The 913695-nt window shown below is 67.6% G+C and carries 819 protein-coding genes, 22 tRNA genes, 2 other RNA genes, 22 pseudogenes and 1 riboswitch (1 of these 866 only partly in view); of the genes and pseudogenes, 357 read left to right on the top strand and 508 right to left on the bottom strand.

The annotated features are described in order from the left end of the window. Positions 1-949 carry the 5' portion of a sigma 54-interacting transcriptional regulator gene (locus tag WT60_RS10090; protein WP_060355623.1) on the bottom strand. It extends 407 nt beyond the left edge of the window, so 949 of the gene's 1356 nt are visible here — the first part of the coding sequence; the start codon lies at positions 947-949; its stop codon lies off the left edge, out of view. Positions 950-1208: 259 nt separating this feature from the next. On the opposite strand from WT60_RS10090, the gene WT60_RS10085 reads away from it, so the two are divergent. From WT60_RS10085 to WT60_RS10075, 3 genes are read left to right on the top strand one after another with little or no spacing between them, the layout of a single operon-like run. Continuing rightward, positions 1209-2102, top strand: a complete 894-nt coding sequence (locus WT60_RS10085) for an MBL fold metallo-hydrolase (protein ID WP_038754029.1) — start codon at positions 1209-1211, stop codon at positions 2100-2102. Between the two features lie 49 nt (positions 2103-2151). Next, positions 2152-3822 (top strand): bifunctional protein tyrosine phosphatase family protein/NAD(P)/FAD-dependent oxidoreductase, encoded by a 1671-nt coding sequence (locus tag WT60_RS10080; protein WP_060355624.1) that lies wholly within the window; start codon positions 2152-2154, stop codon positions 3820-3822. Positions 3823-3861: 39 nt separating this feature from the next. Continuing rightward, positions 3862-4668 carry a sulfite exporter TauE/SafE family protein gene (locus WT60_RS10075; RefSeq protein WP_059647651.1) on the top strand — a complete coding sequence of 269 codons (807 nt, stop codon included), beginning with the start codon at positions 3862-3864 and terminating at the stop codon, positions 4666-4668. Positions 4669-4911: 243 nt separating this feature from the next. Here WT60_RS10075 and WT60_RS10070 read toward each other — a convergent pair whose 3' ends face one another. The 4 genes from WT60_RS10070 to WT60_RS10055 form a co-directional block, all read right to left on the bottom strand. Then, positions 4912-5730 carry an ABC transporter permease subunit gene (locus WT60_RS10070; protein ID WP_038754020.1) on the bottom strand — a complete coding sequence of 273 codons (819 nt, stop codon included), beginning with the start codon at positions 5728-5730 and terminating at the stop codon, positions 4912-4914. Beyond that, a complete protein-coding gene (locus tag WT60_RS10065) occupies positions 5727-6656 on the bottom strand; it encodes an ABC transporter permease subunit (RefSeq protein WP_038754017.1) in 930 nt (309 codons plus the stop codon). The genes WT60_RS10070 and WT60_RS10065 overlap by 4 nt, the downstream gene beginning before the upstream one ends. Continuing rightward, positions 6653-7813: a polyamine ABC transporter ATP-binding protein gene (potA, locus tag WT60_RS10060; protein WP_038754014.1), complete on the bottom strand. Its 1161-nt coding sequence runs from the start codon at positions 7811-7813 to the stop codon at positions 6653-6655. Before potA ends, WT60_RS10065 begins: the two co-directional genes overlap by 4 nt. 90 nt (positions 7814-7903) lie before the next feature. Then, positions 7904-8998, bottom strand: coding sequence for a polyamine ABC transporter substrate-binding protein (locus tag WT60_RS10055; RefSeq protein WP_059647647.1), 1095 nt, complete (start codon positions 8996-8998; stop codon positions 7904-7906). 386 nt (positions 8999-9384) lie between these two features. Here WT60_RS10055 and WT60_RS10050 point away from each other — a divergent pair, with 386 nt between their 5' ends. Next, positions 9385-10689, top strand: coding sequence for an Nramp family divalent metal transporter (locus WT60_RS10050; RefSeq protein WP_060355625.1), 1305 nt, complete (start codon positions 9385-9387; stop codon positions 10687-10689). Between the two features lie 238 nt (positions 10690-10927). Further along, on the top strand, positions 10928-11131 hold the full coding sequence (locus WT60_RS10045) for a DUF1289 domain-containing protein (protein WP_038754004.1): 204 nt from the start codon (positions 10928-10930) through the stop codon (positions 11129-11131). A gap of 128 nt (positions 11132-11259) precedes the next feature. Here WT60_RS10045 and WT60_RS10040 read toward each other — a convergent pair whose 3' ends face one another. From WT60_RS10040 to WT60_RS10030, 3 genes are all read right to left on the bottom strand, one after another. Beyond that, positions 11260-11904 carry an OmpW family outer membrane protein gene (locus WT60_RS10040; protein WP_038754002.1) on the bottom strand — a complete coding sequence of 215 codons (645 nt, stop codon included), beginning with the start codon at positions 11902-11904 and terminating at the stop codon, positions 11260-11262. 72 nt (positions 11905-11976) lie between these two features. After that, positions 11977-13167 carry a nitronate monooxygenase family protein gene (locus WT60_RS10035; RefSeq protein ID WP_060355631.1) on the bottom strand — a complete coding sequence of 397 codons (1191 nt, stop codon included), beginning with the start codon at positions 13165-13167 and terminating at the stop codon, positions 11977-11979. A 151-nt stretch (positions 13168-13318) separates the two neighbouring features. Beyond that, positions 13319-14755: an aldehyde dehydrogenase family protein gene (locus WT60_RS10030; protein ID WP_038753999.1), complete on the bottom strand. Its 1437-nt coding sequence runs from the start codon at positions 14753-14755 to the stop codon at positions 13319-13321. Positions 14756-14840: 85 nt separating this feature from the next. On the opposite strand from WT60_RS10030, the pseudogene WT60_RS10025 reads away from it, so the two are divergent. Next, positions 14841-15802: pseudogene (locus WT60_RS10025) on the top strand (porin); the annotation flags it as partial. Between the two features lie 108 nt (positions 15803-15910). Here the strand turns inward: WT60_RS10025 and WT60_RS10020 are convergent. The 3 genes from WT60_RS10020 to WT60_RS10015 form a co-directional block, all read right to left on the bottom strand. Then, a complete protein-coding gene (locus tag WT60_RS10020; protein WP_060355626.1) occupies positions 15911-17479 on the bottom strand; it encodes an ABC-F family ATPase in 1569 nt (522 codons plus the stop codon). A gap of 361 nt (positions 17480-17840) precedes the next feature. After that, the gene (locus WT60_RS34395; RefSeq protein WP_186448578.1) at positions 17841-17978 is read right to left on the bottom strand and encodes a hypothetical protein; all 138 of its coding nucleotides are present in this window, start codon (positions 17976-17978) and stop codon (positions 17841-17843) included. Beyond that, positions 17975-20485, bottom strand: a complete 2511-nt coding sequence (locus WT60_RS10015; protein ID WP_060355627.1) for an AsmA family protein — start codon at positions 20483-20485, stop codon at positions 17975-17977. Before WT60_RS10015 ends, WT60_RS34395 begins: the two co-directional genes overlap by 4 nt. A gap of 133 nt (positions 20486-20618) precedes the next feature. Here WT60_RS10015 and WT60_RS10010 point away from each other — a divergent pair, with 133 nt between their 5' ends. Next, positions 20619-21314 (top strand): ATP-binding cassette domain-containing protein, encoded by a 696-nt coding sequence (locus WT60_RS10010; protein WP_060355628.1) that lies wholly within the window; start codon positions 20619-20621, stop codon positions 21312-21314. Beyond that, the gene (gene fetB, locus WT60_RS10005) at positions 21311-22129 is read left to right on the top strand and encodes an iron export ABC transporter permease subunit FetB (RefSeq protein WP_060355629.1); all 819 of its coding nucleotides are present in this window, start codon (positions 21311-21313) and stop codon (positions 22127-22129) included. The genes WT60_RS10010 and fetB overlap by 4 nt, the downstream gene beginning before the upstream one ends. A gap of 413 nt (positions 22130-22542) precedes the next feature. On the opposite strand, the gene WT60_RS09995 is transcribed toward fetB, so the two are convergent. Further along, a complete protein-coding gene (locus WT60_RS09995; protein ID WP_038744270.1) occupies positions 22543-23088 on the bottom strand; it encodes a DUF6013 family protein in 546 nt (181 codons plus the stop codon). A gap of 880 nt (positions 23089-23968) precedes the next feature. Between WT60_RS09995 and serB the strand changes: the two genes are divergently transcribed. Further along, positions 23969-24814, top strand: coding sequence for a phosphoserine phosphatase SerB (serB, locus tag WT60_RS09990; RefSeq protein ID WP_059580884.1), 846 nt, complete (start codon positions 23969-23971; stop codon positions 24812-24814). Positions 24815-25110: 296 nt separating this feature from the next. Here serB and WT60_RS09985 read toward each other — a convergent pair whose 3' ends face one another. The 12 genes from WT60_RS09985 to WT60_RS09925 form a co-directional block, all read right to left on the bottom strand. Then, complete coding sequence (locus WT60_RS09985) at positions 25111-26295, bottom strand: cystathionine beta-lyase (RefSeq protein ID WP_038749248.1); 1185 nt, start codon at positions 26293-26295, stop codon at positions 25111-25113. Positions 26296-26560: 265 nt separating this feature from the next. After that, entirely contained in the window at positions 26561-27163 is a 603-nt protein-coding gene (locus WT60_RS09980) for a hypothetical protein (protein ID WP_038749245.1), read from the bottom strand. Between the two features lie 16 nt (positions 27164-27179). Continuing rightward, positions 27180-28364, bottom strand: coding sequence for a beta-ketothiolase BktB (bktB, locus tag WT60_RS09975; protein WP_038749243.1), 1185 nt, complete (start codon positions 28362-28364; stop codon positions 27180-27182). Between the two features lie 148 nt (positions 28365-28512). Continuing rightward, positions 28513-29439 (bottom strand): sugar kinase, encoded by a 927-nt coding sequence (locus WT60_RS09970; protein ID WP_038749240.1) that lies wholly within the window; start codon positions 29437-29439, stop codon positions 28513-28515. 2 nt (positions 29440-29441) lie between these two features. Then, positions 29442-30833: a 30S ribosomal protein S12 methylthiotransferase RimO gene (gene rimO, locus WT60_RS09965; protein ID WP_081989637.1), complete on the bottom strand. Its 1392-nt coding sequence runs from the start codon at positions 30831-30833 to the stop codon at positions 29442-29444. Further along, a complete protein-coding gene (locus tag WT60_RS09960; protein WP_236860878.1) occupies positions 30818-31297 on the bottom strand; it encodes a multidrug efflux SMR transporter in 480 nt (159 codons plus the stop codon). Before WT60_RS09960 ends, rimO begins: the two co-directional genes overlap by 16 nt. A 408-nt stretch (positions 31298-31705) precedes the next feature. Beyond that, complete coding sequence (gene phaR, locus WT60_RS09955) at positions 31706-32278, bottom strand: polyhydroxyalkanoate synthesis repressor PhaR (RefSeq protein WP_038749232.1); 573 nt, start codon at positions 32276-32278, stop codon at positions 31706-31708. A gap of 136 nt (positions 32279-32414) precedes the next feature. Then, the gene (locus tag WT60_RS09950; protein WP_038749229.1) at positions 32415-33155 is read right to left on the bottom strand and encodes a 3-ketoacyl-ACP reductase; all 741 of its coding nucleotides are present in this window, start codon (positions 33153-33155) and stop codon (positions 32415-32417) included. 125 nt (positions 33156-33280) lie between these two features. Next, complete coding sequence (locus WT60_RS09945; RefSeq protein WP_059580869.1) at positions 33281-34462, bottom strand: acetyl-CoA C-acetyltransferase; 1182 nt, start codon at positions 34460-34462, stop codon at positions 33281-33283. A 96-nt stretch (positions 34463-34558) separates the two neighbouring features. After that, on the bottom strand, positions 34559-36442 hold the full coding sequence (gene phaC, locus WT60_RS09940; protein ID WP_082759362.1) for a class I poly(R)-hydroxyalkanoic acid synthase: 1884 nt from the start codon (positions 36440-36442) through the stop codon (positions 34559-34561). A gap of 420 nt (positions 36443-36862) precedes the next feature. After that, entirely contained in the window at positions 36863-37720 is an 858-nt protein-coding gene (gene pgeF / locus WT60_RS09930) for a peptidoglycan editing factor PgeF (RefSeq protein ID WP_038749218.1), read from the bottom strand. A 6-nt stretch (positions 37721-37726) separates the two neighbouring features. Continuing rightward, a complete protein-coding gene (locus tag WT60_RS09925; RefSeq protein WP_038749215.1) occupies positions 37727-38914 on the bottom strand; it encodes an RluA family pseudouridine synthase in 1188 nt (395 codons plus the stop codon). Between the two features lie 53 nt (positions 38915-38967). On the opposite strand from WT60_RS09925, the gene WT60_RS09920 reads away from it, so the two are divergent. Next, a complete protein-coding gene (locus WT60_RS09920) occupies positions 38968-39792 on the top strand; it encodes an outer membrane protein assembly factor BamD (protein WP_038749213.1) in 825 nt (274 codons plus the stop codon). Positions 39793-39994: 202 nt separating this feature from the next. On the opposite strand, the gene WT60_RS09915 is transcribed toward WT60_RS09920, so the two are convergent. The 3 genes from WT60_RS09915 to WT60_RS09905 all read right to left on the bottom strand — a co-directional run bounded on the left by WT60_RS09915 (position 39995) and on the right by WT60_RS09905 (position 43384). Beyond that, positions 39995-42250 carry an ATP-dependent DNA helicase gene (locus WT60_RS09915; RefSeq protein ID WP_060355843.1) on the bottom strand — a complete coding sequence of 752 codons (2256 nt, stop codon included), beginning with the start codon at positions 42248-42250 and terminating at the stop codon, positions 39995-39997. 59 nt (positions 42251-42309) lie between these two features. Next, positions 42310-42525, bottom strand: a complete 216-nt coding sequence (locus tag WT60_RS09910; RefSeq protein ID WP_038749262.1) for a YdcH family protein — start codon at positions 42523-42525, stop codon at positions 42310-42312. 109 nt (positions 42526-42634) lie between these two features. Continuing rightward, positions 42635-43384, bottom strand: coding sequence for a hypothetical protein (locus WT60_RS09905; RefSeq protein ID WP_038749207.1), 750 nt, complete (start codon positions 43382-43384; stop codon positions 42635-42637). A gap of 140 nt (positions 43385-43524) precedes the next feature. Between WT60_RS09905 and WT60_RS09900 the strand changes: the two genes are divergently transcribed. Beyond that, complete coding sequence (locus WT60_RS09900; protein ID WP_059580850.1) at positions 43525-45858, top strand: Tex family protein; 2334 nt, start codon at positions 43525-43527, stop codon at positions 45856-45858. 336 nt (positions 45859-46194) lie between these two features. Here WT60_RS09900 and WT60_RS09895 read toward each other — a convergent pair whose 3' ends face one another. Continuing rightward, complete coding sequence (locus tag WT60_RS09895; protein WP_059580846.1) at positions 46195-48087, bottom strand: potassium transporter Kup; 1893 nt, start codon at positions 48085-48087, stop codon at positions 46195-46197. Here WT60_RS09895 and WT60_RS09890 point away from each other — a divergent pair. Further along, positions 48052-48246 (top strand): hypothetical protein, encoded by a 195-nt coding sequence (locus WT60_RS09890; RefSeq protein WP_081989631.1) that lies wholly within the window; start codon positions 48052-48054, stop codon positions 48244-48246. The two genes, WT60_RS09895 and WT60_RS09890, sit on opposite strands and share 36 nt — an antisense overlap. A gap of 127 nt (positions 48247-48373) precedes the next feature. Here WT60_RS09890 and WT60_RS09885 read toward each other — a convergent pair whose 3' ends face one another. The 16 genes from WT60_RS09885 to ndk all read right to left on the bottom strand — a co-directional run bounded on the left by WT60_RS09885 (position 48374) and on the right by ndk (position 64935). Further along, the gene (locus tag WT60_RS09885) at positions 48374-48967 is read right to left on the bottom strand and encodes a phosphoribosyltransferase (RefSeq protein WP_038749199.1); all 594 of its coding nucleotides are present in this window, start codon (positions 48965-48967) and stop codon (positions 48374-48376) included. Positions 48968-48973: 6 nt separating this feature from the next. After that, positions 48974-50320 (bottom strand): adenylosuccinate synthase, encoded by a 1347-nt coding sequence (locus tag WT60_RS09880; protein WP_038749196.1) that lies wholly within the window; start codon positions 50318-50320, stop codon positions 48974-48976. A 124-nt stretch (positions 50321-50444) separates the two neighbouring features. Beyond that, on the bottom strand, positions 50445-51593 hold the full coding sequence (locus WT60_RS09875; RefSeq protein ID WP_038749194.1) for an ATP phosphoribosyltransferase regulatory subunit: 1149 nt from the start codon (positions 51591-51593) through the stop codon (positions 50445-50447). Between the two features lie 122 nt (positions 51594-51715). Further along, complete coding sequence (locus tag WT60_RS09870) at positions 51716-51907, bottom strand: DUF2065 domain-containing protein (RefSeq protein WP_059580839.1); 192 nt, start codon at positions 51905-51907, stop codon at positions 51716-51718. A 24-nt stretch (positions 51908-51931) separates the two neighbouring features. Beyond that, positions 51932-52831: a protease modulator HflC gene (locus WT60_RS09865; protein WP_038749188.1), complete on the bottom strand. Its 900-nt coding sequence runs from the start codon at positions 52829-52831 to the stop codon at positions 51932-51934. A gap of 15 nt (positions 52832-52846) precedes the next feature. Next, positions 52847-54178, bottom strand: coding sequence for an FtsH protease activity modulator HflK (hflK, locus tag WT60_RS09860; RefSeq protein WP_059580832.1), 1332 nt, complete (start codon positions 54176-54178; stop codon positions 52847-52849). An 81-nt stretch (positions 54179-54259) separates the two neighbouring features. Then, positions 54260-55423, bottom strand: coding sequence for a GTPase HflX (gene hflX, locus WT60_RS09855; RefSeq protein ID WP_186448584.1), 1164 nt, complete (start codon positions 55421-55423; stop codon positions 54260-54262). Positions 55424-55494: 71 nt separating this feature from the next. Beyond that, on the bottom strand, positions 55495-55734 hold the full coding sequence (gene hfq / locus WT60_RS09850; RefSeq protein ID WP_004192796.1) for an RNA chaperone Hfq: 240 nt from the start codon (positions 55732-55734) through the stop codon (positions 55495-55497). Positions 55735-55867: 133 nt separating this feature from the next. Next, positions 55868-57205, bottom strand: a complete 1338-nt coding sequence (gene der / locus WT60_RS09845; RefSeq protein WP_038749180.1) for a ribosome biogenesis GTPase Der — start codon at positions 57203-57205, stop codon at positions 55868-55870. Positions 57206-57481: 276 nt separating this feature from the next. Continuing rightward, positions 57482-58627, bottom strand: coding sequence for an outer membrane protein assembly factor BamB (gene bamB, locus WT60_RS09835; RefSeq protein WP_060355844.1), 1146 nt, complete (start codon positions 58625-58627; stop codon positions 57482-57484). A gap of 44 nt (positions 58628-58671) precedes the next feature. Next, on the bottom strand, positions 58672-59301 hold the full coding sequence (locus tag WT60_RS09830) for a tetratricopeptide repeat protein (protein WP_038749172.1): 630 nt from the start codon (positions 59299-59301) through the stop codon (positions 58672-58674). Between the two features lie 53 nt (positions 59302-59354). Beyond that, positions 59355-60695, bottom strand: coding sequence for a histidine--tRNA ligase (gene hisS, locus WT60_RS09825; protein ID WP_059580828.1), 1341 nt, complete (start codon positions 60693-60695; stop codon positions 59355-59357). 19 nt (positions 60696-60714) lie between these two features. Beyond that, the gene (gene ispG / locus WT60_RS09820) at positions 60715-62019 is read right to left on the bottom strand and encodes a flavodoxin-dependent (E)-4-hydroxy-3-methylbut-2-enyl-diphosphate synthase (protein ID WP_038749260.1); all 1305 of its coding nucleotides are present in this window, start codon (positions 62017-62019) and stop codon (positions 60715-60717) included. Between the two features lie 90 nt (positions 62020-62109). Beyond that, entirely contained in the window at positions 62110-63183 is a 1074-nt protein-coding gene (locus WT60_RS09815) for a RodZ domain-containing protein (protein ID WP_060355845.1), read from the bottom strand. Between the two features lie 147 nt (positions 63184-63330). After that, a complete protein-coding gene (rlmN, locus tag WT60_RS09810; protein WP_060355846.1) occupies positions 63331-64467 on the bottom strand; it encodes a 23S rRNA (adenine(2503)-C(2))-methyltransferase RlmN in 1137 nt (378 codons plus the stop codon). 42 nt (positions 64468-64509) lie between these two features. Further along, the gene (gene ndk / locus WT60_RS09805; RefSeq protein WP_038749160.1) at positions 64510-64935 is read right to left on the bottom strand and encodes a nucleoside-diphosphate kinase; all 426 of its coding nucleotides are present in this window, start codon (positions 64933-64935) and stop codon (positions 64510-64512) included. A gap of 248 nt (positions 64936-65183) precedes the next feature. On the opposite strand from ndk, the gene WT60_RS09800 reads away from it, so the two are divergent. Next, complete coding sequence (locus WT60_RS09800) at positions 65184-65882, top strand: Bax inhibitor-1/YccA family protein (RefSeq protein ID WP_038749157.1); 699 nt, start codon at positions 65184-65186, stop codon at positions 65880-65882. A 97-nt stretch (positions 65883-65979) separates the two neighbouring features. Here the strand turns inward: WT60_RS09800 and rlmD are convergent, their stop codons facing one another. Further along, a complete protein-coding gene (rlmD, locus tag WT60_RS09795) occupies positions 65980-67377 on the bottom strand; it encodes a 23S rRNA (uracil(1939)-C(5))-methyltransferase RlmD (RefSeq protein ID WP_038749154.1) in 1398 nt (465 codons plus the stop codon). 76 nt (positions 67378-67453) lie between these two features. Here rlmD and WT60_RS09790 point away from each other — a divergent pair, with 76 nt between their 5' ends. Further along, entirely contained in the window at positions 67454-68314 is an 861-nt protein-coding gene (locus tag WT60_RS09790; RefSeq protein WP_059580817.1) for an endonuclease/exonuclease/phosphatase family protein, read from the top strand. A gap of 90 nt (positions 68315-68404) precedes the next feature. Here the strand turns inward: WT60_RS09790 and WT60_RS09785 are convergent, their stop codons facing one another. The 10 genes from WT60_RS09785 to ffs all read right to left on the bottom strand — a co-directional run bounded on the left by WT60_RS09785 (position 68405) and on the right by ffs (position 77962). After that, entirely contained in the window at positions 68405-69181 is a 777-nt protein-coding gene (locus tag WT60_RS09785) for a 3'-5' exonuclease (protein ID WP_059669906.1), read from the bottom strand. A gap of 7 nt (positions 69182-69188) precedes the next feature. Further along, a complete protein-coding gene (rpoS, locus tag WT60_RS09780) occupies positions 69189-70277 on the bottom strand; it encodes an RNA polymerase sigma factor RpoS (RefSeq protein WP_038749147.1) in 1089 nt (362 codons plus the stop codon). Between the two features lie 11 nt (positions 70278-70288). After that, positions 70289-71161 carry a peptidoglycan DD-metalloendopeptidase family protein gene (locus WT60_RS09775; protein WP_038749144.1) on the bottom strand — a complete coding sequence of 291 codons (873 nt, stop codon included), beginning with the start codon at positions 71159-71161 and terminating at the stop codon, positions 70289-70291. 11 nt (positions 71162-71172) lie between these two features. After that, the gene (locus tag WT60_RS09770; RefSeq protein ID WP_060355873.1) at positions 71173-72153 is read right to left on the bottom strand and encodes a protein-L-isoaspartate(D-aspartate) O-methyltransferase; all 981 of its coding nucleotides are present in this window, start codon (positions 72151-72153) and stop codon (positions 71173-71175) included. Continuing rightward, positions 72150-72911, bottom strand: coding sequence for a 5'/3'-nucleotidase SurE (gene surE, locus WT60_RS09765; protein ID WP_059642947.1), 762 nt, complete (start codon positions 72909-72911; stop codon positions 72150-72152). The genes WT60_RS09770 and surE overlap by 4 nt, the downstream gene beginning before the upstream one ends. A gap of 105 nt (positions 72912-73016) precedes the next feature. After that, complete coding sequence (locus WT60_RS09760; RefSeq protein ID WP_038749138.1) at positions 73017-74222, bottom strand: CaiB/BaiF CoA-transferase family protein; 1206 nt, start codon at positions 74220-74222, stop codon at positions 73017-73019. 55 nt (positions 74223-74277) lie between these two features. After that, positions 74278-74880, bottom strand: coding sequence for a recombination mediator RecR (recR, locus tag WT60_RS09755; protein WP_081989624.1), 603 nt, complete (start codon positions 74878-74880; stop codon positions 74278-74280). Positions 74881-74911: 31 nt separating this feature from the next. Next, positions 74912-75238 (bottom strand): YbaB/EbfC family nucleoid-associated protein, encoded by a 327-nt coding sequence (locus tag WT60_RS09750; RefSeq protein WP_006026979.1) that lies wholly within the window; start codon positions 75236-75238, stop codon positions 74912-74914. 92 nt (positions 75239-75330) lie between these two features. Beyond that, positions 75331-77709 carry a DNA polymerase III subunit gamma/tau gene (gene dnaX / locus WT60_RS09745; RefSeq protein ID WP_060355847.1) on the bottom strand — a complete coding sequence of 793 codons (2379 nt, stop codon included), beginning with the start codon at positions 77707-77709 and terminating at the stop codon, positions 75331-75333. A gap of 154 nt (positions 77710-77863) precedes the next feature. Beyond that, positions 77864-77962, bottom strand: an RNA gene (ffs, locus tag WT60_RS09740) — signal recognition particle sRNA small type. A 409-nt stretch (positions 77963-78371) separates the two neighbouring features. On the opposite strand from ffs, the gene trxA reads away from it, so the two are divergent. From trxA to WT60_RS09690, 8 genes are all read left to right on the top strand, one after another. Next, complete coding sequence (trxA, locus tag WT60_RS09735; protein ID WP_009890789.1) at positions 78372-78698, top strand: thioredoxin TrxA; 327 nt, start codon at positions 78372-78374, stop codon at positions 78696-78698. A gap of 194 nt (positions 78699-78892) precedes the next feature. Next, positions 78893-80155, top strand: a complete 1263-nt coding sequence (gene rho / locus WT60_RS09725; RefSeq protein ID WP_038749133.1) for a transcription termination factor Rho — start codon at positions 78893-78895, stop codon at positions 80153-80155. Between the two features lie 130 nt (positions 80156-80285). Continuing rightward, the gene (locus WT60_RS09720) at positions 80286-80801 is read left to right on the top strand and encodes a MerR family transcriptional regulator (RefSeq protein ID WP_060355848.1); all 516 of its coding nucleotides are present in this window, start codon (positions 80286-80288) and stop codon (positions 80799-80801) included. Further along, positions 80798-82354, top strand: a complete 1557-nt coding sequence (locus WT60_RS09715; protein ID WP_060355849.1) for an MFS transporter — start codon at positions 80798-80800, stop codon at positions 82352-82354. Before WT60_RS09720 ends, WT60_RS09715 begins: the two co-directional genes overlap by 4 nt. 41 nt (positions 82355-82395) lie before the next feature. Next, positions 82396-83241, top strand: a complete 846-nt coding sequence (locus WT60_RS09710) for a M90 family metallopeptidase (protein WP_038749123.1) — start codon at positions 82396-82398, stop codon at positions 83239-83241. Between the two features lie 211 nt (positions 83242-83452). Next, positions 83453-83716 (top strand): type B 50S ribosomal protein L31, encoded by a 264-nt coding sequence (locus WT60_RS09705; RefSeq protein ID WP_010103191.1) that lies wholly within the window; start codon positions 83453-83455, stop codon positions 83714-83716. Positions 83717-83941: 225 nt separating this feature from the next. After that, on the top strand, positions 83942-85690 hold the full coding sequence (locus WT60_RS09695; RefSeq protein WP_038749253.1) for a UDP phosphate-alpha-4-amino-4-deoxy-L-arabinose arabinosyl transferase: 1749 nt from the start codon (positions 83942-83944) through the stop codon (positions 85688-85690). Positions 85691-85693: 3 nt separating this feature from the next. Next, positions 85694-87046, top strand: coding sequence for an MATE family efflux transporter (locus WT60_RS09690; protein WP_059580807.1), 1353 nt, complete (start codon positions 85694-85696; stop codon positions 87044-87046). Positions 87047-87605: 559 nt separating this feature from the next. Here WT60_RS09690 and WT60_RS09685 read toward each other — a convergent pair. Together WT60_RS09685 and WT60_RS09680 are read right to left on the bottom strand one after the other, a co-directional pair. Further along, positions 87606-88010 (bottom strand): carboxymuconolactone decarboxylase family protein, encoded by a 405-nt coding sequence (locus WT60_RS09685; RefSeq protein ID WP_038749115.1) that lies wholly within the window; start codon positions 88008-88010, stop codon positions 87606-87608. Then, positions 87959-88444, bottom strand: a complete 486-nt coding sequence (locus tag WT60_RS09680) for a MerR family transcriptional regulator (protein ID WP_038749112.1) — start codon at positions 88442-88444, stop codon at positions 87959-87961. The genes WT60_RS09685 and WT60_RS09680 overlap by 52 nt, the downstream gene beginning before the upstream one ends. A gap of 528 nt (positions 88445-88972) precedes the next feature. Here WT60_RS09680 and WT60_RS09660 point away from each other — a divergent pair. Then, a complete protein-coding gene (locus WT60_RS09660) occupies positions 88973-89581 on the top strand; it encodes a helix-hairpin-helix domain-containing protein (RefSeq protein WP_060355850.1) in 609 nt (202 codons plus the stop codon). A 77-nt stretch (positions 89582-89658) separates the two neighbouring features. Next, a complete protein-coding gene (locus WT60_RS09655; RefSeq protein WP_038744537.1) occupies positions 89659-90081 on the top strand; it encodes a YidB family protein in 423 nt (140 codons plus the stop codon). Between the two features lie 187 nt (positions 90082-90268). On the opposite strand, the gene clpB is transcribed toward WT60_RS09655, so the two are convergent. Together clpB and WT60_RS09645 are read right to left on the bottom strand one after the other, a co-directional pair. Further along, positions 90269-92866, bottom strand: a complete 2598-nt coding sequence (gene clpB, locus WT60_RS09650) for an ATP-dependent chaperone ClpB (RefSeq protein WP_038744539.1) — start codon at positions 92864-92866, stop codon at positions 90269-90271. Between the two features lie 207 nt (positions 92867-93073). Then, entirely contained in the window at positions 93074-93571 is a 498-nt protein-coding gene (locus WT60_RS09645; protein ID WP_038744541.1) for an Rrf2 family transcriptional regulator, read from the bottom strand. 183 nt (positions 93572-93754) lie between these two features. On the opposite strand from WT60_RS09645, the gene WT60_RS09640 reads away from it, so the two are divergent. Further along, complete coding sequence (locus WT60_RS09640) at positions 93755-94306, top strand: group III truncated hemoglobin (protein WP_038744683.1); 552 nt, start codon at positions 93755-93757, stop codon at positions 94304-94306. A 291-nt stretch (positions 94307-94597) separates the two neighbouring features. Here WT60_RS09640 and moaE read toward each other — a convergent pair whose 3' ends face one another. From moaE to WT60_RS09605, 6 genes are all read right to left on the bottom strand, one after another. Then, positions 94598-95080 (bottom strand): molybdopterin synthase catalytic subunit MoaE, encoded by a 483-nt coding sequence (moaE, locus tag WT60_RS09635; RefSeq protein WP_059580802.1) that lies wholly within the window; start codon positions 95078-95080, stop codon positions 94598-94600. A gap of 10 nt (positions 95081-95090) precedes the next feature. Beyond that, positions 95091-95348 carry a molybdopterin converting factor subunit 1 gene (moaD, locus tag WT60_RS09630; RefSeq protein ID WP_038744685.1) on the bottom strand — a complete coding sequence of 86 codons (258 nt, stop codon included), beginning with the start codon at positions 95346-95348 and terminating at the stop codon, positions 95091-95093. Positions 95349-95368: 20 nt separating this feature from the next. Continuing rightward, a complete protein-coding gene (locus tag WT60_RS09625) occupies positions 95369-96655 on the bottom strand; it encodes a molybdopterin molybdotransferase MoeA (RefSeq protein ID WP_060355874.1) in 1287 nt (428 codons plus the stop codon). A 730-nt stretch (positions 96656-97385) separates the two neighbouring features. Further along, positions 97386-98837 carry a threonine synthase gene (gene thrC, locus WT60_RS09615; protein WP_038744545.1) on the bottom strand — a complete coding sequence of 484 codons (1452 nt, stop codon included), beginning with the start codon at positions 98835-98837 and terminating at the stop codon, positions 97386-97388. Positions 98838-98844: 7 nt separating this feature from the next. Next, positions 98845-100173 carry a homoserine dehydrogenase gene (locus tag WT60_RS09610; protein ID WP_060355852.1) on the bottom strand — a complete coding sequence of 443 codons (1329 nt, stop codon included), beginning with the start codon at positions 100171-100173 and terminating at the stop codon, positions 98845-98847. A 42-nt stretch (positions 100174-100215) separates the two neighbouring features. Continuing rightward, entirely contained in the window at positions 100216-101454 is a 1239-nt protein-coding gene (locus WT60_RS09605) for a pyridoxal phosphate-dependent aminotransferase (protein ID WP_038744687.1), read from the bottom strand. Between the two features lie 339 nt (positions 101455-101793). On the opposite strand from WT60_RS09605, the gene WT60_RS09600 reads away from it, so the two are divergent. The 9 genes from WT60_RS09600 to WT60_RS09560 all read left to right on the top strand — a co-directional run bounded on the left by WT60_RS09600 (position 101794) and on the right by WT60_RS09560 (position 110167). Next, entirely contained in the window at positions 101794-102168 is a 375-nt protein-coding gene (locus WT60_RS09600) for an Mth938-like domain-containing protein (RefSeq protein WP_038744548.1), read from the top strand. A 141-nt stretch (positions 102169-102309) separates the two neighbouring features. Beyond that, on the top strand, positions 102310-104016 hold the full coding sequence (locus WT60_RS09595) for a glycosyltransferase family 39 protein (RefSeq protein ID WP_060355853.1): 1707 nt from the start codon (positions 102310-102312) through the stop codon (positions 104014-104016). 18 nt (positions 104017-104034) lie between these two features. Further along, complete coding sequence (locus WT60_RS09590; protein WP_038744551.1) at positions 104035-104406, top strand: SMR family transporter; 372 nt, start codon at positions 104035-104037, stop codon at positions 104404-104406. Positions 104407-104545: 139 nt separating this feature from the next. Next, entirely contained in the window at positions 104546-105697 is a 1152-nt protein-coding gene (locus tag WT60_RS09585; protein WP_038744552.1) for a DegT/DnrJ/EryC1/StrS aminotransferase family protein, read from the top strand. A gap of 6 nt (positions 105698-105703) precedes the next feature. Next, positions 105704-106711 carry a glycosyltransferase gene (locus WT60_RS09580; RefSeq protein ID WP_038744553.1) on the top strand — a complete coding sequence of 336 codons (1008 nt, stop codon included), beginning with the start codon at positions 105704-105706 and terminating at the stop codon, positions 106709-106711. Then, positions 106708-107655, top strand: coding sequence for a formyltransferase (locus tag WT60_RS09575; protein ID WP_060355854.1), 948 nt, complete (start codon positions 106708-106710; stop codon positions 107653-107655). Before WT60_RS09580 ends, WT60_RS09575 begins: the two co-directional genes overlap by 4 nt. Continuing rightward, on the top strand, positions 107652-108707 hold the full coding sequence (locus WT60_RS09570; protein WP_052145008.1) for a bifunctional UDP-4-keto-pentose/UDP-xylose synthase: 1056 nt from the start codon (positions 107652-107654) through the stop codon (positions 108705-108707). The genes WT60_RS09575 and WT60_RS09570 overlap by 4 nt, the downstream gene beginning before the upstream one ends. A 16-nt stretch (positions 108708-108723) precedes the next feature. Beyond that, entirely contained in the window at positions 108724-109620 is an 897-nt protein-coding gene (locus WT60_RS09565) for a polysaccharide deacetylase family protein (protein ID WP_038744556.1), read from the top strand. An 85-nt stretch (positions 109621-109705) separates the two neighbouring features. Further along, a complete protein-coding gene (locus tag WT60_RS09560; RefSeq protein WP_038744558.1) occupies positions 109706-110167 on the top strand; it encodes a peroxiredoxin in 462 nt (153 codons plus the stop codon). 193 nt (positions 110168-110360) lie between these two features. Here WT60_RS09560 and WT60_RS09555 read toward each other — a convergent pair whose 3' ends face one another. Next, positions 110361-110615, bottom strand: coding sequence for a hypothetical protein (locus WT60_RS09555; protein WP_100185270.1), 255 nt, complete (start codon positions 110613-110615; stop codon positions 110361-110363). Between WT60_RS09555 and WT60_RS09550 the strand changes: the two genes are divergently transcribed. Both WT60_RS09550 and WT60_RS09545 read left to right on the top strand, forming a co-directional pair. Next, a complete protein-coding gene (locus WT60_RS09550) occupies positions 110499-112295 on the top strand; it encodes a PhoH family protein (RefSeq protein ID WP_038744560.1) in 1797 nt (598 codons plus the stop codon). The genes WT60_RS09555 and WT60_RS09550 overlap by 117 nt on opposite strands. A 241-nt stretch (positions 112296-112536) precedes the next feature. Next, a complete protein-coding gene (locus tag WT60_RS09545) occupies positions 112537-113775 on the top strand; it encodes a C40 family peptidase (protein WP_059669895.1) in 1239 nt (412 codons plus the stop codon). Between the two features lie 48 nt (positions 113776-113823). Here the strand turns inward: WT60_RS09545 and WT60_RS09540 are convergent. Next, positions 113824-114143, bottom strand: a pseudogene (locus tag WT60_RS09540) (IclR family transcriptional regulator C-terminal domain-containing protein); the annotation flags it as partial. Positions 114144-114164: 21 nt separating this feature from the next. Between WT60_RS09540 and WT60_RS09535 the strand changes: the two are divergent. Further along, positions 114165-114257: pseudogene (locus WT60_RS09535) on the top strand (FAD-dependent oxidoreductase); the annotation flags it as partial. A 182-nt stretch (positions 114258-114439) separates the two neighbouring features. Here the strand turns inward: WT60_RS09535 and WT60_RS09530 are convergent. The 10 genes and pseudogenes from WT60_RS09530 to WT60_RS09485 form a co-directional block, all read right to left on the bottom strand. After that, on the bottom strand, positions 114440-115450 hold the full coding sequence (locus WT60_RS09530; RefSeq protein WP_038744565.1) for an inorganic phosphate transporter: 1011 nt from the start codon (positions 115448-115450) through the stop codon (positions 114440-114442). Positions 115451-115460: 10 nt separating this feature from the next. Then, positions 115461-116087, bottom strand: a complete 627-nt coding sequence (locus tag WT60_RS09525) for a DUF47 domain-containing protein (protein ID WP_038744567.1) — start codon at positions 116085-116087, stop codon at positions 115461-115463. A 138-nt stretch (positions 116088-116225) separates the two neighbouring features. Further along, positions 116226-117608: a replicative DNA helicase gene (locus WT60_RS09520; protein ID WP_038744568.1), complete on the bottom strand. Its 1383-nt coding sequence runs from the start codon at positions 117606-117608 to the stop codon at positions 116226-116228. A 9-nt stretch (positions 117609-117617) separates the two neighbouring features. Next, a pseudogene (locus WT60_RS35685) lies at positions 117618-117760 on the bottom strand (DNA helicase). Between the two features lie 7 nt (positions 117761-117767). Further along, positions 117768-118220, bottom strand: coding sequence for a 50S ribosomal protein L9 (gene rplI / locus WT60_RS09510; protein WP_038744570.1), 453 nt, complete (start codon positions 118218-118220; stop codon positions 117768-117770). Positions 118221-118247: 27 nt separating this feature from the next. Further along, positions 118248-118523 (bottom strand): 30S ribosomal protein S18, encoded by a 276-nt coding sequence (rpsR, locus tag WT60_RS09505; protein ID WP_004193360.1) that lies wholly within the window; start codon positions 118521-118523, stop codon positions 118248-118250. Between the two features lie 2 nt (positions 118524-118525). Next, positions 118526-118825, bottom strand: a complete 300-nt coding sequence (gene priB, locus WT60_RS09500; protein ID WP_038744571.1) for a primosomal replication protein N — start codon at positions 118823-118825, stop codon at positions 118526-118528. A gap of 37 nt (positions 118826-118862) precedes the next feature. Further along, positions 118863-119237 (bottom strand): 30S ribosomal protein S6, encoded by a 375-nt coding sequence (gene rpsF / locus WT60_RS09495; protein ID WP_006402295.1) that lies wholly within the window; start codon positions 119235-119237, stop codon positions 118863-118865. A gap of 246 nt (positions 119238-119483) precedes the next feature. After that, positions 119484-120386: a zf-HC2 domain-containing protein gene (locus WT60_RS09490; RefSeq protein ID WP_060355856.1), complete on the bottom strand. Its 903-nt coding sequence runs from the start codon at positions 120384-120386 to the stop codon at positions 119484-119486. Beyond that, a complete protein-coding gene (locus tag WT60_RS09485; RefSeq protein WP_100185269.1) occupies positions 120376-121092 on the bottom strand; it encodes an RNA polymerase sigma factor in 717 nt (238 codons plus the stop codon). The genes WT60_RS09490 and WT60_RS09485 overlap by 11 nt, the downstream gene beginning before the upstream one ends. 233 nt (positions 121093-121325) lie before the next feature. Here WT60_RS09485 and WT60_RS09480 point away from each other — a divergent pair, with 233 nt between their 5' ends. Both WT60_RS09480 and WT60_RS09475 read left to right on the top strand, forming a co-directional pair. Beyond that, the gene (locus WT60_RS09480) at positions 121326-122246 is read left to right on the top strand and encodes a metallophosphoesterase (protein ID WP_038744575.1); all 921 of its coding nucleotides are present in this window, start codon (positions 121326-121328) and stop codon (positions 122244-122246) included. 10 nt (positions 122247-122256) lie between these two features. Further along, complete coding sequence (locus WT60_RS09475) at positions 122257-122682, top strand: cupredoxin domain-containing protein (protein WP_038744576.1); 426 nt, start codon at positions 122257-122259, stop codon at positions 122680-122682. A 153-nt stretch (positions 122683-122835) separates the two neighbouring features. Here WT60_RS09475 and WT60_RS09470 read toward each other — a convergent pair whose 3' ends face one another. Continuing rightward, positions 122836-123747, bottom strand: coding sequence for a LysR family transcriptional regulator (locus tag WT60_RS09470; RefSeq protein ID WP_060355858.1), 912 nt, complete (start codon positions 123745-123747; stop codon positions 122836-122838). 164 nt (positions 123748-123911) lie between these two features. Here WT60_RS09470 and gcl point away from each other — a divergent pair, with 164 nt between their 5' ends. The 4 genes from gcl to lysM all read left to right on the top strand — a co-directional run bounded on the left by gcl (position 123912) and on the right by lysM (position 128746). Further along, entirely contained in the window at positions 123912-125687 is a 1776-nt protein-coding gene (gcl, locus tag WT60_RS09465) for a glyoxylate carboligase (protein WP_059580770.1), read from the top strand. 119 nt (positions 125688-125806) lie between these two features. Then, entirely contained in the window at positions 125807-126616 is an 810-nt protein-coding gene (hyi, locus tag WT60_RS09460) for a hydroxypyruvate isomerase (RefSeq protein WP_038744580.1), read from the top strand. A gap of 91 nt (positions 126617-126707) precedes the next feature. Further along, positions 126708-127613, top strand: coding sequence for a 2-hydroxy-3-oxopropionate reductase (locus WT60_RS09455; protein ID WP_038744581.1), 906 nt, complete (start codon positions 126708-126710; stop codon positions 127611-127613). A gap of 662 nt (positions 127614-128275) precedes the next feature. Further along, the gene (gene lysM / locus WT60_RS09440; RefSeq protein WP_038744583.1) at positions 128276-128746 is read left to right on the top strand and encodes a peptidoglycan-binding protein LysM; all 471 of its coding nucleotides are present in this window, start codon (positions 128276-128278) and stop codon (positions 128744-128746) included. A 215-nt stretch (positions 128747-128961) separates the two neighbouring features. On the opposite strand, the gene WT60_RS09435 is transcribed toward lysM, so the two are convergent. Continuing rightward, positions 128962-130005 carry an asparaginase gene (locus WT60_RS09435; protein WP_038744584.1) on the bottom strand — a complete coding sequence of 348 codons (1044 nt, stop codon included), beginning with the start codon at positions 130003-130005 and terminating at the stop codon, positions 128962-128964. 497 nt (positions 130006-130502) lie between these two features. Between WT60_RS09435 and WT60_RS09425 the strand changes: the two genes are divergently transcribed. The 3 genes from WT60_RS09425 (at position 130503) to WT60_RS09415 (ending at position 132245) form a co-directional block, all read left to right on the top strand. Then, complete coding sequence (locus tag WT60_RS09425) at positions 130503-130793, top strand: PsiF family protein (protein WP_038744586.1); 291 nt, start codon at positions 130503-130505, stop codon at positions 130791-130793. A gap of 208 nt (positions 130794-131001) precedes the next feature. Beyond that, on the top strand, positions 131002-131445 hold the full coding sequence (locus tag WT60_RS09420; protein ID WP_059642990.1) for a hypothetical protein: 444 nt from the start codon (positions 131002-131004) through the stop codon (positions 131443-131445). A 212-nt stretch (positions 131446-131657) separates the two neighbouring features. Continuing rightward, a complete protein-coding gene (locus WT60_RS09415; RefSeq protein ID WP_038744590.1) occupies positions 131658-132245 on the top strand; it encodes a YSC84-related protein in 588 nt (195 codons plus the stop codon). Positions 132246-132423: 178 nt separating this feature from the next. On the opposite strand, the gene WT60_RS09410 is transcribed toward WT60_RS09415, so the two are convergent. The 10 genes from WT60_RS09410 to mltG all read right to left on the bottom strand — a co-directional run bounded on the left by WT60_RS09410 (position 132424) and on the right by mltG (position 141746). Next, entirely contained in the window at positions 132424-133488 is a 1065-nt protein-coding gene (locus WT60_RS09410; RefSeq protein ID WP_038744591.1) for a glycosyltransferase family 4 protein, read from the bottom strand. Positions 133489-133770: 282 nt separating this feature from the next. Further along, positions 133771-134949 carry an AAA family ATPase gene (locus tag WT60_RS09405; RefSeq protein ID WP_060355875.1) on the bottom strand — a complete coding sequence of 393 codons (1179 nt, stop codon included), beginning with the start codon at positions 134947-134949 and terminating at the stop codon, positions 133771-133773. 264 nt (positions 134950-135213) lie between these two features. Then, positions 135214-136401, bottom strand: a complete 1188-nt coding sequence (locus WT60_RS09400; RefSeq protein WP_060355859.1) for a mechanosensitive ion channel domain-containing protein — start codon at positions 136399-136401, stop codon at positions 135214-135216. 66 nt (positions 136402-136467) lie between these two features. Further along, positions 136468-136821, bottom strand: coding sequence for a Rap1a/Tai family immunity protein (locus WT60_RS09395; protein WP_038744594.1), 354 nt, complete (start codon positions 136819-136821; stop codon positions 136468-136470). A 73-nt stretch (positions 136822-136894) separates the two neighbouring features. Continuing rightward, positions 136895-137617 carry an ankyrin repeat domain-containing protein gene (locus WT60_RS09390; RefSeq protein ID WP_038744596.1) on the bottom strand — a complete coding sequence of 241 codons (723 nt, stop codon included), beginning with the start codon at positions 137615-137617 and terminating at the stop codon, positions 136895-136897. A gap of 12 nt (positions 137618-137629) precedes the next feature. Next, positions 137630-138439, bottom strand: coding sequence for a TatD family hydrolase (locus WT60_RS09385; protein WP_038744597.1), 810 nt, complete (start codon positions 138437-138439; stop codon positions 137630-137632). Between the two features lie 77 nt (positions 138440-138516). Further along, the gene (locus WT60_RS09380) at positions 138517-139023 is read right to left on the bottom strand and encodes a GNAT family N-acetyltransferase (RefSeq protein ID WP_038744599.1); all 507 of its coding nucleotides are present in this window, start codon (positions 139021-139023) and stop codon (positions 138517-138519) included. A gap of 34 nt (positions 139024-139057) precedes the next feature. Continuing rightward, positions 139058-140086, bottom strand: coding sequence for a DNA polymerase III subunit delta' (locus WT60_RS09375; RefSeq protein WP_060355860.1), 1029 nt, complete (start codon positions 140084-140086; stop codon positions 139058-139060). Positions 140087-140105: 19 nt separating this feature from the next. Beyond that, the gene (tmk, locus tag WT60_RS09370; protein WP_038744601.1) at positions 140106-140726 is read right to left on the bottom strand and encodes a dTMP kinase; all 621 of its coding nucleotides are present in this window, start codon (positions 140724-140726) and stop codon (positions 140106-140108) included. After that, positions 140727-141746 carry an endolytic transglycosylase MltG gene (gene mltG / locus WT60_RS09365; RefSeq protein ID WP_038744603.1) on the bottom strand — a complete coding sequence of 340 codons (1020 nt, stop codon included), beginning with the start codon at positions 141744-141746 and terminating at the stop codon, positions 140727-140729. Between the two features lie 78 nt (positions 141747-141824). Between mltG and WT60_RS09360 the strand changes: the two genes are divergently transcribed. Together WT60_RS09360 and WT60_RS09355 are read left to right on the top strand one after the other, a co-directional pair. Continuing rightward, positions 141825-142871 carry a folate-binding protein YgfZ gene (locus tag WT60_RS09360; protein ID WP_060355861.1) on the top strand — a complete coding sequence of 349 codons (1047 nt, stop codon included), beginning with the start codon at positions 141825-141827 and terminating at the stop codon, positions 142869-142871. A gap of 70 nt (positions 142872-142941) precedes the next feature. Then, positions 142942-143793 (top strand): NRDE family protein, encoded by an 852-nt coding sequence (locus tag WT60_RS09355; RefSeq protein WP_059643002.1) that lies wholly within the window; start codon positions 142942-142944, stop codon positions 143791-143793. A 396-nt stretch (positions 143794-144189) separates the two neighbouring features. On the opposite strand, the gene WT60_RS09350 is transcribed toward WT60_RS09355, so the two are convergent. The 3 genes and pseudogenes from WT60_RS09350 to WT60_RS09340 all read right to left on the bottom strand — a co-directional run bounded on the left by WT60_RS09350 (position 144190) and on the right by WT60_RS09340 (position 146699). Next, positions 144190-144630, bottom strand: a complete 441-nt coding sequence (locus tag WT60_RS09350; protein WP_038744606.1) for a GNAT family N-acetyltransferase — start codon at positions 144628-144630, stop codon at positions 144190-144192. 333 nt (positions 144631-144963) lie between these two features. Then, the gene (locus WT60_RS09345) at positions 144964-145923 is read right to left on the bottom strand and encodes an alpha/beta hydrolase (RefSeq protein ID WP_060355862.1); all 960 of its coding nucleotides are present in this window, start codon (positions 145921-145923) and stop codon (positions 144964-144966) included. Between the two features lie 81 nt (positions 145924-146004). Then, positions 146005-146699, bottom strand: a pseudogene (locus WT60_RS09340) (zinc-binding dehydrogenase). Between the two features lie 105 nt (positions 146700-146804). Between WT60_RS09340 and WT60_RS09335 the strand changes: the two are divergent. The 3 genes from WT60_RS09335 to WT60_RS09325 are packed head-to-tail and all read left to right on the top strand — an operon-like array spanning position 146805 to position 148874. Beyond that, a complete protein-coding gene (locus WT60_RS09335) occupies positions 146805-147035 on the top strand; it encodes a hypothetical protein (protein ID WP_038744608.1) in 231 nt (76 codons plus the stop codon). A 14-nt stretch (positions 147036-147049) separates the two neighbouring features. Then, entirely contained in the window at positions 147050-147718 is a 669-nt protein-coding gene (locus tag WT60_RS09330) for an HAD-IA family hydrolase (RefSeq protein ID WP_060355863.1), read from the top strand. A 10-nt stretch (positions 147719-147728) separates the two neighbouring features. Beyond that, complete coding sequence (locus tag WT60_RS09325) at positions 147729-148874, top strand: MFS transporter (protein WP_060355864.1); 1146 nt, start codon at positions 147729-147731, stop codon at positions 148872-148874. Between the two features lie 213 nt (positions 148875-149087). Here WT60_RS09325 and WT60_RS09320 read toward each other — a convergent pair whose 3' ends face one another. Both WT60_RS09320 and WT60_RS09315 read right to left on the bottom strand, forming a co-directional pair. After that, entirely contained in the window at positions 149088-149570 is a 483-nt protein-coding gene (locus WT60_RS09320; RefSeq protein ID WP_038744612.1) for a PaaI family thioesterase, read from the bottom strand. After that, complete coding sequence (locus tag WT60_RS09315; RefSeq protein WP_059580732.1) at positions 149567-149881, bottom strand: Dabb family protein; 315 nt, start codon at positions 149879-149881, stop codon at positions 149567-149569. Before WT60_RS09315 ends, WT60_RS09320 begins: the two co-directional genes overlap by 4 nt. Before the next feature lie 620 nt (positions 149882-150501). Here WT60_RS09315 and WT60_RS09305 point away from each other — a divergent pair. After that, entirely contained in the window at positions 150502-150966 is a 465-nt protein-coding gene (locus WT60_RS09305) for a hypothetical protein (protein WP_038744615.1), read from the top strand. A gap of 471 nt (positions 150967-151437) precedes the next feature. Here WT60_RS09305 and WT60_RS09300 read toward each other — a convergent pair whose 3' ends face one another. The 4 genes from WT60_RS09300 to WT60_RS09285 all read right to left on the bottom strand — a co-directional run bounded on the left by WT60_RS09300 (position 151438) and on the right by WT60_RS09285 (position 157294). Continuing rightward, positions 151438-152616: an acetyl-CoA C-acyltransferase gene (locus tag WT60_RS09300; RefSeq protein WP_038744617.1), complete on the bottom strand. Its 1179-nt coding sequence runs from the start codon at positions 152614-152616 to the stop codon at positions 151438-151440. A gap of 73 nt (positions 152617-152689) precedes the next feature. Beyond that, positions 152690-153316: a bifunctional nicotinamidase/pyrazinamidase gene (gene pncA / locus WT60_RS09295; RefSeq protein WP_038744618.1), complete on the bottom strand. Its 627-nt coding sequence runs from the start codon at positions 153314-153316 to the stop codon at positions 152690-152692. Positions 153317-153351: 35 nt separating this feature from the next. After that, entirely contained in the window at positions 153352-155436 is a 2085-nt protein-coding gene (locus WT60_RS09290) for a 3-hydroxyacyl-CoA dehydrogenase NAD-binding domain-containing protein (RefSeq protein ID WP_060355865.1), read from the bottom strand. Positions 155437-155653: 217 nt separating this feature from the next. Continuing rightward, complete coding sequence (locus WT60_RS09285) at positions 155654-157294, bottom strand: 3-(methylthio)propionyl-CoA ligase (protein ID WP_038744621.1); 1641 nt, start codon at positions 157292-157294, stop codon at positions 155654-155656. Between the two features lie 127 nt (positions 157295-157421). Between WT60_RS09285 and WT60_RS09280 the strand changes: the two genes are divergently transcribed. The 5 genes from WT60_RS09280 to WT60_RS09260 all read left to right on the top strand — a co-directional run bounded on the left by WT60_RS09280 (position 157422) and on the right by WT60_RS09260 (position 161252). Further along, positions 157422-158987 (top strand): protein adenylyltransferase SelO, encoded by a 1566-nt coding sequence (locus tag WT60_RS09280; protein WP_038744622.1) that lies wholly within the window; start codon positions 157422-157424, stop codon positions 158985-158987. Between the two features lie 85 nt (positions 158988-159072). Then, positions 159073-159504 (top strand): peptide-methionine (R)-S-oxide reductase MsrB, encoded by a 432-nt coding sequence (msrB, locus tag WT60_RS09275; RefSeq protein ID WP_038744624.1) that lies wholly within the window; start codon positions 159073-159075, stop codon positions 159502-159504. Between the two features lie 96 nt (positions 159505-159600). Continuing rightward, on the top strand, positions 159601-160131 hold the full coding sequence (locus WT60_RS09270) for a septation protein A (protein ID WP_038744625.1): 531 nt from the start codon (positions 159601-159603) through the stop codon (positions 160129-160131). Further along, complete coding sequence (locus WT60_RS09265) at positions 160128-160448, top strand: BolA family protein (RefSeq protein WP_081989352.1); 321 nt, start codon at positions 160128-160130, stop codon at positions 160446-160448. The genes WT60_RS09270 and WT60_RS09265 overlap by 4 nt, the downstream gene beginning before the upstream one ends. A gap of 24 nt (positions 160449-160472) precedes the next feature. After that, positions 160473-161252 carry a peptidylprolyl isomerase gene (locus tag WT60_RS09260; protein WP_038744626.1) on the top strand — a complete coding sequence of 260 codons (780 nt, stop codon included), beginning with the start codon at positions 160473-160475 and terminating at the stop codon, positions 161250-161252. A 132-nt stretch (positions 161253-161384) separates the two neighbouring features. Here WT60_RS09260 and WT60_RS09255 read toward each other — a convergent pair. Together WT60_RS09255 and purL are read right to left on the bottom strand one after the other, a co-directional pair. After that, positions 161385-161888: pseudogene (locus WT60_RS09255) on the bottom strand (N-acetyltransferase); the annotation flags it as partial. 39 nt (positions 161889-161927) lie between these two features. Next, positions 161928-165998 (bottom strand): phosphoribosylformylglycinamidine synthase, encoded by a 4071-nt coding sequence (purL, locus tag WT60_RS09250; protein WP_038744628.1) that lies wholly within the window; start codon positions 165996-165998, stop codon positions 161928-161930. Positions 165999-166252: 254 nt separating this feature from the next. Here purL and WT60_RS09240 point away from each other — a divergent pair, with 254 nt between their 5' ends. From WT60_RS09240 to pgi, 3 genes are all read left to right on the top strand, one after another. Continuing rightward, positions 166253-167557 carry an FAD-dependent oxidoreductase gene (locus WT60_RS09240; RefSeq protein ID WP_060355876.1) on the top strand — a complete coding sequence of 435 codons (1305 nt, stop codon included), beginning with the start codon at positions 166253-166255 and terminating at the stop codon, positions 167555-167557. Between the two features lie 46 nt (positions 167558-167603). Then, a complete protein-coding gene (locus WT60_RS09235) occupies positions 167604-169199 on the top strand; it encodes an NAD(P)H-hydrate dehydratase (protein ID WP_060355866.1) in 1596 nt (531 codons plus the stop codon). Positions 169200-169299: 100 nt separating this feature from the next. Next, positions 169300-170922: a glucose-6-phosphate isomerase gene (gene pgi, locus WT60_RS09230; RefSeq protein WP_060355867.1), complete on the top strand. Its 1623-nt coding sequence runs from the start codon at positions 169300-169302 to the stop codon at positions 170920-170922. Positions 170923-170983: 61 nt separating this feature from the next. On the opposite strand, the gene WT60_RS09225 is transcribed toward pgi, so the two are convergent. Further along, a complete protein-coding gene (locus tag WT60_RS09225; RefSeq protein ID WP_059643017.1) occupies positions 170984-171700 on the bottom strand; it encodes an ATP-binding cassette domain-containing protein in 717 nt (238 codons plus the stop codon). On the opposite strand from WT60_RS09225, the gene WT60_RS09220 reads away from it, so the two are divergent. Then, positions 171699-172373: an arylesterase gene (locus WT60_RS09220; RefSeq protein ID WP_038744632.1), complete on the top strand. Its 675-nt coding sequence runs from the start codon at positions 171699-171701 to the stop codon at positions 172371-172373. The genes WT60_RS09225 and WT60_RS09220 overlap by 2 nt on opposite strands. Positions 172374-172602: 229 nt before the next feature. Here the strand turns inward: WT60_RS09220 and WT60_RS09215 are convergent, their stop codons facing one another. The 4 genes from WT60_RS09215 to WT60_RS09200 all read right to left on the bottom strand — a co-directional run bounded on the left by WT60_RS09215 (position 172603) and on the right by WT60_RS09200 (position 175928). Further along, positions 172603-174537, bottom strand: coding sequence for a SurA N-terminal domain-containing protein (locus WT60_RS09215; protein ID WP_060355868.1), 1935 nt, complete (start codon positions 174535-174537; stop codon positions 172603-172605). Between the two features lie 86 nt (positions 174538-174623). Then, a tRNA-Asp gene (locus tag WT60_RS09210) sits at positions 174624-174700 on the bottom strand. A 265-nt stretch (positions 174701-174965) separates the two neighbouring features. Then, positions 174966-175175 carry a hypothetical protein gene (locus WT60_RS09205; protein WP_038744634.1) on the bottom strand — a complete coding sequence of 70 codons (210 nt, stop codon included), beginning with the start codon at positions 175173-175175 and terminating at the stop codon, positions 174966-174968. Positions 175176-175433: 258 nt separating this feature from the next. After that, positions 175434-175928 (bottom strand): BCAM0308 family protein, encoded by a 495-nt coding sequence (locus WT60_RS09200; RefSeq protein WP_038744636.1) that lies wholly within the window; start codon positions 175926-175928, stop codon positions 175434-175436. Between the two features lie 409 nt (positions 175929-176337). Here WT60_RS09200 and WT60_RS09195 point away from each other — a divergent pair, with 409 nt between their 5' ends. Beyond that, positions 176338-176667 (top strand): HPF/RaiA family ribosome-associated protein, encoded by a 330-nt coding sequence (locus tag WT60_RS09195; protein ID WP_060355869.1) that lies wholly within the window; start codon positions 176338-176340, stop codon positions 176665-176667. 336 nt (positions 176668-177003) lie between these two features. Here WT60_RS09195 and WT60_RS09185 read toward each other — a convergent pair. From WT60_RS09185 to tig, 5 genes are all read right to left on the bottom strand, one after another. Beyond that, positions 177004-177079: transfer RNA gene (locus WT60_RS09185), tRNA-Val, on the bottom strand. A gap of 543 nt (positions 177080-177622) precedes the next feature. After that, the gene (gene lon / locus WT60_RS09180; protein ID WP_060355870.1) at positions 177623-180043 is read right to left on the bottom strand and encodes an endopeptidase La; all 2421 of its coding nucleotides are present in this window, start codon (positions 180041-180043) and stop codon (positions 177623-177625) included. A gap of 195 nt (positions 180044-180238) precedes the next feature. Then, positions 180239-181510: an ATP-dependent Clp protease ATP-binding subunit ClpX gene (gene clpX, locus WT60_RS09175; RefSeq protein WP_038744641.1), complete on the bottom strand. Its 1272-nt coding sequence runs from the start codon at positions 181508-181510 to the stop codon at positions 180239-180241. 160 nt (positions 181511-181670) lie between these two features. Beyond that, positions 181671-182324: an ATP-dependent Clp endopeptidase proteolytic subunit ClpP gene (gene clpP / locus WT60_RS09170; protein WP_038744642.1), complete on the bottom strand. Its 654-nt coding sequence runs from the start codon at positions 182322-182324 to the stop codon at positions 181671-181673. A 136-nt stretch (positions 182325-182460) separates the two neighbouring features. Continuing rightward, entirely contained in the window at positions 182461-183807 is a 1347-nt protein-coding gene (gene tig / locus WT60_RS09165; protein ID WP_038744644.1) for a trigger factor, read from the bottom strand. Between the two features lie 450 nt (positions 183808-184257). Here tig and WT60_RS09150 point away from each other — a divergent pair, with 450 nt between their 5' ends. Together WT60_RS09150 and WT60_RS09145 are read left to right on the top strand one after the other, a co-directional pair. Beyond that, positions 184258-185421: a glycerate kinase gene (locus WT60_RS09150; RefSeq protein ID WP_100185339.1), complete on the top strand. Its 1164-nt coding sequence runs from the start codon at positions 184258-184260 to the stop codon at positions 185419-185421. A 93-nt stretch (positions 185422-185514) separates the two neighbouring features. Then, positions 185515-185964, top strand: coding sequence for a MarR family transcriptional regulator (locus tag WT60_RS09145; protein WP_060355871.1), 450 nt, complete (start codon positions 185515-185517; stop codon positions 185962-185964). 410 nt (positions 185965-186374) lie between these two features. Here WT60_RS09145 and WT60_RS09140 read toward each other — a convergent pair whose 3' ends face one another. Next, complete coding sequence (locus tag WT60_RS09140; RefSeq protein WP_060355872.1) at positions 186375-187364, bottom strand: 2-dehydropantoate 2-reductase; 990 nt, start codon at positions 187362-187364, stop codon at positions 186375-186377. Positions 187365-187458: 94 nt separating this feature from the next. Continuing rightward, positions 187459-188604, bottom strand: coding sequence for a LuxR C-terminal-related transcriptional regulator (locus WT60_RS09135; protein WP_038744650.1), 1146 nt, complete (start codon positions 188602-188604; stop codon positions 187459-187461). 335 nt (positions 188605-188939) lie between these two features. Here WT60_RS09135 and WT60_RS09125 point away from each other — a divergent pair, with 335 nt between their 5' ends. The 4 genes from WT60_RS09125 (at position 188940) to WT60_RS09110 (ending at position 193183) form a co-directional block, all read left to right on the top strand. Beyond that, the gene (locus WT60_RS09125; RefSeq protein ID WP_038744653.1) at positions 188940-189995 is read left to right on the top strand and encodes a porin; all 1056 of its coding nucleotides are present in this window, start codon (positions 188940-188942) and stop codon (positions 189993-189995) included. Between the two features lie 30 nt (positions 189996-190025). Beyond that, positions 190026-191213: an MFS transporter gene (locus tag WT60_RS09120; protein ID WP_059580686.1), complete on the top strand. Its 1188-nt coding sequence runs from the start codon at positions 190026-190028 to the stop codon at positions 191211-191213. Positions 191214-191259: 46 nt separating this feature from the next. Then, complete coding sequence (locus WT60_RS09115; RefSeq protein WP_038744656.1) at positions 191260-192369, top strand: class II histone deacetylase; 1110 nt, start codon at positions 191260-191262, stop codon at positions 192367-192369. A 190-nt stretch (positions 192370-192559) separates the two neighbouring features. Next, on the top strand, positions 192560-193183 hold the full coding sequence (locus tag WT60_RS09110) for a phospholipase D family protein (RefSeq protein ID WP_038744658.1): 624 nt from the start codon (positions 192560-192562) through the stop codon (positions 193181-193183). 279 nt (positions 193184-193462) lie between these two features. Here WT60_RS09110 and WT60_RS09105 read toward each other — a convergent pair whose 3' ends face one another. Then, the gene (locus WT60_RS09105; RefSeq protein ID WP_236860871.1) at positions 193463-194113 is read right to left on the bottom strand and encodes an MEKHLA domain-containing protein; all 651 of its coding nucleotides are present in this window, start codon (positions 194111-194113) and stop codon (positions 193463-193465) included. A 49-nt stretch (positions 194114-194162) separates the two neighbouring features. On the opposite strand from WT60_RS09105, the gene WT60_RS33540 reads away from it, so the two are divergent. After that, a complete protein-coding gene (locus WT60_RS33540; RefSeq protein ID WP_145986762.1) occupies positions 194163-194354 on the top strand; it encodes a hypothetical protein in 192 nt (63 codons plus the stop codon). A 512-nt stretch (positions 194355-194866) separates the two neighbouring features. Further along, positions 194867-195154 (top strand): hypothetical protein, encoded by a 288-nt coding sequence (locus WT60_RS33535; RefSeq protein WP_145986761.1) that lies wholly within the window; start codon positions 194867-194869, stop codon positions 195152-195154. A gap of 517 nt (positions 195155-195671) precedes the next feature. Here WT60_RS33535 and WT60_RS33530 read toward each other — a convergent pair. From WT60_RS33530 to WT60_RS09095, 3 genes and pseudogenes are all read right to left on the bottom strand, one after another. Beyond that, positions 195672-197018 (bottom strand): AAA family ATPase, encoded by a 1347-nt coding sequence (locus WT60_RS33530; protein ID WP_145986760.1) that lies wholly within the window; start codon positions 197016-197018, stop codon positions 195672-195674. A 2-nt stretch (positions 197019-197020) separates the two neighbouring features. Beyond that, positions 197021-198007: a reverse transcriptase family protein gene (locus tag WT60_RS09100; RefSeq protein WP_145986759.1), complete on the bottom strand. Its 987-nt coding sequence runs from the start codon at positions 198005-198007 to the stop codon at positions 197021-197023. Between the two features lie 514 nt (positions 198008-198521). Beyond that, positions 198522-198866, bottom strand: a pseudogene (locus WT60_RS09095) (DUF159 family protein); the annotation flags it as partial. A gap of 79 nt (positions 198867-198945) precedes the next feature. Between WT60_RS09095 and WT60_RS09090 the strand changes: the two are divergent. From WT60_RS09090 to WT60_RS33525, 7 genes are read left to right on the top strand one after another with little or no spacing between them, the layout of a single operon-like run. Further along, positions 198946-199413, top strand: a complete 468-nt coding sequence (locus WT60_RS09090; protein ID WP_059580888.1) for a hypothetical protein — start codon at positions 198946-198948, stop codon at positions 199411-199413. Next, positions 199410-199691, top strand: a complete 282-nt coding sequence (locus WT60_RS09085) for a hypothetical protein (RefSeq protein WP_082745164.1) — start codon at positions 199410-199412, stop codon at positions 199689-199691. Before WT60_RS09090 ends, WT60_RS09085 begins: the two co-directional genes overlap by 4 nt. 59 nt (positions 199692-199750) lie before the next feature. Then, positions 199751-200176 (top strand): PAAR domain-containing protein, encoded by a 426-nt coding sequence (locus tag WT60_RS09080; RefSeq protein WP_100185267.1) that lies wholly within the window; start codon positions 199751-199753, stop codon positions 200174-200176. Continuing rightward, entirely contained in the window at positions 200173-200682 is a 510-nt protein-coding gene (locus WT60_RS09075) for a DUF4123 domain-containing protein (protein ID WP_100185266.1), read from the top strand. Before WT60_RS09080 ends, WT60_RS09075 begins: the two co-directional genes overlap by 4 nt. Then, a complete protein-coding gene (locus WT60_RS09070) occupies positions 200675-201148 on the top strand; it encodes a hypothetical protein (protein WP_236860870.1) in 474 nt (157 codons plus the stop codon). The genes WT60_RS09075 and WT60_RS09070 overlap by 8 nt, the downstream gene beginning before the upstream one ends. After that, positions 201033-201623, top strand: a complete 591-nt coding sequence (locus tag WT60_RS09065) for a restriction endonuclease fold toxin 5 domain-containing protein (protein ID WP_236860877.1) — start codon at positions 201033-201035, stop codon at positions 201621-201623. Before WT60_RS09070 ends, WT60_RS09065 begins: the two co-directional genes overlap by 116 nt. After that, entirely contained in the window at positions 201620-202363 is a 744-nt protein-coding gene (locus tag WT60_RS33525) for an immunity 52 family protein (protein WP_060355265.1), read from the top strand. The genes WT60_RS09065 and WT60_RS33525 overlap by 4 nt, the downstream gene beginning before the upstream one ends. Positions 202364-202398: 35 nt before the next feature. Here WT60_RS33525 and WT60_RS09055 read toward each other — a convergent pair whose 3' ends face one another. The 27 genes and pseudogenes from WT60_RS09055 to WT60_RS08930 form a co-directional block, all read right to left on the bottom strand. Beyond that, positions 202399-203187, bottom strand: a complete 789-nt coding sequence (locus tag WT60_RS09055) for a DNA adenine methylase (RefSeq protein ID WP_060355266.1) — start codon at positions 203185-203187, stop codon at positions 202399-202401. 143 nt (positions 203188-203330) lie between these two features. Beyond that, positions 203331-203876: a lysis system i-spanin subunit Rz gene (locus WT60_RS09050; RefSeq protein WP_060355267.1), complete on the bottom strand. Its 546-nt coding sequence runs from the start codon at positions 203874-203876 to the stop codon at positions 203331-203333. Continuing rightward, the gene (locus WT60_RS09045) at positions 203876-204373 is read right to left on the bottom strand and encodes a lysozyme (RefSeq protein ID WP_060355268.1); all 498 of its coding nucleotides are present in this window, start codon (positions 204371-204373) and stop codon (positions 203876-203878) included. The genes WT60_RS09050 and WT60_RS09045 overlap by 1 nt, the downstream gene beginning before the upstream one ends. Continuing rightward, positions 204366-204560 carry a hypothetical protein gene (locus WT60_RS09040; RefSeq protein ID WP_004533694.1) on the bottom strand — a complete coding sequence of 65 codons (195 nt, stop codon included), beginning with the start codon at positions 204558-204560 and terminating at the stop codon, positions 204366-204368. The genes WT60_RS09045 and WT60_RS09040 overlap by 8 nt, the downstream gene beginning before the upstream one ends. Before the next feature lie 75 nt (positions 204561-204635). Next, complete coding sequence (locus WT60_RS09035; RefSeq protein ID WP_060355269.1) at positions 204636-205688, bottom strand: contractile injection system protein, VgrG/Pvc8 family; 1053 nt, start codon at positions 205686-205688, stop codon at positions 204636-204638. A 9-nt stretch (positions 205689-205697) separates the two neighbouring features. Next, positions 205698-205904 (bottom strand): tail protein X, encoded by a 207-nt coding sequence (locus WT60_RS09030; protein ID WP_024430935.1) that lies wholly within the window; start codon positions 205902-205904, stop codon positions 205698-205700. Continuing rightward, positions 205879-206760, bottom strand: a complete 882-nt coding sequence (locus WT60_RS09025; RefSeq protein WP_060355270.1) for a phage tail protein — start codon at positions 206758-206760, stop codon at positions 205879-205881. Before WT60_RS09025 ends, WT60_RS09030 begins: the two co-directional genes overlap by 26 nt. Before the next feature lie 8 nt (positions 206761-206768). Next, positions 206769-209168: a phage tail tape measure protein gene (locus WT60_RS09020; RefSeq protein ID WP_060355271.1), complete on the bottom strand. Its 2400-nt coding sequence runs from the start codon at positions 209166-209168 to the stop codon at positions 206769-206771. An 87-nt stretch (positions 209169-209255) separates the two neighbouring features. Next, positions 209256-209558 carry a phage tail assembly protein gene (locus WT60_RS09015; protein WP_038777205.1) on the bottom strand — a complete coding sequence of 101 codons (303 nt, stop codon included), beginning with the start codon at positions 209556-209558 and terminating at the stop codon, positions 209256-209258. A gap of 243 nt (positions 209559-209801) precedes the next feature. Beyond that, a complete protein-coding gene (locus tag WT60_RS33520) occupies positions 209802-211061 on the bottom strand; it encodes a hypothetical protein (RefSeq protein WP_145986758.1) in 1260 nt (419 codons plus the stop codon). A 348-nt stretch (positions 211062-211409) separates the two neighbouring features. Continuing rightward, on the bottom strand, positions 211410-211913 hold the full coding sequence (locus WT60_RS09005) for a phage major tail tube protein (protein ID WP_060355273.1): 504 nt from the start codon (positions 211911-211913) through the stop codon (positions 211410-211412). A 10-nt stretch (positions 211914-211923) separates the two neighbouring features. Next, complete coding sequence (locus WT60_RS09000) at positions 211924-213093, bottom strand: phage tail sheath family protein (protein ID WP_060355274.1); 1170 nt, start codon at positions 213091-213093, stop codon at positions 211924-211926. A gap of 63 nt (positions 213094-213156) precedes the next feature. After that, positions 213157-213843, bottom strand: a complete 687-nt coding sequence (locus tag WT60_RS08995) for a tail fiber assembly protein (RefSeq protein ID WP_060355275.1) — start codon at positions 213841-213843, stop codon at positions 213157-213159. Between the two features lie 12 nt (positions 213844-213855). Beyond that, on the bottom strand, positions 213856-215661 hold the full coding sequence (locus tag WT60_RS08990; RefSeq protein ID WP_060355276.1) for a phage tail protein: 1806 nt from the start codon (positions 215659-215661) through the stop codon (positions 213856-213858). Continuing rightward, a complete protein-coding gene (locus WT60_RS08985) occupies positions 215649-216224 on the bottom strand; it encodes a phage tail protein I (RefSeq protein WP_059643775.1) in 576 nt (191 codons plus the stop codon). Before WT60_RS08985 ends, WT60_RS08990 begins: the two co-directional genes overlap by 13 nt. Then, the gene (locus WT60_RS08980; protein WP_060355277.1) at positions 216217-217110 is read right to left on the bottom strand and encodes a baseplate J/gp47 family protein; all 894 of its coding nucleotides are present in this window, start codon (positions 217108-217110) and stop codon (positions 216217-216219) included. Before WT60_RS08980 ends, WT60_RS08985 begins: the two co-directional genes overlap by 8 nt. After that, positions 217107-217451 carry a GPW/gp25 family protein gene (locus WT60_RS08975; RefSeq protein WP_060355278.1) on the bottom strand — a complete coding sequence of 115 codons (345 nt, stop codon included), beginning with the start codon at positions 217449-217451 and terminating at the stop codon, positions 217107-217109. Before WT60_RS08975 ends, WT60_RS08980 begins: the two co-directional genes overlap by 4 nt. Continuing rightward, the gene (locus WT60_RS08970; protein WP_059643767.1) at positions 217448-217645 is read right to left on the bottom strand and encodes a hypothetical protein; all 198 of its coding nucleotides are present in this window, start codon (positions 217643-217645) and stop codon (positions 217448-217450) included. Before WT60_RS08970 ends, WT60_RS08975 begins: the two co-directional genes overlap by 4 nt. 61 nt (positions 217646-217706) lie before the next feature. After that, positions 217707-218510 carry a hypothetical protein gene (locus tag WT60_RS33515; protein WP_145986757.1) on the bottom strand — a complete coding sequence of 268 codons (804 nt, stop codon included), beginning with the start codon at positions 218508-218510 and terminating at the stop codon, positions 217707-217709. Between the two features lie 115 nt (positions 218511-218625). Beyond that, positions 218626-219306, bottom strand: coding sequence for a phage baseplate assembly protein V (locus WT60_RS08965; RefSeq protein ID WP_060355279.1), 681 nt, complete (start codon positions 219304-219306; stop codon positions 218626-218628). 2 nt (positions 219307-219308) lie between these two features. Then, on the bottom strand, positions 219309-219842 hold the full coding sequence (locus WT60_RS08960; protein WP_060355280.1) for a hypothetical protein: 534 nt from the start codon (positions 219840-219842) through the stop codon (positions 219309-219311). Continuing rightward, a complete protein-coding gene (locus tag WT60_RS08955; protein ID WP_060355281.1) occupies positions 219832-220362 on the bottom strand; it encodes a phage tail protein in 531 nt (176 codons plus the stop codon). Before WT60_RS08955 ends, WT60_RS08960 begins: the two co-directional genes overlap by 11 nt. 1 nt (position 220363) lies before the next feature. Next, the gene (locus WT60_RS08950; protein WP_060355282.1) at positions 220364-220654 is read right to left on the bottom strand and encodes a hypothetical protein; all 291 of its coding nucleotides are present in this window, start codon (positions 220652-220654) and stop codon (positions 220364-220366) included. A 3-nt stretch (positions 220655-220657) separates the two neighbouring features. Then, positions 220658-221683 (bottom strand): major capsid protein, encoded by a 1026-nt coding sequence (locus tag WT60_RS08945; protein WP_082717483.1) that lies wholly within the window; start codon positions 221681-221683, stop codon positions 220658-220660. Positions 221684-221716: 33 nt separating this feature from the next. Then, complete coding sequence (locus tag WT60_RS08940; RefSeq protein WP_059584705.1) at positions 221717-222061, bottom strand: head decoration protein; 345 nt, start codon at positions 222059-222061, stop codon at positions 221717-221719. Positions 222062-222087: 26 nt separating this feature from the next. Next, positions 222088-223167 carry a head maturation protease, ClpP-related gene (locus WT60_RS08935; protein ID WP_060355283.1) on the bottom strand — a complete coding sequence of 360 codons (1080 nt, stop codon included), beginning with the start codon at positions 223165-223167 and terminating at the stop codon, positions 222088-222090. Beyond that, positions 223164-223406 (bottom strand): annotated as a pseudogene (locus WT60_RS08930) (phage portal protein); the annotation flags it as partial. The pseudogene WT60_RS08930 and the gene WT60_RS08935, both read right to left, overlap by 4 nt. Positions 223407-223454: 48 nt before the next feature. Here WT60_RS08930 and WT60_RS08925 point away from each other — a divergent pair. The 4 genes from WT60_RS08925 to WT60_RS08910 are packed head-to-tail and all read left to right on the top strand — an operon-like array spanning position 223455 to position 225269. Further along, positions 223455-223973 (top strand): hypothetical protein, encoded by a 519-nt coding sequence (locus WT60_RS08925; RefSeq protein WP_236860869.1) that lies wholly within the window; start codon positions 223455-223457, stop codon positions 223971-223973. Continuing rightward, positions 223970-224416, top strand: a complete 447-nt coding sequence (locus tag WT60_RS08920) for a hypothetical protein (RefSeq protein WP_236860868.1) — start codon at positions 223970-223972, stop codon at positions 224414-224416. Before WT60_RS08925 ends, WT60_RS08920 begins: the two co-directional genes overlap by 4 nt. An 8-nt stretch (positions 224417-224424) precedes the next feature. After that, the gene (locus tag WT60_RS08915; RefSeq protein ID WP_236860867.1) at positions 224425-224970 is read left to right on the top strand and encodes a hypothetical protein; all 546 of its coding nucleotides are present in this window, start codon (positions 224425-224427) and stop codon (positions 224968-224970) included. Continuing rightward, a complete protein-coding gene (locus WT60_RS08910; RefSeq protein ID WP_060355304.1) occupies positions 224967-225269 on the top strand; it encodes a hypothetical protein in 303 nt (100 codons plus the stop codon). The genes WT60_RS08915 and WT60_RS08910 overlap by 4 nt, the downstream gene beginning before the upstream one ends. Here WT60_RS08910 and WT60_RS08905 read toward each other — a convergent pair. Continuing rightward, positions 225266-226288, bottom strand: a complete 1023-nt coding sequence (locus WT60_RS08905; protein WP_060355286.1) for an integrase — start codon at positions 226286-226288, stop codon at positions 225266-225268. The genes WT60_RS08910 and WT60_RS08905 overlap by 4 nt on opposite strands. A gap of 152 nt (positions 226289-226440) precedes the next feature. Next, positions 226441-226527 (bottom strand) — tRNA-Leu (locus WT60_RS08900). Between the two features lie 225 nt (positions 226528-226752). Between WT60_RS08900 and hpnD the strand changes: the two genes are divergently transcribed. Beyond that, entirely contained in the window at positions 226753-227589 is an 837-nt protein-coding gene (gene hpnD, locus WT60_RS08895; protein WP_059671475.1) for a presqualene diphosphate synthase HpnD, read from the top strand. Between the two features lie 16 nt (positions 227590-227605). On the opposite strand, the gene WT60_RS08890 is transcribed toward hpnD, so the two are convergent. The 4 genes from WT60_RS08890 to WT60_RS08875 all read right to left on the bottom strand — a co-directional run bounded on the left by WT60_RS08890 (position 227606) and on the right by WT60_RS08875 (position 231026). Continuing rightward, positions 227606-228853 carry a DUF1501 domain-containing protein gene (locus tag WT60_RS08890; RefSeq protein WP_059574593.1) on the bottom strand — a complete coding sequence of 416 codons (1248 nt, stop codon included), beginning with the start codon at positions 228851-228853 and terminating at the stop codon, positions 227606-227608. A gap of 82 nt (positions 228854-228935) precedes the next feature. Then, the gene (locus WT60_RS08885; protein ID WP_060355305.1) at positions 228936-230348 is read right to left on the bottom strand and encodes a DUF1800 domain-containing protein; all 1413 of its coding nucleotides are present in this window, start codon (positions 230346-230348) and stop codon (positions 228936-228938) included. A 199-nt stretch (positions 230349-230547) separates the two neighbouring features. Beyond that, positions 230548-230844 (bottom strand): hypothetical protein, encoded by a 297-nt coding sequence (locus WT60_RS08880; protein WP_038744664.1) that lies wholly within the window; start codon positions 230842-230844, stop codon positions 230548-230550. Further along, positions 230844-231026 (bottom strand): hypothetical protein, encoded by a 183-nt coding sequence (locus tag WT60_RS08875; protein ID WP_009904927.1) that lies wholly within the window; start codon positions 231024-231026, stop codon positions 230844-230846. The genes WT60_RS08880 and WT60_RS08875 overlap by 1 nt, the downstream gene beginning before the upstream one ends. Positions 231027-231113: 87 nt before the next feature. On the opposite strand from WT60_RS08875, the gene ompR reads away from it, so the two are divergent. From ompR to WT60_RS08855, 4 genes are all read left to right on the top strand, one after another. Then, positions 231114-231839 carry a two-component system response regulator OmpR gene (ompR, locus tag WT60_RS08870; RefSeq protein WP_004199523.1) on the top strand — a complete coding sequence of 242 codons (726 nt, stop codon included), beginning with the start codon at positions 231114-231116 and terminating at the stop codon, positions 231837-231839. A 67-nt stretch (positions 231840-231906) separates the two neighbouring features. After that, positions 231907-233265 carry an ATP-binding protein gene (locus WT60_RS08865; protein ID WP_038744665.1) on the top strand — a complete coding sequence of 453 codons (1359 nt, stop codon included), beginning with the start codon at positions 231907-231909 and terminating at the stop codon, positions 233263-233265. A 198-nt stretch (positions 233266-233463) separates the two neighbouring features. Continuing rightward, positions 233464-234012: a peroxiredoxin gene (locus tag WT60_RS08860; protein WP_038744667.1), complete on the top strand. Its 549-nt coding sequence runs from the start codon at positions 233464-233466 to the stop codon at positions 234010-234012. Between the two features lie 77 nt (positions 234013-234089). Further along, positions 234090-234617, top strand: coding sequence for a carboxymuconolactone decarboxylase family protein (locus WT60_RS08855; RefSeq protein ID WP_038744668.1), 528 nt, complete (start codon positions 234090-234092; stop codon positions 234615-234617). A gap of 514 nt (positions 234618-235131) precedes the next feature. On the opposite strand, the gene ispF is transcribed toward WT60_RS08855, so the two are convergent. Together ispF and ispD are read right to left on the bottom strand one after the other, a co-directional pair. Next, complete coding sequence (gene ispF / locus WT60_RS08850; protein WP_038744671.1) at positions 235132-235620, bottom strand: 2-C-methyl-D-erythritol 2,4-cyclodiphosphate synthase; 489 nt, start codon at positions 235618-235620, stop codon at positions 235132-235134. A 40-nt stretch (positions 235621-235660) separates the two neighbouring features. Next, positions 235661-236371, bottom strand: coding sequence for a 2-C-methyl-D-erythritol 4-phosphate cytidylyltransferase (gene ispD / locus WT60_RS08845; protein WP_038744672.1), 711 nt, complete (start codon positions 236369-236371; stop codon positions 235661-235663). A gap of 20 nt (positions 236372-236391) precedes the next feature. On the opposite strand from ispD, the gene mfd reads away from it, so the two are divergent. Then, positions 236392-239961, top strand: coding sequence for a transcription-repair coupling factor (gene mfd / locus WT60_RS08840; RefSeq protein WP_186448577.1), 3570 nt, complete (start codon positions 236392-236394; stop codon positions 239959-239961). A 436-nt stretch (positions 239962-240397) separates the two neighbouring features. Here mfd and WT60_RS08830 read toward each other — a convergent pair whose 3' ends face one another. After that, positions 240398-241354 (bottom strand): enoyl-CoA hydratase/isomerase family protein, encoded by a 957-nt coding sequence (locus WT60_RS08830; protein WP_038744674.1) that lies wholly within the window; start codon positions 241352-241354, stop codon positions 240398-240400. On the opposite strand from WT60_RS08830, the gene WT60_RS33505 reads away from it, so the two are divergent. From WT60_RS33505 to WT60_RS08805, 4 genes are all read left to right on the top strand, one after another. Next, positions 241299-242018, top strand: coding sequence for a hypothetical protein (locus WT60_RS33505; protein ID WP_145986755.1), 720 nt, complete (start codon positions 241299-241301; stop codon positions 242016-242018). The genes WT60_RS08830 and WT60_RS33505 overlap by 56 nt on opposite strands. Positions 242019-242061: 43 nt before the next feature. Beyond that, positions 242062-243279 carry an acetylornithine deacetylase gene (argE, locus tag WT60_RS08820; RefSeq protein WP_038744677.1) on the top strand — a complete coding sequence of 406 codons (1218 nt, stop codon included), beginning with the start codon at positions 242062-242064 and terminating at the stop codon, positions 243277-243279. Positions 243280-243346: 67 nt separating this feature from the next. Further along, entirely contained in the window at positions 243347-244378 is a 1032-nt protein-coding gene (locus tag WT60_RS08815; protein WP_038744679.1) for a threonine/serine dehydratase, read from the top strand. A 519-nt stretch (positions 244379-244897) separates the two neighbouring features. Next, positions 244898-245353, top strand: coding sequence for a DUF3574 domain-containing protein (locus tag WT60_RS08805; RefSeq protein ID WP_038744680.1), 456 nt, complete (start codon positions 244898-244900; stop codon positions 245351-245353). Positions 245354-245801: 448 nt separating this feature from the next. Here the strand turns inward: WT60_RS08805 and WT60_RS08795 are convergent, their stop codons facing one another. Both WT60_RS08795 and WT60_RS34390 read right to left on the bottom strand, forming a co-directional pair. Further along, positions 245802-248321, bottom strand: a complete 2520-nt coding sequence (locus WT60_RS08795; RefSeq protein ID WP_038745101.1) for a penicillin-binding protein 1A — start codon at positions 248319-248321, stop codon at positions 245802-245804. A gap of 150 nt (positions 248322-248471) precedes the next feature. Then, complete coding sequence (locus WT60_RS34390; protein WP_059608726.1) at positions 248472-248717, bottom strand: hypothetical protein; 246 nt, start codon at positions 248715-248717, stop codon at positions 248472-248474. A gap of 126 nt (positions 248718-248843) precedes the next feature. Between WT60_RS34390 and WT60_RS08780 the strand changes: the two genes are divergently transcribed. The 4 genes from WT60_RS08780 (at position 248844) to WT60_RS08765 (ending at position 252264) form a co-directional block, all read left to right on the top strand. Beyond that, positions 248844-249524: a PspA/IM30 family protein gene (locus WT60_RS08780; protein WP_038745099.1), complete on the top strand. Its 681-nt coding sequence runs from the start codon at positions 248844-248846 to the stop codon at positions 249522-249524. Positions 249525-249637: 113 nt separating this feature from the next. Further along, complete coding sequence (locus WT60_RS08775; RefSeq protein ID WP_060355287.1) at positions 249638-250834, top strand: tetratricopeptide repeat protein; 1197 nt, start codon at positions 249638-249640, stop codon at positions 250832-250834. 184 nt (positions 250835-251018) lie between these two features. After that, complete coding sequence (gene mscL, locus WT60_RS08770; RefSeq protein ID WP_038745095.1) at positions 251019-251450, top strand: large conductance mechanosensitive channel protein MscL; 432 nt, start codon at positions 251019-251021, stop codon at positions 251448-251450. Between the two features lie 370 nt (positions 251451-251820). Beyond that, on the top strand, positions 251821-252264 hold the full coding sequence (locus tag WT60_RS08765; protein ID WP_059574562.1) for a hypothetical protein: 444 nt from the start codon (positions 251821-251823) through the stop codon (positions 252262-252264). A 139-nt stretch (positions 252265-252403) separates the two neighbouring features. On the opposite strand, the gene WT60_RS08760 is transcribed toward WT60_RS08765, so the two are convergent. Beyond that, entirely contained in the window at positions 252404-253342 is a 939-nt protein-coding gene (locus WT60_RS08760; RefSeq protein WP_060820695.1) for an NAD(P)-dependent oxidoreductase, read from the bottom strand. 91 nt (positions 253343-253433) lie between these two features. Between WT60_RS08760 and WT60_RS08755 the strand changes: the two genes are divergently transcribed. Then, a complete protein-coding gene (locus WT60_RS08755; RefSeq protein WP_038745088.1) occupies positions 253434-253643 on the top strand; it encodes a dodecin in 210 nt (69 codons plus the stop codon). 387 nt (positions 253644-254030) lie between these two features. Here WT60_RS08755 and WT60_RS34385 read toward each other — a convergent pair whose 3' ends face one another. Beyond that, positions 254031-254366, bottom strand: a complete 336-nt coding sequence (locus WT60_RS34385; RefSeq protein WP_186448576.1) for a hypothetical protein — start codon at positions 254364-254366, stop codon at positions 254031-254033. Between the two features lie 48 nt (positions 254367-254414). Between WT60_RS34385 and WT60_RS08740 the strand changes: the two genes are divergently transcribed. Then, positions 254415-255344, top strand: coding sequence for a LysR substrate-binding domain-containing protein (locus tag WT60_RS08740; RefSeq protein WP_010104452.1), 930 nt, complete (start codon positions 254415-254417; stop codon positions 255342-255344). On the opposite strand, the gene WT60_RS08735 is transcribed toward WT60_RS08740, so the two are convergent. Further along, positions 255275-255613, bottom strand: a complete 339-nt coding sequence (locus WT60_RS08735) for a hypothetical protein (RefSeq protein WP_100185262.1) — start codon at positions 255611-255613, stop codon at positions 255275-255277. The genes WT60_RS08740 and WT60_RS08735 overlap by 70 nt on opposite strands. 54 nt (positions 255614-255667) lie before the next feature. Further along, positions 255668-257080: an 8-oxoguanine deaminase gene (locus WT60_RS08730; protein ID WP_060355289.1), complete on the bottom strand. Its 1413-nt coding sequence runs from the start codon at positions 257078-257080 to the stop codon at positions 255668-255670. A 547-nt stretch (positions 257081-257627) separates the two neighbouring features. Here WT60_RS08730 and uraH point away from each other — a divergent pair. After that, a complete protein-coding gene (uraH, locus tag WT60_RS08720) occupies positions 257628-257981 on the top strand; it encodes a hydroxyisourate hydrolase (RefSeq protein ID WP_038745079.1) in 354 nt (117 codons plus the stop codon). A 49-nt stretch (positions 257982-258030) separates the two neighbouring features. Then, the gene (locus WT60_RS08715) at positions 258031-259224 is read left to right on the top strand and encodes a urate hydroxylase PuuD (RefSeq protein WP_038745077.1); all 1194 of its coding nucleotides are present in this window, start codon (positions 258031-258033) and stop codon (positions 259222-259224) included. A gap of 744 nt (positions 259225-259968) precedes the next feature. On the opposite strand, the gene WT60_RS08705 is transcribed toward WT60_RS08715, so the two are convergent. The 11 genes from WT60_RS08705 to WT60_RS08650 form a co-directional block, all read right to left on the bottom strand. After that, on the bottom strand, positions 259969-260481 hold the full coding sequence (locus WT60_RS08705) for an ureidoglycolate lyase (RefSeq protein ID WP_038745075.1): 513 nt from the start codon (positions 260479-260481) through the stop codon (positions 259969-259971). Continuing rightward, the gene (gene alc, locus WT60_RS08700; RefSeq protein WP_060355306.1) at positions 260478-261491 is read right to left on the bottom strand and encodes an allantoicase; all 1014 of its coding nucleotides are present in this window, start codon (positions 261489-261491) and stop codon (positions 260478-260480) included. Before alc ends, WT60_RS08705 begins: the two co-directional genes overlap by 4 nt. Before the next feature lie 255 nt (positions 261492-261746). Beyond that, complete coding sequence (uraD, locus tag WT60_RS08695) at positions 261747-262268, bottom strand: 2-oxo-4-hydroxy-4-carboxy-5-ureidoimidazoline decarboxylase (RefSeq protein WP_038745137.1); 522 nt, start codon at positions 262266-262268, stop codon at positions 261747-261749. Next, positions 262268-263218 carry an allantoinase PuuE gene (gene puuE / locus WT60_RS08690; protein WP_038745073.1) on the bottom strand — a complete coding sequence of 317 codons (951 nt, stop codon included), beginning with the start codon at positions 263216-263218 and terminating at the stop codon, positions 262268-262270. The genes uraD and puuE overlap by 1 nt, the downstream gene beginning before the upstream one ends. 145 nt (positions 263219-263363) lie before the next feature. Beyond that, a complete protein-coding gene (locus tag WT60_RS08685) occupies positions 263364-264284 on the bottom strand; it encodes an aspartate/glutamate racemase family protein (protein WP_060355290.1) in 921 nt (306 codons plus the stop codon). A 10-nt stretch (positions 264285-264294) separates the two neighbouring features. After that, positions 264295-265788, bottom strand: a complete 1494-nt coding sequence (locus WT60_RS08680; RefSeq protein ID WP_197419406.1) for an NCS1 family nucleobase:cation symporter-1 — start codon at positions 265786-265788, stop codon at positions 264295-264297. A gap of 154 nt (positions 265789-265942) precedes the next feature. After that, positions 265943-266638 (bottom strand): GntR family transcriptional regulator, encoded by a 696-nt coding sequence (locus tag WT60_RS08675; RefSeq protein WP_038745067.1) that lies wholly within the window; start codon positions 266636-266638, stop codon positions 265943-265945. Between the two features lie 335 nt (positions 266639-266973). Beyond that, positions 266974-267915: a muramoyltetrapeptide carboxypeptidase gene (gene ldcA / locus WT60_RS08670; protein ID WP_059574558.1), complete on the bottom strand. Its 942-nt coding sequence runs from the start codon at positions 267913-267915 to the stop codon at positions 266974-266976. A 56-nt stretch (positions 267916-267971) separates the two neighbouring features. Further along, the gene (gene tadA / locus WT60_RS08665) at positions 267972-268553 is read right to left on the bottom strand and encodes a tRNA adenosine(34) deaminase TadA (protein ID WP_038745062.1); all 582 of its coding nucleotides are present in this window, start codon (positions 268551-268553) and stop codon (positions 267972-267974) included. Next, a complete protein-coding gene (locus WT60_RS08660) occupies positions 268550-268951 on the bottom strand; it encodes a DnaJ family domain-containing protein (RefSeq protein ID WP_038745060.1) in 402 nt (133 codons plus the stop codon). The genes tadA and WT60_RS08660 overlap by 4 nt, the downstream gene beginning before the upstream one ends. A gap of 831 nt (positions 268952-269782) precedes the next feature. After that, a complete protein-coding gene (locus WT60_RS08650; protein ID WP_038745055.1) occupies positions 269783-270289 on the bottom strand; it encodes a DUF1993 domain-containing protein in 507 nt (168 codons plus the stop codon). Between the two features lie 343 nt (positions 270290-270632). Between WT60_RS08650 and WT60_RS08645 the strand changes: the two genes are divergently transcribed. From WT60_RS08645 to WT60_RS08630, 4 genes are all read left to right on the top strand, one after another. Beyond that, positions 270633-271907: an MFS transporter gene (locus WT60_RS08645; protein ID WP_082759163.1), complete on the top strand. Its 1275-nt coding sequence runs from the start codon at positions 270633-270635 to the stop codon at positions 271905-271907. Positions 271908-271969: 62 nt separating this feature from the next. Beyond that, positions 271970-272962, top strand: coding sequence for a helix-turn-helix domain-containing protein (locus WT60_RS08640; protein ID WP_060355292.1), 993 nt, complete (start codon positions 271970-271972; stop codon positions 272960-272962). 16 nt (positions 272963-272978) lie between these two features. Then, positions 272979-273671, top strand: a complete 693-nt coding sequence (locus tag WT60_RS08635) for a Tautomerase enzyme (RefSeq protein ID WP_231751978.1) — start codon at positions 272979-272981, stop codon at positions 273669-273671. Between the two features lie 232 nt (positions 273672-273903). Further along, complete coding sequence (locus tag WT60_RS08630; protein WP_059574551.1) at positions 273904-274674, top strand: MBL fold metallo-hydrolase; 771 nt, start codon at positions 273904-273906, stop codon at positions 274672-274674. Between the two features lie 463 nt (positions 274675-275137). On the opposite strand, the gene guaA is transcribed toward WT60_RS08630, so the two are convergent. The 5 genes from guaA to WT60_RS08605 all read right to left on the bottom strand — a co-directional run bounded on the left by guaA (position 275138) and on the right by WT60_RS08605 (position 281218). Then, on the bottom strand, positions 275138-276757 hold the full coding sequence (gene guaA / locus WT60_RS08625; protein ID WP_059574549.1) for a glutamine-hydrolyzing GMP synthase: 1620 nt from the start codon (positions 276755-276757) through the stop codon (positions 275138-275140). A 127-nt stretch (positions 276758-276884) separates the two neighbouring features. Further along, positions 276885-277541: a hypothetical protein gene (locus WT60_RS08620; RefSeq protein ID WP_038745131.1), complete on the bottom strand. Its 657-nt coding sequence runs from the start codon at positions 277539-277541 to the stop codon at positions 276885-276887. A 6-nt stretch (positions 277542-277547) separates the two neighbouring features. After that, complete coding sequence (gene guaB, locus WT60_RS08615) at positions 277548-279008, bottom strand: IMP dehydrogenase (RefSeq protein WP_038745044.1); 1461 nt, start codon at positions 279006-279008, stop codon at positions 277548-277550. 589 nt (positions 279009-279597) lie between these two features. After that, positions 279598-280476 carry a DUF2182 domain-containing protein gene (locus WT60_RS08610; RefSeq protein WP_236860866.1) on the bottom strand — a complete coding sequence of 293 codons (879 nt, stop codon included), beginning with the start codon at positions 280474-280476 and terminating at the stop codon, positions 279598-279600. Beyond that, on the bottom strand, positions 280454-281218 hold the full coding sequence (locus tag WT60_RS08605) for a DUF899 domain-containing protein (protein ID WP_038745042.1): 765 nt from the start codon (positions 281216-281218) through the stop codon (positions 280454-280456). The genes WT60_RS08610 and WT60_RS08605 overlap by 23 nt, the downstream gene beginning before the upstream one ends. Before the next feature lie 131 nt (positions 281219-281349). Here WT60_RS08605 and WT60_RS08600 point away from each other — a divergent pair, with 131 nt between their 5' ends. The 3 genes from WT60_RS08600 to WT60_RS08590 all read left to right on the top strand — a co-directional run bounded on the left by WT60_RS08600 (position 281350) and on the right by WT60_RS08590 (position 284541). Next, positions 281350-282570, top strand: a complete 1221-nt coding sequence (locus WT60_RS08600) for a hypothetical protein (protein WP_060355293.1) — start codon at positions 281350-281352, stop codon at positions 282568-282570. 33 nt (positions 282571-282603) lie between these two features. Further along, complete coding sequence (locus tag WT60_RS08595; protein ID WP_038745037.1) at positions 282604-283290, top strand: PQQ-binding-like beta-propeller repeat protein; 687 nt, start codon at positions 282604-282606, stop codon at positions 283288-283290. A 279-nt stretch (positions 283291-283569) separates the two neighbouring features. Then, the gene (locus tag WT60_RS08590; protein ID WP_059574584.1) at positions 283570-284541 is read left to right on the top strand and encodes a DMT family transporter; all 972 of its coding nucleotides are present in this window, start codon (positions 283570-283572) and stop codon (positions 284539-284541) included. Positions 284542-284695: 154 nt separating this feature from the next. Here WT60_RS08590 and WT60_RS08585 read toward each other — a convergent pair whose 3' ends face one another. Together WT60_RS08585 and WT60_RS08580 are read right to left on the bottom strand one after the other, a co-directional pair. Further along, positions 284696-285019, bottom strand: coding sequence for an RnfH family protein (locus WT60_RS08585; RefSeq protein ID WP_038745123.1), 324 nt, complete (start codon positions 285017-285019; stop codon positions 284696-284698). Positions 285020-285024: 5 nt separating this feature from the next. Further along, positions 285025-285462 carry a type II toxin-antitoxin system RatA family toxin gene (locus tag WT60_RS08580; protein ID WP_038745034.1) on the bottom strand — a complete coding sequence of 146 codons (438 nt, stop codon included), beginning with the start codon at positions 285460-285462 and terminating at the stop codon, positions 285025-285027. A gap of 97 nt (positions 285463-285559) precedes the next feature. Between WT60_RS08580 and smpB the strand changes: the two genes are divergently transcribed. After that, positions 285560-286006 carry an SsrA-binding protein SmpB gene (smpB, locus tag WT60_RS08575; RefSeq protein WP_038745032.1) on the top strand — a complete coding sequence of 149 codons (447 nt, stop codon included), beginning with the start codon at positions 285560-285562 and terminating at the stop codon, positions 286004-286006. Between the two features lie 136 nt (positions 286007-286142). Here smpB and WT60_RS08570 read toward each other — a convergent pair whose 3' ends face one another. The 3 genes from WT60_RS08570 to ppsA all read right to left on the bottom strand — a co-directional run bounded on the left by WT60_RS08570 (position 286143) and on the right by ppsA (position 290110). Further along, on the bottom strand, positions 286143-287090 hold the full coding sequence (locus tag WT60_RS08570) for an SPFH domain-containing protein (RefSeq protein WP_038745031.1): 948 nt from the start codon (positions 287088-287090) through the stop codon (positions 286143-286145). A 55-nt stretch (positions 287091-287145) separates the two neighbouring features. Next, positions 287146-287580: an NfeD family protein gene (locus tag WT60_RS08565; protein WP_060355294.1), complete on the bottom strand. Its 435-nt coding sequence runs from the start codon at positions 287578-287580 to the stop codon at positions 287146-287148. Between the two features lie 130 nt (positions 287581-287710). After that, entirely contained in the window at positions 287711-290110 is a 2400-nt protein-coding gene (gene ppsA / locus WT60_RS08560; protein WP_038745025.1) for a phosphoenolpyruvate synthase, read from the bottom strand. 14 nt (positions 290111-290124) lie between these two features. Between ppsA and WT60_RS34380 the strand changes: the two genes are divergently transcribed. Continuing rightward, complete coding sequence (locus WT60_RS34380; RefSeq protein WP_156440113.1) at positions 290125-290307, top strand: hypothetical protein; 183 nt, start codon at positions 290125-290127, stop codon at positions 290305-290307. A gap of 460 nt (positions 290308-290767) precedes the next feature. On the opposite strand, the pseudogene WT60_RS08550 reads toward WT60_RS34380, so the two are convergent. From WT60_RS08550 to WT60_RS33495, 3 genes and pseudogenes are all read right to left on the bottom strand, one after another. Beyond that, positions 290768-291570, bottom strand: a pseudogene (locus WT60_RS08550) (phytochelatin synthase family protein); the annotation flags it as partial. A 99-nt stretch (positions 291571-291669) separates the two neighbouring features. After that, the gene (locus tag WT60_RS08545) at positions 291670-293562 is read right to left on the bottom strand and encodes a S53 family peptidase (protein WP_038745023.1); all 1893 of its coding nucleotides are present in this window, start codon (positions 293560-293562) and stop codon (positions 291670-291672) included. Further along, positions 293559-293819 carry a hypothetical protein gene (locus tag WT60_RS33495; RefSeq protein WP_145986752.1) on the bottom strand — a complete coding sequence of 87 codons (261 nt, stop codon included), beginning with the start codon at positions 293817-293819 and terminating at the stop codon, positions 293559-293561. The genes WT60_RS08545 and WT60_RS33495 overlap by 4 nt, the downstream gene beginning before the upstream one ends. Before the next feature lie 248 nt (positions 293820-294067). Between WT60_RS33495 and WT60_RS08540 the strand changes: the two genes are divergently transcribed. Continuing rightward, the gene (locus WT60_RS08540; RefSeq protein ID WP_038745021.1) at positions 294068-294886 is read left to right on the top strand and encodes a pyruvate, water dikinase regulatory protein; all 819 of its coding nucleotides are present in this window, start codon (positions 294068-294070) and stop codon (positions 294884-294886) included. A gap of 241 nt (positions 294887-295127) precedes the next feature. Here the strand turns inward: WT60_RS08540 and WT60_RS08535 are convergent, their stop codons facing one another. The 16 genes from WT60_RS08535 to rpsB form a co-directional block, all read right to left on the bottom strand. Next, a complete protein-coding gene (locus WT60_RS08535; RefSeq protein ID WP_060355295.1) occupies positions 295128-295916 on the bottom strand; it encodes an RNA methyltransferase in 789 nt (262 codons plus the stop codon). Then, entirely contained in the window at positions 295913-296548 is a 636-nt protein-coding gene (rnhB, locus tag WT60_RS08530) for a ribonuclease HII (protein WP_038745016.1), read from the bottom strand. The genes WT60_RS08535 and rnhB overlap by 4 nt, the downstream gene beginning before the upstream one ends. Next, on the bottom strand, positions 296548-297714 hold the full coding sequence (gene lpxB, locus WT60_RS08525) for a lipid-A-disaccharide synthase (RefSeq protein WP_038745014.1): 1167 nt from the start codon (positions 297712-297714) through the stop codon (positions 296548-296550). The genes rnhB and lpxB overlap by 1 nt, the downstream gene beginning before the upstream one ends. 3 nt (positions 297715-297717) lie before the next feature. Next, the gene (lpxA, locus tag WT60_RS08520; protein WP_060355296.1) at positions 297718-298506 is read right to left on the bottom strand and encodes an acyl-ACP--UDP-N-acetylglucosamine O-acyltransferase; all 789 of its coding nucleotides are present in this window, start codon (positions 298504-298506) and stop codon (positions 297718-297720) included. Positions 298507-298561: 55 nt separating this feature from the next. Continuing rightward, positions 298562-299029 (bottom strand): 3-hydroxyacyl-ACP dehydratase FabZ, encoded by a 468-nt coding sequence (gene fabZ, locus WT60_RS08515; RefSeq protein WP_038745009.1) that lies wholly within the window; start codon positions 299027-299029, stop codon positions 298562-298564. Positions 299030-299180: 151 nt separating this feature from the next. Beyond that, positions 299181-300266: a UDP-3-O-(3-hydroxymyristoyl)glucosamine N-acyltransferase gene (gene lpxD, locus WT60_RS08510; protein WP_059574530.1), complete on the bottom strand. Its 1086-nt coding sequence runs from the start codon at positions 300264-300266 to the stop codon at positions 299181-299183. A gap of 16 nt (positions 300267-300282) precedes the next feature. Further along, positions 300283-300786 carry an OmpH family outer membrane protein gene (locus WT60_RS08505; protein ID WP_038745004.1) on the bottom strand — a complete coding sequence of 168 codons (504 nt, stop codon included), beginning with the start codon at positions 300784-300786 and terminating at the stop codon, positions 300283-300285. A gap of 67 nt (positions 300787-300853) precedes the next feature. Further along, positions 300854-303163, bottom strand: a complete 2310-nt coding sequence (gene bamA / locus WT60_RS08500) for an outer membrane protein assembly factor BamA (RefSeq protein ID WP_060355297.1) — start codon at positions 303161-303163, stop codon at positions 300854-300856. A gap of 64 nt (positions 303164-303227) precedes the next feature. Next, positions 303228-304619 (bottom strand): RIP metalloprotease RseP, encoded by a 1392-nt coding sequence (gene rseP / locus WT60_RS08495; RefSeq protein ID WP_038745002.1) that lies wholly within the window; start codon positions 304617-304619, stop codon positions 303228-303230. A gap of 17 nt (positions 304620-304636) precedes the next feature. Next, complete coding sequence (locus tag WT60_RS08490) at positions 304637-305833, bottom strand: 1-deoxy-D-xylulose-5-phosphate reductoisomerase (RefSeq protein WP_038744999.1); 1197 nt, start codon at positions 305831-305833, stop codon at positions 304637-304639. Between the two features lie 14 nt (positions 305834-305847). Beyond that, positions 305848-306669 carry a phosphatidate cytidylyltransferase gene (locus tag WT60_RS08485; protein ID WP_038744998.1) on the bottom strand — a complete coding sequence of 274 codons (822 nt, stop codon included), beginning with the start codon at positions 306667-306669 and terminating at the stop codon, positions 305848-305850. Next, on the bottom strand, positions 306663-307445 hold the full coding sequence (locus WT60_RS08480; protein ID WP_038744996.1) for an isoprenyl transferase: 783 nt from the start codon (positions 307443-307445) through the stop codon (positions 306663-306665). The genes WT60_RS08485 and WT60_RS08480 overlap by 7 nt, the downstream gene beginning before the upstream one ends. 47 nt (positions 307446-307492) lie before the next feature. Further along, positions 307493-308053 carry a ribosome recycling factor gene (gene frr, locus WT60_RS08475; protein WP_038744994.1) on the bottom strand — a complete coding sequence of 187 codons (561 nt, stop codon included), beginning with the start codon at positions 308051-308053 and terminating at the stop codon, positions 307493-307495. A 90-nt stretch (positions 308054-308143) separates the two neighbouring features. Next, positions 308144-308857 carry a UMP kinase gene (pyrH, locus tag WT60_RS08470; protein WP_004193606.1) on the bottom strand — a complete coding sequence of 238 codons (714 nt, stop codon included), beginning with the start codon at positions 308855-308857 and terminating at the stop codon, positions 308144-308146. A gap of 179 nt (positions 308858-309036) precedes the next feature. Further along, a complete protein-coding gene (gene tsf, locus WT60_RS08465; protein ID WP_038744992.1) occupies positions 309037-309918 on the bottom strand; it encodes a translation elongation factor Ts in 882 nt (293 codons plus the stop codon). Positions 309919-310100: 182 nt separating this feature from the next. Beyond that, entirely contained in the window at positions 310101-310844 is a 744-nt protein-coding gene (gene rpsB, locus WT60_RS08460; RefSeq protein WP_038744989.1) for a 30S ribosomal protein S2, read from the bottom strand. 456 nt (positions 310845-311300) lie between these two features. On the opposite strand from rpsB, the gene map (WT60_RS08455) reads away from it, so the two are divergent. From map (WT60_RS08455) to WT60_RS33490, 3 genes are all read left to right on the top strand, one after another. Further along, positions 311301-312116 (top strand): type I methionyl aminopeptidase, encoded by an 816-nt coding sequence (gene map / locus WT60_RS08455; RefSeq protein WP_059574522.1) that lies wholly within the window; start codon positions 311301-311303, stop codon positions 312114-312116. A gap of 140 nt (positions 312117-312256) precedes the next feature. After that, the gene (locus WT60_RS08450) at positions 312257-314833 is read left to right on the top strand and encodes a [protein-PII] uridylyltransferase (protein WP_038744984.1); all 2577 of its coding nucleotides are present in this window, start codon (positions 312257-312259) and stop codon (positions 314831-314833) included. Between the two features lie 14 nt (positions 314834-314847). Then, a complete protein-coding gene (locus tag WT60_RS33490) occupies positions 314848-316521 on the top strand; it encodes a pseudouridine synthase (protein ID WP_145986751.1) in 1674 nt (557 codons plus the stop codon). A gap of 172 nt (positions 316522-316693) precedes the next feature. Here the strand turns inward: WT60_RS33490 and def are convergent, their stop codons facing one another. The 5 genes from def to WT60_RS08420 form a co-directional block, all read right to left on the bottom strand. Further along, entirely contained in the window at positions 316694-317227 is a 534-nt protein-coding gene (def, locus tag WT60_RS08440) for a peptide deformylase (protein ID WP_038744976.1), read from the bottom strand. Then, positions 317224-319299 (bottom strand): NAD-dependent DNA ligase LigA, encoded by a 2076-nt coding sequence (gene ligA / locus WT60_RS08435; RefSeq protein ID WP_060355298.1) that lies wholly within the window; start codon positions 319297-319299, stop codon positions 317224-317226. The genes def and ligA overlap by 4 nt, the downstream gene beginning before the upstream one ends. Positions 319300-319843: 544 nt before the next feature. Beyond that, positions 319844-321103, bottom strand: a complete 1260-nt coding sequence (locus WT60_RS08430; RefSeq protein WP_059574520.1) for a cell division protein ZipA C-terminal FtsZ-binding domain-containing protein — start codon at positions 321101-321103, stop codon at positions 319844-319846. 81 nt (positions 321104-321184) lie between these two features. After that, positions 321185-324697 carry a chromosome segregation protein SMC gene (gene smc / locus WT60_RS08425; protein WP_059574517.1) on the bottom strand — a complete coding sequence of 1171 codons (3513 nt, stop codon included), beginning with the start codon at positions 324695-324697 and terminating at the stop codon, positions 321185-321187. Positions 324698-324843: 146 nt separating this feature from the next. After that, positions 324844-325791, bottom strand: a complete 948-nt coding sequence (locus WT60_RS08420) for a DMT family transporter (protein ID WP_059643237.1) — start codon at positions 325789-325791, stop codon at positions 324844-324846. 249 nt (positions 325792-326040) lie between these two features. Between WT60_RS08420 and dapC the strand changes: the two genes are divergently transcribed. The 7 genes from dapC (at position 326041) to WT60_RS08380 (ending at position 332654) form a co-directional block, all read left to right on the top strand. Further along, entirely contained in the window at positions 326041-327258 is a 1218-nt protein-coding gene (dapC, locus tag WT60_RS08415; protein WP_161788642.1) for a succinyldiaminopimelate transaminase, read from the top strand. A gap of 56 nt (positions 327259-327314) precedes the next feature. Next, positions 327315-328154 carry a 2,3,4,5-tetrahydropyridine-2,6-dicarboxylate N-succinyltransferase gene (gene dapD, locus WT60_RS08410; protein ID WP_038744963.1) on the top strand — a complete coding sequence of 280 codons (840 nt, stop codon included), beginning with the start codon at positions 327315-327317 and terminating at the stop codon, positions 328152-328154. Beyond that, on the top strand, positions 328154-328537 hold the full coding sequence (locus WT60_RS08405) for an ArsC family reductase (RefSeq protein ID WP_052145022.1): 384 nt from the start codon (positions 328154-328156) through the stop codon (positions 328535-328537). The genes dapD and WT60_RS08405 overlap by 1 nt, the downstream gene beginning before the upstream one ends. Positions 328538-328610: 73 nt before the next feature. Then, complete coding sequence (dapE, locus tag WT60_RS08400) at positions 328611-329750, top strand: succinyl-diaminopimelate desuccinylase (RefSeq protein ID WP_038744961.1); 1140 nt, start codon at positions 328611-328613, stop codon at positions 329748-329750. 13 nt (positions 329751-329763) lie between these two features. Beyond that, positions 329764-330687 carry a 50S ribosomal protein L3 N(5)-glutamine methyltransferase gene (gene prmB, locus WT60_RS08395; RefSeq protein ID WP_038744960.1) on the top strand — a complete coding sequence of 308 codons (924 nt, stop codon included), beginning with the start codon at positions 329764-329766 and terminating at the stop codon, positions 330685-330687. A gap of 139 nt (positions 330688-330826) precedes the next feature. Then, positions 330827-332266, top strand: a complete 1440-nt coding sequence (gene cls / locus WT60_RS08385) for a cardiolipin synthase (protein WP_038744958.1) — start codon at positions 330827-330829, stop codon at positions 332264-332266. 121 nt (positions 332267-332387) lie between these two features. Further along, positions 332388-332654 (top strand): YciI family protein, encoded by a 267-nt coding sequence (locus WT60_RS08380; protein ID WP_060355309.1) that lies wholly within the window; start codon positions 332388-332390, stop codon positions 332652-332654. Between the two features lie 403 nt (positions 332655-333057). On the opposite strand, the gene WT60_RS08375 is transcribed toward WT60_RS08380, so the two are convergent. Further along, positions 333058-333537 (bottom strand): glutathione peroxidase, encoded by a 480-nt coding sequence (locus WT60_RS08375; RefSeq protein WP_060355299.1) that lies wholly within the window; start codon positions 333535-333537, stop codon positions 333058-333060. A gap of 146 nt (positions 333538-333683) precedes the next feature. Here WT60_RS08375 and WT60_RS08370 point away from each other — a divergent pair, with 146 nt between their 5' ends. Further along, positions 333684-335624, top strand: a complete 1941-nt coding sequence (locus tag WT60_RS08370) for an ATP-binding cassette domain-containing protein (protein WP_038744956.1) — start codon at positions 333684-333686, stop codon at positions 335622-335624. A gap of 53 nt (positions 335625-335677) precedes the next feature. Here the strand turns inward: WT60_RS08370 and WT60_RS08365 are convergent, their stop codons facing one another. From WT60_RS08365 to alr, 3 genes are all read right to left on the bottom strand, one after another. Beyond that, positions 335678-335944 carry a DUF2866 domain-containing protein gene (locus WT60_RS08365; RefSeq protein ID WP_038744955.1) on the bottom strand — a complete coding sequence of 89 codons (267 nt, stop codon included), beginning with the start codon at positions 335942-335944 and terminating at the stop codon, positions 335678-335680. Positions 335945-336118: 174 nt separating this feature from the next. Next, positions 336119-337495, bottom strand: a complete 1377-nt coding sequence (gene radA, locus WT60_RS08360; protein WP_038744954.1) for a DNA repair protein RadA — start codon at positions 337493-337495, stop codon at positions 336119-336121. A gap of 13 nt (positions 337496-337508) precedes the next feature. Further along, positions 337509-338579: an alanine racemase gene (alr, locus tag WT60_RS08355; protein WP_038744953.1), complete on the bottom strand. Its 1071-nt coding sequence runs from the start codon at positions 338577-338579 to the stop codon at positions 337509-337511. A 211-nt stretch (positions 338580-338790) separates the two neighbouring features. Here alr and lplT point away from each other — a divergent pair, with 211 nt between their 5' ends. Further along, positions 338791-340098 carry a lysophospholipid transporter LplT gene (gene lplT, locus WT60_RS08345; protein ID WP_038744952.1) on the top strand — a complete coding sequence of 436 codons (1308 nt, stop codon included), beginning with the start codon at positions 338791-338793 and terminating at the stop codon, positions 340096-340098. Between the two features lie 73 nt (positions 340099-340171). Then, positions 340172-340981, top strand: coding sequence for a bifunctional hydroxymethylpyrimidine kinase/phosphomethylpyrimidine kinase (gene thiD, locus WT60_RS08340; protein ID WP_038744951.1), 810 nt, complete (start codon positions 340172-340174; stop codon positions 340979-340981). Positions 340982-341005: 24 nt separating this feature from the next. Here thiD and WT60_RS08335 read toward each other — a convergent pair whose 3' ends face one another. The 4 genes from WT60_RS08335 to tsaB are packed head-to-tail and all read right to left on the bottom strand — an operon-like array spanning position 341006 to position 344553. Beyond that, positions 341006-341980: a DUF1853 family protein gene (locus tag WT60_RS08335; RefSeq protein ID WP_060355300.1), complete on the bottom strand. Its 975-nt coding sequence runs from the start codon at positions 341978-341980 to the stop codon at positions 341006-341008. Further along, a complete protein-coding gene (locus WT60_RS33485) occupies positions 341977-343311 on the bottom strand; it encodes a uracil-DNA glycosylase family protein (RefSeq protein ID WP_060355301.1) in 1335 nt (444 codons plus the stop codon). The genes WT60_RS08335 and WT60_RS33485 overlap by 4 nt, the downstream gene beginning before the upstream one ends. Beyond that, complete coding sequence (rimI, locus tag WT60_RS08325) at positions 343298-343795, bottom strand: ribosomal protein S18-alanine N-acetyltransferase (RefSeq protein ID WP_038744948.1); 498 nt, start codon at positions 343793-343795, stop codon at positions 343298-343300. The genes WT60_RS33485 and rimI overlap by 14 nt, the downstream gene beginning before the upstream one ends. Next, positions 343792-344553 carry a tRNA (adenosine(37)-N6)-threonylcarbamoyltransferase complex dimerization subunit type 1 TsaB gene (tsaB, locus tag WT60_RS08320; protein ID WP_226383108.1) on the bottom strand — a complete coding sequence of 254 codons (762 nt, stop codon included), beginning with the start codon at positions 344551-344553 and terminating at the stop codon, positions 343792-343794. Before tsaB ends, rimI begins: the two co-directional genes overlap by 4 nt. 168 nt (positions 344554-344721) lie before the next feature. Here tsaB and WT60_RS08315 point away from each other — a divergent pair, with 168 nt between their 5' ends. The 3 genes from WT60_RS08315 to aceA all read left to right on the top strand — a co-directional run bounded on the left by WT60_RS08315 (position 344722) and on the right by aceA (position 348665). Next, positions 344722-344991: an acyl-CoA-binding protein gene (locus tag WT60_RS08315; RefSeq protein ID WP_038744946.1), complete on the top strand. Its 270-nt coding sequence runs from the start codon at positions 344722-344724 to the stop codon at positions 344989-344991. Between the two features lie 434 nt (positions 344992-345425). Continuing rightward, positions 345426-346958: a DEAD/DEAH box helicase gene (locus tag WT60_RS08305; RefSeq protein ID WP_060355302.1), complete on the top strand. Its 1533-nt coding sequence runs from the start codon at positions 345426-345428 to the stop codon at positions 346956-346958. Positions 346959-347357: 399 nt separating this feature from the next. Continuing rightward, the gene (gene aceA, locus WT60_RS08300; protein WP_038744944.1) at positions 347358-348665 is read left to right on the top strand and encodes an isocitrate lyase; all 1308 of its coding nucleotides are present in this window, start codon (positions 347358-347360) and stop codon (positions 348663-348665) included. A gap of 239 nt (positions 348666-348904) precedes the next feature. Here aceA and WT60_RS08295 read toward each other — a convergent pair whose 3' ends face one another. Then, positions 348905-349339 carry a universal stress protein gene (locus WT60_RS08295; protein ID WP_038745109.1) on the bottom strand — a complete coding sequence of 145 codons (435 nt, stop codon included), beginning with the start codon at positions 349337-349339 and terminating at the stop codon, positions 348905-348907. Positions 349340-349594: 255 nt separating this feature from the next. After that, a complete protein-coding gene (locus WT60_RS08290; protein WP_059669866.1) occupies positions 349595-350497 on the bottom strand; it encodes a LysR family transcriptional regulator in 903 nt (300 codons plus the stop codon). A gap of 138 nt (positions 350498-350635) precedes the next feature. Between WT60_RS08290 and WT60_RS08285 the strand changes: the two genes are divergently transcribed. Further along, a complete protein-coding gene (locus WT60_RS08285; RefSeq protein ID WP_186448582.1) occupies positions 350636-351415 on the top strand; it encodes a haloacid dehalogenase type II in 780 nt (259 codons plus the stop codon). Between the two features lie 66 nt (positions 351416-351481). After that, positions 351482-353074 carry a malate synthase A gene (gene aceB, locus WT60_RS08280; RefSeq protein WP_038744942.1) on the top strand — a complete coding sequence of 531 codons (1593 nt, stop codon included), beginning with the start codon at positions 351482-351484 and terminating at the stop codon, positions 353072-353074. Positions 353075-353516: 442 nt separating this feature from the next. Here the strand turns inward: aceB and WT60_RS08270 are convergent, their stop codons facing one another. Together WT60_RS08270 and rraA are read right to left on the bottom strand one after the other, a co-directional pair. Next, positions 353517-353924, bottom strand: a complete 408-nt coding sequence (locus WT60_RS08270; RefSeq protein WP_038753487.1) for a gamma-glutamylcyclotransferase family protein — start codon at positions 353922-353924, stop codon at positions 353517-353519. A 52-nt stretch (positions 353925-353976) separates the two neighbouring features. Next, on the bottom strand, positions 353977-354474 hold the full coding sequence (gene rraA / locus WT60_RS08265; RefSeq protein ID WP_038753490.1) for a ribonuclease E activity regulator RraA: 498 nt from the start codon (positions 354472-354474) through the stop codon (positions 353977-353979). 129 nt (positions 354475-354603) lie between these two features. On the opposite strand from rraA, the gene WT60_RS08260 reads away from it, so the two are divergent. After that, positions 354604-355467: a helix-turn-helix transcriptional regulator gene (locus WT60_RS08260; protein WP_038753493.1), complete on the top strand. Its 864-nt coding sequence runs from the start codon at positions 354604-354606 to the stop codon at positions 355465-355467. A gap of 405 nt (positions 355468-355872) precedes the next feature. Here the strand turns inward: WT60_RS08260 and WT60_RS08255 are convergent, their stop codons facing one another. The 7 genes from WT60_RS08255 to gltX form a co-directional block, all read right to left on the bottom strand. Next, positions 355873-356343, bottom strand: coding sequence for a GNAT family N-acetyltransferase (locus WT60_RS08255; RefSeq protein WP_038753496.1), 471 nt, complete (start codon positions 356341-356343; stop codon positions 355873-355875). A 159-nt stretch (positions 356344-356502) separates the two neighbouring features. Beyond that, a tRNA-Asp gene (locus WT60_RS08250) sits at positions 356503-356579 on the bottom strand. 81 nt (positions 356580-356660) lie between these two features. Then, positions 356661-356736, bottom strand: a tRNA-Glu gene (locus WT60_RS08245). Between the two features lie 64 nt (positions 356737-356800). Then, positions 356801-356877, bottom strand: a tRNA-Asp gene (locus tag WT60_RS08240). Positions 356878-356956: 79 nt separating this feature from the next. Further along, positions 356957-357032, bottom strand: a tRNA-Glu gene (locus WT60_RS08235). 150 nt (positions 357033-357182) lie between these two features. After that, positions 357183-357258, bottom strand: a tRNA-Ala gene (locus tag WT60_RS08230). A gap of 155 nt (positions 357259-357413) precedes the next feature. Next, positions 357414-358823, bottom strand: a complete 1410-nt coding sequence (gltX, locus tag WT60_RS08225) for a glutamate--tRNA ligase (RefSeq protein ID WP_038753498.1) — start codon at positions 358821-358823, stop codon at positions 357414-357416. 436 nt (positions 358824-359259) lie between these two features. Here gltX and WT60_RS08220 point away from each other — a divergent pair, with 436 nt between their 5' ends. Beyond that, positions 359260-360312: a patatin-like phospholipase family protein gene (locus WT60_RS08220; RefSeq protein WP_038753542.1), complete on the top strand. Its 1053-nt coding sequence runs from the start codon at positions 359260-359262 to the stop codon at positions 360310-360312. Between the two features lie 160 nt (positions 360313-360472). Here the strand turns inward: WT60_RS08220 and WT60_RS08215 are convergent, their stop codons facing one another. The 5 genes from WT60_RS08215 to WT60_RS08190 form a co-directional block, all read right to left on the bottom strand. Then, positions 360473-361180 carry a C40 family peptidase gene (locus WT60_RS08215; RefSeq protein WP_060355417.1) on the bottom strand — a complete coding sequence of 236 codons (708 nt, stop codon included), beginning with the start codon at positions 361178-361180 and terminating at the stop codon, positions 360473-360475. Between the two features lie 135 nt (positions 361181-361315). Continuing rightward, positions 361316-362950: a dipeptide ABC transporter ATP-binding protein gene (locus WT60_RS08205; protein WP_059643152.1), complete on the bottom strand. Its 1635-nt coding sequence runs from the start codon at positions 362948-362950 to the stop codon at positions 361316-361318. Beyond that, positions 362947-364044, bottom strand: coding sequence for an ABC transporter permease (locus tag WT60_RS08200; protein ID WP_038753507.1), 1098 nt, complete (start codon positions 364042-364044; stop codon positions 362947-362949). The genes WT60_RS08205 and WT60_RS08200 overlap by 4 nt, the downstream gene beginning before the upstream one ends. A 1-nt stretch (position 364045) precedes the next feature. Further along, a complete protein-coding gene (locus tag WT60_RS08195; protein WP_038753509.1) occupies positions 364046-365086 on the bottom strand; it encodes an ABC transporter permease subunit in 1041 nt (346 codons plus the stop codon). A gap of 112 nt (positions 365087-365198) precedes the next feature. Then, complete coding sequence (locus WT60_RS08190; protein WP_060355416.1) at positions 365199-367172, bottom strand: extracellular solute-binding protein; 1974 nt, start codon at positions 367170-367172, stop codon at positions 365199-365201. Between the two features lie 119 nt (positions 367173-367291). Between WT60_RS08190 and fabI the strand changes: the two genes are divergently transcribed. After that, entirely contained in the window at positions 367292-368083 is a 792-nt protein-coding gene (fabI, locus tag WT60_RS08185; protein WP_038753514.1) for an enoyl-ACP reductase FabI, read from the top strand. A 209-nt stretch (positions 368084-368292) separates the two neighbouring features. On the opposite strand, the gene WT60_RS08180 is transcribed toward fabI, so the two are convergent. From WT60_RS08180 to fdxA (WT60_RS08150), 6 genes are all read right to left on the bottom strand, one after another. Then, the gene (locus tag WT60_RS08180) at positions 368293-368643 is read right to left on the bottom strand and encodes a hypothetical protein (protein WP_038753516.1); all 351 of its coding nucleotides are present in this window, start codon (positions 368641-368643) and stop codon (positions 368293-368295) included. Positions 368644-369267: 624 nt separating this feature from the next. After that, complete coding sequence (locus WT60_RS08175) at positions 369268-371682, bottom strand: molybdopterin oxidoreductase family protein (RefSeq protein ID WP_060355415.1); 2415 nt, start codon at positions 371680-371682, stop codon at positions 369268-369270. Beyond that, the gene (locus WT60_RS08170; RefSeq protein WP_145986750.1) at positions 371679-371885 is read right to left on the bottom strand and encodes a hypothetical protein; all 207 of its coding nucleotides are present in this window, start codon (positions 371883-371885) and stop codon (positions 371679-371681) included. The genes WT60_RS08175 and WT60_RS08170 overlap by 4 nt, the downstream gene beginning before the upstream one ends. A gap of 458 nt (positions 371886-372343) precedes the next feature. Continuing rightward, positions 372344-373117, bottom strand: a complete 774-nt coding sequence (locus tag WT60_RS08160) for a ferredoxin--NADP reductase (RefSeq protein WP_059574483.1) — start codon at positions 373115-373117, stop codon at positions 372344-372346. A 7-nt stretch (positions 373118-373124) separates the two neighbouring features. Beyond that, complete coding sequence (moaA, locus tag WT60_RS08155; RefSeq protein WP_059574574.1) at positions 373125-374117, bottom strand: GTP 3',8-cyclase MoaA; 993 nt, start codon at positions 374115-374117, stop codon at positions 373125-373127. A gap of 99 nt (positions 374118-374216) precedes the next feature. After that, positions 374217-374555 carry a ferredoxin FdxA gene (gene fdxA, locus WT60_RS08150; protein WP_038753524.1) on the bottom strand — a complete coding sequence of 113 codons (339 nt, stop codon included), beginning with the start codon at positions 374553-374555 and terminating at the stop codon, positions 374217-374219. Between the two features lie 967 nt (positions 374556-375522). Here fdxA (WT60_RS08150) and WT60_RS08140 point away from each other — a divergent pair. Next, entirely contained in the window at positions 375523-376086 is a 564-nt protein-coding gene (locus WT60_RS08140) for a TetR/AcrR family transcriptional regulator (protein WP_059574478.1), read from the top strand. A gap of 84 nt (positions 376087-376170) precedes the next feature. On the opposite strand, the gene WT60_RS08135 is transcribed toward WT60_RS08140, so the two are convergent. The 7 genes from WT60_RS08135 to WT60_RS08105 form a co-directional block, all read right to left on the bottom strand. Continuing rightward, positions 376171-376620: a hypothetical protein gene (locus tag WT60_RS08135; RefSeq protein ID WP_052145184.1), complete on the bottom strand. Its 450-nt coding sequence runs from the start codon at positions 376618-376620 to the stop codon at positions 376171-376173. 474 nt (positions 376621-377094) lie between these two features. Next, positions 377095-377922 (bottom strand): type I methionyl aminopeptidase, encoded by an 828-nt coding sequence (map, locus tag WT60_RS08130; protein WP_038753533.1) that lies wholly within the window; start codon positions 377920-377922, stop codon positions 377095-377097. Then, the gene (locus tag WT60_RS08125) at positions 377922-378149 is read right to left on the bottom strand and encodes a ParD-like family protein (protein WP_038753536.1); all 228 of its coding nucleotides are present in this window, start codon (positions 378147-378149) and stop codon (positions 377922-377924) included. The genes map (WT60_RS08130) and WT60_RS08125 overlap by 1 nt, the downstream gene beginning before the upstream one ends. An 81-nt stretch (positions 378150-378230) precedes the next feature. Beyond that, the gene (locus WT60_RS33480) at positions 378231-378473 is read right to left on the bottom strand and encodes a hypothetical protein (protein ID WP_145986749.1); all 243 of its coding nucleotides are present in this window, start codon (positions 378471-378473) and stop codon (positions 378231-378233) included. Between the two features lie 49 nt (positions 378474-378522). Then, positions 378523-379374: a hypothetical protein gene (locus WT60_RS33475; protein ID WP_145986748.1), complete on the bottom strand. Its 852-nt coding sequence runs from the start codon at positions 379372-379374 to the stop codon at positions 378523-378525. Between the two features lie 198 nt (positions 379375-379572). Beyond that, positions 379573-379666, bottom strand: a tRNA-Ser gene (locus tag WT60_RS08110). A gap of 113 nt (positions 379667-379779) precedes the next feature. Further along, complete coding sequence (locus WT60_RS08105) at positions 379780-381030, bottom strand: aspartate kinase (protein WP_038750380.1); 1251 nt, start codon at positions 381028-381030, stop codon at positions 379780-379782. Between WT60_RS08105 and WT60_RS08100 the strand changes: the two genes are divergently transcribed. Next, complete coding sequence (locus WT60_RS08100) at positions 381013-381255, top strand: hypothetical protein (RefSeq protein WP_081989770.1); 243 nt, start codon at positions 381013-381015, stop codon at positions 381253-381255. The two genes, WT60_RS08105 and WT60_RS08100, sit on opposite strands and share 18 nt — an antisense overlap. A 116-nt stretch (positions 381256-381371) precedes the next feature. On the opposite strand, the gene tilS is transcribed toward WT60_RS08100, so the two are convergent. The 4 genes from tilS to cysS all read right to left on the bottom strand — a co-directional run bounded on the left by tilS (position 381372) and on the right by cysS (position 386346). Beyond that, complete coding sequence (tilS, locus tag WT60_RS08095) at positions 381372-382841, bottom strand: tRNA lysidine(34) synthetase TilS (RefSeq protein ID WP_060355412.1); 1470 nt, start codon at positions 382839-382841, stop codon at positions 381372-381374. A gap of 43 nt (positions 382842-382884) precedes the next feature. Further along, a complete protein-coding gene (locus tag WT60_RS08090) occupies positions 382885-383856 on the bottom strand; it encodes an acetyl-CoA carboxylase carboxyltransferase subunit alpha (RefSeq protein WP_038750386.1) in 972 nt (323 codons plus the stop codon). 103 nt (positions 383857-383959) lie between these two features. Continuing rightward, positions 383960-384901, bottom strand: coding sequence for a DNA-3-methyladenine glycosylase (locus tag WT60_RS08085; RefSeq protein WP_038750389.1), 942 nt, complete (start codon positions 384899-384901; stop codon positions 383960-383962). 47 nt (positions 384902-384948) lie between these two features. After that, positions 384949-386346, bottom strand: coding sequence for a cysteine--tRNA ligase (gene cysS / locus WT60_RS08080; protein WP_038750392.1), 1398 nt, complete (start codon positions 386344-386346; stop codon positions 384949-384951). Between the two features lie 233 nt (positions 386347-386579). Between cysS and WT60_RS08075 the strand changes: the two genes are divergently transcribed. The 4 genes from WT60_RS08075 to WT60_RS08060 all read left to right on the top strand — a co-directional run bounded on the left by WT60_RS08075 (position 386580) and on the right by WT60_RS08060 (position 389318). Beyond that, positions 386580-387302, top strand: coding sequence for a tetratricopeptide repeat protein (locus WT60_RS08075; protein WP_038750395.1), 723 nt, complete (start codon positions 386580-386582; stop codon positions 387300-387302). A gap of 44 nt (positions 387303-387346) precedes the next feature. Continuing rightward, positions 387347-387922 (top strand): peptidylprolyl isomerase, encoded by a 576-nt coding sequence (locus WT60_RS08070; RefSeq protein ID WP_038750397.1) that lies wholly within the window; start codon positions 387347-387349, stop codon positions 387920-387922. A gap of 80 nt (positions 387923-388002) precedes the next feature. Further along, positions 388003-388494 carry a peptidylprolyl isomerase gene (locus WT60_RS08065; RefSeq protein WP_038750400.1) on the top strand — a complete coding sequence of 164 codons (492 nt, stop codon included), beginning with the start codon at positions 388003-388005 and terminating at the stop codon, positions 388492-388494. A gap of 23 nt (positions 388495-388517) precedes the next feature. Next, on the top strand, positions 388518-389318 hold the full coding sequence (locus WT60_RS08060) for a UDP-2,3-diacylglucosamine diphosphatase (protein WP_038750403.1): 801 nt from the start codon (positions 388518-388520) through the stop codon (positions 389316-389318). 300 nt (positions 389319-389618) lie between these two features. Here WT60_RS08060 and cysE read toward each other — a convergent pair whose 3' ends face one another. Continuing rightward, positions 389619-390401, bottom strand: a complete 783-nt coding sequence (gene cysE / locus WT60_RS08055) for a serine O-acetyltransferase (protein ID WP_060355411.1) — start codon at positions 390399-390401, stop codon at positions 389619-389621. Positions 390402-390585: 184 nt separating this feature from the next. Then, complete coding sequence (locus tag WT60_RS08050) at positions 390586-391503, bottom strand: RNA methyltransferase (RefSeq protein WP_060355410.1); 918 nt, start codon at positions 391501-391503, stop codon at positions 390586-390588. Positions 391504-391801: 298 nt separating this feature from the next. On the opposite strand from WT60_RS08050, the gene WT60_RS08040 reads away from it, so the two are divergent. Then, positions 391802-392605: an inositol monophosphatase family protein gene (locus tag WT60_RS08040; protein WP_060355409.1), complete on the top strand. Its 804-nt coding sequence runs from the start codon at positions 391802-391804 to the stop codon at positions 392603-392605. A gap of 266 nt (positions 392606-392871) precedes the next feature. Here WT60_RS08040 and WT60_RS08035 read toward each other — a convergent pair whose 3' ends face one another. Beyond that, the gene (locus WT60_RS08035; RefSeq protein ID WP_038750414.1) at positions 392872-393144 is read right to left on the bottom strand and encodes a hypothetical protein; all 273 of its coding nucleotides are present in this window, start codon (positions 393142-393144) and stop codon (positions 392872-392874) included. A 1419-nt stretch (positions 393145-394563) separates the two neighbouring features. Between WT60_RS08035 and mutS the strand changes: the two genes are divergently transcribed. Next, positions 394564-397233 carry a DNA mismatch repair protein MutS gene (gene mutS / locus WT60_RS08030; protein ID WP_060355421.1) on the top strand — a complete coding sequence of 890 codons (2670 nt, stop codon included), beginning with the start codon at positions 394564-394566 and terminating at the stop codon, positions 397231-397233. After that, the gene (locus WT60_RS08025; RefSeq protein ID WP_060355420.1) at positions 397220-398506 is read left to right on the top strand and encodes a hypothetical protein; all 1287 of its coding nucleotides are present in this window, start codon (positions 397220-397222) and stop codon (positions 398504-398506) included. The genes mutS and WT60_RS08025 overlap by 14 nt, the downstream gene beginning before the upstream one ends. Here the strand turns inward: WT60_RS08025 and WT60_RS08020 are convergent. Then, on the bottom strand, positions 398486-399037 hold the full coding sequence (locus WT60_RS08020; protein WP_059577221.1) for a peptidylprolyl isomerase: 552 nt from the start codon (positions 399035-399037) through the stop codon (positions 398486-398488). The genes WT60_RS08025 and WT60_RS08020 overlap by 21 nt on opposite strands. Positions 399038-399105: 68 nt before the next feature. Here WT60_RS08020 and WT60_RS08015 point away from each other — a divergent pair, with 68 nt between their 5' ends. The 3 genes from WT60_RS08015 (at position 399106) to WT60_RS34375 (ending at position 400960) form a co-directional block, all read left to right on the top strand. Continuing rightward, the gene (locus WT60_RS08015; RefSeq protein ID WP_060355408.1) at positions 399106-400293 is read left to right on the top strand and encodes a cupin domain-containing protein; all 1188 of its coding nucleotides are present in this window, start codon (positions 399106-399108) and stop codon (positions 400291-400293) included. Between the two features lie 56 nt (positions 400294-400349). Continuing rightward, complete coding sequence (locus tag WT60_RS35680) at positions 400350-400619, top strand: hypothetical protein (RefSeq protein WP_081989774.1); 270 nt, start codon at positions 400350-400352, stop codon at positions 400617-400619. Between the two features lie 89 nt (positions 400620-400708). After that, positions 400709-400960, top strand: coding sequence for a hypothetical protein (locus tag WT60_RS34375; RefSeq protein ID WP_186448600.1), 252 nt, complete (start codon positions 400709-400711; stop codon positions 400958-400960). Here WT60_RS34375 and WT60_RS08000 read toward each other — a convergent pair. From WT60_RS08000 to WT60_RS07950, 10 genes are all read right to left on the bottom strand, one after another. Next, a complete protein-coding gene (locus WT60_RS08000; protein WP_038750423.1) occupies positions 400947-401723 on the bottom strand; it encodes an MBL fold metallo-hydrolase in 777 nt (258 codons plus the stop codon). The two genes, WT60_RS34375 and WT60_RS08000, sit on opposite strands and share 14 nt — an antisense overlap. Before the next feature lie 4 nt (positions 401724-401727). Next, entirely contained in the window at positions 401728-402873 is a 1146-nt protein-coding gene (gene bamC / locus WT60_RS07995; protein WP_059577215.1) for an outer membrane protein assembly factor BamC, read from the bottom strand. Between the two features lie 109 nt (positions 402874-402982). Further along, positions 402983-403885, bottom strand: coding sequence for a 4-hydroxy-tetrahydrodipicolinate synthase (dapA, locus tag WT60_RS07990; RefSeq protein ID WP_060355407.1), 903 nt, complete (start codon positions 403883-403885; stop codon positions 402983-402985). Positions 403886-403929: 44 nt separating this feature from the next. After that, positions 403930-404547, bottom strand: a complete 618-nt coding sequence (locus WT60_RS07985; RefSeq protein WP_060355406.1) for a class I SAM-dependent methyltransferase — start codon at positions 404545-404547, stop codon at positions 403930-403932. Continuing rightward, positions 404544-405746, bottom strand: coding sequence for a tryptophan--tRNA ligase (locus tag WT60_RS07980; RefSeq protein WP_038750434.1), 1203 nt, complete (start codon positions 405744-405746; stop codon positions 404544-404546). Before WT60_RS07980 ends, WT60_RS07985 begins: the two co-directional genes overlap by 4 nt. A gap of 8 nt (positions 405747-405754) precedes the next feature. After that, positions 405755-406420, bottom strand: a complete 666-nt coding sequence (locus WT60_RS07975) for a site-2 protease family protein (RefSeq protein WP_038750436.1) — start codon at positions 406418-406420, stop codon at positions 405755-405757. Positions 406421-406518: 98 nt separating this feature from the next. Further along, positions 406519-407148: an L-threonylcarbamoyladenylate synthase gene (locus WT60_RS07970; RefSeq protein ID WP_038750439.1), complete on the bottom strand. Its 630-nt coding sequence runs from the start codon at positions 407146-407148 to the stop codon at positions 406519-406521. Between the two features lie 66 nt (positions 407149-407214). Next, entirely contained in the window at positions 407215-408045 is an 831-nt protein-coding gene (locus WT60_RS07965; RefSeq protein WP_060355419.1) for a 3',5'-nucleoside bisphosphate phosphatase, read from the bottom strand. Positions 408046-408258: 213 nt separating this feature from the next. Further along, the gene (locus tag WT60_RS07960) at positions 408259-409149 is read right to left on the bottom strand and encodes an alpha/beta hydrolase (protein ID WP_038750442.1); all 891 of its coding nucleotides are present in this window, start codon (positions 409147-409149) and stop codon (positions 408259-408261) included. Positions 409150-409650: 501 nt separating this feature from the next. Beyond that, a complete protein-coding gene (locus WT60_RS07950; RefSeq protein ID WP_060355405.1) occupies positions 409651-410469 on the bottom strand; it encodes a ferritin-like domain-containing protein in 819 nt (272 codons plus the stop codon). A 176-nt stretch (positions 410470-410645) separates the two neighbouring features. Here WT60_RS07950 and WT60_RS07945 point away from each other — a divergent pair, with 176 nt between their 5' ends. The 3 genes from WT60_RS07945 (at position 410646) to WT60_RS07935 (ending at position 412581) form a co-directional block, all read left to right on the top strand. Continuing rightward, a complete protein-coding gene (locus WT60_RS07945; RefSeq protein ID WP_038750448.1) occupies positions 410646-411170 on the top strand; it encodes a gamma carbonic anhydrase family protein in 525 nt (174 codons plus the stop codon). Positions 411171-411209: 39 nt separating this feature from the next. Continuing rightward, a complete protein-coding gene (hslO, locus tag WT60_RS07940; protein WP_038750451.1) occupies positions 411210-412160 on the top strand; it encodes an Hsp33 family molecular chaperone HslO in 951 nt (316 codons plus the stop codon). A 76-nt stretch (positions 412161-412236) separates the two neighbouring features. Next, the gene (locus WT60_RS07935) at positions 412237-412581 is read left to right on the top strand and encodes a hypothetical protein (protein WP_038750452.1); all 345 of its coding nucleotides are present in this window, start codon (positions 412237-412239) and stop codon (positions 412579-412581) included. A 195-nt stretch (positions 412582-412776) separates the two neighbouring features. Here the strand turns inward: WT60_RS07935 and ftsB are convergent, their stop codons facing one another. The 10 genes from ftsB to WT60_RS07880 form a co-directional block, all read right to left on the bottom strand. Continuing rightward, on the bottom strand, positions 412777-413208 hold the full coding sequence (gene ftsB / locus WT60_RS07930) for a cell division protein FtsB (protein ID WP_038750455.1): 432 nt from the start codon (positions 413206-413208) through the stop codon (positions 412777-412779). Between the two features lie 94 nt (positions 413209-413302). Next, positions 413303-414586, bottom strand: a complete 1284-nt coding sequence (gene eno / locus WT60_RS07925) for a phosphopyruvate hydratase (protein ID WP_006478406.1) — start codon at positions 414584-414586, stop codon at positions 413303-413305. A gap of 104 nt (positions 414587-414690) precedes the next feature. After that, positions 414691-415545 carry a 3-deoxy-8-phosphooctulonate synthase gene (gene kdsA / locus WT60_RS07920; protein WP_038750459.1) on the bottom strand — a complete coding sequence of 285 codons (855 nt, stop codon included), beginning with the start codon at positions 415543-415545 and terminating at the stop codon, positions 414691-414693. Then, positions 415542-417203, bottom strand: coding sequence for a CTP synthase (locus WT60_RS07915; protein ID WP_038750462.1), 1662 nt, complete (start codon positions 417201-417203; stop codon positions 415542-415544). Before WT60_RS07915 ends, kdsA begins: the two co-directional genes overlap by 4 nt. Before the next feature lie 277 nt (positions 417204-417480). Further along, positions 417481-418311 carry an alpha/beta hydrolase gene (locus tag WT60_RS07905; RefSeq protein ID WP_059577194.1) on the bottom strand — a complete coding sequence of 277 codons (831 nt, stop codon included), beginning with the start codon at positions 418309-418311 and terminating at the stop codon, positions 417481-417483. Between the two features lie 36 nt (positions 418312-418347). Then, positions 418348-420879 (bottom strand): DNA internalization-related competence protein ComEC/Rec2, encoded by a 2532-nt coding sequence (locus tag WT60_RS07900; RefSeq protein ID WP_060355418.1) that lies wholly within the window; start codon positions 420877-420879, stop codon positions 418348-418350. A 52-nt stretch (positions 420880-420931) separates the two neighbouring features. After that, positions 420932-421720 carry a TatD family hydrolase gene (locus tag WT60_RS07895; RefSeq protein WP_038750467.1) on the bottom strand — a complete coding sequence of 263 codons (789 nt, stop codon included), beginning with the start codon at positions 421718-421720 and terminating at the stop codon, positions 420932-420934. Between the two features lie 4 nt (positions 421721-421724). Next, positions 421725-422474, bottom strand: coding sequence for a lipoprotein-releasing ABC transporter ATP-binding protein LolD (gene lolD, locus WT60_RS07890; RefSeq protein ID WP_052145120.1), 750 nt, complete (start codon positions 422472-422474; stop codon positions 421725-421727). Beyond that, entirely contained in the window at positions 422467-423720 is a 1254-nt protein-coding gene (locus WT60_RS07885; protein ID WP_038750474.1) for a lipoprotein-releasing ABC transporter permease subunit, read from the bottom strand. The genes lolD and WT60_RS07885 overlap by 8 nt, the downstream gene beginning before the upstream one ends. Positions 423721-423947: 227 nt before the next feature. Continuing rightward, a complete protein-coding gene (locus WT60_RS07880) occupies positions 423948-424325 on the bottom strand; it encodes a hypothetical protein (RefSeq protein WP_186448575.1) in 378 nt (125 codons plus the stop codon). On the opposite strand from WT60_RS07880, the gene WT60_RS07875 reads away from it, so the two are divergent. The 5 genes from WT60_RS07875 (at position 424324) to WT60_RS07840 (ending at position 431789) form a co-directional block, all read left to right on the top strand. Then, positions 424324-425400, top strand: coding sequence for a regulator (locus tag WT60_RS07875; protein WP_081989785.1), 1077 nt, complete (start codon positions 424324-424326; stop codon positions 425398-425400). The two genes, WT60_RS07880 and WT60_RS07875, sit on opposite strands and share 2 nt — an antisense overlap. 15 nt (positions 425401-425415) lie before the next feature. Further along, a complete protein-coding gene (recJ, locus tag WT60_RS07870) occupies positions 425416-427110 on the top strand; it encodes a single-stranded-DNA-specific exonuclease RecJ (RefSeq protein WP_060355403.1) in 1695 nt (564 codons plus the stop codon). A gap of 585 nt (positions 427111-427695) precedes the next feature. Beyond that, a protein-coding gene (gene prfB, locus WT60_RS07855; RefSeq protein WP_156440110.1) for a peptide chain release factor 2 occupies positions 427696-428800 on the top strand; the annotation gives its coding sequence in 2 pieces (ribosomal slippage) (positions 427696-427776 and positions 427778-428800; 1104 coding nt in all). A 91-nt stretch (positions 428801-428891) separates the two neighbouring features. Then, positions 428892-430418 carry a lysine--tRNA ligase gene (gene lysS / locus WT60_RS07850; protein ID WP_038750493.1) on the top strand — a complete coding sequence of 509 codons (1527 nt, stop codon included), beginning with the start codon at positions 428892-428894 and terminating at the stop codon, positions 430416-430418. A 657-nt stretch (positions 430419-431075) separates the two neighbouring features. After that, positions 431076-431789, top strand: coding sequence for a glycine zipper 2TM domain-containing protein (locus tag WT60_RS07840; protein ID WP_038748838.1), 714 nt, complete (start codon positions 431076-431078; stop codon positions 431787-431789). Positions 431790-432212: 423 nt separating this feature from the next. On the opposite strand, the gene iscX is transcribed toward WT60_RS07840, so the two are convergent. From iscX to WT60_RS07780, 12 genes are all read right to left on the bottom strand, one after another. Then, the gene (gene iscX / locus WT60_RS07835; protein WP_038748836.1) at positions 432213-432422 is read right to left on the bottom strand and encodes a Fe-S cluster assembly protein IscX; all 210 of its coding nucleotides are present in this window, start codon (positions 432420-432422) and stop codon (positions 432213-432215) included. A gap of 17 nt (positions 432423-432439) precedes the next feature. Further along, positions 432440-432781 (bottom strand): ISC system 2Fe-2S type ferredoxin, encoded by a 342-nt coding sequence (fdx, locus tag WT60_RS07830; protein ID WP_038748834.1) that lies wholly within the window; start codon positions 432779-432781, stop codon positions 432440-432442. Between the two features lie 92 nt (positions 432782-432873). Continuing rightward, on the bottom strand, positions 432874-434742 hold the full coding sequence (gene hscA, locus WT60_RS07825; protein ID WP_038748833.1) for a Fe-S protein assembly chaperone HscA: 1869 nt from the start codon (positions 434740-434742) through the stop codon (positions 432874-432876). A gap of 56 nt (positions 434743-434798) precedes the next feature. Then, complete coding sequence (hscB, locus tag WT60_RS07820; RefSeq protein WP_038748831.1) at positions 434799-435326, bottom strand: Fe-S protein assembly co-chaperone HscB; 528 nt, start codon at positions 435324-435326, stop codon at positions 434799-434801. A gap of 114 nt (positions 435327-435440) precedes the next feature. Then, the gene (gene iscA, locus WT60_RS07815) at positions 435441-435764 is read right to left on the bottom strand and encodes an iron-sulfur cluster assembly protein IscA (RefSeq protein WP_038748829.1); all 324 of its coding nucleotides are present in this window, start codon (positions 435762-435764) and stop codon (positions 435441-435443) included. Positions 435765-435851: 87 nt separating this feature from the next. Further along, the gene (iscU, locus tag WT60_RS07810) at positions 435852-436265 is read right to left on the bottom strand and encodes a Fe-S cluster assembly scaffold IscU (protein ID WP_038748826.1); all 414 of its coding nucleotides are present in this window, start codon (positions 436263-436265) and stop codon (positions 435852-435854) included. 65 nt (positions 436266-436330) lie between these two features. Continuing rightward, positions 436331-437554, bottom strand: a complete 1224-nt coding sequence (locus WT60_RS07805; RefSeq protein WP_038748825.1) for an IscS subfamily cysteine desulfurase — start codon at positions 437552-437554, stop codon at positions 436331-436333. A gap of 66 nt (positions 437555-437620) precedes the next feature. Further along, the gene (gene iscR / locus WT60_RS07800; protein ID WP_038748823.1) at positions 437621-438160 is read right to left on the bottom strand and encodes a Fe-S cluster assembly transcriptional regulator IscR; all 540 of its coding nucleotides are present in this window, start codon (positions 438158-438160) and stop codon (positions 437621-437623) included. A gap of 104 nt (positions 438161-438264) precedes the next feature. After that, positions 438265-438744: a low molecular weight protein-tyrosine-phosphatase gene (locus tag WT60_RS07795; protein ID WP_059648329.1), complete on the bottom strand. Its 480-nt coding sequence runs from the start codon at positions 438742-438744 to the stop codon at positions 438265-438267. Positions 438745-438845: 101 nt separating this feature from the next. Beyond that, positions 438846-439055, bottom strand: a complete 210-nt coding sequence (locus tag WT60_RS07790; protein ID WP_161788668.1) for a hypothetical protein — start codon at positions 439053-439055, stop codon at positions 438846-438848. Positions 439056-439251: 196 nt separating this feature from the next. Further along, positions 439252-440694 (bottom strand): lactate utilization protein B, encoded by a 1443-nt coding sequence (locus WT60_RS07785; RefSeq protein ID WP_038748818.1) that lies wholly within the window; start codon positions 440692-440694, stop codon positions 439252-439254. A gap of 56 nt (positions 440695-440750) precedes the next feature. Beyond that, positions 440751-441473, bottom strand: a complete 723-nt coding sequence (locus tag WT60_RS07780; RefSeq protein WP_060355401.1) for a (Fe-S)-binding protein — start codon at positions 441471-441473, stop codon at positions 440751-440753. Between the two features lie 180 nt (positions 441474-441653). On the opposite strand from WT60_RS07780, the gene WT60_RS07770 reads away from it, so the two are divergent. Then, complete coding sequence (locus WT60_RS07770; protein ID WP_038748816.1) at positions 441654-442466, top strand: IclR family transcriptional regulator; 813 nt, start codon at positions 441654-441656, stop codon at positions 442464-442466. Positions 442467-442587: 121 nt separating this feature from the next. Here the strand turns inward: WT60_RS07770 and pbpG are convergent, their stop codons facing one another. Then, the gene (gene pbpG / locus WT60_RS07765) at positions 442588-443709 is read right to left on the bottom strand and encodes a D-alanyl-D-alanine endopeptidase (protein ID WP_038748814.1); all 1122 of its coding nucleotides are present in this window, start codon (positions 443707-443709) and stop codon (positions 442588-442590) included. A gap of 662 nt (positions 443710-444371) precedes the next feature. On the opposite strand from pbpG, the gene WT60_RS07755 reads away from it, so the two are divergent. After that, positions 444372-444950: a phasin family protein gene (locus WT60_RS07755; RefSeq protein ID WP_038748848.1), complete on the top strand. Its 579-nt coding sequence runs from the start codon at positions 444372-444374 to the stop codon at positions 444948-444950. A 178-nt stretch (positions 444951-445128) separates the two neighbouring features. On the opposite strand, the gene lpdA is transcribed toward WT60_RS07755, so the two are convergent. From lpdA to WT60_RS35675, 4 genes are all read right to left on the bottom strand, one after another. Continuing rightward, positions 445129-446883 (bottom strand): dihydrolipoyl dehydrogenase, encoded by a 1755-nt coding sequence (gene lpdA, locus WT60_RS07750; RefSeq protein ID WP_059577161.1) that lies wholly within the window; start codon positions 446881-446883, stop codon positions 445129-445131. 279 nt (positions 446884-447162) lie between these two features. Then, positions 447163-448806: a dihydrolipoyllysine-residue acetyltransferase gene (gene aceF, locus WT60_RS07745; RefSeq protein WP_038748810.1), complete on the bottom strand. Its 1644-nt coding sequence runs from the start codon at positions 448804-448806 to the stop codon at positions 447163-447165. Between the two features lie 136 nt (positions 448807-448942). Beyond that, positions 448943-451639 carry a pyruvate dehydrogenase (acetyl-transferring), homodimeric type gene (aceE, locus tag WT60_RS07740; RefSeq protein WP_038748808.1) on the bottom strand — a complete coding sequence of 899 codons (2697 nt, stop codon included), beginning with the start codon at positions 451637-451639 and terminating at the stop codon, positions 448943-448945. Positions 451640-451771: 132 nt separating this feature from the next. Further along, a complete protein-coding gene (locus WT60_RS35675) occupies positions 451772-451993 on the bottom strand; it encodes a hypothetical protein (protein WP_082754616.1) in 222 nt (73 codons plus the stop codon). On the opposite strand from WT60_RS35675, the gene fixL reads away from it, so the two are divergent. The 4 genes from fixL (at position 451913) to WT60_RS07715 (ending at position 459017) form a co-directional block, all read left to right on the top strand. Continuing rightward, positions 451913-454423, top strand: a complete 2511-nt coding sequence (gene fixL, locus WT60_RS07730) for an oxygen sensor histidine kinase FixL (RefSeq protein WP_038748806.1) — start codon at positions 451913-451915, stop codon at positions 454421-454423. The genes WT60_RS35675 and fixL overlap by 81 nt on opposite strands. After that, complete coding sequence (gene fixJ / locus WT60_RS07725; protein WP_038748804.1) at positions 454420-455058, top strand: oxygen response regulator transcription factor FixJ; 639 nt, start codon at positions 454420-454422, stop codon at positions 455056-455058. The genes fixL and fixJ overlap by 4 nt, the downstream gene beginning before the upstream one ends. Positions 455059-455334: 276 nt before the next feature. Beyond that, positions 455335-456192 carry a bifunctional methylenetetrahydrofolate dehydrogenase/methenyltetrahydrofolate cyclohydrolase FolD gene (folD, locus tag WT60_RS07720; RefSeq protein ID WP_059648322.1) on the top strand — a complete coding sequence of 286 codons (858 nt, stop codon included), beginning with the start codon at positions 455335-455337 and terminating at the stop codon, positions 456190-456192. A gap of 722 nt (positions 456193-456914) precedes the next feature. Continuing rightward, positions 456915-459017 (top strand): M3 family metallopeptidase, encoded by a 2103-nt coding sequence (locus WT60_RS07715; RefSeq protein WP_059577155.1) that lies wholly within the window; start codon positions 456915-456917, stop codon positions 459015-459017. A 180-nt stretch (positions 459018-459197) separates the two neighbouring features. Here WT60_RS07715 and dinB read toward each other — a convergent pair whose 3' ends face one another. Next, positions 459198-460358, bottom strand: a complete 1161-nt coding sequence (dinB, locus tag WT60_RS07710; protein WP_081989593.1) for a DNA polymerase IV — start codon at positions 460356-460358, stop codon at positions 459198-459200. A gap of 375 nt (positions 460359-460733) precedes the next feature. Beyond that, positions 460734-460810, bottom strand: a tRNA-Met gene (locus WT60_RS07705). A 203-nt stretch (positions 460811-461013) separates the two neighbouring features. On the opposite strand from WT60_RS07705, the gene WT60_RS07700 reads away from it, so the two are divergent. The 9 genes from WT60_RS07700 to xth all read left to right on the top strand — a co-directional run bounded on the left by WT60_RS07700 (position 461014) and on the right by xth (position 474429). After that, a complete protein-coding gene (locus tag WT60_RS07700; protein WP_038748797.1) occupies positions 461014-462294 on the top strand; it encodes a nitrate/nitrite transporter in 1281 nt (426 codons plus the stop codon). 41 nt (positions 462295-462335) lie between these two features. After that, on the top strand, positions 462336-463721 hold the full coding sequence (locus WT60_RS07695) for a NarK family nitrate/nitrite MFS transporter (RefSeq protein WP_038748795.1): 1386 nt from the start codon (positions 462336-462338) through the stop codon (positions 463719-463721). Positions 463722-463963: 242 nt separating this feature from the next. After that, on the top strand, positions 463964-467689 hold the full coding sequence (locus WT60_RS07690; RefSeq protein WP_059669605.1) for a nitrate reductase subunit alpha: 3726 nt from the start codon (positions 463964-463966) through the stop codon (positions 467687-467689). Then, on the top strand, positions 467686-469239 hold the full coding sequence (gene narH, locus WT60_RS07685) for a nitrate reductase subunit beta (protein ID WP_060355400.1): 1554 nt from the start codon (positions 467686-467688) through the stop codon (positions 469237-469239). The genes WT60_RS07690 and narH overlap by 4 nt, the downstream gene beginning before the upstream one ends. Further along, positions 469236-469949 (top strand): nitrate reductase molybdenum cofactor assembly chaperone, encoded by a 714-nt coding sequence (gene narJ, locus WT60_RS07680; protein WP_060355399.1) that lies wholly within the window; start codon positions 469236-469238, stop codon positions 469947-469949. The genes narH and narJ overlap by 4 nt, the downstream gene beginning before the upstream one ends. A 36-nt stretch (positions 469950-469985) precedes the next feature. Next, the gene (narI, locus tag WT60_RS07675; protein WP_038748789.1) at positions 469986-470672 is read left to right on the top strand and encodes a respiratory nitrate reductase subunit gamma; all 687 of its coding nucleotides are present in this window, start codon (positions 469986-469988) and stop codon (positions 470670-470672) included. A 141-nt stretch (positions 470673-470813) separates the two neighbouring features. Further along, positions 470814-472748, top strand: a complete 1935-nt coding sequence (locus WT60_RS07670) for a type IV pili methyl-accepting chemotaxis transducer N-terminal domain-containing protein (RefSeq protein ID WP_060355398.1) — start codon at positions 470814-470816, stop codon at positions 472746-472748. 23 nt (positions 472749-472771) lie between these two features. After that, positions 472772-473470, top strand: a complete 699-nt coding sequence (locus WT60_RS07665; protein WP_038748785.1) for a response regulator — start codon at positions 472772-472774, stop codon at positions 473468-473470. Positions 473471-473652: 182 nt separating this feature from the next. Next, positions 473653-474429, top strand: a complete 777-nt coding sequence (xth, locus tag WT60_RS07660; RefSeq protein WP_060355397.1) for an exodeoxyribonuclease III — start codon at positions 473653-473655, stop codon at positions 474427-474429. Positions 474430-474683: 254 nt separating this feature from the next. Here the strand turns inward: xth and ntrC are convergent, their stop codons facing one another. The 3 genes from ntrC to glnA form a co-directional block, all read right to left on the bottom strand. Further along, positions 474684-476213 carry a nitrogen regulation protein NR(I) gene (gene ntrC / locus WT60_RS07650; protein ID WP_059577140.1) on the bottom strand — a complete coding sequence of 510 codons (1530 nt, stop codon included), beginning with the start codon at positions 476211-476213 and terminating at the stop codon, positions 474684-474686. A gap of 37 nt (positions 476214-476250) precedes the next feature. Next, positions 476251-477393 carry a nitrogen regulation protein NR(II) gene (gene glnL, locus WT60_RS07645; RefSeq protein WP_038748779.1) on the bottom strand — a complete coding sequence of 381 codons (1143 nt, stop codon included), beginning with the start codon at positions 477391-477393 and terminating at the stop codon, positions 476251-476253. Positions 477394-477559: 166 nt separating this feature from the next. Further along, a complete protein-coding gene (glnA, locus tag WT60_RS07640; protein WP_038748777.1) occupies positions 477560-478975 on the bottom strand; it encodes a type I glutamate--ammonia ligase in 1416 nt (471 codons plus the stop codon). A 409-nt stretch (positions 478976-479384) separates the two neighbouring features. Between glnA and WT60_RS07630 the strand changes: the two genes are divergently transcribed. Continuing rightward, positions 479385-479849: a rhodanese-like domain-containing protein gene (locus WT60_RS07630; protein ID WP_038748775.1), complete on the top strand. Its 465-nt coding sequence runs from the start codon at positions 479385-479387 to the stop codon at positions 479847-479849. 398 nt (positions 479850-480247) lie between these two features. Here WT60_RS07630 and WT60_RS07620 read toward each other — a convergent pair whose 3' ends face one another. The 5 genes from WT60_RS07620 to hrpA form a co-directional block, all read right to left on the bottom strand. Continuing rightward, positions 480248-481057: a molybdopterin-binding protein gene (locus WT60_RS07620; protein WP_038748774.1), complete on the bottom strand. Its 810-nt coding sequence runs from the start codon at positions 481055-481057 to the stop codon at positions 480248-480250. After that, on the bottom strand, positions 481054-481887 hold the full coding sequence (locus tag WT60_RS07615; RefSeq protein WP_038748772.1) for an EI24 domain-containing protein: 834 nt from the start codon (positions 481885-481887) through the stop codon (positions 481054-481056). The genes WT60_RS07620 and WT60_RS07615 overlap by 4 nt, the downstream gene beginning before the upstream one ends. A 697-nt stretch (positions 481888-482584) precedes the next feature. Next, complete coding sequence (locus tag WT60_RS07605) at positions 482585-483574, bottom strand: sterol desaturase family protein (protein WP_060355396.1); 990 nt, start codon at positions 483572-483574, stop codon at positions 482585-482587. Positions 483575-483593: 19 nt separating this feature from the next. Next, on the bottom strand, positions 483594-484586 hold the full coding sequence (locus tag WT60_RS07600; protein WP_059577130.1) for a beta-propeller fold lactonase family protein: 993 nt from the start codon (positions 484584-484586) through the stop codon (positions 483594-483596). A gap of 101 nt (positions 484587-484687) precedes the next feature. After that, positions 484688-488863 carry an ATP-dependent RNA helicase HrpA gene (gene hrpA, locus WT60_RS07595; RefSeq protein WP_060355395.1) on the bottom strand — a complete coding sequence of 1392 codons (4176 nt, stop codon included), beginning with the start codon at positions 488861-488863 and terminating at the stop codon, positions 484688-484690. 23 nt (positions 488864-488886) lie between these two features. Between hrpA and argA the strand changes: the two genes are divergently transcribed. Next, positions 488887-490263: an amino-acid N-acetyltransferase gene (argA, locus tag WT60_RS07590; protein WP_038748765.1), complete on the top strand. Its 1377-nt coding sequence runs from the start codon at positions 488887-488889 to the stop codon at positions 490261-490263. Between the two features lie 51 nt (positions 490264-490314). Beyond that, positions 490315-490590 (top strand): oxidative damage protection protein, encoded by a 276-nt coding sequence (locus WT60_RS07585; protein ID WP_038748763.1) that lies wholly within the window; start codon positions 490315-490317, stop codon positions 490588-490590. A 141-nt stretch (positions 490591-490731) separates the two neighbouring features. Here the strand turns inward: WT60_RS07585 and WT60_RS07580 are convergent, their stop codons facing one another. The 3 genes from WT60_RS07580 to WT60_RS07565 form a co-directional block, all read right to left on the bottom strand. Next, a complete protein-coding gene (locus WT60_RS07580) occupies positions 490732-492063 on the bottom strand; it encodes an MFS transporter (protein WP_038748844.1) in 1332 nt (443 codons plus the stop codon). 212 nt (positions 492064-492275) lie between these two features. After that, entirely contained in the window at positions 492276-493904 is a 1629-nt protein-coding gene (locus WT60_RS07570; RefSeq protein WP_060355394.1) for a CoA transferase, read from the bottom strand. Beyond that, the gene (locus tag WT60_RS07565; protein WP_082758219.1) at positions 493901-495676 is read right to left on the bottom strand and encodes an acyl-CoA dehydrogenase family protein; all 1776 of its coding nucleotides are present in this window, start codon (positions 495674-495676) and stop codon (positions 493901-493903) included. The genes WT60_RS07570 and WT60_RS07565 overlap by 4 nt, the downstream gene beginning before the upstream one ends. Positions 495677-495799: 123 nt before the next feature. Between WT60_RS07565 and WT60_RS07560 the strand changes: the two genes are divergently transcribed. Further along, positions 495800-496702 carry a LysR family transcriptional regulator gene (locus tag WT60_RS07560; protein WP_059670632.1) on the top strand — a complete coding sequence of 301 codons (903 nt, stop codon included), beginning with the start codon at positions 495800-495802 and terminating at the stop codon, positions 496700-496702. Positions 496703-496861: 159 nt separating this feature from the next. Next, a tRNA-Val gene (locus WT60_RS07555) sits at positions 496862-496936 on the top strand. A gap of 151 nt (positions 496937-497087) precedes the next feature. On the opposite strand, the gene WT60_RS07550 is transcribed toward WT60_RS07555, so the two are convergent. From WT60_RS07550 to WT60_RS35105, 8 genes are all read right to left on the bottom strand, one after another. Beyond that, positions 497088-497369 (bottom strand): HNH endonuclease domain-containing protein, encoded by a 282-nt coding sequence (locus tag WT60_RS07550; protein ID WP_082759199.1) that lies wholly within the window; start codon positions 497367-497369, stop codon positions 497088-497090. Between the two features lie 658 nt (positions 497370-498027). Beyond that, positions 498028-498279, bottom strand: coding sequence for a type II toxin-antitoxin system RelE/ParE family toxin (locus WT60_RS07545; protein WP_060355393.1), 252 nt, complete (start codon positions 498277-498279; stop codon positions 498028-498030). 10 nt (positions 498280-498289) lie between these two features. Next, positions 498290-498748, bottom strand: coding sequence for a hypothetical protein (locus tag WT60_RS07540; RefSeq protein ID WP_060355392.1), 459 nt, complete (start codon positions 498746-498748; stop codon positions 498290-498292). Positions 498749-499727: 979 nt separating this feature from the next. After that, the gene (locus tag WT60_RS07535; RefSeq protein ID WP_145986746.1) at positions 499728-500159 is read right to left on the bottom strand and encodes a hypothetical protein; all 432 of its coding nucleotides are present in this window, start codon (positions 500157-500159) and stop codon (positions 499728-499730) included. A gap of 25 nt (positions 500160-500184) precedes the next feature. After that, positions 500185-504636, bottom strand: coding sequence for an RHS repeat-associated core domain-containing protein (locus WT60_RS07530; RefSeq protein WP_236860865.1), 4452 nt, complete (start codon positions 504634-504636; stop codon positions 500185-500187). A gap of 84 nt (positions 504637-504720) precedes the next feature. Continuing rightward, the gene (locus WT60_RS07525) at positions 504721-505152 is read right to left on the bottom strand and encodes a DcrB-related protein (RefSeq protein WP_060355391.1); all 432 of its coding nucleotides are present in this window, start codon (positions 505150-505152) and stop codon (positions 504721-504723) included. 60 nt (positions 505153-505212) lie between these two features. Continuing rightward, positions 505213-507141 (bottom strand): type VI secretion system tip protein VgrG, encoded by a 1929-nt coding sequence (locus tag WT60_RS07520; RefSeq protein WP_060355390.1) that lies wholly within the window; start codon positions 507139-507141, stop codon positions 505213-505215. A 176-nt stretch (positions 507142-507317) separates the two neighbouring features. Continuing rightward, on the bottom strand, positions 507318-507665 hold the full coding sequence (locus tag WT60_RS35105; RefSeq protein WP_236860886.1) for a hypothetical protein: 348 nt from the start codon (positions 507663-507665) through the stop codon (positions 507318-507320). On the opposite strand from WT60_RS35105, the gene WT60_RS07515 reads away from it, so the two are divergent. Both WT60_RS07515 and WT60_RS07510 read left to right on the top strand, forming a co-directional pair. Continuing rightward, positions 507565-508662, top strand: a complete 1098-nt coding sequence (locus WT60_RS07515; protein WP_236860876.1) for a hypothetical protein — start codon at positions 507565-507567, stop codon at positions 508660-508662. The two genes, WT60_RS35105 and WT60_RS07515, sit on opposite strands and share 101 nt — an antisense overlap. A gap of 110 nt (positions 508663-508772) precedes the next feature. Continuing rightward, positions 508773-509189 carry a hypothetical protein gene (locus WT60_RS07510; RefSeq protein ID WP_082759208.1) on the top strand — a complete coding sequence of 139 codons (417 nt, stop codon included), beginning with the start codon at positions 508773-508775 and terminating at the stop codon, positions 509187-509189. Between the two features lie 108 nt (positions 509190-509297). Here the strand turns inward: WT60_RS07510 and WT60_RS07505 are convergent, their stop codons facing one another. The 17 genes from WT60_RS07505 to WT60_RS07415 all read right to left on the bottom strand — a co-directional run bounded on the left by WT60_RS07505 (position 509298) and on the right by WT60_RS07415 (position 529756). Beyond that, entirely contained in the window at positions 509298-510719 is a 1422-nt protein-coding gene (locus tag WT60_RS07505; protein WP_100185256.1) for an aspartate aminotransferase family protein, read from the bottom strand. 34 nt (positions 510720-510753) lie between these two features. Then, complete coding sequence (locus tag WT60_RS07500) at positions 510754-512088, bottom strand: glutamine synthetase family protein (protein ID WP_059584194.1); 1335 nt, start codon at positions 512086-512088, stop codon at positions 510754-510756. Between the two features lie 32 nt (positions 512089-512120). After that, a complete protein-coding gene (locus WT60_RS07495; RefSeq protein ID WP_059584135.1) occupies positions 512121-512915 on the bottom strand; it encodes a gamma-glutamyl-gamma-aminobutyrate hydrolase family protein in 795 nt (264 codons plus the stop codon). Positions 512916-513217: 302 nt separating this feature from the next. Beyond that, positions 513218-513421 carry a hypothetical protein gene (locus WT60_RS34925; protein ID WP_038750655.1) on the bottom strand — a complete coding sequence of 68 codons (204 nt, stop codon included), beginning with the start codon at positions 513419-513421 and terminating at the stop codon, positions 513218-513220. 507 nt (positions 513422-513928) lie between these two features. Then, complete coding sequence (hutG, locus tag WT60_RS07475) at positions 513929-514732, bottom strand: N-formylglutamate deformylase (RefSeq protein WP_038750658.1); 804 nt, start codon at positions 514730-514732, stop codon at positions 513929-513931. Between the two features lie 289 nt (positions 514733-515021). Then, a complete protein-coding gene (locus tag WT60_RS07465) occupies positions 515022-516404 on the bottom strand; it encodes a formimidoylglutamate deiminase (RefSeq protein ID WP_082759467.1) in 1383 nt (460 codons plus the stop codon). A 12-nt stretch (positions 516405-516416) separates the two neighbouring features. Continuing rightward, positions 516417-517640 carry an imidazolonepropionase gene (gene hutI, locus WT60_RS07460; protein ID WP_060356494.1) on the bottom strand — a complete coding sequence of 408 codons (1224 nt, stop codon included), beginning with the start codon at positions 517638-517640 and terminating at the stop codon, positions 516417-516419. Between the two features lie 4 nt (positions 517641-517644). Further along, positions 517645-518277, bottom strand: coding sequence for a HutD family protein (locus WT60_RS07455; RefSeq protein ID WP_059647747.1), 633 nt, complete (start codon positions 518275-518277; stop codon positions 517645-517647). Next, on the bottom strand, positions 518277-519965 hold the full coding sequence (gene hutU, locus WT60_RS07450) for a urocanate hydratase (RefSeq protein WP_059647749.1): 1689 nt from the start codon (positions 519963-519965) through the stop codon (positions 518277-518279). Before hutU ends, WT60_RS07455 begins: the two co-directional genes overlap by 1 nt. Positions 519966-520006: 41 nt before the next feature. Next, entirely contained in the window at positions 520007-520702 is a 696-nt protein-coding gene (gene hutC / locus WT60_RS07445; RefSeq protein ID WP_038750671.1) for a histidine utilization repressor, read from the bottom strand. 4 nt (positions 520703-520706) lie between these two features. Then, positions 520707-522230 (bottom strand): histidine ammonia-lyase, encoded by a 1524-nt coding sequence (gene hutH, locus WT60_RS07440; protein ID WP_038750674.1) that lies wholly within the window; start codon positions 522228-522230, stop codon positions 520707-520709. A 732-nt stretch (positions 522231-522962) separates the two neighbouring features. Further along, positions 522963-523784, bottom strand: a complete 822-nt coding sequence (locus WT60_RS07435) for a 4'-phosphopantetheinyl transferase superfamily protein (protein ID WP_060356495.1) — start codon at positions 523782-523784, stop codon at positions 522963-522965. 95 nt (positions 523785-523879) lie between these two features. Continuing rightward, entirely contained in the window at positions 523880-524947 is a 1068-nt protein-coding gene (locus tag WT60_RS07430) for an alpha/beta hydrolase (RefSeq protein WP_236860875.1), read from the bottom strand. A gap of 1026 nt (positions 524948-525973) precedes the next feature. Beyond that, positions 525974-526687, bottom strand: a complete 714-nt coding sequence (locus WT60_RS07425; protein ID WP_038750681.1) for an autoinducer binding domain-containing protein — start codon at positions 526685-526687, stop codon at positions 525974-525976. A gap of 299 nt (positions 526688-526986) precedes the next feature. Then, positions 526987-527484, bottom strand: a complete 498-nt coding sequence (locus tag WT60_RS34370) for a hypothetical protein (protein WP_060356496.1) — start codon at positions 527482-527484, stop codon at positions 526987-526989. Between the two features lie 30 nt (positions 527485-527514). Then, a complete protein-coding gene (cysC, locus tag WT60_RS07420) occupies positions 527515-528165 on the bottom strand; it encodes an adenylyl-sulfate kinase (protein WP_060356497.1) in 651 nt (216 codons plus the stop codon). Positions 528166-528295: 130 nt separating this feature from the next. Next, the gene (locus WT60_RS07415) at positions 528296-529756 is read right to left on the bottom strand and encodes a deoxyribodipyrimidine photo-lyase (protein WP_060356498.1); all 1461 of its coding nucleotides are present in this window, start codon (positions 529754-529756) and stop codon (positions 528296-528298) included. A gap of 420 nt (positions 529757-530176) precedes the next feature. On the opposite strand from WT60_RS07415, the gene WT60_RS07410 reads away from it, so the two are divergent. The 8 genes from WT60_RS07410 (at position 530177) to WT60_RS07375 (ending at position 540594) form a co-directional block, all read left to right on the top strand. After that, positions 530177-531340, top strand: a complete 1164-nt coding sequence (locus WT60_RS07410; RefSeq protein WP_038750689.1) for an alkane 1-monooxygenase — start codon at positions 530177-530179, stop codon at positions 531338-531340. 701 nt (positions 531341-532041) lie between these two features. Then, positions 532042-534330: a nitric-oxide reductase large subunit gene (locus WT60_RS07405; RefSeq protein WP_060356499.1), complete on the top strand. Its 2289-nt coding sequence runs from the start codon at positions 532042-532044 to the stop codon at positions 534328-534330. Between the two features lie 75 nt (positions 534331-534405). Beyond that, a complete protein-coding gene (locus WT60_RS07400; RefSeq protein WP_060356500.1) occupies positions 534406-534744 on the top strand; it encodes a metal-sulfur cluster assembly factor in 339 nt (112 codons plus the stop codon). A 33-nt stretch (positions 534745-534777) separates the two neighbouring features. Further along, the gene (locus tag WT60_RS07395) at positions 534778-535917 is read left to right on the top strand and encodes a hypothetical protein (protein WP_060356501.1); all 1140 of its coding nucleotides are present in this window, start codon (positions 534778-534780) and stop codon (positions 535915-535917) included. A gap of 144 nt (positions 535918-536061) precedes the next feature. Continuing rightward, entirely contained in the window at positions 536062-537285 is a 1224-nt protein-coding gene (locus tag WT60_RS07390) for an NnrS family protein (protein ID WP_060356502.1), read from the top strand. Positions 537286-537891: 606 nt separating this feature from the next. Then, entirely contained in the window at positions 537892-539643 is a 1752-nt protein-coding gene (locus WT60_RS07385) for a ribonucleoside triphosphate reductase (RefSeq protein WP_038750769.1), read from the top strand. 2 nt (positions 539644-539645) lie between these two features. Next, a complete protein-coding gene (gene nrdD / locus WT60_RS35540) occupies positions 539646-539858 on the top strand; it encodes an anaerobic ribonucleoside-triphosphate reductase (protein ID WP_081989811.1) in 213 nt (70 codons plus the stop codon). 16 nt (positions 539859-539874) lie between these two features. Then, positions 539875-540594, top strand: a complete 720-nt coding sequence (locus tag WT60_RS07375) for an anaerobic ribonucleoside-triphosphate reductase activating protein (protein WP_060356503.1) — start codon at positions 539875-539877, stop codon at positions 540592-540594. Between the two features lie 201 nt (positions 540595-540795). On the opposite strand, the gene WT60_RS07370 is transcribed toward WT60_RS07375, so the two are convergent. The 5 genes from WT60_RS07370 to WT60_RS07345 form a co-directional block, all read right to left on the bottom strand. After that, positions 540796-541245, bottom strand: a complete 450-nt coding sequence (locus WT60_RS07370; RefSeq protein WP_060356504.1) for a putative zinc-binding protein — start codon at positions 541243-541245, stop codon at positions 540796-540798. 40 nt (positions 541246-541285) lie between these two features. Continuing rightward, positions 541286-541765, bottom strand: a complete 480-nt coding sequence (locus WT60_RS07365; protein ID WP_060356505.1) for an SCP2 sterol-binding domain-containing protein — start codon at positions 541763-541765, stop codon at positions 541286-541288. 55 nt (positions 541766-541820) lie between these two features. Further along, a complete protein-coding gene (locus tag WT60_RS07360) occupies positions 541821-542708 on the bottom strand; it encodes a U32 family peptidase (RefSeq protein WP_038750712.1) in 888 nt (295 codons plus the stop codon). 40 nt (positions 542709-542748) lie between these two features. After that, entirely contained in the window at positions 542749-543783 is a 1035-nt protein-coding gene (locus WT60_RS07355; RefSeq protein WP_038750715.1) for a peptidase U32 family protein, read from the bottom strand. An 88-nt stretch (positions 543784-543871) separates the two neighbouring features. Beyond that, complete coding sequence (locus tag WT60_RS07345) at positions 543872-545083, bottom strand: nitronate monooxygenase family protein (protein ID WP_038750718.1); 1212 nt, start codon at positions 545081-545083, stop codon at positions 543872-543874. A 234-nt stretch (positions 545084-545317) separates the two neighbouring features. Between WT60_RS07345 and WT60_RS07340 the strand changes: the two genes are divergently transcribed. After that, complete coding sequence (locus WT60_RS07340; RefSeq protein ID WP_059584172.1) at positions 545318-546637, top strand: hypothetical protein; 1320 nt, start codon at positions 545318-545320, stop codon at positions 546635-546637. Here WT60_RS07340 and WT60_RS07335 read toward each other — a convergent pair. The 3 genes from WT60_RS07335 to WT60_RS07325 all read right to left on the bottom strand — a co-directional run bounded on the left by WT60_RS07335 (position 546614) and on the right by WT60_RS07325 (position 550849). Continuing rightward, positions 546614-547303: a Crp/Fnr family transcriptional regulator gene (locus tag WT60_RS07335; protein WP_060356506.1), complete on the bottom strand. Its 690-nt coding sequence runs from the start codon at positions 547301-547303 to the stop codon at positions 546614-546616. The genes WT60_RS07340 and WT60_RS07335 overlap by 24 nt on opposite strands. 11 nt (positions 547304-547314) lie before the next feature. Further along, positions 547315-548766, bottom strand: a complete 1452-nt coding sequence (gene hemN / locus WT60_RS07330) for an oxygen-independent coproporphyrinogen III oxidase (RefSeq protein ID WP_060356507.1) — start codon at positions 548764-548766, stop codon at positions 547315-547317. A gap of 148 nt (positions 548767-548914) precedes the next feature. After that, positions 548915-550849 carry a methyl-accepting chemotaxis protein gene (locus tag WT60_RS07325; RefSeq protein ID WP_060356508.1) on the bottom strand — a complete coding sequence of 645 codons (1935 nt, stop codon included), beginning with the start codon at positions 550847-550849 and terminating at the stop codon, positions 548915-548917. On the opposite strand from WT60_RS07325, the gene WT60_RS34365 reads away from it, so the two are divergent. From WT60_RS34365 to sufT, 8 genes are all read left to right on the top strand, one after another. Next, entirely contained in the window at positions 550803-551063 is a 261-nt protein-coding gene (locus tag WT60_RS34365; protein WP_186448599.1) for a hypothetical protein, read from the top strand. The genes WT60_RS07325 and WT60_RS34365 overlap by 47 nt on opposite strands. A gap of 352 nt (positions 551064-551415) precedes the next feature. After that, positions 551416-552603 carry an NnrS family protein gene (locus WT60_RS07315; RefSeq protein WP_060356509.1) on the top strand — a complete coding sequence of 396 codons (1188 nt, stop codon included), beginning with the start codon at positions 551416-551418 and terminating at the stop codon, positions 552601-552603. Positions 552604-553071: 468 nt separating this feature from the next. Continuing rightward, positions 553072-554526 (top strand): Fe-S cluster assembly protein SufB, encoded by a 1455-nt coding sequence (gene sufB, locus WT60_RS07310; RefSeq protein ID WP_060356515.1) that lies wholly within the window; start codon positions 553072-553074, stop codon positions 554524-554526. A 29-nt stretch (positions 554527-554555) separates the two neighbouring features. Continuing rightward, on the top strand, positions 554556-555326 hold the full coding sequence (gene sufC, locus WT60_RS07305; protein ID WP_060356510.1) for a Fe-S cluster assembly ATPase SufC: 771 nt from the start codon (positions 554556-554558) through the stop codon (positions 555324-555326). Between the two features lie 4 nt (positions 555327-555330). After that, the gene (locus WT60_RS07300) at positions 555331-556584 is read left to right on the top strand and encodes a SufD family Fe-S cluster assembly protein (RefSeq protein WP_060356511.1); all 1254 of its coding nucleotides are present in this window, start codon (positions 555331-555333) and stop codon (positions 556582-556584) included. Next, positions 556577-557815, top strand: coding sequence for an aminotransferase class V-fold PLP-dependent enzyme (locus tag WT60_RS07295; RefSeq protein ID WP_060356512.1), 1239 nt, complete (start codon positions 556577-556579; stop codon positions 557813-557815). Before WT60_RS07300 ends, WT60_RS07295 begins: the two co-directional genes overlap by 8 nt. Next, the gene (gene sufU, locus WT60_RS07290) at positions 557812-558303 is read left to right on the top strand and encodes a Fe-S cluster assembly sulfur transfer protein SufU (RefSeq protein WP_060356513.1); all 492 of its coding nucleotides are present in this window, start codon (positions 557812-557814) and stop codon (positions 558301-558303) included. The genes WT60_RS07295 and sufU overlap by 4 nt, the downstream gene beginning before the upstream one ends. Beyond that, complete coding sequence (sufT, locus tag WT60_RS07285) at positions 558300-558848, top strand: putative Fe-S cluster assembly protein SufT (protein WP_038750747.1); 549 nt, start codon at positions 558300-558302, stop codon at positions 558846-558848. The genes sufU and sufT overlap by 4 nt, the downstream gene beginning before the upstream one ends. Before the next feature lie 281 nt (positions 558849-559129). Here the strand turns inward: sufT and WT60_RS07280 are convergent, their stop codons facing one another. After that, a complete protein-coding gene (locus WT60_RS07280; protein ID WP_059671504.1) occupies positions 559130-559426 on the bottom strand; it encodes a DUF2249 domain-containing protein in 297 nt (98 codons plus the stop codon). A 191-nt stretch (positions 559427-559617) separates the two neighbouring features. Here WT60_RS07280 and WT60_RS07275 point away from each other — a divergent pair, with 191 nt between their 5' ends. Next, positions 559618-560103, top strand: a complete 486-nt coding sequence (locus WT60_RS07275) for an Rrf2 family transcriptional regulator (protein WP_059647785.1) — start codon at positions 559618-559620, stop codon at positions 560101-560103. 151 nt (positions 560104-560254) lie between these two features. Here WT60_RS07275 and WT60_RS07270 read toward each other — a convergent pair whose 3' ends face one another. Beyond that, positions 560255-560680 carry a bacteriohemerythrin gene (locus WT60_RS07270; RefSeq protein ID WP_038750756.1) on the bottom strand — a complete coding sequence of 142 codons (426 nt, stop codon included), beginning with the start codon at positions 560678-560680 and terminating at the stop codon, positions 560255-560257. A gap of 399 nt (positions 560681-561079) precedes the next feature. Between WT60_RS07270 and cyoA the strand changes: the two genes are divergently transcribed. The 5 genes from cyoA (at position 561080) to WT60_RS07240 (ending at position 566533) form a co-directional block, all read left to right on the top strand. Then, complete coding sequence (gene cyoA, locus WT60_RS07260; protein ID WP_085740680.1) at positions 561080-561970, top strand: ubiquinol oxidase subunit II; 891 nt, start codon at positions 561080-561082, stop codon at positions 561968-561970. Positions 561971-561973: 3 nt separating this feature from the next. Beyond that, entirely contained in the window at positions 561974-563986 is a 2013-nt protein-coding gene (gene cyoB, locus WT60_RS07255) for a cytochrome o ubiquinol oxidase subunit I (RefSeq protein WP_100185253.1), read from the top strand. Beyond that, a complete protein-coding gene (cyoC, locus tag WT60_RS07250) occupies positions 563986-564591 on the top strand; it encodes a cytochrome o ubiquinol oxidase subunit III (protein ID WP_038755315.1) in 606 nt (201 codons plus the stop codon). The genes cyoB and cyoC overlap by 1 nt, the downstream gene beginning before the upstream one ends. After that, positions 564592-564924 carry a cytochrome o ubiquinol oxidase subunit IV gene (gene cyoD / locus WT60_RS07245; protein ID WP_038755318.1) on the top strand — a complete coding sequence of 111 codons (333 nt, stop codon included), beginning with the start codon at positions 564592-564594 and terminating at the stop codon, positions 564922-564924. Between the two features lie 427 nt (positions 564925-565351). Further along, positions 565352-566533 carry a fatty acid desaturase gene (locus tag WT60_RS07240; protein WP_226377211.1) on the top strand — a complete coding sequence of 394 codons (1182 nt, stop codon included), beginning with the start codon at positions 565352-565354 and terminating at the stop codon, positions 566531-566533. A gap of 172 nt (positions 566534-566705) precedes the next feature. On the opposite strand, the gene WT60_RS07230 is transcribed toward WT60_RS07240, so the two are convergent. Then, positions 566706-567500, bottom strand: coding sequence for an ABC transporter substrate-binding protein (locus tag WT60_RS07230; RefSeq protein ID WP_038755339.1), 795 nt, complete (start codon positions 567498-567500; stop codon positions 566706-566708). Between the two features lie 670 nt (positions 567501-568170). Here WT60_RS07230 and gstA point away from each other — a divergent pair. Then, entirely contained in the window at positions 568171-568785 is a 615-nt protein-coding gene (gene gstA, locus WT60_RS07220; RefSeq protein WP_060355703.1) for a glutathione transferase GstA, read from the top strand. Between the two features lie 76 nt (positions 568786-568861). Here gstA and astE read toward each other — a convergent pair whose 3' ends face one another. From astE to hpnI, 16 genes and pseudogenes are all read right to left on the bottom strand, one after another. Continuing rightward, the gene (gene astE, locus WT60_RS07215; protein WP_059647993.1) at positions 568862-569914 is read right to left on the bottom strand and encodes a succinylglutamate desuccinylase; all 1053 of its coding nucleotides are present in this window, start codon (positions 569912-569914) and stop codon (positions 568862-568864) included. Then, positions 569898-571238, bottom strand: coding sequence for an N-succinylarginine dihydrolase (gene astB, locus WT60_RS07210; RefSeq protein ID WP_060355697.1), 1341 nt, complete (start codon positions 571236-571238; stop codon positions 569898-569900). The genes astE and astB overlap by 17 nt, the downstream gene beginning before the upstream one ends. Before the next feature lie 13 nt (positions 571239-571251). Then, complete coding sequence (gene astD, locus WT60_RS07205) at positions 571252-572715, bottom strand: succinylglutamate-semialdehyde dehydrogenase (RefSeq protein WP_060355696.1); 1464 nt, start codon at positions 572713-572715, stop codon at positions 571252-571254. Between the two features lie 5 nt (positions 572716-572720). Next, positions 572721-573779: an arginine N-succinyltransferase gene (gene astA / locus WT60_RS07200; protein ID WP_060355695.1), complete on the bottom strand. Its 1059-nt coding sequence runs from the start codon at positions 573777-573779 to the stop codon at positions 572721-572723. Beyond that, the gene (gene aruF, locus WT60_RS07195; protein WP_060355694.1) at positions 573776-574834 is read right to left on the bottom strand and encodes an arginine/ornithine succinyltransferase subunit alpha; all 1059 of its coding nucleotides are present in this window, start codon (positions 574832-574834) and stop codon (positions 573776-573778) included. The genes astA and aruF overlap by 4 nt, the downstream gene beginning before the upstream one ends. Before the next feature lie 81 nt (positions 574835-574915). Then, positions 574916-576151, bottom strand: coding sequence for an aspartate aminotransferase family protein (locus WT60_RS07190; protein ID WP_059584787.1), 1236 nt, complete (start codon positions 576149-576151; stop codon positions 574916-574918). A gap of 574 nt (positions 576152-576725) precedes the next feature. After that, positions 576726-576815 (bottom strand): annotated as a pseudogene (locus tag WT60_RS35670) (ion transporter); the annotation flags it as partial. An 89-nt stretch (positions 576816-576904) separates the two neighbouring features. After that, positions 576905-577948, bottom strand: coding sequence for a GlxA family transcriptional regulator (locus tag WT60_RS07175; protein ID WP_038755384.1), 1044 nt, complete (start codon positions 577946-577948; stop codon positions 576905-576907). A gap of 27 nt (positions 577949-577975) precedes the next feature. Continuing rightward, a complete protein-coding gene (locus tag WT60_RS07170) occupies positions 577976-578770 on the bottom strand; it encodes an ABC transporter ATP-binding protein (protein ID WP_059584789.1) in 795 nt (264 codons plus the stop codon). 21 nt (positions 578771-578791) lie between these two features. Further along, positions 578792-579505, bottom strand: coding sequence for an ABC transporter permease (locus WT60_RS07165; RefSeq protein ID WP_038751077.1), 714 nt, complete (start codon positions 579503-579505; stop codon positions 578792-578794). Further along, the gene (hisQ, locus tag WT60_RS07160; protein WP_060355693.1) at positions 579502-580191 is read right to left on the bottom strand and encodes a histidine ABC transporter permease HisQ; all 690 of its coding nucleotides are present in this window, start codon (positions 580189-580191) and stop codon (positions 579502-579504) included. The genes WT60_RS07165 and hisQ overlap by 4 nt, the downstream gene beginning before the upstream one ends. A gap of 849 nt (positions 580192-581040) precedes the next feature. Continuing rightward, entirely contained in the window at positions 581041-581601 is a 561-nt protein-coding gene (locus WT60_RS07150) for a lipoprotein (RefSeq protein WP_038751139.1), read from the bottom strand. Between the two features lie 536 nt (positions 581602-582137). Next, positions 582138-583184 (bottom strand): lysylphosphatidylglycerol synthase domain-containing protein, encoded by a 1047-nt coding sequence (locus tag WT60_RS07145; protein WP_060355692.1) that lies wholly within the window; start codon positions 583182-583184, stop codon positions 582138-582140. After that, a complete protein-coding gene (gene hpnK, locus WT60_RS07140; protein ID WP_060355691.1) occupies positions 583181-584068 on the bottom strand; it encodes a hopanoid biosynthesis-associated protein HpnK in 888 nt (295 codons plus the stop codon). Before hpnK ends, WT60_RS07145 begins: the two co-directional genes overlap by 4 nt. A gap of 3 nt (positions 584069-584071) precedes the next feature. Beyond that, positions 584072-585493 (bottom strand): hopanoid biosynthesis associated radical SAM protein HpnJ, encoded by a 1422-nt coding sequence (gene hpnJ, locus WT60_RS07135; RefSeq protein ID WP_038751085.1) that lies wholly within the window; start codon positions 585491-585493, stop codon positions 584072-584074. A 122-nt stretch (positions 585494-585615) separates the two neighbouring features. Further along, on the bottom strand, positions 585616-586794 hold the full coding sequence (hpnI, locus tag WT60_RS07130) for a bacteriohopanetetrol glucosamine biosynthesis glycosyltransferase HpnI (protein WP_038751087.1): 1179 nt from the start codon (positions 586792-586794) through the stop codon (positions 585616-585618). Positions 586795-587467: 673 nt separating this feature from the next. Between hpnI and WT60_RS07125 the strand changes: the two genes are divergently transcribed. Then, the gene (locus WT60_RS07125; protein WP_038751089.1) at positions 587468-588478 is read left to right on the top strand and encodes an LLM class flavin-dependent oxidoreductase; all 1011 of its coding nucleotides are present in this window, start codon (positions 587468-587470) and stop codon (positions 588476-588478) included. A gap of 465 nt (positions 588479-588943) precedes the next feature. Here WT60_RS07125 and WT60_RS07115 read toward each other — a convergent pair whose 3' ends face one another. Beyond that, a complete protein-coding gene (locus WT60_RS07115; protein ID WP_236860874.1) occupies positions 588944-590200 on the bottom strand; it encodes an alpha/beta hydrolase in 1257 nt (418 codons plus the stop codon). 185 nt (positions 590201-590385) lie between these two features. Here WT60_RS07115 and pdxY point away from each other — a divergent pair, with 185 nt between their 5' ends. The 4 genes from pdxY (at position 590386) to WT60_RS07080 (ending at position 597371) form a co-directional block, all read left to right on the top strand. Then, positions 590386-591249 (top strand): pyridoxal kinase PdxY, encoded by an 864-nt coding sequence (gene pdxY, locus WT60_RS07110; RefSeq protein ID WP_038751093.1) that lies wholly within the window; start codon positions 590386-590388, stop codon positions 591247-591249. Between the two features lie 657 nt (positions 591250-591906). Then, the gene (locus WT60_RS07100) at positions 591907-594009 is read left to right on the top strand and encodes a phospholipase C, phosphocholine-specific (protein ID WP_059584796.1); all 2103 of its coding nucleotides are present in this window, start codon (positions 591907-591909) and stop codon (positions 594007-594009) included. Between the two features lie 942 nt (positions 594010-594951). Next, complete coding sequence (locus WT60_RS07085; protein WP_038751099.1) at positions 594952-596100, top strand: branched-chain amino acid ABC transporter substrate-binding protein; 1149 nt, start codon at positions 594952-594954, stop codon at positions 596098-596100. A 98-nt stretch (positions 596101-596198) separates the two neighbouring features. Beyond that, positions 596199-597371 (top strand): FAD-binding oxidoreductase, encoded by a 1173-nt coding sequence (locus WT60_RS07080; RefSeq protein ID WP_038751101.1) that lies wholly within the window; start codon positions 596199-596201, stop codon positions 597369-597371. Between the two features lie 144 nt (positions 597372-597515). Here WT60_RS07080 and WT60_RS07075 read toward each other — a convergent pair whose 3' ends face one another. From WT60_RS07075 to WT60_RS07065, 3 genes are all read right to left on the bottom strand, one after another. Then, positions 597516-597977 (bottom strand): DUF2214 family protein, encoded by a 462-nt coding sequence (locus tag WT60_RS07075; RefSeq protein ID WP_082759333.1) that lies wholly within the window; start codon positions 597975-597977, stop codon positions 597516-597518. A gap of 55 nt (positions 597978-598032) precedes the next feature. Further along, positions 598033-598998 carry a hypothetical protein gene (locus WT60_RS07070; RefSeq protein WP_059584801.1) on the bottom strand — a complete coding sequence of 322 codons (966 nt, stop codon included), beginning with the start codon at positions 598996-598998 and terminating at the stop codon, positions 598033-598035. A gap of 299 nt (positions 598999-599297) precedes the next feature. After that, positions 599298-600362 carry a glycosyltransferase family 4 protein gene (locus WT60_RS07065; RefSeq protein ID WP_038751104.1) on the bottom strand — a complete coding sequence of 355 codons (1065 nt, stop codon included), beginning with the start codon at positions 600360-600362 and terminating at the stop codon, positions 599298-599300. A 561-nt stretch (positions 600363-600923) separates the two neighbouring features. On the opposite strand from WT60_RS07065, the gene WT60_RS07060 reads away from it, so the two are divergent. Continuing rightward, complete coding sequence (locus WT60_RS07060; RefSeq protein WP_038751106.1) at positions 600924-602792, top strand: ABC transporter ATP-binding protein; 1869 nt, start codon at positions 600924-600926, stop codon at positions 602790-602792. Between the two features lie 415 nt (positions 602793-603207). On the opposite strand, the gene otsA is transcribed toward WT60_RS07060, so the two are convergent. Both otsA and otsB read right to left on the bottom strand, forming a co-directional pair. Next, positions 603208-604584: an alpha,alpha-trehalose-phosphate synthase (UDP-forming) gene (otsA, locus tag WT60_RS07050; RefSeq protein WP_060355688.1), complete on the bottom strand. Its 1377-nt coding sequence runs from the start codon at positions 604582-604584 to the stop codon at positions 603208-603210. After that, positions 604581-605390 carry a trehalose-phosphatase gene (otsB, locus tag WT60_RS07045; RefSeq protein ID WP_082759337.1) on the bottom strand — a complete coding sequence of 270 codons (810 nt, stop codon included), beginning with the start codon at positions 605388-605390 and terminating at the stop codon, positions 604581-604583. Before otsB ends, otsA begins: the two co-directional genes overlap by 4 nt. A gap of 416 nt (positions 605391-605806) precedes the next feature. Between otsB and WT60_RS07035 the strand changes: the two genes are divergently transcribed. From WT60_RS07035 to WT60_RS07025, 3 genes are read left to right on the top strand one after another with little or no spacing between them, the layout of a single operon-like run. Further along, positions 605807-606463, top strand: coding sequence for an SCO family protein (locus WT60_RS07035; protein ID WP_038751110.1), 657 nt, complete (start codon positions 605807-605809; stop codon positions 606461-606463). 26 nt (positions 606464-606489) lie between these two features. Beyond that, entirely contained in the window at positions 606490-606933 is a 444-nt protein-coding gene (locus WT60_RS07030; protein WP_038751112.1) for a copper chaperone PCu(A)C, read from the top strand. A 10-nt stretch (positions 606934-606943) separates the two neighbouring features. Then, entirely contained in the window at positions 606944-607816 is an 873-nt protein-coding gene (locus WT60_RS07025; protein WP_059584807.1) for a cytochrome c oxidase assembly protein, read from the top strand. A gap of 144 nt (positions 607817-607960) precedes the next feature. On the opposite strand, the gene WT60_RS07020 is transcribed toward WT60_RS07025, so the two are convergent. Both WT60_RS07020 and WT60_RS07010 read right to left on the bottom strand, forming a co-directional pair. Next, positions 607961-608464 (bottom strand): GNAT family N-acetyltransferase, encoded by a 504-nt coding sequence (locus WT60_RS07020; protein WP_060355700.1) that lies wholly within the window; start codon positions 608462-608464, stop codon positions 607961-607963. A gap of 227 nt (positions 608465-608691) precedes the next feature. Continuing rightward, complete coding sequence (locus tag WT60_RS07010; RefSeq protein ID WP_060355687.1) at positions 608692-609558, bottom strand: pirin family protein; 867 nt, start codon at positions 609556-609558, stop codon at positions 608692-608694. A gap of 126 nt (positions 609559-609684) precedes the next feature. Between WT60_RS07010 and WT60_RS07005 the strand changes: the two genes are divergently transcribed. Next, the gene (locus WT60_RS07005; protein WP_059584812.1) at positions 609685-610590 is read left to right on the top strand and encodes a LysR family transcriptional regulator; all 906 of its coding nucleotides are present in this window, start codon (positions 609685-609687) and stop codon (positions 610588-610590) included. Positions 610591-610778: 188 nt separating this feature from the next. Further along, positions 610779-611291 carry a GAF domain-containing protein gene (locus tag WT60_RS07000; protein WP_060355686.1) on the top strand — a complete coding sequence of 171 codons (513 nt, stop codon included), beginning with the start codon at positions 610779-610781 and terminating at the stop codon, positions 611289-611291. Between the two features lie 547 nt (positions 611292-611838). On the opposite strand, the gene WT60_RS06995 is transcribed toward WT60_RS07000, so the two are convergent. Then, positions 611839-612837, bottom strand: a complete 999-nt coding sequence (locus WT60_RS06995; RefSeq protein WP_038751124.1) for a CPBP family intramembrane glutamic endopeptidase — start codon at positions 612835-612837, stop codon at positions 611839-611841. Positions 612838-613631: 794 nt separating this feature from the next. On the opposite strand from WT60_RS06995, the gene WT60_RS06990 reads away from it, so the two are divergent. The 13 genes from WT60_RS06990 (at position 613632) to WT60_RS06925 (ending at position 626002) form a co-directional block, all read left to right on the top strand. Then, positions 613632-613961, top strand: coding sequence for a hypothetical protein (locus tag WT60_RS06990; RefSeq protein WP_231752100.1), 330 nt, complete (start codon positions 613632-613634; stop codon positions 613959-613961). An 814-nt stretch (positions 613962-614775) separates the two neighbouring features. Then, positions 614776-615099: a DUF2946 domain-containing protein gene (locus WT60_RS06985; RefSeq protein WP_231752101.1), complete on the top strand. Its 324-nt coding sequence runs from the start codon at positions 614776-614778 to the stop codon at positions 615097-615099. A gap of 107 nt (positions 615100-615206) precedes the next feature. After that, positions 615207-616139, top strand: coding sequence for a hypothetical protein (locus WT60_RS06980; protein ID WP_186448574.1), 933 nt, complete (start codon positions 615207-615209; stop codon positions 616137-616139). Further along, entirely contained in the window at positions 616136-616516 is a 381-nt protein-coding gene (locus tag WT60_RS06975; protein ID WP_060355684.1) for a copper resistance protein CopC, read from the top strand. Before WT60_RS06980 ends, WT60_RS06975 begins: the two co-directional genes overlap by 4 nt. Positions 616517-617121: 605 nt before the next feature. Beyond that, positions 617122-619251, top strand: coding sequence for a polysaccharide deacetylase family protein (locus WT60_RS06970; protein WP_038751131.1), 2130 nt, complete (start codon positions 617122-617124; stop codon positions 619249-619251). A 96-nt stretch (positions 619252-619347) separates the two neighbouring features. After that, positions 619348-620589 carry a S53 family peptidase gene (locus WT60_RS06965; RefSeq protein ID WP_060355683.1) on the top strand — a complete coding sequence of 414 codons (1242 nt, stop codon included), beginning with the start codon at positions 619348-619350 and terminating at the stop codon, positions 620587-620589. A gap of 97 nt (positions 620590-620686) precedes the next feature. Next, positions 620687-622354 carry a c-type cytochrome gene (locus WT60_RS06960; RefSeq protein WP_145986745.1) on the top strand — a complete coding sequence of 556 codons (1668 nt, stop codon included), beginning with the start codon at positions 620687-620689 and terminating at the stop codon, positions 622352-622354. A gap of 108 nt (positions 622355-622462) precedes the next feature. Then, positions 622463-623089, top strand: a complete 627-nt coding sequence (locus tag WT60_RS06955) for an SCO family protein (RefSeq protein ID WP_060355682.1) — start codon at positions 622463-622465, stop codon at positions 623087-623089. Between the two features lie 315 nt (positions 623090-623404). Beyond that, positions 623405-623830: a PAAR domain-containing protein gene (locus WT60_RS06945; RefSeq protein WP_100185250.1), complete on the top strand. Its 426-nt coding sequence runs from the start codon at positions 623405-623407 to the stop codon at positions 623828-623830. 2 nt (positions 623831-623832) lie between these two features. Further along, positions 623833-624336: a DUF4123 domain-containing protein gene (locus WT60_RS06940; protein WP_186448573.1), complete on the top strand. Its 504-nt coding sequence runs from the start codon at positions 623833-623835 to the stop codon at positions 624334-624336. After that, on the top strand, positions 624329-624802 hold the full coding sequence (locus WT60_RS06935) for a hypothetical protein (RefSeq protein WP_060820619.1): 474 nt from the start codon (positions 624329-624331) through the stop codon (positions 624800-624802). The genes WT60_RS06940 and WT60_RS06935 overlap by 8 nt, the downstream gene beginning before the upstream one ends. Next, positions 624687-625280, top strand: a complete 594-nt coding sequence (locus WT60_RS06930) for a restriction endonuclease fold toxin 5 domain-containing protein (RefSeq protein WP_231753759.1) — start codon at positions 624687-624689, stop codon at positions 625278-625280. The genes WT60_RS06935 and WT60_RS06930 overlap by 116 nt, the downstream gene beginning before the upstream one ends. Positions 625281-625288: 8 nt before the next feature. Then, a complete protein-coding gene (locus tag WT60_RS06925) occupies positions 625289-626002 on the top strand; it encodes an immunity 52 family protein (protein WP_038750363.1) in 714 nt (237 codons plus the stop codon). Positions 626003-626070: 68 nt separating this feature from the next. Here the strand turns inward: WT60_RS06925 and WT60_RS06920 are convergent. The 6 genes and pseudogenes from WT60_RS06920 to uvrC form a co-directional block, all read right to left on the bottom strand. After that, positions 626071-626598, bottom strand: a pseudogene (locus WT60_RS06920) (DNA adenine methylase); the annotation flags it as partial. Positions 626599-626663: 65 nt separating this feature from the next. Then, positions 626664-626737, bottom strand: a tRNA-Cys gene (locus WT60_RS06915). A gap of 115 nt (positions 626738-626852) precedes the next feature. Further along, positions 626853-626928: transfer RNA gene (locus tag WT60_RS06910), tRNA-Gly, on the bottom strand. A gap of 60 nt (positions 626929-626988) precedes the next feature. After that, positions 626989-627064, bottom strand: a tRNA-Gly gene (locus tag WT60_RS06905). Between the two features lie 156 nt (positions 627065-627220). Next, positions 627221-627814: a CDP-diacylglycerol--glycerol-3-phosphate 3-phosphatidyltransferase gene (pgsA, locus tag WT60_RS06900; protein ID WP_038750360.1), complete on the bottom strand. Its 594-nt coding sequence runs from the start codon at positions 627812-627814 to the stop codon at positions 627221-627223. A gap of 113 nt (positions 627815-627927) precedes the next feature. Continuing rightward, the gene (uvrC, locus tag WT60_RS06895) at positions 627928-630246 is read right to left on the bottom strand and encodes an excinuclease ABC subunit UvrC (RefSeq protein WP_060356890.1); all 2319 of its coding nucleotides are present in this window, start codon (positions 630244-630246) and stop codon (positions 627928-627930) included. Between the two features lie 225 nt (positions 630247-630471). On the opposite strand from uvrC, the gene earP reads away from it, so the two are divergent. The 3 genes from earP to WT60_RS06875 all read left to right on the top strand — a co-directional run bounded on the left by earP (position 630472) and on the right by WT60_RS06875 (position 634102). Next, on the top strand, positions 630472-631692 hold the full coding sequence (gene earP, locus WT60_RS06885; RefSeq protein ID WP_038750356.1) for an elongation factor P maturation arginine rhamnosyltransferase EarP: 1221 nt from the start codon (positions 630472-630474) through the stop codon (positions 631690-631692). Between the two features lie 184 nt (positions 631693-631876). Continuing rightward, positions 631877-632434, top strand: a complete 558-nt coding sequence (gene efp / locus WT60_RS06880) for an elongation factor P (RefSeq protein ID WP_038750354.1) — start codon at positions 631877-631879, stop codon at positions 632432-632434. 270 nt (positions 632435-632704) lie between these two features. Continuing rightward, the gene (locus WT60_RS06875) at positions 632705-634102 is read left to right on the top strand and encodes a sigma-54 dependent transcriptional regulator (protein WP_038750351.1); all 1398 of its coding nucleotides are present in this window, start codon (positions 632705-632707) and stop codon (positions 634100-634102) included. Between the two features lie 55 nt (positions 634103-634157). Here WT60_RS06875 and nagZ read toward each other — a convergent pair whose 3' ends face one another. From nagZ to WT60_RS06765, 22 genes are all read right to left on the bottom strand, one after another. Continuing rightward, on the bottom strand, positions 634158-635186 hold the full coding sequence (gene nagZ, locus WT60_RS06870; RefSeq protein ID WP_038750349.1) for a beta-N-acetylhexosaminidase: 1029 nt from the start codon (positions 635184-635186) through the stop codon (positions 634158-634160). Between the two features lie 25 nt (positions 635187-635211). Further along, positions 635212-635643 carry a holo-ACP synthase gene (gene acpS / locus WT60_RS06865; protein WP_059584622.1) on the bottom strand — a complete coding sequence of 144 codons (432 nt, stop codon included), beginning with the start codon at positions 635641-635643 and terminating at the stop codon, positions 635212-635214. Positions 635644-635648: 5 nt separating this feature from the next. Continuing rightward, complete coding sequence (pdxJ, locus tag WT60_RS06860) at positions 635649-636422, bottom strand: pyridoxine 5'-phosphate synthase (RefSeq protein ID WP_038750344.1); 774 nt, start codon at positions 636420-636422, stop codon at positions 635649-635651. Then, positions 636419-637246: a DNA repair protein RecO gene (recO, locus tag WT60_RS06855; protein WP_186448572.1), complete on the bottom strand. Its 828-nt coding sequence runs from the start codon at positions 637244-637246 to the stop codon at positions 636419-636421. The genes pdxJ and recO overlap by 4 nt, the downstream gene beginning before the upstream one ends. A 19-nt stretch (positions 637247-637265) precedes the next feature. Then, entirely contained in the window at positions 637266-638165 is a 900-nt protein-coding gene (gene era, locus WT60_RS06850; protein WP_038750341.1) for a GTPase Era, read from the bottom strand. A gap of 69 nt (positions 638166-638234) precedes the next feature. Next, positions 638235-639716 (bottom strand): ribonuclease III, encoded by a 1482-nt coding sequence (gene rnc / locus WT60_RS06845; RefSeq protein WP_038750338.1) that lies wholly within the window; start codon positions 639714-639716, stop codon positions 638235-638237. Between the two features lie 151 nt (positions 639717-639867). Next, entirely contained in the window at positions 639868-640761 is an 894-nt protein-coding gene (gene lepB, locus WT60_RS06840) for a signal peptidase I (protein WP_038750336.1), read from the bottom strand. 16 nt (positions 640762-640777) lie between these two features. Further along, positions 640778-642571: a translation elongation factor 4 gene (gene lepA / locus WT60_RS06835; protein ID WP_038750333.1), complete on the bottom strand. Its 1794-nt coding sequence runs from the start codon at positions 642569-642571 to the stop codon at positions 640778-640780. Positions 642572-642832: 261 nt separating this feature from the next. Then, a complete protein-coding gene (locus tag WT60_RS06830; protein WP_038750331.1) occupies positions 642833-643087 on the bottom strand; it encodes a glutaredoxin family protein in 255 nt (84 codons plus the stop codon). Next, entirely contained in the window at positions 643084-644592 is a 1509-nt protein-coding gene (locus WT60_RS06825; RefSeq protein ID WP_038750329.1) for a DegQ family serine endoprotease, read from the bottom strand. Before WT60_RS06825 ends, WT60_RS06830 begins: the two co-directional genes overlap by 4 nt. Before the next feature lie 16 nt (positions 644593-644608). Further along, entirely contained in the window at positions 644609-645664 is a 1056-nt protein-coding gene (locus WT60_RS06820) for a MucB/RseB C-terminal domain-containing protein (RefSeq protein ID WP_038750327.1), read from the bottom strand. A 5-nt stretch (positions 645665-645669) separates the two neighbouring features. Then, positions 645670-646269 (bottom strand): sigma-E factor negative regulatory protein, encoded by a 600-nt coding sequence (locus tag WT60_RS06815; protein WP_060356888.1) that lies wholly within the window; start codon positions 646267-646269, stop codon positions 645670-645672. A gap of 81 nt (positions 646270-646350) precedes the next feature. Continuing rightward, positions 646351-646950, bottom strand: coding sequence for an RNA polymerase sigma factor RpoE (gene rpoE / locus WT60_RS06810; RefSeq protein ID WP_038750323.1), 600 nt, complete (start codon positions 646948-646950; stop codon positions 646351-646353). Positions 646951-647052: 102 nt separating this feature from the next. Next, positions 647053-647526 (bottom strand): hypothetical protein, encoded by a 474-nt coding sequence (locus WT60_RS06805; RefSeq protein ID WP_038750322.1) that lies wholly within the window; start codon positions 647524-647526, stop codon positions 647053-647055. A gap of 11 nt (positions 647527-647537) precedes the next feature. After that, positions 647538-648776, bottom strand: coding sequence for a beta-ketoacyl-ACP synthase II (fabF, locus tag WT60_RS06800; protein WP_060356887.1), 1239 nt, complete (start codon positions 648774-648776; stop codon positions 647538-647540). Positions 648777-648932: 156 nt separating this feature from the next. Beyond that, the gene (gene acpP, locus WT60_RS06795; protein ID WP_004197638.1) at positions 648933-649172 is read right to left on the bottom strand and encodes an acyl carrier protein; all 240 of its coding nucleotides are present in this window, start codon (positions 649170-649172) and stop codon (positions 648933-648935) included. 144 nt (positions 649173-649316) lie between these two features. Further along, positions 649317-650066, bottom strand: coding sequence for a 3-oxoacyl-ACP reductase FabG (gene fabG / locus WT60_RS06790; protein ID WP_038750318.1), 750 nt, complete (start codon positions 650064-650066; stop codon positions 649317-649319). A 53-nt stretch (positions 650067-650119) separates the two neighbouring features. Then, a complete protein-coding gene (fabD, locus tag WT60_RS06785) occupies positions 650120-651052 on the bottom strand; it encodes an ACP S-malonyltransferase (protein WP_038750315.1) in 933 nt (310 codons plus the stop codon). A 71-nt stretch (positions 651053-651123) separates the two neighbouring features. Continuing rightward, positions 651124-652113 carry a beta-ketoacyl-ACP synthase III gene (locus WT60_RS06780; protein ID WP_038750313.1) on the bottom strand — a complete coding sequence of 330 codons (990 nt, stop codon included), beginning with the start codon at positions 652111-652113 and terminating at the stop codon, positions 651124-651126. Beyond that, complete coding sequence (gene plsX, locus WT60_RS06775; RefSeq protein ID WP_059584616.1) at positions 652113-653219, bottom strand: phosphate acyltransferase PlsX; 1107 nt, start codon at positions 653217-653219, stop codon at positions 652113-652115. Before plsX ends, WT60_RS06780 begins: the two co-directional genes overlap by 1 nt. Positions 653220-653358: 139 nt before the next feature. After that, positions 653359-653538, bottom strand: coding sequence for a 50S ribosomal protein L32 (gene rpmF / locus WT60_RS06770; RefSeq protein ID WP_004192741.1), 180 nt, complete (start codon positions 653536-653538; stop codon positions 653359-653361). 96 nt (positions 653539-653634) lie between these two features. Next, the gene (locus WT60_RS06765) at positions 653635-654267 is read right to left on the bottom strand and encodes a DUF177 domain-containing protein (protein WP_038750309.1); all 633 of its coding nucleotides are present in this window, start codon (positions 654265-654267) and stop codon (positions 653635-653637) included. 311 nt (positions 654268-654578) lie between these two features. On the opposite strand from WT60_RS06765, the gene WT60_RS06760 reads away from it, so the two are divergent. Next, positions 654579-655226: a Maf-like protein gene (locus WT60_RS06760; protein ID WP_038750307.1), complete on the top strand. Its 648-nt coding sequence runs from the start codon at positions 654579-654581 to the stop codon at positions 655224-655226. After that, a complete protein-coding gene (locus WT60_RS06755; RefSeq protein WP_060356886.1) occupies positions 655223-655945 on the top strand; it encodes an SAM-dependent methyltransferase in 723 nt (240 codons plus the stop codon). The genes WT60_RS06760 and WT60_RS06755 overlap by 4 nt, the downstream gene beginning before the upstream one ends. Before the next feature lie 18 nt (positions 655946-655963). On the opposite strand, the gene WT60_RS06750 is transcribed toward WT60_RS06755, so the two are convergent. Genes WT60_RS06750 through WT60_RS06735 form a run of 4 tightly spaced genes read right to left on the bottom strand, consistent with a single transcriptional unit; the run spans position 655964 to position 659039 of the window. Beyond that, positions 655964-656965, bottom strand: a complete 1002-nt coding sequence (locus tag WT60_RS06750; RefSeq protein ID WP_060356885.1) for a S49 family peptidase — start codon at positions 656963-656965, stop codon at positions 655964-655966. 9 nt (positions 656966-656974) lie between these two features. Then, positions 656975-657370: a Rieske 2Fe-2S domain-containing protein gene (locus WT60_RS06745; RefSeq protein ID WP_038750301.1), complete on the bottom strand. Its 396-nt coding sequence runs from the start codon at positions 657368-657370 to the stop codon at positions 656975-656977. After that, a complete protein-coding gene (locus WT60_RS06740) occupies positions 657367-658026 on the bottom strand; it encodes an HAD-IA family hydrolase (protein ID WP_038750300.1) in 660 nt (219 codons plus the stop codon). The genes WT60_RS06745 and WT60_RS06740 overlap by 4 nt, the downstream gene beginning before the upstream one ends. Before the next feature lie 5 nt (positions 658027-658031). Next, complete coding sequence (locus WT60_RS06735) at positions 658032-659039, bottom strand: RluA family pseudouridine synthase (protein ID WP_038750298.1); 1008 nt, start codon at positions 659037-659039, stop codon at positions 658032-658034. 723 nt (positions 659040-659762) lie between these two features. Here WT60_RS06735 and WT60_RS06725 point away from each other — a divergent pair. From WT60_RS06725 to WT60_RS06700, 6 genes are all read left to right on the top strand, one after another. Beyond that, the gene (locus WT60_RS06725) at positions 659763-662930 is read left to right on the top strand and encodes an Rne/Rng family ribonuclease (protein ID WP_060356884.1); all 3168 of its coding nucleotides are present in this window, start codon (positions 659763-659765) and stop codon (positions 662928-662930) included. A gap of 139 nt (positions 662931-663069) precedes the next feature. Beyond that, positions 663070-664182 carry a GTP 3',8-cyclase MoaA gene (gene moaA, locus WT60_RS06720; RefSeq protein WP_038750293.1) on the top strand — a complete coding sequence of 371 codons (1113 nt, stop codon included), beginning with the start codon at positions 663070-663072 and terminating at the stop codon, positions 664180-664182. A gap of 36 nt (positions 664183-664218) precedes the next feature. Then, positions 664219-664842 (top strand): molybdenum cofactor guanylyltransferase MobA, encoded by a 624-nt coding sequence (mobA, locus tag WT60_RS06715; protein WP_038750291.1) that lies wholly within the window; start codon positions 664219-664221, stop codon positions 664840-664842. Between the two features lie 109 nt (positions 664843-664951). After that, positions 664952-666250, top strand: a complete 1299-nt coding sequence (glp, locus tag WT60_RS06710; RefSeq protein WP_060356883.1) for a gephyrin-like molybdotransferase Glp — start codon at positions 664952-664954, stop codon at positions 666248-666250. Positions 666251-666286: 36 nt separating this feature from the next. Then, the gene (locus WT60_RS06705) at positions 666287-666574 is read left to right on the top strand and encodes a hypothetical protein (RefSeq protein ID WP_038750288.1); all 288 of its coding nucleotides are present in this window, start codon (positions 666287-666289) and stop codon (positions 666572-666574) included. Continuing rightward, positions 666571-667074: a GNAT family N-acetyltransferase gene (locus tag WT60_RS06700; protein ID WP_060356882.1), complete on the top strand. Its 504-nt coding sequence runs from the start codon at positions 666571-666573 to the stop codon at positions 667072-667074. The genes WT60_RS06705 and WT60_RS06700 overlap by 4 nt, the downstream gene beginning before the upstream one ends. Positions 667075-667333: 259 nt before the next feature. Here WT60_RS06700 and rmuC read toward each other — a convergent pair whose 3' ends face one another. The 5 genes from rmuC to pncB all read right to left on the bottom strand — a co-directional run bounded on the left by rmuC (position 667334) and on the right by pncB (position 673395). Then, positions 667334-668809, bottom strand: coding sequence for a DNA recombination protein RmuC (gene rmuC, locus WT60_RS06695; RefSeq protein ID WP_038750285.1), 1476 nt, complete (start codon positions 668807-668809; stop codon positions 667334-667336). Further along, positions 668806-669795: a D-glycerate dehydrogenase gene (locus WT60_RS06690; protein ID WP_038750283.1), complete on the bottom strand. Its 990-nt coding sequence runs from the start codon at positions 669793-669795 to the stop codon at positions 668806-668808. Before WT60_RS06690 ends, rmuC begins: the two co-directional genes overlap by 4 nt. Before the next feature lie 82 nt (positions 669796-669877). Continuing rightward, positions 669878-671308 (bottom strand): sodium:proton antiporter, encoded by a 1431-nt coding sequence (locus WT60_RS06685; protein ID WP_059647850.1) that lies wholly within the window; start codon positions 671306-671308, stop codon positions 669878-669880. Between the two features lie 68 nt (positions 671309-671376). Beyond that, positions 671377-672039 carry a lactate utilization protein C gene (locus tag WT60_RS06680; protein ID WP_038750279.1) on the bottom strand — a complete coding sequence of 221 codons (663 nt, stop codon included), beginning with the start codon at positions 672037-672039 and terminating at the stop codon, positions 671377-671379. A gap of 156 nt (positions 672040-672195) precedes the next feature. Then, complete coding sequence (pncB, locus tag WT60_RS06675) at positions 672196-673395, bottom strand: nicotinate phosphoribosyltransferase (RefSeq protein WP_038750278.1); 1200 nt, start codon at positions 673393-673395, stop codon at positions 672196-672198. A 93-nt stretch (positions 673396-673488) separates the two neighbouring features. On the opposite strand from pncB, the pseudogene WT60_RS35665 reads away from it, so the two are divergent. From WT60_RS35665 to WT60_RS06650, 6 genes and pseudogenes are all read left to right on the top strand, one after another. Further along, positions 673489-673743: pseudogene (locus tag WT60_RS35665) on the top strand (hypothetical protein). Next, positions 673688-673984: a ferredoxin FdxA gene (gene fdxA, locus WT60_RS06670; RefSeq protein WP_326929491.1), complete on the top strand. Its 297-nt coding sequence runs from the start codon at positions 673688-673690 to the stop codon at positions 673982-673984. Before WT60_RS35665 ends, fdxA (WT60_RS06670) begins: the two are co-directional and overlap by 56 nt. 108 nt (positions 673985-674092) lie before the next feature. Next, positions 674093-674168: transfer RNA gene (locus tag WT60_RS06665), tRNA-Asn, on the top strand. 80 nt (positions 674169-674248) lie between these two features. Then, positions 674249-674324, top strand: a tRNA-Asn gene (locus WT60_RS06660). A 139-nt stretch (positions 674325-674463) separates the two neighbouring features. Beyond that, on the top strand, positions 674464-674946 hold the full coding sequence (locus WT60_RS06655; protein WP_038750273.1) for a CreA family protein: 483 nt from the start codon (positions 674464-674466) through the stop codon (positions 674944-674946). Positions 674947-674986: 40 nt separating this feature from the next. Beyond that, entirely contained in the window at positions 674987-676030 is a 1044-nt protein-coding gene (locus tag WT60_RS06650) for an AraC family transcriptional regulator (RefSeq protein ID WP_060356881.1), read from the top strand. On the opposite strand, the gene WT60_RS06645 is transcribed toward WT60_RS06650, so the two are convergent. Beyond that, positions 675961-676329: a hypothetical protein gene (locus WT60_RS06645; RefSeq protein ID WP_100185248.1), complete on the bottom strand. Its 369-nt coding sequence runs from the start codon at positions 676327-676329 to the stop codon at positions 675961-675963. The two genes, WT60_RS06650 and WT60_RS06645, sit on opposite strands and share 70 nt — an antisense overlap. Before the next feature lie 79 nt (positions 676330-676408). Between WT60_RS06645 and WT60_RS06640 the strand changes: the two genes are divergently transcribed. The 3 genes from WT60_RS06640 (at position 676409) to WT60_RS06625 (ending at position 678469) form a co-directional block, all read left to right on the top strand. Beyond that, the gene (locus WT60_RS06640; protein WP_226383123.1) at positions 676409-677101 is read left to right on the top strand and encodes an AzlC family ABC transporter permease; all 693 of its coding nucleotides are present in this window, start codon (positions 676409-676411) and stop codon (positions 677099-677101) included. Continuing rightward, a complete protein-coding gene (locus WT60_RS06635; RefSeq protein ID WP_038744493.1) occupies positions 677098-677439 on the top strand; it encodes an AzlD domain-containing protein in 342 nt (113 codons plus the stop codon). Before WT60_RS06640 ends, WT60_RS06635 begins: the two co-directional genes overlap by 4 nt. Positions 677440-677683: 244 nt before the next feature. After that, complete coding sequence (locus WT60_RS06625; RefSeq protein ID WP_038744494.1) at positions 677684-678469, top strand: DUF4088 family protein; 786 nt, start codon at positions 677684-677686, stop codon at positions 678467-678469. Positions 678470-678727: 258 nt separating this feature from the next. On the opposite strand, the gene WT60_RS06620 is transcribed toward WT60_RS06625, so the two are convergent. Beyond that, positions 678728-679213 carry a hypothetical protein gene (locus tag WT60_RS06620; RefSeq protein ID WP_060356879.1) on the bottom strand — a complete coding sequence of 162 codons (486 nt, stop codon included), beginning with the start codon at positions 679211-679213 and terminating at the stop codon, positions 678728-678730. Between the two features lie 306 nt (positions 679214-679519). On the opposite strand from WT60_RS06620, the gene WT60_RS06615 reads away from it, so the two are divergent. Both WT60_RS06615 and WT60_RS06610 read left to right on the top strand, forming a co-directional pair. Further along, positions 679520-679741, top strand: a complete 222-nt coding sequence (locus tag WT60_RS06615; protein WP_038744499.1) for an RNA-binding S4 domain-containing protein — start codon at positions 679520-679522, stop codon at positions 679739-679741. Positions 679742-679865: 124 nt separating this feature from the next. Beyond that, positions 679866-681260 (top strand): MATE family efflux transporter, encoded by a 1395-nt coding sequence (locus WT60_RS06610; protein WP_059647842.1) that lies wholly within the window; start codon positions 679866-679868, stop codon positions 681258-681260. A gap of 462 nt (positions 681261-681722) precedes the next feature. Here the strand turns inward: WT60_RS06610 and WT60_RS35100 are convergent. After that, a pseudogene (locus WT60_RS35100) lies at positions 681723-681831 on the bottom strand (fumarate hydratase); the annotation flags it as partial. Between the two features lie 14 nt (positions 681832-681845). On the opposite strand from WT60_RS35100, the gene fumC reads away from it, so the two are divergent. Next, positions 681846-683240 (top strand): class II fumarate hydratase, encoded by a 1395-nt coding sequence (gene fumC, locus WT60_RS06600; RefSeq protein WP_038745522.1) that lies wholly within the window; start codon positions 681846-681848, stop codon positions 683238-683240. Between the two features lie 592 nt (positions 683241-683832). Here fumC and WT60_RS06590 read toward each other — a convergent pair. Both WT60_RS06590 and WT60_RS33460 read right to left on the bottom strand, forming a co-directional pair. Further along, positions 683833-684339, bottom strand: a complete 507-nt coding sequence (locus WT60_RS06590) for an acyl-CoA thioesterase (protein ID WP_038745524.1) — start codon at positions 684337-684339, stop codon at positions 683833-683835. A gap of 136 nt (positions 684340-684475) precedes the next feature. Then, positions 684476-684628: a hypothetical protein gene (locus tag WT60_RS33460; RefSeq protein WP_186448598.1), complete on the bottom strand. Its 153-nt coding sequence runs from the start codon at positions 684626-684628 to the stop codon at positions 684476-684478. 382 nt (positions 684629-685010) lie between these two features. Between WT60_RS33460 and WT60_RS06585 the strand changes: the two genes are divergently transcribed. Continuing rightward, positions 685011-685721: a helix-turn-helix transcriptional regulator gene (locus WT60_RS06585; protein WP_038745526.1), complete on the top strand. Its 711-nt coding sequence runs from the start codon at positions 685011-685013 to the stop codon at positions 685719-685721. Positions 685722-685876: 155 nt separating this feature from the next. Further along, positions 685877-688408, top strand: a complete 2532-nt coding sequence (locus WT60_RS06580; RefSeq protein ID WP_038745654.1) for a DUF6600 domain-containing protein — start codon at positions 685877-685879, stop codon at positions 688406-688408. Between the two features lie 79 nt (positions 688409-688487). Here the strand turns inward: WT60_RS06580 and WT60_RS06575 are convergent, their stop codons facing one another. After that, positions 688488-689459, bottom strand: coding sequence for a thymidylate synthase (locus tag WT60_RS06575; RefSeq protein WP_059584590.1), 972 nt, complete (start codon positions 689457-689459; stop codon positions 688488-688490). A 56-nt stretch (positions 689460-689515) separates the two neighbouring features. Then, the gene (locus tag WT60_RS06570; RefSeq protein ID WP_060356877.1) at positions 689516-690901 is read right to left on the bottom strand and encodes a sigma-54 dependent transcriptional regulator; all 1386 of its coding nucleotides are present in this window, start codon (positions 690899-690901) and stop codon (positions 689516-689518) included. Between the two features lie 362 nt (positions 690902-691263). On the opposite strand from WT60_RS06570, the gene WT60_RS35095 reads away from it, so the two are divergent. Beyond that, positions 691264-691797: a hypothetical protein gene (locus WT60_RS35095; protein ID WP_236860864.1), complete on the top strand. Its 534-nt coding sequence runs from the start codon at positions 691264-691266 to the stop codon at positions 691795-691797. Between the two features lie 63 nt (positions 691798-691860). Beyond that, positions 691861-692562, top strand: a complete 702-nt coding sequence (locus WT60_RS34360; RefSeq protein WP_157131146.1) for a hypothetical protein — start codon at positions 691861-691863, stop codon at positions 692560-692562. 439 nt (positions 692563-693001) lie between these two features. Here WT60_RS34360 and WT60_RS35090 read toward each other — a convergent pair. Continuing rightward, a pseudogene (locus WT60_RS35090) lies at positions 693002-693273 on the bottom strand (hypothetical protein); the annotation flags it as partial. Between the two features lie 180 nt (positions 693274-693453). Here WT60_RS35090 and WT60_RS06540 point away from each other — a divergent pair. After that, positions 693454-695074 (top strand): annotated as a pseudogene (locus tag WT60_RS06540) (sigma-54 dependent transcriptional regulator); the annotation flags it as partial. 220 nt (positions 695075-695294) lie between these two features. Further along, positions 695295-695798: a dihydrofolate reductase gene (locus WT60_RS06530; RefSeq protein WP_038745536.1), complete on the top strand. Its 504-nt coding sequence runs from the start codon at positions 695295-695297 to the stop codon at positions 695796-695798. Positions 695799-695921: 123 nt separating this feature from the next. Here WT60_RS06530 and pmbA read toward each other — a convergent pair whose 3' ends face one another. Beyond that, positions 695922-697292: a metalloprotease PmbA gene (gene pmbA / locus WT60_RS06525; RefSeq protein WP_060356875.1), complete on the bottom strand. Its 1371-nt coding sequence runs from the start codon at positions 697290-697292 to the stop codon at positions 695922-695924. Between the two features lie 157 nt (positions 697293-697449). On the opposite strand from pmbA, the gene yjgA reads away from it, so the two are divergent. Together yjgA and mog are read left to right on the top strand one after the other, a co-directional pair. Beyond that, positions 697450-698061, top strand: a complete 612-nt coding sequence (yjgA, locus tag WT60_RS06515) for a ribosome biogenesis factor YjgA (RefSeq protein WP_272482581.1) — start codon at positions 697450-697452, stop codon at positions 698059-698061. Then, positions 698039-698662 (top strand): molybdopterin adenylyltransferase, encoded by a 624-nt coding sequence (mog, locus tag WT60_RS06510; protein WP_082759536.1) that lies wholly within the window; start codon positions 698039-698041, stop codon positions 698660-698662. Before yjgA ends, mog begins: the two co-directional genes overlap by 23 nt. A 326-nt stretch (positions 698663-698988) precedes the next feature. Here the strand turns inward: mog and orn are convergent, their stop codons facing one another. After that, positions 698989-699594 (bottom strand): oligoribonuclease, encoded by a 606-nt coding sequence (orn, locus tag WT60_RS06505; RefSeq protein ID WP_038745542.1) that lies wholly within the window; start codon positions 699592-699594, stop codon positions 698989-698991. Between the two features lie 117 nt (positions 699595-699711). Here orn and WT60_RS06500 point away from each other — a divergent pair, with 117 nt between their 5' ends. The 3 genes from WT60_RS06500 to WT60_RS06490 all read left to right on the top strand — a co-directional run bounded on the left by WT60_RS06500 (position 699712) and on the right by WT60_RS06490 (position 702291). Then, a complete protein-coding gene (locus WT60_RS06500) occupies positions 699712-700971 on the top strand; it encodes a M48 family metallopeptidase (protein WP_060356873.1) in 1260 nt (419 codons plus the stop codon). Beyond that, the gene (rsgA, locus tag WT60_RS06495) at positions 700968-701912 is read left to right on the top strand and encodes a ribosome small subunit-dependent GTPase A (RefSeq protein WP_038745546.1); all 945 of its coding nucleotides are present in this window, start codon (positions 700968-700970) and stop codon (positions 701910-701912) included. Before WT60_RS06500 ends, rsgA begins: the two co-directional genes overlap by 4 nt. A gap of 61 nt (positions 701913-701973) precedes the next feature. Continuing rightward, positions 701974-702291, top strand: a complete 318-nt coding sequence (locus WT60_RS06490) for a DUF2007 domain-containing protein (RefSeq protein WP_038745548.1) — start codon at positions 701974-701976, stop codon at positions 702289-702291. Between the two features lie 157 nt (positions 702292-702448). Here WT60_RS06490 and WT60_RS06485 read toward each other — a convergent pair whose 3' ends face one another. Together WT60_RS06485 and WT60_RS06480 are read right to left on the bottom strand one after the other, a co-directional pair. After that, positions 702449-703387, bottom strand: a complete 939-nt coding sequence (locus tag WT60_RS06485) for a CobD/CbiB family protein (protein WP_038745550.1) — start codon at positions 703385-703387, stop codon at positions 702449-702451. Between the two features lie 100 nt (positions 703388-703487). Continuing rightward, positions 703488-704171 carry a CoA pyrophosphatase gene (locus WT60_RS06480; protein WP_060356872.1) on the bottom strand — a complete coding sequence of 228 codons (684 nt, stop codon included), beginning with the start codon at positions 704169-704171 and terminating at the stop codon, positions 703488-703490. A gap of 567 nt (positions 704172-704738) precedes the next feature. On the opposite strand from WT60_RS06480, the gene WT60_RS06475 reads away from it, so the two are divergent. Then, the gene (locus WT60_RS06475; protein ID WP_038745554.1) at positions 704739-705332 is read left to right on the top strand and encodes a GNAT family N-acetyltransferase; all 594 of its coding nucleotides are present in this window, start codon (positions 704739-704741) and stop codon (positions 705330-705332) included. A gap of 280 nt (positions 705333-705612) precedes the next feature. Here WT60_RS06475 and rplS read toward each other — a convergent pair whose 3' ends face one another. From rplS to rpsP, 4 genes are all read right to left on the bottom strand, one after another. Beyond that, on the bottom strand, positions 705613-706002 hold the full coding sequence (gene rplS, locus WT60_RS06465; protein WP_038745556.1) for a 50S ribosomal protein L19: 390 nt from the start codon (positions 706000-706002) through the stop codon (positions 705613-705615). A 138-nt stretch (positions 706003-706140) separates the two neighbouring features. Continuing rightward, positions 706141-706935 carry a tRNA (guanosine(37)-N1)-methyltransferase TrmD gene (gene trmD / locus WT60_RS06460; protein WP_059584570.1) on the bottom strand — a complete coding sequence of 265 codons (795 nt, stop codon included), beginning with the start codon at positions 706933-706935 and terminating at the stop codon, positions 706141-706143. 1 nt (position 706936) lies between these two features. After that, on the bottom strand, positions 706937-707626 hold the full coding sequence (gene rimM / locus WT60_RS06455) for a ribosome maturation factor RimM (RefSeq protein ID WP_038745560.1): 690 nt from the start codon (positions 707624-707626) through the stop codon (positions 706937-706939). A 42-nt stretch (positions 707627-707668) separates the two neighbouring features. Next, positions 707669-707923: a 30S ribosomal protein S16 gene (rpsP, locus tag WT60_RS06450; RefSeq protein ID WP_004189402.1), complete on the bottom strand. Its 255-nt coding sequence runs from the start codon at positions 707921-707923 to the stop codon at positions 707669-707671. A 165-nt stretch (positions 707924-708088) separates the two neighbouring features. On the opposite strand from rpsP, the gene WT60_RS06445 reads away from it, so the two are divergent. Together WT60_RS06445 and WT60_RS06440 are read left to right on the top strand one after the other, a co-directional pair. Continuing rightward, positions 708089-709258, top strand: a complete 1170-nt coding sequence (locus WT60_RS06445) for a sorbosone dehydrogenase family protein (protein WP_059584568.1) — start codon at positions 708089-708091, stop codon at positions 709256-709258. Positions 709259-709366: 108 nt separating this feature from the next. Next, positions 709367-709834 (top strand): TM2 domain-containing protein, encoded by a 468-nt coding sequence (locus WT60_RS06440; RefSeq protein WP_038745564.1) that lies wholly within the window; start codon positions 709367-709369, stop codon positions 709832-709834. Positions 709835-709888: 54 nt separating this feature from the next. On the opposite strand, the gene WT60_RS06435 is transcribed toward WT60_RS06440, so the two are convergent. Together WT60_RS06435 and WT60_RS06430 are read right to left on the bottom strand one after the other, a co-directional pair. Continuing rightward, on the bottom strand, positions 709889-711049 hold the full coding sequence (locus WT60_RS06435) for a PA0069 family radical SAM protein (RefSeq protein ID WP_038745566.1): 1161 nt from the start codon (positions 711047-711049) through the stop codon (positions 709889-709891). A gap of 123 nt (positions 711050-711172) precedes the next feature. Further along, positions 711173-711661 carry an Lrp/AsnC ligand binding domain-containing protein gene (locus WT60_RS06430; RefSeq protein WP_038745568.1) on the bottom strand — a complete coding sequence of 163 codons (489 nt, stop codon included), beginning with the start codon at positions 711659-711661 and terminating at the stop codon, positions 711173-711175. 147 nt (positions 711662-711808) lie between these two features. Between WT60_RS06430 and WT60_RS06425 the strand changes: the two genes are divergently transcribed. Continuing rightward, the gene (locus WT60_RS06425; RefSeq protein WP_038745570.1) at positions 711809-713095 is read left to right on the top strand and encodes a D-amino acid dehydrogenase; all 1287 of its coding nucleotides are present in this window, start codon (positions 711809-711811) and stop codon (positions 713093-713095) included. Positions 713096-713215: 120 nt separating this feature from the next. Here WT60_RS06425 and WT60_RS06420 read toward each other — a convergent pair whose 3' ends face one another. The 6 genes from WT60_RS06420 to WT60_RS06395 form a co-directional block, all read right to left on the bottom strand. Further along, positions 713216-715006, bottom strand: coding sequence for an acyl-CoA dehydrogenase (locus WT60_RS06420; protein WP_038745571.1), 1791 nt, complete (start codon positions 715004-715006; stop codon positions 713216-713218). A 106-nt stretch (positions 715007-715112) separates the two neighbouring features. Next, positions 715113-716048: an FAD-binding protein gene (locus WT60_RS06415; protein WP_038745573.1), complete on the bottom strand. Its 936-nt coding sequence runs from the start codon at positions 716046-716048 to the stop codon at positions 715113-715115. Between the two features lie 15 nt (positions 716049-716063). After that, positions 716064-716813, bottom strand: coding sequence for an electron transfer flavoprotein subunit beta/FixA family protein (locus tag WT60_RS06410; protein ID WP_038745575.1), 750 nt, complete (start codon positions 716811-716813; stop codon positions 716064-716066). Between the two features lie 223 nt (positions 716814-717036). Next, on the bottom strand, positions 717037-717831 hold the full coding sequence (locus tag WT60_RS06405) for a MetQ/NlpA family ABC transporter substrate-binding protein (protein WP_081989426.1): 795 nt from the start codon (positions 717829-717831) through the stop codon (positions 717037-717039). 85 nt (positions 717832-717916) lie between these two features. Beyond that, entirely contained in the window at positions 717917-718570 is a 654-nt protein-coding gene (locus WT60_RS06400; protein ID WP_038745579.1) for a methionine ABC transporter permease, read from the bottom strand. Further along, on the bottom strand, positions 718560-719594 hold the full coding sequence (locus WT60_RS06395) for a methionine ABC transporter ATP-binding protein (RefSeq protein WP_038745581.1): 1035 nt from the start codon (positions 719592-719594) through the stop codon (positions 718560-718562). The genes WT60_RS06400 and WT60_RS06395 overlap by 11 nt, the downstream gene beginning before the upstream one ends. A gap of 308 nt (positions 719595-719902) precedes the next feature. Here WT60_RS06395 and WT60_RS06390 point away from each other — a divergent pair, with 308 nt between their 5' ends. Then, entirely contained in the window at positions 719903-720742 is an 840-nt protein-coding gene (locus WT60_RS06390; protein ID WP_082759541.1) for an alpha/beta hydrolase, read from the top strand. Between the two features lie 305 nt (positions 720743-721047). Here the strand turns inward: WT60_RS06390 and WT60_RS06385 are convergent, their stop codons facing one another. Further along, positions 721048-721971: a histone deacetylase family protein gene (locus WT60_RS06385; protein ID WP_059584558.1), complete on the bottom strand. Its 924-nt coding sequence runs from the start codon at positions 721969-721971 to the stop codon at positions 721048-721050. 178 nt (positions 721972-722149) lie between these two features. Between WT60_RS06385 and mltB the strand changes: the two genes are divergently transcribed. Next, positions 722150-723442 carry a lytic murein transglycosylase B gene (mltB, locus tag WT60_RS06380; RefSeq protein ID WP_060356870.1) on the top strand — a complete coding sequence of 431 codons (1293 nt, stop codon included), beginning with the start codon at positions 722150-722152 and terminating at the stop codon, positions 723440-723442. Positions 723443-723531: 89 nt separating this feature from the next. On the opposite strand, the gene cysM is transcribed toward mltB, so the two are convergent. The 16 genes and pseudogenes from cysM to gyrA form a co-directional block, all read right to left on the bottom strand. After that, complete coding sequence (gene cysM / locus WT60_RS06375; RefSeq protein WP_038745590.1) at positions 723532-724434, bottom strand: cysteine synthase CysM; 903 nt, start codon at positions 724432-724434, stop codon at positions 723532-723534. A 268-nt stretch (positions 724435-724702) separates the two neighbouring features. Beyond that, positions 724703-725020: a helix-hairpin-helix domain-containing protein gene (locus WT60_RS06365; RefSeq protein ID WP_038745592.1), complete on the bottom strand. Its 318-nt coding sequence runs from the start codon at positions 725018-725020 to the stop codon at positions 724703-724705. Between the two features lie 71 nt (positions 725021-725091). After that, positions 725092-726084: an ADP-glyceromanno-heptose 6-epimerase gene (gene rfaD / locus WT60_RS06360; protein ID WP_038745594.1), complete on the bottom strand. Its 993-nt coding sequence runs from the start codon at positions 726082-726084 to the stop codon at positions 725092-725094. Positions 726085-726142: 58 nt separating this feature from the next. After that, positions 726143-727132, bottom strand: a complete 990-nt coding sequence (gene rfaE1 / locus WT60_RS06355; protein WP_059584553.1) for a D-glycero-beta-D-manno-heptose-7-phosphate kinase — start codon at positions 727130-727132, stop codon at positions 726143-726145. Then, positions 727098-728501, bottom strand: coding sequence for a UDP-glucose/GDP-mannose dehydrogenase family protein (locus WT60_RS06350; protein ID WP_059584551.1), 1404 nt, complete (start codon positions 728499-728501; stop codon positions 727098-727100). The genes rfaE1 and WT60_RS06350 overlap by 35 nt, the downstream gene beginning before the upstream one ends. Positions 728502-728602: 101 nt before the next feature. After that, on the bottom strand, positions 728603-729772 hold the full coding sequence (gene lapB, locus WT60_RS06345; protein WP_038745598.1) for a lipopolysaccharide assembly protein LapB: 1170 nt from the start codon (positions 729770-729772) through the stop codon (positions 728603-728605). Between the two features lie 52 nt (positions 729773-729824). Further along, the gene (locus tag WT60_RS06340) at positions 729825-730118 is read right to left on the bottom strand and encodes a LapA family protein (protein WP_004195986.1); all 294 of its coding nucleotides are present in this window, start codon (positions 730116-730118) and stop codon (positions 729825-729827) included. Positions 730119-730340: 222 nt separating this feature from the next. Continuing rightward, positions 730341-730664, bottom strand: a complete 324-nt coding sequence (locus WT60_RS06335; RefSeq protein WP_038745600.1) for an integration host factor subunit beta — start codon at positions 730662-730664, stop codon at positions 730341-730343. A gap of 22 nt (positions 730665-730686) precedes the next feature. After that, complete coding sequence (gene rpsA / locus WT60_RS06330; protein WP_038745601.1) at positions 730687-732399, bottom strand: 30S ribosomal protein S1; 1713 nt, start codon at positions 732397-732399, stop codon at positions 730687-730689. Between the two features lie 142 nt (positions 732400-732541). Then, entirely contained in the window at positions 732542-733228 is a 687-nt protein-coding gene (gene cmK / locus WT60_RS06325; protein WP_060356869.1) for a cytidylate kinase CmK, read from the bottom strand. Positions 733229-733244: 16 nt separating this feature from the next. Beyond that, positions 733245-734549: a 3-phosphoshikimate 1-carboxyvinyltransferase gene (gene aroA, locus WT60_RS35660; RefSeq protein WP_060356896.1), complete on the bottom strand. Its 1305-nt coding sequence runs from the start codon at positions 734547-734549 to the stop codon at positions 733245-733247. 153 nt (positions 734550-734702) lie between these two features. Beyond that, a pseudogene (locus WT60_RS35655) lies at positions 734703-735581 on the bottom strand (prephenate dehydrogenase/arogenate dehydrogenase family protein); the annotation flags it as partial. Between the two features lie 132 nt (positions 735582-735713). Then, positions 735714-736796, bottom strand: coding sequence for a prephenate dehydratase (gene pheA / locus WT60_RS06310; RefSeq protein WP_038745605.1), 1083 nt, complete (start codon positions 736794-736796; stop codon positions 735714-735716). Positions 736797-736829: 33 nt separating this feature from the next. Then, positions 736830-737912, bottom strand: coding sequence for a 3-phosphoserine/phosphohydroxythreonine transaminase (serC, locus tag WT60_RS06305; RefSeq protein ID WP_038745607.1), 1083 nt, complete (start codon positions 737910-737912; stop codon positions 736830-736832). A gap of 168 nt (positions 737913-738080) precedes the next feature. Continuing rightward, the gene (locus WT60_RS06300; RefSeq protein WP_038745665.1) at positions 738081-738677 is read right to left on the bottom strand and encodes a DUF2059 domain-containing protein; all 597 of its coding nucleotides are present in this window, start codon (positions 738675-738677) and stop codon (positions 738081-738083) included. Positions 738678-738776: 99 nt separating this feature from the next. Beyond that, a complete protein-coding gene (gyrA, locus tag WT60_RS06295; protein ID WP_038745609.1) occupies positions 738777-741380 on the bottom strand; it encodes a DNA gyrase subunit A in 2604 nt (867 codons plus the stop codon). Between the two features lie 510 nt (positions 741381-741890). Between gyrA and ompA the strand changes: the two genes are divergently transcribed. The 6 genes and pseudogenes from ompA to WT60_RS06255 all read left to right on the top strand — a co-directional run bounded on the left by ompA (position 741891) and on the right by WT60_RS06255 (position 746192). Beyond that, positions 741891-742565: an outer membrane protein OmpA gene (gene ompA, locus WT60_RS06285; RefSeq protein WP_006025709.1), complete on the top strand. Its 675-nt coding sequence runs from the start codon at positions 741891-741893 to the stop codon at positions 742563-742565. A 169-nt stretch (positions 742566-742734) separates the two neighbouring features. Beyond that, entirely contained in the window at positions 742735-743433 is a 699-nt protein-coding gene (gene ubiG, locus WT60_RS06280) for a bifunctional 2-polyprenyl-6-hydroxyphenol methylase/3-demethylubiquinol 3-O-methyltransferase UbiG (protein ID WP_060356868.1), read from the top strand. Positions 743434-743458: 25 nt separating this feature from the next. Next, a complete protein-coding gene (gph, locus tag WT60_RS06275) occupies positions 743459-744184 on the top strand; it encodes a phosphoglycolate phosphatase (RefSeq protein WP_038745613.1) in 726 nt (241 codons plus the stop codon). Between the two features lie 6 nt (positions 744185-744190). After that, positions 744191-744560: a transfer-messenger RNA gene (gene ssrA / locus WT60_RS06270) on the top strand. A 198-nt stretch (positions 744561-744758) separates the two neighbouring features. After that, a pseudogene (locus WT60_RS06265) lies at positions 744759-745217 on the top strand (Arm DNA-binding domain-containing protein); the annotation flags it as partial. Between the two features lie 330 nt (positions 745218-745547). After that, a complete protein-coding gene (locus WT60_RS06255; protein ID WP_038745617.1) occupies positions 745548-746192 on the top strand; it encodes a methyltransferase domain-containing protein in 645 nt (214 codons plus the stop codon). A gap of 185 nt (positions 746193-746377) precedes the next feature. On the opposite strand, the gene WT60_RS06250 is transcribed toward WT60_RS06255, so the two are convergent. Both WT60_RS06250 and WT60_RS06245 read right to left on the bottom strand, forming a co-directional pair. Further along, the gene (locus WT60_RS06250; RefSeq protein WP_038745619.1) at positions 746378-746641 is read right to left on the bottom strand and encodes a hypothetical protein; all 264 of its coding nucleotides are present in this window, start codon (positions 746639-746641) and stop codon (positions 746378-746380) included. Between the two features lie 102 nt (positions 746642-746743). Beyond that, entirely contained in the window at positions 746744-747850 is a 1107-nt protein-coding gene (locus WT60_RS06245; RefSeq protein ID WP_059584535.1) for a substrate-binding domain-containing protein, read from the bottom strand. A 130-nt stretch (positions 747851-747980) separates the two neighbouring features. Between WT60_RS06245 and WT60_RS06240 the strand changes: the two genes are divergently transcribed. From WT60_RS06240 to WT60_RS06225, 4 genes are read left to right on the top strand one after another with little or no spacing between them, the layout of a single operon-like run. Continuing rightward, entirely contained in the window at positions 747981-748454 is a 474-nt protein-coding gene (locus WT60_RS06240; protein WP_038745622.1) for an NAD(P)H-dependent oxidoreductase subunit E, read from the top strand. Beyond that, positions 748451-750019 (top strand): formate dehydrogenase beta subunit, encoded by a 1569-nt coding sequence (locus WT60_RS06235; protein ID WP_060356867.1) that lies wholly within the window; start codon positions 748451-748453, stop codon positions 750017-750019. The genes WT60_RS06240 and WT60_RS06235 overlap by 4 nt, the downstream gene beginning before the upstream one ends. 14 nt (positions 750020-750033) lie before the next feature. Further along, positions 750034-753006, top strand: a complete 2973-nt coding sequence (gene fdhF / locus WT60_RS06230) for a formate dehydrogenase subunit alpha (protein ID WP_060356866.1) — start codon at positions 750034-750036, stop codon at positions 753004-753006. Between the two features lie 7 nt (positions 753007-753013). Then, positions 753014-753280, top strand: coding sequence for a formate dehydrogenase subunit delta (locus WT60_RS06225; RefSeq protein ID WP_038745628.1), 267 nt, complete (start codon positions 753014-753016; stop codon positions 753278-753280). A 287-nt stretch (positions 753281-753567) separates the two neighbouring features. On the opposite strand, the gene WT60_RS06220 is transcribed toward WT60_RS06225, so the two are convergent. Further along, entirely contained in the window at positions 753568-755214 is a 1647-nt protein-coding gene (locus WT60_RS06220; protein ID WP_060356865.1) for an FAD-dependent monooxygenase, read from the bottom strand. A 134-nt stretch (positions 755215-755348) separates the two neighbouring features. On the opposite strand from WT60_RS06220, the gene WT60_RS06215 reads away from it, so the two are divergent. Next, positions 755349-757193, top strand: coding sequence for a tetratricopeptide repeat protein (locus WT60_RS06215; RefSeq protein WP_060356864.1), 1845 nt, complete (start codon positions 755349-755351; stop codon positions 757191-757193). A gap of 504 nt (positions 757194-757697) precedes the next feature. Here WT60_RS06215 and WT60_RS06205 read toward each other — a convergent pair. Together WT60_RS06205 and WT60_RS06200 are read right to left on the bottom strand one after the other, a co-directional pair. Beyond that, a complete protein-coding gene (locus WT60_RS06205) occupies positions 757698-758993 on the bottom strand; it encodes an MFS transporter (RefSeq protein WP_038745634.1) in 1296 nt (431 codons plus the stop codon). A gap of 401 nt (positions 758994-759394) precedes the next feature. Then, entirely contained in the window at positions 759395-760705 is a 1311-nt protein-coding gene (locus tag WT60_RS06200) for a type 1 glutamine amidotransferase (protein WP_060356863.1), read from the bottom strand. On the opposite strand from WT60_RS06200, the gene WT60_RS34355 reads away from it, so the two are divergent. The 9 genes from WT60_RS34355 (at position 760599) to WT60_RS06145 (ending at position 770313) form a co-directional block, all read left to right on the top strand. Further along, positions 760599-760907 (top strand): hypothetical protein, encoded by a 309-nt coding sequence (locus tag WT60_RS34355; protein ID WP_082759533.1) that lies wholly within the window; start codon positions 760599-760601, stop codon positions 760905-760907. The two genes, WT60_RS06200 and WT60_RS34355, sit on opposite strands and share 107 nt — an antisense overlap. A 448-nt stretch (positions 760908-761355) precedes the next feature. After that, positions 761356-762732 (top strand): amidase, encoded by a 1377-nt coding sequence (locus tag WT60_RS06185; RefSeq protein WP_060356895.1) that lies wholly within the window; start codon positions 761356-761358, stop codon positions 762730-762732. Between the two features lie 82 nt (positions 762733-762814). Next, positions 762815-763324 carry a disulfide bond formation protein B gene (locus WT60_RS06180; protein ID WP_038745639.1) on the top strand — a complete coding sequence of 170 codons (510 nt, stop codon included), beginning with the start codon at positions 762815-762817 and terminating at the stop codon, positions 763322-763324. A gap of 349 nt (positions 763325-763673) precedes the next feature. Beyond that, on the top strand, positions 763674-764138 hold the full coding sequence (locus WT60_RS33455; RefSeq protein WP_145986744.1) for a hypothetical protein: 465 nt from the start codon (positions 763674-763676) through the stop codon (positions 764136-764138). Positions 764139-764161: 23 nt separating this feature from the next. Further along, a complete protein-coding gene (xdhC, locus tag WT60_RS06170; protein WP_060356894.1) occupies positions 764162-765193 on the top strand; it encodes a xanthine dehydrogenase accessory protein XdhC in 1032 nt (343 codons plus the stop codon). 41 nt (positions 765194-765234) lie between these two features. Further along, on the top strand, positions 765235-766260 hold the full coding sequence (locus tag WT60_RS06165) for an adenosine deaminase (RefSeq protein WP_038745641.1): 1026 nt from the start codon (positions 765235-765237) through the stop codon (positions 766258-766260). Positions 766261-766356: 96 nt separating this feature from the next. After that, complete coding sequence (locus tag WT60_RS06160; RefSeq protein ID WP_060356861.1) at positions 766357-767733, top strand: NCS2 family permease; 1377 nt, start codon at positions 766357-766359, stop codon at positions 767731-767733. 25 nt (positions 767734-767758) lie between these two features. Next, entirely contained in the window at positions 767759-769069 is a 1311-nt protein-coding gene (guaD, locus tag WT60_RS06155) for a guanine deaminase (protein WP_059671201.1), read from the top strand. A 458-nt stretch (positions 769070-769527) separates the two neighbouring features. Continuing rightward, a riboswitch (yybP-ykoY riboswitch) is annotated at positions 769528-769664 on the top strand. Positions 769665-769740: 76 nt separating this feature from the next. After that, a complete protein-coding gene (locus WT60_RS06145; RefSeq protein ID WP_038745647.1) occupies positions 769741-770313 on the top strand; it encodes a TMEM165/GDT1 family protein in 573 nt (190 codons plus the stop codon). 213 nt (positions 770314-770526) lie between these two features. Here WT60_RS06145 and WT60_RS06140 read toward each other — a convergent pair whose 3' ends face one another. Next, positions 770527-771231 carry a DUF4136 domain-containing protein gene (locus tag WT60_RS06140; RefSeq protein ID WP_038745649.1) on the bottom strand — a complete coding sequence of 235 codons (705 nt, stop codon included), beginning with the start codon at positions 771229-771231 and terminating at the stop codon, positions 770527-770529. 218 nt (positions 771232-771449) lie between these two features. On the opposite strand from WT60_RS06140, the gene pepN reads away from it, so the two are divergent. Continuing rightward, positions 771450-774152, top strand: coding sequence for an aminopeptidase N (gene pepN, locus WT60_RS06135; RefSeq protein WP_038745651.1), 2703 nt, complete (start codon positions 771450-771452; stop codon positions 774150-774152). 274 nt (positions 774153-774426) lie between these two features. On the opposite strand, the gene metE is transcribed toward pepN, so the two are convergent. Next, positions 774427-776721 carry a 5-methyltetrahydropteroyltriglutamate--homocysteine S-methyltransferase gene (gene metE, locus WT60_RS06125; RefSeq protein WP_038750937.1) on the bottom strand — a complete coding sequence of 765 codons (2295 nt, stop codon included), beginning with the start codon at positions 776719-776721 and terminating at the stop codon, positions 774427-774429. Between the two features lie 116 nt (positions 776722-776837). On the opposite strand from metE, the gene WT60_RS06120 reads away from it, so the two are divergent. The 4 genes from WT60_RS06120 to WT60_RS34350 all read left to right on the top strand — a co-directional run bounded on the left by WT60_RS06120 (position 776838) and on the right by WT60_RS34350 (position 779815). Beyond that, positions 776838-777770, top strand: coding sequence for a LysR family transcriptional regulator (locus WT60_RS06120; RefSeq protein WP_038750938.1), 933 nt, complete (start codon positions 776838-776840; stop codon positions 777768-777770). Positions 777771-777895: 125 nt separating this feature from the next. Continuing rightward, positions 777896-778912 (top strand): class 1 fructose-bisphosphatase, encoded by a 1017-nt coding sequence (locus WT60_RS06115; RefSeq protein WP_038750939.1) that lies wholly within the window; start codon positions 777896-777898, stop codon positions 778910-778912. A gap of 315 nt (positions 778913-779227) precedes the next feature. Next, positions 779228-779303, top strand: a tRNA-Thr gene (locus WT60_RS06110). Between the two features lie 311 nt (positions 779304-779614). Then, on the top strand, positions 779615-779815 hold the full coding sequence (locus tag WT60_RS34350; RefSeq protein ID WP_186448570.1) for a LysR family transcriptional regulator: 201 nt from the start codon (positions 779615-779617) through the stop codon (positions 779813-779815). On the opposite strand, the gene WT60_RS06100 is transcribed toward WT60_RS34350, so the two are convergent. Beyond that, positions 779812-780357, bottom strand: a complete 546-nt coding sequence (locus WT60_RS06100; protein ID WP_236860863.1) for a hypothetical protein — start codon at positions 780355-780357, stop codon at positions 779812-779814. The two genes, WT60_RS34350 and WT60_RS06100, sit on opposite strands and share 4 nt — an antisense overlap. A 22-nt stretch (positions 780358-780379) precedes the next feature. Beyond that, positions 780380-780643 carry a hypothetical protein gene (locus WT60_RS35085; RefSeq protein WP_236860862.1) on the bottom strand — a complete coding sequence of 88 codons (264 nt, stop codon included), beginning with the start codon at positions 780641-780643 and terminating at the stop codon, positions 780380-780382. A gap of 4 nt (positions 780644-780647) precedes the next feature. Here WT60_RS35085 and WT60_RS35080 point away from each other — a divergent pair, with 4 nt between their 5' ends. Together WT60_RS35080 and WT60_RS06080 are read left to right on the top strand one after the other, a co-directional pair. After that, a complete protein-coding gene (locus WT60_RS35080; protein ID WP_231752086.1) occupies positions 780648-780941 on the top strand; it encodes a hypothetical protein in 294 nt (97 codons plus the stop codon). Positions 780942-781438: 497 nt separating this feature from the next. Further along, positions 781439-781690 carry a GlsB/YeaQ/YmgE family stress response membrane protein gene (locus tag WT60_RS06080; protein WP_025990481.1) on the top strand — a complete coding sequence of 84 codons (252 nt, stop codon included), beginning with the start codon at positions 781439-781441 and terminating at the stop codon, positions 781688-781690. 252 nt (positions 781691-781942) lie between these two features. Here the strand turns inward: WT60_RS06080 and WT60_RS06075 are convergent, their stop codons facing one another. From WT60_RS06075 to WT60_RS06060, 4 genes are all read right to left on the bottom strand, one after another. Next, a complete protein-coding gene (locus tag WT60_RS06075; RefSeq protein WP_060356858.1) occupies positions 781943-782458 on the bottom strand; it encodes a TlpA disulfide reductase family protein in 516 nt (171 codons plus the stop codon). After that, on the bottom strand, positions 782455-783726 hold the full coding sequence (locus WT60_RS06070; protein WP_060356857.1) for a sialidase family protein: 1272 nt from the start codon (positions 783724-783726) through the stop codon (positions 782455-782457). Before WT60_RS06070 ends, WT60_RS06075 begins: the two co-directional genes overlap by 4 nt. Next, positions 783714-786047, bottom strand: coding sequence for a TonB-dependent receptor (locus WT60_RS06065; protein WP_060356856.1), 2334 nt, complete (start codon positions 786045-786047; stop codon positions 783714-783716). Before WT60_RS06065 ends, WT60_RS06070 begins: the two co-directional genes overlap by 13 nt. Before the next feature lie 148 nt (positions 786048-786195). Beyond that, on the bottom strand, positions 786196-786579 hold the full coding sequence (locus tag WT60_RS06060) for a DUF2946 domain-containing protein (RefSeq protein WP_060356855.1): 384 nt from the start codon (positions 786577-786579) through the stop codon (positions 786196-786198). A 206-nt stretch (positions 786580-786785) separates the two neighbouring features. On the opposite strand from WT60_RS06060, the gene WT60_RS34340 reads away from it, so the two are divergent. Together WT60_RS34340 and WT60_RS06055 are read left to right on the top strand one after the other, a co-directional pair. Beyond that, complete coding sequence (locus WT60_RS34340; RefSeq protein WP_038750945.1) at positions 786786-786932, top strand: hypothetical protein; 147 nt, start codon at positions 786786-786788, stop codon at positions 786930-786932. A 245-nt stretch (positions 786933-787177) separates the two neighbouring features. Continuing rightward, the gene (locus WT60_RS06055) at positions 787178-787771 is read left to right on the top strand and encodes a chorismate mutase (RefSeq protein WP_038750947.1); all 594 of its coding nucleotides are present in this window, start codon (positions 787178-787180) and stop codon (positions 787769-787771) included. Here WT60_RS06055 and WT60_RS06050 read toward each other — a convergent pair. Together WT60_RS06050 and WT60_RS06045 are read right to left on the bottom strand one after the other, a co-directional pair. Continuing rightward, positions 787768-788907 carry an exonuclease domain-containing protein gene (locus WT60_RS06050; protein ID WP_059671196.1) on the bottom strand — a complete coding sequence of 380 codons (1140 nt, stop codon included), beginning with the start codon at positions 788905-788907 and terminating at the stop codon, positions 787768-787770. The two genes, WT60_RS06055 and WT60_RS06050, sit on opposite strands and share 4 nt — an antisense overlap. Positions 788908-789051: 144 nt before the next feature. Next, positions 789052-789255 (bottom strand): cold-shock protein, encoded by a 204-nt coding sequence (locus WT60_RS06045; protein ID WP_004522324.1) that lies wholly within the window; start codon positions 789253-789255, stop codon positions 789052-789054. A 402-nt stretch (positions 789256-789657) separates the two neighbouring features. Between WT60_RS06045 and WT60_RS06040 the strand changes: the two genes are divergently transcribed. Continuing rightward, the gene (locus WT60_RS06040; RefSeq protein ID WP_038750952.1) at positions 789658-789927 is read left to right on the top strand and encodes a hypothetical protein; all 270 of its coding nucleotides are present in this window, start codon (positions 789658-789660) and stop codon (positions 789925-789927) included. A gap of 517 nt (positions 789928-790444) precedes the next feature. Continuing rightward, the gene (locus WT60_RS06035) at positions 790445-791584 is read left to right on the top strand and encodes a porin (protein ID WP_038750954.1); all 1140 of its coding nucleotides are present in this window, start codon (positions 790445-790447) and stop codon (positions 791582-791584) included. Positions 791585-791770: 186 nt separating this feature from the next. Here WT60_RS06035 and greB read toward each other — a convergent pair whose 3' ends face one another. Beyond that, the gene (greB, locus tag WT60_RS06030; protein WP_038750955.1) at positions 791771-792334 is read right to left on the bottom strand and encodes a transcription elongation factor GreB; all 564 of its coding nucleotides are present in this window, start codon (positions 792332-792334) and stop codon (positions 791771-791773) included. A gap of 115 nt (positions 792335-792449) precedes the next feature. On the opposite strand from greB, the gene WT60_RS06025 reads away from it, so the two are divergent. Both WT60_RS06025 and WT60_RS06020 read left to right on the top strand, forming a co-directional pair. Next, positions 792450-792526 (top strand) — tRNA-Arg (locus WT60_RS06025). Between the two features lie 60 nt (positions 792527-792586). Beyond that, positions 792587-792663: transfer RNA gene (locus WT60_RS06020), tRNA-Arg, on the top strand. A 207-nt stretch (positions 792664-792870) separates the two neighbouring features. Here WT60_RS06020 and WT60_RS06015 read toward each other — a convergent pair. The 4 genes from WT60_RS06015 to WT60_RS06000 all read right to left on the bottom strand — a co-directional run bounded on the left by WT60_RS06015 (position 792871) and on the right by WT60_RS06000 (position 797183). Further along, positions 792871-795240, bottom strand: coding sequence for a bifunctional (p)ppGpp synthetase/guanosine-3',5'-bis(diphosphate) 3'-pyrophosphohydrolase (locus tag WT60_RS06015; protein WP_038750956.1), 2370 nt, complete (start codon positions 795238-795240; stop codon positions 792871-792873). 65 nt (positions 795241-795305) lie between these two features. Further along, on the bottom strand, positions 795306-795509 hold the full coding sequence (rpoZ, locus tag WT60_RS06010) for a DNA-directed RNA polymerase subunit omega (RefSeq protein WP_006025620.1): 204 nt from the start codon (positions 795507-795509) through the stop codon (positions 795306-795308). Positions 795510-795569: 60 nt separating this feature from the next. Beyond that, on the bottom strand, positions 795570-796253 hold the full coding sequence (gene gmk, locus WT60_RS06005) for a guanylate kinase (protein ID WP_038750958.1): 684 nt from the start codon (positions 796251-796253) through the stop codon (positions 795570-795572). Between the two features lie 6 nt (positions 796254-796259). Next, positions 796260-797183: a YicC/YloC family endoribonuclease gene (locus WT60_RS06000; protein WP_060356854.1), complete on the bottom strand. Its 924-nt coding sequence runs from the start codon at positions 797181-797183 to the stop codon at positions 796260-796262. Positions 797184-797354: 171 nt separating this feature from the next. Between WT60_RS06000 and rph the strand changes: the two genes are divergently transcribed. The 4 genes from rph to WT60_RS05980 all read left to right on the top strand — a co-directional run bounded on the left by rph (position 797355) and on the right by WT60_RS05980 (position 800144). After that, a complete protein-coding gene (gene rph, locus WT60_RS05995; RefSeq protein ID WP_038750960.1) occupies positions 797355-798086 on the top strand; it encodes a ribonuclease PH in 732 nt (243 codons plus the stop codon). Position 798087: 1 nt separating this feature from the next. After that, positions 798088-798714 carry an RdgB/HAM1 family non-canonical purine NTP pyrophosphatase gene (rdgB, locus tag WT60_RS05990; RefSeq protein WP_038750962.1) on the top strand — a complete coding sequence of 209 codons (627 nt, stop codon included), beginning with the start codon at positions 798088-798090 and terminating at the stop codon, positions 798712-798714. Next, on the top strand, positions 798711-799928 hold the full coding sequence (hemW, locus tag WT60_RS05985; RefSeq protein ID WP_038750963.1) for a radical SAM family heme chaperone HemW: 1218 nt from the start codon (positions 798711-798713) through the stop codon (positions 799926-799928). Before rdgB ends, hemW begins: the two co-directional genes overlap by 4 nt. A gap of 128 nt (positions 799929-800056) precedes the next feature. Continuing rightward, positions 800057-800144: transfer RNA gene (locus WT60_RS05980), tRNA-Ser, on the top strand. 410 nt (positions 800145-800554) lie between these two features. On the opposite strand, the gene bcsG is transcribed toward WT60_RS05980, so the two are convergent. The 15 genes from bcsG to WT60_RS34920 form a co-directional block, all read right to left on the bottom strand. Then, positions 800555-802105: a cellulose biosynthesis protein BcsG gene (gene bcsG / locus WT60_RS05970; RefSeq protein ID WP_060356853.1), complete on the bottom strand. Its 1551-nt coding sequence runs from the start codon at positions 802103-802105 to the stop codon at positions 800555-800557. Positions 802106-802135: 30 nt separating this feature from the next. Continuing rightward, positions 802136-804667, bottom strand: coding sequence for a UDP-forming cellulose synthase catalytic subunit (gene bcsA, locus WT60_RS05965; RefSeq protein ID WP_060356852.1), 2532 nt, complete (start codon positions 804665-804667; stop codon positions 802136-802138). After that, a complete protein-coding gene (gene bcsQ, locus WT60_RS05960) occupies positions 804664-805449 on the bottom strand; it encodes a cellulose biosynthesis protein BcsQ (protein ID WP_060356851.1) in 786 nt (261 codons plus the stop codon). Before bcsQ ends, bcsA begins: the two co-directional genes overlap by 4 nt. Further along, a complete protein-coding gene (locus tag WT60_RS05955; protein WP_038750974.1) occupies positions 805446-805658 on the bottom strand; it encodes a hypothetical protein in 213 nt (70 codons plus the stop codon). Before WT60_RS05955 ends, bcsQ begins: the two co-directional genes overlap by 4 nt. Beyond that, positions 805655-807646: a cellulose biosynthesis protein BcsE gene (gene bcsE / locus WT60_RS05950; protein ID WP_082717734.1), complete on the bottom strand. Its 1992-nt coding sequence runs from the start codon at positions 807644-807646 to the stop codon at positions 805655-805657. Before bcsE ends, WT60_RS05955 begins: the two co-directional genes overlap by 4 nt. Then, on the bottom strand, positions 807576-811457 hold the full coding sequence (locus WT60_RS05945) for a cellulose synthase subunit BcsC-related outer membrane protein (protein WP_082759531.1): 3882 nt from the start codon (positions 811455-811457) through the stop codon (positions 807576-807578). Before WT60_RS05945 ends, bcsE begins: the two co-directional genes overlap by 71 nt. Then, positions 811427-812662, bottom strand: a complete 1236-nt coding sequence (gene bcsZ / locus WT60_RS05940; RefSeq protein ID WP_081989848.1) for a cellulose synthase complex periplasmic endoglucanase BcsZ — start codon at positions 812660-812662, stop codon at positions 811427-811429. Before bcsZ ends, WT60_RS05945 begins: the two co-directional genes overlap by 31 nt. A gap of 3 nt (positions 812663-812665) precedes the next feature. Beyond that, entirely contained in the window at positions 812666-814921 is a 2256-nt protein-coding gene (gene bcsB, locus WT60_RS05935) for a cellulose biosynthesis cyclic di-GMP-binding regulatory protein BcsB (protein ID WP_060356892.1), read from the bottom strand. A gap of 267 nt (positions 814922-815188) precedes the next feature. Beyond that, complete coding sequence (locus tag WT60_RS33445) at positions 815189-815626, bottom strand: hypothetical protein (protein ID WP_145986740.1); 438 nt, start codon at positions 815624-815626, stop codon at positions 815189-815191. 86 nt (positions 815627-815712) lie between these two features. Then, entirely contained in the window at positions 815713-816411 is a 699-nt protein-coding gene (locus WT60_RS05930; RefSeq protein WP_060356850.1) for a response regulator, read from the bottom strand. Between the two features lie 272 nt (positions 816412-816683). Then, complete coding sequence (gene kdpC, locus WT60_RS05925) at positions 816684-817265, bottom strand: potassium-transporting ATPase subunit KdpC (RefSeq protein WP_060356849.1); 582 nt, start codon at positions 817263-817265, stop codon at positions 816684-816686. Between the two features lie 15 nt (positions 817266-817280). Further along, entirely contained in the window at positions 817281-819365 is a 2085-nt protein-coding gene (kdpB, locus tag WT60_RS05920; protein WP_060820960.1) for a potassium-transporting ATPase subunit KdpB, read from the bottom strand. 94 nt (positions 819366-819459) lie between these two features. After that, positions 819460-821268, bottom strand: a complete 1809-nt coding sequence (gene kdpA / locus WT60_RS05915; protein ID WP_059584455.1) for a potassium-transporting ATPase subunit KdpA — start codon at positions 821266-821268, stop codon at positions 819460-819462. Continuing rightward, on the bottom strand, positions 821265-821360 hold the full coding sequence (gene kdpF / locus WT60_RS05910; RefSeq protein WP_038745678.1) for a K(+)-transporting ATPase subunit F: 96 nt from the start codon (positions 821358-821360) through the stop codon (positions 821265-821267). Before kdpF ends, kdpA begins: the two co-directional genes overlap by 4 nt. Beyond that, on the bottom strand, positions 821357-821461 hold the full coding sequence (locus WT60_RS34920; protein ID WP_197419483.1) for a potassium ABC transporter ATPase: 105 nt from the start codon (positions 821459-821461) through the stop codon (positions 821357-821359). The genes kdpF and WT60_RS34920 overlap by 4 nt, the downstream gene beginning before the upstream one ends. Before the next feature lie 1424 nt (positions 821462-822885). Between WT60_RS34920 and WT60_RS05905 the strand changes: the two genes are divergently transcribed. After that, entirely contained in the window at positions 822886-823161 is a 276-nt protein-coding gene (locus WT60_RS05905; protein WP_060355563.1) for a hypothetical protein, read from the top strand. Positions 823162-823296: 135 nt separating this feature from the next. Continuing rightward, positions 823297-823671 (top strand): hypothetical protein, encoded by a 375-nt coding sequence (locus WT60_RS05900; RefSeq protein ID WP_038745680.1) that lies wholly within the window; start codon positions 823297-823299, stop codon positions 823669-823671. Between the two features lie 511 nt (positions 823672-824182). Here WT60_RS05900 and WT60_RS05895 read toward each other — a convergent pair. Then, on the bottom strand, positions 824183-824605 hold the full coding sequence (locus WT60_RS05895) for a GFA family protein (RefSeq protein WP_197422278.1): 423 nt from the start codon (positions 824603-824605) through the stop codon (positions 824183-824185). Positions 824606-825326: 721 nt separating this feature from the next. Between WT60_RS05895 and WT60_RS05885 the strand changes: the two genes are divergently transcribed. From WT60_RS05885 to WT60_RS05875, 3 genes are all read left to right on the top strand, one after another. Further along, positions 825327-825821: a TonB family protein gene (locus WT60_RS05885; RefSeq protein WP_038745686.1), complete on the top strand. Its 495-nt coding sequence runs from the start codon at positions 825327-825329 to the stop codon at positions 825819-825821. A 353-nt stretch (positions 825822-826174) separates the two neighbouring features. Continuing rightward, a complete protein-coding gene (locus tag WT60_RS05880; protein ID WP_038745824.1) occupies positions 826175-827488 on the top strand; it encodes an MFS transporter in 1314 nt (437 codons plus the stop codon). 178 nt (positions 827489-827666) lie between these two features. Next, complete coding sequence (locus WT60_RS05875; RefSeq protein WP_038745688.1) at positions 827667-827849, top strand: hypothetical protein; 183 nt, start codon at positions 827667-827669, stop codon at positions 827847-827849. Positions 827850-827892: 43 nt separating this feature from the next. On the opposite strand, the gene waaC (WT60_RS05870) is transcribed toward WT60_RS05875, so the two are convergent. Next, a complete protein-coding gene (waaC, locus tag WT60_RS05870; RefSeq protein ID WP_060355557.1) occupies positions 827893-828915 on the bottom strand; it encodes a lipopolysaccharide heptosyltransferase I in 1023 nt (340 codons plus the stop codon). Positions 828916-829066: 151 nt separating this feature from the next. Between waaC (WT60_RS05870) and WT60_RS05865 the strand changes: the two genes are divergently transcribed. Continuing rightward, complete coding sequence (locus WT60_RS05865; protein ID WP_060355556.1) at positions 829067-830728, top strand: chloride channel protein; 1662 nt, start codon at positions 829067-829069, stop codon at positions 830726-830728. Positions 830729-830845: 117 nt separating this feature from the next. Here the strand turns inward: WT60_RS05865 and WT60_RS05860 are convergent, their stop codons facing one another. From WT60_RS05860 to WT60_RS05840, 5 genes are all read right to left on the bottom strand, one after another. After that, positions 830846-831220, bottom strand: a complete 375-nt coding sequence (locus WT60_RS05860) for a YXWGXW repeat-containing protein (protein ID WP_060355555.1) — start codon at positions 831218-831220, stop codon at positions 830846-830848. Between the two features lie 167 nt (positions 831221-831387). Continuing rightward, positions 831388-831642 carry a cell division topological specificity factor MinE gene (minE, locus tag WT60_RS05855; RefSeq protein ID WP_004186076.1) on the bottom strand — a complete coding sequence of 85 codons (255 nt, stop codon included), beginning with the start codon at positions 831640-831642 and terminating at the stop codon, positions 831388-831390. Between the two features lie 12 nt (positions 831643-831654). After that, positions 831655-832470 carry a septum site-determining protein MinD gene (minD, locus tag WT60_RS05850; RefSeq protein ID WP_038745698.1) on the bottom strand — a complete coding sequence of 272 codons (816 nt, stop codon included), beginning with the start codon at positions 832468-832470 and terminating at the stop codon, positions 831655-831657. 58 nt (positions 832471-832528) lie between these two features. Then, positions 832529-833341, bottom strand: coding sequence for a septum site-determining protein MinC (gene minC, locus WT60_RS05845; RefSeq protein ID WP_038745700.1), 813 nt, complete (start codon positions 833339-833341; stop codon positions 832529-832531). A 153-nt stretch (positions 833342-833494) separates the two neighbouring features. Next, on the bottom strand, positions 833495-834031 hold the full coding sequence (locus WT60_RS05840) for a GNAT family N-acetyltransferase (RefSeq protein WP_317135469.1): 537 nt from the start codon (positions 834029-834031) through the stop codon (positions 833495-833497). Here WT60_RS05840 and WT60_RS35075 point away from each other — a divergent pair. Continuing rightward, positions 833963-834157 (top strand): annotated as a pseudogene (locus WT60_RS35075) (hypothetical protein); the annotation flags it as partial. The gene WT60_RS05840 and the pseudogene WT60_RS35075 sit on opposite strands and share 69 nt — an antisense overlap. A gap of 436 nt (positions 834158-834593) precedes the next feature. Here WT60_RS35075 and WT60_RS05835 read toward each other — a convergent pair. Beyond that, positions 834594-834956: a hypothetical protein gene (locus WT60_RS05835; protein ID WP_038745704.1), complete on the bottom strand. Its 363-nt coding sequence runs from the start codon at positions 834954-834956 to the stop codon at positions 834594-834596. A 540-nt stretch (positions 834957-835496) separates the two neighbouring features. Here WT60_RS05835 and WT60_RS33440 point away from each other — a divergent pair. Next, positions 835497-835829 (top strand): hypothetical protein, encoded by a 333-nt coding sequence (locus WT60_RS33440; RefSeq protein WP_145986739.1) that lies wholly within the window; start codon positions 835497-835499, stop codon positions 835827-835829. A gap of 29 nt (positions 835830-835858) precedes the next feature. On the opposite strand, the gene WT60_RS33435 is transcribed toward WT60_RS33440, so the two are convergent. The 3 genes from WT60_RS33435 to serS all read right to left on the bottom strand — a co-directional run bounded on the left by WT60_RS33435 (position 835859) and on the right by serS (position 837611). Next, entirely contained in the window at positions 835859-836062 is a 204-nt protein-coding gene (locus WT60_RS33435; protein ID WP_145986738.1) for a hypothetical protein, read from the bottom strand. Positions 836063-836108: 46 nt separating this feature from the next. Beyond that, positions 836109-836199: transfer RNA gene (locus WT60_RS05830), tRNA-Ser, on the bottom strand. A gap of 110 nt (positions 836200-836309) precedes the next feature. Further along, a complete protein-coding gene (gene serS / locus WT60_RS05825; protein ID WP_038745706.1) occupies positions 836310-837611 on the bottom strand; it encodes a serine--tRNA ligase in 1302 nt (433 codons plus the stop codon). 373 nt (positions 837612-837984) lie between these two features. Here serS and WT60_RS05820 point away from each other — a divergent pair, with 373 nt between their 5' ends. Continuing rightward, the gene (locus WT60_RS05820) at positions 837985-838251 is read left to right on the top strand and encodes a DUF2164 domain-containing protein (protein ID WP_038745708.1); all 267 of its coding nucleotides are present in this window, start codon (positions 837985-837987) and stop codon (positions 838249-838251) included. Positions 838252-838275: 24 nt separating this feature from the next. Here WT60_RS05820 and WT60_RS05815 read toward each other — a convergent pair whose 3' ends face one another. The 3 genes from WT60_RS05815 to WT60_RS05800 form a co-directional block, all read right to left on the bottom strand. Further along, positions 838276-839586, bottom strand: a complete 1311-nt coding sequence (locus WT60_RS05815; protein ID WP_060355554.1) for a replication-associated recombination protein A — start codon at positions 839584-839586, stop codon at positions 838276-838278. A 210-nt stretch (positions 839587-839796) separates the two neighbouring features. Beyond that, positions 839797-840507: an outer membrane lipoprotein chaperone LolA gene (lolA, locus tag WT60_RS05805; RefSeq protein WP_038745826.1), complete on the bottom strand. Its 711-nt coding sequence runs from the start codon at positions 840505-840507 to the stop codon at positions 839797-839799. Between the two features lie 58 nt (positions 840508-840565). Then, on the bottom strand, positions 840566-842872 hold the full coding sequence (locus WT60_RS05800; protein ID WP_038745711.1) for a DNA translocase FtsK: 2307 nt from the start codon (positions 842870-842872) through the stop codon (positions 840566-840568). Positions 842873-843190: 318 nt separating this feature from the next. Here WT60_RS05800 and trxB point away from each other — a divergent pair, with 318 nt between their 5' ends. From trxB to WT60_RS05785, 3 genes are all read left to right on the top strand, one after another. After that, positions 843191-844153, top strand: a complete 963-nt coding sequence (trxB, locus tag WT60_RS05795) for a thioredoxin-disulfide reductase (protein WP_038745713.1) — start codon at positions 843191-843193, stop codon at positions 844151-844153. 160 nt (positions 844154-844313) lie between these two features. Next, on the top strand, positions 844314-845057 hold the full coding sequence (locus WT60_RS05790; RefSeq protein ID WP_038745715.1) for a Smr/MutS family protein: 744 nt from the start codon (positions 844314-844316) through the stop codon (positions 845055-845057). A gap of 25 nt (positions 845058-845082) precedes the next feature. Beyond that, positions 845083-845703: a trimeric intracellular cation channel family protein gene (locus WT60_RS05785; RefSeq protein ID WP_038745717.1), complete on the top strand. Its 621-nt coding sequence runs from the start codon at positions 845083-845085 to the stop codon at positions 845701-845703. Between the two features lie 197 nt (positions 845704-845900). On the opposite strand, the gene ugpC is transcribed toward WT60_RS05785, so the two are convergent. From ugpC to WT60_RS05765, 4 genes are all read right to left on the bottom strand, one after another. Then, positions 845901-847019 (bottom strand): sn-glycerol-3-phosphate ABC transporter ATP-binding protein UgpC, encoded by a 1119-nt coding sequence (ugpC, locus tag WT60_RS05780; protein WP_038745718.1) that lies wholly within the window; start codon positions 847017-847019, stop codon positions 845901-845903. Positions 847020-847131: 112 nt separating this feature from the next. Further along, complete coding sequence (locus WT60_RS05775; protein WP_038745720.1) at positions 847132-847989, bottom strand: carbohydrate ABC transporter permease; 858 nt, start codon at positions 847987-847989, stop codon at positions 847132-847134. Beyond that, a complete protein-coding gene (locus WT60_RS05770) occupies positions 847979-848917 on the bottom strand; it encodes a sugar ABC transporter permease (protein ID WP_038745722.1) in 939 nt (312 codons plus the stop codon). Before WT60_RS05770 ends, WT60_RS05775 begins: the two co-directional genes overlap by 11 nt. A 154-nt stretch (positions 848918-849071) precedes the next feature. Then, complete coding sequence (locus WT60_RS05765) at positions 849072-850319, bottom strand: ABC transporter substrate-binding protein (protein ID WP_059584439.1); 1248 nt, start codon at positions 850317-850319, stop codon at positions 849072-849074. Positions 850320-850780: 461 nt separating this feature from the next. On the opposite strand from WT60_RS05765, the gene zwf reads away from it, so the two are divergent. The 7 genes from zwf to WT60_RS05730 all read left to right on the top strand — a co-directional run bounded on the left by zwf (position 850781) and on the right by WT60_RS05730 (position 858709). Next, the gene (gene zwf, locus WT60_RS05760; protein WP_038745725.1) at positions 850781-852250 is read left to right on the top strand and encodes a glucose-6-phosphate dehydrogenase; all 1470 of its coding nucleotides are present in this window, start codon (positions 850781-850783) and stop codon (positions 852248-852250) included. A gap of 92 nt (positions 852251-852342) precedes the next feature. Continuing rightward, positions 852343-853023, top strand: a complete 681-nt coding sequence (gene pgl / locus WT60_RS05755; RefSeq protein WP_038745727.1) for a 6-phosphogluconolactonase — start codon at positions 852343-852345, stop codon at positions 853021-853023. Beyond that, positions 853001-854926, top strand: coding sequence for a bifunctional transcriptional regulator/glucokinase (locus tag WT60_RS05750; RefSeq protein ID WP_038745729.1), 1926 nt, complete (start codon positions 853001-853003; stop codon positions 854924-854926). Before pgl ends, WT60_RS05750 begins: the two co-directional genes overlap by 23 nt. 383 nt (positions 854927-855309) lie before the next feature. After that, a complete protein-coding gene (locus WT60_RS05745; protein ID WP_059584634.1) occupies positions 855310-856110 on the top strand; it encodes a transporter substrate-binding domain-containing protein in 801 nt (266 codons plus the stop codon). A gap of 72 nt (positions 856111-856182) precedes the next feature. Beyond that, the gene (locus tag WT60_RS05740) at positions 856183-856842 is read left to right on the top strand and encodes an amino acid ABC transporter permease (protein ID WP_059584437.1); all 660 of its coding nucleotides are present in this window, start codon (positions 856183-856185) and stop codon (positions 856840-856842) included. Positions 856843-856906: 64 nt separating this feature from the next. Further along, complete coding sequence (locus tag WT60_RS05735) at positions 856907-857632, top strand: amino acid ABC transporter ATP-binding protein (RefSeq protein ID WP_038745733.1); 726 nt, start codon at positions 856907-856909, stop codon at positions 857630-857632. A gap of 57 nt (positions 857633-857689) precedes the next feature. Further along, positions 857690-858709, top strand: coding sequence for a D-cysteine desulfhydrase (locus WT60_RS05730; protein ID WP_060355553.1), 1020 nt, complete (start codon positions 857690-857692; stop codon positions 858707-858709). 211 nt (positions 858710-858920) lie between these two features. On the opposite strand, the gene WT60_RS05725 is transcribed toward WT60_RS05730, so the two are convergent. After that, positions 858921-860156, bottom strand: a complete 1236-nt coding sequence (locus WT60_RS05725; RefSeq protein ID WP_059584434.1) for a Bcr/CflA family multidrug efflux MFS transporter — start codon at positions 860154-860156, stop codon at positions 858921-858923. 517 nt (positions 860157-860673) lie between these two features. Between WT60_RS05725 and WT60_RS05710 the strand changes: the two genes are divergently transcribed. From WT60_RS05710 to WT60_RS05670, 8 genes and pseudogenes are all read left to right on the top strand, one after another. Beyond that, positions 860674-861132, top strand: coding sequence for a hypothetical protein (locus WT60_RS05710; RefSeq protein ID WP_038745739.1), 459 nt, complete (start codon positions 860674-860676; stop codon positions 861130-861132). 315 nt (positions 861133-861447) lie between these two features. Beyond that, a pseudogene (hemL, locus tag WT60_RS05700) lies at positions 861448-862869 on the top strand (glutamate-1-semialdehyde 2,1-aminomutase); the annotation flags it as partial. 28 nt (positions 862870-862897) lie between these two features. Continuing rightward, positions 862898-864031: a bifunctional diaminohydroxyphosphoribosylaminopyrimidine deaminase/5-amino-6-(5-phosphoribosylamino)uracil reductase RibD gene (gene ribD, locus WT60_RS05695; RefSeq protein WP_038745745.1), complete on the top strand. Its 1134-nt coding sequence runs from the start codon at positions 862898-862900 to the stop codon at positions 864029-864031. Positions 864032-864048: 17 nt separating this feature from the next. After that, on the top strand, positions 864049-864663 hold the full coding sequence (locus WT60_RS05690; protein ID WP_038745747.1) for a riboflavin synthase: 615 nt from the start codon (positions 864049-864051) through the stop codon (positions 864661-864663). Between the two features lie 328 nt (positions 864664-864991). Beyond that, complete coding sequence (gene ribBA / locus WT60_RS05685) at positions 864992-866128, top strand: bifunctional 3,4-dihydroxy-2-butanone-4-phosphate synthase/GTP cyclohydrolase II (RefSeq protein WP_059584417.1); 1137 nt, start codon at positions 864992-864994, stop codon at positions 866126-866128. An 80-nt stretch (positions 866129-866208) separates the two neighbouring features. After that, positions 866209-866727, top strand: a complete 519-nt coding sequence (ribH, locus tag WT60_RS05680) for a 6,7-dimethyl-8-ribityllumazine synthase (RefSeq protein WP_060355552.1) — start codon at positions 866209-866211, stop codon at positions 866725-866727. Then, positions 866724-867161 carry a transcription antitermination factor NusB gene (nusB, locus tag WT60_RS05675; RefSeq protein WP_038745753.1) on the top strand — a complete coding sequence of 146 codons (438 nt, stop codon included), beginning with the start codon at positions 866724-866726 and terminating at the stop codon, positions 867159-867161. Before ribH ends, nusB begins: the two co-directional genes overlap by 4 nt. Positions 867162-867225: 64 nt before the next feature. After that, positions 867226-868419, top strand: a complete 1194-nt coding sequence (locus WT60_RS05670) for a pyridoxal phosphate-dependent aminotransferase (protein ID WP_038745755.1) — start codon at positions 867226-867228, stop codon at positions 868417-868419. A 486-nt stretch (positions 868420-868905) separates the two neighbouring features. Here the strand turns inward: WT60_RS05670 and WT60_RS05665 are convergent, their stop codons facing one another. Further along, positions 868906-870009, bottom strand: a complete 1104-nt coding sequence (locus tag WT60_RS05665) for a lytic transglycosylase domain-containing protein (protein WP_038745757.1) — start codon at positions 870007-870009, stop codon at positions 868906-868908. Positions 870010-870418: 409 nt separating this feature from the next. After that, complete coding sequence (locus WT60_RS34915) at positions 870419-870619, bottom strand: hypothetical protein (protein WP_156432537.1); 201 nt, start codon at positions 870617-870619, stop codon at positions 870419-870421. Here WT60_RS34915 and WT60_RS05655 point away from each other — a divergent pair. Further along, a complete protein-coding gene (locus tag WT60_RS05655; RefSeq protein ID WP_038745759.1) occupies positions 870591-872150 on the top strand; it encodes a UbiD family decarboxylase in 1560 nt (519 codons plus the stop codon). The two genes, WT60_RS34915 and WT60_RS05655, sit on opposite strands and share 29 nt — an antisense overlap. Before the next feature lie 37 nt (positions 872151-872187). After that, positions 872188-872868: a LysE family transporter gene (locus tag WT60_RS05650; protein WP_186448569.1), complete on the top strand. Its 681-nt coding sequence runs from the start codon at positions 872188-872190 to the stop codon at positions 872866-872868. A gap of 401 nt (positions 872869-873269) precedes the next feature. On the opposite strand, the gene WT60_RS05645 is transcribed toward WT60_RS05650, so the two are convergent. Beyond that, positions 873270-874253 (bottom strand): threo-3-hydroxy-L-aspartate ammonia-lyase, encoded by a 984-nt coding sequence (locus WT60_RS05645; protein ID WP_038745761.1) that lies wholly within the window; start codon positions 874251-874253, stop codon positions 873270-873272. Positions 874254-874420: 167 nt separating this feature from the next. Continuing rightward, positions 874421-874717 (bottom strand): hypothetical protein, encoded by a 297-nt coding sequence (locus tag WT60_RS05640; RefSeq protein ID WP_059580363.1) that lies wholly within the window; start codon positions 874715-874717, stop codon positions 874421-874423. 422 nt (positions 874718-875139) lie between these two features. Here WT60_RS05640 and WT60_RS05630 point away from each other — a divergent pair, with 422 nt between their 5' ends. After that, positions 875140-876159, top strand: coding sequence for a DUF2520 domain-containing protein (locus tag WT60_RS05630; protein ID WP_038745763.1), 1020 nt, complete (start codon positions 875140-875142; stop codon positions 876157-876159). A gap of 82 nt (positions 876160-876241) precedes the next feature. Next, positions 876242-876805, top strand: coding sequence for a YggT family protein (locus WT60_RS05625; RefSeq protein ID WP_059580349.1), 564 nt, complete (start codon positions 876242-876244; stop codon positions 876803-876805). Between the two features lie 4 nt (positions 876806-876809). Here WT60_RS05625 and WT60_RS05620 read toward each other — a convergent pair whose 3' ends face one another. Both WT60_RS05620 and crcB read right to left on the bottom strand, forming a co-directional pair. Next, positions 876810-877169 (bottom strand): DUF190 domain-containing protein, encoded by a 360-nt coding sequence (locus WT60_RS05620; protein ID WP_038745767.1) that lies wholly within the window; start codon positions 877167-877169, stop codon positions 876810-876812. 21 nt (positions 877170-877190) lie between these two features. Beyond that, complete coding sequence (crcB, locus tag WT60_RS05615; protein WP_038745834.1) at positions 877191-877577, bottom strand: fluoride efflux transporter CrcB; 387 nt, start codon at positions 877575-877577, stop codon at positions 877191-877193. An 11-nt stretch (positions 877578-877588) separates the two neighbouring features. Between crcB and WT60_RS33430 the strand changes: the two genes are divergently transcribed. After that, entirely contained in the window at positions 877589-877912 is a 324-nt protein-coding gene (locus WT60_RS33430) for a hypothetical protein (protein WP_145986737.1), read from the top strand. Positions 877913-878183: 271 nt separating this feature from the next. Next, the gene (locus WT60_RS05610; RefSeq protein ID WP_060355551.1) at positions 878184-879404 is read left to right on the top strand and encodes a S53 family peptidase; all 1221 of its coding nucleotides are present in this window, start codon (positions 878184-878186) and stop codon (positions 879402-879404) included. 30 nt (positions 879405-879434) lie between these two features. On the opposite strand, the pseudogene WT60_RS05605 reads toward WT60_RS05610, so the two are convergent. After that, a pseudogene (locus WT60_RS05605) lies at positions 879435-880028 on the bottom strand (Sir2 family NAD-dependent protein deacetylase); the annotation flags it as partial. A gap of 20 nt (positions 880029-880048) precedes the next feature. On the opposite strand from WT60_RS05605, the pseudogene WT60_RS05600 reads away from it, so the two are divergent. Both WT60_RS05600 and WT60_RS05595 read left to right on the top strand, forming a co-directional pair. Then, a pseudogene (locus WT60_RS05600) lies at positions 880049-880191 on the top strand (IS3 family transposase); the annotation flags it as partial. 87 nt (positions 880192-880278) lie between these two features. Continuing rightward, a pseudogene (locus WT60_RS05595) lies at positions 880279-881401 on the top strand (IS3 family transposase). Here the strand turns inward: WT60_RS05595 and WT60_RS34335 are convergent. Then, positions 881344-881631 carry a hypothetical protein gene (locus tag WT60_RS34335; protein ID WP_186448568.1) on the bottom strand — a complete coding sequence of 96 codons (288 nt, stop codon included), beginning with the start codon at positions 881629-881631 and terminating at the stop codon, positions 881344-881346. The pseudogene WT60_RS05595 and the gene WT60_RS34335 sit on opposite strands and share 58 nt — an antisense overlap. Before the next feature lie 89 nt (positions 881632-881720). Between WT60_RS34335 and WT60_RS33425 the strand changes: the two genes are divergently transcribed. The 4 genes from WT60_RS33425 to trmB all read left to right on the top strand — a co-directional run bounded on the left by WT60_RS33425 (position 881721) and on the right by trmB (position 884379). Continuing rightward, a complete protein-coding gene (locus tag WT60_RS33425) occupies positions 881721-882299 on the top strand; it encodes a hypothetical protein (protein ID WP_145986736.1) in 579 nt (192 codons plus the stop codon). A 64-nt stretch (positions 882300-882363) separates the two neighbouring features. Then, a complete protein-coding gene (locus WT60_RS05580) occupies positions 882364-883011 on the top strand; it encodes a hypothetical protein (protein ID WP_082759268.1) in 648 nt (215 codons plus the stop codon). Positions 883012-883351: 340 nt separating this feature from the next. Further along, positions 883352-883426 (top strand) — tRNA-Gly (locus tag WT60_RS05575). A gap of 158 nt (positions 883427-883584) precedes the next feature. Then, positions 883585-884379 carry a tRNA (guanosine(46)-N7)-methyltransferase TrmB gene (trmB, locus tag WT60_RS05570; protein WP_060355547.1) on the top strand — a complete coding sequence of 265 codons (795 nt, stop codon included), beginning with the start codon at positions 883585-883587 and terminating at the stop codon, positions 884377-884379. Between the two features lie 178 nt (positions 884380-884557). Here trmB and WT60_RS05565 read toward each other — a convergent pair whose 3' ends face one another. The 3 genes from WT60_RS05565 to WT60_RS05555 form a co-directional block, all read right to left on the bottom strand. Beyond that, positions 884558-885388: an undecaprenyl-diphosphate phosphatase gene (locus WT60_RS05565; RefSeq protein ID WP_038745774.1), complete on the bottom strand. Its 831-nt coding sequence runs from the start codon at positions 885386-885388 to the stop codon at positions 884558-884560. Between the two features lie 76 nt (positions 885389-885464). Then, complete coding sequence (locus WT60_RS05560; protein WP_059583624.1) at positions 885465-886046, bottom strand: DUF1439 domain-containing protein; 582 nt, start codon at positions 886044-886046, stop codon at positions 885465-885467. Beyond that, complete coding sequence (locus tag WT60_RS05555; RefSeq protein ID WP_038745838.1) at positions 886043-886372, bottom strand: YkgJ family cysteine cluster protein; 330 nt, start codon at positions 886370-886372, stop codon at positions 886043-886045. Before WT60_RS05555 ends, WT60_RS05560 begins: the two co-directional genes overlap by 4 nt. 172 nt (positions 886373-886544) lie before the next feature. Here WT60_RS05555 and hemN (WT60_RS05550) point away from each other — a divergent pair, with 172 nt between their 5' ends. From hemN (WT60_RS05550) to WT60_RS05535, 4 genes are all read left to right on the top strand, one after another. Next, complete coding sequence (hemN, locus tag WT60_RS05550; protein WP_060355546.1) at positions 886545-887939, top strand: oxygen-independent coproporphyrinogen III oxidase; 1395 nt, start codon at positions 886545-886547, stop codon at positions 887937-887939. A 68-nt stretch (positions 887940-888007) separates the two neighbouring features. Continuing rightward, positions 888008-888265, top strand: coding sequence for a hypothetical protein (locus WT60_RS05545; protein WP_038745780.1), 258 nt, complete (start codon positions 888008-888010; stop codon positions 888263-888265). Positions 888266-888372: 107 nt separating this feature from the next. Further along, positions 888373-889026 carry a protein-L-isoaspartate O-methyltransferase gene (locus tag WT60_RS05540; RefSeq protein WP_038745782.1) on the top strand — a complete coding sequence of 218 codons (654 nt, stop codon included), beginning with the start codon at positions 888373-888375 and terminating at the stop codon, positions 889024-889026. A 14-nt stretch (positions 889027-889040) separates the two neighbouring features. Then, positions 889041-889364 carry a rhodanese-like domain-containing protein gene (locus WT60_RS05535; RefSeq protein ID WP_038745784.1) on the top strand — a complete coding sequence of 108 codons (324 nt, stop codon included), beginning with the start codon at positions 889041-889043 and terminating at the stop codon, positions 889362-889364. Between the two features lie 69 nt (positions 889365-889433). On the opposite strand, the gene WT60_RS05530 is transcribed toward WT60_RS05535, so the two are convergent. Beyond that, positions 889434-890762, bottom strand: coding sequence for an aspartate aminotransferase family protein (locus WT60_RS05530; protein WP_060355545.1), 1329 nt, complete (start codon positions 890760-890762; stop codon positions 889434-889436). Positions 890763-891104: 342 nt separating this feature from the next. Here WT60_RS05530 and urtA point away from each other — a divergent pair, with 342 nt between their 5' ends. From urtA to ureG, 12 genes are all read left to right on the top strand, one after another. Next, positions 891105-892409: an urea ABC transporter substrate-binding protein gene (urtA, locus tag WT60_RS05525; protein ID WP_060355544.1), complete on the top strand. Its 1305-nt coding sequence runs from the start codon at positions 891105-891107 to the stop codon at positions 892407-892409. Between the two features lie 88 nt (positions 892410-892497). Continuing rightward, the gene (urtB, locus tag WT60_RS05520; RefSeq protein ID WP_060355543.1) at positions 892498-894126 is read left to right on the top strand and encodes an urea ABC transporter permease subunit UrtB; all 1629 of its coding nucleotides are present in this window, start codon (positions 892498-892500) and stop codon (positions 894124-894126) included. Between the two features lies 1 nt (position 894127). Beyond that, complete coding sequence (gene urtC, locus WT60_RS05515) at positions 894128-895312, top strand: urea ABC transporter permease subunit UrtC (protein ID WP_059583617.1); 1185 nt, start codon at positions 894128-894130, stop codon at positions 895310-895312. Continuing rightward, positions 895309-896172 carry an urea ABC transporter ATP-binding protein UrtD gene (gene urtD, locus WT60_RS05510; protein ID WP_038745794.1) on the top strand — a complete coding sequence of 288 codons (864 nt, stop codon included), beginning with the start codon at positions 895309-895311 and terminating at the stop codon, positions 896170-896172. Before urtC ends, urtD begins: the two co-directional genes overlap by 4 nt. Before the next feature lie 4 nt (positions 896173-896176). Beyond that, complete coding sequence (gene urtE, locus WT60_RS05505) at positions 896177-896869, top strand: urea ABC transporter ATP-binding subunit UrtE (RefSeq protein ID WP_038745796.1); 693 nt, start codon at positions 896177-896179, stop codon at positions 896867-896869. A gap of 195 nt (positions 896870-897064) precedes the next feature. Beyond that, positions 897065-897940: an urease accessory protein UreD gene (locus WT60_RS05500; protein WP_038745798.1), complete on the top strand. Its 876-nt coding sequence runs from the start codon at positions 897065-897067 to the stop codon at positions 897938-897940. A 221-nt stretch (positions 897941-898161) separates the two neighbouring features. Continuing rightward, positions 898162-898464 carry an urease subunit gamma gene (gene ureA / locus WT60_RS05495; protein ID WP_009889615.1) on the top strand — a complete coding sequence of 101 codons (303 nt, stop codon included), beginning with the start codon at positions 898162-898164 and terminating at the stop codon, positions 898462-898464. An 89-nt stretch (positions 898465-898553) separates the two neighbouring features. Further along, positions 898554-898859 (top strand): urease subunit beta, encoded by a 306-nt coding sequence (locus WT60_RS05490; RefSeq protein WP_038745800.1) that lies wholly within the window; start codon positions 898554-898556, stop codon positions 898857-898859. 60 nt (positions 898860-898919) lie between these two features. Next, positions 898920-900626: an urease subunit alpha gene (gene ureC, locus WT60_RS05485; protein ID WP_059583612.1), complete on the top strand. Its 1707-nt coding sequence runs from the start codon at positions 898920-898922 to the stop codon at positions 900624-900626. 17 nt (positions 900627-900643) lie between these two features. Further along, positions 900644-901273, top strand: coding sequence for an urease accessory protein UreE (ureE, locus tag WT60_RS05480; RefSeq protein ID WP_060355542.1), 630 nt, complete (start codon positions 900644-900646; stop codon positions 901271-901273). Continuing rightward, entirely contained in the window at positions 901260-901940 is a 681-nt protein-coding gene (locus tag WT60_RS05475) for an urease accessory UreF family protein (protein ID WP_038745806.1), read from the top strand. The genes ureE and WT60_RS05475 overlap by 14 nt, the downstream gene beginning before the upstream one ends. A 30-nt stretch (positions 901941-901970) precedes the next feature. Then, the gene (gene ureG, locus WT60_RS05470) at positions 901971-902621 is read left to right on the top strand and encodes an urease accessory protein UreG (RefSeq protein WP_038745808.1); all 651 of its coding nucleotides are present in this window, start codon (positions 901971-901973) and stop codon (positions 902619-902621) included. Between the two features lie 142 nt (positions 902622-902763). Here the strand turns inward: ureG and waaA are convergent, their stop codons facing one another. The 5 genes from waaA to WT60_RS05445 all read right to left on the bottom strand — a co-directional run bounded on the left by waaA (position 902764) and on the right by WT60_RS05445 (position 907886). Further along, complete coding sequence (waaA, locus tag WT60_RS05465; RefSeq protein ID WP_038745810.1) at positions 902764-904149, bottom strand: lipid IV(A) 3-deoxy-D-manno-octulosonic acid transferase; 1386 nt, start codon at positions 904147-904149, stop codon at positions 902764-902766. Positions 904150-904186: 37 nt separating this feature from the next. Next, entirely contained in the window at positions 904187-905071 is an 885-nt protein-coding gene (locus tag WT60_RS05460; protein WP_059645031.1) for a Kdo hydroxylase family protein, read from the bottom strand. Positions 905072-905086: 15 nt separating this feature from the next. Next, positions 905087-906154, bottom strand: coding sequence for a lipopolysaccharide heptosyltransferase I (gene waaC, locus WT60_RS05455; protein WP_059583604.1), 1068 nt, complete (start codon positions 906152-906154; stop codon positions 905087-905089). Between the two features lie 108 nt (positions 906155-906262). Continuing rightward, entirely contained in the window at positions 906263-907681 is a 1419-nt protein-coding gene (locus tag WT60_RS05450; RefSeq protein ID WP_082754463.1) for a phosphomannomutase/phosphoglucomutase, read from the bottom strand. Between the two features lie 16 nt (positions 907682-907697). After that, entirely contained in the window at positions 907698-907886 is a 189-nt protein-coding gene (locus WT60_RS05445) for a hypothetical protein (RefSeq protein ID WP_156432535.1), read from the bottom strand. Between WT60_RS05445 and WT60_RS05440 the strand changes: the two genes are divergently transcribed. The 5 genes from WT60_RS05440 to WT60_RS05420 all read left to right on the top strand — a co-directional run bounded on the left by WT60_RS05440 (position 907839) and on the right by WT60_RS05420 (position 913381). Then, positions 907839-909173, top strand: a complete 1335-nt coding sequence (locus WT60_RS05440) for an oligosaccharide flippase family protein (RefSeq protein WP_186448567.1) — start codon at positions 907839-907841, stop codon at positions 909171-909173. The two genes, WT60_RS05445 and WT60_RS05440, sit on opposite strands and share 48 nt — an antisense overlap. Next, positions 909170-910006, top strand: a complete 837-nt coding sequence (locus tag WT60_RS05435) for a glycosyltransferase (protein WP_060355541.1) — start codon at positions 909170-909172, stop codon at positions 910004-910006. Before WT60_RS05440 ends, WT60_RS05435 begins: the two co-directional genes overlap by 4 nt. A 67-nt stretch (positions 910007-910073) precedes the next feature. Continuing rightward, positions 910074-911210 carry a glycosyltransferase family 4 protein gene (locus WT60_RS05430; protein WP_038745816.1) on the top strand — a complete coding sequence of 379 codons (1137 nt, stop codon included), beginning with the start codon at positions 910074-910076 and terminating at the stop codon, positions 911208-911210. A gap of 14 nt (positions 911211-911224) precedes the next feature. Continuing rightward, entirely contained in the window at positions 911225-912247 is a 1023-nt protein-coding gene (gene galE, locus WT60_RS05425; RefSeq protein WP_038745818.1) for a UDP-glucose 4-epimerase GalE, read from the top strand. Between the two features lie 27 nt (positions 912248-912274). Next, entirely contained in the window at positions 912275-913381 is a 1107-nt protein-coding gene (locus tag WT60_RS05420; protein WP_038745820.1) for a glycosyltransferase, read from the top strand. Positions 913382-913695: the final 314 nt, after the last annotated feature.

Below are 913695 nucleotides of genomic sequence, written 5' to 3'. Positions count from 1 at the left end.
CGCGCACGGCGGGCAGCGGAATCGGATACGCGCTGATCCGGTAGTACAGGTCCTGCCGGAACCGGCCGTCGCCGATCATCTCCTTGAGCGGCTTGTGAGTCGCGGCGACGAGCCGGAAATCCGCGCGCAGCACCTCGACGCCGCCCACCCGCCGGAACGTCCCCGATTCGATGAGGCGCAGCAGCTTCACCTGCATCGGCGGCGGCACGTCTCCGATCTCGTCGAGAAACAGCGTGCCGCCCTGCGCGGTTTCGACGAGGCCGGGCTTGCGCGCGGTCGCGCCGGTGAACGCGCCCTTCTCATAGCCGAACAGCTCGCTTTCGAACAGCGTCTCGGCGATCCCCGAGCAATCGACGACGACGAACGGCCCCGTCGGGCGCGCGCTCGCTTCGTGCAGCGCGCGCGCGAACAGCTCCTTGCCGGTGCCCGATTCGCCGAGAAACAGCACCGGCAGCATCGACGGCGCGACGCGCTGCAGCGCGGACAGCGCCGCGTTGAACGCCTCCGAGCCGCCGACGAGCCCCTCGCCGCTCGGCTTGGCCGACGCGCTGCGCACGGTCGTCAGGCGCTCGACGTATGCGATCACCGCGCCCTGCGCGTCGAAGATCGGCCGCAGCTCGACGTCGACGTGCTCGGGCCCGCGCGGCGTGTGATGGATGTGCAGCACGCGGTTCAGGCCGCGCGATTCGCTCGCCTGCTTCATCGGGCAGTGCTCGCCCGCCTGGTCGCACGGCACGTCGTAGTGATGCGAGACCTGGTAGCAGCGGCGCCCGACGTGCGCCTCGCCGGCAACGCCGAATTGCCGCTGATACGCGGTATTCGCGGCGAGTATCCGGTATGACGGATCGAGCACGATCATCGGCTGCGGGTCCTGCTCGAGGTAAGAGACGAGCGCGCCCACGTCGGGCGGCGCAGCGGGAACGATCGGGATGACGTCGTGCTGATCCATGCATTGGGCTCCGGCAGCGCGGCCAACGGCCGCGTCGACTGCCAATTCTGCCATCAGACTGCCAACCATGGCAGCGAACCGCGACGAACGCCGCTTCGGCGGCGGCGCGCCTTGCTGGGCGTCTGCGCAAAACACGATTTGAATCAAGTACCTGCGCGCGGCGATCGGCAATGCTATCTGCTTGGCACGGTTCTTGTTCAAATGATCGCCAACTCGATGATTCGGCTCCAGGAGAAACCTCGTGACAACAGCGTCCATGATGACCGTCGAAGGCTTTTTCGATCCGGCGACGTGCACCATCAGCTACCTGCTGCTCGATCCCGGCAGCGGCGAATGCGCGCTGATCGACAGCGTGCTCGACTACGATCCGAAATCCGGCCGCACGCGCACGGCGAACGCGGACCAGCTGATCGCGCGCGTGCAGGCGCTCGGCGCGCGCGTGCGCTGGCTGCTCGAGACGCACGTGCACGCCGACCATCTGTCGGCCGCGCCGTACCTGAAAGCGCACGTCGGCGGCGAGATCGCGATCGGCCGTCACGTGACGCGCGTGCAGCACGTGTTCGGCAAGCTGTTCAACGCGGGAGCCGCGTTCGCGCACGACGGCAGCCAGTTCGACCGCCTGCTCGACGACGGCGACGCGCTCGCGCTCGGCGCGCTCACGATCCGCGCGATGCACACGCCGGGCCACACGCCCGCGTGCATGACCTACGTCGTGACCGACGCGCGCGCGGCGCACGAGGCAAACGGCGCGCACGAGGCGGCCGCCTTCGTCGGCGACACGCTGTTCATGCCCGACTACGGCACCGCGCGCTGCGACTTCCCCGGCGGCGACGCACGCACGCTCTACCGGTCGATCCGCAAGGTGCTGAGCCTGCCGCCCGGCACGCGCCTCTACATGTGCCACGACTACCAGCCGAACGGCCGCGCGATGCAGTACGTGAGCACCGTCGCCGACGAGCTGAGCGAGAACGTCCACATCCGCGAAGGCGTCACCGAAGACGACTTCGTCGCGATGCGCACCGCGCGCGACGCGACGCTCGACATGCCGGTGCTGATGCTGCCTTCGGTGCAGGTCAACATGCGCGCGGGACGCCTGCCGGAGCCCGAGGACAACGGCGTGCGCTACCTGAAGATCCCGCTCGACGCGATCTGAGCCTGCCCGCCTTCCCCAACGACGACACGACACACACGACACGCCAACCATGGACATCCGCAAGCTGACCGACACGCTGTCGGTCTCCCCCCAGCTCGTCGCCGGCGATCTGCCCGCGATCGCGCAAGCCGGTTTTCGCACGATCATCTGCAACCGGCCCGACGGCGAAGGCCCGGACCAGCCGACCGTCGCCGAGATCGAGGCCGCCGCGAGGCCGTTCGGCATCGCGGTCCGCTATCTGCCCGTCGATTCGGGCAAGGTCACCGATTCGCAGGGCGAACAGTTCGGCGCGCTCCTCGGCACGCTCGGCGCGCCCGTGCTCGCGTACTGCCGCACCGGGATGCGCTCGGCGACGCTCTGGGGGCTGTCGCAGGCCGGCCTGCGGCCGCTGAACGACATCGTCGCCGCGGGCCGCGCGGCCGGCTACGACCTCGCCGCGCTCGGCCGCCGGATCATGCAGCGCAGCCAGGGCGCGATCATGCAGACGGTCGAGGCGAGCCACGACATCGTGATCGTCGGCGCGGGCGCGGCGGGGCTCGCGGTCGCGTCGAGCCTGCTCGCGCGCGAGCCCTCGCTCGACGTCGCCGTCATCGATCCGGCCGACACGCACTACTACCAGCCCGGCTGGACGATGGTCGGCGCGGGCGTGTTCCAGCCGCAGACGACCGCCCGCGACATGGCGGCCGTGCTGCCGCGCGGCGTGCACTGGATCAAGGCCGCCGTCGCCGCGTTCGAGCCCGATGCGCATACGGTCGTGCTCGACGGCTGCAGGCGCGTGCGCTACCGGCAGCTCGTCGTCTGCCCGGGGCTGAAGCTCGACTGGCACGGCATCGACGGCCTGCCCGAGACGCTCGGCAAGAACGGCGTCACGTCGAACTACCGCTACGACCTCGCGCCGTACACGTGGCAGCTCGTGCGCGAATTCGCCGGCCGCCGCGCGCTCTTCACGCAGCCGCCGATGCCGATCAAGTGCGCGGGCGCGCCGCAAAAGGCGATGTACCTGTCGGCCGACCATTGGCGGCGCACGCATCGCCTCGAGCGCATCGACATCGAGTTCTTCAACGCGGGCGCGGCGCTCTTCGGCGTCGCCGATTACGTGCCCGCGCTGATGGAATACGTGAAGCGCTACGATATCGCGCTGAACTTCGGCCACAACCTGACGGCGATCGACGGCGTACGCAAGCTCGCGACGTTCGCGCGCACGCTGCCGGAAGGCGGCGCCGAGGCCGTCACGCGCGAATTCGACATGATCCACGTCGTGCCGCCGCAAAAAGCGCCCGACTTCGTCCGCGCGAGCCCGCTCGCCGACGCGGCCGGCTGGGTCGACGTCGATCCGGCGACGCTGCGGCACAAGCGCCACGCCGACGTATTCGCGCTCGGCGACGTGACGAACACGACCAACGCGAAAACCGCGGCCGCCGCGCGCAAGCAGGCGCCCGTCGTCGCGCACAACGTGCTCGCCGCGCTCGGCAAGGCCCAAGGCGACGCCGCCTACGACGGCTACGGCTCGTGCCCGCTCACGGTCGAGCGCGGCAAGATCGTGCTCGCCGAGTTCCTGTACGGCGGCAAGCTCGCGCCGACCTTCCCCGCGTGGCTCATCGACGGCAAGCGCCCGTCGCGGCTCGCGTGGCTGCTCAAGGAGCGGCTGCTGCCGCCCCTCTACTGGCAGGCGATGCTCAAGGGCCGCGAATGGCTCGCCAAGCCCGAGATCGTCGGCTGACGGCCGCGCTTCGATGACCATCGACCGGAACGACGCAGCATGTTGATTTCTCTGGTGCTCGGCAGCATCGTCGGCGCGGTGCTGGGGCTGACGGGCGCGGGCGGCGGCATTCTCGCCGTGCCGGCGCTCGTCGTCGGAATGGGCTGGCCGATGCAGCAGGCGACGCCCGTCGCGCTCGTCGCGGTCGCGGGCAGCGCCGCGCTCGGCGCGTTCGAGGGCTTTCGGCGCGGCCTCGTCCGCTATCGCGCGGCGCTCCTGATGGCGGCGGCCGGCGTGCCGCTGACGACGCTCGGCGTGCGGCTCGCGCACGCGCTGCCGCAGCGCGTGCTGCTCGCGCTGTTCGCGCTCGTGATGCTGGCCGTCGCGGTGCGCCTGCTGCGCCACGCGCTCGCGCATGCGGCGGGGGCGCAGAGCCGCTCGCCGCTCTGCGTCGGCCGCATCGATCCCGACACGGGGCGCCTCGTCTGGTCGTGGCCCGCCGGCATCGCGCTCGCGTCGACAGGCGCACTGACGGGACTGATGACGGGCCTTCTCGGCGTCGGCGGCGGCTTCGTGATCGTGCCGATGCTGCGCAAGTTCACGAACGTGACGATGCACGGCATCGTCGCGACGTCGCTGATGGTGATCGCGCTCGTCGGCACGGGCGGCGTGATCGCGACGATCGCAAGCGGCACGCCCGCGCCGCTCGACGTCACGCTGTGGTTCACCGTGACGACCGCGCTCGGCATGGCGGCCGGCCGCTGGGTGTCGCGCCTCGTGTCCGCCCGGCACGTGCAGATGGGGTTCGCCGTCGCGCTCATGTGCGTCGCGGCCGGGCTCTTCGCGAAAGCGGCGCTCGGCGTCTGACGCGCGCGACCTAATCACGCGGCGCGGGACGTTCGCGGCGCACGCCCGCGACGATCGACGAAGGAGCGGCCACGCCGGCTCGCGCCGCAGACAAAAAAGCCCGTGCGGCATTCACCGCACGGGCACTTTCTCAGGACCTTTCCGCAGGCATCTTCCCGGACCGCCGTCAGGCCGACGCCACCGGCATCGGGCAGCGCGCGGCACGCCGACACGCCGCATCCGCGCAGCGGGCGCGCCGGCGCGTCAGGCGGCCTCGGCCATCCGCTTGCGTTCCTGGCGCAGCATCACGTAGTTCGCGGCCACGACGCCGATCGTCACCGCGACGATGAAGAGCGTCGCGAGCGCGTTCATCTCGGGGTTGAGGCCGAGGCGCACGCGCGAGAACACGACGAGCGGCAGCGTCGTCGAGCCGGGGCCCGACAGGAACGCGGACAGCACCAGGTCGTCGATCGACAGCGTGAACGACAGCAGCCAGCCGGACACGAGCGCCTGCGAGATCAGCGGCAGCGTGATCGAGAAGAACACCCTGAACGGCGTCGCGCCGAGATCGAGCGCGGCCTCCTCGAGCGACGGGTTCAGCTCGCGCACGCGCGACTGCACGATGATCGCGACATACGAGATGCACAGCATCACGTGGCCGAGCCAGATCGTGAACATCCCGCGGCCGGCGGGCCACCCGAACCACTTGCCGAGCTCGATGAACAACAGCAGCAGCGAGATGCCCTGGATCACCTCGGGAATCACGAGCGGCGCGTTGATCATCCCGCTGTACAGCGCGAAGCCGCGAAAGCGGCCCATCCGCGCGAGCACGAAGCCCGCCCACGTGCCGATGAACACCGAAGCGAACGCGGTCATCGCCGCGATCTTCAGCGACAGCCACGCGGCCGCGATGAGCTCGTCGTCCTCGAGGAGCGCCGTGTACCAGCGCGTCGAGAAGCCTGACCAGACGGTGACGAGCTTCGACTCGTTGAACGAATAGACGACGAGGCTCGCGATCGGGATGTACAGGAAGCCGAAACCGATGGCAAGCATCAGCACCTGCAAATAGCGATTCGGCTTCATCGGCGGCGGCCCTCCTGCTCCTTCGCCTGGAAGTACTGGAACATCGCCATCGGCACGAGCAGCAGCAGCACCATCGCGCACGTCACGGCCGACGCCATCGGCCAGTCCGCGTTGTTGAAAAACTCGTTCCACATCACGCGACCGATCATCAGCGTGTTCGCGCCGCCGAGCAGCTCCGGAATCACGTATTCGCCGACGGCGGGAATGAACACGAGCAGGCAGCCCGCGATGATCCCGTTCCTCGACAGCGGCAGCGTGATCTGCACGAACGCCTTCCACGGCTTCGCGCCGAGATCGTACGCGGCTTCGAGCAGGCGCAAGTCCATCTTCACGAGGTGCGCGTAGAGCGGCATCACGAGGAACGGCAGGTACGAATAAACCATCCCGATGTAGACGCCGACGTTCGTGCGGTACAGCTCGATCGGCGTGCTGATGAGGCCCGTCCACATCAGAAAGTTGTTGAGCAGCCCGTTGTTCTTCAGGATGCCGATCCATGCGTACACGCGGATCAGGAACGACGTCCAGAACGGCAGCATCACCGCCATCATCAGGATGTTGCGCGTGCCCGGATTCGAGCGCGCGATGTAGTACGCCATCGGATAGCCGATCAGCAGGCACAGCAGCGTCGTGACCGCCGCGACGACGACCGAATTCACGTAGGTCGCGAAATACAGGCTGTCGCTGAAGAGGAACGCGTAGTGCTGCAGGTTCAGCTTGATGCCGAGCACGCCGTCCGCGAGCGACGTCAGCTCCGTGTACGGCGGAATGCCGAGCCGCAGCTCCGCGAAGCTGATCTTCACGACGAGGATGAACGGCACGAGGAAAAACAGCACGAGCCAGAAGAACGGGCCCGCGATCACGGCCGTTCTGCCCGTCAGGCCGAACTTCCTGACCGGCCACGCAAGCAGGGACGAAAGCGCGTTCATGACGTCAGCACCACGCCGGCGGCGGCGCTCCAGCGCACGTAGATTTCGTCGCCGTACGCGGGCGAATCGAGATCGGCGATCGCGAGGCTCGACACGTTTGCGATCACCGTCTTCCCGGAATCGAGCTTCACGTGATACAGCGAATAGCCGCCCATGTACGCGACGTTCGTGACGACGCCGTGGCCCCAGTTGTACGCGCCGTCGGCGGGCTTGCGCGTGAGCGCGATCCGCTCCGGGCGCACCGACACCGTGACGGGCATCCCGAGCGGGCCCGTGATCCCGTGGTTCACGTACAGCCGGCACGGCAGATCCGGCGATTCGATGAACACGTGATCGGGCTCGTCCTCGACGGTCACGCCCTCGAACAGGTTCGTCGAGCCGATGAACTCGGCGGAGAAGCGGCAGTTCGGATACTCGTAGACTTCGTGCGGCGTGCCGATCTGCACGATCTGGCCTTCGCTCATCACGGCTAGGCGGCTCGCCATCGTCATCGCCTCTTCCTGGTCGTGCGTGACCATGATGCAGGTGACGCCGACCTTCTCGAGAATGTTGACGAGCTCGATCTGCGTGCGCTGACGGATCTGCTTGTCGAGCGCCGACATCGGCTCGTCGAGCAGGAGCAGCTTCGGCCGCTTGACGAGCGAGCGCGCGAGCGCGGCCCGCTGCTGCTGGCCGCCCGAGAGCTGGTGCGGCTTGCGGCTCGCGTAGCGGGCCATCTGCACGAGCTCGAGAGCGTCGCGCACGCGCTCCTTCAGCTCGGCCTTCGGCACGCCTTCCTGCTTGAGGCCGAACGCGACGTTCGCCTCGACCGTCATGTGCGGGAACAGCGCGTACGACTGGAACATCATGTTCACGGGCCGCTTGTACGGCGGCATCTGCGCGAGGTCCTCGCCGTCGATCAGGATCTTGCCCGACGTGATCGTCTCGAGGCCGGCGAGCATCCGCAGCAGCGTGGACTTGCCGCACCCGGAGCTGCCGAGGAGCGCGAACAGCTCGCCCTTTCGCACGGTCAGCTCGACGTTGCGCACCGCGAAGGTCTCGCCGAACTTCTTGACGACGTCGATGATCTGGACAAAGTTTTCGGCGCGCTCGTCGGCGCCCGTCTGCGGCCCATAGGACGGCGCGCCCGCCACCGCCGCGCCCGACTGACTATTCATGATGTGCTGCTGTGCTCCTACGTTTGACGAACAAAGCCCCCGGGGGTACCAGGGGCTTCTCAAGGGTTGCTGCGATACGGCGCGTTCGCGTCAACGTCCCGATTTCAGCTCGGTCCACAGACGCGTTTGCAGGCGCTGGATCTCAGGCGGCAGCGGCTTGAGCAGGAACAGCGTCTTCACGACGTCCGGATGCGGGTAGACGGCCGGATCGTTCGCGACGTCCGCACGCACGTACTTGCGCGCTTCCGCGTTCGCGCTCGGGTAGTAGACCGCGTTCGTGATCGCCGCGTGAACCTTCGGATCTTCGATGTAGTTGATCCATTGCAGCGCGGCGTCCTTGTTCTTCGCGTCCTTCGGGATCGCCATCACGTCGAACCACACGGGCGCGCCGCCCTTCGGCACGTAGTACTCGACCTTGTACGGCTTCTTCGCCTCGAGCGCTCGGTGCTTCGCGATCACGACGTCGCCCGACCAGCCGAACGCGAAGCAGATGTCGCCGCCGACCATGTCGTTGATGTAGCCCGACGAATTGAATTGCGTGATGTACGGGCGGATCCTCTTGAGCACCTGCATCGCGGCCTGGTAGTCGGCCGGGTTCGTGCTCATCGGATCTTTGCCGATGTAGTGGAGCGTCGCCGCGAACATCTGGTCGGGCGCGTCGAGCACCGACACGCCGCACGCCTTCAGCTTCGAGAGGTTCTCCGGCTTGAACAGGATGTCCCAGTTGTCGAGCGGCACCTTGCCGAGGATCTTCTGCGCCTTGTCGACGTTGTAGCCGAGGCCCGTCGTGCCGTACGCCCAGGGCACCACGTACTTGTTGCCCGGATCGGCGCCCGCGACGAGCGCCATCAGTTGCGGATCAAGATACTTGAGGTTCGGCAGCTTCGATTTGTCGAGCGGCGCGAAGATGCCGGCCTGGATCTGCTTGCCCGCGTAGTTGCTCGTCGGCACGACGATGTCGTAGCCCGAGTTGCCGGTCAGGAGCTTCGCCTGCAGCGTGTCGTCGCTGTCGTAGTTGTCATAGCGGACCTTGACGCCCGTCTGCTTCTCGAAGTTCGGGATCGTGTCCTTCGCAATGTAGTCCGACCAGTTATAGACGTTGAGCTGCGCATCCTTCGCCGCCGCCACCGATGCGCCCGCGCAGAGCGCAAGTGCCGTCAACCGGCCCGCCACCTTTGCCTTCATCCCGTATCTCCCTGATCGAACCGATTCGATCGCCGTCAGCCTCGCCGTCGCGGCGCGCCGTTTCGCGCCGCCCCTTGAAAACCCCGAAAGCTACCACTAATCCGCCCCTGCCACAAAAGTTTCCCGCCCTTGTCGTACAAACGGAACACATTTGCACTTTTCGATTGCACGGCGGGGCACCGCGACGCAGCAGGTGGGCGCAATTTTATCGGGTTATCGGCGCGTGTCCATCCTGAAAAATGGCCCGCGCGCGCCGAACGGATCACCTACCCTAAATTCAGGCGGCGCCCGTTCGTCGTTCCGAATAGAAGGACGGGCCGCCCGCCCGTTCGAACGCCGCGCCCGCGCTAAGCCGCACGCGGCGAACCGTTCGTCGGACCGCCAACATGAACAGTCATCCGCTCGCCGCCCGCCGCACGTCGTCGCGCCGTCCCTCCGCCGGCGGGCCGGGCGGCGGCCGCCGCTGGGCCACGTTCGTCGGCGCGGGCGTGCTCGTCGCCGTCGGCTACATGGACCCCGGCAACTGGGCGACCGCGCTCGCGGGCGGCGCGGGGTACGGCTACGCGCTTCTCGGCGTCGTTGTCGCCGCGAGCCTGATGGCGATGCTGCTGCAATGGCTCGCCGCCCGGATCGGCGTCGTGTCCGGACGCGATCTCGCGCAGCTCTGCCGCGAGCGCTTCGATCCGCGCGTGACCGTGCTGCTGTGGATCGCCGCCGAAATCGCGATCATCGCGTGCGACGTCGCCGAGGTCGTCGGCGCGGCGGTCGCGCTGCAGATGCTCTTCGGCGTGTCGCTGACCGCGGGCGTGCTGATGTCGGCGGTCGGCACGCTCGCGATGCTCGCGCTCGAGCGGCGCGGCCGGCGCTCGCTCGAGGCGGCGATCGCGTCGCTCATCCTCTTCGTCGGCCTCTGCTTCGTGATCGAGGTCGCGCTCGCGCGGCCCGACTGGCGAGCGGCGCTCGCGGGTACCGCGCCGTCGCCGCGGCTGCTGCGCGACGCCGGCATGCTGTGGCTCGCGGCGGGCATCCTCGGCGCGACCGTGATGCCGCACAACCTCTATCTGCACTCGATGCTCGTCAAGCACCACGCGACCGAGCGCGACGAGCAGTCGATCCGGCGCGCGCTGTTCGGCGTCAATCTCGACACGTTCGTGTCGCTCGGTTTCGCGTTCGTGATCAATGCGGCGCTTCTCATCGTCGCGGCGGCCGTGTTCCACGCAAGCGGCCACGGCGACGTCACCGATCTCGCCGACGCGCACCGGCTCATCGAGCCGCTCGTCGGCAACCGCTGGGCGGGCCTGTTGTTCGCCGCCGCGTTGCTCGCGTGCGGCCTGTCGGCGACGGTGACGGGCACGCTCGCCGGCCAGGCGGTCATGGAAGGCTTCCTGAAGCTCACGCTGCCGCGCTGGCAACGCGCGCTCCTCACCCGCGCGCTCGCGATCGGGCCCGCGCTCGCCGCGGTCGGCCTCTTCGGGCAGCACGGATCGAATCAGTTGCTCGTCGCGAGCCAGGTGGTGCTGAGCCTGCAGTTGCCGCTCGCGATGGTTCCGCTCATCGTGTTCGCATCGAGCCGCGAGCTGATGGGCGGCTGGCGGGTCCGCGGCCTGCCGCTCGCGGCCGCATGGGCGTGCGCCGCCGTGATCCTGTTGCTGAACGGCGCGCTCGTCTGGCAGATCGTCGCGGCGGCGTGAGCGGGCGAAATCGGCTCGACTCGCACCGCTCGGACTCGGCCCGATTCGCATGCCGCCGGCGGCACTTCTTCGATGGGGCGTTCGGTTGCTCGATTCGAAAGTCGCGGCGAAATCGGCTGGACGTTTCGGTCTGGCCGCGGGCCTGCCCCGCCCGGATCGGCTTCGGCGGACGTTTCGCGCACATGCTTTAACATAGCGGCTTGCCGCTCGCGCGGCGATCACCGAATTCAACGCTCCGATGGCCTCGAATCTTCACGACAAACCCGACAGCCCCTGCATCGGCGTCTGCTCGACGCTCTTCGACGAAGTCTGCAAAGGCTGCGGACGCACGGCGCTCGAAGTCTCGAACTGGGTGTTCATGACCGAAGCCGAGAAACAGGCGGTCTGGGAGCGCATCACGCGCGAAGGCACCGCCATGCGCTTCCAGTACGACAAGCTATAGGCACACGCCGCGCCGCACATGCGGCGCACACATATTCGATCAGCATACCGAAACGAATCGGCACAAAAAAAGGACGGCACGCAAGAAGCCGTGCCGCCAACCCCAACACTTTTCGATTCTTTCGATACTTAGAACTTCATGCCGACGCCGACGCCCACGACGAGCGGATCGATGTTCAGCCGGCCGAGCGGCTGGCCGCCGAGCGTCGCGTCGGTGTGCATCCAGATCTTCTTCACGTCGACGTTGACGAACACCTTCTTCGTCACCTGAACGTCGACGCCGAACTGCAGCGCGGGACCGAAGCTGTGATTGTTGATCCCGATTCCCTCGCCGCCCGCATGCAGCCCGTTGTTGTAGAACAGCGTGTAGTTGATGCCCGCGCCGACATACGGACGCACCTTGCCGGCGTGGTTGAAGTGGTACTGCAGCAAGAGCGTCGGCGGCAGCACGCCGACGCCGCCGAGATCGCCGAGCGACGACGTGAGCTGATGCCGCGACGTGCCGAGAATCAGCTCGACGCCCAGGTAATCGCGAATCATGTAAGTGAAGTCGAGTTCGGGGACGATCGCATTGTTCACGCCCACGTTCAGCGCCGACAACGTATTGCTCGTGCGCTCGTCCGGCATGATGCTGATCCCGCGAACGCGCGCGATGATATCGCCTTGATTGATGCCCTCCCCGGGCGAAGCCGCATGCGACAGCGACGGAATCATCGCAAGGCCGGCTGCGCAGGCGATGGCGGTAGTGCAAGTACGAAGTGTTTGACGACGCATGATAAGGACCCCCTAAGAACAGGCCTCATTCTCAGGGGATGGTTCCCCACTTATATTGACCGACATCAAGTGTCACGCCAGCGAGAAAGTGGGGCGGTTTGTCGCAGGTTCCGGCGCAGTGCCCGTGAGCAGCAACTCGAGCAGGTCGCGCACGCTGCGAATCGCCTGCCCGAACGGCAGCGACTCGCGACCGCGGAAGAAGAGCCCATTCGCGACGTCGCCGCGCAATGCGGCGGCAAGACGCGTATCGATGCAGAAGTGGCCGAAGCGCTCGATGCCGTCGCGCAATCCGCACACGCTCAGGCATTCGAGCGCGGAAGGGCAGCGCTGCCTGAGCGCACCGATCTTCGCGCGGATGCGCGCCTCGTGCCGCAGATAGCGCTCGAGCCACGGCGTCTTCACCGCCCGCGCGGGCAGGCCTGTCACGCTCACGAATTCGACGATGTCCTCCGGCGTCGCATTCGCGAGCACGCGCTTGAAGTTCGGATGTGCGTCGCCCTCCTCCGTGACCGCGAACGGTGTGCCCACCTGCACGCCGTTCGCGCCTTCCGCGAGCGCCGCGCGCACTGCCTCGTGGCTGTTGATGCCGCCCGCGACAATGAGCGCAATGCGCTCGCGCTCGAGGCCGAGCGACGCGAACGTCTGCCGCGTTTCGTCGATGACGCGCGCGAACTCGAAGCGCGGATCGCTCATGTCATCGAGGCTCGTCACGCCGAGATGGCCGCCCGCATGCGCCGGATGCTCGATCACGATCGCATCGGGCAGGCGCCCCTTCTTCATCCACTTCTTCAGCACGAGCGCGATCCCGCGGCTGTCCGACAGAATCGGAATCAGCGCGATGTCGTGCCCCTGCGTCATGTCCGGCAGATCGAGCGGCAGCCCGGCGCCCATCACGATCGCGTCCGCGCCGAATTCGCACGCGATGCGCACGTAGTCCGCATGCGAGCGCACCGCCTTCATCACGTTGACCGCGATCATGCCGCGCCCTTCGCTCCACGTCTTTGCGCGCTGGATCTCGCGCGCGAGCGCTTCGAGATTGGCGGCCTCCATCGTCTCGCGATCAGGATGCAGCCGGCAGCGCTCGATCAGATCGGTATGGTGATGGCGCAAGTCGATGCTCGCGATCGTGCCGAGCGCGCCTTCGCGCGCGACGCTTCCGGCGAGCCGATGGGCGGAAATGCCGACGCCCATCCCGCCCTGCACGATGGGCAACAGCGAACGGCCGCGAATCCTGAGCGGCGGAAAAGGAATGGGATCGGTCATCGCAACCTCTCGATACGGCAGAAAGAGTTCGATGATCGGCGATTGCCGACGAAGCGCCTTGACCGTCGTCAAGAAAAACGGCATGCGTCCGCGCGGACGCATGCCGTGTCGCCACAAAAAGAGGTGCGCTCGATGCGTGCTTATGCGTCCGTCACGCGTTCTTATTCGGACGCAGCTGCATCGATTTGTATTCGAGATATTCCTCGAGCCCGTACACGCCGTTCTCGCGGCCGATCCCCGACTGTTTGAAACCGCCGAACGGCGCGGCCATGTTCCATGCGCCGCCGTTGATGTCGATCTGGCCCGTGCGAATGCGGCGCGCGACGCGCAACGCGCGCTCGTCGCTGCCCGACCACACCGCGCCGCCGAGGCCGTACGGCGAATCGTTCGCGATCCGCACCGCGTCGTCGTCGTCGCGATAGGTGATGATCGACAGCACGGGGCCGAAGATCTCTTCCTGCGCGATCGTCGCATCGGGCTTCACGCGGCCGAACACGGTCGGCTTCACGAAGAAGCCGCGCGCGATTCCCTCCGGCAGGCCGAGGCCGCCCGTGACAAGCTCCGCGCCTTCGTCGATGCCGCGCCGGATGTAATCCTGCACGCGCTCTTGCTGAACCGCCGACGCGAGCGCGCCGAGGCGCGTCGCGTCGGCGCGCGGATCGCCCGCCACGTAGGTTTCCGCGGCGGCCTTCGCGAGATCGCGCGCCTCCTCGTAACGCGATTCCGGCACGAGCATTCGCGTGTGCGCGGAGCACGTCTGGCCCGCGTTCAGATAGCACGCGGACACCGTGCCCTTCACCGCGGCCGCGAAATCGGCGTCGTCGAGAATCACCGACGCCGACTTGCCGCCCAGCTCGAGCGCGACGCGCTTCACGCCGGCCGCGGCGAGCTCGGCGACGCGCTTGCCCGCGCGCGTCGAGCCGGTGAACGACACCATGTCTACGCCGGCGTCGCTCGCGAGCGCTTCGCCGACGACGGGACCGTAGCCGCACACGAGGTTGAACACGCCGGCGGGCAGCCCGGCGTCGTGAATCGCTTCGGCGAGGATGAACGCATTGAGCGGCGCGACTTCCGACGGCTTGAGCGCAACCGTGCAGCCCGCCGCGAGCGCGGCCGCGACCTTCAGCGTGATCTGGTTGAGCGGGTAATTCCACGGCGTGATCGCCGCGACGACGCCGACGGGCTCCCGCACGACAAGCGAATTGCCGACCTGCTCCTCGAACGCGAACGTCTCGGCGAGCTTCGCATACGCGCCCCAGTTGTAGACCGGGCCGCCGACCTGGATCGCTCGCGACAGCTTGATCGGCATGCCGACTTCGCCCGTGATCGACTGCGCGAGCTCCTCGCTGCGCGCCTTCAGGTTGTCGGCGATCTTGTGCAGATAGCGGGCGCGCTCGGCGGGCGGCGTCGCGGCCCAGCCGTCGAACGCGGCGCGCGCGGCGGCGACGGCCGCCTTCGCGTCCTCCGCCGTGCCCTCGGGAATGCGGCCGATCACGGCCTCCGTGCCGGAGTCGATCACGTCGATCGCGCCCTTGCCCGCGCTCGGGCGCCACGTGCCGCCGATGTAGAACTGCTCGTAGGTTTTCATCGTGGTGTTCCTGTCTCCGTGGAATGCGGACATTCTACCCGTCGACGACGCGATCGACGCCCTCGCTCATGACGCGCGGATGACGGGCGCGGAGGATCTCGGCGGCAGCCTGAAGGCGATCTTCACGATCGAAAACGGCTTCAATCCGAACACCGGCGCGCTCGGACAAAACGGGCGCATGTTCGGACGCCAATCGTTCGTCGGATTCGCGAGCGCGCGATTCGGCACGATCACGATCGGCCGCCAGTACGACGCGCTCGTCGACGTCGCATGGCCCATCACCGCCAGCTATTCGTTCGGCAGTGTCTACGCGACGCCCGGCGACGTCGACAACTACGATACGTCGTCGCGCACGAGCAATGCGATCAAATACACGTCGCCCACGCTCGCGGGCTTCACGTTCGTCGGCATGTGTGCGCTCGGCGGCGTCGCCGGCGAGGCGGGCGCGGGTCAAACCTGGTCGGCCGGCCTGTCGTACGGCAACGGGCCGCTCAGCGTCGCGGGCGGCTATTTCCATGCGCAGAGCGCGTCAGCGCCGGGCAGGACGCGCGACGCATGGGCCGGCACGTCGGACGGCACGTTCGACGGCTCGCTCGTCAACGGCGCGTACGCGTCGGCCAAATCGATCGACATCGCGCGCGCCGCCGTGCAATACGCTTCGGGCCGTTCACGGCCGGCGTCGATTACAGCAATGCACGCTACAAGCCCGATGCGCTCTCGACGTTCCGCACGACCCAACGTTACGACACCGGGCGCGGATTCGCGAACTATCAGGCGACGCAGGCGCTGCTCGTCGGCATCGGATACCGCTACACGAAGGCGCGCGGCGATGCGAGCGCGGCCTATCACCCGGTGTCGGCGGGCGCCGATTACGTCCTGCCCAAGCGAACCGATCTGTATCTCGTCTGCGCGTGGCAACGCGCGACGGGCACGCAACGCACCCTCGACGGCGGCACGCAGCGCGCGCAGGCGTCGATCGGCTCGTACGGACACGGCGGCACCGACACGCAAAGCATCGTCAATCTCGGCATGCGGCATCGGTTCTGACGGGCGTCGGTTCTGACCGGCATCGGCGACGGCCGGCAACGCCGGTCGCGCAAAGAAAAAAGCCCGCTTCCAAGGAAGCGGGCTTGTCGCTCCGGCATGCGGACGCTATTACTGCACACCCTTGCTCCCGAGGAAATCCTCGTAATTCCCGCCGAAGTCGACGAGCTTGCCGTCCGTCGTCACTTCGATGATCCGGTTCGCGAGGCCGCTCACGAATTCGCGGTCGTGCGACACGAAGATCAGCGTGCCTTCGAACTTCTCGAGCGCGATCTGCAGCGACTCGATCGACTCCATGTCCATGTGGTTCGTCGGCTCGTCCATCAAGAGCACGTTGTGGCGGCCGAGCATCAGCTTGCCCCAGATCATGCGGCCCTTCTCGCCGCCCGACAGCACCTTCACCGATTTCTTGATGTCGTCCGCCGAGAACAGCAGGCGGCCGAGCGTGCCGCGCACCATCGTCTCGTCGTCGCCGTCCTTGCGGTACTGGTCGATCCAGTCCATCAGCGTGACGTCGTTCGGGAACTCCTCGTAGGTGTCCTGCGGCATGTAGCCGACGTTCGCGTTCTCGGCCCACTTCACCGTGCCGTGATCGAGCGCGAGATTGCCGACGAGCGCGCGCAGCAGCGTCGTCTTGCCCGCGCCGTTCTCGCCGATGATCGCGATGCGCTCGCCCGGCTGCACCGACAGGTTGAAGTTCTCGAAGATCGTACGCTCGTACCGCTTCGTGATCGAATCCGCGACCACCGCGATGTTGTGCAGCTTCTTCTCGAATTCGAAACGGATGAATGGGTTCTGCCGCGAAGAAGGCTTGAATTCCTCGATCTTGATCTTGTCGATCTGCTTCGCGCGGCTCGTCGCCTGGCGGGCCTTCGACTTGTTCGCCGAGAAGCGGCGCACGAAGTCCTGCAGCTCGGCCACGCGCTCCTTCGCGCGCGCGTTCGCGGCGGCCTGGCGCTCGCGCGCCTGCGCGGACGCGAGCATGTAGTCGTCGTAGTTGCCCGGCCACACCTTCAGCGTGCCGTAGTCCATGTCGGCCATGTGCGTGCACACCGAGTTCAGGAAGTGACGATCATGCGAGATGATGATCATCGTCGAATCGTAGTTGTTGAGCGTGTCTTCGAGCCAGCGGATCGAGTTGATGTCGAGGTTGTTGGTCGGCTCGTCGAGCAGCAGCACGTCCGGATTCGAGAACAGCGCCTGCGCGAGCAGCACGCGCAGCTTCCAGCCCGGCGCGACGTCGCGCATCGGACCGCTGTGGAATTTCTCCTCGATGCCGATGCCGAGCAGCAGCGCGCCCGCGCGCGCCTCGGCGTCGTAGCCGCCGTACTCGGCGAACTTCGCCTCGAGCTCGGCCGCGTGCATGTAGTCGTCGTCGGTCGCCTCGGGGTTCGCGTAGATCGCATCGCGCTCGGTCATCGCGGCCCACATCTCCGTGTGGCCCATCATCACGACGTCGAGCACGCGCACGTCCTCGTACGCGAACTGGTCCTGGCGCAGCTTGCCGAGACGAACGTTCGGCTCCAGCGCGACGTTGCCCGCGGACGGCTCGAGATCGCCGCCCAGGATCTTCATGAAGGTCGACTTGCCGCAGCCGTTCGCCCCGATGAGGCCGTAGCGGTTGCCCTCCCCGAACTTGACCGAGATGTTCTCGAACAGGGGCTTGGGCCCGAATTGCATCGTGATGTTGGCGGTAGAAAGCACGGCAGATCCCGTTAAGAGATAGATCGACGGAAAACCGGGCATTTTAACAGGAGTCGGTGAATCGCAGGGCCGCGTGTCCTTCTTGCCCCGAAAACGGGCGTGCGATACGCCCGCTTTTCCTTCGGCGGCCGACATGAAAATTGGCGTCGAATCGCCGGCCCGCCGCGCTCGCGGCACGGCCATGTCCTCCGGGGAGAAAGCCTCGTGACGCAAAGCCAGTTGGATTGCGCGTCATGCCGGCCCAGCGAGCCCCGTCCGGCCTGCCGGGCCGCCACGACCGCCACCCCGGCGGCAGCGGAGCCCCTTCACCCGCGGCTTATCGAGCGCGCGAGATCCGTCATGCGGGCGTTCGCGCCACGCCGCTGCGTCGACAGCGATGAAGCGCCCGCGCGCCGATCTCATCGATCTCATCGATCTCATCGATCTCGTCGATCGCGTCGATCGCGTCGATCCGGCCCGCACGCGCCGCCGTCACTTGCCGGCGCTCGCCGCCTTTTGCGGCGCCTTCAATTGCGCAAACAGCTCCGAGCACGGCACGTCCCTGTTGTTGCTCGGCGCGATCAGCGGGATCAGCGCCGCGAGCGGATTCAGCAGCCCGAGGCCGACCATCGCGCCCGCGCGCAGCGCAAGCGCGCCCGCATCGACGCCGACGTCCGGATTCTTGAACGTCCCCTTCACGTACAGCGGCGAGCGCAGCGAAAACACGCGGAACCCCTTCGTATGCGGGTGGACCTTCAGGTTCATCGACTCGTTGCGCAAGTCGATCGGGCCGTCGATGTTGATCAGCGCGTCGTCGGTGTCGAACGCAAACAGCCTCGTGTCGAGCAAGCCGTTGGTCGCCACGAAATCAATGGCCGCGCAATTGATCTTCACGTCGTGGCCGCCGAACATCTTCTCGTAGAGGACGTTGGCGACGTTCAGGCCCGCGGCTTCCATCAGCAGCCTGCTGATCGCGCCGTTGGTCATGATCATCTTCACTTCGCCGTTCGACGTCGCCGCGAGCGCGGCGGGCGAGTTGCCGGTCGCGGACAGCGCCGCATCGCCGTTGATCTCGCCGAGCGCGGACTGCATGACCTTCTGCGTCGGGAACAGCTGCCTGAGTTTCAGATGTCGCGCGGCGACCGCAAAGCGGCCCTTGAGCGGCGCGGCGCTGCCGTCGAGACGCGCGGTGGTCGCGAGCGAGCCGCCCGCGACGCCGAACTTCAGCGGCTCGAGCGACAGCACCCCGTCCGTCATCACGATGTGCGTGTACAGATCGGTGATCGGCAGCGCAGCGCCCTTGATCAGCTTGCGGCCCGTGAACTTGACGTCGGCGTCGAGCGCGCGCCAGCGGTCGGTGCGGAACGTCTCGACGGGCAGCACGCGGCCGGGCGGCTGCTTCGTCGTGTCGCCGCGCTGCGCCTTGCTCGCGGCCGTGTCGGCGCCGACGATCGGCGCGAGGTCGGAGAACTGCAGCAGGTTCGACACGAGCTCGCCCGACAGCAGCGGCCGCGGCTCGCGCTGCTGGTACGCAAGCGTGCCGCGCAGATCGCTGCCGCCGACGCGGCCGTTGAAGTTCTCGTAGCGGAACGTGCTCGCGCGCCGCTTGAAATTGCCGAGAAGCCGCCCTTCGGTCGCGTACGGCGGCGTGTCGGGCAAGGTCACGCCCGTGAGCGCATACAGATGCGACATGCTCGAGCCTTGCAGCCACAGGCGCAGGTCGACCGCCGCGAGATGGACGGGATCGGTGAGCGTGCCGACGATCGCGAGCCGCGTGTCGCCCGCCTTCACGTCGGCCTGCAACGGGAACGGCCGCGACGCGTCCTGAAGCGCGAGCACGCCGCCCATCTTGCCCGTACCGTCGATCGGCACGCCCTTGTAGCGGCCCTTGACGGTCAGGCCGAACGCGTAGGTCGGGCCGGCCGGCTTCGCCGCGGCCGCGGCGGATGCCGCGCTCGCGTGGCTTGCGCCGCCGCTTGCCGCATCGTTTGCCCCCGAAGCGGCCGCGCTCGCCGCGACGGCCGACGCGGACGAGCCAGCCGACGTCGACGATGCGCCCGCGCCCGGCGCGGACGTCCGGCCCGCGGCGCTCGAGCCGGACGATGCGGCGGCCTTCGACGAACCGGATGCGGCCGTCGGAACGCGCTTGCCCGCCGCGTTGGCCTGCTCCGCCCCCTGCGCCGACCGTCCGACGGCGGCAGCGCTACCGCCCGACGCCGCGGCATTCGCGCCCGACGCGCCGCTCGCCGCGGCCGCGCCGCCTGCTCCGGACGCCGCCGCGACCGATGCCGCCGATGCAGCCGAAGCCTCGGACGCGATCTCGGCCTTCGCCTTCGCGGTCAGCTGCGCCGCGCCCTTCTTGCCGACTCGCTGCGCGGACGCCGCCCGCGACGTCTGCTCCTGCTGCGCGAGCACGTCGCCGAGCGGGATCGGCTGGCCGAGCGTGTCGATCGCGACGGTCAGATCGGCTTTCGTGATCGCGTCGCGATACGCGACCGTGCCCTTCGCGAAGCCGAAGTCGCGCAATTGCACCTTCCACGGCGACGGGCCGGAAGACTTCTTGAATTCGAACGTCCAGTTATTGCGGCCGTCGGCGAGGCGCTCGACGTCGAGCGCCGGATTGACGAGCTCGATCGACGGAATCACGACTTCGTGTGCGAGGAGCGGCAGCACCGCGAGCTCGAAGCGCGCTTCGTCGAGCGTCGCGAAATTGGGGGCCTTCGCCCAGGCCGGATTGCCGATGACGACCTGGCTCGCCGAGAACACCGGCCACGGCACCCACGCGCGCCAGCCGGCCTCGCCGTCCGGGCGCCGCCAGCCAACCTTGATGTCGCCGCGAATCTCGAACGGGCGGCCGATCGACGCGCTCGCCTGCTCGTTGATCCAAGGTTTCGCACGATTCCAGTCGAACGTGAAAACGAACACGCCGAGCGCCGCGGTGAGCACCGCGAAGATGCCGACGATCCACGCCGCGGTTTTGACGAGGGTACGGGTGAGCGTCATGCCAGATTCCGTCGTTGTTCTTCCTGAACCGGCAACGCCGCGCAGCGTGCGCGACGCTGCCACTCACGGTTATTATGGCGCACGATATCGCGCCACCGTCCCCAATTTACCGTTTTTTGCGTTTTTTGCATTTATGACAGCCGATGTCCTGATCGAAGCCCGGCGGATCGCCCGCCGCGACGCGGCGAGCGGCAAAACGCTCCTGGCCCCGACCGATTTCGCGCTCGCGCCGGGCGAGCGGATCGCGCTCACCGGCCCGTCGGGCTCGGGCAAGAGCGTGTTCCTGCGCGCGCTGGCCCTCCTCGATCCGCTCGACGGCGGCGAGCTGCTCTGGTGCGGCAAGCGCGTCGCGCGGGCGGCGATTCCGCGCTACCGGCGCAGCGTCGCGTACGTTCGGCAACGCCCGGCGACGGCCGACGGCACCGTCGAGGATCTGCTGCGCTACCCTTACTCGCTCGCCGTCTACCGCGATGCGCGCTTCGATCGCGCCCGCGTCGCGCGCCTCGCCGCGCAGGCCGGCCGAGGCGACGACTTTCTACGCAAGGCCGCAAGCGAATTGTCGGGCGGCGAGGCGCAGATCGCCGCGCTGCTGCGCGTCTTGCAGCTCGATCCGGACATGCTGCTGCTCGACGAGCCGACTTCCGCACTCGACCCCGATTCGACCCGCGCAATCGAGGCGCTCGTGTCCGCGTGGTTCGACGCGGCGCCGCATGCGCGCTCGTCGCTGTGGATCTCGCACGATCCGGCGCAGGCGGCGCGCGTCGGCAGGCGGTGCCTGACGATGCACGCCGGCGTGCTCGGCGCCGCCGCGACGGAGGGTGCCCGATGAACGCGCCGCTGCAGGATCTGAGCCTCGTCGACGTCGGGATCGCGGCCGCGCTCGTCGCGATCAACGGCGCGGTCTCGGCCGCGCTGTCGCTCGGCCTCGGCCGCAAGCTCGCATGGGCCGCCGCGCGCACCGTCGTCCAACTGCTCGCGATCGGCTACGTACTCGGCTGGGTGTTCGGCCATCCGCGCTGGAACGTCGTGCTGCCGCTCGTCGCGCTGATGACGCTGATCGCGGGCTTCGCGGGCGCCGCGCGCGGCAAGCGGACCTACGCGGGGCAGCGCGCCGACAGCGTCCTGTCGATCTGGGCGAGCAGCTGGTTCGTCGCGGCGATCGGACTGTTCGTCGTGATCCGCATCCATCCGTGGTACGAGCCGCAATATGCGATCCCGATTCTCGGGATGATTCTCGGCAATACGCTGACGGGCGTGTCGCTCGGCATCGAGCGGATGATGGAGGAATTGACCGCGCGGCGCGACCGCGTCGAGACGGCGCTCGCGCTCGGCGCGACGCGCTGGGAGGCCGCGCAGGACGCCGCGCGGCAGGCGGTGCGCGCCGGCATGCTGCCGACGCTGAACCAGATGGCCGTCGTCGGCGTCGTGAGCCTGCCGGGAATGATGACGGGCCAGGTGCTCGCCGGGCAGTCGCCGCTGCAAGCGGTCCGCTATCAGATCGTCATCATGTTCCTGATCGCGGCGGCGTCCGCGCTCGGCACCGTCGGCGCGGTGCTGTGCACGTACCGGCGGCTCTTCTCCGCCGAGCACCGGTTTCTCGCCTCGCGGCTCCTCGAGCGGGGGACGGCCAGGAACGGCGGGTAACGCGCGGGCGTTCGCGTTGGGGATGTCGATGCGCGGGGCGGTCGCTCGATCACTCGTCGCGTCGGTCGGCTGGGGATGGTCGGCGAGTTGATTGACGGTTGGCGGTTGGCGGTCGGCGGTCGGCGGTCGGCGGTCGGCGGTCGGCGGTCGGCGGTCGGCGGTAGTGATTGTCGCCGGTTCGAACGGCCGTGGAACACGACGTCGCTTGGCGGCCAATGGACTGCCCGGACATCGACGCGTGAATCGACGCTCGAATCGCCGAGCCCGTCGCCAATGCCGCTCGGCAGCGCCGCGCAAACGATGCGAATGCACCGCCCGTGCATCGCGCACGCTCCGACCTCCGGCACGTGCCGCGCAGCCCTCCGTGCCGCACATGCGTCATCCGCCGTCCGGAAGGCACCGCGCCACCGCGCTCACCGCTTGATCGACACCGTGATCTTCGTGCCGTCGCGCATCGAGATCGACTTCGAGCCGCCTGTCGAGATCGACAGCCACTTGACCTGGCTCACCGTCACGACATTCGGACACTGCAGCGTCTTGCCGCCCGCCGCCACTTTCTTCGTGCCGTTCGGCGCGCTCGCCTGGAAGCTCAGCTGCACGTTCGCGACGCCCTTGCTGTCGACGGACGGCGCAAGCCGCACCTGCGCCTGCCGGACCATCGCGCCGTTCGCGTCGCGCGGCAGCGTGTCGGCGCTCGGGCACGCGTCGGACATCGGCACGGCGCCCGACGGCGGCACCGACTTCCAGTTGAAATCGTCGGTTTCGCCGGAGCGGATCTTGCGCGTCTCCTGCATCGTGCCGAACTGCTTCGAGTCGACCTTGACCGTGTATTGAAGCTGGCCGTCGTTGCCGCCGAGCACGCTCGCCTTGATGGGCGGCGCCGCGTGCGCCGCATACGCCGAGAGCAGCGCTGCGACGGCGCACGACGCAACGAGCGGCGACAGAATGCGTTGACTCATGCTGACCTCTCCTTTTATGGCGACGAACTGCGCGAATCGCCGGGTTATCGATGCATGACGCAATGCCAGTCTAACGCGAAGCGGCACGCCTGGCGCCTGCCGCGCATCGGGTGTTACCCCTGCTTGCACGATCTGCGTCAAGCGTGCGTGGCGCGCGATCGACGTTCGAGGTTCGCTCGAAGAGGGCCATGCACACGCGATCGACGCGCCCAGAACTGTGCACGCGAGACGGCCGCATCACCGCCGCTCGCCAGCCGCGGCGCCTGCTTCGCCCTCTTGTTTCGCCCTTTGTCGTGTGCGATGAAGCACGGCTATGCCTTGATCGCTTTCCCGCCGTCGGCATGCACGTGTGGGTTGCGGGTGGCGCGCGTGCGCGCCGTCGTCGCGATACTCGTCGATCCAACGCACGCTGGCGCACGCTGCTGCGCCGAATCGCTTGCGCGACCGCATCGAGCCCGCCGTGAACCTCTCGCATTGAACGCTGTCCCGCGAGAACCGAGAACCGAGAACCGAGAACCGAGAACCGAGAACCGAGAACCGAGAACCGAGAACCGAGAACCGAGAACCGAGAACCGAGAACCGAGAACCGAGAACCGAGAACCGAGAACCGAGAACCGAGAACCGAGAACCGAGAACCGAGAACCGAGAACCGAGAACCGAGAACCGAGAACCGAGAACCGAGAACCGAGAACCGAGAACCGAGAACGCCCCGCATTCGGCGAGCGTCGCCCCCGCCGTCGCATTCGCGGCGGCGCGGCCCGGAGCGCCCGAGCCCGCCTTCCGCCGTTCGTCCGCGGCCGGCCCTCCGCAAGCGGCTACAATAACGGGTTCGCCGAATCGATGTCGTCGGCCCCGTGATCCGCTCCACCGTGACACTTCCATGACCACGAATCTCGTCATTCAAAGCACCGCGCCGCTTTCCGACGCGCATCACAAGCCGCTCACCGCGCTCGCGCGCGGCACGCGCGCCGTTCCGCTCGACGCGCAGGCGATCCGCATCGAGGGCGCCGATCCCGCGCAGCGCGCCGACATCGACGCGTACTGCGGCGCGCACGCGCTCGACTACGCATTCGTCGACGCGACCCGCAAGCTCGCCGACTTCGGCCTCGTCGCGATGGACATGGATTCGACGCTGATCACGATCGAGTGCATCGACGAGATCGCCGACTTCTGCGGCCTGAAAGCCGAAGTCTCGGCGATCACCGAGGCGGCGATGCGCGGCGAGATCAAGGATTTCAACGAGAGCCTGACGCGCCGCGTCGCGCTGCTGGCGGGCCTCGACGCGAGCGCGCTCGAGCGCGTCTACGACGAGCGGCTGCGGCTGTCGCCGGGCGCCGAGGCAATGCTCGCGGGCGTGAAGGCGGCGGGCCTGAAGACGCTGCTCGTGTCGGGCGGCTTCACGTTCTTCACCGAACGCCTGAAGGCGCGGCTCGGCCTCGACTACGCGCGATCGAACACGCTCGAGATCGTCGACGGCAAGCTCACGGGCAAGGTTGTCGGCGAGATCGTCAACGCGGACGTGAAGGCGCGCGCGGTGCGCGAGACGTGCGCCGCGCTCGACATCGCGCCCGCGCGCGCGATCGTTCTCGGCGACGGGTCGAACGACCTGAAGATGATGGCGACAGGCGGCTTCTCGATCGCGTTTCGCGCGAAGCCCGTCGTGCGCGGCGCGGCGAGCGCGGCGTTCGATCACGTCGGGCTCGACGGGCTGCTGCGGCTCTTCTGAAGCCCGCGGCCCGTTCGAGCCGCAACGCCGAGCGTACGTCGTCGCCTCGCGCCCCACCAGTCGCACGCTCCGTCAACGAAAAACGGCGCTGAGGGCCTTTGCCCCAGCGCCGTTTTCGTTCGACTCATTGTCGACATCCATGCCGGCTTCGATACCGACCGCAATGCCGACAACCACGCGGCCGCACACGGAACTCCGCGGCTGACGCCGCACGACCCTCGCGCGTGCGCGTCGGCCTCCGCTGCTCCGCCGTCCGATTCCGCCCGCCTCGGCCCGTCTCTGCCCGTCTCCGCCCGTTACGCGAGCGCCGCGGCGAATGCGCGCTCGATGTCCGCGCGCAGATCGGCTTCGTCCTCGAGACCGACGTAGAAGCGCACCAGCGTGCCGCGATGCGGCCACGCCGTCGTGCGCATCGATTGCACGTCGTACGGCATCGCAAGGCTGCACGCGCCGCCCCAGCTCCAGCCGATCGCGAACAGCTCGAGCGCCTCGACGAAGCGGTCCACCTGCGCGGCGCCGTAGCGTTCGTCGAGCACGACCGAGAACAGTCCGCCCGCGCCCGTGAAGTCGCGCATGAACGCATCGTGCCCCGGGCAATCGGGCAGTTGCGGATGCAGCACCGTCGCGATCTCCGGGCGCGTCTTCAGCCAGCGCGCGAGCGACAGCGCGCTGCGGCTGTGCGCGTCGAAGCGCGCCTGCATGCTCGGCAGGCCGCGCAGCACGAGCGAACAGTCGTCGGCCGACACGCCGATCCCGAGCCGCATCCGCGCGAGCTTGAGCTTTGCGTTCAGCTCGTCGTCGGCGGTGATCGTCGCGCCCATCAGCACGTCGCTGCCGCCGGATTGATATTTCGTCAGCGCCTGCACCGAGATGTCGACGCCGTGCTCGAACGGCTTGAACGCGAGGCCCGCCGAATACGTGTTGTCGATTGCCGTGACGATGCCGCGCGTGCGCGCGGCCGCCGTGATCGCACGCACGTCGGGCACTTCCATCGTCACCGAGCCGGGCGCCTCGATCCAGATAAGGCGCGTGTTCGGCAGGATCAGATCGGCGATTCCCGCGCCGATCATCGGATCATAAAAACGCGCGGTGATGCCGAAATCCTTCGCGAACCATTTGCCGAAATCGCCGTTCGGGCCGTACGCGTTGTCCGGAATCAGCACGTCGTCGCCTTCCTTGACGAGGCCGAAGTACACGTTCGTGATCGCCGAAAGCCCCGACGGCTGCAGCAGCGCGTGCGCGCCGCCTTCGATCTGCGCGAGCCGCTGCGCGAGCGCGAGCGACGTCGGCGTCGCATGCAGGCCGTAGCGCCATTGGCCGTCCTTGCGCCAGTCGAGGTTGCGCATCGTCGCGAGATCGGGGAACACGACCGTCGACGCCCGCGCGACCGGCACGACGAACGATTCGAAACCGGCGGGAATGCGGTCGTCCGGCTGGACGACGCGAGTCTGCAGCGCGCGCTTGGGAGTGAATGCGGTCATGACTGGGAAAGCTCGATGCAAAACGAGCCTGAAATGATTGGAATCCGGCTAGCTTAGCCGGATTCCGTGCGTTTGGCCCGGTACAGTCGGCGCGGCCGCGACCGTGCCGGCGAAGGCTCCGGGCCGGCCGCAGCCGAACGATCCCACGCGAAGCAGCGCGGCCGGGAGGTCGAGTGAAGGCAAAACCGGGGCCGGGAGCCCTCGCGTCAATCGGCGGACGGCCGGATTCGGCTGCCACGCTTTATCCAGCCGCGGTCGTCGTTCGTTACTCCGCGGTCCGCACGTTGCTCACGCCGCCGACCGACTGCCCATGGGCGCCCGCCTGCGGCGCGGCGGCGCCGGCCGACGCGGGCTGCGCGGCCGCCGCATGTTGCGGCGCCGACGCGCCGCCCGACGGATGCAGCACGACGGGCAGCGGGTCCGACTGGTCCGCGTTCATCCGGTCGGCCGACAAGCCGCCCGACGGATCGAAGCGGCCGATCCATACGCCCGTGATGTTCGTGCCGTCGTCCGACTCCTCGATTTCGAGCGTGTCGCCGTCTCGGTCGCCCGCGAGCAGGACGACCGCGCCCGTATCGAGATACTGACACTCGCCATGCACGCCCGGCTCGTCCGTCTTCGGCCCGAGGCGCACGACGATCGGCCGGCCGCCGAGCGTCCCTTCGTAGCGCGGCAGCCGCGCATACGCCGGATTCGGCTTGAGCGGCGCGGCGGGCGGCGGCGCGTCCGCCGACGCCGCGACGGGCGCATCGGACGCGCCCGCGGAAGCCGCCGCAGGCTGAGGTTGAGACTGCGCGAACGCGAGCCCCGCCGCCGTCGCGAACGCGGCGGCGAGCGCCGCGCCGCGGATTCCGGTGATCAGCTTCAACTGCGCGGCCCTCTCGTTACAGACGCTCGAACACCGCGGCGATGCCCTGGCCGCCGCCGATGCACATCGTCACGAGCGCGTAGCGCCCGCCGATGCGTTGCAGCTCGTACAGCGCTTTCACCGTGATGAGCGCGCCCGTCGCGCCGATCGGGTGGCCGAGCGAGATGCCCGAGCCGTTCGGGTTGACCTTCGCCGGATCGAGGCCGAGCTCGTTCGACACCGCGCACGCCTGCGCGGCGAACGCCTCGTTCGCCTCGATCACGTCGAGATCGGCGACCGTGATCCCCGCGCGCTCGAGCGCCTTTCGCGTCGCAGGCACGGGGCCGATGCCCATGTACGCCGGATCGACGCCCGCATGCGCATACGAGACGAGGCGCGCGAGCGGCTTCGCGCCGCGCCGCTCGGCCGCGCCGCGCTCCATCAGCACGACGGCCGCGGCCGCATCGTTGATGCCCGATGCATTGCCCGCCGTCACCGTGCCGTTTTCCTTCGCGAACACGGGCTTGAGCTTCGAGAAATCGTCGAGCGACGCATCGTGGCGCACGTGCTCGTCGGCGTCGAACACGACGGTGCCCTTGCGCGACGCAATCTCGATCGGCAGGATCTGATCCTTGAAGTAGCCGGATTTCGTCGCGTGCGACGCGCGCCGGTGCGACTCGAGCGCGAGCGCGTCCTGCGCGTCGCGCGTGATCCCGTACTTCGCCGCGACGTTCTCGGCCGTCACGCCCATGTGGACCGACTGGAACGGATCGTTGAGCGCGCCGATCATCATGTCGACGAGCTTCGCGTCGCCCATGCGCTGGCCGAAGCGCGCGGCCGGCACCGAGTACGGCGCGCGGCTCATGTTCTCCGCGCCGCCCGCGACCGCGATGTCCGCGTCACCGAGCAGCACGCTCTGCGCGGCCGACACGATCGCCTGCAGGCCCGAGCCGCACAGCCGGTTGACGGTCAGCGCGGGCGCGTGCTGCGCGACGCCGCCGTTGATCGCCGCGACGCGCGCGATATACATGTCCTTCGGTTCCGTGTGCACGACATTGCCGAACACGACGTGCCCGACCTCGTCGCCCGACACTTGCGCGCGCGACAGCACTTCGCGCACGACCCGCGCGCCGAGCTCGGTCGGCGAGAAATCCTTCAGGCTGCCGCCGAAATCGCCGATCGCGGTGCGTACGCCGCTCACCACCACTACTTCGCGTTGCATCGTTGCCTCCCTTTCTTCTCTTGATGAAAACCGATGGAGCGCGCGGCCCGCGCCGCACGCGTCACGTATTCGAATCGTGCATTCGCATCACGCATCTTCGCGTCACGCACCGGATACACGCATCCTTCGCGCGCCCTTCATGCACCCTTCACGCACCCAATAGCCGCTCGACCGCATCGCGCGACGGAATCGGCGCGACCGCGCCGAAGCCCAGCGTCGACAGCGCGGCCGCCGCGTTCGCGTAGCGCGCGGCCGAGAACGGATCGTCGCCCGCGACGAGCCGCGCGACGAACGCGCCGCCGAAGCAGTCGCCGGCTCCCGTCGCGTCGGCCGCGTCCACGACGAAGCCCGGCACGACGCGCCGCTCGTCGGGCGTCGCGACATACGCGCCTTCGCGGCCGAGCTTCAGCGCGACGACGCTCGGCCCGAAGCCGAGCAGCGCATCGATGATCGCGTCGCGCTCGTCGAGCCCCGTGAGCGCCGTCACGTCGTCCCAGCTCGGCAGACAGACGTCCGTGTGACGCAGCGCCTCGCGCATCACCGCGCGCGCGCGCGGCAGCGGCCAGAGCTTCAGGCGCAGGTTTGTGTCGAAGCTCACGCGCGCGCCGTTCGCACGCGCATGCTCGATCGCGGCGAACGCCGCGTCGCACGCGCTCGCGCTGATCGCGAGACTCACGCCCGACAGATGGACGACGCGCGCAGCCGCGAGCGCGTCGAGCGGCAGATCGCGAACCGCGTAGCGGCTTGCGGCCGAGCCCGCTCGCAGATAGTCGAACGCGTGGCCGTGCTCGCCGTGCGACACGAAATAGACGCCCGTCGGCGCGCCGCCGTCGATCCGCACATGCGACGTATCGACGTGCTCGCGGCGCCACAGATCGAGCAGCAGCCGGCCGAAATGATCGTCGCCGACCGCGGACACGAAGCCCGCTCGCGCGCCCTGCCGCGCGGCGGCGATGCAGAAGTTCGACGTATCGCCGCCGAAGCCCTGCAGGTAGTTCGGCTCGCCCGGCCGCGCCTGATTGAATTCGACCATCGCCTCGCCGAGCGCGAGCACGTCGGGAAACGTCGCCGGCATCGTCAGACCTCGCCCCACAGATCGTGGCCGTCCGCGCCCGTGATCTTCACCGACACGAAATCGCCGACCTTGTAGCGCTTGGACGCCTTCGTCGCCGGCTCCACGTAGACGACGCCGTCGATCTCCGGCGCGTCGGCCGCGGTGCGCCCGATGCCGCCTTCGTCGTTGACCTCGTCGATCAGCACCTTGAGCGTCTTGCCGACCTTGCGCTCGATGCGCGCGGCCGACACCGCCTCGGCGACTTCCATGAAGCGCGCGCGGCGCTCCTCGCGCACGTCGTCGGGCAGCGCGCCGTCGAGCTCGTTCGCGCTCGCGCCCTCGACCGGAGAATACGCGAAGCAGCCGACGCGATCGAGCTCCGCCTCGCGAATGAAGTCGAGGAGCGTCTCGAATTGCGCTTCGGTCTCGCCGGGAAAGCCCGCGATGAACGTGCTGCGAATCGTCAGATCCGGGCAGATCTCGCGCCACTTCTGCACACGCTCGAGCACCTTCTCCGCGTTCGCGGGGCGCTTCATCCGCTTCAGCACGTCCGGATGCGCGTGCTGGAACGGCACGTCGAGATACGGCAGCACATGGCCCTTGAACGGGCCTTGCGCCATCATCGGAATGATCTCGTCGACGTGCGGATACGGATAGACGTAGTGCAGACGCACCCACGCGCCGTACTGCGCGGCGAGCTCGCCGAGCGCGCCGACGAGCTCGGTCATCCGCGTCTTGATCGGCCGGCCGTTCCAGAAGCCCGTGCGGTACTTGACGTCGACGCCGTACGCGCTCGTGTCCTGCGAGATCACGAGCAGCTCCTTCACGCCGGACTTGAAGAGATTCTCGGCTTCGAGCATCACTTCGGCGACGGGCCGCGACACGAGATCGCCGCGCATCGACGGGATGATGCAGAACGTGCAGCGATGATTGCAGCCTTCGGAGATCTTCAGATATGCGTAGTGGCGCGGCGTGAGCTTGATGCCCGCGGGCGGCACGAGATCGACGAACGGATCGTGCGGCTTCGGCAAATGGCTGTGCACGACCTGCATCACCTCGCCGACCGCATGCGGGCCCGTGACGGCGAGCACCTTCGGATGCACTTCCTCGATGAGACCGGAGCCGCTCGCGCTCTTCTTCGCGCCGAGACAGCCGGTGACGATCACCTTGCCGTTCTCGGCGAGCGCTTCGCCGATCGCGTCGAGGCTTTCCTGTACCGCTTCGTCGATGAAGCCGCAGGTGTTGACGACGACGAGATCCGCGCCGTCGTAGGTGCCGGAGATCTCGTAGCCTTCCGCGCGCAGTTGCGTGATGATCTGCTCGGAGTCGACAAGGGCTTTCGGGCAGCCGAGCGAAACCATACCTACCTTGGGCGCGGCATGCGGCTTACCGCTTGATTTCAATGAATTTTCCAACTATCGCTTCCATGCGTGAGGGGACGGCGTGCGCCGGCGGCGCGCCTTGGGTTTGCCCGCATTTTACCCTCCGCGCGGCAACGTTCCTTCACGGACGCGCACCCGGCGCCCGGCGCGCCGCATCTCGCGCTCCGATCGGCCGTTTCCGCGCTCGCGGCCGCCCGGCGCGCCGCTTCGAGGCGGCGTCGCGACGGCACTTTCTGACTCAAATTCAGAAGCACCACGCCGGCCACGATGAAAGTCATGCCGGACCATTTCGCGAGCGACGCCCCCTCGTCGACAATCGCGATGCCGACCAACGCCGTCCCCGCGCCGGCCCAGACCGCATACGCGATGCCGATCTCGAGCTGCTTGGTGGCGAGCCCCATCAGCCAGATCGCCGCCGCGTAGCATGCGCCCATCGCCATCGTAAACGGCAGACGCGCGAGGCCCGCCGACAGCTTCAGGAAAATGGTGCCGCACACTTCGGACAAGATGGACAGAACCAGCAGGTGCCACGGGCTCGCGAGCGTTCACCGGCAATCAGGACGAGTCCCTGCGAAGAGAAACCAACAGGCTTCGCGCAGCGACGCACACGGCCCGGCACCCGGCGCCAATGCCGCCGCCCGTGACGCCGATGCATACGTCCCCAAAAAGAAACGACGCCTCGCAGGCGCCATTTCTTTTTTACGCGATCGCGATGTCCGTTCGGTGACGCGCGCCAAGCCGCAAGCTCGGCGGCCACGCGCGCCCGACGCACGCCCTGGACGCACTCAGCCGACCTTGCGCCGACGCCCCCCAAGCCGCTCCGCGGCCGACGACGCGCCGATCGCCGCGACCGAGCCGTGCGCCCCCGCCGCAATCGCGTTCGATCGCTGCGACAAACGCCGCGCTTACTTCTTCTCGGGCTCGCTGCCCGGCGGCGTCGCCGGCTTGAACGGGAACGAGCTGAACATCGTCTTCGCCTGGTTCTGCATCTGCTCCTGCATTTGCACGAACATGTTCTTCGACTGCTCGATGTAGCTCGTCATCATTCCTTGCATCATCGGCGCCTGCATGTTCATGAACTGCGACCAGACCTCGGGATTCATCGCATTGTTCTCGTACAGGCTCTTCGACTGATCGGCGAGCTTGCTCTGGATGTCGATGAACGCCTGGATGTTCTTCTCCAGGTACGTGCCCATCATCCCCTGCATCGCATGTCCGTAGAACCGGATGATCTGCGACAGCATCGACGACGAGAACATCGGCACGCCGCCGCTTTCCTCTTCGAGGATGATCTGCAGCAGGATGCTGCGGGTCAGGTCTTCGTTGCTCTTCGCATCGATGACCTTGAAATCCTCCTGGCCGAGCACGAGCTGCTTCACGTCGGTCAACGTAATGTACGTGCTCGTCTCCGTATCGTACAAACGGCGGTTCGGATACTTCTTGATCAGCCGTTCGCCAGTTTTCTTTGTAGTAGTCATGTAACGCCTTTGAGCGCCTGATGCGCGCAGTGACGGCGCCCGGCGCCGCACGCGGGCGCGGCCGCGCGCGGAACCGGGCGTTCCCGGAACATCCGACCCATGGGCCCGGACGGCACATGCCGCCCGGCTCCATGGCTCAGCCCATATGCAAGCCGCCGTTCAGCGAGAAATCGGCGCCCGTCGCGAAACCGGACTCCTCCGACGCGAGCCACGCGACGATCGAGCCGATCTCGTCGGGCGAGCCGAGACGGCGCACCGGAATCGTCGCGACGATCTTCTCGAGCACGTCCGGGCGGATCGCCTTCACCATGTCCGTGCCGATATAGCCCGGCGACACCGTGTTGACCGTCACGCCCTTCGTCGCGACTTCCTGCGCGAGCGACATCGTGAAGCCGTGAATGCCCGCCTTCGCGGTCGAGTAGTTCGTCTGGCCGAACTGCCCTTTCTGGCCGTTCACCGACGAGATGTTGATGATGCGCCCCCAGCCGCGCTCGACCATCCCGTCGATCACCTGCTTCGTGACGTTGAAGAGGCTCGTCAGGTTCGTGTCGATCACGGCCGTCCAGTCTTCGCGCGTCATCTTGCGGAACACGACGTCGCGCGTGATGCCCGCGTTGTTGACGAGCACGTCGACCTCGCCGATCTCGGCCTTCACCTTGTCGAACGCCAGCTTCGTCGAATCCCAGTCGCCGACGTTGCCTTCGGACGCATAGAAATCGAAGCCGAGCGCCTTCTGGTCCTCGAGCCACTTCACGCGGCGCGGCGAATTCGGGCCGCAGCCCGCGGCCACCTTGAAGCCGTCCTTGTGCAGACGCTGGCAGATGCTCGTGCCGATGCCGCCCATTCCGCCCGTTACGTAAGCAATTCGCTGAGACATAACCTTTACTCCATTATCGTTTTGAGAAGCGCCGAGCGGCAACTTCTCCGTCGCCCGCCTGCCGATCCGCCTGTTCTCCGAGCCGCACCTGTCGGCGCGGCCCGGCCGATTGCCTCTGATTCGCGTTACGGACGCTCGAGCGCGAGCGCGACGCCCATCCCGCCGCCGATGCAAAGCGACGCGAGGCCGCGTTTCGCATCGCGCTTTTGCATTTCGTGCAGCAACGTGACGAGAATCCGGCAGCCCGACGCGCCGATCGGATGGCCGATCGCGATCGCGCCGCCGTTCACGTTGACCTTCGACGTGTCCCAGCCCATCTGCTTATGGACCGCGAGCGCCTGCGCGGCGAACGCCTCGTTGATCTCCAGCAGATCGAGGTCGCCGACCGACCAGCCCGCGCGCTCGAGACAGCGGCGCGACGCCGGCACGGGGCCCATGCCCATCACGCTCGGATCGACGCCCGCGTTCGCGTACGCCTTGATCCGCGCGAGCGGCGCAAGGCCCAGCGACTCCGCCTTCTTCGCCGACATCACGAGCACCGCGGCCGCGCCGTCGTTGATGCCGGACGCGTTCGCGGCCGTCACCGTGCCGTCCTTCGTGAACGCGGGCTTGAGCGTCGCGAGCGACTCGGCCGTCACGCCGTGGCGCACGAATTCGTCGGTCGCGAAGCGAAGCGGCTCGCCCTTTCTCTGCGGAATCTCGATCGGCACGATCTCGTCGTCGAAACGGCCCGCCTTCTGCGCGGCTTCCGCCTTGTTCTGCGACAGCGCGGCGAACTGGTCCTGCTGCTCGCGCGTGATGCCGTGCTCCTTCGCGACGTTCTCCGCCGTGACGCCCATGTGGTACTTGTTGTAGACGTCCCACAGGCCATCGACGATCATGCTGTCGACGAGCTTCGCGTCGCCCATCCGGAAGCCGTCGCGCGAGCCCGGCAGCACGTGCGGCGCGGCGCTCATGTTCTCCTGGCCGCCCGCGACGACGATCTCCGCGTCGCCCGCGACGATCGCGTTCGCGGCAAGCATCACGGCCTTCAGGCCCGAGCCGCACACCTTGTTGATCGTCATGCCGGGCACCGCGGTCGGCAGGCCCGCCGCGATCAGCGCCTGGCGCGCCGGATTCTGGCCCGAGCCCGCCGTCAGCACCTGGCCCAGGATCACTTCGCCGACCTGCTCGGGCTTCACGCCCGCGCGCTCGAGCACCGCGCGGATCACGGTCGCGCCGAGCTCCGGCGCGGCGATCTTCGCGAGCGAGCCGCCGAACTTGCCGACCGCGGTGCGCGCGGCCGATACGATCACTACGTCAGTCATTTCACTATCCTCCGAGCGAACGCGGCACGGCGCGCCGCGTGTCGCCCTGTTAAAAGTCGGTAGCGACGGAAAGCGTGCTCCGCCTTCCGCCGTTCGTCAATCGCGTTGCATCACATAGCGGCCGGGCGCGGGCTCGATCACAGGGAAGTGCGCGGAGCCGAGCTGCGCGCGCGGCTTCACCTTGCGGCCGCCGTACTGATCGAGCCACTCGATCCACACGGGCCACCAGCTGCCCGGATGTTCGGTCGCCGCGTCGAGCCAGTCGTTCGCCGATTCCGGCAGCGCCTTCGCGCTTGCGTCGTAGCTCCAGTAGCTGCGCTTCTTTTTCGCGGGCGGGTTGATCACGCCCGCGATGTGGCCCGACGCGCCGAGCACGAACTTGAGCGGGCCCGTGAGCAGCGACGTCGATTCGTACGCGGTCTGCCACGGCACGATGTGATCCTCGCGCGAGCCGTAGATGAACGTCGGCACGTCGATCCTCGACAGATCGACGGGCTCGCCGCACACGACGAGCGCATCCGGCTCGCGCAGCTTGTTCTCGAGATAGGTGTTTCGCAGGTACCACGCGTACATCGGGCCCGGCAGGCTCGTCGAATCGCTGTTCCAGTAGAGCAGATCGAACGGCGCCGGCGTGCGTCCCTTCAGGTAGTTGTCGACGACGTAGTTCCAGACGAGATCGTTCGGCCGCAGGAACGAGAACGTGTTCGCGAACTCGACGCCGCGCATGAGCCCCGGCGGCGTGCCGTTCTTGCCGCCGATCGTTTGCTCGCGCATTTGCACGTGCGCTTCGTCGACGAACACGTCGAGGATGCCCGTGTCGGAGAAGTCGAGCATCGCGGTGAGGAGCGTCATCGACGCGGCCGGATGCTCGCCGCGCGAGGCGAGCACCGCGAGCGCCGTCGCCAGCATCGTGCCGCCGACGCAGAAGCCGAGCGTGTTGATCTGCTCGCGCCCGCTCACCTGCTGGACGGCGTCGATCGCGGCGAGGAGCCCCTCGTCCATGTAGTCGTCCCAGTTCTTGCGCGCGACCGATGCGTCCGCGTTGCGCCACGACACCAGGAAAACCTGATGGCCGCACGACAGCGCATGCGCGACGAGCGAATTCTCAGGCTGCAGATCGAGGATGTAGAACTTGTTGATGCAAGGCGGCACGATGAGAAGCGGCCGCTCGAAGACGGTCGCCGTCGTCGGCTTGTACTGGATCAGCTGGATCAGATCGTTCTCGTAGACGACCGCGCCTTCCGTCACCGCGAGATTCTTGCCGACGACGAACTGAGTTTCGTCCGTCTGCGAGATCTTGCCTCGCTGCATGTCGGCGAGCAGGTTCTTCATCCCGAGCCGCAGGCTCTCGCCTTGCGTCTCGACGAGATTCTTCTGCGCTTCAGGATTGAGCGCGAGGAAGTTGCTCGGCGCCGCGGCGGCCGTCCATTGCTGGACCGCGAAGCGGATTCGCTCGCGCGTCTTCGGATCGGTCTCGAGCGCGTCGGCGAGCTCTTGCAGATAGCGCGCGTTCAGCAGATACCATGCGGCTGCGAACGCATGCGCGGGCGACGCCTTCCACGCGTCCGAGCTGAAACGCCGGTCCTTGAGATCGGGAACGGTCGGCGTCGCGGCCGTCGCCTGCTGGATCAGCGCGAGACTATCGCGCGAATAGTCGGCCTGAAGCGTCTGCAGCCGCGCGGGCGGCACCGACGCGACGGGCGCGAGCCCCGCGAAAGATGCGGACGCGCCCGACCAGTCCGGCATCGGCGGCATCTGCGGCATGGCCGGCATCGCGAACGGGAACGGCTGGAACGCCGCGAACGGCGGCTGTGCGGGCGCGCCGCCGGCGGCCGCGCGGGCCGGGTCCGCGAAGCTGCGCCACGCGCCGATCCAGGACTCGAACATCTGTTGCATGGGCTGGGTCGCCGATCCGGCTGTCTCGCGACCCTGGGAAGTATCCGTATGAGAGGACGTCGACGATTTTTTCGATGCTGTCATACCTGCCTTAACGGTGGTTCCTCGGTGTTTCCTCGGTATTGCCTGCGGGGACCCTGGAAATCCTGCTCGAGCCGCATGAAGTCGACCACCCACTGCGCCCCGTCCGGCCGGGCGTCGCGTTCCGGAGCGTTCCTCCAGATTCTGCCGCAGTGCAGTAGTTTTATCATTATCGTTTTCCCCATGTGATCCGTCACCTCCGACAACACATGCTTCACCGACCGGAATAATTGTTGCGAAACGCGCGATGCGATGCGCGGCGCGGCGCGGATGCCAGGCCGAATCGGCCGGCGAGAGTCTAAGCGATTTCGATGACAGCAATCGCACGAAGCAGCGCAGCAATCGGCGCCCGGCGGCACGGCGAAAATATCGCTCCCGCTCGTTCCCGATCGTCAACAAAGGGCCGCGCGCAACCGGCGGCCGTCAATCGGCGAGCCAGATCATCGCGGCCATTCGTCCCGTCACGCGATCGCGTCGATACGAATAGAAGCGCTCACGCTCGGTCGCCGTGCACGCGGTGCCGCCGCTCACGCGCGTGACGCCCGCGCGCGCGAGGCGCAGACGCGCGAGCGCGTAGAGATCCGCCAGATATTTGCCGGGCGCGTCCGCGCGCGGCGCGAATGCGCGCTCGGTCGCCGCGTAATCGGCGAGCGGCGCCGCGTCGAGAAAGGCCGAGCGCACGTCGGCGCCGACTTCGAAAGCGCTCGGGCCGATCGCCGGGCCGAGATACGCGTGCAGGCCGTCGAGGCCGCCGCCCGCCAGTGCCGCAACGCGCTCGGCCGTCTTCTCGACGATCCCCCCGACGAGTCCGCGCCAGCCCGCATGCGCGGCGCCGACCGCCCGGCCCGCGTCGTCGCACAGCAGCACCGGCAAGCAATCGGCGACCATCACGACGCAAACGGCGCCCGGCGCCGTCGCAACGCTCGCGTCCGCGCGCACGACGCGCTCGGCTTCGCCCTCGCCCGCGCCGCCCGCGCTCGCGGCGAGCACGTCCTCGGCGCGCACGACGTCCGTGCCGTGGACCTGCTCGAGCCACGCGGCGCGCGACCGGCCGGTCAGCGCGAGCAGCCGCGCGCGGTTCATCTCGACATGCGCGGGATCGTCGCCCGTGTGCCGGCCGAGATTCATCCCGCCCGCGACCTCGCCGCCGCCGCCCCAACCACCATAAGGCGGCTCGCTCACGCCGCCGTTGCGCGTCGAGACGAGCGCTCGCACGCGCGGGGGCGCGTGCCAGTCGGGTTGCACGCAATCGGCGAGCGTCAGGGGTCGCAACATCGTCATCGGGAATCAATCCTCATCGTCGCCGGCATGCGGGATGCCGTCATCGTAACCTTCGTCATAGACCGCGTCGTCGTCGCCGAATTCCGCGTCGTCCGCGCCGAAGCCGAGCGCGTCGACGAGCGCCGCGAGATCGGCCGGCAGCGGCGCGCGCCATTGCATCGTCCGGCCGCTCGCGGGATGCACGAGGCCGAGCCGCCAAGCGTGCAGCGCCTGCCGCGCGAAGCCGCCCGGCAGCGGCGCGACCGAGCGCTTGCCGCGCGCGCGGCCGTACACGGGATCGCCGAGGAGCGGATGCCCGACGTGCGCGCAATGCACGCGAATCTGGTGCGTGCGCCCGGTCTCGAGATCGCAATGGATCGCCGACACCGGCTGGCGCTCCCACATCGTCGTGTCGACCGTACGGAAATGCGTGCGCGCCGGCTTGCCCGCCGCCCCCGTGACGACCGCCATCCGCGTGCGTTCGCGCGGGTCGCGGCCGATCGGCGCGTCGATCGTGCCCTCGTCGGGCATCTGCCCCCACGCGAGCGCGAAATAGCGGCGCTTCACCGTGCGCGCCTGCAATTGGCGGATCAGGTCGGTCTGCGCGGCGAGCGTGCGCGCGACGACCATCAGGCCCGACGTTTCCTTGTCGAGCCGGTGCACGATGCCCGCGCGCGGCAGGCCCGCCGCATCGGCATAGCGGTGCAGCAGGCCGTTGAGCAGCGTGCCGCTCCAGTTGCCGGCGGCCGGATGCACGACGAGGCCGGCCGGCTTGTCTACGACGACGAGCGTGTCGTCCTCGTAGACGATCGAAAGCGGCACCGGCTCCGGCGCGAACGCGAGTTGCTCGGGCAGCAGGTCGGGCAAGAGCTCGATCGTCGCGCCGAGCGGCACGGGCTGCCGGATCTTCGCGTGCGCGCCGTCGACGCGCACGCGCTCCGATTCGATCCACTGCTGCAGGCGGCTGCGCGAAAACTCGGGGAAGAGCTGCGCGAGCGCCTTGTCGAGGCGCTCGCCCGCGAGCGCGGGCGGCACCTCGATCACGCGCGGCGCATCGGCGCCGGAATCGGCGCTCGCGGGCGCGACGAGCGCGTCGCTCGTCAGATCATCGTCGAGCGAATCGCCGGCAGAAGCATCGGTGGGGCTGACGCTTGGGCTATAATCGTCGCGGTTTGACTTGCCCGCACGGGCATTCAACGAACTTGAACGGGTCATTTAGACTGGGTCACTTGAGACTTGAAGCTAGGACAATGCGAGCCCTATTCACCATGATGCATTCGACCAAACGCGTCGCGAAACCTGCGGCCGCCTGGGCCGCGCTGGCCGCTGCGGCGGCGCTCGTCGCGGGCTGCCACGGCTTGCCGCAGAAGACCGACGAGACGGCGACCTGGTCGAACAACAAATTATACTCAGAGGCTCAGGATGCATTGACGGGCGGCGACTGGGGCAAGTGCGCGAAATACTTCGAAGCGCTGCAGGGCCGCGATCCGTTCGGCCATTTCGCGCAGCAGGCGCAGATCAACGTCGCGTACTGCAACTGGAAGGACAACGAAGCAGCCGCGGCCGACCAGGCAATCGACCGCTTCATCCAGCTGCACCCGGATCACCCGGATATCGCGTACGCGTACTATCTGAAGGGGATGATCCACTTCAACGACGACCTCGGTCTCTTCGGCCGCTTCTCCGGCCAGGACATGAGCGAGCGCGATCCGCAGGCGCTGCGCGAATCGTATGACGCATTCAAGCTCGTCGTCGACCGCTATCCGAAGAGCAAGTATGCGCCGGACGCGGCCGCGCGGATGCGCTACATCGTCAACGCGCTCGCATCGCACGAAGTGCACGCGGCCGATTACTACTACCGGCGCGGCGCTTACGTCGCGGCGATCAACCGCGCGCAACTCGCGATCAGGGAATACAAGAACGCGCCCGCGATCGAGGATGCGCTGCACATCATGATGCTGTCGTACGCGAAGCTGAACCAGACGCAGCTCGCCGACGACACGAAGCGCGTGCTCGCGTCGACGTTCCCGGACAGCCCGTACGTGACCGGTCATGCTCGGCCGGGCGCGAAGAAATCGTGGTGGCAGTTCTGAGCTGAGCGTCGCGCATTACGCAGTTGACCGCAGTTGACGGACGCTGCCAAAAGAAAACCCGGCCTGTCGAGCCGGGTTTTCTTTTTTTGAGGCGTTCTCGCGCGTTTAGCACACGCCGCGAGCAGCGCGGCGCGGCCGCACTGCTCGCCGATCGCCCCGCACATCCCGTGCCGCCGCCGCAAACGGCGCGCGTGCGGCGCGCTCAAGCCTGCTCGGGCTCGCACCGCTCGGCGAAGAACTCGCGGACGACGTCGATCTCGCGCGTGCGCTTGAAGGGCGGCAGGCTCTGCCAGATGCGCCGGCCGTACGGCTTGTCGACGAGGCGCGTGTCGCAGATCATCAGCACGCCGCGATCCGTCTCCGCACGAATCAAGCGGCCCGCGCCCTGCTTCAGCGTGATGACGGCCTGCGGCAGTTGGTGGGCGGCGAACGGGCTCAATCCCTTTTTCGTCAGCGCGTCGAGCCGCGCGGCGAGCACCGGATCGTCGGGCGGCGCGAACGGCAGCTTGTCGATCACGACGAGCGACAGCGCGTCGCCGCGCACGTCGACGCCTTCCCAGAAGCTCTGGCTGCCGACGAGAATCGCATTGCCGTACGCGCGGAACCGGTCGAGCAGCTCGGTGCGGCTTGCGTCGCCCTGCACGAGGAGCGGCGTGCCCCAGCCGCGCGCGTCGATCGTATCGCGCAGCTTCGTCGCGATCCGGTCGACCGCGCGCAGCGTCGTGCACAGCACGAACACACCGCCGCCCGACGCCTCGATCGCCGGCAGCGCGGCGTCGAACACCGCGTCGGTGAACGCGGGCGACGACGGCTGCGGCAAGTTCCGCGGCACGTACAGGAGCCCTTGCGTTTGATAGTCGAACGGGCTCGGCAGCGTCATCGAGCGGCGCGCGTTGAGGCCCATCTGCGCCGCGTAATGCGTGAAATCGCCACGCACCGACAGCGTCGCCGACGTGAAGATCCACGCGCGCGGCACGCCCGCGCGCTGTTTCGCGAAGATCGGCGCGACGGACAGCGGCGTTTCGTGCAACTGGACCGTGTGCGCGAATACCTCGACCCAGCGCACCTTCTCGTTCGGATCGCCGTGCTCGCCCGCCTGAGCTCCGGCTTGCGCATCGGCTGCGTCCTCCTTCGCGCCGGGCGCGACCCAGCCCGCGAGCAGATCCTGCAGCTCGCGCGCGCGGCGCTCGCATGCGGCGATCGACTCGGCGCGCTCCGCTTGTCCCGCGAGCGCGGTCGACAGCGCGCCGAGCGCCGCGTCGAGCGCGTCGAGCGCGCCAAAGAGCGGATGGCCGTCGCCCAGCTGCGCGAGCGACATCCGCACGATGCCGTCGTCGGCGAACGCAAGCCGCAAGTCGCGCGCCGCACGCTCGAGCGCGCCGCCGAGCTTCACCCATTCCACCGCGTCACGCGCATGCGCAAGACCTTCGACCACCGAGTCGCGCGCGAGCTCGAGCAGCTGCGTCGTCGACAGCGTCTCGCCGAAAAAGAGCGTCGCGGTCTCGGGCAGTTGATGCGCCTCGTCGAAGATGATCGTGTTCGCGCTCGGCAGCAACTCGGCCATCCCGGTGTCGCGCAGCATGATGTCCGCGAAGAACAGGTGGTGATTGACGACGACGACGTCCGCCTGCTGCGCCTCGCGGCGCGCCTGCATCACGAAGCAATCCTTGTAATGCGGGCATTCCTGGCCGAGGCAGTTGTCGCGCGTCGACGTGACCATCGACCACACGGGCGACGTCTCCGGCACGCTCGCGAGCTCGGCCTTGTCGCCGCTCTTCGTGATCTTCGCGAAGCGGATGATGTCCTGCAGGTAGGCGGTGTCCTGCCGCGACGGCAGGCGGCCGTTGTCGGCCGTGCGCTGCAGGTAGTAATGGCACAGATAGTTTGCGCGCCCCTTGAGCATCGCGACCGTCACGGGCACCGCGAGCGCATCGCGCACCGTCGGGATGTCGCGCAGGAACAGCTGATCCTGCAAGTGCTTCGTGCCCGTCGACACGATGACCTTGCCGCCCCAGAGCATCGCCGGGACGAGGTATGCATAGGTCTTGCCGGTGCCCGTGCCCGCCTCGACGATCAGCGTGTTGTCGCCGTTGTCGGCACCTTCGCCGTCGGGCAATGCGGCGGGCGCGTCGTCGCGGCCGGCGGAAGCGCCCTCCTGCAGGCGTCGCGCGGGACGCTTGCGCGTCTCGAAGATCTCGGGCTCCGGCATCAGCTTACCCGACGCCTCCATCGCGGCCGCGACGGCGCGCGCCATGTCGATCTGCGACGCGCGCGGACGATAGCTGTCGAGCGCGCGCGCGAAGAGGCCGCCGTCGCCGAAGATCGCGTCGAGCTCGTCGATACGCTTCACGCTCGGCGTATACGCGCCCGTCGCCGCCACGGCGCCGGACGTGCGGGCGCGCGCGGCGGACGATTCGTCGCGCCGCGCGTCGGGATTGACATCAAGCGGTGAATTCAAGGCAAGCGGTTCCTAGTATCCGGCGCTTGCCGCGGCGCCGGCGCTTGCCAGGCCGCGCGTCAAGCGCGCTTATCCGGTTCGAGCTGCGACTGCAGCATGATGATCTTGTCTTTGGCGAGCAGCTTTTCCTTCTTCAGCCGGTGCAGCGCCAGGTCGTCGATGTCGGACCGGCCCTCCTTCTGCTCGATCTCGCGGGCAAGCTGCCTGTGCAGCTCCTGCAACGACGTCAGTCGGTTGTACAGTTCCTGTTGAGTTTCCGCCGAACGGGTTTGCATACTCGCCTCCTCACTGAATCGGCATGCCGGCCGAGCCGCCCGCATGCCCGAGATTGCCTTGCGAAACCACCACCCAACGCTACCGCGTCACTTCCCCTGCTGCTAACCGTTACTGCTGCTGTTGTTGCTTCTGCTTCGCCTTCTCGGCGGCTTGTCGCTGGCGCTCCTCGACGTCCGCCTTGTGCTGCGCCGCGTCACGCTGCTTCTGTTCGTAGCGCTCGGCGTTCCCCGCACGCTGCTGCGCATCCTTCGCCGCCTGCGCGTGCGCCGCGTCGAGCTTGCGCTGAAACTCGGCCTGCTTCGCGTCGTAGGCCTTCTGGTTCGCCGCGCGCTGCGGCGCCTGCGCGTCGCGCTCCGCGCGCTTCAGCGCGTTTTGCTGCTGCTTGCCTTCATAAGCCGCCGCATTCGCCGCTTCGTCGGCCGCGCGCCGCGGCGCTTGCGCCTGCCGCTGCGCATCCTTCAGCGCCAGTTGCCGGTCGCGCTCCTGCGCGCGCACCGCACGCTGTTCGTCGTCGAGCGCGAGCTGCTCCTGGCTGATGCTCGCGCGCTCCGCGCGCACCGTCTCGCGCGCCTTGTTCAAGCAGCGATTGACGAAAAACGCGCTGTAGCAATCGTGCTGGGCCACCGCATAACGATAATCGTTTTCCGTCGTGCGTTGATTGAGCACTTTTTGACGCGCGTCGAAATTCGCTTGCGCGGCGAACGTATCCGCATCGGACGCAGCGGCGGCCGGCGCCGCAGCGGACGTCTGCGCGACGCCGGCGACGGGCGCGCAGGACAGCGTCGCCGCAAGCGCCACGGCGAACGCGACAATGGAAAATCGGGAAGTAGGCAACGTCGTAGGAAAGCTGCGGATCATGGGCCAAATTCTAACACCCGCGGCTAGACCCTTTCGCATTTATGGCAAAATGCCCCGCTCCATTCACCCGCCAGGGCCGGCCCGAGGGCGCAGTCGGCCGGACCGGGCGATTTCAGCAGGCAGTAGACGCACATCACGACATGACGGAAACCGTAGCACTCAAGATCGTACAGCGCATCGCCGACGAACTGGCGGTTCAGCCCAGGCAGGTCGCCGCAGCGGTGCAACTCCTCGACGAAGGCTCCACCGTTCCGTTCATCGCCCGCTACCGGAAGGAGGTCACGGGCAACCTGGACGACACGCAACTGCGCCAGCTCGAAGAGCGCCTCCTGTATCTGCGCGAGCTCGAAGAGCGGCGCGCGACGATCGTCGCGAGCATCGACGAGCAAGGCAAGCTGACCGACGAGCTGCGCGCGGCGATCGAGGCGGCCGACAGCAAGCAAACGCTCGAGGATCTGTACCTGCCGTACAAGCCGAAGCGCCGCACGCGCGCGCAGATCGCCCGCGAAGCCGGGCTCGAGCCGCTCGCGCAGGCGCTCCTCGCGAATCCTCTGCTCGATCCGCAAACGGAAGCCGCCGCGTACGTGAACGCGGACAACGGCGTCGCCGACGTGAAGGCGGCGCTCGACGGCGCGCGCGACATCCTGTCCGAGCAATTCGGCGAGACGGCGGAACTGCTCGGCAAGCTGCGCGACTACCTGTTCGAGCGCGGCGTCGTGTCGTCGGCCGTCGTCGACGGCAAGGAAGGCGAGGAAGGCGAGAAATTCCGCGACTACTACGACTACTCGGAAACCATCAAGACCGTGCCGTCGCACCGTGCGCTCGCGCTGTTCCGCGGCCGCAACGCCGGCGTGCTGACCGTCAAGCTCGGCCTCGGCGACGAGCTCGACGCGCAGGTGCCGCACCCCGGCGAGGCGATGATCGCGCGCCATTTCGGCATCGCGAACCAGAACCGGCCGGCCGACAAGTGGCTGTCCGACGTGTGCCGCTGGTGCTGGCGCGTGAAGGTGCAGCCGCACATCGAGACCGAGCTGCTCACGCAACTGCGCGAGAACGCCGAGCATGAAGCGATCCGCGTGTTCGCACGCAACCTGAAGGATCTGCTGCTCGCCGCGCCCGCGGGCCCGAAGGCCGTGATCGGTCTCGACCCGGGTCTGCGCACGGGCGTGAAGGTCGCGGTCGTCGATCGCACGGGCAAGCTGCTCGCGACCGACACGATCTACCCGCACGAGCCGCGCCGCGACTGGGACGGCTCGATCGCGAAGCTCGCGCGCATCGCCGCGCACACGCAGGCCGAGCTCGTCAGCATCGGCAACGGCACCGCGTCGCGCGAGACCGACAAGCTCGCGAGCGAGCTGATCGCACGGCATCCGGAGCTCAAGCTGCAGAAGATCGTCGTGTCCGAGGCGGGCGCGTCCGTCTACTCGGCATCGGAGCTGGCCGCGAAGGAATTCCCCGAGCTCGACGTGTCGCTGCGCGGCGCCGTGTCGATCGCGCGCCGGCTGCAGGACCCGCTCGCCGAGCTCGTGAAGATCGAGCCGAAGGCGATCGGCGTCGGCCAATACCAGCACGACGTGAACCAGCGCGAGCTCGCGCGTTCGCTCGACGCGGTCGTCGAGGACTGCGTGAACGCGGTCGGCGTCGATGCGAACACCGCGTCGGCCGCGCTGCTTGCGCGCGTGTCGGGCCTCAATGCGACGCTTGCGCGCAACATCGTCGACTACCGCGACGCGAACGGCCCGTTCCCGTCGCGCGAGCACCTGCGCCGCGTGCCGCGCCTCGGCGACAAGACATTCGAGCAGGCCGCCGGCTTCCTGCGGATCAACGGCGGCGAGAATCCGCTCGACCGCTCGTCGGTGCACCCGGAAGCGTACCCCGTCGTCGAGCGGATGCTCGCGAAGATCAGCAAGCGCATCGACGACGTGCTCGGCAGCCGCGAAGCGCTCGCGGGCCTGTCGCCCGCCGAATTCGTCGACGACCGTTTCGGGCTGCCGACCGTGCGCGACATTCTGTCCGAACTCGAGAAGCCGGGCCGCGATCCGCGCCCCGAATTCAAGACCGCGACGTTCCGCGAAGGCGTCGAGAAGGTGTCGGATCTCGCGCCGGGCATGGTGCTCGAAGGCGTCGTGACGAACGTCGCGGCGTTCGGCGCGTTCGTCGACGTCGGCGTGCATCAGGACGGCCTCGTCCACGTGTCCGCGATGTCGACGAAATTCGTCAAGGACCCTCACGAAGTCGTGAAGGCGGGCCAGGTCGTCAAGGTGAAGGTGCTCGATGTCGACGTGAAGCGGCAGCGGATTTCGCTCACGATGCGCCTCGACGACGACGCGGCGCCTAGCGCCGCCGGCAGCCGCGGCGGCGCGGAGCGCGGCGGAATGCGCAGTGGCGGCGGCGCCCGCCCGCAGCGCACGCGCGAGCCGGAACCGGCGGGCGCGATGGCCGCCGCGTTCGCAAAACTCAAGCAGCAGCGTTGAGCGCGACGCGCCGGCAACGAAAAAGCCCGCAGCGATGCGGGCTTTTTTTACGCCCGCGGCGTCGCGCGGCCCCCGCGACCATTCACGGCAGCCGGCTCGCGCGACCGACGTCCGCTCGCGGGTTTCGGCTTCCGAAAAGCGAACGCAATCCGGTTTCCGGCGGCGACTCTCGTTCGCCGCCTCGTTCGCACCAGGGTCGGTTGTCGATCATTCGAAAGTCGACGGCACGATACGCAGCAAATCTGGAGCAGACCGGCGCACACGCCGCACAGCGATGCACATAGCCTGCGGGCCGCGCCGTTGCCGAAGAACGACGGACGCGGCCCGCGTCGTCGCTCAGATCTCGATCTTCGTGCCGAGCTCGACGACGCGGTTCGCCGGAATCGAGAAGAAATCGGTGGGCTTCGCGGCGTTCTGATGCATCCATGCGAACACGCGTTCGCGCCAGATCGACATGCCCGGCAGATGGGTCGGCACGACCGTTTCGCGCGCGAGGAAGAACGACGTGTCCATCAACTCGAACGTGATGCCGCGCTGACGCGCCACTTCCTCGAGCGTCGCCTTCACGTCCGGCGTTTCGTTGAAGCCGTACTCCGCCTTGACGATGTAGAGCCCTTCGCCCGCGTCGTGGATCGTCACTCGTTCGTCATCCCTCACGTACGGAATGTCGCGCGTGACGAACGTGAGGAAAATGGTTCGCTCGTGCAGCACCTTGTTGTGCTTCAGGTTGTGCAGGAGGCTCACCGGCACGAGCGTGTCGTTGCCCGTCAGATAGATCGCGGTGCCCGACACGCGGTGCGGCGGATGCGCGAGCAGGCCCTGCAGGAACGGCGCGAGCGGAATGCCGTCGGCTGCCGTGCGCTCCTTGACGAGGTGACGCCCCTTGTACCAGGTCGTCAGCAGGAAGAACAGCAGCGCGCCGATGCCGAGCGGCAGCCAGCCGCCCTGCTCGACCTTCAGCAGGTTCGCGCCGAAGAAGCCGAGATCGACGACGAGAAACACGCCGATGATCGCCGCGACGAGCAGCTTGTTCCAGTTCCAGACCTTCACCATCACGACGGCGGCGAGGATCGTCGTGATCACCATCGTCGCCGTCACCGCGATGCCGTACGCGGCCGCAAGGTTGTCGGAGCTCTTGAAGCCGATCACGATGCAGAGGATCACGAACAACAGCAGCCAGTTGACGACGGGCACGTAGATCTGGCCGATCGCGAGCTCCGACGTGTGCAGGATCTTCATCCGCGGCACGTAGCCGAGCTGGATCGCCTGGCTCGTCAGCGAGTACGCGCCCGAGATCACCGCCTGCGACGCGATGACGGTGGCGACCGTCGACAGCACGACGAGCGGCAGCGCCGCCCATTGCGGCGCGAGCAGGAAAAACGGATTCTCGATCGCCTTCGGATCGAGGAGCAGCAGCGCGCCCTGGCCGAAGTAATTGAGCACGAGCGACGGCATCACGAGCACGTATGCGGCGAGCCGGATCGGCTTCGCGCCGAAGTGGCCCATGTCCGCATAAAGCGCCTCCGCCCCCGTCAGCACGAGCACGACGGAGCCGAGCACCACGTACGCGAGCAGCACGTGCTCGGACATGAACGAGAACGCGTAGTACGGGTTGATCGCCGAGACGATCATCGGCGCGCGCGCGATATGGTAGACGCCGAGCACGGCGATCGTGACGAACCAGAGCACCATGATCGGGCCGAACAGCTTGCCGACCGTCGCGGTGCCATGCCGCTGTATCCAGAACAGCGCGATCAGGATCACGATCGTGATCGGCAGCACGAGGTGCGTCAGTTGCGGCGCCGCGACCTCGAGGCCCTCGACCGCCGACATCACCGAGATCGCCGGCGTGATCACCGCGTCGCCGTAGAACATGCATGCGCCGAATATGCCGAGCGCCATCATCAGGCCGGTGACGCGCGACTTCGGATTCAGCGGCCGCAGCGACAGCGCCATCAGCGCGAGCACGCCGCCTTCGCCGTTGTTGTCGGCGCGCATCACGAACAGCACGTACTTGATGCCGACGACGAGGATGATCGCCCAGAACAGGAGCGAGATCACTCCGAGGATCGAACTTTGCGTGAGAGGAATGCCGTGGGCAGGACTGAACGCTTCCTTGAGCGAGTACAGCGGGCTCGTGCCGATGTCGCCGAAAACCACGCCGATTGCTGCGATTGCGAGCGATTGCAGCGAATGCTGGCGCATGGACGAGTGATTCGTGTCGGTCATAAAAGCGATATAAATCCGTGCTGGGATCGGAAAAACGAGCGCTATTCTAACTGGGCACGCAAAAATGCCGCCCACTGGTGTTGTCAGCACACCACTTGCTGCGGCGCGCCAAGTGTAGCATGGGGTCGTGACGCATCCTGCCGCGACGGGGCGTCATGATAGCCGGGCGAAGACGGCGCGCCTACCCTCGCCGCGCGATTCTTCGGATACCGTAAAGAGGATGTAAAAAGACGGAACAAAAAACGGCGCCGTCGAGGCGCCGTTTTCGATGCTGCGCCGGACGCGCTTACGCGTCGGACGCTTCGTCGCGCTGCATGTTGCCGCGCTTGATCCATGCCGCGAGATTGTGCGGACGCACCGTATCCCATTCCTCGAACGGCTGGTGAATCCACGGATTCGTCGGCAGGTACTGAACGTGGTAATCGGGCTTCACCTTCGAGCAGCCCTTGTACCAGAGCACGGCCGAACGCACGGCCGTCACGGCCGGATAGCGCTCCTTCAGATGCTGCTGAACGCGCGCGAGCGTCACGCCCGAGTCGACGAGATCGTCGACGAGCAGCACGTTGCCCGACAGATCGCCGCGCGTCATCGTGATGTACTGCGCGATGTCGAGATCGCCCTGCTGCGTGCCCGCCGCCTCGCGGTACGAACTCGTCGCGAGGATCGCGAGCGGCAGATCGTAGATGCGCGAAAGCTGATCGCCGACGCGCAGGCCGCCGCGCGCGAGGCAGAGGATCTTGTCGAACTTCCAGCCCGATTCGTGGACGGCGAGCGCGAGCATCTCGATCAGCCGGTGGTATTCGTCCCAGCCGACCCAGAGGTTCTTGTCGTCGTTGCGCGGATCGGACATCGTCAGCGCATGCATGAGATTCTGCGTCATCTACGCTTACACCTTGAACGGATGGCGCAGCAGGATCGTCTCGTCGCGATCCGGGCCCGTGGACACCATGTCGATCGGCACGCCGGCCACTTCCTGCACGCGCGTGAGGTACGCACGCGCGCTCGCGGGCAGCGCATCCCACGAGTTGATGCCGACCGTGCTCTCCTTCCAGCCGCCGAACGTCTCGTAGACGGGCTCGCAGCGCGCGACTTCGGCCGCGCCGCGCGGCAGCAGGTCGACGTCTTCGCCATCGATCTTGTAGCCGACGCACAGCTTCACTTCTTCGAGGCCGTCGAGCACGTCGAGCTTCGTCATGCAAAGGCCCGACACGCCGTTGATCTGGATCGAGCGGCGCAGCGCGGCCGCGTCGAGCCAGCCGGTGCGGCGCGGACGGCCCGTGACGGAGCCGAATTCCTTGCCGACGTTCGCGAGCGTGATGCCGATCTGATCCTGGCGGCTCGGATTATCCGCGTCGTACAGTTCGCTCGGGAACGGGCCCGAACCGACGCGCGTGCAATACGCCTTCGTGATGCCGAGGATGTAGTTGAGCTTCTGCGGGCCGACGCCCGCGCCCGCCGCCGCCGCGCCCGCGACGCAGTTGCTCGACGTGACGAACGGATAGGTGCCGTGATCGATGTCGAGCAGCGTGCCCTGCGCGCCTTCGAACAGCAGGTTGCGGCCCGCGTGGTTCTCTTCGTACAGGCGGCGCGACACGTCCGCGACCATCGGCTTCAGACGATCCGCGTAGCCGAGCATCGTGTCGAGCGTCGCCTGGAAATCGACGGCCGCGCCGCCGAGATACTGGGTCAGCACGAAGTTGTGGAAATCGAGATTCTCGCGCAGGCGATCGGCGAACGTTCTCGCATCGAACAGATCCTGCACGCGCAGCGCACGGCGGCCGACCTTGTCTTCGTATGCGGGGCCGATGCCGCGGCCCGTCGTGCCGATCTTGCCCGCGCCGCGCCGCGCCTCACGCGCCTGGTCGATCGCGACGTGGTACGGCAGGATCAGCGTCGTCGCCTCGGAGATGAAGAGCCGCTCGCGAACGGACAGGCCCGCCTCTTCCAGCTCGCCGATCTCCTTGAAGAGCGCCTCGGGCGACAACACGACGCCGTTGCCGATGTAGCAGGCGACGCCTTCACGCATGATGCCCGACGGAATGAGGCGCAAGATGGTCTTCTTGCCGCCGATGATGAGGGTGTGGCCTGCGTTGTGGCCGCCCTGGAAACGCACGACGCCCTGAGCGTGGTCCGTCAGCCAGTCGACGATCTTGCCTTTGCCTTCATCACCCCATTGAGTCCCCACGACGACGACGTTGCGCCCGGGGGTCACGTTCACTGCGCTGGCAGACATGTTGATTCGATAGCTGGTTAAAAACGTATTCTACCTAGGTTCGCCGCCGGTTCCGAATTTTTCCGTTTCGCTTCAACGACATTGCACTCTAGAAACGCGCCGGAAGCCCGGCGGCGCGGCGCGTTCAGCGTGGCTCGACCACCCACGCGCCGCCTCGCTCGACGAGCGCGCGATCGCACGCGAACTCGTCGAGCACGTGATCGTGCCCCGGCAGCGCCTGGATCACGACCTCGCCCGCGTCGCGCAGCGCGCCGACTGCCGCGCGCAGCGCGTCATCGTGCTTCCACGGCGCGAGAATCGCGGCGCCGCGCGCCTCGATCGGCGAAATCCGCGCGATTTCGCGCAAGTCGAGCGAAAAGCCCGTCGCCGGACGCGCGCGGCCGTACGCCTGGCCGACGTGGTCGTAGCGGCCCCCGTGCGCGACCGCGTTCGGCACGCCGTCGACGTATGCGGCGAACATCGCGCCGCTGTGGTACGCGTAGCCGCGCAAATCGGCGAGATCGATCGCGACCTCGGCGTCCTTCACCTGCGCGGCGAGGCGCGCGAGATCGTCGAGCGCGCGCGCGATCTCGGGCAGCGCCGGCAACCGACGGCGCGCCTCGTCGAGCACCGACGCGTCGCCGTACAGGCGCGGCAGCGCGCGCAGTGCGGCGCGCGTATCGGCGCCGAGATCGTCGGTCAGCTCGTTCAGGCGCGGCACGTCCTTGCCGGCGAGCGCGTCGTAAAGCGCCTCGCCGCGCTCGGCCGCGACCGCGTCGCGCGCGAAGAGCGCGGCCAGCACGCCCGCATGGCAGAGGTCGAGCCGGATTTTCTTCAGACCAGTCAGATGCAGCGCATCGAGCATCAACTGCTGGATCTCCTCGTCGGCCTCGAGGCCCGCGTGCCCGTAGATTTCAGCGCCGATCTGCAATTGCTCGCGGCTCGCGTGCAGCCCGCGCGGACGCGTGTGCAGCACGGGGCCCGCATAGCAGAGGCGCGTCACGCCCTGGCGGTTCAGCAAGTGCGCGTCGATGCGCGCAACCTGCGGCGTCATGTCCGCGCGCAGACCGAGCGTGCGGCCCGACACCTGATCGACGAGCTTGAACGTGCGCAGGCGCAGCTCGTTGCCGCCGCTCGTCAGCAGCGACTCCAGATACTCGAGGAGCGGCGGCATGACCATTTCGTAGCCGTACGAACGAAAGCGGTCGAGCAGCCTGCGGCGCAGCTCCTCGATCTTGCGCGCCTCCGACGGCAGCACGTCGGCAATATTCTCGGGAAGTAACCAGGTCGACATCGTTGCGGTCCTACGACAGGAAACACGGCGCGCACTGAACGCGCGCCTCGGATTGAAATCGGGTCGGCGCCCGGCGTCCCGGCGCATGGCCGGGAAACGCCGAAGGGGCGCGCGCGGCCGGCTCAGGTGACGAGCAGAAGCAGCGCAAGCCCGAGCGCCATCACGATGAACCCGCCGATCCGGATATGGTGCGCGGGCCGCTCCGCTATTCTACGAAACGTGTCGCGCCACGCGCTCGGAAACACGAACGGAAAGGCGCCCTCGATGATGAGCATCAGCGCGAGAGCAAGCAGTAACGAACCAGCGAAATCCATGCGGACGACGACGCCCCTTGCACATCAACGGTTGCGGGGAGCGGCAGCGGGTGCCGCGGCGCCGCCCGTCGGGCTGCGCATGAAGCGGAAGAACTCGCTGTCCGGATCGACGACGATCACGTCGTTCGGCTTGAAGCTGTTCCGATAAGCCTGCAGGCTCGCGTAGAACTGGTAGAACTGCGGATCGCGCCCGAACGCATCGGCGGCAATCGACGCGGCCTTCGCGTCGCCCTCGCCCTTGATCGACTGCGCCGACTTGTAACCTTCCGCGAGGATCGTTTGCTGCTGACGCGCCGCGTCCGCCTTGATCTCCTCCGCCTGCGCCGCGCCTTCCGCGCGCTCCCGCTCGGCCTCGCGCTGCAGCTCGGCCGTCATCCGCTGATACGCGCCGTCCGCCTGCGCGGCGGGCAAGTCGACGCGCGTGAGCTGCACGTCGACGATGTCGATGCCGAGCGGCGCCGCGTCGGCCTGCAGCGAGCGCCTCGCCTCGTCGGCGATCGCGCGCTGGCTGCCGAGCGCATCGTCGAGCTCGCGCTTCGCGAACGCGGCGCCGAGCGCGCCCCTGACGGCCGTCGACAGGCGTTCGGCCTCGCTGCGCGGCGCACCGCCCGTCGCCTTGTAGTACTTGAGCGCGTCGGCGATCCGGTATTTGACGACGGGGCTCACGAGCACGTCGCTTTTGTCCTTCGTCGTCAGCGTTTGCGGATCGGCCGAGTCGAGCGTCTGCACGCGGACATCGACGAGCGTCGCCGTCTGCAGCGGCTGCGGCAGCTTGAAATGGAGGCCGGGGCCGGCGAGCGTCAGCGCGCCGCCGTCGCGCGACGACAGCACGGCCGCGTGGCGCGGATCGACGACGAGCACCGTCGACGCAGCCACCAGCGCGACGACGACGATCGCTACGACGAGCGCAATGATTCGGTTCATATGATGCGCTCCTCGTTACTGCAGATCGTCGGTGCGCGAACGGCTGCGAAACGCCTCGCGCGAGCGCAGCGAATCGCTGCCGGACGCCGGATTCGCGGCGGCGGGCGCCGATGCGTGCGACGCGCTGGCGGCGGCCGCAGCCGACGCCGGCGCGGAAAATGCGGGGGCGAACGCCTGGGCGCCGCTCGCGGGTGCCGCGGCGGCGGCGCTCGCCGCCTCTGCCGCGCGCTGGCGGCCCGCCTCGACGATCTTGTCGAGCGGCAGATAAAGCACGCTGTTGCCCGCCTTGTTGCCGACGTACACCTTTGTCGTGTTCGAATAGATCTCCTGCATCGTCTCGAGGTACATCCGCTCGCGAATCACCGCGGGCGCCTTCGAGTACTGCGCGTAGACCTGCTTGAAGCGCTCCGCGTCGCCCTCCGCCTGCGCGACGACGCGCTCGGCGTACGACTTCGCGTCGTCGACCATCTTCGCCGCGTCGCCCTGCGCGCGCGGCAGCAACTCGCTTGCGTACGCCTGCGCGGCGTTCTTCGCGGCCTCGCCGTCCTGACGCGCCTTCGCGATGTCGTCGACGGCCGCCTGCACCTGCTCGGGCGGCGAGACGCTCTGCACGGTCACGCCCGTCACGACGAGGCCCGTGCGATAGCCGTCGAGATCGCGCTGGATTGCTTTCGCGAGCGCATCGCGCAGTGCGTCGCGATCCAGCGCGAGCACGTCGTCCGCGCTCTTCGCGCCGACGATCTCGCGCACCGCCGCCTGCGCCGCCTGCGACACGCTGCGCTCGGGATCGGCGGCGCGAAACAGGTAGTCGGTCGCGGAGCCGACTCGATATTGAACGGCAAAGCGCACGTCGACGATGCCCCCGTCGCGCGTGAGCATCGATGCGTCCTTCACGTTCGCGAGCCGCACGACGTTGTTGCGGCCGATCTCGATCGAGCGCACCTGCGCGGTGTCGACGATCTCGTGCGATTCGAACGGATACGGCAGGCGCCAGTGCACGCCGTCGCCGACCGTGCCCTTGTATTCGCCGAAGCGCAGCACGACGCCCGTCTGGCCGTCCTGGACGATGAAGATGCCGCTGCCGAGATAGATCGCGATCAAGACGCCCGCGACGATGCCGACGCCGACGCGCGCGGCGCGCCCGTTGTCCGGGCGAAGGCCATTGTTGCCGCCGCCCTTGCCGCCGAGCCAGCCGTTCAGGCGGCGGTTGAAATTCCGCCACATCTCGTCGAGATCCGGGGGGCCGTCGTCGCGCCCGTTCGGGCGCTTCGATTCGTTCGCGCGCGGCTTGTCGCCGTTGCCGCCGCGTCCCCAGCGGGGATCGTTGATCGACAGCAAGGCGCGCATACGCCGCCAGGTACTCCGCTCGTTGTAGTCGTTCACCTGTGTTTGTTCACCAGATTGGAGCAACTAGACCGGCCGCAGCCGTCAGCGCCCGTGTTCGGAAACCGGGTGGTCTTCGTGTGGTAGCGCCGGCGCGCCGTCGAGCGGCACGGCGCCGACAAGATGTTCCGCGGTGGCGATCTCGGCAATGGCGGCACGCAGCGAGTCCAGACCCTGGCCCGTGCGCGCGCTCAAAAAGACGCGCGAGATATTACCATATTCGTCCCGCTCGACCGCGCCCCCGCGGGCCGCGAGCTCGGGCACCGCGTCGATCTTGTTGAACACGAGAATCTGACGGATAGAATCCGCCCCGATTTCGTGCAGCACCTCGTTGACCTGCTCGATCTGCTCGAGCCGCACCGCGCTCGACGCATCGACGACGTGCAGCAGCAGATCCGCGTGGATCGTTTCCTCGAGCGTCGCGCGAAACGCCGCGACGAGCTGGTGCGGCAGCTCGCGAATGAAGCCGACGGTGTCGGACACGACGATCTGCCCGACCTCGTCGCCGAGATACACGCGCCGCGACGTCGTGTCGAGCGTCGCGAACAGCTGATCCGCCGCGTATGCCTGCGCTTTCGTGAGCGCATTGAAGAGCGTCGACTTGCCCGCGTTCGTGTAGCCGACGAGCGACACCGACATCGTGCCGCTACGCACCCGCTGCCGGCGCTGCGTGTGATGCTGACGGCGCAGCTTGTCGAGCCGCGACTTCAGCATCTTGATGCGCTCGCCGATCAGGCGGCGGTCGGTTTCGAGCTGCGTTTCGCCGGGACCGCGCAGGCCGATCCCCCCCTTTTGCCGCTCGAGGTGGGTCCAGGCCCGAATCAGTCGGGTCGCAAGATATTGCAGCTGCGCGAGCTCCACCTGCAGCTTGCCTTCGTGGCTGCGCGCGCGCTGGGCGAAAATATCGAGAATGAGGCTCGTGCGATCGACAACGCGCCGATTAAGCATCCGTTCCAGGTTGCGTTGCTGCGCGGGAGCGAGCGCGTGATTGAAGATGACGATTTCGACGTCGTTCGCTTCGCAGGCAAGCCGCAGTTCCTCGGCTTTGCCGCTGCCGACGAACATGGCGGCGTCGGGGCTCGCACGGCGGCCCGTCAGCGTGACGGCGGGATGGGCGCCCGCGCTGGAGGCGAGCAGGCTGAGTTCTTCGAGACTGGCTTCGAAATCGGTCTTGCCGAAATCGATGCCTACTAACGCTGCGTTGATCAAATTATCGGAAGTCAAGATTGGGCGGCTGGCATCGGATGCCGACGGCGACGCGAGCCAGCCGCGGCAATGGGTTAGGACGCTGCTTCCGCATCCGGGTGGAAGTTCACCGGACGCGCCGGCACGACCGTCGAAATGGCGTGCTTGTAAACCATTTGAGTAACCGTGTTCCTGAGCAACACGACGTACTGGTCGAACGATTCGATGTTCCCTTGGAGCTTGATGCCGTTGACGAGATAAATCGAAACCGGTACATGCTCTTTACGCAGTGCGTTCAAAAACGGGTCTTGTAACAATTGCCCTTTGTTGCTCATGGCGTACTCCATCTTTTTTGCAGGTTGATCTAAATTGGGGCGAAGAAAAAGAGATCCGCCGCCAATCGCTACACTATAGCCGATTTTGTCCGCCCCGCCCGGCTCTGCCGTCCGGCCGACGCGGCTGCCTCGCTCAGCCCTTGTCGGCGTAAGGATTGGTCGACGAGCGGAACTCTATGCGCAATGGAGTGCCCGTCAGCGAGAAAGTTTCTCGGAAACGATTCTCGAGATAGCGCTTGTACGTCTCGGTCACGGCGTCGAGCGCATTGCCGTGGATCACGATGATGGGCGGGTTCTGTCCGCCCTGGTGCGCATAGCGCAGCTTCGGCCGCACCGGGCCGCGGCGGCGCGGCTGCTGGAACTCGACCGCCTCGATCAGCGCGCGCGTGAGCTTCGGTGTCGGCAGCTTCTTCATCGCGGCCGCGTATGCGTCGTCGACCGAGCGCATCAGCGCTCCGATGCCCGTCTTCTCCGCAGCCGAAATGAAATGGAACTTCGCGAATTCGAGGAATTTCAGCTTGCGCGTGAGATCGGCCTTCGTGCGCTCGCGCACGTGCGAATCGAGCCCGTCCCACTTGTTCACGCCGACGACGAGCGCGCGCCCCTGCTCGACGACGAAGCCCGCGATGTGCGCGTCCTGATCGGAAATGTCCTGCTGCGCATCGAGCAGAAGAATCACGACGTTCGCGTCGGAGATCGACTGCAGCGTCTTCACGACCGAGAACTTCTCGATCGCCTCGAACACCTTGCCGCGGCGGCGCAGGCCCGCCGTGTCGATCAGCGTGTACTGCTTGCCGTTGCGCTCGAAATCGACATAGATCGAATCGCGCGTCGTGCCCGGCATGTCGAACGCGATCACGCGATCTTCGCCGATCAGCGTGTTGACGAGCGTCGACTTGCCGACGTTCGGCCGGCCGACGATCGCGATCTTGACGCCGCGCGCGGCCGCGTCCTCTTCGCTCTCTTCCGGCTGGCCCGCGTACGCGACCTCGAGCGCCTCGTTGATCATGTCGGTCACGCCGTCGCCGTGCGCGGCCGAAATCGCGCGCGGGTCGCCCAGGCCGAGCTCGTAGAAATCCGACGCGACCGCCGTGTATTTCATCCCCTCGGCCTTGTTGACGACGAGGAAGATCGGCCGTCCGGTCTTGCGCAGGTAGTCGGCGATCGACTTGTCCTGCGGCGCGAGGCCGTTGCGGCCGTCGACGATGAACACGACGACGTCCGCCTCCTCGACCGCCTGGCGCGTCTGCCGCGCCATCTCGTGCAGGATGCCGTCCTTCGCGACGGGCTCGAAGCCGCCCGTGTCGACGACGAGATACGGCCGCGCGCCGACCCGCCCCTCGCCGTAGTGGCGATCGCGCGTCAAGCCGGGCAGATCGGCGACCAGCGCATCGCGCGAACGCGTGAGCCGGTTGAACAGCGTGGATTTCCCCACATTGGGGCGCCCAACGAGGGCAATGACCGGTTTCATCTGATTGATGTCGTCTACGTGAAACGCAGCGGCGATGAGCCCGCATTCGGCAGGCGGCTGCGCTTGATGGAAATTAGCACGAATTCGCGCCGACTCGGCGCGCAGGCGGCGGCATACGTGTCGCGCCGCTCATTTTTTTCGATTCGCTCCCGGCCCCGCGGACCGCGCGATGCCGCGCCGCCGGGCCGCGTGCGCCCGGCTACGGCCGCACGCACGCGTCAAAAAATACGAAGCGCGGCCGGCGAAACGCGCGGCCGCGCGAAAAACGCCGCGCGCTTAGCGCGGACGGAAACCGTACACGCCGCCGTCCTGCGTCTGGATGACGAGCGTGTTGCCGGCGAGCACGGGCGCCGCGGCGATCGCGCTGCCGTCCGTCTTCATCCGGGCGACGAACGTGCCGTCGTCGCGCGACAGGAAGTGCACGAAGCCCTTGTAGTCGCCGAACACGACCGCGCGGCCGAGCAGGTACGGCACGCCGACGTCGCGGCTCTTCAGCTTGTCGTTGCGCCAGAGCTCCTTGCCCGTCGCGACGTCGTAAGCCGACACGACCGACCAGTCGTCGCCGCCCGCGACCACCGTATCGTCCTGCGCGACGCCGCTGCGGCTCGAAAACGATTTTTCCCACAGCGGACGGCCCGAGTTCGCGTCGAAGCAGCCGAGCTGGCCCTGGAACGTCACCGCGCAGGTCTCGGCGCCGACGAGAGTCGGCGCGCCCGTCACGTCGTTGATCCGCTCGACCTCCGTCACGCCCTTCGGGAACGACACGGGCGTCTGCCAGAACGGCTCGCCCGTCTGCAGGTTCAGCGCGACGAGGCCGCCGCCCGGAAAGCCCGCGAGCACCGCGGCGTCGCCCGCGAACGTCATGCCGGCCGACACGCGCAGATTGAGCGGCACCGCGCGATTGCGGTACGTCCACTTCTGCTCGCCCGTCTGCCCGTTGAACGCGATCACCTGGCCGTCGATCGTGCGCACGATCACGAGGCCGTTGCCGACGAGCGGCGGCGAGAAGACCTCGCCCTGCACGCTCGTCTTCCACAGCAGCTTGCCGTCCGGGCCGAGCACGAACACGCCGCCCTTCAGCGCGCCGACCGCGGTCAGGTTGCCGTCGCTGCCGACGCCCGCCGACAGGTCGGAGCCGACCTTCGCGCGCCAGACTTCCTGGCCCGTCTTCGCGTCGATCTTCTCGACCGAACCGTTCGCGCCGGCGACGTACACCGCATCGCCCACCGCGACGGGCGAGAACGAGTAGCGGCCGCCCTTGCTGACGCTCGCCTTCCACACTTGCTGCACGTCGAGCACGGGTTTGAACTCGGTAAGCGGCGTCGGCACGCGGCGCGCGTCCTTCGTTGACGAACAGGCCGCGAGAACCAGGACGGCCGCCGCGCAGGCAACGGGTGCAGCGTAACGTTTCAGCAGATTCATCGATAGCGAAGCAAAGTTAAGTTGTAAAACGAAAGCGCACGCGCTCAACCGCCGAGCGCGTCCAGCTTGAACTGCACGAGTTGGCGGGCGGAGGCGTCATCCTTCGGCAGCGAATCGAGCGCGAGCTTGTACGCGGCGCGCGCGTCGTCGCTCTTGCCCTGCGCGGCGAGCAGATCGCCGCGACCATTCGCGACGGCGCCCTTGAACGCCTCGGGCGGCGTGCCCGACAGCAGCGCGAGGCCTGCGTCGTACGCCTTCTCGTCGAGCAGCAGCGACGCAAGACGCAGTGTCGCGATCTGCTTGTACTCGCCGTCCTTCGCATGATCGGCGGCCCACTGCAACTGCGCCTTCGCACCCGCCGTATCACCCGCGCCGTACAGCGCCTTCGCCGCCTCGAGCGCCGTCATCTGCGCATAGGCGGTGCCGCCGAACTTGTCCTCCATGTCCGACGCGACGCGCGACACTTTCGCCTTGTCGTTCGACTGGACGGCCTGCTGCACCTGCTCGTAGAGCACGGCCGCTTGCGCGGCCTGGCGGCGCTGCCAGTAGTTCCAGCCGTTCCAGGCGGCCGCGGCGGCGAGGACGGCGATCGCGATCCAGGTCGTCAGATTGCCCCACCGGGCCCACCACGCCTTCAGGCTTTCAATCGATTCTTGTTCGTCGTGATAACTCATCGCCTAGCGATTCCTTCCTGTACACGCTTCTTTGTCGAGCGGATGCGCCGCGATCAGTCGTCGCCGTCTTCGGCGGTTGCAACCATCGCATTGATTAGAAAATCGGTCAAGCTTTCGACCGGCACGGACTGCTGAACGTTCTTTTCGCCGTCGTCGCCCGCGCCGCGCAGCGGCTTCACGCTCGCCGTGCCGTTTGCCATCTCGTCGTCGCCGAAGATCACCGCGAACGCCGCGCCGCTCGCGTCGGCACGCTTCATCTGCGACTTGAAGCTCGCGCCCGCGCCGTCCGCGCTGCAGTGGAAAATCACGTCGAGGCCCGTGTCGCGCAGACGCTCCGCGACGACGAACGCTTGCTCGCGCGCCGCGTCGCCCTGATGGACGACGTACACGTCGACGCCTTCCTGCTCCGGCACGAGGTTCTCTTCCTTCAGCAGCTCGAGAATGCGCTCGACGCCCATCGCCCAGCCGCACGCGGCGGTCGGCTTGCCGCCCAGTTGCTCGATCAGCGGATCGTAGCGGCCGCCCGCGGCGACCGTGCCTTGCGCGCCGAGCTTGTCGGTCACCCACTCGAATACGGTCAGATTGTAGTAATCGAGCCCGCGCACGAGCCGCGGGTTGATCGTAAACGGCAGGTTGTTCGCCTTCAGCAGGCGCTGCAGGCCTTCGAAGTGCGCACGCGACGCGTCGCCGAGGAAGTCGATCAGCTTCGGCGCATTCTGCACGATCTCCTGCAGCGCGGGATTCTTCGTGTCGAGCACGCGCAGCGGATTCGTGTACAGGCGACGCTGGGCGTCGTCATCGAGCTTCTCGACGTGCTGCTCGAGATACTTGACGAGTTCGACGCGGTGCGCCGCGCGCTCCTGCGCAAGGCCGAGCGAGTTGATCTCGAGCTTGATGCCGGTGAGGCCGAGATCGTCCCACAGGCGCTGGCACATCATGATGATTTCCGCGTCGGCGTCCGGCCCCGCGAAGCCGAGCGCCTCGACGCCGACCTGGTGGAACTGGCGATAGCGGCCGCGCTGCGGACGCTCGTGGCGGAACATCGGGCCGACGTACCACAGGCGCTTCGGCCCGTCGTACAGCATGTTGTGCTCGATGGCCGCGCGCACGACGGCCGCGGTGTTCTCGGGGCGCAGCGTCAGGTTCTCGCCGTTGAGCGCGTCGACGAAGCTGTACATCTCCTTCTCGACGATATCGGTCACTTCGCCGATGCCGCGCGTGAAGAGCTGCGTATGCTCGACGATCGGCGTACGGATGTTCTGATAGCCGTACGCGCGCAACAGCGACTTCACGGTCGCCTCGAAGAATTCCCACAAGCCGGCATCCTGCGGGAGGATGTCGTTCATGCCCTTCACGCCCGCGAGCTTCTCGAGCTTTCGCTTTTGTTCTGTCATCTGAAATACGGTGGACGAATTAATTCTGGACCGCAACGCGGCCGTAGGTGCGCGCGACGTAATCGCTCACGATCTGCTGGAATTCCTCCGCGATGCGCTCACCGCGCAGCGTCTTCACTTTCTGGCCGTCGACGAACACGGGCGCGGCCGGGTTCTCGCCCGAGCCCGGCAGGCTGATGCCGATGTTCGCGTGCTTCGACTCGCCCGGGCCGTTGACGATGCAGCCCATCACCGCGACGTTCATCTTCTCGACGCCCGGATATTCCTTGCGCCACGCGGGCATCTGCTCGCGCAGATAGGTCTGGATCTGCAGCGCGAGCTCCTGGAACAGCGTGCTCGTCGTGCGGCCGCAGCCCGGGCACGCGACGACCATCGGCGCGAACGAGCGCAGCCCCATCGTCTGCAGGATTTCCTGGCCGACGATCACTTCGCCCGTGCGCGACGCGCCGGGTTCCGGCGTGAGCGAGATGCGGATCGTGTCGCCGATCCCTTCCTGCAGCAGCAAGCCGATCGCGGCCGTCGACGCGACGATGCCCTTCGAGCCCATGCCCGCCTCGGTGAGACCGAGATGCAACGCGAAGCCGCAGCGGCGCGCGAGTTCACGATACACGGCGATCAGATCCTGCACGCCGCTCACCTTGCACGACAGCACGATCTTCTCGCGGCCGAGGCCGAGCTCCACCGCGCGCTCGGCCGAGCCGACCGCCGACTGGATCAGCGCCTCGTACATCACGCTCTGCGCTTCCCACGGCTCGGCGCGCGCGCCGTTCTCGTCCATCATCCGCGCGAGCAGGTCCTGGTCGAGGCTGCCCCAGTTCACGCCGATGCGCACCGGCTTGTCGTACTTGATCGCGGCCTCGATCATCTGCGCGAACTGCGAATCGCGCTTCGCGCCCTGGCCGACGTTGCCAGGGTTGATCCGGTACTTCGACAGCGCTTCCGCGCACTCGGGATAGTCGCGCAGCAGCAGATGCCCGTTGTAATGGAAATCGCCCACGAGCGGCACGGATACGCCCATCCGGTCGAGCTGCTCGCGGATCGCCGGCACGGCGGCGGCGGCCTCGGGCGTGTTCACCGTGATGCGCACGAGCTCCGAGCCCGCGTTCGCGAGCTCCTTCACCTGGATCGCGGTGCCGATCGCATCGGCCGTGTCGGTGTTCGTCATCGACTGCACGCGCACGGGCGCCGCGCCGCCGATCGTCACGAGCGTCCCGCCCCAGCGGACGTCGACCGCATGCGACACGCGCCGCGGCGCATGCCCGCCGAACACCGGCTCGGTTGAACAAATCTGACTGCTGCGTGGGGATTGAGCTTCGGATTGCATCGATAGATCCAATTTACGCCAAACGCGCCGCCCGCTTGGCGACGCGCGAAAGAGAACAGCGCCGTGCCCGGCCGGCCACGGCGCTTGCCGTCAGGGCAATGCGAAACGCGCGACGTTGCCCCGAGCCGTCGAGTATTTTGCCGGATCGACGGGCTTGCCGTCGAAAGCGATCGATTCGAGCCCGGCCTTGTTGCCGATCGTGACCTTGAGCGGCGCATCGCCTGCAACCTGCTTCGTCTCGCCGGCGCGCACGAGCGACGAGAACAACTCCTTGCCGTTCTTGTCGCGCACGCTGAACCAGCAGTCCTGCGCGACCTTCAGCGCGACCACCGACTGACCGGGCGCGGCCGTTACGACGGCGCTCGCGCCATCGGCCCCCAGTGCCGCCGATTGTTGCATCGATTGCGCCGCGGCGACCGGCGTCGAAGCGGGCGGCACGGCCACCGCGCTCGCGACGGCAGGCGCGGAACCCGCGGCCGGCACGCTCGCCACCACCGCATCGCCCGCCGACGCGCCGCCGCCCGACTGCGTCGCGCTCGCCGCGACGGCGCTCGCCTGCGTCACCGTGCCGGACACCGCCGCGCTCGCCGGCAGATCGGACGCGGCGCCCTCCGGCCGCGCACGCGCGCCCGACGCGGCTTCGCCGGCCCCGCTCGATTTGAAGCGCGCGAGCCAGTTCGACGATTCGCCGCCCGTACGCCACATCGCCGCGGCGATCAACGCGACGACGACCGCCGCGACCGCCCACAGCCACGGCCGGCCGCGCGACGAGCCGCCGAGCGGAATCGACACCCGGCCGCGCGGCAGATCGGTGCCGGCCGACGCGGGCATCGACAGATCGACCTCGGGCACACCCTTCTCGCGACGCAGCGCCTGCGCGAACGGTTCCGGATCGACGCCGAGCATCTTCGCGTAACTGCGCACGAGGCCAAGCGCGAAAGTCGTCCCCGGAAGCTGACTCGTATCGCCCGCCTCGAGCGCCTGCAACTTCGACGCCGCGACCTTGAGCCGCGCGGACACGTCGTCGACCGACCATCCCTTCGCCTCGCGCAACTCCGCGAGCCGCGCGCCCACTGCCGCGACCGACGCAATGCCGCCGCCGGCCGCCGCCGGTTTCTCGCCTGCGTTCGTCTCTGGGCTCTTTGACGGCTGCGGTTCGCTCATCCTCATCCTCGCGTCGATTCTTCTTGCCTGCACGCCCGCACCGGCTCCGGCCAGGCTCGCAACACCACCGTTGTCACACACTGCGCGGCGCCGCGCGCCGCCCCCGATCGCTTTACGCGTATTTCACTGCCGGCCCGGGCATCCCCGTCAAACCGCCCGGACCTCGATAATCTTTGCCGCGCCCGTTCGCTCGGCAAGCCGCGTGCGGTCCTTGACCGCGCCCGCCAGTTGGCCGCAGGCGGCGTCGATGTCGTCGCCGCGCGTCTTGCGGATCGTCGTCACGATGCCGGCGTCGATCAGGATCTGCGCGAAGCGCTTGATCTGTTCCGCCTTCGAGCGCACGAGCCCCGATTCCGGGAACGGATTGAACGGAATCAGATTGAACTTGCACGGCACGTCGCGCGTCAGCGCGAGCAGCTCGCGCGCATGCGCGTCGGTGTCGTTGACGCCGTCGAGCATGCAGTATTCGAACGTGATGAAATCGCGCGGCGCGACTTTCAGATAACGCTGGCACGCGGCCATCAGCTCGCGCAGCGGATGCTTCTTGTTGAGCGGCACGAGCATGTCGCGCAGCGCGTCGTTCGACGCGTGCAGCGACACCGCGAGCGCGACGGGCAGCTCGGCGCCGAGCTTGTCCATCATCGGCACGACGCCCGAGGTCGACAGCGTCACGCGCCGGCGCGACAAGCCGTACGCGTTGTCGTCGAGCATGAGGCGCATCGCGGGCACGACCGCCGAATAATTGAGAAGCGGCTCGCCCATGCCCATCATCACGACGTTCGTGATGACGCGCTCGGCCTTGCCGTTCGGGCCGGGCGCGCGCCCGAGCGACGCGCGCAGCGCGAATTCCGCCATCCGCAGTTGCCCGACGATCTCGCCCGTCGACAGATTGCGGGAAAAACCTTGCTTGCCGGTCGAGCAGAAGCGGCAATTGACCGCGCATCCCGCCTGCGACGACACGCACAGCGTGCCGCGTGTTTCCTCGGGGATGAACACCGTCTCGACCGCGTTGCCGTTGCCGACGTCGATGAGCCACTTGCGCGTGCCGTCGGCCGACACGTGATCGCTCAGAATGTCGAGCGTGCCGATCACGGCGCGCCCTTTCAGCTTTTCGCGCAGCGACTTCGCGAGATCGGTCATCCCGTCGAAATCGGCTGCGTTGTATTGATGGATCCAGCGCTGCAGTTGCTTAGCGCGAAACGCCTTCTCGCCGAGGCTGCCGCAGTACGCGACGAGACCCTCGGCGTCGAGGTCGAGTAGATTGACGATGGTTTCGCTCGCCATGATGCCCTGCCTTGCCGCCAGACGCGCCGGACCCCGACCCGCTCAGCGCGAGTAGACGTTCATTTCCGGGAAGAAGAACGCGACTTCGCCGCGCGCCGTTTCCGGTGCGTCCGAGCCGTGCACGGCGTTCGCGTCGATGCTGTCCGCGAAGTCGGCGCGGATCGTGCCCTTTTCCGCCTTCTTCGGGTCCGTCGCGCCCATCAGGTCGCGATTCTTCAGGATCGCGTCCTCGCCTTCGAGAACCTGGATCATCACCGGGCCCGAGATCATGAATTCGACGAGATCCTTGAAGAACGGACGCTCGGCGTGCACGGCGTAGAATTTCTCCGCATCGGCGCGCGACAGGTGCGCCATGCGCGCCGCCACGATCTTCAGGCCGGCGTTTTCGAAACGGCTGTAGATCTGGCCGATCACGTTCTTCGCCACCGCATCCGGCTTGATGATCGACAGGGTGCGCTCGAGTGCCATAAAAACTCCAAGAAATTAAGAGGTTACAGTTTCAAATGAATCCGCTATTGTAACACGTTCCCGTGTATCATTGCGATTGAACCCTTACACGACAGAAAGGTTCTAACACTTCGCGTTTCGCGGGCACCGAGACGTTGAAACCTCCGCCCTCGAAACCTATCTTAGGGGTAGCGGCCTGACGGCTTATTGCGGCGCAACAAGCGCGCCGCCGGCCGGCGGCGCCGCCACGTTCCATGTTAGGAGAAACCATGAACGACTATCCGTACAACTTCGGCCGCGGCGGCGCGATCAGCACGGCCGAGACTCGCAACCGCGTGCTGCGCAACACCTACTGGCTTCTTGCGCTGTCGATGGTGCCGACCGTGCTCGGCGCCTGGGTCGGCGTCGCGACGGGTTTCTCGCTGTTCGCCGCGACGAGCCCGATGATGAGCCTTCTCGCGTTCTTCGCGATCGCGTTCGGCTTCATGTTCGCGATCGAGCGCACGAAGAACAGCTCGGCCGGCGTGTTCGTGCTGCTCGGCTTCACGTTCTTCATGGGCCTGATGCTGTCGCGCCTCCTGAGCTTCATCCTCGGCTTTTCGAACGGCCCGTCGCTCATCATGCTCGCATTCGGCGGCACCGGCGTGATCTTCGCCGCGATGGCGACGGTCGCGACCGTCAGCAAGCGCGATTTCTCCGGCCTCGGCAAGTGGCTCTTCGTCGGCGTGATCGTGCTGCTGCTCGCAATGGTCGCGAACGTGTTCCTGCAGTTGCCGGCGCTGATGCTCACGGTGTCGGTGCTCGCGATCGTGATCTTCTCGGCGTACATGCTGTTCGACGTCCAGCGCGTCGTGAACGGCGGCGAGACCAACTACATCAGCGCGACACTCGCGATCTACCTCGATCTGTACAACGTGTTCACGAACCTGCTCGCGCTGCTCGGCATCTTCGGCGGCAACCGCAACTGAAGCCCGGCGGCACTTCGTCGCGCATCACGAAAAACCGGCCCCGAGGGCCGGTTTTTTCATGCCCGCGCACGGCGCACGCCGCCGCGAAAGCAACGCGTCACGCGCGCTCGAAGAGCGCGATCGATTCGACGTGCGACGTATGCGGAAACATGTTGACGACGCCCGCGCCCTTCAGCCGGTAGCCCGCCTCGTGCACGAGGAGCCCCGCGTCCCGCGCGAGCGTCGACGGGTTGCACGACACGTAGACGATCCGCGCGGGCAGCGGCCCGACGCCGCTCTGCGCGATGTCCGCAAGCGCCTTCGACACCGCGAGCGCGCCTTCGCGCGGCGGATCGATCAGGAATTTGTCGAACGCGCCGAGCGCGCGCAGATCGTCGGCCGTCACCTCGAACAGGTTGCGGCACGCGAACGACGTGTGGCCGTCGACGCCGTTTTCCTTCGCGTTCGCGAGCGCGCGCACGCTCAGCGTCTCGCTGCCCTCGATCCCGACCACCTCGCGCGCGAGCCGCGCGAGCGGCAGCGTGAAGTTACCGATTCCGCAGAACAGATCGAGCACGCGATCGTCGCGCGAGGGCGCGAGCAGCCGCAACGCGCGCCCGACGAGCACCCGGTTGATCTGGTGATTGACCTGCGTGAAGTCGGTCGGCTTGAACGGCATCCGGATGCCGAATTCGGGCAGCGTGTAGTCGAGCTGCACGTCGAGCGGATAGAACGGCGCGACCGTATCCGGCCCCTTCGGCTGCAGCCAGAACTGCACGCGGTGCGTGTCGGCGAATTCGCGCAGCAGCGCCTCGTCGGCCGCGTTGATCGGCTCGAGCACGCGCAGCACGAGCGCTGTCACTTGCGAGCCGACCGCGAGCTCGATCTGCGGCATGCGATCGCGGATCGACAACTGCTCGACGAGCCTGCGCAGCGGCACGAGCATCGCCGACACGTGCGGCGGCAACACCTCGCAGCTCGTCATGTCGGCCACATAGCTGCTCTTCTTCTCGTGGAAGCCGACGAGCACGCCGCCCTTCTTCGCGACGTGGCGCACGGTGAGGCGCGCGCGATACCGGTAGCCCCAAGATGGGCCGTGTATCGGCGCGAACATCGCTTCGGCGCGCAGCTTCGCGAGATGCCACAGGTTGTCCTCGAGCACGCGCTGCTTGATCGCGACCTGCGCGCGCATATCGAGATGCTGCATCGAGCAGCCGCCGCAGGTGCCGAAAAACGCGCATTTCGGCTGCGTGCGCATCACGCTCGGGCGCAAAATATCGACGACTTGCGCCTGCTCGTAGGTCGGCTTCCGGCGGAAGCTCGAATACGTGACGCGCTCGCCGGGCAGCGCGCCCTCGACGAAAATCACCTTGCCGGGCTCGCCGTTTTCGTCGACGACGCGGCCGACGCCGCGCGCTTCCATGTCGAGCGAATCGATATCGAGAACCGGGGCGCGATCGGGCGCGGCGCTCGCATGCGACGCGCGGCGCGTGGAGAGAGGGACGGCTTCTGACACCAGCTTTTCCTGACGAACGATTGTGGGGAAAGGCGAGATTGTAGACGAACGGCCGTCACGCAACGGAGATTCGACGATGCGACTCATCAGTTGGAACATCCAATGGGGACGGGACGCCGACGGCACGGTCGATCTGGCGCGCACGATCGACGCCGCCCGCCGGCTCGGCGATTTCGACGTGCTGTGCGCGCAGGAACTCACGCGCGGCTTTCGCGCGCTGCCGGGCGGCCCTTCCGACGATCAGTATGCCGAACTGGCGACGCTGTTGCCAGAGTATGCGGTATTCGACGCGATCGGCGTCGATCTGCCGCCGACCGAGCCGGGCGCGCCGCGCCGGCAGTTCGGCAACGCGCTCGCGACGCGGCTGCCGGTCGAGCGCGCGATGCGCCACGCGCTGCCGTGGCCCGCGAGCGCCGCCGCGCCGTCGATGCCGCGCTGCGCGCTCGAAGTCACGCTGCGCGCACCGTTCGGGCCGCTGCGCGTCGTCGTCACGCACTTGGAGTATTACTCGGCGAAGCAGCGGCTCGCGCAAGTCGACGCGTTGCGGCGCCTGCACCGCGAGGCGGCCGCGCACACGCGCGCGAGTGCGCCGCCTGAGACGCCGACAGGTCCGTTCGCGCCGTCCGCGCGCGCGGCCGACGCGATCGTCTGCGGCGATTTCAACAGCGCGTATCGCAGCGGCGCTTACCGGCGCTTTCTCGCGCCGTTTCCCGACGCGCCGTGCTTCGTCGACGCGTGGCTCGCGCGCCATCCGGGCGAGACGCCGCCGATGACCGCAGGCGTCTACGACACCGAGCAGTGGAAGGAGGGGCCGATGACCTGCGATTTCGTGTTCGTCACCGACACGCTCGTTCGCCGCCTGACGCGCTGCGAGATCGACGGCGCGGTGCGCGCGTCCGATCATCAGCCGATCGTGCTCGAACTGAGCGATGCGTGAGCGCCGGCGAGCCGGCGAGAAAAGAGACGCGTTTCGGTTTCGCGGCGTCGAGAGAGAGCAGCGTCCGCCCTACGGGGGACGCCGGACGGTTCACGCGTCGAACGCGGCGAGGTATTCGGCCCAGTGCGGCGCCGGCTCCTGCACGAGCGAATTCTTCACGAGCGCGATCTCTTCGGTGTACTCGGCGGGCGACAGACCACCGCGCATCTGCTGGAACCGACAGTACAGCAAGTAGGTGTTCACGACGTCGGTCTCGCAGTAGTTGCGGATCTCCTCGATCCGCCCTTCCTGAAACGCCTTCCACACCTGGCTGCCGTCCATCCCGAGCTTGCCCGGAAAGCCGCACAGCTTCGCGAGCGCGTCGAGCGGCGCGCTCGCGCGCGGCTGATAGAGCGCGAGCAGATCCATCAGGTCGAGATGCCGCGTGTGGTAGCGCGACAGGTAGTTGTTCCACTTGAAGTCGCGATCGTCCTCGCCCATGTCCCAGTAGCGCGGCGCCGCGACGCCGTGCACGAGCCCGCGGTAATGCAGCACCGGCAGATCGAAGCCGCCGCCGTTCCACGACACGAGTTGCGGCGTGTACTTCTCGATCACGCGGTAGAACGACTGGATCAACGTCGCCTCCGGGTCGCCCGGTGCACCGAGCGAGCGCACGCGAAAGCCGGTGTTGTCGCGGAACACGCACGAAATTGCCGCGACCCGTTGCAGATGAAGCGGCAGGAAATCGCTGCCCGTCTTCTCGCGGCGCGCGGCGAACGCGTGCTCGGCCACTTCGGCGTCGGTGAGGTCGGCGGGCAGATCTTCAAGACGGCGAATGCCGTCGACATCGGGAATCGTCTCGATGTCAAAAACCAGAATCGGTGTCATCGATGAATTACAGAACGGCGTCCTTGCGCACGCCGTTGGATGCGAAAAACCGCTTGAGCCGCACGAGCGCTTCCTGCTGGATCTGGCGAACCCGCTCGCGGGTCAGCCCCATCTCGTCTGCAAGCTCCTCGAGCGTCGCGGGTTCAATGTGATTGAGGCCGAAGCGCCGCTCGATCACGTGGCGGTGCTTGTCGGACAGGCGCGACAACCATGCGCGCGTTAGCGTTTCCAGTTCGCGGTGCTGAACCTCCGCATCGGGCGACTGGCTCTGGTCGTCGGGCAGCAGATCGAGCAGGCTGCTCGCCGGATCGAGATCGAGCGGCGCATCGAGCGATGCGGTGTGCTCGTTGAGCGCGAGGATGTCGGTGACTTCCTCGGCCGTCTTGCCCGTCAGATACGCGATGTCGTCGATGCTCGCCTCGCGGCGCTCGGCCGCCGCGCCCGTCGACAGCGAGTTCTTTTCCAGATGGCGCTTCGCGCGCAGCACCTGGTTCAGCTCGCGGATCACGTGCACCGGCAGCCGCACCGTGCGCGCCTGATTCATGATCGCGCGCTCGATGCTTTGCCGTATCCACCAGGTCGCGTACGTCGAAAAGCGAAAGCCGCGCGTCGGATCGAACTTCTCGATCGCGTGCATGAGCCCGAGGTTGCCTTCCTCGATCAGATCGAGCAGCGGCACGCCGCGATTCAGATAGCCTTTCGCGATGCTGACGACGAGCCGCAGATTCCGCTCGATCATCACCTGCCGCGCGTCGAATTCGCCCGCCTTCGCGAGCCGCGAATAGCGCTGCTCTTCCTCCACCGTCAAGAGCGGCTTCACGCTGATGCGGTTCAGGTAGTGCTGGATCGTGTCGGCAGTGAGCTCCGCCTGCAGAAGCGCCCGGAAATCGTCCAGATCGGGTGACGCGTCGGCTGCATCGCCGCGCCCTTCGCGCGAGTCGTCCGAATCCGCTTCGCGCGGCTCGTAGTCGCGTTCGTTGTCGGCGGCGTCTTCATCCTCGTCCGTCGAAGCGCCAGCTCGCTCCACCGATGCTTGCGTGGCTCGACTGATCTTCTCAGACTCGGCTTGCGGCTCGTGGCGCTTCGATTTCGGCATGGTCGTCTCGTTTATTGAGGCGGCAAATACTTCAGCGGATCGACAGGTTTACCCTGCCGGCGAACCTCGAAATGCAGCATCACGCGGTCGGAATCGCTATTGCCCATCTCTGCGATCTTCTGGCCTTTCGTCACCGCGTCCCCCTCTTTTACCATCAAAGCGCGATTGTGTGCATACGCCGTGAGATAAGTTGCGTCGTGCTTGATGATAATGAGATTGCCGTAGCCGCGCAGACCGTTGCCCGCATACACCACGCGGCCATCAGCGGCGGCCTTCACGGCCTCGCCGGCCGGGCCGCCGATGTTGATCCCCTTGTTCTTCGAATCGTCGAACGTGTTCAACAGCGCACCGCGCACCGGCCACGCGAACGACAGGTTGCTGCTCGCCGCAGGCGCAGTCGTTTCACTCGGCGCGGGCGCGGCAGACGGCGCGGCGCTCGCGGTGGAACCGGAGCCATAGATCGGCGGCACCGCAGCCGGGCCGCTCGACAGCGGTGGCGTCGCCGCGCCGCCCGCGACCGGTGCGGCCGGCGTCGCGCCGCCGGCTGTCGGCGAGACGCGCAGCAGTTGATCGACTTCGATCTGATTCGGGTTCGTGAGGTTGTTCCACGCTGCGATGTCGCGATAGTTCTGGCCGTTCTCGAGCGCGATCCGATAAAGCGTGTCGCCCGGCTTCACCCGGTAGTAACCCGGGGGCGCAGGCGGCAGCGGCGCGGGCGGCTGCGCGGCAGCCGTCGTGCCGAGCGAGCCGGAACGATCGACGACGGGCGCCTGGTCGAGCCGCGTCGCGCACGCGGCGAGCAGCGTGAAAGCCGCCATGCAAATCGCGCGCTGAGCGAGCGAGAGCGGTAACTTCAAACGATTGTTTTGCATCGCGCGCAGCATACTCATCGGTATCAAATCACTCCGGATTTTAAAGGGACAAAGAAAACGCGATCAAGCCGCGACTCGCGCCACTGCGCGGGTGCGACGCGCTCCACGAGCGTCAACACCTGCTCGCCCGCCTGCTCTCCGACAGGCGCGACGAGCCTGCCGCCGATCGCCAATTGTTCCAGCAGCGCCCGCGGCACGTCGAGCCCCGCCGCCGCGATCACGATCGCGTCGAACGGCGCCGCGGCGGGCAGGCCCACGCGTCCGTCGCCGTAATGCAAGCGGATGTTCGGCACGCGCAGCGGCCGCAAATTCAGTTTTGCGCGCTCGTAGAGCGGCTTCACGCGTTCGATCGAATACACGTCGCGCGCGACGCGGCTCAGCACCGCGGCCTGATAACCGCAGCCCGTGCCGATTTCGAGCACGCGCTCGAGCACGCGGCCGGCCGCCGCGAGTTCGATCATCCGCGCGACGACCGACGGCTTCGAGATCGTCTGCTGATGCCCGATCGGCAGCGCCGCGTCTTCATACGCCTGAGCCGCGAGCCCCGGATCGACGAACATGTGGCGCGGCACGGCCGCCATCGCGGCCAGCACGCGCGGATCGGCCACGCCGTTTGCCCGCAGCCTTTCGACCATGCGCTCGCGCACCCGTTCCGAAGTCAGCGCGAGCGCGCCGCTCAACGCGACATTCGGCGCGGCGCCCTTGTCGCCGCTTTTCGCGGCGGCGGACGGCGCGCCCTTCGCGACGCCGGGCAGGCCCGACGCGGATTTCTTCGCGTGCGCGGACTTCGGTGCGGACACGCGGCCGCCCGTCGTGGCGGCTGCGCGCTGCGGCGCGCGCCGGTCGGGCACGAGGGTCGATGTGGCGGCGGGCGCGGCGGCAAGGCGCTGGCGGGCGGCGTCGCCCGCCGCCTGGCGCTCGGCCGCGCGCCCTTCGGGCTTGCGCGGCTCGCGCTTCAGGTCCTCGAGCGCGAGCGGAAACCGCTTCGCGCGCTCGCCGCTCATGAAGCGCCGCTCCCGGCACGCGCCCATTCGCGCGTGGCTGCCAGCATTTGCGTGTGCGTGAGATCGAGCTGCAGCGGCGTGATCGACACGTAGCCCGCCGCGGTCGCATGGAAATCGGTGCCCTCGCTCGCGTCGCGCGCGTCGCCCGCCGCTCCGATCCAGTAGATCGGCTCGCCGCGCGGATTCGTTTGGCGAATCACCGGCTGCGACGGATGGCGCTTGCCGAGCCGCGTCACGCGCCAGCCCTTCAGCTCGTCGTACGGCAGGTTCGGAATATTGACGTTCAGCAGCGGCCGGCCGGGCAGCGGATTGTCGAGATAGCGGCGCACGATCTCGGCCGCGACGCGCGCGGCGTCGCCGAGGTGCGCCCACTCTTTGTGAACGAGCGAGAACGCGATCGCCGGCACGCCGAACATGATGCCTTCCGTCGCGGCCGCGACCGTGCCGGAATACAGCGTGTCCTCACCCATGTTCTGGCCGTTGTTGATCCCCGACACGACGAGGTCCGGCTTCGCGTCGAGCATGCCCGTCAGCGCGACGTGCACCGAATCGGTCGGCGTGCCGTTCACGTAGTAGAAACCCGTGCTCGCCGAACGCGACACCGAAAGCGGACGCGACAGCGTAAGCGAGTTCGACGCGCCGCTGCAATTCTGCTCGGGCGCCATCACCATGACCTCGGCCAGCGGGCACAGCGCTTCGTACAGCGCGGCGATGCCGGGCGCAAGGTATCCGTCGTCGTTGCTGAGTAATATTCGCATCCGCCGATTGTAACCGAGGAAAGATTGCGCGAGAGCGACAGCCCCGGCCGCCTCGCGTGCAGCGTGCGACGGCGCAAGAAGCGCGTACCGCGCGGCCCTCGGCGCTCAGATCACGCGCTTCTCGCGCAGCACGGCGATCGCCTGCGCGTCGTAGCCGAGCGCGCCCAGCACCTCGTCCGTATGCTCGCCGAGCTCGGGGCCGAGCCAGCGCGTTTCGCCGGGCGTGCCGGACAGCTTCGGCGTCACGTTCGGCAGCGGGATCTCCGCGCCGCCCGCGAGTTTGAAACGCTGGATCATCTGGCGCGCGGCGAACTGCGGATCGGTGAACATGTCGGCTACGCTGTAGATTCGCGACGCGGGCACGTCCGCGGCGTTCAGCACCGCGAGCGCGTCGTCGATCGTGCGCTCGGCGAGCCACGCGCCGATCGCCGCATCGATTTCCTGCGTGCGCGGCACGCGGCCGTCGTTGTGCGCGAGCGCGGGATCGCCCGCGAGATCGTCGCGGCCGATCGCGTTCATCAGGCGCTTGAAGATCGGATCGCTGTTGCCGCCGATCACGATGCTGCCGTCGCGGCACGGATACGTGTTCGACGGCACGATGCCCGGCAGCGACGCGCCCGTGCGCTCGCGCACGAGCCCGTAGACGCCGTACTCGGGCACGACGCTCTCCATCATGTTGAAGACGGCCTCATAGAGCGCGACGTCGACGACCTGCCCCGCGCCGCCGTTCGCGTTGCGGTGATGCAGCGCCATCAGCGCGCCGATCACGCCGTGCAGCGCCGCGATCGAATCGCCGATCGAGATGCCGATGCGCGGCGGCGGCAGCTCCGGATAGCCCGTGATGTGGCGCAGCCCGCCCATCGATTCGGCGATCGCGCCGAAGCCGGGACGGTCGCGATACGGGCCCGTCTGCCCGTAGCCGGACAGGCGCACCATCACGAGGCCCGGATTGTCGGCGGACAGCACGTCGTAGCCGAGACCGAGCTTCTCGAGCAGCCCCGGGCGGAAGTTCTCGACGACGATGTCGGCTTCACGCGCGAGGCGGCGCACGATCTCCTTGCCCTCGTCGGACTTCAGGTTGATCGTCACCGATTTCTTGTTGCGCGCCTGCACCGACCACCACAGCGACGTGCCGCCCGCCTCCGGATACAGCTTGCGCCACTTGCGCAGCGGATCGCCGCCGTTCGGATCTTCGATCTTGATGACGTCCGCGCCGAACTCGGCGAGCAGGCGCGCGGCGAACGGGCCCGCGATCAGCGTGCCGAGTTCGAGCACCTTGACGCCCGAAAGCGGGCCGGGAGTTGCGCTCATGTCGCTTCCTTGGATCGTTGAACGGTACGCGCGGCGCGAGGCCGCGCGGCGCCGGCTAGAGGGTGCGCCTGTCGAGCATCGCGCGGGCGATCGTGCCGGCGTCGACGTATTCGAGCTCGCCGCCCACCGGCACGCCCCGCGCGAGCCGCGTGACGGCCAGGCCGCGCGCCTTCAGCGTCTGGCCGAGATAGTGCGCGGTCGCCTCGCCTTCGTTCGTGAAGTTCGTCGCGAGCACGACCTCCTTCACGACGCCGTCCGATGCGCGGCGCACGAGGCGGTCGAAATGGATCTCCTTCGGCCCGATGCCGTCGAGCGGACTCAAGCGCCCCATCAGCACGAAATACAGCCCGCGATAGGTCATCGTCTGCTCGAGCATGATCTGGTCGGCGGGCGTCTCGACGACGCACAGCAGCGTCGGGTCGCGCTCCGGATCGCTGCAGACCTCGCAGATCTGCGCCTCCGTGAACGTGTTGCACTTCTCACAGTGACGCAGATGCTCGGTCGCGAACAACAGCGAGCGCCCGAGCCGCTCCGCACCCTCCCGATCGTGCTGCATCAGGTGATATGCGATGCGCTGCGCGGATTTCGGTCCGACGCCCGGCAGCGCGCGCAGCGCTTCGACGAGCCCGGACAGCGCGGAAGGCGGCTTGATGCTCATGCGCTCACGACGTCGGCCGAACGGTTCATCGTCAGAACGGCAGCTTGAAGCCGGGCGGCAGCGGCAGGCCCGCCGTCATGCCGCTCATCTTCTCCTGCGACGTCGCCTCGGCCTTGCGCACCGCGTCGTTGAACGCCGCGGCGACGAGATCCTCGAGCATGTCCTTGTCGTCGGCGAGCAGGCTCGGATCGATCGACACGCGGCGCACTTCGTTGCGGCAGGTCATCGTCACCTTGACGAGCCCCGCGCCCGACTGGCCTTCCACTTCGATGAGAGCCAGTTGCTCCTGCATCTTCTTCATGTTTTCCTGCATCTGCTGGGCCTGCTTCATCAACCCGGCGAGTTGGCCTTTCATCATGGACTTGCTCCTTCTAATCGATTGCGAACGGGCGCGATCTTAGCGCCCGCTCATGAATATGGGAATCGGATGCGGAATGCGACCGATTCGCGTCAATGCAGCGTCGGCGCCGCGCCGTCCGACTCCGGACCGACGGGCCGAATCGAGCCCTCGACGATGCTCGCGCCGAATTCGCGCAGCAACTGCTGGACGAACGGATCGGCGCTCATCTCGTGCTCGGCGTCGCGCTGCCGCTTCGCGCGCTCGGCGGCGGCGAGCGCGGCCGCGGTGCGGCGCGCCGGGCCGACCTCGACCGCGACGTCGACCGGCTTGCCGAGCGCGTCCGCGAGCGCGGCCTTCAGCTTCGCGACCTGCGCGGCATCCGCGTATTGCGGCACCGGCACCGACAGCTTGAGCGCGCCGCCGTCGACTGACGTCAGTTCGCTGCTGAACGCGAGCTGGTAAGCGACGCCCTTGAGCGGCAGGCTCGCCGCGAGCGTCGGCCATTCGCCGTCGAAGCCGATCGCGTCGAGCGGAATCGGCTCCGGCAGCGGCCGCGTGTCGACGGGTGGCGCGGGCGCCGGCTTCGGCGCGACCCGAACATCGTCGGGGCCGCTGTCGAACACCGGGACGAAACCGTCGTCGGGCGGAATGAAGCCGTCGTCGATCGACAACGGCACGTAATCGTCGGGCGGGATGTCCTCCCACGGCGGCGGCGCGTTGCGCGCCCCGGATCTCGCGTCGGCGCGCGCGGCACCATTCGGCGAAGCGCCGCCCTGCACCGGGCGCGTGCGTGGCGTCGGAACGGGCATCTGCACGCGCGGCGCGGATTTCGCGGCGGGGGCGGCGGGCGCAGCCGCGCGCGCTGCGCCCGCGCCGGCGCCTCGGCCGCGATCGGACGACACGCGCATGCCCGCGTTACGCAGCACGTCGAGTGCGGCGGCCGCGCCGGTGGCGCGCGACGCCGAAGCGGCGGCGGCAGGAGCGGCGGGCGCCTCGGCCGGCGCTTGCGGCACGGGTGCGGTGGAGGCCGGCACATCGGCCGCTTCAGCCTCCGATGCCGCGCAATCCTGCGCGGCCGCGTCGAACTCCGTGGCGGCCGTCGATTCGGGCGATGCGGCCGAACTCGGTGCTGATTCGGATGCGGCGCCCGGCTGAGCGTTCGGCGACGCGTCGGAATCAAGGCCCGAATCGAGGCCTTGATCGAGGCCTGGATCGGCGTCCGGCGTGGCGGCGCGCGACGGCGCGCCGCGCTCGTCCGAGCGGACGTCCGTCGTAACACGCGCGCTCGCGGCGGCCGCGGACGCCGCCGGTGCGCCGAGCACCGCAGCCGCTCGCGCGTTCGACTTCGGCGCGGCGCCGGCCGCCTGCGCGGGCAACCCGCCGCCCGGCGCGCCGCCGCCTGTCGGCGCCGGCTCGAACGCAAGCATCCGCAGCAGCGTCATCGTGAAGCCCGCGTATTCGTCGGGGGCAAGGCCGAGCTCGCCGCGCCCGACCGTCGCGATCTGATAATAGAGTTGCACCTGCTCCGGGCTCAGGAACTCGGCAAAGCGGCGCAGGTCGGCCGCTTCGGGCCATTCGTCGAGCACCGACGCCGGCGCGAACTGCGCCCACGCGATCCGATGCAGCAGGCTCGCGAGATCCTGGAGCGCGGCCGAGAACGACAGGCTGCGCAGCGCCATTTCGTCGGCGACGGCGAGAATCTGCGGACCGTCGGCCGCGGCGAGCGCGTCGAGGAGCCGCACCATGTAAGTCTGGTCGAGCGTGCCGAGCATGCCGGACACCGCGGCTTCCGTCACTTCGTTCGCCGAATACGCGATCGCCTGATCCGCCAGCGACAGCGCATCGCGCATGCTGCCTTGCGCGGCGCGCGCGAGCAGACGCAGCGCCTGCGGCTCGAACGCGATCCGCTCTTCGCCGAGAATCCGCTCGAGATGCGACACGATGTGGCCGGCCGGCATCTGCTTCAGATTGAACTGCAGGCAGCGCGACAGCACGGTGACGGGAATTTTCTGAGGATCGGTGGTCGCGAGGATGAACTTGACGTGCGGCGGCGGCTCCTCGAGCGTCTTCAGCATCGCGTTGAACGCGTGGTTCGTCAGCATGTGCACTTCGTCGATCATGTAGACCTTGAAGCGCGCATCGACGGGCGCGTACACCGCGCGCTCAAGGAGCGCGGCCATTTCGTCGACGCCGCGATTGCTCGCCGCGTCCATCTCGACATAGTCGACGAAGCGGCCTTCATCGATTTCGCGGCACGCGCGGCACACGCCGCACGGCTGCGACGTGACGCCCGTCTCGCAATTGAGCGCCTTGGCGAAGATGCGCGACAGCGTCGTCTTGCCGACGCCGCGCGTGCCCGTGAATAGATAGGCGTGATGCAAACGCCCGCCGTCGAGCGCGTGCGTGAGCGCCCTGACGACGTGCTCCTGGCCGACGAGCGAAGCGAAATCCTTCGGACGCCACTTGCGTGCGAGAACTTGATAGGTCATCGGGAAATTGTATCAGCAACGCTGCGCCGCGCCGACAGGTTGAACGCCGCGAAACGCATGCATGCCGACGCCGATCGGGAAGCGAAACGAAAGGAGGAAAAACGGAAGCGCGCGCGGGAAAGACGGAAAGACAAGCACGAAAAGACAAGCGGAAGGTGACGAGCCCGACCCTCGGCACTGGCGGAAAACGGCTGTGGCTGCTTCGTTCCCGACCTGACCAGGTTGACCGCCCCACCATGCGAGGAGGCCCGTCACGGCGCATTCTAACATCGCTTCGCGCACGACGCGACCGTTATTCGCATACGAGACGACAAATCGCGAGAGCCCGACCGCCGCCGATTCGCGCGCCCCCGACGCCGCGTTCTCGCACACCCGACGCCGCGCGCAGCCCGCCTCTTGCAATTCGCCGCGCCGGGCCCATTTAAGGCGCACGCGGGCGACACGCCTGAAATGCTACGCATCCCTGTTCGCGTGACGACTACTATCGCCGTCAACAGCGGATAGCAATTTAGGCTAATATGACGCCCGAATGACCCGCGAGCCGCGGCATGCAGCGCTCACGCCCTTCTTTTCGCAAGAGCGGAGCTTCCTGCCCCGGCGACCGGCAAAGCCCGTGGGCAGCCGGCGCAGGCAGTCCCCGAACCGAAAGAGGTATTGACCCAATGAGCGAACAGATCAAACACATCAGCGACGCATCGTTCGAGCAGGACGTCGTCAAGTCCGACAAGCCGGTCCTGCTGGACTTCTGGGCCGAGTGGTGCGGTCCGTGCAAGATGATCGCCCCGATCCTCGACGAAGTCGCGAAGGACTACGGCGACAAGCTGCAGATCGCGAAGATCAACGTCGACGACAACCAGGCGACGCCCGCGAAGTTCGGCGTGCGCGGCATCCCGACGCTGATCCTCTTCAAGAACGGCGCGGTCGCCGCGCAGAAGGTCGGCGCGCTGTCGAAGTCGCAACTCACCGCGTTCCTGGACAGCCATCTCTAAATCGATGCGCCGTCGCGCACGTGTTGTCAGCCGGCAACACGTGCGCCGCTAAATCCGCCGATCGGTCGCTCAAGCCTGAATCGGCCTATGCTAGAATCAAAAACGTCGATAAGACGCATATAAGTCTCTGAGCGCTTCCGCTCGCCCTCCTCCCTATATCTTTCGTCGCATCTCCTCCCTGGCGGGATCTCCGTATGCATTTATCCGAGCTCAAGTCTCTGCACGTCTCCGAATTGATCGAAATGGCCAACGGCCTGGAGATCGAAAACGCGAACCGCCTGCGCAAGCAGGAGCTGATGTTCGCCATTCTCAAAAAGCGCGCCAAGACGGGAGAAACGATCTTCGGCGACGGCACGCTCGAAGTGCTGCCGGACGGCTTCGGCTTCCTGCGCTCGCCGGAAATGTCGTACCTCGCGAGCACCGACGACATCTACATCAGCCCGTCGCAGATCCGCCGCTTCAACCTGCACACCGGCGACACGATCGAAGGCGAAGTTCGCACGCCGAAGGACGGCGAGCGCTACTTCGCGCTGGTGAAGGTCGACAAAGTCAACGGGCAGCCGCCCGAGGCCTCGAAACACAAGATCATGTTCGAGAACCTCACGCCGCTGCACCCGAACAAGCCGCTGTGGCTCGAGCGCGAAATGCGCGGCGAGGAAAACGTCACGGGCCGCATCATCGACATGATCGCGCCGATCGGCAAGGGCCAGCGCGGCCTGCTCGTCGCGTCGCCGAAGTCGGGCAAGACCGTGATGCTCCAGCACATCGCGCATGCGATCAAGCAGAACCACCCGGACGTGATCCTGTTCGTGCTGCTGATCGACGAGCGCCCCGAGGAAGTGACGGAAATGCAGCGCTCGGTCGCGGGCGAAGTGATCGCATCGACGTTCGACGAACCGGCCACGCGCCACGTGCAGGTCGCCGAAATGGTGATCGAGAAGGCCAAGCGCCTCGTCGAGATGAAGCACGACGTCGTGATCCTGCTCGACTCGATCACGCGTCTCGCGCGTGCGTACAACACCGTGATCCCCGCATCGGGCAAGGTGCTGACGGGCGGTGTCGACGCGAACGCGCTGCAGCGTCCGAAGCGCTTCTTCGGCGCGGCGCGCAACATCGAGGAAGGCGGGTCGCTCACGATCATCGGCACCGCGCTGATCGAAACCGGCAGCCGCATGGACGACGTGATCTACGAAGAGTTCAAGGGCACCGGCAACATGGAAGTGCACCTCGAGCGCCGTCTCGCGGAAAAGCGCGTGTATCCGTCGATCAACCTGAACAAGTCGGGCACGCGCCGCGAGGAAATGCTGATCAAGCCCGAGATCCTGCAGAAGATCTGGGTGCTGCGCAAATTCATCCACGACATGGACGAAGTCGAGGCGATGGAATTCCTGCTCGACAAGATCCGCCAGACGAAGAGCAACTCCGAGTTCTTCGACCTGATGCGCCGCGGCGGCTGACGCACGCACGCCGCCACGAAAAACCGCCCGCTCGCCGGGCGGTTTTTTTATCGCCAAACTTGTACGTGAACGTACACGTTGATCTATAATCGCGGACATCGATCCTTCGCCATCCGGAGAGTTCCGCGCCATGAGCGACGCCCCATCCACCCTGCTGCTGACCGTACGCGACGCCGCCGAGCGGCTCGGCGTCACGCCGCGCACGCTCAAGTACTACGAGGAGCGCGGGCTCGTCACGCCGTCGCGCAGCGAAGGCCGCTATCGGCTGTACGACGCGGCGGATCTCGAGCGCTTCGAGCGCATCCTGCGGCTGCGCGCGCTCGGATTCTCGCTGCACGGCATCACCGAGATGCTGAAGCGCCCGCTCGAGCCGACGGGCGACGGACGGCGGCGCTATTCGGACGCGTCGCTGCGCGACATCCACGCGGATCTGTCGCAGCAGATCGCGACGCTCGATGCGCGCATCGCCGCCGCGCAGCGCGAATTGAAGGAAGTGCGCGCGCTGAAGAAGGAACTGCAGCACGACATCCACTACGTCGAGCGCCGGCTCGCCGGCGAAAACCCCGACGAGCTGATCGCCCAACGCCGCGCCGCCGCGCGCGGCCGCACGCCGGGCCCGCGCAAAACGGGCGGGCCCGGCGCATGAACCCGGCGCGGGGCCGGCCGCCGCTCTGGAGCGTCGCGAACCTGCGCGGCGATTTCTTTCCATGGGTGCTCGCGATCGTCACCGGCCTCGACTACTTCGACAACGCGGCGTTCTCGTTCTTCGCGAGCTACATCGCGGGCGGGATCAACGCTTCGCCGGACGAACTCGTGTGGGCGTCGAGCGCGTACGCGGTGACGGCCGTGCTCGGCATCCTGCAACAGCAATGGTGGGTCGACCGCCTCGGGCACCGCCGCTACGTCGCCGGCTGCATGCTGATGTTCTCGCTCGGCGCGGCGGCCGCGGCGCTTGCGGACACATCGCTGCAACTCGCCTTCGCGCGCGGCTTCCAAGGCTATTTCATCGGCCCGATGATGGGCGCGTGCCGAATCCTGATCCAGGTCAGCTTCTCGCCGAAGGACCGCCCGCCCGCGACGCGCGCGTTCCTCATCATGCTGCTGCTCGGCAGCGCGCTCGCGCCGATCGCGGGCGGCCTCCTCGTCGCGCATTTCACGTGGCGCGCCCTTTTCGCGAGCACGGTGCCGACGGGCATCCTGTTCGCCGCGCTCGCGTTCGTCGCGCTGCCCGATTCGGGCCACACGCCGCCCGAGGAGCGCGGCAGCGCCCACTTCTGGCCGTACGTGATCTTCGCGCTCGCGCAGGGCGCGCTGCAAATCGTGATGCAGCAGGTACGCTTCGAGCTCTTCGCGGGCTCGCCGCAGCTCGTGCTGCTCACCGTCGGCGGCCTCGCGGCGCTCGCGTGGTTCGGCCATCACCAGTGGCATCATCCGGCGCCGCTCGTGCGGCTGCACGCGTTTCGCGAGCGCACGTTCCAGGTCGGCCTCCTGCTCTACATGTTCTATTACTACGAGACGACGGGCTACAGCTATCTGATCTCGCGCTTTCTCGAAACCGGGCTCGGCTATCCGGTCGAGAACGCGGGGCGGCTCGTCGGCACGATGTCGCTCATCTCGGCGAGCGCGCTCTTCGTCTATCTGCGCTACGCGAAGCTTCTCACGCACAAGAAGTGGATCATCGTGCCCGGCTTCGCGATGGCCGCGTTCGCCGCGCTGTGGATGACGCGGATGGCGCCCGACGTCGGCGAAGCGGCACTCGTCGTGCCGCTCCTGATGCGCGGGCTGCTGCTCCTTTTCATCGTGCTGCCCGTCGCGAACCTGACGTTCCGCGTGTTCGCGATCGAAGAGTACTCGCACGGCTACCGGCTGAAGAACATCGTGCGGCAACTGACGATCTCGTTCGCGACCGCGTCGGTCATCATCGTCGAGCAGCATCGGCTCGCCGTGCACCAGACGCGGCTCGTCGAGCAGGCGAACGTCTACAACCCGCTGTTCCAGCAGACCGTCGACACGCTCGCGCGCGGCTTCGCGGCCGCGGGCCACGCGCTCTCCGAGGCGCACGCGCTCGCGCTCGTCACCGTGAGCCGGACGATCTCGCAACAGGCGTCGTTCCTGGCGTCGCTCGACGGCTTCTATTTCCTCGCGGGCGTCGCGATCTGCGGCGGCATCTTCGCCGCCTGGCAAAAAGAGATCGATTGAGGTACGTTTAGCGCCTGTCGCTTCACGCCCTCTTCTCCCCGATGCTCGCCAAACTCACCCAGTGGCTCGACGCGCGCCGCCGCGACCGCGCACTGCGCTCGCACCCGATTCCCGACGCGCTGTGGCGCGAGACGCTCGAGCGCCTGCCGTTCCTGTCTTACCTGTCCGGCGAAGACCTGGCGCGGCTGCGCGAAACGGCGAGCCTCTTTCTCGCGCAAAAGTCGTTTTCGACCGCGCACGGGCTCGAGCTCACCGACGCGATCGTCGCCGGCGTCGCCGTGCAGGCGTGCGTGCCCGTGCTGAACCTCGGGCTCGACCTGTATCGCGGCTGGGTCGGCATCGTCGTCTATCCGGGCGAATTCGTGATCCGCAAGACGGTCGAGGACGAGGACGGCGTCGTACACGAAGTCGAGCACGACGCGAGCGGCGAAGCGTGGGAAGGCGGGCCGGTGATCCTGTCGTGGGAGGACGTGCAGATGTCGGACGGCTCGGACGCGTACAACGTCGTGATCCACGAATTCGCGCACAAGATCGACATGATGAGCGGCCCGGCCGACGGCCACCCCCCCCTTTTTCGCCGCTGGCACGCGCCGGACCTCGACGCCGAACGCTGGGCCGACGTGTTCGACCACGCGTACGACCAGTTCTGCGATCGCGTCGACGCGGTGCCGGAGCGCGCGTGGGCGCGTTTCGAGCGCGATTCGCTGATCGATCCCTATGCGGCCGATCACCCGTCGGAATTCTTCGCGGTCTGCAGCGAGGCGCTCTTCGTCAAGCCGCGCGCGTTCGAGTCCGAATTTCCGGAGCTGTACCGGCTGCTCGCCCGCTATTACCGCCAGGACCCCGCGAAAACGGGCTGCCTCGCGCAGCCCGCCGCGCACGCCTGACGAAAAATTCGCCAAGCTTCTGATTTTCTGGCATAATCGCGAGCTTTCGACCTTAGGCAAGTGGCTCGCGCCGGGCTTTCGCACCGCGCAGCGCCGACCGGCGTCGATTCACGGCGCGCCCTGCACGCATGCCCGGCTGTCCGGACACGAAGCGAGGCGCGCCGCGATGCGCAAGCGGCGGGCTGGCTACCGCTCTTACACAGGAAAAACCATGAAACAAGGCATTCACCCGGATTACCGCGAAGTCGTCTTCCAAGACATGTCGAACGGCTTCAAGTTCATCACGCGCTCGACGATCCAGACGCGCGAAACCGTCGAGCTCGACGGCAAGACCTACCCGCTCGCGAAGATCGAAGTGTCGTCGGAATCGCACTCGTTCTACACCGGCCAGCAGAAGATCATGGATACGGCGGGCCGCGTCGAGAAGTTCAAGAACAAGTTCGGCGCACGCGCCAGCGGCAAGGCTGCGAAGTAAGTCTCGCGCCCCGATCGGCACCGGCCTCGCGCCGGTCCGGTTCCGCAAAAAAGGCAGCCCAGGCTGCCTTTTTTTGTCCCCGCTCATCCCGCGCCGACGCCGAGCGCCGCGCGGGCCGTCCGGTTCGCTGACGCGCGCCGTCCAGCGCGTCTACAATGCCGGATGCTCGAAATGGCCCGCCGCTCGCGCGTCGGGCATGCCGCCCATCCTCTGCCGCCCATCTGCATGAAGCCTGTCGTTCGCCTTACCGCTTCCGCCACCCGCGCGCTGCCGCGCTGGCTGCTGCTCACGCTCTGCATCGTCTATGCGGCGTTCGGGCTGTTCGGCCGCGATCCGTGGAAGAACGAAGACGCGGCGGGCTTCGGCGTGATGTGGACGATGGCGCAAGGCGGCCTGCATGACTGGCTGCTGCCGAACCTCGTCGGCAAGTTCATCACGTCGGACGGGCCCCTCGGCTATTGGCTCGGCAGCCTCGCGATCCGCGCGCTGCCGTGGGTCGACGCGAGCAACGCGTCGCGGGTCTACGCGGGCGTGCTGTTCTGCGTCGCGTCCGCGTTCGTCTGGTACGCCGCATACCTGCTCGGCCGGCGCGCCGAAATCCAGCCGTTCAAGTACGCGTTCGGCGGCGAGCCCGAGCCGCGCGACTACGGGCGCACGCTCGCCGACGGCGCGCTCCTCGTCCTGCTCGCGTGCTTCGGCCTCGCCGAGCGCGGCCACGAAACGACGCCGCAGCTCGCGCAATTCGCGTGGATCGCAATGCTCGTCTACGGGCTCGTGCGCGCGATCGACAAGCCGGTGCAAGGCGCGCTCTGGTGGGGCCTCGCGCTCGGTCTCGTCGCGCTGTCGGGCAATCCGGTGCTCGTCGCCGCGCTCGCGGTCGGCACGCTCGCGCTCTATCTCGTCACGCCCGAAATCCGCTGCGCGCAGTTGCCCGCGATCGGGCTGCCGCTCGCCGTCGCCGTGTTCGCGATCTGGCCGCTCGCCGCGCACGTCGCGCTCCCCGACGACGCGGCCTGGTTCTTCAACCAATGGCTGCACGGCAGCCTGATGCGCTTCTCCGGCCCGCCGACGACGGTGCTCGCGTACGCGGCCAAGAACCTGCCGCTCTTCACGTGGCCCGCGTGGCCGCTCGCGATCTGGGCGTGGGTCAGCTGGGCGGGCCTGCGCCGCCGGCCGCACATCGCGATTCCGCTGTCGGTCGTCGCGCCGCTCGTCGCGCTCGTGATCCTGCAGAGCCAGCAGACGAACCGGATGTACATGCTGCTGCTGCCGCCGCTCGCCGTCGTCGCGACGTTCGCGCTGCCGACGCTCAAGCGCGGCGCGATCAACGCGATCGACTGGTTCGCGGTGCTGAGCTTCACGATCCTCGGCACGTTCGTGTGGCTCGTGTGGCTCGCGTCGCTGACGGGCTTCCCGCATCCGCTCGCGCGCAACCTCGGCCGCCTCGTGCCGGGCTACGAGCCGCACTTCAAGGTGCTGTCGTTCGTCTGCGCGGTCGCCGCGACCGCATGCTGGCTGATGCTCGTGCGCTGGCGCATCTCGCGTCAGCCGAAGGTGCTGTGGCGCAGCGTCGTGCTGTCGAGCGCCGGCACGACGCTGATGTGGGTGCTGCTGATGACGCTGTGGCTGCCGATCGTCAACTACAGCCGGACCTATCGCGACGTCGCGCAGCAGATCGCCGCGCACCTGCCGCCCGACTACGAATGCATCTCGCCCGTGCGCCTTGGCGACGCGCAGATCGCGACGTTCGCCTACTTCGGCGACATGCACTTCTCGTTCACCGACGACTGCGACGTGATCCTGCGGCAGGACCGCGCGGACTTCGGCGAGCCGAGCTCGATGTCGCAGTACGTGTGGCGCCTCGTGTGGGAAGGCCGCCGCGCCGCCGACCGCGACGAGCGCTTCCGACTGTACGAACGGATCGAGCGCCCGAAGACGCCCGTCAAGCGCCGCCCGCCGCCCAAGGCCCGCTGACCGATGTTCGGCGACGTTCGCAAAATCGCCGGCCTCGCGTGGCCGGTGCTCGTCGGCCAGCTCGCGATCGTCGCGTTCGGCGTGATCGACACCGCGATGGTCGGCCGATTCTCCGCGCTCGATCTCGCCGCGCTTGGGCTCGGCATGTCGATCTATCTGTCCGTGTTCATCGCGCTGACGGGCATCCTGTCCGCGCTGCAGCCGATCGCCGGGCAGTTGTACGGCGCGCGGCGCTACGCGGAGATCGGCGAAGAAGTGCGTCAGGCGATATGGCTCGCGGTGCTGCTCGCGATCCCCGGCTTCCTGCTGCTGCATTTCCCGCATCCGCTGCTGCGGATCGCGCACGCGCCCGCCGAACTCACCGAGCGCACGGTCGCGTATCTGCGCATCCTGTCGTTCGGGCTGCCCGCGAGCCTGCTCTTTCGGATCTACAGCGCGCTGACGAACGCGGCGGGCAAGCCGCGGCTCGCGATGATCCTGCAGCTCGGCGCGCTCGCAATCAAAGTGCCGCTCAACATCTGGTTCATTTTCGGCGGCCTCGGCGTGCCCGCGCTCGGCGGCCCCGGCTGCGGGCTCGCGAGCACGCTGATCAACTGGGCGCTCGCGATCGTCGGCTTCACGCTGCTCGCGAGGCTCGACGTGTTCGAGCCGCTCGCGATCTTCGCGCGCTTCACGCGGCCCGTCTGGCGGCGGCAGAAAGCGCTCCTCACACTCGGCGTGCCGATGGGGCTCTCGTATCTGATCGAGGTCACGTCGTACACGTTCATGGCGCTCTTCATCGCGCAGTTCGGCACGACGACGCTCGCCGGCCATCAGATCGCCGGCAACATCGGCGCCGTGCTCTACATGACGCCGCTGTCGATCGGCGTCGCTTCGTCGACGCTCGTCGCGCGCGCGCTCGGCGCGAAGCGGCTCGACGAAGCGCGCTCGCTCGGCCGGCACGGGATCGCGCTCGCCTGCGCGGTTGCATGCGTGTACGGGATCGTCGTGTTCGCGCTGCGGCCGCTCATCGTGTCGGGCTACACGCCGAATCCGGCCGTCGCCGCGGCGGCGATGCCGCTCGTCGCGATCGTCACGTTCTATCACTTCTTCGACGCGCTGCAGATCACGACCGCGTTCGTGCTGCGCGCGCACAAAGTCGCCGTCGCGCCGACCGCGATCTACGCGATCGCGCTGTGGGGCGTCGGGCTCGGCGGCGGCTATCTGCTCGGCTTCGACGTCGGCGGCGTCGTGCCCGCGTCGCTCACCGGCGCGCGCGGCTTCTGGATCGCCAACACCGCGAGTCTGATCCTCGCGGGCGGCGGGCTCGCGCTCTATCTGAGGCGGATCGGGCAACGGGAGGCAAGCGGTGCGTAGCGGGGAGCGGTCGATGTCGACTGCGTCGTGTTTTATGCCTTTTTCGCTCGGGTTGCCGCTTTCCGCGCGTTCGGCGTCGCGCGTGCCGACACGCGTGCGCCAATGCTCACGCGTGGCGCCACGGCAGCGCGGGCGTTCCCGTCACTCGGCCAAGCCGGGCGCAAACCCGCCCGCGTGATGAACGTGCCCGCCGCCGCGTAGCTTCGCATTGCAGACGGAATGGCGACGGCGCGGCACCTTGATCGATCACGCGCGCGTCGACGCCGTACGCACGCCGATTGCGCAACCGCCGCATCGCGCGGCTCGCCGTCGCCGTCGCCGTCGCCGTCACGCTCGCCGAGCCCGACCATCCGAGCCGACGTCGTCACGAACGGCGACCGCCCGCGCCCGCCGCCGCGAGCAGCTCGCGCCAGGCGCGAGAATCGGTCCGAAATCGGCCCGAAATCGGCCCAATCGCGCGCTTGCGGCATCTCGCGCGCGACGCCCTACCCCGCACATTGCGAAGCGCCGCGTCGGCGCGCCGCATCACATGTCGGCGCGCCGACCGCCGACGCCGCGCTCACGCATGCGCGTGCGCGGCATCGCGCCGCTCGAACACCTCGCGCGCGGCGAACAGCGCGTTGAGCGCGGCGGGAAAGCCCGCGTACACGGCCATCTGCATGAACACTTCGACGATCTCCTCGCGCGTGCACCCGACGTTCAGCGCCGCCTCGACATGCACCTTCAACTGCGGCTGCGCGTGGCCGAGCGTGGCGAGCGAGGCGATCGTCGCGATTTCGCGCGACTTCAGATCGAGCTGCGGCCGGCTGTAGATGTCGCCGAAGCCGAACTCGACGAGCAGCCGCCCGAAGTCGGGCGCGATCGGCGCGAGCGACGCGACCACGCGCTCGCCGACTTCGCCGTCGATTTCCTTCAGCTTGTTCCAGCCGCGCGTATAGCGGTCTTCCGCGATTCGAGATTCCATCGTTCGTCCTTATCCGGTTGAGATTGATTCGCCTGTCGATTCGCGTCGCGCTCGGCCCGCTCGTAATACGCGATCTTGTCGACGATCGCGTCAAGGTTCGTCTGCAGCGCGTCGATCTGCGCGCGCACCGCGTCGCGATGCGCGACGAGAAGCGCGCGCCGCTCGCCGATCGTCGCATCGCCTTGCGCGCGCAACTCGGCGAACGCCTGCATTCCGGCGATCGGCATTCCGGTCGCCTTCAGGCGCATCACGAAGCGCAGCCAGTCGAGGTCGGCGGGCGCGTACAGCCGGTGTCCCGACTGCGTGCGCGAAATCGACCGCAGCAGGCCCGCCTGCTCGTAATAGCGCAGCGTGTGCGTCGACACGCCGACGAGCGCGGCCACCTGGCCGATCGTCAACGCGCGCGGGGACGTTTGCTTCGGTGCGTTCGACATGACGTTCTCGAGGTTAGGACTTAGAGTGCACTCTAAGTCAAGCGCCGCGCGATGGCCAGCGGCCGCGCGGCCGATGCCAACTCGGTGGCTTGGTGGATCGGTGGATCGGTGGCTTGGCGGCTTGGTGGCTTGGTGGCTTGGTGGCTTGGCGATTCGGCGATTCGGCGATTCGGCGGTTCGGCGGTTCGGCGGTTCGGCGGTTCGGCGGTTCGGCGGTTCGGCAGCTCGGCAGCTCGGCAGCTCGGCAGCTCGGCAGCTCGGCGGTTCGGCAGCTCGAAAACGTGGTCACTCATCGCCCCTTCGTCCCGCCCCTCGCCTTGCGCCCCGATTTCCGTCAAAGATGGTCAAAACCCGCCCGCATGCGCGGCCGCAGCCTTTACAGTGTCGCCGGCGATGCGCAACATTGCGCCGCTGCCTTAAAAAGGGCACGCATTTGTCCTATGCTTGAACGCGACGCCCGGTCCGTGCCGCACGCCGACGTTCGTTCCGACAGCCATTCATCCGTTCCATCAAAAGGGAGCCCCCGTCATGCTGAAGAAGCTGCTGATGCTGGTCGTCGCACTGTCGCTTTCGCTGACCGCCGCGTTCGCCGCCGCGGTCGAAGTCAACACCGCCGATCAGGCGGCGCTCGAATCGGTGAAGGGCCTCGGCCCGGTGAAGTCGAAGGCGATCATCGACGAGCGCGCGAAGAACGGCCCGTTCAAGAGCGCCGACGATCTCGCGAACCGCGTGAAGGGCCTCGGCGCGAAGTCGGTCGCCAACCTCGAGGCGGCGGGCCTGACGATCGGCGGCTCGTCGACGCCGCCGACGGGCGCGAAGGCGAAGACGAGCACGGCGAAGCCGGCCGCAGCCGCGACGAGCGCCGCGCCGGCTCCGTCCACGACGACGAGCGCCGCGCCCGCGCCGGCCGCGACGACGCCCGCCCCCGCCGCGACCACGCCGTCGACGGCAGCGAGCGCGCCGGCCGCGAAGAAGACGCGCGCGTCGAAGAAGAAGGACAAGGCCGCTGCCGCGGCGAGCGATGCGACGGCGGGCGCGAGCGCGCCGGCCGCCGCGTCGTCGACGAAGGCGAAGGGCTCGAAGAAGAGCAAGAAGAACAAGGCGGCGACGCCGGCGTCCGCGGCATCGGGCGCATAAGTCGGCGCCGCGCGTCGCGCGGCGTCTTCGTTCCACCGGCGCCGTTCGCGGCGCCGCCTCAACCTAGCAGGTGAATCATGGGTCTACTCGACATCGTTGGCGGTCTGATCGGCGGCCAAGGCGGCAATCAGAACGCACTCGTCAGCGCCGCGCTGGAGTTCATCAACAACCAGCCGGGCGGCCTGAACGGCCTCATCGAAAAGTTCAACGCGGGCGGCGCGGGCAACATCATCGGCTCGTGGATCGGCAACGGCGAAAACCAGCCGATCTCGCCCGAGACGCTGCAGAACGTGCTCGGCTCGGATGCGGTCGGCGCGATCGCGCAGAAGGTCGGCATCGATCCGCAGCAAGCGTCCGGCATCCTCGCGCAGGTGCTGCCGCACGTCGTCAACGGCGCGACGCCGAACGGCGAAGTGCCGGCGAACGGCCAGCTCGACACGTCGAACGTGCTCGGCACGCTGTCGCAGCTCGCGGGCCTGTTCGGCAACAAGCAGGCGTAAGCGCCGACGCACCGCATCGCGCGCGCGGCGGACCGCCCGCGCGATGCATTCGGCCGAGGCGGCCGCCGGAAACCGGCACGAACGCCGCCGATAAAAAAACACCCCGCTTGCGCGGGGTGTTTTTTTGAGCGAGCCGAACAGCGGCGAGCCGATCCAAGCGCCGAGCCGCCAGGCCAAGACGCGGCGATCAATGCACGACGCGCTCGAACACGAACTTGCCGTCGTGCACGTCGACCGGAATCACGTCCTTCGGACCGAAACGGCCCGCGAGGATGAGCTTCGCGACCGGGTTCTCGATCTCCTGCTGGATCGCGCGCTTGAGCGGCCGCGCGCCGAACAGCGGATCGTAGCCGACCTTGCCGATCTGCTCGAGCGCCGCATCCGACACGTCGAGCGCCATGTCGAGCTTCGCGAGCCGGTCGTGCAGCCGCGCGAGCTGGATCTTCGCGATCGACTGGATATTGCTGCGGTCGAGCGCATGGAACACGACGACGTCGTCGATCCGGTTCAGGAACTCGGGGCGGAAATGCTGCTTGACCTCGCTCCACACCGCGTCCTTGATCTCTTCCTGCGACGAGCCCGACATCGACTGGATCAGCTGCGAGCCGAGGTTCGACGTCATCACGATCACCGTGTTCTTGAAGTCGACGGTGCGCCCCTGCCCGTCCGTCATCCGGCCGTCGTCGAGCACCTGCAGCAGCACGTTGAACACGTCCGGATGCGCCTTCTCGATCTCGTCGAGCAGGATCACGCTGTACGGCTTGCGGCGCACCGCCTCGGTCAGATAGCCGCCTTCCTCGTAACCGACGTAGCCGGGCGGCGCGCCGATCAGCCGAGCGACGCTGTGCTTCTCCATGAACTCGCTCATGTCGATGCGGATCAGATGCTCCTCGGTATCGAACAGGAAGCCGGCGAGCGCCTTGCACAGCTCGGTCTTGCCGACGCCCGTCGGGCCGAGGAACAGGAACGAGCCGTACGGACGGTTCGGATCGGCGAGGCCCGCGCGCGAGCGCCGGATCGCGTCGGCAACCGCGTCGATCGCCTCGTTCTGGCCGACCACGCGCTCGTGCAGCTTCTCCTCGATGTGCAAGAGCTTCTCGCGCTCGCCCTGCATCATCCGCGACACGGGAATGCCCGTCGCGCGCGACACGACTTCGGCGATTTCCTCCGCGCCGACCTGCGTGCGCAACAGGCGCGGGCGTGTCGGATTGTGCTGCTCGGTTTCCTCCGCCTGCGTGACCTGCTTGAGGCGCGCCTCGAGCTGCGGCAGCTTGCCGTACTGGAGCTCGGCGACCTTCTCGAGCTTGCCATCGCGCTGCAGCCGAGTGATGTCGGCGCGCACCTTGTCGATCTCTTCCTTCAACTGCGCGCTGCCCTGCACGGCGGCTTTCTCGGCCGTCCAGATCTCCTCGAGATCCGCGTACTCGCGCCCGAGCCGCTCGATCTCCTCTTCGATCAGCTGCAAACGCTTCTGCGACGCTTCGTCCTGCTCCTTCTTCACCGCTTCGCGCTCGATCTTCAGCTGGATCAGACGACGGTCGAGCTTGTCCATTTCTTCGGGCTTCGAATCGATTTCCATCTTGATCTTCGACGCGGCCTCGTCGATCAGGTCGATCGCCTTGTCGGGCAAGAAGCGGTCGGTGATGTAGCGATGCGACAGCTCCGCCGCCGCGACGATCGCAGGATCGGTGATCTCGACGCCGTGGTGCAGCTCGTACTTCTCCTGCAGGCCGCGCAGGATCGCGATCGTCGCCTCGACGCTCGGCTCGTCGACGAGCACCTTCTGGAAGCGGCGCTCGAGCGCGGCGTCCTTCTCGATGTACTTGCGATATTCGTCGAGCGTCGTCGCGCCGATGCAGTGCAGCTCGCCGCGCGACAGCGCCGGCTTCAGCATGTTGCCCGCGTCCATCGCGCCTTCGGCCTTGCCCGCGCCGACCATCGTGTGGATCTCGTCGATGAACACGATCGTGCGGCCCTCGTCCTTCGCGATGTCGTTGAGCACGGCCTTCAGGCGCTCCTCGAACTCGCCGCGGTACTTCGCGCCGGCGAGCAGCGCCGCCATGTCGAGCGACAGCACGCGCTTGTTCTTCAGCGTCTCGGGCACCTCGCCGTTGACGATGCGCTGCGCGAGCCCCTCGACGATCGCGGTCTTGCCGACGCCCGGCTCGCCGATCAGCACCGGGTTGTTCTTCGTGCGGCGCTGCAGGATCTGGATCGAGCGGCGAATCTCGTCGTCGCGGCCGATCACGGGATCGAGCTTGCCCGAACGCGCGCGCTCGGTCAGGTCGACCGTGTATTTCTTCAGCGCCTCGCGCTGGCTTTCCGCGTCCGCGCTGTGCACTTGCGAGCCGCCGCGCACCCCGGCGATCGCGGATTCGAGCGCGCGGCGCGTGAGCCCATGCTGGCGCGCGAGACGGCCCGCGTCGCCCTTGTCGTCGGCGACGGCGAGCAGGAACATCTCGCTCGCGATGAACGTGTCGTTGAGCTTCTGCGCTTCCTTGTCCGCCTGGTTCAACAGGCCCGCGAGCTCGCGCCCGACCTGGATGTCGCCGCCCGTGCCCGTCACTTGCGGCAGGCGCGAGATCGCTTCGCTGAGCGCGCCTTGCAGCGCCTGGATGTGCACGCCCGCGCGCGACAGCAGCGAGCGTGCGGAGCCGTCCTGCTGCGCGATCAGCGCGGCGAGCACGTGAACGGGTTCGATGTATTGGTTGTCACGCCCGGCGGCAAGACTTTGCGCGTCCGCGAGCGCCTCTTGGAATTTGGTGGTGAGCTTGTCGATTCTCATGAATGAGACCTCCAATATGCGAATGGCAACCAGATGAGGATGGTTATCCGCCTTTCAAGCCGGCTTTTCATTGAGGCACAGCAAAGGCTCGCGTCACGCATGCGCGTGGCGGCACTGGAGGACGGGCGCGGCGAATGGAGCAGCCGCGCACGCGAAAGAAGCGTCGGGAAAGCGCCCCTGCAGGGGGGCGTCGTGCGGGGGCCGCCGTCAGCCGACGGCGGTCGCGCTCGCGCGAGCCTCGGCCGCGGGCACGATCCGCACCGGCGTCAGGCCGAGCAGCATCGCGAGCTGCGACGCCGGCTGCGACAGCTCGCCGATCGTGTGCTTGTCGAGCTCCGCGAAGAATGCGTCGCGGGCGGCCACGAACACGCCCTTCAGTCGGCACGCCGACTGGATCACGCAGCTGCGGTGCGATTCGGACTCGTCCGCGAAGCAGCCGACGAGCGCGAAATCGTTTTCGGTCTTGCGCACGACCTCGCCGACCGTGAGCGCGGCGGACTGGGCGTTCAAGCGCAAGCCGCCGTTGCGGCCGCGTACCGTTTCGATCCAACCGAGCTCGCCGAGCTGCTGCACCACTTTCATCAAATGGTTCTTGGAGATGCCGTAGGCATCCGAGATCTCTTGGATCGTCGACAAGCCCTCGCCTCGGACTGCGAGGAACAACATGACGCGCAAAGAGTAGTCGGTGTAATCGGTTAGTCTCATTACGAAATGGATGTTGTGTCAGTGCGACCGGCGCTCGCGCAGGCATCGCGCGTCTGCCATTGCCGATCAGACGGCCGCGTCATAAGATGCGTTCCGTCAGCACTTTTATTGAGAGGGTGGCCGTTTATTATTGTGCGACAAAATCGCACCCGCGTGCTGCCGTATTGCCCGGCCCTTTTTTTGATGACCCAAGCTTCCACCGCCTCGCCCGCCGCCGCGACGCCCGTTCGCGACGCCGAACCGACCCCGGAAAACATCCGCGCGCTCGTCGACGCGTTCTACGAGCGCGTGCGCGACGACGCGCTCCTCGGCCCCGTGTTCGAGAGCAGGCTCGCCGGCCGCTGGGACGAGCACCTGCCGAAAATGGGCGAATTCTGGTCGAGCCTCGTGATCGGCACGAAAAGCTACCGCGGCAACGTGCAAGCCGCGCACCAGCCGCTCGACGGCCTCGAACCCGCTCATTTCAGCCGCTGGCTCGCGCTTTTCCTGAAGACCGTCGAGGCGCGCTACGAGCCCGCCGCGGCCGTGCGCTTCATGGAGCCCGCGCTGCGGATCGCGCAGAGCCTGCAATTGAGCCGCTTCGGCTGGGATTACCGGATTCCTGCCGAGCAGCAGGCGATTCTCGACCTGATCGCGCCGAAGCGGCCGGGCAACGACGACGCGCATGCGCAGCGGCCGCGCGGCGAGCCGTTTCCGGCGAAGATCATCGGCCGAACGACGCGCGACGACGCGTGAGCGCGTGCCGGCGGCACGGCCCCGGCCGCGCCTGAAAGCGCCGCGCGGCACGCCGAACAACAACCGTGAAAATTCGTCGAGTGCGGACGTTTGGATATCGAAATCGACGCAATCGCGAATAGTCTGTTTTAAACGCCCGTGACGTAGGGCATCTCGCCGATGAAAATTGGCGATCGACCATTCTCGTTCGCCGAGCCGCCCCGAACCGGGCGCTGGAAAACGCGCGCTCCGGATCGCCGCGCCCGACATCGCGTGCGGCTGCCGCCGAAGTCGCTCCCGACGACGCCGCGCCTACGTCGACCGCTTCGCGTTCCCCGATTCGACGCCCCAGCGCGCGAGCGCCGCATCGTCGGCGCTGCGCGCGTCGACCCAGCGCTCGCCCGCGGGCGTCGCCTCCTTCTTCCAGAACGGCGCCTGCGTCTTCAGGTAGTCCATCACGAACTCGCACGACTGGAACGCGTCGCCGCGATGCGCACAGGCGGTCGCGACGAATACGATCTGATCGAGCGGTTGAAGCCTGCCGACCCGGTGGACGATCGCGACGTCGATGCCGGGCCAGCGCGCGATCGCGTCGTCGGCGATCGCCGCGAGCGCCTTCTCGGTCATCCCCGGATAGTGCTCGAGCTCGAGCGTGTCGACCGGATCGCCGTCGTTCAGGTCGCGCACCGTGCCGACGAAGCACGCGACCGCGCCCACCTTCGGATTACGCGCGCGCAGCGCCGCGATTTCCGCGCTGACGTCGAAGTCGTCCGTCTGCACCCGTACCGTCGCCATCGCCGCCTCCTCAGCCGCCCGTGACGGGCGGAAAGAACGCGACCTCGCAGCCGTCGGTGATCCGTGTGCCGGCATCCGTCATCGTGTGGTTGCACGCCATGCGCAGCGCGCGGCCCTCGGCGAGCGTCTGCGCCCATGCGCCGCCGCGCGTGCGTAGCCAGGCGCGCACGTCGCCCACCGTCGCGACGCCGTCAGGCACCGTCACCGTCTCGCTCGCAACGCCGAGCGCTTCGCGCACGCTCGCAAAAAATTTCAGTTCGATCTTCATCGTCACTACGCCGCCCGGCTTCAGCCGAGCATTTCGGAAAAAGGAATGAAACGCACCGTCTCGCCCGCGCTGATCGCGTGATTCGGCGGATTGTCGATCAGGCCGTCGCCCCACACCGTCGACGTCAGCACGGCCGAGCTCTGGTTCGGGAACAGGTCGAGGCCGCCCGCCGCGTTCACGCGCGCGCGCAGGAATTCGTTGCGGCGGTCGGCCTTGTTCTGCGTGAAATCGGCGCGCAGCGACACCGCGCGCGGCGCGACCTGCGCCGCGCCCGCGACGCGCAGCAGGAACGGCCGCACGAACAGCAGGAACGTGACGAAGCTCGACACCGGGTTGCCAGGCAAGCCGATGAAATACGCTTCGTCGCCGCTCGCGCCGCTTGCATCGATTGCTCCGCTCGCGTCGTTCGCGTCGTTCGTGCCGCTCGCCGCCGCGCCGCCGCCGGCGCGATGTCGCCGGATCGCGCCGAACGCGAGCGGCTTGCCCGGCTTCATCGCGATCTGCCACAGCGCGAGCCGCCCCTCCGCCTCGACCGCGGGCTTCACGTGATCCTCGTCGCCCACGGACACGCCGCCGCTCGTCACGATCACGTCGTGCCCGCGCGCCGCTTCGCGCAGCGCCGCGCGCGTCGCGTCGAGCCGGTCCGGCACGATGCCGTAGTCGGTCACGTCGCAGCCGAGCCGCTCGAGGAGCCCGCGCAGCGTGAAGCGGTTCGAGTTGTAGATCGCGCCCGGCTTGAGCGGCTCGCCCGGCATCGTCAGCTCGTCGCCCGTGAAGAACACCGCGACCTTCACGCGGCGCGTGACCGCGAGCGACGCGCAACCGACCGACGCGGCAAGCCCCATCGCCTGCGGCGTCATCCGCGCGCCGGCGGGCAGGATCACCGAGCCGCGACGGATGTCCGCGCCCCGCGCGGTGACCCATTCGCCCGCAGTCGGCGTGTGCAGGATGTCGACCTGATCGCCCGCGGCCTCCGTCTGCTCCTGCATCACGACCGCGTCGGCGCCCGCCGGCACGGACGCGCCCGTGAAAATGCGCGCCGCCGTGCCCGGCGCGAGCGGCTCGGCCGGATGGCCCGCGGGGATGCGCTGCGACACGGCGAGCCGCCGCTCGCCGCGCGTCAAATCGGCGATGCGCACCGCGTAGCCGTCCATCGCGCTCGTGTTCATCGGCGGCACGTCGAGCGGCGACACGACGTCGGCCGCGAGCACGCGGTTGAGCGCATCGAGCGTCGCGACGGTCTCGGTTCCGGCGAGCGGACGCGCGGCCGCGAGAAGCGTCGCGAGCGCGTCGGCCGTGGACAGCATCGGCGCGCGCGGCGTCTGGGTGTTGGGCTGGGACATCGTCGATTGAAATATTGACCGGATGGCGACATTGTAGCGACGCCTCCGCGTGAATGTGGGCGCGCGATCGCAGCGATTCGATCGCGCGCAGCGAATCGCGCGCGGCTCGCCGGCCAGATCTTCGGAAACGGCGGGCGCGTGGAGTGGATAGCGCGGCGATCCGGTTGTCGCGCGATCACCGGGCAATGGCCGGTGCAATGGCCGGTGCGATCGCCCGTACGATCTTGCCGGCGCGAACGGCGAGGTCCGTCGCTCGTCGCCATCGCCCCTCCGCCTAATCGGCACGCCGTGCGGTGCGCGCCAGCGATGAGCGCCCGAAAAGGAAACAGCCCGACCGGGGTAATCCGGTCGGGCTGTTTCGGTCAGGCTGATCATGTCGCCCAAGCCGCGACGCAATGTCATCCGACATTGATCCGACGAATGTTGATCCGACGAATGCGTGTCGCGGTCTTGACTGCATGCGCCCAATGCCGATCGACCGGCTTCCGGCAAATGCCGTGCAGCGCAGCGTCGCGCGTCACGGCGTCGCGCCCGCAACCGTGGCGACGCGCATCCGGCTCGCCGCGCGCGCGCCGCCCGCATCGCGGCATCGCGGCCGGGCCGACGTGCGGCACCGCACCTCGCCCGGCGAGCGACGCCGGCATCGCACGAGCCGCGCGCCGCCGTGCCCGCAACCGCTAACGTTGCCCGAACGTCACGCGCCCGTGTGCGCGGCGATGAAGTCCTTCACCTGCTGCGCGTTCGCATCGACGACCTCGAAGCGCTGCGGCAGCGCCTCGAGCCCGTCGAACGCGGCCGGGCGCGACGGCTCCTGCCCGAGCGCCTCGCGAATCGTCTCGCCGAACTTGATCGGCTGCGCGGTTTCGAGCACGACCATCGGCACGCCCGGCTGCAGGTGCTCGCGCGCGACCTTCAGGCCGTCGGCCGTGTGCGTGTCGATCGTCGTGCCGTAGCGCTCGAACACGTCGCGGATCGTCGCGATCCGGTCCGCGTGCGTGCTGCGGCCCGACACGAAGCCGAACTCCGCGACGCGCGCGAAATCGCCGCTCGCGACAAGATCGAAGCCGCCCTTTTGCTCGACGTCGCGAAACAGCTGAACGACGCGCGCCGGATCGCGGCCGAGCAGGTCGAACACGAAGCGCTCGAAGTTCGACGCCTTCGAGATGTCCATGCTCGGGCTGCTCGTGTGATACGTGTCCTGAGCGCTGCGCACGCGGTACGCGCCGGTGCGGAAGAACTCGTCGAGCACGTCGTTCTCGTTGGTCGCGACGACGAGCTTCTCGATCGGCAGCCCCATCATCCGCGCGATATGGCCCGCGCAGACGTTGCCGAAGTTGCCGGACGGCACCGTGAACGACACGCGCTCGTCGTTGGACTTCGTCGCCGCGAAGTAGCCCTTGAAGTAGTAGACGACCTGCGCGACGACGCGCGCCCAGTTGATCGAATTGACCGTGCCGATCTTGTGCCGCGCCTTGAACGCGTGATCGTTCGACACGGCCTTCACGATGTCCTGGCAGTCGTCGAACACGCCCTTCACCGCGAGGTTGAGGATGTTCGGGTCCTGCAGGCTGTACATCTGCGCGGTCTGGAACGCGCTCATCTTCCGGTGCGGCGACAGCATGAACACGCGCACGCCCGCTTTGCCGCGCATCGCGTATTCGGCCGCGCTGCCCGTGTCGCCCGACGTCGCGCCGAGGATATTGAGCGTCTCGCCGTGCCTGGCGAGCGTGTACTCGAACAGGTTGCCGAGCAACTGCATCGCCATGTCCTTGAACGCGAGCGTCGGGCCGTTCGACAGCTCGAGCAGCGCGAGCGGCGCGCCGTTCTCGGTGCCGAGCGTCGTGAGCGGCGTGATGTCGGCTGCGTTCTCGCCGTGGCGCGTGTGGCGGTAGACGTCGGCCGTGTACGTGCGGCGCGCGAGCGCGCGCAGATCGTCGGCGGGGATGTCGTCGCAGAATTTCGACAGGATCTCGAACGCGAGATCCGCATACGGCAGCGCGCGCCAGCGCGCGAGCTCGTCCGCGCTCACCCGCGGGTATTCGCTCGGCAGATAGAGCCCGCCGTCCTTCGCGAGGCCGCCGAGCAGGATGTCGGAGAACGTGTGGCGCTCGCCGATCCCGGCGCCGCGCGTGGAGATGTAATTCATGTCGTCCTCAGTTGAGCGCTTCCATGCGCAGCTTCGTCACCTTCGAGACGACCGTCGCGAGCGATTCGATGCGGGCGATCGCCGCGTTGACGTTCTTCTCGATCGTCTCGTGCGTGATCAGGATGATGTCGGTTTCGCCGTTCGCGTCGTCGACCTGCTCCGACTCCTTCTGCAAGAGCGCATCGATCGAGATACCCGAATCGGCGAGGATGCGCGTGATGTCCGCGAGCACGCCCATCTGGTCGGCGACGCGCAGGCGCAGGTAGTAGCCGCTCGTCACTTCCTCGATCGGCAGGACCGGCGTGTTCGACAGGCTGTCCGGCTGGAACGCGAGATGCGGCACGCGATGCTCGGGGTCGGCCGTGTGCAGGCGGGTGACGTCGACGAGATCGGCGACGACGGCCGACGCCGTCGGCTCCGCGCCCGCGCCCTTGCCGTAGTAGAGCGTCGTGCCGACCGCGTCGCCGTGCACGACGACCGCGTTCATCGCGCCCTCGACGTTCGCGAGCAGGCGCTTCTCGGGAATCAGCGTCGGGTGCACGCGCAGCTCGATGCCGCGCTCGGTGCGGCGCGTGATGCCGAGCAGCTTGATCCGGTAGCCGAGCTCCTCGGCGTACTTGATATCGGTCGCGGCGAGCTTGCTGATCCCTTCGACGTACGCGCGGTCGAACTGCACCGGCACGCCGAACGCGATCGCGCTCATGATCGTCGCCTTGTGCGCGGCGTCGACGCCTTCGATGTCGAAGGTCGGATCGGCCTCCGCGTAGCCGAGCTCCTGCGCGGCCTTCAGCGCGGTCGCGAAATCGAGGCCGCGGTCGCGCATCTCCGACAGGATGTAGTTCGTCGTGCCGTTGATGATGCCGGCGATGTACTGGATGCGGTTCGCGGTCAGGCCCTCGCGCAGCGCCTTGATGATCGGGATGCCGCCCGCGACGGCCGCCTCGAACGCGACCATCACGCCCTTCTCGCGCGCGGCCTCGAAGATTTCGGTGCCGTGCACCGCGAGAAGCGCCTTGTTGGCCGTCACGACGTGCTTGCCGTTCGCGATCGCGCGCAGCACGAGCTCGCGCGCGAGGCCCGTGCCGCCGATCATCTCGGCGACGATCGCGATCGACGGATCGTCGACGACCGCGTTGAAATCATCGCCGATCGACACGCCGTTCGCGTCGCCGTCGAGCGCAGCGAGCGCCTTCGCGGGATTGCGCACCGCGACGCGCGCGATCTCGATGCCGCGCCCGGCGCGCCGCTTGATTTCCTCCTGGTTGCGGCGCAGCACCTTGAAGGTGCCGCCGCCCACCGTGCCGAAGCCCAACAGGCCTACTTTGATCGGTTCCATGCTGCGTGTGATCTATTGAGTGAAAAGGGGGAGAGCGCCCGGTCAGACCGAGTGGCGCTTCCGATAACCATCGAGGAAGCGCGCGATCCGCTCGATCGAATCGGTCAGATCGTCGATGTTCGGCAGGAACACGACGCGGAAGTGATCCGGCGTCGGCCAGTTGAAGCCCGTGCCCTGCACGAGCAGCACGCGTTCCTTCAGCAGCAGCTCGAGGATGAACTGCTGGTCGTTGTCGATCGGATAGAGCTTCGGATCGAGGCGCGGAAACATGTAGAGCGCCGCCTCCGGCTTCACGCACGACACGCCCGGGATCGACGTCAGCATGTCGTACGCGAGCTCGCGCTGCTTGTAGAGGCGCCCGCTCGGCACGATCAGCTCGTTGATGCTCTGATAGCCGCCGAGCGCGGTCTGGATCGCGTACTGGCCGGGCACGTTCGCGCACAGGCGCATCGACGACAGGATGCCGAGCCCTTCGAGATAGTCGTTCGCGCGGCGGCGGTTCTCGGCCGTGAGGCCCGCGACCGACATCCAGCCCGCGCGATAGCCGCACGACCGGTAGCTCTTCGAGAGGCTGTTGAACGTGACCGTGATCACGTCCTCGGCGAGCGACGCGAGCGCCGTGTGCGACTTACCGTCGTAGACGATCTTGTCGTAGACCTCGTCGGCGAAGATGATGAGCCCGTGCTCGCGCGCGATCGCGATCAGCTCGAGCAGCAACTCGTCCGAATAGAGCGCGCCCGTCGGGTTGTTCGGGTTGATCACGACGAGCGCCTTCGTGTTCGGCGTGATCTTGCGGCGAATGTCGTCGGGATCGGGCATCCAGCGGTTCGACTCGTCGCAGACGTAGTGCACGGGCGTGCCGCCCGACAAGCTCACGGCGGCCGTCCACAGCGGATAATCGGGCGCGGGCAGCAGCACCTCGTCGCCGTCGTTCAGGAGCGCCTGCGTCGCCATCACGATCAGCTCGGACGCGCCGTTGCCGATGTAGATGTCGTCGAGCCCGACGCCCTTCACGCCCTTTTGCTGCGTGTAGTGCATGACCGCCTTGCGCGCGGCGAACACGCCCTTCGAGTCCGAATAGCCGGACGACGTCGGCAGGTTGCGGATCATGTCCTGGATGATCTCGTCCGGCGCGTCGAAGCCGAACGGGGCCAGATTGCCGATGTTCAGCTTGATGATGCGATGCCCCTCGTCCTCGAGGCGCTTCGCGTGCTCGAGGACGGGGCCGCGGATGTCGTAGCAGACGTTGAGCAGCTTGTTCGACTTTTGAATCGGTTTCACGGCGGACACGTTCCTGGGTAATGCCTGCGGGCCTGGGGGGCGGGGATCAAAACTGGAGAGCGGCCGGTAGCGCGCTGTCTAGGAATGGCTTGATGCGGCTGCCGGGCGCGGCTTGTGGCGGCGCGCGACATAATCGCCGCCCGGCGGCGGCTAAAAAGTTATAATTTAGCGGATTTTGGCCGACTTTCGCAATGCACCAACCCGGCCGCGGCCCCCGCGCGACAACGTCCGCCACGGCGGCCGCGCGCATCGCGGCAGACGGCCCGCCCCGTTCGGGGCCGGATCGCAGCGTCCGCGCAGCGTTTGTTCCGGCCCTTTTCGACACCGCGGAAGACCGATTTGAAATTACACCAGGACCCGAGCAACGCGCTCAACACCGTCACCGGCTATGGCCCCGATTACGTCGACATCAATCTGCAGCGCCACGAAACGAGCGTGATCGTGCTGCCGGGCGCGCCCGTCATCGAATGGCCCGTCGCGTCGTTCGACGCGCTCACGCCGGAGCTGTTCGCGGTGCTGCTCGAGCCGCAGCCCGAAGTCGTGATCTTCGGCAGCGGCGCGAAGCTGCGCTTCCCGCACCCGCGCCTGACCGCGCAGCTCACCGCGCAGCGGATCGGGGTCGAAACGATGGATTTCCAGGCCGCCTGCCGCACGTACAACATCCTGATGGCCGAAGGCCGGAAGGTTGCCGCGGCGCTGCTGATCGAACGTTAAGCGAGCGTTAAGCCGCATCGCGCTAAAACTTCCGGCGGCGCTTGGCCCCCCGCTCGCATCCGGTTTCGCGCCGCGCCCCGCCCGCCGTGGACGCTCAGCCGCAGTCCGCCCGATCGAATCTTACACACTCAATACGAAACCATGAACGATATGCCGACGAGGCTACCGCTCAATCGCGCCGCGCCCATGACGCTCAACCGCGCCGCGCTCCTCCTTCTCGTCGCGGCGCTCGCCGTGATCTGGTTCGCGCCGCTCGGCCTGCGCCATCTGATTCCGAGCGACGAAGGCCGCTATGCGGAAATGGCCCGCGAGATGTTCGCCACGGGCGACTGGATCACGCCGCGCTACAACGGCTACAAGTACTTCGAGAAGCCCCCGCTGCAAACGTGGCTCAACGCGCTCACGTTCGTGTGGTTCGGCGTCGGCGAATGGCAGGCGCGCTTCTACACGGCGCTCGCGAGCTTCGCCGGCGTGCTTTTCGTCGGCTTCACCGGCGCGCGCGTGTTCAACCCGCGCGCGGGCTTGTTCGCCGCGCTCGTGCTCGCGAGCTCGCCGTACTGGAACCTGATGGGCCACTTCAACGCGCTCGACATGGGGCTGTCGCTGTGGATGACGGTCACGCTGTGCTCGCTCCTCCTCGCGCAGCGGCCCGGCATCGGCAAGCGCGCCGAGCGCGGCTGGATGTGGCTCTGCTGGGCGTCGATGGCGCTCGCCGTGCTGTCGAAGGGCTTGATCGGCCTGATCCTGCCGGGCGCCGCGCTCGTCCTCTATACGCTCGCCTCGCGCGACTGGGCGCTCTGGAAGCGCCTCTACATCGTGAGCGGCCTCGTCATCTTCTTCGCGGTCGCGACGCCGTGGTTCGTGCTCGTGCAGTCGCGCAACCCGGAATTCCTCAACTTCTTCTTCATCGTCCAGCAGTTCCGCCGCTACCTGACGCCCGAGCAGAACCGCCCCGGCCCGCTCTACTACTTCGTGCCGGTGCTCATCGTCGGCTTCCTGCCGTGGCTGTCCGTCAGCGTGCAGAGCGTGCGCCACGCGCTGCGCATCCCGCGCCAGCCGAACGGCTTCGCGCCGATGCTCGTGCTCTGCGTCTGGAGCGCGTTCATCTTTCTGTTCTTCAGCGCGTCGCATTCGAAGCTGATCTCGTACGTGCTGCCTGTGGCGCCCGCGCTCGCGCTGATGATCGGCACGTATCTGCCGCTCGTGTCGGGCGAGCGGTTCCGCCGCCATCTGTTCGGATATCTGGTGTTCCTCGTCGCCGCCGCGTTCGGCGCGCTCTTCCTCGCGCGTCTCGGCGACGCGCGCACGCCGAACGCGCAATACCTCGAGTTCCAGAAATGGGTGTACGCGGCGCTCGGCGTCGCGTTCACGCTCACGCTCGTCGCCGTGTGGCTGAACCGCCGCAGCCGTGCGGGCATCGCCGCGGCGGCCGTCGCGTTCGGCGCCGGCTGGCTGCTCCTCGGCACGATCGGCGGCACGGGCCACGACGCGTTCGGCCGCTACAGCTCGGGCGCGCTCCTCGCGCCCGCGATCCGCGCGGAGCTCGCGAAGCTGCCGCCCGACACGCCGTTCTATTCGGTCGAGGCGCTCGACCACACGCTGCCGTTCTACGTCGGCCACACGACGATCATGGTCGAGCGCAAGGACGAGCTCGCGTTCGGCATCTCGGTCGAACCGAACAAGTGGGTGCCGACCGTCGGCGAATGGGAGCAGCGTTGGCGCGCCGATCGCTACGCGCTCGCGCTGATGTCGCCCGATCGCTACAGGCAACTGTCGGAGGCGGGCCTGCCGATGCGCGTCGTCGCGCGCGACAACCGGCGCGTCGTCGTCGAAAAGCCGCAACCCTGATCTCGAGGACGCGAATCGATGAATCCCGTTTCCCTCTTTTGCATCGTCACGGGCGTGATGCTGAACGCCTGCGCGCAGCTGCTGCTGAAGGCCGGCGTGCGCGCCGTTGGACACTTCGAATTCACCCGTGCGAACATTGTGCCGATCGGCTTCAAGATCGCGACCCAATTGCCGATCGTCGGCGGCCTCGGCTGCTACGTGCTCTCCGTGGTGGTGTGGATCGTCGGGCTGTCGCGGGTCGACGTGTCGGTCGCGTATCCGATGCTCTCGCTCGGCTACGTCGTCAACGCGTTCGCCGCGTGGTATCTGTTCGGCGAGGTGCTGTCGGTGCAGCGCCTCGTGGGCATCGGCATCATCCTGATCGGCGTGTTCGTGCTCGCGCGCAGCTGACTCGCCCGCACGCGGCCGATGCGCATGATGCACATCGGGCGCACCGACAAAAAGTGACGCACCCGTTTCGCCAGCCGGTGTTAAATGCGCGTGTCGGGCGGCGCCCGAATCCTTTCACACGACAACGAGCGAAGCTTACATGAGCCAGACTTCCGTTCCTTTCCTGCCGTTCGTCAAACCCGAGATCGACGAGGAAACCATCCAGGGCGTTTCCGACGTGCTGCGCTCCGGCTGGATCACGACCGGCCCGCAGTGCCAGCGCTTCGAGGCCGCGCTGTCCGAATTCTGCGGCGGGCGCCCGGTGCGTGTGTTCAACTCGGGCACGGCGACGCTCGAGATCGGCCTGCGGATCGCGGGCGTAGGCCCCGGCGACGAAGTGATCACGACGCCCGCGTCATGGGTCGCGACGAGCAACGTGATCCTCGAGACGGGCGCGACGCCCGTGTTCGTCGACATCGATCCCGCGACGCGCAACCTCGATCTCGACCTCGTCGAAAAGGCGATCACGCCGCGCACGAAGGCGATCATCCCGGTGTATCTCGCGGGCCTGCCCGTCGACATGGACCGCCTCTACGCGATCGCGCGCGCGCACGCGCTGCGCGTGATCGAGGACGCCGCGCAGGCGCTCGGCTCGACCTGGCGCGGCCAGCGCATCGGCGCGATCGGCGACATCGTGTCGTTCAGCTTCCATCCGAACAAGAACATCACGTCGATCGAAGGCGGCGCGCTCGTGCTCAACGACGAAGCCGAGGCGACGCTCGCGCAGAAGTACCGGCTGCAGGGGATCACGCGCACGGGCCTGGACGGCATGGACTGCGACGTGCTCGGCGGCAAGTACAATCTGACCGACGTCGCCGCGCGCGTCGGCTGGGGCCAGCTCGCGCACCTCGAACGCTTCAACGCGACGCGGCGCACGCTCGCGCGCCGCTACTTCGACGCGTTCGCGGGGGGCGCTGCGCTCGCGCTCGGCGTCGGGCTGCCCGTCGCGGACTTCGAGAACGGCAACTGGCACATGTTCCAGATCACGCTGCCGCTCGAGAAGCTGTCGATCTCGCGCGGCGAGTTCATGGAGCAGTTGAAGCAGCGCGGCATCGGCTCGGGCGTCCACTACCCGGCCATTCATCTTTTCACGCTGTACCGCGCGCGCGGCTTTACGGAGGGCATGTTCCCCCACGCGGAGCGCTTCGGCGCGTCGACCGTCACGCTGCCGCTCTTCACGCAGATGAGCGCAGAGGACGTGCAACGGGTCGTCGACGCCGTCAACCAGATTTGCGAACAATACGGAAAATAAGCGGACATGAGTCACCCTGAAACACGCGCGACGAATCCTGAAGTTTCGATCGTCATCCCCGTGTACAACGAGGAAGCCGGGCTCGCTGCGCTCTTCGCGCGGCTCTACCCGGCGCTCGACGCGCTCGGCACGTCGTACGAAGTGATCCTCGTCAACGACGGCAGCCGCGACCGCTCGGCTGCCCTCCTCGCCGACCAGTTCCGCGTGCGTCCGGACACGACGCGCGTCGTGCTCCTGAACGGCAACTACGGCCAGCACATGGCGATCCTCGCCGGCTTCGAGCAGTCGCGCGGCGACATCGTCATCACGCTCGACGCCGACTTGCAGAACCCGCCCGAGGAAATCGGCAAGCTGATCGCGAAGATGCGCGAGGGCTACGACTACGTCGGCTCGATCCGGCTGCAGCGCCAGGACAGCCTGTTCCGCCGCAAGGCGTCGGCCGCGATGAACCGGCTGCGCGAGCGCATCACGCGCATCAAGATGACCGACCAGGGCTGCATGCTGCGCGCATACGGCCGCCACATCATCGACACGATCAACCGCTGCGGCGAGGTGAACACGTTCATCCCCGCGCTCGCGTACACGTTCGCGCAGAACCCGACCGAGATCGAGGTCGCGCATGAAGAGCGCTTCGCGGGCGAATCGAAATACTCGCTGTACAGCCTCATCCGCCTGAACTTCGATCTCGTGACGGGCTTCTCCGTCGTGCCGCTGCAATGGCTGTCGTTCATCGGCGTGATCCTGTCGCTCGGCTCGGCCGGGCTCTTCGTGCTGCTCGTCGTGCGGCGCTTCATCGTCGGCGCGGAAGTGCAAGGCGTGTTCACGCTCTTCGCGATTACGTTCTTCCTGCTCGGCGTGATCATTTTCGCGCTCGGCCTGCTCGGCGAATACATCGGACGAATCTATCAGCAGGTCCGCGCGCGGCCGCGCTACCTGATCCACACCGTGCTCGAGGCGCGCGACGGCAAGCCCGGCGTCACGCTCGCCGCCGAGCGCCGCGAGGCCGCGCGATGAAACCGCGCGCCGTCGTCTTCGCGTATCACAACGTCGGCGTGCGCTGCCTGCAGGTGCTGCTCGCGCGCGGCGTCGACGTCGCGCTCGTCGTCACGCACGAAGACAATCCGACCGAGAACATCTGGTTCGGCAGCGTCGCGTCGGTCGCGGCCGAGCACGGCATCGCGTGCATCACGCCCGCCGATCCGACGAGCGCCGACGTGCGCGCGGCGGTTGCGAGCGCGAAGCCCGAGTTCATCTTCTCGTTCTATTACCGGCACATGCTGCCCGTCGATCTGCTCGCGCTCGCCGCGCGCGGCGCGTACAACATGCACGGGTCGCTGCTGCCGAAGTACCGCGGCCGCGTGCCGACGAACTGGGCGGTGCTCAACGGCGAGACCGAAACCGGCGCGACGCTGCACGAGATGGCCGCGAAACCCGACGCGGGCGCGATCGTCGGCCAGACCGCCGTGCCGATCCTGCCCGACGACACCGCCGCGCAAGTGTTCGACAAGGTCACGGTCGCGGCCGAGCAGACGCTCTGGCGCGTGCTGCCCGCGCTGATCGCGGGCGAAGCGCCGCACCTGCCGAACGATCTGTCGCAAGGCAGCTACTACGGCGGACGCAAGCCCGAGGACGGCCGCATCGATTGGTCGCAGCCGGCCGCGAACGTGTACAACCTGATCCGCGCGGTCGCGCCGCCGTATCCGGGCGCGTTCACCGATCTCGACGGCGCGCGCTTCGTGATCGCGCGCGCGCGGCGCGCGGCGCCCGGCTCGGCCGCCGCGCGCGCGGCCGTCGATTTGCCGCCGGGCCTGCACGTAAGCGATAATGCGCTGTTCGGCGTTTGCGGCGACAGCCGCGCTGTCTCCATTCTCGAACTGCGCCGGCAGCACGACGGCGGCGAGACCGCGGTTTCCCCGGCGGAATTCGCGCAGTTCACTCATTCTTCCCGTCATTCATGAAAGCTAAAAAAGTCCTGATCCTGGGTGTAAACGGCTTCATCGGCCATCACCTGTCGAAGCGCATTCTTGAAACCACCGATTGGGAAGTGTTCGGCATGGACATGCAGACCGATCGGCTCGGCGATCTCGTCAAGCACGAGCGGATGCATTTCTTCGAAGGCGACATCACGATCAACAAGGAGTGGGTCGAGTATCACGTGAAGAAGTGCGACGTGATCCTGCCGCTCGTCGCGATCGCGACGCCCGCCACCTACGTGAAGCAGCCGCTGCGCGTGTTCGAGCTCGACTTCGAGGCGAACCTGCCGATCGTGCGTTCGGCCGTGAAGTACGGCAAGCACCTCGTGTTTCCGTCGACCTCCGAGGTGTACGGCATGTGCGCGGACGAGCAGTTCGACCCGGACGCGTCCGCCCTCACCTACGGCCCGATCAACAAGCCGCGCTGGATCTACGCATGCTCGAAGCAGCTGATGGACCGCGTGATCTGGGGCTACGGGATGGAAGGCCTGAACTTCACGCTGTTCCGCCCGTTCAACTGGATCGGCCCGGGCCTCGACTCGATCTACACGCCGAAGGAAGGCAGCTCGCGCGTCGTCACGCAGTTCCTCGGCCATATCGTGCGCGGCGAGAACATCAGCCTCGTCGACGGCGGCTCGCAGAAGCGCGCGTTCACGTATGTCGACGACGGCATCAGCGCGCTGATGAAGATCATCGAGAATCCGAACGGCGTCGCCACGGGCAAGATCTACAACATCGGGAATCCGAACAATAACTTCTCGGTGCGCGAACTGGCGAACAAGATGCTCGAGCTCGCGGCGGAATTCCCCGAGTACGCGGATTCGGCCAAGCGCGTGAAGCTCGTCGAGACGACGTCGGGCGCGTACTACGGCAACGGTTATCAAGATGTGCAGAATCGCGTGCCGAAGATCGAGAACACGATGCAGGAACTCGGCTGGGCGCCGCAGTTCACGTTCGACGACGCGCTGCGCCACATCTTCGAGGCGTACCGCGGCCACGTCGCCGACGCGCGCGCGCTCGTCGAGCAGCAGGGCTGAAGAGGGGCACCGCCGCTTGGCTCGCATCGTCCTCAAGATCGACGTCGACACGCTGCGCGGCACGCGCGAAGGCGTGCCGAATCTCGCGCGCATCTTCGATCGCTTCGCCGCGCGCGCGACGTTCCTCTTCAGTCTCGGCCCCGACCACACCGGCTGGGCGATGCGCCGCGTGCTGCGGCCGGGCTTTCTGAAGAAGGTGTCGCGCACGTCGGTCGTCGAGCATTACGGCGTCAAGCAGTTGCTGTACGGCGTGCTGCTGCCCGGCCCCGACATCGGCCGCCGCGCGACGGCCGACATGCGCGCGATCCACGAAGCCGGCTTCGAATGCGGAATCCACACGTGGGATCACGTGTACTGGCAGGACAACGTTCGCCAGCGTCCGCGCGACTGGACCGTACGCGAGATGAACAAGAGCCGCGAGCGCTTCGTCGAGATCTTCGGCGCGCCGCCCGTCACGCACGGCGCGGCGGGCTGGCAAATGAACGACGCGGCGTTCGAGCAGATCGACGCGTGGGGCATGCGCTACGCGTCGGACGGGCGCGGCCACTCGCCGTATCTGCCCGTCGTCGAAGGCAGGACGCTCGCGCACGTGCAGCTGCCGACGACGCTGCCGACGCTCGACGAGATCCTCGGCGTCGACGGCATCGACACCGGCAACGTCGCCGCGCACCTGCTCAAGCACACCGAGCGCAATCCGCACGACCAGGTATTCACGCTGCACGCGGAGCTCGAAGGGCAGAAGCTCGCGCCCGTGTTCGAGCAACTGCTCGCGGGCTGGCGCGCGCAAGGCCACACGTTCGCGACGATGGGCGATTACTACGCGACGCTGGACCGCGCCGCGCTGCCATCGTACCCTGTCGCGTGGGGCGAAATTCCCGGCCGCTCCGGCGAACTGATCGTCCAGCCCGACTGAACGAGACGCCGCTCGCCGGCTTCTCGTCTCGCCTCATCACGCGCGGCCCGCCGTCCGCGCTCGTTCATAACAACAGGAGAAACACGTGTCCGTCGAAGTCGACCGTCAAGTTCCCGATTTCACAGCGCCTGCCACGGGCGGCGAGTTTTCGCTGTCGGGCGTCAAGGGCAAGAAGCTCGTGCTGTACTTCTATCCGAAGGACAACACCCCCGGCTGCACCACCGAGGGCCTGCAGTTCCGCGACCTGTATCCGAAGTTCAAGAAGGCCGGTGCGGAAATCGTCGGCGTGTCGCGCGACAGCCTGCGCTCGCACGAGAACTTCAAGGCGAAGCTCGAACTGCCGTTCCCGCTGATTTCGGACCCCGACGAAACGCTCTGCACGCTGTTCGGCGTCATGAAATTGAAGAAAATGTATGGCAAGGAAGTACGTGGAATCGAGCGCTCGACGTTCGTCATCGACGGCGAAGGCGTGCTGCGTCACGCATGGCGCGGCGTGAAGGTGCCGGGCCACGTCGACGAGGTGCTGAGTGCTGTACAAGCGCTTTGAGGCGCGCTATATTGGGCCGCAATGAATGCCTGTCCGACCCATTTTTCTCGTAGCTGCGCCGGTGGTCGAAACGATGCGTCCACGCATCTGACGCGCAGCACGACGGTTAGAGCCGAGCCGCTTGCCCCTGTTCGGGGGAGCGGCTTTTTTTATGGTTTTCGGGTCGGCCGATCCGCGCCGGCCGTCCAACGCGTCAAGGAGACGATCGAAATCTAGGCGAACCGGCGATTCGAACCCCATGTGCGCCACTGCGCGCAAACTGCACGCGCGAAGCGTCGCAGGATGCGAACGGCGGCGCACGCCTGCGACACGATTCCTCCCGAGGGACACCATGCCTTTGCCTACTCCCCCCAGCAAGCTCGGCAGCCTGCTGCCGCCCGACGAATACAAGGCGAAAGCGCGGCCTGCGAAAGCCGCGAAGCAATCCGCCTCCGGGGGCCCCGCTCACGCGGTAGCGGCCGAATACGGCCCGGCGAACGTAGCCGATCCGATGGTCGTTGCCGCCAACACCGCTGCGCCGCTGCGCGCGGTCGCGCCGGCCGAAGCCGCGAGCGCCGCCGCGCCGCGCGCGCGCAAGACGAAGCAGACGGCCGCGCTGCTGCAGCCGGTGCCCGCGGCCCCCGCCGCGCCGGCGGCACGCTCGCCGAAGGCCGACGCGGCGAGGCCCGCGGCGACCGCGGCCGCCGCGCCGAGCGCGACGGCGAAAGCGCGCGGACGCAAGGCCGCCGAAACCGAGATGCAAAAGCTCTTCGTGCTCGACACGAACGTGCTGATGCACGATCCGAGCAGCCTCTTCCGCTTCGAGGAGCACGACGTCTATCTGCCGATGATGACGCTCGAGGAACTCGACAATCACAAGAAGGGCATGTCGGAAGTCGCGCGCAACGCACGCCAGGTGAGCCGCACGCTCGACGCGCTCGTCGCCGACGCGGGCCCGATCTCGGCCGGCATTGCGCTCGCGCGCCTCGGCAGCCGCGAGGCGCTCGGGCGCCTCTACTTCCAGACGACGCTCACGAGCATCGAGCCCGTCGAGGGCCTGCCGCAAGGCAAGGCCGACAACCAGATCCTCGGCGTCGTGCGAGCGCTGCAGCGCGAGCGGCCGGATCGTCAGGTCGTGCTGGTGTCGAAAGACATCAACATGCGCATCAAGGCGCACGCGCTCGGCCTGCCCGCCGAAGACTACTTCAACGACCAAGTCCTCGAAGACAAGGATCTCCTCTACACCGGCGTGCGCGAACTGGCGCAAGACTTCTGGACGAAGCACGCGAAGGGCATGGAGAGCTGGCAGGATACGAAGACGGGCACCACGTATTACCGCGTGACGGGCCCGCTCGTCGCGTCGATGCTCGTCAACGAGTTCGTCTATCTCGAGCCGCAGAACGGCGAGCCCGCGTTTCACGCGCTCGTGCGCGAGCTGAACGGCAAGACGGCGCTCTTGCAGACGCTGCGCGACTACAGCCACCACAAGAACAACGTGTGGGGCATCACCGCGCGCAACCGCGAGCAGAATTTCGCGCTGAACCTGCTGATGAACCCCGAGATCGACTTCGTCACGCTGCTCGGCCAGGCCGGCACCGGCAAGACGCTCGTCGCGCTCGCGGCGGGCTTGGCGCAGGTGCTCGACGACAAGCGCTACAACGAGATCATCGTCACGCGCGCGACCGTGCCCGTCGGCGAGGACATCGGCTTTCTGCCCGGCACCGAGGAAGAGAAGATGCAGCCGTGGATGGGCGCATTCGACGACAACCTCGAGGTGCTGCAGAAGACCGACGACGCGGCCGGCGAATGGGGCCGCGCGGCGACGCAGGAGCTGATCCGTTCGCGCCTGAAGGTGAAGAGCATGAACTTCATGCGCGGCCGCACGTTCGTCGACAAGTACGTGATCATCGACGAGGCGCAGAACCTGACGCCGAAGCAGATGAAGACGCTCGTCACCCGCGCGGGCCCGGGCACGAAGATCATCTGCCTCGGCAACATCGCGCAGATCGACACGCCATACCTGACGGAAGGCAGCTCGGGCCTTACGTACGTCGTCGACCGCTTCAAGGGCTGGGGGCACAGCGGCCACGTGACGCTCGCGCGCGGCGAGCGCTCGCGGCTTGCCGACTACGCGTCCGACATCCTGTAACCGCACGCCGACCACTGCGCCGAGCGGCGCTCGGCACGAAGCGGCGCCTGATTCGTCAGGCGCCGCTTTTTCATTTCGGGGGTCGAATCATCTGCGAGCGAACGTCCGTCTCGAACAACATTTACACGCGCAACTTCAAGTGATTTCTCAAGAATTCTTGCGAAAGCCCCGCTGGACGCACTACTATCGCGATTAACCGTTGTCATACGATTGGCGAGCGCAGCGCGCTCGCCCGCCTCTCATGTTGCGTCTTTCGCTGTCCGTTCTCGTGATCTCGCTGCTCGCGGCCTGCTCGAGCGCGCCGCAAAAATCGGCGCGCTCGTCGTCCGGCATGGCGATCACCACACCGCGCGCGTACGCGCCGCCGCGCGGCTTCCCGAATTTCGTCGACCACAGCGTCGGCCGCGAGGAAATCTCGATCCAGGCGATGAGCCTCGTCGGCGTCCCGTACCGCTGGGGCGGCAACACGCCCGACAGCGGCTTCGACTGCAGCGGCCTCGTGCGCTACGTCGTCGACCGCGCGGCGAGCGTCAACCTGCCCCGCACGACGGCCGACATGAGCTCGGCCGGCGAATCGATCGAGCCGGACGGCATCGCGCCCGGCGATCTGATCTTCTTCAACACGTCGGGCCGGCCGCATTCGCACGTCGGCATCTACGTCGGCAAGCTGCGCTTCGTGAACGCGCCGTCGACGGGCGGCACCGTGCGGCTCGATTACTTGACGAATCCGTATTGGGCGAAACGCTTCGACGGCATCCGGCGCGTCGCCGCGCCGAAAGCCAAGCCGGCGCCGTTCGATGCGCCGACCTACCAGGCGAGCCGGCAGCCGGACGCCGCGCCGCGTGCGGCAGCGGAGGCTCAGCCGGCCTACGCGGCCGCGCAACCGGCCGCGCGGGCAGCGGCGCCGAGCGCGTCGCCCGCTTACGCGGCGAACGCGGCCGCGCAGCCCTCGGCGCGCAACGCCTCTTCCGGCGCCGCGCCCATCTATGCGGCGACGGCGAATGCATCCTCGCAGAACGCCGCGCCCGCAATCGCGCCCGCGCCCGCGCCCGCCGCATCGGGCTTCTTGCCGGCGCGCGCAGCGCCTGCCGCAACCGCATCCGCCGATCCGTACGAGCCGCCGCCGCCCGCGATATCCGCCGCGCAGCGGCAGGCGCAGGCCGCGGGCGCGACATCGCCCGCGATCGCCTCGGCCGACGCGGGCGCAGCGCCGGTATCCGCCGCGCCGCCGGTTGCGCCGCCCGCGGCCGGCGGCGCGGCGACCGTCGCCGGCACGCCGCCGCCCGATCCGATCGACGCCGCCGCGGACGCGTTCGAGCCGCCGCCGCCAACCGCGCGCGCGGCGGCCCGCCAGGCGCAGCTCGCCGCTCCCGGCAACGTGCAGATCCTGCGCGCGTCGACGGCGCCCGGTGCCGCAAGCGTCGCGCCGGCCGGCACGAGCGACGATCCGATCGCGCGCTTCGCGAACGGCGGCTACTGAGACAAGCCGCTCCTGGCCAACCGGGCGGCCGCGCCCGCCGGCCCATGCGAGCGTCCGAATCGAATTCGAAATCCCCCGCGCGCAGTCGATCACCGCGGGCGCGAGCCGCTGTTCGGCGTCGGCGAGCGTCCAGCGGCGCGACGACGTGCACCGACGCGACCGGCCGCCGCTCGCCGTCGAGCACGGGCGCCGCGATCGTCATGTCGCCGATGAACAGCTCCTCGCGATTCGACGCATAGCCGTTGCGCCGCGCGTCGCCGAGCAGCGCCTCGATCGCGCCCACGTCGGCGATCGTGTATTGCGTGCGCGCGACCGCGCGCGCTCGCCTCGAGCAGCGCATGCGCGTCGCCCTCGGGCAACGCGCTCAGCGCGCGCTGCCGTTCGCCGCGACGCCCGTCAGGCCGATTCCGCTGCATGCGCTGCAGCGCCTGTACATCAGCGCGGGCGTCGCGCGGTACGCGCTGCTCGATGCGCTGTCGTAACGGCGTCGATCGCGCGGCCCGCTCGCGAAACGCGCGCCAAAGACAATGCGCCGCAGCCTTCCGGCATGCGGCGCATTGTCGTTCTCGGCGAATCTCGGGAAATCTCGACGAAGCTCGGCGAAGCTCGGCGAATTTCGTCGACAATTTCGTCGACAATCCGCGCGGCCGGCGGGGTCAGGACGTCAGAACACGCGGTGCCCGATCCACCACCCGGCCGCCGCGATCAGCGCCGACGCGGGAATGGTCAGCACCCACGCCCATACGATGTTGCCGGCGACGCCCCAGCGCACGGCCGACAGCTTGCGCGTCGCGCCGACGCCGACGATCGCGCCCGTGATCGTGTGCGTGGTCGATACCGGAATGCCCATCCACGACGCGACGAACAGCGTCACCGCGCCGCCCGTCTCCGCGCAGAAGCCGCCGACCGGCTTGAGCTTCGTGATCTTCTGGCCCATCGTGCGGACGATCCGCCAGCCGCCGAACAGCGTGCCGAGGCCCATCGACAGGTAGCACGCGCCGATCACCCACACGGGCGGCGCATCGGCCGCGACCGATGCGTAGCCGGACGCGATCAGCAGCATCCAGATGATGCCGATCGTCTTCTGCGCGTCGTTGCCGCCGTGGCCGAGGCTGTAGAGGCTCGCGGACAACAGCTGCAGCCGCCTGAAGCGCCGGTCGACCTTGCTCGGCGCGGTCCTGAAGTACAGCCACGACACGCCGAGCATGAACAGCGAGCCGAGGAGGAAGCCCAAGAGCGGCGAGATGAAGATGAACGCGACGGTTTTCATCAGCCCGTCGACGTTGAGCGATCCCCAGCCCGACTTCGACACCGCGGCGCCGACGAGCCCGCCGATCAGCGCGTGCGACGAGCTCGACGGAATCCCGTAGTACCACGTAATGACGTTCCAGCCGATCGCGCCGAAGAGCGCGCCGAACACGACGTAGTGATCGACGATGCTCGCGTCGATCGTGCCCTTGCCGACGGTCTGCGCGACCTTCAGATGGAAGATGAAATACGCGATGACGTTGAATGCCGCCGCGAACACCACGGCCTGCTGGGGCTTGAGCACCCCGGTCGACACGACGGTCGCGATCGAGTTCGCGGCGTCGTGGAAGCCGTTCATGAAATCGAACACGAGTGCGACGAGCACGAGCGCCGCGACGGCCCACAAGGCGAGTTGTATCGAATGCATCGTGGTCCGCTCAGGCGTTTTCCAGCACGATGCCTTCGATGATGTTCGCGACATCCTCGCACTTGTCGGTGATCTCCTCGAGCAGCTCGTAGATCGCCTTCAGCTTGATGAGCGTCTTGACGTCGTCCTCCTCGCGGAAGAGCTTCGACATCGCCGCGCGCAGCACGCGGTCCGCCTCCGACTCCCAGCGGTCGATCTCCTCGCACGCCTTCAGGATCTGGTTCGATTGCTTCATGTCCGACAGCAGCGCGACGGCCGCCTGCACGTGCTGCGCCGACTGCGTGACGATGTGCGCGAGCTGGCTCGCCTCCGACGTGACCGAGCGCACGTCATACAGCGACACGGCGGTCGCGACGTCCTCCATCAGGTCGAGGATGTCGTCCATCGTGGTGATCAGCTTGTGGATTTCGTCGCGGTCGAGCGGCGTGATGAACGTCTTGTGCAGCAGATCGATCGCTTCGTGCGTCAGCTTGTCGGCCGCCTTCTCGGCCGATTGCACGTTCTGCTTGTGAATCTCGGCGTCCGCGAGATTGTCGATCAGAAGTTCGAGCTCGCGTCCGCCAGAGACGATGTAATTCGCGTGCGCGTTGAAGATTTCGAAGAACTTGCCCTCGGTGGGCATGAATCGACCGAACATGGGATTCCTGAAAAATGGTCAAACGGCGGTCACAAAAACCGGCGACATTGTACTGTTTAACAGTTGCCAGCCAAGCGCCCGAATGCGACGGCGGCGACGAGATACAACGTTTTGCGAAATAGGGGTTTACATCCGGCGCTACTCGCCGTAGAAGTTTTGCGCCCCTGCAAAATTGTCGAATTTCGTGTATTGACCCAGGAACGTGAGCCGAACAGGGCCGATCGGGCCGTTACGCTGCTTACCGATGATGATCTCGGCGGTGCCCTTGTCGGGGCTGTCCGGGTTGTACACTTCGTCGCGATAGATGAACAGGATCACGTCGGCGTCCTGCTCGATTGCGCCCGATTCCCGCAAGTCCGACATCACCGGCCGCTTGTTCGGCCGCTGCTCGAGGCCGCGATTGAGCTGCGACAGCGCGATCACCGGCACGTCGAGCTCTTTCGCGAGGCTCTTCAGCGAACGGGAGATTTCCGAGATTTCAGTCGCGCGGTTCTCGCCCTGCGACGAGCCCGTCATCAGCTGCAGGTAGTCGACGATGATGAGCCCGAGCTTGCCGCACTGGCGCGCGAGACGCCGCGCGCGCGAGCGCAGCTCCATCGGATTCAGGCCGCCCGACTCGTCGATGAAGAGCTGCGCCTCGCTCATCTTCTGCACCGCGTGCGTGAGCTTCGGCCAATCCTCGTCGGTCAGGCGCCCGGTCCGCATCCGGTGCTGGTCGAGCCGGCCGACCGAGCCGAGCATCCGCATCACGAGCTGCGTGCCCGGCATTTCCATCGAGAACACCGCGACGGGCAAACCGTACTCGACGGCGACGTATTCGCCGATGTTCATCGAAAACGCCGTCTTACCCATCGACGGGCGGCCGGCGACGATGATCAGCTCGCCGCCGTGCATGCCGGACGTCATCCGGTCCAGATCGACGAAGCCCGTCGGCGTGCCCGTCACGTCGCTCGGATTCGCCGTGTGATAAAGGGTGTCGATCCGCTCGACGACCTGCGTGAGAAGCGGCCCGATCTCGAGGAAGCCCTGCGTGCCGCGCGCGCCGTCCTCGGCGATCGAGAACACCTTCGATTCGGCCTCGTCGAGCAGCTGGCGGACTTCCTTGCCCTGCGGATTGAACGCGTCGGCCGAGATTTCGTCGGCGACCGACACGAGCCGGCGCAGCACCGCGCGATCGCGGACGATTTCGGCGTAGCGGCGGATGTTCGCGGCGCTCGGCGTGTTCTGCGCGAGCGCGTTCAGGTACGCGAGCCCGCCCACGTCCTCCGCCTTGCCCGATGTCGTGAGCGCCTCGTAGACGGTGACGACGTCGGCCGGGCGCGTCGCCGCGATGAGCCGGCCGATGTGCTCGAAGATGATGCGGTGGTCGTACCGGTAGAAATCGCCCTGCGACAGGAAGTCGGCGATCCGGTCCCAGGCGCCGTTGTCGAGCAGCAGGCCGCCCAGCACGGACTGCTCGGCCTCGATCGAGTGAGGCGGGACTTTCAGCGATTCGATTTGGGGGTCTTTCGGCGCATTCATGGCTTCGGATTATCGCGAAATGGGCGCGGCTTCGCCAGCCGGCGTCGAAGACGCCGAGAAACAGACGCCGAGAAACGAAAAAAGGCAGGAACCGGTTGCCCGGGCCCCTGCCCTTCATGTCGGGCGACGTGCGCCGCCCGCATAGACTGCATGTCGTGCTTACGCGTGGTCGCCGATCACGTTGATCGTGACGTCGACGACGACGTCGGTGTGCAGCGCAACTTGCACGCCGTGCTCGCCGATCATCTTCAGCGGGCCTTCCGGCATGCGCACTTGCGCCTTCTCGACGTCGTAGCCGGCCTTCTTCAGCAGTTCGGCGACGTCGCCGTTCGTCACCGAGCCGAACAGACGGCCGTCGACGCCCGACTTCTGCGTGATCTGGAACGACTGACCGCCCAGCTTTTCGCCGACCGCTTGCGCGGCGGCCAGCTTCTCGGCGGCGACCTTTTCGAGTTCCGCGCGGCGGACTTCGAATTCAGCGATCGCGTCCTTCGTCGCGCGGCGCGCCTTGCGGTTCGGGATCAGGAAGTTGCGAGCGTAACCGTCCTTGACCTTGACGATATCGCCGAGGTTGCCCAGATTGGCGACTTTTTCCAACAGAATGATTTGCATTCGAATTCTCCTTATTGCGTCGCCTGATTACGCCTTGTGCTGATCGGTGTACGGCAGCAGCGCGAGGAAACGCGCGCGCTTGATCGCCGTGTCGAGCTGGCGCTGATAGTGGGCCTTCGTGCCCGTCAGGCGCGCCGGCGTGATCTTGCCGTTCTCGCCGATGAAGTCCTTCAGCGTTTCCGTGTCCTTGTAGTCGATCTGCTCGACGCCGGCTGCCGTGAAGCGGCAGAACTTCTTACGCTTGAAGAGCGGGTTTTGTTGCTGACGACGCTTGTCGAATTTCTTACCAGTGGGGCGGGCCATGTTCAGTCCTTTCCAATGTCCTGCAATGCTGTGATGTGAAACACCAGGGTTCTCGCGTTGCGGCTCTTCTTCGCCAGGAAGCCGGTGAAGAGCGTCTCGACGCCCATCTCGCAGCCTTCCAGCTTGCCGCTCGCCTCGCCTGCCGCCACGGCCGGGATCGTCAATTCGACCTGCCGGGCGATGCCTGCTTCGACGACTTCGGCGCGATGCTGCAACGTGGCGCTTGCGATCGGAACGCCGGCGGGGGTGTACCGCACCGGTTCACGCTCGACGACGCTCGCCGTCAATTGCAGCCTGTTCACGAAAGCGCCGCGCTCCTTTCCCTGATGGCTTGATGCGTTAAGCCTGCGCTTCGGTCGGCTGAGCGGCAGCCGCCTTCTTGGCTTCTTCGCGCTGAACTTCCTTCATCATCGGCGACGGGCCGGTTTCGGCCTTCTTCATCTTGACGATGAGGTGGCGCAGCACGGCGTCGTTGAACTTGAACGCGTGTTCGAGTTCGTCGAGCGTCGTCTGGTCGCACTCGATGTTCATGCAGACGTAGTGAGCCTTCGCGAGTTTCTCGATCATGTAGGCCAGTTGGCGGCGGCCCCAGTCTTCGACGCGGTGGATCTGACCGCCGTGCGACGTGATCGTGGTCTTGTAACGCTCGATCATCGCGGGCACTTGCTCGCTCTGATCGGGGTGCACGATGAAGACGATTTCGTAATGACGCATACACACTCCTTGTGGATAGAAGCCACCCGGGCGTCTGAACCGGTGTGGCAAGTGAGAAGCCGGAGAGTTTAACCCGGATATGGGTCGCATGCAAGGTTCATGCATGCGCCGCCGCGCGATTCGGCCGTGTTTTCAACGACTTGAGCGGCCAAGCTGCTCGGCGCACGCGCGGCGTCGATGCGCCGACGCAACGGCCGGTGCGGGAGCAGCCGTCGCGGTGATGGGGTCGCATCTCCTCAGGCGCCGTCACTCGGTTCGCGGCGCGGCGACGCGCGCGCTCAGCGCCGTCCTGAACGCCGCGAGCGCGGACGGCTCCGCGTCGCTCACCGCCCACCACGTCATGCCGGCCGCGTTCCAGCGGTCGAGCGCGTAACCCTGCGACTCGGTCGCGTACGTCGCCGCCCCGCCCTCGCCCGACGGCCGCACGTAGACGTCGATCACGTGCTGCCGGTAGCGGTAGACGAGCACCGCGACGCGGCGCTGCCCGACATAGTCGAGCCGGCCGCCCGCGAGCGCGAAACCGCTCGCGCTCAGATCGACGACGGGCGGCGCATAGTCGAGGCGGCCGTTGAACCACGGCTTGACCGTATGGCGGTCGGTCGAGATCACGTCGATGTCCCGCGACGACAGGCCGGCCCGCACGTGGCTCGCGACGATTTCGTCGACGGTGCGCTCCGTCGCCGCGCGACGCGCGTCGAGCGCGAGGCCGGCCGCCGCGGCAAGCGCGATCGCCAATGCGACGCCCCAGCCGAGGCCGGGCAGCGTCGCGGCGCGCGGCCGCGGCCGGCCGATCGCCGGGCCGGCGGGCATGCCGTGCGGGCCCGGTCGCGCGAACCAGCGATGCGCGCCCGGGCCGCGCGGGCTGCCGCCGGGCGTCGGCAGGTCCGCGACGGGCGCCTCCGCTGCCGGCGCGCGTGCAACGGGCGCCTGCGCCATCGGCAATCCCGCGACGATGCGCTCGCGCAGCGCGTCCGACGCGCGATGATATTGCGCCTGCCGCACGATCCGGCGAAGCGCGACGAGCCGATCGCGCTCGAGACGGCACGCCCCGCAGCCGCCCACGTGCTGCTCGAGCCGCCACGCATCGGATGCGCAAAGCTCGCGATCGACGTCCGCGCCGAGCAGCGCACGCGTTTCGTTACAGTCCATCGATGGCCTCCGATGCCGTTCCGGACGTCGGCGCACCGCCCGCGCCATTACCCTCGCCATTCGCCGCGCGATCGCCCGGGCGCGCCTGCGCGCCGGCCGCGCGCGGCGCGGACGCATCGCGCGCGCCGCCGCCGAGCGTCGCCGCCAGCCGCCGCCGCGCCCGCGCGAGCCGCGACATCACGGTGCCGATCGGCACGTCCGCGATCGCCGCGATCTCGCGATAGCTCAGATCCTCCATTTCGCGCAGCACGAGCACCTCGCGATACTCGGGCGGCAGTTTCGCGAGCGCGGCGTTCACGCGGTGCGCGTCCTCGCTGCGCACGAGGAGCGCGAGCGGATCTTCGGCCGCGGGATGCCAATCGTCCGGCGAATCGGCGGCGTCGAGCCCGTCGAGCGCGGCGACTTCGTGCGCGTTCACCCGCCGCCGCCATTCGGTGTACCAGGCGTGGCGCACGATCGTCAGCAGCCACGGCCGCGCGTTGTCGCCGCGGCACGAATCGAGAAAGCGCAACGCGCGCATGCACGCCTCCTGCACGACGTCCTCCGCGTCGCTCGCGTTGCCGCACAGCCAGCGCGCGAGGTTGTACGCGGCGTCCAGATGCGGCAGCGCGAGCGCGCGAAACCGCTCGCTGCGCGCCGCCGCGTCGCCCACATCGTCCGCGTCGCCCGCGTCGCGCTTGTCGCTCGCATCGCGCTCGTCGACCATCCGGCCGAATTGACCCACGTCGCCTCCCCGGGATGCGCGGCCCGCCCGCCGGCCGCTCGCGTCCGGCGCACGCCGCCGACGACGACGGCACGCACGCGGCTCTAGCATCGTTACCGCCCACCGATCCAGTTTATTCCCGCGATTCGCGCCCGGAGACGAAAAATAATCCGGGAATATTCGTGGCGCGGCCGCGGTATCGCATGCACCACACCCTCATCTGCGAAGGAGCCGCCATGCCGAATCCCACCCTGTCCCTGAAGCGGCGCGATTTCCTGCGCCTCGCCGCCTGCGGAGGCGGCGTCGCGTTCGCGTCCGCGCTGCCCGGCTGGAGCCTCGCCGCGAACGCCGGCGCCGATTTCTTCTTCGTCCAGCTCTCCGATGCGCACTGGGGCTTCACCGGCCCCGCGATCAACCCGGACGCGCGCGGCACGCTGCCGAAGGCGATCGAAGCCGTCAACGCGCTGCCCGTCGCGCCCGACTTCGTGATGTTCACGGGCGACCTCACTCACACGACCGACGACCCAGCCGAGCGCCGCGAGCGGATGCGGCAGTTCCAAGCGATCGTCGCGCAGCTCAAGGTGAAACCGCTCCACCTGATGCCGGGCGAGCACGACGCGAGCCTCGACGGCGGCGCCGCGTACCGCGAGATCTTCGGCGACACGCATTACGCGTTCGATCACAAGGGCGTGCATTTCGTCGTCGTCGACAACGTGTCGGACCCCGCCGGCCGCGTCGGCGACGCGCAGATCGAATGGCTCGCGCAGGATCTCGCGCGGCAGCCGAAAGACGCGCGCATCGTCGTGTTCACGCACCGGCCGCTCTTCGAGCTCGCGCCGCAATGGGACTGGGCGACGCGCGACGGCGCGAAGGTCGTCGACGTGCTGATGCCCTATCCGAACGTCACCGTGTTCTACGGGCACATCCATCAGGAGCATCACGCGATGACGGGCCACATCGCGCACCACGCGGCGCGCTCGCTGATGTTCCCGCTGCCCGCGGCCGGCTCGCAGGACAAGCGCCTGCCGGTGCCGTGGGATGCCGCCGCGCCGTATCGCGGGCTCGGCTGGCGCGAAGTGCGCGTCGGCGACGCGACGCACACGCCCGTGCTGACCGAAATGCCCGTCGTCGCGCAACAACCGCAACCGACCGTCTGAGGAGACTGCGATGCGCCATTTTTTCTTCGATCCGCGTGCGCTTCGCGGCCGGGCACGGGCAACGGCGCCGGTCGCGGCGCGCCGCCGCTGGCTCGTCGCCGCGGGCGGCGCGGCGCTTGCCGCGCTCGCGGGCGTCGACGCGTCGCGCTTGCGCGCCGCCGAGCCGCGCGTGATCAAGGTTCACGCGCGGCGCTTCGTGTTCACGCCGGACCGGATCGCGCTTGCGCCGCACGAATCGGTCGTGTTCGAGCTGACCGCGCAGGACACCGTGATGGGCTTCTCGATTCCGCAATACGGCGTGCGTGCGGACGTGCCGCCGGGCGCGGTCGTGCATCTTGCCGCGCAGGCGGGCGGCCCGGGCACGGTCCAGTTCCTGTGCGACATCTTCTGCGGCTCCGGGCACGAGACGATGAACGGCGTGCTCGTCGTCGGGTAGCGCGAAGGTTGGCCGATTGATCGGCCGGCGGACTGGCGGACTGGCGGACTGGCGGACTGGCGGACTGGCGGACTGGCGGACTGGCGGACTGGCGGACTGGCGGACTGGCGGACTGGCGCCGCGCGCGAAAGAACGCGCGCGGCGCCGCGGCGCTCAGACGGCGCCTTCCCAGTACCCGGGCCGCGCATACGCGGCGCGCAGATAGTCGATGAAATAGCGGACCCGCGCCGGCACGTAGCGTTGCTGCGGATAGACGGCGAGGATGTCGTAGTCGGGCAGCGCGAATTCGTCGAGCACCGTTTCGAGCTCGCCGCGCGCGAGCTGCTGCGCGATCTCCCACGTCGAGCGCCAGCCGAGCCCGAGCCCTTCCGACACCCAGCGGTGCAGCAGCTCGCCGTCGTTGCAGTCGAGCGCGCCCGACACGCGCATCGTCACGAGCTTGCCGTTGCGCCGGAAGTACCAGCCGCGGTTCTGCCCGCCCTGCAGATTGAACGCGAGACAGTTGTGGCCCGCGAGATCGTCGAGCGTTTTCGGCCGGCCGTGCCGGCGCAGGTACTCGGGCGTCCCGCACACGACGCGCCGGTTCGACGCGAGCTTCACCGCGACGAAGTTCGGATCGACCGCGCCGCCGATCCGGATCGACAGGTCGTAGCCCTCGCGCACGAGATCGGCGACGCGATCGGTCAGATTGAACGACATCTGCAAGTCGGGCTTGTCCGCGATGAACCCGGGCGCGAGCGGCGCGACGTGCTTGCGCCCGAACGCGGCGGGCGCCGACACGATCAGGTGCCCGCTCACCGCGCGGCGCCCGGCCGCCATCTCGTTTTCCGCCTGCGCCCATTCGGTGAGGAGCCCGCGGCAACGCTCGAGGAACGCGGCGCCGTCCTCGCTGACGACGAGCCGCCGCGTCGACCGGTACATCAGCTTCACGCCGAGGCGCTTCTCGAGCGCGTCGATGCGCCGCCCGAGCACGACGGGCGACACCCCTTCCTCGAGCGCGGCCGCCGCGAGGCTGCCCGCGTCGGCGACCCGCACGAAGGTCTCGATCTGCTTGAACCGGTCCATCCGCCGTCTCCTCACCGCCCCGCGCGGCCGCCCGCGCCCGGCATTCGATACTTTTAGTTTCGAAATAAGCGACTCGAGCGAATCTTATCAAACCTTTCCGGTGTCCCTAAAGTGTCTTCGACACCAGCGATACCCGCGATTCGCATCGAACTAGGAGACATTTCATGGCCAGGATGAGAGCCGTCGACGCCGCCGTGCTCGTGCTCGAGAAGGAAGGCGTGCAGACCGCGTTCGGCGTGCCGGGCGCCGCGATCAACCCGCTGTATTCGGCGCTGCGCCGCTCGGGCGCGATCGGGCACGTGCTCGCGCGGCACGTCGAAGGCGCGTCGCACATGGCGGAAGGCTACACGCGCGCCGCCCCCGGCAACATCGGCGTGTGCATCGGCACGTCGGGCCCCGCCGGCACCGACATGATCACGGGCCTCTATTGCGCATCGGCCGATTCGATCCCGATCCTCGCGATCACCGGCCAGGCGCCGCGCGCGCGGCTCTACAAGGAAGACTTCCAGGCGGTCGACATCGAATCGATCGCGAAGCCCGTCACGAAATGGGCGGTCACGGTGCGCGAGCCGGCGCTCGTGCCGCGCGTGTTCCAGCAGGCGTTCCATCTGATGCGCTCGGGCCGCCCGGGCCCCGTGCTGATCGATCTGCCGATCGACGTGCAACTCGCCGAGATCGAGTTCGACATCGCCACCTACGAGCCCTTGCCCATCTACAAGCCGCGCGCGACGCGCGCGCAGATCGAGGCCGCGCTCGCGATGCTCGACGAAGCCGAGCGCCCGCTCATCGTGTCGGGCGGCGGCGTGATCAACGCGGCGGCCGAGCATCTGCTCGTCGAATTCGCGGAAACGCTCGGTGTGCCGGTGATCCCGACGCTGATGTCGTGGGGCGCGATCGCCGACGACCATCCGCTGATGGCGGGCATGGTCGGCCTGCAGACCTCGCACCGCTACGGCAACGCGACGCTGCTCGCGTCCGACTTCGTGCTCGGCATCGGCAACCGCTGGGCGAACCGCCACACGGGCAGCATCGACGTCTACACGAAGGGCCGCAAGTTCGTGCACGTCGACATCGAGCCGACGCAGATCGGCCGCGTGTTCGGCCCCGATCTCGGCATCGTGTCGGATGCGAAGGCGGCGCTCGAGCTGTTCGTCGACGTGGCGCGCGAATGGAAGGCCGCGGGCAAGCTGAAGGATCGCGGCGCGTGGGCCGCCGACTGCCGGCAACGCAAGCGCACGCTGCAGCGCAAGACGCATTTCGACGACGTGCCCGTGAAGCCGCAGCGCGTGTATGAAGAGATGAACAAGGCGTTCGGCCGCGACACGTGCTACGTGAGCACGATCGGGCTGTCGCAGATCGCGGCCGCGCAGTTCCTGCACGTGTACAAGGCGCGCAACTGGATCAACTGCGGCCAGGCGGGCCCGCTCGGCTGGACGATTCCCGCCGCGCTCGGCGTGCGCGCGGCCGATCCGCAGCGCCCGATCGTCGCGCTGTCGGGCGACTACGACTTCCAGTTCATGATCGAGGAGCTCGCGGTCGGCGCGCAGTTCAAGCTGCCGTACGTGCACGTCGTCGTGAACAACTCGTATCTCGGCCTGATTCGCCAGGCGCAGCGCGCGTTCGACATGGACTACTGCGTGCAGCTCGCGTTCGACAACATCAACGCGCCCGAGGTGAACGGCTATGGCGTCGATCACGTCGCCGTGGCCGAGGGGCTCGGCTGCAAGGCGCTGCGCGTGTTCAAGCCCGAGGAGATCGCGCCCGCGCTCGAGCGCGCGCGGCAGTTGACGGCCGAGTTCAGCGTGCCCGTCGTCGTCGAGGTGATGCTCGAGCGCGTGACGAACATTTCGATGGGCGCCGAGATCGACGCGATCAACGAGTTCGAGGATCTCGCGGAGAAGGCCGAGCATGCGCCGACCGCGATCTCGCTGCTCGACTGATGCGCATCGCGCTCGCCGCTTTACTTGTTTGCTTGCTCGATTGGATTGATCAGCATCGCTGATCAGTTCAGCTCGACCGATTCGATTTGCTCAACTGACCGACCAGCGAGACCACGAACATGCCGAAATTCGCAGCCAATCTGACGATGCTGTTCAACGAGGTGCCGTTTCTCGACCGTTTCGAGGCGGCGGCCGACGCGGGCTTTTCCGCCGTCGAGTTCCTGTTTCCGTATCCGTACGCAAAGGAGGAGCTTGCCGAGCGGCTCGAAGCGAACCGCCTGCGCCTCGTGCTGCACAACCTGCCCGCGGGCGACTGGGATCGGGGCGAGCGCGGAATCGCGTGCCTGCCCGATCGCATCGGCGAATTCCAGGACGGCGTCGGCCGCGCGATCGACTATGCGCGCGCGCTGAAGGTGCCGCAGCTCAATTGCCTCGTCGGCATCGCGCCGGCGAGCGCAAAGCGCGACGCGACGCTCGCGACGATCGTCGAGAACCTGCGCTTCGCCGCCACCGAACTGAAGAAGGCCGGCATGCGCCTGCTCGTCGAGCCCTGCAATTCGTACGACCTCCCGGGCTTCGCGCTCAACCGCTGCGCCGAAACGCTCGACGTGATCCGCGCGGCCGGCGCCGACAACCTCTTCCTGCAATACGACATCTATCACATGCAGCGGATGGAGGGCGAGCTCGCGGCGACGATCGAAAAGCATCTCGGATCGATCGCGCACATCCAGCTCGCGGACAACCCGGGTCGTCACGAGCCCGGCACGGGCGAAATCAACTATGCGTTTCTGTTCGATCGGCTCGACGCGCTCGGCTACGACGGCTACGTCGGCTGCGAATACAAGCCGCGCACGACGACGGCGGAGGGCCTCGGCTGGCTGCAGCAGATCGCGCGCGTCGATGCGAAGCGCGCCGGCACCGGCATGTGATCCGGCGCGCACGCGAACGCATCCGCTCATCCGCTCATTAGGCATCCACATTAGGCATCCACGATTCACAGGACTCACGGGAGACATCGCAATGGCAACGATCGGCTTCATCGGCCTCGGCATCATGGGCGCGCACATGGCGCGCAACCTGCTCAAGGGCGGCCACCGCCTCGTCGTGAACGGCGCGTATCCGGTGCCCGCCGATCTGCGCGAGCACGCGCAGGTCGCAGCGAATTCGACGGCCGTCGCGCAAGCGTCCGAGATCGTGATCTCGATGGTGCCCGACACGCCCGACGTGCGAAACGCGCTGTTCGCCGACGACGGCGTCGCGAAGGGGCTCGCGGCCGGCAAGCTCGTGATCGACATGAGCTCGATCTCGCCGCTCGACACGCGCGAGTTCGCCAAGGAGATCAACGCGCTCGGCTGCGACTATCTCGACGCGCCCGTGTCGGGCGGAGAAGTCGGCGCGCGCGACGCGACGCTCACGATCATGGTGGGCGGCCCGCAGCGCGCGTTCGAGCGCGCGAAGCCCCTCTTCGACCTGATGGGCAGGAACGTCTCGCTCATCGGCGACAACGGCGCGGGCCAGACCTGCAAGGTCGCGAATCAGATCATCGTCGCGCTGAACCTCGAGGCGGTCGCCGAGGCGCTCCTCTTCGCCGCGCGCTCGGGCGCCGATCCGGAGCGCGTGCGGCGCGCGCTGATGGGCGGTTTCGCGTCGTCGCGGATTCTCGAGCTGCACGGCGAGCGGATGACGAAGCGCACGTTCGAGCCGGGCTTCCGCATCGACCTGCATCGCAAGGACCTGAATCTCGCGCTCGACGGCGCGCGCCGGATGAACATCGCGCTGCCGCACACGGCGAGCGCGCAGCAGCTCTTCAGCGTGTGCGCGGCCAACGGCGGCGGCGCATGGGATCACTCGGCGATCGTGCGCGCGCTCGAGATCATGTCGAACTTCGAGATCGGCGAGCCGCAAAGCGACAAGAAAGTCGCGTGAACGAATGCGGCGGCGCGGCGCGGCGAATCGCGTCGGTGCGATGAAGCGGCGATGAAGCGGCGATGAAGCGGCTGCAAATCGGCGGTGCATCGGCGCATCGGCGAAGAGGATAAGCGCGGCGCCGATGCGCCGCGGCGCGAGCGCCGTAAGCGCAGATGCCCGCCGTTCGGCTCGCACGCGCGCCGCTCGAATCGGGCATCGGTCAACACACCGTTCGCGCGAGCGAACGCAGCGCCGCGATGTCGCCCGTGTCCTGCGCGACGGCGTCGCTTAACACGACAACGAGTCGTCCGCGTGACGCTCGATGCAATCGAACGCGATGCGCGCGCGGCGCATCGTCGATGGGGCGCCTCGCCGCGTGCGCGTTGCACGCGGCGAGGCAAACAAAGCCGCTTTCGGCTGAGAGCGGCAGGTGGGTCCGCAGCGGCACCCGGCGCCGACGGGGAAGCCTTGGTCGGTCAGACGTCGTCGTCGGGTGTCCGTCTGTCGGATTCGTCACAGCACGTATTACATTTCTTTACGTTCGCCGAAGCGATTTTTCATGCAATTTGCAACGCGAACGCCTACACTTTCGCGACGCCTTTCGAGAAGCGCCGCACCGCTTTCGCGCTTCTCGCGACTTCACGGCGCATCTTTTTTCAATCACCTGAAGGAGTGTTGCGATGGGTCTTCTTTCGTTCATCAAGGAAGCGGGTGAAAAGCTGCTCGGCAAGAGCGACGAGCAAGCCGCGAGCGATCCGGCCGCAGCCAATCAGACGGCCGGCGATGCGATCAAGAACTACATCTCCGCACAGGGCCTCGACACGTCGAACCTGACGGTCGCGTTCGACGGCGCGTCGCGCACCGTCACGCTGTCGGGCAGCGTCGCGGACCTCGATACGAAGGCGAAGGTCAAGGTGGCGGCGGGCAACGTGCAAGGCGTCGCGGGCGTGAACGACGACGACCTGCAACCGGACGATCCGCAAGTGCAGTACCACGACGTCGTCTCCGGCGACAATCTCTGGAAGATCGCCGAGAAGTACTACGGCGACGGCTCGAAGAACGACGCGATCTTCCAGGCGAACCGCCCGATGCTCTCGAGCCCCGACAGGATCTATCCGGGCCAGAAGCTCGTGATTCCGCCGCAGTCCTGAACGACGCGCGCAGCGGCGCATCATGTGAAAAAAGCGGACCCACGGGTCCGCTTTTCTTTTATGCGCCGACGCCGCCTGCGGCTCGATTCGACGCGATGCATTCGGACGCGAAGCGGCCCGCGCGCCGCGCCGCACGCGAGATGCGCGCCGGCCCGCCTATCCGCCTATCCGCCTATCCGCCTATCCGCCTATCCGCCTATCCGCCTATCCGCCGATCAATACGTATCGAACACCCGCTGCAATTCGCGCACGTCGGCGACGCCCGCCGCGAGCGCGAGCATCAACAGCACGCGCGCCTTGTACGGATTGAGCGAGCCCGCGCTCACGAAGCCGAGCGCGTCGTCGTTCGCCGCGCCGTTGCGCATCACGTGCCCCGAGCCGACGCGCGACGCGCGCACGATCGCAACGCCCTTCGCCGCCGCGTCGGCCAGCGCCGTCTGCAGCGTCGCGTGGATCGAGCCGTTGCCCGTGCCCGCGACGACGAGCCCACGCGCGCCCGCGGCAACGCACGCGTCGACCATCGCGCGCGACGCGCCCGCGTAGCTCGCGACGACGTCGACCTGCGGCCACGCGGCGCCGATCGCGAAGCGCGAGTCGAGCGTATGCGGGCGCGTCGCGCGCCGCGCGAATTCGATGCGGCCGTCCTGCACCCAGCCGAGCGCGCCGAGTTCCGGCGAATGGAACGCGTCGACCGCGTAGGTGCTCGTCTTCACGACGTCGCGCGCGCCGTGTATCCGGTTGTTGAACGCGACGAGCACGCCCTGCCCGCGCGCCGCCTCGCTGCCTGCGACGGCCACCGCGTTCAGCAGGTTGAGCGGGCCGTCCGACGACAGCGCGGTCGCGGGCCGCATCGCCGCTGTCATCACGACGGGCTTCGCGGTCTTCACGGTCAGATGCAGCAGGTAGGCGGTTTCTTCGAGCGTGTCGGTGCCGTGCGTGATCACGATGCCGTCGATCGCGTCGCTCGCGGCGAGCGCGTCGATCCGCTCGACGAGCGTCGTCCACAGCGCGGGCGACAGATCCTTGCTGTCGATGCTCGCGACCTGCTCGGCTGCGATCGTCGCGATCTGCGCGAGCGCGGGCACGGCGGCGAGGAGCCGGTCGACGCCGAGCGCGCCCGCCTGATAGCCGGCCGTCTGCGCGGCGTCGGGCGCGGCGCCCGCGATCGTGCCGCCCGTCGCGAGAACGGCGATGCGTGGCAGCGTGCGCGGCGTCGCGCTCGAAACGTTGGGGGGGCTGGAAGATGTCGGTGCGTTCATGGCCGCGATTGTAACGGCAGCCGGCCTCCGCCCGGCAAGCGCGGAGTTTTCCCGAGTGCGCGCACGCGCGGCGCGAACCGGACGCGCCGGCCTCGCGCCGCCCGACGCGCGCCGTTCGCACTCCCGCACGATGCGCGCCCGACGCGCGAGATCGCGCGCGCCGCGCCTTCTCGCGTTATCTCGAAATAGACAAAATCGCCGGCGCCGCCCGACTGCGCCGCCCGGAAAAAGCGCGCGGCGCACGCACGCGAAGGCCGTCCGAAACGCTTGCGGCACCGGCGTTTGCAGCCTTGCGAAAGCATTTCGGCCACGGCCGGCGAGCGCGCTGCGCGCCCGATCCGTTGCGCGGCCGTCACGCGAAAATTAACGCACCGCTCGTTTTCCCCGAGTATTTTGTCGTTTCGGCGCCAATTTGCCATAATGCAAACCGCGATCCGCGCAGCCGCGCGATTCATCGCTTATCGAACAAGATGCAACTCACCCACCGGGAGTGTCCAATGAAGATCCGATCGCTGATGGCCGCGCTGCTCGTCGGCGGCGTGCTGGCAACGCCTGCATTCGCCGCAAACAGCCAGCAGGACAAGATGAAGGCATGCAATGCGCAGGCCGCCGGCAAGACGGGCGACGAGCGCAAGGCGTTCATGAAGGACTGTCTGTCGGCGAAGCCGGCGAAGAAGATGTCGCAGCAGGAAAAGATGAAGGCCTGCAACACGCAAGCCGCCGGCAAGACGGGCGACGATCGCAAGGCGTTCATGAAGGGCTGCCTGTCGGCGAAGCCCGCCGCCTGACGCTTCCGGCGAATCGGCACGATGCCGCGCACCGTTTCGACGGGCGCGGCATTTTCTTTTGCGACGCACGCATTCGCGCGCGGCCGACTGCGGCGTTTCGCCGCGTTTTCTTCTATGATGGCTGCAGCGCGGCCCTCCCCACCAAAACGAAGCGCCATCGGGCCGCCCTCATGACAGATGCGCGCCGCGCATCAAACGGAGGCACGGGATGGCATGGAGACAAAGCCGCTGGTTTCGGCGCTGGCTGATCGTGATCGTGTTCTGGGCGGTGCCTGTCGCGATCGTCGCCGTGCGCGAGATCCGCGAGGAAATGGCGTACAACCACGCCGACCTCAAGCTGGCGCTCACGACCTGGGAGCTCACCGGCGCGCAACGCGCGGCGGGCGCGGCGGCGGTCTGCCGCGGCGAGCCGGACGAGGCGCGCGCGGCAGGCTGCCCCGCCGACGTGCTCGCGGCGAACGCGCGCCGTCAGCAGGAGGCGCGCGACGAATTCGCGGTGCGCAAGCGCACGCTCGCGGGCTATCTGTGGCATGCGTTCGTCGGTTACTGGATCGTTCCCGCCGCGTTCCTGTTTGCATGCGGCGTCGTGATCGGCCTCGTGCGCCGCGCGCTGCGGCGCCCGCCCATCAAGCCGCCCGTTTCGCATCACTGACGTTCGCGCGCCGCGCGGCATCGGCTTCGCCCGCCGAAGCAAACCTTGGCCCACGACAACCCGCGCACGCACGCGCCGCCGCACAATGAAACGCGTCGATTTGACGGTCTTTCACCTTACAGCGGTAAGGCAAAGCATTTCGCTGTGTTATAAAGTCCCGCGTGAACCCGTTCGCGGGAATCACGCTGATCTACACTTGATGGAGAAAAACGATGCAGAAACGCAATCTCGTGTTGAAAGCCGCCGCCGCGCTCGTCGTGGGCAGCCTGGCGCTCGCCGGTTGCACGACGACGCCGGACAAGCCCGCCAACGCAGCGACCAACGCGTCGAAGCGTCAAGCCATCGATGCGAGCACGGACGCCACGCTGTCGCGTCTGTACTCGACGGTGCCCGGCTCGCGTGAGCTCGTCGCGAAGTCGCGCGGCGTGCTCGTGTTCCCGGACGTGATCCAGGCCGGCCTCATCATCGGCGGCCAAACGGGCAACGGCTCGCTGCGCGTGGGCGGCGCGACGGTCGGCTACTACAACACCTCGTCGCTGTCGGTCGGCCTGCAGGCGGGCGCGCAATCGAAGGCGATCGTGTTCCTGTTCATGACGCAGGACGCGCTCGACAAATTCCGCAACTCCGACGGCTGGGCGGCCGGCGCCGACGCGTCGGTCGCGCTCGTGAAGATGGGCGCGAACGGCGCGATCGACACGACCACGGCGACCGCGCCCGTCGAAGTGATCGTGCTGACGAACGCCGGGCTGATGGGCGACGTGTCGATCAGCGGCACGAAGGTCACGAAGCTGAAGATCTGACGCCCGCGCACGCGGCCGCCGCATCGATGGCAAGCGGCGGCCGACACGAAAACGGCGATGCGCTTTTACCGCGCATCGCCGTTTTTTCATGCGTCGCCGCAACGCGCGGCGCGGCGCCGGGGCACACGGGGCGACGGCGGGCCGAGACGCACCCTGCCGCGCCGCTCGCCTCGTTCGTTCAAGACGCCGAATCGATCACCTTGAAGCGCGAGCGCTTCTGCGCGCGAATCAGCGATTGATAGACGTCGACGTATTGCTGCGCCATCCGGCGCGACGTGAAGCGCTCCTCGAAGCGCGCGCGCACCCGGTTGCGCGGCAGCGTGTACAGCCGGTTCACGGCCGCGACGGCGCTGATCTCGTCCTCGACGATGAAGCCCGACACGCCCTCGTCGATCACCTCCGGCACCGCGCCGCGGTTGAACGCGATGACGGGCGTGCCGCACGCCATCGCCTCGATCATCACGAGGCCGAACGGCTCGGGCCAGTCGATCGGAAACAGCAGCGCATGCGCGCCCGACAGGAACGCCGCCTTCTCGTGATCGGCGATCTCGCCGATGAACTCGACGTGCGGCAGCGCGAAGAGCGGCTTGATCTCGCGCTCGAAATACTCTTCGTCCGCCGCGTCGATCTTCGCCGCGATGCGAATGCGCATCCCGCAGCGCTGCGCGATCCGGATCGCCGTGTCGACGCGCTTTTCCGGCGAGATCCGGCCGAGGAACGCGAGATACGACTGCTCGACGGGCTGCGGCGTGTAGAGCGTCTCGGGCAACCCGTGATGGACCGTCGTCAGCCACTTCGCCTGCGGCATCGGCTGGCGCTGCGCGTTCGAGATCGAGATCACGGGCGCGGTGTCGAACGTATCGAACACCGGCTGCTGCTCCGGCAGATCGAGGCGGCCGTGCAGCGTCGTCACGAACGGCGTCTCCTGCCGCTTGAAGACCGAGAACGAGTAGTAATCCATGTGGAAATGGAGCACGTCGAAATCCCGCGCGCGGCGCGCGACGGTCTCCATCAGCAGCATGTGCGGCGCGATCCGGTCGCGGATCGACGAATCGAGCCGCAACGCGCGCGGCCACACCGCGTCGAGCTTCGCGCGCGTGATCGAATCGCCGCTCGCGAACAGCGTCACGTCATGCCCCAGGTCGACGAGCGCCTCGGTGATGTACGACACGACGCGCTCGGTTCCGCCGTACAGCTTCGGCGGCACCGATTCGGTCAACGGAGCGATCTGCGCAATTCTCATGGGTACGATCTCCAGTGGCGGCCGGCCCGCGAGCCGGCGTCGGGCGACGCCCGCAGACCGCCATTATTAGCGATCGGCGCGCATCCCAGCGGACCGATTGCATTTTTTGGGGCTTGTTACAGGCGAGATACATTCAGCCCAGCCGCATCTTTGCAGCCGCGGCGGACGTTGTCCAGAAACCTGGCCCTCTTTGTCCGATTCCGATGCGCCGTGCCGCCGCGGCGGCGTTCCGCGGCGCTCGCCGCCCCGCCGCCGCTGCCTGCCGCCCTCACCGCGCCGCCTTCATCGCGCCGGCCATTTCCATGCCGGCAAGTCGAGCGCGTCCGAATCGACGATCCGCGTCGCGCCCAGCGCCTTCTCGAGCACGATCGAATGGCTGCCCGGCTCGCGTTCGAGCGATGCGACGAGGCGCGCCGCATGCGACACGACGATCACCTGCGAGCGCCCCGCCGCCTGCGCGATCAGCCGGCCGAGCGCGGGCAGCAGGTCGGGATGCAGGCTCGTCTCCGGCTCGTTCAGCACGAGCAGCGCGGGCGGGCGCGGCGTGAGGAGCGCCGCGACGAGCAGCAGGTAGCGCAGCGTGCCGTCCGACAACTCGGCCGCGCGCAGCGGCCGCAGCAGCCCCGGCTGCCGCATCAGCACCTCGAAGCGGCCGCGCCTGCCCGGATTGTCGATCTCGAGCCGCGCGCCGGGAAACGCGTCGTCGAGCGCCGCGTCGAGCGCGGCGGCGTCGCCGATCTCGTAGATCGTCTGCAGCGCGGCCGCGAGATCGCCGCCGTCGTCGGACAGCACCGGCGTATGCGTGCCGACCTGCGCGAGCCGCGCGGGCGCGAGCGCGTCGGTGCGGAAATGATCGTAGAAGCGCCACGAGCGAATCCGCTCGCGCATCGCGATCATCTCGGGCGCGCCGCGCGGGTCGGCGAACTCGGTCATCATGCTGTCGAAACTCGCGACGGGCTGCGCAACGGCCCGCCAATCGCCCGCTTCATCGCGCGTGCGCAACTGCGCGCCGCGCCGATCGACGAGCAGCGTCGACGGCCGCGGCATCGGCCCGCTCCAGATGCACTCGCGCTTGATGACCGGATCGAGCCCGAACTCGGTTTCGCCGTTGAGCGGCGGCAGCCCGAGATCGATCGCGTAGCCGAAGTCTTCGCACGCGAAGCCGAGTTTCAGGCTCACCGGCTCGCTGCGCACCGTGCCCGTCACCGGCACCTCGCCCGCGAGCATGCCGCGCGAGAAGCGCTCGGGGCCCGCCCATAGCGTCGACGGCAGCCCGCCCTCGCGCGCGAGCGACGGAATCACCCGGCCCTGCGCGGTATCCGCGAGCAGGCGCAGCGCGCGATAGAGGCTCGATTTGCCGCTGCCGTTCGGCCCGGTGATCACGTTGAGCGCCGTGAGCGGCACGATGAGATCGCGCAACGACCGGTAATTGGCGATGGCGAGGGCGGTGAGCGGCGGCATCGAAAAATCGGCGGATCGCATCGGCGAATTGTTGAACCGTTGAATCGTTGATGGAGGAGGCGAACGGCGATCGATGCGCGCGGCGGCCTCATGTCGGCCTCATGTCGGCCTCATGTCTGCCTCATGTCTGCCTTATGTCGGCCCCACGTCGGCCCCACTCGGCCAGCGCGCCGCGCGGACCGCTCGCGCGATGTCCGCGTCGTGCGCCCGCGCCTCCCGCGCGGCGCATGCCCGCAACGCGGCGTGTCGCACCGCCCGGCGCGCTCAATGCGGCGCGCGCGGCACGCCGGTCTCGGCCGTCGTCGGGTCCGCCGCGGTGAACGCCGCCGTGCTCGCGGCCGGCTCCTGCACGCGCCCGCCCGGATGCGGCTCGCGCGCGCCGGCGTCGGGCGCCGTCCATTCGTTGCGCTCGCGCGGCAGGCAGTGCGGATAGTGCGCGTTGATGAACGCGATGAGCCCCTCGCGCACGCGGCAGCGCAAATCCCACGCAAGCGACGAATCGCGCGCGCTGACGAGCGCGCGCAACTGCATCGAGCGCTCGGTCGCGTCGGTCACCTGCAGCACCTGCACGCGGCCGTCCCATTCGGGCGCGGCGGCGACGATCCGCGCGAGCTCCGCGCGCAGCGGCTCGAGCGGCAGCCGATAGTCGACGTACAGGAACACCGTGCCGATCAGCTCGGCGCTGCTGCGCGTCCAGTTCTGAAAGGGATTTTCGATGAACCACTGCAGCGGCACGACGAGCCGCCGCTGATCCCACAGGCGCACCGACACATAGGTGCCCGTGATCTCCTCGATGCGCCCCCACTCGCCCTGAATGATGACGACGTCGTCGAGCCGGATCGGCTGCGACAGCGCGATCTGCAGCCCGGCGATCAGGTTGCCGAGCACCGGGCGCGCGGCGATGCCGGCGACGAGGCCCGCGACGCCCGCCGACGCGAGAAGACTCGCGCCGACCTGCCGCACGTTCGGAAACGTCATCAGCGCGGCGCCCGCGCCGACGATCACGATCAGCACCATCACGGTTCGCGCGAGCACGCGGGTCTGCGTGTGGATGCGGCGCGCCTCGAGGTTGTCGGGCGTGTCGATCGGATGCGCGCGGATGATCGCGTCGCCGACCGCGGCGGCGAGCCGCATCAGCAGCCAAGTCAGCGCCACGATCGTGCCGACCGCCGCGATCGTGCGCAGCCCGCCCGCATGCGGCAGCGATTCGTCGACCTGCAGCCACAGGAACTCGAGCGCGAGGAACGACATCAGGACGAGCGACGGCCGGTCGGCATACGACACGATCTCGCTCATGACCGGATAAGGCCGGGCGATCGGCACGACGATGCGCGCGCCGATCCGGTGAATGCCCGCGATCACGAGCACGACGAGCGCCGACACGGCCAGCGTGCCGAGCCAGCTATGAAGCGGCGCATCGGCGATGCGCCACAGGTCGTCGATCGTCAACATGCGCGCCGTGTCTCCGTCAGGTTCGCGGGGAACGCGTCCCCGCGCCGGGGCGGCGGCCGGCCCGGATCAATAGCCGCGGCAGGGAAACGCCTTGCCGAGCCCGAGCGACACCGCCGTGCTCGCGTTATAGTCGGCGAGCTTGGGGTTCTCCGCGATGTACTTGCGCACCGCGTCGGTCATCTGCTGCGACTTGATGTCGGGCGGCAGACAGAAGTACTGGCCGACGCGCGGCCCCGTGGTGCCGCCGATCGCGTCGATCGTGTTGTAGACGCCGTCCGCCGCGCCCTCGATGTACGCCGCGCACGACGCCCGCGACTTGACGTCGGTCTTCGCGCACAGCTTGTCGAGGTCGCCGGCCGTGAAGGCGGCCGCCGTCAGCGGCACGGCGAACGCGGCGGCGCAAAACATAGCCCGCAACATGAATCTTCCTTATGTCAGGAGGCGAAACCGCCGATACTTCGAAAGGCGCGGCAGCCCGCCGCGCCGAAAGTCACTATTTTGCACTCTTTTGCGCATTCGGCGCTGGCGCGTCGCCGATGCGCACCGTGCGCTTCGACAGAATCCCGGTTGCGTCCGGCGCGTTGTAGTGCTTCGCGAAGTCGAGCGCGGTGACGCCGAGCTGGTTCTTCAGCGCGGGATCGGCGCCCTGGTCGAGCAGCAGCGTGACGGTCGAGCCGTGGTTGCCGCGCGCCGCCATCATCAGCGGCGTCGTGCCGTTCGGCGACGCGGCGTCGATGTACGCGGACTTGTCGAGCAGATACTTGACGACCTCGTCGTTGCCGTTCGTCGCCGCGTAGTGCAGCGGCGACCAGCCCTTCTTGCTCACTTCGGCGCCCTTGTCGACGAGCAGCTTGACGAGCGGCAGATCGCCGTTCAGCGCGGCGAGCATCAGCGCGTTCTCGCCCGCCTTGTCTTCCTTGTCGAGCTCGACGTTCGGCGCGGCGGCGAGCGCCGCCGCGACCTGATCGGACTTCTCGCGCGCGGCGATCACGAGGAGCGGATCGCCGTTCGGCGCGATCGTGTTCGGGTCGAGGCCGTTCTTCAGCTGCTTCGAGATGTCCTTGATGTCGTCGAACTTGACGGCCTTCACGATCCCGTCGAGCGACTCCGCGTGCGCGGGCGCCGCCGCGAACACGCCGAGCCCGCCCGCGACCGCGAGCGTGCGCAGCACGGCGCTCATCGTGCGTTGTTTCGACAAGTGTTTGATCGACTTCATTTTTTTCAGCTCCTACCCCTGGTTGACTGGGCTGGCGTCGCCCGCGCGGGCGATCTTGAACAGCCGGAAAAAGTTCTGCGACGTCGCGGCGCCGAGCGCCTCGTCGGTCATCCCGCGTTGCGCCGCGATAAAGCGTCCGACATGGCTGACGTACGCAGGTTCATTCGGCTTGCCGCGATACGGCACCGGCGCAAGATACGGCGAATCGGTCTCGATCAGCAGCCGGTCGAGCGGCACGCGCCGCGCGACGTCCTGCACGTCGGTCGCGTTCTTGAACGTGACGATGCCGGAAAGCGAGATGTGGAAGTTCTGCGCGAGCGCGGCCTCGGCGACGGGCCACGGCTCGGTGAAGCAGTGCATCACGCCGCCCGGCACGCTCGCGCGCTCCTCGGCCATGACCCGCAGCGTATCCTCCGACGACGCACGCGTGTGGACGATGAGCGGCTTGCCCGTCGCGTGCGCCGCGCGGATGTGCGTGCGAAAGCGCGCGCGCTGCCACTCCATGTCGGCGATCGAGCGGCCTTCGAGGCGGTAATAGTCGAGGCCCGTCTCGCCGATCGCCACCACCTTCGGATGCGCGGCGAGCTCGACGAGCTCGGCCACCGTCGGCTCCTTCGCGTCCTCGTGGTCGGGATGCACGCCGACCGACGCGAAAACGTTGTCGTGATCGCGCGCGATCGCGAGCACGGACGGCAGCGTCTCGAGATCGACCGATACGCAAAGCGCGTGCGTGACGCCGTGCTCGCGCATGTTGTCCAGCACTTGCGGCAGACGGTCGGCGAGGCCTTCGAAATTGATGTGACAGTGTGAATCGACGAACATGTTGAATTCTTCCTTGCTGCGCGACGCGCAGCGCGCGACGGCGCCGGCGAAGCGGGCGCGCCGGCTGCGCCGCGCGCTTACGCTTCGACGAGCCGCTTGCCGACGATCACGAGATCGCGCTCGACGCCGTCGAGCACCGCGACGCGCGGCAGCGTGCCCCAGGTCGCGAAGCCGTAGCGCGCGAAGAGCCGCAGGCTCGGCTCGTTGTGGCCGAAGATGAAGCCGAGCGCCGTGTGGATGCCGAGCGCCGGCGCCTTCGCGAGCGCCGCCTCGAGCAGCCGGCTGCCGAGCCGGTTGCCGCGCGCGGCCTCGTCGAGATAGATGCTGATCTCCGCCGTATGGCCGTATGCCGGACGCCCGTAGAAATCGGAGAAACTCAGCCACGCGATCACCTGCCCCGCGCCCTCGACGACCCACAGCGGCCGCACGTGCGGATTGTGCGCGTCGAACCACGCGCGGCGGCTTTCGATCGTCACGGGCTCGGTGTCGGCCGTCACCCGGCGCGACGCGATCGTCGAATTGTAGATCGCGACGATCGCGGGCAGGTCGTCCGGCGTGGCGTCGCGATAGGCAAGCTCGGTCATGGAAGGCAATCCGATAGATGAAACGGTTGGCAGGCTACGCGAACAGCTCGCGGTAGCCGAGAAACAGCTCTTCGAACACGAGGCGCGCGCTGAGCGGATGGTTCTCCACCGCGCGCTGCCGCGTGACCGTCTTCAGGAAGCGCGCGAACGCGTTCGAATCGACGGCGGCCGCGCAGCGCGCGAGCGCCGCGCGCCGCGCGGGAAAATAGCGCGGCGCGCCCGCCGCGCGCTCGGCGAGCAAGTCGTACAGCCAGCGCTGCAGCCAGCCGAGCACGACGGGCACGGGCAGCTTCTGCAGCGTCTCGCCGCACGCGAACGGATCGCACGCGGCGCCCGCCGCGAGTTGCGCGAGCGTCCAGTCGCGCAGCGGCCGGTTCTCGTCGTTCGCGAGCGCGAGCGCGGCGAGCGGCGCGCCGCCCGCTTCGGCGAGCAGCGCGCCCGCGTCGGCGACGTCCTGCGCCGCGAGCCAGGCCGCCGCCGAGTCGAGCGCGGGCACCGCCATCGGCCACTGGCGGCAACGGCTCACGATCGTCGGCAAAAGCCGGTCGATGCGCGCGGACGCGAGCAGGAACACGACGCCCGGCGGCGGCTCCTCGAGCGTCTTCAACAGCGCGTTCGCGGCCGCGACGTTGAGCGCCTCGGCCGGATACAGCACGACGACGCGCGCGCCGCCGCGATGCGACGCGATTGCGCAAAAGTCGACGAGCGCGCGCACCTGCTCGATCTTGATTTCCTTGCTCGGCGTCTTGGTCTTCTTGCCGCCTTCGTCGGCGTCGGCGGCCTTCGGCTCGTCGGCCGCGCCCGGCAGCTCGGCTGCGAGCGCCTCCGGCACGACGATCCGGTAATCGGGGTGGTTGCCCTGCTCGAACCACGAACACGCGGCGCACGCGCCGCACGGCTCGCCGTTCTCATGCGGCGCCTCGCACAGGAAGCCCTTCGCGAGATGCCGCGTGAACGCGAGCTTGCCGATCCCCGCCTGGCCGTACAGCAAAAGCGCGTGCGGCCAATGCGCGCGCAGCGCCTGCAGGCGGTTCCAGTCGTCGGTCTGCCACGGATAGATCATCGTTCGCGTCGTCCTTTCGTCACAGCGCGGCGAGCACGCCGTCGAGCTTCTTGCGGATCTGCGGGATCGGCTCGCTCGAATCGACGATCACGAAGCGATGCGGCGCCTCCTGCGCGCGGCGCAGATACTCGGCGCGCGTGCGCGCGAAGAACGCGTCCGATTCGCTTTCGAACTTGTCCGGCATCCGCACCGCGCCGCGGCGCGCGCTCGCGACTTGCGGCGGCACGTCGAACAGCACCGTCAGATCCGGCTGGAAGCCGCCCTGCACCCAGCGCTCGAGCGCCTCGAGCTTGTCGCGCGGCAGCCCGCGCCCGCCGCCCTGATACGCGAACGTCGCGTCGGTGAAGCGGTCCGACACGACCCAGTCGCCGCGCGCGAGCGCGGGCTCGATCACGAGCGCGAGATGCTCGCGCCGGCCGGCGAACATCAGCAGCGCCTCGGTCTCGAGATCCATCGGCTGGTTCAGGAGAATCTCCCGCAGCGTCTCGCCGAGCTGCGTGCCGCCCGGCTCGCGCGTGACGACCACGTGCCGGCCGGCCGGCCCGAGCCTTTCCTGAAGCCGGTCGCAGAACCACTGCAGATGCGTGGTCTTGCCCGCGCCGTCGATCCCTTCGAACGTGATGAATTTGCCACGCGCCATTCATTGACCTCGTATGTATTTGTCCACGGCCTTGTTGTGATCCCCTAGCGTGTCCGAAAAAACGCTCGTGCCGTCGCCCTTCGCGACGAAATAGAGCGCGGACGTCGCCGCCGGGTTCACCGCGGCATAGAGCGCCGCCTCGCCCGGCAGCGCGATCGGCGTCGGGGGCAGCCCGCGGCGCGTGTAGGTATTGTACGGAGTGTCCGTCTGCAGATCGCGCTTGCGCAGCCGCCCGGCGTACGCATCGCCCATTCCGTAGATCACCGACGGATCGGTCTGCAGCGGCATCCCGGCCCGCAGGCGGTTCGCGAACACGCCCGAGACGAACGCGCGATCGGCCGCGCGCCCCGTCTCCTTCTCGACGAGCGACGCAATCGTCAGCGCTTCGTAAGGCGTCTGGAACGGCAGGCCGGGCCGGCGCGCCGTCCACGCGTCGGCCAGGCGCGTCTGCATCAGCTTGTACGCGCGGCGATAGACGTTCAGGTCGCTCGCGCCCCTGTCGAACAGGTAGGTGTCCGGAAAGAACAGGCCCTCGCCGCTGCCGCGCGCCACGGCCTCGTCGGACGCGCCGATCGCGCGCAACAGTTCCGCGTCGCTCATCCCGGCGCTCGCGTGCGCGAGCGCCGCGTTCGCGTCGAGCTCCGCGCGCATCCGCCGGAACGTCCAGCCCTCGATCACCGTGACGACGTACTCGTTGACGTCGCCGCGCGCAACCTTCTGCAGCACCTCGTAAGGGGTCACGCCCGTCTTGAATTCGTAGTTGCCCGACTTGAGCCGGCTCGACAGGAACAGCGCGCGCGTCATCGCGACGAAGAGCCTCGGCTCGACGGGCACGCCGCCGTGCGCGAGCTGCTGCGCGACGCTGCGCACGCTGCTGCGGGGATTGATCGTGACGTCGAGGGTCGGCGTGGCGAGCGCGAGCGGCCGAGTGGCCCAGTAATAGGCGCCGCCCGCGCAAGCGGCGCCCAGCAATACGACGGCGAGCGCCGCGAACGCGGCGCACTTCTTCAGTAGGGACATGCGGAACGTGAATCAGGTAAGACCCATATAATACTTGCTCGCCTCTGCCAAAGTCAGGATTGACTGTTCCCTCATTCCATGAGCACACCGATCGCCTCCCCGGCCGCGCAGGCCGCCGTCCCCGCCGCGCTGCCGGCGCCGCCCCGTCCGCGCCCCGACGATTTCGCCGCCGTGCTCGAGCGCGGCGCGTTCACGGTGCTCGAACAGTTCGGCATCGTCGATGTGACGGGCGCCGACGCCGCGACGTTCCTGCACGGCCAGCTGACCAACGACATCGAGCATCTCGATGCGGCGAGCGCGCGCCTGGCCGGCTACTGCTCGCCGAAGGGGCGCCTGCTCGCGTCGCTCCTCGCATGGCGCGCGGGTCACGACGTGCGCCTTCTCGTGTCGAAGGACGTGCAGCCCGCCGTGCAGAAGCGCCTGTCGATGTTCGTGCTGCGCGCGAAGGCGAAGCTCGCCGACGCGAGCGGCGCGCTCGTCGCGGTCGGCTTCGCGGGCGACGTGCGCGCCGCGCTGTCGGGCGTCTTCGACGCGCTGCCGGACGGCGTCCACACGAAGGTCGACGCGCCCGCCGGCGCGCTGATCCGCCTGCCCGACGCGGCCGGCCGCGCGCGCTATCTGTGGATCGCCGCGCGCGCCGAGCTCGACGCGCGCCTGCCCACGCTCGAAGCCGCGCTGCCGCGCGTGTCGGCCGCCGTCTGGGACTGGCTCGACGTACGCGCGGGCGAGCCGCGCATCACGCAGCCCGCCGCCGAGCAGTTCGTCCCGCAGATGGTCAACTTCGACGTGATCGGCGGCGTGAACTTCCGCAAGGGCTGCTATCCGGGCCAGGAAGTCGTCGCCCGCAGCCAGTATCGCGGCACGATCAAGCGCCGCACCGCGCTCGCGCACCTCGCCGTGGGCACCGACGCCGCGCATGCGGGCGTCGAGCTCTATCATTCGGACGACCTCGGCCAGCCGTGCGGGATGATCGTGAACGCGGCGGCGGCGCCCGAGGGCGGCGTCGACGCGCTCGTCGAGATCAAGCTCGCCGCGCTCGAGAGCGGCTCGGTCCACCTGGCATCCGCGAGCGGTCCGACGCTCGCGTTCCTGCCGCTTCCCTACGCGCTGCCCGCCGAAGCCTGACGGCCGCGCGCCGCCGGACGGCATGCGCCGCGGCGCGCCGCCCGGCCTCACCCAGCGAGGATATCGCCCGATGTGCCTGATCGTATTCGATTGGCAGCCCGACGCCGCGCAAGGCCCGGTGCTGACGCTCGCCGCGAACCGCGACGAATTCTTCCGCCGCACGAGCGCGCCGCTCAGCTGGTGGAGCGACGCGCCGCACGTGCTCGCGGGCCGCGATCTCGAGGGCGGCGGCACATGGCTCGGCGTCGCGCGCGACGGCCGCTTCGCCGCGCTCACCAATTACCGCGCGCCGTTCGATATCCGCGCCGGCGCGCCGACGCGCGGCAAGCTCGTGTCCGAGTTCCTGACGGGCAAGAACATGGCGCCGCTCGACTATCTCGCGAACGTCGCCGAGAAGGCCGTGTTCTACAACGGCTTCACGCTGCTCGCGGGCGACGTCAAGCGCGGCGAGCTCGCGTGGTACTGCAATCGTCCGGCCGACGCGCAGCCGGCCCCCGGCGCACCCGCGCTCGTCGCGCCCGGCGTGCACGGGCTGTCGAACGCGCGGCTCGATACGCCCTGGCCGAAGCTCGTCAACAAGCGCAGCGAGCTCGGCGCACTGCTGACCCGGGACGCGGCGGCGCCGCTCGACGCGCTGATCGAGATGATGCGCGACGCGCGCGAAGCGGCCGACGACGCGCTGCCGCACACCGGCATTCCGATCGAGCGCGAGCGCGCGCTGTCCGCCGCGTTCATCGAGACACCCGAATACGGATCGCGCGGCACGACCGCGCTGCGCGTCGGGCGCGATGTCGAGGGACGGCTGAAGTTCGACGTCAAGGAGCGCTGCGACGACGACGGCTCGCACCGGATTGTGCGGCCGGGCACGTTCGAGCGCGCGTTCACGTTCGACGCGGACGGCGGGGGCGCCGCGGCGCGGTAACGGTTTCGGCTGCGGGTCCAGGGTCCAGGTTCGGAGCCGGCATCGACGGCGGGCTGGCGGCCAGCTCCACCGTGCTCTTTTTTTCGAGCGCCGGCTTCATGCTCCGGACTCCACTTCGGGCAACGGATTTCGAGCTTCCGAGCTTCCGGCTCATAGTTCGCGAAGTCGCGCGTCCGACCACATCGAAAATTGGGAGCGCCTGCGCCGAGCGACAAAGGCCGCCGAACCGAAATCGGCGATCGCGACGGCGCCACGCCCCGTCGCGGCGCCTCCCCGCGCTCCAATCCGTTCATCCATTACAGCCGCTCAGACCGATCGCAATCGCGCTCCGCCCCTCGTTACACGCTTCGCATGCACCCGCCCGTCCGGCGCACTCGCCCGATGCCGCATCGCCGCTCACGGCTCGCGCGCCATCTCGACATGCGGCACGCCCGCCTCGACGAACGGCTCGCCGACGATCCGAAAACCGAGCCTCAAATAGAACGCGATCGCACGTTGCTGCGCATAGAGCCGCACGAGCGCGTCGCCGCGCGCCCGCGCTTCGGCGAGGAGCGCATCCAGGAGCCGCGAGCCGACGCCGCGCCCGCGCGCGTCGGCGAGCACCGACACCCGACCGATCGCGCCCGTCGGCAGCAGCCGCCCCGTCGCGACCGCGCGTCGTGCGCCCGCCGCTCGGTCGACCAGATACGCAACCGCGTGATGCGCATGCGGATCGTCGTCGTCGAGGTCGAGCTCGGCCGGAATGCGCTGCTCGCGCACGAACACCGCGTCGCGAATTCGTGATGCATCGCAGCCGAGGTGCGACCAGTCGCCGGTTTCGATCTCGATGCTGTCCATGTGCCGCATCCTCGTTAGCCCATTCGGATCGGACGCCGCATGCCGCTTGCCGCGTGCGCGCCGCGCTTGTCCGGTCGTTTCATGTCGCCCGGACCGCTCCCGAGAGCGGCCGGACCCGCATCGATATCGTCTGACGAACATGATCCCGCGGCAATCGCCCGATCAGCCGACGCCGAAGCGAAGCCGGCGACACGAGCGTCAGCAGCCGCAGCGCTGCGCCGCCGCGTCATGCATGCACGATCGGCAACGCGCGCCCCGGTTCGCGAATCCTACGCACGACCGAACCGACCGTCCCGCGCGACTTCACGTTCGCGCCCGCCTTCGCGTTCGCGCTCAGTCGCCTTCGAACGCCGCGCGCAGCGCGCTCGCCGCGTCCGCATGCGCGAGCCGCACTTCGGGCACGAAACCGCCCATCTTGAAGAACTCGTGAATCATCCCCGAGTACGCGACGAGCGTCACCCGGTTGCCCGCCGCGCGCAGCTTGTCCGCGTATGCGTCGCCCTCGTCGGACAGCGGATCGTACTCCGCCGTCGCGATCCACGCGGGCGCGACGCGCTCGAAGGAAGGCGCGCCGCGCGTGCCGTAGAGCGGCGCGAAGCGCCAGTCGTCGCGATCCGACGCGTCGCGCACGTAATGCTCGAAAAACCACTGGATCGTGTCGGCCGACAGCAGATAGCCCTTCGCGAGCCGCGCGTGCGACTCGGTCTGCTGGTGCCCCGTCGTCCCCGGATAGATCAGCAGTTGCAGCGCAAGCGCAATTCCACGATCGCGCGCGAGCACCGCGCACACGGTGGCGAGCGTGCCGCCCGCGCTGTCGCCGCCGACCGCGAGCCGCTCCCGGTCGACCCCGAGGCTCGACGCGTGCGCGTGCAGCCACACGAGCGCATCCTGCGCGTCGTCGATCGCCGTCGGGAACTTATGCTCCGGCGCGAGCCTGTAATCGACCGACAGCACCGCACAGCGCGCGTCGCGCGCGAACATCCGGCACAGCGCGTCGTGCGTGTCGACGCTGCCGACCGTGAAACCGCCGCCGTGGTAGTAGACGAGCGCGGGCAGCGGCTCGGCCAGACTCGGCTCGACGGGCAGATAGAGCCGCGCGCCGAACGCGCCGCCGTCGCGCGCCGGCAAGCGCAGGTCCTCGACCGAAAACATCGGCGCGGGCGCGACGTCGAGGATCGGCGCGCTCTTCTCGTACGCCGCGCGCGCCTGCGCGGGCGTCTGTTCGTGATAATCGGGACGTTTCGCGCGCTCGATCATGTCGAGCACCTGCGCGATCTTCGGATTCAGCGGCATCGTGAGGGCAAACGGCGAGCAGGCGGCGCAAGCGCGCCGGCGAAAAGGCTTGGAACGAGCACCGTATGATGCCATGGCCCGTCACACGGGCGCGACAAGCTGCTTGCCGACATTGCGTCCTTTGAGCAAGCCGAGCGGCGCGCCGGGCGCGCGCTCGATCCCTGCGCGATCGTCTCGCGACAATGCAGCTTCTTCTGCGCGACGAGCGATGCGAACTGCGCGAGCGCCTCCGGCCACACGTCGAAGCGCTCGGACACGATGAAACCCTGCATGAGCAGCCGCTGGCGCAGGATCAGCGCTGCGTTCGCGAGCGGCACCGACGCGCCGCCGTACACCGCGATCATCCCGCACATCGCGATGCGGCCGAACGGATTCATCAGCGCGAGCGTCGCGTCGAGCACCGCGCCGCCGACCTTCTGGAAATAGCCGTCGACGCCGTCCGGCACGACGGCCGCGAAATCGTCGGCGAGCCGGCCGGCCTTGTAGTCGACGCACACGTCGAAGCCGAGCGGGTCGACGATGTAGCGGCACTTGTCCGCGCCGCCCGCGATGCCGGGCACGCGGCAGCCGGCGAGTTGCCCCGCGAGCGGCCGCATCGCGAAATACGATTTTCCGGCATTCATCTGCTTGCGCATGCACGGACCGATCGACACGAAATGGTTGCACACGCGCACCTCGCCGTAAGCACGTGACGTTTCGACGGACGAGAAAATACCGACGTTCGCGCCGCGCCCGGCACGAGACACAAGCAGGCTCCGCCGCCTGACCTGAGACATCGCCCGGCTCCTTGTCGATGATCGGTGAGATCCAGCCTGACAGATGGCACTCGGTGCCCGGCCATCGGCCAACGTCCGGTCCACGCGATGCCTGTCTGTGTCTCAATGTCACGCCCCAAGCCCGATCCGATCGATCAAGACGGGCGGCGTACCTATCAAACGTTCCAATTTCGCGACGGCGAGATTCCGACCGCCCGTCTGGTCAGCCACGTGTTCGACTTCGCCGATTACCGGCGGGCCTTCCGCACCGTCGGATGCGACATTGCGCACCAAACGATGGCGCCGCTCGAAACGCCCAATTGCAAGGTGCTGCTTCGGCTGGCCGACATTCATTGACCGACGGACATGCGATGAGCAAATCAACTGTGATCTTTGACATCGACGGCGTGATCGTCGACAGCGAACAACTGCATTTCGACGTGCTGCGCGCGCTCGCGCCGGAGCAAACGGAACGCTTCAGCCCGCAGGAGCTCATCGGCCTGAGCCTGGAGAAAACGCTCGAGCACATCCAGGTGCCCGCCGACCGTCGAACAGAAATCTTGAGTCGAGCCGTCGACACCTACCGGTCGAAACTGAGTACGCATTACCTGCGTCCCGGTGTCTCGATGCTGACGGCGGCACTGGAAAGGCAACGCATCCGGTTCGGTTTAGTTTCGACCGCCCCACGCGACGTGTGCCTCGCCAATATCGCGCTGCTCGGCCTCGCGACGCCGATCCAGCTGATTTCCGGCGACGACGTGCCACGCACCAAACCGCACCCCGACCCCTATCTGGCGATGCTCGAGCAACTGGGGGCGCAGGCCGGCGACGCGATCGTGATCGAGGACACCGACCTCGGTATCCGCTCGGCCACGCTTGCCGGCATCGCGAAAGTGTACGCATGGCCGCACGCGCTGTCCGCGCAACAGCGTTACGACGAAGCCACCGCGGTGATCAATCGACTGAGCGACATCGCAGACTTCCAATCGCTGAGCCTGTCCGATTCGCTCCCCTCCTCGCACTCCGGCAACGCGTTTTAAGGTACCGATCGTGTCTGAATTGCATATTTCCGCACCCGCGCGCGAACCGGTATCGGCCACGCGCAAAGCCTTCTTCATCGCCGGATGCAGCCTCGCGAGCTGGGCCCCGCTGATCCCATTGACCAAGCAGCGCCTGCAGATCGAGAACGGCGCGATGGGAGCGGTACTACTCGCTTTCGGCCTGGGTTCGCTTCTGATGATGCCGATATCCGGCATGCTGGCGGCCCGCTACGGCTGCAGGCGAATTTTCGCGCTCGCGGTGCTGCTCGTATTGGCGACGCTGCCGGCGCTGGTGTCGCTAAATGCCGCACTGCCGCTCGCGGGAGTGCTGTTCCTCTTCGGCGCCGGCATTGGGGCGATGGACGTCGTCGTCAACATCCATGCAGTCGCCACGGAGAAACGCGTGCAAAGACCGATCATGTCCGGCTTTCATGCCCTCTTCAGCCTGGGCGGCATCGTTGGCGCGGGTGTCGTCAGCGCTCTGCTGGCGTTGGGTGCGACGCCGTTGTTCGTCGTCGTGCTGGAACTGCTGTTCATCGGGCTGTTGACGCTTTCCACTTGGAACGGTCTGTCCAACGAAGCAGAACGCGGCGATACCCCTTTTTTTGTCCTGCCGCTCGGCAGCGTGATCGTCTTGGGATTTCTCTGTTGCGTGGCCTACGTCATGGAAGGATCAATGCTCGATTGGAGCGGCATCCTCCTGAGCAGTCAGCGGGATCTCGACGTCAATCGAGCCGGACTAGGTTATACGCTGTTCGCCGTCACGATGACCACGGGGCGTTTTTTCGGCGACAAGGTCGTCGGCCTGTTCGGCGCGAAACGCGTGTTCATCGGCAGTGCGCTGCTCGCGACGTCCGGGTTCGTCCTGCTGGTGTCCAGCAGTTCCCTGTGGATGCTTGCTGCGGCGTTCTTGTTGATCGGCCTGGGCGTCGCCAATATCGCTCCGATGTTGTTTACGGCCTCCGGCAACCAATCCGCGATGCCGGACTCGCACGCGGTCGCGGCCGTCTCCACACTGGGTTACTCCGGCATTCTGATCGGCCCGGCCATGATCGGCGGGCTTGCGCACGCACTCTCTCTCGCCGGCGCATTCGTCTGCGTCACGCTCCTGTCCACGACGCTCTTTCTCGGCGCGCGGGCGTTCCGTCTCGATTGACCGATCTGCGCCGCGTGTCATGAGGCGCACAGCGTGTGGGCTTCAGCGAATACGCTTTCGCCTCCGTTTCGCATCGCGGCCCGCGTGAGCGGCGCCACGATCGCGCGTCGGTCGCGCCGGGGCCGCCCCGTGCATCGTCTGTCGCGTCGCGGCCGGGGCGCGCGAGCGCCCCAGACGGACGCCGGGCGCCCCCGAGCGACTGACCGCCCGTGCTCACGCGTCGCTCGGGCCGGGATGCGCGCCCGGATCGGTGCGGGTGCGCTGCCGCGCGATGTCGCGGCCGACCGCGAGCCGCTTCATGTACTTGAACGTGCCGAGCGCCTTCGCGACGAAGTTGCCCGCGCTGTCGCGAACCTCGCCCTCACAGTAGGCCATCGTCGTCGAGCGATGCAGCACGCGGCCGTACGCGCGCAGCTCGCCGCGCCCCGGCTGCATGAAGTTCACCTTCATCTCGACCGTGACGACGCCGACGCCGTCGTCGGTCAGGCTGCGCGCGGCCATCGCGAGCGCGACGTCGGCGAGCGTCATCGTGACGCCGCCGTGCGCGATGTTCCACGTGTTCATGTGCTGCTCGGCGAGCGGCAGTACGATCTCGCTCGCGCCGTCCTTCGCGCAAACGAGCTGCACGCCGAGCGCGTCGACGAACGGGCTTTCGATCGCCGGCTCGCGGCCGGTCGTGGCGGAGCCGGCGCTCATCGCGCTTCGTCGACGAGGTAGTCGATGCACTCGCGGCTCTCGCGCACCGCGCCGACGAACTTCTTCACTTCCTCGTGCACCGGATGCCCCTGGTACGCGTCGAGCGCGGCCTTGTCGGCGAAGTCGGACACGAGCACGACGTCGCAGGTCGCCTCGAGGCCGGGCGTCGCGAGCCCGACTTCGAGATGCAGCAGCCCCGGCACGATGCCGCGGCACGCTTCGAGCTTCGCCTTGAGCTTCTGCGCGTTCTGCGCGCGAGTCGCGCCTTCGGCCGATTCCTTCAGTTTCCAGCTTACGATGTGTCTGATCATGATGTCCGTGGTTCTTCGCAGTCGTTCGTCAATTCCGCCTCGCCGGCGCGCGGCCCTGCTTCCGATGCGTGCAGCCGCTCGCATGCGGCGCCCGCCGGAGCAATCGGCGCTCGCGGCGACGGCGCCCCGAAGTGCGGCGACATCCGCCGAGCCGAGACAGACAGCAAGCCTACCAAACTTATCGATTCCGATGGGTCTTGCGCGAGCCCGGCGAGGCGAAGACGCGCGGGCGGCCGCGAAACGCGCGACAGATCCGGCGCCCGTCGCCCGGCAGGCATGACGCCGCCTTGTGCGGCGCACGAAACCGCGTCCGGTTCGCCACGGCGCGCCGCCGCGCGATCGCCGCCGGCGGCTGCCGCCCGCCGTGCGGCCGACAGGACGCTGGCTAATCGCGTCGCTCGTCCTATACTGCTTTTTGCCTGACGATAGCCGCGTCGAACGCCGACTGCGCGCATCGCCGCGCGATCGGGCATCCGGATGCCGATTCCCGCGGAACGTCGAATCCTGTCGAAGACGCCGCCGCCCGACACTCGAATGACGCCCGGATACATCGGAGACGGGAGCGATGCGACGTCCGCGGTTGGTCCGCACATGCTCCACCTGAATGCAAGGAGCGCAAAGTGTTCCCCAAGGAATCGACGATCCGGATGCTCATCGAGCGCTGGGATCGCCACTACTCGACCGTTTTGGGCGTCAAGTCCGCCACCGAACGGTCCGAACGGATTGCACGCGATTTGTACCTGGTGCGAAACGCCGGCTTTGGCGGCGTTCAGGCGCCGCCGAATCTGCCCGGCAATCTTGTCGACAAGGACGACGAGATCATGGCCTGTGTCGAGCACTATTTTCTGACGCGGGATTGGGTCGCGAACGGCAAGTACCCGGCATGGGAAGCACGCACGCTTTCCGGCATCTACCATCTCGGCAAGAGGGTCGGGATCGCGCCCCGGCACAACAAGGAGAAGCCCGTCACGCCCGCGTCGCCGTTGCAGCGCGTGCTTCAGGTGGAAGGCATCAAAGACGGAACGATCGACCGCAAGCTTGCGGGCATACAGTCGCCCCTCGTGAAAAAACCGCCGAAATACTAGTGGAAAGGCCGCCGAAATCCGACTGATCGGCGCGCCGAGCCGAGCGACGGCGCATCGCGCGGGCCAACCGGCGGCCCCGTCACGCGGGCCAACCGATCGAGCGCGCCGCATGCGTCGCAGGATGAAAAAGATGACACGGCGCGCGTTCGGCTCGATGTGCAACGAACCGCCGCGCGCCCGCGTGCTCGAACGCCCGCCGGCGAGACCGGGGCCGCCATGCGCGATGCCCGCGCCGCATCGCGCGATGCAACGCCCGTCTCGGCCGCAATACGCGATCAAGCGCTCGATGCGCTCCGGTCCGGCATGCGCGCTTCGATCGCCGGACCGTGCATCGGCGGGCTCGGTTCGATGCCGAGCGCCCGCCGCTTCTTCAACGCAGCGGCGAAATGCGCGAGCGACGGCAGAAACCCGCCGCGCTCGTTCGAACCGGCGATGCCGTCGAACGGATCGCCCTCGGCCCGCGCGCCGCCGTCAGACCACTTCGAACAACCCCGCCGCGCCCTGCCCGCCGCCGATGCACATCGTCACGACGACGTACTTCGCGCCGCGCCGCTTGCCTTCGATCAGCGCATGGCCCGTGAGCCGCGCGCCCGACACGCCGTACGGATGGCCCACCGCGATCGCGCCGCCGTTCACGTTCAGGCGATCGTCGGGAATCCCGAGCGTGTCGCGGCAATAGAGCACCTGCACCGCGAACGCCTCGTTCAGCTCCCACAGATCGATGTCGGACACCTTGAGCCCCGCCTGCTTCAAGAGCTTCGGCACCGCGTAGACGGGCCCGATGCCCATCTCGTCGGGCTCGCAGCCGGCAACCGCGAAGCCGCGGAAGATGCCGAGCGGCGCGAGCCCTTCGCGCTGCGCGAGCGTCGCGTTCATCACGACGCACGCGGCCGCGCCGTCGGAGAACTGGCTCGCGTTGCCTGCGGTGATCACGCCGCCCGGCAGCGCCGGACGAATCTTCGCGACGCCCTCGAGCGTCGTATCGGCCCGGATGCCCTCGTCGGCCGCGAGCGTCACTTCCTTCGTGTAAAGGCGGCCCGTCGCCTTGTCGGCGACGCCCGCGCGCACGGTGATCGGCACGATCTCGGCGTCGAAGCGCCCCGCCGCCTGCGCGGCCGCCGCGCGAAGCTGCGAATTCACGCCGTACTCGTCCTGGCGCTCCTTCGAGATGCCGTAGCGCTTCGCGACGTTTTCGGCCGTCTGCAGCATCGTCCAGTAGATCTCCGGCTTGTGCGCGTCGAGCCAGCCTTCGCGCAGCATGTGCCGGTTCATTTCGTTCTGCACGCACGAGATCGACTCGACGCCGCCCGCGACGAACACGTCGCCCTCGCCCGCGATCACGCGCTGCGCGGCGAGCGCGATCGTCTGCAATCCCGACGAGCAGAAGCGATTGACGGTCATCCCCGGCACGCCGACGGGCAGCCCCGCGCGCAGCGCGATCTGCCGCGCGATGTTCGCGCCCGTCGCGCCTTCGGGGTTCGCGCAGCCGATCAGCACGTCCTCGACGCGCGCGGGATCGAGCTTCGCCCGCTCGACGGCGGCCGCGACCACGTGGCCGCCGAGCGTCGCGCCGTGCGTCATGTTGAACGCGCCGCGCCAGGATTTCGCGAGCCCGGTGCGGGCGGTCGATACGATTACGGCTTCGGTCATCCGAGTCTCCTGATTCTGAATGCTGAGTGTCGATGCGATGAAATGGGTCGAGGCGGCGTTCGCGAAGCGGCGCTTACGGATTGACGTCGGCCGACTGCACGCGCGCGACGCCCGCCGCGGCGAGCGAGGCCCACGCGCGCGCGAGCGAGCCGTCGAGATCGATCGCGCGGCACGCGTCCTCGATCACCGCCGCGTCGAAGCCCGCCGCGCGCGCGTCGAGCGCGGACCACGCGACGCAATAATCAGTCGCGAGTCCGCAGCACCACACGCGCTTCACGCCGAGCTCGCGCAGATAGCCGGCGAGGCCCGTCGGCGTCTTGCGATCGGCTTCGACGAACGCCGAGTAGCTGTCGACGGACGCGTCGCGCCCCTTGCGGATCACGAGCCGCGCATGCGGGATGTCGAGATCGCGATGCAGCGCCGCGCCTTGCGTGCCCTGCACGCAGTGCACGGGCCAGAGCACCTGCTCGCCGTACGGCAGCGCGATCGTCGAGAACGGCGCGACGCCCGGATGGTTCGCCGCGAACGACACGTGATCGCGCGGATGCCAGTCCTGCGTCAGCACGACCTGATCGAAGCGCGCGGCGAGGCGGTTGATCGCCGGCACGACTTCGTCGCCGCGCGCAACCGCGAGCGCGCCGCCCGGCATGAAGTCGTTCTGCACGTCGATCACGAGTAGGACATCGTCGGTGCGCTGCATCGTGGTGCTCCGTCAATGGGCGACGCCGCCGCGCGTCACGCGTTGAAACCGCGTCCGCTCGCGGCGAGCTCGGCGATCGACGGCGCGATCTGCCACGCGTCGCCGTTCGCGCGCTGCGCGTAGCCGCGCATCGCGCGCTCGACGTTGTAGAGGCCGACCGTGTCCGCGTACAGCATCGGGCCGCCGCGCCAGAGCGGGAAGCCGTAGCCCGTCAGGTAGACCATGTCGATGTCGGACGCCTTCGACGCGATCTTCTCCTCGAGAATCTTCGCGCCTTCGTTGACGAGCGCGTAGACGAGCCGCTCGACGATCTCGTCGTCGCCGATCTTGCGCCGCTCGACGCCGCGCTCCTTCGAATACGCGACGACCATCTCGTCGACGAGCTTCGACGGCTTCGCGTTGCGCTCGCCCGGCACGTAGTCGTACCAGCCCGCGCCCGTCTTCTGGCCGAAGCGGCCCTGCTCGCAGAGGCGATCGGCGATCTTCGAGTAGTGCAGATCCGGCTGCTCGGCGTAGCGGCGCTTGCGAATCGCCCAGCCGATGTCGTTGCCGGCCAGGTCGCTCATCCGGAACGGCCCCATCGCGAAACCGAACTTCTCGATCGCGCGATCGACTTGCGCGGGCAGCGCGCCTTCCTCGAGCATGAAGAGCGCCTGGCGGATGTACTGCTCGATCATCCGGTTGCCGATGAAGCCGTCGCACACGCCGGACACGACCGCCGTCTTGCGGATCTTCTTCGCGAGCTGCATCACGGTCGCGAGCACGTCCTTCGCGGTCTTCTCGCCGCGCACGACTTCGAGCAGCTTCATCACGTTCGCCGGGCTGAAGAAGTGCATGCCGACGACGTCCTGCGGGCGCTTCGTGAACGCGGCGATCTTGTTCACGTCGAGCGTCGACGTGTTCGATGCGAGGATCGCGCCCGGCTTCGCGACTGCGTCGAGCCGCGCGAACACCTGCTCCTTCACGCCGAGCTCCTCGAACACCGCCTCGATCACGAGATCGGCGTCCTTCAGATCGTCGTACGACAGGGTCGGCCTGACGAGCGCCATCCGCGCGTCGAGCTTTTCCTGCGTGAGCTTGCCCTTCTTCACCTGCGCGTCGTAGTTCTTGCGGATCGTGGCCAGCCCGCGATCGAGCGCTTCCTGCTTCGTCTCGAGCAGCGTGACGGGCAGGCCCGCGTTCAGGAAGTTCATCGTGATCCCGCCGCCCATCGTGCCCGCGCCGATCACCGCGACCGATTTGATCTCGCGCACGGGCGTGTCGGCCGGCACGTCGGGAATCTTGCTCGCCGCGCGCTCGCCGAAGAACGCATGGCGCAGCGCGCGGCTCTCGGGCGTCTGCACGAGCGCAATGAAGCAATCGCGCTCGAACGCGAGCCCCTTGTCGAAGCCTTGCAGCACGCCCGCCTCGATCGCGTCGACGCACTTGTGCGGCGCCGGATAATGCTGCGCCACCGCCTTCACGCTGTTGCGCGCGAACTGGATGAAGCCCGCCGCGTTTTCGTGAACGATCTCGCGGTCGCGCACGCGCGGGTGCGGGCCGCCTGCGGCACCCGCCTTGCGCGCGAACGCGACGGCCGCGTCGAGCAGATCGCCTTCGACGAGCGCGTCGAACAGGCCGCTCTTCGCGAGCTGCTCGGACGGCACGGGCGCGCCGGAGACGATCATGTTCAGCGCGGTCTCGAGACCGACCGCGCGCGGCAGGCGCTGCGTGCCGCCCGCGCCCGGCAGGATGCCGAGCTTCACTTCGGGCAGCGCGATCTGCGCGCCGGGCGACGCGACGCGGTAATGCGCGCCGAGCGCGAGCTCGAGGCCGCCGCCCATCGCGACGCTGTGAATCGCGACGACGACGGGCTTGCCGCTCGCCTCGACGGCGTCGATCACGGTGTGCAGCGTCGGCTCCTGCAGCGCCTTCGGCGTGTTGAATTCGGTGATGTCCGCGCCGCCCGAAAACGCGCGGCCCGCGCCCGTGAGCACGATCGCCGCAACGGACGGGTCGCGCTGCGCGCGCTCGAGCCCTGCCATGACGCCGAGCCGCGTCGACAGGCCGAGGCCGTTGACGGGCGGATTGTTGAGCGTGATGACGGCGACGCCGTCGCGAGTCGTGTAGTCCACTGCCATCTGCCTGCCTCCATGCGTATGCGCGGCCGGTGCGGCGGCGCCAGCTGTGATGCGGTCATTGTCCGCCAACGGCCGGAAGGCCGCGCGGTCGATGCGCCATTTTCTGAGTGTCGAGAAACAGAGGCAGGATACCTCAAAAAAGAACGGTCGTTCAATTTAGTGATGGCCCGCACCCCGACCGGCCGGCGCGGGCCGGCGTGCGGGTCGTCCGGCGCGCTTACGCGTCGACGGCCGTCGGCAGCACGTGGTGCCGGAACTGCTCGCGCAGCTTGAGCTTTTGCAGCTTGCCCGTCGCCGTGTGCGGCAGCGCGTCGACGAACGCGACGTCGTCCGGAATCCACCATTTCGCGACCTTGCCGACGTAGAACGCGAGCAGCTCCTCGCGCGTCACGTCCATCCCGGCGCGCCTGACGACGACGAGAAGCGGCCGCTCGGTCCACTTCGGATGCGCGCATGCGATGCACGCGGCCTCGGCGACGGCCGGATGCGCGACCGCGACGTTCTCGACGTCGATCGAGCTGATCCACTCGCCGCCCGACTTGATCACGTCCTTGCTGCGGTCGGTGATCTGCAGGAAGCCGTCGGCGTCGATCGTCGCGACGTCGCCCGTCGGAAACCAGCCGTCGACGAGCGGCGACGCGTCGCCCCCGAAATAGCGGTCGATCACCCACGGCCCGCGCACCTGAAGATCGCCGAACGCGACGCCGTCCCACGGCAGCTCGCGGCCGTCCTCGCCGACGATCCGCATGTCGATCCCGTAGATCACCCGGCCCTGTTTCTCGAGCAGCCGCCGCTGCTCGTCGGCGCCGCGCTGCGACTGCGCCCAGTTGAGCTTGGACAGCGTGCCGAGCGGCGACAGCTCGGTCATCCCCCACGCGTGGATCACCCGCACGTCGTAGTCGTCCTCGAACGCCTTCAGCATCGACGGCGGGCACGCGGAGCCGCCGATCACCGTGCGCTCGAGCGTGGAGAAGCGCACGCCCGCCTCGCGCATGTACGCGAGCAGGCCGAGCCACACCGTCGGCACGCCCGCCGAGAACGTCACGCGCTCGGCCTCCATCAGCTCGTACAGCGACTTGCCGTCGAGATCCTTGCCCGGCAGCACGAGCTTCGCGCCCGTGAGCGCCGCCGTGTACGGCAGCCCCCACGCGTTGACGTGGAACATCGGCACGACGGGCAGCGCCGCGTCGAGCGACGACAGCCCCATCGCGTCGGGCAGCGCCGCGCCGTACGCATGCAGCACCGTCGAGCGATGCGAATAGAGCGCGCCCTTCGGGTGGCCCGTCGTGCCGGACGTGTAGCAGAGCGACGACGCCTGCCGCTCGTCGAGGAGCGGCCACGCGTAATCGCCGTTCTGCGCGCCGACGAGCGTTTCGTAGCAGAGATACGGCGTCGCGCCCTTCGGCAGGTGCGCGTCGTCCGTCATCGCGATCCAGCCCTTCACGTTCGGGCATTGCGGCGCGAGCTGGTCGACGAGCGGCGCGAAGGTCAGGTCGAACAGCACGTACTGGTCGTCGGCGTGATTGACGATGTACGCGATCTGCTCGGGAAAGAGGCGCGGATTGATCGTGTGGCAGACGGCGCCCATCCCGCTGATCCCGTAATACGCCTCGACGTGCCGGTAGCCGTTCCACGCGAGCGTTCCAATCCGGTCGCCCGCACCAGCGCCCAGGCGGATCAGCGCCTGCGCGAGCCGTTTGGAACGCGCTTCGCAATCGCGATAGGTATAGCGGTGAATGTCGCCCTCGACGCGTCGCGACACGATCTCGACGTCGCCCGCATGCCGCGCCGCATGCGCGATCAGCGACGACACGAGAAGCGGCATATCCATCATCTGGCCCAGCAACGGCTTACCCATCGTTTTCCTTCTCCCTGAATTATTTTTCCGATACGGTCTGCTGCGAACGGCTCGACGGCGTGCGGGCGGCTCCGAGCGCCCCGCGCGGCGCGGACTTACAATATCGGCTAACTTACAGATCAGCAATATGTCGTTTTCCACAAGCGAAGCCGCACCGGCCGCCCCTCTCCCCGATCTCGCCGCGACGCTCGCCGCGCCGCGCCGCGACGCGTTCGCACAGCTCGGCGGCGCCTTCCTGACCCGGCTGCCCGCCGCGCCGCTGCCCGCGCCGTACGTCGTCGGCTTCTCCGACGACGCGGCGCGCACGCTCGGCCTCGATCCCGCGCTGCGCGACGCGCCCGGCTTCGCCGAGCTGTTCTGCGGCAACCCGACGCGCGACTGGGCGCAGGCGTCGCTGCCGTACGCATCGGTCTACTCGGGCCACCAGTTCGGCGTGTGGGCGGGCCAGCTCGGCGACGGGCGCGCGCTCACGATCGGCGAGCTCGAGCACGACGGCCGCCGCTACGAGCTGCAACTGAAGGGCTCGGGCCGCACGCCGTATTCGCGCATGGGCGACGGCCGCGCGGTGCTGCGCTCGTCGATTCGCGAATTCCTGTGCTCGGAGGCGATGCACCATCTCGGCATTCCGACGACGCGCGCGCTCGCCGTGATCGGCTCGGACCAGCCGGTGATCCGCGAGGAAATCGAAACGTCGGCGGTCGTCACGCGCGTCGCGGAGAGCTTCGTGCGCTTCGGCCATTTCGAGCACTTCTTCGCGAACGACCGGCCCGACCTGCTGCGCGCGCTCGCCGATCACGTGATCGAGCGCTTCTATCCGTCGTGCCGCGACGCCGACGATCCGTATCTCGCGCTGCTCGCCGAAGCGACGCGGCGCACCGCCGAGCTCGTCGCGCAATGGCAGGCGGTCGGCTTCTGCCACGGTGTGATGAACACCGACAACATGTCGATCCTCGGCGTGACGATCGACTACGGTCCGTTCGGCTTCATCGACGCGTTCGACGCGAAGCACGTCTGCAACCACTCGGACACGCACGGCCGCTACGCGTACCGGATGCAGCCGCGCATCGCGCACTGGAACTGCTTCTGCCTCGCGCAGGCGCTCTTGCCGCTCTTCGGCCTCGAGCGCGACGCGCCGAACGAAGACGCGCGCGCCGAGCGTGCGGTCGAGGACGCGCACGCGGTGCTCGGCCGCTTTCCCGACCAGTTCGGCCCCGCGCTCGAGCGCGCGATGCGCGCGAAGCTCGGCCTCGAGCGCGAGCAAGAAGGCGACGCGGCGCTCGCGAACCAGTTGCTCGAGATCATGGATGCGAGCCATGCCGATTTCACGCTGACGTTCCGCCGCCTCGCGCGCGTGTCGAAGCACGACGCGAGCGGCGACGCGCCCGTGCGCGATCTCTTCATCGATCGCGACGCGTTCGACCGCTGGGCGAACCTCTACCGCGCGCGCCTGTCGGACGAAGCGCGCGACGACGCGCATCGCGCGGCCGCGATGAATCTCGCGAATCCGAAATACGTGCTGCGCAACCATCTCGCGGAAACGGCGATACGCCGCGCGAAGGAGAAGGATTTTTCAGAAGTCGAGCGCCTTGCGGCCGTGCTGCGCCGCCCATTCGACGAGCAGCCGGAGCACGACGCGTACGCGGCGCTGCCGCCCGACTGGGCGAGCGCGCTCGAAGTGAGCTGCTCGTCGTGACGCCGCCAAGCCGTGACGCCGCGTGCCGTGCGACGCCGCACGGCCGCCGCGGACGTCGCGCATGAATCCATCAGGAGAATCGAAGATGTCAGGAGATCGAGACGACAAGCGTTATCCGTATCAAAAGGATGACGCCGAGCTACGCCGCCGCCTCACGCCGCTGCAATACGAAGTCACGCAACATGCGGCGACCGAGCGGCCGCACACGGGCGAATACACGGATACCGAGGACGCGGGGATCTACCACTGCGTCGTCTGCGGCACCGCGCTCTTCGAATCGGGCGCGAAATATCATTCGGGCTGCGGCTGGCCGAGCTACTTCAAGCCGATCGACGGCGAGGTGATCGACGAGAAAATGGACTACACGCACGGAATGACGCGCGTCGAAGTGCGCTGCAACCAGTGCGGCGCGCATCTCGGCCACGTGTTCGAGGACGGCCCGCGCGACAAAACCGGATTGCGGTACTGCATCAACTCGGCTGCGTTAAACTTCGAGGCTAAACCCGAGCGGACATGAGCCCGCGCAGGCCGACGAGCCGGCCTGCGCGCACGCCGCGACGGGCGTCCCTACAACGGTGGCGGGCCCCATGCCCGCCACGCAGCCGCGAGCACCATGAAATTTCTGTTCGATCTGTTCCCGATCATTCTGTTCTTCGCCGCCTTCAAGCTGTGGGGCATTTTCACCGCGACGGCCGTCGCGATCGCCGCGACCCTCGCGCAGGTAGCCTGGGTCGCGTTCCGCCACCGGAAAGTCGACACGATGCTGTGGGTGAGCCTCGGCGTGATCGTCGTGTTCGGCGGCGCGACGCTCGTGCTGCATGACGAGAAGTTCATCCAGTGGAAGCCGACCGTCCTCTACTGGCTCTTCGCCGCCGGCCTCTGCGCCGCGCGCTATGTGTTCGGCAAGAACCTGATCGAGAAGATGATGGGCAAGCAGCTGACGCTGCCCGAACCGGTCTGGGACAAGCTGAACCTCGCCTGGGCCGCGTTCTTCGCGGCGCTCGGCGTGACGAACCTGTACGTCGTGCGCAATTTCACCGAATCACAGTGGGTCAACTTCAAGCTGTTCGGCACGACGGGCGCGATCGTCGTCTTCGTGATCCTGCAAAGCCTCTGGCTCGCGAAATACCTGAAGGACGAATGACGATGAGCGAGACCTTCCTCTACGCGACACCTGCCGAGCGCATCGCGCTCATCGAGGCGCGTCTATCCGCCGCGCTCGCGCCCGAATCGATCGACGTGCGCGACGACAGCGCGCAGCACGCGGGCCACGCGGGCGCCGCCTCGGGCGGCCACTACACGGTCACGATCGTGTCGGCCGCGTTCGCCGGCAAGAGCCGCGTCGCGCGGCACCGGCTGGTGTATGATGCGCTCGCCGATGCGATGCAACGCGGCATCCACGCGCTTGCGATCGTTGCGTACACGCCAGAAGAATATCCAGCGCCTTCCCGTTCTCAATAAGTCCGCCTCATTAGGAACTTCCCGATGATCCTGAAATTTCCCCGCCTGTGGGCCGCGGCAGCCGCTCTCGCGGCCGCTCCGGCTTTCGCCCAGAACATCGCCGTCGTGAACGGCACGCCGATTCCGAAGTCGCGCGCCGACGCGATGATCGCGCAGCTCGTCCAGCAAGGTCAGCAGGACACGCCGCAGTTGGAGCAGGCGGTGCGCCAGGAGCTCGTCAATCGCGAGATCCTGATGCAGGAGGCGATCAAGCGCGGCATTCCGAATCGTCCTGACGTGAAGGCGCAGATCGTCGTCGCGCAGCAGACCGCCGTGCTGCGCGCGCTGATCGAAGATTTCCTGAAGAAGAACCAGCCGAGCGACGCCGAACTGAAGGCACGCTACGACGAGCTCGTGAAAAACGCGGCCGGCCGCGAATATCACCTGCACCACATTCTCGTCGAAAACGAGCAACAGGCGAAGGACCTGATCGCGAAGATCAAGGGCGGCGCGAAGTTCGAGGATCTCGCGAAGCAATACTCGAAGGACCCGGGCTCGGCGAAGAACGGCGGCGATCTCGACTGGTCCGATCCGAAGGCGTACGTGCCGGAATTCGCGGCGGCCGCGCAGCAGTTGCAGAAAGGCCAGATGACGGATACGCCGGTGAAGACGCAGTTCGGCTGGCACATCATCCGCGTCGACGACATCCGCAGCATCACGCCGCCGCCGTTCGAGCAGGTCAAGCAGCAGATCGCGCAGCAGATGGTCCAGCAGAAGCTGCAGGCGTTCGAGGAAGGCCTGCGTCAGCAGGCGAAGATCCAGTAACGCCGCATCGCGCCGGATACAAGAAAGCCGCTCCTCGGAGCGGCTTTCTTTTTGTCCGCGCGCGAGCGCCGGATTGCCGGATTGCCGGGCCGACGAGCGGCATGTGCGGCGCGCCCGCGCGCTCGCGTGCCGTTACGCGTAGAACGACGCGTGATACCGGACTTCGCCCGCCGGGCGCGGCATGGCGTCGTCGAACGACAACGCCGTCAGGTATTCGGGCGGCGCGTGCGGAAACGCGATGTCGCCCGCCGGCCCGAAGCCGAAGCGCGCGTAATAGGCGGGATCGCCCAGCACGACGCACCCGCGCGCGCCGATGCGCCGCAGCGCATCGAGGCCGGTGCGCACCAGTTTCGCGCCGATGCCCTGCCGCTGGCAGCCGGGCAGCACCGCAAGCGGCGCGAGCCCGTACCAGCCAACGCTCTTCGCGCCGATCGTCACCGGCGAAAACGCGACGTGGCCGACGATGCGACGCTCGCGCTGCGCGACGAGCGATACGCTCAGGCACCCGTCCGCGCGCAGCGCATCGACGATGCGCCGCTCGAACTGTCCGCCGTGTGGCTCGCCCGCGAATGCGGCGGCGATCACGCCGGCGATCGCCTCGACGTCGGCCGCGCGCTCGTCGCGCGGCGTGACGGCGTGGCGGCGCCGGCCGGCTGCGGGCCGATCGTCATCGCGTCAGCCGAGCCAGCGGCGCGCGTTGCGGAACACGCGCAGCCACGGGCTCGCTTCGCCCCAGCCTTCCGGATGCCAGCTCATCGTCACCGTGCGATGGACGCGCTCCATGTGCGGCATCAGCACCGTGAAGCGGCCGTCCGCCGTCGTCACCGACGTGATGCCGGCAGGCGAGCCGTTCGGGTTGAACGGATAGCGCTCGGTCGCGTTGCCGCGATGATCGACGTAGCGCATCGCAATCGCGACGCGGCTTTGATCGCCCTGCTGCGAGAAATCAGCGAAGCCTTCGCCGTGCGCGACCGCAACCGGAATCCGCGAGCCCTCCATGCCGGCGAAGAAGATCGACGGCGAGCTTTGCACTTCGACGAACGAGAAGCGCGCCTCGAACTGCTCGGACTTGTTGCGCGTGAACTTCGGCCAAGCCTGTGCGCCCGGGATCATCGACGCGAGGCTCGACATCATCTGGCAGCCGTTGCAGATGCCGAGCGCAAACGTGTCGGGACGCGCGAAGAACGCGGCGAACATGTCGGCGAGCTTGTCGTTGAAGCGGATCGTCTTCGCCCAGCCCTCGCCCGCGCCCAGCACGTCGCCGTACGAGAAGCCGCCGCAGGCGACCGCGCCCGCGAAATCGGCGAGCGTCGCGCGGCCCGCGAGCAGATCGCTCATGTGAACGTCGTGCGCGTCGAAACCCGCGCGATCGAACGCGTACGCGGTTTCGAGATGCGAGTTCACGCCCTGCTCGCGCAGGATCGCGACGCGCGGACGCGCGCCCGTCGCGATGAACGGCGCGGCGACATCCTCCGCCGGATCGAACGTCAGCACGGGCGCGAGGCCCGGATCTTCGGCGTCGAGGATCGCGTCGTATTCGGCGTCCGCGCCGGCCGGATTGTCGCGCAGCCGCGCGATCCGCCAGCTCACTTCGGCCCACGCGCGCTGCAGCTCGACGCGCGGCGCTTCGTAGATCTTCTTCGCGTCGCGGTACACCTCGATCGCGTCGGTCTCGTTGACCGCGCCGATCACGTGCGAGCACGCGGACAGGCCGTGCTCGCGCAGCGCGCCGAGCACCGCGTCGCGGTCCGCCGCGCGCACCTGGACGACCGCGCCGAGCTCTTCGGAGAAGAGCGCGCGAATCGTGCGGTCCTCGCGGCGGCCGCTCGTCTGCTTCGCCCAGTCCTTCGCGTCGCCGTAGTCGGATTCGTGCTGCGCATCGAGCGTCAGCATGTCGACGTTCAGCGACACGCCCGCGTGCCCCGCGAACGCCATTTCGCAGACGGTCGCCCACAGGCCGCCGTCCGAGCGGTCGTGGTACGCGAGCAGCAGGCCCTGCGCGTTCAGCGCCTGGATCGCCGCGAAGAAGCGCTTCAGGTCTTGCGGATCGTCGACGTCGGGCGTCGCGTCGCCGACCTGCTGCGAGACCTGCGCGAGAATGCTGCCGCCGAGACGGTTCTTGCCGCGGCCGAGATCGATCGCGATCAGCGCGCTCGCGCCGACTTCCGCGACGCGGCGCAGTTGCGGCGTCAGATGGCGGCGCACGTCGTCGACGGGCGCGAACGCCGAGATGATCAGCGACACCGGCGCGACCACTTCCTTCGCGACGCCGCTCTCGTCCCACTTCGTCTTCATCGACAGCGAATCCTTGCCGACCGGAATGCCGATGCCGAGCGCGGGGCACAGCTCCATGCCGATCGCCTTCACGGTGTCGAAGAGCTTCGCGTCCTCGCCTTCGGTGCCGCACGCGGCCATCCAGTTCGCGGACAGCTTCAGCTTGTCGAGCGACGCGATCGGCGCGGCGGCGATGTTCGTGATCGCCTCGCCGACCGCCATCCGGCCGGACGCGGGCGCGTCGATCACGGCGAGCGGCGTGCGCTCGGCCATCGTCATCGCTTCGCCGCTGAAGCCCGCGTAGTCGAGCGCGGTGATCGCGCAATCGGCGACGGGCACCTGCCACGGGCCGACCATCTGGTCGCGCACCGACGTGCCGCCGACGGTCCGGTCGCCGATCGTGATGAGGAACGACTTGCTCGCGACGGTCGGGTGCTTCAGCACGTCGCGCGCGACGTCGGCAAGCGACATGCCCGTCACGTCGACGCCCGCGCGCTCGACGGCGACGCGCGCCACGTCGCGGTGCATGCGCGGCGGCTTGCCGAGCAGCACTTCCATCGGCATGTCGACCGGATATTCGGCCGCGCCCGCCGCCTCGTCGTCGACGAGCTGAAGCTGGCGCTCGTCGGTCGCGACGCCGACCACCGAGAACGGGCAGCGCTCGCGCGCGCAGATCGCCTCGAAGCGCGGCAGGTCCGCCGGCGCGATCGCCAGCACGTAGCGCTCCTGCGCCTCGTTCGACCAGATCTCGCGCGGCGACAGGCCCGACTCCTCGAGCGCGACCTTGCGCAGCTCGAAGCGCGCGCCCTTGCCCGCGCCGTCGACGATTTCGGGAAACGCGTTCGACAGGCCGCCCGCGCCGACGTCATGAATGCTGAGGATCGGGTTTTGATCGCCGAGCTGCCAGCAGCCGTTGATCACTTCCTGCGCGCGCCGCTCGATTTCCGGGTTGCCGCGCTGCACCGAATCGAAGTCGAGCTCGGCCGTGTTCGCGCCCGTGGCCATCGAGCTCGCCGCGCCGCCGCCCATGCCGATGCGCATGCCGGGGCCGCCGATCTGGATCAGCAGGGAGCCGGCCGGCACGTCGTGCTTGTGCGTGTGCTGATCGGCGATGTTGCCGATGCCGCCCGCGATCATGATCGGCTTGTGATAGCCGCGCACCTGGCCGCCGACGTTCTGCTCGTACACGCGGAAGTAGCCGCCGAGGTTCGGGCGGCCGAATTCGTTGTTGAACGCGGCGCCGCCGAGCGGGCCGTCGATCATGATCTGCAACGGCGATGCGATGCGGTCCGGGCGGCCGTACGGCGCATGCTGCTCGCTCGCGTCGCGCTCGCCGACGGGCTGCGCGGCGTCGCGTGCGTTTTCCCACGGCTGGCGTGCGTCCGGCAGGTCGAGGTTCGACACCGTGAAGCCCGCGAGGCCCGCCTTCGGACGCGCGCCGCGGCCCGTCGCGCCCTCGTCGCGAATCTCGCCGCCCGCGCCGGTCGCCGCGCCCGGGAACGGCGAGATCGCGGTCGGGTGGTTGTGCGTCTCGACCTTCATCAGCGTGTGCGTGAGCTCGGTGTGGCGGCCGTAGCGCTCGCCGGGCTCGCCGGCCGCGTTCGCGCCGCGCGGGAACCAGCGCTCCGCCCGCGCGCCCATCATGATCGACGAATTGTCCGAATACGCGACGATCGTGCCTTGCGGGCTCAGCTTCTCGGTGTTGCGGATCATCGCGAAGAGCGACATGTCCTGTTCTTGCCCGTCGATCGTCCACTGCGCGTTGAAGATCTTGTGGCGGCAGTGCTCGCTGTTCGCCTGCGCGAACATCATCAGCTCGACGTCGGTCGGGTTGCGCTCGAGCTTGCCGAACGCGTCGACGAGGTAGTCGATCTCGTCGTCGGCGAGCGCGAGGCCGAGTTCGACGTTCGCGCGCTCGAGCGCGCCGCGGCCCTGTGCGAGCACGTCGACCGTCGCGAGCGGCTTGGCCGGCAGCTCGTCGAACAGGTGCCGCGCGTCGTCGCGCGAGCCGACGACGCTTTCCGTCATCCGGTCGTGCAGCGCGGCCGCGACGGCCGCGCGCGCGTCGGCGGCGAGCGCCTTCTTCGCGCCGACGCCGAGGATGCCCGCCTTCAGGGTCACCGTGAACTCGATCCCGCGCTCGATCCGGCGCACGCGCGCGAGGCCGCAGTGCTGCGCGATGTCGGTCGCCTTGCTCGCCCACGGCGACACGGTGCCGAAGCGCGGCAGCACGACGAAGGTCTCGGTCGCGCCCTTCTCGGCGGCCGGCTCGAACGGCGCGCCGTAGTGCATCAGCGCGTCGATGCGCGCGTTGTCGTCCGCCGCGAGCGGCTCGTGCGCGTTGACGAAATGCAGATACTGGCCGCGGATCGCGACGATGTCGCCGTCGATTTGCTTGAGCGCGTCGAGCAGGCGGGTTTGACGGAAATCGGAAAGCGCCGAAGCACCGGGAAAACACGAGAAGTGAGCCATGGGCTGGACTGACGTCGATGAGTCGCGCAAGCTGGCGACGTGGGGCGTAAGGAAGGCCGTAATTATACCCGGAAGTCGACCGCCGAACGGCCGCTCGCATGCGCCGCGCGCGCCGGCCCGACGCCGCGGCGCGCGCATCGCGCCGGCCGGCGCGCGTCATTTGGCGCTATCATGCGCGCTTCACCGGGCCGGGCACGGCCTGCCACGCAAGATCCTCCATCGGGCCGGAAGCGGCGCCCGACATCGAATCGAACATGGATGTAATCGTCATCGGCGGCGGCGTCGCCGGCATCGCCACCGCCTACCAGCTGCGCGCGGCCGGCCATCGCGTGTGCGTCGTCGAGCGCCACGCGACGGTCGCGCAGGGCGCGACCTACGGCCAGGGCGGCACGCTGCTGCCGACGCCGCTCGACGTGTGGTTCGGCCCGACCTTCATGCGCGAGCGACGCGCGCAAAAGAGCGGCGTCGTCTACAAGCCGGGCTTGAACGGCGCGCTGCGGCGCTTCGCGAGCCGCCTCGACGCGCTGCGCGAGCCCGCCGCGTTCGCCGCGCAGTACGCGAAGCTGAAGCCGCTCGTCGAGCTCTCGCGCGACGCGATCGCCGACGTCGAGACGCGCTTTGGCCTCGAATTCGAGCAGAAGAGCGGCGTGCTGCACGTCGTGCGCGACGCGGCCGAATGGGAACGCACGCAACCCGCGCTCGACCTGATGCGCGACCTCGGCCTGCCTTACGAAACGCTCACGCCCGACGCGTGCGCGGCGCTCGAGCCGTCGATGCCCGCCGAGCCCGCGTTCGCGGGCGGCGTGCTGTTCGCGCAGGAGCGCACCGCGAATTGCCCGCTGCTCGTGAAGCTCGTCAAGCAGGTGCTCGACGAGCACGACGTGCAGTTCCGGCTCGGCCGCGCGGCCGCGGCGATCCGCACCGACGCGAAGCGCGCGGCCGTCGAGCTCGCGCCCGATCCGGCCGATCCGCGCGCGGCGAAGGCGAAGGAAGTCGACGTGATCTCGGCCGACGCGATCGTCGTCACCGCGGGCACGGAGAGCCTTTCGCTCGTCGAGCCGCTCGGCGTGCGCGCGCCGCTGCATCCGGTGCGCATCCACACGCTGACGGCGCCGCTCGCGTACGAGGAGCACGCGCCGCATCTGAGCATCGTCGACTCGGTCAAGCGGATCGCGATCACGCGGCTCGGCCAGCGGCTGCGGATTGGCGGCGCCGCCGTGCTGCAAAGCGCGAAGGACACCGCGCGGCCGCTGCCCGAGCCGCTCTCCGAGACCGCGCTCGCGCTCCTCGGCCAGGCGACGCACGATTGGCTGCCCGGCATCGCGAAAATCTCCGCCGCGCGCGCGTGGCAGGGCGCGAAGCTGTTGTCGCCGGACGGCCTGCCCGTCGTCGGGCCGACCGCCGACCCGCGGGTCTTCGTCAATTTCGGCCACGGCCCGGCGGGCTGGGGCCTTGCGCTCGGGTCTGCTAAAGTGGTGGCAGATGACGTCGGCGGCGGCGCGCACCGCGTGCCCGCCGACACGCTCGCCGCGCTGCGCGCGGAGCGCTTTGCCACCTGACGCCGTTGCCGCCGCGCGCGGGGCGGCGCGTGATCGCGAGCCGCCCATGATCCTCTCTGCCGATTCCGCCCCGCCCCCTTCTCCCGAGCCGTTCGACGCGCCGCCGATTCACGCGAGCGAGCCGCTCTTGACCGTCGCCGAGCTGCGCGACGTCGAGACCGCGGCCACCGCCACGCTGCCGCCCCACACGCTGATGGACCGCGCGGGCAAATCCGCCGCGCAATGGCTCGCCGCGCGGCTCGTCAGCGACCCTCGCCCCGTCTGGTTCGCGGTCGGCCCCGGCAACAACGGCGGCGACGCGCTCGTCGCCGCGGCCGAGCTGCGCCGGCTCGGCTTCGCGGCCGACGCCTGGATGCCGATCGAAGCGAAGCCCGACGACGCGCGCTGGGCGCTCGAGCGCGCGCGCGCGGCGAACGTGCCGATCGACGAAGCGGCCCCCGAATCATTCGACGGCTACGGCTGGCTCGTCGACGGCCTGTTCGGCATCGGCCTCGCGCGGCCGCTCGACGGCGCGTACGCGGCGATCGCGCAGCGAATCGCGGCGCGCGCGCGGCACACGGGCCGCGTGCTCGCGCTCGACGTGCCGAGCGGCCTCGACAGCGACACCGGCATGCGCGTCGGCGCGGGCCCGGCCGTCGCGGCAACCGACACGCTGTCGTTCATCGCCGCGAAGCCCGGCCTCTACACGGGCGACGGGCGCGACCTGGCGGGCGAGATTCACGTCGCGCCCCTCGATCTCGACGAGGCCGTCGCGCCCGCGATCCGGCTGAACGCGCCCGATCTCTTCGACGCGCGCCTGCCCGAGCGCGCGTTCGCGTCGCACAAGGGCACGTACGGCAGCATCGCGATCGTCGGCGGCGACACGGGCATGTGCGGCGCGCCGATCCTCGCCGCGCGCGCGGCGCTCTTCGCGGGCGCGGGCAAGGTCCACGTCGGCTTCGTCGGCGCGGGCGCGCCGCCGTACGATCCGCCGTATCCGGAACTGATGCTGCATCCGGCCGACGCGTTGCCGACGGCCGCGCTCACCGCGCTCGCGATCGGCTGCGGGCTCGGCGCGAGCGAGCACGCCGCGCACACGCTCGCGGCGCTGCTGCGGCTCGACGCGCCGAAGCTCATCGACGCCGACGCGCTGAACCTGATCGCGAAAACGCCCGAGCTTGCCGACGCGCTCGCCGCGCGCGGCCGCGCGGGCGACGCCGCCGTGCTCACGCCGCACCCGCTCGAAGCAGCGCGCCTGCTGTCGACCGACGCGGCCGACGTCCAGCGCGATCGCGTCGCGGCCGCGCGCGCGCTCGCCGCGCGCTTTTCGGCGATCGTCGCGCTGAAGGGGTCCGGCACCGTGATCGCGGCGCCCGACGGCCGCGTCGCGATCAACCCGACCGGCAACGCGGCGCTCGCCACAGGCGGCACGGGCGACGTGCTGGGCGGCCTGATCGGCGCATTCCTCGCGCAGCGGATGCCGCGCTACGAAGCGGCGCTCGCGGGCGTCTACCTGCACGGGCTCGCCGCCGAGCGGCTGTGCGCGGCGGGGGCGGGCCCGACGGGCACAGCCGCGGGCGAGCTCGCGGCCGCCGTGCGCCTGCTGATCAATCGGCTGTTTTATACGCGACCCGCCACGTCGGGCCAAGCGCCGCTATACTGATCGTCCCGCCGCGCAGGCGGGCTCCTCGTCCGCCTGCATGCCGCGCGCCGGCGCGCAGGCGCGGCCCTCCCCGGTTCAAGCCGTTTCGCTCCTGATTGCCATGACGCTGAATTCGCTCCCCGTTTGGCCCGCGCTGCAAGCGCACTACGAAGAGATCCGCGACGCGCATCTGCGCGACTGGTTCGCCCCCGCCAACGATCCCGCGCCGACGCGCGCCGAACGCTTCACGTTCGAAGGCGGCGGCCTTGCGGCCGATTTCTCGAAGAACCGCATCACCGCAGCGACGCTCGCCCTGCTCGTGCAGCTCGCGCGCGAAGCGGGCGTCGAGGCGCGCCGCGACGCGATGTTCGCGGGCGAAATCGTGAACCCGACCGAAGGCCGCGCGGCGCTGCACACCGCGCTGCGCGCGAGTTCGCCCGACGCGCCGTTCCACGCGCAGGTCGCGGCCGAACGCGCGAAGATGGCGCGCTTTTCCGACGCGGTGCGCAGCGGCGCATGGACGGGCTACACCGGCAAGCGGATTCGCCACGTCGTGAACATCGGCATCGGCGGGTCGGACCTCGGGCCGAAGATGGTCGTCCACGCGCTGCATCACGTCGCGACGCCCGACATCGCGACGCACTTCGTGTCGAACGTCGACGGCGCCGATCTCGCACGCGTGCTCGAGCGGATCGATCCGGAAGAAACGCTCGCGATCATCGTGTCGAAGACCTTCACGACGCTCGAGACGATGACGAACGCGCGCTCGCTGCGCGACTGGTTCGTCGCGAAGGGCTGCCCGGAGGGCGCGCTCGCGAAGCATTTCGTCGGCGTGTCGGCGAACCCCGCCGAAGTCGTCAAGTTCGGCATCGCCGAAACCAACGTGTTCGAGATGTGGGACTGGGTCGGCGGCCGCTACTCGCTGTGGTCGGCGGTCGGCCTGTCGATCATGATCGCGATCGGGCCGGAGCGCTTCGGCGAACTGCTCGCCGGCGCGCACGACATGGACGAGCACTTCCGCACCGCGCCGCTCGAGCGCAACCTGCCGGTGCTGCAAGGCCTCGTCGGCATCTGGTATCGCAATTTCTTCGGCGCGCAGAGCTATCTCGTCGCGCCTTATTCGGAAGCGCTGCATTACCTGCCGTCGTATCTGCAACAGCTCGAGATGGAGAGCAACGGCAAGTCCGCGCGAATCGACGGTGCGTTCGTCGACTACCCGACTTCCGCCGTCACGTGGGGCGAGCCCGGCACGAACGGCCAGCACGCGTTCTTCCAGATGCTGCACCAGGGCCCGACGCTCGTGCCGATCGATTTCGTCGCCGTGCTCACGCCCGAGCATCCGCTCGCGAGCCACCACCCGAAGCTGCTCGCGAACTGCTTCGCGCAAAGCGAGGCGCTGATGCTCGGCCGCACGCTCGACGAGGCGCGCAAGATCGCGGGCCCGGAGAAGCCGGAGCTCGCGCCGCACCTGACGTTCCCCGGCAACCGGCCGACGACGACGCTCCTCGTCGACGCGCTCACGCCGCGCGCGCTCGGCGCGCTGATCGCGCTCTACGAGCACAAGGTGCTCGTGCAGGCCGCCGTGTGGAACATCAACCCGTTCGACCAGTGGGGCGTCGAGCTCGGCAAGATCCTCGGCAAGATCGTCGAGGCGGACCTGACGGCCGCGCAGCCCGATCCCGCGAAGCACGATTCGTCGACGTCGACGCTGATCGCGCGCGCGCGCAAGGCGCTCGGCAAGTAATGCACGTGCGGCGCGCGAGCGACGGCGGTCGAGCCGCTGCTGCTCCGCCGTTCGCGCCGCGTCAGCTCGCCTCTTGCCGCGCGCGGTCCGCACCGCGCAGATGCCCCGCCTCGAGCACGACCGTCGTTTCGCAGCGGCGCGCGAGCTCCGGATCGTGCGTGACGAGCACGAGCGTCGCGCCGTGCGCGCGGTTCAGCTCGAACATGAGGTCGATCACCGCATGGCCCGTCGCCGCATCGAGGCTGCCCGTGGGTTCGTCGGCGAACAGCAGCGCCGGGCGCGTGACGAACGCGCGCGCCAGCGCGACGCGCTGCTGCTCGCCGCCCGACAGGAGCTTCGGATAGTGACCGGTGCGCGCGCCGAGCCCGACCTCTTCGAGCAACGCGCGCGCGCGCTGCGCGGCCTCGCGCGCGCCGACGCCGCCTTGCAGCTCGAGCGGCAGCATCACGTTCTCCAGCGCGCTCAGATGCGGCATCAGCTGGAACGACTGGAACACGAAGCCGACCGCGCCGTTGCGCAGCGCCGCGCGCGCATCCTCGTCGAGCTGGCCGAGATCCTGCCCGAACAGGCGAACCGTGCCCTCGGTCGCGCTGTCCAAGCCGGCGAGCAGACCGAGCAGCGTCGATTTGCCCGACCCCGACGCCCCGACGATCGCGACGCTGCTGCCGGCGCGAACCGTCAGATCGATGCGGTCGAGGATCGTCAGTTCGCCGGCGGCGTCGGCGACACGCTTGCACACATTCCGCACTTCGATGATCGGATCGGTAATCTTGAGCATGAAACGCACATTTCACTGGAAGGTTGGCGCAACACTTGCCGCGATCGCGGCGCTCGCCGGCCCGGCATCCGCGGCGACGAACGCCGCGCCCTCGACCGGCGCACACGGCAGCAAGCCCGTGATCGTGGTGCTCGGCGACAGCCTGTCGGCCGAGTACGGCCTGCCGCGCGACACGGGCTGGGTCGCGCTGATGCGCACGCGTCTCGCGGCCGAGCGAATCGATTATAGCGTCGCGAACGCGAGCATCTCCGGCGACACGACGAGCGGCGGCCGCGCGCGGCTGCCCGCGGTGCTCGCGCGGCTGAAGCCCGCCGTCGTCGTCGTCGAGCTCGGCGCGAACGACGCGCTGCGCGGCGTGCCGCTCGCCGCGACCGAAAGCAACCTGCGCGAGATCGTCGCGCAGGCGCGGCAGGCGCGCGCGCAAGTGCTGCTCGTCGGCATGTACGTGCCGCCGAATTACGGCCCGGACTACACGCAGAAGTTCCACGGGATGTACGCGACGCTGTCGAAGGAGATGCGCGTGCCGCTCGTGCCGTTCTTGCTCGCCGGCATCGAGAACAAGCCCGACATGTTCCAGGCCGACCAGATCCATCCGACGCAGGCCGCGCAGCGCCAGTTGCTCGACAACGTGTGGCCGGCCCTCAAGCCGCTGCTGCGGACGTCGTCGCGCTGACGGTGGCACGCTGACGGTAACGCGCCGAAGGCCGACGTCAGCGCCGATACCGCGTGACAATCGCGACAATTCGGCGGCGCGCAAGCGCGCGCCGCACCGCTGACCATCCCGCATCGCCCGAAACGCAGCCGCGCTCCGGGGCGCACGCCGAAACGAAACAGCCCCGCTCGATGGCGGGGCTGTTTTGCATCGAGCGGGCGCGCTCGTACGCGCCGCCGGTCGCGGTCCGTCAGTTCGAACCTTGCTGCGCGTTATCGGCGCTCTGGCCGTACACCTTGACCTTCGAGCGCGCGCGCAGCGACGCGAGATACGCTTGCGTCTCGCTTTGCGCGTACACCTGCGCGAGCTGCTGCTGGGCGGCCGCGAGGCGCTGATCGTCGACGGGCGCCGCCGCCACGACCGAATTCACGCGGAAGATCGCATAGCCGTCGGCGCCGAGATCGATACCGACGTACGCGGGCAGCGTCTTCGGATCGACCTTGTAGATCGCGCTGACGGCCGCGGGCGGCAGCCCATGCGCCTGCGTGCGCGAGATCTTGTCAGGCGCGGCGAAGCCCGCCGTCGACTTCGACTTGCGCAGCTCCGCGAGCTTCGCTTCGCCGTCCTGCTTCGCAAGGCGCGCCGCCTCTTCGGCCACCACCTTCGCGCGCACCTGATCCTTGATCGCGCCGAGCGCGGGCACGGTCGACGGCTGATAATTCGTCACGCGCGCGGCGATCAGCGTGTTGTTGCCGATGTCGACCGCCTGCGTGTTGTTGCCGTTCTTCACCGAATCGGCGGCGAACACGGCCGCGAGGAACTTCGCGTTGTTGAGCGGGCTGTCGGGCGGCAGCGCCGGGTTCGGTTGCGGCGACACCGTCGCGGTCTGGATCGTCAGCTTGTACTTGTCGGCGGCCGGCTGCAGGCTCTTCGCCTTTTCGTAGACGGTCGACGAGAAGCCTTCCGCGTTGTCCGCGAACGCCTTCGCCGCGAACTGCTGCTTCAGGTCGGCCGCGATCGACTCCTTCACTTCCGCGAGCGGCTTCACGACGGCCGGCTTCACGTCGGTCGCCTTCAGGATGTGAAAGCCGAAATCGCCCTGCACGACGCCGCTCATGTCGCCCTTCTTCAATGCGAACGCTGCGTCGTCGAACGCGGCGCCGCCCGCGGTCGAGCCGCGCGTGATGAAGCCGAGGTCACCGCCCTTCGCCGCCGACGGCGCGTCCTGCGAGTTCTTCTCGGCGATCTGCGCGAACTGGTCCGGACGCGCCTTCACGTCGGCGAGCAGCTGCTCGGCCTTCGCCTTCGCGGCGGCCTTCTCGGCCGCGCTCGCATCCTTCCCCGCGGCGATGAAGATATGGCTCACGCGCACCTGCGCGTCGGTGCGGTAGCGCGCGATGTTGTCGTCGTAGTACTTCTTGATGTCGACGTCGCTCGGCTGCGCCGAGGCGGCGGCCGCCGCCTGCGAGTACACGAGATACTGGATCGTCGCCGTCTCGCGCGTCGCGAACGCCTGCTTGTGCGCGTCGTAGTAAGCGGAGATCTGCGCGTCGGTCGGCTGCACCTTCGCCGCGTAGTCGGCCGATTTCAGCACCATCGGCTGCACTTCGCGCTGCTGCTCGGCGAGCTCGGTCAGACGGCGCGCGACGCTCTTCGGCGTGAACGCGCTCGACACGATGCTCGCCGGAATCTGCTGCAACGCGAGGTTGTAGCGCACGCGCTCCTGGTATTGGTCGGCCGTCATGCCCTGCATCGCGAGCATCTGCGTGTAGCGCTCGGCGTCGAACGAGCCGTCCGGCTTCTTCAGCGACGCGATCACCGGATCGCCCAGCAGCGTCTGGCGCACGGCGCCGTCCGATGCGGTCAGATGCAGGCGCTGCGTCTCGTCGGCGAGCGCGCGCTGCTGGATCAGGCCGTCGAGCAGTTGCTGGCGACGCTCGGGCGTGTCGAACGCTTTCGCGTCGAACTGCGCGCCGAGCATCTGGCGCGCCTGGTCGACCTGCTGGCGCAGCATGCCGTCGAACTCCGCGCGCGTGATCTTGCGCCCGTTGACGGCCGCGACGTTCGCGCTTTCGTCGAAGAACCCACGGAAACCCTGAATGCCGACGATCCCAAGCCCCGGCAGCACGATCAGGAGCAGGAAAAACATCATCAGGCGCTGGTGATTGCGAAAGAAATCGAGCATGCGTGGCGGCGTGAGCTGGACAAAACGCCCGATATTACAACAGCGGGCAAGAAAAAAGGCGAACCGGAGTTCGCCTTTCGGGATGATGGCGGAGCGGACGGGACTCGAACCCGCGACCCCCGGCGTGACAGGCCGGTATTCTAACCGACTGAACTACCGCTCCTTGGTCTTGCTTGCGTGGCCGGGACGCGAAATCGGACGAGATGCCGCACGCCCATCGAAGGCATACGCTCGGCCGGTCCCGGCAGCTACCGCGAGAGCGCGGTGGCAATCCGAAATATTATCCGATATTGTCATCCGAGCGCAACGTCAATTCGCCTGTCGCCTGCGAGATAAGCCTTGCCCGCCTTCGGCGCCCAACCGACAGATCGACACGTACCGCAACACGCTTTCCCGTCACGCGACACGCGCCCGCCGCGCTTTCGCGCTCATCGAGACCATTCGTCACCGGTTGCGCCTACAACGACGCGGCGCCTCGCCCTCGCCCAGCGCTTCGCCTGCGCGATCGCGATGCGTATCGCGCTGCCTTCCGACATCCCGTCTCTCAGCAGCGCATTGGCGATCTCGATTGCCTTGTCGCGCACCCAGGGCGTCAGATTGCGCATCGACGCCGGGTAGCGTTCGGCGGTCCAGGGCATGTTGCCTCCGCGTGCAAAAGCGGGGCGATCGAACCGGCACGAACATGCAGCCACCTTCGGATCGCACGCGGTGCGTCACGCGATGCGCGCATCACCGGCGCTCCAGACGGCTCAGCAGCGCATTCGCACGCTATCGATGCCCTTACGGCGAGCGCTCGCCGATTATGCAATCAAGCACGCGGCCGACGCCCGGCGCCGCCTCGACACGCACACGCGCGCAAGAGCACGCGCCAGCACGAATGCCGCCGCGCGAGCCGCTCACCGACGCCAATACGCGCGAACGAGTTGTTCGTCCTGACTGTATTTCAGGTCGAGCGAGCCCTGATACGCGGATTTCAGCGCCGAGCCGAGATTGCGCGCCAGATGGACGTCGGTGGTGGTCACGACGGTCGCGCCGCCGTCGGTGTCGATCGCCATGATCCGCTGCATCGGATGTCCCGCGCGCGCCCGCTCCTCGTGATGGCGCAACAACTGCAGCAGTTCCGACAGATGCTCGCTCGCGAACGGTCCGTCGATATGGAGATAGCCGGCCGGCATGCGCTCGGCGGTTCGTTGACAGGCGCCGCATTGATGCTCGTGCGCGTCGTCGGGACGCGCGAGCCACTGCCAGCGCCCGGCGCTGAAAACCGCGCCGCATGTGGGACACACCGTCGGCTCGTGCAGCTTGCGACGCATCGCATAGGGATCTTGCGCGAGTCCGGGATAGACCACTTCGTGACTGCCTGCCTTGAAAGGCCGCGTGCGATGATTCATGGAGACGCTCCTTGCATGACGCCGAACGAATGCAACGACAGCCTCAGCCTAGGGCAGGCGCCCGGCTCGACGTTGACCTGAGTCAACGAAGCCATGCCGCGCTTACGGGCACGCGCAACCCGCAACGCGACGCGACTCGACGCGCAACGCTCGCGCCGCAGGCGATACGCCCCTTCCCGTTTGCACACGTTGCGCCGCCGCATCGCGCGGCGCTCGTGCCGCCGGCGCATCCCGTGCCCGCCCGCGCAACCGCCGGGCGTTGATCGACATCAAGCCGGCATTCGCGCCGCGGCGAACAATAAGGGCGTCGCGGCACGCAAGAAGCCGAACCGCACCGACCAACGGCGCGCGCCGCATGCGGCCGACGACGCATACGCACGACCAACCACGTTTTTCACCGAGTACAACAATGACATTACCGCTCGAAGTCTCGATTCAAGGAATGCCTCGCTCCAACGCGCTCGAAGAAGCCGTCGCCCGCCACGCCGCCAAGCTCGAACGCCATTGCGCCGACATCATCCGCTGCCGGGTCAGCGTGATCCTCGACGACAAGCACAAGCACCAGGGCAAGCCGTTCGACGTGCATGTCGACGTGACGATTCCGGGGCGAGAGATCGTGTCGAATCGCGAATCCGACGAGGACGTGTACGTCGCGCTGCGCGACGCGTTCAGCAATGCCGAGCGGATGCTCGACGATGCGGTGAACAAGCGCCGGGACCACACGAGGCAGTCCGCTTAGCGGCGCCACCGCACAGCGCAAGCCGCGCCGCGCATCTCGTGCACATCCCGCGCGCAGGACAAACCCCGCACGCGGCCAGACGGGCATTCCCGACGGCGCTCGCCGGCCGCTCCGCCCGAACGACGCGCGCTCGACGCTCGGGCGAATCGCAATGCGGCTCCGCGCCGCGTGGACGCCTTACGGCGGACATCGCGACGCCCCACCACGCGGAGCGCCCGCGTCGCGCGCCCGCATCGAGTTGGCGAAGCCTCAAAACAAAAAACCCGCAAAGCGAATCGCCATGCGGGTTTCGGTTGCTGCTCCTGTCTGCTTCGAACGCGTGCCGCGAAACGGAAATGGTGGGTGCTGAGAGGCTCGAACTCCCGACCTACGCCTTGTAAGGGCGCCGCTCTACCAACTGAGCTAAGCACCCGCTCCGGATTCACGCCGTTCTCGATCGGGGCATCGCACCCCTCAAGCAGCTAGCCGGTGATTTTAGCGCAACCTTCAACGCTTTGCCAAGCCTCAATTCGGACACGGCTGGCGCGCGGATGTCGATCGCCTCGCCGGCCGGCGCGGCTTGCCGCCGCCGCGCTCGCCGCCCCACCCCCGAACGCGCCGAAGCCCGCCGCGCATTATCGTGACGCGGCCACGGCCGGTTCGCCGGCCGGACAGCGCATCGGGCTCGCGCGCCGCCCATGACCTCGGCCAATCAACGTGCATTGCGCCACGGTCGATCGACTCGGTCTCGCTCGTTTCATCCGCACTCCGGGGTCGGCCGCCGCTTCACGCCGTGCATGAAGCGCGCACACGCAGCCCCGCGAACCAGAGAAAACCCACAACGAAACGCCGAGACGCGCTCGCCTCCTGGCCCGGCACGCAGGAAGCACGCTCCGTCATCACGCCGCGCAAAAACAAAGCCCACGGCCTTGCGACCGTGGGCTTGTTCAGCAGGACGCAAATCGCTTGCGCGCGCTCAGTGCTTGACGACTTCGGACGAGCCGGCGTCCTTCGCGGGTTCCGCAACGGGCGCCGCCGCTTTCGCCTCTTCTTCCGGCAGCGCGCTCGGCAAACGTTCGAGCGCAAGCTCGAGCACCTTGTCGATCCAGCGAACCGGCACGATTTCGATCGCGTTCTTCACGTTGTCCGGAATGTCCGCGAGATCCTTCACGTTCTCTTCCGGAATCAGCACGAGCTTGATGCCGCCGCGGTGCGCCGCGAGCAACTTCTCCTTCAGCCCGCCGATCGGCAGCACTTCGCCGCGCAGCGTGATCTCGCCCGTCATCGCGACGTCGGCGCGCACCGGGATGCCCGTCAGCACCGACACGAGCGCCGTCGTCATCGCGATGCCGGCGGACGGACCGTCCTTCGGCGTCGCGCCTTCGGGCACGTGGATGTGGATGTCCTGCTTCTCGAACGCCTCATCCTTGATGCCGAGCCGGCGCGAGCGCGAGCGCACGACCGAGCGCGCGGCCTCCACCGATTCCTTCATCACGTCGCCGAGCGAGCCCGTGCGGATCACGTTGCCCTTGCCGGGCATCACGGCCGCCTCGATCGTCAGCAGATCGCCGCCCACTTCGGTCCATGCAAGACCCGTGACCTGGCCGACCTGATTCTCCTTCGCGGCAAGGCCGAAATCGTACTTGCGCACGCCGAGGAACGTGTCGAGGTTCTCGCCGTCGACCTTGATCGCGCCCGTTGCCTTCTTCAGCAGCAGCATCTTCACGACCTTGCGGCAGATCTTCGAGATTTCGCGCTCGAGCGACCGCACACCGGCTTCCCGCGTGTAGTAGCGGATGATGTCGCGGATCGCCTGCTCGGCGACCTCGACCTCGCCTTCCTTCAGGCCGTTGTTCTTCTTCTGCTTCGGCAGCAGGTAGCGCTGCGCGATGCTCACCTTTTCGTCTTCCGTGTAGCCCGACAGACGGATCACTTCCATCCGGTCGAGGAGCGGCGGCGGAATGTTCAGCGAGTTCGACGTCGCGACGAACATCACGTCCGACAGATCGAAATCGACCTCGACGTAGTGGTCGGCGAACGTGTGGTTCTGTTCCGGATCGAGCACTTCGAGCAGCGCCGACGACGGATCGCCGCGGAAATCCATCCCCATCTTGTCGACTTCGTCGAGCAGGAAGAGCGGATTGCGCACGCCGACCTTCGACAGGCTCTGCAGGATCTTGCCCGGCATCGAGCCGATGTAGGTGCGGCGGTGGCCGCGGATCTCGGCTTCGTCGCGCACGCCGCCCAACGCCATCCGGACGAACTTGCGGTTCGTCGCGCGCGCGATCGACTGGCCGAGCGAGGTCTTGCCAACGCCCGGGGGCCCGACGAGGCAGAGGATCGGCGCCTTCACCTTGTCGACGCGTTGCTGCACCGCAAGATACTCGAGAATCCGCTCCTTGACCTTCTCGAGGCCGTAGTGATCCTCGTCGAGCACCTTCTCGGCGTTCGCAAGATCGTTGTTGACCTTGCTCTTCTTGCGCCACGGCAGCGCGATCAGCGTGTCGATGTAGTTGCGCACGACGGTCGCTTCCGCCGACATCGGCGACATCAGCTTGAGCTTCTTCAGCTCGGCGTCGGCCTTCTTCTTCGCTTCCTTCGGCATGCGCGCGGCGTTGATGCGCTTCTCGAGCTCCTCGAGATCCGCGCCTTCCTCGCCTTCGCCCAGTTCCTTCTGGATCGCCTTGACCTGCTCGTTCAGGTAGTACTCGCGCTGGCTCTTCTCCATCTGGCGCTTCACGCGCCCGCGGATGCGCTTTTCGACCTGCAGGATGTCGATCTCGGCCTCGAGCTGCGCGAGCAGGTGCTCGAGACGCTCGATGACCGGGAACATCTCGAGGATGTGCTGCTTCTGGTCGAGCTTGAGCGGCAGGTGCGCGGCGATCGTGTCGGCGAGCCGGCCCGCCTCGTCGATGCCCGACAGCGACGTCAGGATTTCGGGCGGGATCTTCTTGTTCAGCTTCACGTACTGGTCGAACTGCGACACGATCGCGCGGCGCAGCGCTTCCGTCTCGGCGCTGTCCGCGTGATCCGGTTCGAGCGGCATCACTTCGCACGAGAACTGCGTCTCCTGCTCTTCGATCGACAGCGCGCGCGCGCGCTGCAAGCCCTCGACCAGCACCTTCACGGTGCCGTCGGGCAGCTTCAGCATCTGCAGGATGTTCGCGATGCAGCCGACGTCATACATGTCCTTTTCGGTCGGCTCATCCTTTGCGGCCGTCTTCTGGGCGACGAGCATGATGTGCTTGCCGCCTTCCATCGCAACTTCCAGGGCCTTGATCGACTTCGGCCGGCCCACGAAGAGCGGAATCACCATGTGCGGGAAAACGACGACATCCCGCAGCGGCAGCAGCGGGAGCGTGGTGCGTTCCGGCGGGAGAAGTTGGGTGCCTGACATTTCATTTCCCCATGAGTGGAATCAATTGTTCGATAAGTAAGGCCGGCACAACGGATTGCAAGCCTTCAGCGCGTGGGAAATATTCAGTAAAAAGGTTACCGTTCGGTTCGAGTCAGAGTTACCCACAAGATAAACGAAAAAAAGCCGTTCACGATTCCATGAACGGCTTTTTTGCACATCAAACGTCAAAGCCGGTCAATTCGAACCCGCCACTTTCGGCGTGTCCTCATAAATCAATAACGGTTTGCCGTCTCCTTCGATGACATTGTCGTCGATGATCGCCTTGCTGACCCCTTTGAGGGTCGGCAACTCGTACATCACGTCGAGGAGCGCCTGCTCGATGATCGAACGCAGCCCGCGCGCGCCCGTCTTGCGACGGATCGCCTTGCGAGCGACCGCCTGCAGCGCGTCCGGCCGGATTTCGAGTTCGACCCGCTCCATCGCGAAAAGCTTCTGATACTGCTTGACGAGCGCGTTCTTCGGCTCGACGAGAATCTTCATCAGCGCGGCTTCGTCGAGCTTGCCGAGCGTCGCGACGACAGGCAGACGGCCGATCAGCTCGGGGATCAACCCGAATTTGATCAGATCCTCCGGCTCGACCTCGCGCAGCACTTCGCCCGCATCCCGCTCCTGCTTGCTCTTCACGGTCGCGCCGAAACCGATGCCCGTCTTCTCGGTGCGATCGGTGATCACTTTCTCGAGGCCGTCGAACGCGCCGCCGCAGATGAACAGGATGTTGGTCGTGTCGACCTGGATGAAATCCTGGTTCGGATGCTTGCGGCCGCCCTGCGGCGGCACCGACGCCATCGTGCCCTCGACGAGCTTGAGCAGCGCCTGCTGCACGCCCTCGCCCGATACGTCGCGAGTGATCGACGGGTTGTCCGACTTGCGGCTGATCTTGTCGATCTCGTCGATGTAGACGATTCCGCGTTGCGCCTTCTCGACCTCGTAGTTGCAGTTCTGCAGCAGCTTCTGAATGATGTTCTCGACGTCCTCGCCCACGTAGCCGGCTTCCGTCAGCGTGGTCGCGTCGGCGATCACGAACGGCACGTTCAAGAGGCGCGCGAGGGTCTGAGCGAGGAGCGTCTTGCCGGAGCCCGTCGGGCCGATCAGCAGGATATTGCTCTTCGACAACTCGACATCGTCCTTCTTGTCGAGATGCTTCAGGCGCTTGTAGTGATTGTAGACGGCGACGGCGAGGATCTTCTTCGCGCGCTCCTGCCCGATCACGTACTGATCGAGGATGTCGCGAATTTCCTGCGGGCTCGGCAGGTCGGATTTGGACAGGCTGGCTTCGACGCCCGCCGCGGCCGCTTCGTCACGAATGATCTCGTTGCACAAGTCGATGCATTCATCGCAGATGAACACAGACGGCCCCGCGATGAGTTTTTTCACCTCATGCTGGCTTTTGCCGCAAAACGAGCAATACAACAGCTTCTCGCTGTTCGAACCTTTCTTGTCCGCCATGAATGTAGAGCCTCCGGACACGTGAGTTACATGATACGCCGTTTGTCCCCGACACCATGACCTGGTAAATACTCGGGAGACGGCGGCGATGTTCTTTTGCCGCAGATGCTCGGGGCGCGTGGCGGGCGCCACCCCTATTGGGGCGGCACCCCACTAAAGCTTACGGACGCTTCGTCGACACGTGGTCGATCAGCCCGTACGCCTTCGCATCTTCGCTGGACATGAAATTATCACGGTCGGTGTCACGCGCGATGCGCTCGACGTCCTGACCGGTGTGATGAGCGAGCAGGTGATTCAGGCGGTCCTTCAGGTAGAGGATCTCGCGCGCCTGGATCTCGATGTCCGACGCCTGGCCGCGCGCGCCGCCGAGCGGCTGGTGGATCATCACGCGCGCGTTCGGCAGCGCGTAGCGCTTGCCCTTCGCGCCCGCCGCGAGCAGGAACGCGCCCATGCTGGCCGCGAGGCCCATGCAGAGCGTCGACACGTCCGGCTTCACGAACTGCATCGTGTCGTAGATCGCCATCCCGGCCGACACCGAGCCGCCCGGGCTGTTGATGTAGAGGCTGATGTCCTTGTCGGGATTCTCGCTTTCGAGGAACAGCAACTGCGCGACCACGAGATTCGCCGTCTGGTCGTTGACTTCGCCGACCATGAACACGATGCGCTCTTTCAGGAGCCGCGAGTAGATGTCGTACGAACGCTCGCCGCGGCCGCTCGTCTCGACGACGATCGGCACGAGCCCGAGCGCTTGCGCCTCGAAATCCCGCGGGGCTTGCGAAGCCAACGTGTCCAGCAATTGAGCGCGATTAATCATTCAATGAGCCTTGTCCGAGAATGAGTATTGAACGGCAGGAAACGAGCCGGAGAACGTCGCACGCGGCGCCGCCCCAATGAAAAACGGCGTGCGGGCCGTCGTCGCTCCGACAGCCGGCACGCCGCTAGAGCGACACTTAAGCTTGCGCCGTTGCGCTCGCCAGTGCCTCGAAGCTTACTTCCTTGTCCGTCACCTTCGCCTTGCCCAGCACGAAATCGACGACGTTGCTCTCAACGACGAACGCTTCCATTTCGGCAAGGCGCTGCTGATTCGAATAATACCAGCGGACCACTTCCTTCGGGTCTTCGTAGCTCTTCGCGAATTCGTCGACTTCCGCCCGGATCTGCTCCGGCTTCGCCTCGAGGCCGTTTGCCTTCACGAGCTCGGCGAGCACGAGGCCGAGCTTCACGCGGCGCTCGGCCTGCTCGGCGAACATCTCGGCCGGAATCGGCGCGTCCTTCGCGTTCGGCACGCCGCGCTGCGCGAGGTCCTGGCGGGCCATCTCGACGAGGCGCTGCTGATCCTGCTCGACGAGCGCCTTCGGCACGTCGAGCTCGGAGATCTTGAGGAGCGCGTCCATCACCTGGTTCTTCACGATCGACTGCGTGCGGCGCTTCGCCTCGCGCTCGAGGTTTTCCTTGATCTCGTTGCGCATCTTGGTCAGATCGCCGTCCTCGACGCCGAGCGACTTCGCGAAATCGGCGTCGATCGCCGGCAGGTGCGGCCACTCGACCTTCTTCATCGTGACCGTGAACTGCGCCGTCTTGCCCGCCACGTCCTTGCCGTGGTAATCGTCCGGGAACTTCAGGTCGAATTCGCGCGGCTCGCCCGCCTTCAGGCCGAGAGCGGCCGTCTCGAATTCGGGCAGCATCCGCCCTTCGCCGAGCACGAACACGAAGTCTTCGGCCGTGCCACCCTGGAACGCGACGCCGTCGATCTTGCCGACGAAATCGACCGTCACGCGATCGCCGTTCTGCGCGGCCGCGTCCGCGCCGCCGTCGCCGTGCTCGCCGCTTTCGCCGCGCGCGTGGAAGTGCACGCGCTGCTTGCGCAGGATGTCGAGCGTGCGGTCAATCTCGGCGTCGCCGATCGTCGTCGTCGAGCGCTCGACTTCAGCGCTCGCCAGATCGCCGATCTGCACTTCCGGGTACACCTCGAACGTCGCGTCGAACGCGTACGCGCCTTCGGTGATGTCCTGCTTCGGCGAGAAGCTCGGCTGGCCCGCGACGCGCAGGTTTTCCGCACGGCTGATCGTGAAGAATTCCTGACCGATCTTGTCGCTCAGCACCTCCGCCTCGACCTGGCCCGCGTACTGCTGCGCGACCATCTTGAGCGGCACCTTGCCCGGGCGGAAGCCCGGCATGCGCACGTTCTTCGCGAGTTTCTGGATGCGGGCGTCGATCTCCTTCTGCACGACTTCCTTCTGCAGGGAGATCGTCACGCGGCGTTCGAGCTTGCCGAGGTTTTCAACAACGTTAGCCATGGCTTCAATCGTCCTAAAATTATTCGAGCGAATCGGTTTTTCCTTGCCGTGCCAGCCTTGCGGCGGACGCGCTGTCGCGCACCGTCCGTTCGCTTGCGCGAGCGCATCGGGCGCAGGCCGCGCCTGGCGGCCTAGTCAGCCTCGCGCGCGTCCCGTCGGCGGCTTGATGCACGGCTTTGGCCGGAAGAATCGACTATTCTAGCAAACTATTTTCCCCTCACCGCGAGTTCGAGCCCTGGCGCGACGCAGCATCGCGCGCGGCGCGCCCCGAGCGATCCCGAACATGCGCAACGCGGTATCCCGCGCGCGCCGGGCATCCGGTAAGCTCGCTTCACGGTCCTCGCCGGCCGTCGCACGGCGCGCGTGCGCCCTCGCATTCGCCATGCCCGCCCGACTTGCCCACGCGCGATCGGCCCGTCGTCACGAACCGCCTCCGGAGACACCATGCCGCTGCACTCGCCCGCGCCCGTCGTCGTCATTGCTCCCGATTCGTTCAAGGGGTCGCTGTCGGCCGAGCAGGTCGCGAACGCGATCGCCGCCGGCGTCGCGCGGGCGCGCCCCGACGCCGTCCTGCGCCGCCGCCCGATGGCCGATGGCGGCGAAGGCACGCTCGATGCGCTCCTCGCGCACGCCGGCGCGCGTCGCACGCTGCGCGTGCCGGGCGCGTCGCTCGCGCCGCGCGACGCGGCCGTCGGCCTCATCGACGAGCGCACGGCGATCGTCGAGACGGCGGAAATCGTCGGCATCACCGATCCGGCCGGCATGCGCGTGCCCGTCGCCGCGCGCAGCACGCGGGGCCTCGGCGACGCGATCCGCGCGCTCCTCGACGAAGGCGTGCGCACCTTCTACGTCGCGCTCGGCGGCAGCAGCACGAACGACGCCGGCGCGGGCTTGCTGGCCGGCCTCGGCTTGCGCGCGTTCGATGCGCACGGCCGGGAGATCGATCCGACGCCCGAGCGGCTTGCGCAGGTCGCGAGCGTCGACGTCGCGGAGCTCGACGCACGCCTGGCCGGCACATCGTTCGTCGCGATGTCCGACGTCGACAATCCGCTCACGGGCGAACACGGCGCAACCGCCGTGTTCGGCCCGCAAAAGGGCGTGACGCGCGAGCAGGTCGCGCCGCTCGACGCCGCGCTCGGCCATTTCGCGACGCTCGTCGAGGCGGCGCTCGGCCGCCGTCCCGCGGGCACTTCCGCCGGCCGCGCCCGCGACCTGCCCGGCGCCGGCGCCGCGGGCGGCCTCGGCTTCGCGCTGCACGTGCTCGGCGCGCGCTTCGAGCCGGGCGCCGAGGTCGTCGCGCGCCAGGTCGGGCTCGACGAGGCGCTCGCGGGCGCGACCTGGATGATCACGGGCGAAGGCCGCTCGGATGCGCAGACGCTGCACGGCAAGGCCCCGTTCGTCGCATGCCGGCACGCGCGCGCGGCGGGCGTGCCGGCGACGCTGCTGTCGGGCGCGATCGACGCGGCGGCGCTGCCGCAATTGTCCGATCATTTCGACGGCTGCTTTTCGCCCGCGCCCGGGCCGATCACGCTCGACGCGGCGCTGCGCGACGCCGCGCGCCTGCTGGAAAACGAAGCCGAGCAACTGACGCGGCTGCGCTACGGCCGGGCGTGACGTGCGTCGCGCGTTCGGCGCGCGGACGGCACCGTTGACCGCGCGCCGCGATGCGGCAACAATCGGGCCCGCACCCCTCATTCAGGACACGACATGGCAGGCAGCAAAGTCGGGCTCGACCAGTTCATGACTTACCGGATGCACGTGCTGAACAAGCTCTCCGATCGCGGCATCGGCGAGCTCTATCAGACGAAGCTCGGCATATCGCTGCCCGAGGCGCGGATCATCGCGTCGGTCGGCGCGTTCGGGCCGTTCTCGATCATGGAGCTCGCGCGGCGCGCGAATCTCGACAAGAGCCAGGCGAGCCGCGCGGCCGAGGCGCTGATCCGGCGCGGGCTCGTCAGGCGCGGCCCGAGCGACGACGACGGACGCGTCGTGCTGATCGCGCTCACGCCGGCCGGCGTCGCGCTCAACCGGAAGATCATGCCGATCGCGCGCAAGTGGAACGCGACGCTGCTCGACTGTCTGAGCGAAAGCGAGAAGGCCACGTTCAGCCGTGCGCTCGACAAGATCATCGCGGGCGCGCGGGAACGGACGGATTGAGCTCGGCCGGCGGCATGCGGGAGGCTCGTGTCCGGCTCGCGCTCGACTCGGAAGCGCGGGGGTTGGAGCCGAGCGACGGGTGGTCGGCGCAGGGATGATTGGGTCGGGTTTCGCGCCGACTATTCGTTCGGTTGGGCGAAGGGTCGGCAGATCGACGAGTCCTCCGGCCGGTGGATCGGTGGATCGGTGGATCGGTGGATCGGCAACCGTAGTCGAATCGGCGACGTCCGGCACGCGTTTCGCCCGTATTTCACCCGCATTTCGCCCGTCTCCCCCGCCCGAACGACGTGCGCCGAACGACGTACGCTGAACCCGCACCCACCCCGCTTTCGCACACGCGCGCCGCGTCGCCGCATCACGCGCCGGGCGAATCGCCCGCATCGATCGGCCGTCGCCCGCCGCGCCGGACCTCACAGCCCGGAATTGAACGCGCGCTGACGCAGCAGCCCGAGCACCGCGTCGCAATACGGCGTCGGCACGCCGAGCTTGCGGCCGAGTTCCGGGAACACGCCCAGAATCGGCCCGATCTCCAGCGGCCGCCCCGCCTCCAGATCCTGCAGCATCGATGTCTTGAACGCGCCCAGCCTGCGCGTCACCACGATCCGCTCGGCGCCGCTCATCCCGGCCGACAATCCGAGCCGCGCGCCGATCGCGTCGGCCTCCTCCATCATCCGCAGCGCGAGCGCGTGCGTGTACGGGTCGTCGAGCAGGCGGTCCGCCGCCGAGCCCGTCAGCGCGCTCAGCGGATTCATGTTCATGTTGCCCCAGAGCTTCGCCCAGATGTCGGTGCGGATGTCGGCCGAGCGCTCGACGTCGAAGCCGCCCGCCTCGAGCGCGTCGGCGAAGCGCGCGGCAAGATCGAGCAGCTCGCGCCGCGGCGCGCCGACGATCAGCCGGTTGCCGCGCCCGCGCGCGACGACGCCCGGCTCGCGCGTCGCCGACGACAGATGAACCACGCAGCCGATCGCGCGCGCGGGCGGCAGCGCCGCCGCCGTCGCGCCGCCCGGATCGATCGCGTCGAGCACGGCGCCGTCGAGCGGGCCGCCGAAGCCGTCGAAGAACCACCACGGCAGGCCGTTCATCGCCGCGACGACGGTCGTTTGCGGCCCGACGAGCGGCGCGATGCGCGTCGCGAGTTCCGGCAGCGCCTGCGCCTTCAGCGCGATGACTACGTAATCCTGCACGCCGAGCGCATGCGCGTCGTCGCTCGCGCGCAGCGGAACCGCCGTTTCCTCCCCCGACTCGCCGACGATCCGCAGCCCGCGATCGCGCAACGCGCCGAGCGTCGCGCCGCGCGCGAATGCGCTCACGTCCCAGCCCGCGCGCGCGAGCGCCGCCGCGAACAGCCCGCCGATCGCGCCGATCCCGACGATCGCCGCGCGCATCGGTGCTCGATCCATATGCGTGTCTCCTCGTTCGATGAAGCGACGAGCATAGAGCCAAATGGTTGCGGTCACAACCATTTCGCGCGCTTCGCCGCGCGCGGATCATGCGTCACTCGTCGATGCCGGGCTCCGCGCCGATTCCCTGCGCCGCGCGATCGATCTCGCCGAGCACGCCGGAGATCTGGCTCTTGTCGTGCATCCCGAGCTTGCGATACGCGCAGCGCAGATAGTGCCGCACGGTCGCGGGCGCGATCTCCATGCACTGCGCGACTTCCTTGTGCGAGCGCCCTTCGCCGTAATAGCGGATCGCCGCGAGCTCGCGCGGGCTCAGGCGGTCGAGCAGCGAGCGCGGCCGCGCCTCGAGCTGGTACAGGCCCGCGACGGGCACGCAGCGCATGCACAGCGCGTCGCCCGAATACGGCTGCGACGCGTGGCGGCGCAGATGCTCGACGAACGCGGGCGGCAGCCGCGAGCCGCCCCAGTCCGGCCACTCGGTTCGCAGCACCTCGCCGAAACCCGCGTCCGCGTGATGCAGCACGCCGAAGTTGTCGCAGATCGCGCGCACCGTCGATGCGGCCGCTTCGCTGCGCAAGCGGGTCAATTGCGCGGCGCGATTGATCGTCAGCGCGGCCGCGAGGTGGGGAATCACGTCTTCGTAGCGGCGCGCGTCGTCGTCGGTGAACGGACGATTCAGGCCCTGCCGGTAGATCGACAGAAACGTCGTGAGTCCGAAACGCCGGTCGAGCGTGCACACGCACATCAACTGCGCGAGCCCGTACTTCACGCACCAGTCGCGAAAACGCCCGTCGAGGCCAGGCTCGACGACCGACAGGATCGCCGCCTGCCCGTACGCGCCGTGCAAGGTGCGGTGCGCGAGCGGATCGCAATCGCGCACGCGCTTCCAGTCGATGAAAAACTCGTGCGGCAGCCGGTACAAGTAGCTGTTGTGCATCACGGGGCCGGTCGGCGTGTGGTTCGCGACGCCCGTCCAGCCTGCGTCGAACGGCAGATAACGCGACAGCAGCTGAAAGAACCGGCATTCGAACTCGCCGATCGACGCGCGGCTCGCGACCGCGTACAGGTCGAGCAGGAACAGGCTCAACTCGCGCGACGCCGCGCCCGGCGTCTGCGTGACGCCGTCGAAGTCGCGCCGGCGCGGCGCAAGCGGCGGCCACGCGGCTTCGTCGAGCACGATCGCCGCCGGCACGTCGCGCAGCGCATCGATGTCCTGCCGAATACCCGCTCTGATCGCCACCACTGACCGCTCCCTTGCCCGCTCGTCTCGCCGGCCTTGCGCGCTTCGATCGCTCCGATGAGCGATCGATTATAGCCGCCGGTTTTTTTGAAAACCGCCGCGCCGCGAACCCGCGAATGCCCCATCCATTTGAACGGTGCCGGCGCGTTGCCGCACCGCATCATCGGCGCCGCCGCGCCGCGGCCGCACGCGCGCGCCGCGGCGCGACGGCATTCAGGATGCCTTGAGGGTTTTCCGCATCGTTCATCTGAACGGCTGTGCAGCGGCTTTGCCGCTACCGACACTGCCAACGCCCCCCGAACGACAACGATTACACGGTTTGGAGAAACGAAGCGATGAGGACGTTCAGAAACACTCGCAGACGACGCGCGCTCGCCGCAACCGCGACGCTCGCCGCACTGTCCGATCCGACGCACGCGCAGTCGACGCTCACGCTCTACGGCGTCGCCGATGCGGGCGTGCAGTATCTGTCACGCGCCGACGGCCAGAAAGCCGCATGGCGATTGCAAAATTACGGAATCCTGCCTTCCCAGATCGGCCTGAAGGGCGAAGAGGACCTCGGCGGCGGCTGGCGCGCGCTCTTCAAGCTCGAGCAAGGCATCAACCTGAACGACGGCACGGCGACCGTGCCGGGCTACGCGTTCTTTCGCGGCGCGTACGTCGGCATCGGCGGGCCGGCCGGCACCGTCACGCTCGGCCGCCAGTTCAGCACGCTGTTCGACAAGACCCTCTTCTACGATCCGCTCTGGTACGCGTCGTACAGCGGCCAGGGCGTGCTCGTGCCGCTGTCCGCGAACTTCATCGACAACTCGATCAAGATCCAGTCCGCGACGTTCGCCGGCTTCGACTTCGAGGCGCTCGCCGCCACCGGCGGCATCGCCGGCCACTCGCGCGCGGGCCGCGTGCTCGAGCTCGGCGGCCAGTTCACGAGCAACGGGCTGTCGGCGAGCGCGGTCGTGCACCAGTCGCACGGCACGATCGACGGCGGCGCCGATCGCTCCGCGCTGCGGCGCGACATCGGCACGCTCGCCGCGCGCTACGCGTTCGCGTCGCTGCCGCTCACCGTCTATGCCGGCGTCGAGCGGATGACGGGCGAGCTCGATCCCGCTCGCACGATCGTCTGGGGCGGCGCGCGCTACCAGACGAGCGGCCGCTTCGGTTTCGCGGGCGGCGTCTATCACACCGATTCGCCGACGCCGCAGATCGGCCATCCGACGCTTTTCATCGCGAGCACGACGTATTCGCTGTCGAAGCGCACCGTCGCTTACCTGAACCTCGGCTACGCGAAGAACAGCGGCCGGAGTTCGCAGACCGTCTACGAATACGACCCGACGCCGCTCGCCGGCGCGTCGCAGTTCGGCGCGATGCTCGGCATGTATCACGTCTTCTGAATCCCGATTCGAGCCTTGGAGAGCACGACCATGAGAACTCTGCTGCAAGATGCGGCGCCGCCGGGGGCGACGCCGCCCGCCGATGCGCCCGATTTCACGAGCGGCACGCTCGCCGCGCTCGTCGCGTTCGCAGCGATTACGCCGCTCCTGCTGCTGGTCGCGCCGGCCGTCGCCGGCCAGCTCGGCGCGCAGCTCGGGCTGTCGGCGTCGCAGATCGGCACGTATTTCTTCGTCGAGCTCGGCGCGTTCAGCCTCGCGACGCTGCCGTCGTATCTGTGGCTCGGCCGCGTCGACGCGAGGCGCGTCGCGTGGTGCGCGGCCGCCGTGTTCTGCGCCGGCAATCTCGCGACCGCCATGCTGATGCCGGGCTTCGTGCCGTTGCTCGCGCTGCGCGCGGCGACGGCGCTCGGCGGCGGCACGCTGATGGTGCTCTGCATGACGAGCGCCGCGGCGAGCGGCAACAGCGATCGCGTCTACGGGCTGTGGGTCGTCGGCCAATTGATCGCGGGCGCGGCGGGCCTCTTTCTGCTGCCGCATCTGTTCGACGCGGTCGGCTTGCGCGCGCTGTACGTCGTGCTCGCCGCGCTCGCCGTGTGCGCGGCGCCGCTCGCGAGCCGCTTTCCGGCCGCGCCGCGCGCGCGGCCCGCGAGCGAGCGCGGCGCGCATCGGCCGATGGCGCGCGCACCGGCCGCGCTTGCGATCGCCGGCGTGCTGACGTTCTATCTCGCGATAGGCGGCGTGTGGACGTTCGCGAACAAGGCGGCGTCCGCGGTCGGCTTCGGCGCGCAGGCAAGCGGCAACGTGCTCGCGATCGCAAGCCTGATGGGAATCGCGGGCGCCGCGCTCGCGTCGTATCTCGGCGGCCGCGCCGCGCGGCGCGCGATGCTGTTCGCGGGGTATGGAATCCTCGCCGCGTCGCTCGTCATGCTCGCGGCGATGCCGAACGCAACCGGCTACACGATCGCGATCTTCGGCTTCAAGTTCGCGTGGACGTTCGTCCTGCCGTTCATTCTCGCGAGCGTGGCGGCCATCGACGCGACGGGCCGCCTGATCGCGACGCTCAATCTCGTGATCGGCTCGGGGCTCGCTGCCGGGCCGCTCGTCGCCGGGCTGCTGCTCGACGGCGGCGGCACGCTGCGCGCGCTGTTCTCGGTCGCGGCGATCGTGTCGATCGCATCGCTCGCGGCGCTGCTGCGCGTCGAACGCGACGCGCATTGACGCCGCATGTCGTTCCCCTCCTCCTTCATCGTTTCAGCTCATCGCAATGAAAAAAACCGCTTTCTTCACCGACGAACGCACTTTCTGGCACACGGGCGGCGCGCATGCGCTGTTCTTTCCGGTCGGCGGATGGGTGCAGCCGCCGTCGAGCGCGGGCTACGCGGAATCGCCCGATTCGAAACGGCGCCTGCTGTCGCTCGTGCACGCGTCGGGGCTCGCCGCGCATCTCGACATGCTGAGCGCGCCCGCCGCGACCGGCGCCGATCTGCGGCGCATCCATCCTGCGCACTACCTCGAAGCGTTCAAGCGCGCGAGCGACGCGGGCGGCGGCGATCTCGGCGAGCTCGCGCCGTTCGGCAAGGGGAGCTACGAGATCGCGGCGCTGTCGGCGGGGCTCGCGCTCGCCGCCGTCGACGCGGTGCTCGCCGAGCGCGCGGCGAACGCGTTCTCGCTGTCGCGCCCGCCCGGCCACCATTGCCTGCGCGACAAACCGATGGGCTTTTGCCTGCTCGCGAACATTCCGATCGCGCTCGAGGCCGCACGCGCGAAGCATCGGATCGAGCGCGTCGCCGTGATCGACTGGGACGTGCATCACGGCAACGGCACGCAGGCGATCTACTACGAAGATCCGAACACGCTGACGATCTCGCTGCATCAGGACCGCTGCTTTCCGCCCGGCTACAGCGGCGCCGACGAGCGCGGCGCGGGCGCGGGCGCAGGCGCGAACCTCAACGTTCCGCTTCTCGCGGGCGCGGGCGACGACGCGTATCGCTACGCGTTCGAGCGCATCGTGCTGCCCGCGCTCGACGCGTTCAAGCCCGAGCTCGTCGTCGTCGCGAGCGGGCTCGACGCGAACGCGGTCGATCCGCTCGCGCGCATGCAGTTGCACAGCGAAAGCTACCGGTTCATGACGCACGCGCTGATGCAGGCCGCGCAGCGGCATTGCGGCGGGCGGCTCGTCGTGGTCCACGAGGGCGGTTATTCGGAGGCCTACGTACCGTTTTGCGGGCACGCGATCGTCGAGGCGCTGTCGGGCGTTCGCACCGACGTCGCCGACCCGATGCTCGAGCTCGCGATCGCGCAGCAGCCGGGCGAGCGCTTCGGCGCGTTCCAGCGGCAATTGATCGACGAGATGGCGACGAGCTTCGGTTATTGACCGCGGCGGCTCGGGCGATCCAAAGCGAAACGAAACGACATGAAACGGCGCCGCGCGGCGCCGTTCGTCGGCGGGCGTCGACAGAAACGTCCCGGCGAGGCGACGGAAAAAGCGGCGAAAAGAATCGACGAAAATCGCACCGATGCCGTTACACTCTCGTCCTCTTCAGTTTCGAACGCCCAAGAATCGCATGCAGTTGCCCAAGCGGCTCGCCGCCGCGTGTCTCGCCGCCGTTTTCCTGTCCGCCGCGCCGCCCGCCGTCAGCAAGACGGCTTCCGATTCGCTGATCGCCCGCCTCTTCGAGCTGATCGCCGACGCGCTGCCGTCGCCATCGAGGGAAGCGCCCGCGGGACAAGTCGTCGAAGCGGCGTTCTCGCCTGACGGCGGCGCCGAGACGCTCGTGCTGAAGGTGATCGGCGCGGCACGCGCGTCGATCCGTCTGGCGGGCTATTCGTTCACGTCGCCGAAGGTCGTGCGCGCCCTCCTCGACGCGCATCGCCGCGGCGTCGACGTCGCGATCGTCGTCGACAACGACGGCAATCGCTCGAAGGCGTCGAAGCAGGCGCTCAACCTGCTCGTCAACGCGAAGGTGCCGACGCGCACGATCGACCGCTATGCGATCCACCACGACAAGTACATCGTCGTCGACGGCCGCCATGTCGAGACGGGCTCGTTCAACTACAGCGCCGCGGCGGCCGCGCGCAATTCGGAGAACGTGCTCGTCGTCTGGAACAATCCGGCGCTCGCCGCGCAGTACCTGAAGCACTGGCAGAACCGGTTCGATCAAGGGGCCAACTATCGGTCGACTTATTGAGCGCGGGCCCTGGGCGGCGGCGGGCCGGCGTCAGGGCGCGCTCGCTCGCCGGTTCGCTCGCGCGAGCCGTTCGCGCAGCGCGCCGACGAGCCGACGTACATGTCGATTGCGGCGAGCGCGGCGCGAAACCGCGCGCGCCGCCATCGCCCGGCGACGCGTTCGCGGCGCGCGATCCGCTTACTACTGCCTACCGCCGCTTGCCGCCCCGCCGCTTGCCGCCGCTCACGGCGCTTCGCCGTCGCGCTCCGCGCGCGACGCTCGACGGCCGCTCGCCACGGTTCACGCATCCGTCCACCGGCGATAGGTCGCCGCCTGCCCCCGATAGGTGCCGTCGCGATCGATCAGGTTCCAGACGGTGACGTCTTCGATCCAGAAGCGCCGCCCCGACTTCGCAATGCGCAGCCCGCGATAGCCGGTTGCGAATCCGCGCGTTCGCACCGCTTCGAGCAGCCGCGCGCGCTCGTCGCGATTCGGCTCCTCGGCCGAGTACCGCGAATGCAACGCGGTCATCTCGTCCCAGCTGTATTCGAAGCAGCGCTGCACAGTCCTGTTCGCGTAGACATAGCGCGGGTCGGCGGCGGTGTCGTGGGCGAGCACGCAAAACGGGGCGTCCTCGTAGAGCCAGCGCGGGGCGTCCGCGCGGGGCAACTCGGGAGCGACGAGCGGCGTGCCGGTCAGCCGCAGATGGCTGCCGGCGAGGAGTTCGAGGAAGTCCGGGTCCAGCGCAAGTGAAGGGGACATGGCGTCGTTCTGGCAAGGGATTGAGGAAGTCGCGCGATAACGGCCGATGACGCCGCAGCGCGCGCGTCGCAACGAATCGACTGCAGATTGTGCGCCTGGTTCGAAGCCCGCGTCGACGCGGCCGGCAAGTCGCCCGATCTCCGAGTCGAGGGCGGCCGCTCGCCAGGATGCAGTGTTCGAGCGCAGCACGACTCGACGCGCCGAACCGTGAGCCGATCAAGCGCGGCTGGAGCCGTGCATGCTGAAGATGAAGACGCGCTCGGCCGCCTCGTGGAAGATGAACGGCGGAACGGATGAACAGACGAGTGGGCGAATGCCCGTGCAAACCCGCGCGCAACGCGTGAAGCCAACGAGAGAATTCGCGCTCGATCACAACGACCGCCGTCGACAAGCGGCGGCTGGAGAAATTTCGCGGAAGCGCTTCCGGTGAGAAACGCGCGACTCGGGCGCGATGGAACCGATCTCGACCGGCTCGACGGAAGCTCGGAAAGCGTGGATGGTGCGTGAGGCCGGACTCGCCTTCATCAACCCAGAGGCGCTCATATTAGGTTATGCGTAGAAAATGCGTAGATCGAAAAAAATTGCCCCTGCCCAATCAAAGAATCTCTTACTGTCGTACATAACCAGTGACGAGAATCGAGTCCACTCAGTCGCCCATGATGCAAGAGCAACTGCACCTCAATTGACATGGCTCTGATGCAAAAGCTACGTTAAAACCTATAGCCCAATTGTTCAGAAAAAAAGCAACCAAGTACAGCGGCCATTGATACAAATGCGTTGTCCTTCTGCATTCTTGACGGTCGCGCATGGACATCGCAATTATCAACACTATCGTCAACCCTATTGACTGAAACCATACTAGCTTTCTCAAGCGCGTTTACTAAGATTTATATGGTTGTGTGCCCTATAACCGTGCAACCAGCACAAACGTGGAGTGGAATCATGGCGGATGAAATACAAGGCAGTGGAATGGAACTGCCTGGTGCGGACTTAGAAAGGATTCGAAAGCTTACGGAGGTAATCGATGGACCGTTGCATGAAATTGCCAAAATTGTAAATCTGAATATTGGTAATGGCCAGAGCCAACACGCCGGTAAGCATCGCGGCGAAATCGTGACCTATATGAAAACGGGTCACGTAAAGATAGTCATCAAGGATGGGAACGGTGGGTGCGCAGGAGTTTGGGAAGATCCGCCGGGAATCTGTCGCCCCTGCCGCAAAGGCGATTGAGGATATCTTCCCACAGCTATTAATTGGCATCCAAGCAGCAAGTAAGCTATTTGGAATATGAAGAAAGCGAGAAGCCTCGAGGAATCGGGGCTTTTTTGTAGAGATGAGGCAGGTCACCGCCGCCGAGGAACCGCCACCGGTTGGGAAACCAATCTATGAACTTTGCGACTCACAGCCAAAGCAACTTTTCCCGGTCATACGAGCGCACAACACACCGGCGCAACTGCGAGCCTTACTCCAATGATGCATATGTCTTTTCGCCTTATCTGACAAGGCGAAAATCCGAAAGCTACACCACAACCTGCGCTACTGGATTTCCGGATCGGCCGCTACCGACCCTGAACTGCTCTACGAGTCCCCGTGAACGCGGCGTCTGCTCCCACAACCCATTGCGGCCATTTGCACTTTACCCTTTAAGCCGGTCAATGATGAATGTGATGCAGTCGTTGACATGTCCGAACCCGTTGTAACGCGAGCATAGCTCGGCGCCCGGACTGCTCGCATGGACGATGTATTTCTAGGCCGGCGCGAGAAATTCCTCTATTTTCACAACAAGCGGCTGAATCTCTTTTTCATATTTTTCGCACAAGTGCTCAAAAAGCTCCGTCTGACTGTATAGTCCAGATCGCTTTAATGCAATAAAAAGTCCTTTCCCATCCTTCTTACCAATATCACCCTTCCAATCATCCGGCAATTTTTTTAGCTTTCCATCTTGGTATTCGATAAAAATATCTTTCTCAACACTCAAAAAAGGAACAAATAGAATGTCGCCACGAGCGTGTACATATCGCTCCCCTGCTTGATCTCCGTCTAGAATACAAATGACAGTCGCGTCCTCAGTGAAAAATTTCCCGCTTCTGTTTCTTGTCATCAAGTCAACAGTGTTCGATCCGCCTGCGATATGAACTATCGTATACGAACTAAATATTCTTTTTATGTACCTTCGAATAATATGTTCGATGAATTCACTTAAAATCTTGTCCTCGGTCAAGATGTATCTATCCCACCCAGTGAATCCAAACAAAATACTTCTAACGTAGTTGTATGTTACTTCGTTATGTTCGACGTGGCCATTTTCGTTCGTCAGGTACAATATCTCACCGTCTTGATCTAATGAGCGAAGCATAGCTAGAGAGTGAGTTGTGAATACGATGTTGACATTGTAGTCTGCGCAAAAACGTCGCAAATTCCTTATCAAATGCACCTGAGCAGCGGCATCAAGAGATATATCTATCTCATCAATAATAATGAGCCTCTTTCGATTTCGAATTTTCCGGTACAAACTAATAACGAAGAACTCCCCTGAGCTGAAGTAATCTTCGCGAATATATCGACTATCCCTCTTGATAAGGCAAAAATATGATCTATTCCTTATTCTAATTTCACGAAGATTGTCAAATCGACGCTCCCCGTAAATATCAGAAAGAAAATCAATGAGCTCCTGCGGAACGGAGTAATTCTCCAGAACAACGTTCTGCCGTATTTCGGCATCGTTGTTACTAATTGTTTGAAAGTAATTGAATCGCTCGCCATATGGCATAGGCAGCTCAACATCAATCTCATCCTTCAATGTCCGCGGAACGGGCGTTTTGCTGTTCAGGGCGCCGATGTTCTCGTCGTACTCGAACAGGTAATCGGTGCCGTCGTAGCGATAAACAATGCGGCTTTGTGGCGAGAAAATACTGCGATCCGAAGTGAAGTTATATGTGTCCGCGACTCGAAGATTTCTCAGCGCTTTTACGATAGAAGTCTTCCCAACGCCATTTCTACCGACGATACAAAATAGCCGACTGCCATCAAACGGGACTGCGATACACGCACTAGTGATGTGCTGAACATTTTCGATTTGAACGAAAAGTTCCATCGTCACTTGCTCCTCTTCGAATCCGTATTTTTTTGCCGATGAATCAGCGTATCGACCACCGTGACACCATATCTCCGACGAAGTTTGTCCAGATATTTTTGATCGATTGTGTTGACGTAGTTTAGCAAGCCGCCAAGTACGTCGGCGCTCTCTTCCAAATCGGTGTTTGTGAAATCTATCAATGCATCATTATTACGGACGTAGAAATACAACATCGTCTCCACCCGGTTTCTAATTTTCGAATCGACGGCAAGCTGTCCATTCGGAAGAATAACCATGCCAAGTATCTTGATCTTTCGCCCGATACTGGTCAGTTTGGTTTTTTGATCGTTGAGGTGCATCTGCGGATAGCCACACTCAGCGAGAAGACGTGTAATCGTCGCATCCATTCCTAACAAGAGCTCTTTTTCTTGCGCTGAGATCGTGATATCGTCAGAATACCGGGTATAGACGAGACCCTTTTCTACACACACGCTAAATAGGGCATCATCGAATAGAAGAAGAGCTGTATTGCTTATCGCCGGAGATGTGGAAAAACCAAGGGGAAGTGTGGATTCAACTGTGACGAGGTCAATAATTCGATCTAGATACTCAGCCACATCGCTGACCGGAACTTGGTTGATTCCTCTTAGGATGGCTTTTTTAATAGAATCTGCTGATATGCTAGGGAAGAAATTTTCGATATCGACTTGATAGAAGTGGCGACCATTAACATGCTTCTTGACAGCATCGACGGCACTCGCTCCCTTTCTATACGAGAAAACTATATCCTCTCTGATTGGAAGGTGATTAAAAATGAATAGATTAAGAAACGAATGATATTTTGCTAGAATCTTATCCGCCACGTATACGGTTCGCTCTTTCATCGAATTATTGGATACCGTTTTACGAGTAACCCTCCGCTCGATGTCACAAGTAGCGAAGTCTTGGAACGACTGCTTCCCGTGATACATCGCATTGAAGAGGGTTTCCAGCGGCTTCTTGTTCATTTCGCAGAATTGCTCGATGTAGTGCCGCAAACGCGTCGCTAGGGACGTCTAGCGCGGCGAAGCTGAGTTATTTGGGAACCTGATCGGGAACGATATCACGATTCCCACGGCCGCCGAGGTGCCGCTAAGGAAATCTGCGGTGAAGGGATGACCGGGCCGGTGTCAACTCGAACCGATGGGACTTCCATACGAAATGGGCGACTCCCTGAAATCAAGGAATCGCCCACACGTAACATGGATGCAGACCCGGTAGAGGCCAGACATAAGACTGGAGAATACTCCTAGTCGCCGGCATGGTTTTATTCTACTGAGGTGCGACGACAAACGCAATCTTCGTCTAGCGATGACGAGGCGCACGGGGGCTTCTCCCACGCATGTAACTATGCATCTTTGAATGCGACCCTATAACCTAAGTACCACTTCCAAGGCAGCATCGTGACGCAAAAGCTCAGTGACGGTGGGGCGGCCGAATGCTCACGGAGAGCGGACACCTGAATGTCCTCCTCATCGAACCTTGGGCTGGAATCAGACATCGGCGACCCGCACGCCACCCCGGCCCGTATAGCGGCGACTTTTCAAGGTTGTCATCGCGCGCGTTCATTGTGCTACGCATGATCGGCGGCGCTTTGCCCTCAGCCTTCGCTTTCTCGATGTTCGCTTTCTGCAATGCGTGCGGCCAGTAGCCGAATCCGGCGAGCAGCGCTTCGACGTGCCCGTCGACCGCAGCGACGATCGGCGCGAGATAGTCCGGATAGATTTCACGCTCCCACGGCTGCCGCTCCCAGAGATCACGCAACACGGGGAGCTTCAGCTCGGCGAAGCCCTCGGGCTCTCCAGGCGCACGGTAGTTCGTACACATTCCCGCCCCCGTTTTCGATGCTTGACCAATGCATCTTACTCCGCGATATACTGGATGCCCATACAGTATTTATCGTATGATGAAACCTCGCTGGGCGTATATCTGGGAATACGGATTCTCGGGAAGCCGGGAACTGCTACGCACCCCGATCGAGTTGACGCACGAAGAATTCGAAGATTGGATTGACGAAAATCCCCGTGCCTGGCGCCTTATGCACACTGCGCCGCTAGAACACACGAAGATCGACCGCAACCGCGTGCCGCTTCGGGATGCGCATTTCAGGTACAAAGCCGCGATGCCTGAATTCGACGCGCCGAATACCGAGGAACTGCGCGCTATGTGGCGCACGCACACCGATCCGGATGTCCGTTGTCTGATTCTTGAGATCGTGATGCTCCGAAAGTCGCTCAGCGAAATCAAGACTTGGTTCGACAGGGTCGACCAAGAGGTGGTCGACAAGGGGCCGTTCGGAGGCCCGCAAGGGCATTTTCAGCGACTGCGCCATCTCCTTCGAAAGGAGATGCAGCGCGCGGGGATGATGCGATGACGATGACCTACCACGATGAACTTCGCGAGTTCGGCTGGACTGCCGTCAGCTCATACGGCTATACGCACCCGACCGGATGGTCGATCGGCGTCTATCGAGTTCGAGATCGTTGGGTTACGCTCCTTTGGGATGCGCATTCGATTTACGACGAATACAGCGATCCGCTTGCAGCCGCTAAACACCACGCCGCGTTGACGTCGGAAGATGCGAGGGGCACGCCGACGCAAGATGTCGCACAACTGACAGAACTGACAGGTGTCGTGGCTGCACAACCGTAACAACCGCGTCTGCCGCGCTCGATGGTAAATTTGCACGCAAATTGACACGAGAGGGCCAGGTGGCAAAGCGCGCGATCATCCGCGTCGGCGACACGACGACGCATGGCGGCAAGGTAATCGAAGGCTCGCCGACCTTCACGCTCGACGGGCGCGGCGTCGCCGGCGTCGGTCACAAGGTACTTTGCCCGCGCTGCAAGGGCATCTTCCCGATCCTCCCCGATCTGCTCGGCCGCCGCTATCCGCACACGATCGCCGATCGCGACACCGCCGTCGAAGGCATGCGCACGGCGTGCGGCGCGGAGCTGGTCGCGTCGCAGGGAACCGGGACGATCGATGATGTCGGCGCGGGCGAACGCGGGGACGGCGGTTCGCCCGGCGGATCGGCCGTCGCAGCGGCGGCTGCTGTCGCCCCATCCCCCACCCTTTGCCTCGAATGCCTGAAGGCGGCGGCCAAGAACGCCGCGACGATGGTCGCACGCGGATGATCATGACGCGGCCGGCCATCGAAGCGCATTTCGAGATGCGCCGCCAGCAAATCACGTTGCCCGCGCGGCTTTTCGCGGTGGTCGACGCGCTGCTCTTCGCCGAAGCGTCGGACGCCCCGCCGCTGCGCCGCGCGAACTACTCGATCGCGCTTTTCGACGGCACGCCCGACGCGTCGCTCGCCGATCACGGCCCTTGGCTGATCGATTACGCACTCGCGCCGGGGCCGATCCGGCGCGTGCTCGCCGAGCTGGCGGCCGGGTCGGTCGGCATGTCGTGGCTCGTCAGCGCGTATCCGTTCGAGCGGCTGGCCGCCGAATTGCGCGAGCGCCTCGACGTGCGGCTCCCGGACGGCCGCACGGCGCTGTTCCGCTTCTATGACGCGCGCATCCTGCCCGACATCGCGCGCGTGATGAGCGACGCGCAGCGCACGCAATTCTTCGCCGCGACGTACGACTGGCTCGTCGAGATTGACGGGCGGCTGACCGGAGTGCATCCGCATGCTTGAACTGACCACGGAACAGGTCGCCGGACTGGCGGAGATCGACGAGCGCGGCTTCGTCGAACGCGTTCGGCAGGATCTCGTGAAGGAGAATCCGGCGTTTGCCGATGACGGCGGCTTGTCGTCCCGGCTCTGGACCGCATATCGCGCCGCGCGCGCATTCGGCATCGAGCAGGACGAGAACATCGTCGCGTTCTTGAGGCTCGAGGCGTACGCGCCGAGCTTCTACGAGAAGCCCGCGACGAAGGCTTGGCTCACGCGTCCCGGCCGTTCGGCCGATGCGCGCTTTCATGACTATCTGCGCGTCATCAAATGGCGCATCGAACATCCGGACGGAGGGCTGGAACATGGCGGGATTGGTGTTTCCGGTAATAGAAGCAGCGGCGGTGGAGCTTGGTCCGATCTTGGCGCGCGTTGGCGTCGCCTTGTTGGGCGGGGCGACGGTGGCGGGAACGGCGAGCCTGTCGGGTGACACGCCGAAGGAAGACAGCAAGGCGACGCCGGATGTGCGGGCATTGCCGCGCACCGGCGAAAGCTGCAAGAAATGTCCGCCAGAGGGGGGAGTGAAAATTCGTCGCAATCACGGCGTCAACTGGCCGTCTTATCGCTATCAGGCCCGCATTACGGGATTCGCATTCGACGTAGAGTATTGCCGTTGGAGCGACGAGTGGCAGTGGCTTGGGATCGATTTCGACGGTTTCAAGCCGGACGAGTGCTTGCTGCAAGAAACCAAGGGCAACTACGATCAGTTCATCGACACCGACGGCCGACCGAAGCGCTTCTTCGCGGGTTTCTTCGATATGAGCGAGCAGATTTTGAATCAATCGATCGTCGTCAATTCGAATCCGCCGGCACGGCTAATGTGGTACTTCGCAACTCCGAAGGCACGCACATATATGCTGCCGACGCTGACCAGCGCTCGCGTGCAATCTGTCTATCAACCATGACGACGAACATGCAAATTGTCACCCTGTTTCGCGATGCCCCCGATTTTGCCGAGCCAGGCAATTTCGAGGCGCATCTTGTACGGTTGTGGTCCGTTATCGAGGCACTATCGGGCAAAGACGACCGACTCGGCCAGTGGTACTTGACGGGATCTACCGAGGAAGAGGCACTGCTCTACCCCGCCTTCGAAGCCTCGGGCGCACCTTCGACCGCGCTGTTAGCGGTACTCAAAACCAAGTATCAAGGCAAACGGAATCGCGCAAAGGTAGTCGGGTTATGGAACGGGCATAACAACCCGACCGATGGCGCGACGTTGAAGCTCTCTATCGATACCGGCCCGCTACCGTCCGAGGTAGCAATCGATCCGCCCAAGCCACGTGACGCGGAAACGGGACTGGCACCGCTCGCAGCCATTCAGGGCATCGTTTCTTTGCTGGTAGCGACCTACACCCCCGCCGTCGTCTCGGTCGCACCGATCGAGTATTTCGAAAAGAAGGTGTTCGACGACAAGCCCGGCGTCGGCTGGATGCTCTACTTGCCGAAGATCATTACGCAACAGCAGGTTCCCGAGGCCCGAGCACTGATTCCCGTACCCGCCAAAGGCAAACAGACCGGCACGATCATCGTCAGCGTCACGGACGCCCCGTTCTCGGTCGACAATCCCGAGCACGTCGCGATCGCGAACCGCATCGAGATCCGGCTCGTCGATCAAGACCTGCTCCCCGCCTACGTCGATATCTGAGCCAGCCGGCGCGATTACCGCGCCGGCCGCACGCGTCAAAACAACCCGGCCGGCTCGATTGAATCGTCCCAACTGAAAATGATCAGCTCGCGACGCTCGACGCCCTTCCCGCCGCCTATCGTGTACTGAATCGGCACGCTCTCGATATGGAAGCCGGCGAACACCCGCCGGATCTCCGGATGGTCGTTGAGGCTGACGATCGCTCGCCCCTTGATCGATCGAAGCCGCTCAGCCATCTTCTCGTATTCCTCGAAGGGGAACGGAACGCCGTACCCTTTCGTGTCGAGGTACGGCGGATCAAGGTAGAACAGGGTATGCGGCCGGTCATATCGATCGATGCAGGCAGCCCAATCGAGTCGCTCGATGTACGCATTCGCGAGCCGGATGTGCGCGGCTGAAAGCTCCTCCTCAATACGAAGCAGATTTAAGCCAGGCGGCGCTGTCGTCGCCGTTCCGAATGTATGCCCCTCGGCCGTGGCACCAAAGCAGCTTTTCTGAAGGTAGTAGAACCGTGCCGCACGCTGGATATCGGTGAGCGTTTCCGGGACCGTGTGCTTGAGCCATTCGAACACCTGCCGGCTCGTCAGCGCCCATTTGAACTGACGCACGAACTCTTCGAGATGGTGCTGAACGACGCGATACAGGTTCACCAGTTCCCCGTTGATGTCGTTGATCACCTCGACCTTGGCCGGCGGTCGAAGGAAGTAAAGCGCGGCCCCGCCCGCGAAAACCTCGACGTAACAATCGTGTTTCGGAAAGCGCGGGATGATGTGGTCCGCGAGACGACGCTTGCCGCCGATCCAAGGAATGATGGGATTTGCCATTGTGAAAGCCGTTTTTAAACTTGGTGTAGAATCCGGCCCGCCTACCGGTAGGTAGCAGGGCCTTGGCCGATTCACTGGCTCAGACAGTGGAAAGGCGACTGGCACGCGTGTTCGCGCACGCACGCCAGTCGCCCTGTTTCTCGTTACTTCTGGTCGCAGCCCGGCGTCTCAGGCCGCGCCGCGCACACGTAGCCCTGTAGGGCCGTCAGTTTGTCGATCTCGCGCTGGTCGTCCCCGGCGACTGCAAAAACGCGCTCCGCAACCGCTGCGTCGACGTCTGCATAGGCGGCGGCACCATCGCCCATGCCGGCGGCGCTGGAAGCGCCGGACATGCCGTCGCGATCGGCTGCCGCGCAGTTTCGGACGGCGACGCGCAGCCGCTCAGTGCCAGCGGCAAGAGCAGCCCGCAGGCTGCGACTCTCTGCTTCATGCTCGTTTCTCTCCTTCGTGGTTCGTTGGTCGACGGCGGCCACCGCCGACGCCGCCGCATCGTGCGCGGCGATCGCGCGCTGCTCGGCGTCGAGCGCCGCGTGCGAGATCGCGCCCAATGCTTCGGCGTGCCGTTGCGCATCGAGCGCTCGCGCGGCCTGCTCGTCGGCAAGCCGACGTGCGCCGATCAGGTGCTCGATCCCAGCGCCGGCCGCCATGCCAAGCAGTGCGGCCAACAGATACGGGGTTGCTTTCGGCATCACAGTCCCCGCTCACAGATCGCGCGCTCTTCCGCGCGCCGCTTCACCAAGCCGGGCATCTCCCGGCCCCGCGCCGTCACCCATTGCGGGCGGCCGTCGTCGGACTCGTTGATCGCGCGGCACGCGCCGCGCAGGTCGCCCGCGTTGAAGCGCTTCGCCGTCGTGCTGTTGCAGTAGGCATGCGCGCCGACGTTGTATGCAAAGCTCACGGCCGCCGCGAGCTGATACGGACGATCCTTCAGCCCCGGCGTGCAACGCAGCACGGGTTCGGCGTGCGCAATCAGTTGCGTTTCGAGTGCTGCGCGGCACTCGGCCTCGCTGTACGCCTTGCCGACGACGACGTCGCGCGTGTCGCCCATGCATTTCGTCGGGATGCCGACCGGGTCGAGATAGCCCACCAGCTTGACGCCCTCGAACTTCGGCACGACCACCGTCAGCACACCCGCCGAGATCGCGCCGACGACGCCGGCAAGCGTCTTCTTCGGCACCTTAACCATGCTTGCCACCTCGACGCCCCTTGTTCTTGATCAGGTAGTAGCACTGAAGGCAGATGTAGCCGCCCGTCAGAATCGACACGAGCAGCGACGCCCACCAGTTCGCGTCGTGCCCCGATGCCCACAGCCACAGCGACGACGCAACCGGCGGGGCGCTCTTCGCAGCGCTCGCCGCAATTTCGCTTTTCACAGTGATTGACTCCACAAAAAGAAAGAGCCGCTCCGGTTGCCCGTGAGCGGCTCTGCTGTATGCCCTGCGTCCGCGTTACGGCTGCGGCGCGGGAATGACGAGATTGATCTTCTTCGCCTGCTTCTTGCCGTGTCCGGCCTTCGCCTTGCCCTTGTTGCCGGCGTTCAGCACGACCTCTGTCTCCCAACTGCGGCCGGCGTATTCGTGCGTCACCGACTCGACGAGGAAATCGCCGTCCGCATCACGCTTGAAGCCCTTCAGCGTCACGGTTTTCTCTGCTGACACATCGGCGCGGCCGAGCATCCGCAAGCGGCTCGTGGCCGTGTGCCGGTTCAGCTTCGCCAGACGCGCGGACGCCGCGGCCTTCGCCGCCTGCGGGCTCGCGAACGCGTGCCGCTCGGTGTGGACAGCCGCCGCACCGGGCGGCGCATCCGGATTCGGGATCACGAGATCGATCTTCTTGCCCGACTTCGCGTCATGCACCTTCGTGCGCACGGCCGCGAAGCTCGCGCGATCCGGAAACGCAATCTCATAGTCGATCAGTTGCTCCGGCGCGAGCACGAGCGCCGGCAGCACCTTGCCGCTCGCGCTCTTGCCGCCGCCGATCGGCGTGACGATCAGCTTGCCGGCCTTCACGGTCGCCGTCGCCCCGTATTGCCGCGCGATCCGCGTGACGAAGTGCAGATCGCTTTCGCCGAACTGATCCGCGCGCGGCACGACCACGTCGATCGAGCACGCGGCCGCCCACTTGTTGCGGCGCGCGATGTCGCCGACGACGTCGGCGAGCTTCGCGTTCGACCAACTGCCGTAACGGTGCGTCTTCGACGTCGCCCGCAGGTTCGCCGGCCGGCCCCGGATCGCCAACGTCGCAGGCGGCCCGCGCAACACGATCTCGTCGATCGCGTACTCGCCGAGCATCGACAGCCCTTGCCCTTCCCAACCGAGCGAGATCTTCAGCGTCGCGCCCTTCGGCGGGAAGCGGATCACGCCGTCGCGGTCGTCGAGCTCGATCTCGCATTCGTCCGCCTCGAGGCCGGGCTTGTCCGTCGTCCTGATCCGCAGCACGCGATCCTGAATCGTGCGCGTGATGTCCGTGCCGTTCGCGATGATCTGGAATATCGCCTGCATCGCTCGCCCTCACGACCAAAGCTGAATCGGCTCATCGCGCGGTGCGTCGAGATCCGGCAACGTGATCAGCACGCCCGAGCGGAACGGCTGCGGTTCGCGCGCGAGGCCCGGATTCGCCTCGTAGACGGCTTCGACGGTCCCGCTCAGCGTGCCGTAGGCGGCATAGCAGAGCGTGTCGAGCACGTCGCCGTCAGATGTTCTTAAAGTCCTCGCCATAACGGCCAAACTCCAGACTGAAGGTTTGCTTGCGCGGCGCTCCGTCCGACATGAGCGCCTCCTGTTCTTCCTCGATCGATTGCAGATACCACCGCCCGAACACGTCGCCCGTGCCGCCCGTGAGCTGCACCGGCTTCATCCGCCCGCCGATCGCGCGCAACGCCTCCAGCTGGCGCGCGCCGGCCCCGAGCGCCGGAAACACGACGCCGGACAGCACGATCGTTTCGCCGCCTTGGCTCACCGCCTGCAACGCTTCCGGCCGGTTCAGGCGCTCTTGCGACGCGACCTTGTAGCGCGTCGTGCGCCGCAGCTTGTCGAACGCGGCCGTCGACAGCCCGAAGTTGAAGCGCCGTCCCTCATCGGTCGTCAGCGTCAGCAGATGAGGGGTAGCCGACGAAGCGTCGCCGCCCAACGCATCGAACGCCGCGCCGAGCCCGGTCGCCTGCAACACGGATTTCACGGCCTTCGCGTTATCGGAGCCGACGACGGCGGCGAACTGCGTTTCAGCGCCCTTCAGCGCCGTCGTCACGGATTGCGCCGCCGCGTGGATCTGCGGATGGTTCGAGGCGTTCGCGATCCGAAGCACGCTGCCGACCGCGCCGGCCGTCGCGCGAAACCCGCGCGTCACCTCACCCACCTTCGGGCTCAGATCGGTTGCGACCGATAGCGCGCTGCTCGCGCCGTTCAGCAGCTCGGCGGCCGACGTCAGGTTGCCGGTCGCGAGCTTCGTCAACGTGTCGACCGTGTTCTGGCTCGCCGCGCGATTGCGCTCGTAGACGCGGTTCACGTGCTGCGCGCGCTCGGCCGCGATACTGGCCTGCGTCGCCGCCTGCGTGATGCTCTTCACGAAATCCATCGCCTCTCCTACAGGTGCGGCGCGTCGAACAGCGCCGACCGGTTGTTGTTGTTCATTGATTGGGTCATCGCCCGCTGGATCTGCGGATTGATCCGCGCGAGCAGCCGGTCGGCCATCGCCTGATCGCTGCCGCCCTCCAATTTGATGTTGAAGACCGGCGCAAAGCTGTTTTGCTGCTCGACCTTGAACGCGCGCCGCTCGGCGACGCCGGGCTCGACAAGCGCTTTCGCGTTCGCGACCGCGCGCGCGGCTTCGGGCGTGTCGCCGCGATGCTGGAACGCCCATCGCGTGAGCGCCCCGAGCAGCTTCTGACCGGCGAAGGTGCCGATCGCCCCGCCCGCGACGCCGCCGATCGCAGCGCCAATCGGCCCGCCGAACGCGCCGATCGCCGCGCCGAGCTTCGCACCGACCACACCGCCCGCGAGACTGCCGCCGATACCCGCGAAGTTCTCGGCCTTCCGCGCGCGTGGATCGTCGCCGGCCGCGACCGCGTAAGCGTCCTTTGCAGCGAGCCCGACCTTCAGCACCGTGCCCGCGAGCGCGATCTTGCCCGCGTACGGCAACACGCGGCCCGCCATACCGCCCAGCGCCCGGCCGAGCCGCCCGAAGCGTCCGGCCCGGCCCGCCTTGCCGCTCGCCACGCCCTCGATCAGATCGCCGACGGAGCCGCCGCCGATGCCGCCGCCCGGCAGGTTGACGACGAAGACACGCTGCACGCCGCTGGCCGCCGCGCCGAGCGCATCGAGCGCCGGCCCATCGCGCCCCGGCTTCGCTCCCTTGCCGCCCTTCCCGCCGCCGCCCCGCGCCATCCGCGCGCCACGCGCGACGTCGAGCACGCCGCGACCGATCGACCACGCCGCACGCGCACCGCGATGCGCGATCGCCGCCCCCGCGACGCCGATGACGGCCGCCGCCGCGCGCGGCGACGCATCGACGATGTCGCGCACCTTCGCGCCGGCTTTCTTCGCCTGCTCGCCCGCCAGATCCGTCACCGGCCGCAACGCGTCGCCGATGCTGCGCATCGCCTCGTCCCACTGCTCGACGACCTCTTTCCAGATCTGCTTGGACGCGGCGCGGCGGTCGTTGAGATCCTTCTCAATCTCGCCGCTCGCCGATGCGGCGTTGCGTTTCAGATTCGTGTAGAGGTCGGCGTTCTGCAAGTACGCGGTAAGCGCCGCCTTGACCTGCATGTCGTTGAACAGGTCGCCGGTCTTCATCGTCTCTTCGAACGCGCGGATCTGCTTCTGACGCTTCGCCGGATCCAGCTCGGCGTTGATCGACTTCGCCGCCTCGGCCAGTTGCTTCGCCTTCGCCGGATCGACCCGCTCGATGTACGCGCGCGCGAGCACGAACGACGCTTCGAGCGTCGACCAGCCCTTGCCGATCGCCTCCTTCATCTTCGCTTCGTAGTCGACGCCGGCTTTCTCGTAGTTGCGCTTCGTCTCGCCCGAGCCGATCTTCGAGAACCAGTTTTTGAGGTTGTTCGCGGCTTCGTCGGGGTTGCCCGCCGTCTTCATCTGCACCTGAAGCATCGCGCCTAGCTGCGTCACCGAGTCCTGCCCCGTGATGCCGATCTTCTTCATTTCGGCGAGCAGCACCGGGAACCAGCGAGCCATGTCGACCGACTCGAACGAGCCTTCCTTGCCGAGATACGCGATCGCTTCCAGCGCCTTGAGCATCGCGGCCGGGTCCTTGATGTCCGCGTTCTGCTCCAGCGCCTGGATCATCTTCGCCGTCTCGACGCTCGTCGCGCCCTGGCCGACCGAGAACTTCGCCACGGCAGGCGCGAAGCCAAGCGCACGATCGAGATCCATCCCGCCCGCGACCATCTGATTGACCGCCTCGGCCAGCTCGTTGCGGCTCATCCCGTTGGCCAACGCATCGCGCCGAATCCGGTCGGACATCGCGCGCTCTTCTCCCGTGCGCGCGATGCCCGCCTTGATCGCGATGTCGCGGATGATCGCCTGATACTGCGCCGACACCATCGTCGGCACCGCGATCGCGGCGGTCAGCTTCATCGAATCGCCGACCGCGCCGCGCATCGCCTCGCGGCCGCCGCTCAGGCGCTCGTGCCCCATCGCGCGCAGTTCGAGCCCGCGCGCGGTGCGGCCGAGCCGCGCATACGCGCGATCGAGCCGATCGACCTCGATGCCGGCGTCGCGCAGCGTCCGCAGGTTCGAATCCAGCTTGCGCCGGATCGTCTCGGCCGCGCTGTCGCCCGCGCGATGCAAGCGGCGAAACTCGTCCTGTAACTTGATCGTCTCACCGATCTGGCGCTGCCACATGCCTTTTTCAGCGGCCGTCTTGCGCAGCCCGACGATCTTCGATTGCGTGTCGGAGATCGCCTTGCCGAACGTCGCGGACACCGCCCCGCCGATCACGATCCCCAACGCGATTTCGCGTGCCATCTCCGCTCCCTGTCACGTCAATCCGTCAACCACCACACCAGTTCCTCAAGCGTCAGGTCATCGATCGCTTGCGGACTGATCGAACACTCACGCAGCAGGCGCTTCGCCATCGCCTTGACGGTCTTTTCGTGCAATCGGGCGAGGGGTTCGAAAGGAGTCGTACGCGCGTTGCATCGCGACGTAATCGGCCATGTCCATCTGTTCCAGCTCGTCGGGCGCGACGTCGGCGAGCATCGCGAACAGCGTGATTTCACGCAGCTCGTCGTCGTCCTGTGCGCGCTTGGTCGCGCCGCGTACGTCGCGCACCTTCGGGCGGCGCATCGTCAGCGTGTCGCGCAGCACGCCGTCGAGCGTGATCGGGTAGTCGAGCTTGATCGTGATCGTGTCCATCGTGTTTCCTCGAAATAAAAAGGGGGCGCTAAGCGCCCCCTCTGGTTAAAAATTTGGCTGATTTACCGTGAAATGAACACCCCCGTCTGATTCATTTCCCTCGTTCAATCCGGCTCGATCTAGACAGCAATTTTTAGCAATTTCATAGACCACTTACTTTTAAAGATAGATCTATAAATTAGGGCACAACCCCATCCACATGCGCGCAAACGGCGCTGAGACACGCCCCAATTAAATTACCCCCTAACTATTTATTAGAAAATCTTTATTTTCCTCAATAAAATCCCCTACAGGACAAGATATATCCCACAGATGCTCAAACAAATCCATAGTGGGCTTCACCTTCTTTAACCCCTGAAACGCATCCAAGCTTAGCTTCGTAATATCCGTTGGTGAGGCACGAAATACAACCGCCCCACCTTGCCGATGAACGAATATACCGAAATAAAGATTCCTAACTGCATCGGCATTTGGAAGATTACAGCCATTTATAATTTCACGATCCACCAAGACAGCCTCCTTCCCCCTTAAAACTCGAGCTTGAAATTTTCCATCAGAAAACAAAGACACCTGATCTCGAATCATTTTACATACAGTGACCCAGTTCAGCATCGGCGAATTATTCGCCTCAAGCTCACACACATTAAAAAGTCGCCTTATGGAAACGCCTTTTTGGAGCGCATCCTCGGTTGCATCAATAAACATTTTCGCATCACCCCCCTCATAGAGCCGCAAATTTGTAAGAGAATGATACTCATCTCCACACTTCATGCTTCTCATCTGCGCCGCGAATATACGTTGCGCGAGCGACTTTCTATCAGGTGGTTCATAACTCCCACAATGATCCATTTGTTGCGGATTCAACGCCCTCAGAAGGTTCGCCAAATCCTTCGCACCAGAAAGCACATACTCATCCAACATCCAGTCCACGAGTGCGACATACTCAACCCCCTCTAATCCAGGACAGGATTCCTTGTCATGCGACCGCATTTCCGCCATAACCTCTACCATTCCCTTAATTCCATCTTTTATTTCTCGATATTTGACATCTGGAAGAATTGCATCCAAGTGATCAGATACGGCCAGCAGTGGATTGGCGAAGTGTTTCATCTTCTCCGCAACATCTATAAGAGCATCGATCTTCTGTTGAATTTCGAGTTCCTTTGCAGCATCCCCTACTGATTGATGCAAACCCTCAAATCCGAGTCCAGCAGCAGCTGCGACGAAGAATCCAACCCCTAAATCTCGCAAAATGTCCAAAATAACACGAACCACAAAAGGGTAATTCTCGATTGTTATATTTCCGAAATTCAATTGAGCTAGAGTTAGCCCTATGTGGTAGAAAAAAAGCAAGCACACACCAGCCAGAATTTCGTATAACGCGAAACGCCAAACCTCCTTCCTTATTCGGCGAAGCGCATCAAGGAATCTCCCCACTTGACTTTTTTCACGAGGATTTTTAATCCCTCCCCGATTGCTTAGCATATCGTCAGACAATCTCATGGCGTCCCCCGTTTATATACCACCATCCATCAGGAAAGTTGTAATGATGCGACCGACAACGGTTAAGTTTAGGATAAGAAGGACGGCATCACTAACAAGGAAATGTCAAGACCAATCTTTATATTTCAGTGAGGAAGGGTTTAATTAAAAATACCCATATTAATGCCGCCGCTTAATTAAATTCCAAATAGACATTGAGGAGGAATCGAATTCCAATCATTTCGCAGCCGACGCCTGCATGATCCTGCGATGACTCGCGTGAAAGAATTTTGACGGCCTACAAGGTAATTCGAACTTTCCCCAATAGTCCTCAATGAGCATCAAAAAGTAGCTTTAGCCCGCACCGCATCACATGCCGAGATCGCGGCGCACCTGCGCGAGCTGGTCGACGCCGTCGATCACGCGCACGAAGCCGAACACGTCGATCTCATGCATAACCGAGCCGGCGATCTCCAGCTTGTAGTAGTTCAGCGACACGGCATATTTGATTTCCGCCTTCTCGCCCGGCTTCCACGAGCCGGAATCGACCTCGGTCAGCATGCCGCGCATGTGAACCGCGACGGCCTTCGAGCCGCCCTTGATGTCGCGAAACGACCCGCGAAACGCGGCGTTGAACGCGGTGCCGTCCGCGATGCCGAAGAACTTCAGCACGTCGCGCTCCAGCGTCGACATCGCGAACGACGCTTCGAGCGCCTCCATGCCTTGATCCGTCTTGACGGCCGCGTCCATGCCGCCCGCACGAAAGTCGTCCGTCTTGATCTTCAGCTTCGGCGGCGTCACCTCGGTCGTGCGGCCGACGAAGCCGCGCCCGTCGACGTACATCGCGAGATTGAATAGGGTTTCCGGAATCACGCGTCACCTCTTACTGTTGGGTATCGAGCACTTCCGTGAGCCACTGATTCGTGATCTCGAAACGGAAGATCGGGTTTTCGGCGGGCGGGACGTCGGTGAACCGGATGTTCCAGTACACCTTGCCCTGCTCGAGCTGGCTCGCGCTGTTCAGGCGCGGATCCGCGTAGACCTCGAAATTGATAATCGCGCCCTGCGTGCGCAGGTCACGCATGAACGCTTGCAGCCCTTCGGTGACGTCCTTCACGTAGGTCGCCGTGATGCCGCGGTCGACCGCCCACTTGTGGCCCGCCTGCACCGCGTCCATCACGATGTCGAGCGTGCGCACGCGCGTGACGAACGTCCATTTCGGATCGGCCGACAGCGTGCGGTTGCCCCACAGCCTAAAACCGCCGTCGCGGATGATCGTCGTGACGAACGCGTTGTTCAGCAGGTTCGCGCGGCACGTCTCGTCGCCGTCGAGGAACTCGATCGGCCGGCTCGTGCCCGTGATGCCGACGATTTCCTTGTTCGACGGCGACGCCCAGAAGCCGATCGCCGCGTCGGTCTGGCAGAACATGCCGGCCGCGTAGGCGGAAGCCGGCGCGTCGACATCGACGTTTGTCTCGGTATCCCAATAGCGCACGCCCGGATCGACGAGATACAGCCGCTTGCTGCCGAAGTTCTTCGCGTAAGCGATCGCAGCCTCGTCGTCCGTGTTCGGGCCGTCGAGAATCGCGATCGCGCGCAGCTTGTTCGCGAGCGCGTCGGCGGCCGTCGCGACGGCCTGCTTCGACGTGTGGCCCGGCGCGATCAGCAGGCGCGGTTGCAGGTTGAACAGCGATTTGCCGTCGAGCAGCGCTTGCAGGCCGGTTCGCTTGCCGGCCGCCGAGACGCCGCCGATCACGTCCGACGCGAGCTGCGCGGCATCGCCCTTCTTTTCGATGCCGACCGCGACGATCGCCGCCTTGCTCTGCGCGAAGATCGCGCGTGCGGCTCGCGCGACGGCGCTGTGCTCGCCGAACGCCTGCGCCGCGTCGTGCTCGTTCGTGAGCCGCACCGGCACGCTCGGTTGCACGAGATCCGCGCCCGGCGCGTACGTGTCGACGAGGCCGACCACCGACGACGACGGCACCGCGATCGTGCGCGGGCCGACGTCGACGATCGTCGTCGTGACGCCGTGATAAAACGAGGTAGCACCCATTCAGGTCTCCAGAAATGAAAAAAGCCGCTCGGGTGAGCGGCTTCGATGACGAGCGAGTGGCGGTTACTGCGACGTATCGGACGGCTCGGATTCCTCAGCGGCCTGACTGGCTGCCGCCTCCTCTTCCGCCCGCCGCTTCTCCTCTTCGGCCCGCTGTTTCTCCTCGACGGCGATCCGGATCGCCGCCTCGTCCGGCTCGTCCGGCCACACGTGCGACGCCGGGAACTCGGCCGACTCGACGACACGCACGAGCGCCATCTGATACGCCGCCCACGCCTCGAAGAGCGCCCGCTCGAACGGATCGAGCTGCCCCGCCGCGAGCGCGTCAGCCTTGCCGCGATTCTTCGTGCGCGCCTTCTCCATGCGCGACGTGAAGTCGTTCATCGCCGCCTCGCGCAGCTTGCGCGCGACGATCTGCTCGTCGACGCGCCACGCGCCATCGCGCCAGACGTGCTCGTCGGACGGGCGCGGTGTCTCGGTCAGGCCGACGTCTTCCGGCTTCACGCCTGAGCGCGTGATCTCGGCCGGCGACCCGCTGTCGGTGCGGTACAGACGCACGCCGCGATAGTCGGGCAGCAGCACCCATGTGCCGTCTTTCCAGAACGGCCACGTGAGCGGCGGACGCTCGGGCAGCGGCTCGGCCGTGCAGAACGCCGGCACGAGCCAGCGCTTCGAATTGAGCGGATCGATGTCCGCCAGAAAGCTGACGACGTATTGGCCCGTCGCGTTGTCGTATTGATTGCAGAGCATGTGATCCCCTCGTTAGTAAGCGCGCAGCATCGCCATCACGGCGACGTTGCGCGGTCTGGATTCGTTACCGCCGTCAGCCGTGACGCTGACCGTGTGTCGATGACGGCCGCCGCCGCCGATGCCGACGTTATGGCCGTGACCGCCGTCCGTCGCGATCGCGTGGCTGTGCCCGCCGGCAACGCTCGTGCGGGACTCGCCCGCACTCTGCTGAACGGAATTCAGGCCCGGATAGCCCTGCCCGCTACCGGGCGCGCCCGGCGCAGTGTGGACGTGATCCCCGCTCCACTGCGTCGCCCCGCCGTGACTGTGGTTACCCTGCGCGTCGGTCCACGCCGTGTGAACGTGATCCGGTGCCTCATCCGTCGAGGCCGCGTGCGCGTGCGAGCGATTCTGGCTATCCTGTGACGTCCCGATTCTGCGATCGACATCGAATCCGCGTCCGTCGTCCCAACAGCGCATGAACTCGCCGCGCAGTTCGGGAATCCGGAACGTCGCCGCGCCGTCACCGTCCGAATAGCAGCCCCAATTGCCGGTCGACCAGTCCTTCTCGGCGACGAGTGCGCCGCTTGCCTGCGCGTACGCCCACAGCGCCGGATAATCCGCGCGCTTGAGCACCGCGCCGTTGCACTTCAGATAGCCGGCCCGCGCGCTCGTGCGCATCTCGAAGACGATCTGTCCGACGGACGCCGTTGAAATCGCATCGGCAACCCATTGCGTCGTCGCGAGACGCGTCGAACGATCCCCCGACGGCGGCGTCGGCCCCGTCACGGGTTGATCGAACACAGCAAGCGTCGGCGTGAAGCGCAACACCGAATTCGTATTGCAAGTGACGCCGAATACGCCGTCCGCGAGGTGATAGAGACCAGTATCTGGCGCTCCATCGTTGCCGAAAGCGAGCGATGGTGTGGTGACGCTGCCCTCGGCCAATACGATGCGCGTGCCCGGCTCGCACGTCAGGTCGCCCTTGAGCGTGCCGCCCGTGTTCAAGTCGAGCGGCGTGAGGTTGCCTTCGTGCCACGCGATCCGGCCATCGATGCGGAACGTGTGGTCAGCAAACATGTATTGATAAGACGATCCCGTCGACGACCACCAACCGGTGCTGAGCTGGTTCGCGTAGAGGTAGCCGTCGGCCGGACCGAGCTTGATATGCCCTTCGTTTGCGTTCCGTCCGACTTCGAGATCGTGGGCGATGTTCACGGTGCCACCGAAGACCGTGCCCGATCCGTTTCCGTCGATGATGACCTGCCCCGTCGACAGTGACCACGAGAACGGCCGATAGTCGTTGAACCCGCCGTCCGGGACGCCCTTCGGCGTCGACAGGAGATACACGCTCCATCCGTCGTTGCGGATGAACGCGCCGTAGCCGTCGCAGACTGCACGGAACTGCCCGCCGTCGCCGTGATCGAGCCCGGCACGCACGCCGTTGTCGAACGACGCCGCGACCGACGTGCGCATCTTCCGCTGACCGGTCGCGTCGAGCGACCATTCGGCAGCCGGCACCCCCTTCAAAGTCACTTGGAGCACGCCCGCCTTCGGCGAGAAGAGCCCCGTGTCGGGGTCGCCGTCAAAGCCGAATCCGGCATTGCTGCCGGCACCCGATCCGACCTTGCCGAGCAACGCGCCGGTCATCGCGTCGCCAGCCTTCGATACCTTGTCGCTGTCCTGCTGCTCGATCGCCCCCTTCAGATAGAGCGTTCGATTGGCAAGTTGTTTCGCTTGCACGTTGTCGATCCCGTCCGGACCGCCCATCACCGGGTCCGATGTCTCCAGCTGATAGACGCCCTCTTCCCATTGAGCACGTTCCTTCAGGTTTGCCATGCTGCCACCACTCCCCGTGAATATTGGCCGTTGCGGACGGCCGTACCGTTGTGGCGGATCGCGACCGCCGAGTAATCCAACTTGACCAGTTGACTGCGCGCGGGCGCGTAGCGCTCGATCGCGCGCACCAGCGCCTGCCCTTGATCGCGCGTGATCGGCCGCTTCAGCTTCACGATGTACTCGGCCCACGCGCTCGCGCGCCCGTGAACGTAGTTGCCGTCCCGCAGCGCCGAGCCGTCGCGACGCTTCGCGACCCGCCCTTCCTGTATCTCGATGTCGCCGAAGCCGAGCCGTCGAACGATTTCGCGGACGGCCCACGGCGTGCCCTTCTTTCGGTGCAGCGCCAACGATCCCTTGATCAGCGCACGCCGCGCATCGTCCGACTCGGCCAGCTCCCACCCGTCGACGGCGACGGACCACGCGAGCCACGGCAGGAACGCCGCCGGACATCGATCGACGTCCATCAGCGTGCGAAGGATCTCCGGATCGACGCTCGGCCGCAGCACGCGCGCGAGCGCGGCTTCGAGCGGCGTCTGATTCGATGGCAATAGACGCTCACTCATCGAGCACCTTCAGATTCAGGATGACCGACGTGCAATCGGCGAACTCCTGCCCGTTGCACGTGACGTCGCCCAACGGGGCTTTCAGGTCGACACGCGCGACGCTGCTGCCGCGCGGATGAAGCGCGCCCGCGATCGCCGAGCGCGCCATCCCGAGCTTGAGCCGGCGTGCGGCGTCGATCGCGGCGTCGAGATCGCGCCGACGCTCGGCCAGCACGACGGCTGGGTCCGGGCCGCGCCCCACGTAGACGTCCGCCTCGATCACGAATGCAACCGGCCGGGCCGGCACGACGAGCACCGTGTCGGTCAACGGCCGCACGTCTTCGGCGGACAATGCGGCGCGCACCTTCCCGAGCAACGCGTCGTCCGCGACACCCCCGTTCGACTGCGACATGATCGTCACGCGAACCGTGCCCGGCTCCGGACGATCGACTTGCACGTCGAGCACCTCGGGCGACACGTCGAGCGCGTGCTTACGATAGGCGTCGATCGGCCCCGCGTCGGTCGACGTCTCGATCGCCAGTTGCGTGCGCAGTCGGAACCGCTCGTCGCGTTCGTAGACCGGCGCGCGCGGCGGCGTCGCATCCGGATCGCCGGGATCGACGAGCGCTTTCTCGACGCCCATCAGCGCGGCGACATGTTCGAGATCCGCGCCGGTCGCGTACGCGAGCATGGTCGCCCGCGCAGCATCGTTGAAGCGTGCGCGCGATCGGATCTCGTCGTATGCCGCCAGCTCGATCAGCTTGACGACCGGATCGGATTCGAGCGCCGCGCTCCAGTCCGGGTAGATACGCTTGAAGTACGCGAGCTTCATCTGATACGCCGTTTCGAAATCGAGCGTCTCGACCAGATCGGGCGGATCGAGCAGCGACAAATCGATCATCGTCATGCCGTCACCTCGAAGATTTCCGCCTTGCCGTCAACCTCGCCGCGAATCTCGAACGTCACGCGCCCATCGACGATCGCAAGCGCGGCGACACGTTCAAGCTTGATTCGCGGCTCCCATCTCCCGATCGCGCGCGCGGCTTCGGCCTGCGCCGACGAGATCCACCCGCGCGTGATCGGCAGGTCGACCATCGCCGGGATGTCCGAGCCGTACTCCGGCCGCTCGCGACGCGTGCCCCGGCGCGTGCCGAGGATGTCGCCGATGCTTTGCTTCAGGTGCGCGAGACCCCGCAGCGGTGCGCCGCTCCATCGGTCCATGCCGACCAGTTCGCCCGCGACGGTCATACGCGCCCCTCAAGCCGATTGAAGTCCGGATGCGCGTCGAGATATTCGACATGCGCCGCCGTCTTCGCCACCGCCTCGCCGTTGACCACGTGCAGCACCGAGCCATCGGGAAACACGACGACACGGCTGCGAAAACGTGCATCGAGAAACGTCGCACTCGTCGGTGCGAGCGCTCGCGGAACGTCTTTTGCCATCTGATCGCTCCAAAAATAAGCCCCGCGTATGCGGGGCCAGATTACTTTGCTAATGAAGTAATCACTTCGCGGGTGACACCAGCGCCCCGCTGTCTTGCTCAAGTCCCGAATGCTCGTCCAGGTAAGGCACATCAACAGACACCTTTCTGACCATTCTCATTTCGACGCCGTCCAAAGGGAGCTGAACGGTGTTGCCCATGTAGTACAGGGCCACGCGAGTAGGTGACTGAGCGACGACGAAACCATGGGCTACCTCCTTGCCCCCCTTGATGGCCGAATAACATCTTCGAACTGAACTTTCACATCCTTTATTGAAATCTTCTTTACGCTTATGCGCCACTTCAGTACCCGCAGCCTCACCGATCCCGGATGGAATCGAAAGAAACAGCGGCGCAAATAAAGCTATGGCGATCATGTTGTAGGCGACAAATACCATAACGACCAGCATCTTCAAGTATCGCCCAATCAATGGATGACCAGAAACAAAACTACCCAGTCTATTCGCAGCCTTATTTGCCGCCAAAAACTTGATTTCGTAAATCTTATATATTCCCGCTGTCACTGCAAAGTATACAAGCAGAACCAATGCAACTTCCAACACCGGTTTCCAGTTTTGACCAATCCATTTTTTGAAGCCAAACGATGCGTTCAGCGCTCCCCAAAGAGCAAGAAGAAGATGCTTTGATCGATCAATCGGAAACCCTCCCTCGTCAATCGAGAAATTTTGGAGATACGCAACGTAATAAGCGTCGCCGAGCGAATATGACGCCCCTAACATCAAGAGGCCGACGGCGGACGCCATGACCGCCCAAGGCCAATCCAAAATACGCATTTCTCTTGATGATGACTCTTTTTCTTCATTCATTCGATAATTCCTCGCCATTGGAAGAATTCATGAGAACAGAAATTGCCATCCCAAAAATAACTTACACAACAAAGGACCAATCGATTAGCTGGCAATATTGACAGGGGCACCGCAATTAGGTCGGCGGCCCAACCAGCTCACCATCACCCTCTTCACGGTGCCTGTGCCTACTAACGGAAACATTCGCAGCGGTGACGTCCTCTGTAAAGGCTGCACCGCCCCGGACTTGAACCGCGACGCCACCGCTCGGGCTCGCCCTTCCCTGCATGCCGCCGTTGAACGTCAGGCGCTGCTCGGTCGTCGTGTTGCCCGTGAACGTCGAATCGGGAACGTCGCCGAGCAGTTTCTCGGTGCGCAACGTCACGCCGTCCGCGCGTAGCTCCAGTTCCGTCTCGCCGATGCGGAAGACGATGCGCCCGCCCGCCGGCACGTCGATCCGGTACTCATGCGATGCATGGTCGTAGACCTGTGACGCCCCATCCGGGAAGTCGAACGCCGTTTCGCTCGCGCTTCGTCGTGCTGCCCCACCGTGCTGTTCCGCGTAGTAGCCCGGCACCGCGTACGCGCTCGACAACTCACCCGACGACGAAAAGACCGACGCCTGCTCGCCTTCGGACGGCGGGCGCCAGAAGCGCACCGCGCCCGCCGCGACCGTGAACCACGGCAACCAGTCACTGACCCAATCGCCGACACGCACGCGGCATCGCGGCGGGTCGTACGACACCGCGTCGACCGTGCCTTGCTGCACGAGGCACGCGAGCCGCCGGTCGATCTCGCCGATTTCATACTCAAGCATCGTTACTCCGCGTAATCGGCCGGTACGTCCTGCGCCGGGTCCCAATAGCTGCCTTCGTTGCCCGGCCCCGTTTCCGGGTCGACACCCCATACAAGCGTGCTACCGTCCGGAATCTCCTCCAGCTCACCGCCGATTCCGAATTCGTGCGTCCATTCGACGAGCCACACGAGGTACGTATCGAGCTGGGGGCGGAACGGGTCTTCGCCAACCTGAACGACCCTGCCGGGCGCGATCGGCAAGCCCCACGTCTGCATGTGAACCGCGAGCGCGACGCGCGCGGCAATCTCGCGCACGTGCAGCTCATGCCCCGCGCCGTACGGATCGACGATGATGCGCGCTTGCATGCGACCGATCAGCGAGACGCAGCCGGTCCCGTCGTCGTGCCCCGGCTCCATTTCGGACAGTTCGACCGCAATCAACGGCGTCGGAATCTGCGCACCGATCTCCGGATACGCTTCGATTCGTTCGATCGTCGGCAGTGCTTCGCGCAGGCCCTTCACGATCGCGTCGTGCAGCAATTTGAGGTTATCGAGCACGTCCCATCACCTTTTGTAGTTCGTAGTTCACTTCCTGCCGCAGGATCGTCAACAGCCGCTGCTCGCACGCCTTCGCCGCGCGGCGAAACGCCGGATCGCCCGTCTCGTGCCAATCGACTGTCACGACGCGATACGGCAACCGTGCCTTCCCGACGCGCTCGAAGATCGGCCCGTCCGGTTGTCGCTTCGACTGCCGCCATGCGCCCTCGAACGACGTGCGGCCGGCGCGCATGCCTTTGCGCGTCTTCACGACCGAGCCGAGGCGGTGCGCCTCGATCGGGTTCAAGCCGAGCCACACCTTGCCGGTATCGGCCGAACGCAGGAAAAAGTAGAGGCGTCGACGGATCGCCTTTTGCGGAATGCGCGTCGCCGCGCTGACCTCCTTCGCCGTCTGGCTCTTGATCCACGCGGCCGTCTTGCGCAGCGTGCGTCGCCACGCGGCCTGCATCGCGGACGGCGAGATGCCCTGCAGGACGGCCGTGACCGCGCCGACATCGATTTCGACTTTCAGTGGGTTCATGTCATTGCAACATCAGGATCGTCCAGCCCGTGCCGTCCGGTTGCGCCTCGACGACGCGATAGCGCCCGCTGTGCGTGACGACGACGCTGCCGGGCCGGATGCCGACGGCGTCTTCGTCGATCACGTGCAGCATCGGCGCGACCAGATTCGTGCGTTTCGACCCGAGATCGGGGCCAAGCCAAGGCGCGTTGAACATGCCGCGCACGGGACGGCCGTCGACGACCACGCCGTCGTCGGCCAGATCTCGCAGCACGGCCGCGTCAACGTCCGCAATCAGATCGTGGAACGCCACGCGTCACGCCTTCAGACGGATGCACGCGCGCGGGCGCGTGCAGAGGTGGATCGGGTTCGACTGCGCCTCGATCTCGACGCCCTTGTTGAACGGCATGACTTCCTGCCGCGCGTAGTACGGCAGGCCGATCGTGTTGACCGCGTCGACATAATCGCCGGGCGCGAAGCGCGAGATGAACAGATCCGCCACGCCTTCCGGCACCGCATACGCTTCGTCGTCGCCGACGAACGGGATGCCGCCGACCTTGCCCCGATAGCGCTCGAACACGATGCCGTCCAGCTCGATCGCGCCACGCGGATCGCCGCGCAGCGCCGCAGCCGCCGCCGTGTTGAGGAACGTCTCTTTGACGGTCGGCAGCGTCAGCAGCTTGCGCCAGAAGTTGCGCCCGCAGAACGCGCGCACGCTCGAAAACGGCACGTTGCCGAGCGCATCCTCGATCGCTTCGAGCGTGTCTTCGTTCTTGATCCGGATCTCGGTCTTCGCGTTCGACAGCTCGTATTCGATGACCTGCTGCTCGATGCCGAAGCGATCGAGCAGGTTCGCGACGACGTGCTTGCCGTCCGCGTCGAGGATCACGCCGCGAACCGCGCCGAGGCGGTGGTATTCGTGCGTCGCGTCGATCTGACGACGCATCTTCGCGAGCCGCTTGTCGACGTAGCGCTGCACCGTCTCCAGTTCCGAATCGTCGCCGAACGCGCGCAGATTCTGGATCTCGTCCGCCTTGATGACCGCGCGTTGCGGCAGGTGGACGGTGTTGAACGGAATCAGGCTCGGCTTGCTGCCCAGCACGTTCGGCGCGGGCGAGCCGCGCACACCGGCCGCCACGAGTGCGAGCGTGTCGCCGTCGCGCTCGATCTGCACCGTCGTCGTCGTGATGCCTTCCTCGTCGAACAGGCCCGTCTCGCCGAGGCGGCCGGGCAAGTGCGGCTGCTCGTTGATGGACGCCGTCAGGGACGACAGCGAGAACGCGTCGTCGTTGAAGATTGCGATGTCTGCCATATGCACTCCAGAAATGAAAAAGCCGCGCATCGGCGCGGCTTTGGGATCAGGGATTCGCCGGGATCAGCGGATGACGATGTGATGCGCGGCCAGATCGTCGCGGGCGGGCGCGTCGAGGCCCGCGAGCAGGCGTGCATCGACTTCGGCGAGCCGCTTGATCGCGACCGCCGGGCGCGGCGTGTCGGACGCCGGCAACGGCGCGTAGAGGATCGCGACCGCGACTTCCGCGCCGGTCGCCGCCGCGTTGTCGTACGGCGCGTATTCGCCGGTCCCGATCGTGCCGAGCACGCAGCCGGACGGCAGCGCCGGGCCGGCCGCGACCGTGATCGCATCGCGCGAGATCTGGCCGGGGCCTTCCGAAATCAGAAATTCGGCGGGCAACGTGCCCAAAGTCTTGATGTTGGACATTCAGCGCTCCTTTCAGCGATGAAAAGTTACTTGGCCACGCGGCGGGCCGCGTAGATGTCGGACGTGCGCAATGCGCGGCTACGCGCTTGCGGTTGCGGTTGCTGCTGTGCCGGATCGGGCCGGCTGTTAATGCGGGTGCTCGACGCCGTGAGGCGCTCGAACAGCCGCGCGCGCACCTGATCCGGCGACAGGCCGTCCGCGACGTACTGCTCGGTCAGATCCGTCTGGTTCGCCGCGAGGCAGATCCCCGCGATGTCGGTCGCATTGCGGATCGCGCGATCGACCGTCTCGCGGTCGCGCAGGCCGGTCGCCGCAATCACGCCTTCGGCGCACGCGGCGAGGTTCGCGTCGCGCAGCGAATTGAACACGTGCGCGGCGAGTGCCGTGACGTCGGGCGTCTGGGGTTTCGGTTCCGGCTCGGGAGCCGGCGTCGGATCGGCCGGCTGTTCCGCGTCCGATTCGCCGGCCGCATCGAGCAACGCACGGACCTGCTCGGGCACGGCCGAGAAGCGCGCGAGAAGCGGCGCAGCGCCGGCCGATGCCGCCAGCTTCACCGGGGCCTCGATCACGTCGCAAAAGCCCTTCTCCTTCGCCTGCGCGGCCGTTAGCCACGTCTCCGCGTCCATCATCGCCCGCACGTCGTCTTCGGACAGACCGCTACGCTGCGCGTACGCCGCCAGAATGCCGGCGCTCGCGTTGTCGAGCAGTTCGGCGACACGGCGCAGATCTTTCGATTCGCCGGCCGCGACCGTGTGCGGATGGTGGATCATCAACAGCGCGTTCTCGGGCATCTCGATCTCGTCGCACGCCATCAGCACCAGCGACGCGGCGGACGCCGCGATGCCGTCGACGCGCCCCTTCACCTTGCCGGCGTACCGCCGCAACGCGTTGTAGATCGCGAATGCGTCGAACACGTCGCCGCCCATCGAGTTGATCGCGACCGTGATCGACGATGCGTCGGTCGCGACGGCGTCGAGCTGCGACACGAAGTTCTGCGCGTCGGTACCCCAAAATCCGATGTCGCTATAGATCCGGATCTCGGCAACCTTGCCGCCACCCGCCTGCGCCTGTGCGCGGATGTCCCACCACTTGCGGTTTCGCTTCATTCCCCATCCTCATTCAAATCACTGCCGTTTCCGTTTGCTATCGCGAGCTGCGTATCGTATCGCAGGCCGAGCCGTTGCTCGCGCGCGAGATCCGCCGCGTTCTCCGCGTCGACCTGCTCCGGATCGTCGCCGCGCGCGAGCACTGCGCCCGTGCGGCTCGCGAGGCCCGCGCGGATCTCCATGCGCTTCGCGGTGACGTCCTGCACCGGGTGGATGTACGGCCAGCCCTGCGGCACCCAGCCGCCGAGCCGCAACGGAAGATCGGCGAACAGCACGCAAAGCAACTTTTGCAAGCGCTCCAAGGCGTATTGCACGATCCGTGCTTCGGCAAGTTGTCGCCGGGAACGATCGAAGGCGTACATCGCGCGTTGACGGGTCTCGAAGACCTGCTCGATGCCGTGCCGACACGTCGTCCGAAGTATCCGATCGCCAAGGCAAACGAGCACGGCGTATACGAGCCATCTGAAATCCTGTCCGCGCCCATCTCAAAGAGCACCGGGCGCACGCCCGTCGAGATTCGGCTCGCACAAATCGCCGAGGGCGATTGGGAATTCGGTTTCTCGTACACCTTCAGCAGCGCGGGCGGATCGTCGCCATGCAAGCGCATCGAAGGCGAATCGCCCGGCCGTTACAAGACGCGCGTCAAAGCGATCCGAGCTGCGGTTCAGGTGCTCACCCGCACCCTCGAAAACAGCAGCGCCTCGAAAGCGAAGGAAATGGCAAGCGTTCGGCGGTGGCTCGACAAGCTGTTCACGACGCCGGACCCGGACTGGACGCCCGAACTGGCAAAGGAGGCAGCCAAATGACCCCGCGCCCGGCCCTTTCTACCCCACGTCCGCTGCCGCGAAAGCGGGAACGCGCGGACAAGCGCCCGGCTATCACACTGGCGAGCGTCAACGGCAATGCTGTTTCAAAGCGCATGCGCGGGCTTGCGCCCGCAAAGGCACTCCAGAAGAACGAAACGCCGCATACGCGGCGAAAAGCAATCCAGAGAAACGAAGCCCCTGCGGATGCCCGCAGGGGCATGCACGCACGCCTCGACGCGCTTTGCATCGAGATCCGCGCCCTTGTGAGCGACGTCTCGCACTCGGCCGACATCGTGCTGCTCGACCTGATGGCCGACGATGCCGGCAGCTACGCACGGCACAAAGCGGCGCAGGACGCTCGCACGTGGGCCGCAGCCGCCGGCGTCACGCTCGAAACGGGTTTGATGCAGCTCGGCCGGGCGATACCACGCGATCAGAATTGAGGATGACCATGAACGACAAACAGAACACCGCACCGAACTGGTTGCAGGAAGGCGATCTGCTCTATCGCCTCGCGATCGACACGCACCAGCAAAATCATGATGAGATCTATGTCACGCTGGCCGAAGGATCGCGTGATATGCGGGCACGAGCTGCGCGCGCGGCAGAGCTTCGCGAAGCTCTGAACGAATTCGCACCTGATCGGCCGACCTACAGCACGTCGCCCGATGCGCTCATGAGGCTTCGACGCCTCATTGCCGCCAATGAGTACGCGATCTCGTTTCAGACGATGCAGCAGTATCGGACCGCTTTACTCAAGGCCATCGACAGCGAGACGCCCACTTTCATCGATCGGACCCCGATGACGCGCGCGCAACATGAGGCTATCGAGTTTGCACTCGGTGCATGTGCGGGCCATCCAGCCGGCGAGTTGCACGTCGCCGCACTGGAATCGCTTCTCACCGATAGCGGCGAATTGTGCGCCCAGACAACGCTAACCGCAGCCGAACTCGAACACCCCGATCGTGCCGCCCCGCGAGCAGGAGAATGCCGATGAGCGAGGCAGAACTGATCGAGCGTCTCATCCAAGAACTCGACAAGCGGATCAAGCCAGCGATTCCACTGGAAATCGCATTGTGGTCGACAAAGGAGATCGGCGTATACCTTCAGCGGCCCGCGCAGGTTGTACGCGAGCGCATCGCCACCCTCCCCGGCTTCCCGGAAGCTATCCGCTTGCCGAGCTGCGATGGCGGCCGCGGCTTCCCGCGCTGGAAAGCCACAGAAGTGGTCGCATGGGTTGAGTCACATCAGGGCGGTACGCGCGCGCGCGGTGGTCGGCCGCGCAAACCGGACTAACCGATACGCGCCGCGATATCAGCGGCCGTCTCGTTGTAGTAGGTCAGCAGTTCATTCAAGTTCGTGTGCCCCGTCATGCGGGCGAGATCTAGCGGTTGCAGCTTCTTTGCCAGCCGCGTAATCGCCTCATGGCGGGTATCATGAAACGTCAGCCGACTTTCCGCCGATTGTTTCTCGAAAGCCTTATCCCGCGCCTTGCGGAATAGTGCATCCCGGCTTTTATCAGTGAGCCCAAACAACGGCGCACCATCCTCGACCTTCGGCAGCATGCCAAGCAATTCCACCGCACGCGTCGACAACGCTACGCTCCGGGCACTGCCGTTCTTCGTTAATGGCAGACGCGCAACCCGCAACTCAAGGTCGACTGTCTGACTCGTTAGCCCAATAATCTCCCCCGAGCGCATGGCGGTTTCGATTGCAAACAAGAACGCAACGGCAACGCGCTGCGATGCGAACCGTACTGGCATGCCATCCTGGAATCCAAGCGCAAGTGTCATCGCGTCAATTTCGGTCTGAGAGATAAGGCGTTCGCGGCCGGGCCCAGGCGTTGGTCGCTTGATCTCCTTCATGGGTGACGAGGCAAGCCAGCCCCATTCTTTGCGCGCAGTGTCGAGCGCATGAGACAACAGGGTCATCTCACGATTGACGCTTGCCGGCGATACTTCCTTCAAGCGCACATCACGCCATGCAGCGATGTGCGCAGGCTTCAGATCGGCGAGGCGAATTTCGGCGAAGGGCCGTCCATTGATTTTTTTTCGTCCGATCAGAGCGAGGCGAAGGCGCTCCCACCGCTCGCCACGCTTTTTAGAACTTACCTTGTCTCGGTACTCGGCAAGCACGTCACCAACCGTATGGGTCTTGCTGCCTTGCCCGGTCGCGATCGACCTCAATTCAGTCTCGCGCTTAAGCGCCCAAGCCTGCGCCTCGGCCTTGGTATCACGAACGGCCGAATCCCGTACGCCCTTGACGTAGACCTCCGCGCGCCAGCCACCGGCCGCTGTCTTCCTGAACGACGCCATGCGTAGCCCCCTGCGTAATTTATGCGTAGTGAGGCGTAGTTTAGCGTGTTTTAGAGTGACGATTGGGAAGGGAGAGATGGACCCAAAAACAACGTAAGCCATTGAAAACAAATGCCTTATGGTGCTTTATGGTGTCACATGAAAATGCTTGATGGTGCGTGAGGCCGGACTCGAACCGGCACGCCCTTGCGGGCGTCAGGACCTAAACCTGGTGCGTCTACCAATTTCGCCACTCACGCACGCGAAAAATGCTGCGCCGAACGGGGCTGCGCGTCGCTTTCGCGACCGCCCGAAAAGCGCGAGCGCGAGATTCTAACCGATCTCCCTACACTTGTCTCTAGCAGCCGGCCTCTCTTTTGCCGCGATGCTAGAATTCGCCGTTGTCCCCGCACGGCGGCCGCGACGCCCTGCCGTCGAACGTCCCCGCGCCCCCGAGCCGATCTCGCTCCACTCGTTCCTGCCCCGTGAATTTCGACGAATATTGCCAGCAGAAAGCCGCGCCGCCCGGCTCCAGCATCTACTATGCGCTGCGCCAGGCGCCGCTCGCGCGCCAGCCGCTCGTCACCGCGCTCTTCGCGCTGCGCCGCGAGCTCGAACAGACCGTGAAGGAAGTCAGCGATCCGACCATCGGCCACACGAAGCTCGCGTGGTGGCAAAAGGAACTCGCCGAGCTCGCGGCGGGCAATCCGTCGCACCCGGTCTCGCAGGCGCTCGCCGCGCACCATCCGGACATCACGCGCGAAGCGAGCGCGCTGCAGACGCTCGTCGCCGGCTACGGCATGGATCTCGAGCAGGCGCGCTATCTCGACTTCGCGAATCTGCGCCGCTATGTCGACCATACGGGCGGCACGTTCGCCGCGCTCGTCGCGCGCGCGAGCGCGAATCCGCCGGCCGAAGGCGACGCGCGCTGGGCGCATCCGCTCGGGCATGCACTGACGCTCGCGCAGTTCGTGCAGGATCTGGGGCAGGACGCGCGCCAGGGCCGCATCTACATTCCGATCGACGAGCTGCAACGCTACGGCGTGACGGCCTCCGATCTTCTCAATCGCCGCTACAGCCCCGCGTACACCGAGCTAATGCGCTTCCAGGCGTCACGCGCGCGCGACGCGCTCAACGCGGCGCTGTCCGGCATCCCCGCCGACGAGCGCCGCGCGCAGCGCACGCTGCGCGCGCTCGGCGCGCTCGCGCTCGCGGTGCTCGACGAGATCGAGCGCGACGGCTTCCAGGTGCTGCACCAGCGGCTCGCGCTCACGCCGATCCGCAAGCTGTGGATCGCGTGGCGCGCCGCGCGGCGCCGCTGATGCGCGCCGCCGCCCGTCACGCGCGCAACAGCGGCAGCGGCTCGAAACGCTGCTCGAGGACGCTCGTCGCGTCGAGCCCCCACCACGGGCCGAGCACCGTCGCATAGAGCTGGCGGAAGTCGACCGCGACAGGCAGATTGCCGTTGCCGTCGAGCCGCGCGAGCGCGGGCGGCGCGCCGTACAGGCCGCCGCGCACGCGGCCGCCCATCACGAAATGCGGCGCGGCCGTGCCGTGATCGGTTCCGTTGCTCTGGTTCTCCCGCGCGCGCCGGCCGAATTCGGCATACGTCATCACGAGCGTGTCGTTCCAGCGCCCGAGCTCGGTCAACGCCGAGCGCATCGCGACGAGCCCTTCCGCCAGTTGCTTCAGCAAGCCGGCCTGCTGGCCCGGCTGGTTCTGATGCGTGTCGAAACCGTTCAGCGTGAGGCGCAGCACCGCGACGCCCTGCCCCGGCATCGGCGTGCGCTGCGGCGCGTCGCACGCGGCGAGCACCTGCATCGCGGTCTTCACCGACGCGCCGAACGGCCCGCCCGGAAACGCGGTCGCGAGCGCGGGCGTGCCCGCGTGCGGACGCAGCCGGTCGGCCGCCTTGACGATGTCGTTCTCGACGTCGATCACGTGCGCGAGCGCGGGATTCTGCTCGCGCAGCGACACGGGCTGCACGAGCCGCGCCGCGCGAATGAACTGAGCGGGATTAACGAGCGCGATCGCGCGCGCGCCGTTCGCGAGCGGCCCCATTTCCGCGCTGCCGAGCACGACGCCGTCCGCGGCGAAGCCGGGCGGCACGCTCGCCTGCGCGAACGCGCGCGTGAGCCACCCCTCGCGCAGGTACTCGTCCGCGCGCGACGCTGTGTCCCAGATCTCGATCGAGCGGAAATGCGACAGATTCGGCTGCGGATAGCCGACGCCGTCGACGATCGCGAGCCGCCCGTCGCGCCAGATCGGCATGAGCGGCGCGAGCGCGGGATGCAGCGCGGCGCGCTCGTCGAGCTGCACGACCTGCTCGCGCTTGATGCCGATCGTCGGGCGCAGCGCGCGGTACAGCGGGTCCGCGTACGGAATCACCGTGTTGAGCCCGTCGTTGCCGCCCTTCAGCTCGACGAGGATCAGCAGGTTCGAATAGCGCGCGGCGCGCGGCGCGCCCGCCGCCCCGATCGCGCCCGAGGCCGCCGCCGCCGTGGCCGCGAACGCGTGCGGCGCGGCGAGCGATACGCCCGCCGCGCCGGCGAGACTCGCCAAGGCCAGAAAATCGCGTCGTTTCATCTTGCTTTCCTCGTTCTGCATTCGACGCGGCCCGCGCGCCGCCGAGCCGCGCGCAATCTCATCGTCATCGTTTTCATGTCCTTCACTTCAGTTGATACGCCGGGTCCATCAGCAGCGCCTGCAAATACGCGCTGCTCGTCGCGCCCGCCTCGATCGCCGCGACGGGCGAGAGCGGCAGCACCGCGTGCTGCAGCTGCAACTGCGTCGACAGACTCGGCTGCGCCTGCGGCTTCGTCCGATACGCGGCGAGCCACGCATCGAGATCGAAGCGCATTGCGCGCCGCGCCGGCGCCGGCTTGCCTGCCATGTCGCGGGAAACGGACGCCGCGCGCATGCCGGGCGCTTCCGTCGCACGCATCATCTGCTCGACGAACTGCTTGCGCGCAAGCAGCGTCGAGCTGTTGATCCAGGTCGCGCCGCCCGGCCAGCCCTTCACGTTCGGCGGATAGAACAGGTTCTGGCCGAGCGCGCGCAGCGTGTTCGCGAGCGGCGCGGCATCGCCGTAGTCGACGTCGAAAAGCCGCACGGTGCCGGCCACGAACTCCGCCGGCGACTTGACGAGCACGCCGCGATTGCGATCGTCCCAGAACGCGTCGGACGAAAGCAGCGCCGCGAGCGCCGCCTTGATGTCGTAGCCGCTCTGCCTGAATCGCGCGGCGACGCGCTCGACGACGTCGGCATCGGGCGTATCGGAGACGAACTCGCGCCACAGCTTCGCTGCGACGAAGCGCGCGGTCTCGGGGCGGGCGAGCAGGATGTCGAGCACCGCGTCGCCGTCGAGGCGGCCGGTTTCGCCGAGCACCGTCTTCACGCCGTCGTCGTGGACGTTCGGCCGCAGCACGTATGCGAGCGTATCCGGATCGAGACTCCAGCCCGTGTACGCGCGCGCGGCCTCGGACACGTCGCGCTGCGTATAGTGGCCCTCGCCGAGCGTGAAAAGTTCCATCGCCTCGCGCGCGAAGTTCTCGTTCGGGCGGCCCCGGCGATTGCTCGCGCCGTCGAGGTACTGCAGCATCGCCGGGTCCTTCGCGACGCCGTGCAGCATCGCGCCGAAATTGCCGAGCGCGTCGGCGCGCAGCAGCACGTTCTGCACTGCAATCGTTTGCGGAAACGGCACCTTGTCCTGGCCGGACGTGAAGTGGTTGTGCCAGAAGAGCGTCATCCGCTCGGTGAGCGGCGACGGCGTCGCGAGCATCTCGCGCATCCACCACGCGCGCAGCTCGTCGTAGCGGCGATTGCGCAGTTGCTGCTCCGCGCGACGCTCGTCGGGCGAGAACGCGGCGCGCGCCGCGCGCGACGGCGGCAGCTCGCGCACCCAGTCGGGCAGCGGCGTGACGCTTTGCGTGCGCGTGCCGTCGAGCAATTCGGCGAGCGCCTGCGCGCGCGTCATGCCGACGAAGCGCTCGACATCGCGCGGCGGCGGCGAAAAGCCGGTGCGCGTCAGCAGAAAGCGCGCGTCGTCCGCATCGAGAAGGGTCTGCATCGCGGCCGGCATCCGGTCCGCTTTCGCCGGGGGCCGCCCGGCCGTGCTCGAATCGCTCATCGTCGACCGCTCTCCGAAAGTGGAAAACCACGGCGGCGCGCGCCGTCGGTGATGGCGATTCAACGGCTCGCGCCGATGCGCAGTTGACGAATGAATTGATACGGAATCTTTCGGGGCGGGAAGCGCCCGGCGGCGCGCCGGATTTAACGATTCAACGCTTGTAAAGTTCGCGCACCGCGTCTTCGATATGCTGACGCAAGAGGTGACGCTCTTCGGGCGTCATGTGGCCGTCGCGGCGGCGCTGTTCGAGATCGGGCGGAACCGCGGCCGCGCGGGAGGAGGACTCGCCGCGCTCGGGCGGCGCGGAACGCCCCGCTGCGCCGTTGCCGCGCGGCACCTTGTGCGACGGTGCGGCGCCGCGATCCGAGCGCTGCGCGCAAGCGAAGTCCGAAGCGAGGAAGCCGGCGCACGCGAGCGCCAGCGCGAATGCCATCTTCGTCGGCCGCATCACTGGCCTCGCCTCTTTCGTCGTTTTGTTCCCTTCGTCACGCGGCAACCGGCTACCTTTGGCACACGAACAAACCCTGCGAGAATCGGGCGTGCAAACCATGTAAATGTTAAGTGGATGGAGTATCCACCGAATGTCGTCTTCGAGTAAAGGAGTCTGTCGTGACTGTCTTTACTCCGCACAATAGCGCGGGTAAATTTTGTAACTGACTGTAACCCGTCGAAAGCCGCAACCGCGCGGTTTTTCCTAATCGCGATAAGATGCCGCTCATGGAAACGAAAAACCCCTCGAAAATTCTCGTCGTCGACGACGACCCGCGCCTGCGCGATCTGCTTCGCCGCTATCTCGGCGAGCAGGGTTTCAACGTGTACGTCGCGGAGAACGCGACGGCGATGAACAAGCTCTGGGTGCGCGAGCGTTTCGATCTGCTCGTGCTCGACCTGATGCTGCCGGGCGAGGACGGCCTGTCGATCTGCCGGCGCCTGCGCGGCAGCAACGACCGCACGCCGATCATCATGCTCACCGCGAAGGGCGAGGATGTCGATCGCATCGTCGGCCTCGAGATGGGTGCCGACGACTACCTGCCGAAGCCGTTCAATCCGCGCGAGCTCGTCGCGCGCATTCACGCGGTGCTGCGCCGCCAGGCGCCCGCCGAGCTGCCGGGCGCGCCCTCCGAGACGACCGAGGTGTTCGAGTTCGGCGAATTCTCGCTGAACCTCGCGACGCGCACGCTCACGAAATCCGGCCAGGAGATTCCGCTCACCACGGGCGAATTCTCGGTGCTGAAGGTGTTTGCGCGCCATCCGCGCCAGCCGCTGTCGCGCGAAAAGCTGATGGAGCTCGCGCGCGGCCGCGAATACGAAGTGTTCGATCGCAGCCTCGACGTGCAGATCTCGCGCCTGCGCAAGCTGATCGAGCCCGATCCGGGCAGCCCGCGCTTCATCCAGACGGTGTGGGGTCTCGGCTACGTCTTCATCCCCGACGGTGCGGCCTGATTCCCGTTTCAACGCGGCACGCGCGTTTCGACGCCACGCCTTTGACGCCAGTTAGACGACCAGTCCTATGCGTATCGACCGGCGCCTTTTGACGCTCGTCTTCGGCGGGCTCTTCTGGCGCACCTTCCTGCTGATCGCGCTGTTGATCGCGGTCAGTCTCGCCGCGTGGTTCCAGAGCTTCCGGGTAATCGAGCGCGAGCCGCGCGCGCAGCGCGTCGCGCTGCAGCTCGTCGCGATCGTGAAGCTCACGCGCACCGCCCTTCTCTATTCCGATCCCGATCTGCGCCGCGCGCTGCTGCAGGATCTCGAGAGCAACGAAGGCGTGCGCGTCTATCCGCGCGAAAAGACTGACAAGTTCAAGCTGCAGCCCGACGAATCGCTGAACCGGCTGATCGAGCACGACATTCGCAGCCGCCTCGGCGACGACACGGTGATCGCCCAATCGGTCAACGACATCCCCGGCGTGTGGATCAGCTTCAAGATCGACGACGACGACTACTGGGTCGCGCTCGACCGCGATCAGCTCGACACCGTCACCGGCCTGCAATGGGCGGGCTGGGGCCTCTTCGCGCTCGCGCTGTCGCTGATCGGCTCGGCGTTCATCACGAGCCTCGTGAACCAGCCGTTCTCGCGGCTCGCGCTCGCCGCGAGCAAGGTCGGCTCGGGCCAGACGCCCGAGGCGCTGCCCGAGCGCGGCATGGGCGTCGCGGCCGAGACCAACCGCAGCTTCAACCAGATGGTGCGCGATCTCGAGCAGCTCGAAGCGGACCGCGCGCTGATGCTCGCGGGGATCTCGCACGACCTGCGCACGCCGCTCGCGCGGCTGCGCCTCGAAACCGAGATGAGCCCGTCCGACCAGGCGACGAAGGACGCGATGGTCGACGACATCGAGCAGATGGATCGCATCATCACCGCGTTCATCGACTACGCGCGTCCCGCGCAGCGCACGCCGGAGCCCGTCGACCTGTCGCACGTCGCGCGCGAGGTCGCGGCGCGGATCGTCAGCGAGGACGGCGTGCAGCTCGACATCCGCCTCGCGCCCGCGGCCGTCATCGAAGCGGACGAGACGGACATGCGCCGCGTGATCGGCAACCTCGTCGAGAACGCGCGCAAGTACGGGCAGAGCAAGCGGGACGGCATCGCGCGCATCCTGCTCGAAACGCGCGCGACGCACGCGCGCGTCGAGCTCGTCGTCTCCGACGAGGGCCCGGGCATTCCGGAGGATCAGCTGCCGCTCGTGATGCGCCCGTTCTATCGCGTCGACACCGCGCGCAGCAAGGCGGACGGCACCGGCCTCGGCATGGCGATCGTGCTGCGCCTCGTCAACCGCTACCGCGGCACGCTGCGGCTGCGCAACCGCACGCCCGACGCCGGCCTCGAAGTCACGCTGGAGTTTCCGAGCGCGAAAGCGCGTGCGGCCGCGTGACGCACGACGATTCCCCCATTCGGTGGTCGAACCCTATCGACGTCTTTGAATTTTTCTATGAGAGTCGTTAGTTAAAATCTATTGAAAGAATAATATAATAGCGTTATAGTTTTGCCCATGCTGTCACGGAAACGTTGCAGCGCATCGGTAGCTTGACCGCAGGTAGCATTTTTTTCCAACTCATACAGGAGCATCCGCATGAAGACCGTGGGCGATAAACTCGAAGCTTTCACCGTTGTGGCCGCGAAGCCGGGCTTCAACAACCACGAAGAAAACGGCCAGTCGGCTTTCGAGACCGTCACCGAAGCGTCGTTCCCGGGCAAGTGGAAGATCGTCTACTTCTACCCGAAGGACTTCACGTTCGTCTGCCCGACCGAAATCGTCGAATTCGCGAAGCTCACGAAGCAGTTCGAAGAGCGCGACGCCGTGCTGCTCGGCGGCAGCTCGGACAACGAATTCGTCAAGCTCGCATGGCGCCGTGAGCACAAGGATCTCGACAAGCTGAACCACTACTCGTTCGGCGACGTCAAGGGCGAACTGATCGACCAGCTCGGCGTGCGCGACAAGGAAGCGGGCGTCGCCCTGCGCGCGACGTTCATCGTCGACCCGGACAACACGATCCAGCACGTGTCGGTGAACAACCTGAACGTCGGCCGCAGCCCGGCAGAAATCCTGCGCATTCTCGACGGCCTGCAAACGGACGAGCTCTGCCCGTGCAACCGCGCGATCGGCGGCGCGACGCTGTAAGCGTTCGATGCACGAAAGCCCGCGGCGCTGTGTCTTGCCTGCGGGCTTTTTTAACGGCCCAATCATAGGAGATATCAATGGAATTCATCGATTCGATTAAGGCGCTCATTCCCGACTACGCGAAGGACATTCGCCTGAACCTCGACGGCACGATCTCGCGCTCGTCGCTCGAAGGCACGGACGCGGTGGGCGCGGCGCTCGCGGCGGCGTTCGCCGCGAAAAGCCCGGCGCTCGTCACGGCGATCCGCGAAGCCGGCGTGCTGTCTCCCGAGGAAACCAACGCGGCGCTGACGGCGGCCGCGCTGATGGGGATGAACAACACCTGGTATCCGTACGTCGAGATGGCCGACGACGCCGACCTGAAAACGCAGCGCGCCGAGCTGCGGATGGGCGCGTACGCGTCGCACGGCGGCGTCGACAAGCGCAAGTTCGAGATGTACGCGCTCGCCGCGTCGATCGTCGGCAAGTGCCACTTCTGCGTGAAGTCGCACTACGCGCTGCTGAAGAACGAACAAGGGATGACCGTCACGCAGCTGCGCGACGTCGGCCGGATCGCGTCGGTGATCAATGCCGCCGCGCAGGTGATTGCGGCCGAAGGCAAGTAAGGGCAAATAAGCGGGATACGGAGCGCCGTCGGCGCGCGCAATCGCGAATGCGCGAATGCGGCCGCCGAAACGAAAACGCCACGCGGCAATTGCGCGTGGCGTTTTCGTTTGCGCGTGTGCGGTGGAATGACCCGCGCGGCGAAGCGTGATGGCAGGCTTCCTGCGCTTCGATCTAACCGATCGGCTGCTTCGGTTGATGACGGCCGGCGCGCTTGCCTGCGTCGCACGCCGAACCGCATCGGTCGCGTGAGGCGGGCGGCCTCGAGCGCCCTCGCCAGTTCGAACGGTTGCGGCGGCTGTGTGGCTTGTGCGGCTGTGTGGCTGTTCGGCCTGTGTCGCGCGGCCTGCGCCGAGCCGATTGCCCGCGACAAGAAGCGCCGCCGCCCGCCTCGGCTCAGCCTCTCCACGGCCGGATACGCGCGCCGTCCGCGCCGCGCCGGCCGCCGATGCCACTGCGCATGCGGCTCACGCCGCCGTTCCCGCCGTTCCCGCCCGTCACGCCGATCCCGCCCGCCTACGCCGCCGCTTCGCGCACGACGAGCGCCGCCGCCTGCGCCTCGATCCCTTCGCCGCGGCCGAGGTAGCCGAGCTTCTCGTTCGTCTTCGCCTTCACGTTCACGCGATCGAGCGGCAAGCCGAGATCGGCCGCGATGTTCGCGCGCATCGCGTCGATGTGCGGCGCGAGCTTCGGCGCCTGCGCGATGATCGTGCTGTCGACGTTGCGGATCGAAAAGCCCGCCCGCGCGACGCGCGCCGCGCATTCGCGCAAGAGCGCGCGGCTGTCGGCGCCTTTGAAGTGCGGATCGGTGTCGGAAAAATGACGGCCGATGTCGCCGAGCGCAGCCGCGCCGAACAGCGCGTCGGTGATCGCGTGCAGCAGCACGTCCGCGTCCGAGTGGCCGAGGAGCCCCCGCTCGTACGGGATCGTCACGCCGCCGATGATGAGCGGGCGTCCGGGAACGAGCTGGTGCACGTCGTAGCCTTGTCCGATTCTGAAATCCATGTGATTCGATCCGAGTGTGATGCGATGGTGAAAATGCGGTTCAGCAAGCGCGTGAGGGATGCGCGAGGATCGCCTCCGCAAGGTCGAAATCCTCCGGATACGTGACCTTGAAATTGCGCAGGCTGCCCTGCACGACGCGCGGCGTATGGCCCGCCCACTCGATCGCGCTCGCTTCGTCGGTCAGGTCGCGGCCATCGAGCTGCGCGCGCTGGATCGCGTCGCGCAGCATCCCGATGCGGAACATCTGCGGCGTCTGCGCCTGCCAGAGGCCGGCGCGCGGCTCGGTGCGCTCGATCGCGTCGCCGCCCGCCGGCACGCGCTTCAACGTATCGGCGACCGGCAGCGCGACGATGCCGCCGACGGGATCGTCCTTCAGCGCGCCGATCAGCGTGCGGATCAGCGCGGGCGTGATGCCGGGCCGCGCGGCGTCGTGCACGAGCACCCAGTCGGCGTCGGTCGCGCCGAATTCGGCGAGCTGGATCAGCCCGTTCATCACCGACGCCTGGCGCGATGCGCCGCCGCAGCGCCGCACCGCGAAGCGCAGGCCGGAAAAGCGGCGGGCGTCGAAGTGGGTATCGTCGGGCGAGATCACGACGAGGGTCTGCGCGAACTCGCTGCACGCGTCGAATGCGGCGAGCGTGTAGTGCAACAGCGCGCGTCCGGCGAGCGTGCGGTATTGCTTCGGCAACGCGGAGCCGGAACGGCTGCCGGTGCCCGCGCACGGAATCAGGGCGAAAAGTCGGGAAGTCACGGAAGGAAACGCCGGGAAAGATGAAATCGAAAGACGGATTTTATAATACGTCTTTCGCCTCGATGCGCCGCGCCGAGCTCGCCCGCCATCCGGCGCCAGCCAACCAGCCGCTCGTTATGTCAGACAACGCCTCTCCTTCGCAGTCCCCCGTCGCGCTCGTCAAGGCGGGCCAACGCTTTGCGTTCGACGGTGCGCACGGCTCCGCCGACGCGCTCGTCATCGCCCGCTACCTCGCCGCGCACCGCGCGCAGGTGCCGCTTCTCGCCGTGATCTGCGCGAACGCGGTCGACGCGCAGCGGCTCGCGCACGAGCTCGGCTACTTCGCGCCCGACGCGCGCGTGCGCGTGCTGCCCGACTGGGAGACGCTGCCGTACGACACGTTCTCGCCGCACCAGGATCTCGTCTCCGAGCGGCTCGCCACGCTGCACGACCTCGGCGAAGGCCGCTGCGACATCCTGCTCGTGCCCGCGACGACGGCGCTCTACCGGATGCCGCCCGCGTCGTTCCTCGCCGCGTACACGTTCGCGTTCACGCAGGGCGAGCGGCTCGACGAGGCGAAGCTGAAGGCGCAATTGACGCTCGCCGGCTACGAGCACGTGAGCCAGGTCGTGCGCCCCGGCGAATACTGCGTGCGCGGCTCGCTGATCGACCTGTTCCCGATGGGCTCGCCGCTGCCGTACCGGATCGACCTGTTCGACGACCAGGTCGATTCGATCCGCGCGTTCGATCCGGACACGCAACGCAGCCTCTACCCGGTGCGCGACGTGCGCCTTTTGCCCGGCCGCGAGTTCCCGTTCGACGAAGCCGCGCGCACCGCGTTCCGAAGCCGCTGGCGCGAGACCTTCGAGGGCGACCCGAGCCGCGCGCCGATCTACAAGGACATCGGCAACGGCGTGCCGTCGGCCGGCATCGAATACTATCTGCCGCTCTTCTTCGACGAGACGGCGACGCTCTTTCACTACTTGCCCGACGGCGCGCATCTCGTGTTCGCGGGCGATCTCGACACGGCGATCCGGCGCTTCACGGCCGACACCAAGCAGCGCTACGCGTTCCTGTCGCACGATCGCGAGCGGCCGATCCTCGAGCCGCAGCGCCTTTTCTTGTCCGACGACGATTTCTACACGCTCGCGAAGCCGTTCGCGCGCGTCGCGCTGCCCGCGCAACCGTCGGGCGGCTGGGCGGCGCCGCTGCCGAACCTCGCGCTCGAGCGCCACTCGGACGCGCCGCTCGCCGCGCTCGCCGCGTATCTCGACACGACGAAGAACCGCGTGCTCTTCACCGTCGAATCGGCCGGCCGCCGCGAGACGATCGCGCAACTGTTCGCCGAGCACCATCTGCGGCCCGCGGGCAGCGACAGCTTCGCCGCGTGGCTCGAGAGCGACGAGCGCTTCGCGCTCGGCGTCGCGCCGCTCGCGAACGGCTTCGCGGTGCCGGGCGAAGGCTACGCGATCGTCACCGAGACCGAGCTGTACGGCGCGCTCGGCCGCCGCGCGGGACGCCGCCGCCAGGAGCAGGCGAGCAACGTCGACGCGATGGTGCGCGACCTGTCCGAGCTGAAGGTGGGCGATCCGGTCGTCCATGCGCAGCACGGGATCGGCCGCTACATGGGCCTCGTGTCGATGGATCTCGGCGAAGGCGAGACCGAGTTCCTGCATCTCGAATACGCGAGCGACAGCAAGCTGTACGTGCCCGTCGCGCAGTTGCACGTGATCTCGCGCTACAGCGGCGCCGATCCGGACAGCGCGCCGCTGCACGCGCTCGGCTCCGGCCAGTGGGAGCGCGCGAAGCGCCGCGCGGCGCAGCAGATCCGCGACACGGCGGCCGAGCTCCTGAACCTCTATGCGCGCCGCGCGGCGCGCGAGGGTCACGCGTTCGCGCTCGAACCGCGCGACTACGTGAAGTTCGCCGACAGCTTCGGCTTCGAGGAAACGCCCGACCAGGCCGCGGCGATCGCGGCCGTGATCGGCGACATGACGAGCGGCAAGCCGATGGACCGCCTCGTGTGCGGCGACGTCGGCTTCGGCAAGACCGAGGTCGCGCTGCGCGCGGCGTTCATCGCGGTGATGGGCGGCAAGCAGGTTGCGCTCCTGTCGCCGACGACGCTGCTCGCCGAGCAGCACACGCAGACCTTCATCGACCGCTTCGCCGACTGGCCCGTGAGGGTCGCCGAGCTGTCGCGCTTCAAGTCGACGAAGGAAGTGAACGCGGCGATCGCGCAGATCAACGAAGGCAGCGTCGACGTCGTGATCGGCACGCACAAGCTGCTGTCGTCGGACGTGCAGTTCAAGCGGCTCGGCCTCGTGATCATCGACGAGGAGCACCGCTTCGGCGTGCGCCAGAAGGAGGCGCTGAAGGCGCTGCGCGCGGAGGTCGACGTGCTCACGCTGACCGCGACGCCGATCCCGCGCACGCTCGGCATGGCGCTCGAAGGCTTGCGCGACTTCTCCGTGATCGCCACCGCGCCGCAGAAACGGCTCGCGATCAAGACCTTCGTGCGCCGCGAGGAAGAGAGCGTGATCCGCGAGGCGATGCTGCGCGAGCTCAAGCGCGGCGGCCAGGTGTATTTCCTGCACAACGAGGTCGAGACGATCGAGAACCGCCGCGCGATGCTCGAGGCGCTCGTGCCCGAGGCGCGCATCGTGATCGCGCACGGCCAGATGCACGAGCGCGAGCTCGAGCGCGTGATGCGCGATTTCGTCGCGCAGCGCGCGAACGTGCTGCTCTGCACGACCATCATCGAAACCGGCATCGACGTGCCGAGCGCCAACACGATCATCATGCATCGCGCCGACAAGTTCGGCCTCGCGCAACTGCATCAGTTGCGCGGGCGCGTCGGCCGCTCGCACCACCAGGCGTACGCGTACCTGCTCGTCCACGATCCGCAGGCGCTGACGAAACAGGCGCAGCGTCGCCTGGAGGCGATTCAGCAGATGGAGGAGCTCGGCTCGGGCTTCTACCTCGCGATGCACGACCTCGAGATCCGCGGCACGGGCGAAGTGCTAGGCGACAAGCAGTCGGGCGAGATTCACGAAATCGGCTTCCAGCTCTACACCGAAATGCTCAACGACGCGGTGAAGGCGCTGAAGAACGGCAAGGAGCCCGACCTCACCGCGCCGCTCGCCGCGACGACCGAGATCAACCTGCATGCGCCCGCGATCCTGCCCGCCGACTATTGCGGCGACGTGCAGGAGCGGCTGTCGCTGTACAAGCGGCTCGCGAACTGCGAGCATGGCGATGCGATCGACGGCATCCAGGAAGAGCTGATCGACCGCTTCGGCAAGCTGCCGCCGCAGGCGCACGCGCTCGTCGAGACGCACCGGCTGCGGCTTGCCGCGAAGCCGCTCGGCATCGTGAAGATCGACGCGAGCGAGGCCGCGATCGGGCTGCAGTTCGTGCCGAATCCGCCGATCGATCCGATGCGGATCATCGAGATGGTGCAGAAGCACCGGCACGTCAAGCTCGCGGGCCAGGACAAGCTGCGGATCGAGACGCGCACGCCGGACCTCGCGGTGCGCGTGTCGACGGTGAAGGAGACGCTGCGCGCGCTCGGCCAGCCGCAGCAATCGCGCGCGCAGGCGGCGGCGCGGTAGTCGGTGGTCGGTGGTCGGTGGTCGGTGGTCGGTGGTCGGTGGTCGGTGGTCGGCGGTCGGCGGTCGGCGGTCGGTAGTCGGTGGCCGGCGGTCGATGGCCGTCTTTTGCGCCCTAGTCGCCACACCGATGCGAAGCACGCCGCACGTCGCGCGCGCGGCCGCGCCGGGCTGCATGCGCACGGCGCATCGGCCGCGGCCCATTGCTGACGACATTTCGCTCGCGGCGCATGAATCGCGGTGCGAATCGCGGTGCGCAAAGGCCGGCGAAGGGCCGGCGCGACACATCGGCGCCGAATGATGCCGCGCGGATGTCGAACGCGTCCGGCGCATCGCATGGCGTCCGTTCCGCCGCCCGGCGTCATGGCGCCCCTTCGCGCGTGGCGCGACCGACAAGCCTCGCCGGCGGTCGAACAGCCGTCCGCCCGGCGCGCCGGCGCTAACGGGAAAAATCGACGGCCACCCCGTCGATCCACGTGCGCAGTTGATCGACGCTGATATCTTCCCCATCTTCGATCAACGACGACACGTGATCCGCGTACGCGGCCATCGCGTGCCGCGTGCGGCCCTGCGTCGCCGCCGACAGGAACCCGGCCTTCTCCACCGCCATCCCGTCGCGAAACGGCAGCGACGCGCCATCGTAGATCGCGCGCTTGATCGCGCGAACCGAATGGCTCGCCCGCCGCGCGAGACGCTCGGCGAGCGCCGTCGTCTCGTCGCGCAGACGCTCGCCCGGCACGACGCGATTGACGAGGCCGAGCTCGAACGCCTCGCGCGGCGACAGCAGGCGGCCGTCGAGGCACAGCTCCAACGCGCGCGCGATGCCGACCGAGCGCGCGAGCATCTGCGTGCCGCCGCCGCCCGGCAAGAGGCCGATGAAGATTTCCGGCTGCGCGAGAATCTGCCCGCCGTCGACGCTGCCGTCCGCCATCAGCCGCAGATCGCACGCGAGCGCGATCTCGCAGCCGCCGCCCATCGCACGGCCGTTGACGGCCGCGATGAACACCTTGTCCATCGCGCGCATGCGCGCGGTCACCTCGTGAAACAGATTCATTTGCGCGACGCCCGCGAGCGGCGTCCGTTCGATCAGCCTGCGCACGCCCGGCACGCGGCTGCACGCGGACTCGATGCGCATCATCGCGCCGGTGACGGCGGGCGGCACCGCGATCGACAGCCCTTGCGCGATGGCCTTGATCTCGCCGACGTCGAAATGCGTGAGGAACACGCCGGGCCGCGCGCTCGTGACGACAACCGCGCCGATGCCCGCATCGCGCGCGATGTCGTCGAGTGTGCGCTTGAACTCGCGCATCATCGCCATCGTGAGAAAGTTCAGCGGCGGATTGTCGAAACTCACCGTCAGCACGCGCCCGCTGCGCTCGATCTGCAGATGCTTCATCGTCGTCTCCTGTCCTGCTGGCCGGTCGCGCGACGCGTCCAAGGCGCGGGTGGCGTCGAGCGGCGGCGACGGCCGCCGCAACTATTACATCATCCGATGTAATCAGCCGGATACTAAGTTCTTAAATGGAACTAAGTCAAGCGTCGACGCGAGCCACGAATGTTCGTGCGCACGCCGGGACGAAGACGGGACGAAGCCGGGACAAAGCCGCGACGAAACGGCGAGGAACGAATCGCGTTCGATCCGGCTTGCGCGGCCTGCAATCGGCTGCGGGCCCGCAGCCGGGCGCGACGCGTTCGGCCGTCGATGCGGATCGTTTCGATTCGCCGCGATCGCGCAGCCTCCTGCCCGCGCAGCGTCGCGCGCGACGAGCGCATCGCGAAGAGCCGAGATCGTGGGCGACTGCGCCACCGCCGCGATTCCTCGACGCATCGGCCGCGACGCGTGTCGAAGCCACGCATCGAAACCGCGAATCGAAACCGCGAATCGAAACCGGCCATTGAAACCGATTCGCCGCTCGATGACGCCGCGCGCGGCCGAACGCATCCCGCACGTCCCGAGCGAATTCGCGCCGATTCGCCCCCGCGCGCCCCGCTCGCGCGCACGGACGCGCCGGATGCTGCGCCGCAAATCGTCGCGCGAAGACGGGCCGCATCGTTTTTGAGTATGATCTTTGCATTCGTTCGCCTCTCTGCCGGAGCCCCGCCATGCCCGTTCTCGACGCAACGGCACCGTCCGCGTCCCCATCCGCTTCGTCCGCCGAGCCGATCAGCCTGCCGTGGGTGAAACGGCTCGTGTCGATCGACACGACAAGCCGCGTGCCGAATCTCGGCCTCATCGAAATGGTTCGCGACGCGCTCGCCGAGGCCGGCGTCGCGTCGACGCTCACGCACGACGCCCGCGACGGCTGGGCGAACCTGTTCGCGACGATTCCCGCGCACGACGGCACCACCGACGGCGGCATCGTGCTGTCGGGCCATACCGACGTCGTGCCGGTCGACGGCCAGCAATGGGACAGCGATCCGTTCACGCCGCAAGTGCGCGACGGCAAGCTCTACGGCCGCGGCACCTGCGACATGAAGGGCTTCATCGGCGCGGCGCTCGCGCTGCTGCCCGAGATGCGGGCGGCGAGGCTCGCGCAGCCGATCCACTTCGCGTTGTCGTTCGACGAGGAGATCGGCTGCGTCGGCGCGCCGCTGATGCTCGCCGACCTGAAGGCGCGCGGCGTCGCGCCCGCCGGCTGCATCGTCGGCGAGCCGACCGGCATGCGCCCCGTGATCGCGCACAAGGGCATCAACCTCTATCGCTGCTGCGTGCGCGGCCACGCCGCGCATTCGTCGCTGACGCCGAAGGGCCTGAACGCGATCGAATACGCGGCGCGCCTCATTTGCCACATTCGCGATCTCGCCGACGAATTCCGCGCACAGGGCCCGTTCGACGAGCTGTACGACGTGCCGTTCACCACCGCGCAGACGAGCCTCGTCCAGGGTGGCAACGCGGTCAACACGGTGCCCGCCGAATGCCAGTTCACGTTCGAGTTCCGCAACCTGCCGGCGCTCGATCCCGACGCGATCTTCGCGCGCATCGACGCGTACGCGCGCGACACGCTGCTGCCGCGGATGCGGCGCGAGCATCCGAACGCGGCGATCGAATTCTCGAAGATCGCCGCGGCGCCCGGCCTCGACGCGGCCGAGCAGGACGCGATCACGCAGCTCGTGCGCGCGCTCACGGCCGACCAGGACAAGCGCAAGGTCGCGTACGGCACCGAGGCGGGCCTGTTCCAGCGCGCGGGCATTCCAAGCGTCATCTGCGGGCCGGGCCACATCGAGCAGGCGCACAAGCCGAACGAGTTCGTCGAGCTCGAGCAGCTCGCGTCGTGCGAACGTTTCCTGCGCAAGCTCGTGCAAGGCATGACGCTCGCGTGAGCCGGCGCGCCGCCGCGAGCCTCGTTCCGGCCGGCGACCGGCCACCGTCATCGATACGCGCACGCACATGTCGACCTCACCTCACCACCCCGCTCATCTGACGATCAACGGCGAGCCGATTCCGACGCTCGACGAAATCGCCGCGCAGCACTTCGCGCTCACGCCGTGGGTCACGCGCACGCCCGTGTTCGAGCGCGCCGATCTGCCTTCGCTCGACAACACGCACGTGAACCTCAAGTTCGAGCTCCTGCAGGCGAGCGGCAGCTTCAAGGCGCGCGGCGCGTTCACGAACCTGCTCGCGCTCGGCGAGGCCAGGAAGAGCGCGGGCGTCACCTGCGTGTCGGCGGGCAACCACGCGGCGGCCGTCGCGTACGCGGCGATGCGGCTCGGCACGAGCGCGAAGGTCGTGATGTTCGATACCGCGAGCCCGGCGCGCATCGCGCTCTGCCGCCAGTACCGCGCGGAAGTCGTGATGGCGTCGAGCCCCGCCGAGGCGTTCGAGATCGTGCGGCGAATCGAGGCGGAGGAAGGCCGCTTCTTCGTGCATCCGTTCAACGGCTATCACACGATCCTCGGCACCGCGACGCTCGGCTACGAATGGGCGACGCAGACGCCGGACCTCGACGCGGTGATCGTGCCGATCGGCGGCGGCGGCCTCGCCGCGGGCATGTCGACCGCGCTGCGGCTCGCGAATCCGCGCGTGCACGTGTACGGCGTCGAGCCGGAAGGCGCGGACGCGATGAGCCGCAGCTTCGCCGCGAATCATCCGGTCCGCATGGGCGCGATGCACACGATCGCCGATTCGCTGATGGCGCCGCACACCGAGGAATACAGCTACGAGCTGTGCCGCCGCCATGTCGACCGGATCGTCACCGTATCGGACGACGCGCTGCGCGCGGCGATGCTCTATCTGTTCACGCATCTGAAAGTGGCGGTCGAGCCCGCGTGCGCGGCCGCGACGGCCGCCCTGCTCGGGCCGCTGCGCGAATCGCTGCAAGGCAGGCGCGTCGGCGTGCTGCTGTCGGGCACCAACATCGATTCGACGGCGCTCGCCGCGCATCTCGAGCATGCGCAGCTGCATCGGACGTCGCGGCCGTGACGCCGGTTATCCCCAGTTCGTGTTGAAGAGCATGTTGAAAAGCCGCGGACAAGCGCGCTAACGCGTTGATCGCGCGACGTTTTCGGGAAGCGCCGCGAAATGCGTCGCGGGCCTGCCCGACAGGCCCGCCGCGTGGCGCGGTTATCCCCAGTTTTTGTTGAAAGGGCTGTTGATAAGCATGGGGCAGCGGTGCTAACCGCTTGATCCGATTCGGATCGCCCGCCTCGGCGCGACACGTTGCACGATCGATTCGCATCGTCCGAACGCAGAGCCGCGCGCCGCGTTTTCCACAGATCGTGTTGACAGGCTTGTTGATAAGCGGCCGGACAACTGCGTAAGTGCTTGAGCGAGCAGTGCTTTGAATCGGTGCTCACGCACGCGGCGGCGCGCTGACGCGACGTGCGCCGCAAGCGTGCGGTTGCAGTTGCGGTTGCAGTTGCGGTTGCGGTTGCAGTTGCGGTTGCGGTTGCGGTTGCGGTTGCACGGTCGATCAACCACGATAATCGACGAGGGTCAACGATGCCAGCTTTTCATTCGACATGGATCGGCGGCATCGCGCTGATCGCCGCCGTCGCCGTCGCCGCGCTGCCCGGCTGCGCGACGGCGCCGCAACCGGTCGCAAGCGACGCGCGCTGCACGCAAGCGGGCGGCACGCGCGAGTTGCAGGCGGATCTGCTGTTCGGCCGCGACATCGCCGGCCACGGCTCCGTCACCGACGCGCAGCGCGAGCGCTTCGTCGCCGACGTCGTCACGCCGCGCTTTCCCGACGGGCTCACGACGTGGGACACGCACGGCCAATGGCGCGATCGCGCAACGCTCGGCATCGTGCGCGAGGCAAGCTTCGTGATCCGTATCATCGCCGCCGACTCGCCCGCGACGCTCGACAGCCTTGCCGCGATCCGCCGCGCGTACGTCGAGCAGTTTCGTCAGCAATCGGTTGGGCTCGTGTTGACGCGGGTTTGCGCGTCGTTCTGAATGCGACGCTCGGAACGCTTCACTTTGAATACGCCGTTCTGAACGCTTCGCATCGCGCGCATCATTCCCAGCGGCTCATTCCCAGCGAGTCGTTTCGTGCGGATCGCTCGAACGCCGCCGCCAAAATCGTGTCGCACCGCTCGAAGCATTCGAAGCATTCGAAGCATTCGAAGCATTCGAAGCATTCGAAGCATTCGACTTCACACGAAGCCCCCGGTCTCGCAAACGCGCCGCATCGAGCGCGTCGCGCGCCCGCGCATCTACCGGCCCTGCCGCTCGGCGAAGCCGTCAGCGCAAACGCCGCCGCGCGCCGCCGCGAAACCGCCCACATGCGCGCCAGCCTCGCACGCGACCACGCCGCACCGCCGCGAACGAAACCGCCAGCGAATCGCATCGACAAAAAAAACGGGCGCGCCGGCGCCCGTTTCGTCATGCGATCGACCCGCGCTCAAGGCTTGTTGCCTTCGAACATGTCGATGATCTGCCGCTTCTCCTCCGGCGTCACGGGCGGCGGCGTCAGGCCCCCGGCGCCCGCCGAGCCGAGCGCGTCGTTCGCGCTCACGGTCGGGCTCGCGGCCGGGTTGAAATCGACGCTCGCGACGAAGCCCGCGCCCGGCGTGCGATCCGCGTAGTACAGCTCGCCGTCGATCGTCGTCAGCCCGTCGGGCATCGCCATCTGCTGCTCGGGCGCGCCGGAAAGCGCGGTGCGCATGTAGTTCACCCAGATCGGCAACGCGAGCTGCGCGCCGAATTCGCGGCTGCCGAGGCTCTTCGGCTGATCGAAGCCCATCCACGCGACCGCGACGAGCGATTGCTGATAGCCCGCGAACCAGCCGTCCTTCGCGTCGTTCGTCGTACCCGTCTTGCCCTGCAGGTCGCCGCGGCCGAGCGCGTTCGTGCCCGCGCCCGTGCCCGCCGTCGCGACGGTGTGCAGCAGGCTGTTCATCACGTACGCGTTGCGCGCGTCGATCGTGCGCGTCGCGTTCGCGCCGGCGGCGACAGGCTGCGCCTTCTGCAGCGCCTGGCCGCGAGCGTCGTCGACTTCGGCGATCAGATACGGATCGACCTTGTAGCCGCCGTTGGCGAACACCGCGTAGCCGGCCGCGAGCTGCAGCGGCGTGACGAGGCCCGCGCCGAGCGCCATCGGCAGATACGGCGGCGTCTTCGCGGGATCGAAGCCGAAGCGCTGCGTCACGTAGTCCTGCGCGTACGACGTGCCGATCGACGCGAGAATCCGGATCGACACGAGGTTTTTCGAGCGCTGCAGCGCGGTGCGCATCGGCATCGGGCCGTCCGGCTGGTCGTCGTCCTTCGGCTCCCACGGCTGGCCGCCCGGCACGCTCGGCGGGAAATACAGCGGCGCGTCGTTGATGATCGTCGCGGGCCCGAGGCCCTTTTCGAGCGACGCCGAATAGATGAACGGCTTGAAGCTCGAGCCCGGCTGCCGCCACGCCTGCGTCACGTGGTTGAACTTGCTCTTGTTGAAATCGAAGCCGCCGACGAGCGAGCGAATCGCGCCGTCCTGCGGCGCGATCGCGACGAGCGCGCCCTCGACCTGCGGCAGCTGCACGATCTGCCATGCGCTTCTCGCGTCCTTCATCACGCGCACGATCGAGCCCGGCTTGATCTTCAGCGCCGCCGACGCGCGCGCGCTCAACGCGCCCGCCGCGAAACGCAGCCCCGCGCCGTTGATCGTCGTCGTCGCGCCGCCGACGAACTGCACCTCGAGCGCCGTCGGCGACGCGGCGAGCACGACGGCCGATTGCAAGTCGCCGTTGTCCGGATGATCGGCGAGCGCATCGTCGATCGCCTCGTCGCGCTCGTCGCCCGCGGGCGGCAGCGCGACGAAGCCCTCCGGCCCGCGATAGCCGTGGCGGCGCTCGTAGTCCATGATCCCGCGGCGCACCGCCTGGTACGCGGCTTCCTGGTCGGCCGCGTTGATCGTCGTCGTGACCGTCAGGCCGCGCGTGTAGGTCTCGTCCTTGTACTGCGCGTACATCATCTGCCGCACCATTTCGGCGACGTACTCGCCGTGCACCGCGTACTGGTTGCCCGGCGTGCGCACGCGGATCTCCTCCTTCACCGCCTGGTCGTACTGCTGCTGCGTGATGTAGCCGATCTCGAGCATCCGCTTCAGGATGTATTCCTGACGCACCTTCGCGCGCTTCGGATTGACGATCGGGTTATACGCGGACGGCGCCTTCGGCAGCCCCGCGAGCATCGCCGCCTCGGCGAGCGTCACGTCCTTCAGGTCCTTGCCGAAGTACACGCGCGCGGCGGCCGCGAAGCCGTACGCGCGCTGGCCCAGATAGATCTGGTTCATGTACAGCTCGAGGATCTGGTCCTTCGTGAGCGCGCGCTCGATCTTGTACGCGAGCAGCATCTCGTAGATCTTGCGCGTGTAAGTCTTCTCGCTCGACAGGAAGAAGTTGCGCGCGACCTGCATCGTGATCGTGCTCGCGCCCTGCCGCGCGCCGCCGTGCAGGATGTCGGCGACGCCCGCGCGCAGAATGCCGAGAAAATCGACGCCGCCGTGCTCGTAGAAGCGGTAGTCCTCGATCGCGAGCACCGACTTCTTCATCACGTCGGGGATGTCCGCGAAGCGCACGAGGCTGCGGCGCTCCTCGCCGAACTCGCCGAGCAGCACGTGGTCCGCGCTGTACACGCGCAGCGGCACCTTCGGCTGATAGTTCGTGAGCGCGTCGAGCGACGGCAGTTGCGGCCCCATCACGACGAGCGCATAGCCGACGACCAGCGCGCCGACGGCGAGAAGCGTCGCGAACAGCCCGACGAACCACAGCGCGACGCGCGAGCCGAACGTGCGCGAGCCGCCGCTCGTGCGGCGCTGCGCGCGGTCGTCGTCTTCATCGGTGTCGTCGGTGTAATAGGCGCCGGCGGGCGAACGTCGTAGCGAATAATGGTGCTCGTTCGTGGCGCGGGAGGAAGGCGGTCGTTTGATAATAGGCATGTCGGATGGGCAGCGCACGAGGCGCGCCGCGAACGCGCGCGGGGCGCGTGCGTGGAATCGGTGGACGTAGCGTCGTGGAGCGTATCACGTCGACGGCTCCCGGCGCGCGTTGGTCCATACGGCGTCCGGTCCGCAGCGTGACAGCGCATTTTAATGAAATCGACGGGCGCTCTTCACGATTTTTTGTAAAAAATCCTCCAATTCGTTGCGCCGCGCACCGTCGCGGGCCGCGAACGCTCCTATGATGAAGACGGCATGCCGTGCGCCGCCGGCTTTCGTTTTGAAAGGCGCGCACGCGAGAAATTTGCGCGCGGCGCACTGGAAATTTTCGCCGCCCGCCCGCATTTTCGGTCGCGGCGGGCGGCATGCGCGCCGCCCGTGCGAGCCCGCGTTCATGCGGTTTTAAGCGGTGTTTAAGCGAACCGGTGGTGTAATATCCGCCGACGCCGACCGCCCGCGCCACGGCGAAGCATCGCACGCGATGCGCGGCGCGCGCATCGTTCATTACTTACGGAGGAATCCATGTCGCTTTTCGACTCTATTTCGCGCACGATCAAAGGTCTGCTGAACGACGCGGCGGACTCGGTGCAAGATCCGTCGCGCGACGCGCGGCAGATCGTGCGGGAGCTCGACGACAGCATCGGCCGCGCGGAAAACTCGCTGATCGAGATCGAGGCGCAGGTCGCCACGCAACGCAGCAAGCGCGACACGGCCGACGAGCGCGCGAAGAAATATGAAGACGGCGCGAAACGCGCGCTGCAGTCGGGCGACGAAGGCCTCGCGCGCGAAGCGCTCGCCGCGCAGGCGAACGCCGAGGCCGAGCGCGACGCGCTCGCGCGCGAGCTCGAGACGCTCGAGCCGTCGGTCGACAAGCTCAAAGGCCAGATCGCCGACATGCGCGCGCGCCGCAACGAACTGAACGCGCGCTCGAACATCCTGCAGGCGAAGCAGGAAATCGCGCAGGCGAAGGACGTCGCGGCCACCGCGCTCGGCGGGATCGGCGGCAAGAACCTGTCCGAGGATTTCCAGAAGCTCGAGGACAAGGTCACGCTGTCGAACGCGCGCTCGGACGCCCGCCTGAACTCGGCCGACACGAACAGCGGCCGCGCGCTCGACGACAAGCTCGCGGCGCTGAACAAGGGCCCGTCCGTCGAGGACCGCCTCGAAGCGCTGAAAAAGCAACTGAACACGCCGGCGCAATAACGGCGGCGCTACGCCAGCCGGCGCTTCGCGGCGCGGCGGCGGCGCACGTCGAACGCGCACGCCGCCGCGCCGCGACAATCCGCAAGGAGACGGGCCGAGCGCCCGAACCGATCATGAAAAAGCTTCTCGCAGCCGTCGGATTGTCGCTGCTTCTCGTGTCGGCCGCCGCCAACGCGGCGGTGCCGTCGCTGCAGCAAATCCAGCAATCGATCGCGCAAGGCAACTGGCAACGCGCCGACGCGCAGCTCTCGCAAGTGATCGACGCGTATCCGGACAACGCGCGCGCCCGCTATCTGTACGGCCAGGTGCTCGACCGCGAAGGCCGCCCCGCCGAGGCGCTCGAGCAGATCGAGCGCGCGAAATCGCTCGATCCGCAGTTGCGGTTCACCGATCCGTCGCGCTTCGCGCAGACGGAAGCGCGCGTGCGCGCCGACGCGCGCCGGACGGCCGCGCAGACCTCGCGCTCGGCGACGTCGGGCGGCATGCTCGTCGCGCCGCAAGCGCAGGCCCAGGCGCAATCGCAATTCGCCGCGGCGCCCGCCGCGCCCGCGCACCGCGGGCCGTCGGCCGGCATGTGGATCGGCATCGCAGTCGTGATCGGCGCGATCGCGCTCGTGCTGCGCTGGACGCTGCGCCGCGCGCGCTCGACCGACGACAAGCGCGCCGACGACGAACGCCGCGCGCAACTGAAGCGCGCGACCGACGTGCTCAACGACGTGCGCCCGCTCAAGCTCGACGCGCGGCTGTCGACGGCGCCCGGCGCCGCCGCGCTCAACGGCGAGATCGAAGCGCTCGAAGCGCAGGCGCGCGAGCTCGTCGAGACGTTGTCGAACGGCCAGCATCCGGCGCCGCCGTACCGGCTGGACGAACTCGAGAAACAATTCGCGAGCCTGAAGGCGCGCGTCGAAGGCCGCCCCGATCCGAACGCGGCCGCGGCGAGCGCGCCCGGCGGCGCGGGCTCGGTGTTCGCTCAGGAAGCCGATCGGCTGACGGGCGCGCAAGGCCAGCCGCCCTACTCGCCGTATCCGCCGCAGCCGCAACAGCAGCCGCCCGTCGTGATCCAGCAAGGCGGCGGCTTCGGCGGCGGCATGGGCGGGCTGCTCACGGGCGTGCTGCTCGGCGAGGCGATGTCGCACGGCCGCGAGCGCGTGATCGAGCGCGACGTGATCGTCGACGACGAAGCGCGGCGCCGTGCGGCCGCCGATCCGGGCATCGACTTCGGCCAGGGCGGCAGTTGGGACAGCGGCGGCTCCGACGGCGGCGGCATCGATCTCGGCAGCAATGGCGACGACTGGAGCAACAACGGTTGACGACGCACCGTTAGAACGACGAAATGGGCCGGCGACGGCCCATTTTTTTATCGGTCCCCTTTGTCAAGATTTCTCAGATGAACTATCGATAAAGGATCGGGTTCGTTATGATGACGGCCATCAACGTGCCGTAACGAATCGTTGCGCTACGCCCTATTCCATTTTCGACAGGAGCAAGCCGCCCATGAGCATCATCAAGGAATTCAAGGAATTCGCCGTCAAGGGCAACGTCATGGATCTCGCCGTCGGCGTGATCATCGGCGGAGCGTTTTCGAAGATCGTCGACTCGGTGGTGAAGGACCTCATCATGCCCGTGATCGGCGTGCTGACGGGGGGCCTGGATTTCTCGAACAAGTTCGTGCTGCTCGGCCAGATTCCGGCGTCGTTCAGGGGCAATCCGGATTCGTTCAAGGATCTGCAGGCGGCGGGCGTCGCCGCGTTCGGCTACGGCTCGTTCATCACCGTGCTGATCAACTTCGTCATCCTTGCGTTCATCATCTTCCTGATGGTCAAGTTCATCAACAAGCTGCGCAAGCCCGAAGAAGCCGCGCCCGCCGCGACGCCCGAAGACGTGCTGCTGCTGCGCGAGATCCGCGATTCGCTGAAGCAGCGCTGAGCGAGCGCGCCGCGAGCCGCAACGCAGCCCGCCTTCGCGCGGGTTTTTTTTCGTCGTCCGGACGGTCTTCGGCGGTGCGTCGCGCGCGGAGGCAGAGAATACCCGAATCATTTTTTGCGACGTTCTGACGCACGCGCGGCGCTACCGGGTCTATCATGGAGACTCAACGACAGTGCAGGCGCAAAAAGCGCTGGCTTTGGCGATCGTAGGCTCTCACCCGGTTCGGTCGACGCACGGCAAAACGCATCGGCGAACTTCGTGAAGCCGGCATTTTCGTATGCTATAAAAGATCGACATGCGGCGCACATAGCCGGGAGTGGGTCGCATGAGGATGCCGCATTTCTTGCAATTGTTTTTGAGGCGAGTGTTTATGTCCTTCCCGAAAAAACGCCGACGCGCGCAACCAGACGGCCAGGAATCGTTCCTCGCGGTGCTGCGCCATGCCAAACCGTTCGCGCAGCTCGATACGAAGATCGCGCGCGCCAGGTCGCAGGACGAGCCCGTGCTCTACGCGCACGTGCTGCCCGGCCTCGACGTCCTGCTCTGCAGCGTGCGCGGCGCGCAGCCGCCGTATCCCGCGATCGCCGAGCTGCGCAAGCGCTGCATCGAATCGATCGCCAACGCGCTCGAGCAGCCGCTCGACGGGCTCGAGAACGGCGGCTACTGGTACGAAGCGAACGGATTCGGCTTCCTCGTGTTCGCGAGCCGCGCGCGAGCGCGTATCCTGCCCGAATTCGGTGCAGGCGTGAAAGCCGGGCTGCGAAGCGGAATCGGGCAACCGAACGCCGGCGACACGACGCCTCGCTCGCTGTAACCCTCGCCAACCTAGAACGGGCCGTTTCAAACGGCCCGTTTCTTCATCCGGCCGCAACGGTTCGCGGTCCGCGCGGCGGCGTGCGTCGCATGTTCGCCGGCGCCCTTGCCGCCCGCGCGCGGCGCGCGTGTTCGCCCCGCTATTCGCCTCGTTTCGCCTGCGGCCGCACGATATCGATGAACGCCGCGAAATCGGCCTGCGCAAGCCCCATCGCCGCGCCGAGCCGCAACACTTGCTGGACCGTCGCCGCGACGGGCATCACCGCGCCCGCGTCGCGCGCCGCGTCGGCGATCGCGTCGACGTCCTTCTGGAACGTCTTCAGCGCGCCGATCGGCGGATGGCCCGCGCTCGTCATTCGCGGCACGAACGTTTGCAGCAGCACCGAATCCGCCCAGCCGCCCGCGAGCGCCTCGGCGAGGCGCGACGCGTCGATGCCGCTCGCCTGCGCGAGCCCCACCGCCTCCGCGATCGCCGTGACGGTCGCCGTCACGATCGCCTGATTGCACAGCTTCGCCGTCTGCCCCGCGCCCGCTTCGCCGAGATGGGTGACGCGCGATGCGTATGCGCCGATCAGCTCGCGCACCGCGTCGACGTCCGCCGGCTGGCCGCCCGCCATCACCGCGAGCGTGCCCGCCTGAGCGCCCGGCACGCCGCCCGACACCGGCGCGTCGATCCAGCTCGCGCCGAGCGCCGCCGCGCGCGCCGCATACGCGCGCGTCGCCGCGGGCGGAATGCTCGAATGATCCACGATGCGCCGCACGCCGCGCGCCGCGGCGTCGCCCGCGAGCACGCCGGATGCGCCGAACACGACTTCCCCGACTGCCTGCGCGTCGAGCACGCACAGCATCACCGTCTGCGCGCGCGCGGCAAGCTCGGCCGGCGTGTCGACGACCTGCGCGCCGTGCGCGGCGAGCGCGTCGGCCTTCGCGCGCGTGCGGTTCCATACGTGCACCCGATGGCCCGCCGACAGCAGATGCCGGATCATCGGCGCGCCCATCAATCCCGGTCCGCAAAATCCCACGTCCACGTCTTCCCCTTTCCTCTCGTTCGAATACCGATTGAAGTTGCCGCCCATCATACCTATCACTCAAGAAGGCATGCGCGGGAACGCCGAATGCGCGCGCCCCGCGTGCCGGGCCGCACATCGAACGACTCACGGGAGAAACGTCATGAACGACCACGTCTACAAACTGATCGAACTCACCGGCTCGTCGCGCCAATCGAGCGACGAGGCGATCCGCAACGCGATCTCGAAAGCGGCGAAGACCGTGCGCAATCTGCACTGGTTCGAAGTGACCGACATGCGCGGGCACATCGAAGGCGACCAGGTGATTCACTGGCAGGTGACGCTCAAGGTCGGGCTGCGCATCGAAGACTGATCGCGCGGGCGGGGCGCGGCGAACGGCGGCGTCAAACGTTCGTTTGGAAAGCGCGTGAGCCGCGCATCGAGCGCATCGGGCGCATCGGGCGCATCGGGCGCATCGGGCACATCGGGCGCATCGGGTGCATCGGGTGCATCGGGTGCATCGGGTGCATCGGGTGCATCGGGCATTCAGATCTTGTCGCACTCGTTTCGTTGGGCACGCGCTCGGTGAAAGCGGCTTGCGTCGGACATCGCACGTTCGGCTCGCGCGTCGATCGGGTAAAGCGCCGCCCGCGCAAAAGCGCGAGACGCATCGCGCGGATCGCTCGCTTGCCGGCTCTACATCGAGCCCGACGTCGACGAGCCGCCCCGCCGTACATTCGACGCCGCCGCTTCGCGCGTTTCACTGCATGCCGCGCAAGCGCGACGAGTTACGTGCATTGCGTGCATTGCGTGCATTGCGTGCATTGCGTGCATTGCGTGCATTGCGTGCATTGCGTGCAAAGTGTCGCACCGCGCACCCGATCGTTCGCCGTTCCTTCGGCCTCCTTGAAACGTCGCCGCCCGTCCCTTTTTGTTGCGCGCGCCAACCGCTTCCCGCATCGGCGATCTTCATCGCGTCGATGCAGTGACGCGGCAAACGAATCACCCGCGCACGCGCGCGGCCGAGCGCGCGCGGCCGAGCGAAAATCCGAACGGGCCGCTCTTGACGCTCCTTTATGTCCATATTAAAAAACATATATCCCCACCTCCAATCGATCAGCCTGGACATATAAACGGAGAGAACATGAGCCAGCAACGCGAGGCGATCGACACGTATCTGTTGCGCGTCCTGCACACCTTGCTGATGGAGCGCAGCGTGACGCGCGCGGCCGTCAAACTGAACCAGTCGCAGCCGGCGATCAGCGCCGCGCTGCGCCGCCTGCGCGACATCACGGGCGATCCGCTCCTCGTGCGCGGCAAGTCCGGCATGGTGCCGACCGAGTACGGCCTGCGCCTGCTCGAACCCGTGCAGAACGCGCTGCGCGAGATCGAGCGCATCAAGTTCCAGCAGCACAACTTCGATCCGGCCACGTCGATCCGCTGCTACCGGATCGGCTGCCCCGACTACCTGAACGTGCTGTTCGTGCCGACCGTCGTCGAGCGCTTCCGGCAGGCCGCGCCGAACGCGACGCTCGAGTTCCATTCGCTCGGCCCCGCGTTCGACTACGAGCTCGCGCTCGAGGACGGCAAGCTCGACATCGTCGTCGGCAACTGGCCGGAGCCGCCCGAGCAGCTGCATCTGTCGAACCTGTTCGTCGACGAGATCGTCTGCCTGATGAGCAACACGCATCCGTTCGCGAAGCGCGGCGGCCTCACGCTCGACCAGTACCTGAACGCGCCGCATCTCGCGCCGACGCCGTATTCGGTCGGCCAGCGCGGCGCGATCGACGTGCACCTCGCGCGCGAACGGCTGAAGCGCCATGTCGTCGTCACGCTGCCGTACTTCAATCTCGCGCCGTACGTGCTCGTGAAGTCGGATCTGATCTTCACCACGACGCGGCTCTTCGCCGATCACTACGCGAAGTTCCTGCCGCTGTCGGTCGTGCCCGCGCCGCTCGATTTTCCGCCGATGCAGTATTACCAGCTGTGGCACGAGCGCTGCCATTATTCGGACGAAGTGCGCTGGCTGCGCGGGCTCGTCGCCGAGGCGACTCGCACGCTGATCGATATGTAAGCGCGCGGCGCGGCGACGTCGGCGACGTCGGCGACGTCGGCGACGTCGGCGATGTCGGCGATGTCGAGGATGTCGAGGATGTCGAGGATGTCGAGGATGTCGGCGATGTCGGCGATGTCGGCGATGTCGGCGATGTCGGCGATGTCGGCGATGTCGGCGATGTCGGCGATGTCGGCGATGTCGGCGATGTCGGCGATGTCGGCGATGTCGGCATCAGTGTCGATCGCGGAACATCCGGCGGCAAGCCTGTCGCCGAATGTTCCGCCCAATCCGCGCAACCGGGTACCCAGCCGCGCGCGCCGCGCCGCCGCCCGACGCGCCGCTCAGCGCGCGGCTTCGTAGAGCGTTCGCGCGAGTGCGTTGTGCCGCGCGACGAGCGGCTCGATCTCGAGCGTCGTCAAGCGCCCTTCCCGCACGACGACCCGCCCGTTGACGACGCCGTACGCCGCCTGCGCCGGCGCGCAAAACACGAGCGCGGCGACGGGATCGTGCAGCGCGCCCGCGAACTGCGGCGCACGCAGGTCGAACGCGACGAAATCCGCCGCCATCCCGGGCGCGAGCGCGCCGATGTCGTCTCGGTTCAGCACCCGCGCGCCGCCGAGCGTCGCGATCTCCAGCGCATCGCGCGCCGTCATCGCATCGGGTCCGAATCCGACGCGTTGCAGCAGCAGCGCCTGGCGCACCTCGGCGACCATCTGCGCGCCGTCGTTCGACGCGGAGCCGTCGACGCCGAGCCCGACCGGCACGCCCGCGAGACGCATCCGTTGCACGGGCGCGATGCCGGACGCGAGCCGCATGTTCGAGCACGGGCAATGCGCGACCCCCGTGCCCGTGCGCGCGAACAGCGCGATGCCCGGCTCGTCGAGCTGCACGCAGTGCGCGTGCCACACGTCGCGCCCGACCCAGCCGAGATCCTCCGCGTATTCGGCGGGCGTCATCCCGAATTTCTCGCGGCTGTACGCAACGTCGTTCACGTTCTCCGCGAGGTGCGTGTGCAGCGACACGCCGTAGTCGCGCGCGAGCGCCGCCGCGTCGCGCATGAGGCCGCGGCTCACCGAGAACGGCGAGCACGGCGCGACGACGACGCGCAGCATCGCGTAGCGGCCGTCGTCGTGATAGGCCTCGATCACGCGCTGCGTGTCGCGCAGGATGTCCGCCTCGCGCTCGACGACCGCATCGGGCGGCAGCCCGCCGTCGCTCTGCCCGACGCTCATGCTGCCGCGGCTCGCGTGAAAGCGCATGCCGATGCGCCGCGCGGCCGCGATGCTGTCGTCGAGCCGGCTGCCGTTCGGATAGATGTACAGATGATCGCTCGACGTCGTGCAGCCGGACAGCAGCAGCTCGGCCATCGCGGTCAGCGTCGACACCTCGATCATCTCCGGCGTCAGGTGCGCCCAGATCCGATACAGGTTCGTGAGCCAGCCGAACAGCTCGGCGTTCTGCGCGGCGGGAATCGCGCGCGTCAGGCTCTGATACATGTGATGATGCGTGTTGACGAGCCCCGGAATCACGAGATGGCCGCGCAGATCGAGCACCTCGTCCGCGTGCGCGGGCAGCTCGGCGCTCGGCCCGACCGCGACGATCCGGTTGTCTTCGACGTAAAGGCCCGCGTCGCGCAGTTCGCGGCGCGCGCCGTCCATCGTCACGAGCATGTCGGCGTGCTTGACGACGAGCGTCTTCGGACGATTCGGGGAAAGGGGTTGCGCGCCGGCGCGCGCGCTCGGGTGTCGTTCCATCGTCGTTCGATCTCCGTATCGTTCGGCCGCCGAGGCGGCCGTCCCGCTCGAACGCGACGCGCGGCACGCACCGCGCCGCCGCGTCCGTTCGAACGCCCTGGCCCGGTTACCCGGCGTGCCCGCCGTCTTCGGGATGCACGCAGGGCCTCGGCCTCACCGGCCGATCCCGCACCCGCGCACCGGCCGAGCATCGCGCAATCCGCGGCGCGGCGCAAGCGGGCCGCGCGCATGATCGCCTTCATGCGGCCGATATGTCCGGCCGCGTCCGTCATCGGAACGACGCAAAAACCCGCCATATCCCGCGAGCGCCGCGGCCACGCGCCCATGCGCGTCCGCGCGCGTCCGTGCGCATGGACGCGCGCTCATGCGGCGCGCATTATCTTCGTTATCGCTCATCGTTTCGCGAGCGAACCTTTTTACAATGGCTGCACGGCGCTCGCTTCGATCCGCCGACGGGTATGTAGCCACTGACGTGGAGCCTCGATCCGCCGCAGCATCACCGGATCGAGCCGCCGCCGATCCTCGCAACTACACAAGGACATTGCGAATGGGCAAGCTCACTACCCACGTACTCGACACCGCGCACGGCCGCCCGGGCGGCGCGATCAAGATCGAACTCCACGCGGTCTCGGGCGACGGCGGCCGGCTGCTTAAGACGGTGCTCACCAACGACGACGGCCGCTGCGACGCGCCGCTCCTCGAGGGCGACGCGCTCGCGGCCGGCACTTACGAACTCGTGTTCCATGCGGGCGACTACTTCGCCGCGCTGGGCGTCGCGCTGCCCGAGCCGCGCTTCGTCGATCTCGTCGTGCTGCGCTTCGGCGTGGCCGACCCCGCCGCGCACTATCACGTGCCGCTTCTCGTGTCGCCGTGGTCGTACAGCACCTATCGCGGCAGCTGACCACGCATCGCTGCCCACGAACGACAACGATCGACTCAGGAGGAGTTTCATGGAAGGCTTCATCACCGACTGGCTGAATCTCGCGATCCGCTGGCTGCACGTCGTCGCCGCGATCGCGTGGATCGGCGAGTCGTTCTATTTCGTCGCGCTCGACAATAGCCTCAAGCCGCCGAAGGACGCGCGGCTGAAGGCGCGCGGCGTGTTCGGCGAGCTCTGGCACGTGCACGGCGGCGGTTTCTACAACATGCAGAAGTACCTCGTCGCGCCGCCCGAGATGCCGGAAGACCTGCACTGGTCGAAGTGGCCGTCGTACACGACGTGGATGTCCGGCTTCGGCCTCTTCCTCGTGCTCTACCTGCTCGCGCCGAACACGTACCTGATCGACAAGAACGTGCTCGACATGGGCCCCGTCGTCGCGGTCTCGTCGGCGCTCGGCTTCCTGCTCGCGGGCTGGATCGTCTACGACTGCGCGTGCCGCCTGCTCGGCAACCGCGACACGCTGCTCGGCGCGTTCGTGGGCCTCTACGTGGTCGCGGCCGCGTACCTCGCCTGCCATGTGTTCTCGGGCCGCGCCGCGTATCTGATCGTCGGCGCGATGCTCGCGACGATCATGACGGCCAACGTGTTCTTCGTGATCATCCCCGGCCAGCGCAAGATGGTCGACAAGCTGCTCAAGGGCGAGACGCCCGATCCGATCTACGGCAAGCGCGGCAAGCAGCGCTCCGTGCACAACACGTACTTCACGCTGCCCGTCGTGTTCGCGATGCTGTCGAACCACTATGCAATGACGTATGCGAACAAGTACAACTGGATCGTGCTCGTCGTCATCATGCTCGCGGGCGCGCTGATTCGTCAGTTCTTCGTGATGCGGCATCGCGGCCGGCAGCTGTGGTATCTGCCGCTCGGCGGCGTCGCGCTGATGATGCTCGCGCTCGTCGCGACGATGCCGAAGCCGATCGCGCCCGAAGCGCAGGCCGCGAACGCGCCGAAGCTCGCGATCAAGGACATCGCCCCGATCCTGCAGCAGCGCTGCGTCGCGTGCCACTCGGCGAAGCCGACGCTGATGGGCAGCGCGCCCGCCGGCGTGATGTTCGATACGCCCGACGAGATCGCGCAGAATGCGCCGCGGATCTATCAACAGGCGGTGCAGTTGAAGGCGATGCCGATCGGCAACGTCACGCACATGACGGACGGCGAGCGCACGCAGATCGCCGCTTGGTTCGGCAGCGGCGCGACGAAGTGACGAAGTGACGAAGGCCGCGCGCGTTGCCGGCGGGCCCGCTTCGGCGGGCCCGTTGCATTTGGCGCGGGCTTCGAGTCAGCGCCGCCGACGGCATGCGGCAGCGCACCGCGGACGATGCGCGCCCATCGCAATCGAGCAACCGTCACCGCGCGCCGCGTTGGCCGCGTTCGGCCATCCTGCACTGCCTCAGTGACGCGCTCTTCGCCACCCATCATGCGCGAAACGCGACGGCGCGCGAATGGTCGCGGCTGCACTCGGGATACACGACGTGCACCGCCTTCCCGTGCGCGGCCGCCTCGGCGAAGGCTCGATCCGGAATCTCGCGCTCCGGAACGGCGAAACGGCCGCGTGGCCGAACGCCGATATGCCGAGCGGCGTCACGATGCAGATCCCGCGCTGCCAGTTGACGCGCCGCGGCGCAACCGCGACGTGTCACGAGACGAGTCGCCCGCCATCGGGGGCGCGGTCGTGGTGAACTCCCGGACACGCGCCATCGCGAAACATCGGGCCTGCGTTACGCGGCTGCCGGACGCGCGCTCGTGCGTCGCGCCGTTGCAGCGCGCATACGAAGCCGAGCCCGCCGCCGTGCCGCGCGCCGCCGCATGACGGTTGCAACAGCAACGAAGTACGCCGCTACACGGCGCGGCAAGAAAAGAAAAGCCCGCGCACGAGGCGCGGGCGTTGCGTTGCGTTGCGTTGCGGCGCGTCAGCGCCGCTTCATGCTTCATGCCTGTTTTATGCGCGTCATGCGCTCACCGCCAGCAACGCATCGTCGGTCAGCCACAGCGGTTCGGACAGATCCTGTTCGTTCAGATTGAGCCCATCGCCGCCGCGATCGACGACGACGAAGTCGCTCACCTCGCCGAGCGCGATCAGCGGATGGTGCCAGACGCCCTTCGCATAGTTCACGCCCTGCCATCCGCTCGTCACGAACGCACGAATCTTCGACGGATCGAGATCGCCCGCCGGCGCGACGACGACGATGTAAGCCCGATCCGCAAGCGGAATGAACGCCTGGCTGCCGAGCGGATGCCGCTCGAGCATCGTCACCTCGAACGGCAGCGCGCGCGGCTGGCCGCGAAACAGGTTCACGAGCGGCCGCCCGCCTTCGTCGGCGACGTCGATGCGCGCGAGATCGTGAAAGCGCATCGTCGTGCCGAGGTTGATCGGGATCTGCTTCGCGCCGTTCGTCTCGATGACGTCGCCGAACGGCGCGAATGCCGCGCGCGTCAATGGTTCGATCGCGAGCGTCTTCATTGGTCGAGCGTGCCCCACAGGCGCAGCCGCGACACGCCGCCGTCCGGAACGATGTTCAGCCGCACGTGCGTGACGGGGCCGAGCGCGGCGAGCTCCGCCTCGAAATAGTGCTGATTGTCCATCTGCAGCTTCTGCTCGCCGAGCAGCACCGGCCAGAACATCGCCTGCGTGACGAGCGAGCTGTCGGTGCCGCCCGTCACGTATGCGGCCTGAATCGAGCAGCGGTCCGGATAATTGCCCTTGAAGTGCGCGGTGTCGACTTCGATCTTGCGGATCACGCCCGGCTGCGCGAGCGCGATGATCGCCCAGTCGTTGCCCGGTTCGCGGCGGCGGCGCGTCTCCCAGCCGTCGCCCATGTTCACGCCGCGGCCCGGCAGCAGCAGACTCGACGCGAGACCGAAGTGCTGGTTGTTCGCCGCGACGACGTAGCCGCCGTTCTCCATCGCCGCGAGATCGAACAGCTCGGACTTGCTCGTGCCCGCCCAATCGAGCTGCGGCTGGCCGTACACGCGCAGCCGCGCGATGCCGCCGTCCGGGTAGATGTTCACGCGCAGATGCGTATAAGCGTTCGCGTCGCGCGCTTCGACGTAGTGATGGCTGTTGCCCTGCAGCGTCGTCGACGGCATGATCTCGACCCACTTCGTCGCGTCGTTCGGCGCGCCGTCGGCCACGTGCGCGGCCTCGATCGACGCCGCGGGCGGGAAATTGCCGGTGAAATGGCTCGTGTCGATGTCGAGCCCCTTGATCACGCCGGGACGCGCGAGCTTCACGACGCACCAGTCATAGCCCGTCGTGCGCTTGCGGCGCGTCTCCCAGCCGTCCATCCATTTGCCGTGATCGTCGTATTTGCCCGGGATGAACACGGCCGGCTCGGGATTCAGCATGCGCTCCTTCGGCGCGAAGAAATCGTCGCTCGCCTCGAGCGCCTGCGCGCCGAGACGCGGATCGGCGAGATTCACGTAACGCCGCGTGAACTCGGGTGCGTTCGGATCGGAAAGCGGAAGAGCCATCGTAGTGTCCTTGTCGTGATGTGCGTGCTGCGTGATGAGTGGGAAGCCGCTGCGGCGCGCGATCGCGCGCGCATGGCGGCGGATGCGGCGCGCCGGGCGCGTCGCGGCGGTGTCGTCGCGGCGAACCTGCCGCGCCGCGCATCGCGTGATTCTTCTTCGTTTCGCCTGCAGCCGCGCCGCGACGAGCGGCAAGCGACGAGCGGCAAGCGGCGGCCGCCCGCAGACGCCGGGCCGATCGAAGCGCCCGGCCGGCGCTCACGCGCCGATCAGATCGTCGAGCCTGAAGCGCGCGATCCGGTAGATCTGCTCGAGGTTCGCGCGCAATTCCTCGTCGCGCGAATGATCGACGCGCGCCTCGAAGTTCGCGATGATCCCGTGCCGGTCGTAGCCTCGCACCGCGAAGATGAACGGAAAGCCGAATTTCTCGCGATATGCGCGGTTGAGCCGCTGCAATTTGTCGAACTCCTCCTGCGTGCAGCGATCGAGGCCCGCGCCGCTTTGCTCGCGCGTCGATTCCGCCGTCAGCTCGCCGCGCACCGCCGCCTTGCCGGCGAGCTCCGGGTGCGCGTTGATGAGCGCGAGCTGCCGCGCGTCGCCCGCGCTCTCGACCGCGTCCTTCATCGTCCGGTGCAACGCGTCGACGCCGCGAAACGGCCGTTCGAGCGCGGCCGCCTCGGCGACCCACGGCGAATGTTCGAAGATGCCGGACAGCGCCGCGACGAACGCGTCCGTCGACATCGCGTTCAATTGCTCGAGCGTGTAGTGCATCGCCTTCATCATGCGTCCCCCTCGCGTCGAGCAGGCTGATACGGGTGATGCTCGCGCCAGTGGCGCGCGATGTCGACGCGGCGCGTGACCCACACGCGATCGTGCCGCTCGACGTGATCGAGAAAGCGCTGCAGCGCGCGCAAGCGCCCAGGACGGCCGAGCAGCCGGCAATGCATGCCGATCGACATCATCTTCGGCGCTTCGTCGCCCTCCTCGTACAGCACGTCAAACGCATCGCGCAGGTAGTGGAAGAAGTGATCCGCCGTGTTGAAGCCTTGCGGCGTCGCGAAGCGCATGTCGTTCGTGTCGAGCGTGTACGGGACGATCAACTGCGGCACCGTTGCGCCGCCCGACACTTCGACGCCCATCCAGAACGGCAGATCGTCGCCGTAATAGTCGGAGTCGTACAGGAAGCCGCCGTGTTCGGCGACGAGCCGACGCGTGTTCGGGCTGTCACGGCCCGTGTACCAGCCGAGCGGACGCACGCCCGTCACGCGCTCGATCGCCTCCATCCCGAGCTTCATGTGCTCGGCCTCGCGCTCGGGCGACATGTCCTGATAATGGACCCAGCGCCAACCGTGGCACGCGATCTCGTGGCCGAGCTCGACGAACGCGCGCGCGAGCTCCGGATGCCGTTCGATCGCCATGCCGACGCCGAACACCGTGAGCGGCAACCCGCGCTTGTCGAACTCGCGCAAGATGCGCCACACGCCCGCGCGCGAGCCGTATTCGTAGATCGACTCCATGCTCATGTGGCGCGCCGGATACGCGGCCGCGCCGACGATCTCGGACAGGAACTGCTCGGAGGCGGGATCGCCGTGCAGCACGCAGTTTTCGCCGCCCTCCTCGTAGTTGAGCACGAACTGCACCGCGACGCGCGCGCGGCCCGGCCAGTTCGCCTGCACCGGATGTCGGCCGTAGCCGATCAGATCGCGTGGATAGTTGGGATCGAATGCCATGATTGGATGCGAAGTGATGCCCCGTCAGCGGTTTCGCGCCGCCCGCGCGACGCCCGGAAACGGGCGCTGCGCGGCCGATGCGACGGATGGCCCAGTGTAGCGAAAACGCCTCGGACCGCCCATACGGGGGCACGGATAGTGCGGGTCAGACGGAATGTATGTGCGGTTGCGGAAAAATGGCGGACGTCGCGGTGTCCGGCGTGGCGATGTCGGGCGGCGCCATGCCGGACGCAGCGGCGGCGCGCGCCGCACCCGCCGCATCGCGCACCGCATCGCAGGCCGCATCGCACGCCGCCGCGCCCGCGGCCGGCGCTCGCTCGAGCACCGCCGCCCCGCCCGGGCTGAAGCGTGCGAATTCGCCGTCGTAGCGCTTCGCGAGCGGCCGCGCGAAATCGCCGCGCTTCGCGGTCGCGAGCTTCAGCGCGATCAGCGCCTCCGCCCATTTGACCGCTGCCGTCACGCCCTCGACGACGGGCGCGCCGATCGCCGCCTCGATCTCGTGCGCGAATTCCGCCATCCCCGCGCAGCCGAGCACGATCGCGTCCGCGCCGTCCTCGTCGAGCGCGCGCCGGCATTCGTCGACGATCACGCGGCGCGCGGCCGAGCCCGGCCTGTCGAGGTCGAGCACGGCGACGTCGGTCGCGCGCACGTTGCGGCAAAAGCGCTTCATTCCATAGCGCTCCGCGAGGTGCCATGCCATTCCGCAGGTGCGCGCGAGCGTCGTCACGACCGAGAAGCCCGGCGCGAGCACGCTCGCCGCGTGCATCGCCGCCTCCGCGATGCCGACGACCGGCCCGCGCGCGAGCTCGCGCGCCGCGTACAGCCCCGGATCGCCGAAGCACGCGATCACGTAGCCGTCGAAACCGTCGCGCTCGCCCGCCGCGACTTCGGCGAGCAGGCCCGGCGTCGCGAGCGCCTCGTCGTAATGGCCCTCGATCGAAGGCGGCCCCATCGTCGGGCTCACGGCGACGATCGCCGTGCCCGCCGACGCGACTTCGCGCGCGCAGCGGCCCATCGCGTCGGTCATTCGCTGCGTCGTGTTCGGATTGATCAGCTTGATCTTCATACGGACTCCGTCATGCTTTCGCTTGCGCGAGCGCGCGGTAGAACGCACCGCCGAGCGCCGCGCCGATGAACCACGAGAAATTCGCGAGCCCGGACAATGCCGGCGCCATCACGCACGCGACGGCGATCGCGGCCGCGGGCAGCAGCGCCGCGATCGCACGCCGGTTCACGCCGTCGCGATACCAGTACGCGCCGTCCGTCGACATCGTGTACAGATCGTCGCGCCGCAGCGCGCCGCGCTTCACCAGATAGAAATCGACGATCAGCACGCCGTACAGCGGCCCGATGAAGCTGCCGAGCACGTCGAGCGTGTAATGGATCACGACGGGATTGTTGAAGAGATTCCACGGCATGATGAACACCGACGCGACCGCGGCGAGCATGCCGCCCGCGCGCCAGCTGATCAGGCGCGGCGCGACGTTCGAGAAGTCGAACGCGGGCGACACGAAGTTCGCGACGATGTTGATCCCGATCGTCGCGATCGTGAAGGTCAGCGCGCCGAGAATCACCGCGGTCGGATGATCGATGCGGCCGACTGTCTCGACGGGATCGGTGATCAGTTGTCCGAACACGGGCAGCGTCGCGGCCGTCGTGATCACCGTGACGAGCGAGAACGCGAGGAAGTTGACGGGCAGCCCCCAGAAATTGCCGCGCTTCACGCTGCCGTAGCGCCCGCAGTAGCGGGAGAAGTCGCCGAAATTGAGCATCGGCCCCGAGAAATACGATACGACGAGCGAGATCGCCGTCACCATCACCGGGATCACCTCGGCGCCGTGATACTTGACGCCGCCGAGATTGAGGCCGATGTTGCGCCAGCCGGCGCGCCACACCATGTAGCCCGCGAGGACGAACATCACGACGTACACCGCGGGGCCGGCGAAATCGATGAACTTCTTGATCGTCTCCATGCCGTTCCAGAAAACGAACGCCTGCAGCACCCACAGCAGCATGAAGCCCGCCCAGCCGAGCGCCGAGAGCCCTAGGAAGCCGTAGCGATGTACGTCCGCATAGGGCATCCACTGCGGAAAGAACTTGAGCACGACGATCACGAGCGCGCTCGACGCGAGATAAGTTTGGATTCCGTACCATGCGATCGCGATGAGCCCGCGGATCACGGCGGGCACGTTCGCGCCGAGCACGCCGAACGTCGCTCGGCACGCGACCGGATACGGCACGCCGAGCTGCTGGCTCGGCTTCGCAATCAGATTGCACAGCACGTTGACGATCGAAATGCCGACGATCAGCGCGACGAGCACCTGCCAGCTCGTCAGGCCGAGCGCGAACAGGCTGCCCGCGAACACATAGCCGCCGACGCTGTGCACGTCGGACATCCAGAAAGCGAAGATGTTGTATGCGCCCCAGCTCTGGTTCGCGAGCGGCGCGAGATCTTCGTTGTACAGACGATTGCTGTAACCGGGGGGCGCCGCCGCGCCGTCCGTGTCGCCCGGGCGATCTTCGTTCGGTCGATACGAGGCGCCTTGCTGCGCCACACTGAACTGAGCCATGACATCTCCTTGCCTGCCGCGGACGAGCCGCGCGATCGTCATTGAAATCGCGGCCCGAACGTGGTCGCCCGATGCCGCCCTGGCGGGCGGCCGCATACGCGACCTCCCGGCATTTCGTCAGTTCAGTGAGCGCTCGAGGCGTGCGGCCGGGCCGTCAGCCCGGATTGCCGAACACCTCGCGCAGATCGACCGCGCCCTGCGCCGGCCGATCGAGCATCCTCAGTTCGACGTGCTGAAGATGGTGCGCCATCAGTTGCGCCGCGCGCTTCGCGTCGCCGGCTTCGAGTGCCGCGAGGATCTGCGCATGGTCGTCGAACGAACACGGGCTGCGCCCGTGCGATTCGTACAGCGCCGACATCAGCGTCGAGCGCACGACGAGCCCCTCCAGGCAATCGCGCAGCACCGTGTTGCCGGTGAGCGCCGCGAGCGCGGTATGGAACTCGCCGGACAAACGCACCCACGCCGGAAAATCGCGCCGCTCGAATGCGTTGCGCTCCTTGTCGATCATCGCCGCGACGCCCTTCAGGCGCTTCGCGCCCGGTCCCGTCGCGAGCCGCTCCATCACCGCGAGCTCGACGATGCGCCGCATCTCGAACACTTCGTGCACGTCCTGCAGCGTCGGACTCGCGACGAACGCGCCGCGATTCGGCTCAAGATCGACGAGCCGATCGGTCGCGAGGAGCGCTAGCGCCTGCCGGATCGTGCCGCGCTTCACGCCGAACACTTCGCACAACTGCGCTTCCGTCAGCTTCGTGCCGGGCGCGAGCCGATGCTCGAGGATCGCCGTGCGCATCCGCTCGGCGATCGACTCGGGGCTCGCGCCCGTCGGCGCGGAATCTTTCTTCGTCATGGTTCGCATCTCGTTATGAACAGCATCGTAGATTGGACATAAATATTGTCAACAATTTTGCACATCGATTTTGCACAACATGGGTGATTGGGACGTCACCCGAACCGCATCAATTCGGTGCAGACGCTTCAATTCACTATATTTGACGGGACTCTTCACCGTTTGAGTCGTCACAATCGCCATCGGCAGCCTGTATTTTGTCGACAATTTTTCCTTCGATTGGTGCATCGCGACAGATCGAGCGAATCGCGCTCTATATCCGTTAGTTGCGAAGCAACGCGTAAAAAAAGGCGGTCGCCCGCCTTTTTCGTGCCGTGCCGGCGGCCGCCCCGCGCTCACGCCGAAAGATGCGGATAGTCCGACATCGTGAGCCGGAAGCCGTGCTCGTTCGCGACGAGCTCCGCGCGCGCGCCGAACGGCAGCGTCAGCAGGTCGGGCACGTGGCCGAATTGCAGCCCCGTGACGATCGGAATGCCGATCACGCCGCGCACCTGCTCGATCATCGTCTGCATGTCGTAGCCGTTGTCGTACTCGAACGGACGCGCACCCGTGAACTGGCCGAGCACGAGCGCCTGCTGGCGCACGAGGACGCCCGCGAGATGCAGCTGGTAGATCATCCGCTCGATCCGGAACGGCTGTTCATTGACGTCCTCGACGAACAGGATTCCGCCTTCGATCTGCGGCATGTAGGGCGTGCCGACGAGCGACGCGAGGATCGCGAGATTGCCGCCCCACAGCGTGCCCGACGCGTTGACGGCCTGCGTTTGCGGCACGTCGGAGACGATCGTCGCCGTCGGCTGCGTGAGCGTCTGCCAGAAATGCGCGAGCGTGAATTCGCTCGGCTTCTCCGCGCCGAAATCGGCGGACAGCATCGGGCCGCCGAACGTCTTCACGCGCGCCTTCGCGTAGAGCGCGAGCTGGATCGCGGTGAAATCGCTGTGACCGACGAGCGCGATCGGCTGATCGCGCAGCCGCCTTTCTAGGCCCCGATAGTCGAGCCCGTGCAGAATCCGGGCGGCGCCGTAGCCGCCGCGCACCGCGAGACCGATGTCGGGCAGCGGCAGCGACGGATCGGCGAGCCGGTTCAGATCGCCCGCGCGCTCGCCGTCGGTGCCGGCGAAGCGCTGATAGCGGCGCTGCGTCGCGTCGAGGTTCTCGATGCGATGCCGCTCGTCGCTCAGGCGTTCGAGCGCGCGATCGATCGCGGCGGGGTCGTGCGGATAACCGGAAGGGGCGAGAAGACGAATCGTGCGCGGCATGCGGGGCGTGAGAATCATGAATTCGCTGGGAAGAATCGATCAGACGTATTTAGAGGCGCCCCGCACCGCTCGGTTCAATCCTCGCGCGGCGGCGCGTCGGGCGCCTGCTGCGCGCGGCGGGCGTCGCGGATCGCCTGCCGCCGCTCCGCAAAGAACGACTTGAGCGCCGCGCCGCATTCGTCCGCGAGCACCCCGCCTTCGACCAGCGTGTGATGGTTCAGGCGCGCGTCGGCGAATGCGTCGACGATGCTGCCGCATGCGCCCGTCTTCGGGTCCGGCGCGCCGAACACGACGCGCGCAATCCGCGCGTGCATGATCGCGCCCGAGCACATCAGGCATGGCTCGAGCGTCACGTACAGCTCGCAGCCGGGCATCCGGTAGTTGCGCAGCGCGCGCGCGGCGGCGCGCAGCGCGGCCATCTCGGCGTGAGCGGACGGATCGTGGCCGCCGATCGGATGATTGAAGCCGCGGGCGATCACCTCGTCGCCTCGCACGATCACCGCGCCCACCGGCACTTCGCCCGCCGCACGCGCTTCCTCGGCGGCGGCGAGCGCCATGCGCATGTAGCGGCGGTCGCGCTCGGCGGCGGCTGACAGAAGCGGCGGTTGCGATTCGCTGGGCTCGACGCCGGACGCGGGCGCGCCAGCGGGCATCACATCGCCCCCGCTTCGCCCTGCGCTTCGCCGAGCACGCGCTCGGACAGGCGCTCGGCGATGCGGCGGCAGTATTCGCGCGGCACGACCATCGGGCCGCCGCGCAACGATTCCAGCGCCATGTCGAGGGCGAGCATCTTCGCCTGCAGGCGGCAGCGGGTCGCGCGGTCGCTGACCGCGCGCAGCTCGTCCTGCAGGTTGCGCAGCGCCCGCAGTTGCTCGACCGCGGGCGGCACGAAGCCCGCGTTCTTCAATATCCGATTCGCGACGCGCACTTCTTCCGGGACGAGCAGGTCGTCGTCCAGTTCCATCGGCGCGCCGGCGCCCGGCAAATCGTCGAACTCCCCCCGCGCGACGGCGGCGGCGATACGTTGTTCGACTAGAGCGTCAAGCAGTTTCATCGGGGTTTCATAACAATGCGGCATGCGGATTTTAGCAGGCGGCGCGCCGAGGTCCAGCCTGTCCGAGCAAATGCTCGATATCCGGGCCCGCATGCAAGAAAAGGCGCTATTCTTGCTGCGGCCTCTCCAACCGCGCGGCGCATGGCGCCTTGCGCTCGCTCAGGGCAACGAAGCAATGTCGATCGTCACTCGGCGCCACGTTCGCGCCCTCGTTTTTGCGGTGTCGCTCGTCGCAGCCGGACTCGCGTCGGGATGCGGCGTGATGTGCGGCGGCGCGGGCGGCAACGGCGGGTTTGCGGGCGGGTGCGCGACCGGCGTGAGGTTTTAGGCGTCGCGAAAAGGCCTGAGCGAAGCGGATTCAAGCACCAAACCGGCGGCCGATAGCGGCATCGCCGTCGATCGGCAAGCGTCGACGAGGCGAGGGTTTCTCGCCGCCGCGGCACGCCGCCAGGTTTCGCTAGCGCCGACTGCCCTCGCGTCGCGCATTCCGCGCCGCCTCGCCCGCCGACGCGTCGCTTCGCTCCGCGCGAATCGGCCCGGCAAGCGGCGCCTCCGCCACCTCCGCCCGACGCGACACTCGAAAAGCCACGGCGCTTCGCCCCTCTTTTCTGGCCGGACACGCCGACTGCGGCCGTTACGCCGCCGTCTCCGGCCACTCCACTGCCCGGCATTCTCCCGCCGCCGTTCCGACACGATTTCATTCGCCAGGACAGCCGGCTCCGCTCGCGGCCGATCACCGGAGGCTCGTCGTCGAATCCCAAACTCGCCGAACGGCCGGCGCGCCGGCGCGCTGTCGCCGCTACCGGCGACGGCGCGCGCGCCGGCCCCGCGTCAACGCCCGCCGAGATAGTCCATCTTGCCGAGCGGCACGCCCTTGTGCCGCAGGATGTCGTAGGCCGTCGTCGTGTGGAAATAAAAATTCGGCAGCGCAAAGCCGAGCAGATACGACTTGCCGTCGAACGTCATCACGCCGTCGCGCAGCGGCAACTCGATCGCGCGCGTTTCGCTGCCGTCGAGTTGCGCCGGCTGGATCGTCTTCAGGAAATCGATCGTCTTGCCGATGCGCGCGCGCAGCTCGGCGAACGTCGCCTCGGTATCGGCGAACGACGGCACCGCGATCCCCGCGAGCCGCGCGCCGCATCCCTTCGCGGTGTCGCTCGCCCGCTGAACCTGCGCGTCGAGCGAGTACATGTCGTCGCGAAGCCGCGCGCGAACGAACTCGGCCGGCTCGACGCCCTGCGAGCGCGCGTACGCGTCGCCCTTGTCGAGCACGGCCGACAGGTTGTTCAGGCCGCGAATGAACGCGGGAATCGAAACGTCGTACATCGAAAGAGCCATGGGTTCTCCTTGACGGGTTCGCGAATCATCCTCGGGATGGCCGACCGTCGCTGACGGCGGCTCCTTAGCATAGACCGGATCGGACAAGCATGCGCACCGTCGCCAAGCGGCAAGCATTCGACGAGGCTTTCGACAGCGCACCGCGCACGGCCCGCGCGGACGTGCCGCCGAAGAAATGCCGCTCGAAGCGAAGTTCTCCGATACGCGGCTTTCTTTTCACCGCACGCCCGGCAGGGTTTCGACAATACACCGTCGAACCTCTTGCCGATCGGTTGCAAATCAAAACCAAACGAACTATTCTTCGCATGGTTTCAATTTGCAACCATTCAAGCGAGGCATCCGCATGCAAGCTACGCCAGCAGCACCGGCCGCCCGTTCGATTCGAGCCGCCGATTCGCCTGCGGCGCCGGCGACGCTGCCGCGCAGCGCAGTCGCGCTGTTCGCCTGCGCGAGCGGCCTGAGCGTCGCCAACGTCTACTATGCGCAGCCGCTTCTCGATGCGCTCGCCGCCGATTTCGCGATCGGGCGCGCGGCGATCGGCGGCGTCGTGACCGCCACGCAGATCGGCTGCGCGCTCGCGCTGCTGCTGCTCGTTCCGCTCGGCGACCTCGTCGACCGACGGCGGCTGATGCTCGCGCAATCGCTCGCGCTCGCGGCGACCTTGACCGTCGTCGCCTTCGCGCCGACCGCCACCGTCCTGCTCGCCGGCATGCTCGGCGCCGGGCTGCTCGGCACCGCGATGACCCAGGGACTCATTTCGTACGCGGCGAGCGCGGCGGCTGCGCACGAGCGCGGACGCGTGGTCGGCGCGGCGCAAGGCGGTGTCGTCGTCGGGCTGCCGCTCGCGCGCGTGTTGGCGGGCGTCGTCAGCGACGCGGCGGGATGGCGCAGCGTCTATTTCCTTTCGGCTGCGACGATGCTCGTGCTTGCGGCGCTGCTTGCGCGCAAGCTGCCCGCCGTCGCGCCGGCGCCGTCGCGCATCGGCTATCCGCGCCTGATCGCGTCGCTCTTCACGTTGCTGCGCGACGAGCGCGTGTTGCAGATCCGCGGCACGATCGCCCTCCTGATGTTCGCCGCGTTCAACATCTTCTGGAATGCGCTCGTGCTGCCGCTGAGCGCGCCGCCGTATGCGTTTTCGCACACCGCGATCGGCGCGTTCGGGCTCGTCGGCGCGCTGGGCGCGCTCGCCGCCGCGCGCGCCGGACACTGGGCCGATCGCGGCTTCGGGCAGCCGACGAGCGCCGCGGCGCTCGCGCTGCTGCTCGCGTCATGGCTGCCGATTGCGTTCATGCCCGCGTCGCTGTGGGCGCTCGCGCTCGGCGTCGTGCTGCTCGATGTCGGCGGACAGGCGATTCACGTGACCAACCAGAGCATGATCTTTCGCGCGCGGCCCGACGCGCACAGCCGGCTCGTCGCCGTCTACATGCTGTTCTATTCGGTCGGCAGCGGCCTCGGCGCGATCGCGTCGACGGCCGTCTACGCGGCAGCCGGGTGGCGCGGCGTGTGCATGCTGGGCGCGGCCACGAGCGCCGCGGCATTCGCGTTCTGGGCCGCCACGGCGAGGCTGATGCCGAGCGAGCCCTCCCCGGAAAATACGGCGAACGGGCGACCGCAATAGCCCCGGATACCAACAAATGGCTGTGGCAGAATCGTCCTGATACATCGACAATTTTGCCAACCATGCCATTCATCCGAATATGGGCGGTCGAGCATTGTCTCGCATCGGGCATCGCCGCGCCGATCGACATGCTGACGGCCGCCAATCATCTCGCCGCGGAAGACGGGAGCGAGCGACGCGCACGCGCGTTCACATGGCGCGTCGATTCGATCGACGGCAATCCGGTGCGCACCGCTTCGGGCCAGATCGCTCAGGTCGACGGGCGAATCGACGGCAGAAGCGCAGCCGATGCGATCTGGCTGACAGGACCGTTCGTCTCCGACGTCGGGCGGCTCCTGAGCCGCCCGGCCCTGCTGGCGCCGCTTCTCGACGCATTGAGGCGCCAACACGCACGCGGCACGCTGATCGCAACGTATTGCACCGGTGCGTTCCTGCTCGCCGAAGCGGGCCTGCTCGACGGACGCGTGGCCACCACGCATTGGTCGAAAGCGACGAGCTTTCGCGCGCGCTACCCTGAAGTCGAATTGCGCGCATCGGAAGTTCTGACCGAACAAGAAGGCATCCTTTGCAGCGGCGCCGTCACGTCGTATCAGAACCTCGCGCTGCGCGTCGTTGAAAAGCTCGGGACACCGAAACTCGCCGCCGCAACCGCGAAGATCATGTTGATCGACATGAACCGCGTGTCGCAGGATTCGTTCATCGACATCGCCCACGCCGACAGCCGCGAACACGACGACGCCGTGGTCGCGCGTGCGCAACGCTGGATGGAGCGGCATCTGCGCGAGCCGTTCAGCCTGACGCGCTTGAGCCGCCATCTCGCCGTCAGCGAGCGGACCGTCAATCGGCGCTTCAAGGAGGCCGTCGGCGCGCCGCCGCTCAGGTATCTGCAGACGCTGCGCATCGAAGTGGCAAAGCGCCTGCTCGAACAAAGAAAGCTCGGCATCGACGCCGTATGCGAACGCGTCGGATACACGGACGTCAGCGGCTTCAGACAGCTGTTCAAGCGTGTGACGGGCGTGTCGCCGGGCGAATACCGGCGCCGATTCGCTCGATGAGCATCGGTGGGCGGCGATGATCGACGCCGCAGCCGATGTCCGAATTGCCCCGCCGAATGGCGATTTCGCCACTTCCGATACATCGCCTCCATTCCTAAAGTGGAACCACGTCGCCCGGCATGCGAGCCGGCCCGCCCTGAAACCACTCGAGGAATTCACGATGCCGATGATCGATGCATATATTCCGGAAGGCGCACTCGCGCCGCAAGCAGAGGCGCAATTGATGCGCGAGCTGACGGACATCTTGATCCGTCACGAGGATCTCGATCCCGACGATCCGCGGGTGCGCGACGCCGCATGGATATTCGTGCATCGGCCCACGGCAGTCTATCGGGCCGGCGCGCCCGCGGCCGCGCCGATTTTTCGAATCGTGGCGTCGGTGCCGGAAGGTCAATACACGGATGCGGCGCGAGCCAGCCTCGTGAAGGAAGTCACCGCCGCCATCGCGCGCGCGGAAGGCACGCCCGCGGACGAAATCGGAGCGCGCGCCTGGATCTTCCCGACCGAAATCGGCGACGGCGGCTGGGGAAGCCGCGGTAGCGTGCGCCGCCTGCCGGACATCATGGAGCACTTCGGCGGAGCGACGCTCAGAACGCTCGGCGAACAGCGCCTCGCAGCCAAACGCCGCGCGGATGCGACGGCTTTTGTCGAAGCGGTGCTGCTAGCGCTGACCGGCCGCGCTGCGACGCTGACGCGCACCGCAGACTGAGCGAAGTCGTGGAAGCCGCCATCGCTCGGTCGCCGCGGCAAACGGCACGCCGACATTGTTCTGATGCCGCAATCCGCAAGCCCGTTGATATTTCGCATCGAGCGACTGAACGAGTCTTTGCTGCCGCTCCTCTCGAATCTCCGCTGAACACGCGCATGCCTGGCACGCGCGCATCTTTATCCTGGTTTTGTACCGATCGGTACGCAATGAAAAACGACAAAAGGAGTGCCCCGTGAAATTCCGGCAAGTACGCAATGCGACGGTCCTGATCGAATATGCCGGCACGAGGTTTCTCGTCGATCCGATGCTTGCTTCCAAGGGCACCTACCCCGGGCTCGAGGGCACCGTGAACGGCCACCTGAAATGGCCGACCGTCGAACTGCCGATCGCCATGGACGCGATCCTCGACGTCGACGCCGTGATCGTCACCCACACGCATCCGGACCATTGGGACGAAACGGCGAAGTCCGTCGTGCCGAAGAGCCTGCCGGTCTTCGTCCAGCACGAACGCGACGCCCGCCTCGTGAAGGCGTCCGGATTCATGGACGTCCGCCTGCTGACGCATCGCACCCAATACAACGGCGTGACGCTCGTCAAGACGCCCGGGCAACACGGCACGGACGATGCGATTCACGCGATCGGCGAGCTGCTGGGCGAAGTCTGCGGCGTCGTGTTCAGGCACGCCGACGAAAAGACGCTTTACCTGGCCGGCGACACAGTCTGGAACAAGCACGTGGAACAGAACCTGAAGCGCTTCCGACCGGACGTCGTCATCGTGAATAGCGGAGACGCACAAGTCGTCGGCCTCGGTGCAATCATCATGGGCAAGGAAGACGTCTACGAAGTCCACCGCGCGGCGCCGCAGGCCACGTTGATCGCGAGTCACATGGAAGCGGTGAATCACGCCGCATTGACGCGACAAGCGCTGCGCGAATTCTCCAGGGAGAAAGGCATGACGGACCGCCTGCTCGTTCCGGAAGACGGACAGGCGTACGTTTTCTGAGACAAGCGTCGGCAAGACGAGCCGGGGCGCACGCCTTCTCCGTCAGCGATGGCGAAGACGCGGCTGCACCGAACGAACTCGCTGACAGGGAGGTTGCTGCCGGCGCTCCGGACGCCTTCGCCTCGTTGCAAAACACTCGCCTCATCAATCGGCCGGATCGATCTCGGTCGACAAGCGTTTCCGAAAAGCGCGCACAAGCGGTTTCGATCAACGACGCTCGTGCGCATGAGCCGCGCGCCGTAAGCCATGCGCACGTTGCAGCGCGTCGGCGGCGGCCAGTCGTATCGCCGCGAAACTCTCGACAGCCGCAATCGCGGCGTCTCTCGCTGCTTTCGACCGCCGAAAACCTTCCTCGACGTTGCGGCCAACGCAAGATACCGACGGGCGATGGCCGCCGACAGCCGTCGTGCGGCACGAGCCCCGGCACTTCAACGACTCACGGCCGCTTCTCGAAAGACCGGGTTCACTCCCACTCGATCGTCGCCGGCGGCTTGCCCGACACGTCGTACACGACCCGGTTGATCCCGCGCACTTCGTTGATGATCCGGTTCGACGCGCGGCCGAGCAGCGCATACGGCAGGTGCGCCCAGTGCGCGGTCATGAAATCGGTCGTCTGCACCGCGCGCAGCGCGGTCACGTAGTCGTACGTGCGGCCGTCGCCCATCACGCCGACCGACTTCACCGGCAGGAACACCGCGAACGCCTGGCTCGTCAGGTCGTACCAGCTCTTGCCGACCTGCGACGGCTCGCAAAGGCCCGCCGCCGCGTCCTGCTCGGTCGCCAACGTCCCGCGAAGCTCTTCGATGAAGATCGCGTCCGCACGGCGCAGCAGCTCCGCGTAGTCGCGCCTCACCTCGCCGAGAATCCGCACGCCGAGGCCCGGGCCCGGGAACGGATGGCGATACACCATCTCTGCCGGCAGGCCGAGCGCGACGCCGAGCTCGCGCACCTCGTCCTTGAACAGATCGCGCAGCGGCTCGAGCAGCTTCAGGCCGAGCGTCTCCGGCAGACCGCCGACATTATGGTGACTCTTGATCGTCGTCGCTTTTTTCGTCTTCGCGCCGCCCGATTCGATCACGTCCGGATAGATCGTCCCTTGCGCGAGCCACTTCGCGTTCGTCAGCTTCTTCGCCTCGGCCTGGAACACCTCGACGAACTCGCGGCCGATGATCTTGCGCTTCTGCTCCGGATCGGCGACGCCCGCGAGATGGCCGAGGAACTGCTCGGACGCGTCGACGTGCACGACCTTCGCATGCAGGCGGCCCTCGAACATGTCGAGCACCATCTTGCCTTCGTTCAGGCGCAACAGGCCGTGATCGACGAACACGCAGGTCAGCTGATCGCCGATCGCGCGGTGAATCAGCGCCGCCGCGACGCTCGAATCCACGCCGCCCGACAGGCCGAGAATCACTTCTTCGTCGCCGACCTGCTCGCGAATCAGCGCGACCGCCTCTTCGATGTGGTCGCGCATGATCCAGTCGGGCGCGGCGCCTGCGATGTCGAGCACGAAGCGCTCGAGCAGCTTGCGGCCCTGCACCGTGTGCGTGACTTCCGGATGGAACTGCACCGCGTAGTAGCCGCGCGACTCGTCGGCCATGCCGGCGATCGGGCAGCTCGGCGTCGACGCCATCAGCGCGAAGCCCGGCGGCAGCTCGGCAACCTTGTCGCCGTGGCTCATCCACACCTTCAGCATCCCGTGGCCTTCCGGGGTCGCGAAATCCTGGATGCCGTCGAGCAGTCGCGTGTGACCGTGCGCGCGCACTTCCGCATAGCCGAACTCGCGATGGTCACTCCATTCGACCTTGCCGCCCAGTTGCACGGCCATCGTCTGCATCCCGTAGCAAATGCCGAGCACGGGCACGCCGAGATCCCACACCGCCTGCGGCGCGCGCAGTTGTTGGTCCTCGTAGGTGCTCGCGTGGCTGCCGGACAGAATCACGCCTTTCGGTGCGAATTCGCGGACGAAGTCGTCGGAGACGTCGTTCGGATGGATCTCGCAGTAGACGTGCGCTTCGCGGACGCGCCGCGCGATCAGTTGGGTGACTTGCGAACCGAAGTCGAGAATCAGGATTTTGTCGTGCATGGCAGCGGACGGGAAAAAGAACAATGGAATAACAAAAGCAGCGCACGAGGCGCTGCATCGAATACGTATCCGGGCGGTCGCGCCGCGGCGATGCGCGGCGGCCTGACAGTCGGGGAGACCGGGCCGCTCACGGTTGCGACGGCGGCCGCGCCGCGTCGCCGAGATCGCTCGTCGGGGCGCCCTTGCGCTCGGCCGGCGCCGCGATCGTCTCGCCTGCGTTCGCGGCCTGCGCCGCGCTCGCGCTCGTTGCCGATGCGGCGCCCGCCGCACCGGTCGGCTCGCCTGCGCGCGACACGCTCGGCTCGATCCGCGCGGCGGCGGGCGCCGTCACGGCCGGCTCCGCAGCGCGTTTCGACGCGACGCGCGCCTCGATCGCCTGCGTCTTTTCGCGCCTGCGCACCGCGGCCGCGAGCCGCACGCCGCCCAGGCCGATCACGAGCAGCACCGCTGCCGTGACCACCGACACGAATTGACCGAACGACGACAACTGCGGCGAGCGGATCGCGAGCAGCCACACGAGCATCACGACGCCCGTCAGCCAGTTCACGTGCCCGACCGCGCGCGCGACGCCCGCGGTCAGGTCGCCGTTGAAGGCCGCGTGCACGGACAGCCACGCAAGCCCGAGAAGCGCGATGCCGAACGCCTGGCCGATCATCGCGGGATCGACCGTGACGAGTTGCAGCGCGTCGTACAGCGCCTTCCACGGAGTCAGCACGAACAGCACGCCGAAGGCGGCGAGCAAGGCGGCATCGATGAGGAGAACGGCGCGCAGCAACGGTTTCATCGGCAATCAGTCCACGTGATAGTTGGGGGCTTCCTTCGTGATCTGCACGTCGTGCACGTGCGATTCGCGCATGCCGGCCGCGGTGATCTGGACGAACTCGGCCTTGTCGTGCAGCTCCGCGATCGTCTTGCAGCCGCAGTAGCCCATGCTCGCGCGCACGCCGCCGATCAACTGGAAGATGATCGCGTTGACCGAGCCCTTGTATGCGACGCGACCTTCGATGCCTTCCGGCACGAGCTTGTCGATGTTCGCGGAATTGTCCTGGAAGTAGCGGTCCGCCGCGCCGTCCTTCATCGCGCCGACGGAGCCCATGCCGCGGTACGACTTGTACTGGCGGCCCTGATACAGGAACACGTCGCCCGGCGATTCTTCGGTGCCGGCGAACATGCTGCCCATCATCACGGCGTTCGCGCCGGCGGCGAGCGCCTTCGACACGTCGCCCGAGAAGCGGATGCCGCCGTCGGCGACGCAGGGCACGCCCGTGCCGCGCAGCGCGTCCGACACGTTCGCGATCGCGCTGATCTGCGGCACGCCGACGCCCGCGACGATCCGCGTCGTGCAGATCGAGCCCGGGCCGATGCCGACCTTCACCGCGTCCGCGCCGTATTCGACGAGCGCCTTCGCGGCGGCGGCGGTTGCGATGTTGCCGCCGATCACCTCGACCTTCGGGAAGTTCTGCTTGACCCAGCGCACGCGCTCGAGCACGCCCTTGCTGTGGCCGTGCGCCGTATCGACGACGATCACGTCGACGCCCGCCTGCACGAGCAGCTCGACGCGCTCCTCGTTGTCCGCACCGACGCCGACCGCCGCACCCACGCGCAGCTTGCCGTGCTCGTCCTTGCACGCTTCCGGGTGCTCGGTCTGCTTCGTGATGTCCTTGACCGTCATCAGGCCGCGCAGCTCGAATGCATCGTTGACGACGAGCACGCGCTCGAGGCGGTGGCTGTGCATCAGCGCCTTCGCCTCGGCGAGCGGCGTGCCTTCGGCGACGGTCACGAGGCGCTCGCGCGGCGTCATGATCGACTTGACCGGCTCCTCGAGGCGGGTTTCGAAGCGCAGGTCGCGATTCGTGACGATGCCGACGAGCTTCGGACCTTCGACGACCGGAAAGCCCGAGATGCCATGCTGGCGCGACAGCGCGATCACGTCGCGCACCTTCATGCTCGGCGGAACGGTGATCGGATCGCGCACGACGCCCGATTCGAAACGCTTGACCTTCGCGACTTCGCGGGCCTGCTCGACGGGGGTGAGGTTCTTGTGAACGATGCCGACGCCGCCTTGCTGCGCCATCGCGATCGCCAGGCGACCTTCGGTGACCGTGTCCATCGCGGCGGACACGAGCGGCATGTTCAGGGAGATGTTGCGGGTCAGTTGGGTCTTGAGGCTGGTGTCGCGCGGCAGAACGTCGGAGAACGCCGGGACGAGGAGCACGTCATCGAACGTGAGTGCTTTTTGGATCAGACGCATGGCAAATCCTATGGGCGCAAAAGCGAATTATACGCGATGCCCGGTTAATTTTCACAACACGAACAACGGCTTAGCCGTTTTCGGCCGCTTTCGGTCGTTCGGAGCCCCGAATCGTTCGGCTCCCGGTTCGAGTCGCTTTCGATCCGGTTTCGTTTTGGCCCGGCGGGCGCGGGTTCGCGCGGGGCGAAGCCGGCGTGCCACGCGCGCCGTGTGCGCCCTGTGCGACGCTTGCGGCGGCGGCGCTAGGCGACAGGACGGATAAGCGCGCGAAAAGCGGCACGCAAGTCGGGCGGGGCGGGCGACGCGCCCCTGTCGTACCCCGCCCTTGTCCGTACCCTAGTCGTGTCCTGTTGCACCCATGTCGCGCCCTCGTCCACGCCGAAGCGAACCACTGCCACGCCATCGCCCGGCCAAACGGCTCTGTCAGCCCATGGCCGTCGCAGTCCTTGCAGCTTTCGCAGACTCCGTCGCTCATACACGGCCGCTCGGGCCGGAGCACCCCGCGCGTGCCCCACATTTGCTCCGACGGCAGAGCGCGGCGCGAGCGCCTTGCCCGCCGCGCCGGATGCCGCGCGCGTCGCTTGCGGCGTCACCCGAGCCCGGCCGCTCGCGCGATCAGGATCATGCCCGCCGCGACGCCGACACACCCGACGCCCCGCGCGACACGCTCACCAGCCGGCGCGAGGCGCTCGGCCGTGATCGCGGCCGTCACGGCCGCCATCGTCGGCGGGTCCATGATCCCCAGGACGACGAGGCTCGCCGTGAGGCCCGCGCTGCAGCAACAGCAGCGAAGGCCGAAATGCACGCCGTGCCGCCAGGCCGCGCCGGCGCTCGCGGGCAACGCGCGGCAGCGGCGCGGCGCCTCACGGCAGCATGCGAGATGGCGCGCCTTCCACGCAGTGAACTGAAGCGCGCCCGCGCACGCGACGACCACGCCGCGCGCGACCGGCGCGGCGCGCGCCAGCGCCGGCACGTGCATCTCGACCGCCGCCAGCGCCGCGCCGAGCACATAGACGGCGATGCCGACCGCGATCCACACGAACCCATATCCCGCCGCGACCGACACCGCCCGCAGCCCAGCCCGCAGCCGGGCCCGAATCCCGCCCACGCAGCCGACCGAGCGCGCGCAGCGCACGAGCATCGGCGCGAACGACGGCAACATCATCGCCGCCATCATCGCGGCCCAGATGCCGACGAACGACGCCGCACCGCCCGCCCATGTCCGTCCGCACACTCGCGCGCCGATCGCCGACATCGTCCTGCCGCCCGCCATCGGCGCGTCGCCCGTCGCGGGCATCGACGCGAGCCACGCGATCGCGGCCGCCGCGACGGCGCCCCCAAGCAGCGCCGACGCGCCGCCGAGCACGCCCGGCGCCGCGCGCCCGAAGGCGGCGTGCCGCGCGACGCCGCGCCCGGTGTCGCGCAGGCGGCGACCGCGCGCGCCCTCAGCGCTCGCCGTACTCGTCATGGCGACGCCACCAGACACCCGTTTCGTTGCGTCCCTTCGGCGCGCGATCGAGCCACTGGTACATGCCCCAGAGGCCGTCCAGCCCGCGCGCGTACGTCGAATACGTGTGATAGACGACGCCGTCCTCGAGCACGAACGCGCTCATCCCGGGCCGATCGCGCGCGTACGTGCGCGCATCGGTCCCGCAGGTGGCCGCGAATTCGGCGACGGGCGCAGGCGCGGGCGTCGCGTCCATCGCATGGCCGCCGCGCCGATAGTTGTATTCGACGGTCCCGTCGCGCTGCTGCGCTTGCGTGAACGACACGTTGAAGTCGTAGTTGAAGTCGCTGTCGAGCGACGACGCCCACGGAAACGTCCATCCCATGCGCTTGCGGTACGCCTGCAGCTTCGCGAGCGGCGCGCGCGACACCGCCGACAGCGTGACGTCGTGATGCGCGAGGTGAACGACGAAGCCGTCGAAGCCGTCCGCGATCGCCGAGCACGACGGGCATCCGGCCGTGTAGTCGGGCCCGAACATGAAGTGGTAGACGAGCAGTTGCGAGCGGCCGCGAAACAGCTCCGCGAGCGACGCGCGTCCTTCGTCGGTCTCGAATCGATACGCCTTGTCGACGCGCACCCAGGGCAGCGCCCGGCGCAGCCGCGCGAGTTCGTCGCCGCGCCGCGTGTGCGCCTTTTCCGCATCGAGCAGTTCGAGCCGCGCGGCGAGCCATTCGTCGCGCGTCCCAATCGTGTGAGTCGCCATCGATCGTCCCTCCTTTTTCGTGTCGCGCGCAGCTCGCCCGATTCGCGAACCGGCGCGCGGGTTGCGTGATCGTGGTGGTAGATTAGTCGCGGGCTTCGAACGGTGGGAGTGACAAGTGTGGCGGGATTCCGATGGACTCGCTGATCACGGCCGCGGCGCGCGCGCTCGCGGCGGGTGATCCGCTCGGCGCGCTGAACCGCGTCGCGTTGCGCGACGACGCGCCCGCGCTCGCGCTGCGCGGCATCGCGATGGCCCAGCTCGGCGATTTCGCGCGGGCGAAGGCGCTCGTGCGAAGCGCGGCCCGCGCGTTCGGCGCGAAGGAAGCCGTCGCCCGCGCGCGATGCGTCGTCGCCGAAGCCGAGATCGCGCTCGCGTCGCGCGAGCTCGGTTGGCCCGAGAAGGCGCTCGAAGCCGCGCGCACGACGCTGGAGGCGCACGGCGACCGCGCGAACGCCGCGCATGCGCGCTATCTCGAAGTCCGGCGCCTGTTGCTAATCGGCCGCCTCGACGAAGCCGAGCGCACGCTCGCCGCGCTTGATCCGGCCGCCTTGCCGCCCGCCTTGCAAGCCACGCACGCGCTGATCGTCGCGGGGATCGCGCTGCGGCGGATCAGAACGAAGACCGCGCGCGCGGCGCTCGCCGACGCCGGGCGCGCCGCGCGCGAGGCCGGCATTCCCGCGCTGACGGCCGAGGTCGAGCACGCGTTGCGCGTGCTCGACGCGCCCGCGGCGCGCCTCATCGCGCGCGGCGAAGAACGCGCGCTGCGGCTCGACGACGTCGAAGCGTGGCGCGCATCGCAATCGCTCGTCGTCGACGCGTGCCGCCACGTCGTGCGCGATGCGCGCGCGACGGTCTCGCTCGCGAGACGTCCCGTGCTGTTCGCGCTGGCGCGCGCGCTCGGCGAGGCCTGGCCGGGCGACGTGCCGCGGGACGCGCTCGTCGCCCGCGCGTTCCGCGCGAAACGCACGGACGAAACGCATCGCGCGCGCCTGCGCGTCGAAATCGGACGGCTGCGCGCGATGCTCGGCGCGCTCGCCGACATTCATGCGACGAAGCGAGGATTCGCGCTGACGCCGCGCCGCGCGCGCGACGTGGCCGTGCTCGCGCGCCCGGTCGAGGACGCGCACGCGGCGGTGCTCGCCCTGCTCGCCGACGGCGAGTCGTGGTCGAGCTCGGCGCTCGCGCTCGCGCTCGGCGCGAGCCAGCGCACCGTGCAGCGCTCGCTCGACGCGCTCGCGACGGCAGGCAAGGCGCAGTCGTTCGGCCGCGGGCGCGCGCGTCGCTGGACCACCCCGCCCGCGCCCGGATTCGCGACGGCCTTGTTACTCCCGGCCGCGCTGCCGGGCGATTAGGATGGCGCCATCGATCGACCGGGAGGCGAAGACATGAAACGATCCGCAGCCGAAATCATTCGGGAATATGGCCCGTTCGCAGGCGTCGACAGCGTGCACGGGCTCACGTACGACGGCCATCGCGTATGGTTCGCGTCCGGCGACAAACTGAACGCGCTCGACCCGGCGAGCGGGGCGACGCTGCGCTCGATCGGTGTCGCCGCGCACGCGGGCACGGCGTTCGACGGCCGGCACCTGTATCAGATCGCGGAGGATCGCATCCACAAGATCGATCCGGACACGGGGCGCGTGCTGGCGACGATCCCCGCGCCCGGCGGCGGCGGCGATTCCGGGCTCGCATGGGCGGAAGGCACGCTCTGGGTCGGCCAGTACCGCGATCGCAAGATTCATCAGATCGATCCCGACACGGGCGCGATTCTTCGGACGATCGAATCGAACCGCTTCGTCACCGGCGTCACGTGGGTCGACGGCGAGCTCTGGCACGGCACGTGGGAGAACGACGAGAGCGAGCTGCGCCGCATCGATCCGCGAACGGGCGACGTGCTGGAAGCGCTCGAGATGCCGGCTGGCGTGGGCGTGTCGGGGCTCGAATCCGACGGCGGCGAGCGCTTCTTCTGCGGCGGCGGCAACAGCGGGAAAATGCGAGCCGTCCGCCGCCCCGCGCGAAACGGCGCGGCACGCGGCGGCGCGGGGCGCGCGGCCGGCTCGACCGACGAATAGCCACGGGCAGCCACGGGCGGCATGCGCCGCAACGTCCGTCCGCGCGTCACGCGCAAACACGGCGACAGGCGCGCCAAAACTTCGCTCGCCGCCGTCGAGCGATGAGGCCGCGCCGCCGACGCGGCACGCGCAATTGCCGGCGATCCGCCTCAACACCGAGCCGCCGAGCCGGCGCGCTCCACGCCCACGCCGCTCCGACCGAGTGCAGGAATGAACAAGACAGACACCGCCTCGCTTCGCTAAGATGCGCGCTCGTCAGTGAAATGGCCGGAGAATTCGATGCAGCGCGGTGTGGTGTATGGCGTGTTGGCAGGCGCCTTGTGGGGGATGGTGTTTCTCGTGCCGCGGCTTCTGACCGACTTTTCGCCGCTGCTGCTGAGCGTGGGCCGCTATGCGATGTACGGCCTCGTGTCGCTCGCGGCCGCGCTGCCCGCCGCCCGCTCGCTCGCCGCGCGCTTGACGCGCGACGATCTCGTCGCGCTCGTCAAGCTCGCGCTCGTCGGCAACGTCGCCTATTACATGTTGTTGTCGAGCGCCGTGCATCTGATCGGCATCGCGCCCAGCTCGCTGATCGTCGGCGTGCTGCCCGTCACCGTCACGCTCGCCGGCCTCGGCGACCACGGCGCGGTGCCGCTCAAGCGGCTCGCGGGCCCGCTCGCGCTCGTCGTGGCCGGCATCGCGTGCATCAACGTCGACCTGTTCACGTCCGAAGCCGCGCACGCGACGACGCTCTCGCAAAAGCTCGCCGGCATCGCGTGCGCGGCGGGCGCGCTCGCGAGCTGGACATGGTACGCGGTCGCGAACGCCCGCTACCTGCAACGCCACCATCATTTCGACGGCAACGAATGGTCGGTGCTGTGGGGCGTCGTCACCGGCCTGATCGGCGGGCTGTGCTGGATCGGCATCGTCGCGCTGCCGGCCGGCGCGCTGCAGCCCGCGCTGCCCGCATCGCGCTGGCAGTTGTTCTGGCTGCTGAATCTCGGCCTCGCGATCGGCGCGTCGTGGCTCGGCAACGGGCTGTGGAACGCGGCGTCGAAGCGGCTGCCGCTCACGCTGTCGGGCCAGTTGATCGTGTTCGAAACCGTCTTCGCGCTGCTGTACGGCTTCGTTTTCGATCATCGCCTGCCGCGCGCGCTCGAGATCGCGGCGCTCGCGCTGCTGCTCGCGGGCGTTTACGGATCGGTGCGCCGCCACGGCGACGGCAAGCGCGCGGCCGACGATCCGCTCAACGCGAACCTCGGCGCGCATTGAGCCCGGCCTCCGCCGGACGCTTCTCCGAATATTTCTTCGGATATGTCTGTTCGGATTTCTCTTCGGAAGCTTCGCCCGGCGTCGGCCCGGAAAGCGCGCGCATGGGCCGCCGCGAAATTTCGTCAGGCGAATCGCCCACGCCGCGCGCCGCCGCTCAGCGCGAATCCTTCGGCAGCCACTTGCGGCCTTCGATCGAGCCTTCGCGGCGGGTCTTGTCGACGCGGCGCTGCCGCGCGACCTTCGGATCGACGATGAGCGGCCGGTAGATCTCGACGCGGTCGCCATCGGCCACGGGCGCGTCGAGCGGCGCGAGCTTGCCGAGGATGCCCGTCTTCAGCGTCGCGAGATCGATGTCCGGATGGCGCGCGAGCACGCCGCTCGCGTCGATCGCGTCGCGCACGGTCGCGCCCGCCGGCACATCGACGGCGACGAGCGTCTGTTGCTCGGGCAGCGCGTAGCAGACCTGGACCTTCGGCATCTGCATCACCCCTTGCCGTAGCGCTGGTCGGCGCGCTTCACGAACGATTCGACGAACGTACTCGCGATGTGCGTGAACACGGGCCCGATGATCTTCTCGAGGATGATGCTCGAGAACTCGTAATGCAGCGCGAATTCGATCTTGCACGCGTCCGCGCGCAGCGGCGTGAAGCGCCAGTAGCCGGTGAACTTGCGAAACGGCCCGTCGGCGAACTCCATGTCGATCCGGGTCGGGCGCTCCTGCGTGTTGCGGGTCGCGAAATGCTGCTTGATGCCCTTGAAGTTGATGTCGATCCGCGCCTCCATGCCGGTTTCGTCGCGACGGCGAATCTCGACGCCGCCGCACCACGGCAGGAAGTTCGGGTAGTCGGCCACGTCGGTGACGAGGTCGAACATCTGTTCCGCCGAATGGCGGATCAATACGGTTTTCTGGACATCTGCCATAAATCGCGCGGCATCGCTAAGGTAAACGAGCAAGCCGGGCCAACGCCGCCCCGCTTTGCTAAAATTGTGATTTTAAACGAGTTGGCCATTTCCCTTCATGAGCATCATCGACAACAGAAAAGCGTTTTTCGATTACCACATCGAAGAGCGCTACGAAGCGGGGCTCGTGCTCGAGGGGTGGGAGGTCAAGGCGCTGCGCGCCGGGCGCGGCCAGATCAAGGAAGGCTACGTCGTCGTGAAGAACGCGGAGATCTTCCTGATCGGCACGCACATCAGCCCGCTGCCCGAGGCCTCGACCCACATCAAGCCTGACCCGGTCCGCACCCGCAAGCTGCTGCTGCATCGCGACGAGATCAAGAAACTGATCGGCAAGGTCGAGCAGCGCGGCTATACGCTCGTGCCGCTGAACTTCCACTACAAAGGCGGCCGCGTCAAATGCGAGATCGGCCTCGCCAAGGGCAAGAAACTGCACGACAAGCGCGAAACCGAAAAGAAACGCGACTGGGAACGCGAAAAAGCGCGGATCATGCGCTCGGCCGCGTAACGCGCGACGCTTTGCCGCACGCCGCGCGCCCGCCCGCGGCGCACTTCATCCGCCGCGCGATGCGCCGACATCGAAAAGGCCCGCTTCGATCGACTCGAAAAAGCGGGCCTTTTCTTCATCCCGCCGACGGCGGCGCTCAGCCCTTGCTCGCGCCCGAGCCTGCCGCGCCCGGCGCACCGCGGTTCACGATCGCGAGCGCCGACGCGATCGCCGTGCTCAGGTCCGACAGGTTCGACGGCACGATCAGCGTGTTGCCCGCCTTCGCGAGATTGCCGAACGCGCCGACGTACTGCTCGGCGACCTTCAGGTTCACCGCGTCCATCCCGCCCTGCGACTGGATCGCCTGCGCGATCTTCTGGATCGCCTGCGCGTTCGCCTCGGCCACGGCGAGAATCGCGGCCGCCTCGCCCTGCGCCTGGTTGATCGCCGCCTGCCTCTCGCCCTCCGATTTCTGGATCGCCGCCTCGCGCGCGCCCGACGCGAGGTTGATCTGCTCCTGCTTGCGCCCTTCGGACGCGGCGATCAGCGCGCGCTTCTCGCGCTCCGCGGTGATCTGCGCCTGCATCGCATGCAGGATCTCCTTCGGCGGCGTCAGATCCTTGATCTCGTAGCGCAGCACCTTCACGCCCCAATTCGACGCCGCCTCGTCGAGCGCCGACACGATGCTGTGATTGATGAAGTCGCGCTCCTCGAACGTCTTGTCGAGCTCGAGCTTGCCGATCACCGAGCGCAGCGTGGTCTGCGCGAGCTGCGTGATCGCGAGCACGAAGTTGCTCGCCCCGTACGACGCCTTCATCGGATCGGTGACCTGGAAGTACAGCACGCCGTCCACCTGCAGTTGCGTGTTGTCGCGCGTGATGCAGATCTGGCTCGGCACGTCGAGCGGGATTTCCTTCAGCACGTGCCGGTAGGCGATCCGGTCGACGAACGGCAGCACGATGTTCAGGCCCGGCGACAGCGTCGCGTGATAGCGGCCGAACCGCTCGAGCACCCACGCGTGCTGCTGCGGCACGATCTTCACCGTCTGCGACACGATCACGAAAGCGATGACGAGCAGCACCGCCCAGACGATCAACGAATCCATGAAGCTGGTCCTCCTGGTTGAAATGTGAAAGCCGAACGCGCGAGCACGCGTGCGGTCAGGCCGACGGCTTCGCGGCGACGATGAGGCAATTGCCGCGCACCGCGCGCACTTCGTACAGATGCGCGTCCTCGCGCTCGCCGGCGGCGAGCTCGACGTCCCATTGCGCGCCGCGATACTGCACGCGGGCGCGGTGATCATGCCAGTGCCTGACCGTGATCGTCGCGCCGATGTCGATGTTGATGTCGGGATTCGCGGACGCGTCGCGCTTCTGCTTGCGGCCGAGCCCCGAGCGCCGGAGCACGATCACGGCGACGATCGCGACGAGCGCGGCGGCGGCGAACTGCCACGCGACGGGCGCGCCCGCGAGATGCACGAGGCCGCCCGCGAGGAAGCCGAGCGCGATCATCAGCAGGTAGAACGTTCCCGTCAGCAGTTCCGCGATGACGAACACCCCGACGCCGATCCACCAGAAAAACTGCCCTGACACCATCGCCCCTCCCGTTGCACAAAGAAAAACACCCCGGCGTTACCGGGGTGTTTATAGCACGAACCTTTCAATTTGCCTTCATTCAAACGGCGATCCGACGACCGCCGCCCGGACGAACGATCACCGCTGCCGGTTATTGCTTGGCGGCGAGCGCCTGCCACGTGTCGATGACCGTGTCCGGGTTCAGCGAAATCGACGCGATGCCTTCGTCGGCGAGCCACTTCGCGAAATCCGGGTGATCGGACGGGCCCTGGCCGCAGATGCCGACATACTTGCCGAGCTTGCGGCAGGTGTCGATCGCGCGCTTCAACATGAACTTCACGGCCGGATCGCGCTCGTCGAAGTCGACGGCGAGCAGTTCCATGCCCGAGTCGCGGTCGAGGCCGAGCGTCAGCTGCGTCAGGTCGTTCGAGCCGATCGAGAAGCCGTCGAAGTGCTGCAGGAACTCTTCGGCGAGGATCGCGTTCGACGGCACTTCGCACATCATGATGAGGCGCAGGCCGTTGTCGCCGCGCTTCAGGCCGAACTTCTCGAGCAGGCCGACGACGCGCTCCGCCTGCTTCACGGTGCGCACGAACGGCACCATGATCTCGACGTTCGCGAGGCCCATCTCGTCGCGCACGCGCTTGAGCGCGATGCACTCCATCTCGAACGCCTGCGCGAAATCCTCGGCGATGTAGCGCGACGCGCCGCGGAAGCCGAGCATCGGGTTTTCCTCGTCCGGCTCGTAGCGCGAGCCGCCGATCAGCTTCTTGTACTCGTTCGACTTGAAGTCGGACAGGCGCACGATCACGGGCTTCGGATAGAACGCCGCCGCGATCGTCGCGATGCCTTCCGTCAGCTTGTCGACGTAGAACGCGCGCGGCGACGCGTGGCCGCGCGCGACGCTTTCGACCGCCTTCTTCAGGTCGGCGTCGACGTTCGGATACTCGAGGATCGCCTTCGGGTGCACGCCGATGTTGTTGTTGATGATGAACTCGAGGCGCGCGAGGCCGACGCCCGCGTTCGGCAGCTGCGAGAAGTCGAATGCGAGCTGCGGGTTGCCGACGTTCATCATGATCTTGACCGGCACGGGCGGCAGTTCGCCGCGCTGCACCTCGGACACTTCGGTCTCGAGCAGGCCGTCGTAGATCTTGCCTTCGTCGCCCTCCGCGCACGACACGGTGACGAGCGAGCCGTCCTTCAGCACGTCGGTCGCGTCGCCGCAGCCGACCACCGCCGGCACGCCGAGCTCGCGCGCGATGATCGCCGCGTGGCAGGTGCGGCCGCCGCGGTTCGTGACGATCGCGGACGCGCGCTTCATCACCGGCTCCCAGTTCGGGTCGGTCATGTCGGCGACGAGCACGTCGCCCGGCTGCACGCGCTCCATCTCGGACGGATCGTGGATCACGCGCACGGGGCCCGCGCCGATCTTCTGGCCGATCGCGCGGCCCGTCGCGAGCACCTGCGACTGGCCCTTCAGCTTGAAGCGCTGCTCGACCTTGCCGTGGGCCTGGCTCTTCACCGTCTCCGGGCGCGCCTGCAGGATGAAGATCTTGCCGTCGCGGCCGTCCTTGCCCCACTCGATGTCCATCGGGCGCTGGTAGTGCTTCTCGATGATGACCGCGTACTTCGCGAGCTCGATCACGTCCTCGTCGGTGATCGAGTAGCGGTTGCGCTGCTCGTGCGGCACGTCGACCGTCTTCACGCGGCCCGGCTCGCCCGGCTGCGTGAACTCCATCTTGATCAGCTTCGAGCCGATCGAGCGGCGGATGATCGGGTACTTGTCCTGCGCGAGCGTCGTCTTGAACACGTAGAACTCGTCCGGGTTCACCGCGCCCTGCACGACGGTCTCGCCGAGGCCGTAGCTCGCGGTGATGAACACGGCTTCCTTGAAGCCCGATTCGGTGTCGATCGTAAACATCACGCCGGCCGCGCCGACGTCCGAGCGGACCATGCGCTGCACGCCGGCCGACAGCGCGACTTCGGCGTGCGTGAAGCCCTTGTGCACGCGGTACGAGATCGCGCGGTCGTTGTAGAGCGACGCGAACACGTGTTTCATGCGGTCGAGCACGTCTTCGATGCCGACGACGTTCAGATACGACTCCTGCTGGCCCGCGAACGATGCGTCCGGCAGGTCTTCCGCGGTCGCGGACGAGCGCACGGCAAACGACAGCTCGCCCGGCGAGCCGTTCTTCAGGATCTCGAACTGCGCACGGATCTCCTGTTCGAGGCGCGACTGCATCGGCGCGTCGACGATCCATCGGCGGATCTCGGCGCCGGCTTCGGCGAGTGCCTTCACGTCGTCGACGTCGAGCGACTCGAGACGTTGCGCGATGCGCTCCGTGAGCTTGTTGTGCTGGAGGAAGTCGCGAAATGCGAGCGCGGTCGTTGCGAAACCGGTGGGCACGCGTACGCCTGCCTCAGCCAGTTGACTGATCATCTCGCCCAGCGACGCATTCTTGCCGCCGACGATTTCGACATCGGTCATTCGCAACTGCTCGAACGGAATTACATACGCCTGATCCTTTGCGACGTTTGCTGCGTTAGTCATACAAGCCCCTAAGTGTGAAAAAAATGCTCGATCGTGCAACGGGCTCGGAGCGCGGCCGCCTGCAAAAAGCGGGACACGCATTGCACAACCTGTCGGATAAACCTTCGCAGGGACGGGACGATTCCGGCGCACTTGCAAAAATCCCGGCAGAAAGGCGAAAAAGCAGACAAATCGCCGAACTTGCCGGGAATCCGTAGCGCATCGCGACCCGAATCGCGGCTGCGCCGCGCTTCAGCCGCAAGGGCTTATCCAACAGGTTGCCGCTATTCTACCGTGACGGCCAGCGGATGTGGCGCAACCCGCTCGCAATGGGGCTCTAGCGCGCGGTTTCGACGCGCCGGGCAGGTCGGGACGCCTTGCCGGCAGGGGCTTGGCCGGTCTGTCGCTTTTCGTCGGGGCGGTGTACGGGCGTTTGAGTGCAGGCATTGGGCATTGGGCGTTCGGGCGTTCGGGCGTTCAGGCGTTCAGGCGTTCAGGCGTTCAGGCATTTGGCGCACCGAATGCCGGGTTCCCGCTCCCCGACGCAAACGACGCACGGGCGGCGGGCCGACCGACTCGCCGCAATCTTGCGCCGGCGCCGCCCGCGTCGTGCGGCCTCGCGCCTGTCGGACGACGGGTACGCCCACCCTGCGGGCCGGCACGTCGCCGCCGCACGCATCAACGCCCCGCCGTCGCCCCGCCGATGAGCACGTAGCCGCGACTGCGGCCGCCGTTGTCCGCATCGGGCGTGTTCATCGCCGCGTACAGATCGGCCGCCCTCACCCAGACAGGCGGGTATTTGTAACGGGACACGTCGAGGATCAGAAAGCGGTCGGCCGCGGCGTCGTACGCGCCAAGCGGCGAGATGTGGCCGCCCGTTTGCTGGCCGAGGCGGCTGCGCAGGTAGTTGACGAGCACGTAGCGCCCCGGGCGGCCGAGATGCGCGACCGCGTCCGCGCGAAACGCATCGACCGACGCATCGGACGCATGGCGCACGTCGCCGCGCGCGCCGAGCGCGTTCGCGAGCGCCCCCAGTTGATCGAGCGTCATCCCGTGCTGCTCGATCTGCGCCTGCGGACGGATCTTCTCGGTCGCGTCGTTGAGCACGTTGTCCTGCGTGAAGTAGTGGAACGGCGGATATTGCGCGGCGGCGGGCGCCGGCACGCGCAGCGCGTTCAGCACCATCACGAGCGACGCGACGCCGCAATAGCTCTCGGTTTTCTGCGTGACGAAGTGACTGCCGAGCGGCACGTATGCGCTGCGCGCGCCGCTCTCGGCCAGCATGTGCTCGCCGGCGCCGCTGCCGAGGTCGATCAGGCCGTCGGGCAACGGCAGCGTTTGCGCGGCCGCGCGCCCGATCAACGCGAACGCGCACAACGCGGCCACGGCGAATCCTTTTCTTTTTGTCACGATCGATCCTTTGTCGTTCGACGAGTGGAGCGCCGCTCGCGCACGGCGCCCGCACGAGCATAGCGCGACGCCGAGCGGGGCGCGGCGATGCGAAACGGCGCGCAAAAGCCGGGCGCGGCTCCCGCCGCCCGCGCCGCCGCGGCCCGCGCGCCGAAGCGGCGCGCCGGGCCCTATCGCGCGAAATCCGCCGTCTTCTTGACGAATGCGGCGAGGTTCCCGATGTCGAAGCTGCCGAAGCCCGTCACCGGGTCCCAGCCGGTGCCCGCCTTGTAGCCGTAGCCGCCCGAGCCGTTGTTGCCGGACGTCACGTCGTGCACCAGCGTGCCGTTGGACGGAACGTAGCGATAAAGGCTCGCGAGCGGAAAGCCGAGCCGGTTGCCATTGTCGGATTGCAAGCGCGCCCAGATCCCCGTGAAGATCGGCGCGGCGAGGCTCGTGCCGCCCCACTGCTCGATCTGCCCGTTCACGTAGACGTGCGCGCCGCTGCGGCCGTCCGCCTCGAACGCGACGTCCGGCACCGCGCGCGTCCTCGCCGACGTGCCGAGCACGCTGCGCTGCCACGCCGGCACCGCTTCGTTCTTGCTGTAGCCGCCGCCCGTCGCCCACAGGCGCTGCGTCGAATCGTAACTGCCGTACGGATCGTACACGCCGATCGGCTGCAGCCCCTCGTTCCACGCGGCTTCACCGGCGTAGGCGCCCGTCGATTTGTCGGTCGACAGCGTCGTGCCGCCGACCGCGACGACGTACGGCGACGTCGCGGGCTCGCTCACCGAATAGTTCGATCGCGCCGGCACGCCCTGCCCGCCGGAAACGCGGCTCACGCTGCACTCGTACGCGCCGGCGTCGCCCGCCGCGACGGCGAAGGTCTGCCCCTGCGCGACCGCGCTCTTGAAGATCCGGTCGTCGGCCGCCTGCGTGCCGGCGGCGCGCGCATCCGCCTCGCACACGCCGAGCGACACGTTGATGACCTTCGCGACGTTGTCGATGACGGCCCGGTTATATGCTTCGGTGATGTCGGTCAGCAACATCGACGGCGCCGCGTAGAACACGATCCCCTTCACCTGCCCGCCCGCCGCGCCGACGATCGCCTGGCTGTCCATGTCCCACTCGCTCAGGCCCGAGTTGTCGCTGTAGTCGCTGCCGGGCGGCCCGGTGCGCGTGACGCTCGCGGCCACGCGCGCGAGCCCCGCTTTCGCCGCGAAGGTGCCGAGATCCCGCAGCACGGGCGCCGCGTCGCCCGCCATGATGACGCCGACCGTCGTCTGCGACGCCGTCGGCGTCGAGCCCGCGCGGTAGATTTGCGAGAATTCGAGCGGATCGTGGCCCGTCAGCACCGGCGTGCCGCTCGCGGCCGCGTTCGCGGTCGCGTCGCTCGCGCGCGCCGCAAGCGACGCCTTCGCGCCGCCGACGGCGCCCGTCACGGCCGCCCGGCGGTTGTACGTGTGCGCGAGCGTCGCGCTGTCGAGCCCGAGCACCGCGCCGACGATGCTGCCGAGCGCGGCCGGCACCTGCGCCGTGTCCTGGTTCGCGTGCACGCGCCGGCCTTCGAGCGTGAAGCTCTTCAACCGCGTGTTGAACGCCGTCTTGACCGCGGCCGCGGTGCCCGTCGCCGAGATCAGCAGCCGGTTCGGCGACACCTGGATGTCGCGAAATCCGGACCGGCGCAGATGCGCTTCGACGAGCGCGACCTGCTGTTGCGTCGGCGCGTACTGCGCGGCGAATTCGGCGGGCGTCAGATGCCGGCCGTACGCGGCGTTGCCGGGCGTATGCAGATCGCGCAGAAAGCGATCGAGCCTCGCTTCGTCGTTGAGATTGAGACTGACGACCACCCGCACCGGCTCGCCGGGCGCCGCGTCGATCGCCTTGCCGGCCGCAAACGTCGCCGCCGACGCCTGCTGCGGGAATGCCGGATACGCGCGGGTCTGCGTATCGACCCACGCCGGCGCGGCGGCGTGCGCCGTCAGCGTGGTCGCGGCGCAAAACGTCGCCGCGCAAATCGCACGCTTCGCTTGCGAAGCGCGAGGGTTGGCCCATTTTCTTGACGTCATTTCGTCGTTCCTCATTTGGTTTGAATAAAGTCGAAACTCAAACAAATCGAACCGCCGAACTGCTCGAGTACCACTGCCCCACGACTGCTGTCCGCACGCATGCGCCGCCGCTCCTCCGGCCTCGCCCGCGATGCGGCAATGAACGAATGCCGCCGCCCGTCCACGCCAAGGGCCGATCGGCAATCAGTAGGATTCCGAATCAACCAAGGCAACTCGACAAACTGATTTGCGCGGCGAAAACATTCATTCGGCGACATGATACGGCTCGCCATTGCCACCTTTCGAACAGCATTACGAAATATTACAGATCATTCCGATGAATGCACGCATCGACTATTGCTCAATACGCAAATGCTTATCGTCGAATCCGGATTGATCGTTCGTCATATCGTCGAGCGGCGCGACGCTCGGGCGCCGCCGGCGACGCTTCGCCGTCGCCCGGACCGCGCGCCCGCGCCTGCTAGAATGACCGCTTCCCGGCCGCGCGCGGCCGCCACGCACACGCTCGACGCTCCGATTCATGCTTCCAACCGTATTCATCGTCTCCGACGGCACCGGGATCACCGCCGAAACCTTCGCGCATTCGATCCTGTCCCAGTTCGACCAGAAGTTCCGGCTCGTGCGCGTGCCGTTCATCGATTCGCTCGAGAAGGCGTACGGCACCGTCCAGAAAATCAACGACACCGCGCAGCACGACGGCCGCCGGCCGATCGTGTTCACGACGCTCGTCGACGGCGAATCGAACGAGATCGTCAAGCGCTCGAACGCGCTCGTGCTCGACATGTTCCAGCGCTTCGTCGAGCCGCTCGAACAGGAGCTGCAGCTGAAGTCGAGCCATGCGATGGGCCGCGTTCACCAGAACGCGGACACCGATGAATACAAGACGCGGATCGAAGCGATCAACTTCTCGCTCGCGCACGACGACGGCCAGTCCAACCGCAATCTCGCCGACGCGGACGTGATCCTGATCGGCGTGTCGCGCAGCGGCAAGACGCCGACCAGCCTCTATCTCGCGATGCAGTACGGCGTGAAGGCGGCAAACTATCCGCTGATCCCGGAAGACTTCGAGCGCGGCAAGCTGCCGACGCCGCTCCACCCGCACCGCGACAAGCTGTTCGGATTGTCGATCGACCCGATGCGCCTCTCCGAAATCCGCAACGAGCGCCGCCCCGGCAGCAAGTACGCCGCGCCGGAGAACTGCCGCTACGAAATCAACGAGGCGGAAGCGATGATGCGGCGCGAAGGGGTCAAATGGCTGTCGTCGACGCACAAGTCGATCGAGGAGATCGCGACGACGATCCTGCAGGAAATCAAGCTCGAGGAACGGCAATCGTATTGATGCAGGCCCGCGACGGCGGCGATGCAAGCGCCGCTCGCGCGCCGCGGCGCTTGCGCCCCCCCAACGCCGCTGCATCCGGCATGCGCGGCGACGCGCGTCGCCCGCGGCATCATTGATCGGCATCGCGATGCCGGCCGCCGACATCGCGAGCATCGCGTTTCAGGCCGTGCGCCGCGCAAGCGCACTCACCGCGCCTAGCGCGCCAATCGCGTAACAGAAGAGAGAAGGAAACGCGCGTGCGTCACACGCCGCGCGCGCGTTGCTGCCGACACTGCTCAAAAAGACAAATCGCCGCCGCAGCAGCCACGTTCAACGATTCCATCCCGCCCGGCTGCGGAATCGTCACGCGATGCGTCGCCGCGTCGCGCCAGCGTGCGGATACGCCCGCCCCCTCGTTGCCGAACACCCACACGACCGGCCCGGACAAATCGCAGTCGTAGATCGCGCGCGCGCCGTGCGAATCGGTCAGCGCGACCGGGGCCGCGAGCCGCTCGATCAGCGTGTCGGCGGCGACGTCCTCGTGGATGTCGAGCAGAAAGTGCGCGCCCATCGCCGAGCGCAGCACCTTCGACGACCACGCATATGCGGTGCCCGGTGTGCAGAACGCCTGCTTCACGCCCGCCGCGGCCGCGCTGCGCAGGATCGAACCGACGTTGCCCGCGTCCTGCACGCCGTCGAGCACGACCGCCGTGTGCGCGACGCGCTCCGGCAGCGCGGGCGCCGGCCGGGCGACGAGCAGCAGCAGACCGACGCCGTTGACGACGTTCGACAGTTGACCGAAGAGCGCATCGGGCAGCGTGACGAGCCGCGCCGGCTCGACGCGCGCGACGATCTCGCGCGCCTCCGCGTGCGCGAACGCGCCGTCGGTGACGACGCACAGCTCCGGCTGCCCGGCCGCATCGAGATAGGCGCTCGCGAGATGGAGCCCCTCGAGCAGCGCCTGGCCGCCGCGGCGCTGCTGATGCGTCGAGCCCGCGAGCGCCTTCAGGCGCTTGTACAGCGGATTGTCGCGGGAAGTGATTGCTTTCATCGAATCAGATCGAACGCCGCGCGCACGGGCGCGAACGAACGGCGGTGATGCTCGCACGGGCCGTGCTCGCGCAGCGCCGCGAGGTGTTTCGGCGTGCCGTAGCCCGCATGAACGTCGAATCCGTACATCGGGAACTGCGCGTGCAGCTCGACGAGCATCCGGTCGCGCGTGACCTTCGCGAGAATCGACGCGGCCGAGATGCTCGCCACGAGCGCGTCGCCGCCGACAATCGCCTCGCTGCGGATCGCAAGCGTCGGACAGCGGTTGCCGTCGATCTTCGCGAGCGTCGGCCGCACCGCGAGCCCTTCGACGGCGCGCTTCATCGCAAGCATCGTCGCGTGCAGGATGTTGAGCGTATCGATTTCCTCGACGCTCGCCGACGCAACGCAGTACGCGAGCGAATGCGCGACGATTTCGTCGAAGAGCCGCTCGCGCTTCTTCGCGGACAGCGCCTTCGAATCGTCGAGCCCCACGATCGGCCGCGCCGGGTCGAGCACGACGGCGGCCGCGACGACGGGCCCGGCGAGCGGGCCGCGCCCGGCTTCGTCGACGCCGCAGACGATCTCGCCCGGCGCATCGAACTCGAGCGCCGGCTGGGCCGCGGCACCACGGGATTTGCGAGTCGCGGCCATCAGCGCGGCTTCCTGTCGTCGATCACGCGCGCGACGGCCTCCGCCGCGCGCTGCGCGGTGTTCTGGCGCAGCGCGAGATGCATGTCGGTAAAGATTTCGGTGAGCGCGCGACGGTTCGCGTCGTCGCGCAACTGCGTGAGCGTCGCGTCGGCGAGCGCGTCGGGCGTCGCGAAGTGTTGCAGCAGCTCGGGCACGACGAAGCGGCCCGCGAGAATGTTCGGCAGCCCGACGTACGGCAGGTAGCCCTGCCGGCGCATGATCTGCCCGGTGAGCCAGGGCACCTTGTACGAGATCACCATCGGCTTCTTGAGGAGCGCCGCCTCGAGCGTCACGGTGCCGCTCTTCACGAGGATCGCGTCGGCCGCCGTCATCGCGACTTGCGCGCGCCCCTCGGTCAACGTGACCGACAGCAACGGATGCGCGTCGACGAGCGGCTGCAGCAGCTCGCGCAGCGCGGGCGTCGCGGCCGGCACGATGAAACGCACGCCGGGCTCGCGCTGCTGCATCAGCTCCATCGCGTCGAAGAACGTCGGGCCGATCAGCTCGATCTCGGAGCGGCGGCTGCCCGGCAGCACCGCGATCACGGGGCCGCTCTCCGGCAGGCCGAGCGCGATCCGCGCGCCGTGCATGTCGGGCTCGAGCGGAATTTCGTCGGCAAGCGGATGGCCGACGAACGTCGCCGCGACGCCCGCCTTCTCGAGCAGTTCGGGCTCGAACGGGAATAGGCACAGCATGTGGTCGACGGCCTTGACGATCTTCTTGATCCGCCCCCCGCGCCACGCCCAGATCGACGGGCAGACGAAGTGGATCGTCGGGATGCCCGCGCCGCGCAGCGCCTGCTCGAGGCCGAAGTTGAAGTCGGGCGCATCGATGCCGATGAACGCGTCGGGCGGCTCGGCGAGCAGTTGACGCTTCAGCTCGCCGCGAATGCGCAGGATTTCGGGAATGTGCTTGAGCGCCTCGACGTAGCCGCGCACCGCGAGCTTTTCCATCGGCCAGTGCGCGTCGAAATCCACGGCGGTCATGCGCGGCCCGCCGATCCCGTAATAGCGGGACGATGCGGGCAGCCGAGCATGCAGCCCGCCGAGGAGCGACGCACCGAGCAGATCGCCCGACGGCTCGCCCGCGACGAGCGCGACGCGCAGCGGTGTGAGTTGGAACGCCATCGTTCAGCGAATGATGCCGCGCTGCGACGTCTCGACGAAGTCGGCTAGCGCCTTGACGGCCGCGTCGCCGTCGCCGCCCGCCTGCGCGAGCTCGCGCAGCTGGATCTTCGCCTCTTCGAGCGACAAGCCGTTCTTGTACAGTATCCGGTACGCGCTGCGCAGCGCGGAGATCGCATCGGGCGAGAAACCGCGGCGGCGCAGCCCCTCGACGTTGATTCCGTGCGGCTCGGCCTTGTTGCCCGCGGCGATGACAAAAGGCGGAATGTCCTGCACGAGCGCCGACGCGCCGCCCAGCATCGAATGCGCGCCGATCCGCACGAACTGGTGGACGCCCGACATCCCGCCGACGATCGCCCAGTCGCCGATCTCGACGTGCCCCGCCATCTGCGCGTTGCTCGACAGGATCACGTGGCTGCCGACGCGGCAGTCGTGGCCGATATGCACGTACGCCATGATCCAGTTGTCGTCGCCGAGCGTCGTGACGCCCGTGTCCTGCACGGTGCCCGTGTGAATCGTCGTGAATTCGCGGATCGTGTTGCGATCGCCGATCACGAGCTTCGTCGGCTCGTCTTTGTACTTCATGTCCTGCGGACGGCCGCCCACCGACGCGTAATGGCCGATGCGATTGTCTTCGCCGATCGTCGTATGGCCTTCGATCACGCTGTGCGAACCGATCGTGGTCCGCGCGCCGATCGTCACGTTCGGACCGACGATCGCATACGGGCCGATCTCGGCCGTCTCGTGGACCTGCGCGCCCGGCTCGATGATCGCCGTGGGGTGAATCCTGCTCATGCGCCGTTGCCTCTCAATGTCTATGTCGCGTTGCGTAGCCTTGCGCGCCGCGCGCTCAGGGCGCCGCGTCGGCCGTCTTGACCGTGCACATCAGCTCGGCTTCCGCCGCGACCTTGCCGTCCACTTCCGCGACGGCCTTGAACTTCCAGATGCCGCGAATGTAGCGCTCGAACGTCACGTTCAGGATCAACTGGTCGCCCGGCTCGACGACGCGCTTGAAGCGCGCATTATCGATGCCGACGAAGTAGTACAGCGTATTCTCCGGGTCCTTCGGCTGCGCCTCGGCAAACGTGAGGAGCGCGGCCGCCTGCGCGAGCGCCTCGATGATCAGCACGCCCGGCATCACCGGCCGCTTCGGGAAATGGCCTGTGAAGAACGGCTCGTTGACCGTCACGTTCTTCAACGCTTTGATGGACTTGTGCGGCTCGAGTTCGAGCACGCGATCGACGAGCAGAATCGGATAGCGGTGCGGCAGCAGCGTGAGGATCTTATGGATGTCGAAGTTGATTTTTTCAGAGCTCATGGTGGTTCGTCTCACGCAATGGTTGGGTTGCGCGGTGATGACTGCAAATGCTGATGCGGGCCGCGTCGGGGAAAACGGCGCTCGGTTCGGTCGGCCGGCGCGCCGGGCAGCCTGCAAGCTGCCCCGTGCGATCCCCGGCCGACGCGTGGGTTCATGCGCCGCCGGCGTCGCCTTCCCGCGCGGCCAGCGCGGTCTCGAGCGCCTTGATCCGGTCGCGCAATTTGTCCAGGTTGCGCACGAGCGCCGCGCTCTTGTTCCAGTCGCCGTGCTCGACGGCCGGAAACGCGCTCGTATAGATGCCCGCCTTCGGCAGCGACTTCGATACGCCGGACTTCGCGGTAACGATCACGCCATCGCCGAGCGTCACGTGGCCCGCGATGCCCACCGCGCCGCCGATCATGCAATGCCTGCCGATCGTCGTGCTGCCCGCGATGCCCGCGCAGCCGGCGATCACCGTGTACGCGCCGATCCGGCAGTTGTGGCCGATCTGCACGAGGTTGTCGATCTTCACGCATTCTTCGATGACGGTGTCCGCCATCGCGCCGCGGTCGATCGTCGTGTTCGCGCCGATCTCGACGTCGGGGCCGACCTTCACGCCGCCGACCTGCGGAATCTTGACCCAGGCGCCCGTGCGCGCATCGCCTTCGCCGACGAAATCCGGCGCGAAGCCGAAGCCGTCGGAGCCGATCACGGCGCCCGAATGGACGATCGCGCGCGGCCCGAGCGTGCAGCCGTGATAAATCGCGACGTTCGGATACAGGTGCGAGTCGTCGCCGATCCGCGTGCCGCGCCCGACGAACACGCTCGCATCGAGCTGCACGCGCTCGCCGATCACGGCGCCCGCCTCGACCGTCACGTGCGGGCCGATCACCGCGCTCGCGGCGACCTGCGCGGCGGGATCGATCGTCGCGCTCGGATGCACGCCGGCGGCGCGCTGCGGTGCAGCGAGATCGATGAACATCTGCGCGACGCGCGCGAAGTACGCGTACGGATTCGGCGTGACGATGAAGTTGCGGCCGTTCGCGGCCGCGCCGAGCTTCTCGAGATCGCGCGGCGCGATCAGCACCGCGGCGGCGCCCGTTGTCTCGACTTGCGCGAGATATTTCGGATTCGCGAGGAACGCGAGCTGCTGCGGGCCCGCCTGATCGAGCGGCGCGAGACCGCCGACCTCGCGCCCGCCGTCGCCGACGATCTCGCCGCCGAATCGCGCGACGAGCGCCTCAAGCGTCAATGCCATTCGACGTTCGCTCCGTTCAGTTCGACAGGCTCGAAGGCGACGAGAGCGCCTTCAGCACCTTGTCGGTGATGTCGATGCGCGGACTCACGTACACCGCTTCCTGCACGATCAGATCGTAGTTCTGCTGCTCGGCGATCTGCTTGATCACCTTGTTCGCCTTGTCGAGCACCGCCGCGAGCTCTTCGTTGCGGCGCTGGTTCAGATCCTCGCGAAACTCGCGCTGCTTGCGCTGGAAATCGGTGTCGAGCTGCGCGAGGTCGCGCTGCTTCTGCGCACGCTCGTTGGCCGACAACGTCGGACCGTTCTTGTCGAGCGCGTCGGACATCGACTTCAGGCGCGCGGCCATGTCCTGCAGATCCTTGTCGCGCTTCGCGAACTCGGCTTCGAGTTTCGTTTGCGCGGCCTTGGCGGGCGCCGACTCGCGCAGGATCCGATCCGAATTGACGGCCGCGATCCGCGCGACGTCCTGCGCGTGCGCGAGCGTCGCGCCGAGCGCGGCGGCAAGCGCCAGCGCGCACATCACTCGTTTCGAAAACTTACCGGTTAGCAAGATTACCCTCTCGATGCTGTAGTCAGTGCCTGATCGATCAGAACGCCGTTCCGATCTGGAACTGGAATTTCTGATACTGATCGCCTTCGTGCTTCTGCAGCGGGAAGCCCAAGCTCAGCTTGAGCGGCCCGATCGGCGAGATCCACGCAAGACCGATACCGTAGCCGTAGCGCAGGCCGTTCGCGCCCGTGCTCGTGCCGCCCGGCGCGTTGCCCCACACGTTGCCGCCGTCGAGGAACGTGAACACGCGCAGCGTGCGGTCGTAGCCCGTGCCCGGCAGCGGGAACGTCAGCTCGATGTTGCCGACGATCATCTTCGAGCCGCCGATCGGATCGTTCGTCTTCGTGTCCCGCGGGCCGAGCGAGCTCGGCTCGTAGCCGCGCACGGAGCCGATACCGCCCGCGTAGTAGTTCTTGAAGATCGGATACGGGTTGCCGATGCCGTTGCCGTAGCCGCCTTGCAGGTTCAGGCCCAGGATGAAGCCGCGCGCGAACGAGTAGTAGTACTGCGCCTGCACGTCCGCCTTGTAGTACTGGATCTTGCCGACCGGCACGCCGTATTCGATGTTCGCCTGCGTGAAGTAGCCGCGGCTCGGGATCAACGCGCTGTCGCGCCCGTCGCGCGACCAAGCGACCGTCAGCGGCACCGTGTTCGACACGCGGCCGAATTGCTGCACGTAGTCCTGATACGACTGCGGCGTATTCGTATCGACGTCGAGGCGGTTCTGCTCGAAGCCCGCGCCGAAATAGACCGTATCGGTTTCCGAGAACGGGATGCCGAACTTCAGGTTGCCGCCCGCCGTGATGATCCGGAAGCTCGAGTTCGTCGAGTAATAGAGCGGCTGGTACGTGCGGTAGAACACGTCGGTGATCCGCTTGATGCCGTCGACGGTGAAGTACGGATCGACCTGCGTGACGGTCAGCGTACGGTAGCTCTTCGCGGTGTTCACGTTCACCGCAAGGCTCGTGCCCGAGCCGAACACGTTGTCCTGCGAGATGCCCGCCGACAGCACGACCTTGTCCGTCGACGAGAAGCCCGCGCCCAGCGTGATCGCGCCCGTCGGCTTTTCGGCGACCTTCACGTTCACGTCGACCTGGTCGTTCGTGCCCTCGACGGGAACCGTCGTCACGTCGACGTCGGTGAAGTAGCCGAGACGGTTGACCCGGTCCTTCGACAACGCGAGGCGGCTCGAATCGAACCACGAGCTCTCGAGCTGGCGCATTTCGCGGCGCACCACTTCGTCGCGCGTGCGCGTGTTGCCGACGATGTTGATCCGCCGCACGTACACGCGGCGGCTCGGATCGACGACGAGCGTGAGGCCGACCTTGTGCGACGCCTGGTCGATCTCGGGCTGCGCGTTCACCGTCGCGAACGCATAGCCGTACTGGCCGAGCTTGTCGACGATCGCCTTCGTCGTCTGCTGCAGCTTCTCGGCCGAGAAGCGGTCGCCCGGCTTGATCTTGACCAGCTTCTCGAGCTCCGCCTGGCGATCCAGCAGATTGCCCGCGAGCTTCACGCTCGATACCGTGTACGGCTCGCCTTCGTGCAGCGTCACCGTCAGGTACATGTCCTTCTTGTCGGGCGAGATCGACACCTGGGTCGACTCGATGTTGAACTCGAGATACCCGCGGTTCAGGTAGTACGAGCGCACGTTCTCGAGGTCGCCCGTCAGCTTTTCCTTCGAGTACAGGTCGTTCTTCGTGTACCACGAGAACCAGTTCGGGGTCGACAGCTGCATCTCGTCGCGCAGCGTGCCCGTGCTGAACGTCTTGTTGCCGATGAAATTGATCTGGCGGATCTTCGCGCTCGGGCCCTCGGCGACCGAGAACAGGATCGACACGCGGTTCGCGTCGACGGGCGTGACCGTCGTCGACACTTCCGCCGCGTAGAAGCCGCGCGTCAGGTACTGGCGCTTGAGCTCCTGCTCGGCCTTGTCGACGAGCGACTTGTCGTAATAGCGGCCCTGCGACAGGCCAACCGCCTTCAGCGCCTTGTTCAGGTTGTCCTTGTCGAATTCCTTGATGCCGGTGAAATCGATCGATGCGATCGCCGGACGCTCCTGCACCTGGACGATCACGACGTTGCCCTGCGTCGCGATCCGCACGTCGTTGAAGAAGCCCGTCGCGTACAGCGCGCGAATCGCTTCGGATGCCTTGTCGTCGGTGAACGTGTCGCCCTGCTTGATCGGCAGGTACGCGAACACGGAACCCGCCTCGACGCGCTGCAAGCCTTCGATCTTGATGTCCTGCACCACGAAGGGCGCCGCTGCGTGCGCCGCGAGACCATGCGCGGCGAGCGCCGCGGCAGCAACCGTCTTAGGTACGAAGCGATGAGGTTTGAACAACATGCATCCCCAGTGTTTAAGCTTGCATCAGATCAGGCGGCCGCCCTTGCGGCTACCGCCCGACGCGTCAAAAATGGATCAACCGAGCCAGATCGTTGAACAGCGCGATCGCCGACAGCGCGACGATGCAGATCAATCCCGCTCTTTGCAGAATCAGTTGCCAGCGCTCCGATACGGCCTTGCCGGTCGCGGCTTCAACCAGATAATATAACAGATGCCCCCCGTCCAAAACGGGAATCGGCAGCAAGTTCAGCACGCCGAGGCTAATGCTGACAAGGGCGAGGAACGATAGGAACGCCGACCATCCGAGCCGCGCGCTCTTGCCCGCATAGTCCGCGATCGTCACGGGCCCGGACAGATTCTTCAGCGACGCCTCGCCCGTCAGCATCCTGCCGAACATCTTCAGCGAATAAACCGAGATGTCCCACGTGCGCCGCACGCCGAGCTCGATGCTCTCGAGCGCGCCGTAGCGCACGTCGACGGACGGCGTCTGCAGCGCGAGCGCGGCGCCGATGCGGCCCACTTCCTTGCCCGTCTCGTCGTCGCGCTGCGCCTGCGGCACGATCGACACCGTGCGCTCGACGCCCGCGCGCTCGATTCTCAACGAGAGCTTACGGCCCGCGTGCGCCTTCACGTCGTCGATGAAGCGCGTCGAGCCGCCGATGCGCGCGCCGTCGAGCGCGACGAGCTTGTCGCCCGGCCCGAGCCCCGCCTGCTGCGCCGCGCCGCCCGGCAGCACCGACGTCACCGTCAGCGACCCGCCGCCCGGCTCGAAGCCGAGACGCGTCATGAACTCGTCGTCGACGTCGCGCTCGGTGACGCCGTGCAGATCGACGCGGAAATCGTACGTCGTGCCGTCGGCGCGATTGCGCGCGCCGAGCACGACGTCCTTGCGGTCGAACGCCGCGCCAAGCAGCTTCCAGCGCAGGTCGGACCACGAGCGCACCGGCTCGGCCTCGCCGCCCCGCGCGTCGCCCGCGCGCGCGTCGCGAATCGACACGATCGTCTCGCCGCCGTCGAAGCCTGCAACCGCGGCGGGCGTGCCGGCCGCGGGCGGTGCGACGATCGCCGCGGGCTCGGTCACGCCCGTCGCGAACACGAACGAAAAGAGCGCAATCGCAAGCAGGAAATTCGCGATCGGGCCGGCCGCGACGATCGCGATGCGCTTGCCGACCGGCTGCCGGTTGAACGCGCGCGGCAATTCGTCCGCGCGGATGCCTTCGCCCGGATCGCGCTCGTCGAGCATCTTCACGTAGCCGCCGAGCGGCAGCGCGGACAGCGTCCATTCGGTGCCCGTCGTCTTGCTGACCCAGCGCGCGACGGGCGCGCCGAAGCCGATCGAGAAGCGCAGCACCTTGACGCCGCACCAGCGAGCGACGCGGTAATGCCCGTACTCATGCACGACGACCAGCACGCCGATCGCCACCGCAAACGCGATCAGTTCGACCAGCACGTTCATGAGCGTATCGACTCCATTCAGGCGGCCCGCTCGACGCCGGGCGCGGGCAGTTTGTCGATGAACGCGGCCGCCGCGCGACGCGCGTCGGCGTCGGCGCCGATCACGTCGTCGAGGCCGCTCGGCGTGCGGTTGGCAAGCCCGTTCAGCACCGCCTCGACCGTCTGCGCGATCGCGGTGAAGCGAATGCGCCGCGACAAAAACGCGTCGACCGCGATCTCGTTCGCCGCATTGAGCGCCGTGCTCGCAATGCCGCCCGCCTCGAGCGCCTGGATCGACAGCGCGAGGCACGGGAAGCGCGCGTAGTCGGGCTTCTCGAACGTGAGCGTCGCGATCTGCGCGAGATCGAGCGGCGCGACGCCCGCGTCGACGCGCTCGGGAAACGCGAGCGCGTGCGCGATCGGCGTGCGCATGTCGGGATTGCCGAGCTGCGCGAGCACCGAGCCGTCGCGATACGACACGAGCGAATGGATCACGCTCTGCGGATGGATCAGCACGTCGATCCGCTCGCTCTGCAGGCCGAACAGCCAATGCGCCTCGATCACCTCGAGGCCCTTGTTCATCATCGTCGCCGAGTCGACCGAGATCTTGCGGCCCATCACCCAGTTCGGGTGCTTGCACGCCTCGTCGGGCGTCACGTCGGCGAGCGTCGCGGGCTCGCGCGTGCGGAACGGGCCGCCCGACGCGGTCACGATGATCTTCGCGATCCCGCCGCGCTCGGCCGCGTCGCGCGGCATGCACTGGAAGATCGCGTTGTGCTCGCTGTCGACGGGCAAGAGGATCGCGCCATGGTCGCGCACCGCGTCCATGAAGATCGCGCCCGACATCACGAGCGATTCCTTGTTCGCGAGCAGCACGCGCTTGCCCGCGCGCGCGGCGGCGAGGCTCGGCGCGAGCCCCGCCGCGCCGACGATCGCCGCGACGACGGTGTCGCAGCCGTCGCTCTTCGACACGTCGACGAGCGCCTGCGGGCCGTGCGCGACCTGAGTCTTGCTGCCCGCGGCGCGCAATTGCGCGTCGACCCGCGCGGCGGTTTCGGCGTCGCCGACCACCGCGACGTCGGGCGAAAAGCGCAGGCACTGGGCGACGAGCTTGTCTCCGTTGCGGTGGGCAGTGAGCGCGTGAACCGCGAAGCGCTCCGGATGACGCGCGACGACGTCGAGCGTGCTGTCTCCGATCGAGCCCGTCGAACCGAGCAATGTCAGACGTTTATGCATAGTAGAGTCTAGTTTTAACCGAGCAGCAGCATGGCGAGCGGCAGCACGGGCAGCAGCGCGTCGACGCGGTCGAGCACGCCGCCGTGGCCCGGCAGCAGCCCGCTTGAATCCTTCACGCCCGCCTGGCGCTTCAGGAGCGACTCGAACAGGTCGCCGACGATGCTGAACGCGACGAGAACCGTCAACGCCGCGAACCCACCCGCCGCGCCGTAATGCGCGACGAACGCCGAATAAAGGGTCGGCTCGAACGCGTGCGCCGCGACGGCCGCACCGGCGACCGCCATCACCGCGAGCCACCCGCCCGCCGCGCCTTCCCAGGTCTTGCCCGGGCTCACGGACGGCGCGAGCTTGCGCTTGCCGAATCTCTTGCCGGCAAAGTATGCGCCGATATCGGCGAGCCACACCACCAGCAACAGCGACAATACGAAGGGTACGCCTTGTGCGCGCGCCGCGACGAGCGCATGCCAGCACGCGGCAAAGACGACGAGGCCCGCCGCGAGCAGAAACGGCTTCCACGCGCGCCCGGCGAGCGCCGGCTTGCGCCAGAGCGCGTACGGGCCGGCCAGCAGCCAGAACACGCCCGCCGCCTCGAAGAGCGGCCGCGCGGCCTGCGCGCCGATGCCGAGCCGCGTGCTCGCGGCGAGCGCGAGCGCCGCGACGGCCGCGTAGGCAACGGGGCCGACGCCGCCCAGCCTCAGTAGCCGCCCCCATTCCCACGCGGCGAACACGAGCACGAGCGCGATCAGCGCGCCGAACGCGGAAAGCGGCGCGAACAGCGTCACGGGCAGCAGCACTGCCAGCAGCACGACCGCCGTGATGACACGGGTCTTCAGCATGAAAGGGAGTCGGCGTCCTGAGCCTGGGGTTCGAGCTGCGCGCTCGTGCGGCCGAAGCGGCGTTCGCGGTGCGTGTACGACGCGAGCGCCTCGGTAAGCGCGTCCGCGTCGAAATCCGGCCAGAATTTGTCGGTGAAGTAGAACTCGGTGTACGCGAGCTGCCAGAGCAGGAAATTGCTGATCCGCTGCTCGCCGCCCGTGCGGATGAAGAGATCGGGCTCCGGCGCGTAGGACATCGCCAGATGGCGGGCGAACGCGTCCTCGTCGATCTCGACCGCGCGCCCTTCGCGCGCCGCCTCGTCGACGAGCTTCTGCGTCGCCTGCAGGATGTCCCAACGTCCGCCGTAGTTCGCGGCGATCGTGAGCGTGAGGCGCGTGTTGCGGGCGGTTTTCGTTTCCGCGCGGCGGATGAGCGCCTGGATGCGCGGCTCGAACTTCGTCAGGTCGCCGACGACGCGCAGCCGGATGCCGTTCGCGTGCAGCTTGCCGACCTCGCGCTCGAGCGCGGTGATGAACAGGCGCATCAGGAACGACACCTCGTCGTTCGGCCGGCGCCAGTTCTCCGAGCTGAACGCGAAGAGCGTCAGGTATTCGACGCCCATGCGCGCGCATCCCTCGACGACGGAGCGCACCGCGTCGACGCCGCGCGTGTGTCCCGCGACGCGCGGCAGGCGGCGCTCGGTCGCCCACCGGCCGTTGCCGTCCATGATGATCGCGATGTGACGCGGCACGGCGGCGACGTCAGGCACGCGAACGGTAGAGCTGGTATAAGTCATGGCCGCTGAGACTGTAGCTGCGGGAAAAAGTGCGACGCAACGTGGCGTCAGACCGTCATGATCTCCGCTTCCTTGCTTTGGACGAGCTTGTCGATCTCCGCGACGTGCTTGTCGGTCAGCTTCTGCACGTCGTCGCTCGCGCGGCGCTCGTCGTCCTCGGAGATTTCCTTGTCCTTGACGAGTTTCTTCAACTGCTCGTTCGCGTCGCGGCGCAGGTTGCGCACGGCCACCTTCGCCGTTTCGCCCTCGCTCTTGACGACCTTCGTCAGTTCGCGGCGGCGCTCTTCGGTGAGCGCCGGCATCGGCACGCGGATCAAGTCGCCCGCCGTCGCCGGGTTCAGGCCCAGATCGGCCTCGCGGATCGCCTTCTCGACCTTCGCGACCATGTTCTTTTCCCACGGCTGCACGCCGATCGTGCGCGCGTCGACGAGCGTCAGGTTCGCGACCTGCGAGATCGGCACCATCGAACCGTAGTAGTCGACCTGCACGTGATCCAGCAGACCGGTGTGCGCACGGCCCGTGCGGATCTTCGCCAGATCGTTCTTGAACGCTTCGATCGAGCGCTGCATCTTCTGCTCGACGCCCTTCTTGATATCAGCGACACTCATTTCAACCTCCGAACCTTCCGAACTTCAAAACGATGCGGGCAATGGCCATAGGCGGCGCACGGCGCCGCCGCCTCCCGCATCGGCGAGAGTTTACACGTGGACGAGCGTGCCCTCGTCCTCACCTTGCACGATACGTTTGAGCGCACCCGGCTTGTTGATCGAAAACACGCGGATCGGCAGCTTCTGGTCGCGGCAAAGCGCGAACGCCGTCGCGTCCATCACCTGCAGGTTGCGGCCGATCGCCTCGTCGAAACTGATCGACGAGTAGCGCGTGGCGGACGGGTCCTTCTTCGGATCGGCCGAATAAACGCCGTCGACCTTCGTCGCCTTCAGCACCACTTCGGCGCCGACTTCCGAGCCGCGCAGCGCGGCCGCGGTGTCCGTCGTGAAGAACGGGTTGCCCGTGCCCGCCGCGAAGATCACCACCTTGCCCTCCTCGAGCTGACGGATCGCGCGCGGGCGGATGTACGGCTCGACCACCTGGTCCATCCGCAGCGCCGACTGCACGCGCGCCTCGATGCCCGCGTGGCGCATCGCATCCTGCAACGCGAGCGCGTTCATCATCGTCGCGAGCATCCCCATGTAGTCGGCCGTCGCGCGGTCCATGCCGGCCGCGCCTCCCGCGACGCCGCGGAAGATGTTGCCGCCGCCGATCACGACCGCGAGCTGCGTGCCGAGACGCACGACTTCCGCGATGTCGGCAACCATCCGCTCGATCGTCGCGCGATTGATGCCGAAGGCATCGTCGCCCATCAGAGCTTCGCCGGAAAGTTTGAGGAGGACGCGTTTATAGGCATTGGGCATAGGGACTTCCGAGCGACGAGAGGATGACAAGCACGAACTGTAGGGGCGAAATGCTGATTCGAGCAAGCGCCGCCGGGCCGGGCTGGCTGAAAGCCCCGTCCGGCGCCGCTGCCGGCCGCGGCGGAACGGGTCGTCCGCCGCGGGTCAAGCGTACTGCTGGTTACCGCTTTTACGACTGGTTACTGCTGCTTCGCGGCGGCGACCTGCGCGGCCACTTCCGCCGCGAAGTCGTCCTGACGCTTCTCGATGCCTTCGCCGACGACGAACAGGGCGAACTTCTGCACCGCCGCGCTCGCGGCCTTGAGCATCTGTTCGATCGTCTGCTTGTCGTTCTTCACGAACGGCTGGTTCAAGAGCGACACTTCCTTCAGGAACTTCTGGACGCTGCCGTCGACCATCTTCGCGACGATTTCGGCCGGCTTGCCCGATTCCGCGGCCTTCTGCTCGGCGACGCGGCGCTCCTTCTCGATCAGGTCCGCCGGCACTTCGTCCGCCGACAGCGAGACCGGCTTCATCGCCGCGACGTGCATCGCGACGTCCTTGCCGACCTGCTCTTCGGCGCCCGTGTACTCGACGATCACGCCGATGCGGCTGCCGTGCAGGTACGTCGCGAGCTTGTTCGACGTCTCGAAACGGACGAAACGGCGGATCGAGATGTTCTCGCCGATCTTGCCGACGAGCGCGAGTCGCACTTCGTCGACCGTCTTGCCGTCGAGCGCCAGCGCCGACAGCGCGGCGACGTCGGCCGGGTTCTGCGTCGCGACGAGTTCCGCGACCTGCTTCGAGAACGCGAGGAAGTCGTCGTTCTTCGCGACGAAGTCGGTTTCGCAGTTCAGCTCGACGAGCGCGCCCGCGTTGCCGCCGACGAACGATGCGACGACACCTTCCGCCGTCACGCGCGACGCCGCCTTGCTCGCCTTGTTGCCGAGCTTCACGCGCAGCAGCTCTTCGGCCTTGGCCATGTCGCCGTCGGCTTCCGTCAGCGCCTTCTTGCACTCCATCATCGGTGCGTCGGTCTTCGCGCGCAGTTCTGCCACCATGCTTGCGGTAATTGCCGCCATCATTCGCTCCTTGAGTCTGTATTCACAACGCCGCCCGCGCTTCGACGCAAGCGGCAGGCATTCGTTTCCGGGCATCCGCGCATTTTTTGCGGTGCATCGCCCCGGATCGGCCGCCCGAAAAAAAGCGGCTTAAAAAAAGGGGGCCTGTTGAGAGCCCCCTTTTTGCGCCGGCTCGGGGCCGGTTACGCGTTTTCCTCGACGTACTCGTCGTCGCCGCCGCGCACCGCCTGGACCACTTCGTTGACCGCATTCGCACGGCCTTCCAGGATCGCGTCAGCCACGCCTTCCGCGTACAGCGCGACTGCCTTGCTCGAGTCGTCGTTGCCCGGGATCACGTAGTCCACGCCTTCCGGCGAGTGGTTCGTGTCGACCACGGCGATGACCGGCACGCCCAGCTTGTTCGCTTCGGTGACGGCGATCTTGTGGTAGCCGACGTCGACGACGAAGATCGCGTCCGGAATGCCGCCCATGTCCTTCACGCCGCCGATCGACTTCTGCAGCTTCGCGATTTCACGTTCGAACAGCAGCGCTTCCTTCTTGCTCATCTTTTCGAGCTCGCCCGCCTCGACCGCCGCCTCCATGTCCTTCAGGCGCTTGATCGACACCTTCAGCGTCTTGAAGTTGGTCATCATGCCGCCGAGCCAGCGTGCGTTCACGTACGGCATGCCGGCGCGCTGCGCTTCCTGGGCGATCGTGTCGCGCGACTGGCGCTTCGTGCCGACGAAGAGGATCGTGCCCCGATTCGCCGCCAGCTGACGCACGTACTTCTGTGCATCCGAGAACATCGGCAGCGTCTTTTCGAGGTTGATGATGTGAATCTTGTTGCGGTGACCGAAAATGAAGGGAGCCATCTTCGGGTTCCAGAAGCGCGTTTGGTGACCGAAATGGACACCCGCCTCCAGCATTTGGCGCATCGTAACTGCCATGTAAATTCTCCACGAGGGTTTGGGTCTTAAGCCGGCTGCCGTATCATGGCGCGACGGCGGACACTGCTCCGCTCCTCGCGCCGCGACACCCTGGGTGCGCCGGCTTGCGATTCGGCGCGCGCTCTTCGAAAACCCACCTTGAAAACCGTTCGAAAGCTTCGCGCCCAGCCTTCGCCGCCACCGCCGCGCCCGAACGGAAAACTCGAACGTTCCCGAGCAAGGCAAAAATAGCGATTCCAGCGTCGACTTAGCCAATAAGTATAGCACGCGAGCGCTACGGCTCTCAAGTCGCCCTCCGCTTTCGCCGCGCCGGCTTCATGCGAGCGCCTCCGCCGGACGGCCCGCGCGCGACTCGCGAACGCGCCCGGTTTCGCGCCGCGGCCGCCCGCGAAAGGCTGCGACGGCGGGAATAAGGTGCGATAATTGCGCAATTCACCGCATTTCAGGCATCGACCCATGGCCATTACGCTCAAAAACGAACACGACATCGCGCAGATGCGCATCGCCTGCCGTCTCGCGAGCGAAGTGCTCGACTACATCACGCCGTTCGTCGTCGCGGGCGTGACGACGGGCGAACTCGATCGCCTTTGCCACGAGTACATGGTCAACGTGCAGGGCACCGTGCCCGCGCCGCTCAACTACCAGCCGCCCGGCTACCCGCCGTTCCCGAAGGCGATCTGCACGTCGGTCAACGACGTGATCTGCCACGGCATTCCGGGCGACAAGACGCTCAAGAACGGCGACGCGCTCAACATCGACATCACCGTCATCAAGAACGGCTATTTCGGCGACACGAGCCGGATGTTCATCCTCGGCGAAGGCTCGATTCTCGCGAAGCGCCTCGTGCAAACCACCTACGAATGCATGTGGCTCGGCATCGACCAGGTGAAGCCCGGCGCGCATCTCGGCGACATCGGCCACGCGATCCAGAAGCACGCGGAAGCGCAGGGCTACAGCGTCGTGCGCGAATACTGCGGCCACGGCATCGGCACGGTGTTCCACGAGGACCCGCAGGTCGTCCACTACGGGCGGCCCGGCACCGGCATCGAGCTGAAGCCCGGCATGATCTTCACGATCGAGCCGATGATCAACGCCGGCAAGCGCGACATCCGCACGATGCCCGACCAGTGGACCGTCAAGACCCGCGACCGCAGCCTGTCCGCGCAGTGGGAGCACACGATCCTCGTCACGGAAACGGGCCACGAGGTGCTCACGGTATCGGCCGGCACGCCGGCGCGCCCGACGTTCGCCGCGCCGGCGACGGCGGCCTGAGCGCGTTGCCGCGCGCCTCATCCGCGTTGCCGTTCGCTTTGCCCGTTTCGCTTGTTTCGCTCGTTTGTTTGCCCGTTTAGCCAGGTAGCCGCTCGCGTCGTCGCGCGCGGCCGTTCAACCGCCCAATCCGATTGCCGCCCATGAGCGCATCCGTCGCCGCGCCGCCCTCCGCGCTGTCGCGCAAAGCCGAATTCAAGGCCGCGAAAGCCGAACTGCTCGCGCGCTTCAAGACCGCGGCCAACGTCACGCCGCTGATGCACGCGCTGTCGCGCGCGACCGACGACGCGCTGCGCCGCCTGTGGCACGAATGCGGGCTGCCCGCGACGCTCGCGCTCGTCGCGGTCGGCGGCTACGGGCGCGGCGAGCTGTCGCCGCATTCGGACGTCGACATCCTCGTCCTCTTGCCCGACTCGCACGCGAGCGAGCTCGACGAGCGGATCGAACGCTTCATCGGGATGGCATGGGATCTCGGGCTCGAGATCGGCAGCAGCGTGCGCACGGTCGGCCAATGCATCGAGGAGGCCTCGCAGGACGTCACCGTGCAGACGTCGCTGCTCGAGGCCCGCCGCATCGTCGGCAGCACGGCGCTCTTCGAGCGCTTCATGCTGCACTACCGCGAGGCGCTCGACGCGCGCGCGTTCTTCCAGGCGAAGGTGCTCGAGATGCGCCAGCGCCATGCGAAGTTCCAGGACACGCCGTACAGCCTCGAGCCGAACGTGAAGGAAAGCCCGGGCGGCCTGCGCGATCTGCAGACGATTCTCTGGATCGCGCGCGCGGCGGGCTTCGGCAGCAGCTGGCGCGAACTCGACACGCGCGGGCTCATCACCGATCGCGAGGCGCGCGAGCTGCGCCGCAACGAAAATTTCCTGAAGACGCTGCGCGCGCGGCTGCACGTGATCGCCGGGCGGCGGCAGGACATCCTCGTGTTCGATCTGCAGACGCAGGCGGCCGAGAGCTTCGGCTACGAGCCGACGCCCGCGAAGCGCGCGAGCGAGCAGTTGATGCGGCGCTACTACTGGGCCGCGAAGGCGGTCACGCAGCTCGCGACGATCCTGATCCAGAACATCGAGGCGCAGCTCTTCCCGGCGACGAGCGGCGTCACCCGCGTGCTGTCGCCGGGGCGCTTCGTCGAGAAGCAGGGGATGCTCGAGATCGCCGCGGACGACGTGTTCGAGCGCCACCCGGACGCGATCCTCGAAGCGTTCCTGCTGTACGAGGCGACGCGCGGCGTGAAGGGGCTGTCCGCGCGCACGCTGCGCGCGCTCTACAACTCGCGCGACGTGATGAACAACGCGTGGCGGCGCGATCCGCGCAACCGGCGCGCGTTCATGCAGATCCTGCAACAGCCGGAGGGCATCACGCACGCGTTCCGGCTGATGAACCAGACGAGCGTGCTCGGCCGCTATCTGCTGAACTTCCGGCGAATCGTCGGCCAGATGCAGCACGACCTGTACCACGTGTACACGGTCGACCAGCACATCCTGATGGTGCTGCGCAACATCCGCCGCTTCGCGGTCGCCGAGCACGCGCACGAATACCCGTTCTGCAGCCAGCTCATCGTCAACTTCGAGCGGCCGTGGGTGCTGTACGTCGCCGCCCTCTTCCACGACATCGCGAAGGGCCGCGGCGGCGACCACTCGACGCTCGGGATGGCCGACGCGCGGCGCTTCTGCCGCGAGCACGGCATCGAGGGCGACGACGCGGCACTCGTGGTCTGGCTCGTCCAGCATCACCTGACGATGAGCCAGGTCGCGCAAAAGCAGGACACGAGCGATCCGGAGGTGATCAAGCGCTTCGCGGATCTCGTCGGCAGCGAGAGGCGGCTCACGGCGCTCTACCTGCTCACCGTCGCCGACATCCGCGGCACGAGCCCGAAAGTGTGGAACACGTGGAAAGGCAAGCTGCTCGAGGATCTCTATCGCGCGGCGCTCGCCGTGCTGGGCGGCGCGCAGCCTGACGCGCATTCGGAGCTGAAGACGCGGCAGGAAGAGGCGCTCGCGCTGCTGCGTCTCGAGACCGTGCCGCCCGACGCGCACCGCGCGCTGTGGGATCAGCTCGACGTCGGTTACTTCCTGCGCCACGACGCGGCCGACATCGCGTGGCAGACCCGCATGCTGTACCGGCACGTCGAGGCCGACACGGCGATCGTCCGCGCGCGGCCGTCGCCCGTCGGCGACGCGCTGCAGGTGCTCGTCTACGTGAAGGACCGCTCGGACCTGTTCGCCGGCATCTGCGCGTACTTCGACCGCAACGGGCTGTCGGTGCTCGACGCGCGCGTGAACACGACGCGCCACGGCTATGCGCTCGACAACTTCATCGTCACGCAAACCGAGCGCGACGTGCAGTACCGCGACATCGCGAATCTCGTCGAGCAGCAGCTCGCCGCTCGCCTCGCCGAATCCGCGCCGCTGCCCGAGCCGTCGAAGGGGCGGCTGTCGCGGCTGTCGCGCACGTTCCCGATCACGCCGCGCGTCGACCTGCGGGCCGACGAGCGCGGTCAGTACTACATTCTGTCCGTGTCGGCCAACGACCGGCCGGGCCTTCTTTATTCGATCGCGCGCGTGCTGGCCGAGCACCGGGTCGGCGTCCACGCGGCGCGGATCAATACGCTCGGCGAACGCGTCGAGGACGTCTTCATGCTCGACGGCACCGGCTTGTCCGACAGCCGTCTGCAGATCCAAGTCGAAACCGAGTTGCTGCGCGCGATCGCAGTGTGAGTATTTCAGCGTTTATGCGCACAAAATTGACCGTCAAGAATCCGCGACCGGCGACGCCCGGCCGCGCCCCCGTCCGTTCCGGCAGCCTCACCGCGCGCAAGGTCGCGCGGCCCGACGCGAAAGCGGAGGGCGCGAAACCGGCGGCGGCGAAGCCCGCGACCAAGTCCGCCGCGGCGAAGCCGTCGGCGCCACGCGGCGCGCCGGCCGCCCCGCAAAAGCGCGCGGGCGCGCCCGCGCGCTCCGCTGCGGCGGCGTCCGAAGGCAAGCGCGTCGCGAAGCCGCGCACCGCGCATGATGCCGCCCGTCCGGGCGGCGAACGTGGCGCGGCCAAGCGCGCCGGCGCTCCCGGCGCCGCTGCCGGGGCGCGCGACCGCCGCACCGATGCGAAGCCCGAGCGCCGCACCGCCGATCGTGCCACGACGCGCGACGCGCGGGCGGCGCGCAACCCGGATGCGCGCTCGTTCGATCCTGCCGCGCGCGGCCAGGGCCGCGCGACGCGCGAAGGCGCGAAACCCGCCGGCGCACGCGGCCCGGCAGGCGCCAAGTCGAGCGGCGCATCCAGAACCGCGACGCGCCAGCCGGACGAGCGCGCACCGCGCCCGCACGGCCGCACCGCGCGCGATTCGGCGGCGGCGCCGTTCGCGGGCAAAACCACGGCGAGCGGCAAACGCGCGCCGCAGCGCACCGACGATCGCTACGGTGCATCCGCGAAACGCACGCCGTCGCGCACCGAGCGCACTGCGCGCACCGGCGAACGCGCTGCGCCCCGCGCGAACGCATCCGACAATCGCCGCCCTGCCGTCCGCGCGACGACGGGCTCGCGCCTGAAGGCCGCGCAACCGATCAAGCGCCGCATTGCCGAACCCGGCGAACGCGCCGCACACGTCGAGCGCGGCGACCGAGGCGACCGAGGTGACCGAGGTGACGAAACGGGCCTCGTGCGCCTGTCGAAGCGCATGTCGGAACTCGGCCTTTGCTCGCGCCGCGAAGCGGACGAATGGATCGAGAAAGGCTGGGTGCTCGTCGACGGCGAGCGCATCGACACGCTCGGCACGAAGGTGCGCGCCGACCAGCGCATCGAAATCGATTCGAACGCGCGCGCCGCGCAGGCCGCGCAAGTGACGATCCTGCTGCACAAGCCGGTCGGCTATGTGTCGGGCCAGGCGGAGGACGGCTACGCGCCCGCCGCAACGCTCGTCACGCGCGAAAACCACTGGAGCGGCGACCGCTCGCCGCTGCGCTTCTCCCCGCAGCAACTGCGCGCGCTCGCGCCCGCGGGCCGGCTCGACATCGATTCGACGGGCCTTCTGGTGCTGACGCAAAACGGCCGCATCGCAAAGCAGCTGATCGGCGAGCAATCCGACATCGACAAGGAATACCTCGTGCGCGTGCGATTCGGCGAGCGCCTGACCGACATCGAGCATCACTTCCCCGCCGAGTCGCTCGCGAAGCTGCGCCATGGCCTCGAGCTCGACGGCGCGCCGCTCAAGCCCGCGATGGTCAGCTGGCAGAACGGCGAGCAGTTGCGCTTCGTGCTGCGCGAAGGCAAGAAGCGCCAGATTCGCCGGATGTGCGAACTCGTCGGCCTCGAGGTGATCGGCCTGAAGCGCGTGCGGATGGGCCGCGTGATGCTGGGCGCGCTGCCTCAAGGGCAATGGCGCTATCTCGGGCCGGACGAAGCGTTCTGATCGACGCGCGGCCGCCCGCTCGGAGGCCGCAGGCCGCGCATTGACCGCCCGGCTCGCGCCGGCAGGCTTCAAATGAAAACGCCCGCGGCCGCGGGCGTTTTCGCTTTCTGTTTCGCTCCCGGCCGCGTTTGCGCAGCGCGGCAAACCGCGCCGCCGCGGCGCGCCGCGTCAGTCAGTCGTCCGATTGCGCGTCGAGCCCCGGGAACAGCACGTCGGTGAAGCCGAATTTCGAGAAATCGGTGATTCGCATCGGATAGAGCTTGCCGATCAGGTGGTCGTATTCGTGCTGGACGACCCGGGCGTGAAACCCCTCCGCGATCCGCTCGAGCTTCGCGCCGAACTGGTCGAAGCCGCTGTAGCGCACGCGCCGGTAGCGGCTCACGACGCCGCGCAACCCCGGCACCGACAGGCAGCCCTCCCAGCCCTCTTCCATGTCGGGCGGCAAATATTCGACGGTCGGATTGACGAGCACCGTCTCCGGCACGGGCGGCGCCTCCGGATAGCGCTCGCTGCTGCCGAAGCCGAAGATGATCACCTGCAGCCCGACGCCGATCTGCGGCGCGGCGAGCCCGGCGCCGTTCGCGTGATGCATCGTCTCGAACATGTCCGCCACGAGCGCGTGCAGTTCGGGCGTGTTGAATGCTTCGACCGGTCTTGCGACTTCGAGCAGACGCGGATCGCCCATCTTCAGAATCTCGCGAATCATCGCGCGTGGCCCTCCAGGAGTTTGTGCATGCCCTCTTCGTCCAGCACCGGAATGCCGAGTTCCTCGGCCTTCGCGAGCTTGCTGCCCGCGTCGGCGCCCGCGACGACGTAATCGGTCTTCTTCGACACCGAGCCCGCCACCTTCGCGCCCGCCGCCTCCAGCAATTCCTTCGCCGCATCGCGCGTGAGCGTGGGCAGCGTGCCCGTCAGCACGACGGTCTTGCCCGCAAGCACGCCTTGCGGCGCGCGCGGCGCGGGCGGCCCTTCGGGCCACGTCACCTTGCCCGGCGCGCGCAACTGCTCGATCACCGTGCGATTGTGCTCCTCGGCAAAGAACTGGTGAATCGATTCGGCGACGACCGGGCCGACATCGTTGACTTCGAGCAATGCGTCGATCGACGCGTCCATGATCGGATCGAGCGAACCGAAGTGCTTCGCCAGATCCTTCGCCGTCGATTCGCCGACATGGCGAATGCCGAGCGCATAGATGAAGCGCGCGAGCGTCGTATGCTTCGCCTTCTCGAGCGATTCGATCAGGTTCTGCGCGGACTTCTCCGCGAAGCGGTCGAGCTCGACGAGCGTCGAGAAGCCGAGATGGAACAGATCGGCGGGCGTGCGCACGATGTTCTGCTCGACGAGCTGATCGATGATCTTCTCGCCGAGGCCGTCGATGTCGAGCGCGCGGCGCTGCGCGAAATGCCACAGCGCCTGCTTGCGCTGCGCGGGGCAGAAGAGCCCGCCCGTGCAGCGCGCGATCGCCTCGTCCGGCAATCGCTCGATCCGCGATCCGCATTCGGGGCATTCGGCCGGCATCACGAACTCGCGCGCGTCGGCAGGACGCCGCTCGAGCACGGCCGACACCACCTCCGGAATCACGTCGCCCGCGCGTCGCACGACGACCGTGTCGCCGATCCGGATGTCCTTGCGGCGCACCTCGTCTTCGTTGTGCAGCGTCGCGTTCGTGACGGTCGCGCCGCCGACGAACACGGGCTCGAGCCGCGCGACCGGCGTGATCGCCCCCGTGCGCCCGACCTGCACGTCGATCGCGACGAGCTTCGTCAGCGCCTCCTGCGCGGGGAACTTGTGCGCGAGCGCGAAACGCGGCGCGCGCGACACGAAGCCGAGCCGGTCCTGCTCGTCGCGGCGGTTCACCTTGTAGACGACGCCGTCGATGTCGTACGGCAGCGACTCGCGCTTCTCGCCGACCGCGCGGAAGAAGCCGAGCAGGCCGTCGGCGCCGCGCACGACGGCGCGCTCGCGGTTCACCGGCAGCCCGAGCGTCTCGTACCAGTCGAGCAGGCCGCTGTGCGTGCCGGGCATCTCGAGCCCGTCGAGCACGCCGACCCCATACGCAAAGAACGACAGCGGGCGCGACGCGGTGATCTTCGAATCGAGCTGCCGCAGGCTCCCCGCCGCCGCGTTGCGCGGATTCGCGAATTCGCGCTGGCCCGCCGCGCGTTGACGTTCGTTCAGGCGCGCGAAATCGCGCTTGAACATCAGCACCTCGCCGCGCACGTCGAGCACGCGCGGCAGATGCTTGCCCTTCAACCTGAGCGGAATCGAGCGAACCGTGCGGATGTTCTCGGTGACGTCCTCGCCCGTCGTGCCGTCGCCGCGCGTCGACGCCTGCACGAAACGGCCGTCCTCGTAGCGCAGCGAGATCGCGAGGCCGTCGAACTTCAGCTCGCACGCGTATTCGACAGGCTCGGTCACGGTGCCGGCGAGGTCGGTCGCCTTGTCGAGGCCGTCGGCCACGCGCTTGTCGAACGCGACGACGTCGTCGTCGGCAAAGCCGTTGTTGAGCGACAGCATCGGCGTGTCGTGCACGACCGGCGTGAAGCCGCTCGCGACTTCGCCGCCGACGCGCTGGGTCGGCGAATCGGGCGTGACGAGATCAGGGTGTTCGGCCTCGATTTGCTGAAGCTCGACGAAGAGCCGATCGTACTCGGCGTCGGGCAGCTCCGGCTGGTCGAGCACGTAATAGGCGTAGTTCGCCCGCTCGAGCTCGGCGCGCAGCCACGCGGCGCGCTTCGCCGGCTGGCCGGCGGGCGGTTCAACTGGGGATCGGGCCATGCTGGCGGCACTTTCTCGTGAGAATCATCAAGCGACGATTATCTCAGTTCGAGCCCTTTTCGGCATCGGCTAAATGACCGATAGGAGGCGGGGATCGGGGATCGGGGATCGGGGATCGGGAATCGGGGAATCGGGGAATCGGGGAATCGGGGAATCGGGGGATCGGGGTTCCAATCCCTTGGTTGCGGACGAGAACGCTTCGATGCCTTATGACGAGCGGGCGAAGCAGGCGGGACGCCGTTCGATCGGCTCGACCGCGCACGATGCCGGGACGGGCCGCCGCCCCGACCTCCGCGTCGCGGCGGCGATCGAAAGCCCCGCGGCACCACTATCGCATTGCGCTGCACAAGCCGGCTCGGGCGGGCGGCGGCGCGTCAATCAACAGACTTCGCAAGAATCGACCGAATGGCGCGCGGCCGATGCGAATGGCGCAACACAACCAGCGCGACGCCACGCCCGCAAACCGCGCTCGCGAGCGCAGCAGCAGCAGCAGCGCATCGCGAGCGTGCAAGAACCGCGCCGAAACGAAACCGGCGCGCGGCGCTTACTGGCTGAACAGCCGCCGCGTGACGGGCGAGCCGGCCGGAATCCCCGCCTCTTCGAGCCGCGCGTACAGCTTCATCAGTTGCTGCTCGATCGCGAGCAGCGTCGATTCGGGCAGCGGCCGGCGCTGGTCATCGACGACGCGCGCGCCGATCCGCTCGGAGAGCGACTTCGCGTAATCGCACATCAGCCGGAACGGCAGGATGTCCTCGTCGGCGACGGGCACGTCGAGCACGAGCGTGATCAGGTTGCCGCCCTTGTACGTGAGATCGTCGCGCAGGAAGTTCGTGTCGCCGAACTGGAGCATGAAGACGGGGTTCTGCTTCGCGTCGAGCTTCACGAAGCGCGTGCCGTCGCGCGACAGCAGCAGCCCGTCCTGCGACGCGACCGCCTGCACGTAGTTCGCCGACCACGGCGCGCCGTCCGACATCACGTTGATCGACAGTTGCGCATCGCACTGCGCGGCGAAGCCGTCGAGCTCGCGCGCCATCGACACCGTTTCCATCATGTCCGGGAATTCGGGCGCGCCGTCGATCGCGTCCGCGAACTGCTGAACGCCCGTCACGAATTCGGAGAACTCGAGCTCGTTGAGCGGGCCGCTGCGGTTCGCGAGCTGCGCGGCCGCGCGCAGCTCTTCGTAGCGCACGCCGTTTTGCAGCAGTTCCCACGCGTCGCCGCCCTCCGGCTTGCCTTCGATATGCACCGGCTTGCTGCCCGCGCGGCGCAGCCGCTGCGCGGCGGGCAGGATCTTGTCGCCCGCGAGCGGGCCCGCGAGGCGGATCGGCACGATGCAGTCGATCCGGCGATCGACGACCGCAGGCGGCGCCGCGGAGATCGTCGTCGCGGCGGGCAGCACCGGCTCGACCGGCTCGTCGTGCGCGAGCGCCGACGCGGCCTCGACGGCCTCGCCGCCGCCCGTCGTCTCGACGGCGGGCTCGACCGCGCCGTTCGCGACGGTCGCCTCGGCCTGCAGGTCGGCCGGCGTGTCGGCGGGCGCCACGCCGCCGAACGTCGGCTCGACGCGCGCCGCGCCGTCGCTTTGCGCGCCCGCCGCGGCATCGCGGCGCGCCGGCTGCCGCACCGGCTCGATGAAGGGCGCGTCGTCGTCGCGCTCGTGCCGCGAGGCGGCCTCGGCCGCCTCGGACGGCATCGGGCGCGGCATCCTGCGGCGCACCTTCGCCCCCTGCCACGCGTTGTAGACCACGACGCCGCCCACCACGACGGCGCCCGCGCCGATCAACCCGAGTGTCAACTCGTCCATGCAAGCTCCATCCAATTCTTTTTCATTGGGCTCGCGGGCGGGCGCCCTTGCGCCGCGCGCCCGCGAGCCATTCGTCAAACGTCAATTCTGGGCAAAACCCGCAGCGGTTTCCATGTCCACCGCGACGATCCGCGACACGCCCTGCTCCTGCATCGTCACGCCGATCAGCTGCTGCGCCATCTCCATCGCGATCTTGTTGTGCGAGATGAAGAGGAACTGCGTCTTGCTCGACATCGCGCGCACGAGGTTCGCGAAGCGCTCGGTATTGGCGTCGTCGAGCGGCGCGTCGACCTCGTCGAGCAGACAGAACGGCGCCGGATTCAACTGGAACATCGCGAACACGAGCGCGGTCGCCGTCAGCGCCTTCTCGCCGCCCGACAGCAGGTGAATCGTCGCGTTCTTCTTGCCGGGCGGTTGCGCCATCACCTGCACGCCGGCGTCGAGGATCTCGTCGCCCGTCATGATGAGCTTCGCCTGGCCGCCGCCGAACAGGCGCGGGAACAAATCGCTGAAATGACGGTTCACTTCGTCGAAGGTCGCCTGCAGCAGCGTGCGGGTTTCCTGGTCGATCTTGCGGATCGCGTCCTCGAGCGTCTCGATCGCGTTCGTCAGGTCGGCCGATTGCGCGTCGAGGAACACCTTGCGCTCGCTCGCCGCCGCGAGCTCCTCGAGCGCCGCCATGTTGACGGGGCCGAGCGCGCTGACCGCGTTGTTGATCCGCGTGACCTCGCCCTGCAGGTACGACGGCTTCATGTCCGGCGCGAGCTTCTCCTTGAGCGCGGCCTCGTCGACCTCGGCCGCCGCGAGCTGCTCGGCGAACTGCTCGCCCGTCATCCGCGCCGCCTGCTCCTTCAGTTGCAGCTCGGTGATGCGCTCGCGCAGCGGCTGCAGCGAGCGCTCGGCGGCGAGACGCGTCTCGTCGGCCGCGCGCAGCTTCGCGGTCAGGTCATCGAGCTCCGCGCGCGCGGCGCCGAGCGCCTGCTCCTTCGCCGCGCGCACTTCGAGCGCGTCCTGCAGGCCGGTGTGCGCGGTCTGCTCGTTGATCGTCTCGAGCTCCGCGCGCGCGTCCTCGAGCGATGCGGCGACGCGCTCGCTCTGGTCGTGCGCGACCTGGATCGTGCGCTTGAGCTCGTCGATCCGGTTAGCCGACTGGCGCGCGGCGAAGCGCGCGTCGGTGGCCGCGCGCTCGAGCTCGCGCGCTTCCTGGCGTGCGTTCGTCAGCGTCTCGTCGAGCGACTCGAACGCGAGCTGGTTGTCCTCGAAGCGCGCCTGCAGCTCGGCGAGCTCGGCGTCGTGGCGCTCGAAGTTCGCCTCCGACTCCGCGCGCAGCGCGCGCTGCTCTTCGATCTGCGCGCCGATCTCCTCGAGCTCCTCGCGAATCTGCGTGCTGCGCTGCGTGTAGCGCTCGTGCGCCTGCGCGAGCTTCAGCACGTCCATCTGCAGCGCATGCACGCGCTGCGTCGCGCGCTCGGCCTGCGCGCGAACTTCGGTCAGCGCCTGCGACGCCTGCGTGTGCGCCGCTTCCGCACGGATCGCCGCCGCCTTCGCTTCGTCGGACAGGAGCGCCTGCGCACGCACCTGACGCGCCAGGTTCTCGATTTCCTGCGCGCGCGCAAGCATCCCCGCCTGCTCGGAATCGGCCGCATACAGCTGCACGCCCGAGCGCGTGACGACGTGGCCCGCCTTCACGACGAACGCGCCGCCCTGCGGCAACTGCGCGCGCGCGGCGAGCGCCTGCGTGAGATCGTCGGCGACGAACACCGCGCCGAGCCAGTCGTTGAGCACCGCGCGCAGGCCCGCATCGTCGATCCGCACGAACGACAGGAGCGGCCGCAACGCGCCCGCGGCGGCGAGCGGCTCGCCCGCGGCGGGCGGCGCGTAGAACGCGAGCTTCGCGGGCGGCGCGTCGGTCGCGAACGCCTTCACCCAGTCCAGATTCGACACCTCGAGCGCCGCGAGCCGCTCGCGCAGCACCGCCTCGAGCGCGGTTTCCCAGCCGGCCTCGACGTGCAGCTTCTTCCACAGACGCGGCAGCGCGCCGAGCTCGTGCTTGTCGAGCCAAGGTTGAATCTTGCCTTCCGTCTGCACGTTTTCCTGCAGCTGCTTGAGCGCGGCGAGCCGCGCTTCGAGCTGATGGATCTGCGCGCTTTCGGCCTGCACGCGCTCGTGCGCCGCGCGGCGCTCCGCGTCGAGGCGCGGCAGCGTCTCCTGCGCGTCGGCCAAGCGCGCCTGCGCTTCGGCAAGAATCTCCTCGTGCTCGGCGAGCTGCATGCGTAGTTCCTCGAGCTGCGCCTCGTCCGGCGCGTCGAGACCGCCCGCCTCCGCCTTCAGGCGTTCGTGGCGCTGCTGCAGCTGCTGCAGCTGCTGATCGGCGTTGCGCTGGTGTGCGGCCTCGAGCTTGAGCGCCTGCTCGGTCTGCGCGATGCGGCCGCGCTCGTCGTTCAGGCCCGTCTGCGCGTCGCGCCAGCGCGCCTCGAGCGCGGGCAGCGCGTCGTGCTTCGCGGCCGCGTCGTCCTCGGCGAGCGCCGCCTTTTCCTCGGCGATCGCGCGCGCCTCTTCCGCTTCCTCGATGTCGCCCTGCGCCTTGTCGGCCTGCGCGCGCCATTGCTCCTGCTGCGCGACGAGCGCCGCGATCTGCGCCTGCACGCGGTTGCGCGATTCGACGATGAACTTGATCTCGGCCTCGAGCCGGCTCACCTCGGCGTTCGCCTCGTAGAGCGCGCCCTGCGCGCCCTGCATCGCGTCGCTCGCCGAGTAGTGCGCGACGCGCAGCGTCTCGAGCTGCGCCTCGACTTCGCGCAGCTTCGCGGTCTGCGCGTCGAGCTCGATCTGCGCTTCGCCGATCGCGCGACGCTGCTTGTCCTGCTCGGCCGCCGCCTCGTTCTTGCGCAGCAGCCACAAGAGGCGCTGCTTCTCCTCGCCGTCGGCGACGAGTTCCTTGTACTTGGTCGCGACGACCGCCTGCGCCTCGAGCTTCTCGAGATTCGCGCCGAGCTCGCGGATGATGTCCTCGACGCGCGTCAGGTTCTCGCGCGTGTCGTGCAGCCGGTTCTCGGTCTCGCGGCGGCGCTCCTTGTACTTCGACACGCCCGCCGCCTCTTCGAGGAACACGCGCAGTTCCTCGGGCTTCGCCTCGATGATCCGCGCGATCATCCCCTGGCCGATGATCGCGTACGCGCGCGGCCCCAGGCCCGTGCCGAGGAAGATGTCCTGGATGTCGCGGCGGCGCGCGGGCAGGTTGTTGATGTAGTAGCTCGACGTGCCGTCGCGCGTGAGCACGCGCTTCACGGCGATCTCGCCGTACTGGCCCCACTGGCCGGCCGCGCGGCCGTCGGAGTTGTCGAAGATCAGCTCGACGCTCGCCCGGCTGCCGGGCTTGCGGGTGGTCGAGCCGTTGAAGATCACGTCCTGCATCGATTCGCCGCGCAGCTCGGACGCGCGCGATTCGCCGAGCACCCAGCGCACGGCGTCGATGATGTTGGATTTGCCGCACCCGTTCGGGCCCACCACGCCGACCAGTTGACCTGGGACCTGGAAGTGCGTGGGATCGACGAAAGATTTGAAGCCAGCGAGTTTGATCGAGCTCAGACGCACGGCGGTATCGGTGGTAAAGAGTGTGAAACGGTTCGGAGCCTGCGTTGCGCGTTGCGATTCGGCCTAAAGGCCCACGCGCGCCGCATGCCCAAGATTCGAAAAACGGGGCCGTGCTGTCAAGCAGTCGGCCCCGCGAATGGGGCCAATCATACCATCGCGCGCGCGCCGTCCCGCGGCTCGCGCGGTTCGTCGTCGGCCGGGCGGGCACGGTGCACGCGGCTCGACAGCAAGGTCGCGACGACGATGCAAAGGCCGCCCGCCCATTCGCGCGCGGTGGGCACTTCGTTGGCAAAAAGCCACGCCGACAGCGCGGTGACGACGATCTCGAACAGCATGATGATCGACGCGCGGTTCGCCGGCACGCGCGCGAGGCCGTGCTGAACAAGCATGTTGTTCGCCGCGACCGTCACGCCGATCCCGACGACGAGGAGCGCCGCGAAGCCGAGATCGCCGCCCGCGGGCAGCGGCGGCAGCCCCTCGACGAACGACGCGACGACGCCCATCGCCGCCGCGCCGCCGAAAAGCGTCGCCGTGCGCATCTCGGGCTTCATCCGCGGCAGCTCGCGGCTCGCCTTGACGACGAGCACGTTGCTCATCGCGAAGCTCATCCCGGCCGCGAGCCCCGCCCATTCGGCCGGATTCGCCGGCAGCGGCACGCCGAGCCGCGGCGACCACAGCATCAGCATCGCGCCCGCGAGCGACAGCGCGGCGAGCGCCGCGCCCGCCACCGTCAGGCGCTCGCGCAGGATGAAGTGCGCGTAGATCGCGGTCCACGCGGGCGTCAGATAGAAAAGCAGCATCACGCGCAGCACCTCGCCGTGGATCGTGCCCCAGACGAAGCCGAGATTCGTCACGCCCGCGGCCGCGCCGAGCGCGGGCAGCAGCCAGTGCCGGCGGAGCGTCGCGATCGACCTGCGCCGCACGACGAGCACGAACGCGCAGGCGACGACGCTCGTCGCCGCGCTCGCCGCCGTGCCCGTCACGCCGAGCGCCGCCAGCAGGCGCAGCGGATACCAGATCAGGCCCCATACCGACGCGCCGACCAGAATTGCGAGCGTCGGCCAGGCGGCGCCCCCTCGTCCATTCATTTGCAAACCGAACCTCTCGTTCCTTCCCGGGACGGCGCCGCGGCGCGCGCCGCGCGTTCCGCCGTCCGATGTCACGCTATAATCGTGCGCCGTCGCCGCGCCCAACAGGCCGGCACGCCGGCATCTCGCGCCGCGACCCGCCGCGCCCTGCTTCGCCCGCGCCCGGCGGCGCCAGCCGCGCCCCAGTTTCGCGCCCGTTTCGCTTAAACCGGCCCGTCCGATCGGCCACCTACCGGCTCCGTGAGCCCCACGCCCGTGAATCCTCGTCTCGACACGCTCCAGCCCTATCCGTTCGAAAAGCTCCGCGCGCTCTTTGCCGGCGTGACGCCGAGCGCGCATCTGCCGCCGATCAGCTTCGGCATCGGCGAGCCGAAGCACGCGACGCCCGCGCTGATCCGCGAGGCCGCCGCGGCCGCGCTCGACGGCCTCGCGTCGTATCCGGCGACGGCGGGCACCGACGCGCTGCGCGAGGCGGTCGCGCAGTGGCTCGCGCGGCGCTACGGGCTGCCCGCGATCGACGCCGCGACGCAGGTGCTCGCCGCATCGGGCTCGCGCGAGGCGCTCTTCTCGCTCGCGCAGGCGGTCATCGATCCGAGTCCGCGCCAAAACGGCGAAAGGCCGATCGTACTCTGTCCGAATCCTTTCTATCAAATCTACGAAGGCGCGACGCTTCTCGCGGGCGCCGAGCCGTACTTCGTCAACAGCGATCCGGCGCGCAACTTCGCGCCCGACTATTCGGCCGTGCCGGCCGACGTGTGGGCGCGCACGCAGCTCGTCTACGTGTGCTCGCCCGGCAATCCCACGGGCGCCGTGCTCACGCTCGACGACTGGCGCGAACTATTCGCGCTGTCGGACGAGCACGGCTTCGTGATCGCATCGGACGAATGCTATTCGGAAATCTACTTCGACGAGGCGAAGCCGCCGCTGGGCGGCCTCGAGGCGGCGCACAAGCTCGGCCGCGGGTTCGAGCGCCTCGTGATGCTGTCGAGCCTGTCGAAGCGCTCGAACGTGCCGGGCATGCGCTCGGGCTTCGTCGCGGGCGATGCGGCGATTCTCAAGCGCTTCCTGCTGTACCGCACGTACCACGGCGCGGCGCTGTCGCCCGTGTGGCAGAAGGCGAGCGTCGCCGCCTGGAGCGACGAGGCGCACGTGCGCGAGAACCGCGCGCTCTACGCGCAGAAATTCGCGACCGTCACGCCGATGCTCGCCGACGTCGTCGACGTGCGCCTGCCCGACGCCGCGTTCTACCTGTGGGCGAACGTCGCGCGAACCGGCCTGTCGGATACCGAGTTCGCCCGGCGCCTCTACGCCGACTATAATGTGACGGTCCTGCCCGGCTCGTATCTCGCCCGCGACGCGCACGGCGCGAATCCCGGCCGCGACTTCGTCCGGATCGCGCTCGTCGCCGGCACGGCCGAATGCGTCGAGGGCGCACGGCGCATCGTCGATTTCTGCCGCGGCCTCGCCCGCTGAACGCGCGCCGAGCGCCCCCGATTCATCCATCATCCACGTCCAGCATAGCCACGAACATGTCGCAACAACTTCAGCAAATCATCGATAACGCCTGGGAAAACCGCGCCGAGCTCTCGCCGAAGGCCGCGTCCGCGGAGATCCGCGAAGCCGTCGCGCACGCGATCGAGCAGCTCGACCGCGGCGCGCTGCGCGTCGCCGAGAAGATCGACGGCGAATGGACCGTGCACCAGTGGCTGAAGAAGGCCGTGCTGCTGTCGTTCCGCCTCGAGGACAACGCGCCGATGCCGGCGGGCGGCGCAGGTGCCATCTACACGCAGTTCTACGACAAGGTGCCGTCGAAGTTCGCGAACTACACGGCCGAAGACTTCGCCGCGGGCGGCTTCCGCGTCGTGCCGCCGGCGATCGCGCGCCGCGGCTCGTTCATCGCGAAGAACGTCGTGCTGATGCCGTCGTACACGAACATCGGCGCATATGTCGACGAAGGCACGATGGTCGACACGTGGGCGACGGTCGGCTCGTGCGCGCAGATCGGCAAGAACGTGCACCTGTCGGGCGGCGTCGGCATCGGCGGCGTGCTCGAGCCGCTGCAGGCGAACCCCGTCATCATCGAGGACAACTGCTTCATCGGCGCGCGCTCGGAAGTCGTCGAAGGCGTGATCGTCGAGGAGAATTCGGTGATCTCGATGGGCGTGTACCTCGGCCAAAGCACGAAGATCTACGACCGCGAAACGGGCGAAGTGACGTACGGCCGCATTCCGGCCGGCTCGGTCGTCGTCGCGGGCAACCTGCCGTCGAAGGACGGCACGCACAGCCTCTACTGCGCGGTGATCGTGAAGAAGGTCGATGCGAAGACGCGCGCGAAGGTCGGCCTGAACGAACTGCTGCGAGGCGACTGATGGCGGGCGCAAACGGCACCGCTGGCACCGCCGGCACCGTCGTCTACGGAATCCCGAACTGCGATACCGTGAAGAAGGCCCGCACGTGGCTCGAATCGCGCGGCGTCGCGTTCGCGTTCCACGATTTCAAGAAAGCGGGCGTGAGCGCGCCGCTCGTCGAGCGCTGGCTGAAGGACGTGCCGCTCGATGCGCTCGTCAACCGGCGCGGCACGACGTGGCGCGCGCTCACCGACGAGCAGAAGGCCGCGGCCGAATCGGAAGCGGGCGCGATCGCGCTGATGATCGACAAGCCTTCCGTGATCAAGCGGCCCGTCGTCGTCGTCGACGGCCGCGTGAAGGCGCTCGGTTTCTCGGCCGACGAATACGCGGAGCTGTTCGCCTGAGCCGCGCGCGCCGCCGCCCCCAACATGCTGCCGGCCTGCGCGCCGGCATTTTTTATCGAAAGTGGTCCGAATCATGTCCGCCACCCTTGCCCTCACCGAACAACTGATCGCGCGCGCGTCCGTCACGCCCGACGATCAACATTGCCAGCATCTGATGATCGAGCGCCTCGCCGCGCTCGGCTTCGAGTGCGAAACGATCGCGTCGCACGGCGTGACGAATTTCTGGGCCGTCAAGCGCGGCGCGGCCGGCCGCGAAGGCAAGCTGCTCGCGTTCGCGGGCCATACCGACGTCGTGCCGACCGGCCCGCTCGAGCAGTGGAGCTCGCCGCCCTTCGTGCCGACGCATCGCGACGGCAAGCTGTACGGCCGCGGCGCGGCCGACATGAAGACCTCGCTGGCGGGCTTCGTCGTCGCGGCGGAGGAGTTCGTCGCCGCGCATCCGCAGCATCGCGGCTCGATCGGCTTCCTGATCACGAGCGACGAGGAAGGCCCGGCGACGGACGGCACCGTGAAGGTCGTCGAAGCGCTCCAGGCGCGCGGCGAGCGGCTCGATTACTGCATCGTCGGCGAGCCGACGTCGACGGCAACGCTCGGCGACGCCGTGAAGAACGGCCGGCGCGGCTCGATGTCGGGCGAGCTCGTCGTCAAGGGCGTGCAAGGCCACATCGCGTATCCGCATCTCGCGAAGAATCCGATCCACCTGCTCGCGCCGGCGCTCGCCGAGCTCGCGGCCGAGCAATGGGACGAAGGCAACGAGTATTTCCCGCCGACCACCTGGCAGGTGTCGAACCTGCGCGCGGGCACCGGCGCGACGAACGTGATCCCGGGCCACGCGGATCTGCTGTTCAACTTCCGCTTCTCGACGGCGAGCACCGTCGAAGGCTTGCAGGCGCGCGTGCACGCGATCCTCGACAAGCACCAGCTCGACTATGCGCTGAACTGGTCCGTGAGCGGCCTGCCGTTCCTCACGCCGCGCGGCGAGCTGTCGGACGCGCTCGATGCGGCGATCCGCGCGGAGACCGGCATCTCGCCCGAGCTGTCGACGACGGGCGGCACGTCGGACGGCCGCTTCATCGCTCGCATCTGCCCGCAGGTGATCGAATTCGGGCCGCCGAACGCGAGCATCCACAAGATCGACGAGCACATCGAAGTGCGCTTCGTCGATCCGCTGAAGAACGTGTACCGCCGCGTGCTCGAACAACTGATCGCTTGACGAAGGGCGCCCGATGACGACCTCCCCCTCCCCGTTCCGGACCGTCCGCGACCTCGTGCGCTACGCGGTGTCGCGCTTTTCGAAGGCGAAGCTCGCGTTCGGCCACGGCTCGGACAACGCATACGACGAAGCCGTCTATCTCGTGCTGCACACGCTGCACCTGCCGCTCGACACGCTCGAGCCGTTCTTCGACGCGCGCCTCGCGCCCGACGAGATCGACGCGGTGCTCGCCGTGATCGAGCGCCGCGCGGCCGAGCGCGTGCCTGCCGCATACCTCACGCGCGAAGCGTGGATGCACGGCCATCGCTTCTACGTCGACGAGCGCACGATCGTGCCGCGCTCGTTCATCGGCGAGCTGCTCGACGACGGCCTGCAGCCGTACATCGAGGACCCCGAGTTCGTCGGCTCGGTGCTCGAGCTGTGCACGGGCTCCGGCTGCCTCGCGATCCTCGCCGCGCTCGCGTTTCCGAACGCGAGCGTCGACGCGGTCGACCTGTCGGCCGACGCACTCGAAGTGGCGAAGATCAATCGCGGCGACTACGGGCTCGACGAGCGGATCACGCTCTACCACGGCGATCTCTACGCGCCGCTGCCGCAGTTCAAATGGATCGATCCCGAGCAGCGCTACGACGCGATCATCACGAATCCGCCGTACGTGAACGCGGCGTCGATGTCCGAGCTGCCCGCCGAGTACCGGCACGAGCCGGAAATGGCGCTCGCGGGCGGCGCGGACGGAATGGACATCGTGCGCCGCATCATCGGCGAAGCGCGCCGCTGGCTGAAGGACGACGGCGTGCTCGTCGTCGAGATCGGCAACGAGCGCGAGAACGTCGAGGCGGCGTTCGGCGGCCTCGATCTCGTCTGGCTGCCGACGAGCGCGGGCGACGACTGCGTGTTCCTGATCCACGCGAGCGCCCTGCCCGCCGTCGCCGGCTGATCTCGCGCCCTCCCTGGCAGCCGGCCGTGCCCCGGCTCGCAAGGGAGTGGCCGTTGCCGCGCACGCTTCGGTAAGATGCGCGTAAGCGGCAGCCGGTCGCGGCGCGCCGCGTGGCCTTCCTCAGGAATCCAACGCGCTCATGACCCTCGACTGGCTTCATCTCGGCACCTTCATCGGCCTCGCGCACGTGCTCGGCGTGATCGCGGCCTGCCATGCGATCCTGAACACGCGCACGTCGCAAGGCGCGATCGCATGGGCGGTGTCGTTGACCGCGATGCCGTATCTGACGCTGATCCCGTATCTGTTCCTCGGCCGCAGCAAGTTCTCCGGCTATGTCGACGCGCGCCGCCACGAGACCGAGGCGCTGCGCACACGCGCGCATCCGGCGCCGTGGAGCGCCGAGGGCTCGACGCTCGGCGCGCCGAAGGACGCGCTCGGCCTCGCGCGCGTGCGCGCGCTCACGCGCCTCGTCGGCATGCCGTTCCTCGCCGGCAACGCAGTGCGCACGCTCGTCAACGGCGACGCGACGTTCTCCGCGATCCTCGCGGCGATCGACGCCGCGCGCAGCTACGTGATCGTCCAGTTTTTCATCGTTCGCGACGACGCGCTCGGCGCGATGCTGCGCGATACGCTGATCGCGCGCGCGCAGGCGGGCGTGCGCTGCTATCTGCTGTACGACAGCATCGGCAGCTTCGATCTGCCGTCGAGCTACGTGCACGCGCTGCGCGAGGGCGGCGTCGAGGTGCATCCTTTCGCAACCAACAAGCAGTTCGTCAACCGCTTTCAGCTCAACTTCCGCAATCATCGGAAGATCGTCGTCGTCGACGGCGAGCGCGCGTTCGTCGGCGGGCACAACGTCGGCGTCGAATATCTCGGCGGCAATCCGCGCCTGTCGCCGTGGCGCGACACGCACATCGAAGTGCGCGGCCCCGCGGTCGCGAACATCCAGTATGTGTTCGCCGAGGACTGGCACTGGGCGACGCAGTCGCTGCCGCCGCAGGCGCCGCCGCCCGCGCCCGTCGCCGACGCCGACATGCACTGCCTCGTCGTGCCGATGGGCCCCGCCGACAAGCAGGAGACGGGCTCGCTCTTCTTCGCGGAGGCGATCAACGCGGCGCGCGAGCGCGTGTGGATCACGACGCCCTACCTCGTGCCCGACGAGGCGGTGATCTCGGCGCTCAAGCTCGCGGTGATGCGCGGCGTCGACGTGCGGGTGCTGATCCCGAGCCGGCGCGATCACTATGTCGTGTTCGAGGCGTCGAAGCTCTATGCGCGCGATCTCGTCGACGCGGGCGTGCGGATCTTCCGCTACCGGCCCGGCTTCCTGCATCAGAAGGTCGTGCTGATCGACCGCGCGGCGGCGGCCGTCGGCAGCGCGAACCTCGACAACCGGTCATTCCGGCTGAATTTCGAGATCATGGTGCTGACGGTCGACGAAGGCTTTGCGGCCGAAGTCGAAACGATGCTCGAGCGCGACTTCGGCAACGCGTTCGAAGTGGATCTGAGCGAGTATCGGCGCTCGCCCGCGTGGCGGCGCGTCGCGATGCATGTCGCTCGGCTGTTCGCGCCGATCCTCTGACTGGGCGCAGGGCGCGCGGCGCGGCAAGGCAAGGCGCGCACGCGAACGCCGCGCGCCGTGGGCGCCGAAGGTGCCGAAGGCATCGAAGCGCGTCCGTTCGAACGAAGACGGAGACTTGCCGATGAAATGCGTGATGTTCTATCAGACGGCGCCGGACGGCCTCGCGAAAGCCGCCGAGCTCGGCCCCGCGCACGTCGCGCGGCTACGCGAATTCCACGCGCGCGGCGTGCTGCTGATGGCCGGGCCGTTCGCCGATCCCGCGCAAGGCGCACTCGGCATCTTCACGAGCCGCGACGCCGCCGAGGAATTCGTGAGCGGCGATCCCTTCGTGACGGGCGGCGTCGTGAGCGGCTGGACGCTTCAGGAATGGAAGGAGGCGCTGGCCTAGCCGTTCGGCGCGCGACGAATGGGTGTCGGCGCGTGTACGGCGGTTCGTTCGTATCCGCCGGCATGCGTGCGCCGGTGGCATACGGTCAGTGCGTCTGCGGCAATGCGCCTGCGTCGCGCCGCACCTGCGGCCGTTCGATCCGCAACGGCCAAACGTATGTTTCGTCGCAGGAACGTTGCCCCGCTCCGCCACATCGCGGCGGACGAATACGACACGATCGAACGCGGCGTGACGGGACGTTGCACGGTGCGCCCGACGCGGCAACGGAAAATACGCGTGTCCCGCGCGCCGCCCGAACGCCGCGCATCTCACGCCGCCGCCCGAAGAGCGCAGCCGGCCCGGAATCGCCCGCCGGATCGGCCGCGCGCGCCCGATTCGGGCACGCGCCGCAATACCGCTTCGCTCAGAGCTGCTTCTCGACGTCCTCGGCGATATCGTCGGGCTTCGTCGACGGCGCATAACGCTTCACGATTTCGCCTTCGCGATTCACGAGAAACTTCGTGAAATTCCACTTGATCGCCTTCAGGCCCAGAATGCCGGGCGCTTCCTCGGTCAGGTAGCGGTACAGCGGATGCGCGCTCGCGCCATTCACGTCGATTTTCGCGAACATCGGGAACGTGACGCCGAAATTCTTCTCGCAAAACGCGCCGATCTGCGACGCGTCGCCCGGCTCCTGCTTGCCGAACTGGTTGCACGGAAAGCCGAGCACGACAAACCCGCGCTCGCGAAAGCGGTCGTACAGCTGCTGCAGCCCCGCGTACTGCGGCGTGAATCCACATTCGCTCGCCGTGTTGACGATGAGGAGCACCTTGCCCCGGTATTGCTCGAGCGACACGTCTCCGCCCGAAAGCGCCTGCGCGCTGAATGAATAAAGTTCCGACATTGGCTCGTTCCTCCCTGTTTTGATATGGCTGTGCCGTCCGCGAAAGTCTAGGCGAATTCGGCGCCGTGCGCACACTCTGCCGTCCGGACGATCCCCCCTGCGCGGCGCGCAGTCTAGAATAGCGCTTTTCCCCAGTATTTTTCGCCGTGATCCGTTTCAATCAGTTCAGCCTCGCCCGCGGCACGAAGCCGCTCTTCGACGCGACCTCGTTCACGCTGAATCCCGGCGAGAAGGCGGGCCTCGTCGGCGCGAACGGCGCCGGCAAATCGACGCTCTTCGCGGTGCTGCGCGACGAGCTGCACGCGGATGCGGGCGACTTCGCGATGCCGCCGTCGTGGCGCATCGCGCACGTATCGCAGGAAACGCCCGCCGTCGATCGCAGCGCGCTCGACTACACGCTCGACGGCGACGCCGCGCTGCGCGCGATCGAGGCGCGCATCGCGCAGGCGTCCGCCGCGCATGACGGCGCGGCCGAAGCCGACGCGCACGCGGCGTTTGCCGACGCCGACGGCTACACCGCGCCCGCGCGCGCGCAAGCGCTGCTGCTCGGGCTGGGCTTCACGCTCGCGCAAACGCGCGAGCCCGTCGCGAGCTTCTCGGGCGGCTGGCGGATGCGCCTCAATCTCGCGCAGGCGCTGATGTGCCGCTCGGATCTGCTGCTCCTCGACGAACCGACGAACCACCTGGATCTCGACGCGATCGTCTGGCTCGAGGACTGGCTGCATCGCTATCCGGGCACGCTCGTCGTCATCTCGCACGACCGCGAGTTCCTCGATTCAGTCTGCAACGTGACGCTGCATCTGGAGAATCGCCAGGTGAAGCGCTACGGCGGCAATTATTCACAATTCGAAGTGCTGCGCGCGCAGCAGCTCGACTTGCAGCAAAGCGCCTACGAGAAGCAGCAGAAGACGATCGAACACCTGCAGAGCTTCATCAACCGCTTCAAGGCGAAGGCGACGAAAGCCAAGCAGGCGCAAAGCCGGATGAAGGCGCTCGAGAAGATGGAGCTGATCGCGCCCGCGCACGTCGCGTCGCCGTTCACGTTCGAGTTCCGCACGCCCGACTCCGCGCCGAACCCGATGCTCGTGATGGAAGGCGTGCGCTGCGGCTATCGCGCGGACGACGACGGCGAGATTCCGATCGTCGAGCGCGTCGCGCTGTCGATCCAGAACGGCCAGCGGATCGGCCTGCTCGGCGCGAACGGCCAGGGCAAGTCGACGCTCATCAAGACGCTCGCGGGCACGCTCGCGCCGCTGTCGGGCGACGTGCGCACCGGCAAGGGCCTCACGATCGGCTATTTCGCGCAGCATCAGCTCGAGACGCTGCGCCCGGACGATTCCGCGCTCGCGCATCTCGCGCGTCTCGCGCCCGACTCGCGCGAGCAGGAACTGCGCGATTTCCTCGGCGGCTTCAATTTCTCGGGCGACATGGCGACCGCTCCGATCGAGCCGTTCTCGGGCGGCGAGAAAGCCCGGCTCGCGCTCGCGCTCATCATCTGGCAAAAGCCGAACCTGCTGCTCCTCGACGAGCCGACGAACCACCTCGATCTCGAGACGCGCCACGCGCTCACGATGGCGCTCGCGCAATTCGAAGGCACGCTGATCCTCGTGTCGCACGACCGCCACCTGCTGCGCGCAACGACCGACCAGTTCATGCTCGTCGCGAAGCACCGGCTTCAGCCGTTCGACGGCGATCTCGACGATTACCGCGACTGGCTGCTGCAGCACGCGGCGGACCAGCGCGCGGCGGCGAAGGGCGAATCCGGCCCGGCGAGCGACGGCAACGGCGGCGCGTCCGCGGCAAACCGCAGGGATCAGAAACGGCAGGAAGCCGAAGCGCGCCAGCGGCTTTCGCACTTGAAGAGGCCGCTGCAAACGCGCATCGCGAAGATCGAAAAGGAAATGGAGCAGTTGCAGGCCGAGAAGTCGGCGCTCGACGCGTTCGTCGCCGATCCGGCGAGCTACGAGGCCGATCGGAAAACGCGTCTCACCGACGCGATCCGCAAGCTCGGCGACGTCAACGGTCGCCTCGACGCGCTCGAAGCCGACTGGCTCGGCGCGCATGACGAACTCGAGAAGATCGGGTAACGCGAGCGGCGGCACGCCGATATCGGATCGCGCCGCCGCCCCGCATTCTGAAATCAGCGCCGCGGCAGCGTGTCGCGCGGCATCTGCTCGTCGTCGCCCATCAGATGGCGGCGGCCTTCGAGCGGCCGGCGGATCATCGCGTAGACTTCCGCCTCGGTCACGTTGACGGCGGCGACACGGCGGGCGATCCGCCCGTCCCCGCCGATCCATTCGACGATCCGGCAACCGCCGCCCCACGGCGCGCCGATCGGCTCGGACACGCGGCAACCCCGCACGTTGTACGTGCGCTTTTGCGCACTGGTTTGATGAGATCGTTTCAACACGCTTCCCTTTTCCGCGTCATGCGGCAGACAACCCGGGCAAGCATAGAAAAAAACAGGCTGCAAAAGGGTTACATCAGCGTACCAAAACGTTACATGGTTTTACGCCCCTGATCGGCTCGCGAAAGGCGCGGCGCCGCAACGCGCGAGCGAAGCGCGAGCCGATCGTCGCGCTCATTCGAGCACGCGGATCTGATCGATCGCCTGCTCGATGCGCTCGACCGCATGCACGCGAAGCCCGTCGATCGGCTGTTTCGGCGCGTTCGCCTTCGGAATCAGCGCGGTCGTGAAGCCGAGCTTCGCTGCCTCGCGCAGGCGTTCCTGCCCGCGCGGCGACGGCCGGATCTCGCCCGCGAGCCCCACTTCGCCGAATACGATCAGACCCTTTGGCAACGGTTTGTTACGCATCGACGAATGAATCGCGAGCAGCACCGCGAGATCGGCGGCCGGCTCGGTGATCTTGACGCCGCCGACCGCGTTGAGGAACACGTCCTGGTCGAAACACCCGATGCCCGCATGCCGGTGCAGCACGGCGAGCAGCATCGCGAGCCGGTTCTGCTCGAGGCCGACCGCGAGCCGGCGCGGATTGGGCACGTTCGCGGTGTCGACGAGCGCCTGCACCTCGACGAGGAGCGGCCGCGTGCCCTCTTGCGTGACGAGCACGCACGAGCCCGGCACGACCTCCGTGTGCTGCGACAGGAACAGCGCCGACGGATTCGCGACGCCGCGCAGCCCGCGCTCGGTCATCGCGAACACGCCGAGCTCGTTGACCGCGCCGAAGCGGTTCTTGAACGCGCGCACGAGCCGGAACGACGAATGCGTGTCGCCCTCGAAGTACAGCACGGTGTCGACGATGTGCTCGAGCACGCGCGGGCCCGCGAGGTTGCCCTCCTTCGTCACGTGCCCGACCATGATGATCGCGGTGCCCGATTGTTTCGCGATGCGCGTCAATTGCGCCGCGCATTCGCGCACCTGCGCGACCGAGCCGGGCGCGGACGTGAGCGCCTCCGAATAGATCGTCTGAATCGAATCGATGACGGCCACGTCGGGCCGCTCGGCGTCGATCGTCGCCTGAATCTTCTCGAGCTGGATCTCGGCGAGCAGCTTCAGATCGGCCGCGCTCGCGCCGCCGTCGAGAAGCGCGAGCCGCTGCGCGCGCAGCGCGATCTGCGCGCCCGATTCCTCGCCGCTGATATAGAGCGCCGGCCGCTCGCTCGCGATCTGCGCGAGCGACTGCAGCAGCAGCGTCGACTTGCCGATCCCCGGATCGCCGCCGATCAGCACGACGCCGCCCGCGACGAGCCCGCCGCCCAGCACCCGGTCGAATTCGCCGATCCCGGTCGAGAAGCGCGGCACGTCGGCCGCCTCGATGTCCGCGAGCCGCTGCACCGGCGCCTGTTTCGCGAGCGACTGGAAACGGTGCGCGGACGGCGAGCTCTCGACCGATTCGACGAGCGTGTTCCACGCGTGGCACGACGGGCATTGCCCCTGCCACTTCGGCGCCTGCCCGCCGCACTCGGTGCAGACGAATACCGTTTTCTGCTTGGCCATGCGCGCGCCGCCCTTATTCGGCACGCACCGGCACGCGCGGCGCGACCGCGCACATCAGCTCGTAGCCGACCGTCCCGCATTGCGCGGCGACGTCGTCGATCGGCAGCGTCTCGCCCCAGAGCTCGACGCGCGAGCCGACGCCCGCCTGCGGCACCGGGGTGAGATCGACGGTCAGCATATCCATCGACACGCGGCCGACGATCCGCGTACGCACGCCGTCGACGACGACGGGCGTGCCCTCCGGCGCGATCCGCGGATAGCCGTCCGCATAGCCGCACGCGACGACGCCGATCCGCAGCGTGCCCTCGGCGGCGAACACGGAGCCGTAGCCGACCGTTTGCCCTTTCGCGAGCGTCTGCACGGCGATCAGCTCGGACGCGAGCGTCATCGTCGGCTTCAGGCCCTTGTCGGCGAGGTCCGCCGAGCGCCCGGACGGCGACGCGCCGTACAGCATGATGCCGGGCCGCACCCAGTCGAAGTGCGTCGACGGGTGCCAGAGCACGGCGGCCGAGTTCGCGAGGCTGCGCGTGCCGGCGATGCCTTCCGCGCCGCGCTCGAACGTAGCCACCTGGTCGGCGACGCCGCGTGCGCCGTCGGCGTCGGAAAAATGGGTCATTAACGTGATCTGGCCGATGCCGGGGCACGCGCGGGCGCGCTCCCACGCGGCGCGGAACTTCTCCGGCGTGTAGCCGAGGCGGTTCATCCCGCTGTTCATCTTCAGCTGCACGTTGACGGGCTTCGACAGCCGCGCCGTCTCGAGCATGCGCATCTGCTCGTCGTTGTGCACCGCGGTCGTCAGGCTGTAGCGGTCGATCACGTCGATGTCGGTCGATCGGAAGAAGCCCTCGAGCAACAGGATCGGGCCCGCCCAGCCGAGCTCGCGCAGCTTCACGGCCTCGTCGAGATCGAGAAGGCCGAAGCCGTCGGTGCCGCGCAGCCCGGGAAAGACCCGCGCGAGGCCGTGCCCGTACGCGTTCGCCTTGACGATCGCCCAGACCTTCGACTTGGCGGCGTGGCGACGCACGACAGTGAGATTGTTCGCCAAAGCGGCGGTGTGGATCGTGGCGGAAATCGGGCGCGGCATAGGAAATATCAGTAAAGACGCTTGCGAATCATCAGCTTATCGCGCCTTTTGGGCGCGACGCCGGGAATGCGCGGAACGATCGGGGAATCTGGCAAGTCCGAATTGACGTATTTTCGTGATATAAAGCCGTGCGCACAACCCATTTCGAACGGAATAAGTCCGATTGCACGGCCCGCGCGGCCGAGCCGCCGCGAGGAAAGCATCGCTTCAGATGAAAAAAGGTTTTTACTCCATCATGGCCGCGCAGTTTTTCTCGTCGTTGGCCGACAGCGCTCTTCTCATCGCCGCAATCGCCCTGCTGAAAGACCTCCACGCGCCGAACTGGATGATACCGCTCCTGAAGCTGTTCTTCGTCCTGTCGTACGTGGTGCTCGCCGCCTTCGTCGGCGCGTTCGCCGACTCGCGCCCGAAAGGGCACGTGATGTTCATCACCAATTCGATCAAGGTCGTCGGCTGCCTCATCATGCTGTTCGGCGCGCATCCGCTCGTCGCATACGGGATCGTCGGCTTCGGCGCGGCCGCCTATTCGCCCGCGAAGTACGGCATTCTGACCGAGCTCCTGCCGCCCGAGCGGCTCGTCGCCGCGAACGGCTGGATCGAGGGCACGACGGTCGGCTCGATCATCCTCGGCACGGTGCTGGGCGGCGCGCTCATCAGCCCGAAGATCGCGTCGCACGTGATCGCGCACACGCCCCCTTCGATCAACACGCCCGCCGAGGCGGCGATGCTCGTCATCATGGCGATCTACGTGACGGCGGCGCTCTTCAACCTGCGCATTCCCGACACGGGCGCACGCTATCCGAAGCAGCAGCACGGCCCGCTCAAGCTCGTCACCGATTTCGCCGATTGTTTCATGACGCTCTGGCACGACAAGCTCGGCCAGATCTCGCTCGCCGTCACGACGCTGTTCTGGGGCGCGGGCGCGACGCTGCAGTTCATCGTCCTCAAGTGGGCGGAGGTATCGCTCGGCATGTCGCTGTCCGAAGGCGCGATCCTGCAGGCGGTCGTCGCGCTCGGCGTCGCGGCGGGCGCGATGATCGCGGCGAGCCGGATTCCGCTGCGCAAGTCGCTGACCGTGCTGCCCGTCGGCATCGTGATGGGCATCGCGGTGATGCTGATGGCGTTCTACACGCGCGACCTGTTCCCCGCGCACTGGGCGCTGGCCATCGGGCGCATGCACTTGCCCGTCTATCTGCTCGTCGCATACGTGTTCCTGATGTTCGTCGGCGCGCTGTCGGGATTCTTCGTCGTCCCGATGAACGCGCTGCTTCAGCATCGCGGCCACGTGCTGCTGTCGGCCGGCCATTCGATCGCGGTGCAGAACTTCAACGAGAACCTGTCCGTGCTCGTGATGCTCTGCTTGTACGCGGCGCTCGTGTGGCTCGACGTGCCGGTCGGCATCGTGATCGTGCTGTTCGGCACGTTCGTGTGCCTGACGATGTGGCTCGTGATGCGGCTGCACCTCGCGAACCAGCGCCGCTTCGATTCGGTCGCCCTCATCGGCGAATCGAAACACTGAGGCGCGGCGCCGGCGCGCCCTCGTCGCGCCGCCCGCGCCATCCGCCCGCGTTTTTCATCGACGCCTCCCGCCCATGACCCGACCGATTCCCAACGCGCTCACGATCGCCGGCTCCGACTCCGGCGGCGGCGCAGGCATCCAGGCCGATCTGAAGACGTTCTCCGCGCTCGGCGCGTACGGCGCGAGCGTGATCACCGCGCTCACCGCGCAGAACACGCGCGGCGTGACGGGCGTGCATGCGCCCGACGCGAGCTTCGTCGCCGCGCAGCTCGACGCCGTGTTCGACGACATCCGCATCGACGCGGTGAAGATCGGCATGCTCGCGAACGCGTCGATCGTGCGCGCGGTCGCCGCGGCGCTCGCGCGCTACGCGCCGCGCCACGTCGTGCTCGACACGGTGATGATCTCGAAGAGTTCGCACGCGCTGCTCGCGCCCGACGCGGTCGCCGCGCTGCGCGACGAATTGCTGCCGCTCGCCGGCCTCGTCACGCCGAACCTGCCGGAGGCGGCCGAGCTGCTCGGCGTCGCGGCCGCGACGACCGAGGACGAGATGGTGCGCCAGGGCGAGGCGCTCGTCGCGCGCGGCGCGAAGGCGGTGCTGATGAAGGGCGGCCACCTCGGCGCCTTGCACGAAAGCCCGGATTGGCTGATTCACGCGGGCGGCGCGCAACGCTTCGCCGGCGAGCGGCTGCCGGTCGCGAACACGCACGGCACGGGGTGCACGCTGTCGGCGGCGATCGCCGCGCTGCTGCCGCAACGCCCGACGCTCGCGGACGCGATCGCCGACGCGAAGGTCTATCTGACGGGCGCGATCGGCGCGAGCGGGCGACTCGACGTCGGGCACGGCGTCGGGCCCGTGCATCATTTCCATCGGTGGTGGTGAGCCGGCGAAAAGCCGCGCCGCGCGTCAACTCGCGGCAAACGCCGCCGCCCGCTGCGGCCAACCGTCGGGCACGATGAAGCCGCGCGCGGTTTCGTGCCACGTCCCGTCGTCGCCGCGCGTGAGCGCAGCGACGAGCGACGGCCCCGGCTGCCCGGCAACCTCGGCGAAAACCGCATCGGCCGAAACGAGCGCGCCGGGCCCTCGCCTCGCCGCCGCATCGTCGATCGCGCGCGGCGCAAGCCACGCGAGACGCGGCAGCGCCATCCACGCGGCGCCCTGCCGCTGCGCATCGGCGAACGCCGGCCACGCATCGCGCGTGACCCAGAACCCGCGCGGATGGTCGGCGTCGACTTCAGGCGGATCGACGATCGCGCCGCCGTCGTGCCCGCCGCCTGCGCGATAGAAGAGCCACCCTTTCACGAGCATCTGCGCGAGCCACGGCCCCGCGTGGCCGAGCGACGCGAACTCGTCGCGCGCCGTCAGCCGCAATTGATGATCGACGAGCCGCGCGCGTTTCAGATCGAAGCGGTCGGCGAGATTCGGTCCGACGAACTCGGCGAGCGACGCGGCGCCCGCCTCCGCGACGCACAGATAGCACTTGACCGCGAGCTCCCAGTGCAGGCGCTCGCCACGCGCGGTTTCGATCAGGAAGTCGCACTCGCCGAGCGTGCGGCCGTTGCGGCGCAGCGGCAGATTCGCGGCGACGAGAACGAGCGACGGCGCATGCTCGACAAAAAAGCCGAGCAGGCATTCGGCATAGCGGCCGAGACGAACGGGCCGCGCGTGCGCGAGCGTGTCGTGCAGCGGCGCGGGCTGCGCGTCGAGCGCGACGAGCCACGCGGCCGTCTGCGCCGCATCCGCGACGCTCGCCCACGGCCGGGCAAGCGGCGCGCCCGCCGACGGCGCGAGCAGACTCGCGCTCGACAGCAGCCACGCGAGGTCGCGCACGGCGGCGTCGCGCAGCGCGCCGAGCGGCACGGGCGACGCCGCGGCGTTCATTGCGGATCGGCGGCGGGCGCGGCGTTCCGGTAGGTATCGTGCGCGAGACACAGATCGGACCAGGCCTTCGCCTTGTCCTGCAGGCTGCGCAGCAGATACGCCGGATGGTACGTGACGATCACGGGCACGCCTTCGTACTGGTGCACGCGCCCGCGCATCGAGGCGATGCTCGCGTCGGTCTTGAGAAGCGTCTGCGCGGCGAAGCGGCCGAGCGCGACGATCAGCCTCGGCTTCACGAGCGCGACCTGCCGCTGAAGATACGGCTCGCAGCGCGCGACCTCGTCCGGCTCCGGATTGCGGTTGCCGGGCGGGCGGCACTTGATCACGTTCGCGATGTAGACGTTCTCGCCGCGCTTGAGCTCGAGCGCGCGCAGCATGTTGTCGAGCAGCTTGCCCGCCTGGCCGACGAACGGCTCGCCCTGCTTGTCCTCGTTCTCGCCGGGCGCTTCGCCGACGAGCATCCAGTCGGCGCTCTCGTCGCCGACGCCGAACACCGTGTTCGTGCGCTTCTCGCAGAGGCGGCAGCGCTGGCAGTCGGCGACCCGCGCGCGCAGCGCGTCCCAGCCGAGCTCGGCGACCGACGTCGCCGCGACGGCGAGCCCGGCAGCGGCGACGACGGCGTCCGGCAGCGCGGGCTCGAGCACCGGCTCGAGATCGAACCACGACATGTCGTCGTCGGGTCCGGCTGCGTCGACGTCGCCACCGGTTCGAGCGGCCGGCGCGGTCGACGCGCGCGCCGGATCTGCCGCGTCGCGCGATGCGCCTGCGGCGCGCGCGAATGCCGCGGCATCCGCGGCGCCGTCGCTCTTCGCCACGCGACGCTCGCCGCCCGCGACGGGCGGCTCGGCCGACGGCGCCGCGCTCGCGATCGTCGAGCCTTGCTCGCCTTGCACGTCCCGCGCGCGCGTCCCGGACGGCGCATTCGCCGCCGGCATGCCGGATTCGGCCGCCGTCCGCCGCGCTTGCGCGCGCACATCGGCTGCTCGCGGCGCATGCGTTGCACGGCCGTGCGCAATCGCAGCGGGCTCGATCGACTCGGCGTCTTCGGCACGCTCCGTCGCATGCGCCGCCTCGTTCGCCGCCACCGCCGCCGATTCCGCTCCGCCGCGCACACCTTCGCCTTCCGTCGCGCTGACGCGCGCGATGCGACGCGCGGGCTCGCGCGCCGCATCCGGCGACACGGCCCGCGCTCCCTCCGCGGCCGCCGCGCCAGCGGTTTCCCGCGCCGCGCCCGCCACATCCTGCTGCGCGCCCTCGGCGCGCGCGATTTCGCGCCGCACCCACGCGGGCGCGAGCCCCAGCTCTTCGAGCGCCGCTTCAGCCAACGCCATGCGCGCCTCCCTCCTTCGTCAATGCAAGACGCATCACAATCGCGTCCTCCCGGCTCCGGTGCTTCGCCGGATAGTAGTTCCTGCGCCGCCCGACCGACACGAAACCGAAGCGCTCATACAGATGAATCGCGCGCGGATTCGACGGCCGCACTTCCAGCAGCACGCCGTCGAGCCGCTCGGCGCACGCGATCCGCACCGCCTCGCGCAGCAGCGCGAGGCCGGCGCCCGAGCGCTGCGCGGCGGGCGCGACGCACAGATTCAGCAGATGCATTTCGTCGACGACGGGCATCAGCACGCAATAGCCGACGAGCGCGCCCGTCACGTGCCGCATGCAGACGCCGAAATAGCCGTTGCGCAGCGAATCCTCGAAGTTGCCGCGCGACCACGGAAATTCGTACGCGGCGCGCTCGATCTCGACGACTTCGTCGAGATCCGCATCCGTCATCGGCGATAGATAGCGGTCGGTCATCAGCACGCCGCTCATCGGCCGCCTCCGTCCGCGCGCGCCGCGAGCCGCTCGGCGGTGGTCTGCGCGACCTTGTCGCGCACGTACTCGGGCGCCGCGCGATCGGCGGGCACGACACGTCCCGCGCGGTACGCGCGCAGCGCGACGTGCGCGATCGGCAGCGCGTGCGGCAGCGCATCCGGATCGATCGCCTGCGCGCGCGCGCAGGCGGGCAGACGATCGCCGAACGCCTGCGCCGCGTTGCCGGCGAGCACGAACGGCGCGTCGGGCACGCGCACGTCGGCGGGCGCCGCGAGCGTCGCCGGCGCGACTTCGCGCCAATCGCCCGCCGCGTCGTCCCACGCGTAATCGGCCCAATAGACTTCGTCCATTCGCGCGTCGAGCGCGGCGAGCACGCGCGTCACGCGGCCCGCGGCGTCGCCTGCGTTCAGGCGCGCGGCCTGCGCGCACGCGACGAGCGTGCCGACCGGCACGACGGGCAGCGCGCGGCCGAACGCGAGCCCCTGCGCGACGCCGGTGGCGGTGCGCAGCCCGGTGAACGAGCCGGGTCCCGCGCCGAACGCGATCGCGTTGCAATCGGCGAACGCGAGACCCGCTTCGTCGAGCACTTCGCGCACGGCGGGCAGCACGCGCGTGCTCGACACGGCGCCCGTGCGCTCGTGGCGAACCCAGGTTCGGATGGAAGCGGCATCGGCGGTCTGGCCGGCCGCGACGAGGAGCGCGACCGAGCAAAACTCGGTCGACGTGTCGATGGCGAGGAGCACTGTTTGCGTCATGGCCGACATTGTAATGCGGCACCCCGCCCGCACGGGCGATCCCGTCCGATTCGCACGCGCTTGCCGTGCGCGAATCGGTTTGGAAGGAACGCTCGACCCGCCGCCCGCCCTCGCTTGCTAAGATCGTCGGCCTGGAAAAGCCAGCCTGGAAACCTTACGGAGACACCCATGAGCGACATCACCGCCCAATTCGAGCAAGCGCAGATCGACGTGAAGCAGCTGACCGAGCGTCCCGGCAACCTGACGCTGCTGCGCCTCTACGCGCTCTTCAAGCAGGCGACCGACGGCGACGCGCACGGCGACAAGCCGGGCTTCACCGACATCGTCGGCAAGTACAAGTACGACGCGTGGGAAGCGCTGAAGGGCACGGCGCAGGACGATGCCAAGAAGCAGTACATCGAACTCGTCGAGTCGCTGAAGAACGGCACCGCGTCCTGAGCGCGCACGCCGCGCGGCCGGTTCGCGCCGGCCGCGCAAACCGTCATCGGCGCTGCCCGCCGCGCCCGCCCCGGGCGCAATCGACGGTGGCGCAGCGCAGCAAATCACTGTACAATGCGCACTGCGCGTCGCGACGAGCGGCTTTGCCAGCCCGATGCCAGCAGCCCTCATCGCCAGCGTTCCATAGCGTTTCGCTCCAATCCAGTTTAGAACCTGTCCCTTCCTGCGTAGCCCCTTGCGGGCTGTCAAGTCTCAGGCTGGCGGCATGCGTATCCGATACGCGCCGCACCCAAAAACAGCTTCTAACGAAATTGTTGTCCGCACGTCCACGACATGCGGACAATCGCCACGTTTCCCGATTTGCTCGATGAATCCGTCGACTTGGGTATGCGCGATTGGCGCGGCGTTCGACCCACTGTGTTTCAAGGATTGACATGACTTCGAGCAACCCCCTCAGCCCGCTCAACGCGATCGCCGATCAGGCGCTCAGCCTTCCCGCCGCCGCGCCGCAGACGGCCGACGGCGACCGCAGCGAGCCGGCTTCGGACGAACCGACGTTCGCGTCGCTCGGCCTGTCGCCGGAAATCGTCTCCGCGCTGCAGGCGGCCGGCTACGTGAAGCCGACGCCCGTGCAGCAGCGCGCGATTCCGGCCGGCATCGCAGGCCGCGACCTCCTCGTGTCGAGCCCGACTGGCTCGGGCAAGACGGCGGCGTTCATGCTGCCCGCGATCGAGCGCTTCGCGCAGTTGCAAAAGGCGCAGGCGCAGCAGCCACGCGCGCCGCGCGAAGGGCAGCCGGGCGAGCGCCGCAGCCGCCGCCCGCAGCCCGTCGCGCGCCCCGGCCTGCTCGTCCTCACGCCGACGCGCGAGCTCGCGATGCAGGTGACCACGGCCGCGTCGACGTACGGCAAGCACCTGCGCCGTCTGCGCACGGTCAGCATCCTCGGCGGCGTCGCGTACGGCCAGCAACTGATGCTGCTCGCGAAGAACCCCGAGATCCTCGTCGCGACGCCGGGGCGCCTCCTCGACCACCTCGAGCGCGGCCGCATCGATTTGTCCGAACTGAAGATGCTCGTGCTCGACGAGGCCGACCGCATGCTCGACATGGGCTTCATCGACGACATCGACACGATCGTCGCCGCAACGCCCGAGTCGCGCCAGACGATGCTGTTCTCGGCGACGCTCGACGGCAAGATCGGCTCGCTCACGAACCGCCTGCTGAAGGACCCGGAACGTATCGAGATCACGCAGAAGATCGAATCGAGCTCGAACATCGCGCAGACCGTGCACTACGTCGACGACCGCGATCACAAGGATCGCCTGCTCGACCACCTGCTGCGCGACGTCGCGCTCGACCAGGCGATCATCTTCACCGCGACGAAGATCGACGCCGACCAGCTGGCCGGCCGCCTCGCCGACGCCGGCTTCCAGTCGGCCGCGCTGCACGGCGATCTGCCGCAGGGCGCGCGCAACCGCACGATCCGCGCGCTGCGCGAGCGCCGCGTGCGCGTGCTCGTGGCGACCGACGTCGCCGCGCGCGGGATCGACATTCCCGGCATCACGCACGTGTTCAACTACGACCTGCCGAAGTTCGCCGAGGACTACGTGCACCGGATCGGCCGCACGGGCCGCGCGGGCCGCTCGGGCATCGCGGTGAGCCTCGTGCATCACGCCGAGCAAGGCGCGTTGAAGCGCATCGAGCGCTTCGTGCGCGCGCCGCTGCCGGTGAACGTGATCGAAGGCTTCGAGCCGCGCAAGGCGCCGCCGCCGCGCAACGACCGCGGTAACGGCCGCGGCCGTCCGGGCGGAACCGGCGGCCGCCGGTTCGGCGGCAAGCCGGGCCAAGGCAACGGCCGCTCGGGCTCCGGCGGCTGGAGCGGCAAGCCGGGCGGCAATCGCGACGGCTACGGCGCACGCCGCGGCGATGGCCAGCGCGGCGGCCCGCGGCGCGGCAATTCGGCGGCGTAAGCGGCTGCCTGCGGGCGCGTTCGCGACGCGAACGTGTCCGCGCCCCTCCCCCTCGAAAACCGGCGCATTCGCGCCGGTTTTTGTTTGCGCCCGAGATTTCACGATACGAAAAAATCTTTTGCGTCGTAAAAAATCATGTTGCGTGGCACAACCGAAGCCATTGCAGCATGGGAAACCGCATTCCGCAATAAGAAATTAAACAGATAAGCTACTGATTTTTATAGAATAAATTTTTTACAGCTTCGTGAAAAAGCCCCTGTTTCGACGCAGTCGATTTGCCTAGACTCTTATACAAGACTTCACGAACCGAAGCGCCGAATTCGAACCGCACCGCACCGCTCGTTTCGCGAATCGCCGATTTCTTCTCTTCAGGCAACGACCACTCAAGGAGCACGCATCATGTCGCGTCAACAACAGGCTCAGGAACTGCAAAAGCAATGGGAAACCGATCCGCGCTGGAAGGGCATCAAGCGCGCATTCACGGCTGAAGACGTCGTGCGCCTGCGCGGCTCGATCCAGCAGGAGCACACGCTCGCGAAGCGCGGCGCGGAAAAGCTCTGGACCCTCATCAACAACGAACCGTTCGTCAACGCGCTCGGCGCGCTGACGGGCAACCAGGCGATGCAGCAGGTGAAGGCCGGCCTCAAGGCGATCTACCTGTCGGGCTGGCAAGTCGCGGGCGACGCGAACGTCGCGGGCGAAATGTACCCGGACCAATCGCTGTATCCGGCGAACTCGGTGCCGCTCGTCGTCAAGCGCATCAACAATACGCTCACGCGCGCCGACCAGATCCAGTGGTCGGAAGGCAAGAACCCGGGCGACGAAGGCTACGTCGACTTCTTCGCGCCGATCGTCGCTGACGCGGAAGCCGGCTTCGGCGGCGTGCTGAACGCGTTCGAACTGATGAAGGCGATGATCGAGGCGGGCGCGTCGGGCGTTCACTTCGAAGACCAGCTCGCCTCGGTGAAGAAGTGCGGCCACATGGGCGGCAAGGTGCTCGTGCCGACCCGCGAAGCGGTCGCGAAGCTGTCGGCGGCACGTCTCGCGGCCGACGTGATGGGCACGCCGACCGTGCTGGTTGCCCGCACCGACGCCGAAGCGGCCGACCTCATCACGTCCGACGTCGACGACAACGACAAGCCGTTCCTGACGGGCGAGCGCACGGTCGAAGGCTTCTTCCGCACGAAGCCGGGCCTCGAGCAGGCGATCTCGCGCGGTCTCGCGTACGCGCCGTACGCCGATCTGATCTGGTGCGAAACGGGCAAGCCGGATCTCGAGTACGCGAAGAAGTTCGCGGAAGCGATCCACAAGCAGTTCCCGGGCAAGATGCTGTCGTACAACTGCTCGCCGTCGTTCAACTGGAAAAAGAACCTCGACGACGCGACGATCGCGAAGTTCCAGAAGGAGCTCGGCGCGATGGGCTACAAGTTCCAGTTCATCACGCTCGCCGGCTTCCACGCGCTGAACTACTCGATGTTCAACCTCGCGCACGGCTATGCCCGCACGCAGATGAGCGCGTTCGTCGAACTGCAGCAAGCCGAGTTCGCGGCGGCCGACAAGGGCTTCACCGCGGTCAAGCACCAGCGCGAAGTGGGCACCGGCTACTTCGACGCAGTGACGCAGACGGTCGAGCGCGAAGCGTCGACGACCGCGCTGCATGGCTCGACGGAAGACGAACAGTTCTTCGACGGCCAGAAAGTCGCCTGAGCTCCGACGGGCGCAGGCGCGCCGCGCGCGGCCACGAGCCGCCGCGGCGCGCATCCGGCAAGACCAAGACCATATCAGGGAGAACTCACCCGCCGCGCGCATGGTTGCGCCATGCCTGCCCGAGGGTGCGCGGCGTCTCGCGACGTCGCCGACATTGAAGCGCGCCGGTCCCTGCCCGGCGCGCGTATTTTTTTCTCGGCTGGCGCGTCGCGGCCGTTCGTCGGGCTACGCGCGACACGCTATCGATAGACGATCACGGGAATCTTCGTATGGGTCAGCACGCGCTGCGTCTCGCTGCCGATCAGCAGGCTGCCGAGCCCGCGCCTGCCGTGCGACGCCATGAAAATCACGTCGCAGCCGCCCCGCTCGGCGGCTTCGATGATGCCGAGATACGGCGACGGATGCACGCTCGTCGCCGATTCGCAAGCGACGCCCGCGCGCCGCGCGGCGGCCTCGACGTCGGCCAGATGCGCGCGCGCCTCGCGCTCGCTGCGCTCGCGGAAATCGGCGGGCGGTTCGATCACGACTTCGGAAAACGGCGAGTACGGATACTGCGGCAGGCACGCGTAGGCCGTCACCCGCGCGCCGACCGCCTGCGCGAGATCGATCGCGCCGTCGATCGCTTTCTTCGACAGATCGGACCCGTCGGTCGGAACCAGGATGTGCTTGAACATGGCGAGCTCCGTCGGCAACTGCGGCGCGTCCGGGCGCGGGCGTACCCGCGACGGCCGGCCGATGCCGGGCGGCCCGTGCGGACGCTGCGTGATTCGATTGTAGTGCGCGAAATCGCGCCGCCGCACGCGCTAGAGGGTTCGCCCTCATATCGGAAACGCGCGCAGCCGGGCGCGAATTGTGCGTGCGCAGCGCATGCCGAAGTGGCGCGCGAACGCCCCGCGCGCGCGGCGAAGGCCCGCGCCGCCGCACCGGCGTCACCCCCAGTAGCCGGGCCGCTCGTACGTGTGCTTCAGGAAATCGAGAAAGAGCCGGACCCTGAGCGGCAGATGCCGGCGCTGCGGGAACACCGCGTGAATGCCGATCGGCGGCGCGGCGAACGCGTCGAGCACGCTCACCAGCCGGCCCGCCGCGATGTCGGCGCCGACCTCCCACCACGAGCGCCACGCGAGGCCGTGCCCGTCGAGGCACCATTCGTGCAGCACCGCGCCGTCCGAGCACTCCATCGGGCCCGACACGCGGATCGACACGATCTTGCCTTCGTCGACGAACGTCCAGCCGCGCTGCTGGTTCGCGTTCGCCGCGAGCGCGAGGCAGCGGTGGCGCGCGAGATCGGCGAGCGTCGCCGGCATGCCCGCGCGCGCGAGATACGCGGGCGACGCGACGCACACGCGGCGGTTCTCGCCGAGCTTGAGCGACACGAGCGACGAATCGGGCAGCTCGCCCAGGCGTACCGCGCAATCGAAGCCCTCGTTGACGAGGTCGACCATTCGGTCGGACAGATCGAGCGTGACCGATACGTCCGGATGCGCATCGGTGAACGCCGGCACGAGCGGCGCGACGTGCCGCCGGCCGAAGCCCGCGGGCGCCGACACGCGCAGGTGCCCGCTCGCCTTCACGCCGCCCGCGGACACGCTCGCCTCGGCGTTCTGCATGTCGTTGATGATCCGCTGGCAATCCTCGAGGAACGCGGAGCCTTCGAACGTCAACGTGAGCTTGCGCGTCGTGCGTACGAGCAGCTTCACGCCGAGCCGCTCCTCGAGCGCGTCGAGCCGGCGGCCGATGATCGCGGGCGCGACCCCTTCAGCGTGCGCGGCCGCCGACAGGCTGCCCTTCGCGGCGACCGCGGCGAACGTTTCGATCTGTTTGAAGCGATCCATCCCGTGCGCGGGCGGCGCGAGCCGTCCGCTCCGTTGAACATGAAATCGCTCCAGATTAGATATCGAAAAGTAAAAGATCAAGTGATGATTACTGTCTTTTTTAGTTCAAGCCATCACTAATAGAATCGATTTCGACCTCTGATCGTGGAGCGCAACGTCATGCCCGGCATCCCGCCCGCCTTCCCGAAGGCGATCCTCTTCGACGCGTACGGCACGCTGTTCGACGTGCACGCGGTCGTCGCCGCGGCGGAACAGATGTTTCCGGGGCGCGGCGAGCCGCTGTCGCAGCTCTGGCGGCGCAAGCAGATCGAATACTCGCAGTTGCGCACGCTCGCCGATCCGGCGGGCGCGCGCTACCGGCCGTTCTGGGACCTGACGCTCGACGCGCTGCGCTTCGCCGCGCGCGCGCTCGGCCTCGCGCTGCCTGCGGCCGCCGAGAAGCGGCTGATGGACGAATATGCGTGCCTGTCGACGTATCCCGACACGGTGCCGACGCTGCGCGCGCTGCGTGCGCGCAAGACGCCGCCGAAGCTCGCGATCCTGTCGAACGGCAATCCGCAGATGCTCGACATCGCGATCAAGAGCGCCGGGATGATCGGCCTGTTCGACCGCGTGTTGTCGGTCGACACGGCGCGCGCGTACAAGCCGTCGCCCGCCGCGTACGCACTCGGCGCGACGGCGTTCGACGCGGCGCCCGCCGACATCGCGTTCGTGTCGTCGAACGGCTGGGACGTCGCGGGCGCCGGCTGGTTCGGCTACCGGACCTTCTGGCTGAACCGCACGGGCGCGCCGTTCGAGGAACTCGACTCGCCGCCCGCGGGCACGGGCGCCGGCATGGCCGACCTGCTCGCCTTTCTGGATGCGCCGCCCGCCGCCGCGAAAACGGCCGGCCGCGCGCGCCCGACGCCCGCCGCCTGACGCGTCGCGCGGCCCCATTTCATGCAATTGCACCACTGCGTAACTGACCGACCAAGGAGAAAACCGATGACCACGACGCTGAAGCTGCCGCAAGGCATGGCGATCACGGGCGAGATCAAGCCCGGTTACGAAGCGATTCTCGCGCCCGACGCGCTCGAGCTCGTCGCGAAGCTGCACCGCCAGTTCGCGCCGCGCCGCCGCGAGCTGCTGGCCGCGCGCGTCGAACGCACGAAGCGCCTCGACGCCGGCGAGCGCCCCGACTTCCTCGCCGAGACGCAAGCGATCCGCGAAGGCGACTGGAAGGTCGCGCCGCTGCCGGCGGACTTGCAGTGCCGCCGCGTCGAGATCACGGGCCCCGTCGAGCGCAAGATGATCATCAACGCGCTGAACTCGGGCGCGGATTCGTACATGACGGACTTCGAGGATTCGAACGCGCCGAGCTGGACGAACCAGATCGACGGCCAGATCAACCTGAAGGACGCGGTGCGCCGCACGATCTCGCTCGAGCAGAACGGCAAGTCGTACAAGCTCAACGACAAGATCGCGACGCTGATCGTGCGTCCGCGCGGCTGGCACCTCGACGAGAAGCACGTGACGGTCGACGGCGAGCGCGTGTCGGGCGGCATCTTCGATTTCGCCCTGTTCCTGTTCCACAACGCGAAGGAACTCATCGCGCGCGGCTCGGGCCCGTATTTCTATCTGCCGAAGATGGAAAGCCATCTCGAGGCGCGTCTCTGGAACGACATCTTCGTCGCCGCGCAGGAACAGGTCGGCATCCCGCGCGGCACGATCCGCGCGACCGTGCTGATCGAGACGATCCTCGCCGCGTTCGAGATGGACGAGATCCTGTACGAACTGCGCGAGCACAGCTCGGGCCTGAACGCCGGCCGCTGGGACTACATCTTCTCCGCGATCAAGAAGTTCAAGAACGACCGCGATTTCTGCCTCGCCGACCGCGCGAAGATCACGATGACGGTGCCGTTCATGCGCGCCTACGCGCTGCTGCTGCTGAAGACCTGCCACAAGCGCAACGCGCCGGCGATCGGCGGGATGAGCGCGCTGATCCCGATCAAGAACGATCCGGAAGCGAACGACAAGGCGATGGGCGGCGTGCGCGCTGACAAGCAGCGCGACGCGACCGACGGCTACGACGGCGGCTGGGTCGCGCACCCGGGCCTCGTGTCGCTCGCGATGGAAGAGTTCGTCAAGGTGCTCGGCGACAAGCCGAACCAGATCGGCAAGCAGCGCGACGACGTGCAGATCGAAGGCAAGAACCTGCTCGACTTCCAGCCGGAAGCGCCGATCACCGAAGCGGGCCTGCGCAACAACGTCAACGTCGGCATTCACTACCTCGGCTCGTGGCTCGCGGGCAACGGCTGCGTGCCGATCCACAACCTGATGGAAGACGCGGCGACCGCCGAGATTTCGCGCTCGCAAGTCTGGCAGTGGATTCGCTCGCCGAAGGGCGTGCTCGACGACGGCCGCAAGGTTACGGCCGAGCTCGTGCGCGAGTACGCGAAGGCCGAGCTCGAGAACGTGAAGCAAGTGGTCGGCGGCGACACGGCGCCTTACGATCGCGCCGCGGTGATCTTCGAGCAGATGTCGACGTCGGAGAACTTCACCGAGTTCCTGACGCTGCCGCTCTACGAAGAAATCTGAGCGAACGGGGGCGGCCGCGCGTCGTATGTGATGCGCCGCCGCGCCTCGCATGATTCGCGGCGCGACTCACGAACCCGGATGCTCGCGTCGCCTGAGCCGGAAATGCGAAAGGCGCCCTGTGGGCGCCTTTTGTCGTTCAGCGTTCAGCGTTCAGCGTTCAGCGTTCAGCGTTCAGCGTTGGACGTCGGTTTGGATTTTTGTTCCCGTCCTCTTGCCGCCAGAACTTTGGACTCCCGGCTCGACGGCGGCCCTTGCGTTCCCTATCGGGCGCCATAGGCGGCGTCGGCGCTCGCCGGCCGCGCTTCCTCGTTCGAAGCCGGCCGTCGTCGGCCATCGACGGTCACGCATCCGACGTCCGCGGCCAGATTTCGCACGCCGCCGCGCTCGCGCACGACGGTCGCCGCCACACGTCGCAGCCGCAGATCGCACATGCGACGCAGCGTCACGCGGCGCGCGCTCGGCGATACTGCACCCAATCGCCCGACTCGATCCGCGGCCGGTCCGCGATCGAATGCGCGACGACCGGATAGTACAGGCAATCGTACCGCCGCCCGCCGAGTTCGACCAACGCCTGCTGCTGCACGAACAGCCCCTCGATGCCCGGATAGACCGCCTCGATCTCGTCGAGCACCGGCACGAGTTGCTCGTCGATCGCGTAGACGTCGCCCCAGACGAGATCGCGGCCGCTCTCGGCGACCATCCCCGGATAATTGCCGAAATCGTACAGCCGCCCCGCCACCGCCACGGCGCCGATCAGCGTCGGCGCCGCGATGCCGTGCCGCGCGGCCGCCCGGCCGATGTCGTTGATCTCGCCCGCTCTCAGGGTCCCGTAGCAGAATACGTAGCGCATCGCATTTCCCTTCCTTGTTACAGTCGTGGCATCGAGCCGGCACGCCGCCGCGTCACTCGAGCAGCGCGCCGTCGCTGACGAGGACACCGTCGGCGTCCGCGTAAATCCAGTCGCCCGGCACGATGCGCGTGCCGCGTACGTCGACGGGCACGTCGCTCACCCCGACGCCGCGCTTGTCGCTCTTGCGCGGATGCGCGGCGAGCGCGAGCACGCCGACGCTGCATTCGGCGAGTTCGGCCGAGTCGCGCACGCAACCGTTCACGACGATCCCGGCCCAGCCGTTCTTCTGCGCGAGCGCGCCGAGGTTGCCGCCGACGAGCGCGCAGCGCAGGCTGCCGCCGCCATCGACGACGAGCACGCGCCCCGCGCCATCCTGCTCGAGCGCCGCGCGCACGAGCGTGTTGTCCTCGAACAGCTTGAGCGTCGCGGCCGGTCCCGCGAAGCGCCGCACGCCGCCGAACGAGCGGAACGCGGGCTCGAGCACGCGCAGCGTGCCGGCCGCGAGGCGGCCTTCGTTCGCGTCGCAAAGGTCGGTGGTGGCGAACATCATGTCGAAGTCTCCTGGAGGGCCGTGTGGTGTCGATCCGGCATTATCGGCGAAGAAAAATCCCGCTGCGGCAGGTAGAAGGCTCGCCCTACAATAGCCGGACGCACCACCCGCCCCTGTCTTCGATCACCGATGAGCCCGTCCGTTCCCCTTGCGGCGCAGCCGCCCGCCGCCACGATCGACGTTCCGTCCGAATTCGCGCCGACCCCATCGCACCCGATGCGCGTGCGCGCCCGCGCGACCGCCGCCGGCACGCGCGTGCCGCTGCACTCGCACGCGTGGGCGCAGCTCGCGTACGCGTCGCGCGGCGTGCTGCGGCTCGCGACGGCCGATTCGACGTGGATGGTGCCGCCGTCGCGCGCGATCTGGGTGCCGCCGCGAATTCCGCATGAAGTCGTGATCGTCGAGGACGCGTATCTGCGCACGCTATACGTCGCCGAATCGGCGGTGCCGGACGGGCTCGACGCGTGCCGCGTCGTCGAGGTGTCGGGGCTGCTGCGCGAGCTGATCGTCGCGCTCGAGGCGCGCGCGCTCAATCGGGCGCGCGAGCGGCTGCTGGCCGAGCTCGTGCTCGACGAACTCACGCGTGCCGAGCCGCTGCCGCTCGCGGTGCCGATGCCGGCCGAAAAGCGGCTGCGCGCGCTGTGCGAAGCGGTGCTCGCGCATCCGGCCCAGGGCGAATCGCTCGAGCACTGGGCGGCGTGCGTCGGCGCGAGCACGCGGACGATCGCACGGCTCTTCAAGCAGGAGCTCGGCGTGAGTTTTTCGCAATGGCGTCAGCAAGCGCTGCTCGCGCGCGCGATTCCGCTCCTGAACCAGGGGCGGCCGCTATCGCACATCGCGCACGAACTCGGCTACCAGAGCCAGAGCGCGTTCTCCGCGATGTTCCGGCGCGCGTTCGGGGCGAGCCCTCGCGCGTTCATTCAGCGCGGCGACGTGCATGCGGCGGCGGAACTCGCGCAGGCCGACGACGGGGACGCCGGACCGCTGCTGTGACGGCGGGCGGGTGCGGTCGGATCGACCGGGCCGGCGGAGCGCTCGGCCTTCGCGATGTGACCGACGACTCCGCTTGCGAGCGGCGCGTCCGGACGAACACGACGGAATCAATCGACCTCGGTCGCCGTCCCGAATCGACGCGGCGCGGCGCGGCACATTCAAGGCGAAGCCGTCGATCTCGGTCGTTCCCCCCGCGAGCCGAGGCAGGTTCGCGCGCCCGTTCGGACTGCTAGATGCTCTGCCCATCGCGGCGCGCCTCACGCAAGCCATTTATCGAATCCGCGTCGGCCAACGCTCTACGTACGCGGCGCGCACTCGATCGCGCACGCGCCGCCCCGTCGCCTCGCTCGATTCGTTCGCGCCGTTTCCCCGTTCGCCCGACGAGGCTCCGCCGCGCATGCGGCCTCACCGCGGCACGAGCCGCACCATATGGCGGATCGACCCGAACTGCGCAAGACGCGGCCCCGCGAGCCGATAGCCCATCCGCAGATAGAGCCGCGCGGCCGGGTTGTCGACGAACACGCGCAGCTGCGTCTCCCGCAAGCCGCGCGCCTTCGCGAAGCGGTGCGACATCTCGAGCAGGTACGTACCCGCGCCGCGCTGCCGATGCCCCGGCGCGATCTGCACGTCGCGGATGTGCAGCGAATCGCCCTCCTCGGTGATTCTCAACAAACCGATGGGCGAGCCGTCGAGCTCGAGAATGAAGTTCTCCGAGTCGCGCCAGCTCGCGAAAAAGAGATCCGCGCGCCATTTGAGGCCGTGGCGCTCGTAGTACGCATTCATGTTGCCGTGCGTGAGCGCTTCCGCGAATTCGAAGTCGCCCGGCTCGGCGGAGCGCAGCAGATAGACGAGAGGAGCGGCGGCGGAATCGGACATGGCGTGTTCGCAAAACCTGCGTCATCGCCACGATAGCGCAGCCGGCGCGCGTTGCAATGCCGATTTGCACGCATGCGGCCACGATGCACCGAACAATCCGGCAGGAATCGGGACGGAAAACAAAAAGCCCGTTCAGGCGTTCCTGAACGGGCTTCGATTTGGCGGAGCGGACGGGACTCGAACCCGCGACCCCCGGCGTGACAGGCCGGTATTCTAACCGACTGAACTACCGCTCCAGTCTTGCTGCTTGCCTGGCAGGCGTCGGTGCTTCCTGCCGGCGCATCGTCTCGACGTTTCGTTCGAACGACGCCTTGTGTTGGCGTCCCCTAGGGGATTCGAACCCCTGTACTCACCGTGAAAGGGTGATGTCCTAGGCCTCTAGACGAAGGGGACAACGTACTGCTTACACCTTTAACGAAAAAGCCCGTTCACATGCAGCCTGAACGGGCTCTCGATCTGGCGGAGCGGACGGGACTCGAACCCGCGACCCCCGGCGTGACAGGCCGGTATTCTAACCGACTGAACTACCGCTCCACTTCTTGCACCCTGATCGACAAGCGTCGGTTACGCTCTTGCCGACCCGCTTCGTTTCCAATGAAACGCCGCTGATGTTTGGCGTCCCCTAGGGGATTCGAACCCCTGTACTCACCGTGAAAGGGTGATGTCCTAGGCCTCTAGACGAAGGGGACAAAATCTTTTCAGATTTGTCTTACTGCTTTGTTCTTGCCGTCAATTTTCACCAACAGCAAAGAACGAAATTCTAACTTCTTTCATTCCGTTTGTGAAGCATTTTTTCTGTCACTCAATGCTTCGCAAACCTCGCTCACTCTGCGTTCAACTGGTGGAGGTAAGCGGGATCGAACCGCTGACCTCTTGCATGCCATGCAAGCGCTCTCCCAGCTGAGCTATACCCCCGTGTCTCGTTGACTGCTGAACAACAGAGAAGCGAGATTGTAGAGACGGTTTTGAGGTTTGTAAATACCCCATTTGCGATTCGAGCAAAATTCTTTGCGAAGCCGCGCACTCGGGACATCGAGCCATTCGAACCACGCGGCCTCGGCTTGCGCGCGCTATGCGAGCGCCGCTTCGAGACGCGACACGACGACGTCACGACCGAACAGCAGCAGCACTGCGTCGATCGACGGCGTGTGCGTCGTGCCCGCGACGACCAGGCGCACCGGCATCGCGAGCTGCGGCATCTTCAGCTTGTGCGCGCCGAGCGTCGCCTTCAGCGCGGCCGCGATCGCCTCCTTCGTCCAGTCGGCCGCCTTCAGCGCCGCCGCGAAATCGGCGAGCGCCGGGCGCACCGCCTCGGTGACGTGCTGCGCGAGCGCGTCGGCATCAGGCGCGGGCGCGCGATAGAACATCGCCGAGTTCTCCGCAATCTCCTTCACCGTCGACGCGCGATCCTTCATCAGCCTGATCACGCCCGCCAGGCCAGGGCCCTTCGCGATCGCGTCGGCGTCGACGCCGAGCGCCGCGAAGAACGGCTTGGCGAGCTCGGCAAGGCGCGCGTCGTCCGCTTCCTTGATGTAGTGGTTGTTCAGCCAGTTCAGCTTGTTGTGGTCGTACTGCGCGGGCGACTTGCCGAGATGCTCGAGATCGAACCAATCGACGAACTGCTCGCGCGAGAAGATCTCCGCGTCGCCGTGCGACCAGCCGAGGCGCGCGAGATAGTTGAGCACCGCTTCCGGCAAATAGCCGGCGTCGCGATAGCCCATCACGCTCATCGCGCCGTGGCGCTTGCTCATCTTCTCGCCCTGCTCGTTCAGCACGGTCGGCAGGTGCGCGTACACCGGCACCTCGCCGCCCAGCGCGCGCAGGATGTTGATCTGACGCGGCGTGTTGTTCACGTGGTCGTCGCCGCGGATCACGTGCGTGATGCCCATGTCGAGATCGTCGACGACGACGCAGAAGTTGTACGTCGGCGTGCCGTCGGGACGCGCGATGACGAGGTCGTCGAGCTCCTCGTTCGAGATCTCGACCCGGCCCTTCACCGCATCATCCCACTCGACCGCGCCCGTCAACGGATTGCGGAAGCGCAGCACGGGCTTCACGCCGGCGGGCGGCTCCGGCAGCACCTTGCCCGGCTCGGGGCGCCACGTGCCGTCGTAGCGCGGCTTGTCGCCCGCCGCGCGCTGGCGCTCGCGCAGCGCGTCGAGCTCTTCCGTCGACATGTAGCACGGATAGACGAGGCCCTGCTCCCGCATCTGCTCGAGCACTTCGCGGTAGCGGTCCATCCGCTGCATCTGGTAGAACGGGCCTTCGTCGTAATCGAGGCCGAGCCATGCCATTCCTTCGAGGATCGCGTCGACGGACGCCTCGGTCGAGCGCTCGACGTCGGTATCCTCGATCCGCAGCACGAACGTGCCCTTCATCTTGCGGGCGAAGGCCCACGGATAGAGCGCGGATCGGATGTTGCCCAGGTGGATGAAGCCCGTGGGGCTCGGCGCGAAACGGGTGCGGACAGGACGGGTCATAAACGATAGCTCGAACGCCTCAAACGGCGCATCAATTGAAACGACGCGGCGGCGCACGCCGCACGGCAATGCCGGGGTGCATGCGCGACCGGAACGCAAAGAGCACGAATTATACTCGCCGCGCGGCGCTTCCTCGTCGCGCGACGCCCGGCTCGCGCGGCTTGCGGCGGAGCCGCGCGTCGTCGCCCAACTTACGCGCCCACACGCCCCTTCAAGCGGCGCGGCGCAGCGCCGCACGCGACCGGTCCGCCTCGAGCCCCGCAGCCTTCGCATTCCGGCGCCCCGGCAGCGGCGAACGACTCTCGCGCCCGGATATCTTCTCAAACGCCGGCCGGCCTCGCCCCCTGGCCATTCGGCCAACGGCCGCCTCGCCGCCCGGCCGAAGGTTTCGCGCGCGCGCCGCCAGTTGCTTTATGATGTGCGCGCCGCGGCCGCCATGCCGGCGCCGCGCATGGCCGCGCGCAATTTTCGGCGCGGCCGCCGGAATGTCGCCGTGCGCGGCGCGCCCATCGCGGCCGCGCACGGTCCGCAGTTGGAGATCGAGCCGATGTCGTCCCCCCGTTTGTCCCGCCGCACGTTCACGCTCGCCTGCGCGTCGGCCATCCTCGCCGCCTGCACGTCGACCGGCACGAAGCCGACGACGTCGGGCGCCGTCACGCTGCCTGCGAACCCGCCGCAGCCGCGCGAAAAGCCGGTCCGGATCGGCATCGCGCTCGGCGGCGGCGCCGCGCGCGGTTTCGCGCACGTCGGCGTGCTGAAGGCGCTCGAGGCGCGCGGCATCCCGATCGAGCTCGTCGCCGGCACGAGCGCGGGCTCGGTCGTCGGCGCGCTGTACGCATCGGGAATGAACGCGCTGCAGATCAACAAGCTCGCGCTCGCGATGGACGAGGCGTCGATCAGCGACTGGGCGACGCCGTTCCGCTCGCGCGGCCTGCTGCAAGGCGTCGCGCTGCAGAACTTCATCAACAAGACGCTCGGCAACCGGCCGATCGAGAAGATGACGAAACCGCTCGGCATCGTCGCGACCGATCTGAAGAGCGGCCAGCCGATCCTGTTCCAGCGCGGCAACACGGGGCTCGCGGTGCGCGCTTCGTGCAGCGTGCCGTCGGTGTTCGAGCCGGTGCGGATCGGCGATCGCGAATACGTCGACGGCGGGCTCGTGAGCCCCGTGCCCGCGTCGTTCGCGCGCAGGATGGGCGCGGACTTCGTGATCGCGGTCGACATCTCCGCGCGCCCGGACGGCGCGACGACCGGCAATCCGATCGAAATGCTGCTGCAGACGTTCACGATCATGGGTCAGACGATCAAGACCTACGAGCTCGACAAATACGCCGACGTCGTGATCCGCCCGAACCTCGCCGCGATGGGCGGCAGCGACTTCAACCAGCGCAACGCGGCGATCCTCGCAGGCGAGGAAGCGGTCGCGCGAATCATGCCGGAGCTGCAGCGCAAGCTCGCGGCCGCGCGCTCGACGGCGGCCGCCGCCTGAGCCCGCCCGCGTCGTTGCGCGGCCGCCCCGGCGCGCCGCGCACGCGCCGCATCGCATCGCATCGCCTCGAAACCGCCGCTCGAAAGCAAAAGCCCCGCTTCCATCGGAGAGCGGGGCTTCGACGCGCCCGGCAATCGGCCGGCGCGAGCGGTGCAGCGACTCAGTTGCTGCCGTTCGCGCTCGTCGCGCTGACGTTGCCGTCGCCGATCGTCGCCTTCACGCGCTGGCGCAGATCGTCGGGCTTCGCCGAGAACTGCGTCTCGATCCGGCGCGCGCCGGTGAAGCGCTTTTCCCAGTAGCCGCTATCGAGATCGTCGACGCGGATCGTGCTGCCCGTCGACGGCGAATGCACGAACTTGTTGTCGCCGATGTAGATGCCGACGTGCGAGAACGTGCGGCGCATCGTGTTGAAGAACACGAGGTCGCCCGGCTTCAGCTCGCTCATCCGGACCTTCTCGCCGACACGGCTCATCTCTTCCGCGCGGCGCGGCAGCGACATGCCGAGCGTGTCCTGGAACACGTAGCGCACGAAGCCGCTGCAGTCGAGGCCCGAATCCGGCGTGTTGCCGCCCCAGCGATAGCGCACGCCAATCATGTTCAGCGCGCCGACGACGACGTCGCCCGCCTTGCCGGCCATGCCCGACAGGAATGACTTCGCGCCGCCCTGGCTCTTCGCGGGCGTCGCGGCACTGACCTGCTGGAGATTCTGGGAGGAGGAGGCCGATTCGGCTTGAGCCAAACCGACGGCATTCTGACTGGAACTGCTGACTTCGTCGGCGAACGCGCCGGGAGCTGCAGCGATCAGGACGCCGACGAACATCCCGGCGACGACGCGCGTGCAAGCCTGGGTCAGATATCGGTGCTGCATTGGTCGATGGATTTGCGCTGGAAACTCAGCTGATTAGCGGAAAAATTTCGGTCGATACTAGCCACGAAGTATTTGTTTGTCAAAAGGAATTGAGAATTTCAATCAAACTTCTTGCACCATTCGGATTCATCAGACTTAACGAACGGCTTTCAGCAATTTTTGCGTGTAAGGATGCACCGGATCGGTGAAGATCCGCTCGACATCGCCCGTCTCGACGATCGCCCCGCCCTGCATCACCGCGACCCGGTGCGCCATCGCGCCGATCACTTCCAGATCGTGGCTGATGAACACGTAGCCGAGGTTGTATTTGCGTTGCAGATTCGACAGCAGCTTCAACACTTGTTGCTGGATCGACACGTCGAGCGCGCTCGTCGGCTCGTCGAGCACAAGCACGCGCGGCTCCAGCACGAGCGCGCGCGCGATCGCGATCCGCTGGCGCTGGCCGCCCGAGAATTCGTGCGGATAGCGATGCAGCACGGTGCGGTCGAGGCCGACTTCGCGCAGCACGGCGATCACCTTGTCGCGGCGCGCGCCGGCCGCGAGCTGCGGGCGATGCAGCTCGAGCCCTTCGGACACGATCCGCTCGATCGTCTGCCGCGGCGAAAGCGAACTGAAGGGGTCCTGAAATACCACTTGCATGTTCGCGCGCAGCGCGGTCCGCTCGCGGCCGTGAAAGCTCGCGAGCGCGCGGCCCTCGAATTCGATGTCGCCGCGCGCGACCTTCTGCAGCCCGAGAAGCGCCATCGCGAGCGTCGACTTGCCGGAGCCCGACTCGCCGACGATCCCGAGCGTCTCGCCCTGCCGCACCGACACGCTCGCGTCCGACACAGCGGTGAAGCGCCCCGAGCGGAACCAGCCCTCGAAACCCGGCAGCTTCTGCTTGAACTGCACGGTGACGCCGCGCGCGTCGAGCACGACGGGCGCGATCGGCAGCACCGGCGACACCGCGCGCTGCGGCCGGCTGTGCAGGAGGCGCTGCGTGTACGGATGCTCGGGCGCGTCGAAGATCCGCTCGACCGGCCCGCATTCGACGAGCTTGCCCTTCTCCATCACCGCGACGCGCTCGGCGAAGCGCCGCACGAGGTTCAGATCGTGCGTGATGAGAAGCACCGCCATCCCGCGCTCGGCCGCCGCGTCGCGCTGCAGCTCGAGCAGGAGCTCGACGATCTGCGCGCGAATCGTCACGTCGAGCGCGGTCGTCGGCTCGTCGGCGAGCAGCAGGCGCGGCCGGCACGCGAGCGCCATCGCGATCATCGCGCGCTGCCGCTGGCCGCCCGACAACTGGTGCGCATAGCTGTCGACGCGCTCGCGCGGCTTGTCGATCCCGGTGCGCGCGAGCAGCGTGATCGCACGCTCGCGCGCGTCGCGCTTCGACACGCCGTCGTGCAGCTCGATCGTCTCGCCGATCTGCTCGCCCACCGTGAAGAGCGGATTGAGCGCCGTCATCGGCTCCTGGAAGATCATCGCGATATCCGCGCCGCGCAGCCCGCGCATCGCGCGCTCGCTCTTGTCGGCGAGATTCTCGCCCGCGAAGCGGATCGTGCCGCTCACGTCGGCGTCGCGCAACAGGCGCAGCACCGACAGCGCGGTCACGCTCTTGCCGGAGCCCGACTCGCCGACGAGCGCGACGCGCTCGCCGCGGCCGATCGCGAGCGACACGTCGTCGACGGCGAGCGTGTCGCCGAAGCGCACGCGCAGCCGCTCGAGCGACAGCAGCGGCTCGCGCGGCGCCGCCGCCGCGCCGTCGTCCGCATCGCGCACGGCGCTCATCGGACGCCTCCCGCCGCGCGCGTCGTGTCCGCGACGCGCGTGTCGAGCGCGTTGCGCAGCGCGTCGCCCATGAAGGTCAGCAGCAGGAGCGTCGCGACGAGCACGCAGAACGTCGCGAGCGAGATCCACCATGCGTCGAGGTTCGCCTTGCCCTGCGCGAGCAGCTCGCCCAGGCTCGGCGTCGGCGGCGGCACGCCGAGCCCGAGAAAATCGAGGCTCGTGAGCGCGAGGATCGCGCCGCTCATCCGGAACGGCAGGAACGTGATGACGGGCGTGAGGCTGTTCGGCAGCACGTGCCGCCAGATGATCTGCCAGTTCGTGAGCCCCATCGCGCGCGCGGCGCGCACGTAGTCCTGCGTGCGGTTGCGCAGGAATTCGGCGCGCACGTAGTCGGACAGCCCGATCCAGCCGAACAGCGACAGCAGCACGATCAGCAGGATGAAGCTCGGCTCGAATATGGAAGCGAAGATGATCAGCAGATAGAGCTCCGGCATCGAGCTCCAGATTTCGATGAGCCGCTGGCCGACGATGTCGATGCGTCCGCCGAAGAAGCCCTGCACCGCGCCCGCCGCAATGCCGAGCAGCGTGCCGATGAACGTCAGGACGAGCGCGAACTCGACCGACACGCGAAACCCGTAGACGAGCCGCGCGAGCAAATCGCGCCCCTGCGCGTCGGTGCCGAGCCAGTTCCCGCGCGAAGGCGGCGCCGGGTTCGGCCGCTTCGAGAAGTAGTTGAGCGTGTCGTAGTAGTAGCGGTTCGGCGGATACAGCGCGAAGTTGCCGGGCGCGTCGAGCTTGCCGCGCACGTAAGGATCGAGATAGTCGGCGGGCGTCGGGAAATCGCCGCCGAAGGTCGTTTCCGGATAGCTCTTGAAGAGCGGGAAGTAAAAGTGGCCGTCGTAGCGCACGACGATCGGCTTGTCGTTCGACCACAGCGGCGCGGCGAGGCTCGCCGCGAACGCGATCACGAAGATCACGAGGCTCCAGTAGCCGAGGCGCTGCTCCTTGAAGCGCAGCCACACGCGCCGCGCGGGCGACGGCGACACCCGCGCGCGCGCGGCGTCGATCCGGGAAGAGACGGCGAGTCGGCTCAAATCAGCGCTCCAGTTGCTCGAATTGAACGCGCGGGTCGACCCACACGTAGCAGAGATCGGACACGAGCTTCGTCGCGAGCCCGATCAACGTGAAGATGTAGAGCGTGCCGAGCACGACCGGATAGTCGCGCCGGATCACCGATTCGTACGACAGCAGGCCGAGCCCGTCGAGCGAGAACAGCGTCTCGATCAGCAGGCTGCCGGTGAAGAACGCGCCGATGAACGCGGCCGGAAAGCCGACGACGAGCGGCAGGAGCGCATTGCGGAACACGTGCTTCCACAGCACGCTGCGCTCCGAGAGCCCCTTCGCGCGCGCGGTCAGCACGTACTGCTTGCGGATCTCGTCGAGGAACGCGTTCTTCGTGAGCATCGTGATCACCGCGAAGCTGCCGACGACCGACGCGACGATCGGCAGCGCGATGTGCCACAGGTAATCGGCGATCTTGCCGGCGACGGAGAGCTGCGCGAAGTTGTCGGACGTGAGGCCGCGCAGCGGGAAGATCTGCCAGAACGAGCCGCCGCCGAACAGCACGAGCAAGAGCACGCCGAGCACGAAGCCGGGAATCGCGTAGCCGACGAGAACGACGAGGCTCGTCGCGAGATCGAACGGCGAGCCGTTCCTCACCGCCTTCGCGATGCCGAGCGGCACCGATATCAGGTAGGTGAGCAGGAAAGTCCACACGCCGATGCTGATCGACACGGGCAGCTTCGACACGACGAGCGACCAGACGCTCTGATGATGGAAATAGCTGTCGCCGAGATCGAAGCGCGCGAAGCGCTCGAGCATCAGCCAGTAGCGCTCGAGCGGCGGCTTGTCGAAGCCGTACAGCGCTTTCAGCTGCGCGAGCTGCTGCGCGTCGACGCCCGTGTACGAGCGCATCCCGAACGGCGCGCTGCCCCGCTCGGCGCCCTTGCGCAGTTCCTGCACCGCCTGCTCGACCGGGCCGCCCGGCACGAACTGGATCACGGCGAACGTGATGGTCAGGACGCCGACGAGCGTCGGGATCATCAGCAGCAGACGTTTGAGGATGTAGCTCCACATAGGCGCACTCGGCACTCAGGCGTGTTCGAACGGTTTCGTCAATCGGCGGGCGCGGCAAGCGCGCCGCGCGGCGTACGCCGGGCCCGCACGGCGCGCGCCGTGCGGGCCGCCGTCACGGCTCGGCGGACGCGCCGTGGCCAGGGCTCGCCCACCACGTCGACGCGACCCAGCCTTCCGCCGAATAGTACAGCGGCAGCGTCGACGGATAGGCGAGCGTGCGCTTGAACGCGATCCGGTGCGTCGCGCTGTACCACTGCGGCACCGCATAGTAGCCGTGCATCAGCACGCGGTCGAGCGCGTGCGTCGCATCGAGCAGTTCCTGCCGCGTCTCGGCCTGCGTGAGCGCCTTCAGGATCGCGTCGACCGCAGGCGACTTGAGCCCGGTCAGGTTGTCCGAGCCCTGCTCGTCCGCGTAGCGGCTCGCGAAGCGCGCGACCTGCTCGGCGCCCGGCACCTGGACGCCGGGGTAGCGGACCGTCGTCACGTCGTAGTCGAACGCGTCGAGGCGCTTTTGCAGCAGCGCGTAATCGGCCGTCCGATACTTCGCGACGATCCCGAGCTTCGCGAGATTGCGGATGTACGCGGTAACCACTCCCTCGAACGCCGAGCCCGAATCGTCGAGGATCTCGAATACGAACGGCTCGCCCTTCGCGTTGCGCAACGCGCCGTCGCGGTAGGTCCAGCCGGCTTGCGCAAGCAGCGCGCGCGCCGTCAGCAGATTCGCGCGCAGCGATGCGGGCGGATCGGTGACGGGCTGCACGGTCATCGGCCCGAACACCGCCGGGTCGAGCTGCGCGCGCAGCGGGTTCAGCAGCGCGAGCTCGCCCGCGCTCGGCACGCCCGTCGCCTGCAGGTCGGTATCGGCGAAGTAGCTGTTCAGGCGCGTGTAGGCGCTGTAGAACAGTTGCCGGTTCAGCCATTCGAAGTCGAACGCGAGATCGAGCGCGCGGCGCACGCGCACGTCCTGGAACAGCGGCCGCCGCAGGTTCATGAAGAAGCCCTGCATGCCCGCGCCGTTGTGCTGGCGAAACTCGCGCTTCACGAGCTCGCCGCTGTCGAAGCGCTTGCCGACGTCGCGCCGCACCCAGTTTCGCGCGATGTACTCGATGAGCACGTCGTACTCGCCTGCCTTGAACGCCTCGAGCCGCGCGACGCCGTCGCCGTACAGCTTGTAGACGATGCGCTCGAAATTGTTCGTGCCGATCCGCACGGGGAGCGCGGCGCCCCAATACGCGGGATTGCGCCGGTACGCGATCGTGCGGCCGGTGTCGTAGCGCTCGATCAGGTACGGGCCGCTGCCGATCGGCTGCTCGAACGCGAGCTGGTCGAACGGCATGCGCGAGCCGTCCGGCCGCAGGCCCCATTTGCGCGAGAACACCGGAATGCCGCCCGCGATCAGCGGCAGCTCGCGGTTTTTCCGGCGAAACTCGAAGCGAACGGTCGCCGGATCGACGATCACCGCGCGCGTGATGTCCGCGTAGTACGCCGGGTATTGCGGCGCCGCCTGCGGGCTCTTCAGCGCGTCGAACGAATGCTTGACGTCCGCCGCGGTGACGGGATCGCCGTTCGAGAAGCGCGCGCGCGGATTCAGATGGAAGGTGACCGACAGCCCGTCCGGCGCCACCGCGATGTCGTCCGCGAGGAGGCCGTACGCGGACGCGGGCTCGTCGGCGCTGCCCGTCGTCAGGCTCTCGAACAGCAGGTCGAGGCCGGGCGCCGGGTTGCCGCGCATCGTGAACGGATTGAACTTGTCGAATGTCGTGAGCCGGTTCGGATTCGCGAGCACGAGCGTGCCGCCCTTCGGCGCGTCCGGGTTCACGTAGTCGAAATGCTTGAAGCCGGGCGGATACTTCGGCTCGCCGTACTGGGCGATCGCGTAAGCCGCGTGGGCGGCCGGCATCGCGGCGAGCGCGAGCGCGACGCCCGCGGCCGTCCGGCGCACGAAATGCACGAAGCGCACGAAGCGCACGAGCGCGGCGCGCCGATCGGCCGCCCGTTGCGGCGCGGCCGGTCGCGCGGCCTGTTTGGGTGTCGCCGCGCGTCGCGGCGGTCGCGGCCGGCTGGCCCGGGGCGAACCGATCGTCATAGAAGCCTTGGCAGTCGTTCGAGGATGGCGATGTGAGAGAATTCTACCCACTCGCAACCGATTACAGCCAACCGGCGCCCGCCGATGCGCGGGCGCGGGCGCCACACATAGGAGAATTCATGGGCTTTCTCGACGGTAAACGTATTCTGCTGACGGGCCTCTTGTCGAACCGCTCGATCGCTTACGGCATCGCCAAGGCGTGCAAGCGCGAAGGTGCCGAGCTGGCGTTCACCTACGTCGGCGATCGCTTCAAGGATCGCATCACCGAGTTCGCGGCCGAGTTCGGCAGCGAGCTCGTGTTCCCGTGCGACGTCGCCGACGACGCGCAGATCGACGCCCTCTTCACGTCGCTCAAGGCTCACTGGGACACGCTAGACGGCCTCGTCCACTCGATCGGCTTCGCGCCGCGCGAGGCGATCGCGGGCGATTTCCTCGACGGCCTCACGCGCGAGAACTTCCGCATCGCGCACGACATCTCCGCGTACAGCTTCCCGGCGCTCGCGAAGGCCGCGCTGCCGATGCTGTCGAGCGACGCTTCGCTCCTCACGCTCTCCTATCTCGGCGCGGAACGGGCGATTCCGAACTACAACACGATGGGCCTCGCGAAGGCGGCGCTCGAGGCGAGCGTCCGCTATCTCGCGGTGTCGCTCGGCGCGAAGGGCGTGCGCGTGAACGCGATCTCGGCGGGCCCGATCAAGACGCTCGCGGCAAGCGGCATCAAGAGCTTCGGCAAGATTCTCGACTTCGTCGAGAGCAACTCGCCGCTCAAGCGCAACGTGACGATCGAGCAGGTCGGCAACGCGGGCGCGTTCCTGCTGTCGGACCTCGCGAGCGGGGTCACGGCCGAGGTGATGCACGTCGACTCGGGCTTCAACGCGGTGGTGGGCGGGATGGCCGGCCTCGAAGAGTAAGCGCGGCGCGGCGGCGGGCGGCCCGAGCCGCGGCGCTTCGGCGCACGGCGGCGCCCGGCGCGAAAAGGACGAACCCCGCGCTCGCGAAAGCGCGGGGTTCGTCGGATGTTCGAACCGCCCGTTCCTCGGGCGGTTTTTTCATGGGGCCGGCGGCGGCATGCGTCGCTCGACGCGCCGTATACCGGCCGGCGCACGGCCGAACGCCGGCATCAGTGACGCCAGCCGTTGTGGCGGCCGTTGTCCCGGTGGCCGCGGTCCCAATCGCGGTGATGGCGATACCATTCGTCGCGGCCCCAGTAGCGGCGGCCGTCCCAGTAACGGTCGCCGTGCCAGCCGATCACGATCGACGGCACGGGCGCATACACGGGGGCCGGTGCGTAGACGGGAGCCGGCTGATACACGACGGGCGGCGGCGGCGGCGCGTAGACCGGCGCCGGAGCGACGTAGACGGGCGCGGGCACACCGACGTTGATGCCGACGCTGACGCCTGCCAACGCGGCGCCGGATGCGAGCAACGCGGCGAGACCGGCCGCGAGCGAGGCAGCACGCAAGGTTTTCATGGACTCCCCTTCTGGTTGATTCGTTGGTTTCGACTATAGCGGGAACCATCTGCGCCGCATATTTCAACTTTGTAAGAACTGATGCGCGGCATCGCATCGCGATCGGATCGCTAACGTTTCGTTACATTCGGCCCGATGCGGCCGGCCCGCCGCTCGCGACGCGGCGAAGCGGCGGCGAAACGCGCATCCGCCGCGTCGTAAAAGACGGGGAAAAGGTTCGAGAATCGGCCGGCGTCGCCGCCCGCCTGTCAGCGCGCCGCGCCGGCGCATCGAAGAGAGGTTTTCCGCCCGCCGGGCTCGCATGCGCGAACGAGGCGGCCAATCGAGCGGGAAAGCGGGGAAGCCCGACGCGAAAGCGGCCGAATGCCGCCGAATGTCATCGAATCTCGGCCGATGCGGTGCGGCGGGTCGGTGCGGCGGGTGCGGCGGGTGCGGCGGGTGCGGCGGGGCGGCGGGGCGGCGGGTGCGGCGTAGCGGACGTTAGGCGCGCACGCATCCGTTGCGCCCGCCCGTCGCCCTGCATGCTGCGCGAGCGGCCTTCCCGACGCGCGGCGGATGCGCGCTCGCCGCGCGCCGGCTGGAGAGCCCGCCCGCGCCGCCGCACGCCCGGCGGCGCGCGCGTCGTCAAGCCGGCACGGCCTCGACGGTCGGCGTTGCGGGCACCAGCGCATCGACGACGCGCAAATGCACGGGCACGTACTTGTGATAAGGCGTGCGCGACAGCGGATCGCAGTGCGCGCCCGACGTCAGGCGATTGAGCTCGGGCCCGATCGGCGCCCCGCCCTTGTAACGCATGCCATAGCCGTGCGGCAGCGTGACCATCCCGCGCCGCACGCTGTCGTCGAGCTCGGCGACGACCTCGATGCTGCCCGTCGCCGACGCGCACACGAGCTTGCCGCCGTCTGCGACACCTAGCGCGGCCGCATCGTCAGGATGAATCCGCAGCGAGCCGTGCGGATCGACCTTGCGCCACGACGGATCGCGATAGATCTGGTTCGCGTTGTACGCGCGCCGCTCGCCCGCCATCAGCACGAACGGGTAATCGGCGCCGGGCGGCGTCTCCGTCCCGAGCGCGCGCAACTCGTCGATCATCTCCGGAATGTGCAGATGCACGCGGCCGTCCGGATGGCGGATGAAGCGCCACATTTCGTGAAACTCGTGAATGCTCATCACCGTCCCGGAGCGCCGCTCGAGAATCGCGCGAAAGAGCGCGGTGCCGAGCGTCGCCCGGTTGCCGCGAATGCCCGCGCGGCGCACGGCCGCGTAGTGCTGCTGCGCATACAGCATCGTGAGCGGCAGCAGCGGCGCAATACCCGCGGCGTCGTTCGGCAGCGCGCGTCCGAGCGTGCGATAGACGATCGACGCCGCATGACGCTGCCACTTCTTGTTCGCCGCGAGCGCGATGCCGAGCGCGCCCATGTAGACGAGGTGCTTCGACGCGCGCGGCTCGAGCCGCGCGACGCGCTCGAGGAGCGGAAACCGGCCCGGCAGTTCGCCCATCTTCTCGAGCAGCCGCGTGTAGATCTCGGGCTCCGGCAGCGATTCGCCGAGCGGCGGCAGCAGCGCATGCCGCAGATGGAACGCGTTGGCCGGGAACTCGAGATTGAAACCCGTCGCCTCCCATTTCTCGAACTGCGACGCGGCGGGCAGCACGTAATGCGCAAGGCGCGCCGTCTCCGTCATCGCGACGTCGATCACGACGAGCAGTTCCAGCTTGCCGAACGCGCGCTCGTACGCGTTCGAATCGGCATACGTGACGACCGGATTCGCGCTGTCGACGAACACCGCGCGCACGCGATTCTCGTCCGCGTGCTCGATTTCGTCGGGCAGGATGTTGGGCGGATAGATGCCGGCGATCGGAAACATCCGGTGACGCGCGGTCCGCTTGAGCGGCTTGCCGTTCTTGCGCACGCGCTCGTCGGTGTGGCCGATGACGGGCAGCAGGAACGTATGCAGGTTGTTGCCGCCGCGCTTGCCGAAGTTGCCGGTCAAGAGAAACAGCAGCTTCTCGAGATAGCCGTTGAGCGTCGTGTGCAGCGTGTGCTGGATGCCGAGATCGATGCGCAGGCACGCGGCGCGTGCGGTCGCGAACCCGCGCGCGACGCGCTCGACGTCCTCGAGCGGCACGTCCGCGCGGCGGGCGTACTCGGCGATCGGCACATCGCGCAGCGCGCGCTCGACGAACTCGAAACCCGCGCAGCGCCGCGCGATGAACTCGCGGTCGATCAGCCCGTCGCGCAGGATGATCGCGAGCATCGCGCTCATCAAATACGCGTCCGTGCCGGGGCGCACCTGCAGATGGAGATCGGCTTGCTTGGCCGTCTCCGAGCGCCGTGGATCGACGACGACGAGCGTGCGGTTCGGGTCCTTCTTCAAGTCGCGCAGCGTGTCGCGTGCGTTCGGGATGCCGTGCGCCTGATATGGATTCGCGCCGATGACGAGCACGTAGTCCGCATGCTCGATGTCCTCGGTCGTGTGGCAGTCCTGACGGCCGAACAAGCGGCCGTTGAGCCAGAAATCGCCGGTCTTTTCCTGGCCGAGCGCGTTGTACGCGTAGCGGCTTCGCATCGCCGCGAGCAGTTGCCGGCTATACGCGCCGCCGACATGATTGCCCTGCCCGCCGCCGCCGACGAACGCGAACGCGTCGCCGCCGTGCCGCTCGCGCAGCGCGACGAGACGTTGCGCGATGTCGTCGAGCGCCTCGTCCCACGTGACGCGCACGAAGCTGCCGTCGGGCTCGCGGCGCAGCGGATGCGTCAGGCGGTCGTCGTGATGCTGGTAGTACGTGAGGCGCGCGGCCTTCTGGCACAGATAGCCTTTCGAAATCGGGTGATCGTCGTCGCCGCGGATTTTCGCGAACTTGCCGTCCACGACGTCGACGACGAGACCGCAATTGCGCGAACACAGGATACAGGCGGTTTTTTCGACTGCCATCGCACGCTCCATCTGCCGGCGCACTCGCCGGAATCGGGGAATGGTGAATATCAAATAACGATCGTTATCGAAACGGACGTTATTCCACGTATTGACCGAAGTCAATCGAACAGACGCTCCAAACGCAGCGTGCATCGACGCGGCGATCGCCGAAACGCGAGCAAATGCGCCGCGCGTGCGTCGTCGACGCCGAACACCGAACACCGGACGCTGCGCGCACAAAGAGAAACGGCTTCGCGAACGCCGGCGTGGACGCGCTTGCCGCCACGGCCGGCGTGACGACGAGCGCGTGTTGCTCGCAGCTCCATTCGGAATCCGAATGACCGCACGCGATCACCGGACGCGATCACCGGACGCGATCACCGGACGCGATCACCGGACGCGATCATCGGACGCGATCATCGGACGCGAACACCAGACGCGATCGTTGCGCGCGAAACGCCGAAAGTGCCGTCGACGCGCGACAGTCGCTTGAAACAAGAAACGCTCGTCGGGCCGCGCGGGCGCCCGAGCGCCGCACACGCCGATCAGCCCGAGCGGGACTGCCCGGCGCCCTTTCCTACCGCAGAAATGTCGCGCGCGCACCCGCGCACCGCACGACGCACGCATGCCGTTCACGCACGGCGACAGCGGCGGCGACCCGACAATCGCGGACGCGGTGCGAACGACGACGACGCGTGAACGTTCCGACGCGCGACGACCGACGACCCACGCAACGACGAGCGCACGCGACGGCGACACCCGCGCGCCGCGCCGCCGCGCACCGTCATTTCTCGACGAAGGCGCGCTCGATCACGTAATCGCCCGGCGCATGGCTCGTCCCCTCGACGAAGCCGCGCCGCGCCAGGATCTCGACCAGATCGGCGAGCATGCTCGGGCTGCCGCAGATCATCGCGCGATCCACGGCGGAATCGAAAGGCGGCAGGCCGATGTCGTCGAACAGCTTGCCGGAGTCGATCAACTCGGTCAGGCGCCCCTGACGCTCGAACGTCTCGCGCGTCACGGTCGGGTAGTAGATCAGCTTGTCGCGCACCAGATCGCCGAAGTACTCGTTCTCGGGCAGTTCGGACGTGATGTGATCGAAATAGCCGAGCTCGCTCTTCCAGCGCACGCCGTGCGTGAGGACGATCTTGTCGAACGCCTCGTAGTATTCGGGATCGCGGATCACGCTGATGAAGGGCGCGAGGCCCGTGCCCGTCGACAGCAGGTACAGATGCCTGCCGGGCCGAAGGTTGTCGATGATCAGCGAGCCGGTCGGCTTACGGCCGACGAGCAGCGTGTCGCCGACCCGCAGATGCTGAAGCCGCGACGTGAGCGGGCCGTCGGGCACCTTGATGCTGTAGAACTCCAGATAATCGTCGTAGTATGCGCTGACGACGCTGTAGGCGCGCATCAGCGGCTTGCCTTCGATCTCGAGCCCGATCATCACGAACTGGCCGGTCTTGAAACGCAAGCTCGGATTGCGCGTCGTCTTGAAGCTGAACAGCGTGTCGTTCCAGTGATGAACGGACAGCACCGTTTCATGGGCGTTCGCGGACATCTCTTCCTCATCCTCCCGTCATGTTCATGAAGCGTACGACCTGCGGCGGCGCGTTCAGATCGAAGTGATGCCGCTCGGGCTTCAGCGGCATCGCGGCGACGATCGCGTCGCGCAAGCGCTCGCCGTCGCCTGGGCGAGCGCGCAGCACGTCGCGCAGCTCGACGCCGTGCTCGTTGCCGAGACACAGCAGCATGCGGCCGCTCGCCGTGACGCGCACCCGGTTGCAGTCGCCGCAAAAATTGTGGCTGTGCGGCGAGATCACGCCGATGCGAATGTCGCTGTCCGCCATCCGGAAATAGCGTGCGGGGCCGCCCGTCGATTCGGTGCTCGGAAATAGCGGATAGGCGAGCCGGATCTGCGCGAGCACCGCCTCGCTCGACACGAAGCTCGAAGCCCGGTCGTGCTCGTCGATCGCGCCGAGCGGCATCTCCTCGATGAACACCAGATCGAGCCGCTCCTCGCGGGCGAAACGCACCAGATCCAGCACCTCGTCGTCGTTGCGCCCGCGCAGGATCACGCTGTTCAGCCTGATGCGCCGGAACCCGGCGCCCTTCGCGGCGGCGATGCCGGCCAGCACCGCCTGCAGGCGGCCGGTGCGCGTCAGCGCGCCGAAGCGCTCAGCGCGCAGACTGTCGAGACTGACGTTGATGCGATCCAGGCCGGCCGCCTTCAACGGTGCGGCGAACCGCGCGAGGCGCGCGCCGTTGGTCGTCAGCGTGAGTTCGTCGAGACCCGGCAGTTTCGCCACGCGCTCGACGAGCGTCGTCAAGCCGGCGCGAACGAGCGGCTCGCCGCCCGTGAGCCGGATCTTGCGCACGCCGAGCGAGACGAACGCCTCGGCGACGGCCGCCAGTTCGTCGATCGTCAGCACGTCGCCGTGCGGCAGGAACCGCATGTCCTCCGCCATGCAATAGACGCAGCGGAAATCGCAGCGGTCCGTCACCGACAGACGCACGTAGGTGACGTCGCGGCCGAAGCGATCGGCGAGCGCGCGGCCCATGTCAGTTCGCACCGCGCGGCTTCGCGCTTTGGGATCGCCGCTCGCATGCGGCACGCCGCCGGCACGGGCGCTGATCGAATCGATGCGGCATGACGGGCATCACGCGCCGTTGCGGTCCAACTGGGCGAGCTTGCCTTTCACGTCGGTCCACGTCGCGTGATCGGAAAGCGCCGGCTTCCTGCCGGTGATCCGAGGCCAGTTCGGATGCTCGGCGAGCTCGGCGTTGAGCGCGATGAAATGCCGTTGATCGTCCGGCAAGTCGTCGGCCGCGCGTATCGCGTCGATCGGGCACTCCGGCTCGCACAGCGCGCAGTCGATGCATTCGTTCGGATCGATGACGAGAAAATTAGGCCCCTCGTGAAAACAATCGACGGGGCACACGTCCACGCAATCGGTGTGCTTGCAGCGAATGCACGCTTCCATCACGACAAAGGTCATCCGGTATCTCCCTGACGGCGGACTCGGGCCCGCGCATGTTGAATGCCGACGATGAGCGCAGGGCTTCACGGTCTTCCGTCGCGCGCCGACATCGTTTCGAGCAGATAGCAAGTTCCAATTTGGAACCTATCAAGAAGAAACAGGAATTCTAGAATGAGCCGACTACGCGATGTCCGGCCCGCCGCTCTGTGCGTCGACGTCCGGGTCGCGAGATGACGGACGTACACGGCAAGCGCGTTGGCGCACAAGCCAGCGAGCGCGAATTGCGCCGGCACGCGAGATCGCTCCGCGACGTCACGCATACGGCGCATTCACATGCGAAGCGCTGCGGCACGAATCGCGCTGCGCGCAACGCGCAGCCGAGACATTCGATGCAGGCGGAATCGCGGCTCATCGGCCGCTCGATGGATATGGCGCGCTGCGCCGAGCCGAAGCCCGGGTCGTCGATGGCCGGCCGCGCGTTGCGAGCTTGATTGCTCCGCCCCGACGATCGCCCTGCCCGCCTCCGACGGACAACGCGAATGCGGCTTGCGCGCGCTACTCGAGCCAATACCGCGCGACGCCGCCGCGCGCATCGTCCTCACGTCACGCGTGCGACGCCGCTTCGGGCTCGAGTTCGGGCTCAGGCTGGCTCGGCCGCGCCAACCGATCGCCGGAATGCCGATGGCGAGCAAAACGCGCAGCGACACGCGCCGCATTCCGGGCAGCAGGCCCGTCGAGGCCCGATGCGCTTCGCCGCCACGCACCTTTGCGCACTGCCCCGCTTCGGCCCCGACGCCGAGGCACGCCCACCCCATGGCGCGAGCGCCGCATGCACACGGTGCGCGCGGTTTTCTCGGCTGCCGCGAAACGCTCCGTCCGGCCGGCTGCGATTGAAGCTCGTTTCAATAACGATCGTTATGGTAACGGACGTTATTCTATACTTCAATCGAAGTCATTCGATCAAGGCCGCGAATACGGAAGCGACATGCGTTACACAGCGAAACACAAGGAGGCAAGCCGGGCCCGCCTCATCGAGGCAGGCGCCGCGCTCGCGAAGCAAAGCGGCTTCGCGAACACCGGCATGGACGCGCTCACCGCGGCGGCTGGCGTGACCACGGGCGCGTTTTATTCGCAATTCCGCTCGAAGCCGGAATTCCTGCACGCGATCGTCGAGCACGAGATGTCGAAGGTGCTCGCGACGGTCGAGAACCGCTCGAAGGACGACCTCGTCGCGGCGTTGCGCGGCTATCTGAGCACCGCGCACGCCGATCATCCGGAACTCGGCTGCCCCGTGCCCGCGCTCGGCGCGGAGATCGCGCGCGCCGACGTCGCGACGCGCAAGATGTTCGAGGATCTGATCAAGCGCTTTCAGACATCGATCGCGAACGCGCTGCACGACGACGAAGCGGCGTGGACGCTCGGATGCGCGGCGATCGGCGCGGTGCTCGTCGCGCGTGCGATGGCGACGCCCGAGCGCCGCGACGAAGTGCTTCGCTCGGTGCTGGCCTACACGATGCGATCGTTCGGCGGCGGCGCGCCGAAGAAATGACGGGCGCGCCGCGCGCGTCGAACACATGGCGCATCTCGCGGCAAGCGCGCGCCGCCCACGCCTCGCGCGCGGGCGCGCCGAGCGTCAGTTCGCGATTCTGAACGGCGGCGCCGGATGCGCGCGTGCGGAAATTGTCTGTTGCGGCGGCAAACCTGCATCGTCCGTCGGCGTCGCTCGCGAACGCGTGATATGCAAGTCGTCCGCGCCGTTCAGCGCTTGCCGCTCGAGCGAATCGTCGCTTGCGTCGCGATGCAGCGGAACGCGCCGTGCGTGCGGCGCATTCTCGTCGTACGCTTCGGGCACCGTGTGCAGCCGCTCGCCGCTCATGCCGGCAACTATCTGCGGGACATGCCGCGCGGCCAACAATAACCTCCATCGGTAGCGGCCCATCATCGACAGGAAGATCGGCCTCGCGGCCGATTTCGAGTGCAACCGGGCGTCGGGCACGCGCCTGCGCTTCAACGCGAAGCCGTCCCCTCGCATCGGCGTGCCGACGTGATTCGGGCTTGCGGGATTCTCGTATACGCCGCTCATCGTCGCGCCGGCTTCGAGTAGTCCGAAATGGGAGGAATCCGCGCTATGAAGCCGGGCGACACCAACCGATGCTCGACCGGCGGCCGCGACTCCGCGATCGCCCCGCCACATGGCATCCGGAACTGGACACGCATCGGCTCGTCGTGATTCTCTCGGCATGGCCGGCCGTCAAACCGGCAATCCGCACACCCAGTCCGGATGGGCCCGGTGCGCCGCGCGCGTGTCGATGACACGAACCATCGGAGTCCGAATCAGTGCAACCGACTCGCGCGATGCATCATCGCGCAGGCAAAGCTTCGCGCCGTCGCACGCGCTCAATGCCGCCGCGCGGCGGACGGGATTCCTGCGCTCGGCGGCCGGGCAGCGACAGATCGGAGGTGTCCCGAGCGGCAGACGGCTACGGCCGCGAATGCCCGAAGTGCCCCGCCGCCTGTTCCCGGCCTACGATCACGCATGCTCGACCGAGATGTCGATTCAGCTCCGCTCGATCGCGCCCGGCGTGTCCGCTCCAACCGGCGGGCACGCCGGCTCGCCGTCCGGCCACGGCGTCAGGATATCGAAGCCGCCTTCCGTGACGACCACCATGTGCTCCCACTGCGCGGACCACGAACGATCCTGCGTCACGACCGTCCAGCCGTCTGCGAGTTGCCGCGTTTCGGCGCGCCCCGCATTGAGCATCGGCTCGACCGTGAAGATCATGCCGGGCGCGAGGCGAAGCCCCGTTCCCGGCCGCCCGTAATGGAGCACCTGCGGTTCGTCGTGGTAAATGCGACCGATGCCGTGGCCGCAGTACTCGCGCACGACACTGAGGCCCTCGCGATGCGCGACGCTCTGGATCGCATGGCCGACGTCGCCGAGCGTCGCGCCCGGACGCACCGCCGCGATTCCCGCCATCATCGCTTCGAAGGTCGCATCGACGAGACGGCGCGCAGCCGCGGCCGGCTCGCCGACGAAATACATGCGGCTCGTATCGCCATACCAGCCGTCGATATCGAGCGCGACGTCGATGTTGACGATGTCGCCGTCCATCAATGCGTGATCGGATGGAATGCCGTGGCAGACCACATGGTTCACGGATGCGCAGATCGTCTTCGGATATCCGTGATAGCCGATGTTCGCGGGTCGCGCGTGCAGGACGTCGACGATGTAATCGCGGCACAGCCGGTCGAGCTCGTTCGTCGTCGCTCCGGCCTTCACGTGCGGCGCGATCATGCTCAGCACCTGCGCGGCCATCATGCCGGCGCGGCGCGCCATCGCGATCTCGGCCTTCGAGCGGATCGGAACGTGTCGTGAACGTGCCATCATGCGGTCCTCGCGGCGGCGGTGGAGGTCGTCGTCGCTTCGTCGCCCTGAATTTCCGCCTCGATCAACAGGCGGCAAATCTCCGCGTAGCTGAGCGTCGGATGCAATTCGGCGAGCATCCCGATACGCAGCCAGTGCTCCGCCTGCGCATTGATCGATCGGCTTAGCGCGGCGCTCGCATGGCGCAGCGATTCATGCATCTGATCGGATATCTTGACTATTCCCATGGCATGAATTTATACGATTTATATACGGATCGTATATTACCGGATATGCGGCGCGCCGATCAAGCGCGCCGTCGCACATGGTCACGCACAATGGGCTTCGGGAATCTCGACGCAGACATCGACGAACGCGCGGCCTTCCGCCGCCGGCAGACGGCGCCGTGAATACCGCGCATCAAGCAAAAGTGCCCCGCCGCGCCATTCGGGAACCGATTCGGCGAGACGGCCCTTGTCGATCAGTTCCCGTACGCCATCTGGCTCGACGCGCGCGATACCGGCTCCGGATGGCCGTGCGCCGAACGGAACGCCGGCATCCACGACAAGCATGCGCCCCGCGCCGTCATGCGCGGCACCCGACGTCCGGCCCCCGGCACGCTCATGCAGCGCCCGCCCCGTGATCGGGCTGCGCGTCTGGACAATAGCGTTCGGCGCGATCGGCGGGCATCGCAAGACGGCCGTGTTTCCTCACGCCCGCGAGCGCCGCGACGATCATCGCGCCAATCTTCGGCAGCTTGCACGCGACGAGCGACGACGCGAACGGCTGCCCGAAAAGGATCGCGACGTCGAGCCCATCGTCGACGAAACCGCCCCGCTGCCTTCGCTCAATCAATTCCGCCGACCACCCGGGATGGCGATCGAGGCGGCATGTCGCGAGAGGCGGCGCGAGCAGAACCTGTCGATGTTCACGCGCAAGCGGCCGCGCACCGCAGTCGATGCACAGGCCCATCGGCAACAGCGCATCGCTGATGCCAACCAGCTCAAACGCGACGGAGTCCTCACGATATTTGGGCTTTGAAGAAACGTTTCGCCGCGACGCGCTCAGACGGGCGCGCGATCGCCGCCGTAACCGGCGGTCCCGCACGCTACCGCGCCCAGTTCGACTGCATCGCGGCGAGGCAGCGAGATGCTGCATTCCGCATCGACCGAGAAAAGCGATGCACGCGATGATCGGCATAGCCGACAAAGTAGCCGGCGCGCTCGCGCAAATGCCGCTCACGGTGCCGCGCGACAAGCGTCGTTCGGCGCACAACGGAAGAGGAATACGCATTCGCGCAACCGGATGCCGAACAGCTTCGGCGAGAGCCGGATCGCGTTCGAGCGCGGCGAAGCAGAATCGACCGCGGGAGAAGCCGAACAACGCGCGGCGCTGCGCGCTCGCCACATGCGCGGGCTGAACCGAGCATGCACGCGGATTGCGACGCCGCACGCGAGAGAGCGTCAGCGACAAGCAAGGTGTGTGCGACGCGACGCGTTGCCGTCCGCACCCGCCCGCATCCATGCGCGCCCGGCCGCCAATCGATTGGCAATACGAACCAACGCGATTCCGACCGAGACGAAAGCGCCGCCGCGCATTGGCATTTCCAACACACCGGAAAAAGAAAAGCCCCGCAAGTCCGAGAACTTGCGGGGCTTGTTCCGCCATTTCTGGCGGAGACGGAGGGATTCGAACCCTCGATCCAGGTTTTGGCCCAGATGCTCCCTTAGCAGGGGAGTGCCTTCGACCTCTCGGCCACGTCTCCCAAACCTTCGCTCGCGCCAGGGAGGCAGCGCGACGAAGTCAAGATTCTATAGGGTTACGGGGCCAAGGTCAATTTCCAAGACGCATTTTCTTTCGTGCGTCATGGAAATTTCATCACGCCTGGTCGAGTTCGAATGCCTTGTGCAGCGCGCGGACCGCCAACTCCATGTATTTCTCGTCGATCAGCACCGAAATCTTGATTTCGGACGTCGAGATCATCTGGATGTTGATGCCCTCTTCCGACAGCGTACGGAACATCGTGCTCGCGACGCCGACGTGCGAACGCATCCCGACGCCGACCACCGACACCTTCGACACCTTCGGATCGCCCAGCACCTGCTCGGCGTTCACGTGGCCCTTCACCTGATTCGTGAGAATGTCCATCGCCTTCTGGTAGTCGCCGCGGCCGACGGTAAACGTGAAGTCAGTCTTCCCCTCGACGCTCTGGTTCTGGATGATCATGTCGACGTCGATGTTCGCATCGGCGACCGGGCCGAGGATCTGATACGCGATGCCCGGCTTGTCGGGCACACCCATCACCGCGATGCGCGCTTCGTCGCGCTGGAACGCAATGCCCGAAATGACTGCCTTTTCCATGGTCTCGTCTTCTTCAAAAGTGATCAGGGTGCCCGAGCGCATCTCCTCGTCGAGCGGAATTTGCGGATCGGTGAGACTCGACAGCACGCGCGTCTTCACGCGGTACTTGCCCGCGAATTCGACGGAGCGGATCTGCAGCACCTTCGAGCCGAGGCTCGCCATTTCCAGCATTTCCTCGAAGGTCACGCTATCGAGCCGGCGCGCCTCTTCGACGACGCGCGGATCGGTCGTGTACACGCCGTCGACGTCCGTGTAGATCAGGCATTCGTCGGCCTCGAGCGCGGCCGCGACCGCGACCGCCGACGTGTCCGAGCCGCCGCGGCCGAGCGTCGTGATGTGGCCGTCCGGATCGACGCCCTGAAAACCAGTGATGATGACGACCTTGCCCGCGTCGAGATCGCGGCGCACGCGCTCGTCGTCGATCGAATGAATGCGCGCCTTCGTGTACGCGCTGTCGGTCTTGATCGGCACCTGCCAGCCGGCGTAGCTCACCGCTTCGACGCCGATCTCTTGCAGCGCGATCGACAAGAGGCCGACGCTGACTTGTTCGCCCGTCGACGCGATCGCGTCGAGTTCGCGCGGGCTCGGCTGGCTCGAGATCTCTTTCGCGAGACCGAGCAAGCGGTTCGTTTCGCCGGACATCGCGGACGGCACGACCACCATCTGGTGCCCGGCCTGATGCCATTTTGCGACGCGTTTCGCGACGTTCTTGATGCGCTCGACCGAGCCCATCGAAGTGCCGCCGTATTTATGTACGATGAGTGCCATTGTCGTTCAGAACTGAAGAAGGGCCGCACGGGCGTACTGGACAGACCGCGATGCCGTTCGGTCACGCGGCTTGTGGCTGTGGACGGACGACGGGGAGAACGGCTGGGGCGCAGCACGCGGGCGTGGCGATTTGCCCGGAAAAGGCGGATCAGGCCGCGCAAACCGGGTACGTCACGCGGAAAACCTGCACAAAACGCTCGAAAATCGAGCCGAGCAAACGCTTGAGCGTACCCGATCGACGGCCGCTTGACAAGCCGCGCGGACATCGGCAGGCCGGGTCGCGACCTTTTTCCGGCGACGCGGAATTCACGGCTGCCGCGACGCGCGCCGGATACGCCGCGCTATGCGATCAGCACGTCCGGCCGCCATTCGATGCGCCGCCAGCCGCCCGGCGTGTCGACGCCGTCGTGCGCCGCGCGGTTCACGCCGACGCGCGGCACGAACAGCAGCCGGTCGCCCACGTACAGCAGCGGCACGTCGCGCTGCCATGCGGGCACGCCCCGCTCCTGGAACAGGTTCTTCAGCGTGCGCCCGGGCCCGCCCTGCCAGGTGCGCATCCGCTCGCCGCCCGCGCGCGCGCGGGCATGCAAGTCGGCCGCGGCGAGCAGCGCCTCCGGCACCGCATCGTGCTCGTGCGCGGCGGCCGGGCTGAACACGAACGTGCCGCGCCACGCGGGCAAGCGCCAGACCTCCTGCCCCCGCCATGCAAGCGCGCATTCCGGCAGCGGCGCGGCGGCAGCGGCCGCTTCGTCGCGCGCATCGGCATCGTCGTCAGGCACATGAGCGCCGACCGCTTGCACGTCCGTCGCTTCCGCGCCCTCGCCGACTTCCCATTGGACGTGGTCGCGATAAAGGCGCAAGCGCCATCCGGCGTGATCGACGCGCAGCGCGTGCGCATCGCGCGCCTCGCGCAGCTGCTTCATCATCTCGGCAAGACGCGCGGCGGACGCGCCCGGCAGCCCGAGCGAGCGCATCCAGTAGCGCAGCAGATTCGCGCCGCGCTCGTCGTCGAGCGCGACAAGCGCATCGCGCGACAGCACGCGGCCGTCTTCGCGCGCGAGCGCGCGAAGATCGATCGCGGCGAGGTCGTCGAGCAGCCGCTGCGCGGCCGCCGCGTGCTGCGCGGCGCGGCCGAGCGCGTCGCGAAAGCCCGGGAAGTGCGGCGCGAGCGCGGGAAGCACGTCGACGCGCAGCGCATTGCGCGCGTAGCGCGTGTTCGTGTTCGATTCGTCGTCGATCCAGCGCAGCGCATGCTGTTGCGCATAGCGCTCGAGCTGCGCGCGCAGCAGGTGCAGGAACGGACGCACGCGCACGACGTCGGCCGATGCCGGCCGGTATTGCGGCGCCATTGCGGCAAGCCCCGCGATGCCCGCGCCGCGCAGCAATTGCAGCAGCACCGTCTCGGCCTGATCATCCGCATGCTGCGCGAGCCACAGCGCGTGCACGCCGTGGCGCGCGCACATCGACTCGAGCGCGCGATAGCGCGCATCGCGCGCGCTCGCTTCGACACCCTGCCCGCTCGCGCGCGACACGTCGACACGCGCCGCGTCGAACTGCACGCCGAGCGCGCTCGCCGTTTCCGCGCAGTGCGCGAGCCACGCGTCGGCGTTCGCGCTCAGGCCGTGGTGGACGTGCAGCGCGATGCAACGCCCGGCGCCCGCTGCCCGCACGGCCGCGTGCAGCAACACGGTCGAATCGAGGCCGCCGCTATACGCGAGCGCGATGCGCGCATCGCCCGGCAGCGCGGACAGCGCGACGCCGATCGCATCGAGCACGACGCGATCGGCGGAAAACTCTTGTGGGGGAATCACAGCGGGAAGGCGCGTCGCGCCTCGCGAGTCGACGGCCCGGCGCTCACGCGCCCGGCGTCGTTTCCTTGAACTTGCCGTAGGCCATCAGGCGCTCGAAGCGGCGCTCGCGCAGCGCATCGATGCTCATGCCCTGGAACTGGCGCAGCGAATCCGCGAGCGCGCGGCGCAGCAGCGCGGCCATGCCCTTCGGATCGCGGTGCGCGCCGCCGAGCGGCTCGTTGATGATCTTGTCGATGAGGCCGAGCGCCTTCAGGCGATGCGCGGTCAGGCCGAGCGCCTCGGCCGCTTCCGGCGCCTTCGCGGCGCTCTTCCATAGGATCGACGCGCAGCCTTCCGGCGAGATCACCGAGTACGTCGAGAACTGCAGCATCATCACCGTGTCGGCAACCGCGATCGCGAGCGCGCCGCCCGAGCCGCCCTCGCCGATCACCGTCGCGATGATCGGCGTCTTGAGCTCGGCCATCACGTACAGATTGCGGCCGATCGCCTCCGATTGGCCGCGCTCTTCCGCGCCGATGCCCGGATAGGCGCCCGGCGTGTCGACGAACGTGAAGATCGGCAGCCCGAACTTTTCGGCGAGGCGCATCAGGCGCTCCGCCTTCCGATAGCCTTCCGGGCGCGGCATCCCGAAATTGCGCGCGGCGCGCTCCTTCGTGTCGCGGCCCTTCTGATGGCCGATCACCATGCACGCGTGGCCGTTGAAGCGGGCGAGGCCGCCGACGATCGACTGATCGTCCGCGAACGCGCGGTCGCCGTGCAGTTCGTGGAAATCGGTGAAAAGCTCGCTCACGTAGTCGAGCGTGTACGGCCGCTGCGGATGGCGCGCGATCTGCGACACCTGCCACGGCGTCAGATTCGCATACAGATCCTTCGTGAGCTGCTGACTCTTCTTCGACAGCCGCTCGATCTCTTCCGAGATGTCGACAGCCGAATCGTCCTGCACGAAACGCAGTTCCTCGATCTTCGCCTCGAGCTCGGCGATCGGCTGCTCGAAATCCAGAAATGTGGTCTTCATGTGTTTGAAATCCTTGGGTCTTGCGGCAGCGCGTATTCTAACCGCGCTCGCCTGGCGCAAGACCGGGTCGCAACTATCGATTAGCGAAAAGCAATAGCCGCGTTCAGCTATTGGCCGTCAGCGGATCGAGACTGCGCCACATATACCAGGTGGCAACCGTCCGCCACGGCTCCCAGTTCGCCGCCACCTCGCGCGCCTCGCTGCGCGTGACGGGCTCTCCGCTGAAGTAATTGACGCTGATCGCGCGAATGAGCCCCAGATCGTCGAGCGGCAGCACGTCCGGCCGCGACAGGTTGAAGATCAGGAACATCTCGGCCGTCCACCGGCCGATCCCGCGTATCTGCGTGAGCTCCGCGATCACGTCCTCGTCGTCCATCGTCGCCCATTTGTCGACGTGAAGCGCGCCCGACACGAAGTGCTGAGCCAGATCCAGAATATATTCCGACTTGCGCTTCGACAGGCCGCACGCGATCAATTTTTCCTGGCCGAGCTTGATGATCTGCGGCGGCGCGAGCTTCGGGCAGGCGGTTTCGATCTTGACCCAGACCGACTGCGCGGCCGCGACCGAGATCTGCTGCCCGACGACCGAGCGCGCGAGCGTGACGAACGAATCGCCGCGCTTGACGAGATGCGCCGGGCCGAACTTCGGAATCAGCTTCTTCAGGATTCGGTCGCGCTTGACGAGATCGGCGCACGCCTTGTCCCAATATGGCGGACGCGCGACCGCCTCGGCGTCGGTGAGCTGCACCGGCACGGCCGCCTCGGACACGCGCGCCTTGCGCGCGGCCGGCTCCGCCGATGCGACGACGACGGCCTCGCGCGGCAGCGCGTCGGCGCCCCGCTCGCCGTCGACCTTCGCGCGCGCCGGCTTCGTGGCCGCCGCGCGCAAGCTCGGCTTATGCGCGGCGCCATTGGCCGCGCCGTTCGGCGCCGCGCGCTTCGCGCTCGCCTCGTGCACCGCCGGCGCACGCGCGCCGGCCCGCTTGGCCGCAATCGGCGGCTGCGTCGCCGCACGCTTGGCCGGCGCTTTTCTGGCCGTTGCCATCTAGCCTCCTACCTGGCGAATCGATCAGTGGGACAGACGATGCGCGCTCATACGCGGCGCCACTCGGTCGACCCGCCCGGTTTGTCTTCAAGTGCGACCCCGGCCTCGAGCAGTTCCGCCCGAATCCGGTCCGCTTCGGCATAGTTCTTCGCCTGCTTCGCCGCGACGCGCGCGGCGATCTTCGCTTCGATCTCTTCCGGCTCGAGCGCGCCCGCGCGCGCCGTGCCCGACGCCTGCTGCAGGAACTCGCGCGGCTCGCGGCCGAGCAGGCCGAGCAGGCCCGCGAGCCGCTTGAGCTGGCGCGTGAGCGCCGGATCGCGCGTGCGGTTCACCTCGGTCGCGAGCTCGAACAGCACGGCGACCGCGACGGCCGTGTTGAAATCGTCGTTCATCGCGGCCGCGAAACGCTGCGCGTGCGCCTCGTTCCAGTCGAGCGGCGCCGCATCCGGCGTCGCGTCCTTCAGCGCCGTGTAAAGACGCGTGAGCGACGCGCGCGCGTCGTCGAGATGAACGTCGCTGTAGTTGAGCGGCGAACGGTAGTGCGTGCGAACGATGAAGAAGCGCACGACCTCGGCATCGTACTTCTCGAGCACCTCGCGGATCGTGAAGAAGTTGCCGAGTGATTTCGACATCTTCTCACTATCGACCTGCACGAAACCGTTGTGCATCCAATAATTGACGAAAGTTTGTCCCGTCGCACCCTCGCTTTGCGCGATCTCGTTCTCGTGGTGCGGAAACTGCAAGTCCTGACCGCCGCCGTGGATGTCGAAATGATTTCCGAGCAGCGTGCAACCCATCGCCGAGCATTCGATGTGCCAGCCCGGACGGCCCAGGCCGTATTTCGATTCCCACGACGCGCCCGCCGGCTCCTCCGGCTTCGCGCGCTTCCACAACACGAAATCGAGCGGATCTTCCTTCGCGTCGTTCGCGGCGACGCGCTCGCCCGCGCGCAGATCCTCGAGCGACTTGCCGGAAAGCTTGCCGTAGTCCGCGAACTTGCGCACCGAATAATTGACGTCGCCGTCCTTCGCTTGATACGCGTAGCCGTTCGCCTCGAGCTTCTCGATCATGCCGAGCATCTGCGCAATGAAATCGGTCGCGCGCGGCTCGATGTCCGGGCGCTCGACGCCGAGCGCGTCGAAGTCCGCGTTCATCGCGTCGGTGAAGCGGCGCGTGAGCGACTTGATCGTCTCGCCGTTCTCGACCGCGCGGCGGATGATCTTGTCGTCGATGTCGGTGACGTTGCGCACGTACGTCACGCGATAGCCGATCGCACGCAGCCAGCGCTGGACGATGTCGAACACGACGACCATCCGCGCATGACCGATATGGCAGTAGTCGTAAACGGTGATCCCGCAAACGTACATCCGCACTTCGCCGGGCTGCCGCGGCACGAAAACTTGCTTGTCACGCGCGAGCGTGTTGTAGATGCGCAGTGATTCCATAGAGACGAAAGTGAGCCGAAGGAAACCGCCTGGCGATGCTCGCCGTGCATGCGGCACCCGACAGGACTTCTGTTGGCTGGGCCGCGTGCCGTGCGCTTCCTCGGATGACATGCGGCGATCGATCCGCAAGTGAAGCGGTGACGGCCACGAGAGGCAAAGACTATCCGCGGCTCGCCGGAACGCGCGGACGTTTTGTTAGAATGGGTCGGAGTATAACATTCCGATTTGAGCCTATGAAACCTTCCCGCGGCCGTGCGCCGAGCGCTGCGACCCTTGTTGCGACCGCCGCCGTGAGCGCCGCGCTCGCGCTCTTTCCGGGCGCGGCGGCCCTTGCGCAGAAAGCGCCCGCCCCCATCGACGGCACGCCGGAAATCGACGCGTCGATCGCGAGCCGGAACTGGACGCAGGCGCTCGCGCAGCTCGACGCGCGCATCGCGTCGAACCCGCGCGACGTGCAGGCGCAGTTCAAGCGCGGCGCGGTACTCGCGCGCCTGAACCGCGACGACGAAGCGATCAAGCAGTTCGTCGAGCTGACACAGGCCTACCCGGAGCTGCCGGAACCCTACAACAACCTGGCGGCGCTCTACGCGAAGCACGGCCGCTACGACGAAGCGCGCAGCGCGCTCGTCACCGCGACGCAGGCGAACCCGAACTACGGCCTCGCCTACGAGAACCTCGGCGATCTCTACCTGCGCCTCGCGGCCGAATCGTACAAGCGCGCGCAATCGCTCGGCCGCACGAGCGGCGCGACCGCGCAGCGCCTGTCGGACCTGCAGAAGATCATCGCGCCGCCGAAGGCGAAATCGGCGGCCGCGCCGGCGTCGGCCACGCGCGACTATTCGGCGCGGGCGGCCGCGAACGTGACGACGACCACCCTGCCGCTTTCCCCGACGTTCCAGTTCGGCGGACCGAGCGGCACGCTTGCGATGCCGCCCTACGTCGCGCCGTCGCAATAACGCCGCGACGCCGCGCCTTTCCTTCACCCACCCAGAGGACCGTTATGAAACGTCTGTTGCTGGCGCTCGGCAGCGCCGCCCTCCTCGCGACCGCCCCCGCGTTCGCGCAATCGGCCGCGACGCACCCCGTCGTGCAGCTGAAGACCACGCAGGGCGACATCCGCGTCGAGCTGTACCCGGAGAAGGCGCCGAAGACCGTCGCCAACTTCCTCGATTACGTGAAGGCGGGCCAGTACAACGGCACGATCTTCCATCGCGTGATCAAGGGCTTCATGATCCAGGGCGGCGGCTACAAGACGAACTTCGACGAGAAGCCGACCCGCGCGCCGATCCCGCTCGAGAGCCAGAACGGCCTGAAGAACGCGACCGGCACGATCGCGATGGCGCGCACGAGCGATCCGAACTCGGCGACCGCGCAGTTCTTCATCAACACCGTCGACAACGCCGGCCTCGACTATCCGAACCCGGACGGCAACGGCTACGCGGTGTTCGGCAAGGTCGTGTCGGGCATGGACGTCGTGAAGAAGATCGAAGCCACGACGACGACGGTGCGCGGGCCGATGCGCGACGTGCCGGAAAAGCCGATCGTGATCGAATCGGCGACGATCGTCTCGAAATAAGCCCGCCCGACTCTTCCGCGCGGCCGCGTCGTCCCGAGCGGCCGCGCGCCGTTTAACCCCCATCCACCGAAGGAACCATCATGATCGAACTGCATACGAACCACGGCGTCATCAAGCTCGAACTCGACGAGGCGAAGGCGCCGAAGACGGTCGAGAACTTCCTCAACTACGTGAAGAAGGGCCACTACGACGGCACGGTCTTCCACCGCGTGATCAACGGCTTCATGATCCAGGGCGGCGGCTTCGAGCCGGGCCTGAAGCAAAAGCCGACCGACGCGCCGATCGCGAACGAAGCGAACAACGGCCTGAAGAACGACACGTACACGATCGCGATGGCGCGCACGAACGATCCGCACTCGGCGACCGCGCAGTTCTTCATCAACGTGAACGACAACGACTTCCTGAACCACTCGTCGCCGACGCCGCAGGGCTGGGGCTACGCGGTGTTCGGCAAGGTCGTCGAAGGCCAGGACGTCGTCGACAAGATCAAGGCCGTCAAGACGGGCAGCAAGGGCTTCCATCAGGACGTGCCGAACGACGACGTCGTGATCGAGAAGGCCGTCGTGGTCTGAACCTGGCGCGACGAGGCACCGGAATGTTGCAGGAAACGCCGCCGCGAAGCGTCTTTGCGGGCGTGCCGGGCGAACGCGGGCTCGCGCACGCGGCTCGCCCGTTCCTGTTCGTCTCCGATCTGCATCTGAGCGAAGCGATTCCGCGCACGGTCGCGGCGTTCGAGCACTTCGTGCGCGTGACGGCCGACAGCGCGGATTCGGTATTCATCCTCGGCGACTTGTTCGAATACTGGATCGGCGACGACGTCCTCGACCACGATCCGTTCGCCGCGCGAATGGCCGCGCTGCTGCGCACGTTCTCCGAGCGCGGCATCGCGCTTTACGTGATGCGCGGCAATCGCGACTTCCTGCTCGGCAAGCGTTTCATGAAAGCGGCGGGCGCGCTCTTCATTCCAGATCCGTCCGTCGTCGTCGCGTTCGGCAACCGCATCGCGCTCGCGCACGGCGATGCGCAGTGCACGGCCGACCGCGGCTATCAATGGTTTCGCCGCTTCGCGCGCAACGGCCTCGCGCAGCGGCTCTTTCTCGCGTGGCCGTTCGCGTGGCGCCGCGCGCTCGCCGAGCGGATGCGCGCGTCGAGCGAATCCGGCCGGATGCGCCCCGCATCGCCGCGCTATGACGTGACGCGCAAGGGCATCGCCGCGCTATTCAAACGCAGCGGCGCGCGCACGATCATCCACGGCCACACGCACAAGCCGGCGCGGCACGTCGAGGCGGGCGGCGTGCGCTGGGTATTGCCCGACTGGGAACTCGACCACGCGCCGCACCGCGGCGGCTACCTGTGCGTCGACGCGCAAGGGATACGCGCGCTGCCGCTCGATTGAGCATCGGGCACGTTCGAGACGGACGAGCGGGCAGCGCGGCTTCCGGCTGCCCCTCGAACTCGGTTGTGCCGCGCCGAGCGAACCCGGCGCGCCCCCATGCTCCACGCTCATTGGATTCCTGACGAGCGATGCGGCGAACCTTCGCGCCGCGCGCGACGGCAGGTTCGCGTCGCTTTGATCAGCTTTCGCGCGATGCCGCTCGGTGTCGGCTCGAATATGACGATGCATCGCAAACGGACCGCGCGCGGCGATATCCGATGCGAGGCAAGCCGCGCGCGGCGCATCCTGCGCCCGCCCGACTCAGCGCCCGGCCGTCTTCCCGTCGAGCGCCCCGCCCTCGAACGCCGCGGAAAGTCGGCGCAAATCGAGCCGCGCGCCGTCCGCGCCCTGCAATGCATCCAGATGCGCGCCCAGCCGCTCGAGCGCGGCGACGATTTCGTCGACGCGCTGCGCCTCCTTCGCCGCATGATCGATGAGGCCGTGGACCGCGAGCGACATCGGATCGTCGGCGTTCGGCGTGATCCCGTACGCGCAGAACGCCGCGCGCTCGGGCGCGCGCTTCGCGTCGGCCGGCATCACGACCCGCGCCGGGTTGCCGACCGCGGTGCCGCCCGCCGGCACCGGTTTCACGACGACCGCGTTCGAGCCGATCTTCGCGCCCGCGCCAACCGTGAAGCCGCCCAGCACCTTCGCGCCGGCTCCGACGATCACGCCGCGCTCGAGCGTCGGGTGACGCTTCGCGCCGCGCGTGAGCGACGTGCCGCCGAGCGTCACGCCCTGGTAAATCGTGCAGTCGTCGCCGACGACGGCCGTTTCGCCGATCACGACGCCCATCCCATGATCGATGAACACGCGCCGGCCCAGCGTCGCGCCCGGGTGGATCTCGATGCCGGTCAGGAAGCGGCCGACCTGCGACACGAACCGGCCGAGCCAGCGCCAGCCCGAGCACCAGCACGCGTGCGCGAGCCTGTGGAACACGAGCGCATGCAGCCCCGGATAGCACGTGAGTGTTTCCCAGGCGCTGCGGGCGGCGGGATCTCGCTCGCGGATCGTGGCGACGTCTTCGCGAAGTCTCGTGAACATGATGGTGACGATGGAAGGAGGAAACCCGGCGCGCGGCCGCCGGGCGGAGCCGTTATCGCTTTGACAGCTTTGCTTATGACGTTCGGACGATTGTAGATCGGCCGCCGCGAGTGCGCAGCAGGCGCCGCGTTCTCCCTGCCGCGATCACGGATATAGCGCGCCGGCGGCAGACCGGCGCACGCCGCTACTCGCCTCGCCCGGCGCCGATGCCGGAATCGTCCGTGTCGACCGCGTCGCCGGCCTCGCCCGCTTCGCCTTCGCCGTCGCCCGAGGCGCCCGCACCCGCTTGCGCGCCGCCCGACTTCAGCAGGATGTGCTTCGCGATCCCGCGGACGATGTTCACCTCCTCGCGTTCGAGCCCCGTGCGCGCAAAGAGCCGCCGCAGCCGCGGCATCAGCTTCTTCGGATTGCGCGGATCGAGGAAGTCGAGCGCGATCAGCGCATTTTCCAGATGCACGAACATTCGCTCGATCTCGTCGCTCTGCGCGAGCGTGCCGAGCGCGGCGTCCCGCGGCGCGGCCGATGCGTCGCCTTCGAGCAGCGCGACGCGCAACTCGTACGCGAGCACCTGCACCGCCTGCGCGAGATTGAGCGAGCTGTACGCGGGATTCGCCGGAATATGCGCGAGCGCGCTGCAGCGCTCGACCTGCTCGTTCGACAGGCCCGTGCGCTCGTTGCCGAACACGAACGCGATGTCGCCGGTATGCACGTGCCGGAGGGCACTCGCGGCGGCCGCGCGGGGCGCGAGCCGCGGCGGCCCGTATTCGCGCGACCGCGCGGTGAGCGCGATCGACCACTGCACGCCGTTCAGCGCATCGGCAAGCGTCGGCACGACATGCGCGGACGCGAGCACGTCGTCGGCGCCGCTCGCCATCGCGAGCGCTTCCGGATCGCTCTGCACGTGCGGCACGCGCGGCGCGACGAGCACGAGGCGCGAAAAACCCATTGTCTTCAGCGCGCGCGCCGCCGCGCCGACGTTGCCGGGGTGACTCGGCTCGACGAGCACGAAGCGCGTCGACGTGAATCCGCCGCGTGCGGCGCGCGCCGGACGGGATGTGGCCGCGCCGGCGGACGGCGCGGACGGTTTCTGCTGAGATTCCAAGACTTTCATTTGACTGATCGGGATGCCGGTATGGTATCGCCAACTCGCCGACAAACCCACTCGTCCGAATGGCCAGCCGAACCGTGCACGCGATCGTTTCACAAAAAACCGCCGCGAGTCGGGTAAAATTACGTCCTTGTCCGCGGCGCCCGCACTATTCGGCCCGCCGCCGCTCTTTGCCAATTCGTCTTCCGTCGGCGAAACGCCCGCCTGCCGCCACGTGCGCGCCCGGGCGCGTCTCGCTGGTTCGATCACCACTCGTGGCGGCCTTGCGCCGCCGGCTTCAGGATTCAGGCTCATGCATCCCATGCTCAACATCGCTGTCAAGGCGGCTCGCCGCGCCGGACAGATCATCAATCGCGCATCGCTCGACCTCGACCTGATCGAGATCCGCAAGAAACAGCAGAACGATTTCGTGACGGAAGTCGACAAGGCGGCGGAAGACTCGATCATCGAAACACTGAAGACCGCCTACCCCGATCACGCGATCCTCGCCGAGGAATCCGGCGAATCGGGCAACGAATCCGAATTCCAGTGGATCATCGATCCGCTCGACGGCACGACGAACTTCATTCACGGCTTTCCGTACTACTGCGTGTCGATCGCGCTCGCGCACAAGGGCGTCGTCACGCAGGCCGTGGTCTACGATCCGAACCACAACGACCTCTTCACGGCGACGCGCGGCCGCGGTGCATTCCTGAACGATCGGCGCATCCGCGTCGGCCGACGCGACCGCCTCGCCGACGCGCTGATCGGCACAGGCTTCCCGTTCCGCGAGAAAGACGGCCTCGACGCATATTCACGCCTTTTCAGCGAGATGACGCAAGCGTGCACCGGGCTACGCCGCCCGGGCGCGGCCGCGCTCGACCTCGCCAACGTCGCGGCGGGCCGCCTCGACGGGTTCTTCGAGCAGGGCATCAACGTCTGGGACGTCGCCGCGGGCAGCTTGCTCGTCACCGAGGCGGGCGGCCTCGTCGGCAACTACACGGGCGATTCGGACTTCCTGCATCGGCGCGAGATCGTTGCCGCGAACCCGAAGATCTACGCGCAGATGATCCCGATCCTGAGCCGCTACACGCACACGCGGCCGGCCGAGGAATGAGCAGCGACCGCACCGAAGGCGCGTGACGCCAAGTCGCTTCGGCGGCGAGATCGGCGGCCCGCGGCGCCTCGAGCGCCGCGGGCCGTTTCGCTTTCAGGCCGGCTCGAACGAGCCGGCTCGCATCGCGGATGACGCTTTCCGCTTTACGACGTCGCGGTGAAACGTACCGCAGCGCGCTTCATCGCGACGAAAAAGGCGGCCGGCGGGCCACATCGCGACGCGAACGACGGCCATCACACTTGCGCCGCCTGCTTCGCCGGCCTCCATTACCGAACGGCAAAGCCTCCCATCGACGTGCCCGGCTGGCAATTGCTCGCGTAGATGTAGAGTTGCTTGCCCATCACAAATGCCGACGTGATGAGCGGATACACATCCTTGTTTCCGTTCAAGTACGACAGGGTGCCGACCGTCACCTCCATGACCCCGTTCTTGTCGATGAAGAGCTTGCTGATCGTGCCCGACGTGCACAACGTATCGGCGTGCGCGTACGACGAAGCCAAAAGCATTGCGGAAACGACAGCGGCGAGAGTCTTTTTCATTTCATTCTCCTAAATAAAAAAATGACGCTTCGATTGAAACACTGACTGCATGCATACACTCTTGCACTACACACTCAACTCCACCAACACTTCAACACTCGAGCATTCGTCGCGGATCGATGCGCGACAGAGTTCGGCCTGTACGGATCGCGGGCGCTCGATCGCATCGCGTCGGCCGCAGCGCGCACCGGATACACATCCGTCGAATTCGAAATAAACGGGCGCGGCATGACATCCCACCCGATTCGGTGGACGCACCGTGAATTGCAATGGATTCAAGCGCCGAGATTCATGGCAGTGCCGAATCCGCGATCGGCACGGCCTGCATCGGCAATCGAAAAATCACGAATCCGTCATCGTCGCGCGACCGCGTGCGAAGCGCCACGCCGCGCGCACTCGTATCGAGCCCACCCGCTGCAAAGCCGACAAGATTCGACGAGACATCATGACCCCTTTTTTTTCGCGGGATATTGCCGACGCGCGCGAAATCGCCGCATCGTTCGATTAATCATTTTCCCGCTACTTCCCCGACTTCCACGATGCCGCATCGTTTCGACTCGAACGAGTCAATCGGCGGACATCGGCATTTCAATCAATGATCATCCGGCAGAGATACTCGGGTGGAGATACCCGACAACGCCGTATGCTGATTTCTTTTCGATCAACACTGTACGGCCATCGTCAATCCGGCGTGTCGACGTGCTGTTTTCGTCACTTCGTCGCACACGCCTGATACCAATCGCGCATTTCCGGATTCTTTTTATTTCTGCGCTCGACGGAGACTATTACCACTCCTCCAACAAAACCAATGGTATTAATTTATCCGCCCCTTCAATCAATAGCATTCGCCATGCATCGATAACAAAATAGACAATATAAACACCATCATACAATCATATTTTTACATCGGGAATGAATCAATAAACAATGCAGCACCGAATTCAGCACGCTCGGCATCAATTTTGCCTTTTAATTCGCGTTCCAATTATTGTTCGCGATCGCGTTCGAATACGGGCATTGAATCTCCGCGGTGTCGACGCGTCGTCCGCCTGCCGCCGCCCTACGCTCGGATGCGCGACGATCGCTCGACATCGCGGTTCGATCCGCGTCGACGCGCGGCTGAAACGGTCCCAACGGTTTCGATTGTCGATGGGTCGGCGTCGAATTCGAACGTCGACGGCGTCCGGCGAATGAACCGCGACGATGCTCGTCAAACCCGCGCATGTTCGACACCGAATTTTCTTTCGTTCGAGGCGACGGCCGGCGCGCCACGAAACGCCGCACTCGCCCGCGATCAAGCGGCACGATGCGCACGAATCGGCGCTGCCCGAACACGTTGGCCATCCGGCCGGCTTCGCGCAGCGCTCCGACAAGGTAAACTCTCACCCAATTCCGCATACGCAGACAGATATTCGCAAGATGGCCACCCAAATCGATGCCTCCCCCGACGCAGCGGCAGCGGCCGCCGCGCAGCACACGCCGATGATGCAGCAGTACTTACGCATCAAGGCAGAACATCCCGGAACACTCGTGTTCTACCGGATGGGCGACTTCTACGAGCTCTTCTTCGAGGACGCGGAGAAAGCCTCGCGCCTGCTTGATCTGACGCTCACGCAGCGCGGCGCGTCCGCCGGCACACCGATCAAGATGGCGGGCGTGCCGCATCACGCGGTCGAGCAATACCTCGCGAAGCTCGTGAAATTCGGCGAATCGGCGGCGATTTGCGAGCAGATCGGTGACCCCGCGACGTCGAAGGGGCCCGTCGAGCGCAAGGTCGTGCGCGTCGTCACGCCGGGCACGCTGACCGACGCCGCATTATTGTCCGACAAGAGCGACGTGTTCCTGCTCGCGCTTTGCGTCGGACACAACAAGCGCGGCGTAGCGTCGAACATCGGTCTCGCCTGGCTCAACCTGGCGAGCGGCGCGCTGCGGCTCGCCGAGGTCGCGCCGGATCAGATCGCCGCGGCGCTCGAGCGCATCCGGCCCGCGGAAATCCTCGCGGCCGACGGCACGATCGAATCGGTGCCGGCCGGCATGGGCGCGATCACGCGCGTGCCCGCCTGGCACTTCGACATCGCATCGGGCACACAGCGCCTTTGCGATCAGCTCGAAGTCGCGAGTCTCGACGGCTTCGGCGCGCAGTCGCTCACGAGTGCCTGTGGGGCCGCCGGCGCGCTGCTGATCTACGCGGCGTCGACTCAGGGCCAGCAGCTTCGCCACGTGCGCAGTCTCAAGGTGGAAAACGAGTCCGAATACATCGGGCTCGATCCGTCGACGCGACGCAATCTCGAACTCACCGAAACGCTGCGCGGCACCGAGTCGCCGACGCTCTATTCGCTGCTCGACACCTGCTGCACCGCAATGGGCAGCCGCCTGCTGCGCCATTGGCTGCATCATCCGCCGCGCGCGTCGGTCGCGGCGCAAGCGCGCCACCAGGCGATCGGCGCACTACTCGACGCCGCCGCGAACGCGAGCCTCGACAGCCTGCGCTCGGCGCTGCGGCAAATTGCCGACGTCGAACGGATCACCGGCCGCCTCGCGCTGCTGTCCGCGCGGCCACGCGATCTGTCCAGCCTGCGCGACACGTTCGCCGCCCTGCCCGTGCTGCGCGAGCGCGTCGCCGAAATCGCACCGAACGCGGCCGCGCTCGGCCGCCTTGAAGCCGCGCTCGAGCCGCCCGCCGGCTGCCTCGATCTCCTGACGCGCGCGATCGCGCCCGAGCCTGCTGCGATGGTCCGCGACGGCGGCGTGATCGCCCGCGGCTACGACGCGGAACTCGACGAGCTGCGCGACATCTCGGAGAACTGCGGTCAGTTCCTGATCGACCTCGAAACGCGCGAGCGCGCGCGCACGGGCATCTCGAATCTGCGCGTCGAATACAACAAGGTCCACGGCTTCTACATCGAGGTCACACGCGGCCAGACCGATAAGGTGCCCGACGACTACCGTCGCCGCCAGACGCTCAAAAACGCCGAACGCTACATCACGCCCGAGCTGAAGACGTTCGAGGACAAGGCGCTGTCCGCGCAGGAGCGCGCACTCGCCCGCGAGCGCGCGCTTTACGACAGCGTACTGCAGGCGCTGCTGCCTCACATCGAAGGATGCCAGCGCGTCGCAAGCGGCCTCGCGGAACTGGACTTGCTCGCGGCCTTCGCCGAACGGGCCCGCACGCTCGACTGGGTTGCACCGGAATTCACCGACGAGATCGGCATCGAAATCGATCAAGGCCGCCATCCGGTCGTCGAAGCGCAGGTCGAGCAGTTCATCGCGAACGACTGCTCGCTGAACACCGATCGCAAGCTGCTCCTCATCACCGGCCCGAACATGGGCGGTAAATCGACGTTCATGCGGCAAACAGCGCTCATTGCGCTGATGGCGTACGTCGGCAGCTACGTGCCGGCGAAGGCGGCCCGCTTCGGTCCGATCGACCGCATCTTCACGCGCATCGGCGCGGCGGACGATCTCGCGGGCGGCCGCTCGACGTTCATGGTCGAAATGACGGAAGCCGCCGCGATCCTGAACGACGCCACGCCGCAAAGCCTCGTGCTGATGGATGAAATCGGCCGCGGCACGTCGACGTTCGACGGCCTCGCGCTCGCGTGGGCGATCGCGCGCCACCTGCTGTCGCACAATCGCTGCTACACGCTGTTCGCGACGCACTACTTCGAGCTCACGCAACTGCCGGCCGAATTCCCGCAAGCGGCGAACGTGCATCTGTCGGCGGTCGAACATGGGCACGGCATCGTATTCCTGCACGCAGTCGAGGAAGGCCCGGCGAATCAGAGCTATGGGCTGCAGGTCGCGCAGCTTGCAGGCGTCCCCGCGCCGGTGATTCGCGCCGCCCGCAAGCATCTCGCGCACCTCGAACAGCAGTCCGCCGCGCAAGCGACGCCGCAGCTCGATCTCTTCGCCGCGCAGCCGGCCGTCGACGAACCGGAATACGACGAACCGCCGGCGGCCGTGCCGCATCCGGCTCTCGAGCGCCTGCTCGCACTCGATCCGGACGACTTGAAGCCGCGCGACGCACTCGACCTGCTCTATGAACTGCACGCGCTCGCCCGCACAGGCGCAACGGATGCGCAACGCTGACGGCATCGCGCCTCACGCGGCGCTTCGCTCGCGCGTCGCCGCTTTCGCGCTCACATGCGCGCTTGCAGGCGGCATGCTGGCCGCGCCCGCGTCGTCGCGCGCGGGCGGCGAGCCGTATACGTTCGGGGTTCTGTCCGGCGTGATCGCGTCGTCCGACGACGAGCCGCCCGCTCGGCGCCTGCTCGACGCAATCGCACGCGACCGCTCGGTGTCGTTCATCGTCTACGAAGGCAACCTGAAGGGGCCGAAGGAAGCATGCCGCGATCAGTTGTACGAGCAGCGCAACGCACTGTTCGCGACGTCCCGCGTTCCTATCGTGCTGCTGCCGGGCCAGTTCGACTGGGCCGCGTGCGGCACGCGCGACGCCGGCGCGTACGACCCCGTCGAGCGGCTCGACTTCCTGCGCCAAAGCGTCTTCACCGAGCCGGCACTGCCCGCCGCGAATCCGATGCTGCTCACGCGCGAGAGCGAAGTGCCGCGCTTTCATCCCTATCGGGAAAACGTTCGCTGGGTGCGCGACGACACGGTGTTCATCGGCCTGAACGCGCCCGCGCCGAACAACCGCTACCTGACGGCGGGCGGCCGCAACGGCGAGTTCGAGGATCGTGTCATCGCGAATGCGTTCTGGATCGATCACGCGGCCGAGTACGCGAAGCGCCGCAAGGCGCGTGCGCTTGTGATCTTTCTCGAGGGCGATCCGCAGTTCGACCGCTACGAACGTTCGGAGCGCTTCGGATGGCTGCGCTTCAACCGCCCTCGCACGCGCGACGGCTTTCGCGAATTCAAACGCGCATTGGTGAGAGCGGCCACGGTTTTTCGCGGCTCGATCGTCGTCGTCCATCCGAACGGCGAGACGCTCGCGAACGGCTTCAGGATCGACCGTCCGTTACGCGACGACAAAGGGGATCTGGTCGGCAACCTGACGCGCATCGCGATCGCGCCGCATGCGCGCCTGGCTCAATGGGTGCGAATCGGCGTCGATCCGGCGAAGCAGCCGATGTTCAACGTGAGCATGCAGACCGTGCCGAAGCATCTGCCTCAACCGCCTGCCCTGCCCGTCGTGCCGCATGACGACACGCCGCTGCCCGAAATGCCGGAAATCCCCGCGTCGCCGGCGCTGCCCGATTCGGGCGCGAGCGGCGCGCAACCGCCCGGCTATGATGATTGGCATGGCGCGCGCGACGACCCATTCGATCACCGCGCGCCGTCGAGCGCGACATCCGGCGAGACTCCGGGCGTCGCCGCGCCCCGCTCAATGCAGGGTGCGCACTGAGCTGTTGTCTTCGTTGTCGTTATCGTCGTCCTCGTCTTCGTCGACGATTTCGAGCCCTTCCGCGCCGTGCGCGTGCTCGTGCTCGATCTCGTCCTCGGTCGCTTCGCGCACGTCCTTGACGGTCAGCGAAAAGCGCAGCGCCATGCCGGCGAGCGGGTGATTGCCGTCGAGGACGACCTTGTCTTCCGCGATGTCGGTCACCGTGTAGATCAGCGAGTCGATTTCCTCGTCGCCGTCTTCCGGCGTGCCTTCGAATTGCATGCCGACTTCGAGCGGCTCGGGGAAGCGGTCGCGCGGCTCGATCTTCACGAGTTCAGGATCGTAATCGCCGAACGCATCCTGCGGCTCCAGCTGGATTTGCGCTTGATAGCCGGGTTCCTGGCCGTCGAGTTGTTCCTCGATCTTGGGGAACGTGCCATCATAGCCGCCGTGCAGATAGACCATCGGCTCATCGCTCTCCTCGATCAGATTGCCTTGCGCATCCGACAGCTTGTAAGCGACCGACACGACAGTATTTTTTGCGATTTTCATCCAATTCTCCCAAGTACAACAGTCATTATACGATGCCCAAACGGCCACTACCCGAACCGTCCGGCCGTGTGCGCGAGCGCACTCGCGCGCCGCTGTCCGAGGCGCCGACCCAGCTTCTCGGCAACCTCACGCCCGCGCATTTCATGCGCCGATATTGGCAGAAAAAGCCACTTCTGATCCGGCAGGCGATTCCCGACGTCGCGCCGCCGCTCTCGCGCGACGCGCTGTTCGAGCTCGCGGGCGACTATGACGTCGAATCGCGTCTCATCACCCATTTTCGTAACAGATGGCAACTGGAGCATGGTCCGTTCTCGCTCGAGCATCTGCCGCCCGTGAAACGGCGCGAATGGACCCTCCTCGTGCAGGGTCTCGATTTGCATGACGACAGCGCCCGCTCGTTGCTCGAACGGTTCCGGTTCGTTCCGGATGCGCGCCTCGACGATCTGATGATCTCGTACGCGACGGACGGCGGCGGCGTCGGCCCGCATTTCGACTCGTACGACGTGTTCCTGCTGCAGGTGCACGGCAAGCGTCGCTGGCGAATCGGCGCGCAGCAGGACTTGTCGCTGCAGGAAGGATTGCCGCTCAAGATCCTCGAGCATTTCGAGCCGACCGACGAATGGGTGCTCGAGCCCGGCGACATGCTGTATCTGCCCCCGCACGTCGCGCACGACGGCGTCGCGATCGGCGAATGCATGACGTGCTCGATCGGCTTCAGAGCTCCGTCCGCGGGCGAGTTGCGCACGCAGTTCCTCTATCACCTGGCCGAGCGCGGCGGCTTGCGCACGGGCGCACGCGACGACGCGCCGTATCGCGATCCCGCGCAGCCCGCGGTCGACACCCCCGCGAGGCTGCCCCCGGAGATGACCGAGCGCGTCGCCAGGACGCTCGCCGGCATCAAATGGGACGAGCACGATATTGGCGATTTTCTTGGCTGCTATTTGAGCGAGCCCAAATCGAACGTCGTTTTCGATCCTCCTGCCCGCCGGCTCGGCGAAACCGCGTTCGCGGCCCAGGCCGCGCGCCGGGGCGTCCGGCTCGACAGGAAAGCGGCGTTGTTGTATAACGCGCGCTCGTACTTCATCAACGGCGACGCGTATTCGCTCGCGACGGCGGCGAAATGGCTGCCGGAACTGGCCGATTCGCGCCGGATGGGGGCGAAACGGTTTGTAACACTCTCCCGGGACCCCGCCATGACAGGCCTGCTGCACGAGTGGTATTGTGCGGGCTGGATACGGGTGGGTGAGATGGAGTAGAGTTGCCCGGCCGTACGCCCATACGAACGCATGTTTTGTATGGGAAAGACAACGTATTGACCCCGCATTTGTCGACGGTCGATAGGAAAGTGCATATAATTTCCGCCCAAGCCGTAGGGAAGATTCACGCTCTAGAAGTGCATCTCCACCAGCGGCCCAGGTCGGTGTTGGAGCACATTACCGGTATTGTTTCGCGCTGTTGCTTACCTTTAACCATAAAAGGACGTGATCATGAAGAAATCCCTCCTCGTAGCTTCCCTGTTGGCTGCCGTTGCGCTGGCTGCGTGCAACAAGAGCTCCGAGCAAGCTGCTTCGTCGGCTGCTAGCGACGCTACCGCCGCTGCTGCTTCGGCTGCTTCGGGCGTTGCCGCTGCTGCTTCGGAAGCGGCTTCGAGCGTTGCCGCTGCTGCGAGCGATGCAGCTGCTGCTGTGGCGTCGGCTGCTTCGGCAGCGACGGCTGCTCCGGCTTCGGGCGCAAGCCAGTAAGTCGCACCAGCATCAGCTGAAAAAAAACCGGCCCGTGGGCCGGTTTTTTTACGTCCTTCGCACGGTCCCCGTGCATCTGTTCCGCGGTTTCGCGGACGCCGACGAATCGTTGCGGCGCCCGCAGGCCGCGCTCGGGCGCGTGCACGCCCGCCGACGGCGCCGACGCATCAACGCAGGCTGAGCCAGCCGAAACCCTCCTCCTGCGACGCGACGAGCACGTCGCCCGCCCCGCCCCCCAAAGCCGCCGCCAGCGCCGCCTGCGCGTGCGCCGGCGTATTGTTCTGCTGGCTCAGGTGCGCGGCCACCAGGTGCCGCAGCCGGCTGCGATCGAGCTCGGCGAGGATGGCGGCCGCCGCCTCGTTGCTCAGATGGCCGTGCGAGCCCCCAATGCGCGCCTTCAGCGACGCCGGATAGCGGCTTGCCGCAAGCATCGCGACATCGTGGTTCGCCTCCAGCACGAGGCCGTCGCAGCCGCTCAGCACGGCGCCGATGTGCGGCGTCGACATGCCGACGTCGGTCAGCACGCCAAGACGCGCCGCGCCGTCGCTGAAGACGAACTGGAGCGGCTCGCGCGCGTCGTGCGGCACCGTATAGGGCCGTACGCACACGTCGCCCAGCGCGGCCTCCTCGTCGCTCCAGAGCACGTGGAGGTCGACGTCGGCTTCGTCCGCGCCGACCGCGCGCGCGGTGCCCCAGCTCATGTACAACGGCAGCGACGCACGGCGCGCGAGCGTCAGCGCGCAGCCGACGTGGTCGCCGTGTTCGTGGGTGACGAGGATCGCGTCGAGATCGTCGACGCGCAAATCGAGGCGCGCGAGCCGGCGTTCGAGTTCTTTCGCCGAGAAACCGCAGTCGAGCAGAAGGCGCGTCGTCGTCACGCCATCCGATGCTTCGACGACGAGCGCGTTGCCTTCGCTGCCGCTTCCGAGGCTCGCGAATCGCACGAGCTTAGTTCAGCTGCGCGTGCAGCAGCGAGATGATCCGCTGCGCGTCGGACGAGTTGTCGATCTGGCCGTTCGTGTCGAGGACGGCCACTTGCGTATTCGAGTCGCCCTGCGCGCGCACGTTGACGAGGAATTCCTTGCCCGGCTTCGCGGCCGTCGGGCCACCGTAGAACAGCTTGCCGAACAGGCCGTCGCGCTTGAGCTCTTCCATCGAATTCGCGTAACGGACGTAGTAGATGCCCTTCGAGCGATCTCGATTGTCGACCGTGAAGTTCGTCCGGTCGAGCGCGAGGCCGACACGCAGCCACGCACGGTCGAACGATTCGGCCAGATCGAGCGTCGACGCGCCGCCGTTGGCGCCGACGACCGTCGCGGGCGCCGTCGCCGGACGCGCATCGGCGAGCAGTTGCTTCGCCTGCGCGTCGGTCAGGCCGAATTTTTCCATCAGCTTCGCGAGGAACACCGCTTCGAGCACCGGATTGCGCGGACGCTCTTCCCAGCGCGACGACGTGCCGCCCTGCGCGCCCGTCAGCTTCTCCTCCATCGCGCTATGCGTGATCGAGATGTCGGTGTTGCCGCCGGACGTACGCGTGACGAGCGTGCGGAACCGATCGCGCGTGCCCGACGAATAGGCGAAATCGATCACTCGGCCGATCGTGCGGCGGAACCAGTCGTCCGGGATGTTCGCGCGGTTTTCCGCCCAGTCGGTCGCCATGATGCCGGTCGAAGGCGCGTCCGTCTTCAGCACGAAGCCGTTGTCCTGCCAGAATTCCTTCAATTGCGGCCAGAGCTGCTCGGGCGTGCGGCCGTCGACGACGAGCCAGCGGCGGTCGCCGTCACGCTCGACGTGCATGCCGAACGGGTCCTGCGCGCTCGGCTGCCCTTCCGTCGCGTTGCCCGCGGCCGTCACGGCGCGCGTCGGTGCGGAGCCGAGGCCCGAGTTCGTCGGCGGCGCGACATACGACGGGCTGAGCGGCATCGCCGTCAGATCCTGCGGCACTTGCAGCGGAGGCGCCGAGCCGGTCGACTTGTAGTTGACCCGGTCGGGCGCGAGATAGTCGTTCAGCGTGTCGCAGCCGGCGAGCGCGCCCAGCGCGAGCGCCAGCACCGAAACCTGGATCGCACGGGAGGAAAAGGCGGAATGTTTCATGAAGTCCTTCGTCTTGCTAGAACGCGTGTCACGCACGACGCCGGGAGCGGCCGGGTCGGGTCGGATCGATCGGGATGCGGCGCGGCCGCACGGGCGGCCGCGTTGGGCCTCACAGGAGGCCGGCCTCGCGAAGCGCGCCGCGCACGGCTTCGTGGCAGCGCTCGTCAAGCGGCGTAAGCGGCAGGCGGATGCCGCCTGCGATCTTGCCCATCTGCTGCAGCGCCCACTTCACCGGAATCGGGTTCGCCTCGATGAACAGATTCTTGTGCAGCGACAGGAGCTTCATATGAATCTCGCGCGCCGCCTTCGCGTCGGCGGCAATCGCCGCGCGGCACAGTTCGCTCATCGCGCGCGGCGCGACGTTCGCCGTCACCGAGATGTTGCCGTGGCCGCCGAGGAGCATCAGCGCGATCGCGGTCGGATCGTCGCCGCTGTAGATCGAGAAGTTCGCGGGCGCCGCGTTGATCAGCTGCGCGGCGCGATCGATGTTGCCCGTCGCGTCCTTCACGCCGATGATGCCCGGCACCTGCGCGAGCCGCAGGATCGTCTCGTTCGACATGTCCGCGACCGTGCGCCCCGGCACGTTGTAGAGAATCACCGGCAAGTCGACCGCTTCGGCGATCGCCTTGAAGTGGCGGTACATCCCTTCCTGCGTCGGCTTGTTGTAATACGGCACCACCTGCAGCGTCGCGTCGGCGCCCACCGCCTTCGCGTGCTTCGACAGCTCGATCGCCTCGGCCGTCGAATTGCCGCCCGCGCCCGCGACGATCGGAATCCGCTTCGCCGCATGCTTGACCGCGGTTTCGATCATGAGGACGTGCTCGTCGACGGAAAGCGTCGCCGATTCGCCGCTCGTGCCGACCACGACGAGGGCATCCGTCCCCTCTTCGATATGCCAGTCGATCAGCTTGCGGAAGGCCGCCAGATCGAGGCCGCCGTCCTCGAGCATCGGGGTGACGATCGCGGGGACGCTGCCGCGGATTTGAATGCCGTCTTGAGTGCCGTTAGCCATGAAACAAACGCGATGAAAAATCGGTAAATGTCGATTGTAGCGGATTAGCCTGCCAGTCCGTAACGCGGATATCCCGCCCCTTCTTCCGCCGCGGCGCGCTCGCGCACCGCGCAGATTCGTTGGACGAATGCGTCGCGCGGCGTGGCGGCGAACCCGTCCTCGAACGCGACGACGCGCAACTGCCCGCGCACCGCGCCGAGCAACTCGCCCGGCGCGAGCAGAAACGCCGGATTGGACGGTTTGCCGACCGTTTGGTTGCCTTGCGCGAACGTCTCGTACAACAGCACGCCGCCCGGCGCGACTGCGGCGACGAGACGCGGCAGCAGCGGACGATGCAGATAATTCGTCACGACGACCGCGGCGAAGCGCGCGTCGCCGGCAAGCGGCCACGGCGCGGCTTCGAGATCGGCCGCCTGCTCGGCGACGCCCGGCAGCGCGCCGAGCGACGCGAGTGCGGCCGGCTCCCGCTCGAGCGCGCACACCGGATGGCCGCGTTCGGCGAACCAGCGCGCGTGGCGGCCGTGGCCCGCGGCGACATCGAGCACCGTGCCGCCCGCCGGCACGAGATGCGACCACTTGCGTATCCACGCGGACGCCTCGGCCGCCGCGCCGTGCGCCGCCGCGCTCGGCGCGCCGTCTACCGCGATCGTCAGCGTCTTCAACTGTACGCGAGCCCCATCGCCTCGCGCACGTCGCGCATCGTCTCGACCGCGTGCTTGCGCGCCTTGTCGCAGCCGTCCGCGACGATCGCGCGCAGCAGCGACGGATCGTCCATGTACTTCTGAGCGCGCTCGAGCATCGGCTGCTGTTCGCGCAAAATCCCTTCGACCACCGGTTGCTTGCAGTCGAGGCAGCCGATGCCCGCCGAGCGGCAGCCCTTCTGCACCCACTCGTGCGTCGCTTCGTCCGTATAGACCTGGTGCAGCTGCCACACCGGGCACTTGTCCGGATCGCCCGGATCGGTGCGGCGCACGCGCGCCGGATCGGTCGGCATCGTGCGGACTTTCTTCGTGATCGTCTCCGCGTCCTCGCGCAGGCCGATCGTGTTGCCGTACGACTTCGACATCTTCTGCCCGTCGAGGCCGGGCATCCGAGACGCCGCGGTGAGGAGCGCCTGCGGCTCGACGAGGATGATCTTGCGTGCGCCTTCGAGATAGCCGAACAGGCGCTCGCGGTCGCTCATCGACAGGCTCTGCGATTCCTGCAGCATCGCGCGCGCCTGTTCGAGCGCCTCGTCGTCGCCTTCCTGCTGATAGGCGTTGCGCAGCTCGTGATAGAGCTTCGCGCGCTTGCCGCCCAGCTTCTTCGCCGCTTCGAGCGCCTTCTCCTCGAAGCCCGGCTCGCGGCCGTACAGGTAATTGAAGCGGCGCGCGATCTCGCGCGTCATCTCGACGTGCGGCACCTGATCCTCGCCGACCGGCACGAGCGAGCCGCGATAAAGCAGGATGTCGGCCGCCATCAGCACCGGGTAGCCGAGGAAGCCGTACGTCGACAGATCCTTGTCCTTCAGCTTCTCGATCTGCTCCTTGTAGGTCGGCACGCGCTCGAGCCAGCCGAGCGGCGTGCTCATCCCGAGCAGCAGCGCGAGCTCGGCATGCTCGGGCACCTTGCTCTGGATGAAGAGCGTCGCCTGCGCCGGGTCGATGCCGGACGCGAGCCAGTCGATCAGCACGTCCCAGACGTTCTTCTCGATCACCTCGGGCGTTTCGTAGTGCGTCGTCAGCGCATGCCAATCGACGACGCAGAAGAAACACGGGTACTCGGACTGCAGCTTGACCCAGTTCTTCAGCACGCCGTGATAGTGGCCGAGGTGGAGCGACCCGGTGGGTCGCATGCCGGAAAAGATACGGTCTGGGAACATGATTGTCGTTAGAAAAGCGAGGCGAAAGGAGTCAGGATGGCCGTCACGACGGCGTAGCCGGCGCCCACCAGCGGCCTGAGCCACAATTTCGTCAGAAGGCCCGTCGCGACGAGCGCGAGCACGATGAAAAAGCCGTACGGCTCGAGCCGCGACAGCGCGATCGATTGCTTCGGCGGCAGCAGCGCCGCGAGCACGCGCCCGCCGTCGAGGGGCGGCAGCGGAAAGAGGTTCAGCACCGCGAGCACCAGATTGACGCCGACGCCCGCGCCCGCCATGCGCGTGAAGAACGGCTCGTCGATCGCGAGCGCGGCGAGGCCGATGCTCACGAAGCCCCAGATCAGCGCCTGGACGAAGTTGCAGCCCGGCCCCGCGAGCGCGACCCACAGGCTGCCCCAGCGCGGGTTGCGCAGATTGCGGAACGTGACGGGCACGGGCTTCGCGTAGCCGAACAGGAACGCCCCGCTCGTCAGGAAGTACAGCACGAGCGGAATCACGATCGTGCCGAACGGATCGATGTGGCGCATCGGGTTGAACGACACGCGGCCCATCATGTAAGCGGTGTTGTCGCCGAGCAGGCGAGCGACGTAGCCGTGGGCGGCCTCGTGCAGCGTGATCGCGAAGATCACGGGCAGCGCATAGACGGCGATTGTCTGTATCAGGGAAGAAGCATTCATAGCGCGCTATTGTAACAAGCGGGAAACGCGCGAACGACGCGCGTGCATGCGGACCGCAACGGCGGCCGCTCCGGTGCGCCGGGACGGCGCGGCTGCGCTCACGCGGCGAGGCCGAACGGCTCGAGCGGCCCGCGGCCGGCCCGCACGAGCTGCGGCGCGTCGCCCGTCAGGTCGATCACCGTCGACGGCTCGCGCGGACACGCGCCGCCGTCGATCACGAGGTCGACCTGCTTTTCGAGGCGCACGCGGATTTCTTCGGGCTCGTTGAGCGGCTCGTCGTCGGGCGGCAGGATCAGCGTCGTGCCGAGGAGCGGCTGGCCGAGCGTCTCGAGCAGCGCGAGCGTGATCGCATGCGCGGGCACGCGCAGCCCGATCGTCTTGCGCGACGGGTGCGACAGCCGCCGCGGCACTTCCTTCGTCGCCTGCAGGATGAACACGTACGGCCCCGGCGTCACCGACTTGATCAGCCGGTATTGCCGGTTGTCGACCATCGCGAACGTCGCGAGCTCGGACAGATCGCGCACGAGCAGCGACAGATGCTGCTTCTCGTCGAGCCCGCGGATGCGGCGCACGCGCTCGACCGCGTCCTTGTCGTCGAGATGGCACGCGAGCGCATAGCTCGAATCGGTCGGCAGCGCGATCACGCCGCCGCCCCGCACGATTTCGGCCGCCTGCTTGACGAGGCGCGGCTGCGGATTATCCGGATGAATCCTGAAGAATTGGGACATGGGGACAAAGAGTATGGTTCGGCGCGCACGCCGGCCCGCGGCCGGACGCGCCGCCGGCGGACGCCGCTACAGCCAGCGCTCCCAGACGGGTTTGAGATCGGACGGCAGCGGCGGCAGGCTGCCGAGCTCGGTGCGCCCTTCGCCCGGCGCGTGGAAATCGGAGCCGCGCGACGCCTCGAAGCCGAAGCGCCGCGCGACGTCGGCGTATTCGCGGTACTGGTCGAGCGTGTGGCTGCCCGTCACGACCTCGATCGCGACGCCGCCCAAATCGATGAATTCGGCGAAGAACGCGTCGAATTCGACGGGCGTATACGCATAGCGGCCCGGATGCGCGACGACCGCCTCGCCGCCCGCCTGCCGAATCCACGTGACGGCGTCGGACAGCTTCGCCCAGCGGTGCGCGACGTAGCCTGGCTTGCCGTCGCCGAGATAGCGGTCGAACACGTCGGGAATCGACGCCGCATGCCCGTTGTCGACGAGAAAGCGTGCGAAGTGGGTGCGCGAGATCAGATCGGGATTCGACGCGTATGCGAGCGCGCCTTCGTAAGCGCCTTCGATGCCGAGCGCCGCGAGCGCGTCGCCGATCGCCATTGCGCGCGCCGCGCGGCCGTTGCGCGTGCGGTAAAGGCCATCGACGAGCGTGCGGTTCTCCGGATCGATGTTCAGGCCGACGATGTGCACGGTGCGCGACGCCCACGTCACCGAAATCTCGACACCGTGCAGATAGCGCATGCCGAGCGCCTCGGCGGTTTCGCGCGCGGCGCGCTGGCCGCCGACCTCGTCGTGATCCGTCAGCGCCCACAGCGTGACGCCGCCCGCATGCGCGCGACGCGCGACGTCGGCGGGAGAAAGCTGACCGTCGGAGACGTTCGAATGGCAGTGGAGATCGGCGTTCATCGTGGGCATCGGAGACTAAGCGTTCATTCTACTGCAATGCGCAAATTCGCCGAATGCGCCCCCGATGCCAATGGACGGGGCCGCGGCCGATTCCGGGGCCTTGCCTCGGTGCTCTCTCGCGTTTCGCGTATCTCCTTTCGCCGATTGGCCGATTGGCCGATTGGCTGATTGGTCGACTTGTCGCCGAGCCGGAGCGGCGATCCCGATGTCAGCTCACGCGCAAAACGCCTCGATCAGCGCCGCGATCTGTTCCGGCTGGTCGTGATGGACCATGTGCCCCGCATCCTCGACGAGTTTTTCGCGCCAGTCGGCGAACGCCGCAAAACGCGCCTTGAATTCGGGAATCGGAATCTCGCCCGCGAGAAACGCCAGCGTCGGCGAATCGACCGCCTCGACGTGCAGCACCTTCGCGCGCACCTTCGACCAGATCGCCATCACCTCGTCGAGCCGGTACAGCAGCGGGCCGCGCAGCTTGTGCGCGGGATCGGCGAGCAGCTGGTATTGACCGTGCGCATCGCGCATCGACCAATGCTCGGCAAGAAACGCCGCGCGGCGCGGCTCGAGGCGCGGATTGGTCTTGACGAGGCGCGCGGCGACGTCCTCGAGCGACGCGTAGCGCTTGAGCGTCGGCGGCGTGCGTAGCTCGTCGAGCCATTGCCCGACGCGCCGCGGCGCCTGCTCGACGCGCGCGGGCGCGAGCCCGAATCCCTCCAGATCGACGACCCGCCGCACCCGCTGCGGCCGCGCGCCCGCGTACAGGCAAACGACGTTCGCCCCCATGCTGTGGCCGATTAGATTGACTTCGCCGTCGGGCGTGTAGTGGTCGATCAGCGCATCGAGGTCCGCCAGGTATTCGTGGAACCAGTAATGGCCGCCGCCCTGCGCGGCGACCGGCCAATCGGACAGCCCGAAGCCGCGCGCATCGGGGGCGATCACCTGCCAGTCGCCCGCGAGCGCGTCGACGACGAACTGAAACGACGCCGCGACGTCCATCCAGCCGTGCAACATGTAGAGCGTCGGCGCATCGGGCCGCCCCCAGCGGCGCACATGCAGTTTCACGCCGCGAACCGTGACGAAATCGGAGACAGATTGAGTGGAATGCATCGCAGCCGCCAAAAAAGAATGACCGTTCGATTATATCGATCCGGCTCACCTGGCGTCGGCCGGGGGTCAAGTCGGCGTGCGTGTCGAGGCACTTCTCTAGGTAAGCCGAGCGGCTGCAGCGGGCGCTCAATTGAGGGGCAGATCCAGAGGAACCGCGCAAACCGCCACGAATCGGCCCGAATCGGCACCAATCGTCGAAAACCGTCGCGATTCACCGCGATTCGCCGCAATTCGAATTCGTCGCGACTCGCCGGGTTGAGCAACGGCGGCATCTCCGACCGCCAACGTTGATCGGCGGATACCGATCGTGGCGCGCTCACGCCCCGGTTTGGCGAGCGAGGCGCACAGATCGCACGACAGCTTCGACGCGCCGATCACCGCGTCACCGCGTCACCCGGCGACCGCCCCTCCCGATCCGCCCGCCGGTCCTGTCGACCTGCCGTCCCGCTCACGGCGCACGCGCGGCCGCCGGACCACGGCCGCACACGCAGCGCGAGCCCGTCATGCCTTCGGCTCGATGTCCTGCGCGACGAGCGCGTTCAATTCGTCGTCGTCGAATCCCGCGGCGCGGCGGGCATCGAAATTGAACGGGCCGCGCAACCGCGGCGCACGGTACTGCGCAGCGAGCCGTTCGTAGGCCGCACGCGGATCGAGCCCCGCCTCGTCGCACAGATGGCGAAACCACCGATTGCCGATCCACACGTGGCCGATCTCGTCGCGCAGGATCACGTCGAGAATCGCCGCAGACGCATCGTCGCCCGCTTGCTGAAGCCGTGCGCGGATCGGCGGCGACGCATCGAGCCCGCGCGCCTCGAGCGTGCGCGGCACGAGCGCCATCCGCGCGAGCACGTCGCCTGCCGTGCGCTCGCACATCTCCCACAGGCCGTCGTGCGCGGGAAAATCGCCGTACGCATGGCCGAATTCGGCAAGGCGCGCGGCGAGCAGCGAATAGTGATGCGCCTCCTCGGCCGCGACCTTCAGCCAGTCCGCATAGAACGCCGCGGGCATCTGCGCGAAGCGCCACACTGCGTCAAGCGCGAGATTGATCGCGTTGAACTCGATATGCGCGAGCGCGTGCAACAGCACCGCGCGCCCTTGCGGCGAACGCATGCTGCGCCGCTCGAGCCGGCGCGGCTCGACGAGCGCCGGGCGCGCGGGCCGCCCGGGCAGGCCGCCCCCGGGCGCGCTCAGCTCGCGCTCGGGCCAGGCCGCCGCGCGGCCGTCGGCGAGCGCCGCGCGCAACTCGGCGACGAGCGCGGCCTTGCGCACGGGATCGGGCTCGCAAAGCGCGGTAAGCGCGTCGCTGCGCGCGCAGCGCAAGGGTTCGGGCGACGAAATCGGCACGTGTGGCATGAGAAGGCGACGCGCCCGCGCGGCACGCGCGCGAACGGCCGGGACAACCGTTTACAATAAAGGATTCGATCGCGCCGCATCCAAGCGCGACACAACCGCGCGCCATTGTACCGGCCGCCCAGACAAGCCCCAAGGGAGACATCGTGACCATCTACAAGCTCGGCGACAACGCCCCGTCCATCCACGAAAGCGTGTTCGTCGCGGACAGCGCGTCGATCGTCGGCAAGGTCGTGCTCGAAGAGAACGCGAGCGTGTGGTTCGGCGCGACGATCCGCGGCGACAACGAGCCGATCACGGTCGGCGCGGGCAGCAACGTGCAGGAAGGCGCGGTGCTGCACACCGACCCGGGATGCCCGCTCACGATCGCGCCGAACGTGACGGTCGGCCATCAGGCGATGCTGCACGGCTGCACGATCGGCGAAGGCTCGCTGATCGGCATCCAGGCGGTGATCTTGAATCGCGCGGTGATCGGCCGCAACTGTCTCGTCGGCGCCGGCGCGGTGATCACCGAGGGCAAGACGTTTCCGGACAATTCGCTGATTCTCGGCGCGCCGGCGAAGGTCGTGCGTACGCTGTCCGACGAGGACATCGCGCGGATGCACATGAACACGAAGAGCTACGCGATGCGGCGCGCGTATTTCAAGGAGCAGCTCGTGCGGATCGGCTGATCCGCCGCGCGCGAGCCGTTTGATCGTCAAGGGAAAAAAGTGAGCGACCAGTTACAGAAATTCATGTTCAACGCGGCCCCGGTGCGCGGCGAGATCGTCTCGCTGCGCAACACGTGGCAGGAGGTGCTCACGCGCCGCGATTATCCGATGCCCGTGCGCAACGTGCTCGGCGAAATGATGGCGGCGTGCGCGCTGCTGTCGGCGAACCTGAAGTTCGACGGCACGCTCATCATGCAGATCTTCGGCGACGGCCCGGTGAAGATGCTCGTCGTGCAGTGCAGCTCGGATCTCGCGATGCGCGCGACCGCGAAGTTCTCGGGCAACGCCGCGCAGAGCGTCGGCGACGGCACTTCGTTCGCCGAGCTGATCAACGCGAGCGGCCACGGCCGCTGCGTGATCACGCTCGATCCGGCCGACAAGCGGCCGGGCCAGCAGCCGTATCAGGGCATCGTGCCGCTGAACGGCGAGGACGGCCCGCTCGCGTCGATCGCCGACGTGCTCGAGCATTACATGCGGCACTCCGAGCAGCTCGACACGCGCCTCTGGCTCGCGGCCGATCACGATCGCGCGGTCGGCGTGCTGCTGCAGAAGCTGCCGGGCGACGGCGGCATCGTGCCGCGCGTGGAGGAAACCGACGAGGACACGTGGGAGCGCGTCTGCACGCTCGGCGGCACGCTGTCGCCGAAAGAACTGCTCGAAGTGGAACCCGCGACCGTGTTTCGGCGTCTGTTCTGGCAGGAGAATGTGCAGCACTTCGAACCGACCGCCACGCGCTTCCAGTGCACGTGCTCGCGCGAGAAGGTCGGCGGGATGCTGCGCATGCTCGGGCGCGTCGAAATCGACGGCGTGATCGAGGAGCGCGGCCACGTCGAAATTCACTGCGAATTCTGCAACCAGCGTTACGAATTTGATCCGGTCGATGTCACGCAGCTATTCTCGACATCCGAACTCGGTGCGGGCGTCGCGCCCGCCGCTGCGCAGAAGCACTGAGGCGCCCGCGCACGGGCAACGCGCCGCGCGCACCGTGCGGCGGGCACGGCGCCGGCACAAGCCAGGAGGCAGTAGCATGAAACCGATACTCGTTCGCGCCGCGCCGCTCGCGGCGCTCGTTGCGGCCGCGTCGCTGAGCGGATGCGTCGCGCCGCCGTCGATGACCGTCTTGAGCCGTCTGCCCGAGCAAGCGGGCACGACGATGCACACGCTCACGCCCGACGAGCGCAAGCGCTACGACGAGATCGACCGGCAAGTGCTGCGCGAGCAGAACGCGGCGATCGCGGCCGACGAAGCGGCGCGCGCGTGGTCGTACTACTATCCGCCGCCCATCACCTATTACGGCGGCTACTACGGCGGCGGCTGGGGACACGGCTGGGGCACGGGCTTCAGCTACGGCTACCCGGGCTGGTGGTGGTGAAACGCCGAATTCCGGCAGTTCCGGCGAATTAAGAACCCACGAGAAACAAAAAAGCGCGGCCGCAAGACCGCGCTTTTTTACTAGGCTTTCCGAAGCATCTCGATTGCGTGAAAACCGTACCGCTCCGCACCTCCGAGCCGGCATCGCCCGCACCGCGATCCGGCGCGCTCGGCGTGCAGCCCGACGGCGCGCCCGTCAGCCGTGCGCGGGCTTGTGGGCCTTGTCGCCGCCGTGCCGCTTTTCAGGCTTCGCGCGCGACACGGGATTCGGCACGACGCGCACCGGCGCGGCCGACACCTCGCCGCGCGTCGACGCCGCCGGCTGCGCGTTGCCCTGCGCCGTCGGCGCCGGCGAATTCGGCGACACGAACTGCACGAACACCTCGCTGTCCTTCACCATGCCCATCTCGTAGCGCGCGCGTTCCTCGATCGCCGACGTGCCGTTCTGCAAATCCTGCACTTCGCCCGCGATCCGCTCGTTGCGCAGCTTCGCGTCGGCGTTCTTCTGCAACTGGTCGTTCAACTGCTGCCGCAGTTCATGCACCCGCAGCCAGCCGCCATGCCCCCACCACAACGGGTACTGAATCACGACCAGCAAAGCGATCAGAACGACGGTAACGAGCCGCATGAATAAGCCGCAGATATAAGAAGCGCCGCTTCACGATATCGCGAAGCGGCGTCATCATCGATGAACAAGAGCGATAGTAACGCGTCAGCGCACGTCAGCGCAGGTTGTAGAACGCCGATTTGCCCGGGTAGCTCGCGATGTCGCCCAGATCCTCTTCGATGCGAAGCAGCTGGTTGTACTTCGAAATGCGATCGCTGCGCGACAGCGAGCCCGTCTTGATCTGGCCGGCGTTCAGGCCGACCGCGATGTCGGCGATCGTCGAATCTTCCGTTTCGCCCGAGCGGTGCGAGATCACGGCCGTGTAGCCGGCGCGCTTCGCCATCTCGATGGCCGCGAACGTTTCGGTGAGCGTGCCGATCTGGTTGATCTTGATGAGGATCGAGTTCGCGATGCCCTTCTCGATGCCTTCCTTCAGGATGCGCGTGTTCGTGACGAACAGGTCGTCACCGACCAGCTGCACCTTCTTGCCGAGACGGTCGGTCAGCAGCTTCCAGCCGTCCCAGTCGCTTTCGTGCATGCCGTCCTCGATCGACACGATCGGGAACTTGTCGGCGAGCGTCGCGAGGTAGTCGGTGAATTCGGCCGACGACAGCTGCAGGCCTTCGCCCGCGAGCTGGTACTTGCCGTCGTGGTAGAACTCGGAGGCCGCGCAGTCGAGCGCGAGCAGCACGTCTTCGCCCGCGCGGTAGCCGGCCTTCTCGATCGCCTGCAGGATCGTCGACAGGCATTCGTCGTTGCTGCCGAAGTTCGGCGCGAAGCCGCCTTCGTCGCCGACTGCCGTGCTCATGCCGCGGTCGCTGAGAATCTTCTTCAGCGCGTGGAACACTTCGGCGCCGCAACGCAGGGCTTCACGGAACGTCGGCTGGCTGACCGGGACGATCATGAATTCCTGGATGTCGAGGCTGTTGTTCGCGTGCGCGCCGCCGTTGACGATGTTCATCATCGGCACCGGCAGCTGCATCGCGCCCGAGCCGCCGAAGTAGCGGTACAGCGGCAGGCCGGCTTCCTCGGCGGCCGCCTTCGCGACGGCCATCGACACGGCCAGCATCGCGTTCGCGCCGAGGCGCGACTTGTTGTCGGTGCCGTCGAGCTCGAGCAGCGTCTTGTCGAGGAACGCCTGCTCGGACGCATCGAGGCCCATGATCGCTTCGGAGATCTCGGTGTTGATGTGCTCGACCGCCTTCAGCACGCCCTTGCCGTTGTAGCGGCCGGCTTCGCCGTCGCGCAGCTCGATCGCCTCGCGCGAGCCGGTCGATGCGCCCGACGGCACCGCCGCGCGGCCCATCGTGCCCGATTCGAGCAGCACGTCGCATTCGACGGTAGGGTTGCCGCGCGAATCCAGAATTTCGCGGCCGATGATGTCTACGATTGCACTCATGGTTTCCTCTGAAAATAACGACGGATTCTGTCTTCAGCGACGGCTGCCGATGCGTGCGCGGCAGCCGCTCCTGCTACTGACGCGCGCCGCGGCCGCCGAGTTCATCAATTGAAATCGTTTTCCAGGAACGGCGCGCGCTTCACCGCCTGATCGAGCGTGACGAGCGTCTCCAGCAGCGCGGCCATCCTGCCGAGCGGCACCGCGTTCGGGCCGTCCGACTTCGCCTCGGCCGGGTTCGGATGCGTCTCCATGAACAGGCCCGCGACGCCCGTCGCCACCGCCGCGCGCGCGAGCACCGGCACGAACTCGCGCTGGCCGCCCGAGCTCGTGCCCTGCCCGCCCGGCAACTGCACCGAGTGGGTCGCGTCGAACACGACGGGCGCGCCCGTCTCGCGCATGATCGCGAGCGAACGCATGTCCGACACCAGGTTGTTGTAGCCGAACGACACGCCCCGCTCGCACGCCATGAAGCGGTCGTCCGACAGCCCCGCCTCGCGGGCGGCGTCGCGCGCCTTGTCGATCACGTTCTTCATGTCGTGCGGCGCGAGAAACTGGCCCTTCTTGATGTTCACGGGCTTGCCCGATTGCGCGCACGCGCGGATGAAGTCGGTCTGGCGGCACAGGAACGCGGGCGTCTGAAGAACATCGACTGCGGCCGCCACCTGCGCGATCTCGTCGATCTCGTGCACGTCGGTCAGCACCGGCACGTTCAGCTGCCGCTTCACCTCGGCGAGAATCCGCAGGCCCTCGTCCATCCCGAGCCCGCGAAACGACTTGCCCGAGCTGCGATTGGCTTTGTCGTACGACGACTTGTAGATGAACGGCACGCCGAGCTTCGCGCAGATTTCCTTCAGCCGGCCCGCCGTGTCGATCGTCATCTGCTCCGATTCCACGACGCACGTGCCGGCGATCAGGAAGAACGGCTTGTCGAGCCCGACTTCGAACCCTGCGAGATTCATGCTTTCGCTCCGGCGCGCGACTGCTGATACGCGAGCGCGGCTTGGACGAACGACTTGAAGAGCGGATGGCCGTCACGCGGCGTCGACGTGAATTCCGGGTGGAACTGGACGCCGACGAACCAAGGGTGCATCGTGCGCGGCAGCTCCATCATTTCCGGCAGATCCTCGCTCGGCGTGCGCGCGCTGATCACGAGGCCGCCCGCCTCGAGCTGCGGCACGAAGCGATTGTTGACCTCGTAGCGGTGGCGGTGGCGCTCGTTCACGTCCTTGCCGTAGATCTCCTCGGCGAGCGTGCCCACCTTGATCGGGCAGCGCTGCGAGCCGAGCCGCATCGTGCCACCGAGATCCGAATCCTCGGTGCGCTTCTCGACCTTGCCTTCGCGGTCGTACCACTCGGTGATCAGCGCGACGACGCGCTCCGGCGTGTTCTGATCGAACTCGGTGCTGTTCGCCCGCGCGAGGCCGACGACGTCGCGCGCGAATTCGATGACGGCGAGCTGCATCCCGAGGCAGATGCCGAGATACGGCACCTTCGCCTCGCGCGCATGGCGGATCGCGGCGATCTTGCCTTCGGTGCCGCGCCGGCCGAAGCCGCCCGGCACGAGCACGGCGTCCAGATGCGCGAGGCTCGCGGCGCCGTTCGTCTCGAGCTCTTCCGAATCGATGTACTCGATGTTGACCTTGGTCGACGTGTGGATCGACGCATGGCGCAGCGCCTCGATCAGCGACTTGTACGACTCCGTCAGGTCGACGTACTTGCCGACCATTCCGATCGTCACCTCGTGCTTCGGGTTCTGAAGCTTATCGACGAGCTCCGACCACATGCTCAGGTCGGCCGGCTTCGGATCGAGCTTGAGCTCTTCGCAGATGATCTTGTCGAGGCCTTGGTCGTGCAGCATCTGCGGGATCTTGTAGATGCTGTCGACGTCCCACACCGAGATCACCGCGTCTTCCGGCACGTTCGAGAAGAGCGAGATCTTCTTCGATTCGTCGTCGGGGATCGGGCGATCGGCGCGGCAAAGCAGCACGTGCGGCGAAATGCCGATCTCGCGCAGCTTCTGCACGCTGTGCTGGGTCGGTTTCGTCTTCAGCTCGCCCGCCGTCGCGATGAACGGCACGAGCGTCAGGTGAACGAAACATGCGCTGTTGCGCCCGAGGCGCAGGCTCATCTGGCGCGCCGCCTCGAGGAACGGCAGCGACTCGATGTCGCCCACCGTGCCGCCGATCTCGACGATCGCGACGTCCGGCTCGCCGCACGTGGCCGACGCGGCGCCGCGCTCGATGAACGCCTGGATCTCGTTCGTGATGTGCGGGATCACCTGCACGGTCTTGCCGAGGTAATCGCCGCGACGCTCCTTGCGGATCACCGATTCGTAGATCTGACCGGTCGTGAAATTGTTGGCCTTGCGCATCTTCGTGCTGATGAAGCGCTCATAGTGGCCGAGGTCCAGATCGGTTTCCGCGCCGTCTTCCGTCACGAACACTTCGCCGTGCTGAAACGGGCTCATCGTGCCGGGGTCGACGTTGATGTAGGGATCGAGTTTGAGGAGGGTGACTTTGAGGCCGCGCGATTCGAGGATCGCGGCGAGAGAAGCGGCGGCAATGCCCTTGCCGAGGGAAGAAACTACGCCGCCGGTGACGAAAACATATTTGGTCATCGCTGGATGCTCGCGGGAAAAACGGATTATACCGTAAAGGCCGCGCGCCACTCAGCAATCGACGCTCGATCGCACCCTTTCCTTCTCCTTTCCGAGCTCGCCGGCAGCCGCCCGGCCGTCGTGCGGGGCGCGCACGCCGCATGCCGCGTATCACCGCGCGTCGCACCGCGCGCCACGCGAATCCGGTGCGCCGCCCCAGCGGCTCATCCGGCGTCGCAATCGACCGTCGGTGCGCGCCGCGGCATATGCGACATATGCGTGCCGCGCGCCGCCGCGATCACCCGCGCCGCGCGTCGGCGCCGCCGCCCTCCGCGGCACGCAGCATGTTGAGCATGCGCTGCAGCGCTCGCGCGGTCTCGAGCGGGCGCTCCATCGGGAAGAGGTGGCTGCCCTCGAGCCATTCGATCCGGCCGTGCGCCGCGCGCTGCGTCGCCGCGAGCCCGATCTGGCGGATCTCGCGCGAGCGCGTGCCGGCGAGAAAGCCGACCGGCACGGGCGCGCCGCGCGCGAGGCGCGGGCCGAGCGTGTGCGGCAGTGTCCGGTAGATCATGTATTCGATCTGCCGATCGAACGCGAGCGCGCGCTCGCCCGCCGCACTCGTCTGCGGAATGCCGTAGTCGATGTAATCGGACAGCATCCGCTCGTCCCAGCGCGCGAACGACGGCTTCGCGCGGAAGTGGCGCCACGCGTCGTCGCGGCTCGCCCAATGGACGCGGCGGTTGCGCGTCGCGGCGGCGGGCGACAGGCGCTCGTCGAGCCCCGTCCATTGGCTCACGCGCAGCGCGCTGCTGCGCCAGCCTGCAATCACCGGCGAATCGAGCATCACGACGCCGCGCACCCATTGCGGGCGCTTGAGCGCCGCCATCAGCGACAGGTAACCGCCGAGCGAATGGCCGACGAGCCATACGGGCCGCTCGTACGCGCGGCCGATGTCGTCGAGCAGTTGCTCGACGAGGTGCGGCCAATCGCGCGTCACCGGAAAGCGCCGGTCGTGGCCGATCCGCTCGATGTAGCGCCACTCGTAGTCGTCCGCGAGCTCGGCGAAGATCGTCCGGTAAGTGGAAGCCGGAAAGCCGTTCGCATGCGAAAAATGGATGATGTCCTTCAAACGCCGCTGTCTCCCTGTCGTAGCCTCCGCGTCACGTCACCGGTCCATCCAGTAGCGCCGCTGCGCGTCCCGGTATCGTATCGGAGCGGGAACCGCGCCGCTCGACGCCACGTCGATGCGCACCGCGCCGTCGCGATCCGTGCGCGGCAGTTCGATGCCGCGCACGGCATAGCGCGCCCAGACGGTCGGATGCGGATGCTGAAACCTGTTGGCGTAGCCTACCTGAAATATGGCAATGCGCGGTTCGACCGAATCGAGGAAAGGTTCGGTCGACGACGTGCGGCTGCCGTGATGCGGGACGACGAGCACCCGCGCGGCGAGCGCATCGCGCGATCCGGCGACGAGCGCACGCTCCGAGCGCGCGTCGACGTCGCCTGTCAGAAGCGCCGAGCCCTCGCCCGCCGACACGCGCAGCACGCACGACTGCGCGTTCGTCGCGCCGCCCGCGCGCGGGCCGCCGTCGGGCCAAAGCGTCGCGAACTCGACGCCGTCCCAGCGCCAGCGCTGGCCCGCCGCGCACGGTAGCGCATCCGTCACGCCGGCCGCGCGCGCGGCGCGCCACAAGCGGTTCGACGGCGGCAGCCCGCCTGTCATCTGCGCGACCGCGACCGAATCGAGCACGGCGGGCGCGCCGCCCGCGTGGTCCGAATCCGCGTGGCTCACGACGAGCGCGTCGAGCACGCGCACGCCCCGTGCGCGCAGGAACGGCACGACGATCCGCTCGCCCGCGTTCGACGCCTCCGGCCCCGGCCCCGCGTCGAACAGCAGCGCGTGCCGCGCGGTTTCGATCAGCACCGCGGAGCCCTGCCCGACATCGAGCGCCGTCAGCCGGAACGCGCCTTCGGGCGGCGCGAGCGGCGCGGGAACAACGAGCGGGAGCCACGCGAGCGGCGCGGCGCGGCGCAGCGGCCAGCCGCGCGGCGTCAGCGCCCAGACGACACCCGCCGCCGCCGTCGCGAGCGCGAAACCGTCCGGCGTCGGCAGCATCCAGACCGTGCGCCCCGCGCCGGCCGTCGCCTCGAGTAGCCGCATCAGCATCGCGACGAGCGCATGCGCGAGCGTATAGGCGAATGCATCGAGCGGCGCGGGCAGCACGACGCCCGCAAGCACGATCGGCGTGACGAGCGAGCCGACCCAGGGAATCGCGAACGCGTTCGCGAGCGGCCCGGCGAGCGGGATCTGCGCGAACCACAGCACGGTGAGCGGCGCAAGCGCGATCGTCACCGCGTACTGCGCTCGCGCGGCGTCGCTCGAGCGCCGAAAGAGCCGCCTCATCGACCGCGCCGACCACGCGCACGCGGCGCGCAGCCGCGACGCGCGCGACGGCGACACTCCCTCGCCCACCGCGCCGTCGATCACGCCCGGCACGCCGCGCGCGTCGTCGGTCTCGCGTGCGTCGCGCGCCGCGCTTCGCCCCGACGACACGAACAGGATCGCCGCCACCGCGCCGAACGACAGCCAGAAGCCGGGCGACGTCACCGCCCACGGATCGGCGAGCAGCACGCAACCGAGCGCCGCCGCGAGCACCGACGACGGCGCGAGCGAACGCCCGCTCAGATACGCGACGCCCGCGGCGGCGAGCATCCACCACGCGCGCTGCGCGGGCACGTTGAAGCCCGCGAGCGCCGCATAGCCTGCACTGCCCGCGATCGCGGCGAGCGCCGCGATCTTCTGCGCGGGCACGACGAGCGGCCAGTTCCGCCCGACGTAGCCCGAGCGCCGCCAGAACCCGCCCGCAAGCCACGCGCACAGGCCGCCGACCATCCCGACGTGCAGCCCGGAGATCGCGACGAGATGGCTCGTGCCGGTATCGCGCAGGATGCGCCGGTCGCCGTCGTCGATGCCGTCCTGCGCGCCGATCGCGAGCGCGACCACGATCCCGCGATGCGCGGCGTCGCCGAGCGCGTCGGCGATTCGCCCGCGCAGGCGCGCGCGCAGCCGGTCGACCGTGGCGACGATGCCGGGCGCCCTGCCGGCCAGCCGCCGCGCATCGTGCGTCGCGGACACGTAGCCGAGCGCACGGATGCCGCGCGCGAGCCACGCCGCCTCCGCGTCGCGCACGCCGAAGTTCGCGTTGCCGTGCGGGCGCTTGAGACGCACGCGCAGCCGCCACCGGTCGCCCGGCGCGAATTCGGGCGGCGGCGTGGCCGCGCGGCCGAACGCGTACCACGCAAGCGACAGCGTCGCGGGAAATCGGGCGATGCCCGCATCGTTGGCGTCGACGTCGAACAGGAAACGCACGCCTTTCGCGTCGCGCGACGGCAGCCCGCGCACCGCGCCCGTCACGACGATGTCGCGCCCCTCCCATTGCTTGGGCAGCGCATCGGCGAGCCGCCACTGCGCGCGCGCCGCCGCGTAGCCGAAGCCCGCGAGCGCCGCCGCGCAACAGCATGCGCACAACCCGGCCCGTCGCGCGCTCGCGCGCGCATCGCCGCGCAGCGTGACCGCGAGCCACGCGCACCAGCCGAGCGCGAGCGCGCCGCCCGCCCATTCCGCCGCACCCGGCAGCGCCGCCTGCTGCTGCAGCGCGACGATGCCGAGCGCGAACGCACCGCACATCGCCCGCATCGCGCCTCCGTCTTTCGCGCCGCGAGAGCGACGCACGTCCGTCACGAATCGATTATGCGGACGAAAGCGCGAGACGCGGCAGCGCGGCGAGCGCGTTGGCCGAAGTGGATAGCGAAAGCGCGTCGGCGTCGATGCCACGCAGCGCGGCGATCGCCGCGCCGATGAGCGGCACCTGGTCGGGCGTATTGCGCTGCTTGTAGCGCCATTCGGGGGGAATGTCGGGCGCGTCGGTCTCGACGACGAGCGCGTCGAGCGGCAGTTGCGCGGCGAGCCGCCGGATCTGCAGCGCGCGGCCGAATGTCACGTTGCCGCCGAAGCCGAGCTTGAGCCCTTGCGCGAGATACGCGTCGGCCTGCTGGAAGCTGCCGTTGAACGCGTGCGCGATGCCGCGCCGCACGCCCGCGCGCCGCAGCCCGGCCAGCACGCGATCCTGCGACTTGCGCACGTGGCACACGACGGGCAGATCGAAGTCGCGCGCGAGCCGCAATTGCGCGTCGTAGATGAATTGCTGCCGGTTGTCGTCGAGACCCGGCACGAAGTAGTCGAGGCCGATCTCGCCGATGCCGACGAAGCGCGGATCGTCGAGGCTCGCGTCGACCTCCATCCGCAGCCGATCGAGATCCTCGTCGCGCGCCTGCGGCGTGTACATCGGATGAATGCCGAGCGCGTACACCGCGCCTTGCGTCGCATGCGCGAGCTCGCGCACCGTCGCGAAATTCATTCGCCCGACGCTCGGGATCACGATGCGCGACACGCCCGCCGCCCGCGCCGCGCCAGCGACGATCTCGCGGTCGGCGTCGAACTCCGGCGCGTCGAGATGGCAGTGCGTGTCGATCCACATCGCGTCACACCGGCACGGCCGGCTCCTCGTGCAGCACACCGTCGCGCAGCCGCAGGATACGGTCGCAGCGCGCGGCGAGATCGGGATCGTGCGTGACGATCACGAAGCTCGTGTCGAGCGTGCGCGACAAATCGAGCATCAGATGGAACACGTGATCGGCAGTCGAGCCGTCGAGGTTGCCGGTCGGCTCGTCGGCGAGCACGCACGCGGGCTTCGTGACGAGCGCGCGCGCGATCGCGACGCGCTGCCGCTCGCCGCCCGACAGCTCGCCCGGCCGGTGCTTCGCGCGCGCGCCGAGCCCCACCTGTTCGAGCATCTCGCGCGCGTGGTGGCGCGCCTCCTCGGTCGACATCCGGCGAATCCTGAGCGGCATCGCGACGTTGTCGAGCGCGGTGAACTCGGGCAGCAGATGGTGGAACTGATAGACGAAGCCGAGCGCGCGATTGCGCAAGTCGTTGCGCTCGCGCTCGGCGAGCTGCGTAAACGGCTTGCCGAGCAGCGACACCTGCCCCGCGCTCGGCTCGTCGAGGCCGCCCAGCACGTGCAGCAGCGTGCTCTTGCCCGAACCCGACGCGCCGACGATCGCGAGCTTCTCGCCGCGCCGCACCGACACCTCGGCGTTGTCGAGCACCTGTACGTTGAAGCCGCCCTGCACGAACGTCTTCGTGACGCCGCGCGCCTCGAGCACGTATTCGCGCGCGGCGCCACCTTGATGGTTCTGATTCATCGTCTGTTCGAAGACCCGGTCATTCATAGCGCAGCGCCTCCGCGGGGCGCACCTTCGCGCCGCGCCAGCTCGGATAGAGCGTCGCGAGCGCGGACAGCGCGAACGCGATCACGCCGATCCGGATCACGTCGCTCGCGACGAGCTCGGACGGCAGCTCGCTGATGAAGTACACCGACGGCGGCAGGAACTGCACGCCGAACGCGTGCTCGATCATCGGGATGAGCCACGGAATGCTCCACGCGATCAGGCAGCCGAGCGCGACGCCCGTCGCGGTGCCGACGAAGCCGATCGTCACGCCCTGCACGACGAAGATCTTCATGATCGAGCTCGGCTGCGCGCCGAGCGTGCGCAGGATCGCGATGTCCGCCTGCTTGTTCGTCACGGTCATCACGAGCGACGACACGAGGTTGAACGCCGCAACCGCGATGATGAGCGTGAGGATGATGAACATCATCCGCTTCTCGATCTGCACCGCCGAGAACCACGTCTTGTTCTGCTGCGTCCAGTCGCGGATGTACAGGTCGCCCGACAGCGTGTGCGCGAGCTCGCGGGCGACCTGCGGCGCCTTCTGCATGTCGACGAGGCGCAGCCGCACGCCCGTCGGCGCGGGCAGCCTGAAGAGCGCCTGCGCGTCCTGGATGTCGATCATCGCGAGCGTGCTGTCGTATTCGTAATGGCCCGATTCGAAGATGCCGACCACCGTGAACTGCTTCAGGCGCGGCATCATCCCGGCCGGCGTGATCGTGCCTTCCGGCGCGACGAGCGTGACCTTGTCGCCCACGCCCACGCCGAGGTTGCCCGCGAGCGCGTCGCCGAGCACGATCCCGAACTGGCCGGGCGCGAGCGCCGTGAGCGAGCCCGCCTTCATGTCCTTGCCGATATCGGACACCTGCGGCTCGAGCGACGGCTCGACGCCGCGCAGCATCACGCCGCTCACCGCGTCCTGCCGCGTGAGCAGCGCCTGCGCGTCGACGTACGGCGCCGCGCCGGTCACGGACTTGTTCAGGCGCGCTTCCTTCGCGCTCAGTTGCCAGTCGGGCATCGAGCCCGTCGGCGAGAAGACCTCGACGTGCGCGAGCACCGACAGCATCCGGTCGCGAACCTCTTTCTGGAAGCCGTTCATCACGGACAGCACGACGATGAGCGCCGCGACGCCGAGCGCGATCCCGAGCATCGACACGAGCGCGATGAACGAAATGAAGCCGTTGCCGGTCGTGCGTTTGCCGGCGCGGGTATAGCGCCAGCCGATCTGCCATTCGTACGGAAGTTTCAAGCCTATCCTTTCTGCTGGTTGGAACGCCGCGCGCTGCGCGAATTCGCGCGCAGGAACCGGGCGGACCCGGTTACGCGCGCAGTGTGCCACACAATGCTTAATCGCCCCTGAAAACGTTCCGGATCGGGCGGCCCACGTCAGGGCGGCCCACGTCAGGGCGGCACACGTCAGGGCGGCACACGCCGTGACAGCCCGCGCCGGGGCGGCCGGCGATCGAGCGATCCGCGCTACAGCGGCCCGGCGGCCGGCCAGTCGGACAGCGGCGACGCGGCCGATCCGAACGATCCGAACGATCCGAACGATTCGAACGGGTAGATCGGATCAATCGGATCAATCGGGTCAGTCGGGTCGATCGGGTCGGTCGGGCCGGTCGATTCGGCCGCATCCTGCCATCCGGCGCCTCCACCGAATCCGGCACGACCGATTCGGCCCCGATCGAGCCGCGAATGCGGCCGCGCCACCGGCGCGCGAGCGCGCGGCAGGCCCGAAGCGCACGGCGCGCCGATCCGCAATTTTACCAACTCGGCCGCGCGCGCCGCACATGCGACGCGCGGCGCGACACCGGCGACCGGCTTTGCCGTTTGGCCTACAATGCGCACCATCATGCGTGCCCAACGTCTTCATTTCCTCGTGCCCTTCGCGCTGCCGTCGGCCGCCGACGCCGCGTCTTCCCTCCACACGCTCGACAGCCCCGCGCTCGCCCGGCTTCTCGCTCGCGCGCGCCTCGTCGAACACACGGTCGGCGAAGACTTCCAGCGCACGCTGCCGCACGAGCGCTGGCTCGCGCGCCGCTTCGGCGCGATTCCCGAGGATGCCGACGATGCGCCGCTCGCGCCGTACATGCTCGTCGCCGACGGCGGCACGCCCGGCGACGACACGTGGGCGTGCGTCGAACCCGTGCACGTGCAGATCGCGACCGATCACCTCGTGCTGATCGATCCCGCGTCGCTCGAGATCGGCGACGATGAAGCCGCCGCGCTGCTCGACACCGCGCGCCCGCTAATAGAGGAACTCGGCGTGAAGGTGCAGGCGCCGCGCGCCGCGCGCTGGTACCTGTCGAGCCCGCAGCTCGCCGGACTCGCGGGCGCCGCGCCGCTGCGCGCGAGCGGCCGCAACATCGAGATCTGGCTGCCGCACGAGACGCAGACGGGCGAACGCTCGCGCACATGGATGAAGCTGCAGAACGAGGTGCAGATGGCGTGGTTCCGGCATCCCGTGAACGAGGCGCGCGAAGCGCGCGGCTACCCGGCCGTCAATTCGATCTGGTTTCATGCGCAAGGCGCGCTGAAGCCCGTGACGAGCCCGTTCGCGCGCGTGCTGTCGCGCTCGCCCGGCGCGCGCGGGCTCGCGCTCGTCGCGGGCGCGGCCGCGGGCGAGCCGCCCGCCACGTTCGACGCGCTCGCCGCCGGCGCCGCGCCGCAGCCCGACGGCGCGACGCTCGTCGAGCTCGACACGCTGACGACGCCGTTCCTCGAGCACGACTGGGCGCGCTGGCACGACGCGCTCGCCGCGCTCGAGCGCGACTGGTTCGCGCCCGCTCTCGACGCGCTCGCGCAAGGCCGCATCGGCGAGCTCGCGCTCACGCTGTGCGGCGACACGAGCGCCGCGACGCTCGCCGCGACGCGCGGCGACCTGCGCAAGTTCTGGCGCCGCCGCGCGCTCGCCTCCCTGTTCGAATAACGACAACCATTTCGCATGACCCGCATCGTCACCCGCATAGCCGCCCCCGCCGCGCTCGACGCGCTCGCCCGCCACGGAATGCATCCCGTGCTCGCCCGCCTGTACGCGGCGCGCGGGATCACGTCGCCTGCCGACGTCGAAACCGCGCTCTCGCGCCTCGTGCCGCCCGCCCAGTTGAAAGGCTGCGCCGCCGCCGCCGCGCTGCTCGCCGACGCGCTCGAGACCGGCCGCAAGATGCTCGTCGTCGCCGATTACGACTGCGACGGCGCGACCGCATGCGCGGTGGCCGTGCGCGGCCTGCGGATGTTCGGCGCGAAGATCGACTACCTGGTGCCGAACCGCTTCGAATACGGCTACGGATTGACGCCCGAGATCGTCGAGCTCGCCGCCGCGCGCGAGCCCGATCTGCTCATCACCGTCGACAACGGGATCGCGAGCGTCGACGGCGTCGCGGCCGCGAACGCGCGCGGCATCGACGTGCTCGTCACCGATCACCACCTGCCGGGCGGCACGCTCCCCGCCGCGCGCGCGATCGTCAACCCGAACCAGCCGGGCTGCACGTTTCCGAGCAAGCACGTCGCGGGCGTCGGCGTGATGTTCTACGTGCTGCTCGCGCTGCGCGCCGAGCTGCGCGCACGCGGCGCGTTCGGCGACGACCGCCCCGAGCCGCGTCTCGACGGCCTGCTCGACCTCGTCGCGCTCGGCACCGTCGCCGACGTCGTGCGCCTCGACGGCAACAACCGCGTGCTCGTCGCGCAGGGCCTGCAGCGAATCCGCAACGGCCGGATGCAGCCCGGCATCGCCGCGCTCTTTCGGGCGGCGGCGCGCGATGCGCGCAGCGCGTCCGGCTTCGATCTCGGCTTCGGCCTCGGCCCGCGCCTGAACGCGGCGGGCCGCCTGTCGGACATGTCGCTCGGCATCGAATGCCTGACGACCGACGACGTCGGCCGCGCGTGGGAGCTCGCGCAGCAACTCGACGCGATGAACCGCGAGCGGCGCGAAATCGAGGCGGGCATGCAGCAGCAGGCGCTCGCCGATCTCGCGTCGGTCGACCCGGCCGACGCGGCGACGATCACGCTCTTCAACCCGCAATGGCACCAGGGCGTGATCGGGATCGTCGCCGGGCGGCTGAAGGAGCGCTTCCACCGGCCGTCGTTCACGTTCGCGCACGCGGACGACAGCGGCGCGCGCGTGAAAGGCTCGGGCCGCTCGATCCCGGGCTTCCATCTGCGCGACGCGATCGACCTGATCTCGAAGCGCGAGCCCGATCTGATCGTCACGTTCGGCGGCCACGCGATGGCGGCGGGCGTCACGCTCGATACCGGAAACGTGCCGCGCTTCGCCGCCGCGTTCGAGGCGGTCGCGCGCGAATGGCTGTCCGACGACGCGCTCGCGCGCGTGATCGAGACGGACGGCGATCTCGAGGATGCGTACTTCACGCCGCAGATCGTCGAGCTGCTCGATTCGGCCGTCTGGGGCCAGGGCTTTCCGGCGCCGCTCTTCTCGGGCGAATTCGACGTGGCATCGCAGGCGCTCGTCAAGGACAAGCACCTGAAGCTGCAATTGATGCGCGGCCGCCAGCGCTTCAACGCGATCTGGTTCAACCACGCGCAGCCGCTGCCCGCGCGCGCGACGGTCGCGTTCCGGCTCGCGAGCGACACGTGGAACGGCATGACGCGCGTGCAGCTGATCGTCGAGCACGCGGCGTAACGCACGCGCGTTTCCGATCGACGGGCGGCGGCAACGCGCGCCGCGATACGCAACCGGCCGAACGAAATTCGGCGCAACGACAGGCGACGCATGGAACGCATGCCGAGCGTACACGGCGTCGCGAGGCATTGCGCGGCATCACGCGAGGTCACGCGAGGTCACGCGACATCGTGCCGCGTTCGCCGCGCATGCGAACGCCTCGCTCGGCGGTTGCACCGGCCCGCCCGCCGCTCCATCGCGCTTCGCTCGCGCCGCGGTCGCACGCTCGAACGCCCGCGCGCCGATCCGTCGCGGCTGCCTCGCGAATCGATTCCGCGCGTCCCGGACCGCCGGCGCCGCTCGGACGATCCGCGCAGCCCGCAGTCCGCGCGTCCGCACGCCATCGCGGCGCCCGAGCACGACGCCGAATCCCGCGGCGCCCGCCGCCGCCCGGCGCCCCCCGCCACGCCCCGCCCGATCGGCGCCTCCCGCGCCCCTCGCCGCGCCCCTCGCCGCGCGCGGCCGTGCGGGCGGCGCGGTACCGGCCGAGGCCCTCGATCGGCTATAATTTCCCCTTTTCACGAAGCGTCAAAAGCGAACAAGATCATGGAAGCGGAACGTCTGAACGCGATCGAAAGCTCCCTCGCGGACCTGCGCCGGCGCGCGGGCGAGCTACGGGGGTATCTTTGACTACGACGTCAAGTCCGAACGTCTAGCCGAAGTCAACAAGCAACTCGAAGATCCGAACGTCTGGAGCGACTCGAAGAACGCCCAGGCGCTCGGCCGCGAGAAGAAATCGCTCGAGAGCGTCGTGATGACGCTCACCGGGCTCGATAACGACCTGCGCGACGCGCAGGACCTGTTCGATCTCGCCCGCGAGGAAGGCGACGAGGACACGCTCGTCGCGACCGAAGGCGATGCGGCGAAGCTCGAGGCGCGCGTCGCCGACATCGAATTCCGCCGGATGTTCTCGAACCCGGCCGATCCGAACAATTGCTTCATCGACATCCAGGCGGGCGCGGGCGGCACCGAGGCGTGCGATTGGGCGTCGATGCTGCTGCGCCAGTACCTGCGCTACTGCGAGCGCAAGGGCTTCAAGGCGGAAGTGCTCGAAGAGTCCGACGGCGACGTCGCCGGCATCAAGAACGCGACGATCAAGGTCTCGGGCGAATACGCATACGGCTATCTGCGCACCGAAACGGGCATTCACCGCCTCGTGCGCAAGTCGCCGTTCGATTCGTCGGGCGGCCGCCACACGTCGTTCTCGTCGGTGTTCGTGTATCCCGAGATCGACGACTCGATCGAAGTGGAGATCAACCCGGCCGACCTGCGCATCGACACGTACCGCGCTTCGGGCGCGGGCGGTCAGCACATCAACAAGACCGACTCGGCCGTGCGGATCACGCACATGCCGACGGGCATCGTCGTCCAGTGCCAGAACGACCGCTCGCAGCACCGCAACCGCGCGGAAGCGATGGCGATGCTGAAGTCGCGCCTGTACGAAGCCGAGCTGCGCAAGCGCCAGGCCGAGCAGGACAAGCTCGAATCGAGCAAGACGGACGTGGGCTGGGGCCACCAGATCCGCTCGTACGTGCTCGACCAGAGCCGCGTGAAGGATCTGCGCACGAGCGTCGAAATGAGCAACACGAAGGCCGTCCTCGACGGCGACCTCGACGACTTCATCAGCGCGAGCCTCAAACAGGGCGTGTAAGCGCCCCCGCGCGGGCGCGGTCCGGCCGGCCCGCGCGCCGGCCGCGTCGGCGCCGCGCCCCGCTGCCGCATTACCATCGAACCCGACCACCATGACCGAATCGACCCAACCGCAGGCCGCTGTCGCAGCGGACGAAAACCAGATCATCGCGGAGCGCCGCGACAAGCTGCGCACGCTGCGCGACCAAGGCATCGCCTATCCGAACGACTTCCAGCCGGCCCACCATGCGGCCGATCTGCAGACCGAATTCGCGGACGCCGACAAGGAAGCGCTCGAGGCGAAGCCGCTCGAAGTGTCGGTCGCCGGCCGGATGATGCTCAAGCGCGTGATGGGCAAGGCGAGCTTCGCGACGGTGCAGGACGGCTCGGGTCAGATCCAGTTCTTCGTGACGCCCGCCGACGTCGGCGCCGAGACCTACGACGCGTTCAAGAAGTGGGACCTGGGCGACATCGTCGCCGCGCGCGGCGTGCTGTTCCGCACGAACAAGGGCGAGCTGTCGGTGAAGTGCACGGAGCTGCGGCTGCTCGCGAAGGCGCTGCGCCCGCTGCCCGACAAGTTCCACGGCCTCGCCGACCAGGAAACGCGCTATCGCCAGCGCTACGTCGACCTCATCGTGACGCCCGAGACGCGCGCGACGTTCCGCGCGCGCACCAAGGCGATCGCGTCGATCCGCAAGTTCATGAGCGACGCCGACTTCATGGAAGTCGAGACGCCGATGCTGCACCCGATCCCGGGCGGCGCGGCCGCGAAACCGTTCGTCACGCACCACAACGCGCTCGACATGCAGATGTTCCTGCGCATCGCGCCGGAGCTGTACCTGAAGCGGCTCATCGTCGGCGGTTTCGAGCGCGTGTTCGAGATCAACCGGAATTTCCGCAACGAGGGCGTGTCGCCGCGCCACAACCCGGAATTCACGATGATGGAGTTCTACGCCGCGTACACCGACTACCGCTGGCTGATGGACTTCACCGAGCAGTTGATCCGCCAGGCGGCCGTCGACGCGCTCGGCACCGCGACGATCCAGTATCAGGGCCGCGAGCTCGATCTCGCGAAGCCGTTCCATCGTCTGACGATCACGCAGGCCATCCAGAAGTATGCGCCGCAGTACACCGACGGCCAGTTGTCGGACGACGCCTACCTGCGCAGCGAACTGAAGCGCCTCGGCGTCGACGTCGCGCAGCCGGCGTTCCTGAACGCCGGCATCGGCGCGCTGCAGCTCGCGCTGTTCGAGGAAACCGCGGAAGCGCAACTGTGGGAGCCGACCTTCATCATCGACTACCCGATCGAAGTGTCGCCGCTCGCGCGCGAATCGGACACGGTGGCCGGCATCACCGAGCGCTTCGAGCTCTTCGTCACCGGCCGCGAGATCGCGAACGGCTTCTCGGAGCTGAACGATCCGGAGGATCAGGCCGCGCGCTTCAGGAAGCAGGTCGAGCAAAAGGACGCGGGCGACGAGGAAGCGATGTTCTTCGACGCCGACTACATCCGCGCGCTCGAATACGGGATGCCTCCGACAGGCGGCTGCGGAATCGGCATCGACCGTCTCGTGATGCTGCTCACCGACAGCCCGACGATCCGCGACGTGCTGCTGTTCCCGCATCTGCGCCGCGAGGACTGAGCGCCTCGCGAGCCGCCCGCCGCCCGTTTTCCCGCCCGATTCCCCGGGGCAAAACGCGGCGGCGGGCGGCGGCAGGCCCGCCTGCTTTGTAACCGCCAGTAAATCCCGGCCGCCGCGCCGCCGTCCTCTTCCGTCCCCTTCTTCACGCTGCCTTTGCGCCGCTTGCGCGAGCGGGCGTTTGACAGTGTTTGACATGCAAGTTTGCGCAGCGAATCGTTACAACTTGAAACGGCGTACCCGCGGAGTTTGATCGACACTTCGCTTCGGAAAATGACGCACCACCGTGTGCGGCTCGCTTTGCATGAGATCGGGGTGACCGCTGAAGCACCAACCTCGATCGACATACTTTGCATGAGATCGGAGTGACTGCTGAAGCACTAACTCCGATCGACGTACTTTGCATCGGATCGGAGTAACCGCTGAAGCACTAACTCCGATCGACGTACTTTGCATCGGATCGGAGTAACCGCTGAAGCACTAACTCCGATCGACGTACTTTGCATCGGATCGGAGTAACCGCTGAAGCACTAACTCCGATCGACGTGCTTTGCATGGGATCGGAGTAAGTGCTGAAGCACTAACTCCGATCGACGTGCTTTGCATGGGATCGGAGTAAGTGCTGAAGCACTAACTCCGATCGACACCGGAGAGTCGAAAATGGATAACCAGAACACCACCACGCAACAACGCCAGCGCATCCATCCGCTCGTCGCGACAGCCGCGGGCGCCGTCATCATCGCGAGCCTCGCCGCAACGGCCGCCGTCACCGGGCTGTTCCCGAAGGCGAGCAGCACCGATGCGCAGAACCCGCAGACGCAAGCCGCGCTGATCGCGTCGCAGCCGGCCGTCGACACGGCCGCCGCCGCGAGCGCCGCCCTCGCCGCGCAAGCAGCGCAGCAGCAGGCGGCGCAACGTCAGGCGGTCGCGCAAGCGGCGCCGAAGCCCGCGCCGCGTCCGGCGCGCCATCACCACACGGCGGCCGCGCCGCAACCGCCGCAATATGCGCAGCAATCGTCGCAGCAGCCGCAATCGTCGTACTGCGCGACTTGCGGCACCGTCGCCTCGATCGTGCCGGTGCGCACGGCGGGCACGAGCTCGGGGATCGGCGCGATCGGCGGCGCTGCCGCGGGCGGCCTGGTCGGCAACCAGTTCGGCCACGGCAACGGCCGCACCGCGATGACGATCATCGGCGCGCTCGGCGGCGGCCTCGCGGGCAATGCGGTCGAAAAGCAGGTGCGCAGCGAAACCGATTATCAGGTCCAGGTGCAGATGCAGGACGGCTCGACGCGCACGTTCACGTACCACAATCCGCCGCCGTTCGGCCAAGGCCAGCGCGTGCGGGTCGAGAACGGCACGCTCGTCGGCGCGTGACGCGAGCCGCGCGGCGCGAGCGGCTGCGCGCCGCATGCGCGTGCAGCCGAGCGATTCGGCGTCGCGGCCGCGCTGTCGGCCCGCCATGAAAAAACGGCTCGTGATTGCGTCACGAGCCGTTTTTCCTTGAATCCTTGCCGGAAATTTCGCGACCGCCGCGTCGCCCACGTGGCCGCGAGCCGTCATCCGATCCGCTATCCCGATTCATACGCCGCCGGGCTGGCGATCGCGCGACGCCGATCGAGCGGGCCGAGACGCACGCCGTCACGTCATCTCGCCATCTCGCGCTCCGCCTCGAGCGCGGCTGCCCCGCGCACCGGGCGCGACGGCGCCGCATCACACCGCATCGCGCCGCTTCGCCTGGCCTTTCGCCCAGCCCCAGCGTCGACCCGGCCCACGCTTGCGCCAGTCCCCCGCGCCGCGTCAGTCTTCGTCGTCGAAGTCCGATTCGTCGATCCAGTGCGCCTGGATCGCCTCGAGAATCTTCTCGCCCGAATGACTCGGATCGTCGTCGAAGCCGTCCAGCGCCAGCACCCATTGCCGCAGATCGACGAAATTGATCCGCTGCGGATCGACATCCGGATGCTTGTCCGCGAGCGCGATCGCGATCTCGCGGGAATCGGTCCATTTCATCGCCGAATCTCCTCGCCTCAGTGATTTTCCTTCGCGTGGTTGATCGAGTACTTCGGAATCTCGACGACCAGATCCACGCCCTCCTTCACGACCGCCTGGCACGACAGGCGCGACGTCGGCTCGAGGCCCCATGCCTTGTCGAGCAGGTCGTCCTCGTCCTCTTCGGACGGCTCGAGCTCGTTGAAGCCTTCGCGGATGATCACATGGCACGTCGTGCATGCGCACGATTTCTCGCACGCGTGCTCGATCTCGACGCCGTTGTCGAGCAGGTTGTCGCAGATGCTCTTGCCGGGCACGGCGTCGATCACCGCGCCGTCCGGGCACAATTCGACGTGCGGCAGTACTACGAGTTGAGGCATGTTCGTTCCGTTCGTTCAGCCAGTGCGCGGCTTGCCGCCGCGCCGTCCATCGCCGCGCCGGCGGCCGGTCGGCCGCGCGGCTCGGTTCGTATTCAGATCTCGTCGAGCTTGCGGCCGGCGAGCGCCCGCTTGATGCTCTTGTCCATCCGGCGCGCGGCGAATTCGTCGGTGCCCTCGGCGAGCGCCTTCGTTGCCGCGTCGATCGCGTTCGCGTCGTCGCCCGTCGCGACCGCGCGCAGCGACGCGACGAGACCGTCGACCATCGCGCGCTCGTGCGCGTCGAGCAAATCGCCGTCGGCGGCGAGCGCCACGTCCGTCGCGTCGACGAGGCGCTGCGCCTCGACTTGCGCCTCGCGCAGCGCGCGCGCTCGCATGTCGACTTCGGCCGTCTTGAAACTGTCTTCGAGCATGCGCGCGATGTCGTCGTCGCCCAAGCCGTACGACGGCTTCACGACGACCGACGCCTCGACGCCGGAGTGCTGCTCGCGCGCGAACACCGACAGGAGGCCGTCCGCGTCGACCTGATAGGTCACGCGAATTCGCGCGGCGCCCGCCGCCATCGGCGGAATGCCGCGCAGCTCGAAGCGCGCGAGCGACCGGCAGTCGGCGACGAGCTCGCGCTCGCCCTGCACGACGTGGATCGCCATCGCGGTCTGGCCGTCCTTGAAGGTCGTGAATTCCTGCGCGCGCGCAACGGGAATCGTCGAATTGCGCGGAATGATCTTCTCGACGAGGCCGCCCATCGTCTCCACGCCGAGCGACAGCGGAATCACGTCGAGCAGCAGCCAGTCGTCGCCGCCGCTGCGGTTGCCCGCGAGCAGATCCGCCTGGATCGCCGCGCCGAGCGCGACCACCTGGTCCGGGTCGAGGTTGACGAGCGGCGGCTGGCCGAAATGCTTCGCGACCGCGTCGCGGATCACGGGCATCCGCGTCGCGCCGCCGACGAGCACGACGCCCTTGATGTCGGCCGCGCTCACCTGCGCGTCGCGCAGCGCCTTGCGCGTCGGCGTCAGCGTGCGCTGCACGAGCGGCTCGACGAGCGCGGCGAACGCGTCGCGCGTAATCGTCTGCGCGAGCTTTTCGCCCGTCGACAGCTTCACGTCGACATGCGCGTCCCGCGCGAACGACAGCGCCTCCTTCGCGCCGCGCACGCGGTCGAGCAGCAGGCGCACGTCCTCGGGCGCGAGCGCCGCCGCCTCGATGCCCGCTTGCGCGAGCACGTGCGCGAACAGCGCGTGATCGAAATCGTCGCCGCCGAGCGCCGAATCGCCGCCCGCCGCGAGCACTTCGAACACACCCTTCGTGAGCTTCAGGATCGACAGGTCGAACGTGCCGCCGCCGAGGTCATAGACCGCGTAGAGGCCTTCCGCGCCGTTGTCGAGCCCGTACGCGATCGCGGCCGCGGTCGGCTCGTTCAGCAGGCGCAGCACGTTCAGGCCCGCGAGCCGCGCGGCGTCCTTCGTCGCCTGGCGCTGCGCGTCGTCGAAATACGCGGGCACCGTGATCACCGCGCCGACGAGCTCGTCGCCGAGCGTGTCTTCGGCGCGCTGGCGCAGCGTCGCGAGAATTTCCGCCGACACCTCGACCGGGCTCTTTACGCCGTCGACCGTACGGATCTGCACCATGCCGGGCGCATCGACGAATTCGTACGGCGCGTTCGCCGCGCCTTCGACCTCCGCCTTGCCGCGCCCCATGAAGCGCTTGACCGACACGATCGTGTTGCGCGGATCGATCGCCGCCTCTTCCTTCGCGGTGTGGCCGATGCGGCGGCCGCCCTTCTCGAGATAGCGGACGACGGACGGCAGCAGCACGCGCCCGTCGTCATCGGGCAGCGCCTCCGGAATGCTGTTGCGCACCGCGGCGACGAGCGAATTCGTCGTGCCGAGGTCGATGCCGACGGCGAGGCGCCGCTGATGCGGCGCGGGCGCCATGCCGGGTTCGGAAATTTGCAGTAAAGCCATCTGTATGTTCGATGGGGGCCGAAGCCCCGCTTGCATCGCGTGCGTAATGCGCGCGGTTAGTGTTCGAGGCGCTCGATCTGAGCGCCGATCTCGGCCGACACGCGCTCGACGAACATCAGTTGCCGCACGGCCTCGGCCGCGCCCTGATCCGAGCCGCTGTCGAGCAGCGCGCCCAGCTTCGCGAGGCGCGCGCGCCGCTCGTCGCGCAATTCGGCGAGCAGCGCATCGAGCTCGCCGACGTTCTTCGCGGCCGCCGCATCCTCGATGCGCTCGCGCCACTCCATCTGCTGCATCAGGAACGCCGGCTCCATCGCCGTGTTGTTCTCGGCGCCGACGTCGACGCCGCGCAAGTGCAGCAGGTACGTCGCCCGCTTGAGCGGATCGCGCAGTGTCTGGTACGCCTCGTTCGCACGCGTCGCCCATTGCATCGCGATGCGCTTTTGCGCGTCGCCCGCCGCGGCGAAACGGTCCGGGTGCACCTGCGACTGCACGGTGCGGTACGCGGCGTCGAGCGTAGGCTCGTCGAGCGCGAATTGCACCGGCAGGTGAAAGAGATCGAAATGGCTGTCTTTCAGCGAAACCATCGCGTAATAGCTGTAGCGCTCAACTCGTTGTCGACTGCGGCACGACGTCGACCGATGTGCCGCCCATTAAAAAGGCGGCCCGCGCCGCCTCTCGTCCGCCTCGCGCGGATGCCGTCACACGCGGAACGATTCGCCGCAGCCGCACTCGTCCTTCACGTTCGGGTTGTTGAACTTGAAGCCCTCGTTCAATCCCTCGCGCGCGAAGTCGAGCTCCGTGCCGTCGATGTACGCGAGGCTCTTCGGATCGACGAAGACCTTCACGCCATGGCTTTCGAACACCTGATCCTCGGAGGCGAACTCGTCGACATACTCGAGCTTGTACGCGAGGCCCGAACAGCCGGTCGTGCGCACGCCGAGCCGCAGGCCCAGCCCCTTGCCGCGCCGCGTCAGATACTTCTGCACGTGCTGCGCAGCCTTTTCGGTCAGTGTGATAGCCATAGTGTCCTTCGTCGCACGAAGCGAGCCTCGTGCGTCATGCGTCTAAACCCAAAACCGGTCGACCCTGCGTCGAACCCGCGGCGCCGCTTACGCGGCGGCCTTGCCGTCTTCAGCGCCTTCGTGGTCGTGGCGCTTCTTGTAGTCGGCAACGGCCGCCTTGATCGCGTCTTCCGCGAGGATCGAACAGTGGATCTTCACGGGCGGCAGCGCGAGCTCTTCGGCGATCTGCGTGTTCTTGATCGCGAGCGCCTCGTCGAGCGTCTTGCCCTTCACCCATTCGGTGACGAGCGAGCTCGACGCGATCGCCGAACCGCAACCGTAGGTCTTGAACTTCGCGTCCTCGATCACGCCGTTCTCGCCAACGCGGATCTGCAGCTTCATCACGTCGCCGCACGCGGGCGCGCCAACCATGCCGGTGCCGACCGCGTCGTCGTCCTTCGCGAACGAGCCGACGTTACGCGGGTTTTCGTAGTGATCCAGAACCTTGTTGCTGTAAGACATGATTCAAACTCCTTGCTTCGTTTCGTCTGCGCGGCACTCAATCGCCCGCGGAAATATCGTTGCGCTCAGTGCGCCGCCCATTCGATCGTCGACAGATCGACGCCGTCCTGATGCATTTCCCAAAGCGGCGACAGGTCGCGCAGCTTGGCGATCTTGCTCTTCAGCAGATCGATCACGTAGTCGACTTCCTGCTCCGTCGTGAAACGGCCGACCGTGAAGCGGATCGAGCTGTGCGCGAGCTCGTCGTTGCGGCCGAGCGCGCGCAGCACGTACGACGGCTCGAGCGAAGCCGACGTGCACGCGGAACCCGACGACACCGCGACGTCCTTGATCGCCATGATCAACGACTCGCCTTCGACGAAATTGAAGCTGATATTCAGGTTGTGCGGGATACGATGCTCGAGGTCGCCGTTCACGTAGGTCTCCTCGATTTGCGACAGGCCGCGCAGCAGCTTGTCGCGCAGCATCCGGATGCGCTCGTTCTCGGTCGCCATTTCCTCCTTGGCGATGCGAAACGCCTCGCCCATGCCGACGATCTGGTGCGTCGGCAGCGTGCCCGAGCGCATGCCGCGCTCGTGGCCGCCGCCGTGCATCTGCGCCTCGATGCGCACGCGCGGCTTGCGGCGCACGTACAGCGCGCCGATGCCCTTCGGGCCGTAGGTCTTGTGCGCGGAGAACGACATCAGGTCGACCTTCAGCTTCGCCAGGTCGATCTCGACCTTGCCCGTCGCCTGCGCGGCGTCGACGTGGAAGATGATGCCCTTCTCGCGGCAGATCTCGCCGATCGCCTCGATGTCCTGGATCACGCCGATCTCGTTATTCACGTGCATCACCGACACGAGGATCGTGTCCGGGCGCAGCGCGGCCTTCAGCGCGTCGAGCTCCAGCAGGCCGTCGTCCTTCACGTCGAGATAGGTCACCTCGAAGCCTTCGCGCTCGAGCTCGCGGCACGTATCGAGCACCGCCTTGTGCTCGGTCTTCACCGTGACGATGTGCTTGCCCTTGCCCTGATAGAAGTGCGCGGCGCCCTTGATCGCGAGGTTGTCGGATTCGGTCGCGCCGGAGGTCCAGATGATTTCTCGCGGATCGGCGTTGACGAGCGCGGCCACCTGCTCGCGCGCCTCTTCGACCGCGCGCTCCGCGTCCCAGCCGTATGCGTGGCTGCGGGACGCCGGATTGCCGAACTGCTCGCGCAGATACGGCACCATCTTGTCGACGACGCGCGGATCGACGGGCGTCGTCGCGCTGTAGTCCATGTAGATGGGCAGGTGGGGGATCTCGTTATTCATCTATCGCTCCGGGTATGCGTTCGTGCGGGGACTGTTCGTTGTGCTGCCGCGTTCAATGCGCGGCAATCATGAGCTTGCGATGTTGAAGACCGAATTCGGGCCGAGCGGAATCGAGCGCACGGGCTCGACGCTCGCCGCAACGGGCTCCGGCTTGCGCTTGTCGCGCAGCACGGCGGGCGTGCCTTCGCGGGCGCGCTGCTGATCGACGAGATCCTGCAGCGATACCGAATCGAGGTATTCGACCATCTTCTGGTTCAGCGTCGACCAGAGCTCGTGCGTCATGCAATGGCCGTCGGGCTGCTTCGTGCCTTCGCACGCGCCCTTGCCGCCGCATTGGGTCGCATCGAGCGGCTCGTCGACCGCAATGATGATGTCGGCGACCGTCACGTCCTGCGCGCGGCGCGCGAGGTTGTAGCCGCCGCCCGGTCCGCGGACCGATTCGACGATTTCATGCCGGCGCAACTTGCCGAACAACTGCTCGAGGTAGGAGAGCGAAATCCGCTGGCGCTGGCTGATGCCTGCAAGCGTCACCGGGCCTTGCTCCTGGCGCAGCGCCAAGTCGATCATCGCCGTGACGGCGAAACGGCCTTTGGTGGTGAGTCTCATGGTATTGAATGGGCAGCAATCTTGACGATTTTGGTCAAGTATAAATATTTGACAAATTTAGTCAAGTATCCCTGCCGCTAAAAGGGGGTTGTATGTGCGGCGCTTCAGCGCGCCGTTTCGCGCAAGCGCTCGAGGAGCCCGCGGCACGCATCCTCGCACTGATCGAGCACCCGCTCGAAGCCGCGCGCGCCGCCGAAGTACGGATCGGCGATTTCGCGCGCCGATGCGTCGCTTGCATATTCCATCAGCAGCCGGATCTTGCCCTGATGCTGCGGCGGGCAGCGCTTGCGCAGCTCGGCGAAGTTGGCGGAATCCATTGCGAGCACGAGATCGAAGCGCTCGAAATCGGCCGCGCCGATCTGCCGCGCGCGCAGCGCCGACAGATCGTAGCCCCGTGTGCGCGCCGCTTGCTGCGCGCGCGCATCGGGCGCCTCGCCGACGTGCCAGTCGCCCGTGCCGGCCGAATCGATCGCGATCGCCTCGTCGAGCCCCGCTGCCGCCACCTGGTGCCGCATCACCCCTTCGGCGGTGGGCGAGCGGCAAATGTTGCCGAGGCAGACGAAACAGATCGCGACGCTTTTCATCACGCAACCAGACAATCGCGGCGAACCGCACGGATGGACAGCGCGCCATTATACAAAGGCGCACCGATTCCCGCTTGCGCCAGATTCGGCTTCACGGCAGCTTACAAAGCCTTTGCGCCGGCGAGCGGCGCGACGGGCGACGCGGCGGGCAGCGCCTGCGACGCGTCGTCGACGAGCCCGTACGACACCGTGCGCGCGAGCTCGGCCGACGCATCGCGCGCGACCGCCTGCCCGCGCTGCGGCGCGGCCCCGGACAGGTACAGGTAAGCGGCGGCGGCGAGCGGCACGACGATCGCAAGCGGCCAGTACATCGATATTGTCTTTCTCATGATGCGACCTCTCTCGGCTGGCGCATTGGGACGCTCCCCAATGCTGACATGTCGAGATTCTATAGATCGCACCTATCGAGATAAATATGCGAATAGCGAACGCAGTGTTGTCGCTCGATGAACAGTCGCGGCGCAACGCGTTCCCCGTCCACGCGCGCCACGCTTGCGCACGGTCAAGTCAGCGTGTCGACGACGACGGATCGAGATGCGTGCGCGACGCCGCGTACAGCTCGCGGAACGTCCTGCCGGCTGGTGCCGGGATGTCGCGCGTCGCGGTCCAGCCGCGCGCGAACGGGAACCGCCCGAGCGTGCCAGCGACGCCGCCCGACGTGCCGCCCGCCCGCTCGAGCACGCGCACGACGAGCTTCGTCGCGAACGCGTACAGCGTGGGCCGCCGCGCGAAAAAGCCCCACGCGGCGAGCGCCGCGCGCTCGCGCCACGGCCGCAGGTGACGCTCGACCTGCTTCTCGCGCAGCTTGCGCAGCAGGCCCGAAATCGGGATGCCGACCGGACAGACGCTGTCGCACTCGCCGCAGAGCGTCGCGGCCTGCGGCAAATCGAGCGCCTTGTCGAGCCCGACGTAGCTCGGCGTCAGCACCGAGCCCATCGGCCCCGGATACACCCAGCCGTATGCGTGCCCGCCGACCTTCTGATAAACCGGGCAGTGGTTCATGCACGCGCCGCAGCGAATGCAGCGGAGCATCTCCTGGAACTCGCCGCCGATGAGCCCGCTGCGGCCGCCGTCGACGAGCACGACATACGAATGCTCGGGCCCGTCCTCGTCGCCCTCTCCCCGCACGCCCGTGAGCAGCGAAAAGTAGTTCGACGTCTTCTGCCCGGTGGCCGAGCGCGGCAGGAGGCGCATCGCGGTCGCGAGATCCTCGAGCGTCGGCAACACCTTTTCGATTCCCGTCACCGCGACGTGCACGCGCGGCAGCACCGTGCACATGCCTTCGTTGCCCTCGTTCGTCACGAGCACGACGGAGCCCGTCTCTGCGATCACGAAGTTGCCGCCCGTCACGCCCATGTCGGCCGACAGGAAATGGGGGCGCAGCACCTCGCGCGCCTCGCGGGTCATCTCCGGAATCTCGGTCAGGCGCGGCCGTCCGTGCGTCCTCGCGAACAGCTCGGCCACCTCTTCCTTGTCCCGGTGCAACACGGGCGCGATGATGTGGCTCGGCGGCTCGTTGTCGTTGATCTGCAGGATGTACTCGCCGAGGTCGGTCTCGATCGACTGCACGCCCAGCCGGCCGAGCACAGCGTTCAGATTCGCCTCCTCGGTCACCATCGACTTCGTCTTGATGACCTTCTTCACATCGTGCCGCCGCGCGATGTCCGCGACGAGCGCCGCCGCGTCGGCCGTCGTCTCCGCGTACAGCACGGTCGTCCCGCGCCGCGCCGCCTCGCGCTCGAACATCTCGAGCCACACGTCGAGCCGCTCGAGCGCACGGTTGCGGCGCGCCTTCAGCTCCGCGCGCGTCGCGACGAAGTCGATCTGCGTGACGGCCTGCGCGCGTCCCGACACGAATTTCGTCGACAGCCTCTTGAGATTTTCCTGCAGGCGCGCATCGGCGAGCTTTTCGCCCGCGCGCGCCTTGAAATGCATCGATTGGACTTGCATGGCGGCTCGTGAGGTTCGTGGTTCTCGTCGCGATCGTTCGTTCGGCGGGGCGGCGCTCAGACGTCGCCCGCGAGCACCTGCGCGATGTGCAGCACGCGCGTGTCGCGGTCGCCCGTGCGGCGCAGGCGCCCTTCGATGTTCAGCATGCAGCCGAGATCGCCGAGCACGACCGCGGGCGCGCCCGTCGCGCGCACGTTCGCGCATTTCTCGTCGACGATCGCGCTCGAGATGTCGCCGTACTTCACCGCGAACGTACCGCCGAAGCCGCAGCAGTGCTCGCAGTCCTTCATCTCGTCGACGGCCACGCCGCGCTGCGCGAGCAGCGCGCGCGGCTGCGCCTTCACGCCGAGCTCGCGCAGGCCCGAACAGGAATCGTGGTACGTGACGGGCCCCTTGAACTCGCCCGGCTCGAGCTTCACCCGCGCGACGTTGGCGAGGAAGTCGGTCAGTTCGTAGACTTTCGCGCGCAGGCGCCCGTAGCGCGCCATCAGCTCGGGATCGTCGCGAAAGAGGTCGCCGTAATGGACGCGGATCATCCCGCCGCACGAGCCCGACGGCACGACGACGTAGTCGAACTGCTCGAACTCGGCGAGCGCCTTTTCCGCCAGATCGCGAGCGATCGCGCGCTCGCCCGAGTTGTACGCGGGCTGGCCGCAGCAGGTCTGCGAAGGCGGCACGACGACTTCGCAGCCAGCCTCTTTCAGCAGCTTGAGCGCCGAAAAACCGATCTCGGGCCGCATCAGGTCGACAAGACACGTGACGAACAAACCGACTCGCATAGGCGCTCCTTCGAGAAAACGGCGCTCATTATCCGCCGTTTGCGCGGCAAGACCAACGTTGCGCCGCAATCGCGCAATGCCCGGCGCCGAGCGAGGACTTCCTCGAACACCGTTCGCTTTTTTCACTATACGAGATACAATCGCCGCATTGGTACTTGATGCGGCAATCGATTCCTCACGATGAGCAACCCGAACCCGGATTCCAAGACATCGATCCAGGTGATCGAACGGATGATGCGGCTCCTCGATGCGCTCGCCGCGCACAGCGATCCGGTCAGCCTGAAGGAACTCGCGCAGCGCACCGAACTGCACCCTTCCACCGCGCACCGGATCTTGAACGACATGGTGACCTGCCGTCTCGTCGATCGCTCCGACCCCGGTACATACCGGCTCGGCATGCGCCTGCTCGAGCTCGGCAATCTCGTGAAGGCGCGCCTGTCGGTGCGCGACGCCGCGCTGATGCCGATGCGCGAGTTGCACCGGCTGACGGGCCAGACCGTGAACCTGTCGGTGCGCCAGGGCGACGAGATCGTCTACATCGAGCGGGCGTATTCGGAGCGCTCGGGAATGCAGGTCGTCCGCGCGATCGGCGGCCGCGCGCCGCTGCACCTCACGTCGGTCGGCAAGCTGTTCCTCGCGGCGGACGAGACGTCGCGGGTGCGCGCGTACGCAACGCGCACGGGCCTCGCCGGCCATACGCAAAACAGCATCACCGATCTGCCGAAGCTCGAGCGCGAGCTCACGCTCGTGCGCCAACAGGCGTGCGCGCGCGATAACGAAGAGCTCGAGCTCGGCGTGCGCTGCATCGCGGCCGGCATCTACGACGATTCCGGCAAGCTCGTCGCCGGGTTGTCGCTGTCCGCGCCCGCCGACCGGCTCCAGGACGCGTGGCTCGGCCAGTTGAGCCGCACGGCGCTCACGATCTCGGAATCGCTCGGCTATCGCCCGGAAACCGCGAGGGAAGCGGACGCGCTGGCGCAAAAGCAGGCGTAGGCGCGCGCGCATCGCGCTCCAGCGCTCGGCCGCCCCGCGCCTCCGGTGGCCGGCGCACAAAAAAAGCCCCGCATTCGCGGGGCTTTTTGCTGGGCGATGCGACGCTCGGCCGCGTCCGCGATCAGGTCCCGCCCGCCGGCGTGTTCGCCGCCGTCAGGCGCTCGCCGCCGCCGTTGTCGAGCCAGTTGCGCACGCGCGACGCATCGGCGAAGCGCGAGTACTTGCCGAACGAATCGAGCAGCACCATCACGATCGGACGGCTGTGAATCGTCGTCTGCATCACGAGGCACTCGCCCGCTTCGTTGATGAAACCAGTCTTCTGCAGGCCGATGTCCCACGAAGGATTGCGCACGAGCGCATTCGTGCTGTTGTACGCGAGCGTCCGCTTGCCGGTGTTCACCTCGTAGCTGCGGTCGGTCGAGAACTTGCGGATGAGTGGGTACTGATACGCCGCGTTCACCATCTTCACGAGATCGCGCGCGCTCGACACGTTCTGGCTCGACAGCCCAGTCGAGTTCTCGAAATGCGTGTCGGACATGCCGAGCGCCTTCGCCTTCGCGTTCATCGCGGCGATGAACGCCGGACGGCCGCCCTGGTAGTAGCGCGACAGCGCGGCCGCCGCGCGGTTCTCCGACGCCATCAGCGCGATGTGCAGCATGTCCTCGCGCGACAGCACCGAGCCCACCGACAGGCGCGAACCCGTGCCCTTCTCGTAATCGCGATCCTCGTCGGTCACTTCGACCTCGTCGGTGAGCTGCGACTTCGAATCGAGGACGACCATCGCGGTCATCAGCTTCGTGATCGACGCGATCGGCACGACCGCGTGCGAATTTTTGTCGAAGAGCGGCTCGGACGTGTTCTGGTCGACGACGTAGGCGACGCTCGAGCGCAGCGCGAGCGAATCGGGCGTGTCGTGCAGGCCGAACGCCTGGCCGACCGACGGCGGCCGCGGCTGGAACGCGACGCGGCGCACGCCGCTGTGGTGACGGCCGTTCGACACGTAGGTCACGCGCTTGCGCGCGCCTTTCGCGCGCGGTTCGGCGCTCGACGACGCGGCGCGCAGTGACTTCTTCGCCGCGCTCTTCTTGCCTTTCGCGCTCTGCGCGGTCTTGGCGGTGGCGGCGAACGCGTCCGCGGGCGCGACGGCGGCCGTCGCCACCATCAGCGAGACGGCGACCGAAACGGCGGTGCCGAGCGCCACGCTCTGCATCATCCTGAGCGGTGCAAACAGTTGGGCTTTCATTGGGGTCCGAACAAAACGGCGGGAGGTTTCCGCAAGTGTAGTAAAAGCTGAAAAAATAAGCAATATTAGGCACTTACCGATCTTCGTTAAACCGAAATGTAAGAATCGATCGTACCAGACCAATCGGCCCCGTCTCTTCCATCGAAAAATACGATGAAGAAAACGAAGCTCCCGACGCGCGCGACACACAAATCACCCACCGGTTGACCAGAATATCGGCGGCGCGACGGACAAGCTGAAGCAGGGGAAACCACGAATTCGACAGGCGAAGCGGGCCGGACGACCCGCCGATAGGCACGGCGGCGGGCGTTGACGCCCGCCGCCGTGCCGAAAACAGCGACCGCTTCGACATGCCAGAATGTTAAACGTTCCGTCACTCCGATCGGTTTACTCGCGTCGCGATGGTGCACTCTCGTGCGTGCGGCGGGCCTCCGACCCGGCTCGGGACACACGCTGAAACCGATCCCACCGAGACATTGCAAACTATTGTTTTGTCTAGAAATTGTCAGGTTTGTGCAATGCACCAAAAGTACTTGACATTCAATTCTGGCGCCCTAAAATAGAATCCATTGTTGCGTTGCACAAAGCAGTTTCAGGTATCTGTTCCCCAAAGTTGTGCCCTTTTCCTTCACGATCCCCGATCGAACTTCAGGAGCATGAACATGTCTTTGCTGACCCCCGAGCAAATCGCCGCTGCCCAGAAAGCCAACATCGAAAGCCTCTTCGGCCTCACGACGAAGGCGTTCGAAGGCGTCGAAAAGCTGATCGAACTCAATCTGCAAGTGGTGAAGTCGACGCTCGCTGAAAGTCAGGAAAACGTGCAGCGCGCGCTGTCCGTGAAGGACGCGCAGGAACTGCTCGCGCTGCAGGCGAGCCTCACGCAGCCGATCGCCGAGAAGGTGCTCGCGTACGGCCGCCACGTGTACGAAATCGCGTCGGCCACGCAAGCCGAATTCGCGAAGGTCGCTGAGGCGCAGTACGAAGAACAGAACCGCAAGGTGCAAGCGCTCGTCGACAACGTCGCGAAGAACGCGCCGGCCGGCTCGGAAACCGCCGTCGCCGCGCTGAAGTCGGCGATCAACGCCGCGAACACGACGTACGAAACGGTGCAGAAGGCCGCGAAGCAAGCGGTCGAAATCGCCGAAACGAACTTCAACGCCGCCGCTGCCGTCGCCACGAAGGCGGCGAATACCGCGGCCGCCGCGTCGCGCCGCAGCACCACCGGCGGCAAGACCGCGTAAGCGCCGGCGGCATCATCTGCTCGTTTGGGGAAAGCCGCGCATCTGCGCGGCTTTTTTCTCGGCCGAGAATGTCCGCCGCGCCGGGCGTCTTGTGCGCCCCCGCAAAATGAAACGGCGCCTCCCCTTGCTGGGGGAGGCGCCGTTTCTTCGTGCGGCCGCTGCGTGACGGCCGCGCCGCTTACTTCTTGCGCTGCGGCGGCAAGTCCGTGCAGACGCCTTCGTACAGCTCGGCCGCCATGCCGACCGATTCGCCGAGCGTCGGGTGCGGATGGATCGTCTTGCCGATGTCTTCCGCGTCCGCGCCCATCTCCACCGCGAGACACACTTCGCTGATGAGGTCGCCCGCGTTCAGGCCGACGATGCCGCCGCCGATCACGCGGTGGGTTTCCTCATCGAAGATCAGCTTCGTGAAGCCCTCGTCGCGGCCGTTCGCGATCGCGCGGCCCGACGCGGCCCACGGGAACACGGCCTTGCCGTACTTGATGCCTTCGGCCTTGCACTGATCTTCCGTCTTGCCCGCCCACGCGACTTCCGGATCGGTATAGGCCACCGACGGAATCTGCAGCGCGTCGAAGTACGCCTTCTCGCCGTGCGCGGCTTCCGCCGCCACGTGGCCTTCATGCACCGCCTTGTGCGCGAGCATCGGCTGGCCGACGATGTCGCCGATCGCGAAGATGTGCGGGACGTTCGTGCGCATCTGCGTGTCGACGTCGATGAAGCCCCGATCCGTCACCGCAACGCCTGCCTTGTCGGCGCCGATCTTCTTGCCGTTCGGGCTGCGGCCGACCGCGACCAGCACGAGGTCGTAGCGCTGCGGCTCCGCCGGCGCCTTCTCGCCCTCGAACGTCACGTAGATGCCGTCGTCCTTCGCTTGCGCGCCGACCGTCTTGGTCTTCAGCATCACGTTGCCGAAGCGCTTCGCGTTGTACTTCTCCCAGACTTTCACGAGATCGCGGTCCGCGCCCATCATCAGGCCGTCCATCATTTCGACGACGTCGATCTCGGCGCCGAGCGTCGAATACACCGTCGCCATTTCGAGGCCGATGATGCCGCCGCCGATCACGAGCATGCGCTTCGGCAACTGGCGCAGTTCGAGCGCGCCCGTCGAATCGACGACGCGCGGGTCCTCCGGCATGAACGGCAGCTTCACGGCCTGCGAGCCCGCCGCGATGATCGCCTGCTTGAACTTGACGATCTTCTTGCCGCCGTCCGTCTGCACTTCGATGTGGTGCGGATCGACGAACGCGCCGACGCCCGTCACCACGTCGACCTTGCGCGCCTTCGCCATGCCGGCGAGACCCGTCGTCAGCTTCTTGACCACGCCGCCCTTGAAGTCGCGCAGCTTGTCGAGATCGACTTGCGGCTTGCCGAACGAAATGCCGTGCGCGGCGAGCGCCTGCGCCTCCTCGACGACGAGCGCGGTGTGCAGCAGCGCCTTCGACGGAATGCAGCCGACGTTCAGACACACGCCGCCGAGCGTCGAATAGCGCTCGACGAGCACCGTCTTCATGCCGAGATCGGCCGAGCGGAACGCGGCCGAATAGCCGCCGGGGCCGGCGCCGAGCACGAGCATGTCGCACTCGACGTCGGCGGCGCCGCCGAAGCTGCCGGCTTGCGGCGCGGGCGCGCTCGCCGGTGCGGCTGCGGCTGCTGCCGGCTTCGCCGGTTCGGCGGGCTTGGCCGGCGCGGCCTCGGCCGACGCCTCGACGAGCGCGATCACCGTGCCTCGCGAGACTTTGTCGCCCGGCTTGATCTTGATTTCCTTCACGGTGCCGGCGACGTCGCTCGGCACTTCCATGGACGCCTTGTCCGATTCGAGCGTGAGGAGCGTCTGCTCCTTTTCGATCACGTCGCCGGGCTGGACGTTGACTTCGATGACGTCGACGCCGGTGAAATCGCCGATATCCGGAACCTTGACTTCGATGAGACTCATGTACCGTCCCCTTCTTGATTAACTGCTGACAGACGGAGGGAAAACTCGCGAATTGAACCTGAACTACGGCCTGACTGGAGAACGGGAGCATGGGCAGGACCACCTTTGCCGTCCGCCCAAGGACGCGCCTTTCTTTTGGTTACTTTTCCTTGGAAGACAAAGAAAAGTAACCGCCGCCCCGCGCAGGAGCGACGCCAGCAGACCGTTAGGAAAGCAAGTTCAACGATGAAACGTGGATAACCGACAAAAAACCCACGCCCCCGCGAGCCTCCCCGCTCATCAAAGAATCACGCGACGGAAGTCGCCGAGAATCGCGCCGAGATACGCATTGAACCGCGCGGCTTCCGCGCCGTCGATCACGCGATGGTCGTACGACAGCGACATCGGCAGCGTGAGGCGCGGCACGAACTGCTTGCCGTCCCACACGGGCTTCGTTGCGCTGCGCGACAGGCCGAGGATCGCCACCTCCGGCGCGTTGATGATCGGCGTGAAATGCGTGCCGCCGATGCCGCCCAGCGACGAGATCGAGAAGCAGCCGCCCTGCATCTGGTCCGGCTTCAGCTTGCCCTCGCGCGCCGCCTTCGACAGTTCGCTCATTTCCTTCGCAATGTCGACGAGGCCCTTCTTGTCCGCGTCGCGAATCACCGGCACGACGAGGCCATTCGGCGTGTCGGCGGCGAAACCGACGTGGTAGTACTGCTTGAAGACGAGGTTGTCGCCGTCGAGGCTCGCATTGAACGTCGGGAACTTCTTCAGCGCCGAGACGACCGCCTTGATCACGAACGCAAGCATCGTGAACTTCACGCCCGCCTTCTCGTGCTCCTTGTTCAGTTGCACGCGCAGCGCCTCGAGCTCGGTGATGTCCGCTTCGTCGTTGTTCGTGACGTGCGGGATCATCACCCAGTTGCGATGCAGGTTCGCGCCCGAGATCTTCTTGATGCGCGACAGCGGCTTCGCCTCGATCGGGCCGAACTTCGTGAAATCGACCTTCGGCCACGGCAGCAGGTTCAGCTCGCCGCCGCCCGCCGGCGCGGCTGCCGCTGCGGGCGCCGCGCGTTGGCCCGTCATCACGCCCTTCACGAACGCGGTGACGTCTTCCTTCGTGATGCGGGCCTTCGGGCCCGTGCCCTGCACGCGCGACACGTCGACGCCGAGCTCGCGCGCGAACTTGCGCACCGACGGCGACGCGTGGCTCGCGCGATACTCGCCGCTCGCGGCAGGCGCGAGCGCGGCGGCGGGCGCCGCTCGCGGCGCGGGTGCGGCGGCGGGTGCAGGCGCGGAAGCCGCCTGAGCAGGCGCCGGCGCCGCCTGAGCGTGCGCCGCCTGCGGCGCGGCCGCGCCGCCCGCCGCTTCGAGCACGACGATCAGCGAGCCCTTCGACACCGCATCGCCCACCTTCACCTTGATGGCCTTGACGACGCCCGCGGTCGGGCTCGGCACGTCCATCGTCGCCTTGTCCGATTCGAGCGTGACGAGCGACTGCTCGGCCTCGACCGTATCGCCGACCTTCACCGATATCTCGATGACGGGCACGTCCTTGTAGTCGCCGATGTCCGGCACTTTCACGTCGACCGTGCCGCCGCCGCCGGCGGCCGGCGCGGGCGCCGCCGCGGCAGCGGCGGGCGCCGGCTGCGGGATGGGCGCCGCGGCGCCGTTCGCCTGCGCGGGCTTCGCGGCCGCTTGCGCGCCGTCGAGCAGCACGATCAGCGAGCCCTGCGACACCGCGTCGCCGACCTTGACCTTCACTTCCTTGACCGTGCCGCCGACGGGGCTCGGCACGTCCATCGTCGCCTTGTCGGACTCGAGCGTGACGAGCGACTGCTCGGCCTCGACCGCATCGCCCGGCTTCACGAGCACTTCGATGACGGGCACGTCCTTGTAATCGCCGATATCCGGCACCTTGACTTCGATCGCTTGACTCATCTGTTTCAGTCTCCTGTCGATCAGCGTCGCCGCGCGGGCGGCCGACTCTGATCCCATGCAAGGCGGAGCCGCGCCGCCCGCCCCGCCCTCGTCGACGAAAGCGGAAACGGGCGCGCGGCGTCACGCGGCGCGTGCGTTAAACCGTCATCGGGTTGGGTTTGGCCGGGTCGAGCTCGTACTTCGCAATGGCGTCCGCCACGACCTTGCGGTCGATCGCGCCTTCGTCGGCGAGCGCGTTGAGCGCCGCGACCGTGACCCAGTAGCGGTCCACTTCGAAGAAATGGCGCAGCGCCTTGCGCGTGTCCGAGCGGCCGAAGCCGTCGGTGCCGAGCACGACGTAGCGGCGATCGACCTGGCCGCGAATCTGGTCGGCGAGCGCGCGCACGTAGTCGGTCGACGCGATCACCGGGCCCTGCGCGTCCTTCAGGCACTTCTGCACGTGCGACAGGCGGCGCTCCTCGGCCGGATGCAGCAGGTTCCAGCGCTCGACTTCGTGGCCTTCACGGGCGAGCTCGGTGAAGCTCGGCACGCTCCACAGATCGGCCGCGACGCCCCAGTCGTTCTTCAGCAGATCCGCGGCGGCGATCACTTCGTTGAAGATCGTGCCCGCGCCGAGCAGTTGAACGCGCGGCGCCTTCTGATCGGCGTCGGCTTTCTTGAACGAGTACATGCCCTTGATGATGTCGGCCGCCACGTGCTCGCCCTGCGGAATCGCCGGGTGCTCGTAGTTCTCGTTCATCACGGTGACGTAGTAGTAGACGTCCTCCTGCTCCTGCACCATCCGGCGCAGGCCGTCCTGCATGATGACGGCGAGCTCGTAGCCGAACGTCGGATCGTAGCTCACGCAGTTCGGCACCGATGCGGCCCACAGCAGCGAATGGCCGTCCTCGTGCTGCAGGCCTTCGCCGTTGAGCGTCGTGCGGCCCGCCGTGCCGCCGAGCAGGAAGCCGCGCGAGCGCATGTCGCCCGCCGCCCATGCCAGATCGCCGATCCGCTGGAAGCCGAACATCGAATAGAAGATGTAGAACGGCACCATGATCTCGCCGTGCGTCGAGTACGACGTCGCCGCCGCGATCCAGTCGCACATGCCGCCCGCTTCGTTGATGCCTTCCTGCAGGATCTGGCCGGTTTCCGATTCCTTGTAGAACATCAGCTGGTCGGAATCCTCCGGCACGTACTTCTGGCCTTCCTGGTTCCAGATGCCGATCTGGCGGAACAGGCCCTCCATGCCGAACGTGCGCGACTCGTCCGGCACGATCGGCACGACGCGCTTGCCGAGCGTCTTGTCCTTCAACAGGATGTTCAAGATCCGCACGAACGCCATCGTCGTCGAGATCTCGCGGCCTTCGCCCGTGCCCTTCAGGAGCGGCTCGAACGCTTCGAGCGCCGGCACCGGCAGCGACTGCGCCTTCTCGCGGCGCTGCGGCAGGTAGCCGCCGAGGTCCATGCGCTGCTTGCGCATGTATTCGAGCTCCTTCGAGCCTTCCTCGAATTTCACGTACGGCACGTCGGCGATCTGCTCGTCGGTGATCGGCAGGCGGAACTGGTCGCGGAACTTCTTCAGTTGCTCGACGGGCAGCTTCTTCTGCTGGTGCGTGATGTTCATCGCCTGGCCCGACTCGCCCATCCCGTAGCCCTTGATGGTCTTCGCGAGGATCACGGTCGGCGCGCCCTTCGAGTTGCTCGCCTCGTGGAACGCCGCGTAGATCTTGTGCGGATCGTGGCCGCCGCGGTTCAGGTTCCAGATGTCGTCGTCGGACCAGTCGGCGACGAGCGCCTTGAGCTCCGGCGTGTTGAAGAAGTGCTCGCGCACGTACGCGCCCGACTCCGACTTGTACGTCTGATACTCGCCGTCGACGACTTCCATCATGCGGCGCATCAGCGCGCCCGTCTTGTCGCGCGCGAACAGCGCATCCCAGCGGCTGCCCCAGATCACCTTGATCACGTTCCAGCCCGCGCCGCGGAATTCCGATTCCAGCTCCTGGATGATCTTGCCGTTGCCGCGCACCGGGCCGTCGAGACGCTGCAGGTTGCAGTTGATCACGAACACGAGGTTGTCGAGCTTCTCGCGGCTCGCCATGCCGATCGCGCCGAGCGATTCCGGCTCGTCCGTCTCGCCGTCGCCGAGGAACGCCCACACCTTGCGGCCCTGCGTCTTCGCGATGCCGCGCGCTTCGATGTATTTCATGAAGCGCGCCTGATAGATCGCCATGATCGGGCCGAGGCCCATCGACACGGTCGGGAACTGCCAGAAGTCCGGCATCAGCCACGGGTGCGGATACGACGAGATGCCGTTGCCGCCCACTTCCTGGCGGAAGTTGTCGAGCTGGTTCTCGGTCAGGCGGCCGAGCAGGAACGCGCGCGAGTACACGCCGGGCGACGAGTGGCCCTGCACGAACACGAGATCGCCGCCGTGCTCGGCGGACGGCGCGTGCCAGAAGTGGTTGTAGCCGACGTCGTAGAGCGTGGCGGCCGACGCGAACGACGCGATGTGGCCGCCGACGTTCGTGTCCTTGCCCGCGCGCAGCACCATCGCGATCGCGTTCCAGCGCGTGTACGAGCGAATCCGGTGCTCGATGTCCTGGTCGCCCGGAATCTTCGCCTGGGCTTCGACGGGAATCGTGTTGATGTACGGGGTGTTCGCGGAGAAGGGCAGGTGCTCGCCGTGCATCCGCGCGAATTCGATCTGCTTTTCGATCAGGTAGTGCGCGCGGCCGGGGCCGACGGAGGAAATCACGCCGTCGAGCGCTTCGAGCCATTCGACGGTTTCCTGCGCGTCGTCGTCGCGTTCGGCCGCAACGTACTTCATCACTTCATTAGGTACAGCGGACATTCTCGTCTCCTGGGTGTCCTGGAATATGAAGATGGCCTTCGCGCGACGACGCATGCCGCCGGCTGCAACAAGCTCCCGCGGATTGTAAAGAGCGTCACACGCAGCGCGCAACAAAATTTTCGAATTATGAGATCATTTCCCGCAATACGAAATATTGCTGCGCCGCACCCATCCGATCGGCGTGTGCGGTTGATCATGCATCGATGATTCCGCTTTCGGTTCAACCTCTCTTGTACGCCTTTTGCGCATGGCGCGCTGAGCTACAATCCTGCCATGTTGACCGATCGGCTTTTCGCACGCTCGGCGCGACCGTCGGGCTCGCCGGCGGAGTCGCAGCCGTCCCGCTGGCACCACGGACCGTGGTGGTCCAACTCTTACCTGCTGACCCCCCTCCTGTCGATCCTGGTCTTTCTCGTGGTGATGAGCCTCATTCTGTGGAGCCTCAACCGCCGCGAGGAGCAGCAGCAGGAAGACACGCTGTTTCGCAACGTCGCGTGGGCCCAGCAGCAGATCCGGCTGTCGATGACGGGCGCGCAGGAGCAGCTTCAGGCGTTCGCGCGCGACATCGCCGCGGGCCGCGTCGACGAGCACGCGTTCCAGTCCACGGTCGGCGACGTGATGCAGGCGCATCCCGAGATCCTCTATCTGAACTGGTACACGGCGCCCGGCACGAAACGATGGCCGACGATGCAACTGCCGGTACTCGGCCAGCGGCTCGCGAAGCCGAACGACGCGCAGATGGACGAAGTCGTGCGCGGCGCGTACGGCGAGGCGCGCAGCACGCGCCGGCAATCGTATTCGCCGCTCGTCTACGACGACTTCGGCAACGGCTATCTGACGCTGCAGACGCCCGTGATCCGCGAGCGCGAATACCTCGGCTCGATCGCCGCGGTGTTCTCCGTCGAAGGGATACTGAAGCACGACATCCCGCCCGAGCTGTCCGCGAAGTACAAGATCTCGATCACCGACGCGAACAACCGCGAGCTCGCGTCGACGTCGTCGCGCCCGCGGCTGCCGCGCGACGCGCACTACGACCTGCCGCTCGATCCGCCCGGCCAGGGCCTCACGGTGCGCGTCTACGCGTACCCGCAGACGACGAACCTGACCAACAACACGCTCGTGTGGCTCGTCGCCGGCCTGTCGTGCTTCGTGCTGTGGAGCCTCTGGAGCCTGTGGAAGCACACGCGCCAGCGCTTCGAGGCGCAGCAGGCGCTGTACGCGGAGGCGTTCTTCCGCCGCGCGATGGAGAATTCCGTGCTGATCGGCATGCGCGTGCTCGACATGCACGGCCGCATCACTCACGTGAACCCGGCGTTCTGCCGGATGACGGGCTGGGACGAGAGCGACCTCGTCGGCAAGACCGCGCCGTTCCCTTACTGGCCGCGTGACGCGTATCCGGAAATGCAGCGCCAGCTCGACATGACGCTGCGCGGCAAGGCGCCGAGCTCCGGCTTCGAGCTGCGCGTGCGGCGCAAGGACGGATCGCTGTTCCACGCGCGCCTCTACGTGTCGCCGCTCATCGACAGTTCCGGCCGCCAGACGGGCTGGATGTCGTCGATGACCGACATCACCGAGCCGAAACGCGCGCGCGAGGAGCTCGCCGCCGCGCACGAGCGCTTCACGACGGTGCTCGAGAGCCTCGACGCGGCCGTGTCCGTGCTCGCCGCGGACGAAGCGGAGCTCCTGTTCGCGAACCGCTATTACCGCCATCTGTTCGGCATCCGTCCGGACGGCCATCTCGAGCTGTCGGGCGGCGGCTTCGACAGCGCGCAGGCGTCGTCGGACTCGATCGACATGGTCGACGCGTACGCGGGCCTGCCCGCCGCCGCGCTCACCGAGAGCACGGCGGACGCGCAAGAGGTGTACGTCGAGAGCATCCAGAAGTGGTTCGAAGTGCGCCGCCAGTACATCCAGTGGGTCGACGGCCACCTCGCGCAGATGCAGATCGCGACCGACATCACCACGCGCAAGAAGGCGCAGGAGCTCGCGCACCAGCAGGAGGAGAAGCTGCAGTTCACGAGCCGGCTGATGACGATGGGCGAGATGGCGTCGTCGATCGCGCACGAGCTGAACCAGCCGCTCGCCGCGATCAACAACTACTGCTCGGGCACGCTCGCGCTCGTGAAGAGCGGCCGCGCGTCGCCTGAAACGCTGTCGCCCGCGCTCGAGAAAACCGCGCAGCAGGCGCTGCGGGCCGGGATGATCGTCAAGCGAATCCGCGAGTTCGTCAAGCGCAGCGAGCCGAAGCGGCAGCCGTCGCGGGTCGCCGACATCGTCGCCGACGCGGTCGGCCTCGCCGAAATCGAGGCGAGAAAGCGCCGGATTCGGATCGTCACCGAAATCCGCGCAAGAATGCCTATTATTTATGTCGACCCCGTGTTGATCGAGCAGGTGCTCGTGAACCTGATGAAGAACGCGGCCGAGGCGATGCAGGAGGCGCGGCCGCAGGCGGAAAACGGCGTGATCCGCGTCGTCGCCGACCTCGAATCGGGCTTCGTCGACATCCGCGTGATCGACCAGGGTCCGGGCGTCGACGAGGCGACGGCCGAACGCCTGTTCGAACCGTTCTACAGCACCAAATCGGACGGGATGGGCATGGGGCTCAATATCTGCCGCTCGATCATCGAATCGCATCGCGGGCGTCTGTGGGTGGTCAACAACGTCGAGCCGGACGGCTTCGTGTCGGGCGCGACGTTCCACTGCAGCCTGCCCATTGGGGAACCGGAGGATCTCGGTCACCGATCCGAGACATCGCCATCACAAACCGTAACGGGAGAGATATGAATAGCCCTGTCACCACCTCTCAGGAAACCGTCTTTGTCGTCGACGACGACGAGGCCGTGCGCGATTCGCTGCGCTGGCTGCTGGAGGCAAACGGCTATCGCGTGCAATGCTTCTCGAGCGCCGAGCAGTTCCTCGATGCCTACCAGCCCGCGCAGCAGGCGGGACAGATCGCGTGCCTGATCCTCGACGTGCGGATGTCCGGGATGAGCGGCCTCGAGTTGCAGGAACGTCTGATCGCCGAGAACGCGGCGCTCCCCATCATCTTCGTGACCGGCCACGGCGACGTGCCGATGGCCGTGTCGACGATGAAGAAAGGCGCGATGGACTTCATCGAAAAGCCGTTCGACGAAGCCGAGCTGCGCAAGCTCGTCGAGCGCATGCTCGACAAGGCGAGAAGCGAAATCAAGAGCGTCCAGGAGCAGCGCGCGGCGAGCGAGCGCCTGTCGAAGCTGACCGCGCGCGAGCAGCAGGTGCTCGAGCGGATCATCGCCGGCCGCCTGAACAAGCAGATCGCCGACGATCTCGGCATCAGCATCAAGACGGTCGAGGCGCACCGCGCGAACATCATGGAAAAGCTCAACGTCAACACGGTCGCCGATCTGCTGCGGCTCGCGCTGTCGAAGAAGCAGGCGTAAGCGCTTCTCTCCCCCTCCGCCGCCCGGCGCGCGCCGGGCGAGCGCGTTCTTTTGCGGCGCGGCATTCCGCCCGCCCCAACCGGTTTGCGCTCCCGCTCCCCCCATCCTCCGTTGCGCCGCGCCCCGTTTTCCATTCGTCTCGCGCGCCGCGCGCGGCGCGATTCGACTCAATCGATGTCGGGTGACGGCAGGCGGGCGGTATAATTCGATGCTTCGCTGCAGCGCAACCTGGCGCCGCACGCCCGCATCTCCAACCTTGTCAAGCAGATTCCCACCATGACAGCCACCCTGATCGACGGCAACGCCCTTTCGAAGACCCTGCGCGCGCAAGCGGCCGAGCGCGCCGCCGCGCTCGCCGCGCGCGGCCACCGGCCGGGCCTCGCGGTGATCCTCGTCGGCGACAGCCCGGCGAGCGAAGTCTACGTGCGCAACAAGATCAAGGCGTGCGAGGACAACGGCTTCTTCTCGCTGAAGGACCGCTATCCGGCGACGCTCTCCGAGCCCGAGCTCCTCGCGCGCATCGACGAGCTGAACCGCGATCCGAAGATCCACGGCATTCTCGTGCAATTGCCGCTGCCCGCGCACATCGACAGCCACAAGGTGATCGAGGCGATCGCGCCCGAGAAGGACGTCGACGGCTTTCACGTCGCGAACGCGGGCGCGCTGATGACGGGCAAGCCGCTCTTCCGCCCGTGCACGCCGTACGGCGTGATGAAGATGTTCGACGCGTACAAGATCCCGCTGCAAGGCGCGAACGCGGTCGTGATCGGCCGCTCGAACATCGTCGGCAAGCCGATGGCGCTGCTGCTGCTCGAAGCGGGCGCGACCGTCACGATCTGCCACAGCAAGACGCGCGACCTCGCCGCGCATACGCGCGCGGCGGACGTCGTCGTCGCGGCGGTCGGCAAGCGCAACGTGCTGACGGCCGACATGGTGAAGCCGGGCGCGACCGTGATCGACGTCGGGATGAACCGCAACGACGAAGGCAAGCTGTGCGGCGACGTCGACTTCGCGGGCGTCTCGCAAGTCGCGGGCCACATCACGCCCGTGCCGGGCGGTGTCGGCCCGATGACGATCACGATGCTGCTCATCAATACGATCGAAGCCGCCGAGCGCGCCGCCGCGGCGGCCTGACGGCGAACGGCGCCGGGAACCTCGCGGCGCACGCGCCGAGCCGCTTCGATCGGCGATTCCCGTGCGCGGACGGCTCGCCGGCACCCGCCCGTGGCCCGTGCCGGGCGATGCGGCGGCGCAGTAGCGATCGGCGGGCGATGGCGAGCGATGACTGCCGTTGGCCCACGGTGCGCCCGCTGGTAGCCAATGGCCGCCGCGCGACGCCGGTCGCGCCATGCACCAGCGCCGGAACGCCGTCGGCGCCCGCAACCTGCCATCGCCTCTGAGCCCCGCCAAGCGTTCGCCGCCGCGCGGTACGCCATGGCCGCGCCCCCAGTGCCGCCACGCATGCGGCGGCCCTCGTCTCGCGGGGCACCCCGAGCAAGGCGCGCCGCGCGGGCGACCGACGGCCCGAAGAAGAGGCGCAATGGCGGATCTCGCGCGCCACCCCCTCCGCCCTCGCCGCCCTCACCGCACGCATGCCGCACCCGCGCCGCCTGCGCGAATCGAACGGCCTTGCGCACGCCCGCTTCGACGCGCCGCCCGCGTGCGCCGTCCGGCTTTCCCCGCTGCGTACGCTCGGTCACCCATCGGCGCCCGGCGTTCCCGCCCCAATCGCTTCGTTAGAAACTATCGATTGGAAAGCGCGCGATGCGCCCCAATAATGTCGACATGAAGCGACGATCGGTGCCGTGCGCCGCCGTCATTCGCCTAACCCGAAACCGAAACCGCCAGGGAGCACTATGTCCGTCAGCGCAAACGCCAACCCGCTTCTCGATTTCTCAGGCCTCCCCCGCTTCGGCGAAATTCGCCCCGAGCACGCGACGCCCGCGCTCGACACGCTGCTCGCGAACGCGAACGACGCCGTCGAGCGCGCCGCGCGGCCCGACACGCCCGCGACCTGGGCGGCCGTCGTCGAGATCATCGAGCATGCGACCGAGCCGCTCGGCCGCGCGTGGGGTGTCGTCGGCCACCTGAACGCGGTCGCCGACACGCCCGAGCTGCGCGCCGTCTACGGCGAGAACCTGCCGCGCGTGACCGAATTCTGGTCGAGCGTCGGCCAGAATCTCGCGCTCTACGAGAAGTACAAGGCGATCGCCGCGAGCGCCGAATATCCGACGCTGTCCGTCGAGCGCAAGAAGATCCTCGACAACGCGCTGCGCGACTTCCGCCTGTCGGGCGCCGAACTGCCCGAGGACCAGAAGCCGCGCTTCGCGGAGCTGCAGGAGCAGCAGGCGGCGCTGTCGAAATCGTTCTCCGATCACGTGCTCGACGCGACGAACGGCTACGCATACTTCGCGCAGGGCGAGGACGAGCTCGCCGGCCTGCCCGCCGATGCGATCGCGGCCGCACGCGAGGCCGCGCAGAAGGAAGAGAAGGCCGGCTGGAAATTCACGCTGCACTTCCCGTCGTATTTCCCGGTGCTGCAATACGCTCGGAACCGCGCGATGCGCGAGGCGATGTACCGCGCCTACGTGACGCGCGCGTCCGAGCTCGGCCCGCAATACGGCGACGGCAAGGCCGACTGGGACAACACGACGATCGTCGCCGACCAGCTCGCGCTGCGCCGCGAGGAAGCGCAGATGCTCGGCTATCACGACTTCGCCGAGGTGTCGCTCGCGCCGAAAATGGCGGAATCGCCGCAACAGGTGATCGCGTTCCTCGAGGATCTCGCGAAGCGCGCGCGCCCGTTCGCCGAGAAGGACTGGGACGAGCTGCGCGCGTTCGCGTCGAGCGAGCTCGGCCTCGCGGCGCTCGAGCCGTGGGACGTCGCGTACGCGGCCGAGAAGCTGCGCGAGCAGCGCTACGCGTTCTCCGAGAACGAGGTGAAGCAGTATTTCCCCGAGCCCGCGGTGCTGAAGGGCCTCTTCACCGTCGCCGAGACGCTGTTCGGCGTGAAGATCGCGCGCGACGAAGCGCCCGTCTGGCATGAGGACGTGCGCTTTTTCCGCGTCGAGAATCGCGACGGCTCGCTCGTCGCGCAGTTCTATCTCGACCTCTACGCGCGCGAGGGCAAGCGCGGCGGCGCGTGGATGGACGACGCGCGCTCGCGCGCGAAGCGCGGCGACGGCAGCGTGCAGACGCCCGTCGCCTATCTGACGTGCAACTTTTCGGCGCCGATCGGCGGCAAGCCCGCGTGCTTCACGCACGACGAAGTGATCACGCTGTTCCACGAGTTCGGCCACGGGCTGCATCACATGCTCACGCGCGTCGACGAGATCGGCGTATCGGGCATCAACGGCGTCGAATGGGATGCGGTCGAGCTGCCGTCGCAGTTCATGGAGAACTTCTGCTGGGAGTGGGACGTGCTGTCGTCGATGTCGTCGCACGTCGACACCGGCGAGCCGCTGCCGCGCGCGCTGTTCGACAAGATGCTCGCCGCGAAGAACTTCCAGAGCGGCCTCGGCACGCTGCGCCAGATCGTGTTCTCGATGTTCGACATGCTGCTGCACGTCGACTTCGATCCCACGGCGGACAATGCGAGCGTCAACGATTTCGCGCGCGAGATCAACGAGCGCTTCCACGTGATCCCGCAAGCGCCGTTCTCGCGCTGGCCGAACACGTTCAGCCACATCTTCGCGGGCGGCTATGCGGCCGGCTACTACAGCTACAAGTGGGCCGAAGTGCTGTCCGCCGACGCGTATGCGGCGTTCGAGGAAGCGGCCGGCTCGGCGGGCAGCGTGCTCGACGCGACGACGGGCGCGCGCTACCGGCGCGAGATCCTCGAAGTCGGCGGCAGCCGCGCGGCGATGGATTCGTTCAAGGCGTTCCGCGGCCGCGAGCCGAACATCGACGCGCTGCTGCGCCACAGCGGCATGGCGGACGCCGCGCCGGCGCGCGCGTAACGCAACGCACGCGCCGGCGCGGCGCGCTCGAGCCCGACGATCGGCCGAGCACGCGACGCCCCACCGCTGCTCCGTCGATCCGCGATCCGCGATCCGCGATCCGCAAAAAGACGGCAACCCGCTGGCATGGGTTGCCGTTTTTTTTATCGCCCGTCGACACGGCAAGCGCCGGCCGCTCGATCACGCTTCGGGCGACGCGTCGTCGTCGAGACTTTCGTCCTCGTCGTCGAACAGCGCGATCTGCCCGTGCCGCTCGGCGGTATCCTCGTCGATCCGCACGCCGACGCCCAACAGCCGCACCGCCTGCTTGCGGCGCGCGAGCCCTTTCGCGAGCAGCGCGACGGCGGTCTCGGCATCGGTCGCATCGGCGACGCATTCGACCGTCGTGCGCTGGAAATCCGCGAAGCGGATCTTCACGTACAGCTTTCTGATCGAGCGCGCGGCGCCCGCCCGCTCGATCCGCGCATCGAGCAGCACCGTCAACCGCCGGATCTCGGCCGCGCATTGGTCGAGCGTGGCGAGATCCTGGACGTAGGTCGTCTCGACGCTCACCGACTTGCGCTCCTGGTCCGCGCGCACCGGCCGCTCGTCGATGCCGCGCGCGAGCTCGTAGAGCCGCCGGCCGAACGCGCCGAACTCGTGATGCAGATCGAACAGCGACCAGCCGCGCAGCTCGTCGCAGGTGCGGATGCCGAGCTTGTCGAGCCGCGCCGCCGTCACCTTGCCGACGCCGTGCAGCTTGCGCACGGGCAGCGCGGCGACGAACGCGTCGACTTCGTGCGGCCGCACGACGAAAAGCCCGTCGGGCTTGTTCCAGTCGGACGCGATTTTCGCGATGAACTTGTTCGGCGCGACGCCCGCCGACACCGTGACGCCCACCGTGTCGCGCACGCGCTCGCGGATCTCGCGCGCGATCAGCGTGCCGCTGCCGTGACAGCGCGTCGCGCGGCTCACGTCGAGATACGCCTCGTCGAGCGACAGCGGCTCGACGTCGGGCGTGTAGTCGCGATAGATCGCCATGATGAGCCGCGACGCCGCGCGGTACTTGTCCATCGCGGACGGCAGAATCAGGAGATCCGGACACTTGCGCATCGCAAGCGCCGACGACATCGCCGAATGCACGCCGAAGCGGCGGGCCTCGTAGTTGCAGGTCGCGATCACGCCGCGCTGATCGGGGCGGCCGCCGACCGCGAGCGGGCGGCCGCGCAGCGACGGATCGTCGCGCATCTCGACCGACGCGTAGAAGCAGTCGCAGTCGCAATGAATGATCTTGCGCGCGAACGGGGCCGCGTCGCCCGAAGGCGGCGAAGACGTGTCGGAGGAAGGCGTCGGCTTGTCCAAGGTGCCGATACTGTACAAAAACACAGTGCGTGTTTCAACTGTGCGGCGGGGCGTGACGCCAAGCGCCCGAAAAGAAACAGGAACGCCGGCTGCAGCGGTTCGAACACACGGCAAGCGCCGCGCCGCGATCGCGACGACGGTCGCTCGATGCATATGCATCGAGCGAGAAGAAACAGGCATGCCAAGCATCGCGCGCACGCGTCGCTCGCGCAACCGTCAAGACCGGACGAGACGAGCACGCCGCCCGATCGAAGTCGAATGAAGCCGAAAACGGGAGAAAACCGGACGCGGAAAAACAAAAACCCGGCTCGAGAGCCGGGTTTTTGTCTTGGCGATTCGCGCATCGGTCACTTGCGCGTGGGACATCGCCGAATTTGGTTGCGGGGGTAGGATTTGAACCTACGACCTTCGGGTTATGAGCCCGACGAGCTGCCAGACTGCTCCACCCCGCGTCAGAGAAATAAAAGTATATGGGTTTTAAGCAGGTACGTCAAACTTTATTTCAAACAATCGTCACACACGCCGCCGCGCACCCGCCGATCGAACTAGTCCGGTCGACCCATCGGCACGCACGCGCCCGTTCTCCCGGCGAATAGGCAAGCGCGCCGCCCGTCCCTACTCTTGAGACGCTCCTCCTCGTCCCGAGAGAATCGTCATGGCTTCAATCTCCGCTCCTCCCGCATCGCTCGACAAGCGCGCGATGCCCGTGCTCGCGTCGAGCACGATTGCGTTCACGCTGTGCTTCGCCGTCTGGATGATGTTCGCGATCCTCGGCATTCCGCTCAAGAAAACGCTCGGCCTGAACGACACCGAATTCGGCCTCATCGCCGCGATGCCCGTGCTCACCGGCTCGCTGATCCGCGTGCCGCTCGGCATCTGGACCGACCGCTACGGCGGGCGCATCGTGTTCTTCATCCTGATGCTCGTCACCGTCGCGCCGATCTGGCTGATCGCGTACGCGACCGAGCTCTGGCAGTTCCTCGTGCTCGGCCTCTTCGTCGGGCTCGCGGGCGGCTCGTTCTCGGTCGGCACGCCGTACGTCGCGCGCTGGTTCCCGAAGGCGCGCCAGGGCCTCGCGATGGGCGTGTTCGGCGCCGGCAACTCGGGCGCGGCCGTCAACAAGTTCGTCGCGCCCGCGCTCATCGCCGCGGCCGGCACGTGGACCATCGTGCCGCGCGTCTATTCGATCGCGATGCTCGCGATGGCGCTCATCTTCTGGGTGTTCTCCGCGACCGATCCCGCGCACCGCTCGACAAACGCGACGTCGCTGCGCGCGCAGCTGCGCGTGCTGAAGGACCCGCGCGTGTGGCGCTACTCGCAGTACTACTCGGTCGTGTTCGGCGGCTATGTGGGGCTGTCGCTGTGGCTCACGCAGTACTACGTCGGCGAATACGGCTTCGGCATCCAGTCGGCCGCGTTCCTCGCCGCGTGCTTCTCGCTGCCGGGCGGCGTGCTGCGCGCGATCGGCGGCTGGCTGTCCGACCGCTACGGCGCGTATCGCACCACCTGGTGGGTGATGTGGGTGTGCTGGGTGATGTTCTTCCTGCTCAGCTATCCGCCGACCGACTTCACGATCCGCGCCGCGCACGGCCCGCTCGGCTTCCATCTGTCGCTCACGCCCGTCATGTTCACCGTGCTGCTGTTCGCGGTCGGCATCGCGATGGCGGTCGGCAAGGCGTCGGTCTTCAAGTTCATCGCCGACGAGTTCTCGGACGACATCGGCGCGGTGTCGGGCATCGTCGGTCTCGCGGGCGGCCTCGCCGGCTTCGCGCTGCCGATCCTGTTCGGCGCACTCGTCGATCTGACGGGCGTGCGCTCGACCTGCTTCATGCTGCTCTACGGCGCCGTCAGCGTGAGCCTCGTCTGGATGTACTTCAGCTTCCGCGCCGAGCGCGCGGCGCACGACCAGCGCGTGCTCGCCGCCCGCTCCGCGTGAGCAGTTCCTTCGTCATCTTCGTTCACTCAACGGATTCGATCATGTCCACTTCTCTACTCGTGCGCTGGGACCCCGAAAACCCGGCCTTCTGGCAAGCCAAGGGGCGCCCCGTCGCGTGGCGCAATCTCGCGATCTCGATTCCCGCGCTGATGCTCGCGTTCGTCGTCTGGTCGCTCTGGAGCGTCGTCGTCGTCAATCTCGATCGCGCCGGCTTTCACTTCAGCAAGAACCAGCTGTTCTGGCTCACCGCGCTGCCCGCGCTCTCGGGCGCGACGCTGCGCATCTTCTATTCGTTCCTCGTGCCGATCTTCGGCGGCCGCCGCTTCACCGCGATCTCGACCGCGACGCTCCTGATCCCCGCGCTCGGGATGGGCTTCGCGCTGCGCGATCCGGGCACGGGCTATCCGACGCTCCTCATCCTCGCGCTCCTCTGCGGCTTCGGCGGCGCGAACTTCAGCTCGTCGATGGCGAACATCAGCTTCTTCTTCCCGAAGGCGAAGAAAGGGCTCGCCACGGGGCTCAATGCGGGGATCGGCAATTTGGGGGTGTCCGTCGTGCAGTTCGTCACGCCGCTCGTGATCTCGGCCGGCCTCTTCGGCGCACTCGCGGGCGATCCGCAGACCGTCTCCGCGCACGGCACGACGACGAGCCTGTGGCTGCAGAACGCGGGCTTCGTGTGGGTGCCGTTCATCGTCGTCGCGACGCTCGCCGCGTGGTTCGGGATGAACGACATCGCCGACGCGAAGGCGTCGTTCGCCGAGCAGGCAGTGATCTTCCGCCGGCTGCACAACTGGCTGATGTGCTGGCTGTACGTCGGCACCTTCGGCTCGTTCATCGGTTTCTCCGCGGGCTTCGCGCTCCTCACGAAGGCGCTCTTCCCGAGCGTGAATCCGACCGCGTACGCGTTCATCGGCCCGCTCGCGGGCGCGCTGATGCGGCCCGTCGGCGGCTGGGTGTCCGACCGGATCGGCGGCGCGCGCGTGACCTTCTGGACCTTCGCCGCGATGATCGCGGCGGTCGCGGGCGTGATCGCGTTCCTGCCGTCGGGCAGCGACGCGGGCAATTTCGCGGGCTTCCTCGCGATGTTCATCGTGCTGTTCGCGCTGACGGGCGTCGGCAACGGCTCGACGTTCCGGATGATTCCCGTGATCTTCCTCACCGAGCGGCAGCGTGCGGCGCAGGGCCAGGACGAAGCCGCGCAGAAGCAGGCGGTGCTCGACGCCGGCAAGGAATCGGCCGCGGTGCTCGGCTTTTCGGGCGCGATCGGCGCGTACGGCGGCTTCTTCATTCCGAAGAGCTTCGGCACGTCGCTCGACATCACGGGCTCGGCCGTGCCGGCGCTCGCGTGCTTCATCGCGTTCTACGTGTCGTGCGTCGCGATCACCTGGTGGTTCTACGCGCGCCGCAACGCGTCGATGCCGTGCTGAACGCGCGCTGACGCAGCCCCTTTCCGGACGCGGCGCGCTGCGACACGCCGCCGCACCGGACATGCATTCCGCCAGGGCGCGCCGCGCCCTCTAGTTCTTTCGAACTAGTTCTTCTCCCTCCCCTGTCCCGCTCCATCGGCGAATGGGCGCGCGAGCGCACGCGCCGTAATCTCGGAGTGTCCCCTGACACAAGCATTCGCAGCACCCGAGGGCGACCGCGGATGCCCTTGGAGAAACACACGATGAGTCACTTTCTGGATCGGCTGAAGTTCATGTCGCGCGTGAAATCCACGTTCTCCGACGGCCACGGCGCCGTCGTCGACGAGGACCGGCGCTGGGAAAACGGCTACCGCAGCCGCTGGCAGCACGACAAGATCGTCCGCTCGACGCACGGCGTGAACTGCACCGGCTCCTGCTCGTGGAAGGTCTACGTGAAGAACGGCCTCATCACGTGGGAAACCCAGCAGACCGACTATCCGCGCACCCGCGCCGATCTGCCGAACCACGAGCCGCGCGGCTGCCCGCGCGGCGCGTCCTACAGCTGGTACGTCTACTCCGCGCAGCGCGTCAAGTACCCGATGATCCGCGGCCGCCTGATGGAAATGTGGCGCGAGGCGCGCAAGACGATGGACCCGATCGCCGCGTGGGAATCGATCAGCCAGAATCCGGAGAAGGCGCGCCGCTACAAGAGCGTGCGCGGACTGGGCGGCTTCGTGCGCGCCGACTGGAACACCGCGACCGAGCTCATCGCCGCCGCGAACGCGTACACGATCAAGCGCTACGGCCCGGACCGCGTGGTCGGCTTCTCGCCGATTCCGGCGATGTCGATGGTGTCGTACGCGGCGGGCGCGCGCTACCTGAGCCTGATCGGCGGCGCATGCCTGTCGTTCTACGACTGGTACTGCGACCTGCCGCCCGCGAGCCCGCAGGTGTGGGGCGAGCAGACCGACGTGCCCGAATCGGCCGACTGGTACAACTCGAGCTACCTGCTCGTCTGGGGCTCGAACGTGCCGCAGACGCGCACGCCCGACGCGCACTTCTACACCGAGGTCCGCTACAAGGGGACGAAGACGGTCGCGATCTCGTCCGACTACGGCGAGATGGTCAAGTTCGGCGACATCTGGCTCGCGCCGAAGCAAGGCACCGACGCCGCGCTCGCGATGGCGATGGGCCACGTCGTGCTGAAGGAATTCCACGCGGCGAACAAATCCGCGTACTTCCGCGACTACGTGAAGCAATACACCGACATGCCGATGCTCGTGCTGCTGCGCGAGCGCGACGGCGTGCTCGTGCCCGACCACTTCCTGCGCGCGTCGCACCTCGCCGATTCGCTGAACGAAGCGAACCATCCGGAATGGAAGACGCTCGCGATCGACGCCTCGACGGGCGACATCGTCGCGCCGAACGGCTCGATCGGCTTTCGTTGGGGCGAGGCCGCGCACAACGGCGGCGAGAAGGTCGGCCACTGGAATCTCGAAATGAAGGACGGCGGCAGCGGCCGCGCGATCGATCCGAAGCTTTCGCTCGTCGATGCGCACGACGAAATCGTCGACGTCGGCTTCCCGTACTTCGGCGGCGAGCACGAATCGCTGCTCGCGCGCCGCGTGGCCGCGAAGCGCGTCGCGCTCGCCGACGGCACAAGCGCGCTCGTCGCGACCGTGTACGACCTGCAGATGGCGAACTACGGCGTCGACCAGGGCCTCGGCGGCCCGAACGTCGCGGCGAGCTTCGACGACGACGTGCCCTACACGCCCGCGTGGCAGGAAAAGCACACGGGCGTCGCGCGCCACCTCGTGATCCAGGTCGCGCGCGAGTTCGCCGACAACGCGGACCGCACGCGCGGCAAGAGCATGGTGATCGTCGGCGCGGCGCTCAACCACTGGTATCACAACGACATGATCTACCGCGGCATCATCAACCTGCTGATGATGTGCGGCTGCATCGGCCAGAGCGGCGGCGGCTGGGCGCACTACGTCGGCCAGGAGAAGCTGCGTCCGCAGTTCGGCTGGGCGCCGCTCGCGTTCGCGCTCGACTGGTCGCGCCCGCCGCGCCAGATGAACGGCACGTCGTTCTTCTACAACCACACGAGCCAGTGGCGTCACGAAAAGCTCGCGGTGGACGAGATCCTCGGGCCGACCGCCGATCGTTCGAAGTACGAAGGCATGACGCTGCTCGACCTGAACGCGAAGTCCGAGCGGATGGGCTGGCTGCCGTCCGCGCCGCAGCTCGGCAAGAATCCGCTCGACGTCGTCGACGAAGCCGAGCGCGCGGGCAAGGAGCCCGTCGCGTACGCAATCGAGATGCTCAAGAGCGGCAAGCTCGCGTTCGCGTGCGACGATCCCGACAACCCCGCGAACTTCCCGCGCAACATGTTCGTGTGGCGCTCGAACATTCTGGGCAGCTCGGGCAAGGGCCACGAGTATTTCCTCAAATACCTGCTCGGCACGCAGAACGCGCTCTTCAGCGACGAGGCGGATGCGCTCAAGCCGTCCGAGGTGCACGTGCGCGACGCCGCCGAAGGCAAGCTCGACCTGCTCACGGTGCTCGACTTCCGGATGAGCACCACGTGCCTGTACGGCGACATCGTGCTGCCGACCGCGACCTGGTACGAGAAGGACGACCTCAACACGTCGGACATGCACCCGTTCATCCATCCGCTGTCCGAAGCCGTGCAGCCGCTGTGGGAAAGCAAGACCGACTGGGAGATCTACAAGGCGATCGCGAAGAAGTTCAGCGAGATCGCGGGGCCGTACCTCGGCACGCGGCGCGACCTCGTTTGCACGCCGCTCATGCACGACACGCCCGGCGAGCTCGGCCAGCCGTTCGAGCCGAAGGACTGGCGCCGCGGCGAATGCGACCTGATCCCCGGCAAGACCGCGCCGTCGATGACCGTCGTCGAGCGCAACTACGGCGACATCCACAAGAAGTTCACGTCGATCGGGCCGCTCCTCGACAAGCTCGGCAACGGCGGCAAGGGCATCACGTGGAACACCGAGCATGAGGTGAAGGAGATCGGCGCGCTGTCGGACACGGTCGCCGAGCCCGGCGTGAGCCGCGGCCGCCCTCGCCTCGACACCGCGATCGACGCGGCCGAGATGATCCTCACGTTCGCGCCGGAGACGAACGGCCACGTCGCGGTGAAGGCATGGGACGCGCTCTCGAAGATCACGGGCCGCGATCACACGCACCTCGCGATCGGCCGCGAGCACGACAAGATTCGCTTTCGCGACGTGCAGGCGCAGCCGCGCAAGATCATCTCCGCGCCGACGTGGTCGGGCCTCGAATCGGAGGAAGTGAGCTACAACGCCGGCTACACGAACGTTCACGAGCTGATTCCGTGGCGCACGCTCACGGGCCGCCAGCAGTTCTATCAGGATCACCGCTGGATGCTCGACTTCGGCGAAGGCTCGTGCGCGTACCGGCCGGCGATCGACACGAAGACCGTCGCGCCGCTGCACAAGCGGATGTCGAACGGCCAGCCCGAGCTCGTGCTGAACTGGATCACGCCGCACCAGAAATGGGGCATCCACTCGACCTACTCGGACAACCTGCGGATGCTGACGCTCTCGCGCGGCGGCCCGCACGTGTGGATCTCGGAGGCCGAGGCGCAGCAGGCCGGCATCCGCGACAACGACTGGGTCGAGGTGTTCAACGTGAACGGCACGCTGACCGCGCGCGCGGTCGTGTCGCAGCGCGTGCCGGCCGGCATGTGCCTCATGTATCACGCGCAGGAAAAGATCGTGAACGTGCCCGGCGCGGAGACGAGCGGCAAGCGCGGCGGCATTCACAACTCGGTCACGCGCACCGTGACGAAGCCGACGCACATGATCGGCGGCTACGCGCAGCTCGCGTACGGCTTCAACTACTACGGCACCGTCGGCAGCAACCGCGACGAATACGTGATCGTGCGCAAGATGAACCGGGTGGACTGGCTCGAAGAGCCGCTTAACGAAGGAGCAGAACAATGAAGATCCGCGCACAAGTGGCGATGGTGCTCAATCTCGACAAATGCATCGGTTGCCACACCTGCTCCGTCACCTGCAAGAACGTGTGGACCTCGCGCGACGGCGTCGAGTATGCGTGGTTCAACAACGTCGAGACGAAGCCGGGCGTCGGCTACCCGCGCGAGTGGGAGAACCAGGACAAGTGGCAAGGCGGCTGGAAGCGCAACGACGCCGGCAAGCTCGAGCCGCGCCAGGGCGGCAAGCTGAAGATCCTCGCGAACATCTTCGCGAATCCGAACCTGCCCGCGATCGACGATTACTACGAGCCGTTCACGTACGACTACGCGCATCTGCAGAACGCGCCGCTCTCGCAGACGCCGCCGACCGCGCGCCCGGTCTCCGCGATCACCGGCCAGAAGATGGAGAAGATCGAATGGGGGCCGAACTGGGAAGACGATCTCGGCGGCGAGTTCAAGTCGCGCAGCCGCGACAAGCTGTTCGAGGCCGTGCAGAAGGAGATGTACTCGACGTTCGAGAACACCTTCATGATGTACCTGCCGCGCCTTTGCGAGCATTGCCTGAACCCGACCTGCGTCGCGTCGTGCCCGTCCGGCTCCGTCTACAAGCGCGAGGACGACGGCATCGTGCTCGTCGACCAGGACAAGTGCCGCGGCTGGCGCATGTGCATCTCCGGGTGCCCGTACAAGAAGATCTACTTCAACTGGCAGACGGGCAAGGCCGAGAAGTGCGTGTTCTGCTTCCCGCGCATCGAGGCCGGCCAGCCGACCGTGTGCTCGGAAACCTGTGTCGGCCGCATCCGCTATCTCGGCGTGATGCTCTATGACGCGGACCGCATCGAGCAGGCCGCATCCGTCGCCGATCCGCAACAGCTCTACGAAGAGCAGCTCGCGGTGTTCGTCGATCCGCACGATCCGGCGATCGAGCGCCAGGCGCTCGCCGACGGCGTCCCGCAAAGCTGGATCGACGCGGCGAAACGCTCGCCCGTGTACCGGATGGCGTGCGAATGGAAGGTCGCGTTCCCGCTGCATCCGGAATACCGGACGCTGCCGATGGTCTGGTATGTGCCGCCGCTCTCGCCGATCCAGGGCGCCGCGCAGTCGGGGCACATGGGGATGAACGGCGTGATTCCCGACGTGCGCAGCCTGCGGATTCCGCTGCGCTATCTCGCGAACCTCTTGACGGCCGGCGACGAAGCGCCGATCGCCGCCGCGCTCGACCGGATGCTCGCGATGCGCGCGTACAAGCGCGCGCAGACCGTGCACGGCGAGCACGACGCGCAGGTGCTCGAACAGGTCGGGCTCACCGCCGAGCAGGTCGAGGACATGTATCAGCTGATGGCGATCGCGAACTACGAGGACCGCTTCGTGATTCCGTCGTCGCACAAGGAAATGGCCGAGGACAGCTTCGACGAGAAAGGCAGTTGCGGCTTCTCGTTCGGCAACGGCTGCTCCGGCGGCACGTCGGACGGCACGCTGTTCGGCCGCAAGAAGGAAACGGCGGTGTCGTACGCGGCGCTGCCGAGCGTCACGCGCAAGAAAGCGAGCGCCGCATGAGCGCATCGCACGAGGAAAACGTCATGTCGATCTATCCGATTCTGTCCGCCCTCCTGACCTATCCCGAGCCGGAGCTGCTCGACGCGCTGCCCGACGTCGAGCGCGCGCTCGACGCGTTCCCCGACGCGCGCGCGACGCTCGCGCCGCTCGTCGAATCGCTGCGCGCCGCGCCGCTCATCGAGCTGCAGGAGCGTTACGTCGCGACGTTCGACCGCACGCCGTCGCACTCGCTGCATCTGTTCGAGCACGTGCACGGCGAGAGCCGCGACCGCGGCCAGGCGATGGTCGATCTGCTCGACGAATACCGCCGCCGCGGCTTCGAGCCCGTCGGCAGCGAGCTGCCCGACTACGTGCCGCTCTTCGTCGAGTTCCTCGGCGCGATCGAGGACGACGGCGACGCCGATCACGCGGCGCGGCTTCTCGGCGACGCGATCGACGTGCTCGCCGCGCTCGGCGAGCGCCTCGCGCGCGCGCAGAGCCCGTATGCGGCCGCGTTCGCGGCGCTGCGCGCGCGCTCGCCCGTCGAGCCGCGGCCCGTCGCCGAGCCGCCGCCGCGCACGATGGACGAAGCGCTCGAGCGCTTCGGCCCCGGCCACGACGGCGTCGAGCCGCTCCTCGCGCCCGCGGCGAACGCGTCGAACGCGTCGAACGCGCAGCCGATCCGCTTTCATCCGCCGCGCCGCGCGGCGACGCCCGCTCCCCGCGCGTGACGCGGGGGCGTCGCGAACCCGTTTCGAGGTCACGTCATGGATTATCTGAATACGTTCGTCTACGGCATCTATCCGTATATCGCCGCCGCCATCTTCCTGTTCGGCAGCCTCGCGCGCTTCGAGCGCGAGCAGTACACGTGGAAGTCCGACAGCTCGCAGCTCTTGCATCGCGGCGCGCTGCGCACGGGCAACATCCTCTTTCACGTCGGCGTGCTCGGGCTCTTCTTCGGGCACCTCGTCGGGCTGCTCACGCCCGTGGCGGTGTGGGACGCGCTCGGCGTCACGCATCACTTCAAGCAGCTCGTCGCGATGACGGCGGGCGGCGTGATGGGCTCGCTCGCGCTCGCGGGCCTCGCGATCCTGCTGCACCGGCGCCTGACGAACGCCCGCATCGCGGCCGTCACGCGCCGCGGCGACAAGGTGCTGCTCGCGTGGCTCCTCGTCACGCTGGTGCTCGGCCTGTCGACGATCTTCGAATCGGCGAGCCACACCGACGGCCATCTGATGGTGCAACTGATGACCTGGGCGCAGCACATCGTCACGTTCCGCGGCGACGCGGCGAGCTACGTCGCCGACGCGCCGTTGCTCTTCAAGGCGCACCTGTTCATGGGCATCTCGCTTTTCGCGATCTTCCCGTTCACGCGGCTCGTTCATGTGTGGAGCGGCTTCGCGTCGGTCACGTACGTCGGCCGCGCGTGGCAGCTCGTGCGCACACGCCGCTAGGCGCGGTTCGAGCGGGGTCGGAGCAAACGCATCGCGGCGCGCCGGGCGGGTGCGCCGCGATGCCTCACGCGCCGGAATGTCGCATCGGGGGCGCAACATTCGGCAGGACAATTGTCATGTTCAAAAAAATCATGACGTGCTATGACCCCCGCCCTCCCCGACTCCCCCGCCCCGTGGCGGCACCGCCTGTCGACGCGGATCGTCGCGCTCTCGGCGATCGCGTGGGCGCTCGTCCTCGCGATGGTGGGCGGCACGCTGTGGCTGTCGTGGCAGCTCGAAGGCGCGGGCGCGGCGATCAACGACGCCGGCAGCCTGCGGATGCGCGCGACGCGCACGTACGTCGAGATGACGGGCGCGGGCGTCGAGCCGCGCCGCCAGCTCGCGGCCGAGGTCGACACGATCGACGGCACGCTCGCGCGGCTGCGCCGCGGCGATCCGTCGCGCCCCCTCTTCCTGCCGAACACGTCCGTCATCCGGCATCAGCTCGACATCGTCACCGACCGCTGGAGCGGCACGCTGCGCCCGCTCGCCGCCGCGGCGCTGCCGGGCGCGCCTCAGCCTGACGCGGCCGCCGCCTATCTCGTCGCGCTGCCGGGCTTCGTCGACGAAGCCGATCTGCTCGTGCGCGAGATCGAATCGGACAACGCGCGCAAGACGACGTGGCTGCGCCTGTCGCAGATCGTGCTCGGCCTGCTCGCCTGCTCGGGCACGGTCGCCGTCATCTATCTGCTGTTCCTGTGGATCATCCTGCCCGTGATGCAGCTGCGCGACGGCCTGAAGCGGATGGCCGCGCGCGAATTCGCGGTGCGGCTGCCCGTGCAGACGCGCGACGAGTTCGGCGATCTCGCGCGCGGCTTCAACCGGATGGCGAGCGAGCTGCAGGAGGTCTACGCGGGGCTCGAGGAACGCGTGCAGCAGAAAACCGCGCAGCTCGCCGCGCAGAACCGCGAGTTGAGCGCGCTCTACGAGATCACCGCGTTCCTGAACCGCCCGCAGGCCGTCGACGAGATGTGCGCGGGCTTCCTGTCGCGCACGATCGCGCAATTCGACGCCGACGCGGGCAGCATCCGCGTCACCGATCCGACGGGCGAGAAGCTGCACCTCGTGATCGCCGAGGGGCTGTCGGCCGAGCTCACCGATCTCGAGCGCTGCATGCCCGTCGACGACTGCTTCTGCGGCACCGCGACGCGCGCCGAGACGGCCGTGCTGCACGACCTGCGCGGCGGCGCCGCGCACTCGCCGACGCCGTGCTCGCGCGAAGGCTTCGCGGCCGTCGCGGTGTTCAGGGTGATGACGCAGGACGCGGTGCTCGGCTCGTTCTCGCTGCATTATCGCGATGCGTCGCGGCTGCCCGCCGACGAGCGGCGCGTGCTCGAGACGCTCGGCCGCCATCTCGGGATCGCGCTCGATCACGTGCGGCTGTCGGCGAGCGCCCGGCAGCTCGCGGTCGCCGAAGAGCGCAATCTCGTCGCGCAGGGGCTGCACGACAGCATCGCGCAGAGCCTGAATTTCGTGAACCTGCAGACGCAGATGCTCGGCGACGCGATCGCGCACGACAATCTCGCCGATGCGCGCGACATCGTGCCGATGCTCAAGCATGGCGTCGAGCAAAGCTACGCGGACGTGCGCGAGCTGCTGCTGAACTTCCGCACGCGCCTCGCGCAAGGCGAGCTGAAGGCGGCGATCGAGGAAACGATCGCGCGCTTCGAGAAGCAGACGCGCATCGCGTGCGCGCTCGACTATCGCGAGACAAGCGGCGCGCCGCTGCCGCCCGACGAGCAGTTGCAGGTGCTGTTCATCCTGCAGGAAGCGTTGTCGAACGTGCGCAAGCACGCGCACGCACGGCACGTCGCCGTCGAAGTCGACAACGGCGCCGCGTTCCGGCTGTCCGTCGCCGACGACGGCTGCGGCTACGATCCGGCCGCGCTCGCCGCGCGCGCGGACACGCACGTCGGACTCACGATCATGCGCGAGCGCGCCGCCCGCCTGCGCGCGACGCTCACGTTGACAGGCGCGCCGCAACGCGGCGCGCGCGTCGAGCTGGTGCTGCCCGCCGACGCGCGACAGGCGGCATAGGAACAAGAACGAGGACCAGCATCATGACCATACGCGTACTGTTGATCGACGACCACACGCTCTTTCGCAGCGGCGTCAAGCTGCTGCTGCAACGCCAGCCGGATTTCGAAGTCGTCGACGAAGCGTCCGACGGCGTGGAGGGCGTGAAGCGCGCGAAGCGGCATCAGCCCGACGTGATCCTGCTCGATCTGAACATGCCGGGGCTGTCGGGGCTCGAAACGCTGCAACTGCTCGTGCAGGACGTGCCGTCCGCGCACGTCGTGATCCTCACGGTGTCGGAGGACGCCGAAGAGCTGACGACCGCGCTGCGCGACGGCGCATGCGGCTTTCTCGTGAAGAACATCGACGCGGAGACGCTCGTCGCGGGCATCCGCAAGGCGGCCGCGGGCGAGCCGGTGATCGCCGAGAGCATGACGGCGAAGTGGATCGCGAGCCTGCGCGCGCCGCAGCCCGCCGCACGGCCCGCGCCGGCCGCCGCGCCCGCCGCCGCGCACGCGTCGGTCGATCCCGACCAGTTGACGCCGCGCGAGCACGACATCGTGCGCGCGCTCGCGCGCGGCACGAGCAACAAGGAGATCGCGCGCGAGTTCGACGTCGCCGAGAGCACGGTGAAGATCCACGTGCAGAACATCCTGAAGAAGCTGAACCTGACGAGCCGCGTGCAGATCGCGGTGTATGCGGTCGAGCGCGGATTGACCGCGCAGCATCCGGCCGAGGTGTGACGCGGCGGCGGCGATCGGGGCACGCCACCGTACGCCGGCGCGCATCGCGCGATTCGTGATATCCGCGGCCGCTGCGGCGCCGAGCGTTCCGCGCTCCGGCGGTCCGGCCTCGCCCCGGCGTTGTCATGGATGTCCATGGCTCGCGGTAAGATGACGGCCTCACGCATCCTGCCGATCCTCCCATGAAAATCGCCACCTGGAACGTCAACTCCCTGAACGTGCGCAAGCAGCACGTGCTCGACTGGCTCGCACAGAGCGGCGCCGACGTGCTGTGCCTGCAGGAGCTCAAGATCCCCGACGAGAAATTCCCGAGCGACGAGCTCGAAGCCGCCGGCTACCGCAGCTGGTTCGCGGGCCAGAAGACCTACAACGGCGTCGCGATCCTCGCGCGCGCGAGCCTGCCGTTCGACGAAACGGACGTCGTGCGCAACATCCCCGGCTTCGAAGATGCACAGCAGCGCCTCATCGCCGCGACGGTCGGCGGCGTGCGGATCGTGTCCGCGTATTTCCCGAACGGCCAGGCGCTCGACTCCGACAAGTTCGTCTACAAGATGCAATGGCTCGACGCGCTGCAGGCGTGGCTGAAGGACGAGTTGCGGCGCTACCCGAAGCTCGCGCTGCTCGGCGACTACAACATCGCGCCCGAGGATCGCGACGTGCACGATCCCGCGAAATGGGAAGGCCAGAACCTCGTGTCGCCGCAGGAGCGCGCGCACTTCGCGCAACTGATCGGGCTCGGTTTCGCCGATGCGTTCCGCCGCTTCGATCAGCCCGAGAAGACTTTCACGTGGTGGGACTACCGGATGCTCGCGTTCCGCCGCAACGCGGGGCTGCGGATCGATCACATCCTGCTGTCGCCCGCGCTCGCCGAGACCTGCACGAGCTGCACGGTCGATCGCGTGCCGCGCACGTGGGAGCAGCCGTCCGATCACACGCCCGTCGTCGCGCAGATCGGCTGAGCCCGCTGCGCGCGGCCCCCGCCGCCGCCGCTCGGCGACGCGCGGCGTTCGCCGCAAGCGAGGCGGCGGCGCGCCGCGGCGGACGCCACGCCGATGCCGAACGTCGCGCCGAACGCGACGCAAGCGCCGCGCCGCGCGCATCTGCGAACGCATCGCCACGCCGCCCGATGCAAACGGGGCGCTCGAAGCGCCCCGTTTGCGTCAGCCTACCGATGCGGGCGCCATCCGCGCAGCCCGCATCGCCTCGCGCCGGATCACGATTCGAGATGCAGTTCCTGAATCTTGCGCGTGATCGTGTTGCGGCCGATGCCGAGCCGCTCCGCCGCCTCGACCTTGCGGCCGCGCGTGAAGTCGAGCGCCTCGCGAATCACCGCGGCCTCGAAGCGGCGCGCGAGCGCGTCCATCACGTCCGCCGAATTCTCGCGCAGCAGGCGCGCGACCTCGGTCCGCAGCCCGTGCTCCCACAGCGGATGCCCGGCTATCGTGCCCACGGCCGCGTGCGCGCTCGCGACGACGGGTGCGGCGAGCACCGCGCTCGCCGCGTGCGGCTCCGCCGCGCCGTTGCCGGCGACCGATGCGTCCGCATTCGCCGCCGCCTCCACCGGCGCGGCGCTGCCCGACGCCGTCTGCGTCGCGACGAGATCAGGCGGCAGATCCTTGATCTCGACCGTCTGCGCGGGCGCCATCACCGTCAGCCAGTTCGCGAGGTTCTCGAGCTGCCGGACGTTGCCCGGAAACGGCAGCGACGTGAGGTACGCGAGCGCCTCGTCCGACACGCGCTTCGGCTCGACGCCGAGATCGCGCGCGCTCTTCTGCAGGAAATGCCGCGTGAGGAGCGCGATGTCCTCGCTGCGTTCGCGCAGCGGCGGCAGCCTCAGCCGGATCACGTTGAGCCGGTGATACAGATCTTCCCGGAAGAGCCCCTGCCGCACGCGCGCCTCGAGGTTCTGGTGGGTCGCCGCGATCACGCGCACGTTCGCGCGCAGCGGGCTGTGGCCGCCGACGCGATAGAACTGCCCGTCCGACAGCACGCGCAACAGGCGCGTTTGCAGGTCGAACGGCATGTCGCCGATTTCGTCGAGGAACAGCGTGCCGTTCTCGGCCTGCTCGAAGCGGCCCTGGCGCGTCGTCTGCGCGCCCGTGAACGCGCCGCGCTCGTGGCCGAACAGCTCGGATTCGAGCAGATCCTTCGGGATCGCCGCCGTGTTCAGCGCGATGAACGGGCCGTTCGCGCGCGGGCTGTGCCGATGCAGCGCGCGCGCGACGAGCTCCTTGCCCGTGCCCGATTCGCCCGTGATCAGCACGGTCGCGGCCGAATGCGACAGCCGCCCGATCGCGCGAAACATGTCCTGCATCGCGGGCGCCTGGCCGAGCATCTCGGGCGCTTCGGCGAGCTTGTCGTCCTCGGGCACGCCGCCGCGCAGGCTCTCTTCGACCGCGCGCCGGATCAGCTCGACCGCCTTGTCGACGTCGAACGGCTTGGCGAGATACTCGAACGCGCCGCCCTGAAACGCCGCGACCGCGCTGTCCAGATCCGAGAACGCCGTCATGATGATGACGGGCAGCCCCGGCAGCCGGTCGTGCATCGCCTGCAGCAGTTCGAGCCCCGAGCCGCCCGGCATCCGGATGTCGGATACGAGCACCTGCGGCGTTTCCTGGTCGAGCGCGGCGAGCGCGTCGCGTACGTTCGCGAAGCTCCTCGTCGCGAAGCTCTCGCGTGCGAGCGCCTTCTCGAGCACCCAGCGGATCGATTGGTCGTCGTCTACTATCCAGATCGGCTTCATAGTCGGTCAGAGGTATGGAGAATCGCTGCGCCGCCGCTCAATGATCGAGCGGCAGCAGAATCTGAAATTCGGTTCGGCCCGGCCGGCTGTCCACTTCGATCATCCCGTCGTGCTGCTGGATGAACGTCTGCGCGAGCGTGAGCCCGAGCCCGCTGCCGTCGTCGCGGCCCGACACGAGCGGATAGAAGATCCGGTCGCGGATGTCGTCCGGAATGCCGGGGCCGTTGTCGATCACGTGCAAGTCCAGTGCCAGCTTGTACAGGCGCTTGGCGATCGTCACCTTGCGCGCGATGCGCGTGCGCAACTCGATCTTCGCGTCGCCCTGCGCGATCCGCTCGCGCAGCGCCTGCGCCGCGTTGCGCACGATGTTCAGGAGCGCCTGGATCAGCTGCTCCTTGTCGCCGCGCAGATCGGGCACGCTCACGTCGTAATCGCGCTCGATCGTCAAGCCGCGCGGAAATTCCGCGAGCATCACCGCGCGCACCCGTTCGCACACTTCGTGGATGTTCACGTCGCCGACGATGTGCGGATGGCGATGCGGCTCGAGCAGCCGGTCGACGAGCGTCTGCAGCCGGTCCGATTCCTTGATGATCACCTGCGTGTATTCGCGCAGCTCGCCGCGCTCGCGCTCGCCGAGCTCGAACTCGAGCAACTGCGCGGCGCCTCGAATCCCGCCGAGCGGGTTCTTGATCTCGTGCGCGAGATTGCGGATCAGCTGCTTGTTGACGGCCGTGAGGTCGTGGATGCGCTCCTCGCGGTCGGTGCGCGACTGCCGCTCGTTCTCGAACAGCTCGACGAGCACGAAATCCTGCGCGCCCTCGAGAAAGCCGACGATCGCGTGCACGTGCAGCGGCTCGCGGCCCGGGCGGTCGAGCACGGTGTCGAGATGCGTCGCATGAAAGCGCTCCTCGCCGATCGCGGTGATCGTCGTCGCGAGCTCGCTCGCGTTCGGGAAGATCTCGCCCCACGGCATCTGCGACAGCTGCCGGCGCGAGATGTCGAGCATCGCCTCCGCCGACGGATTGGCGAACGCGATCGTGAGCGTGCGCCGGTCGAGCACGAGCACGACCGTCGGCAACGCTTCCAGCCCCGTGAGGAGCCCCGAGCGCACGAGCCGGTCGTCGTCCGACAAGCGCTCCGGGTGGCCGGCCCTGGCCTTGATCAGATTCTTCAGAACCATCTTGCGTGGATGCCGTGTCAAAAACCGCCGTCGCGGGCGGAGCAAAAAGGGGACGGCGTCCCGCCGTCCCCTTTCAAGGCCCGATGCCTTCGCGCGCAGTTGCCGCGCGAAGGCCGGTGGGCGCCGCGGCGCTTCGTCCGCCGACGAGACGAAGCGCCATCGCCGCTTACAGCGAGTAGTACATCTCGAACTCGATCGGGTGCGTCGTCATGCGGAACTTCGCGAGCTCCTGCTCCTTGAGGCCGAGGTACGCATCGATCATCGCGTCCGTAAACACGCCGCCGCGCGTCAAGAACTCGCGGTCGTTGTCGAGTGCTTCGAGCGCCTGGTCGAGGCCCGCGCACACGGTCGGGATCTTTGCATCCTCTTCCGGCGGCAGGTCGTACAGGTTCTTGTCCGCGGCCTCGCCCGGATGGATCTTGTTCTGGATGCCGTCGAGACCCGCCATCATCAGCGCGGTGAAGCACAGGTACGGGTTCGCCATCGGGTCCGGGAAGCGCGTTTCGATGCGGCGGCCCTTCGGGTTCGACACGTGCGGAATGCGGATCGACGCCGAGCGGTTGCGCGCCGAGTACGCGAGCTTCACGGGCGCTTCGAAGTGCGGCACGAGACGCTTGTAGGAGTTCGTCGTCGGGTTCGTGATCGCGTTCAGCGCGCGCGCGTGCTTGATGATGCCGCCGATGTAGAAGAGCGCCGTTTCGGACAGGCCCGCGTAGCCGTTGCCCGCGAACAGGTTCTGGCCGTCCTTCCAGATCGACTGGTGAACGTGCATGCCCGAGCCGTTGTCGCCGACGACGGGCTTCGGCATGAACGTCGCCGTCTTGCCGTACGAGTGCGCGACGTTATGGATGATGTACTTCGCCCATTGCGTCCAGTCCGCGCGCTCGACGAGCGTCGAGAACTTCGTGCCGATTTCGTTCTGGCCCTGGCCCGCCACTTCGTGGTGGTGCACTTCCACCGGAATGCCGATCTGCTCGAGCAGCAGGCACATTTCCGAGCGCATGTCCTGGAACTGGTCAACCGGCGCGACCGGGAAGTAGCCGCCCTTCACGCCCGGGCGGTGGCCCGTGTTGCCGCCTTCGAATTCCTTGCCCGACGACCACGGCGCTTCTTCCGAGTTGATCTTCACGAAGCAGCCCGACATGTCGGTGTTCCATTGCACCGAGTCGAAGATGAAGAATTCCGGCTCCGGACCGAAGTACGCGGTGTCGCCGATGCCCGTGCTCTTCAGGTACGCTTCGGCGCGCTTCGCGAGCGAGCGCGGATCGCGCTCGTAGCCCTTGCCGTCCGCGGGCTCGACGACGTCGCAGGTCAGAACGAGGGTCGACTCTTCGTAGAACGGGTCGATGAAGGCGGCGTTCGGGTCCGGCATGAGCAGCATGTCCGACGCCTCGATGCCCTTCCAGCCCGCGATCGACGAGCCGTCGAACGCGTGGCCGCTTTCGAACTTGTCCTCGCCGAAGGCCGACACCGGCACCGACACGTGTTGCTCCTTGCCGCGCGTGTCCGTGAAGCGGAAATCGACAAACTTGACGTCCTCGTCCTTCACGAGCTGCATGACGTCGGCGACGGTTTTACTCATAACCTCTTCTCCTGATTGAACAAATCCGGCGGACTGGGACCGCCTCGTTAAGCGAGCTGCTGAGCGCAGCGTTCTTTGCCGCGTACAACCGATTCGAACGGGATCTTTGTAGCAGCTTCCATGCCATGCATGCGCCAGATCGGCGCGAAACGCGCGAGGGCGCGCCCCGTCAGGGCCGGGGCGCGCCCTTTCGGGGCTTCGATGCGCCCGGACGCCGCCCAGCGCGCACCTCGGTTGTGCAATGTATGGTTCCGCACACACGAAAATCCCTATTTTGGTGCCGATCGAGCATTTTGCACCTTTTCGGTGACAACCGCACATCGAAGCGATCGCCTGCCGGAAATCGCCGGCCGTCGCCGCGCACCCGGCGCGCTAGAATGCTTTTTTGATCCGCAGGAGACCTCCCGCCATGAGTACGCTTGAACAGCTTTACGCGCAAGCCGACACGCGCCGCACGCAAGGCAACCTGAACTACGCGGGCGCGCTCTCGCCCGCCGAGGCCTTCGAACTGCTGCAACTCGATCCGACCGCGCGCCTCGTCGACGTGCGCACCCGCGCGGAGCTCGACTGGGTCGGCCGCCCGCTCGTCGGCGACGGCCAGTACGCGCACATCGAATGGACCCGCTATCCGGGCGGCGTGCCGAACGCGGAATTCATCGATCAGCTGCGCATGGCCGCGCAGCCCGATCAGCCGATTCTGTTCCTGTGCCGCAGCGCCGCGCGCTCGAAGCTTGCCGCGGTGGCCGCCGCGCAGGCCGGCTTCACGAAGGCGTTCGATCTGCTTGAAGGGTTCGAAGGCGCAAAGGACGCGCAAGGACACCGCAAGACCGTCGAAGGCTGGTGCCATCGCGGCCTGCCCTGGATCGGCGCGTAACGCGCACTGCCGCCCGCCATCGTCGGGCCGGCCGATGACACGGCGATGACGTGACGCGCCACGGCGGCGCGGGGGCGCCGGCGTCGGGCGGCCCGGTGTGGGGCGAGGCAGTCGGTCGGTCGGGTCGGGTCGGGTCGGGTCGGGTCGGTCGGGTCGGTCGGGTCGGTCGGTCGTCGGTCGGGTCGGTCGGGTCGGTCGGGTCGGTCGGGTCGGTCGGGTCGGTCGGGTCGGTCGGGTCGGTCGGGTCGGTCGGGTCGGTCGGGTCGGTCACGCAAGATGCGACGCCCGTCGGCGTCGACGGGCATGCGGCCCGGGCGCGATCAAGCGCCCTTCCTCTTTTCTTCTATCGCCTGGCAATCTTGCATCGGCGCGGCGATGGCCTGCGCCGCCCGCCCGGCTCAGCCGCGTTGCGGCTCGACGATATCGCCGCCGAGCAGATGCACGCCTTCGCGCAGCTTCACGAACGCGGCCGCGACCGCTTCCGGCTCGCCCTTCACGCCGAGATCGATGTGCCGGCGCGCATAGATCCCGCCCTTTTCCGCATCGCCCACGCTCGGCAGGCTGAACACCCGCACGCCCGGAAAGTCGCGCTCGATCTTCTCCATCAGCGGCGTCAGCGTCGATTCGGGCAGCTCGAACACATAAAGCGAACGCTCCGCGTGCGGCGTCGCGTGGTGCAGGTGCGCGTACTTCGTGTCGAGCACCCATTCGATCATCGGCCACGCCATGACCGGAAAACCCGGCACGAAGTGGTGGTCGGCGCACGAAAAACCCGGAATCCGGTTGTAGCCGTTCGGAATGATCGTCGCGCCGCGCGGAAACACGCCCATGTTGAGGCGATGGCGGTTCTCGGGCGAATCGAGATCGACGGGCGTCGCCGGGTCCGTGTGCGTCTCGCGAATCCGCTCCTCGATCAGCGCCTTCGCCTGCGGGTGCAGCTCGAGCGGCACGCCGAGCGCGGCGGCCGCGCACTGGCGCGTGTGGTCGTCGGGCGTCGCGCCGATGCCGCCCGTCGAGAACACGATGTCGCCCGACGCGAACGTGCGCGCGAGCGTCGCCGTGATCCGCGCGGGATCGTCGCCGACGTACTCGGCCCAGCCTAGCGCGAGCCCCCGCGCGCTCAGGAGCTCGATCACCTTTGCGAGGTGCTTGTCTTCGCGGCGGCCGGACAGGATCTCGTCGCCGATGATGATGATGCCGATGGTCATGCTTGCCTCGTCAAATCCGTGGAAGTCGCGCTCGCCGCCGCCGCGCGTTGATCCTGCAGCGCGCGCAGGCAATAGAAGCCGAACCACAGCGCCGAAAACACCAGGATGAACGCGTAGACCCAGATCATCGCGGCGGCGACGAACGGAAACAGCACCATCATCCAGATCGACGACACCCAGATGAAAGTCGGCACGGTGCCGAGCAGCCCGCTCGCGACGCCGATCCCGAAGAGCGGCCAGCGATGCTTGCGGACGAGCATGCGGCGCTCGTCCGCGCTCGCGTGCAGCGCGAGCGCGTCGTAGGTCATCACGCGGTACGTGAGCCAGCCCCAGATCACGGGCGGCAGCAGCGCGAAGAACGGCGGAATCAGCCACAGCGGCACCGTGACGATCAGCAGCACGATGCTCGCGAGCGCGGCCCACAGCGAATTGAACACGCTGCCGAACCAGTTGCCGCCGCGCTTCATCTCGAGCGATGCGAACTGCCGCTTCGACAGATGGGTGACGACGGCCGGCATCGACAGCGTCGCGATCAGCAGCAGCACGGTCAGCACGATGAGCGGGATCGTGAGCGACACGACGACGAACGGCGCGACGACCGCATGCAACTGCGACGCGCCGATCGCGTTGAAAAACTTATAGAGGAGCGCCGTCAGCGCGAAGCCGTCGAGCGCGGCGCGCGCGGCGTCGACGAGCGGCTGCCACGCGAACCACAGCACGACGCCCCAGACCACCGCGGCGACGATAAACGGCATGAAGGTGAGCCAGAGCATCCGCGGGTGCAGCGCACTCGCGAGCGCCCGGCCGAAGGAGCGCAGCAGATCGTTCATGCGGGACGGATCATCGATCGAGAATTGGGAAAGGCTCGGAAAGGATAAACCACGCGGCATGCGCGCGGCAAAACGGGGCGGCAGCACGGCGTCGGATGGCGAACGCGAGAATCGCGTGCATGCGCCGCGGGCGATGGCCGGCGAGCGTCGGGCGATGCGCGATGGGCAACGGAAACGAGAGCGGGCGTGACAGGCAACGGGTGACGAACAAAGGGCAGCGGGCGGTTGGGCGGTTGGGCGGTTGGGCGGTTGGGCAGCGATCGCGGCGTCGCGCGACCAATATGGCAATGGCCGGCCGCCGAAATACGGTATCAACGGCGAATGAAACCCGAAGCGAAAAGCCGCCCGGCATCGCCCGGGAAACCGCCGCCGCGCTCGCATGCCGTCCGCCGGGCGTCGGGCGTCGGCAAAAGTCCGGACGCGGCCCGAAAACGCGTGAAAACACAGATGGGCAGCGACGGAAATCGCCCGGAAACGAACACAAAGCGCCGCTGAAAGCGCCGCTCGACGCGACGCCGAGAAAGAAGCGACAGACTCGCCGGGAACGACGGCCCCGGGCGGCCCATTCGAAAGACCCGCTTCGCGGACGAAACGCACGGCGCGGCGCGCGCGATTTCCAGCCGGCGCCGCACGCCGCCGCGCCCCCCCGCCCGAGCCGGCCCGAAACGCCGCTCGCCCCGCCCCCGCCGCGCCCCGCTTACGCCGAAGCAGCGCCGCGCGCCTTCTTCGGCGCGAGCCGCCGTGCGATCCGCACGAACGCGAGCCAGTGCTGCGCCCAGAAGCCGTCGCCATACGACACCCCTTCGTACTGCTCGCGGATTCCCGTCGGCTCCGGCGCGCGGTTCCACGACGCGGTGCGAAACAGCATGTCCCACCACGGGAACAGCACGCCGAAGTTGCAGCCGTATTTCGTGCCCTCGTGGCCATAGCCGACCGCATGATGGCGGCGGTGGAACGTCGGGCTGACGAACAGGCGTTCGCCGAGCCAGCCGAACGGCAGCCGAGCGTTCGTATGCTGGACACTCTGCACGAAGTTCGTGAGCGCGGTCAGCACGACGAATTGCGACGGCGACACGCCGATCACGAGCGCGATCGCCGCGAAGAAGCACGCCTGGATCACGTCGTCGAGCAGGTGATTGCGGTCGTCGCACCAGAGCGACATCTGGCGCTGGCTGTGATGCACCGCGTGCAGCTCCCACCACACGCCGATCCGGTGCTGCCAGCGGTGATACCAGTAGCCGGCGAAATCGAGCACGATCAGGTAGATCGCGAACGCGACGACCGGCTTCGACGTGACGCCCGGCCACAGGTAGTCGAGATTGAAGTTCGAGACGCCGTGGAGGCGCAGCCGCGCCTGGAAGTTGTCGAAAAGCGGCTGCAACGCGAAAAAGAAGAACAGGTTGAAGATCCCGAGCTTCGCGATCAGCGTGTAGATCACGTCGACCCGCGCCTCCTTGCGGTTCGCCCATTGCTCGACCGGGCGCAGCGCCTCGAGCGGGCGCAGCAGCACGTACATCGCGACGACTTGCAGCGCGCCGACGATCACCCAGTAGAGCGCGTCGTACGTGTCCTCGTCGTAATCCATCAGGCCGACCTTGAACATCACCGGCTGCACGACATCGACGTACAGCCAGGTCTGCAGATCGGACACGAAGCCGTCGAGCGCGGCGACGATCATATGCAGCATGAACCGCTCCCCCGCCTCGTCACGCGCCGTTCGGCGCCGTCCACGGTGCCCGGTCGTAGAAATAGATCCCGTGCGGCGAGCGGCCGACCGAAATCGTCTGGATCAGCTTGCGGCTCGGCAGGTCGATCACGCCGACCTTCTTCGCGAAGCGGAACGTCACCCACAGCGTCTTCTTGTCGGCGGACAGCTCCATGTCGTCCGGGCCGGGCAAAAGGCCCGTGATGTCGCCGACGTTCACGAGCGCGTTCTCGTCGATGATGCTGATCGTGTTCGCGACCCGGTTCGTCACGGCGACGTGCGTGCCGTCCGCGAGCGAGCGGAAGTTGTGCGCGCCCTTGCCGGTCGGAATCGTTTTCACGATCTTCTGGTTGCGCCAGTCGACGACGGCGACGTAATCGGCGCCCGTCATCCCGATCAGCACGTACTTGTCGCCGGGCGTGAGCCAGAGGCCCGCCGGCACCTTGCCGACCTTCATCTTCCACTTGACCGTCTGCGTCGCCAGATCGATCGCGGCGAGCTCGCCCGACACCTGCAGCGACACGAGCACCGTCTTGCTGTCCTTCGTGAACGCGAGGTGGCTCGGCATCACCTCGAGCGGCACGCGCTTGGCGAGCTTCAGATCGCGGCCGTCATAGCTGTAGATGTCGACGCGGTCGAGCCGCAGGCCCGCCGCGACGAACCACTTGCGGTCGGGCGAGAAGCCGAGCTGGTACGGATCGTCGATTCCTTCGAGCGTGCGCTGCGGCTTGCCCGTCTTCGGATCGAGGAACATCAGGCTGTTGGACACCGAGTTCGCGACGATCAGCGACGAATTGTCGGGCGTCGCCATCAGGTGGTGCGGCTCCTTGCCGGTCGGATACTGACCGACGACCTGGCGGGAGCCCTCGTCGATCAGGGAAAGCGTCGCTTCGGCCGAATTCAGCACGATCACGTTGTTCGCGAAGGCGGCGACGGGCGCCAGCACGGCGGCGGCAAGCGCGAGCGTGCGGCCGAGGGAGAGGAAATTGCGCATGAAGACTCACGTCGTGGGACTGGCGTGATTGTAAAACGCGCGAGAGCGCCGCCGGTTGACGTCCCGCGCCCGTGTGTGAACCCGCATACTCTGAACCGCGTTCAGCGCTGCATCGACTCCCACACTTTGTAGAGCCGCTTGACCGACACCGGCATCGGCGTGCGCAACTCCTGTGCGAAAAGCGAGATCCGCAGCTCCTCGAGGAGCCACCGGAACTCGGCGAGCCGCGCGTCCGCCACGCCGCCGCGCTGCGCGACCGAGCGCTGATAGTGCTGCGCGAGCGGCTGCAGCTCGGCGAACTGGCGCGCGTCGCGGGCGGGATCGGCCTTCAGCTTGTCGATCCGCAGCGCGACTCCCTTCAGGTAGCGCGGGAAGTGCGCAAGCTGCGCGTAAGGCGTGTCGACGACGAAGCGCTTGCCGACGAGCGCCGCGAGCTGGCCCTGCATGTCCGCGTGCGCGGCCGGGAACGGCTTCGCCTGCGCGAGCTTCTTCGCGAGCCCCGCGTATTCGGCGAGGATCTGCCCGACGAGCCGCGCGATCTCCTGCGCGAGCAGGTTCAGGCGGCTCCGGCCCTCGTCGCGGTGCGCGTGGAAGCTCGCGTCGTCGGCGGGCAGCGGCTCCTGCAGGCACGCGCGATCGAGCGCCGTCGCGATCAGCTGGTCGCGCAGCTCGTCCTGCGTGCCGAGCGACATGTACTGCATCGCCATCTCGCGCAGCCCCGGCAGGTTCTTCTCCAGATACTTGATCGGCTCCTTGAGCTGCAGCGCGAACAGGCGTCTGAGGCCCGCGCGGTGAATCCGCGCCGCCTCCTCGGGCGAATCGAACACCTCGACGTCGCAATGCGTGCCGCGATCGACGAGCGCCGGATAGCCGAACAGCGTCTCGCCGCGCCGGCGGATCTCGAGCAGCTCCGGCAGCTTGCCGAAGTTCCACGTCGTGAGGTTCTCGTAGAGCGCCGTCGCGCCGGCGTCGGCCGCGCCCGCTTGCGCCGCCGACGGCGCCGCGGCCTGCGGCGACGCGCCGGCGCGCGCACCGGTGCCAGCACCTGCACCGGCGCGGGCGGCGGGCCGCGCGCCGCCCGCCGCAATCGCGGCGGCGGCCGTGCCCGCGCCGTCGCCCGCCGGCGCGAGCGTGGCCGCGGCGGCGATCTTCTGGAAGTGCTGCTGCGCCTGCGCGCCCAGCTCCGCGCGCAACTGCGCGAGATTGCGGCCCATCGCGAGCTGCCGGCCGTGCTCGTCGATCACCTTGAAGTTCATGAACAGGTGCGCGGGCAGCGTCTCGAGCTTGAAGTCGGACGTCTTCGTCGCGACCTGCGTCTCTGCGCGGATGTCGGCGATCAGCGCCTCGACGAGGCCGCCCACGCCTACGCCGGCCGCGCCGAAGCGCTCGGCGCCGGCGCGCTCGACGAAGCCCGCCGCGTACTCGGGCAGCGGCACGCAATGGCGGCGCAGCTTCTGCGGCAGCGACTTCAGCAGCAGTTGCACCTTCTCCTTCAGCATCCCCGGCACGAGCCACTCGGCGCGGCGCGCGTCGACCTGGTTCAGCGCGAACAGCGGCACCGCGAGCGTCACGCCGTCGCGCGGCGCGCCGGGCTCGAAGTGATACGAGAGCGCCATCTCGACGCCCGCCATCGTCGCGCGCTTCGGGAACAGGTCGGTCGTCACGCCGGCGGCCTCGTGGCGCATCAGGTCGTCGCGCGACAGATACAGCAGGCGCAGCTTGTCCTCCGGCTGCCCGCTCTTCCTCACCTCGTCGCGATACCAGCGCTCGAACGCGGCGCCCGTATGGACGCCCTGCGCAATCGCCTGATCGTAGAACGCGTGGATCAGTGCGTCGTCGACGAGCACGTCCTGCCGGCGCGACTTGTGCTCGAGCTGCTCGATGTCGGCGAGCAGCTTGCGGTTGTGCGCGAAGAACGCGAGCTTCGTGTCGAATTCGCCGTCGACGAGCGCGCCGCGAATGAAGAGCTCGCGCGCGCGCGCCGGGTCCTGCCGGCCGAACGCGACGCGCCGCCGGTGATAGACGGTGAGCCCGTACAGCGTCGCGCGCTCGTACGCGCTGACCTGCGCCGGGCGCTTCTCCCAGTGCGGCTCCGACAGCGATTTCTTCAGCAGGTGCGCGCCGATCCGCTCGATCCATTCGGGCTCGATCTTCGCGATGCAGCGCGCGTACAGGCGGCTCGTCTCGACGAGTTCGGCCGCCATCACCCAGCGCCCCGCCTTCTTCACGAGCGCGGAACCGGGCCACAGATGGAACTTGATCCCGCGCGCGCCGAGATAGTGCGGCTCGTCGTCGGCCTTGAAGCCGATGTTGCCGAGCAGGCCCGTCAGCAGCGACAGGTGGATCTGCTCGAACGTCGCTTCGGCCTCGTTCAGCCGCCAGCCGTGCTCGCGCACGACGGTCAAGAGCTGCGAGTGGACGTCGCGCCACTCGCGCAGCCGCAGGTGCGACAGGAAATTCTGCCGGCATGCGTCGACGAGCTGCCGGTTGGACTTCTTGTGCGCGACGGCCTCCTCGAACCACGCCCAGATCCTGAGCCACTGGACGAATTCGGAGCGCTCGTCGGCGAAGCGCCGGTGCGCCTGGTCGGCCTGCTCCTGCGCGTCGAGCGGGCGGTCGCGCGGGTCCTGCACCGACAGCGCGCTCGCGATCACGAGCACTTCCCGCAGAGCCTGCTGGTCGCGCGCGGCGAGGATCATCCGCCCGACCCGCGGATCGAGCGGCAGGCGCGCGAGCTCGCGGCCGAGCGGCGTGAGCGCGTTGTCGTCGTCGACCGCGCCGAGCTCGTTGAGCAACTGATAGCCGTCCGCGATCGCTCGGCCGGGCGGCGGCTCGATGAACGGGAACGATTCGATCGCCGACAGATGCAGCGATTTCATCCGCAGAATCACCGAGGCGAGCGACGAGCGCAGGATTTCCGGATCGGTGAAGCGCGCGCGGCCGGCGAAATCGCTCTCTTCGTAGAGGCGGATGCAGATGCCGTCGGCGACGCGGCCGCAGCGGCCCGCGCGCTGGTTCGCGGCCGCCTGCGAAACCGACTCGATCTGCAACTGCTCGACCTTGTTCCGGTACGAATAGCGCTTCACGCGCGCGAGGCCCGTATCGACGACGTAGCGGATGCCCGGCACCGTGAGCGACGTCTCGGCGACGTTCGTCGCGAGCACGATCCGGCGCGCGTTCGACGGCTTGAACACGCGCTCCTGCTCGGCCGCCGACAGCCGCGCGAAGAGCGGCAGGATCTCGGTGTGCGGCGGATGGTGCTTGCGCAGCGCCTCGGCCGCGTCGCGGATCTCGCGCTCGCCGGCGAGGAACACGAGCACGTCGCCCGGGCCTTCGCGGCACAGCTCGTCGACCGCGTCGACGATGCCGTCCATCAGGTCGCGCTCCGCCTCGCGCGCGGTCTTCGCGCGGTCGCGGCCCGAGCCCGCGCCCTCCGCGTGGCGCACGGCGGCCGGCCGGTCGTCGGCGATCGGCCGGTAGCGCAGTTCGACCGGATACAGCCGCCCGCTCACCTCGATCACCGGCGCGGGCCGCTCGTCGCTGCCGAAATGGCGCGCGAAGCGGTCCGCGTCGATCGTCGCCGACGTGACGATCAGCTTCAATTCCGGCCGCTTCGGCAGGATCTGCTTCAGGTAGCCGAGCAGGAAATCGATGTTCAGGCTGCGCTCGTGCGCCTCGTCGATGATGAGCGTGTCGTACGCCTTCAGCAGCGGATCGGTCTGCGTCTCGGCAAGCAGGATGCCGTCCGTCATCAGCTTGACGGACGCGCCCGGCGCGAGATTGTCGGTGAAGCGCACCTTGTAGCCGACCACCTCGCCGAACGGCGTGCCGAGCTCCTCCGCGATCCGCCGGCCCGTCGACGACGCCGCGAGCCGGCGCGGCTGCGTGTGGCCGATCAGGCCCGAGCCGCCCGCGCCGAGGCCGCGACCGAGCGCGAGGCAGATCTTCGGCAACTGGGTCGTCTTGCCCGAGCCCGTCTCGCCGCAGACGATCACGACCTGGTGAGCGGCGATCGCGCGCGCGATCTCGTCGCGCTTGCCCGACACGGGCAGGCTCTCGGGAAACGTGATCGGCGGAACAGGATTCGGCGCGATGCGCGCGCGCGGCGGCCGGGCGGCGCGAGGGCCGCAATCGCGGCGCTCGGCGCTCGGCGCGCGATCCGGCTCGGGGGCCGTCTGCCGGGGGCGCGGCGGCCGTTGCGCCGACGCGCCGGCGGGGCGCGGCTCGCCCGGCGTGCCCGCGCTTTTTTGAGCGGGACTTTTAGGTACATTCGACATGGGGGCGCATTATAATCCCGCCCATGAATTCCCAAACCGACCTTCCCGCCGCCCAATCGGGCGTCGCGCCCCAGCAATCCGCCGACGAAGCCGTCCATCACGCGCAGTTCGTCGACTGGATGCGCTCCGTCGCGCCCTATATCCACAAGTTCCGCAACAGCACGTTCGTCGTCGGCTTCGGCGGCGAGGTCGTGCAGCGCGGGCTGCTGAGCGCGCTCGTGTCCGACATCGCGCTGCTGCAGGCGATGGGCATCCAGATCGTGCTCGTGCACGGCTCGCGGCCGCAGGTCGAGGAGCAGTTGAGCCTGCACGGCGTCGAATCGGCGTTCTCGCACGGCCTGCGGATCACCGACGCGCGCGCGCTCGAATCGGCGAAGGAGGCGGCGGGCGAAGTGCGCCTCGACATCGAGGCGGCGATCAGCCAGGGCTTGCCGAACACGCCGATGGCGCACGCGCACATCAGCGTCGTGTCGGGCAACTTCGTCACCGCGCGGCCGGTCGGGATTCTCGACGGCGTCGACTTCGCGCACACGGGCGTCGTGCGCAAGATCGACGCCGAATCGATCCGCCATTCGCTCGCGAGCCGCAAGCTCGTGCTGCTCTCGCCGCTCGGCTTCTCGCCGACGGGCGAGGCGTTCAACCTGTCGATGGAAGACGTCGCGTCGGCGGCCGCGATCGCGCTGCGCGCGGACAAGATCATCTTCCTCACCGAGTCGCCCGGCATCGTCGACGAAGCGGGCGAACTCGTGCGCGAGATGTCGCTCGACGTCGCGGCCGAGCTGCTCGACTCGGGCGACCTGCAAGGCGACGACGCGTTCTACCTGAAGCACGCGATCCGCGCATGCCGCGGCGGCGTCGCGCGCGCGCACCTGATTCCGCAGTCGCTCGACGGCAGCGTGCTGCTCGAGCTGTTCCTGCACGACGGCGTCGGCACGATGATCTCGTACGAGAACCTCGAGAGCCTGCGCGAGGCGACGCCGGACGACGTCGGCGGCATCCTGACCCTCATCGAGCCGCTCGAGACGGACGGCACGCTCGTGCGGCGCGGCCGCCACCAGATCGAACGCGACATCGATCATTTCTCGGTCATCGAGCACGACGGCGTGCTGTTCGGCTGCGCGGCGCTCTATCCGTACTCGACGGAGAAGATCGGCGAGATGGCGTGCCTGACGGTCGCGCCCGAAGCGCAAGGCTCCGGCGACGGCGAGCGGCTCCTCAAGCGGGTCGAGCAGCGCGCCCGCGCGCGCGGCCTCACGCGGATCTTCGTGCTCACGACCCGCACCGAGCACTGGTTCCTGAAGCGCGGCTTCGTGAAGGCGAGCGTCGACGACCTGCCCGAAGACCGCCGCAAGCTCTATAACTGGCAGCGCAAGTCGCTCGTGCTGATGAAGCAGCTCTGAGCGGCGCGGCGCGCCCTTCCCCCCAGATTACGATTACAGGAGAGGTACACGATGGCCCGGATGATTCACTGCGCGAAGCTCGGCAAGGAAGCCGAGGGACTCGACTTCCCGCCGCTGCCCGGCGAGCTCGGCAAGCGGTTGTACGAGAGCGTGTCGAAGGAAGCATGGCAAGGCTGGCTCAAGCAGCAGACGATGCTCATCAACGAGAACCGGCTGAACATGGCCGATCCGCGCGCGCGGCAGTATCTGATGAAACAGACCGAGAAGTATTTCTTCGGCGAAGGCGCGGACCAGGCGTCCGGCTACGTGCCGCCGACGCAGGGCTGACGCGCGCGGCCGCTTCCGCGCTCCACGTTCCACGTTCCACGCATCGGATGAAAACCTCGGGCAGCTATCGCTGCCCGAGGTTTTTTTACGGGCATGTTCCGTGCGCCGAGCGATCGCGCGCCGGCCCGCCGCGCCACGCCGTCACGGCTTCGCGAGCGCCGCGCGCGCCGCCCCGACGTCGGCGCGCCTGCCGCGCTCGAGCGTCGCGATGCACACGAGCGACACCGCCGCGAGCGCGCTGTAGAACGCGGCGAGCGGCCACCACTGGCCGGCGAAACGGTGCGCGAGCAGCGTGCCCGCGAGCGGCGTGAGCCCGCCCGCGAGCGCCGCGCACAGCTGATACGACAGCGAGATCGCCGAGTAGCGCACGCGCACGTCGAATGCGGTGGACATGAAGCCCGCCATCACCGCGTACGAGCTCGACATGCACATCACCGCGATCGCGATGCCGGCGACGATCGCGACGGGCCGCCCCGTCGACACGAGCGCGAACATCGGATACGGCGAAGCGATCGCGAGCGCGGCGGCCGTCTTCAGGAAGCGCCCCGTGCCGATGCGCTGCGCGAACCAGCCGGACGCGAGCTGCGTGCCGAGCTGGATGAACGCGACGACGAACAGGCAATCGAGGATCATCGCGCGATCGAGCCCGAGCGTTTGCGTCGTGTAGTTCAGCATGAACGTATTCACGAACCACGCGCCGGCGACGCCGATCACGTTCGCGCCGAGACAGAGCAGCACCGTGCGCCACGCGTTGCGCACCACTTCTGCGACGGGCAGCGCCGACGTGAGCCGCTGCGCCTTCACGCGCGCGAACTCCGGCGATTCGGCGACGCCCGCGCGAATCGCGAGCCCGACGACGAGAAGCGCCGCGCTCGCGAGAAACGGCAGCCGCCAGCCCCACGACAGGAACGCGTCGCGCTCCATCCCGGCCGCGAGACGAAACGCGAGGAGCGCGAGAATCAAGCCGGCCGGGCTGCCGAGCTGCGCGAACGACGCGAAGAACGTGCGCCTGTCCGCGCCCGCGTGCTCGCTCGCCATCAGCACCGCGCCGCCCCATTCGCCGCCGATCGCGATGCCCTGCGCGATCCGCAGCACGACGAGCGCGAGCGGCGCGACGACGCCCGCCTGCGCATACGCGGGCAAGAGCCCGATGCCGACCGTGCCGAGCGCCATGATCACGAGCGTCGCGACGAGCGCCTTCTTACGGCCGATCCGATCGCCGAGATGGCCGAACAAGAGGCCGCCGAACGGCCGCGCGAAAAAGCCGACCGCGAACGTGCCGAACGACGCGAGCGTGCTGAAGAACGGCTCGCTCGACGGAAAGAACAGCTTGCCGAAGATGAGCGCGGACGCGGTCGCGTAGATGTAAAAGTCGTACCACTCGATCGTCGTGCCGACGAACGCCGCGAGCGCGGCGCGCGCGGGCTGGCCGACCGGCGCGCGGTCGGCGCGGTCATCGTGCAGGGATGTCATCGTTGTCTCCATGTCTTTCATCGGTGGCGCGACTCGCGCGCGCCTTCACCGTTCGGGCCGGATCGCTCCGGGTTCGGCCGTGCGAAGCGGGCGTCGCGGGCGGTTCGGCCGACGGGCGCATCGATCGCCCTCGGACGCCCGGCCGCGCGCTCGCCCCGCGCCGACCATCGAGCCGCGGTCGCCGCGTCAAGCCGGCGGCCGCGTCCATTCGCTCACGTCGCCTCCTTCAGCACGCCCGCCTCGGCGAGCCGCGCCTGCGTCGCCGCGTCGATGCCGAGCGCATCGAGCACCGCGCGCGTGTCGCGGCCGAGCGACGGCGGCGCGGTGCGGTACGTCGCGGGCGTGCGCGACAGCTTGATCGGCGACGCCGCCCCGCGATAGCGGCCCATCTCGACGACGAGCGCGCGATGCAGCGTGTGCGGATCGCGCGCGACGGCGTCGACCGTGCGCACCGGCCCGCACGGCACGCCCTCGCCCATCAGCTCGCGCGCGAGCGTCTCGCAGTCGTGCTCGGCGAGCCGCGCTTCGAGGCGCGCCTTCAGCTCGGCGCGGTGCGCGCAGCGGCTGCGGTTGTCGACGAAACGCGGATCGCTCGCGAGCGACGGCACGCCGAGATGCGCGCATAGCCGCGCGAACTGACGGTCGTTGCCGACCGCGAGAAAAATCGGCGCGCTCGCGGTGCGATAGCTGTCGTACGGCGCGATGTTCGGATGCGCGTTGCCGCTGCGCGCGGGCGTGCGCCCCGAGCCGAACCAGTTCGGCAGATGCGGATGCAGGAGCGACACGCCGCAGTCGTACAGCGCGATGTCGATCGACTGGCCGGCGCCGCTCTTCTCGCGCTCGGCGAGCGCGAGCAGGACGCCGGCGAGCGCGTTCAGGCCCGTCACCATGTCGACGATCGGCAGGCCGATGCGCGTCGCTTCGCCGTCGGCGTCGCCGTTGACGCTCATCAGGCCCGCCATCGCCTGAATCACCGCGTCGTAGCCCGGCAGCCCGCCGAGCGGGCCGTCGGCGCCGAAACCGGTGATCGCGCAGTGAATCAGGCGCGGAAAGCGCGCGCGCAGGTCGCGTTCGTAATCCATCCCCCAGCGCGCGAGCGTGCCGGGTTTGAAGTTCTCGACGAGCACGTCCGCGTCCTCGAGCAGACGCCAGAGAATCGCGCGGCCTTCGTCGCGCGACAGGTCGAGCGCGATGCCCTCCTTGTTGCGGTTCACGCCGATGAAGTACCACGCGTCGTCGTCGAAGAACGGCGGGCCCCAGCCGCGCGTTTCGTCGCCCGTCGGCGGCTCGATCTTGATCACGCGCGCGCCGTGGTCCGCGAGCGCCTGCGTGCAATACGGGCCGCCGAGGACGCGGCTCAGGTCGATCACCTTGAGGCCGGCGAGCGCACTGGGTGGCGCGGTCGTAGTCGTCGTCGCGTTTTTTGGGATGGTTGGGTTCGGTGTGTTCGCGGTGTTTGCGGTGTTTGCGGTGTTTGCGGTGTTTGCGGTGTTTGCGGTGTTCGCGGTGTTCTCGGTGTTCTCGGTGTTCGCGGTGTTCGCGGTGTTCGCGGTGTTCGCGGTGTTCGCGGTGTTCTCGGTGTTCTCGGTGTTCGCGGTGTTCGCGGTGTTCGCGGTGTTCGCGGTGTTCGCGGTGTTCGCGATGGATACGATTCTCATCCCCGGCTCGCTAGACGGCACGAGCGATTCGCGCGGCGCGAACGCCGAACACGATGCGTGCGCTGCATGCCCCGCCGCGCCGGCGCCACCGGATGCCTGCGCCGAACCGATCGCCCGCGCAGCCGCCGCATCGACCACAAGCCCGCTCGACGGCGGGAACCGCTTCGAGACATCGCCGCTCATGCCGCCTCTCCCGACTCATCGCCGAGCAGCCGCAGCGCATCGCCGAGCGCGATCGGCCGATCGTTCAGCAGCGCCGCGAGCACGCCGGCGTGCGCATCGGCGCGCGGCAACGCGAGCGGATCGACGGGCGAAAGCCTGTAGCGCAACACGAGATGCGCGAGCGCGAGCCGCCGGTGATCGGGCGCAAGCCGCATCCCTTCGCTCGCGAGCAGGATCGCGGTCGTCGCGTGATAGAGCGAGGACGCCGCCTGCCGCACGAGCGCGTCTTCCCCCGTCCGCGCGACATGCTCGATCGCGTCGCTCGCGCGATCGAGCGCGCGGCGCAAACGCGTCGCACTCGCGTCGGGCAGCCGCGCCGCGTCGAGCGTGGCGCACAGGAACGCGCGCAGCGGCGCGAGCGCGCCTTCGCGCTTGACCGCCCGCGCGACGTCGAGCGCGACGATGTTGCTCGTGCCCTCCCAGATCGAGCCGAGATGCGCGTCGCGCAGCACGCGCGCGTCGCTCCACTCCTCGATGTAGCCGGTGCCGCCGCGCACCTCCATCGCGTCGCCGGCGACGCGCCGCGCATCGCGGCACGCGCGGAACTTGATGAGCGGCGTGAGGAGCCGCACGCAGCCGGCCGCCTGCGCATCGCCCGCGTCCGCCTTCGTGAGCAGCAGCGCGATCTGCATGAAGAGCGACCGCGCCTGCTCGGTCGGCACGAGCATCTTGACGAGCTGCCGCTGCATCAGCGGCATGTCGATCAGCTTGCGGCCGAACGCCTCGCGATGGCGCGCGACGTGCAGCGCCTCCGTCGCCGCGCGGCGCATCAGCCCCGCCGCGCGCACGCCGTTCGACAGCCTCGACATGTTGATCATGTCCGCCATCTGATGAAAGCCGCGCCCGATCTCGCCGATCAGATACGCTTGCGCGCCCTCGAGCGTGATCTCGCCGCTCGCCATCGAGCGGCTGCCGAGCTTGTCCTTCAGCCGCACGATCCGATAGCGGTTGCGCGAACCGTCGGCGAGCGTCTTCGGCAACAGGAACAACGCGAGCCCCTTGACGCCCTCGGGCGCGCCCTCGGGCCGCGCGAGCACCATCGCGAGATCGGCGTCCGCGTTCGAGCAGAACCATTTGTCGCCGTACAGACGCCAGGCCGTCGAGCCGTCGGCGGCCGTCTCGCGCACCGCGCGCGTCGCGATCCGGCCGACGTCGGAACCCGCCGCCTGCTCGGTCATGAACATCGCGCCTTGATACAGCACGTCGAAATCGCGCGACGCGAGCCGCGGCAGGAAGCGCTCGACGAGCTCGCGCGAACCGTAACGGCGCAGCGTGCGCGTCAGCGAATCGGTCATGCTGACGGGACAGCAGAGACCGAACTCGGCCTGGACGAACAGGAACGTCAGCGCGTACTTGACGAGCGGCGGCGGCGCATCGGCGCGATGGCTCATCGCCGCCAGCCCGAGCTCCGCATACGCGACGCGCTCGAGCGCGACGTAGTCCGGATGCTTGTCGATCGATTCGAGGGGCTCGCCGCGGCGCGTGCGCGGATGAAGCGCGGGCGGATTCTTGTCGGCGCGCGACGCGAGACGGTCGAGCTCGTCCGACGCGCGCAGCCCGAGCGCGCGCAGCTCGGGCTCGAGCCCGCGATAGCGCGCGTCGCCGAGATGCAGCCGCAACAGCGCCGCGCAATCGGGGTCGCTCGTGAAGAAGTTGATGCCCCGCGAGTCGGGGATGTTGGCGGCGCCCGCCGCGGGCGCGCTCGCGTCGACGATTTCCTTCATCATGTTCATCGCTTGTCTCCTGGCGCATGTCTCCTGGTTCGACGAGCGTAGAACCCCGATCGATAATCGTCCAATACAGGATTTATCCAGTACGATAAGCTGCATTTATCGATCGACCCGAGCGGAGACGTGATGGACCTGAAGCAATTGCGCTACTTCGTCGCCGTCGCGGAGGAGCTGCATTTCGGCCGCGCGGCGAAACGGTTGTTCATCTCGCAGCCGGCCCTCAGCTTCGACATCCGCAAGTTCGAGGACGAACTCGGCGTGCAGCTGTTCGCGCGCACGAGCAAGTCGGTCGCGCTGACGAATGCCGGCGAAGTGCTGCTCGGCGAGGCGCGCCGGCTGCTGCTGCAGGCGCAGGAAGCGCAACGTCTGACGATTCGGTCGGCGTCGGGGCTCGCGGGACGGCTCAGGATCGGCTTCGTCAATTCGATGCTGTACCGCGGACTGCCGCCCGCGGTGCGGCGCTTCGAGGCGGACTATCCGAACGTCGAAGTCGTGCTGAAGGAGATGAACACGCACGAGCAGGTGCAGGCGATCCTGCGCGCGCAGATCGACGTCGGCTACGCGCATTGGGGCACGTTCCCGCCCGAAATCGACGCCGACACGATCTTCTCCGAGCCGTTCCTTTGCTGCCTGCCCGCGTCGCACCGGCTTGCACTGCGCAAGCGCATCGATCTCGCGACGCTTGCGCACGAGCCGTTCATCCTGTTCCCGCGCGACGCGGCGCCCCACTACCACGACCTCATCATCGCGCAGTGCGTGAGCGCCGGCTTCAGCCCGCAGATCCGGCACGAGGCGCGCTTGTGGCAAACGGTGCTGACGATGGTCGAATTCGAGATGGGCGTCGCGCTGGTGCCGAGCGTGCTGCGCCAGGTGCGCAGCGAGCGGCTGCGCTACCTGCCGCTTGGCGGCGATGCGCTCGAATCGCACACGTTGCGGCTGCGGCGCGCGAACGAGCGGGAACCCGTCGCCGAGCGGCTCGGGGAGTATCTGGACGACGAGATCCGGCGCCTTCGCGGCGCGACGAAGTGACGGCGCACGCGGCGCTAAAAAGTGCTGGATAAAAGTGCCCGATTGCCGGTAGAATCCGGTCCCGGGCCGCGCGATGCGCGGTCCGCACCCGTCAGATGGGTTATGTTGGAAAAAGTGCTTTACGAAACGAAAAAGCTCTGACATAATTCAAGGCTCTTTGGGCGGTTAGCTCAGCGGTAGAGCACTGCCTTCACACGGCAGGGGTCACTGGTTCGATCCCAGTACCGCCCACCAAAGAATTCGCCGCTTGTGGCGACGCGTTAAACGCTGGATCGAGCAGTTCTCTCCGGCGCCAGCGCAAAGCCACTAGGCAAAGAAAAAGCCCTGCACTCGCAGGGCTTTTTTTATTTCCGATCGGAAGACAAATATTCGCCGAACCGAACCGCTACTTTCCTCGCTGCTTTAATGACCCGGGTTTAACTGGGTGTTTGTCGGACTTTTGCCGATTAGCATCGGTTTGAAGTGGTTGCTTATTCCTAATTCCGTCGCCGCCCCCCTTGGCCACCGGCACCTTATGATCTATCTCCCAACTTTTCTTCCCCTCCTTTCCATATGAGGGCTTGTAGATCTCATTGCCGTGCGCGTCTTTCCTGTACAGATCAGGATTCTTCCCCGGGATCACCTTCCCTTTATCCCAAACATCATCAACTTCTTTCTTACTTACCATTTATTTCCCCTTTTACGCCCCCCTCATTTTCAAATTACACCATATCCTTGGCGTAAAGAGAGGGAGTGCGCATAACGTCATACCCATCAAGGCATCCCAAATCAAATTCACATGCAGGCAGCGATCTAGAATTAGCTATCACAAGTTTCCGATTTATTTGCGCTCACACAGAAAACACCCCCACTTAGGCTGAAAGTATCGCTGCGCGCATTGCACGAATCACACAGGGGCACAATGTATTCACCAGAAGCAAGTGAATTTATGACATGCCCACCGACACTAGCTCGGCCGAAACATCCCGCGACTGAACAACCCGGGGGCCACGTTCGGTTCGAATAATTCACCCAGTGCTGCGCCCATGAACCACATGAGCACGACCTATTGCTAGTACCCCGTTTATTGGACCAATAATCTACCGGCAGATTCATTACGGTATCCTTTCGTATTTATAAATAACAGACACACTGCACTTTTCAGTCCATATGTCCGCAGGCTACTGAAAACCTTGCGGATTCCTGTCAGGCGTGAGAGGCATTTAAGCGCCCCTCCCTGACATTCAATACATTTTATAAGGCATTTTGAATACCGCTTACGGGGTAATCACCAATACCCCCTACAGACCGTCATTACACTGAGACTGCGCGGTGACTTCAAACGACTACGGCCATTGCTGGCGAGCATGCTTGACATTCAGAATTTCTACGACGTCGGCATCAATGCTGTATACGACAACGTAGTTGCGATGCACCACCATCTCTCTCGTTCCGGAAACGCGCCCCGCTCGATACAGCCTCGGGCGAATCCTTAGCCCCTCGACCCTTTCACGAATCAACTGCACCAGGGCTAATGCGGCATCTGGATCATCCTCCCCGATAAACTCCAATATGCACAACAGGTCTTCCTCGGCCAACGGCCGCCACTTAAGTCTTAGCACGCTTCCCCTTTCGCATCGACTCGACGCGAACCAGAGCCTTTTTCATCACGTCCTCATGCTCGATGCTCGGGCGCGGATCGTCGATCGACGCCTGCACCTGCTCGCGCAACCATTTGTCATAGGCCGCCGCATTCGCGTGCGTCTGCTTCATCGCCGCCGCACGATCCGGACGGCTCGAACGCTCGATCTCGACCTCATCGGGTCGCCATGCTTCGAGCGAGAAACGCCCCGACTGCAACCCAAGCTCGCGGATCACCTCAAGCGCCTTGACCGGGTTCCGAAACGCACGCGGCCGGCGATTGTTCGACGTGACCAGCACGGCCGTTCCAGCCGTCCGCGTCTCCAGCTCGACGTAAAATGAACCGCCCTCAGCTTTGAGAACAGCCGACAGGACACCGCCCGCATGCGCGGCGGCAGCAGCCTGAGACACATCTAACGTTTTCATGGCACAACCTTCAGTAGATAACGGCACGATCTATAATACATCGTGCCACAGCCAATAGCATTCTGCCCCCTTTATTTGACGTAAAACCCCATGCGTCTCAGCCGCGCATGCCCCGTCGGACGCCCCACATGTAGGACCAGACGTACGCAGCGCTTCGTCACCGTGATCGATGAGTACCCAAGCAAGTCTTCGGCGACGTACAGCGACATCCCAACCATGACCAGCCACGGCACGAACGTATCGCACAGATCGTGAACACGGGAATCTGCCCCGCCTGCCCCAGTTGAATACGCATGCAACCTCGGCCACCCGGCTGTCAACGCCTCAATGTCCGCACTATTTTTTCAACGGCCACTCGGAATCAAAGCCGACATGTCACGCCATAGGCTTGCCGCCCCCACCAATATGAAGTTCCTGAGCGCGGCATACGACACGCTCCCGACGCGATCTCTGTTGCCTCTCGCTTTTCGGCGAATTGCCGTCGATGAAGTGCAGTTCCGCCATCTCAACGCCGACTAGCCCGTCACTTCGCACAAGCATGTAGGGACACCGGGAAGCCCCGGCAACTCCCGTCAGTTCGAGATAGTCGCCATGAAACGACAGAGACAATCGCCATTCGCGCTCTTTCTTCTCGACTTCCCCCTTTGCCCCGAAAGGTTAAGTCTTTTTGTCTAGCGCTCATTTACCCATCCATCACGGCCGATGAAAAATCGTTGCCCCCCCACTTTGCCCCGCTCACCGTCTAAATATCGCTCACGTTGTACGTTTCAGCATTCCCTGGATTTGTCCGCCCATGACGCGAAGCTAAACCTGTACCTACGAAACCATCACCATCAATTTAGATTGGCACGGCAACTGATCATGAGCATGGAATTTCCGCATCGATAACGCACCAACATCGCAACACGATACATCTCAAAAACGTGTACAAGCCTCCTCCACCCAAGCGTCACGCAAAACGCCCCTCTCACACGCCTCTTCAAAAATCCGGATAGTTAGTCTCCCATTTCTTCCTAAAATCCCCCTGAGAGATTCCATGCCTCTCCCGACAAAAATCCATTGCATCATAATAATCATCAAAAACATGGTAAGCGTAATTTTCCGAATGATCCGAAAAAACCTCCTGATCCTCATGATATTGCCGCTCGACAGTAAAGCTCTCTACTTTATAAAGCCATAAGGCGTCGCGCCTCGGCATCCTGCCAAACACCTCGATTTCCGGATACAAATCTTCCACGGAAACACCTTCCTCGATCAACTCTCGCGCCCGTTCATCCATATATCGAACGGCTCTGACTATCACATACTTAGACCCGCCATCAGGCAATATTTCCTCATAAAACATGCCATTCTCATCACCTCGAACTCCGGAAGGGAATGGGCTGTAATAAAACCTGGACTCTTTATCCATCGCCAATCATCCTTACGATCGAACTCTAATAAAATATTCTTATTATCTTTCCATCAAAATTATGGATCTGGAGGTGATCGCCCTGCAAGGCGTGATCCCCCGGTTTTGCATTCGCATCCGCAGCATCCCAATGGTAAGTACCTTCCCGCTCATACGCACCACGCCCACCGGGCAACCAGTCCGAGCCGCTTTCAGAGATCTTTCCCTTCGGAAGCGCCTGCCCTGTTGTATTCCTATATGCTCGAGGCATGCCCTTGCCCGTGGTTAGCGCGATCAACAATTCCTCGGCCTCCGCCCTTGAATTAACGGTTATTTGAGCCCTCTTACCCGAATTCAATTGCTCCTTTATATTTTTTAGATCACTTACGCAAGACAATCCCCACGGATCGATCCAGCCAATAGGATTCGGCGCATACTGATACTGATTCAACCCGCCCGCCAACCCGATCGGGTCCGGCGTAATGAACCGCCCCACGTCCGGATCATAGTATCGGAACGTGCTGTAACAGAATCCCGTCTCCAGATCCTCGTACTGCCCCTGAAACCGCAACGCCTGCGGCAGCGGCTGCATCACGTCCCCCGACGGATTCGCCTGGAATTCCGGTGCGTACGCTTGCAGCACCGTATTCCCCCACGCTCGATATCGCGTCCGCCACACCACCCGGCCGCCTCGATCCGTCAGTTCCTCCGGCGCGCCGCCCGCGTTCGCGTGGAAATAATAGATCTTCGCCTCGGGCTTGGCTTCGGCCTCCGGCTTGTCGTGCTCGTCGCCGTGATACAGCCGCCACAGCCAATGGCTGTCGTCGCTGACCGCGTCGATCCGCGCCAGCGGCACATAGCCGTCGCCCTCGTACAGGTAGGTCACCGCCTGATGGCCGCGATACTCCTGCGCAAGCCGCATCCCGTCCCACACGAAGCGCGTCGTGCCGAACGCATCGTGCTTCGCGATCCGTCGGCCCAACGCGTCGTAGCTAAAGCGCACCGTCTGCTCGACGCCGCGCCGCACCGTCCTCACCTCGACGAGCCGATGCTCGACGTCGTACTTCAGATGCTGCTCCGTGTGCCCGCCCGTCAGCTTCTCGACGAGCCGCCCATGCGCATCGTACCGATAGCGGCGATCTCCGCTCATCAGCAGACGATTGCCCTCCACCCGCCCAGGCTGCCCCACCGGCCGCAGGTTCGACGCCGCATCGTACGCAAACGCCTCGGTCAGAACGCCTGCCGCATCCGGCCGCCCGCCTGCGCCCGCGCCGGCGGCCGTGCCGCCGAGCAATCGGCCGGCCGGGTCGTAGTGGTAGTTCAGCTCGCCGCCCAACGGATCGATCCGCGCCGTCAGCTCGCCGCCGCGGTCATACGCGAACGCCTTGCGCAGCAGATCCCGGCTCTGTCGAGTGCCGAAAGCAGCCCATGAACCCGGCGTGCGCTGCCAGTCGCCGATCCATTGCCCGATCTTTCGCGACAAGCCGTCATACGCCGTCGCCAGCGTCTGCGCGCCCTGCGTCCGGCTCACCTCGCGATGCAGACGATCGCGCTCGAAGTCGCAGACGGTCTCGCCGTTCGATGCAATCCGGTGCAGATGGCCGCTGCCGTAATACAGCCAGCTCAGCGTGCGGCCGTCCGGCAACGTCGTGCCGGTGCGATTGCCGAGCGCGTCGTATTCATGCGCGAGACGCGTCGTCGCGACCTGCCCGTCGTCGCCGGCCACATCCGACGTCTCCGCAACGAGCCGATCCAGTTCGTCATATGCAAACGTGACGGTGTTCATCGGGCGGCCGTCGAGATGCTTGCGCGCAATCCGCTCGAGGCGCCCGGTCGCGTCGTAATCGTATGTCGTCACGGTTTCCGGGGTGCGCCTGCGAACGAGACGCCCCAGCGCATCGCGCTCCAGCTCGATCGTGATCTGCTCGGGCGTGCCCGCCGCCTGCCGTACGACGATCGGCGCACCTCTCGCATCGCGCTCGTATTCGACGCGCAATCCGTCCGGACCGATCTGTTCGATCAGGCGATCGCCCGCGTCATAGGCAAACCGGTAGCTGTCGCGCACTTCGTTGCGGAGCGTGCGCAGATTGCCGGCCGCATCGTATTCGAAGCTGACCCGATGCCCGTTCGCATCCGTTCTCGACGCAAGGCGCCCGGCCGCGTCGTACGCGAATGCGGTCGCATGTCCGTTTCCGTCGACGAACGCGGCCAGTTCGTCCGCGAGCGACCAGCGATATTGTTCATCTCCGCCGGTCGGCAATCGCGTCTCGACGATCCGGTCGCGGCCGTCATGGCGATAGCGCGTCGTATTGCCCAGCGCATCGGTCAGCGCCACCATCCGGCCGCGCGCGTCGTGTTCGAACCGCGTCGTGATGCCCGAGCAGTCGGTGCGCGCAATCAGCCGGTGCTGCCCGTCCCATCCGAAGTGCGTGATGCCGCCGCGCTCGTCGACGATCGCCGCCGGCCGCCCTTGGCGGTTGAGCCGAAATTCGATGCGCTGCCCGAGCGGATCGGTCTCGCCGACGCGGTTGCCGCGCATGTCGAATTCATATTTCCATTGCCGCCCGTCGGCGAGCGTCTGCTGTTCGAGCGCCATCCATAGCGGATGCCATGCGAATTGCGTTTTCTCGCCGAGCGCATTCGTCAGCTCGGTGGGCAAGCCGCGCTCGTCGTCGTAGCGAAGTCGCGTCGTCGCGCCGTTCGGCTCCACGAACCCGAGCAGTTCCCGGTTCGGACTCCAATCGAAACGCCAGTTCCGCCCGAGCGCGTCGGTGTGCGCGGTCACGAGATAATCGGCGTTCCATTCGCATAGCTGCGTGCGCCCGAGCTGGTCCGTCACGCGCGCCGCCTGACGCTCGAAATCGTACGTGATGCGATAGCGCTCGCCGTCGTCGGTCCAATGTTCGACGACGCGCGCCTCGCGATCCGCCAGACCGTTCTCTTCCGCGAGCGCCTTGCGCTCGAACTCCTCCCACGCGTAACGCGCGGTCTTGCCGCCCGGCAACCGGTGCATCGTCATGCGCCCGGCCGGATCGTAGCCGAAGCGGCGTCGTTCGCGCCCTTGTGCGTCGGACACGCTCGCGAGCAGCCCGTCGGACGTGTACGTGTAGCTCACCAGGCATTCGCTCGCGCCGCCCGCGTGCAGGATCACGCGCGACATCCGCTCGCGGCGCGACGCGTCGTATTCGATCCGCACGCGATGGCCCGCCATCGTCGCGAGCTCGTCCAGCCGGCCGTGCGCGTCATAGTGAAAGTGCAGCTGGTTCGCGTTGCGATCCTCGAACACGACGGGACGCAGCGTTTGCGTCGCGAGACCGGAGCGCGGCAGCCCGAAATCGAAGCACATGCCGTCGTCCTGCTCGACCATCCAGTGTCCGCCCGGCGTACACGCGAAGGTCAGCCCCTCGCTGCGATTGAAGTACTTCTGGCCCGGCTGCAGATCGGGCACCGGGGTGCCGCGTCCTTGCGCGTCGATCCAGCGATGCGGATTCTCGCCGCCGGCGCCGAGCCGCAGCTCGACCGCGTACGGCAGGTTCCAGCCGCGCCCGAGCGGGCGATCGTCACGCGGATCGAGGCTGCTGTAGAAGCGCTGCCAGACGATCGGCACCGGTGCGCTCAGCACGAAATCGAGGTCTTCTTCGCCGTCGAGAATCTTCGCGCCCGTCGGCAGATGGACCGGATGCCCGATGCGCCCCGACATCACGCTGCCGACGAGCTTGTCGGCCGCCACGTTGATCGCGAAGTTCATCGCGAAGCACGCGAGCTTGCTGGCAAGCGGCCCCTTGCCGCGTATCGCCTGGCAGAGCGCGATCGCGAGCCCCGCGTATTTCGCGATCGTCGCGAGCCACGGCGGCATCTCGCTCGTGACGTCGCGCACGCGCACGCGATCGCCGCCGATGCTCACGTTCGTCGACCCGGTGTTGATCTTGCCGTCGCAGGTGGTCGCGTCCTTGATGCGCGATGCGGGCCGACCGTTGACGAACACGCTCGACGAGCCTTCGGCGAGATGCTCGCCCGCCGGATTCGGATGATTCGAGCAGGCGACGAAATCCTGATCGACCGGCACGAACAGATCGGCGACCGACTGCGGCTCGACGCCGGGCGGCAGCGGCGGCGCCGGCATGCCCGCCGCGCGCGCGGCGCCGCGCCCGTTCACGAAGACGTCGGTCGAGCCCGTCGAGATCGCGCCCTTCACGTCGCCGGGAATGAAGCTGTCGATCAGCTCGCCCGCTTTGTCCGATAAATAGCCCTCCAGCGAATCCGAGCCGAGAAAATGCGACGCCGCCGCATTGACGACCTGCGACATCACCGCGCCGACGACGGCGCCGAGCACCACCGCTCCGAGCCCGCCCGTCCCGACGACGAAAGCCGCCGCCGCCCCGATCGCCGCGCCGACCAGCAGGCCCGCGCCGATCGTCGCCGCCACTTTCAGCATCTGCGCGAGCAGCGATGTGTGCGTGAAGGTGTCTTGCGCGCGAGCGGCGGCGAGGAGCGACATGGCGGAATCAGTTCTGGTTCACGGGAGCAACCGGGGCCGTGGCGCGAGCGGCATGTGTACGAGGCGCGCGCGAACCCGCACGCGTCACGCGTGGGCGCTGTAACTGGCGAGCAGCGCCCGCCACGTCGCGCGGTGCGCGTCCGTCAGCGGCGTCTGGCTCGACAGCGTGATGACGAGCAGACGCGGCGCGTCGGTCACGGTCATCGCCTGGATCTGGTAGAACGCCGATCCCGACTGACGGAACGTGCTTTCGAGCTCCAGCGCCGGCGCGCGCCGCTCGCCGATTTCCAACGGCCTACGCGAGATTTCCTTGAAACCCGTCACGTGGCGCGTCATCAGTCCGATCTGCCGCTGCATGCATCGGCCCAGATCCTCGCCGCCGATCAGTTGATCGCGGCTCACGACGATCTGGAACGTGCCGCTCGTGTCGGGATGCGTGAGCGCGAGCACGTTGACCGTGCGATCGTCGCCAAGCGAAGGAATCTCGAAACTGCACTCTTGCGTGAGATATTTCATGTTCGGCTCGTTGGCAAAGAACTCGCGCGCGGACCGCGCGCAGGCAGACGGGCGAGCGCGTCAAGGATTCAGATCGATCTTCTTGCCCTGCATCAGGAAGTAATCCGAAGCATGTTCGACGATCTGCACGCCCTCGAGCTTGATGAGGCCGTCCTTCGTCATCGTGATGCTCGACTTGCCGCACCGGATGACGACCTGATCGGTGACGTCGAGCACGTAGGTTCCGGCGGGCGGCGGCGCGGCGTCCTGCGCGGGCAGCGCGCCCACGGTCATCGCGAACGCGCTGCCGACGCCCACAGTCTGGTTGTTGCCGGTATTCGAAACGTGATCCTGCTTCACGTTGAGCGTGTGATTGCGCCCCACCGCCGAGCGATGATCGTTCCCGACGCTGCGCAGCTCGTCGTGCTCCACCTCCGTGCGCATGTCGCGCTCGGCCTGCAGCCACAGCTCCTCTTCGCCCTGCTTGTCGTCGAAGCGGATCGCGTTCGCGGTGCCCGCGTGCCCTTTCATCGAGCGCGACAGGATGCCGCTTTGCGTCGCGTTCTCCGGCAGCTTCCAGGGCGGCATGTTCTGCGCGTTGTAGACGCGCGAAATGATGATCGGCCGATCCGGATCGCCGTCGAGGAACGACACGACCACCTCGTCGCCGATGCGCGGAATCGTCACGCCGCCGAAACCGCCTCCCGCCCACGGCTGGCCGACGCGCACCCAGCACGAGCTGCCCTGATTGCGCTGCCCGAGCCGGTCCCAATGGAACTGCACCTTCACGCGCCCGAGCGAATCGGTGTAGATCTCCTCGCCCTTCGGGCCGACCACGATCGCCGTCTGCGGGCCGGCGATGACCGGGCGCGGCATCGCGAGCGACGCACGGAAAGGGATCTTCTTGCGGATGCACTGGAAGCTCGCCGTGTACGATGCGGCGCCTTCGTTCGACTGATAGTTGTTCACGCCGTGATGGTGCACCGCGGTCAGCAGGAATTGCCGGTCCTCGGGCCGCGCGCCGCCGTGATCGTAATGATCGGTGAGCTCGAAATAGCGGCCGGGCGCGAGCGTGCGGCAGTTGCCCGCGCCGGTGAACGCCTTGCTGCCCGCCGCCAGCGCTTCGAGCCGGAAGCGCGCGAGCTCCTCGCCGCGGTCCGTCGAATCGAAGCCGTGCAGCCCGACGTAGTCGTACACCTCGTACGGCTCGACGCTGCCCTGCTCGGCCTTCGTGTCGCCCGACACGTAGCGCCGCGCGCCCGGCACCTTGTAGTCGAACGTCTTGAGGCTGACGGTGCTGGACGTCAGTTGTCGATGCGCGGCGAACTGCGACACGATCGCTTCGTCGTCGACGACTTCGCCCGCCGAATATCGCAGCGCCGGCGCGCCGTCGATCGGCTTGGCGTGAGTCGAATCGTCGGTGACGATCAGCTTGTGGCCGTCGTTCGCATGCTCGAAATAGTAGAAAAGCCCTTCCTGCTCTATCAAGCGGAGCACGAAGTTCAGATCGGTTTCGCGATACTGCGTGCAATAGCTATATGGCTTGAGCGCGCGGGACAGACGAAACGCGTAGGACGCCAGTTTCGCGTACTGCGAGAACACGCCGTCGAGAATGTCGCGAACGCTCTTGTCCTGGAAAATGCGCGAATCGACGCGCCGCGACAGCATCCACAGCCACGGCCGGACGGTGGCCGCATACGTCGCGAGGCCGCCGTCCGCGCCGGTATGGCTGAACTGCGTCACATAACCGTGGAAATGGCGCTCCGAGCCGCCGCTCGACGGGGCCGCCAACTTCAGCGACACGGTGACCGGCTGCCCGATCATCTGCTTGAGCTCGATCGTCGGATCGCGCGACGCGAGGCCGATGCGCATGTCGAACAGAACGGACAAGCCTTCGCTGCATTGAAAATCGCTGACGACGAGCGCCGACTGACCGGAAAGCGGTGTCCGAATGCTCAGCAGGCGACTATTCTGCAGGTTCAGAAAACCCGCAAGGTCGGATAATTGCATGTTTGCCCCCGGCGCGCCCTCGTTCTTTTTGACGACATAGCAGGACGAAAATATAACGCATTAACTTGGAAAGTCACTGCGTTTTTTCCGGGTTTTAAAGCCAGCCCTAATTATCCTCGACAAAACCCGGAAATTATTTCGCACACCTCGAAAATAACATAATCGGACGGTAACACTTACATTAGCAAATCGGTTCCGGCGTATTCGCGAAGAATATCGATCGGCATCATCGTTCGACAGACTCGCATTAAATCGGACCGCCGATTATATTGACGGTTTATCGACGATTTTCCGAACGCCTTCGGGCAAGCGTCGTGACGTGATCGGCCTGAAACCCGTTCCATCCATTGCCATTCCACCGCCATGCCGAACGCACCTGCCTTGTGGGAGCCGTACTGCCATCGATCGGAAGCGGAATTCCATCTGTCGAACTTCGCCGGCAAGGTGCTCGGCCCAAAGGCGGGCGTCGTGTTTTTCGACGGCGTCGGCGCGTCGCGCCTGAAATCGGCGACGCCCGACGCCAACGGCAATGCGCTCGATTTGGTGGTCGCCGTGTCCCGCCCGCCGCTGATGCCGGCCGATCCGCTCAGCTCCGCGACGCCTCAAACCATCGATCAATTGTCGATGCAGTGGGCGCAGAGCGTGTCCGCGGCCAGGCGATCGGCGCCCGGCCGGGCGCTGCTCGGGCCAGGCGTCTCGAAGGCCCGCGACTTCATCGAGGAACACAAGAGCGCATTCGACGGCGCGGCCGTCGTCGGCGACACGTTCGGCATCCTGGCGGGCGCCGTGTCGTTCGCCGCGATACTTGCCGGCGGCGTGACGCTTCTGCCCGTGCTGGGCCTCGTGGCCGGCATGACGTCGGCATTGCTGCTGCTCGAAGACAGCCGGATGTTGAAGTACGAGCTGACGGGCGACGAGGTTCGCAAGAAGCCACTCGGCAACGCGTGGCACTACAAGGTGCTCGAAACCGTGGGGCCGATCCTCATCCTGCCGGACCTCGTCGCGAGCGGTCCGCGCACGCTGGCTTCGCTGCCCCGCGTCGCGCGGGAAGCCGGCGAAATTTCCGAAGAGGCCGTCCAGGCGACGAAGCGGCTCGCGTCGCAACGCAACGCGCTCGACGGGATCAAGAGCGCGTCGCTCGACAATCCCAATCGGGCCGCGGCTCAGGCGCAGGCCCGGCAGATGGAGGAACAGGCGAGCCGCTTCGCCGACGCCGTGCGCGAAGCGCAACGGAAACTGATGCAGGCTCGTCGCGAACTGCTGCTGTTGCGGACGATCGAAGCGCCCGCCTACATGGCATCCATCTACGGAGCCAGCGTGTACGGCATCGATCCGCCCGATAGCGTCACGCACGGGATCGACCGGCTTCAGCAGCGCCTCGGCGGCGAGCCGCGGCAAGACCCCGACCACCCCGCTCACCTCCTCGCCCCCGATCGCCCGATGACGTCTCAGCCCGGCGCGCCCGCGCCCGTCCTGCAATTTCAAGTCGGCGTCGGCCATCGTCCGGGAGCCGCGCATTGACGAACTTCGATCATTCCGCTGACGCGACGGCCGCGCGTCGTGCCTCCGGCGCCGCGGCGCGCCCCGGAAATCGCCCCGCCGGCGCGCCGCCCCAGGCGATTCCCGCGGGCATGGCGTTCTTCGTCGCGGTCGGCACGACCTTCATGGAACTCTTCGACTGTCTCGGCGACATCGTGGGATTCGCTTCGGAAAACTACCGATTCGAGGAGATCGCCGTGGCCGCGGCGATCATGCTGACGGTGGGCATCGGAATCGGCAAGGGGAAGCGCTGGGCCGTGCGGCTGTTTCGTTCGCTATCCTATGCGGGCATGGCGGCGCTCGCCGCGGTGCTCGCGTTCGGCGCGTTCCTCACGATGGGCGCCCACCCGCTCGACGCGTGCCTTGCATGGGTCATCTTCGCATTCGCCGTCGTGCAGATTCCGCTATACGTCGTCATATTCCGCGCGCTAAGACGCGTGCGCTGGCTCGATCCCGAGTCGCTGCCGCACGAGTGGGAGCCGTCGGCCCGTGAAGCGCGCGGCCGCTGAGCGCGTGCCGATTCCGGCGCTTACCCGACGACCGGAGCGCGGCGTCTCTCCGTGCGATGCGCGGCGCGCGTTTCTCCGTGCGCTTGGCCGCGCGCCGCCCGCGCCGTGTCACGCGATGCCCAGCTGCTTCGCGGTCGCATCGATCGCCCGCTTCGCCTTCTCCACGATCTCGTCGATCTCAGTCCTCGAGACCACGAGCGGCGGCGACAGCAGCATCCGGTCGCCCGTCGCGCGCATGATCAGGTTGCCGTTGAAGCAGTAGTCGCGGCAGATCGTGCCGACCTCGCCGCCGTTCTCGAAGCGCTTGCGCGCGCCCGGCTCGCGCGCGAGCTGCAGGCCCGCGACGAGCCCCGCGCCCGAGATCTCGCCGACGATCGGGTGATGCGAAAACGTCTCGCGCAGCAGTTTCTGGAAGTAGGGGCCCGTATCGGTCTTCACGCGCTCGACGATCTTCGCGTCGCGCAGCAATGTCAGGTTCGCCACCGCCACCGCCGCCGCGACCGGATGCCCGGAGTACGTCATCCCGTGATTGAACTCGCCGTGCGCGATCAGCGCGTCGGCGATCCGGTCCGACAGCGCGACCGCGCCCATCGGCACGTAGCCGCTCGTCAGCCCCTTCGCGAGCGTCATCAGATCCGGCTCGAAGCCGAAGTGCCGATGCGCGAACCATTCGCCGGTGCGCCCGAATCCACCGATCACCTCGTCGGCGACGAGCAGCACGTCGTACTTGCGGCAGATTCGCTCGATCTCGGGCCAGTACGTCGACGGCGGGAAGATCACGCCGCCCGCACCCTGGAACGGCTCGCCGATGAACGCCGCGACGTTGTCCGCGCCGAGCTCGAGAATCTTCGCCTCGAGCTGCCGCGCGCGCTCGAGCCCGAACGCCTCCGGCGTTTGCCCTTCGCTCGCTTCGCCGAAGTAATAAGGCTGATCGATGTGCACGATATGCTCGACCTTCGACGGCATCTGCTCGTGCATGTAGCCCATGCCGCCGAGCGTCGCGCCCGCGATCGTCGAGCCGTGATAGCCGTTCTTGCGCGAGATCACGAACTTCTTTTGCGGGCGGTTCTGCGTGCGCCAGTACTGATGCGCGACGCGCAGCACCGTATCGTTGCCCTCGGAGCCGCTGTTGCAATAGAAGAAGCGGTTGAACGACGGCGGCGCGATCTGGGCGAGCAGCGCGGACAGCTCGATGATCGGCGGGTGCGTGGTCTTGAAGAACGTGTTGTAGAACGGCAGTTCGCGCAGCTGCCGGCTGCCGGCCTCGATCAGCTCCTCGCGCCCGTAGCCGACGTTCACACACCAGAGCCCGGCCATCCCGTCGATGATCTTGTTGCCGTCGGAATCCCACAGATACACGCCCTCGGCCTTCACGATCACGCGGCTGCCCGTGCGATTGAGCGAGCCCATGTCCGAGAACGGATGGATATGGTGCGCCGCGTCGAGCGCGCGGTACTGCGCGGTGCTGCGCTGCTGCGCGCTCGCGCGCAGCGGCTGAACGAGGGCGATGTCTTCGGTTCGATACGTCACTTCGATCTCCTGAATGCGTCGTGCATACGCACGCTCAAACGTGCAGCAGCAGGTGCTTGCGCTCCCACGAGCTGATCACGCGGAAAAATGCTTCGTACTCCGTTTCCTTCAACGCGAGATAGGCCTTCACGAACTTCTCGCCGAGCATCTCGGCAAGCGGCGCGCACGCGCTCATCAGCGTGAGCCCTTCCTCGAGATTGCGCGGCAACTGGTACGGCAGGCTGTAGCCGTCGCTCGCGAGCGGCTCGGTCGGCTCGAGCGCCTGCGTGACGCCGAGATAGCCCGCCGCGAGCGTGCCCGCGATCGCGAGATACGGATTGCAGTCGACGCCCGGAATCCGGTTCTCGATCCGTCGCGCGGCGGCCGCCGAATGCGGAATCCGGAAGCCGACCGTGCGGTTGTCGTAGCCCCACTGCACGTTGATCGGCGCGGCCATGAAGCGCGACAGCCGGCGATACGAGTTGATGTACGGCGCGAAGATCGGCATCAGCGCGGGCGTGTACTTCTGCAGCCCGGCAAGGTACGCGCGAAACATCGGCATCACTTCGCCGCCCGCGCCGATGAAGAGATTGCGGCCCGTCTCGAGGTCGACGACGCTCTGATGGATGTGCATCGCCGAGCCCGGCTCGTTCTCCATCGGCTTCGCCATGAACGTCGCGTACATGTTGTGGCGCAGCGCCGCTTCGCGCACCGTGCGCTTGAACAGGAACACCTGGTCGGCGAGCGACAGCGCATCGCCGTGCAGGAAGTTGATCTCCATCTGCGCGGCGCCGACTTCGTGAATCAGCGTGTCGATGTCGAGCCCCTGCAGCTCGCAGTATTCGTAGATGTCCTCGAAGAGCGGATCGAACTCGTTGACCGCTTCGATCGAATACGACTGCCGCCCCGTCTCCGCGCGCCCCGTGCGTCCGACGGGCGGACGCAGCGGCAGATCCGGGTCCTTGTTCATGTCGACGAGATAGAACTCGAGCTCCGGCGCGACGACGGGCTTCCATCCCTTCGCGCGATACAGGTCGAGCACGCGCCGCAACACGTAGCGCGGCGAGATCTCGACGGGCGAGCCGTCGAAATGCACGCAATCGTGAATCACCTGCGCGGTCGGATCGACCGCCCACGGAATCAGGCAGATCGTCGACGCGTCGGGCACGCACACCATGTCGGGATCGGTCACGCCGGTGAGCGTGCCGTCTTCCGGGTAGTCGCCGGTGACGGTCTGCACCATCACCGCTTGCGGCAGCCGCATCGATTCGCCCGTTTCGAACTTGTTGCGCGGGATGATCTTGCCGCGCGCGATCCCCGCCATGTCGGGAATGATCGCTTCCACTTCGGTGATCCGGTGTTGCCTCAAAAAATCATCGATGTCTTGCATGTGAGCCTCTCTTCGATAAGCGTCGACGGCCTTCACGCGCGCGTCGCGCGTTCGGCCGTCCTGCGCATTCGGGCGCGGCACGCCGCGCCGAACGCCGCAAAGATTTCTCGCGACAGCGGATTGCCGTCGAACCGCCATTCCGGATGCCACTGCACGCCGAGCGCGAACGCGCGCGCGTCGCGCACGCCGATCGCCTCGACGAGCCCGTCGGGCGCGCGCGCTTCGACGGTCAGCCCGCCGCCGAGCCGCTCGATCCCCTGCGCGTGCAGCGAGTTGACGTCGACGCTTTCCGCGCCGTGCGCAAGCCGATGCAGCAATCCGCCCGGCTCGAGCCGGACCGGATGCGCGGAGCCGTATTGCACGTCGACCGGAGCGGACAGGTTCTCGCGATGATCGGCGCGGCCGCTTTGCGCGTGCACGGCCTGATGCAGCGTGCCGCCGTACGCGACGTTCAGCTCCTGCATGCCGCGGCAGATCGCGAGCACCGGCACGCCGGCGTCGATCGCCGCGCGCACGAGCGGCAGCGTCGTCGCGTCGCGCGCCGCGTCGTGCAGCGTGCCGGGCGCGCTCGCCGGGCCGCCGTAGCGCTCGGGCTCGACGTTCGAATAGCTGCCCGTCAGCAGCAAGCCGTCGATGAGCGCGAGCAGTTCGTCCGCGCGCTGCCGCGCGCCGAGCGCGGGCAGCACGATCGCGAGCGCGTCCGCGCCGGCGACGACGGCGCTCAGGTATTTCTCGCCGGCGACATGCGCGACATGCAGGCCGACCGTCTTGCGATCCGCGCAAACGCCGACGACGGGCCGCCGCCCGGCGACGAAATGTTCATCCATCGCGCTTCCTCCGATTCGACAGGCGCGACGAACGCGCGCGCAGCACGCGCGACGCATCGCGTTCGTCGAGAAAAACGGAAACGACGCCGCGCACAGCGGCATGCATGCACGCACGCGCGCGCCCGATGCGCGGCGGCGTGCGTGGCGTGGGCTCGACGGATTCGCGCGCGGCGCGGTCACGCAACGCGCGGCCCGCGCGCGATGCGATGCGCGCGCCGCCCGTTCGCATGCGGCTCGGCAACGCGACGGCAATGCGCAGCGACGACGAACCGGGGAGCGACGAGGAGCGACGAGAAGAGGCGCTAGGGCAACAGCGATGCGACGCCGTCGTCGTGAACCGCCGTGTAGGCGCGCGCGGCGACCGCGTTGTGACGGCGCACGGAGCGCCGGGACACGGTGGCGAAGATGGACAGGCTTGGGCTAGCGAGATACTTGCCGCAGCCAACGTCGGCGGCGTCGACGGCGTGCGGAAGGCTCGCGCGCCGACTTCGATCCCGCCTGACCAAGGGGCCTTGGACTCTCACGATTACACTCGACTGACTGTTTAAAGTATTGAACGCGGCAAGCGGCGATGCGACTCGGCATGCGCCGCCGCCCGGCCAGCCGGTCGATCGTCGCGAACGTCGCAGCAGCCCGTTCGCGAGTGGCGGCGGCGCGGGAAAACGCCACCGTGATCGATGTGACGGCTAGCTGACAATCAGCTTATCGTATCTGGAAATGCCGTCAATTCCGTTTCAAAAATACGGATCTAGGGTTTTCCCTTAATTCACGGCGGATGTATTGCTTAAAATATTCGACGATAACCGTCGATGGACGCGCGCATTGCGCGGCGTCGGCTCGTAGTCGGATCGGTATCCGAACGATTCCCGCCTCCCATGCTCGCTTCGCGCGGCGAACGAGCGAACCACGAGCGAAACCCGCATTCGTTTCGCATCGCAAATGAATGCGCGACGCAATCCGCCGCGCATCGCCCAGCGCGAAGCGCCGCGAATGGAGGCTGCCCTACAACGAGGTCAGCGATGCTCGAGTGCGGCCCTCGCGAGCGCCTCGAGCAGCGGCACGATCCGCCGCGCCTTTGCTTCGTCGTACGAATAAGGCCGCGTTTCGTCCATGTAGGTCGCTTGCACGAGCTCGAGCTGCACCGCCTGCACGCCGTGCTCCGGCGCGCCGTAGTGACGCGTGATGTAGCCGCCCTTGAAGCGCCCGTTCGCGATCGACGTGTAGCCGCCGTGCTTGTCGACGAGCGCGGCCAGCTTGTCGGCGAGACCCGGCGCCGCGCTCGCGCCGTTCGACGTGCCGAAGTTGAAGTCCGGCAGCCGGCCTTCGAAAAAGCGCGGCACCTGCGAGCGGATCGAATGCGCTTCCCACAGCAGCACGCGGCCGTGCGCGCCCTTCAGGCGCTCGAGCTCGCCTGCGAGCGCATCGTGATACGGCCTCCAGTAGCGCTCGCGACGGCGCGCGATCTCGGTGACGGTCGGCTCGTCGCCTTCCGCGTAGAGCGGCGACTTGTCGAACGTATCGACGGGCACGAGGCCCGTCGTATCCTGGCCCGGATAGAGATTCGCGTCGTCGGGCGGACGGTTCAGATCGACGACATAGCGCGCGTGCAACGGCACGATCACCGACGCGCCGAGCGTCTTCGCGAAATCGTACAGACGCTCGAGATGCCAGTCGCAATCGTCGACGTGGCGCGCGACGGGCGTCATCGTCTCGGCGATTTCGTCGGGAATGCGGGTGCCCGCGTGCGGTATCGACACGAGCAGCGGCAGCGTGCCGCGATGCAGCGTGAATACCGGCGGATACGATGCGGTGTTCATGATCGTTCGACCTCGTTGATGATGCCGCGCTTCGTGCGGCGCGCTCCCCGCCGCGCGCCGCGCGGCTCGCACGTGGCGGCCGGCTGCGCCGCTGCGCGCGCGAAGCGCTCGGCTTGCATGATTTTCATCGCGGCGCGCGCGGCACCCCGCCCTCGCGCCGGATGCCGGATGCCGGATGCCGGATGCCGGATGCCGGATGCCGGATGCCGCAGGCATGCTGACCGCATCACGCGGCGGCCGCGCCGGCGCATCTTCGTATCATCCGTCGCTTGCGCAAGCCGGTCGCGCTTCAGCGCAGCAGTTGCGCGAGCGCCGCGCGATACCCGGCGTACACGGATGCCTCGTCACGATGACGGCGCGCACTCACCACCTGCTCGCCGCCGACATACACGTCGAGCACCGGCGTGTCGCCGTGCTCGGCGAACACCGCACCCGACAGCCACGTGTCGCTGCCATGCTCGGCGATCGACGGATGCGCGGGATCGAGCACGATCCAGTCGGCGCGCCGGCCCGCCTCGAGCGCGCCGACCGGCCGGCCGGCCGCGCGCGCGCCGCCCGCGAGCGACGCCGCGAACAGACGGTCAGCCACGTGAGTATGCGCCGAATCGGCGAGCACGTTGCGCTCGCGCCGCACGAGACGCTGCCCGTATTCGAAGAGCCGCAGCTCGGCGCGCCAGTCGACGCTCGCGTGGCTGTCCGAGCCGATGCCGATCGCGCCGCCCGCCGCGAGATAGTCGAGCGCCGGAAAGATGCCGTCGCCGAGGTTGGCCTCGGTCGTCGGACACAGGCCCGCGATCGCGCCGCTGCGCGCGAGCGCACGCGTCTCCACCGCGTCGAGATGCGTCGCATGGACGAGGCACCAGCGCGCGTTTACGTCGAAGCGATCGAGCAGCCATTGCACCGGCCGCGCGCCGTATGCGCGCACGCAATCGTCGACTTCCGCGGTCTGCTCGGCGATGTGGATGTGCACCGGCGCATCGGCCGGCAGTGCGCCGAGCAATTCGCGCAGCCCCCCCTCCGACACCGCGCGCAGCGAATGCGGCGCGATCCCGTAGCGCAGCCCGCCGTGCTCGGGCAGCTCGCCGCGCAGCGCATCGAGGAGCGCGAGAAGCGCATCGGGCGTGTTGATGAAGCGGCGCTGATCGTCGCGCGGCGCGCGTTCGCCGAAGCCGCTGTACTGGTACGCGACGGGCAGCATCGTGATGCCGATGCCCGCATCCCGCGCCGCGCCGACGACGCGCGCCGCCAGCTCCGCGAGCCGCGGATAGCGCGCGCCGTCCGGCGCATGGTGAACGTAATGAAACTCGCACACCGACGTATAGCCGCTCTTCAGCATCTCGACATAGAGCCAGCGCGCGACCGCAGCGAGCGCGTCGGGCGTGATCTTCAGCGCGAAGCGGTACATCAGGTCGCGCCAGCTCCAGAACGTGTCGGACGGATTCGCGCGATATTCGGTGAGCCCCGCCATCGCGCGCTGGAACGCGTGCGAATGCAGGTTCGGCATGCCGGGCAAGAGCGGCCCGTTCGCGCGCGCGACGCCCGCGGGCGCCGGCGCGTTCGCGCTCACGTCGACGAGCGCGCCCGTCGCGTCCCAGCGCAGCAGCACGTCGCGCTGCCAGCCGCCGGGCAGGTATGCGTGCTCGGCAAACAACATCGAATCGGTCATCGTCATGCCTGTCTTCCGTCAGCGCGCATCGCGCGCGAACACCGTCACCCCGCCCTTCACGACACGCTCGCACAGCGGCCGGCCGAACCAGTACGCGAGCTCCGCGAGCGTCGACACCGACCACACCGCGAAATCCGCCTGCCGCCCGGGCGCGAGCGAGCCGTGCAGATCGCCTGCGCCGAGCGCCGACGCCGCGTGGCGCGTGACGCCGAGCAGCGCCTCTTGCACTGTCAGCTTGAAGAGCGTGCAGCCCATGTTCACCGTGAGCAGCAGCGACGTGAGCGGCGACGTGCCCGGGTTGTGATCGGTCGCGAGCGCGATCGGCACGCCGTGGCGGCGCAGCAGATCGATCGGCGGCAGTTTCGTCTCGCGAATGAAGTAATAGGCGCCCGGCAGCAGCACGGCGGTCGTGCCGGATGCGCGCATCGCCGCGACGCCCGCCTCGTCCAGATATTCGAGATGATCCGCGGACAGCGCGCGATAGCGTGCGGCGAGCGCGGTGCCGCCGCCGTTCGACAGTTGCTCCGCGTGCATCTTGACGGGCAGCCCGCGCCGCGCGGCCGCTTCGAACACCCGCTCGCTCTGCGCGAGCGTGAAGCCGATCCGCTCGCAGAACACGTCGACCGCGTCGACGAGCCCCTCGTCGGCGAGCTCGGGCAGCATCCGCTCGCAGACCTCGTCGATGTATTCGTCGGCGCGGCCGGTGTACTCGGGCGGCAGCGCGTGCGCGCCGAGGAAGGTCGTGTAGACGCTCACCGGGAAGCGCTCGCCGAGCTGCCGCGCGACGCGCAGCATTCGGCGCTCGCTCGCGAACTCGAGCCCGTAGCCGGACTTGATCTCGATCGCGGTGACGCCTTCCGCGAGCAGCGGCCGCAGCCGCGCGGCCGCCTGCTCGAAGAGCGTCGCCTCGCCCGCTTCGCGCGTCGCGCGCACCGTCGACACGATCCCGCCGCCGCGCCGCGCGATTTCTTCGTAGCTCGCGCCCGCGAGGCGCTGCGCGAACTCGTCCGCGCGCTGGCCGCCGTAGACGAGATGCGTGTGGCAATCGACGAGGCCGGGCGTCACCCACGCGCCGCGCAAGTCCTCGCGCGGCCAGTGCACGTAGCCGGCCGGCACGTCGCTCGCGCGCCCGATCCATGCGACCGTGCCGTCGCCGTTCACCGCGATCGCGGCGTCCGCGATCGTGTCGTTCGGGTCGCCGTGCGCGCACAGCTTCAAGTTGTGCCAGAGAATCGATTTCATCCGCTCAAGCCTTGTCGTGAAGAAGCGTCACGCCGACCGCGAGCAACGCGCCGCCGCCGCGAATCGCGCATCGCAGCTCGCCGTTCGCGGGATCGTCGATGCGCAGCGTGTCGAACGGGCGCAGCGCGATCGGCGCGCCGTCGCCGAGATCGACGACGCTCGCGCCGCTCGCGCAGAACAGCAGCACGGTGTCCGCATGCAGCGCATGCGCCGCGCCGGCGTGCCAGACGTCGACGCGGCCGCGCGCGGCGTCGCGCCGCGTCATCAGGTTGAAGTCGCGCGTCGGGCCGTCGTGCAGCTCGGCCGCGAGCTCGGCTTCCCCCGCGAACGCGGCGCGCTCGAGCGGCGCGCGCAGCTCGTGCCGCGCGCCGTCGGCGTCGACGAGCGTCATGCCCGCGCCCGCGAGCAGCACGAGCGTCCGGTCGACGCCGGCGAAGCGCGAGAACGGCCCCGCCTGCGCGACGTCCGCGACGCTCACGCGCCACGCGAACGCATCGAACGCGCCGCCCGCGGCGCGCTCGCCCGACGGGTGCGCGGCGATCTCGCGCGTCACGCCGCCGCCGTTCTTCCACGGCGACGCGACGAGCGAGTCCGCACGTATCAGCGTCGCTTGCATCGTAGACGACACCATCCGCATCAGCGGCCGAGCATCGGCAGCTTCAGGCCCGCTTCCGTCGCGGTGCGCTGCGCGAGCTCGTAGCCGGCGTCCGCATGGCGCATCACGCCCGTGGCCGGATCGTTGAACAGCACGCGGCCGAGGCGCTCGTGCGCGGCGTCGGTGCCGTCGGCGACGATCACGACGCCCGCATGCTGCGAGAAGCCCATGCCGACGCCGCCGCCGTGATGCAGCGACACCCACGACGCGCCGCCCGCCGTGTTCAGCAGCGCGTTCAGCAGCGGCCAGTCGCTGACCGCGTCCGAGCCGTCCTTCATCGCTTCCGTCTCGCGGTTCGGGCTCGCGACCGAGCCGGTGTCGAGGTGGTCGCGCCCGATCACGATCGGCGCCTTCAGCTCGCCCGTCCTCACCATCTCGTTGAACGCCTGGCCGAGACGGTAGCGATCCTTCACGCCGACCCAGCAGATCCGCGCGGGCAGCCCCTGGAACGCGATCCGCTCGCGCGCCATGTCGAGCCAGTTGTGCAGGTGCGGATCGTCGGGAATGAGTTCCTTGACCTTCGCATCGGTCTTGTAGATGTCCTCGGGATCGCCCGACAGCGCGACCCAGCGGAACGGTCCCTTGCCTTCGCAGAAGAGCGGCCGGATGTACGCGGGCACGAAGCCCGGGAAATCGAACGCGTTCTCGACGCCCATCTCCAGCGCCATCTGGCGGATGTTGTTGCCGTAGTCGAGCGTCGCCGCGCCGCGCTCCTGCAGCGCGAGCATCGCGCGCACCTGCGCGGCCATCGACTGCTTCGCCGCGCGCACGATGCTCTGCGGATCGACCTTCTGCGCTTCGCGCCACTGCTCGACGCTCCAGCCCTGCGGCAGATAGCCGTTGATCGGATCGTGCGCGCTCGTCTGGTCGGTCACGCAGTCCGGCGTGATGCCGCGCGCGACCATCTCCGAGAACACGTCGGCCGCGTTGCCGAGCAGGCCCACCGATACCGGCTTGCCCGCGCGCTTCGCCTCGTCGATCATCGCGAGCGCTTCGTCGAGCGTCTTCGCCTTCTTGTCGACGTAGCGCGTCTTCAGGCGAAAGTCGATTCGCGATTCGTCGCATTCGACCGCGATCATCGAGAAGCCCGCCATCGTCGCGGCGAGCGGCTGCGCGCCGCCCATGCCGCCCAGGCCGCCCGTCAGGACCCAGCGGCCCTTGGGATCGCCGTTGAAGTGCTGGTTCGCGACCGCGAAGAACGTCTCGTACGTGCCCTGCACGATGCCCTGGCTGCCGATGTAGATCCAGCTGCCCGCCGTCATCTGGCCGTACATCATCAGGCCCTTGCGGTCGAGCTCGTTGAAGTGATCCCACGTCGCCCAGTGCGGCACGAGGTTCGAATTCGCGATCAGCACGCGCGGCGCGTTCTCGTGCGTGCGGAACACGCCGACCGGCTTGCCCGACTGCACGAGCAGCGTCTCGTCGTCGTTCAGGTCCGCAAGCGACGCGAGGATCTGATCGTAGCAATCCCAGTTGCGCGCCGCGCGGCCGATGCCGCCGTACACGACGAGCGCGTGCGGATGCTCGGCGACCTCCGGATCGAGGTTGTTCTGGATCATCCGGTACGCGGCTTCGGCGAGCCAGTTCTTGCAAACCTTCTCGCTGCCGCGCGGCGCACGGATCACGCGGGTCGGATCGAGACGCGGATCGATGTGTTTCGGGTGGTTCATGACGACTGCTCCCGGAAAGGAAAGTGAGTTTCGTTAAGCGTTCAGAAATGGCCGGTGAAGCGATAGCGGCTGCCCGGATGCCAGAGGTTCACGACCGACGCGACGACGCCTTGCGACCACGTGCGCCGATGCAGCACGAGGCACGGCTCGGTCTCGCTCATCTCGAGCTCCTCGCGCATCACGCGATCGGGCATCGCCGCCTCGATCCGGTACTCGACGCGCTGCAGCGGCGCGACGCGCATCAGGTACTGGTTCGGCGTGATCGCCGAGAAATCCTGCTCCGCGTAATCCGCGGCGACGGCCGGATTGACCCAGCGCTCTTCGAGCTGCACCGGCTCGTCGTTCTCGTAATGCAGCATCACCGAGCGGAAAAGCTTCGTGTTGAGCGGCACCTGCATTTCGTCGGCGAGCGCGTCGTCGGCCTTCATCGTGACGAGATCGAGCACGCGCGCATGGTGCCGGTGGCCGCGCGCGGCGATTTCGTCGGAGATGCTGCGGATCGCGACGAGCGTCGACTCGTACTTCGGCCGCGCGACGAAGGTGCCCGCCCCCTGGATGCGCGTGAGCACCTGCTCGGCCGTGAGCTCGCGCAGCGCGCGGTTGACCGTCATTCGCGCAACCTTGAACTCGCGCGCGAGCTCGTTCTCGGACGGCACCTGATCGCCTTCCGCCCATTCGCCGGCGTGAATGCGATCGAGGATGAAGTCCTTGATTTCCTGATAGGCGGGCGTGCTCATCGTCTTATTGTTCCGATTCGAACGCGAGCGGGCTCAGCGTCGCGAACGCGCGCTCGCGCACGCGCTGCGCGACCACCGCGATGTCCGGCGCGAAGTAATGGTCGAGATCGTAGTGCGCGACGTCCGCGCGGATCGTCTTCATCGCGTGCTGCAGCGCCGGGCTCGTTTCGTGCGGCGCGCGCAGATCGACGCCCTGCGCGGCGGCGAGCAGCTCGATCGCGAGGATGTTCGCGACGTTCTCCGCGATGTCCGCGAGCTTGCGCGCGGCGAACGTCGCCATCGACACGTGGTCCTCCTGGTTCGCCGAAGTCGGCAGCGAATCGACCGATGCCGGATGCGCGAGCGTCTTGTTCTCCGACGCGAGCGCGGCGGCCGTCACGTGCGCGATCATGAAGCCCGAGTTCACGCCGCCGTCCTTCACGAGGAAAGGCGGCAGGCCGGAGAGCGTCGCGTCGATGAGCAGCGCGATGCGGCGCTCGGCGAGCGCGCCGATCTCGGCCGCGGCGATCGCGAGGTTGTCGGCCGCGAACGCGACGGGCTCCGCGTGGAAGTTGCCGCCCGACAGCACTTCGCCCGTATCCGGGAAGATCAGCGGGTTGTCCGACACCGCGTTCGCTTCGATGAGCAGCACGCCGGCCGCGTGGCGAATCTGGTCGAGGCACGCGCCCATCACCTGCGGCTGGCAGCGCAGGCTGTACGGGTCCTGCACCTTGCCGCAGTCGCGGTGCGACACGTTGATCGCCGAGCCGTCGAGCAGCGATCGGTACGCGGCCGCCGCGTCGACCTGGCCGCGATGGCCGCGCAGCTCGTGAATGCGCGCGTCGAACGGCTTCACCGAGCCCGCCGCCGCGTCGACCGACAGCGCGCCCGACACGAGCGCCGTGCGGTACAGGTCTTCGATCGCGAACAGGTTGTCGAGCGCGAGCGCGGTGGACGCCTGCGTGCCGTTCAGCAGCGCGAGGCCCTCCTTCGCTTCGAGCGTGAGCGGCGCGAGGCCCGCGACGCGCAGCCCGTCGACGGCGCTCGCGCGCTCGCCGCGGATGAACACTTCGCCGATGCCGAGCAGCGCCGCCGACATGTGCGCGAGCGGCGAGAGATCGCCCGACGCGCCGACCGAGCCCTTGACCGGGATGAGCGGCAGCACGTCGGCGTTGAACAGCTTGACGAGCGCGTCCATCACGACGCGGCGGATGCCCGAGTGACCGCGGCCGAGGCTCGACAGCTTGAGCGCCATCAGGAGGCGCACGACGGGACGCGACATCGGCTCGCCGACGCCGACCGCATGCGAGAGCACCAGATTCCTCTGCAGCAGCTCGAGCTGATCGTGCGGGATGTGCGTGCTCGCGAGGCGTCCGAAGCCCGTATTGATGCCGTAGGCCGGCTCGCCCTTCGCGGCGATGTCGGCGACGGCTTGCGCGCCCCGGTCGATCGCGGCGAAACTCGCGGGATCGAGCGTGATCTGCACGTTCTCGCGGGCGATCCGGCGCAGTTGCGGGAGAGTCAGGCGGCCTGGGGTCAGCGTGATCATGAAGGGGTCCTGTCTATACAAGTTTCGGGATGAGCTGAGTGTAGTGACTCGATGTTGTATAGACAACTTGTTTTTCAAAAATCCGGGCTAGGAGTTTCCCCTAGTCCGGCGGGCGGGCGAAGCCGGATCGGGGCGCAGCGGCGGAGGCCGCCCGGGCGGGTCGACGAGCGCGACAATGGAAGTGGCCGGCCGGATTTCGCAGCGCTTCGCGCTTTGGGCGCGCGCTCGAACGACGATGGCGTCGCGCGCCGCGCCTTTCGCCACGCGAAGCAGGATTTCGAAGGCGTTTCGCCAAGTTCCGATCCCGAATCATCGCCTCCCGGATTTGGCGGCCCCGACTCCTCGGATGGATCTCGATTTCCGTCGGCTTCCGATCGTCCGGCGTTGCGATCGCTCCGGTGGCCGGGCGTGGGCGACGCACGTTCGCGCGACGCCCGCGCCCAGCCGCGCGGAGATCGGCTCCGCTGGCGACGATCGCGCGCAGCCGCCGAAACCCGCATTGCCGCCGCTGCGACGGACATGTGAAGCCTCAAGGGGGAATCGGCGGGCGCGGAGCAGCGATGAGGCCATGAAGCGCCGACGAGATGAGTCGATCAGGCGGCAAGACGATCAGCCGATCGCGTCGATGCACGGACGCTCGAGCGCCGGCGGCCGTCCGTTCCGAACGCCTCGAACGAAACGAAGCGCCGCGCGGCGTGACTGACGCGCCGCCTCGAAACGGCTCGCCCGCCGCTAAAACGTGCCGCCGCCCGCACGCCGCCAGGCGACGCACGCGGCATAGCCCGCGGGCGCGTCGAGCCATGCCGCCTCGAACGCCGCCACGCCGCTCGCGGGCGAGTTCGGCTCGACGATGCCGACGACGGGCGCGCCGCCGTTCCCGCCCGCCGGCGGCAACGCGCCGCCGAGCACCGAAAACGCGGTCAGGCCGCCGCCGATCCCCGTGCCGAGCGCTTTCAGGAACGCCTCCTTCGCCGCCCACACGCGATAGAACGCCGCTTCGCGCTCGCCAGCGGGCAACATGGCGATCGCCGCCGCGTCCGCGGGCGCGAACACCGCGCGGCCGAGCGAGCTCCAGTCGACGCCCGCCCGCCCCGCCTCGATGTCGACGCCGACGCGCGCGGCGCGGCTCCACGCGATCAGCGCATGCGCGCCGGAATGCGACACGTTGAAGTCGAGCGTCGGCGCGAGCGCCGCGTGCGCCGGCGCGAGCCGCGGCCGTCCCCATGCATCGGCGACGATCCGCAACTCGGCGGGCGGCACGCCGAGCGCCGCGCCGATCACGCCGCGCAACGCGGCGCGCGTCGACGCGCTGCGCAGCGCGTCGTCCGCGCGAACGAAGCGGCTGGCGCGCTCGCACTCGTCGTCGCTCAGCCAATCCATCGCGCGCGCGCCGCGCGGCGCATCGAAATCGAAGTCGAGCCGCACGAGCCGCACGCCGGCGCGTTGCGCCGCCGCGGGCGGCGACAGCTCGACGGCGCGGCAGGCGTCGTCGAGCGTGAAAGGCAAGGCGGCGTCGGTCGTGAATGGCAAGGCGGCATCTGTCGGCTGGCGCATCGGCGGCGGGGCACGTCGTGCAGACAATGGAAAGCGTTCGATGGTAACGGATCTTCGTGCGCCGGGCCGCGCCGGCCGCAGCCGGCGCGCGCCGCTCAGCCAGTGGCCGTCCGCCCGCCCTTCACGTCCTCGTCCTCGTCCTCGTCCTCGTCCTTGTCCTCGTCCTTGTCCTTGTCCTCGTCGCGCGCCGCGCGGCCGCGCTCAGGCGCGGACGGTTGCCGATAGACGTCGCCCGGCGTATCGGGCGCGAGTTCGCCCGTCTGGAGCCAGCCGAGCGCGATCGGCCAGAGCGTCTTTTCGAAGCGGCTGTGGAAGAACGCGAAATGCCCGACCGACGCCGCGCCGATCTGCTCGGGCGCGATCCGCAGATGCGTGACCGCGCTGCGCGCGTAATAGCCGAGCAGGCGCTCGACCGCCTCGACGCTGCCGAACTCGTCGTCCGACAGGCCGATGGCGAGCGTCGGCGCGGTCAGCCGCGCGAAACGCTCGACGAGATCGCGCCGCGCGTCGGCCGTCTCCGCGATCGGCGCGCGCGCGAACGCGTCCTCGAAGCGCGGCCGGCTGCGGCTCCACGATAGTGCGACGCCGCGCGGCGTGTCCTCCATCCAGCCGAGCCGCTTCGCGGGAACGTAGCCGAACAGGCGCGCGAGAATCGGCATCGCGACATGCCATTTGATCAGCATCCGCAGCCGATGCGAGCCCGCGTAATCACGCCAGTACGCATATTGCGAGCCGACCGTGAGCGCGCGGCGCACGAGCGCATTCGAATTGGCGAGCCCGAGCGTGACGCCGCCGACGCTGTGCGCGACGACGTCGACCGGCTGGCCCGCAAACGCGCGCGACGCGTATTGCAGGACCGCGTCGCAATCGAGACGCCCCCAGTCGAGCCAGGTCGCGCGAAAGCCGGCGAGCGACGCGGGCCGCGACTCGCCGATGCCGCGATAGTCGTAGACGAGCACGTCGCTGCCGTGGCTGAACAGATACGCGGCAAAGCGGAAGTAATAGCGGCAGCGCACCGAGGTCGCGCAATTGACGACCGTCACCGGCCGGCCGGCTGCGGGGCCACGGTGCCGCCACGCAAAGCCGCGCACGAGGAAGCCGTCGGCGGCCGGCGCGACGAAGGGTTCAGGCGGAATGGCGTCGGGCCGCTGCTGGTCCGGCATGTCGTCTCCTGTCATGGTCGTTTTCGTCGATTCGGAACCGTGCGCCGCCGCGGCGCGAAGCTCGCCTGCGGCGGCCATTTTTTCTCGGCTTTCGCAGGGTCGGCGGACGAACGTCCGGGAGATCGCTCGCCGAAATCGGGCGGCGGCGCGACGACGTCGCGCAGGATCGGCGCGCGTCGGCGCGGCGCGTGCGCCGCCGTCTGCTCGGGTTCCGCTCAGCTTCTACTCAGGTTCCGCGTTTCGCCGCCTCGCATGCGGCCGCGCGAACATCGCACGGATACGCCGTCCGATTCACATCGGCGCGGCGTGCGGGCGACACGCGCGCGGCCGAATGGCACGGCGAAACAGCAACGATACGTTACTCGATTTACGAAAAAGCGGCAGCGGACACACGCCGCGCCGGAAAATGATGGCGAGCGGCCCACACGCGAAATGCGGCGCGATGCAACGCAACGCAACTCGACGTGACGTGACGTGACGTGACACGACACGCCATGAAGCGGTGCATCCTGCCCCGGTCGAGCACAAGCGACGGCGACGCCGCGCGAACGCGCCGGCTCGCCGTTCAACACTTAGCTTGCATCGAAGATGATCGCCGGGATCGCGCCCGATTCCGCGCCGCGGCGGCGCATCGATCCGTCGGCGTGCGCTCTCCGGGGAAACGGCGATGAAGACGGCGCGACGCCGCGCGAAACGACGTCGTCGCATCGATGCCCGTCAGGCGAATGCGAGGACCGACGCCGCGATGCACGGGCAAGTGAAAATGTAGCGCCGCGCCACGGCGATTCGCGACGTCCCGGCTAAGCGTTCGCGGTAGTCCATCATGCGCGCGTCGACGCCGGCGCGCCCGCATTGCGCCAACCGCCGCCCACTCGCCGCAACGGAAATCGGCCGGCGATGCGGCTGCCCCCTTGCTTCTCGACGCCCCCGCTTCTCGCCGCCCTCATGTGCCGCCGCGCGACTCGAAGAATCCGGCCCCCGGCGTCACCCGCCCGAGCCGCCGAGCCCGGTTCGGCCGAGCCGGGTTCAGCTCAGCAACCCGAGCATCGCCGCGCGCACGACGGCGGCCGTCTTGTTCGCGGTCCTGAGCTTCAGGATCGCATTCTTTACGTGGAAGTTCACCGTATCGACGGAGATCGCGAGAATCTTCGAGATTTCGCCCGACGTCTTGCCGTCCGCCGCCCACTTGAGCACCTCGACCTCGCGCTCGGTCAGCCCGCGCTCCGGATCGGCCATCAGCTTCGGCAGCATCAGGTGGCCGAGCGCGGCGTGCGCGGTGCGCACGAGCCAGCGCATCCGGTATTCCTTCGCATCGAGCTCCGCCTCCGTCACCGGCTCGCGCGTGCGCACGAGCGCGAGCATGCCCATGCCGCCATACGCGTCGAAGTTCGACTGCGCCCAGCCGAACTTCAGCCCGAACGACTGCGCCTCGACCCACATTTGATGCGCGGACGCAAACAGCGTCTCGTTCAGGACGATCGGCTGCTGCGACCGGCGCCCGTGCGCAAGGATCGGATCGACATCGAGAAAGCCCGCCTCCGCATAGCGGCGCTTCCATTGCTCGGGAAAATTGCTGCGCGTCTCGATTCGCGGCCTGGACACCGGCCACGGCACGCGCAGCCCATACGCGCAGTATTCGAAATCGAGGGCCGTGGCGGCGATTTCGATGCTTCGAAACGCCTCTTCCTCGGATCGCGCTCCGTCCAGCCCCGCGAGCAGATCCTCTGCCCAATTCCCCATCGCCGCCCTCATCGGATCTCCATGTTCGGACAGGCCGAAGTTTCTCGCGCAGCGGTGCGACGCGCCGCATCCGGTGCGGCAATGCGAGGCAAGATCAACCGGCCCGAATGATCAGCGTGTATTTATTTGTGCTTGTGCGGTTTGCGTTTTGGTGCAATTCGATTCGAATTACACATGCGCGGCAACCTTCGGGCAAATGAGATTTTTTCATTCGCCAAAACGGGGCCATACGCTGCTCGAATAGACGAAGGGACCGCTCAATGCTTGTGTGGATTATTCACGCGCGTTGCGCGCGCATCTCAAAAAAAGCCCTTGCTGGAGCCGCTGCGAAGCGAATGACGGATGAATGACGGAGCCTCGTCGGAATGCGGCGATGCATGCGTTGCGCGAGGCTTGCCCGATATCTCGTTCTTCAAATCCACGAGCGCGACGGACGCATTGCGCGCACGACACCGCCCATGTCGAAAGAAAGGAAACGATGCGCGCATCGCGATGCAATGCAATGCAATGAGTGACCGGCGTGCGTCATCGGATAAATGACGCAAGCCGCTTGCCGCGCGACCGACGATGAACGCCCATCCGGGCGCGGCGATCCGCGCAAGCGGCGCTCCTGCGCGCGACGGCGCCCTCGTCGCGATACGCAGCGCGCGCCGTGGTGCGATGCGGCCGAGCGCGCGAAGAGCGAAGCCGCGCTTGCGGCATGCCGCAAGCGCAATATGCAGAAACGAATCGAAAGAACAACGCGCGAGCGCGCGGCTACCTACGCGGGCACGCGACGCATGCCCCACGCCGCCCATTGCGCGACGGCGAGCAAGCTCGACGCGTCGTTAATCGATCAGTTGGCTGCCGACGATAGCCGGCGCGGCGAGTGCAGCAGGTACAGCGAGTGCAGCGGACACTTGAGCGGACGCGCCGAGCTTCGCGGGCAGCACGGTCACCCGCATGAGTTGCGCCATGACGTCGGCGAGCGAAAGCGCGACGCTGCAGTTCGACGTGTCGATCGAGATATCGGGTGCGACGGGCGGCTCGTAAGCGCCCGACACGCCCGTGAACTGCATCAGCCGCCCTTGCTCGGCGCGCGCGTACATGCCCTTCGGATCGCGCGCGCGGCACACTTCGAGCGGCGTCGACACGTAAGTCTCGAAAAAGCCCGTCCCGACGATCGAGCGGGCGAGATCGCGATGCGCCTGCAGCGGCGAAATCGTCGCGACGATCACGATATAGCCCTCGTGCTGAAACAGCTTCGCGACGTGCGCGAAGCGGCGGATGTTCTCCATCCGGTCGGCGTCCGAAAAACCGAGATCGGAGCACAGGCCGGTGCGCAGCGCATCGCCGTCGAGCACGATCGCCTTCGCGCCGCTCTCGAGCAGCCGGTTCAGCAACGCATTCGCCGTCGTCGTCTTGCCGGCCCCCGGCAAGCCCGTCATCCAAACGACCGGGGCGACCGCCTCCGGCGGAAAGCCGCCATTCATATCCATGCGCTAGCCTCTGTCAAACTCTTCCTGACACTCTCGAAGAGTTTAACAACTGATAAGGATCAAAAAAGTGAACTTTCTGTAATATTTCCGCCATATTAATTACGAAAAATTAAACGTACCACCGCAGGATTCATCGGGTCGCCCCAATCGCGTCGAGCGCGCGCCGACGCGCGGCGTGGTGCGCGACGATCGGCAGCGCATAGGTGTCGCCGAGCCGCACGCGCGCCGCCTCGAGCTGCGCGGGCGGCGCGAGCCAAGGCTCGTGGATCGCGCTCGACGGCAAGCCGGCGAGCTCGGGCACCCAACGCCGCACGTACGCGCCGTCCGGGTCGAACTTCTTGCCCTGCACGACCGGATTGAAGATCCGGAAATAAGGCGCGGCGTCCGCGCCGCAGCCCGCAACCCACTGCCAGTTCGCCGCGTTCGACGCGGCGTCCGCATCGACGAGCGTGTCCCAGAACCACGCTTCGCCTTCCCGCCAGTCGATCAGCAGATGCTTGACGAGGAACGACGCGCACACCATTCGCGCGCGGTTATGCATCCAGCCCGTCGTCCATAGCTCGCGCATGCCCGCGTCGACGAACGGATAGCCCGTGGCGCCGCGCCGCCATGCGGCGAGCGCCGCGGGATCGTCGCGCCACGGCATCCCGTCGAGATTGTGGCGCAGGTTGCGGCGCGGCAGATCCGGGAAGCGGTACAGTTGTCCGTAGCAGAACTCCCGCCAGCCGAGCTCGCCGAGAAACTTGTCGAGATCCGCCTGCGTCGCCGCGCCGTGCGCGTGCGCATCGACCGCCGCATGCCAGATCTGCCGCACGGACAGGTTGCCGAAGCGCACGTACGGCGACAGGCGGCTCGTCGACGCGATGCCCGGCCGGTCGCGCTCGGTCGCGTAGCCGCCGAGCCGGCTGTCGACGAACGCGCGCAGCAGGCGGTGCGCGGCGTCCTCGCCGCAGCGCCACGCGTCGCGCAAGCCGCCCGTCCAATCCGGGCGCGTCGGCAAAAGCGCGAGCGCATCGAGCGTGACCTGCCGCTGCGCGATCCCGTGCGGCGGCGCGCAGCCGCTCAAGCGCAGCGGCGCGGCGAGCGGCGCCGCATGCACGCCGCGCCGCAGCGCCGCGCGCCAGTATGCGCCGAACACCTGATACGGATGGCCTGACTCGGCGACGACGTCGCCCGGCTCGAACAGCAGGCTCGCGTTGAACGTCTCGACCGTGACGCCGCGCGCTTCGAGCAACGTCTGCACCGCATTGTCGAGCGCGCGCTCGGCGAGCGCATAACGGCGGTTCCAATAGACCGCGCTCGCGCCGAGCGCCGCGACGAACGAAGCGATCGCGTCGGCCGCGTCGCCGCGCAGCAGCACGAGCCGGCTGCCCAGCTCGGCGAGCGCGGCGTCGAGCGCGCGCAGCGATCCGTGCAGCCACCAGCGCGCCGCGCCGCCCAGCGGTCGCGCGCCGGCGCGCTCGTCGAACACGTAGACGCCGATCACCGGCCGTCCCGACTCGGCGGCGCGCGCGAGCGCGGGATGATCGGACACGCGCAGATCGTCGCGAAACCAGACGACGGCGCAAGCGCTCGGAGCGAATGCTGACAATGGATAGGCCTGCAGAAAGAAAAACGAAAGATCGTCAACTCGAATCGCATCGAGCCCCTCGCGGCGCGGAATCGGCGAATCCCGCTCGCCTTGCGGGGCAATCTCGTTCAGTATCGATCTTTCATGATCCCTGCGTCGCCCCTCAATATACGGAATTACCCTCGGTTTTATCCGTTATTTGTTCAGCAATTGCGGAATACGCGGACGTTTGAATCACGGCCCGACGCTAGCGACGCGGCGGCGCGCGCCGGCCGAGCCGTCGTTTGGAGGTCGCGCCCTAATCCGAATGTTTGGCTGAACGATAATTGAGCACGTATAAATCAGCGCAACGGGCATGAACTCGTCGGCGCGAATGGTAATCGCTTGCGCACGTATTAAATCGGAGCACAACAAGATCGGTACCCAACTTGGAGGGAGACAATGGCAATTCCGCAACCGGCTTCGGCGGCCTGGACCGACACGAAACGCTATGGGTGGCTGCTCGGCGCGCTGACGATCACGCTGCCGCTCCTCGCCGCGCTCCTCGCGCTGTGGACCGGCTGGCACATCTTCTGGTGGTTCGGGCCGCTGTTCGCGTTCGGCGTCATCCCGGTGCTCGACCTGCTGATCGGCGTCGACAGCGAGAATCCGCCCGAATCCGTCGTGTCGCAGCTCGAAAGCGATCGCTACTACCGCTACGTCGTCTATCTCGCGACCTTCATCGTCTACGTCGCCTTCGCGGGCGCGATATGGATCGTCGCGACGAAATCGCTCGCGTGGTACGACTATCTCGGCTTCGCGCTGTCGCTCGGCGCGGCGACGGGCATCTCGATCAACACCGCGCACGAGCTCGGCCACAAGACGAGCCCCTTCGAGCGCTGGCTCGCGAAGATCACGCTCGCGCCCGTTGCGTACGGCCACTTCTTCGTCGAGCACAATCGCGGCCATCACGTGCGCGTCGCGACGCCGAACGATCCGGCGAGCGCGCGCTACGGCGAATCGTTCTGGGTGTTCCTGCCGCGCACCGTGACCGGCAGCGTCGCATCCGCGTGGCGGCTCGAACGGGAGCGTCTCGCACGCGGCGGCCGCTCGGTCTGGACATGGCGCAACGAAGTGCTGCAGGCGTGGGCGATGACGGTCGCGCTGTGGGGCGCCGCGATCGCGTTCGGCGGCGCGAAGGTGATTCCGTTCCTGCTGATCCAGGCGGCCTACGGCGCGTCCCTGCTCGAGGTCGTGAACTACGTCGAGCACTACGGGCTCGGCCGCAAGCAGTTGCCGACCGGGCGCTACGAACGTTGCACGCCGCAGCATTCGTGGAACAGCAATCACGTCGTGACGAATCTGTTCCTCTATCAGTTGCAGCGCCACGCCGATCATCACGCGAATCCGACGCGCTCGTATCAGGCGCTGCGGCACTTCGACGATTCGCCGCAACTGCCCGCCGGCTACGCGGCGATGATCCTGCTCGCCTACGTGCCGCCGCTGTGGTTCAGCGTGATGAATCCGCGCGTGGTCGCGCATTACGGCGCGAACATGGCGCAATCGAACATCAAGCCGTCGATCCGGCAGAAGGTGCTCGCGGATCTCGCGATCGCGAACACATGACGATTCCGCGACGACTCGGGCCGCCGTCAAGCACGGCGGTATGTCGAGCGGTGAGCGTCGTGCGTCGTGCGGCATGCGGCATGCGGCATGCGGCATGCGGCTGCAAGATGGATCACATGCGCGGCCGCGTGCCCGTCGCCCGAATCGGATATCGCTTGATTTTCGTCAAGCGGACATCACGCTGCGGCGCTTTCGTTCGCGCGCCATCGCATCGCTCCTGCGCTTTTCCCCCTTCTTCGCATAGCCGGCTGCCGCTTCTTCGCCGGCATCCGGCAACACATCTCGCCCATCGCATCGCGCCGACTATGATCGGATCGCGTCGCGCCCGTTCCGACTGAATCGCGTCTTCCGAACTGCGCGACGCGCGGCTCATCCGCGCCGCATATTGCCGGCGTCGCGCGCGCTCGCCGAGCCGTGCCCAACCCGCGCGGCGGCATCGCGCCGGGCCGCGACCAATTGACACGCCGTCTTTCCCGCCACGCCCCGCGACCCAATATCGGCGCGCCTTCGCGACCGGCCGCGCGCGCGGCGTAACGCCGTCGCGCTGCCCTGTCGCGGCATCGAGCCTTTACAAGCGCGTGGCCGTCTCATACCATCCCCCTAAACATACATTCTTTGTACATGTTTAATCGACGGCCCGTTGCGCCGCCGTCGCATTGAACGTTTTCTCCACATCCCACCCTCTTGAAAGGAGAGAGGTCATGCGCTCCACACGTCGTCTATGGACATGGCTCGGGCTCGTCTGCCTCACGTCATTCGCCGTCCTGCTCTGGCTCGGCAGAGACATCTATCTCACCGCACCGCCGATTCCGAACGCGGTCGTCAGCGAAAATGGGCGCGTCATTTTCACTGGCGAGCAGATCAGGCGCGGTCAACAAGTATGGCTCGCGTCGGGCGGCCAGCAGCTCGGCACCGTCTGGGGCCACGGCAGCTACGTCGCGCCGGACTGGTCGGCGGACTGGCTGCACCGCGAGGCGCTCGAGCTGCGCGACGCATGGGCGCGCCAGCAATTCGGCGCGCCTTACGCGAAGCTGTCCGTCGAACAGCAAGGGCTGCTCGATGCACGCCTGAAGCATGAAATGCGCGCGAACCGCTACGACGCCGCGAGCGATCGCATCACGCTGTCGGACGCACGCGCGGCCGCGGCGCTGCGCGTTGCCGAGCACTACGAAGCATTGTTCGGCGCCGATCCGTCGCTCGACACGCTGCGCGAGCAATACGCGATGACATCGGGCTCGGTGCCGGGCGCAGCCGATCGCACCGCGCTCGCGTCGTTCTTCTTCTGGTCCGCGTGGTCGGCGACGACCGACCGCCCGGGCGAAACGAACGTTACGTATACGAACAACTGGCCGCACGAGCCGCTCGTCGGCAACACGCCGACGGCCGCGAACGGCATGTGGTCGATCGCGAGCGTGGTCATCCTGCTCGGCGCGATCGCCGGCATGATCTGGTATCACACCGCGCACGGCGAGCACGACGCGCCGCTCGCCGTGCCGACGAACGATCCGCTCTTCAACGTGAAGGCGACGCCGTCGATGCGCGCGACGAAGAAGTATTTCTACGTCGTGATCGGCCTGCTGCTCACGCAGGTCTTCATGGGCGCGATCACCGCGCACTACGCGGTCGAAGGCCACAGCTTCTTCGGCATTCCGCTCGCGGACGTGATGCCGTGGATCGTGAGCCGCACGATCCATACGCAGTTCGGCGTGCTCTGGATCGCGACCGCGTGGCTCGCGACGGGCCTCTACATCTCGCCGTTGCTCTCGGGCCAGGAGCCGAAGCTGCAGAAGCTCGGCGTCGACGTGCTGTTCTGGGCGCTGATCTTCATCGTCGTCGGCTCGACCGTCACGGGCTGGCTCGGCACGCTCAAGCATCTCGGCACCAACTTCTCGTTCTGGATCGGCAACCAGGGGCTCGCGTACACGAGCATGGGCCGCGTCTGGCAGATCCTGCTCTTCGTCGGCCTGCTGTTCTGGCTGTTCCTGATGGGGCGCGCGCTGATGCCCGCGCTGCGGAACAAGGCGACCGAAGGCCGCGGCCTGATCGGCATGGTGTTCCTGTCCGCCGCGTGCATCGGGCTCTTCTATGCGTCGTCGCTCGCGTGGGGGCAAAACACGCACTACTCGATGATCGAGTACTGGAGATGGTGGCTCGTGCACCTGTGGGTCGAGGGCTTCTTCGAAGTGTTCGCGACCGCGGTGATCGCCCTCATCTTCGCGCGCCTCGGCCTCATCCGCTTCGAAAGCGCGAATCGCGCGATCGTGATGGAAACGATCGTGTTCCTGTTCGGCGGCATTCTCGGCACGCTGCACCATCTGTACTTCACCGGCACGACGACGTCGATCATCGCCGTGGGCGCCGTGTTCTCCGCATGCGAAGTGGTGCCGCTCGCGCTCATCGGCCTCGAAGGCTGGCAGACGTATCGCAAGTCGCAAGCCGCGCCGTGGGTCCAGTCGTACAAGTGGGCGATCCTCTGCTTCGTTGCCGTCGGCGTGTGGAACACCGTCGGCGCGGGGCTGCTCGGCTTCTCGATCAACCCGCCGATCTCGCTCTACTACGTGCAAGGCCTGAACATGACGCCCGCGCACGGCCACGCCGCGCTGTTCGGCGTGTACGGGATGCTCGGCATCGGCCTGATGCTGTTCTGCCTGCGCGGCATGTCCGCCCGCAACGCGTGGAGCGACGGCCTGCTCAAGCCCGCGTTCTGGCGGCTGAACGTCGGCCTCTTCATGATGGTGTTCATGTCGATCCTGCCGTCGGGCATCTATGAAGCGTACGCGAGCGTGACGAAGGGCCTCTGGTACGCGCGCTCGCCGGAGGTCGTGCACGCGCCGATCATGAACGCGCTCGTATGGCTGCGCGTGCCGGGCGACGTCGTGTTCGCGTTCGGCGTGCTGTATCTCGGCTGGTTCGCGCTTCGCCTGCTGCGCCGTCCCGCGCCGTCGCAGCCCGACGAGCGCACAGTCGGTCAGGCCGCGCAACGCACGTAAGCATCGCAACCTCGGGCCGGCCGCGCACAACGCGCGGCCGGCCCGCTCCCCTCCCCTCTCCGTTCGGGGACTACCATGTCCGATTCCTCAGCAACCCGAAACGAAACGCCGGACGAGCTCGCGCTGCGCGACGCGCTGCGGGCCGTCGTCGATCCGGAGATCGGCGTCAACATCGTCGACCTCGGTCTCGTCTACCGGATCGAGCGTACCGGCGAGCGCATCGTCGTGACGATGACGATGACGTCGCCCGCCTGTCCGATGGCGGGCGTCGTGATCGACGACGTGCAGGCGACGCTCGGCGAGATCACGTCCGATGTGCTGGCCGTGGACGTCGATCTCGTCTGGGAGCCGCCATGGGCGCCCAAGATGATGAGCGACGCCGCACGCGAGCAGATGGGCTGGCCGATCGCCTAGCGCGACCGACGACTTCGACGCGATCCCGACGCGATGCCGACCGCCATGCTGCCGACCGCTTCGCCCGCCCGCCCGATCGTTCGCGCCGCTGCGGGCGCCGTCATCGTCGCGTTGCTCGCGTGCGGCGTCGCGACGGGCCTCGCGCGGCTCGGCGCGCCCGCCCCCGCGCACGCCGTGTCGAAGCTCGCGTGGCACGGCGTGCTGATGATCCCCGTGTTTTTCGGCGCGGTCATCGGCATCGAGCGCGCGGTCGCGCTCGGCACGCGCTGGGCGTATCTCGCGCCGGCGGCGGCCGTCGCGGCCGGCGTCGCATTGCTCGCGGGCGCGCCGCCTGCGTTCGCCGCCATGCTGCTGGTCGGCGCGGCGAGCGTCGCGCTCGCCGTCGGCGCCGCGGTGCTGCGACGGCAAGCCGCGCTGTTCCTGTGGGTGCTCGCCGCAAGCGTCGCATGCTGGTGGGCGGGCAACGTCGTCTGGCTGCTGACGGGCGATCCGTTTTCGGCCGTCGCCTGGTGGCTCGCGTTCCTGATCCTGACGATCGCCGCCGAGCGGCTCGAACTCACGCGCGTGCGCCCGCTGCCACGCGGCGCGAGCGCGTGCTTCTGCGGCATCGCCGCGCTGCTGCCCGCGGCCGCCGCGCTCGCGCCCTGGCAGCCGCTGCCCGCACCGCGGCTGTTCGGCGCGGGCGAGCTGCTGCTCGCCCTGTGGCTGATCCGCTACGACATCGCGCGCCGCACGGTGCGCCGGCGCGGCCTCACGCGCTTCATCGCCGTCTGCCTGCTATCGGGCTACGGCTGGCTCGCCGTGAGCGGCGCGCTCGGCCTGGACGGCGCGCTCGCCCCCGGCCATCCGGCGCACGACGCCGCGCTGCACGCGCTCACGCTCGGCTTCGTGTTCTCGATGATTCTCGGGCACATGCCGATCATCGTGCCGGCCGTCGCGCGGCTGCGCGTCGCGTACCGGCCGTTCTTCTATGCGCCGCTCGCGCTGCTGCACGCGGCCGTCGCACTGCGCGTCGCGGGCGGGCTCCTCGATGCGTTCGCATTGCGGCGCGCGGGCGGCGAAGCCGCCGCCGTCGCGATCGCAAGCTTCGCTGCGACACTCGCGATCGGCGTCGCGCTCGCGCGCTGCTCGCGCGCGAAGACGCGCCGCGACGGCGCCGAGCGCTCCATCTAGCCCGCCGCGCGCGCGGCGTCAACGGCCCGACGCCGCAGCCTTGCGCGCGAACAAGGCCGCGACCGTGCAATCTTGTCGCAGCGCATGCGCGCGTTTCTTCTTTATGATGCATGTAGAAAGCAACATATCGAAAAGGGGAACGTCATGCTGCTCGCCCGCTCGACCGAGCGCAACGCGCGCTCGCAGCCCGACGGCCGCCGCGCCTCGCTGTGGTCGACCGGCTTCCGGCCCTTCTACCTAGGCGGCGCATGCTTCGGCGCGATCGCGATGCTCGCGTGGCTAGGCGCGCTCGCGGGCCACGACTGGGCGGGCCACGCGCCGCCGACGAGCGGCCTCTTCTGGCATGCGCACGAAATGATCTTCGGCTTCGGCGGCGCGATCGTGTCCGGCTTCCTGCTGACGTCGGTGCGCACGTGGACGTCGACGAATCCCGCGCAAGGCCCGTCGCTCGTCGCGCTGTGGCTGCTGTGGCTCGCCGGCCGCGTGCTGATGTGGACGGGGCCCGGCTGGCTCGCGGCCGCCGTCGACGTCGCGTTTCTGCCGGCGATCGCGTATGCGCTCATCCGTGCGTTGATCGGCGCGAAAAATCGGCATGGCATCTTCCTGCCCGTCGCGCTCGGCATGCTCGCCGCGCTCAACGCGCTCTTTCACCTGTGGATTCGGCTCGGACACGCCGACTGGGCGCTGCGCTGCGCCGATCTCGCCGCGGGGCTGCTCGTGCTCTTCATCGTCATCATCGGCGGACGCATCATCCCGTCGATCACGACGGCCGCGCTGCCGGAACTGCCCGTCAGGCAGTGGCGGATCGTCGAATCGTCCGTGATGTCGGTCACGCTCGCCGCGCTCGTCGCCGATGCGGCCGGCGCGCCGGCGCCGGCGATCGCCGCGCTCGCGTGGACGGCCGCCGCGCTGCATGCGGCGCGGCTCGCCGGCTGGCGCTTCTGGGCGACCGGGCGACGGCCGATGCTGTCGATCCTGCATGTCGCCTATGCGTCGATCGCCGCCGGCTTCGCGCTGACGGCTTTGAGCGCGTATGGGCTCGTCGCGCATTCGCTCGCGCTGCATACGTTCACGACGGGCGCGATCGGCTGCGCGATCGTCGGGATGATCACGCGCACCGCGCTCGAGCATACCGGACGCGAGCTTGCCGCAAGCGCCGCCGAACGCATCTGCTACGGGCTCCTGATCGTCGCGACGCTCGCGCGCGTCCTCGGCCCCTGGCTCGTTCCCGCCGCGACGGCGCAGTGGCTCGTCGTCGCGGGAATCGGCTGGAGCGCCGCGCTGCTCGTCTATCTCGCCCACTATGCCGTGTTCCTGATGTCGCCGGCCATGGCCGCGCCCGGATCGGACACGAGCTCCGGCAGCTAAGCCAAGCGTTGCCGCGCGGCGACGCGCGTCGTACGCGGTTGCTTCCGGCGAAGGCTCTCGTCGGCAGTCCTCATGCGAAGCACGCACGTTCGATCGAATAAGGACCGACGGGTTGGTCGTCGCGCCGCCGTCGCGCATGCAGCGACCCGACGTCGGCAATGATGCAGTGACGCGTTCGCCCCGCGCGCGCGAAACGCACACCATGCCCGAACATGGCGCGTGTTCGCGGACGAATCGTCACGCACGCCGGCAATGACGCGCGCGAAACACCCGCGATTCGCAGTTCGCGCTCCGCACGCATCCGGATGCGGAGCCATCGCACATCGCGCGCGCCCGATCTTCACGGCATGCTTGCGCCGCGCGCCCGCTCGTGTCCGTCGTTCACCTCAGCGCGACGCATCCCGCCACGCGCTTGCCCGTCGCGCCGGCAATCCGCGCGGCCCGACCGCCCATGTCGCACCCCTAATTCACCCCGGCTTAATCGCCGTCAAGCACACACCAAACTTCGCGGAATCGTCGTTGACCCATACAACATCTGGTATTTAGCATTCACCCCGTCACCAGATTTTGTGCCACCAACGAGAGAGGCCCACGTTGTCCGAGACCATGCTCCCCCACGCCGCGTCGAATCCGGCGTCGCGCGACAAGCCGCTGATCGACGTCGAATCGTCGATCAACGAATACCTGCAGCGGCAGGACTGGCGCGTCAACGCAAACGCGAACCAGGGCTATTCGCTCGGCGGCCTGATCCTGAACGTGTCCGGCAAGGTGATCGCGAATTACTGGCTGAGCCACGTGTATCCGGGCGAGATCGGCGAAGCGCACCGCAACGCGGACCTGCACATCCACGATCTCGACATGCTGTCCGGCTATTGCGCGGGCTGGTCGCTGCGCACGCTGCTCGCCGAAGGCCTGAACGGCGTGCCCGGCAAGGTCGAGTCGGGCCCGCCGAAGCACATGTCGAGCGCGGTCGGCCAGATCGTGAATTTTCTCGGCACCTTGCAAAACGAATGGGCGGGCGCGCAGGCGTTCAGCTCGTTCGACACGTACATGGCGCCGTTCGTGCGCCGCGACGCGCTCACCTACGCCGAAGTCCGGCAGTACGTCCAGGAACTGATCTACAACCTGAACGTGCCGTCGCGCTGGGGCACGCAGACGCCGTTCACGAACCTGACGTTCGACTGGATCTGCCCGGAGGACCTGCGCGAGCAGGTGCCTGTGATCGCCGGCGAGGAGACGCCGTTCGCTTACGGCGATCTACAGGCCGAAATGGACATGATCAACCGTGCGTACATCGAAGTGATGCAGGCAGGCGATGCGGCGGGCCGCGTGTTCACGTTCCCGATTCCGACCTACAACATCACGGCCGATTTCGACTGGCACAGCCCGAACGCCGAGCGCCTGTTCGAGATGACCGCGCGCTACGGCCTGCCGTACTTCCAGAACTTCATCAATTCGGAGTTGAAGCCGAACATGATCCGCTCGATGTGCTGCCGTCTTCAGCTCGACCTGCGCGAGCTGATGAAGCGCGGCAACGGGCTCTTCGGCTCGGCCGAGCAGACGGGCTCGATCGGCGTCGTCACCGTGAATTGCGCGCGGCTCGGCCATCTGCACGCGGGCGACGAGCGCGCGCTGCTCGCGCGGCTCGACGAGCTGCTCGACTACGGCAAGGACAGCCTCGAGATCAAGCGCGAGGTGATCCAGCGTCACATGGACAACGGCCTCTTCCCGTATACGAAGCGCTATCTCGGCACGCTGCGCAATCATTTCTCGACGCTCGGCGTCAACGGCATCAACGAGATGATCCGCAATTTCACCCACGACGCGCATGACCTGACGACCGACTGGGGCCACGCGTTCGCGCTGCGCCTGCTCGATCACGTGCGCGCGCGCATCGTCGAGTACCAGGAGGAAACCGGCCACATGTACAACCTCGAGGCGACGCCCGCCGAAGGCACGACGTATCGCTTCGCGAAGGAAGACCGCCGCCGCTATCCGGACATTCTGCAGGCGGGCACGCCGCAGATGCCGTACTACACGAACTCGTCGCAACTGCCGGTCGGCTTCACCGACGATCCGTTCGAGGCGCTCGAGCGGCAGGACGACCTGCAGCGCAAATACACGGGCGGCACGGTGCTGCATTTGTACATGACCGAGCCGCTTTCGTCGGCCGACGCGTGCCGCACGCTCGTCAAGCGCGCGCTCACCCGTTTCTCGCTGCCGTATCTGACCGTCACGCCGACGTTCTCGATCTGCCCGACGCACGGCTATCTCGCCGGCAGCCACCCGTTTTGCCCGAAGTGCGACGAAGCGCTGCTGCGTCGCAAGTTGTCTCAATCCCAACCGATGGAAGCCTGAACATCATGACGACGCTGAAAACCAACGACCAAGCCGCCCTCGCCGCGATCGCGCTGTCCGACGACGAGCGCCAGCCGTGCGAGATCTGGACTCGCGTGATGGGCTACCACCGCCCTATGTCGTCGTTCAACGTCGGCAAGAAAGGCGAATTCCACGAGCGCAAGTACTTCCGCGAACGCGAGTCGAGCGACGTCGCGTTGCGCGCCGCGGCGTAAGCGCACGGCCCGCGCGATGAACCTCGCCCTCGCCCGGCGTCATCCGCTCAAGGTGGGCGGGCTCGTCCCGTTCACCGCGACCGATTATCCCGGCCGGTTCGCCGCGGTCGTGTTCGTGCAGGGCTGCCCATGGCGATGCGGATATTGTCACAACCCGCATCTGCAGGCGCGCTCGCAACCCGCCGCGATCGAATGGGACGCGCTGCTCGCGTTCCTCGCGCGCCGCGTCGGCCTGATCGACGCCGTGGTGTTCAGCGGCGGCGAGCCGCCGATCGATCCGGCGCTCGCCGCGTCGATCGACGACGTGAGGCGGCTCGGCTTCAAGGTCGGCATGCACAGCGCGGGAACGCATCCGCGGCGGCTCGCGCACCTGCTGCCGTCGCTCGACTGGATCGGGCTCGACGTGAAGGCGCCGTTCGACGACTACGCGCACACGACGCACGTGCGTGCGAGCGGCGGCCACGCGCGGCGGAGCCTCGAAGCGGTGCTCGCAAGCGGCGTCGCGTACGAATGCCGGACGACCGCGCATCCCGACCTGCTGCCGGAGCCCGCGCTGCTGCGGCTCGCCCATGAACTCGCCGATCTCGGCGTCGAGAATTACGTGCTGCAAGTGTTTCGCGCGCAGGGATGCGACGACAGCACGCTGAATGCCACGCCGGTCATCGGCTATCCGAGCGATGCATTGCTCGCCAGGCTCGATCGCCTGTTCGCGAATTTCGCGGTTCGACGCGGTTGAATCGGCGCGCATGCGATCTGCGTCCATGCGATCGCGTGCGCGCGAGCGGCGAAATCAAAGGTGCGCCCCGAGCGCAAGATGCACTCTGCAACGACGACTCCGAGGGCGCTTTCGCCGCATGCGACGCATGCGTCGATCCCACCACTCGATTGCCGAGCGAACCGGACGCCGACAAGCCGCCCGCGATGCTCCCGAACGAAATCACACCTTGTCTTGCAGTGCGGCATCCGCGCGCTCGTCGACGCGCGCGGCGCCGTCATGCGCGTGCTCGCGCCCGCATCGCGCGAGCCGCAACGCTTCGTCGCGCGCGAGCGCAAGAATGCGCTTCGCGTCGGCCGGGTCGAAGTCCTCGTGAAAGCGCTTCCTGACGCCGTGCTCGCCGAGTTGCACATGCTCGTCCGGCGCGATCCCGTGCCGCCCGAGGCTTTTTTTCGCGCACACGAGCGGGCAACCGTCGATCGCGATAATCGGCCGGCCCGAATGCGCGAGCTTCAACAGCGACGGCACGTCGCCGCCGACGCCCGCGATGCACGACATCTCCGCGTCGCCGCTACGGTCGAGCCGCACCGCGACGTGATTCGCGAGTTGCGCGACGTTCGAACATCCCGAGCACGAATAGACGATCGGCAGCGTCTTCGTTTCGTTCTTCATTCCGCTCTCCTGAACGAGCGCTCCCCGGATTGCGCGCCTATCAGTCCGGCATTCCGCCGCGCTCGATCGGCCGCGAACGGAACAGCCGCGCCGGCAGCCACTGATCGAACGAGAACGCCGACAGATCGATCGCGTCGAGCGAATTCTTCACGAGCAACCCGAGCTCGGTGTCGCCTTCCATCGTCAGGCGCCGGCTGAAGAACAGCGTGTCCGGATCTTCGCGGCGTTGCGACAGCAGATAGAAATCGTATGCGGTCGCGCCGATCGTCAAGTCGACGTCGCGTCGGCCGGACAGCGCGGAAAACGCGCCGCGCCGGCAGACGAAATCGAACGCGACGCCCGCGTCCTTCACTTCGATGCGCAGCGGGCGATCCTCCAGCAGCGCGAGCGTCTCCGCGGGCAAATGCTTGCGCAGCACGAGATTGATCCCGCCCGCGAACAGCAGCGCCCCCGGATACGCGGGCAGTTTCGACAGCAGCTTGCCGACCATGGTCGGCAATTGATAGATCGCGGCATTCATCACGGAATCCTCACAAACCAATCGGAAGCGGCGCGGCACGGGCCGCGCCGACGCTTCAGCGCACGACGCGCTCGAGGCCCGGCTTGCCGTGCCAATAGCCGTTGCACGACGCTTCCGGCATCCGCTCGTGCAGCGCCGCGAGCGCGTCGCGCGCATTCGTGCGGCCGCTCAGCACGCCGTGGAACGCATCGATCACGTCGCCCATGTGCTGCGATTGCGGGCTGAGCCTCACGACGTCGACGTTCAGCGCACGCAGCGCGTCGATCTCGTCGATCAGGTTGTAGACGCGCGCGGATTGCGTCGAGATGCCGTTGAGCACGAGAAACGGCTCGCCTTCGCGCGTGTGCAGCGGCAAGCCGTCCGGATGCTCCATGCATACGTACTGGCAGTTGTCCTTCGGAAAATTGCGGTTCCGCGCGGTGAAGCAGCGCGCGGAAAACGCGAGCGGAATGCGCCCGTACGCGAACACTTCGGTTTCCAGATGCTCGGCACGCTCGGCCTGCATGCTCGCGAGGCCCGCCTCGCTCATCTCGGGCGGCATCACCCAGCGCCGCGCGCCGAGTTCCGCGAGCATCGCGAGCGTCGGCGGGTTGTAGACGTTGAGCCACGGCCCGGCGACGAACGCGCGCCGCGCGCTGCAGCGCACGGCGCCCATGTCGTTCGCCTCGACCAGATAGCGGCCGTTCTCGACGATCTCGCGCATCGTCTTCAGATCGCGGCCCGATTCGAGCAGCACCTGCGTCGACAGCACGACCTCCTTGCCCGCCTCGGCCAGCATGTCGGCAATCTCGAGCCAGTCCGCTGCGCGCAGTTCGTGGCGGCGCGAGCAAACGGTTTCGCCGAGATAGACGATGTCGACGGGCGTCTCCGACATCGCCTGATAGAACTGCATCGTCGCGACGCGCGGCCAGTAGTACTGCACCGGCCCCAAAGCAATTTTCATGATCCTCGCTCCCGCATTCAGGCGTGCGCCGTCGTGCGTGTCATTTCCACGGCCGGTGATAAGCGCCGAGCGTATGCTGCTGCCCTTCCGCGACCTTGTTCAATTCCGTCATCCATGCGGGCTTCACGTAGTAGCGCGCAAGGTTCGCCGCGCACTGATCGATCGCGTCGCGCCACACGCGCGTCACCTGCGCGACGTATGCGGGGCTGCGCTGGCGTCCCTCGATCTTGATCGCGCGTATGCCGATCTGCATCAGCTTCGGCAGCAGCTCCAGCGTATTCAGGCTCGTCGGCTCCTCGATCGCGTAGTAGCTTTCGTCCGCGACAGTGAAGCGCCCCTTGCAGAGCGTCGGATAACCGGCGTTCTCGCCGTCTTCGTAGCGATCGATCAGCACGCCGTTGAGCCGCGATTCGAGGCCGTCCGGCGTTTTCTGCCAGCGCACCGCCTTCGCCGGCGAGCACACGCCGCGCGTGTTCGGCGATTCGCCCGTCGCGTACGACGACAGCGCGCAGCGCCCCTCGACCATCACGCACAGGCTGCCGAAACCGAACACTTCGATTTCGACCGGCGTGTTCTCGGCCACCTGCTCGACCTGCGTGAGCGACAGCACGCGCGGCAGCACCGCGCGCGCGATGCCGAAATGCTCGTGATAGAAATTGATCGCCTCGTAGTTCGTCGCGGAACCCTGCACCGACAGGTGCAGCCGCAGCGCCGGATAGCGTTCGTGCGCGAAGCGCATGAGCCCCGGATCGGCGACGATGATCGCGTCGACGCCCGCGTCGGCCGCGCGGCCCACCGCTTCGCGCCAGGCCGTCCAGCCGTCCGGCTGCGGATACGTGTTGAGCGCGACGAGCACCTTGCAACCGCGCTCGTGCGCGTAGCGAATGCCGGTGTCGATCGCCTGCGCGTCGAAGTTCAGGCCGGCGAAGTTGCGCGCGTTCGTCGCGTCGCGAAAACCGAGATACACGCAGTTCGCGCCGTTGTCGACCGCGGCCTTCAGCGCGGGCAGGCTGCCCGCCGGACACACGAGTTCGATCGGCACGGCGCCTGTCGCGATGTGACTGCTTTGCGTCATGGCATGACGGCTCCATCAAGGAAACGAAAAACCGCTCGCGGCATGCCGTCGAGCGGCGAGAACCGGCGTCGCCCGAAGCGAAGCGCCTTCAGCCGAGCGCGGGCAGCGGCACGCAAGCCGGCTCAGGCGAGACGACCGCGGCGGCCGCGCGCTTCACGCCCGTCAACAGATAGTCGATCAGCTCGCGCACCGAACGGATCTCGTGGCCGAACGGCAAAATCTCCGAGCCGCGGAAGAACAGGCCGCGCTTGATGTCGCCCGCGAGCGCGAACGCGAGCCGCGTATCGATGCAGAACTGGCCGTGCTTCGCGATGCCGTCGCGCAGCCCGCATTGCTGCAGGCAATCGAAGCCGACGAGGCATTTGCGCGGCTTCGCCGCGCGCTGCAGCTTCTTTTCCCGCTCCAGATAGTTCGCGAGCCACGGCGTGCGCACCGCGCGCGCCGGCAGGCCCGCGACGCTCATGAACGTGACGATGTCGTCGGGCCCCGCTTCCACGAGCACTTTCTTGAAGTTCGGATGCGCATCGCCCTCTTCCGTCACCGCGAACGGCGTGCCGAGCTGCACCGCGCTCGCGCCGAGCGCGAACAATTGCCGCACTTGCTCGTGGCTGTGAATGCCGCCCGCCGCGATGAGCGGAATGCGCTCGCGCTCGATGCCGAGCTCCTTGAACAGCTCGAACGTACCTTCGAGCACTGCGGGAAACGCGAAATTCGGATTGTTCAGGCTGTCGGTCGTCGGCGCGCCGAGATGGCCCGCCGCGTAGCGCGGGTTCTCGATGACGACGGCGTCGGGCAAACGATTCTTGCGCATCCACTTCTTCAGCACGAGCCCGATGCCGCGCGCGTCCGACAGGATCGGAATCAGCGCGACATCGGGAAAATCGGCGGCGAGCTCAGGCAAATCGAGCGGCAGGCCCGCGCCGACGACGACCGCATCCGCGCCGCTCTCGCACGACTGGCGCACGTAGGACGCGTATTCGGACAACGCGCGCATCACGTTGACGGCGACGAGCCCGCAGCCGTTCGCGAGCGACTTCGCCGCGCGAATCTCGCGATCGAGCGCCTCGAGATTCGCCGCATCGATGAGCGCGCGATCGCGCGAGCGGCCGGTGCGCGCCATCAGGTCCGGATGATGCCGACGCAGGTCGACGCTCGAGATCGTGCCGCACGCGCCGAGCGACGCGACGGTGCCGGCAAGCCGGTGCGCGGACACGCCGACGCCCATCCCGCCTTGCACAATCGGCAGCAGCGACCTGCCCTTGATTACGAGATTCTTGAATACGGTTTTGGCGACGGACACGGCAAATTCCTGAAAGGGGCGGCTTACGCCCGGTGCGTAAGTGTGCGGCCGAACCCGTTTCCGTCGCCTTAATCCGCGTCAAGGTCTCTGCCCGGGTCGACGACCAATCCGGGGTTATGATCAGAATACCGAAACATGGCTGCGGCGCGGCGCCGCGCCGTGCCATTGCGGCGGCGCCGAGCGCGCCCTTCGTGCGCGTTCGCGACGCCTTTCTCAGCCGACATGCTTCCCGCCATGCAGCGCAAACTCGAACTCGACAATTCTCCCGCGCTGAGCGCGCCGCTGCGTTTTTTCGCAAGCGCGCCGCTCTTCGCGATCGCCGCGGCCGGCGTGCTGCTGTGGGCGGGACCGGACGCGTTCGCGTCGCGCTGGTCGCCGTATGCGCTCGCGCTCACGCACCTCGTCGCGCTCGGCATGCTCGCGTCGACGATGATCGGCGCGATGATCCAGATCATGTCGGTCGCGGCGGGCATTCGAATTGCGTCGCCCGTCGCAAGCGCGACCGCGATCCACGCGTGCCTGGTGCTCGGCACGCTGCTGCTCGCGGCCGCGTTCGCGTGCCGGGCCCCCGCGCTGTTCGCCCCTGCCGCGCTGCTGCTCGGCGCCGCGTTCCTGGGGTTCCTGCTCGTCTGCGCGATCGGCTTCGCGCGGCACCGGCGGCGCATGCCCGCCGGCGCCGCGAGCGTGCTGCGCACCGTGCGCATCGCGCTGCTCGCGCTTGCGGCCACCGTCGCGCTCGGCACATCGCTTGCGTTCGCGCTCGGCGGGCATCTGCCCTTCTTCTCGATCGATCTCGTCGATCTGCACGCGGCCTGGGGGCTCGCCGGATGGGTCGGGCTACTGACGATCGGCATCTCATTTCAGTTGATTCCGATGTTTCAGGCCACCGAGCCCTATCCGCGCATCGTCACGCGCTGGCTGGGTCCATGCGTGTTCGCGTGGCTCGTTGCGGCGTCGATCGTCGCCGTCGGATCGGCCGGCCGCTTCGGTTTCGTGGCCGGCGTGATTCGCGTCGCGCTATACGTGACGTACGCGGCGTACGCCACGCTCACGTTTTACCTGCTGTGGACCCGCAAGCGCCCCGAAGCCGACACCACGACGCTATTCTGGCGCACCGCGACAGCGAGCGTCGCAGGCGCGAGCGTGCTCTGGATCGTGAACGCAAGCGTCGGCGGCCGCGACGTTGCAATCACGACGGGCGTGTTGCTGACGATCGGCGGCGCATGGTCGGCGATCAACGGCATGCTCTACAAGATCATTCCGTTCCTGCTGTGGTATCACGCGCAAAAGGCGAGCGACACGGCGATCCCCGCCATGCCGAAGGTCAAGGACATGCTGCCGGAGCGCATCGCCCGCAGGCAGTTCTTCGCGCATGTCGCCGCCTTGCTGCTGCTCGTCGCCGCGAGCGTCGCGCCGGGCGCATTCGCGCGGCCGGCCGCCGTCGCGCTCGGCGTGTCGGCAGGCTGGCTCGCCGTCAACATGCTCGGCGCATGGCGGCGCTACGCACAGGTCAAGCGACGCGTCGCGTCGTCAGTACTGCATCTCGGAGCGTAGCCGATCGACGTCGGGGATGAAGATGTCGCGGCCGTTGACGACGACAAGCTCGCGCATGCAGAGATCGCGCAGCACGCGCGAGAAGTGCTCGGGCGTGAGATTCAGCCGCGACGCGATCGCCTTCTTGCCCGTCTCGAGCCGGATCTGCAGGCCGGATTCCGCGGGTGCGTCGTTCTGCTCGAGCAGATAGCTGATCACGCGCTGCGTGCCCGAGCGCAGCGAATACGTCTCGACGTCGACGACGAGCTGATGCAGCCGCATGCTGAGGCTCGCGAGCATCCTGCGCGCGAACGCCGGGTTGTGATCGAGCTCGTCGGTCACGGCGGCCTTCGTCACGTGCAGGAGTAGCGCGTCGGAGAGCGTCTTCGCCGTCACCGCGTAAGGCTTGTCCATGAACATCACCGCTTCGCCGAAGCTGTCTCCCGGCCCGAGCAGACGCACGATCTTCTCGATGCCGAGCGGCGAAAACGAACTCAGCTTGATCTGACCGTAGACGATCATATGAAAGCCGCCGCACGGGTCGCCCCGGCTGAACACTGTCTGCCCGCGCGACACCTGCACGCGCATCGTGCCCCGCGCGAGATTGTCGAGCTCGCCGCGCGAAAGCCCGCTGAAGAGCGGCAACCGTGCAAGGAAATCCTGCACCGGAATCTTGCTTTCTTTCATCACGCCACCTTCTAGATCAGCTTCGAATAGGACGCCGCGGCCGGCCGGCCGAGATAGCCGTCGAACACCATGCCGATCGCGCGCACGAACATGCGCCCCTTCGGCGTAACGGCGATCCGGTCCGCTTCGATCGCCAGCAGGCCGGCGTCGCGATAGGGCTCGAGCCGCGCCAGCTCGGGCGCGAAATACTGCGTGAAATCGATGCAGTGCCTGCGGCCGATCGCCGCGAAATCGACGGGCGTGCTGCACATCACCGTCATGATGACTTCGCGCCGCAGCAGATCGTCGGGCGTCAGCGCAAAGCCGCGCTCGATCGGCAGGCGTCCCGCGTCGAGATGGCGGTAATACGTCTTCAGCGAGCGCGTGGACTGGCTGTACGACGCGCCGACCTTGCCGATCGCGGAAACGCCGAAGCCGATCAGGTCGCATTCGGCCTGCGTCGTGTAGCCCTGGAAATTGCGATGGAGGCTGCCCTCGCGCAATGCGTTGCTGAGCTCGTCGCCGGGCTTCGCGAAGTGATCGAGCCCGATGTACACGTATCCGGCGTCGAGCAGCCGCTGCGTCGATTCGATGAAGATGCTCAGCCGGTCCTCGGCGGGCGGCAGCTCCGATTCGACGATCAGGCGCTGCGCCTTGAAACGGCTCGGCAGATGCGCGTAGTTGTACACCGCGATGCGATCGGGCGACAGCCGGATCACCTCGTCGAGCGTGCGCGCGAAACTCGCGGGCGTCTGCCGCGGCAACCCGTAAATCAGGTCGATGTTGACCGATTCGAAGCCGGCCTCGCGGCTCGCGGCGAGCGCGCGCTCGACCATCGGCAGCGGCTGGACCCGGTGCACCGCCTCCTGGACGGACGGGTCGAAATCCTGAACGCCGAAGCTCGTCCGGTTGAAGCCGAGCGACGCGAGCGACTGCAGCGTCCGCTCATTGACCGTGCGCGGATCGATCTCGACGCCGAGCTCCGCTTGCGGCGCGAATTCGAAGTGGCCGCGCAGCGCGCGCATCAGGCGCGCGAGCTCGTCGGTCGCGAAGAACGTCGGCGTGCCGCCGCCGAGATGCAACTGCGTCGTCAGGCGATCGCGGCCGAGATGCCGAGCGACGAGGTCCATCTCGCGGATCAGATAGTCGACGTACGCGTTCGTCCGGCTATGGTCCTGCGTGATGATCTTGTTGCACGCGCAGAAGTAACAGAGCGATTCGCAAAACGGCAGGTGCAGATAGACGGACAGCGGCGGATTGCGCTCGGCCGTCGCGCGTCGCGACAGATATTCGCGGTAGGCGTCTTCGTCGAATGCGTCGGAGAACCGGTCGGCCGTCGGGTACGACGTATAGCGCGGCCCCTGGCGGTCGAAGCGCCGGATCAGCGCTTCGGAGATCTGAACGTCCGCGAACGCGGGCGCGGCGTGTTGGGGAGCGGGCGCGGCGGTATCCGCGCCTTCGTTCGTATGCTTCGTGATGTCCATCTGCTTATACCCTGGCATGCCGCGCAAAATGCCGGCGTTTCATTGTCGGGCGTGCAGTGCGAACGGACTTGATGCAAGTCAACCTCCGACGTCGCGCACGTGCCGCTCGCGGCGCGGCGCGCGTATACGCTGAAGGGCTGTTCGCCCGCTACGCGAGCACGAAGCGCCCTACGAGTTGTCCCATGTGCTCGGCCTGCTCGCGCAGCGACGCGCTCGCCGCCGCCGATTCCTCGACGAGCGCCGCGTTACGCTGCGTCACTTCGTCCATCTGCGTGATCGCCGCGTTGACCTGTTCGATCCCTTCGCTTTGCTGCTCGGATGCCTTCGCGATTTCGCTCACGACGGTATCCACGCTGCGAATCGATGCGTTCACGCTGCGAATCGCGTCGTCCGCGCGCCTGAACAGCGACGAGCCGTCGGTCACGTGCCGGATCGATTCGTGAATCAGTTCCTTCACGTCCTTCGCGGCGCTCGCGCTGCGATGCGCGAGCGCGCGCACTTCGCCCGCGACCACCGCGAACCCCTTGCCCTGCTCGCCCGCTCGCGCCGCCTCGACGGCCGCGTTCAGCGCGAGGATGTTGGTCTGGAACGCAATGCCCTCGATCACCGACACGATGTCCGCCATCTTGTTCGAGCTGTCGTGGATCTGCGTCATCAGCGACACCGCATGCCCCACGATCCGGCCTGTGTCGGCCGCGCGCTCGGACGCCTGCGCGCTCAGCGTGCTCGCGTGCGAAGCGTTCGATGCGTTGTGGCGCACCGTCGACGTCAGTTCCTCCATGCTCGCCGCCGTTTCCTCGAGCGACGCCGCCTGCGTTTCGGTGCGGCCCGACAGATCGAGATTGCCCGCCGCGATCTGCTGGCTGCCGACCATCACGGAATCGGCGACGCGCCGCGTCTCGGTCAGCGTCTGCGCCCATACGTCGAGCAGCGCGTTGAAGCCGCGCTTGATGAACGCGAACTCGTCCTTGCCGCTCACCGCGAGGCGCCGGCGCAGATCTCCGTCGCCCACCGCATGCATGCAGGAAGACAATTGCGCGACGTCGTCGTGCGTCGACATCGCGAACGCGACGAACAGATAGAGCGCGCACGCGACGAGCGCGACGCTCAGCGTCATGATCGCGGTCACCTTCATCTGCTCGGCGTGCGCGCGCGCCGCGAGCCGCTCGCGCAACTGCTGCGCGAGCGCGCCATGCGCGCGGTACAGCGCGTCGATCGCATCGCTGCCTTGGCCGAAGTACGTCTTCGCGTCGATCGACGCATCGCCACCCGCGAGCGAGGCCGCCGTGCGCTGAAATGCCGCGACCGCGCCGAGATCGATGCCGCCCGGCGTCTGCGCGCCGCCGCCGGCGCCGCGCGTGCCGTTCACGCGTTCGAGGTGATGCCGAATCACGCTCATCTGCTCGGCCAGGCCGCTCGCGCGCACCGCGAGCTCGCGCTTGTCGGCGTCGCCGAGCGCGCCGCTGCTCAGCGCGGCCGAGCCCTTGCCGCGCAACACGCCGACGGTCTCGGCCGTGCCCGGCAGCACGAACAGCACCGAGTCGATCAGGTGATAGTTCGATGCGTCCGGATCGACACCGAGCTGCGAGGCGACCGCCAGATCCTTCTCGAACAGAAAGATCGAATGGATGACGTCGGTGTGCGAATCGAACAGCGCCGCGGCGGATGTGCCGAGCCCGCCCGTCGCCGCCTTCGCGTACTGGCTCGCGAGCGCATCGACCGGCGCAACGACATCGAATCGGCCGGTGTCGCGCACCTGCTGCTTCAATGCCGCGACGAGACGCTCAGCGCTCGCGCTCGCCGCGTCGAATTTCCCGCGCATCGCTTCGTTGCCCGCGAGCACCGAAGCGCCCGCGCCGCGCCGCACCTGCACGGCCTTCAACAGATCCTGCGTCGTTTCGAGGATCGAGATGCCGTCGCGCTCGCTTTGCGTCGTCGCATAGGCATGCAACGCGACGGCGAGCGTCGCGTAGAGCGCCGCGACGAGCGGCACGATGAACAGCGCGGCGAGAATCGCGAGCTTCCTGGGCAACTTCATGCGCGCCATCAAGCGCATTCCAGGTCCAAATATTTGCTTGCTCATTCCTGCCCCTTTTCGATGTGATGAGACGACCGTTTCGGCCTCGTTTCCGCCGTATACGGATCGTTCGACCCGACACTTAAGCGAACTTAAGCAAAATCAATCGTCAGACATCGCCATCAAAATCTTCGCCACATCGCGCAAATTGCGCGAGCTGCACGTATTGCGCACACCGACGCAGCCGTTTGCGCAATACGTGCAGCTCGCGCACGCATGATTCGACGTTCGCGCACGCTGCGTCATTTGTACGCATCGAACGCGGCGCCTCCGAATTCGTGCGTCGCTGTGTCGCATGCTCGGCAATGCTCGGCTTTCCTGAACATTTCCTGACGCAGATCAAAATCGCGCCCGATGTCGGATACCCGCAACGCATTCGATCAAGAATCTCCGTACGCGCGCGACGCATCATCCATGCGGGAGCGCCGTGCCACGCGGCCGTTCGTCGGTGGACCGGCCGGCTCGTTCGCCGCCGCCGCGGCATCGCGACCCGCGGTCGCGCACGAGCGTTGGACCCGCATCGATTCACGCATTAAGATACATAATATATGCATCTTAACCGGAGAGCCAACGTGAAGATCCCGCTCGCGACCCATCAACCTTCTCGGCAGCCCACCGGCCTGCCGGTGCTGCGGCTCGGGTTCAGGCCGTTTTATCTCGGCGGCGCTTATTTCGGGATCGTGTCGATCGCGCTCTGGCTCGCGTCGCTGCACGGGTTTCCAGTGGCCGGCCGGTCGCCCGCGATGAGCGGCCTTGCGTGGCATGTCCACGAGATGGTGTTCGGGTTCTCGGCCGCGATCGTCGTCGGCTTTCTGCTGACGGCGATCCGAGCATGGACCTCGCGCGATACGCCGCACGGCGCGCAGCTCGCCGCCCTTTGGCTGCTATGGGCGGCGGGACGCCTGCTCGTCTGGGCGGGCCCCGAACCGCTCGCCGCCGCCGTCGACTCCGCGTTCCTGCCGATCACCGCGCTCATCCTGCTGCGCGTGCTGCTCGCCGCACGCAACCATCGCAACGTGTTCCTGACTGTCGCGCTCTTTCTGCTCGGCGCGCTCAACGCGCTCTTTCACTGGTGGGCCGCCCACGGACGCCTCGATCTCGCGCTGCAAGCCGCGTATTCGGCCATCGGTCTCGTGTTGCTGTTCGTCGTCGTGATTGCCGGCCGCATCGTGCCGACGTTCACGATGAACGCGATTCCCGGGTTCGCGGTCAAGCGCTGGAAATTCGTCGAGACGCTCGCCGCGCCGGTCACCGTGCTCGCGCTCTGCGCGGATGCGATTGCGCTGCCCGGCGCGCTCGTCGCCGCCGTCGCGTTCGCGGCGGCCGCGCTGCACGCGACGCGCATCGTCGGCTGGCGCTCGTGGCGCGTCGGCGCGCGGCCGATCCTGTGGATCTTGCACGTCGCGTATGCGTGGGTGCCGCTCGGCTTCGCGATGCTCGCGCTCGACGTCGCGCCGCACTCGCTCGCGATTCACGCGCTGACGGTCGGCGTAATCGGCTGCGCGATCGTTGCGATGATCACGCGCACCGCGCTCGGCCATACCGGCCGGCCGCTGCGTGCGGGACCGAACGAAATCGCATGCTATTGGCTGCTGATCGCCGCGACGCTCGTGCGCGTGTTCGGGCCCTGGGTCGCGCCCGACATGACGAGCGTCTGGATCGATGCGGCGGGCGCGTGCTGGGTGGCGGCGTTCGCCGTCTATGCAATGCGCTACACGGGCTACCTGACTTCGCCGCGCATCGACGGCAAGGCGGGCTGAACCGGACGCGCGTCACCGTTGGGTTCGCGGCGCACGTGAGACGCGGGCAAGACTGCACGTTTTCGGAAAATACCGCGACGACCGCCGCGTCGCGCCTCGACAGATCATCGCGGAACGCGCGCCCGGATCGAGACGGACTCCGAAATACTTTTTCGCTATCCGCTTGCATCGCGGCATCCGGCGAATCGCCTCGTCACTCGAACGAGTATTTCGTTGCTTGCCATCGCGCGCCGCACCATCACATCGGCTCGGCTCGCGGCGCGCGCGGACACGTCGCTGCCTTCGCGTTCGCGCGCACAGCTCGCAAAAACACGACTCGAAGCAGGGTCTCCACGCCTTTGCTTGCGGCCTGCCAATTAGATGCATACCATGTACAACAATTAGGATGATCGACCGATCGCGAGTCGCGCGATGCGCAGCGCTTCGCATCGCACCGTCGTGACCGCCCTGCTCTACACGGATTCGCCCATGCTCAACGTCGCCCCACCCACGCCGCTCGCCCGAGCGCTCGAACAACCCTACCGGCAAGGATTCGTGACCGACATCGAATCCGATGCGCTGCCGCCCGGCCTCGACGAAAACGTCGTTCGCGAGATTTCGCGCCGCAAGCGCGAGCCGGCGTTCCTGCTGGAGTGGCGGCTCGCCGCATTCGAGCGCTGGCTCGCGATGACGCCGCCCGACTGGGGCAAGCTGCGCATCGCGCCGATCGATTTCCAGGCGCAGTCGTACTATTCGGCGCCGAAATCGCTGAAAGACCGGCCGAAGAGCCTCGGCGACGTCGATCCGAAGCTGCTCGAGACTTACGAGAAGCTCAACGTGCCGCTGCACGAGCGCGCCCGGCTCGCCGGCGTCGCGGTCGACGCGGTGTTCGATTCCGTGTCGGTCGGCACGACCTTTCGCGAACAGCTCGCCGAAGCGGGCGTGATTTTCTGCTCGTTCTCGCATGCGGTCGAACACCATCCGGAGCTGATCGAGCGCTATCTCGGCACCGTCGTGCCGCCCGCCGACAACTTCTACGCGGCGCTGAATTCGGCCGTGTTCTCCGACGGCTCGTTCGTCTATGTGCCGCAGGGCGTGCGCTGCCCGATGGAGCTGTCGTCGTACTTCCGGATCAATGCGCGGAACACCGGTCAGTTCGAGCGAACGTTGATCATCGCCGAGCCCGGCAGCCACGTCAGCTATCTCGAAGGCTGCACCGCGCCTCAGCGCGACGAGCATCAACTGCACGCGGCCGTCGTCGAACTCGTCGCGCACGACGACGCGTCCATCAAATATTCGACCGTGCAGAACTGGTATCCGGGCGACGCGAACGGCGTCGGCGGCATCTACAACTTCGTGACGAAGCGCGGGCTGTGCGCGGGCGCGCGCTCGCGCATCGCGTGGACGCAGATCGAAACCGGGTCCGCGATCACGTGGAAATATCCGAGCGTCGTGCTGCGCGGAGACGAATCGAGCGGCGAATTCCATTCGATCGCCGTGTCGAATCACTGCCAGCAGGCCGACACCGGCACGAAGATGATCCATCTCGGCCGCAATACGCGCAGCCGAATCGTGTCGAAGGGCATCAGCGCCGGCCGCGCGCAGAACAGCTACCGCGGCCTCGTGCGCGTGGCGCGCACGGCCGAAGGCGCCCGCAATCACACGCAGTGCGATTCGCTGCTGATCGGACCGCAGTGCGGCGCGCACACGTTCCCGTACGTCGAGAGCGCGCGCGGCGACGCCGTCGTCGAGCACGAAGCGACGACGACGCGCATCTCCGAAGACCGTCTCTTCTATTGCCAGCAACGCGGCATCGATCCGCAGGAGGCGACGGCGCTCATCGTCGGCGGTTTCTGTCAGGCCGTGCTCGAAGCGCTGCCGATGGAATTCGCGCTCGAAGCGAAAGCGCTGCTCGCGGTGTCGCTCGAAGGCGCCGTCGGCTGATCCCACACATGAAGAACCGAGGAACCACCATGAATCGATCCGAACCCTTGCTGCAGGTATTCGATCTGAGCGTCGACGTCGCGGAGCGCCGCGTGCTGGAGTCGGTGTCGCTTACCGTGCCGGCGGGCGCGCTCGTCGTGCTGATGGGCGCGAACGGCAGCGGCAAGAGCACGCTCGGCATGACGCTCGCGGGCCACCCGGCCTATCGCTTCGCGCGCGGCCACGCGCGCTTCGACGGGCAGGACCTGCTCGCGATGACGGTGCAGCAGCGCGCGCGCGCCGGCCTGTTCCTGTCGTTCCAGGCGCCGCCCGATATTCCCGGCGTGAAGAACAATCTCTTCGTGCGCACCGCGCTCAATGCGGTGCGCGAAGCGCGCGGCGACACGGCGCTCGACGCCGTCGATTTTCTCGGCGACGCGCGCGCGGCCGCTACGCGCGTCGGCCTGTCCGATTCGATGCTCAACCGTTCGATGAACGAAGGTTTCTCGGGCGGCGAGCGCAAGCGCAACGAGCTGCTGCAACTCGCGCTGCTGCGCCCTCGGCTCGCGATGCTCGACGAGATCGACTCGGGCATGGACGTCGACGGCGTGCGCGCGGCGATCGACCTGATCGGCCGGCTGCGTGAGCGAGGCACCGCGTTCGTGATCGTGTCGCATTACCTGCAGATGATCGAATCGCTCGCGCCCGATACCGTGTTGCTGCTCGATCGCGGGCGCATCGTCGAATCCGGCGATCTCGGTCTGGCGCGGGATATCGCGGCGAAGGGCTTCGTTCGCACGAACGCACTCGCGGAGGCCTGACGCGATGACGACCACCGACACCGAACGGATCGCCGCGCGAGCGCGGCTCTCTGAACGCGGCTGGGTCCCGCGCCGCGCCGAATCGTTTCGCCATCTTCCGCCGCCCGCCGCCGACGCCTGGCTCGGCGACGACGCTCGCCGCGCGCGATCGGCCGCGCCGAGCGCGCCGGCGCGCGCCGGCTGGCTGCTCGCGCCCGTCGGCTCCGGCTCGCTCGGGCATGTCGACGCACGCTGGCTGGGCACGGCCGATCCCGCCGAGCGCGCCGCATTGTTCGCGGATCTGCCGACGTCCGGCGAAGGCGACGCCGCGCCGTTCTTCTGGGCGCATCGCGCGCTGTGCGAATCCGGCCTGCGTCTGCGCATCGGCAGCGGTTCGGCGCAATGCCCGCCCGTGATGCTTCAGCTGCGGTTGCAGCCGCATGCGAGCGTCGAAGCGCCGCTCGTCGTGATCGACGTGATGCCCGGCGCGCGCTGCGTGCTGATCGAATCGCACGGGCACGAAGCCGCGGGCCGCAACGGCCCGATCACGCAGAACCTGCGGGCGCATATCCGGCTCGGCGCCGGCGCGTCGCTCTATCATTTGCGCGTCGCGACGCCTGGCGCGCTCGACCGCATCGCGCATCACGTGCACGTGCAGCTCGAGTGCGGCGCGCAATATCGGCAATCGCTGCTCGCGGCGGGCAGCGAGTACCACCTGCAACGCACGGTGCTCGATCTGCGCGGCGAGCATGCGCTCGCCCGCGCCTCCGGCGTGCTGTTCGCATCCGCGCACGCGAAGCTCGAACAGCAGATGCGCGCAACGCACGCGGCGCCACGCACGAAGAGCGCGATCGATTCGCTCGCGCTCGCGAGCGGCAACGCGCAGATCGTCGCAAACGCGTTCTCGTCGATTGCGGCGGGCGCATCGGGTGCCGATCTCCGGCAGCGCCTGAGCGGCATTCCGACGAGCGGCGAACCGCGCGTCGTGCTGCGGCCGCATCTCGAGATCCATCACGACGACGTGCAGGCGGCGCACGGCGCGACGTGGGGCGCATTGCCCGAAGACGCGCTCTTCTACGCATGCCAGCGCGGCCTCGATCGACGCGATGCGCGGGCGTTGATCATCGCGGGCATGGCGCGCTCGGCGCTCGCGCGCGGCATCGACGCGCCCGGCATGCTGGAGACGCTCGGCGGCGATACGCTCGTCGCACGCGAGGTCGAACGGCATCTGGCCGAACAGACGGAAACAACGGCGGCAACGGAGGTTCACCATGGGTGACATGCTGCGCTCGGCGACGATGGTGAACGCGTTTCCCGCACTCGCGCAGCGCGTCAACGGCGCGCCGCTCGCCTATCTCGACAACGCGGCGACGACGCACATGCCGCGGCCCGTTCTCGACGCGATGCGCCGCTTCGACGAGCGCGATCGCGCCAACATTCACCGCGGCGTCCACACGCTGAGCCAGCGCGCGACCGACGCCTACGAGCGGGCGCGCGACACGCTGACGCGTTTCGTCGGCGGGCGCGCCGATCATCTGCTCGTCTTCACGTCGGGCGCGACCGACGCGCTGAATCTCGTCGCGCACGGCCTGTCGCTCGCGGGCCATACGCGGGCCGTGCTGCAGGAAGGCGACGAGATCGTCGTCAGCGCTCTCGAGCATCATGCGAATCTCGTGCCGTGGCAGATGGCCGCGCGCCGCTGCGGCGCGCGGCTGAGAATCCTGCCCCCGGACCCTGAGGGCCGCCTGCACGTGAAGGATCTCGAACGATTGCTGACGCCGCGCACGCGCGTGTTCTCGGTCACGGCCTGCTCGAATGCGACCGGCGAGCGGCCGCCCTACGAAGCGCTGCTCGCCGCCGCGCACACGGCAGGCGCGCTGACAGTGCTCGACGCCGCGCAGGCAATGAGTCACGAAGTGCCGGACCTGTCGACGCTCGCGTGCGACTTCGCCGCATTTTCCGGCCACAAGATGTACGGGCCGATGGGCACCGGCGCGCTCGTCGGCCGCCGGGAGGCGCTCGATCGGCTCGTGCCGCTGCGCTTCGGCGGCGACATGGTGAGCTGGGTCGGCGAAACCGACGCGACGTTCGACGCATTGCCCGCGAGGCTCGAAGGCGGCACGCCGAACGTCGCGGGCGCGATCGGAATGGCGGCCGCCGCCGACTATATCGACGAAATCGGCCGAGAGGCGATCGACGCTCACGTGCGCGCGCTGCGCGACCACGCGGCAGCGGGCCTCGCGGCGCTCGACGGCGTGACCGTGCTCGCCGCGCACACGTCGTCGGCGATCGTGTCGTTCGTCGCCGACGGCGCGCATCCGCACGACATCGGCACGTTGCTCGACGAGCGCGGCGTCGCGTTGCGCACGGGCTATCACTGCGCGCAGCCGCTCCTCGAGCGGCTCGGCTGCGGGCCGACGACACGCGCATCGTTTGCGCTGTACAACACGCACGACGAGGTCGAACGACTCGTGGCCGGCGTCGCGCATGCACTCGAGGTATTGCGATGAATTCGACACTCTCCCTCGCTGCGCCCGCCGACGCGCGAAACACGCTCTATCAGGAGCTCGTGGTCGAGCACAAGCGCGCGCCGCGTCACTTCGGCAAGCTCGCCGATCCGACGCACGAGGCGCGTGGGCACAATCCGCGATGCGGCGACGATCTGAAGGTGCAGTTGCGCATCGAAGGCGGCCGGATCGGCGACATCCGCTTCGAAGGCCACGGCTGCGCGATCTGCATCGCGTCCGCGTCGATGATGACCGAGGCCGTGATCGGCCGCGACGTCGAAGCCGCGCGGCAGCTCCAGCAGCGATTCCGCGCGGTGCTCACCGGCCAGGCCGAGCACGACGAGGCCCATCTCGGCAAGCTCGCGAGCCTCGTCGCCGTGCGGCGCTATCCGAGCCGGATCAAATGCGCGCTGCTCGGTTGGCACGCGCTCGCGCACGCGCTCGACACGCGCGCGACCGATGCGTCCGAACACGAGGCGCACGCATCATGAGACGTCCGAAAGAAACGGTCGTCCTGCAACGGCCGGTTGCCGTCGAATGCGTGCCGTCCGGCGCGCCGCTCGACCTGCCCGCGGGCACGGTCGCCGACGTCACGCAGGCGCTCGGCACGAACTTCACGCTCGTCGTCGGCGGCCAAATGGTGCGGCTGCGCGGCGCGGATGCGGACGCGATCGGCCGGCCACCGCCCGACGAGATCGAAGCGCCGGACGGCCCCGTCTCGCACGACGAGGCGCAAGCGTTCGTCTGGCGGACCCTGAAGACCTGTTACGACCCGGAGATTCCAGTCGACATCGTCGAGCTCGGCCTCATCTACGCCTGCATGATCGAGCCCGCCGAGCACGATCGCTTGAAGGTATCGATCAGGATGACGCTGACCGCGCCCGGCTGCGGAATGGGAGAAGCGCTCGCCGACGAAGTCGCCGACAAGGTGCTCGCGCTGCCGTTCGTCGGCGAGGTCAACGTGGACATGGTGTTCGATCCGCCGTGGGATCGGTCGCGGATGTCGGAGACGGCGATGCTCGCGCTCGGTCTTTGAAGAAACGGCGCTGCGACGCGGCGAAGCATGAGCCGTCAAAGCCGGCCGAAAGCGCCGTGACGCCCGCGCTTGCGGGCGTTTCCTTTCGCGGACGCTGTCCGCGCCGACGTAACGCGGCGCGACATGACGCGACGCGCCGAACATCCGTGCGAACATCCGTGCGGACATCCGGCGAACGACGCCCGCCGCGCATTCCCGCCCGCCGCCGTTCATGCGGAGCGACGCGACGCCAAGCGCGGACACCGCGCCATGTTGCGTCGCGCCGCGTCAAGCCGTGCGATTCAACCGCCGCAGCCGCCGCCCGAGCAGCAGCTGTCGCCCGCATCGTGCCCGAGCGCGCCGTCGCGCTTCGCGATCTGCACGCGCCACTGCGACGGTCCCGCCTCCAGGTACGTCCATTCGAACGAATCGGCCGCGAGTTGCTCCAACTGGTAATAGAGCGGCTTCGGATCGTGATCGTTGATCAGTTGCAGCGCTTCACCGCCGGGCAACGCATCGAAGGTGCCGAAGATCAGTGCATGGCGCTTGTGATGAGGAATCCTACGAACGTCGATGACGGATGCGTACTGCTCGCTCATGGCATAGCCCTTGAAAAGGAGAAAGACGCGGCGCGCGACCCGTGTGGAACGCCCGCCACCCGCCGGGAAGTGCCGTCGGCAATCGCCCGGCTTGCAACATGCAGCCGTTAGCTATATAAGGTGCATGTATTGCGCATCTTATAGCGCGCCACCCTCGATAGCAACATTGGATATGCATCTTTTTGCCACGTATGCGACTCTCTGAATACACGGACTACACGCTGCGCGTGCTGATGTATTGCGCGTCGAATCCGGATCGCCTCATCACGATCGCGGAGCTCGCCGAGCGCCACCACGTGTCGAAGAATCACCTGACGAAGATCGTCAACAGCCTCGCGCGCCAAGGCACGCTCGAGACGACGCGCGGCCGGGGCGGCGGCGTGCGTCTCGCGCTGCCGCCCGAGCGTATCGGCATCGGCGACGTGATTCGCGCATCCGAAACGGACTTTCGGCTCGTCGAGTGCTTCGACCGGAACACGAATACGTGCATGCTCGCGGCGAAGTGCCGGCTCGAGCGGCTGCTCGACCGCGCCTTGCGCGCATATTTCAAGGAACTGGACGGCGCGACGCTCGCGGATCTCGTCGGCCCGCCACCGAAGAATGGATTGAGCGCGGCCGAGAAGATGCACGAATTCGCGATCGCGATGCCGGCGAAAGCGGCCGCGCGAACGCGATGACGGGTTCGCGTTCGAACGCGAACGGGCGCCGCCGCGCGCCCGCTTCTCACGAATGCGGCAGTCGATCGTCGCGCGGCTGAATCGGCCGCGCCCTCTTCCGCAGTCGCTTCCGCGCCGCCGCCGGCGCCCGGCCGACAGCGGCGAAGCCGCGTCAGACTTCGGTCCGCTCGTCGAGCATCGCGAAGTTGAGCATCTTCAGGTGGGCGACCATCATCGAGTCCATCGTCCGGACGTGATGATCGAACCAATCCGATACTTCCGCCAGCAGCCGGCGGCCCAGTTCGAACTGCGCGTCGCGCGCGATCTTGTCGCGCACGGACGCCGCCACTTTCAGCACTTCGTCGTGATCGGCCGCATGGCAGTACTGCGGCCCGAACTTCGTGCTCGCCATCCAGCGCTCTTCTCGTTCGAAGTGCTGACGGCAGTGATCGATCCAGACGTCGAACGCCTGCAGGAAGTGCGCGTCGTCCGCGCGCGCGGCTGCGTCGAGCAACTGGACGAATTCCGTGTGAACGGCATCGACGAACGGATCGTCGAGCTTCAGCTCGGGCTTCAGGTTGGGTGAAGGATCTTGCATCGGAAAGGCGGTGTAGTTCGTGATTCGATAGGCGACCTGACGGATCGCGTCTTCGAAGGTACATGCCGCCTTCCTCCTTCGCTCGCCGATCTTCGTTCACGTTGATTCAACACAAGCTTTTCGGAGCATACGGGCTCGCCCATGCGCGCAAAGCCGGCGCGCGGCGTGTCGGCTTCCATTTTTCCGCCACTGTCTTTCCAACCCATTTTGGGCCGTGCATCGGGCTCGCCTGAACATGCATCAAGACCTCGCCCCATGCGTTGTTTGCGAATCGTCAACATGCAATCCGCGAAATTCCGCTACATTCCGCCGCCAAAGCGACTGGTTGTCGCATCGAGTGCGACGAATGCGTTTCGGCGTCTCGCTAGGCCTGCTTCATCACAAACTTAGGCAAATTCAATGATCCGAAGAATAACGAGTAGAGCGTCCGCGATCCTGCGATTAGGACTCGTCGCGGGTCTTTCCGGATGCAGCGAGCTGCACGTGCTCGATCCGAAGGGCGCGATCGGCGCCGCGGAGAAGGCGTTGATCGCCACGTCGACGTGGGCGATGCTGATCGTCGTCGTGCCGGTGATCCTCCTCACGCTGCTCTTTGCGTGGCGCTACCGCGCGTCGAACCGCAACGCGACCTACTCGCCGAAGTGGGCGCATTCCACCGCGATCGAGATCGTGATCTGGACGGTGCCGTCGCTGATCATCCTGTTCCTCGGCATCCTCACGTGGAAGACCACGCACGAGCTCGATCCGTATCGGCCGATCCAATCGTCGGTGAAGCCGATCGACGTCGAGGTCGTCGCGCTCGACTGGAAGTGGCTCTTCGTCTATCCGGATCTCGGCATTGCTTCGGTGAACCAACTGGCGGTGCCTGTCGGCACGCCGATCAATTTCCGGATCACGTCCGATTCGGTGATGAACTCGTTCTTCATTCCGCAGCTCGGCACGCAGGTCTACGCGATGGCCGGCATGCAGACGCGCCTGCACCTGATCGCCGACGAGCCGGGCGACTTCGCCGGGATCTCCGCGAACTACAGCGGCCGCGGCTTCTCCGACATGAAGTTCCGCACGCTCGCGACGTCGCGCGACGCGTTCGACGCGTGGGTCGCGAAGGTGCGCGCGTCGGCCGACCGGCTCGACATGAGCGCGTACGGCCAGCTCGCGCAGCCGAGCGAGAAGCAGCCCGTGCGCTACTACTCGACGATCGACCCGCGGCTCTTTCACAACATCATCGCGAAGTACAACAACGGCCACGTCCTCGATCTGACGGACGCCGCCTGTCGGACGAAGGGGTAACGCATGTTCGGTAAATTGACGCTTTCTGCCATCCCGTTCGATCAGCCGATCGTCATGGGCGCGGCCGTGTTCATGGCGCTCGTCGCGCTCTCGGTCGTCGGCACGCTGACCTACACGAAGCGCTGGAAATGGCTGTGGTCCGAGTGGCTCACGTCGGTCGACCACAAGAAGATCGGTGTGATGTACATCATCGTCGCGGTACTGATGCTGCTGCGCGGCTTCGCCGACGCCGTGATGATGCGCCTGCAGCTCGCGCTCGCATACAACGGCCCGGGCTACCTGCCGCCGCATCATTACGATCAGATCTTCACCGCGCACGGCGTCATCATGATCTTCTTCATGGCGATGGCGCTCCTCGTCGGGCTCTTCAACCTGATCGTGCCGCTACAGATCGGCGCGCGCGACGTCGCGTTCCCGTTCCTCAATTCGCTGAGCTTCTGGATGACGGCCGTCGCCGCGCTGCTGATGAACGTCTCGCTCATCGTCGGCGAATTCGCGCAAACAGGCTGGCTCGCGTATCCGCCGCTGTCGGAGCTGCAGTTCAGTCCGGGCGTCGGCGTCGATTACTACTTGTGGGCGTTGCAGATATCCGGCGTCGGCACGCTGATCACCGCGATCAACTTCTTCGTGACGATCATCCGGATGCGCGCGCCCGGCATGACGCTGATGAAGATGCCCGTGTTCACGTGGACCGCGCTCTGCTCGAACGTCCTCATCATGGCGACGTTCCCGATCCTGACGGTCGCGCTCGCCCTCCTCGCGCTCGACCGCTACCTCGGCATGCACTTCTTCACGAACGACGCCGGCGGCAACGCGATGGTCTACCTGAACCTGATTTGGGCGTGGGGCCATCCCGAGGTGTACATCCTCGTGCTGCCCGCGTTCGGCATCTATTCGGAAGTGATCTCGACGTTCTCGAAGAAGCCGCTCTTCGGCTACAAGACGATGGTCTACGCGTCGTGCGTGATCATGGTGCTCGCGTTCCTCGTGTGGCTGCACCACTTCTTCACGATGGGCTCGGGCGCGAACGTGAACGCGTTCTTCGGGATCATGACGATGGTGATCGCGATTCCGACCGGCGTGAAGATCTTCAACTGGCTGTTTACGATGTACCGCGGCCGCATCGAGTTCACCGCGCCCGTGATGTGGACGATCGGCTTCATGGTGACGTTCACGCTCGGCGGGATGACGGGCGTGATGATGGCGATCCCCGGCGCGGACTTCGTGCTGCACAACAGCCTGTTCCTGATCGCGCACTTCCACAACGCGATCATCGGCGGCGTCGTGTTCGGCTATCTCGCGGGCTTCCATTACTGGTTCCCGAAGGCGTTCGGCTTCAAGCTCGACGAGAAGCTCGGCAAGCGCGCGTTCTGGTGCTGGTTCATCGGCTTCTACGTGTCGTTCGTGCCGCTTTACGTGCTCGGCTTCATGGGCATGACGCGCCGCCTGAATCATTACGACAACCCCGCATGGCATCCGTGGCTCATCGTCGCCGCGTGCGGCGTCGCGTTGATCGCGATCGGCGTGCTGCATCAGGTCGCGCAGGTGTGGGTCGCGGTACGCAACCGCAACCAGCCCGCCTACCGCGACACGACGGGCGACCCGTGGGACGGCCGCACGCTCGAATGGGCGACGACGTCGCCGCCGCCCGTCTACAACTTCGCGGTGATCCCGACCGTGCACGCGCTCGACGAGCTCGCGTACCGCAAGGAACATGGCCTCGGTGTCGGCGCCGGCAAGAAGATCGTCTATCAGGACATCCACATGCCGTCGAACACGGGTGCGGGCTTCATCATCGGCATGTTCAGCCTCGTGCTCGGCTTCGCGCTCGTGTGGCACATCTGGTGGCTCGCGATCGCGTCGCTCGTCGGCATCGTCGCGACGGTGATCCTGTATAGCGCGGGCGACAACGACGGCTATTACATTCCGGCTGAAACGGTCCGCAAGATCGAGGAAAAGCGCACGGGCGCGCGCATGCCGGCGCAGCCGGCCGAAGTCGAACTGGAGGTCAACTGATGTCGCACAACACGATGATGCTCGACCACGCGGCATCGCACGATCATCCGCCGTCGCATTCGGTGTTCGGCTTCTGGCTGTACCTGATGACCGACTGCGTGCTCTTCGCGGCGCTGTTCGCGACGTTCGCGGTGCTCGGCAATCAGTTCGCGGGCGGCCCGACCGGCAAGGACCTGTTCGACATTCCAGGCGTCGCGCTCGAGACCGCCGCGCTGCTGCTTTCCAGCATCACGTACGGCTTCGCGATGATCGGCGCGCACAAGCGGCGGCGCGGCGCGGTGTTCGGCTGGCTCGCGGTGACGTTCGTGCTCGGCGCGGCGTTCCTCGCGATGGAGCTGCGCGAGTTCTCGCACCTGATCGCCGAAGGCGCGGGGCCGCAGCGCAGCGCGTTCCTGTCGTCGTTCTTCACGCTCGTCGGCACGCACGGGCTGCACGTGACGGCCGGCCTCGCGTGGATGATCGTGCTCGCCGCGCAGGCGCTGCGCCGCCCCGAGCTGACCGAGCGGGACATCCGCAGGCTCACCTGCCTGAGCCTCTTCTGGCACTTCCTCGACATCGTCTGGATCTGCGTGTTCTCCTTTGTCTATCTTGCGAGCGTGATCTGAATGGCACATACGCATCTTTCTCACGGCGATGAAGCGCACGGCACCATCGGCGGCTACATCGCGGGTTTCGTGCTGTCGGTGCTGCTGACGGCCGCGTCGTTCGGCCTCGTGATGGGCGGCGTGCTGCCGCCGCGCGAGACGCTCGTGTCGCTCGCCGTGCTCGCCACCGTGCAGATCGTCGTGCATCTCGTTTATTTCCTGCACATGAACACGTCGTCGAGCCAGCGCTGGAACGTGATGGCGTTCAGCTACACGGTGCTGACCGCGCTGATCCTGATCTTCGGCACGGTCTGGGTCATGCACAACGTCGGCATGAACATGATGTCCCGATAGACAAGCCTTGCGACAAGCCTCGCGACGGGTCTTGCCGCGCGTCGGCGATGCCGTCCCGCGCTGGACGGCATCGCTCTTGTTGCATGTTTGCCGCTTTGCTTGTTCGTTGCTCTCGCCGCGCCGGGCGCACGCGCCGATCCGGCCGTCTGCACGCGGTGCACGCGTTACCGGATTCGACGGCGCCGCGCGAGCCGATTTCGATTCGTTTTCGATTCGTTTTCGATTCGTGTTCCGAAGCGTCGGCGAACATGAGCGACGATCGACATTCGCATCGTCCGTCGCTTCGCCGACGCCATTGCAACCGCATGCGCACGTGCTCACGCTCGCGTCGTCGCGCGGGCCTCGGGCGCGGCGCCTGCGATCCGGCGACCGGTATCCGCGCCGCCGTTCGGCGGGCGAAGCGCGGGATACCGGCACCGGCGCCTCGATGTCTTTTTGTGCTATCGACTCCATGAACGACTCCTCCAACCCCATTCGCGTCGACGAGCCGATGCCGCACCGCAAGGTCATCCGCTCGTGGATCACGCCGTTCGGCGAGCGTGTGATCGTCCGCTCGATCGCGCTGCTCGTCGTCGATTATCTGCTGCTCCTCGCCGCGCTCGCAGGCGCGCTGCTCGCGCCGTCCAGCGTCGCGAAGATCGTCTGCGGCATGGCGGCCGGCTTCGTCACCGGCCGCCTCTTCATCATCGGCCACGACGCGTGCCATCAGAGCCTCACGCCGAATCACCGGCTCAACCGCTGGCTCGGCCGAATCGCGTTCCTGCCGTCGCTCACGCCATACAGCCTGTGGGAAGTCGGCCACAACGTCGTCCATCACGGCTACACGAACCTGAAGGGCTTCGATTTCGTGTGGGCGCCGCATACGCCGGACGAGTTCGCCGCGCTGTCGCCGACGCGGCGTTTTCTCGACCGCATCTATCGCAGCGGCTGGGCGCCGGGGCTCTACTATCTCGTCGAAATCTGGTGGCTGCGAATGTACTTTCCGGCGAAGGCCTACCTCGGCGCGTCGCGGCCGATATTCCGGCGCGACTGCCTGCTCGTCACGGGCTTCGCCGCGCTGTGGATCGGCGCGGTCGTCTGGATCGCCGCGGCGACGCATCAGTCGACGCTCCTGCTGCTCGTCACCGGCTTTGCCGTGCCGTTCCTGTTCTGGTGCTCGATGATCGGCTTCGTCGTCTACGTCCACCACACCGATCCGCGGATCTCGTGGCACGCGAACCGCGCCGAATGGTCGCGCGCGGCGCCGTTCGTGTCGACGACGCTGCATCTGACGTTTCCGTTCGGCATCGGCGGGCTGCTGCATCACATCATGGAGCACACCGCGCATCACGTCGACATGAGCATCCCGCTGTACGGGCTGAAGGGCGCGCAGGCGAAGCTCGAAGCAATGCTGCCGGGGCGCATCGTCGTGCAGCGCTTCGGCTGGCGCTGGTATTTCGACACCGCGCGGCGCTGCAAGCTCTACGACACCGAGCGCAAGTGCTGGACCGATTATCGCGGCCGCGCGACGAGCGACGCGCATCTGCGCGCAGACGCGCCGATGGCGGATCAGCGGCCGGGCGGCGCGCAAGGCGGCGCGGGCGGCTCGGCCCGACCGAACGGCGCATGATGCGCGCGGCGCGCGCGGCCGGTCGCATCCGCCGCGCGCGCCGCTATCGCGAAGCGGCGCCGGTCGCCCTTGCGCCGAGCGGCACCGGCGCGCCTCAAAACGAAACCGGCCGCTTGCGCGGCCGGTCGATTCGAGCACATCGCGACGAGCGGCGAGCCGCCCGTCGAATGCGTTACTTGAGCGTCACGGGCACGCTGAAGTATTTCTTCGCGAAGCCGTCGATCGTGCCGTCGGCCTTCAGGTCCTTCAGCGCCTGATTGACCGCGTTCTTCAACTGCGCGTCGCCCTTGCGCAGACCGAAGCCGACGCCCGTGCCGAGGATCTCGGCGTCGCTCACGTGATCGCCCGCGAACGCGAAGCCCGCGCCCTGCGGCTTCGACAGAAAGCCCTTCGCGCCCGCTTCCGAATCCTGGAACGTCGCGTCGAGGCGGCCCGACTTCAGGTCTTCGTACGCGAGATCCTGCGTCTGGTACGGCACGACTTCGACGCCCGCCGGCGCCCAGCGCTTCTTCGCGTACGCTTCCTGGATCGTGCCCTGCAGCACGCCGATGCGCTTGCCCTTCAGCGACGCGGTCGTCGGCAGCAGGCCGCTGCCCTTCTTCGCGATCAGCTGGTTCGGAATCGTGTAGATCGGATCGGTGAAGTCGATCGCCTTGCGACGCTGCTCGGTGATCGTCATGTCGGAGTTGATCGCGTCGAACTTGCGCGCCTGCAACGCCGGGATCAGCCCGTCGAACGCGTTCTCGACCCACACGCACTTGACCTTCAGCTTCGCGCACACCGCGTTGCCGATGTCGATGTCGAAGCCCGCCAGCTTGCCGTCCGGCATCTTGTATTCGAACGGCGCATACGACGCCTCGACGCCGAAGCGGATTTCCTTCAGGTCGGCGCCAAACGCGCTGCCCGCCTCCAGCGCCGCGGCCGTCGCGACCGCGAACACGGCCATCTTCCGCCAGTTCAACTTCATCAGGTGTTCTCCTCGCTTTGAACGAACAATGTCAGTCAACGACCGGACCGCCGCATCATTGCAGCGCCGAAATTTCCGGACAATCGCGCGGGTCGGCCGTGATGCGGCGCAACAGCCGCAAGGTCGCGATTGTACCGTCTCGCGCGCCCCGAGCCGTCGAACGCTCGCTCGCGCGGCGCCGCATCGAATGGGGGGCGCGTCGAACGGAAGTTGCAAGACGATGTCGCAATCGCGCAAGGCATGCGCCGGAACGCGCGGCGATCGCGCCCGGCTACGCGGCGCAGGCGTCGGCGGCGCGTTTCGCCTCGATGCGCTCGCCGTGCCGCGCGAGCCGCCCGCCGCGCGACGTCGGCCGATAGCCGCGCGTCGAGCGCGCGCACAGCCGCCGCCCGGGCTCCGCTCGATGCGCCGCACCGCGCGGAACACGGTGGGCGCGTCGAGGTTCATCCGGCGCGCCGCTTGCGCGAGCGTGCGCGCGCGCACGAGCGCGAGCGAGCACCGCCTGCGTGTCGATGGCCGTCGGTTCATATCGCGTTTCCACACGCATCGTTTCGCGCCTTTTCCGTTATCGTCGAGTGCGTCGCCGCTATTCGAGCGACGTATCCCGGGCGCGCCTTCGAGCGCCGCCCGCCGCCTTCGACCTATCGTCAACACGAGGAAACGCTCGCTCATGAAGCTCTATTACACGCCCGGCGCCTGTTCGCTCGCCATTCGCATCGCGCTCACGGAAGCCGGCCTGCCGTTCGAAGCCGTCAGGGTCGATCTGTCCAAACATCGGATCGCCGGCGACGGCGGCGACTTCCACGCGGTATCGCCGCGCGGCTACGTGCCGCTCCTCGAGCTCGACGACGGCACGCGCCACACCGAAGCGGCCGCGCTGCTGCAGCGCGTCGGCGATCTCGCGCCCGCGGGCGCGCTGATCCCCGCGCACGGCACGCCGGCGCGCTACGAGGTGATCGAATGGTTGACGTTCGTCAGCTCCGAGCTGCACAAGACGTACAGTCCGTGGCTCTTTCACGACGACACCGCCGAGTCGACGCGGCGTCAATGCCTCGACAAGCTCGATCGACGCCTGAGCGAAGTCGATGCGCATCTCGCGACGCGCGAATATCTGAGCGCGAGCGGCTTCACGGTCGCCGACGCGTATTTGTTCGCGGTCGCGAACTGGTCGAACTTTCTGCGCATTCCGCTCGCGCCGTATCCGCATCTCGTCGCGCTGATGGAGCGGATCGCCGTGCGGCCGAAGGTCAAGGAAGCGCTGGCGGCGGAAGGGCTCGACCGCTGAATGCGCGAGGCGCCGGGTTGCGCCGGGCCGAGCCGGGCCAAGGTCCGGCCGGACCGCATCGGGCCCGGCCCGCGCTTCACGCGAGCGACGCGTGCGTGTCGCGCGTCGTCTCGATGACGAGAAGCCCCGCTCGCAGGCCGGGCTTCACGGCCGGATTCGGGAACACGATGCGCTCCTCGGCATGACGCACCGCGTAGCGGTAGTCGCCGTCGCGCGCGAGCAGCGTGCCCTGCGCGAACGGCGTGAAGTTCGGCACGTCCTTCGCGACGAGAAGCTCGAGCGCGTCGCTTTGCTTCGTGATCTGGTCGACGACCGTGAACACGCGCGGCAGCGGCCCGCGCGGCGCGTCCCGGCGGCCGGAGACGAGGCCGCGCACCGCCGCGTCGGCGAGCGCGAAGCGCGCGAGATCGTTCGCGCCGAACGGCATCACCTTGCCGAGTTCGAGCGTGCACGCGAGCGCGCCGCACGTCGCCGCGGTGAAGTGCGAAAATGTGCTGCCCTTCGCCGTATGCAGCAGCACCGCGGCGATCCCCGCCTCGCCGAGCCACTCGAACATCGTGCGCGTCGGCGGCTCGCCCGTGTGCGGCAGCAGCGCGAACTGCTCGAACACCGACGCGCGAATCGCCGTGTGCATGTCGATGTGCCAGCGCGCGCCCCTCGCGCGGCCCGCCGTCGCGAAGAAGGCCGACGCGGCCGCCTCCAGCTGCGCCGCGCGCGGCGCCTCGCGGCTCGCCGCGAGCTGCGCGTGGCGAGCGCCGAAGAGCCGGTTCAGGTCATCGTCGAGATAGCGCTCGCCCGCGCGCATCGCGCCCGGATTGCCGAGCGCCACGAGGAGGCGACAGCGCAGCGGCAGCGCGCCGCGCGCGAGATCGCGCACGAGCATCGACAGCAGCTCGATCGGCGCCGTCTCGTCGCCGTGCACGCCCGCCGATACGAGCACGCTTTGCCTCGCCAGCGCCGCGTCGGCGGGCTCGAGCTGCAGCAGCCCGTCGCCGAGCCAGCGCCAGCGCACCGCCGCACGCGCCGCGCATTCGCCCGCTTCCGCGCGCGGCTTTTCGCCCGCGAGCGTCAGCGCGAGGAAATCGTCGAGCCACGCGGCGTCGCCGCCGCGATCAGCGCTGGAAGTCATAGAGCGAGCCGAGGCCGAGGATCTGCGTCAGCGCATCGAGCGCGGTGCGCGATTCGTCGAGCAGCGCGGGATCGGCGAGATCGAGGGGCGACAGCCGGTCGCGGTAGTGCTTGTCGATCCACGCGTCGAGCGACGCGAACAGCGCGTCGTTGATCCACACGTTCGACTTCACCGCAGCGCGCTCCGCATCGGTCAGCACAACGCGCAGCCGCAGGCACGCGGGCCCGCCGCCGTTCTTCATGCTCTCGCGCAGATCGAACACGCGCACGTCGCGAATCGGCCCGTTACCGGCGACGAGCGCGTCGAGATACGCGGACACGTTCGCGTTCTCGCGGCATTCCTGCGGCACGACGAGCAACTGCCGGCCGTCGTCGCGCGTCAGCAGCTGGCTGTTGAACAGGTACGAGCCGACCGCGTCGGCGACGCTCACCGCGCGATCCGGCACCTCGATAACGTTCAGCTGCGCGCCGAGCGCGCCGAGCGATGCGGTGAGCGCGTCGTACACCGCCTGCCTGTCGACGAACGCGCGCTCGTGGCAGAACAGCGTGTCGCGATTGCCGACCGCGATCACGTCGTTGTGGAACACGCCCGCGTCGATCACGTCCGGGCTCTGCTGCGCGTAGATCGTCGCCTCCTCGCGCAGGCCGTGGCGATGCGCGACCGCGCGGCTCGCCTCGAACGTCTGGCGCGCGGGAAAGCGCGTCGGCTCCGGCCCGCGGCGAAATTCGGCGCGGCCGTACACGAAGAATTCGACGCCGGGCGCGCCGTATTCCGCGCAAAAGCGCGTGTGATTCGCGGCGCCCTCGTCGCCGAGCGCGGGCGTGCCGGGCAGCGCGTCGTGCACCGCGAAGCGCGCTTCGTCCGCGAAGATCGCGGCGAGCGTGCGACGCGTCGATTCGTGCTCGATCGCGCGATGCAGCTTGCTGCACAGATTCGCCGGCGTGAAGTGCACTCGGCCGTCGCTCGTGTCGGCGGACGGGCTCACCGTCGCCGCGTTCGCGGTCCACATCGCGGACGCCGAGCTCGCGGCGGCGAGCATCTCGGGCGCCTGCTTCGCGGCCTTCGCGATCACGTCGGCGTCCTTGCCGGAGAAGCCGAGCTCGCGCAAGAGGCGCAGCGACGGCCGCTCCTGCGGCGGCAGCACGCCCTGCGCGAAGCCGAGCTCGGCGAGCTGCTTCATCTTGCGCAGCCCCTGCTTCGCGGCCGCCTTCGGGTTCGCGTCGGATTTCTCGTTCGACAGCGACGCGACGTTGCCGAACGACAGCCCCGCATAGTTATGGGTCGGGCCGACGAGCCCGTCGAAATTGGCTTCTTTAGCGTTCATCGTCGTATCCTGCTCAGAAATGAAGGCCCGGCGAGAGGCTCGCGGGCATCTGCAATTGCGCGCTCTCGACCGACGCCATCGGATACGCGCAGTAATCGGCCGCGTAGTACGCGCTCGGGCGATGGTTGCCGGAGCGGCCCGCGCCGCCGAACGGCGCCGCCGACGACGCGCCGTTGGTCGGCCGGTTCCAGTTCACGATGCCGGCGCGGATCGCGCGGCGGAACGTGTCCCAGGCTTTTTCGTCGTCGGCGAGCAGGCCCGCCGACAGGCCGAACGCGGTGTCGTTCGCGCGCGCTATCGCGTCGTCGAGATCCGTATAGCGAATGATCTGCGCGAGCGGGCCGAAATGCTCTTCGTCGGGCAGCGCGCGCACGTTCGTCACGTCGAGAATCGACGCGTTGACGAAGCCGAGCGCGGAATCGCGCTGCTTCATCTCGACGATGGGCGCAGCGCCCAGCTCGACGAGCCTCGCCTGCGCGGCGACGAGACGCGACGCCGCGCGCGCCGAGATCACCGCGCCCATGAACGGCTGCGGATCGGCGTCGTAGACGTCGGCCGTGATCTTCGACGTGACGTCCGCGAAGCGCGCGAGGAAGCGATCGCCGAACGCGCCGTGCGGCACGAGAATCCGGCGCGCGCACGTGCAGCGCTGCCCCGCCGACAGGAACGCCGACTGGATCGCGTGATGCACCGCCGCGTCGATATCCTCGACGTCGGCGACGACGAGCGGATTGTTGCCGCCCATCTCGAGCGCGAGCACGATCTCCGGCCGGCCGCCGAACTGCCGGTGCAGCAGCGTGCCCGTGTCGGAGCTGCCGGTGAAGAAGAGCCCATCGATCTGCCGATGGTTCGCGAGCGCGACGCCCGTGTCCTTCTCGCCCTGCACGAGATTGAGCACGCCGGCGGGCAGCCCCGCGTCGCGCCAGATCTCGACGGTGGCGCGCGCGACGCCGGGCGCGAGCTCAGACGGCTTGAACACGACGGCATTGCCCGCGATGAGCGCCGGCACGATATGCCCGTTCGGCAAGTGGCCGGGGAAGTTGTATGGACCGAACACCGCGACGACCCCGTGCGGACGATGCCGCAGCACCGCGACGCCGTCGCCCATCGGCGTGCGCCTTTCGCCCGTGCGCTCGTGGTACGCGGCGATCGAGATGTCGACCTTCGCGGCCATCGACGCGACCTCGGTGCGCGCCTCCCACAGCGGCTTGCCGGTCTCGCGGCCGATCATCGTCGCGAGCGCTTCCTTGCGCTCGACGAGAAGCGCGGCGAAGCGCTTGACGATCGCGCAACGCGCGTCGAGATCGAGCGCCGACCACGAAGCGAATGCGCGCCGCGCGCTCGCGACCGCGCGGTCGACGTCGTGCGCCGACGCGCTCGCGCCTTCCCACACGCGCTCGTTCGTGCCGGGGTTGCGCGACGCGAAGACGGCTCCCGCGCCGTCGACCCAGGCGCCGTCGATGAAGAGTTCAGTCATGTCCGTTATCTCTGTTTGGGTTTGAGCGGCAATACGCGCACGAGATCGCCCGCGCTCACGCGCAGCGCGGCGGCATCGTCGGCCGACAGCATGAACGCGCCGTCCTCGACGAGCCCCGGCGCGACGCCGACGCGAAAATCGGTGAGCGACGTGTTCGACACGAGCGAGCGCGGCGCTTCGTCGCGTCCGTTGCCCCCATCACGCCGGTCGCGCCCGGCGCTCGCGCCGATCGCGACCGGCACGACGACGCTCTCGCGCACCGTGCGCAGATCCGAGACGTGGCATTCGAGCACGGGGCCCGCATCGAAGATGTCGACGTGGTTCTGATAGCGCAGCCCTTCCGCTTCGAGCATCTTGCGCGCGGGCAGCGTGTCGCGATGCGTGAGCCCGATCACGTCCTGCGCGTCCCGCGGCAGCAGGTCGACGTAGACTGGAAAGCGCGGCATCAGTTCCGCGAGGAACGACTTGCGGCCGTGCGAGCTCAGATAATCGGCGGCGTTGAAATCGATCTGATAGAAGTGCGATCCGACCGCGCGCCAGAACGGCGACGTGCCGTCGTCGTCGAAGTGCCCGCGCAGCTCCGCGCAGATGCGCTCCGGAAAGCGTTCGCGGAACTGCGCGATGAACATGAAGCGCGAGCGCGACAGCAGGCCGCCTACGCCGCCCGTCCGGTAGCGCGGGCTCAGGAACAGCGAGCACACTTCCGCGTAGCCCGTCAGGTCGTGCGAGATGTTCAGCAGCGACATCTTCGTCCACACGCCGAGATCCTGGCTCGCGTGGACGACCGTGCTCACGCGATAGTTGTAGAACGGCTGCGCGAGGCCGACTTCGGTTTCGATTCCGCACACGCCGGCGATGTCGCCCGACTGCGAATCTTCCATCACGAAGAAATAGCCGGCCTCGGCGGGCGTCGCGCAATTCTCGAGCGTGCGGCGCGTGCGCTCGATTCGCGCGGCGAGCGCGTCGCGGTCCGGCTTGAACGTGGTGAGCCCCGGTCCGGTTTCCTGCGCGAGCGAGACGAGCGCATCCACGTCGCCCGTTTGTACGACCCGAACGACGATCATGCTGCGTCTCCTGGTTGGTCCGACGGTTGGCCGTCGCGCTGATGCAGCGGCACGCAGCGCACCGTGTCGCCGTCGGCGACGCCGAGCACCGCGCGCGCGTCGGCGGGCAGCGGCGCGTCGGCGCTGTCGGCGGGCAGATCGGCGAGCACGCAGCGAAACGCGTCGCCGCGCCCGCTCGAGAGCAGATACGTGGTGTCGCCCTGCGCGCGCGCCGCCTCGCGCACCGTGCGCTCGGCGTGCTTCGTCACGCACGCGGTGCGGTCGACCTGCGCGGTCAGCACGGGGCCGGCGTCGAAGATGTCGACGTAGCGGTCCGGCTCGAAGCCCTCCTCGAGGTGGATGTCGTACGCGAGGAGCGCGTGCTCGTTCGGCTCGCCGAGCACGCGCTGCGCGGCCTCGGGCAGCAGCGGCACGTAAAGCGGATAGGTCGGCATCACTTCGGCGATGAACGTGCGGCTGCGGCCGCCCGACTCGATCTCGACCGCGGCGAAGTCGCGCCCGAAGAACTTGCGGCCGACCGCCTCCCAGAACGGCGACGCGCCCGTCTCGTCGGTGACGCCGAGCAACAGCGAGAATACCTCGGGCGTGAAGCGGCTGCGGTTCGCCGCGATGTACATCATCCGTGCGCGCGAGATCAGATGCGCGGCGGCGTCGCCGCGCAGCGACGGATCGACGTAGAAGCCGGCGAGCCGGCTCTTGCCCGTCAATTCGTGCGACATCGTGAGCGCATGGATCTTGCGGTTCACGTGCAGCTCGCGCGACGCGTGGATCAGCGCGTCGTTGCGGAACGCGTAGAACGGCTCCGAATAGCCGGCTGCGGCGACGATGCTCGCGGTGCCGAGCAGCTTGCCCGTCGCGCTGTCCTCGAGCACGAACAGATAGAACTCCTCGCCGGGGAAGTCGACTTCCGCGCGAAACGAGTCCTCGGAAAGCGCGACGCGCGCTTCGAGCGCCGCGCGGTCGTGCGGCAGCGAGTGCAGCACGGGTTGCGCGGTGCGCGCCATCTGCGCGAGCGCGTCGAGATCGGCGAGTCTGCCGGGGCGTACGAAGAGCATCGTCGTTCCTGTCTACGTCAGCATTACTACGTCAGCGATATGGGCCGCTTGGGCGCTGCTTAGGGGCTGCTTAGGGGCTGCTCAGCGCGGCGTAGCTTCGGCCTGCGCGGCGAGCACCTGCTCGACCGCCTTCTCGAAGCGCGCGAGGCCTTCGTCGAGCACGTCGAGCGGAATCACGAGCGACGGCGCGAAGCGCAGCACGTTCGGGCCGGCGATCAGCATGATCACGCCATGGTCGGCCGCGGCCGACACGAAATCCTTCGCGCGGCCGTCGAACGCGTCGACGAGCTCCGCGCCGATCAGCAGGCCCTTGCCGCGAACTTCCTTGAAGAGCTTGAAGCGCGCGTCGATTTTCTCGAGCGTGGCCGTGAGGCGTGCGCTGCGCTCCTTGACGCCTTCGAGGAGCGCCGGATCGCTGACGAGCTCGACGACCTTCTCGGCGATCGCCGACGCGAGCGGATTGCCGCCGTACGTCGTGCCGTGCACGCCGACCTTGAAGTGCGCGGCGAGCTCTTTCGTCGTGAGCATCGCGCCGATCGGGAAGCCGTTGCCGAGCGCCTTCGCGGTGGTCAGGATGTCGGGCGTGACGCCCGTGTCCATGTACGCGTAGAAATGGCCGGTGCGGCCGACGCCCGTTTGCACCTCGTCGAAGATGAGGAGCGCGCCGTGCGCGTCGCATGCTTCGCGCAGCGCCTCGAGGAACGCGGGATCGGCGGGGATCACGCCGCCCTCGCCCTGGATCGGCTCGACGATCACGGCGCAGGTCTTCGGGCCGATCGCGGCCTTTGCGGCGGCGATGTCGTTGTACGGCAGGTGCCGGATGCCTTCGGGCACGGGGCCGAAGCCTTCCGAATACTTCGATTGTCCGCCGACGCTGACGGTGAAGAACGTGCGGCCGTGGAACGACTGGAGGAACGACACGATCTCGTACTTGTCGGCGCCGTGTCGCTCGAACGCGACTCGGCGCGCGAGCTTGAGGGCGGCCTCGTTGGCTTCGGCGCCGGAGTTCGCGAAGAACGCGCGATCGGCGAACGTGAGCGATTCGAGGCGCTTCGCGAGGCGCAGGACGGGCTCGTTCGTGTAGCCGTTGCCGATGTGCCAGAGCTTGCGGCCTTGCTCGTCGAGGACCTTGAGGAGCTCCGGATGACCGTGGCCGAGCGCGGTGACGGCGATGCCGCCCGCGAAATCGACGTAGTCGCGGCCTTCCGTGTCCCACACGCGCGAGCCTTCGCCGCGCTCAGGCACGAACGGCGCGGGGGCGAACACCGGCACCATCACTTCATCGAAAGTCTGACGGGACACGTTCGGGCTCTTCATGACGATTCCTTTCGTTTCGTAAGAGGTAACAGATTCAAGTTTAGGCAACGCCGCGCGATGCGTCTTGCGCAATTGCGACGCGATTTGTCGGATGGGGTTCTTTTGCCCTTTTCGGCGGGCGACGGTTTTTTGTCGGTTGTTTGGCGTATGTGTGTGTCGTGAATGGCCTGTGATGTTTGCGGTCTGTGAGCGTCGCCCCTCCCCGGGGCGGGGGTCACTTTTCTTTGTCTTGCCAAAGAAAAGTAACCTAAAGAAAGGCGCTTTTTCGGCCCAGGCCTAAGGCGACATGCTCGTTCGTGTCGGCACGGCCCCCAACGTGTCGCGTCGCACCGGAACGCGGAGCGGATCGCGCGGGGGCCGTGTCGTCGCATCGCCCGCCGGCTCCTTTTTCGCTGCGCTCGGACGATGGGCACATCAAGGCGCGAGCCTCGGATTTGAATAATTGGCATACCTTGAGATTGGCGGCATGCGTCGTGCGGGGCGAGCCGTGACATGAAAGAGTGGTTTGCAGCGAAGTGAGCGGTGAAGCTGGCGAGAAGAGCGAACGCAGCTCCCTTTGCTGTCCGCCGAAGGACGCGCCTTTCTTTTGGTTACTTTTCTTTGGCAAGACAAAGAAAAGTGACCCCCGCCCCGGGGAGGGGCGACGCTCACAGACCGCAAACATCACAGGCCATTCACGACACACACACACATACGCCAAACAACCGACAAAAAAACCGCAACGAAGAAAGCGCCCCCAAGGACTGCTCACGCTCAGTCCCGAGCCGGCGGCCGCTCCACCAAGGCCCCCGCGCGAGGCGGCTCGGCGCCCCCCTTCCCGTGCTGCTTCTCGAGCCACGCGCGCCGATCCTCGCGCGGCGTGACGCCGAAGCGTTCCCGATAGGCATTCGAAAAATGCGCCGCCGAAGAAAACCCGCACGCGAGACTCACCTGCACGACCGACTTGCTCGTGCGCTGCAACTGCGTGCGCGCCTTCAGCAACCGCAAATTCAGGTAATACTTCGACGGCATCGCGCCGAGATACTGTCTGAAGAGTCGCTCGAGCTGCCGCCGCGACACGCCGACGAGCCCCGCGATCTCGTCCGTCGTCAGCGGGTCCTCGACATTCGCCTCCATCAGCAGCAGCGCATCGTTCAATCGCGGGTGCCGCTCGCCCGGCGCCGTCACGAACGGAATCCGCTGGCGCTCCTCGCCGCTGCGAAGCGGCCCCGTGCCGAGCGCGTCCGCAACCCGCTCCGCCAGCTCCGGCCCCTGATCGCGGCCGATCATCGCCAGCATGAAATCAACGCTCGCCTGGCCGCCCGCGCACGTCGCGCGATCGCGGTCGATCTCGAAGATCTGCTGCGTGACGATCGAACGCTCGAATTGCTCCGCGAACTGCTGGTAAGTCTCCCAGTTCACGCTCACCCGGTAGCCCGACAACTGCCCCGCCATCGCGAGCCACCACACGCCGTGATGAATGCCCGTCACGAGCGGCGTGCGCTGGCCGACCCGCGCGAGGCTCGCGAGAAAGAGCCGGTAATCGGCGAACTGCTGGAACCGCTCGCTGACGACGATCAGCCAGTCGCAGACGATCGCATCGTTGAACGCGGCGTCCGCGTGCCACTGCGCGCCGCCCGCGAGCGGCACCGCGCGGCCGTCCCACGAGCACACCTGCCAGCGGTACAACAGGCGCGCGTCGATCTCGTTCGCGAGATTCAACGCGTCGACGATCGGCCCCACGCCCGACATCGACACGGGCGGCAACGCGACGATCGCCACCTGTATCGTGCGGGCGGGATTCGCTGGACGATTCACGGACGTCACGACCTGCCGCGTCGACCGTTACTTGAGGCTGCCCGACAGGAACTGCCTCAGGCGCTCGCTTTGCGGACGCCCGAGCACGTCGGCCGGATCGCCCTCTTCCTCGGTGCGCCCCTGGTGCAGGAACATCACGTGGTTCGACACGTTGCGCGCGAAGCCCATCTCGTGCGTGACGACGATCATCGTGCGCCCTTCCTCCGCGAGCTTCTGCATCACCTTGAGCACTTCGCCGACGAGCTCCGGGTCGAGCGCCGACGTCGGCTCGTCGAACAGCATCACGTCCGGATGCATCGCGAGCGCGCGCGCAATTGCGACGCGCTGCTGCTGACCGCCCGACAGATGTGACGGATACTGCTTTTCCACGCGCGGCGCGAGGCCCACTTTCTCCAGATATTCGCGCGCGCGCTCCTCGGCCTCGCGCTTCGGAAGGCCGAGCACGTGCACCGGCGCCTCCATCACGTTCTCGAGCACGTTCATGTGCGCCCACAGGTTGAAGTGCTGGAACACCATCGCGAGCTTCGTGCGAATCCGCTGCAGCTGCTTGTGATCGGCGACTTCGAGGCTGCCCGCGCGATCGGCCTTCGTGCGCACCGTCTCGCCGTCGACGACGATCTGACCCGCGTTCGGCCGCTCAAGAAAATTGATGCAGCGCAGGAACGTGCTCTTGCCGGAGCCGCTCGCGCCGATGATGCTGATGACGTCACCCGCCTTCGCGTTCAGCGACACGCCCTTGAGCACCTCGTTGTCGCCGTAGCGCTTGTGGATGTCCCGCGCCTCGAGCTTGCACGCGGCGGTCGTGGTCGTGGTCTCTGCCAACTGGCTCTCCCTGGAGTGAAATCAATGACGGCCGGCCGCGAGATACGCGAGCCAGTGGCGCTCGGCCCGACGAAAGGCCGCGACGAGTGCGAACGATACCGCAAGATAGATCAGCGCGGCGATTCCGAACGACTGGAACGCCATGTACGTCGCCGAATTCGCGTCGCGCGCGACCTTCAGGATATCGGGCACGGTCGCCGTGAACGCAACCGTCGTCGCATGCAGCATCAGGATCACTTCGTTGCTGTAAAGCGGCAGCGCGCGGCGCAGCGACGACGGCAGGATCACCCGGCGGTACATCGTGAGCGGGCTCATCCCGTACGCGCGCGCCGCCTCGACCTCGCCGTGCGGGATCGCGCGGATCGCGCCCGCGAAGATCTCGGTCGTGTACGCACAGGTGTTGAGCGCGAACGCGAGGATCGCGCAGTTGAAGCCGCTCCTGAAGAACGCGTCGAGGAACGCATGATCGCGAACGAACGCGAGGCTGTACATCCCGGTGTAGATGAGGAGCAATTGCACGTAGAGCGGCGTGCCGCGAAACACGTACGTGTAGAAGCGCACGGGCGTCGACAGCCAGCGGTTCTTCGACACCCGCGCGACCGCGAGCGGCACCGCGCAGGCAAAGCCGATCGCGAGCGACGCGACGAGCAGCCACAGCGTGACGGCAAGCCCCGACATGCGCTGGCCGTCCCAGTAGAAGAACGCGCGCCCGAATTCCTGGAGAATCTCGATCATAGTTCCGCGTGCCTCACGCCGATGGAATAACGCTTCTCGAGCTGCCTGAGCACGAGATTGGAGACCGTCGTGATCGCGAGATACACGAGCGCCGCGACGAGGATGAAGAAGAACATGTTGAACGTGCTCTTGCCCGCGTCCTGCGCGGCTTTCACGACGTCGGCCAGGCCGATGATCGACACGAGCGCGGTCGCCTTCACGAGCACCTGCCAGTTGTTGCCGATGCCGGGCAGCGCGAAGCGCATCATCTGCGGAAACATGATCCTCACGAACACGCGCATGCCGCTCATCCCGTACGCGCTGCCCGCCTCGAGCTGGCCGCGCGGCACCGAGAGGAACGCGCCGCGAAACGTCTCGGTGAAGTACGCGCCGTAGATGAAGCCGAGCGTCAGCACGCCCGCGACGAACGGATCGATGTCGATCTGATCCCAGTTCATCAGATCGGTGAACTGGTTCAGCCAGATCTGGATGCTGTAGAACAGCAGCAGCATCAGCACGAGATCGGGCACCGAGCGGATGGGCGTCGTGTAGCCCGTCGCCATCGCGCGCAGCGCGCGATTGTGCGAGAGCTTCGCCACCGCGCCGACGAGGCCGAGCACGATTGCGGCTGCGAGCGACAGCACCGACAGCTCGATCGTCTGCACGGTGCCGGCCCAGATGAGCGGGCCAAAGCCGTATAGAAACACGCTTGTCTCCGTGATCGTGATGGGAGCGGCGCACGGACGGCTGCGCCGGTTTGACGCGGATAGTCGCAAGCGAAAAAAATCGGCTCAAATGGCGGTGGCGCGCAATGCTGCGCCGCAATATCACGGCGACGCCGGCGCGCGGCACGCGCACAGCACTGTTTTAGCGGGGTAAACGTCGGCGGCAGGCATTGCCGGCCGCGCGTCGTGCGCAGCTTTTTTGCAAGTTTCGAGTCGCTTTTGCGATAGGGACGACGGGCGCGGACGGGCGGCCGCAGCGGACGGTTCGCGGCGACGCACGATGATCGGCAGCCGGTTCGCGGGCGTTCGCACCGCTCGCAACCAGTCGGGCACTGTCGGCACTGTCGGCAGCGCCTCGAAGCGCGTCTGAGCGCCTGGAACGGCTCCGGATGGCCTCGAAAGGCGTGAATGACGCGCGCCGACGGCGCCAGTGGTCGTCGGCCGCGCTGCGCGGCATTGACCGGCACGCGCGGCGAAAGCCGCGAGATGACGAGATGGCTCGAGGAAGCGACGACGCCGTGAGAAGCCGGCGTCAGCGAGTGCCTGCCGGCGCCGAGGAGAAATCCGACGGCCTGCGAGTCACCCCGAGCGCCGACAGATTTTGCGAGCGCGCTCGCGAGCGTCCGCGATCGGCCAAGCCGCTCATGACGACGAACCGGCCATTGCGCCGCAAAGAGCCGGCAAGGCGCGGCAGGCGCTCGGGCGCACGCGGCGCACATGCCTGCGTTCGCGTACGCGCAGGCGCGACGGACGAATACGAACCGATTGGGCCACGCGCCGACGCCCCACGGGGCCGGCCGCCCTCGACGCAGCCCCGCCCCGCCTCGACGCTCAGTGCCCCTTCAGGATGTCCGAGCGCGACGTCGTATAGACGAGCCCGTCCGGCCCGAAATGAGCGTTGAAGAACGCATCCTGATTGACGCCGTCCTCGAGCCAGCGCCAGCTCCACACCGTCTCCGGCTTGAGCGGATAGCGCGCGACCTCGGTCGGCTTGCCGAGCAGCCGCCGCACCTCGTCCTCCGACATGCCCGGGCGAACCTTCGCGAAGTTCGCGGCCGTCAGCACCTGCGTCGCGGCGACGAAGCGGCCGTTCGCGTCGATGTCGACCATGTAGGTCTCGTTGCCCATCGGGCCGCGCGGATATTCGAGACGCTTCGAGCCGTCGGTATAGACGCGCTCGGTTTCGGGCCGGCCCATCTGGCCGCGGATCTCGGCCTCCGTCGTCACGCCGGGCGTGAGGCCCTTGAGGAACAGCGGCGCGGGCTTGACCGCGTTGAAGAAATCCTTGAATCGCTGCACGGTCTGCTCGCTTTGCTGGTCGTCGCAGCCGGCGAGCACGAGCGCCGCGCCGAGCATTGCCACGGGAAGGACACGGAATCGGAACATCGTCATCGGGAAATGGCGCGACTTGCGCGTGACATCGAACACGCGCGCAAGCATACCGCACCGCGATCATCGTGCGCGGAAAGCGCGACTCGATGAAGCGCTCGAAGTGTGGTCCGTTTCACCGCGACGCGTCGCTTCTCGCGGCTGCTCACGGCTTCTCGTGGCTTCTCATCGTGTCGCGCCGTGTCGAGACGGCACTCGGCGGCGAGCCGCGGTTGGCAATCGCCCCGGCTTCGCGACGCGAAAGGAGGAGAATCGCAACGCATCTAGCCGCACGGCCGGACGATCGCCGGCGGAACCGCCGAGCGTGCGCGCGGTCGGCTCCCCTTTGAGCCTTTGAGCCTTTGAGCCTTTGAGCCTTTGAGCCTTTGAGCCTTTGAGCCTTTGAGCCTTTGAGCCTTTGAGCCTTTGAGCCTTTGAGCCTTTGAGCCTTTGAGCCTTTGAGCCTTTGAGCCTTTGAGCCTTCGTGCCTTCGGACGATCGATTCGGCAGCCCGGCGAGTCAACAGCCGAAAGGAAGCGCCGCGTCGCCCGACCACGCGCTCACAGCAGCGTCTCGACCTCGCGCTCGCGCCGCGCCTCGGCGGCCGCGACGCGGGCCGCGCGCCGCGCGTGGCTGCGAATCCGCCGTCGCGTGCGCGACAGCTCGACGAGCTGCCACGACCCGAGCGCCAGCGCGCCGAACAGCAGCTCGCGCACGCGCTTGACGAGCGCGAGCGACAGCGCCGCCTCGCGATCGACGCCGAACATCTGCGCGAGCAGCACGACGGTCGCCTCCTGGACGCCCAGCCCGCCCGGCACCATGAACGCCGCGTGGCGCACGGCCTGCGTCATCGCCTCGATCGCGATCGCGCCGCCGATCGACACCGGATGGCCGAGCAGCGCGAGCGCCCAGTAAATTTCGAGCGCGCCGACCACGTAGCCGGCGAGCTGCCAGAAGAATGCGCGAAACAAGAGGCCCGCGCGCGACATCAGCGCGTCGATGTCGCCGTCGAGGCGCTTGCCGTCGACGCCTTGCAGCAGCCTGTGCGAATCGCCGAGCAGCCGGCTCGCGAAGCGCTCGATCGCATGGAAGACACCGCCGCGCCGCATCAGCGCGAACGCGAGCACCGGCATCGGCAGCGACAGCACGAGCGCGACGCCGATCGTCTTCGCGCCGACGCTCTCCTGCGTCGCGGCGAGCAGCAGCACGAGGCCGAGCGCGGCGAACGCGTACTGAACGGCGATCGTCACCAGCACCTCGACGATCACCGACGCCGTCACGCGGCTCGCATCGGGCACGCGCCAGCGCGCGAGCCGGATGCCGACGATCTCGCCGCCGACGCCGACGACGGGCAGCAGGCGATTCACCGCCTCGCGCACGGTCGCGATCCACCAGAGGAACGGCAGCGACGCGCGCTTGTCGAGCAGCAAACGCCAGGCGTGCGCGTCGAGCAGCAGCGGCAGGCCGTGAAACGGCACGAGCCACAGCAGCGCGAAGCCGGCCTGGCCGATCACGCGGACGGCGTCGCCGACGCCCTCGTGCACGACGAGCGCGAGCAGGATCGCGATCCCGATCGGCCAGCCGAGCCATTTGATCCAGCGGATCATGACGGCTGCGCCCCGGTGATCCGCGCGCCGCGCGGCAGGCGCGCACGCGCGCGATCGCCGAACACGTCGGCGAAGCCGCCGCACGCGACGCCCGCCGCCTGCACCGCGGCCGCGACGCGCGGCGACACGAGCGCGGCGAGCTCGTCGGCCGGCCGGTAATCGCGCATCGACGGCGTGATCGGGCCGTCGCCCGCCTCCGCCGGATGCGAGTAGATCTCGCCGACGCCCGGCGGCAGCTTCGCGAGCGCGTCGAGCAGCACGGCCTCGTCCATCGCGCCCGTGTGCTCGATGCCGACCACGTAGTCGTTGTGCGCGATGCCCGCGCGGTCGAGCCGCGCGCGCACGAGCCCGATCCACGGCTTCAGCCAGAACGGCGTCGACGGCTCGTACGGCAGCCGCATCGCGGAAAGCCCGAATTCGCGGCCGATCTCGACGAGCATCGACAGCACGGTCGGATGCAGATGGAAATGCTTGTGCGTGTTCACGTGATCGAGCGCGAGCCCGGTCGCCGCGAACGCCTCGAACTGCGCGCGGATCTCGCGGCGCAGTTGCGCTCGCACGTGCGGCAGGAAGAAAAAGCGGCAGCCGTCCTTCGCCATCGCGTCGCCGAAACGGCCGTCGGGGCCGACGAGCGCGGGAATCTCGCTTGCGGGCAGCGTCGCCGGCCCATCGGCGAGCACGACGTGCAGGCCGACCGCGAGCGACGGCAGGCACTTCGCGCGCTCGATCGCGTCGCGCGCGGCCGGCGCGCCGACCATCAGGCTCGCGGCCGCGAGCACGCCGTCGCGGTGCGCACGCTCGACGGCGGCATTGACCCGCTCATGCAGGCCGAAATCGTCCGCCGTGAAGATCAGCGCGCGCCGCGCCGCGTCGGAGGCAGCCACCGATTACGCCTCGTGCGCGCGCAGGAAGCGGAAGAATTCGACGCCCTCGCGCAGACGGCGCTTCATCATGTCCCAGCTCGTCAGCATTTCGCGCAGGATCTCCCAGATCTTCGACGGGCGGAAGTAGAACTCGCGGTAGAAATGCTCGAGCTCGTGGTAGATGTCTTCCTTCGACAGGTGCGGATAGCCGATCGCCGCGAGCTGCACGCCTTCCTTGCTGACGAGGTTGATCGTCTTGTTCTCCTCCATCCAGCCGTTCTCGATCGCCTGGTTGTACAGGCGCGTGCCCGGATACGGCGCGGCGAGCGACACCTGGATCGTGTGCGGATTGATTTCCTTCGCGTACTCGATCGTCTTCTTGATCGTTTCCTTCGTCTCGCCCGGCAGGCCGAGGATGAAGGTGCCGTGGATCTTGATGCCGAGCTTCTTGCAATCCTCGTTGAAGCGGCGCGCGATGTCGGTGCGCAAGCCCTTCTTGATGTTCAAGAGGATCTGGTCGTCGCCCGACTCGTAGCCGACGAGCAGCAGGCGCAGCCCGTTTTCCTTCATGATCTTCAGCGTCGAATACGGCACGTTCGCCTTCGCGTTGCACGACCACGTGACGCCGAGCTTGCCGAGCCCGCGCGCGATCTCCTCGACGCGCGGCTTGAAGTCGGTGAAGGTGTCGTCGTCGAACATGATTTCCTTCACTTCCGGCATGTTGTCGCGAATCCACTTCACTTCCGCGAGCACGCTCTCGACCGAGCGCACGCGGTAGCGGTGGCCGCCCACCGTCTGCGGCCACAGGCAGAACGTGCACTTCGAGCGGCAGCCGCGGCCCGTGTAGATCGACACGTACGGGTAGTTCAGATAGCCGATGAAATAGTTGTCGATCTTCAGGTCGCGCTTGTAGACGGGCGCGACGAACGGCAGCTCGTCCATGTTCTCGATCATCGGACGCGCTCCGTTGTGCTCGATCGAGCCGTCCTTCGCGCGGTAGCTCATGCCGAGAATCTCGGCGAACGGCTTGCCTTCGGCGATATCCTTGCAGGTGTAGTCGAACTCCTCGCGGCACACGAAATCGATCGCTTCCGTCGCGGTGAGCGAGTTGTGCGGATCGACCGCGACCTTCGCGCCGACCATGCCGACGAGCATCGACGGCTTCATCTTCTTCAGGTCTTCCGCGAACATCGCGTCGGTCGGGAACGACGGCGTGCTCGTGTGGATGATCACGAGATCGTAGTCCTTCGCGATCTTGAGCGTGTCTTCGACCGACAGGCTGTCGGCCGGCGCGTCGAGCACGCGGCTGCCCGGCACGAGCGCGGCCGGCTGCGCGAGCCACGTCGGATACCAGAAGGACCGGATCTCGCGCTTTGCCTGATAGCGGGAGCCCGCGCCGCCGTCGAAGCCGTCGTACGACGGTGCCTGCAAGAACAGCGTTTTCATGAATGCTCCGGTAGCCTGCTGCATAGATATCAATTCGTTCCAGTACAAATGTTTCGAAAACCGCGGGCGGCCCGTGGCCGCCCGCGCATCCCGTATATGTGTCGCGCCGTGTCGCGCGCCCTTCAGCGCCCGTCGCCCGCTTCGACGACGGTCGCGCGCGCGTCGCCGCCGACGACCGTCATCCTGGCGCCCCGCCACACGACCTGCGTGCCGAACGCGGCGACGAGCCACTCGAGCGCGAGCAGCGCGTCGCGCACCGGCACGAGCGGCAAATCGTGCCAGAACGCACGCCAGCCGGCCGAGCCGCGCGCATGCAGCGCGAGCCGCGCGAGCGTGCCGATCGCGGCGGCCGCGCCGGCCGTGGCACCCGCCGCCGACGCCGGGCCGAGCCACGCCGCGAGCGCCGCGCCGGCCGCGAGCCACGGCGCGGTGAACGTGATGAACAGGAAAGCGAAACCCGCCGGATTCAGCGAGCGGATCGTGCGCAGCCAGCGCGTCTCGCGCAGCCAGAGCGGCGCGAACGACGGCTCCGCGACGTCGGTCGCCACGTTCACCTCGGAGAGCACCGTGCGCAGCCCGAGCCGACGCGGCAGCTCGGCGAGCCAGTAGTCGTCAGCGAGTTCGTCCTTCAGCGCCTTGAAGCCGCCGATCGCATCGAGCGTCGCGCGCGTCAACGCGAGCGTCGCGCCGAATCCGAAGCGGCTCGACCCGCCGAGGTGGGTGATCCGCACCGACGGCGCGAACCACGCATCGACGAATTGCGCGCCGATCCGCGTCCAGAAGCCGCCGACGCTGCGCGCATGATACAGGCAAGTGACGACGCCCACCGACGCATCGGCGAGCGGCGCGGTCACGCGCGTCAGATAATCGGGTTCGACCGCGATGTCGCTGTCGGCGATCACGATGCGGCCGTGGCGCGCGCGCTCGGCGAGATTGACGAGGTTGCTGACCTTCAGGTTCGAGCCGTACACGCGCGCGTCGATCACGAGCTCGATGTCGCAGTCGGGATAATCGGCCTGCAGCCGCCGCACGACGGCGATGGCCGGATCGGCCGCCGACGCGACGCCGAACAGCAACTGGTAGCGCGGATGCCGCTGCTCGCAGAAGGTCGCGAGATTTTCGTACAGATGCGGCTCCGCCCCGCACAGCGGCTTCAGCACGCTGACGGGCTCGAAGCCGTCGCGCACGGCCGTGCGCGGCGTGCGCGGTGCCGGCGCGAACGCCGCGAGCACCGCATAGCCGCACGATGCGCAGGTGAGCGCGAGCAGCACCCACCCGACGATGGAAAGCGATTCCGTCATGCCGCTCGCCTCCGAACGATCGGACGGCGGGCGAAACGGGGACACGATGCTTCGGCGGGGACGAATTCGAACACGATCCCAACTCCTCTTACTTGCACTTTCAACGACGCGCAACGCACCGGAACCGGCCGTACGGCCGCAATCCCGAGGCTCCTCGTGCGGCTTTTCGCGGCAAGCGCAGGGAGAATTGAACGGAATCCGTGAGCGCGATTGGTGTGTAGGCCGCGAATTTTAGCAGCGACGCGCGGGCAGCGCTTGCCGCGCGTACCGAAAAGCACTGTTTCTGAACGGCAAATCCACGCAGATGCAATCAATTTCCGCGCAATTGCCCTCCTCTTAGCGTAAGCGCTTTGCAGGAAGCACGCTGTCCAAAACGTAAGGGTTTCTGTGGACTTTTGTACCAGATGAAATATTCGAGCCAAATCGTCCCGGATTTCATCAAATTTCTTGCGATTACAGTCTATTACAGAACAATCTTTCGCGCCGCTCCGCGTCAAGTTGACGCCGCGGCTCGCCCCTGACGACGGCAGGGATATCTTTCGGCCGCCGACGCGATCCGGAGCGCTTTGGCACAATCAGCGGCAACTGTTGTGTGCACGCATCACCGGTGGGCCGCGCCGCACGCGCGTCGGCCCATGTTCCGTCCCCCTACGCCATCGGTTCCGCCGTCGCCATGATCCCGTTCTCCGTTCTCGACCTCGCGCCGATTCCCGCCGGCGCCGACGCCGCACAGGCGTTTCGCCATTCCGTCGACCTCGCCCGCCACGCCGAGCGCCTCGGCTATCGCCGCTACTGGCTCGCCGAGCACCACAACATGCCCGGCATCGCGAGCGCCGCGACCGCGGTCGTGATCGGCCACGTCGCGGGCGCGACGCAGACGATCCGCGTCGGCTCGGGCGGCGTGATGCTGCCGAACCACGCGCCGCTCGTGATCGCCGAGCAGTTCGGCACCCTCGCGTCGCTGTACCCCGGGCGCATCGATCTCGGCCTCGGGCGCGCGCCCGGCACCGATCAGACGACGGCCCGCGCGCTGCGGCGCGACCTCATCGGCAGCGCGGATGCGTTCCCGGACGACGTCGTCGAGCTGCAGCGCTACTTCGCCGCGCCCGCCCCGGGCCAGCGCGTGCGCGCGGTGCCGGGCGCCGGCCTGAACGTGCCGATCTGGCTGCTCGGCTCGAGCCTCTTCAGCGCGCAGCTCGCCGCGATGCTCGGCTTGCCGTTCGCGTTCGCGTCGCACTTCGCGCCCGACTACCTGATGCGCGCGCTCGACGTGTACCGCGCGCAGTTCCGGCCGTCCGCGGCGCTCGCGAAGCCGTATGCGATGGTCGGCGTGAACGTGTTCGCCGCCGACACCGACGACGACGCGCGGCGCCTGTTCACGTCTCTGCAGCAGCAGTTCCTGAAGCTGCGGCGCGGCACGCCCGGGCAGTTGCCGCCGCCCGTCGAGTCGCTCGATGCGCTCGGCGCGACCGAGCAGGAGCTCGCGAGCGTCGCGCAGGCGCTGTCGTTCGCGGCGGTCGGCTCGCGCGATACGGTGCGCGAGCGGCTGCGCCGGCTGATCGCGCAGACGGGCGCGGACGAGTTGATCGTCGCCGCGCAGATCTACGATCACGGCGCGCGGGTGCGCTCGTACGAGATCGCCGCGCAGGTGCGCGACGCGCTTCGCGACGAGGTCGCGGGTTGATGGGGAGGGGCGGCGGCGCGATGTCGATGTCGATGTCGATGTCGATGTCGATGGCGATGGCGATGGCGATGGCGATGGCAGCAGCAGCGGCAGCGGCAGAGGTGGCGGTGGCGGTATAGATCTAGATGCGATATCAGCGCCAGCGTCGGCGTCGTCATCGGTAACGTCGCCGCTGACGCAGATGCCGCTATTGCTGCGGATCTTGCTCCGGCTACGCCTACGGATGCGGATGCGGATGCGGATGCGGATGCGGATGCGGATGCGGATGCGGATGCGGATGCGGATGCGGCAACGACGATACATCTGTCGGCAACGCGCGTACCTTCTGCGCGAAAATGCCACCAAAGCAGCCGACGAACGACCGCCGAATCCGCCGCGAACGCGATGCGAACAGGACGAGCCACGCGCGCGCCCCGTCCGCCCCGCCCTGCCCTGCCCTGCCACGCCGCCTTCCGGCGGTCGCGCCTATTCGCTTGGCGCGCGCGCCGCGTGCGCGGGCCTCGCGTCCGCGAGCCCGTCGAGCAGCGCCTTGTGGAAAGTCGCCGGGTCCTGGATCTGCGGCGCGTGGCCGAGCGCCGGGAATTCGTAGAGCACCGCGCCCGGAATCGCCGCCTGCGCGCGCTTCGCGAGCGCCGGATAATGGCCGAGCCTCGCGTGCACGTCGGGCGGCGCGACGTCCTTGCCGATCGCGGTCGTGTCCTTGTCGCCGATGAGGAGCAGCGTCGGCACCGTGATCGCGCCGAATTCGTAGACGACCGGCTGCGTGAGGATCATGTCGTAGACGAGCGCCGAGTTCCACGCGACGGCGTCGCGCCCCGGCCCGCGATACATGCCAGCAAGCATCTGCACCCAGCGCTCGTAGGCGGGCGACCACCCGCCCGCGTAGTACGTGCGCTGCTCGTAGCGGCGAATGCCGTCCGCGGTCGTTTTCAGCTCGCGCGCGTACCAGTAGTCGACTGACAGCGGCGGCACGCCGAGCGCCTTCCAGTCCTCGAGGCCGATCGGGTTGACGAGCACGAGCTGCTGCGTGTCCTTCGGGTACATCAGCGCGTAGCGCACCGCGAGCATGCCGCCCGTCGAGTGACCGACGATCGTCGCCTCCTTCACGCCGATCGATTCGAGCAACGCGTGCGTGTTGTGCGCGAGCTGCTGGAAGCTGTACTGATAGCGCGCGGGTTTCGTCGACTTGCAAAAGCCGATCTGGTCGGGCGCGACGACGCGGTAGCCCGCCTTCGCGAGCACGTCGATCGTCTGCTCCCAGGTGCCCGCGCAGAAGTTCTTCCCGTGCAGCAGCACGATGGTGCGGCCGTTCGGGTGCCTGGGGAGCACGTCGAGGTACGCCATCTGCAGCGTTTCGCGCTGCGACGTGAACGCGTAGCGATGCACCGGATACGCATACGCGAAGCCCTCGAGCTCCGCGCCGTACGCCGGGCCGTCGCCCTTCGCGCGCGCGGCGGTGCTCGCCGGCGCGGCGACGGCGGACGCCGCGCCGGCTTGCGGCGTAGCCGAGGTCGTGGCCGATGCGGCGCCCGAAGCCGTGGCCAAAGCAGCGCCCGGGACGACGCCCGCAACGGCCGCCGACGGCGCGGATGCGCGTGCCGACGGCGCGCCCGCGACGACCGGCGTGCTTGCGCACGCCGGCGCTTGCGGCATCGCCGTCACCGCGGCGGCCGCGGACATCGCGGCGAGCCGCGCGAACCGCATTATGCGAATCTGGAACATCATCGAAGCCGAGAAGAGAGAAGGAAACGGCCGGCCGGACATTCGCGCGGGCCGCACGCAATTTTACTTTCGACGGGCTGACGACACCCTCGTTACTGTATTACCAGATGTTTCCGCGAATGCGGAAAAGTCATGTATCGTTCGACGTAGTCCGACGAGCCCGCCGCGCGCAGGCACACTCGATCATGAAAAACGTCCTCAGCATTCAGTCGCACGTCATCTACGGCCATGCGGGCAACAGCGCCGCGGTGTTTCCGATGCAACGGCTCGGCGTCAACGTCTGGCCGCTCAACACCGTGCAGTTGTCGAACCACATGCAGTACGGTCATTGGGCGGGCAGCGCGATCGACGCGGCGAAGATGGAGCAGCTCGTCGACGGCATCGCGGCGATCGGCGCGCTCAAGCGCTGCGACGCGGTCCTCTCGGGCTTCCTCGGCTCGCCCGCGCAGGCGCGCGCGGCCGTCGAGATCGTGCGCACCGTGAAGGCGACGAACCCGAATGCGTGGTACTTCTGCGATCCCGCGATGGGCCAGACGGGCGGCATCCGCCCGGAGCCCGGCGTCGAGGAGTTCATCGTCGCCGAGTTGCCCGAGCTCGCGGACGGCATGGCGCCCAATCACGGCGAACTGCAGAAGCTCGCCGGAAAGCGCGTCGAGACGGTCGCGGAGGCGGTCGACGCGTGCCGCTCGATCATTCGCCGCGGCCCGCAGGTGATCCTCGTCAAGCATCTGCACGACCGCAACAGCCCTGCCGACCGTTTCAACATGCTCGTCGTCACCGAAACCGAAGCGTGGATCGGCCAGCGCCCGCTGTATGCGTTTCCGCGGCATCCGGTCGGCGTCGGCGACCTGACGAGCGCGGTCTTCGTCGCGCGGCGGCTGCGCGGCGACAGCGTGCGCGCCGCGTTCGAGCACACGCTCGCCGCCGTGCATGCGGTCGTGAAGGCGACCTACGACGCGCGGCGCTACGAGCTCGAGCTCGTCGCCGCGCAGGACGAAATCGCGCAGCCGAGCGAGTGGTTCGGCGCCTGGGTCACGGGCGCGGATTGATGCGGCGCGCGCACCCGTCCGCGTGTTGACCCGCACGCTCCGTCGCGCGCTTTTGCACCGGACGCCGCCGCGTGGGGGGTTCTCGCCGCTCTCTCCGCTCTCTCCGCTCTCGCTGTCCTCGCTGTCCTCGCTGTCTCCGCCGTCTCTGCCGTCTCCGCTGTCTCCGCTGTCTCCGCTGTCTCCGCCGTCTCCGCTGTCTCCGCTGTCTCCGCTGTCTCCGCTGTCTCCGCTGTCTCCGCTGTCTCCGCTGTCTCCGCTGTCTCCGCTGTCTCCGCTGTCGCAGTTGCCGTCGCCTTCACCCTCAACCTCACCGCAACCACCTTCCTCGCGGCCACCGCTGCAATCGGCGCGCGCGCCTTCGTCGAGACGTCGGCCGCGCGCGTCGCGGGCCCGCTCGCGCCACACGACGAAATCTCGCCGGCCCCCCTGCGCCCGTCTCGCCGCGCCGGCGAGCGCCGTCGCGCTCGCGCGCGCGACACGGCATCCGCATGCGCACCGGCGCACGTTCATCCGGATGACACCGTTTCCCCGATATCCTCCCGGCGGCGTTGCGCGGCGGCGCTGCCGCGCAAGACGGCATCACGCATCGCGACCAACTCCCCTTCGGCCGCTGCCGCTCCGGCGGTCTCGCCCCACTCCAGACAAGGAAGCGACAACATGACCAATCAGAATCGCCGCGACTTTCTGCGCCTCGCCGCCGGCACGGCGGGCGCCGCCGCCTTGCAGCTCTTTCCGCCCGTGATCCGCGAAGCGCTCGCGATTCCCGCGAACCGCCGCACCGGCACGATCCGCGACATCGAGCACATCGTGATCCTGATGCAGGAAAACCGCTCGTTCGACCATTACTTCGGCAAGCTGCGCGGCGTGCGCGGCTTCGGCGATCCGCGCCCGCTCGTGATGCAGAACGGCAAGTCGGTGTTCCATCAACCGGTGCTCCTCGGCCCGGCCGAGCTGCCGCCGTTCCATCCGGACGCGTCGAATCTCGGCATGCAGTTCCTGCAGGATCTGCCGCACGGCTGGCAGGACATGCACGGCGCCTGGAACAAGGGCCGCTACGACCGCTGGATCGCGAACAAGGGGACGACGACGATGGCGTACCTCGAGCGCGACGACATTCCGTTCCACTACCAGCTCGCCGACGCGTTCACGATCTGCGACGCGTACCACTGCTCGATCCCGAGCTCGACCGATCCGAACCGCTACTACATGTGGACCGGCTACGTCGGCAACGACGGCGCGGGCGGCGGCCCCGTGCTCGGCAACGAGGAGAAAGGCTACGGCTGGAGCACGTATCCGGAGACGCTCGAGCAGGCGGGCGTGTCGTGGAAAATCTATCAGGACGTCGGCACGGGCCTCGACGCGGCGGGCTCGTGGGGCTGGACGCAGAATCCGTACATCGGCAACTACGGCGACAACTCGCTCCTCTACTTCAACCAGTACCGCAACGCGCAGCCGGGCACGCCGCTGTACGACAAGGCCCGCACGGGCACCAACGTCAGCGCGGGCGGCACCCTCTTCGACGTGCTGCAGCAGGACGTGAAGAACGGCACGCTGCCGCAGGTGTCGTGGATCTGCGCGCCGGAAGCGTATTCCGAACACCCGAACTGGCCGGCGAACTACGGCGCATGGTACGTCGAGCAGGTGCTGAAGGCGCTGACGTCGAATCCGGACGTGTGGAGCAAGACCGCGCTCTTCATCACGTACGACGAAAACGACGGCTTCTTCGATCACGTCGCGCCGCCGTTCGCGCCGCAATCGCGCGACAACGGGCTGTCGACGGTGTCGGCGGCGGGCGAGATCTTCCCGGGCGACGCGACGCACATGGCCGGGCCGTACGGGCTCGGGCCGCGCGTGCCGATGCTCGTCGTGTCGCCGTGGACGAAGGGCGGCTGGGTCTGCTCGCAGACGTTCGATCACACGTCGCTGCTGCAATTCGTCGAGGCGCGCTTCAACGATCGCTATTCGGTGCGCGCGCCGAACGTGACGCCGTGGCGCCGCACGGTGTGCGGCGACCTCACGTCCGCGTTCAACTTCGCGAGCCCCGACGACAGCTGGCCGCAGTTGCCCGACACGAGCGCCTACGCGCCGCCCGATCGCAATCGCCATCCGAGCTACGTGCCGGTGCCGCCCGTCGCGCAATCGATGCCGAAACAGGAAGCGGGCCTGCGCGCCGCGCGCGCGCTGCCGTACGAGCTCTTCGTGCTCGGCCGCATCGACAAGTCGACCGGCAAGTTCAAGCTGACCTTCGCGAACACGGGCCGCGCGGGCGCGTCGTTCCAGGTGACGGCCGGCAATCGCCCCGACGGCCCGTGGGCGTACACGGTCGACGCGCACAAGCGCCTGTCCGATGAGTGGAGCACGGCGCTCACGCTGAGCATCTACGACCTGACCGTCTACGGCCCGAACGGCTTCCTGTGCCAGTTCCGCGGCTCGACCGCCGCGGCGCTCGGCCTCGCCGCGAACCCGGAAGTGATCTACGGCTACGACGTCGCGAACGGCAACGTCACGCTGCGCCTGTCGAACCGCGGCCGCGCGACGGTGCGGCTCACGGTGACGAACGCGTACGGCAACGACAGCCCGCGCGTCTACGAGCTCAAGCCCGGCCAGCGGATCAACGACTACTGGGATCTGCGCGACAGCCACAGCTGGTACGACCTCACCGTCTCCGACGGCGCGCCGAACGGCTTCCTGCGCCGCTTCGCGGGGCACGTCGAGACGGGCCGGCCGAGCACGAGCGATCCGCTGATCGCGACGGTCTGAGCGTCGACGCGCACGCTCGCGCGCGCCGCTTCGGCGGTGCGCGCGGCGAGCGCAACACGCGCCGGCGATCGCGCCGTCGCGCGACGGGCGCTCACACGGCGGCGTGATCGCGCGGCGGCGGCCGAACGGTTACGAGAAACACGGGGCGCGACGCGCGCGGCACGGCGCGTCGCACCTGATTGCGTTGCGTTGCGTTGCGTCGCGTCGCGTTGGGTTGCGTTGCGTGACGACCGATCGGTTGCGCGCAGGCGAACCGTCGCACGAAATCGGAATCGCATCGAGCGGCGAGAACGGTGGGCCGTACCTTCTTCGTCGACGGCGCGCACTCGCTGCATCCGCGATCACATCGGTTTCCGCTTGCCGCGCTTCCGCTCCCGTCTTTCTGTTTCTCCCGCCTTCCGTTTTCCGCTCTCTGCGTGCTGCTCATCGTTCGCCGTTCGCCGTTCGCCGTTCGCCGTTTGCCGTTCGCCGTTTGCCGTTCGCCGTTCGCCGTTCGCCGTTCGCCGTTCGCCGTTCGCCGTTCGCCGTTCGCCGTTCGCCGGCATCGAGCATCGCCCCGTTTGCGCGAAGCGCAACCTGCGAGCGGCCCATCCGCCGTTCTTTCGATCACCCTCCCCTCCGCCCGCTCACGGCCGCCGGGCGCCGCCTCGCCGCCTTCTGCCGCAATGCGCCGCTCACCCGCACGCACGCAAGCGCGGCGCCAGTCGCCAACAGTCTGCGGAATCGAGGCTTCCCCGCCATTTCCCGCCCGCGCCCGCCGTCGCGCGGCTATGCGCAAATCCGCATCCGATGCGCCGCAAATCGACAAGACTCGCCCAATTTGGCCTTCTATAAATCGGAAAGCCAGCTTCGCCGCGCCGAGCCGACCCGCCGGCCGCGACGCGGGCTTCGTGCATCCGCGCCACTCGCGTCCCGTTCGCGCATCGCCTACAAGGAAAGAACATGAGACTCCGCTCGCCCCTGTCCTCCCTCGCCCTCGCCGCCGCGCTCGCGTGCGGCGCAACCGGCGCCGCGCGCGCCGCCGACGACACGCCCGTCAAGATCGGTTTCGCCGCGCCGCTCACGGGCGTCAACGCGGGCTACGGCAAGGATCTGCAAAACGGCGTGCAGCTCGCGATCGACGACGCCCGCGCGCAGAAGATCAAGATCGCCGGCAAGCCCGCGCGCTTCGAGCTCGTCGTCGAGGACGATCAGGCCGATCCGCGGATCGGCGTGCAGGCCGCGCAGAGCCTCGTAGACAAGAAGGTGTCGGTCGTCGTCGGCCACTTCAATTCGGGCACGACGATTCCCGCATCGGTCGTCTACGACAAGGCGGGCGTCCCCGTCATCGATCCGGCCGCGACGAATCCCGTCATCACGTCGCGCGGGCTCGCGAACGTGTTCATGGTGATCGCGACCGACGGCCAGAACGCGGGCAACGCGGGCCGCTACGCGATCGACGTGTCGAAGGCCAAGCGGATCGCGATCGTCGACGACCGCACCGCGTTCGGCCAGGGCGAAGCCGACGAATTCGACAAGGCGGTGAAGGCCGCAGGCGGCGCGATCGTCGCGCGCGAATACACGAGCAACCAGGCAGTCGACTTCCGCGCGCAGATCACGAGCCTCAAGAGCAAGAACGTCGATCTGATCTTCTTCGGCGGCCTCGATTCGCTCGCGGCGAATTTCATCAAGCAGATGAAGCAGCTCGGCCTCGCCGCGCAATTCGTCGGCGGCGGCGGCGTGAAGGACGCCGAATTCATCAAGATCGCGGGCCCGGCGGCCGAAGGCGCGATGGCGTGGGAATACGGCCGGCCGCTCGACCAGTTGCCGCAGGGCAAGGATTTCGAGGCGCGCTTCAAGAAGCGCTTCGGCGTCGACGTGCTGTCGTACGCGCAATTCGGCTACGACGCGACGTGGGCCGCGATCAGGGCGATGCAGGCGGCGGGCTCGACCGAGCCGGGCGCGTATCAGCCCGCGCTGAAGAAGATCGACTTCGAGGGCATCACCGGGCGCATCGCGTTCGGCGGCGACGGATCGCTCAAGAGCGGGATGTCGACGCTCTATCAGGTGAAAAACGGCGCATGGCAGACGATCGTCACGAAGGGGGGCTGATCGGCCGCCCCTGAATTCGGCGGGCCGCACGCGACGCGCTGCACGCGCGCGGCCTTTTTCCCGACCGGCGCGCATCGCGCCTTTGCCTTGGAGTTTCGATGCATTCGAATGTCGTCATCGTCGGCGGCGGCGTCATCGGCAGCGCGACCGCCTATTTCCTGCGCACGCTCGATCCGGGCATCTCCGTGACCGTGATCGAGCGCGATCCAACGTATGCGCGCGCGTCGTCCGCGCTGTCCGCGGCGTCGATCCGCCAGCAGTTCTCGACGCCGCTGTCGATCCGGATGTCGCTCTTCGGAATCGAATTCCTGCGCTCGCTCGGCGAGCGGCTCGCGGTGGACGGCGAGCGCCCATCGATCGATCTGCACGAAGGCGGCTACCTGTTTCTCGCGACGCCCGCGGGCGACGCGACGCTGCGCGAGAACCACGCGCTGCAGACGTCGCTCGGCGCGCAAATCCGCTATCTGCCGCGCGACGCGCTCGCCGCGACGTTTCCGTGGCTGCACGCCGACGATCTCGCCGCCGGCTGCTACGGCGAGCGCGGCGAAGGATGGTTCGACGGCTACGGGCTCGTGCAGGCGCTGCGCCGGAAGGCGCGCGCGCTCGGCGCGCAATACGTGAGCGCCGACGTGACGGGCGCGCGCGTCGACGGGCGGCGCGTCACGCAATTGCTGACGGCCGACGGCCGCGCGTTCGACTGCGACGCGATGGTCAACGCGGCCGGCCCGTGGGCGCGCTCGATCGCGGCGCTCGTCGGCGTCGACCTGCCCGTTCACGCGCGCCGCCGCAGCATCTTCAACGTGACGTCGCCCGCCGTGCTGCCGCGCTGCCCGCTCGTCATCGATCCGAGCGGCGTCTATTTCCGGCCGGAAGGCGCGTCGTTCATCTGCGGCGCGGCGCCGCCGCCCGAGCGCGACTTCGACGATCTGCCGCTCGACGACGTCGACCACGCGCTCTTCGACGAGCTGATCTGGCCGACCCTCGCGCACCGCGTGCCGCAGTTCGAGGCGCTGCGGGTCGCGCGCAGTTGGTCCGGCTATTACGAGTACAACGTGCTCGACCAGAACGCGATCATCGGGCCGCATCCGGACGTCGACAACTGCATCTTCGCGAACGGCTTCTCGGGGCACGGGCTGCAGCAGGGGCCGGCGACGGGGCGCGGCGTCGCGGAGCTGATCGCGCTCGGACGGTACGATTCGCTCGATTTGTCGCCGCTCGGCTTCGAGCGCGTGCTGGAAGGCCGGCCGATCGTCGAGAAGAACGTCGTTTGACGGAAGACGCGCCCGAGGCACCGCGAGCGCGACGCATGCGCAAGCCGCGAACGAGCTCGGCGGCGATGCGTGCCGCGATGCAGCGGCGCCCGCCCCCTCATTTGCGCAGGCGCGCACACACCCCCATGCGTCGCCTGCGGCGCGTCAGAATCCGACGCCGCGCGCCATCCCGGCCGCCGCGAACACGATCGCGACGACGAGCATCGCCTGCACGTGGCCGATCCGCGCGTACGCGGGCGCGCGCGCGAGATCCGGCAGCATCGCGCGCCGCGCGGTCACGCGCCAGCGGATGAGGCCCGTCATCGGAATCAGTTCGAGCACGAGGATCAGCGCGAGCGCGCCCATTTTCAGATGAAAGAGCGGCGCGTGCAGATAGTATTCGCCGCCCTTCTCGAAGCCGCCGAACGCGCGGACGATGCCCGTCGTGATCAGCACGAGCGCGGACACGCCCCAGATCGCGTCGGCTCTGAACACGTCGGGCAGATCGGCGGACTGCCGCGACGCGGCGACGCGCTTGAGCGCACGGTTGCGCGCGGCGATCGACGCGAGCGCGAAACCGAATGCGAGCAAATGGACAGCGGCGAGCAACCATCGAACGGTCAGCATCGGTCCTCCTTGTGTCGGCCAGGCGGACGCGGCGGCGCGAGCCGGCCCGCCGGCGTCACGCGACCTGCTTGAGCGATGCGTCAAGCGCACGCGCCGCGACGCGGTCTCCTTCCGTCGCGAGCGGCGTGCGCATCACGATCTGGCGGTTATGGCCGACTGCGGCGGGCGAATCCCACAGCAGCTCGAGCTTCGGCCGCGCGAACCGTCCGCCCGTGGGCGGCGCGGGCCGCGCCGACGACGGCGTTTTCGTCGACGCAGGCGGCGCGGCGGGCGCGGCGGCCCCCGGCTGCGCGGCGAGATCCGGTTGCGCGGCGGCGACCGGGGCGTCACTGCCCGGAACGGCGGCCGGCGCATCGATCACCGGCACATCGGCGCCCGGCGCATCGGCGCCCGCCACGGCGGAACAAGACGCAGCGGACGGCTGCGGCTCGGCCCCGTTCGGCCAGCGGACCGACAGCTCGCGCGCGTCGTATTGCCCGACCTTGCGGCTTTCCATCCAGACGACGACGGTGCGCGTGAGCGTATCGAGCGAAATCGCGTAGCGGCCGATCGCATAGCGGCGCGCGGCGACGTTGGTGCGCCACAGCGCGCGCGGCCGGCACATCCAGACGACGGCCGCATAGAGCGCGGGCGCGGCGAGCAGCCAGCCGTTGCTAAGTGTCAGCGCATGCAGCGCGCGGCGCCAGCCGGCCGCCCACGTGAACACGCCGACCGACCACACGGCAAACAGGAAGCCGAGCAGCGCGAAGAAGCGCAGCGCCTGGCGCAGCCACTGCGGAAGCGGATGGAACGGGCGCTCGGCGCGCGCCTGCGCGCCCGGGAGCACCAGCAGCAGGAACATGAGGACGACGTTGATGCACGCCCACGGCGACGACGCCATCGCCGACAGCGATGCGCGATAGCCCATCAGCGACATCGAGAAGAGCCAGCGGGCGAGCAACACGAGACCGATGGCTCGCAACGCGAAAATGACGCCCGAGCCGGGAGCCGGATTCGCACGCGTGGGTTTCGTTCTCGCCAAAACGCTCTCCTCTTGACGGCCTTGCCGGGGCCCGATTTTACGGCACGGCCATTATAGGGACATTACTAGGTCGACTGATGCCCGTGCGCCGCAAATCGCCGGATTGCGTCGTTTCCGGACACAGTGGCGCGGCGTGAATACAACAGATGGCGCGCGCAGTGCGCCCCCCGGGCCGGCCGGAAAACCGGCCCCGAATGCAAAATGCCCCGCCCGGTCGACCCGGGCGGGGCATCGATCAAACTTCCGGCGCTCGACGGCGCTGCGCCGCGCAACGTCGCGCGCGGCGCACATGAAGCGCGTCAGCCCGCGTTGACTTCGCGCAGCACCGTGCGGCGCTTCTGGCGCAGCAACTCTTCGTAGCCCTTCACGTAGTTCCGCGCCATCACCTTCGACGTGAAGCGCGCGTCGAACGCGGCGCGCACGCGCTCGCGCGGCAGCGTGGCCAGGCGCTTGACGGCGGCGACGGCCGACAGCTCGTCTTCGACGACGAAGCCGGACACGCCGTTTTCGATCACTTCGGGCACCGAGCCGCGCTTGAACGCGATGACCGGCGTGCCGCACGCCATCGCTTCGATCATCACGAGGCCGAACGGCTCCGGCCAGTCGATCGGGAACAGCAGCGCGTGCGCGTTGCCGAGGAACTCGGCCTTCTCCGCCTCGCTGATCTCGCCGATGTATTCGACGTGCGGCAGCGAGAAGAGCGGCTTGATCTTTTCCTCGTAGTACGCGCGGTCTGCCTTGTCGAGCTTCGCCGCGATCTTGATCGGCATGCCGGCCTGCTCGGCGATGCGGATCGCCGTGTCGACGCGCTTCTCGGGCGAGATGCGGCCGAGGAACGCGAGGTAGCCCGGCTTCACGTCCGGGATCGGCTTCAGCAGGTTCTCGGGCAGGCCGTGGTAGGTCGTCTGCAGCCAGTTCGCCTGCGAAAGCGGAATGCGCTGGTTGTCGGAAATCGACACGACGGGCACGTCGCTGAACGTGTTGAAGATCGGCTGCAGTTCCGGCAGGTCGAGGCGGCCGTGCAGCGTCGTCAGATGCGGCACCGGCTGGCGCGAGAACAGCGGGAACGGGTAGTAGTCGATGTGGAAGTGCAGCACGTCGAACTCGTCCGCGCGGCGGCGCACTTCCTCGAGCAGCAGCATGTGCGGCGCCATCACGTCGCGAATCGTCGGATCGAGGCGCAGCGCCTGCGGCCACACGGCCTCGAGCTTCGCGGAGGTCTGCGAATCGCCGCTCGCGAAGAGCGTGACATCATGCCCCATCTCGACGAGCGCCTCGGTCAGATAGGACACCACCCGTTCGGTACCGCCGTACAGTTTCGGGGGAACCGCTTCGTGCAACGGAGCGATTTGAGCGATTCGCATGCGTAACTCCTAAAAAATCGGCAAACAATAAGACAGCGGGGCGATCGCCCGCCTGCCGAACGCCGCCGCGACGTCGGTTGGACGCTAGGCGAGCCGGCTCGCGACACTGAGGCTGCGTCGCCTCGCAGGCCGCACCGCACGGGCAGTTAACGTTTCAGCGGGAAATCCGTTGACAGGTTCCAGTAAAACACCTAAGGACAAACCCGAAGTCGATTATCGGGGGTCGCGATCAGTGCGACGCACAACATTTCAAAGTCTTTACGTTGTTACAAAGACGCAACACTTTGCCAATCTTCTGACAGGAAGACCGTTTTAGAGTAGTCGCGTCTGCCCCGCTCCCCGCGGCGACAGGCCGTGCGCGCGACGGTTTTTCGTCGATCGGTGAGCGGAACACGCCACGAAGCGCAAAATTTTATCCCAAAATGAGTCGCATACCCCGGCGTTACGCAACTCGGCGGCAGCGCGACACACCGGCTTGATTACAATGCCGGCTTTCGCCTGCTTCCCGGCGCGACGTTCGGACGCGGCGTTCAACCCTCGTTTCACCCACACGCACTGATTTTGGAAGCTCTCACCCCTGCCCAGCGCAACGTCTACAACGCGAAGCTCGCGAGCTACGCCGACCGGCCGCTCGCGTTCCTGTTCCGCTACATCCGGATGCACCCTGTCGCGCACGTCATCGTGCTCGCCAGCGTGCTCGCGGCGGTCGGCTGCGCGCTCGGCTCGCAATACGCGATCAAGCACCTGATCGACGTGCTCGCGGCCGGCCGCCATCATCCGGGCCCGCTCTGGGGCGCGTTCGCGCTCCTCGTCGGCCTCATCGCCGCGGACAACCTGCTGTGGCGCGTCGGCGGCTGGGTCGCCGCGCACACGTTCGTCGCGGTGACGGGCGACCTGCGCCGCGACCTGTTTCAATATCTGAGCGGCCATTCGCAGACCTACTACGCGGAGAAGCAGCCCGGCACGCTCGCGAGCCGGATCACCGCGACGTCGAACGCGATCTACACGGCCGAGAACACGATGGCGTGGAACGTGCTGCCGCCGTGCATCGCGGTGATGGGCGCGATCCTGATGATCATCGTCGTCAATCCGCTGATGGCGCTCGGCCTGCTGTCGTGCTCGGGCGTGCTCGCGATCGTGCTGTTCAAGCTCGCCAAGCGCGGCTCGGTACGCCATCACCGCTTCGCCGCGAGGGCGGCGGCCGTCGACGGCGAGCTCGTCGACGTGATCGGCAACATGGGGCTCGTGCGCGCATTCGGGATGACGCTGCGCGAGCAGAAGCGCTTCGGCGCGACCGTCAAGGCCGAAATGGACGCGCGGCAGCAGAGCCTGCTCTATCTCGAGAAGCTGCGCCTGCTGCACGCGGTGATCACCGCGATGCTGTCCGCGGGCCTCCTCGGCTGGGCGCTGTGGCTGTGGGACCAGGGCCGCGCGACATCGGGCGACATCGTGCTCGTCAGCTCGCTCGGCTTCACGATCCTGCACGGCACGCGCGACCTCGCCGTCGCGCTCGTCGACGTCACGCAGCACGTCGCGCGCCTCGCCGAAGCGGTGAAGACGCTTCTCGAGCCGCACGGCATGCCCGACCGCTCGGACGCGATTGCGCTCGCGCCGCGCGGCGGCCGCGTCGACTTCGAGCGCGTGACGTTCGCGTATCCGCACCGCCGGCCGATCCTCGACCACTTCGACCTGCACATCGAGCCCGGCCAGCGCGTCGGGCTGATCGGCAAGTCGGGCGCGGGCAAATCGACCGTGCTCGCGCTGCTGCAGCGCTTCTACGACATTCAGCAAGGCTCGATCCGGATCGACGGCCAGGACCTCGGCTCGATCACGCAGGAAAGCCTGCGCCAGTCGATCGCGCTCGTGCCGCAGGACATCTCGCTCTTTCACCGTTCGATCTACGAGAACATCGCGTACGGCCGCCCCGAGGCGACGCACGAGGAAGTGCTCGCCGCCGCGCGCGAGGCGCGCTGCACCGAGTTCATCGAGGCGATGCCGGAGGGCTTCGAGACGATCGTCGGCGATCGCGGCGTGAAGCTGTCGGGCGGCCAGCGGCAGCGGATCGCGATCGCGCGCGCGATCCTGAAGGACGCGCCGATCCTGCTGCTCGACGAGGCGACGTCGGCGCTCGACAGCGCGTCCGAGGAAGCGATCCAGGCGGCGCTCGACCGGCTGATGACGGGCCGCACGGTGATCGCGATCGCGCACCGGCTGTCGACGCTGCGCAACTTCGACCGGATCATCGTGATGAGCGCGGGCAAGGTGATCGACGACGGCAGCCCCGACGCGTTGCGCGAGCGCCCGGGCCTCTATCGCGACCTGCTCGCGAAGCAGCACGGCCGGCATCTGCCCGCGCCCGCGCCGGCGCCCGCGGACGGCAACGGCGACGACGATTCGTCCGCGTCCGACGACGACGAGCGCGTCGCCTAGCGGGGTGCTCCGCGTGTGCGGCGTGTACCGCGGCGCGCGCCGCGCGGTGGGCGGTGGGCGGTGGGCGGTGGGCGGTGGGCGGTGGGCGGTGGGCGGCGGGCGGCGGTGTCGAGCCGATCGTCGCCCGGCTGCCGCCTGTACGCAATCCTCGCCCCGCCAGAAAAAAGGCCCGGCCGGCATATGCCGGCCGGGCCTTTTCGTTGCGCTCGTCGGCGACGATCGGGAAGGCGTTCGGTCGATGCGGCCTCCAAGCATTCGCGACTTTCGACTTTCGACGCTCGCGTCGCGAATCTCGCCGATTCCACACGATTCGGCTCCGCGCGATTCGGCATTCGGCACGCGTCGCCCGCATGACCGGCACGAACGCGCCGCGCCCAACCCGCGAACCCTCAGCCGCTCCCGCGAGCGCGGCGCGCTATTTCCCGAGATCGCGCAAGAAGTTGTCGCGCCACACCGACACGTTGTTCTCGCGCAGCCGCGCGAGCATGTCGGCGTGGCGCGCGCGCCGCTCGGCGAGCGGCATCGACAGCGCGCGTGACAACGCGTCGGCCATTCCGCCGATGTCGATCGGGTTGACGATCAGCGCGCCCGTGAGCTCGCACGCGGCGCCCGCGAAGCGCGACAGCACGAGCACGCCCGGATCGTCCGGGTTCTGCGCGGACACGTACTCCTTCGCGACAAGGTTCATCCCGTCGCGCAGCGGCGTCACGTAGCCCACGCGCGCGAGCCGGTACAGCGCGGCGAGCACCGGCCGCTCGTATTGCCGGTGGATGTAGAGGATCGGCGCCCAGTCGAGCTCCGCGAAGCGCCCGTTGATGCGCCCCGACTCGCCTTCGAGCTGCCGGCGGATGTCCTGGTACGCGCGCAGGTCGGCGCGCGTCGACGGCGCGATCTGCAGGAACGACACGTGGTTGCGGAACGACGTCTCGTGCTCGAGCAGCTTCTCGAACGCGCGAAAGCGCTCGACGAGCCCCTTCGAGTAATCGAGCCGGTCGACGCTCATCACGAGCTGCCGCCCGCGCAGCGACGCCGCGAGCGATTTCACCGCGCGGCCGTTCTCGCCCGCCTTCGCGAGCGCGGCGATCTCGTCCGGATAGACGCCGATCGGATAGGCGGCCGCGCGCAGCGAGCGCCCGAACGCGTCGACGCGCGCCGGATGCGCGGCGCGATCGACCGCGCCGCCCGCCTCGTATTCGACGTATTCGAAGAACGCGCGCAGATCGGTGTCGGTCTGAAAGCCGAGCAGGTCGAACGCGCACAGCGCGTCGACGAGCTCGCGATGCGGCGGCACGTTCACGAGCACCTGCGCGGCCGGAAACGGAATGTGCAGGAAGAAGCCGATCCGGTTCTTCACGCCTGCCGCGCGCAGCGCCTTCGCGAACGGGATCAGGTGATAGTCGTGCACCCAGATCACGTCGTCGTCGCGCAAGAGCGGCACGAGCTGCTGCGCGAGCCACACGTTCACGCGCGAGTAGCCTTCGAACTCGTGGCGGTCGAACTGGATCAGGTCCGCGCGGTAATGGAACGCGGGCCACAGCGTCGCGTTCGAGAAGCCCCGGTAGTACTGATCGTAATCGCGCCGCGACAGGCCGATCGTCGCGAACGTGACGGGGCCGTGCTCCTCGACGCGAATCTGCGGCGCGCCCGACGCGACGACCTCGCCGCTCCAGCCGAACCACATGCCGCCCGTTTCCTTCAACGCGTCGTAGACGCCGATCGCGAGGCCGCCCGCAGCCGGCTCCCCTTCCGAGATCGGCGCGACCCGGTTCGAGACGATGATGAGACGACTCATGCGAGCGCGCGCCCCGCGTCGATCCAGCGCGCGAGCTGCTCGCGGAACGCGGCGACCGATTCGACGCGCGCGCGCGCCGACGTGTCGCCCGCGCCGACCTTGATCGACAGCCCGCCGTTCGCGTTGACGACGGCGAAGCCCAGCTCGTCGGTCAGATCGTCGCCGGCGAACACCGGCATGCGGCCGGCGAACGGCGGCTCGTTCAGGAACGCGGCGACAGCGCGCCCCTTGTCGACGCCCTTCGGCTTGATCTCGAACACCATCTTGCCCGGCTGCAGCACGTACGCGTCCGGATAGGCGGCGACGAGCCGCTCGGCCGCCGCGCGCGCGACGCCCTCGCGCTCGGGCGCGTTGCGAAAGTGCAGCGCGAGCGCCGCGCCCTTGATCTCGAGCAGCATGCCGGGATGCCGCTCGACGACCGCCGCGAGCTCGCGCTCGATGCGCAAAAGGCGCGGATCGTCGAAGCCGATCCGCTGCGTGTCGCCGTTCGCGTCGCGCCGCTCGGCGCCGTGCAGGCCCGCCACCGGCAGATCGGGCAGGTTCAGGTACGCGTCGATGCTGCCGATGCCGCGCCCCGACACGATCGCGACCGCGCCGTGCGAGAGCCGCCGCAGTTCGTCGACGAGCGCGGGCACGTCGGGCGGCACCTGGATCGCGTCGGGCGTCGGCGCGAGGTCGACGAGCGTGCCGTCGAAGTCGAGAAAGAACGCGGTGCGGGCAAGGGGAAGGGAAAGCGGGACGGATTGCATCGATTCGCTGATGAGAATGGCTGCCGGCGGGCGCGCCCGCCGGGCGAATGTGCGCATCTTACCGCGCCTCGTGCACGATGAACAAAAGCGCGGGCCTGCGGCGCGCGGCCGGCATGCGCATCGCTGCGACATTTTGCCCCGGTTCGATGCGCGGTGCGCGTTTCGAAAAGACGATCTCGATCAAATTGCGCTACAGTCGCAACCGCCGATAGAAACAGCGAGACGCCGATGCGCCGCGATCCGCGATCCGCGATCCGCGATCCGCGATCCTCGATCCTCGAGCCGAGGAGCCGAGATCCGAGGCCCTCGCGGCCGGGCCCGACGCACGAGCCGGGACGCGGCCGCGCGCCAGAGGCGCGGCATGATCGATGCGTCCGCCATCGCGGACGACGCCATCGCGGACGACGCCTCGATCGCCCCCGAAACCGCCGCGCTTCGCCGTCGCGCAAGATTGCTTCGAACCGAATTCGCCGATGCCGCTTCCCCTTTTCGCGGCGCGCGCGCGTGCCGCCTCGCCCGCTTGCGCCCGCACAACGCGCGTGATCCGCTTCGCCGCCGCCTGCGCGGCGGCGGCCGCGCTCGCCGGCTGCTCGCCGCGCGGCGAGCCGTGGCGGCTCACGAACGTGACGAGCCATCTGCCCGACCTGACGTTCTCGCTCACGGGCGAGGACGGCAAGCCGATCGACGCGTCCGCGTTCCGCGGCCGCATCGCGCTCGTCTACTTCGGCTACACGCATTGCCCGGACGTGTGCCCCGAGACGATGGCACGCCTGATGCAGGTGCTCGCGCTGCTCGGCCCCGACGCGCGCGGCGGCGTGCGCATCCTGTTCGTGTCGGTCGATCCGGCGCGCGACACGCCGGCCGCGATGCGCGACTATGTCGGCGCGTTCGACGCCGAGCACGCATACGGGCTCACGGGCAGCGAGCGGCAGATCGAATCGCTCGCGAAGCGCTACCGCGTCGCGTATCAGATGGAAAAGCGCGATCCGAACGGCAACTACGAAGTCACGCACAGCTCCGCCGTCTACGTGTTCGACGCGCAAGGCCGCGCGCGCCTGCTCGCCACCGACCAGGATTCCCCCGACGCGATCGCCGCCGATCTGCGCCGGATCATCGCCAACCGTTCCTGAACCGGAACTCACTTACCGACAAGCCGATGACGCTCAAACCGAAATCCCTCGCCGCGCTCGCCGCCCTCTCGCTCAGCCTGCACGCGTACGCCGCCGGCGCCGCTTCGATCAGCGCGCAGAACGCGTGGGTGCGCTGGCTGCCGAACAAGCTGCCCGCCGCCGGCTACGTGACGCTCGTCAACGCGAGCGACAAGCCGATCGATCTCGTCGACGTCGACAGCCCCGAATACGGGATGACGATGCTGCACCAGACCGTGTCGAACGGCTCGACGCAAAAGATGGAGATGGTCGACAAGCTGACGATCCCCGCGCGCGGCAAGGTCGACATCGCGCCGGGCGGCTATCACTTCATGCTCGAGGAGCCGAAGCGCGCGATCAAGCCGGGCGACACCGTGCATCTGCGCATGCAGTTCTCCGACGGCGAGAAGCTCGACGCGCCGTTCGTCGTGAAGTCGCCCGCCGCCAAGTAAGCGTCGCGCGATGAACCTGCTGTACTGGCTCGAGCCGTGGGAGCCGTCGCCCACCGTCGTGATCGCGGTGCTCGCGGCCGGCGTGCTGTTCGCGCGCGGCGCGCGCAAGGCGAAGGTGTCGACGTCGCGGCGCGTCGCGTTCTGGTTCGGACTCGCCGCGCTGTACGTCGCGCTGCACACGCGCCTCGACTACTTCTTCGAGCACGAGTTCTTCATGCACCGCGCGCAGCATCTGGTGCTGCATCACCTCGGGCCGTTCTTCATCGCGCTGTCGTATCCGGGCGCGGCGATCCGCGCCGGCGTCCCGTTCTCGTGGCGGCAGCGCTACGTGCGCCCAGCGCTCGCGCAGCCGTTCGTGCGCGCAACGCTCGACGTGCTGTTCAATCCGGTCGTCGCGGTCGTGCTGTTCGTCGGCCTGATCTATTTCTGGCTGCTCTCGCCGATCCACTTCGTCGCGATGCTCGACTGGCGGCTCTATCGCGTGATGAACTGGAGCATGGTGATCGACGGGCTGCTGTTCTGGTGGCTCGTCGTCGATCCGCGGCCCGCGCCGCCCGCGCGGCTCGCGCCGGGGCGGCGCATCCTGATGGTCGTCGCGGCGATCCCGCCGCAGATCGTGCTCGGCGCGCTGATCTTCTTCACGCCGCACGAGCTCTATCCGATCTATTCGATCTGCGGGCGCGCGTTCACGTGGCTGAGCCCGCTGCGCGACCAGCAGATCGGCGGGCTGCTGCTGTGGATTCCCGGCTCGATGATGAGCGTGATCGGCGCGCTGATCGCGCTGCGACACTGGATGCGCCTGTCCGCGCGCGGCCGGCTGTCCGACGAGCGCGCGGCGCGCGCCGAGCTCGCGCGCATCCGCGCCGCCCGCTCGACGCCCTGACGATCGCGCGGCGCGCGCCGAACCCATGCAGATCCCGCGCTTAGTCGGCGCTTAGTCGGTTCTCGATCGGTTCTCGATCGACGCTCGATCGGCACTTAATCTGCGCTTAGTCGGCGAGTTCGGCGCGGCCGCTCGCGGCGGGCCTCACGCGATCGAGCGCATCCAGACGTGCGCAATGCCGTCTTCGTCGTGCACGTCCGAGCTCGGCGCGAAACCGAACGCGCCGTAGAACTTCTGCAAATGCGCCTGCGCGTGCAGGCTGACCGGCGTGCCGGGCCACTGCGCGCGCACGCGCTCGAGCGCGGCCGCGAGCATCGCGTTGCCGAGGCCCATGCCGCGAAACGGCTGCGTCGTCAGCACGCGTCCGATCCGCACGTCCGGCTCCGCCGCGTCGGGCGGCAGCACCCGCAGGTAGCATGCGAGACGGCCCTGCGCGTCGTATGCGCCGAGGTGCCACGCGTCGAAATCCGCGTGATCGATGTCGCGGTACACGCAGTTCTGCTCGACGACGAACACGTCGCTGCGCGCGGAGAGGATCGCGTAGATTTCCCGCGGCGTCAGCGCGTCGAACGGCTTCCAGCGCCAGTCGAGCGCGACGGGCGGCGGCGCGGCGGTGGCGGACGAAGCCGCCGTCGTGGATGTGGACATGATCGATATTCCGAATGATTGGCGGCGCTGCTGCAAAGCGCGGAACGATCGATTATGCCTCGAACGGGCGCGCGGCCGCTTCGCGAATGCAAGGCCGACGCGCGCGCCGCACGGCAGCGGCCGCGCGCCCGCGAGCTCGACGCAGGCCGGCCATTCGCGTCCGCACGCGGCCCCGCACGCACGACGCACGAAAGCAGCCCCGCTCGTCGCGGGGCCGTCTTCCTTCGCTAAGCGCTCATCTTGCCGAAGCGGCCGGCGTTGAAATCGTCGACCGCCTGACGGATCTGCGCTTCGCTGTTCATCACGAACGGACCGTAGCCGACGATCGGCTCGTCGATCGGTTCGCCGCTCAGCCACAGCAGCGTCACGTCGTTGTTCGCTTCGATTTCGACGTCGCTCCCGTCCCGCGCGAACTGCACGAACTGCGCCTCGCGCACGACTTCCTCGCCGTTCACGAGCGCCGTGCCGCGCAGCACGACGAGCGCGAGCGTGCGGCCCGCCTCGGCGCGAAACCGCGCACGGCCGCCCTGCTCGAGGCGCACGTCCCACACGTCGAGCGGCGTGTGCGTGCGCGCCGGCCCGCGACGGCCGTCGAACTCGCCCGCGATCACCCGCACGCGGCCCGCGCCGTCGGGCAACTCGACGCTCGGGATGCTGTCGCTCAGCAGCGTCTGGTAGCCGGGCTCGGACAGCTTGTCCTTCGCGGGCAGGTTCACCCAGAGCTGCACCATCTCGAGCGTGCCGCCATTGCGCGCGAACTGCTCCGAATGGAACTCCTCGTGCAGGATGCCGCCCGCCGCCGTCATCCACTGGACGTCGCCCGGGCCGATATGGCCGCCCGCGCCCGTCGAGTCGCGATGGTCGACTTCGCCCTGATAGACGATCGTCACCGTCTCGAACCCGCGGTGCGGATGCTGGCCGACGCCGCGCCGGCGGGCCGTCGGCTCGAAGCGCGCGGGGCCGGCGTAGTCGAGCAGCAAGAACGGGCTCAGATGCACGCCGTGGCTGTCGTAGCTGAACAGGGACCGCGCCGGAAAGCCGTCGCCGACCCAATGCGAGCGAGGCGCGCTGTACACCCCGACGATTTGCTTCATGTTCCTCTCCTTTCGTTCCTGGCCGAAGCGATCGCTTCGATCAATGGATAGAAGATAGAATCTGAACGATACCTTCGGTAGTGCGCGAAAATCGCACTCAGCGTTCCACATGGAGAACGATGAATCATGCGGGATCTGAACGATCTCTATTACTTCGTCCAGGTCGTCGATCACGGCGGCTTCGCACCCGCCGGGCGCGCGCTCAACATGCCGAAGTCGAAGCTGAGCCGCCGGATCGCGCTGCTCGAGGAGCGGCTCGGCATGCGCCTCATCCAGCGCTCGACGCGGCGCTTCGCGGTCACGGACACCGGCCAGACCTATTACGCGCATTGCCGCGCGATGCTCGTCGAGGCGGATGCGGCCGACGAGGCGGTCGCGCTGATGCGCGCGGAGCCGCGCGGCATCGTCCGGGTGACCTGCCCCGTCGTGCTCCTCGATGCGCTCGTCGGCGACATGGTCGCGGCGTTCATGGCCGAATGTCCGCTCGTCGAGATTCATCTCGAGGAAACGAACCGGCGCGTCGATGTCGTCGGCGAAGGCATCGACGTCGCGCTGCGCGTGCGGCCGCCGCCGCTCGAGGACAGCGATCTCGTGCTGCGCGTGCTCGCGGAGCGCGGGCAATGCCTCGTCGCGAGCCCGCGGCTGCTAGAGCGCGCCGGCGCGCCGCGCGTGCCCGCCGATCTCGCCGCGCTGCCGAGCCTCGCGCTCGGTCTGCCGCAAGACGAGCACGTGTGGAATCTGCACGGTCCCGACGGCGCGCACGCGGCGATCCGTCACCGGCCGCGGCTCGTCACGCGCGGCATGCCCGCGCTGCGCGCGGCGGCCGTCGCGGGCGTCGGCGTCGTCCAGTTGCCGACGATGATGGTCCGCGACCAGCTCGCCCGCGGCGAGCTGCGGCAACTGCTGCCCGGCTGGGCGCCGCGGCGCGAGATCGTGCACGCGGTGTTCGCGTCGCGCCGCGGGCTGCTGCCGTCCGTGCGCGCGCTGCTCGACTTTCTCGCGCAGCGCTTCGCCGCGCTCGAGCCCGACTAGACGTGCGCCCGGACGCTCGGCGCGCCGCTCGATCGGGCGTCCAAGCGTGCGTTCGTTCGAGCGCCTGTTCGAGCGCCCGATCGCCCCCCGTCGACGGCACGGCCACGCCGCGCGTCACGCCGAATTCCCGTAGACTGCGCAAGCCACGGCCGCGCGCGGCCGCCGTTCAACCGTCACGTCAATCGCTCATGTTCGCGCTCTCCGAAACCCTTCCGTCGTCGAAGCCCGCGCTCTACGAAACGCTCGCCGCGCAAGCGCGTGCGCTCGTCGAGACGGAAACCGACGTCGTCGCCAACGCGGCGAATTTCTCGTCGCTCGTCTACCACTCGCTCGACGGCCTCAACTGGGCTGGCTTCTATTTCTACGATGGCCGCGAGCTCGTCGTCGGGCCGTTCCAGGGCAAGCCCGCGTGCGTGCGCATCGCGCTCGGCAAAGGCGTATGCGGCACGGCCGCGCAGACGCGCAGCACGCAGGTCGTGCGCGACGTGCACACGTTTGCCGGCCACATCGCGTGCGATTCGGCGTCGCAATCGGAGATCGTCGTGCCGCTCGTCGCGCGCGACGGCACACTGATCGGCGTATGGGACGTGGACAGCCCGCTGATCGGCCGCTTCGACGACGACGATGCGAAAGGGATGGAGGCGCTGTGCCGGGTGTTCGTCGAGCTCGCGTGGGAAAACGCGGTGCGGCGCGGCGAGTAACTCGGGTATCCCGGCGATGCCGACGCGCACGGCGGACACCATCGCCGGTGAACCGTTCGGCCCGTCTTTCGACTGCGCGCGCGGCGTCGACCGATGCATGCTGCGCCGCGCCGGCCGCATACAACGACAACGACGCGACTCATTGGCTACGGGCATGGCCTTCGCACGCGGACGCCGCGGCGGCGAACTTGCCTTGCGCGAAGCTATCCGCAACGTCACGCGCGATGCGTCAGCGTGCGGCGAAGGCCGCTGCCATGTCATGCGCTTCCCGGCATCGGCATGGCCTTCGTCACGGAGGATGCGGCCAATGCGTTCCTCGCGCCGCCCGAGCCTAACCGAGACTTTTTTGCATGCGCGGTATGAACCGTCTGCTGGCGGACCGCCATGCCGCGCACGCGCGTCGGCATAGCCCTCCTCACGCAGAAGGCGCGACCGACACACCCACGTCGCCCCGATCGCGGTGGCCGCGCACCGGTTGCCCAGCCGCCCTTTCATCGAACCGGCCGAAAGCGGCCGGCTTCGCGCCACGCGTTTCGGTCGTCCGCGCCTATCGCACGATTCCGCCGCCTTGGCCGCGCAGCGCAACCCGCGACGCGCGTGCGCCGCGCCCCCACCAGCCCCACATCGCGAGCGCGATGATCGCAAGCAACGGTAAAACCAGCACGCTGCCCTCGGGCCCGGCCGCGCCGCCGCTCAGCAGCGCATGGCCGACGGGGTGCGCGGTCAGCCGCACGCCTTCGACGAGCCGGCCGCTGTCCGGCGCGCCGTAAAAGTACGATTCGCCCCAGTCCCACGCCGCATGAAAGCCGATCGCCCACCAGAGCGATCCCGTGTACCAAAGCGACAGACAGAAGACGAGCCCGAACAGCATCGCCGACGCGAGCCCCATGATCGATTCGTCCGGGCTCATCGCGTGCAGCACGCCGAACAGCGCCGACAGCAGCACCGCGCCCCACCAGAAGCCGAGCCAGCGCGCGAGCTTGTGGAGCAGGTAGCCGCGCAGCAGCGATTCCTCGAAAATCCCGGTCATCACGAACATCGCGGCCCAGACGGCCGCGTATTCCCATGCGCGCGCGCCGTGGATCGCCGGCGCGTCGAAGCGCAGCAGCCCCGCTTGCCATAACGCGAATACCAGCGCTGATATCGCCGCGAAGCCGCACACCACGCCGCCCGCGAAGCGCGACGCGCGTGCGCTGCCTTGCAGTCCGTACGAAAACGGCGAGCGACGCTCGATCCACGCGAGCAAAAAGGTGGCGAGCGCAACCGATGCGAGCTGCATCGCTTCCATGGCGGCGCCGTTCGCGACGGGCAGCGCCTCGTCGCCCACGGGCATCGGCACCAACCGGTGCGAGACGAACGCGAATGCCGCGATCGCGCCGGCGAAGATCGCGACGAACAACGCGGCGCCCCACGGCGCGCGCAAGCCGTCGCGGCCGAAGAAGAATCGACGCAGGCGGCCGCCGCGCGGTTCCGTTTGCGTCGACATCGACGCCGACGTCGACACGCGGCCCGACGGCGCGGGCGAATTCGAATGAATCGGTTCCAAGAGCGCTCCCGGTCGAACGTCAAACGGACGGCCGCTCGCGCGATCGAAGCAGATCGTCGCGCGCGGCGTGCCGCGAATGCAAACCGAACGCGATTGTCACACCGGAAGGCGAGAAAACGAACAGGAAAACAAAAAAAGAAAAGCGCCGCGCATCGGGGGCTTGGTGTGGAGGCGCGAGCCGGAGTCACGCCGATCTGCGCGACTTTGCCGGGCGGCATGAATCCGCATGCGTCAAAAGCGGCTGCACGATTGCAATTCACTCGCACCACCGAATCGATATCCGCTCCCGACCGCCGCTTGCCCGCCTTCTAGTCTTGCCGCTGCCTGCAACGTCCGCCTCGACGCAGCCCCTCGTCACGGAGACCGAAACCATTTGTGCTCATGCGCACGCGACGCTCGACGCTCCGCCGCATCGCCGCATCGCCGCATCGGCGCACGTTCGCTTCCGCCTCTATCGACCGCTCCGAGCATCGTCATCCTTCACCGAGCGCAACGTCGACATCCGACATTCAATACGCAGCCGCATTTCGCCCATTTACCGAAAACAATCACGCCCGAGGTTTTCCAAATCAAAACCATCCGGCGCGCCCTATCGCAAATCAACAATGATAAATTAATACCATTTGAACTACCCATGTGCGAATCATAATCTCCATTCTGCACCGCAGCACCACCCATAAACCACGCTTAACGCCGATAAATAATTACAACTCATTCCATCAATATCTCAGAACCAGACATTAAAAAAGATTGCCAATCCGGACGTCGATCGCTTCCTGCCCGGAGGCAATGCAGTGCCGCCCAGCAGCTCCTTTTTTCACGCCATCAACGCGCTCAACGAGAGGAAGACCATGAAAATATTCTCGACCATCATTTTTTCAGTCATGATGCTTTTTTCCTCCTATGCCTCCGCAGACATCGTTTGCAAATCAGGAAAAATCAACAAAATCGAAACCGACTCAAACGGCAATCTCGTGGCCACGATTCTCGACGCCTCGTACTCATTTAGCGAAAGAGAAGTCTTCCCGCTCATATACTCGGCGTTCTCCGAAAATAGGGATTTCTACATCTACGGAAATACGTGCTACAACGGAGCGCCGGCAAGCCACTTCGCCATTCGATAGCCCAGCAGCAGCGTTCACATCGTCAATCAGATCGTGGCCGATCGGCGATCACCGGTCGGCCGTACTTCTTGCCGTACCGCCACAAGACGCTCTCGCGTCGAACGCCACGCATACGGCCCGCCGTCGCGCATACGGCAAGCGGCTGCCGGCGCCCCATTGCTGCTGCGCCGGCGCGTGAACGCCGGAAAAATCCCCGACCGGCACGGGCAGCCGGGCATCCCAACGTCGATTCGCGCGACGATATCCAACGAATCTGCAGCGGCCGACCTTGCACGTGGTCGTCATGCGGGCACGCACGCGAAGCGGCCGCGTTATCCACGGTTCATCGGCGCGCACATCCGCCTCGGCAACCATCGCGCTCGACAAGCCGTCAACCAGTCAAGATCGAGCGCCGACGCAACCCGCGCACGACGCCTCTACTTACCGCCAATCACGAGCGCGTCCATGCGCGTGCCCCGCCTTGGCCGAAACACGCGAGGAAAACGCGCCCGCGCTTGAAAGCTCGGCAACCGGAGAGAAAGCGGCTCGGCGCCAAGCGCCCAGGCATCCGACGACGAACGGGCAAAGGCGGCAACGACAACCCACCGCTGAAAGCTCATGGAAAGACAAACTCACGCATCACCGCTCCGATATACGCTCGAAGCGATCCGTCTTGATCTCGCCCTGCCTTTTAAAGAGATGTTCCTATCGGAAGGATCATCGTTGCATGCCATAATTCGCCGCAGCATTCGGGCTCGTTCGTCATCCTTTCAAGGCCATGCGTCGCCTTCTCCACCGCAAGATCGGCAGCCTTCTCGGATTGTTCGCAATCCTGATGGCGACGCTCGCGCCGACGGTCTCGCACTCGCTGTCGAACAGCCGTCATTCCGGCACGCTGCCGGGCGCCGTCTGCTCGGCGCGGGACGGCTCAAACGCGACGCCGTCCGACACATCCTCGTCGTCCGAAAAGGCGATTCACGAGCAAGCGTGCGCATATTGCGGATTGCTCGCCCACGTGCCCGTGGTACCGAGCGCGACCGCCGAATTCGCCCCCGAGAACGGGGCGCGCCATACGTCATCGGCCGCACCGGTTCAGCCGATACGTCGCCGCGTCCCGTTCACCACGGCGCAGCCGCGCGCGCCGCCCGCCCTGTCCTGACTGAAGCAGTCTTGCGGCGACGAACGCGTCATTGCGTCGCCGCGGTGTCGCGCGTCCGCCAACGGACGCGCGATCGCCCCCATGCAACCCTTCGACACGGATAAGTCATGCGCACCATTACCCCTCGCGGCGGTTTGCCCGCGCTCTCGACGCTCGTCGCCCCGGCTGCCGTAGCCGCGACGCTTTTCGCGCCCTGCGTTGCCGCCGCCCATGCGATTGCGGGCAATCGCGTGTTCCCGGCGACGATGGCGGTCGACGATCCCGGCGTCGGCGACGAACTCAATCTCGAGTTTGGCCACCTCAAATCGCAAACGGACGACGGCGACGCCCAAGGCACCAATACGACGTCGCTCGAATGGGACAAGCTGATCACGCCGAGCTTCGCGCTGTCCCTGACCGGCACCTACGTGAACGTGAACGCGCCGAACGGCGGCTCGGCGCGCGGGTTCGACAACTTCGCGCTCGGCGCCAAGTATCGTTTCTACGTGAGCGCCGCACACGAATTCATGGCGTCCGTCGGCGTGATCGCCGAGCTTGGCGGAACCGGCTCAAAAGCGATCGCCGACCCGCATTCCGCGCTGACTCCGACGCTGTACGTCGGCAAGGGTTTCGGCGATTTGCCCGACGCCCTGAAATACTTGCGCCCGTTCGCGGTCACGGCCACCGTCGGGCCGCGGCTGACGACGAGCAGCGCCGATCCCGACTCGCTGAACTGGGGCGTGACGTTGCAGTACAGCTTGCCGTACCTGCAGAACTTCGTGCGGGACGTCGGGCTCAAAGCCCCGTTCAGCAACCTGATTCCGGTCGTCGAATTTCCGATGAACACCTGCACCGGCGGACCGTGCGCCGGCCATACGACCGGCACCGTCAACCCCGGCCTGCTCTGGCTGATTCGCTGGGGGCAATTCGGCGTCGAGGCGCAGATTCCCGTCAATCGCGCCAGCGGAAAAGGCGTCGGAGTCTTGCTGCAAGCCCATCTCTATCTGGACGACGTGCTCCCCAACTCGCTCGGCAAGCCGCTCTTCGGCAAAGGAGAATGAACGTGACCGTAATTCGCCCAATTCACCCCGCGTGCGCCGCGGCGGCGATCGTCGCGGGCGTCGTCGCTTCGTCGGCGGCGTTCGCGCATGTCTTCCCGCAATCGCAAACTCCGTCGGCGGGCGCCGAAGTGCCGCCGCCCGCGAACGTGACGATCGTGTTCGACGGACCGCTCGAGCCCGCGTTCAGCGCGCTGACGGTCAGCGACGCGACCGGCAAGCCGGTGAGCCGCGCGAAGGCGACCGTCGCGCCGAACGACGCGAAGACGATCAGCGTCGCGTTGCCCGCGCTGGCGCCCGGCAAATACGTCGTCCACTGGGTGGCCGTGGCCTCCGACGGCCACCGGACACAGGGTGACTATTCGTTCAAGGTGAAATGACGCGAACCGACGTTGCACATCCGCAGCATTTTCGTCACTTTCACCGCGCTGCGCGCGGCCTCAATGTAGTCGCCCGATCCTCCGGTTAGCGCGGACGCATTCGTCACACGATGCCGGCGTCCGTCGCCGCACCGGCGGCACGCCGGCATCGCGTCGCGCCGCCGCGCCGCATCGGCTCGCCGTTGGCCCGCTGGGCCGCGTCGTCCACCCGATCCGGCACGCCTCGCGCCGGACGCGCCACGTATCAATGCTGCGACGTTTCTCGTCGATTTCCCTATGGAGCGGCCGCCCGCTTGCGCCCCGCGCCCCGATACGTCTGGCGTCCGACCGGCTTGGCACGCCGCTAGCTTGTCTCCTCACGCTGCCAACGGCGGGCTCGACGCGCATTCAAGAACGACGTGTCATCCGGCGCTTCCTCACGGAAGCCCTGCCGGGGCATGTCCGATTCGTCTCGACGCCACGGGCTGACAGTGCGCCGGTTGTCCGAACATTCAAAATCCTCCTCCCCGTCGATGCTTCGCACGCGTCGCGGACGAGTTCATCAGGACGAGGCGCGTACTCGGAATGTTGGAAATCACCAATCGTCCATCCCGACGGAGAGCACCATGTTGGTCAAGTCATTTCGGTTCTTCAGGACGTGCCTGATCCTACTTTCGCTATGCTTCGCGATTCTTCCCGGACGGGCCCATGCAGTTTCGAATCAGTTGCTGCTGCTGTTGCCGGACAATTTCACGCTGCCCGATCCGCGCGTGTCGGCGTGGCTCGACGCGGCTTCCGAGGAAGGCCTGCAGATCTCGATCATCTACGACAGCCAGTTCGAACAGGCCGGCGCGTCGTTGCAACAGTATCAAGGCCTCATCCTTCCCGATCAGGTTCACACCGTCGCGGCCGATGCGCTCGTGACGGCGATCCAGAACTACGCGCTCAACGGCGGGCGCGTGATGATGGTCTACGATTTCGGCGCGCTCACGTCGACCGGCTTCTATCCCGTTCCTCAGTCGAGATTCAGCTCGATGGTGGGCGTGAGCTACGTGCTGTACGACTCGCTCGGCGGCAACATGATCGGGCTCGGCCCCGTGACCGGCATGGGAAGCACGCTGCGCGCGCTGCAGATTCCGCCCGGAAAGTCGATGGCGTGGTCGACGAGCGGCTCCACCCCGACGACCGCCGTCAAGACGTCGGCGCTGGTGTCGGTGTCCGCGTCGCCCGGCCAGGTTCTGTACCTGCAACCGAGCCCGTCCAACCCCGGCGGATTGTCCGGCTACAACCACAACGCATACTTCAACTACAAGACTGAGAACGGGCTCGCGTCGAATATCAGTCTGGATCTCGGCCGGATTTCCAAGGGCCAGCAAGTCAAGGCGGGCACGTACACGGCAACGTCGACCAAGAGCACGTCTTCGTCGACGAAGAAGACGACGGGCGCGACCGCGCTCGCCACGACGTCGCCCGCCGCGACCACCGACACGCTCGAAGGCATCTCGGGCTACGTGTACGGCTTCCTCACTTACCCGAGCTTCGTCACGCAGGGCACGTACAGCGGCACGGCCCTGCTGACCTCGCCGAACTTCGGCCTCGTCGCCGGCTATAACCCGTACGGCAGCGGCGGCGTGCTGTTCGTGAACATGCCGCTCAGCTACCTCGAAGGGCAAACCGACGGCATGCCGCTGCACGGCTTCCTGCACTACTTCACGACGAACGTGCTGTCGATGCCGCACCTGTCGCTCGAACCGAGGGCGCAAGCGGGCATGGTGCTCAACTGGCATTTCTGCGCGGAAGAGATGATTCAGCCGGCCCAGTATCTGAAGTCGCTCGGCATCTGGAACAACGGGCCGTTCTCGATCGTCGTGACGGCCGGCCCGGACGACGCGGCGATCGGCGACGGGCTCGGCATCAATCTGACCAACAACACGCAGGCGAAGCAGCTGATGACGTACCTGTTGAGCAAGGGGCACAACATCGGCAGCCACGGCGGCTGGGATCACGATTACTGGGGCGCCAATGCCAGCGAGACCGATCAGAGCACGTTCCAGCAATACCTCGTGCTGAATCACCAGGCGGTGCAGACGGTGACCGGCAAGCCGGATGTGGAATGGGCCGCGCCCGAAGGCAATACGCCGACCTGGGCCGTCACCTGGCTCGAAAGCAACGGCTATTCGGGCTACTACTTCACCGGCCACACCGGCATGGCGCAAACGCGCGCCTACCGGAACGGCGCGCTGTTGAACCCCGGCATCTGGGCATTCCCGGTGATGCCGTTCGGCAAGTACGCGACTTTCGAGGAATTCCAGGAGTTCGGCGTGTCGACGACGGACGTCACGAACTGGTACGAAGCGCTGATGAACTTCGTCGTGGCCAACCGCACGACCCGGCTCATCTACATGCATCCGCTCGGCGCGTCGTGGTATCCGGGCGTGCTCTCGACGATCTTCACCTATGCGAACACGTTGATCGCGACGGGGCAATACAAGTGGTACACGATGGATCAGCTGACCCAGTTCGACAGAAAGCGCTTGCTCGTCACGTGGACGGCGACGGACACGGGCAGCAGCTGGTCGTTCGCCGCTTCCCAGCCGACGAGCCTGCAGGACGTGACGTGGCTGCTGCCGAAGAACGCCTTCCAGCTGCCGGTCGTGACCGGGGGAAGCGCCACCGTCGTGACGACCGATCCGACCAACTGGCTGGTGATCGCGGGCGCGGGAACGGCCCTGGCGTTCACGAGCGCCAAGCTGTAATGGCGCGACCGCGACGCAGGATAGGCGCGGCCGATTCCCGATCGGGCGATCGGAAGTCGGCCGCGCCATCCGGATCGCTCACGTCGGAGGGACGACATGAAACGACACACGTTGCGACACGCGTTGTGCATTCTCGCCGGATCGGCCGCGCTCGCGCTCTCGCCGGCGGCGCCATTCGCGCAGCAAGCCGGCCGGCCGCTTCAGGGCTTCGTTCGCCCGCCGTTCCATCTGCACGCGCAAGGACGCGCGGCTGCGGCCCCGGCCGGCATGTCGCCGGCGCAGATCCGGCACTTCTACGGCTTCGATCAGTTGCCGAGTGATTTTCGGGGCGGCAAGCAGATCATCGCGATCATCGACGCATTCGACAACCCTTCCGCCGAGGCCGATCTCGACGTGTTCAGCCGTCGATTCGCCCTTCCCCCCTGCAACGCCGCGAACAGATGCTTCGCCAAGGTCTACGCGAGCGCCGACCGCAGCCGCCCGCCGGCGGATGCGGGTTGGGCGCTGGAAAGCTCGCTCGACGTGCAGTGGGCGCACGCCATCGCGCCCGACGCAAAAATCGTGCTGATCGAAGCCGCATCCGACGCATTCGGCGACATGATGGGCGCCGTGGCGCTCGCGGTCGCCGCGCCGCCCAAAGGCGTCGGCGCGAAGGTCGTGTCGATGAGCTGGGGCGGCAGCGAATTCCTGTCGGAAACGCAGTACGACGGGCTGTTCATGAGCGCGAACGGCGTGTCGTTCGTCGCCGCGTCGGGCGACGGCGGCAACGCCGTTGACTATCCCGCCGCGTCGCCGTACGTACTCGGTGTCGGCGCGACGACGATCGCCACCGACGCGAGCGGACGCTACGTCGGCGAAACCGCATGGCCGGGAAGCGGCGGCGGCCAGAGCGCGATCGAATCGGAGCCGCCTTATCAGACGCGCTTCGGGATACCGTTCGACGCGCCCGGCGCACGCGGCGTGCCGGACGTCGCCTACGACGGCGATCCCGCGTCCGGCTTCGCGATATACGATTCGTACGGATACGGCGGTCAGCGCGGCTGGTTCGTGGTCGGCGGAACGAGCGCGGGCGCGCCGCAATGGTCGGCGTTGCTGGCGATCGCGAACAGCGTGCGCGTCGAACGAGGCAAATCCACGCTGAGTGCGCTCAGCGCCGTCGAAGCGCTCCTGTACGGCATCGCGTCGGCTTCGTACCAGACGGCCTTTTACGACGTCACGAGCGGCTCGAACGGCACTTGCGGCTCGCTGTGCGATGCGATGCGCGGCTACGACTACGTAACCGGACTCGGACGCCCGATCGCCGGCAGTCTGGTTCAAGCGCTGATCGATGCGCCGTAACGACGATTTGCCCGTGCGGGCGTCGACGACGCACGGCGGCGGCTCGCCTCCGCCGCCCCCGGCGCGCGCGCGCTCAGACGCTCGCCCGCGCGCTTCGATGCAGACGGCCGAGCCGTGCGCCGCCGGCTCGCCTGCCGTTGCGGCGCGCGCGCTGGAGCGGCTCGCCTCGCTGCTCGTGCTGACGTTCGCGCTGTCGGCCATCGCGACGCTACGGGCCGCCGCATCGCCCGACGACGCCCCCGGCGAAGCCATCTACCGCCACGGCGTGCTCGCTTCCGGCGCCCCGCTGCGCGCGCTGCGCGAAGGCGGCCTGCGCATGGAAGGCGCCGCGGCCGCATGCGTCAATTGCCATCGGCGCAGCGGGCTCGGCGCCAAGTCGGGACGCACGACGATCCCGCCGATCGCCGGAACCTACCTGCTCCACGCAAGCACGCTCGGCGGCGAGAATCCCGGCATACCGTACGTCGAAAGCATGCGAAGCGAGCGGGCCGCCTATTCCGACGAGACTCTCGCCCGCGCGATTCGAAGCGGAATCGACGCGCAAGGCAGGCAGCTCGGTTACCTGATGCCGCACTTCGTGATGGCCGACGACGACATGGCCGCATTGATCCGCTATCTGAAACGGCTCGATCCGCTACCCGCGCCGGGCGTCACCGACACCGCGTTGCATTTCGCGACGATCGTCACCCCGGACGCCGATCCCGTGAAGCGCCGCGCAACGCTCGACGTCTTGCGGCACTACTTCGCCGACAAGGAAGCGTTTCCGACGAGCGCGGCCCCGCAGGGATTGCAGACGGCGGACCCGGGCTCCGCTGCACGCCGCTGGCGGCTGCACGTCTGGGAGCTGAACGGCGCGGCGTCGACATGGGAAGCGCAACTCGCGCGCCACCTGGCCGCCGAACCGGTGTTCGCGGTGATATCCGGAATGGGCGGGCGAAACTGGGCGCCCGTTCGCGCGTTCTGCGAGCACGCGCGGATTCCGTGTCTGTTTCCGAACGTCGACGTGCCGGACGTCCGCGACGGCGACTTCTATTCGATCTACTTCTCGAAAGGCGTGCTGCTCGAGGCCGCGCTGATCGCCGCGGAAATCGAGAGCGGCGATCGCGAACGCGCCCCGCGCGCGATTCGCGAAGTGTACCGGGTCGGCGACAGCGGCGAAGCGGGCGCGCAAGCGCTCGCCGCTGCGTTGCGCGCACGCGGGCTCGACGTGTCGCGCGATGCGCTGATGCCGGGCGAGCGCGTCGAGCAGGCGTTGAGCGGCCTCTCCGGCGACGATGCGCTCGTGTTGTGGCTGCGCCCCGCCGATATCGCGTCGCTGGGCCGCGACGCGCGTGCGCGAACCGTCTACATGTCCGGACTGATGGGCGGCCTCGATCATGCGCCGCTGCCCGAGCGCTGGCGCGCGATCACGCACATCGCGTATCCGTTCGATCTGCCCGATCGCGTCCGGCGTCGCGTCGACTACATGCTGGACTGGGCCGCGGCGCGGCACGTCGCCATCGTCGACCAGCAGGTGCAGGCGGACACGTTCCTCGCTTGCGTGCTGCTCGAGGAAGCGCTGGGCCATGTCACGGGCGCCTACGTGCGCGACTATCTCGTCGAGCGCATCGAAGACACGCTCGAGCAGCGCGTGATCACGGGCTACTACCCGCGCCTGACGCTCGCGCCGGGGCAGCGCCTCGCATCGAAAGGCGGCTACATGGTCCACTTTGCCGATATGAGCGGTACGCGCATCGTGGCCGACGGGGCCTGGACCGTTCCATAGACGTAGACGCCGCCCTGCCGCATTCGCAGGACGACGGCTCTGCCGCGCCGCAAGCGGGCTTCCCGCCCCGGGGACGCGCCATGCGGCCCACACCATGAGGAGACGAAAATGAACACGTTCCCGAAGCTTCCCCTGCTCGCCGATCTCGTGATCGCGGGCGCCTTGTTCGCCGGACACACCGCGCGGGCGCAGGAACCGATGGAGATGGATCACCACGCGCAGCATCACATGATGATGGCCGGGATGAAAACGTCCACGGCCGCCTATGCCGTGCCGGCCGTCATGCTGGTGCGCGACGACGGCAAGACCGTCGCGCTGAAAGACGAACTGGACGACGGACGTCCGGTCGTGCTGACGTTCATCTATACCACCTGCACGTCGATCTGCCCCGTCATCAGCCAGACGCTGTCGCAGCTTCAACAGGCGCTCGGCGCCGATCGCGACAAGGTACATATCGTGTCGATCTCGATCGATCCGGAAAACGACACGCCGGCGCGCCTGCGCGAATATGCCGCGAAATTCGGCGCGGGGCCGCAGTGGCAGCATTACACGGGTACGACGGCCGCAAGCGTGGCTGCGCAGAAGGCATTCAACGTTTACCGGCAGGACAAGATGGACCACAACCCGGTTCTGCTGCTGCGCGCCGCGCCGGGAAAATCCTGGCTCCGAATCGACGGATTCGCGACTACCGGCGATCTGCTGCATTTGTACCGTTCGCTCGCGGCGTCCAATTGACGGAGCCGCCGAACGGCGAAAACGCGCTCGATTCGCAAGCACCCGTCGCCGCCGCTCACGCGCCGACGGCAAGCGCGATGCGATACGCGAACTCAAACGGACGCCGGCCCGGCGAAGACGCCACGACGGTTCGAATGAACGAACGATCGAAAGCGCGCATCCGGCGGCCGGGCGCAACGCGCCAGCAATCGGCGCGATCGACCTCGACGCCGCGCCACTGTCGAACCTGACAGGTGTCGTGGCCGCACAACCGTAACAACCGCGTCTTCCGCACTCGATGGTAAATTTGCACGCAAATTGACACGAGAGGGCCAAGTGGCAAAGCGCGCGATCATCCGCGTCGGCGACACGACGACGCACGGCGGCAAGGTAATCGAAGGCTCGCCGACCTTCACGCTCGACGGGCGCGGCGTCGCCGGCGTCGGTCACAAGGTACTTTGCCCGCGCTGCAAGGGCATCTTCCCGATCCTCCCCGATCTGCTCGGCCGCCGCTACCCGCACACGATCGCCGATCGCGACACCGCCGTCGAGGGCATGCGCACGGCGTGCGGCGCGGAGCTGATCGCGTCGCAGGGAACCGGGACGATCGACGATGTCGGCTCGGGCGAACGCGGGGACGGCGGCTCGCCCGGCGGATCGGCCGTCGCAGCGGTTGCTGCTGTCGCCCCATCCCCCACCCTTTGCCTCGAATGCCTGAAGGCGGCGGCCAAGAACGCCGCGACGATGGTCGCGCGCGGATGACCATGACGCCGCCGGCCATCGAAGCGCATTTCGAGATGCGCCGCCAGCAAATCACGTTGCCCGCGCGGCTTTTCGCAGTGGTCGACGCGCTGCTCTTCGCCGAAGCCTCGGACGCCCCGCCGCTGCGCCGCGCGAACTACTCGATCGCGCTTTTCGACGGCACGCCCGACGCGTCGCTCGCCGATAACGGCCCTTGGCTGATCGACTACGCGCTCGCGCCGGGGCCGATCCGGCGCGTGCTCGCCGAGCTGGCGGCCGGGCCGGTCGGCATGTCGTGGCTCGTCAGCGCGTATCCGTTCGAGCGGCTGGCCGCCGAATTGCGCGAGCGCCTCGACGTGCGGCTCCCGGACGGCCGCACGGCGCTGTTCCGCTTCTACGACGCGCGCATCCTGCCCGACATCGCGCGCGTGATGAGCGACGCGCAGCGCACGCATTTCTTCGTCGCGACGTACGACTGGCTCGTCGAGATTGACGGGCAGCTGACCGGAGTGCATCCGCATGCTTGAACTGACCACGGAACAGGTCGCCGGACTGGCGGAGATCGACGAGCGCGGCTTCGTCGAACGCGTTCGGCAGGATCTCGTGAAGGAGAATCCGGCGTTTGCCGATGACGGCGGCTTGTCGTCCCGGCTCTGGGCCGCATATCGCGCCGCGCGCACATTCGGCATCGAGCAGGACGAGAACATCGTCGCGTTCCTGAGGCTCGAGGCGTACGCGCCGAGCTTCTACGAAAAGCCCGCGACGAAGGCTTGGCTCACGCGCCCCGGCCGCTCCGCCGACGAGCGCTTTCATGATTATCTACGCGTCATCAAATGGCGCATCGAACATCCGGACGGAGGGCTGGAACATGGCGGGATTGGTGTTTCCGGTGATAGAAGCGGCGGCGGTGGAGCTTGGACCGATCTTGGCGCGCGCTGGCGTCGCCTTGTTGGGCGGGGTGACGGTGGCGGGAACGGCGAGCCTGTCGGGTGACACGCCGAAGGAAGACAGCAAGGCGACGCCGGATGTACGGGCTTTGCCGCGCACCGGCGAAAGCTGCAAGAAATGCCCGCCCGAGGGTGGAGCGAAAATTCGCCGCAATCATGGTGTCAACTGGAATGCGTACCGATATCAGGCACGCATTACTGGCTTTGCGTTCGACACTAAGGAATGTCGCTGGAGCGATGAGTGGAATTGGCTCGGCATCGACTTCGACGGCTTCCAGCCCGGCGAGTGCTTGCTACAGGAAACCAAGGGCAATTACGATCAGTTCCTCGATGGTTCGATCCCGAAGGCCGACAAATTTTTCAAAGGATTCGACTCGATGGAAGCCACTGCCGTACGACAGGGCGCAGCCGTGCGGGCCAACCCTCCAGCGCGATTGATGTGGTACTTCCAAACACCGCTCGCCCACCAACGCATGCTCATTATATTGAGACGGTCGGGTATTACCTCCGTCGTTCAGCCCTGAGAACCTCCATGAACATCACCGCCAGTTTCCGCGATTCGTCGCTCACTGCATTCGATTTTCCTGAAATCTTGGCGCGGGTATCGAAGATCATCGACGCGCTGAAGGCGCACGATGACTCTTTACGATATGAGAACTGGATGCTCAAAGGAGACAGCCAGGAAGACGCAACTAGGTACCACGTCTATGACGCTGCCGGCATCGCCACGCCAGCGGCGCTCGCCGTACTTCGCGAGGAGTTTCGCAACAGCAAAGACTTCACCTACGTAGCGATGTGGGATGGCAATCTTACTAGCGACGACGGCGCGTCCATATCGTGCCACGTCGGGGATAAATCCCTCCCTGACACATTGACCCTTCGCATCGAGGGTGAACGGTGGAGCGCCTACGCGGCCATTTCCGGAATCGTATCGACAATGGTCGCTGTATTCAGCCCAGCACTCGTCGAGGTGAGTTTCGACGAGTACGCTGTAATGCAGGTTTTCGACGACAAGCCCGGCGTCGGCTGGATGCTCTACTTGCCGAAGGTCATTACGCAACAGCAGGTTCCCGAGGCCCGAGCGCTGATTCCCGTACCCGCCAAAGGCAAACAGACCGGCACGATCATCGTCAGCGTCACCGACGCCCCGTTCTCAGTCGACAATCCCGAGCACGTGGCGATCGCGAACCGCATCGAGATCCGGCTCGTCGATCAAGACCTGCTCCCCGCCTACGTCGATATCTGAGCCAGCCGGCGCGATTACCGCGCCGGCTGCAATCAACAAAACAACCCGGCCGGCTCCGCTGAATCGCCTCAACCGAGAATGATCCGTTCGCGGCGATCGACGCCCTTTCCACCGCTCACCGTGTATTGAATCGGCACGCTCTCGATGCAGGAGCCGGCAAACACACACCGGATCTCCGGGTGGGCATTGAGGCTGACGATCGCGCGGCCCACGATCGACCGCAATCGATCGGCCATCTTCTCGTACTGCGCGAACGGAAACGGTACGCCGTATCCTTCCGTCTCGAAATATGGCGGGCCGAGGCAGAACAACGCGTGCGGCCGATCGCATCGATCAATGCACGTCACCGCCCATTCGAGCCGCTCAATGTAGGCATTCGCAAGGCGAATTTGCGCAGCCGACAGCGCTTCCTCAATGCGCGGCAGAACCAGCCGCCGCAACGCAGTCGTCGCCGTTCCGAACGGTTCCCCTTCCAGCTTGCCGCCGAAGCCATGTTTCCGAAGGCGGCCGATGCGCGCCGTGCGCCGGATATCGATGAAGACGCCCGGGACCGTATGCCTGAGCCATTCGCATACCTGCCCGCTCGCTGGCGCCCAATTGAGCGGCGCGGAAATTTGAGCGGCGCGGAAAAAAGAAAAGCCCCGATCAACGGGGCTTTTTCTGGAGGCGCGAGCCGGAGTCGAACCGGCCTACACGGCTTTGCAGGCCGCTGCATAACCGCTTTGCTATCGCGCCGTAAGCGGTCTGCCGAACATCGCGAAAACCAGTTGGCCTGCAACGATCGACAGTTTTTTGATTGAAGGCCATCGGGCCCATCAAACAAAAAGGGAAGCTCGGCTTCCCCTTGTTCTGGAGCGGGAGACGAGTCTCGAACTCGCGACCTCAACCTTGGCAAGGTTGCGCTCTACCAACTGAGCTACTCCCGCATCGTCCTGCACTGCATGCTTTGCCGAACAACACGCCAAGCAAAACGCTGCCTTCAAACCTGGAGCGGGAGACGAGTCTCGAACTCGCGACCTCAACCTTGGCAAGGTTGCGCTCTACCAACTGAGCTACTCCCGCGTTTTACCTCATCCACCGCACTGCGCCAGGCACCGTTCAGTGGAGAAACGAGATTATGGTGAAACTCGAATTATGTGTCAAGCGTTTTTCGCGCCCTTTTTCTTCGACCGCATCCTCGCGCTCGTTGACGCGCAATCGGGCATGCGCGCCGAATGCTTATGCGGCGCCCCCGCGTTCGCGAATCTGCGGCCACGCCAGCTTCATGTAGTAGAGCATCGACCAGATCGTCAGCACGGCCGCGAGATAGATGAGCCACTCGCCCCACACGCGCGTGTCGATCGCGATGCCGCCGCCGAACGGCAGCCGGCCGTAGTACAGCAGCATCGGAATCGCAATCATCTGGCACGCGGTCTTGAATTTGCCGAGCGAATTCACCGCGACGCTCTTCGACGCGCCGATGTGCGCCATCCATTCGCGCAGCGCCGAGATCGCGATCTCGCGGCCGACGATCACGAGCGCGATCGCCGCGTCGAGGCGCGCGAGCTGCACGAGCACGAGGAGCGCCGCCGTCACCATCAGCTTGTCGGCGACGGGATCGAGAAACGCGCCAAACGCCGACGTCTGGTTCCACTTGCGCGCGAGATAGCCGTCGAACCAGTCGGTCAGCGCGGCCAGGATGAAGATCGCCGCCGCGGCCAGATTGCGGTGGTCGGCGCTCAGCACCGTATCCGGCAGATAGAACACGCCGACGACGAGCGGAATCAGCACGATTCGCACCCACGTCAGGAAAATCGGGAAGTTGAACGGCATGGCACGCGACACGGTTGAAGGATTTGCCATTGTGCCGCGTCACCCGCGCCGCCACAAGCAACGCGCCCGGCGCGGGCCGCGCCGCCTGGCTCGCCGGCCGGCGCGGCCCGCCCTCAGTGCAGTTGCCGGTAGATCTGCTCGGCGAGCGCGCGCGAGATGCCTTCGACGCTCGCGAGCTCGTCGACGCTCGCCGCGACCACGCCGCGCAAGCCGCCGAAGCGCGCGAGCAGCCGCTGCCGACGCTTCGCGCCGACGCCTTCGAGCTCCTCGAGCCTCGACGTCTGGCGCGTCTTCGCGCGCTTCGCGCGCATGCCGGTGATCGCGAACCGGTGCGCCTCGTCGCGGATCTGCGCGACGAGCATCAGCGCCGCGCTCTCCTTGCCGAGCTCGAGCGGCGCGCGGCCGTCGGCGAAGATCAGCGTCTCGAGCCCGACCTTGCGCCCCTCGCCCTTCGCGACGCCGACGAGCATCGCGATGTCGAGCCCGAGCTCGGAGAACACCTGGCGCGCGATCTCGACCTGGCCGCGGCCGCCGTCGATCAGCACGATGTTCGGCAACCGGCCGGCCGACGCGGCCGCGTGCACCGCGTTGCCGTCGATGCCGGCCGCCTCGTCCGCCGACGCCTCGGCGGCCGCTTCCTCGACCATCTTCTCGTAGCGGCGCGTGAGCACCTGGCGCATCGCGGCGTAGTCGTCGCCGGGCGTGATCCCCGTGATGTTGTAGCGGCGGTACTCGGACGACTGCATCTTGTGATGGTGATAGACGACGCACGACGCCTGCGTCGCCTCGCCCATCGTGTGGCTGATGTCGAAGCACTCGATCCGCAGCGGCGCGAGATCGTCGCTCTCGTAGCCGAGCACGCCGGCGAGCGCGCGCGTGCGCGCCTGCTGCGAGCCCTGCTCGGACAACAGCCGCGCGAGCGCGAGGCGCGCGTTCTGCTCGGCCATCGCGAGCCACGCGCGCTTCTGGCCCTGCGGCTGCCGCACGACCGACACCTTGTGCCCCGCCTGCTCGACGAGCAGATCGATCAGCTCGCGATTCGCGATCGCGTGGCTCGCGACGAGAATCGGCGGCACGCGATTGCCAAGATAGTGCTGCGCGACGAACGCTTCGAGCACTTCGGTTTCGAGCGGCGCGGCGTCGGCCTCCTGCGGCGCGGCGTCGTCGCCGATGTCGGACGGCGCGGCTGCTTCGGTTGCTTCGGTTGCTTCGGTTGCTTCGGTTGCTTCAGTTGCTTCAGTTGCTTGCGCGGCTTCGCCGGCTTCGGCAATTGCGGCTGCCCGCGACGCTTCGGTGATCGCTTCGGCCATCGCGTCGGCGCTTCGTTCGACGCTTTCGTCGGCACACGCTTGCGCGCTCGCCTCGACATGGCGTGCCGCGCCGCCGTTCTCGCTCGCGCCCGCCGCATCCGCCGCGTCCGCCGCGTCCGTTGCCGCATCGCCGGCGAGCCGCGCCTGCGCATCCGCTCCGGCACCCGCCTCGTCACCCACGTCGTCGCCCGCCTCGTCGCCCGCTTGCGCGCCCGGATCGCCGGCAAGCGCGAGCGCGCTTTCGACGTGCGTCGGGAAGTACGCCTTGTCGCCGAGATGCCGGCCGCCGCGCACCATCGCCAGATTCACGCACACGCGGCCGCCTTGCGCGACGACGGCGAGAATGTCGACGTCGCTGTCGCCGCCGACGTCGATCGCCTGCTGATGCAGCACCTTCGCGAGCGAGCTCATCTGGTTGCGCACGGCCGCCGCCTGCTCGAACTTCAGCTCGGCCGCGAACGCATGCATCTTCCGCTCCAGCTCGCCCATCACCTCGTTTTGCCGGCCGAGCAGGAAGCGCGACGCGTTGTCGACGTCGCGCGCGTAGTCCTCTTCGCCGATCGCGCCGACGCACGGCGCCGAGCAGCGGCCGATCTGGTGCAGCAGGCAAGGACGCGTGCGGTTGTTGAACACCGAGTCCTCGCAGGTGCGCAGCTGGAACACGCGCTGCAGGATCTGGATGCTCTCGCGCACCGCCCACGCGCTCGGAAACGGCCCGAAGTACTGGTTCTTCTTGTCGACCGCGCCTCGGTAGTACGCCATCCGCGGAAACTCGTGCCCCGTGAGCTTCAGGTACGGGTACGACTTGTCGTCGCGAAACAGGATGTTGTAGCGCGGCGCGAGCGCCTTGATCAGGTTGTTCTCGAGCAGCAGCGCCTCGGCCTCCGAGCGCGTGACGGTAGTCTCGATACGCGCGATGCGCGTGACCATCATCGCGATCCGCGGCGAGAGCTGCGTCTTCGTGAAGTAGCTCGACACGCGCTTTTTCAGGTCGCGCGCCTTGCCGACGTACAGCACCGCGTCCTGCACGTCGTAATAACGGTAGACGCCCGGCAGATGCGGCAATTGGGCGAGGATCGGCTTGGGTTCGAAACGGGATTCGGGTGCGTCGGGGGATGTCATGCTCAATGCGGGCGCGAGCGGCGCGCGCGAACAAGGTCATTTAGAATCGCCAGTTTAGAGCATTCGCCGCGCGCGATCGCGGCCGGCTCGCCGCGGCACGCGCCCGCTCGGCGTTCGGCTTGCCGGTTCGCCGGTTTGCCTGTCGGTTTGCCTGCCGGTTTGCCTGCCGGCTTGCGCGCCGATCGGCCGGTCGGCGCCCCACTCGCTTCGCTTGGCACAGATCAGATGACGTCGTCCGCTCCCCTCACGCCCCCCGCCTCCGCCCTCGCCGACATTCGCCCCACGGACGCCGCCGCAAGCGCGATCGCATGCGACATCTTCTGCGCGGTCGTCGACAACTTCGGCGACATCGGCGTGTGCTGGCGTCTCGCGCGCCAGCTCGCGGCCGAGCACGGCTGGCAGGTGCGGATCTTCGTCGACGACCTCGCGACGTTCGCGCGCCTTCAGCCGGCCGCCAGGCCCGACGCCGCGCGCCAGACCGTCGACGGCATCGTCGTCGAGCACTGGCGCGCGCCCGCGCACGCCGGCGACACGCTCGAGATCGCCGACGTCGTGATCGAAGCGTTCGCATGCGAGCTGCCGGGCGCGTACGTCGCCGCGATGGCGCGCCGCGCGCGGCCGCCCGTGTGGATCAATCTCGAATACCTGAGCGCCGAGGACTGGGTCTGCGACTTCCATCTGCGGCCGTCGCCGCACCCGCGCTACCCGCTCACGAAAACCTTCTTCTTCCCCGGCCTCGGCCCCGGCACGGGCGGCGTGCTGAAGGAGCGCGACCTCGACGCGCGCCGCGCCGCGTTCGAAGCGAGCGGCGACGCGCGCCGCGCGTGGTGGCAAAGCGTCGCACGCGCGCCGATGCCCGGCCCGGACGCGACCGTCGTGTCGCTCTTCGCATACGAAAACCCGGCGCTCGACGCGCTCCTCGAGCAATGGCGCGACGGCGGCGAGCCGATCGCGCTGCTCGTGCCGGAGGGCCGGATCTCCGCGAGCATCGCGCGCTTTTTCGGGGTCGGCTCGTTCGGCGCCGGCGCGCACGCGGCGCGCGGCAGCGTCGCCGCGCACGGGCTCGCGTTCGTCGCGCAGCCCGACTACGACCTGCTGCTGTGGGCGAGCGACGTGAACTTCGTGCGCGGCGAGGATTCGTTCGTCCGCGCGCAATGGGCGCGCCGGCCGTTCGTCTGGCAGATCTACCCGCAGGCCGACGCCGCGCATCTGCCGAAGCTCGACGCGGCGCTCGCGCACTTCAACGCGCGCGTCGATCACGCAACGCGCGCGGCCACCGAGCGCTTCTGGCACGCATGGAACGGCGCGGGCGCGCCCGACTGGGCCGATTTCTGGCGGCACCGCGCGGCGCTCGCCGCGCGCGCGGCGAGCTGGGCGGACGAACTCGCGGCCGTCGGCGGCCTCGCCGGAAATCTGGCGAATTTTGCAAAAACTCAGTTAAAATAAGCGGTTATCCAATGGCTGACCACGCAAGCGCGTCCGTTATCGGCGCGACGCGCCAGGATAAAGGGGGCCGTCCGGCCGCGACCGATCACAGACGCGGCCGCTCGGCTGCCGGTTCGAGCCCGCTTGCGCCGTTGGCCGTTGAGCAACGCTCAGGCAACTTCTCTCGTTCAGGATAGTTTTAGTTATGAAAACCGCACAGGAACTCCGCGTAGGCAACGTCGTGATGGTCGGCAACGACGCTTGGGTCGTGTCGAAGACGGAATACAACAAATCGGGCCGCAACGCCGCCGTCGTCAAGATGAAGCTGAAGAATCTGCTGACGAACGCGGGCCAGGAATCGGTCTACAAGGCGGACGACAAATTCGACATCGTCGTGCTCGACCGCAAGGAAGTGACGTACTCGTACTTCGCGGACCCGATGTACGTGTTCATGGACGCCGACTACAACCAGTACGAAGTCGAAGCGGAAATGATGGGCGACGCGCTCAACTACCTCGAAGACGGCATGACGTGCGAAGTCGTGTTCTACAACGAAAAGGCGATCTCGGTCGAACTGCCGACGATCCTCGTTCGCGAGATCACGTACACGGAGCCGGCCGTCAAGGGCGACACGTCGTCGGGCAAGGTGCTCAAGAACGCGAAACTCTCGACGGGCTTCGAGCTGCAGGTGCCGCTCTTCTGCAATACCGGCGACAAGATCGAAATCGACACGCGCACGAACGAATACCGCAGCCGCGCATAAGCGCCGTTTGCGCGATCAGGTCGAACAAAGCGCCCTTCGGGGCGCTTTTTGTTTATTCGGCGCCGCTTATTGCATAAAGGCGCCACATCATAAACAATGCTTTGCAGAAACCGTGACGGGATTCAATTTGTATCATCCGTAACTGTTTTATAGTCGATAACAAATACCGTACGCCAAGTGCGCGATGGGGCATAAAATTCATTTCTCATCCCGAAATGGGGGCTGTACGCCGGTCCGGCCGACGGATCGGTCTTTCAACTCGCGCACACCATGCCACACGCCCTGATTGTCGAAGACGATCCCAATAGCTTGTCCGGCCTGACCGCGCTGCTCGCGGCGGACGGATTCTCGGTCGATACGGCGACGTCGCTCGCCGAGGCGCGCGGCGCACTCGCCCGCTCGATTCCCGACGTCGTGCTCGTCGACCTGAACCTGCCCGACGGCAGCGGCTTCGATCTGTTGCAGAACCTGCCGCAGCAGCAGCCGAACGGCTCGCTGCCGGTGATCGTGCTGACGGGCAACGCGACCGTCGAGAGCGCGATCGAAGGGCTGCGGCACGGCGTCTGGGATTACCTGCTGAAGCCCGTCAACATCCCGCGGCTGCGCAGCCTGCTCGCGCGGATTCCCCGCCCGTACGAGCTGATCGAGGAAGTGCAGGCGCTGCGCGCGACGCTGCGCCGCCTCGGCCGCTTCGGCTCGCTCGTCGGGCGCAGCGACGCGATCCAGCACGTCTACGACATGATCGAGCACAACGCGCGGACCGAAACCGCGGTGCTGCTGTGGGGCGAGCCCGGCACGGGCAAGGAGGCGGCCGCGCGCACGCTGCACGACCTGAGCCGCCGCCGCAAGGGCCCGTTCGTCGCGTTCGACTGCCGCGCCGCCGTTCAGTCGCCGCGCAACATCGAAACCAACGGCCGCGCGGTCGAGAGCATGCTGCTCGGCCGCGAGCGCGGCGCGTACACGGGCGTCGAGCGGCGCGACCCGGGCGTCTTCGAGCAGGCGAGCGGCGGCACGCTGTTTCTCGAGGAAATCACCGCGTTGCCGCTTTCGCTGCAGGAGGCGCTGCTGCGCGCGCTCGATTCGCAGAACTTCATGCGCGTCGGCGGCACGATCGAGATCGCGAGCGACTTCCGGCTGATCGCGACGACGCGCCGCCCGGCCCGCGAGGCGGTCGCGAACGGCACGCTGCGCGAGGATCTGTGGCTGCGCCTCGACGCCGCGTCGATCGGCCTGCCGCCGCTGCGCGAGCGCGACAACGACGTGATCGAAATCGCGGAAGCGTTCGTCGACGACCTGAACCGCGACGCGCGCGCCGCGGGCCTGAACATCACCGACAAGCGCGCCGCGCCGGGCTTCATCCGCGAATGTCTCGCTTACGACTGGCCCGGCAACGTGCGCGAGCTGCTGGAGCGCGTGCGGCTCGCATACGACCAGTCGGGCGACTTCATCGAAACGCTGCGCGCGGGCGACGCGTATCCACAGCCCGGCGCGGCGCTGAACGGCAGCAGCGTGCAGGTGCGCGTCGGCACGCCGCTCGCCGACGTCGAAGACCTGCTGATCCGCGCGACGCTCGACGCGGTCGGCGGCACGCGCCACCGCGCGGCGACGCTCCTCGGCATCAGCCCGAAGACGCTCTACAACAAGCTGCAACGCATGAAGATCGGCTGACGCCCGATCGACGTCGACGCGAGGGCGGCCGCGCGCCGCCCTCGCCCGTTTCGCATCAGGCGAACGTACTGCGCAGGAGCGCCTGCGCGCGCAGATAGCGCGGCTCGCGCATCAGCTTGTTCCATTTGAGCGCCTTGCCGCGCGGCCGCATCTGCTTGATTCGCCGCAGCGATTCGCGCGACGTCGTCGCGCGCAGCGCGTCGAGCACCCGCTCCGCCGCATCCGGCTGATTGCAGATCAGCACCATGTCGCAGCCCGCGTCGAGCGCGGCCTGCGCCGCCTGCGCGAGCGTGCCGCCTTCGCGCGCCGCCTCCATCGACAGATCGTCGCTGAACACCGCGCCCGGAAAGCCCAGCCGGCCGCGCAGCACGTCTTGCAGCCACACGCGCGAGAAGCCCGCCGGCCTCGCATCGACTTGCGTGTAGATCACGTGCGCCGGAATGACCGCCGAAAGCGACAGCCCGAGCCAGTCGTACGGCGCGGCGTCGTTCGCGAGGATCTCGTCGAGCGGACGGTCGTCGGTCGGCAGCGCGACGTGCGAATCGGCTCGCGCGAAACCGTGACCGGGAAAATGCTTGCCGCAGTTCGCCATCCCGGCGAGCGCAAGCCCGTGGTTCAAGCTCTTCGCGAGCAGCGCGACGACGCGCGGATCGCGATGGAACGCGCGATCGCCGATCACCTTCGAGCGGCCGTAATCGAGATCGAGCACGGGCGTGAAACTCATGTCGACGCCGCACGCGCGCAGCTCGGACGCGAGCACGTAGCCGGCCGCGGTCGCCGCCTTCGTCGCGTGCAGCACGTCCTTGTCCCACAGCTCGCCGAGCCGGCGCATCGCGGGCAGCACCGTGAAGCCGTCGGTGCGAAAGCGCTGCACGCGGCCGCCTTCGTGGTCGACCGCGATCAGGATGTCGTCGCGAATCGCGCGGATCGCGTCGGTGAGCGCGACGAGCTGCGCGCGGCTCTCGAAGTGGCGCGCGAACAGGATCACGCCGCCAGTCTGCGGATGTGCGAGACGGCGCGCGTCGTCGCGCGTGAGCGTCGTGCCGGCGACGTCGAGCATCACCGGGCCGGGAGTCAGTTTCATCGAATCAGCCCTTGCGGAGAAGGAATCAGGAAGCGGCGGCCGAGCGCGCGGCGGCGACGTCGTCGGGCGCCTCGGCGACGACGAACGTCACCGCGTAATCGCGCTCGTCGCTCACCGTCACGCGCGCGGTGATGCGGCGCGCATCGAGCCATGCGGCGAGCTCGCCCGACGCGACGACGTACGGCTCGCCGCTCGGCCGGTTGAGCGTTTGCAGCGCGCGCCACGTCATCGGCCAGTGCATGCCGAGGCCGATCGCCTTCGAGAACGCTTCCTTCGCCGAAAAGCGCGTCGCGAGGAACGCGATGCCGCGCGCCTCCGAGCGCGCGCGCCGCGCGCGGAACACGCGCAGCTCGTCGGGGCCGAGCACCTTCTCCGCGAAGCGGCCGTCCGTGCGCGCGAGCACGGCGGCGATGCGGCTCACCTGGACGAGATCGGTGCCGATGCCGTAGATCGCCATGCGTATCAGCGGCCGCCGTGCAGCGCGGCGACGCGCGCCGCGACCATGATCGCCTTCATCTCGCGCACCGCGTTGTCCCAGCCGACGAACACCGCGTGCGCGACGATCGCGTGGCCGATGTTCAGCTCGGCGATGCCGGGCAGCGCGGCGATCGCCTGCACGTTCGTATAGTGCAGCCCGTGCCCCGCGTTCACCTTGAGCCCGAGCGCGATGCCCGCGTCGACGCCCGCCGCGATCCGCTCGAACTCGCGCCGCTGCTCGGCTTCGCCGTGCGCATCCGCGTAGCGGCCCGTGTGCAGCTCGATCACGGGCGCGCCCGTCTCGTGCGCGGCGCGGATCTGCGCGTCGTCCGGATCGATGAAGAGCGACACGCGCACGCCGGCGTCCGCGAGCTGCCTGCATGCGGCGCGCACCGCGTCGAAATGGCCTGCGACGTCGAGGCCGCCTTCCGTCGTCAGCTCCGAGCGCTTCTCCGGCACGAGGCACGCGTCGTGCGGACCGATCTCGCACGCGATGTCGAGCATCTCCGCCGTCACCGCGCATTCGAGATTCATCCGCGTTTTCAGCAACGGACGCAGCGTGCGCACGTCCGCGTCGACGATGTGCCGGCGGTCTTCGCGCAAATGCAGCGTGATCGCGTCGGCGCCCGCGTCCTCGGCGGCGAGCGCCGCGCGCACGGGGTCCGGATACGCTGTGCCGCGCGCGTTGCGCAGCGTCGCGACGTGGTCGATATTGACGCCCAGTTCGATGGCGGTGGGCGATGTCAGGAAAAAGCTCATAGGTTTTGCAGGTCGATCAGGATCTGACGCGTGGCGAGCGGCGTGCCGCCCAGATAGGTGTTGAGCAGGAAGCGCATCAGCGTCTTGCTTTGCGCGACGGTCTGCGCCCGATGGTAATCGTCCTCTTCCATGTCGAGCAACGTCTGGCCGGCGATCACCGGCCAGTGCGACGGTACGTCGCCGCCCGCGTCGCGCACGCCGCGCTCCGGATCGAACACATAGAGCTTGTCGGGCTCGACCGCGCGCCGCGCGACCGTGCGCTTGAGCGACATCGCATAGCCCGTCTCGCGCAACAGCACGCGCTCGAACGAGCGCAGCACCTGCACGGGCGGCTCGCCGTGCGCGAGGCGCGTGAGCGTGACGAGATAGTGCTTGAAGAGCGGCGGGTGCGGGTCCTCGCGCGCGCAGAACTTGACGAGCAGCTCGTTCACGTAGAAGCCGCACAGGAGCGCGTCGCCCGCGAGCGGCAGCATGCCGCCCACCCATTCGGCGCCCGTCAGCGTGCGCAGCTCGGACTTGCCGGTCCACGACAACGACAGCGGCTGGAACGTCTGCAGCACGCCGCGCAGCGCCGAATGCGGGCGTTTCGCGCCCTTCGCGACGAGCGCGATGCGGCCGTGATCGCGCGTCAGCACGTCGACGACGAGGCTCGTCTCGCGATACGGATAGCCGTGCAGCACGAACCCCGGCTGCTCCGCGATCCGGAATTCGGATGTGCGCGCGGCGGCGCGGCGCGGCTTGCGCGCCGGCTTCTCGGCGTCCGGCGCGGGCTGCGTAGACGGCGCGATCGAAGGTTGCGGGTCGGCGTCGGCCTCGTCGGTCATCCCGACATCGGACGTCCCGTCATTCGTACCCATAGGCGCGCAGCCCCGCTTCGTTGTCGGCCCAGCCGCTCCTCACCTTGACGAAGGTTTCGAGATAGACGGGGCCGTCGAACAGCTTCTCCATGTCCTGTCGCGCCTCGGTGCTGATCTGCTTGAGCTTCGCGCCCTTCTTGCCGATCACCATCGCCTTGTGCGAGTCGCGCTCGACGAGGATCGTCGCGAACACGCGCGTGAGCCGCCCCTCCTCCTCGAACTTGTCGATGACGACGGTGCTCGTGTACGGCAGCTCGTCGCCCGTCCAGCGAAACACCTTTTCGCGCAGGATCTCGGCCGCGAGAAAGCGCGAGCTGCGATCGGTCAGATCGTCTTCGCCGTAGATCGCGTCGCCCTGCGGCAAGTACGGCTTGATCGTGTTCATCAGCCGCTGGATGTCCTCCGAATGCTTCGCCGACAGCGGCACGATCTCCGCGAACTCGCGCAGCTCGCCCATCTTCTGGAAGAACGGGTACAGCGTGTCCTTGTCCGACACGCGGTCGAGCTTGTTCGCGACGAGCAGCGTCGGCGTGCCGGGCGGAATCAGGTCGAGCACCTTCTGGTCGTCGGGGCCGAAGCGGCCCGCCTCGATCACGAACAGGATCGCGTCGACCGATGTCAGCGTCGACGTCACCGCGCGGTTCAGCGACCGGTTGAGCGCGGTGCTGTGGCGCGTCTGGAAGCCGGGCGTGTCGACGAAGATGTACTGCGCGTCGTCGAGCGTGCGGATGCCGGTGATCCGGTGGCGGGTCGTCTGCGCCTTGCGCGACGTGATGCTGATCTTCTGGCCGACGAGCGCGTTCATCAGCGTGGATTTGCCGACGTTCGGACGACCGACGATCGCGATCATGCCGCAACGGAAACCGGTGGGAGCGGGTGCGTTCATATCAGGTTGCTGCTGGGTTCGGAAGCGGCCGCGCGACCGTGCGCGACCGCAATGTCGATTGGGACGATGTCAATGACCTGCATCGGCGACGCGCACGGGCGCGGCGGCCAGATCGGGCTCGGCGGCGGACGGCGACGCATCGCGGGCGCGCGGCGGACGGTCGGACGCCCCCGCGGCGCCGCGCGCGGCGGCGTCGGTTTTCTCGGCCGTCTTGTCGGACGCTTTTTCCGGGGCATGATCGGACGGCTTGTCATGCGGCTTCTCGAGCCCCTTGTCGTGTCCTTTGTCGAGCCCCTTGTCGGACACGGGTTCCGTCGCCTTCTCCGCCGGCTTCTCCGGCAACTTGTCGGCCGCCGAAGCAGGCTTGTCCGCCGGCTTCGCCGCGCGCGGCTCGGCCTTGTCGACACCATGTTCGACGTGCGCCGCGCGGATCACCGCGACGGGCGTGGCGGCGTGCGAACGCACGGACGCATCGTCGGCCTGCGCGGGCGCAGCGAACGACGCCGCCGCATGAGCCTGCGCGCCCGCCTTCGCGTCGGCGGATTTCGCCTCGACGGGCTTCGCGTCGGCCGAGGCTTTCGCGTCGGCCGCCTTCGGATCGTCGGCTCGGAACTCCGCGATCTTCGGGTCGGCGTGCTTCGGCTCAGCCGCCTTCGCGTCGATCGGCACGGCTTCGAGCGCGGCCCTCACGTCAACCGCCTTCGCGTCGGCAGCCTTCGGATCGACGCCCGCCGCGTGATTCACGCCACGCTCCTTGCGATCCGGCGAGCGCAGGTCGAGCGCCTCCTGCACGCCCTTCACGCCCGGCACGATCTCCGGCTCCACGTGCTTCGCGCCGCGCGCGCTCTTCGAGCGCTTCGGCTTCGCGGCGAGCATCGGCGCGGCCGCCATCACCTCGTCGAGCGCCTTCTTCGCGGCGGCCTGCTCGGCCGCGCGGCGGCTCGCGCCCGAGCCGGACACCTTCACGTCCAGCTTCGGCACCGTGCATTCGACTTCGAATTGCTGATTGTGCGCCGCACCATGCGTCGCGACGACGGTGTAGGTCGGCAACGCGATCTTGTGGCCCTGCAGATACTCCTGCAGCAGCGTCTTCGCGTCCTTGCCGAGCGTGCGCGGATCGATGTGATCGAGAATCGGCACGTACAGGCGCTTGATGACCCCTTGGGCGGCTTCGAAGCCGCCATCGAGAAACACCGCCCCGATGATGGCTTCGAACGCGTCCGCGAGGATCGACGGTCTTCGGAACCCGCCGCTGCGCAGCTCGCCCTCGCCGAGCCGCAGGCCGTCCGAGATATTGAGGGCCTGAGCGATTTCGTAGAGCGACTGCTGCTTGACGAGGTTCGCCCGCACGCGCGACAAGTCGCCCTCGTCCAGCTTGCCGAAACGCTGGAACAAAAGGGCGGCCACCGCGCAATTCAGAACGGAGTCGCCAAGAAACTCGAGCCGTTCGTTATGCGTGGCACTGTGACTGCGATGGGTCAAAGCCTGGCGCAACAATTCCGCATTGCGAAATTCATAGCGCAGCCGGCTTTCCAACTGGGATAGGGCCATGGACAGGAGTATAACGCGGGCGCCGCTTCGGTCGGCAAACGCGACCTGGCGCGAAAAGGCGTGGCGAGGCGGTGTTGCCGCCGGTTCTTAAAGTCGTTCGGCAACACGCCGCGCAGCCCTCGCGCGGCGTGTCGCAACATCGACGCACAGCTCAGTTGAACGAGCCGACGCGTTTCAGTTCGCTGAAGTTCATCCAGATGAAGAAGGCGCGGCCGACGATGTTCTTGTCCGGCACGAAGCCCCAGTAACGACTGTCCGCGCTGTTGTCGCGGTTGTCGCCCATCATGAAGTAATGGCCGGGCGGCACCTTGCAGACGACGCCGCGGCTGTCGTACTGGCAGTTGTCTCGATACGGATAATCGTCCGCGCCCATTACGAACGGCGGCACCGCCGGATTATTGAGGATCGCGTTCTTGCGCGCGCCGATCGTTTCCTCGAACTGCTTCGCGTAGTTCATCCGCTCTTCGTCGAAGTAGTCGGGCAGCGGCGCCTCGGGCACGGGCTGGCCGTTGATCGTCAGCTTCTTGTCCTGGTACGCGACCGTGTCGCCCGGCAGGCCGATCGCGCGCTTGATGTAGTCGACCGATTCGTCCTTCGGATAGCGGAACACGACGACGTCGCCGCGCTGCAGCGGGCGGCCCTCGGTGATCTTCTGATTCGTGATCGGCAGGCGCAGGCCGTAGTCGAACTTGTTGACGAGGATGAAATCGCCGACGAGGAGCGTCGGCACCATCGAGCCCGACGGAATCTTGAACGGCTCGACGATGAAGGAGCGCACGACGAACACGACGAGAATCACCGGGAAGAAGCTCGCCGTGTACTCGAGCCACCACGGCTGGCGCAGCTTCTCGTCGCGCAGCCGCGCGCGCGTTTGCGGCGCGTTCTCGTCGGCGAAGCGCTCGCCGATCCGCTCCTGCTGGCGGTCGAACTCGGCGACCGCCGCGTCTGCCGCCTTCTTCCGTTGCGGCAGGAAAACCAGCTTGTCCAGCACCCATGCAATGCCCGTCACGACGACGAGCACGAAAAGGATCAACGCAAAATTCATAGAGGATCAGTCCTGTTTATTTGTCTTCGACTCGCAAGATCGCCAGGAACGCCTCCTGCGGGATCTCGACCGAACCCACCTGCTTCATTCGTTTCTTGCCTTCTTTCTGCTTCTCGAGCAGTTTCTTCTTGCGCGTGATGTCGCCGCCGTAACACTTCGCCAGCACGTTCTTGCGCAGCGCCTTGATGTTCTCGCGCGCGATGATGTGCGCGCCGATCGCCGCCTGGATCGCGACGTCGTACATCTGGCGCGGAATGATCTCGCGCATCTTAGCGGCGACTTCGCGGCCGCGATACTGCGACTGCGAACGGTGGACGATGATCGAGAGGGCGTCGACCTTGTCGCCGTTGATCAGCATGTCGACCTTCACGACGTCCGACGTCCGGTATTCCTTGAACTCGTAATCCATCGACGCGTAGCCGCGCGACACCGACTTCAGCCGATCGAAGAAATCGAGCACGATCTCCGCCATCGGGATTTCGTACGTGAGCTGCACCTGCCGCCCGTGATACTGCATGTTGATCTGCATGCCGCGCTTCTGCTCGCACAGCGTGATCACCGAGCCGACGTAGTCCTGCGGCATGTACAGGTTGACCGTCACGATCGGCTCGCGGATCTCGGCGATCCGCGCGGGCTCCGGCATCTTCGCCGGATTCTCGACCATGATCGTCGCGCCGTCGCTCTGCACGACCTCGTAGACGACCGTCGGCGCGGTCGTGATGAGGTCCATGTCGAACTCGCGCTCGAGCCGCTCCTGGACGATTTCCATGTGCAAGAGGCCGAGAAAGCCGCAGCGGAAACCGAAGCCGAGCGCCTGCGACACTTCCGGCTCGTATTGCAGCGACGCGTCGTTCAGCTTCAGCTTCTCGAGCGACTCGCGCAGCGCGTCGTACTGGTTCGCCTCGACGGGATAAAGGCCCGCGAACACCTGCGGCTTCACTTCCTTGAAACCCGGCAGCGGCTCGGGCGCGGACTTCGTCGCGTGCGTGACCGTATCGCCGACCTTCGCCGCCGTCAGCTCCTTGATGCCGGAGATGATGAAGCCCACCTGCCCCGCCGACAGCGATTCGAGGTTGCGCGACTTCGGCGTGAACACGCCGACGTGCTCGACCGCGTACTGCGCGTCGGTGGCCATCAGCTTGATCTTTTCCTTCGGGCGCAGCGTGCCGTTGACGATCCGCACGAGCATCACGACGCCGACGTAGTTGTCGAACCACGAATCGATGATGAGCGCCTGCAGCGGCGCGTCGGGGTCGCCCTTCGGCGGCGGCACCTTCGCGATCAGCGACTCGAGCACGTCCTCGACGCCCAAGCCCGTCTTCGCGCTGCAACGCACGGCGTCCGTCGCGTCGATGCCGATCACGTCCTCGATTTCGGCGATCGCGTTCTCCGGATTGGCAGCCGGCAGATCGATCTTGTTGAGCACGGGCACCACTTCGACGCCGAGCTCGATCGCCGTGTAGCAGTTCGCGACGGTCTGCGCCTCGACGCCCTGGCTCGCGTCGACGACGAGGAGCGCGCCCTCGCACGCGGACAGCGAGCGGCTCACTTCGTACGAGAAGTCGACGTGCCCCGGCGTGTCGATGAGGTTCAGGTTGTAGACCTTGCCGTCGCGCGCGCGATAGGTGAGCGCGGCGGTCTGCGCCTTGATCGTGATGCCGCGCTCGCGCTCGAGATCCATCGAGTCGAGCACCTGCGCTTCCATTTCGCGGTCGGACAGGCCGCCGCAAAGCTGGATGATGCGATCCGCGAGCGTCGACTTGCCGTGGTCGATGTGCGCGATGATCGAGAAGTTGCGAATATGATCCATTCAGTGCCGATCAAGCGAAAAAGGCGCGCTCGACGACCGCGGAGCACGCCTTGTAAGTCGGTGAAAAAACGGCCTATTTTAGCCGAAAAGGCCCGCTAGGGGCGGCATTTTGGACCTCGGGCGCGCGCCCCTGGCCAGCGGCGCGCGGCGCGATCGTTCGGCGGGCGCTGCTGGCCGCTCGCGCATGCCGCTACGGTGCGGCCGCACCCACTCTCCCCATACGTTCTTTTAGGCGCCCGCCTTCGACGCCGGCGCCGCGCGTCACGCCCCGCGCCGCGCGAGCGCCTCCCTGACCCGCGCCTCGTCGAAGCGGTGCCGGCACACCTCGACGCCGTCGAGCAGCAGCACCGGCACGTCCTCGTCGTAGCGCGCGACGAGCGCCGGCTCCGCGTCGATGTCGACGTAGTCGACGCTCGCCGAGCATTCGGCCGCGACAGGCGCGAGCGCGTCGCGCATGTCGTCGCACAAATGGCACCAGCCTCGGCCGTACAGCGTGAATCGCGCGGCGGCGCTCACTTCTGACGCGGCCGGATCGGGATGAACTGCGTGTTGTCACCGCGCCGCACGAGCACCGCGACCGCGCGCTGCGGATCGAGCTTCGAGGCCACGTCGACGAACTGCTTCGCGCTCGTGATGTCGACGTCGCCGACGCGCAGCACGATGTCGCCGCGCTGCAGGCCCGCGCGCGCGGCCGGGCCGTCGACCGCATCGATCTGCACGCCGTTGCGCAGCTTGAGCGTCTTCAGTTGCTCGGGCGACAGGTCGCTGACCGTCAGACCGAGCGCATTGCTGCGCGGCTTCTGCTGCGGCGCCTGGCGGCTCTCGGTCTTCGCGCCCTTGTCGGTCGGGAATTCGGCGATCGTGATCGGCAAATCGCGCGACTGCCCCTTGCGCCACACCGTCACCGTCGCCTTCGCGCCCGGCTTCGTGTCGCCGACCATGCGCGGCAGATCCGACGCCGTGTCCACCGGGCGGCCGTTGAACTTCAGGATGATGTCGCCCGGCTGCAGGCCGGCCTTGTCGGCCGGGCCGCCCGGCTCGACGCTGCTCACGAGCGCGCCTTCCGCCTTCGGCAGGCCGATCGAATCGGCGACTTCCTTCGTCACCTCGCCGATCGCGACCGCGATTCGGCCGCGCGTGACCTTGCCCGACGCCTTCAGCTGCTCGGCGACGCGCATCGCCTCGTCGATCGGAATCGCGAACGAGATGCCCATGAAGCCGCCCGTGCGGCTGTAAATCTGCGAGTTGATGCCGATCACCTCGCCCTGCATGTTGATGAGCGGGCCGCCCGAATTGCCGGGGTTGACGGCGACGTCGGTCTGGATGAACGGCAGGTAGTCGCCGGTGTTGCGGCCCTTCGCGCTGACGATGCCGGCCGTGACCGTGTTGTCGAGGCCGAACGGCGAGCCGATCGCGACGACCCATTCGCCGACGCGCACGCGGTTCGAATCGCCGATCGCGACGGTCGGCAGGTTCGTTGCGCTGATCTTCACGATCGCGACGTCCGTGCGCTCGTCGACGCCGATGAGCTTTGCCTTGAATTCGCGCTTGTCGGTGAGCGTCACGTAGATCGTGTCCGCGTCGTCGACGACGTGCGCATTCGTCATCACGTAGCCGTCAGGCGACAGGACGAAGCCCGAGCCGACGCCGCGGTTCTGCTCGGTGTCGGGCGCGTCGGGCGTGCTCGGCGCGTTCTTCTGCCCGCCCGGCGGCTGCGGCAGCGGGATGCCGAAGAAGCGGCGGAAGAATTCCGACATGTCGCCGTTGTCGAGGCCGGGCGGCAGCGCGCCGCGCGTATCGGCCGGCACGCTGGCCGTCGTCCGGATGTTGACGACCGCCGGGCCGACTTTCTCGACGAGGTCCGCGAAATCGGGCAAAGCCGCGCGCGGCGCGGGCGCCGTGCCCGTGGCGGCGGGCGCGGCCGTGACATTCGGAGCCGCCGTCGCCGAGTGCGCGGCAAGCGGCGCCAAGGCCGCCACCGCTGCGGCGACGAGCCTGGTGCGCAGCGAGGGATTCATCATGTCGGAAACCGGAAGGTTACTTGGAAGCCTTGTATTCTATGGCAGACGCGAACTGCTGCAACGTCGCGGGAGGCGCTTCGCCGAGAACGGTGATCCAGAAATCGCCGCGGCGCTTGACGAGCACGTGCGTCGCGCCGGTGCTGCCCGCCCCTTCCTTGCGGCTGTTCTTTTCGGCTGGCTCGATAAAGACCGAAATGGTCGCGAGACCGTCGGTGAACACGGCCTGATCGACCGGAATCGGCGGATCGCTCGCGTCGCGCGCGGCCATCGGGCGGCGCACCTCGCGGATCTTGCGGAAGCCCGCGACCGTCGGCGCGATCTGCCAGCCCTGCGCCTCGATGTCGATGGGCGCCACCGGCGGCCGCACGACGGTCCAGCCGCCGAGATTGCGCATGCCGGCCGCGATCGCAGTCTTCTGGTTCGGCGCCGCGGCGCCGAGCTGCAGCTGCGAAAACGCGATCTGCTCGAGCACGTGATCGTCGGCATCGAGCGTCTGCGAACGCAGCAGAAGCCCCGTCTTCGCGTCGGTCCACAGCTTGTACGCGAAGCGGTACGCGTCCTTCGGCACGAGTTCGACGACCTGCGCGTCGAGGCCCGCGACGCGGTCGCGCCCGAGCGCCTTCGGCTCGTAGACGGACAGCACCTGCTCGCCGCCCGCACCCAGCAGCGCGGGGAACGAATCCTTGTTCTGGCGGCGCTCGACGACGCAAAGCCGCCGCTCGGGCACGAACGTGTAGAGATCGTCGTTGTGGCGCAGCAGCTTGCGCGGCTTGCCGTCGAGGCTTTCGACCTGCTCGAATTCGCCGTCGCCCTTCGACGCGAAATGGACGATCCGGGACGACTGCACGTACGCGCCGCGCTGATACACGAACGTGCCTTCGTAGTTCTGCTGCTGCGCGGCCTGCTGGATGCGATCGAGCCACTCGGCGGCCGAGCGCCGGGTGGCCACGGGATTGTCGGGCTGCTGAGCGAAGGCAGCGGATTGGACGGACAACAGCGCGGCCGCGCACAGCAACAGCGCCGGCAGCCGCCTCCAACCGAGGATGGCTTGATTCAACTGCAACGTCCGCATCGAATTTATTGGCCTTGCGTGGTGACGGCTGTGCGAATGACCGGCATCGAACCCGTCACGACGGGCTGCTGCGCGAACTGTTGATGCGCTTCGAGATATTGATCGAGGCTCGCATCGCGAATGATGTTCGCGTCCTGCAGCGCGGGCTGAGCGGCCGACACGCGTTGCAGGCCTTGCTGCGCGGGGCTCACCAACGCAACCTGGACAGCACCCGGCGCGCCGACGCGCTGCATCTGCGGCACGACGATCCACGTCAACGTCGCCGCGGCGGCCGCCACCGCGAACGCGGGCACGACCCGGCGCCGCAGCCCCAGCAGCCGGCGCGCGACGGGCGCGGCGGCGGGCGCGAGCAGGTGCGGCTCGGCCACGAGGCTCGCCGAGAAGCGGGCCATGAATGCGCCGCTTTCGGCCGGCTCGAGCGTGAGCTCGTCGGACCGAAGCGCGTCGCCGATCACGTGATACTGTGCCCATGTCGCGCGCTCGGCGTCGCCCAGCCCTGCGAGAATCTGTTTCAGCGAAAGGCCCTCAGGCGCTTCGCCGTCGACCAGAGCGGACACGCGCTCGCGTTGCGAACACGTATGCGACTGCGTAGAGACCGACCCCATGATGCTCCCCATCTTGCACACCCCGTCGTAACACACGACTCCGTAACTAGACCCCAAGCCGCTTCGATTCGCCTCAGGCGCTCACCAGCGCTTGCCTTCCGGCGTATCGAGCAGCGGCCGCAATTTTGCAGCGATCGCCTCGCGGGCGCGAAAGATCCGCGAGCGAACGGTGCCGATCGGGCATCCCATCATCTCCGCGATCTCTTCGTAGCTCAGACCTTCGATTTCGCGCAGCGTGATGGCCGTTCGCAGCTCTTCCGGCAACAGCGCCATCGCGGCGTTGACCGTTTGGGCGATCTGCTTGCTCATCAACATCGACTCAGGCGTGTTGATATCCCTTAGTTGGTCCGCATCGGAGAAAGTTTCAGCCTCTTCGGCATCCGCGTCGGTGGACGTGGGCGCCCGGCGCCCCTGGGTCGCAAGGTAGTTCTTCGCCGTATTGACGGCAATCCGGTACAACCACGTGTAGAACGCCGACTCGCCGCGAAACTGCGGCAACGCGCGATAGGCCTTGATGAACGCGTCCTGGGCCACGTCCTCGACCTCCGCGGGATCTCGCACGAGGCGCGAGATCAACCGGATGATCTTGCGGTGGTATTTGGAGACCAGGAGTTCGAACGCCGCCTTGTCGCCATTCTGTACGCGCTCGACCAGTACCTGATCGATTTCTTTTTCACTCACCTGACAAATCCGTAAACGAGGGAAGCAACGCGGAGCGCTATTGTAACGTTCCCGCTCGAGGCGCTCATGCGCGTTTGAGCCAGGGAACGGTCCCGGCCGCGCTCATGCCGCCGCGAGCGTCCCGCGCGCGGCGCGCCGGCCGAGCACGCAGAGCGCGCGGAACACGGGCGCGTCGACCGCGTCCACCGGGATCACGAGCGGCGTTGCGCGCCGGCCGCGGCCTTGCACCGTCAGCACGACGAGCAGATCGCTCCATTGCGTGCAACCGGCGATCCGACCGCGCGCGAGCAGCCGCCCGCCGCGATCGAACGCCGCGAGCACGCCCGCACCGGCATCGATCCGCAACGCGGCCGGCTGGCGCCGCTCGCAGGCGGCCCGTGCGCGCAGCGCGACGAGCGCCGCGACCAGCACGGCGAGCGCCGCCGCCCCGCCGTTGCCGACGAGCGGCGCGGCGCCCGCATGCACCGCCGCGCCGACGACCGGCACGAACAGCGCGCATGCGGCGCGCAAGCACGCCGACGCGCGCAGCACGACGTGCTGCGCACCTGCCGATGCGGCGTGGAACGGCTCCGTCAAGCGACCCCGCGTCAGACGCGCTTGAAAACCAGCGTGCCGTTAGTCCCGCCGAAGCCGAACGAGTTCTTCAGCGCGATGTCGATCTTCATCTCGCGCGCTTCGTTCGCGCAATAGTCGAGATCGCACTCGGGATCTTGGTTGAAGATGTTGATCGTCGGCGGCGACACCTGATTGTGGACCGCGAGAACCGTGAACACCGATTCGAGCCCGCCGGCGCCGCCGAGCAAGTGCCCCGTCATCGACTTGGTCGAGTTGACGACGATGTCCTTCGCGTGGTCGCCGAACGCGCGCTTGATCGCGACGGTCTCGGCCAGATCGCCGAGCGGCGTCGACGTGCCGTGCGCGTTCAGATAATTCACCTGATCGGCATTCACGCCCGCGTTGCGCAGCGCGGCCAGCATGCAGCGGCGCGCGCCGTCGCCGTCCTCGAGCGGAGCCGTCATGTGATAGGCGTCGCCGCTCATCCCGTAGCCCGCGATTTCCGCGTAGATCTTCGCGCCGCGCGCCTTCGCGTGCTCGTACTCCTCGAGCACCATCACGCCCGCGCCCTCGCCGAGCACGAAGCCGTCGCGGTCCTTGTCCCACGGACGGCTCGCCGTCGCCGGATCGTCGTTGCGCTGGGACAGCGCGCGCGCCGCCGCGAAGCCGCCGATGCCGAGCGGCGACACGGTCGACTCCGCGCCGCCCGCGATCATCACGTCGGCGTCGCCGTATTCGATGAGGCGCGCGGCCTCGCCGATGCAGTGCAGGCCGGTCGTGCACGCGGTGACGATCGCGAGATTCGGGCCCTTGATGCCGAACTTGATCGACAGGTGGCCGGAGATCATGTTGATGATCGACGCCGGCACGAAGAACGGCGAGATCCGGCGCGGGCCGCGATTGAGCAGCTCGGTCTGCGTGACTTCGATCATCGGCAGCCCGCCGATGCCCGAGCCGACCACGACGCCGACGCGCTCCGCGTTTTCGTCGGTGACCTGGAAGCCGCTGTCGTGCATCGCCTGCACGCCGGCCGCGATCCCGTAATGGATGAAGGTATCCATGTGGCGCGCTTCCTTCGCCGGGATGTAGTCCTCGACGTTGAAGCCCTTCACCTCGCCTGCGAAGCGGGTCGAGAAGTTCGTCGCATCGAACTTCGTGATATTGACGATGCCGGACTTGCCGGCCACGAGATTGGCCCAGCCGTCGGCAACATTATTGCCAACAGGCGAAATCAGCCCAAGGCCTGTAACAACAACACGACGGCGGCTCACGGTAACCTCTTTTCCATTGAATGACAAAAACAAAAGCCACAGCGGCCACAGGAACCACTCCTGCGAGCCCTGTGGCTGTTAGCTCGGCCGGCGACGACGCCGACGCGATCGCGCATCCAGCGCAGCGTGTGCAAAAACTTGCAGACGGCGTGCGTGTTACGCCTTGACGTTCGCGCGAGCGTAGTCGATCGCTTGCTGAACGGTCGTGATCTTCTCTGCCTCTTCATCCGGAATTTCCATGCCGAACTCGTCTTCGAGCGCCATGACCAGTTCGACCGTGTCGAGCGAGTCCGCGCCGAGGTCGTTCACGAACGACGCTTCGTTCTTGATTTCAGCTTCGGCGACGCCCAGTTGTTCGGCGACGATCTTCTTGACGCGTTGTTCGATATTGTCCATTACCCCTCCGAGGGAAAGTTCAGATTTACAAGTGCGCGCATTTTAGCAGGTTTGGTGCTGCCCAAAATGCGCGCCGGCTTTGCGGCCAAGCATGCGCCGGATGCGCTGTCACGCATGCACGGCGCGGATGGTAAACGAATTCCGTTACGACATGAACATGCCGCCGTTCACGTGCAGCGTCGTGCCCGTGATGTAGCCGGCCTGCGGCGATGCGAGGAACGCGACCGCATGCGCGATGTCCTCCGGGCTGCCCAGGCGGCCGAGCGGAATTTGCGTCTTCAGCGCGGCCTGCTGATCTTGCGGCAGCACCTTCGTCATGTCGGTGTCGATGAAGCCCGGCGCGACGCAATTCACGGTGATGCCGCGGCTGCCGATCTCGCGCGCGAGCGCGCGCGTCATCCCCGCGACGCCCGCCTTCGCGGCCGCGTAGTTGATCTGCCCCGGATTGCCCGCGGAGCCGACCACCGACGTGATGTTGACGATGCGTCCGCCGCGCGCCTTCATCATCGGGCGCAGCACCGCGCGCGACAGACGGAATACCGCCTTCAGGTTCGTGTCGATGACGGCGTCCCACTCTTCGTCCTTCATCCGCATCGCGAGCTGATCCTGCGTGATGCCCGCGTTGTTGACGAGCACGTTCAGCGCGCCGAACTCGCTGAGCGTCGACTCGACGAGCGCGTCGACCGTCGCCGCATCGTTGACGTTCAGCACGGCGCCGCGGCCTTCGAGCCCGGCTTCCTTGAATGCGGCGGAAATGCCCTCGGCGCCCGCTTCGGTCGTCGCGGTGCCGATCACCGTCGCGCCGCGGCGCGCGAGCTCGAGCGCGATCGCGCGGCCGATCCCGCGCGACGCGCCGGTCACGATCGCGACTTGTTTGTCGAGAGTCTTGTCCATGCAGTGGTTCCGTGTTTCGGTTGAATCGGCAAGCTTGCGCGCCTGACGCAACGTCAGGCGGCGGCGAGCTTGAGCGCTTCGTCGAGCGACGCCGGATCGAACACCGACGCGCCGACCAGGTTGCCGTCGATGCGCTTCGTGAGGCCCGCGAGCACCTTGCCCGGGCCGCACTCGATCACGTGCGTCACGCCTTGGCGGGCGATGTGCTGCACGCACTCGACCCAGCGCACGGGGCCCGCCGCCTGGCGCACGAGCGCATCCTTGATCGCCTCGGGATCGGACGCCTGCGCGACGTCGATGTTGTTGACGACGGGAATCTGCGGCGCCTTCACGTCGACCTTCGCGAGGTAGTCGCGCAGCTTGTCCGACGCGGGCTTGAGCAGCGACGAGTGGAACGGCGCCGACACGGGCAGCGGCAGCGCGCGCTTCGCGCCCTTCGCCTTCGCGATTTCGCAGGCCCTCTCGATGCCCGCCTTCGTGCCCGCGATCACGACTTGCGCGGGCGCGTTGAAATTCACCGCTTCGACGACGCCCGACGCCGACGCCTCGGCGCACACCGCGCGCACCGCATCGTCGTCGAGACCGAGAATCGCCGCCATCCCGCCCACGCCGACGGGCACGGCCGTCTGCATCGCCTGCGCGCGGAAGCGCACGAGCGGCAGCGCGTCGCGAAACGCGATCGCGCCCGCGGCGACGAGCGCCGTGTATTCGCCGAGGCTGTGGCCCGCGACGATCGACGGCTCCACGCCGCCCGCCTGCCGCCACGCGCGATAGCACGCGTACGCGGCCGTCAGCATCACGGGTTGCGTATTCGTCGTCAGATTGAGTTCGTCGGCCGGGCCGTCGGCGATCAGCTTGCCGATGTCCTGACCCAGCGCGTCGGACGCTTCGTCGAGCGTCTCGCGCACGACGGCGACGTCGGCGAATGCATTGAGCATGCCGACCGATTGCGAGCCCTGGCCCGGAAAAACGAATGCAAATTTCATATCGTCCCCAAATGAATCGAATCGAGCGGCGCGCACGAACTGCGCGCCGATGGGATGCGAGGAGAAACCCGTCAGAAGCGGAAGACCGACGCGCCCCACGTGAAGCCGCCGCCGACGCCTTCGATCAGCACGTGCTGGCCGCGCTTGATGCGGCCGTCGCGCACGGCGACGTCGAGTGCGAGCGGGATCGACGCGGCGGACGTGTTGCCGTGCTCGTCGACGGTGACGATCATGCGTTCCTGCGGCAGGCCGAGCTTGCGGCACGTGCTTGTCATGATACGGATATTGGCCTGGTGCGGAATCAGCCAATCGACCTGCTCCGGCGCGAGATCCGCCTTCGACAGCGCTTCGACCGCGACCTTCTCCAGCACGTTCACGGCGAGCTTGAAGACGGCCTGGCCGTCCATGTGCAGGAATGCGCTGCCCGCGACGACGCCGCGGTTCACGTTGCCCGGCGTGCAGAGAATGTTCGAGTAGCTGCCGTCCGCGTGCAGCGCACTGCCGAGGATGCCCGGCTCTTCGGACGCCGACAGCACGACGGCGCCGGCGCCGTCGCCGAACAGCACGCAGGTCGTGCGGTCCTTGAAGTCGAGGATGCGCGAGAACGTCTCCGCGCCGACGACGAGCGCCGTGCGATGCTGCCCCGTGCGGATGAAGCTGTCGGCCGTGGCAAGCGCGTATGCGAAGCCCGAGCACACCGCCTGCACGTCGAACGCGGCGCCGTTGTTCTTGATGCCGAGCTTGTTCTGCAGCAGGCACGCCGTGCTCGGGAACACGAAATCGGGCGTCGACGTCGCGACGATGACGAGGTCGATCGACTGCGGATCGACGTCGGCGGCCTCGATCGCGCGCTGCGCGGCGACGAGCGCGAGATCGCTCGTCGTCACGTCGGGCGCAGCGAAGTGCCGCGCGTGGATGCCCGTGCGCGCGACGATCCACTCGTCGCTCGTCTCGATGCCATCCTTCGCGAGACGAGCGGCGAGTTCTTGATTCGTGACGCGGTCGGGCGGCAAGTAGCTACCCGTGCCGAGCACGCGGGAATAGAGGGTCGATTGGGCCATTATGTCTTCGAGGAAAGCGCGGCGGAGGGCTCGGCTGGCTGGCCTGCGGACGGACTCGCCTGCCCCGCTCCGCCCGCGTCGCGACCGCTTTCGCCAAGCGGCGCGGCGTTTTCCGCCATCGCTCGCGAAAGACGCTCCAGCACGCCATTTTTGACGGCATCATACCCGCGTTTGATCGCCCACTCAAACGCGTACGCGTCGGCGGAGCCATGGCTCTTGATGACGAGACTGCGCAAGCCGAGCAGCGCCGCGCCGTTGTACTGGCGATGATCGACCCGCTTCTTGAAGCGCAGCAGCACGGGCAGCGCCAGAAACGCCATCAGCTTCGACAAAAGCGAGCGGCTGAACTCTTCCTTGATGATGTCCGCGAGCATCTGCGCGAGGCCCTCGGACGTCTTCAATGCAACGTTGCCAACGAAGCCATCGCAGACGATCACGTCGACGGTGCCCTTGTAGATGTCGTTTCCTTCGACGTTGCCGCGAAAATTCAACGTGCTCGCGCGCAATAGCTCGCCAGCGCGCTTGATTGTTTCGTTGCCCTTGATGATCTCCTCGCCGATGTTGAGAAGACCGATCGTCGGCCGCTCCTTGCCCTCGAGCGCCGCGACGAGCGCGTGCCCCATTTCGGCGAACTGCAGCAGGTGCTGCGGCTCGCAGTCGACGTTCGCGCCGAGGTCGAGCATCATCGTGTAGCCCGTCGGATTCGGCAGCGCGAACGCGATCGCGGGCCGCTCGATGCCGGGCAACGTCTTCAGCACGTAGCGCGACACCGCCATCAGCGCGCCGGTGTTGCCGGCGGAGATGCACGCCTGCGCCTCGCCTTCCTTCACGTGATTGAGGGCGACGCGCATCGAAGAGTCCTTCTTCTTGCGCAGCGCCACTTCGACGGGATCGTCCATCGCGACCACTTCGGTGGCCGGCACGACGGACAGCGCAGGCTCGCCGAGCGCCTTGCACTTCTTGAGTTGCGCCCGGATCGCGCTTTCGATGCCGACGAGCATCAGGTGCGCGTCGGGATGCGACCGAACGAACTTGACTGCCGCGGGAACGGTCACGGACGGGCCGTGGTCGCCTCCCATGCAATCGATTGTGAGCTTTACAGTCATGGAATGCGACGAATTTCAGGCACAAAAAAGCGGCAGTTGAATGCCGCCTTCTTGTTGAGCCAGGAAAGTGTCAAGCGAACCGGTTGTCACGCGACGAGCCTGAATGGCCATCAGACGCGCGCCACGGAGACGGAAACGCTTAGTCGTTCTTCGTCTTGACGACTTTCTTGCCGCGATAGTAGCCGTTCGGGCTGATATGGTGACGCAGATGCACTTCACCCGTGCTCGGCTCGACGGCGAGCGGCGAGGTCGTCAGGAAATCGTGCGAACGATGCATGCCGCGCTTCGACGGCGACTTCTTGTTTTGTTGAACTGCCATGACTAACTCCTAAAAATTTTCCGGATTCTAACACAGCCCGATCCGGCGCTTGCTACCCCGGCCCTGCGGCCTCACGCCTTCCCGCGCCCCAACTGCTTAGTGTTTGCCGCCGTCCCCGCCCTTTTTCAGCGCTTCGAGCGCCGCGAACGGATTCGGCCTGTCGCTTTCGCCCGCCGGTTCGTCGGACGTATCGTCCGTATCGGCCGCTGGACCGCTCACGCCCGACACGAGGCTTTCGTGCACCGCCGGACAAACGTCGTGCTTCGGCACGAGCGGCAGCGAAAGCAGCAACTCCTCTTCGATCAATTCGACGAGATCGAACTGGCGCGAGCCGACGATCACATCGACGTCATCTTCGTCGAGCGGAAATTCGTCCGCCTCTTCCTCGGAGGCGACGATCCGGTACACGACGTCGATGTCGAACGACTGCCGGTACGGCGTCACGCAGCGCTGGCACTCGAGCCACGCGGCACCGTGCAGCGCGAGCCGCAGATAAGGCTGTTGCCCCTCGGCGCCGTCGTCCTGCAGCTCGGGCTGCGTCGAACCCTCGGCCTGCCAGGTGAATACGGTGTCGCGGTCTGGCGCGTCCGCCGGCACTTCGTTTAACATGCGCGGCAACTGCGAAAGCCGGACGGCACCCGCCGCCTGCCGAGCGCTGCGCGCAAATTCGAACAGATCGATCGCATGCGGATCGAGCGAAACCGCAGGCTTACCTGAAGACGGATTCATGTGCGCTCCTGCCGTATCAACCCTCGGTACAACTCGTCGTTCGTGCAGGCGGCCCGCGCACCACGCGCCCGATGCGTGGCGCACGATGCGCACGCCCGATGTGTACGTACGCCGATGGGACGCATCGGGCCGTGGTCGGGCACTCGCAAAAACCCTGCCGATGAAAAGCGCAAGAGCATACCCGTTTTATCTTTTCGAGTCAAATACTTAAGGCATCACCGAACACACCCCCGCCGAGCGCCCGCGTGCCGCGCGGCGGAGGCCATTCCTTCACATCCGATCTTTCGAACCGACCGATACCCGACACCATCATGCCGGACAACGCTTCCAGCCCGCCGCGGCTGATCCTCGCCTCCAGCTCCCGCTACAGGCGCGAGCTCCTCGAACGCCTGCGCGTGCCGTTCGACGTCATCACGCCCGAAGTCGACGAAACGCCGCTGCCGGACGAAACGCCGTCGGCGACCGCGCTGCGGCTCGCCGCCGCGAAGGCGCGCGCCGCGGCCGAACGCGCCCGAGCGCCTCACGGCGCGCTCGTGATCGGCTCCGATCAGGTCGCGACCTTCGACGGGCTGCAGATCGGCAAGCCGGGCACGCATGAGCGCGCGCTCGCGCAACTGCAGGCGATGCGCGGCCGCGAGGTCGAATTCCACAGCGCGCTTTGCCTGTACGACAGCCGCTCGGGCGCGACGCAGATCGAAGACGTGGTGACGCGCGTACGGTTCCGCACGCTGACCGACGTCGAACTCGACGCCTACTTGCGCGCGGAGACGCCGTACGACGTCGCGGGCAGCGCGAAATCGGAAGGGCTCGGCATCGCGCTTCTCGACGCGATCGACTCCGACGATCCGACCGCGCTCGTCGGCCTGCCGCTCATCGCGCTCACGCGGATGCTGCGCGCGGCGGGCTATCCCCTCTTCGGCGCGCGGGCGCCGGCTTCCGGCGGAGCGAACGGACGATGACGGCAGGCACGCTTTATCTGATCCCGAACACGCTCGGCGAAGGCGACGCCGAGATGCTCACCGCCGTACTGCCCGCCGCCGTGCAGGCGCGCGCCGCGTCGCTCGGCTATTACATCGGCGAGAACGCGAAGACGACGCGCGCGTTCCTGAAGAAAATCGGCACCGAGCGGCCGATCCAGGAAATCGAGATCCGCGAGCTGAACGTGAAGACGCCCGCGGGCGAGATCGGCAAGCTGCTCGCGCCCGTGCTCGCCGGCGCCGACGCCGGGCTCGTGTCGGAAGCCGGCTGCCCCGCCGTCGCCGATCCGGGCGCGCTGCTCGTGCGGCGCGCGCACGAGCGCGGCGTGAAGGTCGTGCCGCTCGTCGGGCCGAGCTCGATCCTGCTCGCGCTGATGGCGTCCGGCCTGAACGGCCAAAGCTTCGCGTTCCACGGCTATCTGCCCGTCGACGCCGCCGCGCGCGCGAAGCGCCTGCGCGAGCTCGAGCAGCAGTCGCGCAAGGCGAATCAGACGCAAATCTTCATCGAGACCCCGTACCGCAATCACGCGATGCTCGATGCGCTCGTCGCGACGTGCGCGCCGTCGACGCTCGTATGCGTCGCGGCCGACCTCACGCTGCCGACCGAGACGATCGCGAGCCGCTCGGCCGCAGAATGGAAAAAGGCGCCCGTGCCCGATTTGCACAAGCGCCCTGCGATTTTCCTGCTGCTCGCGAACTGAGCGCGGCGGACCGCGCCGTCAGCGCAGCTTCAGCTCGCCGCCGGCCACGGCCGCCTTCAGCGCGGCCTTGCCGACCGCCGCGCCGAAGCGGCGCGCGACGCGATCGGTCAGGCTTTCCTTGACCGTGTAGTCGACGAGATCGGGCGCCTTCAGCACGTCGCGCGCGACGGTATCGGTCGTCCCGTAATCGTCGGCGAGGCCGAGCTCGATGCTCTTCGCGCCCGTCCAGAAAAGCCCCGAGAAGATCTCCGGCGAGTCGTGCAGCCGCGCGCCGCGGCCGTCCTTCACCGCCTTGATGAACTGCTCGTGGATCTGGTCGAGCATCTCTTGCGCGTGCGCGTCCATCTTCGCCGTCTCCGGCGAGAACGGATCGAAGAAGCCCTTGTTCTCGCCCGACGTGTGCAGCCGCCGCTCGACGCCGAGCTTGCCCATCAGCCCGGTGAAGCCGAAGCCGTCCATCAGCACGCCGATCGAGCCGACGATGCTCGCCTTGTCGACGTAGATCTTGTCGGCCGCCGCCGCGATGTAGTAGCCGCCCGACGCGCACATGTCGGAGACGACGACGTAGAGCGGCTTCGCCGGATACTTCTTGCGCAGCCGGCGGATCTCGTCGTAGACGATGCCCGCCTGCACCGGGCTGCCGCCCGGGCTGTTGATGCGCAGCACGACGCCCACCGTGCCCGAATCCTCGAACGCGCTGCCGAGCGCCGTGTTGATGTCCTCGGCGTTCGCGTTGGTGCTCGCCGCGATTTCGCCGTCGATCGTCACGACGGCCGTGTGGCGTCCGCTCGCGAGCTTGCTGCCGTCGCCGGACACGCTGAGGAACGCGAACGCGAGCACGGCGAGCACGACGAGGAACGCGAAGCGGAAGAATATCCGCCAGCGCCGTGCGGCGCGCTGCTCCTTGATCGCCGCGAGGGCGACGCGCTCGAGCACCGCGCGCTCCCAGTTTGGTTCGCGAGCGGCGGCGCTCGCCGCGGAAGAGGAAGACGGATCGGGCGGATTGATTTGATCGGACATGCGTGAAAGTCAGTGGTCAGAAGAGGCCGGGCGCAGATCGCCGTCGGGCAGCCAGAACACCGCGCGGCCGCCCGGCGTATCCCGCTCGTCGACCTGAACGGCGCGCAGCCGCGCGCCGCGGCACGGGCCGCCGACGCACTTGCCCGTCTCCGGCTCGTAGATCGCGCCGTGCGTCGCGCACATCAAGTATAAGCCCGACGATTCGAAGAACTGGCCCTCGGCCCAGTCTAGTTCCATCGGCACGTGCGCGCAGCGGTTCAGGTAACCGTACGCGCGTCCCTCGTAGCGCACGAAGAACACGACGGCAGGCTCGCCGCGCAGCGTCGCGTCGACCCGCACGCCCTCGCCGCCGTCGACGAGCGCGTCGGCCGCGCAGACGAAGCGCGCGTCGCCGCCGCCCGTCATGCGTGCTCCCGCAGCCAGCCGGCGAGCGCCGCGACGTCGGGCGCGACGAAGCGCGGCGACAGCGCCGCGAGCGCGTCGGCCGAATGCGCGCCGTACGCGACGCCGATGCCCGCCGCGCCCGCGCTCGCCGCCATCTGCAGGTCGTGCGTCGTGTCGCCGATCATCACGGTGCGCGCCAGATCCTGCCCCAATTCGCGCGACAGCTCCTGCAGCATCGCCGGATGCGGCTTGGAGAACGTTTCGTCCGCGCAGCGCGTGCCGTCGAAGAGGCTCGTGAGCTTCGCCTGGTCGAGCGCGCGGTTCAGGCCGACGCGCCCCTTGCCCGTCGCGACGGCGAGCAGGTAGCCGGTGTCGCGCAGTTCCTCGAGCATCTCGCGCACGCCGGCGAACAGCTCGATGCGCTGGTCCTTGACGAAATAGTGGAACCGGTAGCGTTCGGCGAGCCGCGGATAGTCGGCGGTATCGAGGCTCGGCGCGGTCACGGCGAGCGCGTCGCGCAGGCCGAGCCCGATCACGTAGCGGGCGGCCTCGTCGGACGGCACGGGCACGCCGAGATCGCGGCACGCGGCCTGGATGCTTTGCGCGATGTGCGCGGTCGAATCCATCAGCGTGCCGTCCCAGTCGAAGACGATCAGATCAAATTGCTGTCGGGCCATGCGTGTCACGCGTGTTCGCGCAAGTCGGTGAGTTGGTCGAGAAATTGCCGGCACTCGGCGGGCAGCGGCGCGTCGAACTGCAGCGGCTCGCCCGTCAGCGGGTGCGCGAGGCGCAGCCGGTGAGCGTGCAGGAACATCCGCTTGATCGACGGCACCGCGCTCGCGCGCGCGAGCGTCTTGTTCAGCGCGAAATCGCCGTACTTCGCGTCGCCGACGATCGGCAGGCCCAGATGAGCGAGGTGCACGCGAATCTGATGGGTCCGACCCGTTTTGAGTTCCGCCTCGACGAGCGCATAGCCCGGCCAGCGGTCGACGAGATTGAACACCGTGTGCGACGGCAGCCCGTCTTCCTGGACGCGCACGCGCCGCTCGCCGTCGGGCGTCGAGTACTTGAAGAGCGGCGCCTTCACCGCGCGGCGGCGGCCCCAGTCCGCCGCCCAGTCGCCGTGCACGCATGCGTAGTAGCGCTTGTCCATCCGGTTGTCGCGGATCTGCTCGTGCAGCCCGACGAGCGCCGAACGCTTCTTCGCGAGCATCAGGATGCCCGACGTCTCGCGATCGAGCCGGTGCGCGAGTTCGAGGAACTTCGCGTGCGGCCGCGCATGGCGCATCTGCTCGATCACGCCGAACGCAACCCCGCTGCCGCCGTGCACGGCGACGCCCGCCGGCTTGTTGAGCGCGATGATCGCGTCGTCCTCGAACAGGATCTCGAATTCCGCGGCGGGCACGGGCGCGGGACCGGCCGCGCGCGCGAGGTCGGCCGCCGCGACGCGCACGGGCGGCACGCGCACGACGTCGCCGAACGCGAGCCGGTACTGCGCATCGATCCGGCCCTTGTTCACACGGACTTCGCCGCTGCGCAGAATCCGGTAAATGTGACTCTTCGGCACGCCCTTGCAGACGCGCAGCAGGAAATTATCGATGCGCTGCCCGGCGGCGTTTTCGTCGATCTCGATGAGCGAAACCTGGCCGCTTGCGACCGAATTATGGGATTTTTTGCCTAACTCATTCATACTGAATATAATTTTGCGCAGCTTTCCGTAATGGAGCGGCCTGATCGGCCGGTTTTCGGGCGGACTGCGTGAGGCGCAAGCGCAAACTGTTATTTTACTTGCGCCCGGGGCGTGCTGCTCGTCCTCACGAAATGAAAGCAGCAAGTTGCACGCACGGCACCCCGCTCTGGCAGGGATCGCGCCCACAGGCGGATTCGGTCGGAGCCGTGCCGCGGTAACGGAATGTTGGACAAAAAGAATTTGTTGGGAGCTGCGGCGCGGCGCGATGTTAGCCCGGCGCGGCTCCCTGTTGCGAATAGAACGGCGTGCGCCCGATGTGGTTCCGCAAGAGCGCGGAGCTTGGCGACGTCAAAACCAAGGAAGGAACACCCCAGGCGGGAAAGTCGGGCTGGATTCGATACTCCCCGCTGCGGCCGAGCCGCAGCATATGCCGCCACCCGGCGCCGCGCGCACTTTGCGCCGCGCCCCGCGGCAGTGCCCGGTCGGAGGCTTAGCGCGCCCTGCGGCGCGCGGAGTGTCGACGCCGTGTGCTTTGAAGCCGTGTTCGCAGGCGCCCTCTGGCCGCGGCCCGTCGTATGGGCTCGCGCCTCATCAGGCCATTCTCCCGCCATCATTCCCGCTCCAGCGTGCTCGTGACAACACAACAAGGCGCGGCCTGACGTCGTCCCGCGCTCCGCCTGACAACCGGAGCGCGCCGCCGGCAGAGCCGCCTGGAGTCGTTCAATGAAACGCATGCTGTTCAATGCGACGCAGCAGGAAGAACTGCGCGTCGCCATCGTCGATGGGCAGAAGCTCATCGACATCGACATCGAAACCGCCGGACGCGAACAGCGCAAAGGCAACATCTACAAGGGCGTCGTCACCCGCATCGAGCCGTCGCTCGAAGCCTGCTTCGTCAACTACGGCGAAGACCGCCACGGCTTCCTGCCGTTCAAGGAAGTCGCCCGCCAGTACTTCAAGGAAGGCGTCGACATGCGCTCCGCGCGCATCCAGGACGCGTTGCGCGAAGGCCAGGAGCTGATCGTCCAGGTCGAGAAGGAAGAGCGCGGCAACAAGGGCGCGGCCCTCACCACGTTCATCTCGCTCGCCGGCCGCTACCTCGTGCTGATGCCGAACAACCCGCGCGGCGGCGGCGTGTCGCGCCGCATCGAGGGCGACGAGCGCCAGGAACTGCGCGAAACGATGGCGCAACTGCAGATCCCCGACGGCATGAGCATGATCGCCCGCACGGCGGGCATCGGCCGCAGCGCCGAGGAACTGCAGTGGGACCTGAACTACCTGCTGCAGCTCTGGCGCGCGATCGAGGCGGCGTCGCAAAGCGGCCACCCCGGCCAGCCGATGCTGATCTACCTCGAATCGAGCCTCGTGATCCGCGCGATCCGGGACTATTTCCAGCCGGACATCGGCGAAATCCTGATCGACACGACCGAGATCCATGATCAGGCCCGCGCGTTCATGGACATCGTGATGCCCGACAACGTCGGCAAGGTGAAGCGCTATCACGACGACGTTCCCCTCTTCTCGCGCTTTCAGATCGAGCACCAGATCGAGACCGCGTACTCGCGCACGGTGCCGCTGCCGTCGGGCGGCGCGATCGTGATCGACCACACCGAGGCGCTCGTCGCGATCGACGTGAACTCGGCGCGCGCGACCAAGGGCGCGGACATCGAGGAAACGGCGACCCGCACGAACCTCGAGGCGGCCGACGAAGTCGCGCGCCAGCTGCGCCTGCGCGACCTGGGCGGCCTGATCGTGATCGACTTCATCGACATGGAATCGGCGAAGAGCCAGCGCGAAGTCGAGCAGCGCCTGAAGGATGCGTTGAAGCATGACCGCGCGCGCGTGCAGATGGGCAAGATCTCGCGCTTCGGGCTGATGGAGCTGTCGCGCCAGCGCCTGCGTCCGGCCCTCTCCGAAGGCAGCCACGTGACGTGCCCGCGCTGCAACGGCACGGGCCACATCCGCGACACCGAATCGTCCGCGCTGCAAGTGTTGCGGATCATTCAGGAAGAAGCCATGAAGGAGAACACCGCGGCGATCCACTGCCAGGTGCCCGTCGAGGTGACGGCCTTCCTGCTCAACGAAAAGCGCCAGGAAATCAACAAGATCGAGTCGCGGTTCAAGGTCGGCGTCGTGCTGATTCCGAACAAGCATCTCGATACGCCGCACTACAAGCTCGAGCGCCTGCGCCACGACGACGCGCGCCTCGACGATCCGCGCGCCTCGTGGAAGATGGCCGAGGAAGCCGCCCGCGAGCTCGAGGCCGAAACCGGCTACAGCAAGCGCGCGGAGGAAACGAAGCCGCGTCAGGAAGCGGCCGTGAAGGGCATCACGCCCGAGCGTCCGGCACCGAGCCCCGCACCGCAGCGCCAGCCCGCACCCGAGGCGGCGCCCGCCGCCGTCGCACCGGCGAGCGGCGGATTCGTCAAGTGGCTGAAGAACCTGTTCGGCATGCAGCCGGCCGCGGCCTCCGCGCCGGCGCCCGCCGCGCAGGAAGCGGCCGCGCGTCCGGCGCGCGAGCGTGGCGAGCGCGGTGAAAAGGCCGAACGCGGCGGCGATCGCAATCGCAACCGTCGCGGCGGCGGCGCGCAACAGGCAGGCGGCCGCGACCAGGCCGCAGCGGGCGGCGGCCGCGCTCAGGCGCCGCGCGCCGAGCGCGAAGGCAAGGAAACCCGCGAGCCGCGCGAAGGCCGCGAGGCACGCGAAGGCCGCGGCAGCCGGGACAACCGCGAAGGTCGCGAAGGCCGTGAACCGCGCGAAAGCCGTGAGCAGCGCGAACAGCGCGAGCCGCGTGAGCCGCGTGAGCGCGCCGAAACGGTCGATGCCGCGGAAACACAGCGCAGCGAGCGCCGTGAGCGCGGCGAACGCGGCGAGCGGCGCAAGCCCGTGCCGCACGTCGCGACGCTCGAAACGGTGAACCGCGGCGAAAGCGCCCACGCGGAACCGGCCGAGAAGCCGGCGCATGCGCTCGGCGCCGAAGCCGGCGTCGAGGCCGATTCGAACGCCCGCGACGGCGAGGAACGCCGCCGTCGCCGTCGCGGTCGCCGTGGTGGCCGCCGCGAGCGCGAGGATGAAGCCGCAGGCGCCGTGCAAGCGGCGGAAGCCGGCGAAGACGTGACGGCCGAAGCGGCCGCAGCCGATGTGCACGAAGCCGCCGCGCCGGTTGCCGGCCATGAGCCGCAGCACGCCGCGCAGGCGGGTATAGCGGCGGTAGCGGCGTCAGCCGTCGCCGCGGAAGCGATCGCTCACGTCGAGAGCGGCGCGACGGCCGAGCCGCAAGCGGCAGCCGAAACGCCCGCCGCCGGGGCCGAGCAGGCTCCGGCAGCGCCCGCTCGCGCTGTCGAAGCGCCGATGCAAGCCGCAGCGGTGGAGGCCGCACCGGCAGCCGCGGCGCACGCCGAGCCGGCTCCGGCCGAAACCGTGCAGGCGCAAGCCGCCGCGCCGGCCGAGGCCGCTGCCGTCGAGGCCGCACCGGTTGCAGCCGCCGCGGCGGACGTGTCCGAAGCGGCGGCTCCGGCGATTGCTCCGGCCCCGGTTGCCGAGCCAGCGCCGGCCGTCGCGCCGCAGCCCGCGCCTGTCGCGGCCGCGCCCGTCGAAACGCGCATCGCGCACGAGCCGCCCGCCGTCGCCGAAGCACCGGCTGCGCCGGCTGCCGAGGCCATCGCACCGGCTACGGCCGCCGCCCCCGTCGCGGCCGCGCCGGGCACGAGCCTCTCAACGGTGCTCGAAGCCGCCGGCCTCGTCTGGGTCAATACGGACGCGGACAAGCTGCATGCCGCTCAGGCCGTCGCCGCGCAAATCGTGCAGCCCATGCGCGTGCCGCGCGAACGCAAGCCGCTGCCGCCCGTCGACACGACGCCGATGCAGCAAGTCGAGACGACTCACCGCTGATCCGGTCGTCCATCGCACGAAAAAGCCCGCCCCGAAAAGGCGGGCTTTTTTGTCTGTGCTCCGGTTCTGCGGGTTTCCATGCCCGGCCCCTCCCGGCGCTTCCAGCTAAAATGGAGGTCTGGCTTATCTTGCAACGCACATGTCCCGACGCATCATCCCCGTGACCCCGGTGAGCGCGGCGCCCGATCTGCCCGGCGCCCTGCTCGCGCCGAGCGGCACGCTCCGCGACGCCTTCGCGCGCCCGTTGCGCGACCTGCGCATCTCGGTCACGGACCGCTGCAACTTCCGATGCGTGTACTGCATGCCGCGTACCGTGTTCGGCAAGGATTACCCGTTTTTGCCGCACAGCGCCCTCCTGACGCTCGAGGAAATCGAGCGGCTCGCGCGGCTTTTCGTCGCACACGGCGTCGAAAAAATCCGCATCACGGGCGGCGAGCCGCTCCTGCGTAAAAACATCGAATTCCTGATCGAGCGCCTCGCAAAGATGACGACCGTCGACGGACGGCCGCTCGACCTCACGCTGACGACGAACGGCTCGCTCCTCGTGCGCAAGGCGAGGAGCCTGCGCGACGCGGGGCTCTCGCGCGTGACGGTCAGCCTCGACGCGCTCGACGACACGCTCTTCAAGCGAATGAACGACGCCGACTTCGCAAGCGCCGACGTGCTCGACGGCATCTTCGCCGCGCAGGCGGCGGGCCTTGCGCCCGTGAAGGTCAACATGGTCGTCAAGCGCGGCACCAACGACGCCGAGATCGTGCCGATGGCGCGCCGCTTCAAGGGCACGGGCGTCGTGCTGCGCTTCATCGAATACATGGACGTCGGCACGTCGAACGGCTGGAACATGGCCGAAGTGCTGCCGTCCGCCGACGTGGTCGCGCGCATCGCCGAGCACTTCCCGCTCGTGCCGCTCGAGCGGCACACGCCGTCCGAAACCGCGCAGCGCTGGGGCTACGCGGACGGCAGCGGCGAGATCGGCGTGATCTCGAGCGTCACGCGCGCGTTCTGCGGCGACTGCACGCGCGCGCGGCTGTCGACGGAAGGCAAGCTGTATCTGTGCCTCTTCGCTTCGTCCGGCCACGACCTGCGCAGCCTCGTGCGCGGCGGCGCGACCGACGAGCAGATCGCCACCGTGATCGGCCACATCTGGCAGGCGCGCACCGACCGCTATTCGCAATTGCGCGGCAGCGCGCCGGCGACGGTAGAAGCGGCAAGCGAAGCGAAGCGCGTCGAAATGTCCTACATCGGCGGCTAGGCGCGCCGCCCGCTCGACGCGCCCGCCGCTTTCACGATGCCGCCGCACGCCGCCCCCTCCTCCACGATCACCGGCCTGCTGCTCGCAGGCGGGCGCGGCACGCGGATGGGCGGCGTCGACAAAGGGCTGCAGCCGCTGCGCGGCGAGCCGCTCGCGTTGCACGTGTTGCGCCGGCTCGCGCCGCAGGTCGACGCGCTCGTCATCAGCGCGAATCGCCATCTCGATGCATACGCGGCGCTCGGCGCGCCGTTTCACGCGCGCGTCATTACGGACACGCACGCCGACTTCGCCGGCCCGCTCGCCGGGCTCGCCGCCGGCATGCGCGCGGCGAGCACGCCGCTCGTCCTGTGCACGCCATGCGATTCGCCGTTCCTGCCCGCCGATCTCGCCGCGCGCCTGCGCGCCGCGCTCGACGCGCAGCGCGCGGAGATCGCGTTCGCGACGACCGTCGACGCGAACGGCGGCGCCTCGGCGCAGCCCGTCTTCGCGCTCGTGAGCACCGCGCTCGCCGACGATCTCTGCGCCTATCTCGCGTCCGGCGAGCGCAAGATGCGCGCGTGGTACGCACGCCACAAGACGGCCGAAGTGCCGTTTGACGACGAGCGGGCGTTTTACAATGCAAACTCTTTGCGGGACTTAGCCGGCCTCGAACGCGCATGACGGGCCGCATCTCGTTGCTCGCGCCGCCCGCCGCTTGCGATGCGAGCGCGTCACAACGGCGGCCGGGACACCGGCCCCGAACACAATCCGCCTAGCGGCGCCGTCATCGATGACCACGCACACCACGCCTACGCCATCCGCCACGTCCGAGAACGCCGTCGCGCTGACCGTCGACGAAGCGCGCGCGCTCGCGTTGCGTTTCGTCGAGGGCGTCGCGCAGGTCGAGCGCGTCGCGCTGCGCGATGCGCTCGGCCGCGTGCTCGCCGGCGACGTCGCATCGCCGTTCGACATTCCCGCCTACGACAACGCCGCGATGGACGGCTACGCGTTCGACGGCGCGGCGCTCGCCGCGCCGGCCGCCGACGGCACGCTCGAGCTCGCGGTCGCGGGCCGCGCGCTCGCGGGCCATCCGTTCGACGGCCCGCGTGTCGCGAGCGGCGCGTGCGTGCGGATCATGACGGGCGCGCGCATGCCCGCGGGCTGCGACACCGTGATCCCGCAGGAAAAAGTCGATGCGGCGGGCGACGTCGTGCGCTTTCCCGCATCGGCCGCCGCGCGCGGCGACCACTGCCGCCGCGCGGGCGAGGACCTCGCGCGCGGCGCGAGCGCGCTCGCCGCCGGCCGCGTCGTGCGCGCCGCCGATCTCGGCCTGCTCGCGTCGCTCGGCATCGCCGACGTCGCGGTGCGCCGCCGCGTGCGCGTCGCGTTCTTCTCGACGGGCGACGAACTGCAACTGCCGGGCGAGCCGCTGCGCGACGGCGGCCTCTACGACAGCAACCGCGCGACGCTCGCCGGGATGCTCGCGCGCGTCGGCGTCGACGCGCTCGATCTCGGCATCGTCCGCGACGATCCCGCCGCGCTCGAAGCCACGCTGAAGGCCGCGGCCGCGCAGGCGGACGCGGTGATCACGTCGGGCGGCGTGTCGGTCGGCGACGCCGATTTCACGCGCGCGCTGCTCGACAAGCTCGGCGACGTCACGTTCGCGAGCGTCGCGATGCGCCCGGGCCGGCCGCTCGCGTGCGGCCGCATCTGGGCGGGCGCACGCGACGCGCGGCCCGCGCTCTTCTTCGGCTTGCCGGGCAATCCGGTCGCGGTCGCGGCGACCTTCGTCGTGATCGTGCGCGACGCGCTCCTCGCGCTGATGGGCGCCGACGCGCCGCCGCTTCCCCGCTACCCGGCCGTCTGCGACGCGCCGCTCAAGAAGCGCGCGGGGCGCACCGAATTCCTGCGCGGGCGCGCGGCGCGCGACGCGAGCAGCGTCTGGCGCGTGACGCCCGCCGGCTCGCAAAGCTCGGCGTCGCTCAAGAGCCTGAGCGACGCGAACTGCTTCATCGTGCTCGCGCACGACGCCGCACGCGTCGACGCCGGCGCGACGGTCGACATCCTGCCGTTCGACGGCGTCATCTGAATCCGATCTCAGCACTTCCACGGGGGCAACTCGCATATGAAAAAACAAATCTCATCGATCGCGCCGGGGCAGACCGCGAAAGCGCTGATCCTCGTTTATCTGACGTTCAGCGTGCCGATCGTGCTGCTCGGCATCGTCAACGCATTCATCCGCGACCAATCGGTCGGGCTGGGCACGATCGTCAGCACGATCTTCAGCGCGCTGCTGCTGAACGCGATCGTCGGCTTCGTGCTGCTGTGGATCGCGTGCCACGCGTACAACTGGGTCGCATCGCGCTTCGGCGGCATCGAGATCGTGCTGTCGGACGCGCCGGAGGAAGCGTGAGCGCAGCGGCCGACGAGACGATCGCGATCCGCGCGGCCGCGGCGGCCGACGTGCCCGCGATGCTCGCGCTGATGCGCGAGCTCGCCGAATTCGAGAAGCTCACGCATCTGTTCGTCGCGACCGAAGCCAATCTCGCCGACGCGCTCTTCGGCGCGCGGCCGTCCGTCGAGGCGCTCGTCGCGGAAAACGGCGGCGCGATCGTCGGCTACGCGCTCTACTTTCACAACTATTCGACGTTCCTCGGCCGCCGAGGCCTCTATCTCGAAGACCTGTACGTGCAGCCGTCGCAGCGCGGCACGGGCCTCGGCACGCAGTTGCTGCGGCGGCTCGCGGCGATCGCGGTCGAGCGCCGCTGCGGCCGCTTCGAATGGACCGTGCTCGATTGGAATCAACCGGCGATCGACTTCTATCGGAAGATGGGCGCGGACGTGCTGCCCGATTGGCGCGTCGTGCGCGTGACGGGCGACGCGCTCGCGCGGCTCGCGGGCGGCGGCGCCTGAATCGGCCGCGAGCCGATGCACGTCCATGCGCGTCGATGTCACGCCGGCATCACGCCGACATCGCGTGCTTCGGCCCACGATCGGCGCGAAACGCGACGGGCGGCCGGCAAAAACGCGAGCGCACGAAGCCGAACGAGGCCGCCCGGCACACGATCGAACCGGCAAAGCAAAACGGGGCGCACGCGGCGCCCCGTTTTTCGTTCCGCACGCCAGAGGCGCGCGAGACCAGCGATGCTTTCGCCGTTGCGCGCGGCGCGCGTCAGCTCTCGTCCGCCTCCGCGCCGTCGGCGCCCAGCAGCCCGTTCGCGACCTCGCCCGGCAGCGCCTCGACCTGCTTGAGCTTGCGGTTCATCACGCGCGTGCGCTGCTCGGCCGCCTCGATCGAGCGCGTGACCGTCTCGAGCTGCGACTTCGTCCGCGCGAGCACGTCGCCGAACTTGCCGAACTCGGTCTTCACCGCGCCGAGCACCTGCCAGACCTCGCTCGAGCGCTTCTCGATCGCGAGCGTCCGGAAGCCCATCTGCAGGCTGTTCAGGAGCGCCGTCAGCGTCGTCGGGCCGGCGACCGTCACGCGATAGTCGCGCTGCAGCAGATCGGTGAGGCCGGGACGGCGCAGGATCTCCGCGTAGAGCCCTTCGGTCGGCAGGAACAACAGCGCGAAATCGGTCGTATGCGGCGGCGCGACGTACTTCTCGGCGATCGTGCGCGCCTCCGCGCGAATCCGCGCCTCGAGCGCGCGCGCCGCTTCGTCGACGGCCGCCGCGTCCGCGCGCTCCTGCGCGTCGATCAGGCGCTCGTAATCCTCGCGAGGGAATTTCGCGTCGATCGGCAGCCACACCGGCTGAGCTTCGCCTGTCGCGCCGTCGTCGTGCCGGCCAGGCAGCCGGATCGCGAATTCGACGCGCTCGCCGCTCTTCGGCACCGTCGCGACGTTCTTCGCATACTGGTCCGGCGTCAGCATCTGCTCGAGCAGCGCCTCGAGCTGCACTTCGCCCCAGGTGCCGCGCGTCTTCACGTTCGTCAGCACCTTCTTCAAATCGCCGACGCCCGCCGCGAGCGTCTGCATTTCGCCGAGCCCGCGATGCACCTGCTCGAGCCGGTCCGACACGAGCTTGAACGATTCGCCGAGCCGCTGCTCGAGCGTCGCGTGCAGCTTCTCGTCGACGGTGCGGCGCATCTCCTCGAGCTTCGCCGCGTTGTTCGCCTCGATTTCCTTCAGGCGCGTTTCGAGCGTCGCGCGCACTTCTCCGATCCGGCGATCGTTCGCCTCCGTCAGTTGCTTGAGCTGCTGATTGAGCGTGTCGCCGAAATGCCTGAGCGCCGCGCCCTGCTCTTCGCGCGCGAGCTGCGCCTGCCGCTGCAGCGTGTCGCGCATCGCGTCGAACTGCTGCGTGTTGCCCGCGACGAGCTTCGCGAGCTGCTGCGCGAAGCCGTCGATCTGACTGTTCTGCACGGTCGCGACGCTCGAGAGCTGCGCGGCGAGCGTCTGCTGCAGTTGCGCGAAGTTGCCCGCGAGCTCGGTGCGCGAGTTGCGCGCGCCGTCGACGATCTCCGCGCGCAGCTCGCGCTCGAGGCGCTCGGCCGCATGCGCGTGCGCGTCGTTTGCGTCGTCGATCTGCTCGGCGAGCCGCTCGAGGCCTTCGCCGCGCGAGCCGCCGCGCAGCAGCGCGAAGAGCGCGACGGCGAGCGCTACCGCCAACGCGACGACGGCGGCCAGCAACAAGGTTTCGGTCATATGCGAGCCTTCCCCAGCACGCCGGGATTGATCGGATTCGGCGGACGGCCCGCGCGCGGCCCGACGCCGAGCGCCGCGATCAGATTGTCCGCCGCGAGATTCGCCATCGCGCGGCGCGTGCCTTCGCTCGCGCTCGCGATGTGCGGCGTCAGCACGACGTTCGGCACCTCGAGCAGCGCCGGATGCACGCCCGGCTCGCCTTCGAACACGTCGAGGCCGGCTGCGGCGATCCGCTTGTCGCGCAGCGCCGCGGCGAGCGCGGCGTCGTCGACGATCCCGCCGCGCGCGATGTTCGTGAGCGTCGCGGTCGGCTTCATCAGCGCGAGCTCGGCCGCGCCGATCGTATGGCGGGTCTCGGCCGAATACGGCAGCACGAGCACCACGTGATCGGCCTGCGCGAGGAGCGCCGCCTTCGACACGTACTCGGCGTTCAACTGCGCCTCGATCTCCGGCGCGACGCGCGAGCGGTTGTGATAGATCACGCGCATGTCGAAGCCGCGCGCGCGCCGCGCGAGCGCCTGGCCGATGCGGCCCATGCCGATCACGCCGAGTGTCGCGCCGTGGATGTCCGCGCCGAGAAAGCTGTCGTACGACCACTTGCGCCACTGCCCAGCGCGCAGCCAGTGCTCCGCTTCGGCCATCCGCCGCGCGGCCGCCATCATCAGCGCCCAGCCGAAATCGGCCGTCGTCTCGTTCAGCACGTCGGGCGTGTTGGTGCCGAGCACGTGCGCGGCGTTGAACGCGCCGATGTCGAAGTTGTTGTATCCGACCGCCATGTTCGACACGACGCGCAGCCGCGGCGCGGCCGCGAGCACCGACGCGTCGATCACGTCGCTCGCCGTCAGCGCGCCGTCCTTGTCCGCGAGACGCGCCTTCAGCGCGAAGGGCGACAGCGCGTCGCCGTCGTTCCAGTCCACGTCGAAATATTGCTTGAGCCGCTCGATCACGTCCGGGAAGATCGAGTGCGCGACCAGGATTTTCTGCATTGCCGTCTCCGTCACGCCGCGCGGGCGGCGAACGCGCGCATCGCGCCGCCCGCCGCCCGCGCGGCCGTCATCGTCATCTTGCCTAACCGCCGAAAAACACCCACGTCGTCAGCAAAAACACCGGCACGAGAATCACGAGCGCCCAGCCGAGGTACGCGAAGAAGCTCGGCATTCTCACGCCGCGCGACTCGGCGATCGCCTTCACCATGAAGTTCGGCGCGTTGCCGATATAGCTGTTCGCGCCCATGAACACGGCGCCCGCGGAAATCGCCGCGAGCGTCGTCGCGCCCGTCGTCATCAGCGCCTGCGCGTCGCCGCCCGCGAGATTGAAGAACACGAGATAGGTCGGCGCGTTGTCGAGGAATGACGACAGCACGCCCGTCGCCCAGAAATACATCGCGTCGATCGGCTTGCCGTCGGCGTCCGTGACGAGATGGACGATCGGCGCGAACACGCCGTCGCCGCCCGCGCGCAGGATCACGATCACGGGCGCGATCGTCACGAAGATGCCCGCGAACAGCTTCGCGACCTCCTCGATCGGCGCCCAGTTGAACGCGTTGCCCTCGCGCGCCGAGCGCGGCGTGATCGCGAGCGACACGAGCGCGACCGCGACGAGCGCGACGTCGCGCACCGCGTTCTGCAGCGCGACGTGCGTGCCGAACAGGTCGAACGTGACGCCCGGCTTCCACAAGCCGCTCATCAGCACGAGCGCGATCACCGCGCCGAGCAGCACGAAGTTGATCTTGCCCTCGATCGACACGCCGTGCGAATCGGGCGTCGGATCGAGGAACGGCTTGCGCTCCTCGCCGCCCTTCCGATAGAAGTACGTATCGATCGCGAAAAAGAGCGTGAGCAGGATTGCGCAGATGAAAAGCATCGGCCGCGCGAGATGGATCGTCGTCCAGAAGAAATCGACGCCGTTCAGGAAACCGAGGAAGAGAGGCGGATCGCCGAGCGGCGACAGCGAGCCGCCCGCGTTCGCGACGAGGAAGATGAAGAACACGACGACGTGCACGACGTGCTTGCGGTTGTCGTTCGCGCGCAAGAGCGGCCGGATCAGCAACATCGCGGCGCCCGTGGTGCCCATCACGCTCGCGAGCACGGTGCCGAGCGCGAGAATGCCGGTGTTGAGCTTCGGCGTGCCGTGCAGGTTGCCGCGCACGCAGATGCCGCCCGCGACCGTATACAGCGACGTCAGCAGCACGATGAACGGAATGTATTCCTCGAAAAGCGCGTGCATCAGCGTGCCGAACGCGGTGCCGAAGCCGAACGTCGCGGCAAACGGAATCAGGAACGCGACCGCCCAGGCCGCGGCGATCTTGCCGAAATGGTGATGCCAGAACACGGGCGCGATCAGCGGAAAGAGCGCGATCGACAGCAGGATGCCCGCGAACGGGATCGCCCAGAACGCGGAAAGCGCGGCACCGTCGAGCGTTGCGGCCGATGCGAGCGCGGGAGCGGCGCCTAGCGCGCCTCCCAGCGCCATGCCCGCCCAGGCGGCATGTCGTTTCATGTGAGTTCCTCTTGAATTGCGAATGGATACGGCGCGCAACGCGACGGCGGCGACCGTGGCGTCACGCATCACGCGTCGCGCACGACGATCGCGTGAACGCGATACGGCCCGTGCGCGCCGAGCACGATCGTCTGCTCGATGTCGCCGGTGCGCGACGGCCCCGACACGAAGTTCACCGCGCGCGGCAATGCGCCGCGCTCCGCGCGGATCAACGCGAACGCGTCCTCGTGCCCCGCGACGATGCGCGACGCGCTCACGAGCGCGATATGGGTTTCGGGCAACAGCGCGGCGGACGAGCACGTCTTCGGACTAGACAGCAGAACGAGCGAGCCGGTTTCCGCCGTCGCGCAAAAACAGCCGGTGATGCCGACGACGTCGCCGTCCACGGGCTTCCTGAATTCGACCGCGAGCCCCGCGCCCGCCCAGTCGAGTTCGTCGAGCGTCGGCCACGCGATCGCCTGCGTGCCGAGCCCCGTGCGCCGCAGATACGCGGCGGCCGCGGCGGGCGCGTCGCGCATCGACGCGACGGTGTCGACGGTCGTCTCGAGCCGCAGCGCCTCGTCGACGAAGCGCGCGACGAGATCGCCTTCGAGCGGCGGCCGCGGCCCCGCCGGATGGCGCGCGACGTAATCGGCCGCATGCTCGCGCTCCACCTCGGCCAGCTCGGCCGGGCGGCCCTGCGCGGCGCGGATGCGCGCGAGGATGTTGCGGCGGGCAGCCGATGTGTCCATGAACTCCTCGTGACGATGGCCTTCGATACCGGCCCGATTATACCGGCCGATGCGGCGCGCGCCCGTCGCGGCGGACACGAAAAAAAGCGGGCCGTGCGGCCCGCATGCGCGCTGCGTCGATGCGGCCGCGCTCGCGCGCCGCCCTTGCGGGCGGCGTCACTTGCCCGCGTCGTCGTCGGGCGGCTGCGTGATCCCGAACACCTGGCGCAGATACGCGAGGTACGCCTTGTCGTCGCACATGCTCTTGCCGGGCGAATCGGACAGCTTCGCGACGGGCTGCCCGTTGCAGCGCACCATCTTGATGACGATCTGCAGCGGCTGGTAGCCGAGATCGTTGGTCAGGTTCGTGCCGACGCCGAACGCGAGCTTGCAGCGCCCGCGGAATCGCTCGTACAGCTGCATGACCTTCGGGATGTCGAGCGCGTCGGAAAACACGAGCACCTTCGTGCGCGGGTCGCAGCGATTTTCCTCGTAGTGCTGGATGAGCCGCTCGCCCCAGTCGAACGGATCGCCCGAGTCGTGGCGCGCGCCGTCGAAGAGCTTGCAGAAATACATGTCGAAGTCGCGCAGGAACGCGTCCATTCCGTAGACGTCCGACAGCGCGATTCCGAGATCGCCGCGATATTCCTTCGCCCACATCTCGAAGCCGTAGGTCTGCGAATCGCGCAGCCGCGGGCCGAGCGCCTGGCAGGCCTGCAGATACTCGTGCGCCATCGTGCCGAGCGGCGTGATCTCGTGCTGCATCGCGTAGTAGACGTTGCTCGTGCCGGCGAACTGCGCGCCGAGCCCGTCGCGCAGCGTGCGCAGCACCTCCTCGTGCCAGATCTTCGAGAAGCGGCGGCGCGTGCCGTAGTCGGCGATCTTGCAGTCGGCGAACTCGGGCTTCGCGCCGAGCAGTTGGATCTTCTCGCGCAGCCGCTCGCGCCCTTCGCGGTAGTCGGGCCGGCGCTGCGTGTTGCGGAAGTACACCTCGTTGACGATCGCGAGCACCGGGATCTCGAAGAGGATCGCATGCAGCCACGGCCCCTTGATCTCGATGTCGATCTCGCCGCTGCCTTTTTGCGACGGCATGATCGAGATGTATTTCTCGTTCAGATGAAAAAGCGCGAGGAAATCGACGAAATCGCTCTTGATGAAGCGCAGCCGGCGCAGGTAGTCGAGCTCGGGATCGGTGAAACGCAGCTCGCACAGCGAGCGGACCTCGGCGCGGATCTCGTCGATGTACGGCACGAGGTCGACGCCGGGCGTGCGGCACTTGAAGCGGTATTCGACGCTTGCGGCGGGAAAATGATGCAGAACGACCTGCATCATCGTGAATTTGTACAGGTCGGTATCGAGCAGCGAAGTGATGATCATGATTCCAGACTGCCAAGATCGAGACGGAGCCCGAGCGTTCGCGCGCGGCGCGCCTGCCCTCCGGTTGACGCATGTTACCCGAATGCGGCGCAAATCCGCGCCGAAGCGCCGCGGCGCCGCGCGTTCCGCCATAAACTAATCACGAAACGGTATAAGCGGCGAAGTCGAGCGCGCAATGCGGGTTTGGCGCATCAGTTACAATGCCGGTTTTGGCGCCATGCGTCGCCCCCATACATACCTAGATTCCGCCGCAGGAGCGTTTTGAATGACCCACGTTGTGACTGAAGCGTGCATCAAGTGCAAATACACGGATTGCGTCGATGTATGCCCTGTGGACTGTTTCCGTGAAGGCCCGAACTTTCTCGCGATCGATCCGGACGAGTGCATCGACTGCGCGGTGTGCGTCGCCGAATGCCCGACCAATGCGATCTACGCCGAAGAAGACGTGCCGGGCGACCAGCAGCAGTTCACCCCGCTGAACGCCGAGCTCGCGAAGAACTGGCCGTCGATCACGAAGACGAAGCCCGCACCCGCCGACGCCGACGAGTGGAAAGACGTGCAGGACAAGCTGCACCTGCTCGAGCGCTGATCGCCCGCGCTCGCGGGGCGCGACGCGACGTCGCGTGACGAAGCCGATGTGCAAAAGTATTGACAGATCGGCCAGCGCCTCATAGAATCTCATTTCTCTGCTGTTTGTTCCCCGATAGCTCAGTCGGTAGAGCGCCGGACTGTTAATCCGTAGGTCCCTGGTTCGAGCCCAGGTCGGGGAGCCAAGAATTGCAAAGGCCCGTTGCAGACGGGCTTTTTCATGGCCGCCTAGTTTCGAGGCGTCAAGCACGCCGAACCGTCTTATTCCCCGATAGCTCAGTCGGTAGAGCGCCGGACTGTTAATCCGTAGGTCCCTGGTTCGAGCCCAGGTCGGGGAGCCAGCTTCGAAGGCCCGTCGTTCGCGACGGGCCTTTTTGCTTTTCCCCTCTACGTTTTCGTTGTGCCGCGCACCGTCGCGCCGGCGGCGGCATGCTAGAGTCGTGCTCTGCTTCTCGCCACGCATCCGCCGCTTCCCCACCGATGAAAAACCGTTATTTCGCTGTCCTCGCGACCTGCGCCGCCCTCGTCTCGATCGCCACGCCGGCCGCGCGCGCCGAGGAAGTCGCAAGCGTCAACACCAATTTCCGCCTGACGGGCTCCGACCGCGTCGTCGTCGAAGCGTACGACGATCCGCTCGTGAGCGGCATCACGTGCTACGTGTCGCGTGCCCGCACGGGCGGCATCAAGGGCACGCTCGGCATCGCCGAGGACCCGACCGAGGCGTCGATCGCGTGCCGGCAGGTCGGCCCGATCCGCTTCACCGAGCCGCTCAGGCAGCAGACCGACGTGTTCAGCGAGCGGCTGTCGTTCATCTTCAAGACGCTGCACGTCGTGCGCGTCGTCGACAAGAAGCGCAACACGCTCGTCTATCTGACCTACAGCGACCGGATCGCGACGGGCAGCCCGAAGAACAGCGTGACCGCGGTGCCCGTGCCGACCGGCACGCCGATTCCGGTCAGATAACGGGCGCACCCGCATCGCCGGACCGTCGCGAGCCGCCGCCATGCGATCCGAACGCGCGCACGAGCAGGTCCGATACTGGCGCACGCCGCTGCTGCCGGACGCCGACTTCGTCACGGCGACCTACCGCGATCATGCGTTCGCGCCGCACTGGCACGACGCGTACACGATTCCCGTCATCGTGGCGGGCGCCGAGCGCTACACGTGCCGCGGCAGCGCCTATGTCGCCGACACGGGCTCGATCCCCGTCATCAATCCGGGCGAGATCCACACCGGCTCGCGCGCGGCCGAAGACGGCTGGCGCTATCGCGTGGCCTACGTGCCCGTCGACTTCATCCGCGCGCTCGCCGACGAAATCGCGGGCACGCCGCAGCCGCAGCCGTGGTTCCGGCTCGACGTCATCCACGACGCGGACCTCGCCGCGCGGCTCGTCGCCGCGCATCGGCTGATGGAAGCGAGCGGCGCGACGGGGCTGCGTGAGGCGATCGATCGGCTGCTGCGAGGCGAACGCGTCGCGGCGGCGGGCCGCACTTCGGGTTTGGCTTCGGGTTTGGCTTCGGGTTTGGCTTCGAGTCCGGATTCCGGTCCGGCTTTGGATTCGGGTTCCGGCTCGGTTTCGACTTCGGCCTGGCTGCCGGATGCGCTCCCTCGCGACGCAAGCGCGCCCCGGCCGATCGACGATCCGCTCTCCGCCGAAACCGCGATGCTCGACGCCTACTCGACATTGATCGCGCGTCACGCCGGCAATCGCACCGCGCCGCGCGACGTCGCGGCCGACCGCCGGCGCGTCGATGCGATGCGCGAGCGGCTCGCCGCCGATCTGTCCGAATCCGTTACGCTGTCGGACGTCGCGCGAGCGGCCGGGCTGTCGCCGTTCCATGCGGCGCGCCTGTTCTCGCGCGCAACCGGCATGCCGCCGCACGCATGGCGCAACCAGTTGCGCCTGCAACGCTCGCTCGCACCGCTGCGCGCGGGCGCGAGCGTCGCCGACGTCGCCGCCGCGTGCGGCTTCTCCGATCAAAGCCACTTCACCCGCCATTTCAAACGGATGTTCGGCGTGCCGCCCGGGCGATGGCAGCCGTCGTAGCGTTGTAGCGACAGACGCGCATCGCCGCCGCCGTCGCTTCCCGCTCCGGCGAAGGTACCGGTACCAGCTTTGGCTTTGGCTTTGGCTTTGGCTTTGGCTTTGGCTTTGGCTTTGGCTTTGGCTTTGGCTTTGGCTTTGGCTTTGGCTTTGGCTTTGGCTTTGGCTTTGGCTTTGGCTTTGGCTCGGGCTTTGGCTTTGGCTCGGGCTTTGGCTCGGGCTTTGGCTCGGGCTGGGCCTTCACGACATCGACATCGCAAGAACGTACAAGCGAGCGCCTCTCCCGCGCGGCTATCCTCCATCGCACAGGAGGTAGCCGCCTTGTCCCAGTCCCGCTCCACGCATCCCCCGCCCGCCCGGCTCGGCGAATTCGCCGCCGGCATGCGCGACACCGTTCCGATGATGGTAGGCGCCGCCCCCTTCGGCGTGATCTTCGGCACGCTCGTCACGACGGGCCCGCTCGCGCCGTGGCACGGCGAGCTGATGTCGTTCGCGCTCTTCGCCGGCTCCGCTCAGTTCATCGCGCTCGGCCTGATCGCGGGCGGCGCGAGCTATGCGGTCGTGCTCGCGACGACGTTCGTCGTCAATCTGCGCCATCTGCTCTACAGCGCGACGCTCGCGCCGTACGTCGCGCATCTGCCGCTGCGGTGGCGCGCGACGCTCGGCGCGCTGATGACGGACGAGGTGTTCGCCGTCGCGTACGCGCACTACCGTCATGCCGAGCCCGGCGCGACCGGGCCGTACCACTTCTTCGGCTCCGGCGTCGCGATGTACGTGAACTGGCAGGTGTGGACGATCGCGGGCCTGCTGTTCGGCGCCGCGTTCCCGCGCCTGCAGTCGCTCGGGCTCGACTTCGCGATGGCGGCGACGTTCATCGCGATCGTCGTGCCGCAACTCGCCTCGCTGCGCAATCTCGCCGCCGCGGTGACGGCGGGCGCCGTCGCGCTCCTCTGCCGCGCGTGGCCGTACAAGCTCGGGTTGCTCGCCGCCGTCGCCGCGGGCGTCGCGATCGGCGTCGCGCTGACCTGGTTCGCGGAGCAGCGCGCGCGCCGGCGCGCGGAGGCCGCATCATGAGCTACGCGCTGCTGATTCTCGGAATGGCGGCGCTCACGTACGCGATCCGCACGACGCTCTTCCTGCTCGGCGATCGCCTCGCCTTCCCGCCGCTTCTCCTCGCCGCGCTGCGCTTCGTCCCCGTGACCGTGCTGACCGCGATCATCGTGCCGATGACGCTCGCGCCGCACGGCGGCGACGCGGAGCTGACCTGGCGCAATCCCCGGCTCGTCGGCGCCGCTGCCGCGGTGCTCGTGTCCGCCGCGACGCGCCGGCCGCTCGTCACGATCGCCGCCGGGCTCGCCGTGTTCTTTTTCTGGCAGGCGATCGTGCCGCCGCGCGGCTGGCTGCCGGGCTGAGCCGCGTGCGCCGCCCGCACGCGCGGCATCGGCGCGCACGGCCCTCAAGTTCCCGCGCGCACAGCCGTTAAGAAGATGAAGCCCCGCGCCCGGCGACCGAATCCCGTCATCCGATCCAGCCGGACAGCACGACGACCGACGGCCAGCCGGCCGATCCGCGCAGCCGACACGCGGCCTGCCCACGTCGGCTGCGCGCGGGCGAAAGCGCCGGTCGAGCCGACCGGCATCGAGCATCGAGACAGACATGGGCCAAATCACTCTCACGCTGAAAGACGACACCGTCGCTTCCCTGCGCAAAGACTTCGATGCGTTCTTGCGCGTGTCGCTCAAGCTCGATCCGCAGTTCGTCACGCCGTCGTTCGAGGATTTCCTGCGCGCGAAGCTGCTCGACAGCATGGTGCCGCTCACCGAGCACGCCGTGCAGCGGCTCCTGCAAGGCGGCCAGTATGCGTGGGCGAAGCGCACGCTCGACAAGGAGTTTCCGGACGTCGTCGCGATCCTGATCCGGCAGGCGGGCGAATTCGGCTTCGGCTTCGCGTCGCGCTCCGAATGGACGCCCGACGAACTCGCGAAAGCATGCCGCGAATGGGCGGCCGCCGTCGTGTCCGGCGCGCAGGGGGATGCGGCGCTCGTCGATCCGCTCGCCGCGCAGATCAAGGCGGCCGTCACCGACATTCAGACGCTCGAGGAGCGGATGCAGACGCCCGCGTGGCGGCTCGCCGAATCGCTGCGGCAACGCGTGTACGAAGCGAAGCTCGCGTGCGAGATGAGCGTCGGCAGCGTCGCGCGCGAGAAGCTCGGCGAGCTGCGCGGGCTGCTCAGGCTCGGCATCGCGCACGGCTCGTTCCAGAAGCAGGAAGCGCAGCAGATCATGGAATACCTGCGGCTCCTGAAGCCCGAGATCTTCGTCGAGGAGCCGTACGACATCTTCACGCGCATCGCCGCGTGGCTGCGCAGCGTGTTCATCGTCACGCCGCCCGCGCGCGGCGCGCAGAACACGGCGCAGCCGCAGGGGCGCCGCCGCCAGTAGCCAGTAGCCAGTAGCCAGTAGCCAGTAGCCAGTAGCCAGTAGCCATAGCCGTTGCAATTGCCGTTGGCCGTAACCAGTCACGCGCGGCGCGCTCGTTCGCGCGCGCGCAAACGCGGTTCGAGCACGAAGGCGGACCGCTAAAACGCAACGGCCCGGACCGCGCGATGCGATCCGGGCCGTCGTCCATCGGTCGACGCGCAACGCGCCAGGCGAGCCTTCCGGGGCGAAGCCCGCTTGCCGCGCGCCGGCCTTCGGCGCTTACTCGCCCGCGCCGGCCTTCACGCCGCCGTTGACGGACAGCGAGCCGTTCGCGTCGCCCGCGACACCCTTCGCCAGACCGCCCGCCGCGCCCGCGACGCCGCCGACCGCATTGCCCGCCGCGCTCGTCGCGCCGTTGACGGCGTTGCCCGCCGCATTCGTCGCACCTTCGACCGCGCCGCTCGCCTTCGTCTTCGCGTCCGCGCCGAGCTCGGCCGCTTCGTCGGCCTTCGCCTTCGCCTTGGCCTTCGCGTGCGTCACGTGCTTCTTCGCCGAATGCTTGACGGCATTCGCCGCCGCTTCCGGCGATGCGGCCGACAGGTCGCCGCCCGCGTTCAGTTGCGCGCTCGCGCCCGCCTTCTGGCCGAGCACGTCGGCCGAGCCGCCGACCGAACCTTGCGTCGCCACGCCGGCCGTCTGCGCGAAAGCGGTCGTCGCCACCGCCGCCACCGCGGCACCGATCAACATTGCACGAATCTTGGACATCGCAATTCTCCTCAACAAAGTCGTTGGAACGGCGTGCCGTCGAAGGCCGCCGCTATGTGCCCGCCGCGACATGCAGCGAGTCCGTGTACAGACCGGCCGATTTCGTTCGCGGTTCGCCGTTCTCGACAACTGTTACCCACCGTTTCATTTGCTGACGAGTTCGACACACTCGCTTACACGCGGCGGCCCGAATCGCGCGAACCCCCGAAAACATTTGACGCGCGCCTTACACCGCTTGCGCCGCGCATCGCTTATGATGCGATGCCGCCGTCGCGCGGCGCGCTCTTCTTTCCCGTTCTCACTGCCATGCCCAACCTGGATTTCACGCTGACCGGCGAATTCGTCGAACTGCATAACTTGCTCAAGCTCACCGGTCTCGCGGACAGCGGCGGCTCGGCGAAGATGCTCGTCGCGTCGGGCGCGGTGAAGGTCGACGGCGCGCCCGAGCTGCGCAAGACGTGCAAGATCCGCGCGGGCCAGGTCGTGCTGCTCGGCGACACGCGCATCGCCGTGCACGCCGCGACGTAGCGAGCCCCTGTCGGCCGTAAGGCCATCAGAAGCCGGCATCGACAGCGTTCGCGGAAACTCGTAATCTCATTGTTTCCTAAAAATAAGCAAAGGCGCGGGCAGGCCGTCCGCGCGAACGCGTCCCATGTCGCCTACCAGTTTCACGCGAGCGGCCGCCGCGCCGCCCCCCACCCTGTCCCGTCACGCCGCCGATACGGCGCGCCTCGCCGCGCCGCTCGCGATCGCGCAGCTGTCGCAAATGGCGATGAGCGTCACCGACACCGTGCTGCTCGGCTCGCTCGGCCCCGACTCGCTCGCGGCGGGCGGCCTCGGCGCGAATCTGTTCTTCGTCGTCGTGACGCTGCTGCAAGGCGTGCTGACGTCGGTCAGCGTGAGCGTCGCGCACGCGCGCGGCGCGCAGGCCGAGCACCGCGTGCCGCACATCTACTGGACGGGCTTCGCGCTGTCGTTGCTGCTCGCGGTTCCGGCGTTCGCGCTGCTGTCGTTCGCGGAGCCGCTCCTGCGCGCGTTCGGCGAACCGGCGGCGCTCGCGCGCAATGTCGGCGAATACGCGGCCGTGCTGCGCTTCGCGGCCCCCGGCAGCCTGATCGGCGTCGGGCTGATGCGCTCGTTCCTGCCCGCGATCGGCGCGGCGAAGCGGCTGCTGTGGGTGTCGCTCGCCGGCGTCGGCATCAACGCGTTCCTCAACTACGGCCTGATCCACGGCGCGTTCGGGCTGCCTCGCCTCGGCTTCCTCGGCTCCGCGACCGCGACGACGATCACGATCTGGCTCTCCGCGCTCTTGCTCGTCGCGCTGCTGCACGGGCGGCCGGCGTTCAAGCACTTCGTCGTCGCCGCGCGGCCGCGGCTGCCGCTGATGGGCGAGCTGTTCGGCATCGGCTGGCCGGTGGCGATCACGTACGGCGTCGAATCGACGCTCTTCCTCGCGACGGGCCTCACGGTCGGCGTGCTCGGCGAATCGTCGCTCGCCGCGCATCAGATCGCGCTCAATGTCGCGTCGGTCGCGTTCATGGTGCCGCTCGCGATCGGCCAGGCGGCGAACGTGCGCGTCGGCTACTGGGCGGGCGCGGGCGCGCCCGTTGCCGCGCGGCACGCGGGCTTCGTCGCGCTCGGGCTCGGCATTGCGTTCATGTCGTTGTCGGGACTCGTGCTGATCGTCGCGCCGCACGCGATCGTCGGCCTCTATCTGAAGCTCGACGATCCCGCGAACGCGCACACCGTCGCGCTCGCGACGTCGCTGCTCGGGATCGCCGCCGTGTTCCAGATCGTCGACGGGATGCAGACGGTCGGCTCCGGCTGCCTGCGCGGCCTGAAGGACACGCGCGTGCCGATGCTCGCCGCGACGCTCGGCTACTGGGGCATCGGCTTTCCGACCGGCTACTGGTTCGCGTTCCATGCGGGCCTCGGCGCGCGCGGGCTGTGGTGGGGGCTCGCCGCCGGGCTCGCGAGCGTCGCGGTGCTGATGACGTGGCGTTTCCATCGGAAGAGCGCGGCGCTCAGGACGCATGCGCGCGGTTAAGCGCGGGCTTCGGCGCGCGCGTTAGCGCGTTAGCGCGTTAGCGCGTTAGCGCGTTAGCGCGTTAGCGCAGGCGAACACGGCGACGGCGATCCGCGCAAGCGCTCATTCGCCGCCGCGAGCGGCCTATGTTCATTTCATCGGACTCTACGGCACGCATCATCGCAAGCATCGGCCGATTCGCCGCACGATGCGCGCATGCGATCGCCGCCTCGTCGACGCCGTCGAATCGGCTGACCGCCATCCATCCGGCAAGGCGACGCCGACCGGACAGTCCGCGTCGCCTCGCGTCGAGTGCGGCCGCGCGCGACGTCGGCGCCGAGCGAAATCGGCGCATCCACGTCCCGCCAATCGCGCCGGCGCTCGCATACGCCACGCCGTCCCGATCGCCGCGACGCGCGTGCGCCCCGCCCCGCCCGCGCCCGATTCCTCCCGCGTTCGCATTGTCCGCCACGCGCGCCGCGGCACGAAATCGCGCGCGGCGCTATGCTTGCCGATCAAGCGGCCGCCGTCGCGAGAACGGCCCCGTCCCCGCATGCGCATTGCGCCGCGTCCGCGCGGCGTCCCCCGTCATCTGAAGGAGCAATCATGAGCGAAGCAGTACGGATGGAACGCGACACGTTCGGTGAAATCGCAGTGCCCGCGGCCCGGCTATGGGGCGCGCAAACGCAGCGCTCGCTGCAGAACTTCAAGATCTCGACCGAGAAGCAGTCGCCCGAGCTGATCGAGGCGCTCGCGCTGATCAAGCGGGCGGCCGCCGCCGTCAATCTTGAGCTCGGCGTGCTCGCGCAAGACAAGGCGAACGCGATCATCGCCGCCGCCGACGAGATCGTCGCGGGCAAGCACCCCGACGAATTCCCGCTCGCGGTCTGGCAGACGGGTTCGGGCACGCAGACCAACATGAACCTGAACGAGGTGATTGCGAACCGCGCGAGCGAGCTGCTCGGCGGCGAACGCGGCGAGAGCCGCAAGGTGCATCCGAACGACGACGTCAATCGCGGCCAGTCGTCGAACGACGTGTTCCCGACCGCGATGCACATCGCCGCCGCGCGCGCGATCGTCACGCATCTGCTGCCCGCGCTGCGAACGCTGCGCGCGACGCTCGACGCGAAGGCGGCCGCGTTCGCCGACATCGTGAAGATCGGCCGCACGCACCTGCAGGACGCGACGCCGCTCACGCTCGGCCAGGAATTCTCCGGCTACGTCGCGCAGCTCGATCAGGGCATCCGCCACGCCGAAGCGGCGCTGCCGCATCTTTACGAGCTCGCGCAAGGCGGCACCGCGGTCGGCACCGGGCTCAACGCGCATCCGAAGTTCGCCGCGGGCGTCGCGGCCGAGATCGGCCGGCTCGCCGGGCTGCCGTTCGTCAGCGCGCCGAACAAGTTCGAGGTGATGGCCGCGGCCGACGCGCTCGTGTTCGCGCACGGCGCGCTGAAGACCGTCGCCGCGAGCCTGATGAAGATCGCGAACGACATCCGCTGGCTCGCGAGCGGGCCGCGCTGCGGGCTCGGCGAGCTGTCGATTCCGGAGAACGAGCCGGGCAGCTCGATCATGCCGGGCAAGGTCAACCCGACGCAGTCCGAAGCCGTGACGATGCTGTGCTGCCAGGTGTTCGGCAACGACGTCGCGGTGAACTTCGGCGGCGCGAGCGGCAATTTCGAGCTGAACGTGTTCCGGCCGATGATCGCGCACAACGTACTGCAATCCGTGCGGCTGCTCGCGGACGGCGCGCAGAGCTTCAACGATCACTGCGCGGTGGGGATCGAGCCGAATCGTCCGCGCATCGACGCGCTCCTGAACGAATCGCTGATGCTCGTGACGGCGCTCAATCCGCACATCGGCTACGACAAGGCCGCGCAGATCGCGAAGAAGGCGCACAAGGAAGGCACGACGCTGAAAGCCGCGGCGCTCGCGCTCGGCTACGTGACCGAAGCGCAGTTCGACGAATGGGTGCGGCCGGAGAAGATGGTCGGCAACGGCTGATGTCCGATGCCGGCGACGCGCGACGCACGGCGGGGCCGCGACTCGGTCGGCGTCGCGCGGGCCGACGACGGCCCGGCGCGGCGGCGGGCCGGTGGCGGAGCCCGCTCGCCCGCGCTGGATCGGCGCCGGGCGGCCGGCGCCTTGTGATTGCCGGTTGTCGTTCGATGGTCGCCGGTTGATCGTCGCCGGCTTGATCGAACGCGCTCGATCGTCGGCGCTCGATCGTCGGCGCTCGATCGTCGGCGTTCGATCATCGGCGCTCGATCGTCTGCGTTCGATCCGATGTAATCGAATCGAAGCGCACGATCATCATCACGTGAACGTGCTCGCGGGCATTCGATCGCCGCCGCCCTGCCGACCGTACGATCCCGGCGCGCCCTCGATGCACCCTCGACGCGCAATCGCTGCAGCATGCGTGAGCAACGTGTGCGACGCATGTCGACGCAAGCCCGCGCACGCCGCCCCGCTTTCACGCCGCGCCTCGCCGCTCCAATGAAAAACGCCGCGAACGATCGCGGCGTCTTCGGTTCGATGAGCCCGGCGGCCCCCGCTCACGCGCCCGCTTGGCCGCGCGACGAGCGCCGATGCGCGCTCACACTTCCCCTTTCGCGACTTCCTCGGGCTTGAGCTCGACGATCTTGTCGAGCGCGGCCCGCACTTCCATCGCGTATTGCGCGAGCCGCTTCTGCTCGTCGGTGGAGGGCTCGAACGGCGGCACGGGCACCGGATTGCCGTTCTCGTCGACCGCGACGAACACGACGAGGCAATCGGTCGTCTGGCGCAGCACTCCGCCCTTCGGATCGCCCGCGTGCACCGACACGTGGATGTGCATGCTCGTGCGGCCCGTCGCGACGACGCGCGCCTTCAGCTCGACGAGATTGCCGACGAGGATCGGCCGCTGGAAGCGGATGTTGCCGACGCTCACCGTCACGCAATAGCGGCTCGACCAGATCGCCGCGCACGCATACGCGGTCTCGTCGATCCATTTCATCAACGCGCCGCCATGCACCTTGCCGCCGAAGTTCACGGACGTCGGCTCGGCGAGGAAGCGGAAAACGGTTTCGGTGCGATCAAGCGGCGCGGAAGGCGTGGCGGGCATGTCGGCTAGCTCCAGTTCTGCGGTGTAGCGGGAAAGGAGATGATTATACGTCGCGCTGCGACAAAGCGTCGCGCCCGCCGAGCCGGGCCCGCCGCGCACGCCGGGGCGAAAGCGGCGCTAGCTCGCGGCCGCGCCGTCAGTTGCGGATCGTGATGCCCTGATCGATCGTGCCGTACATCTCGATGCGGCCGGTGCCGGCGCCGGACCCGCCCGCGCCGCCGGACGCGCAGCCGGTGCAGACAAAGACGGCAATGAGGGTTGCAACAAGCGTTTTCATCGGGAGAAGCATCGTCGAATGGCCGGCGCGCCGCGATGGCGCGCCGCCGGGTCAGCGGTGGTCGCATTTTACGCGCGCTGTCGGGGCACGCGCCGAAGGCGGCGGGCGCATGACGTCGGGTCGCCCTAATCAGAGACACCTTGCCCTGGACCTGCTCCTTGCCCTGAGCCCAAACCTAAACCTAAACCTGAGCCAGAGCCCGATCCCGAGCATGCGCCCGAACCGGAGCCAATGCCACGACTTGAACCTGAACCCGAACCCCGGCATGCGCCCGAACCGCAACGCCGGCTTCAGTCATCAAGCCCGGCGCGCATTCGACATTTCACCCGACGCCGAAACATCGAATGCAATACGCGCCTACACTCGAACACATCCCCCTGTCCGAAATCCGCCAATGTCCGACTCCGACCGCCACCACCATTTCCCCGGCCTGAGCCATCTGGGCGCGCTGCTCGCCGATCCGGGGCGCGCCGCGATGCTCTGGGCGCTGATGGACGGCAGCGCGCGCCCCGCGGGCGAGCTGACGATGATCGCCGGGCTGTCGCCGTCAGCGGCAAGCGCGCATCTCGCGCGGCTCGCGGACGGCGGCCTCCTCGCGCTCGACGTGCGCGGCCGCCACCGCTACTACCGGATCGCGTCGCCCGACATCGCCGCGGCGATCGAGGCGCTCGCGAACGTCGCGCAGGCGGCCGCGCCGCGGCGCCCGACGCCGCAACCGGCGCGCACCGTGCCGCCCGACATGCGCTACGCGCGCACCTGCTACGACCACATGGCGGGCGAGCTCGCGGTCCAGGTGTTCGAGCGGCTGATGTCGCGCGGCTGGCTGACGATGGCGGACGGCGCGCTCGACGCGACCGCGGCGGGCGCCGCGCAGTTCGCGCAATGGGGCGTCGACGTCGGCGGCCAGCGCGCGAAGCGCCGCCGCTTCGCATGCACGTGCCCGGACTGGAGCGAGCGTCGTCCGCACCTGGGCGGCGCGCTCGGCGCCGCGCTCCTCGACAGCTTCTGCCGGCGCGGCTGGATCGAGCACGCGGCGAAGCCGCGCGTGCTGCGCGTGACGCCCGCCGGGCAGCGCGAATTCGACGCGCTGTTTACCGGCGGATGACGCGCGCTTTCATCGGTCTGACGAATTCCCGAGTGCCGACAATTCTTGTTACACGCACGTCAAATCGCATAACAAAACGACCGTCACTGAAACATGTCGAGCGGATAGAGTGGATTCATACGGCGCGTGCCACGCCGGACATAACAGAGACAATGATGACCATCCTCGCCGTTCGTAGTCCATTTGCGCTGTCGCGCATCGCCCGCCACACGCTCGTCGCCGTCGCGATGCTCGCCGCCTTGCCGCCCGCCATCGCGCAGACCATCGATGCGCCGCCCGCCGGCGTCGCCCAGCAAGCGGGCGGCGATCCGCCGAGCCGCGTCGCGCGCCTCAATTACCTGTCCGGCGCCGTGACGACCGAGCCCGCGGGCGCGAGCGACTGGTCGTACGCGGCCGTCAATCGCCCGCTCACGACCGGCGACCAGCTATGGAACGATTCGGGCGCGCGCTCCGAGCTGCACATCGGCTCGACCGCGGTGCGCCTCGGCCAGTCGACGAGCCTGTCGCTCCTCAACCTCGACGACACGAACACGCAGTTGAAGGTGCCGCTCGGCACGCTGTCGACGCACGTGCGCGAGTTGCCGCCCGGCACGTCGTACGAAGTCGACACGCCGAACCTCGCGCTCGCGGTCGGCTCGCCCGGCGACTATCGGGTCGACGTCGCGCCCGACGGCTCGAGCACGACCGTCACCGTGCGGCGCGGCAGCGCGACTGTCTACGGCGACGGCGCGCAGATGCCGGTGTCGGCCGGCCAGCGGGTCGTCTTCACGGGCACCGGGCTGCAAGTCGCGGACACGGGCGCCGCGCCGCCGCCCGACGGTCTCGACGAATGGGCCGCGAGCCGCGATGCCGCCGAGGAGCGCTCGGTGTCGGCGCGCTACGTGTCGCGCGAAATCCCGGGCTACCAGGATCTCGACGCGAACGGCTCGTGGCGCGACGACCCCGATTACGGCGAGGTGTGGGTGCCGAGCGCGGTGCCCGCCGGCTGGGCGCCGTATCGCACCGGCCACTGGATCTGGCAGGCGCCGTGGGGCTGGACCTGGGTCGACGACCAGCCGTGGGGCTTCGCGCCTTACCACTACGGCCGCTGGGCCTACGTCGACGATTCGTGGGCCTGGGTGCCGGGCCCGCTCGTCGTCAGCGCGCCGCCGTGCTACGCGCCCGCGCTCGTCGCGTTCGTCGGCGGGGGCGGCGGCGGCTTCGACTGGAGCGTCGGCCTCGCGATCGGCGGAATCGCGGCAGCGGGCGTCGCGTGGTTCCCGCTCGGCCCGCACGATCCGTGGCGGCCGAGCTGGGGCGGCTGGAGCCCGCACTACTATCAGCACGTGAACCGGACGGTGATCGTGAACAACGTCAACAACATCAACGTCAACAAGACGGTGAACGTGACGAACATCACGAACATCCACAACACGTACGTGAACTTCCGCGCGCCGAACGCGGTGACGGCCGTGCCCGCGACCGCGTTCGTCCACGGGCAGCCGGTGTCGCGCTTCGCGCAGAAGGTCGATCCGCAGCAGTGGCGCAACGCGCACGTCGGCTCGGGCGCGCCGGGCGTCGCGCCGGTGCGGCAAAGCTTCGCGGGCGCGCTGCGCAACGCCGCGTACCGGCCGCCCGCGGCCGTCGAGCAGCGCGCGATCGTCGCGACGCGCAACCCGGTCGTGCCGGCCGCCTATCACGACCAGCTCGCCGCGCACCTCGCGCAAAGCGGCGCGCGGGTGCCGGGCGCGGGCGCGCCCGTCGTAAAGACCTCGGCGCCGCCGAACTATGCGATGCGGCCGGTGCGCTCGCCCGAAAACGCGGGTGCGCCGAACCGCTGGGCGATGCGCAACGTGCAGCTCGTCGATACGCACGCGCCTGTCGCTCAACCCGGCCGCGGACCGCAGGGCGGCGCCGGCAACCCGGCCGCGCGCGCGGGCGAGCCACCGCAGCCGAACATGCCGCAGCCGAATGCGGCCCAACCGAACCTCGCGCGCCCCGGCATCCCGCAACCGGGCCTCGCGCAGCCGAATGCGCCGCACGCGCCGGGCGGCCCGCAGAACGCGATGCAGCCGAACGTGTCTCGCCCGAATCCCGCGCCGGCGTTCAACAATGGCGTACCGCGGCCGCCCGCAGCCGACGAGGGCCTAGGCGCGCGCGCGGAATCACGCGCACCGGGCGAAGCGCAGCGCGCGCAGCCGTCGTGGACGCAGCCGCATCCGCCGATCCAGCAGCAGCACGCGAACGAAGGCCAGCCTCGCGCGAACGCCGGGCCGAATGCGCCGCTCAATTACCGTTCGCCGACGCAGAACGCGGTGCCGCCGATCCGCTCGACGCCCACGCCCATCCACCCCGCGCCGTCCGCGCCGCAGCCCGCCGAGCGGACGCAGCCGCAGCCCGCGCCGCGAAACGAAATGCGCGCGACCGAGGCGCCGCGCGGCATGCCGCGTCAGGACGCGCCGCGCAACGAATATCGCGCGCCGGCCCCTGCGCCGCGTCCGCAGACGGAAGCGCCGAGGATGGAAGCGCCTCGCGCCCCCGCGCCGCGAATGGAGGCGCCTCGCATGGAACCGCGCCCCGCGCCGCCGCCGCCCGCCGTGCCGCACACCCCACCGCCTCCCGCGCCGCGCCAGGAGCCGGCGCGCCAGGTGCGTCCGGACCAGCAGCACGGCTCCGATGCGCACCGCGAAGAACGTCGGCGTGCGTGAGGTCGCGCCGCGCATCAAACAAAAAAACCCGCGAGTTTCGCGGGTTTTTTCATGATTCGGCCGACGAGCGGCGCGTCGCTCAGACGGCCATCGGCGCGCTCAACGGCTCGTGATGGCGATAACCGGCGAGCGTGAAATCCGACGGCTCGACGCGCTCGAGCCATTCCGGCTCGTACTTGCCCGTCTTCGCGTAATCGGGCACGCGCTCGGCGATCTCGAGCCGCGGGCTCTCGAACGGCTCGCGCTCGAGCTGCTGCTTCAGCATGTCGAGCTGATTCTCGTAGATGTGCGCATCGCCGACGAAGTACGTGAACCAGCGCGGCGCGTAGCCCGTCAGCCGGCCGACGAGCGCGAGGAGCGCCGCGCCTTCCGCGAGATTGAACGGCGTGCCGAGTCCGACGTCGTTGCTGCGGATGTACAGGCACAGCGAGATTTCGCGGCGCTCGACGTTCGGCAGGAACTGATACAGCAGATGGCACGCGGGCAACGCGATCTCGTCGAGCACCGCGGGGTTCCAGCCGTGAAACAAAATGCGCCGGCTCGACGGATCGCGCACGATCGTGTCGAGGCAATCGCGCAGCTGATCGATCGCCTTGTGGAGCAGCACCTTGCCCGCGCCGCCTTCGTCGAATCGGGCGACGACGCGAAAGCCGCGCGACGTCGCATCGGCGATCTGCGCGTCGGCGTGCGCGTCGAGCACCTTGTAGCCCGGCCACTGCCGCCATTGAACGCCGTACACGTCGCCGAGATCGTCCTCGCCGCGGCGGTACGGGTTCGCGAGCCACTGCGCGTTCTCATTCGCATTCGCGTCCCACACCTTGCAGCCGAGCGCGCGGAAATCGGCCGCGCTGCGCTTCGCGCGCAGGAAGCCGACGAGTTCGCCGATCGCCGACTTGAACGCGAGCTTCTTCGTCGTCACCGCGGGAAAGCCCTGCTGCAGATCGAAGCGCAGCATCGCGCCGGGCATGCTGACCGTGCGGATGCCCGTGCGGTTGTTCTGCCAGGTGCCGGTGTCGAGAATGGTGCGAACGAGGTCGAGATACTGTTTCATGCGGGTTCCTCCGGCCGCGGAAAGCGGCCGTGCCCGCCATTTTAGCAAGGGCCGCGTCAGCAGGCCCGACGCAGGTCCTCTTCGCGCTTCGCGCGCGTGCTGCCGTCGTCGCGCATCCCGTACGCACAGAGCAGACGGTAGAGCGTCACGCGCGACACGCCGAGCTCGCGCGCGGCGTCCGCGAGCCGGCCGCGATGCCGCAGCAGCGCGACTTCGATCGCGTGCCGCTCCGCGCTTTCGCGCGCCTCCTCGAGCGACATCGGCGCGACTTCCGCGTAGTTCGACAGTTCGAGATCCGCCGCGCTGATCATCCGCCCTTCCGACATCACGATCGCCCGCCGCACCCGGTTGATCAGCTCGCGCACGTTGCCCGGCCACGCGTAGTTGTGAAGCGCGGCGATCGCGTCGGGCGTGAAGCCGCGCAACCGCCGGTGCGCGTCGCCCTTGAAACGCTCGAGCATGTGCCGGGCGAGGATCTCGATGTCCTTGCCGCGCTCGCGCAACGGCGGCTCTTCGAGCTTCAGCACGCATAGCCGGTGATACAGGTCCTCGCGAAAGCGGCCGTTGCGCAATGCGACCTGCATGTCGACGTGCGTCGCCGAGATGATCCGCACGTCGACCGGAATCGACGTGTGCCCGCCGACGCGCTCGACCTTGTGCTCCTGCAGGAAGCGCAAGAGGCTCGCCTGGCTCTCGAACGGCAGATCGCCGATTTCGTCGAGGAACAGCGTGCCGCCGTTCGCGGCTTCGATGCGGCCGATCTTGCGCTGATTCGCGCCGGTGAACGCGCCGCGCTCGTAGCCGAACAGCTCGGCCTGCAACAGCGTCGGCGGAATCGCGCCGCAATTGATCGCGACGAACGGCGCGCTCACGCGCGACGAACGCTCGTGAATCGCGACCGCCGTGAGCTCCTTGCCCGTCCCCGATTCACCGGAGATGAACACGGGCGCGTCGGTCGCGGCCACCTTGCGGATCATCTTGAAGAGCGCGAGCATCGCGTCGCAGGTGCCGACCATCTCGCCTTCGTTGCGCACCGTCGCGGCGGCGGGCGCGAGCCCTTCCGACAGCGTGACCATCCCGTACGCGTGGCCGACCGATTCGACGATGCGCTCGCATTCGTAAGGCACCGTCACGTAGTCGAAACAGTAATCGCGCACGAGCCGGCGCACCGCGTCGTCTTCCATCTGCCCCCGCCTCGTCGTCGCGATCCATCCCACGTTCGGCGTCTTCAAGCTGGCTTCGAGCTCGCGCAATTCGGCGGCCCCGACGCCGCAAGAAAAATCGAGCAAGCCGCCCGCGATCACGTCGCGCGCGGCGGAGCGCCGCATCTCGCGCGGCGAATCGACGACGTCGACCTGCCATCCGTGCTGATCGAAACAGCGCCGCAGATCCGCATCCGGACGATGGGAATAGTAGATGAGATGCCTTGCCGCAACATCCATGACGCCACCCAGTCAATCGAATTGCGTCGCGCCGCCTGGCACAGGCGCGCGACGGAACCGAGCCGGAACCCGCGAGAGGAACTCGGCTCGTCATTTTTCACAACACTGGAACTGCGTTTCCCCGTAGATCGGCGCTTGGCTCGAAAAAGAGCGGTGGTCACGGCCGCCCGTTTCTCGACTCTATGTTGTTTCAGCGTACTGACAAGCGTGCGACAAAGCAAATGAATTAAATCAACTCTTTTCAGCATGGACTGCATTAAAACGGCATTGCATTCTTCTGCTTAAACTCCGAAAGACTGTGTTTATCAATTCGCTTAATTCGTTGCACGCTTGAATAGAAGATTAGATTAGCCCGTCAATTTTTGAATCAGCGGTATTCCCAAGTGCCCGTTTCAGACCTGAAACGTTTTGCGCGCGATCGAGCGCGCCCCGATTCGTCCGCGCATTCGCGCAGCCCGCCCGGTCAACGGATTGCGCGCGATGGCATGCATTTCGCTGGATCACCGGCAAACCGGAGAGACGCCATGCGAATTGCGGCCTGTCTTGCCTATCGACCTCATTGCACCGCCACTGTGCTCGCCGCGTGGTTTGCCGTGTTGTCGCCTTTTGTCGCAGCCGCGCACGAAAACGAAACAAATCGAATCACCGATGCGCAGCCCGTGCATGTCGCGTCGGCCGAATGGACCGAACGCATCGCGCGCGTCGACGCCGGCGCGTTCGCGCGACCGCGCGAGCGCACGGCGACACCGGTTCCCGTCGCGACGCCGGCACCGCTCGTCGGCGGCGGCGCAGCCGTGACGCTATGGGACGAGATCGGCCCGCCGACGCCGCTGCCCGTGCCGGCCGACGCACAGCGCACGGTCAGCAGCGACGGCACGCGCGATACGAGGCAATGACGCATTCGAATGCAAAGGGCGAGCCCGCCGCGACAAAACAACGCAACGCGAACAGGAGACGAGATGACCGCAATGCCCGACGCTTCGCACCCGTCGTCGCGCCGCACGCTGTCCGCCGTGCGGATCGGTTTCAGCGACGCGAACGTGCGCGCCGAGCCGATGGGCGCGGTTCCGCGCGGCGCGGCGCGCGAGCACGCGGTCGAATCGCGCGCGGCGAATCGCCGACGCGCGTCGCGCATTCGCGACGATCGCGACCGTCTCGGCGCGCCGGCCGTGCATGCCTGCATGCGGCGCGCGAACGCGGCCGCCGCGCGCCGCACGCGCGTTTGGCCTCACTCCGATTCGAAGCATTCGCACATTTCCATCCGGCTCGCTCGGCTTCGCGCATCGCATGCGCCGACGAGCGCCGGATGCATCGCATTGTCGAACCCGTCAGGTTCGCCGCCCGCGCTTCGTCGCGCGGGCGCCGCAGGCCTTCAGCGCCGCAGCGTCACGATCCTCACGCTGAGCGCGGAAGTGGAGACCGCCCCGGATAGCGCGCTATCCGAGGCGGCCTCGAAACACGGAAATCTGGGACAGCCGTCGGGGGGGCATGACATGCAGCGTGCATTGCGCCACGGCGACGCGCTCGCACATCTCATCGGAATCGTCCAGGTCGTCCAGATAGCCGAAGCCGTTCATGCAACGGCAAACGTTTTGGTGCTCCGTCCCCCGGCGGGCACTCTTTTTGACAACGGAATTCCTAGACGTCGGAGCGCAGGATGACGACGCGCCCACGCTTTGCAGCGGCGAAGCCTGCAACGGCCGCCGGTTTCGCGCCCGCCTCGGCGCTTCGCCCGACTTCAGACAACGCACGCGGCGTCGCGCCGCGCAACGCCGTGCCGCGCGGATGCGCGCGCGTCGATCGCGCCGACGCCGCCGCGACAAGCGGGCGCGATCAGCGGATCGCAATGACATCGAGCGTGGCCCGCGACGCGCGCCGCCGACGCGATTCGCATCGGGCCGCGTGCGCATCGGCGCTTGTGCGCGCACCGGCCGCGACATGCATGCCGCGGCGGTCGCGCCGGACGCACGACGCCGGCAACGCCGGCAACGCCGGCGACACTGACGACGCCGGCGACGCGGCGGCGCGTCGCGCCGGCGCACACGTTTTTCCGGCGCGGCGAGCGAACCGGCTCGCCGCGTCGAGCACACGTCGCGGCGCGGCGCGTGCGATCGGCATCATCGAATCGAAGACCGCCGGCAATGCCGGCGACAGGCAAGACAACCATTCGTCGTCGCCGCGCTGACGCGCAGCCGTCGACGGCTCTTACCGGGGAGCGTGCGTCGCGCCGCCGAACATGCGGCGCGTCGCGCAACGGGGGGACCGACATGGCCGGGGAAACCGCGCCGACGCTCGTTCGGCCAGCCGCCGCATTCGCGCGCCGCGCGCCGTGCGCGCGCGTCCTCGATCGCGGCGTCGCCGCTCGGCCGGACACGGTCGGCGGCGGCGCCGCGCGGCCGCGTCGTCCGACTTCACGCACCCGGCACGCGCGCGCCGTCCGTGCATCGCGCGACGCGCGTCGCGCGCATCGCCGCGCTTCCGACCTGAACGAATGCTCGACGAATACGCATGCGCCGCGCCCGAGCCGAGCCGAGCCGAGCGCCGGCCAAACGGCGTCGCCCCCTTCGCCGCTCGCCCGCCTCGATCGCGGCGCCGGCGCGCTCGCCGCGACGCATGCGGCGAACGCGACGCCCGCACCGGACATCGCGCGCCGCTCTCGGCGCGCACATCCGCGACACGTTCTGAACAACATCCATGCAGAGGTGCATCGTGCAAGACTCCCGCTCCTCCTCCGGTTGCACGCCGCCCGGTCACGCCGCGCATCCGTGCGTCCCGCCGGCCGACACGGCCGCGCGCCAGCTCGTCTACCTGTCGCGCACGCCCGACACGGTGCTCGTCGAGCATCTGCGCGCGCGACACTGGAACGTGCACGTCGCACGCTCGGCGAACGAAGCGGCGCGGCGCGTGAAGCCGGACGAGCCGCAGGCGGGAATCGCCGATCTCGACGGCTTCGCGCCGCGCGAGCTGCCGACGCTCGAATCGGTGCTGCGACAACAGCAAGTCGGCTGGATCGCGCTCGCGGGCGACACCCGCCTCAACGATCCCGACGTGCGCCGGCTGATTCGCCAATACTGCTTCGACTACATGCAGGGCCCGCCGCCGCACGAGACGATCGATTACCTCGTCGGCCATGCATACGGCATGGTCGCGCTGTGCGACCTCGATATCGCGGCGGGCGCCGCGCAGGCGACGGGCGACGAGATGGTCGGCGCGTGCGACGCGATGCAACAGCTGTTCCGGATGATCCGCAAGGTCGCCGCCACCGACGCGACCGTGTTCATCTCCGGCGAATCCGGCACCGGCAAGGAGCTGACCGCGCTCGCGATCCACGAGCGCTCGGAACACCGCAAGGCGCCGTTCGTCGCGATCAACTGCGGCGCGATTCCGAATCACCTGCTGCAGTCGGAACTGTTCGGCTACGAGCGCGGTGCGTTCACGGGCGCGAGCCAGCGCAAGATCGGCCGCGTCGAGGCGGCCGACGGCGGCACGCTGTTCCTCGACGAGATCGGCGACATGCCGCTCGAAAGCCAGGCGAGCATGCTGCGCTTCCTTCAGGAAGGCAGGATCGAGCGCCTCGGCGGGCACGATTCGATTCCCGTCGACGTGCGGATCATCTCGGCGACGCACGTCGATCTCGAGGCGGCGATGCGCAACGGCCGCTTTCGCGAGGACCTGTATCACCGGCTATGCGTGCTGAAGCTCGAAGAGCCGCCGTTGCGCGCGCGCGGCAAGGACATCGAGATCCTCGCGCATCACATCCTGCATCGCTTCAGAAGCGACGGCGCGCGCAGGATTCACGGCTTCACGTCGTGCGCGGTCGAGGCGATGTACAACTACCAGTGGCCCGGCAACGTGCGCGAGTTGATCAACCGAATCCGGCGCGCGATCGTGATGTCCGACAGCCGCCAGTTGTCGGCCGCCGATCTCGATCTCGCGCCGTTCGCGACGCGCCAGGCGACGACGCTCGCCGAGGCGCGCGAGCGCGCCGAGCGCCGCACGATCGAGGCGTCGCTGCTGCGGCATCGCAACCGCCTGACCGAGGCGGCGGCGGAGCTCGGCGTGTCGCGCGCGACGCTGTATCGGCTGATGGTGTCGCACGGCCTGCGCGACTTGTCGTGGGGAACGCATCGACCGGGCGCGAGCGCCCCGGACGACGAGGCCGACCACGCGTGACGCGCGCGCGGCATGCGGCGCGCGGAACGCGGAACGCGGAACGCGAAGCGTCCGCCGCCGGGCACGCCGCGACGCGAATCACGCACCCATCGCCTTTCGAGCCGGCGCGACGCGCGAACGCCGCCCGTGCGGCGGCGCCGAACGAAGCCGAAGCGCCGCGCGGCGGCCGACGCGCGATCCGGTAGAATCGTGCCCTTCCGGCATCTCTACTGTTCCCGTCATGACGACGCTGACCCTGATCGTCGCACGCGCCCGCAACGGCGTGATCGGCCGCGACAACCAACTTCCGTGGAAACTCCCCGAGGATCTCGCGTTCTTCAAGCGCACGACGATGGGCGCGCCGATCGTCATGGGCCGCAAGACGCACGAGTCGATCGGCCGGCCGCTGCCCGGCCGCCGCAACATCGTCGTCACGCGCGACGCCGCGCGTCGCTTCGACGGCTGCGACACGGTCACGTCGCTCGGCGACGCGCTCGCGCTCGCCGAGCGCGACGGCGCGGCCGAGGCGTTCCTGATCGGCGGCGCGCAGCTTTACGCGGAGGGCCTGCGCCACGCGGACAAGCTGATCGTCACCGAGATCGACGAGGACTTCGAAGGCGACGCGTCGTTCCCCGCGCCCGATCCCGCGCATTGGGAAGAGGTGTCGCGCGATGCGCATCGCGCGGCGCAGCCGAACGAATTCGCGTACGCGTTCGTCGTCTACCGTCGCAGGCGCGCCGGCTGACGAACGCCGGACGGCGCATGATCCCGCGCCCGCCTGCCCGACGGCATAACGTCCGACGACAAAAAAAGCGCCGCTTCCCGCGGCGCTTCTTGTTTTTGCGTGCGATCGAACCGATCGCGGCGCTCACTGCCCGGCGATCGTCATCTGTTCGATCAGCACCGAGCCCGTTTCCTTCGTGCCGCGCACGATCGAATCCGCGCCGATCGCGACGATGTGGCGGAACATCTCCTGCAGCGTGCTCGCAACCGTGATTTCCTCGACCGGATACTGGATCACGCCGTTCTCGACCCAGAAGCCCGCCGCGCCGCGCGAATAGTCGCCCGTCACATAGTTGACGCCCTGCCCCATCAGTTCGGTCAGCAGCAGGCCCGTGCCGAGCTTCTTGAGCATCGCGTCGAAATCGTCGGCCGGCTTCGTCTGCGCGCTCCTCAGCGCGATGTTGTGCGAGCCGCCCGCGTTGCCCGTCGTCTGCGTGCCGAGCTTGCGCGCCGAATACGTCGACAGGAAATAGCCCTCGACCACGCCGTCCTTCACGACGCTGCGCGCGCGCGTGCGCACGCCTTCCTCGTCGAACGGCGCGCTGCCCATCGCGCGCGGCACGTGCGGGTCCTCGACGATCTGCACGTGCGGCGCGAACACTTCCTTGCCGAGGCTGTCGACGAGGAACGACGTCTTCCGATACAGCGCGCCGCCGCTCACCGCCTGCACGAACGCGCCGAGCAGGCCCGCCGCGAGCGGCGCCTCGAACAGCACGGGCACCTTGCGCGTGTCGAGCCGGCGCGCGCCCATCCGCGCGAGCGCACGCTCGGCCGCATAGCGGCCGACCGACTCGGGCGACGCGAGCTCGTCCGCGCGGCGCTTCGACGTGTACCAGTCGTCGCGCTGCATGTGGCGGCCGCTGCCCGCGATCGGCGCGCACGCGACGTAGTGGCGCGAGTACGGATAGCCGGCGAGGAAGCCGCGCGTCGTCGCGAGCACGAACTGCGAGTGCTGCGCGGACACGCTCGCGCCTTCCGAATTGCGGATCTGCGGGCTGACCGCGAAAGCGGCGTCCTCCGCGCGGCGCGCGATGTCGACCGCTTCGTCGGCCGAGATGCGCCACGGATGGTAGAGGTCGAGATCGCGCGGATCGGTTTCGAGCAGCTCGGCTTCGGCGAGCCCGGCCGCGTCGTCCTCGGCCGTGAAGCGCGCGATGTTGTACGCGGCCGCGACCGTGTCCTTCAGCGCGGCGGGCGAGAAATCGGACGTGCTCGCGTTGCCGCGCTTCTTGCCGATGAAGACGGTCACGCCGACCGTCTTGTCGCGGTTGTGCTCGATCGTCTCGACTTCGCCGCGCCGCACCGACACCGACAGGCCGTCGCCTTCGGAGATCTCGGTCGCGGCGTCGGTCGCGCCGAGCGCCTTCGCGTGCCGGAGGATGTCCGTCGCGATTTCTTTCAGTTCGTCCTGCGTGTGCGGGAAATAGTGCGCCTGGGCGTCGAGGTTTGCAGCCATCGTCGTGATATCCGGTGGCGGGCGGGTCGCCCGCGTGTTTCGAAATGTGCGTATCCCGCGATCATAGCAAGGTCCGGCGCCGGCGACGCGAGTCGGCGAACGCAGCGCGCTGCGGCGATGCGCGGCGTGCGGTGCGCGCCGCGATACAATGCCGCCCATGACACGCAAAACCCGCATCCAACCGATCGAGCACGCCGGCGAGGACGCCGACCACGGCTACGATCGCCCGAGCAAATCCCAACTGAAGCGCGACATGCACGCGCTGCAGGAACTGGGCTCCGCCCTCGTCGAGCTGCCGAAGGACGCGCTAAAGCGCATGCCGATGCCGGAAGATCTCGCCGACGCCGTGCGCGAGGCGCGCCGCATCACCGATCACGAGGGCAAGCGCCGCCAGGTTCAGTACGTCGGGCGCGTGATGCGCTCGCTCACCGCCGACGAGACGGCCGCGCTGCGCACGGCGCTCGACACGCAGCGCGGCGTGAACAAGGCCGAGACGGCGCGCCTGCACTGGATCGAACGCACCCGCGAGCAACTGCTCGCGAGCGACGACGCGCTGACCGCGTTCATCCGCGAGCATCCGGCCGCCGACGTGCAGGAAGGCCGCACGCTGATCCGCAACGCGCGCAAGGAAGTGCAGCAAGGCAGGCCGCCGCGCTACTTCCGCGAGCTGTTCCAGTGGATCAAGACGGCGAGCGGCTCGGCGGGCGACGCGCACGACTCGCCCGAGCACTCATCCCCTTCCGACGATGAAGACGACGACCAAGCGTAACCATCCCGACGAACTCGTGATCGGCCTCGTGTCGATCAGCGACCGCGCGAGCAGCGGCGTCTACGAGGACAAGGGCATCCCGGCGCTCGCCGAGTGGCTCGCGGCCGCGCTCGCGTCGCCGTGGCGCGCCGAAACGCGGCTCATCCAGGACGACGCGCCGACGATCTCGGCGACGCTCATCGAGCTCGTCGACACGCTCGGCTGCGACCTCGTGCTGACGACGGGCGGCACGGGCCCGGCGCGCCGCGACGTGACGCCCGAGGCGACGCTCGCGGTCGCGACGAAGGAGATGCCGGGCTTCGGCGAGCAGATGCGGCAGATCAGCCTGAATTTCGTGCCGACCGCGATCCTGTCGCGGCAGGTCGCGGTGATCCGCGAGACCGCGGACCACGCGGCGCTGATCGTGAACCTGCCCGGCCAGCCGAAGTCGATCAAGGAAACGCTCGAAGGGCTGCGCGGCGACGACGGCAAGGTCGCGGTGCCGGGTATTTTCGCTGCGGTGCCGTATTGCATCGACCTGATCGGCGGCCCTTACGCGCAGACGAATCCGGCCGTATGCGCGGCGTTCCGGCCGAAGAGCGCGGTGCGCGCGCCGAAGTGACGGCGGCCGTTGGCGGCGTGGCCGCGCAGCTCGCCAAGGCAGCCGATTCCGTGATAGGCGCCTCCGCGGCAGACAGCCTTCCGGAAGACGCCCCCGCCGCGGGCGGTCGAGGCACATTCGACGCACGCGGGCCGCGAGGCCCGTCCGACGTGCCGGCCGCGCACACGGCGGCCTTCGTGGAGCACGCGGCGCGGCGCTACGCGGCGACATGCGGCGCGGGCGCCGCGCCGTACGCCGGCTGCGGGCCGCTCGGCGCGGCGCGCGAGCGCGCCGGCACGCGCCGCGCACGGGCACCGCGCCGGATCGCGCGCGCCGCCCCGCTCCGCTTAAGCGGTCTCGCCCGCCGGCGCGGCCGGGATCAGGAAGTGCTCGCGATAGTACTTGAGCTCGTCGATCGACTCGTGGATGTCGGCGAGCGCGGTATGCATCGCGCGCTTCTGGAAGCCCTTGTAGATCGCGGGCTGCCAGCGCCGACACAGCTCCTTGAGCGTGCTGACGTCGAGATTGCGGTAATGAAAGAAACGCTCGAGCTCCGGCATCCAGCGCGCCATGAAACGGCGGTCCTGGCAGATCGAGTTGCCGCACATCGGCGACTTGCCGGGCGGCACGTGCTGGCCGAGGAACGCCTCGATCTGCGCGGCGGCGTCCGCCTCCGTGACACGCGACGCCCGCACGCGGTCGATGAGGCCGGAGCGGCCGTGTGTGTTCTTGTTCCAGTCGTCCATCTTCGCGAGCGTCTCGTCGCTCTGATGGATCGCGAGCACCGGCCCTTCGAGCGCGACGTCGAGGGTCGAATTGGTGACGACGACGGCGATCTCGATGATGCGGTCGGTGTCCGGGTTCAGGCCCGTCATTTCCATGTCGAGCCACACGAGGTTCAATTCGTTGCGAACGAGCGCGGGCTGGCCGGCCGCGGCGGAGATATCGGTCATGTGCAATCCTGGGAAATGGGCGGACGGCGCGCGCGCCGCCGGGCGGGCCGGCAAACGACGAGCGGGCCGGGTCCGCAAGAACATATAATTCTCGCATAGATACCACCAGCGCCTTCGATGTCCGCCTATACCTTCACCCTGCTCTTCGCCGTCGCGGTCGTCGCGATGACGGGCACCAAGCTGTGGCTCGCGTCGCGGCAGATCCGCTTCGTCGCCTCGCATCGCGCCCGCGTGCCCGCGCAATTCCGCGAAACGATCCCGCTTTCCGCGCATCAGCGCGCCGCCGACTACACGATCGAGCGCACCCGGCTCACGATGTTCGAGATCGTCGTGGGCTCGGCCGTACTCGTCGGCCTCACGCTCCTCGGCGGCGTCGGCGCGCTCGATTCGCTGCTCTCCGGCTGGCTCGGGCGCGGCTACGGCCAGCAGGTCGCGCTCGTCGCCGCGGTGCTCGTGATCTCGGGCGCGGTCGACCTGCCGTTCGAGTACTACCGCCAGTTCGGCATCGAAGAGCGCTTCGGCTTCAACCGGATGACCAAGCGCCTGTTCTTCGCCGATCTCGCGAAGAACGCGCTTCTCGGCGCGGCGCTCGGGCTGCCGCTCCTCTTCGTCGTGCTGTGGCTGATGAACCAGGCGGGCGCGCTCTGGTGGCTGTGGACGTGGGCGGTGTGGGTCGGCTTCCAGATGCTCGTCCTCGTGCTCTACCCGAGCTTCATCGCGCCGCTCTTCAACAAGTTCGAGCCGCTGTCCGACGACGCGCTGCGCACGCGCATCGAAGGGCTGATGAAGCGCTGCGGCTTCGCGGCGAAGGGCCTCTTCGTGATGGACGGCAGCCGCCGCTCCGCGCACGGCAACGCGTACTTCACGGGTTTCGGCGCGTCGAAGCGGATCGTGTTCTTCGATACTTTGCTCGCCCGCCTGACGGGCAACGAGATCGAAGCGGTGCTCGCGCACGAGCTCGGCCATTTCAAACGCCGCCACGTGATGAAGCGCATGCTCTGGACGTTCGCGCTCAGCCTCGCGCTCCTCGCGCTGCTCGGCTGGCTCGCGCAGCGCGCGTGGTTCTACACGGGCCTCGGCGTGATGCCGTCGCTCGCCGGCAACAACGCGGGCGTCGCGCTCGTGCTGTTCTTCCTGTCGATGCCGGTGTTCCTGTTCTTCGTCACGCCGCTCGGCAGCCTGAGCTCGCGCAAGCACGAGTTCGAAGCCGACGCGTTCGCCGCGAGCCAGACCGACGCGCGCGACCTCGTCAACGCGCTCGTGAAGCTCTACGAAGACAATGCGTCGACGCTCACGCCCGACCCCGTCTACACCGCGTTCTATTACTCGCACCCGCCCGCGTCGCAACGGATCGACCGGCTGCTCCAGCACTCATGAAGCACGCGCCGACCAAGCAGCCGGCCAAGGCCGCCGCGCGCGGCGGCGAGCGCGTCGAAGGGCGCGTGATCGCCGCGCACGGCCGCCACTACATCGTCGCGCCCGCCGACGGCGGCCCGATGCTGCAGTGCTTTCCGCGCGGCAAGAAAAGCGACGTCGCGGTCGGCGACCGCGTCGTCTACGAACGGACGTCGGCCGATCAGGGCGTGATCGTCGAGATCGGCGAGCGGCGCAACCTGCTCTACCGCTCCGACCAGTTCAAGTCCAAGCTCTTCGCGGCGAATCTCGATCAGTTGCTGATCGTGCTCGCGACCGAGCCGTATTTCAGCGAAGACCTGCTCGGCCGCGCGCTGATCGCCGCCGAGGCGAACGCGCTGAAGCCCGTCGTGGTGCTGAACAAGATCGACGTCGAGGCCGCGCTGCCGGCCGCGCGCGAGCGTCTCGCGTCATACCGCGCGCTCGGCTACGACGTGCTCGAGCTGTCGATCAAGGGCGCGCCCGACGACGCGCGCGCGCAGCTCGCGCCGCGTCTCGCCGGCCATTCGACGATCCTGCTCGGCCAGTCGGGGATGGGCAAATCGACGCTCGTGAACCTGCTCGTGCCCGACGCCGAGGCGGCGACGCGCGAGATCTCCGCGGCGCTCAACAGCGGCCGCCACACGACGACGTTCACGCGCCTCTATCCGCTGCCGGAAGGCGGCGCGCTGATCGATTCTCCCGGCTTCCAGGAGTTCGGCCTCTATCATCTGACGGAAGGCCGCCTCGAGCGCGCGTTCCCGGAGTTCCGGCCGCTGTTGCCGCATTGCCGTTTCTATAATTGTCATCATCTGCACGAGCCGGGCTGCGCGATCCTGGAAGCCGTCGCCGGCGGCAGGATCGCGGCCTCGCGCCACGCGCTGTACGCGCAGCTCGTGCACGAGGCGAGCCAGATCGTCCGCTAGCCGGGCGGCCCGGCGGCCCCGCGCCGCCGCCGCCCGTTCGTCACGCACGGAGGAGACGCCGATGCGCTTCAAGGCCCCCGACCTCGCCACCGCCCAGCACTGGGCGAACGTGCTCGACGTCGCAGGCGTCGGCTGCGAGCTGCACAACTGTTACGCCAGCGGCGCGCTCGGCGGCCTGCCGATGGACGCGTGCCTGCCGGAAATCTGGCTCGACGACGAACGCGACGAGGCGCTCGCGCGGCGGCTGATCGAGGCGGCATCGGCCGGGCCGCCCGCCGGCGCGGCGCCGTGGCGCTGCGCGCGCTGCGGCGAGACGCTCGACGCACAGTTCACCGCGTGCTGGCATTGCGGCGCGGGCCGCGACCCGCGCGACGGCTGACCGCACCGCGTGCCGGCTCGCCCCGCAGGCCCGACGCCGCACCAATAACGTGCGCGCCCCGCTCGACACGGCACGAGGCGCAAAAAAGCCGGCTCGAAGCCGGCTTTTTCGTTGGCTGTCGCGGTCGGGGCGAAGCACGCGCAACGCCCCCGCCGCATCACGACACCCAGACGGCGATCGTCAGCATCAACAGAAGCAGCATCCACAGGATCACCGCGCGCCACACGAGGCCGACGGCCGACTGCAGCGTGCGCGGCGTGCAGTCGTCGCCGACCGTCACCGGCCCGTTGTCCCCCGCCGCGAGCGCATCGATGCTCGACTGCTCGGCGAGCGGGCCCGCGAGCCGCGCGCCGAGCGCGCCGCTGCCGGCCGCGAGCAGCACGCCGTCGTTCGAGTCGGGCCACTGGCGCGTGTGATTGCGCCATGCGTAGATCGCATCCTCGAAGTTGCCGACGATCGCGAAGCCGAGCGCCGTCAGGCGCGCCGGCACCCAGTCGATCACGAAGAACGCGCGCTGCGCGAACGTCGAGAACGCCGCGGTGCGGTCGTCCGCCGGCGCCGACCAGCTGCGCGACAGATATTCGGCGATCCGGTACAGCACCGCGCCCGCCGGGCCGACCGGCAGCACGAACCAGAAGAACACGCCGAACACGTGCCGATGCGACGCGACGACCGCGTGGATCAGCGTATGGCGGACGATCTCGCTGACCGGCATGTCGACCGTGTCGATGCCCGTCCACTCGCGCAGGATGTCGCGCGCGCGCGGCACGTCGTCGTTGTTGAGCGCGAGGTGGATGTCGGTGAAGTAATGGCTGAACTGCCGGAAGCCGAGCGTGAAGTACACGACGACGACGTTCCAGAGGAACGCGAGCACGAAGCTCACCTTGTACAGCAGGAAATAGACGAGCCCGACGGCAAGCACCCAGGGCAGCACGACGACGAGCCAGGCGAGCACGCCATGCTTCCTTTTGCCGGCGTCGAAGCCGTGCGCAGCCGATTCCGCATGAGACTGAAACAGCGCGAAGACCGGATTGCTCGGCGACAGCGCGCGGACCTGTTCGATGATGAGGGCAAGGAGAACCGAGAAGAAAGTCATGCGAAGGGCCGTGCCGTTCTGGGTGATTGATTTTTCGCGTAAAGATAGCACAGCGGGCGCGCCGGATGGCTGCGGCGTGCGTCGACTGTGGCGCCGGCCGCTAGGCCGCGAGGAAGCGGTACAGGTTGCGCAGCATGCCGGCCGTCGCGCCCCAGATGAAATACTGGCCGCCGACCGGCCCGCGCGGATACGGCATCGCGAAGAAGCGCCGCTCGCCGCCCTCCCAGCGGAACACCCTCACCTGGTGGTGCGCGGGGTCCATCAGGAAATCGAACGGCACTTCGAAAATCTCGGCAACTTCGAGCGTGTCCGCCTGCACCGTGAACGGCGGATGCACGAGCGCGACGACAGGCGTCACGCAAAAACCCGTGCCCGTCAGATAGTCGGGCAGCGCGCCCAGCAATTCGACGCGCTCGCGCGCGAGCGCGATTTCCTCGCGCGCCTCGCGCAGCGCGGTGGCGTTCGCGTCGCGGTCGTCGGGCTCGCGGCGCCCGCCCGGGAAACTGATCTGGCCGGCGTGGTCGTTCAGGTGGTCCGCGCGCTGCGTGAGCAGCACGGTCAGGCCACGCTCACGCACGACGAGCGGCACGAGCACCGCCGCGCTGCGCGGATCGACGCCGTCGGCGAGCTGCACCTCGACGGGCTCCTGCGTCCATTCGGGCGGCTGCTCGAAACGGCTGCGCAAGCCGGCCGGCGTGAGCAACGGCGGCGGGACGGCCGGCAGACCGGCGCCGGTCGTCTCGATCGGCAGCACTTCGGGGTCGATGATGGGGCGACGGATCAAGGGGACGCTCTTCTCGGAATGGATATGACCATATTGTCGCGCCGGAAAGAAAAAAACGCCCATCGCGGCGGATCGTCGGGCGGCACTGCCGTCGGCAACCGGCAAATCGGCGGCGCGTCCGGCCGGCGCGTGCGCCGATGCGTGGCTCATTATATGGTGCCGCAGCGATGCCGTCCGCGGCGCACCGATCGACGGCATGCAAGTTGGCCCGATTCGCGCTACATCCACGAACCGCCTGACGCGCCCGCGATCGAACGAATATCCGGCACGAACCGGCGCCGCCGTTTGTGCGTCCCGCGGAACCGGCAACTTGCATGCGAGCGCCATCCGCGCGGCCCGGGATTCGGACCGCTCGGGCAACCGTCGTCGCACCCGGGCCTTCGAGAGCCGGGGCGATTCGGCCCCGCGCCGGGCGAACCCGGACGAGCGGAAAACCGGCCCGACAGCCGCTTCGCCCGCCCGGCAACAAGCCCGACCATCGGCAAACCGAGCGCCGACGAACCAGCATGAACCCCGGCGCGCCTCGCTGTCACGCCCCACCCGCCCATATCACGATGACCCCGCGACATGACGAACGCCTACGCACTCCACTCGATTCGCTACAACGACGCGCCCGACGCGCTTCGACGCCAGTTCGCCCTGCTCCACCAACGCGTCGACCCCGACGATGCGTTTGCCCCCGGCGAAACGACTCCGGTGATCCACGATCCTCGCCTCGACGCGATGTCGTTCTACGTATCGACGCCGGCGAACCATGAAGTCGTCGGCTACTCGGCCGTCGTGCGCAAGACGATCTCGCACGCGGGCGAGCGCTTCTCGATCGGCGGGCTCAGCTGGGTGGCGACCGATCCCGCGCACCGGCGCGCGGGCCTCGGCACGCGCACGGTCGCGGCGGCGACGCAGTGGCTGCAAGCGAGCGGCATCGACATCGGCGTGTTCACGTGCGATCCGCCGCTCGCGCGCTTCTATGCGCGCGCCGGGCGCTGGCCGGTCGCCGCGCGCGTGACGCTGATCGGCAGCCGCGCGCAGGGCGCGCTGCGCAGCGACACGCTGAACAAGGTCGTGCTGATGCGGCTCTTTTCCGCGAAGGCGCGGGCCGCCGAAGCGGAACTGAGCCGTGCGACGATCGATCTCGACCTGCCCCTCGGCCAGTTCCTGTGAGCGAGCCACCGCGCGCCGGCCTTGCCGGCGCTCCGCTGGCACGAGCGGCACGCGTGCAGGCCGATGCTCGCCGTTTCAAGGCAGTGCGTCGAGCCGCCGATCGGTTTCACCCGAATGCGCAATCGCGCGACCGCGGTCGAATGCAAAAAGCCGCGGCAGCGCCGCGGCTCTCGACACGCTGCGAAAAAAAAAAAGCCGTGCGGGAGCTTCCCGCACGGCGCTTTTCCGCACCTGACGAAACGCGCGCCGATCGACATCCGGCGCACGTTCCCGAGCGCGCTTACTGTTGCGCAGCAGCGGCGCGATCCTTCGACACCAGCTTTTCCTTGATTCGAGCCGACTTGCCCGAACGCTCGCGCAGGTAGTACAGCTTCGCGCGACGCACGTCGCCGCGACGCTTCACGACGATGCTCGCCAGCAGCGGCGAGTACGTCTGGAACGTACGCTCGACGCCTTCGCCCGACGAGATCTTGCGGACGATGAACGACGAGTTGAGGCCACGGTTGCGCTTCGCGATCACGACGCCTTCGTAAGCCTGAACGCGCTTGCGGTTACCTTCCACCACGTTCACGTTCACGATCACCGTGTCGCCCGGGGCGAATGCGGGGATCGTCTTGCCTGCGAGCGCGCGCTCGATCTCTTCCTGCTCAAGTTTTGCGATCAGATTCATCACTGACTCCTAAAGCCATCTTGTCGGCGTTTGCGCCCGCCTGCACCCAGGCTCGGCCCCGATAGAGGATGGATTCACATCTGGCGCCGCGCACGCATGCACGGCACCGCCATATTCGCGAGCGAAAGCGCCGCCGCCTCAGGAGGCCTGCTTCGCTTCTTTCGCGAGACTTGCAAGCCACGCCTCGTCGGCCCGGCTCAGCAACTTTTCGCGACGCGCCCGCGCGATCAGATCGGGACGCTTCGCAAGGGTGTTTCTCAACGCTTCCTGCCTACGCCAGCGTTCGATCTCGGCATGATGTCCGCCGAGCAGCACGTCCGGCACGCGCACGCCCTCGTATTCCTCGGGGCGCGTGTAATGCGGGCAATCGAGCAGCCCGTCGGCGAAACTGTCCTGCACCGCCGATTGCGCATCGTTCAGCACGCCCGGCAGCAGGCGCACGACGGCGTCCATCAGCGCCATCGCAGGCAACTCGCCGCCCGACAGCACGAAGTCGCCGAGGCTCAGTTCCTCGTCGACGCAACGATCGATCAGGCGCTGGTCGATCGCCTCGTAACGGCCGCACAGCAGCACGACGCCCGGCTCCGCAGCCATCCGCGCGACGCGCTCGTGCGTGAGCGGCGCGCCCTGCGGCGACATCATCACGACACGCGACGTCGCGACGCCCTGCGCCGCCTGCTCGGCCTTAGCCGCGCCGATCGCCGCTTCCAGCGGCTTCGCGAGCATCACCATGCCGGGGCCGCCGCCATACGGGCGATCGTCGACGGTACGGTAATTGTCGGTCGTGAAATCGCGCGGATTCCACGTGCGCAGGCCGAACCGCCCCTGCTTCACCGCGCGGCTCGTGATGCCCCAGTCGGTCAACGCGCGAAACATCTCCGGAAAGAGCGTGACGACGTCGAACTGGATCGCGCTCTGCGTGGCTTCGTCCATTTCAGTAATCGGCTTCCCAGTCGACGACGATGCGCCCCGCCGCCTGCTCGACCGCCTTCACGTACGCGCCGACGAACGGAATCAGCCGCTCGCCGGTTTTCGGCCCGCCATCCTTGCCGGTTGCCGGATATTCGACGCGCATGATCGAATGCACGCCGTTGTCGATCATGTCGGCGACCTTGCCGAGCGCGACGCCCGCCTCGTTGACGACGTCGAGGCCGATCAGATCGACCCAGTAGAACTCGTCGGCGGCGAGCGCCGGGAAATCGCCGCGACGCACGAACACGCGAAAACCGCGCAGCGCGAGCGCCGCATCCCGATCGGCGGAGCCGGCCGGATGCGCGACGATCGCGTCGCCATGCAGCTTCGCCTGCGTGACGCGCGCGGATTTCCGCTCCGCGCCCTTTTGCAGCCACCAGTCGCGCGCGTTGAGGAGCGCGTCGCCGCCTCGCCCCGCACCGGCATGGGCCGCGAGCTTGACCCAGCCCTTGAGGCCGTACGCGTCGACCACCGCGCCGACCTCGACCGCATCGTCCGGCCACGACTGCGCCGCGTCGATGCGAATTGCTTCCGAATCAGCCGCGCCGCCGCTCGCCGCTTTCACGGGCGCGCGCTCGACCGGCTTGCGGACGAATACGCCGAACGACGGCGCTTGTCCGCGCTTTGCGCTACCGGAGTCGTGACCAGCCATCAACGAACCTCGCAGCCGGCACTTCCGGCACGCCGCGCCATGTTAGGCAGCCGGCTGCGCCTTTTGCGCTTGCTTCACGAGACGCTCGACGGTCGGCGACAGTTGCGCGCCAACGCCTTGCCAGTACGTCAGGCGGTCTTGAGCGATGCGCAGCGCTTCGCCCTTCGTCGCGACCGGGTTGTAGAAGCCGACGCGCTCGATGAAACGGCCGTCACGACGGTTGCGCGAATCGGTGGCGACGATGTTGTAGAACGGGCGCTTCTTCGAGCCGCCGCGAGCCAGACGGATGATGACCATATGAATTCCTTCGGGGAAACCGGGTTCGAAAACTACTGAAACGTGCGATTATAGCCCGAAATCGATGGCACAACAAACACTTACCCGGCAAAAAACCCGGCTGCCGCCTCCGGAGGCTTACAATTGCCCCGTCGCGCGCTTCGCGCTCGCCCGCCTTCGTCCGTCATGCGTCCTTCCACCGCCCTGTCGCGCATCGTTTCGTCAGACCTGCCGGCTTTGCTGCGCGCGGCGGCCGCCGCCTGTCTCGTTCTCGCCACAATCGCGGCCACAATCGCGGCCGCCGATGCGTCGGCCGCGCTGCCGATCGACGAACTGCGCGTGCCGCCCGGCTTCCGCGTCCAGGTGCTCGCCGACGACGTGCCCGCCGCGCGCGAAATGGCGTGGTCGCCGCGGGGCATCCTGTACGTCGGCAGCATGGAGGGGCGCGTGCACGCGCTCGTCGTGCGCGACGGCCATGTGCGCGAGCATCACGTGATCGCATCCGGGCTCGAGATGCCGGTCGGCGTCGCGTACCGCGACGGCGCGCTCTACGTGTCGGCCGTATCGCGAATTTTACGCCTCGACCGGATCGACGAGCGGCTCGCCGCGCCGCCGAAGCCCGTCGTGGTCACGAACGCGCTGCCGACCGAACGCCATCACGGCTGGAAATTCATCGCATTCGGGCCCGACGGCAAGCTCTACGTGCCGACGGGCGCGCCGTGCAACATCTGCGTCGCCGACCGCGACCGCTACGCGATGATCGGCCGGATGAATCCCGACGGCAGCGGCTACGAGGTCTATGCGCGCGGCGTGCGCAACACGGTCGGCTTCGCATGGCATCCGGCGACGCACGAGCTCTGGTTCACCGACAACGGCCGGGATCTGATGGGCGACGACCGCCCCGACGACAAGCTGAGCCGTGCGCCGCGCGCGGGCCTCGACTTCGGCTATCCGTTCTGCCACGGCGGCGACGTGCTCGATCCGCAGTTCGGCGGCGGCCACACGTGCGCGAGCTACGTGCCGCCCGTGCTCAAGCTGGGCGCGCATGTCGCCTCGCTCGGCATGCGCTTCTATACGGGCGACATGTTCCCGCCCGACTACCGGGGCAATATCTTCATTGCCGAGCACGGTTCGTGGAACCGCAGCCGCAAGGTCGGCTACCGGGTCATGCGAGTGATCGCCTCGCCCGACGGCCGGTCGGCGCGCCAGGAGGCCTTCGTCCAAGGGTGGCTCCGGCCCGACGAAAGCGTCTGGGGACGCCCCGCCGATGTGCTGCCGCTGCCGGACGGCTCGCTCCTCGTCAGCGACGACTACGCAGGCGCGATCTACCGGATCACCTACGATGCGACGCATTGACGCAACCATCGCGTGACCGTGCCGCGCCCCACATCGTAGAATGCGAGCCGACCGCCGCGCCCCGCCTCGCCGGGGCGTCCACGAAGAAGACCTCTCTGCCTGCCCGACATGTCCAGCAGCACGACCACGCCGCCCCGCTTTCGCTCAAAGACGCTCACCGCACTGCTCGCCTTCCTGTTCGGCTCACTCGGCGCGCACCGTTTCTATCTATACGGCTGGAAAGACCTCGCGGGCTGGGCGCACGTGTTCGCGACGATCGTCGGCGTTCCCGGGTTCCTGCTGCTCGCGGCCTCGGGGCGCAGCGCCGCGCTCGGCTGGTGGCTCGTCATGCCCGGCGCGATTTCACTGCTCGCCGCCTTCCTCGCCGCGCTCGTCTACGGGCTGCGCGCCGACGACAAATGGGACGCGCAATTCAACGCCGCAACGGACCGCCGCAGCCGCTCCGGCTGGGGCGTCGTGTTCGTCGTCATCTTCTCGCTGCTGATCGGCGCGTTCCTGCTGATGACAGGGCTCGCGCTCGCGTTCCAGACGTACTTCGAATCGCAGGTCGAGGCGGCCAAGCAAATTTCGCAATGATGCGTGCGCAGGCGCGGCCGACGCGACACACATACCCCGCGCGCATCACGCGCTCTAGAACAGGCTGAGCTGCGACGCGTCTTTCGCTTGCGCCGCCTTGCCCGGCCGCGCGAGCGGCGTCCGCGGCTTCGACTGCCGCTGCGCACCGAACCGCGAGAAATCGAGAATGCCGCGCGAGCGTTCGTTCAGCCCGCAGCGCTTGACCGCCATCCGGAAGCGCTGCCTGAGCAGATCCGCCCACATGCCGTCCCCCTTCATTCGCCGGCTGAAATCCGAGTCGTAGTCCTTGCCGCCGCGCATGTCCCGCACGCGCGCCATCACGCGCTCCGCGCGATCCGGGAAATGCGCGGCGAGCCATTCGGTGAAGAGCGGCGCGACCTCCCACGGCAGCCGCAGCACGATATAGCTCGCATGCGTCGCGCCAGCGTCCGCGCACGCCTCGAGCACGCGCTCGAGATCGGGCTCGGTGACGAACGGAATCATCGGCGCGACGCTCACGCCGACGGGCACGCCCGCGTCGCGCAGCGCGCGGATCGTCCGCAGCCGGCGCGAAGGCGTCGCGGCGCGAGGCTCGAGCGCCCGCGCGAGCTCGGGATCGAGCGTCGTGATCGTGACGGCCGCCATCACCTGCCGGCGCTCGGCCATCGGCGCGAGCAGATCGAGATCGCGCTCGATCAGCGACGACTTCGTGATCGCGGCAAACGGCTGCCCGTGATCGTGCATCACCTGGATCACCTGCCGCGTGATCGCCAGCTCGCGCTCGACCGGCTGATACGCGTCGGTGTTCACGCCGAGCGCGATCGGCTCGGGCACGTAACGGGGCTTCGCGAACTCGCGCGCGAGCAACTCCGCCGCGTTCACCTTTGCGTAGATCCGGCTCTCGAAATCGAGCCCCGGCGACAGCCCGAGATAGCTGTGCGTCGGCCGCGCGAAGCAGTAGATGCAGCCGTGCTCGCAGCCGCGATACGGGTTCAGCGACACGTTGAACGGGATGTCCGGCGACGCGTTGCGCGTGAGGATCGTCCTCGCGCGCTCCTCGAACACCTGCGTGCGCAACGCGGCGGGCGGCTCGCCGTCGTCGTCGCGCGTCCAGCCGTCGTCGACCGCCTCGCGCTCGACGATCTCGTAGCGCCCCTGCAGGTTGCCCACCGCGCCGCGCCCCTTGCGGGGCGCGGGCGGCGCTACCGGATATTCGACGTCGGATCGATCGTTCATCGTGCCTCTGCTACGCGGCCCGAGCCGCGAATGACAAAACCGCCAATTACTGTATAAACATACAGTAATTGGCGGTTTGTGCCAAGCGCCGAGAATTCGCGCCCGCGCGCACGCGCGCTCGCCTCACTCGTCGACCGCGATCGCCAGCGTCTCCTTGATCTCTTCCATCACGACATAACTCTTCGACTGCACGGCGCCCGGCAGTTGCAGCAGGATGTCGCCGAGCAGCTTGCGGTAGTCGGCCATCTCGCCGATCCGCGCCTTGATCAGATAGTCGAAGTCGCCCGACACCAGATGGCATTCGAGCACCTCGTCGATCTTCATCACCTCGCGCCGAAACTGCTCGAACATGTTGCCGCTCTTGTGATCGAGCGTGATCTCGACGAATACGAGCAGCGCCGCGCCGAGCTGCGCCGGGTCGACGCGCGCGTGATAGCCCGTGATCACGCCGTCGCGCTCCATCCGCCGCACCCGCTCGATGCAAGGCGTGACCGTCAGGCCGACGCGCTCGGCGAGGTCCTTCATCGCCATGCGGCCGTCCTCTTGCAGCAGCTTCAGAATGCGCCGGTCGAGCTTGTCGAGCGCGCGTACCGGCTGGCGTTGGGTTCTCATCGTTTTTTTACTGAAAATTGAAAAAATACAATAACAAAACCTATAGTTTCAACAATACCATAGCGCAAAAAACTAGGTTGGGTGGAAATCGCAGAGCGCACCGGGTGTGCCGCGCGCCGCCCGGCGTCTTCTCTATCCGGAGCAGCTATGCGAGTGGTTATCTTGGGCAGTGGCGTGGTCGGCGTGGCGAGCGCCTATTATCTGGCTCGCGCGGGCCATGAAGTCACGGTGATCGACCGCGAGGCCGGTCCCGCCCTCGACACGAGCTTTGCGAACGCGGGCCAGATCTCGCCCGGCTACGCGGCGCCGTGGGCCGCGCCCGGCGTGCCGCTGAAGGCCGTCAAGTGGATGTTCGAAAAGCATGCGCCGCTCGCGATCCGCCTCGACGGCACGCGCTTCCAGCTGCAATGGATGTGGCAGATGCTGCGCAACTGCACGACCGAGCGCTACGCGCTGAACAAGGGCCGGATGGTGCGCCTCGCCGAATACAGCCGCGACTGCCTGCAGGCGCTGCGCGCCGACACGGGCATCCAGTACGAAGGACGCACGGGCGGCACGCTCCAGGTTTTCCGCACGCAGCAGCAGCTCGACGGCGCCGCGAAGGACATCGCGGTGCTACGCGAGGCGAACGTGCCGTTCGAGCTGCTGTCGAGCGACGAGCTGAAGAAGGCCGAACCGGCGCTCGCCGCGGTCTCGGAAAAGCTGACGGGCGGCCTGCGGCTGCCGGGCGACGAGACGGGCGACTGCCAGCTCTTCACGACGCGCCTCGCCGCGCTCGCCGAGCAGCTCGGCGTGAAGTTCCGCTTCAACACGAGCATCGACGCGCTCGCCATCGCGGGCGGCAAGATCGCGGGCGTTCATTGCGGCGGCGAGATGGTGCGCGCCGACGCGTACGTGGTCGCGCTAGGCTCGTACTCGACGGACTTCGTCGCGAATCTCGTGAAGATTCCGGTGTATCCGCTGAAGGGCTATTCGATCACCGCGCCGATCGTCGACGCGGCGAAGGCGCCGGTATCGACCGTGCTCGACGAAACCTACAAGATCGCGATCACCCGCTTCGACGATCGCATCCGCGTGGGCGGGATGGCGGAGATCGTCGGCTTCGACAAGCGGCTGCGCCAAGCGCGCCGCGAAACGCTCGAAATGTGCGTGAACGACCTGTTCCCGGGCGGCGGCGACACCGCAAGCGCGTCGTTCTGGACCGGCCTGCGTCCGATGACGCCGGACGGCACGCCGATCGTCGGCCGCACGCCGGTGCCGAACCTGTTCCTCAACACGGGCCACGGCACGCTCGGCTGGACGATGTCGTGCGGCTCCGGCCAACTGCTCGCCGACCTGATGTCGGGCAAGAAGCCGGCGATCCGCGCGGATGACCTGTCCGTGCATCGCTATCTGAGCGAAACGGACGGCGAGCATCGTCCCGCCTACGCATGACGCACTGACGCGCGAATCGGGCGGCCCGCATGCGCGGCCGCGTTCAAAAGGAACGGCGCCCGAGGGCGCCGTTTTTCGTTTCAGCGTTTCGTTTCGGCGTCTAGCCGCCGAGCCGGACGATCAGAACTGGTCTTCCGTCAGCGCGAACACGCCCTGCCCGCCCTTCGCGCCGACGATCGACGCTTCGAGCCCGCTCGCCTGCGCGAGAATGTGCTCTGCGTAGAACTGCGCGATCGCGATCTTCGCGTCGTAGAACTTCGGATCGTCGGCGCGTTTTTGCTGCGCGGCGAGCAGCGCGCGCGCCATTTGCCAGCCGCACAGCACGACGCCCGCGAGCTTCAGATACGGCACGCTGCCGGCAAACACCGCGTTCGGATCGCCCTTCACGTTCGCGACGACGAAGTCGACGACGGCCGACAACGCGCGCGCGCCGTCTTCCAGTTGCGCCTTCATCGCGGCGAATGCCGGGCCATCGTGCGCGCCCAGCGCGTCGGCCGTCTGCCGGATCTCGCCGACGATCGCCTTCGCGACTGCGCCGCCGTCGCGCGCCGTCTTCCGGCCGACGAGGTCGTTCGCCTGGATCGCGGTCGTGCCTTCGTAGATCGCGAGAATGCGCGCGTCGCGGTAGTACTGCGCGGCGCCCGTTTCCTCGATGAAGCCCATTCCGCCGTGCACCTGAATCCCGAGGCTCGCGACCTCGTTGACCATCTCGGTGCTCCAGCCCTTCACGACCGGCACCAGATACTCGTAGATCGCCTGATGCCGCGCGCGCACGCCTTCGTCGGCGGCGCGGTGCGCGTGATCGCAATGCGCGGCGGCGACGTAGGACAGCGCCCGCGCGCCTTCCGTGAGCGCGCGCATCGTCGCGAGCATCCGGCGCACGTCCGGGTGATGAATGATCGTCACCGACTGCTTCGCGGAACCGTCGACGGGACGGCTCTGCACGCGCTCCTTCGCGAACTCGGCGGCCTTCTGGTACGCACGCTCGGCGACACCGATCCCCTGCATCCCGACGCCGAAGCGCGCCGCGTTCATCATGATGAACATGTACTCGAGGCCGCGGTTCTCTTCGCCGACGAGATAGCCGATCGCGCCGCCGTGGTCGCCGTACTGCAGCACCGCGGTCGGGCTCGCCTTGATGCCGAGCTTGTGTTCGATCGACACGCAGTGCACGTCGTTGCGCGCGCCGAGGCTGCCGTCGTCGTTGACGAGGAACTTCGGCACGATGAACAGCGAGATGCCCTTCACGCCTTCGGGCGCGTTCGGCGTGCGCGCGAGCACGAGGTGGACGATGTTGTCGGCCATGTCGTGTTCGCCCCACGTGATGAAGATCTTCGTGCCGAACACCTTGTACGAACCGTCGCCCTGCGGCTCCGCGCGCGAGCGCACGAGCGCGAGATCGGAGCCCGCCTGCGGCTCGGTCAGGTTCATCGTGCCCGTCCATTCGCCGGAAATGAGCTTCGGCACGTAGCGGGATTTCTGTTCGTCGGTGCCGGCCGTGAGGAGCGCCTCGATCGCGCCATCGGTCAGAAGCGGGCACAGCGCGAACGACAGGTTCGACGCGTTCAGCATTTCGATGCAAGGCGTCGCGATCAGCTTCGGCAGGCCCTGGCCGTCGTATTCGGTCGGATGCTGGAGCCCCTGCCAGCCGCCCTCGACGAACTGGCGGAACGCCTCCTTGAAGCCGGGCGTCGCCGTGACGGCGCCGTCCTTCCAGCTGCTCGGATTCTTGTCGCCTTCGACGTTGAGCGGCGCGAGCACCTCGCCGCAGAACTTCGCCGATTCGTCGAGCACGGCGTGCGCCGTATCGAAGCCGGCGTCCTCGTAGCCGGGCAGCTTCGCGACCTCATCGATGCCGGCCAGCTCCTTCATCACGAACAGCATGTCCTTGACGGGTGCGGTATAGCTCATGTTGCTCCTCTCCTAGTCTGCTTATGGTGTGAAAAGGGGCGCTCGCCGCGCCCCTTTGTTCATGTTCGACCTGCTCGCGCGTTGAACGCAACGCGCGCGGCGCGCGTCAGCCGAGCTCGTTCACGAGTTCCGGCACGAGCGTGAACAGATCGCCGACGAGGCCGTAGTCGGCCACGCTGAAGATCGGCGCTTCGGGGTCCTTGTTGATCGCGACGATCACCTTCGAATCCTTCATGCCGGCCAGGTGCTGGATCGCGCCCGAGATGCCCACCGCGATGTACAGCTGCGGCGCGACGATCTTGCCCGTCTGGCCCACCTGATAGTCGTTCGGCACGTAGCCCGCGTCCACCGCCGCGCGCGACGCGCCGAGCGCCGCCTGCAGCTTGTCGGCGAGCGGCTCCAGCACCTTCGTGTAGTTCTCGCCGCTGCCGAGGCCGCGGCCGCCCGACACGATGATCGACGCCGACGTCAGTTCCGGACGATCGAGCTTCGTCACCTCGCGGCTCACGAACTGCGACACGCCCGCGTCCGCCGCCGCGTCGATCTTCTCGACCGGCGCGCTGCCGCCTTCGGCCGCGACCGGATCGAAGCCCGTCGCGCGCACCGTGATCACCTTGATCGGATCGCTCGACTGCACCGTCGCGATCGCGTTGCCCGCGTAGATCGGGCGCTCGAACGTATCGGCCGAATCGACCGCCGTGATGTCCGAGATCTGCGCGACGTCCAGCTTCGCGGCGATCCGCGGCGCGATGTTCTTGCCGTATGCGGTCGCCGGCGCGAGGATGTGCGAGTAGTCCTTCGCGACGTTCAGCGCGGTCGCCTCGACGTTTTCCGCGAGACCGTCCGCGAGTTGCGGCGCGTCGGCCAGCAGCACCTTCGACACGCCCGCGATCTTCGCCGCCGCGTCCGCCGCGCCCTGCGCATCGCGGCCCGCGACCAGCACGTGAATGTCGCCGCCGATCTTCACCGCGGCGGCCACCGTGTTCAGCGTCGATGCCTTGATCGATGCGTTGTCGTGTTCGGCAATTACCAGAATCGTCATTTCTTTGCGCTCCCCTTACAGCACCTTGGCTTCGGTCTTCAGCTTTTCGACCAGCGTCTTCACGTCCGGCACCTTCACGCCCGCCGCACGCTTGGGCGGCTCCGCCACCTTCAGCGTCTTCAGGCGCGGCGCGACGTCCACGCCGAGGTCTTCCGGCTTCACCGTCTCGAGCGGCTTCTTCTTCGCCTTCATGATGTTCGGCAGCGTCACGTAGCGCGGCTCGTTCAGGCGCAGGTCGGTCGTCACCACGGCCGGCAGCGTGAGCGACAGCGTCTCCGCGCCGCCGTCCACTTCACGCGCGACGATCGCACGGCCGTCCGCCACCGTCACCTTCGACGCGAACGTCGCCTGCGGCAGATTCGCGAGCGCGGCCAGCATCTGGCCCGTCTGGTTCGAATCGTCGTCGATCGCCTGCTTGCCGAGGATCACGAGCTGCGGCTGCTCCTTGTCGACCAGCGCCTTCAAGATCTTCGCCACGCCGAGCGGCTGCACTTCGTCGTTCGATTCGACGAGAATCGCACGGTCCGCGCCGATCGCGAGCGCCGTGCGAAGCGTTTCCTGAGCCTGCGCGACGCCCACCGACACCGCGATCACCTCGGTCGCCACGCCCGCTTCCTTCAGGCGCACCGCCTCCTCGACCGCGATCTCGTCGAACGGATTCATCGACATCTTCACGTTCGCGATATCGACGCCCGTGCCGTCCGACTTCACCCGGACCTTCACGTTGTAATCGACCACTCTCTTCACTGGCACCAGGATTTTCATGCACACGCTCCAAAGTTACGAACACGACCAGCGGCCATTTTATAGCGAGGCTCGGCCGCGCGGCGGCGACGCCGGTCATTCAATTTGCGGCTACCGAGGATAGCGTCCCCTTGCGGCATGCCGACAATAGCGAACGGTCGTTCTATTTTAAAAGAGAAAAAACCCGGACGCCAAGCCCGGGTTTTCGATTTCCGCCTCTAATCGGCGGCGCCCCTCGTTTCGCTCACCACGCGGCGATCACCGCGCCGCCGAATTGACGCTCGATGAAGCGCTTCACGTCGGGCGACCGGTACGCGGCGACGAGCTTCGCGACCCACGGCTTGTCCTTGTCTTCCGAGCGCACCGCGAGAATGTTCGCGTAAGGGCCGTTCGGACCCTCGATCGCGATCGCGTCCTGTTTCGGCTTCAGGCCCGCTTCCATCGCGTAGTTCGTGTTGATCGCGGCGGCGTCGACATCGGCGAGCGAGCGCGGAATCTGCGCCGCGTCAAGCTCGACGATCTTCAGCTGCTTCGGGTTATCGACGATGTCGAAGCGCGTCGCCTTCAGGCCCGCGCCGTCGCGCAGCTTGAGCAGCCCCTGCTTCTGCAGCAGCAGCAACGCGCGGCCGCCGTTCGTCGGATCGTTCGGGACCGCGATCCGCGCGCCCGGACGCAATTCCGCGAGCGATTTCACGCGCTTCGAGTAGATGCCCATCGGGAACGTGACCGTGTCCGCGACCTTGACGATCTTGTAGCCGCGATCCTTCACCTGCGCTTCGAGATACGGATAGTGCTGATAGCTGTTCGCGTCGAGGTCGCCCGCCGCGAGCGCCGCGTTCGGCTGCACGTAGTCGGAGAACTCGACGATCTTGATGTCGAGCCCGCTCTTCGCGGCGACCTTCTTGACTTCCTCCATCACCTGCGCGTGCGGGCCGCCCGTCACGCCGACCTTGATCGTCTGCGCCTGCGCATGCGCGCTTGCGACGCACGCGGCCGCGCCCAACGCGGCGGCGAGCTTCAGCATCGTTCTTCGTTGCATCTCCGGATCTCCTCACCGGTTGCGGCGCCGTCGCCGCCGCGTATCGCGTATCGCGGCGCGCGGCGCTCGTTCGTCTTCGATTGCGCTACTTGTGGCTCAGGCGCCGCACGAGCCAGTCGCCGAACGACTGCGCGATCTGCACGAACACGATCAGGATCGCGACGACCGTCCACATCACTTCGGGCAGATAGCGCTGATAGCCGTAGCGGATGCCGAGATCGCCGAGGCCGCCGCCGCCGATCGCGCCCGCCATCGCCGAATAGCCGACGAGCGACACGAACGTGATCGTGAGCCCCGCGACAATGCCCGGCAGCGATTCAGGCAGCAGCACCTTGAACACGATCTGGCCCGTCGTCGCGCCCATCGCCTGCGCGGCTTCGATGAGGCCGCGATCGACTTCGCGCAGAGCGGTTTCGACGAGCCGCGCGATGAACGGCGCGGCCGCGATCGTGAGCGGCACGACAGCGGCCGCCGTGCCGATCGACGAGCCGACGGCAAGACGCGTAAACGGAATCACCGCGACGAGCAGGATGATGAACGGCGTCGAGCGCACCGCGTTGACGATGCCGCCCAGCACGCGGTTCACCGCGAGGTTCCGCAGCACGCCCTGGCGGTCGGTCAGGTACAGCAGCACGCCGAGCGGCAGACCGACGAGCGCGCCGACCGCCCCGGAGATGCCGACCATGATCAGCGTCTCCCAGAACGACTGCACGAACATATCGAACATTTCACTCAACATACGAAAGCTCCTCGACGACCACGCCCTGCTCGCGCAGATACGCGAACGCCTGCCCCACCTTGCCCGGCTCGCCGGTGGCGAGCACCGCGAGCGACCCGAACGCGCGGCCCTGGATTTCGTCGATCTGGCCGTGCAGGATGTTGAAGTCCAGCTCGTAGCGGCGGATCGTCTCCGACAGGATCGGCTGATCGACGCCCGAGCCCGTGAACGCGAGGCGCAACAGGTGCCCGGAGCCCGTCTTCAGGCGCTCAGCGACGCGCGCCTTCATCGCGGGCGGCAGTTCCTGCGCGATCACGTCGCCGATCAGCGCGCGCGTGACTTCGTGGTGCGGACGCATGAACACGTCGATCACGTTGCCTTCCTCGACGACGCGCCCCGCGTCGAGCACCGCGACGCGATCGCACACGTCCTTGATCACTTCCATCTGGTGCGTGATGAGGACGATCGTGAGGCCGAGCTCGCGGTTGATGCGCCGAAGCAGGTCGAGGATCGCGCGCGTGGTCTCCGGATCGAGCGCGGACGTCGCCTCGTCGGACAAGAGCACCTTCGGCCTGCTCGCGAGCGCGCGCGCGATGCCGACGCGCTGCTTCTGGCCGCCGCTGATCTGCGCCGGATAGCGGTCTTTCTGCGCGGCGAGGCCGACGAGATCGAGAAGCGGCAGCACCGTCGCCTCGATCTCCCCGCGCTTCACGCCCGCGAGCTCGAGCGGCAGCGCGACGTTGTCGAACACCGTGCGCGACGACAGCAGGTTGAAGTGCTGGAAGATCATCCCGATATCGCGCCGCGCGCCGCGCAGCTCGCCGGCGGACAACTGCGTCAGGTCGCGCCCGCCGACGGACACGCTGCCTTCCGACGGCCGCGTGAGCAGGTTGATCGTGCGCACGAGCGTGCTCTTGCCGGCGCCGCTGCGGCCGATGATGCCGAAGACCTCGCCCTGCGGAATCGTCAGATTAACGTTGTGCAGCGCCTCGATCCAGCCGCGAGGCCCCTCGAATCGCTGCGAAAGGTTGCGAATTTCGATCATGTAAACAAAGCGGCGGAACCGCTCAGCCGGATGTGCCGGGCTTCGCTGTCGACCGCCGCCGCATCTAGGTCTAGGGAATAACCCGCGAGTTTACCGCATCCGCCACATTTCACTTAATAATCGATTTCCACCTTTTCATAACCAAACGCGATTAGAGGGCTGCGCCCGCACGGGCCGTCACGGACGGCGTCTATGATCGAGCGCATCCTTCATAACAACTCGCTCCGGAGACTCACGCCATGGACGCTGCCGCTTCGACTTCGCTCCGCTCCGCCGCTGCCGCCGGCGCGGCCCCGCAGCGCGGCAACCTGCGCACGGCCGACGGGCTCGCGCTCGCGTCGTACCGGTGGCCGGCTGCGCCGGGGTTCGCGGCGCCGCGCGCGAGCGTCGCGCTCGTGCACGGGCTCGCCGAGCACGCGGGACGCTACCAGGCGCTCGCCGAGCGGCTGAGCGCGGCGGGCATCGAAGTCGTCGCGATCGATCTGCGCGGGCACGGGCATTCGCCCGGCGAACGCGCATGGATCGAGCGCTTCGATCAATATCTGCAGGATGCGGATGCGCTCGTCGCGAGCGCGGCGCGCGACGGCACCCCGCTCTTCCTGATGGGGCACAGCATGGGCGGGGCGATTGCCGCGCTCTACGCGGTCGAGCGCGCGCCCGCGCGCCGCGCGGGCTTCGCGGGCCTGATCCTGTCGAGCCCCGCGCTCGCGCCGGGCCGCGACGTGCCGAAGTGGATGCTCGCGATGAGCCGCTTCATCAGCCGCGTATGGCCCCGCTTTCCGGCGATCAAGATCGACGCCGCGCTGCTGTCACGCGATCCGGCCGTCGTCGCCGCGAATCGCGCCGATCCGCTCGTCCATCACGGTTCGGTGCCGGCGCGCACCGGCGCCGAAATTCTCGACGCGATGCGGCGCATCGAGGGCGGGCGCGCGGCGCTGCGCGTGCCCGTGCTCGTCTATCACGGCACCGCCGACAAACTGACGGAGCCCGACGGCAGCCGCGACTTCGGCCGGCACGTCGGCTCGCCCGACCGCACGCTCACGCTATACGAAGGCAACTATCACGAGACGATGAACGATCTGGAACGTGAGCGCGTGATCAGCGCATTGATCGACTGGATTCTTGCGCGTGCGCCGGCGCACGGGTAATGCCGGGACCAAGCGGAGCGCAAGGACACCGGAACACGTTGCGCGAAGACGGGAGCGACGCGAGGTGAAGAACGGCGCGCCGCCAGCGCCGCGCGGATTCGCAACCGGCGCGGCGGCCGCGCCACCGCGCCATCGCGCCACCGCTGCCTGAGCGCTCGCCTGGTCGATCGGGCGCGCCGCCGCGAACGGGATACGATCTCCGCCGCGCGTTGCCGGCGCTTGCCGATGCGCGCCGGCGCTCGACAGCCGGCGTCGCGCGCCATCGCGCACGTCATCGCTCGCCCGTCGCTCGCCGTCTCGCGAGCTCACACCCCGGCGAGCACACGCAGATGCGCGACCACGCTGCGCCCGAGCGCGGACAGGTTGTAGCCGCCTTCGAGGCAGCTCACGATGCGGCCTTGCGCATGCCGCCGCGCGACTTCGCAGATCTGCGTCGTGAGCCACTCGTAGTCGGCCTCGACGAGCCCCATTCCGCCGATGTCGTCCTCGCGATGCGCGTCGAACCCCGCCGATACGAACAGCATCTGCGGCTTGAACGCGTCGAGCCGCGGCAGCCACATCAGGTCGACCGCCTCGCGCACCGCCATTCCGTTCGTGCGCGCGGGCATCGGCAGATTGACCATGTTCGGCGCCTGATGGTCGACGCCCGAGAACGGATACAGCGGATGCTGGAAGAAGCCGCACATCAGCACGCGCTCGTCGTTCGCGAACGCAGCCTCGGTGCCGTTGCCGTGATGAACGTCGAAATCGATGATCGCGACGCGCTCGAGGCCATGGATCTCGAGCGCATGGCGCGCGGCGATCGCGACGTTGTTGAAGAAGCAAAAGCCCATCGCGCGCGCGGGCTCCGCGTGATGGCCAGGCGGGCGCACGCTGCAGAACGCGTTGTCGTAGCGGCCCTCGAGCACGGCGTCCGTCGCCTCGACGGCCGCGCCCGCGGCGCGCAGCGCCGCGCGCCACGTGTAGCGGTTCAGCGACGTGTCGGGATCGATCTCGACGTAGCCTTCCTTCGGAATCCGGCTGCGGATGTAGTCGATGTGCGCCTGCGTGTGCACGCGGGCAAGCGCCGTCTCGCTCGCGAACGGCGCCGTCTCGTGGACGATCAGATCGTCGATGCGGCTCGCGATCAGTTGATCCTGGATCGCCGACAGCCGCGCCGGCGACTCGGGATGCCACTCCCCCATCTCGTGCAGCATGCAGTCGGGGTGCGTGTAAAAGGCCGTTGGCATAAGCTCGTTCCGCGACGCGGCCGGTGCGCGCCGCAGGTCTCCGTCAAGGATGTCCGCGATATCGTCTGGTGCGAAGTTCGCCGCTAACTTACCACAACGCGCCCCGCGCCGGGCCGGCGCGGCGGGCGCGTCGGTTATACTGGCCCGAAATCATCCGCCTCGTCCGCCTCGCTTCGACATGACTTTCAACCAGCCTGCCGCCCCCGCCTCGCTCGCCTTCCGCCTTCGCTTCCCGCTCGCCGCGCTGTCGCTCGCCGCAACGCTTCTCGCGTCCGCCGCCGTCGCGCAAACGCAGCCCGCCGCGGCCGTCGACGCGCAAGCGCAGCCGCAAACGCAACAGCAACAGCAACAGCAACAGCAGCCGCAGCCGCAGCCGCAGCCGCAGCCGCAGCCGCAGCCGAGCGTGCAGCAAGGGCAGACGTTCGAAGAAGAAATCGTTCCGCAGCGCTACGCGAACAACCCGAAGATCGACGCGTTCATCGCCGACATGGCCGCGCGCCACGATTTCGACGTGAACGCGCTGCACACGCTCTTCGCGCGCGTCAGCTATTCGGCGACCGCGGCGAAACTCGTGATGCCCGCGCCGTCGCCCGCCGTCAAGAACTGGCGCGTCTACCAGTCGCGCTTTCTCGACGCCGTGCGCGTGAACGCCGGCGTGAAGTTCTGGCGCGCGAATCAGGGAACGCTGCAGCGCGCAGCGGCGGAATTCGGCGTGCCGCCGGAGGTGATCGTCGGCATCATCGGCGTCGAGACGATCTACGGCCGCTACATGGGCAACTTCCGCACGCTCGACGCGCTGACCACGCTCGCATTCGACTATCCGAACACGCCGAATCGCGACTCGCGCCAGGAGACGTTCCGCAAGAACCTCGAAGACTTCCTCGTGTGGACGCGCGACAGCCAGCTCGATCCGACGAGCGTGCTCGGTTCGTACACGGGCGCCGTCGGCATCCCGCAGTTCCTGCCGAGCAGCATCCGCGAATACGCGGTCGACTACGACGGCAACGGGCACATCGATCTGCGCGCGAGCCAGGCCGACGCGATCGGCAGCGTCGCGAATTATCTGAAGCAGCACGGCTGGGAGACCAGCCGCCCGGTGGTATGGAACATCGCGCCCGACACGGGCAGCCTGGGCGTCGCGCAAGCGGCGGCCGACGGCCGCCCCGAGCCGCACTGGGCGCTGTCGCAGTTGCTGCGCGCGGGCCTCGTGCTCGACGAGCCGTCCGTCAACATCGCATCGGAGGCGAGCACGCCCGTCACCGTGATCGATCTGCCGACGCCCGGCCGCGCAACCGAATACAAGCTCGGACTGCAAAATTTCTACGTGCTGACCCGCTACAACCGCAGCTTCTTCTATGCGCTCGCCGTGTATCAGCTGGGCGAGCGCGTGAAGGCGCAGATGGAAGCGAGCGGCGCGCTGACGGCGCCGCCGGACAATGCCGCGCCCACCGCGCAACCGTCGTCGGAATGACATTGCGCGCGGCCTGCGCCGTCGCGTCAATGAAAAAGCGCCGCTAGCGGCGCTTTTTCATTGACGGCCCCGCGCAGCCAGACCGCGCGTCACGCGGGGAACACGCCCGTCGACAAATAACGGTCGCCGCGGTCGCAGACGACGAACACGATCGTCGCGTTCTCGACCTGCCGCGCGACGCGCAGCGCGACTTCGCACGCGCCGCCCGACGAAATTCCGCAGAAGATGCCCTCGACGGCCGCGAGCTTGCGCGCCATCGCCTCGGACGCGGCCTGGCTCACGTTCTCGACGCGATCGACGCGGCTGCGATCGAAAATCTTCGGCAGATACGCTTCCGGCCATTTGCGGATGCCCGGAATGCGCGAGCCCTCTTCCGGCTGCGCACCGACGATCTCGATGTTCGGATTCCTCTCCTTCAGATACTGCGACGTGCCCATGATCGTGCCCGTCGTCCCCATCGCGGACACGAAGTGCGTGATGCGGCCCTCGGTCTCGCGCCAGATCTCAGGGCCGGTGCCTTCATAGTGCGCGATCGGATTGTCGGGATTCGCGAACTGATCGAGGATCACGCCCTTGCCTTCGCGCTGCATCTGGTCGGCGAGATCGCGCGCGAACTCCATGCCGCCCTTCACCGGCGTCAGCACGATTTCAGCGCCGTACGCGGCCATGCTCTGGCGGCGCTCGACGGACAGATCCTCCGGCATGATCAGCACCATCTTGTAGCCGCGGATCGCCGCCGCCATCGCGAGCGCGATCCCGGTGTTGCCGCTCGTCGCCTCGATCAGCGTGTCGCCCGGCTTGATCGTGCCGCGCTCTTCCGCCTTGCGGATCATCGACAGCGCGGGGCGGTCCTTCACCGACCCCGCCGGATTGTTGCCTTCCAGCTTCGCGAGAATCACGTTGTTACGAGCGCGAATCTCGTCGTCCGGCAAGCGGACGAGCTGCACGAGCGGCGTATTGCCGATCGTGTCTTCGATAGTTTTGTAAGCCATGAACGTCACGTTTATCCGATGCCGATGAGTGGATCGATTGTAAACCAGCGGAGAAACGTACGCGCACGACGGCCGTCAAGCCCTGACCGCCGCCGCGGACATTCGGTGGCTCTCTCGAGCAATGCGCTGCGGCCACGCAAAAAGCCCGCGGCGTGCGCCGCGGGAATTCGCCGCCGAAGCAGCGCCTGAAGGAGACATCGCCGTTGCCGCCGACCGTGCGATCGCTCGACCGCGGGATCGTCGGCGCCGGAATCGTCAGCAGCCCGGATTATTTCTTGCCGGCGGCCGCCGCTTTCTGCGGCGCCGCGGATGCGGCGGGCGCACGCGCCGCGCCGATCGCGAGGCCTTCGGCCTGCAAGCGCTCGACCGTCTTGCCGCCCATGCCCTTCACCCTGCGCGAGAGATCGGCCGCATCCTTGTACGGGCCGTGTGCGCTCCGCTCGTCGATGATCGCCTTGGCCTTCGCCGGGCCGATGCCCCTGATGCCGCGAAGCGCATCGTCGTTCGCGGCGTTGACGTCGACGGCAGCCCATCCGTGCGCGGCCGCGGCGCACAGCGCGACCGTCGCGAGAAGTTTCTTCAGCATCTGGATCTCCGTAGAAAAACGGCCGGCGGCTGCCGACCGTGAGATCCAGTCTAAGGATGCGGGCGCGCCGCTCAAAGCTGGCCGAACAGCCAACGCACGTAACGGTCGACGCCCTCTTGCACCGTCAGGAACGGCGCATCGTAGCCCGCCGCGCGCAGCTTCGTCTGGTCGGCCTGCGTGAAGCACTGGTACTTGCCGCGCAGCGCGTCCGGGAACGGCACGTATTCGACGAGGCCCGCGTCCACCTGCTCGCCAAGCGTGAGCGCGGGCTTGCCTTCGAGCGCGCGCAACGTGTTGACCACCGTCGTCGCGATGTCGTTGAACGGCTGCGCGCGGCCGGTGCCGAGATTGAAGATGCCCGATTTCTCCGGATGGTCGAAGAAATACAGGTTCACCCTCGCGACGTCCTCCACCGACACGAAATCGCGCGTCTGCTCGCCCGGGCCGTAACCGTTGTATTCGCCGAACAGCTTGACCTTGCCCTCGGCGCGGAACTGGTTGAAGTTGTGGAACGCGACCGACGCCATCCGGCCCTTGTGCGACTCGCGCGGCCCGTACACGTTGAAATAGCGAAAGCCCGCGATTTGGCTCTTCGCGCTCGGCAAGACGCGGCGAATCACCTGGTCGAACAGGAACTTCGAATAGCCGTAGACATTCAGCGGCGCCTCGACCTCGCGCTCCTCGACGAAGCGCGTCGAGCCGCCGTAGATCGCCGCCGACGACGCGTACAGGAACTGCGCGCCCTGCGCGAGGCACGCGTCGAGCACCGCGCGGCTGTAGCGGAAATTGTTGTCCATCATGTAGCGGCCGTCGTGTTCCATCGTGTCCGAACACGCGCCTTCGTGGAACACCGCACGCACCTTGCCGAATTCGCCGCGCGCGAAGCGCTCGACGAATTCGGTCTTGTCGAGATAATCGTCGATCTCGCAATCGACGAGGTTCTTGAACTTGTCCGCGCGCGTCAGATTGTCGACCGCGATGATGCGCGTCTCGCCGCGCTCGTTCAGCGCCTTGACGATGTTCGCGCCGATGAAGCCGGCCGCGCCGGTAACGATGAGGGTCATGATCGTCCTACCGATGAAAATGGGCACACGGCGCGCGGCAGCGCGCGCCATGCGCCGTTCAATGAAACAGTTCGTCGTACTCGACGGTCGCGGTGCCGAGCTTGCCGACCACGATGCCCGCCGCGCGATTCGCGAGCACGACCGCCTCGACGAGCGGCAGCCCCGCGCCGAGCATCGTCGCGACGGTCGCGATCACCGTGTCGCCCGCGCCCGACACATCGTACACCTCGCGCGCAAGCGCGCTCACGTGCAACTCGCCGTCGTTCGAGAAGAGCGTCATCCCCTCCTCCGAGCGCGTGAGCAGCAGCGCGTCGAGTGCGAGCTCGGCGCGCAGCTTCGTCACGCGCGCGTGCAGGTCGTCCTCGGACGTCCACTGCCCGACGACCTCGCGCAGCTCCGCGCGGTTCGGCGTGATCAGCGACGCGCCGCGATAGCGCGCCCAGTCGGCGCCCTTCGGATCGACGAGCACGGGCTTGCCCGCCGCGCGCGCCTTCGCGATCATCGTCGTCACGTGCGTGAGCCCGCCCTTCGCGTAGTCCGACATCAGCACGACGTCGTACGAAGGCAGCAGCGCGTCGAAGCGCGCGAGCCCCGCGAGCAGCACTTCGTGCGTCGGCGCCGCCTCGAAGTCGACGCGCAGCAATTGCTGCTGCTGCGCGAGCACGCGCAGCTTGATCGTCGTCGGCAGCGACGGATCGCGCTCGAGATACGGCGTCACGCCGCTTTCGCCGAGCAGCTCGACGAGCCGCTCGCCCGGCTCGTCGCCGCCGACGACGCACAGAAGGCCTGCCTGGCCGCCGAGCGTCACCGCGTTGCGCGCCACGTTCGCCGCGCCGCCCAACCGCTCCTCCTGCCGCTGCACGTGCACGACGGGGACGGGCGCCTCGGGCGAGATCCGGTTGACGTTGCCGAACCAGTAGCGGTCGAGCATCACGTCGCCGACCACGAGCACGCGCGATTTCGCAATCTGCTCGCGCGGCACGCCGCTCGCCGAGGCGGCGAGCGGCGCGCGCTTATCCGCGCGCGGAGGAAGAGACGGGCTCGACATAGGGGCGTCCAATCGCGTGGTAATCGATGCCGAGTTCGGCCATCGCATCGGGTTCGTACAGGTTGCGGCCGTCGAAGATCGCGGGCGCCTTCAGCACCGCCTTCAGATGCGAGAAATCCGGGCTCTTGAATTCCTTCCATTCGGTGACGATGACGAGCGCGTCCGCGCCTGCGAGCGCATCGTCGGCCGAGTCGACGAACGCGATCCGCGCGAGCGCGTCGGGCGCATCGTGCAGGTCGAGCGCGAACACGCGCCGCGCCTCGTCGATCGCGACCGGATCGTACGCGCGCACCGTCGCGCCGCGCGCGAGCAGCGACGCGATCAGGCGCCGGCTCGGCGCTTCGCGCATGTCGTCGGTGTTCGGCTTGAACGCGAGCCCCCAGACGGCGAACGTGCGGCCCGTCAGATCGGCGCCGTAACGCTGCTCGATCTTGCCGAGCAGCACGTTCTTCTGCGCGTGGTTCACTTCCTCCACCGCCTCGAGGATCTTGAGCGGCTGGCCGTTTTCGCTCGCGGTGCGGATGAGCGCCTGCACGTCCTTCGGGAAGCACGAGCCGCCGTAGCCGACGCCCGCGTACAGGAAGTGATAGCCGATCCGCGGATCGGAGCCGATCCCGCGCCGCACCGCCTCGATGTCGGCGCCGACGCGATCCGCGAGATTCGACATCTCGTTCATGAACGAGATGCGCGTCGCGAGCATCGCATTCGCCGCGTACTTCGCGAATTCGGCCGAGCGCACGTCCATGTAAATCGTCCGCTCGTGATTGCGGTTGAACGGCGCGTAGAGCTTTTTCATCTTCTCGCGGGCGATCGCGCCCGCTTCGTCGTCGTCGACGCCGATGATGATCCGGTCGGGCCGCATGAAATCGTCGACGGCCGCGCCCTCCTTCAGGAACTCGGGGTTCGACACGACCGAGAAGCGATGCCCGGCGCTGCCGGCAAGACCGCGCGCGGCGAGCGCCTCGTCGATCACGGCGCGCACGCGCTGCGCGGTGCCGACGGGCACCGTCGATTTGTCGACGATCACCTTGTAGCCCGCCATGTGACGGCCGATGTTGCGCGCCGCCTCGAGCACGTATTGAAGATCGGCGGAGCCGTCCTCGTCGGGCGGCGTGCCGACCGCGATGAACTGGATCTCGCCGTGCGCGACGCTCGCCTCGACGTCCGTCGAAAACGTGATGCGGCCCGCGGCGCGCGTGCGCGCGATGATTTCCTGCAGCCCGGGCTCGTGAATCGGCATGCCGCCGTTGTTCAGGATGTCGATCTTGCGGGGATCGACGTCGAGACAGAACACGTCGTGGCCGATCTCGGCGAGACACGCGCCGGTGACGAGGCCCACATAGCCCGTGCCGATGATGGTGATCTTCATAAGTATTCCGATGATTCGCTCGAGCGGACGGCGTCCGCCCGGTTCAGGCCCGCGCCGGCGATGTCACGCCGGCTGGCGCGGCCTGCCCCATTACTGCCCCGCTACGCAACGGCGGGCTCGACGCGCCGCGGCGCATAGGTTTCCCATCCGCTGCATCCGGGGCACTGCCAATAGAAGAGGCGCGCCCGGAAACCGCAATTCTGGCATGTATATCGTGGCAAATTTTTGGTGCGCTGCTTGACGAGCGTGCGCATCATTTCGAGCTCGGCGCGGCGGGGCTCGTCGGCCGCGGCGATCTGCGCATCGAGCAAGTGCAGCATGCCGGACAGATTCGGCGCCTTTTCCATCTGCGAGCGCGCGAGCGCGTGCGCGGCGCCGTTGCCGCGCATCTGCGCGACGTACTGATAGACGACGTCGAGCAGATCGTTCGACGGATAGCGCCGCGCGTAGTCCGTCAGCAGATCGGCGCCGTCGGCCGCCCGATCGAGCGCCACGTAGGATTTCATCAGCTTGTCGGCGACGAGCGGCAGGTACGCGGGATTCTGCGTCTCGATCCGGCGCCAGTGCTCGATCGCCGCGAGATGGTCGCCCGCTGCGGCGGCAGCGTCGCCCGACAGGATTGTCGCACGCGCGTTCTGCGGATTCACCGCGAGCGCGTCGCGCAGATGCCCGGCCGCGAGTTCGGCGTTCTTGCGCAGCAGCGCGTCCTGCGCGAGCTCGCAATGGAATTGCGAGATCTCCGTCGCAAGGCGCGGCGCGCCCATCGATTCGATTCGCGTCGCGGTGTCGATCGACTTGTTCCAGTCCTTTTCGATCTCATAGATCGTGAGGAGCGCGCGCTGCGCGTCGAGCGCGTAGTCGCCTTCGGAGAGCTTGTGGAACGCCTCTTCCGCGCGGTCGAGCAGGCCCGCCTTCAGGAAATCCTGCCCGAGTTCGAAGAGCGCGTGATCGCGCTCGTTCACGGGCAGATCGTTGCGGCTCAGCAGGTTCTGATGGACGCGAATCGCGCGGTCCGTCTCGCCTCGACGGCGAAACAGGTTGCCAAGCGCGAAGTGCAGCTCGACCGTTTCGGGATCGAGCTTCGCGACTTCGATGAACGCGTCGATGGCTTTATCCGGCTGTTCGTTCAGCAGGAAGTTCAGGCCACGGAAATACGAGCGCGGCAGATTCGCGCTCTCGGACAGCAGCTTGTTGAGGTCGTAGCGCGACGCCATCCAGCCGAGCGCGAACGCAACGGGAATGGCGAGCAGCCACCAGAAATCGAGATCCATGCGACGTGTCGAAAAAAACCTGGGCCGCGCATCGTGCGCGGCGTCGGCATCGTTAAATGACGGGCGGCATCGGCGGCTGGTCGACGACGGCCGGGTTCTCGCGCACAGCGCGCAAGTCGCGCTTCAGGCGGCCGTTCTCCATCCGCATCCGGAAAATCGCGGGCAGCGCAGACAACAAACCCGCGATCAGCCCGACGCCGAAGAACGCGAGGCCGATCAGGATCAGCGGAGCCTGCCAGTTGTACCCGGCTAGAAAATTCAGCGTGGCGCTTTGCGTATTGGCCAGCGCAAGCACCAGCAGCAGCACGAACACCAGCACACGGATCAACCAGACGATGAACTTCATGACTCCCTCTCTTTGACTGAGATTGTTCGGCAGCGCGTGCGACTCCCCTTCGCAGCGCTTCAGGCGCCCCGTATTGTAAAGGAAGCGTTTCGCGCTTCGTGAATCGCTTGTGCCGGCGCTTGACACGCTTCGCGAAACGCGCGCGGCGCGCCAAAGAAAAAGCGCCCGCGAGGGGCGCTTTCTTTCAGCCATGCTGGTTCGGCATCGACCGCGGCGGAACCGTCACTCGCCGCTTTCCGGCTCGTCGTTCTTCAACGGCTCGCCGGCACGGCCGTCGACGCGCTCGCGCAATTCCTTGCCGGGCTTGAAGTGCGGCACGTACTTCTCAGGCACCTGCACTTTCTCGCCCGACTTCGGATTGCGTCCGACGCGCGCCGGACGGCGGTTCAGACCGAAGCTGCCGAAGCCGCGAATTTCGATGCGATGCCCTTTCGACAAGGCGTCGGACATCGCATCGAGCATCGTTTTCACCGCGAAATCCGCATCCTTCAACACGAGCTGCGGAAATCGCGATGCCAGCTGGGCGACCAACTCGGATTTGGTCATACTTCAGCAGACCTCGCGAGGCTTACTGGTTCTGGCCGTCGAGCTTCGCCTTCAGCAGCGCGCCGAGGTTGGTCGTGCCCGTCGCAGCGGCGCTCGAATCGGCTTGCAGGCCGCGCATCGCTTCCTGCTGCTCGGCCGAATCCTTCGCCTTGATCGACAGGTTGATGCCGCGCGACTTGCGATCGATGTTGATCACCATCGCGTTGACCTTGTCGCCTTCCTTCAGCACGTTGCGTGCGTCTTCGACGCGATCCTGCGAGATTTCCGACGCACGCAGGTAGCCTTCGACGTCCGGCGTGAGCGTGATGACCGCGCCCTTCGCATCGACCGACTTCACGACGCCGTCGACGATCGAGCCCTTGTCGTTCATCGCGACGTAGTTGCTGAACGGATCGCCTTCGAGCTGCTTGATGCCGAGCGAGATGCGCTCCTTCTCGACGTCGATGCCGAGCACGATCGCCTCGACTTCGTCGCCCTTCTTGTACTTGCGAACCGCTTCTTCGCCAGCTTCGCTCCACGACAGGTCCGACAGGTGGACGAGGCCGTCGATGCCGCCCGGCAGACCGATGAACACGCCGAAGTCGGTGATCGACTTGATTGCGCCCGTGATCTTGTCGCCCTTCTTGAAGTTGCGGCTGAAGTCATCCCACGGATTCGGCTTGCACTGCTTCATGCCGAGGCTGATACGACGACGGTCTTCGTCGATCTCGAGGACCATGACTTCGACTTCGTCGCCGAGCTGAACGACCTTCGACGGAGCGACGTTCTTGTTCGTCCAGTCCATTTCCGACACGTGGACGAGGCCTTCGATGCCCGATTCCACTTCGACGAACGCGCCGTAGTCGGTGATGTTCGTGACCTTGCCGAACAGGCGCGTGCCCGACGGGTAGCGGCGCGAGATGCCTTCCCACGGATCGTCGCCGAGCTGCTTGATGCCGAGCGAGACGCGGTTCTTCTCTTGGTCGAACTTGAGGATCTTCGCGGTGACTTCCTGGCCAACCGACAGGACTTCGCTCGGGTGACGCACGCGGCGCCATGCGATGTCGGTGATGTGCAGCAGGCCGTCGATGCCGCCGAGGTCCACGAACGCGCCGTAGTCGGTGATGTTCTTGACCACGCCGTTGACGATCGCGCCTTCCTTCAGCGTCTCGAGCAGCTTCGCGCGCTCTTCGCCTTGCGTGGCTTCGATCACCGCGCGGCGCGACAGCACGACGTTGTTACGCTTGCGGTCGAGCTTGATCACGCGGAACTCGAGCGTCTTGCCTTCGTACGGGGTCGTGTCCTTGACGGGACGCGTGTCGACGAGCGAACCCGGCAGGAACGCGCGGATGCCGTTGACCATCACGGTCATGCCGCCCTTGACCTTGCCCGTGATCGTGCCGGTCACGAGTTCGTTGTTGTCGAGAGCCTTTTCCAGCGACAGCCACGAAGCGAGACGCTTCGCCTTGTCGCGCGACAGGATCGTGTCGCCGTAGCCGTTTTCCAGCGCGTCGATCGCGACGGAAACGAAATCGCCCGCCTGAACCTCAACCTCGCCCTGATCGTTCAGGAATTCCTCGATCGGAATGTAGGCCTCGGACTTGAGACCGGCATTGACGACCACGAAGTTGTGGTCGACACGCACGACTTCGGCGGAGATCACTTCGCCGGCGCGCATGTCTTGGCGGGTCAGCGACTCTTCGAACAGAGCCGCGAAGGATTCGGTATTCGGGTTGGAGGTTTGCAGGTCGGACATAAAAATCGGTTTGTGCGTGGTTTCGCTCTACCGCCCGCGCCGGCCGCAACGGCTGGCGACGCGCCCGCGAATCCACACGGGGTAAGGGTTTAACACACGCTTCGCGCGACGCGCGAAGCACCTACTGCGCTTTCGCCCCCGATCAGGCGGGCTGGCCGAGCTCCCGATACCACGCGAGCACCTGTGCGACCGATTGCTCGATCGTCAAGGCCGACGTGTCGAGGGGCTTGGCGTCTGCCGCAGGCTTGAGCGGCGCGGCGGCGCGATTGCTGTCGCGCGCGTCGCGTTCGCGCAAATCCTGGAGCAAGTTATCCATATTAGCAGAAAAACCTTTTTGCATCAATTGCTTATGCCGGCGCGCGGCGCGCGCCTCGACGCTTGCCGTCAGGAACACCTTCAGCACCGCGTCCGGGAAGATCACGGTCCCCATGTCTCGGCCGTCCGCGACGAGCCCGGGGGTCTTGCGAAACGCGCGCTGCCGCGCGACGAGCGCCGCGCGCACGGGCGCGTGGACGGCGATCGCCGACGCCCGGTTGCCGACCGCCTCCGCGCGGATCGCGTCGGACACATCGACGCCGTCGAGCTGCGCGCAACCCTCGCGGAACGTGATGTGGAGGCCGTCGACCAGCTTTGCAAGCGCGTCGACGTCGTCGGGCTCGACCTGATAGCGGATGCTCGCGAGCGCCGCGAGCCGGTACAACGCGCCGCTGTCGAGCAGGTGAAAACCGAGGTGCGCGGCGACGAGCGCCGCGACGGTGCCCTTGCCGGATGCCGTCGGGCCGTCGATCGCGATAACTGGGGTCGGGTGAAAAGGTCGAGTCGATTTCATCGGGTCAATACGGGCGTCACGCCTTCGCGAGCGCCAGGAAACGGTCGAAATAGTCGGGGAACGTCTTGCCGACGCACTTCGGATCGTTGATGCGCACGGGCACCCCGCCCAGGCTCACGAGCGAGAAGCACATCGCCATCCGGTGGTCGTCGTAGGTGTCGATCGCCGCGTTCGGCGTGAGCTGCGCGGGCGGCGTCACGACGAGATAGTCGGCGCCCTCCTCGACCGTCGCGCCGACCTTGCGCAGCTCGGTCGCCATCGCGGCGATCCGGTCGGTTTCCTTCACGCGCCAGCTGCCGATGTTGCGCAATGTGCTCGCGCCGTCGGCGAAGAGCGCGGCGACCGCGATCGTCATCGCGGCGTCCGGAATCAGGTTGAAATCCATGTCGATCGGCGCGAGCCTGCCGTGGTCGTGGCCGATGCCGCGCACTTCGATCCAGTCGTCGCCCATCGTCACGTTCGCGCCCATCTGCATCAGCGCATTCGCGAAGCCGACGTCGCCCTGGATGCTCGCGCGGCCGACGCCCTCGACGCGCAACGGCCCGCCGCCCAGCGCGCCCGCCGCGAGGAAGTACGACGCCGACGATGCGTCGCCCTCGACCATGATCGCGCCGGGCGACCGGTAGCGCACGCCCGACGGCACCGTGAAGCGCTGCCAGCCGTCGCGCTCGACCGTCACGCCGAAGCGCGCCATCAGCTTGATCGTGATCTCGACGTACGGCTTCGAGATCAGCTCACCCTCGATCTCGACGATGCTTGCGCCGTCCTTCGCCTTCACGAGCGGCAGCGTCATCAGGAGCGCGGTCAGGAACTGGCTCGACACGTCGCCGCGCACGCGGATCGGCGCGTCGACCGAGATCGTCGCGGGCCGAATCCTGAGCGGCGGAAAGCCCTCGCTGCCTTCATAGTCGATCCGCGCGCCGATCTGGCGCAGCCCGTCGACGAGATCGCCGATCGGACGCTCGTGCATCCGCGGCACGCCGTGAATCCGGTAGTCGCCGCCGTTCACCGCGAGCGCCGCCGTCAGCGGCCGCACCGCCGTGCCCGCGTTGCCGAGGAAGAGATCCGCGGTTCTCGCGGTGAACGCGCCGCGCGTGCCGCCGACGACGCAGGTGTCGCCGTCGCGCGACAGCTTCACGCCGAGCTTCGTCAACGCGTCGAGCATCACGCGCGTATCGTCGGAATCGAGCAGTTTCGTGACGGTCGTCTCGCCCTCCGCGAGCGCCGCGAGCAGCAACACGCGATTCGAGATGCTCTTCGAGCCGGGCAGGCGCACCGTGCCTTGCGCATGGGAGAACGGGCCGAGATCGAGATGTTCCATGTGAAATCCTGTTGCAGGGATAGCTGAACGGACAGCGGATGCGGGTTTCGCGCCGCGCTCGCGCCACGCCGAGCGCGCCGCGCGCGAGCGCGCGAACACGGTTTCGAGCGCGGCGCCGTCGCCCGCGTCGATCGCCGCGCGCAGCCGTGCGAGCACGCGCGTGTAGGCGTCGAGCTCGTCGAGGAGCGCCGCGCGGTTCGCGAGACACACGTCGCGCCACATTTCCGGGCTCGACGCGGCGATGCGCGTGAAGTCGCGGAAGCCGCCCGCCGCGTACGAGAATTTCAGCTCGGCATCGGATTCGCCGAGAATCTGCTCGACGAGCGCGAACGACAGCACGTGCGGCAGATGGCTCACCGCCGCGAACACGCGGTCGTGCTGCTCGGCGCTCATCGCGCGCACGTCGGCGCGCGCCGCGCGCCACATCGCTTCGACCCGCGCGAGCGCGTCCGGCGCGTTCTCCGGCAATGCGCACAGCACGACGTTGCGGCCGACGTACAGATCGGCGAGCGCCGCGTCGACGCCGCTCGATTCGCGCCCCGCGATCGGGTGGCCCGGCACGAACTGGCCGATCCGCGCGCCGAGCGCCGCGCGCGCGGCCGCGACGACGTCCGACTTCGTGCTGCCCGCGTCGGTGACGATCGTCAACGCGTCGAGAAACGGCGCGATCCGCGCAAGAAGCGCGCCCGTCTGCGCGACGGGCGCGGCGAGCAGCACGAGATCCGCGCCCGCGAGCGCGTCGCGCAGTTGCGCGTCGTCGTCGAGCGCCGCCGCGCGGTCGATCACGCGCAATGCGAGCGCGCGCTCGATCGACGCCGTCGAGCGGCCGACGCCGACCACCTCGCGCCTGCCGCCCGACGCGCCTTCGCGCAACGCGAGCGCGAGCGAGCCGCCGATCAGCCCGACGCCGAAAATCACCAGTTTGTCGAAAGAAAAGCCTGACACGACGAGAGCCAAGTAACGCGCGTCCGGGCCAGGCCCGGGCGCGCGAGGGTCAATATCGAACGGCCGCCGGCCCGGCGCGCCGCACATTCGCAAGCGCGAAGAGCCATGCGCCGCCTCGCTGCGGCAAGCCGTTCAGCCGTGAACCTGCCGCCGCGCGCCGCTTTGGCCGATGCGACCGAAGCAGGCCGCGCCGGCCCGCGCAACGCAACGCGATGCGCTTCACCGCGCGCGCGGATACGAACCGAGAATCTTCAGGAATGCCGCCTTCTTGCCGAGCTCCGCGAGCGCGGCCTTGACGGCGTCGTCGTCGCGATGCCCTTCGATGTCGATGTAGAAGTAATACTCCCACGTGCCGACCCGCGCCGGGCGCGATTCGAAGCGCGTCATCGAGACGCCGTGCCGCGCGAGCGGCTCGAGCAGCTTGAACACCGCGCCCGGCTCGTTCTTCACCGACACGATGAGAGACGTCTGGTCGTGCCCGCTCTGCCCCGCCGGCTCCTTGCCGATCACGGCGAAGCGCGTGCGGTTGTGCGGATCGTCCTGGATCAGCGCATACGCGATCTGCAGCCGGTAGTGCGTCGCCGCGCGGTCGCCCGCGATCGCGGCGACCGTCGCGTCGTCGGCCGCGAGGCGCGCGGCTTCCGCGTTGCTCGAAACGGCCTGCCGCTCGAGATGCGGCGCGTTCGCGGCGAGCCAGTGCTGGCACTGAGCGAGCGCCTGCGCATGCGCGCAGACACGCTTCACGCCGTCGAGCGTGCCCGTCTGCGTGAGCAGGTTGTGATGAATCGGCAGCGACAGCTCGCCGCCGATCAGCAACTGCGTGTGCAGCAGCAGATCAAGCGTGCGCGACACCGCGCCTTCCGACGAGTTCTCGACCGGCACGACGCCGAATGCCACGGCGCCCGCCTCGACCGAGCGGAACACTTCGTCGATCGACGGGCAAGGCAGCCCCTCGATCGAATGCCCGAAGTAGTCGAACATCGCCTGTTCGCTGTACGTGCCGACAGGCCCCAGGAACGCGACGTGAATCGTCTGCTCGAGCGCACGGCTCGCCGCCATGATCTCGCGCCAGATCGCGCTGATGTGCTCGCTCGCGAGCGGCCCGCCGCTCATGTCCTGCAAGCGCGTGATCACCTGCTGCTCGCGCTCCGGCCGGAACACGGGCGCGTTGAAGTGCTTCTTGACCTCGCCGACCTCGAGCGCGACCGCCGCGCGCTGGTTCAGCAGCGCGATCAGCTGCGCATCGATCGCGTCGATGCGCTCGCGCAAAGGCTTCAGGCGGGTATTGAGTTCGTCGTCCATGAATTGACAAGCGTGCTTAGGGAGCGGCGCGCGTCACGCGCATCGCCGCTCGAAATCTCTCATGTACTCGACGAGCGCCTGCACGCCCGCGAGCGGCACCGCGTTATAGATCGACGCCCGCATGCCGCCGACGGACTTGTGGCCCTTCAACTGCAGCAGCCCGCGCTCTTTTGCGCCGGCAAGGAAGTCTTCGTTGCGCGATTCGTCGGCAAGAAAGAACGGCACGTTCATCCGCGAACGCGCCGACTTCTCGACCTTGTTCAGATAGAAGCTGCCCGCGTCGATCGCGTCGTACAGCAGCTTCGATTTTTCGATGTTGCGCTTCTCGATCTCGGCAAGGCCGCCTTGCGCCTTCAGCCACTTGAACACGAGGCCCGCGATGTAGATCGCGTAGGTGGGCGGCGTGTTGTACAGCGAATTGTTGAGCGCGACCGTCTTCCATTCGAACGCCGACGGGCAGATCGACAGCGCGCGGTCGAGCAGATCCTCGCGGACGATCACGAGCGTCACGCCCGCCATCCCGATGTTCTTCTGCGCGCCGCCGAAGATCGCGCCGTACTTCTCGATCTCGATCGGACGCGACAGGATGTGCGACGACACGTCGGCGACGAGCGGCACGTTGCCGAGATCGGGGATGTCGAACGTCTCGACGCCGTCGATCGTCTCGTTCGTGCACAGGTGCACGTACGCCGGATCGTCGGACATTTGCCATTCGGAGAACGCCGGCACGCGCGTGAAGCCCGCTTCCGTCTTGCCCGTCGCGGCGAGATGCGGCGCGCAGTATTTCTTCGCCTCGTTGAACGACTTCTGCGACCACGAGCCCGTGACGATGAAGTCGGCCGTCGTCCGCGAACCGAGCAGGTTCATCGGCACGATCGCGTTCTCGGCGATCCCTCCGCCCTGCAGGAACAGTATCCGGTAGTTCGCGGGCACGTCGAGCAGCTCGCGCAGATCGGCAAGCGCCGCCTCGTGGATCGACATGAATTCCTTGCCGCGATGGCTCATTTCCATCACGCTCATGCCGCTGCCGTTCCAGTCGAGCATTTCGGCGGCCGCCTGGCGCAGCACTTCCTCGGGCATCGCCGCGGGACCGGCGGAGAAATTAAAGACGCGCATCGTGAGAACCTCGGAAGGGACGCGGCCGCCTCGATCCGCCGAAAGCCGCGCGGGAAAAGGAAATGGCCGCTTGCGCTGTCGCGCAAACGGCCATTATCGCACTGTCCTGACGAACCCGCCAAACCCGGGCGGCGAACGCCCCGGCCGGCGGGCCTCAGCCGGCGCGGCTTACTTGCCCGGCTTGACCGTCGCGACTTCCTTGTCGGCTTGGTCGCGCGTCGCCTTGATCGCCTGCGGCATGTACTTCTGCATCAGGCCGTTCACGACGTCGCGGCCGACCTGATCCTGAACCTGGATGAACTTGCGGCCCGTCGGGCTCTTGTAGAACGTCGTCAGATCCTTGATCTCCGACGTGCTGTAGTACTTCGCGTACGCGTCGTACTGAGCCTGCATCGCGTCGTTCGTGAACTGCTGCGTGCCGAACACCTTGCCCGCGCCGTCGACGAGCTTCGGCACCGCATTCTTTTGCAGCGTCGGCACGGCGGCTTGCTTTTGCTTGTCGTTCAGCGTCTTGTTCTCCGACAGCGCGTCCGACAGGATCGCCGGCACGAGCTGCTTCGACTGCATCTCGGCGCTGTTCGCGATGGCCGCGACGAGCTTCGGCGCGTCGATCGCGTCGAGCAGATCCTTGATCGCCGCCTTCTTGTCTGCGTCGATCGGAGCAGCGGCCGCCGGAGCCGAAGTCTGGTTCGACAGCGACTGAGCCATCGCGAACGCCGGAACCATCGCTGCCAGCAGGACCAGTTGCTTGAATCGTTTTTGCATCATCACTCCCTCATGGAAATATGCACAGTTTATACGCCGCGCCCGTCACGCCGCATCTTTGCGTGCGCGCCGGGCGGCGGCTCGACGGTCACAACCGGCTCAGGCGTCGCCGCCCTCCGACGCGTCGTCGTCGTCGGGATCGGCATCCGCCTCGGCGATCTGCTGCAGACCCGAAAGCTTGGTGCCTTCATCGAGACTGATGAGTGTAACACCTTGCGTCGCCCGTCCCATCTCGCGGATCTCCGACACGCGCGTGCGGATCAGCACGCCCGCCGTGGTGATCAGCATGATCTGATCCTCGGCGTCGACGAGCGTAGCGGCCACCACGCGACCATTGCGCTCGGACGTCTGGATCGCGATCATCCCCTTCGTGCCGCGGCCGTGGCGCGTGTACTCGGTGATCGGCGTGCGCTTGCCGAAACCGTTCTCGGTCGCGGTCAGCACCGATTGCTCCTCGCTGCCCGCGACGAGCATCGCGATCACCTGCTGACCTTCGTCGAGCTGCATCCCGCGCACGCCGCGCGCCTCGCGGCCCATCGGACGCACGTCGTTCTCGTCGAAGCGCACCGCCTTGCCGGCGTCGGAGAACAGCATCACGTCGTGCGCGCCGTCGGTGATCGCCGCGCCGATCAGGTAGTCGCCCTCGTCGAGGCCGACCGCGATGATGCCCTTCTTCATCGGCCGGCTGAACGCTTCGAGCGGCGTCTTCTTGACGGTGCCCAAGGCCGTCGTCATGAACACGTACTTGTCGGCCGAGAATTCCTTGACGGGCAGCACGACGTTGATCTTCTCGCCGTCCTGCAGCGGGAACATGTTGACGATCGGACGGCCGCGCGAGTTGCGCGAGCCCTGCGGCACCTCGTAGACCTTGACCCAGTACACGCGGCCGCGGTTCGAGAAGCACAGGATGTAGTCGTGCGTGTTCGCGATGAAGAGCGTCTCGATCCAGTCGTCTTCCTTCATCTGCGTCGCCTGCTTGCCGCGGCCACCGCGCTTCTGCGCGCGATATTCCGACAGCGGCTGCGACTTCACGTAGCCCGCGTGCGACATCGTCACCACCATGTCCTGCGGCGTGATCAAGTCTTCCGTATTCAGCTCGGTCGCGTTCAGCTCGATCTTCGAGCGGCGCGCGTCGCCGAACTCGGCCTTCACCGCGTTCAGCTCCTCGCTGATCATCACGGTGATCCGCTCGGGCCGCGCGAGAATGTCGAGCAGATCGGCGATCTGCGCCATCACGTCGCGGTATTCGCCGATGATCTTGTCCTGCTCGAGGCCCGTCAGACGCTGCAGGCGCATCTGGAGGATTTCCTGCGCCTGCGTATCGGACAGCCTGTAGAGGCCGTCGCCCTGCATGCCGAACGCCGGGCTCAAGCCTTCCGGGCGGTACGCGTCGCGCCCGCCCGCCGCCGCGTTCTCCGTCTCGGCGCGCGTCAGCATCTCGCGCACGAGCGACGAATCCCACGACTTCGCCATCAGTTCCTGCTTCGCGATCGGCGGCGTCGGCGCGGCCTTGATGATCGCGATGAACTCGTCGATGTTCGCGAGCGCGACGGCGAGGCCCTCGAGCACGTGGCCGCGTTCGCGCGCCTTGCGCAGCTCGTAGACCGTGCGCCGCGTCAGCACTTCGCGTCGATGCGACAGGAAGCACTGCAGGATTTCCTTCAGATTGAGGAGCTTCGGCTGGTTGTCGACGAGCGCGACCATGTTCATGCCGAACGTGTCTTGCAGCTGCGTCGCCTTGTAGAGGTTGTTCAGCACGACCTCGGGCACTTCGCCGCGCTTGAGCTCGATCACGACGCGCATGCCGCTCTTGTCGGACTCGTCGCGGATGTCGGAGATGCCCTCGAGCTTCTTCTCGTTGACGAGCTCGGCGATGCGCTCGAGCAGCGAGCGCTTGTTGACCTGGTACGGCAGCTCGTCGACGATGATCGCCATCCGCTGGCCGCGGTCGATCTCCTCGAAGTGCGTCGTCGCGCGCATCACGACGCGGCCGCGCCCCGTGCGATAGCCGTCGCGCACGCCCGCGACGCCGTAGATGATGCCGGCCGTCGGGAAATCCGGCGCGGGGATGATCTCGATCAGCTCGTCGACGCTCGCCTGCGGATTGTTCAGCAGATACAGGCACGCGTCGACGACCTCGTTCAGGTTGTGCGGCGGAATGTTGGTGGCCATGCCGACCGCGATCCCCGACGAACCGTTGATGAGGAGGTTCGGAATCCGCGACGGCAGGATGAGCGGCTGCGTCTCGCTGCCGTCGTAGTTCGGGCCGAAGTCGACGGTTTCCTTGTCGATGTCCGCGAGCAGCTCGTGGCCGATCTTGGCCATCCGGATTTCGGTGTAGCGCATCGCGGCCGCGTTGTCGCCGTCGACGGAGCCGAAGTTGCCCTGGCCGTCGACGAGCATGTAGCGCAGCGAGAAGTCCTGGGCCATCCGGACGATCGTGTCGTAGACCGCGGTGTCGCCGTGCGGGTGGTACTTACCGATCACGTCGCCGACGATACGCGCGGACTTCTTGTAAGGCCGGTTCCAGTCGTTGTTCAGTTCGTGCATTGCGAACAGCACGCGCCGGTGCACGGGCTTCAAGCCATCGCGGACATCCGGAAGGGCACGTCCGACGATCACGCTCATGGCGTAATCGAGATACGACTTGCGCATTTCCTCCTCGAGGGAGGTGGGCAGGGTCTCTTTGGCGAATTGATCCATGTATCCGTATCTTTTCGGAGCGAAGACGGGGCCGCCTTTCGCGTGGGCGCCGCTCGCGCGACGCAACGTGCGATTCTAACATGCGCCCCAACCCGCCCCAACGCGGCCCCTCTATATAAGAATGGCGAAACTCGCGCGGCCGCTTCGCCGCCACCTCGCCCCGCCGCACGCACAAAAAAACACAAAACGATCAACGAAAGGTTCGCATTTCAAAAAATCTGCAATTCCCCGCCAACAGACTTGACAATTTCCAAAACATGCGGCAAGCGGTGTTGCACTCGCGCCACAATCGATAGACCGATCTTAGGGTGGGGAGGATTTTTTTTCGTGGGAAGGGAACGATATGGCAAAATGCCAACGCACTGAAAGTTAGACGCTGCTCGAAGTCTACACAGAGCGGTGCCGCGTTTTTTGTGCCGCACCAATGTTATACTTCGAGCAATGTATGACTTGTCATCGTCAACAGGCTCGCAGTAAACCTGCGGTAATCTCAATTTCGAGAGGAGAAATATGAATAAACTTTCAAAGCTCGCGTTCATTGCAGCTACCGCAGTTATGGCTGCATCCGCTTCGGCACAGTCGGTGCCGGCGTCGCGTCAAGCCGTGAATGACAACTGGGTGAATGGCACGGGCGAATGGGTGTGGATGAACGGCACGAACGAGCTCTGCTGGCGCGATGCGTTCTGGACGCCGGCCACCGCCAACGCGAAGTGCGATGGCGCACTGGTCGCCCAGGCACCGGCACCGGCCCCGGTTGCACCGGCTGCTCCGGTCATCACGAGCCAGAAGATTACGTACCAAGCCGATACGCTGTTCGACTTCGACAAGGCCATCCTGAAGCCGGCCGGCAAGCAGAAGCTTGACGAACTGGCCTCGAAGATCCAAGGCATGAACGTGGAAGTGGTCGTCGCCACGGGCTACACCGACCGCATCGGTTCGGACAAGTACAACGACCGTCTGTCGCTGCGCCGTGCGCAAGCCGTCAAGTCGTACCTTGTCAGCAAGGGCGTTCCGGCGAACAAGGTTTACACGGAAGGCAAGGGCAAGCGCAACCCGGTCACGGGCAACACCTGCAAGCAGAAGAACCGCAAGCAGCTCATCGCCTGCCTCGCACCGGACCGCCGCGTGGAAGTCGAAGTGGTTGGTACGCAGGAAGTGCAGAAGACGACCGTTCCGGCGCAGTAAGCCGCGGATCGATCGCATCTGCTTCAAAAGCCCCGCTTCGGCGGGGCTTTTTCATTGACGCGGCCCGGACATCGCTCGGCCGCGTTCCTGGCGACCTCGCCCGCTTAGCTTATATACTCGTGGCTTGACGGGCGCGCCGCCGCCCTCTTTCCCGCATCCGCTTGCCGACATGACGAACGCCGATCCGCACGAACTCCAGAAATTCAGCGACCTCGCCCACAAATGGTGGGACCCGAACGCCGAATTCAAGCCGCTGCACGACCTCAATCCGGTGCGTCTGAACTGGATCGACGCGCATGCGCATCTGCCGGGCAAGCGCATCGTCGACATCGGCTGCGGCGGCGGCATCCTGTCCGAATCGATGGCGTCGCTCGGCGCGCAGGTCAAGGGCATCGATCTCTCGACGGAAGCGCTCGGCGTCGCCGATCTGCACAGCCTCGAGAGCGGCGTGACCGTCGATTACGAGGCGATCGCGGCCGAAGCGCTCGCCGCGCGCGAACCGGGCACGTACGACGTCGTCACGTGCATGGAGATGCTCGAGCACGTGCCGTCGCCCGCGAACATCGTCGCCGCATGCGCGACGCTCGTGAAGCCGGGCGGCTGGGTGTTCTTCTCGACGCTGAACCGCAACCTGAAGTCGTACCTGCTCGCCGTGATCGGCGCCGAGTACATCGCGCAGATGCTGCCGAAGGGCACGCACGACTACGCGCGCTTCATCCGGCCATCCGAGCTCGCACGCTTCGTGCGCGCAGCCGATCTGCAGACCGTCGAGATCAAGGGCATCACGTATCACCCGCTCGCGAAGCGTTTCACGCTATCGAACGACACCGACGTCAACTATCTCGTCGCATGCCGCCGCAGCGCCTGACCCGCCACCCGTTCCGATCTCGTCCATGAGCTCATCCTCGCCCTCCTTCGCCGCGTCGCCGACCGACGAGCCGCGCCTCGATGCATGCGAAGCCGTGCTGTTCGATCTCGACGGCACGCTCGCCGACACCGCACCCGACCTCGCCGCCGCAGTCAACAAGATGCAGCGCTCGCGCGGCGTCGCACAAACGCCGCTCGACGCGCTGCGTCCGCTCGCATCGGCGGGCGCCCGCGGCCTGATCGGCGGCGCGTTCGGCATCGCGCCGGCGGACGTGGAATACGATGCGCTGCGCGACGAATTCCTCGCGAACTACGCGACCGACCTGTGCGTGCAGACGACGCTCTTTCCGGGCATCGGCGCGCTCCTCGACGCGCTCGACGCGCGCGGCGTGCGCTGGGGCATCGTGACGAACAAGGCCGCGCGGTTCACCGATCCGCTCGTCGAACTGCTCGGCCTCGCCGGGCGCGCGGCGTGCGTCGTCAGCGGCGACACGGCGTCGCACCCGAAGCCGCATCCGGCGCCGCTGCTGTACGCGGCGCAGCGGCTGTCGCTCGCGCCCGCGCGGATCGTGTACGTCGGCGACGACCTGCGCGACATCCAGGCAGGCAGCGCGGCCGGGATGCCAACGGTGGCGGCCGCGTACGGCTATTGCGGCGACGGCACCGTGCCCGCCGAGTGGCAAGCGCAGCATCTCGTCGAGACAACGGACGAACTGGAGCGATTGCTGCGCGCGTTGCGCTATAATGTGTAATCCGCTGGGGGCGACCTGGTTTCGACAGGGGTTGTGAAGCGGCTAGGGCATGTCGAGGACCCGTCACCTCGTTAATCAATGGGAAAAACGTAACTGCAAACGACGATACGTTCGCACTGGCAGCCTAAGGGCCGCCGTCCTCTGCCTAGTTCACTGACGGGCTAGTGTCGCAAGACCGGTAGCAATACCGACAGAGGTCATATACGTCAGTTAAGCCTTGCCGGCGTCACGACGGCCGGGTCGAAAACTTAGTGAATCGCCGCAACGGAGCGTGTTCGTCCGCGACGTCACGGTTAAATCAAAAGACAGAACTAAACATGTAGAACTGGTCGTGGACCGCTTCTGGACGCGGGTTCGATTCCCGCCGCCTCCACCATTTTCCTGCCTAGCGTTACCCGTCTTTACCCAGAAAACCCCGCCCAGCTTGGCTTCGCGGGGTTTTTTATTGCAAACTACGCCCAACGTTGTCCGGTAGAAACAACCCCAAACCGGGGGTTTTTCTGGGGGCTCTCCAGCCCTCCATCAATCGACAACCCCCAAACCCCATTCATCCTCAGCCAGCAAAGGAACGCGCATGGCACTGACTGATATGGCGATCCGCCGCGCCAAGCCCATGGAAAAACAGCAGAAGCTATTCGACAGCGGCGGACTGTTCCTGCTTGTCACCCCAGCAGGGCGAAAGCGATGGGTCTTGAAATATCGATTCGGCGGCAGAGAGAAGAGCTTGGCGTTTGGCACCTATCCGGAAGTTTCGCTGGTAGAAGCGCGCAAAAAGCGGGATGCCGCACGCGAAAAACTGGCGGCGAACATTGATCCAGGCGAAGCCAAGAAAGCCGAGAAGCGCACCCAGCGTCTCAACGCGGAACACTCGTTCGAAGCCATCGCGCGCGAGTGGCACGCGAAATACGCGCCGACATGGTCGGACAGTCACGGAGACCGTATCTTGCGCCGCCTAGAGGTGGACGCCTTCCCGTGGATCGGCGGCAAGCCAATGGCGAACCTGACGCCGCCTGACGTACTCGACATCCTGCGCCCCACCGAATACCCCGAAGCCCTTGTTCCGCAAGGGCTTTTTTTTGCCGCGATAGTCTCGCGCCGCGCTTTCGTCGATCGTCGGCGCGAGCGGCGCATTCCGCGCGTGCCGCCCTTCGTCCGCATCCGGCCTCTTCGCCAGATCCGATCGACCGCGTCGCGGCCGATTCGCGTCGGCAATGCGCGGCATGCGCCAGCGCAACACAGCGGGTAATACACGATGGCCTGTGTTTTTGATCGTGGCAGGCTAGCTTGCCGGTCGCAAAGCCGAAGCCGATTTCATCGGAACGGCGCCGTGACAGCTTGCCGCTCAATTCCCCTGGAACCAACCATGCGGATTCCCGAACTCGCGCTCTTCCTGCGTGCATGGCTGCGCAATCCCCGTCAGGTCGGCGCGCTCGCGCCGTCCGGTCCCGCGCTCGCCATGCTGATGACCGCCCAGATTCCCGGCGACAGCGCGCGCGTGATCGAACTCGGCGCGGGCACGGGCGTCTTCACGCGTGAGTTGCTGTCGCGCGGCGTCGCCGCCGAGCGGCTCGTGCTCGTCGAAGCCGATCCGGCGTTCGCCGCGACGCTGCGTCGCCGCTTTCCCGACCTGCGGGTCATGAACATGGATGCGGCCGAACTCGGCATCACGCGCGGCCTGTTCGGCGACGCGCGTGCGAGCGCCGTCGTCAGCGGCCTGCCGCTCGTCGCGATGCCCGTCGAGCAGGCGGTTGCGATCGTGCATGGCGCATTCGCGATGCACCTCGGCCCGGGCGGCGCGTTCTATCAGTTCACCTATCTGCCTCGCTGCCCGATTCCCGCAAGCCGGCTCGCGGCGATCGGCATTCGCGCGGAGCGCATCGGCATAGCATGGGCGAACGTGCCGCCCGCGGCCGTCTACCGGCTGCAGCGCTGTGCGGACTTCTGGGGTTCCCCGTCGCCGATCGGCCATGCGTGGCCGGGCGCGCGGCCGCCCTCGACGGCCGCTTGACGTCATGCCGGCGGCGAGCCGGCGCCGTCGCTTACGGCGTTCGCGTTCGCCTGTCCTCGCTTCGTTCGTCAGCGGGCGATCTCATGCGTCGTGCCACGCATGCCCGCCGGATGCGCTGCGCGGCCGGCGTGCATCCGCCGCGCATCTCGCGCGGCCACCTCGGTCGGCGCCGCGCAAGAGCGCCGTCAATTCATCGGGCACTTCAGGTTGCAGCCGTTCGGATCGCCTATGTCGCCCTTCCTGCGCAGATCCGATTTCTTGCCGCTCTGATATTTTTTCGACGGCGCCGACGCGGCGAACTGCATCTGCGGATGCTCGTTCAGCCGGAACTGGTCATTCAGGATGCCGCCCGGCACGCCGGGCGAGTTCTGCGCGAACGCGACCGTCGCGGCCACGGCGAGCGCGCCCGCGGCGGCGGACGCGACGGCGAGATGGGTCAGGAGCTTCATCGGTGTGTCGGGCGCCGGTCGGCGCTTTGGCTCATACGAAAGTAAGCGGCAAGCGTAACGCAAATGCGCGCGCCTTGCAGCGCCGCTCGCATACCCGCTTCGTTACCGTCCGTGACCGCTCGCGCGCGCGCCGTCGGCGGTGCCCGCGAGGCCCGCCGCCACGTCGACGAGCGTGCCGCACGCGCCCGGATCATAGCCGTCGAGCCGCGCGACGGCGGCGTGGTAGCCGTCGTCTCGCAGCAGCGAAAGCGCGCCCGCGAGCGGCGCATCGCCGAGCCGCGAGCGCTCGCACGCGAAGTAATAGTCCTCGTCGACGATCGGTATGAAATCGAGGCCGAAATGGCGCGCGGCAGGCTCGACGCCGAAGCCGAGATCCGCCATCCCGCTCGCGACGAACGCGGCGATCGCCGAATGCGTCAGCTCCGCCGATGCGTAGCCGTCGATCCGCTCCGGATCGATGCCGATGTCGCGCAGCGCGAGATCGAGCAGCATCCGCGTGCCGGAGCCCGGCTGCCGGTTGACGAAGCGGATGTCGCCGCGCGCGAGGTCGGCGAGGCCCTCGATCCGCTTCGGGTTGCCGCGCGACACGAACAGGCCCTGCTTGCGGCGCGTCAGATGAATCAGCACGTGATCGGCATCGTCGAGCCACGGCCGGTAGATCTGCGCGCAGTGCGCGCGAAACACGCCGCGCGGCAGGTGAAACCCCGCCAGATCGCATTCGCCGCCCGCGAGCGCGCGCATTGCCTCGACGCTCTCGCGGTACTTGATGTCGACGGGCGAGCCGGCTTCGACGAGCGCTGACACGAGCGCCGCGACCGCGTAGCCGTGCGACGCATGAATCCGCAGCGCGCCCGCGTGCCGCACGAGCCGCCGGTTCAGCCCGCTCGCGACCTCGGCGGCGAGCGCGCGCAGGTTGCCGTCGAGGCGCTCGCCCGCGAGGCGCTGCGCAGCGACGACCGCCTGCCCGAGTTCGGACAGCGACGAGCCCTTGCCGCGCACGGTCTCGATCAGCGCGCCGCCGACGCACGCCTCGAGCGCGCGCAGAAGCCCCCACGCGTGCCGGTACGACAGCCCTTTCGCCTCGGCCGCCTGCGCGATGCTGCCCGTCGCCGCGACGAGTTCGAGAAGCGGTGCCACATCAGTCAGGCTCGCGGTGCGGCCGCCGTTGTCGCGCACGATCAAATGCGCGTCGCATTCGACTCGAATCATTTATGCAATCCCGTTTCCTATTGCAGCCGTCATTCTATCGATTTATCGTTGACTCATATCAATATCTCAAAGTCTGTTTGCGCTCCATATGAACCCAAAGCGCATATATGACTTCGGAGGAGGCAACCGGATGTCCCCCCATTCCGTCGCGCCCGACGCGCTCGTGCGCGCACACGCGCAACCCGGCAAATCACTCGTCGCGATCCTGCATGCGATCCAGGACGACGCGGGCTACGTGCCGCCCGCATGTGTCGAGCCGCTCGCGAAGGCGCTCAATCTGTCGCGCGCCGAAGTGCACGGCGTGCTGACCTACTATCACCACTTCCGCACCGCGCCGCCCGCGCGCGTGACGATCCGGCTCTGCCGCGCGGAAGCGTGCCGCAGCATGGGCGGCGAGGCGCTCGTCGCGCACGCGCAGGCGCGCGCCGGCTGCCGCATCGACGGCGAGCACGGCGGCGAAGTCGCGCTCGAATCGGTCTACTGCCTCGGCCTTTGCGCGCAGTCGCCGTCGCTCACGATCAACGACACGCTCCACGCGAAGATGTCGCCCGCGCGCTTCGACGCGCTCTTCGACGCGGCCGTCCGCGCGAAGGAGCCCGCATGAGCACGCGCATCTACGTGCCGCGCGATTCCGCGGCGCTCGCGGTCGGCGCAGACGCGCTCGCCCGCGCGATCGAGGCCGAGGCGGCCGCGCGCGGCACCGCGATCGAGCTCGTGCGCAACGGCTCGCGCGGGCTCCTGTGGCTCGAGCCGCTCGTCGAGATCGGCACGGCCGCGGGCCGCGTCGGCTACGCGAACCTCACGGCGGCCGACGTCCCCGCGCTCTTCGACGCCGGCTGGCTCGACGGCGGCGAACACCCGGCGCGCGTCGGCATCGTCGACGAAATGCCGTACCTGAAGCGCCAGCAGCGGCTCACGTTCGCGCGAATCGGCATCACCGATCCGTTGTCGATCGACGACTACGTCGCGCACGGCGGGCTCGAAGGCCTGAAGAATGCGCTCGCGCTCGACGGCGCCGCCGCCTGCGAGACGCTCGTCGAATCGGGCCTGCGCGGACGCGGCGGCGCCGCATTTCCGGCGGGCGTCAAATGGCGGACCGTGCGCGAAGCCGCGGCCGCGCAGAAATACGTCGTCTGCAACGCGGACGAAGGCGATTCCGGCACGTTCTCCGATCGCCTCATCATGGAAAGCGATCCGTACTGCCTGATCGAAGGGATGATCATCGCGGGCGTCGCGACGGGCGCGACGATCGGCTACATCTACGTGCGCAGCGAATATCCGCACGCGATCGCGGCGTTGGGCGAAGCGATCGCCCGCGCGCGTGCCGCCGGCTGGCTCGGCGCGAGCGTGCTCGGCACCGCGCACGCGTTCGAGCTGCACGTCGCGAAAGGCGCGGGCGCGTACGTGTGCGGCGAGGAAACGGCGCTCCTCGAATCGCTCGAAGGCAAGCGCGGCGTCGTGCGCGCGAAGCCGCCGCTGCCCGCGCTCGCGGGACTCTTCGGACAACCGACCGTCATCAACAACGTGATCACGCTCGCGACCGCGCCGATCATCTTCGCGCGCGGCGCGGCGTTCTACCGCGACTACGGGATGGGCCGCTCGCGCGGCACGCTGCCGTTCCAGCTCGCGGGCAACGTGAAGCGCGGCGGGCTCGTCGAGCTCGCGTTCGGCGTCACGCTGCGCGAGCTGCTGTTCGACTTCGGCGGCGGCACCGCGAGCGGGCGCCCGGCGCGCGCCGCGCAGGTCGGCGGCCCGCTCGGCACCTACCTGCCCGACAGTCAATGGGACATCCCGCTCGACTACGAGGCGTATGCGGCCATCGGCGCCGTCGTCGGACATGGCGGCATCGTGCTGCACGACGACACGTCGAACCTCGCCGCGCTCGCCGAATACGCGATGCACTTCTGCGCGCTCGAATCGTGCGGCAAGTGCACGCCGTGCCGGATCGGCTCGACGCGCGGCGTCGAGACGATCGCGAAGATCCGCGCGGGCGACACGTCGGAAAAGCAGGTGCGCCTGCTGCGCGAGCTCTGCGACACGATGACGGCGGGCTCGCTCTGCGCGATGGGCGGCATGACGCCGTACCCGGTGCTGTCCGCGCTCGATCACTTCCCCGAAGATTTCGGCCTCGCCGCGCGCGCGAAAAACGCTGCGTCGGCCGCGGCCTGACAGCAGGAGTCCCAATGACCTCTTCCGCTTTCGATTCGCCCCGGCAAGGCTGCGGCTCCGGTCAGTGCGCGTGCAAGAGCGCGGCGCAGGCGCGCCGCGCCGATCCGTTCGACGACACCGACTACGGCACGCCGGCGCGCCGCGCCGATACCGACGTCACGCTCGACATCGACGGCCGCACGGTGACGGTGCCGGCCGGCACGTCGGTGATGCGCGCGGCGATCGAGGCCGGCATCAACGTGCCGAAGCTCTGCGCGACCGATTCGCTCGAGCCGTTCGGCTCGTGCCGCCTGTGCCTCGTCGAGATCGAGGGCCGGCGCGGCTATCCGGCGTCGTGCACGACGCCCGTCGAAGCCGGCATGAAGGTGCGCACGCAAAGCGATCGCCTGCAGGACCTGCGCCGCAACGTGATGGAGCTCTACATCTCCGATCACCCGCTCGACTGCCTGACGTGCGCGGCGAACGGCGACTGCGAGCTGCAGGACATGGCGGGCGCAGTCGGGCTGCGCGAGGTGCGCTACGGCTTCGACGGCAAGAACCATCTGCGCGACGCGAAGGACGAGTCGAATCCGTACTTCAGCTACGACCCGTCGAAGTGCATCGTCTGCAACCGCTGCGTGCGCGCATGCGAGGAGACGCAAGGCACGTTCGCGCTGACGATCGCCGCGCGCGGCTTCGAATCGCGCGTCGCGGCGAGCGCGGGCGACGCGTTCATGGATTCGGAGTGCGTATCGTGCGGCGCGTGCGTCGCCGCGTGCCCCACCGCGACGCTCGTCGAGAAGAGCGTCGCGCTGCTCGGTCAGCCCGAGCACGCGGTCGTCACGACCTGCGCGTATTGCGGCGTCGGCTGCTCGCTGAAGGCGGAGATGAAGGGCGACCAGGTCGTGCGGATGACGCCGCACAAGAACGGCCAGGCGAACGAAGGCCATGCGTGCGTGAAAGGCCGCTTCGCATGGGGCTACGCGACGCACAAGGACCGCATCACGAAACCGATGATCCGCGAGAAAATCACCGATGCGTGGCGCGAAGTGAGCTGGGACGAAGCGATCGGCCATGCGGCCGCGCAGTTCCGCCGCATCCAGGACAAGCACGGCCGCGATTCGATCGGCGGCATCACGTCGTCGCGCTGCACGAACGAAGAAACCTATCTCGTGCAGAAGCTCGTGCGCGCGGCGTTCGGCAACAACAACGTCGACACCTGCGCGCGTGTGTGCCACTCGCCGACGGGCTACGGGCTCAAAGTCACGCTCGGCGAATCGGCGGGCACGCAGACGTTCGCGTCAGTCGGCTCGGCCGACGTGATCGTCGTGATCGGCGCGAATCCGACCGACGGCCATCCGGTGTTCGGCTCGCGGCTCAAGCGCCGCGTGCGCGAGGGCGCGAAGCTGATCGTCATCGATCCGCGCAGGATCGATCTCGTCGACGGCCCGCACGTGAAGGCCGTCCATCATCTGCAACTGCGCCCCGGCACGAACGTCGCGCTCGTCAACGCGCTCGCGCACGTGATCGTCACCGAAGGGCTCGTCGACGAGGCGTTTGTCGCCGAACGCTGCGAGCCGCACGCGTTCGACGTGTGGCGCGCGTTCGCCGCGCGGCCCGAGCATTCGCCCGAGGCGACGGCCTGCATCACGGGCGTGCCGGCCGACGCCGTGCGCGCCGCCGCGCGCCTGTATGCGACGGGCGGGCGCGCCGCGATCTTCTATGGGCTCGGCGTGACCGAGCATGCGCAGGGCTCGACGATGGTGATGGGCATCGCGAATCTCGCGATGGCGACGGGCAACCTCGGCATCGAGGGCGCGGGCGTGAACCCGCTGCGCGGACAGAACAACGTGCAGGGCTCGTGCGACATGGGCTCGTTCCCGCACGAACTGCCCGGCTACCGGCACATCGGCGACGCCGCGGTGCGTGCGCTCTTCGACGAGGCCTGGTCGACGACGCTGCAGCCGGAACCCGGCCTGCGCATCCCGAACATGTTCGACGCGGCGCTCGACGGCAGCTTCAAGGGCCTCTACTGCCAGGGCGAGGACATCGTCCAGTCGGACCCGAACACGCAGCACGTCGCGGCCGCGCTGTCGTCGCTCGAATGCCTCGTCGTGCAGGACATCTTCCTGAACGAAACCGCGAAGTACGCGCACGTGTTCCTGCCGGGCGCGACCTTCCTCGAAAAGGACGGCACGTTCACGAACGCCGAGCGCCGGATCTCGCGCGTGCGCCGCGCGATGAAGCCGCTTTCCGGCTATGCGGACTGGGAGGTGACGCTGATGCTGTCGCGCGCGCTCGGCTACGAGATGCGCTACGCGCATCCGTCCGAGATCATGGACGAGATCGCGTGCCTCACGCCGACGTTCGCAGGCGTGTCGTACGCGCTGCTCGACGAGCTCGGCAGCGTGCAGTGGCCCTGCAACGACGCGGCGCCCGAAGGCACGCCGACGATGCACGTCGATCACTTCGTGCGCGGCAAGGGCAAGTTCATGATCACGCAGTACATCGCGTCGCCGGAGAAGGTCACGCCGCGCTACCCGCTCATCCTGACGACGGGCCGGATTCTGTCGCAGTACAACGTCGGCGCGCAGACGCGCCGCACGGAGAACGTGCGCTGGCACGACGAGGACCGGCTCGAGATCCATCCGCACGATGCGAACGATCGCGGAATCAGGTCGGGCGACTGGGTCGGCGTCGAATCGCGCGCGGGGCAGACGGTGCTGCGCGCGCTCGTGACCGAGCGGATGCAGCCGGGCGTCGTCTACACGACGTTCCACTTCCCCGAATCCGGCGCGAACGTGATCACCACCGATAGCTCGGACTGGGCGACCAACTGCCCGGAATACAAGGTGACGGCGGTGCAGGTCGCGCCCGTCGCGCAGCCGTCCGAGTGGCAGCGCGCGTACACGCGCTTTCGCGCGGAGCAGCTCGCGCTGCTCGAGCGGCGCACGACGGCGAGCGCGCCGGCGACGTCGAGCGCAACGGCGACGGCAACGGGCAAGTGAGGTCGACATGGAAAGCCGACACCTGATCGACATGGCCAACCAGATCGGCGCGTTCTTCGCGTCGATGCCCGATCACGACGAGGCGGTCGCGGGCGTCGCCGATCACATCCGGCGCTTCTGGGAGCCGCGGATGCGGCGCGCGCTCCTCGCGGCGCTCGACGATCCGAACGACGAGGCCGCGACAAGCGTCGCGCCGATCGTTCGCGAGGCGATCGACAGGCACCGCGCATCGCTCGAACCGGCGCCCGCGCCCGAAACGCCGCGCGCCGCATAGGCGGCCGCAGGCGCGCGTCGCGACGCGCGCGACGCCGCCGTGCCGCGCGAACGACACGCGCTCGCTGCTCGCAGCATCGCGTGCGGACAGACGCCGCATCGCGCGGATCGGCGCTGACGCTTCGCGCACGCCGCCCCCATCGCCGCGTTCGCGTTGACGCCGCATCGCGACGACGCAACGCTCGCCCGCTTCAAAGACACGACAACCGCAAGGCAAGACGGCGAGACGGCGGCGCCGCTCGTCGCGCGGCCGCGCGCCTGGCGCTTGCGTCGAGCGCGCCGTCGCCCTCAAGTCTCGAGCCGCATCCCCGAAAACCACGTCTCGCAATGGTGCAGCAACGCGCTCGCATCGGTCGCCGGGCGGCCGCGCGCGGCGACATAGCCGTCCGGCCGCAGCAGATAGAACGCCGGCCGCGCGCCCCCGTACGCATCGCTCAGCAGCGGCGCGCCCTCGCCTTGCGCGTCCGTCAGGCGCCAGCAGCGCACCGCGCCCGGCATGATCCGCTCGAGCGCGCCGGCAAGCGTGCGGCCGTCCTCGCCGGGGTCCGACGGCAGCGTGTCGTCGACGGCCGAGCGCGGCTCGAGCACGAGCAGCGTGAAATGCGCGGGATCGTGCAGATCGAAGAGGCGCGCGACGCCGGGCGCCTTGCCGAGCGGCCCGTCGAGCACGTGCACGAGCGCATCCGGCGCGCGTTCCCCGGCGCGCGGCCCGCCGTCGAGCACGCGCTCGAGCGTGAGCGGGCTCTTCCGGTACTGGATCGCAAGCTCGCTGACCGTGCGGCGCGCCGCATCCCGCAGCGGCCCGAACGACGCGAGAATCGGCACGACGTGCTCGCGCAGCAGCCTGAGCGGCCCGCGCCCCGCCTCGACGACCTGCGTCGCGAAGCTCGTCTGCCGCAGCACGTCGCGCTCGATCGGATGGCGCTCGTCGTGATACGTGTCGAGCAGCCGCTCGGGCGCGTTGCCGGCCAGCACCCGCGCAAGCTTCCAGCCGAGATTGAATGCCTCCTGGATGCCCGTGTTCATCCCCTGCGCGCCCGCCGGGCTGTGCACGTGCGCCGCGTCGCCCGCGAAGAACACGCGCCCGCGGCGCAGTTGCGCGACCATCCGGCTGTGCAGATGAAAATACGACGACCACGCGAGATCGCCGATCTTCAGCTCGGGCATCACGCGCGCGCGCACGATCTCGCGACACAGTTCGAGCGACGGCCCGTGCTCGTCGTCGAGCGCGCCGTTGCGCGGCGGTCGATCCGCGACGAGCCGGTAGCGCCCGTTTCCCATCGGAAACAATCCGGCGATGCCGTCGCCCGTCGTGAACAAATGAATCTCGTCGTCCGGCCAGTCGGCGTCGACATCGAGATCGGCGAGCATGAACGTCTGCTCGAACGCATGCCCGACGAATTCGACGTCGAGCAGATGCCGAACGGTGCTGTGCGCGCCGTCGGCGGCCACGACGTACGACGGCTGCAGGCTCTCCTCGCGGCCGTCGCCGTGGCGCAGGCGGACATCGAGCACGCCGTCCGGATCGGTGCAGTGCGTGAGCGTCACGCCGCGCTCGACTTCGACGCCGAACGTCGCGAGATGCTCGGTCAAGAGCCGCTCGGTGACGGTCTGGTCGAGAAACAGCAGGTACGGATAGCGCGTTTGCAACGGATCGAAATCGAGCTCGGCGATGCGCTGCCCGCCCGAGTACAGGATCGCGACACGCGCGCGATGCCCGAGCTCGACGAACCGTTCGACGACGCGCTGCTGCTCGAGGAGCTCGAGCGTTCTGGCCTGGATGCCGATCGCGCGTGAAAAGCGCGCGGGCTGCGCCGCCTTGTCGACGATCCGCACCGGCACGCGGGCGCGGGCGAGGCAGAGCGCGGCGGCAAGCCCGGTCGGCCCGGCGCCGACGATCAGGACGGGAGGAGTGGCGAGCGGAACGACTGCCATAAAGACCTCGTCGATACGCAACATTCGCAGTCTACGCCCGCCGCCTCGCCGCATCCATAGCGCGGCGCGCCCCCGAATCGGCGGGCGCCGTCCGAGGTGTGGGAAAATGCGAGGTTTCCCGTTTGTCTCGCGTCATGGAATCCGCTTTCGACCGCGCATTCGCCGCACACCGCGCAGGCCGGCTCGACGTCGCCGAACACGGCTATCGGGCGGCGCTCGCGGCCAACCCCGCCGACGCCGATGCGCTGCACCTGTTCGGCGTGCTGCGCCATCAGCAGGGCCGGCACGAAGAAGCGGCCGATCTCGTCGGCCGCGCGGTCGAGTTGCGTCCGGACGACGCCGCGCTGCAACTGAACCTCGGCAATGCGTTCAAGGCGCTCGGTCGCCTCGACGACGCGATCGAGCGCTTTCGCAACGCGCTCACGCTCGCGCCGACGTTCCCGCTCGCGCACTACAACCTCGGCAACGCGTATGCGGCGCAGGAGCGTCACGACGACGCGGTCGACGCGTTCGAGCGCGCGCTCGCGCTCACGCCCGGCGACGCATCGATCCACAACAACCTCGGCAACGCGCTCAACGCGCTCGGCCGGCACGACGACGCGCTCGCGGCGTTTCGCCGCGCGCTCGAGCTGCGTCCCGGCCACGCGGGCGCGCACAACAACCTCGGGATGGCGCTCGCCGCGCTCGGAAACACCGACGAAGCGATCTCGCATTTTCGCGCGGCGCTCGCCGCCGAGCCGCGCTTCGTCGCCGCGCATTTCAATCTCGGCAACGCGCTCGATGCGATCGGCCGGCATGCGCAGGCGCTGCCCGCGTTCGAATCCGCGCTCGCGCTGCAGCCGCGCTTTCCGCTCGCGCTGTTCGGGCTCGCGAACGCGCTCGCGGCGCTCGGCCGCCATCGCGACGCGCTGCCGCATTACGAGCGCGCGGTCGGACTCGATCCGTCGTTCGTGCTCGCGTGGCTCAATCTCGGCACCGCGCACCACGCGCTCGGCGCGCACGAGATGGCGCTGCGCGCATTCGACCAGGCGCTGCGGCTCGATCCCGCGCATGCGCTCGCGCAAATGCATCGCGCGGTCACGCTGCTCACGCTGCGCGACTTCGCGCGCGGCCTGCCCGCGTATGAAGCGCGGCATGCGCTGCCGGGCGCGGCGCCCCTCGGGCCGCTGCCGCGCTGGCAAGGCGAGCCGATCGAAGGCCGCACGCTGCTCGTGCGCGCCGAACAGGGTTTCGGCGACACGCTGCAGTTCGTGCGGCTCGTTCCGCTCGCGCGCGAGCGCTGCGCGCGGCTGATCCTGCAGGTCCAGCCGGCGCTGCTGCCGCTCGTCGAGACGATGGCCGCGCGCTGGCGCGTGAGCGTCGTGCCGACCGATACGGCACGCATGCCCGCGGCCGATCTCGTCTGTCCGCTCCTCAGCCTGCCGTTCGCGCTCGGCCTCGAATACGACGCGATCCCGTCCCGCACGCCGTATCTCGACGTGCCGGATGCCGCGCGCCGCCGCTTCCGCGGCTCGCTCGGCGGACACGCGAAGCGCAAGCTCGGGCTCGCGTGGTCCGGCAGCGCTCAGGTGCAGGAAAACCGCGCGGTGCCGCTCGACACGCTCGCGCCGCTCTTCGCGCTCGCCGGCGTCGACTGGATCGTGCTGCAGCCGGCGCTGTCGGACGCCGAGCGCACGGCGCTCGACGCGCATCCGCATGCGGCGCGCATCCATCGCCTCGATGGCTTGACCGATTTCGCGGCGACGGCTGCACTCGTCGATCGGCTCGACGGTGTCGTGTCGATCGACACCGCGCTCGCGCACCTGGCGGGCGCGCTCGGCAAGCCGCTGTGGCTGATGCTGCCCGTTGCCGCCGACTGGCGCTGGAGCACGGGCGACGATAGTCCGTGGTATCCGCATGCGCGGCTCGTCCGGCAATCGCAGCCGGGACGCTGGGACGATGTGGTCGCGACGGTCGCGGCCGAGATCGCGCGCGGGTGACGGCTCGCGCGCATTCGTGCGGGACCGCCTTCGGCCGTTCGAGCGTCGTATCCGCGAATCGTCGCTCGTGCAGGGCGCGCCGCGCCGTTATAGGTGGAATTCGCGCCCTTCTCGCCTTCTCGCCTTCTCGCCTTCTCGCCTTCTCGCCTTCTCGCCTTCTCGCCTTCTCGCCTTCTCGCCTTCTCGCCTTCTCGCCTTTGAGCCTTTGAGCCTTTGAGCCTTTGAGCCTTTGAGCCTTTGAGCCTTTGAGCCTTCGTGCCTTCGTGCCTTCGTGCCTTCGTGCCTTCGTGCCTTCGTGCCTTCGTGCCTTCGTGCCTTCGTGCCTTCGTGCCGCAATATTGTCGATGCCGCGCCCGCATACCGCCACGGCTCGCGACAACGATCCTCGCCGCCGCCACGCTCCGCCGCCGCAAATCGCTTCGCCCAAACAAAAAAACGGAGCGCTAGGCGCTCCGTTTTCCGCTTCGTCCATCGCGGCCCGCTCGCGCCGGGCCGCACGTTCGCTCAAGCCGTCTTGTACTGATTGCGCGCTTCCGGCGACCGGTACAGCACGAGCGTCGCGATCAGCCCGCAGATCGCCGCGAGGCCGAGCCAGAGGCCCGGCGCCGCCTTGTTGCCGGTCTCGTGGATCAGCAGCGTCGAGATCGCCGGCGTGAAGCCGCCGATCGTCGTCGCGAGGCTGTACGCGAGCGAGAAGCCCGCGGTGCGCACGTCGGCCGGCATCACTTCGGTCAGCGCGACGACCATCGCGCCGTTGTACGAACCGTACAGGAACGACAGCCACAGTTCGGCCGTCAGCAGCCGCAGGAACGACGGCGAACCAACGAGCCACTGCATCACCGGATACGCGGTGAGGATCGTGAGCGCGGTGAACGCGATCAGCACCGGACGACGGCCGATCCGGTCGGACAGCGCGCCCGACAGCGGCAGCCAGACGAGGTTCGACAGCCCGACGCAAACGGTCACGACAAGCGCGTCGATCGCCGACAGATGCAGCACTTCCTTGCCGAACGTCGGCGTATACGCGGTGATCATGTAGAACGACACCGTCGTCATGATGACCATCCCCATGCCCGCGAGCACGACGCCCCAGTTCTCGAGCATCGACTTCATGATCTCGCCCATGCTCGGGCGGCGGCGCTTCGCGAGGAACTCGTCGGTCTCCTTCAGCGAACGGCGGATCAGGAACAGGAACGGCACGATCAGGCAGCCGATCAGGAACGGGATGCGCCAGCCCCACGCCGTCATCTGCTCGACGGGCAGCGCGCGGTTCAGCAGCACGCCGACGAACGCGGCGAACACGACGGCCACCTGCTGGCTGCCGGACTGCCACGACGTGTAGAAGCCCTTGTTGCCCTTCGTCGCGATCTCGGACAGGTACACCGACACGCCGCCCAGCTCGACGCCCGCCGAAAAGCCCTGCAACAGCCGCCCGAGCAGCACGAGAATCGGCGCGAGCACGCCGATCGTCGCGTAGCCCGGAATCGTCGCGACGGTCAGCGTGCCGAGCGCCATCAGCGCGAGCGTCAGGATGAGGCCCTTGCGGCGGCCGTGATGGTCGATGTAGGCACCGAGCACGATCGCGCCGACGGGGCGCATCAGAAAGCCCGCGCCGAACACCGACAGCGACAGCATCAGCGACGCGAACGCGTTGCCGTTCGGGAAGTAGGTCTTGGCGATCGCTGACGCGTAGTAGCCGTAGACCATGAAGTCGTACATCTCCAGGAAGTTGCCGCTGACGACGCGGAACACGGTCCTGGCCTTGGATTCCTGCTGTATTGCGGGGGACGCTGTAGACATGTCTCTCTCGATAAGGCTGCGCCGCGGCCGATCGAGCGGCATGCGGCGCGTATCACATCGTGTTTCTTGCCCCGGCGCGCCGGGGGCGGTGCAGATCGATGATGCGCTGCACGGCGCCTGCCATCTTACTGCGAACGGCGGCGGGATGCGTCGATGCGTCACTTGCGAAGTCGTTCGAAAGGATTTTGAAAACTGACGAATACGCCGGGATTTCCGGCGTTTATCGTGTGAGCGATGCGGCGTCGCGCCGCGAGAATCACGCGGCCGCACCGCCGCTCTCCGACTCTCCGACTCTCCGACTCTCCGACGCTTCGACGCTCCGGATGCCGAACGAACGACGGGCCGCACCCGCGTGCGGCCCGTCATGTCGTCTCGTGCCGAGGATGTCGCGCGCCGATCGGCTACAGCCGCGTCTCGCGCGCCGCGCGCAGGAACGTGTCGAGAAGCGGCGTGCAGTCGAGCAGCTCCGGGCCGCCCGCGCGATGAAACTCCGGGTGCCACTGAACGCCGACGACGAACGGCGCGCGGCGATAACGAATTCCCTCGATGATCCCGTCTTCCGCCGACACCGCCTCGATGTTCAGATCGCGGCCGATATCGCGAATCGCCTGATGGTGGATCGAGTTGACGATCGCCTCGCGGCGGCCGGGGAACATGTTCGCGAGCGTCGAGCCGTCCGGGAAGCGGATCGCGTGCCGGTGCTGGTCGTAGTGCTCGCTCACGTGCGCGCCCGCCGTCGGCACGTCGGTCGCGATGTCCTGATAGAGCGAGCCGCCGAACGCGACGTTGATCAGCTGGCAGCCGCGGCACACGCCGAGCACCGGCTTGCCCGACTCGATGAACTCGTGCAGCAGCTCAAGCTCGTACATGTCGCGCACGCGGTCGCCGGGCCACTCGGAATACGCGTCGGAAGCCGCGTACGTCTGCGGCGACACGTCGGCGCCGCCTTGCAGCAGCAGCCCGTCGAGATGCTTCGCGTAGTCGCGCAGCCGGATGTTGCTCGGGTGCAGCATCCCCTGATGGCCGACGGTCGGAATCATGAACACGAGCACGTCGCGCGACATCACCCAGTGCGCGATCGATTCCTCCAGATATTGCAGCGTCTTGCCGCGCAGCCCCGGCGCGCCCGGCTCCGGATGGAAGATCCGCGCCGACACGCCGATGCGCAGCGTGCGTTGCGTGATCCGCTGGCCGGCGCGGTCGAACAGCCGGCGCGCCCGCGCGGCGATGATCCGGCCGAACACCGACCACGGCGTATCGCTCTGTTTCAGGTACGCGGGCGGCGCAGGCGGCGCGGCGCTCGCGGGCGGCGGGCGCGACGCCTCGAAATCGGGCGGCGCGCCGAAGCCGGGCGGCGGCGAGCCTGCCCTCGCGGCGGAAGCCGCGCCGGCGGCCGTCGCGCCCGGCGGCGCGGCGGCGGATGAACCGGCCGATGAACCGGCCGACGCGGCGGCTGGGCGCGCGCCCGGGCCGCCCGGGCCGACGCCGGGCGCACCGGGCTCGGCAATCGTATCGGTCGGCGCCGAGCCGGGGTCGCCGACGTCCTGCGCGGCCGCGATCTGCGCGGCGAACGCGCCGACGTGAACGGTCGCGCCCACGGTCGGATTGTCGGAAACGGAAGACGATGCCGCGCCGGCGTGGCCGGAAGACGTCGCAACGGAAGAAGAGGCAGAACCGGACTGCTCGGCTCTTGCGGACGTGTTTTCGCTCATGACGAAGGTCTGGCGCGTCGGTCACGCGGAGAATCAACGAGAATTCATTATGCTTCAGTACACGATCGGCGGCAAACCGACAGCGTTTCGTCAATATTGTTGCAATGTTGTGTCGAATTCACGCCGACGCACGTTGCAATCGCGCGACGACGCGCATGATTCGGCGTGCGAAACGGCGCGCGTGCGCGTCGAGCTCGCATAGAGGGCGCGTCGGCAAACTGCATCGCGATGCGCCGCCCAGGCGCTTCGCCCCCTGACTTCATGCGCGGCTCGCATGCAATCTCGCATCGGCTGACGGCGCACGCGAATGAACCTCACACGAACCTGCAGTCGACCGCAAACGTCGTTCGGATATCGCAACGGCCGCATGTCCGCACGCCCGAACGCCACCGCTGCGATCCGATTCGCCGCCGCGCGGCGAATCGGCATCCTGCGCGTCGGCCGACGCGAGCCGCGCACGCGAAGCGGCGAGCCGCCGGACACAACCCCGCGCCGCAACGCTGTTCTACAATGCGCGAACCCGAGCGTCGCACGCCGCACGCGCGGCTTCGCGACGCGACGCGACGCGACGTGCCGTGCCGTGGCGTGACGTGTCGTGCCGAGCGCGCTTCGCGCGGCGCGTCGCCAACCCGATCGAGCCCGATACCGCCATGACCACTTTCGCCCCCTTCCCGCCGCTCGCCCGGCTCGCCGCCGATCTCGCCGCCGGCACGACGACCAGCCGCGCGCTCGTCGAAGCCGCGCTCGAACGGATCGCCGATCCGGCGGGACAGGGCGCGGTCGCGTTCACCGAGGTCGATGCGCAAGGCGCGCGCGCGACCGCCGACGCGCACGATCGCCTGCGCGCCGCGGGCACCGTGCTGTCGCCGCTCGCGGGCATTCCGGTGTCGGTGAAGGATCTGTTCGACATCGCGGGGCAGGTCACGCGCGCGGGATCGCGCGTGCTCGCCGATGCGCCCCCCGCGACCACCGACGCGATCGCCGTCGCCCGCCTGAAGCGCGCGGGCGCCGTGCTCGTCGGCCGCACGAACATGAGCGAGTTCGCGTTCTCCGGCCTGGGCCTGAATCCGCACTACGGCACGCCGCGCTCGCCGTACCGGCGCGGCGTGCCCGGCGACGAGCGGATCGCGGGCGGCTCGTCGTCGGGCGCGGCCGCGTCGGTTGCGGACGGCATGGCCGCCGTCGCGCTCGCGACCGACACGGGCGGCTCGATCCGGATACCCGCCGCGCTCTGCGGACTGACGGGCTTCAAGCCGACCTCGAGCCGGATTCCGAGGCAAGGCGGCGTGCCGCTGTCGGCGACGCTCGATTCGTTCGGCCCGATCGGCGTGTCGGTTGCGTGCTGCGCGCTCGTCGACCGGGTCCTCGCGGGCCTCGAGCCGCACGTGAGCGCCGCGCGGCCGCTCGAAGGCGTGCGGCTCGGCGTGCTGACGAACTACGTGACGGACGGCGTCGACGCGCACGTCGCGGCGTCGCTCGACACGGCGCTCAAGCACCTGGAAGCCGCGGGCGCGATCGTGTCGGAAGCGCGCTTCGCGCCGCTCGACACGCTGCCCGACATCAATCGCATCGGCTTTTCGTCGATCGAGGCGTACGCGTGGCATCGCCCGCTCATCGCCCGCCACCGCGACGCGTACGATCCGCGCGTGCTCGCGCGCATCCTGAAGGGCGAGCCGGCGAGCGCCACCGATTATCTCGATCTCGTCGCCGCGCGCGCGGCGCTCATCGACGAAGCGGCGCGCACCGTGTGGCAGCGTTTCGACGCGCTCGTCGCGCCGACGGTGCCCGTCGCGCCGCCGCGCATCGACGAGCTCGAGCGTGACGACGACGCGTTCGCGCGCACGAACGCGCTCGTGCTGCGCAACCCGAGCGCGTTCAACTTTCTCGACGCCTGCGCGCTGTCGCTGCCGTGCCATCCGCGCGACACGGCGCCCGTCGGCCTGATGCTCGCCGCCGCGCCGCATCGCGACGACGCGCTGCTCGCGATCGGCCAGGCGGTCGAAGCGGTGCTCGCGACGATCCGCTGACGCCGCCGCCCGAAGACGGCGCGGCGTTCGCGTTAAAATCCGACGATTCATTTTCCTGACCGCTCGAAGGAATCCCGTTTCGATGAACAACCTGATGCTCTCGCTGCGCCGCGAACGGCGCCTGCTCGTGCTGCTCGGCCTCGTGTGCCTCGCGCTTCTGGCCGGCGCGCTTTATCTGCAGTACGTGAAAAACGAAGATCCGTGCCCGCTTTGCATCATCCAGCGCTATTTCTTCGTGCTGATCGCGTTGTTCGCGTTCATCGGCGCGGGCATGACGAGCGGCGCGGGCATCGTGGTGACCGAGGCGCTCATCGTGCTGTCGGCCGCCGCGGGCGTCGGCACCGCCGCGCGCCATTTGTACGTGCAACTGAACCCAGGCTTCAGTTGCGGCTTCGACGCGCTGCAGCCGATCGTCGACAGCCTGCCGCCTGCGCACTGGCTGCCGGGCGTGTTCAAGGTCGCCGGGCTGTGCGAGACCGTCTATCCGCCGATCTTCGGCATCCTGCTGCCCGGCTGGGCGCTGATCGCATTCGTGCTGATCGTCGTGCCCGTCGCCGTGAGCCTGCTGCGCCACCGCGGCCGGCTGCGCTGACCTGCGTCGGCGCGGCGGCGCATGGGGATCGCGATAGATCGCTCCGCGCCGCCGCTGCTCGGCCGCTGCTCGTTTTCCCGAGCGCGGCGGCCCGGGAGCCGACGCGCGCCGGCGGCGCCGCATCCGCGTCCCGCCCCGCCGCGACCCGCGCGGGGCAATGGTTTCCCGCCGCCCGGCAACTTCGGACGGGCGCGCGAATCCTACGTGCATCATGATCGCCGCCGAATAGCCCGCATCATTGCCAGGCCATGCCGCCATTTTTTTGCGGTGCTATCTTCGTTTCCGGATGGCGATCTACGTGCGCGAGGCGGGAGCCTCTCGACCCTGCGTAACGCGCGCCTGATCCGCAATGTCCCGTGGATTCGCCATGACAACGCAAACCATCCGCATTTCCCGCCGCGGCCCTGTCCGCGCCGCCCCGCGCATCAAGGCGCGAGGCGCCCGGCCTGACGACGGCGCGCGCCGCGCCGGTTCGCCGCGAGTCCGCCCGTCCGCCGCGCGCCGTCGCGACGCGCAGCCGATGCGCGCCGCCGCTCGCCGTTGCCGCGTCCGCGGCGTGTCCCTCGTCGTCTTCGGCCGCATTGCCTCCGGCCACGGCGATCGAGCCGGCTGCGCGAGCTTCACGTGCAGCACGTCGCGGACGAGCGCCGCGATCACGCGTTCGTCGCGCCGAGACGCCAAGCGCGCGCGCGCCGCGGCTGCCACCGCGCCCCGGCGAGCGCCGCGCACGACGCATCCCGACGCGACCGCTCTCGCCCGCACGCGCCGCGCGAATCGCACGGCAGCAGCCGCCCGGCGGGCCGTCGCGGTCTGACTCAGGATCAGGAGAAGCGCCGGATGGAAACCTGGCTCACCGACCTGCAGCACCTGCTCGCCCGCGGCGACGCGGCCGTCCTCGTGACGGTGGCGCGCGTCGACGGCTCCGCGCCGCGCGACGCGGGCACGAAGATGCTCGTCACGCGCGAAGCCGCACGCCACACGATCGGCGGCGGCCATCTCGAGTGGAAGGCGATCGAGATCGCCCGACAGCTGCTGAAGGAAGGCACGCACACGCCGCATGCGCGACGGCTCGAACGGCTCGCGCTCGGCCCGAGCCTCGGCCAATGCTGCGGCGGCGCGGTCGTGCTCGCATTCGAGCGGCTCGACATCGCCGATCTCGGCTGGGTCACGTCGCTCGCCAAGCGCACGGCGGCGGGCGCGCCGACCGTGCGCAGCGTGTCGTTCGGCCCCGACCCCGACGCGGTGATGCTGAGCGAGCCCGAGCCGGGCGCCGCGCGCCCCGACTGCCTGCTGTGGGAAATGAGCGGCGCGCCGCTATTGACCGAGACGATCGCGCCGCGCGCGTTTTCGGTCGTGCTGTTCGGCGCCGGGCACGTCGGCGCGGCGCTCGTGCGCGTGCTCGGCACGCTGCCCTGCCACGTCCGCTGGGTCGACGAACGCGGCGCGCAGTTCCCGCCGCCCGATGCGCTCGCGGGCATCCGCAACCTGTCGCTTGACGCGAACGACGCGCCCGACGAAGCGATCGACGAAGCCGAGCCCGGTGCGTACTTCGTCGTGATGACGCACAATCACGCCCGCGATCTCGAGCTCGCGCACCGCATCCTCGCGCGCGGCGACTACGCGTACTTCGGCATGATCGGCTCGCGCACGAAGCGGATGCAGTTCGAGCACCGGCTCGCCGCGCGCGGCATCGACCCGTTGCAGATCGCGCGGATGCAGTGCCCGATCGGCGTGCCCGGCATCGTCGACAAGGCGCCCGAGGCGATCGCGATCGCCGTCGCCGCGCAGATCCTGCAGACCGTCGACGCGCGCCGCGCGAACGAGCATCCGGCCGCATCGCCTTCGCCGCCCGGCGCGCGCGCATGCTGAGCCGCCGTCATTCAAACCAGGTTACGCATACAGACACCACGATGACCCCGACATTCCAAGACAAGATCGCCCGCGCGCCGAAAGCGGAGCTGCACATCCACATCGAAGGCTCGCTCGAGCCCGAGCTGATCTTCAAGCTCGCGCAACGCAACGGCGTGAAGCTCGCATACGACTCGATCGACGCGCTGCGCGCCGCCTACGCGTTCAGCGATCTGCAGTCGTTCCTCGACATCTACTACGCGGGCGCGAGCGTGCTCCTCACCGAGCAGGATTTCTACGACATGACGACCGCGTACGTCGAGCGCGCGCTCGCCGATCACGTCGCGCACGCGGAGATCTTCTTCGATCCGCAGACGCACACCGAGCGCGGCGTGCCGATCGAGACCGTCGTCGCGGGCATCGAGCGCGCGCTCGCCGATGCGCAAAAGCGCGGCTTCTCGAGCAAGCTGATCCTGTGTTTCCTGCGTCATCTGTCCGAGGAGGACGCGCTCGCGACATTCGAAGCGGCGCTGCCCCTCTTCGATCGCTACGCGCAGCGCCTCGTGGGCGTCGGCCTCGATTCGTCCGAGCGCGGCAATCCGCCGTCGAAGTTCGCGCGCGTGTTCGAGAAGGCGCGTGAGCGGGGCCTGAAGCTCGTCGCGCACGCGGGCGAGGAAGGCCCGCCCGACTACGTGACGCAAGCGCTCGACGTGCTGAAGGTGGATCGCGTCGATCACGGCGTGCGCAGCGCGGAAGACGCGGCGCTCGTCGCACGTCTCGCGAACGAAAAGATCGCGCTCACCGTCTGCCCGCTGTCGAACCTGAAGCTCTGCGTGTTCGACGACCTGACGAAGCACACGCTGAAGGATCTGCTCGACCGCGGCGTCGCGGTGACGATCAACTCCGACGATCCCGCGTATTTCGGCGGCTACGTCAACGCAAACTACTTCGCGACCGTCGACGCGCTGCAGCTTGGCGATGCCGACGTCTACACGGTGATCAAGAACGGCTTCGACGCGTCGTTCGTGAGCGCCGACGAACGCGCGGCGCTGATCGCGAAGCTCGACGCGCACTGGCACGCGGCCTGACGGCCGAAACGACGCGCGCGCCGCATGCGGGGCGCGCGAAAGCGCGCGCGTCGTGACGCGATGCGCTCGACACGAGACTCTGAGGAGAGCTTAACGATGGACCTCTATCAAGGCACCGCCGCGCCCGCGAAGCGCTCGGCGCTCGAGCGCCGCTTCGGCATTCGCGAGTCCGGCTCGCGGCTGCGCACCGAGATCGTCGCCGGCGTGACGACGTTCCTGACGGCGATGTACATCATCGTCGTGAATCCCGGCATCCTGTCGCAGGCGGGCGTGCCGTTTTCGGCCGCGCTCACGGCAACCGTGATCGTCAGCTTCCTCGGCAGCTGCGCGATGGGACTCTACGCGCGCAACCCGGTGCTCGTCGCGCCCGGCATGGGCATGAACGCGCTTTTCACGTTCGTGATGGTCCATGGCGGCAAGATGCCGTGGCAAACCGCGCTCGGCTGCGTGTTCTGGGCGGGCGTGCTGTTCGCGACGCTCGCCGCGTTCAACGCGCGCAAGCTCGTCGTCGACGCGATTCCGGCCAACCTGCGGCACGCGGTGTCGTGCGGAATCGGCCTGTTCATCAGCCTGATCGGGCTCGTGAACGCGAAGTTCATCGTCGGCGATCCGGTGACGATCGTCCATGCGACGTCGCTCAATCCGGTGATCGTCACGTTCCTCGCCGGCCTCGCGATCACGACCGTGCTCGTCGTGCGCCGCGTGACGGGCGCGCTCATGCTCGGCATCGTCGCGACCACGCTGCTCGCGATCCCGATCGGCCGCGTGTGGGGCGACGGCAGCGCGTACTGGCCCGCCGCGATCGCGACGAAGACGCTCGTCAACTGGAACGGCTTCGTCGCCGCGCCGGACTTCTCGGCGATCGGCCAGCTCGATCTGCTCGGCTCGCTGAAATTCGCTTACTGGCCGTTCATCTTCGTGATGCTGTTCACCGCGTTCTTCGACGCGCTGTCCACGTTCATGGCGATTTCGGAAGCGGGCAACCTGCGCGACCGCGACGGCAATCCGCGCAACATTCGCCAGTCGATGATCGTCGACGCATTCTCGGCCGTCGTATCCGCGCCGCTCGGCACGAGCCCCGCGAACGCGTACATCGAATCTGCGGCGGGCATCTCGGCGGGCGGCCGCACGGGGCTCGTCGCGGTGGTCGCGGGCCTGTGCTTCGTGCCGTTCCTGTTCCTGTCGCCGCTGCTCTCGCTCATGCCCGCGATCGCGACGGCGCCCGCGCTCGTGCTCGTCGGCGTGTTCATGATGGAATCGATCACGAAGATCGAATGGCATCGCTTCGACGAGGCGATCCCCGCGTTCCTCGCGATGATCCTGATCCCGCTCACGTACTCGATCACCGAAGGCATCGCGTACGGCTTCCTCGCGTTCGTCGTGCTGAAGCTCTTCACGGGCCGCCGCCACGAAGTAAAGCCGGCGATGTGGGTGGTCGCCGCGCTGTCGGTGCTTCTCGTCGCACAGCTCTGACTTCAATCGATACGGATTCCCAACGATGACTCAAACCGCTTTCCGCGCGCGCCTCTTGCGATTCGACGGCGATCCCGCGCAATCGGACGATGCGGCCGCGTACGACGAAGACGGCCTCGTGATCGTCGACGACGGGCGCGTCGTCGCGGCCGGCGCGCATGCGGCGCTCGCGCCGCGGCTCGCGCCGGGCGCGACGCTCGTCGAGATGCGCGACAAGCTGATCGTGCCCGGCTTCATCGACACGCACGTTCATTATCCGCAGACCGAAATGATCGCGTCGCCGGCGCCGGGCCTGCTGCCATGGCTCGACCGCTACACGTTCCCGACCGAGCGGCGTTTCGCCGATCCCGCGCACGCGCGCGACGTCTCGGACTTCTTCCTCGACACGCTGCTCGCGTGCGGCACGACGACGGCGCTCGTCTACTGCACCGTGCACAAGCAGTCGGCCGATGCGTTCTTCGACGCAAGCGACGCGCGCGGTTTGCGGATGGTCGCGGGCAAGGTGCTGATGGACCGCCACTGCCCCGAGTTCCTGCGCGACACCGCGCAATCGGGCTACGACGACAGCGCCGAGCTGATCGCGCGCTGGCACGGCCGCGGCCGGCAGCTGTACGCGCTCACGCCGCGCTTCGCGCCGACGTCGACGCACGAGCAGCTCGAAGCGTGCGGCGCGCTCGCGAAGCTTCATCCGGACGTGTTCATCCAGAGCCACGTCGCCGAGAACCTCGACGAAATCCGCTGGGCGGCCGAGCTGTTCCCCGAGCGGCGCAGCTATCTCGACGTCTACGATCACTACGGCCTGCTGCGCCGCCGCGCGGTCTACGGCCACTGCATTCATCTCGACGACGACGATCGCCGGCGTTTCGCGGAAACGGGCGCGATCGCCGCGCATTGCCCGACGTCGAACCTGTTCCTCGGCAGCGGCCTGTTCGATTTCGATCGCGCGAATGCGCAGCGGATGGCCGTCACGCTCGCGACCGACGTCGGCGGCGGCACGTCGTTCTCGATGCTGCAGACGATGAACGAGGCGCACAAGATCGCACGAATGACCGGCCATCACCTGAGCGCGACGCGCATGTTCTGGCTCGCGACGGCGGGCGCGGCGCACGCGCTCGAGCTGGCGGACACGATCGGCACGCTCGCGCCGCGCACGGAGGCCGACTTCGTCGTGCTCGATCCGGCCGCGACGCCGCTGCTCGCGCGCCGCACCGCGCGCGCGGAATCGCTCGAAGAGCTGCTGTTCGCGCTCGCGCTGCTCGGCGACGATCGCGCCGTCTATCGCACGTACGCGGCAGGGCGCTGCGTGCATCGGCGCGACGGCGCCGACGCGAGCTGAGCGGCCGAGCACGCAGGCAGGCGACCGTTCGGCGGCGGAACACGCCGCGCCCCCCCGCTGAAGCGACACGCATCGACTGACGTGCGAATCACGACCGACGACCGCGCGCGACGCTGCGGTGCAGCAGTCGCGACGGCAAAGACGCCGGCACGAGTCGAATCGCCGACACACGCGGCGCGTGCTCGCTGCCGCGCCCGCGCCTGCACCGCGCTCGCGCGCCCTGGCGCGCCGATTCCCCCATTCGACCCGATTCGACCCGATTCAAATCGGACTCGACCGAAACCCGACGCTTCCCCGCCCGTCCTCCGCAACCCGCAGCGCCCGCCCCCGCCCGCCGTGCCCGCCTGCGCCGGTGCGGGCGGCATCCCCGCCACATCGATTGCCCGCATCGCTTCGCTCCACGCGACGCGACGCGACGCAACAATCCTTCCCTTCGTGCAAAAAAGGCGTGCTAGAATCCGCTCCTCATTGGGGAGTAGCCGCTCCGCTCGAGCCGACGCCGCCCGGCGCGCTCGTGACGGAGGCGTCCGTCAACAGACTTGGCCGTCGCGGCCATGGCGGACGCAGCCCGCAAGGCCTGGCGAGACCGATGGTTCACCGCACGCCGCAGATGGGCCCGGCGCGCGGCGAATCGTCGCTCGCGTTCAACCAGGCCCTGGGATATTCGTTCCGTGACTCAAGCCTTCCTAATCTCGACGGGCGCCGTCGCCCTCGCCGAAATCGGCGACAAGACCCAGTTGCTCTCTCTCGTCCTCGCCGCCCGCTACCGCAAGCCGCTGCCGATCATCGCCGGCGTCCTCGCCGCGACCCTGATCAATCACGCGTTCGCCGGCGCGCTCGGCGAGTGGCTCGGCGTGTATCTGACGCCGTCGGTGATGCGCTGGGCGCTCGCGATTTCGTTCATCGGGATGGGCTTGTGGATTCTCGTGCCGGACAAGCTCGACGCCGCCGAGGCGAACGCGAACCGCTCGCGTCTCGGCGTGTTCGGCGCGACGTTCGTCGCGTTCTTCCTTGCCGAAATGGGCGACAAGACGCAGATCGCGACCGTCGCGCTCGCCGCGCGCTTCCAGGATTACGTCGGCGTCGTCGCCGGCACGACGTTCGGGATGATGCTCGCGAACGTGCCGGCGATCCTGCTCGGCGACCGCTTCGCGCACCGGCTGCCGACGAAGCTCGTCCATGCCATCGCGGCCGTGCTGTTCGTCGTGCTCGGCGCGCTCGCGTTCGTTCGCGGCGGCGCCTGACGGCGCGAAAACCGCATCAGGCAGACGGACCATTCGCGGGCGCAGCCCCACCGCGCACGGCCGCGGCTCGCGGCGAAGGCAGCGGCCCGTTGTCCGCCGGCCCGGCGCCCGCTTCGCCGATATGCCGCTTCTTCGACCGGCCCGGCCGCTTCACCCGCCGCCCAGATCACCGGCTTCCCGCTCCGCCGACTTGCCTCGACGCCAGGCCGCCTCTCAACGCGCCGGCGCCGCGGCGGCGCCGGATGCGGGCGCGGCCGGCACCGCGCGCTCGTTCGACGGCATCGGCGCGGGCGCGCCGTTCTTGTCGACGGGCAGCCGCACCGTGCGCACGGTGCCGTTGCCGAGCGGGAAATCGGCGAGCGCCGCGCGGGCGAGATACGGCATCGCCTGCAGCAGCGACGAGCCTTCGCCCGCGTTGCGCGCGGCGACGTTATAGACCTCCTTGCCCGTCGCGCGCTCGGTGATCCGGATCTCGAGCGAACGCTGGAAGATCTGGTAGCTCTGATTCACGTAGCCCGCCGGAAACGGTCCCCACGGACCGAACGGCCCCCACGGGCCGCCGCGCCAGTACGGGCCGGGGCCGAACCACGGGTCGTAGTAGACGGGCTGCGGCACCGACACCCAATCGCTCTTGATGCCGTACGCGAGCCCGACGAGATAGCGCGCGGCCTTCTCCGGCGCGCGGGTGAATGCGTAAGCCGACAGCTCGTTGCCGACGATCTGCTCGTAAGTCGACTGCTCGAGGCTATTCTGCTGCTCGGCGGTCCGGGCGAACGCGTAGGTGCGCGTCGCGTCGCTGCCGCTCCAGTTCGAGAACGCCGTGACCTGCGTCGTGACGTAGGACGTGCAGCCGGACAGCAGCACGATCAGGGCACCCGCGAGCCATGCCGCGCCGCGGATGATGGGATTGCGTTTCATGTTCGTCCTCTTGATCGATGGCGTCGCGCGGGCCGGCCGGGCGTCGCGATGACCGGATCATACGCCGCCCGCGCGGGCACCGCGCCGATAATACGAAGACCGTTCGGCGCGCCGAAAAGTTCGCCCCGCGCACCGCGCGCAAAGGCTTTGTACAATGGGCTCCTGCCGCCGCGCCGCCCGATCGGCGCGCCCCCTACTTTCTTAAGCCCACGATCGACATGTCCGATACCGCCGCTCCATCCGCCGTGATCCGCCGCAGCGACTACACGCCGCCTGCGTTCCTGATCGACGCCGTCGCGCTCGAATTCGATCTCGAGCCGGCGCGCACGATCGTCAAGAACACGATGCGCGTGCGTCGCAACCCGGACGCCGCGCCCGCGCCGCACTTCGAGCTGATAGGCGAAGCGCTCGAGTTCGTCGGCGCGCGGCTCGACGGCAGGCCGTACGACGCCGTGCGCGCGCACGAGCACGGCCTCACCGTCGAGAACGTGCCCGACGCGTTCGAGCTCACGATCGAGAACGCGTGCGCGCCCGAATCGAACACGACGCTGTCCGGCCTGTACGTGTCGAGCGGCAATTTCTTCACGCAGTGCGAGGCGGAAGGCTTTCGCCGCATCACCTACTTCGTCGACCGTCCCGACGTGATGGCGTCGTACACGGTCACGCTGCGCGCGGACGAGGCCGCGTACCCGGTGCTGCTGTCGAACGGCAACCTCGTCGATTCCGGCGGGCTGCCGGGCGGCCGCCACTTCGCGAAATGGGAAGACCCGTTCAAGAAGCCGAGCTATCTGTTCGCGCTCGTCGCGGGCAAGCTCGTCAAGCTCGAGGAAAAGATCACCTCCGGCAGCGGCAAGGAAAAGCTGCTGCAGGTGTGGGTCGAGCCGCACGATCTCGACAAGACCCGCCACGCGATGGATTCGCTGATCCATTCGATCCGCTGGGACGAAAAGCGCTTCGGCCTCGAGCTCGATCTCGACCGTTTCATGATCGTCGCCGTCGGCGACTTCAACATGGGCGCGATGGAGAACAAGGGGCTCAACATCTTCAACACGAAGTACGTGCTCGCGAATCCGGAAACGGCGACCGACGTCGACTTCGCGAACATCGAATCGGTCGTCGGCCACGAGTATTTCCACAACTGGACCGGCAACCGCGTGACCTGCCGCGACTGGTTCCAGTTGAGCCTGAAGGAAGGCCTCACCGTGTTCCGCGACCAGGAGTTCTCGGCCGACATGTCGGCGGGCGACGGCGAGCATGCCGCGGCGCGCGCGGTCAAGCGGATCGAGGACGTGCGCGTGCTGCGCCAGCTCCAGTTCGCCGAGGATGCGGGCCCGATGGCGCACCCGGTGCGGCCCGAGAGCTACGTCGAGATCAACAACTTCTACACGATGACCGTCTACGAGAAAGGCGCGGAAGTCGTGCGGATGTATCAGACGCTGTTCGGCCGCGACGGTTTTCGCAAGGGAATGGATCTGTACTTCCAGCGCCACGACGGCCAGGCGGTCACCTGCGACGACTTCCGGCACGCGCTGGCCGACGCGAACGGCCGCGACCTCGCTCAGTTCGAGCGCTGGTATAGCCAGGCGGGCACGCCGCGCGTGACGGTCCGCACCGCGTACGACGCCGCCGCGAAGCGCTATTCGGTGACGCTGCGGCAAGGCTACGGCGAAGCCGCGCCCGCCGCGCGCGACACGCAGAACGGGCCGCTGCTGATTCCGTTCGCGATCGGCCTGATCGGCGCCGACGGCCGCGACCTGCCGCTGCGGCTCGAAGGCGAGACGGCCGCGTCGGGCACGACGCGCGTGCTCGAACTGACCGACACGGAAACGACGTTCACGTTCGTCGACGTCGACGAAGCGCCGCTGCCGTCGCTGCTGCGCAATTTCTCGGCGCCCGTGATCGTCGAATACGACTACCGCGACGAGGAGCTCGCGTTCCTGCTCGCGCACGACAGCGACCCGTTCAACCGCTGGGAAGCGGGCCAGCGCCTCGCGACGCGCGCGCTGCTCACGCTTGCCGCGCGCGCGGCCGCGCAGCAGCCGCTCGCGCTCGACGACGCGTTCGTCGCCGCGTTCAAGCGCGTGCTGACGGACGACACGCTGTCGCCCGCGTTCCGCGAGCTCGCGCTCACGCTGCCGTCGGAGGCCTATCTCGCCGACCAGATGACGCAAGCCGATCCGGCCGCCGTCCATCGCGCGCGCCAGTTCGTGCGGCGCCAGCTCGCGACCGCGCTGCGCGACGAGTGGCTCGCGGTGCACGAGCGCCACCAGACGCCGGGCGCGTATGCGCCGACGCCCGACGACTCCGGCCGCCGCGCGCTGAAGAACCTCGCGCTCGCGTACCTCGCCGAGCTCGACGAGCCGGCCGACGCGGTCCGTCTCGCGCACGCGCAATACGACGCCGCGAACAACATGACCGACCGATCGGCCGCGCTCGTCGCGCTGCTGTCGGCGGCCGCCGGCTCGGCCGACGCCGCGCGCGCCGCCGATCGCGCGCTCGACGATTTCTACCGCCGCTTCGAGAAGGAAGCGCTCGTGATCGACAAGTGGTTCTCGATGCAGGCGACGCGGCGCGGCACGCCCGAGCATCCGACGCTCGACGTCGTGCGCAAGCTGCTCGCGCATCCGGCGTTCAACCTGAAGAATCCGAACCGCGCGCGCTCGCTGATCTTCGGCTTCTGTTCGGCGAATCCGGCGCAGTTCCACGCGGCCGACGGTTCGGGCTACGCGTTCTGGGCCGACCAGGTGCTCGCGCTCGACGCGCTCAATCCGCAGGTCGCCGCGCGGCTCGCGCGCGCGCTCGAGCTCTGGCGCCGCTTCACGCCGGCGCTGCGCGACAAGATGCGCGACGCGCTCGAGCGTGTCGCCGCGAACGCGCAGTCGCGCGACGTGCGGGAGATCGTCGAGAAGGCGCTCGCCTGACGGCGGTTGCGGCCGCCCGTTTCCCGGCGGCCGCGGACGAAAAAGCCGGCATCGCGTGTTGCGATGCCGGCTTTTTTATCGAGCGAGCGGACGACCGCCCGATCGGCTGCGCGAATCGAAGCCGAAGCCGAAGCCGAAGTCAATCGAATCGAGTCGGGTCGAATCGATTCGAGTCGAGTCGTGCGGCCCGCGCGAGCGATGCGCGCACCCGCCGACGCAAAACACACGCGCACGCCGCATGCCGCGCCCGGCCGTCACGCGCCGCCGCGTCACATCACGCGAGCGCCGCCTGCGCGACCGTCTCCCGCACGCGCTTCGCCGCCTCGACCATCGCGGCGAGCGCCGCGTCGACCTGCCGCCACTCCCGCGTCTTCAGCCCGCAGTCCGGATTCACCCACAGGCGCTCTGCTGGAATCCGCTCGAGCGCGAGCAGGATGAGCCGCTCGATCTCGTCCGCGTCGGGCACGCGCGGCGAATGGATGTCGTAGACGCCCGGCCCGATCTCGTTCGGATACGCGAACGTCTCGAACGCGTCGAGCAGCTCCATGTTCGAGCGGGTCGTCTCGATCGAGATCACGTCGGCGTCGAGCGCGGCGATCGACGGCAGGATGTCGCCGAATTCCGAATAGCACATGTGCGTGTGGATCTGCGTCGCGTCCGCGACGCCCGACGACGCGACCTTGAACGCGCGCACCGCCCAGGCGAGATACGCGGCGCGATCGCGCGCCTTCAGCGGCAGCCCTTCGCGCAGCGCCGGCTCGTCGATCTGGATCATTCCGATGCCGGCCTTCTCGAGATCGAGCGTCTCCTGGCGCAGCGCGAGCGCGATCTGCAGCGCGGTCGTCGCGCGCGGCTGGTCGTCGCGCACGAACGACCATTGCAGCATCGTGACGGGCCCCGTCAGCATGCCCTTCACCGGCTTCGCCGTCAGGCTCTGCGCGTACGACGCCCAGCCCACCGTCATCGGCTCCGGCAAATAGACGTCGCCATAGATGAGCGGCGGCTTCACGCACCGCGAGCCGTAGCTCTGCACCCAGCCGTTGCTCGTGATCGCGAAGCCCCACAGCAGCTCGCCGAAGTACTCGACCATGTCGTTGCGCTCCGCCTCGCCGTGCACGAGCACGTCGAGCCCGTACGCGAGCTGCTTGTCGATCGCGATGCGCACCTGCTCGCGCATCGCCTCCAGGTAGCCGAGATGATCGAGCACGCCCTGTTTGAGCGCCGCACGCGCGCGGCGGATTTCCGGCGTCTGCGGGAACGAGCCGATCGTCGTCGTCGGCAGCGGCGGCAGATCGAAACGCGCGTGCTGCGTGGCCGCGCGCGCCGGATAGGCGCCCGCGCGGCGTGCGTCGGCATCGGTCAGCGCCGCGACGCGACGCTTGACGAGCGGGTTGTGAATGCGCGCCGACGTACGTCGCGCGTTCGCGGCCGCCGCCGCATCGTCGAACTCCGCCGCGACCGCCGCGCGTCCCTTCACGAGCGCGTCGCGCAGCGCCGCGACCTCGCGCGTCTTCTGCACCGCGAACGCGAGCCACGCCTTCAGCTCGTCGTCGAGCTTCGGCTCGTGCGCGAGGTCGACGGGCGCGTGCAGCAGCGAGCAGCTCGTCGCGACCCACAGCCGTTCGCCGAGCGCATCGCGCACCGGCGCGAGCCGCGCTAGCGAGCGATCGAGATCATTGCGCCACACGTTGCGGCCGTCGACGATCCCGCACGACAGCACCTTGTCGGCCGGATAGCCCGCGACGAACGCGTCGAGCTGCGCGTCGCCGCGCACGAGGTCGATGTGCAGCCCCGCGACGGGCAACGCCTTCAGGAGCGCCGCGTGCTCGCTCGCGTCGTCGAAGTAAGTCGCGACGAGCAGCTTCGGCGCGTCGGGCGCGAGCGCTTCGTAGACAGGCTGCGCGGCGTCGCGCCACGCGGCGGGCAGATCGAGCGCGAAGATCGGCTCGTCGATCTGCACCCAGTCCACGCCCGCTTGCTTCAATCGCGCGAGCAGCGACCGATACGCGGGCACGAGGCGCGGCAACAGTTCGAGGCGATCGGCGAGCCCGTCGCGCGCTTTGCCGAGCCACAGCAGCGTGAGCGGGCCGACGAGCGCCGCCTTCGCGCGATGGCCGAGCGCGCGCGCTTCGCGCACTTCGTCGAAAAGCCACTCGACGCCCGGCCCGAACGTCGTCGCGGGCGAGTACTCGGGCACGAGATAGTGATAGTTCGTGTCGAACCACTTCGTCATTTCCATCGCCGGCTGCGCGGCGTTGCCGCGCGCCGCCGCGAAGTAGTCGGCGAGCGTGAGCGCGCGCGCGTCGAAGCCGAACCGCAACGGCAGGCCGCCGACGTGCGCGAGCGTCGTCAACACGTGGTCGTACCACGCGAAGTCGCCGGCCGTCACGCAGTCGAGCCCGGCCGCGCGCTGCGCCTGCCAGTGCGCGGCGCGCAGCGCACGGCCGGTCTCGACGAGCGCGTGCTCGGCGTCGGCCGACGCGCCTTCGCGCCAATAGCGTTCGAGGGCGAACTTCAGCTCGCGTTGCGCGCCGATGCGCGGAAAACCCAGGATGTGTGCGGTGGTCATCTCGATCCTCCAGAAGTGACCGGCAGTATCGGATTTGCCCTATCATTACTCAAACGAAAGTTTTTGCCGAATATCATGAATTCTTTTCAACATAGTAACCAGCCAGGCGCTTCTCGATGATCCGCTCACCGCTCGAATTCCGGCATCTGCAGACGCTCGCGGCGCTGCGCGACACCGGCAACCTGTCGCGCGCCGCGCAGGTTCTGTGCCTCACGCAATCGGCGCTGTCGCACCAGTTGAAGGCGCTCGAGACGCACTTCGGGCTGCCGCTGTTCGTGCGCAAATCCGCGCCGCTCACGTTCACCGCGGCCGGCAAGCGCCTGCTCGCGCTCGCCGGCGAGGTCGTGCCCGCGATCGAGGAAGCCGAGCGCGACATCGCGCGTCTCGCGCTCGGCACGGGCGGCACGCTGCGGATCGCGGTCGAGTGCCACACCTGCTTCGACTGGCTGATGCCCGCGATGGATGCGTTCCGGCAGCGCTGGCCGGAAGTCGAGCTCGACATCGTGTCGGGCTTTCACGCGGACCCGATCGGCCTCCTGCATCAGGACCGCGCGGATCTCGCGATCGTCGCCGAGGCCGACGCCGACGAAGCCGTCGACCATCACCCGCTCTTTCGCTTCCAGATCGTCGGGCTCGTCGGCAACGACCACGCGCTCGCGCAGAAGCCGTCGCTGTGCGCGGACGATTTCCGCGACGAGACGCTCATCACGTACCCGGTGCCCGACGAAATGCTCGACATCGTCCGGCAAGTGCTCAAGCCCGCCGGCATCGAGCCGAAGCGGCGCACGTCGGAGCTGACGGTCGCGATCCTGCAGCTCGTCGCGAGCCGCCGCGGCGTCGCGGCGCTGCCGCTGTGGGCGGTCGCGACTTACCTCGACAAGCGCTACGTGAGCGCGCGAGCGGTGCTGCGCGCCGACGGCTCGACGCTGTCGGGCGAGCTCTACGCGGCGACGCTGCCCGCGTTCTCGACGCGCCCGTACGCGGCCGACTTCGTCGCGACGATGCGCGAGACGAGCGCAACGTCGCTGCCCGAGATCGAGCTGCTGTAAGCGGCGCGGCGCGCCGTTCCGACCCGCTTTCGCCGAAAAACCGTCTGCGGCAGGTCGCCACGGGTAAAATCGAGCCTATTCCTATCCCAACATCCAACGCATTCGTCAGCCTCTCGGAGTTCCCCATGTCCATTTCCCGACGCACCACGCTTTCCAAGTATCTGATCGAGCAGCAGCGTGAGACCAACAACCTCCCCGCCGACCTGCGCCTGTTGATCGAAGTGGTCGCGCGCGCGTGCAAGGCGATCAGCTACAACGTCAGCAAGGGCGCGTTGGGCGATGCGCTCGGCACGGCCGGCAGCGAGAACGTGCAGGGCGAGGTGCAGAAGAAGCTCGACATCCTGTCGAACGAGATCCTGCTCGACGCGAACGAATGGGGCGGCAATCTCGCGGCGATGGCGTCGGAGGAAATGGAAACATTCTTTCCGATCCCCGCGAACTATCCGCGCGGCGAGTACCTGCTCGTGTTCGATCCGCTCGACGGCTCGTCGAATATCGACGTGAACGTGTCGATCGGCACCATCTTCTCGGTGCTGCGCTGCCCGGACGGCCAGCTGGCAACCGAGCAGTCGTTCCTGCAGCCGGGCACCGAACAGGTCGCGGCGGGCTATGCGGTGTACGGCCCGCAGACCGTGTTCGTGCTGACGACGGGCAACGGCGTGAACTGCTTCACGCTCGACCGCGAAGTCGGCTCGTGGGTGCTCACGCAAAGCAACCTGCGGATTCCGGAAGACACGCGCGAATACGCGATCAACGCGTCGAACGCGCGCCACTGGTACGACCCGGTGAAGCGCTACGTCGACGAGCTGAACGCCGGCGCCGAGGGCCCGCGCGGCGAGAATTTCAACATGCGCTGGATCGCGTCGATGGTCGCCGACGTGCACCGGATTCTGAATCGCGGCGGCATCTTCATGTACCCGGCCGACAAGCGCACGCCGGATCGCCCTGGCAAGCTGCGCCTGATGTACGAGGCGAACCCGATGTCGTTCATCGTCGAGCAGGCGGGCGGCGCGGCGACGACGGGCCTGCAGCGCATCCTCGACGTGCAGCCGACCGGCTTGCACCAGCGCGTGCCGGTGATTCTCGGCTCGAAGAACGAGGTCGAGCGCGTCTCGCGCTACCACCAGGAAGCCCAGTCGTAACGCGACGTCGCGCGAGCGACGGCCGAGCGCGCCCCGCTCGTTCGCATTCGACGCGGCGAACGCGATGCCCGCCCGTTGCGGGCGTGCTCCGGTCGACCGGAGCACGACAAACGCGAGCTCGCATGGAGCCGTCATGGTGCGAGCTCGCGTTTCGATCGATGCGAGGCCATCGAATGCCTGCGCAAAGCGGTGAATCGATCGACGGGAATCCCGATGAATCAAGCAGTTACCGGCACCAATAAGCATTCTCCACAATTTTTTGCCAAATCCTCTTGCCAGCGTGCCGGTAGCTCCATATAATTTCGTTTCTCTGTTGCCGGTGTAGCTCAGTTGGTAGAGCAGCGCATTCGTAATGCGAAGGTCGTAGGTTCGACTCCTATCTCCGGCACCAACAGATTCAAGGGCTGCGATGCGAAAGCATCGCGGCCCTTTTCGCTTTCCGGCGTCGCGCTCCCGTCTTGCGTGACGGCGCGCATCGCGACATTCGCCGCAGCGTCGCTTGCGAGACGCATGCGGCACATGTCGGCACGCGCGTGCATCGAGAAGCCCTTTTCGTCGCGCCGCGCCGCCATCGAATGCGCACGTCGAGCGAATCGCCCACTGCCCCGCGTCCAGGCCGCGCCCGAAACCGTGATGAAGTCATTTCGAACTCGTTGCGAAATACGCCGTCCCGTTTCCGCGTCAATCAGATTGAGCCGGCCCGTGCGCCCCGATCCGCAAGACACGTCGAAGCTCCCGTCGCTGTCGGCGTTGCGCACGTTCGACGTGTCCGCGCGCGGCTACAGCCTCACCGAAGCCGCGCATCATCCGCACGTCACGGTGGGCGCCGCGAGCCGCCAGATCAAGATGCTCGAGGACGAGCTCGGCGTGAAGCCGTTCGACCGCGAGGCGAGCAGCCTCTAACGGGTGACGATCCGGTTTTTCTTCAAGTCCTGCGTGCATGCGCCTCCTCGTGATCCAACCCGCCAGTGCCGCGCCATCGCGGCGCCGTGGCGAACGCCTTCGCGCAGTGCGTCCGGCAGACGCTTGCGCAACGACGGCGCGCGGAGAATCGCCTCGGTGATGCCGGCCGGCGTCGCCGCGCGGCTCAGGCAAGTCTGCGTCTCGCTCACGCTCAGCACCCGGCCGCACGCTGCGCCCAATCGAGAACGCCGCGCCAGTCGCCGAGCCCGCACGCGGCCGCGCATTCGAACACATCGTCGACGCACACCGCGATACCCGGCCGCATCGCAATACGCGAGCGCAATAGGCAGACACGGGCCAAGGGCCGTGAGTGCGTCGAATGGCGCTTCGCCGCCCAGCTCGACGACTCGCGTTCCGATGCGCTCGAACAACGCCTTCGCGTGCGCGCTCGCGTCGCCGTAGCACGCGCCGATCGAGCGGCCGGCGGCGATCGTGTCAGGAGAACTGATCATCGCCCGCGCGGGTCGACACTCATCGCGCACTTGGCGCGCGCGGATGCGGATCTCACGCGGGCGGCGGCACCCGAGCTCGCCGAGAAACGCGCGCCGCCCGCCCTCTTTCGCCCAGCCATTCAGGAGCGTGACGATAAGTTCCCCGAACGAAGCGTGGAATGGCCGCCGCGCCGCCGCCGTTGCCCGCGGCGTTGGCCAGCGCGCCGCCGCCGTTGCCCGCGGCGTTGGCCAGGTCCACCCGATCCACGTCGAGCGCGCGCAGCGAACGCTTATAAGACGTCGACGGCAACGCATATTTCGACTTCACGAGCGGCATCGCCGTGCTCGACACCGGGCATCGGCATCCGCGAGTCGCGGCCGCCGTGCAGGCGCGGCTCGCGCACGTCCGCAACCAGTTGCCGGCCGCAGATGCACTCGATGCGTCGTTGCCGTGGACGCCTATCACCGAGCGCGACAACCGGCTCGCGCAAGCGGGCGCGACGGTCGCGATCGCATGGCGGTTCACGCGCATGATGTTGCCGGCCATCGTCGACGAAACCGCTCATCCGCATCTGACGGCATTCTCCGCGTCCGCGGAGGACACGCCGCTCTTCGCCGCCTTTCCGCTCGCTTGAGACCGGCTGAAACCGACTGAATCCGACGCGCCGGCCGAGGCGTCGCGCAACGAAGCGTATCGCGTCGGCGTTGCGGCGCCGAACCCGTTTCAACCGAACGAAACGCGCACGCGTGCGTTCTGCCGCCGTGAACGGTGGCGCACCGCACGGTGCGCCGGTTCGTCGCCGCCTACCGTGGAAACTTTCGCATCGCGAACGACTCGGCATTCGCTGCGGCGCCGCATGCGCGACGTTCGCCGCCGCGGCCGAATCACCGCAAAAGAATCGCGCGCGGATTTTTCTTACGCTTTTATTTCAATGCGCGTACCGGCGCCCGTCCGACAAAAAATATTTGGTCAATTCGGACGAGATGCGTAACATTACTTAACGATCCTGACCCGTCTATTGAAGTAAATTGCGGGGGGCGACGCTCCGGGATCGGCGTGCGATCCGCGTCACGTCACAGGCAGCGCCCGACGTCGGTTCATTCGTGGGAATTAACAAAGGAGAGAACCACCATGGCTCATGGCTTGATTATGTGGCTCATCATCGGCGCAATCGCGGGCTGGCTCGCCGGCCTGCTCGTGAAGGGCGGCGGCTTCGGGCTGCTCGTGGACATCATCGTCGGCATCGTCGGTGCCGTCATCGGCGGCTGGCTCGCCGGCATTCTCGGCATTCACATCGGCGGCGGCTTCATCAGTTCGATCATCGTCGCCGTCATCGGCGCCGTCATTCTGCTGTTCGTGATCCGGCTATTCAAACGAGCCTGACGCCTGCTTCGCCCGGCACGCCGCGCGGCCGCCGGGCGCTTGCGCCGCATTTCCCGTCTCGCGGCCACCCGCCGCTTCTTCGCATTCCCGATCGTCCAATCCCCTCGTTTCGCGCGAAAGGCATTCGCTCGCCATCGCACCGCACATGCACGCTCGAACACGACACGCGGCGCGATGTTGCGCGATGCGCGCCGCCGGCAAAGCGGACGCAGCGCCCGCTTGCCGGCGACGGCATGCGCCGCGCGCCGATCGTCAGGGCTCCCGACGTTGCAGCCACGCATCGAGCACGGCCGGCGCGAGCAGACCGCTCTTCGCGCGGCGCATGCCGTCCGCGTCGATCCACAGCGTACGCGGCAGCTCCCCGCGCCAGCCCGAATCGAGCGCCACGCGCAACCTTTCCGGCATCGGCTCGGCGTTCGCATATTGCATGACGTTCGGGGGCAGCTTCATCTGCGCGAACGCGCCAGCGAGCTGCGGCGCGTGCTCGTCGAGCGAATCGAGCGCGACGAGCGCGATCCGCACCTGCGGATGGCGCCGCTGCCATTCGACGAGATGCGCGGCGTTCTCGCGGCAGTAGCCACAGTCGAGCGACCAGACTTCGACGACGAGCGGCGCGCCGCGCCCGCTCGCATAGAGCGACGCGACATCCGCCGCGCGCAGCGGCTGCGGCGATTGCGGCGATTGCGGCGATTGCGGCGGTTGCAATTCGCCCGCGATGCTCGACGCCGCGATCGCGAGCGCAGCGAGCATGAGCATCCTGCGCTTCATCGTTGCCCCTCCACGTCGATCAGCCGGTAGCCGTCGTCGCGCGTGCGCCATGACAGATAGACGCGCCCGCGATCAGTCAGCAATTGCGGATTGTCGCTCGCGCCGGACGTCTGCGCGATCGTGCGCGGCGCGCTCCAGTGCGCGCCGCCGTCGTCGGAGCGACGCAACTTGATGCGCATCGTGTCGCCGTCGAACGCCTTCCATGCGAGCCAAATCGCGTCGCGCGGCGCGACGATCGCCGCATGCGACGCCTGCTCGTTCGGTGTCGCCGGATCGTCGCCGAACGCGAACGGCGTGCCGAGCGGCGCGCCGCCCGCATCGAGCCGCGAATAGAACACATCGGCCCTGCCGTCGACGACGCCGAACCACGCGAGATGCCGCACGCCATCGTTCGTGATCGCGAGCGCCGGTCCGTGATCCGGACACGCTTCGACATGCCAGTTCGAGAACGTCGCGCGCACGGGCTCGACCGCGCGATCCGCCGACACCGGCAGCACCGCGATCGCGTGGTCACGAATCTGGCCGGGAAACACGTTGCGCCACGCGGCCTGCACGCGCCCGTCGGGATCGGTCGCCATCGCGATCCGGCAGCATTCGCACGTGTGGTCCGTTACCTTGCGCTCCGGCGCGAAGGTCGCGCCGCCGTCGGCCGACACCGCGTAGTAGATCGCCGCACCGTCATACGCTCTCCCTGAGCGCTGCGCGGCGAGAAGGTCGCGCTTGTCGATCCACGCGACGAAGACGCGGCCTTGCGGATCGACCGTCAGCATGTCGAAGCGATGCGTGATCGCCTGCCGGTCGCGATGCACGGTGACGGGCACGGACCACGTCGCGCCGCCGTCGAGCGAGCGCGAGAAGCGCACCATTCCGGTGTACGGCGCATCGAGCGGCATCGACCACGTGACGTAGACCGCACGCCCGTCCGGGCTCGCGGCAAGCTTCGGCCGGTTCTCGGCGCTCGTGTAGACCGGCTCGGGCAGCGCATTGACCGTCGCGGGCGCGGACAGCGTGCGCCCCGCGTCGTCCGAATGCGCGACGACGACGTGCTGTCCCTCGACCCACGCGACCCACAGCCGATGACGCGCATCGAACGCGGCGCCCGTCGCGAGCGGCGCTTTCTGCGCGGCGCCGGCGGTTGCCGAGTCCATTGCCATGTGAGCGGCATGCGGCGCGGACGCCACCGCAGCCGGCCGCGCGTCGTGCGCGAGCGCACCGCAGGCGAGCGCGAGCAGCGCGACGCCTGCCGGCCCATGCTTCAAAGCGACCATTTCAACTCTCCATAGAAGGTGCGGCCCGGATACGGGTGGAACACGTAGTAGCGGCGATCGGTCACGTTGTCGATGCCGAACGACGCAAGCCAGTGGCGATCGAAACGGTAGCGCGCCTTGAGATCGACGACCGTATACGAGCTGGTGCCGCCGTACACGTTCGGGTTCACGTCGCTGTTGTCGAGCGTGCTGAATTGGCGCCCCGAATAGCGCACGCCGACGCTCGTCATCCAGTGCTCGTCGAAGCGGTACGACGCGAGCAGGTTCGCGCGCATGCGCGGAACTCTCGGCCAGCGCGCGCCGACGTAGCTCGGATTCGCCGCGTCGGCGAGCGTCTGCGCGTTCGTCGCGGAGACGTTCGCGTCGACGTCGAGCCCCTTGATCCCGACGTCCTGCCCCGAGAACGCGAGTTCGACGCCGCGCACGCGCACGCGCCCGACGTTCGAGATGTTCGTGTACGTCGAAGCGCCTGCGACCGTCGTCTGGCTGTAGATCGAATTGCGCAGGTCGCTCTGGAACACGCTCGCGCGCACGACGCCGAAGCCGACGTCGCGCTCGGCCGTGAAATCCCAGTCGATCGCCTTTTCCGGCTGCAGGTTCGGGTTGTTGTTGACGATCGCGTTGTTCGAGATCGTTCCTTGAAACAGCTCGGCGACGGTCGGAAAGCGCGTGCCCGTCGCGAACGACAGCCGCAAGCGCCACGCGTCCGCGGGCTGCCATTCGAGCGCGAGCTTCGGCGACAGCGCGGTCGCGCCGCGATCCGCATAACCGAGCGTCGCGCCCGCATTGCCGAGCTCGCCGCCGTACGCGTCCCAGCGCTCGTAGCGCAGGCCGAGCGTCGCGAGCCAGCCGGGCGCGAAACGCCACGCGTCCTGCGCGTACAGCGCCTGCGTGCGCGTGTTGCCGCGATAGCTGTTCGCGAGCGTCGTCGGCGCCGCGTTCCGCCAGTCGGCCGTGTTGTAGGTCGCGTTGCGCAGGAAATAGGTGTCGAAGTGATAGCCGAACGAGAAGCGATGCCCGCGCACGTCGGGCGATTCCGCGCGCAGATCGACGGTGCGCCAGCCCGTGCCCTCGCCATGGAACACCGTGCCGGGCCCGCCGTCCCACGCGCCGGGCGGTGCGCTCGACGCGCTGCGCAACACGTCGCGCGACACGTCGTATGCGGAAGCGCTCGCCGACAGCTTCCAGCCGGACGCAAGCCGCGCGTCGAGCCCGAGCCCGTACAGCCAATTCTCCTGGTCGCCGTTCTGCGGCGCGAATGCGGTCGGCGACACCGTGTAGCTGCGCCCGCCGAACGACACGTTGCCGCCGTACACCGGGTTGCCCGCCGCATCGCGCAGGAACGTGTCGCCGTGCTGGCGGTAGTGGTTCTCCCAATGCCCGAGCGTGACCGTCGCGTCGACGTGGTCGGTGAACGCGTAGCCGAAGCGCAGCGTCTCGTTGAGCTGCTCGGTGCGCTCGATCGTCTGCGCGCCGACGATCGTCCGCGGCCGGCCGTTCGGGCCGACGTCTGAGGCCGCGCCCGTCACCGGCACCGGCGCGCCGAGCTTCGGATCGTACGCGGCGTTCGGGCTCGCGTACTGCATCGGCTGACTGTCGTTCTCGAGCCGGTCGAGCGACAGCGCATACCAGAAACGTCCGATCCGGTCGGCGAGCCGCGCGGTCTGGTGATTGCCGCCGAAGCTGTCGGCGAAGCCGTAGCCGTCACGGTAACGCTGCGTGAAGAACTGCGTCGACACCGACGCCTCGAGCCGCTCCGGCTTGCGCGTCGTGATCTGCACGGTCGAGCCGATCGCGTTGCCCGGATAGAGCGCGGAAAACGGGCCGTACAGCACGTCGACGCGCGCGATGTCGTCGGGCTGGATCAGCGACCAGCGCGGCGGATACGAATAGCTCGAACCGAGCAGATTGGACAGCAGAAGGCCGTCGGCATAGACGAGCCCGCGCGCGCTCTGCAGCTCGTTGAAATCGCGGCCGGCGAACACGGAGTTGCGATCGCCGATGTAGCGGCGGCGCACCATCAGATTCGGCGCGTACTTGAGCGCGTCTTCGGTCGTCACGTTGACGTGCGAATCGATCTGATCGCGCGTGAGCGACTCGACGACGCCGGGCGTGTCGGGCGCGAATGCGGGGCGCTGCGCGGTCACGGTGACGACATTCAAGGTTTTCCCGGATGCCGTCGTCGCGGCGGCGGCGTCGGACGTTGAATCGGCAGGGGCGGCGCCCGTCGGCGCCGCATGAGCGGCCGGCCAGGCGAGCGCCGCGGCGCAGGCGGCCGCGAGCCGCCTGCGCGCGGCGAGCGCGGCAAGAGCATGAGACATGGAGAAGCAAATCCTGAAAACGTGGTCGGCGGATCGCCGCGCATGCGAACGCACGCCGCGCCCGTCTTCGCAGAAGAACGGACGTGACGCCCGACGTCGCGCGCGCGACGGCGCTCACGCGTGGCGACGCGCGAGCGGGCTGCTGAGATCAGACCGGAACGGTTTCAGGCGGGGCGCGCGGCTGCGCGATGCGCACGCCGCGGCGGAAGAAGACGGCGGGCCGCTCGACGCGGCTCGCATACGCGAACGCACGAACGAAGCGCGGCAACGCGGGCGCGCTCGAACCGAGCGCGACGTTCGCGGCGAAGCCGGGACAGTAGACGCAATGAGCGACGTGCGCGAGCGCGCCGTCGTCCTTGCGCGTCTCGCCCGCGCCGACGATGCGCTTCGCGCCCGCTGCGCTGCACAACTCGAGCGCGAACGGCGCGTCGGCCGCATTCGAGGCGGCGCGCGCGTAGCCGATGACGGGCGACAGTACGTTGAGTACCAGCGCCAGCCAGACGAGGCTCATCCATCGCGTCGAACGTTTCATCGCAGCTCGGGAAAAAGAGGCGCGCAGTATAACAAGTCAGTTTGCGGCTGCGCTTCGAACGATGCGCATCCGTTCGGAAACGCGCATTGCCGCAAATCAACGCAAATGCATGTACCGTTTAAGCAACAGAGACAAAATCTAACGATTGAACACTGGCACAAAGCAAAGCTGGCGTTCGATAATTCCCTTACCCAAGGAGAGAGAACATGGACGAAAGGCCAACCCGCATTCCGCCTCCCGAGAAGGTGATGAGCCCGGACCCCGAGCCCGTGGCCGTCGAGTTTCTCGCCGAGCTGCCCGAACATGTGCGCGCGTTTTTCGACGAGCAGCACAAGCTGTGCACGCCGAAGTAACCGTGCACGGCCCGACGGCGCATCCGTGCCGGTGAATCGTCGCGTGCTCGCGAACGCTTCCTTGCGCACCGCCGCCTTCTCGTCTCGGCAACCCATACCGAACCCGGGCCGCAACGGCCAGCCGGGTCGAGGCTGCTGCGTCCGCTGATCCCTCGCTTGCGCCGCGTCGCTGCGCAACGTCTTCGCTTATTCTTCTGTTTTTTCCACCACTCGGCTCCCGCAAGCCGGCATTGTCGTTTTTCGCCATGAAACCATCTCTTTGTGCAAGCCTGGCTGCCGCCGCGCTCGGCCTCGCCGTGCTGACCGCGCCTCGCGTCGCCGCCGCCGACGGCGACGACACCGCGCTCACGAACCTCGTCGCGCTCGCGTCGCAGCGCCTCGCGCTCGCCGAGCCCGTCGCTCAATGGAAGTGGATCAACAAGAAGCCGATTTCGGACCCGCCGCGCGAAGCGGCGCTGCTGGCCGACGTCGAAAAGCGCGCGACGGCGAGCGGCGTCGATCCCGCTTACGCCCGCACTTTTTTCGACGACCAGATCACCGCGAGCAAGCAGGTGCAGAACGCGCTCTTCGCGACGTGGCGCGCGACGCATGGCCCCGAAGGCCCCGCGCCCGATCTCGCGACGAGCACGCGGCCGCAGCTCGACCGGCTGACTCAGTCGCTGATCGCTGCGCTCGCGCGCGTCGCGCCACTGCGGGACGCGCAGGATTGCCCGTCGCGTCTCGCACGCAGCATCGCGAACTGGAAAACGCTGACGCGCTACGATTCGGGCCAGAAGGACGCGCTCGGCACCGCGCTGTCTCACGTCTGCACGGCGGGCGGCGCAAGCGCCGTCGGCTAGGCGGCAGCGGACGCGGCGCCCGCGAGCGGGATCGGTTGCAGCCCGCGCGCAAGATGCGTTCGCAGAATGCGGCGCACCGCGGGCGCCGCCTCCGCGTCGCGTCCGCCCGCCTCGCGCGCTTCGGCCGCGAGCGCCGCGGCCTGCTCGATCGACGCCACGGCGCCGACGTAGCGCCAACCGTCAACCACATGAAAGACGCTCGACTCGCCGCGCTCCTCGAACGCGACCGGCCCGTCGAACGGCCAGCCCGCGTCGCCCGCGGCGCTTCGGTCCGGCCGCCGGTTGAACGAAGGCGCGAGCGACGCAATCCAGTCCGCCTCGGCCAGCAGCGCGCCGAGCTCGCCGCCCGTCTCGCGCCACTCGACCCGCCTAACCAGCTGCGCAAGCCGCATTTCCTTCGACGAGCGCCGCTCCCCCGTCAACAGCGCGCGCAGCCTCTGCCGGACCCGAACGCTGCGGCCGACGTAGAGCGGCACATCGTCGTCGCCGAAGAGCGCATACACGCCGCAGCCGGCGGGCGCGCGCTCCAGATGCGCCTCCGTCAACGTGCCCGCGAGCCGGAAACGGCGCGTCGTGCGCGCGATTTGCTCGCGCAACTGATCGGCCGGAATCGCGTCGTGCAATGTTTGCCAGAACTGCCAGATGAGATCCGCGTCGGCGAGCGCCCGGTGGCGCGCCGAAGGCGTGAGCGCGTGCCGCTCGATCAGCGCGTCGAGCCCGTGACGCGACTCGCGCGGGAAAAGCGCGCGCGACAACCGCACCGTGCAAAGCACGTCGGGATTAAACGCGAAGCCCGCGCGCTCGAATTCCGCGCGCAGGAACCCGCGGTCGAAGCTGGCGTTGTGTGCAATGAAGAGCTTGCCGTCGAGCCGCTCGAACAATGCGGATGCGATGTCGGCGAACGTGGGCGCGCCGCGCACCATGGCGTCGGTGATGCCCGTGAGTTGCTGGATGAACGCTGGAATCGGCTGCCGCGGATCGACGAGCGTCGTCCAGGTCGACACGTGATTCGCATGCACGGCGACGACGCCGATTTCGGTGATGCGATGCTCGACGGCCGAACCGCCGGTGGTTTCGAGATCGACGAACGCGAGCGGCGTGTCGATCGCAGGGTGGAGCAGCGGCGAGACGGACATGGATGGCGGACGAACGGCACTTCGTGTGTTGTCGGACGGACGCGGGGGCGGCCCCGGCGCTAGCAGTCCCTATTCTACTCGCCCAAGAAATCAAAACCCCCGCCTAGGCGGGGGTTTGCACGGCCCTCGGCGCGTTTCAGGCGTTCAAAGCGCCTGAATATTCGCGGCCTGCTTGCCCTTCGGGCCGGTTTTCACTTCGAACGACACACGCTGATTCTCCTTAAGGGTCTTGAAGCCCTCCATCCTGATTTCGGAGAAATGGGCAAACAAATCTTCGCCGCCATTGTCCGACGTAATAAAGCCGAAGCCCTTAGCATCGTTAAACCATTTCACGATACCGGTATCCATATTCCTAGTTCCCCACTAAATAAAAATAAAACACGGGCTACGCCCTTATACCGTCACACAAAGCTCCGACGCTTCCTCTACCCCCTTCTTTCGACGTGCGGGAAGCACTGCAAGCTTGGTGGTGCTTTTATAAATGGGAGAATCCAATTCAGTCAAGAAAATTTTTGATGACCGCTTATACGATTTGATAAGAATACAACTGGAATCGGTACACTAGGAGCGAGAAATTAATTAACCGCAACAACACCTGTCATTATTACCGGGGTAGCTGACTATTAAAATCCGCAAAAGAAAAATCTACCGCGATCGAGCGAATTGACGAGGCTTAGTATTTGTCCGGGTTGCGGTGCGCAAGAACCTTTGCAATGCTGAGCGTCGCCCCGTAGGGCGCGGGAGACTGTCATGCTGAACGGCATCAAACGCTTCGCACACCGGCTCGGCATTGCGCGCCGCAACAATTCGACGGGCCGCGCGCCGGCGGCGCCCACGATGTTCGCGAGCGAATTCGATGCGACGTGGCATGGCGATCATTGGCAGAACCTGCTTGCATCGCCGCTCGATGCGCGTCACTACGTGATGGAAGACTGGGCGCAGCCCGTCCTGCCCGCGCAGGAAGAGCCGACCGACGCGTCGCCTCCACCCAGGCGCCGCAGGCGCTGGTATGAACAATAGGAGTGGGCAAAAAAAAGCGCGACCGGAGAGTCGCGCTGACAAAGGTTTGGAGATCTTTTCCGTCAACGAAAAAGTCTGCTTTGGTAAGCAGAAACCTCAGTATAACGAGTTGACTCCCTTTCATTAATCGTACTCCCCACAAACCTCTATTGCCGAAGTGTCAATAATCGCGCGCATGCGGGATGCACCTCGGCCGGCTCTCCACCGATTGTCGCTGTCGCGCAACGCCGCCGAAGGTTCGGGAGCGGAAAAATATTTGCCCAATCCAGCCCAAAGCCTTGCCCCGCAAGGGTTTCCGCCGCCACGCCAATTATTGCTGAAAAGCAAATACATTATTTCTTAATCCGGATTCATCGGCTTTCGGCAACGCTCTTTTACACTGCGGATAGCTTGTGATGACGGGCGGCGGTATGCGCCCGAGACATGCCCCGGCTCGGTTTCTCGCAGCAGCCGCCGGGAACATCGAAGAACAGGTCAGATATCGTTATCCACCCTGTTTCGGACGGAGATAAACCCAATGAAAAAGACCCTCATCGTTGCCGCTCTCTCTGGCGTCTTCGCGACGGCCGCCCATGCGCAAAGCAGCGTGACGCTGTACGGCCTGATCGACGCCGGCATCACCTACACGAATAACCAAGGCGGCCACAGCGCGTGGTCGCAATCCACCGGCTCGGTCAACGGCAGCCGCTGGGGCCTGCGCGGTGCCGAAGATCTCGGCGGCGGCCTCAAAGCGATTTTCGTGTTGGAAAACGGCTTCGGCATCAATAACGGCACGCTGAAGCAGAACGGTCGCGAGTTCGGCCGCCAGGCGTTCGTCGGCCTGTCGCACGAGCAATACGGCACGCTGACGCTCGGCCGTCAATACGACAGCGTCGTCGACTACCTCGGGCCGCTGTCGCTGACGGGCACGCAATTCGGCGGCACGCAGTTCGCGCACCCGTTCGACAACGACAACCTGAACAATTCGTTCCGGATCAACAACGCCGTCAAGTACACGAGCGTGAACTGGGCCGGCCTGAAGTTCGGCGCGTTGTACGGCTTCTCGAACAGCAACGAGTTCACGAACAACCGCGCCTATAGCGCGGGCGTGTCGTACAGCTACGCGGGCTTCAACGTCGGCGCCGGCTACCTGCAACTGAACAACGACTTCGGCCCGACGGTGTCGAACGCATCGGGCGCGGTCGCACTCGACAACACGTTCGTCGGCAAGCGCCAGCGTGTGTTCGGCGGCGGCTTGAACTACACGTACGGTCCTGCGACGGCTGGCTTCGTGTTCACGCAATCGCGCGTCAATCGCGCGACGGCGATCGGCGCGAGCGCATCGGGCCTCTCGAGCGGCATCGCGCTCGACGGCACGTTCATGCGCTTCAACAACTATGAAGTGAACGCGCGCTACGCGTTCACGCCGGCCTGGACGGTCTCGGGCTCGTACACGTACACCGCGGGCTTCATCGAGAACCATCACCCGGGCTGGAACCAGTTCAACCTGCAGACGGCCTACGCGTTGTCGAAGCGCACGGACGTGTACCTGCAAGGCGTGTATCAGAAGGTCAACAGCGACGGCACGGGCCTCGGCGCATACATCAACGGCATCGGCGGCATGTCGTCGAGCGAAAAGCAGGTCGCCGTCACGGCCGGCCTGCGTCACCGCTTCTAACCGGTCCTTCGGGCCCGATCAAAAGCGCCCCTTTCGGGGCGTTTTTTTTATGATCGATCGGATGGGCACGGAGCTGCTTCGCCCGAGTGCGCGCGATGTCGGCGGCATGTCTGCGCGGCTCGCGAGCCGCGGATGCATTGCTCGCGGCCGGCGTGCGAGAGGAGCAACGCGCTCTCCCCTCATGACTCACGCCGCGCCCGGTGCCGGGTAGCGAACGTCGAGCACGTCGATCGGCTCGGGCCCCACGGGCGTCACCAGCGTGACCGTGTCGCCGACACGCGCCTTCAGCAGCGCACGCGCGACGGGCGAGATCCAGCTCACGTGCCCGCGATCCAGATCGACCTCGTCGACGCCGACGATCGTCACCGTATGCTCGGCGCCGTCCTGCGTCGCGTAATCGACGGTCGCGCCGAAGAACACCTGATCCGCGTTCTCCTGGCGGCTCGCGTCGACGACTTCGGCAAGATCGAGACGCTTCGTCAGAAAGCGGATGCGGCGGTCGATTTCGCGCAGACGCCGCTTGCCATAGATGTAGTCGCCGTTCTCCGAGCGATCGCCGTTCGATGCCGCCCACGACACGAGCTTCACCACCTCGGGGCGCGCTTCGTCGATCAGATGCAGCAACTCGTCGCGCAGGCGCTTGTGGCCCGCCGGCGTGATGTAGTTCTTCGCGCCGGGCGGAATCGCGGCCTGCGCGTGGTCGAGGTCGTCGTCGTCTCCGTCCGACTCCTTCACAAACGCCTTGTTCATGATGCAATTTAAGCGACTATCGGATGCTGTAAGGTTACACGAACAGCCTTATCTGATAAATCGTGGAGAAAGGCTTCCCTTTTTAAATTTGTTTGCTATAATCCCACTTCTGCGTGCGGCTGTAGCTCAGTTGGATAGAGTACTTGGCTACGAACCAAGGGGTCGTGGGTTCGAATCCTGCCAGCCGCGCCATTTTTTCAAGGGCCTTCTCGCGAGAAGGCCCTCTCAGTTCAAAGTTGTACCGCTTTGCGTGCGGCTGTAGCTCAGTTGGATAGAGTACTTGGCTACGAACCAAGGGGTCGTGGGTTCGAATCCTGCCAGCCGCGCCATTTTTGAAGGGCCTTCCTCCGGGAAGGCCCTTTGTTTTTGCGCGCGGATGGATGCGCCCCGCCGCTCCGCACGGCCGGCACTGAAAGCCCGCGCCCACCGCCCTTTCCTGCGCCTCTCGTCGCCGCGCCGCGCTCCAGACGAAAACGGCGGCCCGAAGGCCGCCGATGCCGCGCTTGCCTGCGCCCGCGCCGGGCGCCATCCGCACGCTAGTAATCCTGCCGCTCGCGATCGATCCGCATCCCGCCGTCGTGGCGCGCATGCACGACGTCGTCGTTCGAGCGCTCGCGCATGATCCGCATCACGTCCGGATTCGTGCGAACGCGGCGCATCACGTTCGCGAGATGCACGCGATCGCTCACCTGGATCACGAAGCGCAACACCGTCGATTCGTGCGTCAGATCCTCGTCCATCGCGATATGGACGATGTTCGCGTCGGCCGACGTGATGTCCGCCGCGACGCGCGCGAAAATGCCCTTCGTGTTCTTCACGAGCGCCTTCACCGCGACGTCGAACAGGCGGCCCGGCTGCGGCGCCCATGCGACGTCGATCCAGCGGCCCGGATCGCGCCGGTGAATGCGCTGCGCGACGCGGCAGGCCGTCGTATGAATCGCCATCCCGAGCCCGATGCCGATGTAGCCCATGATGTCGTCGCCCGGAATCGGCCGGCAGCACGCGGACAGCTGCACCGACATCCCCTCCGTGCCGGTGATCACGACGGGCGGCGCGTGGTTGGCCGCGTGACGCTCGGCGCGCGGCAGATCGTCGTCCGCATCGCGCCCGCTCATCAGCACTTCGATTCGCTTCGCCATCACGGCGGCCACTCGGCGGCCGAGACCGATGTCCGCGAAGATCTCCTGACGGCTCTTGTTGCCCGTCCACTGCACGAGCTTTTCCCACACCTCGGGCGCGACGTCGGCGAGCGCGAGCCCGTAGCCCTTCAGGCTCTGGTCGACGAGGCGCTCGCCGAGTTGCACCGACTCGTTCAGGCGCATCGTCTTCAGATAATGCCGGATCGCCGAGCGCGCCTTGCCGGTGCGCACGAAGCCGAGCCACGCAGGGTTCGGCTTCGAGTACGGCGCGGTGATCACCTCGACGATGTCGCCGCTTTTGAGCTCGGTGCGCAGCGGCAGCAGTTCGTTGTTGATCTTCACGGCGACGCACTGGTTGCCGAGATCGCTGTGGATCGAGTATGCGAAGTCGAGCGCGGTCGCGCCGCGCGGCAGCGCCATGATCTTCGACTTCGGCGTGAACACGTAGACCGCGTCCGGGAACAGGTCGATCTTCACGTGCTCGAGAAATTCGCTCGAATCGCCCGCCTCGCTCTGGATGTCGAGAAGCGACTTGAGCCATTGATGCGCGCGCTTTTGCACGTCGTTCAGATCCGCGCCGCCGTTCTTGTACAGCCAGTGCGCGGCCACGCCCGCCTCCGCGATCTCATGCATCTTGCGCGTGCGCACCTGGAACTCGATCGGCGCGCCGAACGGGCCAACGAGCGTCGTGTGCAGCGACTGATAGCCGTTGACCTTCGGAATCGCGATGTAATCCTTGAACTTGCCCGGCACCGGCTTGTAGAGCGCGTGCAGCACGCCGATGCACGTGTAGCAGTCGAGCGGATGCTCGACGACGATCCGGAAGCCGTACACGTCGAGCACCTGCGAGAACGACAGCTGCTTGTCGCGCATCTTCTTGTAGATGCTGAAGATCGTCTTTTCGCGGCCGGTGATCTCGGCGTCGATCTTCGCGTCCGCCATCGCGCGCTGCACCGACTCGAGGATCTTGCTGATCACTTCGCGGCGATTGCCGCGCGCGGCCTTCACCGCCTTTTCGAGCGTCGCGTAGCGATGCGGATTGAAGTTCGCGAAGCTCATGTCCTGCAGCTCGCGATACGTGTTGTTCAGGCCGAGGCGGTGCGCGATCGGCGCGTAGATGTCGAGCGTCTCGCGCGCGACGCGGCGGCGCTTTTCCATCGGCACCGCGCCGAGCGTGCGCATGTTGTGCAGGCGGTCGGCAAGCTTCACGAGGATCACGCGCACGTCGCGCGCCATCGCGAGCAGCATCTTGCGGAAGTTTTCCGCCTGCGCTTCCTCGCGGCTCCTGAACTCCATCTTGTCGAGCTTCGACAGCCCGTCGACCAGCTCCGCGACCTTGGGGCCGAAGCGCTCGGCGAGCTCGCTCTTCGTCACGCCCTGGTCTTCCATCACGTCGTGCAAGAGCGCCGCCATGATCGCCTGGGCGTCGAGCTTCCAGCCGGCGCAGATTTCCGCGACGGCGACGGGATGGGTGATGTAGGGTTCGCCGCTCTGGCGATACTGGCCGAGGTGGGCTTCGTCGCTGAAGTGGAACGCCGCCTTGACCTCTTTGATTTCCTCAGGGCTGAGGTAATCGGCAAGCGCGGCCGTCAGCTTCGCGATGGAAACGACGCCGTGCTTGCGCGGCTGCTCCGGCGTCGCGGTCGGCCCGAACAGATGGCGAAACGACTGTTCGAGGACCGCGTCGATATATTGACGCGCGGGGGACGGTGCGGTGGCCTCGGCGTGCCCGGCCCCCGAGGAGGCGGACGATGGTGTGGTGCTCATTTTCGCCTCCTGGGTTCGCTCGTCGGTTGCGCGTGGACTACATGGCTGAAGAAACCGAGTGTGCCTTAAACGGGCACTTTCTTCAGCATTTCGACACCGACCTGGCCGGCCGCGATCTCGCGCAGCGCGACGACCGTCGGCTTGTCGCGGCTTTCGATCTTCGGCGTATGGCCTTGCGCGAGCTGCCGCGCGCGATAAGTGGCGGCGAGTGCCAGTTCGAAGCGGTTCGGAATCTGCTTCAGGCAGTCTTCAACGGTTATGCGAGCCATGTTGGGTCGTTCCTTCTGAATATGTTCCTTATTCTACCTTATGTGCCTCGTTCGCCGCCGTCACTCCGCGTGCGGCAGATGAATGCCGAGCTCGACGAAAAGTTCGGTGTGCCGCGCATATTGCGACGTGAAGCGCAGGCGCGTCGCGGCGACGATGCACTCGAGCTCGGCAAGCGCGTGCTCGAAGGTTTCGTTGATGACGACGTACTCCGCTTCCGCGGCGTGCGCGATCTCACTGCCCGCCGCGAGCAGGCGCCGCGTGATCACGTTCGGCTCGTCCTGCCCGCGCTTTTTCAGGCGCTCCTCGAGCGCGGCGAGCGACGGCGGCAGAATGAAGATGCCGACCGCGTTGCGGAACTGTTTCTTCACCTGCTGCGCGCCCTGCCAGTCGATTTCGAGCAGCACGTCGTGGCCGTTCTTCATCTGCTCTTCAATCCAGACGCGGGACGTGCCGTAGTAGTTGCCGTGCACTTCGGCGCTCTCGAGAAACTCGTGGCGCGCGTGACGCTCGCGGAAATCCTCGACCGTCGTGAAGTGGTAATGCTGGCCGTCCTGCTCGCCGGGGCGCGCCTTGCGCGTCGTGTACGAAATCGACAGGCAAATCTCCGAATCCTTCGACAAGAGCGCGTTGACGAGTGTCGACTTGCCCGCGCCCGACGGCGCGACGACCATGAAGAGATTGCCGGGATAGACGCCGACGTGCAGTGAATGCGCTGCCGCGCCGTCGCGGTTCGAATCGGTCATGTTGCGTTACTCCAGGTTTTGCACTTGCTCGCGCATCTGCTCGATCAGCAGCTTGAGCGCCATCGACGCATCGGCGAGCTCCTTCGCCGCCGCCTTCGAGCCAAGCGTGTTCGCCTCGCGGTTCAGCTCCTGCATCATGAAATCGAGACGCTTGCCGACGCGGCCGCCCTTCTCGATCACGTGGCGCGTCTCGTTCAGATGCGCGGTGAGGCGCGACAGCTCCTCGGCGATGTCGATGCGGATGCCGTACATCGTCACTTCCTGACGAATGCGCTCGGCCGCCTCCTCGCGCGAAGCGATGGGCGCGCTGCCTACCGGCGCCGCGATGCCGAGCGCCTCCTGCAGCCGCTCGATGATCTTCTGCTGGTGCTTCGCGATCAGCTCCGGCACGAGCGGCGCGATGCGCGCGACGATCGCCTCCATCTCCGCGACGTTCGCGAGCAGCATCGCCGCGAGCTGCGCGCCCTCGCGCGAGCGCACGACGACGAGCTCGCCGATCGCTTCCTTGCCGCATGCGAGCACCGCCTCGCGCAGCGCCTCGGCGGACACGCCGCTCTCGGCAAGCACGCCGGGCCAGCGCAGGATCTCGCCCGAGCGCAGGCGGCCGACGCCCGGAAACGCGTCGAGCACCGCGCGCTCGAGCTCGGCGAGCTGGCTGAGCGCCGCGTGGTTCAGCGCGCCCGCGTTCACGTTCTGGTCGCCGCGCTGCAAATTGATGCGCACGTCGACCTTGCCGCGCGACAGCTTGTTCATCAGCATCTCGCGCAGCGCCGGCTCGCACGCGCGCACATCGTCCGGCATCCGGAAATTGAGGTCGAGGAACCGCGAATTCACGGTCCGCAGTTCGACCGATACGCTCGTGCCGCCGTTGCCGGAGGCCGTCGTGAGATCGCGCGTCGCGCTCGCGTAGCCCGTCATGCTGTAGATCATCGTTCGTCCCGTCGTTTGATGGCCCAGCGGGCCAGGAGGATTCGAGACGCCCGGCGCTTGCGAGGCGCGGGGCGCGAAACAGCCATTATCCCATTTTTGCGGGCCGGACCCGCCGGGCCGACGCGCCGTGCGCGCGGTAAAATTCAGCTTTCTCCTCTGCACATTGCCCCGATGACGAATTCCTCCCCACGCCCGAGCGGCCGCCGCGCCGACCAACTGCGCGACGTGCGCATCACGCGCCACTACACGAAGCACGCGGAAGGCTCGGTGCTCGTCGAGTTCGGCGATACGAAAGTGATCTGCACGGCGAGCGTCGCCGAGCGGGTGCCCGAATTCCTGCGCGATCGCGGCCAGGGCTGGCTCACGGCCGAATACGGCATGCTGCCGCGCGCGACGCACACGCGCAGCGACCGCGAAGCCGCGCGCGGCAAGCAGACGGGCCGCACGCAGGAAATTCAGCGCCTGATCGGCCGCGCGCTGCGCGCGGTGTTCGATCTGAACGCACTCGGCCCGCGCACGCTGCACCTCGACTGCGACGTGATCCAGGCCGACGGCGGCACGCGCACGGCAAGCATCACGGGCGCGTTCGTCGCCGCGCACGACGCGGTGACGAAGCTCGTCGCGGCGGGCAAGATCGCGCGCTCGCCGATCACCGACTACGTCGCCGCGATCTCGGTCGGCGTGTTCGGCGGCGAGCCCGTGCTCGATCTCGATTACGACGAAGATTCCGCGTGCGACACCGACATGAACGTGGTGATGACGGGCGCGGGCGGCTTCGTCGAGGTGCAGGGCACCGCGGAAGGCGCGCCGTTCTCGCGCGCCGAGATGAACGCGCTCCTCGACCTCGCGCAAGCCGGCATCGGCGAGCTCGTGCGCCTGCAACGCGCCGCGCTGGAGGCCTGAGATGTCGCACGCATCGAACGACGCCGCGCTCTCGCGCATCGTCCTCGCGTCGAACAACCCCGGCAAGCTGCGCGAGTTCGCCGCCCTCTTCTCGACGGCCGGCATCGCTGTCGTGCCGCAGGGTGAGCTCGGCGTATCGGAAGCCGACGAGCCGCACGTGACGTTCGTCGAGAACGCGCTCGCGAAGGCGCGCCATGCGTCGCGCGCGACGGGCCTGCCCGCCGTCGCCGACGATTCCGGCCTGTGCGTGCCCGCGCTGCTCGGCGCGCCGGGCGTCTACTCGGCGCGCTACGCGCAGCGCGCCGGCCGCGAGAGGAGCGACGCGGCGAACAACGCGTATCTCGTCGAGCAACTGCGCGACGTCGCCGACCGGCGTGCGTACTACTGCTGCGTGCTCGCGCTCGTGCGCCACGCGGACGATCCGGAGCCGATCGTTGCCGAAGGCCGCTGGGCGGGCGAGATCGTCGATGCGCCGCGCGGCGCGCACGGCTTCGGCTACGATCCGCACTTCTTCGTGCCGGCGCTCGGCGCGACGGCGGCCGAGCTCGAGCCGGCCGCGAAGAACGCGGTCAGTCATCGCGCGCTCGCGCTGAAAGCGCTCGTCGCGCGGCTCGGAGAGATTCGATGAGCGACGCCGCCGCCAACGGCGCGCGCGTCGTCGCGACGTTCGCCGCGCCCGGCAAGATCCGGCTCGCGTCGCTGCCGCCGCTCGCGCTGTACGTGCATTTCCCGTGGTGCGTGCGCAAGTGCCCGTATTGCGACTTCAATTCACACGAATGGAAGGACGGCGGCGCGCTGCCCGAGCGCGACTATCTCGACGCGCTGCGCGCCGATCTCGAGCACGCGCTGCCGCTCGTCTGGGGACGCCAGGTGCATACGGTGTTCATCGGCGGCGGCACGCCGAGCCTGCTGTCGGCGGCGGGCCTCGACCGGCTGCTTTCCGACGTGCGCGCGCTGCTGCCGCTCGACGCGGACGCCGAAATCACGCTCGAAGCGAACCCCGGCACGTTCGAGGCGGCGAAGTTCGCGCAATTCCGCGCGAGCGGCGTGAATCGCCTGTCGATCGGCATCCAGAGCTTCGACGAGGCGCACCTGAAGGCGCTCGGCCGAATCCACGACGCCGCGCAGGCGCGCGCCGCGGTCGAGATCGCCGCGCGCACGTTCGACAATTTCAATCTCGACCTGATGTTCGCGTTGCCGAGCCAGACGCTCGACGAATGCCGCGCCGATCTCGAAACCGCGCTGTCGTTCGCGCCGCCGCATCTGTCGCTCTATCACCTGACGCTCGAGCCGAACACGTATTTCGCGAAGTTCCCGCCCGCCGTGCCGGACGACGACATGTCGGCCGACATGCAGGACTGGCTGCACGAGCGCACCGCGCAGGCGGGCTACGCGCGCTATGAGGTGTCCGCTTACGCGAAGCCGCATCGGCAGTGCAAGCACAACCTCAACTACTGGCGCTTCGGCGACTATCTCGGCATCGGCGCGGGCGCGCACACGAAGCTGTCGTTTCCGAACCGAATCCTGCGTCAGGCGCGCTACAAGCATCCGGCGACATTCATCGAGCAGGCGAAAGCGGGCGCGGCGGTGCAGGAGGAACGCGAAGTCGGGCCGCGCGATCTGCCGTTCGAGTTCATGCTGAACGCGCTGCGGCTCGTCGAAGGCGTGCCCGTGCACAGCTTCGCCGAACGCACCGGCATGTCGCTCGCCGCGATCGAGCCCGCGCTCGCGCAAGCCGAGCGACGCGGCCTCATCGTCCGCGATCACGTGCGCATCGCGCCGACGCCGCTCGGCCAGCGCTTCCTCAACGATCTGCAGGCGCTTTTCCTGCGCGACGAATGACCGGCTGACGCTCGATCTGCACCCAGGCGACGCTCGGCCGAAGAACGAGCGGCCGATGCGCAAACGCGCGAATCGAACGCGGCGACGCCGACGATTCGCGCGCCATTTCGGTTACAATGCACGGCCTTGGAAGCGTGGCCGAGTGGTTTAAGGCACTGGTCTTGAAAACCAGCGACGGGCAACCGTCCGTGAGTTCGAATCTCACCGCTTCCGCCAGCACACGCCTCCCCCGCCTCTCAAGAAATGCCGCAAAGCCAAGCCGGACAAGGGTTTGCGGGCCAACCAAGCTGTCATTGGCTTCCAAGAAAAGTCGCAGATTTTCAAAATCCGCCGGATACTTTTTCGGGTGCCTTCGGGATCGGAACCTGCAACGACGGTGCCCGAGAGCCTCCCGCGTGACCTTCAATTCCGCTCGGCAAAGCCGCGCGAACGCATCTACCCTACCGCCCGCCGGTCAGCGCGTGACGCGGCCTCGAGCCCCATCAGCCGAGCCAAGAGCGGCCATTTGACGAGCGCATCCTCATAAATCCGTTGAGCCTGCTCGTCGACGTAGTGCCCCGCGTCGAATCCCGCAACGTACTGCGTAAGCCCCGTCAGGTCGTTGTCGGGCTTTCCGTTTCGCGTGCTCATCGCTCCCCCACCCATACGCCGTCGGGCGTTCGCACCACGTAGCCGTCCGCGGTCTTCACCGTCACCGTGCCCTCGTTCTCGCCGACCATCTCGGTCTGCGGAAGATCCGCCGCGTAGCGCGACAGCGTCGCGCCCGGCCTGAACGGCGCGCCGCTCACGACGTTCGACAGCAATTGCGCGAGCGCGAGAAAGCTCGTCGGCTCGTCGATCACCGTCGTCGCGCCGTGATTGCCCGGAAAACCCACGAGCCGCACGCCGACGGGATCGTGGATGATGCGCGGCGTCGGTATTTCGCGCAGCCCCGCGACCTGGTTGCGATCGCCGCGCAACGCCGCGCCGTGCTCGGGCACGACCACGATCGCGGCTCGCCTGCCCGACGACGCGATCAGGTCCGCGAAGCGATCGAAGTCGTCCATCAGCTTGCGCGCGCGCAGCGGGTACGAGTCGAGGCTCGTCAAGTGGCTGCCCGGCAGCTGGTTGCCGTCGTGCAGGCTGATCGTGTTGTAGTACAGCGCGACGGGGCCCGCGGTCGTGCCGCGCTTCGCGTACCAGCTCGCGAGCGTCGCGTAGTCGTCCTTGACCGGCGAGCCGTCGAACGCGTGCATCGCGACGGGCGCGTCCGCGTTCGACAACACCGGCGCGTTCGGCGCGCCGATGTTGTCGCGAACGACCTGCAGGAAGTTGTCGAAATGGCCGTCGTGATTGAGCAGCGTCTGCGGCGCGAAGCCGGCTTCGGCCAGTTGCGCGAACAGATAGCACGACGAGGACGCCGGCTTGTACAAGTCCGCATGCGCCTCCTGTCCGCACGTCGCGCGCAGCACGCGAATCGCGGCCGGCCCGCTGTAGCTCGCCGCCGTGCTGAAGTTCGTGAACAGATAGTCGAAGCGTCCGAGCAGCGGATGATTGCGCAGCTTCGCGACGTCGAGATCGTCCCACGACAGCGAGCACACGTGCAGCACGATCACGTCGAACTGCGTGGCCGGATCGATGCGCGGATGTCCGAACGTCACGACGCGCTGCGACTCGCGCGTGCGAAACGCGGCAAGCGCCGCGTTGTGATCGAGCGCACGCGCGGCGTCGCGAGCGTCGGCGGCAGACGAGCCGGCGCCCGCCCGCGCGCCGGCGACGATCGCCTCGCCCGCCTGCCACATCGGTATCACGATCAGCGCCGCCAGCACGAACGTCGCGACGCGCACCCAGCGGTTCACGATCCCATAGACGACGATCGCGGCGATCGTCGCCAACAGCAGTGCGGGCGGCACGTATCGCGACGCGAGTTCCATCCAGTAAGCGAGACTGAACAACTTGAGGCCGCCGAACGCTTCGACGATGCGGGCGGCTGGCGGCAAGCCGGCCTCGCGGTAGATCAGCGGCACGGCGAGCGCGAGCGCGATCACGTGACGCAGCGCCTGCAATCCGCGCCGACGAATCGGCGCGGTCAACGCGAGCGCAAGCGCCAGGCCGACGTTCGCGAGCCAGAGCGGCGTCAAGTGCCCGGTCGCAAACAGCACGATCTTCAGGATGAAATACAGATTCCAGATCGTCATAGCCGCGGCTCCGTGTGATTCGTCTCGTCGTCAGCGCGCACGCTCCGCCTCTCGCGGCGAGCGCACCATCCGCAGCGTGCGTCTCGCGAGCCGTGCGTAGCCCGCGATGCCCGCCGTCGCCACCTGAACGAGGCCGCTCAGCGGCGCGTCGGACGGTTCGTCGTCGCGCCAGTCGAGCCACGCATCCGCGCGCCCGAACGTGCATTCGACGAGTTGCCGTTCGCGCTCGAGCGTCAATTGCTCGAACTGAACGCCGAGATAGCCGTCGCGCGAGCGCGCGACGCGCACGGGAAAGTGAAACGGCTGATCGCCTCGCGTGATGCAGATCCGAAGCGGCGTGCCGGGTTCGAGCATCAGGCCGGCCGGCGCCTCGAGGCCGAGGCCGCCGCTCGAATAATCGTGCGTGACGGTCGCGATGGTCGTGCCGTCGGCGAAGAGCAGCGTCGCCGGCACCCGCATCGCGATCCGGTGCGTGACGCGCACCTGCTTCGCCTCGTACGCGACGCCGATCGCCGCGCCGAGCATCATCAGGTTGTAGAGCGTCCAGCTCATCGTCAGCAGGACTGTCGACGCTTCGTCGCCCTGGGCGACGACGAGCCGCACGACTCCCGCGCAAATCGCGCCCGCGTTCAGCGCGAGCAGCGCGAGATACGGCTTCGACGTCGCCCAGTCGACGTAGGCTTCGTCGATCCGCCCGCCCTTCGCGGTCACGTTGAACCTGCCGTGCCTCGGGCTCAGGAACGCGATCGTCGTCGGCAGCGCGATGTACCACGCAAGCACCGATTCGTACACTTCCGCCCAGAACGAATGGCGAAAACGCCCCTGCATCCGCGAATTCGAGAGCTGGGCGAGCACGAGATACGGCAGCACGTAGCTCGCGAGCGCGAGCGCCGACGCGTTGATGAAATACAGATGGAAGAACAGGTATGCGATCGGCACCGTGAGGAACACGAGCCGCGGGATGCCGTAGAAGAAATGCAGCATCGCGTTGCCGTAGCAGATGCGCTGGAACAGGCCGAGGCCGCGCCCGACGAACGGGTTGTCGATGCGAAAGATCTGCGCCATCCCGCGCGCCCAGCGTATGCGCTGCTTGATGTGGCCCGCGAGGCTTTCGGTCGCGAGGCCCGCCGCCTGCACGGTCGGCAGGTACGCGCTCGTATAGCCGCGGCGATGCAGCTTCAGCGCGGTGTGCGCGTCCTCGGTGACGGTCTCGACCGCGACGCCGCCCACCTCTTCGAGCGGCCCGCGCTTGAGCACCGCGCACGAGCCGCAGAAGAACGCCGCGTTCCACAGGTCGTTGCCCGCCTGCACGAGGCCGTAGAACAGGCTGCCTTCGTTCGGCACGCGGCGGAACGTGCCGAGGTTGCGCTCGAACGGGTCCGGCGAGAAGAAATGGTGCGGCGTCTGCACGAGCGCGCAGTTCGGATCGCGCAGGAACGCGCCCATCGTCGTCTGCAGGAACGAGCGCGTCGGCACGTGGTCGCAATCGAAGATCGCGACGTATTCGCCGTGCGTTCGCGCAAGCGCGCTGTTGATGTTGCCCGCCTTCGCGTGGCGGTTGTCGTCGCGCGTCAGATAGCCGACGCCCGCGTCGCGCGCGAATGCTTCGAACTCCGGACGACGGCCGTCGTCGAGCAGATAGACGTTGAGCTTGCCGGCGGGCCAGTCGAGGCTCTGCGCGGCGAATATCGTCGGCTTCACGACGGCGAGCGGCTCGTCGTACGTCGGAATGTAGACGTCGACGCTCGGCCAGCCGGCCGGATCGTCCGGCAGCGGCTCGACCGACCGGTCGAGCGGCCATATCGTCTGCACGAAGCCGAGCACGAGGATGAGCCACGTGTACGCCTCGGCCGCGTACAGCAGATAGCCGACCAGCGCCTCGACCGGCGTGCGGAAGTCGAGCGTTTCGGTGCTGCGCCACCAGACGTAGCGCATCATCGAAAGCAGCGCGAGCATCGCGAGCACGAGCGTCGGCACATGGCCGGGCATGCGGCGGATCACGAGCGCGAGGCCGAGCACGGCCGCGAAGAACGCGAACTGCGCGCCCGGCAGCAGCGGCGACGTCGCGGCCCAGAGCCACAGCGCGGCGCCCGCCGCGGCGACGATCGACAGTGTCACGCGCGAACGCGCAACGCGCGTCGCGCCGCGCTCCATCCGCGCGCTCCATCGCTCCCATGGCAGCGCGCCCAGCATGACGGCGACGCGGCGCTTCGCGCGCCGCGCGACTCGGCGCGCCGGCGCGAACCGAGCCGAATGCCGCTCAATGGCGCGACGACGAACCGCCGAGGCGGGGCGCGGCGCACGCACGACCACGCGCCAAAGCCACTCGCGCGAACTGTGCGGCTGCATCACCCCCCACTGCGTCGCCACGGCGAGTATCGCCGCCCGGAGCCAGTCGCGCGCGGCGTCGCGCCGGCCGGGCGCCGGCGGATGGAAGAACGCGCGCACGAGCCAATCGAACGACGAGCGTTCGGCGGGCACGCCCAGGCCGCGAGCGATCCAGTCGCGCATGCGGGCGGCCGCGTCGCCGATCCGGCGGCCGAGCGCGACGCGCGATGTCATTGCCGCGCTCCCGACGTCTCGCCCCCGGCCGGCGCATCGAGCCACGCGTCGACCCAACCCGCGACGCCGTGCATATCGTGCGACGCCTGCGAATGCGGCGCATCGTCGAAGAACCACGTGCCGCGCGCGAGCGACTCGGGCAGCGCCGCATCGAAATGCACGCGCTGCTCGAGCACGACGCCCGGCCCCGCCGCCGCGCGCAGCATCGCGAGCGCATCGCGCTGCATGTCGCGCGCGGGATTCAGGCGATTGACGACGATGTGCAGCGCAGTGCCGGTCTCGGCGCGCAGTTCGGGCAGCCGTGCGGCGGCCGTCGCACAAGCGGCGGACTCCGGCGGCACGACGCACAGCGCGAGATCCGCGCAGCGCAGCGCGTGCGCCGCCTGCTGCGACGGATAGCGCGCGGCGTCGATCAAGGTCACGCCGTTGCCGGGCAAATCGACGTCGACGAGCGAACGCGCAAGCCACTCCGGTTCGGCCGAGAGCCGCAGGTCGCACGCGAGCGCCTGCGCGGGATCGACGTCGCCATACGGCACGAACAGCACGCCGTCCGCGCTGCGCCAGGTGTGCGCGTGCCATGCGGCGGCCGCGCCCGACAGCGCGTGCGCGATGCCCGCCGACGGGAATGCGTCGAGCCCGAGCGGCACGCCGAGCAGATTCTGCGGATCGAAATCGAGCGCGACGACCGGGCGGCCGCGGCGCGCGAGCAGCACGGCGAGCGCGGCCGTCAGCGTCGTACGGCCCGCGCCGCCCGCCGTCGAAATCACGGCGATCGTCTTCATCGCGCGTCCTCACGTTCGGCCGCCTCGCCGGCGCCCGGCACATAGCGGCCGCGCAGCACGACGGGCGCGACGTCGAACGTCGAGGCCGCATGCCGGCGAAACCGCGCGGGCGCCTGCAGGCCGCGCCCGATGCCGAGCCGCCGCGACGCGATCCACGCGGGAATCGCGATCGCCACGCCGAGCACGAAACCGATCAGCATCCAAGTCATGGCCGCCCCTTCGGATCGCGCAGCGGCATCGCGAAGCGCGTCGCATCGCCGAGATGGCGGACGGCGGCTTCCGGCTGCGGCGAAACGGCGGCCGGCGCGGACGCGCACGCCTCGATTGCGTCGGATCGCCGGCCGGCCGTGTCGGCCGACGGCTTTTCCGCGATGGGCTCGTCCGCCGGACGCGCCGCGTGCGCCCGCGGGAACAGGTCGCTGTAGTCGGCGATCGGCGCGCGCCGGTTCGCCGCCAGCAGGCGATCCAGTTCGAGCTTGATGCTCTCGTTGGCGAGATGCACGATGCGATCGGACACGCGCTCGACCGGCACCTGGAAAAGGCGGTCGAGCACGCGCCGCACGTCGGGCAGCTCGCATGCGAACAGAAACAGGTAGACGTGCTGCGCGTCGGCCGTCAGCACGTCGCCGGCGCGGCGCGGCACGCACGCGCGCAGCGCATCGGCGTGCGCGACGCCCGGCAGCAGCGTCAGCTTGACGAGCGCATGCGGCAACGCGAGCGCGGCGCTGCGCTCGAGCACCGCGCGCACGTGCAGGCAGAACGCGCCCACCGGCAGATAGCCGAGCGCCCCTTCGCCGAGCAACGCCGCGAGCGCGGCGCGATAGTCCGACGGCACCGGGCGCGCATAGAGCTGGCCTTGCAGCGAGCGCAGCACGGCCAGCACGCGCGCATGCGGCAAGTCGCGCGCGATCACCTGGTTCGCGCCGAGGCTCAGCATCAGCAGCTCGAAGTGATGGCGCAGCACTTCCCCGCGCTCGACCACGACGATCTTCAGCGCGCCGCCGCAGCCGCGGCGCAGCGCGTGAACGATCGCGCACAGCGCCTCGAGCTGCGCATGCCCGGCGTACGCGAGCACGGCGGTCGCCGCGTGAGCCGCCGTGCAGGCCGCGAGCACCGCGTCGTTGTCGGAGACGACTTCCCATTCGTCGGGCGTCCACGTCTCGTTCCCGACCACCGCGCGCGAGACGACGACGCGCGCCTCGTCCGCGGCGAGGCGCTGCGCTTCGCGCGCGTCGGCGGCGCTGTCGTCCGCCGCCGTCAGCCGGCCCGCCGGCGTGAAGCGAAGCGCGCGCGCTTCGCCCGTCGCGAGCGCGCCGCGCGTGCGCCAGAAATCGACGACCCACAGCAATTCCCCGTGCGAGCGCTGCAGTTGCGCGACGCCCGCGCACGCGCGATGGAAGCCGCCGAGCTGCGCGCGGCGGGCATCGCGCACGATCGGACGATCGTCCGGCGCGGCGTCGCGCGCCTGTCCGCTCGCGCCGTCGGGCGATGCGTCGCCGAGCAGCAGCACGACGGCGATCCGGCGCGCGAGGCACCAGGCGGCGAGCGCGCGCCCTTCTTCCGCGAGCGCCGCAGGATCGCTCCAGTCGAACCAACGCTCGGCGCCCTCGACGAAATACAGCGCATTCGCACGAAAGCCGAATCGTTTCAGCGCGGCGAGGCCGCCGGCGAGCGCGGCGAACGGCGATTTGACCGCCTCGCCCGTTTCACCCGTTTTGCCCGCTTCGCCGCCCGAACGCACCGGCATCGCGAGCACGTTCAGGCGGCGCGGCCAGCCGCGCGCCGCGTTCGCGAAGCCGCGCTCACGCAAGCGAGCCGACGCCGACCGCGCGTCGCACGCAAGCACGACCGTGACGTCGCGCGCGCCCGCTTGCCGCGCGCTTTCCCACACGAGCGCGTCGCAACCGGGCGTGCGCGCCGCCGCGTACACCGCGTATAGTCCGCCCGGCTCGAGCTTCGTCCATTCGCCGGGCAGCGCGTCGATCGCGAGGCGGCCCCAGTCCGCGCCGGCCGGCGGCGTGCGCGTCCGGCCGAACGCGCGCACGCCGGCGAGCAGCCGGGCGCCGAGGGTCGAGTAGCGGGCGGAATCGGATTCGGTGTTCACGCGCGAATGCTCCTTCCGACGTCTAGTAACTCGAATAGAGCCGAACCGGCTCGGGGGACAGACGGCTCTCGTTCTTGCGCGCGTCGAACGCATAGCGCAGGTACAGCAGCCCCGAGCTCGGCGCATAGTCATGCGAATGATCGATGCTGATGCGCGCGCCGATCACGAGATGCGGATTCACGCGGTACTGGACGATGCCGTCGACGCCGTAGAAGAACCCGACGCCCCGCGTCGATCCGCCGCCGAACACAAGGCCGCCGAGCGCCTGCGGCGGCTTCAGGCCGGGGACGTTCGGCAGCCCGTTCGGGAAATACGGCGCGTTTCTCTCGTAGCTGTTCGTCACGCCGGCCGTGACGGTCAGATCCCACGTGAGCGCGCCGCGCCGGCCGAGCCACTCGATCGGCACGCCGAGCGACAGGTAACGCTGCGGACTGTAGTAGCCGCCCTGCCCGTAGGTATAGAAACGCAGGTTGTTCGCGTAGTGCCAAGCATTGCCGACGAGGCCCGCGTCGACGCGCATGCCCGCGCGCCGGTAGACGGGCACGGTGAAGCCCGTGCGCAACGTGATCTCCGCGTTGTCGGCGACGTTGCGCCCGGTCAGCACGCCCGCGCCGACATCCGCGAAAACGTTCGCCGCGCCGACGTCGACGCTCGCGTGCACGTCGACGCCGTCGCGCCGCACGCCCCCCCACGCCGCGCCTGTCCACGGATCGCGCAAGCCCGCATACGACAGCTCGCTGCCCGTGTCGTCGGGCCGCCGCGACGCGCCGATCGAGAAGCGCGCGGGCCCGGCGCCGAATCGATATCTCACGCCGCCGACGACGTAGTGCACGGGAAAGCCGAGCGGCGTCGTGCCGACGTCGACGCGCCACGCCTCCGACTGATAGCCGACACCGAATCCGACGCCCGTCGCCGACTGATGCAGCGAGCCGGGCGGATTCACGTTCTGCGACGCGAACGCGGAATACGTCGCGAACGTGGCGAGCGCGTACGCGTTCGGGTCGCGCGTGTCGAGCGTGCCCGCGTCGAGATGCACCGCGTCGAGATGAACGAAGAAGTGGCCGTCGTAGCGATACGGCATCTGCAGATAGACGGTTCCCTGCTGCGCGTGATATTCGGAGACGCCCGCGTCGCCCGATTTGTATGCGGGAAGCCACCCCGCCTCGATTTCCGGATTGCGCCGCTGCCGCAGATCGCCCCATGCGTCTTGCGCGGGCGTCGCGCCGTCGCGGCCCGGCGCGACGCCTTCCGCGCGCTCCTGCGAGAGCGACAAGCGATAGAGCGACTCGGCTTCGCCGTAACGGCCCTCGTCCTGCGCGACGCGGCCCGCTTCGACGGTAACGTCGGCGCGCGCCGGATAGGCGATGCGAAGCGCATCGGTCACCCGCCGCGCTTCGTCCGGCCGCCGCAGCGCGGTGAACCGGCGGGCGGCGGACAGGCGGACGTCGACGTCGTCCTCCGGCGCGCGCGCGAGCACGTCGCGCACGATCGCGAGCGCGCCGTCGCGATCGCCGGCCCGCTCGAGGATGCGGGCGAGCGACAGGCGCGCGTCGGCATCGTCGGGCGCGCGCGCGAGAATCGGCGCGAGCGCGTCCCGCGCGGCCGCGTCATGGCCCTGCTCGCGCTCGAGGTCGGCCAGCTCGAGCGCATAGCGCCTGTCGGCCTTCTCTTCCGGGCTCGCGGCGTCGAGCAGCCGACGCGCCCGCGCATAGTCGCCGCGCGCGAGCGCGTCGTCCGTCTTGCGCAGCACGAGCCGCAGCGCCTGGTCGTCGACGCGCGCCTTCTGCCCGACGGTCAGATTCGGCTCGTCGCGCAGCGCGGCGAGCGCGGCGGCGAGCTCGTCGTCGCGCCCCGCGCTGCCGAGCAGATCGCCGTAGCGCAACCGCACGTCGACGTCCGCGCGCTGCGGATGCGCGGCGATCCAGTCGCGCAGCAGCGCGACGCCGCGATCGCCGTCGCCTTCGGCGATCCATTGCGCGCCGGCGGCGGCCGTCATGTCCGGATCGTCCGACGCGAGCGCCGCCGCGCGATCGAGCGCCGCGGCGGCCGCGCGCGTCTCGCCGCGCGCGTAGGCCGCACGCGCGGCGTCGATCGCCTCTCTTGCGTCGAGCTTGCGCGCGAGCGCGTTCATTCCGTCGGTGCGCTCGCCGCGCGGCACCGGCGCGAGCGCCGCCTGCGCGCCCGCCGTGTCGTCGATCGACGCGAGATAGAGCGCGCTCGCGTAATGCATGTCGGATGCATCGGAAATCCCGAGCCCGTCGCGCATCACCGTCCGGCCGAGCTGAGGCAGGCTCATGTCGCGATACAAGCGCGCGAGCGCGAAACGTGTCCACGGCGCGTCGGGCGCGGCGCGCAGCGCCGCTTCGTAGCGCTCGGCCGCCGCGCCGCGCTTGCCCGCCGCCGCGAGCGCGCCCGCCTGCTGCGTGATCATGTCGGCGCGCAAGCGCGCGAGCGCGTGCCGGTCGCCCGCTGCGGAAAAACGGCGTTGCAGCGCGTCGAGCAGCGATTCGGCCTGATCGGCGCGGCCGGTTTGCTCGAGCAGCGTCGTCTCGCTGCGCACCGCCGACACGCTCGGCGCGCGCGCCGCCAGCAACTCGCGCAGCAGCGGCTCCGCGTCGCGCCAGTCGCGCCGGGCGAGCAGCGCGTCGGCAAGCATCAGTTCGGCGTCGGCCTGGCCGGGCTTCATCGCGAGCGCCGCGCGCGCCGCGCGCTCGGCGTCTTCCGTTCGGCCCTGCGCCGCAGCGGCCCGGCCTTGCGCGAGCAGGCCCCAGAAACGCGCGGTGCCGGCGAGGCTCTCCCATTTCGCGCGATTGTCGGGCGCAAGCGCGGCCGCGCGCTCGAACAGCACGCGCGCTTCGTCGTGCCGGCCTTCGCGAAGCCGCAACAAACCGAGCCCGCCGATCGCCTCCGGATCGCGCGGCCGCGCGCGCGCCGCCCGCTCGAGCAGCGGCCGCGCCGCGTCGTCGTCGCCGCGCGCGAGCGCCTGCAAGCCGCGCCGCTGCGCGACGTAGTCCGGATCGCGCTCGAGGCGGCGCTGCGCGTCGCGCTCGCGCTCGATCGCGGCGGCCGCGTCGCCGAACTCGGCATCGTCCGGCGCGAGCGCGAGGTAGGCGCGCATCGCATCGAGATAGGCGGGATCGCGGCCCGCCGACTGCAGCACTCTGCGCCAGAGCGCGAGCACGTCCGCGCGGTCGACGTCCGGCCGCCGCGCGAGCGCCGACACGATGCGGTTCGCCTCCGCGCGCGTATCGGCGCGCTCGTTCAGCAGCCGCACGAGCGCAAGCGTCGCGGCGACGTCGTCCGGATCGGCCGCCACGCTGCGGCGCAGCGCGTCGATCGCCTGCGCGCGGCCGTCCGGCGCGCGCGCGACGATCTGGTAATACTCCGCGCCGAGCGCGCCCGACGGCGCGCCGTGCGGAAACAGCGCGACGATCCTTCGCGCCGCTTCGTCGCCGCGCCCGCTGCGCGCGAGCAGGCGGATCTGCGCCATTTCCTCGCGGCCGCTCGTCGCGACGCGATACTCGTCCTCGATCTGACGCGTCGCCGCCGCGCCCGGCGCGACCGACCGCAGGCGCGCGAGCGCCGCCTGCGCGCCCGCGGCGTCGCCGAGGCGAAGCAGAATGCGAGCCTGCTCCGCGAGCAGCGCCGGATCGCCGGGCGCGATCAGCAGCGCCTTGCGGATCGCGTCGCGCGCGAGGTCGTCGCGGTGCTTGTTGGACCACATCCGCGCCGCCTCCAACAGACGCCTCGCGTCGGCGCGCGCGTCGGCCTGGCTCGGCGCGCGCAGGGCCGGCGGCGTCGCGGCGATCCCCGCCGTCGCCCAGACCGACGATGCGAGCCACGCGAACCGCGGCGCGAGCGCCGCCGCGCGCATCAGCGGCCCGCCGCGCACGGCTCGCTCCATCGGACGTTCAGCATGCCGTCGGCCGCGAACCGATAACGCCCGTCGCGCCAGCCGAGCCCGAACAGCGTCAGTACGGCCGTGTAATAGCCCGGCGCGGTTTCGCCGTCGAGCCGCGCGATGCGCTCGACCTGCGCGTCGCCGAGCGCGCGCTCGCCGCGCGCGTCGAGAAACGGCACCGCCGCCGCCGAAAAGCCCGCATTGCCCGCACTCGAGCCCGGCACGCCCGTCTCGGTATCGACCGTCTCCGGCGGCGCGCCGTGCGCGGCCACGTAGTTCGCGAACGGCGCGAAACGCGCGAGCAGCGGCTTCGCGAGCGGATCGTCCGCCGCGAGCATGCCCGTCCACAGATACACGCGAATCGCGTCGTACGCGCCCGCGCCGCGCGTGGCCGGATCGGCCCCGAAGCCGGCGCCCGCGCGATAGACCGTCCAGTCCGGCGCGAAGCCGCGCGGCGCGGCGTCGAGCAGCACGCGGCGCGCGCTCGAGACGAGGCGCGGCCAGCGCGCGTCGTCCGGCAGATGCGCGCCGATGCCGCGTATCACCTGCGGCGGCGAGTAGCTCGGGTTCAGCCGCCATCGGTCGCGCGCCGGCTGAAAGCCCTCCGGCCCCGGCAAAAGCGCGACGCCGAGCTCCGGTAGCGTCGCCGTCTCGTCGTCCAGCACGCGCTTCGCGAGCGCCGCGCCGCGCGCGATGTAGCTGCGCTCGCGCCATAAGCGCCCCGCCTCCAGCAGCGCGTACGCGATCCACAGATCGGCGTCGGATGCGGCGTTCGCGTCGAGCACGCGCCACGCACCGTCGCTCGCGCGGCCCCACAGCCAGGCGGGCAAATGCGCGCTCAGGTCGCCTTGCGCGAGATTGTTCTCGGTCCAGCGAAGGAGCGCGTCGAAGGCCGGCCGGTCGTTCGCGACGAGTGCGAAGAACAGGCCGTACGCCTGGCCCTCGGACACGGTCCGCTCGTCGGCCGAACCGACGTCGATCACGCGGCCGTCGATCGACATGAAATCGCGCTTGAAGCGCGCCCAGCGCGGCCAGTCCGACGCGGCCGCGCAAACGCTCGCGTCGCCCACGGCGACGGCTTGCGCGCGAACGGCGGCGGCACCCGCCACCGCCGCCGCGCCGACGAGCGCCGCCGTCGCCGTCGCCGCACGCCGCATCGGTCGGGCAAAGCCGGTGCGCCGCGTCGGGTCGATCGGCTCGCGGGCCATCCGTCAGCTCCTGCGGCGCCGCTCGGCGATCCGCTGCAGCACGCCGAACGCGGCGAGCGTGAGCAGCAGGCCGGCGAGCACGCCCGAGATGCCGAGCAGCAGCGGATGCTTCGCCGCGTGGCCCCAGAGCCGTTCGTACCACGACACATAGCCGACGATGTAGGTGTCGTTCACCCGCATGCTGTCCACCGCATCCGCCCGGACGAGCGCGAGGTCGCCCTGCACCTGCGCGACGAGCCCGGGCTTGTCGAACACGTCGAGCAGATCGCCCAGGCGCTGCGCGTCGGTCGCCGTCAGCGCGACGACGCTGCGCCCGCGGCTGCCGGGCAGCTCGAAGCCGAGCAGCGCGCCGAGCGCGCCGCGCTGCTCGAGCAGCGCGCTGCCTTCCCGCCGCCTGTCGCCGACACGCCAGCGCTCCGTCACCGCGAACGCGGCGGGCACCATGCCGTCGGCGGGCCGCGCGCCGAAGACGACCGGCAACGCCGCGCGCCAGCGGTCGAGCAGCGGAAACGACGAGCCGCCGTCGACGACGAGCAGATCCTTGTCGACGAGCCCCGCCGCGTCGCGCTCGCGCGCGAGCGCGACGCGCAGCGCCGGAAAGCCCGTCCATTCGCCCATGTGGCCGAGCATCGCGAGGAACGCTTCGATTTCCTGGGGCGACGGCGCATCCGCGATCACGACCGCCGTTTGCGAAAGGTCCGCGTAGCGCGTGAACGGAAACCCGCTGTTCGCGAAATACGCGAGATTCGGCAACTCCGCGTAATGAACGAAGTGCGAGAAATCGATCGTCGAATCCGGATCGATCGCCGCGCGCTGCGGCTGCGACGCGACGCCCGAACACCAGCCGGTCTGCTGCGAATCGAGATTGAAGCGCAACTGCAACTGGTTGGCGCTGCCGACGCGGAACGCGGGGATGTCGACGGCACTCGTCCTGCGCGCGTCCGGATCGGACAGCAGCGGCAGTTGCAATCGTCCGCGCGCGTCGTCGGCCGACGCGAGCGGAAGACGGTACGACTTGACGAGCTGCTCGTTGATCTCGACCGACAGCGTCGAGTTGTTCGGCACCGTCGGCGCCGTGTAACGATAGCGCAGCAGCAGCGGCACGCCCGCCCCGCTCCACGAATGCAGATCGGCCGGCAGACGCAGGTTCAGCCGGATCGGATCGGGTGCGCTGCCGCGCACTTCGAGCGCGTCGGGCTGCTCGGCGAGCTCCCTGAACGCGACGGGCCGCGTCACGGGCAGCCAGCGCGGCGCGTCGTACGGCTTGCGCGGCGGGCCGGCATCGACCCGCGCGATCCGCGCCCACGGCCCGGACAGCGCCGCCTTGCCGAGCACGAGCGCACGAACCGCTTCGTCGACTTCGGCCGCGGTGCGCCCGGTGACGACGAGCAGCTTCTTGTCCGCGGCAGACGGATTGTCGGCGACGATCAGCATCGGGCCGTCGATCGCCGGCAGGCTCAACCCGGCAGGCAGCGCGGACGCAATGCCGACGACCACCGCGTGCGCGCCGGCAGGCGGCGCCGATGCGAGCGGAAAGCGCGCGTGACGGTAACTCGCGAGCGCGCCGAACCACGACGCGAGCACGCCCGCGCTGCGCAGCGTCGCGTCGTCGGGCGCCGCGGGCAGTACGAAAGGCAGCGTCAGCCGATCGTTGTCGCGCCGATCGAAGAACGGCACGGGCAGCAGCGCGAGATCGTTCGGCAGGCGCATCGCCTCCTCGTCGAGGATCAATTCGCTCGACGGGCTGACGTCGGCCCACAGCGAGGAATGGTTCGGGTCCTCGCAATGATCGAGCGTGTAGTGCGCAACGAGATGCAGGCCGATCTGATTGAAATCGCTGAGCAAGCGCGAATCGATCGGAACGTCCTGCGTGACGGTGCGGCCCGCGCGCTCCGGCGCGAACGGCACGGTCGCGACGGCTTCGCCGTTGACCGTCACTTTCAGATGCGAAACGGCAAACACGAGCGCCGGCGAATACGCATAAACGAGGCGCAGCCGTGCGGCATTGACCACTCGATCGAGCCGCACGCCGGCGTTGACGACGCGCGTCGCGTCGACGCCTCGGAACTTGAGCACGTCGTATGCGCCGAGCGACGAGAACGGCAGGTGCGCTTCCGATCGCGCTTGCGATCGCGCTTGCGATTGCGCCTGCGAGGCGCGACCGTCGGCAACGCCGGCGTCCGGACGCCGGGACGCGGAGAAGTCCGCAGCGGACGCGGGCGCCGGCGCGGCTTCGGCGATTTGAAGCGCCGCCGCCATGGTCGACGCGACGGCGGCAGACGCGAGCGCCGCCCGCAATCGTTCGCGAAGCCGCCGTCGCGTGGCGCATCGGTCTTCTGCAGAAAATCCCAGATTGCGCATTGATTTATTTTTAATTCAACGAAATGCAACAATTGGAGCGAATTAGATAATCGGCATCATGATTGCCGAATCGACACCGAATATCTCGTAAGCGTCATGCCGATTCGAAAATCGGAATCGATTCCCTCGCCTCTTCGGCGCTGCAAAACGGATCTGCTTCAACTTTTATAATTCATCCGGTCTCACTGTGTGAGCAATATTTTTGTCTCGATTTTCCCGGTTGCAAGACGGGCGTGCATGACGTTCTCGCCGCGATGCCGCGACGAACGACGGGCGCCGCTTCGAATCGCCGCCGAAATCGCCAACGCTCGCGAACCTCATCGCGGCCGAGGCGGCGCGGCGGGTCATCAGGCGCGGCGTCCCGCGAGCGAAGCCGCGGACCGCCTGGGGAATTCGACCTGGAGCCGGCATCGCCGGGCCACGAGCCGCCGGCAATCTTTTGCTGAACGAATCGAGCGTCGCGCGCAATCGACCGCGTTTTTTGCAATTGAAACCGGCATCGCGACATCTCGTCGCAAAGCGTAGCGATCCGAAATTTCCATTGCGTATTTTTCGGGCAATGCTGCCGAGACGCGCGTTCATCAGCGCGCGTGCGTCGAGCATTCGATACGGCGGCGCTGTCGCGTGTCGAACGTGCATTCCGTTTGCGATGCCGATCCAGAAAACCCTCCGCCACGCGCGCAACGCCGCTACCGCGCGCCGATCAGCCGATATCCCTCGCCCGCTTCCGTCACGATGTGCTCCGGACGCCCAGGGTCGCGCTCCAGCTTCTGGCGCAAATGCCCCACGTAGACGCGCAGGTAATGCTGATCCTGCATGTGAGACGGCCCCCATATCTCCGTCAGCAACTGGTCATGCGTCAGCAATCGTCCGGCGTGCCGGGCCAGCAACGCGAGCAGCCGATATTCCGTGCGGCTCAAGTGCACGACCCCGCCCTCGCGCATCACGCTCCGCTCGCCGAGATCGATCGTGACGCCGCCGAAGCGCACGACGCCTCCGCGATGACGGGGATTGCCGGTCAGCCGCCGCAGACGCGCGTGGATGCGTGCGATCAATTCCGGCACCCCGAACGGCTTCGTCAGATAATCGTCCGCTCCGGCATTCAGCGCGGCCACCTTGTCGGATTCCCGATCCCGCGACGACAGGACGATCAGCGGCGCACGCGACGCGCGGCGAATCTCCCCGATCAGGTCCATGCCGTCGACATCCGGCAAGTTGACGTCGACGATCAGGAGGTCCGGATGCCGCCGCGCGACCTCGTCGAGCCCTCGTACGCCCGTGCCGGCATCGTAGACGGCGAAGCCCTCGTGCGTGAGCGCCGCGCGTACGAAGTGACGGATGCAGGTTTCGCCGTCGATCAGCATGACGGTAGCGGTCGGCCCGCTCATGCTCGACCTTGTCGAATCGCTCGAGTCGACCGCGCGTGGCCGGCAGCCGGCGAAAATATCATGTCGTTGCCACCTCTCCAGGCTCATGCGCGGCAGACGACGTTGCGTCGAGCCCGCCGCGTTCGGTTCGCGTTCGCGCCGCCGATCTCCGGATGCCGTCGCGCCCGACACTCGCCGTCGCCGCGCGACGGCCCGCTCGCCGGCCCCGCGCGCGACGCCCGGCCTGGAGCGCCCTGCCGGATCGCTCACGACGGCCCGCCACCGATCGCCGGTCAGCGCATCGGCTTCGCTTCGTCGAGCGCCAGGTTCAGCTTCAACACGTTGACGCGCGGTTCGCCCAGCACGCCGAGCTGGCGCCCGCTCGTGGCGCCGGCAATCAGGCGGCTGACCTGATCGACGGACAAGCCCCGCGCTTTCGCCACCCGCTCCGCCTGATAGGCCGCCGCGGCCGGCGTGATCTCCGGATCGAGGCCGCTGCCCGACGACGTGACGAGATCCACCGGAATCGGCTTCGACACGTCCGTTCCCGCGGCCTTGAGCGCGTCGATCCGCCCTTTCGCTTCTTCGGCGAGCGCCGGGTTCGTGGGCCCGAGATTCGAGCCGTTCGATCCCTGCGCGTTGTACGGATTCGGCGTGGTCGCCGACAGACGCCCCCAGAAATACTGCGGCGCATCGAACTGCTGACCGATGACGGCCGAGCCGATCGCCCTTGCGTCGCGCGTGAGCAGGCTGCCGTTCGCCTGCCACGGAAACACGGCCTGCCCGATCCCGGTCACGACGAGCGGATAGAGGCCGCCCGTGATCAGCGTCAGCGCGGCGAACAGCACGAGCACCGGCCGAATCAGCGTCTTCATGATGTCGCTCCCCCGTTATGCCCAACCGAGCGCGGTCAGGATCACGTCGATCAGCTTGATGAACGGGAACGGCAACAGAATGCCGCCGAGCCCGTAGATCAGCAGATTGCGGCGCAGCAGCGCCGACGCGCCGAGCGGGCGATACTTCACGCCCTTCAACGCGAGCGGGATCAGCGCGACGATGATGAGCGCATTGAAGATCACCGCGGACAGGATCGCCGACGACGGCGACGTCAGACGCATGATGTCCAGCACGCCCAACTGCGGATACGTGGTCGCGAACGCCGCCGGAATGATCGCGAAATACTTCGCGACGTCGTTCGCGATCGAGAACGTCGTGAGCGAGCCGCGCGTCATCAGCATCTGCTTGCCGATCTCGACGACTTCGATCAGCTTCGTCGGATTCGAGTCGAGATCCACCATGTTGCCCGCTTCCTTCGCCGCTTGCGTGCCCGTGTTCATCGCGACGGCCACGTCCGCCTGCGCGAGCGCCGGCGCGTCGTTCGTGCCGTCGCCCGTCATCGCGACGAGCCGCCCTTGCGCCTGATGCTCGCGAATCGTCGTGAGCTTCGTTTCCGGCGTCGCCTCGGACAGGAAATCGTCGACGCCCGCCTCCGCCGCGATCGCCGCGGCGGTGAGCCGGTTGTCGCCCGTCACCATGATGGTCTTGATCCCCATCTTGCGCAGCTCGGCGAAGCGCTCCTTGATGCCGCCCTTCACGATGTCCTTCAATTCGATCGTGCCGAGCACGCGCGAGATGCCGTCGCGCAATTCGGCGACGACGAGCGGCGTGCTGCCGCGCCGCGCGATGTCCTTCACGATGCTGTCGACTTCGGCGGGCACGCTGCCGTTGTGCGCTTCCATGTAGTGCTTGATCGCGTCGGCCGCGCCCTTGCGTATCTCGCGGCTCGGCGCCCCGGCGGAAGCCCCCGCGGGGGACAGGTCGACGCCGCTCATTCGGGTCTGCGCGGAGAACGACAGGAACACGGCGTGCAGCGCGGCCATGTCGCGCTGGCGGATGTTGAAGCGCTGCTTCGCGAGCACGACGATGCTGCGGCCCTCCGGCGTCTCGTCGGCGAGCGACGCCAGTTGCGCGGCATCGGCGAACGCCTCCTCGGTCACGGTCGACACCGGGTAGAACGCCGACGCCTGACGGTTGCCGAGCGTGATCGTGCCCGTCTTGTCGAGCAACAGCACGTCGACGTCGCCCGCCGCCTCGACCGCGCGCCCCGACGTCGCGATCACGTTCGCCTGCATCATCCGGCTCATGCCCGCCACGCCGATCGCGGACAGCAGGCCGCCGATCGTCGTCGGAATCAGGCACACGAGCAGCGCGACGAGCGCGGTGATCGTGACGGGATGGCCCGCCTTGGCCGCCGCGACCGAGAAGATCGAGAACGGCAGCAGCGTCGCCGTCGCGAGCAGCAGCACGATCGTCAGCGCGACGAGCAGGATCGTGAGCGCGATCTCGTTGGGCGTCTTCTTGCGCTTCGCGCCCTCGACCATCGCGATCATCCGGTCGAGGAACGCCTCGCCCGGGTTCGCCGTCACCCGGACGACGATCCAGTCGGACAGCACGCGCGTGCCGCCCGTCACCGACGAGAAATCGCCGCCCGATTCGCGGATCACGGGCGCCGATTCGCCGGTGATCGCCGATTCGTCGACCGACGCGACGCCTTCGATCACCTCGCCGTCCGCCGGAATCGCGTCGCCCGCCTCGACGAGCACGACGTCGCCGCGGCGCAGGTCGCTCGCGGTCATGATGCGGATCGGCGATTTCGGGTGCGGCCCCTCGAGCTTCTTCGCCATCACGTCGTGCCGCGCGGCGCGCAACGATGCCGCCTGCGCCTTCGAGCGCCCTTCGGCGAGCGCCTCGGCGAAGTTCGCGAACAGCACGGTGAACCACAGCCACAGCGCGACCGCGAGAATGAAGCCCGCGGGCGCCTCGGCGTCGCCGCGCAGCGCGGCGATCCACAGGACCGTCGTCAGGATGCTGCCGACGTACACGCAGAACATCACCGGGTTGCGCAACTGCGTGCGCGGCGCGAGCTTGCGCAACGAATCGATCAAAGCCGGCCGGACGATGGCCGGATCGAACATCGAGCGCGCCGCGAGGCGCGCGTGCCCGAGGTTGTCGGGGCGATGTTGCGATGCTTGGTTATCCTGAATCATGTCTACCTCGCCATGAACGACGTCAATGACCGGCGATCATCATCAGATGCTCGACGACCGGGCCGAGCGCGAGCGCCGGCACATAGGTCAGCGCGCCGACGAGCAGCACCGTGCCGAGCAGCAGCACGACGAACAGCGGACCGTGCGTCGGCAGCGTGCCGGCCGTCACCGCGATGCGCTTCTTGTCCGCGAGTGAGCCCGCGATCGCGAGCACCGGAATGATCGTGCCGAGGCGGCCGAACCACATCGCGATCGCGAGCGTCACGTTGTAGAACGGCGTGTTGACCGAGAGGCCCGCGAACGCGCTGCCGTTGTTGTTCGCGGCCGAGCTGTACGCGTAGAGAATCTCCGAGAAGCCGTGCGGGCCCGGATTCGCGACGCCCGCCACGCCGGCCGCCGACAGCACGGCGACCGACGCGCCGACGAGCACGAGGAGCGGCGTCAGCAGAACGGCAATCGACACCATCTTCATCTCGTACGATTCGATCTTCTTGCCGACGTACTCCGGCGTTCGTCCGATCATCAGCCCGGCGACGAACACCGCCAGCAACGCGAAGACGAGCATTCCATAGAGTCCGGAACCCACCCCGCCGAAGATCACTTCGCCGAGTTGGATCAACATCAGCGGGACGAATCCGCCCAGCGGCGTCAACGAATCGTGCATGTTGTTCACCGCGCCGCACGACGCCGCCGTCGTGGCGACGGTGAAGATGCCCGACTGCGCGATGCCGAATCGGGTTTCCTTGCCTTCCATGTTGCCGCCGTCCTGAACGGGCGACGCGCGCTGATCGACGTTCAGCGTCGTGAAGACGGGATTGCCGGCCTGCTCCGCGGATATTTCGCCCCAGCACGCAACGGCGAACGCGATCGTCATCGCCGCGAGAATCGCATGGCCCTGCCGGCGGTCGCCCACCATGCGGCCGAACACGACGCACAACGCGGCGGGGATGATCAGTATCGCGATCATCTGCGTGAAATTGGCGACGGGCGTGGGATTCTCGTAAGGATGCGCGGAGTTTGCATTGAAGAATCCGCCGCCGTTCGTGCCGAGCATCTTGATCGCTTCCTGCGATGCGACGGGCCCCATCGCGATCGTCTGCTTGTCGGCCTTGAAGTCCGCCATCACCGCATTGCCCTTCGCGTCCTTGACCGGATTGCCTTGCGCGTCCGTCTTGGGCGCCTGGTAGTGCGTGACCTGCAACGTCGGCACGTCGACATACGACGAGAAGTTCTGGATCGCGCCCTGGCTCACGAGCGCGACGGCGACGACGAGCGCGGCCGGCATGAGGATATAGAGCGTGATGCGCGTGAAGTCGACCCAGAAGTTGCCGATCGTCTTCGACGTATGGCGCGCGAAGCCTCGGATCAATGCGACCACGACGGCAATGCCCGTGGCCGCCGAAAAGAAATTCTGCACCGTCAGCGCGGCCATCTGCGTCAGATAGCTGACGGTCTGCTCCGGCGTGTAGTCCTGCCAGTTGGTGTTCGTGACGAAGCTCACCGCGGTGTTGAACGCGGCGTCCGGCGTCATCGGGCCGAATGCTTGCGGATTGCCCGGCAGCCATTGCTGGATGCGCAACACGCCGTACACGACGACGACGCCGAGCGCGTTGAACGCGACGACGGCCATCGCGTATTGCCGCCACGACATCTCCGCGGCGGAATCGACGCCGGCTAGCCTGTACAGCGCGGTCTCGACCGGTCGCCCTACGCGGAGCACGATCGCCGACTTGCCGTCGAGCACATTCGCCATGTATCGCCCGAGCGGAATCGCCAGCGCGATCAATAAGACGATAAAAATGCCCGTCTGGATCGAATTGTTCAGGTTCATTCGAGATCCTCCGCGCGCAGAAGCGCATAGAGGAGATAGACGAACAAGACGGCCGTCGCGGCGCCCGCGAGCCACATCATCCAGGCACTCATGAGCGGCCTCCCGACGTGCGGCGCAGTTTGTCGCAACCGGCGATCATCGCGGCGATCAAGCCGCCGAATACGCCGATGGCGATGAGGTAAAGGAGATCCATGGTCGCGCCTCCAAGCGGAAACCCGCTAAACCCAGCGTATGAGAGCCACGGTAAACTTCCCGAAAAACCGAAGCGCGGGACTATAAAAGTTGCGTAAACAGAAACGGCGGAGGCGTCGGGTGAGAGAAAGCGAATGCGCGCCGTCGCATCGGAGCGTCGAGCAACTTCGAGCGGCTCGATGCGAAATGAATAGAACCCCTGATCACTTCGGCGCAGCACGCCTGCGTCGGCGTCCCGCGCTCGGACGTAGCTTAGTCACGCGTTTTTACAGACAATTGACGTGAGTCAACTCTGTGACCAACGCCGAAATTTTGCATCGCCGCGTCGAACGCGGTTCGACTTCGTTTCGTTTTCTGTTCGAACTTCAATACGCCGGCAGACGTATCGATGGGGTCGCCTCGGATTCGGATTCGGAGGCGTTCGGCGTTCGGCGTTCGGCGTTCGGCGTTGGACCACCACGAATCTCGCCATGCATAGCCGTTCACGTTTCGGAGCTCAATCAAGAATGGATAGCGAGAATTCGCGATCTTTCGACGGGACGCCTGAGCGCTAGCGCTCCCGCGCTCAAGTCGTGAATGCCTGAATACACGGATGCGCATTCTCCCGCGCCTGATTGCAGGTGACGGAAAGCGGCATCCGCAAGGCGTGCGGATTCGCAAGAGGCACGCCATCGCCTCTCTTCAACCGTGAACGCACACCGTCGGCGATGCCGCGACCGCGTGCGGACCACGATGATTCGTCCGGATGCGATGCGCCGCGTGTCGGTGAGGCGCGCCGGCGCGAACGTGGCGGCGCCGCGGCGACGGCCGAGCGCGCGCGCCTGCATCGCGCTCTCGACATTCCGCCGCCCCGCGCTACGCGCGGAACACGCATCGACAAGCGCGCCGACCCATCCTCCTTTACGACCTTTTTACTTGTCACCGGATCGCGGCTCAATAAAATATCAACCGTAATCCAACCGAGAGCCGGCGACATGACCATCCGATGTCCTCGTCCCCCAAGTTGCATCGCTACCTGACAGGCAGGACGCAAGCTCTTTTCCTCGAGCCATCGTCCTGCCGAAAGGCGGGCGGTGCGCGCCGCTAGCTACCCTTCCCGAGTGTCCTTCGGCCCGCAGGAATGGCCCGGCTGCCGCAACTCCGGCGGCAGCGCGCCATGCGGGGCTGCGTTCGCTCGCGGAAACCGCAACGCGCGCACGATGCCCGCGTTCCGAGGCGCGGCACGTCGCCATCGAGCCGATATCTGGCAATGGCCTTCCGACGGCGTCGACGCGCCCGGGCCGAATCCCGAGAGCCGGGACGGGCCGACCGTCGACACGACGCGGCTCCTGCTCTTCGCCCGCCCCTTCGGACTTCGCATCGTTTTGCGCGTGGCGAACGATGCGATACGCATGTGCGCCATGCGTGTTGAAGAAAGGATTGCTGATGAACGAGTTCCATGGAAATTCGGTGCCGGCGAACATGCCGCGGCTGAGCGCGCATGAAATGGCGGCGCTGATGCTGCTCGAACATGCGCCCGTCGAAATCGAGCGGGGAACGCTCGACATGACGATGCTCCGCGACGCAGGGCTGGCGGAACTGATCGATCGGGAAAAGGGCGCGCCCAAGTTCTCGATCACGCGGAAAGGAAAAGTCCTGCTGCGCATCCTGAGCGAATTGATCCCGCGGGAGAGCGTCGGGCGGCCGAGCCGGCGATCCTGATTTCGAGCGCGCGTCGCCGAACGCGTGAGAGGCAACATGTGCATCGCCGCAACACGCGCCGGACGGCTCGAGCGATTTTGATTCACGGGCATGCCCGCTCGCATGCATTGCATTCGACGAATCTGGAGCATCGACATGTTTGAAATCAACAAGAACTACACGCGCGAATTCATCCACACGGCCTGCGGCGGCAGCAAGCAGGCGTTTTTGCCCACGAAGAACGGCAAGGTCGTCGCCGCCTGCCTGCGGACGGATCTCAATCCGCAAGCGCCCGATGTCATTATCTGCGACGGCAGCGCTTCGGCAAGAGCCGCCGGCAGGACGCTCGCCAATCAGGGCGGCGCCATTCCCGTGTTCATCAAGATGGAGACGGACGCGTTTCGTTTCATCGGCCTGTTTGCCGTCAGCGAATCGTTGACCGCACCGCTCGACTGCACGCCTTTTGTGCGCAACAGCGGGTTCACGACTGGTCAGGTTTCGCGCGTCCTGAAGATGAAACGTTGCGAATAGGCGCGAGTGAAGGCGGCGCGGACGAGCGTTCGGCGCCCGGCCGCCACGCGATTCCCGGTGAGCGGCTCGGGCGCTTGCGCCCCGCGCGGCGTTTCCGTCGTCGCGCTGGCGCGCGATCGCCTGCGACACGAACGCTGGGGCTTTCGCCGCACTGATCGGCACGCCTGCGAATGCGTTCTTCGCGCAACGCGCATGTCCGCGTTGCGCGCGCGATCAGCAAACTCCGGCCGGGGGCTCGCAACACAATGGCGACGTCGACGTGCGAAACGATTCGAGGCCGCAGGAAACACATCGGAAACGAACCGGAAACGATCGACCGCGAATTCGGGAAGACCGTCCTTCGCGAACGAGCAACGAGCCTCTATCGCGAATCGCTCGCTCTCCGCGGCGGTTCCTCGGCTCGCGCATCGCGCCGCGAAGCCACCGAGCACGAGCGCGACGATTCCCGTCGCGCGCCGCACGGGATGAGAACCTCGCATCGATCTCCCGGCGGCGGCCCATGATGTGCCGCCTATCGCCCAGGGCGTGGCCCCTTCCGCGCGAACTCGGCGACGATCGGGCCATAATCCTCGAGCGGCGGAAACGTCGCGAAACCGTGCATCGCGCCGGTCCTCGCCCAAGGCAGCGCCTCGCTGGTATAGGTCTCGACGTAAGGGGTGAACCATCCGAAATCGTCGAGCATCGACGGGCGAACGTTGACGAATCCCATGCTGGGTTCGAGCTCGGTGAACACCCAGCTCTTGCACCAGTCACAATGCCGGTGACGGATCTGCTCGCCGTGCAGGCCGCCGACAACCGGCTCGCCTTCAGTCACGCGAAAACCCTGCGTGGGAATCGCCATCGACAGCGAGAAGGCGCTTGCGCTCATCTTCTGGCAACCGGTGCAGTGACACGCCATCGTCAGCAGCGGCGGTGCGGTGATCTCGAAGCGCAGCCTTGCGCAGCGGCATCCGCCCGTCCAGGGCAATTTCCAGTCTTCCATTGCGCTCTCTTCGTTGGTGGACAATCGAGGATGGGCCATCCTATTACGGATCGGGAAAGGCGATCAACGCGCATCGCGCATCGCGCATCGCGCATGCCGAAGCCGAAGCCGCAGCCGATGCCGGTGCCGGTGCCGATGCGTCGCGGCTTCGCCGACGAAACCGCCGGCGTGAGCGCATGCGTTTCGTGTTCGGCGCGACGGTGCCGGTCGAAAACCCGCTTTCGAGCGCGGCGCGGATCGAACAAGCCGCGCAGATTCGCTCCGTTCGACGGCGAAATCGCGCGGCACGGCGAGCGCCGCCATATCGCATCGTCGCATTGTCGAAGGGCGCGCATCGGATATCGCTTCGGACATCGCTCGCACCAGCACGAACTTCCGGCTGCCGCCGATAGCGGCTTGAAGAAACCTCTCGATCGATGCGACCGCGAGCACACGATTCGGCGCTCGATCGGCGGCGACGCGAGGCGGCTCCACGTCACCGCCTCGTCGACATCGCCGCGGCGACAATTGCCTTACGCCGCGAGCGCAAACGCGGCCGCCACCGCGAACGGAGCGATTACGCGGCGGGGGCGAACCGGTTCTCGCGATCACGTCGATCGTTTGTCCCGATGCACCGCCGAGCGCGCGGACCTATCATGAAATCGGTGCTCCGCCGATCCCCAGGGAAGCGATCATGACGACGCGCTCCGACTCCGTCCGAATCCGAACCGCATGGCGCGGCGCGGTGTTGTCCGCGTGCGCGGCCGCGCTCGCCGCATGCACGATCACGCTGCCGCCGCCGCACGGCGCAGTCGTCGTGCCGAGCGTGCCGTCGATGAGCGCCACCGAATACCGTGCGGCCGTCGCCGAGCGCATCGCCAATCGCAATTCGGATCGCATCCTGCGCGGCACGCCCCAGGCGATGCTGCGCTCGCTCGTGGTCGTCGCGTTCACCGTCGATCGCAACGGGCAGCTCGTGAAATCGGCCGTCTATCGCAGCAACGGCGACGACGAAGCGGAAGGCATCGCGCTCGCGTCGCTGCGCCGCGCCGCGCCGCTGCCGCCGCCGCCCGCGAAGATGCTCGACGGGCGCGGCCAGGTCGAATTGATGGAAAGCTGGCTCTTCAACGACAACGGCCAGTTCCAGTTGCGCACGAAAGCGGCGCCGCAAGCGCAGACGCTCAACTGAACCGGACGCGGGCGCGAACCGCCGTTCCCGTCCGCCCGCGCGCCGCCGCACGCGGCGCGACGGCTCGCGCCCGCGTCGCTATAATTTCCCGCACCCCGTTCGGCCGCAAGGCCCGCTAGCGCGTCGCGCCTATCCGGCAAGCCGCGCCACGCATCGACGACACGCGGGCACGCAAAGGCCCGCATGGGCATGGCGTGCGCCGTCGCACGGCCGCGCGCGAACCGCCGGCATGCGCCGCCCGCTTCGCGTCGCACCCGACTCTCGATTCGAATCAAGGAGCGACGGCCGCCGCTCGCGCGCGACGAGCGATGCGCGAGCCGCCGGGCGTCGTACCGCCACAACCGGAGACCCGCATGTCGGATACCCGTCTTTCCGCTTCCGCCGCCGCGCCGCGCGCAGCCGGCACGACGAGCCATCGGCGCATCGTGTTCGCGAGCTTCATCGGCACGGCGATCGAGTTCTACGACTTCTACGTATACGCGACGGCCGCCGCGCTCGTGATCGGTCCCGTGTTCTTCCCGCACGGCTCGGCGACCGCGCAGGCGCTGTCCGCGTTCGTCACGTTCGGCATCGCGTTCATCGCGCGGCCGATCGGCTCGTTCCTGTTCGGCCACTTCGGCGACCGGATCGGCCGCAAATCGACGCTCGTCGCGTCGCTGCTCGTGATGGGCGTGTCGACGACGGCGATCGGCCTCGTGCCCGGCTACGACGCGATCGGCGCGCTCGCGCCGGTGCTGCTCTGCGTGCTGCGCTTCGGCCAGGGCATCGGCCTCGGCGGCGAATGGGGCGGCGCCGCGCTCCTCGCGACCGAGCACGCGCCCGCCGGCAAGCGCGGCTGGTTCGGGATGTTCCCGCAGCTCGGCCCGTCGATCGGCTTTCTCGCATCGAACGGCCTCTTCTTCGCGCTCGCGCTCACGCTGTCCGACGAGCAGTTCCGCTCGTGGGGCTGGCGCATTCCGTTTCTCGTGAGCGCGGCGCTCGTCGCGGTCGGCCTGTACGTGCGCCTGAAGATCGCCGAGACGCCCGCATTCCAGGCCGCGCTCGACCGGCACGAGCGCGTGCGCGTGCCGATCGCCGCGCTCGTCGCGCACCACTGGCGGCCGACGCTGCTCGGCGCGCTCGCGATGGTCGTCTGCTACACGCTCTTTTACATCTCGACGGTGTTCTCGCTGTCGTACGGCGTCGCGACGCTGCATTTCTCGCGCCAGAGCTTTCTCGGCCTGCTGTGCTTCGCGGTGCTGTTCATGGCGCTCGCGACGCCGCTCGCCGCCGCGGCCGCCGACCGCTTCGGCCGCAAGCCTGTGCTGATCGCGGGCTCGATCGCCGCGCTGCTGTCGGGCTTCACGATGGCGCCCCTTCTCGGCAGCGGCTCGACGGCGCTCGTCGCGCTGTTCCTGACGATCGAGCTGTTCTTGATGGGAGTGACGTTCGCGCCGATGGGCGCACTGCTGCCGGAACTGTTTCCGACCAACGTCCGCTACACGGGCGCGGGCGTCGCGTACAACCTGGGCGGCATTCTCGGCGCGTCGATCGCGCCGTACATCGCGCAGCTGCTCGCCGCGCGCGGCGGGCTCGCGTGGGTAGGCGGCTACGTGTCGGTCGCGGCGGCGATCAGCCTCGTCGGCGTGCTGCTGATGCGCGAGACGCGCGACGCGAAGCTGACCTGAACGCGCGAGCGACGGGCGGGCCGCGCGATCCGGATCGTGCCCCCCCGCCCGCGTCGAACGAGCGGCGGCCGGCCGCGTTTTCGTTACGCGTCGCCGTGCCTATACTCGATGGACGAACGCCTGCCGCGCAGCGCGGCGAGCGCGACGCATTCGGCATCAGCCGACAGGAGCCGCCGCGATGGACCTCATTCGCCTGCAGAACTCCGATCTCGTGTTGATTCTCGCGCTGTCGCTCGGCGGCGCGCTGCTGCTTGCCGCGCACTTCAGGCCGAAAAGCTGGCTCGGCATCGCGCTCGAAGCGCTCGCCGCGAACCTCGCGGCCATTGCGGCCGTGATCGCGTTCGAATTACTGATGTCTTGAGCGCGCCGCGCCCGGCGAACGGGCCGCGCATGCCCGCGCACGCCTACATCGCGGCGACGCGCCGCGGCTCCTCCATCGTGCCCGCCGGATAGACGCGCTCGACCGCGCCGAGCACGTCGTCGACGCTCGGCGTGGAGCCTTCGTCCCCGATCGACAGCGACTGTGGCGCGCCGCCCACGCCCAGATGCTGGCGCGACGTCGCGCGAAAGATCATGACGGTCGGCTTCTCGAGCGCGTGCGACATGTGAACGAAGCCGGTATCGACGCCGACGACGAGCGTCGCGCGATCGATCTTGCGCGCGACGTCCGTGAGCGTCAGCTTGGGCAGCACGACGGCGCCCGGCGCGTGCGCGGCGATCCGCTGCGCCTCCTCGCGCTCGTGCTCGCCACCCCACGGCAGCAGCACGTGCAGCCTGCGGGCGAGCATCTCGCGCGCGAGCGCGCCCCAGTGATCGGCCGGCCAGCGCTTGTCGTCGTTCGACGTCGCGTGAAAGAACAGCGCATACGGCCCGGCCGGCTCCGCGTGCGCCGCGAGCGGCGCCGTATGCGGCTCGCGCGACTCCGGCGGCACTTCGAGCAGGTAATCGGCGCGGCCCTGCGGCTCGTAGCCGAGCGCCTCGCCGGCGCTCACGCGCATGCCGTGCCACGCATCGCAAGCGGGGCGCGGGCCGAAGCGCCCGTTGTACGCGAACATCGCGCCGAGCTCGCCGAGATCCTGATTCCGGTAGCCGTAGCGCCGGCGCGCGCGCGCGAGAAACGAAATGATCGCGCTCTTGTAGACTCCGTGAAGGTCGATCACCGCATCGTAACGGTATGCGCGCAGCTCGCCGATCGAAGCCGCGATCACCTGCAGGTCCGCGCGGCTGCGCGCCTTCTTGAAACGCCGCAGCGGCGCGCACAGCACGCGGCTCACGCCGGTGCTCCAGCGCACGACGTCGGCGCACGATTCGTCGACGGCCCAATCCACCTGCACGCCCGGAAACGCGCGATGGATGTCCGCGACGACGGGCAGCGTCTGCACGACATCGCCGAGCGATGTCACCTTCACAATGAGAATACGTTTCATTTGTATGTGGATGTCTCCAGCTTGTTAGTTTGGCATTCTAATTAGATCGAATCGCAGAAGACAAAAATTACAATCAAATTACGATCACTCGACGTCGTCGCGGCCATGCATTGCGCTCCTTATAATTTCGTTTTTGCTCGCATCACTGCCCATGCAACGCCCTCGCCTGATTCCAACTCTCACGCGCCGCACGCAGCGGATCTGGCGCCAGTACGGCGTGTTCTGGCTCGGCGCGATCGCGGTGGGCCTGATGGCCGTCATGTATGCGCGGCTCATCGATTGGGGCTACGATGCATTCCGCACGCTCGAGCGCGGCCGCCCGTGGCTGCCGTTCCTGCTGACGCCCGCCGTCGCCGCGCTGTCCGTCTGGCTCACGCGCCGCTTCTTTCGCGGCGCGGAAGGCAGCGGGATTCCTCAGGTGATCGCCACGCTGCACGCACAGCCTAGCGCGTTCGGCTCGCGGTTGCTAACGCTGCGCATCCTGTTCGGCAAGATCCTGATCTCGTGGCTCGGCATCGTCGGCGGCTTCACGATCGGCCGCGAAGGGCCGACCGTGCAGATCGGCGCATCGCTGATGTTCAACCTGCGCCGCTTCTACCCGCGCTCGAACGCGCTGATCGAACGGCAGCTCGTGCTCGCGGGCGCGGCGGCGGGCCTGTCCGCGGCGTTCAACACGCCGCTCGCGGGAATCGTGTTCGCAATCGAGGAGTTGAGCCGCAGCTTCTCGGCGCGCGCGAGCGGCGTGCTCATCACCGCGATCATCATCGCCGGCGTGATCGCGCTCGGCATGAACGGCAACTACACGTACTTCGGCACGATCGACATCGGCCAGCAATTTCCGAAAATGCTCGCGCCCGCCGTGCTGCTCACGGCGCTCGTCACGGGCGTCGCAGGCGGCCTGTTCGGCTGGCTGCTGCTCAACACCGGCCGCTGGCTGCCCGCGCGGCTGCTGACGCTCTACCGCGAGCGTCCGATCGTGTTCGCGGCGGCGTGCGGCGTCGCGATCGCCGCCGTCGGCGTCGCATCCGGCGGCACGACGTTCGGCAGCGGCTACGCGCAGGCGCGCGGGCTCCTCGACGGCCGCGAACAACTGCCCGTCCTGTATCCGTTGCTCAAAATGGCTTCGATGGTCGCGTCGTATCTGCCCGGGATTCCGGGCGGGATCTTCGCGCCGTCGCTGTCGATCGGCGCGGGCTTCGGCAATCTGCTGCACTACGTGTTCAGCGGGATGCATCTGCCGATGCTGATCGCCCTCGCGATGGTCGGCTATCTCGCGGCCGTCACGCAATCGCCGATCACGTCGTTCGTGATCGTGATGGAGATGATCAACGGCCACGCGCTCGTGATCTCGCTGATGGCGACCGCGCTGATCGCGAGCCGCGTGTCGCGCCTGTTCGTGCCGCCCCTCTACGAAACGCTCGCCGAGCGCTATCTGAAGCCGCCGCAGCCGAAGCACGCGGCGGCCGCGCCCGCCGCCGCCGCTCCCGCGCACACCGGCATCACGGCGCTCAAGATGCCCGAAGACGCCGAGTCGGCGCCCGCCGATCCGCTCGATACGCTGCGCGACGACGGCACGCCGGCCGCCGACGCGAACGATACGGCGACGATGGAAAAGCTCGGCGGCGCGAATGCCGCGACGCACGCCGCCGATGCGGCGAGCGAGGCCGACGCCTCGCGTGCGGCCCCGCTCGCGCAAGCGGACTCGGCTTCGGCGCTCGACGCAGACGGCGAGCCGACGGCGCGCGCCGACGCCTCCCCGCCGCAGTCGAACGGCGCACCGCATCGCGAGCCGCCGCATCGCCCGGCTCAATAGATCACGACGGGCGCCGGCCGGTAGTACACCGGCCGCGCCGGCACGATGACGCAGCCGGCCAGCGTCAGCGCGACGAGCGCAAGCGCGAACAAGGTTCGTTTCATCGCCCGGCCCTCCTCAAGCCCAGTGGCCGCGAATCCAGACCCAGCCCGGCCCGCGCTGCGCCCAGTGGCCCGGCTCCCAGTGCAGGCCGACGCGCTCGGCTTCCCAATGCCCGGCGATCCACACGTAGCGGCCGTGATCCCAGCGCCAGTGGCCGCGATCCCACACATAGCCGACACGCGGCTCGGGCACGACCTCGTAGCGCACGGGCGGCGGCGCGCTCGGCGCAACGACGACGACTTCCGCGGCGGCCGGCTCGACGACGACGCCGGGCGCCGCCTGCGCAACGATGATCTCGCCGGCGCTCGCGGCGAGCGGCGCGGCGAGCGCGCAAAGGCCCGCGCCCGCGACGACGAACGGCAGCGCGACACGATGAAGAGAGAAAGACATCCTTGCCTCCGAGAATGTGATTGAATACGCGACGAGAGCGTATCCATTCAATGCTCGGGAAGGCGTAACGGCGGACAGGCGCTGCGTTACGGGAGGCCCGAAAGTGCAACGAGAAGTAAGGCCGCGCGCGGCGGCGACGCACCGCGCGCGATGAGGCGGGAAATGCGTCAGGCTTGCGGAATCTCGATCTTCACTTCGAGCACTTCCAGATCGTCCTGGCGCTCGAGGCTCACGCGGATGTCATCGTTCGAAATCTTCACGTACTTCGAAATGACCGCGACGAGTTCCTTTTGCAGCGCAGGCAGATAATCGGCGGGCGGGCGGCCGCCCACGCGTTCGTGCGCGATGATGAGCTGCAAGCGCTCCTTCGCGACGGCCGCGGACTTCTTCTTTTCACCGAGCAGAAACGACAGAATCGACATGACGCGCCTCCGTTACTTGGAGCCGAAGAGGCGCTGCAGCAGGCCCGGCTTCTGATAGTCGGTGAAACGCAGCGGTTTGTCCTCGCCGAGGAAGCGCGCGACGATGTCCTTGTAGGCTTCCGCGACGTCGGTGCCGTCGAGGTGGACGGCGGGCAGGCCCTGGTTCGACGCGTGCAGCACTGCTTCGGACTCCGGCACGACGCCGATCAGCTTGATGCGCAGGATCTCGCTGATGTCGTCGAGCGACAGCATCTCGCCTTCGGTCACGCGTTTCGGGTTGTAGCGGGTGATGAGCAGGTGCTCCCGGATCGGATCTTTGCCTTCCGTCGCGCGCTTCGTCTTCGACGACAGGATGCCGAGGATGCGGTCCGAGTCGCGCACCGACGACACTTCCGGGTTCGTCACGACGAGCGCCTCGTCCGCGAAGTACATCGCATGCAGCGCGCCCGACTCGATGCCCGCGGGCGAATCACAGATGATGAATTCGAAATCCATCGCGATCAGGTCGTTGATGACCTTCTCGACGCCCTCGCGCGTCAGCGCTTCCTTGTCGCGCGTCTGCGACGCGGGCAGGATGTGCAGGTTCTCGCACTTCTTGTCCTTGATGAGCGCCTGGTTCAGGTTCGCTTCGCCCTGGATCACGTTGACGAGATCGTAGACGACGCGGCGCTCGCAGCCCATGATGAGGTCGAGATTGCGCAGACCGACGTCGAAATCGATCACGGCCGTCTTGTGACCGCGCAGCGCGAGACCGGAAGCGAAGCTCGCGCTCGTCGTCGTCTTGCCCACGCCGCCCTTGCCCGAAGTCACCACGATGATTTTTGCCATTTACCTACCCTGTGTTCGTCAATGAGGACCGACCGACCCGATTGCCGCGCCACGCGTGTTACGTGAGGCGCAGCGGTTCGATCATCAGTTTTTCCTGTTCCAACCGGATCTGCACCGACTTGCCGAGCACGTCGGCCGGCAGCGGGTTCTCGGTGGTCCGATAGATACCCGCGATCGAGATCAGCTCCGGTTCGAGACACGTGCAGAAGATGCGCGCGTCGTGATTGCCGTGCACGCCCGCGAGAGCGCGGCCGCGCAACGGCGCGTAGATGTGGATGTTGCCTTCCGCGATGACCTCGGCGCCGTAACTGACCGGGCCGAGCACCACGAGATCTCCCTTCGCGTAAATCTGTTGTCCTGAACGCAGCGGCTTGTCGATGACGAGCGTCGCCGATTGCGGCGCGGCGGCGGGCGCGGCGCTCGCCGACTGCGCGGGCGCCTCGACGCCGGACGGGCCGGCTTCGGCGAAGAGCGCGGCCTGCCCGGCGGCTGGCGCGTCCTGCTCCGCCGGCTGCGCGGGCGCGTCGTCCGCCGCCTTCGGCGCCGACGCGCGCCGGTCGCGCGCCTCGAGAAGCGGCAAGTCCCCGCCCGCCGCCCATGCGTGCTGGCCGGGCTGCGCGACCACGCCGATCGTCCGCATCCGCACGTCGTTCAGCATCCGGCGAATTTCGTCGAGCGGGACGCGTTCGTTGTCCGCGAGCCGCCGCACGTCGATCGCGACGACGTCGTCCGCAAAAAATTCGGGTGTCGCTTCGAAACGCTTGACCAACTCGGCGCGCAACGCATCGAGGTCGGCGGTTTTCACGATGAACAGCAACGTGTCGACCGAACCGCTGCGCAGTTCGAAGAATGGCGATTTTTTAAGCGACATGGACGTCCTGCAAAAAAATTTTGCGTATTTTACAGGCGTCCACGCCGGGGGCCATCATTTTCGGGCGCGCCGGGCGCCCGCGCGGCGCGGCGCCCGCCCGCGACGCCCGGTCCGGGCGCGGCAAGGAGGGAACGGGATCGGTTCGCACGCCGCTTACGCGTGCTCGCGCCAGACAAACAGCGATTTCATCGCGCCGGGCACGCGGGTGATAGGCGCCCGCTCGCCGGTGTCGGCGAAGCCGACGTGCTCGTAGAAACGGATCGCGCTGCGGTTCTGGTCGGCGATCCACGCGCAGATCTCGACGGCGCCGCGCGACGCGAGCCACGAGCGCGCCGTGTCGACGAGCAGCACGCCGCCGCGCAGGTGACGCACCGCGTGCGCGACCCACAGCTCGCTCACGAACGCGCGACGCGCGGGCGTGCTGTCGAAATACGCGCCGATCATGCCGGCCGGATGGCCTTCGGTGTACAACACGAACGTGGTCGATTCGTCGGACGTCGCGCGCTGCTGCGCGATCGCCGCCGCTCTCGCGGCGTCGACGGCCAGCTCGGCTTCCGGCGTCTCGCCGCTCGCATAGGGCTCGCGCAGCGAGGCGGCGCGCAGTTCGCGATACACGCCGCCTTGATCCGCGGCAATACGACGAACAGTCAAGGTCGAACTCATGCAGGCACAGCCCCCTTCGGACAGCAAGCCGTTAGCTTCAACCGAAAGCGGGGCATGAGTCAAATCGTAATTTTCGAATGGCTGCGAAATGTCGTCGATAAGCACGATATCGCGCGCAATTTCGCGCTTATGCGGCAGCGCAGCAATATGCGATGAACCGATCTGCCGGCTGTCGCGTCGCACGGGCGCGGACGTCGCCTCACCGGTCCGCCGACACGAGGGCGACCATGCGCACGGCCGCGCACGTCCGCGCCGAATGCCCGAACCGGCGAGCCGCGTCGGTAACGGCAACGCCGCGCTCATCGGCGGGCCGACGCGGAACGAAACGACGCGCATCCGTCCGGGCCCGAAGCGCCCTGCCCCATGGATGCAGGGGCATCGAGCGGCTGCGGCACGGAAATCCGGCGGTTCCCGAAGGCGCAAAGCCGCGTAGGGTATGAAAAAGCCCGCAACGTCGCGGGCTTTCCACTTGCAACGCAGGGGGCCGCGTGCGCAGTCGGCTTGCGGCGGGCCGGCTTCCGCCCGGAACCAACAGCTGCGGCGCACGGGCGAACCGCCACCTCGCGTTGCGTCGGGCGCACGCCCCGCCCTATTGGGCGCTAAAGGGCATCGTTCCCAACGAGGACAGCACGTACGTGCCGTCTGCGTTCAGATATGAGCGAACGCCGTTCAGCAAAATCTGCCCTTGCTGAGTCATGACGCCGCTCCACGTGTCCTGAATGCAATAAGGCCAGTTGGCAGGCCGAATATTCGCGATGAACGCGATGCTGTTGGGCGTGGTCACGTTGCCCACGTAGTTCCAGATTCCGGCGAGCACGCCGAAGGTCTGCTGCCCCTGCGGCGTGTATTTCGAAACGTAGCTTCCGCCGAATGTCCCGTTCCCTTCGTTTGCGTTGGCGATCGTCAACGTGAAAGCGCCGTCCTGGGATTTATAAGTTCCATTGATGTTCATGTGATTCTCCTTTTACCGAGTACACGTACATTTAGAACCTCTGGCGAGGGCGACAAGCGTCGGCCAGTCGCATCGCCGACGCATCGCCCTCTCTTCTCATTGGGCTCGCAATCGAATTGGCGGTGCAACTACCAGAAATGATAGGGAGACCGAAAGTCGCCCCTGCATCATCGCTCTGTCGCATGGAAAACTCGTGGCGCCGGCGCGGTGCAAAGCCGGGCGCTTCGTCGACGCGCGACGTTACAACGACGACGGCAAAGCCGCGGGCGCATGAGGTTACTGAGCAAGCGAATCACGACTCCGCGTTCCGGTTTGCGCTGAGTCTCTTGGGTGGATGCGTCGGGGGCTCGCGCCTCGTCGGCGCGGGCCGCGTCGGCGATGATTCGAACGTGACACGGCTGCTTGCGGGTAGGTTCGAAGCCGCGATTGCGGCATTGAATCGCGATTCGCGACTCAAGGTTGTGACTTCGCCGAATCTGCGCGTGCGATCGAGGCAGGTATGCGTTGACATGTTGAAACGTCGAGCAATCGGCGCCGATCGTGGTGCCGCGCCGTATCCCGGCGCGCCGGCGCGCGCCGGCATGGAGCCTGAAGTATCGGAATGAAGACGCGATCTTCCCGGTTCAGCCAACCGCTCAGGCGAGCATGATCGGCTTGACTGTGACAAAGGAGATAAACGATTTCGTGCGCACGACGACCGGCGTCAGTAATTCGCCGACGAAGAACACGCGCGAGTTCGAATCGTCGCTCAGCGTGAAGGATGGCGACGCGGTACTCATCGGCGGGGGAACTGGTGTCGATGCGCCCGGCCAGGCTCTCAAAATCCCGCGCCGCGTTCCCGCATCCCATCGATGCTGCTCAGCAAGTGTTTGACCGCGCAATGCGGTCGAGCTGGTAGACGGCTAGCATGTCGCCACGCTTGAGATTTCTGGGGAGCGTGTCTGGAACGGGTCGTCGCAGCGTTGCGCGGAGCCGTTTTTCTTGTGGAATGCGTCGACGCCGGTCTTCGCCGACGCTTCGATCCGCGCACGCGTTTCCTGTTCTTGAGCGGAAACTCCGGCGTAATCGATGCTCGTATGGCATAAAAAAACGCCGGATTCTTCCATAGAATCCGGCGCTTCCTTAAGAGCAATCCGAGATTGCTCTCTCATCTGGCGGAAAGGGTGGGATTCGAACCCACGATACGGTATAACCGTATACCGGATTTCGAGTCCGGCGCATTCGACCTCTCTGCCACCTTTCCTTTTTTCGCTCACCGGTAGGTCGTCCCGGCGAAGCGAAGATTATAGAACACCCTTTTGCCGACTTCCAAGTTTTTTCTCAAATATTTTTCGAAGCCGCTCGGAAGCCCGCTCAGGCCGCGTTCGACGGCGCATCGATCCGCTCGACGCCGCCCATGTACGGCCGCAACGCGACCGGCACCGTCACCGAGCCGTCGGCGTTCTGGTAATTCTCCAGCACCGCGACAAGCGTGCGGCCGACCGCGAGACCCGAGCCGTTCAGCGTGTGCACGAGTTCCGGCTTGCCCTGCGCGTTGCGGAACCGCGCCTGCATCCGGCGCGCCTGAAACGATTCGGTGTTCGAGCAGCTCGAAATCTCGCGATACGTGTTCTGCGCCGGCAGCCACACTTCGAGGTCGAACGTCTTCGCCGCCGCAAAGCCCATGTCGCCCGTGCACAGCGTGATCACGCGGTACGGCAGCTCGAGCTTCTGCAGGATCGCCTCCGCATGGCCGACCATCTCGTCGAGCGCCGCGTACGACGCCTCCGGCGCGACGATCTGCACCATCTCGACCTTGTCGAACTGGTGCTGACGGATCATCCCGCGCGTGTCGCGGCCGTACGAGCCCGCCTCCGAGCGAAAGCATGGCGAATGCGCGGTCAGCTTGATCGGCAGCGCGGACGCCTCGGCGATCGAATCGCGCACGGTGTTCGTCAGCGAGATCTCGGACGTCGAGATCAGGTATTGCGTGACGGTATTCTCCGCGCCGCCCTTCTCGACGCGGAACATGTCGTCGGCGAACTTCGGCAACTGGCCCGTGCCGTACAGCACGTCGGGATTGACGATGTACGGCGTGTACATTTCGCTGTAGCCGTGCTGCTGCGTGTGCGTGTCGAGCATGAACTGCGCGAGCGCGCGATGCAGCCGTGCGATCGGACCGCGCAGCACCGTGAAGCGCGCGCCCGACAGCTTCGCGCCCGTTTCGAAATCGAGGCCGAGCGGCGCGCCGACGTCGACGTGGTCCTTCACGTCGAAATCGAACTGGCGCGGCGTGCCCCAACGGCGCACTTCGACGTTCTCCGTTTCGTCGCGGCCGACCGGCACGCTTTCGTGCGGCAGGTTCGGCATCTGCAGCATCAGATCGGACACACGTGCCTGAATCTCGTCGAGCTTCACCGCCGACGCCTTCATCTCGTCACCGATGCCGCCCACTTCGGCCATCACCGCCGACGTGTCCTCGCCCCGCCCCTTCATCGCGCCGATCTGCTTCGAGAGGCTGTTGCGGCGCGCCTGCAGCTCTTCGGTGCGGGTCTGGATCGCGCGGCGCTCCGATTCGAGCGCGGAGAACGCGGCGACGTCGAGGGTGTAGCCGCGATCGGCTAGGCGCTTCGCGACGCCGTCGAGGTCTTTGCGCAGCAACTGGATGTCGAGCATGGGAGGACAGGAGAATCGTTGTGTAAGAGGAGAATTCTAACGCACCGCGCGACCGCCACGGCGTCGGCCGGACGGCCGGCGTCGCAAACGGACCGCTGTTCGTGGCAGTATCGCGTTTCAGGCATGCGTGCCGCGCGCCGCGAAGCCGCTTTGCATGGGACCGGATTGCGAAGCATGGGACCGGAGCGAGCGCTGGCGCGCGAACCCCGGTCGACCGCGGTGCATGGGACCTGAACAAGCGCTAAAGCGCTAACTCTGGTCGACCGCGGCGCATGGGACCCGAGTAAGCGCTAAAGCGCTAACTCTCGTCGACTGCGGTGCATGGGACCAGAGTAAGCGCTAAAGCGCTAACTCTGGTCGACACGGAGAAACGATGGGCATCGAACTGGACAAGGACGTGCGCGACCGCGCGATCGCGTCGCTGCAACGCTATTTCACCGAAAACATGGAGGAGCCGATCGGCAACATCCAGGCCGGCGCGCTGCTGCATTTCTTCGTCCAGGAAATCGGGCCCGCGATCTACAACCTCGCAGTCGCCGACGCGCAATCGAGCCTGCAAGCGCGCGTCGCCGAGCTCGACATCGACTGCCATCACGAGCCGTTCGACTACTGGAAGAAGCAGCCCGCGCGCAAGCGCTGAACGGGCAGCCGGCCGCGGCCGCCGCTAATCCTTCTTGCCGGCGTCGCGATCCAGCTCGCGCAGCCACGCGAGCTTGTCCGCGATCTTCGTTTCAAGCCCCCGCGGCACCGGCTTGTACCAGCGCGGCTCGCGCATCCCGTCCGGCAAATAAGTCTCGCCCGCGGCATACGCGTTCGGCTCGTCGTGCGCATAGCGGTACGCGTGGCCGTAGCCGAGCTCCTTCATCAGCTTCGTCGGCGCGTTGCGCAGATGCACCGGCACCTCGCGCGACTTGTCCTGACGCACGAACGCCATCGCCTCGTTGTACGCGTTGTAGCCGGCGTTGCTCTTCGCCGCGCACGCAAGGTAGAGCACGGCTTGCGCGAGCGCGAGCTCGCCTTCCGGCGAGCCGAGCCGCTCGTACGTCCCGGCCGCGTCGTTCGCGATCTGCATCGCGCGCGGATCGGCCAAGCCGATGTCCTCCCACGCCATCCGCACGATCCGCCGCGCGAGGTATTTCGGATCGGCGCCGCCGTCGAGCATCCGGCAGAACCAGTACAGCGCGCCGTCCGGGCTCGAGCCGCGCACCGACTTGTGCAGCGCGGAGATCTGATCGTAAAAGTTGTCGCCGCCCTTGTCGAAGCGGCGCGCATTCATCGTCATCGCGCTCTCGACGAACGCCGCGTCGATCGTCGTCACGCCCGCGGACGTTGCCGCCGTCTGCGCCTGCTCGAGCAGGTTCAGGAAGCGCCGTGCGTCGCCGTCCGCGTAGCCGACCAGCGTGTCGACCGCCTTGTCGTCGAACGCGAGCCCTTCGAGCGCCGCGTCCTGCGCGCGCTTGAGCAACTGGCGCAGTTCGTCTTCCGTCAGCGACTTCAGCACGTACACCTGCGCGCGCGACAAGAGCGCCGAGTTCACCTCGAAGCTCGGATTCTCGGTGGTCGCGCCGATGAACGTGACGAGCCCCGATTCGACGAACGGCAGCAGCGCGTCCTGCTGCGCCTTGTTGAAGCGGTGGATCTCGTCGACGAACAGGATCGTGTGGCGGCCGGTGCGGTTCAGCGTGTCGCGCGCCTGCTCCATCGCCTCGCGAATGTCCTTCACGCCGCCCAGCACGGCGGACAGCGCGATGAACTCGCAGTCGAACGCGAGCGCGGTCAGGCGCGCGAGCGTCGTCTTGCCGACGCCGGGCGGCCCCCAGAGAATCATCGAATGCGGCTTGCCCGATTCGAACGCGAGCCTGAGCGGCTTGCCTTCGCCGAGAAGATGCGTCTGGCCGATCACGTCGGCGAGCGTCTTCGGGCGCAGCGCCTCGGCGAGCGGCCGGCGCGGTTCGACTGCAAACAGGTCGGACATGGACCTTGGCTCCCACGAAAAACGATGGCGGCAAGCGTTCGCCGCCGGACCGGACATTATGACAGCCGCGCCGCCCGCTGCCACGGCGGGCCGGGCAGCGGCGCGGCGGCTAGGCGCGCGAGGCAGCGACGCGACGTGGCGCGCGCCCAAACGAACCGGGCCCGCCATCGCTGGCGGGCCCGGTCGTCGGTCGATGCACCCCGGCCGCGCTCAGCCGGTGACGACGTCCGCGCCCTTCGGCACGACGAACTTGAACTGGTCGGCCTTCAGCGGCGGATTCGTCTGAATGTTCGAGAACGTGAGCAGCGTCACGTTGCCGAACACGTCGTGCAGTTCCATCGCGGCGAGCACGCCGTTCCTGAAGCCGATGCCGATCCGCTGGAACTGCGTGTCCTGCGCCTTCGGCACCATCTCGAGCCAGTCGATCCCGCCCTTCTCGCCCGCGTCGCGCAGCGTGTAGTTCTTCTCGAGATCGTTGCTGCCGAACAGGATCGCGGCGGGGCTCGCGCCGAGCGCGCCCGCCAACTTGCGCTCGGTGACCTGGTTCAGATCCTTGTCGTACACGTAGAGCTTGTCGCCGTCGGCCTGCAGCACCTGCTGGTATGGCTTCTGATACGTCCAGATGAACTTGCCGGGCCGCGAGAACACGAAGCTGCCGCTCGAGTTGTCGGTCGGCTTCACGGTCGGCACCGCGCCGCTCGCCGCCTTCGACGGCGCCTTGACGATCTGCTGCGTGAAATCGCCCTTCGCCGCGTGCACCTTCGCGACGAACGCCTTCAACTGCTCGGTGCCGCTCGCGAACGCGTGCGACGCGACGAGCGCGAGCGCTGCACCCGCGAGCGCGGCGCGCAGCGTGCGCGCGAACGTGCGCTTCGGCGCGACGCGAAAAGCGGGGTGAACTGCCAACGACTGATGCTGCATGTTGAGGTTTTCTCCGTAGACGGCCGGCGCGCGTTCGACCGACGGCGTCGGCGCGAATTCAATCTGCATCGCGCGCGGGCATGAGGATTTCGCGATTCCCGCTCGACGACATCGCCGACACGAGCCCGGACTGCTCCATCTGCTCGAGCAGGCGCGCCGCGCGGTTGTAGCCGATCCGCAGATGGCGCTGCACGAGCGAGATCGACGCGCGCCGGTTCTTGATGACGACCTCGACCGCCTGGTCGTACAACGGATCAGACTCGCCGTTCGCATCGCCCGTTCCCGCGCCCGAGCCTTCGTCGCCGTCCGCCGTGCCGCCTTCGAGGAGCCCCTCGACGTAATTCGGCTCGCCGTGCTCCTTCAGCTTCTCGACGACGCGATGCACCTCGTCGTCCGACACGAACGCGCCGTGCACGCGCACGGGCAGCCCGGTGCCGGGCGGCAGGTACAGCATGTCGCCCTGGCCGAGCAGCGACTCCGCGCCCATCTGGTCGAGAATCGTGCGCGAATCGATCTTCGACGACACCTGGAACGCGATCCGCGTCGGCACGTTCGCCTTGATGAGGCCCGTGATCACGTCGACCGACGGGCGCTGCGTCGCGAGGATCAGGTGAATGCCCGCCGCGCGCGCCTTCTGCGCGATCCGCGCGATCAACTCCTCGACCTTCTTGCCGACGACCATCATCAGATCGGCCAGCTCGTCGATCACGACGACGATGTTCGGCAGCCGGCCGAGCGGCTCCGGATCGTCCGGCGTCAGGCTGAACGGATTCGGGATCTTCTCCTCGCGCTTCTTCGCGTCTTCGATCTTGTTGTTGTAGCCCGCGAGATTGCGCACGCCGAGCTTGCTCATCAGCTTGTAGCGGCGCTCCATCTCGGCGACCGTCCAGTTGAGCGCGTGGCCCGCCTGGCGCATGTCGGTGACGACCGGGCACAGCAGATGCGGAATGCCTTCGTAGACGCTCATTTCGAGCATCTTCGGATCGATCAGGATGACGCGCACCTGCTCGGCGCTCGCCTTGTAGAGCAGCGACAGGATCATCGCGTTGATCCCAACCGATTTGCCCGAGCCCGTCGTGCCGGCCACGAGCAGGTGCGGCATTTTTGCCAGGTCCGCGCAAACCGGCTTGCCGCCGATGTCCTTGCCGAGGCCGAGCGTGAGCATCGACGGCGCGTCCGCGTAGACTTCCGAGCCGAGGATCTCTGACAGGCGCACGGTCTGCCGGCGCTGGTTCGGCAGCTCGAGCGCCATGTAGTTCTTGCCGGGGATCGTCTCGACGACGCGAATCGACACGAGCGACAGCGCGCGCGCGAGATCCTTCGACAGATTGACGATCTGGCTGCCCTTCACGCCCGTCGCGGGCTCGATCTCGTAGCGCGTGACGACGGGGCCCGGGTACGCGGCGACGACGCTCACCTCGACGCCGAAATCCTTCAGCTTCTTCTCGATCAGGCGCGACGTGAATTCGAGCGTGTCGGCGGAGATCGTCTCCTGCGACGTCGGCGCGGGATCGAGCAGCGAGATCGCGGGCAGCGTCGAGTCGCCCGGCAGATCGGTGAAGAGCGGCTGCTGACGCTCCTTCTCCGCGCGCTCGGACTTCGCCGGCGTGACGACGGGCGGCACGATCGTGACGGGCTCGTGCTCCTCGATGCGCACGCGCTCCTCCTCGACCTTGCCTTCGCGCTTGACGGCCGCGGCCTCGCCGAGCCTGCGGTCGCGCTCGGCCTCGCGGCGCAGCTTCGCGAGCGTGAACGCGTTGATGATCGCATCGCCGACGCGCTCGGCGACCGACAGCCAGGAAAAACGGAAATACAGCGACAGCCCGATCGCGAGCGCGATCAGCAGCGCGAGCGTGCCGCCCGTGAAGCCGAACGCGTGCGACACGCCGCGCGCGAGCGCCTCGCCGACGACGCCGCCCGGCGCGCGCGGCAGTTGCACTTTCAGCGACCACATCCGCAGCGCCTCGATGCCGTCGCTCGCGAGCAGCACGAGGACGAACGCGAAGCCCTCGGCGAGCCAGCCCGCCGGCCGTGCCGGCTCGTCCGGCAGCGTGTCGTGGCGGGTGATCCGCCGATAATTCGCGGCGACGCGCCGCCCGAGCAGCACGATGAGCCAATACGCGGAAAGGCCGAAGAGCAGCAGCATGATGTCGGCCGTCCACGCGCCGACCCTCCCTGCCCAATTCGCGATGTGGTCGACCTGCGCGGCGTGGGTCCAGCTCGGGTCGCGCCGGCTGTAGCTCAGGAGCGCCATCAGCAGGAACGCGAGCAGCGCGACCTGGAGAATCCAGCGGATCTCGGTCAGTAGGCGCGACATGCGATGCGGCAGCGCTTGGGCCTGAGCGGTGTAAGGTGCTTTTGCCATGAATCCGTCAAGAGGGCGATGAGGCGGCCTGCGCGCGGCAGGACGGCCGATCGTTCGATCCGATCTATTGTAAACGCTGCGCCGCCGCGCCAAGTGTAAATGACGGTAACGCCCCGCCGACTCGCGCCGGGAATGTGCACGCGTTACCACAGTTGGCGCCGCGCGAAGCTATCGCGTCGATTGAAAAGTCCATTCGGCAGCGCAGCAGACAGCCCTTTATAATGCGAGCTTTGCACCCATCTGCGACGGTATCCCGCTCGCAACGGGCCGCCCGGCAGCGTCATCCGCCCGGCCGGCCGCTTTTTACGGATCCTGCACATGTCCACGCCCAAACACGCGAAAGTCCTGATTCTCGGTTCCGGCCCCGCCGGCTACACGGCGGCCGTCTACGCGGCCCGCGCGAACCTGTCGCCCCTCCTGATCACGGGCATCGCGCAAGGCGGCCAGTTGATGACGACGACCGACGTCGAAAACTGGCCGGCCGATCCGGACGGCGTGCAGGGCCCCGAGCTGATGCAGCGCTTTCTCGCGCACGCGGAGCGCTTCAACACCGAAATCGTGTTCGACCACATCCACACCGCGAAGCTGCACGAGAAGCCGATCCGCCTCGTCGGCGACGCGGGCGAATACACGTGCGACGCGCTCGTCATCTCGACGGGCGCATCCGCGCAGTATCTCGGCCTGGCGTCGGAAGAAGCGTTCATGGGCAAGGGCGTATCGGCCTGCGCGACCTGCGACGGCTTCTTCTATCGCGGCCAGAACGTCGCGGTCGTCGGCGGCGGCAACACGGCCGTCGAGGAAGCGCTCTACCTGACGGGCATCGCGAAGAAGGTCACGGTGATCCACCGCCGCGACAAGTTCCGCGCGGAGCCGATCCTCGTCGACCGCCTGCTGGAGAAGGAAAAGGAAGGCGTCGTCGAGATCAAGTGGGACCACGTGCTCGACGAAGTGACGGGCGACGATTCCGGCGTGTCGGGCGTGCGCGTCAAGCACGTGAAGACGGGCGCGACCGAGGATGTCGCGGTGCAGGGCCTCTTCGTCGCGATCGGCCACAAGCCGAACACCGACATCTTCAAGGGCCAGCTCGAGATGAAGGACGGCTACATCATCACGAACAGCGGCCTGTCGGGCAACGCGACGGGTACGAGCGTGCCGGGCGTGTTCGCGGCGGGCGACGTGCAGGACCACATCTACCGCCAGGCGATCACGAGCGCGGGCACGGGCTGCATGGCGGCGCTCGACGCGCAGCGCTATCTCGAAAGCCTGCACGACCGCAAGTAAGCGCGCCGCGCGGGCGCTACAATGGCGTCTCGCCGCGCGCCGCCTGCCGGGTCCGACACACCGCAGCCGCTGTGCATCGCGCAGCGGCTTTTTCTTTTTCATGTCCGTCGGGCGAATCCGCAGCGTCGGCGCGCCCGCCCTTCCCCGCATTCGATTCATCATGGCGAAGAACCAGCCTCACCCGAGCGACCCCGCGAAGCGGCAAGCCGCCGCACGAGCGGTCGAACCGGCGCCCGCGCCCGCGAGCCCGCCACCGTCGCCCGCCGCGCTGCGCGGCCAGGGCCTCACCGGGCTCGGCGCGCTGCGCGCGTCGCTCGCCGGCGAATCCGAGCGCCGCGCGCGCGAAGCGGCGCAGGCGAAGCAGGCGGCCCGCCAGGCCAACGCCGACGCCGATCTGTTTCGCCGCGAGATCGGCGAGATCAAGCCGCTCGCCGCGCCGCCGCGCGCCGCGAGCGGCCGTCCGGTGCCCGAGCCCGTGCCGAAGCACACGCAGCAGGACGAGGAGGCGGTGCTGTCCGAGACTTTGTCCGACGAATTCGATCCCGAGACGCTGCTCGACACCGACGAGACGCTGTACTACCACCGCCCCGGCGTGAGCCAAGACGTCGTGCGCAAGCTCAGAAGCGGCGCATGGATCGTCCAGGCGCAGCTCGACCTGCACGGGATGCGGCGCGACGAGGCGCGCGAGGCGCTCGCCGAATTCATCCGCGACGCGGGCAAGAAAGGCCTGCGCTGCGTGCGCGTGATTCACGGCAAGGGGCTCGGCTCGGTCGGCAAGGAGCCGGTGCTCAAGGGCAAGGTGCGCGCGTGGCTCGTGCAGAAGGACGAGGTGATCGCGTTCTGCCAGGCGCGCGGCCACGACGGCGGCGCGGGCGCCGTCCTCGTGCTATTGCAGCCGGCCTAAGCGCGAAACCAAGACGGGCGGCAGCGTGCATCCCAGGCTCGCGCTCGCGATCGCCGTCCTCGAGGCGATCGCGACGCTCGCGTTCGCGATCTCCGGCTTCGTCGAGGCGCGCAAGAACCGGCTCGACTCGGTCGGCACGTTCGTCGTCGCGCTCGCGACCGCGTTCGGCGGCGGCACGATGCGCGACGTGCTGCTCGAGCGGCGCCCGTTCTATTGGGTCGAGCACCAGGGCTACATGATCGCGATCTTCGGCCTGTCGCTCGCCGCGCCGCTCGTGCTCAGGATGGCGTCGCGGCTGTCCGCCGAGCGGCTGCTGCTCGTCGCCGACGCGGTCGGCCTCGGAATCTTCAGCATCTCCGGCACGTCGATCGCGCTCGACGCGCAGATGCCGTGGTTCGTCGCCGCGATGATGGGCGTGACGACGGGCGTGCTCGGCGGGATCATCCGCGACGTGCTGTGCAACGACATTCCGCTGATCCTGCGCGATTCGCGGCCGTACGCGACTTGCGCGTTCGCCGGCTGCTTGATCTACCTGCTGCTCGTGTGGCTGCAATTCGATTCCGTCTACAGCGTGCTCGCGGCGACGGCCTTCATCCTCGTCGCGCGGCTCGTCACGTACAAGCTCGACATCCGGCTGCCGCACTAGCGGCGCTCGCTGCGCTCGCGGCATGCGACGCAGGCGAAAAAAAGGCGGCCCGTGCCGGCACGTCCGCCCTTCTCTTCCCCGCTCCCTTGCCGTCTCACCGCCGTTCGGGTTTCGCCCGCGATCGGCGCGGCGATCGAGCCGCGCACGCGTCGCGCGTGCGGCGCCGTCATCCGACGCCGCAGCCCGCGCGCGCGGAATCACGCGATCCGCGCCTCCGTCGACGGATCGAACAACACCGCCTTCGACACGTCGAACAACAGCGACAGCTTCTGCTGCGGCCTCGGATCGGCGGCCGGGTGCACGCGGCTCACGATCCGCTTGCCGTTGACCTGCGCGAACACGTGCGTGTCGGGACCCGTCGGCTCGGTCACGTCGACGGTCACATCGACGGGCTGCAGGCGCGAGCTCTCGCCGTTGTGCGCGCTCCGCGCATCGGTGATGCGCTCCGGCCGCAGGCCGAGGATCACGTCGCGGCCGACGTGCCCGTTCATCCGCTTCGCGTCGAACGGCAGGTTCAGCACGCCGCGCATCGCGCCCGTGTCGAGCTCGATGCCCACGCCGCTGCCCTGCTCGACGAGCTTGCCGTTGATGAAGTTCATCGGCGGCGCGCCGATGAATCCCGCGACGAACAGGTTCGACGGCGAATCGTAGATGTCCTGCGGCGCGCCGAACTGCTGGACGACGCCGTCCTTCATCACCGCGATCCGGTCGCCCAGCGTCATCGCCTCGATCTGGTCGTGCGTCACGTAGACGATCGTCGTGCCGAGGCGCTGATGCAGCAGCTTGATCTCGGCGCGCATCTCGATGCGCAGCTTCGCGTCGAGGTTGGAGAGCGGCTCGTCGAACAGGAACAGCGCCGGATCGCGCGCGAGCGCGCGGCCCATCGCGACGCGCTGCCGCTGGCCGCCCGACAGTTGCCCCGGCTTGCGATCGAGCAGGTGCTCGATCTGCAGCATCGCGGCGACGCGATCGACAATCTGCTTCTGCTCGCCCTTCGGCACCTTGCGGATGTTCAGGCCGAACGAGATGTTCTCGCGCACCGTCATCGACGGATAGAGCGCGTACGACTGGAACACCATCGCGATGTCGCGATCCTTCGGCGACAGGTCGTTGACGACCTTCTCGCCGATCCGGATCTCGCCCTTCGTCACGGTCTCGAGGCCCGCGATCATGTTGAGGAGCGTCGATTTCCCGCAGCCCGAACCGCCGACGAGAATCAGGAACTGGCCGTCCTCGATGTCGATGTCGACGCCCTTCAGGACAGGCACGCCGTTCGGGTAGGTCTTGTACACGTCGCGGATGGAAAGGCTTGCCATGCTGTGAATCCTCTGTCTTCAGTGCGGCGCGCGTGCGCCGCGTCGTGTCTCGTATGTCTCGTATCGTTGCGCCGCGCGCGGCGCCCGCCCGTTCGCGTCGTTCGTGCCGAGCTCAGCCCTTCACCGCGCCCGCCGTCAGGCCGCGCACGAAGTAACGCCCGGCGATCACGTAGACGACGAGCGTCGGCAGCGCGGCGATGATCGCGCCCGCCATGTCGACGTTGTACTCCTTCACGCCCGTCGACGTGTTGACGAGGTTGTTCAGCGCGACCGTGATCGGCATCGAATCGACGCCGGAAAACACGATCCCGAACAGGAAGTCGTTCCAGATCTGCGTGAACTGCCAGATCAGGCACACCATGAAGATCGGCAGCGACACCGGCAGCAGGATCTTCGTGAAGATCGTGAAGAAGCCCGCGCCGTCGATGCGCGCCGCCTTCACGAGTTCCGCCGGCACGCTCACGTAGAAGTTGCGGAAGAACATCGTCGTGAACGCGATCCCGTACACGACGTGCACGAACACGAGGCCCGCAATCGTGTTGGCCATTCCGAAGAAGCCCTGCACGCGCGCCATCGGCAGCAGGATCACCTGGAACGGGATGAAGCAGCCGACGAGCAGCATCGTGAAGAGCGCATCCGCGCCGCGAAAGCGCCAGTGCGTGAGCACGTAGCCGTTGAACGCGCCGATCAGCGACGAGATCAGCACGGCCGGAATCACCATCTTGATCGAGTTGAAGAAGAACGGCTTCATTCCGTCGCAGCGCACGCCGGTGCACGCCTCGCTCCACGCCTTCGCCCACGGCGCGACCGTCCAGTTCGACGGCGGCGTCAGCAGGTTGCCCGTGCGCAACTGGTCGAGATCCTTGAACGACGTCGACAGCATCACGTAGATCGGGAACAGGAAGTACAACGCGAACAGGATCAACGCCGCGTAAATGACTGCCCGACTGAGGGTCATCTTAGGCTGCATTGCGGGTGCTCCTCGATTCCAGATACATGAGCGGCACGAGCACCGCGACGACGGTGGCAAGCATCATCACCGACGACGCCGCGCCGACGCCGAGTTGCCCGCGGTTGAACGAATACGTGTACATGAACATCGCGGGCAGCGACGACGACGTGCCCGGTCCGCCCGCCGTCAGCGCGACGACGAGGTCGAAGGTCTTGATCGTGATGTGGCAGAGGATCAGCAGCACCGAGAAAAACACCGGGCGCATGCTCGGAATCACGATTCTGCGGTAGATCGTGGGCAGCGTCGCGCCGTCGACCTGCGCGGCCTTGAAGATTTCGCTGTCGACGCCGCGCAGGCCGGCGAGGAAGAGCGCCATCACGAAACCCGTCGACTGCCACACGGCCGCGATCACGACGCAGAAGATCGCCTTGTCCGGATCGTCGAGCCAGCCGAACGAGAAATTCGTCCAGCCCCAGTCGTGCATCACCTTCTCGAGGCCCAGGCCCGGATTCAGTATCCACTGCCAGGCCGTGCCCGTGACGATGAACGACAGCGCCATCGGATACAGGAACACCGCGCGCAGCGCGCCTTCGTTGCGGATCTTCTGGTCGAGCAGGATCGCGAGAAAGAGCCCGAGCACGACGCAGATCGCGACGAACGGGATGCCGAACCAGCCGAGATTCGCGGCCGACGTCCACCAGACGTCGTTCTGGAACAGGTCCGAATAGCGGCCGAAGCCGTCGAAATCGTAGTTCGGCAACAGCCGGGAATTCGTCAGCGACAGATAGCCGGTGACGACGATGAAGCCGTAGATGAAAACCAAGGCGATCGCGATGCTGGGCGCGAGCACCAGTTTCGGAATCCAGCGGTCGGCGAACGCCGACAGCGGCGACGTGCGGTGCGCGGCAGCCGCGCTGGTTCCGTTTCCGCTAAGAGGGGCAGCCACGTGTTTCGACTCCTGGGACGAGATCGCCGCGCGCGGGCACGAAGCCGGCGCGGACGGCGGGTACGGCGCGGGCCGGCTCGCGGCCCGTTTGCTGCGGGTGCAGCACGCAGCGCCCGGCGCGACGATGCGCGAATCCGGGCGCTCGCGCCGTGCGTTACTTCACCTTCGCGGCTCGCGCGAGCGCGGCGACCGCGCTCTTCGAGTCCTGCTGCGAGTTCATGAACTTCGTCACGACGTCGGTGATCGCGCCCGCCGTCGCGTCGCTCTGCGCCATGCCGTGCGCGAGCGACGGCACGTAGCCGCCGGCCTTGATCGCCGTCTGCTCATCAGCGTAGGACTTCTTCGCGCAATCGTCGAACTTGTCCATCTTCACGCCGAGACGCACGGGGATCGAGCCTTTCAGCAAGCTGAACTGCTCCTGGAACGCGGGCGTCATGATCGTCTTCGCGAGCGCGATCTGGCCGGGCGTCGCCGCCTTCTGGCCCTTCTGCTGGAAGAACACGAACGAGTCGACGTTGAACGTGTACGCATTCGCCGTGCCCGGCACCGCCGCGCAGATGTAATCCTTGCCCGACTTCTTGCCGGCCGCCTCGAACTCGCCCTTCGCCCAGTCGCCCATGAACTGCATGCCGGCGCGGCCGTTGATGACCATCGCGGTCGCGAGGTTCCAGTCGCGGCCGTTGCGGCCGGAGTCGAAGTAGCCCTGGATCTTGCGGACCGTGTTGAAGACTTCGAGCATCTTGTCGGACGTGAGCGTCTTCTGGTCGAGGTCGACGAGCGCCTTCTTGTAGAAGTCGGCGCCTTGCGACAGCACGACGTCTTCCCACAGCGTCAGGTCCTGCCACGGCTGGCCGCCCATCGCGACCGGCTGGATGCCCGCCGCCTTCAGCTTGTCGGCCACCTGGAAGAATTCGGGCCACGTCGCGGGCGGCTTCGCGCCGATCTTGTCGAGCGCGGCCTTGTTGATGTAGAGCCAGTTCACGCGGTGCACCGAGAACGGCGCCGCGACGGTGTTGCCCTTGTACTTGATGATCTTGTCGATCTCGGGCGGCAGGTTCTGCTTCCAGTCGCCCGCGGCCGCGTCGATGTTCACGAGCACGCCCTGGTCCGCCCAATCCTGGATGAGCGGCCCCTTGATCTGCGCGGCCGACGGCGCGTCGCCGCTGATGACCTTGGTCTTCAGCGCGGTCATCGCCGCGGCGCCCGCGCCGCCCGCGACCGCGAAATCCTTCCAGACGTAGCCCTGCTTCTGCAGGTCGTCCTTCAGCACGCCGACCGCCTTCGATTCGCCGCCCGACGTCCACCAGTGCAGCACCGTGACGTTCTCTGCCGCTTGCGACGCGGCGGCGCCGAACAACAGGCCTGCGGCGCCGAGCGCGCCCATGATCGCGCGAATTTTCATCAGTTATCTCCTCCAGATTTGGATCGATTCGTCAGGCTTTCGACTACGCGGATGCGCGAAAGCCGGCTTTGCTACGGAACGACACGGGAAATCGAGCCGCGAACGACGCATGATCGATGCGTTCGGGCCGATGCCGGCCGCGGGCTCTTAGGAACTGAGTGACTCGAAATTCAACGACCGTCTCCTCTTTGGGCTAACCGGTTCCGCCGCCTCGCGGCTCGAACCCGGGGCAGCGACGCCGCGCGAACATGCGCTTCATCAATGTCCGATAACATTTGCCGCGTGCGGCGCGCGCGCCGCACGGCCCGCCCGAAGACCGCGCCTCTTCATGCCGTGCGCTTCTTTTCTTCGTTCGGGTGCTACCCCTTGCGGCGGATTGTAGTTAAACTACAATTCAGTGTCAAAAATATTTTTATCGCACTACGGCCCGCGTCGCGGGCATCCCCAAACGGCGGAGACACATGCATACCGATTCGAGCTTCACCTTCGTTCTCTTCGGCGGCACCGGCGATCTGTCGATGCGCAAGATCCTCCCCGCGCTCTTCGAGGCTCACCGCGCGAACATGCTGTCGGAGGCCGGCAGGATCGTCGCCGTGGCCCGCCATGCGGCCGACCGCGACGGCTACCTGCAGTGGATCGACGAGCACGTGAAGCCGCATGCGGCGAAGGCGGCGGGCGGCGCGTTCGACGCAGCGGTCTGGCAGAGCTTTCTCGAGCGCATCGTCTACGTGAAGCTCGACCTCGGCCGCGCGGAGGACTACGCGCTGCTGCGCGACACGGTCGGACGCTTGTCCGGCATCCGCGTGTTCTACCTCGCGACCGGCCCGTCGCTCTTCGTGCCGATCTGCAAGGCGCTCGCCGCCGTGGGCCTGAACGAAGGCGCGCGGATCGTGCTCGAGAAGCCGCTCGGCTATGACCTGCGCTCGTCGAACGCGATCAACGACGCGGTCGGCGAGATCTTCGCCGAAGACCAGATCTACCGGATCGACCACTATCTCGGCAAGGAGCCGGTGCAGAACCTGCTCGCGCTGCGCTTCGGCAACGCGCTGTTCGAGCCGCTGTGGCGCCGCGAGTGGGTCGAGAGCATCCAGATCACGATCGCCGAGGAGCTCGGCGTCGAGGCGCGCGGCGATTTCTACGACAATACGGGCGCGCTGCGCGACATGGTGCAGAACCACCTGCTGCAGTTGCTGTCGATCGTCGCGATGGAGCCGCCGCACTCGATGGATTCCGATTCGGTGCGCGACGAGAAGCTGCGCGTGCTGCGCGCGTTGAAGCCCGTCGATCCGCGCGACATCGGCAAGGTCGCCGTGCGCGGCCAGTATCACGCGGGCGTGATCAGGGGCGCGCAGGTGCCCGCGTACGCGACCGAGCCGGGCGTGAAGCCCGAGAGCCCGACCGAGACGTTCGTCGCGCTGAAGGTCGAGATCGAGAACTGGCGCTGGGCCGGCGTGCCGTTCTTCCTGCGCACCGGCAAGCGCCTCGCCGACCGCGTCGCGGAAATCGTCGTCAACTTCCGGCCGGTGCCGCACTCGGCGCTTGGGCCCACCGCGCTGCGCGCGGGCGCGAACCGCCTCGTGATCCGGCTGCAGCCGAACGAGTCGATTCGACTGTACTGCCTCGCGAAGCAGCCGGGCGAAGGGATGAACCTCGCGAGCGTGCACCTCGATCTCGCATTCGATCAGTTCTTCAAGGAAGGCCAGATGGAGGCGTACCAGCGCCTGCTGCTCGACGTGATCAACGGCCGGCTCGCGCTCTTCGTGCGCCGCGACGAGCAGGAAGCCGCGTGGCGCTGGGTCGAGCCTATCCTGAACGAATGGGCGCGCTCGGCGAAGCCGCCGAAGCCGTACGCGGCCGGCACCTGGGGCCCCGCCGCCGCGAGCGCGATGCTCGCGCAGCACGGCACCTGCTGGCTCGAAGAAGAAAACTGACGTAACGCGGCGCGCGTGCGGCCTTCGCCCGCGCGCCGCCCGACGGTTCCCACCGAATTCATTCAATTCAATAAAAGCAGTCTGGAGGAGAAGTGATCGAGGTTCACGCTTTCGAAACCCCGCGCGCGCAATCCGAAGCGCTCGCGCAAGCGGTCGGCGAGGCGCTCGCGGCGGCGCTCGCGCGCAGCGCGCGCGCGACGCTCGCCGTGTCGGGCGGCACGAGCCCGCGGCCGTTCCTGCAAACGCTGTCGGGCGCCGCGCTCGACTGGCCGCGAATCGACGTGACGCTCGTCGACGACCGCTGGGTGCCCGACACCGACGACGCGAGCAACGCGAAGCTCGTGCGCGAGACGCTGCTGCGCAACGCGGCCGCGCAAGCGCGCTTCGCGCCGCTCGTCGACGTGCGCGAGTCGCTCGACTCGCAGATCGCGGCGCTCAACCAGAGCCCCGCGCACCCGCTGCCCGACGTCGCCGTGCTCGGCATGGGCGAGGACGGCCACACCGCGTCGATCTTCGCGGACGCGCCCGAATGGGACCGCGCGATCGCGACGGCCGAGCGCTTCGTCGCCGTCCACCCCGGCGCCGCGCCGCACGCGCGCGTGAGCCTGTCGCTCGATGCGTTGAAGCGCATCGAGCGCCTGTTCCTGCTGATCGCGGGAAGCCGCAAGCGCGAGGTGCTGGAGGCGGCCGCGGCCGCGCCGCAAAAGAACGCGATTTCGCAACTGGCCAACGACAAGGGGACGAAGCTCGATGTCTACTGGTGCGCAAACTAAGGCCGCCGCCGCGGCCCAGCACGCCGACGGGCCGCGCCTACTGGCCGACGTCGGCGGCACGAACGCGCGCTTCGCGCTCGAGACGGGCCCGGGCGACATCACGCAGATCCGCGTATACCCGGGCGCCGACTATCCGACGCTCACCGACGCGATCCGCAGGTATCTGAAGGACGTGAAGATCGGCCGCGTGAATCACGCGGCGATCGCGATCGCGAACCCCGTCGACGGCGATCAGGTCCGGATGACGAATCACAACTGGAGCTTCTCGATCGAGGCGACGCGCCGCGCGCTCGGCTTCGACACGCTGCTCGTCGTCAACGACTTCACCGCGCTCGCGATGGCGCTGCCCGGCCTGACCGACGCGCAGCGCGTGCAGATCGGCGGCGGCGCGCGCCGGCAGAACAGCGTGATCGGCCTGATGGGGCCGGGCACGGGGCTCGGCGTGTCGGGGCTCATCCCCGCCGACGACCGCTGGATCGCGCTCGGCAGCGAAGGCGGCCACGCGACGTTCGCGCCGATGGACGAGCGCGAGGATCTGGTGCTGCAGTACGCGCGCCGCAAGTATCCGCATGTTTCGTTCGAGCGCGTGTGCGCGGGCCCGGGCATGGAGATCATCTACCGCGCGCTCGCCACGCGCGACAAGAAGCGGGTGGCCGCGAACGTCGACACGGCCGACATCGTCGAGCGCGCGCACGCGGGCGACGCGCTCGCGCTCGAGGCGGTCGAGTGCTTCTGCGGAATTCTCGGCACGTTCGCCGGCAATCTCGCGGTGACGCTCGGCGCGCTCGGCGGCATCTACATCGGCGGCGGCGTCGTGCCGAAGCTGGGCGAGCTGTTCCTGCGCTCGTCGTTCCGCGCGCGCTTCGAGGCGAAGGGCCGCTTCGAGGCATATCTCGCGAACATCCCGACCTATCTCATCACCGCCGAGTATCCGGCGTTCCTCGGCGTGTCGGCGATTCTCGCCGAGCAGTTGTCGAACCGCACGGGCGGCGCGTCGTCGGCCGTGTTCGAACGAATCCGCCAGATGCGCGATGCGTTGACGCCCGCCGAGCGGCGCGTCGCCGATCTCGCGCTCAACCATCCGCGCTCGATCATCAACGATCCGATCGTCGACATCGCGCGCAAGGCCGACGTGAGCCAGCCGACGGTGATCCGCTTCTGCCGCTCGCTCGGCTGCCAGGGGCTGTCGGACTTCAAGCTGAAGCTCGCGACGGGCTTGACGGGCACGATCCCGATGAGCCACAGCCAGGTGCATCTCGGCGACACCGCCACCGACTTCGGCGCGAAGGTGCTCGACAACACGGTGTCGGCGATCCTTCAGTTGCGCGAACACTTGAACTTCGAGCACGTCGAGCAGGCGATCGACATCCTGAACAACGCGCGGCGCATCGAGTTCTACGGGCTCGGCAATTCGAACATCGTCGCGCAGGATGCGCACTACAAGTTCTTCCGCTTCGGCATCCCGACGATCGCTTACGGCGACCTGTACATGCAGGCGGCGTCGGCGGCGCTTCTCGGCAAGGGCGACGTGATCGTCGCGGTGTCGAAGTCGGGCCGCGCGCCGGAGCTTCTGCGCGTGCTCGACGTCGCGATGCAGGCGGGTGCGAAGGTGATCGCGATCACGTCGAGCAACACGCCGCTCGCGAAACGCGCGACGGTCGCGCTCGAAACCGATCACATCGAGATGCGCGAATCGCAGCTGTCGATGATCTCGCGGATTCTGCATCTCGTGATGATCGACATCCTCGCGGTCGGCGTCGCGATTCGCCGCGCCGCGCCGAACGCGGAGCTCGCCGAAGCGATGGCGCGCGCGAAGGCGCGCGCGGGCGCGAGCGCGGACGACGAGGCCGCCGACGTGCTCGACTGGCTGAGCCACGGCGCGGCGCCCGCGGCGAAGGACTGACGAGAGCATTCAACGCGCGCCGCGCCTCGCGGATCGCCGCAAGCCGGAGCCTTCGGGCTCCGGCTTTTTTTTGGTTGCGCGGCCCGGAACCGACGGGCAACGCGTCGACTCGGCTTCCCCACGATTGCACCCGGTTGCGCCGACAGCGGAGCACTTGCGCAACCCACGCGAACGATAGAAGAACTTTCCACGCGGCCGCGTAAATCCGGGATTCTTTGGAAACATTTTCCATTTTGACAAAACTATGCTTGCCTTCACTCGGCACGCATTCGTCACTGCCGTCCGCACCGATGCTGCACGAATCCGCGCGGGCGGCGAACGCCGTCGATGCGACGACGCAGCCGTAAAATCACTCGCTCAGTTTTGTCCCACGGAGATTGAAGATGAAGGCATTCAAACCGATGTTCACGTCAGCACTCGCCGCCGCGCTGTTCGGCATCGCTGCCGCTTCCGCGCACGCAGCCGACCTGCTCGACAGCGTCAAGCAGGCCGGCGTGCTCAAGATCGCGCTCGAAGGCACTTACCCCCCGTTCGACTACCGCAACAGCGACGGCCAGCTCGAAGGTTTCGACGTCGACGTCGCGAAGGAAGTCGCCGCGCGGCTCGGCGTGAAACCGCAATTCATCACGACCGAATGGAGCGGAATTCTCGCCGGCCTGCAGGCGGGCAAGTTCGACGTGATCGTGAACCAGGTCGGCATCACGCCGGCGCGCAAGCAGGCCCTCGACTTCAGCCAGCCGTATGTGTACTCCGCCGCGCAACTGATCCAGCGCGCGGACGACAAGTTCGACTACGGCGCGCCGGGCGCGCTGCAGGGCAAGCGGCTCGGCGTCACGCTCGGCACGAACTTCGCCGATCTCGCGAAGACGCTGCCCGGCGTCGAGGTGAAGACGTACCCGGGCGCGCCGGAGAAGCTGCGCGACGTCGCGGCGGGCCGCATCGACGTCAGCATGGACGACCGGCTGATGCTGCCGTACCTGATCAAGAACGCGCACATGCCGCTGCGGCCGGGCGCGACGGTCAAGGGCGGCGAGACGCAGATGGGCATCCCGTTCCGCAAGGGCAATCCGAAGTTCGCGAAGGCGATCGACGACGCGCTCGCCTCGATGCGCAAAGACGGCACGCTCAAGAAGATCTCGGTGCAGTGGTTCGGCGTCGACACGTCGGTCCCCAACGCGCAATAACCGTCACCAACCGCGCACGTCGGCACGCCCAGGGGCCGCCGGCGCGCCCGTAAATGTTTTGGAGTCCAATTCATGGAAGCGTTCGATGTGGTCGTGCACGCCCTCCCCGTGCTCGCGAACGGCGCGATTCTGACGATGAAGTTCGCGCTCGCGTCGATGGTGCTGGGCCTGATCGTCGGCCTCGTCGTCGCGATCGTGCGAATCGGCAACAACCGGATACTGTCCGCCATCGCGCAAGGCTACGTCAGCCTGATGCGCGGCACGCCGCTGCTCGTGCAGATGTTCGTCGTCTACTACGGGCTGCCCGACATCGGCGTCTCGCTGGACCCGACTTCGGCCGGCATCTTGACGTTGACGCTCAACGCGGGCGCCTATCTGTCCGAAAGCATGCGCGGCGCGATCCTCGGCATCGGCCGCGGCCAGTGGGCCGCGTCGCACAGCCTCGGCCTCACGCACGTGCAGACGCTGCGCCACGTCGTCTGCCCGCAGGCGCTGCGCCTCGCGGTGCCGAGCCTCGGGAACACGCTGATCAGCCTCATCAAGGACACGTCGCTCGTCTCCGTCATCACCGTGACGGAGTTGCTGCGCTCGACGCAGGAAGCCATCGCATCGACGTTCCAGCCGCTTCCGCTGTATCTCGCGGCCGCGGCCATCTACTGGGTCCTGAGTACGCTGCTGTCGCGGCTCCAGGTGCGCGTCGAAAAGCGCTGCGTGCTACCGTCGGCGCACTGAACATGCGGCGGCCGTCCGGATCGCGGCACGGCCGCGCGTTGTGCAATTCGCAAGGTTTCCGAACATGATTACTCTCGACAACGTATCGAAGTGGTACGGCGCCCATCAAGTCCTCACCGGTTGCAGCGCAACCGTCACGAAAGGCGAAGTGGTCGTCGTCTGCGGGCCGTCCGGCTCGGGCAAGTCGACGCTCATCAAGACGATCAACGGCCTCGAGCCGTTCCAGCGGGGCGATATCATCGTCGACGGCGCGCGCCTTGGCGATCCGTCGATCAAGCTCGCCCAGTTGCGCGCGCGCGTCGGCATGGTGTTTCAGCATTTCGAACTGTTTCCGCACCTGTCCGTGCTCGAGAACCTGACGCTCGCGCAAATCAAGGTGCTGCGCCGCGACCAGGACGAGGCGCGCGACATCGGGCTGCGCCTGCTCGATCGCGTCGGCCTGAAAGCGCATGCGCAGAAGTTTCCCGGCCAGCTGTCGGGCGGGCAGCAGCAACGCGTCGCGATCGCGCGTGCATTGTCGATGAACCCGATCGCGATGCTGTTCGACGAGCCGACATCCGCGCTCGATCCTGAAATGATCAACGAAGTGCTCGACGTGATGGTCGAGCTCGCGCGCGAAGGGATGACCATGATCTGCGTCACGCACGAGATGGGATTCGCACGCAAGGTCGCGAATCGGGTGCTCTTCATGGACAGCGGCGTGATCGTCGAAGACGCGGCGAGCGCGACGTTCTTCAGCACGCCGCGCTCCGAGCGCGCGCGCGACTTTCTCGACAAGATCCTGCACTGACCCGCTTGGCCTGCCGCCGCCCGGCGGCGTCACGACGACCCGACACCTCCACCCGGCATGAACACGACGGCGCTTTCAACCAAACTGAACACTTTCGCCCGCCTGAATCTGATCGATGCGGCGACGCCGCTGCAACGGCTGCCGCGCCTGTCGGCGCACGTCGGCCGCGACGTCTACGTGAAGCGCGACGATTGCACGCCGCTCGCGATGGGCGGCAACAAGCTGCGCAAGCTCGAATTCCTCGCCGCGGACGCGCTCCGTCAAAACGCGGACGTGCTCGTGACGGCAGGCGCGATCCAGTCGAATCACGTCCGGCAGACCGCAGCGCTCGCGGCGCAACTCGGCCTCGACTGCGTCGCGTTGCTCGAAAACCCGATCGGGACCGCGCGCGACGATTACCTGCGCGGCGGCAACCGGCTGCTGCTCGATCTGTTCCGTGTGCGCGTGCACGACGTCGACAACCTCGACGACGCCGACCGGCAGCTCGAAGCGGCCGCGCAACGGCTGCGCGACGAAGGACGTCGCCCGTATGTGATTCCGATCGGCGGCTCGAACGCGCTCGGCGCGCTCGGCTACGTGCGCGCGGGGCTGGAACTCGAACAGCAGATCCGCGCCGCGGCGCTCGACTTCTCGGCCGTCGTGCTCGCATCCGGCAGCGCGGGCACGCACGCGGGCCTCTCGTTGGCGCTCGCGCATGCCTTGCCATCGCTGCCCGTGATCGGCGTCACGGTGTCGCGCACCGATGCCGCGCAGCGCCCGAAGGTGCGGCAACTGCTCGACCGGGCGAGCGCATTGCTCGGCATCGAAACGCCGGCCGAGACGCGCATCGATCTATGGGACGACTACTTCGCGCCGCGCTACGGCGAGCCCAATCGCGCGGGCAACGACGCAGTCAGGTTGCTCGCGCGAACCGAGGGGCTGCTGCTCGATCCCGTGTACACGGGCAAGGCGATGGCCGGCCTGCTCGACGGCATCGCGCGCGGCCGCATCGAAGGAAACGGCCCGGTGCTGTTCCTGCATACGGGCGGCGCGCCCGCGCTGTTCGCGTATCGCGACGCGTGCGGCGCGAACGCATGACGTCGCGCGAACGCTGAAGCGCCGTCACCCCGCGTTCGCGCACATCGCCGCGCCCGACGGCATCCGGCGCTATCTGTCGTCGCAATACGGCGTCGCGCACGCGTCGTGACCGCGCGACGCCGAACGCGGCCCTTCGTGCCGCGCGGCAACCGGCGCCAGCGGCAACGAAAAGCCGCATGCCGGCGGCGGCGCGCGCAAGCCGCCGGCTTCGCTATGCGACGTCGACGTTGCGGAACCTGCCCTTCACCGGCAGGCCATGCCAGCGCAGCACGAGCATGCGCCCGCCGAGGCACAAGAGGCCCGAGACGCCGATCGTCACGCCCATCGCGAACGGCGTGCCGTCGGCGAGCGCGCCGATCGCGACGCTCGCGAGCGCGCCGAGCGCGAGCTGCATCGCGCCGAACACCGCGGCCGCGGCGCCCGCGTTGTGCGGATAGCGGTGCATCAGGTCGGTCGTGCAATTGGCCGACAGAATCCCGACGACGCCGACGACGAAAAAGAGGCTCGCGACGATCGACCACAATCCGCCCAGCCCCGTCAGCGCGAAGAACGCGACGGCAAGCGACGCCGCGCAGCTCAGCAGCGACGCGCCCGCGATGATCTTCAGCGATCCGACGCGGCCGATGAGGCGCGTGTTCAGGAAGTTGCCGAGCATGATGCCGACGACGTTCAACCCGAACAGCAGCCCGTAATGCTGCGGCGACACGTGGAAGTAATCGATATAGACGAACGGCGTCGCGGTGATGTACGCGAACATCGACGCGAACGCCATTCCGCCGCACAGCATATGGCCCCACGCGACCGGATCGGCGACGATGCGCCCGTATGCGGAGAACGATGCGAGCACGGCCGAGCTCGCGCGCTTCTCGCGCGGCCAGGTCTCGGGCACGCGCAGGAACGCGGCCGTCGCGCAGACCGCGCCGAACAGCGTGAGCACGACGAACACGCCGCGCCAGCCCGAGAAGCGCAGCACCTGCCCGCCGATGAGCGGCGCGAGGAGCGGCCCGATCGCGGTGACGATCGCGACCATCGACAGCACCTTCGCCGCGTCGGCCGGCTCGTGCGCGTCGCGCGCGATCGCGCGCGCGAGCACCGACGCCGCGCCCGCGCCGAACGCTTGCAGGAAGCGCACGACGATCAGCATGTCGATCGACGCGGCGACGAAGCAGCCGACGCTCGCGAGCGTGAAGAGCGCGATGCCGCCGAGCAGCACGGGCCGGCGGCCGTAGGTGTCGGACAGCGGTCCGTAGAGCAGCATGCCGATCGAGAAGCCGGCCATGAAGCTCGTCAGCGTGCGCTGCGCGGCGGCGGCGCTCACGCCGAAGCCGGCCGCGATCGCGGGCAGGCTCGGCAGGTACATGTCGGTGGCGATCGGCCCGCACGCGGCGAGCGCGCCGAGCAACAGGATCAGCCGGCCGTCGGGCCGGCGTCTTGCGACGTGAGGCATTGGAATTCCACGGAAGCGGCCGCCGTGCGCGGGTGGGCGCGCGCGACGGCCAGGCAAGGAGGGCGGCGCCCGGTCGGGCCGCCGCGAGGCTCGATTGTACGCGACCGGTTGCCGGCGTTCTTGATGCAGGGCCGACTGGAGTGGCCGGCGTGATGTCCGGCGCATGGCGGTTTGGCGGTTTGGCGGTTTGGCGGTTTGGCGGTTTGGCGGTTTGGCGGTTTGGCGGTTTGGCGGTTTGGCGGGTCGGCGGGTCGGCGGGTTGGCGGGTTGGCGGGTTGGCGGGTTGGCGGGTCGGCGGGTCGGCGGGTCGGCGGGTCGGCGGGTCGGCGGGTCGGCGGGTCGGCAGGTCGGCAGGTCGGCAGGTCGGCGAGTCGGCAGGTCGGCGAGCGGCGGGTCGGCGGGCCCACGCCGCGTTTCATGATCCCGGCCATCGTCTCCGCGCGCCGCCGTCGCGCGGCGTCCGCGCATCGGTTAAGCTCGGCGTTTTCGTTGGACGATTCCGCGCCGAGCTGCCGACATGACCGCCTTCCTGCTGATCTGGAGCCCCAAGAAATGGCCTTGGCCCGAGCTGCCCGAAATGGCCGCGCGCGTGAAGGCGGGCGAAGCGGTCGCCGACGTCTGGGGCTGCGGCTTCTCGCGCAGCATCCTGCCGGGCGACCGCGTGTTCCTGCATCGTGTCGCGAAAGAGCCGAAGGGCGTGTTCGGTTCCGGCTACGTGACGCGCGAGCCGTACGAGGTGCCTGATCCGCAAACGAAGCGCGGCTACCGGCTTTGCATCGACTTCGTCTACGACTGGCTCGTCGACGGCCACAGCGAAGTCGTGATCCCGCGCGACGCGCTGCGCGCGCATCCGTTCTCGGTGCAGACGTGGGACGCGCAGACGTCGGGCACGTCGATCAAGCCGATGGTCGAGGGTGCGCTCGAAAAACGCTGGGCCGAACTCACCGGCAAGCGCAAGCCACCGAAGCGCGCATAGCCGGCGCACCGCCGCTCGTCACGCGCCGCCCGTCGGGCGGCGATTCGTACAGCGATTCGTACGGCAATTCGCGCTGCAATTCGTGCTGCAATTCGCGCGGCGATTCGCCCCGCGCCTCATCCCGCCGTTCGCCGCGGCGAACAACGTCAATCGGCACCGAACCACGACCCATTCGTCGATCGACGCGACGAATCCGTCCGGCATCGCAGGAATCGCGCGAATCTCGCCGCGCCCGAGCGTCGATCGCGAACCGTTCCTCGATACGCCGCGCCGCGGCGTCGCCCGGACCCGCGTTGCCCGCGCTCCGCCCACACGCCCCGCCCCGCGCGCCGAACCGCCGCAGCGCCGGGAAAGCCCGCGCCGCGCGTCTCCGGTACAATCGGTCGGATCGATACGCCCGACGCGAGCCGCGGCGCTTCGCCGCTCGCGCGCACTCTCTCGCAGGTCCAATTCATGTCGAACAATCAGACTCTCTTCGAACGCGCTCAGCGAACCATCCCGGGCGGCGTCAATTCGCCGGTGCGGGCGTTCCGCTCGGTCGGCGGCACGCCGCGCTTCGTCGCGCGCGCGCAAGGCGCGTACTTCTGGGATGCGGACGGCAAACGCTACATCGACTACATCGGCTCGTGGGGCCCGATGATCGTCGGCCACGTGCATCCGGACGTGCTCGCCGCCGTGCAGCGCGTGCTCGCCGACGGCTTCTCGTTCGGCGCGCCGACCGAGGCCGAGATCGAGATCGCCGAGGAAATCTGCAAGCTCGTGCCGTCGATCGAACAAGTGCGGATGGTGTCGAGCGGCACCGAAGCGACGATGAGCGCGCTGCGCCTCGCGCGCGGCTTCACCGGCCGCAGCCGGATCGTCAAGTTCGAAGGCTGCTATCACGGCCACGCGGACAGCCTGCTCGTGAAGGCGGGCTCGGGGCTCCTCACGTTCGGCAATCCGACCTCGGCGGGCGTGCCGGCCGACGTCGCGAAGCACACGACCGTCCTCGAATACAACAACGTCGCGGCGCTCGACGAAGCGTTCGCCGCGTTCGGCGACGAGATCGCCGCGGTGATCGTCGAACCCGTCGCGGGCAACATGAATCTCGTGCGCGGCACGCCCGAGTTCCTGAACGCGCTGCGCGCGCTCTGCACGAAGCACGGCGCCGTGCTGATCTTCGACGAAGTGATGTGCGGCTTTCGCGTCGCGCTGGGCGGCGCGCAGCAGCACTATGGAATCGCGCCGGACCTCACGTGCCTCGGCAAGGTGATCGGCGGCGGAATGCCGGCCGCCGCGTTCGGCGGCCGCAGCGACATCATGTCGCATCTCGCGCCGCTCGGCGGCGTCTATCAGGCGGGCACGCTGTCGGGCAACCCGATCGCGGTCGCCGCGGGCCTCGCGACGCTCAAGCTGATCCAGGCGCCCGGCTTCTACGACGCGCTCGCTCAAAAGACGCGCCGGCTCGCCGACGGTCTCGCCGCCGAAGCGCGCACGGCCGGCGTGCCGTTCTCGGCCGACGCGATCGGCGGGATGTTCGGCCTCTACTTCACCGAGCACGTGCCGGCGAGCTTCGCCGACGTGACGAAGAGCGACACCGAGCGCTTCAACCGCTTCTTCCATCTGATGCTCGACGAAGGCGTGTATTTCGCGCCTTCCGCGTACGAAGCGGGCTTCGTGTCGAGCGCGCACGACGACGACACGCTCGACGCGACGCTCGCCGCCGCACGCCGCGCGTTCGCGGCGCTGCGCCCCTGATCTGCCGCACGACTGACAGGACGAATCGATGTTCTCGGAAAGCGACTTCACCCACATGCAGCGCGCGCTCGCGCTCGCCGCGCGCGGGATGTACACGACGACGCCGAATCCGCGCGTCGGCTGCGTGATCGTCAAGGACGACGTCGTGATCGGCGAGGGCTTCACGCAGCCGGCAGGCCAGGATCACGCGGAAGTGCAGGCGCTGAAGGACGCGCGCGCGCGCGTCCACGACCTGCGCGACGCGACCGTCTACGTGACGCTCGAGCCGTGCAGCCACTTCGGCCGCACGCCGCCGTGCGCGCACGCGCTGATCGACGCGCGCGTCGGCAAGGTCGTCGCGGCGATGGAGGACCCGAACCCACAGGTGTCCGGGCGCGGCCTCGCGATGCTGCGCGACGCGGGCATCGACGTGCGCTGCGGCCTGCTCGCGCACGAGGCGCACGAAATGAACATCGGCTTCGTGTCGCGAATGACGCGCGGCCGGCCGTGGGTGCGGATGAAAACGGCCGCGTCGCTCGACGGCCGCACGGCGCTCGCCTCCGGCGAAAGCAAATGGATCACGGGTGACGCCGCGCGCGACGACGGCCACAAGTGGCGCGCGCGCGCGTGCGCGATCCTGACGGGCATCGGCACCGTGCGCGAAGACGATCCGCAGTTGAACGTGCGCGGCGTCGACACGCCGCGCCAGCCGCGCCGCGTGCTGATCGACAGCCGCCTCGACATTCCGCTCACCGCGCGCCTGCTCGAAGGCGGCTCGCTCCTCATCTTCTGCGGCGCGCTCGATTCGCAAAGCGAAGCGCGCGCGCTGGCGCTGCGCGAGCGCGGCGCGGAGATCGTGCCGCTCGCGAACGCGCGCGGCAAGGTCGACCTGCCCGCGATGCTCGCCGTGCTCGGCGAACGCGGGATCAACGAACTGCACGTCGAGGCGGGCCACAAGCTGAACGGCTCGCTGCTGCGCGAGCGCTGCGTCGACGAGCTGCTCGTCTATCTCGCGCCGAGCCTGCTCGGTGCCGACGCTGCCGCGATGTTCGATCTCGCCGCGCCGGCGTCGCTCGCCGATCGCACGCGCCTCGCGTTCCACAGCGTCGAGCGCGTCGGCGACGACCTGCGCATCCTCGCGCGCTTCGCGCCCGCACACGCGAGCGCGCCCCCCACTCACTGATAACGGAACCCGACACGATGTTTACCGGAATCGTCGCGGCAGTCGGCCGCATCGAAACGATCGAGCCGATCGCCTCCTCGCCCGACGCGGGCGTGCGCCTCACGCTGCGCGCGGGCGGGCTCGACCTCGCCGACGTCGCGCTCGGCGACAGCATCGCGATCCAGGGCGCGTGCATGACGGTCGTCGCGAAGACGGCCGACACGTTCGATGTCGAGGTGTCGCGCGAAAGCCTGAACAAGACGGTCGGCCTCGCCGAACCCGGCGACGTGAATCTCGAAAAGGCGCTGCGCGCGCACGATCGCCTGGGCGGCCACATCGTGTCCGGGCACGTCGACGGGCTCGGCGCCGTCACGCGCTTTGCGCCCGTCGGCGAATCGCACGAACTGCGGGTGCTCGCGCCGCGCGAGCTCGGCCGCTACCTGGCCTACAAGGGCTCGATCACCGTCAACGGCGTGAGCCTCACCGTCAACGCCGTCGAGGACCGCGACGACGGCTGCGAATTCTCGATCAACCTGATTCCTCATACGGTCGAGGTGACGACGCTGCGGCATCTGAAGCCGGGAGCGAAGGTCAATCTGGAAATCGACATGATCGCGCGGTATGTCGAGCGGATGACGACCGCGCCGAAATAAGCGCCCGCCCCGCCACGTCCGGCGCCGCGCGCCGCCGGACGCGCCCGGGGTGCGACGCATGCGCGCGCGACCGGGCATCGGAACGATCGGCTCTTCGGCGCGCGCATGGCGCCCTTTACGCCTGCTCGCCGTGCGCGACGCATCGCGCGCCGATCTTCACCGACGCTCGCGAACACCCGCCGGACGGCCGCCGCCGGGCTATCCGGCCGCATCGTCGCACGCGCCGCCGTCGGCCATTCGGCCAACGCGCCGGCCGCCCTCGCCGCATCCGGCTAAAACCCGGCCGGCGTGGCGTAAAATACGCGCTTTCCCTTGCCCTGATCCTTTTATGACGCTCGCCTCCACGCCCGACATCATTGCCGAGCTCAAAGCCGGCCGGATGGTGATCCTCGTCGACGAAGAAGACCGCGAAAACGAGGGCGACCTCGTGCTCGCCGCCGAGTTCGTCACGCCGGAAGCGATCAACTTCATGGCCCGCTACGGCCGCGGCCTGATCTGCCTCACGCTCACGCAGGAGCGCTGCAAGCAGCTCAACCTGCCGCTCATGACGTATCGCAACGGCACCCAGTACGGCACCGCGTTCACGGTCAGCATCGAGGCGGCCGAAGGCGTGACGACGGGCATCTCGGCCGCGGACCGCGCGCGCACGATCGCAACGGCGGTCGCGCACGACACGCGCGCCGAGCACATCGTGCAGCCGGGCCACGTGTTCCCGATCATGGCGCAGCCGGGCGGCGTGCTCGTGCGCGCGGGCCACACCGAGGCGGGCTGCGACCTGACCGCGCTCGCGGGCTTGACGCCCGCCGCGGTGATCTGCGAGATCATCAAGGACGACGGCACGATGGCGCGCCTGCCGGACCTGATCGAATTCGGCAAGGAGCACGGCCTGAAGATCGGCACGATCGCCGATCTGATCCACTATCGCAGCCGCACCGAATCGATCGTCGAGCGCGTCGCCGAGCGCACGATGCAGACCGCGCACGGCCCGTTCAAGGCGGTGCTGTACCGCGATCACCCGACGGGCTCGCCGCACATCGCGCTCGTGCGCGGCAAGCCCGCGCCGCACGACGAAACGCCCGTGCGCGTGCACGAGCCGCTGTCGGTGCTCGACCTGCTCGAGACCGGCGTGTCGACCCACTCGTGGACGCTCGACGCCGCGATGAAGGAAATCGCCTCGCGCGAGCTCGGCGTGATCGTGCTCCTGAACTGCGGCGACACGAGCGAGCATCTCGTCGACGTGTTCCGCGCGTTCGACGAGAAGGAAAAGGCGGCCGTGCTCAAGCGCCGGCCGGTCGATTTCAAGACGTTCGGCATCGGCGCGCAGATTTTGCGCGACGTCGGCGTCGGCAAGATGCAGGTGCTGTCGAATCCGCGCAAGCTCGGCAGCATGTCCGGCTACGGTCTCGAAGTCACCGGCTTCGCGCCGATGCCGGGCGGCGCGGCATCCGCCTGCGACGCCGCGTGACGGTTTCGTGTCGTAGTGTCGTACCGTTGTCAGCCTGTGCTGCAGCCCCTATCACCGCTCATCCACTCCACGGAAAGAATATGGAAATCGGACAATATCAACCGAACCTCGAAGGCGATGGCCTGCGTATCGGCATCGTTCAATCGCGCTTCAACGAACCCGTTTGCAACGGCCTCGCGGACGCGTGCGTCGAAGAGCTGGAGCGCCTCGGCGTCTCCGGCGAAGACGTGCTGCTCGTGACGGTTCCGGGCGCGCTCGAAATCCCGCTCGCGCTGCAAAAGCTCGCGGAAAGCAACCAGTTCGACGCGCTGATCGCGCTCGGCGCGGTGATCCGCGGCGAGACGTATCACTTCGAGCTCGTGTCGAACGAGAGCGGCGCGGGCATCACGCGCATCGCGCTCGACTTCAACACGCCGATCGCGAACGCCGTCCTCACGACCGAAACCGACGAGCAGGCGATCGCCCGGATGACCGAAAAGGGCCGCGACGCCGCGCGCGTCGCCATCGAGATGGCGAACCTCACGATGACGCTCGATCAACTGAGCGACGATGAAGACGAAGAGGACGAAGACGAGGACGACGAAGAGGAGCGCGCATGAAGAAGAGCGCCCGCCGACAATCGCGCGAGCTGGCGACGCAGGGCCTGTATCAGTGGCTGCTGTCGAACGCGGCGCCGGGCGAGATCGACGCGCAATTGCGCGGCGCGCTGGGTTACGACAAGGCTGACAAGACGCTGCTCGACACGATCCTGCATGGCGTGATCCGCGAGCATGCGACGCTTGCCGAGGCGATCTCGCCGAATCTCGACCGTCCGATCGATCAGTTGTCGCCCGTCGAGCGCGCGGTGCTGCTGATCGCGACGTACGAGCTCACGCATCAGATCGAAACGCCGTACCGCGTGATCATCAACGAAGCCGTCGAGCTCGCGAAGACGTTCGGCGGCTCGGACGGCTACAAGTACGTGAACGGCGTGCTCGACAAGCTGGCCGTCAAGCTGCGCCCGGCCGAAACGCACGCGCGACGCGACGCGTAACCCCCTTCGCGGGCGCGCGGCGCGCGCCCGCTTTTCGCTCTTTCCGCACCGCTTTGATTCGACGATGAATACCGCTGCCGATTCGCTCCTGAGGCTTGCGTCGCGCGTCGACGCGATCGAGCCGTTCTACGTGATGGAAATCGTCAAGGAGGCCGCCGTTCTCGAGCGCGCCGGCCGCGACATCATTCACATGAGCATCGGCGAACCGGATTTCACCGCGCCGGAGCCCGTCGTCGAGGCGGCCGCCGCGGCGCTGCGCCGCGGCGTCACGCAATACACGAGCGCGCTCGGCATCGCGCCGCTGCGCGAGGCGATCGCCGCGCACTACGCGCGTGCGTACGGCCTGTCGATCGAGCCGGAACGGATCGTGGTGACGGCAGGCGCGTCGGCCGCGCTGCTGCTCGCGTGCCTCGCGCTCGTCGGGCGCGACGACGAAGTACTGATGCCCGATCCGTCTTACCCGTGCAATCGCCACTTCGTGGCGACGGCTGAAGGCCGCGCGGTGCTCGTGCCGAGCGGCCCCGAAGCCCGCTTCCAGCTGACCGCGAACGACGTGAAGACGCGCTGGGGCGAGCGCACGCGCGGCGTGCTGCTCGCGTCGCCGTCGAACCCGACGGGCACGTCGCTCGATCCGGCCGAGCTCGGCCGGATCGTCGACGCGGTGCGCGCACGCGGCGGCTTCACGATCGTCGACGAGATCTACCAGGGCCTGAGCTACGACGGCGCGCCCGTCTCCGCGCTGTCGTTCGGCGACGATGTCGTCACCGTCAACAGTTTCTCGAAATATTTCAACATGACGGGCTGGCGGCTCGGCTGGCTCGTCGTGCCGCCCGCGCTCGTCGGCACGTTCGAAAAGCTCGCGCAGAATCTGTTCATTTGCCCGTCGGCGCTCGCGCAGCACGCGGCGCTCGCGTGCTTCGAACCGGACACGCTCGACATCTACGAGGCGCGCCGCGCCGAATTCCAGCGCCGCCGCGACTTCATCGTGCCGGCGATCGAATCGCTCGGCTTCAAGGTGCCCGTGATGCCGGACGGCGCGTTCTACGTCTACGCGCAATGCGGCGGCGTCGCGCACCCTGCGGCGGGAAACAGCGCCGCGCTCGTGAACGCGATGCTGCATGACGCGGGCGTGGTGCTCGTGCCGGGAATGGATTTCGGTGTCCATGCGCCGCGCGACTATATCCGGCTGTCCTATGCGACCGCGTACTCACGGCTCGAGGAGGCCGTCGAGCGTCTCGGCACGCTCTTCGGACGATAGAACGGGCGACGGCTGTGCGCTAACGCGCAACCTCATGCGCAAGCCCGCCGCGCGCGTAGCGAGTCGATCGCGCCCGTCGTGCGCGGCAGGTCGCACGCTATTTATAGCGTGGCGCCCGCCTCTTTCGCTTTCGCGCTTCTTTATTTGTCGGTTTTCGCATCTGCCGTCGCGGCGTACGCTTCGGCCCGACTGTTCGACGTTTCGGAAGCCCGAAGCTTGAAAGTCGAAGACTTCGGACTCCGGCGCAATTCGCACGGCCGGCCACAGTCGCAACAAATCGCAACAATTCAGCGTCACTGCGCCACCACCGCGTCGCCTTCGGTTAGTTGCATTCATGACGCACCACCGTCGCCGCCCGCAAAGGCAAAAAGGCCGAGCCCCGCTCAACACAGGACCCGGCCTTTTCGATGATTCCCGATCTTCCACCCACTCGCGCTCGCGACCGAAGCAACCTGCCGCTGCGGCGAATCCGCCGTTCGCGCGTCGTCAGGTGCCGAGCTCCGAAGCGGCGGCATCGTGCTTCGCCGCCGTGTCGACGCTCGCGTCGTCCTGCTGCGGCGCCTTCGGCGCGGTGGCTGACTTGATCGTCAGCGGGTGCGCGCCGTCGAGCGTCGTGCGCACGCGCTTTTGCGTCGCACCCGACGTCGACACGGTCGTGACCGTCACCGCGCCCTGCGCCGGCTGCTGCGACGCGTAGATCGACACCTTGCGGCCGCGCGCGACGTCGCGCAGCCGGTCGCGCTCGCCGACCACCTTCGCGCCGTAGCCGCCGTCGTCGGGCGTCGTCGCGCCGACGTACAGACGCAGCCCGCCCGCGAGCGAGCCGCCACGCGCGATGCAGTCCTTCAGCACGAGCGCGCCGACCTGGATGTTGACGAGCGGCTGCAGCGCGGCATCGGTGCCGCCGAAATACTCGAACTTGTCCGAATGCACCTTCGACATCACCTGCATCAGGCCCTGGGCCCCGACGCCGCTTTCCGCATAAGGATTGAAGCCGGATTCGATCGCCATCACGGCGAGGATCAGCAGCGGGTCGAGCCCGACGTCGCGCCCCGTCTCGAACGCCGCCTTGACGAGCTGGCCGACGGGCTCCTGCGCGACACGATAGCGGCGCGCGAGGTACGTGGCGACGAGCGCCTGTTCGCGGTTCGACGCGAGCACGCGGTCGTCGCGCGCGTCGGCGGCGACTCGCTGCATCGGGATGAGCTTCGCGAGCGACACGGGCGACGGGCCGTTGCGCGCGGCGTCGAGGGTCGCGGCGGCGTCGACGGGCGAGGCCGTCGACGAGGGCGTTGCGTCCGCGCTGATCGATTCGCTTTCTTCGGCGTTCGCCGGGCCGAAAGCAGGCACCGGATGACCGGTGAGAAGCCGCGCCGGACCGGCCTGCACGGCCGCCGACACGAACGGCATGACTTTCGCTGCGAGCGTGCCGCGCACGTTGGGCAGCAGCCACAGCGCAAGCCCGATCGCTACCGCACAACAACCGACCACGCTGAATAGATGGTGACTGACACGCGTCCCGCGACGCAGCGCTGCGCGCAACAGCTGCGCATGCCGCTCACTGGGACGCCACGATAACCAAGCATTCATTCAGATCCTCCATGGACATGATTCATGCGGCTCGCTCGGCGCTCGAGACGAGACATGACGCGCTGCCGCGGAATCAAGACACCGAGCGTCTTGGTCGGACCGCATCGGTATCGGAGAAACGGTATAAGTACCGTTCGGAGCCACGTCGAAACAAGGCCTGCACTTGCGGCAAGCGGACGCGCGAGGCTCCTACGCAAAAAACCAGCGTCGACTGGGCGCTGGCTAGGACAACAAACAGACCGTCAGAAGGCCGTGCAGGTATCGGCGGACGGCGACGCGTTGCGTCTATAGGACCGGGGATTGAAGGTTCAACACTGGGGCCTGCAACCAATGTGAGCGGATTCTAGCAGGGTTTTATAGATCGTCAACACTATAGAAATACGATTTCATAACAAAAAGTAATGATTTGTTACGGGTCGGAATCGGGAGCCTCGTGCCGTCTGGCGTTCAGATCCGCCGCCATTTTTTGCGTTTTCATCGCTTGGCCGTCCGGCCGGGTAAAATCGGCGCTCGTTTCCGGGCGGACGCCGTGCCCGCCCCCCACCGCCGCCCGCCTGCCGCGCGCGGCCCGGACATCCTTCATGAAATACAAAGACTTACGCGATTTCATCCACAGCCTCGAACAGCGCGGCGAGTTACGGCGCGTCGCGCAACCCGTGTCGCCCGTGCTCGAAATGACCGAGCTCTGCGACCGCGTGCTGCGCGCGGGCGGCCCCGCGCTCCTGTTCGACGCGCCGACGGGCTACCGGTTTCCGGTGCTCGGCAACCTGTTCGGCACGCCACGGCGCGTCGCGCTCGGCATGGGCGTCGACGCCGACGACGAAGCGGCGCTCGCGTCGCTGCGCGACATCGGCCGGCTGCTGTCCGCGCTCAAGGAGCCCGATCCGCCGAAGAGCCTGAAGGACGCGGGCAAGCTGCTGTCGCTCGCGAAGGCCGTGTGGGACATGGGCCCGAAGACGGTGTCCGCGCCGCCGTGCCAGGAAATCGTCTGGGAAGGCGCCGACGTCGACCTGCACAAGCTGCCGATCCAGACCTGCTGGCCGGGCGATGCCGGCCCGCTTCTCACGTGGGGCCTCACGGTCACGCGCGGGCCGAACAAGACGCGCCAGAATCTCGGCATCTACCGGCAGCAGCTGATCGGACGCAACAAACTGATCATGCGCTGGCTCGCGCATCGCGGCGGCGCGCTCGACTTCCGCGAATTCGCGCTCAAGCATCCCGGCCAGCCGTATCCGGTCGCCGTCGTGCTCGGCGCCGATCCGGCGACGACGCTCGGCGCCGTCACGCCCGTACCCGACACGTTGTCCGAATACCAGTTCGCCGGGCTCCTGCGCGGCGCGCGCACCGAGCTCGCGAAATGCCTGACGCCCGGCGTCGACACGCTGCAGGTGCCCGCGCGCGCCGAGATCGTGCTCGAAGGCTTCATCCATCCGCAGCAGGGCTCGCCCGCGGCGGCGCCCGAAGGCGCGCCGCCGCGCCCGGCCGCGGGCGCCGCGGCCGCCTACGAGCACGCGCTCGAAGGCCCGTACGGCGACCACACCGGCTACTACAACGAGCGGGAATGGTTTCCGGTCTTCACGGTCGAGCGGATCACGATGCGCCGCGACGCGATCTACCACTCGACCTACACCGGCAAGCCGCCCGACGAGCCGGCCGTGCTCGGCGTCGCGCTGAACGAGGTGTTCGTGCCGCTGTTGCAGAAGCAATTCGCCGAGATCACCGACTTCTATCTGCCGCCCGAAGGCTGCAGCTACCGAATGGCGATCGTCCAGATGAAGAAGAGCTACGCGGGCCACGCGAAGCGCGTGATGTTCGGCGTCTGGAGCTTCCTGCGGCAGTTCATGTATACGAAATTCATCGTCGTCGTCGACGAGGACGTGAACGTGCGCGACTGGAAGGAAGTGATCTGGGCGATCACGACGCGCGTCGATCCGGCGCGCGACACCGTGCTCGTCGAGAACACGCCGATCGACTATCTCGATTTCGCGTCGCCCGTCGCGGGCCTCGGCTCGAAGATGGGACTCGACGCGACCAACAAGTGGCCGGGCGAAACGCAGCGCGAATGGGGCCGGCCGATCGAGATGGACGCCGCCGTGAAGGCGCGCGTCGATCGCCTGTGGACCGAAATCGGCCTGTCGTGAGCCGGCGCGCCTCCAATCTTCGATAACGACACACCCCATGATGAGCTTCGCGCCCACGTCGATGTTGTCCGACGGCTTTTTCCTGTCGCTTTCCCTTTGCCTCGACATCGGCATCGCGAACGTCGCGATGTTGTCGCTCACGCTGTCGCACGGATTCAAGCAGGGCTTCTGGCTCGGCATCGGCTCGTGCATCGGCGATCTCGTCTATGCGGCGCTCGCGCTCGCCGGGATGGCCGTGCTGCTGCAGTTCGAGGCAGTGCGCTGGGCCGTATGGCTCGGCGGCGGCGCGGTGCTGCTCGTCCTCACATGGAAGATGGCGCGCGAGGCGCTCCTTCCCGCGCCGGCGCCCGCCACCGGCGGCAACGACACGCCCGCCGCGCCCGTTCAAGCGAGCACCTGGCGCCATTTCGCGCGCGGCATGTTGCTCGCGATGTCGTCGCCGTCGGCGATCCTGTGGTTCGCGGCGGTCGGCGGCGCGCTGATCGCGAAGGCCGGCGCGACGACGCCCTCGACGGCATCCATATTCCTGTCGGGCTTCTTCCTCGGCGGGCTCGCTTGGACGCTCTTTCTCTGCACGCTCGCGAGCCAGGGCCGCAAGCGCGCGGGCGCGGGACTGATGCGCGCGTGCCACGTCGTGTCCGCGCTGCTCTTCGCGTATTTCTCGTACAGCGTGATCGTCGGCGGCTATCGCGACCTGATCCTGAACGCGGCGGCTTGACACCCGCCTCGCCAGCCTCGCCCGCGAGGCGGCGCACGGCGATCCGCGCGCCCCTTTCGCGCGCCCCTTTCGCGCGCCCCTTTCACGCGCTTCGGCCACTCGCGCCGAGCCGCTACCGACACGGCCACCGCGATCAAGAACCAAGCCGCTTCGCGGCCGTCCGCTCGGCGTCCATCGGAGGCATCCGTGCCGAGCGGCATCGCATCGCCGACCGAATCGACCCGCCGCGCAGGATGTCGCTCGCACACGCACGCCCGCCGACGAGCACGACACCGCACCGCACCGCACCGCACCGCACCGCCGGTCGATCATCGCGCCCGCCAGCATCGCATGCACGCCCGCCGCGTGCGCGTGAACGTTTCAGGCAACGGGCGGCGCACCGCCGCCGCCCATCCCCCCGCTCACCCGCGCAGGAACTCGCCGTAGCGCGCCAGATCGACGTTGCCGCCGCTCACGATCACGCCGATGCGCTTGCCCGCGACGGGCAGCACGCCGTCGAGCACCGCGGCCGCGCCGAGGCAGCCCGTCGGCTCGACGACCACCTTCATCCGCTGCGCGAAGAATCGCATCGTGTCGATCAATTGCGCGTCGCTGACCGTGACGACCTGCTTGACGAGCCTCTGGATGATCGGAAAGTTGTACGCGCCGACGTGCGTCGACGCCGCGCCGTCCGCGATCGTCCGCGGCGCGGGGATGTGCACGACCTCGCCGCGCGCGAGCGACTGCTGCGCGTCGTTGCCCGCTTCCGGCTCGACGCCGATCACCGCGCAGCCGGCCGCGAGCGCGGCGGCCGACAGCGCGCTGCCCGCGAGCAGCCCGCCGCCGCCGAGCGGCGCGACGAGCAGGTCGAGCTCGCCGACTTCGTCGATCAGTTCCTTCGCGGCCGTCCCCTGCCCCGCGATCACGTGCGGATGGTCGTACGGCGGCACGAGCGTCATCCCGCGCTCCTGCGCGAGCCGCGCGCCGATCTCCTCGCGGTTTTCGGTGTAGCGATCGTAGGTGATGACTTCGCCGCCGTAGCCTTTCGTCGCCGCGACCTTCGCGGCGGGCGCGTCGTGCGGCATCACGATCGTCGCGCGGATACCCGCGAGGCGCGCGGCGAGCGCGATCGCCTGCGCGTGGTTGCCGGACGAATACGTGAGCACGCCCGCGCGGCGCTGCTCGGCGTCGAAGTGCGAGATCGCGTTGTACGCGCCGCGGAACTTGAACGCGCCCATCCGCTGGAAGTTCTCGCACTTGAAGAAGATCGTCGCGCCGGTGTGCGCGTCGGCGGTGCTCGACGTGAGGACGGGCGTGCGATGCGCGACGCCGGCAAGCCTGGCGGCTGCGTCGGTCACGTCGGCGAAGGTCGGGAGAACGAGATCGGAGGCGGATTGAACAGGCATGGCGGCGAGAGCGAAAAACGCATCGTTGGACGAGGGAACGATCATTGTCCCAGCTTCGCTCGACTCGCGCAGCAGCCCGAAAGGAAAACGGCGCGGCACGAACCTTCGCCGTGCCGCGCCGTGGCATCAGGCGCGCCGCCGGCCGGGCGGCGCGTCGACGTCAGTTATCAGCGACGCCAGTACGGACGGCCGTAGTAGCCGTGATGACGCCAGTACGGGCGGCCGTAGCCGTAGTAGCCGCCGCCGACCACGACGGCGGGCGGCCCGTAGTACACGGGCGCCGGCGCGTAGACGACGGGCGGCGGGGGCGGCGCGTAATAAACGGGCGGCGGCGCGGCATAGACCGGATAAGCCGGCGCGATCGGCACCCCGATGCCGACACCGATCGACACGTGCGCCTGCGCGGCGGCCGCAGCCCCGAGGCCCAGTGCTGCGACGGCGATCAACGGAATGAGCTTTTTCACTTTGGTTCTCCTGGCGGCGGGCTTCGGTGCCCGCCACATCAACAGCGACGGCATGCTTGCCGCATGAGACGAATGTAGCGAAATCCGGGATCGCGAGCCACGCCCATTTGTTGCAAATTGCAATTGCACAAAGCCTCGCGGCGCGGCGATGCGCGAAATCGGACGCCGCCGCGCGGGTGCGATCCGGCGGCAATTCGGCGGATGGCGAGAAGTCGCCGAACGCGCCGCTCGGCGGGCCCCGCCGCCCGTCCGGCGAACGGTAATGAACGATTACAAATTAGAGACAGCTTGTGGACGGCGCGAGACGGACGACTCCGCCCCTCGTTCCGTCCCCTAAAGCGAGCCGCCTTGGGGCCAGAGCGAACGCCGTCGCGACCGAATACGCGATACTGACGGTTTGCCGCAGATTACGGATCGCCGCCATGTCCTTGTCCGCCACGCCCCGCATCGGCTTCATCGGCGCGGGCCGCCTTGCCCGCTGCGTCGCCCGCCGCTTCGCGCGCGCCGGGTACGCCGTCACCGCGATCGCGAGCCGTTCGAACGCGTCGGCCGCGGCGCTCGCCGCGCAGATCGACGCCGATCTCGCCGTGCGCGTCGCCGCCGCTGCCGCCGCAGCCGCACCCGCCGGCCACGACGGCCATCGCGCAAGCGCGACGCCCAACGCGCGCTGCGCGGCGGCCGATTCGCCGCAGGCTGTCGTCGACGCCGCCGACCTCGTCTTCATCACCGCGCCCGACGACGCGCTCGGCCGAATCGCCGCCGAGCTGCGCTTCTCGCCGGCGCGCGCGGGCGCTCAGGCGCTCGTCCACTGCAGCGGCGCGTCGAGCGTCGAGCTGCTCGCGCCCGCACGCGCGCAGGGCGCGGCGACGGGCGGCTTCCATCCGCTCTATCTGTTCGGCGGCGGCGACGCCGATCTCGCGCGGATCGACGGCTGCTCGGTGACGATCGAGGCCGACGGCGCGCTGAAGGACGCGCTCGTCGCGCTCGCGGCCGCGCTCGGCTGCCATCCGCTGTCGATCCCGGCGGGCGGCCGGATGCTCTATCACGCGGCCGCCAACTACGCGGCGAGCTTCGCGCTTTGCAATCTCGCCGAATGCGTCGAGCTGTGGCGCTCGCTCGGCTTCGCCGAGGGCGACGCGCTGCGCGCGCTGCTGCCGATGCTCGCCGGCACGATCGAAACCGCGCGCGACAAGGGGCTCGCGAACGCGCTCGCGGGGCCCGTGTCGCGCGGCGACGTCGGCATCGTCGAGCGGCAGCTCGCGCTCCTCGAATCGCTCGGCGGCGACCACGCGACGCTCTATGCCCTCAACACCCGTCGCGCGGTCGCGCTCGCGCGCAAGCGCGCGTCGCCGCCCCCGTCGCTCGACGCGCTCGAGCAAGCCGTCGACGCATCGCTCGCACGTTCGCTCGACCTCGCACGCCCCGCCCGCGGCGAGCCGTGATAAGGTGACGCCCGATGCGCGCCGCCCACGGGCGGCGACGGCACGCTACCCGACTGGCCTGGATAACGAAAAGGATTCAAAGATGTTCGGCGAGATCGCCCGCTTTCTGCTCAATACCGTCTTCACGCTGTTCGGCGCCGCGCTGATCCTGCGCGTCTGGCTGCAGGCCGTGCGCGTGCCGCCGTACAACCCCGTCACGCAGGCCGTGCTGCAGGCCACGAACTGGATCGTGCTGCCGCTGCGGCATATCGTCCCGGGCGTGCGCGGCGTCGACTGGGCGAGCATCGCCGCAGCCGTCGTCACGTCGCTCGTCTACGTCGCGCTGATGGTGACGATGGCGGGCGTCGACGCGCTGTCGATCATCCCGACGATCCTCATCGTCGCGCTGCTGACCGTCGTGAAGTGGGCGCTCAATCTCGTGCTGTGGCTGACGATCCTGATGGCGCTGCTGTCGTGGCTGAATCCGCGCTCGCCCGCGATGGCGATCTTGTATCAGCTGACGGCGCCGTTCCTGAACCCGCTGCGCCGGCTGATCCCGCATCTCGGCGGCATCGACCTGTCGCCGATCCTGCTGTTCGTGATCGTCCAGGTGCTGATCATGGTCGTCACGCGCGCGGCGGTGTCGCTCACGCTGTTCGGAATCTGACGCGCTATCCCTTCGGCGAATCAGCGGCGGCCGGCGCGCCGTCGCCGAGATTGTCGATCACGCCGAAGCGCGCGGGAATCGTCGCGTAGCACACGCGCACCTTCTCGCGCGACACGCGCTCGACGAGCCGCTGCGCCTCTTCGGCCGTGACGATGAATTCGATCTCGATCGCAAGCGAGCCCTGCAGCTCGAAGAAGCGGTCCTCGTGCAGCACCCGGTGCTGGCCGAACCCGGCCATCGCGCGAAACGCGGAGCCGCCCCCGATGCCCATCCGGTTCGCCTCCTCGAGCAGCCATTCCCAGAGCGGCTTCCAGTGCAGCCGGTGATTCTCGTGTACGTAAAAACGCAGGAAGATCGCGTCCATAGCCGCCTCCGCCGGCGCCGGTCAGGCCGGCGCGAGCCACGCCCGCGCGGTCCACATGCCGAGCCCCGTCAATGTGAACGAACCTATCAAGTGTAGGGCAGCCACGGCGAGCGCCCAGCCGAACTCGCCCTGAGCCGCGTGCGTCATCACTTCGACCGAGTACGTCGAGAACGTCGTGAGCCCGCCCATGAAGCCCGTGATCACGAAGAGCCGCCATTCGGGCGGCAGCCCCGCCCGCGTCGTGAACGCGACGACCGCGAGGCCGACCAGATAACCGCCGATCAGGTTGGATGCGAGCGTGCCGAGCGGCACGTCGGGGAAGATCGCGTTGAGAGCGAGGCTCAGGAACCAGCGCAGCAGCGCGCCGAGCCCGGCGCCGACGAAGATCGCGACGATCGAATAGAACAAGGCCATACCTCATGATTGACGGGGAAGATCCGCGCGCGGCCCGTGCGGCCCATGCGGCAAGGGCCACGCATCCCGCGCCGCATCGGCGGCGCGTGACGCCGGACGCGCCCGCATCGGCCGCGCACGCTCAACTTTATGCGGATTGCGGGATGTCCGGCAATCGGTCGACGCGCGCGATATCGGCCGCCCCCCCGAATGCGCCCGCGGTTTCGCTCGCCGGCCGCATCGGCGGCACCGCTTCGACCGTTCGTCATCGTCATGAAAAAATCCCGAATAAAACTTCCGTTCGTTCTATTTTCGAAGCGTCAAATAAAACGCAATCGAAAAACCAATAAATCAACCATTCGGATTATCAAGAAACTCTCCCCTGGGTTACTCCGGATATCGCACGGCCCGTTCCAGCGCATTCCCCGCCGCTTGACGATCGCCCGCCACCGCCAATCTCCCGAGCCGTCCGATCGATTCGAAAAGAACAACGATCCCCATCCTCTGAATATCAAAACAGGCTCGGGGAATTCCCTCAATTTTCTCATTCCTATACAAAAAAATTTTCCGCCCCGTAGAATTCAAACAGACCACTCCATTTATTGATATGGAGAATTCAACATGAAAAACAAATCCTTGCTGTCCGTCCTGATGGCGGCCGCATGCATTCAGGCATTCGCGACGTCGGCCGCGCTCGCGCAAGGCGACGGCCATTCGCCCTCGTACGTCGAAGGCACCCGCGTGCCGAAAGGCTACGCGCGACCGCCGTTCCACACGAATCCGACGCGCTTCTCGACCACCGGCGTCGCAGGCCTCGCGCCCGCCGCCGTGCGGCACGCATACGGCTTCGATTCGATCGCGAATCAGGGCGACGGCATGGTGGTCGCGATCGTCGACGCCTACGACGATCCGAGGATCGAATCCGATCTCGGCGTGTTCAGCAAGAACTTCTCGCTGCCGCCGTGCACGACGCTGAACGGCTGCTTCAAGAAGATCTACGCGAGCGGCGGCAAGCCGCGCGCCGACGCAGGCTGGTCGCTCGAAATGTCGCTCGACGTCGAATGGGTGCACGCGATCGCGCCGAAAGCGAAAATCGTGCTCGTCGAGGCGGCGTCGAACAGCCTCAACGACCTGATGACCGCGGTCGACGCCGCGGTCGGCGCCGGCGCATCCGTCGTCTCGATGAGCTTCGGCGGCAGCGAGTTCAGCGGGGAGACGGGCTTCGACGGCCACTTCAGCTCGCCGCAGCGCGTCACGTTCGTCGCATCGTCCGGCGACAGCGGCAACGGCACCGAATATCCGGCCGTGTCGCCGTACGTCGTCGCGGTCGGCGGCACGACGCTGTCCGCCGACGCGTCCGGCAACTACATCGGCGAAACCGCGTGGAGCGGCAGCGGCGGCGGCGTCGGCACGTACGAGCCGGAGCCGTCCGGACAGGCGCTGTGGCCGATTCCGTACGCGGGCAGCCGCGGCGTGCCCGACGTCGCCTACAACGCGAATCCGAGCTCGGGCTTCGCGGTGTACGACTCGGTGACCTACCAAGGGCAGTCGGGATGGTTCGTCGTCGGCGGCACGAGCGCGGGCGCGCCCCAATGGGCGGCGCTCTTCGCGATCGCGAACTCGATGCGCGCCGCCGCCGGCAAAGCGAAGCTCGCCGGCTCGTACAACCTGCTCTACACGGCCGGCAAGTCCGCGTACGGCAGCGACTATCACGACGTGACGTCGGGCTCCAATGGCACCTGCGGGATGGTTTGCACCGCGAGCGGCGGCTACGACTACGTGACGGGATTGGGCTCGCCGCGCGCGCTCGACCTGGTTCAAGGGCTCGTCGCGCAACCGTGACGGGCGCGCGGCGGCGCGGGCGGCCGCTCGTCAGTCTCGCCGCCACGCGGCATCGAGCGCGCGCAGCGTCTCGAGCGCGCCGCCCGGCAGTCCGATCACGTCGGCTCGCCGCGCATGCGCTTCGCGAAGATTGATTCGGATCACGTCGTCGCCGATTCGCTCGCTGAAGAAGCGCACCGTCGGCACCGCCGTCCCGGCCCCGACTTCGACCACCACCACGCGCCCCGCGCGCGCGAGCCAGTCGCGCAACGCATCGTGCTGCGCGTCGTAGCGCGCGCCGAGCCATTCGGCATCGTCGAACATCAGGATGTTCGGCCGCGCGATCCCGCCGCAATGCGCACACGTGGGGACATCGCCGACGAGACTGCACGCGGGCTCGTCGACGACGGGCACGAACGACGCGGCGCTCCAGGTGTGCGCCGAGCACGGGCGCAGACACTGCATCGCATGGATCGAGCCGTGGATCTCGACGATCCGCACGGCATCGAAGCCCGCTTTCTGAAAGTGGCCGTCGACGTTGCTCGTGAACACGAATGCGCCGTTGCGCATTGCCCCGGCCCAGCGCCGCAGGATGCCGAATCCCTCGTGCGGGACTGACCTGCCCCCGGCAAACAGGGCCATCCGGAGTCTAGTAAAGTTCGGGCTCGGACGCACGCGGGCTGAAGGACCTGGAGGCTGAGAACGCGCGGCTGAAGAAGCTGCTGGCCGAGGCAATGCTCGACATGGAAGCATTGAAGGTTGTCGTCAAGGGAAAGCCCTGAGCCCGCAAGCCAAGCGCGAAGCAGTGAGAGGAGGCCGCGCAAATTCGGACAGTCGGATAAGTGGAACGTCCGGGGCCTGAGGCAGCGATAATGCTGGCAAAGGAACCGAGGAAATGACGAAGAGAACTCGACGCACGCACTCAGCGGCGTTCAAAGCGAAGGTGGCACTGGCCGCGGTCAAGGGCGAGCGCACGCTGGCAGAGCTGGCGCAGCAGTTCGATGTGCACTCGAACCAGATTACCGAATGGAAACGGCAATTGCAGGAGCGTGCGGCGGACGTGTTCGGCGCGGCAGGCATGCCGTCGAGCGAGCCGCCGGTGGACCTGAAGGCGTTGCACGCCAAGATCGGCCAACTGACACTGGAGAATGATTTTTTAGAAGGTGCGCTCACCAAGGCGGGATTGCTGAGCGCAAAACGATGATCGATCGTACGCATGCTCTGCCGGTTTCGCAACAGACGCGACTGGTCGGCATCGCGAGATCGAGCGCGTATTACCGGCCGCAGCCGGTCAGCGAAACCGATTTGTTGTTGATGCGGCGAATCGACGAACGGCACATGGAGTTCCCGTTTGCCGGAGCGCGGATGTTGGCGCGCCTGTTGCGTCGGGAGGGCCATGAAGTCGGCCGCCGTCGCGTGCGCACGCTGATGAAGCGCATGGGCGTGGAGGCGCTGTATTGCAAGCCGGAACGCAAGCCGCCGCAACGCGCAACACAAGATCTGGCCGTACTTGCTGCGCGGCATGAAGATCGAGCGGGCCAACCAGGTGTTCGCCCTCGACACGACCTACATTCCGATGGCGCGAGGCTTCGTGTACCTGACGGCGGTGGTGGACTGGGCGAGCCGCAAGATTCTCGCGCACCGGGTTGCCATCACGCTCCGTCGAGGCACTGGAAGAAGCGTTCGCCCGTTACGGGCTGCCCGACATCGTGAACACCGATCAGGGCAGCCAGTTCACGGCGGGCGCGTTCACCGAGGCCGTACTGGGTCGAGGCGTGCGGCTGTCGATGGACGGCAAAGGGGCTTGGCGTGACAACGTGTTCGTCGAGCGCGTATGGCGCAGCATCAAGTATGAAGAGATTTACCTGCGGGCCTACGAGTCGGTCAGCCATTCCCGGCGCTCCATCGGCGACTACATCGAGCTGTACAACCGGAAACGGCCCCATTCGAGCCTGGCGGATCAGACGCCGGATGAGGCATACTTCGCGACGCTGCCTGCGATCAAATCGGCAGCATGATTGCCTCGGACGTTCCACTTAAAAATCTCAGAAACCTGTCCGAACGAGTGAGGCCACCTCTCCCCGCCAGACTCATATCCCGGCACACCCTCAAGAAACATCAGCAGCGTGTCGTTAAACTGTTCGCGAGAAAGGTTGCTTCCGAAAACGTCGCGAAGGGCAACGGCGAGATCGCGAATCTGACTATCTGCAAGGGGCGCGAAGTCGCGCTGGGATTGGATATCGCTCATGCGAATACTATCCGGGCGGTGCCATGCTTTGGGCAACGCGACCCCACCCTCTTACTCTCCCCGTACCCACAGATCATTAACTACGCACCGTGAATCAACAGACACAACAACTCATCACGCTCGCTATTGCCCTTATCGGCTTGCTTATTTCCCTCTATCTGCTCTTTATCAACATCAAGAATAGGGGAACACAACTATCAGCATATCGCATCACCCGCGCACTTCATCGAAGTAGCAGGATCGTCCTCAAATACATTAACGCGGAACAACTGGATGGCCGATTCTTGGTCAAGCTGGTACTCTTTAATCCAGGCTCGATTGCAACCGTCATCCATAGCCTTGCTGTATTTAAGCCGACCGAAAATCCCAACCGCCTCTTCCACGTTTTCAAGCCCACGCTCCTCAAAAGAATTGAAGATGCTTACTGGTGGCCGACCCAGGACAAAAACCAGAAAGAGGCGCGATACCTTGATGACGAGTATAAGAACCTTTATGTTGAAGACTATCGAGTGATCTTGGTTTCCATCCCTGGCCTGGTGGGTAGCGAGCAGTATGAATTTGAGATCCGCACTAATAACGACTACCAAATCCAAAAAACCCATATTCGCGGAATCAAAGGGACGCATCGATTCAGTCACTACTACGAAGAGTGGCATACAGAAAAATGACCTTGGGGTTGCTGACGCTGGCACCGAGACGTTGCCGCCAAATCTGCTAATAAGGGGCGATATCGTGGATCTTGATCCGAGCATCTTGGCTGGTTTTTGCGTATCCGAGCATGATATTCAGTCGTTCACTGAATCGAACGCGGGTCTGTCCGGCATCGATCTCTCACGATTGAGCAAATTTTTGCTCGTACAATTGACCAGCGCATGGAAGCATCGGACCATCAACACGTTTGCGATCACCGATCTCATCCAACAACTTGAAGGGCATGTTCCAAATCGCAGCGGCACTGCGAAACCACGCCCATTCAAGCACGAACCCTTGCGTGGGCTATGGAAGGTCCATTTCTTCGATCCGCGCTTTCTTATGCACAACATCTCCAACCAGTGGGGCTTATCTGGCTCGGAGAGTGACAAGTTCGACAAGTTATGTGCGCACGTCGCAGCTGAGGAAAAGGAAAATCCGTCCGCTGTTGGCTGGCAAGGAAGGTTGGCTCACGAACTCGTTATCGAAGGCTATCAGGATCGCGGCGCCAAGCGAAAACTGACCGGTGAGTGGCTGATCTTTGGAGTGCAGGAGCAAAAGAACGTGTATCTTGCTCTGTGCACTCATTCTGACGGTCCAGAACAAGATAGCGAGATATATAACGCCCTTCTTAGTCTGTGCGGAGAAGAATTCCCGGAGGTCTTTGCAACGGTTGCCGGTGGTGAATAGAACGTTCGGTCGAAGGTCTACTTCTGCAGTGCGCTACGCGTTCCGTTGCTGCCGCGCGAAGGCTTTACGCACTCTCAGACCGTCAACACGCTGGCTACGAGCGATTGGTACTCTCTCTATCGCCTGCCCACCCAAAAATCCAAGAACCTGGCAGGCAGAGCCAACTCTCGTGGCCATACAATCGACAATGACGATCGAAGGGGAAAGAATCTGCTGGGGGCGAAACACTCATTGCACCGAGACGCCACCGCTCTGGCATCGAGCCAGCCCAGTTCCGATGCCAGCACCCAAACCACGCCACTGCCCAAACCGCAAAAATCCCTGTAGAATCACGCGTTCTGCGGGCGTCGTATAATGGCCATTACCTCAGCTTCCCAAGCTGATGACGTGGGTTCGATTCCCATCGCCCGCTCCACTTTCCCGGCCGTGGATGCCATCCGCCGCCGAAGCACGCGAAGCCGCCTCGTCGAAGGCGGCTTTTTCGTATTTCGTACGCAGTATCGGGCGGCCCGTCGAACGCGACGCCGTCGCGCGCCGCGGCGCCACGCCCGCCACTCGCCTTTCATTGTCACGATGACTCACGACGACCCGAACGCCCCCGGCGTGCCGCACGACGACGCCAACGACGCAGCCTCCGCACCGGCCATCGACGCCGCGCCGGCAGCCGGCAACGCCGACGACGAATCGAACCCGCTCCATCTCCGCCGCATCCGCAGCTTCGTCACGCGCGCCGGCCGCGTGTCGACGGGCCAGCGCCGCGCGCTCGACGAGCTCGGTCCGCGCTTCGTCGTCCCGTACGGCAGCACGCAGCCGGACTGGGACGCGATCTTCGGCCGCCGCGCGCCGCGCGTGCTCGAGATCGGCTTCGGGATGGGCGCGTCGACGGCCGAGATCGCCGCGCTTCGCCCGGGCGACGACTTCATCGGCGTCGAGGTGCACGAGCCCGGCGTCGGCGCGCTGCTGAAGTTGATCGGCGAGCAGCAATTGACGAACATCCGGATCATTCAGCACGACGCGGTCGAAGTGCTCGAGCACATGATCGCGCCCGGCAGCCTCGACGGCGCGCACATCTTCTTCCCGGACCCGTGGCACAAGGCGCGCCACCACAAGCGCCGGCTGATCCAGCCGCCGTTCGTCGCGCAGCTCGCGGCGCGGCTCAAGCCGGGCGCGTACCTGCACTGCGCGACCGACTGGCAGAACTACGCGGAGCAGATGCTCGAGGTGCTCGGCGCCGAGCCGACGCTCGAGAACACCGCGCAAGACTATGCGCCCCGCCCCGACTATCGTCCGGTGACGAAGTTCGAGCGCCGCGGGCTGCGGCTCGGGCACGGCGTGTGGGATCTGGTGTTCCGGAAGCGCGCGGGCTGACGCGCGACGCCGCGCGGCTCGCGCGCGGCGCAGACCGGGGAAAGAGAATCCGGTCGATTGAACGTCCAATACGGTCGCCGCGCGTCGCGGCGACCGCACGGCACGGCGGCGATGGCGGCTCGCTCGCCGCCGCCGTCAAACTCGTCGACTACCCGGGCGAAAATTCAGAACCGCGGCCTCAGCTCCACTCGACCCAGCCGCTATAGCCGACGAGCAGCACGAACAGCCCGAATGCGATCCGGTACCACGCGAATGCGGTGAAATCGTGCGACGCGACGTAGCGCAGCAGCCAGCGCACGCACGCGAACGCGCTGACGAACGCGGCGACGAGGCCGATCGAAAAGAGGCCGATCGAATCGACGCTGAACGCGCGCCAATCCTTCGCGGTTTCGTACAGCGTCGCGCCGAAAATCACCGGGATCGCGAGAAAGAACGAGAATTCGGTCGCGACGCGCCGCTCGAGCCCGAACAGCATCCCGCCGATGATCGTCGAGCCGGACCGCGACATCCCCGGAATCAGCGCGAAGCATTGCGCGAGGCCGACCTTCAGCGCGTCGAGCGGCGTCAGCTCGTCGATCGACTGCACGCGCGCCGGCGCGCCTCGCTCGCGCTGCCGGGCTTCGACCCACAGGATCGCCGCGCCGCCGACGACGAGCGCGACCGCAACGGGCACGGGCGCGAACAGCACCGATTTGATCGTTTTCTCGAACAGGAGCGCGAGCGCGATCGCCGGCAGCGTCGCGATCACGACGTTCATCGTGAACCGCCTGGCTTCGCGCTGCGCCGGCAGGCCGGTCACGACGTCGACGATCCGGCGGCGGTATTCCCAGCACACCGCGAGAATCGCGCCGAACTGGATCACGACGTCGAAGGTCTTCGCCTGCTCGGGATGAAAGCGCAGAAAGCTGCCTGCGACGATCAAATGGCCGGTGCTCGACACCGGCAGGAATTCGGTCAGTCCCTCGACGATGCCAAGCGCCAGCGCTTTGCAAATCAGTATCCAGTCCATCCGTGGCCCGTTTCCAAAGTGAATCAACCGAGGCCACGGAACCGCCGCGGCCGATCCGGCCGCGCGCGGCGCGACGTCACTTCTCGACGATCGCCACGCGTATGCCGTTTGTAAGAATTGTGATTGTACCGGGTTCGTAATTCACGCCGGCAAATTGCAATTGTTCCGGCTTGAACGTGTAGATCGGATAGTTGGTCAGCAATTGGGTCGCGAGCAGGCCAGCCGCCGCGCTGATCTGCTGCGTATAGAGTTGCGCGTCGCCGTCGACGCTCACGCTGTCGACGGCGGGCGCCTTCAGCACGACCGAGCGGCTCGGCGCGTCGTACGCGAGCTGGCCCGACACGGTGAACTTGCCGTTGACGGGCTCGCGCAGGAACGGGCTCCCGAAGCGCGCGTCGAGCCGCACCGCGACGCGGTTCCGGTCGGGCAGCAGCCCGACGACCGGATTCGCGAGCGCGACGTCGATCACCTGCGCGACCGTCTTCTGATACGGGAACTTGCGGGCGACCGCGCGCTGCACGTCGCCTTGCGAGAACGTGTAGTGATCGGGAATGAACGGGAACGTCGACGCGCACGCGGCAAGCGACACGGTGACGCCCGCCGCCGCGCACGCGGCGATCAGGAAGCGGCGCCGGTCGGGCGCGCTCGTCTGGGTCATGCGGAATCTCCTGCTGAGGCAAGCGGCGCGGCCGGCCGCGTATCGGCTTCGAGGCGGGCGAGCCATGCGAGCGCGTCGGCGCGCGACGCGCCGCACATCTCGTCGCTCGGCTTGAGGCCCGAGCAGCACGCGGGCCGCTCCGGCCGGCCGAAGATCGCGCAGCGCTCGCCGTCGGCGAGTTGCGCGCAGCGCACGCCGGCCGGCTTGCCGCTCGGCATGCCGGGAATCGGGCTCGAGATCGACGGCGCGATGCAGCACGCGCCGCAGCCTTCGCGGCACGCGTGCGCGGGCGCCTTCCCCGACATCACGGCAACTTCGCCAATCATCACATCAAACATCCCATAACAAGCCGCAACCGCCGCAAAATGCGGGATCGCGGGCCCGCGTCGAACGAAAGCCGTATTGTGCCATCCGCCGCTGCGACGTTATTACACAATTCAATGAAAGCGCCGATTTATATACTGACCGGCGTCACAGAGCACGATTCGAGCTTCCAGCATGACGCCGCCGATCCCGTCCGAAGCGCTGTTTCGACCCGACTTGCTCGCCAAATACACGGCGAACGGCCCTCGTTATACGTCCTACCCCACCGCGCTGCAGTTCCGCGAAGATTTCGATCCCGCCGACTACATCCGCGCGGCGGCCGATCCGGGCGCATCGGCAAGCGATCTGTCGCTCTATTTCCACATCCCATTCTGCGCGGCCGCGTGCTTCTACTGCGGCTGCAACAAGATCGCGACCCGCAACCGCAAGCGCGCGCGGCCCTATCTCGATCAGCTGACGCACGAGATCGCGCTGCAGGCGGCGCTCTTCGACCCCGAGCGGACCGTCACGCAACTCCATTGGGGCGGCGGCACGCCGACCTTCCTGTCGAACGCCGAGACGGCCGAGCTGATGGCGGCGACCCGCGAATACTTCACGCTCGCGTCGGACCGCACGGGCGAATTCTCGATCGAGATCGACCCGCGCACCGCGTCGCCCGCGACGATCGTTCATCTGCGCACGATCGGCTTCAACCGCGTGAGCCTCGGCGTGCAGGACTTCGATCCCGACGTGCAGCGCGCGATCAACCGCGTGCAGCCGCTCAAGATGACGTCGGACCTCGTTCGCGCGGCGCGCGCGACGGGCTACCACTCGGTCAGCGTCGATCTCATCTACGGGCTGCCGCACCAGACGGTGTCGAGCTTCGCGCGCACGCTCGACACGATCGTCGAGCTCGAGCCCGACCGGCTCTCCGTGTTCGGCTACGCGCACATGCCGCATCTGTTCAAGATGCAGCGGCAGATCGACGCCGCCGCGCTGCCGCCGCCCGCGACGCGGATCGCGCTCCTCGGCCTCGCGATCGAGCGGCTCACTCGCGCGGGCTACGCGTACATCGGCATGGACCATTTCGCGCGGCCGGGCGACGAGCTCGTCCGCGCGCAGCGCAACGGCACGCTGCAGCGCAATTTCCAGGGCTACAGCACGCGCGCGGACGCCGATCTGGTCGGCATCGGCGCGTCGTCGATCGGCAAGGTCGGCGACGTCTACGCGCAGAACGCGAAGCATCTGCCGCGTTACGGCGCGGCCCTCGCCGACCAGCGCCTGCCGATCGCGCGCGGCGTGAGGCTGTCCGCGAACGACCGGCTGCGGCGCGACGTGATCTCGCACCTGATGTGCAACCTCGTGCTGCCGTTCTCGCATTTCGAGGCGGCGTACGGCGTGCGCTTCGCGAACAAATTCTCGCGCGAGCTCGACACGCTGCGCGGCTTCGAGCGCGACGGCCTGCTGTCGATCGGCGGCGATCGTCTGACGATTCATCCGGCGGGACGCCTCTACGTGCGCAACATCGCGATGGTGTTCGACGCATACCTGTGGGGCGCGTCCGAAAACCGTTATTCGAAGACGGTCTGAGCGCGGCGCGCGCTCGGCCCGCGTTGTTGATAAAGTGACGGTTTCATCGCACTCCGTTTTGACGCACGATGCGCACCACGCAAGCGACCCGCGCGGTCGAACGCCTGAAAGCCCGCGCCGGCAACCCGCAGTATTCGGCGGTCGGCATGCCGGGCGGCCTCTTCTACCTCGTCGACCGGGCAAGCGGCGCCGCCGAGAAGCTCTGCGCGCCGCTGCCGCTCGAGGATTTCGTCGCGTTCGTCGACGGCCTCGGCCCGAAGAAGCCGCGCAAGGCGAGCAAGCTCGACGTCGCCTTCGAGCAGCAGATCAAGAACAGCAAGCGCTAGCCGGTTTCGGGCTGCAGGCGTTCTGAAGGCAAGACATCAACCCCGTTTGGTACAATTCGAAAGTTCTTCGTCCCCTCGCTGACGGCCGTCCAGGCCCGCATGACACCATGAATATCGAAAAAGCGCGTTTCAACATGATCGAACAGCAGATCCGCCCTTGGGACGTACTGGATCACGACGTCTTGAGCTTGCTGTCGGTCGTCAAGCGTGAAAACTTCGTGCCGGCCGCGTACCGCGAGCTGGCGTTCACCGACATCGAGCTGCCGTTGCCGAACGGCCAGAAGATGCTGTTCCCGCGCGTCGAGGCCCGCATCCTGCAGGAGCTCGCGGTGAAGAAGCACGAGAACGTGCTCGAGATCGGCGCGGGCTCCGGCTACATGGCGGCGCTCCTCGGCGCGCGCGGCCAGCGCGTGACGACGGTCGAGATCGATCCGGAGCTCGCGCAGTTCGCCGAGGAAAACTTGAAGAAGAACGGCGTGACGAACGTCGAAGTCGCGCTCGGCGACGGCTCGCGCGGCTGGCCCGCGAAAGCGCCGTACGACGTGATCTGCGTGTCGGGCGGCCTGCCCGTCGTCCCGCAGGAGCTGCTCGAGCAACTGAAGGTGGGCGGCCGCCTCGCCGCGTTCGTCGGCGGCCGGCCGGTGATGGAGGCGCAGATCATCACGCGCATCGACGAGAAGCAATACCGCGTCGCCGATGTGTTCGAGACCTACGTCGAGCACCTCGTCAACGCGATCGAGCCGTCGCGCTTCAAGTTCTGAGGCAGCGCGTGCCGATGCAGATCCTGACCGCTTCCGCCCTCGCCGAATGGCTGCGCGACCCGGCGCGCCCGGCGCCTGTCGTGCTCGACGTGCGCGAGCCGTGGGAGATCGCGACCGCGAAGATCGACGGCAGCGTATCGATCCCGATGCAGCAGATCCCCGCGCGCAGCGAGGAGCTCGACGACGAGGCGGAGATCGTCTGCATGTGCCATCACGGCATGCGCAGCGCGCAAGTCGCGATGTTCCTCGAATCGCGCGGCTTCACGAAGCTCTACAACCTGCAAGGCGGGATCGACGCGTGGTCGCGCGACGTCGATCCGTCGGTGCCGCGCTACTGAGCGCGCATCGCGGCGGCGCGCGCGATGCGCGCCGCTTCGCCCGAGCGTCCCGCCCGCTTCCCGTCCCGCCTACTCCGTTTCCTTCAGCGCTTGCGCGACGATCGAGAACAGCTCGACGATCTGCGCCTCCTCCACGATGAGCGGCGGCGAGAACGCCAGGATATCGCCCGTGTAGCGGATCATCGCGCCCTTCTGGAAGCATTTGACGAAGACTTCGTACGCGCGCGCGCCCGGCTTGCCGTCGCGCGGCTTCAGCTCGACGCCGCCGACCAGGCCGAGATTGCGCACGTCGATCACGTGGCGCGCGTCCTTCAGCTGGTGGATCTCGCGCTCGAAGGTCGGCGCGATCTGCGCGGCGCGCGTGAGCAGCCCGTCGCGCTCGTAGAGATCGATCGTCGCGACGGCCGCCGCGGCCGCGAGCGGGTGCCCCGAATACGTGTAGCCGTGGAACAGCTCGATGCCGGCGGGCGCGCCGTTCACGATCACGTCGTGAATCGCGCCGCTCGCGGCCACCGCGCCCATCGGCACGGCCGCGTTGTTCGTGCCCTTCGCCATCGTCAGCAGATCGGGCGTCACGCCGAAGAACTGCGATGCGAACGGCGCGCCGAGCCGCCCCCAGCCGGTGATCACTTCGTCGAAGATCAGCAGGATGCCGTGCTTGTCGCACAATTCGCGCAGCCGCTCGAGATAGCCCTGCGGCGGAATCAGCACGCCCGTCGAGCCCGCGACCGGCTCGACGATCACGGCGGCGATCGTCGACGCGTCGTGCAGCGCGACGAGCCGCTCCAGTTCGTCCGCGAGATGCGCGCCCCACGCGGGCTGCCCCTTCGAGAACGCGGCCTCCTTCAGGTTCAGCGTGTGCGGCAGATGATCGACGGACGGCAGCAACGCCCCGGAGTACGCCTTGCGGTTCGGCGCGATGCCGCCCACCGAGATGCCGCCGAAGCCGACGCCGTGATAGCCGCGCTCGCGTCCGATGAAGCGCGTGCGCTCGCCTTCGCCGCGCGCGCGGTGATACGCGAGCGCGATCTTCAGCGCGGTGTCGACCGCCTCCGAGCCCGAATTCGTGAAGAAGATGTGCTTCAGGTCGCCCGGCGTGTGGCGCGCGATCTTCGTCGCCGCTTCGAACGCCTTCGGGTGTCCCATCTGGAACGTCGGCGCGAAATCCATCTCCTCGGCCTGCGCCTTCACCGCGGCGACGATCTCGTCGCGCCCGTGCCCCGCGTTCACGCACCAGAGGCCCGCGGTGCCGTCGAGAATCCGGCGGCCGTCGTGCGACGTGTAGTACATCCCCTTCGCCGCGACGAGCAGGCGCGGCGCTTCCTTGAATTGCCGGTTCGCGGTGAACGGCATCCAGAACGCGGATAGGTCGGGGGTCTTCGAAACGTGTTCGGCCATGGAGGCTCCTCGGAGATCGATCGAACGATGCCTGGAATACGTCTTGATGCGCGCTGACGGGCGCGGCGCCCGAGCGTCGCACCGCGGGGAATTCGCATTGAGAGTGTAAGCACGCGGCCCGCGATGCACAACCATGCAGCATGCGCGCGCCCGGCGCTGCACCGCGACGGACCACGCGATGCGCGAACGCGGGCATCGCAGGCACCGCGGCGCATCGCCGAAAGCCCCGCCGACGGGCGCGCGCACGCGCGCCGCGCCGCTTCTGGCACATGCCTTGCGTAATCGGTTCGCCGCGTGTCCGCTCCGGTGCGTGCCCACACTCCAACAGGCAAGGGGAATTCGATGAAACGTCGCAGTCTTTTGAAGTTCGGATCGATGGCAGGCGTGATGGCGCTCGCGGGGCAAAGCCCGCTCGCGCGCGCGGCGGATGCGGGCAAAGGCCCGATCAAGGTGGGCATCCTGCATTCGCTGTCGGGCACGATGGCGATCTCCGAGACTTCGCTCAAGGACACCGCGCTGATGACGATCGCCGACATCAACAAGAACGGCGGCGTGCTCGGGCGGCAGATTCAGCCCGTCGTCGTCGATCCCGCCTCGAACTGGCCGCTCTTCGCCGAGAAGGCGCGCCAGTTGCTCACGCAGGACAAGGTCGCGTGCGTGTTCGGCTGCTGGACGTCGGTGTCGCGCAAATCGGTGCTGCCCGTGTTCGAGGAGCTGAACGGCCTGCTCTACTACCCGGTTCAGTACGAGGGCGAAGAGATGTCGCGCAACGTGTTCTACACGGGCGCCGCGCCGAATCAGCAGGCGATTCCGGCCGTCGAATACATGATGAGCTCGGAAGGCGGCGGCGCGAAGCGCTTCTTCCTGCTCGGCACCGATTACGTCTATCCGCGCACGACCAACAAGATCCTGCGCGCGTTCCTGAAATCGAAGGGCGTCAAGGATTCCGATATTCAGGAAGTCTACACACCGTTCGGGCACAGCGATTACCAGACGATCGTCGCGAACATCAAGACCTTCGCGCAAGGCGGCAAGACGACGGTGATCTCGACGATCAACGGCGATTCGAACGTGCCGTTCTACAAGGAGCTCGGCAATCAGGGGCTCAAGGCGACCGACGTGCCCGTCGTCGCGTTCTCGGTGGGCGAAGAAGAGCTGCGCGGCATCGACACGAAGCCGCTCGTCGGGCACCTGGCCGCGTGGAATTACTTCATGTCGGTGAAGGGGCCGGCGAACGCGAAGTTCAAGGAGCAGTTCGCCGCGTGGGTGAAGTCGCAGAACCTGCCGGGCGGCGCGAAACGCGTGACCAACGATCCGATGGAAGCGACGTTCGTCGGCATCCACATGTGGAAGCAGGCGGTCGAGAAGGCGAAGAGCACCGATGTCGACCGCGTGCGCGCCGCGATGATCGGCCAGAGCGTGGCCGCGCCGTCGGGCTTCACGCTGACGATGGACGGCAACCATCATCTGCACAAGCCGGTGATGATCGGCGAGATCCGCGGCGACGGCCAGTTCAACGTCGTCTGGAAGACGAAGACGGCCGTCCGCGCGCAGCCGTGGAGCCCGTTCATCGCGGGCAATCAGGGCAAGCCCGATGTGGTCGGCTCGATTTCCGATTTCCTGCGCCGCCGCACGGCGCTCGCCTGACGCCTGCGCACGCGCCGCGCGAAAGCGCGGCGTCTTCATCGCGCGCGGCCGCGCCGCGCGCGCCCTCTCCCTTCGCGAGGACATACCGATGCCCACGCCTTTGAGCCGCGCCGCCCGTGCGTTCGCGGCGCTCGCCGCGTGCGCGGCGTTCGCGCTCGGCGCGCCCCGCGCGGCGCTCGCCGTCACGGCTGCCGACGTCGCCGCGCTCGCCGGCGACGACTTCGACGCAAAGACCGCCGCGGTCGACCATCTCGCCGCCGAGCACGACGCCGCCGCCGTCGCGCTCCTGAACGCGCTCGCGAACGGCGACGCGCTCGCGACCGACGCGGGACGCATCCTGATCCAGAGCGGCGACACCGCGCGCGACGCGCTGACGAACGCCCCCGCGCAGGCGGGCGACGCGCAACCCGTGATGCTCAACAACCTGCTGCGCACGAAGATCGCGAATGCGCTGTCCGGGCTCGATCTCGCTTCGCCCGATCCCGACACGCGGCGCGGCGCGATCGATGCGCTGCTGAAGAGCCCCGACGCATCGTTGAAACCGATGATCGACGCGGCGCGCGCGAAGGAGACCGACCCGACGCTCAAGCGCCGCCTCGACGCGCTGCGGGCGATCGCCGCGCTGCACGACGCCGATCCGGCGAAGCGCCTCGAAGCGGTGCGGCTCGTCGCCGCGCGCCGCGATCTCGACATGATCGAGCAACTGCGCCCGCTCGCCGCGAAAAATGCCGACGGCAGCTATGCGGAGCCCGATGCGCGCGTGCGCGACGCCGCACAGCAAGGGCTCGACGCGCTGCACACGATCCAGCGCCGCGGCGAGATCGCGGGCACGCTGTTCGCGGGCCTGTCGCTCGGCAGCGTGCTGCTGCTCGCCGCGCTCGGCCTCGCGATCACCTACGGCCTCATCGGCGTCATCAACATGGCGCACGGCGAATTCCTGATGATCGGCGCGTACGCGACCTATGTCGTGCAGACGCTCGTGCAGCGCTACCTGCCGGGCGCGTTCGACTGGTATCCGCTCGCCGCGATTCCGGCGTCGTTTCTCGCGGCGGCCGCGCTCGGTGCCGTGCTCGAGCGCACGGTGCTCAAGCACCTGTACGGCCGCCCGCTCGAGACGCTCCTCACAACCTTCGGCGTGAGCCTCATCCTGATCCAGGCGACGCGAATGATCTTCGGCGCGCAGAACGTGCAAGTCGTCAATCCGTCATGGATGAGCGGCGGCGTGACCGTGATGCAGAACCTGATCCTGCCGTACAACCGGCTCGCGATCCTCGCGTTCGCGCTCGCCGTCGTCGGCGTCGCGTGGGCGGTGCTCACGAAGACGCGGCTCGGCCTGTTCGTGCGCGCGGTCACGCAGAACCGCCGGATGGCCGCGTGCGTCGGCGTGAAGACGGCGCGCGTCGATTCGTATGCGTTCGCGTTCGGCGCGGGCATCGCGGGGCTCGGCGGCTGCGCGCTGTCGCAGATCGGCAATGTCGGCCCCGATCTCGGCCAGAGCTACATCATCGATTCGTTCATGGCGGTCGTGCTCGGCGGCGTCGGACAGATCGCGGGCACGGTGCTCGGCGGCTTCGGCCTCGGGCTCGTCAGCAAGGCGATCGAACCGTTCTGGGGCGCCGTGCTCGCGAAGATCGCGGTGCTCGTGATGATCGTGCTGTTCATCCAGAAACGCCCGCAAGGGATGTTCGCCCTGAAGGGCCGCAGCGCGGAGGCTTGACATGACTTCGACGATCCAATCACTTTGCGTCGCGCCGAGCGCCGCCTCCCCCGCGGCGGCCGCCCCCGCCGCGCCGCGCTTCGCGCTCGGCCTGCCGCCGCGCCCCGCGCTGCTGTCGCGGCGCGCGTGGCTCGCGCTCGTCGCGCTGTGCGTCGCGGTGGGCGTCGGCGTGCCGCTCGCCGCGCTCGTCGCGCCCGAGTCGAGCGCTTTTCATCTGTCATCCTATGCAATGACGCTCGCGGGCAAGCTGATGTGCTACGCGATCGCCGCGCTCGCGCTCGATCTCGTCTGGGGCTACTGCGGCATCCTGAGCCTCGGGCACGGCCTGTTCTTCGCGCTCGGCGGCTATGCGATCGGCATGTACCTGATGCGCGCGATCGGCCGCGACGGCAAGTACGGCAGCGACCTGCCCGACTTCATGGTGTTCCTCGACTGGCATCGGCTGCCGTGGTACTGGAGCGGCACCGAGCATCTCGCGTATGCGCTCGCGCTCGTCGTGCTCGTGCCTGCCGCCGTCGCGTGGGTGTTCGGCTTCTTCACGTTCCGCTCGCGCGTGAAGGGCGTCTATCTGTCGATCATCACGCAGGCGACGACGTTCGCCGCGATGCTGCTCTTCTATCGCAACGAGACGGGCTTCGGCGGCAACAACGGCTTCACCGATTTCAAGCGCATCGCCGGCTTCGCGATCACGTCGCCCGACACGCGCACGGCGCTGTTGCTGATGACGTTCGCGACGCTCGTCGCGTCGTTCGTGGCCGCGCGCGCGATCGTCACGAGCAAGCTCGGCCGCGTCGTCACCGCGATCCGCGACGGCGAGACGCGCATCATGTTCCTCGGCTACAGCCCGCTCGCGTACAAGCTGTTCGTGTGGGTCGTGTCGGCCGTGCTGTGCGCAATCGCGGGCGCGCTGTACGTGCCGCAGGTCGGCATCATCAACCCGAGCGAGATGTCGCCCGGCAACTCGATCGAGATGGCGATCTGGGTCGCGGTGGGCGGCCGCGGCACGCTGATCGGCCCGATCGTCGGCGCGTTCGCCGTCAACGGCGCGAAGAGCGTGTTCACCGCGTACTTCGCCGAATACTGGCTGTTCTTCCTCGGCCTCATCTTCGTGCTCGTGCCGCTCGTGCTGCCGCGCGGCATCATGGGCCTCGTCGACACCGTCACGCGCAAGGGAACGCCACGATGAACGAGAACGCGATGATTCCCGACCTCGCGCAGCCGGACGGCGTCGATCTGCGCGCGGTCAGCGGCACGGCGCCGATGTCGCACGTCGTCACGCCCGGCGCGATCGACACGTCGCACGGCACGATCCTCTATCTTGAGGACGTCGAAGTGAGCTTCGACGGTTTTCGGGCGCTGAGAAAGCTGTCGCTGTCGATCGACGTCGGCGAGCTGCGCTGCGTGATCGGCCCGAACGGCGCCGGCAAGACGACGATGATGGACGTGATCACCGGCAAGACGCGCCCCGACGCGGGCAAGGTGTTCCTCGGCCAGACGCTCGACCTCGCACGCATGAACGAGCCGGAGATCGCCCGCGCCGGCATCGGCCGCAAGTTCCAGAAGCCGACCGTGTTCGAGCAGCACCCGGTATGGGAAAACCTCGAGCTCGCGATGGCGGCCGACAAGCGCTGGTTCGCGTCGCTGCGCGCGCGGCTCGACCGCGCGGCGCAGGCGCGGATCGAAGAGACGCTCGCGCTGATCCGGCTCGAGGACAGCGCGTACCGGCTCGCGGGCGAGCTGTCGCACGGGCAGAAGCAGCGGCTCGAGATCGGCATGCTGCTGATGCAGCGCCCCGCGCTGCTGCTGCTCGACGAGCCCGCGGCCGGCATGACCGACCACGAGACGATGGCGCTCGCCGAGCTGCTGAACACGCTGCGCGGCACGTGCTCGATGATGGTCGTCGAGCACGACATGGAGTTCGTCGCGGCGCTCGCGGGCGACGCGGGCCGCGTGACCGTGATGGCCGAAGGCGCGGTGCTCGCGCAAGGCACGCTCGATCAGGTGAAGCGCGACGAAGCGGTGATCGAGTCTTACCTCGGACGATGATGCGATGCTGACGATCGAAGCGCTGAACCAATACTACGGCGGCAGCCACATCCTGCGCGACGTGACGCTCGAAGCCGGCGACGGCAAGCTCACCGTGCTGCTCGGGCGCAACGGCGTCGGCAAGACGACGCTCTTGCGCTGCGTGATGGGCGTCGTGCCGACGAAAAGCGGCGGCATCGCGTGGCGCGGCAAGCCGCTCGGCGCGCTGCCGCCCTACGCGCGCGTCGCCGCGGGCCTCGCTTACGTGCCGCAGGGCCGCGACGTCTTTCCGCGGCTCACCGTCGAGGAGAACCTGCTCGTCGGCGCGGCGAGCCGCAAGGCGCCGTCCAAGGTGCCCGACCGCATCTACGATCTCTTTCCGGTGCTGAAAGACATGCGCGCGCGGCGCGGCGGCGACCTGTCGGGCGGCCAGCAGCAGCAGCTCGCGATCGGCCGCGCGCTGATGAGCGAGCCGCAACTGCTGATCCTCGACGAGCCGACGGAAGGCATCCAGCCGTCGATCATCCAGGACATCGGCCGCACGCTGCGGCAGCTCGTCGACGAATCGAAGATGACGGTGCTGCTCGTCGAGCAGTACTACGATTTCGCGCGCTCGATCGCCGATCGCTACTGGGTGATGAGCCGCGGCGAGATCGTCGCGGGCGGCGCGGGCAGCGAGATGGACGCGCACGGCGTGCGTGAGATGATCGCGGTTTGAGCCGCGCGCTTCGCGGCGAAGGCGAGCCGAGCGCGCCCGTGCCGAACGCGCATTGCGTCAATCCGCGAGCGACAAGCGGCTGCGCCGCGACGCGGCTCGCTCGCGCGAAATCGTCGCGCGCAACCATCGCGCCCGGCCGCGCCCGCACGCCGGGTATCCTGTAGCATTGATGCGCCCGCTTTCCAGATTCGACCGATGTCCGCCCACGAACCCCACGCCACGCTCGTCCGCCCCGCCGCCAAGGCGTGGCACGCCCGCCTCGAGCTCGGCTTCGAGCGGCAGCCGGCGGGGCGCACCGCGCTCGCCCATCGCCGGCACGCGGGGCCGCTGCGCGTGCAGCGCGCGCTCTATCCGGAAGGCGACGCGATCTGCCACGCGGTCATCGTTCATCCGCCGGGCGGCGTCGCCGGCGGCGACCGCCTCGAGATCGACGTGAGGCTCGACGCCGGCACGCACGCGGTGCTGACGACGCCCGGCGCGACGAAGTGGTACAAGTCGAACGGGCTCGACGCGCGGCAGCGGATCGACATCGACGTCGGCGCGCACGCGAAGCTCGACTGGCTGCCGCAGAACAATCTGTTCTTCGACGCCGCGCACGCGTCGCTCGAATTCGTGCTGAAGCTCGGCGACGGCGCGAGCGCGCTCGGCTGGGACGCGACGCAGCTCGGCCGCCAGGCGGCGGGCGAAGCGTGGTCGACGGGCAGCATCGCATCGTTCTCGAAGATCGTCGGCCCGTCGGGGCGGCCATGGTGGGTCGAGCGCGCGCGCCTCGACGCGGCCGATCCGCTGCGCGCCGCGCCGCAAGGGCTCGGCGGCTTTCCCGTCTACGGCACGCTGTGGGCGCTCGGCGCCGCATGCACCGACGCGCTCGCCGAATCGATCGCGCCCGCGCTGCCGTTCGACGACGCGCTGCGCGCCGGCGTCACGTGCGTCGCGCCCGGCGTGATGCTGATTCGCGCGCTCGCCCATTCGATGGAAACGCTGCAGCGCCTGTTCATCGACCAATGGCTTGCGCTGCGCCCGATCGTCCACGGCGTCGACGCGAAGCCGCTGCGTCTCTGGCAGACCTGATCGCCGCACGTTCCTGACGCACGCCTTTCAGAAAAACGCGCCATCTCGGTGCGCGCCGCACCGCCGCGCGGCACGAACGCGCGGATAAAACGCGTGGCACGTGCCTTGCTCTCTTGCTTCAGCAGGCCTCGCCGCACGCGCATGTTCGCAGTGCTACGATATCTTCGCGCCCGCCGCGCAGCGCGCCGCCCGAATATTACGTTTTCCAAAATGTTTCTTTCATGAAACTGACCCCCCGAGAAAAAGACAAGCTGTTGATCTTCACGGCGGCGCTCCTCGCCGAGCGCCGCCGAGCCCGCGGGCTCAAGCTCAACTACCCGGAGACGATCGCGTTCATCACGGCCGCGCTGATGGAAGCCGCGCGCGACGGCAAGACGGTCGCCGAGGTGATGCATTACGGCACGACGCTGCTCACGCGCGACGACGTGATGGAAGGCGTGCCCGAGATGATTCCCGACATCCAGGTCGAAGCGACGTTTCCCGACGGCACGAAGCTCGTCACCGTCCACCACCCGATTCCGTGAAGGCGCATCATGATTCACCGCATGGTTCATTTCCCCGCGCATTCCGCTGACGGATTCCGCGCCGCACGCACGCTTGGCCGGAGGGCCGCATGATCCCCGGCGAAATCCTCATCGACGAAGGCGAGCACGAGCTGAACGCGGGCCGCAAGACGATCGAGCTCGCCGTCGCGAACACGGGCGATCGCCCCGTGCAGGTCGGCTCGCACTATCACTTCCACGAAGTCAACGACGCGCTGTCGTTCGATCGCGCGGCCGCGCGCGGCTTTCGGCTGAACATCGCGGCCGGCACCGCGGTGCGCTTCGAGCCCGGCCAGTCGCGCACGGTCGAGCTCGTCGAGCTCGCGGGCGCGCGCGCCGTCTACGGCTTCCAGGGCAAGGTGATGGGGCCGCTCTGAGCGCCCGCCCCGACGCGACTCGTTGACACGCCCGCACGGGCATCCGAAGGATTCGACGACATGACATTACGTTTGAGCCGCCGCGCGTACGCGGAAATGTACGGGCCGACGACGGGCGACCGCATTCGCCTCGCGGACACCGAGCTGCTGATCGAAATCGAGCGCGACTATACGATCTACGGCGAAGAAGTGAAGTTCGGCGGCGGCAAGGTGATCCGCGACGGCATGGGGCAATCGCAACTGGGCGCGGCCGACGTCGCCGACACCGTGATCACGAATGCGGTGATCCTCGATCACTGGGGCATCGTGAAGGCGGACATCGCGATCAAGCACGGCCGCATCGCCGCGATCGGCAAGGCGGGCAATCCGGACATCCAGCCGGGCGTGACGATCGCGATCGGCGCGGCGACCGAGATCATCGCGGGCGAAGGCCTGATCGTGACGGCGGGCGGCATCGACACGCACATCCACTTCATCAGCCCGCAGCAGATCGACGAGGCGTTGGCTTCCGGCGTGACGACGATGATCGGCGGCGGCACGGGCCCCGCGACCGGCACCAACGCGACCACCTGCACGCCGGGACCGTGGCACATGGAGCGCATGCTGCAGGCGGCCGACGGCTGGCCGATCAATCTCGGCTTCCTCGGCAAGGGCAACGCGAGCCGGCCGCAGCCGCTCGTCGAGCAGGTCGAGGCCGGCGCGATCGGCCTCAAGCTGCACGAGGACTGGGGCACGACGCCCGCCGCGATCGACAACTGCCTCGCGGTCGCCGACGACACCGACACGCAGGTCGCGATCCATACCGACACGCTGAACGAAGGCGGCTTCGTCGAAGCGACGGTCGCCGCGTTCAAGGGCCGCACGATCCACACGTACCACACCGAAGGCGCGGGCGGCGGCCACGCGCCCGACATCCTGAAGGTGTGCGGCGAGCCGAACGTACTGCCGTCGTCGACGAATCCGACGCGTCCGTACACGATCAACACGCTCGACGAGCACCTCGACATGCTGATGGTGTGCCATCACCTCGACCCGTCGATCGCCGAGGATCTCGCGTTCGCCGAATCGCGCATTCGCCGCGAGACGATCGCGGCCGAGGACATCCTGCACGATCTCGGCGCGCTGTCGATGCTCTCGTCCGATTCGCAGGCGATGGGCCGCGTCGGCGAAGTGATCATCCGCACGTGGCAGACCGCGCACAAGATGAAGGTGCAGCGCGGCGCGCTTGCCGAGGACAGCGTGCGCCACGACAACTTCCGCGCGAAGCGCTACGTCGCGAAGTACACGATCAATCCGGCGCTCACGCACGGCATCGCACACGAAGTCGGCTCGATCGAGCCGGGCAAGTGGGCCGACCTCGTGCTGTGGGAGCCCGCGTTCTTCGGGATCAAGCCCGCGATGATCCTGAAAGGCGGCATGATCGCGCTCGCGCAGATGGGCGACCCGAACGCGTCGATCCCGACGCCGCAGCCCGTTCATTACCGCGAGATGTTCGCGACGCGCGGCGGCGCGCTCGCGCGCACGTCGCTCACGTTCGTGTCGCAGCTCGCGCTCGACGCGGGCATCGGCCAACGCTACGGGCTCGCGAAAAGGCTCGTGCCGGTGCGCGGCTGCCGCACCGTGACGAAAAACGACATGATCCACAACGCGTGGCGGCCCGCCATCAGCGTCGATCCCGAAACCTACGACGTCGTCGCCGACGGCACGCTGCTCACCTGCGAGCCCGCCGCCGTGCTGCCGATGGCGCAACGCTATTTCCTGTTCTGAAGTCCTGACGAATCATCATGCGCACGATCGACAAACGCATCGCCCCGAACGTGAAACTCGCCGCCTCGCTCGTCGCGCGCGCGCCGGCGCTCACGCTCGCTTATGACGCGCGCTGCAAGAGCCGGCTCGCCGCGACGCTCGACACGGGCGAGGAAATCGCGCTCGTGCTGCCGCGCGGCACGGTGCTCGCCGACGGCGACGTGCTCGTCGCCGACGACGGCGCGCTCGTGCGCGTCGCCGCGGCCGACGAAGCCGTGCTGCTCGTGCGCGCGCCCGACGCGCTCACGCTCACGCGCGCCGCGTACCATCTCGGCAACCGGCATACGCCCGTCGAGGTCGGCGCGCATTACCTGAAGCTCGAATACGATCCCGTGCTCGCCGACATGCTCGCGCGCCTCGGCGCGACGATCGAGCGCGCGAACGCGCCGTTCCAGCCGGAAGCCGGCGCATACGGCGGCGGGCATCGGCACGGGCACGACGCGACGTTCGCCGAGGATTACGCGCTCGCGCAGCAGGTGTTCGGCGAGCACCACGGCCACTCGCACTCGCACTCGCACTCGCACTCGCACTCGCACGATCACGATCACGATCACGATCATCAGCATGGTCCGTCCTGCTCGCACGGTCATGGCCATGGACACCGCTGAGCTCGTCGCGCTGCTGCATCTCGCGTCGCCGGCCTTGCCGATCGGCGCGTTCAGCTATTCGCAGGGCCTCGAGGCCGCGCTCGACGCGCCGCTCATCCGCAACGCCGACGACGCGCGCGACTGGATCGCGAGCGGTCTCGCCGACGTGCTCGCGCACGGCGAGCTGCCGTTCCTCGCGCATCAACTCGCGCGCTGGCACGCGCACGACGCGGCGGCGCTCGCCGAGGCGAACGACGAATTCGTCGCGAGCCGTGAATCGTCCGAGCTGCGCCGCGAAACCGAGCAGATGGGCTGGTCGCTCGCGCAACTGTGCGCGTCGCTCGAATGGGGCGACGCCGCGCGCCGCGCGACGCTCGCGTCGATCTCGCCGATCGCGCTGCCGAGCGCGTTCGCGTTCGCGGCGGCCGCGCACGGCGCGACGCCCGACGCGACGCTCGCCGCGTACGCGTTCGGCTGGGTCGAGAACCAGACGGCCGCCGCGATCAAGGCGGTGCCGCTCGGCCAGCTCGCGGGCCAGAAGATCATCGTCGCGCTGCGCGAGCCGATCCGCGCCGCGGTGCGCCGCGCGCTCGCGACGCCGCCCGACGCGATCAACACGTTCGCGCCGCAGCTCGGCATCCTGTCCGCGCGGCACGAATCGCAGTATTCGCGCCTGTTCCGTTCATAAGCATCCCAGAGCATTCTCACGCACCGAATCATGAACGCACCCCATTCCGCGGCGGCGGCCCGCCGCACGAAGAAGCTCCCGCCGCTGCGCGTCGGCATCGGCGGCCCCGTCGGCTCCGGCAAGACGACGCTCCTCGAAATGCTCTGCAAGGGCATGCGCGAGCGCTACGACCTCGTCGCGATCACGAACGACATCTACACGAAGGAAGACCAGCGCCTGCTGACGATCGCGGGCGCGCTGCCCGAAGAACGGATCATGGGCGTCGAGACGGGCGGCTGCCCGCACACGGCGATCCGCGAGGACGCGTCGATCAATCTCGAGGCGGTCGACCGGATGCTGTCGCGCTTTCCGGACGCGGACATCGTGTTCATCGAATCGGGCGGCGACAACCTCGCGGCGACGTTCAGCCCTGAGCTGTCGGACCTGACGATCTACGTGATCGACGTCGCGGGCGGCGAGAAGATTCCGCGCAAGGGCGGCCCGGGGATCACGAAGTCGGATCTGCTCGTGATCAACAAGACGGATCTCGCGCCGCTCGTGGGCGCGAATCTCGACGTGATGGCGTCCGACACGAAGAAGATGCGCGGCGAACGCCCGTACGTGATGTGCAATCTGAAGGCGCTCGACGGCGTCGCCGACGTGATCGCGTTCATCGAGAAAAAAGGATTGCTGACGGTCTGAGCGCGCGGCGCGCGATGTTCGCGGCCTGGGCTCGCGCGATCGCGGAGCGGCGCGACACCGCGATCGCGCGATGCGGCGGCCGTGGCGGCCGCGGCTGCGATGACGCCGCCGTCTCGCAACCACGCACGGCGCGATGCGGCGCTCAGTCGCGCGCAGCCCCCGTGTCGCGCCCGCCGCCCTCGCCTTCGTCGCTTGCCGCCGACACGGCGCGCGGCGGCGGCAACAGCGCATTCAGCACGTCGACCGTGCGCGCGGTCGCCCCGCGATGCCGCGCGGCGAACGCGGCGCCCGCCGCGCCCATCGCGGTGCGGCGCGCGTGATCGGCGAACAGTTCGTCGAGCGTGCACGCAAGATCCGCCGAATCCCGCACCTGCGCGCACGCGCCCGCCGCGACCGCATCGGCCGTCGCCTGCGTGAAGTTGAACACGTGCGGCCCGATCAGCACCGGCACGCCCACCGCGCACGCCTCGATCAGATTCTGCCCGCCGAGCGGCAGCAGGCTGCCGCCGATGAACGCGACGTCGGCGGCCGCGTAGTACGCGCCCAGCTCGCCCATCGAATCGCCGAGCAGCACGTCGACGTTTGCCGGCAACGCGGATGCGGCCGGCTGGCCCGCCGCGGCGGCGGCCGCGTCGGCCGCCCATTCGGTGCGGCGTGCGTGGCGCAAGCCGCGCCGCTCGACGAGCGCCGCGACTTCGGCGAAGCGCTGCGGATGGCGCGGCACGAGAATCAGCAGCGCGCCCGGCGTCGTCACCCCGGCGAACGCGTCGAGCACGAGCGCCTCCTCGCCGTCGCGCGTGCTCGCCGCGACCCACACCGGCCGCCCGCCGATCGCCTCGCGCCATGCGCGGCCGCGCGCGGCGAGCTCGGGCGGCGTCGTCATGTCGAACTTCAGGTTGCCGAGCACGGCGACGTTGCGCGCGCCGAGCGATGACAGGCGCTCCGCGTCGGCCGGGCTTTGCGCGAGCACGCGCGAGAAGCCGCCGAACACCTCGCGCGCGGCCGAGCCGAACTTCGCCGCGCGCCTGAACGAGCGCGCCGACATCCGCGCGTTCGTCAATACGAGCGGCACGTCGGCGCGGCGGCACTCGTCGATGAGCGTCGGCCAGACTTCGGTCTCCATCACGAGGCCGAGCGACGGCCGCCACCCATGCAGGAAGCGCCGCACGAGATGCGGCAGATCGTACGGCAGATAGCAGCGCGAGACGCGCTCGCCGAAGATCTGCTCGCCCGTCGCGCGGCCGCTCGGCGTCATGTGCGTGAGCAGCACGTGCACGTCGGGCCGCGCGCGCATCAGCGCATCGACGAGCGGCTGCGCGGCGCGCGTCTCGCCGACGGACACCGCGTGCACCCAGACGATCGGCGTCGATTCGTCGATGTGGCGCGCAAGCGCGCGGCCCGGCCCGAAGCCGAAGCGCTCGCCGATATGCTCGCGATAGCCGCGCTCCTTGCGCGAGCGCCACAGCAGGCGCAGCACCGCGAGCGGCGCGATCAGCCACCACAGCGCGCGATAGATCGCTCTCAGCATCGCGCGGCGGCTCCGTCGAAGGAAACGTCGCGCGCGCTCAAACGAGAGCCCTGCCCTGCAGGCGTTCGAGAATGCCGAGCGGCGCGCGCTCCGGACGGACCATCGCGTCCACCGGCAGGAAGAAAGTCTGCTCGAGCATGAACTGGCCGGACATCACCGCGTGCGACGCCTGATCCGAGAAGCACACCCACACGCTGCCCGACGGGAACGGCATCGTCTGCTGCGGGCTGCTCTTCTGATAGTCGAGATCGGCCTTCATGCTGTCGTGCAGATTCAGCATCAGGTGGTCGTACGCGCTGCGGCGCGACTTCGTCACGTGCAGCAATTCGAGCAGCCACGCGGAGCCCGGCACCTGCGGCTTGATACGCGGCAAGAAGCGCTTCGCGACGTCCTCGAACGGCTCGCCGACGCGCCACACGCGCGGCACGCCCGCCGGGTTCACGTTGGTGAACACGCGCAGAATCCGCTCGCCGTAATTCGGCCGCGACGGAAACGCGTCGACGTGCAGGCGGCTGTCGTCCTTGCGCCACGACGTCTCGCGCGTCTCGACCTGCATCAGGCGCAGGCTCGTCGGCGCGACGCGCAGCTTGCCGCGATACTCGGGAAAGAGGCCGTCGACGAGCGTGCCCGCCTGCTGCTGGAAACGCGCGATCAGCGCGCGCACGGCCGATTGCGTGACGGCGTCGCCCGCCACGCCGGCGAGCGCGCCGCCGTTCGGCGCGAGGCTGATGTTCTTGCGCTTCGGATCGGCGAACGCGGGATCGAGCAGCGCTTCCTCGCCGCCTTCGATCGCGAAGCGCAGATGTGAAAAGAACAGCACCTTGCCGTCTTCGAGGCCGGCGAGCAGCTGCTCGCGCGGCACGGACAGTTGTTGGCCGCTCCAGTCGGCGGACGCAATTTCGATGATCTGGGATTCGCTCATGATCGCCTGTCGGGATTACAAGAGGCCGAACGACGCGAGTGCGTCCTTCACCTGCGAAAGGGACGGCGGCGCGCCGGCGGTGCCGAGATTGACGACGTTGGGCGACCAGTAGCCGCCCGTGCGCCAGGCTGTCGCGAAATTGTACAGTTCGACGGTCGGACGCTTCAGCGCCGCCGCGATGTGAACGAGGCCGGTATCGACGCCGACCGTCGCCGCCGCGCCGTCGATGAGGCCGACGACCGCGGGCAGCGACAGCTTCGGCGGCACGATCGCCGCCGCGCCGAACGCCTTCGCGAGACGCTCGCTCGTCGCGCGCTCGGCGTCGCTGCCCCACGGCAGCACGAGCGACGCGCCGCGCCGCACGAGCGCCTCGCCGAGGCCGATCCATGCGTCGTCGGGCCACTGCTTGTCGGCGCGCGACGTCGCGTGGACGAACACGACGTACGGCACCGGCAGGTTCAGATCGAGCGACGCGAGCGCTTGCGACGCGCCGCGCGTGTCGACGCCGAAATCGATCGCATCGGCAGGCGTCGGCGCGGGGTCGCCCAGCGCGGCCGCGACGAGCTGCCGCGAGCGCTCGACGACATGCGTGCGCGGTACGATCGGCACGCGCTTGTCGTAGAAGAAGCGCACCGGCCACTCGTAGCCCGCGCCGTCGGTGCGGTTGCCGAGGCCGACGAGCGGCCCGCGCGCCCAGCTCGCGACCCACGCGGTCTTGATGAGCCCCTGGCAATCGATCACGAGGTCGTAGCGCTCTTCGGCGAGCCGCCGCCGGAACGCGCGGATCTCGCGCCACGTGCCGGGCGTGCCGAGGCGCTTGCGCCAGCGCCGCAGCGAGAACGGCAGCACGTTGCGCACGCCGTCGACGAGCCGCACGAGATCGGCGAAGCCTTCCTCGACGAGCCAGTCGATCTGCGCGTCGGGATGGCGCCGGCGGATGTCGGCGATCACCGGCATGTTATGCACGACGTCGCCGAGCGACGACACGCGCACGATCAGAATTTTTTGCACGCTGAAAAAAATGGCCGGCAGCCGCCGGCACAGACCGAAAGGACGGATTTTATCGCGCCGGACGGCCGGCACAGACAAAAAGCGGCGAACGCACGAATGCGTCGCCGCTTTTTCGACAAGGCTTGCGTCAGCGCAAGGCCGCTCGGGCCGCCCCCGCCGCGCGACGCGCGAAAGTCAAGCTCAGAACGGCAGGTTCGCGTCCGGCTTCGCGGCCTTCAGCGCGCGCCGGAAATCGTCCTGGATTCGCGCGAGCGCCGCGTCGGACGTCGCCTCGAAGCGCAGCACGACCACGGGCGTCGTGTTCGACGAGCGCGCGAGGCCGAAGCCGTCCGGATACTCGACGCGCAGGCCGTCGATCGTCACGACTTCGTCGGCGCCGTCGAACTTCGCATCGGCGCGCAGCTTGTCGATCAGCTTCACGTTCTCGCCCTCTTCGAGCTTGAGCTGAAGCTCCGGCGTCGACACCGCGTTCGGCAGGCCGTTCAGAAGCGCGCTCGGATCGGCCACGCGCGCGAGGATCTCGAGCAGGCGCGCGCCCGTGTAGAGACCGTCGTCGAAGCCGTACCAGCGATCCTTGAAGAACACGTGGCCGCTCATCTCGCCCGCGAGCGGCGCGCCCGTTTCGCGCAGCTTCGCCTTCACGAGCGAGTGGCCCGTCTTCCACATCAGCGGCTCGCCGCCCTTCTCGCGCACCCAGTGCGCGAGGTTGCGCGTGCACTTCACGTCGTAGATGATCTGCGCGCCCGGGTTGCGCGACAGCACTTCCTGCGCGAACAGCATCAGCTGGCGGTCCGGGTAGATGATCTGGCCGTCCTTCGTGACGACGCCGAGGCGGTCGCCGTCGCCGTCGAACGCGAAGCCGATCTCGGCGTCGGTCGTCTTCAGCTTCGCGATCACGTCCTGCAGGTTCTCCGGGTGCGCCGGGTCCGGGTGGTGGTTCGGGAAGTTGCCGTCGATGTCGGTGAAGAGCTCGACGAGCTCGCAGCCGAGCGCCTTGAACAGGCGCGTCGCGAGCGGGCCCGCGACGCCGTTGCCCGCGTCGACGACGAGCTTGAGCGGCCGCGCGGGCTTGATGTCGCCGACGATGCGCTCGACGTACTGGTCGGCGACGTCGTATTGCTCATACGAACCGCTGCCGGCTTCGAAGCGCTCGTCGACGATGCGCTTGTAGAGGGCCTGGATCTGGCCGCCGTAGATCGCGGCGCCGCGCAGCACCATCTTGAAGCCGTTGTAGTCGGGCGGGTTGTGGCTGCCCGTGACGACGATGCACGAGTCGACGCGGCGCTCGCCGTTGGCGAGCGCGAGCGGCACGCTCGCCGCGAAGTAGCCGACGGGCGTCGGCACCATGCCGACGTCGACGACATCGACGCCCGACGCGCGCAGCCCGTCCGCGAGCGCGCCGACGAGCTCGGGGCCCGACAGGCGGCCGTCGCGCGCGACGACGACCGCGTCGCCGCCCTGCGCGCGCACTTCGCTGCCGAACGCGCGGCCGATCGCGCGCGCGACGTCGGCGTCGAGCGTCTTGCCGATCACGCCCCGAATATCGTATGCCTTGAAGATGGATTGGGAGATCATCGATTCACTCTCAGTGTCGTCCATAAAAAATTTGGCCGCCTCAACGCGAATGCGTAAAAAATTGTCGCCCGAACCGACCGGCGAGCGGCAACGCATGGCTCTGCCGATGCCGGAAGCGAATCCGATCCAACTTATAATCGCTGGTTTCAGCTACGCCGATCGCGCCCATTTTAATGCCTGAATGCTTCATCGCAGCAAAACCGCTCCCGCGGTCGGCCGGCCCGGTCATCTCGCGCACGTTTGCCCGCGGCGCGTCATGCTGAAATCCAGGCTTTCGAATCCCGACGTCGCGAAGGCCGTCGCGAACCTCGCATGGCTCGGGCTCGAGCGGCTCACGCAGATCGGCGTCGCGATCGTCGTGAGCGGCCTGCTCGCCCGCTACTTCGGCCCCGACGCGTTCGGCAAATGGCAATACGCGAATACGCTCCTCCTCGTCCTCGCGCCGCTCACCTGGGTGTGCGGCGCGGAGATCCTCGTGCCGACGATCGTCCAGCGCACGGGCGCGCAACTGGGCGCCGTGCTCGGCAGCGCGTTCGCGCTGCGCTTCGCGGTGTCGGTCGCCGCGCTCGCGCTCACGTGGGCGGCGATCGCCCTGGGCGCGTTCGATCCGCTCGTCGGCGCGATGCTCGCCGGGCTCGCGGTGACGCTCGTGCTGCGCGAGCCGTTCGTCGGTATCGTCAATGCGTGGCTGCAGAGCATGACGTACAGCAAGCCGCAACTGCTCGCGAGCATCGCGGCGGCGATCGCGAAGATGGCGCTCGTGTGGCTCTTGGTGCGCGCCGCCGCCGCGCCCGCGCGCTTCGGCTGGCTGTGGGCGCTCGAGGCCGCGGCGATCGCGGCCGCGCTGATCTGGTATTACCGCGGCCGCAACGGCGGCGCGCTCGGCTGGCGCGTCGAGCGCCCGCTCGTGCGCGAGTTCGCGACGACAGGCACCGTCTTCTGGCTCGGCCTCGTCTGCATGTACCTGTTCCTGAAGCTCGACCGGCTGATGCTCGAGCGCTACGTGTCGTTCGCCGAGCTCGGCCGCTACGCGGCCGCGCAGCAGTTGAACGAGAACTGGATCACGCTCGCGCTGATGCTCGCGCAAACGATCGCGCCCGCGTTCGTCTACCGCGTGCAGGACGCGCCGCGGCTGCGCCGCAACGTGTGGCGCCTGATCGGCATGACGGCCGCGCTGATGGCCGCGGGCGCGCTCGTGCTCGACCTGCTCGCGGGCTTCATTATCCGCAAGGTGTTCGGCCCCGGCTTCGAGACGTCGGTCGACGTGTTCCGCCTTGCGGTGTGGCTGTCGGTGCCGGCCGGCATCGAGGCGATCGGCAATCTCGTCGTGCTCAAGTATCAGGCGAAGTTCGTGCTGCTCGCGAAATGGTCGACGGCGCTCGCGCTCGCCGCGCTCGTCAACCTGATCGCGATTCCCGCACTCGGCCTCTATGGCGCGCTCGCGGGCCTCGCCGCCGGCTATCTCGCCGCCGCGTCGGTCAATTTCTACTACATCAGCCTGAAGCTGCGCCCATGACGCCCTCTTTCGCCCCGCCCGGCGCCGCCCGCTCGCTCGACGATGTCGCCGTGCTGATTCCGGCATACAACGCGCACGACGATCTGCTGCGCACGCTGATGTCGTTTCGCGAGGACGCGCCCGTGCGCGTGCTCGTCGTCGACGACGGCAGCACGCCGCCCATCGCCGCGCCCGAGCTGCCGGGGCTCGCGATCGACGTGCTGCGGATGCCGCGAAACGGCGGAATCGAGCGCGCGCTCGCGGCCGGCATCGACGCGCTCGCCGCGCGCGGCTTCCGCTACGCGGCGCGCATCGACGCGGGCGACCTCGCCGCGCCCGGCCGGCTCGCGAAGCAGCGCGCGTACTTCGACGCGCATCCGCACGTGGCGGGCCTCGGCACGTGGACGCAGGTCGTGTCGCGCGACGGCCGGCCGCTCTTCATGCTGACGCCCGCCGCCGATCCCGCGACGCTGCGCCGCACGCGCTTCTTTCGCTCGCCGTTCGTCCATCCGTCGATGATGCTCGACATCGCGGCGGTGAAACAGGCCGGCAACTATCGAATCAAATATCGCGCGGCGGAAGACCTCGATCTTTTTTTACGGTTAATGGAACGCTACGATTGCGCGAACCTGCCGGAGCTCGGTTTGTATTACGAATTGAACGAAGGCGGCATCAGCGCGACGAAGCGGCGGCGGCAGATCGCGTCGACGCTCGCGCTGGCGCTGCATTACTTCGATCCGCTCAATCCTTACGATTGGCTCGGCGTCGCGAAAAATCTGCTTCATTTCGTGACGCCCTATTCGACGCTGCAGCGCGCGAAGCGCCTGCTGTTCGCCCCGCGCGGCGCCGCATGACGCGCCGCGCCCGCTCACGCGCCCGCTCAGACTGGCCCGCGCATCCGATTATTTTTTTCAGCCCGACATGAGTTCCGCTTCCGCCCTGCGCATCGTTCTCGTCTGCAATACCGCGTGGGCGATCTACACGTACCGGCACGGCCTGCTGCGCATGCTGATCGCGCGCGGCGCGCAGGTGACGGTGCTCGCGCCGCGCGACCGCACGGTCGAGCCGCTCGTGCGGATGGGCTGCCGCTACGCGGAGCTGCCCGTCGCATCGAAAGGCACGAGCCCGCGCGAGGACCTGCGCACGCTCGCCGCGCTCTATCGGCACTATCGGGAAATCAGGCCCGATCTCGTGTTCCATTACACGATCAAGCCGAACATTTACGGATCGATCGCCGCATGGCTCGCGCGCGTGCCGTCGATCGCGGTGACGACGGGCTTGGGCTACGTATTCATCCAGAGAAGCCGCGCCGCACGCGTCGCGAAGGCGCTGTACCGCTTCGCGTTCCGCTTCCCGCGCGAAATCTGGTTCCTGAACCGCGACGATCTCGACACGTTCGCGCACGAGCGGCTCCTCGCGCATCCGCAGCGCGCGCGCCTCCTGCACGGCGAAGGCGTCGACCTCGAGCAGTTCGCGCTCGCGCCGCTGCCCGAGCGCGACACGTTCACGTTCGTATTGATTGGCCGCCTGCTGTGGGACAAAGGCGTGCGCGAATATGTCGACGCGGCGCGCGCGCTGCGCACGCGCTATCCGCAGGCGCGCTTCGCGCTGCTCGGCCCCGTCGGCGTCGACAATCCGAGCGCGATCTCGCGCGCCGACGTCGACGCGTGGGTGCGCGAGGGCGTGATCGATTACCTCGGCGAGGCGCACGACGTGCGGCCGCACATCGCCCGCGCCGACTGCGTCGTGCTGCCGTCGTATCGCGAAGGCGTGCCGCGCACGCTGATGGAAGCGTCCGCGATGGGCCGCCCGATCGTCGCGACCGACGTGCCGGGCTGCCGCGACGTCGTCGCCGACGGCGACACGGGCCTCTTGTGCACGGCGCGCGACAGCGCGAGCCTCGCCGCGCAACTCGCGCGGATGCTCGACATGAGCGCCGCCGAGCGGCGCGCGATGGGCGAGCGCGGCCGGCGGAAGGTCGCCGCGGAATTCGACGAAGCGAAAGTCATCGAACGTTATCATCAGACCATTTCCGCCCTGACGGGCGTCACACTTTGACGGAGCAATCAGCAATGAGCACGAAGGGCACGATCCTCGTCACCGGCGGCGCGGGCTATATCGGTTCGCACACCGCCGTCGAGCTGCTCGAGCACGGCTACGACGTCGTGATCGCCGACAACCTCGTCAACAGCAAGCGCGAGGCGATCGCACGGATCGAGAAGATCACGGGCAAGACGCCCGCCTTCCACGAAGTCGACGTCTGCGACGAGCGCGCGCTCGCGCGGGTGTTCGACGCGCATCCGATCACGGCCGCGATTCACTTCGCCGCGCTGAAGGCGGTCGGCGAATCGGTCGCGAAGCCCGTCGAGTATTACCGCAACAACCTCGACGGCCTGCTGTCGCTGCTGCGCGTGATGCGCGAGCGCAACGTGAAGCGGATCGTGTTCAGCTCGTCGGCGACCGTATACGGCGTGCCCGAGCGCTCGCCGATCGACGAAACGTTCCCGCTCTCGGCGACCAACCCGTACGGCCAGACGAAGCTGATCGCCGAGCAGATCCTGCGCGACGTCGAGCTCGCCGATCCGGCCTGGCGCGTCGCGACGCTGCGCTACTTCAATCCGGTCGGCGCGCACGAAAGCGGCCTCATCGGCGAGGACCCGGCCGGCATTCCGAACAACCTGATGCCGTACGTCGCGCAGGTCGCGGTCGGCAAGCTCGAGAAGCTGCGTGTGTTCGGCAGCGACTACCCGACGCCCGACGGCACCGGCGTACGCGACTACATCCATGTCGTCGATCTCGCGCGCGGCCACATCGCGGCGCTCGACGCACTCGAGCGCCGCGACGCGAGCCTCACCGTCAACCTCGGCACGGGCCGCGGCTACAGCGTGCTCGAAGTCGTGCGCGCGTTCGAGAAGGCGTCGGGGCGGCCCGTGCCGTACGAGCTCGTCGCGCGCCGCCCGGGCGACGTCGCCGAGTGCTACGCGAACCCCGCCGCCGCGGCCGATATCATCGGCTGGAAGGCCGAGCGCGACCTCGACCGGATGTGCGCGGACCACTGGCGCTGGCAGGAAAACAACCCGCGCGGTTTTGTATAATCCGCTGTCCAATTTCCGGGCACGCCCATGCTCAGCTTCGCCGTCGGCTTCATCGTCTCGCTTCTCGTCACGCTGCTCATCGTCCGCTATGCGCACCTGCACGAGAAATTCTCGATCGACAACGATCTCGCCGGCGTGCAGAAATTCCATGCGCGGCCGGTGCCGCGGGTGGGCGGCATCGGCATCCTGATCGGGCTCGTGGTCGCGACGGCGCTGCTGTCGCGCCGGTATCCGGCGATCGCGGGCAGCATTCTCGGGCTCGCCGCGTGCGGGCTGCCCGCGTTCGCGTCCGGGCTGATCGAGGATCTGACGAAGAAAGTGACGCCCGCCGCGCGGCTCGTCTGCACGATGGCGGCCGCGGCGCTCGCGTTCGTGCTGATGGGCATCGCGATCACGCGCATCAGCGTGCCGCCCCTCGATTTCCTGCTCGGCTACGCGGCGATCTCGGCCTCGGTCACGGTGCTCGCCGTCGCCGCGCTCGCGAACGCGGTCAACATCATCGACGGCTTCAACGGCCTCGCATCGATGGTCGCGTTCATGATGTTCGCGTCGCTCGCGTACGTCGCGTTCCAGGTCGGCGACCCGGTCGTGATGTCCGGCTCGATCGTGATGATGGGCGCGATCATGGGCTTCTTCATCTGGAACTTTCCGGCGGGCCTTATCTTCCTCGGCGACGGCGGCGCGTACTTCATCGGCTTCATGCTCGCCGAGCTCGCGATCTCGCTCGTGATGCGGCACCGCGAGGTGTCCGCGTGGTATCCGGTGCTGCTCTTCATGTATCCGATCTTCGAGACCTGCTTCTCGATCTATCGGAAGAAATTCATTCGCGGCATGTCGCCCGGCATCCCGGACGGCGTGCACCTGCATATGCTCGTCTACAAGCGGCTGATGCGCTGGGCGGTCGGCACGCGCGCCGCGCACGAGCTCACGCGCCGGAATTCGCTGACGTCGCCGTACCTGTGGCTGCTCTGCCTCGTCGCGGTGATTCCCGCGACGCTCTTCTGGCAGCACACGATCCATTTGTTCGCGTTCGTGATCGTGTTCGCGCTCACGTACGTGTGGCTTTACGTGAGCATCGTCCGGTTCAAGTCGCCGCGCTGGATGGTGGTCCGCAAGCATCAGCCGAGGCGGTAACGCGGCGGCGGCACAACGGCAGGCAAAAAAAAGCGCGAGCCGATCTTCGACTCGCGCTTTTTCCATGAAGCAGCCCATCCCGAATTGGATCGATGCCGTTTCGGCCGCTCGCTGTTCCCGCTACCGTTTCGAGCGTTGATTCAACGAATCGAACGCTTGCCGTGCGCCTCGCATGTTCGAGCGAACGCGGCAACGAATTCAGCTGCGCGGCGCCCCGGCCTTCACGCTTCGCCGCCGCCGAATTCCTCCCGGCCGAAACCGACTGCCCAACTTGCCCGCTTCGCGGAGCTGAACGATTCGGCAGGCCCGAACGG

The organism is Burkholderia sp. MSMB617WGS, from assembly GCF_001532025.2.
Classification (GTDB): domain Bacteria; phylum Pseudomonadota; class Gammaproteobacteria; order Burkholderiales; family Burkholderiaceae; genus Burkholderia; species Burkholderia savannae.
Note: the sequence above shows the minus strand (reverse complement) of the source record. Positions and strands in the feature narration are given on the sequence as shown.

What these genes read in the sequence shown, in the direction of transcription:
- WT60_RS10085 (WP_038754029.1), top strand. Translation starts at nt 1,209, where the DNA reads ATGACCGTCGAAGGCTTTTTCGATCCGGCGACGTGCACCATCAGCTAC.
- WT60_RS10080 (WP_060355624.1), top strand. Translation starts at nt 2,152, where the DNA reads ATGGACATCCGCAAGCTGACCGACACGCTGTCGGTCTCCCCCCAGCTC.
- WT60_RS10075 (WP_059647651.1), top strand. Translation starts at nt 3,862, where the DNA reads ATGTTGATTTCTCTGGTGCTCGGCAGCATCGTCGGCGCGGTGCTGGGG.
- WT60_RS10070 (WP_038754020.1), bottom strand. Translation starts at nt 5,730, where the DNA reads ATGAAGCCGAATCGCTATTTGCAGGTGCTGATGCTTGCCATCGGTTTC.
- WT60_RS10065 (WP_038754017.1), bottom strand. Translation starts at nt 6,656, where the DNA reads ATGAACGCGCTTTCGTCCCTGCTTGCGTGGCCGGTCAGGAAGTTCGGC.
- potA (WP_038754014.1), bottom strand. Translation starts at nt 7,813, where the DNA reads ATGAATAGTCAGTCGGGCGCGGCGGTGGCGGGCGCGCCGTCCTATGGG.
- WT60_RS10055 (WP_059647647.1), bottom strand. Translation starts at nt 8,998, where the DNA reads ATGAAGGCAAAGGTGGCGGGCCGGTTGACGGCACTTGCGCTCTGCGCG.
- WT60_RS10050 (WP_060355625.1), top strand. Translation starts at nt 9,385, where the DNA reads ATGAACAGTCATCCGCTCGCCGCCCGCCGCACGTCGTCGCGCCGTCCC.
- WT60_RS10045 (WP_038754004.1), top strand. Translation starts at nt 10,928, where the DNA reads ATGGCCTCGAATCTTCACGACAAACCCGACAGCCCCTGCATCGGCGTC.
- WT60_RS10040 (WP_038754002.1), bottom strand. Translation starts at nt 11,904, where the DNA reads ATGCGTCGTCAAACACTTCGTACTTGCACTACCGCCATCGCCTGCGCA.
- WT60_RS10035 (WP_060355631.1), bottom strand. Translation starts at nt 13,167, where the DNA reads ATGACCGATCCCATTCCTTTTCCGCCGCTCAGGATTCGCGGCCGTTCG.
- WT60_RS10030 (WP_038753999.1), bottom strand. Translation starts at nt 14,755, where the DNA reads ATGAAAACCTACGAGCAGTTCTACATCGGCGGCACGTGGCGCCCGAGC.
- WT60_RS10020 (WP_060355626.1), bottom strand. Translation starts at nt 17,479, where the DNA reads ATGCAATTCGGGCCCAAGCCCCTGTTCGAGAACATCTCGGTCAAGTTC.
- WT60_RS10015 (WP_060355627.1), bottom strand. Translation starts at nt 20,485, where the DNA reads ATGACGCTCACCCGTACCCTCGTCAAAACCGCGGCGTGGATCGTCGGC.
- WT60_RS10010 (WP_060355628.1), top strand. Translation starts at nt 20,619, where the DNA reads ATGACAGCCGATGTCCTGATCGAAGCCCGGCGGATCGCCCGCCGCGAC.
- fetB (WP_060355629.1), top strand. Translation starts at nt 21,311, where the DNA reads ATGAACGCGCCGCTGCAGGATCTGAGCCTCGTCGACGTCGGGATCGCG.
- WT60_RS09995 (WP_038744270.1), bottom strand. Translation starts at nt 23,088, where the DNA reads ATGAGTCAACGCATTCTGTCGCCGCTCGTTGCGTCGTGCGCCGTCGCA.
- serB (WP_059580884.1), top strand. Translation starts at nt 23,969, where the DNA reads ATGACCACGAATCTCGTCATTCAAAGCACCGCGCCGCTTTCCGACGCG.
- WT60_RS09985 (WP_038749248.1), bottom strand. Translation starts at nt 26,295, where the DNA reads ATGACCGCATTCACTCCCAAGCGCGCGCTGCAGACTCGCGTCGTCCAG.
- bktB (WP_038749243.1), bottom strand. Translation starts at nt 28,364, where the DNA reads ATGCAACGCGAAGTAGTGGTGGTGAGCGGCGTACGCACCGCGATCGGC.
- WT60_RS09970 (WP_038749240.1), bottom strand. Translation starts at nt 29,439, where the DNA reads ATGCCGGCGACGTTTCCCGACGTGCTCGCGCTCGGCGAGGCGATGGTC.
- phaR (WP_038749232.1), bottom strand. Translation starts at nt 32,278, where the DNA reads ATGACTACTACAAAGAAAACTGGCGAACGGCTGATCAAGAAGTATCCG.
- WT60_RS09950 (WP_038749229.1), bottom strand. Translation starts at nt 33,155, where the DNA reads ATGTCTCAGCGAATTGCTTACGTAACGGGCGGAATGGGCGGCATCGGC.
- WT60_RS09945 (WP_059580869.1), bottom strand. Translation starts at nt 34,462, where the DNA reads ATGACTGACGTAGTGATCGTATCGGCCGCGCGCACCGCGGTCGGCAAG.
- phaC (WP_082759362.1), bottom strand. Translation starts at nt 36,442, where the DNA reads ATGACAGCATCGAAAAAATCGTCGACGTCCTCTCATACGGATACTTCC.
- pgeF (WP_038749218.1), bottom strand. Translation starts at nt 37,720, where the DNA reads ATGACGATGTTGCGACCCCTGACGCTCGCCGATTGCGTGCAACCCGAC.
- WT60_RS09925 (WP_038749215.1), bottom strand. Translation starts at nt 38,914, where the DNA reads ATGACCCGTTCAAGTTCGTTGAATGCCCGTGCGGGCAAGTCAAACCGC.
- WT60_RS09920 (WP_038749213.1), top strand. Translation starts at nt 38,968, where the DNA reads ATGATGCATTCGACCAAACGCGTCGCGAAACCTGCGGCCGCCTGGGCC.
- WT60_RS09910 (WP_038749262.1), bottom strand. Translation starts at nt 42,525, where the DNA reads ATGCAAACCCGTTCGGCGGAAACTCAACAGGAACTGTACAACCGACTG.
- WT60_RS09905 (WP_038749207.1), bottom strand. Translation starts at nt 43,384, where the DNA reads ATGATCCGCAGCTTTCCTACGACGTTGCCTACTTCCCGATTTTCCATT.
- WT60_RS09900 (WP_059580850.1), top strand. Translation starts at nt 43,525, where the DNA reads ATGACGGAAACCGTAGCACTCAAGATCGTACAGCGCATCGCCGACGAA.
- WT60_RS09890 (WP_081989631.1), top strand. Translation starts at nt 48,052, where the DNA reads ATGCTGGCGCATGGACGAGTGATTCGTGTCGGTCATAAAAGCGATATA.
- WT60_RS09895 (WP_059580846.1), bottom strand. Translation starts at nt 48,087, where the DNA reads ATGACCGACACGAATCACTCGTCCATGCGCCAGCATTCGCTGCAATCG.
- WT60_RS09885 (WP_038749199.1), bottom strand. Translation starts at nt 48,967, where the DNA reads ATGACGCAGAATCTCATGCATGCGCTGACGATGTCCGATCCGCGCAAC.
- WT60_RS09880 (WP_038749196.1), bottom strand. Translation starts at nt 50,320, where the DNA reads ATGTCTGCCAGCGCAGTGAACGTGACCCCCGGGCGCAACGTCGTCGTC.
- WT60_RS09875 (WP_038749194.1), bottom strand. Translation starts at nt 51,593, where the DNA reads ATGTCGACCTGGTTACTTCCCGAGAATATTGCCGACGTGCTGCCGTCG.
- WT60_RS09870 (WP_059580839.1), bottom strand. Translation starts at nt 51,907, where the DNA reads ATGGATTTCGCTGGTTCGTTACTGCTTGCTCTCGCGCTGATGCTCATC.
- WT60_RS09865 (WP_038749188.1), bottom strand. Translation starts at nt 52,831, where the DNA reads ATGAACCGAATCATTGCGCTCGTCGTAGCGATCGTCGTCGTCGCGCTG.
- hflK (WP_059580832.1), bottom strand. Translation starts at nt 54,178, where the DNA reads ATGCGCGCCTTGCTGTCGATCAACGATCCCCGCTGGGGACGCGGCGGC.
- hfq (WP_004192796.1), bottom strand. Translation starts at nt 55,734, where the DNA reads ATGAGCAACAAAGGGCAATTGTTACAAGACCCGTTTTTGAACGCACTG.
- der (WP_038749180.1), bottom strand. Translation starts at nt 57,205, where the DNA reads ATGAAACCGGTCATTGCCCTCGTTGGGCGCCCCAATGTGGGGAAATCC.
- bamB (WP_060355844.1), bottom strand. Translation starts at nt 58,627, where the DNA reads ATGAATCTGCTGAAACGTTACGCTGCACCCGTTGCCTGCGCGGCGGCC.
- WT60_RS09830 (WP_038749172.1), bottom strand. Translation starts at nt 59,301, where the DNA reads ATGAGTTATCACGACGAACAAGAATCGATTGAAAGCCTGAAGGCGTGG.
- hisS (WP_059580828.1), bottom strand. Translation starts at nt 60,695, where the DNA reads ATGACAGAACAAAAGCGAAAGCTCGAGAAGCTCGCGGGCGTGAAGGGC.
- ispG (WP_038749260.1), bottom strand. Translation starts at nt 62,019, where the DNA reads ATGCAATCCGAAGCTCAATCCCCACGCAGCAGTCAGATTTGTTCAACC.
- WT60_RS09815 (WP_060355845.1), bottom strand. Translation starts at nt 63,183, where the DNA reads ATGAGCGAACCGCAGCCGTCAAAGAGCCCAGAGACGAACGCAGGCGAG.
- rlmN (WP_060355846.1), bottom strand. Translation starts at nt 64,467, where the DNA reads ATGGCGAGCGAAACCATCGTCAATCTACTCGACCTCGACGCCGAGGGT.
- ndk (WP_038749160.1), bottom strand. Translation starts at nt 64,935, where the DNA reads ATGGCACTCGAGCGCACCCTGTCGATCATCAAGCCGGATGCGGTGGCG.
- WT60_RS09800 (WP_038749157.1), top strand. Translation starts at nt 65,184, where the DNA reads ATGAACGACTATCCGTACAACTTCGGCCGCGGCGGCGCGATCAGCACG.
- WT60_RS09790 (WP_059580817.1), top strand. Translation starts at nt 67,454, where the DNA reads ATGCGACTCATCAGTTGGAACATCCAATGGGGACGGGACGCCGACGGC.
- WT60_RS09785 (WP_059669906.1), bottom strand. Translation starts at nt 69,181, where the DNA reads ATGACACCGATTCTGGTTTTTGACATCGAGACGATTCCCGATGTCGAC.
- rpoS (WP_038749147.1), bottom strand. Translation starts at nt 70,277, where the DNA reads ATGCCGAAATCGAAGCGCCACGAGCCGCAAGCCGAGTCTGAGAAGATC.
- WT60_RS09775 (WP_038749144.1), bottom strand. Translation starts at nt 71,161, where the DNA reads ATGCTGCGCGCGATGCAAAACAATCGTTTGAAGTTACCGCTCTCGCTC.
- WT60_RS09770 (WP_060355873.1), bottom strand. Translation starts at nt 72,153, where the DNA reads ATGAGCGGCGAGCGCGCGAAGCGGTTTCCGCTCGCGCTCGAGGACCTG.
- surE (WP_059642947.1), bottom strand. Translation starts at nt 72,911, where the DNA reads ATGCGAATATTACTCAGCAACGACGACGGATACCTTGCGCCCGGCATC.
- WT60_RS09760 (WP_038749138.1), bottom strand. Translation starts at nt 74,222, where the DNA reads ATGAGCGCAACTCCCGGCCCGCTTTCGGGCGTCAAGGTGCTCGAACTC.
- recR (WP_081989624.1), bottom strand. Translation starts at nt 74,880, where the DNA reads ATGAGCATCAAGCCGCCTTCCGCGCTGTCCGGGCTCGTCGAAGCGCTG.
- WT60_RS09750 (WP_006026979.1), bottom strand. Translation starts at nt 75,238, where the DNA reads ATGATGAAAGGCCAACTCGCCGGGTTGATGAAGCAGGCCCAGCAGATG.
- dnaX (WP_060355847.1), bottom strand. Translation starts at nt 77,709, where the DNA reads ATGACCTATCAAGTTCTCGCACGCAAGTGGCGTCCGAAGGATTTCGCT.
- trxA (WP_009890789.1), top strand. Translation starts at nt 78,372, where the DNA reads ATGAGCGAACAGATCAAACACATCAGCGACGCATCGTTCGAGCAGGAC.
- rho (WP_038749133.1), top strand. Translation starts at nt 78,893, where the DNA reads ATGCATTTATCCGAGCTCAAGTCTCTGCACGTCTCCGAATTGATCGAA.
- WT60_RS09720 (WP_060355848.1), top strand. Translation starts at nt 80,286, where the DNA reads ATGAGCGACGCCCCATCCACCCTGCTGCTGACCGTACGCGACGCCGCC.
- WT60_RS09715 (WP_060355849.1), top strand. Translation starts at nt 80,798, where the DNA reads ATGAACCCGGCGCGGGGCCGGCCGCCGCTCTGGAGCGTCGCGAACCTG.
- WT60_RS09710 (WP_038749123.1), top strand. Translation starts at nt 82,396, where the DNA reads ATGCTCGCCAAACTCACCCAGTGGCTCGACGCGCGCCGCCGCGACCGC.
- WT60_RS09705 (WP_010103191.1), top strand. Translation starts at nt 83,453, where the DNA reads ATGAAACAAGGCATTCACCCGGATTACCGCGAAGTCGTCTTCCAAGAC.
- WT60_RS09695 (WP_038749253.1), top strand. Translation starts at nt 83,942, where the DNA reads ATGAAGCCTGTCGTTCGCCTTACCGCTTCCGCCACCCGCGCGCTGCCG.
- WT60_RS09690 (WP_059580807.1), top strand. Translation starts at nt 85,694, where the DNA reads ATGTTCGGCGACGTTCGCAAAATCGCCGGCCTCGCGTGGCCGGTGCTC.
- WT60_RS09685 (WP_038749115.1), bottom strand. Translation starts at nt 88,010, where the DNA reads ATGGAATCTCGAATCGCGGAAGACCGCTATACGCGCGGCTGGAACAAG.
- WT60_RS09680 (WP_038749112.1), bottom strand. Translation starts at nt 88,444, where the DNA reads ATGTCGAACGCACCGAAGCAAACGTCCCCGCGCGCGTTGACGATCGGC.
- WT60_RS09660 (WP_060355850.1), top strand. Translation starts at nt 88,973, where the DNA reads ATGCTGAAGAAGCTGCTGATGCTGGTCGTCGCACTGTCGCTTTCGCTG.
- WT60_RS09655 (WP_038744537.1), top strand. Translation starts at nt 89,659, where the DNA reads ATGGGTCTACTCGACATCGTTGGCGGTCTGATCGGCGGCCAAGGCGGC.
- clpB (WP_038744539.1), bottom strand. Translation starts at nt 92,866, where the DNA reads ATGAGAATCGACAAGCTCACCACCAAATTCCAAGAGGCGCTCGCGGAC.
- WT60_RS09645 (WP_038744541.1), bottom strand. Translation starts at nt 93,571, where the DNA reads ATGAGACTAACCGATTACACCGACTACTCTTTGCGCGTCATGTTGTTC.
- WT60_RS09640 (WP_038744683.1), top strand. Translation starts at nt 93,755, where the DNA reads ATGACCCAAGCTTCCACCGCCTCGCCCGCCGCCGCGACGCCCGTTCGC.
- moaE (WP_059580802.1), bottom strand. Translation starts at nt 95,080, where the DNA reads ATGGCGACGGTACGGGTGCAGACGGACGACTTCGACGTCAGCGCGGAA.
- moaD (WP_038744685.1), bottom strand. Translation starts at nt 95,348, where the DNA reads ATGAAGATCGAACTGAAATTTTTTGCGAGCGTGCGCGAAGCGCTCGGC.
- WT60_RS09625 (WP_060355874.1), bottom strand. Translation starts at nt 96,655, where the DNA reads ATGCTGTCCACGGCCGACGCGCTCGCGACGCTTCTCGCGGCCGCGCGT.
- thrC (WP_038744545.1), bottom strand. Translation starts at nt 98,837, where the DNA reads ATGAATTACATCTCCACGCGCGGCGCCGGGATCGGCGAGCGCCACACG.
- WT60_RS09610 (WP_060355852.1), bottom strand. Translation starts at nt 100,173, where the DNA reads ATGGAACCGATCAAAGTAGGCCTGTTGGGCTTCGGCACGGTGGGCGGC.
- WT60_RS09595 (WP_060355853.1), top strand. Translation starts at nt 102,310, where the DNA reads ATGAACGATATGCCGACGAGGCTACCGCTCAATCGCGCCGCGCCCATG.
- WT60_RS09590 (WP_038744551.1), top strand. Translation starts at nt 104,035, where the DNA reads ATGAATCCCGTTTCCCTCTTTTGCATCGTCACGGGCGTGATGCTGAAC.
- WT60_RS09585 (WP_038744552.1), top strand. Translation starts at nt 104,546, where the DNA reads ATGAGCCAGACTTCCGTTCCTTTCCTGCCGTTCGTCAAACCCGAGATC.
- WT60_RS09580 (WP_038744553.1), top strand. Translation starts at nt 105,704, where the DNA reads ATGAGTCACCCTGAAACACGCGCGACGAATCCTGAAGTTTCGATCGTC.
- WT60_RS09575 (WP_060355854.1), top strand. Translation starts at nt 106,708, where the DNA reads ATGAAACCGCGCGCCGTCGTCTTCGCGTATCACAACGTCGGCGTGCGC.
- WT60_RS09570 (WP_052145008.1), top strand. Translation starts at nt 107,652, where the DNA reads ATGAAAGCTAAAAAAGTCCTGATCCTGGGTGTAAACGGCTTCATCGGC.
- WT60_RS09550 (WP_038744560.1), top strand. Translation starts at nt 110,499, where the DNA reads ATGCCTTTGCCTACTCCCCCCAGCAAGCTCGGCAGCCTGCTGCCGCCC.
- WT60_RS09545 (WP_059669895.1), top strand. Translation starts at nt 112,537, where the DNA reads ATGTTGCGTCTTTCGCTGTCCGTTCTCGTGATCTCGCTGCTCGCGGCC.
- WT60_RS09530 (WP_038744565.1), bottom strand. Translation starts at nt 115,450, where the DNA reads ATGCATTCGATACAACTCGCCTTGTGGGCCGTCGCGGCGCTCGTGCTC.
- WT60_RS09525 (WP_038744567.1), bottom strand. Translation starts at nt 116,087, where the DNA reads ATGTTCGGTCGATTCATGCCCACCGAGGGCAAGTTCTTCGAAATCTTC.
- WT60_RS09520 (WP_038744568.1), bottom strand. Translation starts at nt 117,608, where the DNA reads ATGAATGCGCCGAAAGACCCCCAAATCGAATCGCTGAAAGTCCCGCCT.
- rplI (WP_038744570.1), bottom strand. Translation starts at nt 118,220, where the DNA reads ATGCAAATCATTCTGTTGGAAAAAGTCGCCAATCTGGGCAACCTCGGC.
- rpsR (WP_004193360.1), bottom strand. Translation starts at nt 118,523, where the DNA reads ATGGCCCGCCCCACTGGTAAGAAATTCGACAAGCGTCGTCAGCAACAA.
- rpsF (WP_006402295.1), bottom strand. Translation starts at nt 119,237, where the DNA reads ATGCGTCATTACGAAATCGTCTTCATCGTGCACCCCGATCAGAGCGAG.
- WT60_RS09490 (WP_060355856.1), bottom strand. Translation starts at nt 120,386, where the DNA reads ATGGACTGTAACGAAACGCGTGCGCTGCTCGGCGCGGACGTCGATCGC.
- WT60_RS09485 (WP_100185269.1), bottom strand. Translation starts at nt 121,092, where the DNA reads ATGGTCGACGAGCGCGATGCGAGCGACAAGCGCGACGCGGGCGACGCG.
- WT60_RS09480 (WP_038744575.1), top strand. Translation starts at nt 121,326, where the DNA reads ATGCCGAATCCCACCCTGTCCCTGAAGCGGCGCGATTTCCTGCGCCTC.
- WT60_RS09475 (WP_038744576.1), top strand. Translation starts at nt 122,257, where the DNA reads ATGCGCCATTTTTTCTTCGATCCGCGTGCGCTTCGCGGCCGGGCACGG.
- WT60_RS09470 (WP_060355858.1), bottom strand. Translation starts at nt 123,747, where the DNA reads ATGGACCGGTTCAAGCAGATCGAGACCTTCGTGCGGGTCGCCGACGCG.
- gcl (WP_059580770.1), top strand. Translation starts at nt 123,912, where the DNA reads ATGGCCAGGATGAGAGCCGTCGACGCCGCCGTGCTCGTGCTCGAGAAG.
- hyi (WP_038744580.1), top strand. Translation starts at nt 125,807, where the DNA reads ATGCCGAAATTCGCAGCCAATCTGACGATGCTGTTCAACGAGGTGCCG.
- WT60_RS09455 (WP_038744581.1), top strand. Translation starts at nt 126,708, where the DNA reads ATGGCAACGATCGGCTTCATCGGCCTCGGCATCATGGGCGCGCACATG.
- lysM (WP_038744583.1), top strand. Translation starts at nt 128,276, where the DNA reads ATGGGTCTTCTTTCGTTCATCAAGGAAGCGGGTGAAAAGCTGCTCGGC.
- WT60_RS09435 (WP_038744584.1), bottom strand. Translation starts at nt 130,005, where the DNA reads ATGAACGCACCGACATCTTCCAGCCCCCCCAACGTTTCGAGCGCGACG.
- WT60_RS09425 (WP_038744586.1), top strand. Translation starts at nt 130,503, where the DNA reads ATGAAGATCCGATCGCTGATGGCCGCGCTGCTCGTCGGCGGCGTGCTG.
- WT60_RS09420 (WP_059642990.1), top strand. Translation starts at nt 131,002, where the DNA reads ATGGCATGGAGACAAAGCCGCTGGTTTCGGCGCTGGCTGATCGTGATC.
- WT60_RS09415 (WP_038744590.1), top strand. Translation starts at nt 131,658, where the DNA reads ATGCAGAAACGCAATCTCGTGTTGAAAGCCGCCGCCGCGCTCGTCGTG.
- WT60_RS09410 (WP_038744591.1), bottom strand. Translation starts at nt 133,488, where the DNA reads ATGAGAATTGCGCAGATCGCTCCGTTGACCGAATCGGTGCCGCCGAAG.
- WT60_RS09405 (WP_060355875.1), bottom strand. Translation starts at nt 134,949, where the DNA reads ATGCCGCCGCTCACCGCCCTCGCCATCGCCAATTACCGGTCGTTGCGC.
- WT60_RS09400 (WP_060355859.1), bottom strand. Translation starts at nt 136,401, where the DNA reads ATGTTGACGATCGACGACCTGTGGCGCATCGCCGATGCGCCGCTTCAT.
- WT60_RS09395 (WP_038744594.1), bottom strand. Translation starts at nt 136,821, where the DNA reads ATGTTGCGGGCTATGTTTTGCGCCGCCGCGTTCGCCGTGCCGCTGACG.
- WT60_RS09390 (WP_038744596.1), bottom strand. Translation starts at nt 137,617, where the DNA reads ATGAAGTCGATCAAACACTTGTCGAAACAACGCACGATGAGCGCCGTG.
- WT60_RS09385 (WP_038744597.1), bottom strand. Translation starts at nt 138,439, where the DNA reads ATGTTCGTCGATTCACACTGTCACATCAATTTCGAAGGCCTCGCCGAC.
- WT60_RS09380 (WP_038744599.1), bottom strand. Translation starts at nt 139,023, where the DNA reads ATGACCGAGCTTGCCTATCGCGACGCCACGCCGGACGACCTGCCCGCG.
- WT60_RS09375 (WP_060355860.1), bottom strand. Translation starts at nt 140,086, where the DNA reads ATGATCTATCCGTGGCAGACCGACGACTGGAACCGCCTGCAGGCGCTG.
- tmk (WP_038744601.1), bottom strand. Translation starts at nt 140,726, where the DNA reads ATGGCGCGTGGCAAATTCATCACGTTCGAAGGGATCGACGGCGCGGGC.
- mltG (WP_038744603.1), bottom strand. Translation starts at nt 141,746, where the DNA reads ATGTCCCTACTGAAGAAGTGCGCCGCGTTCGCGGCGCTCGCCGTCGTA.
- WT60_RS09360 (WP_060355861.1), top strand. Translation starts at nt 141,825, where the DNA reads ATGAGCACACCGATCGCCTCCCCGGCCGCGCAGGCCGCCGTCCCCGCC.
- WT60_RS09355 (WP_059643002.1), top strand. Translation starts at nt 142,942, where the DNA reads ATGTGCCTGATCGTATTCGATTGGCAGCCCGACGCCGCGCAAGGCCCG.
- WT60_RS09350 (WP_038744606.1), bottom strand. Translation starts at nt 144,630, where the DNA reads ATGGACAGCATCGAGATCGAAACCGGCGACTGGTCGCACCTCGGCTGC.
- WT60_RS09345 (WP_060355862.1), bottom strand. Translation starts at nt 145,923, where the DNA reads ATGCCGCTGAATCCGAAGATCGCGCAGGTGCTCGACATGATCGAGCGC.
- WT60_RS09335 (WP_038744608.1), top strand. Translation starts at nt 146,805, where the DNA reads ATGTCACGCCCCAAGCCCGATCCGATCGATCAAGACGGGCGGCGTACC.
- WT60_RS09330 (WP_060355863.1), top strand. Translation starts at nt 147,050, where the DNA reads ATGAGCAAATCAACTGTGATCTTTGACATCGACGGCGTGATCGTCGAC.
- WT60_RS09320 (WP_038744612.1), bottom strand. Translation starts at nt 149,570, where the DNA reads ATGAGCGCCGGCTCCGCCACGACCGGCCGCGAGCCGGCGATCGAAAGC.
- WT60_RS09315 (WP_059580732.1), bottom strand. Translation starts at nt 149,881, where the DNA reads ATGATCAGACACATCGTAAGCTGGAAACTGAAGGAATCGGCCGAAGGC.
- WT60_RS09300 (WP_038744617.1), bottom strand. Translation starts at nt 152,616, where the DNA reads ATGACCGAAGCCGTAATCGTATCGACCGCCCGCACCGGGCTCGCGAAA.
- pncA (WP_038744618.1), bottom strand. Translation starts at nt 153,316, where the DNA reads ATGCAGCGCACCGACGATGTCCTACTCGTGATCGACGTGCAGAACGAC.
- WT60_RS09290 (WP_060355865.1), bottom strand. Translation starts at nt 155,436, where the DNA reads ATGGCAGTGGACTACACGACTCGCGACGGCGTCGCCGTCATCACGCTC.
- WT60_RS09285 (WP_038744621.1), bottom strand. Translation starts at nt 157,294, where the DNA reads ATGGGTAAGCCGTTGCTGGGCCAGATGATGGATATGCCGCTTCTCGTG.
- WT60_RS09280 (WP_038744622.1), top strand. Translation starts at nt 157,422, where the DNA reads ATGTCGTTTTCCACAAGCGAAGCCGCACCGGCCGCCCCTCTCCCCGAT.
- msrB (WP_038744624.1), top strand. Translation starts at nt 159,073, where the DNA reads ATGTCAGGAGATCGAGACGACAAGCGTTATCCGTATCAAAAGGATGAC.
- WT60_RS09270 (WP_038744625.1), top strand. Translation starts at nt 159,601, where the DNA reads ATGAAATTTCTGTTCGATCTGTTCCCGATCATTCTGTTCTTCGCCGCC.
- WT60_RS09265 (WP_081989352.1), top strand. Translation starts at nt 160,128, where the DNA reads ATGACGATGAGCGAGACCTTCCTCTACGCGACACCTGCCGAGCGCATC.
- WT60_RS09260 (WP_038744626.1), top strand. Translation starts at nt 160,473, where the DNA reads ATGATCCTGAAATTTCCCCGCCTGTGGGCCGCGGCAGCCGCTCTCGCG.
- purL (WP_038744628.1), bottom strand. Translation starts at nt 165,998, where the DNA reads ATGGCTCACTTCTCGTGTTTTCCCGGTGCTTCGGCGCTTTCCGATTTC.
- WT60_RS09240 (WP_060355876.1), top strand. Translation starts at nt 166,253, where the DNA reads ATGGATGTAATCGTCATCGGCGGCGGCGTCGCCGGCATCGCCACCGCC.
- WT60_RS09235 (WP_060355866.1), top strand. Translation starts at nt 167,604, where the DNA reads ATGATCCTCTCTGCCGATTCCGCCCCGCCCCCTTCTCCCGAGCCGTTC.
- pgi (WP_060355867.1), top strand. Translation starts at nt 169,300, where the DNA reads ATGACGCTGAATTCGCTCCCCGTTTGGCCCGCGCTGCAAGCGCACTAC.
- WT60_RS09220 (WP_038744632.1), top strand. Translation starts at nt 171,699, where the DNA reads ATGAAACGCACATTTCACTGGAAGGTTGGCGCAACACTTGCCGCGATC.
- WT60_RS09225 (WP_059643017.1), bottom strand. Translation starts at nt 171,700, where the DNA reads ATGCTCAAGATTACCGATCCGATCATCGAAGTGCGGAATGTGTGCAAG.
- WT60_RS09215 (WP_060355868.1), bottom strand. Translation starts at nt 174,537, where the DNA reads ATGCTCGATTTCTTTCGCAATCACCAGCGCCTGATGATGTTTTTCCTG.
- WT60_RS09205 (WP_038744634.1), bottom strand. Translation starts at nt 175,175, where the DNA reads ATGCCCTGGACCGCCGAACGCTACCCGGCGTCGATGCGCAATCTGACG.
- WT60_RS09200 (WP_038744636.1), bottom strand. Translation starts at nt 175,928, where the DNA reads ATGAATCATCGCACGCGGCCTTTCAAGGCAGGCAGTCACGAAGTGGTC.
- WT60_RS09195 (WP_060355869.1), top strand. Translation starts at nt 176,338, where the DNA reads ATGACATTACCGCTCGAAGTCTCGATTCAAGGAATGCCTCGCTCCAAC.
- lon (WP_060355870.1), bottom strand. Translation starts at nt 180,043, where the DNA reads ATGTCAGGCACCCAACTTCTCCCGCCGGAACGCACCACGCTCCCGCTG.
- clpX (WP_038744641.1), bottom strand. Translation starts at nt 181,510, where the DNA reads ATGGCGGACAAGAAAGGTTCGAACAGCGAGAAGCTGTTGTATTGCTCG.
- clpP (WP_038744642.1), bottom strand. Translation starts at nt 182,324, where the DNA reads ATGATTAATCGCGCTCAATTGCTGGACACGTTGGCTTCGCAAGCCCCG.
- tig (WP_038744644.1), bottom strand. Translation starts at nt 183,807, where the DNA reads ATGGCTAACGTTGTTGAAAACCTCGGCAAGCTCGAACGCCGCGTGACG.
- WT60_RS09145 (WP_060355871.1), top strand. Translation starts at nt 185,515, where the DNA reads ATGGCAGGCAGCAAAGTCGGGCTCGACCAGTTCATGACTTACCGGATG.
- WT60_RS09140 (WP_060355872.1), bottom strand. Translation starts at nt 187,364, where the DNA reads ATGGATCGAGCACCGATGCGCGCGGCGATCGTCGGGATCGGCGCGATC.
- WT60_RS09125 (WP_038744653.1), top strand. Translation starts at nt 188,940, where the DNA reads ATGAGGACGTTCAGAAACACTCGCAGACGACGCGCGCTCGCCGCAACC.
- WT60_RS09120 (WP_059580686.1), top strand. Translation starts at nt 190,026, where the DNA reads ATGAGAACTCTGCTGCAAGATGCGGCGCCGCCGGGGGCGACGCCGCCC.
- WT60_RS09115 (WP_038744656.1), top strand. Translation starts at nt 191,260, where the DNA reads ATGAAAAAAACCGCTTTCTTCACCGACGAACGCACTTTCTGGCACACG.
- WT60_RS09110 (WP_038744658.1), top strand. Translation starts at nt 192,560, where the DNA reads ATGCAGTTGCCCAAGCGGCTCGCCGCCGCGTGTCTCGCCGCCGTTTTC.
- WT60_RS33540 (WP_145986762.1), top strand. Translation starts at nt 194,163, where the DNA reads ATGCTGAAGATGAAGACGCGCTCGGCCGCCTCGTGGAAGATGAACGGC.
- WT60_RS33535 (WP_145986761.1), top strand. Translation starts at nt 194,867, where the DNA reads ATGGCGGATGAAATACAAGGCAGTGGAATGGAACTGCCTGGTGCGGAC.
- WT60_RS33530 (WP_145986760.1), bottom strand. Translation starts at nt 197,018, where the DNA reads ATGGAACTTTTCGTTCAAATCGAAAATGTTCAGCACATCACTAGTGCG.
- WT60_RS09100 (WP_145986759.1), bottom strand. Translation starts at nt 198,007, where the DNA reads ATGAACAAGAAGCCGCTGGAAACCCTCTTCAATGCGATGTATCACGGG.
- WT60_RS09090 (WP_059580888.1), top strand. Translation starts at nt 198,946, where the DNA reads ATGAAACCTCGCTGGGCGTATATCTGGGAATACGGATTCTCGGGAAGC.
- WT60_RS09085 (WP_082745164.1), top strand. Translation starts at nt 199,410, where the DNA reads ATGACGATGACCTACCACGATGAACTTCGCGAGTTCGGCTGGACTGCC.
- WT60_RS09075 (WP_100185266.1), top strand. Translation starts at nt 200,173, where the DNA reads ATGATCATGACGCGGCCGGCCATCGAAGCGCATTTCGAGATGCGCCGC.
- WT60_RS09070 (WP_236860870.1), top strand. Translation starts at nt 200,675, where the DNA reads ATGCTTGAACTGACCACGGAACAGGTCGCCGGACTGGCGGAGATCGAC.
- WT60_RS33525 (WP_060355265.1), top strand. Translation starts at nt 201,620, where the DNA reads ATGACGACGAACATGCAAATTGTCACCCTGTTTCGCGATGCCCCCGAT.
- WT60_RS09055 (WP_060355266.1), bottom strand. Translation starts at nt 203,187, where the DNA reads ATGGCAAATCCCATCATTCCTTGGATCGGCGGCAAGCGTCGTCTCGCG.
- WT60_RS09050 (WP_060355267.1), bottom strand. Translation starts at nt 203,876, where the DNA reads ATGCCGAAAGCAACCCCGTATCTGTTGGCCGCACTGCTTGGCATGGCG.
- WT60_RS09045 (WP_060355268.1), bottom strand. Translation starts at nt 204,373, where the DNA reads ATGGTTAAGGTGCCGAAGAAGACGCTTGCCGGCGTCGTCGGCGCGATC.
- WT60_RS09035 (WP_060355269.1), bottom strand. Translation starts at nt 205,688, where the DNA reads ATGCAGGCGATATTCCAGATCATCGCGAACGGCACGGACATCACGCGC.
- WT60_RS09030 (WP_024430935.1), bottom strand. Translation starts at nt 205,904, where the DNA reads ATGGCGAGGACTTTAAGAACATCTGACGGCGACGTGCTCGACACGCTC.
- WT60_RS09025 (WP_060355270.1), bottom strand. Translation starts at nt 206,760, where the DNA reads ATGGATTTCGTGAAGAGCATCACGCAGGCGGCGACGCAGGCCAGTATC.
- WT60_RS09020 (WP_060355271.1), bottom strand. Translation starts at nt 209,168, where the DNA reads ATGGCACGCGAAATCGCGTTGGGGATCGTGATCGGCGGGGCGGTGTCC.
- WT60_RS09015 (WP_038777205.1), bottom strand. Translation starts at nt 209,558, where the DNA reads ATGGACACGATCACGATCAAGCTCGACTACCCGATCACGCTCGACGGC.
- WT60_RS33520 (WP_145986758.1), bottom strand. Translation starts at nt 211,061, where the DNA reads ATGAGATTGTCTGACGATATGCTAAGCAATCGGGGAGGGATTAAAAAT.
- WT60_RS09000 (WP_060355274.1), bottom strand. Translation starts at nt 213,093, where the DNA reads ATGGGTGCTACCTCGTTTTATCACGGCGTCACGACGACGATCGTCGAC.
- WT60_RS08995 (WP_060355275.1), bottom strand. Translation starts at nt 213,843, where the DNA reads ATGCTCTGCAATCAATACGACAACGCGACGGGCCAATACGTCGTCAGC.
- WT60_RS08990 (WP_060355276.1), bottom strand. Translation starts at nt 215,661, where the DNA reads ATGGCAAACCTGAAGGAACGTGCTCAATGGGAAGAGGGCGTCTATCAG.
- WT60_RS08985 (WP_059643775.1), bottom strand. Translation starts at nt 216,224, where the DNA reads ATGAGTGAGCGTCTATTGCCATCGAATCAGACGCCGCTCGAAGCCGCG.
- WT60_RS08980 (WP_060355277.1), bottom strand. Translation starts at nt 217,110, where the DNA reads ATGACGATGATCGATTTGTCGCTGCTCGATCCGCCCGATCTGGTCGAG.
- WT60_RS08975 (WP_060355278.1), bottom strand. Translation starts at nt 217,451, where the DNA reads ATGACCGTCGCGGGCGAACTGGTCGGCATGGACCGATGGAGCGGCGCA.
- WT60_RS08970 (WP_059643767.1), bottom strand. Translation starts at nt 217,645, where the DNA reads ATGGCAAAAGACGTTCCGCGAGCGCTCGCACCGACGAGTGCGACGTTT.
- WT60_RS33515 (WP_145986757.1), bottom strand. Translation starts at nt 218,510, where the DNA reads ATGAATGAAGAAAAAGAGTCATCATCAAGAGAAATGCGTATTTTGGAT.
- WT60_RS08965 (WP_060355279.1), bottom strand. Translation starts at nt 219,306, where the DNA reads ATGCTTGAGTATGAAATCGGCGAGATCGACCGGCGGCTCGCGTGCCTC.
- WT60_RS08955 (WP_060355281.1), bottom strand. Translation starts at nt 220,362, where the DNA reads ATGAACCCACTGAAAGTCGAAATCGATGTCGGCGCGGTCACGGCCGTC.
- WT60_RS08945 (WP_082717483.1), bottom strand. Translation starts at nt 221,683, where the DNA reads ATGCGCGGCTTTTTCATTTCTGGAGTGCATATGGCAGACATCGCAATC.
- WT60_RS08940 (WP_059584705.1), bottom strand. Translation starts at nt 222,061, where the DNA reads ATGTCCAACATCAAGACTTTGGGCACGTTGCCCGCCGAATTTCTGATT.
- WT60_RS08935 (WP_060355283.1), bottom strand. Translation starts at nt 223,167, where the DNA reads ATGAAGCGAAACCGCAAGTGGTGGGACATCCGCGCACAGGCGCAGGCG.
- WT60_RS08920 (WP_236860868.1), top strand. Translation starts at nt 223,970, where the DNA reads ATGACCCCGCGCCCGGCCCTTTCTACCCCACGTCCGCTGCCGCGAAAG.
- WT60_RS08915 (WP_236860867.1), top strand. Translation starts at nt 224,425, where the DNA reads ATGAACGACAAACAGAACACCGCACCGAACTGGTTGCAGGAAGGCGAT.
- WT60_RS08910 (WP_060355304.1), top strand. Translation starts at nt 224,967, where the DNA reads ATGAGCGAGGCAGAACTGATCGAGCGTCTCATCCAAGAACTCGACAAG.
- WT60_RS08905 (WP_060355286.1), bottom strand. Translation starts at nt 226,288, where the DNA reads ATGGCGTCGTTCAGGAAGACAGCGGCCGGTGGCTGGCGCGCGGAGGTC.
- WT60_RS08890 (WP_059574593.1), bottom strand. Translation starts at nt 228,853, where the DNA reads ATGAAACGACGCGATTTTCTGGCCTTGGCGAGTCTCGCCGGCGCGGCG.
- WT60_RS08885 (WP_060355305.1), bottom strand. Translation starts at nt 230,348, where the DNA reads ATGCCGGCCGCGATGCAGACCCTTCTCGATGCGGACGACGCGCGCTTT.
- WT60_RS08880 (WP_038744664.1), bottom strand. Translation starts at nt 230,844, where the DNA reads ATGCGGCCGACGAAGATGGCATTCGCGCTGGCGCTCGCGTGCGCCGGC.
- ompR (WP_004199523.1), top strand. Translation starts at nt 231,114, where the DNA reads ATGGAAACGAAAAACCCCTCGAAAATTCTCGTCGTCGACGACGACCCG.
- WT60_RS08865 (WP_038744665.1), top strand. Translation starts at nt 231,907, where the DNA reads ATGCGTATCGACCGGCGCCTTTTGACGCTCGTCTTCGGCGGGCTCTTC.
- WT60_RS08860 (WP_038744667.1), top strand. Translation starts at nt 233,464, where the DNA reads ATGAAGACCGTGGGCGATAAACTCGAAGCTTTCACCGTTGTGGCCGCG.
- WT60_RS08855 (WP_038744668.1), top strand. Translation starts at nt 234,090, where the DNA reads ATGGAATTCATCGATTCGATTAAGGCGCTCATTCCCGACTACGCGAAG.
- ispF (WP_038744671.1), bottom strand. Translation starts at nt 235,620, where the DNA reads ATGGATTTCAGAATCGGACAAGGCTACGACGTGCACCAGCTCGTTCCC.
- mfd (WP_186448577.1), top strand. Translation starts at nt 236,392, where the DNA reads ATGAAATCGAAAGACGGATTTTATAATACGTCTTTCGCCTCGATGCGC.
- WT60_RS08830 (WP_038744674.1), bottom strand. Translation starts at nt 241,354, where the DNA reads ATGAAGCATCTGCAGATCGAGCGCAGCGGGCGCGTGCTGACGGTGAGT.
- argE (WP_038744677.1), top strand. Translation starts at nt 242,062, where the DNA reads ATGCCCGTTCTCGACGCAACGGCACCGTCCGCGTCCCCATCCGCTTCG.
- WT60_RS08815 (WP_038744679.1), top strand. Translation starts at nt 243,347, where the DNA reads ATGTCGACCTCACCTCACCACCCCGCTCATCTGACGATCAACGGCGAG.
- WT60_RS08805 (WP_038744680.1), top strand. Translation starts at nt 244,898, where the DNA reads ATGCCAGCTTTTCATTCGACATGGATCGGCGGCATCGCGCTGATCGCC.
- WT60_RS08795 (WP_038745101.1), bottom strand. Translation starts at nt 248,321, where the DNA reads ATGCCTATTATCAAACGACCGCCTTCCTCCCGCGCCACGAACGAGCAC.
- WT60_RS34390 (WP_059608726.1), bottom strand. Translation starts at nt 248,717, where the DNA reads ATGAACGCGGGCTCGCACGGGCGGCGCGCATGCCGCCCGCCGCGACCG.
- WT60_RS08780 (WP_038745099.1), top strand. Translation starts at nt 248,844, where the DNA reads ATGTCGCTTTTCGACTCTATTTCGCGCACGATCAAAGGTCTGCTGAAC.
- WT60_RS08775 (WP_060355287.1), top strand. Translation starts at nt 249,638, where the DNA reads ATGAAAAAGCTTCTCGCAGCCGTCGGATTGTCGCTGCTTCTCGTGTCG.
- mscL (WP_038745095.1), top strand. Translation starts at nt 251,019, where the DNA reads ATGAGCATCATCAAGGAATTCAAGGAATTCGCCGTCAAGGGCAACGTC.
- WT60_RS08765 (WP_059574562.1), top strand. Translation starts at nt 251,821, where the DNA reads ATGTCCTTCCCGAAAAAACGCCGACGCGCGCAACCAGACGGCCAGGAA.
- WT60_RS08760 (WP_060820695.1), bottom strand. Translation starts at nt 253,342, where the DNA reads ATGATGGGCGGCAACTTCAATCGGTATTCGAACGAGAGGAAAGGGGAA.
- WT60_RS08755 (WP_038745088.1), top strand. Translation starts at nt 253,434, where the DNA reads ATGAACGACCACGTCTACAAACTGATCGAACTCACCGGCTCGTCGCGC.
- WT60_RS34385 (WP_186448576.1), bottom strand. Translation starts at nt 254,366, where the DNA reads ATGTTTTTTAATATGGACATAAAGGAGCGTCAAGAGCGGCCCGTTCGG.
- WT60_RS08740 (WP_010104452.1), top strand. Translation starts at nt 254,415, where the DNA reads ATGAGCCAGCAACGCGAGGCGATCGACACGTATCTGTTGCGCGTCCTG.
- WT60_RS08730 (WP_060355289.1), bottom strand. Translation starts at nt 257,080, where the DNA reads ATGGAACGACACCCGAGCGCGCGCGCCGGCGCGCAACCCCTTTCCCCG.
- uraH (WP_038745079.1), top strand. Translation starts at nt 257,628, where the DNA reads ATGGGCAAGCTCACTACCCACGTACTCGACACCGCGCACGGCCGCCCG.
- WT60_RS08715 (WP_038745077.1), top strand. Translation starts at nt 258,031, where the DNA reads ATGGAAGGCTTCATCACCGACTGGCTGAATCTCGCGATCCGCTGGCTG.
- WT60_RS08705 (WP_038745075.1), bottom strand. Translation starts at nt 260,481, where the DNA reads ATGAAGACGCTCGCGATCGAACCATTGACGCGCGCGGCATTCGCGCCG.
- alc (WP_060355306.1), bottom strand. Translation starts at nt 261,491, where the DNA reads ATGGCTCTTCCGCTTTCCGATCCGAACGCACCCGAGTTCACGCGGCGT.
- uraD (WP_038745137.1), bottom strand. Translation starts at nt 262,268, where the DNA reads ATGAAGGCGATGCACTACACGCTCGAGCAATTGAACGCGATGTCGACG.
- puuE (WP_038745073.1), bottom strand. Translation starts at nt 263,218, where the DNA reads ATGGCATTCGATCCCAACTATCCACGCGATCTGATCGGCTACGGCCGA.
- WT60_RS08685 (WP_060355290.1), bottom strand. Translation starts at nt 264,284, where the DNA reads ATGAAGATCAAGCTGATCAATCCGAACACGACGCAGCGAATGACCGAC.
- WT60_RS08680 (WP_197419406.1), bottom strand. Translation starts at nt 265,788, where the DNA reads ATGGCTCAGTTCAGTGTGGCGCAGCAAGGCGCCTCGTATCGACCGAAC.
- WT60_RS08675 (WP_038745067.1), bottom strand. Translation starts at nt 266,638, where the DNA reads ATGACGAAGAAAGATTCCGCGCCGACGGGCGCGAGCCCCGAGTCGATC.
- ldcA (WP_059574558.1), bottom strand. Translation starts at nt 267,915, where the DNA reads ATGATTCTCACGCCCCGCATGCCGCGCACGATTCGTCTTCTCGCCCCT.
- WT60_RS08660 (WP_038745060.1), bottom strand. Translation starts at nt 268,951, where the DNA reads ATGAAACTGCTTGACGCTCTAGTCGAACAACGTATCGCCGCCGCCGTC.
- WT60_RS08650 (WP_038745055.1), bottom strand. Translation starts at nt 270,289, where the DNA reads ATGGCTCTTTCGATGTACGACGTTTCGATTCCCGCGTTCATTCGCGGC.
- WT60_RS08645 (WP_082759163.1), top strand. Translation starts at nt 270,633, where the DNA reads ATGCAAGCTACGCCAGCAGCACCGGCCGCCCGTTCGATTCGAGCCGCC.
- WT60_RS08640 (WP_060355292.1), top strand. Translation starts at nt 271,970, where the DNA reads ATGCCATTCATCCGAATATGGGCGGTCGAGCATTGTCTCGCATCGGGC.
- WT60_RS08635 (WP_231751978.1), top strand. Translation starts at nt 272,979, where the DNA reads ATGATCGACGCCGCAGCCGATGTCCGAATTGCCCCGCCGAATGGCGAT.
- guaA (WP_059574549.1), bottom strand. Translation starts at nt 276,757, where the DNA reads ATGCACGACAAAATCCTGATTCTCGACTTCGGTTCGCAAGTCACCCAA.
- WT60_RS08620 (WP_038745131.1), bottom strand. Translation starts at nt 277,541, where the DNA reads ATGAAACCGTTGCTGCGCGCCGTTCTCCTCATCGATGCCGCCTTGCTC.
- guaB (WP_038745044.1), bottom strand. Translation starts at nt 279,008, where the DNA reads ATGCGTCTGATCCAAAAAGCACTCACGTTCGATGACGTGCTCCTCGTC.
- WT60_RS08610 (WP_236860866.1), bottom strand. Translation starts at nt 280,476, where the DNA reads ATGACGAGTACGGCGAGCGCTGAGGGCGCGCGCGGTCGCCGCCTGCGC.
- WT60_RS08605 (WP_038745042.1), bottom strand. Translation starts at nt 281,218, where the DNA reads ATGGCGACTCACACGATTGGGACGCGCGACGAATGGCTCGCCGCGCGG.
- WT60_RS08600 (WP_060355293.1), top strand. Translation starts at nt 281,350, where the DNA reads ATGGACTCGCTGATCACGGCCGCGGCGCGCGCGCTCGCGGCGGGTGAT.
- WT60_RS08595 (WP_038745037.1), top strand. Translation starts at nt 282,604, where the DNA reads ATGAAACGATCCGCAGCCGAAATCATTCGGGAATATGGCCCGTTCGCA.
- WT60_RS08590 (WP_059574584.1), top strand. Translation starts at nt 283,570, where the DNA reads ATGCAGCGCGGTGTGGTGTATGGCGTGTTGGCAGGCGCCTTGTGGGGG.
- WT60_RS08585 (WP_038745123.1), bottom strand. Translation starts at nt 285,019, where the DNA reads ATGCCGAAGGTCCAGGTCTGCTACGCGCTGCCCGAGCAACAGACGCTC.
- WT60_RS08580 (WP_038745034.1), bottom strand. Translation starts at nt 285,462, where the DNA reads ATGGCAGATGTCCAGAAAACCGTATTGATCCGCCATTCGGCGGAACAG.
- smpB (WP_038745032.1), top strand. Translation starts at nt 285,560, where the DNA reads ATGAGCATCATCGACAACAGAAAAGCGTTTTTCGATTACCACATCGAA.
- WT60_RS08570 (WP_038745031.1), bottom strand. Translation starts at nt 287,090, where the DNA reads ATGGATTCGTTGATCGTCTGGGCGGTGCTGCTCGTCATCGCTTTCGTG.
- WT60_RS08565 (WP_060355294.1), bottom strand. Translation starts at nt 287,580, where the DNA reads ATGGTGTCAGGGCAGTTTTTCTGGTGGATCGGCGTCGGGGTGTTCGTC.
- ppsA (WP_038745025.1), bottom strand. Translation starts at nt 290,110, where the DNA reads ATGACTAACGCAGCAAACGTCGCAAAGGATCAGGCGTATGTAATTCCG.
- WT60_RS08545 (WP_038745023.1), bottom strand. Translation starts at nt 293,562, where the DNA reads ATGAGGAACGACGAAATGACGTCAAGAAAATGGGCCAACCCTCGCGCT.
- WT60_RS33495 (WP_145986752.1), bottom strand. Translation starts at nt 293,819, where the DNA reads ATGGCGAGCCGTATCATGTCGCCGAATGAATGTTTTCGCCGCGCAAAT.
- WT60_RS08540 (WP_038745021.1), top strand. Translation starts at nt 294,068, where the DNA reads ATGCTTCCAACCGTATTCATCGTCTCCGACGGCACCGGGATCACCGCC.
- WT60_RS08535 (WP_060355295.1), bottom strand. Translation starts at nt 295,916, where the DNA reads ATGAAAGCAATCACTTCCCGCGACAATCCGCTGTACAAGCGCCTGAAG.
- rnhB (WP_038745016.1), bottom strand. Translation starts at nt 296,548, where the DNA reads ATGGCCGCGACTCGCAAATCCCGTGGTGCCGCGGCCCAGCCGGCGCTC.
- lpxB (WP_038745014.1), bottom strand. Translation starts at nt 297,714, where the DNA reads ATGGCGTTCCAACTCACACCGCTGCGCGTCGCGCTCGTCGCGGGCGAG.
- lpxA (WP_060355296.1), bottom strand. Translation starts at nt 298,506, where the DNA reads ATGAGCAGGATTCACCCCACGGCGATCATCGAGCCGGGCGCGCAGGTC.
- fabZ (WP_038745009.1), bottom strand. Translation starts at nt 299,029, where the DNA reads ATGAGCTCTGAAAAAATCAACTTCGACATCCATAAGATCCTCACGCTG.
- lpxD (WP_059574530.1), bottom strand. Translation starts at nt 300,266, where the DNA reads ATGGCATTGACGCTTGAGGCGCTCGTCGCGCGATTCGGCGGCGAGATC.
- WT60_RS08505 (WP_038745004.1), bottom strand. Translation starts at nt 300,786, where the DNA reads ATGTGCGCGCTGGCGCTTGCCGCCGCGCTCGGCGCGACGCTCGCGCAC.
- bamA (WP_060355297.1), bottom strand. Translation starts at nt 303,163, where the DNA reads ATGTTGTTCAAACCTCATCGCTTCGTACCTAAGACGGTTGCTGCCGCG.
- rseP (WP_038745002.1), bottom strand. Translation starts at nt 304,619, where the DNA reads ATGAACGTGCTGGTCGAACTGATCGCGTTTGCGGTGGCGATCGGCGTG.
- WT60_RS08490 (WP_038744999.1), bottom strand. Translation starts at nt 305,833, where the DNA reads ATGCATAAACGTCTGACATTGCTCGGTTCGACGGGCTCGATCGGAGAC.
- WT60_RS08485 (WP_038744998.1), bottom strand. Translation starts at nt 306,669, where the DNA reads ATGCTGAAGACCCGTGTCATCACGGCGGTCGTGCTGCTGGCAGTGCTG.
- WT60_RS08480 (WP_038744996.1), bottom strand. Translation starts at nt 307,445, where the DNA reads ATGACTTATACCAGCTCTACCGTTCGCGTGCCTGACGTCGCCGCCGTG.
- frr (WP_038744994.1), bottom strand. Translation starts at nt 308,053, where the DNA reads ATGAGTGTCGCTGATATCAAGAAGGGCGTCGAGCAGAAGATGCAGCGC.
- pyrH (WP_004193606.1), bottom strand. Translation starts at nt 308,857, where the DNA reads ATGCCCAATGCCTATAAACGCGTCCTCCTCAAACTTTCCGGCGAAGCT.
- tsf (WP_038744992.1), bottom strand. Translation starts at nt 309,918, where the DNA reads ATGGCGGCAATTACCGCAAGCATGGTGGCAGAACTGCGCGCGAAGACC.
- rpsB (WP_038744989.1), bottom strand. Translation starts at nt 310,844, where the DNA reads ATGGCAGTTACGATGCGCCAAATGCTGGAGGCGGGTGTCCATTTCGGT.
- map (WP_059574522.1), top strand. Translation starts at nt 311,301, where the DNA reads ATGGCCATTACGCTCAAAAACGAACACGACATCGCGCAGATGCGCATC.
- WT60_RS08450 (WP_038744984.1), top strand. Translation starts at nt 312,257, where the DNA reads ATGAGCGCATCCGTCGCCGCGCCGCCCTCCGCGCTGTCGCGCAAAGCC.
- WT60_RS33490 (WP_145986751.1), top strand. Translation starts at nt 314,848, where the DNA reads ATGCGCACAAAATTGACCGTCAAGAATCCGCGACCGGCGACGCCCGGC.
- def (WP_038744976.1), bottom strand. Translation starts at nt 317,227, where the DNA reads ATGATTCGCGAGATTCTGAAGATGGGCGATCCGCGTCTGCTCGAAGTC.
- ligA (WP_060355298.1), bottom strand. Translation starts at nt 319,299, where the DNA reads ATGGCCCGATCCCCAGTTGAACCGCCCGCCGGCCAGCCGGCGAAGCGC.
- WT60_RS08430 (WP_059574520.1), bottom strand. Translation starts at nt 321,103, where the DNA reads ATGGACGAGTTGACACTCGGGTTGATCGGCGCGGGCGCCGTCGTGGTG.
- dapD (WP_038744963.1), top strand. Translation starts at nt 327,315, where the DNA reads ATGTCGCAACAACTTCAGCAAATCATCGATAACGCCTGGGAAAACCGC.
- WT60_RS08405 (WP_052145022.1), top strand. Translation starts at nt 328,154, where the DNA reads ATGGCGGGCGCAAACGGCACCGCTGGCACCGCCGGCACCGTCGTCTAC.
- dapE (WP_038744961.1), top strand. Translation starts at nt 328,611, where the DNA reads ATGTCCGCCACCCTTGCCCTCACCGAACAACTGATCGCGCGCGCGTCC.
- prmB (WP_038744960.1), top strand. Translation starts at nt 329,764, where the DNA reads ATGACGACCTCCCCCTCCCCGTTCCGGACCGTCCGCGACCTCGTGCGC.
- cls (WP_038744958.1), top strand. Translation starts at nt 330,827, where the DNA reads ATGACCCTCGACTGGCTTCATCTCGGCACCTTCATCGGCCTCGCGCAC.
- WT60_RS08380 (WP_060355309.1), top strand. Translation starts at nt 332,388, where the DNA reads ATGAAATGCGTGATGTTCTATCAGACGGCGCCGGACGGCCTCGCGAAA.
- WT60_RS08375 (WP_060355299.1), bottom strand. Translation starts at nt 333,537, where the DNA reads ATGTCGGAACTTTATTCATTCAGCGCGCAGGCGCTTTCGGGCGGAGAC.
- radA (WP_038744954.1), bottom strand. Translation starts at nt 337,495, where the DNA reads ATGGCCAAGCAGAAAACGGTATTCGTCTGCACCGAGTGCGGCGGGCAG.
- alr (WP_038744953.1), bottom strand. Translation starts at nt 338,579, where the DNA reads ATGCCGCGCCCGATTTCCGCCACGATCCACACCGCCGCTTTGGCGAAC.
- lplT (WP_038744952.1), top strand. Translation starts at nt 338,791, where the DNA reads ATGAAAAAAGGTTTTTACTCCATCATGGCCGCGCAGTTTTTCTCGTCG.
- thiD (WP_038744951.1), top strand. Translation starts at nt 340,172, where the DNA reads ATGACCCGACCGATTCCCAACGCGCTCACGATCGCCGGCTCCGACTCC.
- WT60_RS08335 (WP_060355300.1), bottom strand. Translation starts at nt 341,980, where the DNA reads ATGAACGCCGCGGCGTCGCCCGTGCCGCTCGGCGCGCTGCGCGACGCC.
- WT60_RS33485 (WP_060355301.1), bottom strand. Translation starts at nt 343,311, where the DNA reads ATGGCGTTGGCTGAAGCGGCGCTCGAAGAGCTGGGGCTCGCGCCCGCG.
- rimI (WP_038744948.1), bottom strand. Translation starts at nt 343,795, where the DNA reads ATGAGCGGCGTGCTGATGACCGACCGCTATCTATCGCCGATGACGGAT.
- tsaB (WP_226383108.1), bottom strand. Translation starts at nt 344,553, where the DNA reads ATGACGCAAACAGTGCTCCTCGCCATCGACACGTCGACCGAGTTTTGC.
- WT60_RS08315 (WP_038744946.1), top strand. Translation starts at nt 344,722, where the DNA reads ATGAGCGACATCACCGCCCAATTCGAGCAAGCGCAGATCGACGTGAAG.
- WT60_RS08305 (WP_060355302.1), top strand. Translation starts at nt 345,426, where the DNA reads ATGACTTCGAGCAACCCCCTCAGCCCGCTCAACGCGATCGCCGATCAG.
- aceA (WP_038744944.1), top strand. Translation starts at nt 347,358, where the DNA reads ATGTCGCGTCAACAACAGGCTCAGGAACTGCAAAAGCAATGGGAAACC.
- WT60_RS08295 (WP_038745109.1), bottom strand. Translation starts at nt 349,339, where the DNA reads ATGTTCAAGCACATCCTGGTTCCGACCGACGGGTCCGATCTGTCGAAG.
- WT60_RS08290 (WP_059669866.1), bottom strand. Translation starts at nt 350,497, where the DNA reads ATGGATCGCTTCAAACAGATCGAAACGTTCGCCGCGGTCGCCGCGAAG.
- aceB (WP_038744942.1), top strand. Translation starts at nt 351,482, where the DNA reads ATGACCACGACGCTGAAGCTGCCGCAAGGCATGGCGATCACGGGCGAG.
- WT60_RS08270 (WP_038753487.1), bottom strand. Translation starts at nt 353,924, where the DNA reads ATGCGCTACGTATTCTGCTACGGGACCCTGAGAGCGGGCGAGATCAAC.
- rraA (WP_038753490.1), bottom strand. Translation starts at nt 354,474, where the DNA reads ATGATGTTCGCCACCACCGACCTTTGCGACGCGAACGAAGGCCGCCTC.
- WT60_RS08260 (WP_038753493.1), top strand. Translation starts at nt 354,604, where the DNA reads ATGAGCCCGTCCGTTCCCCTTGCGGCGCAGCCGCCCGCCGCCACGATC.
- WT60_RS08255 (WP_038753496.1), bottom strand. Translation starts at nt 356,343, where the DNA reads ATGTCCGATTCCGCCGCCGCTCCTCTCGTCTATCTGCTGCGCTCCGCC.
- gltX (WP_038753498.1), bottom strand. Translation starts at nt 358,823, where the DNA reads ATGACCCGTCCTGTCCGCACCCGTTTCGCGCCGAGCCCCACGGGCTTC.
- WT60_RS08220 (WP_038753542.1), top strand. Translation starts at nt 359,260, where the DNA reads ATGCCGGCGCCGCGCATGGCCGCGCGCAATTTTCGGCGCGGCCGCCGG.
- WT60_RS08215 (WP_060355417.1), bottom strand. Translation starts at nt 361,180, where the DNA reads ATGCAGCACCGATATCTGACCCAGGCTTGCACGCGCGTCGTCGCCGGG.
- WT60_RS08205 (WP_059643152.1), bottom strand. Translation starts at nt 362,950, where the DNA reads ATGAGCGCCGTGCGCGATGCGGACGACGGCGCGGCGGCGGCGCCGCGC.
- WT60_RS08195 (WP_038753509.1), bottom strand. Translation starts at nt 365,086, where the DNA reads ATGTGGAGCTACATCCTCAAACGTCTGCTGCTGATGATCCCGACGCTC.
- WT60_RS08190 (WP_060355416.1), bottom strand. Translation starts at nt 367,172, where the DNA reads ATGACGATCGGTTCGCCCCGGGCCAGCCGGCCGCGACCGCCGCGACGC.
- fabI (WP_038753514.1), top strand. Translation starts at nt 367,292, where the DNA reads ATGGGCTTTCTCGACGGTAAACGTATTCTGCTGACGGGCCTCTTGTCG.
- WT60_RS08180 (WP_038753516.1), bottom strand. Translation starts at nt 368,643, where the DNA reads ATGAAAACCTTGCGTGCTGCCTCGCTCGCGGCCGGTCTCGCCGCGTTG.
- WT60_RS08170 (WP_145986750.1), bottom strand. Translation starts at nt 371,885, where the DNA reads ATGGAGCTGCGAGCAACACGCGCTCGTCGTCACGCCGGCCGTGGCGGC.
- WT60_RS08160 (WP_059574483.1), bottom strand. Translation starts at nt 373,117, where the DNA reads ATGTCCGCGAACGCCCATGAAACGGTGCTGTCCGTTCATCACTGGAAC.
- moaA (WP_059574574.1), bottom strand. Translation starts at nt 374,117, where the DNA reads ATGGGCCGCGCGCTCGCCGATCGCTTCGGCCGCGACGTCACCTACGTG.
- fdxA (WP_038753524.1), bottom strand. Translation starts at nt 374,555, where the DNA reads ATGACCTTTGTCGTGATGGAAGCGTGCATTCGCTGCAAGCACACCGAT.
- WT60_RS08140 (WP_059574478.1), top strand. Translation starts at nt 375,523, where the DNA reads ATGCGTTACACAGCGAAACACAAGGAGGCAAGCCGGGCCCGCCTCATC.
- WT60_RS08135 (WP_052145184.1), bottom strand. Translation starts at nt 376,620, where the DNA reads ATGAGCGGCGTATACGAGAATCCCGCAAGCCCGAATCACGTCGGCACG.
- map (WP_038753533.1), bottom strand. Translation starts at nt 377,922, where the DNA reads ATGGCACGTTCACGACACGTTCCGATCCGCTCGAAGGCCGAGATCGCG.
- WT60_RS08125 (WP_038753536.1), bottom strand. Translation starts at nt 378,149, where the DNA reads ATGGGAATAGTCAAGATATCCGATCAGATGCATGAATCGCTGCGCCAT.
- WT60_RS33480 (WP_145986749.1), bottom strand. Translation starts at nt 378,473, where the DNA reads ATGCTTGTCGTGGATGCCGGCGTTCCGTTCGGCGCACGGCCATCCGGA.
- WT60_RS08100 (WP_081989770.1), top strand. Translation starts at nt 381,013, where the DNA reads ATGTACGATGAGTGCCATTGTCGTTCAGAACTGAAGAAGGGCCGCACG.
- WT60_RS08105 (WP_038750380.1), bottom strand. Translation starts at nt 381,030, where the DNA reads ATGGCACTCATCGTACATAAATACGGCGGCACTTCGATGGGCTCGGTC.
- WT60_RS08090 (WP_038750386.1), bottom strand. Translation starts at nt 383,856, where the DNA reads ATGAAGACCACATTTCTGGATTTCGAGCAGCCGATCGCCGAGCTCGAG.
- WT60_RS08085 (WP_038750389.1), bottom strand. Translation starts at nt 384,901, where the DNA reads ATGGCAACGGCCAGAAAAGCGCCGGCCAAGCGTGCGGCGACGCAGCCG.
- cysS (WP_038750392.1), bottom strand. Translation starts at nt 386,346, where the DNA reads ATGGAATCACTGCGCATCTACAACACGCTCGCGCGTGACAAGCAAGTT.
- WT60_RS08075 (WP_038750395.1), top strand. Translation starts at nt 386,580, where the DNA reads ATGAAACCTTCCCGCGGCCGTGCGCCGAGCGCTGCGACCCTTGTTGCG.
- WT60_RS08070 (WP_038750397.1), top strand. Translation starts at nt 387,347, where the DNA reads ATGAAACGTCTGTTGCTGGCGCTCGGCAGCGCCGCCCTCCTCGCGACC.
- WT60_RS08065 (WP_038750400.1), top strand. Translation starts at nt 388,003, where the DNA reads ATGATCGAACTGCATACGAACCACGGCGTCATCAAGCTCGAACTCGAC.
- WT60_RS08060 (WP_038750403.1), top strand. Translation starts at nt 388,518, where the DNA reads ATGTTGCAGGAAACGCCGCCGCGAAGCGTCTTTGCGGGCGTGCCGGGC.
- cysE (WP_060355411.1), bottom strand. Translation starts at nt 390,401, where the DNA reads ATGTTCACGAGACTTCGCGAAGACGTCGCCACGATCCGCGAGCGAGAT.
- WT60_RS08040 (WP_060355409.1), top strand. Translation starts at nt 391,802, where the DNA reads ATGCATCCCATGCTCAACATCGCTGTCAAGGCGGCTCGCCGCGCCGGA.
- WT60_RS08035 (WP_038750414.1), bottom strand. Translation starts at nt 393,144, where the DNA reads ATGAAAAAGACTCTCGCCGCTGTCGTTTCCGCAATGCTTTTGGCTTCG.
- mutS (WP_060355421.1), top strand. Translation starts at nt 394,564, where the DNA reads ATGGCCACCCAAATCGATGCCTCCCCCGACGCAGCGGCAGCGGCCGCC.
- WT60_RS08025 (WP_060355420.1), top strand. Translation starts at nt 397,220, where the DNA reads ATGCGCAACGCTGACGGCATCGCGCCTCACGCGGCGCTTCGCTCGCGC.
- WT60_RS08020 (WP_059577221.1), bottom strand. Translation starts at nt 399,037, where the DNA reads ATGAAAATCGCAAAAAATACTGTCGTGTCGGTCGCTTACAAGCTGTCG.
- WT60_RS34375 (WP_186448600.1), top strand. Translation starts at nt 400,709, where the DNA reads ATGCAGCTGCTGCTGTGGCGTCGGCTGCTTCGGCAGCGACGGCTGCTC.
- bamC (WP_059577215.1), bottom strand. Translation starts at nt 402,873, where the DNA reads ATGAAACATTCCGCCTTTTCCTCCCGTGCGATCCAGGTTTCGGTGCTG.
- dapA (WP_060355407.1), bottom strand. Translation starts at nt 403,885, where the DNA reads ATGGCTAACGGCACTCAAGACGGCATTCAAATCCGCGGCAGCGTCCCC.
- WT60_RS07980 (WP_038750434.1), bottom strand. Translation starts at nt 405,746, where the DNA reads ATGTTCCCAGACCGTATCTTTTCCGGCATGCGACCCACCGGGTCGCTC.
- WT60_RS07975 (WP_038750436.1), bottom strand. Translation starts at nt 406,420, where the DNA reads ATGAATGCTTCTTCCCTGATACAGACAATCGCCGTCTATGCGCTGCCC.
- WT60_RS07970 (WP_038750439.1), bottom strand. Translation starts at nt 407,148, where the DNA reads ATGTCCCAATTCTTCAGGATTCATCCGGATAATCCGCAGCCGCGCCTC.
- WT60_RS07965 (WP_060355419.1), bottom strand. Translation starts at nt 408,045, where the DNA reads ATGAACGCCGATCTCCACTGCCATTCGAACGTCTCCGACGGTCAGCTT.
- WT60_RS07960 (WP_038750442.1), bottom strand. Translation starts at nt 409,149, where the DNA reads ATGCATTCCACTCAATCTGTCTCCGATTTCGTCACGGTTCGCGGCGTG.
- WT60_RS07935 (WP_038750452.1), top strand. Translation starts at nt 412,237, where the DNA reads ATGAAACCGATACTCGTTCGCGCCGCGCCGCTCGCGGCGCTCGTTGCG.
- ftsB (WP_038750455.1), bottom strand. Translation starts at nt 413,208, where the DNA reads ATGCGGCTCGTTACCGTCGTTCTGATCGCTTTGCTGGTCGTGATTCAG.
- eno (WP_006478406.1), bottom strand. Translation starts at nt 414,586, where the DNA reads ATGAGTGCAATCGTAGACATCATCGGCCGCGAAATTCTGGATTCGCGC.
- kdsA (WP_038750459.1), bottom strand. Translation starts at nt 415,545, where the DNA reads ATGAATCTCGCAGGGTTCGAAGTCGGGCTCGACAAGCCGTTCTTCCTG.
- WT60_RS07915 (WP_038750462.1), bottom strand. Translation starts at nt 417,203, where the DNA reads ATGACCAAATATGTTTTCGTCACCGGCGGCGTAGTTTCTTCCCTCGGC.
- WT60_RS07900 (WP_060355418.1), bottom strand. Translation starts at nt 420,879, where the DNA reads ATGCGGGCGATGTGCGGTGCGTTCGCGCTCGGCATCGTCGCGCTGCAG.
- WT60_RS07895 (WP_038750467.1), bottom strand. Translation starts at nt 421,720, where the DNA reads ATGTGGATCGACACGCACTGCCATCTCGACGCGCCGGAGTTCGACGCC.
- lolD (WP_052145120.1), bottom strand. Translation starts at nt 422,474, where the DNA reads ATGAATGACCGGGTCTTCGAACAGACGATGAATCAGAACCATCAAGGT.
- WT60_RS07875 (WP_081989785.1), top strand. Translation starts at nt 424,324, where the DNA reads ATGCGTGCCCAACGTCTTCATTTCCTCGTGCCCTTCGCGCTGCCGTCG.
- WT60_RS07880 (WP_186448575.1), bottom strand. Translation starts at nt 424,325, where the DNA reads ATGATGGTGCGCATTGTAGGCCAAACGGCAAAGCCGGTCGCCGGTGTC.
- recJ (WP_060355403.1), top strand. Translation starts at nt 425,416, where the DNA reads ATGACCCGCATCGTCACCCGCATAGCCGCCCCCGCCGCGCTCGACGCG.
- lysS (WP_038750493.1), top strand. Translation starts at nt 428,892, where the DNA reads ATGACCGAATCGACCCAACCGCAGGCCGCTGTCGCAGCGGACGAAAAC.
- WT60_RS07840 (WP_038748838.1), top strand. Translation starts at nt 431,076, where the DNA reads ATGGATAACCAGAACACCACCACGCAACAACGCCAGCGCATCCATCCG.
- iscX (WP_038748836.1), bottom strand. Translation starts at nt 432,422, where the DNA reads ATGAAATGGACCGATTCCCGCGAGATCGCGATCGCGCTCGCGGACAAG.
- fdx (WP_038748834.1), bottom strand. Translation starts at nt 432,781, where the DNA reads ATGCCTCAACTCGTAGTACTGCCGCACGTCGAATTGTGCCCGGACGGC.
- hscA (WP_038748833.1), bottom strand. Translation starts at nt 434,742, where the DNA reads ATGGCTTTACTGCAAATTTCCGAACCCGGCATGGCGCCCGCGCCGCAT.
- hscB (WP_038748831.1), bottom strand. Translation starts at nt 435,326, where the DNA reads ATGGTTTCGCTGAAAGACAGCCATTTCGATCTCTTTCACCTGCCGGTG.
- iscA (WP_038748829.1), bottom strand. Translation starts at nt 435,764, where the DNA reads ATGGCTATCACACTGACCGAAAAGGCTGCGCAGCACGTGCAGAAGTAT.
- iscU (WP_038748826.1), bottom strand. Translation starts at nt 436,265, where the DNA reads ATGTCTTACAGCAACAAGGTTCTGGATCACTACGAAAACCCGCGTAAC.
- WT60_RS07805 (WP_038748825.1), bottom strand. Translation starts at nt 437,554, where the DNA reads ATGAATAACGAGATCCCCCACCTGCCCATCTACATGGACTACAGCGCG.
- iscR (WP_038748823.1), bottom strand. Translation starts at nt 438,160, where the DNA reads ATGAGACTCACCACCAAAGGCCGTTTCGCCGTCACGGCGATGATCGAC.
- WT60_RS07795 (WP_059648329.1), bottom strand. Translation starts at nt 438,744, where the DNA reads ATGAAAAGCGTCGCGATCTGTTTCGTCTGCCTCGGCAACATTTGCCGC.
- WT60_RS07790 (WP_161788668.1), bottom strand. Translation starts at nt 439,055, where the DNA reads ATGTACTGGCCGCTTGCGATCGTCGTGCCGCTCGCCGCCGCCGCTTAC.
- WT60_RS07785 (WP_038748818.1), bottom strand. Translation starts at nt 440,694, where the DNA reads ATGCAAGTCCAATCGATGCATTTCAAGGCGCGCGCGGGCGAAAAGCTC.
- WT60_RS07780 (WP_060355401.1), bottom strand. Translation starts at nt 441,473, where the DNA reads ATGCGAGTCGGTTTGTTCGTCACGTGTCTTGTCGACCTGATGCGGCCC.
- WT60_RS07770 (WP_038748816.1), top strand. Translation starts at nt 441,654, where the DNA reads ATGAGCAACCCGAACCCGGATTCCAAGACATCGATCCAGGTGATCGAA.
- pbpG (WP_038748814.1), bottom strand. Translation starts at nt 443,709, where the DNA reads ATGAAAGCCCAACTGTTTGCACCGCTCAGGATGATGCAGAGCGTGGCG.
- WT60_RS07755 (WP_038748848.1), top strand. Translation starts at nt 444,372, where the DNA reads ATGTCTTTGCTGACCCCCGAGCAAATCGCCGCTGCCCAGAAAGCCAAC.
- lpdA (WP_059577161.1), bottom strand. Translation starts at nt 446,883, where the DNA reads ATGAGTCTCATCGAAGTCAAGGTTCCGGATATCGGCGATTTCACCGGC.
- aceF (WP_038748810.1), bottom strand. Translation starts at nt 448,806, where the DNA reads ATGAGTCAAGCGATCGAAGTCAAGGTGCCGGATATCGGCGATTACAAG.
- aceE (WP_038748808.1), bottom strand. Translation starts at nt 451,639, where the DNA reads ATGTCCGCTGTACCTAATGAAGTGATGAAGTACGTTGCGGCCGAACGC.
- fixL (WP_038748806.1), top strand. Translation starts at nt 451,913, where the DNA reads ATGTTGACCGATCGGCTTTTCGCACGCTCGGCGCGACCGTCGGGCTCG.
- fixJ (WP_038748804.1), top strand. Translation starts at nt 454,420, where the DNA reads ATGAATAGCCCTGTCACCACCTCTCAGGAAACCGTCTTTGTCGTCGAC.
- folD (WP_059648322.1), top strand. Translation starts at nt 455,335, where the DNA reads ATGACAGCCACCCTGATCGACGGCAACGCCCTTTCGAAGACCCTGCGC.
- WT60_RS07715 (WP_059577155.1), top strand. Translation starts at nt 456,915, where the DNA reads ATGTCCGTCAGCGCAAACGCCAACCCGCTTCTCGATTTCTCAGGCCTC.
- WT60_RS07700 (WP_038748797.1), top strand. Translation starts at nt 461,014, where the DNA reads ATGGCTTCAATCTCCGCTCCTCCCGCATCGCTCGACAAGCGCGCGATG.
- WT60_RS07695 (WP_038748795.1), top strand. Translation starts at nt 462,336, where the DNA reads ATGTCCACTTCTCTACTCGTGCGCTGGGACCCCGAAAACCCGGCCTTC.
- WT60_RS07690 (WP_059669605.1), top strand. Translation starts at nt 463,964, where the DNA reads ATGAGTCACTTTCTGGATCGGCTGAAGTTCATGTCGCGCGTGAAATCC.
- narH (WP_060355400.1), top strand. Translation starts at nt 467,686, where the DNA reads ATGAAGATCCGCGCACAAGTGGCGATGGTGCTCAATCTCGACAAATGC.
- narJ (WP_060355399.1), top strand. Translation starts at nt 469,236, where the DNA reads ATGAGCGCATCGCACGAGGAAAACGTCATGTCGATCTATCCGATTCTG.
- narI (WP_038748789.1), top strand. Translation starts at nt 469,986, where the DNA reads ATGGATTATCTGAATACGTTCGTCTACGGCATCTATCCGTATATCGCC.
- WT60_RS07670 (WP_060355398.1), top strand. Translation starts at nt 470,814, where the DNA reads ATGACCCCCGCCCTCCCCGACTCCCCCGCCCCGTGGCGGCACCGCCTG.
- WT60_RS07665 (WP_038748785.1), top strand. Translation starts at nt 472,772, where the DNA reads ATGACCATACGCGTACTGTTGATCGACGACCACACGCTCTTTCGCAGC.
- xth (WP_060355397.1), top strand. Translation starts at nt 473,653, where the DNA reads ATGAAAATCGCCACCTGGAACGTCAACTCCCTGAACGTGCGCAAGCAG.
- ntrC (WP_059577140.1), bottom strand. Translation starts at nt 476,213, where the DNA reads ATGAAGCCGATCTGGATAGTAGACGACGACCAATCGATCCGCTGGGTG.
- glnL (WP_038748779.1), bottom strand. Translation starts at nt 477,393, where the DNA reads ATGGTTCTGAAGAATCTGATCAAGGCCAGGGCCGGCCACCCGGAGCGC.
- glnA (WP_038748777.1), bottom strand. Translation starts at nt 478,975, where the DNA reads ATGAGTAAAACCGTCGCCGACGTCATGCAGCTCGTGAAGGACGAGGAC.
- WT60_RS07630 (WP_038748775.1), top strand. Translation starts at nt 479,385, where the DNA reads ATGAGTACGCTTGAACAGCTTTACGCGCAAGCCGACACGCGCCGCACG.
- WT60_RS07620 (WP_038748774.1), bottom strand. Translation starts at nt 481,057, where the DNA reads ATGACCATCGGCATCATCATCATCGGCGACGAGATCCTGTCCGGCCGC.
- WT60_RS07615 (WP_038748772.1), bottom strand. Translation starts at nt 481,887, where the DNA reads ATGAACGATCTGCTGCGCTCCTTCGGCCGGGCGCTCGCGAGTGCGCTG.
- WT60_RS07605 (WP_060355396.1), bottom strand. Translation starts at nt 483,574, where the DNA reads ATGCTGCATATGATCGTCGCCGCGCTCGACGGCTTCGTGTCCGATCTG.
- WT60_RS07600 (WP_059577130.1), bottom strand. Translation starts at nt 484,586, where the DNA reads ATGCGCAATTTCCTCTCCCTCGGCCGCACGCTCGCGCTTGCCGCCGCC.
- hrpA (WP_060355395.1), bottom strand. Translation starts at nt 488,863, where the DNA reads ATGTCGAATGTACCTAAAAGTCCCGCTCAAAAAAGCGCGGGCACGCCG.
- argA (WP_038748765.1), top strand. Translation starts at nt 488,887, where the DNA reads ATGAATTCCCAAACCGACCTTCCCGCCGCCCAATCGGGCGTCGCGCCC.
- WT60_RS07585 (WP_038748763.1), top strand. Translation starts at nt 490,315, where the DNA reads ATGGCCCGGATGATTCACTGCGCGAAGCTCGGCAAGGAAGCCGAGGGA.
- WT60_RS07580 (WP_038748844.1), bottom strand. Translation starts at nt 492,063, where the DNA reads ATGACATCCCTGCACGATGACCGCGCCGACCGCGCGCCGGTCGGCCAG.
- WT60_RS07570 (WP_060355394.1), bottom strand. Translation starts at nt 493,904, where the DNA reads ATGAGCGGCGATGTCTCGAAGCGGTTCCCGCCGTCGAGCGGGCTTGTG.
- WT60_RS07565 (WP_082758219.1), bottom strand. Translation starts at nt 495,676, where the DNA reads ATGAACATGATGAAGGAAATCGTCGACGCGAGCGCGCCCGCGGCGGGC.
- WT60_RS07560 (WP_059670632.1), top strand. Translation starts at nt 495,800, where the DNA reads ATGGACCTGAAGCAATTGCGCTACTTCGTCGCCGTCGCGGAGGAGCTG.
- WT60_RS07550 (WP_082759199.1), bottom strand. Translation starts at nt 497,369, where the DNA reads ATGGTAAGTAAGAAAGAAGTTGATGATGTTTGGGATAAAGGGAAGGTG.
- WT60_RS07540 (WP_060355392.1), bottom strand. Translation starts at nt 498,748, where the DNA reads ATGAAAACGTTAGATGTGTCTCAGGCTGCTGCCGCCGCGCATGCGGGC.
- WT60_RS07535 (WP_145986746.1), bottom strand. Translation starts at nt 500,159, where the DNA reads ATGGATAAAGAGTCCAGGTTTTATTACAGCCCATTCCCTTCCGGAGTT.
- WT60_RS07530 (WP_236860865.1), bottom strand. Translation starts at nt 504,636, where the DNA reads ATGTCGCTCCTCGCCGCCGCTCGCGCGCAAGACACCTTCACGCACACA.
- WT60_RS07525 (WP_060355391.1), bottom strand. Translation starts at nt 505,152, where the DNA reads ATGAAATATCTCACGCAAGAGTGCAGTTTCGAGATTCCTTCGCTTGGC.
- WT60_RS07520 (WP_060355390.1), bottom strand. Translation starts at nt 507,141, where the DNA reads ATGCAATTATCCGACCTTGCGGGTTTTCTGAACCTGCAGAATAGTCGC.
- WT60_RS07510 (WP_082759208.1), top strand. Translation starts at nt 508,773, where the DNA reads ATGGCGTTCTTCGTCGCGGTCGGCACGACCTTCATGGAACTCTTCGAC.
- WT60_RS07500 (WP_059584194.1), bottom strand. Translation starts at nt 512,088, where the DNA reads ATGCAAGACATCGATGATTTTTTGAGGCAACACCGGATCACCGAAGTG.
- WT60_RS07495 (WP_059584135.1), bottom strand. Translation starts at nt 512,915, where the DNA reads ATGGATGAACATTTCGTCGCCGGGCGGCGGCCCGTCGTCGGCGTTTGC.
- hutG (WP_038750658.1), bottom strand. Translation starts at nt 514,732, where the DNA reads ATGAACACCGCATCGTATCCGCCGGTATTCACGCTGCATCGCGGCACG.
- WT60_RS07465 (WP_082759467.1), bottom strand. Translation starts at nt 516,404, where the DNA reads ATGACGATGACCGATTCGATGTTGTTTGCCGAGCACGCATACCTGCCC.
- hutI (WP_060356494.1), bottom strand. Translation starts at nt 517,640, where the DNA reads ATGAAATCGATTCTCTGGCACAACTTGAAGCTGTGCGCGCACGGCGAC.
- WT60_RS07455 (WP_059647747.1), bottom strand. Translation starts at nt 518,277, where the DNA reads ATGCGGATGGTGTCGTCTACGATGCAAGCGACGCTGATACGTGCGGAC.
- hutU (WP_059647749.1), bottom strand. Translation starts at nt 519,965, where the DNA reads ATGAACCACCCGAAACACATCGATCCGCGTCTCGATCCGACCCGCGTG.
- hutC (WP_038750671.1), bottom strand. Translation starts at nt 520,702, where the DNA reads ATGAGCACGCCCGCCTATCAGGAAATCAAGGACTTCATCCTCGATCGC.
- hutH (WP_038750674.1), bottom strand. Translation starts at nt 522,230, where the DNA reads ATGATCACGCTGACCCCAGGCCGCCTGACTCTCCCGCAACTGCGCCGG.
- WT60_RS07435 (WP_060356495.1), bottom strand. Translation starts at nt 523,784, where the DNA reads ATGCGCCAGCCGACAGATGCCGCCTTGCCATTCACGACCGACGCCGCC.
- WT60_RS07430 (WP_236860875.1), bottom strand. Translation starts at nt 524,947, where the DNA reads ATGCCGGACCAGCAGCGGCCCGACGCCATTCCGCCTGAACCCTTCGTC.
- WT60_RS07425 (WP_038750681.1), bottom strand. Translation starts at nt 526,687, where the DNA reads ATGGGGAATTGGGCAGAGGATCTGCTCGCGGGGCTGGACGGAGCGCGA.
- WT60_RS34370 (WP_060356496.1), bottom strand. Translation starts at nt 527,484, where the DNA reads ATGGGCGGCGTGGGGCATGCGTCGCGTGCCCGCGTAGGTAGCCGCGCG.
- cysC (WP_060356497.1), bottom strand. Translation starts at nt 528,165, where the DNA reads ATGGATATGAATGGCGGCTTTCCGCCGGAGGCGGTCGCCCCGGTCGTT.
- WT60_RS07410 (WP_038750689.1), top strand. Translation starts at nt 530,177, where the DNA reads ATGGCAATTCCGCAACCGGCTTCGGCGGCCTGGACCGACACGAAACGC.
- WT60_RS07405 (WP_060356499.1), top strand. Translation starts at nt 532,042, where the DNA reads ATGCGCTCCACACGTCGTCTATGGACATGGCTCGGGCTCGTCTGCCTC.
- WT60_RS07400 (WP_060356500.1), top strand. Translation starts at nt 534,406, where the DNA reads ATGTCCGATTCCTCAGCAACCCGAAACGAAACGCCGGACGAGCTCGCG.
- WT60_RS07395 (WP_060356501.1), top strand. Translation starts at nt 534,778, where the DNA reads ATGCCGACCGCCATGCTGCCGACCGCTTCGCCCGCCCGCCCGATCGTT.
- WT60_RS07390 (WP_060356502.1), top strand. Translation starts at nt 536,062, where the DNA reads ATGCTGCTCGCCCGCTCGACCGAGCGCAACGCGCGCTCGCAGCCCGAC.
- WT60_RS07385 (WP_038750769.1), top strand. Translation starts at nt 537,892, where the DNA reads ATGCTCCCCCACGCCGCGTCGAATCCGGCGTCGCGCGACAAGCCGCTG.
- WT60_RS07375 (WP_060356503.1), top strand. Translation starts at nt 539,875, where the DNA reads ATGAACCTCGCCCTCGCCCGGCGTCATCCGCTCAAGGTGGGCGGGCTC.
- WT60_RS07370 (WP_060356504.1), bottom strand. Translation starts at nt 541,245, where the DNA reads ATGAAGAACGAAACGAAGACGCTGCCGATCGTCTATTCGTGCTCGGGA.
- WT60_RS07365 (WP_060356505.1), bottom strand. Translation starts at nt 541,765, where the DNA reads ATGAATGCCGCGATCTATCAATTGCCGACCATGGTCGGCAAGCTGCTG.
- WT60_RS07360 (WP_038750712.1), bottom strand. Translation starts at nt 542,708, where the DNA reads ATGAAAATTGCTTTGGGGCCGGTGCAGTACTACTGGCCGCGCGTCGCG.
- WT60_RS07355 (WP_038750715.1), bottom strand. Translation starts at nt 543,783, where the DNA reads ATGACGCAAAGCAGTCACATCGCGACAGGCGCCGTGCCGATCGAACTC.
- WT60_RS07340 (WP_059584172.1), top strand. Translation starts at nt 545,318, where the DNA reads ATGCAGCGCAAACTCGAACTCGACAATTCTCCCGCGCTGAGCGCGCCG.
- WT60_RS07335 (WP_060356506.1), bottom strand. Translation starts at nt 547,303, where the DNA reads ATGAAAGAAAGCAAGATTCCGGTGCAGGATTTCCTTGCACGGTTGCCG.
- hemN (WP_060356507.1), bottom strand. Translation starts at nt 548,766, where the DNA reads ATGGACATCACGAAGCATACGAACGAAGGCGCGGATACCGCCGCGCCC.
- WT60_RS34365 (WP_186448599.1), top strand. Translation starts at nt 550,803, where the DNA reads ATGCGCGCCATCAAGCGCATTCCAGGTCCAAATATTTGCTTGCTCATT.
- WT60_RS07325 (WP_060356508.1), bottom strand. Translation starts at nt 550,849, where the DNA reads ATGAGCAAGCAAATATTTGGACCTGGAATGCGCTTGATGGCGCGCATG.
- sufB (WP_060356515.1), top strand. Translation starts at nt 553,072, where the DNA reads ATGCTCAACGTCGCCCCACCCACGCCGCTCGCCCGAGCGCTCGAACAA.
- sufC (WP_060356510.1), top strand. Translation starts at nt 554,556, where the DNA reads ATGAATCGATCCGAACCCTTGCTGCAGGTATTCGATCTGAGCGTCGAC.
- WT60_RS07300 (WP_060356511.1), top strand. Translation starts at nt 555,331, where the DNA reads ATGACGACCACCGACACCGAACGGATCGCCGCGCGAGCGCGGCTCTCT.
- WT60_RS07295 (WP_060356512.1), top strand. Translation starts at nt 556,577, where the DNA reads ATGGGTGACATGCTGCGCTCGGCGACGATGGTGAACGCGTTTCCCGCA.
- sufU (WP_060356513.1), top strand. Translation starts at nt 557,812, where the DNA reads ATGAATTCGACACTCTCCCTCGCTGCGCCCGCCGACGCGCGAAACACG.
- sufT (WP_038750747.1), top strand. Translation starts at nt 558,300, where the DNA reads ATGAGACGTCCGAAAGAAACGGTCGTCCTGCAACGGCCGGTTGCCGTC.
- WT60_RS07280 (WP_059671504.1), bottom strand. Translation starts at nt 559,426, where the DNA reads ATGAGCGAGCAGTACGCATCCGTCATCGACGTTCGTAGGATTCCTCAT.
- WT60_RS07275 (WP_059647785.1), top strand. Translation starts at nt 559,618, where the DNA reads ATGCGACTCTCTGAATACACGGACTACACGCTGCGCGTGCTGATGTAT.
- WT60_RS07270 (WP_038750756.1), bottom strand. Translation starts at nt 560,680, where the DNA reads ATGCAAGATCCTTCACCCAACCTGAAGCCCGAGCTGAAGCTCGACGAT.
- cyoA (WP_085740680.1), top strand. Translation starts at nt 561,080, where the DNA reads ATGATCCGAAGAATAACGAGTAGAGCGTCCGCGATCCTGCGATTAGGA.
- cyoB (WP_100185253.1), top strand. Translation starts at nt 561,974, where the DNA reads ATGTTCGGTAAATTGACGCTTTCTGCCATCCCGTTCGATCAGCCGATC.
- cyoC (WP_038755315.1), top strand. Translation starts at nt 563,986, where the DNA reads ATGTCGCACAACACGATGATGCTCGACCACGCGGCATCGCACGATCAT.
- cyoD (WP_038755318.1), top strand. Translation starts at nt 564,592, where the DNA reads ATGGCACATACGCATCTTTCTCACGGCGATGAAGCGCACGGCACCATC.
- WT60_RS07240 (WP_226377211.1), top strand. Translation starts at nt 565,352, where the DNA reads ATGTCTTTTTGTGCTATCGACTCCATGAACGACTCCTCCAACCCCATT.
- WT60_RS07230 (WP_038755339.1), bottom strand. Translation starts at nt 567,500, where the DNA reads ATGAAGTTGAACTGGCGGAAGATGGCCGTGTTCGCGGTCGCGACGGCC.
- gstA (WP_060355703.1), top strand. Translation starts at nt 568,171, where the DNA reads ATGAAGCTCTATTACACGCCCGGCGCCTGTTCGCTCGCCATTCGCATC.
- astE (WP_059647993.1), bottom strand. Translation starts at nt 569,914, where the DNA reads ATGACTTCCAGCGCTGATCGCGGCGGCGACGCCGCGTGGCTCGACGAT.
- astB (WP_060355697.1), bottom strand. Translation starts at nt 571,238, where the DNA reads ATGAACGCTAAAGAAGCCAATTTCGACGGGCTCGTCGGCCCGACCCAT.
- astD (WP_060355696.1), bottom strand. Translation starts at nt 572,715, where the DNA reads ATGACTGAACTCTTCATCGACGGCGCCTGGGTCGACGGCGCGGGAGCC.
- astA (WP_060355695.1), bottom strand. Translation starts at nt 573,779, where the DNA reads ATGATCGTCGTTCGGGTCGTACAAACGGGCGACGTGGATGCGCTCGTC.
- aruF (WP_060355694.1), bottom strand. Translation starts at nt 574,834, where the DNA reads ATGCTCTTCGTACGCCCCGGCAGACTCGCCGATCTCGACGCGCTCGCG.
- WT60_RS07190 (WP_059584787.1), bottom strand. Translation starts at nt 576,151, where the DNA reads ATGAAGAGCCCGAACGTGTCCCGTCAGACTTTCGATGAAGTGATGGTG.
- WT60_RS07165 (WP_038751077.1), bottom strand. Translation starts at nt 579,505, where the DNA reads ATGATCGAGATTCTCCAGGAATTCGGGCGCGCGTTCTTCTACTGGGAC.
- WT60_RS07150 (WP_038751139.1), bottom strand. Translation starts at nt 581,601, where the DNA reads ATGACGATGTTCCGATTCCGTGTCCTTCCCGTGGCAATGCTCGGCGCG.
- WT60_RS07145 (WP_060355692.1), bottom strand. Translation starts at nt 583,184, where the DNA reads ATGATCCGCTGGATCAAATGGCTCGGCTGGCCGATCGGGATCGCGATC.
- hpnJ (WP_038751085.1), bottom strand. Translation starts at nt 585,493, where the DNA reads ATGAAAACGCTGTTCTTGCAGGCACCGTCGTACGACGGCTTCGACGGC.
- hpnI (WP_038751087.1), bottom strand. Translation starts at nt 586,794, where the DNA reads ATGACGGAATCGCTTTCCATCGTCGGGTGGGTGCTGCTCGCGCTCACC.
- WT60_RS07125 (WP_038751089.1), top strand. Translation starts at nt 587,468, where the DNA reads ATGATCCCGTTCTCCGTTCTCGACCTCGCGCCGATTCCCGCCGGCGCC.
- WT60_RS07115 (WP_236860874.1), bottom strand. Translation starts at nt 590,200, where the DNA reads ATGTTCCAGATTCGCATAATGCGGTTCGCGCGGCTCGCCGCGATGTCC.
- pdxY (WP_038751093.1), top strand. Translation starts at nt 590,386, where the DNA reads ATGAAAAACGTCCTCAGCATTCAGTCGCACGTCATCTACGGCCATGCG.
- WT60_RS07100 (WP_059584796.1), top strand. Translation starts at nt 591,907, where the DNA reads ATGACCAATCAGAATCGCCGCGACTTTCTGCGCCTCGCCGCCGGCACG.
- WT60_RS07085 (WP_038751099.1), top strand. Translation starts at nt 594,952, where the DNA reads ATGAGACTCCGCTCGCCCCTGTCCTCCCTCGCCCTCGCCGCCGCGCTC.
- WT60_RS07080 (WP_038751101.1), top strand. Translation starts at nt 596,199, where the DNA reads ATGCATTCGAATGTCGTCATCGTCGGCGGCGGCGTCATCGGCAGCGCG.
- WT60_RS07075 (WP_082759333.1), bottom strand. Translation starts at nt 597,977, where the DNA reads ATGCTGACCGTTCGATGGTTGCTCGCCGCTGTCCATTTGCTCGCATTC.
- WT60_RS07065 (WP_038751104.1), bottom strand. Translation starts at nt 600,362, where the DNA reads ATGCGAATCGCTCAAATCGCTCCGTTGCACGAAGCGGTTCCCCCGAAA.
- otsA (WP_060355688.1), bottom strand. Translation starts at nt 604,584, where the DNA reads ATGAGTCGTCTCATCATCGTCTCGAACCGGGTCGCGCCGATCTCGGAA.
- otsB (WP_082759337.1), bottom strand. Translation starts at nt 605,390, where the DNA reads ATGCGCACATTCGCCCGGCGGGCGCGCCCGCCGGCAGCCATTCTCATC.
- WT60_RS07035 (WP_038751110.1), top strand. Translation starts at nt 605,807, where the DNA reads ATGCCGCTTCCCCTTTTCGCGGCGCGCGCGCGTGCCGCCTCGCCCGCT.
- WT60_RS07030 (WP_038751112.1), top strand. Translation starts at nt 606,490, where the DNA reads ATGACGCTCAAACCGAAATCCCTCGCCGCGCTCGCCGCCCTCTCGCTC.
- WT60_RS07025 (WP_059584807.1), top strand. Translation starts at nt 606,944, where the DNA reads ATGAACCTGCTGTACTGGCTCGAGCCGTGGGAGCCGTCGCCCACCGTC.
- WT60_RS07020 (WP_060355700.1), bottom strand. Translation starts at nt 608,464, where the DNA reads ATGTCCACATCCACGACGGCGGCTTCGTCCGCCACCGCCGCGCCGCCG.
- WT60_RS07010 (WP_060355687.1), bottom strand. Translation starts at nt 609,558, where the DNA reads ATGAAGCAAATCGTCGGGGTGTACAGCGCGCCTCGCTCGCATTGGGTC.
- WT60_RS07005 (WP_059584812.1), top strand. Translation starts at nt 609,685, where the DNA reads ATGCGGGATCTGAACGATCTCTATTACTTCGTCCAGGTCGTCGATCAC.
- WT60_RS07000 (WP_060355686.1), top strand. Translation starts at nt 610,779, where the DNA reads ATGTTCGCGCTCTCCGAAACCCTTCCGTCGTCGAAGCCCGCGCTCTAC.
- WT60_RS06985 (WP_231752101.1), top strand. Translation starts at nt 614,776, where the DNA reads ATGGCGACGCTCGCGCCGACGGTCTCGCACTCGCTGTCGAACAGCCGT.
- WT60_RS06980 (WP_186448574.1), top strand. Translation starts at nt 615,207, where the DNA reads ATGCGCACCATTACCCCTCGCGGCGGTTTGCCCGCGCTCTCGACGCTC.
- WT60_RS06975 (WP_060355684.1), top strand. Translation starts at nt 616,136, where the DNA reads ATGAACGTGACCGTAATTCGCCCAATTCACCCCGCGTGCGCCGCGGCG.
- WT60_RS06970 (WP_038751131.1), top strand. Translation starts at nt 617,122, where the DNA reads ATGTTGGTCAAGTCATTTCGGTTCTTCAGGACGTGCCTGATCCTACTT.
- WT60_RS06965 (WP_060355683.1), top strand. Translation starts at nt 619,348, where the DNA reads ATGAAACGACACACGTTGCGACACGCGTTGTGCATTCTCGCCGGATCG.
- WT60_RS06960 (WP_145986745.1), top strand. Translation starts at nt 620,687, where the DNA reads ATGCAGACGGCCGAGCCGTGCGCCGCCGGCTCGCCTGCCGTTGCGGCG.
- WT60_RS06955 (WP_060355682.1), top strand. Translation starts at nt 622,463, where the DNA reads ATGAACACGTTCCCGAAGCTTCCCCTGCTCGCCGATCTCGTGATCGCG.
- WT60_RS06940 (WP_186448573.1), top strand. Translation starts at nt 623,833, where the DNA reads ATGACGCCGCCGGCCATCGAAGCGCATTTCGAGATGCGCCGCCAGCAA.
- WT60_RS06935 (WP_060820619.1), top strand. Translation starts at nt 624,329, where the DNA reads ATGCTTGAACTGACCACGGAACAGGTCGCCGGACTGGCGGAGATCGAC.
- WT60_RS06925 (WP_038750363.1), top strand. Translation starts at nt 625,289, where the DNA reads ATGAACATCACCGCCAGTTTCCGCGATTCGTCGCTCACTGCATTCGAT.
- pgsA (WP_038750360.1), bottom strand. Translation starts at nt 627,814, where the DNA reads ATGCCGTTCAACTTCCCGATTTTCCTGACGTGGGTGCGAATCGTGCTG.
- uvrC (WP_060356890.1), bottom strand. Translation starts at nt 630,246, where the DNA reads ATGACATCCCCCGACGCACCCGAATCCCGTTTCGAACCCAAGCCGATC.
- earP (WP_038750356.1), top strand. Translation starts at nt 630,472, where the DNA reads ATGACGTCGTCCGCTCCCCTCACGCCCCCCGCCTCCGCCCTCGCCGAC.
- efp (WP_038750354.1), top strand. Translation starts at nt 631,877, where the DNA reads ATGAAAACCGCACAGGAACTCCGCGTAGGCAACGTCGTGATGGTCGGC.
- WT60_RS06875 (WP_038750351.1), top strand. Translation starts at nt 632,705, where the DNA reads ATGCCACACGCCCTGATTGTCGAAGACGATCCCAATAGCTTGTCCGGC.
- nagZ (WP_038750349.1), bottom strand. Translation starts at nt 635,186, where the DNA reads ATGAAACTGACTCCCGGCCCGGTGATGCTCGACGTCGCCGGCACGACG.
- acpS (WP_059584622.1), bottom strand. Translation starts at nt 635,643, where the DNA reads ATGGCGATCTACGGCATCGGCACCGATCTCGTCCAGGTGAGCCGCATC.
- pdxJ (WP_038750344.1), bottom strand. Translation starts at nt 636,422, where the DNA reads ATGAGCTTTTTCCTGACATCGCCCACCGCCATCGAACTGGGCGTCAAT.
- recO (WP_186448572.1), bottom strand. Translation starts at nt 637,246, where the DNA reads ATGACCGACGAGGCCGACGCCGACCCGCAACCTTCGATCGCGCCGTCT.
- era (WP_038750341.1), bottom strand. Translation starts at nt 638,165, where the DNA reads ATGAACGCACCCGCTCCCACCGGTTTCCGTTGCGGCATGATCGCGATC.
- rnc (WP_038750338.1), bottom strand. Translation starts at nt 639,716, where the DNA reads ATGGCCCTATCCCAGTTGGAAAGCCGGCTGCGCTATGAATTTCGCAAT.
- lepB (WP_038750336.1), bottom strand. Translation starts at nt 640,761, where the DNA reads ATGAATTTTGCGTTGATCCTTTTCGTGCTCGTCGTCGTGACGGGCATT.
- lepA (WP_038750333.1), bottom strand. Translation starts at nt 642,571, where the DNA reads ATGGATCATATTCGCAACTTCTCGATCATCGCGCACATCGACCACGGC.
- WT60_RS06825 (WP_038750329.1), bottom strand. Translation starts at nt 644,592, where the DNA reads ATGATGAATCCCTCGCTGCGCACCAGGCTCGTCGCCGCAGCGGTGGCG.
- WT60_RS06820 (WP_038750327.1), bottom strand. Translation starts at nt 645,664, where the DNA reads ATGCGGACGTTGCAGTTGAATCAAGCCATCCTCGGTTGGAGGCGGCTG.
- WT60_RS06815 (WP_060356888.1), bottom strand. Translation starts at nt 646,269, where the DNA reads ATGGGGTCGGTCTCTACGCAGTCGCATACGTGTTCGCAACGCGAGCGC.
- acpP (WP_004197638.1), bottom strand. Translation starts at nt 649,172, where the DNA reads ATGGACAATATCGAACAACGCGTCAAGAAGATCGTCGCCGAACAACTG.
- fabG (WP_038750318.1), bottom strand. Translation starts at nt 650,066, where the DNA reads ATGGACAAGACTCTCGACAAACAAGTCGCGATCGTGACCGGCGCGTCG.
- fabD (WP_038750315.1), bottom strand. Translation starts at nt 651,052, where the DNA reads ATGAAATTTGCATTCGTTTTTCCGGGCCAGGGCTCGCAATCGGTCGGC.
- WT60_RS06780 (WP_038750313.1), bottom strand. Translation starts at nt 652,113, where the DNA reads ATGGCCCAATCGACCCTCTATTCCCGCGTGCTCGGCACGGGTAGCTAC.
- plsX (WP_059584616.1), bottom strand. Translation starts at nt 653,219, where the DNA reads ATGACTGTAAAGCTCACAATCGATTGCATGGGAGGCGACCACGGCCCG.
- rpmF (WP_004192741.1), bottom strand. Translation starts at nt 653,538, where the DNA reads ATGGCAGTTCAACAAAACAAGAAGTCGCCGTCGAAGCGCGGCATGCAT.
- WT60_RS06765 (WP_038750309.1), bottom strand. Translation starts at nt 654,267, where the DNA reads ATGAATCCGTCTTCAGGTAAGCCTGCGGTTTCGCTCGATCCGCATGCG.
- WT60_RS06760 (WP_038750307.1), top strand. Translation starts at nt 654,579, where the DNA reads ATGCCGGACAACGCTTCCAGCCCGCCGCGGCTGATCCTCGCCTCCAGC.
- WT60_RS06755 (WP_060356886.1), top strand. Translation starts at nt 655,223, where the DNA reads ATGACGGCAGGCACGCTTTATCTGATCCCGAACACGCTCGGCGAAGGC.
- WT60_RS06750 (WP_060356885.1), bottom strand. Translation starts at nt 656,965, where the DNA reads ATGTCCGATCAAATCAATCCGCCCGATCCGTCTTCCTCTTCCGCGGCG.
- WT60_RS06745 (WP_038750301.1), bottom strand. Translation starts at nt 657,370, where the DNA reads ATGACGGGCGGCGGCGACGCGCGCTTCGTCTGCGCGGCCGACGCGCTC.
- WT60_RS06740 (WP_038750300.1), bottom strand. Translation starts at nt 658,026, where the DNA reads ATGGCCCGACAGCAATTTGATCTGATCGTCTTCGACTGGGACGGCACG.
- WT60_RS06735 (WP_038750298.1), bottom strand. Translation starts at nt 659,039, where the DNA reads ATGAATGAGTTAGGCAAAAAATCCCATAATTCGGTCGCAAGCGGCCAG.
- WT60_RS06725 (WP_060356884.1), top strand. Translation starts at nt 659,763, where the DNA reads ATGAAACGCATGCTGTTCAATGCGACGCAGCAGGAAGAACTGCGCGTC.
- moaA (WP_038750293.1), top strand. Translation starts at nt 663,070, where the DNA reads ATGTCCCGACGCATCATCCCCGTGACCCCGGTGAGCGCGGCGCCCGAT.
- mobA (WP_038750291.1), top strand. Translation starts at nt 664,219, where the DNA reads ATGCCGCCGCACGCCGCCCCCTCCTCCACGATCACCGGCCTGCTGCTC.
- glp (WP_060356883.1), top strand. Translation starts at nt 664,952, where the DNA reads ATGACCACGCACACCACGCCTACGCCATCCGCCACGTCCGAGAACGCC.
- WT60_RS06705 (WP_038750288.1), top strand. Translation starts at nt 666,287, where the DNA reads ATGAAAAAACAAATCTCATCGATCGCGCCGGGGCAGACCGCGAAAGCG.
- rmuC (WP_038750285.1), bottom strand. Translation starts at nt 668,809, where the DNA reads ATGACCGAAACCTTGTTGCTGGCCGCCGTCGTCGCGTTGGCGGTAGCG.
- WT60_RS06690 (WP_038750283.1), bottom strand. Translation starts at nt 669,795, where the DNA reads ATGCAGAAAATCCTGGTCGCGCACTCGATCTTCCCGGACGTGATCGAG.
- WT60_RS06685 (WP_059647850.1), bottom strand. Translation starts at nt 671,308, where the DNA reads ATGAAACGACATGCCGCCTGGGCGGGCATGGCGCTGGGAGGCGCGCTA.
- WT60_RS06680 (WP_038750279.1), bottom strand. Translation starts at nt 672,039, where the DNA reads ATGGACACATCGGCTGCCCGCCGCAACATCCTCGCGCGCATCCGCGCC.
- pncB (WP_038750278.1), bottom strand. Translation starts at nt 673,395, where the DNA reads ATGATCATCACTTCGCTGCTCGATACCGACCTGTACAAATTCACGATG.
- WT60_RS06655 (WP_038750273.1), top strand. Translation starts at nt 674,464, where the DNA reads ATGAAAAACCGTTATTTCGCTGTCCTCGCGACCTGCGCCGCCCTCGTC.
- WT60_RS06650 (WP_060356881.1), top strand. Translation starts at nt 674,987, where the DNA reads ATGCGATCCGAACGCGCGCACGAGCAGGTCCGATACTGGCGCACGCCG.
- WT60_RS06645 (WP_100185248.1), bottom strand. Translation starts at nt 676,329, where the DNA reads ATGGAGGATAGCCGCGCGGGAGAGGCGCTCGCTTGTACGTTCTTGCGA.
- WT60_RS06640 (WP_226383123.1), top strand. Translation starts at nt 676,409, where the DNA reads ATGCGCGACACCGTTCCGATGATGGTAGGCGCCGCCCCCTTCGGCGTG.
- WT60_RS06635 (WP_038744493.1), top strand. Translation starts at nt 677,098, where the DNA reads ATGAGCTACGCGCTGCTGATTCTCGGAATGGCGGCGCTCACGTACGCG.
- WT60_RS06625 (WP_038744494.1), top strand. Translation starts at nt 677,684, where the DNA reads ATGGGCCAAATCACTCTCACGCTGAAAGACGACACCGTCGCTTCCCTG.
- WT60_RS06620 (WP_060356879.1), bottom strand. Translation starts at nt 679,213, where the DNA reads ATGTCCAAGATTCGTGCAATGTTGATCGGTGCCGCGGTGGCGGCGGTG.
- WT60_RS06615 (WP_038744499.1), top strand. Translation starts at nt 679,520, where the DNA reads ATGCCCAACCTGGATTTCACGCTGACCGGCGAATTCGTCGAACTGCAT.
- WT60_RS06610 (WP_059647842.1), top strand. Translation starts at nt 679,866, where the DNA reads ATGTCGCCTACCAGTTTCACGCGAGCGGCCGCCGCGCCGCCCCCCACC.
- fumC (WP_038745522.1), top strand. Translation starts at nt 681,846, where the DNA reads ATGAGCGAAGCAGTACGGATGGAACGCGACACGTTCGGTGAAATCGCA.
- WT60_RS06590 (WP_038745524.1), bottom strand. Translation starts at nt 684,339, where the DNA reads ATGCCCGCCACGCCTTCCGCGCCGCTTGATCGCACCGAAACCGTTTTC.
- WT60_RS33460 (WP_186448598.1), bottom strand. Translation starts at nt 684,628, where the DNA reads ATGCTTCTCCCGATGAAAACGCTTGTTGCAACCCTCATTGCCGTCTTT.
- WT60_RS06585 (WP_038745526.1), top strand. Translation starts at nt 685,011, where the DNA reads ATGTCCGACTCCGACCGCCACCACCATTTCCCCGGCCTGAGCCATCTG.
- WT60_RS06580 (WP_038745654.1), top strand. Translation starts at nt 685,877, where the DNA reads ATGACCATCCTCGCCGTTCGTAGTCCATTTGCGCTGTCGCGCATCGCC.
- WT60_RS06575 (WP_059584590.1), bottom strand. Translation starts at nt 689,459, where the DNA reads ATGAAACAGTATCTCGACCTCGTTCGCACCATTCTCGACACCGGCACC.
- WT60_RS06570 (WP_060356877.1), bottom strand. Translation starts at nt 690,901, where the DNA reads ATGGATGTTGCGGCAAGGCATCTCATCTACTATTCCCATCGTCCGGAT.
- WT60_RS34360 (WP_157131146.1), top strand. Translation starts at nt 691,861, where the DNA reads ATGACCGCAATGCCCGACGCTTCGCACCCGTCGTCGCGCCGCACGCTG.
- WT60_RS06530 (WP_038745536.1), top strand. Translation starts at nt 695,295, where the DNA reads ATGACGACGCTGACCCTGATCGTCGCACGCGCCCGCAACGGCGTGATC.
- pmbA (WP_060356875.1), bottom strand. Translation starts at nt 697,292, where the DNA reads ATGGCTGCAAACCTCGACGCCCAGGCGCACTATTTCCCGCACACGCAG.
- yjgA (WP_272482581.1), top strand. Translation starts at nt 697,450, where the DNA reads ATGACACGCAAAACCCGCATCCAACCGATCGAGCACGCCGGCGAGGAC.
- mog (WP_082759536.1), top strand. Translation starts at nt 698,039, where the DNA reads ATGAAGACGACGACCAAGCGTAACCATCCCGACGAACTCGTGATCGGC.
- orn (WP_038745542.1), bottom strand. Translation starts at nt 699,594, where the DNA reads ATGACCGATATCTCCGCCGCGGCCGGCCAGCCCGCGCTCGTTCGCAAC.
- WT60_RS06500 (WP_060356873.1), top strand. Translation starts at nt 699,712, where the DNA reads ATGTCCGCCTATACCTTCACCCTGCTCTTCGCCGTCGCGGTCGTCGCG.
- rsgA (WP_038745546.1), top strand. Translation starts at nt 700,968, where the DNA reads ATGAAGCACGCGCCGACCAAGCAGCCGGCCAAGGCCGCCGCGCGCGGC.
- WT60_RS06490 (WP_038745548.1), top strand. Translation starts at nt 701,974, where the DNA reads ATGCGCTTCAAGGCCCCCGACCTCGCCACCGCCCAGCACTGGGCGAAC.
- WT60_RS06485 (WP_038745550.1), bottom strand. Translation starts at nt 703,387, where the DNA reads ATGACTTTCTTCTCGGTTCTCCTTGCCCTCATCATCGAACAGGTCCGC.
- WT60_RS06475 (WP_038745554.1), top strand. Translation starts at nt 704,739, where the DNA reads ATGACGAACGCCTACGCACTCCACTCGATTCGCTACAACGACGCGCCC.
- rplS (WP_038745556.1), bottom strand. Translation starts at nt 706,002, where the DNA reads ATGAATCTGATCGCAAAACTTGAGCAGGAAGAGATCGAGCGCGCGCTC.
- trmD (WP_059584570.1), bottom strand. Translation starts at nt 706,935, where the DNA reads ATGGACGAAGCCACGCAGAGCGCGATCCAGTTCGACGTCGTCACGCTC.
- rimM (WP_038745560.1), bottom strand. Translation starts at nt 707,626, where the DNA reads ATGGCTGGTCACGACTCCGGTAGCGCAAAGCGCGGACAAGCGCCGTCG.
- rpsP (WP_004189402.1), bottom strand. Translation starts at nt 707,923, where the DNA reads ATGGTCATCATCCGTCTGGCTCGCGGCGGCTCGAAGAAGCGCCCGTTC.
- WT60_RS06445 (WP_059584568.1), top strand. Translation starts at nt 708,089, where the DNA reads ATGCGTCCTTCCACCGCCCTGTCGCGCATCGTTTCGTCAGACCTGCCG.
- WT60_RS06440 (WP_038745564.1), top strand. Translation starts at nt 709,367, where the DNA reads ATGTCCAGCAGCACGACCACGCCGCCCCGCTTTCGCTCAAAGACGCTC.
- WT60_RS06435 (WP_038745566.1), bottom strand. Translation starts at nt 711,049, where the DNA reads ATGAACGATCGATCCGACGTCGAATATCCGGTAGCGCCGCCCGCGCCC.
- WT60_RS06430 (WP_038745568.1), bottom strand. Translation starts at nt 711,661, where the DNA reads ATGAGAACCCAACGCCAGCCGGTACGCGCGCTCGACAAGCTCGACCGG.
- WT60_RS06425 (WP_038745570.1), top strand. Translation starts at nt 711,809, where the DNA reads ATGCGAGTGGTTATCTTGGGCAGTGGCGTGGTCGGCGTGGCGAGCGCC.
- WT60_RS06420 (WP_038745571.1), bottom strand. Translation starts at nt 715,006, where the DNA reads ATGAGCTATACCGCACCCGTCAAGGACATGCTGTTCGTGATGAAGGAG.
- WT60_RS06415 (WP_038745573.1), bottom strand. Translation starts at nt 716,048, where the DNA reads ATGACGATTCTGGTAATTGCCGAACACGACAACGCATCGATCAAGGCA.
- WT60_RS06410 (WP_038745575.1), bottom strand. Translation starts at nt 716,813, where the DNA reads ATGAAAATCCTGGTGCCAGTGAAGAGAGTGGTCGATTACAACGTGAAG.
- WT60_RS06405 (WP_081989426.1), bottom strand. Translation starts at nt 717,831, where the DNA reads ATGCAACGAAGAACGATGCTGAAGCTCGCCGCCGCGTTGGGCGCGGCC.
- WT60_RS06400 (WP_038745579.1), bottom strand. Translation starts at nt 718,570, where the DNA reads ATGTTGAGTGAAATGTTCGATATGTTCGTGCAGTCGTTCTGGGAGACG.
- WT60_RS06395 (WP_038745581.1), bottom strand. Translation starts at nt 719,594, where the DNA reads ATGATCGAAATTCGCAACCTTTCGCAGCGATTCGAGGGGCCTCGCGGC.
- WT60_RS06385 (WP_059584558.1), bottom strand. Translation starts at nt 721,971, where the DNA reads ATGCCAACGGCCTTTTACACGCACCCCGACTGCATGCTGCACGAGATG.
- mltB (WP_060356870.1), top strand. Translation starts at nt 722,150, where the DNA reads ATGACTTTCAACCAGCCTGCCGCCCCCGCCTCGCTCGCCTTCCGCCTT.
- cysM (WP_038745590.1), bottom strand. Translation starts at nt 724,434, where the DNA reads ATGGCTTACAAAACTATCGAAGACACGATCGGCAATACGCCGCTCGTG.
- WT60_RS06365 (WP_038745592.1), bottom strand. Translation starts at nt 725,020, where the DNA reads ATGCTGAAGAAACTTCTCGCGACGGTCGCGCTGTGCGCCGCGGCCGCG.
- rfaD (WP_038745594.1), bottom strand. Translation starts at nt 726,084, where the DNA reads ATGACCCTCATCGTTACCGGCGCGGCCGGCTTCATCGGCGCGAACATC.
- rfaE1 (WP_059584553.1), bottom strand. Translation starts at nt 727,132, where the DNA reads ATGTCGAGCCCGTCTCTTCCTCCGCGCGCGGATAAGCGCGCGCCGCTC.
- WT60_RS06350 (WP_059584551.1), bottom strand. Translation starts at nt 728,501, where the DNA reads ATGAAGATCACCATCATCGGCACGGGCTATGTGGGCCTCGTCACCGGC.
- lapB (WP_038745598.1), bottom strand. Translation starts at nt 729,772, where the DNA reads ATGGATCTCGATTTCTGGTGGCTGCTCGCCATTCCCGTTGCGTTCGCG.
- WT60_RS06340 (WP_004195986.1), bottom strand. Translation starts at nt 730,118, where the DNA reads ATGAAGTTCATCGTCTGGTTGATCCGTGTGCTGGTGTTCGTGCTGCTG.
- WT60_RS06335 (WP_038745600.1), bottom strand. Translation starts at nt 730,664, where the DNA reads ATGACCAAATCCGAGTTGGTCGCCCAGCTGGCATCGCGATTTCCGCAG.
- rpsA (WP_038745601.1), bottom strand. Translation starts at nt 732,399, where the DNA reads ATGTCCGACCTGCAAACCTCCAACCCGAATACCGAATCCTTCGCGGCT.
- cmK (WP_060356869.1), bottom strand. Translation starts at nt 733,228, where the DNA reads ATGAAATCGACTCGACCTTTTCACCCGACCCCAGTTATCGCGATCGAC.
- aroA (WP_060356896.1), bottom strand. Translation starts at nt 734,549, where the DNA reads ATGGAACATCTCGATCTCGGCCCGTTCTCCCATGCGCAAGGCACGGTG.
- pheA (WP_038745605.1), bottom strand. Translation starts at nt 736,796, where the DNA reads ATGGACGACGAACTCAATACCCGCCTGAAGCCTTTGCGCGAGCGCATC.
- serC (WP_038745607.1), bottom strand. Translation starts at nt 737,912, where the DNA reads ATGCGCGTCTTTAATTTCTCCGCCGGTCCCGCGGCGATGCCCGAGGAA.
- WT60_RS06300 (WP_038745665.1), bottom strand. Translation starts at nt 738,677, where the DNA reads ATGCAAAAACGATTCAAGCAACTGGTCCTGCTGGCAGCGATGGTTCCG.
- gyrA (WP_038745609.1), bottom strand. Translation starts at nt 741,380, where the DNA reads ATGGATCAATTCGCCAAAGAGACCCTGCCCACCTCCCTCGAGGAGGAA.
- ompA (WP_006025709.1), top strand. Translation starts at nt 741,891, where the DNA reads ATGAATAAACTTTCAAAGCTCGCGTTCATTGCAGCTACCGCAGTTATG.
- ubiG (WP_060356868.1), top strand. Translation starts at nt 742,735, where the DNA reads ATGACGAACGCCGATCCGCACGAACTCCAGAAATTCAGCGACCTCGCC.
- gph (WP_038745613.1), top strand. Translation starts at nt 743,459, where the DNA reads ATGAGCTCATCCTCGCCCTCCTTCGCCGCGTCGCCGACCGACGAGCCG.
- WT60_RS06255 (WP_038745617.1), top strand. Translation starts at nt 745,548, where the DNA reads ATGCGGATTCCCGAACTCGCGCTCTTCCTGCGTGCATGGCTGCGCAAT.
- WT60_RS06250 (WP_038745619.1), bottom strand. Translation starts at nt 746,641, where the DNA reads ATGAAGCTCCTGACCCATCTCGCCGTCGCGTCCGCCGCCGCGGGCGCG.
- WT60_RS06245 (WP_059584535.1), bottom strand. Translation starts at nt 747,850, where the DNA reads ATGATTCGAGTCGAATGCGACGCGCATTTGATCGTGCGCGACAACGGC.
- WT60_RS06240 (WP_038745622.1), top strand. Translation starts at nt 747,981, where the DNA reads ATGTCCCCCCATTCCGTCGCGCCCGACGCGCTCGTGCGCGCACACGCG.
- WT60_RS06235 (WP_060356867.1), top strand. Translation starts at nt 748,451, where the DNA reads ATGAGCACGCGCATCTACGTGCCGCGCGATTCCGCGGCGCTCGCGGTC.
- fdhF (WP_060356866.1), top strand. Translation starts at nt 750,034, where the DNA reads ATGACCTCTTCCGCTTTCGATTCGCCCCGGCAAGGCTGCGGCTCCGGT.
- WT60_RS06225 (WP_038745628.1), top strand. Translation starts at nt 753,014, where the DNA reads ATGGAAAGCCGACACCTGATCGACATGGCCAACCAGATCGGCGCGTTC.
- WT60_RS06220 (WP_060356865.1), bottom strand. Translation starts at nt 755,214, where the DNA reads ATGGCAGTCGTTCCGCTCGCCACTCCTCCCGTCCTGATCGTCGGCGCC.
- WT60_RS06215 (WP_060356864.1), top strand. Translation starts at nt 755,349, where the DNA reads ATGGAATCCGCTTTCGACCGCGCATTCGCCGCACACCGCGCAGGCCGG.
- WT60_RS06205 (WP_038745634.1), bottom strand. Translation starts at nt 758,993, where the DNA reads ATGTCTACAGCGTCCCCCGCAATACAGCAGGAATCCAAGGCCAGGACC.
- WT60_RS06200 (WP_060356863.1), bottom strand. Translation starts at nt 760,705, where the DNA reads ATGAGCGAAAACACGTCCGCAAGAGCCGAGCAGTCCGGTTCTGCCTCT.
- WT60_RS06185 (WP_060356895.1), top strand. Translation starts at nt 761,356, where the DNA reads ATGACCACTTTCGCCCCCTTCCCGCCGCTCGCCCGGCTCGCCGCCGAT.
- WT60_RS06180 (WP_038745639.1), top strand. Translation starts at nt 762,815, where the DNA reads ATGAACAACCTGATGCTCTCGCTGCGCCGCGAACGGCGCCTGCTCGTG.
- WT60_RS33455 (WP_145986744.1), top strand. Translation starts at nt 763,674, where the DNA reads ATGTCCCGTGGATTCGCCATGACAACGCAAACCATCCGCATTTCCCGC.
- xdhC (WP_060356894.1), top strand. Translation starts at nt 764,162, where the DNA reads ATGGAAACCTGGCTCACCGACCTGCAGCACCTGCTCGCCCGCGGCGAC.
- WT60_RS06165 (WP_038745641.1), top strand. Translation starts at nt 765,235, where the DNA reads ATGACCCCGACATTCCAAGACAAGATCGCCCGCGCGCCGAAAGCGGAG.
- WT60_RS06160 (WP_060356861.1), top strand. Translation starts at nt 766,357, where the DNA reads ATGGACCTCTATCAAGGCACCGCCGCGCCCGCGAAGCGCTCGGCGCTC.
- guaD (WP_059671201.1), top strand. Translation starts at nt 767,759, where the DNA reads ATGACTCAAACCGCTTTCCGCGCGCGCCTCTTGCGATTCGACGGCGAT.
- WT60_RS06140 (WP_038745649.1), bottom strand. Translation starts at nt 771,231, where the DNA reads ATGAAACGCAATCCCATCATCCGCGGCGCGGCATGGCTCGCGGGTGCC.
- pepN (WP_038745651.1), top strand. Translation starts at nt 771,450, where the DNA reads ATGTCCGATACCGCCGCTCCATCCGCCGTGATCCGCCGCAGCGACTAC.
- metE (WP_038750937.1), bottom strand. Translation starts at nt 776,721, where the DNA reads ATGACCACCGCACACATCCTGGGTTTTCCGCGCATCGGCGCGCAACGC.
- WT60_RS06120 (WP_038750938.1), top strand. Translation starts at nt 776,838, where the DNA reads ATGATCCGCTCACCGCTCGAATTCCGGCATCTGCAGACGCTCGCGGCG.
- WT60_RS06115 (WP_038750939.1), top strand. Translation starts at nt 777,896, where the DNA reads ATGTCCATTTCCCGACGCACCACGCTTTCCAAGTATCTGATCGAGCAG.
- WT60_RS35085 (WP_236860862.1), bottom strand. Translation starts at nt 780,643, where the DNA reads ATGCCGCTCGTGAAGTCGAAATATGCGTTGCCGTCGACGTCTTATAAG.
- WT60_RS06080 (WP_025990481.1), top strand. Translation starts at nt 781,439, where the DNA reads ATGGCTCATGGCTTGATTATGTGGCTCATCATCGGCGCAATCGCGGGC.
- WT60_RS06075 (WP_060356858.1), bottom strand. Translation starts at nt 782,458, where the DNA reads ATGAAGCGCAGGATGCTCATGCTCGCTGCGCTCGCGATCGCGGCGTCG.
- WT60_RS06070 (WP_060356857.1), bottom strand. Translation starts at nt 783,726, where the DNA reads ATGGTCGCTTTGAAGCATGGGCCGGCAGGCGTCGCGCTGCTCGCGCTC.
- WT60_RS06065 (WP_060356856.1), bottom strand. Translation starts at nt 786,047, where the DNA reads ATGTCTCATGCTCTTGCCGCGCTCGCCGCGCGCAGGCGGCTCGCGGCC.
- WT60_RS06060 (WP_060356855.1), bottom strand. Translation starts at nt 786,579, where the DNA reads ATGAAACGTTCGACGCGATGGATGAGCCTCGTCTGGCTGGCGCTGGTA.
- WT60_RS34340 (WP_038750945.1), top strand. Translation starts at nt 786,786, where the DNA reads ATGGACGAAAGGCCAACCCGCATTCCGCCTCCCGAGAAGGTGATGAGC.
- WT60_RS06055 (WP_038750947.1), top strand. Translation starts at nt 787,178, where the DNA reads ATGAAACCATCTCTTTGTGCAAGCCTGGCTGCCGCCGCGCTCGGCCTC.
- WT60_RS06050 (WP_059671196.1), bottom strand. Translation starts at nt 788,907, where the DNA reads ATGTCCGTCTCGCCGCTGCTCCACCCTGCGATCGACACGCCGCTCGCG.
- WT60_RS06045 (WP_004522324.1), bottom strand. Translation starts at nt 789,255, where the DNA reads ATGGATACCGGTATCGTGAAATGGTTTAACGATGCTAAGGGCTTCGGC.
- WT60_RS06040 (WP_038750952.1), top strand. Translation starts at nt 789,658, where the DNA reads ATGCTGAACGGCATCAAACGCTTCGCACACCGGCTCGGCATTGCGCGC.
- WT60_RS06035 (WP_038750954.1), top strand. Translation starts at nt 790,445, where the DNA reads ATGAAAAAGACCCTCATCGTTGCCGCTCTCTCTGGCGTCTTCGCGACG.
- greB (WP_038750955.1), bottom strand. Translation starts at nt 792,334, where the DNA reads ATGAACAAGGCGTTTGTGAAGGAGTCGGACGGAGACGACGACGACCTC.
- WT60_RS06015 (WP_038750956.1), bottom strand. Translation starts at nt 795,240, where the DNA reads ATGAGCACCACACCATCGTCCGCCTCCTCGGGGGCCGGGCACGCCGAG.
- rpoZ (WP_006025620.1), bottom strand. Translation starts at nt 795,509, where the DNA reads ATGGCTCGCATAACCGTTGAAGACTGCCTGAAGCAGATTCCGAACCGC.
- gmk (WP_038750958.1), bottom strand. Translation starts at nt 796,253, where the DNA reads ATGACCGATTCGAACCGCGACGGCGCGGCAGCGCATTCACTGCACGTC.
- WT60_RS06000 (WP_060356854.1), bottom strand. Translation starts at nt 797,183, where the DNA reads ATGATCTACAGCATGACGGGCTACGCGAGCGCGACGCGCGATCTCACG.
- rph (WP_038750960.1), top strand. Translation starts at nt 797,355, where the DNA reads ATGACGAATTCCTCCCCACGCCCGAGCGGCCGCCGCGCCGACCAACTG.
- rdgB (WP_038750962.1), top strand. Translation starts at nt 798,088, where the DNA reads ATGTCGCACGCATCGAACGACGCCGCGCTCTCGCGCATCGTCCTCGCG.
- hemW (WP_038750963.1), top strand. Translation starts at nt 798,711, where the DNA reads ATGAGCGACGCCGCCGCCAACGGCGCGCGCGTCGTCGCGACGTTCGCC.
- bcsG (WP_060356853.1), bottom strand. Translation starts at nt 802,105, where the DNA reads ATGACGATCTGGAATCTGTATTTCATCCTGAAGATCGTGCTGTTTGCG.
- bcsA (WP_060356852.1), bottom strand. Translation starts at nt 804,667, where the DNA reads ATGACATCGCGCGTCGCGCTCGGCCGCCGGATCGGCGACGCGGCCGCC.
- bcsQ (WP_060356851.1), bottom strand. Translation starts at nt 805,449, where the DNA reads ATGAAGACGATCGCCGTGATTTCGACGGCGGGCGGCGCGGGCCGTACG.
- WT60_RS05955 (WP_038750974.1), bottom strand. Translation starts at nt 805,658, where the DNA reads ATGACTTGGATGCTGATCGGTTTCGTGCTCGGCGTGGCGATCGCGATT.
- bcsE (WP_082717734.1), bottom strand. Translation starts at nt 807,646, where the DNA reads ATGCGTTCGACGCGCGCAAGAACGAGAGCCGTCTGTCCCCCGAGCCGG.
- WT60_RS05945 (WP_082759531.1), bottom strand. Translation starts at nt 811,457, where the DNA reads ATGGAGCGAGCCGTGCGCGGCGGGCCGCTGATGCGCGCGGCGGCGCTC.
- bcsZ (WP_081989848.1), bottom strand. Translation starts at nt 812,662, where the DNA reads ATGGCCCGCGAGCCGATCGACCCGACGCGGCGCACCGGCTTTGCCCGA.
- bcsB (WP_060356892.1), bottom strand. Translation starts at nt 814,921, where the DNA reads ATGGCGGCGGCGCTTCAAATCGCCGAAGCCGCGCCGGCGCCCGCGTCC.
- WT60_RS33445 (WP_145986740.1), bottom strand. Translation starts at nt 815,626, where the DNA reads ATGCTCGACGCACGCGCGCTGATGAACGCGCGTCTCGGCAGCATTGCC.
- WT60_RS05930 (WP_060356850.1), bottom strand. Translation starts at nt 816,411, where the DNA reads ATGAGCGGGCCGACCGCTACCGTCATGCTGATCGACGGCGAAACCTGC.
- kdpC (WP_060356849.1), bottom strand. Translation starts at nt 817,265, where the DNA reads ATGAAGACGCTGATTCGGCCGGTGCTCGTGCTGTTCGCCGCGCTGACG.
- kdpB (WP_060820960.1), bottom strand. Translation starts at nt 819,365, where the DNA reads ATGTTCGATCCGGCCATCGTCCGGCCGGCTTTGATCGATTCGTTGCGC.
- kdpA (WP_059584455.1), bottom strand. Translation starts at nt 821,268, where the DNA reads ATGAACCTGAACAATTCGATCCAGACGGGCATTTTTATCGTCTTATTG.
- kdpF (WP_038745678.1), bottom strand. Translation starts at nt 821,360, where the DNA reads ATGAGTGCCTGGATGATGTGGCTCGCGGGCGCCGCGACGGCCGTCTTG.
- WT60_RS34920 (WP_197419483.1), bottom strand. Translation starts at nt 821,461, where the DNA reads ATGGATCTCCTTTACCTCATCGCCATCGGCGTATTCGGCGGCTTGATC.
- WT60_RS05905 (WP_060355563.1), top strand. Translation starts at nt 822,886, where the DNA reads ATGAACGAGTTCCATGGAAATTCGGTGCCGGCGAACATGCCGCGGCTG.
- WT60_RS05900 (WP_038745680.1), top strand. Translation starts at nt 823,297, where the DNA reads ATGTTTGAAATCAACAAGAACTACACGCGCGAATTCATCCACACGGCC.
- WT60_RS05885 (WP_038745686.1), top strand. Translation starts at nt 825,327, where the DNA reads ATGACGACGCGCTCCGACTCCGTCCGAATCCGAACCGCATGGCGCGGC.
- WT60_RS05880 (WP_038745824.1), top strand. Translation starts at nt 826,175, where the DNA reads ATGTCGGATACCCGTCTTTCCGCTTCCGCCGCCGCGCCGCGCGCAGCC.
- WT60_RS05875 (WP_038745688.1), top strand. Translation starts at nt 827,667, where the DNA reads ATGGACCTCATTCGCCTGCAGAACTCCGATCTCGTGTTGATTCTCGCG.
- waaC (WP_060355557.1), bottom strand. Translation starts at nt 828,915, where the DNA reads ATGAAACGTATTCTCATTGTGAAGGTGACATCGCTCGGCGATGTCGTG.
- WT60_RS05865 (WP_060355556.1), top strand. Translation starts at nt 829,067, where the DNA reads ATGCAACGCCCTCGCCTGATTCCAACTCTCACGCGCCGCACGCAGCGG.
- WT60_RS05860 (WP_060355555.1), bottom strand. Translation starts at nt 831,220, where the DNA reads ATGTCTTTCTCTCTTCATCGTGTCGCGCTGCCGTTCGTCGTCGCGGGC.
- minE (WP_004186076.1), bottom strand. Translation starts at nt 831,642, where the DNA reads ATGTCGATTCTGTCGTTTCTGCTCGGTGAAAAGAAGAAGTCCGCGGCC.
- minD (WP_038745698.1), bottom strand. Translation starts at nt 832,470, where the DNA reads ATGGCAAAAATCATCGTGGTGACTTCGGGCAAGGGCGGCGTGGGCAAG.
- minC (WP_038745700.1), bottom strand. Translation starts at nt 833,341, where the DNA reads ATGTCGCTTAAAAAATCGCCATTCTTCGAACTGCGCAGCGGTTCGGTC.
- WT60_RS05835 (WP_038745704.1), bottom strand. Translation starts at nt 834,956, where the DNA reads ATGAACATCAATGGAACTTATAAATCCCAGGACGGCGCTTTCACGTTG.
- WT60_RS33435 (WP_145986738.1), bottom strand. Translation starts at nt 836,062, where the DNA reads ATGGAAGAATCCGGCGTTTTTTTATGCCATACGAGCATCGATTACGCC.
- serS (WP_038745706.1), bottom strand. Translation starts at nt 837,611, where the DNA reads ATGCTCGACATCCAGTTGCTGCGCAAAGACCTCGACGGCGTCGCGAAG.
- WT60_RS05820 (WP_038745708.1), top strand. Translation starts at nt 837,985, where the DNA reads ATGGGCATCGAACTGGACAAGGACGTGCGCGACCGCGCGATCGCGTCG.
- WT60_RS05815 (WP_060355554.1), bottom strand. Translation starts at nt 839,586, where the DNA reads ATGTCCGACCTGTTTGCAGTCGAACCGCGCCGGCCGCTCGCCGAGGCG.
- lolA (WP_038745826.1), bottom strand. Translation starts at nt 840,507, where the DNA reads ATGCAGCATCAGTCGTTGGCAGTTCACCCCGCTTTTCGCGTCGCGCCG.
- WT60_RS05800 (WP_038745711.1), bottom strand. Translation starts at nt 842,872, where the DNA reads ATGGCAAAAGCACCTTACACCGCTCAGGCCCAAGCGCTGCCGCATCGC.
- trxB (WP_038745713.1), top strand. Translation starts at nt 843,191, where the DNA reads ATGTCCACGCCCAAACACGCGAAAGTCCTGATTCTCGGTTCCGGCCCC.
- WT60_RS05790 (WP_038745715.1), top strand. Translation starts at nt 844,314, where the DNA reads ATGGCGAAGAACCAGCCTCACCCGAGCGACCCCGCGAAGCGGCAAGCC.
- ugpC (WP_038745718.1), bottom strand. Translation starts at nt 847,019, where the DNA reads ATGGCAAGCCTTTCCATCCGCGACGTGTACAAGACCTACCCGAACGGC.
- WT60_RS05775 (WP_038745720.1), bottom strand. Translation starts at nt 847,989, where the DNA reads ATGCAGCCTAAGATGACCCTCAGTCGGGCAGTCATTTACGCGGCGTTG.
- WT60_RS05765 (WP_059584439.1), bottom strand. Translation starts at nt 850,319, where the DNA reads ATGAAAATTCGCGCGATCATGGGCGCGCTCGGCGCCGCAGGCCTGTTG.
- zwf (WP_038745725.1), top strand. Translation starts at nt 850,781, where the DNA reads ATGCATACCGATTCGAGCTTCACCTTCGTTCTCTTCGGCGGCACCGGC.
- WT60_RS05750 (WP_038745729.1), top strand. Translation starts at nt 853,001, where the DNA reads ATGTCTACTGGTGCGCAAACTAAGGCCGCCGCCGCGGCCCAGCACGCC.
- WT60_RS05745 (WP_059584634.1), top strand. Translation starts at nt 855,310, where the DNA reads ATGAAGGCATTCAAACCGATGTTCACGTCAGCACTCGCCGCCGCGCTG.
- WT60_RS05740 (WP_059584437.1), top strand. Translation starts at nt 856,183, where the DNA reads ATGGAAGCGTTCGATGTGGTCGTGCACGCCCTCCCCGTGCTCGCGAAC.
- WT60_RS05735 (WP_038745733.1), top strand. Translation starts at nt 856,907, where the DNA reads ATGATTACTCTCGACAACGTATCGAAGTGGTACGGCGCCCATCAAGTC.
- WT60_RS05730 (WP_060355553.1), top strand. Translation starts at nt 857,690, where the DNA reads ATGAACACGACGGCGCTTTCAACCAAACTGAACACTTTCGCCCGCCTG.
- WT60_RS05725 (WP_059584434.1), bottom strand. Translation starts at nt 860,156, where the DNA reads ATGCCTCACGTCGCAAGACGCCGGCCCGACGGCCGGCTGATCCTGTTG.
- WT60_RS05710 (WP_038745739.1), top strand. Translation starts at nt 860,674, where the DNA reads ATGACCGCCTTCCTGCTGATCTGGAGCCCCAAGAAATGGCCTTGGCCC.
- ribD (WP_038745745.1), top strand. Translation starts at nt 862,898, where the DNA reads ATGTTCTCGGAAAGCGACTTCACCCACATGCAGCGCGCGCTCGCGCTC.
- WT60_RS05690 (WP_038745747.1), top strand. Translation starts at nt 864,049, where the DNA reads ATGTTTACCGGAATCGTCGCGGCAGTCGGCCGCATCGAAACGATCGAG.
- ribBA (WP_059584417.1), top strand. Translation starts at nt 864,992, where the DNA reads ATGACGCTCGCCTCCACGCCCGACATCATTGCCGAGCTCAAAGCCGGC.
- ribH (WP_060355552.1), top strand. Translation starts at nt 866,209, where the DNA reads ATGGAAATCGGACAATATCAACCGAACCTCGAAGGCGATGGCCTGCGT.
- nusB (WP_038745753.1), top strand. Translation starts at nt 866,724, where the DNA reads ATGAAGAAGAGCGCCCGCCGACAATCGCGCGAGCTGGCGACGCAGGGC.
- WT60_RS05670 (WP_038745755.1), top strand. Translation starts at nt 867,226, where the DNA reads ATGAATACCGCTGCCGATTCGCTCCTGAGGCTTGCGTCGCGCGTCGAC.
- WT60_RS05665 (WP_038745757.1), bottom strand. Translation starts at nt 870,009, where the DNA reads ATGAATGCTTGGTTATCGTGGCGTCCCAGTGAGCGGCATGCGCAGCTG.
- WT60_RS05655 (WP_038745759.1), top strand. Translation starts at nt 870,591, where the DNA reads ATGAAATACAAAGACTTACGCGATTTCATCCACAGCCTCGAACAGCGC.
- WT60_RS34915 (WP_156432537.1), bottom strand. Translation starts at nt 870,619, where the DNA reads ATGAAATCGCGTAAGTCTTTGTATTTCATGAAGGATGTCCGGGCCGCG.
- WT60_RS05650 (WP_186448569.1), top strand. Translation starts at nt 872,188, where the DNA reads ATGATGAGCTTCGCGCCCACGTCGATGTTGTCCGACGGCTTTTTCCTG.
- WT60_RS05645 (WP_038745761.1), bottom strand. Translation starts at nt 874,253, where the DNA reads ATGCCTGTTCAATCCGCCTCCGATCTCGTTCTCCCGACCTTCGCCGAC.
- WT60_RS05630 (WP_038745763.1), top strand. Translation starts at nt 875,140, where the DNA reads ATGTCCTTGTCCGCCACGCCCCGCATCGGCTTCATCGGCGCGGGCCGC.
- WT60_RS05625 (WP_059580349.1), top strand. Translation starts at nt 876,242, where the DNA reads ATGTTCGGCGAGATCGCCCGCTTTCTGCTCAATACCGTCTTCACGCTG.
- WT60_RS05620 (WP_038745767.1), bottom strand. Translation starts at nt 877,169, where the DNA reads ATGGACGCGATCTTCCTGCGTTTTTACGTACACGAGAATCACCGGCTG.
- WT60_RS33430 (WP_145986737.1), top strand. Translation starts at nt 877,589, where the DNA reads ATGATTGACGGGGAAGATCCGCGCGCGGCCCGTGCGGCCCATGCGGCA.
- WT60_RS05610 (WP_060355551.1), top strand. Translation starts at nt 878,184, where the DNA reads ATGAAAAACAAATCCTTGCTGTCCGTCCTGATGGCGGCCGCATGCATT.
- WT60_RS34335 (WP_186448568.1), bottom strand. Translation starts at nt 881,631, where the DNA reads ATGAGCGATATCCAATCCCAGCGCGACTTCGCGCCCCTTGCAGATAGT.
- trmB (WP_060355547.1), top strand. Translation starts at nt 883,585, where the DNA reads ATGACTCACGACGACCCGAACGCCCCCGGCGTGCCGCACGACGACGCC.
- WT60_RS05565 (WP_038745774.1), bottom strand. Translation starts at nt 885,388, where the DNA reads ATGGACTGGATACTGATTTGCAAAGCGCTGGCGCTTGGCATCGTCGAG.
- WT60_RS05560 (WP_059583624.1), bottom strand. Translation starts at nt 886,046, where the DNA reads ATGACCCAGACGAGCGCGCCCGACCGGCGCCGCTTCCTGATCGCCGCG.
- WT60_RS05555 (WP_038745838.1), bottom strand. Translation starts at nt 886,372, where the DNA reads ATGATTGGCGAAGTTGCCGTGATGTCGGGGAAGGCGCCCGCGCACGCG.
- hemN (WP_060355546.1), top strand. Translation starts at nt 886,545, where the DNA reads ATGACGCCGCCGATCCCGTCCGAAGCGCTGTTTCGACCCGACTTGCTC.
- WT60_RS05545 (WP_038745780.1), top strand. Translation starts at nt 888,008, where the DNA reads ATGCGCACCACGCAAGCGACCCGCGCGGTCGAACGCCTGAAAGCCCGC.
- WT60_RS05540 (WP_038745782.1), top strand. Translation starts at nt 888,373, where the DNA reads ATGAATATCGAAAAAGCGCGTTTCAACATGATCGAACAGCAGATCCGC.
- WT60_RS05535 (WP_038745784.1), top strand. Translation starts at nt 889,041, where the DNA reads ATGCAGATCCTGACCGCTTCCGCCCTCGCCGAATGGCTGCGCGACCCG.
- WT60_RS05530 (WP_060355545.1), bottom strand. Translation starts at nt 890,762, where the DNA reads ATGGCCGAACACGTTTCGAAGACCCCCGACCTATCCGCGTTCTGGATG.
- urtA (WP_060355544.1), top strand. Translation starts at nt 891,105, where the DNA reads ATGAAACGTCGCAGTCTTTTGAAGTTCGGATCGATGGCAGGCGTGATG.
- urtB (WP_060355543.1), top strand. Translation starts at nt 892,498, where the DNA reads ATGCCCACGCCTTTGAGCCGCGCCGCCCGTGCGTTCGCGGCGCTCGCC.
- urtC (WP_059583617.1), top strand. Translation starts at nt 894,128, where the DNA reads ATGACTTCGACGATCCAATCACTTTGCGTCGCGCCGAGCGCCGCCTCC.
- urtD (WP_038745794.1), top strand. Translation starts at nt 895,309, where the DNA reads ATGAACGAGAACGCGATGATTCCCGACCTCGCGCAGCCGGACGGCGTC.
- urtE (WP_038745796.1), top strand. Translation starts at nt 896,177, where the DNA reads ATGCTGACGATCGAAGCGCTGAACCAATACTACGGCGGCAGCCACATC.
- WT60_RS05500 (WP_038745798.1), top strand. Translation starts at nt 897,065, where the DNA reads ATGTCCGCCCACGAACCCCACGCCACGCTCGTCCGCCCCGCCGCCAAG.
- ureA (WP_009889615.1), top strand. Translation starts at nt 898,162, where the DNA reads ATGAAACTGACCCCCCGAGAAAAAGACAAGCTGTTGATCTTCACGGCG.
- WT60_RS05490 (WP_038745800.1), top strand. Translation starts at nt 898,554, where the DNA reads ATGATCCCCGGCGAAATCCTCATCGACGAAGGCGAGCACGAGCTGAAC.
- ureC (WP_059583612.1), top strand. Translation starts at nt 898,920, where the DNA reads ATGACATTACGTTTGAGCCGCCGCGCGTACGCGGAAATGTACGGGCCG.
- ureE (WP_060355542.1), top strand. Translation starts at nt 900,644, where the DNA reads ATGCGCACGATCGACAAACGCATCGCCCCGAACGTGAAACTCGCCGCC.
- WT60_RS05475 (WP_038745806.1), top strand. Translation starts at nt 901,260, where the DNA reads ATGGACACCGCTGAGCTCGTCGCGCTGCTGCATCTCGCGTCGCCGGCC.
- ureG (WP_038745808.1), top strand. Translation starts at nt 901,971, where the DNA reads ATGAACGCACCCCATTCCGCGGCGGCGGCCCGCCGCACGAAGAAGCTC.
- waaA (WP_038745810.1), bottom strand. Translation starts at nt 904,149, where the DNA reads ATGCTGAGAGCGATCTATCGCGCGCTGTGGTGGCTGATCGCGCCGCTC.
- WT60_RS05460 (WP_059645031.1), bottom strand. Translation starts at nt 905,071, where the DNA reads ATGAGCGAATCCCAGATCATCGAAATTGCGTCCGCCGACTGGAGCGGC.
- WT60_RS05450 (WP_082754463.1), bottom strand. Translation starts at nt 907,681, where the DNA reads ATGGACGACACTGAGAGTGAATCGATGATCTCCCAATCCATCTTCAAG.
- WT60_RS05440 (WP_186448567.1), top strand. Translation starts at nt 907,839, where the DNA reads ATGCTTCATCGCAGCAAAACCGCTCCCGCGGTCGGCCGGCCCGGTCAT.
- WT60_RS05445 (WP_156432535.1), bottom strand. Translation starts at nt 907,886, where the DNA reads ATGACCGGGCCGGCCGACCGCGGGAGCGGTTTTGCTGCGATGAAGCAT.
- WT60_RS05435 (WP_060355541.1), top strand. Translation starts at nt 909,170, where the DNA reads ATGACGCCCTCTTTCGCCCCGCCCGGCGCCGCCCGCTCGCTCGACGAT.
- WT60_RS05430 (WP_038745816.1), top strand. Translation starts at nt 910,074, where the DNA reads ATGAGTTCCGCTTCCGCCCTGCGCATCGTTCTCGTCTGCAATACCGCG.
- galE (WP_038745818.1), top strand. Translation starts at nt 911,225, where the DNA reads ATGAGCACGAAGGGCACGATCCTCGTCACCGGCGGCGCGGGCTATATC.
- WT60_RS05420 (WP_038745820.1), top strand. Translation starts at nt 912,275, where the DNA reads ATGCTCAGCTTCGCCGTCGGCTTCATCGTCTCGCTTCTCGTCACGCTG.